Source organism: Mesorhizobium sp. BHbdii (genome assembly GCF_053848045.1).
Genome location: NZ_JBSPKX010000001.1, coordinates 229,218 through 1,123,270 on the forward strand (window position 1 = coordinate 229,218; position 894,053 = coordinate 1,123,270).

The 894,053-nt window shown below is 62.5% G+C and carries 862 protein-coding genes, 2 tRNA genes, 1 other RNA gene, 26 pseudogenes and 1 riboswitch (2 of these 892 cut by a window edge); of the genes and pseudogenes, 480 read left to right on the forward strand and 411 right to left on the reverse strand.

All coding sequences use genetic code 11. From position 1 onward, the window contains the following. Window positions 1-794, reverse strand: partial view of a winged helix-turn-helix domain-containing protein gene (locus ACWTU8_RS01020; RefSeq protein WP_455846695.1) — the beginning only. It extends 838 nt beyond the left edge of the window; only the first 794 of its 1,632 coding nucleotides appear in the window; it begins with the start codon at window positions 792-794; its stop codon lies off the left edge, out of view. A 243-nt stretch (window positions 795-1,037) separates the two neighbouring features. On the opposite strand from ACWTU8_RS01020, the gene ACWTU8_RS01025 reads away from it, so the two are divergent. Both ACWTU8_RS01025 and ACWTU8_RS01030 read left to right on the forward strand, forming a co-directional pair. Beyond that, window positions 1,038-1,394: a hypothetical protein gene (locus ACWTU8_RS01025; RefSeq protein WP_455846696.1), complete on the forward strand. Its 357-nt coding sequence runs from the start codon at window positions 1,038-1,040 to the stop codon at window positions 1,392-1,394. Between the two features lie 216 nt (window positions 1,395-1,610). Continuing rightward, window positions 1,611-2,228 carry a cupin domain-containing protein gene (locus ACWTU8_RS01030; RefSeq protein ID WP_455846697.1) on the forward strand — a complete coding sequence of 206 codons (618 nt, stop codon included), beginning with the start codon at window positions 1,611-1,613 and terminating at the stop codon, window positions 2,226-2,228. A gap of 141 nt (window positions 2,229-2,369) precedes the next feature. On the opposite strand, the gene ACWTU8_RS01035 is transcribed toward ACWTU8_RS01030, so the two are convergent. Continuing rightward, window positions 2,370-2,726, reverse strand: coding sequence for a cupin domain-containing protein (locus tag ACWTU8_RS01035; protein WP_455846698.1), 357 nt, complete (start codon window positions 2,724-2,726; stop codon window positions 2,370-2,372). A 313-nt stretch (window positions 2,727-3,039) separates the two neighbouring features. On the opposite strand from ACWTU8_RS01035, the gene petA reads away from it, so the two are divergent. From petA to ACWTU8_RS01055, 4 genes are all read left to right on the forward strand, one after another. Next, a complete protein-coding gene (gene petA, locus ACWTU8_RS01040; protein WP_455846699.1) occupies window positions 3,040-3,600 on the forward strand; it encodes a ubiquinol-cytochrome c reductase iron-sulfur subunit in 561 nt (186 codons plus the stop codon). Between the two features lie 17 nt (window positions 3,601-3,617). Then, window positions 3,618-4,922, forward strand: coding sequence for a cytochrome b (locus tag ACWTU8_RS01045; protein ID WP_455846700.1), 1,305 nt, complete (start codon window positions 3,618-3,620; stop codon window positions 4,920-4,922). Window positions 4,923-5,011: 89 nt separating this feature from the next. Next, window positions 5,012-5,884: a cytochrome c1 gene (locus ACWTU8_RS01050; protein WP_127317476.1), complete on the forward strand. Its 873-nt coding sequence runs from the start codon at window positions 5,012-5,014 to the stop codon at window positions 5,882-5,884. A gap of 211 nt (window positions 5,885-6,095) precedes the next feature. Beyond that, window positions 6,096-6,641 carry an adenine phosphoribosyltransferase gene (locus ACWTU8_RS01055; RefSeq protein ID WP_065011944.1) on the forward strand — a complete coding sequence of 182 codons (546 nt, stop codon included), beginning with the start codon at window positions 6,096-6,098 and terminating at the stop codon, window positions 6,639-6,641. 198 nt (window positions 6,642-6,839) lie between these two features. Here ACWTU8_RS01055 and ACWTU8_RS01060 read toward each other — a convergent pair whose 3' ends face one another. The 7 genes from ACWTU8_RS01060 to ACWTU8_RS01090 form a co-directional block, all read right to left on the reverse strand. Next, on the reverse strand, window positions 6,840-7,310 hold the full coding sequence (locus ACWTU8_RS01060; protein ID WP_455846701.1) for a MaoC family dehydratase: 471 nt from the start codon (window positions 7,308-7,310) through the stop codon (window positions 6,840-6,842). After that, the gene (locus tag ACWTU8_RS01065; RefSeq protein WP_455846702.1) at window positions 7,307-7,768 is read right to left on the reverse strand and encodes a MaoC family dehydratase; all 462 of its coding nucleotides are present in this window, start codon (window positions 7,766-7,768) and stop codon (window positions 7,307-7,309) included. Before ACWTU8_RS01065 ends, ACWTU8_RS01060 begins: the two co-directional genes overlap by 4 nt. Before the next feature lie 122 nt (window positions 7,769-7,890). Further along, window positions 7,891-8,865: a magnesium/cobalt transporter CorA gene (gene corA, locus ACWTU8_RS01070; RefSeq protein WP_455846703.1), complete on the reverse strand. Its 975-nt coding sequence runs from the start codon at window positions 8,863-8,865 to the stop codon at window positions 7,891-7,893. A gap of 220 nt (window positions 8,866-9,085) precedes the next feature. Continuing rightward, complete coding sequence (ychF, locus tag ACWTU8_RS01075; protein ID WP_352953034.1) at window positions 9,086-10,189, reverse strand: redox-regulated ATPase YchF; 1,104 nt, start codon at window positions 10,187-10,189, stop codon at window positions 9,086-9,088. Between the two features lie 97 nt (window positions 10,190-10,286). Then, window positions 10,287-11,018, reverse strand: coding sequence for an aminoacyl-tRNA hydrolase (gene pth / locus ACWTU8_RS01080; protein WP_455846704.1), 732 nt, complete (start codon window positions 11,016-11,018; stop codon window positions 10,287-10,289). 188 nt (window positions 11,019-11,206) lie between these two features. Continuing rightward, complete coding sequence (locus tag ACWTU8_RS01085; protein ID WP_029349941.1) at window positions 11,207-11,848, reverse strand: 50S ribosomal protein L25/general stress protein Ctc; 642 nt, start codon at window positions 11,846-11,848, stop codon at window positions 11,207-11,209. 302 nt (window positions 11,849-12,150) lie between these two features. Continuing rightward, window positions 12,151-12,654, reverse strand: coding sequence for a DUF2938 domain-containing protein (locus ACWTU8_RS01090; RefSeq protein WP_455846705.1), 504 nt, complete (start codon window positions 12,652-12,654; stop codon window positions 12,151-12,153). A 111-nt stretch (window positions 12,655-12,765) separates the two neighbouring features. On the opposite strand from ACWTU8_RS01090, the pseudogene ACWTU8_RS01095 reads away from it, so the two are divergent. The 5 genes and pseudogenes from ACWTU8_RS01095 to ACWTU8_RS01115 all read left to right on the forward strand — a co-directional run. Beyond that, window positions 12,766-12,969 (forward strand): annotated as a pseudogene (locus ACWTU8_RS01095) (ArsR/SmtB family transcription factor); the annotation flags it as partial. A 126-nt stretch (window positions 12,970-13,095) separates the two neighbouring features. Continuing rightward, entirely contained in the window at window positions 13,096-13,443 is a 348-nt protein-coding gene (locus ACWTU8_RS01100; protein WP_455848354.1) for a rhodanese-like domain-containing protein, read from the forward strand. A gap of 184 nt (window positions 13,444-13,627) precedes the next feature. Further along, window positions 13,628-14,743, forward strand: a pseudogene (locus tag ACWTU8_RS01105) (MFS transporter). Further along, entirely contained in the window at window positions 14,728-14,994 is a 267-nt protein-coding gene (locus ACWTU8_RS01110; protein WP_455846706.1) for a hypothetical protein, read from the forward strand. The pseudogene ACWTU8_RS01105 and the gene ACWTU8_RS01110 overlap by 16 nt, the downstream one beginning before the upstream one ends. Before the next feature lie 534 nt (window positions 14,995-15,528). Next, window positions 15,529-15,969, forward strand: a complete 441-nt coding sequence (locus ACWTU8_RS01115; RefSeq protein WP_455846707.1) for a hypothetical protein — start codon at window positions 15,529-15,531, stop codon at window positions 15,967-15,969. Window positions 15,970-16,265: 296 nt separating this feature from the next. Here ACWTU8_RS01115 and ACWTU8_RS01120 read toward each other — a convergent pair whose 3' ends face one another. Further along, window positions 16,266-17,516: an MFS transporter gene (locus ACWTU8_RS01120; protein ID WP_455846708.1), complete on the reverse strand. Its 1,251-nt coding sequence runs from the start codon at window positions 17,514-17,516 to the stop codon at window positions 16,266-16,268. 126 nt (window positions 17,517-17,642) lie between these two features. Between ACWTU8_RS01120 and ACWTU8_RS01125 the strand changes: the two genes are divergently transcribed. After that, window positions 17,643-18,509 (forward strand): AraC family transcriptional regulator, encoded by an 867-nt coding sequence (locus tag ACWTU8_RS01125; RefSeq protein ID WP_455846709.1) that lies wholly within the window; start codon window positions 17,643-17,645, stop codon window positions 18,507-18,509. Between the two features lie 132 nt (window positions 18,510-18,641). On the opposite strand, the gene ACWTU8_RS01130 is transcribed toward ACWTU8_RS01125, so the two are convergent. The 6 genes from ACWTU8_RS01130 to lgt form a co-directional block, all read right to left on the reverse strand. Then, on the reverse strand, window positions 18,642-19,577 hold the full coding sequence (locus ACWTU8_RS01130) for a ribose-phosphate pyrophosphokinase (protein WP_065011960.1): 936 nt from the start codon (window positions 19,575-19,577) through the stop codon (window positions 18,642-18,644). 165 nt (window positions 19,578-19,742) lie between these two features. Next, window positions 19,743-20,351 (reverse strand): hypothetical protein, encoded by a 609-nt coding sequence (locus ACWTU8_RS01135; RefSeq protein ID WP_095519186.1) that lies wholly within the window; start codon window positions 20,349-20,351, stop codon window positions 19,743-19,745. A gap of 54 nt (window positions 20,352-20,405) precedes the next feature. After that, window positions 20,406-21,557 (reverse strand): M24 family metallopeptidase, encoded by a 1,152-nt coding sequence (locus ACWTU8_RS01140; protein ID WP_292311010.1) that lies wholly within the window; start codon window positions 21,555-21,557, stop codon window positions 20,406-20,408. Then, window positions 21,557-22,351, reverse strand: coding sequence for a peptidoglycan editing factor PgeF (pgeF, locus tag ACWTU8_RS01145; RefSeq protein ID WP_455846710.1), 795 nt, complete (start codon window positions 22,349-22,351; stop codon window positions 21,557-21,559). Before pgeF ends, ACWTU8_RS01140 begins: the two co-directional genes overlap by 1 nt. 150 nt (window positions 22,352-22,501) lie before the next feature. Next, window positions 22,502-23,590, reverse strand: coding sequence for a class I SAM-dependent methyltransferase (locus tag ACWTU8_RS01150; protein ID WP_455846711.1), 1,089 nt, complete (start codon window positions 23,588-23,590; stop codon window positions 22,502-22,504). After that, window positions 23,587-24,441 carry a prolipoprotein diacylglyceryl transferase gene (gene lgt, locus ACWTU8_RS01155; protein WP_455846712.1) on the reverse strand — a complete coding sequence of 285 codons (855 nt, stop codon included), beginning with the start codon at window positions 24,439-24,441 and terminating at the stop codon, window positions 23,587-23,589. The genes ACWTU8_RS01150 and lgt overlap by 4 nt, the downstream gene beginning before the upstream one ends. Before the next feature lie 130 nt (window positions 24,442-24,571). Here lgt and ACWTU8_RS01160 point away from each other — a divergent pair, with 130 nt between their 5' ends. From ACWTU8_RS01160 to ACWTU8_RS01170, 3 genes are all read left to right on the forward strand, one after another. Continuing rightward, window positions 24,572-24,874, forward strand: a complete 303-nt coding sequence (locus ACWTU8_RS01160) for an accessory factor UbiK family protein (protein WP_065012050.1) — start codon at window positions 24,572-24,574, stop codon at window positions 24,872-24,874. Window positions 24,875-25,293: 419 nt separating this feature from the next. Then, entirely contained in the window at window positions 25,294-25,794 is a 501-nt protein-coding gene (locus ACWTU8_RS01165; RefSeq protein WP_006202532.1) for a type III secretion system chaperone family protein, read from the forward strand. A gap of 17 nt (window positions 25,795-25,811) precedes the next feature. Continuing rightward, on the forward strand, window positions 25,812-26,171 hold the full coding sequence (locus ACWTU8_RS01170) for a tRNA-binding protein (RefSeq protein WP_455846713.1): 360 nt from the start codon (window positions 25,812-25,814) through the stop codon (window positions 26,169-26,171). A gap of 10 nt (window positions 26,172-26,181) precedes the next feature. On the opposite strand, the gene ACWTU8_RS01175 is transcribed toward ACWTU8_RS01170, so the two are convergent. The 4 genes from ACWTU8_RS01175 to ACWTU8_RS01190 form a co-directional block, all read right to left on the reverse strand. Next, the gene (locus ACWTU8_RS01175) at window positions 26,182-27,204 is read right to left on the reverse strand and encodes a glycosyltransferase family 4 protein (RefSeq protein WP_455846714.1); all 1,023 of its coding nucleotides are present in this window, start codon (window positions 27,202-27,204) and stop codon (window positions 26,182-26,184) included. Between the two features lie 219 nt (window positions 27,205-27,423). Next, window positions 27,424-28,836, reverse strand: coding sequence for an ATP-binding protein (locus ACWTU8_RS01180; RefSeq protein WP_455846715.1), 1,413 nt, complete (start codon window positions 28,834-28,836; stop codon window positions 27,424-27,426). 52 nt (window positions 28,837-28,888) lie between these two features. Further along, on the reverse strand, window positions 28,889-29,608 hold the full coding sequence (locus tag ACWTU8_RS01185) for a response regulator (protein ID WP_036267167.1): 720 nt from the start codon (window positions 29,606-29,608) through the stop codon (window positions 28,889-28,891). Beyond that, entirely contained in the window at window positions 29,595-30,128 is a 534-nt protein-coding gene (locus ACWTU8_RS01190; RefSeq protein ID WP_029349986.1) for a MarR family winged helix-turn-helix transcriptional regulator, read from the reverse strand. Before ACWTU8_RS01190 ends, ACWTU8_RS01185 begins: the two co-directional genes overlap by 14 nt. Before the next feature lie 243 nt (window positions 30,129-30,371). On the opposite strand from ACWTU8_RS01190, the gene ACWTU8_RS01195 reads away from it, so the two are divergent. The 3 genes from ACWTU8_RS01195 (at window position 30,372) to ACWTU8_RS01205 (ending at window position 32,504) form a co-directional block, all read left to right on the forward strand. Continuing rightward, window positions 30,372-31,265 (forward strand): branched-chain amino acid aminotransferase, encoded by an 894-nt coding sequence (locus ACWTU8_RS01195; protein ID WP_029349987.1) that lies wholly within the window; start codon window positions 30,372-30,374, stop codon window positions 31,263-31,265. 145 nt (window positions 31,266-31,410) lie between these two features. Then, a complete protein-coding gene (locus ACWTU8_RS01200; RefSeq protein WP_065012051.1) occupies window positions 31,411-31,734 on the forward strand; it encodes a hypothetical protein in 324 nt (107 codons plus the stop codon). Window positions 31,735-31,862: 128 nt separating this feature from the next. Then, window positions 31,863-32,504 carry an MBL fold metallo-hydrolase gene (locus tag ACWTU8_RS01205; RefSeq protein ID WP_455846716.1) on the forward strand — a complete coding sequence of 214 codons (642 nt, stop codon included), beginning with the start codon at window positions 31,863-31,865 and terminating at the stop codon, window positions 32,502-32,504. Between the two features lie 115 nt (window positions 32,505-32,619). Here the strand turns inward: ACWTU8_RS01205 and ACWTU8_RS01210 are convergent, their stop codons facing one another. The 3 genes from ACWTU8_RS01210 to ACWTU8_RS01220 all read right to left on the reverse strand — a co-directional run bounded on the left by ACWTU8_RS01210 (window position 32,620) and on the right by ACWTU8_RS01220 (window position 33,930). Continuing rightward, on the reverse strand, window positions 32,620-33,036 hold the full coding sequence (locus ACWTU8_RS01210) for a BA14K family protein (RefSeq protein ID WP_095519179.1): 417 nt from the start codon (window positions 33,034-33,036) through the stop codon (window positions 32,620-32,622). A 213-nt stretch (window positions 33,037-33,249) separates the two neighbouring features. After that, a complete protein-coding gene (locus tag ACWTU8_RS01215) occupies window positions 33,250-33,462 on the reverse strand; it encodes a cold-shock protein (protein ID WP_006202521.1) in 213 nt (70 codons plus the stop codon). Window positions 33,463-33,717: 255 nt separating this feature from the next. Continuing rightward, entirely contained in the window at window positions 33,718-33,930 is a 213-nt protein-coding gene (locus ACWTU8_RS01220) for a cold-shock protein (protein ID WP_023799871.1), read from the reverse strand. Window positions 33,931-34,371: 441 nt separating this feature from the next. Here ACWTU8_RS01220 and ACWTU8_RS01225 point away from each other — a divergent pair, with 441 nt between their 5' ends. After that, the gene (locus ACWTU8_RS01225; RefSeq protein WP_029349995.1) at window positions 34,372-34,773 is read left to right on the forward strand and encodes a Kazal-type serine protease inhibitor family protein; all 402 of its coding nucleotides are present in this window, start codon (window positions 34,372-34,374) and stop codon (window positions 34,771-34,773) included. A gap of 229 nt (window positions 34,774-35,002) precedes the next feature. Here the strand turns inward: ACWTU8_RS01225 and ACWTU8_RS01230 are convergent, their stop codons facing one another. From ACWTU8_RS01230 to ACWTU8_RS01240, 3 genes are all read right to left on the reverse strand, one after another. Further along, window positions 35,003-35,140, reverse strand: a complete 138-nt coding sequence (locus ACWTU8_RS01230; protein WP_166487881.1) for a hypothetical protein — start codon at window positions 35,138-35,140, stop codon at window positions 35,003-35,005. Between the two features lie 144 nt (window positions 35,141-35,284). Next, window positions 35,285-35,533 carry a hypothetical protein gene (locus tag ACWTU8_RS01235; protein WP_065011972.1) on the reverse strand — a complete coding sequence of 83 codons (249 nt, stop codon included), beginning with the start codon at window positions 35,531-35,533 and terminating at the stop codon, window positions 35,285-35,287. Then, window positions 35,530-35,796, reverse strand: a complete 267-nt coding sequence (locus ACWTU8_RS01240; protein ID WP_455846717.1) for a hypothetical protein — start codon at window positions 35,794-35,796, stop codon at window positions 35,530-35,532. The genes ACWTU8_RS01235 and ACWTU8_RS01240 overlap by 4 nt, the downstream gene beginning before the upstream one ends. A gap of 373 nt (window positions 35,797-36,169) precedes the next feature. Here ACWTU8_RS01240 and ACWTU8_RS01245 point away from each other — a divergent pair, with 373 nt between their 5' ends. The 3 genes from ACWTU8_RS01245 to ACWTU8_RS01255 all read left to right on the forward strand — a co-directional run bounded on the left by ACWTU8_RS01245 (window position 36,170) and on the right by ACWTU8_RS01255 (window position 38,543). Then, window positions 36,170-36,364, forward strand: a complete 195-nt coding sequence (locus ACWTU8_RS01245; RefSeq protein WP_029350000.1) for a hypothetical protein — start codon at window positions 36,170-36,172, stop codon at window positions 36,362-36,364. Window positions 36,365-36,480: 116 nt separating this feature from the next. Next, window positions 36,481-36,747: a DUF1488 domain-containing protein gene (locus tag ACWTU8_RS01250; RefSeq protein ID WP_455846718.1), complete on the forward strand. Its 267-nt coding sequence runs from the start codon at window positions 36,481-36,483 to the stop codon at window positions 36,745-36,747. 161 nt (window positions 36,748-36,908) lie between these two features. Next, window positions 36,909-38,543, forward strand: coding sequence for a tetratricopeptide repeat-containing sulfotransferase family protein (locus ACWTU8_RS01255; protein WP_455846719.1), 1,635 nt, complete (start codon window positions 36,909-36,911; stop codon window positions 38,541-38,543). Here the strand turns inward: ACWTU8_RS01255 and ACWTU8_RS01260 are convergent. From ACWTU8_RS01260 to ACWTU8_RS01290, 7 genes are all read right to left on the reverse strand, one after another. Then, on the reverse strand, window positions 38,535-38,909 hold the full coding sequence (locus ACWTU8_RS01260; RefSeq protein ID WP_455846720.1) for a DUF1428 domain-containing protein: 375 nt from the start codon (window positions 38,907-38,909) through the stop codon (window positions 38,535-38,537). The genes ACWTU8_RS01255 and ACWTU8_RS01260 overlap by 9 nt on opposite strands. A 32-nt stretch (window positions 38,910-38,941) precedes the next feature. Continuing rightward, a complete protein-coding gene (locus tag ACWTU8_RS01265; RefSeq protein ID WP_455846721.1) occupies window positions 38,942-39,370 on the reverse strand; it encodes a VOC family protein in 429 nt (142 codons plus the stop codon). A 111-nt stretch (window positions 39,371-39,481) separates the two neighbouring features. Next, window positions 39,482-39,655, reverse strand: a complete 174-nt coding sequence (locus ACWTU8_RS01270; RefSeq protein WP_082982752.1) for a hypothetical protein — start codon at window positions 39,653-39,655, stop codon at window positions 39,482-39,484. 125 nt (window positions 39,656-39,780) lie between these two features. Continuing rightward, the gene (locus ACWTU8_RS01275; protein WP_455848355.1) at window positions 39,781-40,284 is read right to left on the reverse strand and encodes a nuclear transport factor 2 family protein; all 504 of its coding nucleotides are present in this window, start codon (window positions 40,282-40,284) and stop codon (window positions 39,781-39,783) included. Further along, window positions 40,281-41,810, reverse strand: coding sequence for an ABC-F family ATP-binding cassette domain-containing protein (locus ACWTU8_RS01280; protein WP_455846722.1), 1,530 nt, complete (start codon window positions 41,808-41,810; stop codon window positions 40,281-40,283). Before ACWTU8_RS01280 ends, ACWTU8_RS01275 begins: the two co-directional genes overlap by 4 nt. A gap of 368 nt (window positions 41,811-42,178) precedes the next feature. Beyond that, window positions 42,179-45,328 (reverse strand): excinuclease ABC subunit UvrB, encoded by a 3,150-nt coding sequence (gene uvrB, locus ACWTU8_RS01285; RefSeq protein ID WP_455846723.1) that lies wholly within the window; start codon window positions 45,326-45,328, stop codon window positions 42,179-42,181. Window positions 45,329-45,440: 112 nt separating this feature from the next. After that, window positions 45,441-46,691, reverse strand: a complete 1,251-nt coding sequence (locus ACWTU8_RS01290; RefSeq protein WP_455846724.1) for a hypothetical protein — start codon at window positions 46,689-46,691, stop codon at window positions 45,441-45,443. 154 nt (window positions 46,692-46,845) lie between these two features. Here ACWTU8_RS01290 and ACWTU8_RS01295 point away from each other — a divergent pair, with 154 nt between their 5' ends. Beyond that, window positions 46,846-47,886 (forward strand): CapA family protein, encoded by a 1,041-nt coding sequence (locus tag ACWTU8_RS01295; RefSeq protein WP_455846725.1) that lies wholly within the window; start codon window positions 46,846-46,848, stop codon window positions 47,884-47,886. 131 nt (window positions 47,887-48,017) lie between these two features. After that, window positions 48,018-48,989: a hypothetical protein gene (locus ACWTU8_RS01300; protein ID WP_455848356.1), complete on the forward strand. Its 972-nt coding sequence runs from the start codon at window positions 48,018-48,020 to the stop codon at window positions 48,987-48,989. Window positions 48,990-49,051: 62 nt separating this feature from the next. On the opposite strand, the gene ACWTU8_RS01305 is transcribed toward ACWTU8_RS01300, so the two are convergent. Continuing rightward, entirely contained in the window at window positions 49,052-49,561 is a 510-nt protein-coding gene (locus tag ACWTU8_RS01305; RefSeq protein WP_455846726.1) for a hypothetical protein, read from the reverse strand. 961 nt (window positions 49,562-50,522) lie between these two features. Between ACWTU8_RS01305 and ACWTU8_RS01310 the strand changes: the two genes are divergently transcribed. Then, window positions 50,523-51,461 carry a diacylglycerol/lipid kinase family protein gene (locus ACWTU8_RS01310; protein ID WP_455846727.1) on the forward strand — a complete coding sequence of 313 codons (939 nt, stop codon included), beginning with the start codon at window positions 50,523-50,525 and terminating at the stop codon, window positions 51,459-51,461. Between the two features lie 188 nt (window positions 51,462-51,649). Here ACWTU8_RS01310 and ACWTU8_RS01315 read toward each other — a convergent pair whose 3' ends face one another. The 4 genes from ACWTU8_RS01315 to ACWTU8_RS01330 all read right to left on the reverse strand — a co-directional run bounded on the left by ACWTU8_RS01315 (window position 51,650) and on the right by ACWTU8_RS01330 (window position 55,889). Further along, a complete protein-coding gene (locus ACWTU8_RS01315) occupies window positions 51,650-52,861 on the reverse strand; it encodes a mandelate racemase/muconate lactonizing enzyme family protein (protein WP_455846728.1) in 1,212 nt (403 codons plus the stop codon). Continuing rightward, on the reverse strand, window positions 52,858-54,474 hold the full coding sequence (locus ACWTU8_RS01320) for a GMC family oxidoreductase (RefSeq protein WP_455846729.1): 1,617 nt from the start codon (window positions 54,472-54,474) through the stop codon (window positions 52,858-52,860). The genes ACWTU8_RS01315 and ACWTU8_RS01320 overlap by 4 nt, the downstream gene beginning before the upstream one ends. Window positions 54,475-54,626: 152 nt before the next feature. Continuing rightward, a complete protein-coding gene (locus tag ACWTU8_RS01325) occupies window positions 54,627-55,199 on the reverse strand; it encodes a GNAT family N-acetyltransferase (RefSeq protein ID WP_455846730.1) in 573 nt (190 codons plus the stop codon). A 270-nt stretch (window positions 55,200-55,469) separates the two neighbouring features. Beyond that, window positions 55,470-55,889 carry a YybH family protein gene (locus tag ACWTU8_RS01330; protein ID WP_455846731.1) on the reverse strand — a complete coding sequence of 140 codons (420 nt, stop codon included), beginning with the start codon at window positions 55,887-55,889 and terminating at the stop codon, window positions 55,470-55,472. A gap of 355 nt (window positions 55,890-56,244) precedes the next feature. Here ACWTU8_RS01330 and ACWTU8_RS01335 point away from each other — a divergent pair, with 355 nt between their 5' ends. Both ACWTU8_RS01335 and ACWTU8_RS01340 read left to right on the forward strand, forming a co-directional pair. Continuing rightward, complete coding sequence (locus ACWTU8_RS01335; protein WP_287336882.1) at window positions 56,245-56,640, forward strand: acyl-CoA thioesterase; 396 nt, start codon at window positions 56,245-56,247, stop codon at window positions 56,638-56,640. A gap of 149 nt (window positions 56,641-56,789) precedes the next feature. Then, on the forward strand, window positions 56,790-57,104 hold the full coding sequence (locus ACWTU8_RS01340) for a hypothetical protein (protein ID WP_455846732.1): 315 nt from the start codon (window positions 56,790-56,792) through the stop codon (window positions 57,102-57,104). A gap of 49 nt (window positions 57,105-57,153) precedes the next feature. Here the strand turns inward: ACWTU8_RS01340 and ACWTU8_RS01345 are convergent, their stop codons facing one another. Next, window positions 57,154-57,522 carry a winged helix-turn-helix transcriptional regulator gene (locus tag ACWTU8_RS01345; protein ID WP_029350030.1) on the reverse strand — a complete coding sequence of 123 codons (369 nt, stop codon included), beginning with the start codon at window positions 57,520-57,522 and terminating at the stop codon, window positions 57,154-57,156. A 92-nt stretch (window positions 57,523-57,614) separates the two neighbouring features. On the opposite strand from ACWTU8_RS01345, the gene ACWTU8_RS01350 reads away from it, so the two are divergent. Next, window positions 57,615-58,220 (forward strand): NADPH-dependent FMN reductase, encoded by a 606-nt coding sequence (locus tag ACWTU8_RS01350; protein ID WP_455846733.1) that lies wholly within the window; start codon window positions 57,615-57,617, stop codon window positions 58,218-58,220. A 62-nt stretch (window positions 58,221-58,282) separates the two neighbouring features. Here ACWTU8_RS01350 and ACWTU8_RS01355 read toward each other — a convergent pair whose 3' ends face one another. Then, on the reverse strand, window positions 58,283-58,690 hold the full coding sequence (locus tag ACWTU8_RS01355; protein ID WP_128344374.1) for a winged helix-turn-helix transcriptional regulator: 408 nt from the start codon (window positions 58,688-58,690) through the stop codon (window positions 58,283-58,285). A gap of 97 nt (window positions 58,691-58,787) precedes the next feature. Here ACWTU8_RS01355 and ACWTU8_RS01360 point away from each other — a divergent pair, with 97 nt between their 5' ends. The 3 genes from ACWTU8_RS01360 (at window position 58,788) to ACWTU8_RS01370 (ending at window position 65,867) form a co-directional block, all read left to right on the forward strand. Then, on the forward strand, window positions 58,788-59,768 hold the full coding sequence (locus tag ACWTU8_RS01360; RefSeq protein ID WP_455846734.1) for a quinone oxidoreductase family protein: 981 nt from the start codon (window positions 58,788-58,790) through the stop codon (window positions 59,766-59,768). A gap of 604 nt (window positions 59,769-60,372) precedes the next feature. Then, entirely contained in the window at window positions 60,373-64,023 is a 3,651-nt protein-coding gene (locus ACWTU8_RS01365) for a tetratricopeptide repeat protein (RefSeq protein WP_455846735.1), read from the forward strand. Further along, window positions 64,023-65,867: a CHASE2 domain-containing protein gene (locus ACWTU8_RS01370; protein ID WP_455846736.1), complete on the forward strand. Its 1,845-nt coding sequence runs from the start codon at window positions 64,023-64,025 to the stop codon at window positions 65,865-65,867. The genes ACWTU8_RS01365 and ACWTU8_RS01370 overlap by 1 nt, the downstream gene beginning before the upstream one ends. Here ACWTU8_RS01370 and ACWTU8_RS01375 read toward each other — a convergent pair. Continuing rightward, window positions 65,864-66,031: a hypothetical protein gene (locus ACWTU8_RS01375; RefSeq protein ID WP_287095009.1), complete on the reverse strand. Its 168-nt coding sequence runs from the start codon at window positions 66,029-66,031 to the stop codon at window positions 65,864-65,866. The two genes, ACWTU8_RS01370 and ACWTU8_RS01375, sit on opposite strands and share 4 nt — an antisense overlap. On the opposite strand from ACWTU8_RS01375, the pseudogene ACWTU8_RS01380 reads away from it, so the two are divergent. Further along, window positions 65,996-66,139, forward strand: a pseudogene (locus ACWTU8_RS01380) (DUF1857 domain-containing protein); the annotation flags it as partial. The gene ACWTU8_RS01375 and the pseudogene ACWTU8_RS01380 overlap by 36 nt on opposite strands. A 205-nt stretch (window positions 66,140-66,344) precedes the next feature. On the opposite strand, the gene otnK reads toward ACWTU8_RS01380, so the two are convergent. From otnK to ACWTU8_RS01400, 4 genes are read right to left on the reverse strand one after another with little or no spacing between them, the layout of a single operon-like run. Beyond that, on the reverse strand, window positions 66,345-67,622 hold the full coding sequence (gene otnK / locus ACWTU8_RS01385) for a 3-oxo-tetronate kinase (RefSeq protein WP_455846737.1): 1,278 nt from the start codon (window positions 67,620-67,622) through the stop codon (window positions 66,345-66,347). Then, on the reverse strand, window positions 67,619-68,437 hold the full coding sequence (gene otnI / locus ACWTU8_RS01390) for a 2-oxo-tetronate isomerase (protein WP_455846738.1): 819 nt from the start codon (window positions 68,435-68,437) through the stop codon (window positions 67,619-67,621). The genes otnK and otnI overlap by 4 nt, the downstream gene beginning before the upstream one ends. A gap of 18 nt (window positions 68,438-68,455) precedes the next feature. Next, the gene (gene ltnD, locus ACWTU8_RS01395; RefSeq protein WP_455846739.1) at window positions 68,456-69,400 is read right to left on the reverse strand and encodes an L-threonate dehydrogenase; all 945 of its coding nucleotides are present in this window, start codon (window positions 69,398-69,400) and stop codon (window positions 68,456-68,458) included. Between the two features lie 30 nt (window positions 69,401-69,430). Further along, on the reverse strand, window positions 69,431-70,744 hold the full coding sequence (locus ACWTU8_RS01400) for an MFS transporter (RefSeq protein ID WP_455846740.1): 1,314 nt from the start codon (window positions 70,742-70,744) through the stop codon (window positions 69,431-69,433). A 214-nt stretch (window positions 70,745-70,958) separates the two neighbouring features. Here ACWTU8_RS01400 and ACWTU8_RS01405 point away from each other — a divergent pair, with 214 nt between their 5' ends. Both ACWTU8_RS01405 and otnC read left to right on the forward strand, forming a co-directional pair. Then, a complete protein-coding gene (locus tag ACWTU8_RS01405) occupies window positions 70,959-71,975 on the forward strand; it encodes a LacI family DNA-binding transcriptional regulator (protein WP_455846741.1) in 1,017 nt (338 codons plus the stop codon). Continuing rightward, window positions 71,972-72,637, forward strand: coding sequence for a 3-oxo-tetronate 4-phosphate decarboxylase (otnC, locus tag ACWTU8_RS01410; RefSeq protein WP_455846742.1), 666 nt, complete (start codon window positions 71,972-71,974; stop codon window positions 72,635-72,637). The genes ACWTU8_RS01405 and otnC overlap by 4 nt, the downstream gene beginning before the upstream one ends. Window positions 72,638-72,699: 62 nt before the next feature. On the opposite strand, the gene ACWTU8_RS01415 is transcribed toward otnC, so the two are convergent. The 4 genes from ACWTU8_RS01415 to ACWTU8_RS01430 all read right to left on the reverse strand — a co-directional run bounded on the left by ACWTU8_RS01415 (window position 72,700) and on the right by ACWTU8_RS01430 (window position 76,865). After that, window positions 72,700-74,010 (reverse strand): hemolysin family protein, encoded by a 1,311-nt coding sequence (locus ACWTU8_RS01415; protein WP_029350053.1) that lies wholly within the window; start codon window positions 74,008-74,010, stop codon window positions 72,700-72,702. A gap of 155 nt (window positions 74,011-74,165) precedes the next feature. After that, window positions 74,166-74,873 (reverse strand): LssY C-terminal domain-containing protein, encoded by a 708-nt coding sequence (locus ACWTU8_RS01420; RefSeq protein WP_455846743.1) that lies wholly within the window; start codon window positions 74,871-74,873, stop codon window positions 74,166-74,168. Window positions 74,874-74,961: 88 nt separating this feature from the next. Further along, window positions 74,962-75,762, reverse strand: coding sequence for an extensin-like domain-containing protein (locus ACWTU8_RS01425; protein WP_455846744.1), 801 nt, complete (start codon window positions 75,760-75,762; stop codon window positions 74,962-74,964). A 194-nt stretch (window positions 75,763-75,956) separates the two neighbouring features. Beyond that, window positions 75,957-76,865: an extensin family protein gene (locus tag ACWTU8_RS01430; RefSeq protein ID WP_455846745.1), complete on the reverse strand. Its 909-nt coding sequence runs from the start codon at window positions 76,863-76,865 to the stop codon at window positions 75,957-75,959. On the opposite strand from ACWTU8_RS01430, the gene ACWTU8_RS01435 reads away from it, so the two are divergent. Then, entirely contained in the window at window positions 76,795-76,986 is a 192-nt protein-coding gene (locus tag ACWTU8_RS01435; RefSeq protein ID WP_455848449.1) for a hypothetical protein, read from the forward strand. The two genes, ACWTU8_RS01430 and ACWTU8_RS01435, sit on opposite strands and share 71 nt — an antisense overlap. Before the next feature lie 65 nt (window positions 76,987-77,051). Here the strand turns inward: ACWTU8_RS01435 and ACWTU8_RS01440 are convergent, their stop codons facing one another. Beyond that, window positions 77,052-77,477 carry a DUF3775 domain-containing protein gene (locus ACWTU8_RS01440; RefSeq protein ID WP_029350061.1) on the reverse strand — a complete coding sequence of 142 codons (426 nt, stop codon included), beginning with the start codon at window positions 77,475-77,477 and terminating at the stop codon, window positions 77,052-77,054. A gap of 197 nt (window positions 77,478-77,674) precedes the next feature. Here ACWTU8_RS01440 and ACWTU8_RS01445 point away from each other — a divergent pair, with 197 nt between their 5' ends. Beyond that, window positions 77,675-78,214, forward strand: a complete 540-nt coding sequence (locus ACWTU8_RS01445) for a tetratricopeptide repeat protein (RefSeq protein WP_065012063.1) — start codon at window positions 77,675-77,677, stop codon at window positions 78,212-78,214. A 282-nt stretch (window positions 78,215-78,496) separates the two neighbouring features. Further along, entirely contained in the window at window positions 78,497-78,970 is a 474-nt protein-coding gene (greA, locus tag ACWTU8_RS01450) for a transcription elongation factor GreA (protein WP_023799806.1), read from the forward strand. Window positions 78,971-79,234: 264 nt separating this feature from the next. Here greA and waaC read toward each other — a convergent pair whose 3' ends face one another. The 3 genes from waaC to rfaD are packed head-to-tail and all read right to left on the reverse strand — an operon-like array spanning window position 79,235 to window position 82,148. Next, window positions 79,235-80,221 (reverse strand): lipopolysaccharide heptosyltransferase I, encoded by a 987-nt coding sequence (gene waaC, locus ACWTU8_RS01455; RefSeq protein ID WP_455846746.1) that lies wholly within the window; start codon window positions 80,219-80,221, stop codon window positions 79,235-79,237. Beyond that, a complete protein-coding gene (waaF, locus tag ACWTU8_RS01460; protein WP_095519149.1) occupies window positions 80,218-81,225 on the reverse strand; it encodes a lipopolysaccharide heptosyltransferase II in 1,008 nt (335 codons plus the stop codon). The genes waaC and waaF overlap by 4 nt, the downstream gene beginning before the upstream one ends. After that, window positions 81,198-82,148, reverse strand: a complete 951-nt coding sequence (gene rfaD / locus ACWTU8_RS01465) for an ADP-glyceromanno-heptose 6-epimerase (protein ID WP_455846747.1) — start codon at window positions 82,146-82,148, stop codon at window positions 81,198-81,200. The genes waaF and rfaD overlap by 28 nt, the downstream gene beginning before the upstream one ends. 165 nt (window positions 82,149-82,313) lie before the next feature. On the opposite strand from rfaD, the gene ACWTU8_RS01470 reads away from it, so the two are divergent. From ACWTU8_RS01470 to ACWTU8_RS01485, 4 genes are all read left to right on the forward strand, one after another. Next, on the forward strand, window positions 82,314-82,946 hold the full coding sequence (locus tag ACWTU8_RS01470) for a LysE family translocator (RefSeq protein ID WP_455846748.1): 633 nt from the start codon (window positions 82,314-82,316) through the stop codon (window positions 82,944-82,946). Between the two features lie 150 nt (window positions 82,947-83,096). Continuing rightward, window positions 83,097-84,587, forward strand: a complete 1,491-nt coding sequence (gene rfaE1, locus ACWTU8_RS01475; RefSeq protein ID WP_455846749.1) for a D-glycero-beta-D-manno-heptose-7-phosphate kinase — start codon at window positions 83,097-83,099, stop codon at window positions 84,585-84,587. Between the two features lie 7 nt (window positions 84,588-84,594). Beyond that, window positions 84,595-85,167, forward strand: coding sequence for a D-sedoheptulose-7-phosphate isomerase (locus ACWTU8_RS01480; RefSeq protein WP_095519146.1), 573 nt, complete (start codon window positions 84,595-84,597; stop codon window positions 85,165-85,167). After that, window positions 85,160-85,825, forward strand: coding sequence for a D-glycero-alpha-D-manno-heptose-1,7-bisphosphate 7-phosphatase (locus ACWTU8_RS01485; protein ID WP_455846750.1), 666 nt, complete (start codon window positions 85,160-85,162; stop codon window positions 85,823-85,825). Before ACWTU8_RS01480 ends, ACWTU8_RS01485 begins: the two co-directional genes overlap by 8 nt. Here ACWTU8_RS01485 and ACWTU8_RS01490 read toward each other — a convergent pair. Further along, window positions 85,822-86,307, reverse strand: coding sequence for an Lrp/AsnC family transcriptional regulator (locus ACWTU8_RS01490; protein WP_455846751.1), 486 nt, complete (start codon window positions 86,305-86,307; stop codon window positions 85,822-85,824). The genes ACWTU8_RS01485 and ACWTU8_RS01490 overlap by 4 nt on opposite strands. A gap of 259 nt (window positions 86,308-86,566) precedes the next feature. Between ACWTU8_RS01490 and trxB the strand changes: the two genes are divergently transcribed. Next, complete coding sequence (gene trxB, locus ACWTU8_RS01495) at window positions 86,567-87,541, forward strand: thioredoxin-disulfide reductase (RefSeq protein ID WP_065012013.1); 975 nt, start codon at window positions 86,567-86,569, stop codon at window positions 87,539-87,541. Between the two features lie 74 nt (window positions 87,542-87,615). Continuing rightward, window positions 87,616-88,512, forward strand: a complete 897-nt coding sequence (locus ACWTU8_RS01500; RefSeq protein ID WP_023799796.1) for a LysR family transcriptional regulator — start codon at window positions 87,616-87,618, stop codon at window positions 88,510-88,512. Window positions 88,513-88,556: 44 nt separating this feature from the next. Here ACWTU8_RS01500 and ACWTU8_RS01505 read toward each other — a convergent pair whose 3' ends face one another. Next, the gene (locus ACWTU8_RS01505) at window positions 88,557-89,057 is read right to left on the reverse strand and encodes a methyltransferase family protein (protein ID WP_455846752.1); all 501 of its coding nucleotides are present in this window, start codon (window positions 89,055-89,057) and stop codon (window positions 88,557-88,559) included. A gap of 821 nt (window positions 89,058-89,878) precedes the next feature. After that, window positions 89,879-91,930 (reverse strand): elongation factor G, encoded by a 2,052-nt coding sequence (locus tag ACWTU8_RS01510; protein WP_455846753.1) that lies wholly within the window; start codon window positions 91,928-91,930, stop codon window positions 89,879-89,881. 344 nt (window positions 91,931-92,274) lie between these two features. Between ACWTU8_RS01510 and ACWTU8_RS01515 the strand changes: the two genes are divergently transcribed. Then, complete coding sequence (locus ACWTU8_RS01515; RefSeq protein ID WP_455846754.1) at window positions 92,275-92,670, forward strand: (R)-mandelonitrile lyase; 396 nt, start codon at window positions 92,275-92,277, stop codon at window positions 92,668-92,670. A gap of 59 nt (window positions 92,671-92,729) precedes the next feature. Here the strand turns inward: ACWTU8_RS01515 and ACWTU8_RS01520 are convergent, their stop codons facing one another. Then, the gene (locus tag ACWTU8_RS01520) at window positions 92,730-93,932 is read right to left on the reverse strand and encodes a pyridoxal phosphate-dependent aminotransferase (RefSeq protein ID WP_455846755.1); all 1,203 of its coding nucleotides are present in this window, start codon (window positions 93,930-93,932) and stop codon (window positions 92,730-92,732) included. A gap of 198 nt (window positions 93,933-94,130) precedes the next feature. Here ACWTU8_RS01520 and ACWTU8_RS01525 point away from each other — a divergent pair, with 198 nt between their 5' ends. The 3 genes from ACWTU8_RS01525 (at window position 94,131) to ACWTU8_RS01535 (ending at window position 96,599) form a co-directional block, all read left to right on the forward strand. Beyond that, complete coding sequence (locus ACWTU8_RS01525) at window positions 94,131-95,024, forward strand: EAL domain-containing protein (protein WP_455837884.1); 894 nt, start codon at window positions 94,131-94,133, stop codon at window positions 95,022-95,024. Further along, complete coding sequence (locus ACWTU8_RS01530) at window positions 95,021-95,875, forward strand: EAL domain-containing protein (protein ID WP_029350093.1); 855 nt, start codon at window positions 95,021-95,023, stop codon at window positions 95,873-95,875. The genes ACWTU8_RS01525 and ACWTU8_RS01530 overlap by 4 nt, the downstream gene beginning before the upstream one ends. 112 nt (window positions 95,876-95,987) lie before the next feature. Beyond that, entirely contained in the window at window positions 95,988-96,599 is a 612-nt protein-coding gene (locus tag ACWTU8_RS01535; protein ID WP_455846756.1) for a glutathione S-transferase family protein, read from the forward strand. Window positions 96,600-96,918: 319 nt separating this feature from the next. On the opposite strand, the gene ACWTU8_RS01540 is transcribed toward ACWTU8_RS01535, so the two are convergent. Next, window positions 96,919-97,131, reverse strand: a complete 213-nt coding sequence (locus ACWTU8_RS01540) for a cold-shock protein (RefSeq protein ID WP_023678332.1) — start codon at window positions 97,129-97,131, stop codon at window positions 96,919-96,921. Window positions 97,132-97,462: 331 nt separating this feature from the next. Between ACWTU8_RS01540 and ACWTU8_RS01545 the strand changes: the two genes are divergently transcribed. Further along, window positions 97,463-97,789 carry a hypothetical protein gene (locus ACWTU8_RS01545; RefSeq protein WP_455846757.1) on the forward strand — a complete coding sequence of 109 codons (327 nt, stop codon included), beginning with the start codon at window positions 97,463-97,465 and terminating at the stop codon, window positions 97,787-97,789. A 12-nt stretch (window positions 97,790-97,801) separates the two neighbouring features. Here ACWTU8_RS01545 and ACWTU8_RS01550 read toward each other — a convergent pair whose 3' ends face one another. Beyond that, complete coding sequence (locus ACWTU8_RS01550) at window positions 97,802-98,371, reverse strand: methylated-DNA--[protein]-cysteine S-methyltransferase (RefSeq protein WP_455846758.1); 570 nt, start codon at window positions 98,369-98,371, stop codon at window positions 97,802-97,804. 180 nt (window positions 98,372-98,551) lie between these two features. Between ACWTU8_RS01550 and ACWTU8_RS01555 the strand changes: the two genes are divergently transcribed. Both ACWTU8_RS01555 and ACWTU8_RS01560 read left to right on the forward strand, forming a co-directional pair. Next, a complete protein-coding gene (locus ACWTU8_RS01555; RefSeq protein WP_455846759.1) occupies window positions 98,552-99,418 on the forward strand; it encodes a transglycosylase SLT domain-containing protein in 867 nt (288 codons plus the stop codon). A 110-nt stretch (window positions 99,419-99,528) separates the two neighbouring features. Further along, window positions 99,529-100,017 (forward strand): GNAT family N-acetyltransferase, encoded by a 489-nt coding sequence (locus ACWTU8_RS01560; protein ID WP_029350102.1) that lies wholly within the window; start codon window positions 99,529-99,531, stop codon window positions 100,015-100,017. Between the two features lie 246 nt (window positions 100,018-100,263). On the opposite strand, the gene ACWTU8_RS01565 is transcribed toward ACWTU8_RS01560, so the two are convergent. After that, a complete protein-coding gene (locus tag ACWTU8_RS01565; protein WP_455846760.1) occupies window positions 100,264-100,605 on the reverse strand; it encodes a hypothetical protein in 342 nt (113 codons plus the stop codon). Between the two features lie 200 nt (window positions 100,606-100,805). Here ACWTU8_RS01565 and ACWTU8_RS01570 point away from each other — a divergent pair, with 200 nt between their 5' ends. The 3 genes from ACWTU8_RS01570 (at window position 100,806) to ACWTU8_RS01580 (ending at window position 102,963) form a co-directional block, all read left to right on the forward strand. Beyond that, the gene (locus ACWTU8_RS01570) at window positions 100,806-101,228 is read left to right on the forward strand and encodes a lysozyme inhibitor LprI family protein (RefSeq protein WP_455846761.1); all 423 of its coding nucleotides are present in this window, start codon (window positions 100,806-100,808) and stop codon (window positions 101,226-101,228) included. Between the two features lie 297 nt (window positions 101,229-101,525). Then, window positions 101,526-102,269 (forward strand): DUF899 family protein, encoded by a 744-nt coding sequence (locus ACWTU8_RS01575; RefSeq protein ID WP_455846762.1) that lies wholly within the window; start codon window positions 101,526-101,528, stop codon window positions 102,267-102,269. A 142-nt stretch (window positions 102,270-102,411) separates the two neighbouring features. Next, complete coding sequence (locus ACWTU8_RS01580; protein WP_455846763.1) at window positions 102,412-102,963, forward strand: DUF4142 domain-containing protein; 552 nt, start codon at window positions 102,412-102,414, stop codon at window positions 102,961-102,963. Window positions 102,964-103,086: 123 nt separating this feature from the next. Here ACWTU8_RS01580 and ACWTU8_RS01585 read toward each other — a convergent pair whose 3' ends face one another. Beyond that, window positions 103,087-103,407: a DUF1476 domain-containing protein gene (locus ACWTU8_RS01585; RefSeq protein ID WP_455846764.1), complete on the reverse strand. Its 321-nt coding sequence runs from the start codon at window positions 103,405-103,407 to the stop codon at window positions 103,087-103,089. A 563-nt stretch (window positions 103,408-103,970) separates the two neighbouring features. Between ACWTU8_RS01585 and ACWTU8_RS01590 the strand changes: the two genes are divergently transcribed. Further along, window positions 103,971-104,360 (forward strand): DUF6152 family protein, encoded by a 390-nt coding sequence (locus ACWTU8_RS01590; RefSeq protein ID WP_455846765.1) that lies wholly within the window; start codon window positions 103,971-103,973, stop codon window positions 104,358-104,360. After that, a complete protein-coding gene (locus ACWTU8_RS01595) occupies window positions 104,361-104,825 on the forward strand; it encodes a DUF6644 family protein (protein ID WP_455846766.1) in 465 nt (154 codons plus the stop codon). It abuts the gene before it with no gap. A gap of 191 nt (window positions 104,826-105,016) precedes the next feature. Here the strand turns inward: ACWTU8_RS01595 and carB are convergent, their stop codons facing one another. The 4 genes from carB to ACWTU8_RS01615 form a co-directional block, all read right to left on the reverse strand. Next, a complete protein-coding gene (carB, locus tag ACWTU8_RS01600; RefSeq protein ID WP_455846767.1) occupies window positions 105,017-108,520 on the reverse strand; it encodes a carbamoyl-phosphate synthase large subunit in 3,504 nt (1,167 codons plus the stop codon). A 257-nt stretch (window positions 108,521-108,777) separates the two neighbouring features. Beyond that, on the reverse strand, window positions 108,778-109,746 hold the full coding sequence (locus tag ACWTU8_RS01605) for an SH3 domain-containing protein (protein WP_455846768.1): 969 nt from the start codon (window positions 109,744-109,746) through the stop codon (window positions 108,778-108,780). 266 nt (window positions 109,747-110,012) lie between these two features. Continuing rightward, entirely contained in the window at window positions 110,013-110,771 is a 759-nt protein-coding gene (locus ACWTU8_RS01610) for a metallophosphoesterase family protein (protein WP_455846769.1), read from the reverse strand. 102 nt (window positions 110,772-110,873) lie between these two features. Then, a complete protein-coding gene (locus ACWTU8_RS01615) occupies window positions 110,874-111,230 on the reverse strand; it encodes an ArsR/SmtB family transcription factor (protein WP_128343524.1) in 357 nt (118 codons plus the stop codon). A gap of 195 nt (window positions 111,231-111,425) precedes the next feature. Between ACWTU8_RS01615 and ACWTU8_RS01620 the strand changes: the two genes are divergently transcribed. Then, on the forward strand, window positions 111,426-112,604 hold the full coding sequence (locus ACWTU8_RS01620) for an MFS transporter (RefSeq protein ID WP_455846770.1): 1,179 nt from the start codon (window positions 111,426-111,428) through the stop codon (window positions 112,602-112,604). A 110-nt stretch (window positions 112,605-112,714) separates the two neighbouring features. Here ACWTU8_RS01620 and ACWTU8_RS01625 read toward each other — a convergent pair whose 3' ends face one another. Together ACWTU8_RS01625 and ACWTU8_RS01630 are read right to left on the reverse strand one after the other, a co-directional pair. Then, window positions 112,715-113,368, reverse strand: coding sequence for a dihydrofolate reductase family protein (locus ACWTU8_RS01625; protein ID WP_095519127.1), 654 nt, complete (start codon window positions 113,366-113,368; stop codon window positions 112,715-112,717). 147 nt (window positions 113,369-113,515) lie between these two features. Next, complete coding sequence (locus ACWTU8_RS01630) at window positions 113,516-114,397, reverse strand: protein-L-isoaspartate O-methyltransferase family protein (protein WP_455846771.1); 882 nt, start codon at window positions 114,395-114,397, stop codon at window positions 113,516-113,518. Window positions 114,398-114,570: 173 nt separating this feature from the next. Here ACWTU8_RS01630 and ACWTU8_RS01635 point away from each other — a divergent pair, with 173 nt between their 5' ends. From ACWTU8_RS01635 to ACWTU8_RS01645, 3 genes are all read left to right on the forward strand, one after another. Continuing rightward, window positions 114,571-114,759 (forward strand): hypothetical protein, encoded by a 189-nt coding sequence (locus ACWTU8_RS01635; RefSeq protein WP_455846772.1) that lies wholly within the window; start codon window positions 114,571-114,573, stop codon window positions 114,757-114,759. Window positions 114,760-114,960: 201 nt separating this feature from the next. Further along, window positions 114,961-115,884 (forward strand): KPN_02809 family neutral zinc metallopeptidase, encoded by a 924-nt coding sequence (ypfJ, locus tag ACWTU8_RS01640; protein ID WP_455846773.1) that lies wholly within the window; start codon window positions 114,961-114,963, stop codon window positions 115,882-115,884. A 165-nt stretch (window positions 115,885-116,049) separates the two neighbouring features. Continuing rightward, window positions 116,050-117,327, forward strand: coding sequence for a TCR/Tet family MFS transporter (locus tag ACWTU8_RS01645; protein ID WP_455846774.1), 1,278 nt, complete (start codon window positions 116,050-116,052; stop codon window positions 117,325-117,327). Between the two features lie 212 nt (window positions 117,328-117,539). Here the strand turns inward: ACWTU8_RS01645 and carA are convergent, their stop codons facing one another. Beyond that, window positions 117,540-118,742, reverse strand: a complete 1,203-nt coding sequence (gene carA / locus ACWTU8_RS01650) for a glutamine-hydrolyzing carbamoyl-phosphate synthase small subunit (protein WP_455846775.1) — start codon at window positions 118,740-118,742, stop codon at window positions 117,540-117,542. A gap of 282 nt (window positions 118,743-119,024) precedes the next feature. On the opposite strand from carA, the gene ACWTU8_RS01655 reads away from it, so the two are divergent. Continuing rightward, window positions 119,025-119,474, forward strand: coding sequence for a GatB/YqeY domain-containing protein (locus ACWTU8_RS01655; RefSeq protein WP_029350140.1), 450 nt, complete (start codon window positions 119,025-119,027; stop codon window positions 119,472-119,474). An 83-nt stretch (window positions 119,475-119,557) separates the two neighbouring features. On the opposite strand, the gene ACWTU8_RS01660 is transcribed toward ACWTU8_RS01655, so the two are convergent. Further along, window positions 119,558-120,019: a DUF1801 domain-containing protein gene (locus ACWTU8_RS01660; RefSeq protein ID WP_455837861.1), complete on the reverse strand. Its 462-nt coding sequence runs from the start codon at window positions 120,017-120,019 to the stop codon at window positions 119,558-119,560. A 217-nt stretch (window positions 120,020-120,236) separates the two neighbouring features. Here ACWTU8_RS01660 and ACWTU8_RS01665 point away from each other — a divergent pair, with 217 nt between their 5' ends. Then, complete coding sequence (locus ACWTU8_RS01665) at window positions 120,237-121,112, forward strand: arginase family protein (protein WP_455846776.1); 876 nt, start codon at window positions 120,237-120,239, stop codon at window positions 121,110-121,112. 13 nt (window positions 121,113-121,125) lie between these two features. Here ACWTU8_RS01665 and ACWTU8_RS01670 read toward each other — a convergent pair whose 3' ends face one another. The 3 genes from ACWTU8_RS01670 to ACWTU8_RS01680 form a co-directional block, all read right to left on the reverse strand. Next, on the reverse strand, window positions 121,126-121,635 hold the full coding sequence (locus ACWTU8_RS01670) for a DUF1801 domain-containing protein (protein WP_455837859.1): 510 nt from the start codon (window positions 121,633-121,635) through the stop codon (window positions 121,126-121,128). A 179-nt stretch (window positions 121,636-121,814) separates the two neighbouring features. Further along, window positions 121,815-122,996: an MFS transporter gene (locus ACWTU8_RS01675; RefSeq protein WP_455846777.1), complete on the reverse strand. Its 1,182-nt coding sequence runs from the start codon at window positions 122,994-122,996 to the stop codon at window positions 121,815-121,817. 159 nt (window positions 122,997-123,155) lie between these two features. Further along, window positions 123,156-124,820, reverse strand: coding sequence for a Na/Pi cotransporter family protein (locus tag ACWTU8_RS01680; RefSeq protein WP_455846778.1), 1,665 nt, complete (start codon window positions 124,818-124,820; stop codon window positions 123,156-123,158). A 391-nt stretch (window positions 124,821-125,211) separates the two neighbouring features. Here ACWTU8_RS01680 and ACWTU8_RS01685 point away from each other — a divergent pair, with 391 nt between their 5' ends. From ACWTU8_RS01685 to ACWTU8_RS01715, 7 genes are all read left to right on the forward strand, one after another. Continuing rightward, window positions 125,212-125,577: an RcnB family protein gene (locus tag ACWTU8_RS01685; RefSeq protein WP_455846779.1), complete on the forward strand. Its 366-nt coding sequence runs from the start codon at window positions 125,212-125,214 to the stop codon at window positions 125,575-125,577. A gap of 155 nt (window positions 125,578-125,732) precedes the next feature. Then, window positions 125,733-127,709 (forward strand): DNA primase, encoded by a 1,977-nt coding sequence (gene dnaG / locus ACWTU8_RS01690; RefSeq protein WP_455846780.1) that lies wholly within the window; start codon window positions 125,733-125,735, stop codon window positions 127,707-127,709. A gap of 371 nt (window positions 127,710-128,080) precedes the next feature. Further along, window positions 128,081-130,102: an RNA polymerase sigma factor RpoD gene (rpoD, locus tag ACWTU8_RS01695; RefSeq protein WP_127317691.1), complete on the forward strand. Its 2,022-nt coding sequence runs from the start codon at window positions 128,081-128,083 to the stop codon at window positions 130,100-130,102. A gap of 207 nt (window positions 130,103-130,309) precedes the next feature. After that, window positions 130,310-130,603, forward strand: coding sequence for a GYD domain-containing protein (locus ACWTU8_RS01700; protein ID WP_065009207.1), 294 nt, complete (start codon window positions 130,310-130,312; stop codon window positions 130,601-130,603). 152 nt (window positions 130,604-130,755) lie between these two features. After that, a complete protein-coding gene (locus ACWTU8_RS01705) occupies window positions 130,756-131,136 on the forward strand; it encodes a thiol-disulfide oxidoreductase DCC family protein (protein WP_455846781.1) in 381 nt (126 codons plus the stop codon). Window positions 131,137-131,319: 183 nt separating this feature from the next. Next, the gene (locus ACWTU8_RS01710) at window positions 131,320-131,988 is read left to right on the forward strand and encodes a PadR family transcriptional regulator (protein ID WP_455846782.1); all 669 of its coding nucleotides are present in this window, start codon (window positions 131,320-131,322) and stop codon (window positions 131,986-131,988) included. Between the two features lie 106 nt (window positions 131,989-132,094). Beyond that, window positions 132,095-132,385 carry an HlyU family transcriptional regulator gene (locus ACWTU8_RS01715; RefSeq protein WP_029350166.1) on the forward strand — a complete coding sequence of 97 codons (291 nt, stop codon included), beginning with the start codon at window positions 132,095-132,097 and terminating at the stop codon, window positions 132,383-132,385. Window positions 132,386-132,391: 6 nt separating this feature from the next. Here the strand turns inward: ACWTU8_RS01715 and ACWTU8_RS01720 are convergent, their stop codons facing one another. The 4 genes from ACWTU8_RS01720 to ACWTU8_RS01735 all read right to left on the reverse strand — a co-directional run bounded on the left by ACWTU8_RS01720 (window position 132,392) and on the right by ACWTU8_RS01735 (window position 137,146). After that, the gene (locus tag ACWTU8_RS01720; RefSeq protein ID WP_455846783.1) at window positions 132,392-133,474 is read right to left on the reverse strand and encodes a hypothetical protein; all 1,083 of its coding nucleotides are present in this window, start codon (window positions 133,472-133,474) and stop codon (window positions 132,392-132,394) included. A 17-nt stretch (window positions 133,475-133,491) separates the two neighbouring features. After that, a complete protein-coding gene (locus ACWTU8_RS01725) occupies window positions 133,492-134,967 on the reverse strand; it encodes a polynucleotide kinase-phosphatase (protein ID WP_455846784.1) in 1,476 nt (491 codons plus the stop codon). Then, window positions 134,964-136,346 carry a 3' terminal RNA ribose 2'-O-methyltransferase Hen1 gene (locus ACWTU8_RS01730; protein WP_455846785.1) on the reverse strand — a complete coding sequence of 461 codons (1,383 nt, stop codon included), beginning with the start codon at window positions 136,344-136,346 and terminating at the stop codon, window positions 134,964-134,966. Before ACWTU8_RS01730 ends, ACWTU8_RS01725 begins: the two co-directional genes overlap by 4 nt. 164 nt (window positions 136,347-136,510) lie before the next feature. Beyond that, window positions 136,511-137,146: an FMN-dependent NADH-azoreductase gene (locus ACWTU8_RS01735; RefSeq protein ID WP_095519119.1), complete on the reverse strand. Its 636-nt coding sequence runs from the start codon at window positions 137,144-137,146 to the stop codon at window positions 136,511-136,513. A 108-nt stretch (window positions 137,147-137,254) separates the two neighbouring features. On the opposite strand from ACWTU8_RS01735, the gene ACWTU8_RS01740 reads away from it, so the two are divergent. Continuing rightward, the gene (locus tag ACWTU8_RS01740) at window positions 137,255-138,202 is read left to right on the forward strand and encodes a LysR family transcriptional regulator (RefSeq protein WP_455846786.1); all 948 of its coding nucleotides are present in this window, start codon (window positions 137,255-137,257) and stop codon (window positions 138,200-138,202) included. Here ACWTU8_RS01740 and ACWTU8_RS01745 read toward each other — a convergent pair. Next, window positions 138,144-138,770 (reverse strand): TetR/AcrR family transcriptional regulator, encoded by a 627-nt coding sequence (locus ACWTU8_RS01745; RefSeq protein WP_127211919.1) that lies wholly within the window; start codon window positions 138,768-138,770, stop codon window positions 138,144-138,146. The genes ACWTU8_RS01740 and ACWTU8_RS01745 overlap by 59 nt on opposite strands. Before the next feature lie 66 nt (window positions 138,771-138,836). On the opposite strand from ACWTU8_RS01745, the gene ACWTU8_RS01750 reads away from it, so the two are divergent. Together ACWTU8_RS01750 and ACWTU8_RS01755 are read left to right on the forward strand one after the other, a co-directional pair. Beyond that, window positions 138,837-139,250 carry a VOC family protein gene (locus ACWTU8_RS01750; RefSeq protein ID WP_455837849.1) on the forward strand — a complete coding sequence of 138 codons (414 nt, stop codon included), beginning with the start codon at window positions 138,837-138,839 and terminating at the stop codon, window positions 139,248-139,250. A 233-nt stretch (window positions 139,251-139,483) separates the two neighbouring features. Then, entirely contained in the window at window positions 139,484-140,284 is an 801-nt protein-coding gene (locus ACWTU8_RS01755) for an arginase family protein (RefSeq protein ID WP_455846787.1), read from the forward strand. 3 nt (window positions 140,285-140,287) lie between these two features. Here the strand turns inward: ACWTU8_RS01755 and ACWTU8_RS01760 are convergent, their stop codons facing one another. Continuing rightward, window positions 140,288-141,235, reverse strand: a complete 948-nt coding sequence (locus ACWTU8_RS01760) for a S1C family serine protease (protein ID WP_127211921.1) — start codon at window positions 141,233-141,235, stop codon at window positions 140,288-140,290. A 267-nt stretch (window positions 141,236-141,502) separates the two neighbouring features. Between ACWTU8_RS01760 and ACWTU8_RS01765 the strand changes: the two genes are divergently transcribed. The 3 genes from ACWTU8_RS01765 to ACWTU8_RS01775 all read left to right on the forward strand — a co-directional run bounded on the left by ACWTU8_RS01765 (window position 141,503) and on the right by ACWTU8_RS01775 (window position 144,028). Continuing rightward, the gene (locus ACWTU8_RS01765; RefSeq protein WP_455846788.1) at window positions 141,503-142,375 is read left to right on the forward strand and encodes a S1C family serine protease; all 873 of its coding nucleotides are present in this window, start codon (window positions 141,503-141,505) and stop codon (window positions 142,373-142,375) included. Window positions 142,376-142,383: 8 nt separating this feature from the next. Continuing rightward, complete coding sequence (locus ACWTU8_RS01770; protein ID WP_455846789.1) at window positions 142,384-143,049, forward strand: response regulator transcription factor; 666 nt, start codon at window positions 142,384-142,386, stop codon at window positions 143,047-143,049. Window positions 143,050-143,161: 112 nt separating this feature from the next. Next, complete coding sequence (locus tag ACWTU8_RS01775) at window positions 143,162-144,028, forward strand: SDR family oxidoreductase (RefSeq protein ID WP_455846790.1); 867 nt, start codon at window positions 143,162-143,164, stop codon at window positions 144,026-144,028. A 435-nt stretch (window positions 144,029-144,463) separates the two neighbouring features. Here ACWTU8_RS01775 and ACWTU8_RS01780 read toward each other — a convergent pair whose 3' ends face one another. Beyond that, window positions 144,464-146,596: an OmpA family protein gene (locus ACWTU8_RS01780; RefSeq protein ID WP_455846791.1), complete on the reverse strand. Its 2,133-nt coding sequence runs from the start codon at window positions 146,594-146,596 to the stop codon at window positions 144,464-144,466. Window positions 146,597-146,808: 212 nt separating this feature from the next. On the opposite strand from ACWTU8_RS01780, the gene ACWTU8_RS01785 reads away from it, so the two are divergent. Continuing rightward, window positions 146,809-147,255 (forward strand): YcgN family cysteine cluster protein, encoded by a 447-nt coding sequence (locus ACWTU8_RS01785; protein ID WP_455848357.1) that lies wholly within the window; start codon window positions 146,809-146,811, stop codon window positions 147,253-147,255. 293 nt (window positions 147,256-147,548) lie between these two features. Further along, entirely contained in the window at window positions 147,549-147,911 is a 363-nt protein-coding gene (locus ACWTU8_RS01790; protein WP_455846792.1) for a hypothetical protein, read from the forward strand. Window positions 147,912-148,291: 380 nt separating this feature from the next. Here ACWTU8_RS01790 and ACWTU8_RS01795 read toward each other — a convergent pair whose 3' ends face one another. Further along, the gene (locus ACWTU8_RS01795) at window positions 148,292-149,002 is read right to left on the reverse strand and encodes an SIMPL domain-containing protein (protein WP_455846793.1); all 711 of its coding nucleotides are present in this window, start codon (window positions 149,000-149,002) and stop codon (window positions 148,292-148,294) included. A gap of 237 nt (window positions 149,003-149,239) precedes the next feature. Here ACWTU8_RS01795 and ACWTU8_RS01800 point away from each other — a divergent pair. The 6 genes from ACWTU8_RS01800 (at window position 149,240) to ACWTU8_RS01825 (ending at window position 152,450) form a co-directional block, all read left to right on the forward strand. Continuing rightward, a tRNA-Ile gene (locus ACWTU8_RS01800) sits at window positions 149,240-149,315 on the forward strand. Beyond that, window positions 149,282-150,049, forward strand: coding sequence for a CBASS oligonucleotide cyclase (locus ACWTU8_RS01805; protein WP_455846794.1), 768 nt, complete (start codon window positions 149,282-149,284; stop codon window positions 150,047-150,049). The genes ACWTU8_RS01800 and ACWTU8_RS01805 overlap by 34 nt, the downstream gene beginning before the upstream one ends. Before the next feature lies 1 nt (window position 150,050). Beyond that, entirely contained in the window at window positions 150,051-150,551 is a 501-nt protein-coding gene (locus ACWTU8_RS01810; RefSeq protein WP_455846795.1) for an HORMA-1 domain-containing protein, read from the forward strand. After that, the gene (locus tag ACWTU8_RS01815) at window positions 150,548-151,444 is read left to right on the forward strand and encodes an AAA family ATPase (RefSeq protein WP_455846796.1); all 897 of its coding nucleotides are present in this window, start codon (window positions 150,548-150,550) and stop codon (window positions 151,442-151,444) included. The genes ACWTU8_RS01810 and ACWTU8_RS01815 overlap by 4 nt, the downstream gene beginning before the upstream one ends. Continuing rightward, entirely contained in the window at window positions 151,444-151,842 is a 399-nt protein-coding gene (locus ACWTU8_RS01820) for a hypothetical protein (RefSeq protein WP_455846797.1), read from the forward strand. The genes ACWTU8_RS01815 and ACWTU8_RS01820 overlap by 1 nt, the downstream gene beginning before the upstream one ends. After that, complete coding sequence (locus ACWTU8_RS01825; protein WP_455846798.1) at window positions 151,839-152,450, forward strand: 3'-5' exonuclease; 612 nt, start codon at window positions 151,839-151,841, stop codon at window positions 152,448-152,450. Before ACWTU8_RS01820 ends, ACWTU8_RS01825 begins: the two co-directional genes overlap by 4 nt. 120 nt (window positions 152,451-152,570) lie before the next feature. Here the strand turns inward: ACWTU8_RS01825 and ACWTU8_RS01830 are convergent. Beyond that, window positions 152,571-152,903: pseudogene (locus ACWTU8_RS01830) on the reverse strand (helix-turn-helix domain-containing protein); the annotation flags it as partial. 183 nt (window positions 152,904-153,086) lie between these two features. Further along, window positions 153,087-155,300: a mechanosensitive ion channel family protein gene (locus ACWTU8_RS01835; RefSeq protein ID WP_455846799.1), complete on the reverse strand. Its 2,214-nt coding sequence runs from the start codon at window positions 155,298-155,300 to the stop codon at window positions 153,087-153,089. A 1,815-nt stretch (window positions 155,301-157,115) separates the two neighbouring features. Here ACWTU8_RS01835 and ACWTU8_RS01840 point away from each other — a divergent pair. The 6 genes from ACWTU8_RS01840 to ACWTU8_RS01865 all read left to right on the forward strand — a co-directional run bounded on the left by ACWTU8_RS01840 (window position 157,116) and on the right by ACWTU8_RS01865 (window position 162,816). Beyond that, window positions 157,116-158,075 (forward strand): MBL fold metallo-hydrolase, encoded by a 960-nt coding sequence (locus ACWTU8_RS01840; RefSeq protein WP_455846800.1) that lies wholly within the window; start codon window positions 157,116-157,118, stop codon window positions 158,073-158,075. A 52-nt stretch (window positions 158,076-158,127) separates the two neighbouring features. Beyond that, entirely contained in the window at window positions 158,128-158,352 is a 225-nt protein-coding gene (locus ACWTU8_RS01845; RefSeq protein WP_455846801.1) for a (2Fe-2S)-binding protein, read from the forward strand. A gap of 697 nt (window positions 158,353-159,049) precedes the next feature. Next, window positions 159,050-160,303, forward strand: a complete 1,254-nt coding sequence (locus ACWTU8_RS01850; RefSeq protein WP_455846802.1) for a cytochrome b — start codon at window positions 159,050-159,052, stop codon at window positions 160,301-160,303. Between the two features lie 113 nt (window positions 160,304-160,416). Beyond that, window positions 160,417-161,922 (forward strand): mechanosensitive ion channel family protein, encoded by a 1,506-nt coding sequence (locus tag ACWTU8_RS01855; RefSeq protein ID WP_455846803.1) that lies wholly within the window; start codon window positions 160,417-160,419, stop codon window positions 161,920-161,922. A gap of 2 nt (window positions 161,923-161,924) precedes the next feature. Continuing rightward, complete coding sequence (locus tag ACWTU8_RS01860) at window positions 161,925-162,581, forward strand: pirin family protein (protein ID WP_455846804.1); 657 nt, start codon at window positions 161,925-161,927, stop codon at window positions 162,579-162,581. Next, on the forward strand, window positions 162,520-162,816 hold the full coding sequence (locus ACWTU8_RS01865; RefSeq protein WP_455846805.1) for a pirin-like C-terminal cupin domain-containing protein: 297 nt from the start codon (window positions 162,520-162,522) through the stop codon (window positions 162,814-162,816). Before ACWTU8_RS01860 ends, ACWTU8_RS01865 begins: the two co-directional genes overlap by 62 nt. An 86-nt stretch (window positions 162,817-162,902) precedes the next feature. On the opposite strand, the gene ACWTU8_RS01870 is transcribed toward ACWTU8_RS01865, so the two are convergent. The 3 genes from ACWTU8_RS01870 to ACWTU8_RS01880 form a co-directional block, all read right to left on the reverse strand. Beyond that, window positions 162,903-163,346, reverse strand: a complete 444-nt coding sequence (locus ACWTU8_RS01870; RefSeq protein ID WP_455846806.1) for a DUF1810 domain-containing protein — start codon at window positions 163,344-163,346, stop codon at window positions 162,903-162,905. A gap of 44 nt (window positions 163,347-163,390) precedes the next feature. Then, entirely contained in the window at window positions 163,391-163,672 is a 282-nt protein-coding gene (locus ACWTU8_RS01875; protein WP_455846807.1) for a GNAT family N-acetyltransferase, read from the reverse strand. A gap of 93 nt (window positions 163,673-163,765) precedes the next feature. Next, window positions 163,766-164,206, reverse strand: a complete 441-nt coding sequence (locus ACWTU8_RS01880; RefSeq protein ID WP_455846808.1) for a sensor histidine kinase — start codon at window positions 164,204-164,206, stop codon at window positions 163,766-163,768. Window positions 164,207-164,967: 761 nt separating this feature from the next. On the opposite strand from ACWTU8_RS01880, the gene ACWTU8_RS01885 reads away from it, so the two are divergent. The 9 genes and pseudogenes from ACWTU8_RS01885 (at window position 164,968) to ACWTU8_RS01925 (ending at window position 171,448) form a co-directional block, all read left to right on the forward strand. Then, window positions 164,968-165,753, forward strand: coding sequence for an alpha/beta fold hydrolase (locus tag ACWTU8_RS01885; protein ID WP_455846809.1), 786 nt, complete (start codon window positions 164,968-164,970; stop codon window positions 165,751-165,753). Between the two features lie 60 nt (window positions 165,754-165,813). After that, window positions 165,814-165,909: pseudogene (locus ACWTU8_RS01890) on the forward strand (NmrA family transcriptional regulator); the annotation flags it as partial. Window positions 165,910-166,245: 336 nt separating this feature from the next. Then, complete coding sequence (locus ACWTU8_RS01895) at window positions 166,246-167,016, forward strand: SDR family oxidoreductase (RefSeq protein WP_455846810.1); 771 nt, start codon at window positions 166,246-166,248, stop codon at window positions 167,014-167,016. Window positions 167,017-167,214: 198 nt separating this feature from the next. Then, on the forward strand, window positions 167,215-168,045 hold the full coding sequence (locus ACWTU8_RS01900) for an alpha/beta fold hydrolase (RefSeq protein WP_455846811.1): 831 nt from the start codon (window positions 167,215-167,217) through the stop codon (window positions 168,043-168,045). Between the two features lie 98 nt (window positions 168,046-168,143). After that, window positions 168,144-168,566, forward strand: a complete 423-nt coding sequence (locus ACWTU8_RS01905; RefSeq protein WP_091597564.1) for a cupin domain-containing protein — start codon at window positions 168,144-168,146, stop codon at window positions 168,564-168,566. A gap of 94 nt (window positions 168,567-168,660) precedes the next feature. Then, a complete protein-coding gene (locus ACWTU8_RS01910) occupies window positions 168,661-169,098 on the forward strand; it encodes a CBS domain-containing protein (RefSeq protein WP_455846812.1) in 438 nt (145 codons plus the stop codon). Window positions 169,099-169,160: 62 nt separating this feature from the next. Beyond that, window positions 169,161-169,778 carry a glutathione binding-like protein gene (locus ACWTU8_RS01915; RefSeq protein ID WP_455846813.1) on the forward strand — a complete coding sequence of 206 codons (618 nt, stop codon included), beginning with the start codon at window positions 169,161-169,163 and terminating at the stop codon, window positions 169,776-169,778. Between the two features lie 206 nt (window positions 169,779-169,984). Continuing rightward, window positions 169,985-170,737, forward strand: coding sequence for an SDR family NAD(P)-dependent oxidoreductase (locus ACWTU8_RS01920; RefSeq protein ID WP_455846814.1), 753 nt, complete (start codon window positions 169,985-169,987; stop codon window positions 170,735-170,737). A gap of 57 nt (window positions 170,738-170,794) precedes the next feature. Beyond that, window positions 170,795-171,448, forward strand: a complete 654-nt coding sequence (locus ACWTU8_RS01925) for a hypothetical protein (protein WP_455846815.1) — start codon at window positions 170,795-170,797, stop codon at window positions 171,446-171,448. Window positions 171,449-171,636: 188 nt separating this feature from the next. Here the strand turns inward: ACWTU8_RS01925 and ACWTU8_RS01930 are convergent, their stop codons facing one another. The 4 genes from ACWTU8_RS01930 to ACWTU8_RS01945 are packed head-to-tail and all read right to left on the reverse strand — an operon-like array spanning window position 171,637 to window position 176,573. Beyond that, window positions 171,637-172,344, reverse strand: coding sequence for a response regulator transcription factor (locus tag ACWTU8_RS01930; RefSeq protein WP_455846816.1), 708 nt, complete (start codon window positions 172,342-172,344; stop codon window positions 171,637-171,639). Beyond that, entirely contained in the window at window positions 172,334-172,723 is a 390-nt protein-coding gene (locus ACWTU8_RS01935) for a response regulator (RefSeq protein WP_455846817.1), read from the reverse strand. Before ACWTU8_RS01935 ends, ACWTU8_RS01930 begins: the two co-directional genes overlap by 11 nt. Beyond that, a complete protein-coding gene (locus ACWTU8_RS01940; protein WP_455846818.1) occupies window positions 172,720-173,367 on the reverse strand; it encodes a response regulator transcription factor in 648 nt (215 codons plus the stop codon). Before ACWTU8_RS01940 ends, ACWTU8_RS01935 begins: the two co-directional genes overlap by 4 nt. Further along, a complete protein-coding gene (locus ACWTU8_RS01945; RefSeq protein WP_455846819.1) occupies window positions 173,364-176,573 on the reverse strand; it encodes a PAS domain-containing protein in 3,210 nt (1,069 codons plus the stop codon). Before ACWTU8_RS01945 ends, ACWTU8_RS01940 begins: the two co-directional genes overlap by 4 nt. Window positions 176,574-176,877: 304 nt before the next feature. On the opposite strand from ACWTU8_RS01945, the gene ACWTU8_RS01950 reads away from it, so the two are divergent. Further along, on the forward strand, window positions 176,878-177,399 hold the full coding sequence (locus ACWTU8_RS01950; protein WP_455846820.1) for a carboxymuconolactone decarboxylase family protein: 522 nt from the start codon (window positions 176,878-176,880) through the stop codon (window positions 177,397-177,399). Window positions 177,400-177,790: 391 nt separating this feature from the next. Here ACWTU8_RS01950 and ACWTU8_RS01955 read toward each other — a convergent pair whose 3' ends face one another. Both ACWTU8_RS01955 and ACWTU8_RS01960 read right to left on the reverse strand, forming a co-directional pair. Next, window positions 177,791-179,518, reverse strand: coding sequence for a DHA2 family efflux MFS transporter permease subunit (locus ACWTU8_RS01955; protein WP_455846821.1), 1,728 nt, complete (start codon window positions 179,516-179,518; stop codon window positions 177,791-177,793). After that, on the reverse strand, window positions 179,515-180,546 hold the full coding sequence (locus tag ACWTU8_RS01960) for an HlyD family secretion protein (protein ID WP_455846822.1): 1,032 nt from the start codon (window positions 180,544-180,546) through the stop codon (window positions 179,515-179,517). The genes ACWTU8_RS01955 and ACWTU8_RS01960 overlap by 4 nt, the downstream gene beginning before the upstream one ends. A gap of 82 nt (window positions 180,547-180,628) precedes the next feature. Between ACWTU8_RS01960 and ACWTU8_RS01965 the strand changes: the two genes are divergently transcribed. Then, window positions 180,629-181,252, forward strand: a complete 624-nt coding sequence (locus tag ACWTU8_RS01965) for a TetR/AcrR family transcriptional regulator (RefSeq protein WP_192358003.1) — start codon at window positions 180,629-180,631, stop codon at window positions 181,250-181,252. A gap of 343 nt (window positions 181,253-181,595) precedes the next feature. Here ACWTU8_RS01965 and ACWTU8_RS01970 read toward each other — a convergent pair whose 3' ends face one another. The 3 genes from ACWTU8_RS01970 to ACWTU8_RS01980 form a co-directional block, all read right to left on the reverse strand. Further along, window positions 181,596-181,958: an SPW repeat protein gene (locus tag ACWTU8_RS01970; RefSeq protein ID WP_455846823.1), complete on the reverse strand. Its 363-nt coding sequence runs from the start codon at window positions 181,956-181,958 to the stop codon at window positions 181,596-181,598. Between the two features lie 264 nt (window positions 181,959-182,222). Beyond that, complete coding sequence (locus tag ACWTU8_RS01975; protein WP_455846824.1) at window positions 182,223-183,401, reverse strand: patatin-like phospholipase family protein; 1,179 nt, start codon at window positions 183,399-183,401, stop codon at window positions 182,223-182,225. Between the two features lie 151 nt (window positions 183,402-183,552). After that, window positions 183,553-183,690 (reverse strand): hypothetical protein, encoded by a 138-nt coding sequence (locus ACWTU8_RS01980; protein WP_455846825.1) that lies wholly within the window; start codon window positions 183,688-183,690, stop codon window positions 183,553-183,555. A gap of 544 nt (window positions 183,691-184,234) precedes the next feature. On the opposite strand from ACWTU8_RS01980, the gene ACWTU8_RS01985 reads away from it, so the two are divergent. Together ACWTU8_RS01985 and ACWTU8_RS01990 are read left to right on the forward strand one after the other, a co-directional pair. Continuing rightward, window positions 184,235-184,873, forward strand: coding sequence for a response regulator transcription factor (locus ACWTU8_RS01985; protein WP_455846826.1), 639 nt, complete (start codon window positions 184,235-184,237; stop codon window positions 184,871-184,873). Window positions 184,874-184,965: 92 nt separating this feature from the next. Next, on the forward strand, window positions 184,966-186,813 hold the full coding sequence (locus ACWTU8_RS01990; RefSeq protein WP_455846827.1) for a PAS domain-containing protein: 1,848 nt from the start codon (window positions 184,966-184,968) through the stop codon (window positions 186,811-186,813). 10 nt (window positions 186,814-186,823) lie between these two features. Here ACWTU8_RS01990 and ACWTU8_RS01995 read toward each other — a convergent pair whose 3' ends face one another. The 4 genes from ACWTU8_RS01995 to ACWTU8_RS02010 all read right to left on the reverse strand — a co-directional run bounded on the left by ACWTU8_RS01995 (window position 186,824) and on the right by ACWTU8_RS02010 (window position 192,052). Further along, on the reverse strand, window positions 186,824-187,813 hold the full coding sequence (locus ACWTU8_RS01995) for an ABC transporter permease (RefSeq protein WP_455846828.1): 990 nt from the start codon (window positions 187,811-187,813) through the stop codon (window positions 186,824-186,826). Continuing rightward, window positions 187,814-188,677, reverse strand: coding sequence for an ABC transporter permease (locus tag ACWTU8_RS02000; RefSeq protein ID WP_455846829.1), 864 nt, complete (start codon window positions 188,675-188,677; stop codon window positions 187,814-187,816). Then, the gene (locus ACWTU8_RS02005; RefSeq protein WP_455846830.1) at window positions 188,674-190,443 is read right to left on the reverse strand and encodes an oligopeptide/dipeptide ABC transporter ATP-binding protein; all 1,770 of its coding nucleotides are present in this window, start codon (window positions 190,441-190,443) and stop codon (window positions 188,674-188,676) included. Before ACWTU8_RS02005 ends, ACWTU8_RS02000 begins: the two co-directional genes overlap by 4 nt. Before the next feature lie 64 nt (window positions 190,444-190,507). Further along, the gene (locus ACWTU8_RS02010) at window positions 190,508-192,052 is read right to left on the reverse strand and encodes an ABC transporter substrate-binding protein (protein WP_455846831.1); all 1,545 of its coding nucleotides are present in this window, start codon (window positions 192,050-192,052) and stop codon (window positions 190,508-190,510) included. Window positions 192,053-192,609: 557 nt separating this feature from the next. Here ACWTU8_RS02010 and ACWTU8_RS02015 point away from each other — a divergent pair. After that, window positions 192,610-193,211: pseudogene (locus ACWTU8_RS02015) on the forward strand (transposase); the annotation flags it as partial. A 147-nt stretch (window positions 193,212-193,358) separates the two neighbouring features. Here the strand turns inward: ACWTU8_RS02015 and ACWTU8_RS02020 are convergent. Both ACWTU8_RS02020 and ACWTU8_RS02025 read right to left on the reverse strand, forming a co-directional pair. Continuing rightward, window positions 193,359-193,592, reverse strand: a complete 234-nt coding sequence (locus ACWTU8_RS02020) for an alpha/beta fold hydrolase (protein ID WP_455848358.1) — start codon at window positions 193,590-193,592, stop codon at window positions 193,359-193,361. A 51-nt stretch (window positions 193,593-193,643) separates the two neighbouring features. Continuing rightward, a pseudogene (locus ACWTU8_RS02025) lies at window positions 193,644-194,056 on the reverse strand (epoxide hydrolase N-terminal domain-containing protein); the annotation flags it as partial. Window positions 194,057-194,222: 166 nt separating this feature from the next. Here ACWTU8_RS02025 and ACWTU8_RS02030 point away from each other — a divergent pair. Then, on the forward strand, window positions 194,223-194,795 hold the full coding sequence (locus tag ACWTU8_RS02030; protein ID WP_455848359.1) for an NADPH-dependent FMN reductase: 573 nt from the start codon (window positions 194,223-194,225) through the stop codon (window positions 194,793-194,795). A gap of 692 nt (window positions 194,796-195,487) precedes the next feature. Here the strand turns inward: ACWTU8_RS02030 and ACWTU8_RS02035 are convergent. Then, entirely contained in the window at window positions 195,488-196,498 is a 1,011-nt protein-coding gene (locus ACWTU8_RS02035) for an SIS domain-containing protein (RefSeq protein ID WP_455846832.1), read from the reverse strand. Between the two features lie 65 nt (window positions 196,499-196,563). Here ACWTU8_RS02035 and ACWTU8_RS02040 point away from each other — a divergent pair, with 65 nt between their 5' ends. The 10 genes from ACWTU8_RS02040 (at window position 196,564) to ACWTU8_RS02085 (ending at window position 206,231) form a co-directional block, all read left to right on the forward strand. Further along, a complete protein-coding gene (locus ACWTU8_RS02040) occupies window positions 196,564-197,739 on the forward strand; it encodes a GNAT family N-acetyltransferase (RefSeq protein ID WP_455846833.1) in 1,176 nt (391 codons plus the stop codon). 23 nt (window positions 197,740-197,762) lie between these two features. After that, the gene (locus ACWTU8_RS02045; RefSeq protein WP_095518978.1) at window positions 197,763-198,590 is read left to right on the forward strand and encodes a MurR/RpiR family transcriptional regulator; all 828 of its coding nucleotides are present in this window, start codon (window positions 197,763-197,765) and stop codon (window positions 198,588-198,590) included. Continuing rightward, window positions 198,574-199,467, forward strand: a complete 894-nt coding sequence (locus ACWTU8_RS02050; protein WP_455846834.1) for an ROK family protein — start codon at window positions 198,574-198,576, stop codon at window positions 199,465-199,467. Before ACWTU8_RS02045 ends, ACWTU8_RS02050 begins: the two co-directional genes overlap by 17 nt. 73 nt (window positions 199,468-199,540) lie before the next feature. Further along, a complete protein-coding gene (locus tag ACWTU8_RS02055; protein ID WP_455846835.1) occupies window positions 199,541-200,254 on the forward strand; it encodes an N-acetylmannosamine-6-phosphate 2-epimerase in 714 nt (237 codons plus the stop codon). Next, window positions 200,251-201,258: a Gfo/Idh/MocA family protein gene (locus ACWTU8_RS02060; protein WP_455846836.1), complete on the forward strand. Its 1,008-nt coding sequence runs from the start codon at window positions 200,251-200,253 to the stop codon at window positions 201,256-201,258. The genes ACWTU8_RS02055 and ACWTU8_RS02060 overlap by 4 nt, the downstream gene beginning before the upstream one ends. A gap of 29 nt (window positions 201,259-201,287) precedes the next feature. Further along, entirely contained in the window at window positions 201,288-202,583 is a 1,296-nt protein-coding gene (locus ACWTU8_RS02065) for an ABC transporter substrate-binding protein (protein ID WP_455846837.1), read from the forward strand. Window positions 202,584-202,683: 100 nt separating this feature from the next. Further along, window positions 202,684-203,532 (forward strand): carbohydrate ABC transporter permease, encoded by an 849-nt coding sequence (locus ACWTU8_RS02070; protein ID WP_455837824.1) that lies wholly within the window; start codon window positions 202,684-202,686, stop codon window positions 203,530-203,532. Then, a complete protein-coding gene (locus ACWTU8_RS02075; RefSeq protein ID WP_455846838.1) occupies window positions 203,529-204,341 on the forward strand; it encodes a carbohydrate ABC transporter permease in 813 nt (270 codons plus the stop codon). Before ACWTU8_RS02070 ends, ACWTU8_RS02075 begins: the two co-directional genes overlap by 4 nt. An 11-nt stretch (window positions 204,342-204,352) precedes the next feature. Beyond that, entirely contained in the window at window positions 204,353-205,432 is a 1,080-nt protein-coding gene (locus ACWTU8_RS02080; protein ID WP_455837823.1) for an ABC transporter ATP-binding protein, read from the forward strand. Window positions 205,433-205,820: 388 nt separating this feature from the next. Then, on the forward strand, window positions 205,821-206,231 hold the full coding sequence (locus ACWTU8_RS02085) for a hypothetical protein (RefSeq protein WP_455846839.1): 411 nt from the start codon (window positions 205,821-205,823) through the stop codon (window positions 206,229-206,231). 157 nt (window positions 206,232-206,388) lie between these two features. Here ACWTU8_RS02085 and ACWTU8_RS02090 read toward each other — a convergent pair whose 3' ends face one another. From ACWTU8_RS02090 to ACWTU8_RS02110, 5 genes are all read right to left on the reverse strand, one after another. Further along, window positions 206,389-209,571, reverse strand: coding sequence for an efflux RND transporter permease subunit (locus ACWTU8_RS02090; protein ID WP_455846840.1), 3,183 nt, complete (start codon window positions 209,569-209,571; stop codon window positions 206,389-206,391). Next, window positions 209,568-210,677 carry an efflux RND transporter periplasmic adaptor subunit gene (locus tag ACWTU8_RS02095; RefSeq protein ID WP_287177869.1) on the reverse strand — a complete coding sequence of 370 codons (1,110 nt, stop codon included), beginning with the start codon at window positions 210,675-210,677 and terminating at the stop codon, window positions 209,568-209,570. Before ACWTU8_RS02095 ends, ACWTU8_RS02090 begins: the two co-directional genes overlap by 4 nt. Window positions 210,678-211,386: 709 nt before the next feature. Beyond that, window positions 211,387-211,995: a tyrosine-type recombinase/integrase gene (locus tag ACWTU8_RS02100; protein WP_455846841.1), complete on the reverse strand. Its 609-nt coding sequence runs from the start codon at window positions 211,993-211,995 to the stop codon at window positions 211,387-211,389. A gap of 55 nt (window positions 211,996-212,050) precedes the next feature. After that, entirely contained in the window at window positions 212,051-212,506 is a 456-nt protein-coding gene (locus tag ACWTU8_RS02105; RefSeq protein ID WP_455846842.1) for a hypothetical protein, read from the reverse strand. A 186-nt stretch (window positions 212,507-212,692) separates the two neighbouring features. Next, a complete protein-coding gene (locus tag ACWTU8_RS02110) occupies window positions 212,693-213,061 on the reverse strand; it encodes a substrate-binding domain-containing protein (protein ID WP_455846843.1) in 369 nt (122 codons plus the stop codon). A gap of 287 nt (window positions 213,062-213,348) precedes the next feature. Between ACWTU8_RS02110 and ACWTU8_RS02115 the strand changes: the two genes are divergently transcribed. Together ACWTU8_RS02115 and ACWTU8_RS02120 are read left to right on the forward strand one after the other, a co-directional pair. Beyond that, the gene (locus ACWTU8_RS02115) at window positions 213,349-214,020 is read left to right on the forward strand and encodes a hypothetical protein (protein WP_128342172.1); all 672 of its coding nucleotides are present in this window, start codon (window positions 213,349-213,351) and stop codon (window positions 214,018-214,020) included. A gap of 45 nt (window positions 214,021-214,065) precedes the next feature. Further along, complete coding sequence (locus tag ACWTU8_RS02120; RefSeq protein ID WP_095518969.1) at window positions 214,066-214,287, forward strand: hypothetical protein; 222 nt, start codon at window positions 214,066-214,068, stop codon at window positions 214,285-214,287. A gap of 112 nt (window positions 214,288-214,399) precedes the next feature. Here ACWTU8_RS02120 and ACWTU8_RS02125 read toward each other — a convergent pair whose 3' ends face one another. The 10 genes from ACWTU8_RS02125 to ACWTU8_RS02170 all read right to left on the reverse strand — a co-directional run bounded on the left by ACWTU8_RS02125 (window position 214,400) and on the right by ACWTU8_RS02170 (window position 223,529). Beyond that, window positions 214,400-215,416, reverse strand: coding sequence for a formate dehydrogenase subunit gamma (locus tag ACWTU8_RS02125; protein ID WP_455846844.1), 1,017 nt, complete (start codon window positions 215,414-215,416; stop codon window positions 214,400-214,402). Window positions 215,417-215,469: 53 nt separating this feature from the next. Beyond that, on the reverse strand, window positions 215,470-216,066 hold the full coding sequence (fdh3B, locus tag ACWTU8_RS02130) for a formate dehydrogenase FDH3 subunit beta (protein ID WP_127209329.1): 597 nt from the start codon (window positions 216,064-216,066) through the stop codon (window positions 215,470-215,472). Between the two features lie 15 nt (window positions 216,067-216,081). Then, the gene (locus tag ACWTU8_RS02135; protein WP_455837814.1) at window positions 216,082-218,994 is read right to left on the reverse strand and encodes a formate dehydrogenase subunit alpha; all 2,913 of its coding nucleotides are present in this window, start codon (window positions 218,992-218,994) and stop codon (window positions 216,082-216,084) included. A gap of 7 nt (window positions 218,995-219,001) precedes the next feature. Beyond that, window positions 219,002-219,214 (reverse strand): formate dehydrogenase, encoded by a 213-nt coding sequence (locus ACWTU8_RS02140; RefSeq protein ID WP_095518965.1) that lies wholly within the window; start codon window positions 219,212-219,214, stop codon window positions 219,002-219,004. Window positions 219,215-219,247: 33 nt separating this feature from the next. Further along, window positions 219,248-219,919, reverse strand: coding sequence for a TorD/DmsD family molecular chaperone (locus tag ACWTU8_RS02145; RefSeq protein ID WP_455837813.1), 672 nt, complete (start codon window positions 219,917-219,919; stop codon window positions 219,248-219,250). Window positions 219,920-220,021: 102 nt separating this feature from the next. Then, window positions 220,022-220,723, reverse strand: coding sequence for a DUF3306 domain-containing protein (locus tag ACWTU8_RS02150; RefSeq protein ID WP_455846845.1), 702 nt, complete (start codon window positions 220,721-220,723; stop codon window positions 220,022-220,024). Beyond that, window positions 220,720-221,232, reverse strand: coding sequence for a DUF3305 domain-containing protein (locus ACWTU8_RS02155; protein ID WP_128344120.1), 513 nt, complete (start codon window positions 221,230-221,232; stop codon window positions 220,720-220,722). Before ACWTU8_RS02155 ends, ACWTU8_RS02150 begins: the two co-directional genes overlap by 4 nt. A gap of 13 nt (window positions 221,233-221,245) precedes the next feature. Beyond that, window positions 221,246-222,262, reverse strand: a complete 1,017-nt coding sequence (locus ACWTU8_RS02160; protein WP_455846846.1) for a DUF6352 family protein — start codon at window positions 222,260-222,262, stop codon at window positions 221,246-221,248. Further along, a complete protein-coding gene (locus ACWTU8_RS02165) occupies window positions 222,259-222,801 on the reverse strand; it encodes a DUF6505 family protein (protein WP_455846847.1) in 543 nt (180 codons plus the stop codon). The genes ACWTU8_RS02160 and ACWTU8_RS02165 overlap by 4 nt, the downstream gene beginning before the upstream one ends. After that, on the reverse strand, window positions 222,792-223,529 hold the full coding sequence (locus ACWTU8_RS02170; RefSeq protein ID WP_455846848.1) for a biotin/lipoate--protein ligase family protein: 738 nt from the start codon (window positions 223,527-223,529) through the stop codon (window positions 222,792-222,794). Before ACWTU8_RS02170 ends, ACWTU8_RS02165 begins: the two co-directional genes overlap by 10 nt. Window positions 223,530-223,631: 102 nt before the next feature. Here ACWTU8_RS02170 and ACWTU8_RS02175 point away from each other — a divergent pair, with 102 nt between their 5' ends. Further along, window positions 223,632-225,671, forward strand: a complete 2,040-nt coding sequence (locus ACWTU8_RS02175; RefSeq protein ID WP_455846849.1) for a 4Fe-4S binding protein — start codon at window positions 223,632-223,634, stop codon at window positions 225,669-225,671. Between the two features lie 4 nt (window positions 225,672-225,675). On the opposite strand, the gene ACWTU8_RS02180 is transcribed toward ACWTU8_RS02175, so the two are convergent. Then, window positions 225,676-226,962 carry a c-type cytochrome gene (locus ACWTU8_RS02180; protein WP_455846850.1) on the reverse strand — a complete coding sequence of 429 codons (1,287 nt, stop codon included), beginning with the start codon at window positions 226,960-226,962 and terminating at the stop codon, window positions 225,676-225,678. 109 nt (window positions 226,963-227,071) lie between these two features. On the opposite strand from ACWTU8_RS02180, the gene ACWTU8_RS02185 reads away from it, so the two are divergent. Then, window positions 227,072-227,278: a DUF6494 family protein gene (locus ACWTU8_RS02185; RefSeq protein WP_029350232.1), complete on the forward strand. Its 207-nt coding sequence runs from the start codon at window positions 227,072-227,074 to the stop codon at window positions 227,276-227,278. A gap of 42 nt (window positions 227,279-227,320) precedes the next feature. On the opposite strand, the gene ACWTU8_RS02190 is transcribed toward ACWTU8_RS02185, so the two are convergent. Then, entirely contained in the window at window positions 227,321-228,196 is an 876-nt protein-coding gene (locus ACWTU8_RS02190) for a substrate-binding domain-containing protein (RefSeq protein ID WP_455846851.1), read from the reverse strand. Between the two features lie 89 nt (window positions 228,197-228,285). Between ACWTU8_RS02190 and ACWTU8_RS02195 the strand changes: the two genes are divergently transcribed. The 5 genes from ACWTU8_RS02195 to ACWTU8_RS02215 are packed head-to-tail and all read left to right on the forward strand — an operon-like array spanning window position 228,286 to window position 233,683. Continuing rightward, on the forward strand, window positions 228,286-228,978 hold the full coding sequence (locus ACWTU8_RS02195; RefSeq protein ID WP_455846852.1) for an ABC transporter permease: 693 nt from the start codon (window positions 228,286-228,288) through the stop codon (window positions 228,976-228,978). A 2-nt stretch (window positions 228,979-228,980) separates the two neighbouring features. After that, a complete protein-coding gene (locus ACWTU8_RS02200) occupies window positions 228,981-229,703 on the forward strand; it encodes an ATP-binding cassette domain-containing protein (RefSeq protein WP_455848360.1) in 723 nt (240 codons plus the stop codon). Between the two features lie 35 nt (window positions 229,704-229,738). Next, complete coding sequence (locus ACWTU8_RS02205; RefSeq protein WP_455848361.1) at window positions 229,739-230,563, forward strand: substrate-binding domain-containing protein; 825 nt, start codon at window positions 229,739-229,741, stop codon at window positions 230,561-230,563. A 41-nt stretch (window positions 230,564-230,604) separates the two neighbouring features. Beyond that, window positions 230,605-231,735, forward strand: coding sequence for a molybdopterin-binding protein (locus tag ACWTU8_RS02210; protein ID WP_455846853.1), 1,131 nt, complete (start codon window positions 230,605-230,607; stop codon window positions 231,733-231,735). Window positions 231,736-231,742: 7 nt separating this feature from the next. After that, a complete protein-coding gene (locus tag ACWTU8_RS02215; protein WP_455846854.1) occupies window positions 231,743-233,683 on the forward strand; it encodes a molybdopterin biosynthesis protein in 1,941 nt (646 codons plus the stop codon). Here the strand turns inward: ACWTU8_RS02215 and mobA are convergent. Both mobA and fdhD read right to left on the reverse strand, forming a co-directional pair. Next, the gene (mobA, locus tag ACWTU8_RS02220; protein ID WP_455846855.1) at window positions 233,667-234,299 is read right to left on the reverse strand and encodes a molybdenum cofactor guanylyltransferase MobA; all 633 of its coding nucleotides are present in this window, start codon (window positions 234,297-234,299) and stop codon (window positions 233,667-233,669) included. The genes ACWTU8_RS02215 and mobA overlap by 17 nt on opposite strands. After that, window positions 234,289-235,182, reverse strand: a complete 894-nt coding sequence (gene fdhD, locus ACWTU8_RS02225; protein WP_455846856.1) for a formate dehydrogenase accessory sulfurtransferase FdhD — start codon at window positions 235,180-235,182, stop codon at window positions 234,289-234,291. The genes mobA and fdhD overlap by 11 nt, the downstream gene beginning before the upstream one ends. A gap of 181 nt (window positions 235,183-235,363) precedes the next feature. Here fdhD and ACWTU8_RS02230 point away from each other — a divergent pair, with 181 nt between their 5' ends. The 5 genes from ACWTU8_RS02230 (at window position 235,364) to ACWTU8_RS02250 (ending at window position 243,112) form a co-directional block, all read left to right on the forward strand. Next, window positions 235,364-236,620, forward strand: a complete 1,257-nt coding sequence (locus ACWTU8_RS02230; protein WP_455846857.1) for a molybdopterin molybdotransferase MoeA — start codon at window positions 235,364-235,366, stop codon at window positions 236,618-236,620. Between the two features lie 116 nt (window positions 236,621-236,736). Continuing rightward, the gene (locus tag ACWTU8_RS02235; protein WP_455846858.1) at window positions 236,737-236,976 is read left to right on the forward strand and encodes a sulfurtransferase TusA family protein; all 240 of its coding nucleotides are present in this window, start codon (window positions 236,737-236,739) and stop codon (window positions 236,974-236,976) included. 229 nt (window positions 236,977-237,205) lie between these two features. After that, the gene (locus ACWTU8_RS02240) at window positions 237,206-238,879 is read left to right on the forward strand and encodes an NAD(P)H-dependent oxidoreductase subunit E (RefSeq protein WP_455846859.1); all 1,674 of its coding nucleotides are present in this window, start codon (window positions 237,206-237,208) and stop codon (window positions 238,877-238,879) included. Window position 238,880: 1 nt separating this feature from the next. Next, a complete protein-coding gene (fdhF, locus tag ACWTU8_RS02245) occupies window positions 238,881-241,670 on the forward strand; it encodes a formate dehydrogenase subunit alpha (protein WP_455846860.1) in 2,790 nt (929 codons plus the stop codon). A gap of 647 nt (window positions 241,671-242,317) precedes the next feature. After that, window positions 242,318-243,112 (forward strand): inositol monophosphatase family protein, encoded by a 795-nt coding sequence (locus ACWTU8_RS02250; protein ID WP_455846861.1) that lies wholly within the window; start codon window positions 242,318-242,320, stop codon window positions 243,110-243,112. On the opposite strand, the gene ACWTU8_RS02255 is transcribed toward ACWTU8_RS02250, so the two are convergent. The 3 genes from ACWTU8_RS02255 to ACWTU8_RS02265 are packed head-to-tail and all read right to left on the reverse strand — an operon-like array spanning window position 243,102 to window position 247,488. Beyond that, the gene (locus tag ACWTU8_RS02255; RefSeq protein WP_455848362.1) at window positions 243,102-244,178 is read right to left on the reverse strand and encodes an ABC transporter ATP-binding protein; all 1,077 of its coding nucleotides are present in this window, start codon (window positions 244,176-244,178) and stop codon (window positions 243,102-243,104) included. The genes ACWTU8_RS02250 and ACWTU8_RS02255 overlap by 11 nt on opposite strands. Next, a complete protein-coding gene (locus ACWTU8_RS02260) occupies window positions 244,178-246,460 on the reverse strand; it encodes an ABC transporter permease (protein WP_455846862.1) in 2,283 nt (760 codons plus the stop codon). The genes ACWTU8_RS02255 and ACWTU8_RS02260 overlap by 1 nt, the downstream gene beginning before the upstream one ends. Before the next feature lie 2 nt (window positions 246,461-246,462). Next, the gene (locus ACWTU8_RS02265) at window positions 246,463-247,488 is read right to left on the reverse strand and encodes an ABC transporter substrate-binding protein (protein ID WP_455846863.1); all 1,026 of its coding nucleotides are present in this window, start codon (window positions 247,486-247,488) and stop codon (window positions 246,463-246,465) included. A 1,125-nt stretch (window positions 247,489-248,613) separates the two neighbouring features. On the opposite strand from ACWTU8_RS02265, the gene ACWTU8_RS02270 reads away from it, so the two are divergent. Both ACWTU8_RS02270 and ACWTU8_RS02275 read left to right on the forward strand, forming a co-directional pair. Then, window positions 248,614-248,871, forward strand: coding sequence for a hypothetical protein (locus tag ACWTU8_RS02270; protein ID WP_455846864.1), 258 nt, complete (start codon window positions 248,614-248,616; stop codon window positions 248,869-248,871). 10 nt (window positions 248,872-248,881) lie between these two features. Next, window positions 248,882-249,262, forward strand: a pseudogene (locus ACWTU8_RS02275) (3-keto-5-aminohexanoate cleavage protein); the annotation flags it as partial. A gap of 384 nt (window positions 249,263-249,646) precedes the next feature. Here the strand turns inward: ACWTU8_RS02275 and soxR are convergent. Further along, window positions 249,647-250,081 carry a redox-sensitive transcriptional activator SoxR gene (gene soxR, locus ACWTU8_RS02280; RefSeq protein WP_258123707.1) on the reverse strand — a complete coding sequence of 145 codons (435 nt, stop codon included), beginning with the start codon at window positions 250,079-250,081 and terminating at the stop codon, window positions 249,647-249,649. 84 nt (window positions 250,082-250,165) lie between these two features. Between soxR and ACWTU8_RS02285 the strand changes: the two genes are divergently transcribed. Together ACWTU8_RS02285 and ACWTU8_RS02290 are read left to right on the forward strand one after the other, a co-directional pair. Further along, the gene (locus tag ACWTU8_RS02285; RefSeq protein WP_455846865.1) at window positions 250,166-250,888 is read left to right on the forward strand and encodes an SDR family NAD(P)-dependent oxidoreductase; all 723 of its coding nucleotides are present in this window, start codon (window positions 250,166-250,168) and stop codon (window positions 250,886-250,888) included. After that, window positions 250,885-251,919, forward strand: coding sequence for an S-adenosylmethionine:tRNA ribosyltransferase-isomerase (locus tag ACWTU8_RS02290; RefSeq protein WP_455846866.1), 1,035 nt, complete (start codon window positions 250,885-250,887; stop codon window positions 251,917-251,919). The genes ACWTU8_RS02285 and ACWTU8_RS02290 overlap by 4 nt, the downstream gene beginning before the upstream one ends. A 1,089-nt stretch (window positions 251,920-253,008) precedes the next feature. Here ACWTU8_RS02290 and ACWTU8_RS02295 read toward each other — a convergent pair. After that, entirely contained in the window at window positions 253,009-253,248 is a 240-nt protein-coding gene (locus tag ACWTU8_RS02295) for a DUF2905 domain-containing protein (protein WP_342586922.1), read from the reverse strand. Between the two features lie 650 nt (window positions 253,249-253,898). Here ACWTU8_RS02295 and ACWTU8_RS02300 point away from each other — a divergent pair. Beyond that, on the forward strand, window positions 253,899-254,618 hold the full coding sequence (locus ACWTU8_RS02300) for a DUF899 domain-containing protein (protein WP_455846867.1): 720 nt from the start codon (window positions 253,899-253,901) through the stop codon (window positions 254,616-254,618). A 110-nt stretch (window positions 254,619-254,728) separates the two neighbouring features. Here the strand turns inward: ACWTU8_RS02300 and ACWTU8_RS02305 are convergent, their stop codons facing one another. Together ACWTU8_RS02305 and ACWTU8_RS02310 are read right to left on the reverse strand one after the other, a co-directional pair. Continuing rightward, entirely contained in the window at window positions 254,729-255,145 is a 417-nt protein-coding gene (locus ACWTU8_RS02305) for a GFA family protein (protein ID WP_455846868.1), read from the reverse strand. 179 nt (window positions 255,146-255,324) lie between these two features. Continuing rightward, on the reverse strand, window positions 255,325-255,645 hold the full coding sequence (locus ACWTU8_RS02310; RefSeq protein WP_455846869.1) for an SRPBCC domain-containing protein: 321 nt from the start codon (window positions 255,643-255,645) through the stop codon (window positions 255,325-255,327). Window positions 255,646-255,751: 106 nt separating this feature from the next. Here ACWTU8_RS02310 and folP point away from each other — a divergent pair, with 106 nt between their 5' ends. After that, window positions 255,752-256,585: a dihydropteroate synthase gene (gene folP, locus ACWTU8_RS02315; protein ID WP_455846870.1), complete on the forward strand. Its 834-nt coding sequence runs from the start codon at window positions 255,752-255,754 to the stop codon at window positions 256,583-256,585. An 11-nt stretch (window positions 256,586-256,596) separates the two neighbouring features. Here folP and pqqE read toward each other — a convergent pair whose 3' ends face one another. The 4 genes from pqqE to pqqB are packed head-to-tail and all read right to left on the reverse strand — an operon-like array spanning window position 256,597 to window position 259,701. After that, window positions 256,597-257,718, reverse strand: coding sequence for a pyrroloquinoline quinone biosynthesis protein PqqE (pqqE, locus tag ACWTU8_RS02320; RefSeq protein ID WP_455846871.1), 1,122 nt, complete (start codon window positions 257,716-257,718; stop codon window positions 256,597-256,599). Further along, window positions 257,715-258,011, reverse strand: a complete 297-nt coding sequence (pqqD, locus tag ACWTU8_RS02325) for a pyrroloquinoline quinone biosynthesis peptide chaperone PqqD (protein WP_029350308.1) — start codon at window positions 258,009-258,011, stop codon at window positions 257,715-257,717. Before pqqD ends, pqqE begins: the two co-directional genes overlap by 4 nt. Then, entirely contained in the window at window positions 258,008-258,766 is a 759-nt protein-coding gene (gene pqqC / locus ACWTU8_RS02330; RefSeq protein ID WP_095518906.1) for a pyrroloquinoline-quinone synthase PqqC, read from the reverse strand. Before pqqC ends, pqqD begins: the two co-directional genes overlap by 4 nt. Further along, the gene (gene pqqB, locus ACWTU8_RS02335) at window positions 258,763-259,701 is read right to left on the reverse strand and encodes a pyrroloquinoline quinone biosynthesis protein PqqB (protein WP_455846872.1); all 939 of its coding nucleotides are present in this window, start codon (window positions 259,699-259,701) and stop codon (window positions 258,763-258,765) included. The genes pqqC and pqqB overlap by 4 nt, the downstream gene beginning before the upstream one ends. 220 nt (window positions 259,702-259,921) lie before the next feature. On the opposite strand from pqqB, the gene ACWTU8_RS02340 reads away from it, so the two are divergent. After that, a complete protein-coding gene (locus ACWTU8_RS02340; RefSeq protein ID WP_164547143.1) occupies window positions 259,922-260,059 on the forward strand; it encodes a hypothetical protein in 138 nt (45 codons plus the stop codon). 59 nt (window positions 260,060-260,118) lie between these two features. Here ACWTU8_RS02340 and ACWTU8_RS02345 read toward each other — a convergent pair whose 3' ends face one another. The 4 genes from ACWTU8_RS02345 to ACWTU8_RS02360 all read right to left on the reverse strand — a co-directional run bounded on the left by ACWTU8_RS02345 (window position 260,119) and on the right by ACWTU8_RS02360 (window position 264,154). Further along, on the reverse strand, window positions 260,119-260,676 hold the full coding sequence (locus ACWTU8_RS02345) for a PQQ-dependent catabolism-associated CXXCW motif protein (protein WP_455846873.1): 558 nt from the start codon (window positions 260,674-260,676) through the stop codon (window positions 260,119-260,121). Between the two features lie 10 nt (window positions 260,677-260,686). Further along, a complete protein-coding gene (locus ACWTU8_RS02350) occupies window positions 260,687-261,550 on the reverse strand; it encodes a quinoprotein dehydrogenase-associated putative ABC transporter substrate-binding protein (RefSeq protein ID WP_455846874.1) in 864 nt (287 codons plus the stop codon). A gap of 1 nt (window position 261,551) precedes the next feature. Continuing rightward, window positions 261,552-262,076, reverse strand: a complete 525-nt coding sequence (locus tag ACWTU8_RS02355; RefSeq protein ID WP_455846875.1) for a c-type cytochrome, methanol metabolism-related — start codon at window positions 262,074-262,076, stop codon at window positions 261,552-261,554. 179 nt (window positions 262,077-262,255) lie between these two features. After that, window positions 262,256-264,154 carry a methanol/ethanol family PQQ-dependent dehydrogenase gene (locus tag ACWTU8_RS02360; RefSeq protein ID WP_455846876.1) on the reverse strand — a complete coding sequence of 633 codons (1,899 nt, stop codon included), beginning with the start codon at window positions 264,152-264,154 and terminating at the stop codon, window positions 262,256-262,258. 701 nt (window positions 264,155-264,855) lie between these two features. Between ACWTU8_RS02360 and ACWTU8_RS02365 the strand changes: the two genes are divergently transcribed. Then, window positions 264,856-265,197, forward strand: coding sequence for a hypothetical protein (locus ACWTU8_RS02365; RefSeq protein ID WP_455846877.1), 342 nt, complete (start codon window positions 264,856-264,858; stop codon window positions 265,195-265,197). A gap of 54 nt (window positions 265,198-265,251) precedes the next feature. On the opposite strand, the gene ACWTU8_RS02370 is transcribed toward ACWTU8_RS02365, so the two are convergent. The 5 genes from ACWTU8_RS02370 to ACWTU8_RS02390 all read right to left on the reverse strand — a co-directional run bounded on the left by ACWTU8_RS02370 (window position 265,252) and on the right by ACWTU8_RS02390 (window position 269,758). After that, complete coding sequence (locus tag ACWTU8_RS02370; RefSeq protein WP_455846878.1) at window positions 265,252-266,115, reverse strand: quinoprotein dehydrogenase-associated SoxYZ-like carrier; 864 nt, start codon at window positions 266,113-266,115, stop codon at window positions 265,252-265,254. Window positions 266,116-266,232: 117 nt separating this feature from the next. Beyond that, window positions 266,233-267,201, reverse strand: coding sequence for a quinoprotein relay system zinc metallohydrolase 2 (locus ACWTU8_RS02375; protein ID WP_455846879.1), 969 nt, complete (start codon window positions 267,199-267,201; stop codon window positions 266,233-266,235). 37 nt (window positions 267,202-267,238) lie between these two features. Further along, window positions 267,239-267,979: an ABC transporter ATP-binding protein gene (locus ACWTU8_RS02380; RefSeq protein ID WP_455848363.1), complete on the reverse strand. Its 741-nt coding sequence runs from the start codon at window positions 267,977-267,979 to the stop codon at window positions 267,239-267,241. Further along, a complete protein-coding gene (locus ACWTU8_RS02385; protein ID WP_455846880.1) occupies window positions 267,948-268,775 on the reverse strand; it encodes an ABC transporter permease in 828 nt (275 codons plus the stop codon). The genes ACWTU8_RS02380 and ACWTU8_RS02385 overlap by 32 nt, the downstream gene beginning before the upstream one ends. After that, complete coding sequence (locus tag ACWTU8_RS02390) at window positions 268,772-269,758, reverse strand: ABC transporter substrate-binding protein (protein WP_455848364.1); 987 nt, start codon at window positions 269,756-269,758, stop codon at window positions 268,772-268,774. The genes ACWTU8_RS02385 and ACWTU8_RS02390 overlap by 4 nt, the downstream gene beginning before the upstream one ends. Window positions 269,759-270,577: 819 nt before the next feature. Here ACWTU8_RS02390 and ACWTU8_RS02395 point away from each other — a divergent pair. Next, window positions 270,578-270,958 (forward strand): c-type cytochrome, encoded by a 381-nt coding sequence (locus ACWTU8_RS02395; RefSeq protein WP_455846881.1) that lies wholly within the window; start codon window positions 270,578-270,580, stop codon window positions 270,956-270,958. A 108-nt stretch (window positions 270,959-271,066) separates the two neighbouring features. On the opposite strand, the gene gph is transcribed toward ACWTU8_RS02395, so the two are convergent. From gph to ACWTU8_RS02445, 10 genes are all read right to left on the reverse strand, one after another. After that, window positions 271,067-271,768: a phosphoglycolate phosphatase gene (gene gph / locus ACWTU8_RS02400; RefSeq protein ID WP_455846882.1), complete on the reverse strand. Its 702-nt coding sequence runs from the start codon at window positions 271,766-271,768 to the stop codon at window positions 271,067-271,069. After that, the gene (locus tag ACWTU8_RS02405; protein WP_455846883.1) at window positions 271,765-272,322 is read right to left on the reverse strand and encodes a thioredoxin family protein; all 558 of its coding nucleotides are present in this window, start codon (window positions 272,320-272,322) and stop codon (window positions 271,765-271,767) included. The genes gph and ACWTU8_RS02405 overlap by 4 nt, the downstream gene beginning before the upstream one ends. 22 nt (window positions 272,323-272,344) lie before the next feature. Then, window positions 272,345-273,031 carry a ribulose-phosphate 3-epimerase gene (gene rpe, locus ACWTU8_RS02410; RefSeq protein WP_455846884.1) on the reverse strand — a complete coding sequence of 229 codons (687 nt, stop codon included), beginning with the start codon at window positions 273,029-273,031 and terminating at the stop codon, window positions 272,345-272,347. Window positions 273,032-273,093: 62 nt separating this feature from the next. Beyond that, window positions 273,094-274,032 (reverse strand): CbbX protein, encoded by a 939-nt coding sequence (gene cbbX, locus ACWTU8_RS02415; protein ID WP_095518892.1) that lies wholly within the window; start codon window positions 274,030-274,032, stop codon window positions 273,094-273,096. Window positions 274,033-274,040: 8 nt separating this feature from the next. Then, entirely contained in the window at window positions 274,041-274,475 is a 435-nt protein-coding gene (locus ACWTU8_RS02420) for a ribulose bisphosphate carboxylase small subunit (RefSeq protein ID WP_065010919.1), read from the reverse strand. Between the two features lie 18 nt (window positions 274,476-274,493). Further along, the gene (locus tag ACWTU8_RS02425; protein ID WP_127209844.1) at window positions 274,494-275,987 is read right to left on the reverse strand and encodes a ribulose-bisphosphate carboxylase large subunit; all 1,494 of its coding nucleotides are present in this window, start codon (window positions 275,985-275,987) and stop codon (window positions 274,494-274,496) included. A gap of 21 nt (window positions 275,988-276,008) precedes the next feature. Beyond that, window positions 276,009-277,088, reverse strand: a complete 1,080-nt coding sequence (gene fba, locus ACWTU8_RS02430) for a class II fructose-bisphosphate aldolase (protein ID WP_455846885.1) — start codon at window positions 277,086-277,088, stop codon at window positions 276,009-276,011. A 12-nt stretch (window positions 277,089-277,100) separates the two neighbouring features. Beyond that, window positions 277,101-279,122 carry a transketolase gene (tkt, locus tag ACWTU8_RS02435; protein WP_455846886.1) on the reverse strand — a complete coding sequence of 674 codons (2,022 nt, stop codon included), beginning with the start codon at window positions 279,120-279,122 and terminating at the stop codon, window positions 277,101-277,103. A 10-nt stretch (window positions 279,123-279,132) separates the two neighbouring features. Beyond that, window positions 279,133-280,005, reverse strand: a complete 873-nt coding sequence (locus ACWTU8_RS02440; RefSeq protein WP_065010922.1) for a phosphoribulokinase — start codon at window positions 280,003-280,005, stop codon at window positions 279,133-279,135. Between the two features lie 5 nt (window positions 280,006-280,010). Beyond that, on the reverse strand, window positions 280,011-281,057 hold the full coding sequence (locus ACWTU8_RS02445) for a class 1 fructose-bisphosphatase (RefSeq protein ID WP_455846887.1): 1,047 nt from the start codon (window positions 281,055-281,057) through the stop codon (window positions 280,011-280,013). Window positions 281,058-281,180: 123 nt separating this feature from the next. On the opposite strand from ACWTU8_RS02445, the gene ACWTU8_RS02450 reads away from it, so the two are divergent. Beyond that, window positions 281,181-282,140 (forward strand): LysR family transcriptional regulator, encoded by a 960-nt coding sequence (locus tag ACWTU8_RS02450; RefSeq protein WP_455846888.1) that lies wholly within the window; start codon window positions 281,181-281,183, stop codon window positions 282,138-282,140. Between the two features lie 71 nt (window positions 282,141-282,211). On the opposite strand, the gene ACWTU8_RS02455 is transcribed toward ACWTU8_RS02450, so the two are convergent. Next, a complete protein-coding gene (locus ACWTU8_RS02455) occupies window positions 282,212-282,637 on the reverse strand; it encodes a hypothetical protein (RefSeq protein WP_455846889.1) in 426 nt (141 codons plus the stop codon). A 105-nt stretch (window positions 282,638-282,742) separates the two neighbouring features. Here ACWTU8_RS02455 and ACWTU8_RS02460 point away from each other — a divergent pair. After that, window positions 282,743-282,956, forward strand: a pseudogene (locus ACWTU8_RS02460) (TetR/AcrR family transcriptional regulator); the annotation flags it as partial. 111 nt (window positions 282,957-283,067) lie between these two features. On the opposite strand, the gene ACWTU8_RS02465 reads toward ACWTU8_RS02460, so the two are convergent. Continuing rightward, a complete protein-coding gene (locus tag ACWTU8_RS02465) occupies window positions 283,068-283,526 on the reverse strand; it encodes a nuclear transport factor 2 family protein (protein WP_455846890.1) in 459 nt (152 codons plus the stop codon). A gap of 122 nt (window positions 283,527-283,648) precedes the next feature. On the opposite strand from ACWTU8_RS02465, the gene ACWTU8_RS02470 reads away from it, so the two are divergent. Then, window positions 283,649-284,248, forward strand: a complete 600-nt coding sequence (locus ACWTU8_RS02470) for a TetR/AcrR family transcriptional regulator (RefSeq protein ID WP_455837748.1) — start codon at window positions 283,649-283,651, stop codon at window positions 284,246-284,248. Beyond that, window positions 284,245-284,562: a hypothetical protein gene (locus tag ACWTU8_RS02475; RefSeq protein ID WP_455846891.1), complete on the forward strand. Its 318-nt coding sequence runs from the start codon at window positions 284,245-284,247 to the stop codon at window positions 284,560-284,562. Before ACWTU8_RS02470 ends, ACWTU8_RS02475 begins: the two co-directional genes overlap by 4 nt. Here ACWTU8_RS02475 and ACWTU8_RS02480 read toward each other — a convergent pair. The 3 genes from ACWTU8_RS02480 to ACWTU8_RS02490 form a co-directional block, all read right to left on the reverse strand. Continuing rightward, window positions 284,559-285,173: a TetR/AcrR family transcriptional regulator gene (locus ACWTU8_RS02480; RefSeq protein WP_455846892.1), complete on the reverse strand. Its 615-nt coding sequence runs from the start codon at window positions 285,171-285,173 to the stop codon at window positions 284,559-284,561. The two genes, ACWTU8_RS02475 and ACWTU8_RS02480, sit on opposite strands and share 4 nt — an antisense overlap. 140 nt (window positions 285,174-285,313) lie before the next feature. Beyond that, window positions 285,314-288,433 (reverse strand): efflux RND transporter permease subunit, encoded by a 3,120-nt coding sequence (locus tag ACWTU8_RS02485; RefSeq protein ID WP_455846893.1) that lies wholly within the window; start codon window positions 288,431-288,433, stop codon window positions 285,314-285,316. Continuing rightward, complete coding sequence (locus tag ACWTU8_RS02490; protein WP_455846894.1) at window positions 288,433-289,545, reverse strand: efflux RND transporter periplasmic adaptor subunit; 1,113 nt, start codon at window positions 289,543-289,545, stop codon at window positions 288,433-288,435. Before ACWTU8_RS02490 ends, ACWTU8_RS02485 begins: the two co-directional genes overlap by 1 nt. 226 nt (window positions 289,546-289,771) lie before the next feature. Between ACWTU8_RS02490 and fabF the strand changes: the two genes are divergently transcribed. After that, a complete protein-coding gene (gene fabF, locus ACWTU8_RS02495) occupies window positions 289,772-291,076 on the forward strand; it encodes a beta-ketoacyl-ACP synthase II (RefSeq protein WP_455846895.1) in 1,305 nt (434 codons plus the stop codon). Window positions 291,077-291,470: 394 nt separating this feature from the next. After that, window positions 291,471-291,671 carry a hypothetical protein gene (locus tag ACWTU8_RS02500; protein WP_095518885.1) on the forward strand — a complete coding sequence of 67 codons (201 nt, stop codon included), beginning with the start codon at window positions 291,471-291,473 and terminating at the stop codon, window positions 291,669-291,671. A 27-nt stretch (window positions 291,672-291,698) separates the two neighbouring features. Here ACWTU8_RS02500 and ACWTU8_RS02505 read toward each other — a convergent pair whose 3' ends face one another. The 6 genes from ACWTU8_RS02505 to ACWTU8_RS02530 all read right to left on the reverse strand — a co-directional run bounded on the left by ACWTU8_RS02505 (window position 291,699) and on the right by ACWTU8_RS02530 (window position 296,878). Beyond that, window positions 291,699-292,328, reverse strand: coding sequence for a hypothetical protein (locus tag ACWTU8_RS02505; protein ID WP_455846896.1), 630 nt, complete (start codon window positions 292,326-292,328; stop codon window positions 291,699-291,701). Beyond that, on the reverse strand, window positions 292,328-293,188 hold the full coding sequence (locus ACWTU8_RS02510) for an ABC transporter permease (RefSeq protein WP_455848365.1): 861 nt from the start codon (window positions 293,186-293,188) through the stop codon (window positions 292,328-292,330). Before ACWTU8_RS02510 ends, ACWTU8_RS02505 begins: the two co-directional genes overlap by 1 nt. Window positions 293,189-293,199: 11 nt before the next feature. Then, complete coding sequence (locus tag ACWTU8_RS02515) at window positions 293,200-293,988, reverse strand: ATP-binding cassette domain-containing protein (RefSeq protein ID WP_455846897.1); 789 nt, start codon at window positions 293,986-293,988, stop codon at window positions 293,200-293,202. Window positions 293,989-294,087: 99 nt separating this feature from the next. Further along, window positions 294,088-294,582 (reverse strand): hypothetical protein, encoded by a 495-nt coding sequence (locus tag ACWTU8_RS02520; protein ID WP_455846898.1) that lies wholly within the window; start codon window positions 294,580-294,582, stop codon window positions 294,088-294,090. A gap of 52 nt (window positions 294,583-294,634) precedes the next feature. Then, entirely contained in the window at window positions 294,635-295,561 is a 927-nt protein-coding gene (locus tag ACWTU8_RS02525; RefSeq protein ID WP_455848366.1) for a YVTN family beta-propeller repeat protein, read from the reverse strand. A gap of 66 nt (window positions 295,562-295,627) precedes the next feature. Then, the gene (locus ACWTU8_RS02530) at window positions 295,628-296,878 is read right to left on the reverse strand and encodes an ABC transporter substrate-binding protein (RefSeq protein WP_455846899.1); all 1,251 of its coding nucleotides are present in this window, start codon (window positions 296,876-296,878) and stop codon (window positions 295,628-295,630) included. A gap of 225 nt (window positions 296,879-297,103) precedes the next feature. Here ACWTU8_RS02530 and ACWTU8_RS02535 point away from each other — a divergent pair, with 225 nt between their 5' ends. Genes ACWTU8_RS02535 through ACWTU8_RS02550 form a run of 4 tightly spaced genes read left to right on the forward strand, consistent with a single transcriptional unit; the run spans window position 297,104 to window position 301,478 of the window. Then, on the forward strand, window positions 297,104-298,942 hold the full coding sequence (locus tag ACWTU8_RS02535) for a (5-formylfuran-3-yl)methyl phosphate synthase (RefSeq protein ID WP_455846900.1): 1,839 nt from the start codon (window positions 297,104-297,106) through the stop codon (window positions 298,940-298,942). A 3-nt stretch (window positions 298,943-298,945) separates the two neighbouring features. Further along, window positions 298,946-299,497 carry a flavoprotein gene (locus ACWTU8_RS02540; RefSeq protein WP_455846901.1) on the forward strand — a complete coding sequence of 184 codons (552 nt, stop codon included), beginning with the start codon at window positions 298,946-298,948 and terminating at the stop codon, window positions 299,495-299,497. After that, window positions 299,490-300,884 (forward strand): DUF6513 domain-containing protein, encoded by a 1,395-nt coding sequence (locus ACWTU8_RS02545; RefSeq protein WP_455846902.1) that lies wholly within the window; start codon window positions 299,490-299,492, stop codon window positions 300,882-300,884. Before ACWTU8_RS02540 ends, ACWTU8_RS02545 begins: the two co-directional genes overlap by 8 nt. 3 nt (window positions 300,885-300,887) lie before the next feature. Beyond that, complete coding sequence (locus tag ACWTU8_RS02550; RefSeq protein ID WP_455846903.1) at window positions 300,888-301,478, forward strand: DUF447 domain-containing protein; 591 nt, start codon at window positions 300,888-300,890, stop codon at window positions 301,476-301,478. A 13-nt stretch (window positions 301,479-301,491) separates the two neighbouring features. On the opposite strand, the gene ACWTU8_RS02555 is transcribed toward ACWTU8_RS02550, so the two are convergent. Then, a complete protein-coding gene (locus ACWTU8_RS02555) occupies window positions 301,492-302,526 on the reverse strand; it encodes a hydantoinase/oxoprolinase family protein (protein WP_455846904.1) in 1,035 nt (344 codons plus the stop codon). Between the two features lie 60 nt (window positions 302,527-302,586). Between ACWTU8_RS02555 and ACWTU8_RS02560 the strand changes: the two genes are divergently transcribed. After that, window positions 302,587-303,285: a HisA/HisF-related TIM barrel protein gene (locus tag ACWTU8_RS02560; RefSeq protein WP_455846905.1), complete on the forward strand. Its 699-nt coding sequence runs from the start codon at window positions 302,587-302,589 to the stop codon at window positions 303,283-303,285. A 246-nt stretch (window positions 303,286-303,531) separates the two neighbouring features. Here ACWTU8_RS02560 and fae read toward each other — a convergent pair whose 3' ends face one another. From fae to ACWTU8_RS02595, 7 genes are all read right to left on the reverse strand, one after another. After that, window positions 303,532-304,038: a formaldehyde-activating enzyme gene (gene fae, locus ACWTU8_RS02565; RefSeq protein WP_127313863.1), complete on the reverse strand. Its 507-nt coding sequence runs from the start codon at window positions 304,036-304,038 to the stop codon at window positions 303,532-303,534. Between the two features lie 168 nt (window positions 304,039-304,206). After that, the gene (locus ACWTU8_RS02570) at window positions 304,207-305,049 is read right to left on the reverse strand and encodes a triphosphoribosyl-dephospho-CoA synthase (protein ID WP_455846906.1); all 843 of its coding nucleotides are present in this window, start codon (window positions 305,047-305,049) and stop codon (window positions 304,207-304,209) included. Window positions 305,050-305,061: 12 nt separating this feature from the next. Next, a complete protein-coding gene (locus ACWTU8_RS02575) occupies window positions 305,062-306,006 on the reverse strand; it encodes an ATP-grasp domain-containing protein (RefSeq protein ID WP_455846907.1) in 945 nt (314 codons plus the stop codon). A gap of 85 nt (window positions 306,007-306,091) precedes the next feature. Next, window positions 306,092-307,048 carry a methenyltetrahydromethanopterin cyclohydrolase gene (gene mch, locus ACWTU8_RS02580; protein ID WP_455846908.1) on the reverse strand — a complete coding sequence of 319 codons (957 nt, stop codon included), beginning with the start codon at window positions 307,046-307,048 and terminating at the stop codon, window positions 306,092-306,094. Continuing rightward, complete coding sequence (locus tag ACWTU8_RS02585) at window positions 307,045-308,175, reverse strand: ATP-grasp domain-containing protein (protein WP_455846909.1); 1,131 nt, start codon at window positions 308,173-308,175, stop codon at window positions 307,045-307,047. Before ACWTU8_RS02585 ends, mch begins: the two co-directional genes overlap by 4 nt. Further along, window positions 308,153-309,046 (reverse strand): NAD(P)-dependent methylenetetrahydromethanopterin dehydrogenase, encoded by an 894-nt coding sequence (locus ACWTU8_RS02590; RefSeq protein ID WP_455846910.1) that lies wholly within the window; start codon window positions 309,044-309,046, stop codon window positions 308,153-308,155. Before ACWTU8_RS02590 ends, ACWTU8_RS02585 begins: the two co-directional genes overlap by 23 nt. 41 nt (window positions 309,047-309,087) lie before the next feature. Then, a complete protein-coding gene (locus tag ACWTU8_RS02595) occupies window positions 309,088-310,056 on the reverse strand; it encodes a beta-ribofuranosylaminobenzene 5'-phosphate synthase family protein (protein ID WP_455846911.1) in 969 nt (322 codons plus the stop codon). Between the two features lie 156 nt (window positions 310,057-310,212). Here ACWTU8_RS02595 and ACWTU8_RS02600 point away from each other — a divergent pair, with 156 nt between their 5' ends. The 5 genes from ACWTU8_RS02600 (at window position 310,213) to ACWTU8_RS02620 (ending at window position 315,133) form a co-directional block, all read left to right on the forward strand. Further along, entirely contained in the window at window positions 310,213-310,593 is a 381-nt protein-coding gene (locus ACWTU8_RS02600) for a 4a-hydroxytetrahydrobiopterin dehydratase (protein ID WP_095489038.1), read from the forward strand. Between the two features lie 118 nt (window positions 310,594-310,711). Continuing rightward, window positions 310,712-311,806 (forward strand): tungsten formylmethanofuran dehydrogenase, encoded by a 1,095-nt coding sequence (locus tag ACWTU8_RS02605; protein ID WP_455846912.1) that lies wholly within the window; start codon window positions 310,712-310,714, stop codon window positions 311,804-311,806. Then, window positions 311,800-313,431 carry a formylmethanofuran dehydrogenase subunit A gene (locus ACWTU8_RS02610; protein WP_455846913.1) on the forward strand — a complete coding sequence of 544 codons (1,632 nt, stop codon included), beginning with the start codon at window positions 311,800-311,802 and terminating at the stop codon, window positions 313,429-313,431. The genes ACWTU8_RS02605 and ACWTU8_RS02610 overlap by 7 nt, the downstream gene beginning before the upstream one ends. Further along, window positions 313,419-314,327 carry a formylmethanofuran--tetrahydromethanopterin N-formyltransferase gene (gene fhcD / locus ACWTU8_RS02615; RefSeq protein WP_455846914.1) on the forward strand — a complete coding sequence of 303 codons (909 nt, stop codon included), beginning with the start codon at window positions 313,419-313,421 and terminating at the stop codon, window positions 314,325-314,327. Before ACWTU8_RS02610 ends, fhcD begins: the two co-directional genes overlap by 13 nt. Further along, the gene (locus ACWTU8_RS02620) at window positions 314,324-315,133 is read left to right on the forward strand and encodes a formylmethanofuran dehydrogenase subunit C (protein ID WP_455846915.1); all 810 of its coding nucleotides are present in this window, start codon (window positions 314,324-314,326) and stop codon (window positions 315,131-315,133) included. The genes fhcD and ACWTU8_RS02620 overlap by 4 nt, the downstream gene beginning before the upstream one ends. Before the next feature lie 65 nt (window positions 315,134-315,198). Here ACWTU8_RS02620 and ACWTU8_RS02625 read toward each other — a convergent pair whose 3' ends face one another. From ACWTU8_RS02625 to ACWTU8_RS02635, 3 genes are read right to left on the reverse strand one after another with little or no spacing between them, the layout of a single operon-like run. Further along, window positions 315,199-316,023 (reverse strand): alpha/beta hydrolase, encoded by an 825-nt coding sequence (locus ACWTU8_RS02625; protein ID WP_455846916.1) that lies wholly within the window; start codon window positions 316,021-316,023, stop codon window positions 315,199-315,201. Window positions 316,024-316,034: 11 nt separating this feature from the next. Further along, window positions 316,035-317,522 carry an NAD-dependent succinate-semialdehyde dehydrogenase gene (locus tag ACWTU8_RS02630; RefSeq protein WP_455846917.1) on the reverse strand — a complete coding sequence of 496 codons (1,488 nt, stop codon included), beginning with the start codon at window positions 317,520-317,522 and terminating at the stop codon, window positions 316,035-316,037. A gap of 18 nt (window positions 317,523-317,540) precedes the next feature. Continuing rightward, the gene (locus ACWTU8_RS02635) at window positions 317,541-318,767 is read right to left on the reverse strand and encodes an iron-containing alcohol dehydrogenase (protein ID WP_455846918.1); all 1,227 of its coding nucleotides are present in this window, start codon (window positions 318,765-318,767) and stop codon (window positions 317,541-317,543) included. 142 nt (window positions 318,768-318,909) lie between these two features. On the opposite strand from ACWTU8_RS02635, the gene ACWTU8_RS02640 reads away from it, so the two are divergent. Together ACWTU8_RS02640 and ACWTU8_RS02645 are read left to right on the forward strand one after the other, a co-directional pair. After that, window positions 318,910-319,611, forward strand: coding sequence for a GntR family transcriptional regulator (locus ACWTU8_RS02640; RefSeq protein ID WP_455846919.1), 702 nt, complete (start codon window positions 318,910-318,912; stop codon window positions 319,609-319,611). A 173-nt stretch (window positions 319,612-319,784) separates the two neighbouring features. Further along, window positions 319,785-320,378, forward strand: coding sequence for a DJ-1/PfpI family protein (locus tag ACWTU8_RS02645; protein WP_455846920.1), 594 nt, complete (start codon window positions 319,785-319,787; stop codon window positions 320,376-320,378). An 86-nt stretch (window positions 320,379-320,464) separates the two neighbouring features. Here ACWTU8_RS02645 and ACWTU8_RS02650 read toward each other — a convergent pair whose 3' ends face one another. The 3 genes from ACWTU8_RS02650 to ACWTU8_RS02660 form a co-directional block, all read right to left on the reverse strand. Then, window positions 320,465-321,988 carry a xylulokinase gene (locus tag ACWTU8_RS02650; protein ID WP_455846921.1) on the reverse strand — a complete coding sequence of 508 codons (1,524 nt, stop codon included), beginning with the start codon at window positions 321,986-321,988 and terminating at the stop codon, window positions 320,465-320,467. 88 nt (window positions 321,989-322,076) lie between these two features. Next, a complete protein-coding gene (locus ACWTU8_RS02655) occupies window positions 322,077-323,021 on the reverse strand; it encodes a shikimate dehydrogenase family protein (protein WP_455846922.1) in 945 nt (314 codons plus the stop codon). A 79-nt stretch (window positions 323,022-323,100) separates the two neighbouring features. Next, window positions 323,101-323,742 carry a glucose-6-phosphate isomerase gene (locus ACWTU8_RS02660; RefSeq protein ID WP_455846923.1) on the reverse strand — a complete coding sequence of 214 codons (642 nt, stop codon included), beginning with the start codon at window positions 323,740-323,742 and terminating at the stop codon, window positions 323,101-323,103. Between the two features lie 109 nt (window positions 323,743-323,851). Here ACWTU8_RS02660 and ACWTU8_RS02665 point away from each other — a divergent pair, with 109 nt between their 5' ends. The 6 genes from ACWTU8_RS02665 to ACWTU8_RS02690 all read left to right on the forward strand — a co-directional run bounded on the left by ACWTU8_RS02665 (window position 323,852) and on the right by ACWTU8_RS02690 (window position 330,257). Then, the gene (locus tag ACWTU8_RS02665) at window positions 323,852-324,631 is read left to right on the forward strand and encodes an orotidine 5'-phosphate decarboxylase / HUMPS family protein (RefSeq protein WP_455846924.1); all 780 of its coding nucleotides are present in this window, start codon (window positions 323,852-323,854) and stop codon (window positions 324,629-324,631) included. After that, window positions 324,616-325,122 carry an SIS domain-containing protein gene (locus ACWTU8_RS02670; protein ID WP_455846925.1) on the forward strand — a complete coding sequence of 169 codons (507 nt, stop codon included), beginning with the start codon at window positions 324,616-324,618 and terminating at the stop codon, window positions 325,120-325,122. The genes ACWTU8_RS02665 and ACWTU8_RS02670 overlap by 16 nt, the downstream gene beginning before the upstream one ends. Before the next feature lie 327 nt (window positions 325,123-325,449). Further along, complete coding sequence (locus tag ACWTU8_RS02675) at window positions 325,450-326,922, forward strand: ABC transporter substrate-binding protein (protein WP_051695713.1); 1,473 nt, start codon at window positions 325,450-325,452, stop codon at window positions 326,920-326,922. 91 nt (window positions 326,923-327,013) lie between these two features. Continuing rightward, complete coding sequence (locus ACWTU8_RS02680) at window positions 327,014-328,132, forward strand: carbohydrate ABC transporter permease (RefSeq protein WP_455846926.1); 1,119 nt, start codon at window positions 327,014-327,016, stop codon at window positions 328,130-328,132. Then, the gene (locus ACWTU8_RS02685; protein WP_455846927.1) at window positions 328,129-329,175 is read left to right on the forward strand and encodes a carbohydrate ABC transporter permease; all 1,047 of its coding nucleotides are present in this window, start codon (window positions 328,129-328,131) and stop codon (window positions 329,173-329,175) included. The genes ACWTU8_RS02680 and ACWTU8_RS02685 overlap by 4 nt, the downstream gene beginning before the upstream one ends. Window positions 329,176-329,180: 5 nt before the next feature. After that, a complete protein-coding gene (locus ACWTU8_RS02690) occupies window positions 329,181-330,257 on the forward strand; it encodes an ABC transporter ATP-binding protein (protein WP_455846928.1) in 1,077 nt (358 codons plus the stop codon). A gap of 6 nt (window positions 330,258-330,263) precedes the next feature. Here ACWTU8_RS02690 and ACWTU8_RS02695 read toward each other — a convergent pair whose 3' ends face one another. The 6 genes from ACWTU8_RS02695 to ACWTU8_RS02720 all read right to left on the reverse strand — a co-directional run bounded on the left by ACWTU8_RS02695 (window position 330,264) and on the right by ACWTU8_RS02720 (window position 337,694). Next, a complete protein-coding gene (locus tag ACWTU8_RS02695) occupies window positions 330,264-331,772 on the reverse strand; it encodes a tripartite tricarboxylate transporter permease (protein ID WP_029350468.1) in 1,509 nt (502 codons plus the stop codon). A 10-nt stretch (window positions 331,773-331,782) separates the two neighbouring features. Continuing rightward, complete coding sequence (locus ACWTU8_RS02700; protein WP_287329948.1) at window positions 331,783-332,256, reverse strand: tripartite tricarboxylate transporter TctB family protein; 474 nt, start codon at window positions 332,254-332,256, stop codon at window positions 331,783-331,785. Between the two features lie 95 nt (window positions 332,257-332,351). Further along, the gene (locus ACWTU8_RS02705; RefSeq protein ID WP_455846929.1) at window positions 332,352-333,329 is read right to left on the reverse strand and encodes a tripartite tricarboxylate transporter substrate-binding protein; all 978 of its coding nucleotides are present in this window, start codon (window positions 333,327-333,329) and stop codon (window positions 332,352-332,354) included. Window positions 333,330-333,588: 259 nt separating this feature from the next. After that, the gene (uxuA, locus tag ACWTU8_RS02710) at window positions 333,589-334,821 is read right to left on the reverse strand and encodes a mannonate dehydratase (RefSeq protein WP_455846930.1); all 1,233 of its coding nucleotides are present in this window, start codon (window positions 334,819-334,821) and stop codon (window positions 333,589-333,591) included. 192 nt (window positions 334,822-335,013) lie between these two features. Next, on the reverse strand, window positions 335,014-336,120 hold the full coding sequence (locus tag ACWTU8_RS02715; RefSeq protein ID WP_455846931.1) for a glycosyltransferase: 1,107 nt from the start codon (window positions 336,118-336,120) through the stop codon (window positions 335,014-335,016). An 8-nt stretch (window positions 336,121-336,128) separates the two neighbouring features. Further along, window positions 336,129-337,694, reverse strand: coding sequence for a GumC family protein (locus ACWTU8_RS02720; RefSeq protein WP_455846932.1), 1,566 nt, complete (start codon window positions 337,692-337,694; stop codon window positions 336,129-336,131). A 170-nt stretch (window positions 337,695-337,864) separates the two neighbouring features. Here ACWTU8_RS02720 and ACWTU8_RS02725 point away from each other — a divergent pair, with 170 nt between their 5' ends. Next, window positions 337,865-339,178: a VpsF family polysaccharide biosynthesis protein gene (locus tag ACWTU8_RS02725; RefSeq protein WP_455846933.1), complete on the forward strand. Its 1,314-nt coding sequence runs from the start codon at window positions 337,865-337,867 to the stop codon at window positions 339,176-339,178. An 18-nt stretch (window positions 339,179-339,196) separates the two neighbouring features. Here ACWTU8_RS02725 and ACWTU8_RS02730 read toward each other — a convergent pair whose 3' ends face one another. Next, window positions 339,197-340,570, reverse strand: coding sequence for a glucosamine inositolphosphorylceramide transferase family protein (locus ACWTU8_RS02730; RefSeq protein ID WP_455846934.1), 1,374 nt, complete (start codon window positions 340,568-340,570; stop codon window positions 339,197-339,199). A gap of 269 nt (window positions 340,571-340,839) precedes the next feature. On the opposite strand from ACWTU8_RS02730, the gene wecB reads away from it, so the two are divergent. Genes wecB through ACWTU8_RS02745 form a run of 3 tightly spaced genes read left to right on the forward strand, consistent with a single transcriptional unit; the run spans window position 340,840 to window position 344,124 of the window. After that, window positions 340,840-341,994, forward strand: coding sequence for a non-hydrolyzing UDP-N-acetylglucosamine 2-epimerase (gene wecB / locus ACWTU8_RS02735; RefSeq protein WP_455846935.1), 1,155 nt, complete (start codon window positions 340,840-340,842; stop codon window positions 341,992-341,994). Further along, on the forward strand, window positions 341,987-343,324 hold the full coding sequence (gene wecC / locus ACWTU8_RS02740; protein WP_455846936.1) for a UDP-N-acetyl-D-mannosamine dehydrogenase: 1,338 nt from the start codon (window positions 341,987-341,989) through the stop codon (window positions 343,322-343,324). Before wecB ends, wecC begins: the two co-directional genes overlap by 8 nt. Continuing rightward, window positions 343,321-344,124, forward strand: coding sequence for a WecB/TagA/CpsF family glycosyltransferase (locus ACWTU8_RS02745; protein ID WP_455846937.1), 804 nt, complete (start codon window positions 343,321-343,323; stop codon window positions 344,122-344,124). The genes wecC and ACWTU8_RS02745 overlap by 4 nt, the downstream gene beginning before the upstream one ends. 95 nt (window positions 344,125-344,219) lie before the next feature. Here ACWTU8_RS02745 and ACWTU8_RS02750 read toward each other — a convergent pair whose 3' ends face one another. Further along, window positions 344,220-345,659 carry a lipopolysaccharide biosynthesis protein gene (locus ACWTU8_RS02750; protein ID WP_455846938.1) on the reverse strand — a complete coding sequence of 480 codons (1,440 nt, stop codon included), beginning with the start codon at window positions 345,657-345,659 and terminating at the stop codon, window positions 344,220-344,222. 152 nt (window positions 345,660-345,811) lie between these two features. Between ACWTU8_RS02750 and ACWTU8_RS02755 the strand changes: the two genes are divergently transcribed. Then, complete coding sequence (locus ACWTU8_RS02755) at window positions 345,812-346,930, forward strand: glycosyltransferase family 4 protein (protein ID WP_455846939.1); 1,119 nt, start codon at window positions 345,812-345,814, stop codon at window positions 346,928-346,930. Window positions 346,931-347,028: 98 nt separating this feature from the next. Here ACWTU8_RS02755 and asnB read toward each other — a convergent pair whose 3' ends face one another. Together asnB and ACWTU8_RS02765 are read right to left on the reverse strand one after the other, a co-directional pair. Next, window positions 347,029-349,014, reverse strand: a complete 1,986-nt coding sequence (asnB, locus tag ACWTU8_RS02760; RefSeq protein ID WP_455846940.1) for an asparagine synthase (glutamine-hydrolyzing) — start codon at window positions 349,012-349,014, stop codon at window positions 347,029-347,031. A gap of 177 nt (window positions 349,015-349,191) precedes the next feature. Beyond that, entirely contained in the window at window positions 349,192-350,433 is a 1,242-nt protein-coding gene (locus ACWTU8_RS02765; protein ID WP_455846941.1) for a glycoside hydrolase family 5 protein, read from the reverse strand. Between the two features lie 117 nt (window positions 350,434-350,550). Here ACWTU8_RS02765 and ACWTU8_RS02770 point away from each other — a divergent pair, with 117 nt between their 5' ends. The 3 genes from ACWTU8_RS02770 (at window position 350,551) to ACWTU8_RS02780 (ending at window position 354,819) form a co-directional block, all read left to right on the forward strand. Beyond that, window positions 350,551-352,458: a heparinase II/III family protein gene (locus tag ACWTU8_RS02770; RefSeq protein ID WP_455846942.1), complete on the forward strand. Its 1,908-nt coding sequence runs from the start codon at window positions 350,551-350,553 to the stop codon at window positions 352,456-352,458. A 238-nt stretch (window positions 352,459-352,696) separates the two neighbouring features. Beyond that, window positions 352,697-353,692 carry a sterol desaturase family protein gene (locus tag ACWTU8_RS02775; RefSeq protein WP_455846943.1) on the forward strand — a complete coding sequence of 332 codons (996 nt, stop codon included), beginning with the start codon at window positions 352,697-352,699 and terminating at the stop codon, window positions 353,690-353,692. Further along, complete coding sequence (locus ACWTU8_RS02780; protein WP_455846944.1) at window positions 353,689-354,819, forward strand: GNAT family N-acetyltransferase; 1,131 nt, start codon at window positions 353,689-353,691, stop codon at window positions 354,817-354,819. Before ACWTU8_RS02775 ends, ACWTU8_RS02780 begins: the two co-directional genes overlap by 4 nt. A gap of 98 nt (window positions 354,820-354,917) precedes the next feature. Here the strand turns inward: ACWTU8_RS02780 and ACWTU8_RS02785 are convergent, their stop codons facing one another. The 6 genes from ACWTU8_RS02785 to coxB all read right to left on the reverse strand — a co-directional run bounded on the left by ACWTU8_RS02785 (window position 354,918) and on the right by coxB (window position 361,926). After that, window positions 354,918-356,279 (reverse strand): PQQ-dependent sugar dehydrogenase, encoded by a 1,362-nt coding sequence (locus tag ACWTU8_RS02785; RefSeq protein WP_455848367.1) that lies wholly within the window; start codon window positions 356,277-356,279, stop codon window positions 354,918-354,920. 63 nt (window positions 356,280-356,342) lie between these two features. Beyond that, entirely contained in the window at window positions 356,343-357,428 is a 1,086-nt protein-coding gene (locus ACWTU8_RS02790; protein WP_455846945.1) for a c-type cytochrome, read from the reverse strand. Beyond that, complete coding sequence (locus ACWTU8_RS02795; RefSeq protein ID WP_287112566.1) at window positions 357,428-358,051, reverse strand: cytochrome c oxidase assembly protein; 624 nt, start codon at window positions 358,049-358,051, stop codon at window positions 357,428-357,430. The genes ACWTU8_RS02790 and ACWTU8_RS02795 overlap by 1 nt, the downstream gene beginning before the upstream one ends. Beyond that, complete coding sequence (locus tag ACWTU8_RS02800; RefSeq protein ID WP_455846946.1) at window positions 358,048-358,428, reverse strand: hypothetical protein; 381 nt, start codon at window positions 358,426-358,428, stop codon at window positions 358,048-358,050. The genes ACWTU8_RS02795 and ACWTU8_RS02800 overlap by 4 nt, the downstream gene beginning before the upstream one ends. Window positions 358,429-358,435: 7 nt before the next feature. Further along, window positions 358,436-360,952 carry a cytochrome c oxidase subunit I gene (gene ctaD, locus ACWTU8_RS02805; protein WP_455846947.1) on the reverse strand — a complete coding sequence of 839 codons (2,517 nt, stop codon included), beginning with the start codon at window positions 360,950-360,952 and terminating at the stop codon, window positions 358,436-358,438. Further along, window positions 360,949-361,926 carry a cytochrome c oxidase subunit II gene (gene coxB, locus ACWTU8_RS02810; protein ID WP_455846948.1) on the reverse strand — a complete coding sequence of 326 codons (978 nt, stop codon included), beginning with the start codon at window positions 361,924-361,926 and terminating at the stop codon, window positions 360,949-360,951. Before coxB ends, ctaD begins: the two co-directional genes overlap by 4 nt. A 210-nt stretch (window positions 361,927-362,136) precedes the next feature. Here coxB and ACWTU8_RS02815 point away from each other — a divergent pair. The 4 genes and pseudogenes from ACWTU8_RS02815 (at window position 362,137) to ACWTU8_RS02830 (ending at window position 368,051) form a co-directional block, all read left to right on the forward strand. Then, window positions 362,137-362,569: pseudogene (locus ACWTU8_RS02815) on the forward strand (DUF2267 domain-containing protein). Window positions 362,570-363,157: 588 nt separating this feature from the next. Further along, entirely contained in the window at window positions 363,158-365,107 is a 1,950-nt protein-coding gene (locus ACWTU8_RS02820; protein WP_029350511.1) for a PrkA family serine protein kinase, read from the forward strand. A 19-nt stretch (window positions 365,108-365,126) separates the two neighbouring features. Further along, a complete protein-coding gene (locus tag ACWTU8_RS02825; protein WP_455846949.1) occupies window positions 365,127-366,437 on the forward strand; it encodes a YeaH/YhbH family protein in 1,311 nt (436 codons plus the stop codon). Window positions 366,438-366,446: 9 nt separating this feature from the next. Beyond that, entirely contained in the window at window positions 366,447-368,051 is a 1,605-nt protein-coding gene (locus ACWTU8_RS02830) for a SpoVR family protein (protein ID WP_065009329.1), read from the forward strand. A gap of 396 nt (window positions 368,052-368,447) precedes the next feature. Here ACWTU8_RS02830 and ACWTU8_RS02835 read toward each other — a convergent pair whose 3' ends face one another. Together ACWTU8_RS02835 and ACWTU8_RS02840 are read right to left on the reverse strand one after the other, a co-directional pair. Further along, window positions 368,448-368,654 (reverse strand): hypothetical protein, encoded by a 207-nt coding sequence (locus ACWTU8_RS02835; RefSeq protein WP_029350518.1) that lies wholly within the window; start codon window positions 368,652-368,654, stop codon window positions 368,448-368,450. Window positions 368,655-368,752: 98 nt separating this feature from the next. Beyond that, complete coding sequence (locus ACWTU8_RS02840; RefSeq protein WP_455846950.1) at window positions 368,753-370,744, reverse strand: protein-L-isoaspartate(D-aspartate) O-methyltransferase; 1,992 nt, start codon at window positions 370,742-370,744, stop codon at window positions 368,753-368,755. A 287-nt stretch (window positions 370,745-371,031) separates the two neighbouring features. Here ACWTU8_RS02840 and ACWTU8_RS02845 point away from each other — a divergent pair, with 287 nt between their 5' ends. From ACWTU8_RS02845 to ACWTU8_RS02860, 4 genes are all read left to right on the forward strand, one after another. Continuing rightward, on the forward strand, window positions 371,032-373,443 hold the full coding sequence (locus ACWTU8_RS02845; protein WP_455846951.1) for a phosphoketolase family protein: 2,412 nt from the start codon (window positions 371,032-371,034) through the stop codon (window positions 373,441-373,443). Further along, window positions 373,443-374,615, forward strand: a complete 1,173-nt coding sequence (locus ACWTU8_RS02850; protein WP_455846952.1) for an acetate/propionate family kinase — start codon at window positions 373,443-373,445, stop codon at window positions 374,613-374,615. The genes ACWTU8_RS02845 and ACWTU8_RS02850 overlap by 1 nt, the downstream gene beginning before the upstream one ends. Then, a complete protein-coding gene (locus ACWTU8_RS02855) occupies window positions 374,608-375,039 on the forward strand; it encodes a hypothetical protein (RefSeq protein ID WP_455846953.1) in 432 nt (143 codons plus the stop codon). Before ACWTU8_RS02850 ends, ACWTU8_RS02855 begins: the two co-directional genes overlap by 8 nt. 268 nt (window positions 375,040-375,307) lie before the next feature. Further along, window positions 375,308-375,949 carry a ThuA domain-containing protein gene (locus ACWTU8_RS02860; protein WP_455848368.1) on the forward strand — a complete coding sequence of 214 codons (642 nt, stop codon included), beginning with the start codon at window positions 375,308-375,310 and terminating at the stop codon, window positions 375,947-375,949. 252 nt (window positions 375,950-376,201) lie between these two features. Here ACWTU8_RS02860 and ACWTU8_RS02865 read toward each other — a convergent pair whose 3' ends face one another. From ACWTU8_RS02865 to ACWTU8_RS02875, 3 genes are all read right to left on the reverse strand, one after another. Then, entirely contained in the window at window positions 376,202-376,867 is a 666-nt protein-coding gene (locus ACWTU8_RS02865) for a DUF6064 family protein (RefSeq protein ID WP_455837679.1), read from the reverse strand. Next, window positions 376,868-377,785: an aldo/keto reductase gene (locus tag ACWTU8_RS02870; RefSeq protein WP_455846954.1), complete on the reverse strand. Its 918-nt coding sequence runs from the start codon at window positions 377,783-377,785 to the stop codon at window positions 376,868-376,870. Between the two features lie 214 nt (window positions 377,786-377,999). Next, entirely contained in the window at window positions 378,000-378,440 is a 441-nt protein-coding gene (locus ACWTU8_RS02875; protein ID WP_455846955.1) for a hypothetical protein, read from the reverse strand. 462 nt (window positions 378,441-378,902) lie between these two features. Here ACWTU8_RS02875 and ACWTU8_RS02880 point away from each other — a divergent pair, with 462 nt between their 5' ends. The 3 genes from ACWTU8_RS02880 (at window position 378,903) to ACWTU8_RS02890 (ending at window position 383,880) form a co-directional block, all read left to right on the forward strand. Continuing rightward, the gene (locus tag ACWTU8_RS02880; RefSeq protein ID WP_455846956.1) at window positions 378,903-379,748 is read left to right on the forward strand and encodes an alpha/beta hydrolase; all 846 of its coding nucleotides are present in this window, start codon (window positions 378,903-378,905) and stop codon (window positions 379,746-379,748) included. 49 nt (window positions 379,749-379,797) lie between these two features. Next, the gene (locus ACWTU8_RS02885) at window positions 379,798-381,366 is read left to right on the forward strand and encodes an ABC transporter substrate-binding protein (protein ID WP_455846957.1); all 1,569 of its coding nucleotides are present in this window, start codon (window positions 379,798-379,800) and stop codon (window positions 381,364-381,366) included. Window positions 381,367-381,993: 627 nt separating this feature from the next. Then, entirely contained in the window at window positions 381,994-383,880 is a 1,887-nt protein-coding gene (locus tag ACWTU8_RS02890; protein WP_455846958.1) for a hypothetical protein, read from the forward strand. Between the two features lie 448 nt (window positions 383,881-384,328). Here the strand turns inward: ACWTU8_RS02890 and ACWTU8_RS02895 are convergent, their stop codons facing one another. The 6 genes from ACWTU8_RS02895 to ACWTU8_RS02920 all read right to left on the reverse strand — a co-directional run bounded on the left by ACWTU8_RS02895 (window position 384,329) and on the right by ACWTU8_RS02920 (window position 390,691). Then, window positions 384,329-384,748 carry a hypothetical protein gene (locus ACWTU8_RS02895; RefSeq protein WP_455846959.1) on the reverse strand — a complete coding sequence of 140 codons (420 nt, stop codon included), beginning with the start codon at window positions 384,746-384,748 and terminating at the stop codon, window positions 384,329-384,331. Between the two features lie 560 nt (window positions 384,749-385,308). Next, the gene (locus ACWTU8_RS02900) at window positions 385,309-386,046 is read right to left on the reverse strand and encodes an MOSC domain-containing protein (RefSeq protein ID WP_455846960.1); all 738 of its coding nucleotides are present in this window, start codon (window positions 386,044-386,046) and stop codon (window positions 385,309-385,311) included. Between the two features lie 25 nt (window positions 386,047-386,071). Then, window positions 386,072-387,703: an ABC transporter ATP-binding protein gene (locus ACWTU8_RS02905; RefSeq protein ID WP_455848369.1), complete on the reverse strand. Its 1,632-nt coding sequence runs from the start codon at window positions 387,701-387,703 to the stop codon at window positions 386,072-386,074. 41 nt (window positions 387,704-387,744) lie between these two features. Then, a complete protein-coding gene (locus ACWTU8_RS02910; protein ID WP_455846961.1) occupies window positions 387,745-388,572 on the reverse strand; it encodes an ABC transporter permease in 828 nt (275 codons plus the stop codon). Further along, window positions 388,569-389,510: an ABC transporter permease gene (locus ACWTU8_RS02915; protein WP_455846962.1), complete on the reverse strand. Its 942-nt coding sequence runs from the start codon at window positions 389,508-389,510 to the stop codon at window positions 388,569-388,571. Before ACWTU8_RS02915 ends, ACWTU8_RS02910 begins: the two co-directional genes overlap by 4 nt. Beyond that, window positions 389,492-390,691 (reverse strand): C45 family autoproteolytic acyltransferase/hydolase, encoded by a 1,200-nt coding sequence (locus ACWTU8_RS02920; RefSeq protein ID WP_455846963.1) that lies wholly within the window; start codon window positions 390,689-390,691, stop codon window positions 389,492-389,494. The genes ACWTU8_RS02915 and ACWTU8_RS02920 overlap by 19 nt, the downstream gene beginning before the upstream one ends. Before the next feature lie 135 nt (window positions 390,692-390,826). On the opposite strand from ACWTU8_RS02920, the gene ACWTU8_RS02925 reads away from it, so the two are divergent. Next, window positions 390,827-391,759, forward strand: coding sequence for a GntR family transcriptional regulator (locus tag ACWTU8_RS02925; protein ID WP_455846964.1), 933 nt, complete (start codon window positions 390,827-390,829; stop codon window positions 391,757-391,759). 605 nt (window positions 391,760-392,364) lie between these two features. Continuing rightward, complete coding sequence (locus ACWTU8_RS02930) at window positions 392,365-392,799, forward strand: hypothetical protein (protein ID WP_082982175.1); 435 nt, start codon at window positions 392,365-392,367, stop codon at window positions 392,797-392,799. 183 nt (window positions 392,800-392,982) lie between these two features. On the opposite strand, the gene ACWTU8_RS02935 is transcribed toward ACWTU8_RS02930, so the two are convergent. Next, complete coding sequence (locus ACWTU8_RS02935; RefSeq protein ID WP_455846965.1) at window positions 392,983-394,689, reverse strand: HAD family hydrolase; 1,707 nt, start codon at window positions 394,687-394,689, stop codon at window positions 392,983-392,985. A gap of 197 nt (window positions 394,690-394,886) precedes the next feature. Continuing rightward, entirely contained in the window at window positions 394,887-395,171 is a 285-nt protein-coding gene (locus tag ACWTU8_RS02940) for an acylphosphatase (protein WP_455846966.1), read from the reverse strand. A 148-nt stretch (window positions 395,172-395,319) separates the two neighbouring features. Between ACWTU8_RS02940 and ACWTU8_RS02945 the strand changes: the two genes are divergently transcribed. After that, entirely contained in the window at window positions 395,320-396,132 is an 813-nt protein-coding gene (locus tag ACWTU8_RS02945; RefSeq protein ID WP_455846967.1) for a hypothetical protein, read from the forward strand. Further along, window positions 396,125-396,877 (forward strand): metallophosphoesterase family protein, encoded by a 753-nt coding sequence (locus ACWTU8_RS02950; RefSeq protein WP_455846968.1) that lies wholly within the window; start codon window positions 396,125-396,127, stop codon window positions 396,875-396,877. The genes ACWTU8_RS02945 and ACWTU8_RS02950 overlap by 8 nt, the downstream gene beginning before the upstream one ends. 16 nt (window positions 396,878-396,893) lie before the next feature. Here the strand turns inward: ACWTU8_RS02950 and ACWTU8_RS02955 are convergent, their stop codons facing one another. From ACWTU8_RS02955 to ACWTU8_RS02990, 8 genes are all read right to left on the reverse strand, one after another. Continuing rightward, a complete protein-coding gene (locus tag ACWTU8_RS02955; protein WP_128342178.1) occupies window positions 396,894-398,084 on the reverse strand; it encodes an NADH-quinone oxidoreductase subunit D in 1,191 nt (396 codons plus the stop codon). Window positions 398,085-398,156: 72 nt separating this feature from the next. Next, window positions 398,157-398,582, reverse strand: coding sequence for a hypothetical protein (locus tag ACWTU8_RS02960; protein ID WP_455846969.1), 426 nt, complete (start codon window positions 398,580-398,582; stop codon window positions 398,157-398,159). Window positions 398,583-398,781: 199 nt separating this feature from the next. After that, window positions 398,782-399,072: a hypothetical protein gene (locus tag ACWTU8_RS02965; protein WP_455846970.1), complete on the reverse strand. Its 291-nt coding sequence runs from the start codon at window positions 399,070-399,072 to the stop codon at window positions 398,782-398,784. A 78-nt stretch (window positions 399,073-399,150) separates the two neighbouring features. Further along, window positions 399,151-399,711, reverse strand: a complete 561-nt coding sequence (locus tag ACWTU8_RS02970; protein ID WP_455846971.1) for a hypothetical protein — start codon at window positions 399,709-399,711, stop codon at window positions 399,151-399,153. 303 nt (window positions 399,712-400,014) lie between these two features. Further along, a complete protein-coding gene (locus tag ACWTU8_RS02975) occupies window positions 400,015-400,245 on the reverse strand; it encodes a hypothetical protein (RefSeq protein ID WP_455846972.1) in 231 nt (76 codons plus the stop codon). 264 nt (window positions 400,246-400,509) lie between these two features. Continuing rightward, window positions 400,510-400,980, reverse strand: coding sequence for a hypothetical protein (locus ACWTU8_RS02980; protein WP_455846973.1), 471 nt, complete (start codon window positions 400,978-400,980; stop codon window positions 400,510-400,512). 161 nt (window positions 400,981-401,141) lie between these two features. After that, window positions 401,142-402,260, reverse strand: coding sequence for an NAD(P)/FAD-dependent oxidoreductase (locus ACWTU8_RS02985; protein WP_455846974.1), 1,119 nt, complete (start codon window positions 402,258-402,260; stop codon window positions 401,142-401,144). Window positions 402,261-402,262: 2 nt separating this feature from the next. Continuing rightward, window positions 402,263-402,385 (reverse strand): hypothetical protein, encoded by a 123-nt coding sequence (locus ACWTU8_RS02990; RefSeq protein WP_455846975.1) that lies wholly within the window; start codon window positions 402,383-402,385, stop codon window positions 402,263-402,265. A 139-nt stretch (window positions 402,386-402,524) separates the two neighbouring features. Between ACWTU8_RS02990 and ACWTU8_RS02995 the strand changes: the two genes are divergently transcribed. Further along, on the forward strand, window positions 402,525-403,901 hold the full coding sequence (locus ACWTU8_RS02995; RefSeq protein ID WP_455846976.1) for an aspartate aminotransferase family protein: 1,377 nt from the start codon (window positions 402,525-402,527) through the stop codon (window positions 403,899-403,901). Window positions 403,902-404,097: 196 nt separating this feature from the next. After that, window positions 404,098-404,210: riboswitch (TPP riboswitch) on the forward strand. After that, on the forward strand, window positions 404,201-404,809 hold the full coding sequence (locus tag ACWTU8_RS03000; RefSeq protein WP_455846977.1) for a YkoF family thiamine/hydroxymethylpyrimidine-binding protein: 609 nt from the start codon (window positions 404,201-404,203) through the stop codon (window positions 404,807-404,809). (Overlaps the previous riboswitch by 10 nt.) A 9-nt stretch (window positions 404,810-404,818) precedes the next feature. On the opposite strand, the gene ACWTU8_RS03005 is transcribed toward ACWTU8_RS03000, so the two are convergent. From ACWTU8_RS03005 to ACWTU8_RS03020, 4 genes are all read right to left on the reverse strand, one after another. Next, window positions 404,819-405,928, reverse strand: a complete 1,110-nt coding sequence (locus tag ACWTU8_RS03005; protein ID WP_455846978.1) for an alcohol dehydrogenase family protein — start codon at window positions 405,926-405,928, stop codon at window positions 404,819-404,821. An 8-nt stretch (window positions 405,929-405,936) separates the two neighbouring features. Next, on the reverse strand, window positions 405,937-407,316 hold the full coding sequence (locus ACWTU8_RS03010; protein WP_455846979.1) for an aminotransferase: 1,380 nt from the start codon (window positions 407,314-407,316) through the stop codon (window positions 405,937-405,939). Window positions 407,317-407,351: 35 nt separating this feature from the next. After that, a complete protein-coding gene (locus ACWTU8_RS03015; protein ID WP_455846980.1) occupies window positions 407,352-408,845 on the reverse strand; it encodes an NAD-dependent succinate-semialdehyde dehydrogenase in 1,494 nt (497 codons plus the stop codon). Between the two features lie 130 nt (window positions 408,846-408,975). Further along, window positions 408,976-409,455: an Lrp/AsnC family transcriptional regulator gene (locus ACWTU8_RS03020; RefSeq protein ID WP_455848370.1), complete on the reverse strand. Its 480-nt coding sequence runs from the start codon at window positions 409,453-409,455 to the stop codon at window positions 408,976-408,978. Between the two features lie 94 nt (window positions 409,456-409,549). Here ACWTU8_RS03020 and ehuR point away from each other — a divergent pair, with 94 nt between their 5' ends. The 10 genes from ehuR (at window position 409,550) to doeB (ending at window position 419,315) form a co-directional block, all read left to right on the forward strand. Further along, window positions 409,550-410,935: a MocR-like ectoine utilization transcription factor EhuR gene (ehuR, locus tag ACWTU8_RS03025; RefSeq protein ID WP_455846981.1), complete on the forward strand. Its 1,386-nt coding sequence runs from the start codon at window positions 409,550-409,552 to the stop codon at window positions 410,933-410,935. A 124-nt stretch (window positions 410,936-411,059) separates the two neighbouring features. Next, a complete protein-coding gene (gene ehuA / locus ACWTU8_RS03030) occupies window positions 411,060-411,845 on the forward strand; it encodes an ectoine/hydroxyectoine ABC transporter ATP-binding protein EhuA (protein WP_065006648.1) in 786 nt (261 codons plus the stop codon). A gap of 95 nt (window positions 411,846-411,940) precedes the next feature. Then, window positions 411,941-412,792, forward strand: coding sequence for an ectoine/hydroxyectoine ABC transporter substrate-binding protein EhuB (ehuB, locus tag ACWTU8_RS03035; RefSeq protein WP_029350588.1), 852 nt, complete (start codon window positions 411,941-411,943; stop codon window positions 412,790-412,792). 185 nt (window positions 412,793-412,977) lie between these two features. Then, the gene (ehuC, locus tag ACWTU8_RS03040) at window positions 412,978-413,637 is read left to right on the forward strand and encodes an ectoine/hydroxyectoine ABC transporter permease subunit EhuC (protein WP_065006649.1); all 660 of its coding nucleotides are present in this window, start codon (window positions 412,978-412,980) and stop codon (window positions 413,635-413,637) included. Window positions 413,638-413,653: 16 nt separating this feature from the next. Next, on the forward strand, window positions 413,654-414,313 hold the full coding sequence (gene ehuD, locus ACWTU8_RS03045; protein WP_029350592.1) for an ectoine/hydroxyectoine ABC transporter permease subunit EhuD: 660 nt from the start codon (window positions 413,654-413,656) through the stop codon (window positions 414,311-414,313). Window positions 414,314-414,319: 6 nt separating this feature from the next. Beyond that, entirely contained in the window at window positions 414,320-415,093 is a 774-nt protein-coding gene (gene eutA / locus ACWTU8_RS03050) for an ectoine utilization protein EutA (protein ID WP_455846982.1), read from the forward strand. A gap of 16 nt (window positions 415,094-415,109) precedes the next feature. Further along, a complete protein-coding gene (gene eutB / locus ACWTU8_RS03055) occupies window positions 415,110-416,102 on the forward strand; it encodes a hydroxyectoine utilization dehydratase EutB (RefSeq protein WP_455846983.1) in 993 nt (330 codons plus the stop codon). After that, window positions 416,099-417,091, forward strand: coding sequence for a cyclodeaminase (locus ACWTU8_RS03060; protein WP_455846984.1), 993 nt, complete (start codon window positions 416,099-416,101; stop codon window positions 417,089-417,091). The genes eutB and ACWTU8_RS03060 overlap by 4 nt, the downstream gene beginning before the upstream one ends. Before the next feature lie 38 nt (window positions 417,092-417,129). Next, window positions 417,130-418,308, forward strand: coding sequence for an ectoine hydrolase DoeA (gene doeA / locus ACWTU8_RS03065; protein ID WP_455846985.1), 1,179 nt, complete (start codon window positions 417,130-417,132; stop codon window positions 418,306-418,308). A 5-nt stretch (window positions 418,309-418,313) separates the two neighbouring features. Next, window positions 418,314-419,315, forward strand: coding sequence for a N(2)-acetyl-L-2,4-diaminobutanoate deacetylase DoeB (doeB, locus tag ACWTU8_RS03070; protein ID WP_455846986.1), 1,002 nt, complete (start codon window positions 418,314-418,316; stop codon window positions 419,313-419,315). Window positions 419,316-419,595: 280 nt separating this feature from the next. Here doeB and ACWTU8_RS03075 read toward each other — a convergent pair. The 3 genes and pseudogenes from ACWTU8_RS03075 to cueR all read right to left on the reverse strand — a co-directional run bounded on the left by ACWTU8_RS03075 (window position 419,596) and on the right by cueR (window position 421,133). Next, window positions 419,596-420,076 (reverse strand): annotated as a pseudogene (locus ACWTU8_RS03075) (phytochelatin synthase family protein). Window positions 420,077-420,186: 110 nt separating this feature from the next. Continuing rightward, window positions 420,187-420,738 (reverse strand): cytochrome c, encoded by a 552-nt coding sequence (locus ACWTU8_RS03080; RefSeq protein WP_455846987.1) that lies wholly within the window; start codon window positions 420,736-420,738, stop codon window positions 420,187-420,189. Then, a complete protein-coding gene (gene cueR, locus ACWTU8_RS03085; protein ID WP_029350608.1) occupies window positions 420,735-421,133 on the reverse strand; it encodes a Cu(I)-responsive transcriptional regulator in 399 nt (132 codons plus the stop codon). The genes ACWTU8_RS03080 and cueR overlap by 4 nt, the downstream gene beginning before the upstream one ends. An 864-nt stretch (window positions 421,134-421,997) precedes the next feature. Here cueR and ACWTU8_RS03090 point away from each other — a divergent pair. From ACWTU8_RS03090 to ACWTU8_RS03100, 3 genes are read left to right on the forward strand one after another with little or no spacing between them, the layout of a single operon-like run. Further along, window positions 421,998-423,065 (forward strand): type III polyketide synthase, encoded by a 1,068-nt coding sequence (locus tag ACWTU8_RS03090; protein ID WP_455846988.1) that lies wholly within the window; start codon window positions 421,998-422,000, stop codon window positions 423,063-423,065. After that, a complete protein-coding gene (locus ACWTU8_RS03095) occupies window positions 423,062-423,775 on the forward strand; it encodes a methyltransferase domain-containing protein (protein ID WP_455846989.1) in 714 nt (237 codons plus the stop codon). The genes ACWTU8_RS03090 and ACWTU8_RS03095 overlap by 4 nt, the downstream gene beginning before the upstream one ends. Beyond that, entirely contained in the window at window positions 423,772-425,028 is a 1,257-nt protein-coding gene (locus ACWTU8_RS03100; protein WP_455846990.1) for an NAD(P)/FAD-dependent oxidoreductase, read from the forward strand. The genes ACWTU8_RS03095 and ACWTU8_RS03100 overlap by 4 nt, the downstream gene beginning before the upstream one ends. A 65-nt stretch (window positions 425,029-425,093) precedes the next feature. Here the strand turns inward: ACWTU8_RS03100 and ACWTU8_RS03105 are convergent, their stop codons facing one another. Then, on the reverse strand, window positions 425,094-425,390 hold the full coding sequence (locus ACWTU8_RS03105) for a hypothetical protein (RefSeq protein ID WP_455846991.1): 297 nt from the start codon (window positions 425,388-425,390) through the stop codon (window positions 425,094-425,096). A gap of 348 nt (window positions 425,391-425,738) precedes the next feature. Further along, complete coding sequence (locus tag ACWTU8_RS03110) at window positions 425,739-426,002, reverse strand: hypothetical protein (protein ID WP_189522409.1); 264 nt, start codon at window positions 426,000-426,002, stop codon at window positions 425,739-425,741. A 213-nt stretch (window positions 426,003-426,215) separates the two neighbouring features. On the opposite strand from ACWTU8_RS03110, the gene ACWTU8_RS03115 reads away from it, so the two are divergent. Continuing rightward, window positions 426,216-427,655 (forward strand): FAD-binding oxidoreductase, encoded by a 1,440-nt coding sequence (locus ACWTU8_RS03115; RefSeq protein ID WP_455846992.1) that lies wholly within the window; start codon window positions 426,216-426,218, stop codon window positions 427,653-427,655. A gap of 146 nt (window positions 427,656-427,801) precedes the next feature. Here ACWTU8_RS03115 and ACWTU8_RS03120 read toward each other — a convergent pair. Continuing rightward, window positions 427,802-428,225 (reverse strand): annotated as a pseudogene (locus tag ACWTU8_RS03120) (hypothetical protein). 485 nt (window positions 428,226-428,710) lie between these two features. On the opposite strand from ACWTU8_RS03120, the gene ACWTU8_RS03125 reads away from it, so the two are divergent. The 4 genes from ACWTU8_RS03125 to ACWTU8_RS03140 all read left to right on the forward strand — a co-directional run bounded on the left by ACWTU8_RS03125 (window position 428,711) and on the right by ACWTU8_RS03140 (window position 432,926). Beyond that, window positions 428,711-430,234 carry a tlde1 domain-containing protein gene (locus ACWTU8_RS03125; protein ID WP_455846993.1) on the forward strand — a complete coding sequence of 508 codons (1,524 nt, stop codon included), beginning with the start codon at window positions 428,711-428,713 and terminating at the stop codon, window positions 430,232-430,234. A 352-nt stretch (window positions 430,235-430,586) separates the two neighbouring features. Further along, a complete protein-coding gene (locus ACWTU8_RS03130) occupies window positions 430,587-431,372 on the forward strand; it encodes a ThuA domain-containing protein (RefSeq protein WP_455846994.1) in 786 nt (261 codons plus the stop codon). A gap of 68 nt (window positions 431,373-431,440) precedes the next feature. Further along, window positions 431,441-432,499, forward strand: coding sequence for a Gfo/Idh/MocA family protein (locus tag ACWTU8_RS03135; protein WP_455846995.1), 1,059 nt, complete (start codon window positions 431,441-431,443; stop codon window positions 432,497-432,499). A gap of 25 nt (window positions 432,500-432,524) precedes the next feature. Continuing rightward, window positions 432,525-432,926, forward strand: coding sequence for a GFA family protein (locus tag ACWTU8_RS03140; RefSeq protein ID WP_455846996.1), 402 nt, complete (start codon window positions 432,525-432,527; stop codon window positions 432,924-432,926). A gap of 9 nt (window positions 432,927-432,935) precedes the next feature. Here the strand turns inward: ACWTU8_RS03140 and ACWTU8_RS03145 are convergent, their stop codons facing one another. From ACWTU8_RS03145 to ACWTU8_RS03175, 7 genes are all read right to left on the reverse strand, one after another. Then, on the reverse strand, window positions 432,936-433,664 hold the full coding sequence (locus tag ACWTU8_RS03145; protein WP_455846997.1) for an amino acid ABC transporter ATP-binding protein: 729 nt from the start codon (window positions 433,662-433,664) through the stop codon (window positions 432,936-432,938). A gap of 26 nt (window positions 433,665-433,690) precedes the next feature. Continuing rightward, window positions 433,691-434,365, reverse strand: coding sequence for an amino acid ABC transporter permease (locus ACWTU8_RS03150; protein ID WP_095518782.1), 675 nt, complete (start codon window positions 434,363-434,365; stop codon window positions 433,691-433,693). Continuing rightward, on the reverse strand, window positions 434,362-435,039 hold the full coding sequence (locus ACWTU8_RS03155) for an amino acid ABC transporter permease (RefSeq protein ID WP_455840557.1): 678 nt from the start codon (window positions 435,037-435,039) through the stop codon (window positions 434,362-434,364). Before ACWTU8_RS03155 ends, ACWTU8_RS03150 begins: the two co-directional genes overlap by 4 nt. Before the next feature lie 87 nt (window positions 435,040-435,126). Further along, window positions 435,127-435,933, reverse strand: coding sequence for an ABC transporter substrate-binding protein (locus ACWTU8_RS03160; protein WP_455840558.1), 807 nt, complete (start codon window positions 435,931-435,933; stop codon window positions 435,127-435,129). Window positions 435,934-436,045: 112 nt separating this feature from the next. After that, window positions 436,046-437,209, reverse strand: a complete 1,164-nt coding sequence (locus tag ACWTU8_RS03165; RefSeq protein WP_455846998.1) for a saccharopine dehydrogenase family protein — start codon at window positions 437,207-437,209, stop codon at window positions 436,046-436,048. Next, the gene (locus tag ACWTU8_RS03170) at window positions 437,206-437,742 is read right to left on the reverse strand and encodes an Lrp/AsnC family transcriptional regulator (RefSeq protein ID WP_455848371.1); all 537 of its coding nucleotides are present in this window, start codon (window positions 437,740-437,742) and stop codon (window positions 437,206-437,208) included. Before ACWTU8_RS03170 ends, ACWTU8_RS03165 begins: the two co-directional genes overlap by 4 nt. A 176-nt stretch (window positions 437,743-437,918) precedes the next feature. Then, window positions 437,919-438,842 (reverse strand): LysR family transcriptional regulator, encoded by a 924-nt coding sequence (locus ACWTU8_RS03175; protein WP_455846999.1) that lies wholly within the window; start codon window positions 438,840-438,842, stop codon window positions 437,919-437,921. Window positions 438,843-438,936: 94 nt separating this feature from the next. Between ACWTU8_RS03175 and ACWTU8_RS03180 the strand changes: the two are divergent. Beyond that, a pseudogene (locus tag ACWTU8_RS03180) lies at window positions 438,937-439,737 on the forward strand (NAD(P)H-dependent oxidoreductase); the annotation flags it as partial. 87 nt (window positions 439,738-439,824) lie between these two features. Here ACWTU8_RS03180 and ACWTU8_RS03185 read toward each other — a convergent pair. Beyond that, on the reverse strand, window positions 439,825-440,550 hold the full coding sequence (locus tag ACWTU8_RS03185) for a 3-keto-5-aminohexanoate cleavage protein (RefSeq protein ID WP_455847000.1): 726 nt from the start codon (window positions 440,548-440,550) through the stop codon (window positions 439,825-439,827). Between the two features lie 308 nt (window positions 440,551-440,858). Here ACWTU8_RS03185 and ACWTU8_RS03190 point away from each other — a divergent pair, with 308 nt between their 5' ends. The 3 genes and pseudogenes from ACWTU8_RS03190 to ACWTU8_RS03200 all read left to right on the forward strand — a co-directional run. Beyond that, a complete protein-coding gene (locus ACWTU8_RS03190; protein ID WP_455847001.1) occupies window positions 440,859-441,290 on the forward strand; it encodes an OsmC family protein in 432 nt (143 codons plus the stop codon). Between the two features lie 82 nt (window positions 441,291-441,372). After that, entirely contained in the window at window positions 441,373-441,900 is a 528-nt protein-coding gene (locus ACWTU8_RS03195) for a hypothetical protein (RefSeq protein ID WP_455847002.1), read from the forward strand. A gap of 9 nt (window positions 441,901-441,909) precedes the next feature. Further along, window positions 441,910-442,020: pseudogene (locus tag ACWTU8_RS03200) on the forward strand (2OG-Fe(II) oxygenase); the annotation flags it as partial. Between the two features lie 31 nt (window positions 442,021-442,051). Here the strand turns inward: ACWTU8_RS03200 and ACWTU8_RS03205 are convergent. Beyond that, window positions 442,052-443,407, reverse strand: a complete 1,356-nt coding sequence (locus ACWTU8_RS03205; RefSeq protein WP_455847003.1) for a sigma-54-dependent transcriptional regulator — start codon at window positions 443,405-443,407, stop codon at window positions 442,052-442,054. A gap of 13 nt (window positions 443,408-443,420) precedes the next feature. Next, a complete protein-coding gene (locus ACWTU8_RS03210) occupies window positions 443,421-445,295 on the reverse strand; it encodes a sensor histidine kinase (RefSeq protein WP_455847004.1) in 1,875 nt (624 codons plus the stop codon). 238 nt (window positions 445,296-445,533) lie between these two features. On the opposite strand from ACWTU8_RS03210, the gene ACWTU8_RS03215 reads away from it, so the two are divergent. Both ACWTU8_RS03215 and ACWTU8_RS03220 read left to right on the forward strand, forming a co-directional pair. Then, window positions 445,534-446,865 carry a dicarboxylate/amino acid:cation symporter gene (locus ACWTU8_RS03215; RefSeq protein WP_029350644.1) on the forward strand — a complete coding sequence of 444 codons (1,332 nt, stop codon included), beginning with the start codon at window positions 445,534-445,536 and terminating at the stop codon, window positions 446,863-446,865. Between the two features lie 489 nt (window positions 446,866-447,354). Next, a complete protein-coding gene (locus ACWTU8_RS03220) occupies window positions 447,355-448,419 on the forward strand; it encodes a glycosyltransferase family 2 protein (protein WP_455847005.1) in 1,065 nt (354 codons plus the stop codon). An 84-nt stretch (window positions 448,420-448,503) separates the two neighbouring features. On the opposite strand, the gene ACWTU8_RS03225 is transcribed toward ACWTU8_RS03220, so the two are convergent. From ACWTU8_RS03225 to ACWTU8_RS03250, 6 genes are all read right to left on the reverse strand, one after another. Then, window positions 448,504-448,749, reverse strand: coding sequence for a DUF982 domain-containing protein (locus ACWTU8_RS03225; RefSeq protein WP_455840566.1), 246 nt, complete (start codon window positions 448,747-448,749; stop codon window positions 448,504-448,506). A 206-nt stretch (window positions 448,750-448,955) separates the two neighbouring features. Next, window positions 448,956-449,762 (reverse strand): ABC transporter permease, encoded by an 807-nt coding sequence (locus tag ACWTU8_RS03230; protein WP_455847006.1) that lies wholly within the window; start codon window positions 449,760-449,762, stop codon window positions 448,956-448,958. Then, complete coding sequence (locus tag ACWTU8_RS03235; RefSeq protein ID WP_455847007.1) at window positions 449,762-450,595, reverse strand: ABC transporter permease; 834 nt, start codon at window positions 450,593-450,595, stop codon at window positions 449,762-449,764. Before ACWTU8_RS03235 ends, ACWTU8_RS03230 begins: the two co-directional genes overlap by 1 nt. Window positions 450,596-450,619: 24 nt before the next feature. Then, complete coding sequence (locus ACWTU8_RS03240) at window positions 450,620-451,732, reverse strand: ABC transporter substrate-binding protein (protein WP_455848372.1); 1,113 nt, start codon at window positions 451,730-451,732, stop codon at window positions 450,620-450,622. Window positions 451,733-451,823: 91 nt separating this feature from the next. Further along, window positions 451,824-452,918: an ABC transporter ATP-binding protein gene (locus ACWTU8_RS03245; protein WP_455847008.1), complete on the reverse strand. Its 1,095-nt coding sequence runs from the start codon at window positions 452,916-452,918 to the stop codon at window positions 451,824-451,826. A gap of 274 nt (window positions 452,919-453,192) precedes the next feature. Further along, complete coding sequence (locus ACWTU8_RS03250; RefSeq protein WP_029350660.1) at window positions 453,193-454,080, reverse strand: LysR substrate-binding domain-containing protein; 888 nt, start codon at window positions 454,078-454,080, stop codon at window positions 453,193-453,195. 76 nt (window positions 454,081-454,156) lie between these two features. Here ACWTU8_RS03250 and ACWTU8_RS03255 point away from each other — a divergent pair, with 76 nt between their 5' ends. Further along, window positions 454,157-455,752, forward strand: a complete 1,596-nt coding sequence (locus ACWTU8_RS03255) for an amidohydrolase (RefSeq protein ID WP_455848373.1) — start codon at window positions 454,157-454,159, stop codon at window positions 455,750-455,752. A 22-nt stretch (window positions 455,753-455,774) separates the two neighbouring features. Then, the gene (locus ACWTU8_RS03260) at window positions 455,775-456,707 is read left to right on the forward strand and encodes a dimethylarginine dimethylaminohydrolase family protein (RefSeq protein ID WP_065006680.1); all 933 of its coding nucleotides are present in this window, start codon (window positions 455,775-455,777) and stop codon (window positions 456,705-456,707) included. Between the two features lie 93 nt (window positions 456,708-456,800). Here ACWTU8_RS03260 and ACWTU8_RS03265 read toward each other — a convergent pair whose 3' ends face one another. Further along, window positions 456,801-457,808 (reverse strand): ornithine cyclodeaminase family protein, encoded by a 1,008-nt coding sequence (locus ACWTU8_RS03265; RefSeq protein ID WP_455847009.1) that lies wholly within the window; start codon window positions 457,806-457,808, stop codon window positions 456,801-456,803. A gap of 160 nt (window positions 457,809-457,968) precedes the next feature. On the opposite strand from ACWTU8_RS03265, the gene ACWTU8_RS03270 reads away from it, so the two are divergent. Then, entirely contained in the window at window positions 457,969-458,430 is a 462-nt protein-coding gene (locus ACWTU8_RS03270) for an Lrp/AsnC family transcriptional regulator (RefSeq protein WP_455847010.1), read from the forward strand. Window positions 458,431-458,496: 66 nt separating this feature from the next. On the opposite strand, the gene ACWTU8_RS03275 is transcribed toward ACWTU8_RS03270, so the two are convergent. Both ACWTU8_RS03275 and ACWTU8_RS03280 read right to left on the reverse strand, forming a co-directional pair. Then, window positions 458,497-458,880: a YybH family protein gene (locus tag ACWTU8_RS03275; protein WP_455847011.1), complete on the reverse strand. Its 384-nt coding sequence runs from the start codon at window positions 458,878-458,880 to the stop codon at window positions 458,497-458,499. A gap of 153 nt (window positions 458,881-459,033) precedes the next feature. Then, a complete protein-coding gene (locus ACWTU8_RS03280; protein WP_455847012.1) occupies window positions 459,034-459,783 on the reverse strand; it encodes an SDR family NAD(P)-dependent oxidoreductase in 750 nt (249 codons plus the stop codon). Window positions 459,784-459,879: 96 nt separating this feature from the next. On the opposite strand from ACWTU8_RS03280, the gene ACWTU8_RS03285 reads away from it, so the two are divergent. After that, window positions 459,880-460,773 carry a LysR family transcriptional regulator gene (locus tag ACWTU8_RS03285; protein ID WP_455847013.1) on the forward strand — a complete coding sequence of 298 codons (894 nt, stop codon included), beginning with the start codon at window positions 459,880-459,882 and terminating at the stop codon, window positions 460,771-460,773. 71 nt (window positions 460,774-460,844) lie between these two features. Here ACWTU8_RS03285 and ACWTU8_RS03290 read toward each other — a convergent pair whose 3' ends face one another. Beyond that, complete coding sequence (locus ACWTU8_RS03290) at window positions 460,845-461,267, reverse strand: VOC family protein (RefSeq protein WP_455847014.1); 423 nt, start codon at window positions 461,265-461,267, stop codon at window positions 460,845-460,847. 211 nt (window positions 461,268-461,478) lie between these two features. Between ACWTU8_RS03290 and ACWTU8_RS03295 the strand changes: the two genes are divergently transcribed. From ACWTU8_RS03295 to galE, 3 genes are all read left to right on the forward strand, one after another. Further along, the gene (locus tag ACWTU8_RS03295) at window positions 461,479-462,681 is read left to right on the forward strand and encodes an MFS transporter (RefSeq protein ID WP_455847015.1); all 1,203 of its coding nucleotides are present in this window, start codon (window positions 461,479-461,481) and stop codon (window positions 462,679-462,681) included. Window positions 462,682-463,056: 375 nt separating this feature from the next. After that, window positions 463,057-464,031, forward strand: a complete 975-nt coding sequence (locus ACWTU8_RS03300; protein WP_455847016.1) for a UDP-glucuronic acid decarboxylase family protein — start codon at window positions 463,057-463,059, stop codon at window positions 464,029-464,031. Continuing rightward, a complete protein-coding gene (gene galE, locus ACWTU8_RS03305; protein WP_455847017.1) occupies window positions 464,028-465,002 on the forward strand; it encodes a UDP-glucose 4-epimerase GalE in 975 nt (324 codons plus the stop codon). The genes ACWTU8_RS03300 and galE overlap by 4 nt, the downstream gene beginning before the upstream one ends. 238 nt (window positions 465,003-465,240) lie before the next feature. On the opposite strand, the gene ACWTU8_RS03310 is transcribed toward galE, so the two are convergent. The 5 genes from ACWTU8_RS03310 to ACWTU8_RS03330 all read right to left on the reverse strand — a co-directional run bounded on the left by ACWTU8_RS03310 (window position 465,241) and on the right by ACWTU8_RS03330 (window position 471,204). Then, a complete protein-coding gene (locus tag ACWTU8_RS03310) occupies window positions 465,241-466,476 on the reverse strand; it encodes an ABC transporter ATP-binding protein (protein WP_455847018.1) in 1,236 nt (411 codons plus the stop codon). Then, on the reverse strand, window positions 466,473-468,110 hold the full coding sequence (locus ACWTU8_RS03315) for a glycosyltransferase family 2 protein (protein WP_455847019.1): 1,638 nt from the start codon (window positions 468,108-468,110) through the stop codon (window positions 466,473-466,475). Before ACWTU8_RS03315 ends, ACWTU8_RS03310 begins: the two co-directional genes overlap by 4 nt. Before the next feature lie 241 nt (window positions 468,111-468,351). After that, on the reverse strand, window positions 468,352-469,302 hold the full coding sequence (locus ACWTU8_RS03320) for a glycosyltransferase (protein ID WP_455847020.1): 951 nt from the start codon (window positions 469,300-469,302) through the stop codon (window positions 468,352-468,354). 88 nt (window positions 469,303-469,390) lie between these two features. Beyond that, a complete protein-coding gene (locus tag ACWTU8_RS03325; protein ID WP_455847021.1) occupies window positions 469,391-470,236 on the reverse strand; it encodes an ABC transporter permease in 846 nt (281 codons plus the stop codon). After that, entirely contained in the window at window positions 470,236-471,204 is a 969-nt protein-coding gene (locus ACWTU8_RS03330) for a polysaccharide deacetylase family protein (protein ID WP_167391625.1), read from the reverse strand. The genes ACWTU8_RS03325 and ACWTU8_RS03330 overlap by 1 nt, the downstream gene beginning before the upstream one ends. Window positions 471,205-471,522: 318 nt before the next feature. Between ACWTU8_RS03330 and ACWTU8_RS03335 the strand changes: the two genes are divergently transcribed. Then, complete coding sequence (locus tag ACWTU8_RS03335; protein WP_455847022.1) at window positions 471,523-472,698, forward strand: glycosyltransferase family 2 protein; 1,176 nt, start codon at window positions 471,523-471,525, stop codon at window positions 472,696-472,698. Window positions 472,699-472,771: 73 nt separating this feature from the next. Here ACWTU8_RS03335 and ACWTU8_RS03340 read toward each other — a convergent pair whose 3' ends face one another. Together ACWTU8_RS03340 and ACWTU8_RS03345 are read right to left on the reverse strand one after the other, a co-directional pair. After that, entirely contained in the window at window positions 472,772-473,764 is a 993-nt protein-coding gene (locus ACWTU8_RS03340) for a glycosyltransferase family 2 protein (protein ID WP_455847023.1), read from the reverse strand. A gap of 726 nt (window positions 473,765-474,490) precedes the next feature. After that, window positions 474,491-474,649 (reverse strand): hypothetical protein, encoded by a 159-nt coding sequence (locus ACWTU8_RS03345; protein ID WP_455847024.1) that lies wholly within the window; start codon window positions 474,647-474,649, stop codon window positions 474,491-474,493. A 399-nt stretch (window positions 474,650-475,048) separates the two neighbouring features. On the opposite strand from ACWTU8_RS03345, the gene ACWTU8_RS03350 reads away from it, so the two are divergent. The 3 genes from ACWTU8_RS03350 (at window position 475,049) to ACWTU8_RS03360 (ending at window position 478,102) form a co-directional block, all read left to right on the forward strand. Then, on the forward strand, window positions 475,049-476,329 hold the full coding sequence (locus tag ACWTU8_RS03350; RefSeq protein WP_455847025.1) for a polysaccharide pyruvyl transferase family protein: 1,281 nt from the start codon (window positions 475,049-475,051) through the stop codon (window positions 476,327-476,329). Between the two features lie 13 nt (window positions 476,330-476,342). Beyond that, the gene (locus tag ACWTU8_RS03355; RefSeq protein WP_455847026.1) at window positions 476,343-476,951 is read left to right on the forward strand and encodes a class I SAM-dependent methyltransferase; all 609 of its coding nucleotides are present in this window, start codon (window positions 476,343-476,345) and stop codon (window positions 476,949-476,951) included. Between the two features lie 470 nt (window positions 476,952-477,421). After that, window positions 477,422-478,102 (forward strand): TylF/MycF/NovP-related O-methyltransferase, encoded by a 681-nt coding sequence (locus ACWTU8_RS03360; protein WP_165848561.1) that lies wholly within the window; start codon window positions 477,422-477,424, stop codon window positions 478,100-478,102. Between the two features lie 295 nt (window positions 478,103-478,397). Here the strand turns inward: ACWTU8_RS03360 and ACWTU8_RS03365 are convergent, their stop codons facing one another. Further along, window positions 478,398-478,580 (reverse strand): hypothetical protein, encoded by a 183-nt coding sequence (locus tag ACWTU8_RS03365; protein ID WP_455847027.1) that lies wholly within the window; start codon window positions 478,578-478,580, stop codon window positions 478,398-478,400. Between the two features lie 126 nt (window positions 478,581-478,706). On the opposite strand from ACWTU8_RS03365, the pseudogene ACWTU8_RS03370 reads away from it, so the two are divergent. Beyond that, window positions 478,707-478,943 (forward strand): annotated as a pseudogene (locus ACWTU8_RS03370) (glycosyltransferase family 2 protein); the annotation flags it as partial. Window positions 478,944-479,225: 282 nt separating this feature from the next. Here ACWTU8_RS03370 and ACWTU8_RS03375 read toward each other — a convergent pair. The 4 genes and pseudogenes from ACWTU8_RS03375 to ACWTU8_RS03390 all read right to left on the reverse strand — a co-directional run. Then, window positions 479,226-479,363 (reverse strand): annotated as a pseudogene (locus ACWTU8_RS03375) (NADH dehydrogenase ubiquinone Fe-S protein 4); the annotation flags it as partial. Between the two features lie 215 nt (window positions 479,364-479,578). Continuing rightward, window positions 479,579-480,079 carry an Hsp20/alpha crystallin family protein gene (locus tag ACWTU8_RS03380; protein ID WP_455847028.1) on the reverse strand — a complete coding sequence of 167 codons (501 nt, stop codon included), beginning with the start codon at window positions 480,077-480,079 and terminating at the stop codon, window positions 479,579-479,581. An 85-nt stretch (window positions 480,080-480,164) separates the two neighbouring features. Next, on the reverse strand, window positions 480,165-480,635 hold the full coding sequence (locus tag ACWTU8_RS03385) for an Hsp20 family protein (RefSeq protein ID WP_455847029.1): 471 nt from the start codon (window positions 480,633-480,635) through the stop codon (window positions 480,165-480,167). A gap of 163 nt (window positions 480,636-480,798) precedes the next feature. Continuing rightward, window positions 480,799-481,146: a hypothetical protein gene (locus ACWTU8_RS03390; RefSeq protein WP_455847030.1), complete on the reverse strand. Its 348-nt coding sequence runs from the start codon at window positions 481,144-481,146 to the stop codon at window positions 480,799-480,801. Window positions 481,147-481,291: 145 nt separating this feature from the next. On the opposite strand from ACWTU8_RS03390, the gene ACWTU8_RS03395 reads away from it, so the two are divergent. Continuing rightward, window positions 481,292-481,438, forward strand: a complete 147-nt coding sequence (locus ACWTU8_RS03395) for a hypothetical protein (protein ID WP_287331201.1) — start codon at window positions 481,292-481,294, stop codon at window positions 481,436-481,438. Between the two features lie 123 nt (window positions 481,439-481,561). Here the strand turns inward: ACWTU8_RS03395 and ACWTU8_RS03400 are convergent. Both ACWTU8_RS03400 and ACWTU8_RS03405 read right to left on the reverse strand, forming a co-directional pair. Further along, window positions 481,562-481,966, reverse strand: a pseudogene (locus ACWTU8_RS03400) (GFA family protein); the annotation flags it as partial. After that, window positions 481,896-482,807, reverse strand: coding sequence for an NAD(P)-dependent oxidoreductase (locus tag ACWTU8_RS03405; RefSeq protein WP_455847031.1), 912 nt, complete (start codon window positions 482,805-482,807; stop codon window positions 481,896-481,898). The pseudogene ACWTU8_RS03400 and the gene ACWTU8_RS03405, both read right to left, overlap by 71 nt. Before the next feature lie 143 nt (window positions 482,808-482,950). On the opposite strand from ACWTU8_RS03405, the gene ACWTU8_RS03410 reads away from it, so the two are divergent. Further along, entirely contained in the window at window positions 482,951-483,289 is a 339-nt protein-coding gene (locus ACWTU8_RS03410) for a winged helix-turn-helix transcriptional regulator (RefSeq protein WP_455847032.1), read from the forward strand. 44 nt (window positions 483,290-483,333) lie between these two features. On the opposite strand, the gene ACWTU8_RS03415 is transcribed toward ACWTU8_RS03410, so the two are convergent. Genes ACWTU8_RS03415 through ACWTU8_RS03430 form a run of 4 tightly spaced genes read right to left on the reverse strand, consistent with a single transcriptional unit; the run spans window position 483,334 to window position 487,665 of the window. Continuing rightward, window positions 483,334-484,158, reverse strand: a complete 825-nt coding sequence (locus tag ACWTU8_RS03415) for an ABC transporter permease (RefSeq protein ID WP_455847033.1) — start codon at window positions 484,156-484,158, stop codon at window positions 483,334-483,336. A 2-nt stretch (window positions 484,159-484,160) separates the two neighbouring features. Then, window positions 484,161-485,441, reverse strand: coding sequence for an ABC transporter permease (locus ACWTU8_RS03420; RefSeq protein ID WP_455847034.1), 1,281 nt, complete (start codon window positions 485,439-485,441; stop codon window positions 484,161-484,163). A 5-nt stretch (window positions 485,442-485,446) separates the two neighbouring features. Further along, window positions 485,447-486,496: an ABC transporter substrate-binding protein gene (locus ACWTU8_RS03425; RefSeq protein WP_127315105.1), complete on the reverse strand. Its 1,050-nt coding sequence runs from the start codon at window positions 486,494-486,496 to the stop codon at window positions 485,447-485,449. Window positions 486,497-486,501: 5 nt separating this feature from the next. Beyond that, window positions 486,502-487,665 carry an ABC transporter ATP-binding protein gene (locus ACWTU8_RS03430; protein ID WP_455847035.1) on the reverse strand — a complete coding sequence of 388 codons (1,164 nt, stop codon included), beginning with the start codon at window positions 487,663-487,665 and terminating at the stop codon, window positions 486,502-486,504. 311 nt (window positions 487,666-487,976) lie between these two features. Here ACWTU8_RS03430 and ACWTU8_RS03435 point away from each other — a divergent pair, with 311 nt between their 5' ends. Together ACWTU8_RS03435 and ACWTU8_RS03440 are read left to right on the forward strand one after the other, a co-directional pair. Beyond that, window positions 487,977-489,365 (forward strand): aminotransferase-like domain-containing protein, encoded by a 1,389-nt coding sequence (locus ACWTU8_RS03435; RefSeq protein WP_455847036.1) that lies wholly within the window; start codon window positions 487,977-487,979, stop codon window positions 489,363-489,365. Window positions 489,366-489,375: 10 nt separating this feature from the next. Continuing rightward, window positions 489,376-490,626, forward strand: coding sequence for an NAD(P)/FAD-dependent oxidoreductase (locus tag ACWTU8_RS03440; RefSeq protein WP_455847037.1), 1,251 nt, complete (start codon window positions 489,376-489,378; stop codon window positions 490,624-490,626). A 577-nt stretch (window positions 490,627-491,203) separates the two neighbouring features. Here the strand turns inward: ACWTU8_RS03440 and ACWTU8_RS03445 are convergent. Together ACWTU8_RS03445 and ACWTU8_RS03450 are read right to left on the reverse strand one after the other, a co-directional pair. After that, window positions 491,204-491,809, reverse strand: coding sequence for a VOC family protein (locus tag ACWTU8_RS03445; RefSeq protein WP_455847038.1), 606 nt, complete (start codon window positions 491,807-491,809; stop codon window positions 491,204-491,206). Next, entirely contained in the window at window positions 491,721-492,107 is a 387-nt protein-coding gene (locus ACWTU8_RS03450) for a VOC family protein (RefSeq protein WP_455847039.1), read from the reverse strand. Before ACWTU8_RS03450 ends, ACWTU8_RS03445 begins: the two co-directional genes overlap by 89 nt. A 292-nt stretch (window positions 492,108-492,399) precedes the next feature. On the opposite strand from ACWTU8_RS03450, the gene ACWTU8_RS03455 reads away from it, so the two are divergent. Both ACWTU8_RS03455 and ACWTU8_RS03460 read left to right on the forward strand, forming a co-directional pair. Then, window positions 492,400-493,203, forward strand: a complete 804-nt coding sequence (locus ACWTU8_RS03455) for a class I SAM-dependent methyltransferase (RefSeq protein ID WP_455847040.1) — start codon at window positions 492,400-492,402, stop codon at window positions 493,201-493,203. A gap of 132 nt (window positions 493,204-493,335) precedes the next feature. Then, window positions 493,336-493,641 (forward strand): hypothetical protein, encoded by a 306-nt coding sequence (locus ACWTU8_RS03460; RefSeq protein ID WP_023799134.1) that lies wholly within the window; start codon window positions 493,336-493,338, stop codon window positions 493,639-493,641. A 149-nt stretch (window positions 493,642-493,790) separates the two neighbouring features. On the opposite strand, the gene ACWTU8_RS03465 is transcribed toward ACWTU8_RS03460, so the two are convergent. The 3 genes from ACWTU8_RS03465 to ACWTU8_RS03475 all read right to left on the reverse strand — a co-directional run bounded on the left by ACWTU8_RS03465 (window position 493,791) and on the right by ACWTU8_RS03475 (window position 495,748). Continuing rightward, on the reverse strand, window positions 493,791-494,645 hold the full coding sequence (locus ACWTU8_RS03465) for an aldo/keto reductase (RefSeq protein ID WP_455847041.1): 855 nt from the start codon (window positions 494,643-494,645) through the stop codon (window positions 493,791-493,793). Between the two features lie 167 nt (window positions 494,646-494,812). Then, entirely contained in the window at window positions 494,813-495,205 is a 393-nt protein-coding gene (locus tag ACWTU8_RS03470) for a VOC family protein (RefSeq protein WP_455847042.1), read from the reverse strand. Between the two features lie 87 nt (window positions 495,206-495,292). Next, window positions 495,293-495,748, reverse strand: a complete 456-nt coding sequence (locus tag ACWTU8_RS03475; protein ID WP_455847043.1) for a histidine phosphatase family protein — start codon at window positions 495,746-495,748, stop codon at window positions 495,293-495,295. Window positions 495,749-496,086: 338 nt separating this feature from the next. Between ACWTU8_RS03475 and ACWTU8_RS03480 the strand changes: the two genes are divergently transcribed. Further along, on the forward strand, window positions 496,087-496,722 hold the full coding sequence (locus ACWTU8_RS03480; RefSeq protein ID WP_095520200.1) for an ankyrin repeat domain-containing protein: 636 nt from the start codon (window positions 496,087-496,089) through the stop codon (window positions 496,720-496,722). A 77-nt stretch (window positions 496,723-496,799) separates the two neighbouring features. Here the strand turns inward: ACWTU8_RS03480 and ACWTU8_RS03485 are convergent, their stop codons facing one another. Beyond that, window positions 496,800-498,350, reverse strand: coding sequence for a winged helix-turn-helix domain-containing tetratricopeptide repeat protein (locus ACWTU8_RS03485; protein ID WP_455847044.1), 1,551 nt, complete (start codon window positions 498,348-498,350; stop codon window positions 496,800-496,802). Between the two features lie 416 nt (window positions 498,351-498,766). Here ACWTU8_RS03485 and ACWTU8_RS03490 point away from each other — a divergent pair, with 416 nt between their 5' ends. The 3 genes from ACWTU8_RS03490 (at window position 498,767) to ACWTU8_RS03500 (ending at window position 500,389) form a co-directional block, all read left to right on the forward strand. Continuing rightward, window positions 498,767-499,156 (forward strand): ArsR/SmtB family transcription factor, encoded by a 390-nt coding sequence (locus tag ACWTU8_RS03490; protein WP_455848374.1) that lies wholly within the window; start codon window positions 498,767-498,769, stop codon window positions 499,154-499,156. Beyond that, the gene (locus tag ACWTU8_RS03495; protein WP_455847045.1) at window positions 499,153-499,686 is read left to right on the forward strand and encodes an SRPBCC family protein; all 534 of its coding nucleotides are present in this window, start codon (window positions 499,153-499,155) and stop codon (window positions 499,684-499,686) included. The genes ACWTU8_RS03490 and ACWTU8_RS03495 overlap by 4 nt, the downstream gene beginning before the upstream one ends. Before the next feature lie 127 nt (window positions 499,687-499,813). After that, the gene (locus tag ACWTU8_RS03500; RefSeq protein WP_455847046.1) at window positions 499,814-500,389 is read left to right on the forward strand and encodes a dihydrofolate reductase family protein; all 576 of its coding nucleotides are present in this window, start codon (window positions 499,814-499,816) and stop codon (window positions 500,387-500,389) included. Between the two features lie 69 nt (window positions 500,390-500,458). On the opposite strand, the gene ACWTU8_RS03505 is transcribed toward ACWTU8_RS03500, so the two are convergent. Continuing rightward, the gene (locus ACWTU8_RS03505) at window positions 500,459-501,208 is read right to left on the reverse strand and encodes a glucose 1-dehydrogenase (RefSeq protein ID WP_455847047.1); all 750 of its coding nucleotides are present in this window, start codon (window positions 501,206-501,208) and stop codon (window positions 500,459-500,461) included. 46 nt (window positions 501,209-501,254) lie between these two features. After that, a pseudogene (locus ACWTU8_RS03510) lies at window positions 501,255-501,402 on the reverse strand (sugar ABC transporter substrate-binding protein); the annotation flags it as partial. A gap of 316 nt (window positions 501,403-501,718) precedes the next feature. Between ACWTU8_RS03510 and ACWTU8_RS03515 the strand changes: the two are divergent. From ACWTU8_RS03515 to ACWTU8_RS03560, 10 genes are all read left to right on the forward strand, one after another. Next, window positions 501,719-503,107 (forward strand): FAD-binding oxidoreductase, encoded by a 1,389-nt coding sequence (locus ACWTU8_RS03515; RefSeq protein ID WP_455847048.1) that lies wholly within the window; start codon window positions 501,719-501,721, stop codon window positions 503,105-503,107. An 11-nt stretch (window positions 503,108-503,118) separates the two neighbouring features. After that, window positions 503,119-503,847 (forward strand): FadR/GntR family transcriptional regulator, encoded by a 729-nt coding sequence (locus tag ACWTU8_RS03520; RefSeq protein WP_455847049.1) that lies wholly within the window; start codon window positions 503,119-503,121, stop codon window positions 503,845-503,847. A 2-nt stretch (window positions 503,848-503,849) separates the two neighbouring features. After that, the gene (locus ACWTU8_RS03525) at window positions 503,850-504,287 is read left to right on the forward strand and encodes a VOC family protein (RefSeq protein WP_455847050.1); all 438 of its coding nucleotides are present in this window, start codon (window positions 503,850-503,852) and stop codon (window positions 504,285-504,287) included. Window positions 504,288-504,355: 68 nt separating this feature from the next. Continuing rightward, window positions 504,356-505,402 carry an ABC transporter substrate-binding protein gene (locus ACWTU8_RS03530; RefSeq protein ID WP_127209537.1) on the forward strand — a complete coding sequence of 349 codons (1,047 nt, stop codon included), beginning with the start codon at window positions 504,356-504,358 and terminating at the stop codon, window positions 505,400-505,402. Further along, window positions 505,402-506,178, forward strand: coding sequence for an ABC transporter ATP-binding protein (locus tag ACWTU8_RS03535; protein WP_455847051.1), 777 nt, complete (start codon window positions 505,402-505,404; stop codon window positions 506,176-506,178). The genes ACWTU8_RS03530 and ACWTU8_RS03535 overlap by 1 nt, the downstream gene beginning before the upstream one ends. Further along, complete coding sequence (locus ACWTU8_RS03540; RefSeq protein ID WP_127209535.1) at window positions 506,106-506,933, forward strand: ABC transporter permease; 828 nt, start codon at window positions 506,106-506,108, stop codon at window positions 506,931-506,933. Before ACWTU8_RS03535 ends, ACWTU8_RS03540 begins: the two co-directional genes overlap by 73 nt. Before the next feature lie 133 nt (window positions 506,934-507,066). Beyond that, on the forward strand, window positions 507,067-508,623 hold the full coding sequence (locus ACWTU8_RS03545; protein ID WP_455847052.1) for a serine hydrolase: 1,557 nt from the start codon (window positions 507,067-507,069) through the stop codon (window positions 508,621-508,623). Window positions 508,624-508,788: 165 nt separating this feature from the next. Next, complete coding sequence (locus ACWTU8_RS03550; protein ID WP_455847053.1) at window positions 508,789-509,763, forward strand: nucleoside hydrolase; 975 nt, start codon at window positions 508,789-508,791, stop codon at window positions 509,761-509,763. Window positions 509,764-509,880: 117 nt separating this feature from the next. Further along, window positions 509,881-510,312, forward strand: coding sequence for a DOPA 4,5-dioxygenase family protein (locus ACWTU8_RS03555; RefSeq protein WP_455847054.1), 432 nt, complete (start codon window positions 509,881-509,883; stop codon window positions 510,310-510,312). 321 nt (window positions 510,313-510,633) lie between these two features. Continuing rightward, window positions 510,634-511,644: an aminopeptidase gene (locus ACWTU8_RS03560; RefSeq protein ID WP_455848375.1), complete on the forward strand. Its 1,011-nt coding sequence runs from the start codon at window positions 510,634-510,636 to the stop codon at window positions 511,642-511,644. 404 nt (window positions 511,645-512,048) lie between these two features. On the opposite strand, the gene ACWTU8_RS03565 is transcribed toward ACWTU8_RS03560, so the two are convergent. From ACWTU8_RS03565 to ACWTU8_RS03575, 3 genes are all read right to left on the reverse strand, one after another. Beyond that, the gene (locus tag ACWTU8_RS03565) at window positions 512,049-512,810 is read right to left on the reverse strand and encodes a glucose 1-dehydrogenase (protein ID WP_455847055.1); all 762 of its coding nucleotides are present in this window, start codon (window positions 512,808-512,810) and stop codon (window positions 512,049-512,051) included. 40 nt (window positions 512,811-512,850) lie between these two features. After that, window positions 512,851-513,930, reverse strand: a complete 1,080-nt coding sequence (locus ACWTU8_RS03570) for a PQQ-dependent sugar dehydrogenase (RefSeq protein ID WP_455847056.1) — start codon at window positions 513,928-513,930, stop codon at window positions 512,851-512,853. Between the two features lie 172 nt (window positions 513,931-514,102). Then, on the reverse strand, window positions 514,103-515,191 hold the full coding sequence (locus ACWTU8_RS03575; protein ID WP_455847057.1) for an alpha/beta hydrolase: 1,089 nt from the start codon (window positions 515,189-515,191) through the stop codon (window positions 514,103-514,105). Window positions 515,192-515,503: 312 nt separating this feature from the next. On the opposite strand from ACWTU8_RS03575, the gene ACWTU8_RS03580 reads away from it, so the two are divergent. Continuing rightward, window positions 515,504-516,397 carry a LysR family transcriptional regulator gene (locus ACWTU8_RS03580; RefSeq protein WP_455847058.1) on the forward strand — a complete coding sequence of 298 codons (894 nt, stop codon included), beginning with the start codon at window positions 515,504-515,506 and terminating at the stop codon, window positions 516,395-516,397. Window positions 516,398-516,758: 361 nt separating this feature from the next. On the opposite strand, the gene ACWTU8_RS03585 is transcribed toward ACWTU8_RS03580, so the two are convergent. The 11 genes and pseudogenes from ACWTU8_RS03585 to ACWTU8_RS03635 form a co-directional block, all read right to left on the reverse strand. Then, a complete protein-coding gene (locus ACWTU8_RS03585) occupies window positions 516,759-517,004 on the reverse strand; it encodes a MoaD/ThiS family protein (RefSeq protein WP_455847059.1) in 246 nt (81 codons plus the stop codon). 67 nt (window positions 517,005-517,071) lie between these two features. After that, on the reverse strand, window positions 517,072-519,336 hold the full coding sequence (locus ACWTU8_RS03590) for a xanthine dehydrogenase family protein molybdopterin-binding subunit (protein WP_455847060.1): 2,265 nt from the start codon (window positions 519,334-519,336) through the stop codon (window positions 517,072-517,074). Window positions 519,337-519,338: 2 nt separating this feature from the next. Further along, window positions 519,339-519,815 (reverse strand): (2Fe-2S)-binding protein, encoded by a 477-nt coding sequence (locus ACWTU8_RS03595; RefSeq protein ID WP_095521021.1) that lies wholly within the window; start codon window positions 519,813-519,815, stop codon window positions 519,339-519,341. After that, the gene (locus tag ACWTU8_RS03600) at window positions 519,815-520,675 is read right to left on the reverse strand and encodes an FAD binding domain-containing protein (RefSeq protein ID WP_455847061.1); all 861 of its coding nucleotides are present in this window, start codon (window positions 520,673-520,675) and stop codon (window positions 519,815-519,817) included. Before ACWTU8_RS03600 ends, ACWTU8_RS03595 begins: the two co-directional genes overlap by 1 nt. 304 nt (window positions 520,676-520,979) lie before the next feature. Beyond that, entirely contained in the window at window positions 520,980-521,921 is a 942-nt protein-coding gene (locus ACWTU8_RS03605) for a hypothetical protein (RefSeq protein WP_455847062.1), read from the reverse strand. A 95-nt stretch (window positions 521,922-522,016) separates the two neighbouring features. After that, window positions 522,017-522,448, reverse strand: coding sequence for a dihydrofolate reductase (locus ACWTU8_RS03610; RefSeq protein ID WP_455847063.1), 432 nt, complete (start codon window positions 522,446-522,448; stop codon window positions 522,017-522,019). Window positions 522,449-523,302: 854 nt separating this feature from the next. Further along, entirely contained in the window at window positions 523,303-523,851 is a 549-nt protein-coding gene (locus ACWTU8_RS03615; protein ID WP_455847064.1) for a dihydrofolate reductase family protein, read from the reverse strand. Window positions 523,852-523,891: 40 nt separating this feature from the next. Continuing rightward, a pseudogene (locus tag ACWTU8_RS03620) lies at window positions 523,892-524,047 on the reverse strand (dihydrofolate reductase family protein); the annotation flags it as partial. 33 nt (window positions 524,048-524,080) lie between these two features. Continuing rightward, window positions 524,081-525,007, reverse strand: coding sequence for an SRPBCC family protein (locus ACWTU8_RS03625; protein ID WP_455847065.1), 927 nt, complete (start codon window positions 525,005-525,007; stop codon window positions 524,081-524,083). Continuing rightward, window positions 525,004-525,345, reverse strand: coding sequence for an ArsR/SmtB family transcription factor (locus tag ACWTU8_RS03630; protein ID WP_455847066.1), 342 nt, complete (start codon window positions 525,343-525,345; stop codon window positions 525,004-525,006). The genes ACWTU8_RS03625 and ACWTU8_RS03630 overlap by 4 nt, the downstream gene beginning before the upstream one ends. Window positions 525,346-525,876: 531 nt before the next feature. Continuing rightward, on the reverse strand, window positions 525,877-526,509 hold the full coding sequence (locus ACWTU8_RS03635; protein WP_455847067.1) for a TetR/AcrR family transcriptional regulator: 633 nt from the start codon (window positions 526,507-526,509) through the stop codon (window positions 525,877-525,879). 368 nt (window positions 526,510-526,877) lie between these two features. Here ACWTU8_RS03635 and ACWTU8_RS03640 point away from each other — a divergent pair, with 368 nt between their 5' ends. From ACWTU8_RS03640 to ACWTU8_RS03650, 3 genes are read left to right on the forward strand one after another with little or no spacing between them, the layout of a single operon-like run. Then, on the forward strand, window positions 526,878-527,381 hold the full coding sequence (locus ACWTU8_RS03640) for a (2Fe-2S)-binding protein (RefSeq protein WP_455847068.1): 504 nt from the start codon (window positions 526,878-526,880) through the stop codon (window positions 527,379-527,381). Further along, complete coding sequence (locus ACWTU8_RS03645) at window positions 527,378-528,361, forward strand: FAD binding domain-containing protein (RefSeq protein WP_455847069.1); 984 nt, start codon at window positions 527,378-527,380, stop codon at window positions 528,359-528,361. The genes ACWTU8_RS03640 and ACWTU8_RS03645 overlap by 4 nt, the downstream gene beginning before the upstream one ends. Then, window positions 528,358-530,679 (forward strand): xanthine dehydrogenase family protein molybdopterin-binding subunit, encoded by a 2,322-nt coding sequence (locus ACWTU8_RS03650; protein ID WP_455847070.1) that lies wholly within the window; start codon window positions 528,358-528,360, stop codon window positions 530,677-530,679. The genes ACWTU8_RS03645 and ACWTU8_RS03650 overlap by 4 nt, the downstream gene beginning before the upstream one ends. Window positions 530,680-531,017: 338 nt before the next feature. Here the strand turns inward: ACWTU8_RS03650 and ACWTU8_RS03655 are convergent, their stop codons facing one another. Further along, a complete protein-coding gene (locus ACWTU8_RS03655) occupies window positions 531,018-531,689 on the reverse strand; it encodes an outer membrane protein (RefSeq protein WP_455847071.1) in 672 nt (223 codons plus the stop codon). 446 nt (window positions 531,690-532,135) lie between these two features. Further along, window positions 532,136-533,284 (reverse strand): LuxR C-terminal-related transcriptional regulator, encoded by a 1,149-nt coding sequence (locus ACWTU8_RS03660; protein ID WP_455847072.1) that lies wholly within the window; start codon window positions 533,282-533,284, stop codon window positions 532,136-532,138. A gap of 77 nt (window positions 533,285-533,361) precedes the next feature. Here ACWTU8_RS03660 and ACWTU8_RS03665 point away from each other — a divergent pair, with 77 nt between their 5' ends. Then, window positions 533,362-534,252 carry an AraC family transcriptional regulator gene (locus ACWTU8_RS03665; RefSeq protein ID WP_455847073.1) on the forward strand — a complete coding sequence of 297 codons (891 nt, stop codon included), beginning with the start codon at window positions 533,362-533,364 and terminating at the stop codon, window positions 534,250-534,252. Between the two features lie 71 nt (window positions 534,253-534,323). After that, complete coding sequence (locus ACWTU8_RS03670) at window positions 534,324-534,455, forward strand: AraC family transcriptional regulator (protein WP_455848376.1); 132 nt, start codon at window positions 534,324-534,326, stop codon at window positions 534,453-534,455. A 27-nt stretch (window positions 534,456-534,482) separates the two neighbouring features. Here the strand turns inward: ACWTU8_RS03670 and ACWTU8_RS03675 are convergent, their stop codons facing one another. Together ACWTU8_RS03675 and ACWTU8_RS03680 are read right to left on the reverse strand one after the other, a co-directional pair. Next, window positions 534,483-535,247, reverse strand: coding sequence for a slipin family protein (locus tag ACWTU8_RS03675; protein WP_029351147.1), 765 nt, complete (start codon window positions 535,245-535,247; stop codon window positions 534,483-534,485). After that, complete coding sequence (locus ACWTU8_RS03680; protein ID WP_455847074.1) at window positions 535,244-536,635, reverse strand: NfeD family protein; 1,392 nt, start codon at window positions 536,633-536,635, stop codon at window positions 535,244-535,246. Before ACWTU8_RS03680 ends, ACWTU8_RS03675 begins: the two co-directional genes overlap by 4 nt. Before the next feature lie 467 nt (window positions 536,636-537,102). Here ACWTU8_RS03680 and ACWTU8_RS03685 point away from each other — a divergent pair, with 467 nt between their 5' ends. The 3 genes from ACWTU8_RS03685 to ACWTU8_RS03695 all read left to right on the forward strand — a co-directional run bounded on the left by ACWTU8_RS03685 (window position 537,103) and on the right by ACWTU8_RS03695 (window position 541,193). After that, window positions 537,103-537,846: a 2OG-Fe(II) oxygenase gene (locus ACWTU8_RS03685; protein WP_455847075.1), complete on the forward strand. Its 744-nt coding sequence runs from the start codon at window positions 537,103-537,105 to the stop codon at window positions 537,844-537,846. Window positions 537,847-538,283: 437 nt separating this feature from the next. Beyond that, window positions 538,284-539,378 carry a phosphate ABC transporter substrate-binding protein PstS gene (pstS, locus tag ACWTU8_RS03690; RefSeq protein ID WP_455847076.1) on the forward strand — a complete coding sequence of 365 codons (1,095 nt, stop codon included), beginning with the start codon at window positions 538,284-538,286 and terminating at the stop codon, window positions 539,376-539,378. Window positions 539,379-539,462: 84 nt separating this feature from the next. After that, window positions 539,463-541,193, forward strand: a complete 1,731-nt coding sequence (locus ACWTU8_RS03695) for a Na/Pi cotransporter family protein (RefSeq protein ID WP_455847077.1) — start codon at window positions 539,463-539,465, stop codon at window positions 541,191-541,193. 78 nt (window positions 541,194-541,271) lie between these two features. Here the strand turns inward: ACWTU8_RS03695 and ACWTU8_RS03700 are convergent, their stop codons facing one another. The 3 genes from ACWTU8_RS03700 to ACWTU8_RS03710 all read right to left on the reverse strand — a co-directional run bounded on the left by ACWTU8_RS03700 (window position 541,272) and on the right by ACWTU8_RS03710 (window position 543,330). Continuing rightward, window positions 541,272-542,057, reverse strand: coding sequence for a pseudouridine synthase (locus ACWTU8_RS03700; RefSeq protein ID WP_455847078.1), 786 nt, complete (start codon window positions 542,055-542,057; stop codon window positions 541,272-541,274). A 26-nt stretch (window positions 542,058-542,083) separates the two neighbouring features. Then, a complete protein-coding gene (locus tag ACWTU8_RS03705) occupies window positions 542,084-542,734 on the reverse strand; it encodes a GntR family transcriptional regulator (RefSeq protein WP_455848377.1) in 651 nt (216 codons plus the stop codon). A 374-nt stretch (window positions 542,735-543,108) separates the two neighbouring features. After that, window positions 543,109-543,330 (reverse strand): hypothetical protein, encoded by a 222-nt coding sequence (locus tag ACWTU8_RS03710; RefSeq protein WP_455847079.1) that lies wholly within the window; start codon window positions 543,328-543,330, stop codon window positions 543,109-543,111. Window positions 543,331-543,617: 287 nt separating this feature from the next. Here ACWTU8_RS03710 and ACWTU8_RS03715 point away from each other — a divergent pair, with 287 nt between their 5' ends. Together ACWTU8_RS03715 and ACWTU8_RS03720 are read left to right on the forward strand one after the other, a co-directional pair. Further along, window positions 543,618-543,881 (forward strand): metal-sensing transcriptional repressor, encoded by a 264-nt coding sequence (locus ACWTU8_RS03715; RefSeq protein WP_455847080.1) that lies wholly within the window; start codon window positions 543,618-543,620, stop codon window positions 543,879-543,881. Then, on the forward strand, window positions 543,878-544,933 hold the full coding sequence (locus ACWTU8_RS03720) for a cation diffusion facilitator family transporter (RefSeq protein ID WP_455847081.1): 1,056 nt from the start codon (window positions 543,878-543,880) through the stop codon (window positions 544,931-544,933). The genes ACWTU8_RS03715 and ACWTU8_RS03720 overlap by 4 nt, the downstream gene beginning before the upstream one ends. Before the next feature lie 97 nt (window positions 544,934-545,030). Here the strand turns inward: ACWTU8_RS03720 and ACWTU8_RS03725 are convergent. Next, window positions 545,031-545,693, reverse strand: a pseudogene (locus ACWTU8_RS03725) (LysR substrate-binding domain-containing protein); the annotation flags it as partial. A 22-nt stretch (window positions 545,694-545,715) separates the two neighbouring features. On the opposite strand from ACWTU8_RS03725, the gene ACWTU8_RS03730 reads away from it, so the two are divergent. The 3 genes from ACWTU8_RS03730 to ACWTU8_RS03740 all read left to right on the forward strand — a co-directional run bounded on the left by ACWTU8_RS03730 (window position 545,716) and on the right by ACWTU8_RS03740 (window position 547,766). Continuing rightward, a complete protein-coding gene (locus ACWTU8_RS03730) occupies window positions 545,716-546,075 on the forward strand; it encodes a hypothetical protein (RefSeq protein ID WP_455847082.1) in 360 nt (119 codons plus the stop codon). Between the two features lie 459 nt (window positions 546,076-546,534). Beyond that, window positions 546,535-546,846, forward strand: coding sequence for a hypothetical protein (locus ACWTU8_RS03735; RefSeq protein WP_455847083.1), 312 nt, complete (start codon window positions 546,535-546,537; stop codon window positions 546,844-546,846). Between the two features lie 29 nt (window positions 546,847-546,875). Further along, the gene (locus ACWTU8_RS03740; protein ID WP_455847084.1) at window positions 546,876-547,766 is read left to right on the forward strand and encodes a sigma-70 family RNA polymerase sigma factor; all 891 of its coding nucleotides are present in this window, start codon (window positions 546,876-546,878) and stop codon (window positions 547,764-547,766) included. A 215-nt stretch (window positions 547,767-547,981) separates the two neighbouring features. Here the strand turns inward: ACWTU8_RS03740 and ACWTU8_RS03745 are convergent, their stop codons facing one another. Continuing rightward, on the reverse strand, window positions 547,982-549,139 hold the full coding sequence (locus tag ACWTU8_RS03745; RefSeq protein WP_455847085.1) for a sulfite oxidase: 1,158 nt from the start codon (window positions 549,137-549,139) through the stop codon (window positions 547,982-547,984). 535 nt (window positions 549,140-549,674) lie between these two features. Between ACWTU8_RS03745 and ACWTU8_RS03750 the strand changes: the two genes are divergently transcribed. From ACWTU8_RS03750 to ACWTU8_RS03760, 3 genes are all read left to right on the forward strand, one after another. Continuing rightward, the gene (locus ACWTU8_RS03750; RefSeq protein WP_029351172.1) at window positions 549,675-550,307 is read left to right on the forward strand and encodes a DUF1326 domain-containing protein; all 633 of its coding nucleotides are present in this window, start codon (window positions 549,675-549,677) and stop codon (window positions 550,305-550,307) included. An 8-nt stretch (window positions 550,308-550,315) separates the two neighbouring features. Further along, window positions 550,316-551,209, forward strand: a complete 894-nt coding sequence (locus ACWTU8_RS03755; RefSeq protein WP_455847086.1) for a DUF2182 domain-containing protein — start codon at window positions 550,316-550,318, stop codon at window positions 551,207-551,209. Window positions 551,210-551,302: 93 nt separating this feature from the next. Continuing rightward, window positions 551,303-552,823: an FAD-dependent oxidoreductase gene (locus ACWTU8_RS03760; protein ID WP_455847087.1), complete on the forward strand. Its 1,521-nt coding sequence runs from the start codon at window positions 551,303-551,305 to the stop codon at window positions 552,821-552,823. Window positions 552,824-552,957: 134 nt separating this feature from the next. Here the strand turns inward: ACWTU8_RS03760 and dinB are convergent, their stop codons facing one another. The 3 genes from dinB to ACWTU8_RS03775 all read right to left on the reverse strand — a co-directional run bounded on the left by dinB (window position 552,958) and on the right by ACWTU8_RS03775 (window position 555,439). Beyond that, a complete protein-coding gene (gene dinB / locus ACWTU8_RS03765) occupies window positions 552,958-554,199 on the reverse strand; it encodes a DNA polymerase IV (protein ID WP_455847088.1) in 1,242 nt (413 codons plus the stop codon). Between the two features lie 330 nt (window positions 554,200-554,529). Then, window positions 554,530-554,988: a GNAT family N-acetyltransferase gene (locus tag ACWTU8_RS03770; protein WP_455847089.1), complete on the reverse strand. Its 459-nt coding sequence runs from the start codon at window positions 554,986-554,988 to the stop codon at window positions 554,530-554,532. Window positions 554,989-555,070: 82 nt separating this feature from the next. Further along, window positions 555,071-555,439, reverse strand: a complete 369-nt coding sequence (locus tag ACWTU8_RS03775) for a hypothetical protein (protein WP_029351180.1) — start codon at window positions 555,437-555,439, stop codon at window positions 555,071-555,073. Between the two features lie 212 nt (window positions 555,440-555,651). Here ACWTU8_RS03775 and ACWTU8_RS03780 point away from each other — a divergent pair, with 212 nt between their 5' ends. Continuing rightward, the gene (locus ACWTU8_RS03780) at window positions 555,652-555,954 is read left to right on the forward strand and encodes a hypothetical protein (RefSeq protein WP_029351182.1); all 303 of its coding nucleotides are present in this window, start codon (window positions 555,652-555,654) and stop codon (window positions 555,952-555,954) included. Between the two features lie 60 nt (window positions 555,955-556,014). Here ACWTU8_RS03780 and ACWTU8_RS03785 read toward each other — a convergent pair whose 3' ends face one another. Continuing rightward, window positions 556,015-556,710, reverse strand: a complete 696-nt coding sequence (locus tag ACWTU8_RS03785) for an XRE family transcriptional regulator (RefSeq protein WP_029351184.1) — start codon at window positions 556,708-556,710, stop codon at window positions 556,015-556,017. A gap of 82 nt (window positions 556,711-556,792) precedes the next feature. Here ACWTU8_RS03785 and ACWTU8_RS03790 point away from each other — a divergent pair, with 82 nt between their 5' ends. From ACWTU8_RS03790 to ACWTU8_RS03805, 4 genes are all read left to right on the forward strand, one after another. Further along, the gene (locus ACWTU8_RS03790; RefSeq protein ID WP_455847090.1) at window positions 556,793-557,095 is read left to right on the forward strand and encodes a hypothetical protein; all 303 of its coding nucleotides are present in this window, start codon (window positions 556,793-556,795) and stop codon (window positions 557,093-557,095) included. 73 nt (window positions 557,096-557,168) lie between these two features. Then, a complete protein-coding gene (locus ACWTU8_RS03795) occupies window positions 557,169-557,558 on the forward strand; it encodes a hypothetical protein (RefSeq protein WP_455847091.1) in 390 nt (129 codons plus the stop codon). A gap of 85 nt (window positions 557,559-557,643) precedes the next feature. Continuing rightward, on the forward strand, window positions 557,644-558,252 hold the full coding sequence (locus ACWTU8_RS03800; RefSeq protein ID WP_127314722.1) for a DUF6456 domain-containing protein: 609 nt from the start codon (window positions 557,644-557,646) through the stop codon (window positions 558,250-558,252). 136 nt (window positions 558,253-558,388) lie between these two features. Continuing rightward, window positions 558,389-558,655 (forward strand): hypothetical protein, encoded by a 267-nt coding sequence (locus tag ACWTU8_RS03805; protein WP_455847092.1) that lies wholly within the window; start codon window positions 558,389-558,391, stop codon window positions 558,653-558,655. Between the two features lie 602 nt (window positions 558,656-559,257). On the opposite strand, the gene efp is transcribed toward ACWTU8_RS03805, so the two are convergent. Further along, complete coding sequence (gene efp / locus ACWTU8_RS03810) at window positions 559,258-559,824, reverse strand: elongation factor P (RefSeq protein WP_029351194.1); 567 nt, start codon at window positions 559,822-559,824, stop codon at window positions 559,258-559,260. Window positions 559,825-559,953: 129 nt separating this feature from the next. Between efp and epmA the strand changes: the two genes are divergently transcribed. Continuing rightward, the gene (epmA, locus tag ACWTU8_RS03815) at window positions 559,954-561,000 is read left to right on the forward strand and encodes an EF-P lysine aminoacylase EpmA (protein WP_455847093.1); all 1,047 of its coding nucleotides are present in this window, start codon (window positions 559,954-559,956) and stop codon (window positions 560,998-561,000) included. A gap of 51 nt (window positions 561,001-561,051) precedes the next feature. Here the strand turns inward: epmA and ACWTU8_RS03820 are convergent. Together ACWTU8_RS03820 and ACWTU8_RS03825 are read right to left on the reverse strand one after the other, a co-directional pair. Beyond that, window positions 561,052-561,365: pseudogene (locus tag ACWTU8_RS03820) on the reverse strand (endonuclease domain-containing protein). A 316-nt stretch (window positions 561,366-561,681) separates the two neighbouring features. Beyond that, on the reverse strand, window positions 561,682-562,278 hold the full coding sequence (locus tag ACWTU8_RS03825) for a DUF922 domain-containing Zn-dependent protease (RefSeq protein WP_455847094.1): 597 nt from the start codon (window positions 562,276-562,278) through the stop codon (window positions 561,682-561,684). Between the two features lie 234 nt (window positions 562,279-562,512). On the opposite strand from ACWTU8_RS03825, the gene msuE reads away from it, so the two are divergent. Genes msuE through ACWTU8_RS03850 form a run of 5 tightly spaced genes read left to right on the forward strand, consistent with a single transcriptional unit; the run spans window position 562,513 to window position 567,189 of the window. Next, on the forward strand, window positions 562,513-563,064 hold the full coding sequence (gene msuE, locus ACWTU8_RS03830; RefSeq protein ID WP_455847095.1) for an FMN reductase: 552 nt from the start codon (window positions 562,513-562,515) through the stop codon (window positions 563,062-563,064). 52 nt (window positions 563,065-563,116) lie between these two features. Further along, window positions 563,117-564,481: an LLM class flavin-dependent oxidoreductase gene (locus ACWTU8_RS03835; RefSeq protein WP_455847096.1), complete on the forward strand. Its 1,365-nt coding sequence runs from the start codon at window positions 563,117-563,119 to the stop codon at window positions 564,479-564,481. Window positions 564,482-564,506: 25 nt separating this feature from the next. Then, window positions 564,507-565,355 (forward strand): ABC transporter permease, encoded by an 849-nt coding sequence (locus ACWTU8_RS03840; RefSeq protein WP_455847097.1) that lies wholly within the window; start codon window positions 564,507-564,509, stop codon window positions 565,353-565,355. 57 nt (window positions 565,356-565,412) lie between these two features. After that, entirely contained in the window at window positions 565,413-566,411 is a 999-nt protein-coding gene (locus ACWTU8_RS03845) for an ABC transporter substrate-binding protein (protein WP_455847098.1), read from the forward strand. A 16-nt stretch (window positions 566,412-566,427) separates the two neighbouring features. Beyond that, entirely contained in the window at window positions 566,428-567,189 is a 762-nt protein-coding gene (locus ACWTU8_RS03850; RefSeq protein ID WP_455847099.1) for an ABC transporter ATP-binding protein, read from the forward strand. Window positions 567,190-567,219: 30 nt separating this feature from the next. Here ACWTU8_RS03850 and ACWTU8_RS03855 read toward each other — a convergent pair whose 3' ends face one another. Both ACWTU8_RS03855 and ACWTU8_RS03860 read right to left on the reverse strand, forming a co-directional pair. Continuing rightward, on the reverse strand, window positions 567,220-569,184 hold the full coding sequence (locus ACWTU8_RS03855; protein ID WP_455847100.1) for an acyltransferase family protein: 1,965 nt from the start codon (window positions 569,182-569,184) through the stop codon (window positions 567,220-567,222). 308 nt (window positions 569,185-569,492) lie between these two features. Next, window positions 569,493-569,855: an SPW repeat protein gene (locus ACWTU8_RS03860; RefSeq protein WP_455847101.1), complete on the reverse strand. Its 363-nt coding sequence runs from the start codon at window positions 569,853-569,855 to the stop codon at window positions 569,493-569,495. A 353-nt stretch (window positions 569,856-570,208) separates the two neighbouring features. Between ACWTU8_RS03860 and ACWTU8_RS03865 the strand changes: the two genes are divergently transcribed. Then, window positions 570,209-570,562, forward strand: coding sequence for a cupin domain-containing protein (locus tag ACWTU8_RS03865; RefSeq protein ID WP_065008649.1), 354 nt, complete (start codon window positions 570,209-570,211; stop codon window positions 570,560-570,562). Between the two features lie 155 nt (window positions 570,563-570,717). On the opposite strand, the gene ACWTU8_RS03870 is transcribed toward ACWTU8_RS03865, so the two are convergent. Together ACWTU8_RS03870 and ACWTU8_RS03875 are read right to left on the reverse strand one after the other, a co-directional pair. After that, a complete protein-coding gene (locus tag ACWTU8_RS03870) occupies window positions 570,718-570,948 on the reverse strand; it encodes a hypothetical protein (protein WP_455847102.1) in 231 nt (76 codons plus the stop codon). A 172-nt stretch (window positions 570,949-571,120) separates the two neighbouring features. After that, a complete protein-coding gene (locus tag ACWTU8_RS03875) occupies window positions 571,121-571,375 on the reverse strand; it encodes a hypothetical protein (protein WP_455847103.1) in 255 nt (84 codons plus the stop codon). A gap of 330 nt (window positions 571,376-571,705) precedes the next feature. On the opposite strand from ACWTU8_RS03875, the gene ACWTU8_RS03880 reads away from it, so the two are divergent. From ACWTU8_RS03880 to ACWTU8_RS03890, 3 genes are all read left to right on the forward strand, one after another. Beyond that, window positions 571,706-572,638, forward strand: a complete 933-nt coding sequence (locus ACWTU8_RS03880) for a hypothetical protein (protein ID WP_455847104.1) — start codon at window positions 571,706-571,708, stop codon at window positions 572,636-572,638. 205 nt (window positions 572,639-572,843) lie between these two features. Then, the gene (locus ACWTU8_RS03885) at window positions 572,844-574,835 is read left to right on the forward strand and encodes an AI-2E family transporter (protein WP_455847105.1); all 1,992 of its coding nucleotides are present in this window, start codon (window positions 572,844-572,846) and stop codon (window positions 574,833-574,835) included. Between the two features lie 490 nt (window positions 574,836-575,325). Beyond that, complete coding sequence (locus ACWTU8_RS03890) at window positions 575,326-576,474, forward strand: beta-glucosidase (RefSeq protein ID WP_455847106.1); 1,149 nt, start codon at window positions 575,326-575,328, stop codon at window positions 576,472-576,474. Between the two features lie 24 nt (window positions 576,475-576,498). On the opposite strand, the gene glf is transcribed toward ACWTU8_RS03890, so the two are convergent. Continuing rightward, complete coding sequence (gene glf, locus ACWTU8_RS03895) at window positions 576,499-577,668, reverse strand: UDP-galactopyranose mutase (RefSeq protein WP_455847107.1); 1,170 nt, start codon at window positions 577,666-577,668, stop codon at window positions 576,499-576,501. 2 nt (window positions 577,669-577,670) lie between these two features. Beyond that, window positions 577,671-578,843 carry a glycosyltransferase family 1 protein gene (locus ACWTU8_RS03900; RefSeq protein WP_455847108.1) on the reverse strand — a complete coding sequence of 391 codons (1,173 nt, stop codon included), beginning with the start codon at window positions 578,841-578,843 and terminating at the stop codon, window positions 577,671-577,673. A gap of 402 nt (window positions 578,844-579,245) precedes the next feature. Here ACWTU8_RS03900 and ACWTU8_RS03905 point away from each other — a divergent pair, with 402 nt between their 5' ends. Both ACWTU8_RS03905 and ACWTU8_RS03910 read left to right on the forward strand, forming a co-directional pair. After that, complete coding sequence (locus ACWTU8_RS03905; protein ID WP_455847109.1) at window positions 579,246-580,169, forward strand: hypothetical protein; 924 nt, start codon at window positions 579,246-579,248, stop codon at window positions 580,167-580,169. A 516-nt stretch (window positions 580,170-580,685) separates the two neighbouring features. Next, window positions 580,686-581,780: a hypothetical protein gene (locus ACWTU8_RS03910; protein ID WP_455847110.1), complete on the forward strand. Its 1,095-nt coding sequence runs from the start codon at window positions 580,686-580,688 to the stop codon at window positions 581,778-581,780. 256 nt (window positions 581,781-582,036) lie between these two features. On the opposite strand, the gene ACWTU8_RS03915 is transcribed toward ACWTU8_RS03910, so the two are convergent. From ACWTU8_RS03915 to ACWTU8_RS03940, 6 genes are read right to left on the reverse strand one after another with little or no spacing between them, the layout of a single operon-like run. Then, window positions 582,037-582,966: a phosphatidate cytidylyltransferase gene (locus ACWTU8_RS03915; protein WP_455847111.1), complete on the reverse strand. Its 930-nt coding sequence runs from the start codon at window positions 582,964-582,966 to the stop codon at window positions 582,037-582,039. Between the two features lie 12 nt (window positions 582,967-582,978). Beyond that, a complete protein-coding gene (locus tag ACWTU8_RS03920) occupies window positions 582,979-583,641 on the reverse strand; it encodes a lysophospholipid acyltransferase family protein (RefSeq protein ID WP_455847112.1) in 663 nt (220 codons plus the stop codon). Window positions 583,642-583,649: 8 nt separating this feature from the next. Further along, on the reverse strand, window positions 583,650-584,078 hold the full coding sequence (locus tag ACWTU8_RS03925; RefSeq protein WP_455847113.1) for a hypothetical protein: 429 nt from the start codon (window positions 584,076-584,078) through the stop codon (window positions 583,650-583,652). After that, complete coding sequence (locus tag ACWTU8_RS03930) at window positions 584,075-585,427, reverse strand: phosphatase PAP2/dual specificity phosphatase family protein (RefSeq protein WP_455847114.1); 1,353 nt, start codon at window positions 585,425-585,427, stop codon at window positions 584,075-584,077. The genes ACWTU8_RS03925 and ACWTU8_RS03930 overlap by 4 nt, the downstream gene beginning before the upstream one ends. Before the next feature lie 2 nt (window positions 585,428-585,429). After that, entirely contained in the window at window positions 585,430-587,208 is a 1,779-nt protein-coding gene (locus ACWTU8_RS03935) for a bifunctional alpha/beta hydrolase/class I SAM-dependent methyltransferase (RefSeq protein ID WP_455847115.1), read from the reverse strand. Between the two features lie 30 nt (window positions 587,209-587,238). Continuing rightward, a complete protein-coding gene (locus tag ACWTU8_RS03940) occupies window positions 587,239-587,841 on the reverse strand; it encodes a CDP-alcohol phosphatidyltransferase family protein (protein ID WP_287349385.1) in 603 nt (200 codons plus the stop codon). Window positions 587,842-588,242: 401 nt separating this feature from the next. Here ACWTU8_RS03940 and ACWTU8_RS03945 point away from each other — a divergent pair, with 401 nt between their 5' ends. The 7 genes from ACWTU8_RS03945 (at window position 588,243) to ACWTU8_RS03975 (ending at window position 595,499) form a co-directional block, all read left to right on the forward strand. Continuing rightward, window positions 588,243-589,232 (forward strand): TIM barrel protein, encoded by a 990-nt coding sequence (locus ACWTU8_RS03945; RefSeq protein WP_455847116.1) that lies wholly within the window; start codon window positions 588,243-588,245, stop codon window positions 589,230-589,232. 36 nt (window positions 589,233-589,268) lie between these two features. Then, complete coding sequence (locus ACWTU8_RS03950; protein ID WP_455847117.1) at window positions 589,269-590,327, forward strand: sugar ABC transporter substrate-binding protein; 1,059 nt, start codon at window positions 589,269-589,271, stop codon at window positions 590,325-590,327. Window positions 590,328-590,387: 60 nt separating this feature from the next. Continuing rightward, on the forward strand, window positions 590,388-591,932 hold the full coding sequence (locus ACWTU8_RS03955; RefSeq protein WP_455847118.1) for a sugar ABC transporter ATP-binding protein: 1,545 nt from the start codon (window positions 590,388-590,390) through the stop codon (window positions 591,930-591,932). Continuing rightward, a complete protein-coding gene (locus ACWTU8_RS03960; RefSeq protein ID WP_455847119.1) occupies window positions 591,929-592,906 on the forward strand; it encodes an ABC transporter permease in 978 nt (325 codons plus the stop codon). The genes ACWTU8_RS03955 and ACWTU8_RS03960 overlap by 4 nt, the downstream gene beginning before the upstream one ends. Then, on the forward strand, window positions 592,903-593,778 hold the full coding sequence (locus ACWTU8_RS03965) for a MurR/RpiR family transcriptional regulator (RefSeq protein ID WP_287088196.1): 876 nt from the start codon (window positions 592,903-592,905) through the stop codon (window positions 593,776-593,778). Before ACWTU8_RS03960 ends, ACWTU8_RS03965 begins: the two co-directional genes overlap by 4 nt. Beyond that, on the forward strand, window positions 593,775-594,713 hold the full coding sequence (locus ACWTU8_RS03970; protein WP_455847120.1) for a ribokinase: 939 nt from the start codon (window positions 593,775-593,777) through the stop codon (window positions 594,711-594,713). The genes ACWTU8_RS03965 and ACWTU8_RS03970 overlap by 4 nt, the downstream gene beginning before the upstream one ends. A gap of 450 nt (window positions 594,714-595,163) precedes the next feature. Beyond that, window positions 595,164-595,499 (forward strand): hypothetical protein, encoded by a 336-nt coding sequence (locus ACWTU8_RS03975; RefSeq protein WP_455847121.1) that lies wholly within the window; start codon window positions 595,164-595,166, stop codon window positions 595,497-595,499. A gap of 1,047 nt (window positions 595,500-596,546) precedes the next feature. Here the strand turns inward: ACWTU8_RS03975 and ACWTU8_RS03980 are convergent. Together ACWTU8_RS03980 and ACWTU8_RS03985 are read right to left on the reverse strand one after the other, a co-directional pair. Further along, window positions 596,547-597,083 carry an Hsp20/alpha crystallin family protein gene (locus tag ACWTU8_RS03980; protein WP_127208507.1) on the reverse strand — a complete coding sequence of 179 codons (537 nt, stop codon included), beginning with the start codon at window positions 597,081-597,083 and terminating at the stop codon, window positions 596,547-596,549. Window positions 597,084-597,140: 57 nt separating this feature from the next. After that, window positions 597,141-597,605, reverse strand: coding sequence for an Hsp20 family protein (locus ACWTU8_RS03985; RefSeq protein WP_455847122.1), 465 nt, complete (start codon window positions 597,603-597,605; stop codon window positions 597,141-597,143). Between the two features lie 230 nt (window positions 597,606-597,835). Here ACWTU8_RS03985 and ACWTU8_RS03990 point away from each other — a divergent pair, with 230 nt between their 5' ends. Continuing rightward, on the forward strand, window positions 597,836-598,054 hold the full coding sequence (locus ACWTU8_RS03990; RefSeq protein WP_029351265.1) for a hypothetical protein: 219 nt from the start codon (window positions 597,836-597,838) through the stop codon (window positions 598,052-598,054). Window positions 598,055-598,097: 43 nt separating this feature from the next. Beyond that, the gene (locus tag ACWTU8_RS03995) at window positions 598,098-598,472 is read left to right on the forward strand and encodes a DUF982 domain-containing protein (protein WP_455847123.1); all 375 of its coding nucleotides are present in this window, start codon (window positions 598,098-598,100) and stop codon (window positions 598,470-598,472) included. Window positions 598,473-598,568: 96 nt separating this feature from the next. Here ACWTU8_RS03995 and ACWTU8_RS04000 read toward each other — a convergent pair whose 3' ends face one another. Continuing rightward, a complete protein-coding gene (locus ACWTU8_RS04000; protein WP_455847124.1) occupies window positions 598,569-598,856 on the reverse strand; it encodes an usg protein in 288 nt (95 codons plus the stop codon). A gap of 364 nt (window positions 598,857-599,220) precedes the next feature. On the opposite strand from ACWTU8_RS04000, the gene ACWTU8_RS04005 reads away from it, so the two are divergent. The 4 genes from ACWTU8_RS04005 to ACWTU8_RS04020 all read left to right on the forward strand — a co-directional run bounded on the left by ACWTU8_RS04005 (window position 599,221) and on the right by ACWTU8_RS04020 (window position 602,153). Then, window positions 599,221-599,535 carry a co-chaperone GroES gene (locus ACWTU8_RS04005; protein ID WP_455847125.1) on the forward strand — a complete coding sequence of 105 codons (315 nt, stop codon included), beginning with the start codon at window positions 599,221-599,223 and terminating at the stop codon, window positions 599,533-599,535. 58 nt (window positions 599,536-599,593) lie between these two features. Continuing rightward, window positions 599,594-601,225: a chaperonin GroEL gene (gene groL / locus ACWTU8_RS04010; protein ID WP_455847126.1), complete on the forward strand. Its 1,632-nt coding sequence runs from the start codon at window positions 599,594-599,596 to the stop codon at window positions 601,223-601,225. An 83-nt stretch (window positions 601,226-601,308) separates the two neighbouring features. Next, entirely contained in the window at window positions 601,309-601,524 is a 216-nt protein-coding gene (locus ACWTU8_RS04015) for a hypothetical protein (RefSeq protein ID WP_127208511.1), read from the forward strand. Beyond that, window positions 601,521-602,153 carry a DUF982 domain-containing protein gene (locus ACWTU8_RS04020; protein ID WP_455847127.1) on the forward strand — a complete coding sequence of 211 codons (633 nt, stop codon included), beginning with the start codon at window positions 601,521-601,523 and terminating at the stop codon, window positions 602,151-602,153. The genes ACWTU8_RS04015 and ACWTU8_RS04020 overlap by 4 nt, the downstream gene beginning before the upstream one ends. 65 nt (window positions 602,154-602,218) lie before the next feature. Here ACWTU8_RS04020 and ACWTU8_RS04025 read toward each other — a convergent pair whose 3' ends face one another. The 5 genes from ACWTU8_RS04025 to ACWTU8_RS04045 form a co-directional block, all read right to left on the reverse strand. Further along, complete coding sequence (locus tag ACWTU8_RS04025; RefSeq protein WP_455847128.1) at window positions 602,219-603,235, reverse strand: ABC transporter permease; 1,017 nt, start codon at window positions 603,233-603,235, stop codon at window positions 602,219-602,221. Next, a complete protein-coding gene (locus ACWTU8_RS04030; protein WP_455847129.1) occupies window positions 603,232-604,809 on the reverse strand; it encodes a sugar ABC transporter ATP-binding protein in 1,578 nt (525 codons plus the stop codon). The genes ACWTU8_RS04025 and ACWTU8_RS04030 overlap by 4 nt, the downstream gene beginning before the upstream one ends. A 278-nt stretch (window positions 604,810-605,087) precedes the next feature. Continuing rightward, window positions 605,088-606,038 (reverse strand): substrate-binding domain-containing protein, encoded by a 951-nt coding sequence (locus tag ACWTU8_RS04035; protein WP_029351280.1) that lies wholly within the window; start codon window positions 606,036-606,038, stop codon window positions 605,088-605,090. Between the two features lie 373 nt (window positions 606,039-606,411). Next, entirely contained in the window at window positions 606,412-607,419 is a 1,008-nt protein-coding gene (locus ACWTU8_RS04040) for an aldo/keto reductase (protein ID WP_455839533.1), read from the reverse strand. Between the two features lie 352 nt (window positions 607,420-607,771). Then, a complete protein-coding gene (locus tag ACWTU8_RS04045; protein WP_455847130.1) occupies window positions 607,772-608,869 on the reverse strand; it encodes an acyltransferase family protein in 1,098 nt (365 codons plus the stop codon). Between the two features lie 294 nt (window positions 608,870-609,163). Between ACWTU8_RS04045 and ACWTU8_RS04050 the strand changes: the two genes are divergently transcribed. From ACWTU8_RS04050 to ACWTU8_RS04075, 6 genes are all read left to right on the forward strand, one after another. After that, window positions 609,164-609,388, forward strand: a complete 225-nt coding sequence (locus ACWTU8_RS04050) for a hypothetical protein (RefSeq protein WP_029351283.1) — start codon at window positions 609,164-609,166, stop codon at window positions 609,386-609,388. A 109-nt stretch (window positions 609,389-609,497) separates the two neighbouring features. Beyond that, complete coding sequence (gene ligD, locus ACWTU8_RS04055; protein WP_455847131.1) at window positions 609,498-611,963, forward strand: DNA ligase D; 2,466 nt, start codon at window positions 609,498-609,500, stop codon at window positions 611,961-611,963. A gap of 89 nt (window positions 611,964-612,052) precedes the next feature. Then, window positions 612,053-612,955 (forward strand): non-homologous end joining protein Ku, encoded by a 903-nt coding sequence (gene ku, locus ACWTU8_RS04060; protein ID WP_455839531.1) that lies wholly within the window; start codon window positions 612,053-612,055, stop codon window positions 612,953-612,955. Continuing rightward, window positions 612,952-614,046 carry a tetratricopeptide repeat protein gene (locus tag ACWTU8_RS04065; RefSeq protein WP_455847132.1) on the forward strand — a complete coding sequence of 365 codons (1,095 nt, stop codon included), beginning with the start codon at window positions 612,952-612,954 and terminating at the stop codon, window positions 614,044-614,046. Before ku ends, ACWTU8_RS04065 begins: the two co-directional genes overlap by 4 nt. Window positions 614,047-614,235: 189 nt before the next feature. After that, window positions 614,236-614,880, forward strand: coding sequence for an alpha/beta hydrolase family protein (locus tag ACWTU8_RS04070; RefSeq protein WP_455847133.1), 645 nt, complete (start codon window positions 614,236-614,238; stop codon window positions 614,878-614,880). Between the two features lie 9 nt (window positions 614,881-614,889). Continuing rightward, window positions 614,890-615,660 carry an exodeoxyribonuclease III gene (locus tag ACWTU8_RS04075; protein ID WP_455847134.1) on the forward strand — a complete coding sequence of 257 codons (771 nt, stop codon included), beginning with the start codon at window positions 614,890-614,892 and terminating at the stop codon, window positions 615,658-615,660. Window positions 615,661-615,741: 81 nt separating this feature from the next. Here the strand turns inward: ACWTU8_RS04075 and ACWTU8_RS04080 are convergent, their stop codons facing one another. Then, the gene (locus ACWTU8_RS04080) at window positions 615,742-616,206 is read right to left on the reverse strand and encodes a GFA family protein (protein WP_455847135.1); all 465 of its coding nucleotides are present in this window, start codon (window positions 616,204-616,206) and stop codon (window positions 615,742-615,744) included. Between the two features lie 228 nt (window positions 616,207-616,434). On the opposite strand from ACWTU8_RS04080, the gene ACWTU8_RS04085 reads away from it, so the two are divergent. The 3 genes from ACWTU8_RS04085 (at window position 616,435) to ACWTU8_RS04095 (ending at window position 621,303) form a co-directional block, all read left to right on the forward strand. Continuing rightward, entirely contained in the window at window positions 616,435-617,928 is a 1,494-nt protein-coding gene (locus tag ACWTU8_RS04085) for a WD40 repeat domain-containing protein (protein ID WP_455847136.1), read from the forward strand. A gap of 139 nt (window positions 617,929-618,067) precedes the next feature. After that, complete coding sequence (locus ACWTU8_RS04090; protein WP_455847137.1) at window positions 618,068-619,234, forward strand: SEL1-like repeat protein; 1,167 nt, start codon at window positions 618,068-618,070, stop codon at window positions 619,232-619,234. Between the two features lie 53 nt (window positions 619,235-619,287). Beyond that, a complete protein-coding gene (locus ACWTU8_RS04095; protein ID WP_455847138.1) occupies window positions 619,288-621,303 on the forward strand; it encodes an amidase in 2,016 nt (671 codons plus the stop codon). Window positions 621,304-621,456: 153 nt separating this feature from the next. On the opposite strand, the gene ACWTU8_RS04100 is transcribed toward ACWTU8_RS04095, so the two are convergent. Next, window positions 621,457-621,786: a hypothetical protein gene (locus ACWTU8_RS04100; RefSeq protein WP_455839525.1), complete on the reverse strand. Its 330-nt coding sequence runs from the start codon at window positions 621,784-621,786 to the stop codon at window positions 621,457-621,459. A 179-nt stretch (window positions 621,787-621,965) separates the two neighbouring features. Between ACWTU8_RS04100 and ACWTU8_RS04105 the strand changes: the two genes are divergently transcribed. Next, window positions 621,966-623,588 (forward strand): ABC-F family ATP-binding cassette domain-containing protein, encoded by a 1,623-nt coding sequence (locus ACWTU8_RS04105; protein ID WP_095520897.1) that lies wholly within the window; start codon window positions 621,966-621,968, stop codon window positions 623,586-623,588. A gap of 63 nt (window positions 623,589-623,651) precedes the next feature. Here the strand turns inward: ACWTU8_RS04105 and ACWTU8_RS04110 are convergent, their stop codons facing one another. Next, the gene (locus ACWTU8_RS04110; protein ID WP_029351295.1) at window positions 623,652-624,083 is read right to left on the reverse strand and encodes an SAM-dependent methyltransferase; all 432 of its coding nucleotides are present in this window, start codon (window positions 624,081-624,083) and stop codon (window positions 623,652-623,654) included. 417 nt (window positions 624,084-624,500) lie between these two features. On the opposite strand from ACWTU8_RS04110, the gene ACWTU8_RS04115 reads away from it, so the two are divergent. The 20 genes and pseudogenes from ACWTU8_RS04115 to ACWTU8_RS04210 all read left to right on the forward strand — a co-directional run bounded on the left by ACWTU8_RS04115 (window position 624,501) and on the right by ACWTU8_RS04210 (window position 640,941). Then, on the forward strand, window positions 624,501-624,632 hold the full coding sequence (locus ACWTU8_RS04115; protein WP_455847139.1) for a hypothetical protein: 132 nt from the start codon (window positions 624,501-624,503) through the stop codon (window positions 624,630-624,632). A gap of 13 nt (window positions 624,633-624,645) precedes the next feature. Next, entirely contained in the window at window positions 624,646-625,950 is a 1,305-nt protein-coding gene (locus ACWTU8_RS04120) for a mechanosensitive ion channel family protein (RefSeq protein WP_455847140.1), read from the forward strand. A 167-nt stretch (window positions 625,951-626,117) separates the two neighbouring features. Further along, complete coding sequence (locus tag ACWTU8_RS04125) at window positions 626,118-627,236, forward strand: KamA family radical SAM protein (protein WP_455848378.1); 1,119 nt, start codon at window positions 626,118-626,120, stop codon at window positions 627,234-627,236. Between the two features lie 168 nt (window positions 627,237-627,404). Further along, window positions 627,405-628,076: a BA14K family protein gene (locus tag ACWTU8_RS04130; protein ID WP_455847141.1), complete on the forward strand. Its 672-nt coding sequence runs from the start codon at window positions 627,405-627,407 to the stop codon at window positions 628,074-628,076. A 124-nt stretch (window positions 628,077-628,200) separates the two neighbouring features. Then, window positions 628,201-628,530 (forward strand): DUF2934 domain-containing protein, encoded by a 330-nt coding sequence (locus tag ACWTU8_RS04135; protein WP_455847142.1) that lies wholly within the window; start codon window positions 628,201-628,203, stop codon window positions 628,528-628,530. Between the two features lie 3 nt (window positions 628,531-628,533). Then, entirely contained in the window at window positions 628,534-628,683 is a 150-nt protein-coding gene (locus ACWTU8_RS04140; protein WP_127204769.1) for a hypothetical protein, read from the forward strand. A gap of 653 nt (window positions 628,684-629,336) precedes the next feature. Continuing rightward, on the forward strand, window positions 629,337-630,476 hold the full coding sequence (locus ACWTU8_RS04145; RefSeq protein ID WP_455847143.1) for an ABC transporter substrate-binding protein: 1,140 nt from the start codon (window positions 629,337-629,339) through the stop codon (window positions 630,474-630,476). Between the two features lie 87 nt (window positions 630,477-630,563). After that, window positions 630,564-631,439 (forward strand): branched-chain amino acid ABC transporter permease, encoded by an 876-nt coding sequence (locus ACWTU8_RS04150; RefSeq protein ID WP_455847144.1) that lies wholly within the window; start codon window positions 630,564-630,566, stop codon window positions 631,437-631,439. Continuing rightward, window positions 631,436-632,437 (forward strand): branched-chain amino acid ABC transporter permease, encoded by a 1,002-nt coding sequence (locus tag ACWTU8_RS04155; RefSeq protein WP_455847145.1) that lies wholly within the window; start codon window positions 631,436-631,438, stop codon window positions 632,435-632,437. The genes ACWTU8_RS04150 and ACWTU8_RS04155 overlap by 4 nt, the downstream gene beginning before the upstream one ends. After that, window positions 632,419-633,216 carry an ABC transporter ATP-binding protein gene (locus tag ACWTU8_RS04160; RefSeq protein WP_455847146.1) on the forward strand — a complete coding sequence of 266 codons (798 nt, stop codon included), beginning with the start codon at window positions 632,419-632,421 and terminating at the stop codon, window positions 633,214-633,216. Before ACWTU8_RS04155 ends, ACWTU8_RS04160 begins: the two co-directional genes overlap by 19 nt. Further along, window positions 633,213-633,932: an ABC transporter ATP-binding protein gene (locus ACWTU8_RS04165; RefSeq protein WP_455847147.1), complete on the forward strand. Its 720-nt coding sequence runs from the start codon at window positions 633,213-633,215 to the stop codon at window positions 633,930-633,932. The genes ACWTU8_RS04160 and ACWTU8_RS04165 overlap by 4 nt, the downstream gene beginning before the upstream one ends. Continuing rightward, entirely contained in the window at window positions 633,929-634,960 is a 1,032-nt protein-coding gene (locus tag ACWTU8_RS04170) for a M14 family metallopeptidase (RefSeq protein WP_455847148.1), read from the forward strand. Before ACWTU8_RS04165 ends, ACWTU8_RS04170 begins: the two co-directional genes overlap by 4 nt. Continuing rightward, a complete protein-coding gene (locus ACWTU8_RS04175) occupies window positions 634,953-635,813 on the forward strand; it encodes a nitrilase-related carbon-nitrogen hydrolase (RefSeq protein WP_455847149.1) in 861 nt (286 codons plus the stop codon). The genes ACWTU8_RS04170 and ACWTU8_RS04175 overlap by 8 nt, the downstream gene beginning before the upstream one ends. Beyond that, a complete protein-coding gene (locus ACWTU8_RS04180; RefSeq protein ID WP_455847150.1) occupies window positions 635,813-636,619 on the forward strand; it encodes an IclR family transcriptional regulator in 807 nt (268 codons plus the stop codon). The genes ACWTU8_RS04175 and ACWTU8_RS04180 overlap by 1 nt, the downstream gene beginning before the upstream one ends. After that, complete coding sequence (locus ACWTU8_RS04185) at window positions 636,619-637,227, forward strand: urea carboxylase-associated family protein (protein WP_287236222.1); 609 nt, start codon at window positions 636,619-636,621, stop codon at window positions 637,225-637,227. The genes ACWTU8_RS04180 and ACWTU8_RS04185 overlap by 1 nt, the downstream gene beginning before the upstream one ends. Continuing rightward, the gene (gene metC, locus ACWTU8_RS04190) at window positions 637,224-638,435 is read left to right on the forward strand and encodes a cystathionine beta-lyase (RefSeq protein WP_455847151.1); all 1,212 of its coding nucleotides are present in this window, start codon (window positions 637,224-637,226) and stop codon (window positions 638,433-638,435) included. Before ACWTU8_RS04185 ends, metC begins: the two co-directional genes overlap by 4 nt. Further along, the gene (locus tag ACWTU8_RS04195; RefSeq protein WP_455847152.1) at window positions 638,425-639,006 is read left to right on the forward strand and encodes a hypothetical protein; all 582 of its coding nucleotides are present in this window, start codon (window positions 638,425-638,427) and stop codon (window positions 639,004-639,006) included. Before metC ends, ACWTU8_RS04195 begins: the two co-directional genes overlap by 11 nt. Before the next feature lie 9 nt (window positions 639,007-639,015). Further along, the gene (locus ACWTU8_RS04200) at window positions 639,016-640,584 is read left to right on the forward strand and encodes a rhodanese-like domain-containing protein (RefSeq protein ID WP_455847153.1); all 1,569 of its coding nucleotides are present in this window, start codon (window positions 639,016-639,018) and stop codon (window positions 640,582-640,584) included. Beyond that, window positions 640,583-640,788 (forward strand): annotated as a pseudogene (locus ACWTU8_RS04205) (DUF2934 domain-containing protein); the annotation flags it as partial. The gene ACWTU8_RS04200 and the pseudogene ACWTU8_RS04205, both read left to right, overlap by 2 nt. A gap of 3 nt (window positions 640,789-640,791) precedes the next feature. Then, window positions 640,792-640,941, forward strand: coding sequence for a hypothetical protein (locus ACWTU8_RS04210; protein WP_127204769.1), 150 nt, complete (start codon window positions 640,792-640,794; stop codon window positions 640,939-640,941). A gap of 480 nt (window positions 640,942-641,421) precedes the next feature. On the opposite strand, the gene ACWTU8_RS04215 is transcribed toward ACWTU8_RS04210, so the two are convergent. After that, window positions 641,422-641,919 carry a cupin domain-containing protein gene (locus ACWTU8_RS04215; RefSeq protein WP_455847154.1) on the reverse strand — a complete coding sequence of 166 codons (498 nt, stop codon included), beginning with the start codon at window positions 641,917-641,919 and terminating at the stop codon, window positions 641,422-641,424. Window positions 641,920-641,943: 24 nt separating this feature from the next. Here ACWTU8_RS04215 and ACWTU8_RS04220 point away from each other — a divergent pair, with 24 nt between their 5' ends. Next, window positions 641,944-642,612, forward strand: a complete 669-nt coding sequence (locus ACWTU8_RS04220) for a TetR/AcrR family transcriptional regulator (protein ID WP_455847155.1) — start codon at window positions 641,944-641,946, stop codon at window positions 642,610-642,612. 114 nt (window positions 642,613-642,726) lie between these two features. On the opposite strand, the gene ACWTU8_RS04225 is transcribed toward ACWTU8_RS04220, so the two are convergent. Beyond that, window positions 642,727-642,906 carry a hypothetical protein gene (locus ACWTU8_RS04225; protein ID WP_455847156.1) on the reverse strand — a complete coding sequence of 60 codons (180 nt, stop codon included), beginning with the start codon at window positions 642,904-642,906 and terminating at the stop codon, window positions 642,727-642,729. Window positions 642,907-643,042: 136 nt separating this feature from the next. Between ACWTU8_RS04225 and ACWTU8_RS04230 the strand changes: the two genes are divergently transcribed. Beyond that, a complete protein-coding gene (locus ACWTU8_RS04230) occupies window positions 643,043-643,303 on the forward strand; it encodes a hypothetical protein (RefSeq protein WP_287339388.1) in 261 nt (86 codons plus the stop codon). Between the two features lie 3 nt (window positions 643,304-643,306). Beyond that, window positions 643,307-643,567 (forward strand): hypothetical protein, encoded by a 261-nt coding sequence (locus ACWTU8_RS04235; RefSeq protein WP_455839514.1) that lies wholly within the window; start codon window positions 643,307-643,309, stop codon window positions 643,565-643,567. Here ACWTU8_RS04235 and ACWTU8_RS04240 read toward each other — a convergent pair. Next, window positions 643,564-644,277, reverse strand: coding sequence for an SOS response-associated peptidase (locus ACWTU8_RS04240; protein ID WP_455847157.1), 714 nt, complete (start codon window positions 644,275-644,277; stop codon window positions 643,564-643,566). The genes ACWTU8_RS04235 and ACWTU8_RS04240 overlap by 4 nt on opposite strands. A 278-nt stretch (window positions 644,278-644,555) precedes the next feature. On the opposite strand from ACWTU8_RS04240, the gene ACWTU8_RS04245 reads away from it, so the two are divergent. From ACWTU8_RS04245 to minE, 4 genes are all read left to right on the forward strand, one after another. Further along, complete coding sequence (locus ACWTU8_RS04245; RefSeq protein WP_455847158.1) at window positions 644,556-644,999, forward strand: hypothetical protein; 444 nt, start codon at window positions 644,556-644,558, stop codon at window positions 644,997-644,999. A gap of 167 nt (window positions 645,000-645,166) precedes the next feature. Continuing rightward, window positions 645,167-645,928 (forward strand): septum site-determining protein MinC, encoded by a 762-nt coding sequence (gene minC, locus ACWTU8_RS04250; RefSeq protein ID WP_127210938.1) that lies wholly within the window; start codon window positions 645,167-645,169, stop codon window positions 645,926-645,928. A gap of 113 nt (window positions 645,929-646,041) precedes the next feature. Beyond that, window positions 646,042-646,857, forward strand: a complete 816-nt coding sequence (minD, locus tag ACWTU8_RS04255) for a septum site-determining protein MinD (RefSeq protein WP_029351318.1) — start codon at window positions 646,042-646,044, stop codon at window positions 646,855-646,857. After that, entirely contained in the window at window positions 646,854-647,126 is a 273-nt protein-coding gene (gene minE, locus ACWTU8_RS04260; protein WP_029351320.1) for a cell division topological specificity factor MinE, read from the forward strand. The genes minD and minE overlap by 4 nt, the downstream gene beginning before the upstream one ends. A gap of 238 nt (window positions 647,127-647,364) precedes the next feature. Here the strand turns inward: minE and ACWTU8_RS04265 are convergent, their stop codons facing one another. Then, window positions 647,365-647,865 carry a hypothetical protein gene (locus ACWTU8_RS04265; RefSeq protein WP_455847159.1) on the reverse strand — a complete coding sequence of 167 codons (501 nt, stop codon included), beginning with the start codon at window positions 647,863-647,865 and terminating at the stop codon, window positions 647,365-647,367. A 166-nt stretch (window positions 647,866-648,031) separates the two neighbouring features. Further along, entirely contained in the window at window positions 648,032-648,358 is a 327-nt protein-coding gene (locus ACWTU8_RS04270; protein WP_455847160.1) for a DUF1330 domain-containing protein, read from the reverse strand. Window positions 648,359-648,535: 177 nt separating this feature from the next. Between ACWTU8_RS04270 and ACWTU8_RS04275 the strand changes: the two genes are divergently transcribed. Beyond that, complete coding sequence (locus tag ACWTU8_RS04275; RefSeq protein WP_455847161.1) at window positions 648,536-649,228, forward strand: winged helix-turn-helix transcriptional regulator; 693 nt, start codon at window positions 648,536-648,538, stop codon at window positions 649,226-649,228. Between the two features lie 88 nt (window positions 649,229-649,316). On the opposite strand, the gene ACWTU8_RS04280 is transcribed toward ACWTU8_RS04275, so the two are convergent. The 3 genes from ACWTU8_RS04280 to ACWTU8_RS04290 form a co-directional block, all read right to left on the reverse strand. Further along, window positions 649,317-649,916, reverse strand: coding sequence for a YdeI/OmpD-associated family protein (locus ACWTU8_RS04280; RefSeq protein WP_455848379.1), 600 nt, complete (start codon window positions 649,914-649,916; stop codon window positions 649,317-649,319). A 397-nt stretch (window positions 649,917-650,313) separates the two neighbouring features. Then, a complete protein-coding gene (locus ACWTU8_RS04285) occupies window positions 650,314-650,511 on the reverse strand; it encodes a tautomerase family protein (protein WP_287339385.1) in 198 nt (65 codons plus the stop codon). 35 nt (window positions 650,512-650,546) lie between these two features. Continuing rightward, window positions 650,547-651,287: an SDR family oxidoreductase gene (locus tag ACWTU8_RS04290; protein WP_455847162.1), complete on the reverse strand. Its 741-nt coding sequence runs from the start codon at window positions 651,285-651,287 to the stop codon at window positions 650,547-650,549. 100 nt (window positions 651,288-651,387) lie between these two features. On the opposite strand from ACWTU8_RS04290, the gene ACWTU8_RS04295 reads away from it, so the two are divergent. Beyond that, window positions 651,388-652,293 (forward strand): LysR family transcriptional regulator, encoded by a 906-nt coding sequence (locus ACWTU8_RS04295; protein WP_455848380.1) that lies wholly within the window; start codon window positions 651,388-651,390, stop codon window positions 652,291-652,293. Between the two features lie 181 nt (window positions 652,294-652,474). Further along, window positions 652,475-653,086 (forward strand): hypothetical protein, encoded by a 612-nt coding sequence (locus tag ACWTU8_RS04300; protein ID WP_455847163.1) that lies wholly within the window; start codon window positions 652,475-652,477, stop codon window positions 653,084-653,086. A 45-nt stretch (window positions 653,087-653,131) separates the two neighbouring features. Here the strand turns inward: ACWTU8_RS04300 and ACWTU8_RS04305 are convergent, their stop codons facing one another. Next, a complete protein-coding gene (locus ACWTU8_RS04305) occupies window positions 653,132-654,034 on the reverse strand; it encodes a S1C family serine protease (protein WP_455839507.1) in 903 nt (300 codons plus the stop codon). Window positions 654,035-654,315: 281 nt separating this feature from the next. On the opposite strand from ACWTU8_RS04305, the gene yghU reads away from it, so the two are divergent. The 3 genes from yghU (at window position 654,316) to ACWTU8_RS04320 (ending at window position 659,618) form a co-directional block, all read left to right on the forward strand. Beyond that, complete coding sequence (gene yghU, locus ACWTU8_RS04310; RefSeq protein WP_455847164.1) at window positions 654,316-655,182, forward strand: glutathione-dependent disulfide-bond oxidoreductase; 867 nt, start codon at window positions 654,316-654,318, stop codon at window positions 655,180-655,182. A gap of 1,071 nt (window positions 655,183-656,253) precedes the next feature. Continuing rightward, window positions 656,254-656,994, forward strand: coding sequence for a sulfotransferase family protein (locus ACWTU8_RS04315; RefSeq protein WP_455847165.1), 741 nt, complete (start codon window positions 656,254-656,256; stop codon window positions 656,992-656,994). Window positions 656,995-657,521: 527 nt separating this feature from the next. Beyond that, window positions 657,522-659,618 carry an EAL domain-containing protein gene (locus ACWTU8_RS04320; protein WP_455847166.1) on the forward strand — a complete coding sequence of 699 codons (2,097 nt, stop codon included), beginning with the start codon at window positions 657,522-657,524 and terminating at the stop codon, window positions 659,616-659,618. A 139-nt stretch (window positions 659,619-659,757) separates the two neighbouring features. Here the strand turns inward: ACWTU8_RS04320 and ACWTU8_RS04325 are convergent, their stop codons facing one another. From ACWTU8_RS04325 to ACWTU8_RS04340, 4 genes are all read right to left on the reverse strand, one after another. Beyond that, window positions 659,758-660,087 (reverse strand): GYD domain-containing protein, encoded by a 330-nt coding sequence (locus ACWTU8_RS04325; RefSeq protein WP_065009070.1) that lies wholly within the window; start codon window positions 660,085-660,087, stop codon window positions 659,758-659,760. Between the two features lie 401 nt (window positions 660,088-660,488). Next, on the reverse strand, window positions 660,489-660,665 hold the full coding sequence (locus ACWTU8_RS04330) for a hypothetical protein (protein ID WP_455847167.1): 177 nt from the start codon (window positions 660,663-660,665) through the stop codon (window positions 660,489-660,491). Window positions 660,666-660,898: 233 nt separating this feature from the next. Beyond that, window positions 660,899-661,081 carry a DUF3606 domain-containing protein gene (locus ACWTU8_RS04335; protein ID WP_455847168.1) on the reverse strand — a complete coding sequence of 61 codons (183 nt, stop codon included), beginning with the start codon at window positions 661,079-661,081 and terminating at the stop codon, window positions 660,899-660,901. Between the two features lie 158 nt (window positions 661,082-661,239). Further along, window positions 661,240-661,313 (reverse strand) — tRNA-Gln (locus ACWTU8_RS04340). Window positions 661,314-661,438: 125 nt separating this feature from the next. On the opposite strand from ACWTU8_RS04340, the gene ACWTU8_RS04345 reads away from it, so the two are divergent. Beyond that, complete coding sequence (locus ACWTU8_RS04345) at window positions 661,439-661,825, forward strand: ester cyclase (protein WP_455847169.1); 387 nt, start codon at window positions 661,439-661,441, stop codon at window positions 661,823-661,825. A 66-nt stretch (window positions 661,826-661,891) separates the two neighbouring features. Here the strand turns inward: ACWTU8_RS04345 and ACWTU8_RS04350 are convergent, their stop codons facing one another. Together ACWTU8_RS04350 and ACWTU8_RS04355 are read right to left on the reverse strand one after the other, a co-directional pair. Beyond that, window positions 661,892-662,407 (reverse strand): hypothetical protein, encoded by a 516-nt coding sequence (locus tag ACWTU8_RS04350; protein WP_095520879.1) that lies wholly within the window; start codon window positions 662,405-662,407, stop codon window positions 661,892-661,894. 559 nt (window positions 662,408-662,966) lie between these two features. Continuing rightward, window positions 662,967-663,440 (reverse strand): Lrp/AsnC family transcriptional regulator, encoded by a 474-nt coding sequence (locus tag ACWTU8_RS04355; RefSeq protein ID WP_029351781.1) that lies wholly within the window; start codon window positions 663,438-663,440, stop codon window positions 662,967-662,969. A 147-nt stretch (window positions 663,441-663,587) separates the two neighbouring features. Here ACWTU8_RS04355 and ACWTU8_RS04360 point away from each other — a divergent pair, with 147 nt between their 5' ends. Next, complete coding sequence (locus ACWTU8_RS04360) at window positions 663,588-664,340, forward strand: tryptophan 2,3-dioxygenase family protein (protein WP_287331152.1); 753 nt, start codon at window positions 663,588-663,590, stop codon at window positions 664,338-664,340. Window positions 664,341-664,364: 24 nt separating this feature from the next. Here ACWTU8_RS04360 and ACWTU8_RS04365 read toward each other — a convergent pair whose 3' ends face one another. Both ACWTU8_RS04365 and ACWTU8_RS04370 read right to left on the reverse strand, forming a co-directional pair. Beyond that, on the reverse strand, window positions 664,365-665,201 hold the full coding sequence (locus ACWTU8_RS04365) for an EamA family transporter (RefSeq protein WP_455847170.1): 837 nt from the start codon (window positions 665,199-665,201) through the stop codon (window positions 664,365-664,367). Further along, on the reverse strand, window positions 665,198-665,791 hold the full coding sequence (locus ACWTU8_RS04370) for a TetR/AcrR family transcriptional regulator (protein ID WP_455847171.1): 594 nt from the start codon (window positions 665,789-665,791) through the stop codon (window positions 665,198-665,200). Before ACWTU8_RS04370 ends, ACWTU8_RS04365 begins: the two co-directional genes overlap by 4 nt. Before the next feature lie 237 nt (window positions 665,792-666,028). Here ACWTU8_RS04370 and ACWTU8_RS04375 point away from each other — a divergent pair, with 237 nt between their 5' ends. Together ACWTU8_RS04375 and ACWTU8_RS04380 are read left to right on the forward strand one after the other, a co-directional pair. Next, entirely contained in the window at window positions 666,029-666,454 is a 426-nt protein-coding gene (locus ACWTU8_RS04375) for a DoxX family protein (protein ID WP_455847172.1), read from the forward strand. A 152-nt stretch (window positions 666,455-666,606) separates the two neighbouring features. Then, complete coding sequence (locus ACWTU8_RS04380; RefSeq protein ID WP_455847173.1) at window positions 666,607-666,960, forward strand: hypothetical protein; 354 nt, start codon at window positions 666,607-666,609, stop codon at window positions 666,958-666,960. Window positions 666,961-666,996: 36 nt separating this feature from the next. Here ACWTU8_RS04380 and ACWTU8_RS04385 read toward each other — a convergent pair whose 3' ends face one another. Continuing rightward, window positions 666,997-667,302 carry a hypothetical protein gene (locus tag ACWTU8_RS04385; RefSeq protein ID WP_023803842.1) on the reverse strand — a complete coding sequence of 102 codons (306 nt, stop codon included), beginning with the start codon at window positions 667,300-667,302 and terminating at the stop codon, window positions 666,997-666,999. 345 nt (window positions 667,303-667,647) lie between these two features. Between ACWTU8_RS04385 and ACWTU8_RS04390 the strand changes: the two genes are divergently transcribed. The 7 genes and pseudogenes from ACWTU8_RS04390 to ACWTU8_RS04420 all read left to right on the forward strand — a co-directional run bounded on the left by ACWTU8_RS04390 (window position 667,648) and on the right by ACWTU8_RS04420 (window position 672,273). Continuing rightward, window positions 667,648-668,040, forward strand: coding sequence for a hypothetical protein (locus ACWTU8_RS04390; protein WP_455847174.1), 393 nt, complete (start codon window positions 667,648-667,650; stop codon window positions 668,038-668,040). Between the two features lies 1 nt (window position 668,041). Next, window positions 668,042-668,449 (forward strand): hypothetical protein, encoded by a 408-nt coding sequence (locus tag ACWTU8_RS04395; protein ID WP_455847175.1) that lies wholly within the window; start codon window positions 668,042-668,044, stop codon window positions 668,447-668,449. A gap of 79 nt (window positions 668,450-668,528) precedes the next feature. Further along, complete coding sequence (locus ACWTU8_RS04400; RefSeq protein ID WP_455847176.1) at window positions 668,529-669,089, forward strand: terminase large subunit domain-containing protein; 561 nt, start codon at window positions 668,529-668,531, stop codon at window positions 669,087-669,089. A 375-nt stretch (window positions 669,090-669,464) separates the two neighbouring features. Continuing rightward, window positions 669,465-670,214 (forward strand): annotated as a pseudogene (locus tag ACWTU8_RS04405) (phage terminase large subunit family protein); the annotation flags it as partial. Window positions 670,215-670,355: 141 nt separating this feature from the next. Further along, on the forward strand, window positions 670,356-671,381 hold the full coding sequence (locus tag ACWTU8_RS04410; protein ID WP_455847177.1) for a class I SAM-dependent methyltransferase: 1,026 nt from the start codon (window positions 670,356-670,358) through the stop codon (window positions 671,379-671,381). Between the two features lie 153 nt (window positions 671,382-671,534). After that, window positions 671,535-671,699, forward strand: a complete 165-nt coding sequence (locus tag ACWTU8_RS04415; protein ID WP_455847178.1) for a hypothetical protein — start codon at window positions 671,535-671,537, stop codon at window positions 671,697-671,699. A 7-nt stretch (window positions 671,700-671,706) separates the two neighbouring features. Then, window positions 671,707-672,273 carry a hypothetical protein gene (locus tag ACWTU8_RS04420; protein WP_455847179.1) on the forward strand — a complete coding sequence of 189 codons (567 nt, stop codon included), beginning with the start codon at window positions 671,707-671,709 and terminating at the stop codon, window positions 672,271-672,273. A 343-nt stretch (window positions 672,274-672,616) separates the two neighbouring features. On the opposite strand, the gene ACWTU8_RS04425 is transcribed toward ACWTU8_RS04420, so the two are convergent. Then, window positions 672,617-673,234 carry a methyltransferase domain-containing protein gene (locus tag ACWTU8_RS04425; RefSeq protein ID WP_455847180.1) on the reverse strand — a complete coding sequence of 206 codons (618 nt, stop codon included), beginning with the start codon at window positions 673,232-673,234 and terminating at the stop codon, window positions 672,617-672,619. A gap of 108 nt (window positions 673,235-673,342) precedes the next feature. On the opposite strand from ACWTU8_RS04425, the gene ACWTU8_RS04430 reads away from it, so the two are divergent. Further along, window positions 673,343-675,076, forward strand: coding sequence for a portal protein (locus tag ACWTU8_RS04430; protein WP_455847181.1), 1,734 nt, complete (start codon window positions 673,343-673,345; stop codon window positions 675,074-675,076). Then, window positions 675,073-675,396, forward strand: a complete 324-nt coding sequence (locus ACWTU8_RS04435; protein ID WP_455847182.1) for a Bbp19 family protein — start codon at window positions 675,073-675,075, stop codon at window positions 675,394-675,396. Before ACWTU8_RS04430 ends, ACWTU8_RS04435 begins: the two co-directional genes overlap by 4 nt. A 145-nt stretch (window positions 675,397-675,541) precedes the next feature. Here ACWTU8_RS04435 and ACWTU8_RS04440 read toward each other — a convergent pair whose 3' ends face one another. Continuing rightward, window positions 675,542-675,907 (reverse strand): endonuclease domain-containing protein, encoded by a 366-nt coding sequence (locus ACWTU8_RS04440; protein ID WP_455847183.1) that lies wholly within the window; start codon window positions 675,905-675,907, stop codon window positions 675,542-675,544. Between the two features lie 139 nt (window positions 675,908-676,046). Continuing rightward, the gene (locus ACWTU8_RS04445; RefSeq protein ID WP_065009053.1) at window positions 676,047-676,361 is read right to left on the reverse strand and encodes a YMGG-like glycine zipper-containing protein; all 315 of its coding nucleotides are present in this window, start codon (window positions 676,359-676,361) and stop codon (window positions 676,047-676,049) included. Between the two features lie 306 nt (window positions 676,362-676,667). Between ACWTU8_RS04445 and ACWTU8_RS04450 the strand changes: the two genes are divergently transcribed. The 3 genes from ACWTU8_RS04450 to ACWTU8_RS04460 all read left to right on the forward strand — a co-directional run bounded on the left by ACWTU8_RS04450 (window position 676,668) and on the right by ACWTU8_RS04460 (window position 679,646). Next, window positions 676,668-677,240 (forward strand): hypothetical protein, encoded by a 573-nt coding sequence (locus tag ACWTU8_RS04450; protein ID WP_455847184.1) that lies wholly within the window; start codon window positions 676,668-676,670, stop codon window positions 677,238-677,240. A gap of 205 nt (window positions 677,241-677,445) precedes the next feature. Next, the gene (locus tag ACWTU8_RS04455; protein WP_455847185.1) at window positions 677,446-678,354 is read left to right on the forward strand and encodes a hypothetical protein; all 909 of its coding nucleotides are present in this window, start codon (window positions 677,446-677,448) and stop codon (window positions 678,352-678,354) included. A 302-nt stretch (window positions 678,355-678,656) separates the two neighbouring features. Beyond that, window positions 678,657-679,646 carry a Coat protein gene (locus ACWTU8_RS04460; RefSeq protein ID WP_455847186.1) on the forward strand — a complete coding sequence of 330 codons (990 nt, stop codon included), beginning with the start codon at window positions 678,657-678,659 and terminating at the stop codon, window positions 679,644-679,646. A 78-nt stretch (window positions 679,647-679,724) separates the two neighbouring features. Here ACWTU8_RS04460 and ACWTU8_RS04465 read toward each other — a convergent pair. The 3 genes and pseudogenes from ACWTU8_RS04465 to ACWTU8_RS04475 all read right to left on the reverse strand — a co-directional run. After that, window positions 679,725-679,823: pseudogene (locus ACWTU8_RS04465) on the reverse strand (IS5/IS1182 family transposase); the annotation flags it as partial. A gap of 654 nt (window positions 679,824-680,477) precedes the next feature. After that, window positions 680,478-680,987 carry a hypothetical protein gene (locus tag ACWTU8_RS04470; protein ID WP_455847187.1) on the reverse strand — a complete coding sequence of 170 codons (510 nt, stop codon included), beginning with the start codon at window positions 680,985-680,987 and terminating at the stop codon, window positions 680,478-680,480. A gap of 759 nt (window positions 680,988-681,746) precedes the next feature. Continuing rightward, on the reverse strand, window positions 681,747-682,004 hold the full coding sequence (locus tag ACWTU8_RS04475) for a hypothetical protein (RefSeq protein WP_455847188.1): 258 nt from the start codon (window positions 682,002-682,004) through the stop codon (window positions 681,747-681,749). A 95-nt stretch (window positions 682,005-682,099) separates the two neighbouring features. Between ACWTU8_RS04475 and ACWTU8_RS04480 the strand changes: the two genes are divergently transcribed. From ACWTU8_RS04480 to ACWTU8_RS04540, 13 genes are all read left to right on the forward strand, one after another. Continuing rightward, complete coding sequence (locus ACWTU8_RS04480; protein WP_455847189.1) at window positions 682,100-682,273, forward strand: DUF6678 family protein; 174 nt, start codon at window positions 682,100-682,102, stop codon at window positions 682,271-682,273. Window positions 682,274-682,466: 193 nt separating this feature from the next. Beyond that, on the forward strand, window positions 682,467-682,721 hold the full coding sequence (locus tag ACWTU8_RS04485) for a hypothetical protein (RefSeq protein ID WP_455847190.1): 255 nt from the start codon (window positions 682,467-682,469) through the stop codon (window positions 682,719-682,721). A gap of 151 nt (window positions 682,722-682,872) precedes the next feature. Continuing rightward, window positions 682,873-683,466 (forward strand): hypothetical protein, encoded by a 594-nt coding sequence (locus ACWTU8_RS04490; RefSeq protein WP_455847191.1) that lies wholly within the window; start codon window positions 682,873-682,875, stop codon window positions 683,464-683,466. Beyond that, complete coding sequence (locus tag ACWTU8_RS04495) at window positions 683,466-685,919, forward strand: hypothetical protein (RefSeq protein ID WP_455847192.1); 2,454 nt, start codon at window positions 683,466-683,468, stop codon at window positions 685,917-685,919. Before ACWTU8_RS04490 ends, ACWTU8_RS04495 begins: the two co-directional genes overlap by 1 nt. A 210-nt stretch (window positions 685,920-686,129) precedes the next feature. Then, window positions 686,130-687,221 (forward strand): ISAs1 family transposase, encoded by a 1,092-nt coding sequence (locus tag ACWTU8_RS04500; protein ID WP_455847193.1) that lies wholly within the window; start codon window positions 686,130-686,132, stop codon window positions 687,219-687,221. A gap of 81 nt (window positions 687,222-687,302) precedes the next feature. Next, window positions 687,303-687,962 carry a hypothetical protein gene (locus ACWTU8_RS04505; protein WP_455847194.1) on the forward strand — a complete coding sequence of 220 codons (660 nt, stop codon included), beginning with the start codon at window positions 687,303-687,305 and terminating at the stop codon, window positions 687,960-687,962. A gap of 2 nt (window positions 687,963-687,964) precedes the next feature. Next, entirely contained in the window at window positions 687,965-688,456 is a 492-nt protein-coding gene (locus ACWTU8_RS04510; RefSeq protein ID WP_455847195.1) for a hypothetical protein, read from the forward strand. After that, a complete protein-coding gene (locus ACWTU8_RS04515; protein WP_455847196.1) occupies window positions 688,456-690,960 on the forward strand; it encodes a hypothetical protein in 2,505 nt (834 codons plus the stop codon). Before ACWTU8_RS04510 ends, ACWTU8_RS04515 begins: the two co-directional genes overlap by 1 nt. Before the next feature lie 55 nt (window positions 690,961-691,015). Beyond that, window positions 691,016-691,339: a hypothetical protein gene (locus ACWTU8_RS04520; protein WP_455847197.1), complete on the forward strand. Its 324-nt coding sequence runs from the start codon at window positions 691,016-691,018 to the stop codon at window positions 691,337-691,339. Window positions 691,340-691,527: 188 nt separating this feature from the next. Next, on the forward strand, window positions 691,528-691,740 hold the full coding sequence (locus tag ACWTU8_RS04525) for a hypothetical protein (RefSeq protein WP_455847198.1): 213 nt from the start codon (window positions 691,528-691,530) through the stop codon (window positions 691,738-691,740). Beyond that, window positions 691,740-692,189 (forward strand): T6SS immunity protein Tdi1 domain-containing protein, encoded by a 450-nt coding sequence (locus ACWTU8_RS04530; RefSeq protein WP_455848381.1) that lies wholly within the window; start codon window positions 691,740-691,742, stop codon window positions 692,187-692,189. The genes ACWTU8_RS04525 and ACWTU8_RS04530 overlap by 1 nt, the downstream gene beginning before the upstream one ends. Window positions 692,190-692,591: 402 nt before the next feature. Then, window positions 692,592-692,885 (forward strand): hypothetical protein, encoded by a 294-nt coding sequence (locus ACWTU8_RS04535; RefSeq protein WP_455847199.1) that lies wholly within the window; start codon window positions 692,592-692,594, stop codon window positions 692,883-692,885. 438 nt (window positions 692,886-693,323) lie between these two features. Beyond that, window positions 693,324-693,680: a hypothetical protein gene (locus ACWTU8_RS04540; RefSeq protein ID WP_455847200.1), complete on the forward strand. Its 357-nt coding sequence runs from the start codon at window positions 693,324-693,326 to the stop codon at window positions 693,678-693,680. A 17-nt stretch (window positions 693,681-693,697) separates the two neighbouring features. On the opposite strand, the gene ACWTU8_RS04545 is transcribed toward ACWTU8_RS04540, so the two are convergent. After that, entirely contained in the window at window positions 693,698-694,699 is a 1,002-nt protein-coding gene (locus ACWTU8_RS04545) for an acyltransferase family protein (RefSeq protein ID WP_455847201.1), read from the reverse strand. A 385-nt stretch (window positions 694,700-695,084) separates the two neighbouring features. On the opposite strand from ACWTU8_RS04545, the gene ACWTU8_RS04550 reads away from it, so the two are divergent. Beyond that, the gene (locus ACWTU8_RS04550; RefSeq protein WP_455847202.1) at window positions 695,085-698,132 is read left to right on the forward strand and encodes an SGNH/GDSL hydrolase family protein; all 3,048 of its coding nucleotides are present in this window, start codon (window positions 695,085-695,087) and stop codon (window positions 698,130-698,132) included. 588 nt (window positions 698,133-698,720) lie between these two features. Continuing rightward, window positions 698,721-699,089, forward strand: coding sequence for a hypothetical protein (locus tag ACWTU8_RS04555; protein ID WP_455847203.1), 369 nt, complete (start codon window positions 698,721-698,723; stop codon window positions 699,087-699,089). Here ACWTU8_RS04555 and ACWTU8_RS04560 read toward each other — a convergent pair. From ACWTU8_RS04560 to ACWTU8_RS04575, 4 genes are all read right to left on the reverse strand, one after another. Next, a complete protein-coding gene (locus tag ACWTU8_RS04560; RefSeq protein ID WP_455847204.1) occupies window positions 699,082-699,630 on the reverse strand; it encodes an acyltransferase in 549 nt (182 codons plus the stop codon). The two genes, ACWTU8_RS04555 and ACWTU8_RS04560, sit on opposite strands and share 8 nt — an antisense overlap. A gap of 535 nt (window positions 699,631-700,165) precedes the next feature. Further along, window positions 700,166-700,336: a hypothetical protein gene (locus ACWTU8_RS04565; RefSeq protein WP_455847205.1), complete on the reverse strand. Its 171-nt coding sequence runs from the start codon at window positions 700,334-700,336 to the stop codon at window positions 700,166-700,168. Window positions 700,337-700,483: 147 nt separating this feature from the next. Next, window positions 700,484-700,684: a hypothetical protein gene (locus tag ACWTU8_RS04570; protein WP_455847206.1), complete on the reverse strand. Its 201-nt coding sequence runs from the start codon at window positions 700,682-700,684 to the stop codon at window positions 700,484-700,486. Window positions 700,685-701,101: 417 nt separating this feature from the next. Next, entirely contained in the window at window positions 701,102-701,281 is a 180-nt protein-coding gene (locus ACWTU8_RS04575) for a hypothetical protein (RefSeq protein ID WP_455847207.1), read from the reverse strand. Between the two features lie 100 nt (window positions 701,282-701,381). Between ACWTU8_RS04575 and ACWTU8_RS04580 the strand changes: the two genes are divergently transcribed. The 6 genes from ACWTU8_RS04580 (at window position 701,382) to ACWTU8_RS04605 (ending at window position 703,606) form a co-directional block, all read left to right on the forward strand. Continuing rightward, entirely contained in the window at window positions 701,382-702,179 is a 798-nt protein-coding gene (locus ACWTU8_RS04580) for an N-acetylmuramidase family protein (protein ID WP_455847208.1), read from the forward strand. Beyond that, window positions 702,176-702,394, forward strand: coding sequence for a hypothetical protein (locus ACWTU8_RS04585; RefSeq protein WP_029351719.1), 219 nt, complete (start codon window positions 702,176-702,178; stop codon window positions 702,392-702,394). Before ACWTU8_RS04580 ends, ACWTU8_RS04585 begins: the two co-directional genes overlap by 4 nt. 1 nt (window position 702,395) lies before the next feature. Further along, on the forward strand, window positions 702,396-702,662 hold the full coding sequence (locus ACWTU8_RS04590) for a hypothetical protein (RefSeq protein WP_455847209.1): 267 nt from the start codon (window positions 702,396-702,398) through the stop codon (window positions 702,660-702,662). Further along, window positions 702,647-702,859 carry a hypothetical protein gene (locus ACWTU8_RS04595; RefSeq protein WP_029351715.1) on the forward strand — a complete coding sequence of 71 codons (213 nt, stop codon included), beginning with the start codon at window positions 702,647-702,649 and terminating at the stop codon, window positions 702,857-702,859. Before ACWTU8_RS04590 ends, ACWTU8_RS04595 begins: the two co-directional genes overlap by 16 nt. Beyond that, window positions 702,838-703,182 (forward strand): hypothetical protein, encoded by a 345-nt coding sequence (locus tag ACWTU8_RS04600; protein ID WP_455847210.1) that lies wholly within the window; start codon window positions 702,838-702,840, stop codon window positions 703,180-703,182. Before ACWTU8_RS04595 ends, ACWTU8_RS04600 begins: the two co-directional genes overlap by 22 nt. Window positions 703,183-703,312: 130 nt before the next feature. Then, window positions 703,313-703,606 (forward strand): hypothetical protein, encoded by a 294-nt coding sequence (locus ACWTU8_RS04605; RefSeq protein ID WP_455847211.1) that lies wholly within the window; start codon window positions 703,313-703,315, stop codon window positions 703,604-703,606. Window positions 703,607-703,663: 57 nt separating this feature from the next. Here ACWTU8_RS04605 and ACWTU8_RS04610 read toward each other — a convergent pair whose 3' ends face one another. Continuing rightward, window positions 703,664-703,810, reverse strand: a complete 147-nt coding sequence (locus ACWTU8_RS04610) for a hypothetical protein (protein WP_455847212.1) — start codon at window positions 703,808-703,810, stop codon at window positions 703,664-703,666. Between the two features lie 223 nt (window positions 703,811-704,033). Between ACWTU8_RS04610 and ACWTU8_RS04615 the strand changes: the two genes are divergently transcribed. From ACWTU8_RS04615 to ACWTU8_RS04630, 4 genes are all read left to right on the forward strand, one after another. Continuing rightward, window positions 704,034-704,420: a hypothetical protein gene (locus tag ACWTU8_RS04615; RefSeq protein ID WP_455847213.1), complete on the forward strand. Its 387-nt coding sequence runs from the start codon at window positions 704,034-704,036 to the stop codon at window positions 704,418-704,420. A gap of 328 nt (window positions 704,421-704,748) precedes the next feature. Next, window positions 704,749-705,048 carry a DUF1236 domain-containing protein gene (locus ACWTU8_RS04620; RefSeq protein WP_455847214.1) on the forward strand — a complete coding sequence of 100 codons (300 nt, stop codon included), beginning with the start codon at window positions 704,749-704,751 and terminating at the stop codon, window positions 705,046-705,048. A 100-nt stretch (window positions 705,049-705,148) separates the two neighbouring features. After that, window positions 705,149-705,355: a hypothetical protein gene (locus ACWTU8_RS04625; protein WP_095518752.1), complete on the forward strand. Its 207-nt coding sequence runs from the start codon at window positions 705,149-705,151 to the stop codon at window positions 705,353-705,355. Window positions 705,356-705,415: 60 nt separating this feature from the next. Continuing rightward, on the forward strand, window positions 705,416-705,637 hold the full coding sequence (locus ACWTU8_RS04630) for a DUF2934 domain-containing protein (protein WP_455847215.1): 222 nt from the start codon (window positions 705,416-705,418) through the stop codon (window positions 705,635-705,637). 87 nt (window positions 705,638-705,724) lie between these two features. On the opposite strand, the gene ACWTU8_RS04635 is transcribed toward ACWTU8_RS04630, so the two are convergent. Beyond that, window positions 705,725-706,195: a hypothetical protein gene (locus tag ACWTU8_RS04635; protein WP_455847216.1), complete on the reverse strand. Its 471-nt coding sequence runs from the start codon at window positions 706,193-706,195 to the stop codon at window positions 705,725-705,727. Between the two features lie 117 nt (window positions 706,196-706,312). Here ACWTU8_RS04635 and ACWTU8_RS04640 point away from each other — a divergent pair, with 117 nt between their 5' ends. The 9 genes from ACWTU8_RS04640 to ACWTU8_RS04680 all read left to right on the forward strand — a co-directional run bounded on the left by ACWTU8_RS04640 (window position 706,313) and on the right by ACWTU8_RS04680 (window position 714,706). Next, on the forward strand, window positions 706,313-707,038 hold the full coding sequence (locus tag ACWTU8_RS04640; protein WP_455847217.1) for a GntR family transcriptional regulator: 726 nt from the start codon (window positions 706,313-706,315) through the stop codon (window positions 707,036-707,038). Between the two features lie 2 nt (window positions 707,039-707,040). Then, window positions 707,041-708,075 (forward strand): ADP-ribosylglycohydrolase family protein, encoded by a 1,035-nt coding sequence (locus tag ACWTU8_RS04645; RefSeq protein WP_455847218.1) that lies wholly within the window; start codon window positions 707,041-707,043, stop codon window positions 708,073-708,075. Next, complete coding sequence (locus tag ACWTU8_RS04650; RefSeq protein ID WP_455847219.1) at window positions 708,072-709,046, forward strand: PfkB family carbohydrate kinase; 975 nt, start codon at window positions 708,072-708,074, stop codon at window positions 709,044-709,046. Before ACWTU8_RS04645 ends, ACWTU8_RS04650 begins: the two co-directional genes overlap by 4 nt. A gap of 66 nt (window positions 709,047-709,112) precedes the next feature. After that, window positions 709,113-710,159 carry an ABC transporter substrate-binding protein gene (locus ACWTU8_RS04655; protein ID WP_455848382.1) on the forward strand — a complete coding sequence of 349 codons (1,047 nt, stop codon included), beginning with the start codon at window positions 709,113-709,115 and terminating at the stop codon, window positions 710,157-710,159. Window positions 710,160-710,184: 25 nt separating this feature from the next. Further along, window positions 710,185-711,054: an ABC transporter permease gene (locus ACWTU8_RS04660; protein WP_287335821.1), complete on the forward strand. Its 870-nt coding sequence runs from the start codon at window positions 710,185-710,187 to the stop codon at window positions 711,052-711,054. Continuing rightward, window positions 711,054-711,842, forward strand: coding sequence for an ABC transporter permease (locus ACWTU8_RS04665; RefSeq protein ID WP_455847220.1), 789 nt, complete (start codon window positions 711,054-711,056; stop codon window positions 711,840-711,842). Before ACWTU8_RS04660 ends, ACWTU8_RS04665 begins: the two co-directional genes overlap by 1 nt. After that, the gene (locus ACWTU8_RS04670) at window positions 711,842-712,909 is read left to right on the forward strand and encodes an ABC transporter ATP-binding protein (protein WP_455847221.1); all 1,068 of its coding nucleotides are present in this window, start codon (window positions 711,842-711,844) and stop codon (window positions 712,907-712,909) included. The genes ACWTU8_RS04665 and ACWTU8_RS04670 overlap by 1 nt, the downstream gene beginning before the upstream one ends. Before the next feature lie 64 nt (window positions 712,910-712,973). Next, window positions 712,974-714,221, forward strand: a complete 1,248-nt coding sequence (locus ACWTU8_RS04675; RefSeq protein WP_455847222.1) for an aconitase X — start codon at window positions 712,974-712,976, stop codon at window positions 714,219-714,221. After that, complete coding sequence (locus ACWTU8_RS04680) at window positions 714,218-714,706, forward strand: aconitase X swivel domain-containing protein (RefSeq protein ID WP_128340974.1); 489 nt, start codon at window positions 714,218-714,220, stop codon at window positions 714,704-714,706. Before ACWTU8_RS04675 ends, ACWTU8_RS04680 begins: the two co-directional genes overlap by 4 nt. A 98-nt stretch (window positions 714,707-714,804) precedes the next feature. Here the strand turns inward: ACWTU8_RS04680 and ACWTU8_RS04685 are convergent, their stop codons facing one another. After that, window positions 714,805-715,836, reverse strand: a complete 1,032-nt coding sequence (locus ACWTU8_RS04685; RefSeq protein ID WP_455840601.1) for a LacI family DNA-binding transcriptional regulator — start codon at window positions 715,834-715,836, stop codon at window positions 714,805-714,807. Window positions 715,837-716,208: 372 nt separating this feature from the next. Between ACWTU8_RS04685 and ACWTU8_RS04690 the strand changes: the two genes are divergently transcribed. The 14 genes from ACWTU8_RS04690 (at window position 716,209) to ACWTU8_RS04755 (ending at window position 730,468) form a co-directional block, all read left to right on the forward strand. Next, window positions 716,209-717,822: an extracellular solute-binding protein gene (locus ACWTU8_RS04690; protein ID WP_455847223.1), complete on the forward strand. Its 1,614-nt coding sequence runs from the start codon at window positions 716,209-716,211 to the stop codon at window positions 717,820-717,822. A gap of 80 nt (window positions 717,823-717,902) precedes the next feature. After that, window positions 717,903-718,763 carry a carbohydrate ABC transporter permease gene (locus ACWTU8_RS04695; protein WP_455847224.1) on the forward strand — a complete coding sequence of 287 codons (861 nt, stop codon included), beginning with the start codon at window positions 717,903-717,905 and terminating at the stop codon, window positions 718,761-718,763. Beyond that, window positions 718,760-719,719 carry a carbohydrate ABC transporter permease gene (locus ACWTU8_RS04700; RefSeq protein WP_455847225.1) on the forward strand — a complete coding sequence of 320 codons (960 nt, stop codon included), beginning with the start codon at window positions 718,760-718,762 and terminating at the stop codon, window positions 719,717-719,719. Before ACWTU8_RS04695 ends, ACWTU8_RS04700 begins: the two co-directional genes overlap by 4 nt. Then, a complete protein-coding gene (locus ACWTU8_RS04705) occupies window positions 719,716-720,807 on the forward strand; it encodes an ABC transporter ATP-binding protein (RefSeq protein ID WP_455847226.1) in 1,092 nt (363 codons plus the stop codon). The genes ACWTU8_RS04700 and ACWTU8_RS04705 overlap by 4 nt, the downstream gene beginning before the upstream one ends. A gap of 4 nt (window positions 720,808-720,811) precedes the next feature. Continuing rightward, complete coding sequence (locus tag ACWTU8_RS04710) at window positions 720,812-721,903, forward strand: ABC transporter ATP-binding protein (protein ID WP_455847227.1); 1,092 nt, start codon at window positions 720,812-720,814, stop codon at window positions 721,901-721,903. 35 nt (window positions 721,904-721,938) lie between these two features. Beyond that, the gene (locus ACWTU8_RS04715) at window positions 721,939-723,036 is read left to right on the forward strand and encodes a Gfo/Idh/MocA family protein (protein ID WP_128341105.1); all 1,098 of its coding nucleotides are present in this window, start codon (window positions 721,939-721,941) and stop codon (window positions 723,034-723,036) included. 26 nt (window positions 723,037-723,062) lie between these two features. Further along, on the forward strand, window positions 723,063-723,977 hold the full coding sequence (locus ACWTU8_RS04720) for a sugar phosphate isomerase/epimerase family protein (protein ID WP_455847228.1): 915 nt from the start codon (window positions 723,063-723,065) through the stop codon (window positions 723,975-723,977). A 37-nt stretch (window positions 723,978-724,014) separates the two neighbouring features. Beyond that, window positions 724,015-724,953 carry a sugar ABC transporter substrate-binding protein gene (locus ACWTU8_RS04725; RefSeq protein WP_287087912.1) on the forward strand — a complete coding sequence of 313 codons (939 nt, stop codon included), beginning with the start codon at window positions 724,015-724,017 and terminating at the stop codon, window positions 724,951-724,953. 61 nt (window positions 724,954-725,014) lie between these two features. Then, window positions 725,015-726,019, forward strand: a complete 1,005-nt coding sequence (locus tag ACWTU8_RS04730; protein ID WP_455847229.1) for an ABC transporter permease — start codon at window positions 725,015-725,017, stop codon at window positions 726,017-726,019. Further along, window positions 726,016-726,798 (forward strand): ATP-binding cassette domain-containing protein, encoded by a 783-nt coding sequence (locus ACWTU8_RS04735; RefSeq protein ID WP_455848383.1) that lies wholly within the window; start codon window positions 726,016-726,018, stop codon window positions 726,796-726,798. The genes ACWTU8_RS04730 and ACWTU8_RS04735 overlap by 4 nt, the downstream gene beginning before the upstream one ends. A gap of 16 nt (window positions 726,799-726,814) precedes the next feature. Further along, window positions 726,815-727,999, forward strand: coding sequence for an aldose 1-epimerase family protein (locus ACWTU8_RS04740; RefSeq protein ID WP_455847230.1), 1,185 nt, complete (start codon window positions 726,815-726,817; stop codon window positions 727,997-727,999). Window positions 728,000-728,087: 88 nt separating this feature from the next. After that, window positions 728,088-729,176 (forward strand): fatty acid desaturase family protein, encoded by a 1,089-nt coding sequence (locus ACWTU8_RS04745; RefSeq protein WP_455840610.1) that lies wholly within the window; start codon window positions 728,088-728,090, stop codon window positions 729,174-729,176. A 43-nt stretch (window positions 729,177-729,219) separates the two neighbouring features. Beyond that, window positions 729,220-729,531, forward strand: a complete 312-nt coding sequence (locus ACWTU8_RS04750; RefSeq protein WP_287335829.1) for a MocE family 2Fe-2S type ferredoxin — start codon at window positions 729,220-729,222, stop codon at window positions 729,529-729,531. Window positions 729,532-729,667: 136 nt separating this feature from the next. Beyond that, the gene (locus ACWTU8_RS04755; protein WP_455847231.1) at window positions 729,668-730,468 is read left to right on the forward strand and encodes a 3-methyl-2-oxobutanoate hydroxymethyltransferase; all 801 of its coding nucleotides are present in this window, start codon (window positions 729,668-729,670) and stop codon (window positions 730,466-730,468) included. A 59-nt stretch (window positions 730,469-730,527) separates the two neighbouring features. Here ACWTU8_RS04755 and ACWTU8_RS04760 read toward each other — a convergent pair whose 3' ends face one another. Next, window positions 730,528-732,009, reverse strand: coding sequence for an HAL/PAL/TAL family ammonia-lyase (locus ACWTU8_RS04760; protein WP_455847232.1), 1,482 nt, complete (start codon window positions 732,007-732,009; stop codon window positions 730,528-730,530). Then, a complete protein-coding gene (locus ACWTU8_RS04765) occupies window positions 732,006-733,007 on the reverse strand; it encodes an ornithine cyclodeaminase family protein (protein ID WP_455847233.1) in 1,002 nt (333 codons plus the stop codon). Before ACWTU8_RS04765 ends, ACWTU8_RS04760 begins: the two co-directional genes overlap by 4 nt. Window positions 733,008-733,253: 246 nt before the next feature. Between ACWTU8_RS04765 and ACWTU8_RS04770 the strand changes: the two genes are divergently transcribed. Then, a complete protein-coding gene (locus ACWTU8_RS04770) occupies window positions 733,254-734,696 on the forward strand; it encodes a DHA2 family efflux MFS transporter permease subunit (protein ID WP_455847234.1) in 1,443 nt (480 codons plus the stop codon). Between the two features lie 142 nt (window positions 734,697-734,838). Here ACWTU8_RS04770 and ACWTU8_RS04775 read toward each other — a convergent pair whose 3' ends face one another. The 11 genes from ACWTU8_RS04775 to ACWTU8_RS04825 all read right to left on the reverse strand — a co-directional run bounded on the left by ACWTU8_RS04775 (window position 734,839) and on the right by ACWTU8_RS04825 (window position 744,818). Beyond that, on the reverse strand, window positions 734,839-735,726 hold the full coding sequence (locus ACWTU8_RS04775) for an amidohydrolase family protein (RefSeq protein ID WP_455848384.1): 888 nt from the start codon (window positions 735,724-735,726) through the stop codon (window positions 734,839-734,841). Then, on the reverse strand, window positions 735,726-736,802 hold the full coding sequence (locus ACWTU8_RS04780) for a vWA domain-containing protein (RefSeq protein WP_455848385.1): 1,077 nt from the start codon (window positions 736,800-736,802) through the stop codon (window positions 735,726-735,728). The genes ACWTU8_RS04775 and ACWTU8_RS04780 overlap by 1 nt, the downstream gene beginning before the upstream one ends. A 53-nt stretch (window positions 736,803-736,855) precedes the next feature. Further along, complete coding sequence (locus tag ACWTU8_RS04785) at window positions 736,856-737,737, reverse strand: AAA family ATPase (RefSeq protein ID WP_455847235.1); 882 nt, start codon at window positions 737,735-737,737, stop codon at window positions 736,856-736,858. A gap of 9 nt (window positions 737,738-737,746) precedes the next feature. Further along, window positions 737,747-738,751 carry a xanthine dehydrogenase family protein molybdopterin-binding subunit gene (locus ACWTU8_RS04790; RefSeq protein WP_029351653.1) on the reverse strand — a complete coding sequence of 335 codons (1,005 nt, stop codon included), beginning with the start codon at window positions 738,749-738,751 and terminating at the stop codon, window positions 737,747-737,749. 1 nt (window position 738,752) lies between these two features. Beyond that, window positions 738,753-740,120, reverse strand: a complete 1,368-nt coding sequence (locus ACWTU8_RS04795; RefSeq protein ID WP_455847236.1) for a xanthine dehydrogenase family protein molybdopterin-binding subunit — start codon at window positions 740,118-740,120, stop codon at window positions 738,753-738,755. 14 nt (window positions 740,121-740,134) lie between these two features. After that, window positions 740,135-740,617 (reverse strand): (2Fe-2S)-binding protein, encoded by a 483-nt coding sequence (locus ACWTU8_RS04800; protein ID WP_455847237.1) that lies wholly within the window; start codon window positions 740,615-740,617, stop codon window positions 740,135-740,137. A 50-nt stretch (window positions 740,618-740,667) separates the two neighbouring features. Beyond that, a complete protein-coding gene (locus ACWTU8_RS04805) occupies window positions 740,668-741,459 on the reverse strand; it encodes an FAD binding domain-containing protein (RefSeq protein ID WP_455847238.1) in 792 nt (263 codons plus the stop codon). A 16-nt stretch (window positions 741,460-741,475) separates the two neighbouring features. Continuing rightward, entirely contained in the window at window positions 741,476-741,919 is a 444-nt protein-coding gene (locus tag ACWTU8_RS04810) for an SRPBCC family protein (protein WP_455847239.1), read from the reverse strand. A 115-nt stretch (window positions 741,920-742,034) separates the two neighbouring features. After that, window positions 742,035-742,862 (reverse strand): helix-turn-helix domain-containing protein, encoded by an 828-nt coding sequence (locus tag ACWTU8_RS04815; RefSeq protein WP_455847240.1) that lies wholly within the window; start codon window positions 742,860-742,862, stop codon window positions 742,035-742,037. 176 nt (window positions 742,863-743,038) lie between these two features. Next, window positions 743,039-744,037, reverse strand: coding sequence for an ABC transporter permease (locus ACWTU8_RS04820; RefSeq protein WP_029351638.1), 999 nt, complete (start codon window positions 744,035-744,037; stop codon window positions 743,039-743,041). Between the two features lie 40 nt (window positions 744,038-744,077). Then, a complete protein-coding gene (locus ACWTU8_RS04825; RefSeq protein ID WP_029351636.1) occupies window positions 744,078-744,818 on the reverse strand; it encodes an ATP-binding cassette domain-containing protein in 741 nt (246 codons plus the stop codon). 426 nt (window positions 744,819-745,244) lie between these two features. Here ACWTU8_RS04825 and ACWTU8_RS04830 point away from each other — a divergent pair, with 426 nt between their 5' ends. Together ACWTU8_RS04830 and ACWTU8_RS04835 are read left to right on the forward strand one after the other, a co-directional pair. Beyond that, entirely contained in the window at window positions 745,245-746,234 is a 990-nt protein-coding gene (locus tag ACWTU8_RS04830) for a sugar-binding protein (protein WP_455847241.1), read from the forward strand. 134 nt (window positions 746,235-746,368) lie between these two features. Next, the gene (locus ACWTU8_RS04835) at window positions 746,369-747,166 is read left to right on the forward strand and encodes a FadR/GntR family transcriptional regulator (protein WP_455847242.1); all 798 of its coding nucleotides are present in this window, start codon (window positions 746,369-746,371) and stop codon (window positions 747,164-747,166) included. Here the strand turns inward: ACWTU8_RS04835 and ACWTU8_RS04840 are convergent. Further along, window positions 747,144-748,112 (reverse strand): NAD(P)-dependent oxidoreductase, encoded by a 969-nt coding sequence (locus ACWTU8_RS04840; RefSeq protein WP_455847243.1) that lies wholly within the window; start codon window positions 748,110-748,112, stop codon window positions 747,144-747,146. The two genes, ACWTU8_RS04835 and ACWTU8_RS04840, sit on opposite strands and share 23 nt — an antisense overlap. 155 nt (window positions 748,113-748,267) lie before the next feature. On the opposite strand from ACWTU8_RS04840, the gene ACWTU8_RS04845 reads away from it, so the two are divergent. Both ACWTU8_RS04845 and ACWTU8_RS04850 read left to right on the forward strand, forming a co-directional pair. Beyond that, complete coding sequence (locus tag ACWTU8_RS04845; protein ID WP_065006740.1) at window positions 748,268-749,164, forward strand: NAD-dependent epimerase/dehydratase family protein; 897 nt, start codon at window positions 748,268-748,270, stop codon at window positions 749,162-749,164. A 102-nt stretch (window positions 749,165-749,266) separates the two neighbouring features. Then, window positions 749,267-750,043 carry a FadR/GntR family transcriptional regulator gene (locus tag ACWTU8_RS04850; protein WP_455847244.1) on the forward strand — a complete coding sequence of 259 codons (777 nt, stop codon included), beginning with the start codon at window positions 749,267-749,269 and terminating at the stop codon, window positions 750,041-750,043. A 9-nt stretch (window positions 750,044-750,052) separates the two neighbouring features. Here ACWTU8_RS04850 and ACWTU8_RS04855 read toward each other — a convergent pair whose 3' ends face one another. After that, on the reverse strand, window positions 750,053-750,340 hold the full coding sequence (locus tag ACWTU8_RS04855; RefSeq protein ID WP_455847245.1) for a DUF3175 domain-containing protein: 288 nt from the start codon (window positions 750,338-750,340) through the stop codon (window positions 750,053-750,055). A 237-nt stretch (window positions 750,341-750,577) separates the two neighbouring features. On the opposite strand from ACWTU8_RS04855, the gene ACWTU8_RS04860 reads away from it, so the two are divergent. From ACWTU8_RS04860 to ACWTU8_RS04905, 10 genes are all read left to right on the forward strand, one after another. Continuing rightward, window positions 750,578-751,750 carry an MFS transporter gene (locus ACWTU8_RS04860; protein WP_455848386.1) on the forward strand — a complete coding sequence of 391 codons (1,173 nt, stop codon included), beginning with the start codon at window positions 750,578-750,580 and terminating at the stop codon, window positions 751,748-751,750. 188 nt (window positions 751,751-751,938) lie between these two features. Further along, a complete protein-coding gene (locus ACWTU8_RS04865) occupies window positions 751,939-752,262 on the forward strand; it encodes an ArsR/SmtB family transcription factor (RefSeq protein ID WP_029351622.1) in 324 nt (107 codons plus the stop codon). Continuing rightward, on the forward strand, window positions 752,259-752,669 hold the full coding sequence (locus ACWTU8_RS04870; protein WP_065006745.1) for an SRPBCC family protein: 411 nt from the start codon (window positions 752,259-752,261) through the stop codon (window positions 752,667-752,669). Before ACWTU8_RS04865 ends, ACWTU8_RS04870 begins: the two co-directional genes overlap by 4 nt. Before the next feature lie 121 nt (window positions 752,670-752,790). Next, window positions 752,791-753,012: a hypothetical protein gene (locus tag ACWTU8_RS04875; RefSeq protein ID WP_029351618.1), complete on the forward strand. Its 222-nt coding sequence runs from the start codon at window positions 752,791-752,793 to the stop codon at window positions 753,010-753,012. 234 nt (window positions 753,013-753,246) lie between these two features. After that, window positions 753,247-754,275, forward strand: coding sequence for an HTH-type transcriptional regulator GntR (gene gntR / locus ACWTU8_RS04880; RefSeq protein WP_455847246.1), 1,029 nt, complete (start codon window positions 753,247-753,249; stop codon window positions 754,273-754,275). 307 nt (window positions 754,276-754,582) lie between these two features. Then, window positions 754,583-755,707, forward strand: coding sequence for a sugar ABC transporter substrate-binding protein (locus ACWTU8_RS04885; protein WP_455847247.1), 1,125 nt, complete (start codon window positions 754,583-754,585; stop codon window positions 755,705-755,707). A 66-nt stretch (window positions 755,708-755,773) separates the two neighbouring features. Further along, entirely contained in the window at window positions 755,774-757,321 is a 1,548-nt protein-coding gene (locus ACWTU8_RS04890) for a sugar ABC transporter ATP-binding protein (protein ID WP_455847248.1), read from the forward strand. Then, complete coding sequence (locus tag ACWTU8_RS04895; protein WP_455840628.1) at window positions 757,318-758,298, forward strand: ABC transporter permease; 981 nt, start codon at window positions 757,318-757,320, stop codon at window positions 758,296-758,298. The genes ACWTU8_RS04890 and ACWTU8_RS04895 overlap by 4 nt, the downstream gene beginning before the upstream one ends. Beyond that, complete coding sequence (locus ACWTU8_RS04900) at window positions 758,295-759,281, forward strand: ABC transporter permease (RefSeq protein ID WP_455847249.1); 987 nt, start codon at window positions 758,295-758,297, stop codon at window positions 759,279-759,281. Before ACWTU8_RS04895 ends, ACWTU8_RS04900 begins: the two co-directional genes overlap by 4 nt. An 8-nt stretch (window positions 759,282-759,289) precedes the next feature. Further along, window positions 759,290-759,838: a gluconokinase gene (locus tag ACWTU8_RS04905; RefSeq protein WP_455847250.1), complete on the forward strand. Its 549-nt coding sequence runs from the start codon at window positions 759,290-759,292 to the stop codon at window positions 759,836-759,838. A 38-nt stretch (window positions 759,839-759,876) separates the two neighbouring features. Here the strand turns inward: ACWTU8_RS04905 and ACWTU8_RS04910 are convergent, their stop codons facing one another. The 9 genes from ACWTU8_RS04910 to ACWTU8_RS04950 form a co-directional block, all read right to left on the reverse strand. Continuing rightward, window positions 759,877-760,326 carry an RrF2 family transcriptional regulator gene (locus ACWTU8_RS04910; RefSeq protein WP_029351604.1) on the reverse strand — a complete coding sequence of 150 codons (450 nt, stop codon included), beginning with the start codon at window positions 760,324-760,326 and terminating at the stop codon, window positions 759,877-759,879. Window positions 760,327-760,576: 250 nt separating this feature from the next. Beyond that, window positions 760,577-761,563, reverse strand: a complete 987-nt coding sequence (locus tag ACWTU8_RS04915) for a sulfate ABC transporter substrate-binding protein (RefSeq protein WP_455847251.1) — start codon at window positions 761,561-761,563, stop codon at window positions 760,577-760,579. 200 nt (window positions 761,564-761,763) lie between these two features. Beyond that, complete coding sequence (locus ACWTU8_RS04920) at window positions 761,764-762,804, reverse strand: sulfate/molybdate ABC transporter ATP-binding protein (protein ID WP_455847252.1); 1,041 nt, start codon at window positions 762,802-762,804, stop codon at window positions 761,764-761,766. 78 nt (window positions 762,805-762,882) lie between these two features. Then, window positions 762,883-763,767, reverse strand: a complete 885-nt coding sequence (gene cysW / locus ACWTU8_RS04925) for a sulfate ABC transporter permease subunit CysW (RefSeq protein WP_455847253.1) — start codon at window positions 763,765-763,767, stop codon at window positions 762,883-762,885. After that, window positions 763,760-764,611, reverse strand: a complete 852-nt coding sequence (cysT, locus tag ACWTU8_RS04930) for a sulfate ABC transporter permease subunit CysT (protein WP_455847254.1) — start codon at window positions 764,609-764,611, stop codon at window positions 763,760-763,762. Before cysT ends, cysW begins: the two co-directional genes overlap by 8 nt. 32 nt (window positions 764,612-764,643) lie before the next feature. Next, entirely contained in the window at window positions 764,644-765,672 is a 1,029-nt protein-coding gene (locus ACWTU8_RS04935; RefSeq protein WP_455847255.1) for a sulfate ABC transporter substrate-binding protein, read from the reverse strand. 243 nt (window positions 765,673-765,915) lie between these two features. Further along, window positions 765,916-766,638 carry a M15 family metallopeptidase gene (locus tag ACWTU8_RS04940; protein ID WP_455847256.1) on the reverse strand — a complete coding sequence of 241 codons (723 nt, stop codon included), beginning with the start codon at window positions 766,636-766,638 and terminating at the stop codon, window positions 765,916-765,918. 1 nt (window position 766,639) lies between these two features. Beyond that, window positions 766,640-768,745, reverse strand: coding sequence for a penicillin-binding protein 1C (pbpC, locus tag ACWTU8_RS04945; RefSeq protein WP_455847257.1), 2,106 nt, complete (start codon window positions 768,743-768,745; stop codon window positions 766,640-766,642). Between the two features lie 195 nt (window positions 768,746-768,940). Further along, window positions 768,941-774,430, reverse strand: coding sequence for an alpha-2-macroglobulin family protein (locus tag ACWTU8_RS04950; protein WP_455847258.1), 5,490 nt, complete (start codon window positions 774,428-774,430; stop codon window positions 768,941-768,943). 376 nt (window positions 774,431-774,806) lie between these two features. Here ACWTU8_RS04950 and ACWTU8_RS04955 point away from each other — a divergent pair, with 376 nt between their 5' ends. From ACWTU8_RS04955 to ACWTU8_RS04980, 6 genes are all read left to right on the forward strand, one after another. Next, window positions 774,807-776,735 (forward strand): autotransporter assembly complex protein TamA, encoded by a 1,929-nt coding sequence (locus ACWTU8_RS04955; protein ID WP_455847259.1) that lies wholly within the window; start codon window positions 774,807-774,809, stop codon window positions 776,733-776,735. Beyond that, on the forward strand, window positions 776,735-784,651 hold the full coding sequence (locus ACWTU8_RS04960; RefSeq protein WP_455847260.1) for a translocation/assembly module TamB domain-containing protein: 7,917 nt from the start codon (window positions 776,735-776,737) through the stop codon (window positions 784,649-784,651). The genes ACWTU8_RS04955 and ACWTU8_RS04960 overlap by 1 nt, the downstream gene beginning before the upstream one ends. Before the next feature lie 401 nt (window positions 784,652-785,052). Next, window positions 785,053-786,705, forward strand: coding sequence for an ABC transporter substrate-binding protein (locus ACWTU8_RS04965; RefSeq protein WP_455847261.1), 1,653 nt, complete (start codon window positions 785,053-785,055; stop codon window positions 786,703-786,705). 166 nt (window positions 786,706-786,871) lie between these two features. After that, window positions 786,872-787,906 (forward strand): ABC transporter permease, encoded by a 1,035-nt coding sequence (locus ACWTU8_RS04970; RefSeq protein WP_455847262.1) that lies wholly within the window; start codon window positions 786,872-786,874, stop codon window positions 787,904-787,906. Window positions 787,907-787,918: 12 nt separating this feature from the next. Next, window positions 787,919-789,076: an ABC transporter permease gene (locus ACWTU8_RS04975; RefSeq protein ID WP_455847263.1), complete on the forward strand. Its 1,158-nt coding sequence runs from the start codon at window positions 787,919-787,921 to the stop codon at window positions 789,074-789,076. Window positions 789,077-789,128: 52 nt separating this feature from the next. Then, window positions 789,129-791,333 (forward strand): dipeptide ABC transporter ATP-binding protein, encoded by a 2,205-nt coding sequence (locus tag ACWTU8_RS04980; protein WP_287086912.1) that lies wholly within the window; start codon window positions 789,129-789,131, stop codon window positions 791,331-791,333. A gap of 13 nt (window positions 791,334-791,346) precedes the next feature. Here the strand turns inward: ACWTU8_RS04980 and ACWTU8_RS04985 are convergent, their stop codons facing one another. Beyond that, entirely contained in the window at window positions 791,347-791,937 is a 591-nt protein-coding gene (locus ACWTU8_RS04985) for a transglycosylase SLT domain-containing protein (RefSeq protein ID WP_455847264.1), read from the reverse strand. Between the two features lie 218 nt (window positions 791,938-792,155). Between ACWTU8_RS04985 and ACWTU8_RS04990 the strand changes: the two genes are divergently transcribed. Then, window positions 792,156-793,694: a trimethylamine methyltransferase family protein gene (locus tag ACWTU8_RS04990; protein ID WP_455847265.1), complete on the forward strand. Its 1,539-nt coding sequence runs from the start codon at window positions 792,156-792,158 to the stop codon at window positions 793,692-793,694. Between the two features lie 119 nt (window positions 793,695-793,813). Further along, window positions 793,814-796,255 (forward strand): GcvT family protein, encoded by a 2,442-nt coding sequence (locus ACWTU8_RS04995; protein WP_455847266.1) that lies wholly within the window; start codon window positions 793,814-793,816, stop codon window positions 796,253-796,255. Window positions 796,256-796,274: 19 nt separating this feature from the next. Here ACWTU8_RS04995 and ACWTU8_RS05000 read toward each other — a convergent pair. Next, window positions 796,275-796,666: pseudogene (locus ACWTU8_RS05000) on the reverse strand (DoxX family protein). 194 nt (window positions 796,667-796,860) lie between these two features. Here ACWTU8_RS05000 and ACWTU8_RS05005 point away from each other — a divergent pair. Then, a complete protein-coding gene (locus tag ACWTU8_RS05005) occupies window positions 796,861-797,349 on the forward strand; it encodes a hypothetical protein (RefSeq protein WP_455847267.1) in 489 nt (162 codons plus the stop codon). 87 nt (window positions 797,350-797,436) lie between these two features. Here ACWTU8_RS05005 and ACWTU8_RS05010 read toward each other — a convergent pair whose 3' ends face one another. Beyond that, window positions 797,437-798,213 carry a VOC family protein gene (locus ACWTU8_RS05010; RefSeq protein WP_455847268.1) on the reverse strand — a complete coding sequence of 259 codons (777 nt, stop codon included), beginning with the start codon at window positions 798,211-798,213 and terminating at the stop codon, window positions 797,437-797,439. A 173-nt stretch (window positions 798,214-798,386) separates the two neighbouring features. Between ACWTU8_RS05010 and ACWTU8_RS05015 the strand changes: the two genes are divergently transcribed. The 6 genes from ACWTU8_RS05015 to ACWTU8_RS05040 all read left to right on the forward strand — a co-directional run bounded on the left by ACWTU8_RS05015 (window position 798,387) and on the right by ACWTU8_RS05040 (window position 803,726). Next, on the forward strand, window positions 798,387-799,103 hold the full coding sequence (locus ACWTU8_RS05015) for a gamma-glutamylcyclotransferase (RefSeq protein ID WP_455847269.1): 717 nt from the start codon (window positions 798,387-798,389) through the stop codon (window positions 799,101-799,103). Window positions 799,104-799,244: 141 nt separating this feature from the next. Further along, entirely contained in the window at window positions 799,245-800,609 is a 1,365-nt protein-coding gene (locus ACWTU8_RS05020) for an NAD(P)-dependent oxidoreductase (RefSeq protein WP_455847270.1), read from the forward strand. 2 nt (window positions 800,610-800,611) lie between these two features. Beyond that, a complete protein-coding gene (gene preA, locus ACWTU8_RS05025) occupies window positions 800,612-801,925 on the forward strand; it encodes an NAD-dependent dihydropyrimidine dehydrogenase subunit PreA (RefSeq protein WP_287335853.1) in 1,314 nt (437 codons plus the stop codon). A gap of 374 nt (window positions 801,926-802,299) precedes the next feature. Continuing rightward, window positions 802,300-802,818: an RrF2 family transcriptional regulator gene (locus ACWTU8_RS05030; RefSeq protein ID WP_455847271.1), complete on the forward strand. Its 519-nt coding sequence runs from the start codon at window positions 802,300-802,302 to the stop codon at window positions 802,816-802,818. Window positions 802,819-802,831: 13 nt separating this feature from the next. Continuing rightward, window positions 802,832-803,290, forward strand: coding sequence for a carboxymuconolactone decarboxylase family protein (locus ACWTU8_RS05035; RefSeq protein WP_455847272.1), 459 nt, complete (start codon window positions 802,832-802,834; stop codon window positions 803,288-803,290). Window positions 803,291-803,393: 103 nt separating this feature from the next. Beyond that, on the forward strand, window positions 803,394-803,726 hold the full coding sequence (locus tag ACWTU8_RS05040; protein ID WP_455847273.1) for a DoxX family protein: 333 nt from the start codon (window positions 803,394-803,396) through the stop codon (window positions 803,724-803,726). A 128-nt stretch (window positions 803,727-803,854) separates the two neighbouring features. Here the strand turns inward: ACWTU8_RS05040 and ACWTU8_RS05045 are convergent, their stop codons facing one another. Continuing rightward, a complete protein-coding gene (locus ACWTU8_RS05045; RefSeq protein WP_455847274.1) occupies window positions 803,855-804,688 on the reverse strand; it encodes an SDR family NAD(P)-dependent oxidoreductase in 834 nt (277 codons plus the stop codon). A 208-nt stretch (window positions 804,689-804,896) separates the two neighbouring features. After that, complete coding sequence (locus ACWTU8_RS05050; protein WP_455841299.1) at window positions 804,897-805,526, reverse strand: TetR family transcriptional regulator C-terminal domain-containing protein; 630 nt, start codon at window positions 805,524-805,526, stop codon at window positions 804,897-804,899. A gap of 255 nt (window positions 805,527-805,781) precedes the next feature. On the opposite strand from ACWTU8_RS05050, the gene ACWTU8_RS05055 reads away from it, so the two are divergent. The 4 genes from ACWTU8_RS05055 to ACWTU8_RS05070 all read left to right on the forward strand — a co-directional run bounded on the left by ACWTU8_RS05055 (window position 805,782) and on the right by ACWTU8_RS05070 (window position 810,315). After that, window positions 805,782-807,110, forward strand: a complete 1,329-nt coding sequence (locus ACWTU8_RS05055; protein ID WP_127315311.1) for an aspartate aminotransferase family protein — start codon at window positions 805,782-805,784, stop codon at window positions 807,108-807,110. A 69-nt stretch (window positions 807,111-807,179) separates the two neighbouring features. Beyond that, window positions 807,180-808,430: a Zn-dependent hydrolase gene (locus ACWTU8_RS05060; RefSeq protein ID WP_455847275.1), complete on the forward strand. Its 1,251-nt coding sequence runs from the start codon at window positions 807,180-807,182 to the stop codon at window positions 808,428-808,430. Between the two features lie 62 nt (window positions 808,431-808,492). After that, entirely contained in the window at window positions 808,493-809,944 is a 1,452-nt protein-coding gene (gene hydA, locus ACWTU8_RS05065) for a dihydropyrimidinase (protein WP_455847276.1), read from the forward strand. After that, window positions 809,941-810,315, forward strand: coding sequence for a hypothetical protein (locus ACWTU8_RS05070; RefSeq protein WP_455847277.1), 375 nt, complete (start codon window positions 809,941-809,943; stop codon window positions 810,313-810,315). Before hydA ends, ACWTU8_RS05070 begins: the two co-directional genes overlap by 4 nt. A gap of 35 nt (window positions 810,316-810,350) precedes the next feature. Here the strand turns inward: ACWTU8_RS05070 and ACWTU8_RS05075 are convergent, their stop codons facing one another. Then, window positions 810,351-810,755, reverse strand: a complete 405-nt coding sequence (locus ACWTU8_RS05075; protein WP_029351539.1) for a cupin domain-containing protein — start codon at window positions 810,753-810,755, stop codon at window positions 810,351-810,353. Window positions 810,756-810,883: 128 nt separating this feature from the next. Between ACWTU8_RS05075 and ACWTU8_RS05080 the strand changes: the two genes are divergently transcribed. The 5 genes from ACWTU8_RS05080 (at window position 810,884) to ACWTU8_RS05100 (ending at window position 815,904) form a co-directional block, all read left to right on the forward strand. Next, complete coding sequence (locus ACWTU8_RS05080; RefSeq protein ID WP_095518685.1) at window positions 810,884-811,675, forward strand: ABC transporter ATP-binding protein; 792 nt, start codon at window positions 810,884-810,886, stop codon at window positions 811,673-811,675. A gap of 517 nt (window positions 811,676-812,192) precedes the next feature. Beyond that, on the forward strand, window positions 812,193-813,071 hold the full coding sequence (locus ACWTU8_RS05085) for an ABC transporter permease (protein WP_455847278.1): 879 nt from the start codon (window positions 812,193-812,195) through the stop codon (window positions 813,069-813,071). Further along, window positions 813,068-814,204, forward strand: a complete 1,137-nt coding sequence (locus ACWTU8_RS05090) for an ABC transporter permease (RefSeq protein WP_455847279.1) — start codon at window positions 813,068-813,070, stop codon at window positions 814,202-814,204. Before ACWTU8_RS05085 ends, ACWTU8_RS05090 begins: the two co-directional genes overlap by 4 nt. Window positions 814,205-814,285: 81 nt before the next feature. Continuing rightward, window positions 814,286-815,257 (forward strand): ABC transporter substrate-binding protein, encoded by a 972-nt coding sequence (locus ACWTU8_RS05095; protein WP_455847280.1) that lies wholly within the window; start codon window positions 814,286-814,288, stop codon window positions 815,255-815,257. A 197-nt stretch (window positions 815,258-815,454) separates the two neighbouring features. Continuing rightward, window positions 815,455-815,904: a CHRD domain-containing protein gene (locus tag ACWTU8_RS05100; protein WP_455847281.1), complete on the forward strand. Its 450-nt coding sequence runs from the start codon at window positions 815,455-815,457 to the stop codon at window positions 815,902-815,904. Window positions 815,905-815,946: 42 nt separating this feature from the next. On the opposite strand, the gene ACWTU8_RS05105 is transcribed toward ACWTU8_RS05100, so the two are convergent. The 3 genes from ACWTU8_RS05105 to ACWTU8_RS05115 all read right to left on the reverse strand — a co-directional run bounded on the left by ACWTU8_RS05105 (window position 815,947) and on the right by ACWTU8_RS05115 (window position 819,801). Continuing rightward, window positions 815,947-817,596 (reverse strand): thiamine pyrophosphate-binding protein, encoded by a 1,650-nt coding sequence (locus tag ACWTU8_RS05105; protein ID WP_455847282.1) that lies wholly within the window; start codon window positions 817,594-817,596, stop codon window positions 815,947-815,949. After that, window positions 817,593-818,768, reverse strand: a complete 1,176-nt coding sequence (locus ACWTU8_RS05110) for a CaiB/BaiF CoA transferase family protein (RefSeq protein WP_455847283.1) — start codon at window positions 818,766-818,768, stop codon at window positions 817,593-817,595. Before ACWTU8_RS05110 ends, ACWTU8_RS05105 begins: the two co-directional genes overlap by 4 nt. Before the next feature lie 97 nt (window positions 818,769-818,865). Next, a complete protein-coding gene (locus ACWTU8_RS05115; RefSeq protein WP_455847284.1) occupies window positions 818,866-819,801 on the reverse strand; it encodes an alpha/beta fold hydrolase in 936 nt (311 codons plus the stop codon). A 200-nt stretch (window positions 819,802-820,001) separates the two neighbouring features. Here ACWTU8_RS05115 and ACWTU8_RS05120 point away from each other — a divergent pair, with 200 nt between their 5' ends. Then, window positions 820,002-821,027 (forward strand): ribonuclease T2 family protein, encoded by a 1,026-nt coding sequence (locus ACWTU8_RS05120; protein ID WP_455847285.1) that lies wholly within the window; start codon window positions 820,002-820,004, stop codon window positions 821,025-821,027. A 21-nt stretch (window positions 821,028-821,048) separates the two neighbouring features. Here the strand turns inward: ACWTU8_RS05120 and ACWTU8_RS05125 are convergent, their stop codons facing one another. Next, window positions 821,049-822,344: a diguanylate cyclase gene (locus ACWTU8_RS05125; protein ID WP_455847286.1), complete on the reverse strand. Its 1,296-nt coding sequence runs from the start codon at window positions 822,342-822,344 to the stop codon at window positions 821,049-821,051. 262 nt (window positions 822,345-822,606) lie between these two features. Here ACWTU8_RS05125 and ettA point away from each other — a divergent pair, with 262 nt between their 5' ends. From ettA to ACWTU8_RS05145, 4 genes are all read left to right on the forward strand, one after another. Beyond that, window positions 822,607-824,256 (forward strand): energy-dependent translational throttle protein EttA, encoded by a 1,650-nt coding sequence (gene ettA / locus ACWTU8_RS05130; RefSeq protein WP_287093410.1) that lies wholly within the window; start codon window positions 822,607-822,609, stop codon window positions 824,254-824,256. A 48-nt stretch (window positions 824,257-824,304) separates the two neighbouring features. After that, on the forward strand, window positions 824,305-825,075 hold the full coding sequence (gene tam, locus ACWTU8_RS05135; RefSeq protein ID WP_455841310.1) for a trans-aconitate 2-methyltransferase: 771 nt from the start codon (window positions 824,305-824,307) through the stop codon (window positions 825,073-825,075). Window positions 825,076-825,284: 209 nt separating this feature from the next. Further along, window positions 825,285-826,406: a beta-ketoacyl-ACP synthase III gene (locus ACWTU8_RS05140; RefSeq protein WP_455847287.1), complete on the forward strand. Its 1,122-nt coding sequence runs from the start codon at window positions 825,285-825,287 to the stop codon at window positions 826,404-826,406. A 146-nt stretch (window positions 826,407-826,552) separates the two neighbouring features. Then, complete coding sequence (locus ACWTU8_RS05145; protein ID WP_455847288.1) at window positions 826,553-827,170, forward strand: MOSC domain-containing protein; 618 nt, start codon at window positions 826,553-826,555, stop codon at window positions 827,168-827,170. An 11-nt stretch (window positions 827,171-827,181) separates the two neighbouring features. Here ACWTU8_RS05145 and ACWTU8_RS05150 read toward each other — a convergent pair whose 3' ends face one another. The 3 genes from ACWTU8_RS05150 to tsaA form a co-directional block, all read right to left on the reverse strand. Beyond that, entirely contained in the window at window positions 827,182-828,141 is a 960-nt protein-coding gene (locus ACWTU8_RS05150) for a D-amino acid aminotransferase (RefSeq protein ID WP_455847289.1), read from the reverse strand. Window positions 828,142-828,243: 102 nt separating this feature from the next. Further along, window positions 828,244-828,555, reverse strand: coding sequence for a DUF2293 domain-containing protein (locus tag ACWTU8_RS05155; RefSeq protein WP_065010335.1), 312 nt, complete (start codon window positions 828,553-828,555; stop codon window positions 828,244-828,246). Next, window positions 828,552-829,073, reverse strand: a complete 522-nt coding sequence (gene tsaA / locus ACWTU8_RS05160) for a tRNA (N6-threonylcarbamoyladenosine(37)-N6)-methyltransferase TrmO (RefSeq protein WP_455848387.1) — start codon at window positions 829,071-829,073, stop codon at window positions 828,552-828,554. Before tsaA ends, ACWTU8_RS05155 begins: the two co-directional genes overlap by 4 nt. 142 nt (window positions 829,074-829,215) lie before the next feature. Here tsaA and ACWTU8_RS05165 point away from each other — a divergent pair, with 142 nt between their 5' ends. Together ACWTU8_RS05165 and metF are read left to right on the forward strand one after the other, a co-directional pair. Next, entirely contained in the window at window positions 829,216-830,238 is a 1,023-nt protein-coding gene (locus ACWTU8_RS05165; protein WP_455847290.1) for an ArsR/SmtB family transcription factor, read from the forward strand. After that, entirely contained in the window at window positions 830,238-831,155 is a 918-nt protein-coding gene (gene metF, locus ACWTU8_RS05170; protein WP_128341892.1) for a methylenetetrahydrofolate reductase [NAD(P)H], read from the forward strand. The genes ACWTU8_RS05165 and metF overlap by 1 nt, the downstream gene beginning before the upstream one ends. Window positions 831,156-831,641: 486 nt before the next feature. Here metF and ACWTU8_RS05175 read toward each other — a convergent pair whose 3' ends face one another. Continuing rightward, entirely contained in the window at window positions 831,642-832,544 is a 903-nt protein-coding gene (locus ACWTU8_RS05175; RefSeq protein WP_455847291.1) for a DMT family transporter, read from the reverse strand. A 209-nt stretch (window positions 832,545-832,753) separates the two neighbouring features. Here ACWTU8_RS05175 and ACWTU8_RS05180 point away from each other — a divergent pair, with 209 nt between their 5' ends. Then, window positions 832,754-833,974 carry an alanine racemase gene (locus ACWTU8_RS05180; protein WP_455847292.1) on the forward strand — a complete coding sequence of 407 codons (1,221 nt, stop codon included), beginning with the start codon at window positions 832,754-832,756 and terminating at the stop codon, window positions 833,972-833,974. Window positions 833,975-833,984: 10 nt separating this feature from the next. Here ACWTU8_RS05180 and ACWTU8_RS05185 read toward each other — a convergent pair. Next, window positions 833,985-834,715, reverse strand: a pseudogene (locus ACWTU8_RS05185) (SDR family oxidoreductase). A 129-nt stretch (window positions 834,716-834,844) separates the two neighbouring features. Here ACWTU8_RS05185 and ACWTU8_RS05190 point away from each other — a divergent pair. Together ACWTU8_RS05190 and ACWTU8_RS05195 are read left to right on the forward strand one after the other, a co-directional pair. Beyond that, window positions 834,845-835,477, forward strand: a complete 633-nt coding sequence (locus tag ACWTU8_RS05190; protein ID WP_455847293.1) for a LysR family transcriptional regulator — start codon at window positions 834,845-834,847, stop codon at window positions 835,475-835,477. Further along, entirely contained in the window at window positions 835,468-835,623 is a 156-nt protein-coding gene (locus ACWTU8_RS05195) for a hypothetical protein (protein ID WP_455847294.1), read from the forward strand. Before ACWTU8_RS05190 ends, ACWTU8_RS05195 begins: the two co-directional genes overlap by 10 nt. Before the next feature lie 102 nt (window positions 835,624-835,725). Here the strand turns inward: ACWTU8_RS05195 and ACWTU8_RS05200 are convergent, their stop codons facing one another. Next, window positions 835,726-836,904, reverse strand: a complete 1,179-nt coding sequence (locus tag ACWTU8_RS05200) for a lytic murein transglycosylase (protein ID WP_455847295.1) — start codon at window positions 836,902-836,904, stop codon at window positions 835,726-835,728. An 80-nt stretch (window positions 836,905-836,984) separates the two neighbouring features. Beyond that, a complete protein-coding gene (locus ACWTU8_RS05205) occupies window positions 836,985-837,776 on the reverse strand; it encodes a glycoside hydrolase family 25 protein (RefSeq protein ID WP_455847296.1) in 792 nt (263 codons plus the stop codon). Between the two features lie 309 nt (window positions 837,777-838,085). Between ACWTU8_RS05205 and ACWTU8_RS05210 the strand changes: the two genes are divergently transcribed. Beyond that, window positions 838,086-839,465, forward strand: a complete 1,380-nt coding sequence (locus ACWTU8_RS05210) for a serine hydrolase domain-containing protein (protein WP_455847297.1) — start codon at window positions 838,086-838,088, stop codon at window positions 839,463-839,465. On the opposite strand, the gene ACWTU8_RS05215 is transcribed toward ACWTU8_RS05210, so the two are convergent. The 3 genes from ACWTU8_RS05215 to ACWTU8_RS05225 form a co-directional block, all read right to left on the reverse strand. Beyond that, window positions 839,466-840,152, reverse strand: a complete 687-nt coding sequence (locus ACWTU8_RS05215; RefSeq protein ID WP_455847298.1) for a class I SAM-dependent methyltransferase — start codon at window positions 840,150-840,152, stop codon at window positions 839,466-839,468. Then, window positions 840,149-841,396 carry a DUF3419 family protein gene (locus ACWTU8_RS05220; protein ID WP_455847299.1) on the reverse strand — a complete coding sequence of 416 codons (1,248 nt, stop codon included), beginning with the start codon at window positions 841,394-841,396 and terminating at the stop codon, window positions 840,149-840,151. The genes ACWTU8_RS05215 and ACWTU8_RS05220 overlap by 4 nt, the downstream gene beginning before the upstream one ends. Before the next feature lie 81 nt (window positions 841,397-841,477). Further along, window positions 841,478-845,401, reverse strand: coding sequence for a hydantoinase B/oxoprolinase family protein (locus ACWTU8_RS05225; RefSeq protein WP_455847300.1), 3,924 nt, complete (start codon window positions 845,399-845,401; stop codon window positions 841,478-841,480). 200 nt (window positions 845,402-845,601) lie between these two features. On the opposite strand from ACWTU8_RS05225, the gene ACWTU8_RS05230 reads away from it, so the two are divergent. The 6 genes from ACWTU8_RS05230 to ACWTU8_RS05255 all read left to right on the forward strand — a co-directional run bounded on the left by ACWTU8_RS05230 (window position 845,602) and on the right by ACWTU8_RS05255 (window position 849,713). After that, window positions 845,602-845,793, forward strand: coding sequence for a hypothetical protein (locus ACWTU8_RS05230; protein ID WP_029351485.1), 192 nt, complete (start codon window positions 845,602-845,604; stop codon window positions 845,791-845,793). Between the two features lie 285 nt (window positions 845,794-846,078). Beyond that, window positions 846,079-846,798, forward strand: coding sequence for a TerB family tellurite resistance protein (locus ACWTU8_RS05235; protein ID WP_455847301.1), 720 nt, complete (start codon window positions 846,079-846,081; stop codon window positions 846,796-846,798). Then, on the forward strand, window positions 846,795-847,556 hold the full coding sequence (locus ACWTU8_RS05240; protein ID WP_455847302.1) for an N-acetylmuramoyl-L-alanine amidase: 762 nt from the start codon (window positions 846,795-846,797) through the stop codon (window positions 847,554-847,556). Before ACWTU8_RS05235 ends, ACWTU8_RS05240 begins: the two co-directional genes overlap by 4 nt. A gap of 183 nt (window positions 847,557-847,739) precedes the next feature. Continuing rightward, window positions 847,740-848,519: a lytic transglycosylase domain-containing protein gene (locus ACWTU8_RS05245; RefSeq protein WP_455847303.1), complete on the forward strand. Its 780-nt coding sequence runs from the start codon at window positions 847,740-847,742 to the stop codon at window positions 848,517-848,519. A gap of 58 nt (window positions 848,520-848,577) precedes the next feature. Further along, window positions 848,578-848,975, forward strand: an RNA gene (gene rnpB / locus ACWTU8_RS05250) — RNase P RNA component class A. A 627-nt stretch (window positions 848,976-849,602) separates the two neighbouring features. After that, complete coding sequence (locus ACWTU8_RS05255) at window positions 849,603-849,713, forward strand: hypothetical protein (RefSeq protein ID WP_455848388.1); 111 nt, start codon at window positions 849,603-849,605, stop codon at window positions 849,711-849,713. A 9-nt stretch (window positions 849,714-849,722) separates the two neighbouring features. On the opposite strand, the gene ACWTU8_RS05260 is transcribed toward ACWTU8_RS05255, so the two are convergent. Continuing rightward, window positions 849,723-850,838: a cystathionine gamma-lyase gene (locus ACWTU8_RS05260; RefSeq protein WP_455847304.1), complete on the reverse strand. Its 1,116-nt coding sequence runs from the start codon at window positions 850,836-850,838 to the stop codon at window positions 849,723-849,725. Between the two features lie 428 nt (window positions 850,839-851,266). Here ACWTU8_RS05260 and mraZ point away from each other — a divergent pair, with 428 nt between their 5' ends. The 23 genes from mraZ (at window position 851,267) to ACWTU8_RS05375 (ending at window position 878,431) form a co-directional block, all read left to right on the forward strand. Then, complete coding sequence (gene mraZ / locus ACWTU8_RS05265; RefSeq protein WP_455847305.1) at window positions 851,267-851,725, forward strand: division/cell wall cluster transcriptional repressor MraZ; 459 nt, start codon at window positions 851,267-851,269, stop codon at window positions 851,723-851,725. Next, on the forward strand, window positions 851,722-852,753 hold the full coding sequence (gene rsmH / locus ACWTU8_RS05270; RefSeq protein ID WP_455847306.1) for a 16S rRNA (cytosine(1402)-N(4))-methyltransferase RsmH: 1,032 nt from the start codon (window positions 851,722-851,724) through the stop codon (window positions 852,751-852,753). The genes mraZ and rsmH overlap by 4 nt, the downstream gene beginning before the upstream one ends. Before the next feature lie 4 nt (window positions 852,754-852,757). After that, window positions 852,758-853,153, forward strand: coding sequence for a cell division protein FtsL (gene ftsL / locus ACWTU8_RS05275; RefSeq protein WP_455847307.1), 396 nt, complete (start codon window positions 852,758-852,760; stop codon window positions 853,151-853,153). Continuing rightward, window positions 853,150-854,874, forward strand: coding sequence for a peptidoglycan D,D-transpeptidase FtsI family protein (locus ACWTU8_RS05280; RefSeq protein WP_287152298.1), 1,725 nt, complete (start codon window positions 853,150-853,152; stop codon window positions 854,872-854,874). The genes ftsL and ACWTU8_RS05280 overlap by 4 nt, the downstream gene beginning before the upstream one ends. A gap of 54 nt (window positions 854,875-854,928) precedes the next feature. Next, window positions 854,929-856,383: a UDP-N-acetylmuramoyl-L-alanyl-D-glutamate--2,6-diaminopimelate ligase gene (locus ACWTU8_RS05285; RefSeq protein WP_455847308.1), complete on the forward strand. Its 1,455-nt coding sequence runs from the start codon at window positions 854,929-854,931 to the stop codon at window positions 856,381-856,383. After that, window positions 856,380-857,813, forward strand: coding sequence for a UDP-N-acetylmuramoylalanyl-D-glutamyl-2,6-diaminopimelate--D-alanyl-D-alanine ligase (locus ACWTU8_RS05290; protein WP_455847309.1), 1,434 nt, complete (start codon window positions 856,380-856,382; stop codon window positions 857,811-857,813). Before ACWTU8_RS05285 ends, ACWTU8_RS05290 begins: the two co-directional genes overlap by 4 nt. Before the next feature lie 24 nt (window positions 857,814-857,837). Beyond that, the gene (gene mraY / locus ACWTU8_RS05295) at window positions 857,838-858,920 is read left to right on the forward strand and encodes a phospho-N-acetylmuramoyl-pentapeptide-transferase (RefSeq protein ID WP_455847310.1); all 1,083 of its coding nucleotides are present in this window, start codon (window positions 857,838-857,840) and stop codon (window positions 858,918-858,920) included. 8 nt (window positions 858,921-858,928) lie between these two features. Next, complete coding sequence (murD, locus tag ACWTU8_RS05300; RefSeq protein WP_455847311.1) at window positions 858,929-860,332, forward strand: UDP-N-acetylmuramoyl-L-alanine--D-glutamate ligase; 1,404 nt, start codon at window positions 858,929-858,931, stop codon at window positions 860,330-860,332. Next, complete coding sequence (ftsW, locus tag ACWTU8_RS05305) at window positions 860,332-861,483, forward strand: putative lipid II flippase FtsW (protein WP_455847312.1); 1,152 nt, start codon at window positions 860,332-860,334, stop codon at window positions 861,481-861,483. The genes murD and ftsW overlap by 1 nt, the downstream gene beginning before the upstream one ends. Before the next feature lies 1 nt (window position 861,484). Continuing rightward, window positions 861,485-862,612: an undecaprenyldiphospho-muramoylpentapeptide beta-N-acetylglucosaminyltransferase gene (murG, locus tag ACWTU8_RS05310; RefSeq protein ID WP_455847313.1), complete on the forward strand. Its 1,128-nt coding sequence runs from the start codon at window positions 861,485-861,487 to the stop codon at window positions 862,610-862,612. Beyond that, the gene (gene murC, locus ACWTU8_RS05315) at window positions 862,609-864,015 is read left to right on the forward strand and encodes a UDP-N-acetylmuramate--L-alanine ligase (RefSeq protein ID WP_095518654.1); all 1,407 of its coding nucleotides are present in this window, start codon (window positions 862,609-862,611) and stop codon (window positions 864,013-864,015) included. Before murG ends, murC begins: the two co-directional genes overlap by 4 nt. Continuing rightward, window positions 864,012-864,977, forward strand: a complete 966-nt coding sequence (murB, locus tag ACWTU8_RS05320; RefSeq protein ID WP_455847314.1) for a UDP-N-acetylmuramate dehydrogenase — start codon at window positions 864,012-864,014, stop codon at window positions 864,975-864,977. The genes murC and murB overlap by 4 nt, the downstream gene beginning before the upstream one ends. Before the next feature lie 302 nt (window positions 864,978-865,279). Further along, the gene (locus ACWTU8_RS05325) at window positions 865,280-866,206 is read left to right on the forward strand and encodes a D-alanine--D-alanine ligase (RefSeq protein WP_455847315.1); all 927 of its coding nucleotides are present in this window, start codon (window positions 865,280-865,282) and stop codon (window positions 866,204-866,206) included. Next, window positions 866,194-867,135, forward strand: coding sequence for a cell division protein FtsQ/DivIB (locus ACWTU8_RS05330; RefSeq protein WP_455840308.1), 942 nt, complete (start codon window positions 866,194-866,196; stop codon window positions 867,133-867,135). The genes ACWTU8_RS05325 and ACWTU8_RS05330 overlap by 13 nt, the downstream gene beginning before the upstream one ends. Beyond that, window positions 867,132-868,439, forward strand: coding sequence for a cell division protein FtsA (ftsA, locus tag ACWTU8_RS05335; RefSeq protein WP_065010306.1), 1,308 nt, complete (start codon window positions 867,132-867,134; stop codon window positions 868,437-868,439). The genes ACWTU8_RS05330 and ftsA overlap by 4 nt, the downstream gene beginning before the upstream one ends. Window positions 868,440-868,506: 67 nt before the next feature. Beyond that, the gene (gene ftsZ / locus ACWTU8_RS05340; RefSeq protein ID WP_455847316.1) at window positions 868,507-870,171 is read left to right on the forward strand and encodes a cell division protein FtsZ; all 1,665 of its coding nucleotides are present in this window, start codon (window positions 868,507-868,509) and stop codon (window positions 870,169-870,171) included. 272 nt (window positions 870,172-870,443) lie between these two features. Next, window positions 870,444-871,391 (forward strand): UDP-3-O-acyl-N-acetylglucosamine deacetylase, encoded by a 948-nt coding sequence (gene lpxC / locus ACWTU8_RS05345; protein WP_029351446.1) that lies wholly within the window; start codon window positions 870,444-870,446, stop codon window positions 871,389-871,391. A gap of 203 nt (window positions 871,392-871,594) precedes the next feature. Beyond that, window positions 871,595-872,464 carry an outer membrane protein assembly factor BamD gene (locus ACWTU8_RS05350; protein ID WP_455847317.1) on the forward strand — a complete coding sequence of 290 codons (870 nt, stop codon included), beginning with the start codon at window positions 871,595-871,597 and terminating at the stop codon, window positions 872,462-872,464. A gap of 13 nt (window positions 872,465-872,477) precedes the next feature. Further along, window positions 872,478-874,148 (forward strand): DNA repair protein RecN, encoded by a 1,671-nt coding sequence (recN, locus tag ACWTU8_RS05355; RefSeq protein WP_455847318.1) that lies wholly within the window; start codon window positions 872,478-872,480, stop codon window positions 874,146-874,148. A 139-nt stretch (window positions 874,149-874,287) separates the two neighbouring features. Continuing rightward, on the forward strand, window positions 874,288-876,495 hold the full coding sequence (gene ligA / locus ACWTU8_RS05360) for an NAD-dependent DNA ligase LigA (RefSeq protein ID WP_455847319.1): 2,208 nt from the start codon (window positions 874,288-874,290) through the stop codon (window positions 876,493-876,495). Next, window positions 876,495-877,187, forward strand: coding sequence for a DUF2461 domain-containing protein (locus ACWTU8_RS05365; RefSeq protein ID WP_455848389.1), 693 nt, complete (start codon window positions 876,495-876,497; stop codon window positions 877,185-877,187). The genes ligA and ACWTU8_RS05365 overlap by 1 nt, the downstream gene beginning before the upstream one ends. Before the next feature lie 222 nt (window positions 877,188-877,409). Then, a complete protein-coding gene (locus ACWTU8_RS05370) occupies window positions 877,410-878,138 on the forward strand; it encodes an AzlC family ABC transporter permease (RefSeq protein ID WP_455847320.1) in 729 nt (242 codons plus the stop codon). Beyond that, window positions 878,135-878,431, forward strand: a complete 297-nt coding sequence (locus ACWTU8_RS05375) for an AzlD family protein (RefSeq protein ID WP_455840315.1) — start codon at window positions 878,135-878,137, stop codon at window positions 878,429-878,431. The genes ACWTU8_RS05370 and ACWTU8_RS05375 overlap by 4 nt, the downstream gene beginning before the upstream one ends. A gap of 34 nt (window positions 878,432-878,465) precedes the next feature. Here the strand turns inward: ACWTU8_RS05375 and ACWTU8_RS05380 are convergent, their stop codons facing one another. The 7 genes from ACWTU8_RS05380 to ACWTU8_RS05410 form a co-directional block, all read right to left on the reverse strand. Next, window positions 878,466-879,278: a 3-methyl-2-oxobutanoate hydroxymethyltransferase gene (locus ACWTU8_RS05380; RefSeq protein WP_455847321.1), complete on the reverse strand. Its 813-nt coding sequence runs from the start codon at window positions 879,276-879,278 to the stop codon at window positions 878,466-878,468. Window positions 879,279-879,288: 10 nt separating this feature from the next. After that, complete coding sequence (locus tag ACWTU8_RS05385) at window positions 879,289-880,071, reverse strand: TIM barrel protein (protein ID WP_455840317.1); 783 nt, start codon at window positions 880,069-880,071, stop codon at window positions 879,289-879,291. 1 nt (window position 880,072) lies between these two features. Continuing rightward, window positions 880,073-880,384 carry a MocE family 2Fe-2S type ferredoxin gene (locus ACWTU8_RS05390; RefSeq protein ID WP_455840318.1) on the reverse strand — a complete coding sequence of 104 codons (312 nt, stop codon included), beginning with the start codon at window positions 880,382-880,384 and terminating at the stop codon, window positions 880,073-880,075. Between the two features lie 103 nt (window positions 880,385-880,487). Continuing rightward, window positions 880,488-881,279, reverse strand: a complete 792-nt coding sequence (locus tag ACWTU8_RS05395; RefSeq protein WP_027153775.1) for an ATP-binding cassette domain-containing protein — start codon at window positions 881,277-881,279, stop codon at window positions 880,488-880,490. Next, window positions 881,279-882,280, reverse strand: coding sequence for an ABC transporter permease (locus ACWTU8_RS05400; RefSeq protein ID WP_455840380.1), 1,002 nt, complete (start codon window positions 882,278-882,280; stop codon window positions 881,279-881,281). Before ACWTU8_RS05400 ends, ACWTU8_RS05395 begins: the two co-directional genes overlap by 1 nt. A gap of 171 nt (window positions 882,281-882,451) precedes the next feature. Beyond that, a complete protein-coding gene (locus ACWTU8_RS05405; protein WP_455847322.1) occupies window positions 882,452-883,438 on the reverse strand; it encodes a sugar ABC transporter substrate-binding protein in 987 nt (328 codons plus the stop codon). Window positions 883,439-883,549: 111 nt separating this feature from the next. Further along, a complete protein-coding gene (locus ACWTU8_RS05410) occupies window positions 883,550-884,557 on the reverse strand; it encodes a sterol desaturase family protein (RefSeq protein WP_455847323.1) in 1,008 nt (335 codons plus the stop codon). A gap of 270 nt (window positions 884,558-884,827) precedes the next feature. Between ACWTU8_RS05410 and ACWTU8_RS05415 the strand changes: the two genes are divergently transcribed. Further along, window positions 884,828-885,865: a LacI family DNA-binding transcriptional regulator gene (locus ACWTU8_RS05415; protein WP_455840322.1), complete on the forward strand. Its 1,038-nt coding sequence runs from the start codon at window positions 884,828-884,830 to the stop codon at window positions 885,863-885,865. Window positions 885,866-885,915: 50 nt separating this feature from the next. On the opposite strand, the gene ACWTU8_RS05420 is transcribed toward ACWTU8_RS05415, so the two are convergent. Further along, window positions 885,916-887,760: an aminopeptidase P family protein gene (locus tag ACWTU8_RS05420; protein ID WP_455847324.1), complete on the reverse strand. Its 1,845-nt coding sequence runs from the start codon at window positions 887,758-887,760 to the stop codon at window positions 885,916-885,918. Window positions 887,761-888,027: 267 nt separating this feature from the next. Between ACWTU8_RS05420 and ACWTU8_RS05425 the strand changes: the two genes are divergently transcribed. Continuing rightward, entirely contained in the window at window positions 888,028-888,213 is a 186-nt protein-coding gene (locus ACWTU8_RS05425) for a hypothetical protein (RefSeq protein ID WP_029351430.1), read from the forward strand. Window positions 888,214-888,248: 35 nt separating this feature from the next. Here the strand turns inward: ACWTU8_RS05425 and ACWTU8_RS05430 are convergent, their stop codons facing one another. Further along, a complete protein-coding gene (locus ACWTU8_RS05430) occupies window positions 888,249-889,121 on the reverse strand; it encodes a 50S ribosomal protein L11 methyltransferase (RefSeq protein ID WP_455848390.1) in 873 nt (290 codons plus the stop codon). Between the two features lie 65 nt (window positions 889,122-889,186). After that, window positions 889,187-889,765 carry an SCO family protein gene (locus ACWTU8_RS05435; protein ID WP_455840326.1) on the reverse strand — a complete coding sequence of 193 codons (579 nt, stop codon included), beginning with the start codon at window positions 889,763-889,765 and terminating at the stop codon, window positions 889,187-889,189. A gap of 214 nt (window positions 889,766-889,979) precedes the next feature. Here ACWTU8_RS05435 and ACWTU8_RS05440 point away from each other — a divergent pair, with 214 nt between their 5' ends. The 3 genes from ACWTU8_RS05440 (at window position 889,980) to ACWTU8_RS05450 (ending at window position 891,700) form a co-directional block, all read left to right on the forward strand. Next, on the forward strand, window positions 889,980-890,474 hold the full coding sequence (locus ACWTU8_RS05440) for a CreA family protein (RefSeq protein WP_455848391.1): 495 nt from the start codon (window positions 889,980-889,982) through the stop codon (window positions 890,472-890,474). Window positions 890,475-890,546: 72 nt separating this feature from the next. Further along, complete coding sequence (locus tag ACWTU8_RS05445; RefSeq protein ID WP_029351421.1) at window positions 890,547-891,188, forward strand: DapH/DapD/GlmU-related protein; 642 nt, start codon at window positions 890,547-890,549, stop codon at window positions 891,186-891,188. An 83-nt stretch (window positions 891,189-891,271) separates the two neighbouring features. After that, a complete protein-coding gene (locus ACWTU8_RS05450; protein WP_165778411.1) occupies window positions 891,272-891,700 on the forward strand; it encodes a low affinity iron permease family protein in 429 nt (142 codons plus the stop codon). Window positions 891,701-891,703: 3 nt separating this feature from the next. Here ACWTU8_RS05450 and ACWTU8_RS05455 read toward each other — a convergent pair whose 3' ends face one another. Further along, the gene (locus ACWTU8_RS05455; protein ID WP_455847325.1) at window positions 891,704-892,570 is read right to left on the reverse strand and encodes an SDR family NAD(P)-dependent oxidoreductase; all 867 of its coding nucleotides are present in this window, start codon (window positions 892,568-892,570) and stop codon (window positions 891,704-891,706) included. A 133-nt stretch (window positions 892,571-892,703) separates the two neighbouring features. On the opposite strand from ACWTU8_RS05455, the gene ACWTU8_RS05460 reads away from it, so the two are divergent. Next, window positions 892,704-892,985, forward strand: coding sequence for a hypothetical protein (locus ACWTU8_RS05460; protein ID WP_029351415.1), 282 nt, complete (start codon window positions 892,704-892,706; stop codon window positions 892,983-892,985). Between the two features lie 107 nt (window positions 892,986-893,092). Here the strand turns inward: ACWTU8_RS05460 and ACWTU8_RS05465 are convergent, their stop codons facing one another. Together ACWTU8_RS05465 and ACWTU8_RS05470 are read right to left on the reverse strand one after the other, a co-directional pair. Further along, window positions 893,093-893,668, reverse strand: coding sequence for a TMEM175 family protein (locus tag ACWTU8_RS05465; RefSeq protein WP_455847326.1), 576 nt, complete (start codon window positions 893,666-893,668; stop codon window positions 893,093-893,095). Between the two features lie 136 nt (window positions 893,669-893,804). Further along, window positions 893,805-894,053, reverse strand: partial view of an ATP-dependent helicase gene (locus tag ACWTU8_RS05470; RefSeq protein WP_455847327.1) — the 3' end only. The gene runs 2,418 nt beyond the window's last position; only the last 249 of its 2,667 coding nucleotides appear in the window; its start codon lies beyond the right edge, outside the window; its stop codon occupies window positions 893,805-893,807.

Below are 894,053 nucleotides of genomic sequence, written 5' to 3' on the forward strand. Positions count from 1 at the left end.
GTTATCCGGCCTGCCTCTTGGATCAGGCCGGCGCCGCCGCCAAGCCGGTTGGAGACCTGCTCAGCAATCTCCGTCTGAATCGCAAACAGGTCCCAGTCCGGCCGGTCCCACCGGTTCGACCATAGATGCTTACCGGCCTTCGCGTCGATGAACTGAGCCGTAACCCGCACCCGATCGGCTTGGCGTTGAATCGAGCCTTCGACCACAAAGCCCGCGCCGAGCGCTGCACCGACCTCAGTCGGGTTGGCCAGCTTGCCTTCGTAGACTTCCGTCGAGTTATGGGCAATGACCCGGAATTCCGGAAACCGTGCGAGATCGGTAATGATCTCCTCGGTGAGCCCGCCGGCCAGACGCTGCACACTTGCTTCACCGCCGATCGCCTGAAACGGCAGCACCGCGACGGATGGCAGGACCGTGTCAGAACGCTTCTCGATGGCGAGACCCATGAAGAGCCAGACTGCGCCTGCCGCCAACAAGACCAGCAGGCCCAGCGCCACAGCCGCCGCGGTCCATTTCCACCTTGCCGGCGCCGAAGGCTGGTCCGCGGCCGCGATCATCAACCTGTACCCGCGTTTCGGCACGGCCTTAAGTACGGACTGGCTCTCGTCGTGAAGCGCGCGGCGGATGTCGCGTACGCATTGCACCAGACTGTCGTCGGTGACGAATACGCCTGGCCATACTGCCTGCATCAGCTCATCTTTGGTGACCAGTCGGCCGGCGTTTTCCAGGAGATATTTCAGGAGGTCGAAGGCCTGCGGTCTGAGGGCGATCTCGCGCCCTTTCCGGTCACGCACAAACCCTCCGGCAACATCGACGATGACGCCGTTGATGGCGAATGTCCGGGCAGCCCGGGAATCCATCCTCCGCCTCCCACGGGGGGATTTCCAATTTATTATAGCAGATTCCTGCAAGGCTTGAATGCTGACGGAACATCTTTGTTTCGGCAAATTTTCACCGATCTATCACCAGTTGTTCGTTACATTGGGTGTGGCGACGATCCAATGTCTCAGTCGTTCCGAAGATTTGGAATCGGTTCAATGCTGAGACCCCGTCCCCTGCCGACCGTTGCCGCCATTTTCGTGGGCGGGGTTCTTTGTTCGCCGGGTGTCAACGCGCACGATGCAGGAACGGGATGGTACTACCCGCCCAGCTGCTGCAACGGCGATGGCGCCATCGGCGATTGCCAGATGATCCCGGCCAACTCAGTGACGGAAGCGCCAGATGGTTTTGCCGTAGTGCTTTTCCCCGGCGACCATCACCTGGTGACGCGAAAACAAAGCTTCCGTATCCCGTTCGGCAGTGAGATCAGGTCGGGCGACGGCAATTATCACATCTGCCTTTACCCGACGCAGTCCACCGTCTTCTGCTTCTTTGCACCGCCCGGATCAGTGTGACTGCCGCGGGTCATGACCACGTCGGTGTCAAGATTGTCGGCTGAAGCCGGCATTTACGGTGCAGCCGAATTGCCAATGCCCGGCGCGGTCGCGCCACAAACGGACCTTCGTGCGATCCGACTTCTTTGGCGGCAGGCGCTCTCGGCGTGGCCCGAAATTTGGTCGTGCCGTAAAGCGGCACAGATGCAGGGGCAACCTTGCAAAGGAGGACCAATCATGAAGCCGCATTCCCTCAGCGCCCGCCGTATTGGCGTGCTTATGTTGTCACTGTGTGCTTTCGGGCTGATGACGTCAGCCTCAATGCCCGCAGACAGCAAATTCGCCGTCGAGCCGGTGGTTGAGAAAAAGCTGAAGGAACTGCCCTCCGGACCGTTGTACTGGCGGCTGGAAAATTTCCCAACGCTGGCGCAAGCCCAGAGCGCTGCGGGGCCCACCTCGCTTGCGGCGGAGGTCGCGGGCAAGGTCTGGCTGTTCACGCTTGGACCGAAGGATGGCTCGACGCCCGGCGGAGCCAAGGTCGTCGAGATCGGACCCCTTCCGCCGATCAGCGCCAGCGAGTATTTGCTGCGCGTCAACCGGGCCGGCGGAGCGCCCGGTGCCAAGACGCCGATCCATACGCATCCGGGACCGGAGGCCTTCTATGTACTGGCCGGCAAGCTCGGCCAGAGAACGCCCCACGGCGTAACCTACGCCGAAGCCGGCAAGGCCATGACTGGACACGGGGCCAACACGCCGATGGAAGTGTTCAGCGCCGGCACAACCGATCTCGATGAGCTGGCCATCTTCGTGGTCGACGCCAATCAGCCGTTCTCGTCGCCGGCCAGCCTCGACTGAGACGACATTTCCCGGGGTGGCGCGAATGTTCGGTACGAGCTGAGGCGGCACCCCAGCGTCAGATTTTCACCACCAGTTGACCCCGATCTATTCCGAAAACCGGTTCCACTTTTCGCTGACGCGGACCTTCGGGATCATGGTCTACTCCAGCCAGTCGGTGATGAAGCTGCCGTTTTCGTGGATGTCGGTGGTCTCCAGCGGGCCTGGACCGAGATTGGTGAATTTGTGCGGCGTGTTCGGCGGCACAATCAGGATCTGGCCGGCCGACGCCTCGATCTGCCGGTCGCCGACGGTGAACAGCCCGGTGCCAGTGCGGATGATGAAAATCTCGCAATAGGGATGCATGTGCAGCCGCGGGCCGCCGCCGATCTCCTGCAGATAGTTGAAGATCAGGCAGCTTTTGGAGCCGTAGGTGCCGCACTGCAGTTCGCCTTGCCAATGGTCGGGCCAGCGGTCGGGCGCCTTGGCCCATTTGTCGCGGTCGATGACATGCGCCATAAGCCGAGGATAGACCGAGGCCGGGGCTTCTGTCGAGGCAAACGCAGGCGCTGCTTTGCGGTTGATTTACGGTCGTTTTCGGCGTGTTCGACATGTGCCCGTCGCCACGCCGCCCGACGTCGAATTGCGTCCCCGCGACAATCTGCCCTTGTGCCTTCACCCGTCTGGACAAAAACGGGCTTCACGCATAAACCGAAGGCCAATTGCCGGAGGAATTCGCAAGCCTGTTCGCCATGCGCTGTCGGGTTGGCGTGAAAGAGCGGGGAACAAGCCTCGGCCACCGGCACGGAAGAGGCGAAAGGATCAGGCACCCGTGAGCGCAACTGACATCCAGGATCCCAACCGTCGTGATTTTCTCTACGTCGCCACGGGTATGGCGGCGGTGGTTGGCGCGGGTGCCGTCGCCTGGCCGTTCATTGACCAGATGCGCCCGGATGCCTCGACGCTGGCGCTGGCCTCGGTCGAGGTCGACGTCTCCTCGCTGACGCCGGGGATGTCGCTTGTCGTGAAATGGCGCGGCAAGCCGGTTGTGGTGCGCAACCGCACCGAACAAGAGATGAAAGACGGCGAGGCGGTCAATCTGGCCCAGCTCAAGGATCCGCTCGCCCGCAACGCCAATCTGCCGGCCGACGCACCGGCAACGGACGCCAACCGCACTACGCCGGGCAAAGAGGCCTGGATAGTGATGGTCCAGGTCTGCACCCATCTCGGCTGCATTCCGCTCGGCCAGGAAGGCCAGTTCGGCGGCTGGTTCTGCCCGTGTCACGGTTCGGTATACGACACGGCCGGCCGCGTCCGCGGCGGGCCGGCGCCGGAGAACATGACGGTGCCGGTGTTCCAGTTCATTTCCGACACCAAGATCCGTATCGGCTAAGGCTAAGGGATATTTCGATGAGCGAGGGACACCCGACCTATACGCCCAAGACCGGTATCGGACGCTGGTTCGACGCCCGCATGCCGCTGCCGCGGCTGGTCTATGACAGCTTCGTCGCCTATCCGGTGCCGCGGAACCTCAACTATGCGTGGACCTTCGGCGGCATCCTGGCGCTCATGCTGGCGGCGCAGATGCTGACCGGCATCGTGCTGGCCATGCATTATGCGTCGGACAGCACTCTCGCCTTCGATTCCGTCGAAAAAATCATGCGCGACGTGAATTCGGGCTGGCTGTTGCGCTACATGCATTCGAACGGCGCATCGTTCTTCTTCGTCGCGGTGTACATCCACATCTTCCGCGGCCTCTACTACGGTTCCTACAAGGCGCCGCGCGAGCTTCTGTGGATACTCGGCTGCATCATCTATCTGCTGATGATGGCGACAGGCTTCATGGGTTATGTGCTGCCCTGGGGGCAGATGTCGTTCTGGGGCGCGACCGTCATCACCGGCTTCTTTAGCGCCATCCCGCTGGTCGGCGACTGGATCCAGCAGCTTTTGCTCGGCGGCTACGCCGTCGACAACCCGACGCTGAACCGCTTCTTTTCCCTGCACTATCTGCTGCCGTTCATGATCGCCGGCGTCGTCGTGCTGCATATATGGGCGCTGCATGTGGTCGGCCAGTCGAACCCGACCGGCATCGAGGTCAAGTCGAAAACCGATACCGTCGCCTTCACCCCCTACGCGACCATCAAGGACGCGTTCGGGATGCTCGTGTTCCTGTTCATCTTCGCCTACTTCGTCTTCTACCTGCCGAATTTTCTCGGCCATCCCGACAATTACGTCGTCGCCGACCCGCTGAAGACGCCTGCCCATATCGTGCCGGAATGGTACTTCCTGCCGTTCTACGCGATCCTGCGCGCCATTACCTTCAATATCGGGCCGATCAACTCCAAGCTTGGCGGCGTGCTCGCGATGTTCGGCTCCATCGCCATGCTGTTCCTGGTGCCGTGGCTCGACACCTCGAAGGTGCGCTCGGCGGTCTACCGGCCCTGGTACAAGCTGTTCTTCTGGCTGTTCGTGATCGATGCCGTCCTGCTCGGCTGGCTGGGTTCGCAGCCGGCTGAAGGCAGCTATGTCTTCATGGCGCAGATGGCGACATTGTTCTATTTCGCCTTCTTCCTGGTCGCGCTGCCGGTGCTTGGCCTGATCGAGACTCCGCGGCGGTTGCCGAATTCGATCACCGAGGCGGTGCTCGAGAAGAACAAGCATGGCGGTGGCGGGCATCCGGCTCGCGCGACAGCCGCACCGGAAACCAAGGGCTGAGCATGACCCCGAAAAGTGGAGACCGGTTTTCGGACAAGAAGATGGTCGAGACGACGACAGCGCGGCAGAGAATCTCAAGGGGATTTGGTATGAAGAAGATTCTCACCTCGCTGGCGCTGCTCGGCCTTGTGTTGGCAGGCACTGCGGCCGCGACCACAGGGGCGATCGCCCAGGAGGAGGCGCACAACGAAGCCGCGCCGACGCATTTCCCGATACACGAGCCCAAGGAGATGGACTGGAGCTTCGCCGGGCCGTTCGGCACCTACGACAAGGCGCAGTTGCAGCGCGGGCTCAAGGTCTACAAGGAAGTCTGCGCGGCCTGCCATTCGATGAAGTTGGTGGCGTTCCGCACGCTGGAAGACCTTGGCTATTCGGAAGCGCAGGTCAAGGCGCTGGCGGCCGAGTACACGATCAATGATGGCCCCAACGATGCCGGCGACATGTTCGATCGTCCCGGCATACCGTCAGACTATTTCCCGGCGCCGTTCCCCAACGATCAGGCAGCAGCGGCCGCCAATGGGGGGGCTGCCCCGCCCGACATGTCGCTGCTGGCCAAGGCGCGCGGCGTCGAGCGCGGCTTTCCGCGTTTCGTCTTCGACATCTTCACGCAATACGCCCAGGGCGGTCCCGACTATATCCACTCGCTGCTGACCGGCTATGACGAGCAGCCGCCGGCGGGCATGGAGATACCGGAAGGCACGCACTACAATCCCTACTTCATTGCCGGCGTGTCGCTGAAGATGCCCAACCCGCTCTCCGACGACCAGGTGACCTATGACGACGGCGCGCCGCAGACGGTCGACCAGTATTCCCGCGACGTGTCGGCCTTCCTGATGTGGGCGGCCGAGCCGCATCTGGAAGCCCGCAAGAAGACCGGCTTTCGCGTGCTGGTCTTCCTGTTGCTGTTCGGCGCGCTGGTCTATCTGACCAAGCGCAAGGTGTGGGCCGGCGTGGCGCACTGAGCTACGCCACCAGATCGAAAGGGCGTCGAAAGGCGCCCTTTTGCATTTCCGAACACTGCCTCCGAAAAGACCGCCGGCCCAGTCCTTTGCCGGACAATTTTCTTCCAGCCGCCATATCGCGGTAGCCGTCTCTGGCCGCGCCGGGTTACGATCGGCCGGAGTTCCTTTCACGTCTTCAAGTCGAATCGGACGAATGCCCGGAGAGCCGCCCATGAAACCTTCGCTCGAAGACACGCTGCTTGCCGCGATCCGCACCATTCCGGACTATCCCAAGCCGGGCATCCTGTTTCGCGACATCACCACGCTGCTAAGCAATGCGCGCGCCTTCCGCCGCGCCATCGACGAGTTGGTGCATCCCTATGCCGGCCAGAAAGTCGACAAGATCGCCGGCATCGAGGCGCGCGGCTTCATCCTTGGCGGCGCCGTCGCCCATCAGCTATCGGCCGGCTTCGTGCCGATCCGCAAGAAGGGCAAGCTGCCTTACGAGACGGTGCGCGTCGCCTACAGCCTCGAATACGGGCTGGACGAGATGGAGATGCACAGGGATGGCGTGTCTCCGGGTGAGAAGGTCATCCTCGTTGACGACCTGATCGCCACCGGCGGCACCGCGGCGGCGGCGGTCCAGCTGTTGCGGCAGATCGGCGCCGACATCCTCGCCGCCTGCTTCGTCATCGACTTGCCGGACCTCGGCGGCCGCGAGAAGCTCGAAGCGCTCGGCGTGCCGGTCAGGACGCTGATCGGATTCGAAGGGCACTGATACGCTTTTTCCTTCTCCCTTTGTGGGAGAAGGTGGCCTCGCGAAGCGAGGTCGGATGGGGGGTGGACCGATCGCAGCGCTGAAGGCGTAAGCGCTTCCAATCATGTGATTTTTAGACGTATCATTTCTTCCAACACCCCTCATCCGTCTTGGCGCTGCGCACCAATCCACCTTCTCCCACAAGGGGAGAAGGAAAGCTCACCCCACCTTCACCAGCACGGCACTTTCGAATTCGATGACCTTGTCGCCGGTCGAATCGAAGGCCTCCGAGCGAAGTGTGAGCAGCCGCCAGCCCGGCCGTGACATGATGGGGCGGTGGGCAAGCGCTGTGCGGGTGAAGGTCACGGTTTCTCCGGCATAGACGGGCTTCAGCCATTTGAGGTTCTTGAAACCGGGCGAGGGGCCGAATTCGGGTGCGGGTCCTGCGCCGACCCAGCGGGCGCCCCCCGCCTCCACGCCGGCTTCGAGGTTCAATTTCATCCAGGTTGCAGCTGTGTGCCAGCCCGACGCGCACAGGCCGCCGAATATGCTCTTCTTCGCCGCCGCTTCGTCGAGGTGGAATATCTGCGGATCGTATTTCCTGGCGAACGCCTTGATCGCCTCGGGTTCGAATGTATGCGAGCCAAGCGTAACGGTGACGCCGATGCAGAAGAACTCGTCGAGGTTCACGCGCTGGCCCCTCGCGTCAGGAACATGACGGTGTTCTCGAGTTCGAAGACGCCTTCGCCACGCTGGTTGAAAAGCTCGCTGCGCAGGGTGACGAGGCCGAGCTGGGGCTTGGACCTGGACAGGCGCTTGGCAAGGACGGTGGTGTTGCCGCGCAAGATGTCGCCGGCCAGCACCGGCTTCTTCCACCGGACCTGGTCGACGCCGGGGGCGCCTTGCGAGGTCGAGTCCAGCAGGAAGGCGTCGCACAGCATGCGCATGAACATCGCGCAAGTATGCCAGCCGGAGGCCGACAACCCGCCAAGGATGCTGGCCTTGCCCGCCGCCTCGTCGAGATGCATCGGCTGCGCATCGAACTCTTGCGCGAATTCGATGATCTCGGCCGCCCTCACCAGCTTCGTCCCGAGGTCGAGCGAGGCGCCCTCGACGAAATCCTCATAGGCCCAGGTCTTTCCGGTCATGGTCTGGAATCCGGTTCAAGTTTGTACGATCGCCACGGATCGGGATTCCCGGATGCAGGCAGGGCGCAATTTGGTCAAGTAATTTCTGGTGCGCCAGGCCATCGCGCGCAACGGAATAGAAGCTACAACCAGCCGCGGCGGCGGAAATACCAGAAAGGCAGGATCGCCGACACGATCATCAGGCCGATGGCGAAGGGATAGCCGAGCTGCCATTTGAGCTCGGGCATGATGTCGAAATTCATGCCGTAGATCGAAGCGACCAGCGTTGGCGGCAGGAAGATGACTGCGGCGACGGAGAAGATTTTGATGATGGCGTTCTGCTCGATCGAGATCATGCCGAGCGTCGCGTCGAGCAGGAAGTTGATCTTCTGCGATAGGAAGGTAGCGTGGTCGGCGAGCGACAGCACATCGCGCGACAAGGTCTTGATGCGCGCGCGGATGTCCTTGCTCATCTTGGTCTGGGTCGAGGCGTGGGCGAGAAAACCGGCGAGCCGCTGCAGTGAAATCAGGCTGTCGCGGATCGAGGAGGCGATGTCCTCCTTGCGGCCGATCGCCTTGAGCAATTCCTGGAAGTCGCGGTTGCGCTTGGAAACCTTGGTCGAGCGTGCCTCGAAGATGTCGCGCGAGATCGTCTCGATGTCGCGGCCAGCGCGCTCCAGTATGTCGGCGAGGCGGTCTACGATCGCCTCCAGCAGGCCGATCAGGATGGTTTCGCCGCTGGTGCAGCCGGTCGCCACCTTCTCGGCGCGCAGCGGAAACGTCTTGAAGGCCTTCGGTTCGTGATAGCGCACGGTGATCAGCCTGTTGCCGGCCAGCACGAAGGTGACCGGCGACATCAGGGGATCGTCGGCCTCGGTCTGGGCCGGCAGAATGGCGGTCATGAAATAGGCGCCGTCCTCGACGTAAAGGCGGCTGGAAATCTCGATCTCCTCCATCTCCTCGCGCGTCGGAATGGCAACACCGAGCCAGGCCTCGATGGCCGCTTCCTCTTCCTTTGTCGGGTTCAGGAGATCGGCCCAGACGATCTTGTCGCTGTTTGCCAAGAGATCGTCGGCGAGGCGCAGGCGATCATTGTCCACGACGAATGCCTTGATCATCACCGGGTCTCCCTTGCTGAGGCCAAAAGGATGGGTTCGAGCGGGCGCGTCGTTTCGGATTGCACGGGACAGGCGCTTTCGACGAAGGCACGGGCCGGTGCAGACGCCCCTTAGACCGGGCATTGCAGGCAGTCAAGCGCGCGAAAACGGCCCGTGCGGCGTGCACAGGGCTGTGATCGCAGCGGCGGCCGTGATGGCTTCCGGCGTGCCGTCGGTCAGCTCAGGTGTTGAACTTGAACAGCATGATGTCGCCGTCCTGGACGACATACTCCTTGCCTTCGTCGCGCGCCTTGCCGGCTTCCTTGGCCGCCACTTCGCCGCCCAGCGTGACGAAGTCGTTGTAGGCGATGGTCTGGGCGCGGATGAAGCCGCGCTCGAAATCGGTATGGATGACGCCTGCCGCCTGTGGCGCCTTGGCGCCCTTGTGCACGGTCCAGGCGCGTGTCTCCTTCGGGCCGACGGTGAAATAGGTGATGAGCTGCAGCAGCTCGTAGCCGGCGCGGATCACCTTGTTCAGGCCAGGCTCATCGAGGCCCAGCGTCGCGAGGAATTCCATTTCCTCTTCGTCGCTCAGCTGCGCGACCTCGGCTTCGATCGCCGCGGAAATCACCACGGTGCGGGCGCCTTGCGCGGCAGCCATCTGTTCGACCGCCTTGGTATGCGCGTTGCCGGTGGCGGCGTCGGCCTCGGCGACATTGCAGACATAGAGTACAGGGTGCGACGTCAGCAGGTTCAGCCCCTGCAGGATGCGCAGATCCTCCGCGGAGATATCTTTGAGCAGGATGCGGGCGGGCTTGCCGGCCTGCAGGAGTTCGAGGGCGGCTTCCATCATCGGCAGCACGGTCAGCGCCTCCTTGTCCTTGCCGGAAGCGCGCTTGCGGAACTGCACGATGCGGCGCTCGAGGCTATCGAGGTCGGCGAGCATCAGCTCGGTCTCGACGGTCTCGGCGTCGGCAACGGGATCGATGCGGCCCTCGACATGGGTGATGTCGTCATCCTCGAAGCAGCGCAGCACGTGGACGATGGCGTCGACCTCGCGGATGTTGGCCAGGAACTGGTTGCCCAGGCCTTCGCCCTTCGAGGCGCCGCGCACCAGGCCGGCGATGTCGACGAAGGAGATGCGGGTCGGGATGATCTCTTTCGACTTGCCGATCGCCGCGATCTTCTGCAGGCGCGGGTCGGGCACCGCCACCTCGCCGGTGTTCGGTTCGATGGTGCAGAATGGATAGTTGGCTGCCTGCGCCGCCGCCGTCCTGGTCAGCGCGTTGAAAAGCGTCGACTTGCCGACGTTGGGCAAGCCAACGATGCCGCATTTGAAACCCATTTTTATCCGGTCCTATCGGGAAATCGAAATTTGATGAGGGCTATGGGCGAAAGCGCCGACGATCGTCAAGCCCTCCAGCCCCGATCCGTGGCGAGGCTTACTCCTTGCCGCCAAACAGCTTCTTCAGCATGGCGGCCATCGGGCCGGTTTCGGGCAGCTTGACTGCCGGCTGCTGCGGCCGCGCCTGACGGACGTGGCTCTGCTGTTTTGCACCCTGTTGTTTTTGCCCGGGCTTTTCCGGCTCGGGCACGTTGCCGGCCTTGCCCTGGACGGCGACGCTGACCTTGTTCATGAAACCGGATTCGTCGCCCTTGACGATCAATTCGGCATTGGCGCCCACGGCTTCGAGCAGCGGCTCCAGCCAGTCGCGATCGGCCTTGGCGAAATCGCCAAGCACATGATGGTGGACGAACTCCTTGACACCGGGATGGCCGACGCCGATGCGCACGCGGCGGTAGGCGTTGCCGACATGGCCGTCGATCGAGCGGATGCCGTTGTGACCGCCGGCGCCGCCGCCGGTCTTCACGCGAACCTTACCGTCGGCGAGGTCGATCTCGTCATAAAAGACGGTGAGCGCCGAGGGGGCGAGCTTGTAGAAGCGCAGCGCTTCGCCGATCGACTGGCCGGAATTGTTCATGAAGGTCTGCGGCTTGATCAAGATGATCTTTTCGCCGCCAAGCGTGCCTTCGGCGATCAGCCCCTGGAACTTCTTCGACCAGGGCGAAAAGGAATGGCGGCGGGCGATTGCGTCCGCCGCCATGAAGCCGACATTGTGCCGGTTGTTGGCGTATTTCGCGCCCGGATTGCCGAGGCCTGCAAACAGCAGCATCGTCACCTCTAGTGTGGTGGATTTGAAGTTCCTGCCGCTTTGAAGGCATCAACGTTCAGGAACTTCAAATCCAAAAACCACACTAGAACCTCATGGTTGCTAGTGTGGCCTTTAGAATCCGAAATTCGCCCGGTGCGCTGCTCCAAAGTGATGCGAATTTCGGATTCGCCACACTAGGCGGAAAGGGATTACTTCTCTTCGGCGGCAGCAGGAGCCGCTTCGGGTTCAGCCGCTTCGACCGTCTCTTCCGCTTCCGGCTTCATCGCCGAGGAGCCGGCAATGGTCGCGACGGTGAAGTCGCGGTCGGAGATCACCGGCTTGACGCCGGCCGGCAGCTTGACCGCCGAGATGTGGATCGAATCGCCGATATCGGTGCCGGTGAGATCGACGGTGATGAACTCCGGGATCGCATTGGCCGGGCAATGGAACTCGACTTCATGGCGCACGATGTTGAGCACGCCGCCGCGCTTGATGCCGGGCGACTTGTCCTCGTTGATGAAGTGGACCGGCACGTCGACATTAACTTCGGTGTCCTTGCCGATGCGCAGGAAGTCGACATGGACCGGGAAATCCCTGACCGGGTCGAGCTGGTAGTCCTTTGGCAGGACCTGGATCTTCTTGCCGTCGACATCGATCGTGGCGATCGTGGTCAGGAACCCGCCGCCATGGATCTTGTAGTAGATGTCCTTGTAGGTCAGCGCAATCGCCAGGGGAGGCTGCTTGTCGCCGTAAATTACTGCAGGCACTTTACCGTTGCGGCGAACTGCACGGGCGGACCCCTTACCGACCTGTTCGCGCGCTTCGGCCTTGAGCTCGTAAGTATCGCTCATGGCATTTCCTTTCGCGTTGTTCTGGAGCGTTCGCGGCCGGCGAGGTGCCTGGGGCCGTAAACGTCGAAAGCCGTCATGGCCTTACATGATCTGGTCCAAAATCTTTTTGGGATCACGTTAGGCCGGACAGCCTTCCGCCGCGTTGCCTCCAAGGGTGTCTACGCGGGTGGCGGCTCTATAGCGGAAGGTGAGACGAGGTGCAAGTCGTGGCGGCGGGCAGTGGTTTACTTCAAACTTCGGCTTTGCGCCTCACTTTCAGACATTTGGGTCGCGTCTTGAAAGCCGACCGCATCCAATCAGTGTCAGACCGGAAACAGGAGTGCCGAAAGCAACGCAGCGACATACAGTCCGACCCCGTAGGACAGATGAGTCATGAGGCCGCGCAGACGCGCAGTGTGCGGGTTGGGAGTTTTCGAGGCTGCAATTCCGGCTCCAAAGGCTGGCTGCATGACGAAGAACGGGGCGACGACAGTAGACATGCCGACAAGAAGGGCGGGAAGCAATGTCGGATATCGTGCCCAGTCGATGCCCCATACTCCCATCAGCAATGCAGCAAAGACGATGCCGATCGCGTAATGCGCTACCCATCCAATCGGCGTTTCGCCTGGAATTCGGGGAGCCTGCGCGATATTTGCATGCGCGAAACGGCCTCGCGGAAAGTGCCCGATCCAGCGGCCGACCCAGGCATAATCAAGCGGCGGAATCGCGAACGCGCGCTCCAGAAACAGTCCCCAAAGATCCATCACCGCCGTCGCGCCCGCTCCGATCGCGGCTGCGCGGACAGCGAACTCCAACTGCTCGTTCATTTCTATGCTCCTGTCCTGTCCATGCTGCTGTCTTGGGCGTCAGTCACTAGCCGATTTAAATATCTCGTTCAATGTATTGATTGATTGATAGATTCATAGTAGGTCTGCGATATGAAAAACGCAGGTGTCCATCATCCGGTCTTTGACGAGATAGCGGATCTCGCCCGCACGCTGGGACATCCACATCGGCTGGTTCTTCTCCGCCACATTGCCGACGGCGAACTCGCCGTGGAGCAGCTGACGCAACTTTCCGGGATCGCGTTGGCCAACACGTCGCAGCATCTTCAACACCTCAAGCGGGCCGGCTTGGTGCAGACCCGGCGAGACGGGAAACGCGTGCTCTATCGTTTGGCCGATGGCCCGATCGAAAACGTGCTCGCGGCCCTGCGAAGCCTTGCGAACCATAGGCGCGAGCAAATCCGCGAGCTTATCAATGACACTATGAGCCGGCCGGACAGGCTGGAGAACATCTCGCGCGAGGAACTCGTGCGCCGCATGCGGGACGACGAAATCGTGCTGCTCGACGTTCGGCCGCAGGAAGAATACGCAGCCGGGCATTTGCCGGGTGCGATAAACATTCCCGTCGGTGAGCTGGAGAAACGACTTGCGGAGCTTCCGCGAGAGAAGGTCATCGTTGCCTATTGCCGTGGTGTCCAGTGCATTCTCTCTGCCGACGCGCTGGCAATCCTGAGGACGCGAGGCCGGGCCTCACGCCGGTTCGAAGGTGGTTTTCCCGAGTGGCTGACGTCAGGCCTTGATGTCGACGGCATGAACTACGAAAGCGGCTGACAGAAGCCAAAGTCGGCGTCGCCGGCCCAAGCCCGAATAGGGGAAACTGGAACCGCCACGGGGGCAATGCCCGCGGCAGGCTGGACGGCGCGCCGGAAGCATGGAAGGGAAGCCAATGAAGACCTCTTCGGAAACAAGCAGTGGAAGCGGCATTTCGGAAGGGAAGGCACGCCTGGCTTTCACAATGCTCGCCACGGTACAAGCCACGCTGATCTTCACGATCGCGCTGATCATCGTGCCGCTGCCGAAGATCGCCATCGACTTCGGCCTCATTTCCACAGATCTGTCGCTGCTTCAGGTTGCCTACGGACTGCCTTTCAGCGGCCTGCTTCTGTTCGGCGGCCGATTGGCCGACCGCTATGGTGGCCGGCGCATGTTCGAGCTGGGGCTGACGGTCTTCGGTGCCGCCTCACTCGTCGCCGCCTTCGCGCCGAGTTACGGCGTGCTGGTGGCGATGCGCTTTGGTCAAGGGGTCGGCGGGGCAATAACCGCGCCTGCTGCGATGGCCGTCCTGCGCGCGCTTACTCCGGACCCGGCCGCCTATGGCCGGGCGATTGCCACATGGGGCGGGGTTTCGGTCCTCGGCGCAATCATGGGCGTCGTCTCGGGCATCCTGACCACCTAGATGTCGTGGCGATGGATGTTCGCAGTCCCGGTTGTCGTGGCAATGATCGCGTTGGCCACGACCTCCGTGTTGCTTCCGATGGATCGCAGCGACAAGTCTGCTCATCGGCCACGACTCGATCCCATGGAAGCATTGCTTGCCACTTTCGGTATCGCCTTGGGCAGCTATGGGCTGATTGCAAGCGGGGATCATCGCTGGATGTCTCCGCCAGTCATCGGCTCGCTTGTGGTCTCTGGCCTGCTCCTCTCAGCCTTCGTGATCCTGGAGCGGAAGATCGAAGACTCCCTGTTGCCACCGGGCTTCCTGGTCGATTCCTGCCGGATCACCGGTCTGGCGGGAATGCTTCTGGCTGCAGCCGGTTCGGTCGTGATCGAATATATCCTCTCGCTTTATCTGCAGCAGGTGAAGGGATGGTCGCCACTCATGACGGCGATCGGCTTTCTCCTCTTCGCCGCGACGTTAATTGTGGCAAACCGCCTCTCTCCCTCGTCAGTGGGCCGCTTCGGGGCCTTGCCGACCACCGTTGGCGGCCTGATAGTCGCGGCCATAGGGCTTGGGATGCTGACCGGTATTGCCAGGGACACGATCTATCTTTCCGGCCTGTTGCCCGGGACGGTTCTACTCGCGGCCGGGATGTCGCTTGTCTTTCCGGATCGGCCGTGCTGTCCACGATGAATGTCCCGCAGTATCAGGCAGGGCTTGCCGCCGGCGTCATGAACACGGCGATGGAACTCGGCCCCGCCGTGGGGTTGGCGGTACTGATGTCGGTAGCCGCGACACAAAATGGTGCCGTGCAAGGTTATGGCTGGGCATTCGGCGCGGCATGCCTCTTCTACCTGGCTGCGGCCGCGACTGCGATGAGGCTCACCAGGCAGGGTGCTTGCGCGCGGGTCGCTCCGAACGTGCTGGCCGAGCGACCTCGGTAGAGCGCCGTGTGTCCCTCTTACAGGCCTGGAGCTATATCATTGCAGTGACCCTGCCCGCCGTATCGAGGCGACAACCGACCTGCCGGATTTCGATGCCACCTTGTCTTGCGTAGTCTATTCGCACCTTGATCGGCGCCGTGAGTGCACCCCGACGTTGACGCAAGGCACCGCACGGACACGGACGGCGCCAAGCGGTTTCGCAGCGGACATGATCGCCGCGCGGCAGGCTCGCACGACCGCAACTGGCGTACCGGCTGCTGTACATTCAAGCTCAGGACTGGCGGCCGAAGGACCTGAACGATCTCCGGAAACACGTCGACCAGCAACCGGGCGAGGCGCGGCTCTGCGCGGCTGGGGCTCGTTAACCTAGAACCTGATTCGGTCAATTCCGTGGATATACCACCGGTCTTCTCCAGCCGGATTCAGGCCGCGTGCTTGGAACTAATGACGGGCGAGACTGTTCAGCTATGATTTTGATCCGACGCTGACGTGCCCGGCAGGCTGCGGAAGCGGCAATCTTAAGGAGTTCTCATCATGAAGATTTCGTCCAGATTTCGTTCAGTCGCGGTTGCCGTCATCGCCGTCGCGGGAGTTAGTTTTGCCAGCGCCGCGCATGCCGACAGTGGTACGATCCGCTTCACCGTCTACAAGGCGGCCTTCTTCATCGGTGGCGCCGGAGGCGAGGGCACACTGACCTTCCATGGTCGCCGATATCCCATCTCGATCGGCGGCATCTCGGGCGGCCTCGCCTTCGGGGCCTCTAAGACCTATTTCCGAGGTACCGTGCGCCACATTCGCCGCGCCCGAGATGTGACGGGGGTGTACGGTGCAGCAGGCGGTGGCGGCGCGCTCGGCAAAGGGGCCCAGGTCATCGTCATGACCAATGACAAGGGCGCCCAACTCGAACTCTCAGGCAAGCAGGTAGGCCTGCAAGTCAACGCAGATCTCAGCGGTATGAGCATCACGGTGAAGTAAGAGCCGAAATGGCGGCTCCATTGACGCGGCTGGTGGTCCCAGCAAAGCGCAGTTAAGAAACGGCCGGGCGGCGGTGGCACGGGCAGTTTTGTTGGCCCTTGGGTACAGAAACCGCCCGCAAACTACCAGACGACGACATTTTGAAAGGCTGGCCGCGCACATCAACACGGATGTCAGCTTCTTCCGGGATCGTCAACCACTGCCCTAAACGGCGACAATGAGGCGCAGATCTGCCGTTCGCGTCGTGGAAGATATGACGCCGGCTTCAGGTCAAAGCCGATGTTCAACCCGACCTATCACCTGGTCGCAGCGCTGGCTTTCATCTTCCTCGCTTCCTTCATGTTCGGCAAAAAAACCGTCAGCAGTCCGAGCAGGGGCAAATAGGAGCAGACCTGAAAGACGAAGTCGATGCCTTTCATGTCGGCGACGACGCCGAGCACGGCAGCGGCGATGCCGCCCATGCCGAAGGCGAAGCCGAAGAAGATACCGGCGATCGTGCCGACGCGGCCGGGCACCAGTTCCTGGGCGAAGACGACGATGTTCGAGAAGGCCGAGGACAGGATCAGGCCGATCAGCACTGTCAGGATCATCGTCCATTCGAAATTGGCGTAGGGCAGGGCCAGCGTAAAGGGCAGCACACCGACGATCGAGAACCAGATCATCGCCTTCTGTCCATAGCGGTCGCCGAACGGGCCGCCGAGCAGGATGCCCAGCGCCGAGGCGCCGAGGAACAGGAACAGCATGACCTGCGACATCTGCACCGAAACGCCGAACTTATGGATGGCGTAGAAGGTATAGTAGCTGGCGAGGCTGGCGATGTAGGCGTTCTTGGTCAGCACAAGCAAGGTCAGCACCGTCAGCGCGCCCATCACCTTGCGGCGCGGAAAGGGCGAGACGAAGCCAGCCGCCTTGCGGTTGGCGAGCGAGGCGCGCAGGCGGCTGTACCAGCCGCCAACCCGCCACAGCACGATGATGCCGATCAGCGAGCCGGCGGCAAACCACGCTATGCTGGTCTGGCCGAAGGGTACGACGATGAAGGCAGCCAGCAGCGGCCCGATGGCCTGGCCGAAATTGCCGCCGACCTGGAACAGAGATTGCGCCAGGCCGAACCTGCCGCCCGAGGCGAAGCGGGCGATGCGCGAGGATTCCGGGTGGAAAATCGCCGATCCGATGCCGATCAGCGACGCGCCGATCAGCAGCAGCCAATAGTGTCCGGCATAGGCCAGCACGATCAGGCCGATCAGCGAGGACGCCATGCCGTAGGGCAGCGAATAGGGCATCGGCCGCTTGTCGGTGACCATGCCGATCAGCGGCTGCAGTAATGAGGCCGTCACCTGGAAGGTGAAGGTCAAAAGGCCGATCTGCCAGAAATCGAGACCGTAATTGTCCTTCAGCAGCGGATAGATCGCCGACAGCAGCGACTGCATGATGTCGTTGACACAATGGCAGAAGCTCACCGCAAGAATGACGGTGAAGGCCGTCGCTTGCGCCGAAGTGTGGCTGGCCGCCGCAGGCGTAGCGACGGTGGTGGCTGTCGTGTCGGTCAAGGCATGCTCCGTGGTCTTTTTGGCGGGCGCAGAGCAGCCGGCCTCATAGCCGGGCCTTATAAGTCACTTGCCGGGCGACTTCTTTCGTGGTTTGGTCCAATAGTTTCGCGAGTGGGCCATTACTCGATGCCACGTGGCAATGAAATCTTCAAAGCGGGCGACACCGATCTCGGCCAGTTTACCGACCTCGGGCAGTTGCATGAGCGCCGCTGGCAGTGGCTGGAGCAGGCCGTCGGGCCGGCGGTGGCCCTGCCGACCGAATATCCCGACGGCTACCACGTGCCGCAGCACCGTCACAGTCGCAGTCAGTTGCTGCATGCGCTTGTCGGCGTCGTGCTGGTGACGACGCGGCATGGCCGCTGGATGGTGCCTCCCGATCATGCCATGTGGATTCCCGCCGGCACCGAGCATTCCGTCGAGATGCTTGGCGACGTCAGCATGCGCTCGGTCTATGTGATGCCGGACGCCATTGCGGGGCTGCCGCATGGGCTGCGCGTCGTCGGCATTACAGATCTGATGCACAGCCTGATTGTGGAATCGGAAAAGCTGCCGCAGGGCGCCGAGCTGGAAGGGCGCGGCGGGCTGATCATGAGCCTCCTGCTGCATGAAATCCCGAACCTGCCGGAACGGCCGCTCGGCCTGCCTTTTCCTTCAGATCCAAAGCTTGCGGCACTGTGCCGGCGCTTCGTCGCAGCACCCTCGCCGCACGCGACAATCGACGAATGGGCCGATATCGTCGGCATGAGCCGCCGTTCCTTCACCCGCGCCTTTCATCGCCAGACCGGATTGTCGCTGTCGACATGGCGCCAGCAGGCCTGCCTGTTCGCGGCCTTGCCGAGGCTGGCCGATGGCGAGCCGATCACAAGGGTGGCGTTCGACCTCGGCTATGACAGCGTGCCGGCCTTCATCACCATGTTCAAGCGTATGCTGGGGGCATCGCCGCGGGGCTATATGCGAGGGTCAAAGGACAATATCAGGGTGTCGAACGGGTAACGCATGACCCGAACCTTCGGTTCGCTTCAGCGAAATCGGAACCGATTTCGCTGGGGACCATGCGCAAAATCAAAATGCTACAGCGTCCTTTGCGCGTCCGCTGGACGCGCGGCGCTGTAGCGCTGGCAGATTTCAGTCGAACAGGCTCGACACCGATTCTTCGGTCGCCGTGCGCGAGATCGCCTCGCCCATCAGGTCGGCGATGGAGATGACGCGGATGTTGCTGGCGTCGAGCACCGCCTGGGTCGGCTGGATCGAATCGGTGATGACCAGTTCCTGCAGTTTCGAGGCGCCGATGCGGGCGATGGCGCCGCCCGACAAAACGCCATGGGTGGTGTAGGCAGTGACGCTGGTGGCGCCGCCGGCAAGCAGTGCATCGGCCGCATTGCACAAGGTGCCGCCCGAATCGATGATGTCGTCGATCAGCAGGCAATCCTTGCCGCGCACGTCGCCGATGACGTTCATGACTTCCGATTCACCGGGGCGCTCGCGACGCTTGTCGACGATGGCGAGTTGAGCATCGATGCGTTTGGCCAGCGCGCGGGCGCGGACCACGCCACCGACATCCGGCGACACAACCATGACATTGGCAAGCTGCTTATATTTCGCCTTCACGTCGCGGGCCATGACCGGCACCGAGAACAGGTTGTCGGTCGGGATATCGAAGAAGCCCTGGATCTGGCCGGCGTGGAGATCCAGCGTCAAGACGCGATCGACGCCCGCCCGCGTGATCATGTTGGCGACCAGCTTGGCCGAGATCGGCGTGCGGCCCGAGGCGCGGCGATCTTGCCTGGCATAGCCGAAATAGGGAATGACCGCCGTGATGCGCTTGGCCGACGAGCGCATAAAGGCATCGATCATGATGAGCAGTTCCATCAGGTGATCGTTGGTCGGGAACGAGGTGGACTGCAGGATGAAGACATCCTCGCCGCGCACATTCTCCTGGATCTCGACGAAGATTTCCTGATCGGCGAAGCGCCTGACGCTGGCTTTGCCCAGCGGGATGTTGAGATAGCGGGCGACCGCTTCGGCCAGCACCCTGTTGGAATTGCCCGCGAAAAGCTTCATGCACCGTTCCTGGTGAAGGATGGAGACTCTGGCAGACTCTCTTGAGCCCCTTAGTCGGGCTTTTAGCGGCCCGTGCCGGTATTGCAAGCGTCGTGAGCGGAATCCGCAGGCTAATCTCAATAAACGTCTACGACGAGGGAAGCCGGCAACATGTCAGCCCGCCAGTCACCCCGCTTGGCCGCCAAGCCATGTGGCAAACTGGTCGATCGTCTGGTCGGCGATCGCCTGCATGGTCTCCGGCGCGACCGCAGCCCAGCCTTCGCCACCATTGGCCGAGGGCGCCTTCTGCTGGCCGTTGATGCGATGCAGCCGGTTGCCTGCCGGGTCATAGACGTCCCAGACATAGATGACGGTGGTGTCCTTGCCTTCCGACATCGTCGAGAAATAGCCCTTCAGCACGTGCGTAGGGGTCTGGCCGGCGCTACCGGCCAAGGTGATGCCGCGCTGCTTGGCTCGCGTCTGAAGCTCCGCGGTCAGCGGTGTCGCGGCTTCCACCGAGGCGCCGACGATCGGGGCTACCTGCAGGCGGGTTCGTGCGATGACGGCGGCGCTCTTTGCGGGCTGCGAGGGGGCGGAAGGCTGTGCCGTTGCGGAAGGATGGGCGGTCGTTGCAGGTGTGGTGGGCGTTGCAGCCGTGCCGGTTCCGGTCGTTGGTACGGCCTGTGTCGACTGCGAGGCGATGGCGGAGGGTTCGAGAACGTCCTTCGCGTTGGTGCAGGCGGCCAGCGTCAGCGCCGCGAGCAATGACACGGTCGTCACATGCGATCGCCTCATTTGCCTCAAAACTCCCTGGCGATGAACGCCCCTTGCATTCTTACCATTATGGATTCATTGCACAATCAAGTCGAGATCATGGCGGGACAGCGGTTTCGGCTGCGATTCGGTCGTCAGATACGTACGGCCGAGCGTCATTGCCGTCTCGGTTTCGGAGTCCATGATGATCATGTGGGCGAACAGCGTCATGTTTGGCGCGATGGGTTCGGGATTGCCCTGATAGAACATCGGCATGTCCATCCATGATGGGGTGAAGCGGGCGCCGAGCGAATAGCCGCAGGCGTTGAGCCGGTGTTTGGTCAAGTTGTGCGCCTCGAGCGTGCGGGCATGCGCGTCGAACACGTCGCCGAAGGTATTTCCGGGCGTCATCACCTTTTCGACGGCCAGAAGTGCGGCGCGCGCGGCATCGAACAGTTCCTGGTGACGTTTCGACACTTTGCCGGTCAGCACCGTGCGCATCATCGCAGCATGGTAGTGGTGGAAGACGCCGGCCCATTCGAGCGTCACCTGGTCGTTCTTGCTCAGCTTGCGACGGCCAGCCTTGTAACGGCAAAGCAGTGCGTCCACGCCAGAGCCGATGATGAACTCGTTGGCCGGATAGTCGCCGCCGCCCGCAAAGATCGCGCCCTGCATGGCAGCAAGGATCAGGGCTTCGTCGCCACCCTGCTTGATCAGCGGCATGGCCGCATCCAGCGCGTCGTCGGCGAGATTTGCGGCCTTTTCCACCTTGGCGATTTCGGCCGGGCTCTTGAACAGGCGCAGCCGGCTGACGATGCCGGACGCGTCGGCGATCTGGCCAAAGGTCTGCAATTGCTCGTCCAGGCGCCGGCCATTGTAGGCGGTCAGGCCGTGGGTGTCGTATTCGACTCCGATGCGGGCGCCGAGCAGGTCGAGATCGTTGAGCAGATTGCGCAGGTCGATCGCCGGATTGGCGCCGTCGCGATCGGTCCACAGCACGATGTTGTCGATAATCGAGGTGTGGCGCGCCTGGCGCAGATCGGCCGAGCGCGTGAGCAGGATCATCGAACCGTCTGCCTTCACCACCAGGCACTGAAAGAAGCAGAAGCCGAACGTATCGTAGCCGGTCAGCCAGTACATGCTCTCCTGCGCAAACAGCAGGACGGCATCGAGCTTCTTCTCGGCGATCTCGATCATCAGCCGATCGCGCCGCGCGTCAAATTCCGACCGTTCGAAATGCAGCGCCATTATTCAGTCTCCAAAACGATTGCCGAAATCTGCCGCCCGTAATCCGGCTCCTTGCGATGGGTGCTGCGCCGGTAGGAATAGAACAGATCCTCCTCGGCGTAGGTGCAGCGGCCAAGCCCATCGGCGGTGACGCCGGCTCGAGTCAGCCGATCGACCGTATAGAGGTTGAGGTCGAACATTGCATGTCCCGACTTCGCGGACGGCGCGAAATAGCCGATGTTGTTGGCTTCGGCCTCGACGAAGCGGGCGACGAATTCCGGTCCTACCTCGTAGTTTTTGGGGCCGATGGACGGACCGAGAACCGCAACGATGCGCTCGCGCCGGGCGCCGAGGCCCTCCATCGCGGCAATGGTGTTTTCCAGCACGCCCGAAAAGGCGCCCTTCCAGCCGGCATGGGCTGCGCCGACGATACGCGCCTCGGCATCGGCGAACAGCACCGGTCCGCAATCGGCGGTCGAGGCGCCGACTGCGATGCCTGGCCGGTCGGTCACGACGGCGTCGGCCTTCGGCCGCACGCCGGGAAAAGGTTCCCTGACGATGACGACATCGGGCGAATGGATTTGGTGGGCGGTCAAGAGATGGCTCGCCGGCACGCCCATCCAGTCGGCGACGCGGCGGCGGTTCTCGGCTACCCGCGTCTGGTCGTCGCTCGAGCCGGTGCCGATGTTGAGGCCCCGATAGATGCCGCTGGAGACGCCGCCGAGGCGGGTGAAATAGCCGTGGCGAATGCCTTGCGCCCGCGCCTTTTCCAGCAAGGGCGACCGAACGGGATCCGGTTTGGTCTGATTCAGCATGGCGGCGTTGTTGTCCGTGTGGGCGATTTCGTCAAGCGACAGTCCAAAAATCGGCGACATTCCAAGATGAGCTACAGTCCAAAGATGGGCGACAGTCCAAAATGGGCGACAGTCCGAAATTGGGAGAGTGGGAGAGGCGGCAGCGAAAAGTCAATCCGCCGTTGCAAAAGGCGGAACGGCGATGCCGGCAGGGAGGACGGCAAGCACCTTGAACAGGTCGCCCATGGCTTGCGGGCCGGCGAGGCGTTCGACCTCGCCTGCAATCTTTTCGCGAGCCGCCTCATTGGCGTTGGCGCCGAGCTGGCCGGCGCGTTCGAGAAGACCCATTTCCACCAGGAATTCGCCTTGCGTGGAGAGATGGGCATCGAGGCCATGCGTCCGCACAATCGCGGCAAGGGCGGCGAAATCGACATGGGCGGTGAGATCGGCTTCGCCCGGATTGGCCAGCACATCTTCGTGATCGTGCTTGCGCACGGCCTGCAACGTGTCGCCGACCCCTGGTCGGAGGTAGCCATAGTCGAGGAACAGGCCGGCGCCACCGAGCCGGGCCAATCGCTCAGCGATGGTCGCCATCAGCGCGGCTCGGGCCGGCGCGACCTCGACGATCGCGCCCTGTGGCGCGTTTTCGGCATCGTCCGGCAACAGCGTCGGATCGACCGAGCCGGCGCCGGCGAAGAATTGCAATTCGTCAGCGTCATCGAGGCCGATCATCCGTTCGCGCCAGCCTGTTCCGGCACGGACGAACTGGCGGATCGGCACCGCATCGAACAATTCATTGCCGACGATGAAAAGCGGGGTCTGCGGCAGCGCCTCGATGCTTTCGTGCCAGCCGATCGCGGTAGGCGTGGCGGCAAGCGTTTGCTTCTGGACATCTGCAAGCCTCGGGCTGGTTTCGATCATGGCGAACGATGCGCCGGCGGTCAGCGCCGGATCGAGCCGCGAAAACGTGCGCAGCATGTCCTTCATCAATGTGCCCCGGCCGGGGCCGATCTCGGCGATGGTGACCGGCATCGGCCGGCCGTTCGTCAGCCAGGCTTCGTAGAGCCAGACAGCGACCAGCTCGCCGAACATCTGGCTGATTTCCGGCGCGGTGACGAAGTCGCCGGCAGCTCCGAACGGCTCGCGCGTCGTATAGTAGCCGTCCCGCGGATCGAACAGGCAAAGTGCCATATACTGGTTGACGGGGATCGGCCCCGCCGCACCGATCAGCTCGACGATGCGGGCTTTCAGTCGGGTCATACCGGCTGTGGCTGTGTAACCGGCTTTGCCGTCGCCATCGCCCAGATGCCGGCCAGCAGCATCGGCAGCGACAGCACCATGCCCATCGTCAGCCAGCCAGTGCCGAGGAGGTAGCCGAGCTGCTGATCGGGCTCGCGGAAGAATTCGACGAAAATGCGTGAGAGACCGTAGCCGGCGATGAAGGCGCCGCCGACGAAGCGCGGTGTCTTCAGCTTGAGCCGCGAATGGGTGAGGAAGCGCAGGACCAGAAACAACACCAGGCCTTCGAGCAGCGCCTCGTAGACCTGGCTCGGATGGCGCGCGAATGGCCCGCCATTGGGGAATTCGACCGCCCATGGCACGTCGGTCGGCCTGCCCCAGAGTTCGGAGTTGATGAAATTCGCCATGCGGACGAGGCCAAGGCCGACCGGCACGCCGGCCGCCACCACGTCGAACAGCGACCATGTGCGGATACCGCGCGACCAGGAAAACAGCGTCATGGCGAGAATGACGCCGAGCAGCCCGCCGTGGAACGACATGCCGCCCTGCCAGACGGCAAGGATATCGAGCGGATGGGCGATGTAACGTGGCAGGTCGTAGAACAGCACGTAGCCGACACGCCCGCCAAGCACCACGCCGATGGCCGCCCACACAATGAAGTCGTCGAGATCCTCGGGCTTCATGGGCACGGTGCCGCCGGGCCAGAGCCTTGCATTGGTGACGAGCCGCTTGGCATACCACCAGGCAAAGAGAATGCCGACGATGTAGCCGACGCCATACCAATGCACCGCCAGCGGCCCGATCTTGACGATAACCGGGTCGATATTGGGAAAGGGCAGGGCGGCCAACGGCAGCATAAAATATTCGCTCAACAGGATCTCCCGGTTGCGATCATGTTCGGGCGCGACCATGCGGCAGGGTTTTGGCGGGGTCAAGGCGACGTGGATGCTTGCATTCCGCGTCGCGCGCCACTACGTCAAATCGAGCAAGCGAGGATTTGCCATGTCGACCGGACCGAATCGCATTCTCGATGAATTCGCCAAGCTGATGACCGACGCTGCGGGTGCCGCGCAAGGCGTGCGCCGCGAAGTGGAAACCGCCTTCAAGGGGCAGGCCGAGCGCGTTCTCAACTCAATGGACCTGGTGCAGCGCGAAGAATTCGAGGCCGCCCGCGATATGGCGGCGAAGGCCAGGGAGGAAAACACCCGTCTCGCTGCGCGCATCGAGGCGCTCGAGGCGAAGCTCGCCGAATTGACCGGACAGGCCGCACCTGCGGCTGCGGCAAAGCCCAGATCAAAAAAATAATCGTTAAACTTTTCCACAAAGCACAATCGCAAAAAGCGCTTTGTCGTGAATCGCTTACCGGCATTGCGTGAATCTTTGTGACAGCGGCTTTCCACATGCGAATGACGCAGTGCGAAAAATTGGGCTGGTCACGCGACTCCCGATCAATACACTGAATTTGTTGCATGATTCGGAGCAGGGTCATGCGCCGGGCGGTGGGGTCCGGTCTGGGGTCTTTGCGTTGACGAAGTCCCGGCCGTCCGAGTTCTAGACAGGATTGTTCGTTGTGTGTGCCCCCGCGGAGCGTGTGGCGCTCACTAGAGCGACGTGCGTCCACTTGGACGCACAAAGTACGCTCTAGAACTTTGAACGTTCGCGTCGTGCTTTCCGAAAATCGAACCGATTTTCGGGCCGATGCGAAGGAACGACAGGAAGCATTCATGGAACTTCTCGAACTCGAATTCTCCCGCGAAATCCATCCCGTTGATGTTATCGAGCAGGTGGCCCACAACAACGACTGGTCCTTCGAGCGGGCCGGCGACGACGAGATTTCGATTTCGGTTGCCGGAAGCTGGACCGACTACCACGTCTCATTCTCCTGGATGGAGGATTTCGAGGCGCTGCATCTGGCTTGCGCTTTCGACATCAAGGTGCCGGAGGCGCGCGCGCTCGAAGTGATGCGGCTGCTTTCGCTTATCAACGAGCAGATGCTGTTCGGCCATTTCGACCTCTGGGAACAGGAAGGCGCGATCATGTTCCGCCAGTCACTGCTGCTCGCCGGCGGGGTCGAGCCGTCGAGCCAGCAGGTCGAGGTGCTGTTGTCGTCGGCGCTGGAAGCCTGCGAATGCTATTTCCAGGCGTTCCAGTTCGTCGTCTGGTCGGGAACCTCGGCCAAGGATGCGCTCGCCGGCGTCCTGTTCGAGACCTACGGAAACGCCTGAGCCAGACCTGACCCTCAATGAGTTCGAGCAGCCAGCGCAAGCCCGAGATCAGCTTCGCCGATTTCGACCGGGTCGATATCCGCGCCGGCACGATCGTCGAGGCCGAGCCGTTCCCCGAGGCGCGCAAGCCGGCGATCAAGCTGAAGATCGATTTCGGCCCGGCGATCGGGGTGAAGAAATCGTCGGCGCAGATCACCAAATATTATGCGCCCGAGACGCTGATCGGCCGGCAGGTGTTCGCGGTGGTCAATTTTTCGCCGCGGCAGATCGGACCCTTCATATCGGAAGTGCTGACGCTTGGCTTTCCCGACGAGGAGGGTGCTGTCGTCCTCGGCGCAATCGAACGCAGGGTGCCTGACGGTGGCCGACTGTTCTAGCAAGGCCTTCTCAGGCGGCTAGTTTTCGCGTGGTGCCCAGCGCCTCTTCAACCGTCTCCAGGAACATTTCCGCGCAGGCCTTCCAACTATAGCGCATTGCCCGTTGGCGCGCCTCGGCGCGGTCGACCTGGAGCGCGGCGAGCGCGGCTTCACGCAAATCGTTCGACACCGCTCCGCCAACGCCGTCGCCGACAATGTCGATCGGTCCGGTCACCGGATAGGCTGCGACCGGCGTGCCGCTGGCCAGCGCCTCGATGATGACATTGCCGAACGTGTCGGTGCGGCTGGGAAAGACGAAGACATCGGCCGAGGCGTAGATTTCGGCCAGTTCGTCGTTCGGGCGGTGGCCAAGGAAATGGGCATCGGGGTATCTGGCCTTGAGCCCGGCCAACTCCGGTCCCTCGCCGACGATTACCTTGCTGCCGGTCAAATCCAGGTCGAGGAAAGCGGCCAGGTTCTTTTCGATCGCAACGCGGCCGACACAGAGGAAGATCGGTCGCTTGAGCCCCAGATCCTTCTGCTTGTCCGGGCGGAAATGGTCGGTGTCGACGCCGCGCGTCCATGGCCTGAGCTTGGTGAAGCCGCGCGCCGCCAGATCGTCCGCCAGCGATTGTGTGGCGACCAGTGTGCCTTGTCCGGAATTGTGGAAATCGCGAAGCCAGCGATAGGTCCAGGCTTCCGGTATTGGCAGCCGCGCGCTCAGATATTCCGGAAAGCGCGTGTGATAGCTTGTCGTGAACGGCCGGCCGGCCTTGCGGCAATAGCGCCGCGCCATGATGCCGAGCGGGCCTTCGGTGACGATATGGATATGATCGGCGTTGCGCGCTTCGATCAGGCGCGCGACGTGGCCTGGCCTCGTCAGCGCCAGCCGGATATCCGGGTAGGTCGGCAGGGGCAAGGTGCGAAATATGTTCGGGGTCAGGAAGTCCGTCTCGACGTCGAAGGATTTGAGGGTTTCTGAAAGCCGTTCCAGCGTGTGGACGACGCCGTTGACTTGCGGGCGCCAGGCGTCGGTGACCATCAGGATGCGCATAGCAGCCCTTTGCTTGAAAGGTCGTCGCTTTCCTTGACGCGAGGCCGCAAGGCCGAATCAATCAGGATCACGCGCTTCATGCGCGCTCTTCAGCATGGTTTCATGACGCCCCGATGAAGGCATAGCCGATGGCCGTCTACAACCCAGGAAAGCACGATGCGTAGGTTCAAAAGTATCAGAGCGTACTTTGTGCGTCCAATTGGACGCGCGTCGCTCTAATCAGGCCGGAACCTTGATGACGGCGCGCAGGCCGCCGAGCGGGCTCTTGTCCAGCATGATGTCGCCGCCATGGCTACGGGCAATGTCGCGTGCGATGGCAAGGCCAAGGCCGGTACCGCTGGCATCGAGATTGCGGGCCTCGTCAAGCCGCACGAAAGGCTTGAACACGTCCTCGCGCTTTTCGGGTGGAATGCCCGGACCGTCGTCGTCGATGGTGACGAGCAGCGAGCCGCGGCCGTGGTTGGCGTTGATCTCCACCGTCTTGGCGTAACGGAATGCGTTGCCGACGACATTGGACAACAGCCGGGTAAAGGCGTGGGGCCGCACATGCAAATTTGGGTCGCCGGCGAGCGTGGTCGACAGTTTGCGTTTGCGCAGCGTGGCCTCCTCGCCGAGCTTGTCGAAATAGGCTTCAAGATTGAAACGGCCGGCGTCTTCCGTCGCCTCGCCGCGGGCAAAGGCGAGATAGCCTTCCAGCATCGACTGCATGTCATCAATATCCTGGCCGAGCGCCTCGGTGTCGGCCTTGGTCCCGGTCAGCGCAAGCTGCAGCTTGAAGCGGGTGAGGATGGTTCTCAAATCATGACTGACGCCGGTCAGCATGGCGGTGCGCTGTTCGAGCTGGCGTTCGATACGCTCGCGCATCTGGATGAAGGCAAAGCCGGCGCGGCGAACCTCCTCGGCGCCGCGCGGACGGAAATCGAGCGGCATCGGCCGGCCCTTGCCGAAACTTTCGGCGGCCTCGGCCAGTGTCAGGATCGGCCGGATCTGATTGCGCAGGAAAGGGATGGCGATCATCAGCAGCACCAGCGAGGTGCCGACCATCCAGATCAGGAAAATGTGCGTGTTCGAGGCATAGGCCTGGCTGCGGCGCACGAAGGCGCGCAGCACCTTGCCCTCGAGCTGGACACGGACCTCGATGATATTGGAATTGCCGACCGTATCGATCCAGAACGGACGGTTGATCTGATGGGTGATCTCGGACGAGAGAATTTCGTCGAGGATCGAGAAGAACGGCTTTGGACCGGGCGCCGGCAGCGGATCGGGCGGAAGCAAGTCGATCTTCAGCTGCATGCGATCCTGCGCGATGCGGATGATGTTGGCGTAGTCGGCGTCGTTCGGATAGGTTTCCACCAGGTCGACGATTGCGGCAATGTCGCGGACCGTGGCCTGCGACAGGCGCTGTGTCACGGTCTGCCAGTGGCGTTCCATAAAGACAAAGGCGAGGACCGATTGCAGCAGGATCATCGGTGCGATGACTATGATCAGCGAGCGGGCATAGAGCCGCTTCGGCATGTAAAGCGAAACGAGGCGCCAGAACCGTTTCCAGGCGAGCGGCACCGCCTTCAGTGCCCGCGTGGCGCGAGCGCTCAAGCCGCGATCTCCCGGCCGTTCCAGTTGCGTGGTCGCCATTCGCCCTTTTTGCTCATCTTCAGCCACTCAACAAGGGGCTGTGGGCGTCAGTCTATTCCACGCTGAGCCGATACCCAATACCGCGCACGGTCTGCAGCCAGACCGGATTGGACGGATCGCGTTCGATCTTGCGGCGCAGCCTGTTGATCTGGACGTCGATGGTGCGTTCGCCGACTTCGGACTCGTCGCCGACAAGCTCATGACGCGGTATCGTTTCGCCGGCCCGCGCCGCGAAGATCGCCAGGATCTCCTGCTCGCGGTCCGTCAGCTTCAGAGCCTCGCCGCCGCGCTTGAGCTCCCGCCTGGCGATCTGGAACGTGTAAGGGCCGAAGACCAGTTGCTCGACTTTGGGCGTCGTTGCCGGACCGCCGCGGCGCAGGATGTTGTTGATGCGCAGGATCAATTCGCGGGGATCGAAAGGCTTCGGCAGATAGTCGTCGGCTCCGGCCTCGAGCCCGGTAATCCGGCTGTCGGTCTCGGAGAGCGCGGTAAGCATCAGGATCGGCACGTTCTTGCTTGCCCGCAGCGCCTTGGCCAGATCGACACCGGTTTCGCCCGGCATCATGATATCGAGCACGAGGAGATCGAAATCGAGGCCGGCGAGCTTGCGCCGCGCTTCGCCGGAATTTCCGGCAACGGTGACGCGAAAGCCGTTTTCGGTCAGATATTGTTTGAGAAGATTGCGGATACGGGTATCGTCATCAATCACCAGCAGATGCGGCGCGTCGTCGTCCGGTGCTGCCGGTTGATCAACCCTTTCAATGGTCTCCATGGCTTTTCCCTGACGTTTTTGCGGGCACAATGTCGATCTGCGCTCTTAACTCCGGATTGACCATTGCTTCCAGGAAGCGCTCGATCAAGGTGCGTTCGGTGGCTCCGGCATCTTCCAATGCAGCATGGATGCGGCGTGACTGTGGCCGTGCAAGCGCCAGTGCCAGAGCGCGGCCCTTGGCTGTCGGATAGAGCTCGCGCTGGCGGCGGTCGCGCGGGCCCTGCAGCTGGACGATGTGGTCGGTGTCGATCAGCTGCTTGAGCACGCGCGCCAGGCTCTGCTTGGTGATCTTCAGCACGTCGAGGAGTTCGGCGACCGTCAGGCCAGGCCTGCGATTGACGAAATGCAGAACCCGGTGATGGGCCCGGCCGAAGCCATAGTCGGACAGGATCTGGTCCGGATCGGAGGTAAAATCGCGATAGGCGAAAAAGAACAGTTCGATGATAGCAAAGTCGATGCCGTCCTCGTCGGTGATCGCCGTCCTGATCGGTTTTCCGGCTGGGTGGCTGCGATCTGTCATCTTTTCTCCGTGCGAAAGGGAAATTATGTCAGTACTATTGACGTAATTTCCCGGCAATGCTAATTTTTGACAAGCTTTTCGGCGGATTGCGAACGAAAAGGCAAGGGAAGGCCGTTTTTCCGGAACTTCCTGTGTTTGCCAGAGCTTATATATCCGCCTACGCTTCGAGATACCGGCCGCCCGGTGCGGCTGACAAGAAACGCGCAACGATAATGTGCGGGCGGCCGCCCGCGGGAGGTTACCATGGCATCCGTTCCCTTTGACCAAATGGACGGCTTCATCTGGATGAACGGCGAGTTCGTCAAATGGGCCGACGCCAAGATCCACGTGCTGACCCATGGCCTGCACTACGCCAGCGCGGTGTTCGAGGGCGAGCGCGCCTATGGCGGCGAGATTTTCAAGCTGACCGACCACAGCGAGCGCCTGCACGAATCGGCACGCCTGCTCGGCTTCAAGATTCCCTATTCGGTTGCCGAGATCGACGACGCCTGCCGCACGCTGTTGAAGAAGCAGGGTTTCCAGGATGCCTATGTCCGGCCGATCGCCTGGCGCGGCAGCGAACAAATGGGCGTTTCGGCGCAAAACAGCCGGATCAACTGCGCCATCGCCATCTGGCAGTGGCCGAGCTATTTCGATCCGGCACAGAAGCTGAAGGGTATCCGTCTCGATCTGGCCGAATGGCGCCGCCCCGATCCGCGCACCGCGCCGTCGAAATCGAAGGCTGCCGGCCTCTACATGATCTGCACCATGTCCAAGCATGCCGCCGAAGCCAAGGGCTATGCCGACGCCATGATGCTCGACTGGCGCGGCCAGGTTGCGGAAGCGACCGGCGCCAATATCTTCTTCGTCAAGGACGGCAAGATCCACACGCCCACCCCCGATTGCTTCCTCGACGGGATCACCCGCCGTACGGTGATTGGCCTTGCCAAGGATCGCGGCTTCGAGGTGATCGAGCGCACCATTATGCCGGAAGAGCTCGAAGGCTTCCAGCAGTGCTTCCTCACCGGAACAGCGGCCGAGGTGACGCCCGTTTCAGAGATCGGTCCATACCGATTCGAGGTGGGTGAAATTGCCAAGACTCTGATGAACGACTATTCTGCAGCCGTTCAACCCAAGCACGCAATCGCAGCAGAATAACGAAAGTCACAGCTTTTTTTATAAGTAGGGGCGGTTTTCGGGCCGCCCCTTTTATTTAAGCACTTCTGCATTTGACTTTCGTCCAATTCGGCGTCTCATGATGTTGTCGGCCCGGGAGGCTGGCAGCTATGGAGGGACTGGTAATATGGACATGAACACGCTTCTTCCGATCATTGTTCAGGTGATTATGGGTATCATCGGCGGCCAGGCGGTGGGCGCGGCGCTCAAGACAGCGGCAGTGGGGCAGCTTACCAAAATCCTGGGCGGCGCCCTTGGCGGCGTCGGCGGTGCGGCCATCCTCGGCAGCCTGCTCGGCGGTGGCACGATCGATCCGGCTGCGGCTGCAGCGGCAACGAGCGGATTGGGCAGCGCGCTGAATGTGCAGAACATCCTCGGCGGTGCCGGTGGTGGCGCCATTCTGACGGCCATCATCGGCGCGGTCATGAATGCGACGAAGAAGTCAGCCTAGCGGTTTCGGGCTTTTGCATGGGCGGCTTCGGCCGCCCATTTCTTTTTTGCGTTGTGGCGACAGCCGGATGCGGTGGACGACGTTCGCGTGTGGATCTACATCAGGGGCGACACAGCGAAAGGACGATCATGGGTCAGCTCAACGCCGGCGTCGTGCCGGTCACGGCCTTCCAGCAAAACTGCACCATCCTCTTCGACATGGACGACAGACAAGGCGTCGTCGTCGATCCGGGCGGCGACATCGAGAAGGTGCTGGCGGTGCTCAAGGACAATGCGATCAACGCCGGCGCGATCTGGATCACGCATGGTCATATCGACCATGCTGGCGGCGCCATGGAGCTGAAGGAGGCGCTCGGCGTCGAGATCATCGGCCCGCATGAGGCCGACCGTCCGTTGCTTGCCAATCTCGAGAAACAGGCGAAACACTACGGCATCACCGATCCGGTGCGCAATTGCGTGCCCGACCGCTTTCTCAGCGACGGCGATACCGTCTCGTTCGGCCAGCACGCGTTCGAAGTCTTTCATTGCCCCGGCCACGCGCCCGGCCATGTCGTCTACTACAATCGTGCTGCTAAGTTCGCTCATGTCGGCGACGTGTTGTTTCGCGGCTCGGTCGGTCGGACCGACCTGCCGGGCGGCGACCACGCCGCGCTGATCGCCTCGATCAAGGACAAGCTTTTGCCGCTCGGCGACGACATCGGCTTCATCTGCGGCCACGGTCCCGGCGGCCGCTTCGGCGAGGAGCGCCGGAGCAATCCATTCCTGATTTAAAACGCGTTGCGGCTGAGGAGCCTACGCGACGCGCATCGGTCTCCTGCCTTTATGCATGCCTACGACCAAGAAGCGCTGGCCTGGCGGACAGCGCTTGTTTGGGGGCAGGGAAGCCTCAGTTCGCGGTGCAGAAATGCTGTTCGCCGTCATAGCCGGTGAACGTGCCGGTGCGGGCGTTGAAAGAGCGATAGCGATCCGAACAATATTCATACCAGCCACGGGTCCATGGCTCGGCATAGCCGTCATTGTAGACGACTCGCGGTTCCGCGTAGTAGCGGCGCACCGGGGCGGGCCGTGGATAACGACCATAATCGTCATAGCCGGGGTCGTAATAGCTGGGCTGCGGGTTGTTGAGCGCACCAACGATCAGGGCGCCGGCCGCGAGGCCAAGGACGCCTGCCGCGATCGCATCGCCATTGCCACGATGGTGGTGCCGGTGACGCCAGTCACCAGCGCTGGCCGCTGGCAAAGTCGCGAGCGTGGTCGCAACAATCGCGGCGGACAGGATGGTGGTCTTGAAAATTCGGTTCATGTCGGTCTCCTTCGTGCCGGCCCGGTAATTTGGGGGATGCGGTCCGGCTTTACCGAAGCTAATAGGCGACCGTGGCTGAACGGGGGCTGAACGAAATTGACGGGATGGGACCAGTCGATATTCGATCAAGCATGGCGCAAGGCACAAATATCGCACGCTCAACAAGGAGCGGACCTGCGCGACGGGACCGTCCGACGCTGTCTCGAACTCGGCTCAGCCGATCGACAGGTTGACGGCTTTCGGACCCTTGCCGCGCTTGTCCGGCTCGGTGTCGAATGTTACCTTCTGCCCATCCTCAAGACCGGGAAGACCCGACGCCTGCACGGCCGAAATGTGGACGAAGACATCCTTCGCGCCATCATCCGGCGTGATGAAGCCGAAGCCTTTGGCATGATTGAAGAATTTGACGGTGCCGGTCTGCGGCATGGGAAGCTCCTTTGATCCCATAAAGTCCAGTCTCGGGCCGGCAAATGCCCGAGTGGAAATTTGTCCTTTATTTTAGCGCTATCGGCAAGAGAAAGTTTTGCGAGCATTGGCATGCCGCCCTGCCACGAAAAAGGCGCGACGAAAACCGCCGCGCCTTCGAAACTCGGGTCCGGCCCTGAAAGCCGGTTCAAGGCCTTTGGAGGGCCTCGGGGCACATTCCTGGCACGTCCGAGCGGACGTGCGCGCGCCGACGGTTCAGTCCGCGCGGAGATTGACCGCCTTCGGTCCCTTGCCCATGCGGTCGGGCTCGACGTCGAACGTGACCTTCTGGCCATCGACCAGCGTGCGCAGGCCCGAGGCCTCGATCGCGGAGATATGGACGAACACGTCCTTGGCGCCGTCATCTGGCGTGATGAAGCCGAAGCCTTTGGTCGCGTTGAAGAATTTAACGGTGCCGGTCTGGGCCATTGGGGAAACTCCTTCACCCGTGTCAGTCTTTGTGGTTTGCCCGCCGCCTGACGCCGTGGGCAAGTCCGGTGGTTGCTTCGGCAGTCATGCATTGGCGCATGGTCAAAACCCCCCGCCGAAAAACGGGGCCGTCAGAGATTCACAGTATCGGGGAAAGGTCGTCCAAAACGTTCCGCTCTCCGGGTCGCAAATGCCCGAACACGAAATTTATCGCACGGAAAGGTGATCGTTGCAAGGTAGCGTCCGCGGGCCGCCCAATGGACGCATGGCATCGATAGGACGGGGTGCTCGCCCGGTCATCAGCCGGGCGCCTGGCCACGCATGGTCCAGCGGGCTGGGAGCTTGCAAACAGGGGTTGCATTTGGCGGTGGAGTGGCGAGGATCGGCTGGAGTGGAGCGCGCGCGTTTGCACCGGAGCGGGGGCTCGAGGGAGATATAGTTATGAAATTTCTTGCGGCAATCTTCTCGCGGCAGGGTTTTGCCATCGTGTTGCTGTCGGCAGTTCTTGCAGCCTGCACAGCGGTGGTGGTGGAGGAAGGACCGGGGTACCGCCCGCCGAGGCCGGGGCCGCAATTCTGCACCAAGCAGTATGATCCGGTCTGCGCCCGGCGCGGTGGCGACCGCCAGACCTTCGCCAATGCCTGCCTTGCCGAGCGGGCCGGGTATCGCATCATCCGCGACGGCCAGTGCCGCGACGGCGGCGGCGGTGGCGAAGAGCAGACATTCTGCACGCGCGAATATGCCCCGGTCTGCGCACGCCGCCGTGGCGAATTGCGCACCTTCCCCAACGCCTGCGAGGCTCGCGCCGCCGACTATCGCATCGTCGACGACGGTCCCTGCTGAGAGGCTGGTTTCCTCCTCGTCTCCGGACGGGGAGGAAGCCATCTATCAACCGGACACAGGCAGGTGAGGGTAGCTGGCGCCTCCTGCCTCTACGCCGGCAGCCTCGCCTTATGGCAATGGCGATGAACTCGGCCCTAGCCAATCCTGACCATATGGCTTCGACGTCGTGTGATCTTTGATCCGATCGCGCGGTGGCTGGATGAATGCCGGGCTGCTCGTCCGTCCGCCGCTAGCCCTTGGACTTCGGCTTCAAACCGGCTTCCGCCTGCTTGACGGCCGAGCCGAAAGGCGAGGCCGGCTTTGGCGCCGCCTTGTCCTTCTTGGGCTTGCGTGTCTCGCGGTTGCTGCGCTGTTGACCCTTGGCCATCTGTTGGTCCTCGTGATTGGTGGTGGTGGCGCCTGATGTGGGCCTAAAGCGCGTCGCGTTGAAACGATTCAGCCGACGCGCTTTAAGCATTGTTCTATGCATGTCGTTGTCCCAAAACCGCTTCGCACTTTTGGGCGACATGCATTAGGCGCTCGGATTGTCGGCCACTTCGAGATTGTCTTCCGTGGTGACCCGCTCGTAGGTCTCCTCGTCGCTGCGGATGCGGTATTGCGGCGAGCCGTCCTTGACCGGCAGCTTGCTCTTGATTTGGAACAGCTCTGCGGTCTTCTGGACAAGGCCGATGCGGCTCTTCATGCGAACGGTCTGGCCAATAGCGAAAAGATGCGCGGGCGTGTCGGTGCGCGGGCGCGCGTTCTGCTGGAAGCGGATCATGCAGCATTCTCCTGGTCGCGCCTCAGCGCGGTTTCGAGTTCGGCGAGGTCGATGGCGACCGATTGGCTGGTCTGGCTTTTCACCGTCCTTGCCGGCAGATGGATGAAGGTGGCGACACGGCGCCAGGCAAGCCACGACATGCCATCGATAAGTTCCTCATCGTGGTCGATGTCGTAGTCGCCGGCCGGCAATTTTCCTTCCAGGCCGCCGAGCATGAAGGGTGCCTCGAAATGCGCTATGGAATGGGTAGTTCGGCCAGCCATTCTCGTGCCTCGAAGTCTCGTTTCCGGCTTGGATCCGATAGGTGGTGCCCGCTTTGCGGCACCGGGACTAAATGTCGTGTGTCCCTGTATCGGCAATTTGGGTATCGGCGATCTGGAATGAGTTTGGCGGGTCGAGAACCTCTGACGCCGCGAGTTGCCAAGCTTGGCCCAAAAAACGATCTCAATTCTTTAATCCGAAATTGCGGTTTATTCAAGAAGATTCCTGCCGGATCGTGATCCATTGACAAAATTCGCTCTCTATAATTATTTGTAGAATGCTGATATGATTCAAGAGCTTTCTGAAAATGTCTGAGACGTCTCCGGAACATTTGTACCGGCATCTATGCTTTATTTCGTTTGAAAGGAAAATTTCATGATCTCTGTGAAAACCCCGAGTGGCGTAACCGTAACAGTCAATCCCATCGTCAAGCCGACCGTCGGGCCTGCGAAAGTGATGTCGGCGCGTCTGACGATACGAAGTGACGAGGCAGCAAGGCGAAAGATCGCCGACACCGACGGCACGGTGCGGCGGGCCAGACAGGTTGCGGAGACCAACCGCCTGATCTGACAGTGCCTACAGCGCGTTTGCGCGTCCTTTTGGACGCGCAAAGGGCGCTGTACTACTTTGATTTGCATGATCCTTTTCGAACCTCCGGTTCGGGTCATGCGCTGAGGAGCTTGATCATGACGCTGAATTTTCCCAACCGCAGCCGCTCCTATGACGCGGCGGCCAAGCGCATTCGTTTCGTCGGCCATGACGGCATGTTCGAAGTGCCGTTCTTTGTGGAGATTGCAGCGCTTTCGGCGGCAAGTCCGGCCACCAGTGGAGCGGAAGGCGAGTATCTCAGCGCCTTCGATGCGGAGCGTTCGTCGATCCAGGATGTTGCGCGCGAAGCCTATTCGCACGGTCGCAAGAACATGTATGTGCTGACCCAGGCCGATTTCCGGTAAGCTGGCCTGCGAACCCTTGAACCTGCCGCGCCGATGGCCTAGATCGCGGCAGGCGGACAAAACACGGCAGGTTTCCCATCAACAGAGATCCGAGAAGACCGGCAGGCGCGGGCGCCAATTTCGGCTCAGGCGGACAGCCGCCGCTAGGGCTCGACCAGCGCGTGCAGCAGGCGCTGCAATTGCATCAGGCCGGCCGCCGGCAAGAAGCCGAGATGCTCTATCGGCAGGTGCTGGCGCAAAAGGCCAATCACGCGGCGGCAGCACATTTCCTCGGTTTGCTGCTGCACCAGACCGGGCGCAGCGCCGAAGGACTCGATCTCCTCGAACGGTCGGTGCGCCTGCAGCCCAAGAATCCAGATTTCCTCAACAATCTCGGCACGGTGATGCGCGACCTCGGCCGTGTCGGTGCAGCCGTCGATTTCTTCCGTGGCGCGGTGGCGCTGCGGCCGGACCAACTCGCGGCGCGCGACAATCTCGGCTCCTCGCTTAAGCAGCTCGGACAGTTCGAGGGCGCGGAGGAGATTTATCGCGGCACCATCGGTCGCAACCCGTTCCATGTGCGCGCCCGAATTGGGCTTGCCGAAACGCTGCAGGAGGCTGGGCGGCTCGACGAGGCGCTTGCCGTCTTCCGCGAATCACTGGCAATTCGGCCGAAGGACGCCGATTTGCTGCACGGTCTGGGCGTCGGGCTGATGGAGAAGGGCAGCCTCGGAGAGGCGGCGGAGCATTTCCGGCAGGCGCTGGCGGTCGATCCCGGCATGGCCAGGGCCTGGCTGATGCTCACCCAAGTCAAGCGCCAGCAGGAGCGCGACGCCGAGCTTGCCGGGATGGAGGCGCAGCACGCCAAGGCGCCGGAAGGCAGCCTGGCGCGCATGCAGCTTTCCTTCGGCCTCGGCAAGGCCAATGACGATTTGAAGGATTATGGCCGTGCCTTCGATTATTTCGCCGAAGGCAATGCGATCCGCCGCACGGGCATCGACTACGATGCGGCCAAGACACGCGCCGAATTCGAGGCGATGAAGGCGGTGTTCGACAAGCCCTTCTTCGACAAGCACAGACCGAGTGGGATCGCCGACGATACGCCGATCTTCGTCGTCGGCATGCCGCGCTCCGGCAGCACGCTGATCGAGCAGATCATCGCCAGCCATCCGCAGGTCTATGGCGCCGGTGAGCTCGGCATATTGAAGACGGCGCTCGGCAAGCAGTTTCCGCCTGCTATGAAGGGCGGCTTTCCCTGGGGCATCGCCGACATGCCCGACAAGGCCTATGCCGAGGCAGGCCAGGCCTATCTAGACCTGCTGCACGCCCGCTATCCGGGTTTCCGGCACATCACCGACAAGATGCTCGGCAATTTCCTTTTGGTAGGCTTCATCCATCTGATGCTGCCCAAGGCCAAGATCATTCATTGCGTGCGCGATGCGGCGGCGACATGCCTGTCGATCTACAAGGTGCATTTCCGCGGCGACAGCCACCGCTACGGCTACGACCTCGGCGAGCTCGCCGATTTCCACAATCTCTACACCGATATGATGGCGCATTGGCGCACCGTTCTGCCTGATGTCGTGCATGATGTCCGCTACGAAGATTTCGTCGCCGACCAGGAAGGGCAGACGCGGGCGCTGATCGCCCATCTCGGCCTGCCATGGGACGATGCGGTGCTGTCGTTCCACGAGACCGACCGGCCGGTGCGCACGGCGTCGGCGGCGCAGGTGCGCCAGCCGATGTACCAGGGCTCGGTCGATCTGTGGAAACGCTATGGCGACCGGCTCAAGCCGCTGCTCGACCGCCTAGCGTAATGCGTTGCCGGCATACAACTCGATGAACGGCTGAAAGCCGCCGAAGATCATGCGCTTGCCGTCGAATGGCATCGTCGACAAGTCGCCGTTCAGGCGCGGATCGGCCATCACTTTGGCCATCACCGCATCGCGCCTCTGCCGCGATTCATAGACGACCCAGGAGAAGACGACGACCTCGTCGTCCTTGGCCTGAACGGCGCGCGGGAACGAGGTGACCTCGCCATAGGGTACATCGTCGCCGATGCATTCGACAAAGGCGAGCGCACCATGCTCCTTCCAGACGGCGCCGGCTGTTTCCGCCAGCTTTTTGTAGGCATCGAGATTTGCCTTGGGCACGGCAAGTACGAAACCATCGACATAGGACATTGTGGTTCTCCTTGGCTGGTGGCGCTGTTCAGCTAGGCGGCCTTTACGGGCGCGTTCATTGCCCACTCGACACCGAACGGATCGCGCATGTTACCCCAGCGATCGCCCCAGAACATCACTTGCAGGGGCATCACTTCCTGGCAACCGGCATCGATGGCGCGCTGCCACCAGGCGTCGATGTCGTCGCTGCCGAGATGAAGCTGCATGGTGAAGCCCTGCGGCTTCACCGCGGCCATTCCGTGCTCGGGATAGAAGTCGGAAATCATCAAGGTCGAACCGTTGATATGGAGATGGATGTGCATCGTCCGGCCCTCCTCGTCCGGCGGATAGAAGAAGACCTGCTCGGCGCCGAAGGCCTTCTGATAGAATTCCGAAGCCTTGAAGGCGCCGTCCAGCTGAAGGTAGGGCGTCAATCCGCCGAGGACTTTCGCGGCAGATTGGGTTTGGGGCTGATCGTTCATCTCTTGCTCCTCTCTGGTTGGGCATTGCGAACCACAGGACGAATGGGGCAGTGGCGATCCTACATGGCCGATGCGTTTTTTAAATGCCGACCGCGCGACGGCCGGTCCTTGTCAAGGAGCCAGGCCAATACGCGGGCTGTTCTGTGCGTCGACGACGATTTCCGGCCAGCCGATGTCCTTGCGCAGTTCGATCGGCAATGAAAGGAGGGCGCGCTCGCTGCGGTAGCGGGCGCGAGCCGCCGAGTAACGGGTCGCGATGCGACCTACGGATGACAGTATAGACATGATGCTTTCTCCTCGATTGGTGCCGGCATCACCGTGTCGGCATCCCGAGGACGTGGCGCGCGGCCATGATCCGACAGATCGGGGAGAATTTTCTGTCGCAGGGCCTTATTCAGTCGGGATACGTCTCAGATGACGGATGCGACCAGAGCGGTGTCGTAATACACCACCAACTCGATGATTTTGCCGTCGCGTAGCGTCCAGAAATCGGCGGTGCGCATGACAAACTCCTCGCCGGTGGTTCGGCGTGTCATGTGGATCTCGACCTGCGCCGCAACCTCGTCGCCGCCGTCGATGATCTCGACCGGGATGAAGCGCCGGTATTCGAAATCGTCGTCCAGCGCCAAAAGCCGGGCAAGGAACTCCTGCTTACCTTTGGCCATCCCGGCATAGCGCGACTGCGCCGGTTCGGCGACCCAGCGGAAGACAATATCATCGGCGCAGTCGACCAGCGCGCCCTCGATGTCACGTTTTGCATAGGTATCATACAGGTTCTTGACGACGTCCGCGCCACATGACCGTTTTCCTCCCTCGGTTTGCGAGACCTCGGGATGCGCCTTTTTTGGCTCGCGGGGAAGCGTGGGCCGGCAGCACCTTGAATGCCGGCCCGGCAGATGCGTGGCTTTCCTCAGCCATTCCCCTCAGCCACCGATCGAAAGAAATCCTCCGGGCTGTCGATCTCGGTCAGCTGCCGCTTCTCGATCAGCCAGAAGCGGTTGCCGATCGCCCTGATGAAGGAGCGGTCGTGCGAGGCAAGCACGCAGCTTGCCTGATGGGCGAGCAGTTCCGCTTCCAGTGCCTCCTGGCCGTCGATGTCGAGATGGTTGGTCGGCTCGTCGAGCAGGTAGAAGTTGGGATTGGCGAGCCTCAGCGCCAGCATCATCAGCCGCGCCTTCTGTCCGCCCGACAGCACGCCGATCCTGCGCTCCTGCATGTCGATGCTCACGCCCGCACCAGCCAGCAGCGAGCGGGCGCGCTGCTCGCCGACATCGAAGCTGCGCGAGAGCATCGCCAGCGGCGTGTGTTCGGCGCTGATGCCCGACAGCGCCTGGTCGCTGTAGCCGAGCACCGTCGACGGCGTCACCTTCACGCCTTGCGCCGCGATATCGGGCTCGATGATGGCATTTCTGATCAGGCTGATCAGCCGCGACTTGCCGACACCATTGCGGCCGAGCAGGACGATGCGGTCGCCTTGGCAGATATGGCGCTTGCCGGTCCTGAACAGCAGCGTTCCGTCAGGCGTTTCGACCGCCAGGTCGTCGAGCGTGATCAGCACCTTGGCATGGGTGCCGCGATTGGCGAGCTTTATCGCGCCCGCCGATTTTTCGCGGTGCGCCGGTGCTGCGACCTCCTCGAGGCGTTGGGCGCGCTGGTTGAGCTGCTTGGTCTTGACCGTCAGCAGGTCGCTGCCCGAATTGATGCCGATGTTGTTAAGCTTGGCCGCCTGCCGGCGCAATTGCTGCGCCACCTTCATGTCACGCTGGAATTTGCGCTCGGTCGAGGCGTCGACTTCTTTCAACACATCGCGTGCCCTGGAATAGGGCAGCGAGAACACTGGCGATTGTTCTGGGCGCAGGAACAGCGTCCGGTTGGTCGTTGCGTCGAGGAAGGCCCGGTCGTGGCTGGCGATCACCACCGGCACTTCGCGCGGCAGCGCGTTCAGCCAGGTCTCGAGCTGGCTGATCTTGGCGAGGTCGAGATGGTTGGTCGGCTCGTCTAGAAGCAGGACGTCCGGATCGGTGACCCAGACGCGGGCGATCAGCGCCAGCCTTTGCCAGCCGCCGCTCAAGGCCCGCATCGGCCGCTCGCGCATCGGCTGCGGTACGTCGAGTGAATCGAGAACCACGTCGACGCGCCATTGCTCGCTTTCAGCCTGCTCGGCCGGCAAGGCGTCGGCCACCACCCGCTGAAAGCCGTGCTCGGCCAATGCTGCGGGAACGGCTTGCTCGACATAGCCGACGCGCAGGCCGCGCGTGCGGGTGATGTCGCCTGATGTCGGCTCCATTTCGCCGGTCAGGCACTTCAGCAAAGTGGACTTGCCGCGCCCGTTGGCGGCAACGATGCCGAGGCGGTCGCCAGTGCCGATGGTGAGATCAAGGTTGGAAAAGAGCGGCGCACTCATGGTGACGCCGAGGGATTTGAGGCTGATCAGGGCCATGTGGGTTCCTCTGGTCTGCCCGGAGGGAGGTTCCGGTTCGATGCACTTGACGGTGCGCAGGCTGGCCATCAGGCTCGGCGTTGCAGCACCACGAAGGGCAGACCAAGAAAATCGAAGCGGGAGAACCCGGACCGTCTCTGGTCAGCCCTGCAAGCAAGCTCGCAGGGCACAGACAGGGCCGCGCTGACGGTGGTGGTCGAAAGTCACGCAGCCCTCCTTTCAAGACGTTCTTGAGTGGAAACTGGCTACACCAAGGGCAGGGTCGATGGCAAGGGGTCCTGCTCCCCCTTCTCCCCTTGTGAGGCCTTTGCACAGAATCACCAATCAGATTCTGTGCAAAGCCCTCACAAGGGGAGAAGGGAAGCTACCTACCGTCCCGGCCGCCCGGTCTTGCCGGGTCGGCGCTTCTCACGGCGGGCATCGGCGGGGTTTTCGTAGGAGCCGATGCCGGCACGTTCGCGCTTGACTGGCTTGTCGCCCTCAACGGGCTTTTCAGTCCGCCGCACCGTCATCTCGTCCAGCGAGTTCTTCTTGAACAGCGGCTTGATCGGCTCGCCGGGGATACCGAAGTCGGAGCCGTGCGCCTCCTCGGCCGACTGTTTCTTGAACAGCGAGCGCGATACCGCGCCAGCGGGGGTCGGCATGTCGGTGCCCGGGCCCATGGCGTCGAGCGAAGGCTTTGCGAATAGCGGCTTCTTGACCGGCACCGCACCGTCGGCGCCCATCTCGTCGAGATGCGGCTTGCGGAAGAGACTCTTGCCGTCATTGTCGACCGTGCGGTGGATGGCGCGGCCCTTGTTGTGCTTGCCCTTTTCGCGGCCCGAGACGGGGCTTTCCATGTCGGCATATTTGGACAGCGGATCGTCGGAGATGGACAGCTCCATCTCGCGCAGCCGCTTGATCTCGTCGCGGATGCGGGCCGCCTTCTCGAAGTCGAGGTTGGCGGCGGCGTCACGCATCTGCTTGTCCATCGCGTCGAGATGGGCTTTCAGATTGTTGCCCATCATCGCGCCGGGGCTATCGGTGAACTGCGAGATGTCGGCGCGGACGTGGTCCTTTTCGTAGACCGAGTCCAGGATGTCGGAGATGCGCGACTTGACCGATTCCGGGGTGATCCCGTTGGCCGCGTTCCATTCCATCTGCTTTTCGCGACGGCGGTTGGTCTCGGCCATCGCCCGTTCCATCGAGCCGGTGACCTGGTCGGCGTAGAGGATGACCTTGCCGTCGACATTGCGCGCGGCGCGGCCGATGGTCTGGATCAGCGACGTTTCGGAGCGCAGGAAGCCCTCCTTGTCTGCATCGAGAATGGCAACGAAGCCGCATTCGGGGATGTCGAGGCCTTCGCGCAAAAGGTTGATGCCGACCAGCACGTCGAAGGCGCCGAGGCGCAGGTCGCGCAGGATCTCGATGCGCTCCAGCGTGTCGATGTCGGAGTGCATGTAGCGGACGCGAATGCCCTGCTCGTGCAAATATTCGGTCAGGTCCTCGGCCATGCGCTTGGTCAGCACGGTGACCAGCGTGCGGTAGCCGGCCTTGGTGGTCTCGCGGATCTCGCCGACGACATCGTCGACCTGGGTCTTGGCCGGGCGCACCTCGACCGGCGGGTCGATCAGGCCGGTCGGGCGGATGACCTGTTCGGCAAAGACGCCGCCGGACTGCTCCATCTCCCAGCCGCCGGGCGTCGCCGAAACGGCGACGGAAAGCGGGCGCATGGCGTCCCATTCCTCGAAGCGCAGCGGCCTGTTGTCCATGCAGGACGGCAGACGGAAACCGTATTCGGCCAGCGTCGCCTTGCGGCGGAAGTCGCCGCGATACATGCCGCCGATCTGCGGCACGGTGACGTGGCTTTCGTCAATGAAAACCAGCGCATTGTCGGGGATGTATTCGAACAGGGTCGGCGGCGGATCGCCGGGCTGGCGGCCGGTGAGATAGCGCGAATAGTTCTCGATGCCGGCACAGGAGCCGGTGGCTTCCAGCATCTCGAGGTCGAAGCGGGTGCGCTGCTCCAGCCGCTGCGCCTCAAGCAGGCGGCCGGCCCGTTCGAGTTCGACCAGCCGGTGCTTGAGCTCTTCCTTGATCGACTTGATGGCCTGGTTCAACGTCGGGCGTGGCGTGACATAGTGCGAATTGGCGTAGATCTTGACGCTCTTCAACTCGCCGGTCTTCTGGCCGGTCAGCGGGTCGAATTCGGTGATCGCCTCGATCTCGTCGCCGAACAGCGAAATGCGCCAGGCACGGTCCTCAAGGTGGGCCGGAAAGATCTCGATCGTGTCGCCGCGCACGCGGAACGAGCCGCGGACGAAGTTGATGTCCTGGCGCTTGTATTGCTGGGCGACGAGGTCGGCGAGCAGCGCGCGCTGGTCGAGCCGGTCGCCGATCTGCATCTGGAAGGTCATCGCCGTGTATGTCTCGACCGAGCCGATACCGTAGATGCAGGACACCGAGGCGACGATGATGACATCGTCGCGCTCCAGCAGCGAGCGCGTCGCCGAGTGGCGCATGCGGTCGATCTGCTCGTTGATCGAGGATTCCTTCTCGATGAAGGTATCCGTGCGCGGGACGTAAGCTTCCGGCTGGTAGTAGTCGTAGTAGGAGACGAAGTACTCGACGGCGTTTTCCGGGAAGAATTTCTTGAACTCGGAATAGAGCTGCGCGGCCAACGTCTTGTTGGGGGCGAGGATCAAAGCAGGGCGCTGCGTCTCCTCGATCACCTTGGCCATGGTGAAAGTTTTTCCCGAGCCGGTGACGCCGAGCAGCACCTGGGTGCGGTCGTTGTCATTGACGCCCTCGACCAGATCCTTGATCGCCGTCGGCTGGTCGCCCGCCGGCTCGAAATCCGACACCATCTTGATGGTGATGCCGCCTTCGGATTTTTCGGGCCGGGTCGGGCGGTGTGGCGTCCACAGCACGCCGTCCTTGTGCAGCGGGTTGCCGGATTCGATCAGTGCCGACAGCGCCGCAACGGTGGCGGTGACGCCGCTGGAGGTCATGGTCTCGGCGTCTTCGAGAGAAATGTCGAGACCGGCAACCGGATTGAGGCCGGCCGCGGTTCTCTCCCTGGCTGAGGCGGCGCCGCCCATCGAGGTGCCGCGCGCGGTGCGGCCGGGGGAGGAGGAGCGTTCGGGGATCTTTTTTTGCTTGGCGCCTTCCCTCCCCCTTGAGGGGAGGGTGGCGGCGGAGCCGCTGGGTAGGGTCGGTGCGGCAGCGCTCGGCGACCCCTCATGTTGAGCGCTTCCTTTGCCGACCCCCTCTGTCGCCTTCGGCGACATCTCCCCCTCAAGGGGGGAGACTTGGCGCCCTTCCTTCTCGGCCTCCTGCTCGATCTGCTCGGCCCAATCGGCGATCGAGCCGGTCAGCTGCGTGCCTGAGAATTCGGCCTGCGGCGCCTCGGCAAAGCCGCCCTTGTGCAACGGCTCCGAGGCATCGAGGAAATCGGTCAGCGGGCTGCGCCGCTTGGGCGGCGAAGCGCGATCATCACGCGCCGGCGGCGGCGTTTTTTTATCGGAAAGTTTGGCCATGCCTCGAATATGGGAGGTATCGGCCAAAATGGAAAGAGCGGAGTGACCGGGGGCGCGAGACGAAACCAAGCTGCTGACACAAGGGTGTCAGGAGCGATGTCGAAACGCGCCCTCAGTTGAACCACAGCGCAAATGTCAAAAACCCGGCGCCGCCGAACTGGCGCTGGATCTGGTCGAACTCCTCGCCAGTGAGGATCTTTCCGGTCTCGAGATAGGGCGCGATGGCCGGACCGGTGATCGACAGCACAAGGTCGAAGGGTTTTGGTTCGTCGAAGAAGCGCTTCATGTTGATGCCTTTGTCGGCGATGCGAAAATGCGGCAGCAAGGTGCGGCCTTCGAGCAGATCCTCGGCCATATCGAGCGCGGCGTGCCAGGCCTGGACCTGCTCCTCGCCGACCTCGAGGCCGGTAAGTGGGCTGGCGCCTTTCTGTTGCGGGCCCGGCAGCCATTCACGGTCGTTGTCTGTCTCGGCGCGGATCGCCTTCCAGTCCTCGCGGGACAGCCGGATCATTTCCATGAGGTGGCGGCGCGCCGCCTGCCGGCGCTCCGGCTCGACGACCGGCCAGTTGACCAGATGAACCAGCGAAATGAAGTCGGCGATGCGCCATTCGGACGACAACATGCCGCCGCTCATGCCGCCGTCCGGCGGAACGAGCGTGTCCTGCAGCGGCAGTTTGGCGCGCGGAAACAGCATGTGGAACGAACCGTCGAAGGCGTTCCTGAAATCATGCGCCAGCCAGAAATCCGCCTGCGCCATCAGGAATTCGGCATAGCCCTGCAGCCAATAACCGTCGGCTCGGTCGAAGCGAAAGGTGAGGGCGGGTGCGGCCGGGTCTGGCGCACCGCCGCGTGACAGGGATGCCATGATCGCGGCGGCACTTTCGTCCGGCGCGATCTGGCCATCCTCGTTGAGATCGATGCCGAGACGGGTGAGGTCGACCTCCATGCCGATGGCGGCATCGGCAGGCACGGATCCAAGCGTGGCGGCGGACTTTTCCAGCCGATCGCGGAAGGCGACCAGGATGGCGCGGAAGCCGTCGTAGGTCAACGGCTCGGGATTGGGATTGTCTGGGACCGGCAGCCGCATCAGCGGCAGTATGAATGATTGCGGGCTTTCGAAACCGTGGCGGTGCAGGCCGCCGGCCAGGATCTCCAGCGCGGTGAAGAATTGGCTGGCGCCCGCGGCGTAAGCCGACGCGGGATCAGTGGGCGCGGCGGCTTCCAGCGCAGTAAGCGTGCTGTCGCGGTCCGCTACGGTTTTTGCCTCGAACAGGGCGGCCGGTTCGGGGGCTGCGGCCCCGGCGGAAGAAACCGGCAGCAGCAGAATAAGGGCGGATGCTAGCAAGCTCGAAAATCGCGTCATCTTGGTCCTCCGGTATGCCGTTGGCGGCAACCATATACGCACCTTGTGTGTTACGCCTACTGCGGGGCATCTGGCAGCACGATTCCGAACGGAGGCGCTTCGCTATATCGTGCGCATCGTCTACCGTGGCCGTTCATCCCGGTGCAGGCTGCGCGTGTCGAACTATCCGTTTTCCTACAAATTGTCTTGGCTGCCACGCTTCTTGAAGCCCTCGCTCAGCGGCGATCAACAAGGCTTTGCGCCGGCAGCCGCAGCGATGATGGTGCCGCCGCCGGCGCGGACGGTGCGGCTCGCTTTCGTCGGCGATATCTCGGCGGTGGCCAATCGCAGAGCGCCGCAATGCGACCCGGCGATCGCCATGTTGCTCGGCTCCGCCGATCTGGTGATCGGCAATTGCGAAAGCCCGGTGGTGGAGCGGCCGAGCGCGGCGACGGGAACGAAGCTTGGCACCCATCATGCCATGACCGAGCGGTTTCTCGCCGAGGTGCTGGCGGCCGCCGGCATCTCGCGCGAGAAGCTGGTTTTGTCGCTCGCCAACAACCATGTGCTCGACCAAGGCGTCGAGGGTTTCGACGAGACCGTGGCGGCGCTGACCCGTCTCGGCATCCGCAGCATCGGTACCGCCGCCGGCGGTCCGGTCGAGCGCCTTGCGGTCGGACCGCTGACAATTGGCTTTGCCGCCTTCACGCTGTGGCGCAACGCCGGCGCGGCTGCGTTCGCGGGCCGTGTGTCGATGCAAGGCGACCCGGCACGATGGCCGCGCGGCGCCGCCGTCGACCTCACCTGTGCCGTGCCACATTGGGATTGGGAATTCCGGCATTTTCCACAGGCCGCAACGCGGGCATTGGCACGGCATTTGGCCGCGCAAGGCGTCGGGTTGATCGCTGGCCACCATGCCCATGTCGTGCAGCCGGTGGAGCGGATCGGCAAGGCGCTCGTCGCCTATGGGCTCGGCGATTTTCTAGGCACCGCCTTTGCGCGCCAGCCGTGGCCCGGCCGCATGGGGGGCATCCTGACCGCCGATATCAGCGCTGACGCCGGCACGCGTGGCGCCATTGCCGCCTACCGGCTGCATCCCTTCATGCGGCTGCGCGCCGGCGACCATGAGCGGCTGGTTCCCGTTGAGGCGCTGGAGGGCGCATTAAGGCAAAAGGTTACGGCCCGTTTCGTTGCGGTTTTTGGTAACGGGAATTGATAGCCGTAGTTGACTGGTGCTCGGATGAATCGTGTGGCCTCACCACCATCCCAACGCTGTAGTCGCGCGACTTTCCGCAAAATCGGCTATTGTCCGAGCTGGGTGTTCGGTCTTTGGACGGTGGGATGGCGATGGAAGCAGCGGATTTCATGCCTGATGAAACTGACATCGCCGGCATCAAAAGGAATCTCGAGGCCTATGAGGTCGGAAGGGCTGCGGCCTACCGGCAAGTCCGCTGGCGGGTGCCGCTGTTCATCTCCCTGCTGCTGGTATTCGTGGCGCTGGTGGCCTGGCTTTTCAACACGGTCGCCGATCCATACGAGCGATGGTTCTCGACGCCGCATGTGCTGCTCTATGTCGTCGGGTTCGTGGCGGCGATCCTGCTCTATTTCCAGGCGATCAAGCCGGCGAGCACCTTGCAGCAATCGTTCCGCAAAACGCTGCTGCCGATCATCTTCGGTTTCATTGAGGATATGCGGTACCAGCATGAGGTAACGCCGAATTCGTTCGACCGGCTGCCGCGCGAGACGATCGGCACTTTTAACAGCAAGCGCTTCGACGACATCGTATCCGGCCGCTACGAGGGATTTCCGTTCGAGCTTTACGAAGCCGATCTCCGGCAAGGCACGGGCAAGAGCGGCACGATAGCATTCAAGGGGATCGTCGTCGCCTTCGAGACCATCGTGCCGTTCCCCGGCATATTGGTGGCCGCCCGCCGGACTGATGTGGCTGTCGGGTTCTTCCGCGGCATGTTCGCCAGCAAGATGCAGGAATTATCATGCGGCGTGCCCGAGCTCGATGCCGCCTACGACTTCCGCACCGACAATGTCGAGGCGGCGCAGCCGCTGGTGAGTGGCCGCCTGGCGCAGGCGCTGACATGGCTCAGCGAGACCTGGCCTGATGATCCGGCGCGGGTTGCGCTCAATGGCGGGGACGGTTTTCTACTGTTGCCGCAGACGAAGGACTTCTTCGATCTGCCTGATAAATCGGTGCCGCTAGACTACGCCAAGCATGTCGCGCCGATGATATCAGACATGGGCGCGATGCTGGCAACGGCGGCGCTGGTGCGCAAGATCGGCGCAAAGGACGAGGCGGCGGGTTAGCCGCTGACGTTCAGCCATGGTCGGCTGCGATCAAGGCGCTGAGCGGCATCGCCTGAGGGCGCTTACAAACCGTTCGGCATTTTCGCCGTCAGCCAGTTCGCCGACCGCTTGGCCATTCCGAGGGTCGCGGATGCGGCGCGGCCAAGGTCGGTTTTGACCAGGGCGTAACCGTTCTTCGTGCGATACAGCACCGAGCGTCCGCCATCGACCGCGGCTTCAAAGGCGACCGGCCTGGCAACCTCTGTTTCCGTGGCTGTTGCCTGCGACCCGACAGCAACGCTGGGCCGACGGCTCAATTCGGACGGGAGTGGGTCGGTGGCGGTCTGCGCTGCCGCCGCCAACTCAAGCGTCGAGGCTGTCGCGGCAAGCCGCGACGAGGTCTGCGTCGTGCGGCAGATGCCGGACACGAGCGGGTAGTTGAAATTGCGCGCGTGCGACATCTGGCTTTTCATCGCCGCTTCGCAATCGGCGATGGTCGACCACTTGGCCGGCGTCTCGCCGATATACTCGCAAAGCCTGGCATCGCAGTCGCAGCCGACGATGGTCATAGCGACAAGGGTGGTCTTAATCACGGTCTTGTCCCTTCGATTGCCTTGGCGAGTGCTACAAGGACGTGCGGCGCTGGTGCGTTCACCAATCGCCGTAGATCAAGGCGGGATTTGGCCGCGATTGTGGAATGTGCGTGGCGAAGCACAAGGAAAGGTTTCAGGAGTTCCGCCTGTGGCCGAACTTCATCAGTAGTCGCAGACGTGCTCAAGCGTGGCGCCTGCCTTCGTCAGTGCCGGCAGAAGGGAGTGCAGCTCGATTGCGCCTGGTGATGAAGATCGTGCCCTCGGCACCGCAGATCGCGCTCGGCCAAGGTGTCCGGCGTACGCTGAAGCCGCGCCAACAACATCGCGGGGATGGCCATGAAGACAGTCGGCGCCGGGATTTCTCCCAGCGCCTCCCTGTCAGATCAGGACACGGTCGCGGCAGCAACTTCCGTAAAGACGTCGCGCCATGCCGGCCTTGATGTTGACGGTCCTGCCAGCCACCGCCCGAGGGCAGCGTCGGTTCGGGACCTCGCCAGTCTCCACCCTTGCGAGCTTCGTCCAGCGCGCCATCGAAGGTTTTTGCCGCCCTTCATGGCAGCATCGGTCCGCCGTAGGCGTTCGCACGCTTTCCGCGGCCCCGTAGGTCTCGGCTTCCCTCGTCAAAACAGGCAAGCCTGCTTTCATTCGGGGGCCGTACGGGCCTCAGGAAATCCGCCGTTTCGCTTTGTCTTTCGACTTGGCAATCGGTAGCCGCCTGAGATGGGTTTAATGTACGCCGAGTGAGCGTTTGGCGAAACAGCCGCGAGCCTGTGGATAGCGGGATTATCGGGGACTGAGCTCGGCGGCCGAGCGTTTTTTCGAGGGGGGTCGGGACACGCCCAATCTTCGGCGAGCAGCATGATCAAACATTCGGCTCTTGCCCCACATCGCGGCGCGGGCTTCAATGCCGGCAAAGGATTTTAGGACACCAGTGTCGCTGCGATCCTTTGGGAGGGCGTTCTTGAAGGTCGGGGTGGTTCTCAATCCGATTGCCGGTGGCAGCCGACTCAAACGGCATTGGCCGGAGGTCAGTGCTTCGCTCAGGAAACATTTCGGCGATTTCGAGCTGCGCGAAACGCAGGCGACCGGCGACGCCGAACGGCTGGCGCTCGTCCTTGCCGCCAGCGGCTTCGACCTGGTGATCGCGGCGGGCGGCGACGGCACCGCCAGCGAAGTGGCTGACGGGCTGCTGCAGGCGTTTGCGGAAAGCGGCCGGACGGCCGAACTCGGCCTGCTGCCTTGCGGCGCCGGCATCGATTTCGCCCGCGGGCTCGGCCTGTCTGGCGAGGTCGACCTGACGTTGAAGCGCATCGCCGATGCCAAGGCCCACAACGTCGATGCCGGCCGCATCTCCTATGTCGACGACCATGGCGCGCTGGCCAGCCGCCATTTCATCAACATCGCCAGCCTCGGGCTTTCAGGCGCCGCCGACCGCGCGGTCAACGCCGACAAGCGCAAGGGCAAGGTGTCGGCCAAGGCGCTGTTCTACTGGCGCACCGTGTGGGAATTCATGCGCTACCGGTTCCAGGACGTTGTGATCACAGTCGATGACGGCGCCCCGATCGAGGCGCGCGTGGCGCTGGTGGCGGTGGCCAACGGAAAATTCTTCGGCGGCGGCATGATGATCGCGCCGGATGCCGAACTGGACGACGGTCAATTCGACATCGTCATCCTGCGTGCGGCCGGCAAGCTGAAACTGATCTGGGACATCCGTCTGCTCTATGGCGGACGGCACCGCAACCATCCGGCAATCACCATTTTGCGTGGCAAGAAAGTGGTTGTCGAACCGCTCGGTGATGCGCAAAAGAACGCCGCGCTGGTCGACGTAGACGGCGAATCCCCCGGGCGCATACCGGCGACCTTCGAGATCCTACCCGGCGCGCTGACGCTCAGATATTGAATCAAGGTGTTGAGACTTTGATTCAGCTCGTTTCGATCGTGATTCTGGCGATCCGGACAATATGCTGGAATCGCTTCACAATCCGCCTGTCAGGTCTCGCTCTTGACAGGAAAAGCCCGGCGTTCTTGCGTGCAAATACTCTTCACCCGTTTGCGCGGCAAACTGGTGACGACGTTTTTAAAGACAGCTCACGGCATCAAGGGCCTCTGCATCATCTGCAGATGCAGGTCCTTGCCGGTCCAGGGATGCGCCTCGCAGATGGCTTCATCGAGTTCGACGCCAAGGCCTGGTTCCATCGACGGAATGACGTTGCCGTCCTGCCATTCGATCTTTTTCTTCAGCAGCTTTTCGTGAAAGCCGTCCCACTGCTTCAGCGATTCCAGAATGAGGAAGTTGGGCAAGGTCACGGCAAGCTGGATGTTGGCCGCACCGACGATCGGCCCGCAATAGCAGTGCGGTGCGACCTGGATGTGGTAGGCCTCGGCCATGGCGGCGATCTTCTTGGTTTCGAGAATGCCGCCGGAGCGGCCGAGGTCGGGCTGTAGGATGGTGGCGGCGCGGTTCTCGATGACGCGGGCGAATTCGAACTTGGTCGTCAGCCGCTCGCCGGTGGCGATGGGGATAGACGTTCCGCGCGCCACCTGCGCCATCACCTCGGGCATGTCGGGCGGCACCGGCTCCTCGAACCACAGGGGATCATAGGGCTCGATGGCGCGGGCCATCCGCAGCGCGCCCGACGCGGTGAACTGGCCGTGCGTGCCGAACAGGATGTCGGCCCTGGTGCCGACCGCCTCGCGGATCGACTTGATCATGCGGGCGGAGAGGTCGATATCGACGAGGCGCGGCTGATGGCCATCAAAGGCGGTGTAGGGGCCGGCCGGGTCGAGCTTGACCGCATTGAAGCCCTGCTCGACATATTCGAGCGCGCATTCGGCCGCCATATCGGGATCGTTGTAGACGTTCTTGCCGCGCGCATCCTCCGAGTGGACGCTGCCGCTGTGTGGGTAGAGGTAAGTATAGGAACGCAGCGTTTCGTGCACCTGCCCGCCGAGCAGCTTGTAGACCGGCTTGCCGGCCTCCTTGCCGATAATGTCCCAGCAGGCGATTTCGAGCGCCGAAAAACAGCCCATCCCGGACACGTCGGGGCGCTGGGTGAAGCCGGACGAATAGGCACGGCGGAAGAAGTTTTCGATGTCGTGCGGATCGCGGCCGATGAGGTAGCGCTCGGCCATGTCCTCGATCATTCTTGCGGTGACGTGGGCGGAGAAGGTGGCGTTGTAGGCCTCGCCATAGCCGACCACGCCGCCGTCGGTGGTGAGCTTGACGAAGATGAAATACTTGCCGCCGATGCCGGGCGGCGGATTGCCGACAACCCAGGTCTTTACGTCGGTGATTTTCATTTTTGATCCTCCAGAACCAGTTCGGCACCCTTCCATCCGGTCACGATCGAGGCGGCGTTGGTGTTGCCGGTGATGTTATCGGGAAAGATCGAGGCATCGATGACGCGCAAGCCAGCGAGGCCGTGAACCCGCAGGCGCGGGTCGACGACGGCGCGCGCAGCGTCCGGTCCCATGCGACATGTCGAGACCGGGTGGTAGACAGTGCCGGAGCGTTTCCTGAAATCCTGAATGAGATCCGCGTCGGACTTGATTAATGGGCCCGGCAAAACCTCTTCCTCGATGATGTCGGCCATCGCCGGCATGGCGGCGATCTTCCGGACGAACTTCACCGCCGCCAGCATTTCGGCGGCGTCCGCTTCGGTCGAGAAGGCATTGGCGACGATCTTCGGATAGTCACGCGGATTGCTGGAGCGGATCATGATCTGGCCACGGCTCGATGGACGGCAGTTGGACAGGCCGATGGAAAAGCCCGGCCACGGGTCGGGCGTCAGGATCGGACGCTCGCCGCTCTTCGGGATGACGGTCGAGAACGCCTGGAAATAAAGCTGCATGTTGGGCCGTGAAAGCGCCGGGTCGGTGCGGAAGAAGCCGCCGGCATTGTTCATTGAGAGCGACAGCGGGCCGGAGCGCAACAGGATGTATTGCATGCCGAGCATGAACTTGCCCCACCATGGGCGCAGGACCTGGTTCAGCGTCGGCAGCCGGCCCTTGAAGGTGTAGTTGATGCCGACATGATCCTGCAGATTGGCCCCGACATTGTCGTTGGGATGGACGACGGAAATGCCGAGGCGGCCTAGCAGTGCCGCGGGGCCGACACCGGAAAGCTGCAGCAGCTGCGGCGAGTTGATCGAACCGCCCGACAGAATGACTTCGCGCCCGGCGCGGGCGGTTTTCGTCTCGCCATTCTGCAAGTACTCGATGCCAACGGCGCGCTTGCCCTCGAACAGGATTCTAGTCGCCAGCGCGTTGATCTCGACGCGGACGTTTTTGCGCTTCATCGCCGGGCGCAGGAAGGCGCGGGCGGCCGACATGCGGCGGCCATTTTTGGTGGTGATCTGGTAGATGCCGACGCCTTCCTGAACGGCACCGTTGAAATCGGGATTGAGTGGCAGGCCGGCTTGCTGACCGGCCGCCAGGTAGCGCTTGGTCAGCGGATGGACTGAACTCGAGCAGTCGGTGATGTGCAGTGGGCCGCCGATGCCGCGCCATTGGTCGGCACCGGCCTCATTGTCCTCCAGCGCCTTGAAGGCAGGCAGCAGATCGTCGTAGCTCCAGCCGGGATTGCCGGCATCTCGCCAGGCATCGAAATCCTCGCGCGCGCCCCGGATCCAGACCATGGCGTTGATCGAGCTCGAGCCGCCAAGCAATTTGCCGCGCGGCCAGTGATCGGCATTGTTGCCGAGCCCGGGATCGGGCTCCGCCTTGTAGTTCCAGTTGACTGCCGGATCGAAGAAGGTCTTGCCGTAGCCAAGCGGCATCTGCACGTAAAAGCGCCGATCGGTGCCGCCGGCCTCGAGCACCAGCACCGAGAAGCGGCCGGAGGCGGAAAGCCGTTCGGCGAGGACCGAGCCGGCCGAGCCGGAGCCGACGATGATGAAATCATATGTTTGCATGGTGGCTGCGGCCGGCTCCGAATTTTCGCACAACCTAGACGCCGCAAGCCGCCGCGATCACCGGAGCTTCCGGCACCGTCTGTGAAAAAAGCGACCGGTACTTCGTTTGCATTCGGTGTCTTGCCCGAAGCGGCCTTCGCCTCGTGGGAGCATCATACGCCATCATCAGCATTTTGCTTGAAATCATAACGCATGATCGGGCGGGCTGGCACCCTGCGAGCGACGACCCTGAACCCGGCGCGAGCGAAGGTGGCGGCGTATCCACTGCCGGAAGCACTCGGCGATACATCGGCATCAAAAGGATAGGCCTCAAGCGCAGGGGCACTTGCGCGCCTTGCAGCTTGCAGGGCCGCTGCGATCAGGTGGGACGTGACGCCCTGCCGGCGGTATCTTTTTCGCACGTAGAGGCAGGACAAGGACCAGACCGGCGCATCATCCACTCGCCTGAGCTGCCACAGCCGATCGAGCCAGGGCACGGCATCTCGCGGTGTCACCTGGCACCATCCGACAGCAGTATTGCCGTCGAGAGCAAGCACGCCTGGAGGCGGACCGAGCTCGACGGCTTGCCGGAACGCGGCCTTGTTTTCCTCACCTGGTCGCTTTCGATAAGAACTGCCGATACGCCCGTACATACACCAACATCGACTGCAGACGGCGCTCTCATCGAACAGGTCTTCGAGCGCGGACCATAGATCGGGCGTCAGACGGCGAGAGGTAAGTTTCATGTCAACCTTCCTCAACTCACTCTGCTCAGTCTAGTACTTGCTGGCGCGGTGACGCATCAGCGCCACGACGATACGGGATCGGGAGAAGATCGATATCGAGGGATTTGGCGCATGGTGCACTACGCGGATGGACTGCCGATCGCGGAAAAGCATGCCTCCTGCATTCCTTCGGATCAGGGGGCGCACGGGTGGAAAGGCCCTCAAGTCCTGTTGCTTTTAGGCGTGAAGAAACGACATCGAAATCCCCTGTCCAACGTCGTTCCGGCGACGCTATGGGGTCAAGTCCAAGACTGCTGTCCTGCTCCGCATGTCGACGGGGAGGGAAACGTGCTCGTGCGTGATCGTCCATCTGTCTCCAGATCGACGAAATGCATTGCTCACGCGCACCCAGTAGTCGACTTTCGCGCCGGTTTTCAGGATGCCACGCGCTCGGATAAGCATCCAGGCGGCGGCAACCGCGTCGCCGGCCGCAACATCCAGATGGCCAAGCTCCTGGCCAATCGGACCAGACCAGCGGGGAAACCAATCCAGGAACCGCTCGCGAAGGGCGTTGGATCCCACATACCGAAGCGGCGGTACAAGGTCGAAATAGACTATGTCGTTGGAGTAAAGGGACATAAGCCACTCGATGTCTTTGGCGCCCATGGCAGCCGATCGACTCTCCAGCAGTTCCCTAATCACGGCTTCCATGCCTGGCTCCTCCAATCTCCGCATTTCGCCCGCTTGCCGGGCATCAGGCTGTTCCTCCCACGTTGTCATCAAGGTAACCACCGTTGGTCCTTCCCGACAACCAGCGTTCACCACTTGAAACAATCACGGAAATCATCATGGCGCGCGGCGACGCGATAAACATGCATGGCGACGCCACAAGCGCCGAGACCTCCCGCACTCGGCTTCACCCGCTACCCGGTCATCGGCAACGGAACGGCTCAATTGAGACCACAGCCGAATTTCAAACTGCGACATTGCCGGCTGGCGGCACGTTGACGCATCATCGCCATCCCGATACGGGATCGGGACGATCCATCTCGAAGGGATTTGGCGCATGGTGCATTATGCGGATGGACGGCCGATCGGCGATCTGACGCTGCGCACGCTCGCCATGCCTTCGGACGCCAATGCGGCGGGCGATATCTTTGGCGGCTGGGTGATGGCACAGATGGACCTGGCCTGCGGCATCCGCGCCGCCGAGCGCGCCAAGGGCCGCGTGGTGACGGCGGCGGTGAAGGAGATGTCGTTCGCCAAGCCGATGAAAATCGGCGATACGCTGTGCATCTATACGCATGTCGAGCGCGTCGGTCGCACCTCGATGATGCTCAAGGTCGAGGCCTGGGCGCAGCGCTATCTCTCCGACCTTATGGAGAAGGTCACCCATGCCGATTTCGTCATGGTGGCGCTGGACGGCGAAGGCAAGCCGAAGGCCGTTCCGGCCGAAAGCTGACCGGCTGGATGTCGTCGGCTTAAAGTCGAACGGCAACGCCGCTCCCAGCCTCTCGCAAGGAGATGGGAACAGCGATGCTGTGTGATGCTTTTCATATTCGCGTTCGCACATTTTCGTGACCATGTCCGGCAGTGCATGAGGAAAAGACAATGCGTCAACGATTGCTGAACGGCGTATTGGTGGGCGCGCTTGCAGCCTTGTTCTGCCTGCTGGCCGCAACCGCCTATACCGAGGTCAAGCAAGGACGAGGCCGAAGCCAGCTGCGCCTCCGAAAACCACACCCTCAATCAGCAAGCGACCAGGTGCGAAATCTGCGTTGCAACGACGTGCCACACCGGCGCGATGAGCGTGAGCAATTGCGGCAAAGGGGCGGCCTGCGCCATCGAAGCAAGGTGGTCAATCGGCCCCGAAATCGAAGCGGATCGAAAGCCGGTCTGCGGGCCGGAATGCACATGCAGCCGTAGAAATCGTCTAAGCTACACGCCGCGCACAAACCGTTGCAGCGCAAGAGTTTCAGGCGTGAATCCCATCGAACCTCGCCCGCGCGGCCTTGACCCGCTCGGTGTTCTTGCGCGCCCATTCGCCGAGCGCTCCGACCGGCACAAGAAGCTCGTAGCCAAGATCGGTCAGCTCATAGTCGACGCGCGGCGGAATGGTCGGAAACACGGTGCGGGTGACGAAACCGTCGCGCTCAAGCCCACGCAATGTGGTGGTCAGCATCTTCTGCGAAATGCCGCCGACGGCGCTGCGCAATTCGTTGAAGCGCAGCGGCCCGTCACCGAGCTTGCCGACGACGAGCACGGTCCATTTGTCGCCGACGCGCTGCAGGATTTCCGAGATGGCGCGGCAGTCCTCGGTGCGGTGCGGGTGCCTTGGTAACAAAAAGGTGCCTCCTTGCGCCTCGTGAGTGCAGTCACTCATATAGCTCAGGTATCTAAACGATACCAGAAATTTGCCTGAAGGAGAGCCCCTCTATGTCCAAACCCAAAATCGCCATTGTCGTCGGTTCGACCCGCGCCGCACGATTTGCCGACGTTCCGACCCAGTGGATCGCCAAGATCGCCAAGTCGCATGCCGACATCGACGTGGAGGTGGTCGACCTGCGCGACTTCCCGCTGCCGTTTTTCGACGAGGTCGCATCGTCCGCCTGGGCGCCGTCGCAGAATGAAGTGGCAAAGCGCTGGCAGAAGAAGGTCGCCGAGTTCGATGGCTTCATCTTCACCGCCGCCGAATACAACCATGGCCCGACCGCCGTGCTGAAGAACGCGATCGACTACGCCGCCAATGAATGGAATAAGAAGCCGGCCGGCTTCGTCGGCTATGGCAGCGTCGGCGGCGCGCGGGCCGTCGAGCAGCTGAGGCTGCATGCGGTTGAGGTGCAGATGGCGCCGGTCAAGTCCGCCGTCCATATTGCCTGGGCCGATTTCCTCGCCGTCAGGCAAGGTGAAAAGAAGCTCGACGAGCTTGAGCACCTGAACCAGGCGGCGACCGCGCTGGTCAACGACGTTGCATGGTGGGCCAAAGTGCTGAAGGCGGCGCGTCAGGCTGACGCGGTGGCCGAGGAAGTCAAGGCGGCCTGAACCGCAGACCAGAACAATCCTCCCAAGGATTCCGGGGCGGCGCTTGCGTCGCCCCTTTTTGATTAGGCTAAGGCTGGCTGCCGCGGCTGCCGAGGCCTGATGATGCAATCGGCAAGGCGGTCCATTTCGTTCAGCTCACCCGCATGGTGCTGGCCCCACTCGCAGAGCGCCAAAAGGATAGGCTCGAGGCTAAGGCCGAGTCGCGTCGCCGAATATTCGACGCGCGAGGGAATTTCGGCAAAGATCTCGCGTCTGACAAGACCGTGTTCCTCCATTTCACGAAGCTGCTGGATCAGCACTTTCTGGGTGATATCGGGAACCAGCGTCTTCAGCACCGAAAGCCTTCGGGGGCCGTCGAAGAGATGGTAGAGAATAACAGCCTTCCATCGGCCCGAGATCACTTTCAGGGCGCGTTCCGCCGGCAGCAGAGGCAATCTCTTGGTTTGCAGCCTTTTGGCCAGCTTGGCCATGGTCACCTCCTGGTCAGCAGGGGACAAATGAGTGTGTAGTCGCGATCAGGCAGATAGTGGCAAACAGCAGCCGATGCCATAGCGATGGGTGAATGCCATGAGGGCCATTCAACTGAACCGTTTCGGCGGTCCCGACGTCTTCGACGTCGTCGAAATGCCGAAGCCGCTGCCGGAGGCCGGCGAGGTGCTGATCCGTGTTCGCGCGGCCGGCGTGAATTTCTTCGAAGTGCTGATGCGCGGGGATCGCTACGCGGTGACGCCGGACTTGCCTGTCATTCTCGGCGTCGAGGCTGCCGGGACCGTGGAGGCGCTTGGTCAAGGGGTGGACATCTCGCTGACCGGAACACGCGTCGCGGCGCCGCTGTTCGCTTCGAAGCGCCCGTTTGGCGGCTATGCCGACTATGTCACGATCGACGCAAAGCTGGCCGTGCCTTTGCCCGACGCGCTCTCGTTCGAAGACGCGACGGCGTTGATGGTGCAGGGGCTGACGGCTTTTCATCTGCTGCGGCAAAGCCCGCCAGCCGGCAAATCGGTGCTGGTCACTGCAGCCGCGGGCGGTGTCGGCTCGTTGCTTGTCCAGCTCGCCAAACGCCAGGGCGCCAGCACCGTGATCGCGGTCGCCGGCAGCAGGGCCAAGCTCGATCTTGCCCTGTCGCTTGGAGCCGATGCCGCGGTCGACTACAGCAGGTCGGATTGGCCCGCGCGTGTCCGGGAAGCGGCAGGCGGCGCCGGCGTCGATGTCGTCTACGACATTGTCGGCGGCCCGATGACGGCGGCGTCGCTGCAAGCTCTCGCGACTTGCGGAGAGTTGGTCTTTGCGGCGCTGGGCAGATACGCGATCTGCGCTGCGGAACTGGAAGCGATGATCACCCGAAACCAGTCCTTGCGAGGTTTTGCCCTGCTTCCGCTGCTCTCTGCCGATGGCCTCAGCGCCGGCCTGTCGGAGCTTTTCCACCTGGCCGCCAGCGGCCAGTTTGCCGTGACGCAGGGCGGCCGCTATCCGCTCGACCAGGCAGCCGAAGCACATCGCTCGCTGGAGGAGCGTCGCTCGACCGGCAAGGTCGTGCTGATACCTTAGAGCAATTCTAGGAAAAGTGTGAACGGTTTTCCGTCCGGAATTGCGCAAAAACAAAGAGATAGAGCGGTTCGGCGTTTCCGTGAAACGATGAACCGCTCTAGTATCGTGGTCGACGATTAACTGCGCACAGGCCAATCGTGGAACCTGTCCGCTTTGCGCCTGATGTCGGCCGTTGAGGTGATTTTAGCTGTTGCCCGATAGCGGACGTTGCCGGTGACCACCTTGGACATCGTTGTTGCGCCATAACGCGACCTTCAGGGCGCTCCTTCAAAGCTGCCCTTCGCGCATTGGTCGGAGTCACCCAAAGCGGAGTTGCGGAGGGCTACGCCCTCAGTCTTTTCACAGTCTGGACGACGCTGTCCAGAAGCAGCTGGCTTCGGTCAGCCACGGGTTTTCAAGCGACGAAGATGGTCCCACTTTGAACTCCCTTCACTCAACTGCTTATAGGTCACAGCCGCCCGGACATAGCGCCTGTTTTCCGATGCTGTGTGTCCGGGCAGCAACGTTTGCCGTGTTCGGCGATCTGCTGCAACGGAGTATTTGACAGTTCGATGAATGAACCGTCATAAAGCCGTACGAAGAGGGGGCGCGCTTCAGAACTGCGATGCGGGGGCCGGTAAGTTTTTCGCTGTTGTTGACGGCGCTCGTCGGCATCCAGCCGGCGGCGGCCGATGTCGTGCCGCGCAACCAGCCGGCGGCCGGGTCGGTCATTGCCCGCAAATCGGGCGAGGAAGTGCGCTTCCTAGAATTCGCCTCTTGGCAGGTGGTCGATCTCAGGCAGGACGTCGTCCCCGGCGACTATCTGCGCACCAACGCCACCGGCAGCCTAGCAGTGCTGTTTGCCGACCGCACCCAGATGCGGCTTGGCCGCAATACGACGCTCCTGGTCAAAAAGATCGGCGCGGCGTCCGACACCGAGTTCAAGCTGGAGAGCGGCACCATCTGGGCGCGAGCAGAGCGCGGCGGCGAAGGGCTGACCATCGACACGCCCGCCGCCGCCGCCGCCATCCGCGGCACCGACTGGACGATGACCGTCGACGGCAACGGCCGCACCTCGCTGATCGTGCTGGAAGGCACGGTAGAACTCGCCAACGAATTCGGCTCGGTCAGCGTCGCCGAAGGCGAAGCCGCGGCGGCCACCATCGGCTCGGCGCCGACGAAGGTCGTCATCGTCGATTCGGACGACCGCGAGCAGATGCTGTTCTACTACTCCTTGCGCGACGCTTTCACCGTCCTGCCAGCATCGGCATTGTCGAGCCTGGACATGCGCAAGGCGCGCGCCAGGATAAAGGCGATGGAGCCGTCGTCCCGATCCGCCGAGGACTGGGTGACATTGGCCGAGGTTAATCTTGACTTTGAAGGGCGGGAAGCGGCGCGCGACGCGGCCAGGCAGGCGCGACAATTCCCGCTGACGCGCGCTCAGGAAGCCCGGCTCGATCTGATCCACGCGTTGATCGCCGGCGCCGAACAGCGCTATGCCGAGGCGGCGCATCTGTTCGAACGCGCGGCGCCGCATCTCGATCCCAGCCGGCGTGTCATGGCGCGCTATGGCGGCTACTATGCGCGCTCGCTGGCTGACCCCAGCCATATCGAAGCTCCGCCGGTTAATGCGGATGCCGGCGTCGCCGCGGCCATCGCCGAGGCTCTGACGGCCGGATTTCTGGTCGACCTCAAAGCTGCAATTGCCGTTCTCGAAAGAGCCGAACGGCGCTATCCCGGTGATCCGACGCTGCCCGCCCTCAGGGCACAAATTGCGTTCCTGCTCGACGACCGCGAACAGGTGGAAGCTGCAATCGATCGCGCTTTGTCGCTCGACCCGGATAATATGATCGCGCTCCAAGCACGCGCCGGTTATCGGGCCGGAATCAAGGGCGATCTTGAAGGCGCGCTTGCCGACCTCGAGCGCGCGGTGGAGCTGGCGCCCGGCTCGGCGAGTTGGAACGCTCTCGGCCTCGTTCAGAGCGCGCGCGGCGCCACTCGCGAGGCGGAGGCGGCGCTGAAGCGCGCTATCGAACTCGACCCGAAAGATCCTGTCCCCCACGCCAACCTCGCCATCATCTATCTCGAGCAGGACCGCACGGCCGAAGCGAAGGCCGAAATCGACACGGCGCTCGCAGTCGATCCGGCGTTCGACATCGGGCTGGTTGCGCGCGGCCGCTACTATCTGCAGACCGGCGAACTGGACAAAGCGCGTGACGACCTGCTCGCCGGCACGACCGCCAATCCGGCCTATTCCAATGGATTGCTGCTGCTTGCCGTCGCCTATTACGAAGCCGGCGAGCTGGAACCCGCCGAACAGGCTATCGAAAACGCCGACCGCCTTGATCCGAACGATCCGGTGATTTCATCCTTCCGCACGGCGGTTGCAATCGACGAGTACGAAGCCGACAAGGCGATCGCCAGCGCACAGGAAGCGCTGAAGCGCACCAGAGCGCGCGGCGGCGACTATGCCGCCCTCAGCGCCAATCGCGACACCGGCTCGACGTTGAACGACGCGTTCCGGCTACTCAATCTCAACGCCTGGGGCCGCTACTACGGCGACGCGGTTTTCGATCCCTTCACCGGCTCCGGCTATGTCGACCAGGCGCTTGCCGGTAGCTTAAATCCCTTCGTCAACAATCTGCGTTTCGGCGACGTGCCGACGGAACCGGGCCCTAATGCAACCAGCTTCTCATCTTTTTTCCAAGGCTTGATGCTCGACCCGCAAATGCTGGCCGGCCGCCAGAGGAGCGCCAACATCCTCCGGCGACCTTTCATCGAAACCACCGTCGGCGGGGGTTTTGTCGCCGATGACGGCGATCTGGGTTGGAACAGCGAAATCGAAACCCAAGGGTATCAAGCAGCTCCCTTTCCCTGGAGCTTCTACGGCAGGATCAACGGTTTGGAGACCGACACGCGTCGCGGCGATGATCCAGCGACCGGCCAGTTCGATCTCGATGACCGGTCGATCACCGGCACAGGCTACATGGCCATGAAGCCGACGCCGAATGACCGGGTGGTGGCGTATATCGATGTCAAGGACTTCGAGTTCGACCTAAGCACAGTGCTGGACCCTACCGTTCTGCCGCTGGGAGGAACGTATGCCGACTCCGGCGACACCCGAACCGGCAACGCCGGGGTCGCCTGGAGCCATACATTTGGTTACCAGAACGTTGCCAGCGCGGCGCTGTTTGCGACCGACATTACGGATCGAAGCAATAGAACCCGCTTGGAGGAAATCGGCTTCGGGGAAACAGGATTCATTCTGGAGAGTGAGACCAGCCAGCAATCCTATCTCGCCGCATTCAATCACATCTACGGAACCGGTGACTTGACTCTCCGATACGGAGGTGAGGGCGGACTCTTGGAAGTCTCAAAAGACGAAACGTTTTCTTTCGTGTTTCCGTTTATCCCGGACACAATCATATCCGAATCCACTACGGCAGTCGATGTCGCCATTGGGCGCGTCTATTTCGACGCCGTCTACGAGTTCAACCCCAATCTCAAAGTGGAGGGAGCCCTATTCGGCACTTATCTCGACGGTGGCACGATTGATGAACAACGCCTGGAGCCTCGCCTCGGTGTCGCCTGGACGCCTTTCGAAGGCCATTACCTACGCGCCGGGTTCCTGCGCGAAGGCTCGTTCATAACGTCGGCGACCTTGGCGCCGGTCGGAATACTCGGCCTGCAATCCAATCAGAATTCTCTAGCTGTCGACGGCTTTTCGGACACGTTTGCCGCGCGCTGGGACGCCGAGTGGAACAGCCGCCTTTTTACGGCCGTCGATTACCAGCATCAGGAATTCGAGAAACTTTCGATCGGCGTTCCGGCTTCCGCCACCACAATCGATCTCAGCGAGGGCCGGCTCGACCGGATCAGCGCCACGGCCAACGTCTGGATCGGCAACGGCTTCGGCGCGTTCGCGACCTTTGCCTACGCCGATTCAGAGAACGAAGATCCGACAAGTCCAGGCTTCGGCGGCCCGCTGCCCTTTGTCCCCGAAACGTCCGCGCGGTTTGGCCTGACCTGGGTTCACCCGTCCAACATCAAGGTCACGCTGGCCGAAACCTATGTCGGCTCACGCACCGGCGATGCGGCGGGGACTGAGCTCGAATCCTACTGGTCGACGGATGCCTTCCTGACCTGGGAACCTTTCGACAAACGATTTGAACTCGAAATTGCCGCGTACAATCTGTTCGACGAGGATTTTCAGGTCGCATCGTTCACCCCCGGCTGGGGCCGCAGCATCGTCGGTTCGCTGAAGGTCCGGTTCTGATGTTTGCAGGTGGGCCGTGGTGGAAGGGCCTTGGCGCTTCCGCGCCCGGAACCCCCTCCCGCCGCAACGGCATTCTTGCGATCGCGGTCCTCGCCGTGCTACTGGTTGCTGGTCTGTCCCTGCTCACGCCATGGAAGCTCGTCGAGGCGCGCGCTTTCGATTATCTCTCGACCATTTCGCCGCCGCCCCCGCCCGATGACGGGCCGGTCATTGTCGCCATCGACGAGCCCTCGCTTGCCGAGATCGGCCCGCAATGGCCATGGCCGCGCGATCTTCACGGGCGGCTCGTCGAGGCTCTGCGCCGCGCTGGAGCGAAAGCCGTCGGGCTCGACATCATCTTTGCCGAGCCGTCGACGCCGGCCGCGGACGAAGCGTTGGTCAAGAGCCTTGGCCCGGACGTGGTTCTGGCCGGCGACGAGACATTCATCGAGACCGAGCAGGCCGCCCAGCATGTCCGGGTCGAGCCGCTGGCCATTTTCACCGCGACGGGCGCCGCAACCGGCATCGCCTCAATCGCGCCCGACGGCGACGGCATCCTGCGGCGCGTGCCGGGCTATGGCGACGGCTTTGCGGCAGAGCTTCTGAACGCCGCCGGCCGGCCGGCCACTGTACCGCGAAACGCGCTGCTGCAGGCCTTCGGCCCGTCTCGCACATATCCGACCGTCTCCTACTATCAGGCGCTCGATCCCGACAGTTTCCTGCCGGAGAATTTTTTCCGCGGCCGCATCGTCATGGTCGGGCTCAGCCTGCAGAACGCGCCGACGCTGTCGCAAGGCGGCGCCGACGTCCACGCCTCGCCGTTCACCATCCGCACCGGCAGGCTCGTTTCCGGCGTCGAGATCCAGGCGACGGTCTTCGACAATCTGGCGCATCAGCTGTTCATCGCGCGCCCCCTGGCATGGGCGGCAATTCTCTCGATCCTGCTTGGCGCGGGCATTGGCGTTCTTGCCGTCTGGAAGTCGACCGGATGGAAGACCTTGGCCGGCGCTGTGGTTGCCGTGCTGGCGCTCCTCGCCGGCAGCTATATGGCGCTGCGCTACGGCCGTGTCTTCGTCGCGCCGCTGGCGCCAGCGCTTGCCTTTACTCTTGTCGCAAGCGCGCAGGCGGCGCGCGATTTCGCGGCGGAGCGGAAGCTTAGGCGCGGCATAACGCGCGCCTTCTCGCAATATCTGTCGCCGGCCCTGGTGGAACGCCTGGCGCGCGACCCGACGCAGCTTCGCCTTGGCGGCGAGGTCCGCACGCTGACCATTCTCTTTTGCGACATTCGCGGCTTCACCACCATCGCGGAGGCGATGAAGGGCGATCCCGAGCGGCTGACAACGCTGATCAACCGGCTGCTGACGCCGCTTTCCGACGTCGTGATGGCGCATGGCGGCACCATCGACAAATATATCGGCGACTGCCTGATGGCATTCTGGAACGCGCCGCTGGACGATCCAGACCACGCCATCCATGCGGTGGAGGCCAGCCTCGAAATGCTCGCCGCGCTAGATCGGCTGAACGCGCAATTGCAGGCGGAGGCCGAAACGCGCGGCGAAACGCCGATTGCGCTGCGCATCGGCATCGGCGTCAACACCGGGCAATGCGTCGTCGGCAATGTCGGATCGGAGCAGCGCTTCGACTATTCGGCGCTCGGCGACGCTGTCAATCTGGCATCGCGGCTGGAGGGCGCCTCGAAGGATCTCGGCGTTCCGCTGGTGATCGGCCGGGCGACCGCCGAACTGGTGTCAGACAGGATTCCGCTGACCCCGCTGCGCGAGATCACCGTAAAGGGGCGCGGCGAGTCTACCATGGTCTATGCCCCCGCGGCGGTAAGCGCACCGGTTTCGACAGCCGCAAGTTAGGCGGTTGTCCGTTCGCGTTCGAACAGGATTGTCGGCGACCCCTTGTAGCTCGTTCTGGTTATCTCGCGATAACGGCATTTCAGGGCGACGTTTACGGAGCCGGTATTGTCCGGATCGAAGATGCACGCAACGAACTGTTCGAGGATGATGCCGGCGAACTGCAACTTCGGTTCTACTGCTACATCGGCCTGCGCGGCGACCAGGGCTACAAGGCCGCCCTCCTCTCGACGCTGAAACTCAACCGCGAGTTGCTGGCGGACGGTTCGCTGTAAAACGGGTTGAGCGACCGGTGGCCTGTCTCATTTCCAGCAGGCAGGCCCGCCCTCCTTACATGAAGAGCGCCTATCGCGATCGTGACGACATTCGCGACGACGCGTCAGGATATTTGCGCCAGCGCCTCCTGGATGAACGGCAGCTATCCCTGAGCCGCATCCGAAACCTGACCGTCTGGAAACGGCCCCAGAGCTGCCACGGCGCTTATGCCATGATGGCCAAAGCGTCCGCGAAGAAGCTTTCGCCGCCGAAATTTCCCGATTTAAGAGCCAACACCATGTCGCCGTGACGACCTCCAATACTGTGCAACACGGGCACGCCCGCAACGATTTCCTGCCCGAGGCCAAATGCGGGAATGGCAAGCCGGTCGACCACCGCGCCGGATGTCTCTCCGCCCGCGACGATAAGGCGGCGCACGCCCCGTTCCACCAGGCCTTCGGCAATCGCCGCAAGGGACTGCTCAATGACTTGGCCGACCGCATCGCGTCCGTAGCGAGTTTGCAGCCTAGATACATCATCCGGATTCGAGCTGCTGGCGATGATGACGGGAGTTCGGGCCATCCGCTCGGCCGCCCAATCGAGGGCAAGCTTTGCCTCCTCTCGCGTGTTCATAAGCTTTTCCGGATCGAGCCGCAGGACGGGCATTGTCTGCTCGGCTTTGGCGATCTGTTGCAAAGTCGCCTGTGAACAGCTTCCTGCAAGAACAGCTGCTGGTCCCGCGACCTGCTTGCCATAAACAGCAGTCCGCTCGTGGTGACGTACGGTGCCCGCCGCGATCAGGCCGCGGGCAAGACCCAATCCCAAACCCGAGGCTCCGATCGACAACCGCTGACGAAGCGCAGCCGCGCCAATTGCTTCGAGGTCGCTCTCGAACACAGCATCGGTGATGGCCGCTCCGTTCCCATCGGAGGCCAGCTGTGCCAGCCGCTCGACGATCGCCTCCGCGCCACGCGCAACGATTGCGAGATCGACGAGTCCAACGGCCGCAGCACTCTGCCGAGCCAGAACGCGGACCAGGTTGGCATCGTGCATGGGGTTGAGCGGATGATCCTTAAGCGGGCTTTCGTTGAGCGGCGCCGCACCGACGAACAGATTGCCCTGATAGACGGTGCGACCGGTCTGCGGAAAGGCCGGCGTCACCAGCACCGTTGCTTCACAGGTATCGGCGCGCAGGGAATCGAGCACCGGGCCGATATTGCCCTTGTCAGTCGAATCGAAGGTGGAACAGATCTTGTACATGACATGATCGGCGCCGCGCTCGCGCAGCCAGCGATCAGAGGCACGGGCACGTTCGACCGCCTCAGATGCGGCGATCGACCGGATCTTCAGCGAAACGACGATCGCATCGACTTCGGGCAAAGCCAGGTCGTCCGTGGGAATTCCGATGGTCTGGATCGTACGCAGACCCTCTTTGGCCAGCGTGTTCGCCAGGTCCGAGGCACCGGTGTAATCGTCCGCGATGCAGCCGAGCGAGAGCGTCATGGTAGAACTCCACGCTTGGCACCGGAAATTGGGCGCTGGCGCTCGCCGGTATAGGGAGCGAGCCAGCTGAGCCCGTCGAGCGTCTTGCTCCTCGGCCGGTATTCGCAGCCGACAAAGCCGGCATATCCTAGCCGGTCCAGCTCGTCGAAAATGAAGTGATCATCGAGTTCCCCTGTCGCCGGTTCATGCCGCGAAGGCACGCTGGCGATCTGGATGTGACCAATGAGCGGCATCAGCCGGCGAAGCGCCATGGTGACGTCACCATGCATGATCTGGCGATGGTAGATGTCGAATTGCAGCTTGAGATTGGGTAGCGCCAGGTCGCGGACGAGAGCTTCTGCGAAGCCGAAGTCGTTGAGGAAGTAACCCGGCATGTCACGGCCGTTGATCGGCTCGATCAAGAGATCGATGCCTCGGTCGGCAAGTTTCCCGGCCGTCCAGACGATGGCCTTCCGGTAGGCCTCGACAGCTTCCTTGTCGTCGCGAGAGGCAGTCCCCGACATGAGATGGAGGCGCTTGACGCCGGTCGCCTCTGCGTAGGAGAGCGCTGTTTCAACGCCGACCTGAAGCTCGTCGAACCGTTCTGCCAGGGAGGCCAGTCCACGCTCACCGGCAGCCCAGTTACCGGGCGGCAGGTTGAACAGGACCTGGCTAAGACCGTTCTTTGCGAGGCGTTCCGCGATCGCATCGGGTCTATGCTCGTAAGGGAAAAGGAACTCGACCGCTTCAAAGCCGGCATCGGCGGCGGCAGCGAACCGGTCGAGGAACGGCCATTCGTTGAACATCATGGTGAGATTGGCGGCGAAGCGTGGCATGGCTGGGTCCGGTCCTGGTCAGGTTTGCGGTTCGCCGGGCAAGTCGGTGCCCGTGATCCTTGCGTAGAGGCGGGCGACCGAGGCATCGTCATCGCGCCCCATCCCGGCCGCCGAGGTCATCAGGAACATCTGCAGCGCTGCGGCCGAGACCGGCACGGGGAACTTGGCGCTGCGCGCCATATCCTGGATGATACCGAGATCCTTGACGAAAATGTCGACGGCGCTGCGTGGGGCATAGTCGCCGTCGAGCACGTGCGGAATCCGGTTCTCGAACATCCATGAATTGCCGGCCGAGGCAGTGATGACCTCGTAGACCTTGCGAATATCGAGCCCTTGCCGTGCGGCAAAGGCGATGGCTTCGCTCGCTGCCGCGATATGCACACCGGCGAGCAACTGGTTTATCATCTTGAATGCCGCGCCGACGCCCGGTTCATCTCCAAGTTCATAAAGCTTGGTTGCCATCGCGTCGAGTGCGGGCCGCGCCCTGGCAAAGGCGGCGGCGCTGCCGGAGGCCAGAATGGTGAGGGCGCCTTCCGCCGCGCGGACCGACCCGCCACTGATTGGCGCGTCGAGATAGAGCCGTCCGGTGGTTTCCAGCCGAGCGGCCAGATTGCGTGCAACGTCAGGATCCACGGTGGCTGAGGAGACGAACACCGCGCCATCTGGCAGGGTTTCGGCCACTCCATCCGCACCAAAGAGGATCGCTTCGGTCTGCGCCGCGTTGACGACGACAGAAACCACGACGTCCGCGGCCTGGGCGGCCTGGGCGGGAGTTTGTGCCCCCCGCCCGCCGTTGGCGACAAGGCGCGCCACCATCTGCTCGTTGACGTCGAAGCCCGTCACCTCGAACCCGGCGCGGCGAAGCGATGCCGCCATCCCAAATCCCATCGAACCGAGGCCAATAACCGCGACCCGTAGTGCGGCTGCAGCTGGGATATCCTTCTGCTTGTCGTTGGTGGTCATAATGGAAACTCCCTGCATGAGGCCGTTCGGCTAGCGGTTTACCAGTTTGGGTGGGACCGTCAGAACCAGGATCGCGCCGACCACTAGAATTGCGGCCAGCGCGTACATGCCGACCTGGGTCGTTCCTGTCAGATCCTTGAGATAGCCAACGAGATAGGGGCTGACGAAGCCGGCGAGATTTCCGACCGAATTGATGAGCGCAATACCAGCCGCAGCACCAGTTCCGCCGAGGAACGCTGTGGGCAGTGACCAGAACAGCGGCGCACAAGTGATCGCACCCGCTGCGGCCAGCGACAGAAAGGCAATCGCGATGGTGGGATCGGGCGAGGTAGCTGCAACCACAAAGCCGACTGCTCCAAAGAGAGCGGGAACCACCAAGTGCCAGCGGCGCTCGCGATATCTGTCGGCGCTGCGCCCAAAAAAGTTCATGGCGATCACAGCGCAGATAAACGGGATTGCGCTGATCAGTCCGATGTTGAGGTTGCCGGCGACGCCCGTCGCCTTGACCAGCGTGGGCATCCAGAACGTCAATCCGTACTGGCCCATTACGAAGCAGAAATAGATCAGACACATCAGCCAGATCCGGGGATCGCGGAAAATGCCGGCGACGGAGTGTGAGCGTTCCTTGCCGTGCTCTTCCTGGGCGATCTCTCGCTCGATCGCCTGCTTCTCCGCTTCGCTCAGCCACTTGGCGTGACGGATGCCGTTGTCAAGGAAGAAAAAGACTGCGATGCCGAGCAGGATTGCTGGAACCGCTTCGATCAGGAACATCCACTGCCAGCCAGCAAGGCCGTTGCTGCCATGGAACGAATCCATGATCCAGCCAGAAAGCGGATTACCGAAAATCCCCGAGATGGGGATCGCGGACATGAATATCGCGATGATCTTGGCGCGCCGATGCGAGGGATACCAGTAGGTGAGGAAGAGGATGATGCCGGGGTAGAAACCAGCCTCGGCGACACCGAGCAGGAAGCGCAGCAGGTAGAACATCGGGGCAGATGCAGTGAACATGAAACCGGCCGAAATCAGGCCCCAGGTGATCATTATGCGGGCGATCCAGACGCGTGCCCCTACTTTGTGCAGGATGACGTTGCTCGGGATCTCGAACAGGAAATAGCCGATGAAGAAGATGCCGGCGCCAAGGCCGTAGACGGTTTCACTGAAGGCAAGATCGGTCGACATCTGCAGCTTGGCAAAGCCCACGTTGACGCGATCGAGATACGCAACGACATAACACAGCATCAGGAACGGTACGATGCGCCAGAAGACTTTTCTGTAGGCAATCCTTTTGATGTCGTTTTCTGCTCCGGCCTCAGCCGGAAGGGTCGGGGTGAGTATCGTCATCTGTTTCCTCCCATAACGTAGGGGTGGTCCCTCAGGGTCTCACGCCCCCGGCTGAATTTTGGCAGCGCTTGCATACAGCGATAGCATGGGAATGGCAGCGCTGCCAAACGAAAAGTGGCAGCGCTGCCAATTTCTGTTGAGTGCGGCGCCTGAATGTGACAAAAGAAGCGTCAGGAATTGGAGTCGTACCGACGCATCGAGCTGAGAAACTGGAATGCAGAGCGAAGCAGAAGAAGGTACGCAAACCGGCGCGACGATAACCCTCACCGACGTTGCGCGCGCGGCTGGCGTCGGTGAAAGCACCGCCTCGCGCGTGTTGCGCGGGCATGGTTCCTTCTCGACCAAGACACGCGAGAGTGTACTCACTGCCGCGCGGAGCCTCGGCTATGTGCCAAACCGGATTGCGGGAACCTTGGCCTCCATGGGGTCCAAGCTCGTCGGTGTCGTCATTCCTTCGCTAAGCAACATCGTCTTTCCGGATGTGCTGCGCGGCGCCAATACGGTACTGGTCGGCGCCGGCTTCCAACCTGTCGTCGCGGTGACCGACTACGATCCGGAGCGAGAGGAGAGCGTCATCGAGTCACTCCTCAGCTGGCGTCCAGCCGGGATTATGGTAGCGGGGCTCGAGCACACCGAGCGCACCGAAGTCATGCTGCGGAACGCCCGCATCAGAGTGGCCGAATTGCTTGATACCGATGGCGAGGGGATCGACATTGTGGTGGGCTTTTCCAACCGCAAGGCAGGCCGGGCAAGCGCTCAGCATTTGATGTCGCGCGGCTATCGCTGCATCGGCTATGTTGGCCACGACCTCAGCTTGGACCTTCGCGCAGCCAAGCGTTTCGCATCGTTTCGCGCGGCCCTGGGCGAAGCCGGGCTGAGCGTCATTGGAGAAGAAATCATTCCTGCCGCGTCCTCCATCGAAGCCGGTCGCGACGGGCTGGCTCGATTGCTGGAGCGTTGTCCCGATCTGGATGCGGTTTACTTCTCCAACGACGACATGGCGATCGGCGGCTATTTCCACTGTCTCGCCCACGGCATCACGATACCGGACCGGCTGGCGATCTTTGGCTACAACGGTCTCGATGTGGCCAGAAGTGCGCCGCAGCCACTTTCGACCATCCTGACGCCGCGAGTGACCGTCGGTGAGATTGGAGCACGGCTCGTCTGCTCCGATGGGCCATCCGCAGTGGTCGATATCGGGTTCGAGCTGATTGAAGGGGCGACGACGTGACTGAAACCAAGCTGAGGGACGACATCTGCCGCTTCGGACGTTCGTTGTTCGAGCGCGGGCTGACGCCGGGATCGTCAGGCAATATCAGCGTGCGGCTCGATGATGGCGGCTGGCTGGTTACACCCACGAATGCCTCGCTAGGATTCCTGGATCCTGCCCGAATTTCCCGCCTCGATGCGCAAGGCCGGCTGACGTCTGGCGATGCGCCGACCAAGGAAATTCCATTGCATACTGCGCTCTATCAGACGAGGGCAGAGGCGCGCGCCATCGTGCACCTGCACTCGACCCACGCAGTCGCCCTTTCCATGCTGCCGGAAATAGATCCCAAGGCGGTGCTGCCGCCGATGACGCCCTACTACCTGATGCGCGCCGGACAAACCGCGCTGGTGTCCTATCATCGCCCAGGCGACCCGGCGGTTGTCGCTGCGATCAAGGGCCTCGCCGGGCGCTACTCCTCAGTGCTGCTGGCAAACCACGGTCCCGTGGTCGCGGGCGAAACGCTCGAGGCCGCCGTATTCGCTACCGAGGAGCTGGAAGAAACCGCAAAGCTTTATCTGCTGTTGCGCGGCCTCAATCCCCGCTACCTATCGCCGGAACAGGTCGCCGATTTGGTGCGGGTTTTCGGGATATCCTTGCCGGAGCAAGACGGGCACCACCATTAGGGCACCCTAACCGGAACAGGCTCATTCCTGCTTGCGAACAGGCCCATACATCGTGTTGATTGTTAGCGCACGATTTCGCGATGGCCGCCGGGCAGGCGCGTGGCGATGAGCTTGTCGATGCGGCGGCCGTCGAGGTCGACGACCTCGAAGCGCCAGCCCTGCGCATCCACGCATTCGCCGGTCGTCGGCAGATGGTGCAGGTGCGACAGCACGTAACCGGCGACAGTCTCGTAGTCGCGGTTCTCGGGCAGGTCGATGCCGAGAACGTCCGCCATCTCGTCGGCCTGCATGTAGCCGGCGAGCAGCCATGAGCCGTCCTCGCGCTTGACGGCGTTTTCCTCGTCGCCGGCGTCGAGGTCCGCCCGGAAGACGCCGGTGATGGCTTCCAGTATGTCCGCCGGGGTGACTATGCCTTCGAAATGGCCGTATTCGTCATGGACCAGCGCCATCGGCACGTTGGATTCCTTGAGTGTCGAAAGGACATCCAGCGCGTCGGCCTGGTCATGGACGATGGGAGCGGTGCGCACGTGCCGGCGCGGGTCGAGTGCGCGACCGCCAAGCATCGCGGCCAGCACGTCGCGGGTCTGGACGACGCCGATCATGGCGTCGACACTGCCATCGCCGGCTGGCAGGCGCGAATGCTGGGTCTCCATCAAGAGCTTGCGGGTCGCCACGTCATCGGACTGCAGGTTGATCCAGTCGACCTCGGTGCGCGGCGTCATCACCGCGCGGACGGCGCGGTCGCCGAGCCGCATAACGCCGGCGATCATGCGCCGCTCGTCGGATTCGATGGTGCCGTGATGCTCGGCCTCGGCGACCAGCATCTTGATCTCCTCGTCGGTGACCTTCTCCTCGCTTTCACCGCGTTGGCCAAGCAGCCAGAGCATAGCGCGGCCGGAAATGTCGAGCAGGAAGACCAGCGGCGCCGAGACGGTGGCAAGGATGGTCATCGCCGGAGCAACCCTGGCGGCGACGCGTTCGGGATCGCGCAGCGCGATCTGCTTGGGCACCAGTTCGCCGATGATGAGCGAGAAGTAGGTGATGAGGGCGACGACGATGCCGACGCCGATCGGGTCGGCAAGGCTTTCGCGGATGCCGGTCGATGCCAGGAACACGGACAGCCGCTCACCGAGCGTGGCGCCGGAAAAGGCGCCTGACAAAACACCGACCAGGGTGATGCCGATCTGCACGGACGACAGGAATTTGCCTGGATTGGAGCCGAGCGCCAAGGCGCGTCCGGCACCCGTCACGTTGCGGTCGATCATCGCCATGAGGCGGGCAGGCCGTGACGAGACGATGGCAAGCTCGGACATTGCCAGAAGGCCGTTCACGCAGATGAGGACGACCACGATAGCGATTTCAGCGTAAAGCATGAGGGGTCAATAGCATTGCGGTGAGGTCTTCGAAAATAGATGGACGTCATTTTTCATGCGGCGGGTGCAACCATCTCACACGGCATCCCATGGTGGCGACGAAAAATGCTCGATCAGGGCGACGATGAGCCGGAGGCCAGCGGCTCGTCTTGCGCCTACGGCAACTGCAGCAGCACGCCTACTACCGCCTTGCCGTCGGTGAAATAGGGATCACCGCCGCCATTGCGCCCGGTCTTTGTCACACCGATGCCTGATATCTCGCTGGTCGAGATCAGCATGCCTGCGGCAGAAAGGTCGCGGATCAGGAAGTCGCGCTCGGCGTCGATGTCGGGACCGATATGGTGGGTGATCGCGCCGGTGTCGTGGCTGAGGCCGACGCCGCGATCGAAGCTTGCCGCACCCAGCCAGAGCGGCCGGCCATCGTCTCCGGTCGCATCTGTCTGCCAGAAGCGGACGTGATGACGCCGGTCGGCACTGTCGCCGACCGGCTTCTCGAAGGCGAGATCCTGTGCACGGCCTTCAAATAACAACCGGCTGACCGGCGCGTCGGGATAGGGCCGATCGAACAGCACGCTTTCGCCGATCTCGATCGCGGTCTTCAGCGTGAGGGCGTCGGCCGTGTCCCATCCGGCGACGGCGAAGGCGTGGACCAGCTCTTTTTTGGTACCGACGAGGCCGACATTGATCGGATCGCCCGCAATGCCCTGCGGCGTGTGCGTCACCATCTCGAAGCGCTGCGTTCGGAAGTTGCGGTCCCGCAGGGTCCAGAATTCCGGTGCGGCGAAATAGGCGAGCACGAGATAGCCGGCACAGAACGCCACCAGCCAGATCGTTGCGCGTCGTCGAAGGCTTCGTCGGCTCACGAGATACCACCCAGGCGATACGGCATCACCTTATGTGGCGTCATTCTACGCGGCGGCGCAGAACTTGGGCAGTGGGCATCGCTTGGGCTCAGCGGCAGGCGCGGTAGCCGTTCTTGCGGTTCTTGATGTCGAAATGGAAATGGTTGCGGTGATCGTAATTGTAGCCGGGGCCGAGCACAGTGGTGAAGTACTCACAACCGTCGGCGCGCACAGTGTTGAGGAAGCCGCGCGTGCGGAAGGCGAATAGGCCGGGCTTGCGCACGTCGATATCTTTGCCATTGCCGAGCTCGATGCTCATGACGTCGAGGGCGTTGCCCTTGCCGTGCTCCGACAGCACGCCTTCGCCGGCGATCCTGCGGCAGGAATAGCTCGAGCCCTGGCGAATGGTCTTGACGCCGGAGAAATAACGCCAGCGGGCGGAGGGCACGAGTTCATTCCTGGTCCAGCCGGCGAAGGTGGCGGCCATGTCGCAGGTCAGTGTCGCGGCCGGCTTCATCCCGATGCTGCCGATAGCCGAGACCTTGACTGGATAGTCGATGCCGCACTGGCCTTCGCGGATCGGCGCAAGGTCGGTGTAGACGACGCCCAGGCGCTTCAATTGCTTGCGGCAGTCGACCTCGCTGGCCGGCATCTGTTCGGTTGGCGCCATCGGCTCGTCCATGCGCGGATAGGCGGCGGTCATGTATGGGTTGGAGGGGACGAGGCGCTGCATGCCCGCGTAGTTCGGAACGGCTGATGTCTGGCTTCCGACATCGACGGCCGGTTCCAGCGAAAGTACGCTGCCGGTGGTGCATGCCGAGATCGCTGCGATGGCAAGCGCGCCGGGAATCATGCGCGCGCGTCTGGTTTGCCGCACGGCGACAAGCGCGGCGCGAAATATCCCGGCCATCGACAAGATCCCTGTCCCCGAGCCTGGTCCCGATCAGGCTCTGTCTCGTTGTTTGATCATGATCTTTGTCCGAAAACCGGATCCCACTTTTCGGGCTCATGATCAGATGAGACAGAGCTTAACCGCCAAGAGTAAAGGAAAAATCAGCGGCCGCGTTTACGGCTGCGGCCAAATTGCGGCGCGCATGTCGGTCGTCACTGGCAGAAGGTGCCGCCGTTGCGGCGCGGTGCAAGATCGAGATGGAGATGCTGCGAATGATCCGTATCGCTGCCCGGGCCGAGCACGGTCTTGAACGGTCCGCAGGCTGCCTTGCGCACCGCGTTCAGGAATTTCGCGTCCTTTTCCGGCGGCACTGGGCCGACGTCGATCCTTCTCCCGTTCGACAAGGTGAAGCTCGCGATATCGAGCGCATTGCCGAAAGCGTGCTCGGACAGTTTCCCTCCGCCGTGGCGCGGCCGGCAGACATAGGCGGATGCCTGGCCGACCGACTTGAGATTGGCGCCGAGTTCGGCCTTGGCCGCCGGCTGGATGGTATTGGCAGCGAAGCGCGCGGCGGCCTCGGCCATCTGGCAGTTCAGCTCGGTTTCGGGGTGGATATCCAATGACTTGCCCAGCGTCTTCAGCGCGATCGGATAAGGGATAGAGCAGCCGACCGCCGCATCGTGCTCGGCCTTGCGTTCCTCGAAGTCGACACCCATCGACTTCAGCCGCCTCCGGCAAGCAAGTTCCTCGTCCGGCATATTTTCCTGCGGCACAGAGGCCGAGCGCGGGTCGGGAGGGATTTCTTTCTCCTGCGCTTGCGCCGGCTTCTCCGGTGGCTTCGTGGTGGCGGCCGGTGGTTCGGCCTCGGCGGGCTTTTCGCTCGGCGTTGGAGCGATTGCCGGCGGCTCCGGCCGGGCTTTCTTATGCTGGTCCGACGTCTGCTGGTCCATTTTGTCGGTCGCAGGTTGATCAGGCTTTGGCCCATCCGCAGGGCGCGGTTCGGGGATCGGCACGTCGGCAGGCGCGGCTTCTTGCGCTGGTTGCGGCTGATTGAGCTCCGGGACAGGCACGGCTTCAGGCAATTCCGGAGCTTGGGCCAGGGCCGATCCTGCGGACAGCATCGCCGCCGCCAAAGGTAGCGCCAATCTGTTCAATCCGGCCAATCTGATCAATGTGGCCAATCTGATCAATGTGGCCAATCTGATCAATGTGGGAGGGGTCAGCGCCGCCATTCGCCGTTAACGGTGAGCGAATGCGGAAGTTGCCTGAACGAGGGTTTTGGCCGATCACGAACGGTAACCGCGGTGTTACGCACCGATCGCTTCCAGCCCTTCCTCCAGCCAGTCGGCCAAGAGCGGCATGCCGAGCAGATATTTCGCCGTGCGCTTGTTGGCGCGCTCGCGCGCGGCCGCCAGCGCGTCGGCCCATTCCGAAGCGTCATAGTCGCCGCGTCCAACCCAGGCCAGGGCGACCAGTTCGGCCGCCTCGTCGACATTGAGGTCGTTGATCAGTTCGCGCAATTCTTCTTCGGTGAGGTTTTCGGAACTTTCCTCGACGAGACCGTCATGATGATGATTGTCATGCGCCTCGCCGTCGAGTTCGACCTCGTGCTCGGCGCCATCGGCATAGTCTTCGTTGACGGCGGCGCTCAGCGCCTTCGCCTTGAGGATGAACAGGCGCACGGTGTCGGGACCGATCGAAAGCTCCCATTCCTTTTCAAGGCGCCGCTGCACTGGCTTTCTCCGCATACTCCGTTGCCGTTTGCTGGATGATAGCGAATTTGCAGCGCTCGTCACGTCATGTTCGGCACTTCTATTTTCCGACTGGCGCGGACCGTTCAAAAAGCTTTCAATGGCCATGACTTTTTTCCGGGATGAAACGGCTTTTGCCCGGCGTTAGTCTTGCATTGTCATTCTTCAAGGAGGGTTCGATGCGCAGACGATTGCTGATCCAGGTTCTGGCGGTTGCCGCCCTGCCGCTATTTGCCGTTCCGGTGTTTTCGGCCGGTGAAGGTGGAGGCGGTGGTGGTGGCGGCCAGACGACACAGTGCAAGAAAGGCATGGTCTGGGACAAGAAGCTGAAGAAATGCGTTGCGCCCAAGCAAGGCATGCTGGACGACGACAACATCTATGAAGCCGGCCGCGCGCTGGCGATGGCCGGACGTTATGACGAGGCGATCGCCGTGCTCAGCCTGGCTGCGGACAAGAAAGACCCTCGCATCCTCAACTACCTCGGCTATTCGCACCGCCATTCCGGACGCGTCACCGTCGGTCTCGGCTATTACGAGGAAGCGCTGCGCATCGATCCGAACTATACGCTGGTACGTGAATATCTCGGCGAGGCGCATCTGCAGATCGGCGATCTCGCCGGCGCCCAGGAACAGCTCCGCGAGATCGAGAAGCGCACCGGCAAGGGATCTCGTGAATACGGCATGCTGTCTGAGCAGATAGACCGTTTCATGAAGAGCTGATTCGAAGCCCAAACGCTCCTCACTCCGGCTGTGAGCAATCGCAGCCGGTTTTTTACCGCTCGCCCGGCCAGCCGTGCTGCCGTGACGGCATTTCAAAAAATGGCGGGTGAATTTTTCAAAACCGGTTTTTTGGGCGTGAAAAACCCACGAAGATTGCTATATTGGGGGAAATTGCGGTGAGACGGTTCCGTTAGCCCGAGGCTGCCGGACCGTTTTCTTTTTGTACCCATCGACAAGGTCGCTCCCGGAATGCGGGGGCGGCGGCAGGAAAGGTCAGGCATCATGAACAAGGTCCCGATGACAGGCGAGGGGTTCGCGTCATTGAAGGAAGAACTGCGCTGGCGCCAGCAGGAAGAGCGGCCGCGCATCATCGAAGCGATCTCCGAAGCGCGCTCGCATGGCGATCTTTCCGAAAATGCCGAGTACCACGCGGCGAAAGAGGCGCAAAGCCTCAATGAGGGTCGCGTCAACGAGCTCGAGGACTTCATCGCCCGTGCCGAGGTGATCGACATCACGAAGCTCAGCGGCGAAAAGGTCAAGTTCGGCGCGACCGTGGTGCTGGTCGACGAGGACACGGAAGAGAAGAAGACCTACCAGATCGTCGGCGACCAGGAAGCGGATGTGAAGTCCGGCCGCATCTCGATCTCCTCGCCGATCGCGCGGGCGCTGATCGGCAAGGAAGTCGGCGATGCGATCGAGGTCAACGCGCCAGGCGGTGCGCGGGGCTATGAGATCGTCCAGGTGCAGTTCATCTAGGGGTAGAGCGGGCAGGATTTGTTCCTGAATCGCACTGTTTTAGCCCGAGGTTTCCGCTGCCGCTCATCGCCCTGCCGGGCACTTCTCCCCGTATAGTGACGGGGAGAAGGACGCCGTGACCGACGGTTTCGCCAATTATCAGCGTTGCAGGACAGGCGCCGAGTTCGCGTCCAGCCCCCTTCTCCCCGTCACTATACGGGGTGAAGGTGCCGGCAGGCGGATGAGGGGCGGCGCCGACCTTTCCATTTGGATTGATTCAATAAATCAACGCCTTCCGGTTGCCAGATCGTGCGCTTGGCGCTCCATAAGCCTCTCCGCCTCCGCCACCACTTCCGCAGGCACGACACGGCCGCCGGGCGCGGCCAGCAGCGTTGACGAGAACGGCCCGCGCGGGCCGGTCAGGCCGGGTTCTGTCGCCAGAAACACCGCGACCGTCGGCAGGCCGAAGGCACTGGCGAGGTGGGTGAGACCGGTGTCCGCGCCGATGACCAGCACCGATCGGCCGATGATCGCGGCGATCTCGGCAAGCGGTGATTTCGGCACCAGCACGGTCTGCGGAACGGCTTGGGCGATTGCCTCGGCAATCGCCTTTTCCCTGTCGTTAGACCAGGTGGTGACCGGCGTCATTCCTCTTCCCACGAGAAGCCGGGCAGTTTCGATCCAGTCGCCGACCGGCCATTTCTTGTCCTTGCGGCTGGTGCCATGCAGCAGGAAGGCGGTTTTTCCGCCGACAAAGTTCGAACCGCCGGCCGGCGGCATGATGCCGGACTCGAGCCCGGAAAAATCCGGTTCATAGCCGAGCGCCAGCCCAAACAGCCGCCTTGTGCGTTCTATGGCGTGCAGATCGCGCGGCACAGCGTAGCGGCGGTCGTAGAACAAAGTCGCCGAAGGCTCGCGAGCGCTCGACCGGTCGAAGCCGACGATCGGCGCCGCGGCCTGTTTCGCCACCAGGGCCGACTTCAGCAATCCTTGCGCGTCGACGACGAGATCGTAGCGGCAATCCCGCAAGGCGCGGCGCAATCCCGCTGCCTCGCGCCATGTGCCGCGGCCGAGTGGGCTTGTGCGCCAGCGCCGGATTGCCACTGTGTGGATGGTTGCGATCGCCGGATGCAGCGCCACGATGCCGGCAAAAGCCTCTTCCACACACCAGTCGAGCGACACATCCGGCCGGTTGCGGCGCGCATCCTCGACGGCCGGAAAGGTGTGGATGACGTCACCCATCGAGGATGTCTTGACGATAAGCACCCTCATGCGGCGGCCGGCATTTCCAGCAGCCGTTCCGCCGCTGCCGCGACCTGTGCCACCTCGAGCGTGTTCAGGCAATTGAGATGGCTGAGCGGGCAGATTTTCCGGTGGCAGGGCGAACAGGACAGGCCGAGCCAGACCAGTTCGCGCTGCTCGGCGAGGGGAGGCGTATTCTGCGGCGAGGTCGAGCCGTAGACGGCAACGATCGGCGTGCCGACTGCGGCGGCAACATGCATCAGCCCACTGTCGTTCGACACCGCAAGCCTGGCCGCGGCGATCAGGTCGATGGCGTCCTCCAGCCGCGTCTGGCCGGCGAGATCGACGACGCCAGGTGCAAGCGTGGCGATTTCCGCCGTTACGTCGGCATCGTTCTTCGATCCGAACAGCGCGACCTCAAAACCTTTGGCCATCATGTCGCGGGCAAGGCCGGCATAGCGCTCGCTCGGCCAGCGCTTGGCCGGGCCGAATTCGGCGCCGGGCATCAGCGCGACGAATTTTTTCGCCTCCAGCCCGAAGCGGCCCAGCAATTCCGCCTGATTTTTTGTATCGACAGCGAGCTTGGGAGCGCGGAACGTGCCCCCCCGCGCGAGGCCGAAATAGGCCTGCGCCGTGCGCCGTTTCAAATGGTCGGGCAAGGGAACGATATCGGTCAGCAGCCCGTAGCGCATTTCCTTGAGATGGCCGACGCGGCGCGGAATGCGGGCAAAGAACGGGACGAGCGCCGACTTCCAGCTCCCAGGCATGACATAGGCGATGCCATAGTGGCCGCGCAGCAGGCGGCCGAAGCGCCTTCGCATGCGGAATTCCAGCGCGCCGGATTTCAGCGGCAGATCGATCTGCTGGCGTATTTCGGGCATGCGCTTGACCAGTGGCGCCGCCCATGCCGGGGCCAGCACATCGATTGCCGCGTTCGGGTGAAGCTCTCTTAGCGCCGAGAACAGGCACTGCGCCATCACCATGTCGCCCACCCAGCGTGGGCCGATCACGAGGATCGTTGGGCTTTCAGCCATTCGACATAGTCTCTGACGCCGGTTTCCACTGTGCGAAACTGACCATTGTAACCGGCGGCGCGCAACCGGGACATATCAGCTTGCGTAAAACTCTGGTAGCTTCCCTTCAGGTGGTCGGGGAAGTCGATGAACTCGATCTCGCCTTTGCCCAGCGTGCCGATCACCGTTTCGGCTATGGCGCGGAACGGCTGGGCAAGGCCGGTGCCGCAGTTGAAGATGCCGCTTGAGCCCCGTTTCCATAGCCACAGATTGACCTCGGCAACATCGCCGACATGGATGAAATCGCGGCTCTGCTCGCCAGGTCCGAAACCGTCATAGGCGCCGAACAGTTTCGGGTTCTGGCCTTGCTCGACCTGATTGAACAGATGGAAGGCGACCGAGGCCATGGCGCCCTTATGCGCCTCGCGTGGTCCATAGACGTTGAAATAGCGCAGGCCCGCAACCGGCGAATGATCGGTATCGAAGACGGTGCGGCGGACATAGTCGTCGAACAGCTTCTTTGAATAGGCATAGACATTGAGCGGGCGTTCGCATTCCGGCTCCTCGCGAAACTCGGCGCCGCCGCCATAGACCGAGGCTGAGGAGGCGTAGAGGAAAGGCACCCGCAGTGCCAGGCAGGCATGCAGCAGCCGCTTCGAATAAGCGTAGTTCACCTCCATCATGAACTTGCCGTTCCATTCGGTGGTCGTCGAGCAGGCGCCCTGGTGGAAGACGGCCTCGATGCGGCCGAGGTCCCCGGCCTCCATCCGCGGCAGGAAATCGTCCTTGTCGAGATAATCGGCGATCTGCAGGTCGGCGAGATTGGCAATCTTGTGGCCGTCGGTCAGGTCGTCGACGACGACGACGTCGCTGATCCCTTCGGCATTGAGCGCGGCGACGATGTTGGAGCCGATCATGCCGGCGCCGCCCGTGACGATGATCATGAAAGCCTCTGGTATCTCGTGCCGATTCCGGCCCTTATACGGGAGGCTTGCGGGGCTGTCGATAAAGCAGGTCGCAATCCGGCGGTTGGGTGAGCGCCACAGTGCCGCCGCAAGCTTTCGCTTCAGTCGGCGATCCACCGGCGAAGCACGACAGGAGCAAGGATAATGCCGTCGACCGAACTGCTTATCGCCTTTTTCGCCACCACGGCGATCTTTGCCTACATCCCCGGTCCGGCGATGCTTTACGCTGCTGCGCAAACCATGGCGCGGGGCCGCTGGTCCGGCCTGAGGGCGGCGTTGGGTATCCATCTTGGCGGCTATGTGCACGTCGTCGCCGCCGCTGCCGGGTTGTCCGTGCTTTTCCACGCCGTGCCGACGCTCTACATCGCGGTCAAGCTGGCCGGCGCACTCTATCTGATCTGGCTGGGTGTGTCGCTGTTTCGCGCCAGGGCGCAAGACGATGCTGTCATGCCCGGTATTGAGCCGAAATCCGCCCGCCGCGCCTTTTTCGAGAGTATCACCGTCGAGGTGCTCAATCCCAAGACTGCAATCTTCTTCATGGCGTTCCTGCCACAATTCATCGACGCGTCCGCCACGTTTCCCGTCTGGCTCCAATTTCTCGTCCTCGGGACGATCGTCAATCTGATGTTCTCTTCGGCGGATGCCATGTGCGTGGTGCTGGCAGGTGCGCTGGTCACCAGGCTGCGGCGCTCGAGCCACGCGCAGCGCCTCATGCGGCGTGCGGGCGGTGCGGTGCTCGTCGGATTGGGCGTTCATGTGGCTTTGCAGAAAAGCTGATCCGTCAACCGGCGTTGGCTGTGGTCCGTTCGATGCCTCCCGTTGCGCTGGACCGAATTGCGGTATATCGGCTTCGCCATGAACGACCAGCCCGCCAGTCCAGCGCTTTCACAGCTTGGGGACCGGCTCTCTTTGCACGTCGCGGATGACATGAGCGAGCAATACCTGCCTTCTCCCGAACCCCTTCACCGCGCCATCTCGCGATTCGGCAACGTCACCGTGCTGGTGGTCGGCGACTTCATTCTCGACCGTTTCGTCAACGGCGTCATCGAGCGGATTTCGCCTGAAGCGCCCATTCCGGTGCTGCGCGGGCGTGGCGAAACGTCGGCGATGGGCGGCGCCGGCAATGTCGTCGCCAACATCGTCTCGCTCGGGGCCGCCGCGATACCGGTCTCGGTGATCGGCGCCGATCAGGCCGGCGTCAATCTGATGCGCATTCTCGCCGAGTTTGGCGTCGACACTGGCGGCCTCGCGCAGAACGCGAACCGGATGACCTCGTCGAAAAGCCGCTTCAGCGCGCTCAACCAGCAGGTGCTGCGCTTCGACGAAGAGGAAATCAAGCCGCTGGGCGACGCTGAGCGAGCAACGCTGGTCCGGCATTTCCGCGCCGCGCTCGCGCAAGCCGACATCGTTATCCTGTCCGACTACGGCAAGGGCATGTTGCTCGATGGCGTCGCCGGCGAGCTGATCTCGATCTGCCGCCAGGCCGGAAAACCGGTGCTCGTCGACCCCAAGGGCCGCGATTATGCGTGCTATGCCGGGGCGACGGCGATCACGCCCAATCGCAAGGAACTCGGCGAAGCGGTCGGACGCGCGGTGTTTGGCGATGACGAGATCGTGGCCGCGGCACGTGAGCTGATCTCGGCACACGGCTTCGATTTCGTCGTCGCGACGCGCAGCGAAAAGGGCATGAGCGTCGTCGGCTCGGACGATGCCCGCCACATCGCCACGCAGGCGCGGGAAGTGTTCGACGTTTCAGGCGCCGGCGATACTGTCATTGCGGCGTTTGCGCTGGCTCTGGCTGCGGGCGCCGACCGCGTCATTGCCGCCGCCATTGCCAACGCGGCGGGTGGCGTGGTGGTTGGAAAGCGCGGCACCGCGCGGCTGACGGTCGAAGAGCTTACCGGCGCGCTGTTTCGCTCGCACGGCCCGATTGCCCATAAGGACGCAATCCTCGATGCCGCTGCCGCTGCAAGGCTGGTGGCGACGTGGAAGGACGAAGGCCTGAGTGTCGGTTTCACCAATGGCTGCTTCGATATCCTTCACGCCGGCCATGTCAGCCTTTTGCACGCGGCACGCAGCCAATGCGACCGGCTGGTTCTGGGCCTCAACAGCGATGCCTCGGTGCGCCGGCTGAAAGGGCCGGGACGCCCGGTCAACGACGAGCATGACCGCGCCTGCGTGCTTGCGGCGCTTGCCTCGGTCGACGCCGTCGTCGTCTTCGAGGAGGACACGCCGCTCGCGCTGATCGAGGCGCTCAAGCCCGACATACTGGTCAAGGGCGCCGACTATACGATCGATCAGGTGGTCGGTGCCGAAATCGTGCGAAAGGCGGGCGGCCGCGTCGTGCTGGTCGATCTCGTCGTCGGCAAGAGCACGACCGGCACCATCGGCAAGTTGCGCGCCGGCAGTACAAATTGAGGTTTTCATGTCCGAACTGAACGAATACCTGGTCCGCTCGGCGGCCGCGATCACCGCGATGGTCGAGCGCGACCTCACCAGCGAGATGGAGCGGGCGGTGACCGCCGTCGTCGCGGCGCTTTCGCAAGGCAAGGCGCTGCTGATCTGCGGCAATGGCGGTTCGGCCAGCGACGCCATCCACATCGCCGGCGAACTGGTCGGCCGTTTCCTGAAGGAGCGCAAGGCCTACAACGTCATCGCACTGCCGGCCAATGCGGCGGTGCTGACCGCCTGGGGCAATGATTACGGCTTCGACACGGTGTTTTCACGCCAGGTCGAGGCACATGGCGCGGCGGGTGCTGTGCTGCTCGCCATCTCGACCAGCGGCAACTCGGCCAGCACCCTTGCCGCCGCCGAACAGGCGCGCATGATGGACATGACGGTGATCAGCCTGACCGGCGACACCGGCGGCAAGCTCAAGCCGCTCTCCGACATCCTGCTCAACGTGCCCTCGACCTCGACACCGATCATCCAGCAGGGGCATCTTTGTCTCTATCATCATCTGTGCGAAATGGTCGAAGCGCGCCTCTGTGATGGCTGACAGGGACGCTGTCACGACCTCGCAGCCGTATCCGCTCGAAGAGCCGGGGCTCTGGGTCGAACGGATCGGTACTGCGGACTTTCCAACTGGCACGCCGGCGCTGTTCCTCGACCGCGACGGCACCATCAACGTCGATAGCGGCTATCCCAGCGATCCGGCCGACATAGTGCTGCGGCCGGAGATGCTGCCGGTGATCCGAACGGCCAACATCGTCGGCCTTCCTGCGATCGTAGTCTCCAACCAGTCGGGCATTGCCCGCGGCTACTTCGGCTGGCCGGATTTCGCCGCAGTCAATGCCTGGCTGCTCGCGCTTCTCGAAGCGCAGAATTGCCGGATCGATCTGGTGCTCGCCTGCGCCTACCATTCGAGCGGGACGGGTGAACTCGCAATAGGTGACCATCCGATGCGCAAGCCCAATCCGGGCATGCTTCTGCGCGCCCGCGATCTGCTGGGCGTGGATATCAGCCGATCGATCATCGTCGGCGACAAGGCTGATGATATGGAAGCCGGACGGCGAGCCGGGCTATGCGAAGGCTGGCTGGTGGACGGCAGATCCAATCGGACTTCTGGCGATGGTATGTTCGCGACGCGCAAACTGACGACCAGCAACGATCACAGCAAACTCTGCGAGACCATCGCCGAACTCGGCAGGGATTAGGTTCTCATTTCGCTGAAAGCCACCAGGCCTTCGTCCTTGACGCGACGGATGGTCAGTGCAGTGCGCACCGTGTCGACATTCGGCGCCGAGGCCAGTTCCTCGATGACGAAAGTCTGAAAGGCGCCGAGGTCGCTCGCCACGCAATGCAGCAGGAAATCGGATTCGCCCGATACCATCCAGGCGTCGCGCACGATCGGCCAACCGCGGGTGCGTTCGGCGAAGGTTTTCAGCTCCGCATCGGCCTGGTGATGCAGGCCGATGAGGCAGAAGGCGACGACATCCAGGCCGAGCGCCGGCGCATTGAGCAGGGCGCGATAGCCGCAGATGATGCCGGTCTCTTCCAGCCGCCTGACACGGCGCAGGCATGGCGGCGCCGAAATGCCGACGCGGCCGGACAGCTCGACATTGGTCATGCGCCCGTCGTGCTGAAGCTCGCGCAGGATCTTCCAGTCGATGGCGTCGAGATCGGCTTTGAGCGGCATGGATACCTTCGGCGCTTCACGCAAGAATCTTTCGTGATCTTGTAATTAAACGACTTCGGTGTCCATTCCACCCCTCAGTCGGTGATTTTCGGACAGTCACCGCGCAAGATGTTCATGGATCGTCTGTTTGTGCGGAAGCTTTCCGGGGACGACGGCGCGGTCGTCTTGCTGGCGTCGCCTGCAACACCTAGATTAGGGGCCGATATTGATCCTTGTGCCGGACGCTTCATTCGCGTCCGGTTGTTGTGAAAGCCCGTCCATGACCACCAAGCACGCGCCTGTTCTCATCATCGGCTCCGGTCCCGCTGGCTATACGGCGGCAATCTACGCCGCCCGCGCCATGCTGAAACCGATGCTCGTCGCCGGCCTGCAGCAGGGCGGTCAGTTGATGATCACCACCGATGTCGAAAACTATCCGGGCTTCGCCGATCCGATCCAGGGTCCGTGGCTGATGGAACAAATGCTGAAGCAGGCCGAGCATGTCGGCACCGACGTCATCAACGACATCATCACTGAGGTCGACCTCAATGTGCGGCCGTTCCGCGCCAAGGGCGATTCCGGCACCACCTATACGGCCGACGCGCTGATTATCGCCACCGGCGCGCAGGCGAAATGGCTGGGTATCCCGAGCGAACAGACCTTCATGGGCTTCGGCGTATCGGCCTGCGCGACCTGCGACGGCTTCTTCTATCGCGGCAAGGATGTCGCCGTGATCGGCGGCGGCAATTCGGCGGTGGAGGAGGCGCTCTATCTTTCCAATCTGGCAAAGAGCGTGACGGTCATCCACCGGCGCAGCGACTTCCGCGCCGAGCGCATCCTGAGCGAGCGGCTGTTCAAGAAGGACAATGTCCGCGTCATCTGGGACACCGTCGTTGACGAGATCACCGGTCAGTCCGGCAAGATGCCGCTGCCGCCGTCGGTGGAGGGACTGAAGCTGCGCAATCTGGTGAGCGGCCAGGAGATGCATCTGACGGTCGACGGCGTATTCGTGGCGATCGGCCATGCGCCGGCGGTTGAGCTGTTCGCTGGCAAGCTAAAGCAGAAGCCGAACGGCTATCTGTGGACGGCGCCGGATTCGACCTGCACCGACGTGCCGGGCGTGTTCGCCGCCGGCGACGTGACCGACGACATCTACCGCCAGGCAGTGACGGCGGCGGGGCTCGGCTGCATGGCCGCGCTCGAGGCGGAAAAGTACCTCGCCGGGATCGAAGTTCACCGCGAAGCGGCGGAGTAAGGAAGCGGCCGAGAAAAGCCGCGCAAAAGCCTGATTTTTCATTCAAACGCCAAAAAAACAGAGCGAGGGGCATCATGGCGTTGGACTGGGACAAGCTACGCGTGTTTCACGCTGCGGCGGAAGCTGGGTCGTTCACCCATGCCGCCGAGACACTGCATCTGTCGCAATCGGCGATCTCGCGGCAGGTCAGCGCGCTCGAACATGACGTCGGCGTGCCGCTGTTCAATCGCCATGCCCGCGGCCTGGTGCTGACCGAGCAGGGTGAGATGCTGTTCCGCACGGCCCATGACGTGCTGATGAAGCTGGAGACGATCAAGTCGCGGCTGACCGAGGCCAAGGATCGGCCCTCCGGCGTGCTCAGGGTGACGACCACGGTCGGGCTCGGTGCCGGCTGGCTGACCGAGCGCGTGCAGGAATTCATCGAGCTCTATCCCGAGATCAGCCTGCAGTTGATCCTGGCGAACGAGGAACTCGACCTCACCATGCGCCGGGCGGACTGCGCGATCCGGCTGCGCCAGCCGCAGCAGCCTGATCTCATCCAGCGCCGCCTGTTCACCGTGCATTTCCATCTCTACGCCGCTCCTTCTTACGTCAACAAGTATGGCAAGCCGGCGTCGATCGCCGAGTTGAAGAGCCATCGCATCGTCACCTTCGGCGTGCCGGTGCCGGCGCATTTGTCGGAATTGAATTGGCTGGAAACGGTGGGTGATTTCGAAGGCGGGCAAAGGGTGCCGACGCTGCAGATCAACGACATATTGTCGATAAAGCGCGCGGTACAGGGTGGCGCCGGCATCGCCATGCTGCCCGACTATGTGGTCAGCAAGGACTCAGGGCTGGTGCAATTGCTGCCGGAGACCGAAGTGCCGTCCTTCGACACCTATTTCGCTTATCCCGATGCGATGAAGAACCAGGCGAAACTGCACGTCTTCCGCGATTTCATTATCGCCAAGGCCCGAAGCTGGTCGTTCTAACCTTCAGAAAATCGCTTCCGTCTTGCACCGCCGACGATGAACTCTTACTGGCAGCGCCACGGGGTCCGGCGGGGCAGCCAGCCTGGGACGGCGCGGCGGTAGGCCTCGTAGCCGGCGCCATAGCGGCGGGCAAGCGTCGGTTCCTCGTAGAACTTCACGAACGAGACCATGGCGATGGCGGCGATAGTGGCATAGGTGACGAGAGCCCAGCTCGAAAACAGCAGTGCCTGGCCAAGGATGATCGACAGCACCGCCATATACATCGGGTTGCGGACATGGCGGTAGATACCGCCGACAACCAGTTGCTCGGTCGGCGCAACCGGGGCGGGCGTGCCCAGGCCTTCGAAAGCAAAACGGGCGAAGGCATGAAGCAGCAAGGCCGCTGCGACCACAATCAGGACCCAGCCGACCGGGACCAAGCCGGGCTGGGTCGACCATGGCAGACGATAGCGATCGGTCAACAGCCAGGGCAGCAATCCCGCGACCATGCCGGGCGCTGCGATGAAGAATAGCGCGCTGCCGGCGATCGCCTGACGTGTCCTCATCGAGGCTTCCTTCTAGAGCGACGTGCGTCCACTTGGACGCACAAAATACGCTCTAGCACTTGAATCTACACATCGTGCTTCCGAAAAGCGATTCCTATCTCGGGCCGATGCGGCTGCTGCAAAAATAAACGCGTATTGCCTGATTCGACGTCATTCGTTGTTTTTGCGTTTCGGGCCGAGAATTGGCTCTGATTCGCTATTTCCCAATGATCTTTGCCTGGCCGTGCACCGCATTTCGACGATTCTGCTGGTCCTATGAGGCCAAGGAATGGGTTAGACCACAGCCTGTGTCATTTTGCATGCGTGTGTTGCAAAATAGATGCTTGTTTCTTGAGCATGATGAGCACATATATAGATCATCTCCTGGGCGCGTTCTCCTCCCATTAGCGCCCTCGAGTGTTCCCCTCTGGAGGTTAGCCCTAACAGGCACTTCCAATCAAACTCAGCCGGATCTTCATTGATCCGGCTTTTTTGTTGCCCGAAACCTGCTGGCGCTGAGGGAAAGCCGACCGAAATTGTCACGTAACAGTGACATGTAACCTCAGGTAACCTGTCACAGGCGCCCAGCATCGACTAAGCAGATCATAGGACGCGGTGTGGTTCGTGCGGGAGATGGGGGCATCACTCGGGCGATCCGGGCTCAGGCGGCTACCGCGTCCGAACCATTCTTCCGCTGAGGCCGTCAGGCGCTGGCGGCATGTGCGGCGGACCTGCCGTTTCGCCTCCCACGAAGACGGTCCGCAAGAGAGCGGCGTCCGGATCATTCCGGACGCCGTTTCCTTGTGTTCTGCAGCCTGCGATACTGGCGCCAAAATCCAGTGTCAGGCGGCCTTGCCGTTGGCGTTCATCGCCTCGTCGGCCAAGCGGCCGGTGAGTTCGGCCATATGGTCGAAGGTCGCGCGATAGCTGGCCACGCCGGCGGTAGCCGAACGCAGCTCGATGATCAGATCGCCGATCTCGGCCTGCGGCATGGTCGCCTCGACGATATCCCATCCCGGCCAGCCGGGCCGCGCGTCATAACGGAGGATCTGGCCCCGCCGTTGCGGGATCAGGGCGATGATCTTCGACGTCGCATCGGACGGCGTGACGATCTCGACCTTCATGATCGGTTCGAGCAGCACCGGCGAGCAGGCCGCCATGCCTTCCTTCATCGCCAGCTTCGCCGCCATCTGGAAGGCCATGTCCGACGAATCGACAGCGTGATAGGAGCCGTCGGACAGGTTGACGGCGACATCGACCACCGGAAAGCCGAGCGGGCCGGATTTCAAATAATCGCGCACGCCGGTCTCGACCGACTGGATGTAGGTTTTCGGCACGGCGCCGCCGGTGATGGTGTCGGTGAACTGGAAACCGGAGCCGCGCGGCAGCGGCTTGATCTCGATCACCACGTCGCCGAACTGGCCATGGCCGCCCGACTGCTTCTTGTGGCGGCCGCGCTGCTGCGCCGTTTTGCGGATCGTCTCGCGATAAGGCACGGCCGGCGCATGGCCTTCGACCGGGATCTGGTTCTTGCCCTCCAGCCGCTCGCGCACGACACGCAGATGCATCTCGCCATGGCCCGACAGCACGGTTTCGGCCGAATCCTGATTGTGGCGCAGGCTGAGCGAGGGGTCTTCTTCGGCAAGTCGCTGGATGGCTGCCGACATCTTCACTTCGTCTTTGCGTTCCTTCGGGCGCAGCGCGAACGCAAAGACCGGCTGCGGCGGCATCAGCGTGACCAGTGGCTTGATGCCGCCCTTTGCCGAGCTCAAGGTCTGACCTGTCGTGACGTCGTCCAGCTTGCCGAGCGCGACCGTGTCGCCGGCCCTGGCCGAGGTGAGCTTGGTTTGGTCCTTGCCGAGCATTTTGTAGATGCCGGAGACTTTTGCCGTGGTGCCATTCGAAAGGAAGAGCTCGGAGGCGTCGGCAAGCTGGCCGGACAGAATGCGCGAGACCGACAGCTTGCCGCCATGGGCGGTGTGAATGGTCTTCATCACCTGGACCACGGTCGCATTGCCATCAGGTGCACCAAGGCGCTTGCGGGTCGCCTCGATGTCGGGCGCGTCGTGGCGGATCGTCTTCAACAGGCGCAGCACGCCATTGCCCTTCTCGGCGGTGCCGATCAGCACCGGCGTCACGGCGCCGTCACGCAGATCGGCGGCGAGGTCGTCGAAAATCGCGTCCTTCGGCGGCTCAATCTCTTCGAGAAGCTGCTCCATCAACTGGTCGTCATGATCGGCGAGCGTCTCCAGCATGGAAAAGCGCGCCTCCAGTTCGCGCGCCTTGTCGTCGCTGGGAATCTGGGCGACCTCGCTTTCGGCATATTCGCGATAGATATAGGCGCGCTCCAGAGCGAGATCGATCGAGCCGATGACGACGCCGTTCTTGCGCAGCGGAATCTGGCGAAGCAGCAACGGCACCGAGCTTGCCGGCTGCAGCAACTTCAGCGTGTCGCGCACGCCTGATATCGCCTTATCGACCTTGTTGAGGAACATGATGCGCGGCACGCCGAGATCGTCGAGCTTGCGCATGATCAGCTGCAGGGCAGGGATCTTCTTCTCGTCGGCTTCGGCGACGACCACGGCGATGTCGCAGGCGGCGAGGACCGGCTCTGCCTCGAAGGAGAATTCGATGGAGCCGGGACAATCGACGAAAGTGAGTTTCTCGCCCATGAATTCGGTGGTCGCAAACGTCGCCTCGACGCTCATGGCGTGGGCGCGTGCCTCGGGCGAATGATCGGAAACGGTGTTTCCCGAGGAAACGGGATTCTGGCGGGGAATGGCGCCCGTGCGGGCCAATATGGCTTCGAGAAGTGTCGTCTTACCGCTTGCAAAGGGACCGACTATGGCAATGCATTTCGGTCCCGTGCGTCGTCCTCCGGCGCGAGTTCCCATGACTGACCTCCACTCAGGCGTTTCCCTGGGAGCGGCGGCCGGCCTGTCGACCGTCGCGGGCGGGGCTTTTTTCAGTTTGCCACCTACCCAAAGGCATCGTCCCACGGGTTAGCCGGGAGGGCAAGGGATTTGAGGATCGCCTGATGTCGTGGATGTTGAGCCGTGATCGGCGAAGCCGTCGGATGCGAGCCCAGCCTCCCATCAATCCCGCGACAAAGCCCGTCGCCGAACAGCCGCAAAAGCGGTTGCGCCGTGATGGTTATCGGACGAAAGTGCCCGCTTCTTGCGACAAAAAGGAACGGCCGTCGCCGACCGATCCGCCATCAGCTTGAGGACTCGCGACGATGAAGATCATTGCCTGCGGCAGCGTGCCGACCGCCATTGCGCCGGAAAAGTACTTCACCGGCCGCGTGTGGCAGACGGCAATCATCGAGAAGGAAGCGCCAGCGCGGCTGCGCGCCATCATGGTCAGTTTCGAGCCCGGCGCGCGTACCCACTGGCATACGCATCCGCTGGGCCAGACGCTCTATGTCATATCAGGCGCCGGCCTCGCGCAAAGCTGGGGCGAGCCGGTTCAGGCGATCAGGGCCGGCGACGTCATTTCGTTCGCGCCTGATGAAAAGCATTGGCACGGCGCCGGTCCAAAATCGGCGATGGCGCATATCGCCATGCAGGAGGCGCTCGACGACGTCCATGCCGACTGGCTGGAAATGGTGACAGACGAGCAGTATGGCGGCTAAGGCTTTTGAGCCCACCAAACCCGACCGCGAGCCGGGTTTGGTGTTCGAGATGCGCCTGATCAGATCAGCGAGGCGGTGAAGCGCTGGATGCGCGTGCAGGCCTCTTCGAGCAACGCCTCCGACGTGGCATAGGAGATGCGGAAGTTGGGGCCGAGACCGAAGGCCGAACCGAACACGACCGCTACGCCCTCGGCCTCGAGCAGCTCCGAGCAGAAGGCTTCGTCGCTGTCGATCACCTTGCCGGCTTTGGTCTTCTTGCCGATCAACTGGGCGCAGGACGGATAGACGTAGAAAGCACCTTCGGGTGACGGACATGTGATGCCGCGCGCCTGATTGAGCATCGACACGACGAGATCGCGCCGAGCCTGGAAGATCGCCTTGTTTTTCGCAATGAAATCCTGCGGACCGTTCAGCGCCTCTACCGATGCCCACTGGGCGATGGTGCAGGCGCCGGAGGTCTGCTGGCCCTGTATCATATCCATCGCCTTGATCAGCGCCACGGGCCCGGCCGCATAGCCGATGCGCCAGCCAGTCATGGCATAGGCCTTCGAGACGCCGTTCATCGTCAGCGTGCGCTCATAAAGCTTGGGCTCGACCTCGGCGATGGTCTTGAAGACGAAGTCACCATAGATCAGGTGCTCGTACATGTCGTCGGTCAGCACCCAGACATCGGGATGCTTCAACAGCACGTTGGCCAGAGCGCGCAATTCAGACTCGGTGTAGGCAGCGCCCGACGGGTTCGACGGTGAGTTCATCAACAGCCATTTGGTGCGCGGCGTAATCGCCTTTTCCAACGCCGCCGCCGTCAGCTTGAAGCCGTTGTCGATGGAGGTGTCGGCAAATGCCGGGGTGCCGCCGCAGATCGCTACCATCTCGGGATAGCTGACCCAGTACGGCCTCGGAATGATGACCTCGTCGCCGGGATTCAGCGTCGCCATAAAGGCATTGAATAGGATCTGCTTGCCGCCGGTGCCGACGATGGTCTGCTCCGGCCGGTAGTCGAGATTGTTCTCGCGCTTGAATTTTTCGACGATCGCCTCGCGCAGCGGCACGATGCCGGAAACCGGAGGATATTTCGTTTCGCCGCGGCGGATAGCCTCGATCGCAGCGTTCTTGATGTTGTCCGGCGTGTCGAAGTCCGGTTCGCCGGCACCCAACCCGATCACGTCTCGGCCGGCGTTTTTCAGCTCGCGTGCTTTCTGCGTCACCGCGATGGTCGCGGAAGGCTTTACGCGGGAAAGGACGTCAGCAAGAAAGGCCATGACGATGTTATCTCCTTGGGGATGCAGGCGGTCCATCTAACCGCGGCGCTTCTCATGTCGCATCATTCCGCCAAGCGCAAGCACTGTCGGATGAGCCAGATCTCAAATCCCCGGCAAATTCGGCAACAATAAATTCACCTACAGGCGGTAAAACCCCGAGTGGCTGGATCACGACCCAGTCTCGCAGAGCGAGGAACCGTGTCGCGCAGCATCGGGCATGTCCATATCGTCCGTCATGACGACGGCACCGCCAGCGGTGTCTGGGGCATCTATACGCTGCAGAGCGCTTTCCAGCCGATCTTCGCCTTCAGCAACGGCAAATTGTCCGTCACCGGATTCGAGGGGCTGATCCGGCCGTTCCGCGACGGCGAGCCGCAGTCGCCGGTGAGCTTTTTCAACACCTGTCCAACGGTCGACCGCCTGCATATCGAGGCGCTGACAAGGACGCTGCATCTTTTGAACGCCGGCGCCTGCCTGCCGCAAGAGGCATTCATTTTCATTAACTTCGATCCGTCGGTGTTCACCGATCGCAGCATCGCCGACAAGGCGCTGCGCGACATGCGGCTGGTGCTGCATGAGGCTGAGATCGATGCGAACCGGGTCGTCTGCGAGGTGACCGAGCAGAAATCGGCGTCGCAGGAAACGCTCTACAATTTCGTCGAGGCACTCAGGGCCAACGGATTTCGCATAGCGGTCGACGACTACGGCGCCGACGAGTCCGACATCAACCGCATCAAGGAGCTCAGGCCGGACATCGTCAAATTCGATGCCCACTGGATCATGCAACTGATGGAGTCCGGCGCCGGTTTCGCACTGCTGACCGCCATGGTGGCAAGTTTCGAACAGCAAGGCATCCGCACCGTGTTCGAGGGCATCGAGGAGAGCTGGCAGCTTGAACTGGCTGAAAAATCGGGAGCCTCGATGGTGCAGGGATTCGCGCTGGCGCGCCCGGAGCTTGCGCCGACCAGCTTTCACGTCTTCGGCAAGGACAGGCAGATGCCGGTGGCAGTGGCCGATGCCGACGAGGCGCCTGCGACTGTCTCGCCTTCGCCGAGGCCGAAACGGGCTTTCGGACGCAAGGTGGTGCCATGACCGGGCGGCCCGACAGGCGGCGCAATGTCGGCGAGGCAATCTTTGCCGACGAGGTCGGTATCGAATACGGCGTCTATGGCGCGTTCCGGCTGAGGAGCGCCTACCAGCCGATCTTCGCGCCGCGCGGCAGGTTTTTGAAGGCCGTCGCGGTCGAAGGCCTGATCGAGCCGCACCGCGCCGGCAGGTCGGTCGCGCCACGCGTATTTTTCGAGGGCGTACCCGTGGCGGATCGCCTGTTCGTCGAGACGATGTGCCGGGTGCTGCATCTTCGGAACTTCCGCAACATCGGCGTCGACGGGCTCGACCTATTCTTCAACTACAATCCGCTGATCAACGATGACCCCGGGCGAGCGCTGGCTGAGATCAGGCTGATGACCAGGCATCTCGCCGAGTTCGATCTGTACCCCGGCATGCTGGTCTGCGAAATCACCGAACAGGCGGCCGACGACAAGGTGCTTGTCAGCCTGGCGCGCGAGATGCGGCGTGACGGCATCCGCATCGCCATCGACGATTTCGGTACCGGGCATTCGACGGAAGAGCGGGTTGCGCTTGTCCGGCCCGACATCGTCAAGATCGACGGCACCTGGTTCGCGGAATTCTGTCGCCATGCCGCCGCCGAACGGTTTTTCCGGCCGCTGGTCTCCGCGTTGCACGACCGCGGCACCAAGGTGCTGGTCGAAGGCATCGAGCAATCCACGCATCTGCGCGTGGCACTCGACGGCGGCGTCGACCTGATGCAGGGTTTTTACCTTGCCCGGCCGGCGCTGGCCGGCACGAACTTCGACGAGGAGCCGCTGCCCATCGACAGGCTGCTTGGCAGGGACAACAACGTCGTGCCGTTGTTTGGGTGATCTATCAGCGGCGCTGATGGTTGCGCCAAAACAAATCACTGGAATAAGCCCTCGCTGCCAGGATAATTGCCGGTAAAGGCGGCTCCCGAGGGGAGCGGCGATGGGAGCAAAAATGACCACACTCTATGGAATGATCGACAGCGGCAATTGCTACAAGCCGCGGCTTTTGATGGCCAAGCTCGGCATTCCTTTCACCAATGTCGAGGTGAGTTCGCACACCGGCGACACGCGCAAGCCCGACTATGTCGCCAAGAACCCGAACGCCATGGTGCCGCTGCTCGAGCTCGACGACGGTAGGCGGCTTGCCGAATCCAACGCCATCCTGCTTTACCTCGCCGAAGGCACGCGGTTCCTGCCGGCCGACAGATACGAGCGGGCGCTGGCCTATCAGTGGCTGTTCTTCGAGCAGTATAGCCACGAACCCTATATCGCGGTGCGCAAGGCGCTGCTCACCTTTCCCGAACGGGCCAAGGATGCGACGCCGGAACGGCTGGCGGTGACGCTGGAGCGCGGCCACAAGGCGCTCGGCGTAATGAACAAGCATCTGGCGGGCAGTGCGTTCTTTGCCGGTGAGGCATTAAGCGTCGCCGACATCGCGCTCTACGCCTATACGCATACGGCCGAGATGGGCGGTTTTCAGCTCGACGCCTATCCGGCGGTGGCGGCCTGGCTGAAACGAGTGGAGGCCGATCCGGGGCATGTGCCCATGGAGTGGCTGGGGTAGTACTGTCCTCACTCGTCGCCGCTTCGCGGCTCGCTCCGGGCAGGACGCACCAAAAGGCGCAACGCCCGGCGGGGCTTGCTGCCTTCGGCCGGGACACGAAAACCGAACAGAGATGGAATCCGAACAGCAAAAAGGCGGGACAAAATCCCGCCTTCCATGCTTGGTAGCCTGATCGGGAGCGTTTGGTCCGGGCCGGCAGCAATCTGCTGCTTCGGCTTGTCGGGGTTTTTCGCTCCGGTGCGCTTCTCGCGCGACCGTCAGTACATCCGTGACTTGCCGCGCGCCCCGAGCTATCGCCCGGCGCGCGCCATTCGCAAAATCAGGCTGCCTTGCTCAGAGATCCAGCGGACGACTTGCCAGTGCGGCGGTCCTGCTCGATCTCGAAGTTGATCTTCTGGCCTTCGACCAGGGTCGACAGCCCAGCGCGCTCGACTGCGGAGATGTGGACGAAAACGTCCGCGCCGCCGCTGTCAGGCTGGATGAAGCCGAAACCCTTGGTGGAATTAAACCACTTGACCGTACCTGTTGCCATTTCGATAGTCCTTATACGTTTGCTTTAGCTTGACCGAACCGAAGTCCAGCCGGTTTGTATCGAGATTTTGGAGATAGACGTCAGCAAACGCGAATATCGCGAGGCCCGGATCGATCGGCCGAAATATCAATGGACCTCATATAGTCCGCTTCTCCGCAAAAAACAAGACGGCACGAAAAAGGCGCTGATGCGGCGCTGCCCAACGGCCGCCCCAATCGCGTGAAAGCCTTGCAACGTCGCGCGTTGCGGAGGGTTCGCATCGCCTGTCGCGCACGTTGCGGGGAAGGATCGTGCCGCCTGCGGGCGTCAGGTCCTGTTTTGGGAGAGGACCATGAAAACTGTTCTGCTTGCCGTCTGCCTGACGCTAATGGCCGCCGAGGCGCAGGCGATCTCGCGCTATGACCCGAGCCGCATGAGCTGCGGCACGGTGCGCGCGACGATCGCGCGAGAGGGCGCCGTCATCCTGCGTTACCAGTCGACGCGCACGCCGGGACTGCCGCTCTACGACCGCTATGTGCGGAGCCAGCGTTTCTGCAACATGGGGGAGGTCAGGGCACGGGCGTCAGTGCCAAGCGCCGATACGACGTCCTGCATCGTCTACAAATGCAAGCGGGTGGACACAGACCGGCGTTTCCGCCGGCGCATCTTTCCGGACTAGCTACGTCCGGCCTCAGAATCCGAATGATACCTGCGTCGGCGGCGGCGGGCCGACACGCACGCCTTCCATCGCCAGCATCTTTTCCTTGGTGGTCGAGCCGCCCGGCGCAGAAAAACCGCCGATCTTGCCGCCGGCGGCAAGAATGCGGTGGCAAGGGATGACCAGCGGCACCGGGTTGGCGCCGAGCGCCGCACCCGTCTCACGCGCCAGCCCAGCATGGCCGGCGCGCTTGGCCAGTTCGCCATAGGTGGTGGTCTCGCCGAAGGCCAGCTTGCGCGCCGCGTCGTAGATGGCGAGGCGGAAATCGTCGACGCCGGTGAGATCGACCGGCACACCGGAGAAATCGATGTCTTCGCCGGCTGCATAGGCCTGTATCGACTCGATCAGCTCGGTAACCCATTGCGGTTGGGCGCTCGAACCGGCGCTGCCGGCATGGCGCAGCAGCCGGCGTTCCACCGCGTCGCGGTTGCGCTGGGGCAGGCAAAGCCTCGTCAGTCCGGCCTCGCTCCAGGCGATCCCCATGAAGCCGATCACGGTTTCGAAGACCGCGTGGCCGGCGATGGCCTGAGAGGTGCTTTCCATGATGTGCTCCTTCCGCAGAAACGGATGGGAATCCAGTACATATCGAGAACGAGATATCGCATTTTCAGGTTGCTGTTGCCACCCGAAAATCATTCGAAGTACACAACAGGCTGCGGATTGCCGGGGGAAAGGCGCTGGTGTAAGGACTTTCTTAACAGACGAACCGGACCCGAGCGCGGCTTGCCAGCAAAAATCATTTTTCCCGCGATCGGCGTGATGCTCGCTGCGGCCGGTCTCAGCGGCTGCAGCTCGACCTCGCAGACGAAGGCCGTGCCTTCCCTGACTGAAACCGCCGCCGCCGGCGCTGATGCCGGCTTTACGCTGGCGCTGCCCGACACGGTTTCGGTGCTGCCGGAATCGTCCGGCATCGCGCCTGTCCAGACGGTGGCGCTGGCCGTCGACCCCGCCGCGACGCCTGTCCAGCCAGCAGCCTTTGCCGGGCCGACCCCGCTGGCCGCAACTGCACCTGCAGCCATGACGGCCGGTGCCGCCCCAGCCGGCGCAGCAGCACCTGTCTATGCGACGGCCGCTGTCGCCATGCCGGTCACCGGCGAGACAGGCAACACAATGCCCGGCGTTCAGCAGGCCGCCTATGTCGTGCCTGGCGATCCGTCCGCCCTGCTTTCGACCAGCCCTGCCAAAGAGTATTCGGCGGGACCGCGCGGCGAGATCGAACGGCTGATCGAGAAATATGCCGTTCTCTATGAGGTGCCGGTCGATCTGGTGCGCCGTGTCGTCAGCCGCGAGAGCACCTTCAATCCCAAGGCCTACAATCGCGGCCATTGGGGGCTGATGCAGATCAAGCATGCGACGGCGCGCGGCATGGGCTATGACGGGCCGGCGAGCGGGTTGTTCGACGCCGAGACCAATCTGAAATATGCGGTGAAATATCTGCGCGGCGCCTGGCTGGTGGCCGGCGGTAACGCCAAACGCGCCGACCGCCTCTACCAGAGCGGCTATTATTACGACGCCAAGCGCAAGGGCATGCTGGAAGAAACCGGCCTTGGCCGCGACCGCGGCCGCCGTCGCCTGCAGCCCGATGCCTGAAAGCGCGTCGCGTTTGAATGGACACATGCGACGCGCTTTCAGGTCTTGTTTTTATGCATGTCGTTATCGCAAAACCGCTGCGCACTTTTGCGCGACAGGCATTAAACACCATGCCTGAGCCGCGCCCGCCGGCGCCGAACGACATAAGGCTGCGCAAGATCCTCGACGACACGCTTGCTCCGCCGCGCTGGCCGGAAGGTTTTGTCATGCGCGGCTTCGATGCCACCGACGCGCTCGCTTTGCATGCGCTGCTGACCACCGTGTTCGACGATGGCGCCGACGGGCCGTTCGACGAATGGTGGCCGCGCATTTCAAGCGACGCGGAATTCGACCCTGCCTTGTGTTTCCTGGTCATCGACAGCAAGGGTCGGCTGGCGGGCGCGGCGCTGTGCTGGACGAGGGCGTTCGTGAAGGACCTTGCCGTCCATCCCGAGGCGCGCGGCCGAGGCATCGCCGAAGCGTTGATGTGGCACGTCTTCGCCGCCTTTCGCGCACGGGACGCTGCGCATGTCGATCTCAAAACCAACACGGTCGAAAATGCCGCCGCGGTCAGGCTCTATGAGCGACTGGGAATGTTCGAAGTCGACTGGGAAGGCTAGCCCGGCTCTGGTCGGTTCCGCCCTCACGCTGCGGAAAGTGTATTGTTGTGAAACTGCTTCACATAGGTCTCCATCCGCAAATGCTAACACCCTGTCACGCCGTTCGGTCGGGGTAACGAACGGAAGGTGTCGGAGGGGGCTGCACCGGCATGTGTCAACCGCGTTCCACGGCCGGTCCCGAGGTGGGTTCGGGATCCGCCCGCCCGCGAATCTTCCTGTTTCCAAGGCCAACTGCTTTGTTATCGCTCAGTCGGGCGCGTTGCCGATCTTCTGCTTGAGCTCGAGCGCCCAGGAGCGGCCTTCGTCGCCGCCCCATAGAAGCCAGGCGATGTAACCGGCCGACGGGTTTTCTTCACTGCCGAAGTTACGGCCCTTCTTGTCGACCTCATGGCGGGCGAAATAGCTGACCATGCGCCGGATGGTGGAGGGCGAAAGTTTATCGCGGTTCTTGAGCTCGGTCGCCCGCGCAACCCCGACCTCGGTGCCGCCGCGACCAAATATGCCGCGCAGCCTGAGGCCCATGGCGGCATTGTCGGCAACGATCTGCGGACAGCGCAGGTCGATTTCGTCATTGTCGGCTTCGCGCATGGTTCTTCCCCGATATGGACCTATAATCCTGAACGAAAAATGCGGTGAGATGCATCCCGTTCCGCAACGCTATTGCTTCGCAGTCGTCGGAGCCGACCTGAAAGGAACTGTCCACCAAAGCGACAAGCTGCATCTTGCCTGTATTCGTCTCACGGTTAAGCTTTGTTACAGCGGGGGCCCTCGAAAATCGGAGAAACACGATGCGGCTTCCCAAAACCGGCCTCGCCACCTTAATCCTCGCCGTTCCGCTATTCGCCAACGAGGCGCGAGCGGCCGACGATTGCGCCAATGCGATGGATCAAACGACCATGAACGAATGCGCCGGCAAGTCGCTCGCGAATGCCGACAAAAAGCTCAACGACGCCTACAAGCAGATCGAGGGTCGGCTGAAGGATAATGCGGCGTCAAAGAAGCTGCTGGTCGATGCGCAGCGCGCCTGGGTCGCTTTCCGCGATGCCGAGTGCAAATTTCAGGGCGGCCCGCCCGACATGGCCGGCAGCATGTATCCAATGGTCGTCGCCGGCTGCCAGGAGGCCGTCACCGACAACCGGCTGAGGGATTTCCAGGGCTACCTCAATTGCCAGGAAGGCGATGCCAACTGCCCGGTGCCGGCGGCGCGGTAACTTCGTTTGTCGCGGTATCCCCCTCATCCGGCCGCGGAGCCTGTCCTCGGGCTTGCCGGAGGCAAGACCCGTGGGCGGCCACCTTCTCCCCGGCGGGGAGAAGAGGTTGGCACCGGCGTTGACAGTCTCCTCTCCCTTGGGGGAGGTCAGCAGCGAAGTGGAGGCTGGGTGAGGGGACTTCTGCCGCCTGCGTGTGCAAAAATGTCGGAACCGTCCTTCGCGATGCGTCCTTGAGAGGCAAGGCGCGTTGCCGCGAACAGGCAGGCGTCGTCAAACGCACGGCTGATGGAGATGACGATGATCACCTTTCCCAACGAATCCCAGGAATACCGCGCCGCCCGCGAAACCCTTTTGCAGAAGGAGATCGAGCTGCGCCGCGCCATGGAGGATGTAGCCGTCGCCCGTCGCGCACTGCCGCCGGGCGGGCTGGTGCCTGAGGACTATGTGTTCGACCGGCTTGGCCCCGACGGCAAGCCGGCCCGGATAAAACTGTCGGAGCTGTTTTCGCCTGGCAAGGACACACTGATCGTCTACTCGATGATGTTTCCGCGCCATCCGCAGGAGACGCGCGACGTGGCGACAAGCGGCGGCACGGCGAAGCTCGCGCGGGCCGACCAGCCATGCCCGTCCTGCACGGCGCTGCTCGATCAGTTCGACGGCGCCATTGGCCATCTGGAGGCCGCCGGCTTCAACTTCGCCGTGGTGGGCAAGACCGCGCTCGAAAACCTGATCACGCTTGGCCGCGACCGTGGCTGGACGAACATGCGGCTGCTCTCCTCGGCCGGCAACAGGTTCAAGCGCGACTACCACGCCGAGGCCGACGACGGCGCGCAGTTGCCGATGCTGTCGGTGTTCCATCGCGACGCCGATGGCATTCGCCATTTCTGGAGTTCGGAGCTTGGTTTCGCGCCCACCGAACCCGGCCAGGACCCGCGCGCCGTCGGCACCTGCGAGCCCTTGTGGAACCTGATGGATTTCACACCTGAAGGCCGGCCGGACTGGGACGAGCAGCTGCAGTATGCCGGCGCGTGCTGCCACTGACCTTGGCAGCCAAGCACATTCCGGCGTATCGGCGCCGAGCTGTGTTGGCAGGATCGCCGAAACCTCATTCCTGTCCCGTCGCGCAACTTCGCCGCTTGTGTCGCGTTGAACTCTTCGAGGATCACAAACCCGGAGATTTCCTGTGAAACCGCATCTCACGCTTGTCATGGTCGCTTTGCTTGCCGCCGCGCCGGCGGCCTTCGCCCAATCCGCCGCGCCGGCCGATATACCTGCCGTCGACGAAACCAAGATCGACACCGAGACCTTCTCCAGAACCGTCCCCAGCGCCAATCGCTTCGAGATTGAAAGCAGCAAGCTGGCCGAACAAAAGAATGTCGCCGCAGATGTGAAGGAATTCGCCGCGCTGATGGTCAGGGATCACACCAAGGCTGGCGAGGATTTCAAGGCAGCTCTGGAACAGAGCCAGACCACGGCCTCGGTGACGGCGAGCGGCCCCGCTTTGTTGCCGAAGGACCAGGCGATGCTCGACCAGCTCAAGGGCTTGGATGGCGATGAATTCCAGGCGAAATACATCCTCCTGCAGACCGAGGCGCACAAGCAGGCGTTGGCGCTGTTTTCCACCTATGCGCAGTCGGGCGAAGACCCGGCGCTGAAGGAATTCGCCAAGAAGACGCTACCGACGCTGCGGACGCACGAAAAGCGCATAAAGGATTTGGTGGCCGCCCACAGCTAATGCATGGCGCCCAAAAGCATGCCCTCGGGCTTGACCGAGGATGTGCAGCGGTTTTTGGGATAACGACATGCATAAAACGAGAGCTTAAAGCGCGTCGCGACGCGCTTTAGGCTGGCGCAGCTCTCAGGTGTTCTTGATCTGCTCGACCGCGGTCACCAGCAGTTCGTCCATGGCGCCGCGAATCTGAACATCCGACTGGGCGACGCCGGCCGCGTCGAAGTCGGCGCGTATTTTGCGCAAAACGTCGTGGTCCCCGGCCTCTTCGAAGTCAGCGCGCACCACCTCTTTCGCATAGGCGTCGGCGTCCTCACCGGTTTTGCCGAGCTTTTCAGCCGCCCATAGGCCGAGCAGCTTGTTACGGCGCGCCATGGCTCTGAATTTCGTGTCCTCGTCCATCGCAAACTTCTTTTCGAAGCCTTCCTGACGGTCTCTCATACTGCTCATGGTGTGCCTCGTTCAGATGTTAAGTCTCCGATCTTCATTCGATGGAGAAGAAGAGCGGGCTAGGGGCCGAACATGGCGTGCATGGATGTCAGAAGCAAGACCGGACCGTTCCTGCCGAACGGCAATCGCTTCAGGTTGGCGCTGCCATATTGCCCTGCCTTCCAACGTTGGTGGTTGGCGAAAGCCGACGCGGCATCCAATCTCCCCCCTTGCCGGGGAGATGTCCGGCAGGACAGAGGGGGGTGGGAAGGATCGCCAACTCTCGATTTTAAACCATTCCTAGCCGGAAACGGCCTGAGGGCGTGGCTATAATTGGTTGACAGGTCGGAGGGACAGCACCCCCCTCTGCCCTGCCGGGCATCTCCCCCGCAAGGGGGAGATCGGCAGCTTCGCCGGCGGCGCCTGCTGCGGAATGTTTGACGTGGGGTGCCCGGCAGGGGTTGAGGGGCGGCGCCGACATCGACAATCGATCGCGGTGGCCAACGGCCTTCGCACCGATGTGATTTGACGTTGCCGCGCCGTGACCTACTCTCGAATAGCCGGACGAACGGAGGAGGCGAGTGATGCAGTCACCTTTCAACGGGATTCGGAGCGTCACGCTGACAGCGGCAGTAATCCTTGCCGCTGCCACCGCAGCCTATGCACATCACGGCTGGTCGTGGACCCAGGACGGGTTCTTCGAACTCCGGGGCAAGATCACGGCCATCTATATTGGCAATCCGCACGCCACGCTGGATGTCGACGCAGAGGGCGAGGTCTGGCGGGTGGATTTGGCGCCGCCGTCCCGCACGATCGCCGCCGGCTTCACCGAGGAGGTCGCCAAAGTCGGCGACGAGGTGACCGCGATCGGCCACCGCTCGCGCGACGAGACCGAGAAGTGGATGAAAGCATCCCGCATCATCGTCAATGGCAAGACTTATGATGTTTATCCCGACCGCGTCCCGCCGGCCTGAATGGACGAGCTCCTCGCCGGCATCGAGCAACTCGCCTTGGTGCGGGCACTGAAGGCCTCCTTCGTCGCCTATCCCATAGTCAACGCGCTCCACATCATGTCGATCGGCGCGCTGCTGACCAGCGTCTGGCTGATGGACCTCAGGGTCCTCGGCGCCTTCCGCTCGCTGCCGTACGCGGCGTTCATCGCGCTGCTGCGCCGCACGGCATTGGCCGCGTTCGCCGGCGCGCTTGTCACGGGGTCGCTGCTGTTTTCAGTCAGGGCGAGCGAATATGCGGCGATGCCAATTTTCCTCGCCAAGATGACCCTCATCCTTCTGGCCGGGGCCAACTTCCTCGTCTTCATGCGTCGCGCAAAGGGGGGTAACGAGCCGGGAGGTGGGGTCATCACCGTGCTGGCGGTGCTCTCGCTGGTGCTGTGGACGTCGGTGCTGTTCGCCGGACGGTTTATTGGGTTTCTCAACTAGAGCGAGCGACGGCAAAGACAGCTGTTTTGCGGTCAAATCTCGGGCGGGTTCGGACGCCCTCTTCACCCTCTGGGGTAGGCGGATCGGCACGAAAGGATCAGGGTGCTGTAGGAATCGCAGCGTTGGCGGGACAGCGCCCCCCTCTGGCCTGCCGGCCATCTCCCCCACAAGGAGGGAGATCGGCTAATCACCTAAGCAAAATACTCCTGCAGCGGCCGAACCTCCAAACTCCCCGCCCTCAGCGCCGCAATCGCCTCCGCCACCGCGGCCGCACCCGACAGCGTCGTGTAATACGGCACTTTCTGCATCAGCGTGGCGCGGCGCAGCGATTTGGAGTCCGACACCGCCTTCTGGCCATCAGTCGTGTTGAAGACGATCTGCACCTGGCGGTTGCGGATGGCGTCCTCGATGTGCGGGCGGCCTTCCAGCACCTTGTTTATTTTCTCCGCGACGACGCCGTTCTCGGCGAGGAAGCGGGCGGTGCCTGACGTGGCCATAACCTTGAAGCCCTGGCCGGCAAGGCGCTTGACCGCCGGCAATATGCCCTTCTTGTCCTCGTCGCGCACCGAGACGAACAGCGTGCCGGAGCGAGGCAGGTCGACGCCGGCCCCTAACTGGCTCTTGGCGAAGGCGAGCGCGAAGTCGCGGTCGAGGCCCATGACCTCGCCGGTCGAGCGCATTTCCGGGCCGAGCAATATGTCGACGCCGGGGAAGCGGGCGAAGGGGAAGACGGCTTCCTTGACCGCGATGTGGCCGGGATTGCGAGGGTCGGGCATGGCGCCGTAATGGGCGAAGGCGTCTTCAAGCTTTTCGCCGGCCATGATGCGGGCGGCGATTTTCGCTATGGGACGGCCGATGGTCTTGGCGACGAAGGGCACGGTGCGTGACGCGCGCGGGTTGACCTCCAGCACATAGACTGTGCCGTCCTTGATCGCATATTGCACGTTCATCAGCCCGCCGACATTGAGCGCGCGGGCAAGTGCGGCTGTCTGGCGCTCCAGCTCGTCGACGAGTTCCGAAGGCAGCGAGTGCACCGGCAGCGAGCAGGCACTGTCGCCCGAATGGATGCCGGCCTCCTCGATATGCTCCAATATGCCGGAGACGAAGGTCGATTTGCCGTCGCACAGGCAGTCGACATCGACCTCGATGGCGCCACTGAGATAGGTGTCGAACAGCAGCGGATTTTTGCCTAGCAGCGTGTTGATCTGGCCGGTCTTGTCGTTGGGGTATTTCTGCTTGATGTCCTCCGGCACCAGGCCGGGCACGGTGTCGAGCAGGTAGGTCTGCAGCATGCTTTCGTCGTGGATGATCTGCATGGCGCGGCCGCCGAGCACATAGGACGGGCGCACGACCAGCGGGAAGCCGAGCTCGCCGGCGACGAGGCGGGCCTGCTCGACCGAATAGGCGATGCCGTTCTTTGGCTGGCTGAGGCCAAGCTTGTGCAGCAGCTTTTGGAAGCGGTCGCGATCCTCCGCCAGATCGATCATGTCGGGCGAGGTGCCGAGGATCGGGATGCCAGCATTCTCCAGCGCGTCGGCGAGCTTCAGCGGCGTCTGGCCGCCGAACTGGACGATGACGCCGACCAACTCGCCCGACGCCTGTTCGGCGCGCACGATCTCCAGCACGTCCTCCGGCGTCAGCGGCTCGAAATAGAGCCGGTCCGAGGTGTCGTAGTCGGTCGAGACGGTCTCCGGATTGCAGTTGACCATGATCGCCTCGAAGCCAGCATCGCGCAGCGCGAAAGCCGCGTGGCAGCAGCAATAGTCGAACTCGATGCCCTGGCCGATGCGGTTCGGGCCGCCGCCGAGGATGACGACCTTCTTGCGCGACGACACCTGCGCCTCGTTGGCGAGCGCGCCGGCGAATGGCGTCTCATAGGTGGAATACATGTAGGCGGTGGGCGAGGCGAACTCGGCGGCGCAGGTGTCGATGCGCTTGTAAACCGGATGAACGTCGAGCTTTTCGCGAATCTTCTGAATCTCTTCCGCGTCTTTCCTGACCAGGGACGCGAGGCGCGCGTCGGAAAAACCCATCGCCTTCAGCATGCGCAGATTGGCGGCGTCCTGCGGGATGCCATGCTCGCGGATGCGATCTTCCATGGCCAAAATGCCGGCGATCTGCTCGAGGAACCAAGGATCGATCTTGCACATGGCGTGCACATCTTCGAGCGAGGTGCCCATGCGGATCGCCTGCGCCACCATGCGCAGCCGGTCGGGCGTCGGCGTGCCCAATGCGGCGCGGATGGCGTTGCGGTCGTCGGCGTGGTTGGCTGGCGTGCTCCCGTGGCCGATGCCGGGGATCTCGATCTCGTCCAGACCCGTCAGGCCGGTTTCCAGTCCACGCAGCGCCTTCTGCAGCGATTCCTGAAAAGTGCGGCCGATGGCCATGACCTCGCCGACCGACTTCATCGCCGTAGTCAGCACCGGCTCGGCGCCGGGGAATTTCTCGAAGGCGAAGCGCGGGATTTTGGTGACGACGTAATCGATCGACGGTTCGAACGAGGCCGGCGTCGCGCCGCCGGTGATGTCGTTCTCCAGCTCGTCCAGCGTGTAGCCGACGGCGAGTTTTGCGGCGATCTTGGCGATGGGGAAACCGGTCGCCTTGGAGGCGAGAGCGGAGGAGCGCGAGACGCGCGGGTTCATCTCGATCACCACCAGACGGCCATCGGCCGGGTTGACGGCGAACTGCACGTTGGAGCCGCCGGTCTCGACGCCGATCTCGCGCAGCACCGCGATCGAGGCGTTGCGCATCATCTGGTACTCTTTGTCGGTCAAGGTCAGGGCAGGGGCGACGGTGATCGAATCGCCGGTGTGCACGCCCATCGGGTCGATGTTCTCGATCGAGCAGACGATAATGCAATTGTCGGCCTTGTCGCGGACAACCTCCATCTCGTACTCCTTCCAGCCGAGCACGCTTTCCTCGATCAGCACTTCGGTGGTTGGCGAGGCGTCGAGGCCGGACTGGACGATCTCGTAGAATTCGGCGCGGTTGTAGGCGATGCCGCCGCCAGTGCCGCCCATGGTGAAGGACGGGCGAATGATGGCCGGCAGGCCGACATGGTCGAGCGCCTGTGCGGCGATCGCCATGGCGTAGCTGATGTAGCGCTGCTTGCGGTCGCCCTCGCCGAGGTTCCAGCGGGTTTCCAGCGCGTCGAGCGCGGCGTCGAGGTTCTCGGGCTTCTCAGCCTTGAGCGCGGCGCGCTCGGCCTCGTGCGTCTTGCGGTCGGCGTTCTTGACGTCGGTGGCGTTGGCCAGCATCGACTTCGGCGTCTCCAGGCCGATCTTGTTCATCGCCTCGCGAAACAGCGCCCGGTCCTCGGCCTTGTCGATGGCATGCGCATCGGCGCCGATCATCTCGACATTGTAGCGTTCGAGCACACCCATGCGGCGCAGCGACAGAGCGGTGTTGAGCGCGGTCTGGCCGCCCATGGTCGGCAGCAGTGCGTCGGGCCGCTCCTTGGCGATGATCTTGGCTACTACCTCCGGCGTGATAGGCTCGATGTAGGTGGCGTCGGCCAGCTCCGGGTCGGTCATGATGGTGGCCGGGTTGGAATTGACCAGGATGACGCGGAAACCCTCTTCCTTCAGCGCCTTGCAGGCCTGGGTGCCCGAATAGTCGAACTCGCAGGCCTGACCAATGACGATGGGGCCGGCCCCGATGATCAGGATCGACTTGATGTCGGTGCGTCTTGGCATATCGAGGGTCCGTTCGGCAGGCGGCTTGCACGAAAAACCGGACGGGGAGGACCCGGCCGGTTGTGCTCGCGATTCTGGTATCAGGCTAGGAGGGCCTTATAGGGAAGAGTTTTGCCCGATGTAACCCCCTAAAATGCGAGTAGGGCAGTAGGGCAGTGGGGCAGTAGGGCAGTAGGGCAGTAGGGCAGTAGGGCAGTAGGGCAGTAGGGCAGTAGGGCAGAGGTTCGAGCGCCCTTTAAACATATTGCCCTACTGCCCTACTGCCTTATTCCCCTTAGCCACTCATCCCCCAGCGCCAACTGATCCGTGATCTCGAAGCGTTCGGAAACGCCGACACGGATCATGTTCAGGCTGCCCTCGCGCGTGAAGCGGAATTCACCTGATGCATTCGAACCGGCGGGCCGACCGGCCTGGAAACTGATGACGCGGGTGCCGCCATCGGGCCAGGTCACGGTCACCTCGGCTTTGTCGCCCGTATGCACAACGCCTGCCTTGCAGCTGGTCATCGGCTGGCCGACATAGCGCGCGCAAGGAATCTCGTTGCGGGCACCCAGGGCTGGCGCGGGCCTCCCCGGCGGCTGCAGCCGCGCAACGGTCCGTGCGTCGGCCGGAGGCGCTGTATTGGCGGCGCGATGCCGGATGGGCTCCCACGCTGCTACGGGCGACTGCGTCTCGCCGGTCGAAGGATTTCCGCTGGCCGCGAGCGCCAGGCGGTAAGCGTCTTCGATGGCCGCCCTGCCGATTGCGTCGGCGGCTGTTATCGTGGTTTCGGGCGCGCCCAGGCGCGCTGTCAGGTCGGGCAGCGGCTGATCTGCGGATACCAGGTTCGAGGCCTCGGCTGCAGGGGCCGTGCCTTCGCCGGTCGTTTCGGCATCCGCATCCGAAACGGCCGCCGGATTGTCGGGGTTCAGGTAGCGCGCGGGAGCCCATCCCGTCAGTTGCGGATTGTCAATTTCTGCGACCTTGCACCAGCGGTAGCCATTGACGTCGTTGCAGCCGAGATTGTTGACGCTCGTACCGTTAGGCAGCCGAGCCTTGATCTTGCCCATCGCCGATGCCGTGGCGCGGACGTTCAGGAGATCGCCTGGAGCAAGGTCGGTCACAATGGAAACGATCGGCGCCTCCTCGGCTTTGGCCGGCAGCAGCGCCGTCAGCAGGAGAAGGGCGGCAGTGAGCGCGTACAGCGTCGTTCGGAGCGTAACTGTGCGCCTCATCATTTTGGCCATGGGCGATAGAAGCATTCCCGGAGGCGCGGCCTGGCACGGAAACGCCACCGCATTCCAGGTCGATTTTATAAACGACGACATGGCGCTATGTAAGTCGGAAAATGCGGCTGGGGAATGGTGTCCGGTCCGCGGCATGAGCAAGCTCAGCCGGGCATGAGCAAGCTCAGCCTGGCATGAGCAAGCTCAGCTTGGCGGCATGGGCTCGTACCTCGCTCAGCCTGAGGCATGAACGCGTTCCGCGTTCAGCCTGGGAACTCGTACCTCGTTCAACCCGACATAAACCCGGTTCGCAGCGCGTGGGCCCATTCCGGCCGTCCCGCCTGTTCGGCCTGCCGCGCTGCCGCCTCATGGTCATAGTCGACGGCGATGGCCGCAAAACGGTCGGGGCGGCCCGGCTCACCCAGTTCGACAATGCCGTAGCGTGCATGCGGAGAGCCTTGCTCCGAGACATGCGCCGGTGGCGTGTCGTCGCCATAAGCGGGGCAGCCGATGCTGCCCGGATTGAAGACGACAGGGCCGTCGGGGATACGGATCAGTTCGCTGCGGTGGCTGTGGCCGCACAGCACGATGCGGCAAGCGGGATCGAGCGCGGCCAGCCGCCGCTTGATGGCGGCCAGCGGCGCACGCACCAGCCGGCCGTCGGCTATCGTATCGGTCAGGTATTTTTCGTCGTGGTCGGGCCGGGCATGGAAGGCAACCACGCCCGGCGCGATCTCCAGCGTGAGGGGCAAGGCCAACAGCGCCTCGCGCTGCGCCGATGTCAGCCGTTCCTGCGCGTAGCGGTCGGACGGCCACATGGTTTCATCGGCGGTGTCGCGGGCGAGGCGGCGGTCGTGATTGCCGCGCACCGTCGGCAGGGCGAGCGCTTCAAGCCGCGCAAAAGTCTCGCGCGGCCAGAGCGGGCCGGAGACGCAATCGCCGAGATTGACGACGAGGTCGGCGCCGCCGCGCTGCCGCAGATCGTCGAGCACGGCGTCCAGGGCGAGGACGTTGCCGTGGATATCGGCGAGGACGGCAATGCGCATGGGAAGCTCCCTTGGTTCGAAGCACGGCATAGCAGGAGGACTTCCAGGACACCAACCAATCCTGGCGAGTTGTGCTCGGTACTGGCGGGTACCGGGAGACGGCTATGCTTGGATTTTGATCTCGTTGGCGCCTACCGCGGGCAGCGCCGTATCGTTGACGGCAGCGGCAATGACGCTGTCGAGCAGGCCCGGAAAGCGGGCATCGAGGTCGTCGCGGCGCAGCGTGATCAGCCGGCTGGTGCCGACCACCTCGGTGCGTGTGACGCCGGCCTCGCGCAATTTGGCAAGGTGATAACTGAGATTGGTTTTCGAGCAGAGATCGAGGAACTGGCTGCAGTTCAGCGGCACGCCTTCCTTGCTGGCGAGATAGCGCACGATGGCCAGCCGGGTGGGATCGCCGAGCACGGCAAGCACGTTCGACAGGCTGATCTGGTCGGCGGTGGGATGGGGCAGGGTCATGCCCAGGAACTAAGCGCAATCAGGGCCGATTTCAACGCATCTCCTCCTTGATGGATGCACGCAGTTTCCACCTCCCGCCACCTTGTCCTGACATAGAGCTGTCAGGAGGGTTCCGCTATTCTCAGGTGGCTTCATTGACACCATGCCCCATTATGTACAATTGTTCAATAACTTTTGAACCAAGGATTTGTTGCCATGGACAAGCGCCTCATCTGGCTTGCGCTCGGATCATTCACGATCGCGACCGAAGGCTTCGTCATTTCAAGCCTGTTGCCCGACATCGCAGCCGATGCCGCCATCTCGGTTCCACTCGCCGGGACGCTGATCACCGCCTTCGCGCTCGCCTATGCGCTTGGTACGCCGATCCTGGCGACGCTCACCGGCGAATGGGACCGGCGGCGCGTCATCTTGTGGACGCTGGTGTTTTTCGTGCTGGGCAATCTCGCGGCGGCGCTGAGTTCCTCTTTCGAATTGCTGCTGATCGCGCGCATCGTCATGGCGCTGTCGTCCGGCCTGTTCGCAGCGACGGCGCAAGGGACGGCCGTGGCGCTTGTCGATGATCATCACCGCGCCCGCGCCATCGCCGTCGTCGTCGGCGGCACCACAGTGGCGGTGGCGGTCGGCGCGCCGCTCGGCGCACTTGTCGCGACCGTTGCCGGCTGGCGCGGCACGTTCTTTGCCATCGCCGGGCTCGGCGCGCTGGCCGGCGCCATCCTGTGGTACCGGCTGCCGCGCGGCATCGTCGGCACCAAGCTGCCGCTCAGGCAGCGGCTGGCTGCAACCCTTCGCCCCGGCGTGCCATCGATCCTGCTGACCACACTGCTGGCGCTCACCGGCGCCTTTACGGTCTTTGCCTTTGTCGCGCCGCTAGCCGTCGAAGGCGGAGGCTTGAGCCCGATTGCGCTGCCCGGCATGCTGCTCGCCTTCGGTGTCGGCGCCGTCATCGGCAACATTGCCGGCGGGCAGGCTGCCGATCGCTTCGGCGCGACCCGCACCGTCAGCTGGTCGCTGGCGCTGAGTGCGGTCATGCTGGTCATGCTTTCGGTCATCCCGGCATTCCTGCCGCACAGCGTCGCCGGGCCGGCGCTGATGGCCATGATGGTGCCGTGGGGCATTGTCGGCTGGGCCTTCCCGCCGGCGCAGGCCAGCCGCATCATCAGGCTGGCGCCCGACGCAGCGCCCATCGTGCTGTCGCTCAACGGCTCGGCGCTCTATCTCGGCGTGGCGCTGGGCGCCGTCGTCGGCGGCACGGTGCTGCGCTATGGCGCGCCAGCCGATCTCGGCCTGGTCGCAGCAGTGTTCCCGATCCTGGGTCTTGGCGTCATGCTCGCCGGCCACCGGGCGGCGCGGGCGATTGCCATGCCGGCGGAGTAAGGGAGATCGCAGAACCAGGGCGCTGCCCTCATCACCCTGCCGGGCAACTTGGGTTTTTCTCCCCACTCACATCTAGCGGAGCAAGGAAACCCAGGTCCTGTAACCCCACACTATTTCCAGGTTCGGCGTCTCTCGATCTCGGCTTCGGACGGCTGTTCCTGGGCGAAGGACCCGGTCTTGATCTCACCGGCGCGTTCATAGCTCGCTATGATGACGCCGGTGCTCGATGCCTGTGAGCGGTTCAGCTTGAAAGCCGCCGGAATTGCGCCACCGCCAAACAGCCGCTTGCCCTTGCCCAGCACCAGCGGGAAGATCAGCAGGCTGACCTCGTCGATCAGGTCGTTGGCGAGCAAGGTCTGGATCAACTCGCTCGATCCCTGGATGAGCAGGTCCGGCCCGTCCTCCTGCTTGAGCTGGCGCAGTGTGGCCACGACGTCGTCGCCGAGCGACTGGCTGTTTTGCCACGACAGCGTATCGGGCCTGTGCGTGGCCACATATTTGGTGGCCGCGTTGAAACTGTCGCCGATCGGATCGTTCTTCTGATACGGCCAATGCGCAGCGAAGATATCGTAGGTCCTGCGGCCGAGGAGCAGCGCGAAGGGTTTTGCGAAGGTCTCACCAATAAAGGCGCCCCCGACGTCGTCCCAGTAATGGAACGTCCAGCCACCGAATTCGAAGCCGCCGCTCGGGTCTTCTTCCGGCCCGCCAGGCGCCTGCATGACGCCGTCGAGGCTGACGAATGTCGCAGTGATGATCTTCCTCATTGAATTCTCCCTTTTTCATCATCCGTGCTGTCGGGGCCGGATTTCGGCCAAAGGACGTGCGAGTGGACGCCGGTCCGACAGGGGCCACAAAATTCTGGATTCGGCGCATGGCGAGCGGCAAGCACTGGATGGGCAGCCTCGGCGACGTCATTGCGGCCGCCTGGCGCCAACACCTTTCGACGAGAACCAGACGTCGCCGATGACGACGGTGGCGGTGTTGTCCGGTGCCTTGTCGGCCGTCAGCCAGATAGAGCGGCTGCGTGCCGCCTTGTCGCGGTCGAGGATTTTCGCCGCGGGGCCTGCAAGCGAGCCGCCGACGCAAGGGATGAACCATGACCGCATGAACGGATCGCAGGCAAAGCCTTGTTCGGTGCGAGTCACCATCACCGCGAGGCCAACGCGCTCGGTCGGACGCCACGGAAAGACCATGCGGGCGCCGGGCTTCAGCGCCTTCAGCCACTCGGCCGGTGGTGCTGCGACGCCGGCATTGACATAGATGATGTCGGACGGTGGCAGGCTGCCGATGACCGCATCGCCATGGATGACGGTCACATTGCCAAAGGCTTCTAGGTTCTGTCTCGCGCGGTCGGCGAGACTGGATTCCAGTTCGAAGGCGGTGACTGCGCCGCCAGGTGAAACCAGCTGTGCCAGCAGAGCTGTGTAGTAGCCGGTGCCGGCGCCGACATGGGTGACGGTCTCGCCGGGTTTTGGCGCCACCTTGCCGATCCACATGGCATGCAGGAACGGCTCGCCATTGTTGATACCTTTGTCGGCGTCGAGCGACACCAGCACGTTCTGATAGACGTGAACAGGATCGGCGCTCGGCGTTTCGACCTTACCGTTGCCGGCGACGACCGACCACGGCCCGGGCCCGAGAAAAGCCTCGCGCGGCACCGCGGCGAACACGTCTTCGAGACGCGGATCGGCCGGACCTGCATTGGCAGCCATCAGTCGCGCATAAAAGCGGCGCACATCGGCGAGATCGGTCATGGCCTCAAGATAGCGCAGACTGCCGATTTGTCGCGTCATTCCAGATCGCCTCTGGCCGACGCATCAGCGCCGAGACAGTTGAAGCGTTTCGCAAGGCAATGAAGGCGACACGCTAAATCTACCGCCATTGCCGACAGTCCTGCCGGAACCGCCGCGTTGCCGCTGCGTTTGAGGTCGTGCCAAGCGATTGGCGCGAGACCGAGGAGGATACCATGGGCGTTGAACAGGCACCGACAGCGAGGGGCAAGCAAGCGGCCAAGGGATTGAACCAAGTTGCGGCGAAGGACGAACGCAAGACGGAAGCGGAAACCGGCCGCCCGCTCAAAAAGGGCGCGGTCCGGTTCGACGAGCGGTCGAAAAGCTCGGACGGCAAGAGCGCGGGTGCCAAGCAGAAGATCTGAGCGTAACCGCTAAGTCCAAGACCAAAAAAGCAGTCGGCAGGGCTCTCAGCCGCGGGTGTCGTGCACCGACTGACCCCAGAGCCGGCGGCCCTTCATGCGAAAAATACTGTGACTTGGCGCAACCATTGAGATAATTGTTTGTTGGGTCGGATCGGGCCATGAGATCGGCCAAGTACCGATACGTGCATCGCGAGGAGTGCCATGCTCTGGAAGGGTCGTCGTCAAAGTGACAATGTCGAAGACCAACGCGGCCAGGGTGGCGGGTTCAACCTGCCGCGCGGTGGGCCCGGCCGGTTCCGCATCCCGGTCGGCGGCCGCTCCGGCGGCGGAATGTCGCTGTCGACCATCATCATTCTCGTGGTCCTCTATTTCGGGCTGAAGGCCTTCGGCATCGATCCGCTGCAGATCCTGGCCGGCGGCGGCGGCTTAGTGCCTGGCGGCGGCGGTCAGATCACCGACAACAGCGGCGGCACCGGTGCGCCGGCCTCCGACGAGATGAAGCAGTTCGTCTCGACGGTGCTGGCCGAGACCGAGGACACCTGGACCGGCATTTTCCAGGCCGAGGGCCTGACCTATGAGGATCCGAAGCTGGTGCTGTTCAGCGGCCAGATCCGCTCGGCCTGCGGCTCCGCCTCGTCTGCGGCCGGACCGTTCTACTGTCCCGGCGACCGCAAGGTCTATCTCGATACCACTTTCTTCCAGCAGCTCGACCAGCAATTCGGCGCCTCGGGCGATTTCGCCCAAGCCTATGTGATCGCGCATGAGGTCGGCCATCATGTGCAGAACCTCACCGGCATCCTGCCCAAGTTCAACCAGATGCGGCAGCAAATGGGCGAGGCCGAGGCCAACCACATGTCGGTGCAGGTCGAACTTCAGGCCGATTGCTTCGCCGGCGTCTGGGCGCATTTCACCGGGCAGAAAGGCATTCTGGAACAGGGCGACATGGAAGAGGCGCTGAACGCTGCCCAGCAGATCGGCGACGACACGCTGCAGAAGAGGATGCAGGGTTATGTCGTGCCGGAAAGCTTCAACCACGGCACCTCGCAGCAGCGGCAGACCTGGCTGGCGCGTGGCTACAGGAGCGGCAAGCTGTCGGACTGCGATACGTTCAACACTCCGATCTGAGATGTTCGAACACTCCCGCTTAAGTTGCCACGCGCCGCGGCAGGGCACGTCAGCTGATGTCAGGATTGGACTGCCGAGTCCGTTCTCTTATTGTTCCGTAAGACAGGCTCGCCTATAACGAGCCCGCGCCTTTGCCCCAAGGCGGTCTGAGGAGCCGACGCCATCATGATAGACCCCAAAACCGCCAGGCGGGGCCTTGCGCTCGTTTTCACCACGCTGCTGCTCGATATCATCGGCTTCGGCATCATCATGCCGGTGCTGCCGGCCTATCTTAGGGAATTGACCGGCGTTGGCATCGGCGAGGCGGCGATCGAGGGGGGCTGGCTGTTCTTCGCCTATGCGGCGATGCAGTTCGTTTTCGCACCTGTCATCGGCGGGTTGAGCGACCGGTTCGGACGGCGGCCGATCCTGCTCGCCTCCGTCTTCACCTTTGCCATCGATAATCTGATCTGCGCTGTCGCCTGGTCCTACCCGATGCTGTTTATCGGACGCGTGCTGGCCGGCATTTCCGGCGCCAGCTATTCAACGACTTCCGCTTTCATCGCCGACATCTCGACCGATGAGAACCGGGCGAAGAACTTCGGCCTGCTCGGTATCGCCTTCGGCGTCGGCTTCGTCATCGGACCGGTTCTGGGCGGGCTGCTCGGCACGTTCGGGCCACGGGTACCGTTCTATTTCGCCGCCGCGCTTGCTTTCCTGAATTTCCTGATCGCCCTGTTTCTGTTGCCCGAAACGCTTGATAACAAGCACCGCCGCCGCTTCGAGTGGAAACGCGCGAACCCGGTCGGGACGCTCATCCAGATGCGCAACTACCAAGGCATTGGCTGGATCGGGCTTGTCTTCTTCTTGATGACGCTTGGGCATATGATGTATCCGGCGGTGTGGTCGTTCGTCTCCAATTACCGCTATGGCTGGAACGAACAGCAGATCGGTTTCTCGCTCGGCGCCTTCGGTCTGTGCGGGGCGATCGTCATGGCGACGGTCCTGCCGCGCGTGATCCCCAAACTTGGCGAGTGGAAGACGGCGGTACTCGGTCTTGCATTCACGGCACTCAGCGCCTTCGGCTACGCCTTCGCGTCGCAAGGCTGGATGATCTATGTGGTGATCGTCGTCGGCTGCCTGGAAGCCTTGGCCGATCCGCCGCTCAGAAGTCTCGCCGCCGCCAAGGTGCCGCCTTCGGCGCAGGGCGAACTCCAGGGGGCGATGACCTCGATCTTCTCGATCACGTCAATCATCACGCCGCTGCTTTATACGGCGATCTTTTCCTGGTTCACCGGTCCGGGCGCGCCCGTGGTGTTCGGCGGGGCCCCTTATCTGCTCGGCGCGGTTTTTCTCACGCTGGCGCTCATCGTCTTCGTCACGAAAGTGGCCAAGCCGACGCCGAAGGAAGCCAAACGCATGCATGCGCAAGAAGCGGTGACCGACGGGGTTGATCTTCGTTAAGAGTGAAAAAGCATGAAGGCGGCTCCATTTCCGCCGTCGCCGCCAATCAATCCGTTTTAGCGCAATTGCGGGCGCAAAGCCGATACTCACTTTTCGTGGAAAATGCTCCAATGCATGTCGCCCAAAAAGTGCGCCCAGCGGTTTTAGCAACGACATGCACAAAAACAGGAACTTAAAGAGCGTCGCAGGAATCCCTTCAGACGCGACGCGCTTTAGGCGCGCTCCGCCAGCGCCGGCTCGCCGCGCTTTTCGCGGATGAGATTGACGAAGCGGCGGAACAGATAGTGCGAATCCTGCGGGCCGGGCGAGGCTTCGGGATGATGCTGGACCGAGAAGACCGGTCTTCCTGTCAGCGTGATGCCGCAATTCGAGCCGTCGAACAGCGAGACATGGGTTTCTTCGACGCCGCGCGGCAACGAGTCGGCATCGACGGCAAAGCCGTGGTTCATCGAGACGATCTCGACCTTGCCGGTGGTGTGATCCTTGACCGGATGATTGGCGCCGTGATGGCCCTGATGCATTTTGGCGGTTTTGCCGCCCAGCGCCAGCGCCAGCATCTGGTGGCCGAGGCAGATGCCGAACACCGGGATGTCGGTCTTCAGCAGGTCCTGGATGACCGGAACGGCATAGTCGCCGGTGGCTTCCGGGTCGCCGGGACCGTTGGAGAGAAAGATGCCGTCGGGCCGCATGGCGAGGATCTCCTCGGCGCCGGTGTTGGCCGGCACCACCGTGACCTTGGCGCCAAGACCGGAAAGCAGGCGCAATATGTTGCGCTTGACGCCGTAGTCGATGGCGACGACATGCATGGACGGATCGGTCTGTTCGCCAAAGCCCTCGTCCCAGACCCAGGGCGTCTCGCGCCAGACCGAGGACTGGCCGGAGGTGACGTCCTTGGCCAGGTCAAGCCCGATCAGGCCGGACCAGGCGGCGGCGCGGCGCTTCAGATCGTCGATGTCGAAGATGCCGTCGGGCGCGTGCGCGATGACGGCGTTGGGCATGCCTTTTTCACGGATCAGCGCTGTCAGCGCGCGCGTGTCGATGCCCGAAAGCGCTACGATGCCACGCTTCTTCAGCCATTGGTCGAGACCAGCTGCGGCGCGATAGCTGGACGGATTGGTGACGTCGGCCTTGAACACGGCGCCGCCGGCGCCGGCGCGCGCGACCGGGTTGAGATCCTCGATGTCCTCGTCATTGGTGCCGATATTCCCGATATGCGGAAAAGTGAAGGTGACGATCTGGCCAGCGTAGGACGGGTCGGTGAGGATTTCCTGATAGCCTGTCAGCGCGGTGTTGAAGCAGACTTCGGCGACGGCGGAGCCGGTGGCGCCAAGGCCGCGGCCCTCGATGACGGTGCCGTCGGCCAGCACCAGCAAGGCCGTCGGCTTCTCAGTGGCCCAGGGGGCGGTCGTTGCCATTGCGACACTCCTAAAGGGCTGCGCCCTTCGATCGGTCCGACGGACCACTCTGCGCAGCAAACCGCGCGCAGCGGCGATTTCGCAGCCAGCGCGCGCAACAAAAATTCAGTTCATGCAAGGCCCAGTACATAGGGGAAGGCGCCAAGGCGGTCAATAATGCCACGCCGTACGAGCCCTGGATTTATTTCGTCGAACAATATCAGCGGTTTGCCCGGGCGACGTCGAATTTGCCATGGGGTTTCGGCGCGGCTATTGTCCGTCGCATTCGAAGGAGAAAGCATCATGCGGGGCAAAATCGCCGAATCCCTGAAGAGTGCGATGAAGGCGCAGGACAAGCGTCGGCTGCCGACCTTGCGGCTGATCCAGGCGGCCATTCACGATCGCGACATCGCCAATCGCGGCGCCGGCAAGGAGCCGGCCACTGATGACGAGATCCTGCAGATACTGGCCAAGATGGTGAAGCAGCGCGAGGAGTCGGCCAAGGCTTTCGATGACGGCAAACGGCCGGAGCTTGCCGCACAGGAGCGCGACGAGATGGCTATCATTCGAGACTTCCTGCCGACGCAACTGGGCCAGGCCGAGACCGAAACGGCGATCCGCGCCGCCATCGCCGAGACCGGCGCCAGCGGGGTCAAGGACATGGGCAAGGTGATGGCTGCACTAAAGGAGAAATACGCGGGCCAGATGGATTTCTCCAAGGCGAGCGGCATCGTCAAGGGACTGCTGCAGTAGGGATTTTCCCCGCTCTTGCGATGTTCATAAGGCCTCGAAGGAGGCGACCACGAGGAGCCAGCCCAGCCGGATGTGGATGATCCTCAAGCGCTCTTCGGTTTCTTCTGAGAGCGGGTGGTGGTAGCTCGCCCTGACATGTTCAGTGCCACGGCGGCGCGAATGAGCGCCTTCAATGCCTCTTCATCGATCTTGTCGCCCTCATGGATATCGATGGCGCGCCTGGTGTTGCCTTCGAGGCTGGAGTTGAAGAGGCCTGAAGGGTCCTCCAGCGAGGCGCCCTTGGCGAAGGTCATCTTCACGACATTCTTGTACGTCTCACCGGTGCAGATAATTCCGGCGTGCTCCCACACCGGAACTCCTCTCCACTTCCACTCCTCGATCACTTCGGGATCTGCCTGCTGGATGACGGTTCGGACCCAAGCGAGCATCTCGCCCCGCCAATCGCTCAGCTCGTTGATTCTCGCATCTATCAACTGAGAGGGAGTGACTCCTCCTGCCCCTTCCTTCGAGCCGCTCGTCTTCATGGCTGTTGTCGCTTTGGTCATGATACTGGGTCCAAATGGCTTTGTGCGCGTCCGGCGCCTCACGACGGGATCGATGCGGCGAGCCGTTTGCCGTTCCGGCGCGAACGCTTGGCCTATTAGGCTTCGTGCCAATGCCGGGCAACAAACTCTCAACATCGAGGAGGAACCTTCGTCCCTCCAGACCCGTTTTGCAACGAGGATCATACGAAATTGGAGCCTCGATTTGTCGGCGCGTTTGTTGAACATTATCGGCGCCGCCACCAGCGCCGGCGCCTATTCGCCGGGGCAGGAACAAGCGCCCGCGGCCTTTCGGCGGCATGGGCTCGCAGAGGCGCTCGCGAGCCGAGGCAGAACCATCAGGGATGATGGCGATGTTGCATCGTTCCGATGGCGACCGGATCCCTCGCAGCCGCAGGCTATGAACCTAGAGGCCGTGCGCCACGCCTGTGACTTGGTCGCAAGCCACGTGGCGACGGCGATCGCAGCACAGGAGGACGTGCTTGTTTTAGGCGGCGATTGTACTGTGGAGTTGGGAACGGTCGCCGGAGCGAACGCGGCCGGTGCACGGATCGGGCTCGTCTACATGGATTTCGACGCCGATCTCAACACACCTGATACGAGCGACGGCGCCTTGGACTGGACTGGTGTCGCTCATCTGCTCGATATTCCCGGATGCGAGCCTTCGCTCGCCAGGCTCGGCCCAACCCGCCCGATGCTTGTGCCTCAGCAACTCCTCTATTTCGGCGTCGAGAACATCACTCCGCCCGAAGCTGCGGTGATCAGAGATAACGCGATTAAAGTTATATCGCGTGAGGAAGCTTTGAGTGATATCGAGGCGGCGACAGCGCGCGCGGCCGACTGGGCGGCCCGCTTTGACTGTGTGCTTATTCACTTCGATGTCGATGCACTCTCCTTTGTCGATTTTCCGATTGCTGAGAATGTGCGCCGTTGCGACGGTCTCAAACTGGAGCACGCCGCCTTCGCGCTAAAGCAGTTGACCGCCCTGCCGCAATGGTGCGGCCTGACCATCACAGAAGTTAATCCGGCCCATGCGCCAGACGAGTCCGCCGCGTTCGCCCGCTTGAATGAGGTGCTTGCAGACGCCCTTGGGTAATTCGCGACGCATCTCACATTCGTTCGCCGGGCAATTGGCTGGCTTGCTTCACCCAAGCGGCAAATTGAGCTTCGTCGAGCTGGTCCTCATAAACGTCGAGATAGCGCACTTCCTTGTGCTTGGACTTGCCGGGAGGAAGAGGACGCAGTGACGTGCCTCGGAAGAAGGTCACTTTGACGTAGCGGGTGAAGACATGGAACGACAGGAACCAGCCCTGGCCTTCGATGCCGTAAAATGGCGAGTTCCATTTGACTGCCTTGTGCACACCGGGGACGGTGCGCGCGATGATCGCGTCGAGACGGCGCCCGACGTCGCTTTTCCAGCCCGGCATGGCCGCGATGTAGGCCTGCACGGGAGCGTCGCCTTCAGCCTTCGCGATCTGGGGGTTGCCGCCTGCGAGGAGTGCCGGTTTCGCGGCCTTGCCGGGCTGCGGCTCCGGCGTCGCCTTGCGCGGTTTGGTCGGTTTCGCAGCGACCCGCTCGGCGGCGGCCTTCGCCGACTTCTCGGATGTGTGGTCGGCCATTGTGTTCACTCCAAGTGGTAATCGATGATACTTGATTTTAGAAAGCCGCCCCTGAAGATCAATTTCGGAATCCTATTGATCTCCGCCAAACCCACAAGCGCACAGGCAGAGGCTCCTCTCCATAAGGCGGACGTCGCGGAAAGCCTGCGCTACCGGATCGATTTGTGGAGTCTGCCCGTCTATTCGGCTGCAGCCGGCAGCGGCGGCGTGGTGTTGCGGCGCCACTCCTGGAGATGCGAGGCAAGCGCGACCGCCACGGCGACCAGCATGGCCATGGCGCCAACCACCGGCAGGCTGCGATAGCCATAACCGGCATTGAGCATAGCGGCACCGAGCGAGGCGGCCAGCGCGATGCCGACATTGAAGCCGGCCGGGATGAGCGATGAGGCGAGATTGGAGGCATCCGCCGTCCACGTCAGGATACGGGTCTGGATCGGCGTGCCGATGGCGAAGCTGAGTCCGCCCCAGACAGTGATCGCCACGACCATCGGCACCGGGTACGGGCTGACGGCGTAAATGACGGCAAGTGTCACCGCCTGCATGAAAAGCATGGTGATGAGCGAGGGCATCAGTTTCCAGTCGGCGAGCCGCCCGCCAAGAAAGACGCCGATTGTCGCGCCGACGCCGTTGAGCAGGAGCACCCAGGGCACGAGGTCCTCATCGAGGCCGGTGATTTCAAACAGCGTCGGCGTGATGTAGGTGAAGAGGCCGAACTGACCGATCATCAGCATCAGCATGAGGATCAGCGACGTCCAGACCTGCTGGCGTGCGAGCACGCGAACCTCGCTGCCGAAACTGACGGACTGGCGCGACGATCCCGTCTTGCGTGGGAGGAGGGCGGCCATGGCGGCGATGGAAACCACACCAAGCGCGCACATCACCCAGAACGTCGCACGCCACCCCCAGATGTTGCCGATCGCCGTGCCGGCCGGCACGCCGATGACATTGGAGACCGTGAGGCCCGACAGGATGAGCGCAACGGCCATTCCGCGCTGGTCGTGGCGGACCAGGCCGACCGCGACCACCATCGCGACGCCGAAATAGGCGCCGTGCGCCACGGCCACCGCAATCCGCAACAGCAACATGGACGCGAAGTCGGGTGCAAGTGCGCAAGCGGCCTGGCCAATGGTGAAGGCTGCGGCAAGGCCAAGCAGCAAGGCCTTGCGCGAAATCGTCTTGGTGGCGAGCGTCAATAGCGGTCCGCCGATTGCGATGCCGCCGGCGTAGCCGGAGACGAGGTAGCCGGCAGTTGGGATGGAGACGCCAAGGCCATCCGCCACCTGCGGCAGCACACCGGCGATGACGAACTCGGTGGTGCCGAATGCGAACGCAGCGATGAACAGGGCGATGAGGGGAAGCATGGCGCTGGAAGGCGATCCTTGAATGAGATGGCCTCAAATCACGAACGAGAGCGGCGAGCAATCCAGAAATTGTCGACGCCGGTTTAGGTTTTCTTGATCGGGCTGGCGCGACGGTTTTTCCTTCTCCCTTTGTTGTGGGAGAAGGACAAGGCTCCGGGATCACCCGGCCTTCAACCGCGAGCCGGTGAGCAGGCCGCGCTCCTCGAGCACGGGATAAGCCATCGAGGCGAGCAGCGAGTTGATCTGCTTCAGGTCGCGGATGGTGTCGAGATGGATGGAACTGGTCTCGACGCTCTTGGCGGTGCCGTCGCGCAGCCGCACGAAGTGGCTGGCGCTGGTCTCCTTCTCGCGGTCGCGCAGCCGGTCCTTTTCGAGCACCAGCTGGCGGGCGGTCTCCGGATCGCGCGAGACCAGCACGTTGAAGGCAAGCCGTGCGTTGGCGAGCACCGAGGCGTGGAAGGCGCAAAGCTCACGCCAGCCCTCGGGCGTGAACTCCAGCCCGCGCTCGAGCTTCTTCCTGACATGCACCAGCATGTTGCGCACGATGATGTCGCCGACCTGCTCGAGCTTGACGCAGGCGCCGATCAGCTCCTGGCAGCGCAGCGCCTCGTCCTCGCTCAGCGGGTTCTTGGTGACCTTGGCCAGATAGAGCTTTATCGCTGCGTGCTTCTTGTCGACGCGGTCGTCGAGCGCGGCCAGCGCCTTGATCTTGTCGGCATCGGCGGTCTCATAGAGCTCGATGATGCGCTTCAGCATGATCTCGACCGTCTCGCAGACCCGCACCACCTCACGGGTGGCGTTGGCCAGCGCCTGGCTCGGCACATCCAGCGCGCTGTCGTTGAGCGCGGACAGCTCGACGACGTCGAGCGCTTCGCCCGGCGCCGGTTTGGTGCCGAGCGCCACGATCTTTTCCGAAGCGCCGTAGACGAGACCGGCCAGTGGCAGGCCGGCAACCAGGATCAGGATGTTGAACAGGATATGCGCGTTGACGATCTGGTCGGGCACGGTGGCGCCGAGAAAGGCGACCGGCGGCTTCAACCACAGGAACAGGATCAGCATGGCTAGAGAGCCCATCCCGCGCATCAGGAGATTGCCGATCGGTACGACACGCACGCCCGGCTCCGCATTGCGGGTGAGCAGCGGCGCGATGATCGACGAACCCAGATTGACGCCGAGCACCAGCACGATGCCGAGTTCGGGCGGGATGAAGCCACGGCCGGCGAGCGTCACCATCAGCAGCACCGCGGCGATCGAGGAATGAAACAGCCAGGTGACCAGCGCCGCCAGCAGATAGGCGGTGACCGGGTCGCCGGAGAAGTAATCGACGACGACCGGCATCAGCGTGCTCTGGCGCAGCGGCTCCGATGCCTGGCCGATCATCTCCAGCGACAATACCAGCAGGCCGATGCCGACCAGGATGCGGCCGAACTGGCGCCAGTCGCGCCGCTCGGTGGCCATGAACATGACGGTGCCGGCGACAAGACAGACCGGCACCAGCAGCGACAGGTCGAAGGTGAGCAACTTGACCACCAGTGCCGAGCCGATCTCGGCGCCGCGCACGGCAAGCTGGCCCGATATGCCGCTGACGATGCCGGCGCCGGCGAAGGAGCCGACCAGCAAGGTGACGGCGGTGGAGCTTTGCAGGGCGATCGCCAGGCCGCAGCCGGCCAGAACCGCCATGAAAGGATTGCGCATGGTCGCGCGCAGCTTGTGGCGCAGCACATCGCCATAGGCGCGCTCGACACCTGTCTTCACCAAGCGGGTGGCAAACAGCATCAGCGCCACCGCGCCGGCAAGATGCAGCAAAACGACCGAACCGCTCATGTCAGGCTCGCATTCCGACAGGCGACAGCGATACGGGCGCCGTGACGGCACAGAGGTAAAAGAGGGGGCGAATCAAGGACATTGCAAGGGTCGATACTACTCCGATTACTTTTAGCCGGATAATAAATTTTGCCCAATTCGAACGGCTGTTGGTGCGCGACAGGGTGTGTCGGAAATGGATGGATCGCAAAATGGTTGCATTGCCGGCCGGCTTCTGGATGGTCGCGCGGTCGAGTGCCGACGACCCCTTCAAATCAGGTTTGAGCTGAGTGTTGAATTAGCTATCTTAAATACATGAAATCATTACGAAAACGTAATCCGCGTGTTCAGTTTCGGTTCATTCTTCGGGCTCTATTGCTTGGGCATCGGCAACCAAAGGAGTACCCCCGTGATGAAACGCATCATTCTTTCCGCAGTCGCCCTGTCTATGCTGGCTGCCACGTCCCTGCAGGGCAAGGCAGCGCCGCTGAACGCGCCGAATGCACCCCAGTCGAACTACAGCCAGGTCGACTGGAAGAAGCTGGACAGGCACGTGAAGAAGCGCGTCGTGGTGAAGAAGAAAGTCGTTGTGAAGAGGAACCATTGGCGCAATGGCCAGAAATATTCCAGCTGGAAGCGCCACCAGCCGATCCGCGACTATCGCTACTATGGCCTGCGTCGTCCGAGCCGTGGCCAGGAATGGATCCGCGTCGGCAACGACTATCTCTTGGTCGGCGTCGTCTCCGGCATCATCTTCGGCGCGATCGCCGCGCACTGATCGTCCAAATGTCCACCGGCACTATGCCGGAATAGGAAAGAAGGCGGCCCGCAGCGGCCGTCTCCTTTTGCCCTGTGAAAACCGGGTATGGTCCGCATTAGGAGTCGTCGGGTTTCGCCGGTGTGATTATATGGAGGACAAACGAGCCGTTCCCAATGCGCTTTCCCCCTGCCTTTCTCGACGAGATACGCGACCGCGTGCCGATTTCATCGGTGATCGGCCAGCGCGTGGCATGGGATAGGAAGAAGACCAACGCGCCGCGCGGCGACTATTGGGCGTGCTGCCCCTTCCATGGCGAGAAGAGCCCGTCCTTCCATTGCGAGGACAAGAAGGGCCGCTATCATTGCTTCGGCTGCTCGGTTTCGGGCGACCACTTCAAGTTCCTCACCGAACTCGACGGGATGAGCTTTCCCGAAGCGGTCGAGAAGATCGCCGACATGGCCGGCGTGCCGATGCCGGTGCGCGATGCCCAGCAGGAACGGCGCGAAAAGGAACGCGCCAGCCTGACCGAAATCATGGAAATGGCGACTGCCTTCTTCCAGGAGCGGCTGCAGGGACCGGAAGGCGCAAAAGCCCGCGCCTATCTGCGCGACCGCGGGCTGACACCGGCGACGCAGCAGTCGTTCCGGCTCGGCTATGCGCCCGACAGCCGCAACGCGCTGAAGGAGCATCTTGCCGCGAACGGCGTGCCCAAGGCCGATATCGAGGCATGCGGGCTGGTGCGCCACGGCGACGACGTCCCGGTCTCCTACGACTGGTTCCGCGACCGCATCATGTTCCCGATCCCGGATTCCAGAGGCAAGATAATCGCCTTTGGCGGGCGGGCGCTGGCTGCCGATGCGCTCGCCAAATACATGAATTCGCCCGACACCGAGCTCTTCCACAAGGGCAATGTGCTCTACAATTTCGCCCGTGCGCGCCAAGCGCTGGGAAAGGGGGCGCTGGCCAAGGGCGGCACGGTCATCGCCGTCGAGGGCTATATGGACGTGATCGCGCTGGCGCAGGCCGGTTTCGAGAATGTCGTGGCGCCGCTCGGCACCGCGCTGACCGAAAACCAGCTCGAACTCCTGTGGCGCATGGCCGGCGAGCCGGTGCTGTGCTTCGACGGCGACCAGGCCGGACTGAAGGCGGCATGGCGCGCCGCCGACATGGCGCTGCCGGCGGTTCAGGCAGGCCGCTCGGTGCGCTTTGCGCTTCTGCCAGAAGGCAAGGACCCCGACGATCTGGTCAAGGCCGACGGGCCGGACGCGTTTCGCGCAGTGCTTTCCGAGGCGCGGCCGCTTGCCGACCTTTTGTGGGTGCGCGAAACGGCGGGCGGCATCTTCGACACGCCGGAGCGGCGGGCGGAACTGGAAAAGACGCTGCGCGAACTGACCAGCCGCATCCGTGACGAGAGCTTGCGCTACCACTACCAACAGGAAATGCGCGAGCGGGTGCTAAGCTTTTTCGGCACCCAGCGCAGCGCGCGCCAAGGCTATAAAGGCGGGCGCCAGGATGGGCGGCCCGGCGGGCGCTTTCAGGGCAAGGGCTCGGCTCCTGGCGGACAGTTCGCACGCGGCGGCAATGCCGGCGGACGCACCGCGATCACCGAAAGCCTCGGCCGCTCGGCGCTTGTCAAGCGCGGCAGTGAGGGGATGTCGGTGCGCGAGGCGACGATCATCGCAGCTCTTGTCAATCATCCGGCGCTGATCGACGAGAATTTCGAACATGTCGAGTTCCTCGACCTCGCCAATACCGATCTGAAGCGGCTGCATGCGGCGATCCTCGATGCGATGGCGCATGACATGGCCAACGACCGCGACGCGGTGATCGCGACGATCCAACGGGCCGGCTGCGGCGAGATCTGGGCGCGCGTGGTGGCGCTGATCAAACGGGCTCGGCAGTGGCCGGCGCTGGAAACAGCCGGACTTGACGATGCCCGCGACGCCTTCAGCCAGGCGCTCCACTTGCAGCGCAGCGCGCGCACCTTACATAAGGAGCTGAAACAGGCGGAAGCGGCGCTCGCCAGCGATCCTACAGACGAAAACTACCGGCATCTCGTCGAGATCCAGGCGCAATTTCGTGATGTGCAAGCAACGGAAGCGCTGATCGAAGGGTTCGGCGTGTCTTCGGGCAGAGCCGGGCGGGTGTAGGTCGAAGCTTCCGAAAGAGTGAAAGTGCAGAACCGTGCTTGCGCGTCGAATCAGCCGCGGCGCTTTAAGTCGGGTAATTGATTCGCTTTTTTCATGCGAATCATGCGAGAGGCGCTTGACCTTCTGGCAGAATGACGGAATCAGGACGATTCGAAACGTTAACCCGTGCCGGCGTCGACGGGAAATGCAGCGATATGAGGTACCGGTCACTGGACAGGCAGTCAGCCTGCCACAGATACCAGGGTTAATCTGGACTTAACGAGAGATGCAGTTACTGGCCCGGGGAAGCGCGTTCTAGAGCGAGCGCATCTGATTTAACCGGTACGGCAGCTTACGCGGCTTGATACTTGGCCGCTTGGAGAAAATTAAGAATGGCGACAAAAGAAAAGGAAGAGGTCGAGACCGAACGTGAAGGCGCCACCGATGGCCCTCTGCTCGACCTTTCCGACGATGCTGTCAAGAAGATGATCAAAGCCGCCAAGAAGCGCGGCTATGTCACCATGGACGAACTGAATTCGGTGCTGCCCTCCGAGGAAGTGACCTCCGAGCAGATCGAGGACACGATGGCCATGCTCTCCGACATGGGCATCAACGTGGTTGAGGACGACGAGCAGGGCGAGGAGCCCGAAGCCGCCGACGCGGCTGCCGACGCCGAGGAAGACGCCAACGAGCTCGCCGAGCAGACCGGTACCGCCGTTGCCGCGACGACCACCAAGAAAGAGCCGACCGATCGCACCGACGATCCGGTTCGCATGTATCTGCGCGAAATGGGCTCGGTCGAGCTTCTGTCGCGCGAGGGCGAAATCGCAATCGCCAAGCGCATCGAGGCCGGCCGCGAGACGATGATCGCGGGCCTGTGCGAAAGCCCGCTGACCTTCCAGGCCATCATCATCTGGCGTGACGAGCTCAACGAATCGAAGATCCTGCTGCGCGAGATCATCGACCTCGAAGCGACCTATGCCGGGCCGGAGGCCAAGCAGGCGCCGGTGGTCGAGCGGATCGAGGAAGCCAAGACCGAGGAAAAGCCGCGCCGTTCGCGCGAGGACGAGGACGACATCACCAATGTCGGCGGCGACACGCGCGGTCTGACTGATGACGATGAGGAAGACGAGGACGAAGCGAGCCTGTCGCTGGCGGCGATGGAAGCGGAACTGCGCCCGCAGGTGATGGAGACGCTCGACGTCATCGCCGACACCTACAAGAAGTTGCGCAAGCTGCAGGACCAGCAGGTCGAGAACCGGCTGGCTGCCGCCGGCACGCTGTCGCCAAGCCAGGACCGCCGGCTGAAGGAGCTGAAGGACCAACTCATCAAGGCGGTGAAGTCGCTATCCCTTAACACGGCGCGCATCGAGGCATTGGTCGAGCAGCTCTACGACATCAACAAGCGCCTGGTGCAGAACGAGGGCAAGCTGTTGCGGCTGGCCGAAAGCTATGGCGTGCGCCGCGAGGAATTCCTGAAGGAATACCAGGGCTCGGAACTCGATCCCAACTGGACGCGCTCGATCGGCAATCTGACCTCGCGCGGCTGGAAGGAATTCACCAAGAACGAAAAGGACGCGATCCGCGACCTGCGCGCCGAGATCCAGAACCTCGCCACCGAGACGGCGATCTCGATTCTCGAATTCCGCAGGATCGTCAACCAGGTGCAGAAGGGCGAGCGCGAAGCCGCGATCGCCAAGAAGGAAATGGTCGAGGCCAATCTGCGCCTCGTCATTTCCATCGCCAAGAAATACACCAATCGCGGCCTGCAGTTCCTCGACCTGATCCAGGAAGGCAATATCGGCCTGATGAAGGCGGTCGACAAATTCGAATACCGTCGCGGCTATAAGTTCTCGACCTATGCGACGTGGTGGATCCGGCAAGCGATCACCCGCTCGATCGCCGACCAGGCGCGCACCATCCGCATTCCGGTGCACATGATCGAGACGATCAACAAGATCGTACGCACCTCGCGCCAGATGCTGCACGAGATCGGCCGCGAGCCGACGCCGGAAGAATTGGCGGAAAAGCTCGCCATGCCGCTGGAAAAAGTGCGCAAGGTGCTGAAGATTGCCAAGGAGCCGATTTCGCTCGAAACGCCGGTTGGCGACGAGGAGGATTCACATCTCGGCGATTTCATCGAGGACAAGATGGCGATCCTGCCGATCGACGCGGCGATCCAGGCCAACCTGCGCGAGACGACGACGCGGGTGCTTGCTTCGCTCACCCCGCGTGAAGAGCGCGTGCTCAGAATGCGCTTCGGCATCGGCATGAACACCGACCACACGCTGGAGGAAGTCGGTCAGCAGTTCTCGGTCACCCGCGAACGCATCCGCCAGATCGAAGCCAAGGCGTTGCGCAAGCTCAAGCATCCCAGCCGCTCGCGCAAGCTGCGGAGCTTCCTTGATAGCTAATGCCGGGTGACGGATAAGCAATTTAAAGGGCGCTGCGGCGCCCTTTTTCGTTCGTGCCGGGAATTGCCTCGCCAGACGGTGCGGTTGTTGTTGCAGCACACCTGCTGTGAGAGGATAATCTCGTGTCGGATGCATTTTCTGGGCGACAAACCCGGATGCCCGCCCCGGCAGTGACGCCGTGCTCCGAGGCCCCGGAGGGAGGTGTGCATGACAAACTATATCGTGCTGATCAACTGGACGGAGCAGGGCGCCAAAAATGTGCGCGAGTCGCCGAAGCGGCTCGATGCCGCCAAGAAGCTGCTGGGAGACATGGGTGGCTCGTTCAAGGCGTTTTATCTCACCATGGGCGAATGCGATATGGTGGCGATCGTCGAAGCGCCCGACGATGCGGTGCTCGCTCGTTTCTCGCTGATGCTGGCGACAGGCGGTAACGTGAGGACGCGGACGCTCAAGGCTTTCCCGGAATTGGCCTATCGCGAGATCATCGCCTCGCTCGGCTGAGGCGTTGCGCGGCTACAGATCCGCGCAAGCTGCCGAGCCCGGCACGGTCAGGCGCCGCTTGGCGGCGCCCGGCCAGTCTGGTCCGAAATGTTGCGGGGCGAAGGTAGTTCCCGGATACTCCGCGCAGCACCTCAGCTCGCGTCTCTGAACACATGCCCAAGCCTCTGCTGACCATCTGGTACAACACCCGCTGTCCGGTTTGCGATGCCGGCATCAGCCGGCAGAAGCGGCGGCTGATCGAGGCGATCAAGACCGGGCGGATCGCGTTTCGCGACATCAATGCCGAACCGGCGGCACTGGCCGGATACGGCGTGTCGCTGGAGGACATCCGCCGCCGGTTGCATGCAATTGATGCGGACGGCAAACTTTTGGTCGGCGCCGACGTCGCAATTGCCGTTTGGCTAAGAACGTCGGGCGAGGGCTGGCTGGCAGCGCTGTTCGGCAACCGCACCGTGCTGCCGTTGACCCGCTATGCCTATGATCGCTTCGCCGATCTTCTCTATGCCTGGAACCGGCGAAAGGGCCGCTGGTAAGCGGCAGAGACAACCGCCCCGGGGGCCTTTTGGGACTCCGGAGCGGTTCAGCCACTGCCTTAGCCGCAAACGCGCTCTTTCAATCCCGTGCGCAATTACGTTACATCGTAAGATATATCTTGACTCAACCACCTCGCCTGCCTAGTTAAGAGATATCGTAAGACATAACTCAAGGAGCAGACGATGCACGGACATCATCATTTCGGCGAGCATGCCGAGCGCGTTTTCATGCATATGGCCGGCAAATTCGGCGGTCGTGGCGGCGGCTTCGGCCCATTCGGCCACGGCACGAGGGGCGGCGGGCGCGGCGGGCCGGGCGACATGTTCCGCGCCGGGCGTATGCTGGCCGACGGCGATCTCAAGCTGATCACGCTGTCGCTGTTGGCCGAGGCGCCGCGCCACGGCTACGACATCATCAAGGCGCTGGAGGAGCGCACCAGCGGCGTCTACAGCCCGAGCCCGGGCGTGGTCTATCCGACGCTGACCTTCCTGGAAGAGGCCGGCTATGCCGTCTCGTCGGCGGAAGGCAACAAAAAGGTGTTTTCGATTACCGAGGCAGGCCAGACGCATCTCAATGACAATCGCGAGATGATCGACCATGTGCTCGACCATCTCGAGCGTTTCGGCCGCAAGATGGCAAAGGCGCGCGACTGGTTCGGCTGGAACGAGGACGAGGATGGCGGACGTCGCGGCCGCGGCCGTTCGGAAAAGCGCAACGAATTCCGCGCCGTGCGCCAGCGGCTGCGCGCAGCCCTCGGCGACATCGTCGACGCGCCCGCTGAAAAACAGGCCGAGGCAATCGCAATATTGAAAGGGGCGGCCGAAGCCCTCGAAGCGCTGTCGCGCGATTGACGTCCGGGCCGGATGCGGCCCTTGCCCGTTTGCCTAAGGACCGCTAGTGAAATCATCCTGCACCACGCTATGTGATGCAGGATGATTGCCGTTGGAGGGCGCTCCCATGTCTTTTCTTAAACGTCTTTTCGGTGGCGGCAGTGACGCGGGCGAGCCAAAGAGTGGTGCACCGGCAAAGCGGATCGAGCACAAGGGATTTTTGATCAGCGCCACGCCCTACAAGGCGGAAGGCCAATACCAGACCTGCGGCGTAGTTTCTAAGGAGATCGACGGCGTGATGAAGGAGCACAAATTCATCCGCGCCGACCGTTTTGCCGGGCTCGACGACGCCGTCGACATCTCGATCAAGAAGGGCATCCAACTCGTCGACGAGCAGGGCGAGAAGATGTTCGGGTAGACCTCATTACAGCCTTGGATCGATTGGCTCGCTCTCCAGCGCCAGCACGCCAAAAACACACTCGTGAATCCGCCGAAGCGGCTGTTTGGCGACAAATCGCTTCAGCGCCTGGTGGCCGAGCGCGAATTCCCTGAGCGCCGAGCTGCGCTTGCCGCCCAAGCTTCGCTCTCGCAGGCGGACCAGATTGTCCGGCGCATCATATTCGGGGCCATAGATGATGCGCAGGTATTCTCGGCCGCGGACTTTCAGCGCCGGCTGGATGAGTCCCTTCTTGCTCCGACTGATGAAGTCGAGCGGTTTAACCACCATGCCTTCGCCACCCGAGCCCGTCAGCGCCTCCCACCAGGCGACGGCCTCCGCACACGCGCTGGCATCGGCCAGATCAACCGTGCGCCATCGCGTGCGCGTTACCACGCCATCGCCCGCAGCCAGACGGTCTGCAAGCGTCATGTGCCAAATGTGGTCCTGGTCGAACCAAACACGTCCCTCACTGGCGAGCAGGTGGAACGGCGCAACCTTCAGGCCGTCGATGTCCGAGACCGGCCACACATAGGGCGCCCAGGCGATGGCATATTTGGCCGCACGCGAAGCCCGGTCTTCAAGGCGGGCATTGAGGGCGGTTGCATCGACGCCGCGCGCCATCGCACGGGCTAACGCCTCGCGACTCACCTGGAAGCCGGCGGCCGAGGACGTTGCCACCGGCGCATACTGGCTTTCAATCAAGCTGCTGGCCTTGGCCGACCAAGGCATTATCTCGGTGTCCAGCAGCAGCCAGTCGCTGTTTAATTCCTCCCACAGGTCCGCTGCTTCGACGCCGGCGCGGAGACGGGCGAGCAGGCCTTCCGTCATGGCAGGGTCATTGAAAAAGGAGCGTCCGGTCCGGGTCCAGATCGCGCCGGTTTCATCGCCCAATGTCCCGAAGCGGTTACGCGCCGTCTGCGCGTCCCGGCACAGCGCGATCACTGCCCGCGAGCCCATGTGCTTCTCCTCACACACCACCTGAGCGACGTCACGTTCGCGGTAGTAAGCGAGGGCGTCCTCGGGACGTTCCAGCCAGCCGCCTAGGCTGCTCGTCTCTGACGGCGACATCGTCGGCGGCAGATAGATCAGCCATTGGGCGGCAACGCGAAGCGGCTCATCACCTCCAGCGCTGCCGAAGCATTCTCCTCGGCTACGACAATCCGGCCGCTCAGTTCGGTCTCGATCCAACGGCGACCGGAGACATCCTGGTAGTCGAGTACCCCGTCGGCATCGGCCTGCGCCGATTTGTCCGGCCTGGACCCGCCCAGCGGACGCATCGGTTCCGACCAGGTCTGGATTGCCGGGACATCAACCAGTTCGCGTTCCGGCCAGCGCAAAGCCGTCAACTTGCCGCCGAATACGCAGCCTGTGTCGATGCACAGGGTGTTGTTGACCCACTCGGCCGACAGCACCGGTGTGTGGCCGTAGATCACGGCCGTCTTGCCACGGTAGGCCATGGCCCAATCCGCTCGTACGGGCAGGCCAAATTCGTCGATCTCGCCTGTGGTCTCGCCATAGAGGGCGAACTCACGCACGGCGCCGGAGCCACGCCCTATCATCTCTTCCCTAAGGCCGGCATGAGCGACAGCGAGGCGTCCGCTGTCCAGCCAGACATGGCTGCGCAGGCCGTCGAGGAAGGCCGGCAGGGCCTCTCGCAGACCGCGATCCTGAGCGTCCAATTGGTCGATCGTTTGCTGAAGGCCGTGGGCGACCGTGACCTTGCGGCCTTCCAGCCATCGGCTGAGCTTGCGTTCGTGATTGCCTTGGACACAGTAGGCAGTACCGGCTGCGACCATGCTCATGGCGATGCGCAGGACATCGGGAGCGTTGGGGCCGCGATCGACGAGATCGCCGACAAAGACGATCTTGCGGCCGTCCGGCGGGGTCACGGCGACCGTCCGATCGTCGCGAACCTCGGACCAAGCGACCCTGTAGCCGAGTCGACTGAGCAGGATCTGAAGCTCATCGGCGCAGCCGTGGACATCGCCTATGATATCGAACGGACCGTGGTCGTCGCGCTTGTCGGTCCACAGCGGTTGGCGCGAGACCTTGGCGGTGTCGATGCTGGCCTCGCTGGTAAGCTTCCAGACCTGTCGGAAGCCCTCGCGTTGCAGGCCGCCGAGACCCTTGCGGATTTCGGTCGTCATGCGTTGGGCCACCCCGGGCCCGAACGGCCGGTCGGGGCGCGACGCGTTGCGCGCGACGCAGACATCGACACCAGGATCGATGACCACAGCGACTGGCAGAGCGTGCCACTTGCGCGCCAGTTCGACCCAGGCCTTGCGGTCGGCGGCCCGCACATTGGTGGCGTCGATGACGGCCAGCTTGCGGTGCTTAAGCCGTTTGCCGGCGATCTCGCGCACCAGCTCGAAGGCGTCGGCCGAGACGTCTTGATCAGTCTCTTTGTCGGTGATGAGCCCGCGGCAGCGATCCGAGGAAATGATCTCGGTCGGCAGGAAATGCTTGGCGGCGAAAGTCGACTTGCCCGATCCGGTCGAGCCAATCAGCACAACCAGAGCGAAGTCAGGGATGGTGAGATCGGTTTTGTCGGGCTCTCTCATCGCGTGAATACCGCCATCTGCGTGGGCGCCCCCAGGACAGGGTTCTCGGCCCCTATGCCGCTGAAGACGGCGGCATAGCCATAGGTCTCACCGATTTTTGCCGCCCAGGCTTCGAACTGAGCGCGGCTCCATTCGAAGCGATGGTCCGGGTGGCGAAAGGCGCCAGGGGCCAGGTTGGCGAACAGAACGTTGTAGTCCGCATTCGGAGTGGTCACGATCACCGACTTGGGCGCCGTCTCGCCGAAAACGATGCGTTCGACCAGAGGTAGCCTGTCCTCGTCGAGATGCTCGATGACTTCGACCAGCACCGCAACGTCGGCCTCGGCCCAGCGTCTATCCCGATACGTCAGCGATCCATGTAGCAGCGTGACCCGACCCTCGGGCGGCCCGCCGAACTCGTTCAGCTTGAGACGCTTGGCAGCCCATTCCAATTCGCGGACTGCAGGATCAAGTCCAAACAGCTTGTGGACCCATCGTTCGCGCACAAGCCGATAGAGTAGCTTGCCTTCGCCGCATCCCAAATCCGCAATAGTGGTTCCGCCGGTGGCTCGAATGGCCTGAACCACAGCGTCCATACGCAAATCGTTCAACCGGATCGGCACCTCCAGCGCCTCCTCGGGCGCAACGCGGACTTCAGGAGGCAGCGCCTCGCCGGCCGTCTCGGGAGCCAATCGCTCCAGGGCGATACGGGCCAAAGCCCCACGATTGCGCAGATAGCGGCGTACAATCAGGTCTTTGGCGGGATGGTTTTCCAGCCAGCCCTCGCCCTTGGATAGCAACTTGTCGATCTCAGCCTCGCCGACCCAGTAGTGCTTGGCGTCGTCCATCACCGGGATCAGGACATAAAGGTGGTTCAGCAGGGCACTTAGCCGGCCAGTGCCGGTCAACTTCAGGTGGCCGTATCGCGGGCCGCTTGCACCAGACCCGACATCCCCTATCGGGGTTAGATCGACGGTCCACCCCAAAGGTTCGAACAGGCCTCGAACCAGAGCCTCACCGCCGCGCATCGGCAGCGGTGTCACCACCGCCTCCAGCGGCAGGTCGCTGTCGGCCAATTCCTGGCGCTCCTTTGATATGCCGGTCATAGCGGTCCGCAGCGTTTTGTTTAGCGCCACCGACAGGAAGGACGATGCCGCATAGGGCCGGTCGTTTACATACTGGTCCAGCAGGCCTTCTGCCTGACCTTTGCCCCGGACGAGCCCTATCGGATCGACGTCGAGCAGTAGTGCAGCCTCGCAACGCTCGTCAGTCGCCTCGGGATAGAGCAGCCACACCTTGCCGAAGGACAGGTCGGTCTCGTGCAGACGATCGGGATGCTTGTGCAGCAAGAAGCCGAGATCTGTGGCCGGACGATGCGTTGTGGCGACGGAGAGGAACATCGGCGACCGATAGCGCAGACAAGCGGAATAACCAATGGTGTCGCGCGGCTATCCTGGTAAAAGCCATCCAACACTTTGACTCGGGCGCAGCCGCGCTAGCAGATCGCAAAAAGGCAGGCGCCCGGCGCCTGCCTTTTTCGGTTCTGATACCAGTTGTTCGCGCCCTACGCGGCAGCGGCAACCGTTGCGGCGGTGGCCACCGCCGCATCCACCTTGGCTGACGCCTTGGCCAGAGCGGCGGTGACCGCGTCGGGGCCCATGCCGACGCCCTCGATGCGGATGACTTCGACGTCGGTCATGCCGATGAAGCCAAGCACGCTGCGCAGATAAGGGATGGCGTGGTCCATCTGCACGGCAGCGCCTTCCGAATAGATGCCGCCCGAGGCGAGGACGATGTAGACCTTCTTGCCGGTGACCAGGCCCTTCGGGCCATTCTCGCCATAGGCAAAAGTCTTGCCGGAGCGGGCGACGTGATCGACCCAGGATTTCAGGGTCGACGAGATGCCGAAGTTGATGAAGCCGGTGGCCAGGATGATGGTGTCGGCCGCAAACAGTTCATCCAACACAGCGTCGGAAACGCCGACGACCTCGGCTTGGCGCTGGGTGCGAGCTTCGACGGGCGTATAGATGCCGGTCGAATAGTCCGGATCGATGTGCGGCAGCGGGTTTGCCACGAGATCGCGTGCGACCAGCTTGGCCGAAGGATCGGCCGCAAGCAGCTTCTCGGCGAGCTCGGTGGCGACACGGGTCGAGTGCGAGGCATTGCCGCGCGGGCTGGAAGTGACAAGAAGGATGGACATGGCGGGTCTCCAGGGATGAGTTGAATGTCCCGACAAATATGTGTCTGCTAGCCCATTTGAAAAACTGGTATATTTTTCATATAATCCATCTAAATTATGGATGGCACGATGCAACCCAACCCAACACTCGACCAACTGCAGATCCTGGTTACGGTGGCCGATACCGGCAGCTTCTCCGCCGCCGGCCGCAAGCTCAACCGGGCGCAATCGGTCATCAGCTATGCCATCGCCAATCTCGAGGCGCAGCTCGGGCTGAAGCTGTTCGAGCGCGAGGGTACGCGCGAGCCGCAACTGACCGAGATGGGCCGGGCGATGCTGGAGGACGCGCGACGCATGACCGGTGTGCTGCAGCGCATCCGCTCGCGCGTCGACGGCTACCATCAGGGGCTGGAGGCCGAAGTGGCGCTGTCGGTCGATGCGGCACTGCCCTCACCGGTGCTGGTGCGGGTGCTGAAGGCGTTCGAGGCTCAGTTTCCGACCGTGATGCTGCGCCTCCATATCGGCACGCTCGGCCTGATCCCCGATCATGTCGTCAGCGGGCAAGCCGATCTCGGTGTTGGCGGCCTGCTGGGCGAGGTCGACGTCCACCTTGTGCGCATCGGCTTCATGTCGATAGTTCTGGCCGCCGCGCCCAGCCACCCGCTGGCGCTGCTGCCGAAGCCGGTGGCGATCGAGGAGGTGCGCGAACACACCCAACTCGTCGTCACCGACCAGTCCGAGCGCACCAAGGGGCGCGACTTTGGCGTCTTTGCCTACCGCACCTGGCGGCTGACGGACCTGCGCACTAAGCATATGCTGATGCGTGAGGGTCTGGGTTGGGGCGGGCTGCCGCGATGGCTGATTGCCGATGATCTGGCGAGTGGCCGGCTGGTGGAACTCGACCTCGAGCCTTACAGCGAGGTGCGTTCGCCGCTGTTTGCCATGCATCGCACCGACCGAAGCCCGAAACCCGCGGCAGCCTGGCTGATCGATCAGTTCAAACGGCAGCTCGGCTGCTTCAACGAGTTCGAGCCGGGCCAGGTGCCTGAGGATGAGTCGGAGACAGTCCATCGATAAGGGCGACAAGCACCTCGCGATAGGGGCCGGTCTCGGCGCCGGCCTCGACAGCGAGCGCCGCCCGATCGAAGGCGGCGGCAAGCAGCGCGGTCAGTGCCTCCACCGGCAATCTTGTCATGGTCTGCGCGCGCATCGCCGCGACGAGGCCCTCGCGCAAGGAACGGTTGCCGTGGCGGTTATCGATGTCGTCCATTGCGGCGCGGCCGAGCACGGCCGGTCCGTCGAGCAGCAGCAGCCGGGTGCGGCCGGGTGCGCGCATGGCGGCAAGGTAGGCGTCGGAACCGGCGATCAGCGCGTCACGGGCAAACAGTGAGGGCGGCGAGGCGCGCTCGATCTCTTCCGCCACAGCCGCCGCCTCTTGCTCGACCACGGCGGCGAACAGCGCCTGCTTGTCGGCAAAGTGGTGGTAGAGAGCGCCGCGCGTGACGCCGGCCGCAGCCACGATCTCTGGCGTGCCGGTCTCCGCATAAGATTTCTCGGTGAACAGTTTTCGCGCCGCGGCGATCAGGTCGGCGCGCGTCGCTTCGGTGCGATCGCGGTTGGAGCGGCGTGCTGGTTCCTGTTGCATACGTGCAGCCTGTATGTTAATACAATTTACATGCAGACTGTATGTTATCTGACTGGAGAAGGAAAGATGAAGACGACGAGCTATTATCCGGTGCTGATGACGGGCGACGTTGCCGGCACGAAGGCATTCTATATCAAGCACTTCAGTTTCAAGCCGCTGTTTGCGAGCGACTGGTATGTGCATCTGCAGTCGGCCGAGGATCGCCGGGTCAATCTTGGCATCGTCCAAGGCGACCACGAGACGATACCTGAGGAGGGGCGTGGCCGAACGTCGGGGCTGCTGATCAATTTCGAGGTCAAGGATCCGGACGCGGTCTACGAACGGATCCTGGCCGCCGGCCTGCCGATCCTGCGGTCCCTACGCAACGAACCCTTCGGCCAGCGTCATTTCATCACCAAAGACCCCAATGGCGTGCTGATCGACGTGATTAAACCGATCCCGCCGAGCGCGGAGTTCCTGGCGCAGTTTGTTGAAGGGTGACCGGGAGCCTGAACGACGCTTCGCGACAGGAACTGTCGGCAGAGGTGAGGGGACGGCTCGGGCCGCGTGACCGGGCGGGCATTCGCGGTCTATGGTGAGCTTGGCAACCTTGGGCCCATTCAATGCGTGAAATCTGCCTTGTCCGCGCACCCTCAAACCTTGGCCTCCGCCCGCTGAGACCAGATCATATACCGGGGACGTGGCGTGCGCCGCAGGCATTGACCGAGGCCGGCTTGATCGAGACGCTTGCGCCCGCCAAAGTGGTTGATCTTGATCGGCCCGCCTATAGCACGGAGCCGCAGCCAGGCACCCGGCTGCGCAACGGCAACGCGATACGCAGCTTCAACCTCGGACTCGCCGAAGTTGTTGCCGGCGCGCTGGGACGAGGCGAATTCCCGCTGGTCGTCGGCGGCGACTGCGCGGTCCTGCTTGGCGCACTGGCTGCTGCACGGCGATCTGGTCCGCTGGCGCTGGTCCATGTCGACGGCCACAGCGATTTCCGCCATCCGGGCAACTACGACATCAACGCTTCGCTCGGCTCGGTCGCCGGCATGGACCTTGCGCTCGCCACCGGACGTGGCGAGCCGTTGCTGACCGACTGGCCTGAAATCGCAAGCCCCCTTGTTGCGGACGAACAGGTGATTCAGATCGGCGAACGCGAGAACCGCGACCCCGACTTCGCCTGGCCTGACATCAATTCGACCGCGATGACGCTGATCGACGTCTTCGCCGTGCGAGAGCTTGGCGCGGCAAAGGTCCTGGAAAAGACCTGGACCACGCTGGCGCGAACCGGCTGGCCCTATTGGGTGCATTTCGACGTCGATGCGCTCGATCAGACGGTGATGCCGGCGGTGGATTCACCAGGCAGTCCCGGCCCCGATCCCGACGATCTCGTCGCCATTCTCGCGGCGCTGGTAGCGGATCCGCGCTGCACCGGAATGGATATGACCATTTTCGATCCTGACCTCGATCCGACCGGAGAGCTGGCCGTGCTGCTGGTTTCGCTGCTTGGCCAGATCTATGCGTCGCGATAATCGTTAGCTTCGCGCCACCGGCATCACCGTGACCTGAGTAATGCCGGAGCGGCGCACCACCGTGCACAGCGTCTCGCGGCCGATGCGCTCGGCGTCGAGCAGGCGCACCAGATCGTCGACGCCGGTGACCGGGCGTCCGTCGATGGCGGCGATGATGTCGCCTTCCCTGAGCCCGGCCTTGGCCGCCGGGCTGTTCGCCTCGACGCTGCGCAGGCGCACCGCCGTGCTGCTCGACACTTGCGACAGCAGGGCGGCGCGGCGCGGCAGGTTTGTCGTGTCGGCCGAGACGCCGATGAAGGCGCGGCGGACGCGGCCGAAGCGGATGATCTCCGAAATGACGAAATTGGCGGTGTTGGAGGCAACCGCGAAGGCGATGCCTTGCGCACCATGGATCATGGCGGTATTGACGCCGATGACCTCGCCCGCCGACGACACCAGCGGTCCGCCGGAATTGCCGGGGTTGAGTGCTGCGTCGGTCTGGATGACGTCGTCGATCAGCCGGCCGGTGGAGGCGCGCATCGAGCGGCCGAGCGCCGAGACGACGCCTGATGTGACGGTCCATTCGAAGCCGAGCGGGTTGCCGATGGCAATGGCGATCTGGCCGCGCCGCAGACGCTTGGAATCGCCGAGCGGCGCGATATCGGCAAAGCTGCCGTCGGCACGCACCAGCGCGATGTCGGTGTCGGGGTCGCGGCCGAGAACACGGCCTTCTCTGGAGACGCCGTCCGGCATGGTGACGCGGACAGTGCGGGCATCGCCGACGACGTGGAAGTTGGTGACGACCAGCCCGTCCGGCGTGAGGACGAAGCCGGAGCCTTGGCCGCCGGCACCACCGATGCGCTCGATGCGGCACACGGCGGGACCGATGCGGTCCACGGCATCGGCCACCGTTGCCGAATAATCATCGAGCAGCGCATCGTCGAATTGCAATTGCTGGGCGGGGAGGGACATGGCAGGGCTCCGTATCTTTAGAGCAAGATGAAGGATGCCTATATGTGCGGAGCGGCCGGATCGGCCGCGACCTGACCAGATGGCCAGTCCAACGCCCAACTAGCCGTCAGGCGAGTACCCGCGAACGCGCTGCCGAGCGATATCTGGGTTAGAGCGACGAGCGTCCATTGGACTCTCAAAGTACGCTGACTTTGAGTTCTCGCATCGTGCTTTCCGAAAATCGATTCCGATTTTCGGGCCGATGCGATAAAAACCCAGGAGACCAACATGAGCGACTTCAATCTGAGCGCATTTTCCGACGCCATCGCCGATATCGCCGCCGCAGCGGCGCCGGCGACAGCGAGCTTCGCCACGCATCAGCGTCGCACCGCGACCGCCTTCCATTGGCGCGACGGCTATTTTATCGCTGCCGAGGAGGCGGTGGAGGCCGGCGAGGAGATCGAGCTGACGCTTTCTTCGGGCGACAAGGTGAAGGCTGAGTTGGTCGGCCGCGATCCATCCACTGGGACGGCCCTTCTGAAGCCGACCGGCGCGCCGGACGTGCCGTCGCTGGCCAAGGCAGGCACGGTGCGGCCGGGCCATCTCGCCATCGCCATCGGCAATAGCGACGGCGCGGGGCTCGCCGCATTCGGCACGGTCGGTGAGGTCGGTCCGGCTTGGCGCTCGATGCGCGGCGGCACGATCGACCGGCGCATCAATCTGGCCGTCAATGCCGGCGGCCGTTTCGAGGGCGGCCCCGTGCTCGACGCCAAGGGCGCACTGATCGGCATGCTGCTGTTCGGGCCGCGCCGGCGGGCGCTGGTCATGCCTTACGAGACGATCGAGCGGGCGGCAGCGACGCTGCGCGAGAAGGGCCATGTCGCGCGCGGCTATCTCGGCGCCGGCCTGCATCCGATCCGCAACGGCGACACGCATGGCGCGATGGTGATGAGCCTCGACGACAATGGCCCGGCGAAGGCCGCCGGCCTGCATCTTGGCGACATCATCGTGTCGTGGAACGGCGAAGCCGTGCATGGCCCGCGCGACCTGATCCGCAGGCTCGGGCCGGACAGCGCCGGCGCGTCGGTGACGCTCGGCGTGGCACGCGGCGGCGAACGGCGCGAGGTCGTGCTGACCATCGGCGAAAAGCCGCTGAACTGAGAAGATGGATGGCAAGTCACGGGATCACTGGGCGGCGGCTGACGGTGCTGATCGCGCTCGATGACGCCGTACGTGCCGAACACCTGTCCACGGCCCTTGCCGCGACTGACGATCTGCTGCCGATTGTGGCCGGCAACAGCGAGAGCGGCGACAGAGCCGATGTCGCGGTCGTCGATGACAATAGCCTGGAAAGAGAAGCCCTGGAGGGCGGAGGGCTGGAAGGTGCGGCCACCGATCCCGCGATGCCCCAGGTGCTCTTGTCTCAACGAGGCAGGCGGCAGCGGCCCGCCGATAGCGTGTTTGCCGTGCTGCCGGCGGCAGCGGACGATCTGCTGATCGCTGCTGCCGCGCGGCTGGCGGCGGCTGGCTACCGGATTTCGGGCGAGGGCCGCCCCTTGTCTGATCGGCATGACGATTTCGCTTTCCATGACGACGACCTCTCCGACGAGGAGCCGGTCGACGACAGGACCGAGCGGCCCGCGCTTTCGCCGCGCGAGAGCGAAGTGCTGGCGCTTTTGGCCGAGGGCGCGCCGAACAAGGTGATCGCGCGGCGCTTGAACATTTCCGTGCACACGGCGAAGTTCCACGTCGCGGCGATCCTGATCAAGCTAGGTGCGGCCAACCGCACCGACGCGATCGCCATCGCCATGCGGCGAGGCCTGGTGCTGGTCTAATTTGTCGTTCCAACCCTACGCAGCGTAACTCACATCCGGCGTGCTGGGCCTTGCGCGGCACGCAACCGCCGCGCAAGGATCACGCCTGTGATGTTGCAAGGAGGCGGAAGACATGTCGCTCAAGGGAAAGACGCTGTTCATCTCCGGTGGGTCGCGCGGCATCGGGCTGGCGATCGCACTGCGCGCTGCGCGCGACGGCGCCAATGTGACGATCGCGGCCAAGACCGCCGAGCCGCATCCAAAGCTGCCGGGTACGATCTACACGGCGGCTGAGGAGATCGAGCAGGCCGGCGGCAAGGCCTTGCCGATGTTGTGCGACATACGCGAGGAGGGGCAGGTGGCCGAGGCGGTCGCCCGGACCGTCGAGAAATTCGGCGGCATCGACGTCTGCATCAACAATGCCAGCGCCATCCAACTCACCGGCACGCTGGAAACCGAAATGAAGCGCTATGATCTGATGCACCAGATCAACACCCGCGGCACGTTCCTGGTTTCCAAAATGTGCATTCCCCACCTGAAGTTGGCTGACAATCCTCACATCTTGAATCTGGCGCCGCCGCTCGACATGAAGGCCAAATGGTTCAAGAACCATGTCGCCTATACGATGGCCAAATTCGGCATGTCGATGTGCACGCTGGGCATGAGCGCGGAGTTCGCCAGGGACGGCATCGCCGTCAATTCGCTGTGGCCGATCTCGACGATCGATACGGCAGCGGTGCGCAATCTCCTGGGCGGGGCGACAGTGGCGGCGATGAGCCGTTCGCCCGATATCATGGCCGAAGCCGCGCACGCGATCCTGCTCAGGCCGTCGCGCGAAGCTACCGGCAATTTCTACATCGACGAGGAGGTGCTGCGCGCCGAGGGCGTCAGCGATTTTTCGATCTATGCGCCGGGCGCGACGGGCCCGCTTGCCGGTGACTTCTTCGTGCCCGACGAGGTGTTCGCGAATTCGGAAACGAACATCAAAAGTAGCTACTGACCGGCACCGGACGCCGTTCTCAACTCAGCCTTCTTGGCTTTGAGGCGGAGGGCCATCGTGAGGAATTGTCTGGGCCTCGCGCAAGGCTTCGGTTCTCCACCGAATCCGGAAACAAAACCCCGCCGGCGAGGGGGTACCGGCGGGGCTCATGTGTCCCGCTGGAGTCGGGACAGGGCAGGGAAGCCCTAGTCAGAATCTGGGGTGGACGATCTCGCGATTCAATGCCTGGCTAAAATCGCGACGTACATTCTCCTTCAACCTCGGCTCATGCCGGAAATCGTCCATCCCGGTGAAAGCGGGTGGGCTACGTCTTCCCGCATAGATTCCAGCAACCAGTTCAGGTTTCTGGAATCGTTGCTTTTAAGGTGGCCATGGTTTTTTACGAAAACCCGTTTCCGCTTTTTACTTTGCTGACGTTCGGTTCGGGACCATGGCCTAGTTCGCACTGGCGACCGGCGCCACCAGCGAGGTGATGCGGCGGATGGCGACGCGACGGTTCTCGCGCTCAGGCTCCGACGTATCGACCTTGAGATATTCCTCGCCATAGCCCTGTGTCGTCAGGTTCTCCGGCGGGATGCTGAAGGCATTGGTCAGGGCTTCGGCGACAGCCTCCGCGCGACGGTCGGACAGAGCGAGGTTCGCCTCCGGCCTGCCGACGGCATCGGTATGGCCTTCGATCAGGAAGGTTTCCGCCGGGTTCTTCTCCAGCAGCTTCTCCATGGCGCTGGCGACGCCTTCCAGTTTCTGCACCTCGGTTTCGGGGATCGAGGCTGAACCGAATTCGAAGTTCAGCGTGTCGAGGTCGATGCGGCGCGCGATGTCGCGCACGCGGGCCGAGCGCTTAACCTCGTCGATCGAGTAGAGGCGCTGAACCCTCTCCACCGGCGGCTGTTCGAGAAAGGTATAGTAGTCGTCTGGATCCTCGACCTCTTCGGAATCCAGAATGTACTCCTCGCGCGGAATGTCGATCCGAATGGGCGGCAGATCGTCGCCCGGATCGCGCCAGTCGCCATCGTCCTCATAGTACCGCTCGTCGACATAGCTCAGTACATATTCGCGTCCGTCGGGCGCGATGCGTGAACGCTGGATGACATCGCCGTAGCGGTTGCGGATGGTGACGATCTGGATTCCGTTGTCACGCTCGACGATTTCCCGGGTGCGATCGCCCGACAACTCCTCATAGTAGACGTTCCTCGCGCCACGGTGCATGCGCGGGGCGTCGTCGCTTTCGACGATCGTCTGGTTGTTGAACTGGAGGATAACGCGGTCGCCGAGTTCCCTGACGACGTCGACCCCCCGCGGGCGCGGACGGCGGCGAATGTCCTCGACGTCGGGCGCACGCTCAACGCGTTTGCCCTTTTCCTCCGTCACCGGAACCATCCTCTTAATCTTGAGCTCCTGCTGGGCTGCCCTGTCGTCAGTGGGCGGCGGCCCCTGGTCGACCGGAGCCGGCTTCGGGGCTTCCGCCTGCTCCCCGTTCTGCTGGGTGGGCTGACCACCCGCGTCCTGGCCGCCCGTCTCTTGCGCGTTGTCCTTGCCGCCCTTGCGCTTGCGCCTGGCATCCTTCTGGCTGTCGAACACGGGAACCGCGTTTGGATCGGACGCTTCGCCCTGGACCGGAGCTTCGCCTTGGGCCGGCGCAGCCTGCTCGCCATCGGCGGGCTGCTCATCGGTTGAGGGCTGCTCACCCGTTACAGGCTTCTTGCCGCGTTCCTTAGCCTGCTCCCGGGGCTTTTCGCCCTCAGCCGGAGCCGCTTGCCGGTCGGTCGGAAGCGGCTCGGCCTGCTCGCCGGCGGGCGTGTCCTGTTCGGCTGGCGCAGCCTCGATCTGCTGATCCTGGTCCGGCTTCTTGCGCGGCTTGACCTGCTCGTTGTCATTTGCAGGTGCGACCTTCTCGCCTTGCGCCGCCTGTCCGGCAGGCTCTTCGGCAGGTGCCGTTTCGATCTGCTGTTGGTCGCGCTTCTTCCTGCGCGGTTTTTGCTCTTCGGCCGGGGCGGCCTGTTCGGCGGGCGCTGCTTCGATCTGCTGTTGGTCGCGCTTCTTCCTGCGCGGTTGTTGCTCTTCGGCCGGGGCGGCCTGTTCGGCCGGGGCTGCTTCGATCTGCTGTTGGTCGCGCTTCTTCCTGCGCGGTTGTTGCTCTTCGGGCGGGGCGGCCTGGTCGGCCGGGGCTGCTTCGATCTGTTGTTGGTCGCGCTTTTTTCTGCGCGGTGGTTGCTCTTCGGCCGGGACGGCCTGTTCGGCCGGGGCTGATTCAGTCTGCTGCTGCTCGCGCTTCTTCCTGCGTTGATTGCCTTGCTCGTCCCCGGAAGGAGCGGCCTGCTCAGTGGGAGCCGATTCAGCCTGCCGCTCGCGTTTCTTGCGAGACTTCTGCTCCGGTTCCGCCTGCTGCGCGCAGCCTTCCGCCGACTCGCCTTCGGGGCAGTTAGACTGCGCCAGGATCAGTGGGGCCGTCATGCCTTGCAAAGAATCGAACGCGGCGCTGCCCTGCAACGGGAATGCGCCCAACGGCGCGGACGCCATCAGCAGGCCAAGTGCCGTGCCTGCCAGAATCCGTGGTTGGCGTTTCATTAAAAATCCTCCTTTTGGCGTCCCATCCCGGCCCAAACTGTTCATCAACCGGATTGGTTCCGGTTAGCAGGCATTAACGGCCACGAACGGCGATTGGCCGGCGTTTTGAAGGCGACTTCGTGTCATTCCTATGGTGCCGGCCTATGGTGCCGACCGGCTTTGCGTCTGTCGCGGTGCTTGACCTTGACGCCAGCGGGGGCCACATCCCGTCAATGGAAACGCCGTTCTGGAAAACCAAGACGCTCGAAGCGATGACCCCGGCCGAGTGGGAATCGCTTTGCGACGGCTGCGGCAAATGCTGCCTGTCGAAACTCGAGGACGAAGACACCGGCGAGATCTACTGGACGAGCGTCGGCTGCCGGCTGTTCAACGCCGAAACGTGCCGCTGTTCGGACTATGCCAACCGGCTGGCGCGCGTCCCGGACTGCGTCGGGCTGACGCCGCAGAATGTGCGCACTATCAGCTGGCTGCCCAAGACCTGCGCCTACCGGCTGGTCGCCGAGGGCCACGATCTCTACTGGTGGCACAGGCTGGTGTCGGGGAGTGCCGACACGGTGCATGAGGCCGGCATCTCGATGCGCGGCCGGGTCAGCGCCAGCGAGACCGATCTTGCCGAGCCGGACGACTATTTCGAGCACATGCTGGACGACGAGCCTTAGGGGAGCCTCGAGCCAGGGCCCGGAACCGGCTGCACGACAGGGGCGTTTCTATCCAGATTGTTCAAAACCGGCTAGATTGTTCAGAACCGGCCAGTTGTTCAGAACCGGAAGTCGAGAAACTGCGAAATTACCTGTTGTTGCCACATGAACCCAATATGAACGGCTGGTTCGTAAAAAGTTCAGATACGCAGGCGCATTCTCTTCCCTATCGGTTCGACCAAGACACATTGGTTCGAGCAAGACACACCGGTTCGATAAAGAAGGGCGGAAGCCCTGAACAAGGAGAGAAGACAATGTTCAACACGATCAAGACGGTCGCCCTTTCGGCGCTTATCGGCCTCGGCACCCTTGCCGCTATCTCCGCCACTGCCCAGGCAGACAGCATCTATCTCGGCTTCGGCAATAACGACGACCAGCGCGTCGGCGTCTATACCGGCGACGACGATTATTTTTATCGCGAACGCCGCCGCGAACGCGACTGGCGCCGGTCCTGCTCGCCGAACCGTGCCCTCAATAAGGCAGAGCGCATGGGTCTGCGCCGCGCCCGTATTGTCGACGTCAACCGCCGCACAGTGAAAGTAGCGGGCCGCCAGTATGGCGACCGCGTGCTGGTCGTGTTCGCCAATGAGCGCGGCTGCCCGGTCCTCTACCGGTAAGCGTTCATCTACCCGGTTCGGGACGATGCCGACCGGTAACGGACTTCTTGTCTAAGCATCATCTTTCCGAACCCGCAGGTTCGGAAAGGATTATGATCTTCTGCGAAGATCAGCTTGGGACAATGACCTTCTGCGACGGTCAGCTTGGGCCATGACCTTCTGCGAAGGTCGGCTTGGGACATGACCTTCTGCGAAGATCAGCTTGGGACATGAACCTTCTGCGAAGATCAGTCCGGAGACACGACCTTCTGCGAAGGTCGGTCTTGAGTAGCGGAGCCCCTTTCCGCCAGGACGGAAGGGTGCGGCTCGAAAAAACCCCGGAGGACCAGTCCTCCGGGGTTTTTGATGCAGCAAAGGCCAAACCGTTCACGGGGCGGCGGTCACTTCAACTCGAAAGTGACAGTGACCTGTACCGTGTAGGAATTCTCCCCGGCCTGCACTGGAACCGATTCGCGGGCCGCGTCGAAGGCCTTGGCGTTCATCGGTATCGGCGGCGGCGCGACATTCTGGTCGGTGATTTCCAGCACCCGCCCGATGCTGACCCCGGCGGCTTCAGCCAGCGTCTTTGCCTTGGCCATGGCGTCGGCGACCGCCTTCTTGCGGGCTTCGGTGAGAGTTGCAGCCGGATCCTCGTTGGAAAACGAGATGCCGCCGCCCTGGTTGACGCCTAGCGACACCGCCTTGTCGAGAATCTCGCCTGTTTTGTCGATGTCGCGGATGCGCACCGAAAGCGTGTTGGTCACCTGGTAGGCGATGAGTTCGGCTTCCTGGCTGCCGTCCGGCTTGTTGGTGTAGTTGTAGCGCGGGCTGATTTGGATGCCGGCTGTCTGCAGGTCGCGCTCCTTGATGCCAGCCGACTTCATAGCGGCGATCACAGAGGCCATGGCGTCGTTGTTGGCATCGAGCGCGGCACGCGCGGTCTTGGCCTCGCGCATGACACTGAGCGTCAGCAGTGCCAGATCGGGGGCCGCGGTCGCTTCGCCTTCGCCGGTAACGACGATGCGGGGCGGGGGCGGCGAATCGGCCGCGCCAGCCATCGCCGGAAACGCGATTGCGGCGGCGACCGCCAAGGGCAAAAGGTGTCTGGTCATAAAAATCTCCTCGGTCTGCGATCCAGTCGCGCTTGTCGACTACCGCATCGGCCCAAAAATCGGAATCGATTTCGGCAAGCACGATGCGTAGATTCAAAGCGTTAGAGCGTACTTTGCGCGTCTAAGTGGACGCATGTCGCTTTAATGTCTGAATATGGGCTGATTTGGACGATCTCGGCCAGCCAGTTCGGAAAGCCTTGTGCGATTCGGGGAAAAACATTAATCCAGCCGCGTGTGGGGCCTGTAGCTCAATGGTTAGAGCCGGCGGCTCATAACCGCTTGGTTGGGGGTTCGAGTCCCTCCGGGCCCACCATAACTCTTGATTTCATTGAGAAAAATTGTCGCTGGCCCGGAACGTTTTGGGCTCGTTATGGGCCCGGGTCTTTAGCACACGGGATTCGCGAAGCCTTCCGTGACGGCATAGGTGCGCACCATGATTTCGAGATCCAGCGCAAGGCCGCGACCGTGACCTTCGTCGGCACCGGGTTGAGCGTCGATATCGTCCCGGTAATCGAGGACGAGAACCGGCCCGGATATGGGTGGCAGTTCGACATTCATAACGGGTCAAAGGTGCAGACCTGCGCGCCTTGCCAGATCAAGTTCGTCAGGGATCGCAAGAATCAGGACAGCGATTTCCGCACGCTGGTGCGTTTGGCGAAAAAATGGCGCAACCACGCCGAGATCAAGCCGCTCAAATCCTTCGCGATCGAGCTAATCATGGCTCACATGCAGGCCAAGCAGGGCAATTCCGGCAGCATCGAGCAGCGGTTCCGGAATTTTCTGCTCTACATCGCCCAGTCTGGTCTGAAAGACCAGATCAGCTTTCCCGAGAACACGGCGCCGCTCGGGACCTTCACCGATCCCGTGGTCATCCTCGATCCGGTCTTCAGCCTGAATAACGTGACCAGCCGGATTTCGGAAGCCGAGCGTAAGGAAATCGTCGCGACCGCGGAGGCAGCTTGGGAAACCGCGAATTTCGCGTCCGCTGAAAACGACAAGGAGGTCTGGAAGGAAATCTTCGGTCCTCGCTTCCAGACGGAAGACTGAGATGAGCCAGACCAGAACCGCCAGCGCCACCGCTACCTATACTGTCGTCGACATTGAAAACGTCGTTCGCCGGGTGAAGGCCGATCTCACGATGATCGCCGACAGCACCGGCGCGTGGACCGCCGCAAAGGCGGCGGACTACGCCCATGACATCGAGGTGCTGGCCAAGGCCGGCTATCTCGCTTGGATCGACGTGACGCTGCTGAGCAACGGCGTTGAGCAGAATGCCGTGCGCTTCAATGTCGATACCGATGCAGGATCTTGGACGGCGAGCCGCCCCGGCGGTGTTCTCTGGCAGAATGTGCCAGGGGCGCATCTGCGCATCATCCTGAGCTACACCGACGCCTATACGAGTGCGGCGCGCGAGGCGACGAAGGGCAAGCTGAAGATTGGCTGGGTCACCTCCTATGACGACACCAGCCATGCCAGCCTGACCTCTTCAGGCGGCCGCAGCTATGCCAGCAACGCCTATGGAATGCAGAGAAAGGATTGGGCAGCGTGAGCCAGCCAAGTATTTTTGATAGCGAAACCCCGCTACCCAGTGAGGCTCTCGCTAGGCGGGAAAAAACCCTGTTGGGGTTCCAGGCGCGTTACGCTCGCGTTCACGACCAGCTCCGGCTTCTGCTCAATGTTGGCGGTCTCGGGGAATGGAACCGCAAGCATCATGGCGGTAGGCTGGCGATCTGCGATCTCGTGGCCGAGCAGTATCCGCTGGTGATCTTTCACGGCGACGTCGGGACGGGTAAGACGGCGATGGCCGAATGCATCGCCAACAAACTCGTGGCCGAGGCCAAGAGCGAGGATTCGATCCTCTTCAAGCTCTCGAACCGGGTGCGCGGTAGCGGCATGGTCGGCGAGATGGGAACGCTGATCGCGGAAGCCTTTCGCAAGGTGATCCAGTCGGCCGGCAAGCGCCGGCGGGCCATCCTGATCATCGACGAGGGCGACAGCCTTGGCGCCTCCCGCGCGCAGGACCACAGCCATCACGAGGACAAAGTGGCAGTGAACACATTGATCCAGGGCGTCGACGATCTCCGGCAATATGGCGGCCGCATCGTCGTCATTCTCTGCACCAACCGGCTCTCGGTGCTCGACGCCGCGCTCCGCCGGCGGGCGGCGATCATCGAGGAGTTCAAGCGTCCGTCGGAGGAAGAGCGCCGCCAACTCTTTCAGATGGACCTCGCCGGTCTGAATCTCCCGTCGACGCAGATCTCCGAGCTCGTGGTAGCCACCGGCACGCGCGGCAGCCATCCCTCATGGACCTACTCGGACATCCGCACGCGTCTTTACCCTGCTGCGCTCGCAAAAGCCTATCCGCAGGAGCCGTTGCGATTCGAACATCTGAAGTCGGTCGCGGCGGCGCTTCATGGCTCGCCGGTGATGGAGGACAAGTGATGCCGCGGTCCCCTCTGTTTGGCCGGCGCATCCACATTTCGGGGAGCGTAGTGGACGATGTTATGATCGCGCCGGGAGCCGATGTCGAGGCGGCACGGGAGTTGGTCAAGGCGCTGGTGAAAGAGCTGATCAAGCGCGGCGCCAACGTTGTCCTCGCTGACATCACGGGCGCCCGGCCGAACTGCTTCTTGGAACTTGGCTACGCCCTCGGCCGCGGGCTGCCGACGATGGTGACGGTGCGCGAAGGGGCGAGTCTGCCTTTCGACATCACGACCTTTTCGGGCCTCCACTGGAAAACGAGCGGGACTGTGGAGGACAAGCGGCGGGCTTTCCGGGAGCACTGGCAGGCGATCCGCAATCGCCCCTCCCTTGTCCCAGCGGAGCCCCTGATCTCATGAGCGGCGAGCGCGAAGTATTTGTCTCGGTCGATGTGGAGACCGCCGGTCCGATCCCCGGCGAGTTCAGCCTATTGTCGATCGGCGCCTGCTCCATCTTCGAGCCGGAGAAGACGTTCGCCTGCGAGCTGAAGCCGATCAACCGGAACTTCGATCCCAATGCCTTGGAGGTCAGTGGACTCTCTCTTGACGAACTGGCGCGGACGGGGCTCGCACCCCCTGACGCAATGCAAGCTTTTGCAAGGTGGCTCTCCTCCGTGACGGGCAGGGATTCAACACCGGTGTTCGTGGGATTCAACGCGCCGTTCGATTGGTCATTCGTAAACTACTATTTTCATCGCTTCAGCGACGGCAATCCGTTCGGATTCACCGCGCTCGACATTAAAGCGATGTATATGGGGGTGACTGGCTGCAGTTGGGCCAATACGCGATCAAGTAAGATCGCGGAGCGATTGAAGCCAAGCTTGACAGGAGATCACCATGCCTTGCACGACGCCATGCATCAGGCCGAGTTGTTCAGGCTCGTGAGCGGGTTAATCAAACAACAGTCAGTCAGGACGGTGAAGAGATTGGTTGATTGCCTTCCGGAAGAGACCGACGACATCGACTAGCGGGAACGGCGGATCGGAGGCCTCCGGCACCGCAGACTAAAATAGCGCATCAGGCACGCACGAATCGAAAGCCGAATCCCCTAAAGGGCAGGAAGCTGGAGTAAGGTCGATGCGGAAAATTCAAACCGGCTTCGCTAGCTCCTTTGATCGAGCCCGCGCCTGAGGGAAGTATTGATAGAAGGTGACGCGGCTCACTCCCAGGCGGCGAGCGATATCAGCTACCGAGATGTCTCCGGCCGCGAGCATGGCTTTTGCCACTCTCTTATCATCTTCAGTGAGCTTGGTTTTTCTTCCACCTTTGCGACCGCGGGCGAGAGCGGCCTTCAGCCCTTCCATCGTTCGCTCACGATTCAGGTCCAGGAAATATTCCGCCATAGCACCGTGCATTTGCAGCGCGAACCGGCCGTGTGCGGTCTCGCTGTCGAAGTGCTCGGTCAGGCTTTGGAACTTGATGTAGGCGAACTGCTAAAGGCCCACCTCGTGCAGGGGCGATGATTTCCCAAACGTTGCGGCATTAGAACAGCGCCTGGGCGCTATGAATATGAAAAGCTTGTCACTTGTATTCATGTTGTAAGAGGCCATGCCACGGGCGATGCGCGGAAAGCCGCGCTGCGACCGGCAATTATCACAGCTTTCCTACTCCGTTGTGCTAGCTTTTTTTCTGCGCCGATTGGTGTGCGACTGCGCGACGGCGATTTTTAACTCGGGTGTGATCTCCAACGGCGCATTCTCTGCCCCATGTGGGTTCTGTGACCCCTGGACCTGGACGGTCGGAAATGGGAGTTCGATGCCCTGCTCCTTGAAGACTTGGCGGAGGCGTACATAGAATTTGCGTTTCATACCGAAGGCGCCTCCCGGTCTGGTTGTGGCCTTGACCCTCAATACGATGCCGTACTCGCCGAACTCCTGTACGCCCTGCATCTTGATTGGTTCTAGTACCCAGTGTTTGAACTCGGGATCTTCCGCCAGTTCGAGGCCGATCCGCTTGATCAGCTTGCGAGCGAAGTCGATATCGGTGTCATAACCAACGATGATGTTGAATTTGTCGATAACCCAGTCACGGCTCTGGTTCTGGACTGCCCCGAGTTCACCGAAAGGTATCGTGAACAGCGGACCACGATGGTGGCGCAGCTTCACCGAGCGCAGCGAAAAGCTTTCCACGGTACCCTTGTAATTGCCCGAGGAAATATATTCGCCGACACGAAACGCATCGTCGAGCAGAAAAAACACGCCTGAAATGACGTCCTTGACTATGGTTTGTGCCCCAAATCCTACAGCGACACCAACGACGCCAGCGCCGGCGATCAGCGGGCCGATCTGGATACCCATCGAGGCGAGCATCATCAGCACCGCCATCACGATGATCAATGCGAGCAGAATGTTTTGGATGATAGGCAAGAGAGTGTGCAGCCGCGCCTGCTGCGGATCGAGGGTCGGGACGTCCTCTTCGCCGATCACCGCGTGCGGTATTTCGATGCCCAGCTTTCGCTCGATCAAAGCCTTGACGATCGACCAGCCGAAATCGGCTGCGAGGGCAATGACCACGACATTGATCAAGCCGCGCAATATTAACGTCGTCGTATCGCTGTCCCGCATGGATTGCATGTTCAGGCCCCAGATACGTGCGAGAAAGTAAGCCGCCGCCAGGATCAAAATCATCCGGATTCCCCGATCGACGACAGCGATCGTCACCGCCGGGATCGTAGGCCGGCCGAAATCTTCCGAACCCGGCCGCAGGACGAAATTAACCCCGCGCTGCGTCAGCACGATTGCCAAAGGCAGGAAGAATGCGGCGAAGGTAAACCAGAAGAATACATAAAGGCCGGCGATGCGCTGCAGGAACAGAGCGACGAGATAAGCAGTCAATAACCATGTCGCCCCCGTATGGTGCGCATCGTCTCGCTGCGTTCTTGGCCGACGCCAAACGGCAAGCAGAAAGATCAACAGCAGTACGAAATCGGCGCCCAGTGACAGGACCATCATTCCGTCCTGATCGATGCCGAGACCCGGCAAGAGGATAAACGCGGCGCCGAAGAAGGCGAAGACGCCGACGATCCGGGGTAGCCAATAGGACCAATGGTCAGCCGCTTCGTTGGTGATCGGCAAACCACGAACCTCAACGGCGTTCTCGACGTTCATGAAGGAAGGGACGAGCATGGCTATGACGTACATGCGCACACCCCATGTAACGACTGCCGCCATCAGAAATGTCAGTACAATCTCGCGGATAAGCATTGGCCAGTCGAACAACATGAACGCGCCGGCGCTGCCCAATGCGAACGAGACGATCAGCATGCTGGAATAAAGCGCGCGACCACCAATCTTCTTGGCTCGCCCAATGGGCGTATCCTTCGGTTGCGCGATAATCCAAAGACGAAATGGACGGGTGAACTTGTAGATTGCCCAAGTGAGCGCCAGACCGGCTGCGATGAACATCGCAATCAGCATGAATACGCCAGCAGACCCCTTGCTGGACATATCCTCCATGGTCTTTGCCCGAACGTGCGCGAACTGGCCTGGCAGCAGGGGCAAAGTTTGCACGATTGTTCCGATATGATGCCTGATCCGATCGAGCGTCGAGGATGCCATCGTATTCATCTGGCCTGGTGCGGCCACGGCGTCGGACGATGTGTCGGTCGGCGAAGCTCCTGCCTCGGCAGGCGCTCCGGTTGACCCGGCGTCCTGATTTCGTTGTTCGGCCACCCAAGCCTTCACCGACGGATCGTCGAGAAGGTCGAATAGCTGTTTGACCCTTTCAGGCGGGACGGTCGCCGGCGCCTGCGCCTGAGCCGGACCGGCCAACAAGAGGGCGATCCCAAAGACGAGCGGCCTGGCAATCAGGACGAACATCGCCGTCAGATCTCCGAGACGTCGTGCCAGGCGCGCCAGGTTCCTGGCTCCCAATCGTCGAATCATGAGTGGCATCGTGCTGTTAACCTTCCGGTCAAATCGGCAAGCAACGACATCTATGTCCGTTGTTGCCCTACCTTGAAGAAACCGATGTTGCGGTGCAAGACGTCATCGTTCCGAGTTTGCGCCGAGTACTTGGCGGCGTTTATTTAGCCGCCGGGGGCAGGCCATTCCGACCTCGGCCCAGGCCTCCAGCCGTTCTACGCCGAAATCGTCTTCGTGGCAGTGAACTGGACAAAGCTATCGGCGGCGATGGCCGGCCTTCCTAAACGAAAGGGCGCGTCTTCATCGATACTTATTGTCGCGGAAGAGCTTTCGATTTCGGACCACGAAAAAACACAACGAAATCATCAGTCTTAATATATCCTCCGGGCCAACCAAAATATTAAATGTCAATGGCTTATCTACTTCTCACAAGTAGATGTGGGAGATCCCGTTCCAGTAAAACTGGTTGGGCCTTTGTCCGTCAATTTCTCCTGCTCGTCGAGGCACTGGACGCACTCCTACGTAAGAATTCTGGCGTCGGGAGACCTCTGTGCGGTGCGTGCGGTGATCGGCGGCAACGACGTACGAATAGGCAGGTTTGATGCCGACCTTCGTCTTCAGCACGAGTATGGCTGTTTCGCGCCGCAATTGCGCCATTCACGCGGATTTCAGTAGTCCCGAAAGCGGCCATTCGTTCATCTGCGGATCGAGCCGCTAGGGAGTCACCTTCCATGACGATTCGCCATATGTTGGTCGGTGGTAAAGTTCTCGCTCGCCGCGCCCACGGGCCGACAACCGGCCACACCACCCACTTCGTGAAGTAGAGTAGACCTATCAGACGATCTTAAAAATCATCACTTGAATGCCAATGCGCTTGCGGGCTACGAGGTGCAGTGCGGCTGCCCTCTTTAGGCGCGCCGCAATGTCCTTGGCGGCTTCCCACCGCCGGCGGGCACGGTAGCTGCATGTCCGATTGCCGCGGCGAAGCACGCGCTAGATATACTGATGCTCGACGATATATACGACCGTGATTCTCGGTCTTGCAAACCCGGCAAAGCAGCCGTGCCGGCGCGCATACCGGCTAGGACGGTCTATACAGAGTCTTCCGATGTGCAAAGGTGACCAGGTCGTTTTCGCGCCCTTGAAGCCCTTCTTTCAATCTTCGGCAGTATCGAAACAGTTGCCGCCACACCGGCAGCAATGGGGTAACGCATCCTTGCTCCATCGCCATGGCGCCGCCGTTAAGGCTGACCAGATCCGTTCGACAATGACGCACCGCGGACTCTCGACCAATACGTCCATTGCGTTGCGCCATCATTAGTCGTGCTGGACTGTCTGTCGGTGCGCGACATGCCCGTGTTCCTCATTTGCTCGGTCGACCAGCGTGAAGACCAGAGACATGGGGAGAGCGCTATGTTGAGGGTGCGCGTGCAGTCGACTGCATCAAGGCTGTGGACGACTGAGACCGGAGTATAGGATTGATCCTGATCCTACGCGCTGGGTGTACTGCCAACAGGCAAGAGGCACAGCCGTTGCTCGCTGCTCAAAGCGGCGTCTTCCGACGTTCGCGGGATATCACCCATGCTCGCAACGGGTCTGCCATAGACTTTCGCATCCCCTGACCGGTGCTTCCGTCCGATGGTGGCGCAGGCCGAAGCGGCGCAACTTTCCTCCGTAGACGCTAGGTGGCGGTCCATGGAGGCTCATGCCAAATCCACGGGCGCCAGCGGCGGAGGTGGCCGATACGGCCGTGGTCAGCAGGAGACAAACATGACCCTGGACAACATTTCACACCCCTCGATCCAGCACTGCGCCGACAGCCTGAACGCCAAGCACAGCAACGGTAGACCGGAGCCCGAATTGGTTCCGTCGCGCTACGCGCTGCAGGTCGGCGACATCGACGTGCTGGTGGTCAGCGATGGAGTGCTGCCGATACCAGCCCCGGTTATGGCATACAACGTCGACCCGGCCGTCCGGGCGGCCTGGCTGGACGACATGTTCCTGCCGCCGGACGTGCTCGAGTGGCCGCTGAACGTGGTCGTCGTACGCAGCGGCGGCCGGACCATACTCGTGGACGCCGGGCTGGGGATGGACCCGGACTTGCACTTGCCGAGGGCCGGGCGGTTAGTCTCGCGACTGGAGGCCGCCGGCATCGATCTCGCATCCGTGACCGACGTGGTGCTGACCCATATGCACATGGACCATATCGGCGGGCTGCTCATCGACGGGGTGAAGGACCGGCTGCGTCCGGATCTGCGGATTCACGTCGCGGCCGCCGAACTCAAGTTCTGGGAGTCGCCCGATTTCTCCCGCGCCTCCATGCCAACGGGGTTCCCGGATGCGCTTCGGCGGGCGGCCAAGCGGTTCGTGAACGAGTACCGCAGCCAATTGCGGCCGTTTGAGACGGAGCACGAGGTGGCGCCGGGGGTGGTCGTCACGCTCACTGGCGGCCACACCCCCGGGCACAGCGTGGTCCGCCTGGCGTCCGGCGGCAACCGGCTGACCTTCGCCGGCGACGCCGTGTTCCAGGTCGGGTTCGACCAACCCGACTGGCACAACGGCTTCGAACACGATCCCGAGGAGGCGGCCCGCGTCCGCATCAATCTTTTGCGGGAGCTGGCGGCGACACGAGAGCCGCTGGTGGCCACTCACCTGCCGTTCCCGTCTATCTGCCATGTGGCGGTGGACGGTGATGTCTTTCGTTGCGTGCCGGCTGTCTGGGACTACTGACCCGCTTGTCGGGTCAGAGCCCTACCAGGTCACCGTCGAGACTTATTGCGCCATGATCGTCTGCTCGTGCAATGTGTTGAGCGATCAGGATGTCCGCTCCGCCGTCAAGGCGGAGCGGACGTGCTCGATCCGCCAGGTCTATGGCTCTCTCGGCTGTAGCGCCCAGTGCGGCCGTTGCGCGCGTACTATCCGCCGCATCATTGACGAGGCGCGCGGCAGCGCCCGTCCGGCATCCAGTAACCCTGATTCGTCCGCCACCGGTCTTCTGGAGTACTGACCCCTTGCCGCCCCTTCATGGGTTCATCGACCAACTTGCCAACGTCGGAGTACTTCGCCGGCAGCCGTCCCTGCCTCTTGCGGTAAAATGGCGTCGACAACTCGCGAACCTCGGGCACCTGAAGGATGCCGTGCTCACACGGCATTCGTTTGGCCTCGGGCGATTGGTCGTTGCCGACGAGGCACGGTCAATATTCATGGAAGAGGCGCAGTAGTTGGCGACGAGCGGTCGCGCCGCCCTGGGGGCCGGACGCCGACCGGTCCGCCCCCAGGCGCATGCGCGCTTCGCGAATCGTGAAGGCGCGGTTGTGCCTTTACCGCCCGGCGCAGCCTTTCAATCAGGAGCTCATAGACCAACGTATCGGGCGCACGCGTCCTCGGCACGATAGTTCGTACACTGGAAAGGCTGGCATGTTTGGGTCCTCCACAACTCGACCAAGGAGCATCGGAATGACGCTGGATTCGTTCTTTCGAAGATGCTGCAAACCCTCCAGAGGCTCCGAGCGGTGGACACGGCGGCGCAGCCGATTAAGGGCGGTAGCGCGTTTGCTCGCGCGACGGTCCGGCCGATCTACTCTCGCAACTGGATCAGAGTCTCGCCGACGAATCCTCGCGACGGCGAGTGAACCCGCTGAAGGACGGCCGGGCAAGGGCCGGCCGATGTCGATACCGGCAATTCGAGACCCAGAGCCAATGCGATGAGCGGTGGACATTCAGCCTATGTTCCCAAGACCGGGGTCGGACGCTGGTTCGACGCCCGCTTGCCGGTGCCGCGCTTGGTGCATGATCAGTTCATCGTCTATCCAGTCCCGCGCAACCTGAACTACGCCTATTCGTTCGGCGGCATCCTCTCGATGATCTTGGCGGGGCAGATCGTTACCGGCGTGGTGCTGGCCATGCACTACGCAGCCGACACGACGCTGGCCTTCAATTCCGTCGACAAGATCATGCGCGACGTGAATTCCGGCTGGCTCCTGCGCTACTTGCATTCAAACGGCGCGTCGTTCTTTTTCATCGCGGTCTACGTCCACATCTCCCGCGGCCTCTATTACGGCTCCTACAAGGCGCCGCGCGAACTGCTGTGGGTTCTCGGCTGCACCAACCTTCTGTTGATGATGGCGACGGCGTTCATGGGCTATGTGCTGCCATGGGGGCAGATGAGCTTCTGGGGCGCGACCGTCATCACCGGCTTCTTCAGCGCCATCCCGCTGGTCGGGGACTGGGTGCAGCAACTGCTGCTCGGCGGCTTCGCGGTCGACAATCCAACCCTCAACCGCTTCTTTGCGCTGCATTACCTGCTGCCATTCATGCTGACCGGCGTGGTGATTTTGCACATCTGGGCGCTTCACGTCGCCGGCCAGACCAATCCGGCGGGTATAGACGTGAAGTCGGAGACCGATGTCGTGGACTTCACGCCGCACGCCACCATCAAGGACATATTCGGGGCAGTGGTATTCGTGATCTTCTTCGCCTATTTCGTTTTCTACGTGCCGAACTATCTCGGGCATCCCGACAACTACACCGCTGCCGACCCGCTGAAGACGCCGGCTCATATCGTGCCCGAATGGTACTTCCTGCCCTTCTACGCGATCCTGCGTGCCGTCACCTTCAACATCGGGCCAATCGACTCGAAGCTCGGCGGCGTGCTCGCCATGTTCGGCGCCATCGGCGTGCTGTTCTTCGTGCCGTGGCTCGATACGTCGAAGGTGCGCTCGGCCGTCTACCGGCCCTGGTACAGGCGGTTCTTCTGGCTGTTTGTCATCAACGGCCTCTTCCTTGGCTGGCTGGGGTCCAAGCCGGCAGAAGGCTGGTATATCCCCGCCATGCAGGTATCGACCCTTTGTTACTTCGGGTTCTTTCTCGTCGTCATGCCGCTGCTGAGTGTGATCGAGACGCCGCGGCGGCTGCCGAACTCGATATCCGAAGCGATCCAGGAGAAAAGTCAGGAATAACAGCGAACGATCGCTTGTCCCGATGCTGTGCTCTCGCTCAGAGGCAAGGATAGTGTGAGGATTTCATGGATTCGGATCCGGTCATGAGCTGGTGGAATGCTCCCCATCTCTACATGGTGCTCGTCGGTCTCGTCGGCATAGTTGTCTGGCACGTCATTCCGCGGCGGCTCTCCACCACCAGGCTGATTGTCCAGATAGCATTCTTCTTTACCATGTCGATCCTGCTTCTTGACGGAACTGTGGTCCCCTACGAGCCGACACGGGGCAACGAGACAACCGCTAGCGCAATCCTCGTCGGTTCGGCCAAGGTACTGTGGTGGGTCCACCTCGCCTGGGCGCTGATCGGGTTTGTCCGTATCTATCTCGTGTTCGAACGGAAGCCACGGGAGGCGCGCCTTCTGCAGGACCTCGTCGTCGGCGTCGTCTACGTTGGGATGCTGCTGTCGATCCTTGCTTTCGTCTTCGGCGCGCCGATCGGAACGCTGGTCGCCACCTCGGGCGTCTTTGCAATCATACTCGGACTGGCGCTCCAGAATACGCTGAGCGACGTCTTTTCGGGCATCGCGCTCAACCTCGGTCGTCCGTATGTGCTTGGGGATTGGATCGTTCTGAGCGACGGCACCGAAGGCCGCGTTGTCGAGACCAACTGGCGATCAACCCACCTGCTCACCTTGGCCCACAACGTCGTGGCACTGCCGAACAGCTTTCTCGCAAAGCTCGGACTGACCAATGTCAGCAGCCCTGAGGAGAGCCATGGGCTGTCCGTCACGATAAGATTAACCCCGACCAAGATGCCGGCCATCGTCGCGGACGTCATGAACGCGGCCCTACAAAGCAGCAACATAATACTGAAGGAGCCGCCACCAGTGGTCGCTATCAAAGGTCTGGATGCGACAGCGATTGAGGTCGATCTGTTTTTTCGCGTAGCAAATGTTGGCCAGCGAATTCCAGCGACGAACGAAATCTTCGATCTTGTCTACCGTCATTCCAAGTCCGCGGGTTTGCGACTGGCAACGCCACCCTCCTCTTCGATTCTCATGAATGACTTGCCGAACGAAGAGACGGCAAATCTCCCAGAAGTCACGCCGATCAAGCTTATAAATGCCATACCAGTATTCTCGGCGTTGACGGACAACGAAAAAGAAGCCCTCGCGGCAACGGTTACGGTGCGCACCTATCGCAAGGGCGACATCATAGCACAACAGGGAGAGATGCTGCCCTCCCTGATGATTGTTCGGACGGGCATCATTGTCCGAGAGCGCGGCGAAGATGACGCCCATCCGCAGGAGATTGGCCACCTCGCTCCCGGCGACTTTTTCGGAGAGACGGGTCTGCTCGCGGGCATTGGCGAGACCTCGACCTTGCGCGCAATGAGCCACGTCGTGGTCTACGAGATTGACCAGCAAAGCTTCGCGCCCCTGCTGCTCGACCGCCCCGAAATGGCCGAAGATCTTGCGGCCGTCCTCTCAGCCAGGATGTCCCTCGGCGGTAGCCGCACCGGACAAGAGCACACGGATTCGAAATTCGCGCTGCTCAAGGCCATGCAGACGATCTTTCACCCAGTACCGTTCCGGCGCGTTTCGGGCGCCGGCAGACCGGGCGTACAAGAAGGGAGGTAGCCATGAGCATCCGACAAACCGGCGTCACCGATATCGTTTTGCCGGTGTCCAGTGAACCTGTGAGCGGTTTCAAGGTACGGCGCGTATTGCCCTCCAGGTATGGGCGAATGGTCGGCCCCTTTGTCCTCTTCGACCAGATGGGGCCAGCCGTGTTCAATACGGGCCAGGGTTTGGACGTGGGACCGCATCCCCATATCGGATTGGCGGCCATGACCTGCCTGGTCGATGGGGAGATCGTCCACCGGGACAGTCTCGGTACGGTGCAGGCGCTCCGTCCCGGTGAAGTCAGCTGGATGACGGCCGGTTCGGGGATCGTCCATTCCGAGCGGACGCCGCCGGAGGCTCGAGCGTCCGGCAGCAATTTTTTCGGCATTCAGGCCTGGGTTGCCCTTCCTTGCAGGGATGAGGAAGCCGCCGCCGATTTTGCCCATTACAGTGAGCCGGAGATACCGAGGACGTGTGCCAGAAGCGTCGAATTCACCTTGATCGCCGGAGCCTCGGACGGTTTGGTCTCGCCGGTAAGAACCTTCTCCGACATGGTGTTCACCGAAATCGTGCTGACCAGCGGCGCACGATACCAGGTTAAGCCCGAACATCATGGCGGTCTATGTCGTCGCCGGCGAGGTCGAGATGGTCGGCCGGCCGGGCTCGTTCCGTGAAGCCGAACTGATATTGCTGGAACCAGGCGCCGAGATCGTGCTCAAGGCGCCGGCCTTTCATTCAACACGACTGATGCTGTTGGGAGGCGAGCCCTTTTCCGAACCGCGGCACGTCTATTGGAACTTCGTATCCTCCTCAACCGAGCGCATCGAGCAGGCCAAGACCGATTGGCGTGAACGCCGTTTCCCGGAAGTGCCGGAGGAGGAGGAATTCACTCCTCTGCCGGAGGATTGACCAGGGCAAATCGCTTGCCCTGATCTGCCTGGCAGCATGCGACCGCAGGCGCGGTTCTTGACGGCGGAAACTCTGTGCTTGGCCAGCTAAGCGACTTGCCGCTGCATCGAGCGAATCCTGGTCATGGTGTCTTCGTCGAGCAGACCGTCGAACCAGACGTCGAACATGGTCTCGAGCAGGAACTCGTCGTAACTGGCTTCCGAGAACAGCGTCAGCGACGCGTGCAGTTTGCCGGCGTCGATATCGCCGAAGACGGTGCTGGCGCTGCAGTTGATAAGCCTCTGCAGCGTGCTGACGCATTCGCGATAACGACCGCCCAGCAGCGGCGAGGAGATATAGGCGTTCGCCTCGTCGAGCGATCCGATCGCGTAAGCCTCAAGCGCGGCCCCGCTTCCGCTGGGGGCCAGCCTGGGGAACATGAACTCCATGTAGGGAGTACACATCATTCCCCGACGCAGGATGCCGATAGCATCTTCGTAAACCGGTTCCTGTGCGTGGACGAATCTTTGCAGGTTGTATTCGTCATCCATGGCGGCTCACCCGATCTTTGCCGAAGCAACAACTCCGCTCACGATCATCCGGCGAGAACGTCTGAATATTGCGGGTTCTTGACGAGGAACTGGCCCATGAACGGACATTTCGGGATCGCCTTGCGACCGGTCTTTCGGAGCAGCTCAAACGTGCCATGCGCCAACTGCGATGCGATCCCCTGTCCGGAAAACTCTGAAGGAACCTCGGTGTGGATCAGAACAACCCGTCCGTTCTCGAGACGATAGTAGGCCGCAGCGATTGCTCCGTCTGCAATAGGCAGCTCGAAACGATGTTGTTGCGTATTTTCCGTGACCTTCGCGTTCATTTTAGATCCTCGACTGTGCCGCGTCTGTCTGCAGAGGGCGGTTGCAGGCATGAATGACTGGGCGCTGTGAGCCGGCACCCTATTGGCTTGCAGTTAATCCTGCCGGGCCTCCATGGCGGGCAGGCGCAATATCACTGTCGTGCCCGAGCCGAAGGCGCTTTCGATATCGACGCGCCCGCCGTGGCGCTCGGCAAAATGCTTTACCATCGGCAGGCCGACGCCGCCCAGGCCCGTTCCCTTGGTGGTGAAAAAGAGATCGAAGGCGCGGAGCACGGTCTCCCGCGTCATTCCGATTCCACTGTCTTCGATACGGAGCTCGACGACAGTGCCAGGATCCTGAACGACCGCGGCGGCGTTTATCGAGATCAACCCGCCGTCCGGCATCGCGTCGCGCGCGTTGAATACGAGATTCAAGACCGCGTTCTGCAAACCCAGCGGATCGCATTTCGCAGCGGGTAGATCGCGCCCAACGCGAACTTCGAGACGAACGTTCGTCTCCCATGCGCTTCGGACAAGGTTTTCGACCTCGGCCAAGCAGGCGCCCACGCTTGCATGTTCCGGCGCTCGATGACTTGCCGCGGCCCGGCCGACCGTCTCCCTGACGAGCGCGGCGGCTTGCTGCAAGGCGGTCCTGGCGCTGGCGATTACGGGGTCGAGAGCTGGAGCCGTCGAGACGCTCGGGTCGCGGGCGACCCGATTCAATGCAGATGAAGCGACCTGAATAAGATTGCCCAGATCATGAACAATGCCGGCCGTCGACTGCTCTGCCGGCGGGTCGGACAGGGGAACATCAGTAGTCCGGTCAAAGACATGATTGTCGGCCGTGCCTGATCTTGTTTCCGCGCCTGACATTTTCATGCCCTCTTTTGTTCGGTCGACCCCTGGCAATCCGGTCGTGTGAGGACACTATATTGACGAGCATTTTCGGGTCGATTGGATGGAGGACGAGGGCGAGCCATACGGCGGTATATGTCTCGCTGCAGTTTTCGCCGGATTGATCGCCATGGCACTTATTGAGACCGGTGAAGGGAGACACTGACAGCCGACGCCAGTCGGCCGCGCACTCCCTGCCAAGCTTGGGCGCGCTGCCTGGGAAGGTCGGCGCGGCCGGCGATGCATTCGATCGATGCCGGGAATCTACCCGTGCGCCGACCACCGGCTACAGCTGCCACTCCCCCGGGTGCATCGTCCTAGACTTTCGGATCGCCTGACCGAGCCGTCCGTCGAATATTTTCGCGCGCCAAGTGGGCGCATTCTTCTCGGTATCGGACGACCCGCCGCACAGGAGAAGACACGTGCACAAGATCATCAGAGCTCTGGCCCTTGTTTACGCATGTTGCGTGTCGGACAGCGCGACGACGCAGGCCGCGGACTATCAGGCAAAACCGACGATCGTGCTGGTGCACGGGGCCTTTGCTGAATCGTCGAGCTGGAACGGCGTCATCGCCGAGCTCAACAGGGACGGTTTCCGGACCATCGCTGCGGCCAACCCACTTCGCGGCGTTGCAAGCGATGCGGCCGCCGTATCGGCCGTCATCGGATCCATCGGCGGACCGGTCGTCCTGGTAGGCCATTCTTACGGCGGGCCGGTCATCACCGAGGCAGCTAACGGGAAGAACAATGTGAAAGCGCTGGTCTATGTGGCCGGATTCGCCCCGGACAAAGGCGAGTCCAGTCTCACGCTTTCGGGGAAGTTCCCAGGCAGCACGCTTGGCGAGGCGCTCCTGCCGGTGGCGCGGCCGGATGGAGGACAGGACCTCTACATCCAGCCGGAAAAGTTTCACGTGCAGTTCGCGGCCGATGTGCCGGCAGCGCAGGCCAGCCTGATGGCGGCGACACAGCGCCCGGTGGCTGACGCCGCCCTGGCAGAACCCTCCGGCGCGCCTTCTTGGAAGACAATTCCATCCTACGCGATCTACGGCTCGGCGGATCGGAATATCCCGCCGGCGGTCATGAAGTTCATGGCCGAGCGCGCGCATTCGGTGAAGACCATCGTCATCGAGGGCGGGTCGCACGCGCTGATGGTCTCGCGTCCAGAAGCGATCGCCTTGCTCATAGAGGAAGCCGCATCGGCGCAGTGACGAAACCGGCCGCCTCGCGCCGGCTGCATTCAACAAGTGCAAGCCCAAGGAGACATCGACATGAAAATCGTGGTCATTGGCGGCACTCGGTACATCCGGTTAGCGACTGTCGAGAGGTTGCGTCAACAGGGGCACGACGTCGTGGCGGCGTCGCCGCAACGTCGTGCCCTCACAACAGCGGCACCTCATGATCCCGGCCACGCTGGCAGACCTCTTCGGGAATTCCTCGAGAACACCGCCTCCGTCCTGCGCCACCTATGGCGCGGCCGATATCTTTGGCTTGGGCTACTACGGCAGCGCCTCGGAGGTCGTGGGGTCGGGGCAAGCGAGGGACGGCTGCGAAGACAGTGTCGCTTGAGCCAAGCCCTTCTGCTGGCGGTCGAGCGAGTCGCGGACGCGGGTCGCTCTCATCAAGGAATTCAGGGCCGGCACGGTTAGAGCCGCCGGCGTTGTTCCCAGTAGATTTTTTCGAAGTCAGAACAGGAGAATGACATGAAAATCGTAATCATCGGTGGCACCGGACTTATCGGCTCCAAGACCGTCGCAAGGCTGAGCGTGAAGGGCCACGACGTGTTGGCGGCGTCGCCAAGTGGCGGCGTCAACACCTTCACCGGTGAAGGATTGGATAAGGCTCTTGCCGGGGCGGAGGTTGTCATCGACCTCGCCAATTCGCCGTCGTTCGAGGACAAGGCCGTTCTCGAGTTCTTCGAAACAGCCGGAAAGAACCTGCTCGCGGCGGAGAAGGCCGCCGGCGTGAAGCATCACATTGCGCTCTCGGTAGTCGGGGCGGAGCGCCTGCCCCGCAGCGGCTACCTGCGCGCCAAGATGGCTCAGGAGAAGCTGATCAGGGAGTCGGGAATTCCCTACACGATCGTTCACTCGACCCAGTTCTTCGAGTTCCTTGGCGGCATTGTGCAGTCGGCAACCGTCGGCGACACGGTCTCGGTATCGTCGGCCTACTTCCAGCCCATCGCCGCAGACGATGTTGCAGAGGTGATGGCTGACGTGGCGCTCTCCCAGCCGATTAACGGCGTGATGGAGATCGGCGGCCCCGAGCCCTTCCGCATGAACGAACTGGTCGTGCGTTTTCTGCAGCTCGCCAACGATCCCAGGAAGGTGATCGGTGATCCTCATGCGCTCTATTTCGGGACTGAGCTAGACGACCGCTCGCTTGTCCCGGGCGCGGGCGCCCGCATCGGTTCGACGCCATTCGAAGACTGGTTCGACCACGCCCCGTCTCGGCGAAGCGGTGTTGCGGCGTAACGGCGGCATCTGAAGACAACCGCAAGGGAAACGACGATGGACCACAAGCTGCCCTTTGCGCCTCAGGCAAGTCGCCGAGCCCTCCTCCTCGGCGCAGCGGCCGCCGGCATTGCAACCGGCCTGCCCAAATATGCGCTCGGGCAAGGGACAGCCGGCCAGGAATCGAACTCATCCATCTCTCAAGAAGGATCGAAAGATATGAGCACTATCACCACCAAGGATGGCACCGAGATCTACTACAAGGACTGGGGTCCGAAGGATGCTCAACCGATCGTCTTCCACCACGGCTGGCCGCTCAGCGCCGACGACTGGGACACGCAGATGCTTTTCTTCGTCGGGCATGGATATCGCACCATAGCCCATGACCGGCGCGGGCACGGCCGTTCTGCGCAGGTGAGCGACGGTCACGATATGGATCACTATGCTGCCGACGCGGCGGCGGTGGTCGAGCATCTCGGCCTGAGGGACGCAATCCATATCGGCCACTCGACCGGCGGCGGCGAAGCCGCTCATTACGTCGCCCGCCACGGCAACGGGCGCACCGCGAAGCTCGTCCTCATCGGCGCGGTGCCGCCAATCATGGTGAAGACGCCGGCCAATCCTGGCGGCCTTCCGATCGAAGTGTTCGACGGGCTGCGCAAGTCGCTCGCCGACAACCGCGCGCAGTTCTACATCGATTTCCCATCGGGCCCCTTCTACAGCTTCAATCGGCCGGGCGCGAAAGCGATCCCGGGCATCATCCAGAACTGGTGGCGGCAGGGCATGATGGGCAGCGCCAAGGCGCACTACGACGGCATCAAGGCCTTTTCGGAAACCAATTTCACCGACGACCTCAAGATCATCGACGTGCCGACACTCGTCATGCACGGCACGGACGATCAGATCGTGCCCATTGCCGATTCCGCGCCGTTATCCGCAAAGCTTCTGAAGGACGGCACGCTCAAGATCTATGAGGGCTTTCCGCACGGGATGTGTACCACGCATGCCGATGTGGTGAACGCCGACTTGCTCACCTTCATCAGGTCCTAGGCTCGCGCCGTGTCCTGAGGCGAGAGCCCGATCGCCGGCCGTCCTCCCCTCCGGCCGGCGATCACCCCAATCTCAACCGCAAACTGGAGACCAGACAAATGATCCGGAGTATACTCTACAGCACCGCCGCTCTCGCGGCGTTCATCGCCACCGCCGCGCTGGCCGACAATACGGCTGGCGCTTTCAAAAACGTGAAGCTCGTTTATGATCAGCCGCTTCCGAACGTGCCCGGCAAGAGCATGAGAGGTGTGCTTGTCGACTATGAGCCAGGCGGCAACTCGCCCGCGCATCTCCATCCCAAATCTGCTTTCATCTACGCCACGGTTCTCGAAGGGGCGATCAAGAGTCAGGTCAATGATGGCCCGGTGGTCACCTATCGCGCCGGCGAGAGCTGGTCCGAATATCCCGGCGATCGTCACCGCGTCAGCCAGAATGCCAGCGCGACTGACCCCGCCCGGCTGCTGGCTGTCTTCATCGTCGACACCGGCGAGACCGAACTTGTGCTCCCCTACGAAGAATAAGGTCGGAATCTATCGCCCTGTTTGAACAGGAAAGCGCCGCGCCGCCGGAGCGTTTGAAGGCTTGGCGGCACGGCACGCAACCAAGGACGGCGCAATGCTCATCGGCGAACTGCATGCCTTCACGTCGTCGCGCCTGGCCGTGATCGACTTGGATGCAACGGTGCAAGCGGCCGCCCTTTCACTGTCCAGGCCTGGCATCGGCCTCGTTGTGGTATGCAATGCAGGCGGAGGCGCGGAGGGTGTGCTCAGCAAATCCGATCTCGTGCGCCATCTCACCGGCCCGGGGGCCAAGACACCGCCAGTGTCCGACCTGATGAACAGATCCATTGTCTCCTGCAGTCCGCAGGACGATGTCCACGACGTATGGCAGACCATGGCGGCGCGGAGCTTGCAGAACATTCCGGTCATCGACGTCGGCGCCAGGCCTCTCGGCATACTGGACATACGAGACGCGATGAAAATGTTGTTTGAGCAGGAAGAAATTCAGGAGCGGATGCTCTTCAATTATGTCACCGGCGTCGGCTACCGCTAGCCGCTTGCCTGCAGCGATACCGCTACTCCTCCAGGAATATCCTCCCCAGAAGGACAATGAACATGAAACTATACTACAGCCCGCTTGCTTGCAGTCTTGCCGATCACATCGCCCTACTCGAGGCTGGCGTGCCATTCGAGCGGGAGAGCGTCAACCTGAAGACCAAGCGGACGGCCTCGGGGGCCGATTTCAACGACGTGACGCGCAAGGGCTACGTTCCGGCGCTGGTGCTGGACAGCGGAGAAGTCCTCACCGAGAACATCGCCGTCCTCGATTGGCTCGCCACGGAATATCCAACGCTCGGTATTCCAGGAAACCTTGGCCGCATGCGCGTGCTAGAAGCGCTGGCTTTCATCTCGACCGAGGTGCACCGCAGCTTCAAGCCGATGTGGCATGCAAGCAGAGAAACCCAAAAGGCACAGGCAAAAGCGACGCTTTCCAGGCTGCTGGACATTCTTTCTGGCAACCTTGCGGGCGACTACCTGTTTGGCGCAACGCCCAGCGTGGCTGACTTCTATCTTTTCGTGATGCTGCTATGGGCCGAGCGCTTCGATGTCTCCGTTCCCGCGCAGCTGGTTGCTCTGCGCAAGCGCATGGCGAACCGTCCGGCCGTGCAGGAGGCCATGCGGCACGAGGGGTTGATCTCGGCGAATGAGCGCGAAGCATTCACCGCCGCCTGACGCAGACGATGGCCTCCCAGCCGGCAGTCTTCGGCCGTCCGGACCGATCGGATGCCAATGGGAGCGTCCGGCTGGCTGACGGGGCGTCGTCTTGGAGTTGAACTTGCCGGCGAGCGATCCGATCGCGGTATTCGTTCCGAAGCGTTCGCGGCACACCCATCAATCCGAAAATTTGCCCAGCCCGGAAGCTGGCCAGGAGCGAGATCATGCCCACTCTGGATAACAAGGTCGTCATTGTCACCGGCGGAGGCTCCGGCATCGGCCGCGCCGCGGCGCTGGGCTTTGCCGCGCAAGGCGCGAAGGTCCTCGTCACCGGGCGCCGCACGGCAATTCTGGACGAAGTGGCCGCCGAGCACCCGGCCGTCAGAGGTCTCGTCGCTGATGCTGCGGAGCCCGCCGATGCCGCGCGCACCATTGCGACGGCAATCGACACATGGGGCCGCTTGGACGTGCTGGTGAATAATGCCGGCGCAGGCGCTCTCCTGCCTCTGAGCGATGCAACCGCCGAACGGATCACGAAAATCTTCGCGGTGAATGTCGTCGGCCCGAGCCTGCTGGCGGCGGCTGCCCTGCCACACCTGGGTGCCGCAAAAGGAGCGATCATCAACATCTCTAGCACGTTCGGCCACAAGCCAGGAGCCGGTTTATCGCACTATGCAGCCAGCAAGGCCGCGCTGGAGCACCTGACCCGCTGCTGGGCGCTGGAGCTTGCGCATCTCGGCGTGCGCGTGAATGCCGTCGCTGCCGGCCCGACCGAATCCGGTGCGCTGACGGGCATGATGGGGCTCTCGCCGGAACATGCGGCAGTCATCGAGGAAGCCGAGCGCGAGCAGATACCGCTCAAACGGCGCGGCATTCCCGACGACGTCGCCAGATGGATCGTCCACCTGGCCGATCCGGCGTCCGACTGGATGACCGGCCAAGTGATTGCCGCCGACGGAGGCCTTGGCCTCACGTGAGCGCCCGGCTGACGCATGTGCCGGCGAAGCTGCAGCTCAAAACTCGCTGAGGAGACTATGGACGTGAACAGCACTGGCAGTCGGATACTTGCAGGGGTTTTGGTTCCTGATACGCCGCTCGTCAAGCGGGCGCTCGACTATGCTCGCCGGGAAAGCGAGCCCTATCTGTTCAATCACGTGGTCCGTTGTTGGCTGTTTGCGACACGGATCGGGCAGCTTCGGAACATTGATCACGATGCGGAAGTCGTCGCCGTGGGAACGTTGTTGCACGACATCACGCTCAATGAACGCTTTAACGGTCCGCGGCGTTTCGAAGTCGAAGGCGCCGATCTAGCGAGGATCTTCGCCCGGCAAGCCGGTGTCGACGAGCGCCGAGCCCAGCTCATCTGGGACAGCGTCGCTCTCAACTCAACCCCGTCGATCGGCCTCTACAAGGAGGCGGAGGTGGCGCTCTGTACTGCCGCCATCTGCCTGGATGTGGTCGGCCTGCAATACGAGCTTATCCCCGCAGCAGAGATAGCTAGGATCGTTAAGGAATTCCCGCGGCTCGAAATGAAGCGGCGGATGAGCCGGTGCTTCTGTCACATCGCCGAGGCCAGACCGGAAACGACCTACGACAATTTCGTCCGGGATTTCGGTGAACGTTACATACCTGGATATCGAGTTCCTTCTTCCGTCGACCTCGTGTCGAACGCACCCTTCGAAGAATGAAACACGTTTAAGGGCCAAATTATCCGACAGTTTCGCGCTTAGAAGGCCACATCGGAAGTCGTACATTGCTGTACGCCGTGAATTGCTTGACCCGACAAGTCCGCTGCCTTCAAGCGACCTCCTCGTGAAGCACGAGGAGGGATATCCCTGCGCTAGCCTATCCTTTTCGGACGGAAGCATCCATCGCCTTATGCCAAAGTCTTGTTCGTGCCGGCGTCGCGCATCGCCGCCGGCAGCGTCTCCCATGCCCGGATCAACTCACCGATGGAAGCGGCCTCCATCTTGCGCATGACGTTGCCGCGGTGCAGCTTTACCGTCACCTCACTAATGCCGAGCTCGAAGGCGATCTGCTTATTGAGGCGCCCGCGCGCCACCTGATGCAGAACCTCGCGCTCGCGTGGCGTCAGCGTTTCAAAGCGTTCGACATTGCGCTTGACGACCGCAGCTTCCGCCCGCCGCGCGGCATCCATCGCAATGCCCGCAATAACAGCGTCAAGCAGCGTTTGGTCCCGCACCGGCTTGGTGAGAAAATCCACAGCCCCGGCCTTCATCGCCTGGACGGTCATCGGAATGTCGCCATGCCCGGTCAGGAAAATGACTGGCTTGGGGTTGCCCGTTTGGGCCAGATGCCGCTGCAGATCGAGGCCGCTCGCTCCTGGCATACGCACGTCGAGGATCAGACAACCGGCGTTATCCAGTACGTCGGCATCGAGCAATTCGCGCGTCGAGCTGAAACAGACATGCTGGAACCCGGCGGAAAGTATCAATTCGGACAGCGCCTCCTGAACAGACGCATCGTCATCCACAATGATAACGAGGGGCTGCTCCGCTTCGCTCCTGCGCTGCGATGACAATGGCGCCGATCTCCGTAAGTGCGGCGGCTGCTCAACCCTCATGTTCATCTCCATTTTTCGATTTGCGCAATACATTGCCGATGGCTGCCAGCATGACCTTCGCATCGAAGGGCTTACGGAAGCACCCGCTGACGCCCTGAGCTCTGTCCGCATCGGCAATCTCGTGGCGCCCGGTGATCAGGAACACCGGCAGGTCCGGGCGCACCTTCTTCACCAGATCACAAAGTTCGAAGCCGTCCATACCGGGCATCCCGATGTCGGTTATGAGCACGTCAAGGCCGGACAGCCCGCTGATGAGCAATGATCGCGCCGACGAGAAGCTGCGGGCCGCATAGCCGGCGGACTCCAACAGATCCTCCAGCGACTCGAGTAGCCTTGGATCGTCATCGACAACGGCCACGACAGGTCTTCCCTTGGTCACGCCCGGTTCCCTCCCGCTCGGCGCGAGTGGGTGATCGGTATCTCCAGTCGCTGCGCGATACGCACGAGATCGGCGAGCGATGACGCCGCCATTTTCTGCATCACGTTCCTTCTATGGATCTGCAGCGTGACCTCGCTGATTCCGAGTTCAGCGGCTGCCTGTTTGTTGAGAAGGCCGCTCACCACGAGCGGCAGCACCTCGCGTTCGCGCGGCGTCAGGTCGAGATAGCGTTGCTTCAGCGCGACCAGTTCAGCACGCGCGGACCTCCTTTCTCGATCCTCGGCGAGCGCCGCTTGGATTGCAGCCATGAGATCCGCATCACTGAAAGGCTTGGTGAGAAAGTCCACGGCGCCATGCTTGATCGCCTGGACGGAGGACGGGATGTCGCCGTGCCCTGTTATGAAAACGATCGGCGGATGATCTCCCTTTGATATCTGCCTCTGCAGATCCAGGCCGTTGATGTCGGGCAGCTCGACGTCGAGGATGAGGCATGCCGGGATGTCCGGCTTATTTGCCCTGATGTATTCGCTGGCCGATCCGAAGGCAGCGGCGCGGATACCGTGCGAATCCAGCAGCTCGCTCAGCGCCTCCCGCAGGCGCGCATCGTCGTCCACGATGAAGACGATATGGTCATCTGTGGTCATGGCGCCGCTTTCACTTCAATCGGCAAGGTGAAGACGAACGTCGCCCCCTGTGGGTCGTTCTTCTCCGCCCACAGGCGTCCGCCGTGCGATTCGACGATCGAACGGCAGATCGCGAGCCCCATGCCCATTCCATTCCCCTTCGTCGTGAAGAACGGTTCGAATATGTTTTCGGGAAACTCGATCCCCGCGCCACGATCGCTGATCTCCGTCTGAACCACATCGCCTATGGGGCGAACACGGACCTCAAGAACTCGGTCGCCCGTAACGGCGTCCATGGCATCCATGCCGTTGCGAATGAGGTTCACCAGAACCTGCTGGATGTGTACACGGTCCAGCGCGACGAGCGGCAGGTCGCTTTCGACGTCGATATCCATGCGGACGCGCCGCCGCGCCGCTTCCTCGGCCATGAGGTTGCGCGCCTCGGCGATAACGCCACTGAGCGCTGTAGGACTCCTTGCCTCGCCGGATTGTTTGAACAGAGCGCGGATGCGACTCACGACGTCGGCGGCCGCATTTGCGTCACGAATAATGCGTTCCACCGTCTTCTGCGCACGCTCGAGATTTGGCGGCTCAGCCATAAGCCATCGCTGGCAGGCATGCGAGTTCGCCACCACGGCCGCCAGCGGCTGGTTTACTTCGTGCGCGATGGAAGCAGAGAGCTCAGCAAGGCTCGCGGCCTGACTCGCTCGTGCAAGGCTCTCTTGCGCCAGCCGCAGCTCTTCCTCCGCCCGAACCTCATTTTCAACATCGAGGCAGATGACATTCCACTGCACGATAGTCCCTTCGGTATTGCGCATCGGCGCGGCGCGTGTCTCGACCCAGCGATACTCGCCGTCGAACCGCCGCAGGCGGTGCCTGCGCGCATAGGGCTCGCCCGTGGACAACGAATGGGCATATCCTCCCTTTACGCCCGCCAAGTCGTCGGGATGCACACCGGCGTCAAGCGTGCCGGCCAGCCGGGACTTTCCGGTGCCGTCCAATCGCTCAAGCTCATACCCCAGGAACTCCCGGAGCTGCTGGCTACGATAGACCGGCTCGCCATCCGGCGCCGCGCAATCGATCATCGCCGGTAGAGTTTCAACGAGCTGCCAGAGGAAGCGCTCCCTCTCTTGCAGCGCCTCCTGAGAAGTCACGAAATCATGGATATCGACGTTGGCGCCGAACCACCGGATGATGCGGCCGCTCTCGTCACGGAGTGCTTCAGCACGCCCCTCCGTCCAGCGGTATGAACCATCCCACCGGCGATTGCGAAACTTCAGCTCGAACGGTTCGCCCGTGTTGAAGGAATGGGTCAAGGCCTGCAGCAAAGGAGCCCTGTCGTCCGGATGAACGATGGTCTGGATCGCGCTGGGCAATCCTCCCTCGGCATCAAAATCGTCCAGCTTCAGGCCGATATAGTCCATCATCGTCTTGTTGATGTATGCAGGCTCCCCTCCGGGCGTGACGCACCAGATCTGCACGGGCACGGTGTCGATGAGTTGTTGAAGCTGACGTTCCCGGTCGCGCAAGGCCTCCTGCGCGCGCACCTCATCGTCGACGTCGAGAGAAACGCCATACCATTCCGCAATCTCACCGTTTTCATGGCGCCGAGGCTCTATCCTGCACTCCGCCCAGCGATACGCGCCATCCTCTTCGCGCCAACGAAATCGCATCGTGGACATGCCGCCGGTTTCGAAGCAATTCCGTAGAGTGTTCTGCACCTCGGGAGCATCTTCGGGATGGATCAGCTCCTGGAGCAAATTCTCGATGCGCGGCTCCTCGAGAGCTTCGAAATCCGCGATGACGGAGCGGAAATGGTCCTGGTAGCGCTTGTTGAAGTAGACCGGCCCGCCCGTAGGCTTTGCGCTCCAGATCCGGACTGGTACGGCATCGATCGTCTCCTGAAGCTGCCGCTCGCTCCGCCGCAGCGCCTCTTCGGCATGCATCTGATCGTCTATGTCGTGACAGAGCCCGTACCACTGGACGATGCGCCCGTCCTGGTCCCTCATCGACTCGGCGCGGCTCGACATCCAGCGGTAGACCCCGTCTTGACGGCGCAAGCGATACCGCATCGCAAGGACCTCGCCGGTGGCGAGACAATGGCGGAGCGTGTCCGAGAACGCTGCTCTGTCGTCCGGATGGACGCCGGCCTCTATCATCGCCGTCATGCGGCTCATGCCCGGCTTGATCGTATCCGCCACGTCCAGGCCGAGAAAATCGACCATGCGCTTGTTGAAGAAAATCGGCTCGCCGTCGGGCGCGAGACGCCAGACGTGGCTTGGAACCATATCGACAAGCTGCGAAAGCTCCCGCTCCCTGTCGCGCGATGTGACCAGCGCCAGCTGACGCTGCCGGGATATGGCCGCCACGATGAGCGCCGAAAATGCCGAGATTGCCAGAAAAAGCTGCAGCATGACCTGCCTTTGTCTCTGGAATTCGGGAGCGCCGACAAACTGGCTGTCTCCAGATATCGTAAGTGCCATCGTGATCAGGGCGAGGAGCGTCAAGGCGACGGCGGCGCCTCTGAACTCGAAGCGCGCCGCGGCCCAAAGAAGGGGCGGCATGATGATGTAGGGGGTGGGCAGGTAGACGTCGCTCAAGGAAAGCGCGGCGACCCCCAGGAAGATCAGACCCAGGACGCTGGCTTCTACCGGCTGCGCGGGAGAGAGTTGGGTTTTGGTGCGCCAATACTGGATCACGACCAGTGCCGGTGGCGCTACGAGCAGGATTCCGGTGGCGTCTCCAATCCAAAACAGCGGCCATACCGCCGTGAAGGTTTGCGATTCCACGCCAAACCACGCAAGCGTCGCGCTTCCGACCGTCGCGCTGACGAGCGGCGCAACTCCAGCGCCGAGTACGACGAATGCGAGGACTTCCTGCAAAGTTTCAAGTCGAACCGGACGCCCGCATGCCCGGTTCACAAGCGTTGCGCCGACAACCGCGCCAAGGGCGTTGCCGATATAGATCAGAAAGCCCGCAGGCAGCGGACTGTGGAACCACACGAACTGCGCGAACATCTCCGCCAGGCAACCCACCAGTATCCACCACGGCCAACTGTAAGGAGAGGTGAGGATGAGCGTCGCGATGAAAACGCCGCCCGGAGGCCAAATGGAAACCGTTATTCCGGGGACGATTGCGAGCGCCTGGGCGAACCCGCAGCCCAAGACATATGCCGCAAAAAATAGCCCCAGATGAAGGAATTGCGGGCGCGACCAGACGGACATCATCGGTTTCTCCTGCCGGGCAAAGAAGGGCTGGGGATTGTCAACGCTGCGTGTAGCACGTCTCCGCGATATCTGGGCTGGCGAACTCATGATCTCGGCTGGCGAACTCATGGCCCACTCTAATTCGGCGCCCCCCCGGCTGCACCTCATGGAAATCCATGAGGCGTGGCCGAAGCGTACCTGGCCTAGCCCTCAGGATGATACTGCCTAGACCAGCCGAGTGGTGACATGGCCTCTCGCATGATGGCTCGGCCCGGCGCGTCCCGGCATGATTTGCAGGCGATAAACCGCCTTCAAGGAGACATTCATGAATATCGCCACCAAACCGACGGCGCAGGCCGGGACCAAGCATGGGCCCCGTGTTAACTGGGCCGAGCAATCTCCGGAACTCGTGAAGAAGTTCACCGGGGTTGTAACGGCTCTCCGTGCAAGCTCGATCGAGGAGTCCATCCTCAATCTTGTCAATATTCGTGCTTCGCAGCTCAACGGCTGCTCTTTCTGCCTCGATATGCACGTCAAGCAGGCAAAGATGCACGGCGAGCGCGAACTGCGCCTCTACCACTTGGCCGCGTGGAGGGATTCGACCCTGTTCGCCCCGCGCGAGCGCGCCGCACTCGCATGGACGGAAGTCCTGACCAAGCTGCCAGACCAGGGCGTTTCCGATGAGATCTATGAGCGCGTCCGCACGCAGCTGTCGGAAAAGGAGATCTCCGATCTTAGCTTCGCTGTCATGGTGATCAACTCGTGGAACCGCCTCAACGTCGGCTTCAAGACCGTGCCGGGTTCCGCCGATGCAATGTATGGCCTGGACAAGGCGGGGCTCAATTAGCCCGCTACAGACCGGCGGCGCGGCTGTCGCCGTGTCGCCGCTGATCCCTGGCGGTGCGCAATGACCCGCCGGGGACGCGCTATCGACAACCCTGCGTATCGCCGAATCGCTGCGGTCGGCTTCCGCCGCGTTTGCCGCCACTGCCGCCCAGTGCGCCATTCCCATGCACATTTCACGACAATCCGAGAACTCACCCACTTGGCCGGACACTCGCCCTGCCAGCTAGCTCGGCCGTCTAGCGTTTCATTCCATCACGCCGGCCAGATTTCGAATTCCAATGCCAGCTCATCGGCCTCGGGCCCCTACCCATGTCATGGCTGCCAATCGATCACACCGTACTGCGGGCATCCACGATATGGCTGGCTGGCGAGAATCTTTCCAGCGGCGTTTGTCACGCTGGCAACTGTGCGTCTTCCATTTGCCTCTGACTCCCTTCGACGAGGGCGTTCGAGGCCAAGGTTGAAGGCGGCAAGCTCGGGGTCATCTCGGGCGTCGGCGCGATCGGCATCGGAACCGCCCTCAGCGCCAGGGACGACTGTTCCGTGCGCTTTCTCATGTATCGGGCGAGGCCGATCTTGATCGTGACCAGCACGGGCGCGGCAACCACGAACAGCAGCGCGACTGCGTTGAACGCGGCGTCGAAGGCGATCACTGTGGACTGACCGGCGACCGCTCTGCCCAGCAGGCTCGTCGCTGCCCGGCCAGCTGCCACGGGATCCATTCCTTTTGCAGCGAGCATGGCTGTCGTCGTTGCCAGACGCTCGCTGACCGCGGGAATGCCCGCGGTGACGTTGGCGCCGAGCACCGCGACATTGGCGGCGACGTTATTCTCGATCAATGTCTGCAGCCAGGCGACACCCATGAGGCCACCGAGCTGGCGACCCGTATTGAAGAGGCCTACGCCGGATGCGAGGTTTTGGTGGTTGAGCTTGCCGAAAGCGATGAGAGTGATCGACAGGAACAGGAAGCCGAGGCCGAGGCCACGCAACAGAATGGCTGGCATCATGTCGTCCGCGCCGCTTTCGATGGTCGAACCGGACAGCATCCCCATCGCAACCATGATCATAAGGATTCCAAAGGGCACCGTGGCGATCGGAGGAACGCGGCGGACCTGCATGAGGAAAGCAGCGATGAGGAGCGCGCCGATGAAAAGTGCGCCGCTCGGCAACAGGAGCAGGCCGGCGTCGGTTGGCGTGAACGCAAGGACGGACACGGCGAACGAAGGGATCAGGAACGCGCTCCCGAACAAGGCGGCGCCGGCGACGAAACTGACGATGAAGGCGAAGGAAAAATCGTCCGACCGGAACGGGGTGAAGTCCAGCAGGCCCTGACCTTTGGCGATCACTTGTTGGCCGAGAAATGCCAGCAGAGTGGCCGTGCCGACCACCGTTAGGCAGACGATGTGACGTTCTTCGAACCAGTCCCATCGGCTGCCTTGGCCGAACACGTATGTGAAGCAGAACAGTGCGGTCGAGAGGAGCGAGAAGCCAAGCCAGTCGAACGGGCGGGGTCCGGCTTTGACGGGCGCCGGGCAGTCCGCGAGCAGCAATAATCCGGCGGCCGCCAGCGCCACCGGGACGACGCTGAAGAAGATCCACATCCACGACTGACTGTCGAGCAACCAGCCCTCAAAGGCTGGGGCGATCGTCGCGGGGGCAACGACCGAACCGATTGCGAACAGGGCCTGAAGGATCGGCTGGTGGCGTCGCGGATAAGCGAGAAAAATGATCGTCTGCCCCGCGACGAGCAGGACGCCTCCGGAGAAGCCTTGCATTACGCGGAGCACAACCAGCAGATCCAATTGAGTTGTGGTGGCGGCAAGGGCGCAGGCTGCGCCCATGGCTATGGTCGAGCCGACGATCAGACAACGTGGACTGACGCGGTTCATCAGCCAGGCGGCGGCCATGAACCCGATCAGCTTCGGAGCGGTATATCCCACATCCAGCCAGGCGAACTCATCGGGAGTTGCATAGATGTCGCCGATGATATCGCCACGCCCGAGCGACAGGACTGTGCTGGCGATCGCCTCTGCCAGAGTGGCGAGTATTATGCCCGCGACGAGAAGGGCTCCTGTTGCTGGTCGGTTGCGGTCCGGGATGGCGATGACCACTGCGGTCATGAGTCTCTACCGCGATCAATCTCGACACGGGCGGACAGGCCGGGCACGAGGCGACCGGGCAGCGGATTGCCGATAAATCGGATCTTAACCGGAACGCGCTGAACGACGCGAACGAAGTTTCCTGTCGCATTGTCTGCGGGGAGCAAACTGAAGGCAGACCCACTGCCGGGCGCAAAGCTGTCCACCATCCCTTCAAACGTCTCGTTTGGGTAGCCATCGATGGTGATGCGGACGTGTTGACCGGGCTGGACATGTTCGATCTGGGTTTCCTTGAAGTTCGCCACAACCCACAGATCATTGACCGGAACAATATCGAGCAGAGAGGCACCCGGCGCCACAAGCCGGCCGATGCGAACCTGGCGGTTGCCGACGACGCCGTCTACCGGCGCGCGAACCACGGCGTTGTCGAGGTCGATTTGAGCGAGTTCCTCCGCGGCCCGGGCCTGCGCTACCGCGGCCACGGCGGCTTCGCGCTGGGCGTCGAGCACGGCGATGCGTTGCCGCTGTGCCTCCAGTGCTGCCGATGCCGCCGCCACGGCCGCTTCGGCCCTCGACCGCGCGGCATCGCTTTCGTCGACCTCGGCCTGGCTTACGGCGTTGGTACGAATAAGTTCACGGCGGCGGTCGGACGCCTTGGTCGCGAGGTTCAGCTCGGCCTCGGCCGAACGCGTCTGGGCTTCGGCCTGCCTGATGAGGGCATGCTGAAGCTCGACTTCGGCGTCGACATTGCCAAGGCGCGCCTGAGCGGCTTCGACATTGGCCACAGCCTGCGCGAGCCGCGCGCGGTAGTCGCGGTCGTCGATCCGGAACAGGACGTCACCCGCCCGGACGGCCTGGTTGTCCCGAACCTCTACTGCGGTGACGTAGCCCGCGACCTTCGGCGCAAGCCCGGTCACATCCCCGCGGACGTACGCGTTGTCGGTCGACGTGTCATCCGAACGGGCCCAAGCCCATCCTGCGCCAAGGGCGACCACGGCTGAGAGGCACAGCAGCAGGCCGATGGTCTTTGTCCTGCTATGTTGCGGCATGACGGGCCTCCGGTAATAGGCGTTACCATTGACGTTTATGGTAATGGTTGTTACCAGTCAAGGGATGGACTGGAGTGGATGAATGGCTGCTGCAAGGACCACACGGCGCAACGGCCGCCGGGAGGCTCTTCTTCAAGCGGCTGCCGAGGTCTTTTTCGAACAAGGCTACGCCGCGACGAGCATCGACGCGATCATCGAACGCGCCGGCGGATCGAAACGCAACATTTACAATGAGTTCGGCAACAAGGAGGGCCTGTTCTCCGCTATCGTCAAGGAAAGCGCAGACAATCTGCTGTCGCCCTTGGTGATCGAGGAAATAGAAGGCCACGATCTGCGGGCGACACTGACGGCGTTCGGCCGGCATTCCATGGACGCCTACATGTCTCCCACTTTGATCGGAATCTACCGAATTGCCGTTACCGAGGCCAACCGCTTCCCCGATCTCGTGAAGTCGTTCTACGAACAGGGGCCAGGACGGACCGCGGTCCGGCTCGCCGAGGTCCTCGAAGCCGCCAGGGAACGGGGGGAAATCCAGGCGGACGATTGCTTGCGTCTGGCCGGGCACTTTGTAGGCATGACCCGCGACAACCTGCATCTGCAGGTCGTTCTCGGGCTCCGGCCCCCGCCGTCGGACGAAGAAGCGCGGGAGGCGGTTGCTTCTGCTGTGGAAATCTTCCTGAACGGCGTTCGACGCAGCCGGAAGTAGAAGGGCAATCGTTGCCGTCAGCATCGGGCCGTTTGGCGAAAAGTCGAGCGGCGTGCCCCGTTCGACCAGCAGGCCTCGACGCCGATATGCCTCACGGGCCTCATGAACGATCCGCCTCACATCGTCGGCGCAGACGTTGTCGCGCCGCATTAGATGCTGGACGATAGGATCGTCCAGCATCTCTTCGAGTGTGGGTTCGGAATTCACGGGGTCCATGATCTGTTCTCTTGCCGCTCGGGCTTGCGGCGCGGGTTTTCACGCGCAACCCGCCGAAGCATCTCAGGGGAACGGTCGCGGAAACAGCTCGGCGCGCCCGTCTCCTGGTGCCTGGCCTTCCATGAAATTATCTGACGTCGGACTTGGAAAGCATCTGCGCCTTGCGGCCGCTCGAAAGCTGGATGATGGCGATCGTCGCGACGCAAAGCCCAACCAAGACGTGCGTCCACATCGCCGCCTGCGCCGATCCGAAGCCGAGTAGGAACGGAGCCGCTACCCCCCAGCACCCCAAGCCGAGATTGGACCACTCCGTCCATGCTCCGTAGCGATAGAGCGCCACGGCGGAGCAGCAGGCAATCAGCGCGCCGACGATCCCCGCGTTCCAAGCCGCGGCGGGCATCTCGGTGAACGCGAAGGCAGCGCAGGCCAGACCTGCGCCCAGAACGAGGTTGGTCCACTCCAACCCCTTGCTCGGTACTTCATTTGTCATCTTCGTCTCCTTCTTCAGTCCGGCTCCGCACCACGCCATCGATGTCGGGGGCGACCGATGCGAGGAGAATGACGCGGTCCCGCGCAGCAGCCTATTCTACGCAGGCATCTGTCGGGCGATGCTAAGGTCTAGTGCAGCTGAGCGCGGTGCTGGCGGAGAATATCAAAGCGCTTGGGGTGACACAGCGTTCTTGCGCGTAGGAAATCCGCCTTCTTACTGTCGGACATGCTCCTGCCGAGCAGAGCCTGACGTTGAGGATGCCGATCACAGGCGCCTGTCGGCGAATTCAGGGCTGTGTTTCCAAAGGGTGCCAGCCGCCAACCCGGCGTGTCCGAGGTCATAGACAGCTTGCATATAGCTGGCGTTGTAAGGATCGAGCATCGAATAGGGGACTTGAGCGTCAATGGTCGCAAGGTGGAAACGTGCCCCGGTCAGTTTGGCATAGTTGTAGAGGATAGCCAGTTCGCTCTGTGTCTGTGACTTGAGGAGGATGGAATATGCCCTCGCGATCACGGACAACGTTCGATTCCGCGTGGTGGCGAATTCCGGTATGAGCGCGTTGTTTACGATCACATGAAAATCGACACTCTGGTGTTTCCCCGGCACGAGAGGGTTCGTGTTTGCCAGAATTGCCTGCGGAAGTATCAAGACTTGCGACGTCGACCCTCCATCGGAATGCATTTCCTGGAAGCGACGCCCTCCTGACTCGGCTTCGATCATGACTGCCGGATAAACGCCCGGAATGCTCGCCGACGCGATCATAACGTCCTGAAACAGCTTCAGCGCGTCCAATCGGCCGCTGTTGGCGATGGCGCCCATGTTCCACACGACGGCCCGCTGGGTGTCGAGATTCGTTGTGAGGACCAGGAGCCGGCGGCCTTTGCGATGCTGGGCTGCGACCTGCTGCAGGACCGCTTGTGTAATGAAATCCTCGACCATCCGCCTCATTGGGGTGGATCTCAGCAAGCTCGATCCGATCAAGCCCACGGGAAATTTGGTTGCGACAAGATCGTCGGCGACGCCGCTTGTAAAGAGATGCACCAGCGTGCCGTCATGAGCCGATCCGAGGAACGCGAATGGCGCGATTAGGGCGCCAGTGCTTACGCCGGTGACTAGATCAAATTGCGGGCGGGTCCCGGTCTCGCTCCACGCCGAAAGCACGCCGACGCCGAAGGCGCCTCCCGCACCGCCGCCGGAGATCATGAGGACATCGAGGCCATCCGGCTCGGTTGCCGGCGTCCAATCGCGCACATCTCCTGCGGCGATCCGAGCGTCGCGATATATCCTGATCTCGCCATAGCCGGCGATCGAAGCCTTCTCTGCTTCCGCCGCGTCAATGGGTATGTCCGTGGCGGCGATCCGAGTGTCGCAACCCCGGAACCAAACGAATGTCGCGACCAGTGCTGCCAGCCCAACGAGCACCGATACTTTCAAAGGACGCAAACTGGATCTCCCGTGCTTGGCTTCGTGAACGCGGAGTAGTTCGCATATCCGAGAGCCGCGGGTCTCCGACGCTTCGGTCGAACAATTCGCTTTCGGCAAAGAGCCTGATTTCCATCAGCCGTGCGCAACGCTGGCAGCACGATATTCCCCGTCAGCCCGACGCATCATGCGGGACAGCATGCTCCTCATTTTTGCCCGACACGATGTCGGTGATAAACCACATCGAGAAGGCTATGAGAAAGGCGCGGCTGTAGTCGATTGATCCAAGGATGAGGGCGAGCAATGCCACGGTAGAGATCGCCCTGCTGCGGTGACGTCGGCGGATCTCAGTTCTATCCGCTGTGATCGGGGCTCGGCGCGCGTTTCCAGAGGGCGCGCCTGACGCCCGGCATCCACGAAAACTCCAGCGCACGGGACTGCACTAGGCAGGCGCCGAGTGCAAGGAATGGAGTGCCGATGCGGCTTTCATGGCTAGTTCCAGGACAATGGGACCCGCTTGAGGGCGCAGCAGCCGATCACCGCGACGGCGATGTCCTGCTCCGAAGGTGAATGACATAGGGCAGGAACCGACGGTCCACGCACCTATACCGAGGTCTAGGTCAGCCATTCAAATCGCTAGGTCCGATCACCCTTTGCAGTGTTGCGTTGCCCGCCGCGATACGGGTACGTAAGACCTGACGTAGACACTACGAATTGGCGGGCATAGCTGGCTATCGGTCGCCGAGCCTCGCGTGAGGCGCAGGTCCTGATTGACGTGTGACAGAAGCGCGGTTGGTACTGACTGCGTGAACGCGGCCAATTCGTGTTCAGCATATCTCCCCGAGGCGAGAGTCATGGGCGTGGCAACTTCAGGAATCGCAGACAGTCCCATAACAATTTTGGTCGACGATGACGCAACGGTCCGCGACGCGTTGGAGGAGTTGCTGAATTCGGTCGGCATCGACACGATGTCGTTTTCTTCGGGCCAGGAACTGCTGGACGCAAAACTGCCGGACCGCCCAGGCTGCCTCGTTCTCGATGTGCGAATGCCGGGTCTGAGCGGCCTCGATCTTCAGCATGTGCTAGCAACCAAAGGCATACTAACGCCGATCGTATTCTTGACCGGTCATGGGGACATCGCGATGGGCGTCCAGGCGATGAAGGCGGGGGCAGTGGATTTCCTAACCAAGCCGGTGCGCGACCAGACGTTCCTTGACGCGGTGTCCACCGCTATCGCCAACGACGTCGCGCGAAGAGCGGCATCGACCGTATCGCGAATGAACGTCGCACTTTATGAGACCCTTACGCCCCGCGAGCGGGAAGTGCTGAGGCTCGTGGTCTCCGGTGCGATAAACAAGCAGATCGCATCGGATCTCGGCATCAGCGAGATCACTGTAAAGCTCCATCGGAGCAACATGATGAAGAAGATGAACGCAAGGTCCATCTCCCATCTCTTCAATGTGTGGCAGTCGCTTCCAGTCGACAGCCGTTGAGCGGCTTACAATCAGGCATTGGCGCTCCGTAACTGACTCGGATATCGGCCGCGACAGGGAGTGGGACGCAGAGGCGGTCTCAAGAGGTCGAAATGGAGCTGACGTCAACGAAACAACGCCGCGCCGTCGCATTGGCGATTGGCGCTGCGAGTGTCTTGCTGGCGTTATTCGTCAATGAGCCATACGTTCTGCTGGTCGCCGTTGCAGTCATATGCATCTGCATCGGCTGGGAGGCCGGTTTGGTGGCCGTTGTCGCGGCCGGTCTGCTTTCATCCGTAATCCTGTTTTCGCTGGAATCAGGGGCCACAGGCGGCGCGGTCCGGTTGGCGGTATTTGTCGTCGCGGCGCTGGCCCTATGGTTCGTGATAAAGATCTTCAGGACAATGAGCTTCTATGACCGGGTCTACCATGATACCGGACCCGGCATTGCCGATATTCCGGGCCTCGGATGGTCGGCCTCTGCGGATGGCCGCCTTCGCTTGGTCAGTCCCGCGGCGCTCGAGTATGTAGGTGTGACAGCCGATGAGATGCGCCGGATCATGGATGGCGATGATTATCATTGGACACAGTTTGTCCATCCGGACGATGTCGAGGCGAGCATGGCGCGATGGCGTCACAGCTTGCAGACGGGCGAGCCTGTGATCGACGAGCACCGTGTGCGTCGGTTCGACGGAACGTATCGATGGTTTCGCGACACCGGCATTGCTTCGCGCGATGAGTACGGAAGGATAACCGGCTGGTACGGCCACACGGCGGATATCGACGATCAGAAGAAGGCCGAATCTGCGTTGCGCGAGCGTGAGCGTGAGCTGCGCCTGCTGGTCGATACAGTTCCCACCATGATCTGGCTGATGACGCCGGCGGGATTACCGTACTACTTCAACAAACGGTTCGTCGACTGGGCGGGCATCGACTCGGCTAAGGCGCAACCGCGAGGCACGCGCCAATTCGCCTCGCATGTGGAGTTGTTCCATCCCGATGACCGGGCGGCCGTCAAGGCTGTGTTCGAGAAGTCCTTTGCCCGTGGAGAGCCACTCCAGCACAAAGGTCGGCTGTGCCGGAAGGATGGCGAATATCGCTGGATTGATTCGCGGTTCGAACCGCTACGCGACGAAGACGGCACTATCCTTCGCTGGTACGGCGTCAACTTCGACATCGACGACGAGGTCCGCGCCCAAGAATCCCTGCGTCTGGCGGACGAACGGCTCGCGCGCGCCTTGCGCGCCGCCAGCCTGTCCGAACTGTCGGTGTCCATTGCGCACGAACTCAACCAGCCGCTCCAGGCGGTCGTGGCCAACACCGGCGCCTTCCAGAGATGGCTGAACGCCGATCCGCCAAACTTCAATCACGCCAGCCGTGTCGCCCGAAAAATCATCAGAAACGCCGACGCGGCGGCACAGGTGATCACCCGCATCCGTGCGCTGTTCAGCAAGACCGAAGCCGAAGTGCATGCGATAGATCTGAACGCGGTGATCCGCGAAGTGTGTGATCTCCTGGCTGACAGGCTCGCATCGAGCAGCGTCAAGCTGGACCTTCAACTCGATCCCCGCCTTCCTGCGACCGCTGCCGATCACGTTCAGATGGAGCAAGTCGTCCTGAACATCGTCCGCAACGGCATAGAAGCGATGCAGGACGTCAACATCAAGGCGCGAAGTCTGCGGATTATGTCGCGGTGTCAGAACGACGGAACAGTCGAGGTCGAAGTGCGAGATAGCGGCCGCGGGCTTAGCAATCCGCAACGGATTTTCGAGGCGTTCTACACAACCAAGCCGGATGGAATGGGAATGGGCCTGGCAATCTGCCACTCGATTGTCGAGGCACACCGCGGACGGGTTTGGGCGGAAAATGTCGAGACAGGGGGAGCATCCATAACCTTCAGCCTCCCCATCCGCGCTGCCGACTCGACTAGGACATCCGCCGGCGCGACAGCAAGCGCCTGAGTGAGCGCTTTCAGAGGTTAATCCGAGAATCGGCCATTGACTGCACGATCTCGATGAGCGTGTTGACCAGGATGTACAAGCTTCCGAAAACGATGGCGACGCCCAGCACTGCCGGGAGATCGGCGCTGGCAAAAGCCTGGACCGTGTAAAGGCCCAGACCGGGCCACCCGAAAACGCGCTCGACAACAAGCAAATTGCCGAAGAGAAGGCGGACCTGCAGGCTGAGCATGGACAGGGGGGGCGTGGCGGCATTGCGCAAACCGTGGCGCAACAGCACCTTTGCCTCGCTGAGACCCTTGCCACGTGCGGTCCGGATGTATGTCTGCCTCATCACCTCGTGAAGCGCACCGTTCAGGCTTCGCCCGACCGCAATCCCGATAGGCAATGCCAGTGCAAGCGCCGGCAAGATCATGTGCAGCAGCGCGTCGACGCTGACTTCGGGCCGGCCGACCAGTATTCCGTCGATGACGTTGAGTCCCGTAGGGCCTGCAACGTCGCGGTAGGCAAGCCGACCCGCTCCGGGAAGCCAATCGAGTCGGAACCAGAAAAAGTAGCTGAGAAGTAAGGCCGACAGAAAGATCGGCGTGGCGCCCACCCCCACCATAGCGAGCCTTATGCCAGCCGATCCCGGAATCAGGAACTGAAGCGCCGCCATGACCCCGGCGAGCGCCACTCCCAAAGCGATCGACGCTAGTCCGAGTTCAAGCGTAGCGGGAAGATATTGCTGTATGTCGTCAGTCACCGGCTGCCGGGTCCTTACCGACGTCCCCAGATCCGCATGCGCGAGGCGCAATAGAAAGCGTCCGTACTGAACGACAGCCGGGTCGTCCAATCCAAGCTGCTCGCGCATCGCTTCAACCGTTTCCAGCGGAGCGTTCGGCCCGGCAATGGCCCGTGCTGGATCGGCGGGGGTTATACTTTGGAGACCGAAAACGATGAAGCTCATCACCAGGAGAACGACGACGGCGCCGACGATGCTTTTGGTGAGATATGCCAGCATCTACGCTCCCCTCAGCGCGGCGCGAATGCCGTCACCCGCAAGGTTGGCGAGGAGGCAGAGGAGAAAGATGATTGCGGCCGGCAGGATCGGCAGCCACCAATGGACGGTTAGACTGTCGAGGGTGCGCGACGTCATCGCTCCGAGTTCAGGCGCCGGTGCAGGCAGTCCAAGGCCAAGGAACGACATCAGCGACAGCGTCATGATGACGTTGGCGACATCCAGTGACGCCCCGATGAGCAAGGCCGGGACCACTCCCGGAAACAAGTAACGCAACAACAGGCGCGGACCGCGGACACCGGCGATACGTGCCGCCTCGACATGAGGACGGGCCTTGAGGCGGCGAATTTCGTCGCGCGAGATGCGCGCGTACCAGGGCCATCCGAAAATGGCTATTGCGATCATCGTGTTAACCAGGCCAGGGCCGAGCGAAGCCACGACAGCGAGCGCGATGAGCGTTGATGGAAGGACTATAAACAAGTCGATGATCCGCTCGAGCACCAGATCGACCTTGCCGCCCGCGAGACCCGAAATCAGTCCGACCAGGGAGCCCACAGTGAGACTGAAGCCGATAACGGCAAGCGCTGGCAGCCACGTATATTGAACGCCGAGGATGACGCGCGAGAACAGATCGCGCCCGATCTCGTCGGTGCCGAACCAATGTCCGGCCGAAGGCGGCAGGTAGGCCCCGGCGACGCGCAGCTGTGGGTCGAACGGCGTGATCCATGGCGCCAGCACGGCCACAACGGTGACGACAGGCACGCCGACAATGCCGACGCTTTCAAGCCAACCGGCACGCCGGAAGAAATCGCGCCAGTTGAACCGAGGCCGCGCAGGCAGTGTGTCCGGGCTTGGCCTGCCGGTCATCGTTCGCCTCCCGCCTGCAGGCTCGGCATCGCCGCGATGAGAGACCGCGTGTAGGCGGACTGTGGTGCGGCAATGATGGCATCTGGATCGGCAATCTCAACCAACTCGCCGTCTTTCAGCACCGCGATACGGTCGGCGATGATCCTGGCGGCCGCCAGATCGTGGGTCACGAACAGCATCGCCATTTCGAGCCGCCGCCGAACGTCGCTAAGAAGGTTCAAGGTGGTGGCCGCCAGCGACACGTCCATGGCGCTGATTGGCTCATCGCAGAGCAGAAGCTTTGGGGGGACGATTATCGCGCGAGCCAAAACGGCGCGCTGGCACTGCCCGACCGACATCTCGGCCGGCAGCGCGTCCATCAGGACCGGATCGAGGCCGACCAGCTTTATTGCCTCTCCGACGCGACGGCGGCCGTAGTCGCTGTCCAGCGAAATGGCCCGCAGGCGCTCGCCGATCTGCTCGCCGATCGTGAGCCACGGCGTCAGTGCCGCCACGGGGTCTTGAAACACCACTTGCGGAGGAAGCTTGTCGAAGCGTGTAACAGTGCCGCTATCGGATGCCACGAGCCCGGCTGCAATCCTCAGAAGGGTAGACTTGCCGGCGCCGCTCTCCCCCACCAGGGCCACGCACTCGCCAAGCTTGATCGAAAGGTTCACCGATCTAAGAACGGGCTGCGGTTGACGCCGTCCCCAAAACGATCGGGTGCCCGTCGGGTATGTTTTTCCGACGTTGGACAGCCTCAAGGCGACGGTCTCCTGGATCGCCTGGGCCCGCCATGGTTTCCCATCAGTGCGCTGCGCTGAGAGAAGTGGAGTCTGTTCGTGGTGAAGGCAGGCGACCGCACCATCGTGGACGGAAGCAGGCTCCAGCGGTGGGCGGATTGCCGTGCAATCTGGCTGGGCGATCGGGCAGCGTGTCGCGTAGGCGCAGGCTTTCCCAACATCTACGGAGGGCGTACGCTCGGACGGGAGCGTGGGAAGCGGGCGCCGTCGATCAGAGTCCAGATCGAATCGAGCGGCGAGCAGGCCGGCAGAATAGGGGTGGGCGGCATTGCGGGCCACGTCCTGTATGCGGCCCATTTCAACGATGCGTCCGGCGTAGAGAACCAGGATGCGGTCGGCCAATGAGGCTGCGACACTCAGATCGTGCGTAACGAACAGAATTGCTGTCTGCTGATCGCGGGCGAGATCTCGCAATAGGTTGAGGATCTGCGCCTGCATGGTGACGTCGAGCGCGGTGGTCGGCTCATCGGCGATGAGCAGCTTCGGTCTTGCCATCATCGCCATGGCAATTAACACGCGCTGACGCTGCCCCCCCGACAGGCGATGCGGAAGCGCATCGGCGATGCGGTCCGGGTCAGGCAGGCCGGTTCGGTTGAGCCAGTCTTCGATCGATCTCTCGGCCCCCCCATTGGATTCTCGCATCTGGCGGCGGATCGTCATCGTGGGGTTGAGCGCGCCCATCGGGTCCTGCGAGATGGCGCGGACGAGGTGGCGGCGGGCCGATTGCCAGGTGCGCCTTCCCGCGCCGACAAACTCGATGCCCGCTAATCGGATCGAGCCTGCAATCTGCGGAAGGTATTCGCGCGGCAAGAGCCCCTGAAGCGTCAGCCCGATGCTTGTCTTGCCGGACCCGCTTTCGCCGACCAGCGCGATGATCTCGGTCGGAAACATGTCGAAACTGATGCCATCAAGGACGCGGGAAGGACGGCCTTCGCGGCTGAGAATGACTGAGAGGTCTTTGACGGTGAGGACGGACTCGGTCACGGGTTCGGACACTCGGTGCGAAAGCTTAGCCATGTGCGTGACGAGCCTGACCTGGTTCCGGAATTCAGCGCCCCCAGCGGACGGTGGCGAAGTCGATGTTGCCGGGTGGGTTCACGGGACGGAGTCCAAGATCCTTCAGACCCTTGGCGTGGACAACCACATCGTTGACATCCACAAGCGGGATGACGATGCCGGCATCGAAATACATCTGCCCCGCTCTTTCATAGAGCGCGTCGCGTTCTTTGACGTCGGTCAACTGCCCGGCCTGGTCCACGATGGCATCGGCTTGCGGCAGCACCCGCCCAAAAAAGTTGAGGGAACCGTCTTTTGTGAAGAACACCTTGGCCTGGCTTTCCGGATGAGCGGCGTCCGGGCCTGCGATCGTGAGCAGTAAATCGGGAGGGTTTGGGTCGTCCTTCAAGGTGTAAGCAGCGCCGGAGGGCAGCACGTAAGCCGTTGCCTTTACGCCGATCAACGCCAGTTGCGCTATCATCAGGTCGGCGATGCGGCCGTAGCTCGGGGCCGCGCTGTGGAGGCCAATGACCAAATTGACCGCGCCATGTTTGGTGATCGCGGCTTTCGCTGCCTCGAAGTCGGTCGGGAACCGGATCGGATTCACCGGGTTGAGCATCACGTTCGGATATACCGACCTCGACAGGCGTGCGAACTCTCCAAAGGCGTCCTTGACCCACAGCGCCGGGTTGATCGCTGTCAAAACGGCCTTGCGGACCTCCGCGTTATCGAGCGGGGAGTTCGGCTTAACGAAGAGATCGTACGGTATCATGCTCGGGGCCGCAGTGATCTCCAGACCCTCCGGCAAGCTGGTGAGTTGCGCGAACGGATAGTTGATCGGCACGGCATCGATCGCACCCGCCTGCAATTGAAGTATCTGCTGGCTGATATCGGGCACGACCGAAATCTGAATCTGCCGGAAGAACGGTTTGTCGCCCGAATAGTCGTCGTTGCGTTCGAGCACATAGCGCTGGCCGCGCTTGAATTCGGCCAGTTTAAACGGACCCGTTCCCGCCGCATGCTCATTGAGCCAGGTTGTCGCGAAATTGCCATTGTCATGCTCGGCAAGCGCTTTCGGGCTAATGACCTTCGGTCCCCAAGGACTCGCAAGGGCGTCGAGGAAAGAAGGCTGAGGATGGCCCAGCGTGAGCACGACCGTGGAATCGTCAGGCGCCCTCATGTCTTTCACGTTCGCCAGGAAGTAGGTCAGGTTCAGTCCACGATCGCGGCGGCGTTCGAAGGAATTTATGACCGCCGCCGCATTGAACGGCGTGCCGTCGTGGAACTTCACTCCCCCGGCCAGGTGGAACGTGTAGGTCAGCCCGTCATCGGAAATTTCCCAGTTCCTAGCGAGCAAACCGACAATCCTGGTCGAACCCGGCTCGTATTCGACGAGCCCTTCATAGACGTTGTTGATTGCGCTTATCGCGCCGGTCTCAAACCCGTTGTCCGGATCGAAAGTGCCGATATCGGCCACGTAGGGTATGCGCAGCACCTCTTGCGCGTAGACCGGCGCAATCCAGACCAGCAAACCGAGAGCGAGTCCCAGCATGCGCAGCCCGAAGCTGCGCTTGTAGGATCGTTCGGTCCGGTACACGTAAATCTGCATAAAGGATTTCCCGTTGGCCTAGTACTTCACTAGGGACTGCAGGAAGGCCACCCGCAGTCAATTCTTGGCCAACGAGGCATTTAACGTTCTTTCCAACCAGCGTCACACCGATGCCATCAAGATCCTCTTCCGGCGCTCGGCATCGATGAGGACACACAGACGCGCCACGATACGTCAGCCCGCCGATCGCGGTCTATGAGCATCAAGCAGAGGTCACCCTATCCCCAGGGTATAGATACGTGACCCCGCCGGAAAGTACCTTGCAGACGCGGATTCTCTACAGAACGCGTTTGCAACCCACACGACGCAGTTCGTCAGCGTCGAAGTGGTCGCTGGTCTTCCAACAGGGAAAGGGTCGTCGACTGAACGGCAGCTTTCTGACGAGTTCGCCCGGAAAACCGCCCGTCAACTTTCGGCCCAGAGGGGATCTTTAGCGACCAGCTTGGGAAGGACCGCTGATGACAGATAGTGTTGATTTAGTCGGCGTTGATCGGCTGGCGGTGTCGTGATTCCATCCACCTGTTGATTCCGGAGGGAATGGGACGATGATGGGATCGCAGGTGGCACCGGCGCAGTTGTTCTACGATTTCTGTCTCGACAATCATGTCCCTGATGACCACCTCCTTCGAAGGATCGACCAGTTCCTCGATCTGGAGAGCGTCCGCTCGGAACTGAAGCCGTTCTACAGCACGATCGGCCGTCCCTCGATCGCTCCCGAGTTGATGATGCGGATGCTGCTCGTTGGATACTGCATGGGCATTCGGTCCGAGCGACGGCTCTGCGAGGAGGTCCACCTTAATCTCGCCTATCGATGGTTTTGCCGTTTGGGATTGGACGGCAAGGTTCCTGACCATTCTACCTTCTCGCGCAACCGCCATGGCCGGTTCCGGCAGAGCGACATCCTGCGACACCTCTTCGAGACAGTCGTGGAACGCTGCCTGAGCGAAGGCCTGGTAGGTGGCGAAGGGTTTGCGGTGGAGCCAGCCTGATCGCAGCCGATGCCAACAAACAGCGCTCCATTCCGGGCGACGAGTGGCGCGCCGCCGATCTTGGCGCTGGGGCCGGTCGAGCGGTGCGAGAGTATCTCGCAACCCTGGATGACGCCGCTTTCGGGGCGGCCAGTGAGGTCACACCGAAGTTCATCTCACTGCCGTCCCAGCAACGACTAAATCAACAATATCGACACGAAGAAGAGCGCTCAGACAGGCAACTATGCGGCGAGCTTTGGAATAGGGCGTTCAACCAATCGCAAGTACCGTTGGTTGCGTGTCCCCGCAACCAACGTACCTGCAACCTATGCCGTTATCCAGTCGCCACCCTGGGCAACGTAGCGTTCGTAGCCGAGGCGTTCCATAAGTTCGGCCCAGGCGCGGGCTATTCGGTCGGGATTCCAGCCCGTGCCTCGTGGCTTGCCGGAGAACCCGTAGCCGGGCATCGAGGGCAGAACCAGGTCGAAGGCATCCTCAGGGTTGCCGCCATGCTGCGTCGGGTCCGTGAGCGGACCAAGAGTCTGGAGCAGTTCGAACACGGACCCGGGCCAGCCATGCGTCATGATCAGCGGCAGAGCATTGGGATGCTTCGACCGAACGTGAAGGAAGTGTATGTCGAGCCGTCGATCTCGGTCATGAACTGCGGGAGAGCATTCAGCTTTGCCTCTGCCTTCCGCCAATCGTACTCGGTTCCCCAATAGCGGACGATCTCCTGCAATTTTGCGAGCTGGATGCCCTTCGACCGGTCACTGACGGTCTCTTTGTCCGGCCACCGCGTTGCGGCGATGCGCTGACGAAGATCGGCTATCTCCTCCTGCGGGATCTTGACTGTGAAGGGGCAGATGAAATCGCCAGCGCCCGCCGTCCGCAATGCTCCCGGAAGCAGACCGATGGCCCCGGCTGCAGCCGTCGCGGCAAGTAGTTCGCGCCGTGAGCGATAGTGACACTGCCGGCGGCATAACGTCCTCCTCTGCCTACTCGATCCGTTCAGATGCGAGTACACAAATCCACTTTAGGCGGAGGTAAATCTATTGAACGATGGTGTTGGCGATACCTTTGTATCGGTGGTGACCTGCCACACCTGTGCTACCTTCCCGACCGAGATCGACCGACCGGACGTCGGCTGCTTTGGGAGATCTCTGGAGTTCGCAAATTCATGGGAGGACCACATGTCGGATTTCACAGTCGGTTACTTTGTGGGTAGCCTTGCAAAGGGCTCGATCAATCGAAAGCTCGCCAAAGCACTCGTCCAGTTGGCGCCGGTGGAACTGCAGCTGCAGGAAATTCCGTTCAGCGACCTACCTCTTTACAGCTATGACTACGATGCCGATTACCCCCAGGTCGCTCGGGATTTCAAGATCGCCATCGCCGCCGTCGATGCCGTTCTTTTCGTTACCCCGGAGTATAACCGCTCGATCCCAGGCGCATTGAAGAATGCCATCGATTGGGCGAGTCGGCCGTACGGCCAGAACGCCTTTACAAAAAAGCCCTCGGCGATCATCGGCACCTCGCCAGGTGCGATCGGGACCGCGGTGGGACAACAGCATCTGAAAAGCATACTCAGCTTCTGCAACTCGCCGATGATGAATGCGGTTGAAGCCTACATCCAGTTCACGCCGAACCTGATCTCGGACAGCGGCGAAGTCAGTGCCGAGTCTACAGAGACGTTCCTCCGCGACTACATGAACGAGTTCCGCGACTTCATCAGACGCGTCTTGACTGTCTATCCGCGCTCGTCCTGACCGGGTCAGCGCATGCAGTAGGCGAAGCGGTAATGTTGAGTTGGCCGACATTGCTGGAATCGATCTGTACGACGTTCAAAGCGTGTGAAGATCTCCGTCGATCACGGCCACGCTTTGAACGTCACTGCAGCTTTGCCGGCAGCCGAAGCCGGCAGCGGGTAGAGACCCCGCCGCCGCACAACCTATGGCTTCAACGCACGCGAGCACCACTGCCGGAGAGGAAGGTTCATTCCTCCTCTTGGTTTATAGGTTCGCCAGACCATATGAGAGAATACGAGGGATATGGGTTGGCGAACCAGTTGCTAACATATTGATTCTCTGTAGAAGACGTTGCCCCTCCGGGCCCACCAAAATCGTTAAATTTCAGCAGGTTAGAACCGACTCTCCGCAGAAAGTGGGCCATTCGGAATTTAAGGGGAAACTCGCGTCTTTGTCTGGGATAATTCTCCTGCTTGTTAACATCAACAACACGTAATTCACGCGCTCTCACTCTGAAAGGCCTCCGAGTGATGAGTGCGGTAATCTGCGGCGACGACGTGCAATTAGGATGGTTTGACCAGCCACCACCGAACTTTCACCGGGTGGGTTCCGCCCAATCCGAAGCTTGGTGAGTCAGCTGTATGTTGGAATGCCCGCTCGAAGCGGGGGAGGGGTCCGATCAACGGCTTTCAGTACGAGTTGCAATCTGCAGTTCAGATCGTCTCGGTCACCTTGCTCAGCAGCTTGGGCCGGTCCGGATCGAGCCCGAGTTGCATCGCTGCCATGACAAGCGCGCGATAGAAGCCCGGCAGGGGGATCAGGGGCGCTATCATGTTGCCCAGGTTCTCCGCCGACCGGCGACCAATGTCCTGCAGATCGAGCACGGGGCGACCGAGCGCCCGGTACGCGCTGACTACGGCGTTTTGGCTTTCCGAGGAAACGGCGTCGGTCTTCCATCCGACCAGGGCACAGTCCGTCTGGCCGAGTTGCCAGGGACCGTGCCGTACCTCCGCCGACGAATAGGCCTCCGCGGGGAACTGCACGATCTCCTTGAGCTTCAGGGCAGCTTCCTGGGCGATCCCCAGCGCTGGTCCCCGCCCGATGACGAATGCGGTGCGCGCCTTGACGATGGCGGAGAGATCGATGGTGTGATTCCGATCGGTCTGCTCCAGAACATCCGGCAGCGTATCGAGCGCTCTTCGCAAGCTTGCGTCGCCGGACAAGATTGTCAGGAGGCGGAGACCGGCTGCGGCAGCACCCATGAAACTCTTCGTGGCAGCAATGGCCCTTTCTTCCCCGGCATTGATCGGAATCACGACATCCACTTCCTTTGCAAGCGGCGAAGACATGTCGTTGACGATCGCCGCGACCAGCGCGCCACCCCTCCTGGCCATCCCGGCCGCCCTCACAATGTCGGGGCTGCGGCCTGATTGACTGACGACGAGGCAAAGCGCGCCTTTGAGGTCCAGCTGGCGTCCATAGATCGAACTGATCGACGGTGAGATTGAGGAACCGGGGATGCCGAGCGAAATCTCGAAAGCATAGCGGAGGAAGGTAGCGGCATGATCGGAACTGCCCCGGCCGATCGTCGCGAGGAGCCGGGGCTTCTCGCCGCCAAGTGCGTGTACCGCCTTGCCAATCGCTTCGAACTGAACCGCCGACGATTGGCGCAGAACAGTCGGAATCTCGGCGATTTCCCTGAGGATCGCGCTGTCGTTGCTCATTATGCATCCTCTTGCGGCCGGCTCGACACTGCGCTATGAAGTAAAACTTCACAATTGGATTGTAAATGAAAAAAATAGCCAAAAGTCTATTATATGACCGGGCCAAGAGTGGCGAGGAGGACGCCGTATGCCATCTGCTGACGATGGCGTTTGGGTTCAGCCGGGAGCGGGCGCGCGAATATATACACCACGTCGGGATACCCTCGTTTCGCATGGTCAGAGAGCCCGACGGCGCCGCGAAAGCCTGTGCCGCTCTGCTAATGACGTCGCATGCGTTCGGCGGGGTGGACGTCCCCGCGGCCAATATTGCGCATGTCGCCATTGCGCCGGAGGCAAGGGGGCAGGGGCTAGCGCGGCCGTTAGTTGACGCGTTATGCGACGACGCTCGGGAGCAGGGCGCGCTCATTGTGTCGCTGTTCGCGTCGGCAAGACCCGTCTACCGCAAATGTGGGTTCGAGCTGGCCGGAAGCGAGATAATTTATGAAGCCGATACAGCGGCGCTGCCTCTGAAGACCCCAATCGCGTTCGTCCCCCTACCCCTGTCCGATGACAGCGTCGTGTCCGCCTATGCCGCAAAGCGAAGAGTCGAAGCTGGGCTGCTGGGGCGGGCCGACATGCATTGGAAGGAACTTGTGCGGGCGCCGACAGATGCGCTTGCGGCCTACGGCGCCTGCAAGTCGGATGCGGATACGATCGGCGCATATGTCATCGTCGACGGATCCGATCCTGACATCCTGTACATTCGAGACTGGTATGCGGCGAATGGAGAAATGGCCGAGGCGGTACTGTGTTTCGTGGGACGTTTCAGGTCCGTTTATCCGAAGGTTCGCTGGCACGGCGGTCCACAGGACGATCTTGTAGCCGCCATGCCCGACAAAGGGTGGCGGCTGTTCCACCAGGAGGAATGGCTTGCTCGCGTCGTGGAGCCGGCGCAGGCGCTGGAATGCCGCGGCTATGTCCTGCAAGACGCATCGCTCGGACTTCGCATCAAGGACGCAGACGCCGGCGACCTCGATTTTAGCCTCGACCTGTCTGACGGGACCATGCGAGTGAGCGGCGGCGTGCGAGACGGATTGCCGACTGTGATGGTCGAAGGGGCCTTCCTCTCGAGCCTTTTCACAGGATTCAGCTCCGCATCGCAGCTCTCACGGCGCGGACGCCTATCAGGCCCTTCGGCTGCTGTGCAATTGTGCGACCTTGTCTTCGCCGGCCCGCAGCCTTGGGTCGCCGAACACTTCTGAACGACATCGCCCGGGGACAAATTATGAAACAGGCACTGATCGCCAGCTTACGTGCGGCAGCCGGCGGCATGACGCCGGCACTGGCGAAGGTCGCGGAAACCGTCCTCGCGCAGCCACAGACCACGCTCTACCAAAGCATCACCGAACTTGCGGAAGTATCGGGTTCATCGGAAGCCAGTGTGATGCGGTTCTGCCGCGAACAGGGCTTCACCGGATTCCAGGATTTCAAGCTCGCCATGGCCAAGGAACTCGCCGGCGAGCAGCTGGAAAAGGATAGCGCCGAACCCGCCGACGACATCCAGCGGCTGGTTGAGACCGCAGTCGTCGCGCTGCGCGAGACCGAGCAGCTGATCGTGCGCGAGGACGTCACCACGGCCGCGCAGCGGCTGCTCGGCTCGCAGGCGATCGATTGTTTCGGCGCCGCCGCTTCGGCCGTCACGGCGCAGTACCTTGCCTATAAGATGACGCGCATTGGCATGCTGTCGCGCGCCTTGGCCGACGCGCACCTCGCCACCATGGCCGCGGGGACCGCCACGAAAGCGACGGCGCATGTGATTATATCTAGCTCGGGCTCGACTGTGGATTCAGTCGGCGTCGCGAAGCTCGCGCGTTCGCGCGGTGCTTTTGTTCTTGGCATCAGCAACCGCTCCAAGAGTCCGCTCGCTGCCGTGTGCGATCTGACGCTGATCGCCTCATGGCCAGAGACGCCGCTCACCGGTGGAGCTTTTCCTTCCAAGATAAGCCAGCTGCTGATCATCGACGCCTTGCTGGCGGAAATGATGAGGCAGGACCCGGGCAGGCTGGCGATGATCCAGCGCACGGCGGAGAGCGTGAGTGACCGATCGTTCTGAGAGGGTTCTTGCAGTCGATATCGGCGGCACCAAGATCGCCTTCGCGGAGGTTGCTGGCGCGAAGCTGAGAAACCGGCGTCAGATTCCGACGCCCCGCTCCGGCGGTGACGCGCTGGTCGAGGCCATAGCTGCCGAGATCAGGGGCGCTCGGCCAAGCCGATTGGCAGTGGCGACGACCGGTATCGTTTCCGATGCTGGCACTCTATGTGCGCTCAATCCGCGCACCTTACCGATCGAGAACGGCTATCCACTGGCGCCACGGCTGCAAGCATCAATCGGGGTGAGGCCGCTCGTCGTCAACGACGCGCAGGCGGCAGCTTGGGGCGAATATGCGTTCGGCGCGGGGCAGGGCGCCAGGAACTTCATGTTCGTCACCATCTCTACTGGGGTCGGGGGCGGGCTTGTCCTCGCCGGCCGCCTACAGAGCGGCCAAGCCGGGCTCGCCGGCCACATCGGACACATGAGCGTGTCGGGAGCGGATGCACCTTGCGGCTGCGGCCGCCGGGGGTGCCTTGAAACCGTAGCGTCCGGCACCGCTATCGCAGCACGCTTCGGCGAGCGCGTGGGCCGCATCGTTACCACAAAGGACGTGTTCGCCGAGGCGGCGGCGGGGAACGCCGAAGCAGAGGTCATCCTGGAAGATGCGGCCGCCGCGCTCGCCGAGACCTTCGCCAACCTGGTCGCCGCCACGGATCTGGACCGCATAGCGCTGGGCGGTGGAGTAGGGCTAGCGTCCGGCGTCTTGGATCGTGTGCTTCGTCACGCCGACAGCCTGCCCGCCGCGTTTCGACGCCAGATCGTGCAGGCCCGTGCGGGCGCCGATGCGGGGCTGATCGGCGTTGCCGATCTGGCGATGAAGAAAAATTTCATCATGTGATTTTATTTGACAAATTACTTCGCCAGCAATACGACTTGTTTCCGCCACATGACGGCAGACGGAAATCGGGTCGTTGACGTTGACACAGCTTTTACCTGACAGCCTTTACGGGACGCTCGTCGTCTCATGCCAGGCTGACGCCGGAACGCCGCTGGCGGCGCCGACACACCTCGCGGCGATTGCCGCCGCCGTGGTCGAGGGGGGCGCGAGCGCCATCCGCACGGAGGGTCTGGCGAATGTCGAAGCGGTGAGAGCGTGCGTCGCAGTCCCCGTCATCGGCCTCGTCAAGACCTCGCGCGCCGACACCGAAATCTACATCACCCCCTCCATCGAGGATGCACGGGCGATTGCCCGGGTGGGAGCCGACATCATCGCGTTCGACGGGACGGCCCGGCCGCGGCCGGCATCCGTCGTTGAAATGGTTGCAGCCATCGCCGAATCCGGCGCGCTGTCGATGGCCGACATCAGCACGGTCGCGGAAGCCCATGCCGCGGTTACGGCAGGCGCCGACCTGGTGAGCACCACCATGGCCGGTTACACCAGCTATACACCTGCGGATGAGGGTCCGGACTTCGGCCTGATGCGCGCGCTTGGCCGCGCCGGTATCCCCTTTGTCGCCGAAGGTCGCATCTGGACGACCGACGAAGCGCTGCAGTGTTTCGACCTGGGTGCCAGCTTCGTCGTCGTCGGCAGCGCGATCACGCGCCCGACGCTGATCACGCAGCGCTTCGCCCGGTCCATCGCCGGGCGACAACCGGCCACCCCGCAGAGAAAGGTCCCGTCATGACCCGTCGCGTCGCCGTCATCGGTGCAGGATTCATGGGGTCGATGCACGCGTCGATTTTCTCGAGCGCGCCGAACTGCAAACTGGCGGCGGTCGTCGATCCGAATGTCGAACTCGCGAGGGCGGTAGCGGCGCGCTGCGGCAACGCCAAGGTTTATGCCAGCCACGACGAGCTGCTCGCCGCCGAGAAGTTGGACCTGGTCAGCATCTGCACGCCCGACAATCTCCACCGCCCGCCGGCGGAAGCGGTCGCCGCCAAGGGCGTGAACCTTTTCATCGAAAAGCCGATCGCCTCGACCGTGGACGATGCCAAGGCCATCATCGCCGCGGCCCGCGGCGCCCGCGTGAAGCTCGGTGTGGGCTACCTTCTGCGCTTCGATCCTCGCTACGCCCGCGCCAAGGAACTGATCGATGAGGGGAGGATCGGCGCGCCTATTCATCTCTACGCCCGCCGCAACAGCGCACGCACCGAGGGTCCGAAGCGCTATGCCGGCAAGCTTCCCTTGGCGCTGCATGTCACCGTCCATGACGTCGATCTCGTCCTGTGGATGCTAAGTGGTCAGCATCCGGTTTCCGTCTATGCGCAGCAGACGGACCGCTTGCTCGGACCGACCGGCACCCAGGACAGCATCGCCGCCATCGCCCGTTTCTCGGACGGCACGGTGGTCAACTTCGAAAGCGCCTGGTCGCTGCCTTCCGGAGCGCGGCACATGATCGATGCGCGCCTCGAACTGATCGGCACGGAAGGCTCGTTCGAAGTCCAGTGTGGCGACAGCGGCCTCTACTTCGCCGACAATGACCGTTCGCAGGAGATCGACACACAGCACTGGCCAACACTGGCCGGTCGTGTCGGCGGCGACCTTCGCCAGCAGCTCCTGGCCGTCCTCGAATGGTTGGAGGGAGCCGATCGCCCAGTTGCATCGGGAGAAGATGCGCTCCGCTCGCTGGAGCTCACGCTCGCAATGATCCGTTCCGCAGAGACCGGTGAGGTCGTGCGCCTCGGCTGAACACCACTCACAACAATGGGAGAACCAACATGCTGAACAGACGCGAATTTCTTGCAACGACCGCGGCCGCGGCGATGCTTTCGGGCCTTTCTGCCCCGGCCACGGCACAAGACAAGCCGTTCGATGGCGTGCAGCTCTCGGTGCTGATGGAAGGCCATCCCACCACGGATGCCATCCAGAAGATGCTGCCGGAGTTCAAGACGCTTACTGGTATCGACGTCGCGCTGGAAGTGGTGCCGGAGCAGGACATCACGGCCAAGATGCTGCTGGAATTGTCCTCCAAGTCTGGCCGCTACGACGTCGTTCAGAACAACATCATCTACATTCCGGGCTTCTTGAAGAACGGCTACATCGTGCCGCTGGACGAGAACCTCGCCAAGCACACCGACCAGTTCGACAAGGCGGATTTCGTCCCCGGCTACTTCAACACCAATGTCGTGGACGGCAAGGTGTACGGGCTCCCCGTATACGGTGAGAGCACCTTCGTTATGTACCGTAAGGACCTGTTCGAGCAGCACGGCCTCAGCGAGCCGAAGACGTTCGACGACATCGAGAATGCCGCCAAGACGATTTCCGAGAAGACCAACAAGGAGATCGCCGGCATTACCATGCGCGGCCAGCAGGGCATCCAGGGCGTCTATGTCTGGGCTGCCTATCTGTGGGGCTTCGGCGGCTCGTTCCTCGACGACAGCGGCAAGTCGGCGCTCGCCACGCCGGAAGGCACGGCAGCGCTTGAGGCCTTCACCCGCGTCCTGAATTCCTACGGTCCCGTTGGCGTCGCCAATTTCGGCTGGGAAGAAAACCGTCTCCTGTTCCAGCAAGGAAAGGCGGCGATAACCCTCGATGCCACGGTCAACGGCGCCTACAACGAAGATCCGGCGGCCTCCAGCGTCGTGGGCAAGATAGGCTACGTTCCTGTGCCCATGAAGTCCTCGTCACCCAAGGGTGGCTCCTCGTCGCTTGCCGTGCACAGCCTTTATGTGACCGCTGACTCGCAGAACCAGGAGGCAGCGACTCTGTTTGCCGCCTGGGCGACGGCCAAGGAGCAGCAGGTGAAGTCGATGGAGACCGATCCGAATTCGGGCGTCACCTCGCTCACCGCGCTCAACGGTAAGTCTTTCGGCAAGCGATACGGCGCCTTTAAGGATGCGATGATTGCCGCGATCAACCAAGGCAACCCCCAGTATCTGCCGACGATTGAGCAGGCCAACGAGGTCATTAACAACACCGGCATAGCCATTTCCAAGGCGCTCGCCGGCACGGCATCGGCCGCGGATGCGCTGAAGGAAGCCGACGAAGCCAACAACGCAGCGATCGGGCGCTAAGGCGGCCGATCATACCCTGCCGCGCCGACCTCCCTGGGCGCGGCAGGGTCCTTTCATTCCGGAACAGGTTGTCGTGGTGAAGCGAACCGATCCATCTCGGATGTTCTATCAGCCGATCGTGATGGTGCTCAGCATCACGTCGCTGGTGCTCACCCTCTATGTCGTCTGGCTATCGCTCCGGGACCTGTCGCTCATGCGGGCAGGGCGCGACACTTTCGTCGGTCTCGACAACTACATCCGTTTCTTTGCCGATCCGCGCGGACTCTGGGCGCTTTGGCGGACCGTCCTCTTCACGGTGCTCGCAACGTCGATCGAGGTTGTCCTCGGACTGGCGATCGTCTTGTTTCTCGACAGGAACTTCGCGCTCAAGCGGATCGTTCGGACGCTTCTCCTCGTCCCGATCATCATGACGCCGGTCGTCGTCGGTCTCACATGGCGGTTCATCTTCGATCCGGCGTCGGGCATGGCCAATTACCTTCTTTCGCGCCTCGGCATCGATGCGATGGACTGGCTGGGCAGCCCGCAGGTCGCCCTCTTTTCGGTGCTGATCGCCGATGTCTGGCAGTGGACGCCCTTCGTCATCCTCCTGTCGATGGCCGCGCTCGATTCGGCGCCTTCCGATCCTCTCGATGCCGCGCGCGTCGACGGCGCACGCGAATGGCAGGTCACCTGGTACGTGCTTTTGCCGATGCTGCGCCGCGCGATCGCGATCGTCGCTCTGATCCGCGCCATCGACAGCATCAAGGCGTTCGACCTGTTCTACATCATGACGCGGGGAGGTCCCGCGCTCTCGACCGAGACGTTGAACTTCTACGGCTATGTCGTAGCCTTCACCAATTTCGAGATTTCCTACGCCATCACCGTCGCCCTGATCCTTACGATCTTCACCAACGTGGCCCTGCTCGCCATGTACGGCGTGCTGTTCCCGAGGAAGGGCGAGCGCACATGATCCGGCGTCTCTTCTTCTATGTCGGACTGGTTGTCCTTCTCGCCGCGGTGCTCTTTCCGCTCTATTGGGTCGTCGCGACATCGTTCAAACTGCCCGGCGACGCCTTCGCCGTCCCGCCGGTGTGGCTGTTCGAGCCGACCCTCGACAACTTCCGCACGATTCTCGCGAACAAGACCTTCCTGCGAGCGTTCGCCAACAGTTTCGTGATCTCGCTTTCAGCCAGCGCACTAGCCGTCGCGATCGGCGCGATCGCGGCATACGGAATCACCCAGCAGGACGCAGAGAAGCGGCGCGGCCAGGAGAAGTTCATCCTGAGCCTGCGCATCGCGCCGGCGCTGGTCTTCGTCATTCCGGTCTACTATTTCGCAGTGCGCCTCGGCGCGCTCAACCAGCACTGGCTGCTGATCGCCGTCTATGCCTTCATTAATGTTCCTTTCGCCATATCCCTGCTGATCACCTTCTTCGACGACATTCCGCGCGAACTGCGTGACGCGGCACGCGTCGACGGCGCGAAGGAGTTTTCCATCTTCTGGCGCATCTATCTGCCGGCGGCGCGCGGCGGCGTGGTGGCGACGCTTATTCTCTGCGTGCTGTTCACCTGGAACGAGTTCTTCGTCGCCCTGACGTTGTCGGGCCGCAACACACAGACGCTGCCCGTGAGCATCACCTCCTTCCTTACCTTTCAGGGCATCCAGTGGGGCGCCCTGACGGCGGCGGCTACGCTCATCATGCTGCCGATGCTTGTGCTCGGCATGCTCGTCCAGGGCCAGATCGTGCGCGGCATGACGCTCGGCAGCGTGAAGGGCTGATTGGAGATCACATGGCGCAGCTCTCGATACGCAACGTCGAAAAGTCCTACGGCGCCGTCACCGTTCTCGACGACATCTCGATCGAGGTGGAGGAAGGCGCGTTCGTCGTGCTGCTCGGGCCTTCCGGCTGCGGCAAGTCCACGCTGCTGCATGCCATCGCCGGGCTCCACGAGATCGACGGCGGCTCGATAGTCATCGGCGACAAGGACGTCACCGATCTCCCGGCGCGCGAGCGCGACGTTGCCATGGTCTTCCAGTCCTACGCGCTCTACCCGACCATGTCGGTGCGGGAGAACATCGGCTTTCCACTGAAGATGCGTGGGCTCTCGAAGAACGACATCGCCGACAGCGTCGATCGCGTGGCGGCCGTCCTCAAGATAGAGGCGCTGCTGGAGCGGCGGCCGAGGGAACTCTCCGGCGGTCAGCGCCAGCGCGTGGCCATCGGGCGCGCATTGGTCCGCGATCCGAGACTGTTCCTGTTCGACGAGCCGCTGTCTAATCTCGATGCGGCCCTGCGTGGCGACCTGCGCGCCGAGATTAAGCGGCTCCATCAGCGGATCAGGCGCACGATGGTCTATGTCACCCACGACCAGATAGAGGCGATGACGCTGGCGACCAAGATCGTCATCCTCAACCACGGCGTCGTGCAGCAGGTAGGCTCGCCGCACGAGATCTATTTCAATCCGGCCAATCTGTTCGTTGCTCGCTTCATTGGTTCGCCGCCCATTACGCTGATCCAAGGCGCGGTGTCCGGCCACAAAGGCGGACTGCGCTTCACGATCCCTGCGTCCGGTATCGACTTATCGCTTTCGATGGCCACCGGTGCGACCGTTCACACAGGCGCCGCGATCCTCGGGCTGCGCCCCGAGAACATTCGGATAACGGCCAAGGCCGGCCCGACCCTGTCCGCGACCGTCGATCTCGTCGAGCCGACGGGGCCGGAGGACATCGTGACGCTCAATATCCAGGGTCATCCGTCAGTTATCCGTACGCCGGCGGGCATGGCGGTGCAGGGCGGCAGCCTCGGCCTCGAACTGGATCTCGACAAAGCCCTGCTGTTCGACCCCGCCTCCGGCGCCAGGCTCGGGTAGGCGAAAACGGCCAGGAAGCTTTGGCAGCAGGAGGCCTCGTCGGTCGCCAACGCGATCTGGTGTGACGGTCGCTTCTCCGAGGTCACGCCGTTCCCGGAGCACGTCAAGCGACGACGCGGCAAATGCGGTGGGACAGAAACATCGAAAAGCATTGGATAAGATTTGAACACCCGACAGTCCCACTGATTGTCAAGTGTCTGATTTTTCACGGTTTCCAACCATCCTCCGGGCCTACCATTAAATCAACGGCTTAAGGCCGATTTGCATCATCCGTGCTCACGACGGTATACTGGTTGCGATACGGCCCCGGCAATTTCCTGTGGTTCTCCGATATTGCGCTCTTTGCCGTGCTATCGCGTTGTGGACCGGCAGCCGACTCCTCTATTCGATGATGGCAGTCGGCGTTCTGCCGCTCGAGTTCGCCTGGTTGGCGGACTTCGTGACCGGCGGCAAGCTGACCGGGCTCGCTGCCTACATGTTCGATCCAAGGGAGCCCGCATATGCGAGGGCGCTGTCCGGCTTTCATTTGTTCATGCCGGTCATCATTATTTTCATGCTGACCCGGCAAGGCTACGACCGCCGCGCGTTCAAAGCGCAGACCGCTCTCGCCTGGGTGGTACTGGTTGCAAGTTACTGGTTCACCCGGCCCGACGAGAACATCAACTGGGTGCACGGGTTTGGTCCGGAGCCGCAGAAGATCTTGCCGCCACGCATGTATCTCGGCCTGTACATGGTGCTCCTGCCCCTGGTCGCCTACTTGCCGGTCCATCTCGTATTGAAACGGCTGTTCCGGCCGTAGGCGGCCATGCGGAGACGACCGGCGAATTCCAATGCGCTGCGCGACCGGCCGAGGAGGTAGCGCCGATGCAAGCAGGCGAGGGAGCGCAGCGCCAGACACCAGATCTGCGGCCGTTCGGCTCGAGTTGGGGTAGCTCGGCGCCTCATCGGCTCGGCATCTACTCGGCTGCGCCGCTCTCGGAAGCCAGGGTCGGGCCGGCTTCAGGCCGCCTGCGCCGGAATGTCCTGCGCAGAGCAACGTAGAAGACCGGCGTCAGGAAGAGGCCGAACAACGTCACGCCCAGCATGCCGGAGAACACGGCCGTTCCGAGCGATTGGCGCATTTCCGCGCCAGGCCCGCTGGCGATCACTAGCGGCACCACGCCCAGGATGAAGGCGAATGCCGTCATCAGGATCGGCCGCAGCCGCAGCCGGCAGGCCTCGACAGCCGCCTCGACGGCGTCAAGGCCGCGCTCCTCACCTTGGCGCGCGAACTCGACGATCAGGATCGCGTTCTTCGCCGCCAGGCCGATGAGCACGATCAGCCCGATCTGCACGAGGATGTTGTTGTCGAGACCGCGGAAGGCGACGCCCAAGAGGGCGGCCAGCACGCTGAGCGGGACGATAAGCACGATGGCGAACGGCGTAATCCAGCTTTCGTATAGCGCGGCGAGCGCCAGAAAGACGAACAGAACCGACAGGCCGAAGATGAAGACCGCCGTGTTGCCGGTCTGCCGCTCCTGGAAGGCGAGTTCAGTCCATTCGAAGGAAGTGCCCTGCGGCAGCGATTCGGCTGCGATCCCCTCCATCAGGTCGAGCGCCGTGCCCGTGGCGACACCCGGCGCTGCATTGCCCTGAAGCGGCACGGAGACATACATGTTGTAGCGTTGCACGAGCGAGGGACCGGTGACGTCGCGGATCTCGACCAGTGTGCCGAGCGGCACCAGGTCGCCGGCCGCCGAGCGCACCTTCAGCTTCAATATGTCGTCGCGATCGATGCGGAAAGCCTGGTCGGCTTGCGCCCGCACCTGGTAGACGCGACCGAAGGCGTTGAAATCGTTGACATAGGCGGTGCCTAGATTGATCGACAGCGTCTCGAAGATGTTGGGGATCGGCACGTTCAGCATCCGCGCCTTGTCGCGGTCGATCGCCAGGAAGAATTGCGGGCTGGAGGCCGAGAAGGTGGTGAAGACGCCCATCAACCCGGGCGTCTGGTTGGCCTTGCCGGCGATTTCGTTGGCCAGCGCCAGAATCGGCCGCATGTCGGCGCTGTTGCGCTCTTGGAGCATCATCTTGAAGCCGCCGGAGTTGCCGATGCCCCGCACTGGCGGCGGCGGCAGCGCGATGATGAAGGCCTCCTGGATGCCTTGCAGGCTGCCAAACAGCGTGCCGATGATCTTGTCGGAAGTATCGCCGCTCTCGAGCCGTTCCTCGAAGCTCTTGAATGGCGCGAAGATCACGCCGGAATTGCTGGCGTTGGTGAATGTCGCGCCGTTGAATCCTGCGAAGGCGACGGCGTTGGCGACACCCGGTGTCTCGCGGATGATATCCGACGCCTTCTGGATGACTGCGTCCGTTCGGGCGAGCGAAGAGCCCTCCGGCAATTGCACGACGACGATCGCATAACCCTGGTCCATGTTCGGGATGAAGCCGCGCGGCACCGTCTGCAGCATGTGATAGGTCGCGTAGAGCAGGCCTGCGAAGACGAGCAGCATGGCGGCAAGCGCCAGAGTCGTGCCGACTAGCCTGTGCACCAGCCACGCATAGCCGTCCGCCATCCTGTCGAACCCGTTGTTGAACCCGTTCGCCAGAGCGCGGCCGAACCTTGCCAGGAAGAAGTTCGAATGTTCCTCGCTGTGCGGCTTGAAAAGCACGCCAGCGAGAGCCGGCGAAAGCGTCAGCGAGTTGAATGCGGAGATCGCGGTGGAGACCGCGATGGTGATGGCGAACTGCAGGTAGAACTGGCCGGAAATCCCGGGAATGAAAGCCGCCGGAACGAAGACGGAGATCAGCACCAGCGAGATCGCGAGGACCGCGTTTCCCACTTCATCCATGGTCTTGTGCGCAGCGGCGCGCGGAGCGAGCCCCAGCCGGATGTTCCGCTCGATATTTTCCACAACCACGATGGCGTCGTCGACAACGATGCCGACCGCCAGCACCAGCCCGAACAGAGTGAGCATGTTGAGCGAGAAGCCGAAGGCGAGCAGCACGGCAAGCGTGCCGATCAGCGAGACCGGTATCGCCACGATCGGCACGATCGCCATGCGCCACGACTGCAGGAACACGATGATGACGATCACCACCAGCAGGATCGCCTCGGCGATGGTGACATAGACCTCGTTGATAGATTCGGCGATGAACTCGGTCGGATTGTAGATGATCTCGTAGGCCAGCCCCTCCGGGAAATCCTCCGAAAGCTCCGCGATGGTCTCCTGGATTTCTTCCGCCGAGGCCAAGGCATTGGTGCCCGGCCGCTGGAAGATGCCGAGCGCCACCGCCGCCCTGTTGTTGAGATAGGAATTGGTGACGTAGTCCCTGGCGCCGAGCTCTATACGCGCCACGTCCTGCAGGGAGATCAAGCGGCCGTCCTTGGTCGACTTGACTATAACGTAGCGGAAGTCGCGCGCGTCTTCGAAGCGCCCTTGCGTGGTGACCGTATACTGGAAGGCCGAGCCGTCGCCAATCGGCGGCGCGCCGATCGAGCCGCCCGACACCTGGACGTTCTGGTCGCGCAGCGCCTGGACTACGTCGCCTGCGGTCATGCCGTAGGCGGACAGCTTTTCCGGGTCGAGCCAGACGCGCAGCGAATATTCGCGCTCGCCGAAGATCTGCACGTCGCCGACGCCGTCAAGCCTCAGCAGGACGTCGCGCACGCGCGAACGCGCATAATTCGAGACGTAGAGCTGATCATATGTGTCGTCGGGCGACAGCATATGGATGACCATCATCAGGTCGGGCGAACTTTTCGCCGTGGTGATGCCGAGCCGGCGCACCTCTTCCGGCAGGCGCGCTTCGGCGATCGAGACGCGGTTCTGGACCAGCACCTGCGCCGCGTCGAGATCGGTGCCGGGGCGGAAGGTGATGGTGAGCGACATCGAGCCTTCGCCGGAGGAATAGGACGACATGTAGAGCATGTGCTCGACGCCGTTGATTTCCTGTTCGATCGGCGTCGCCACGGTCGCGGCGACCGTCTCGGCGTCGGCGCCCGGATAGGAGGCGCGCACCACGATGGTCGGTGGCGCGATTTCGGGATATTGGGCGACCGGAAGCTGCGTATAGGCGATGCCGCCGACGAGCACGAGCACGATCGACAGCACCACCGCGAAGATCGGGCGGTTGACGAAGAAATGGGCGAAGTTCATTGCGTCTGCCCTTCGGCTTCAACCTTGGGCGGCAACGTGGTCATCTCGGACTTGACGGTGACGCCCGGCCGCACTCGCACCAGCCCGTTGATTACCACGGTCTCTTCGCCGGTGAGGCCCTCGCGGATAACGCGATAGCCGTCGATGCGCGGGCCGGTGCGGACCGGCTTGGCCGAGATCAGGCCTGCCTCGTCGACAACGAAGACGATGCGGCGGTTCTGGTCGGCGCCGATCGCCTCGTCAGGCAGAAGCACGCCCGGATGCGGCAGCGAGCCGGGCACGTTGATGCGGCCGAACATGCCCGGCTGCAGCACGCCGTCCTTGTTGTCGAAGCGCGCCCTGGCCCGCATCGTGCCGGTAGCTTCGTCCAGACGGTTCTCGGCGAAGTCGAGCTTGCCCTTGAACGTCGCTTCATCACGGTCGGCGACACGGACGACAACATCGACGCCGCCGGCGCCCTCCTGCATGACGCCGCCGCGCTCGCGGGCGTCGCGCGCATAAGCGAAGTAGGTCCGCTCATCGATGTCGAAATAGAAGTCGATCGGGTCGATCGAGACGATGGTGGTCAGCACGGTCTGGTCGGCCTGCACCAGATTGCCCGGCGAGATGAGCCGGCGGTCGACCCGGCCGGAAAACGGCGCCTTGATCTCGGTGAATTCGAGATCGAGACTTGCGTTTTCAAGTGCCGCCTCCGCGCCGTCCAGTTGCGCTTGGGCGGCGAGATATTCGCGGCGGCGGTCGTCCAGTGTCGACACCGGTATGTTGCCTTCGCGCGACAGGGTCTCGGCGCGCTCGAACTGCATCTTGCTGAATTCGACCAGGGTCTTGGCCGAGTCGACCTGCGCCTGCGCCTGGTTCAGCGCCGCCTTGAACGGCCGCTGGTCGATGGTGAACAGGAGGTCGCCCTGCTTGACCAGCGTACCGTCCTGGAAATGGACCCGGTCGAGATACCCGCCGACGCGGGAGCGCAGCGAAACCTGGTCGACGGCTTCGAAACGGCCGACGAACTCATCGTCCTCGACGATATCGCGCACCAGCGGCTTGGCTACCGTGACGACGGGCGCGGGAGGCGCTTCTTGCGCCTGTGCGGCCGGGGCCGCGAGCAAGCCGATCGCCGCGAAGGCCGCGGCGGCGAGCCATTTTGCAGGGACGTTTCTGCTGGAGGGGGCGGCCAGAGAATCATGGCGGAGGCGTGCAGTGTGAACCATGGTTACCCCTCGTAATCGGCCCTCTATGCGAAGTCCGTAACATCTAGGCAGCGGGTGTGCCGCACAAATCAATTTTTTGAACTGACCACCACAACCGACAGCTTGCTATAGAACAAACATCGAACATCATCAACCTTGACAAGGAAGCGGCTACCCGGGGAGCGCGAACGCACATCTCGCGTTTATCCGCTGCTTAGGCATCGCCATGCGCTCGAGCTAAAGCGGATCTGACGAGCCATTGCGCATCCCGACGTGCGGCGGTTCTGTCGGGAGGAACAGGGCCGCTCTCGCATAGAGGTCCGACCTGCTTCTCATTCTGCGGTTATAGGCGGCGATATAGGCTTCGATGAAATCGGCAGATTGGACATTTGCTACACTCCGAAACGCTATTGCACCACCCGCATAGCACTGGGACGTGACAACCGCACGTCCGCTCGTCTCTCCTGCAGTTTGGAAAAAAGATCGTCGATAAGCGGCGCATGTATGGCGCGAACGAGGGTGAGGTCGAACCGGTCAAGCACCTTATCGGAAGCGTGCTGCTGTGGCGTGACAATCGTGAAGGATGCACTCTGAAATTAGAGAAGTGACGCTACCGCGAGCCCAATGCCTATGCCGGCAAACCTGCCATACGCATGGCGTCGGTGACGTCATCGAGGATGTTCGACGCAATTCCTACGGCAGCGGACCAGCGCCCGATGGTGAAGTGCGGGTCGAGCGAGAGCAGCCGCCCAGCCGAGGCTTTTGCCTCGTCGAGCTGCCCGAGCCTGGCTAGGGGTGCCGCCAGCCATCCGTGCAGGATGCTGAAGCCGGGGTTCAGTTCCCCTGCCCGCCGGCCTGCTATGACGGCTTGCTCGTGTCGGCCGGACAGGAAATTGCCGAAGCCGATGATGGCGCGAGCGATGTCGACGGCGATCCGCCTCTTGTTTGCCTCACGCACATAGTCATTCGTCACGGTCATCGAGGAATGGCCCATTGCCTCCATAATGGCGCGCGCTTGAACGTTGCATTCGGCAAGGTATGTGCCGAAGGTGCGACGCAATCCGTGAAGGGTGTAGCCGTCCGGAATTCCCGCTTGGCGCGTCCAGTGCTGCATCATGCCGGTCAGGCTCTTTTCGGAGAACGGCCGTTTGTAAGCACTCTTCAAGACCGTGCCGCGCTGTGAGCGGTCGAGCGGTTCCAAGGCCATCGCCAGCTTGTCAACGACGGGAATGAACATCTCCCTCCCGCGTGGCGGTTGCGGTTCTTCTTCTGTCGGAAATCAAACGCTTCGATTAACTCCAGCGAGCCGTCGAACAATTCAATCTCCTCGGTGACGAGGTCGTCCCACTCCAAGGCGGCGATATCGCCGCGCCGATTTCCAAGCCAAAAGCCCAGCGCGTAGCAGGTACGCGCAGCAGTGCCGATTGGATGTCGTGCCTCGAACTTCTCGCGGACCGCGATCGGCCAAGCAGGGTTCTTGGACGATTTGGGCACGCGCGAAGCCGATCTGCGTCGAGGTGTTCGACAGGAGTATCGCGCCAGGTAAGCGGGTATTTCGGATCAACCTTCAGGTTGAGAAAGCGTTCGATCAGCCGCGCATTCTTTCGTTGCGTCGCTTCGTCAAAATCCAGCCACTCCATCGTGGTCTCAAGCCGGCGCGCGGCATGGCCGGAAGTCCTTGGTAGCGCCCGTCCAGGCAGATCGATGATCGCGGCCTTTTTGCCCTGACCCTGCGTCGGTGTGGCCATTAAACTCTCCTCCGACACTTCTGCCTCAGCTAATCCTTACGCGACGAGTTCTCCTGCTGCCTTGAGTGAAGAACTTCTCGAGGCGCCTGAAAACAACGGCGGACACGCCGCAGCACCGGTTCACAACAGTGGCTGGGGGTTCACGTTCTAGCAGCAATCGCAGGCGGGCTCGGTAGGGCGCTGCCCTTAATGAAGCCGCTCGAACGATGACGGCCCTAAGATTCGGTCATCCGCTCGCCACAGGACTCCCGGACGATCAGCTGCGGGTCCACGATGATCGTCCCGCGGTACACGATGTGGATTGGCAATCTTGTCCAGTAGGACTCGAGCGGCAAGACGGCCGATATTCCGCGCATCAATCGAGACGGTGGTCAGGCTCGGCGTCCAGAGCGACGACTCCGGTATATCGTCGAACCCAACGAGCGCAACGTGCTTTCCTGGCGTCATGCCAAGTCGCTGCATTGCAAGCATGGCACCAAAGGCCATCAGATCATTGTAGCAGATGATCGCATCCGGCCGCTCTAGTAGGTTCAGCAAAATCAAGGCTACATTCATGGCCTCCTGCCTGCCGCTGATCGGCGTCGCCCATCACGATATCGACAGAACGTTAGCACATGTCGGCTTTCTCAGGTCCGAAAGGTCGCCGTAACGCCTCCAGGGCCGCGTTTCAGGTTCTGCGGGGCGGGGTGCATCGTTGGGCCAAAAATCCATGAAGGCCGCCGGCGAGACCGCGGCCGAATTGCGGGGCAGGTTAGGCCTTGCAAGTCCATGGATCGTTCGGGCACCCTCCGGCGTTATGTTGTCAGCCAAGCGGGTGACTTCATTAGGGAAGGAGCAAAGCGATGAAAGAAATGGTTCTCGCAGGAATCGTCGCGCTGTCGGCGTCTACATCGCTGGCGCAGACGAGCACTGCCCCCGAGGCTACGGCTCCAGCAGCCGACACTGCTATGCCTGTTGCCCAGCAGGCGGGCGGGCCCGCAAATCTCTGCCAAGAGCTCCTCGCCTTCATGAAGGCGCCTGCCGAAGCGGCTACCCCGACCGCTGCTGCCCCGGCTCAGCAAGCTGGCACATCTACTAGCAGCGCAGCCGCGCCCGCCAAGCCGGAGACCGGAACGGGCTCGGCGCAGAAAATTACGGGGCAATCTGGAGTTGCCAGCGACTCTCCACAACCGAACAAGGAGAAGGTGGCCAGCGGATCGGCCACGAACGCGCCCCAGAAGGAAAGCAGGGCCGCGCCGTTGCCCCCCTCCGATACGTCGAGCACCCCCAAGGATTCCGTGATAGATGTCGCGAAAGCGGAGGAACTGGCCGCCGCCAATGACATTGCACAATGCCAGAAGACCGCGCGGCAAATGAGAGTGGCCGGCGTCGCCATGCCGCCGCCGTTGCTTTCACTGGCGGCGCTCGACCTGCAGTTTCAGCAAAAATCCGGTGAGGTCCCCCAGTCATCCGGATCTGGCAATCCACCTGCGACGGGGCAGGATCCAGCGCAGCAGACGCAGACGCCGAAATGAGAGCATGACTGCGACTTTGAGCAGGTGAGACAGGGAGAAGGCGGGATGGGTATGATCTTGACCGGAATTGTCGTTTCGATCGCAATTGCGCTCGGGGCGGGCTATTTTCTTCTGAGCGCGCAGCAGCAACAGCCAGCATGGCAGGTTTACAGCAGCGAGAGCACTCGCGTGGGCGATCCGGGACACAATCTGGTCGGTCAAAACTGGACGGGCGAGCCGGGCGACAACTCCACCGCAGCCGCGGGCGGGGAGGAGACGCCTTCCTAGACCTTCGCTCGCTGACCTGCATTTCGAGGCACCGCCTCGCAATGAAAGTCCAACGAGCACGCTGAAAAATGCCCGGATCAAGGCCCGGGCATTTCGATTTGCGCAGAAGCTACTATTCGGCCGCTTCGGGCGCAGAGCGCGGCTGTATTGTACCTTTCGCCTCCTGCCCTTCAACCCAAAGGCTATGATGCTCCTTCGCCCAGTTCATATCGACCGTGCCCGAACCCATTGCTTCATAGGCGCCTTCCATCCCGAGCGTGCCGATATAAATGTGAGCGATAAGAACAGCGATCAGAATTATGCCCACAGTCGCATGAACATACTGGGCCGTCTGCATGCCGTTTATGTCGGCGAATGCGAACGGAAACAGCATGAATATGCCCGATACAGACATCGCAATTCCGCCCAGGACGACGGCCCAGAAGATGAGCTTCTGGCCGGTATTGAAACGTCCGGCCGGCGGATGCGTCCTGTTGGTTTTGTCGAAAAAGCCGCCGCCGACTCTGAGCCAATGAGCGTCATGGCGATCCGGAAGGTTGTCCCAGGCCCATGTCGCCAGCATGACTAATATGCCGAGCATAAACGCCCACGCGACGAAGTCGTGGGCGTATTTCGCCCAAATCGACCAGGTTGAAAATGCATCGGCCCCGATCAGTGGCATCAGCAGACGCTTGCCGAAGATAAAGTTCAGGCCGGTGATGGCTAGGATGATGAACGCCGTGGCAGTCATCCAGTGGGTTAGCCGCTCCAGAGCACCGAAGCGCAAAATCCTTACGCTCGATTCGGGCGCCAGTGTGCGGATGCGGCCCCTGTAGAAATAGAACAGCGCCAGCAGCAGCAAAATGCCGAGTATCGCGATGCCGCCGATCCACGGCAGCCAGCCCTCGTGGAAGCTGCGGTAATCGCGGCCTTGCGGTTGCTCGAGCAAGCCAGCGGCCGTATTGGGCAGGGTGACGCGCCCCTCGATCTTCTGCAACTCGTCAAGAAGCTGCCGCTCGTGCACCGCCTGTGCGGTCGGGTTGTTCCCGGATGGGGTTTGCGCGTACACGGGCCCTGCGACCAGCAGCGTGAGCGTCATCAATGCTGCGATAGCATGCGGCGTCACTCGACCAAGCCTGATGTCCGGCATTTCTGCGTCCTCCGTGATAGCTCCGTTGCCCGCGGGACGAGCCCGACTGCCTCCTACACGTCGATTGTTTCTCGATAGGCCGTCTGCCAGCCCCAGGCTCCCGAACCATAGCCACGTTGCGTCACACGCTCCTTGTAGATCGCCGCGATGATCTCCCCGTCGCCGGCCAGGAGCGACTTGGTTGAACACATTTCGGCGCAAAGCGGCAGCTTGCCTTCAGCCAGCCGGTTGGCGCCGTACTTGGCATATTCAATTTCGGTGGAATCCTCTTCCGGGCCCGCGGCGCAGAAGGTGCATTTGTCCATCTTGCCGCGCGAACCGAAGTTGCCCACACGAGGATATTGCGGCGCGCCGAACGGGCAGGCGTAGAAGCAATAGCCGCACCCGATGCACAGATCCTTGGAGTGGAGCACCACCGCGTCCGCCGTGGTATAGAAGCAGTCGACCGGACAGACCGCCGCGCAGGGCGCGTCGGTGCAATGCATGCACGCCATCGAGACGGAGCGTTCGCCGGGCTTGCCGTCATTGATGGTGACGACGCGGCGGCGGTTGATGCCCCAAGGCACGTCGTGCTCGTTCTTGCAGGCGGTGACGCAGGCATTGCACTCAATGCAACGATCAGCGTCGCAAAGGAATTTCATCCGGGCCATTTCTGTTCCTCCCGTTCACGCCGCTACGATTTGGCAGAGCGTGCACTTCGGCTCCTGCATGCCCGTCACCGGGTCGTAGCCGTAGGTGGTGATGCTGTTGGCGCTCTCTCCCAGAACATATGGATCGGAGCCCTGCGGATAGTGAGCCCGCAGATCCTTACCCTGGAACCAGCCGCCGAAGTGGAAGGGCATGAAAGCGACGCCCCGGCCGACGCGCTCCGTGACCAGCGCCTTCACCCGCGCCCTCGAGTTGTTCTCCGCACCATTCACCCAAACCCAGGTCCCATCGCCGATGCCGCGTTCGGACGCATCGGCCGGGTTGATCTCCACGAACATCTCCTGCTGCAGCTCGGCCAACCATCTGTTCGACCGCGTTTCCTCGCCCCCGCCTTCATATTCGACGAGCCGGCCGCTGGTCAGGATCAGCGGGAACGTCTTGGCGATGCCCTTTTCCACCGCGGCCTGCTGCACGCTGAACCCTATGTTCGGCAGCCGGAACTGTGTGGCGTCGGGATAGGTCGGATATTTTGCGACCAGGTCCACCTTCGGCGAGTAGATCGGCTCGCGATGGATCGGCACTGGGTCGGGCAGGTTCCACGCTACTGCGCGAGCTTTGCCGTTGCCGTAGGGATGGCAGCCATGGCTGAGTACGACGCGCTGGATGCCGCCTGACAGGTCTGTCGACCACGAGACCTTGTTGATGTCGTCGCCGATCGTTTCGATCACGGCGAGTTCTTCCGCCGTCAGATCCTTGTCCCAGCCGAGTTTCTTAAGCACGGCCATGGTGAACTCCGGATAGCCGTCGGTGAGTTCCGAGCCTTGCGTGTACGAACCTTCCGCCAGGAGGGTCTTGCCGTTGCGTTCGACGCCGAAGCGGGCGCGGAACGGGCTACCGCCGTCCATGACATGCAGGCCGGTGCTGTAAAGATTGGCCGTACCCGGGTGGCGGATCTCCGGCTTGCCCCAACATGGCCAAGGCAGGCCGTAATAGTCGCCACCGACCTCGGGATCATCCTTCGGAGCCCGCATCGTCACCAGGTCGAACTTGTGCTGGTTCTTCATATGCGCCTTGAGGCGCTCCGGCGACTGACCGCAATAGCCCGTTGACCAGCTCCCGCGGTTCATCTCGCGCAGCACCTCCTCCGGCACCGGCCGGTCTCCCTCGACGGCTATTTTCTTGAACATCTTGTCGGCAAGCCCGAGCTTCTTCGACAAGAGATAGATGACTTGGTAGTCGTCCTTCTGCTCGAAGCTCGGCTTGACGATCTGCTCGCCCCACTGGATGGCCCGATTTGAGGCGACGCGCGAGCCTGACGTCTCGAACTGCGTACAGACAGGCAAGAGATAAGTGTTGTCCTGACGCCCTGCTTCCACCGCCAGTGATGCCCAGGTCGTGGGATGGGGATCGGCGACAACAAGCAACTCCAGGCCTGTCAAGCCCTTCATCGATTCCGGAATACGAGCGATACTGTTGCTGGCGTGGCCCTGAATGAACATAGCACGCATGCTGTCGCGCTGCCCTATCTTGTCCTTGGGCAGCGAGACGGAATCGAACCACCTTGTCAGCGGTATGCCCGGGGTTTCCATGGCTTCCTTCGAGTCGAACTGGCTCAGCAGGTCCTCGTAGGGGATCTCCCAGACGCGAGACCAATGCTTCCAGGCGCCTTCCGTCAACCCGTAATAGAAGGGCAGGGTGACCACATCGAGCCCGATATCCGTCGCGCCCTGTACATTGTCATGGCCCCGGAAGATGTTCGCGCCAGTACCCGGCTTGCCGACATTGCCGGTGGCAAGACACAGGATGCAGCTCGCGCGGGTATTGGCGGTACCAACCGTGTGGTGTGTCTGGCCCATGCACCAGATCATCGTCGACGGCTTCTGCGTGGCGAACAGCTCGGCGACGCGCTTCACCTGGTCCCCAGGCACGCCGGTGATCTGCTCCACCTCCTCTGGCGTGTACTTCTCGACTTCCTTGCGGACCTCATCCATCCCGTAGACGCGCTGCGCGATGAATTCCTTGTCCTCCCAGCCGTTCTCGAAGATGTGCCAAAGCATGCCCCACAGCAGCGCTATGTCAGTGCCGGACCGGAACCGGACATACTCGGTCGCATGGGCGGCGGTGCGCGTGAAACGGGGATCGATGACGATCAGATTGGCCTTGTTGAGTTCCTTGCCTTCCAGCAGATGCTGCATCGCTATCGGATGCGCCTCAGCCGGGTTGCCGCCCATGATGATCATGGTCTTTGAATTGCGAATATCGTTGAAGGAGTTCGTCATCGCGCCGTAGCCCCAGGTGTTGGCTACGCCGGCGACGGTCGTCGAATGACAGATGCGGGCCTGGTGGTCCTGATTGTTTGTTCCCCACAGGGCAGCGAGCTTGCGGAAGAGATAGGTGCCTTCGTTGGAAAACTTGGCCGACCCCATCCAGTAGACGGATTCCGGGCCGGACTTTTCACGGATCTCGAGCAGTTTGTCGCCAATCCCATTGATCGCGTCGTCCCAGGAGACCCGCTCCCACTGCCCAGCGGTGAGCTTCATCGGGTATTTCAGTCGGCGGTCGCTGTGTACGAGCTCGCGTACGCTTGCTCCCTTGGCGCAATGGGAGCCACGGTTGATCGGGCTGTCCCACGAAGGCTCCTGACCGGTCCAAACCCCGTTCTGGACTTCGGCGGTAACGGTGCAGCCGACCGCGCAATGGGTGCAGACGCTTTTCTTGAGTTCGATGGGCTCGCCCGGCTGCGGCGGACTGATGGCTGCCGCCTTTTGAACCGTGCCGAGCTGGAACGACCCGATTACAGCCATTCCGCCGGCCACGAGACCGGAACGGCGAAGGAAGGTTCGCCGGTCGATGGGAGCGGAGGCGACCGTTCCCATCAGCGTGTGCAATCTTGTGCGGTTCGCCTGACCGCTCTTGCGCTTGGTCAGCATGGCGCTCTCACTTCTTCAACGTCTCATAACCGTTCACACGGTAGAATGCCTTGACGTGCTCGGTCTCGCGGTAGCGGGCCCTCGTCTCCTCCTCGCCGGGATCATAAGCTTGCGCTTCTCCGGGGCTGAGCGTCACGGCGGCCACGGCGGTCGTGGACGCGCCGCCGAAGGCGCGAAGGAAATTGCGGCGGTTCATTGCCGTCTGTTTCTTTTCCTGCATCTGCCATCCTCCCTATCTGTCGACGCGATCAGGTCACGAGCTACGTCGCGCCTCCATGGCGAAGCCTTCGGCTTCGATGTCGATGAAAATCCGCCCCAACACGCCCACTGCCCGGTAAAACCTGGCCGAGGCCGCGTTTTCCAGATCGGCGAAGAAGCGGCTCGCCCAGGGCGCGATGTGACGTTCAAAGAAGTCCCGCTCCTCGCCAGGGGGAACCACGAAATGTGTGGCGGCAAAGCCGCTCATGATCTCGAATAGCGTGCCCAGATGATCTTCCGGGTCAAAATGACCGTCGGCGCGTTCAACGCCGAGGCGCTTCATGTCCCCGCGTAGACGGGCAAGCGGCCGTTCATTGAGAAAGCCCGTCAGGTAGTATGAGGCGTAGGGAAGGAGTTCGCCGCGCCCGACCCCGATGAAGAGCTCGAAATACTCACGACTGACCGCTGCCGGGGAGGCCGAAGCCGCGGCCTGGCCGAGTGCCGCATGAGCAAGGCCGAGCGGCGTCTCGGTGTCGCCCCGCAAACCGGAAAGCCGCGCCATAAGGTTTGCATCCGGAGCGGCCAGGAGAAGCGTGGCGAGCAGCGCGTACTCATCCGCGCGTGCGCTGTTCACGTCGTCGACGTCAGCATCTCTAACGCCGGGAACCAGAGCGTCAGCTCCGCACGACGTGCCGGTTGCCTCCTCTAGGCGCAAGTCTGGGTTCATCTACTGACCTCGACCGTGCCCCTCAACGAGTGGGTAAAGTAATACTAGTCCCCCGCCCGGCAATTGCAACAGCAACTGTGCCAAAATGGCCACATATCCAGATCAGCGCGGCACGGCGCCGCCATGGCGCCGCTGGCGATTAATCGGGGATGATTCCGCGGCGCCGGCAGCTTCGTCGCGGCCGGCGGCGGTTTCGGCCACGTCGGCCGAAGGGGATTGGCGGGTTGCGGGCTCGATCGAACTGTCCGGCGTAACAGCCTGCGAAGCATCGGGTGAGGCGTTCGCGTCCTCGTCCGCCAAGACGACGGTGGCCGCAGGCGCCTTCTCCGGTGCCTCCGAAGCCATGGCGGCGCGGGCTGGGTCGGCCGGGTTGCCGCCGCTCAACGTCGACAGGAAATCCACGACAGGTTCGCTGGATTCTTTCAAGGGGCCGAATCCCGCCATGGATCCCGGCCTATTGAAGTCCCAGGCATATTCGGAAGGCCCGATATGATCACGAATTGCCGGATCGAGCGACCACATCCTGCGCAATGCGGCGCGCTTCAACATCTTGGGCACGCCTTTGCGCAGGAAGGCCGAAAGGTCGCTTTCGGCGGTCAAATCCTCGACACCGGGGAGGGGCTCGGCAGGCTCGGCGGCCTCCGGCTCCGCAATTGGCGGTGCAAGCTGCTCGCCAACACCCGCTGGCGCCACAGCTTCGTCAGGCGCAAGCTGATCCTTCTGCGGCTCCGCAGTCGCGCTGTAACGCGCCGCCTGTTTTCGGCGCGACCAGCGGGCGAAGACATTGTCACTTCCCGCGCTCATTCGGCATCATCCATCGTCCCGGAGCGAGGACCGCGCCTCGCCAGGGCATTGCTGTCCGCCCGATCGCGCTTGCGCTTGATGAAGGGACGCTCAACGTGATGCGTCTCGATGAAGGCGGCCACCCATTGCTGAAGCTCGATCGGCATAGGCACGGCTTCGATGATGTCGGGGCCAGCCTCTGTCAGCGACTCGCCTTCGAAAGGGTCAGCGGTCACCAGGTGCAGCACAACTCCGGGTGGAGCAGGGCTCGACCGGAGCGCGATCCAGAGGCTAGGCCGCCCCGAACGGAGGTTGTCCCGGTACATGCCCGTGTCGCACCCGAAGAGCTCGAGCTTGAAAGTTCCGGCATAGAAACGCGTCAGGCCGTCGGATTCGTGCAGCACTGACCATGGCGCCGCGCACGGCGCGCCCGCCAGCACGGCCACGGGCACCCAGACATGGTCGACCCACGGGCTGTTCAGAGCCCGTCGCTCGACGATCACCCCGACTTCCGCAGTCTCCCGCACCATGGCACCAATCCTCCTAATTCACCGTCCCCGGGGCGCGAAACGGCAGGCCTGCGATGAGGTTCTGCGGCTTCATGCGGATCGTTCGGTCGGCGGTCATGGCCATTATGAGCCAGACGGGCCTGGCGCCCACTGCCGGCTGAACTTCGCCTGTGTCGGAAAAGCTGAGCCGGAATAGTGCAACGACGCGCTTTGCTGTCTCTGCGTCGAGTTCGCCGCCGGCCCAGAGCGTATTGCCGATGCGGGTCGCTTCGGCGTCGAGGCCGACGAACCAGGCCCAGTCCTCGTCCTCGATCCGCTCCACCGGCTCGATCTCCACGCCCACTGCAACAAGATGGCGAATCCAGATCTCCATTGCGGTCGCAAGGCCGCGCCGGGCCGGACTCCGGGCGCTGCCGAGCTTGAGCACCATATCGAAAGCGTCGCTCCTGGCGAAGTAACTCTCGGGATTCTTATCGTCGAGTATCTCGAGTTCCGTGACAGCTGGACCACCAAGCATGTTGAGGAGCGGCGACGCATGGCGGTTCTGTTCATGCAGTTCGATTGTTTCGGCATCGGCGAGAAGCACAGCCCCCTCGTGAGACGTCACGCGTTGCGGCCGATAAAACAGCTCGGCGGCTCGCAGAACGCAGGCGTCATGCTGACCGTCCAGCGCATTGCGCAGCACGACCTGGGCAAGCTGGTTCATGAACAGCGGGGGGATATTTTCCGCCGAGCCGCGCGCCAGCGCGAGGTATGCGGCTTCGAGTGAGGGAGCGGCCAGCACATGATCGCGAAAGGCAATCATGAACTGCCAGTTCTCGCGCGCATCCGGATCCTCCAAGGCGGCGATCTCCTCCTTTGCGACCGGCCGGCGCGGATGATGCATCAAAAGTTCGTGATGCAGGCGCAACTCCGCCGGGCAGGCGGATTCGGGGGGGAGAAGCTCTGGCCGGGCAAAATATGCCTTCAGAAAGGAGTCGGTCACGAGCAGGCGCCCGGCCTCATCTCTGTCGAGAAGGTGATGACCTGAGGAAACCCAGAAATCCTTCACTTCTGCCTCCCGGCGAAAGCAAGGAGATCGAACTTTTCCGTCGACGCGCCTTCACCCTCGATTTCGACGAAGCGGAATGCCGTTGCCGGCTCCAGCCGGCTCGCCTTACGATGCAGGGTGCGGAACGACTCTCGGATGCCGGCCTGTTCGCTGGTGCGGTTGACCCCAATCAGCGTGTTCGGCGGGTGGTCGCACAGCGATTGCGCGAAGGCGATCTCCTCTTCGGCGGCGACGCGCGCCGTTTCGATGTCCGGCGCACCGCATCGCACCACAAGCTGCTCGGCCAGCCGATCGACGGCTGCCGCGCGGTCATGCGCGGTCGCGTCCGTGACCACGACGAGGGTGGACCAGCCGAAGCTGTCAATGCCCAGGAACCCGGCGCGGAACGCCTGCCGTTCCTTGCCGGAAAGCGTGGCGGTATCGGCGCCGAAGAACAGGAAGGTGCCGGTCACCGCCCATTCGCCTGGTCCTGCAGCGCGCGAATAGACAAACGTGTCCGAAGCATCGAGACGGATCGTTCGCGGCAGCTTCAAATCCATGGCGTTCCCGTCCTCGGATCGAGCCAGGAAGGCCTGGCAAGCGCTTCGGGCAGGCTTTTTCGCTCGCCAAGCCTTTGAGAGGCCATATGGGAAATCAGTAGATCTCCGTTACCGGCAAGCTCTGTATGCTCATCGCCCTTTCGGGGCAGCCGGTCGAGCCAGCGGCTGGCGATCGAACCGAAGCCGGTGTCGCTCCATTCGTGGAATGCGGCCATCAGATGGCGGGAGAAGCTCGCAACGATCTCACCGGCATCGAGCGCAGCGAAGCCTAGTTCGTCAAGCGCGCCAAGCAGCGGACGCAGACCGGGCTCGCCGGCGCGGATGACGGCAGTGCGGATCATGCCTGAGAAGACGAGCCAGTCGGGGATTTCGTGCTCCCGTGCCCCTTCCGGCCAGCCCAGGCGGGCGCCGCCGACGAGAACTCCGTCGACGCGAATGGTGTCTGGCCAGTCGAAGGTGATGGGCCGCGACGGCGGAGCATGGACCGCAAGCGCATCGGCGAGCGCGTTCATGCCTGCATAGATCGCGCGACGCGCTTCCTCCAGGGGCTCCTCAGGCTCAAGCACCACGGCGAATTCGGCCAGATCGTAGCGGCGCACCCAGGCGAGCGTGCCTGCGCCTTCCTCTGCCGCGATCGCGCAGGCATGCGCGAAGGCGTCGCCAGCCTCTCTCAGCGGCACGAGGCTGTAAGGCGGTGGCAGTTGGAGCTCGCTGACAGATGGGCGCATAGTGCCGATCCATATTTTGATGACGGCGACTGTAATGTCTTTATAATACTTCCAAGGAAGAGGCGCCACCGCCTGGGCAAGGAAGATGCCACGGGAGTCGGAATGAGCCTGGCCAAACAACCCACGGTCCTGGTCTGCTCCTGCGAGCGGAGCATGCCGGCCTTCGGCGCCAGCGTCGCCCGCGGATGCCCGGGCGCACGGGTCGAGGCGGGGGACCAGTTCTGTGGCGCGGAGCTCGACCGGGTGCGCAGCGCCCTGAGCAGCGGCGGAGTAGTCACCATCAGCTGCACGCAACAGGCGCCGCTTTTCGGCGAGCTCGCCGAGGAACTCGGTTTCGCAGGCGATCTGGTTTTCGCAAACATTCGCGAGACGGGGGGCTGGTCGCAAGGCGCTGCTGCTGCCGGCCCGAAAGCGGCGGCTCTGCTCGCTATGGCGGCCGAACCCGCTTCGGCGCCCGCGCTCGTTACGCTTTCGAGCAATGGTGTCGTCCTGGTCTATGGCTGCGATGCGACGGCGATCGATGCGGGCCGGCAACTTGCCGAGAAGCTGGACGTCACTGTGTTGCTTAGCCGCCCGGGCGAAATTGCGCCGCACCGGGTCTGGGATTTTCCCGTCATGCAGGGCACCATCCGCAAAGCACGCGGGCATCTCGGCGCCTTCGAGCTGACGGTCGACGATTTCGCGGCGCCCAATCCATCTTCGCGCGATCGGCTTCGCTTCGGGATATCGCGCGATGGAGCGGTCTCGAACGCCGACATCATCCTTGATCTCTCCGGCGGAGTTCCGCTTTTCCCTGCTCATGAATTGCGCGACGGCTACGTGAAGGCCGATCTCGGCGATCGCGCCTCCGTCGCCACTGCGATCGCAAGGGCCGCCGACTTGGTTGGCGAGTTCGACAAGCCGCGTTTCATCGATTTCTCCGCCGATCTGTGCGCCCATTCGAGATCGCACATCACCGGCTGCACGCGGTGCCTCGACCTTTGCCCGACAGGGGCGATAACGCCTGCCGGCAACCACGTCGCGATCAATGCGGAAGTATGCGCCGGCTGCGGCAGCTGCGCGGCGGCATGTCCCACGGGTGCTGCCGCCTACGCCGTGCCGGATGCAGAATCGCTGCTTCGGCGGCTGCGGACGCTTCTTTTCACCTATCGGGAGGCGGGCGGCCTCGATGCGATCGTCCTTTTCCATGATCTCGGCCATGGCGAGCCGCTGATCGACGCACTCGCCCGGTTCGGCTCGGGTCTGCCCGCAAATGTCCTGCCGGTCGCCGTGAACGAGACAACCCAGTTAGGGGTCGAGGCGTGGACCGCGCCAGTCGCTTGGGGCGCTTGCGCTGTAAGGGCTCTGTCGTCGGCCAAGCCCAGGCATGAGCTTACGGGAATTGCCGCAAACATCGCGATCGCCAATCTTTTGAGCCAGTCTCTCGGTTATGGCGCCGAGGTCTGCGGATTGATCGAAGCGGACGATCCCGACATCCTCGCCTCGGCGCTCGACATGATTACCCCAGACGTTGCGTCGCGGCGCCCGGCTGCATTCCTGCCCATCGGCAAGAAGCGCAGCTTGCTGACGAGCACCATGGTCGAGCTCCATCGGGCTGCGCCGACGCCGGTCGACCGCGTGGCGTTGCCTGCTGGAGCTCCGTTCGGCGGCCTGGACGTCAATGTCGACGGCTGTACGCTCTGCCTCTCTTGTGTATCGGCCTGTCCAACGGGGGCGCTTTCCGACAGCGAGCAGCAGCCGGCCTTATATTTTTCCGAGAGCGCCTGCGTGCAGTGCGGCCTTTGCGCCGCGACCTGCCCGGAGAAGGTCATCACCTTGACGCCGCAGGTGGATTTTCAGGCATGGGGCGCTCGCAGCCGGGTCGTGAAGCAAGAGGAGCCGTACAACTGCATCCGCTGCGCGAAGCCGTTCGGCACAAGGAGCACTGTCGAGCGGATCGTCGCCAAGCTCGAAGGCAAACACTGGATGTTTGCAGGCGAGAACGCACGGCGGCTCGACCTTGTACGGATGTGCGACAATTGCCGTGTCGATGCGGCCATGAATGAGGGCTTCGATCCTTATGGAGGCCCTGGTCGCTCGCCGCCGCGAACCACCGAAGACTATCTGCGGCGGCGTAAGGCCTCGAGCGATAAGGCGGTCTGAGCCCCTAGTCGGTACGTGTCTCGGCCTGAAGAAAGCGGATCAGGGCTGCCCGATCCTCAGCATTGCTGATCGTCTGTTCAGGCATCTTGGTACCGGGGGTGTAGGCGTTCGGACCCAACTCGAACAGCGCCGACACTGTTTCCGGTGTCCAGACGATGTCCATTTTTCGGAAAGCGGGCGAATAGTGGTAACCCGGCACGGATGCTATTTTGCGCCCGAAAATGCCATGCAGCGTGGGCCCGGCTCGATGGCCGTCCTTCGGGTCGAGAGTATGGCAAGCTACGCAGGCGCGAAATACTTCCGCGTCCGGATTACCCGCGTATCTGGCCATCGGATCGGCCCTGCCGGCCGTAGCGGCTCCAAGGCGCTCGCCCGTCTCGATGCTCCATTCCCGCACCAGATGGTCGGCTCCACCAGCCAGAAGCGTCTTGCCCCCAGCCGCGAACGCAAGCGACCATACCGTCACGCCGGATGTGTCGAGAGTGCGGATGGTGGAGAGGCTCACAGCGTCCAGCAACAGGATTCCATCACCGATGCCGGCGACTGCGAGATATTTCGGGTCTGGCGTGGCGGCGAGCGCAATCACCGGTTTGCGTAAGGCCTGAACTTCCAACTGCACTTTGCCGCGCCGATCGAGCAACCGTACCCGCCCGTCCGCACCTCCGACGAACAGCCGGTCGCCGGGCGCTCTTACAAGCGTGTTGAGCGGCGTCGGCATGATGGCCCGAACCGGCGCCGCCCCAGCCTGGCTCGGCCAAAAGATGACTGTGGCGTCATAGCCGGCGCTGACGAGGGTTCCGTCCGCCAGGAACGCGAGTGCATTGACGTTTGCGCCATGGCCTTCCAGGACGCGCGCTTTCCCACCAGCAAGGGGCCAGAGCCGGACGGTGGTGTCCCAGGACGCCGAAGCCAGCATCGATCCGTCGGGTGACAGTTCGAGGTCGGCGACAGGTCCGGTGTGACCCTGCAGAATGAGGGCCGGCTCGCCTCGACCGGTTTGCCAGATCGCGATGCGACCGTCCGCACCCGCACTGGCAAAGCGCCCGTTCGGCAGTGCGGCCACGGCACTTACCTCACCGTCATGAAAGAGCAGCACGTCGCGCGCTTCGCCGGTCTCCAGCGACCAGATGATCGCCCTGGTGTCAAAACTGCCGGTTGCCACCGTCTTTCCGTCCGGCGCCACGGAAATCGCCCGCACGGGACCGCCATGCCCGCGCAGTTCCGCGCCATGTGTCGTCGCGCCGGCGAGGAAAACAGCAGCGAGCAATTGCATTGCGAGCGTCTTATGCATTGCGCTTCATACTTTTCCGTGTTCCGCTGGCCGGCAGCGCCTTCGCCGGAGAGCAGCATGCGATCGCAATCCGACGAGCCGCACCGTCCCAGCTATTAGAGGCAATCATATGACCCAAAACATGGAAACCGATCCCTTCAACGTGTCGATGCGCAAGTTCCTGAAGCAGGTCGGCGTAACCTCGCAGCAGGCAATCGAAAAGGCCGTGGCGGATGGGGGGCTGAAAGGGCAGGGGCGTCTGACTGTGAGGGCCGTGATTACGGCTGAACGCGCCGGTTTGCACCACGTCGTCGAAGGCGAAATCGACCTCGGCTGAATAGGTTCGGCGGCGCGTCCGGCGCCCCATTGACACCCCACCTCAATTGAAGAAACGGACCTGCCCGGCCGGGCTCGTGTCATACCCCGTGAGTTCTGCGGCGCGCCGGGCGAAGCTGTCCTGAGCCATGAGGCGGATCAGCGCCTGGATCGAAGGCTGAAAATAGGTTCGCTGCCGCATCAGCAGATCGAAATTCTCCCACGCCAATGATACGAACTCCAGGCCGGCGGCGCGCGCGGCGGCGCGTGTGGCGATTCCGCAATCGGCCCTCCCGGTCCGGATCGCGGCCGCGAGATCAGGCCCTGTCAGGCATGGCGGCGCGAGCCGGTTCAACCGCTTCCGGCTGGCGCCGGCGCGGGCGACCAGGACATCCAGCAGCATTTGGGCTCCGGCCCCGGTCTGACGCACCGCCATTTTGGCGCCGCTTTCAAGGACATCGGCCAGGCTGTTGAGCGATCGGGGGTTGCCCGGCGGCAGCAGCAGCCCCTGTTCGCGCCGCGTGAAACCGATCAGCACCGCATCGTGCAGCCCCGGCATTGCGCGCGCGGCCTCCACATTGGGGTCGGCTGCATCATTGTGGTAATGGATCGCGGCAGCGGCGACTTCGCCACGCAAAAGACGCGCAACGCCGCCTCCCGTCCCCTCGCTTAGCGAAGCGAGGCCGGAGCCCGCCTGGCGAAGGCTCCATTCAAGGAGGTCGTCCTGGCTGCCGCCAACTATGGGCGGCGGCTCCGGCGGAATCATTCCCTCAGGATGCGCCAATCCCGAGAGAACCCACCGGTCGAGTTCGTTGCGCGGAAACAGCCATTTGCCCGTCACTTTGCTGCACGGGATCCTGTTTTTGGCGACCAGTTCGTAAAGCTTGCGTTCGCCCAGGCGCAAATAGTCTGAGGCTTCCGGAGTCGTCAGCAAATCCATCCTGCAATATTATGCATATTCCTGCGCAATTTCAATTGTTTGACGAATACGGAAAGAATGCAGCAGAATACAGGACGAGGTGAACGGGAATGTCGGAAGGCCTAAGCGCATGGCAGCTTATCGCGAGCGGCGACGCGACGCTGATCTCGATAGTGCGTCTTTCGCTAACTATCACCCTGGCCGCCGTTGCAATTGCAGCCGTCGTGGGACTGCCGCTCGGGGCGTTGCTGGCTCTGACGCGTTTTCCGGGACGTTCCGCGCTCGTGGTGCTTGTTAACGGCTTCATGGGCCTGCCGCCAGTTGTCGTCGGCCTGACCGTTTACCTGCTGTTATCCCGATCAGGGCCACTCGGCGAGTTCGGCCTGCTGTTCACACCGGCCGCCATGGTCATCGCGCAGGCGCTTCTCGTCCTGCCGATCATCGCAGCTCTGACGCGCCAGACCATCGAGGATTTGTGGCGCGAATATCGCGACGAACTGACAGCGATGGGCGTCGGCCCGACAGGCAGGGTGGTAACGCTCTTGTGGGACAGCCGTTTCAGCCTCATCACCGCAATGCTCGCCGGCTTCGGGCGGGGGGCCGCCGAAGTCGGCACAGTAATGATCGTCGGCGGCAACATAGAAGGCTTTACCCGAACCATGACGACCACGATCGCGCTCGAAACCTCAAAGGGAGACCTGCCGCTCGCGATGGGGCTCGGCATCATCCTGATCGGACTTATTCTTGCCATCAATGCCGCTGCCTGGGGCCTGCGATTGTGGTCGGAGCAACGGGCGGCCTGATGATGCGTGCCGCGCTTACCGACCTTCCTCTCATTCTGGACCGCGTCTCGCTCAGCGCCGGCGCCACGACTATGCTTGACCGCCTGAACCTGGCGATAACTCCCGGCGCGCCGACACTCGTGCTCGGTCCCAATGGGGCGGGCAAGACGTCACTGCTTCGGGTTTGCATGGGACTTGCCGCGCCTTCCGCAGGAACTGTGAGCTGGGGTGGGTGCACCGACCGCGGGCTCGGGCGCCGGGCAATGCTGCTCCAGAAACCGGTGATGCTGCGCCGCTCCGTCGCAGCCAACGTCGCCTACGGACTGGCGCAAGCTGGTTGTCAGCGCCATCGTCGCGCGGCACGCACTGAGGAACTTCTCGACCGTGTGGGCCTTCTGGGCCTGGCGGCGCGACCTGCGCGCCGCTTATCCAGCGGCGAGCAACAGCGCGTGGCGCTTGCCCGCGCACTGGCGCGCGAACCCGAGATCCTGCTGCTCGATGAGCCCACTGCCGGCCTTGATCCCGCGGCTACCCGCCATGTCGAGGAGATCATCCTCATGGCCTCCCAGTCGGGCACCAAGATCGTCATGGCTTCGCACAATCTCGGGCAGGTGCGCCGGCTCGCGGAAGATGTCGTCTTCCTCGTTTGCGGCCGACTGTGCGAGCACGCCAGCGTCGCTGATTTCTTTGATCGCCCCTCATCCGCAGAAGCTGCCGCCTTTATTCAAGGAGAGCTCGTCCTTTGACTGCGGAGACGGAGCTTCCAGTGTTCAACCGTCGACTGTTTGCCGCAATTGCGATCATTTTGACTGCCCTCGGCTTCAGCAGCGCATTGGCCGGCGCGCAGGAGCGGTCGATCGTCGTGGCCTCGACGACCTCGACGCGGGATTCCGGCCTTTTCGATCACATACTGCCTTTGTTCACCACAAAGACCGGTATCGATGTGAGGGTGGTCGCGCAGGGAACTGGCCAGGCCCTCGACGCCGGCCGCCGGGGAGACGCAGACGTGGTCTTGGTCCATGCCAGGGAGCAGGAGGAGAAATTCGTCCAGCAAGGTTTTGGCGTTAGACGCTTCGATGTGATGTACAATGATTTCGTCCTGATCGGGCCCAGAGGCGACCCGGCCGGCATCAAGGGTTCGCCGGATGTCGCAGTCGCCTTGACATCGATCCAGAGCAAAAAAGCTGTTTTTGTTTCCCGCGGCGACAAATCCGGAACCCACTTTGCAGAACTCGGACTCTGGAAGGCGGCAGGTGTCGATATCGCAGCGATGAGGGGTCCCTGGTACAAGGAAATAGGGCAGGGCATGGGCGCTGCGCTCAATACAGCCAGTGCCATGGATGCCTATGTGCTTTCCGATCGCGCCACATGGCTGGCGTTCAAGAACCGCGGCGAACTGGAGATCGTGGTCGAAGGCGACAAAAGGCTGTTCAACCAGTACGGCGTCATACTTGTGAATCCCGCGAGGCATCCCAGCGTCAAGGTCGAACCCGGCCAACGCTTCATAGATTGGCTGATCTCGCCTGAAGGACAGCGGGCGATTGCCGAATACAAAATTGACGGCCAGCAACTCTTCTTCCCGAATGCTGAGCAGGAGCGCTTCTGAAGTCGGTTGCAAAGCGGTTCGCATCTGTCCCATCATCGGACATGATGAGAATGCAGCCTTCCCTCGGCGCGCTGACCGGTCTCGAAGCGGCTCTCGCCGCGCTCCTCGACGGGGTGGTACCGGTTGCGCCCACGATGTTGCCGCTTTGCCAGACGCTTCGAAAGATTGGGGCCGCTATGCCGCCCCTGGTACACGCGCAGCCCACCCGCGACACGGCAAAGACAGATGGCTGGGCGTGTCGCGCGCTCAATCTTGCCGGTGCGTCGGCCTATTCGCCGCTGCCGCTGATGGCAATTCCGGTCTGGGTAGAGGCAGGCGTCGCCATGCCGGAGGGATGCGATTGCGTTCTCGATGCCGATCTCATCGATTGCAGCGGCCCGATGCCCCAGGCGCTCGGGGAAGCAGCACCGGGCCAGGGCGTGCGACGCGCTGGCGAGGACATGCAGGCGGGCCGACCACTCATCATTGCAGGGCACAGGCTGTCGGCCGCGGACCTCCTCGCCCTGCGGAGTGTAGGGATTGGTGAAATTGCAGTGCGGGCACCGCAGGTGCGCCTGATCGATGTCGCCGCCCCGGCGAGCGATACTTTAACGGGGCATTTTATCGCCGACCTCGCAAGAGCCTCTGGCGCGACGGTGTTCGATATCGAAACGGTTACGCGCGACGCCAGATCCGTCGCCCAGGCCCTTGCGAGTGCAGCCGGCGATTTGATCATCCTGATTGGAGGCACTGGTGCGGGGCGCGCCGACGCAACAGCCGACGCGCTTGCGGCGCGTGGCGCGCTCGTTGCCCACAACATAGCGCTGCAGCCCGGCCGAACCGCGGCGATCGGCCGGCTCGACGCGGTCCCGATCATCGCTTTGCCCGGCGCGCCTGATCAGGCTTTTGCCGCCTTTCTTGCGCTGGTTCAGCCGGTTATCGATCGCCTGACGGGCAGGAGCGCCCGGCGAGAGACGGTTCTGGCGCTGGAGCGAAAAATCTCCTCCACGGTCGGGCTGGCCGAGATCGTCCTCCTGAAGCAGGAACAAGACAGATGGGCCCCACTTGCGATAGGAGATTTTTCCCTGGACGCGATCCGCATGGCGGATGCATGGCTTGCTATTCCAGGCGGCAGTGAGGGGTGTGCTGCGGGAACAGCTGTCGGCGCCTTTGTGTTCGACGATCCCAGATGAGTAAGTCATGACCAGATCCACCCGCCAAGATACCGGCCAGGAGCAGTTCCTGACGGTCCTGTCGCGCGACGAGGCGCTCGCCCGTTTCGAGGCGGCGCTATTTCCGCGAACGATCCCGACCGAAGAACTGACGCTTGCGGATGCGCTTGGGCTGGCGCTTGCCGATGATGTCATGGCTCCTATCGACGTGCCTCCCTTCGACCGTTCGAACGTCGATGGTTTTGCCGTGCGCGCCGCCGACATGGCCACCGCGTCGGAGGCCCTTCCTGCCAGGCTCCTGCTCAACCACGAAACTATCGCATGCGGTGTCGCCCCGCAAATACCTGTGCTCGCAGGCACCGCCACCTCCATCTCGACGGGCGGTCCCGTGCCGCGCGGCGCCGATGCCATCGTCATGGTGGAGCACACTCAACCCACCGAAGGTGATGCCATCGAGGTCAGGCGCGGAGCCTCGCCCGGCCAGTTCATCTCGCATGCCGGATCCGATATTGCCCGCGGTGAGGTTCTGCTGCGCGCCGGAACGGTGATCGGCTCGCGAGAAATTGGCATGCTTGCCGCCTGCGGGATTGCGCTGGTGACGGTGGCGCGCAAGCTGCGCGTGGCGGTTTTGTCGACTGGCGACGAACTTGTCCAACCGGGCGATGCCCTTCGACCCGCCGGCATTTACGACGCCAATGGGGCAATCGTCAGCGCCGCGATAACTGAAAATGGCGGCCAGGCGAGCTTTCTCGGCGCGTATCCGGATGACGAAGCCAAGCTGGAAGCCGCCATGCGCGAGGCGCTAGCGGCCCATGAGGTGCTGATACTGTCGGGCGGGACGTCCAAGGGCGCCGGTGATGTCAGCCACCGCATCGTGAACCGTCTCGGCGCGCCCGGCATCGTTGCCCATGGCGTGGCGCTGAAGCCGGGAAAGCCGCTCTGTCTCGCCGTTTGCGACGGCAAACCGGTCGTCGTGCTGCCGGGATTTCCGACTTCGGCCATGTTCACTTTCCACGACATGATCGTACCTTTGCTGCGCCGCATGGCGGGCCTGCCGCCTCGGACCGAAGCGAAGGTCACGGCAAAGGTTCCGCTGCGCATTCCTTCCGAACTCGGCCGCACGGAGTTCGTGATGGTATCGCTGGTCGAGAGTGATGAGGGGCTGGTCGCCTATCCCACCGGCAAGGGCTCGGGGGCGATAACCTCCTTTGCCCAGGCGGATGGCTTCATCAGCATCGAAGCTTTAGCCGACAATATGCCTGCCGGAAGCGAGGCTTCGGTGACGCTGTTCACACCGCACGTCCGTATTCCCGATCTCGTGGTGATCGGCAGCAACTGCACGGGCCTGGATCTCGTCGTGGGCATTCTGTTTCGCGCCGGCCTGACGGTGCGGTCTATCGCGGTCGGGAGCCTGGGCGGCCTGGCCGCGGCTAAACGGGGCGAGTGCGATATCGCGCCCATCCACCTCTTCGACGCCAAGACGCAAAGCTACAATGCGCCGTTCCTGAGCGACGGCCTCGAACTCGTGGAGGGATGGCGGCGCATGCAGGGCATCGTCTACCGCCCAAGCGACATCCGCTTCCAGGGGGCCGACGCAGACGAGGCGGTGCGTGCCGCACTCGCCGATCCAAATTGCATGATGGTCAACCGCAACCAGGGCTCGGGTACACGCATCCTGATCGACCAACTGCTTGGTCCGGCGCGTCCCGACGGATATTGGAACCAGCCCCGCTCGCACAATGCCGTCGCGGCGGCCGTGGCGCAGAACCGAGCAGACTGGGGCGTCACCATTGCGCCGGTGGCGCAATCAGCCGGGCTCGGTTTCATTGCACTGAAGGAAGAGCATTATGATTTCGCGCTGGTCTCTGCCCGCAAAGAGCGACCCGCGGTGCAGGCCTTCCTTACCGCGCTCACTTCGCCTGAATTCAACGAGGGGATCGAGCGCATGGGTTTTACCCGACCTGGCTAAGGTGCCAGAGCCGTTCGGCCTCGGCAAAATCTTCGACCGTGTTGACATTGAAGAATGGATCCACCGGCTTGGCGGGCCAGGACGCGGTGGCAACCTGGTAGCGAGCCGTCCAGAGGTCGATCTTGCGAATGCCCTCTTCGACGAGTGCATGGCGTAACTCATCGCGCATCGCCACTTGCCAGAGTCCGATGACAGGATGCGTCCGGCGCGCTGACATCGCCACCGCCAGATCCGCACCTTTCGCCAAGCGCGCCCGATGCAGCCGTTCGACGAGGTCGCGCGGCAAAAAAGGACAGTCCGCCGCGACGCTGACGATCCATTCGAAGTCGGGCCTGTTCTCCTCAGCCCAATCGAGGCCCGCAAGCACGCCAGCGAGCGGCCCCGGATAGTTCTCGACCGGGTCGGCGACGACTGGAAGGCGAAAGCGGTCAAAGCGGGCAGGGTCGCCATTGGCGTTCAGCAAGAGCCCGTCGCATTGCGGGCCGAGGCGATCGAGGACACGATCGAGGATCGTGAGTCCGTCGATCCGACGCATGGATTTGTCGCCACCGCCCATGCGCCGGGCGAGCCCCCCGGCGAGAACGACGCCCAGGGTGGGCACCTTCTTATTCGCCATCGGCGGCTCCCTTGCGTCTGTGACGAGGTGCTTCCTCGCCGACGGAAGCGAGGTCCTGGTCGAAGACAATCCGATCCTCGCCAGACAGCACGGCGAACCGCTTGCCGCGCGCCCGGCCGACGAGCGTCAAGCCTGCCTGACGCGCCAAATCGACGCCCCAAGCGGTGAAACCCGAGCGTGAGACGAGGATCGGAATGCCCATTCGAACCGTCTTGATCGTCATTTCCGACGTCAGCCTGCCCGTCGTATAAAGGATCTTGTCGGCCGGATCGATGCCGTGGCGATACATCCAGCCGGCGATCTTGTCGACGGCATTGTGGCGCCCGACATCCTCCATATAACAGACGGGCGTTCCTTCCTTGCAAAGCACGCAGCCATGAATCGCGCCCGCTTCAAGATAGAGCGACGGCGTCGTGTTGATCGTGCGGGTCATTTGGTAAAGCCAGGAGGTGTGCAGTACGGCTGCCGGCAGAGCGGTATTTTCGAGCGCCTCGAGAAGATCGCCGAAAGCCGTACCCTGCGCGCAGCCTGAAGTCTGCGTCCGTTTCTTGAGCTTCTGCTCGTAATTGGTGTTGCGCTCGGTACGAACGATCACGACCTGCAGGTCGTCGTCATACTCGACTTCGGTTACGACGTCGTCGAATTTGAGCATGTTCTGATTGAGCAGGTAGCCCAGCGCCAGATATTCAGGATAATCGCTGATCGTCATCATCGTGACGATCTCCTGCGCGTTCAGATAGAGCGTCAGCGGGCGTTCAACGGGGACGCGGACTTGAATAGCGGCGCCCGTATGATCGATGCCGCTGACGTGTTCGGTCAATCGGATGTCCTCCGGACTCGGCATGATGATGGCGGGGTCTGGCCGGTTTTTCATCTGCTGCATGGCGCTCTCTTGAAAATTGCAATCCCGCTCGCCGGGGTGGATGCATTACCTTCAGCTTGACGTCTACTATATACCCTGTTCAAACGCAGGCCGGTCGACAAAAGCGCCTATAAGCGCAGACTGGCTTGCCGGATGGCGCCGAGCTGCCGGTTCGGCCAGATCCACAGAGGCTGAAGGCTCGATGGCGCAACTTTCAGACGACTGCTTCGCTTTCGGCGGCCCGATGCGATCGGTCGATGATACCGCCGCACTGATTGCTTCACGGCTGACCGTTGTGGACGAGACCGAAACCGTCCAGCTGGCGAATGCCGATGGGCGCGTCCTGGCGAGAGATTTAATTGCGCCGCTGCCCCTGCCGCCTTTCACCAACTCAGCCGTCGACGGCTATGCACTGTGCGGCGACGACCTGCCGGGAACCGCTGAAAAAACTTTCCTCGTGAGCGACAGGATCCAGGCCGGGGTGGCCCCGGATCGGCCCGCCGCGCCCGGACAAGCCATACGCATCTTCACTGGCGCTCCGCTGCCGGAGGGGGCAGACACGGTCTACATGCAGGAAGATGTCCGTGTCGACGAGACCGGCAGGGTCATTCTTCCGCCCGGCCTGAAAAGGGGAGCCAACGTGCGGCCGGCGGGCGAGGATGTCGCAGCAGGCAAGGTGGTCCTGCAGGCCGGCCAGCGCATGCGCCCGCAAGATGTTGCGCTCGCCGCGGCTCTCGGCATGACGCAGCTCGAAGTCCGGCGCAAAGTTCGCGTCGCGATCTTCTCGACCGGCAACGAGATCGTCACGCCGGGAAATGCCCGGGGACCGGCCCAGCTTTTCGATTCGAACCGTTTCATGCTTATGGCCATGCTCGCAAGAGTGGGCTGCGAGACCACCGATTTGGGCATTCTGACCGACGACAGCAGCCTGATCGCGGATGTGCTGAGCGAGGCTGCCCCAGGCCACGACCTGATCCTGGCCTCCGGCGGGGTCTCGACCGGGGAGGCCGACTGCGTCAAGGCAGCACTAGAGAGTGTGGGCACCCTGGTATTCTGGCGGGTGGCCATAAAACCCGGCCGACCAGTCGCCATGGGGGTGATCAGGGGAACAGCCTTCATTGGGCTGCCCGGAAATCCGGTGGCGAGCTTCGTCACATTCGCCCATATTGCGCGCGCCGCGATCTTGGCACTGGCCGGGGCACGGCAGCAGCCACCAATTTCGCGGCCTGTGCGGGCCGCCTTTTCCTACCGCAAAAAGCCGGGGCGACGCGAATATGTGCGGGTAAGCCTGCGTGGAACGCAGGACGGTACATATGAAGCCGTCAAATTCCCGCGCGAGGGCGCGGGCCTGCTGTCTTCTTTGGTCCAAACCGACGGCCTTGTCGAACTCGGCGAGGAAATAGCCCTGGTAGAGCCGGGTCAGACCGTTCAGTTCCTCGCCTATTCGGACCTGAATTGACGAACGCCGTCGGGCCGGCGCACGCAGTTTGCCGAGACCCCTGGCCGCTCTCATTTGCGCAGCCGGGAGGCCGTGGCCGTTGACGACCGGTGACCGGTCCGCCATGGTGCGCCACCATGACAACGAGACAGCTCGATCTGACGGGATTGAAATGTCCCTTGCCGGCACTGAAAACCCGCAAGGCGCTCAGCGGCATAAGGCCAGGCGAGCGTCTTGAGGTCCGTTGCACCGATCCGCTGGCGGCCATAGACATTCCCAATCTGATCAACGCAACGGGCGACCGCCTGGAGGCGACGGAACGGGATGGCGACCACATCATTTTCTTGATCGAGAGGGCGCAAGCTGCCCCGGTATAAACCGTGCGACAAATCAGGGCGCAGATCAGTTCTGTCGCGGCGCCCCGGGATGCTAAAAATTGCCAGACCGGCATTGCTTCAACTCGTGTGGCAGGTCCTTGATCAAAGGTGCGCCGGGCTCAAGGGCAGGATACGGCTCACTTGAACCTGTAATGCGGGAAACTGACAACGATATCGGTGGCTTGAGCCGCCTTCCTGAGACAAAGGGTTCGCGCCGGGAGGAGAGAGAATGACAATGCAGCAACGGCGGTCCCCGGATCGCGGACCCAAAGGGCGGGCTCTGGATGACGTGGCCCTGGCCGATGTCCGGGAACTTCTTGGCCATCGCGAACGGCGCCGGGATCTCTTGATCGAGTTCCTGCATCTGATCCAAGACCACTACGGTTGTCTGTCGGCCGCGCATCTGCGCGCGCTTGCCGAGGACATGCGCCTGTCCCAGGTGGAGGTTTACGAGGTCGCGACCTTCTACGACCATTTCGATATCGTGAAGGAAGGCGAGGCGCGGCCCGCGCCGCTGACAATCCGGGTTTGCGAATCGATAAGCTGCATGCTGGCGGGCGCGGAACGCCTGTTTGGCGAACTGGCCGGCGACGCCGACCCGCAGACCATCCGCGTCATGCGTGCGCCCTGCATGGGCCGCTGCGCCACCGCCCCTGCCGCACGCGTCGGCGACCGCGAAGTCGACCACGCGACAAGCCACAAGCTGTTGGCGATGGCGAGAGACGGGGACATCAGCACAGCGGCGCCTGACTATGTCGGCTTGGAGGCCTATCGCGCTGCCGGTGGGTATCAGCTCTTGCAGAAAGTGCGCGACGGCGTGCTGACCACGAATGCCATTATCGAGATCATGGAGCACGCCGGCCTGCGCGGCCTCGGCGGCGCGGGCTTTCCGGCCGGCAAGAAATGGAGTTTCGTGCGCGGCTATCCAGGGCCGCGGCTGATGTCGATCAATGGCGACGAAGGCGAGCCTGGCACTTTCAAGGACCGCTTCTATCTTGAAAGCGATCCGCATCGTACCTTAGAAGGGGCGCTGATCGCTGCCTACGCGGTGGAGGCCAAGCGCATTTACTTCTACATGCGCGACGAATACCCAGCCGTGCTCGCCATTTTGCGCGCCGAGATCGCGGCGCTCGAGGTGGCCGGCATCGTCAAGCCCGGCTTCATCGAACTGCGGCGCGGCGCCGGCGCCTATATTTGCGGCGAGGAAAGCGCGATGCTGGAAAGCATCGAGGGCAAGCGCGGCATGCCCCGACACCGGCCTCCTTATATTGCCGAAGTCGGCCTTTTCGGACGCCCGACACTCAACCACAACGTCGAGACGCTGTGGTGGATTCGCGACATCGTCGAGAAGGGGCCCGAATGGTTCGCCGCGCAGGGCAAGCCCGGCCATCAGGGAATTCGCTCCTGGTCGGTTTCCGGACATGTGAAGGAGCCGGGTGTCAAGCTGGCCCCGGCCGGCGTCACCGTGCGCGAATTGATCGAGGATTATTGCGGCGGCATGGCAGACGGGCATGAATTCAAGGCCTATCTGCCAGGTGGAGCCTCGGGGGGCATCCTTCCGGCGTCGATGGGCGACATTGAACTCGATTTCGGCGGCGAACTCGCCAAACAGGGCGCCTTTGTCGGCTCACATGCGGTGGTCGTGCTTTCGCAAGCCGACAATATCAAGGATGTGACCCTCAATCTCATGAATTTCTTCAAACATGAGAGTTGCGGGAAATGCACGCCGTGCCGGGAAGGAACCGAAAAGCTGGTAACGCTCTTGAAAGAGAAGGGCGTGCCCAACGAGACGGCGATGCGCGACCTTGAAACAGTGATGCGAGATTCCTCCATCTGCGGTCTCGGCCAGGCGGCGCCCAATCCGGTCAATCACCTTTTGACGCATTTTAGGGATGATCTTTGAAATGGCAGATGGCGTCATATTCACCCTCGACGGTAAAACGGTCACAGCTGCTGACGACGAGACCATTTGGGACGTTGCGAAGCGCGAAGGCACCAGGATCCCGCATCTGTGCCATGTTGACATGCCGGGCTATCGGCCAGACGGCAATTGCCGCGCGTGCATGGTCGATGTCGAGGGCGAGCGGGTGCTCGCCGCCTCCTGCATCCGCAAACCTTCCGCCGGAATGGTGGTGAAGACGGATACCGAACGGGCCAGGAAATCGCGCGAGATGGTGTTCGAGCTTCTCGCCAGCAATATGCGGCCGGCGGCCGACGGTCCGGATCAGCAGTCGATGTTCTGGCAGTGGGCTGGTTCGATGGGGATTTCGGGCGATCGCTATAGCTCAAAATTTGCCAGCGACGATGTTCGGCCGGAATTCGACATCACGAATCCCGCCATTGCCGTCAATCTCGATTCCTGCATCACTTGCGGCGCCTGTGTGCGGGCCTGCCGCGAGGTCCAGGTCAATGATGTGATCGGCATGGCCGAGCGCGGCAATCACTCGCTTCCCGTCTTCGACATGCACGATCCGATGGGCCTGTCGACTTGTGTCACCTGCGGTGAATGCGTTCAGGCCTGCCCGACCGGCGCGCTCTACGAAAAGTCGCTGATGGACAAGACAGGCAAGACCCGCGTCATCCAGGAATTCGACAAGGTCATCGACACGCTGTGCCCGTTCTGTGGCGTCGGCTGCCAGACCAGCGTTGCCGTCAAGGACAACAAGATCGTCCAGGTCGATGGCCGTAACGGCTATGCCAACGAGAACCGGCTCTGCGTCAAGGGGCGTTTCGGCTTCGATTATGCCATGTCGCCTGAACGGCTGACGAAGCCGCTTATCCGCCGCAACGACGCCCCGAAATCGGGCGATTTGGACATGCGCGGCGTCGATCCGCTGACCGTGTTTCGCGAGGCTACCTGGGAAGAGGCGCTCGCGCGTGCCGCCGGCGGGCTGAAGCGCATTCTCAAGGATCATGGTGGGCAGGCGCTGGCCGGCTTCGGCTCGGCGAAAGGCTCCAATGAAGAGGCTTATCTGTTCCAGAAGCTGGTGCGCCAAGGCTTCGGCACCAACAATGTCGACCATTGCACGCGGTTGTGCCACGCATCGTCGGTGGCAGCACTCATGGAAGGCGTCGGTTCGGGAGCAGTTTCGGCGCCCTTCAACGACGCGCTGAAGGCCGAATGCATCATCGTCATCGGCGCGCGGCCGACCACCAACCATCCGGTCGCCGCGACCTATTTCAAGCAGGCGGCCAAGCGCGGCGCCAAGCTGATCGTCATGGACCCGCGCGGCCAGGACCTGATGCGCCATGCGTCGCATTCGCTGCGGTTCAAGGCTGGCAGCGACGTCGCCATGCTGAACGCGCTGATCCACGTCATCGTTGAGGAAAAGCTCTACGACGAGCAGTATATCCAGGCCAACGCTTCCGGATTCGAGGCGCTGAAGGCCAAGGTGAAGGATTTTTCGCCCGAAGCGATGGCCGAGGTCTGCGGTGTCGAGGCGAGCGTGCTGCGCGACGTCGCCCGCACCTACGCGACCGCCGAGCGGTCGATCATCTTTTGGGGCATGGGCATTTCCCAGCACACACACGGGACCGATAATGCGCGCTGCCTGATCGCTCTGGCGCTGATCACCGGACATGTCGGCCGGCCGGGAACCGGTCTGCACCCGCTGCGAGGTCAGAACAACGTGCAGGGCGCATCCGATGCCGGGCTCATCCCGATGTATTTCCCCGACTATAAGTCGGTCGAGAACATCGACATCCGCGGCGCCTACGAGAACTTTTGGGGCCAGACGCTGGACCCCAAACGGGGCCTGACGGTCGTCGAAATCATCGACGCCATCCATGAAGGCGAAATCAAGGGCATGTACATAATGGGCGAGAACCCGGCCATGTCCGATCCGGACCAAACCCATGCCCGGCAAGCACTGGCCATGCTCGACCATCTCGTGGTGCAGGACATCTTCCTGACCGAGACCGCTTGGCATGCGGATGTGGTGCTGCCGGCCTCGGCACATGCCGAAAAGCTCGGCACATACACCAACACCAACCGGCAGGTGCAGATTGGGCGTCCAGCGCTCGAACTGCCAGGCCAAGCGCGTCAGGACTGGGAACTGATCGTCGAACTGGCGAGGCGCGTGGGTCTGGACTGGAATTACGGCCATGTCTCGGATGTCTATGCCGAGATGGCCAGCGTCATGCCTTCGCTCAAACACATCTCCTGGGATCGCGTCGAACGCGAGGGATCGGTTGTCTATCCGGCCGACGGCCCCGACAAGCCTGGCAACGAGATCATCTTCTCGTCCGGATTCCCGACCGCGGACGGACGCGGCCGCATCGTGCCGGCCGATTTGCTACCGCCCGATGAGGTGCCCGACGAAGAGTTTCCACTGGTGCTCACCACCGGCCGCCTGCTCGAGCATTGGCACACCGGCGCCATGACGCGCCGGGCGGGCGTGCTGGACGCGATCGAGCCACACGGGATCGCCGCGATGAACCCTTATGAGATCAAACGGCACGGCCTACGCCAAGGGGAGACGATTGCGGTCGAGACGCGGCGCGGCACGGTGGACGCCATCCTCCGCGCCGATCGGGAGGTCGCCGACGGCATGGTGTTCATGCCGTTCTGCTTCAACGAAAGTCCGGCCAACATGCTCACCAACCCGATGCTGGACCCCTACGGCAAGATTCCGGAGTTCAAATACTGCGCCGCACGAATTGCGCCGGCGGCGAAGGCCGAAGCTGCCGAATGAAACCGATATCACGCCATCTAGACGACCCAGAGGGCTGGGCGTGCCATTGGTCGCGGCCCGCAGCCCGCGTTCGCTTCGCAAGCGTCTCCGAACTGTGCGGTGCTGTCCGGCCTAACGTCCATCTGGTCGAGCTCTGAGGCCGAGGCAATTGAAGCGGCTGGCCTGCTGGCCGCAGCCCGTCCAAGTGGATGAGCACCTTGGGGAGAATGATCGCTCCGCAACAGGCTTCCTTCCACCCGCCGATTTCGAACGAGTCGCTTACTCCTGCTTCGCTAATCCACATGAGAGTGTCCGCGGATGGGACCGTGCGATGCCCACGGTGATATTGCTTTCGTCGCACGGCGGTGTCGGCACGCTCTTGCTCTGCGAGCTACTGGATGCGCCGATTTCGTGCAGTCGGGATCAAACGTTCCCTGGACATTTCTTCACTTTCGAGTGGCCGGGATACGAGGTCATCCATGAGTGGCGGCCGATCGCCGAGGGTTAAACTCAAGCTTTCCCCCGAAAAATCGGCGATCAATACAAACGGCTGACGGAACGAACGGAAGCAGAAACAATGACACAATTACCTGCGTGAATGATCCTGATCAGCGGAAGGCGATGACATCTGCTTTGACAAGAGGTGGATCAACAAAGAGCGAGTGCCCATGGCCGGTGACAATAACGATCGGATGCTGTTTGCGACTGCGTTGGCGCGGCGCGGCGGCGAGCTCGGCCTGCAATATTTCCGACAACTGGAGACACTCACAATCGAGAGCAAGGGTCATCAGGACCTGGTTTCCGAGGCCGACCGGAACGTCGAGACGTTTATCCGCCAGGAGCTTGCGACTCAGTACCCGGAAGACGGCGTTATCGGAGAGGAACACGCCGCACTAGCGGGCGGATCGGGTTACACCTGGGTGATAGATCCGATCGACGGCACTGCCAATTTCCTGCGCGGCATCCCAGCCTGGACCGTCGTCATCGCCTGCGTCAAGGAGGGGCTGACGGTCGTGGGCGTTATCCATGAACCGTCTACCGGCGAGACTTTTTATGGACGACGCGGCGGCGGAGCTTTCCTCAACGAGCGGCCCATAAAGACAAGTCCGACGACGAGTCTGATGCAAGGCTCGGTCGGAACCGGCTTCTCAAATCGGCGTGAAGCTCGTGCCGTCGCCAAACTGATCGATCTCCTGCTTCAGGAGGGCGGCGTCTTTTTCCGCAATGCATCCGGCGCGCTTATGCTTGCCTACGTCGCGTCGGGCAGGCTGCTCGCCTATGTCGAGGAACATATGAACGCTTGGGACTGCCTCGCAGGCATGCTTCTGGTCGAAGAGGCCGGCGGATTGGTCGTCCCGCCCGATCCGAAAACGGTCCTGGAGGAAGGAACACTGGTCATCGCGGGCGGTAAGGGCGTGTTCGACAAGGTCCACGCGCTTTGCAAAGAGGCGTTCAGTCTGTGATCAGCACGGGCCCGCGTTCGGGAAAGCCGATGCTTACCGGCTGCCCCGCTCGATACGCCGTGTCGACATCCGGCGAGATCACGAAGACTTCGCCGAATTGCGTGGCGACTACGAATTCGAGGTGGCTGCCGACATAGGTCACTTTTTCAAGTGTGCCGGGCAAAGTGCCGGGAGCATTCGGTTGACCAATCTCGAGGCGGCTCGGTCTCGCCGCCAGCTTGGCTGGCCCCGGTTTGCGGCCGCGAGCAGGCAGCTTCAGGACAGCGGATCCCAGCTGCACGGTGGCGCTGTCGCCTTCGACCGACACCACCTCGCATTGGAACATGTTGGCTTCGCCGATGAAGTCGGCCACGAAAGCATTTGCGGGCTGCTCGTAGAGCTCGCGTGGCGTGCCGTCCTGAGCAATCACCGCATTGTTCATGACAATGATGCGATCGGAGACGGCGAGCGCTTCCTCCTGGTCGTGGGTGACATAGACGACCGTCAGGCCGAGTTTCTGCTGAATCTCGCGGATCTCCTCGCGCACGCGCCGGCGCAGCTTGGCATCCAGGTTCGACAAAGGCTCGTCGAAGAGCAGCACCTGCGGCTCCAGAACCAGCGCCCGCGCTACCGCCACTCGCTGTTGCTGTCCACCCGAAAGCTGGCTCGGCAGGCGGTCGCCGAAATTGGAGAGTCCGACCAGCTCAAGCCCTGCTCTGGCCCTCTCGGCCGTCTCCTTCCTCCCGAAGCCGGAAAAGCCCAGGCCGTATTCGACGTTCTGGGTCACGGTCATGTGCGGGAAAAGCGCGTAAGATTGAAACACCATGGACACATCACGATCGGTAGCCGGCAAACGGGTGACGTCGGCGCCCCCGATCAGGATCTGGCCGCCCGTTACCATTTCCAGTCCAGCGATCATGCGCAAGGTGGTCGTCTTGCCGCAGCCCGACGGTCCAAGGAGAGTGACCAGCTTCCCGGCCTCGATGAACAGCGAGACGCCATTGACGGCGGGCGCCTTGCTCTTGCCGTAGATCTTGGTGACGTTCCTGAATTCGACTGAGGCGGCGTTGCTGCGAATTTCGGCCATCATCCGCCTCCCGAGATCGCCGGCTGTGGACGCGCCACCACTGACTGGCTGACATTGGTGCGCGACTGCGCCAGATCGCCGTCGAGACCGCGCCGGCCGATGATGCGGCTGCCAACAGCAAGCTGCATCAGGCCGATCACCGCTAGCATGACACCGATCAGGACGGCGGAATAAGCGATGGCGATGCCGTATTCGTTATTCTCGACGCGGCCGACGATGTAGCTGGTCGACATGTCGTACTGGGCGCTGACCAGAAAGATAATGGCGCTGATGGCGGTCATTGCGCGAACGAAGGAATAAACCAGCGCGGCAAGGATGGCCGGGCGCAGCAGCGGCAGCACCACCTTGCGGAAGGTTTGCCAGGAGTTAGCGCCGAGAGTGAGGGAGGACTCGTCAAGGCTGCGGTCGATCTGCGACATCGACGCGATACCCGCGCGAACCCCGACCGGCATGTTGCGGAAGATGAAGGAGAGCACCAGGATAATGCCGGTTCCAGTGAGCTCGATCGGCGGCACGTTGAACGCGATCACATAGGACACGCCGATCACAGTGCCGGGAATGGCGAAGGACAGCATCGTTGCGAATTCGAAAGCGTCTTTGCCGGCAAAATTCTGGCGGACCAGCAAATAGGCGGTCAAGAGTCCGATGGCCGCGGTCAGCGGCGCGGAGATCAAAGCTATTTCCATGGTCGTCCAGAACGAACTCCAGGCCGAGCCGCGCCAGTGGACGCCGAACTCGTTCCACCCGATGGAAAACGCCTTCACGTAGTGTTCAAAGGTCAGAGAGAAATCGACGCCCCACAGCTTGACGAAGCTGCCGTAGAAGATCGTCGCATAAATCAGCAAGGTAAAAAGCGTCCAGACAGCGGCTATCGCGATGACGAGGTTGCGGAATGTTGCCGGCAGAAGCGGGTGGACGCCGGCGTCGCCTTTGCCGGAAACGGTCGTGTAGGACTTTTTGCCGAGCCAGAATCGCTGGGCGTAGAAAGCCCCAAGGGTAAAGAACAGGAGTACGAGGGCGAGGATCGCCGCCTGCGCCTGGTCGTATTGTGCGCCGACAATGGCGAAGAAGATCTCGGTGGACAGAACGTCAAAATTGCCGCCGAGCACCAGCGGATTGCCGAAGTCAGCCATGCTCTCGATAAAGCCGAGCAGAAAGGCGTTGGCTAGACCCGGCCGCATCAAAGGTAGAGACACGGTGATGAAGGTCTGCCAGCGATTGGCGCGCAGGGTCTGGGCGGCCTCCTCCATGGAGGGGCTGATGCCCTCGACCACTCCGATCATCACCAGAAAAGCGATCGGCGTGAAGGCGAGCACCTGGGCGATGAGCAGGCCAGGCAGTCCATAGATCCATCGCGTCGGACTGACGCCGATTAGCTCGGCGAAGCCCAGGTTGATGGCGCCCGAGAGGCCGAACAGAAGAATGATGGCGAGGCCGATGACGAAGGGTGGTGTGATGATCGGCAGCACGGTCAGCGCCCGCAACAGCGCGCCGTAGCGAAAGCCAGTACGCGTCACCACCAGGGCAAAGACCAGGCCGAGTGCGGTGGTCATCACGCCGACCAGAATGGCGAGAAACAGCGAATTCCAGGCGACGCCGCAGCGCGGACCGCCGAAAAGGCAGCCGAGATTCCAGAGCCGGTCGCTGGAGAGTTTTGCGAGAAAGATGGGAAGCGAATAGTCGCCCTCTTGTGTGAGCAGTGCGCTCCCCAGCATTTGACCGATCGGCATGAAGATGAAGATGGTGACCACGGCGACGACGAAGCCGATCGAGCCGACGACGAATTCGTCGCCGGCCACCGCGCCGCGCGCCGCAAGCCCTAGGGTGAACAGGAACAGGAACGCGCCGCTTACGAGCAGTGCTCCCCAGCCCATGCCGAACTGGCGGTCGTCGAGCTCGCCAACGAGCCAGGTCAGCCATTGCCACTGGAAACCACGCAGACCAATGCCGAAACCTTGAAGCAGGAAGTAGGCGACGCCGGTCGCGCCGACGACGATTAGCAAATTCCCAAAGAAAGGGTCGGACTTCCTTCGCCCCCATAGCAGGAGCGGCGCGAGAAGCAGCGGCCCGAGGGGTGCAAGCCAGAGTTTCTCGCCTTGCAGCACAAGGAAAAGCGCCGGCGCGACGTCATCGTCATGCGGATAGCCGTCCAACAGCCAGGACAAGGTGAAGAAGTTGCTTTCCAGCCCATACCAAGGCAGCAGCGCATAGCCGACCAATCCGACCGCCGTCCACAGGACGACAGTCGGGTGAAGCGCGCTCGTGGCAGTGCGGACGCGCATGATTACTGCGGCAGGGTCGAGACCTCCGTATCCCACTTCTGCAGCAGACGCTTGCGCTCGGCGCTCGATCCATACTTTTTGAAGTCGTAGTCGATGAGCTTGATGGTCGACAGGTCGGGCGACAGGTCGGACGCGGTGGCGTTCTTATTCGAAGGCAACTGGAACGACTTCACGTCCTTCGCCTTCGACTGCATCTCGGCGGTCAGCGCCCAGTCGTAGAACTGCCTTGCTGCTTCCGGGTTGCGGGCGCCCTTGATCAGCGACATCGAGCCGATTTCATAGCCGGTGCCTTCGCACGGCGCCACCGTGACGATCGGGAAGCCGGCTGCCGTCTGCGTCACCGCGTCATGCATGAAAACGATGCCGATGGTCGTTTCGCCAAGACCCGCGGCCTTAATCGGAGCGGAGCCCGACTTGGTGTACTGGTTGATGTTGGCGTGGAGGGCCTTCAGGTATTCAAAACCCTTGTCCTCGCCCATGAGCTGAACCATCGTGGCGAGCATCGTATAGGCGGTGCCCGATGAGTTCGGGTTGGCCATCTGGATGTGGCCCTTGTATTCCGGCTTCGTCAGATCGGCCCAGCATTTCGGCTCCGGCAGATTGCTCTTGGCCAACAGATCCTTGTTGTAACCGAAGCCGAGCGCACCGGAGTAGACGCCGATCGTCTTGTTATTGGCGGCTTGCGCCTGCTTGATCGCCCAGTCGTGCAGTTCGCCCCGCATTGGGGACGTATATTCCACAGTCAGTCCTTCTTCGGCGGCCTGGAGATGAGGATCGCCGGTTCCGCCCCACCAGACGTCGCCCTTCGGGTTTCCGGCCTCGGCGCGCAACTGCGCGTATGTCTCGCCGGAGCTCTTGCGGGTCATGTCGACGGTGATGCCGGTCTTTTCCTCGAAGGTAGTCTTTATCTGCTGGCACCAGGCCTCCTCGGCGGCGCAATAGAGGGTGAGGCTGTCGGCGTAAGCCGAGGTGCCGGCAGAGACGAGCATTACAGCCGTTGCCGCCAGACGGACATAGGTCTTGTTCATGTGCGAATTTCCTCCCATTGTTTCGCCGTCTAACAAGTATCAAGCTTTGCTGCGGCGACGACCAGATTGGGAGCTTTTGTGCCAATTTGCAAATCGAGTCGGTAGCGGCGGAACAGGGCTGCCCATAGATCCTCCCGCAATGGACCCTCGATGTTACGTCAGGCGCATCCTCAATGAGATTCACGATTTGATGGTCAAGGAAAAGCGGATCGTCCGCGGGGCGAAGAAGGGTAAACCGATCAGGCAGGTTGCGGCAGTTCCGTTCCGGCTTGACGGCCACGGCACGTAGAGGTGATGCTGATCACCTCCAAGACGACCCACCCGCGGGCCGCAGCGACTACTGATGCCGTCGCTGTCGCGACGCGCCGCTGCTTGGCAAGGGACCTCACGGGGAATGGTCGACCAATGGGTCGGATTTGGCTCAGGTCCCCGATGATTTCAGAGTTGGCCTCACGCAATGACGAAACGCGGATCCTTGGCGTGTTTGACACGGTGAACAAGAAAGAAGCTGCGATCGATCACCGCCAGGGGCAGCAATTCAGATTGTCGCGAACGCGTCGATGTTGGACGTTCGCTCCGCCATGATTTCCAAGCTTTGAGAACACAGCAGTGCGAGCACCTTTGGGCGAAATACGGTACGTTGCTGGTGAGGTCGAACTGCGTGCCTTGACTGCGACGGCTTAGAGCCCGGCTGCAAGCACACGTCGACCTCCAGGCCTTGGTCGGAGTTGCGATCAACTGCTGAAGATACGGCTAATATTCCAAGATCGTCATGGAACGAAGATCGGTCAATCCGGTTTGAAACTTAGTCCGCCGGCCACCGGCAAGTAGCCGCGGATAGCTGGCTCTCCGCCGGCCCGCGCCTGAAGATTGGCGCGGGCTACCGGCCATAATCGAGGCCACGCTAATGAGACAAGTCACACGTTTCCCGCTCATTCTAAGCTTCATCATGATCTCCACCGCGTTGCTCCATGCTCAGACATGGCTGCCCATTGGCTTCAGGCACTTCGGCTTCGCGTTCGATGTTCCACCCGGTTTGTGCTGACGCAGCGTTCGGATGAGGGAGCAGCGTTTGAGGGCAAAAACGACGCGTTTCTTGCTGTCTGGGGCGCGCGGCTCGCTAAGGTGAGTTTTCGGACCGAGATCGAGCATCGCATGGTCGAGGACGAGAAGAACGGCTGGCAATTGACCTATCGTCGGGTGACGCCGGAATTGGCCAGCTACTCCGGTGTTAAGGACGGCCAAATCCGGTATGTGCGGGCAATCAGAGTCTGCCGGGACCGCGCCGCCCTGTTCACCATCAATTATAGCCGCAACGAGAAGATCCCCTACGATCCCATTGTAGTCCGCATGGTACGTTCGCTGAAGGCGGAAGGCTGTTAGGAGGCGCCAAGCCAAGCGGCTGGCCGACGGGGGACTTAAAGGTGAACGCCCGCACATCCAGTTTGTCATGGGCGTGCAAAACGCACTGCCTGCGGAGGAGAGATTGCTCGACGTGCTCCTCAGGGAAGCGAAATTCCTGTTTCCACAGTCTACCTGGACGGCGGCCGGAATAGGCCGCAACCAAACGATCGTGATGAACTGGGCGTTGGCACGCGGAGCAGACGCAGTGCGTACCGGACTTGAGAATAATATCAGGATCACCAAGGAACGCCTGGCGCGCAGCAACGCGGAGCTCGTCGAACTCGCGGCGGCCTCAGTCGAGAGGCTTGGCCGGCGTGTGGCCACCGTCAACGAGGCGCGCCAAACGCTTGGTCTGGCGTTAGGACCGTAATTCTGCAACTTCGCGCCGCGCTGTCAGACCTGTTGCGCCTTGGCAACGTCCTCGTCGATCCTTCCAGACATCGCTATCAGCGACAAGGAAGAAGCTCGACATCCTGGCGCACCGGACATCAATAAGGCCGGCTTTTGCCACCGAGCACGACAAAAAGTGCACTGTCACCGTAATTCAAACGCATCCGCGAACTGCGCCGGACAAGCTGCTCTGAACCCGCGCGTCAGTAACAAACCTGCCCGAGCGTGATCATCACGCGCCGAGATGTGCTCGCCGCGACGAGTGCGTTCGCCGCTCGCGGGAGCCGTTACCGGGTCACAGCGTCTCGCACTCGGCGAAGTCTTGCGGTGTCGAGCCTGCAATAGTGACAGGCACGACGCCAACTTATCCCAGCCAATACCTCGGCCCCGGCCCCTTGCGACCTGCCATATCGGCAGGGTTCGCAAGGCTACACCGGTCGATCGACAGGCAGCCGCAACCGATGCACTCGGTAAGCCCGGACCTCAGACGCTGCAACTCGGCGATGCGCTGGTCGATGCGCTTGGTCCACCGGCCCGACAAACGCGACCAATCCCGACGTGACGGCACGCGATCGGCTGGCAACTTGGCGAGCTCGGCGCCAATCTCCTCAAGCGTCAGCCCAATTCGCTGCGCGAAGACGATGAAGGCGATCCGGCGCAGCACCGAGCGCGGATAGCGTCTATGCCCCGAGCCGGCCCGCTCGGAAGCGATCAGCCCGCGCTCCTCGTAGAAACGCAGGGCCGAAGAGGCGACGCCGCTGCGCCGCGCCACGTCGGTGATGGTCAGCATGGAATCCATGCGTGAACGAAAGCACGATTCCCGCTTGACTTCAAGTTAACTTGAACTTGTAGCAACAGCGTGCAGATTGAAGGAGCATCGGCAATGCAGACGAATATCGATCTTCAGGGACTTCGCGTGGCGGTCACGGGCGGCACGTCCGGCCTCGGACTGGCGCTTGTGCGGCAGCTAGCCGAGCAGGGTGCGTCCGTCGCCTTCGTTGCCCGCACCACTGCGAACGTCGAACGCATCGCCGACGAGACGGGCGCGCACGGGATTGTCGGCGACGTTGGCAAGAAGGAAGACATCTACCCGATCGCGTTGCAAGTCACCGCGAGCCTCGGCGGGCTCGACGTCCTGATCAACAATGCGTCGAGCCTCGGCCCTGTTCCTCTGGCGCTCCTTGCAGACACCGAGTGCGAGGAGCTGGAAAAAGCGCTCGCGGTCAATCTCGTCGGCGCGTTCCGGCTAACGAAAGCCCTGTTCGGTGCGCTTGCCGCGTCCGCACGCGAGGACCGTGGCGCGCTGGTGATCAACATCTCCAGCGACGCAGCGGTGAACGCCTATCCCGGCTGGGGCGCGTATGGCGTGAGCAAGGCTGCTCTTGCCCATCTCACGGGGATTTGGGACGAGGAGGCGAAAGCCGACGGCATCCGGCTCCTCGCGCTCGACCCCGGCGATATGGACACCCCGCTGCACGCGCTGGCGCTTCCTGAGGCCGATCAGTCGACATTGAAGCGCCCCGAAGTGGCTGCTGCCGAAATCATCGAAAAGACGCTCGACGCGTTGCCGGTCCGCGCAACGATTCTCGCCGGGACACACAAATGATTGCCGCCGACCGTCCCGACCGGCGCCCCGCAAGACTGTTCGTCGTCAAGGCCGACGGCACGATGGGCGACCTGCCGCGCGCTGTGCTCGCGACGCTATTCGATCCCGGCGATCTGGTCGTCGCCAATGACGCCGCGACCTTGCCTGCCAGCTTGCACGGCATGCATGTCCCCAGCGACGAAGCGATCGAGATCCGCCTGGCAGGCTGGCTGTCACTTCCCGATCCAACCCGCTTCGTGGCGATTGCCTTCGGCACGGGCGATCATCGCACGCGCACGGAAGACCGGCTGCCGCCGCCTCCGCTGTCACCAAGCGATCGCCTCCAGCTCGGCCCGCTTGAAGCCGTCGTAGAGCGCCTTCTCGACTATCCTCGCCTTGTCGAGCTGCGCTTCCCAGGCAACCGCGCAGCGGTGCTTGCAGGCCTGGCGCGGCACGGCCGGCCGATCCAATACGCGCATGTTCCCGAACCGCTGGCCCTGTGGGATGTCTGGACGAAGATTGCCGCCGGGCCGGTCGCGTTCGAGGCGCCATCGGCAGGCTTTGCACTCGACTGGCGCACGCTCCAAGCCTGGCGTCGGCGCGGCGTCGGCTTCGCAACAGTCACGCATGCCGCGGGCGTTTCCTCCACCGGCGATCCCGCGCTCGACCTGCGCCTCCCTTTCGACGAGCCGTACCGCATCCCTGAGCGCACCGCGGCGCAGGTTGCGCGGGCGAAGCTCCGCGGCGGCCGCATCATCGCGATCGGCACGAGTGTGGTGCGCGCGCTTGAGGCGGCCGCCAATCCCGACGGGAATGTGCGTGCCGAAAATGCCATTGCGACAGGGCGCATCGCGCGGGACACGCGGCTTCACGTGGTCGATGCTGTTCTCACAGGCGTCCACCAGCCCGGCGAAAGCCATTTCGAGCTCCTGCGTGCCTTTGCCGACGATGCTCTGCTCGCCAAGGCCTCCGCAGCCTTCACCGCGTACCGATACCGCACGCATGAATTCGGCGATTCCATGCTGCTCAATCGCCAACCGCTGCATCTATAAGCGCTAACAGGACCGGGCCGCCGCCTCCCTCACTTGCGTCCATCACGGTCATGGAAGATTGGCCCATCGCCTCCACGGTGGCACGCCTGGACGCTACATTCGGCGAGGCGCACTTCGATCTAGAGATAAGCGGTTGCCTGCTGGCTAGGTTCCGACACAACTTTCACCCGCACTAGCCTGACGACTGGATCTCACGGCTCGCCCAGCACATCGGCAGCCGCTCAAACCTGGCTTCAGCCTCGTGCTGGACATTCCGAACGCTGGCGATATCAGCGGCTTCGTGGTCGCAGATCATGCACAGCCGGTCAGATGCGACCTGGCTCCGTGGGGAAGGAACGAGAACGGGCTCGAATTCCCCCAGGCATGGTGGCGCCGCCATGACGAGTACGGCAATCGCTGAGTGTCATAGGCACAACCGCGAATTGCGGTGACAGTGCACTATTTTCCTTTCTGCCTGCCGTGCCTTCGATCCGTAATGCCGTCGTGGGTGCAGATCCGCCTCCTGAAGATAGTGCGCGTCCGCCCTGCCGCCGGGCCGGTTAGCCTTGCGGCATCTTCTCGAACGTCTTCAGCGCGGTATCAATCTTGTCCCAAGGGAGGGCCCGGATACCATAGGTCACGAGTGCGGATCTGCGAAGTGCGGCTGCTTCTGCCAATACGAATTCAACATAGGAGGCGGCCAAGGACCCGCCCTTTTCTGAATCACTCGGTTAGGGCCTTGAGAATCGACGTGGACCATAGGATCAGAATGAATCCGATACCCGACCAAAGCATCACAGCATCCCAGTCGCGATAATCCCGGCGCATTTCAGGCCTCCCTGACAACGCACGTATCTCGTACAGAATCTCGCGCTCACAGCCGCATCCTCCGAAGTAGACGAGGGACTGTATAGGTCCCGCCGTCTGTACCGCCGGGTGACTCGCCCAGCAAAATCGAATTGGTGAAAGCCGTGTCCTATTCAAGAGTTTCTGTTGCCGAGCAGCGGAAAAACCGCCTTCGCCGAGATAAGGCGCAATCGCTATTGCTGCCAGATCGGGTTGCTCCCCGCGTCGTCCGTTCCCTCCGGAGACGCAGGCTCGCCGGACTCGTTACCGATTGAGTAGCCACAGAACAAAAGAGAGAACGATGCTGATCAATATTCCGGTGCCGATCGGAGCATAAAACGTAAAGTTCTCACGTTCGATCACGATGTCGCCAGGCAGTCTGCCCAGACCGATTCGAGACAACCAGGGCCACAATAGGCCTGTGGCGACTATAATCAAACCAATGACAATCAGGGTTCGCGACATCTCGTTGCGCTCAATTTCCGCTGCTTCTTTCTCGTTCATCTTTGGCGTTTCATTGTCGGCGTCTCGGGACGCTGGATGGCCAGCGTCAACTCGCAAGAGCGGCGATGCCATGCCAGGCTGGCTGAGCTCGAGGTCGAAGATCAGCCAAAGCGCCGGACGGATTGGGCGTTATCTGGAACTCACGAGTTTGGCGCAGGTTCCACACGGCCCACAGGCGCGTGAGAAAGTCGAGGTTTTGTTGTCGACAGCTGCTCGGTTATCAGCGGACATGGCGGGCTGCAGGATCTTCGGGTCGACATGGGCTGGCCGTTGTAGGTGTTGTCGCCGCTCCCCCTGTGTTCGCTTGATGAACTCCATCAAGAGGGAGGGCGCCGGGTTCGGCGTGCGTCTCAAGCAGCAAATGCCCGCCGCGAGGGAACATCAGCACCTCGCCTTGTGACTCCGTCCTTCTTTTTCAGCCTGCGGTCCGCAACGCATCGAGCAGAGGTGTTCGAGCGGGAGCGCTATCCATTTCCAGCTTGTATTCTTCGAAGGCCAAGGTGACATCATTGGCATCCGTGATCAGGGAGTCCATCGGAAACCCGCCCCACATCTAGCTACCATGTTTCGCCTCCGGCGTTAGTTTATCTCCTGACGCAACAAGTTGCTTCGAGAAAGGAAAGGAAACCCCGAGGAAGGAGACAGGAGCGATGACGAAACACAAGACCGGAACACGCGAGGAATGGCTCGGGGCGCGGCTCGCACTGCTCGAGGCGGAGAAACGGCTCATGCGGCAGAGCGACGAGCTGGCGCGACAGCGACAGGAGCTGCCGTGGGTTCGGATCGATAAGGAGTATCTATTGGAGACCGAGGAGGGAAGCGCCTCGCTCGCCGACCTCTTCCAAGGGCGCTCGCAACTCTTCGTCTATCATTTCATGTTCGGCTACGGATACCGGCTCACCGATGAGCGCCGAGGATGCACCGGATGCTCCTTGATCGCCGATCACTTCGACTGCGTCATCCCCCACTTGAACGGCCGCGACATTACCCTCGTTTGCGAATCGATCGCCCCGTTGCAGGAGCTCCAGGATTACAAGCAGCAAATGGGCTGGCGTTTCCCGTGGGTTTCGTCGCTCGCGAGCGATTTCAAATACGACTTCGGCGCCGCCTTCACCGAAGAGCAGCAGAGAGACGGCGCCGACTACAACTATCAGCATGTCGACAGGGCCGAGCCGCAGAAGGAGGGAATGAGCGTCTTCGCGCTCCAGGACGGTGCCGTCTACCACACCTACTCCACCTACGCCCGTGGCACCGAGGTGTTTATGGGGGTCTACCGTTTCCTCGACTTGGCTCCTTGGGGAAGGAACGAGAACGGGCTCGAGTTCCCCCAGGCGTGGTGGCGCCGCCATGACGAGTACGGCAATCGTTGAGCGGTGAGTGTCATCGGCACAACCGCGAATTGCGGTAACAGTGCACTATTTTCCTTTCTGCTGCCGTGCCTTCCCGATTTCCCAGCGCGTCGGCCTTGCCGCCGGGCCGGTTAGCCTGGCGGCATCTTCTCGAACGTCTTCAGCGCGGTATCCATCTTGTCCCAGGGGAGGGCGCGGCTGCCGTAGGTCACAACGGTCGGATTGAACCGGCCCGGATCGTCGAGACTTCCGGCATAAACCGCGATCGGCTCCGGCATGGCGGCGAATGTCAGGTAGACCGGCGTTCCGCAGACGGGGCAGAACGAATGGATGTTATCGTTGCCGCTGTCACCCGCAATGCGCCAGTCCGTCGCCGTGCCGGTGATCTTCACGTCTGCCCGCGACGGAAACGTCAGATAGGATTGGTGGCCGGTGCCGCTTCTTTTCTGGCAATCGCGGCATTGGCAGTGGTTTTCGAAGATCGGGGCTGCCTTTGCCTCGTAGCGGACCGCGCCGCACGCGCATCCGCCGGTGTAGAGAGTGCTCATCTGCTCGGCTCCTAGTTCCCGGGTTCAGGCCGCCAGTTCGGACGCGCGCGGCTTGGCGAAGACATCGATCACCTGACCCGTTTCGAGGAAGGATTTCAGGCTGGAGAGGACGATCGGCCAACCGCGCTTGATGCCGTTCGCCATCCCGCTGCCGGCTTCGAGTTCGTCATGGGTGACGGTCAGCGGACCATGGCCTCGTATTCCTCGAGCTCGAAGGTCACCCGGCTGTAGCTCGCCGGATCAGATGCCTGCGAAGCGTTTGCCCAGGTGATGACGAGACGGGTCGGCGGGGAGACCTCGACGACCTTGCCGACGAGTTCGACGGTCCGTTCATCATTGGCGCGGATATGTTCCCATCTTGAACTCGGCTTCCAGTCAGAGACGTTCTCGTGGCCCCAGTAGTGCCGTGCGAGGTCCGGTTTCGTTATTGCCTCAAACACCTTTCCCGGTGTCGAGACAATATAGGTCGTGTAAGTAAAGCTGATCGTTTCCTTGGTCATTTCGAGGCTCCTTTTTGTTTCGCGAGCATAGGTAGATGGGGAAACCGGACTCGTGTGAGTGACAATCGTGTCGCGAATGGCTTTTAGTATGCCGGAAGGTTGATGCATGACGCGCTGGCACCTTGCTCATGGACGGCATCTCGACATTGGCGCGAAATCGTTGTTGATGGGGATTTTGAACGTTACGCCGGACAGTTTTTCCGACGGGGGGGAATTCGATCGGCCGGAGCCGGCGCTCCAGCAGGCGCGGCGCATGATCGGCGAGGGCGCGGCGATCATCGATGTCGGCGGCGAATCCACCCGGCCCGGAGCCGGCGCCGTTTCGGCGCGCGAGGAACAATCGCGCATCCTCCCGGTCATCGAGGCGCTGTCGTCCGACGGCGGCACCCTCGTTTCGGTCGACACCTATCGGGCCGAGACGGCGCGCCTGGCGGTCGCTGCGGGCGCACATATCGTCAACGACGTGCATGGCCTGCAGCGCGAGCCCGACATCGCGCATGTCGCGGCGGAAACCGGGGCCGGCCTCGTCATAATGCACACCGGGCGCGGCCGCGAAAAACTGGCGGATGTGATCGCCGACCAGTTCCTGTTTCTGAACAGATCGCTGGAGATCGCGCGCGACGCCGGCATCCCGGACGACCGGATCGTGTTGGACCCGGGCTTCGCCTTCGCCAAGGACGGAGAGGAAAACCTTGAGCTTATGGCTCGCTTCGGTGAATTGCGCGCTCTCGGTTTTCCATTGCTGGTCGGCACGTCACGCAAGCGTCTTGCCCGTCACCTGGTCGGCGGAAGCGACGAGGGGCGAGACGTCGGCACAGCGGCGACCAGCGTCATCTTGCGGCTGAAGGGCGCTTCGATCTTTCGCGTGCACAATGTCGGGGTCAATCGCGATGCACTGGCTTTCGCCGACGCGGTGCGCGAGCGCGAGACGGTGGAATAGAAGAGCGCGCGTCAGGCGGGCTCGGTCACGACGCCGATCCGCCGGTAGACGAATTGTTCGTCATTCGAAGGAACTGCCGCAGCACGCTGGGCTTCGTCGATCAGCATTGCCATGCGCGCATGGATCGGCGATTTCGCGCAAGCCGGGTCCGTTGCGGCGGCATCGCCGGCGATCGCCATCGCCTGGCAGCGGCAGCCGCCCCAGTCGATCTCACGCCGCTCGCAGCTGCGGCAGGGCTGCTGCATCCAGTCGGTGCCGCGAAAGGCGTTGAATGCCGGCGAATCCGTCCAGATCTCGGCCAAGCTGCGCGGTCCGAAACGCTCAAAACTGAGCGACGGGATGGTCTGTGCGGCATGGCATGGCAGCACGGCGCCGTCCGGCGTCACCATGAACGCGTCGCGCGCCCAGCCGCCCATGCACGGCTTGGGATAGATAGCGAAATAATCCGGCGTGACGAAATCGATGTTCATGATGCCGGTGAGCCGTTCGCGCGCCGCCGCGACGATCTCCGCCTGCCGGTCGACCGCAGCACGCTCGGGCATCAGTTGATCGCGATTGGTCAGCGCCCAGCCGGCGTACTGCACGTTGGCGATCTCGAGCCGCTCCGCGCCCAGCGAGAGGGCCAGATCGATGAATTCCGGCACCTCCTCGATGTTGTGACGATGGATCGGTGCGTTGATGGTAAGCGGCAGGCCGGCCGCGCGAGCGCGGCGCGCCGTCTCCAGCTTCTTTTCGTGGCCGCCTTTGTGGTTGCCGATGCGGTCGGTGGTCGCCGGACGTGCGCCTTGGAAGCTCAGCTGCAGATGGTCGAGCCCGGCTTCGGCAAACGCCTCGATGCGGCCTTCGGCAATGCCGACGCCGGCGGTGATCAGGTTGGTGTAGACGCCGCGCGCCGAAAGCCCGGCGATCAATTGCTCGAGGTCGCGGCGCAGCGTCGGTTCGCCGCCCGACAGATGCACCTGGAGAACGCCGAGATCGGCGGCCTGCGAGAACAGGTCGAGCCAGGTCTGTGTATCGAGTTCGCGATTGGCCTTCAGCAATTCGAGCGGATTGGAGCAATAAGGGCATTGCAGCGGGCAGCGATGCGTCAGTTCCGCAAGCATGCCGATCGGAGGGAGAAGGGGCCCGCTCATAGCTTCACCAGCAGCTTGTCCGACCATTCCTGCAGGAAGGCGACGACGTCGGCCGCCACGGCCTCCTGTTCGGCGTCATAATCCGCGGCAAGGCCGGCAATGATGTGGCCGACCGTGGACCGTCCATCGCAGCGGCGCAATATGTCGAGGCTGATGTCGTTCGGCCAAAATACTTTTTCCGGCGAAAGCACGGCGAACGCCTGCCGCACGGGATCGTACTGTATGCGCACGTGCTTCGGCAGCGAAGGCACCGATCGTGACGACACCAAAGCTCTTTCGCGCAGCGCCATCATCGGGCTGTCTCCGGACGGAAGGCGCCGGGCGGGATGTTTCCAGGCTCGGCATAAGCGTGTTGAAGCGCGTCGAGCATGGCCCAGAGTATATCGCATTTGAACACCAGCGCATCGATCGCCTGCTGCTGGCGCTCCGCCGTGTCGGCATGGCTGAGCACGTAGGCGAGGGCAAAGTCGGCGTCGCGCGAGGCCTGTTCGGGCCGTCGGGTGAAGTAGGCAAGCGTATCCTCGGTGATGTAATCGTATTTGGCCAGCATCGCCGGCACCCGCTCGCCGATGATGAGCGGCGAAAACATCTCGGTCAGCGACGACGCGACAGCCTCGAACAGCGTCCGGTTCGTGCAAAAGGAGAGGTAAGCGCCGACCGCGAAACGTGTCGCCGGCAGCGCCAGCCTTTCGCTCTTCACCGCATCGGCGTCGAGGCCGAGCGAGGTCGCCAGATGCAGCCAGCGCGCGATACCGCCGCTCCAGCCGTCCTCGCCATCATGGTCCTCGATGCGTTTGCGCCAGGCGGCGCGAAACGCCGGGTCCTCGGCATTTGCGAGAATCATGGCATCCTTGCGCGGGATGACAGCCTGGTAGCAGTAGCGGTTCAGCGCCCAGGCCTGCATCTCGGTCCTCGACAGCGCACCACTGGTCATCCTGTGATGGAAAGGATGGCGGTTGTGATAGCGCTCGGCACCGACCTGACGCAGCACGGCTTCGAGCTCGCTGAAGGACAGGCCGTTCCTGGCCGCGTCGTGGAAATCACTCAAAATTCCATCTCCATCCCGTCGCCGGCGACTTCCCAGCCGGCCGCTTTGACCGCTGCGTGTTCGGCGGAATTCTCGTCCAGAACGGGGTTGGTGTTGTTGATGTGGACGAAGACACGGCGGCCGATCCTTACATCGGCTAAGCCGGCGATCGAACCCGCGTCTCCCGACATTGCCAGATGCCCCATGCGCGCCCCGGTTTTTTGGCCGACGCCGGCAGCAATCATCTCGTCGTCCGTGTAGACCGTGCCGTCGAACAGGAGGCAGGCGGCATCGGCTAGAAGCGTGCGCAGGGTCGCATCGATGCGCGCGCAGCCCGGGATATAGAAGACGGAGCCGCGACTGCCGGTACCGGCGATACGGACGCCGATCGTGTCTCCGGACTCGGAGCTGAAATGGGCATCCGGCTGGCCTCTTTCCTCAAGATAGAGCGCTATCTTTCCGGGCACCGGAAAGCTCTCGACAATCACGCCGGTGTCGTTGCCGTTTGCATCGCAGATCGCCAGTTCTTCCGCCGGCGGCAAGATGCGTCGCGGCACGAGCGTCGGATCGAGAACATTGAAAATCGAATTCGCCTCCAGCGTTGCCAGAACCTTTGTCGTTGCGTAGATGGCGAAGGGCTGCCGCTCACGCAAGCTAAGCAGGCCGGCGACATGGTCGACATCGGCATTGGTCAGCACCACCGCACGAATAGGTGTCGAACGCAGCGGGGCATCGTGCGCGGGCTGCAATTCAGGCGTTTGCGCAATCTGCTGGCGAATATCGGGCGAGGCGTTGAAGAGCACCCAGCCGGCCCCATCCACTGACGCGGCGATGCTTGATTGGGTTCGCGAATGCACGCCGGCCATCCCGGTGCGAGCCGCGCGGCTCAGGCGATGGTTGCAATTCCATTGCGGAAAGCCGCCGCCTGCCGCCGAGCCGATGATTTTCAAGCGCATTGCAATGCCCGCTCTGCGGCTCACTCAACCAACAGCAACTTTTCGACCGCGAATGGCTTCGCGCCCGTATCGAACGCGCCAAAGCCTTTCCCGAAAACCTCGCGCGGCAAGGCAGTGCGTGCCCCCGTTGCCGGGGACACGCACCTCTGCGGCCTACTTCTTGGGAGGAATTTCAGCAGGCAGATACCGCGAAATTTCGAAGCCCGCAGCAACCTGGCACATGGTCGGTTTCGTCCAGCTCTTCTTCATGGCATTTCTCCTCTTCTACCAGCCCGAAGGGGCCGATCCTTTTCTCAGTCAACCATTGCTGGGCACCATTGCAATGGCTCGTCCATCAGCTCTCAAAATGGACAAATGAAACGGTAGGTTCTGAAAACTCGAAAAACAAGACGATCGAAAGTAACAATATGCTCATGCTCAATTGCTGATCACGTAAGGCTTCCTCTCCTCCAGCGGAAGGTTTGCACGTTCCCATCCATCGGCGCCGGGCGGATACCAGATCACCGAGCTGTAGCCCCACTCGACTGCCCGTTTCGCGGCATTCCACGACATCCAGCAATTCGTCATGCAGTAGAACAAAATCGCGCGCGACTTGTCGGCACCGGCTTCGGCCGCGAGGCCTTGGCGAAAATAGTTGGCGGTCTCCTCGGAGATAGCGCCGTAACCGACATTGGCCAGCCAGGTGCTGCCCGGGATGTCCTTTCTGATCGTGTCTCTCCAAATCGTTCCTGCCGGCAAATTAGCCGGCTTCGGCGTGTTCGGCATGACGTCGAAGAACACCGCCCTCTTCTCCCGCCACAGCGCCTCCGCCTCTGTCGTCGTCACCACGCTTGCGCCCCGCAGCGTCTGCGGCACCGGCGCCCGATAATCGTTCATCCGGTAGCCGCCGGGCTCGGCGACATCGCCAGCCCACATCGGTGAGGTCAGACCCAGAAGGCCCGCAGCGACCAGCAAAATCGTCTCCTTTCCCTTCATACCGGTTTCGTCATTGCGTGATCGGATTATCGTGTTCGTCGATCAGCGGCACATTGTAGTCCAGCAGGATCCTGTTGATCTCCGCCTGGTTTTCCCTGATCACCCGGTTGAGCGTCCGCTTCCATTCTTGGTCGGATGGACGCACGCCCATGGTGATGCGGTAGGACATGCGCGAGCCGGTTTTTTCCTTCACCAGCGGAACAATCGTGAGATCGGCGCCGAGTTCCTTGGCATAGTAGCCTGCCATCGGTCCCCACATGACAGCCGCATCGATCTTGCCGGCAAGCATGTCCTTGATCATGACTTCCCCCATGGAAGGGGTGAGGCGCGTATCCACCGCCAGCGGATAGATTTTTGCCGTTCGCAAGAGCTTGTTGGCGGCCATATTGGCAGTCGGCGGCGTGCTTTCGACGACACCGATCTTCTTGCCGGTGAGTTTCGGATCCTCGATTGTCTCGACGCCTTCCATGCCGTTGCCCTTCGGGTGCACCAGCACATAGGAGGAGCGATAGTAGGCGTTGGTGTTCTGCACCAGCTCATCGCCCTGAGCGTAACCCATGATGATGTCGCATCGGTTGGCCGCCAGCGTGTTGCGCACGAAGCCAGCGACAACAGGAAACCATGTATAGGCGACGGACTTGCGGCCGGTTTTCGCGGCAACCAGTTCGGCCAGCCTGTTTTCGAAGCCTTCGCCGCTCTCGTCGGTGAAAGGCATGTTCGAAGGATCGGCGCAGACGCGCAGAATGTCGGGGTCGACCAGTTCTCCCGCGGCACCAAGGCCGGCGTCCTGCGCCTGGGCGTTCGAAGTCAGCAAGGCGAGTGCGCCGAGCATCGGCAGGACAAAGCGCAGCTTCAACGCATCACTGTCAATCATATCATCCACCCATACAGGATGCTTCTGCATCCTTCGCTGCCTGTGGCTTGTCTGCTTTCTTCGGCGGCCTGCCGCGGGGCGCCGCACCGTCGGCGCGGGCACGCAGATAGACGTAGAGATCATCCATGTAGCAATAGACGTTCTTATTGTCGCCAAAGGCTGGCATGACGTTCTCCTTGCCGCCGCCGACATTCTTGCGGCCTTCGGCGACGATCGAGAGAAACGTGCCGTAATCCATGGTTTTCAGGCTGTTGACCAGGGCCGGCGCATAGCTCGAACCTGTGCCGTCCGGTCCGTGACAAACATGGCAATCGGAGTGATACCGGCGGTAACCGCTGAATGTGTACCAATCGACGGTTCCGTTTTCGATTTTGTAGGTCGGATTTCCCTCCGCGTCGAAATACTTGCCGTCCTCTTCCGTCGCCACCTTGGCTTTTTCCGCGCTGTCCGAGGCCTGCGCGAGACTTGAACTTGCCAGCGGCAGCAGAGCCAGAGCGAGAACGGAAATTACAAGGCGAACGGACATTCAGACTCTTCCTTCATTTCGCCTGCACACGGTCTTGCTGTCGTGAAGCGGCATTGATCGATGTTGGAGTGCGCGGCGAAATTGAGAGCCCGGTCCTGGCTTCCCGGTGATCCGGGCTCTCGCTTTTCAAGCCTTGGTCTTCTCACAAGACCCCGAGGCGTGCCTTAGGTTCCCGTGTATCAGTCCGGGAGACCGAAGACGGTGAGCTGGCCGCCTAGCGTCGTATAGTCGGCAAGTGCTGCGTAGCCACCGACCGCGCCCAGACCAGCAGTCCCAACGACCGCGGTCTCGTCGCCTTGCTCACGGCCCTGATCGACGGCGCCATGCCAGGCAGCGGCATTATCAGGCGAAAGCAGTCCGCCTGCCAGACCAATACCGGCCCATCCGCCGACGCCGGACAGAACGGCGATGTACTGCTTGCCGTCATGCTCGTAGGCCGTGATGTTGCCGATGATGCCGGACGGGGTCTTGAACTTGTAGAGTTCATTGCCGTCATGATCGACCGCCTTGATGTAGCCCTCGAGCGTGCCGTAGAATACGACATCGCCGTCGGTTGCCAGCGCGCCCGACCACACCGAGAACTTCTCGGGCTTCGACCAGACGATCTCGCCCTTGGCAGCATCCCAGGCAATGAAGTTGCCCATGTGGTCTTCTCCAGGGGGAGGATACATCGACACGGTGGCGCCCACGTAAGGCTGGCCGGCAGTGTAGCTCACCTTATAAGGCTCATAGTCCATGCAGACATGGTTTGTCGGCACGTAGAACAGGCCGGTCTTCGGCGAATAGGCCGCCGGTTGCTGGTCCTTGGTTCCAAGCGCCGCCGGGCAGATGCCCGTCGTGTTGGTGTCTTCGCCGTTCTGCTGGGTCGAATATTTGGCCACGACCTGCGGGCGGCCATACTGGTCGCTGCTGGGGTCCATGTTGACTTCCGTCGCCCAGTTCACTGCCGGATCGTATTTCTTGGCGACGAGAAGTTCGCCAGTGGCGCGATCCATGGTGTAGGCAAAGCCGTTGCGGTCGAAATGCACCAGCACGTCGCGCTTGGCACCGTTGACCTCCATGCCGTCGACGAGAATCATCTCGTTGATGCCGTCAAAGTCCCACTCGTCATGCGGGGTCATCTGGTAGAGCCATTTGGCAACACCAGTATCCGCATCGCGAGCCATTATTGTCATCGACCAGCGATTGTCGCCTGGGCGCTGCACCGGGTTCCATGTCGAGGGATTGCCGGTACCATAGTAAACCAGGTTCAGCTTGGGATCATAGGAATACCATCCCCATGTCGTGCCGCCGCCTGTCTTCCACTGTTCGCCTTCCCAGGTGTTCGTGCCGGAATCCTTTCCGACAGGTTTGCCGAGATGGGTGGTCTTTTCGGGATCGATCAGGGTGTCTGCGTCCGGACCTTCCGAATAGGCTTTCCAGGCGAGCTTGCCGTCTGCCAGATTGTAGGCAGCCAGCCAGCCCCGAACGCCGAATTCAGCGCCGGAGACGCCGACGAGCACCTTGTCCTTGACGACCACAGGCGCTGACGTACCGGATTCGCCCTTTCCGCCGTCGGTCTGCTCGCCGTTCTTGACCGACCAGACAACCTTGCCGGTCTTGGCATCGAGCGCGACGACGGTGGTGTCAGCCTGGTTGAGAATGATCTTGCCGTCGCCATAGGCGACGCCACGATTGACCGTGTCGCAGCACATGATCCCAATGACATTGGGGTCTTGCTTGGGCTCGTATTTCCAGAGGATCTTTCCGTCATTGTTGAGATCGAGAGCATAGACTGTGTTCGGGAACGGCGCGTGGACATACATCACGTCGCCGATGATCAACGGCCCGCCTTCATGGCCGCGCAACACGCCAGTGGAGAAGCTCCACTTGACCTGCAGGTTCTTCACATTGTCCTTGGTGATCTGGTTAAGTTTGGAAAAGCGGGTGTTGGCGTAGTCACCCGTCTGCATCACCCAGTCCTTGGGATTTTCGGCCATTTTCATCAGTTCTTCATTGGCCGACGTCATGTGGACCGCGCCGAACGACATGAGCGCCGCGGTCGTTAGTAGGTAGGCAGTTTTCGCAAGTACACGCATCAAAGTCCTCCCAGGGTTCACAATGACGAATCGTCCGTCGAGCCCACGAGGGCTTGCCCAAGCGATTCATGTGGGGGAAGTATTTCCGGCAGCGTGTCACGACCTAAGCCGAATGAGCAGAGGGCACCGTTACTGCCCATCCCACTTGGCCTACGAAAGACTGTCGCCGCTCCCTAATGACGGTGACGCCCTTGAAGCCGGAAACAGGATGAAGCTATGTCATCCCCAGGCGGAAGGCAAGAAAAATCACTTCTGGCTATGTTGCACTGCAATATAGAGAAATAGATATGAAAAAATCCATACAGAAAGCTATTGATCGACTGTGAACGAGGCTGGATTTATATAACTTCCCCAATTTTGCGTATTTTTTTGGCGGAATGTATTGATTTTTATTTATGAATATTCATTGGTTCGTGTGACGTTAAGTATGCGCCCGTCGCTCCGGGTGCCGATAGTGAAGGAGACATGAAATGAAGGTCAGCACCACGATTCACAGCGGATGATCGTGCTGTCTGGGAGGCCTTTTGTCGGCCGGCACGGCCTTGCTCCTTTGGTACTATATGGCCAGCAAGAGAACTTGACGGGGGTGATGGCACGAGGCCAACTGGTGCGGTGATCCTGTCTCGATCCATGGGCTCGACCCATTGGGCTCGACCCATCGGGCTCGATCTATCATGTCCGCGCCAATCGGAAGGTTCCCCATGCTCAGATATGTCGGCTTGTCGACCTTGCCGCTGTTGCTGGCCTTCGCCAATCCGGCCGGTGCCGCCGGAGATTATCCAACAACGACAGTTGTCGACTATGTGCTCGGCTGCATGCAGACGAATGGCCGGACACGTCAGGCGCTGGAAAGCTGTTCCTGCTCGATCGACGTCATCGCCTCGATCCTTCCGTTCGAGGATTATGAAAGGGCCGAGACCTTCAAGAGCATGTCCCTGACGACAGGGGAGCGTTCGGGACTGTTTCGCGAAAGCGCGCCGGCAAAAGCCGCAAGCACGGAACTGAAGCGCGCGCAGGCGGAAGCCGACGTGCGCTGCTTTTAGACCGTGTAGGAGCGCCGACGGCGGGAGACAACCGCTGCATACGGTATCGAGGCTTCAGAGTCCTGTAGCCTCCAGTGGCCATTGATCGCGAAACACCTTGCCGTCCGTATCGATCGCTTCGACCTGGATTTGGGCAGTGCCATGCGCCGTGAAATCGAACCGGAAATTGGGATCTTCCGAAATCGATATTCCGCCTTCCATCGAGAGGATCGGCCGGTCTGCTTGCGAGATCGACAATTTCTGAACGAAATGCGCGGGGATGAAGTACTGGGTCAGCGGGTTCCGCTGCAGGCCCGAATTGTTCGGGTGGCGGATCATCAGCTGCAATTCCTGCGCCTTTGTCATCGTCTCTTGCGGCGGGAACTGGCGCAGCTTCATCTGCCCCATTGTCGCCATCGCCTCGTCCTGGTTCTTGACCGCCGGGGCCGAGCATCCGCCTGACGCCTTGACGAAGGTCTGAGCCATGTGAAGTTCACCGCTCTGGGTTTCTGCTATGGCACGCAGATAGGAATAGTCGTTGACGCGCACGCGCGTCGACAGATGCGTCACGCCGGCGTCCTTGCCGATCTGGAACGTCGCCGCCACCGGTGCCGGATTGACGTCGATGATCAAGGTGACGGATTTGATGCCGTCGGGTGCCTTGGCCGGGTCGATGTAGATGTCGACAGGCACGATGGCGGCATCCTGCGCCCGCTTCGGCGCCTCGACCCTGACGACGCCGGTATCGATCAGAATTGCCCGATCGCCGAACACGTCGCCTTTCAAATCCAGCCAGATCCTGTCCGAAGACGCGGCTGTTTGTTGCGCGTGGGCGGCTCCGGAGGAGCCAAAGAGCGCGCCGACGGCCAGGATGATCGCGGCAAAGATGGCTGCGAGCGGCAAGGCGAGCTGCCGGCTCCGGTAAGAGTGGTTCTGCATTTCGATGCCTCCACCAATGTCAGAGAGGTGGTGCCCAGGCCGATGTCGAGGATAGGCCTTTGACGATGCCTTGGCAAATCGATCCACTTCATCCCGTCCAACGCTTGTCGGTGTGATCTATTCCCATTCGACTTCGGCAAAGGCGGCCGTTGCATTGCGCTCGTTGTAGTCGTCGAACATATGCCAATTGCCCCGTTCGCTTGCGCCGGCGGTCTTGACTGCCTCGCTGAGCGGCGTCCCGTCGACGATCGCCTTGCGAATATCGCGCGCCAGAACTTCGAAATAGCGCCGCTCCGCCGTCAGCGCCTCCGGCCAGTCGGCCGGCACCGGGCCATGACCCGGAACGGCGCGCACGGCGCCGATTGCGGCGAGCGCATCCATCTGGCGAAGCCAACCGAGCAGCGATCCGTCGAGCGTCGGCAAGGAACCTATGAAAACGAGATCGCCGGCAAACAGCGTGCGGGTCGCGCTGTCGAAGACGGTTAGGTCGTTGTCGGTGTGAGCCGCTTTCCATGCCTGCAATTCGAGCACGCGTCCACCGAGGTCGAGCTGCAGGCGATCATCGACCAGCATCGTCGGCGGTATGATCTCGACCCCTTTCATGAGCGCGTCGCCGATCTGTTCGCGGAAGTTTTGCAGGTAGAACGCGCCGCGTGCCTCGAGCGCGCGCGGCAGATTGCGATGGCCGACGATGGTCGCGCCGATCTCCCGGAATGCCGCATTGCCGAAGATGTGGTCGGGGTGCATGTGGGTGTTGATCAGGTAGCGGACCGGCCTGGCGGTTATTTTGCCGATCGCCGCGATGAAGGCGTTCGCCTCGATCAGGCTGCCGCCGCTGTCGATGACGGCAACAGCGTCGGTGCCGACGACGACGCCCAGGTTCGAGATCGCGCCCTGGTTGGCGGCGCTCATCAATTCATCGACGCCCCGGAAAGCGAAGACGCCGTCGGCGATTTTCCTGAGCTTGAATTCAAGGCCGGCCGCGGCGAGAGCGGCCCGCCCGAGGCAACAGGGCAGCATCGCGGCGCTGACCGCGGTGCAGGCGAAGCCGTTCACAAGCTTGCGTCGTACCCTGTCGATCGGCATGGCTTTCCCCCATATGCATTTCCGAACCGTAAGGCGATCAGGCCACGCCTGGGAATTTTTGATGGAACGACCGCAAGAGGTCGCTCATCACCTGTGGATTGCGATATTGCCGCGGCAGCTTTATGTCGAACATGCCGAGCACATGGGCCGGCCGCTGCGCGAGAACGATTATGCGATCCGACAGCATCAGCGCCTCGCGGAGATTGTGGGTTACCATCAGGGCCGTCGTAGGCCGCGCCGACCAGACGGTCAAAAGCAGGTGCCGAAGCCGCTCGGCAGTCCGTTCGTCGAGCGAGGCAAAGGGTTCGTCCAGGAAAAGCACCGCCGGTTCGGTGGCGAAGGCCCTGGCAAGTGCTGCCCTGCGCGCAAGCCCGAGCGAAAGCTCGGCCGGATAGAGCGAGCGCATGCCGGCGAGGCCGAGCGTGTCGAACAGCCCGTCGAGATTTTTCGTTCTCAGGCTTTTCGGCAGCGCCAGCCTGACATTCTGCTCCACCGTCCGCCACGGCAGCAAGATTGGCTCCTGGAATACTGCGGCGATCCGGTTGGAGCCGCCTTCAGGCAGTTGGAATGAGCCGGAAAAGTCGTTGTCCAATCCAAGCAGAATGCGCAGCGTCGTGGTCTTGCCGCAACCCGATGGTCCCAGCAAGCAGGCGAATTCGCCTTGCCGGACCTCGAAGGAAAGGTCCTGGAGCGCCGTGATCGAGACGCCTTGCGCGGACCTGAAGGTCTTTTCGGCGATGTCGACCCTAAGCGGGACGACGGCGCCAACGGGTTGCATGTCGTTCAACGGGCTGCACCAGAAGGAGTTCGATGACAAGCATCACCGCCACGAAAGCCAGCGTGTAGGCAAGGATGGCGGCGACGTCGAAGAGCTGGAAATAAAGATAGATCTGGAAGCCGACGCCGTTGGAGCGGCCGAGCAGTTCGACCACCAGGACAATCTTCCAGATGAGAGCGATGCCGGATCGTGAGGCGGCGGCAAGATAGGGCTGCAGTTGCGGCAGCAGGACGTGGCTGACACGGTCGAGAAGACCGAAGCGGTAGACGGCGGCCATTTCGGCGTAACTCGGATCAAGCGCTCTGGCGCCTTCGCGCATCGTCACCGCGACATTGGGGATCTTGTTGACGGCAACCGCGCCAATCGCCGCCGCTTCGTTGAGGCCGAACCAGATGTAGGCGAGCACGATGACCACCAGCGCGGGAATGTTGAGGAACAGAACCACCCAGGGACTGAAGAACCGGTCTGCGCTGCGGTGGCTGCCGAGGAGAACGCCGATGACCGAGCCAACAACCATCGCGACGACATATGCCGCGGCAACCCGGCCGAGTGTCGCGCCGAGATGGTAGAAAAGGTCGCCGTTCGCCGCCTCTGCGAGCAAAATCTGCCAAACCTGTCCCGGCCCTGGAAAGCCACGGCTCGGCCAGGCATTTGCCGCAAGACCCCACAGAAGGCAAAGCCCGAGCAGAGAGACCGCGACCGTCAGCACGGGTGTCAGCACCGTTGCAAGGCTGGATTGGCTGGAGATATCGGCCACGGCGCCCGGCGGGCGATCGCCGGTATCAGGTGCGCTCATTGCGGGAGCTCCTGCCAGAACGTGCCTGGCGCCATTTCCGGCGCGCGGCCGACCAGCTTTTCGCCGCCGATCTCGGCCAGCACGCGGTAGAGCTTGCCGGCGTCGGCCGCATCCTCGGCGACGGGGCGTCTGGGAATGCCCTCGCGATAGCGGTCACGCAGTTTGGCCAATTCCTTGCCCTGTGCGCGGATAATCGGCGCAAGGCGCAGCCACTCATCGTCGGATCTGGCCAGCAAGTCCTTGGACTGCGCCGAAGCCTTGATGAAGCCCCGGACGGCAGCCGGATTTTCATTCGCCCATTTGTCATGAAAGACATAGCCGAGCGCCGACACGGCGCCCGAGGCCCCGAGCGCTTTCGCCGCATCATCGGCGCCGATCAGCCGACGAAAGCCGTTGGCCTCGAGGCGGGCGCAAAAATGCCAGAAATTGAGCACCGCATCGAGTTCGCCTTGCATCGCCTTTTCCGAAATCAGCGGCGGCGCGCCAAAGACGATGTCGCTGGTTGCCGGCAGGTCGAGGCCGTGATCGCGTCTGGCCAGCGCCTGGATCAGCAGCCAGCTTTTATCGAGAGGCCCGCCGGCGACGCCGATCTTTTTTCCCTTGAGATCGATGATCGTGCGGATCGGCGCCCCCTCCTTCACCATGATTGCCCCGACGGCGGTCGAATAGGGGACCAACGTGAGGTCGACGCCTTCCGAGCGCTGGCGCGAGACCCACAGCCAGTCAGAGACGATGCTGTCGATCGCGCCGGCCAGCATGGCGACGTTGGTTGCATCCTCGCCGGCGAAATCGATAATCTCCAGATCGATGCCGTTGGCTGCGTCGAACTTGTGTTGCTTGATGGTGTCAAGCGCCCAGCTCACGGTGCCGAACTTCAGCACGCCGATGCGAACCTTGCTCGTGGCGAAGGAGGGTTTTGAGACAAGCGCTGCGGCCGTTCCAAGAGCCGCCAGACGGAGCGTTCCTCGACGCGAAATCATGATGATGTCTCCTCCCGGGGCCGTAACAGGCCGGGGCGCCGATCAGATCGCACGGTCCTTGTTCGGGAAAGCGCATTTCCAGCGCTTGACCTTGAGGGTCGGGTGTTCCTGCGACCATTTCGCTATTTCGCTGGGCGCCAAGACCATACATTGGACGAGAGAGCCACGGCTCTCGAAATAGAGATGCTCGTCTCGGCAATTGCCCGGATTGGTAATCAGGCAAACCGTCAATATGAGGTCGACCATATCCATTCAGCACCTCTTGCGCGCTTAAAGACGCCCGCTTCGGCGAGATCCGGCCCGATCTGCGAGCCTGGACAAAATCGCCATCTGCCGGAGTCCCGAGGTGCCCGTGGAAAACCGGAATGGTTTGAGGCTACGCGTTCGCCCGATGGCCGTCAACAAAGTCGAATGGATAGGGCGCCGGAGCCGAGCTCCTCTGAATTCGGGAAGGACGCCGGCGATACCTGAAAACACAAAACCCGCCTCGGCGGGCGGGTCGTTGGCGCAAATCAGCGCCATGGCCAAATCAATGGCATACATGCCGTCACAAAGCAACGAATCGCGAGCTCGCGACCAGGGCAATCGCTTCCGGTTTTGCGCTGCCCTCATCTCCGGTGCCGGGCACTTCTCGCCGTGCCGGCGGTTCACTGGACCTCTGTATGGTTGACATCGCTCATCTGCCGGGTAGCTTCCAAGATGCAGGCGTCGCAACTCCACAGGGGAGAAGCTTTCGCTCTGCCATAATCGATGCATGCCGATGATCAAACAAAGGCATGCGCAAATCGTCCAGGGCACCTTGACGATCAATGAGGAAATGCCATGCGTGCAATCGCGTTTTTCGCCGTCGTGTCCGTTGCGACGTTTATCACGAGCCAATCTCAGGCACAGGATGCCGCCGCGGGTGAGAAGGTCTTCACCAAATGCAAGGTCTGTCACGTCGTCGACAAGGATCAGAACAAGGTCGGTCCGTCGTTGAGCGGGGTCATTGGCCGGACGGCCGGCACGCATCCGGGATTCAAATATTCCAAAGCCATGACCGAGGCTGGCAAATCTGGCGTCAAATGGGATGAAGCCACGCTGACCAGCTACCTTCGCGATCCCAAGGCCATGGTCAAAGGCACGAAGATGGCGTTTGCCGGGCTCAAGAAGGATGAGGACCTCGCCAACGTCATCGCCTATCTGAAGCAATTCTCCAAATGACCCGGTTCTTCCGCCAGGAAGTAACCCTGTTCTTCCCCGGAAATAACACGACTTCGCCGGCCGTTCGAAATTGCGTTCGGCCGGCGCCCGCCCGGTGGTTGGCGCCGGTCAGGCGGCGTCTTGCAGCCTGCGCATCGCGGAAGGCAGGTCGAACAGGTTGTCGCAAACGAGATCGGCGCCAAGCTCTTCAACCGGAATTTGGGTGTACCCGCCACGCAGCAGAATGATGGGCATGCCGGCGGCGCGCGCGGCAGCCACGTCGGCGCCGCTGTCTCCGACCATCAGCGCGTCACGAGGTTCGACCTGAAGCTGGTCGAGCGCCAGCAGCAGAGCGTCGGGCGCCGGTTTCAGGTATGTCACCGCGTCTCCGCCAACGATCGCGCCAAGGTGTTCCGTCAGCCCAAAATGCAGCAGGATTTCGCGAGCCGCCAACTGCGGCTTGTTGGTCACCACGCCCATGGCTATTCCGCTCAAGTGGAAGTGGGTGAGAACCTCCCTGACGCCAGGCATCAGCGACGTCAGGCCGGTGAGATGTCTGCGGTAGATCGGCGCCATGACGCGGTTGGCCTCGTCAAGCGCGCTGCCGAGGAGCGGCGTACCGGAAGCGGTGAAGGCTCGCTCGACCAGCTTCCTGACGCCGCCGCCGATCATGGCCTTAACCTGTTCCAGGCGCAGCGGCGGCAGATCGCGGCCGGCCAGCAACTCGTTGACTGCGGCCGTTATATCAGGCGCCGAATCGACCAGCGTGCCGTCGAGATCGAACAGGATCGCTTTCGACGATCGAAACCGCCTACCCATGCCGACGTTCATGCGGCGTCCTTCCACTTGATCGAGCAGCCGATCGAAGCGATCTGGTCGAGCGGCCCGTCGCCGGTTCGGGCAATTTGCTTCATCGCCTCGAACAGGTCGCGTCTCAGCCCGGGCGATCCGGCGTCGCGTCGCGCCGCGTCCAGCCGGCCGCGATATTGCAGCGTCAACTCGCTGTTGAGCCCGAAGAAATCCGGAGTGCAAACGGCACCATAGGCACGCGCCACGGTCTGGCGCTCGTCGTGGAGGTAGGGGAAAGTGAAGCCGTTCGTCCTGGCGAAGAGCTTCATGTTGTCGAAGGAATCATCCGGATAGGCGTCGGCATCGTTGGAATTGATCGCGACAAAGCCGATGCCTTCGGGCTTGAGATCGTTGGCATCGCGGACGATGCGTGAAATCACCGCCTTCACATACGGGCAGTGGTTGCAGATGAAGGCTACGACCAGCCCGTTCGGGCCGGCGTGGCTGAAGATCGAGTGCGATTTGCCGTCGATGCCGGGCAAAACGGCATCGATGGCTTGCCAGCCGAAATCGCAGACAGGTGGGATCGCCCCCATGTTGCCCTCCGATGAAATGGTTTTACGCGGCTTTCCGGATCGCCCCGTCGGCTGCCTGTCTGATGGCGCCGATATTGGCGCGATAGGCAGCCTCGGTGCCACCCTTGAAAATGGCCGAGCCGGCAACCAGCACATTGGCGCCGGCCGCGGTGACCAGGGGCGCGGTTTCGGGCGTGACGCCGCCGTCGATCTCGATTTCGATCGGGCGGTTACCGATCAGTGCCTTGATCCGCCTGACCTTGTCGACGACCGCCGGAATGAAAGCCTGGCCGCCGAAACCCGGATTGACTGTCATCAGAAGCACCAGATCGAGCCGGTCGAGCACATATTCGATGACACTTTCCGGCGTCGACGGGTTCAGCGATACGCCGGCCTTCTTGCCGAGATTCCTGATCGCCTGCAGCGAACGATCGAGATGCGGCCCGGCCTCGGCATGCACCGTGATGATGTCGCAGCCGGCATCGGCGAAGGCGGCGAGATAGGCATCGGCCGGCGCGATCATCAGATGGCAGTCGAAGATCTTGTCCGTTCGGTCGCGGATCGCTTTGATCACCGGCGGGCCGAAGGTGATGTTGGGCACGAAATGGCCGTCCATCACGTCGAGATGGATCCAGTCGGCACCCGCCCGGACGACCGTTTCGACCTCGTCGCCGAGCCGCGAGAAATCCGCAGAAAGCACCGAGGGCGCGATGATTGTCTTAGTACGCATGGTCGTCGGCTCCCATTCTGTCTACCGTTTTCGGTCGCTGCACACCAACTGGCGTCATCTTGTCAGCGCGCCTTCGTCTCCGGTTCGCCTTCGAGCTTGCCTTCCGCGAACACGCGGCTGCCGCGAATATCGGATTCTTCAATGGTGATAAGGTCGGTTTTCGTCAACGCCCGATCGCGCGACGCGAAAAGCCGGTTGGCCTGGCGAAGCCGCGCCCGGTCGAGCCCATTGCGGACCGAGCGGGCGTTGGAGAAATGCGGCAGCCGCATGCGGATCGGGAGATACTCTTCGAGCGCCTTGGCCGCCGCCTCGCTGAGACGGTAATTCTGTTCCGCCAGCATGATCTCGGCGATCGATTTGAGCTCGCTGACACCGTAGTCGGGAAAATCGAGGTGGTGGGCGATGCGCGAGCGCATGCCGGGATTGCTGTCGAAGAAGCGGTCCATCTTGTTCTTGTAGCCGGCAAGAATCACGACCAGGTCGTCACGGTTGTTTTCCATGCATTGCAGCAGGATTTCGATCGATTCCTGGCCGTAGTCGCGTTCGTTCTCGGGCTTGTAGAGATAGTAGGCCTCGTCGATGAAAAGCACCCCGCCCATGGCGCGCTTGATCACTTCGCGGGTTTTGGGCGCGGTGTGGCCGACATACTGGCCGACGAGATCGTCTCGCGTCACCGCGACCATGTGGCCTTCGCGGACATAGCCGAGACGATGCAGGATTTCGGCCATCCTGAGCGCCACGGTGGTCTTTCCGGTGCCGGGATTTCCCGTAAAGTTCATGTGCAGCGTCGGCGCGCCCGAGGTCAGGCCGAACTTGCGGCGAAGCCGGTCGACCAGGAGCAGCGCCGCGATCTCGCGGATGCGGGTCTTGATGGGCTTCAGGCCAACGAGTTCGCGGTCGAGCTTGTCCATCACCTCGTCGATGTTAGACGCCTCGAACTCGGCCTGCAGATCAACCGATTCGTCCTGCGCGGCAGCGCCCTTTGCTATCGCGTCCAGCATGGTTTCGGCTAGCTCCGCTCGCCTTCGGGCCTGTCGGTCGCATAAGGCACGATCGAATAACCCTGGCTGCGGCCGTCGCGCTCCTGGCGCAGCAGCCGGAACCCGGGTTCGTTGGGCGGCCGGTTGACGATGAACGACATGCGTGGCGCTTCCCAGCCCTTGGTCGAATCGAAGGCGGTGACCCGAACATACATGTTGGGCATGGCTTTCCGGCAGCTGTTGACTTCAAGCAGGATGCCCGCCGGGTCCTTCAGGTCGAACATCGGGTTGCCGTACATTTCCCAATAGGTATTTCGCGGATGCGGATCGTCCGTGTACTCGACGCTGACCGCCCAGTGGTTTTTCAGCGCGTATTTGATCTGCGCCGAAATCTGCTCATCGGTCAGGTCGGGCAGGAACGAAAACTGTCCCTGCGTGACCTTGTTTCCCGGATTGGTCATCATGGCGACGGTTCCTTTCGTCTAGAAGCTGGGCGTTGCGGTTGGCACGAAGTCGGCCGTGTCGGTCGATTCGTAGTTGAAGGTGACGTCCTTCCAGGTCTCCAGGGCCGCCTTCAGCGGCGTGCACCATCTGGCCGCCTGTTCGAGGATTTTGGTCCCTTCGCGCAGATAGTCGCGGCCCTCGTTGCGGGCGAGGATCATCGCCTCCAACGCGACGCGATTGGCCGTCGCGCCGGCCTGGATGCCGTCCGGATGGCCGATCGTGCCGCCGCCGAACTGCAGGATGACGTCCTCGCCGAGATAATGGATCAGCTGGTGCATCTGGCCGGCATGGATGCCGCCCGAGGCAACGGGCATCACCTTGTTGAGCGAGGCCCACTCCTGATCGAAGAACAGCCCGGTTTCGAGGTTCTGCGGCGTGCGCTCCTCGCGCAGCGTGTCATAAAAACCCTTGATCATCAGCGGGTCGCCTTCCAGCTTGCCGACCACGGTGCCGGCATGGATGTGATCGACGCCGGCCATCCGCATCCATTTGCAGATGACGCGAAAATTCATGCCATGGTTCTTCTGGCGCGAATAGGTCGAGTTGCCGGCGCGGTGCAGGTGCAGGATCATGTCGTTGCGGCGTGCCCATTTGGCCATCGACTGGATCGCCGTGTAGCCAATGACGAGGTCGATCATGATGATGCAGGAGCCAAGCTGTTTTGCGAATTCGGCGCGCTCGTACATCTCCTCCATCGTGCCGGCGGTGACGTTGAGATAATGGCCCTTGACTTCGCCGGTAGCGGCCGAGGCCTTGTTCACAGCCTCCATGCAGTAGAGGAAGCGGTCGCGCCAGTGCATGAAGGGCTGCGAGTTGATGTTCTCGTCGTCCTTGACGAAGTCGAGGCCACCCTTCAGCGCCTCGTAGACGACGCGGCCGTAGTTGCGGCCTGACAGGCCAAGCTTCGGCTTCGTCGTCGCGCCGAGCAGCGGCCGGCCGAACTTGTCGAGCCGCTCGCGTTCCACCACGATGCCGGTCGCCGGGCCCTGGAAGGTTTTGAGGTAAGCCACCGGGATGCGCATGTCCTCGAGCCGCAAGGCCTTGACTGCCTTGAAGCCGAACACGTTGCCGATGATCGATGCAGTCAGGTTGGCGATTGAGCCCGGCTCGAACAGGTCGAGGTCGTAGGCAATGTAGGCGAAGTACTGCTGCTCGGTCTTGGTGCCGGGACCTGTGTTCGGCACCGGCTCGGATCTGAACGCTTTGGCGCGGTAGAGCTCGCAGGCGGTCAGCCTGTCGGTCCACACCACGGTCCATGTCGCGGTAGAGGATTCACCGGCGATGGCGGCGGCGGCCTCCTCGTGGTCGACGCCGGGCTGCGGCGTGATCCGAAACATGGCGATCAGGTCGGTTTCCTTGGGCCGGTAGTCCGGCTCCCAGTAACCCATCTTCTTGTAGGGTATGACGCCCGACTTGTAGCGTTCCTTGCCTTCCTTGAGGGTGCCTGCTGACGGCATGTCGATCTTGTTCATAACAGGTCTCCTGTTTGCCGCTCAGGCGGCTTTCGCGGTTGCGATTTGCGGGTCGAGCTTTCCCGCGGCGTAACGTTTGGCCATCTCGTCCATGGCGATAACCCTGATCTTCGAGGCGTTGCCCGCGGTGCCGAAGCGTTCGAAGCGATCGCGGCAAAGATCGCGCAAGGCGTCCATGGCGGGTTTCAGGAATTTGCGCGGATCGAATTCGTGCGGGTCCTCTGTAGCGATGCGGCGGAACTGCCCGGCCATGGCCATGCGGCAATCGGTGTCGATGTTGACCTTGCGCACGCCGTAGCGGATGCCGCGCTCGATCTCTTCGACCGGAACGCCAAAGGTCTGGGGCATCTCGCCGCCATATTTGTTGATGATGTCCTGCAGTTCCTGCGGCACCGAGGAAGAACCATGCATGACCAGATGCGTGTTGGGCAGCTTTTCGTGGATCGCCTCGATCACCTGCATGGCCAGGATGCCGCCGTCCGGCTTGCGGCTGAATTTGTAGGCGCCATGCGAAGTGCCGCAGGCGATCGCCAGCGCGTCGACCTGGGTGGCGGTGACAAAGTCGACCGCCTGATCGGGATCGGTCAAAAGCTGGTCGTGGGAAAGCGCACCTTCGGCGCCATGGCCATCCTCGGCCTCGCCCTGGCCGGTTTCCAGCGAGCCGAGCACGCCGAGCTCGCCTTCGACGGAAGCGCCGACCCAATGCGCCATCCGTGCGACACGTTCGGTGATGGCGACGTTGTAATCGTAGCTCGCCGGCGTCTTGGCGTCCGCCATCAGCGAGCCGTCCATCATCACCGAGGTGAAGCCGTGGCGGATCGCCGAAAGACAGGTGGCTTCGTTGTTGCCGTGATCCTGATGGATGCAGAGCGGAATGGCCGGATGCATTTCGGTCAACGCCTCCATCATCTTGGCCAGCATGATGTCGTTGGCATAGGAGCGGGCGCCGCGCGAGGCCTGGATGATGACCGGCGCGTCGCAGGCCTTGGCCGCCTCCATGATGGCGAGGCCCTGTTCCATGTTGTTGATGTTGAATGCGGGCACGCCATAGCCGTGCTCGGCGGCATGGTCGAGAAGCTGGCGAAGGGTGATGCGGGCCATTATCGGGTCCTCCTAGATGATGAGCTTCAGCGTCGCTGCGGCGACGGCTTCGGGCGTGATGTCGAAATGCCGGTAGAGATCCGGGGCAGGGGCGCTGGCGCCGAAACCGGCCATGCCGACGAAAGCGCCGGTGTCGCCGATCCAGCGATCCCAGCCGAGCCGCGCCGCGGCTTCGATGGCAATGCGCGGCGCCGAGCCGAGGACGGCCTTGCGGTAGTCCGCATCCTGTTCCTCGAAGAGCTCCCAGCATGGCATCGAGACGACCGCGGCCGCGATGCCGTGTTCGGTTTCCAGCCGTTCGGCGGCGGCAACGGCAATCTCGACCTCCGAGCCGGTGGCGATCAGGGTCACGGCGCGGTGCTCGGCTGGCTCGCGCAGGATGTAGGCGCCCTGGCTCGACCGGTTCTCGTCGCTGTGTGCCTCCTCGCTGTGTGCTTGGCGCAGCATCGGCAGGTTCTGGCGCGAGAGCACCAGCACGCTCGGCCGGTTCTTGCTTTTCAGCGCCAGTTCCCAGCACTCCGCCGTTTCGATGATGTCGGCCGGCCGGAAGACGTTGAGGTTCGGCGTCGCCCGTAGCATCGCCAGGTGCTCGACCGGCTGGTGGGTCGGGCCGTCCTCGCCGAGCCCGATGGAATCATGCGTCATCACATAGATAACGCGCTGGCCCATGAGCGCTGAGAGCCGCATCGCGCCGCGCGCATAGTCGGCGAAACACAGGAACGTGCCGCCATAAGGCACGAAGCCGCCATGCAGCGCGATTCCGTTCATGGCCGCGGCCATGCCGTGCTCACGGATGCCGTAGTGAATGTAACGGCCGGCATAGTCATCCGGCGCTATGCGATCCATGCCCTTGGTGATCGTCAGGTTCGAATGCGTCAGATCGGCGGAGCCGCCGACTGTCAGGTCGGTCGCGGCGTTGATTGCGCCGAGCGCCATTTCGGAGGCTTTCCGCGTTGCAACCTTGGTCGCCTTCTCGACATGCTCCTTGCGGAAAGCGCCGAGCGCTTCGAAGACCGTGTCGGGCAGGTTGCCGGCGACCGCGCTCTCGAGGGCCTGGCGCTGAGGCGAGGCGGCAAGCCGCTGCTCCCAGGCGCGCCGCGCCGCTTGCCCGCGCTCGGCAATCTCGCGCCAGGCGAACAGGATGTCGTCCGGCACCTCGAACGGCGCGTAGGCCCAGCCGATGTTTTCGCGCGTCGCGGCAATCTCGGCATCTCCCAGCGGTGCGCCATGTGTCTTTTCCGAGCCGCCCAGATTGGGCGCGCCCTTGCCGATCACCGTGCGGCAGGCGATCAGCGATGGCCGATCCGACTGCTGTGCTGCTTCGATTGCCGCAGCGACGGCCTCCATATCGTGGCCGTCCACCGATTGGACATGCCATCCGGCGGCTTTGAACCGTGCCGGCTGGTCCATCGATGTCGACAGCGAAGTCGGTCCGTCGATCGAGATCGCATTGTCGTCCCAGAAGACGATCAGCCGGGAGAGCTTCAGGTGACCGGCAAGGTCGATCGCCTCGTGGCTGATCCCTTCCTGCAGGCAGCCGTCGCCGGCGATCACATAGGTGAAATGGTCGACGAGATCAGCGCCGTGGCGGGCAGCAAGCATGCGTTCGGCCAGTGCCATGCCGACGGCGGTCGAAACGCCTTGTCCAAGCGGACCGGTCGTCGTCTCGATGCCAAGCGCATGGCCATATTCCGGATGTCCGGCGGTACGGCTGCCCAGCTGACGAAACCGCTGCAATTCCTCGATCGGCATGTCGTCGTAGCCGAGCAGGAAATGCAGCGCATATTGCAGCATCGAGCCGTGCCCGGCCGAAAGCACGAAGCGGTCGCGATCGGGCCAGTTGGGCGCCGACGGATCGATGTTGATGAAGCGGCTGAACAGTACCGTCGCGACATCGGCCATGCCCATCGGCATGCCAGGATGACCGGAATTGGCCTTTTGGACGCTGTCCATCGCCAGTGCGCGAATGGCGTTCGCCATGTCGCGCTCCGAGACGGCGGCGACGGGTTTCAATGCTGCTGCTTGGCTGTTCATGGCGTCCTCCTCACGACACACGGTTCTTGCGTTCGATCAATTGCAGGATGAGCGGCGTCAGGATCAGCTGCATGGCAAGGTCGAGCTTGTTGCCTGGTACCACTATGGAATTCGGCCGCGACATGAACGAGTCGTGGATCATCGAAAGCAGGTAGGGGAAATCGATGCCGCGGGGGTTGGCGAAGCGGATCACCAGCATCGATTCGTCGGGCGTCGGAATCCAGCGCGCGATGAATGGGTTGGACGTGTCGACGATCGGCACGCGCTGGAAGTTGATGGCGGTCTGCGAGAACTGCGGGACGATGTAGCGGACATAGTCCGGCATGCGGCGCAGGATCACGTCCATCACCGCCTCGGTGGAATAGCCGCGCGTTGCTCGGTCGCGATGGATCTTCTGGATCCATTCGAGATTTATGACCGGCACCACGCCGATCTTGAGGTCAGCGTGCCTGGCCAGGTTGATCTTGTCGGTGACGACGCAGCCATGCAGGCCCTCGTAGAAGAGCAGATCGCTCGGCGGGAATTCGCGCCATTCGGTAAATTGTCCCGGCGGCGTGCCGTACTGCTTCTCCTCGTCTTCGTCATGGATGTAGGTGCGGGTCTTTCCGGTTCCCCGGCGGCCATATTCCTCAAACACCTCTTCGAGGATTCCGAGTTCGTTGGCCGCGGCATTGAAGTGGGTGAAGTTCGGATTGCCCGCCTTCTCCTCCTCGGCCACCTTCACCTTCATCGTGGCACGGTCGTAGCGGTGGAAAGCGTCGCCCTCGATGAAGGCGGCCTCGATATTCTCGCGCCGGAAGATCAGATCGAAAATGCGCTTCACCGAGGTGGTGCCTGCGCCCGACGACCCGGTGATGGTGATGATGGGGTGCTTTGCCGACATGATGCTCAAGCCCTGAACAGGCCGCGGCGGCTGAACAGCGGCGCACGCTCGCCGATGGCGCTGGGCTCGGTGTGATAGCGGGTGATGCGCGCGACTTCCCGCGCCGATCCGAACACCACGGGGACGCGCTGGTGCAGGCTCTCGGGTTCGATTTCGAGGATGCGGGTGATCGTATCGGTAGCGGCACCGGCCGCCTGTTCGATGAGATAGGCGATCGGGTTGGCCTCGTAGACGAGGCGCAGCCGTCCCTGGCGATAACCCTTGCGCTTGTCGCCTGGATACAGGAATACGCCGCCGCGCATCAATATGCGGTAGCAGTCGGCGACCAGGGAGGCGATCCAGCGCATGTTGAACTCCTTCTCTCGTGGGCCTTCGGTGCCTTCGAGGCAGTCGTCGATGTAGAGCCGCACTGCCTCGTCCCAATGCCGGTAGTTGGCGGCGTTGATGGCGAACTCCTGGGTGCGCTGCGGGATGATCCGGCTCTCGTAGGCCTGGACGAAGGTGCCGAGCCTGGTCGAGAGGACGAAGACATGCGTACCGCTGCCGAGCGACAGAACCAGCGCCAGCTGCGGCCCGTAGATGAAGAAACCGGCACCCAGCTGGTTCACGCCTGCCTGCAAAAAAGAGGCGGCCGGATTTTCGTCCGGCGCGCCAGTTGCAGGGAGGAGCGAGAAGATCGTTCCGATCGACACGTTGGTGTCGATGTTGGAGGAGCCGTCGAGCGGGTCGATGGCGATGGCGAGAGGCGCTTGCCTGTCGAGCAGGACCGGCTGCTCCAGTTCCTCGGAGGCGTAGAGCGCGACCGGAGCGTGGCGCATGGCGCCGAGGAAGATGTCGTCGGCGAAGATGTCGAGATCCTTCTGGATGTCGCCATCGGCATTGGCGCCGCGGGTCCCGGCAAAGGCGGTGCCGAGCACCCCTTGATTGATGGTGTTGCGGATATTGGTAGCGGCCTGCGTCAGCTGGCGGACAGTCGCCACCACCGCGGAGCGCAGCTCGTCCGGCGGGCCGAGATAGGAATTCAGAAAAGCATCGAGCGTTGCCGCTGGCATCGTAACCTCCCGATCCAGCCGCTTCTCCTCGGGTCGGCCGGACAGGGGAATGAGAACCAACATCACCGGATAAGTAAAATTCAATAACTTTACTTACACACTAAAAAAATTTTAGTATGTCGCATGAGAAACCTCACGCTCAAGCAATTCAAGACAGTTCAGGCAATCATCAGCCACGGAAAAATCGTCAGCGCGGCCAAGGCGTTAGGCCTGTCGCCTCCAGCGCTGACGATCCAATTGCGGCAAGTCGAGGAGGAGTTCCAACTGGCCTTGTTCGACCGGACGTCGGACGGCATGCGTCCCACTGCCGCAGGTCTGGCCTTCGTCGAGACGGCGCAGGCGATCGAAGAGCGGCTTCGCCTGCTCGAAGACAGGATGGATGCGATCAAGGGTGTGCGCATCGGCAGCTTGAGGCTGGGCGTCGTTTCCACCGCCAAATATTTCGCGCCGCGGCTCATGGCCGGCTTCATCAAGGAGCATCCCGACATCGACATGCGGCTTGCCATCGGCAACCGCGCCGAAACGATCGACAGTCTGAAGAACCACGACATCGACATCGCGCTGATGGGACGCCCGGCGAAGGAAGTCCCGGTCCGTGCCTCGGTCTTCGGCGATCACCCGCTGGTCATCATCGCGCCGCCCGACCACCCGCTGGCCTCGGCACGCGAGATATCCAAGGAGCGGATCGCCGAGGAGCATTTCCTCATTCGCGAGCCCGGCTCCGGCACGCGCATCTCGCTGGAGATATTCCTAAGCGACGTGCCCGGCCGCATCGACGATCTCGGCGTCGAGATGGACTCGAACGAGACGATCAAGCAGGCGGTGATGGCGGGGCTCGGCATTGCCTTCATCTCTGCCCACACCATCGCCGCCGAAACCGAAGCCGGCCGGCTGGTCATCCTCGACGTTGTCGGCATGCCGATCCGCCGGCAATGGTTTTCGGTGATGCGCAGCGATCACGCGATCTCGCCTGCCATGGCGACGTTCCACGACTTCCTGATGCGCAAAGGCGCGATGTACCTGCCCCTGTTCGGCAAGCTCTATCCGCACGAAGAACCGAGCACTAGAGGTCGCGCGAGTTAGGGCGCGCGGCCCCAAGACAAACCCTTCAGACAATGGCCCTCGTCGCTCTCAAGTTAGATTGCGTTTGACCTTTACATCGGCCCCACGGACGCGAGCTCTCGGCCAGCAGCACGCAGGCTGCCGTCTGCAGGACGGGTCGGTGCATTGGCGTCGGCTCGCAGGTGCACGTCGGTCTCGGACGACACCGTCACCTCATCGCCGGACCGCGAGAACGCGTAGAGCGGGCCGCGGTGGCCCGGCATCGAAAAGGCCACGGAATCGCCGTCGGCAAGGCCCATGACGACGCGCTGCGGATCGCCGCCGATCTTCGGCGCGAAGGTGGCGGTGACCTCCAGGAGGTCGCCCTCGGCCGGGACGAAATAGACGACCATGTCGAGGTGTCCCTCGTGCAGGCTGCCGGCTTCGATCGGGCGTCCTATGGCGGCTTCCTCGGCAAATGCCGGGGCGGCAAGAAACAGCGCGGCCAAAACCGAGGCGCTCAGGGTTTTGCGGATCATCTCGTATCTCCTTCTTTTTAGATTGCGTTCGAACTCTATAAAGGATTTAGATTACGAATGCAATCTAAAATTGAAAAATAATGATGCCTGTGAGGCTCTGCGGAAATCCGCGAAACCGTGATCAATGTGGCAAGCGGGCTTTTTCGGGAGCGCGGCTTTGACGGCATCGGCCTTAGGTGCCGGGCTGACCCAGGGCGCGTTCTATAAGCAGTTCGCCTCCAAGGACGATCTGGCGGTGCAGGCATCGAGGCGGGCGATGGAGAGCGCCACCCGCCGGTGGTCTCGCGGACCGTCAACGACGAGCGCTGTCGAAGCGGTTCCTGCAAGCGGCCGCTGAGAGCGTGCTGATGGGGTCGTCTGGGGGCGATGCCCGGCATGGCCACGGGCTAGCGTACCCGCGGTTACGCTGCGGCCGCCGACTGCGCTTCTGCTAGCCTACAATTGGTTCGGCGACAGCTTCTTCGAGGCCAGTTGCCGCTTGGGCGGCAAGACCGCGGGCTGCTGCTTGTGAATCGTAGAATTCCTCGAGGGCATAGACCTTGCCCCATCGCAGGGTGAACACGTGGAGACCGCTGTTGACGTAGGACGCGTCGCCGTTGAGCAGCGTCGCGGTGCCGTCCCACTGGGCAAAGACGGTGGTATGCCACGGCCAGCCCTTCACCCAGACGTGGTTGACCGTAAGATGGAGATTGGGCAGGACGCGGCCGAGGCGCTCAAACCATCGGCGCACGGCTTCTTTGTCGTGGCGCTCACCACCAAGCGCATGGGTGCCGGAAACGCGGTGATGGACATGCGGCACGAGTGCTTTCACCGCGTCATCCCAGCGATGTTTGTTGACGTGGTCGAAGCTCTCCCGGATCGATTTCTCGACAAAATAACTGTATAGCATTTGACCTCTCCTCCAAATTTTCGATGGCGTGATCGCGGGCACCCGTGCGCAGCCAAATTGGATTGCGTTCGCACTCTATATCTGCTATAGATGTCGAACGCAAGCTAATTTAGGAGATGACGATGCGTGTGAGTCGCATTCAGGCGGCGGAAAACCGCGAAACCGTGATCAATGTGGCAAGCCGGCTTTTTCGGGAGCGCGGCTTTGACGGCATCGGCCTTAAGGACCTGATGGAGGCTGCCGGGCTGACCCAGGGCGCGTTTTACAAGCAGTTCGCATCAAAGGACGATCTGGCGGCGCAGGCGTCCAGGCGGGCGATGGAGAGTGCCTTCCACCGATGGTCGGCCGCAGCCGCGGCCAATCCTGAGGATCCGCTTGGCGCGGTGATCGCATTCTACCTCAGTTTGGACCATCGCGCAGACAGAATGGACGGCTGCCCGGTCGTGGCGCTCGGCTCGGACGCCGCCAGGCAGGGCGCCGATGTCAAGGCGTCATTCGAAGCCGGCGTCAGGGAGTACCTCGAGATGCTCGGTAATTGGGTTGGCGACGGCGAGGAGCCCAGTGGCAAGGCCATGGCCATTCTCTCGACCATGGTCGGCGCGGTAGTCCTCTCGCGGGCTGTCAACGACGAGCGGCTGTCGAAGCGGTTCCTGCAAGCGGCGGCCGAGAGCGTGCTGATTGCGTCGTCTGCGGGCGATGCCCAGCAAGGACCGCGCCAATGACGATGGATTCTGCGAGCGAAGCGCGCAGCGCGACAGGCTCAATCGCCGAGCTGGCGGACTGCACCGGGCTCGAGCTCGTTGCGAGGCTGGCGGACGGCAGCATCCGCTGCGGAAGCGCAGAGCTGCCGGTAAGGACCCACAGCCGGACCGAACCATTCGGCGCGTCGGCGATAGGCTGCGGGCCGCTGCTTCTCATATCCATCAAGTCTGATGTCGTGGGCGATTACTGCGAGCTGGAATTCGCGCAGACGCATGCGCTCGAAACGCCTGGTGGCTTTGAGATGTGCTGGCAGCCGCCTTCCCAGGCCGCCTAGTCCGACTTGCCGAGAGCCTTCAGAATAAAGCGAATCTGCTCGCGCAGGCCCGCTTCGGTGTCTTCGCCGTGTTGAACGCTGTGCTCGATCAGAATCGGGTGGAAGAACGGCGTGAACGCGGTCTTGATCGCACGCGACGCTTCCGCGGGATCTTCGACGATGAATTCGCCCGCTTCGATGCCCTCGCGGATGATCGCCTCGAAGATTGTCACCATCCCCTCGATATGCGCTTTGATGATCGCCGAGTTCGCCTGCATGGCGTCGACAATCATGTCGTGCATGCGCTTTTCCTTGATCAGTTTCGTCTTGTTGTGGTGGTGAATAGCGGTCAGGAGCCGGTCGAGTTTTTCCGAGGCTGTCGCGTTCGTGCATGCGATCGCAAAGGCGATCTCAGCGACCTCGTTCACGACACGTCCATAGATGGACTCGTTGATCGCACCCTTGGAGGCGAAGAAACGGTAGACGTTCGCCGGGCTCATGCCGATCTCGGAGGCGATGTCGGCCACCGACGTCTTGTGGTGGCCGATGCGGCGGAAGTGCTCCTCCGCGACCTCCAGGATGCGTGCGCGCATCTCGTCGGGATCAGTTCGCGTTCGGACCGGACGATTCATAAATGTCTCCAGAACTGATGACTGCCGGGCTCGCCCTGGACGATCATCTGTAAGCGGCAAGATCGTGCAGCTTGCCCTGCGCATGTTCAGGCAAAGGCCAGCGGACGAGAACTTGAACCGCCTCCTCCGGCAACAGAACCCTATTCGGCGGCTAATGTTGTTTGCATTTCCAGTTCATCCGTCGAGTCGGATGGCTCCTCATGGACGTCGTCTGCTGTTGGCTTGATCCGGAACCACGCGGCATAGAGCGCTGGAAGGAAGAGCAGGATCAGCACCGTGCCGACCGCCGTACCGCCGATCAGCGTATAGGCCATCGATCCCCAGAAGACAGAGTGCGTGAGGGGGATGAAGGCCAGCACGGCGGCAAGTGCGGTCAGGATCACCGGCCGCGTGCGTTGCACCGTGGCCTCGATGACGGCGTGATAGTCGTCGAGGCCGGCCGCCTGGTTCTCCTTGATCTGTTCGGTCAGGATCAGCGTGTTGCGCATCAGGATGCCGGCCAGACCAATCAGGCCCAGAATGGCGTTGAAGCCGAAGGGCTGGTTGAAGGTGAGCAACATAGGCACGACGCCGACGAGGCCAAGCGGTGCCGTCAGCATGACCATGGCCATTGTCGAGAAGGACCGCACCTGCAATATGATGACGATCAGCATGGCGGCGATCATGGCCGGAAAGACTTTACCCAGCGCCGTGTTGGCCTTTTCGGCCTCCTCGATCGATCCGCCCAGTTCGATGCGATAGCCGGCCGGAAGGGACGCGATCAGCGGCTGAAGGGCCTTCATGATCTGCTTGGAAACCTCCGGAGGCTGGGTCGCCTCGTTGATGTCCGAGCGGATCGTGATGACGGGCGTGCGATCGCGGCGCTTCAGGATCGGCTCTTCCAGGCGGATTTCCGAATGGCCGATCTGGTCGAGCGGAATCTGGCGGCCGTCCCGGCTCATCAGCGAGAAATCCGCCAGGCGTGCCGGATCCAGCCGCTCAGCCCCGGCGCTGCGTGCGACGACGGGGACATTGCGGATGTCCTCGCGGACCTGCGTTACGGGGATACCGGTGAGGAGGAATTGCAGTTGCTGGGCCACCTCGGCAGGCGAGAGGCCGATGAGGTTCAGCCGGTCCTGATCCGGGACGAAGCGGAGCACGGGCGTGCGGTTGCCCCAGTCGCGGTTGGCCTGCCGAACGTCCGGGACGTCCCGCATGATGTCGAGGGCCTTCTCGGAAATGCTGTAGAGTTGCACGGGATCACGTCCCATGACCCGAAACTCGACCGGGAACGGCGTGTAGGGCCCGAACACAAGTTGGGTGACACGTACGTCGGCCCCGGGTGCAAGCCCTTGCGACACCGCCTCCCGGAGCCGGTGCTTCAATGCCTCGCGCGCCTCCGCGTCCGGTGTCAGCACGACGATCTTGGCGAAGGCGGGATCGGGCAATTCCGGCGCCATCGCGAAGAAGAAGCGGGGAGCGCCCTGACCGACATAGCTCGTGACGATCTCAGCCTCGGGCTGGTCGTCCAGCCAGCCTTCGAGCGTCTCGACCGTGGCGGTCGTCGTCTCGATGCTGGTGCCTTCCGGCAGGCGAACCTCCACCAGCACTTCGGGGCGGTCGGATGTTGGGAAGAACTGCTGTTTGAGGGAGCCTATGCCGACGACGGAAAGCACGAAGGCGATGGCGACAATACCGCTGATTACGAACTTGTGCCGCACGGCAAAGACGATGAGCCGCCGCAGGCGCCGATAGTTCGGTGTGTCGTAGATCGCGTGGTGACCGCCTTCGACCGGTTTGATCTCGGGCAGCATCTTGACGCCAAGATAGGGCGTGAAGATCACCGCGACGATCCACGAGACGATAAGGGCAAACCCGACGACCCAGAAGATGTTGCCCGCGTATTCGCCGGCCGTGGAGCGCGCGAAGCCCACCGGCAGGAACCCGGCGACCGTCACGAGCGTTCCCGACAGCATCGGCGCCGCGGTGTGGCTCCACGCATAGGCCGCCGCCTTGATGCGGTCCATGCCCTCTTCCATCTTCACCACCATCACCTCGATGGCGATGATGGCATCGTCCACGAGAAGACCGAGCGCCAGGATGAGAGCGCCGAGCGTGATGCGGTCGAAGAACCGGCCGGTTTCCAGCATGATGAGGAAGACGACCGCAAGCGTCAGAGGAACGGCGGCCGCCACGACGATGCCGACGCGCCAACCCATGCTGATCAGGGCGATCAGCAGCACCACGCCGAGCGCCATCGCGAACTTCATCATGAATTCGTCGACCGCCGAGGTAATGTTGACGGCCTGATCGCTCACCTTGTCGAGCGTCATCCCGAGCGGGAGTGTCTGTGCGATGGCCGCAGTTCTGTCCTCCAGCGCCTTGCCGAGCGCGAGACCGTCCCAGCCCTCCTGCATGACGGCTGCCAGCATGATGGTGGGCTCACCCTGGCGGCGGATGAGATATGTGGGCGGATCCTCGTAGCCGCGGCGGACCTCGGCAATGTCGGAGAGCTTCAGCGTCCGCCCCGAAGCGACGATCGGCGTGTCGGCGATCGCCTGGACGCTGTCATAAGCGCCGTCGACCCGGATGAAGACCCGCGGCCCCTGAGTGTCGATCGAGCCCGCCGGTGTGACGGTGTTCTGCCGCTGCAAGGCGGCGACGATGTCCTGTGCCGAGACGCCGAGGGTTGTCAATTTGGCGTAGGAGAACTCGACGAATATCTGTTCGGGACGCTCACCGAGGATGTTGATCTTCTTGACGCCGGGCACGTGCAGGAGGTCCTGGCGGATCACTTCGGCCTGCCTGGCCAGCTCACGCATCGGCATGCCCTTGGCCTTCAGAGCATAAAGGGCGAAGCTCACGTCCGAATATTCGTCATTGACGAAGGGGCCGAAGACGCCGGGCGGCAGGTTGCGGGCTTCATCCCCGAGCTTCTTGCGGGCCTGGTAAAACTCCTCCTCAACGGCGGATGGCGGCGTGTCGTCCCTCAGCGTGACGGTCATATAGGCATAGCCCGGCCGTGTGGTCGTCTCCACCCGGTCGTACCAGGTCATTTCCTGAAGCCGTTTCTCCAACGGTTCGGCGACGAGATCCTGCATCTCGCGTGCTGTCGCACCCGGCCACGCCGTCGTGACCGTCAGGGTCTTGATGGTGAAGTTGGGGTCTTCCGCCCGCCCGAGCATGACAAACGCATAGGCGCCGGCCGCCACTGCCAAGAGGATGAAGAACAGGGTGACGGCCCGTTCGCGAACGGCAATCGCGGAAAGATTGAGGTTCATCACTTGCCCCCGCTTTCGGATGCAGTCCTGACTTGAGCGCCCTCCTGCAGGAGGTGAGCGCCGAGCGAAACAATCGGATCGGCAGAGTTCAATCCGGAGATCACTGCGGATTCACTGGTCACACGAACAAGCTGCACGGGCTGAAAGTGTACGGTCGAGGTGGCGCTGTCCAGGACCCAGACGCCGGTCTTCCGACCATCATCGAGCACAGCCCCCAGCGGCACCTGGACTTCAGGCTGACCGGCCTGGCTTGCAAGCCGAATGGTTACCGTCGCGCCAAGCGGTGTTGCCGCGGCCTCGCCATCAAGCACATAGCGGGCCTCGTAGGTACGGGTCTGGGGATCGGCGGAGTTCGATAACTGCCGGAGATGTGCTGCATAGCGACGCCCATCACCCCCATACACGCTGGCCTCGGCTACCGACCCGATCGCCGGCCGGATCGTTTCGGGAAGCGCGACCACCGCTTCGGGGGGGCCGGCCTGGGCGATGCGAACCACCGGCTGGCCGGCGGAGACGACCTGCCCCGGCTCGCCAAGCGTATCGACCACCGTTCCATCCGCGTTCGCCACCAGGACCGCGTAGGTCGCCTCGTTCTCTGCGACCTTCGCTTCCGCTTCCACGGCGGCAAGCTGGGCCGTGGCAGTATCCAGCGCGGCCTTTGCCTGCTCGTACCGCTGCGGGGTTGCAGCCAACTCCTTCTTGACCAGAACAGCGTAGCGCTTTTCGTCCGCGCTCGCCTGAACCAGGACAGCGCGTGCTGCAGCGACAGCGTTGCGCTTCGCCGTGAGCGAAAGGCGAAGGTCGGTGTCGTCGATCCGCATCAGCGGCTGACCGGCTTTGACCTCCTGACCGACGTCCACGAGCCGTTCCACGATCTTGCCTGAGACGCGAAAACCGAGATTGCTCTCGACCTTCGCTCCTATGATGCCCGTGAAGCTGCGTTCGGATCCGGCCACCGGAGCTGCCGTCGCCAACCTGACCATAGGGGGTTCCTGCCTCGGGTCGCCCACGGCGGCGGCTTCCTGCGTGGGAATGGCAAGTGTGGCGAACGCCACCGCCCCTGACACCGCGATCAAGACACCGGCTAACACCACACGATTCCGATTTTTCATGCCCATCGCCTCCTCTCAAAAATAGATTGCATTCGCACTCTATATCCGATATAGATTTCGAACGCAATCTAAAAAAAGGAATTCGACGATGCGTGTGAGTCGCATGCAGGCCGCGGAAAACCGCGAAACCGTGGTCAATGTGGCAAGCACCGCTTCTTCCGAGCGCCACCTCGCCGGGGCGGAGCCAAGCGATTCTAGCAACCTGCCGAGATCGATAGGAGAATAGATGCGACGGATTGTCGTTACAGGCATGGGAGCGATCACGCCCCTTGCTGCCGATGTCGAAGCGTCCTGGTCGCGCCTCTTGGCTGGTCGCTCAGGTATCCGCAGGCTTCCCGACGATGTGGCGGGAGACCTGCCGGCGAAGATCGGCGGGGTGGTTCCGTCGCTGGAAGACGATCCGCACGCTGGTTTCGATCCGGATGCCGTCCTGCCGCCAAAGGACCAGCGCAAGGTAGACCGGTTCATTCTCTTTGGACTCGCCGCTGCACAAGAGGCACTCGCCCAAGCAGGATGGGCACCCGCCTCGGAAGCGGATCGCCTGCGTACGGCTACGATCATCGCCTCGGGCGTCGGCGGGTTCCCCGCCATAACCGAGGCGGTGCGCACGGTCGACGGGCGCGGCGTCCGCCGTCTTTCGCCGTTCACGGTACCGTCCTTCCTGGTGAACCTCGCGGCGGGCCACATCTCGATCCGCCATGGCTTCAAGGGGCCACTCGGCGCACCGGTGACGGCGTGTGCGGCCGGCATCCAGGCGATCGGCGATGCGGCTCGTCTTATCCGCGCCAATGAAGCCGACATCGCGGTGTGCGGCGGGACGGAAGCGTGCATGAATATCGTCAGCCTCGGTGGTTTTGCCGCGGCTCGCTCTCTTTCGACCTCCTTTAATCACCGTCCTGATCAGGCCTCCCGTCCGTTCGACATGTTGCGTGACGGCTTCGTCATGGGCGAAGGAGCCGGCATTCTGGTGATCGAGGAATTGAGCCACGCGCTTGCGCGCGGTGCGAAACCGCTCGCCGAGCTCGTCGGCTACGGCACGACGGCGGATGCTCATCACGTCACCTCCGGTCCCGAGGACGGCGACGGGGCGCGGCGGGCTATGGAGATCGCGATCGCCCAAGCCGGCATCTCGCCGGGTGAGGTCCGCCACCTCAATGCGCACGCGACCTCCACCCCGGTCGGTGACCTCGGGGAAATCGCGGCGATCAGAACACTCTTCGGCGCAGATTCCGCCATCGCTGTCAGCGGAACGAAGTCGGCGACCGGACACCTGCTCGGAGCCGCCGGCGGGCTTGGAGCGATCTTCACAATCCTGGCGCTCAGGGATCAAGTAGCACCGCCGACACTCAATTTGAGCGCGCCGGATCCAGCCGGCGACGGGATCGACTTCGTCGCAAACCAAGCCCGCCCGATGGGAATGGACTACGCGATCTCCAACGGCTTCGGCTTCGGAGGCGTCAATGCCAGCGCGCTATTCCGGCGCTGGACGGACGAGTTGGCCGGTGTGGGCACCAGAGGCGCTCATAACTGACGCCCTCCGAGAAGGCGCCATGCGGCGGGAAAAAATGGCGCGCCAGGTCAGTTTCCTGCACCGTTTCGCCCCGCATTCGCATTCGACAAGAGCTGCGTAAGCAGAACGGGCTGCCGGTCTGACGACATCGACGACATGCCGTGATGATCGGGTTCATCGGCACTGGAAACATCGGCGCCACATCGAGGCAGCGCAAACTTGAAGCAATTGCTCTGGAGAACGTCCCGCCGATCGTTGGAGTTAGATAAGTGATATGTTATGTTGCAGTGCGAAAGAGCAGGGGCCACGTCCTTTCACACCCGTAAGCGATCTGTATATGCGACCCCTGCAGACTGGTCGGTATCACTGAAACCTCCCGGGCATGGGGTTCGGGATTCGATGGGGACAAGGGGCAATGCTTTACACGCTCGTTATGATGGTCTGCCTGACGGATGTGCCGCAGACCTGTGAACAACGCGAACAGATGGTGGACGGCCTGGCGATGAATCCCGGGACCGCCTTCATGCAGGCGCAGCCGCTGGTCGCCCAGTGGATCGAGACGCATCCCGGTTATTTCGTTCAGCGCTGGCGCGTGCTGCCCGGCCGAGGATCGTGAGAGCCGCCGCGAAGGTCGAATGAGGTTCTACTTCTTCGCGGCGAGTGTTTCCGAGACCGCCTTGGACAATTGATAAAGCCGCTGCTCGATGATCGTCGGCACTTCACAGACGTAAGTCAGTGATTGTACGCGTTCGTTGAAAATTCGCGTTGCGAATTTCAGCTGTTCGGTTCGCCGTTCGATCTCGTTGGGATCTGCATCGGGCTTTGCCCGCAACGCATCGACGTCGGACGCTTCCTTGCGCAACGCGGCGGCCATTTCGAGCTGCTTGTGGGCGTAACGGGCAATGCCTGAGATCACGTGAGAACGCTCGGCGTCCATGTGATCGAACATGCCTTGCACCAGCATCGCCATTTTCGGCGCAAGCTGCTCGGCCGGCAGCGAGGCGGCGAAATCCTTGATCTTCTTTTGGGCTTCGGCAATCGGTATCCGCCGGGCTGCTACCTCCTCGACCAGGGCGGAGATACCGGGGTCTTTCGACAAGTCCTTCGCCGCTGGCGGCAGCTCCGGCCCGTTCCAGATCTGGCCGAGCGAGAGTTGTGGCACCTTGCGCTGTATGCAAGGCCAGTCCGGATCGATGTTCGCCGCCATGGCGTTCACGCCCGGCGCGAGCATGGCAACCACAGCCAGGCTGCGAACAAGGCTCATTCGTGCCATCAGGCATTTCCTCCCGTGTCCTGTTTGCGGGTCATCAGGCCGCGCGAAGGGTCGTAGGCGATGATTGCGGCGGCAAGGAACAGCAGCGTGCAGCCGGCAACGACGCCCAGCGACAGCCAGTTAACCTGCCCGTAGAAGGCGAAGCGGATCAACTCGACCGCATAAGTGAACGGGTTGGCGAGGCAGATTTTGTAGAGCAGCGGGCTCGCCTCCTGGATGCGCCACAATGGATAGAGCGCCGGAGAGGCGAAATAGCCGGGAAAGATGACGAAGTTCATGATGCCGGCGAAATTTTCGAGCTGCTTGATCATCGACGACAAAAGCATGCCGAGCGCGCAAAGCATCATGCCCGACAAGAACAACGCCGGCAGCACCATGAGATAGCCGATCGGCGGCGCCTTGACGCCCCAAAACCAGGCAACGATCAGGAACGCGTAGACCTGCGCAATCGATACGGAGACGCCGGCGAGCATCTTCGACACCAGCAGGAACCAGCGCGGGAAGGGGCTGACCAAAAGGGTGCGCATGTTGCCCATCTCGCGGTCATAAACCATCGACAGCGAAGACTGCATGCCTGAGAACAGCAGGATCATGCCGCACAAGCCCGGCGTGATGTAGACCTCGTAGAGCACGTAGGTCTTGTAGGGTGGGATGATCGATACGCCGAGCACCTGCCGGAATCCGGCGGCAAAAATGAACAGCCAGATGAGCGGCCGAACAAGCGAGGATATGAAGCGCTCGCGCTGGTGCAGGAAGCGCAGGCACTCCCGCAGGACGACGCCTTTGAGGCAAATGAGATAATGTCGCAGGCCGAATTTTTCGAACTTCACCGGGATGAAACCGGCGACTTTATCGGGCATTGCGGGAGCGCTCATGGCGATATCTCCGCGATGCCGGCTGCCTCGATGCGGCTGAGCCTCGAAAAGGCGTCGCGGATCGAACCGGCGCCGCTCGTCCTGACGACATCGGTCACCTTGCCCTTGGCGACCAGTGCGCCCTGCCGCAGCACGACGACATGGTCGCCGTCTTTAACCTCGTCGATCAAATGCGTCGCCCATAGCACGCCAATGCCCTCGGTTTCGACGAGCTTGCGGATGGTGGCGAGAATGCCCGCACGCGACTGGATGTCGAGACCGACGGTCGCCTCGTCGAGCAGCAGCAGGGAAGGGCGGTGGAGCAGCGCCCTGGCGATCTCGATGCGCCGCATCTGGCCGCCGGAAAGACTGCGTGCCTTGTCATGCTGACGGCCCTGCATGTCGACCGTATCGAGCAGCGCGGCAATGCGCTGCCGGGCCTCGCGTCCGCCGATGCCATGCAGCGCGGCGTGATAGGAGAGGTTCTGGTGGACGCTGAGATCGAGGTCGAGCGTGCGGGCCTGGAAAACGATGCCGACACGCCTGAGTGCTTCGCCAGAAGCGCGGCTGACGTCATGACCGAAGATGCGGATCGATCCGCGGCGAGTGTCGTAAAGATGGCTGATCAGCGAGAACAGAGTTGTTTTGCCGGCGCCGTTAAGGCCGAGAAGGACGGTGAAGGTCGCCGAAGCGATCGAGAATGAGACGTCGTTGAGCGCCCGCTTCGGACCATAGGAATGGCTGACGCCGACGACGTCGAGCGCCGCCACCTCATCTCCTGGTCCGCTTGTCCTCACATGCTGCACGCGGCTGGCTCCTTGTCGTCGACGATAGTCTAGCGCACCTAGCGCACCAGGAGTCTAGCGCACCGGGCCCGATCGCGAAGGTCCCGCTTTCCGGTGATCCTACTTGATCGTGATTGTGCCTTTCATGCCTCTGTCGGCGAGGTCGGGCACCGACCATGTGTAGATGCCGGGCCTCACGGTGGTGAACTGCACCTGGATGGTGCCGTCGGCGTCGAATTCGAGCCATGCGGGTGCGCCGTTCATGTGCACCTCGAGGTCATTGATCACGATCTGGTTGGTCCACACATTGCGGAAGAGGTCGGTATGGAATTTGTACTCCAGCCCGCCCGCCGCGGTGATCTTCCAGCGATAGCCCTGGCCGGCAATCAGCTGGAAGTCCTTCTGGTTGGCGGTGAACTGGTCTTCCTTGCTGCCGAGGATGAGTTCCGGCACGTCCTTGCCGGCCCGGGTTGCCTTCTCGGCTTCGGGGCTGGCGTCAGTTTTGGTGGCCGCACCGGCGGCTGCGTCGTCGTCATTGTCCTGCGCCCAGACCTGGCCCTGCGTGAGTGCCATGCCGACCAGCGCAGCGAAAGTGACGGCCCGAAATTTCCGCATGATTTCCTGCCCTTCTGCTGTTTTTCTGTCTGTTTGATTCAATTGGGTTGATTCAATTGGGCGAGACGACGACGCCCCATGGCAGCGCGCCGACGGTCACCGACTGCACCGGCTCGTCGGTCTCCACGTCGATGAAGGTGATGTCGTTCGACACGCCGTTGGTCGAGATGATGGTTTTCTGGTCCGGAGTGAAAGCGAGCTGCCAGACGCGTTGGCCGACCAGCACGTATTTCTCGACCTCGTATGTCTGCGTGTTGATCACCGCGACGCGGTTGGCCGGTCCGAGCGCCACATAGGCTTTCTTGCCATCGGCGGTGATGCGCACACCGACCGGCTGGATCGATTCGGCCCTCAGGCCGGCAATCTCGAAGGTGATCTTCTGGACAACTTCGCGCGTTTGATTGTCGATCACCGAAACAGTGCCGCCGATCTCGGCAGTCACCCAGGCCTGCTTGCCGTCGGGGGTGAACTCGACGAAGCGCGGACGCGCATCCACCAGCACGTTGTCCGTGATCTCGTGGGTCGACGTATCGATGAAATGCGCCATGTTTGTCGTTTCCGACGTATTGATCATGATCTTTCCGTCCGGGCTGACGCCCATGCCTTCCGGTTCGACACCGACCGGAATTTCAGCCAGCACCTTCTTATTCTCGATGTCGGTGACGGTGACGAGATTGTCGTCCTCATTGGCGACATAAAGCGTCTTGCCGTCAGGCGAGAGCACGAAGAGCTCCGGGTCGGGCCCGGAGGGCAAGGTATCGACGATCTCCAGCGACGCCGTGTCGATCACCTCGATCGAATCGTCGTCGCTGGCGCAGAGATAAATGTGCTTGCCGTCATGCGAGATGGTGATACCGCGCGGACGTTGCCCGACATTGACGGTCTTCACCACCTGCATCGTCGCGGTGTCGACGACGGACATCGTGTTGTCCTTCTCGTTGGAAACATAGGCCATGTAGGCCGACGCTGGGCAGGCCATGAAGCCGGTCGCGAGAATGGCGAGTGCGCAAGCTCGTCTCTGCACTGAAATTCCTCCCAATTGGTTCTACTTAAGCACGCATTTTGTTTCGGGTTCATCGACCCCGAGCGTATCGAGCTCCGACACCTGGTGCAAAAAACCTTCCTGCGGCGACGTCGAGACGACCGACCTGTTGTCGCCGAGGAAGATCGGCTGCCGCAACTGCTGGTTCCATTTGCGGAAAGTCAGTTTCTGCCCCTTGAACGCGGCGATCGAAAAATCGTCGGAGCGGATGAAGTCGGCCATCTTGCGCGGGTCGGCACCCTGCGTGCGGGTCGCCGCCTCGCCGAGGATGCGCACCGCGGTCCATGCCGCCATATCCTTCGACATCATGCGGCGGCCGTTTGCCTTGGCGAAGCGGTTCTGGATCTGGGTGCCGCCCCATTGCTCGCTGGCCGGATGCCAGGCCGACGGGGTGAGCCCGGCGGTGCCGGCGACCGGCCGCGGAGTCCAGGTGCGGAACGGAACATAGGTGCCGAACACCTCGCTTTCGTCGGCGACCAGCAACACATCGTGCTCCGGGAGATCCTGGGTGAAGACAGGCATCTGCCGCTGGATTTGGACGACGCCGGAATCGGTCCGCCGTGCCGTTCCGGTATCCTCGAACAGCTTTTCGCCGACGATCTCGCCGCCGAAGCGCGTCGCCGCCCGGCGCAGGGCCTCGGCAAAAAGCTGGTCGCGCTCGTGCGAGCCGTAGATCAGCACCCAGCGCCGCCATTGCTTCCAGATCAGATATTGCGCCAGCCCGTCGGCCAGCATGCTGCGCGTCGGGATGGTGTGGAAGATGTTGGCGCGGCATTCCTCCTCGCGAAGACTGTCGTCGGTGGCGCCGGCATTAAAGATCAGAACGCCGTTGTCGCGGGCAAGATCGGCGATCGACAGCAATTGTTTGACCGAGAGGTCTGCGATTACGTAGCGGTCGCCTTTGGCGATCATTTCCTGGAAGGCCGCAACGACATCCGCGTCCGGCTTTACCTCGATCACGTCGAGGCTGAATTTCTGGCCGAGGAAGCTGCCGGTCGTGTTGTTGTCGGCAATCGCGACATTGCCGCCGGCAACGCCTTCATCGCGGGGCGGGACGTCGAGCACCGACAAAGCGAGCTCCGGCGCATAGGCGCGTAAATAGCCTATCTTGATTTCGGTCAGCTTTTTTTCCGGCTTGGCAGTTGCGGCCGGTTGCTTGCCCGTCGCTTCCTGGGCCAGCGCGCCCGGAACGTTGACGGTCAGGGAAAAAAAGCACAAAAAGGCCGCGAGAGTGCCCGGCACCGCGCTCGTCATCGATAAAATTACCCGTTCTTGCGCTAAAGTCCGATTGTTGCCGGACCGGCGCGAAGTCAAGGTGCCCGTGATGAGCTTAGCTGACCCGCAAATTTTATCAAACCCTGAAAGTGGACTTCTCGCGTCTGCTTTAGTGGCATGCCTGCTGGCCGGAAGCGCAACTGAGCGGATTTCGGTATCCGGACCCGAGAGCGCACTGTCCCTCATGCCGGAGAAAGTCTTCCAATGACCAGAATGCTGGCCAGTGTCACCGGCGTCGACGAGGCGGAGATCGCCCTTTCGGGTGGCGTCGACATCGTCGACCTGAAGGATCCGAAGGCGGGGGCGCTGGGCGCGGTATCCACGCAAACCATCCGCCGGACGATTTCATTCATCGCCGGCCGGGCGCCGGTCAGCGCGGTCTGCGGCGACCTGCCGATGGAACCGGAGACGATCCGCGGCAAGGCCGAAGAGATCGCCGCGACCGGCGTCGATTACGTCAAGATAGGCTTTTTCCCGTCGGAAAATGTCTCCGCCTGCGCGGCGGCGCTCGAGCCGCTCGCCGCGCGAACGAAACTGATCGCCGTGCTTTTCGCCGACCTGGCCCCGGATTTCGAGCTTCTGCCGATGCTTCGCAAACATCGCTTCCATGGCGCCATGGTCGACACTGCGATCAAGGCAAACGGGCGGCTGCTCGACCATCTGCCGCCCGAGCGTATCCCGGGTTTCATCGATCGAGCCAAATCGCTCGGTCTAATTGTTGGTCTGAGCGGATCGCTGGAAACCCCTGATATCCCGCGCCTGCTGCCCTTCGCTCCCGATTTTCTCGGCTTTCGCGGGGCACTGTGCGGCAACTCCGGCCGCGTGGGTTCGATCAGTGCCGAGGCCGTTGCGCAGATCCGCGAGTTGGTCCCGGAAGAATCCCGGGCCGGCGGCCCGTCGAGCGTCGACTACCGCCTGCTGGCGGCGAGGGGCTATTCGCCGGGCACCGACCCGACACTGGGCACCGACAAGATCTTCGTGCGGGACTTTGTCCTGCCGGTTCAGATCGGCGCTTACAGCTTCGAGCACGGCCATACACAGAAGGTGCGTTTCGACGTGACCGCCGACGTGCTGCAAGTCACCGACCATCCCGAAGACATGCGCCATGTGTTCTCCTACGACATCATCATGGACGGCATTCGCACCATCGTTGCGCGGGGCCACGTCCAGCTTAGCGAGGCCTTGGCCGAGCAGGTGGCGACCTACATTCTGGAGAACCCGCGTGTCGTGCGCGTCACGGTAAGGGTGGAAAAACTCGAACTCGGCCCAGGCGGCGTCGGCGTCGAGATCGAACGCAAGCGCCAAGCGGCAGGCCGCGGCGTCGCCTCCGGCCCTGCCGGCCGAAAAGGAATCGCTGCTTCCCAGCCGCGACAAGAAAGGCCTGAGGCCATCAGGCGAGCCGCCGTCAAGCCGTCCGTCGTCAAGCTTGGCGGCAGCACGGTCCATGCGGCGGAAATGGAAAGCTGGATCGCGGCGCTGGCGGGTTCCAAGCTGCCTATCGTCATCGTGCCCGGCGGCGGCCTCTTCGCCGACCAGGTGCGTGAGACGCAGTTCCGGATGGATTTTTCCGATACCGCTGCCCACGCCATGGCGATCCTCGCCATGGAGCAGTTCGGCCAGGTCATACTCGACCGTGACGAAAGGCTGGCGCCGGCACGGTCGCTGGAAGAAATGGTTCGAGCGTTGGATGAAGGGAGGGTACCGGTGTGGCTGCCGTCGTCATTGGCCCTGTCGGCGCCGGACATTCCGGCGTCCTGGGACATTACCTCCGATTCCCTTGCCGCCTGGCTTGCCGGCAAGCTCGGCGCGAATAGGCTGCTGCTGATCAAGCAGACCGGCGCCTTCTTCGGCAGCGACACGATCGACGGCCTGGCAGTCAGAGGCATCGTCGATGCGGGCTTCGCCGCAATGCTGCCCGTCTGTGTCGATTTCCATCTCGCCGGTCCGAAAGATGCAGCCGAAGCCGGGGCGCTGCTCGCGTCGGGCAATCTGCCCGGGATCCGGATCGCGGATCCGATCCGGTCGGCAAGAAAAGCAGGGTAGGCGATGGCGACGCTGCATACGCCGCGCTGGGCATGGGTTTTGACCGGTTCCGGTCATTTTTTTACCGAGAGCTTCGCACTCATTCACCAGATAGAGCATTGCGATGTCTTTGTGTCGAAAGCCGCCAACGAAGTGCTGCGCATGTACAAGCTCAAGCTCGATTTCCCGGAGACGACGCGCGTCCTCCACGACAAGACGGCGAGCGCGATCCCGGTCGGCGAATTCTATCACGGTGTCTATCACACGGTGGTGGTGGCGCCGGCCAGTTCCAACACGGTTGCCAAATGCGTGCACGGCATTTCCGACACGCTTGCCACCAACGTCTTTGCCCAGGCCGGAAAATGTCGGGTGCCGGCCATCGTCTTTGCTTGCGACACCGCGCCGGAACTCGAAACCATGGCACCGCATGGGCTTGTCAAGGTCTATCCGCGCAGGATCGACCTGGAGAATACCAACCAGCTGAAGAGCTTCGAGCGGACCCAGGTGGTCGAGTCGCTCGCCGATCTCGAAGCTTCGGTCAGACGGCGCCACACCGAACTCGCAAGCCATGGCTGAGCGGCTGGTCTTTCTTACCGGCCACCTGGCCAAGGTCCGGCTGGAAACGCTGCTGGCCGGACTGGGCGAAACCGAATTTGCGTGGGAGATCATCGACATCGGCGTCAAGGTCGCCGCGCTGATGAGCGAAGACATCATCAAGCGGCGGCTCAGCCTGACAGGCGGCGGCGACCGCGTCATCCTGCCCGGCCGCTATCGCGGCGACATCGAGCATCTGTCGAACCATTTCGGCGTGCCCTTTGTACGCGGGCCTGACGAGATCGCCGATCTGCCGGCCTTTCTCGGCCGGGCGGGCGAGCCGCCTGACCTTTCGCGTCACGACATGCGCATCTTCGCCGAAATCGTCGACGCGCCGATGCTGTCGGTCGAGGCGCTGGTGGCGAGGGCACGGACGCTGGCTGCGGCCGGTGCCAACGTCATCGATCTCGGCTGCCTGCCGGAAACACCGTTTCCGTTACTGGAAGAGGCCGTGCTCGAGCTGAAGTCACAGGGCTTTCTGGTCAGTGTCGATTCGGCCAGCACGGACGAACTGTCGATCGGCGCACGCGCCGGTGCGGACTATCTTCTCAGCCTCGATGAGAACACGCTGCCGTTGGCCTTCGATTGCAAGGCCGTACCAGTGCTGATCCCGTCCACCCCCGGCGATTTGGATTCGCTCGGCCGGGCCATCGAAGCGGCGCAAAAGGCCGGCGTCGCCCTCATCGCCGATCCCGTGCTCGACCCGATCCATTTCGGCTTTGCGGCCTCACTCGCGCGCTTCATTGAGGCGCGGCGGCGCTGGCCCGACATCGAACTGCTGATGGGCACCGGCAATCTCACCGAATTGACTGACGCCGACAGTTCCGGCGTTACCGCGGTTCTGGCCGGGCTCTGCTCGGAACTTCAGATCCGAAACGTGCTTGCCGTGCATGTCAGCCCGCACACGCTGCGAACGATCGAGGAGCACGATGTTGCCCGCCGCATTGTGTTTGCGGCGAAGAACGACGGAGCGCTGCCGCGCAGTTACCATCCAGGGCTGCTGCAGGTTCACGACCGCAAGCCGTTTACGGCCTCGACCGAGGATATCGCAGCACTCGCGGCGGAGGTGCGCGACAACAACTTCCGCATCATGACCGCCGAGGACGGCATTCATGTTTTCAACGGCAAGGGGCATGCAGTTTCCAGGGATGCGTTCGAACTCTTTGCCGGGCTTGGCGTTGAGGCAGATGGCGCGCATGCGTTCTATCTCGGCGCGGAACTGATGAAGGCCGAGATCGCGTGGCGCCTCGGCAAGCGCTATGTGCAGGACGAGCCGCTCGCATGGGGCGTTGCCGCGCCGGCTCCTGAAACCGACCGCAGCCGTCTTGCGGAGGCGGGCCATACGCTTCGCGCGAAGAAAGAGCGCTAAACCATGCCCTACATTCGCGAATCGATCATCACCACTGTCAGCAAGACCGGCGATGTCCACATCGCGCCGATCGGCATCATCGCCGAGAAGGACGGCTGGGTCATCGCGCCGTTCCGGCCGTCGATCACGCTCGACAATCTCGCCGAAGTGCCGTTCGCCATCGCCAATTACACCGATGACGTGCGTATCTTTGCCGGCTGCCTGACCGGGCGCAAGCATTGGCCAATCGTTGCGGTCGACGGGTTTCCGGTGCCGCGGCTCGAAGCAGCGCTCGCGCATTCGGTTCTCGAAGTCGAAGGTGTAGATGACGATGCTATGAGACCTCGCCATTTCTGCCGCGTGGTGCAGGAGGAAACGCATGCGCCGTTCACCGGCTTCAACCGCGCCAAGGCGGCGGTGCTGGAGCTGGCCATCCTGGTCAGCCGGCTCGGCATGCTGCCGCGCGACAAGATCGAGGCGGAAATCGCCTACCTTTCGATTGCCATCGAAAAGACCGCCGGCGAGGGCGAAAAGGAAGCCTGGGACTGGCTGATGCAGCGTGTCGGCGATCACCTGTCGGTCAAGGAGTCCAGCGGTGATGAGGTACGCGGCTGAACCAGTATAGTGCCTACAATTGAGATCCCGCCATCAGCGCCACCGCTGACGCAGGTGCCACGCTGCTCGCTTCGCCGCGAACGGCGTCATCCGCGGGAATGATCTCAGCGAAATCGACGAAGCGGCGTTCCATGCGTTGGGCCAGTCGTCTGATCTGCCAACGGCCGGTTCCGGCACCGACGATCGGCGCATCCTGGGCAAGGGGGCCGGCAATCAGGGACGCTGCGTCGTGGATCTTGCGCAACTGTTGCTCGCTGAACCAGCGCGCGACTTCACGCCATTCCGGCAACGTCAGGTCGGCAGCGTCGCGCCCGATCATGCGCGCCAGCCGCGCTACCGAACCGTCGATCGTCTTTTCCTTGCCGTCGGCGGAAGCGTGCCTGTCGTCCTTCTCATCGAGGACCCCCAGGATCCGGTGCGCGTCGGCGATCGAGGCGAAATACTCGTTCATCAGTGGTGTCAGCCTGCCGCGGACGGGGGCCGACGAGGCGACACCGAACAGGAACGTCCTGGTGAAGCCGGTGTAGACCAGTTCGCCGCTCAGAAGCCGTCCGGCATCGGTGTAGCCGTCATTGGCGACGGCGCCATTCCTGACGGCGATAATGTCGGTGGTGGTGGAGCCCATATCGACGAACAGGGCATCGCCGGCGAGTTTCGCCACCAACGAAGCTGTCGCGTGCCAGTTGGCGGAGGCGACGTCGGCGCTCAGCCGCGTTGCCTGCTTGACCCCGACGAAGCCGGACGGTCCGGCATAGATCAACTTTTCGCCCGGGAAACGGGTTGAAATTTCATCCAGCAGAGCCGCGACGCCGGCATCGCGGGACGGAAAGATGTCCGCCAGTTCGCCGGTCATGGTGAATGCGTTGAGATCGGCGCCGGCGTAAATCGGGGCCGTTTCCTCGAATGCCAAGGTCAGGGTATCGAGCCCCAGCCAAAGCGGCGTGGCGATTGTTACTGCCTCGACGATGCGGCCGTCTTCCCCACGCGTCACCTTCAGATGCGCGCCGCCAATATCAAAGCCGGCAACGATGCTCTTTCTTTTTTCCACACTTCAAGCTTTCATCACAGGGGACATTGGGACAGGGACAGTTGGTCAGCGAGAAAAGCGTTGCGTATCATTCCGGTTCTCGACCTGAAAGGCGGCGAAGTGGTGCGCGCCCAGCAAGGAAAACGCGATCGCTACAGGCCGATCGTCACGCCGCTCAGCCAAAGTTCCGATGTCGTCGCGGTCGCCGAAGGCCTGCGCGGGCTTCACCCCTTTCCGACCTTCTATATCGCCGATCTGGATGCCATCGAAGGCGGAACCCCAAACAGCGGCGCGCTTGCCCGGCTGAAGGCGATGGCGGAGCCGCCGGAGCTTTGGGTCGATGCCGGCATCGCCGACGAGAAAACCCTTTCGGCGGCACTTGCCGAACCCTTGCTTTACCCGGTCCTGGGCTCCGAATCGCAGCAGGACGACGCGCTGTTCCGGCGTTTTTGCGATCATCCGGACCTTATCCTGTCGCTGGATTTCTTCGACGACGGGTTTCGCGGTCCGGCATCGTTTCTCGACGGGCCGGAGCTTTGGCCGCAAAAGGTGATTGTCATGACATTGGCCAGGGTCGGTTCCGCCTCCGGTCCCGATTTCACGCGGCTCAAGGCAATCAAGGCGAATGCTGGAAGCCGTGCTGTGATCGCGGCCGGCGGGGTGCGCAACGAGGCTGACATTCGCGCCCTTTCGTCACTCGGTATTGCCGCGGCGCTGGTTGCGACCTCGCTGCATGACGGCACGCTCACGCCGGGGCACCTCGCAACGCTTGGCACCTGACATTCGCGTGGCCTCGACTTCGGCCTCGGAAACTGGGCCTTGTAGAGCGGCGGACTCTCAAGTCGATCGTCTCGCCGCTCTATCTCTTTTGCTGGAGCATCGGATTCCCAAAACCCGCCCCACCCGCGGTCAGGCCCGAGGGCAGGCTCTTTGTCTGGTGCTCTAAAGGCCCAGAAGCTTTTTCAGGCGACGCAACAGACCATCCGGCTCCGCGGAGGGTTTTACCTGTGCGGGGCTGTCTCTTGTCTAAGCCGCGAACGGATGCTTCACCTGGTCCCGCTGGGCCGTGGCTTCGGCGGCCGTCGGCGTTCCCGAGACCGCGCGCTGGATGGCTTCCTTTGTCGCTTCGTAATTGTACTTCTGGATCTTGGCGTCGTCCGCCGCGTCCCAATGGATGAAAACGCCGACGCATATGAACAGATCGTCCGCTTCACTGGCGGGAATAATGTCCTCCGCGACGGCGTCCTGCACGGCCTTTGCAACCGCATGCTGGGCCGGGCCGAACATCTGCACGGCCTGCTTGGCGCCCTTGATCGTGACCTTGTTGAACATCACGGTGTTGGGCTTGCACTGAAGATTGGGCGCGATCACCGCCAAAAGGGAGGTAAAACCGTCCTTGTTGTTGGTAAGCGCGTTGCAAAATGCTGTTTCGACCGCGCTCCCCCGCGGGCCGATGAGCAGGTCGACATGCGCCACTTCGTTGCCGTCTCCTACCAGCGATTCACCGACCATTACTTTCGAGATCTTTGCCATGCCAATTTTCCTCCAAGACACAGTTATGGTGTCCAAAGACGCCGCAAACCGAGCGAGCGCTCGATGGACAGCTATCCTTGTTGGCAGCGCCCGGACATCCGGACCGGTTGGCTGGATAGCCGCGGAAGCCCAGCTTCCGCTCCTGAAAGTCAACCACCAACGTTGCGATTATGCAAGCTGAACGCCGAGGAGGTGGACTAAAAGAGTAGCCACGGTCAGGTCGGCCGAGGTGCCGGGGTTAACGTTGTCCGCCTTCAGCCGGCGGTCGAGCCCCATGAGCAGACGAATGCGTGACGCCTCGTCGCCATTGGCATGCAGCGCCGCTTCAACGGCAAGGGCTTCTTGCCGTGCCTGATTTGCGGTTTCAGCGCCATGGTTGCGCACCACGTGACTGTCGGGAAAGCCGGCGAGAAACGCCATATAGGCGAACACCGTCGGCCACATGCCGTCTTCCCCGCGTGCCAACGCCGCTTCCAGAGCCGCAAGCCCGACGCTGAACACGTCGCCGAAACCGGTAACATACTGGCGGGCGATCATGTCACGGTCGGCCGCCTCCCGCATGGCTTCGAGCAGATGAACCTTCGGCTCCTGCCGCACATCGTTCGCGGCCTCGCCAAGGCCGCCCGGCGCGGCCGCGACGATCGCCTCGAACACCGCCCTGGTATCGTCCATGTTCATCGCGCGCAGCACCGCGTCGAGATTGTCGTGCAGCCTGCCGCCGGTCATTTGGGCGGCGCATAGCAGAGGTCCTGCCAGAAGGATGATACCGAGATTGGTGTTGGTCGCGACCGCCAGACGTGTCGCGCGGACCGCTTCCAGCATGCGCTGTCCGACCGGCAGGCGAGGATCGGTCAGCGGCGCGGACGAGACCTCTGCGCTCGTCATGAACTGGGCGGCAGACATGCCGTGCCCGTCGGCGAATAGATGGACGTTGCCGGGCTTCAGCGCCTCAATCTCCATCCGGCAGGATTCCTTGTAGGCAACCTGGAGGCGTTCTCGCGAAAGCGCCATGCTACCGGCTCGTCACGAATTCGCCGGCGCCGTAAGGCGGTAGGCGCGCGCCGCCGCCGCCTCGGTGCGATCAGCCAGGAATTTCAGCAGGGCATCGGCAATCGCATCGGCGATGTTCACCGCGACGACCGATTGAAGCCCGGACCACGCGGGCATGCTGTTGACCTCCAGCACGAACAGCTTGCCGTCGGCCGCCGGCACGATATCGACGCCGGCGAAATCCGCGCCGATAGCGGCGGCGGCGGCTTTTGCCAGCGCCGCTAATTCGGTTTCGCCGTGCCCTGAGACTTGCTCGGGCACTGCCCCGCGATTGACGTTGGTGATCCAGTCGTCGCCACGCCGGCTCATCATCGCCAGGACTTCGCCGGCGCAGACGAAAACGCGAAAATCGCGGAAAGGAGGGCCGGGACGCGGCACGTAGTGCTGGAGATAGTAGACGCCGTTCACCTCGTCCTCGGCGGGGAGATCGGACAGTGTTTCGATCAGCCTGATGCCGCGACCCTGTGCGCCGAAGAGCGGCTTCAGCACCAGCGGCGTAAACGGCAGTTCGCGTCCGGCGATCGCTTCGGCCATGGCACGTCCCTCGACCGCGAATGTCGGCGGCGTCGGCAGGCCGGCATCCTTCAGGAGGAAGGTCGTCATCGACTTGTCGACGCAGCGTTCTATCGCCTGTGCGGAATTCCACACCGGAATGGAAAGCTTGCCGAACGCGTGCAGCACGCCGAGGCGGCGGGTGACCGCCTCGAACGACCCGGCGGTGATCGAACGGACCAGCACGGCGTCGGGCAGCGCGCCGTCGAAGCCGGGGATCGACAGTCCGCTCGGGCTGCCGGTGTCGAACGCGATCGCCGCCAGCGGCACGGTTGCGACCACCGCGCCGCGCCGGTCCAGCCTTGCCGCCAGGCCCTTGGCGCGGGCGTCCGAGACGTCGCTGACGATCAGGATGCGGGGGATCATGTCACGCCTCGGATACCGGATACCGAAGGCGCGAGCGGGCGGCCCGGCAGGCGGATGAACGAGGAATCCATTGCAGCGCCATGATCTAACCGAGGCTCCGTTCGAGCATCTGCAGATCACGCTCGCCGGCGCGAAACGTATCGCCGGTCTCGATCGCCGTGACGATCACTTCGGCCGGGCTGAACAGCAGCGGATCGATGGCATAGAAATTGCCCTTGAACCGCTTGAAGACCTCGGCAAAGGGGTGGCCGTGGTCCCGCGAGGCGCGGCTCGGCAGTTGCTCGGCGAGCTCCCTGGCGTCTTTCGACGAGCCCTTTACGAAGAGCTGGACGCTGCCGCCATAGATGATGGCGTCGTTGGTTCTGCCCATGGCGGTCAGGAAATCCGGATGGGGGGCGGGGATAGGCGCCGTTCCGATGCCGTCGACGACGTTCTCCAGCGGAAACTTGAGATCGTTGGTCTTGTGCAAGGCAACCTCGAGCGCGCGCGCAACGATCTGCACGCCGCCCGCAAGGCTTTGTGTCGGCGCGTAGAGGAAGGTGAGCTTTTCGGTTGCCAGTCCGGTTGCCTTGCCGACCTTCTCGACAATCGCTTGGGGCGGCGGTTCGGCCGTCTCCAGGATAAGCACGGCGGACGAGGCGGTGTCGCGATAGGAAAGAGCTTCGAACAGCGGTTCGACGCGGGCGAGCGCCCGCGCCGGTCCCGATCCCATGGCGAAATAATCCTGGCTCGACAGGTTCCAGCCCGCATACTGGCTGCCCAGGCAGGCAAGCACCGGCTGCGAAGACCGCACTTCGACGGTGAGCGGCCATTTCTGCGACGCGCGGTCCATACAGACCGAAACGCTGCCGAGACCGCCCATCGCGGCTTCCGCCATGCGCAGCCCGGCCTCGACGCCGCCAGCGGCCTTGGCGCCGGCATCGATCAGGCACTCGCCCAATGGCCCGGTGGAAACGGCGATACGCAGGCGTTCGGCGTCGCCGATCATGCCGTCGATGATGCGCTGCGCATTGTCATTCAGGAATGCCGAACCGTCTTTCATGTCCGGTCTCCTTCCCACTGGTGTTGCAATCGGCTGGCTTGTGCCTTGATGAGCCGCCTGGTCAAATCGGCGCTCGGACCGCGCGCGAAGATGGTGCAGACAGGATCGCCAGCGATCAGACGGGTGCCGGGCGACTGATGGTCGGCAGTCCATTCAGGCCAGGCAACCGATGGAAACTGGGCGATCGGCGTCGCGGCGTAGGTCACCATCGATGCCATCGAATCGACGAAGCGCGGCAGGCGGCAGGCCCTGCCTGCCGCGGCGCGCAGATGCGCTTCGATCAGAGGCGCGTCGGCATCGTCGAAAATGTCGAGCGTGGCGCCTGGCCTCGGATTGATCTCGATGAGCTTGTAGCCATCCGGTCCGCGAATGAGATCGGCGCTGCACAATCCAACCAGGCCGGCGCGGCGCACCAGAGCTGAAAGCCAGCCGCGGATCATCGCCGCCTGCCTGCGATCGAAGCGTCTCAACCGCACGGCGCCGCCATAGCGATAGGGCGCTGCCGGGGCGGGGGACGCCCATTGTTGGCTGAAGCCGACGATATCAGCGGTTTGGCCGTCGCCGACGAAGAGGGCCGAGATGCTGCGGCCGGGAACGAAATGCTGGAAATAACGGCCGGTGGCCGGGGCTTCTCCGGCGGCCCGTCTGATATGCGTGCCGCCGGCGCCGCCCGCGGTCTTGACCACCCAGTTCTCCGGATCAGGCGGCCGGTCCCATCGGAATTCCGGATGCGGAATGCCGAGCTCGGCGCAATCGGCGGCCAGCAATTGCGGGTCCTTGATCCTGCGGATCGCGGCGCCGCTATTGCCGGCGAGCGGAAAATGGCGCGCGACCTCGTCTACGGTCTCCGTCATCCGCTCGAAGCCCGAGCCCAGGACAATGGCGACCGGCTGGTCGTCTCCAGACAGTTGCCGAAGCGTCTCAATGATGCGCTCGCCGTCGATGCCGCCCTGTAGGTCGCCCGGCAGCATCGTCGCGCGTTCGGCGAGCGCGACCGTGTCGGTGTCGCAAAAGAAATCGGCGACCAGCGGACGATAGCCGGCGCGACGCGCAGCGGCAGCCAGCGCCCGGCCTGAAATCGCCGCGATCAGGAGAGATCCGGCATTATTTGGCGGTTTCGCGTGCAAGGGAAAATGCTTCCTGGAAATCCAGCGTGATGGTTTTTTCGGATTCGATCATTCTTTTGAAGAGGCCGAATTCGACCTTGTATTTCACGTTGCCGATGGCAAGCGGACCAATGCCGACAGCTTTTGCCGCTTCGAGCGGATCGCCATTGGCATTGGCGGCCACGCCTTCGATGCCGGCCGGCGGAACCGCATTGACGTCGGCGGCAATAAGCAGACCATTGCCTTTCAACTGGGCTTTCGAAACCACCTGGACGCCAGCCTTGGCGCACGCCAGGATCACCTCGCTCGCCTCGACCAGCTTCGTTTTGCGGGCGTCGCTCGATCCGTCAGCCGCATCTACGGCGATGTTGAATCGACTTTTGATCTCGGCCGCGATCTGCTCGACCCTTTCGATTCCGTCATGACCGACAAGCGTGACTCGGGCGCCTTCCCTGGCGGCGATGACGGCGGTGCAGAAGCCAACGACGCCGGTGGCGCCGAAAACAGCGATCCTCGTGTCTTTCAGTCCGCGCTCGAATTTCTTCTCCAGCGCTTTCTCGACCTTGGCCACCATCGCCGCGGCCGTGGTGAATGAGCCGGCCGGATCGGCGAATACCGAAACCTGGAAAGGCGGCACCATCGCCTTTCGCGCTGCGTCGAACATGTCGAGCGCCAGCGAGGCATCCTTGCCGGCGATGAAGATGCCGGTATCGACGCCCGCATCGGGCGGGCGCGAAAAGATCGCGTCCTGTACGAGGCCTGTCACCTCGCCAAGGCTTACATCGACATAGGGGACGACGGCGTCGAAGCCTGCGTCGAGTGCCATGTTCACGTCGAAAGGGCTCATATGCTTCAACGGCGTCAGCATGTGCAGGATATGTTTACGGGCCATTTCTCGCCTTTCTGCTTGAAAGTGATCGCGTTGCCGAGCCGTCAGCTGCCGACGAGATCAAGTTTGGTCGAACTGATCTTCGCGCCGGAATTCCTGCCCTTGACGATCCTGATCTGGATGCCGTTTTCAACTTTCTGCTGAACCGCGCTGACGTAGCTGACTGCGGCGTCTTGCGATGGGGCGAAGGCAAATCCTGTTGGTCCCCACGAGCTTTGGCCGATGCCGACGGCGCCTGCTTCATTGAGGCCGTGGGCCACCCTCTCGACCCGCTTGGAGGTGAACACGCCACCTTGCGCCGGGGCAAAATGGGTGCCGATCAGCATTTGGATCGCGGCGACGGCGGCGCCGAAGGCTGGAAGGTCGTGCTCGATCAAAGCCGGCATAATGCCCATCAGCACCCGCCGGCAGATCTCGCCGCTGCCGGACGCCGGGAAGGGTGGCAGCGAACGAAACGCCGCGATCTCGGCATCGCCATGCAGTCCATGGCCGCCGTGGTCGAGGATCATGATGACGCGCCACTCTTCCGGAAACGGCAGGCGCGCCACGACCGGCGGCGGCCTGCCGCTGTCGTCCTTGCCGGCGTCGACAATGACACCACCGCGTTCGAAACTGGCGATGCCGATGCCGGATCGGCCGCCGCGCTCGAGCAGGGTCGCGTCGCTGCCGATATCGAGAGGTAATTTGTGGAGCGTGCGCAGCGCCGAGGCGACGGCAAGGGCGATCTGCGTGCCGGAGCCCAGGCCGGCATGGCTCGGGATCGACTGTTCGACCACCAGCCGGTGCTGGCCGCGAATGCCGAGATGGCTGCAGAGCGTCGACAAATGCTCGCCGGCGCGACGGCTTTCGGTGCCTTCGACGATGGTCTCGCTGGACCGCGACAGGGTGACGACGGTTTCGGGTTCGCTTAATGGTAGCCCGACGCTGCCAAAGCGGCGGCCGGTATCGCCATTGAGATCGAGGAAGCCAAGGTGCAGGCGGGCGGGCACTCGTATGGTAACAGAATTCGACATCTACCCCCCGATGGGTGCATCATAGACGCATCATGGAAGTTTAGGTGCCCGTCACCATGATAGCTGTTTTCGTCGAAGGGGCAAGCCGGAGAGAGTGCATTCGTTTTATCTGTTTTGGCCCCGGCATGACAGACCGGGCAGTTCGCGGAGATCGAGATGAGCGAGACAGCTAAGGAAAAGGTCTATTCGGAAGCCGAGATTGCTGACCGGCTCGAGAAGGAGCTGCCGAAATGGCGCTACGAGAACGGCTGGATCCGGCGCAAGTACAAGACCCACAGCTGGAAATCGACACTTATGGTCATCAACACGGTCGGCCATCTCGCCGAGGCGGCGTGGCACCATCCCGACATCACCGCCTCCTATGCCTGGGTCGAGGTGCGCCTGATGAACCACGCAGCGAAAGGGATCACCGACAAAGACTTCGAATTGGCCAAAAAGATCGAGGATGTCGTCCAGTGGCAGCCGGCCAAGGAAGGCGGCGCACTGGAAGGCACTCCGCCGACGGATCAGCGCTTCGCTTACATCAAATATGATTAAGCGCGATCGGAATTTGTTGATAGCGTATGAAAACATTCGCTAATCTGCTGGCAGGCGGGGTTCACGGCCAATCCAGTTTCGTCTAGGATCGGGCCGGCACCAGAAAGTAGCGTAGTGGATGGCGGTTGCTTGGATCGGCAACCGGGAAACGCTGGTCGAGCGCGCGGCTGCACATGCCGCCGCGCTGTTGGGGTCGAGCCGGTGCCCGGTTTTCAGCTTGGATACGGATATACACGGCACCAGGGCGGCGATCGCGCTGGCTGAGCGGATTGGCGCGGCATACGATCATGCCGCCGATGGCGCGGCACTTTCGCGGGAGACCGCGCTTTTTACCGACAAGGGCGCGATGACCGTCGCGCCTGGCGAGACGCGCCGGCGCGCCGATGTCGTGGTGATTGTGGGCGAACTCCCGCAAATCCATCATGAATTTGTCGGCGGGCTTGCTGAGACGGTTCCCGATCTCTCGGCCAAGAATCAACGCCAAATCTTTCTGGTCGGATCGAAAGGGGCGTCTGCTCCGCCGCTGAACAACGGGCGGACGGCGACGCTCCTTTCCTGCGGCGAGGCAAGCCTCGGCGCGACGCTGGCGGCGCTGAGGGCGCAGTGCAGGGGGCGTAGGACATCGCAACCGGTGTCGAATTTCGACGATTTCGCCAAAGCCCTGGAGGCTGCGCATTTTCCCGTCTTCCTGTTTTCAGGCGACGCAACCGAAGGGCTGGCGCTGGAGATGCTGCAAGGACTGATCGCCGATCTCAACCGCAAGTCACGCGCATCCGGCCTTCATCTGCCGGCGAACGAAAACGGCTGGGGAAGCGCGCTCGCCTCGACCTGGATGACGGGTTTCCCGTTGCGCACCGGCTTTGCGCGCGGCTTCCCGGAATTCGACCCCTGGCGTTATGATGTCGCGCGCATGATCGCTGCCGGCGAAGCCGACCTGCACCTGCGGATCTCTTCCTCAATTGTCCAGCCGCAGAAGAAGAAGAACCGCATGGCGCTGATTGTGCTGGCGAAAACGCAGGAGCCGATCGCGGGTGCTGCAGTCACCATCGCCATTGGCGAAGCGGGCGTCGATCACGAGGCGGTGGTCTATTCCAGCCGCACCGGTTCGCTAAGGTCGGTCGATGCGCGAGCGGCGTCGGAGCTGCCCTCCGCTGCAACTGTTATCCGCCTGGTCGCCAGTCATGTCTCCGCCGAGGCCGCGTTGCCATGCTGACGAAAATCTCGGGCGGCGACATCATCGATCCGGTCAACGGCCGTCTCGGCAAGGGCGACCTCTGGATCAGGGACGACAAGATCGTTGCGGCGCCGGCGGGGGGGGCTGCTGACCGGACCATCGACGCTGCCGGCTGCATCGTGATGGCGGGCGCCATCGACATCCATTCCCACATCGGCGGCGGCAACGTGAATACGGCACGGCTGCTGTTGCCCGAGCAGCATGCCGCGCATCAGGCGCGGCCGGCGACGACGCCGCTCTCCAACGCGGGCTGGTCGACCTTCCAGACCGGCTGCCTCTACGCCAAAATGGGTTTCACGACGGTCGTCGAGCCGGCGATGTCGCCGGGAGCCGCACTTCACACCCACCTCGAACTGGCCGACATCCCGATCATCGACAAGGCGACGCTCGCCATTCTCGGCAACGACGATTTCCTGCTGTCGATGATCCGCGCCGACGCCCCCTCAACGATGATCGAAGACTATGTCGCCTGGACGGTCGCCTCGACGCGGGCGCTTGGGGTCAAGGTGATCAACGCCGGTGCGGCGGCCGCCTTCAAGGAAAACGTCCGCACCTTCTCGCTGGACGACGTCGTGCCTTCCTATGGCGTCAGCTCGCGCAAGATCGTCAAGACGCTGCAGGCGGCCGTCGACAGTCTCGGCGTCCCGCATCCTCTACATGTCCATTGCAACAATCTGGGCAGCCCCGGATCGGCGGATACGGCGGCCGCGACGATCGCGGCGGCGGAAGGATTGCCGCTGCACCTCGCGCATCTCCAGTTCTACGGCTACGGCACCGAAGGCAAGCGCAGGTTTTCCTCGGCCGCGGCGCGTCTAGCCGAATTGGTCAACGCGACGCCGGAGGTCACCATCGACATCGGCCAGGTAATGTTCGGCCAGACGGTCACTGTCTCCTCCGACGTCATGCGGCAGTTTTCGGCGCGTGGCAGTGCCCACCCGAAGAAATCCGTCATTCATGATGGGGACGGCAATGGCGGCGGCATCGTGCCCTACAGCTATGGCAAGGATTTCTATGGCACGATGCAGTGGGCGATCGGGCTCGAGCTTTTTCTCCTGATCGACGATCCGTGGCGTGTCTTCTTCACCACCGATCATCCCAATGGCGCGCCCTTTACCGTCTACCCGGCTCTGTTCGAGCTGCTGATGAGCCGGGAAGCGCGCGCCGAAACGATTGCCGAACTTCCAAAATCCGCCATGGCGCTGTCCACCCTGGCCTCAATCGACCGTGAATACACGTTCGAGGAAATTGCCATCATGACGCGCGCGGCCCCAGCCAAGCTGCTCGGGCTGACGGATCGGGGCCATCTCGGCGTCGGCGTCACAGCCGATATCGCTGTCTACCGCAGGGACGAGAATATTGCGAAAATGCTGGGGCAGGCGGCGTATGTCTTCAAGGATGGCGATCTCGTCGTGCAAGATGGGGAGATCACCCACTACCGTTGGGGCAAGGCGCTCAGGCTCAATCCGTCGCCGGACAAGGCGATGGTGCGGCGTCTGGAAGACTATCACCAGCAGCGTTACGGCCTGTCGCTGGACTGGTTCAATTTCCCAGATTCCGCAATCGCGCGCGAACAGCCGTTCGGCGAGGTAGCATGCCGAATGTGAGCGTAAATGGCATAACGATCGACGATACCTTTGCCGAGGCCTTCGGCATGCGCGCGACCGCCATCATCATCACCGCGCCGAACCGGAAATGGGCGCACCAGGCGGCGATCACGATGACCGGCTTTGCCACCTCGGTGATCGGCTGCGGCTGCGAAGCGGCAATCGATGTCGAACTGCCGCCATCGGCCACACCGGATGGCCGGCCCGGCTGCCGCGTGATGATTTTTGCGATGGGGACCGAGGAACTGCAGAAACAACTGCTCAATCGCGTCGGCCAGTGTGTCTTGACCTCGCCGGGTTCGGCCTGCTTCGCCGGACTGGAGGGCAGCGCCGAGTTGAAGCTCGGTTCGGCGCTGCGTTATTTCGGCGACGGCTGGCAGATCTCCAAGAAAATCGGCGGCAGGCATTTTTGGCGCGTTCCCGTCATGGATGGCGAATTCCTGTGCGAAGCAACAACCGGACTGACGAAGGATGCCGTCGGCGGCGGCAATTTCTTTGTCATGGCTGAAAGCAGCGCCAAGGCCTTGGTTGCTGCCGAGGCCGCCGTTGCCGCGATAGGCCTGGTGCCCGGCGCGATCGTGCCGTTTCCGGGCGGCATCGCCCGTTCGGGTTCCAAGATCGGTGGTAAATACAAGGGCATGATCGCCTCGGCCAACGAAGCCTACGCGCCGACACTGCGCGGTGTCGTCAGGAGTGAGCTCGGGCCCGACATCAACGCCGTCCTGGAAATCGTCATCGACGGCGAGACCAACGATGCCGTTGCCGCCGCGATGAAGGCCGGCATCAAGGCCGTCATCGAGCTTGGGCCGAAGCGAGGCGCGGTTCGCATAAGCGCCGGCAATTACGGCGGCAAGCTCGGCAAGTTCATCTATTCGCTGAAGGATATGCTGCCATGAAGGCGCTGACCTTCACCCTTGTCGCCGAGCCGCCCGAGCGCGTTGACCTGTCGCCGCTGACGCCGGAGCGGCTTGCCGGGATGGAAAGGCGCGATATCGAAAAAGTCCAGATCGGCATGTCGAAGCATGGATCGAAGGTCGGCGATATCTTTCGCGTCGCCGGCAACGATCCGCTGGACATCGTGTTCGAAGGTGGAAGCGCGCGCCTCGACCGCGTGGCGGAGGGCATGCGGGGCGGTTCGGTTCGCGTCGTCGGTAATGCCGGCGCCCAGGCCGGGCGTGCCATGCGCGGCGGCAAACTCACGGTCGAAGGCAATGCCGGTCCGCATGCCGGCTCCGGCATGCGCGGCGGCAGGCTTGAAATAACAGGCAACGCCGGTGATCACCTTGGGGCGCCGCTCGCCGGGGAACTGGCCGGCATGAATGGCGGCGTGCTGATCGTCAGGGGCAAAGCCGGCGCTTTTGCCGCCGACCGCATGCGGCGCGGCCTGATCGCGGTGCTGAAAGGCTCAGGCGACCATGCCGGCAGCCGCATGATCGCCGGCACGCTGGTGGTGGCCGGCGGCACCGGCGAGATGCCGGGCTATCTGATGCGTCGCGGTTCGATCCTTCTCGATCGCGCGCCGAAAAGCCTGTCGCCGAGCTTCGTCGAATGCGGCGCGCCAGAGAGTGTCTTCGCCGCCATCGTCGATCGCCATCTGATCGCCGAGGGTATTTTGAAACGGCCGCTTCTGGGCAAGGCGCCGCAGAAATATGGCGGTGACAACGCGGTGCTAGGAATGGGTGAGGTTCTTTTCCCTCGCTGAGGCGTTCAGCAGACGGCATTGCGGTTAAGCCGCCGTGCTGATGGCCGGCATGTCTGCTGGGAGGGTTAGCGGCGGTCGTTGGCAATCAGTTTCGTCAGGCAATCACCCGCCTGGCTCTCAGGCACGCCGAGATCTCTGACACTGTCCATGTGGTTGCGGTTCGTGAGAACAAGCGACGTTGCCGGCGAACCCTGCTGCAGCAGGTTCTCTTTGAATCGATCTGCTTGCTGATGGAAAGGCGGCGTCTCATTGGCTCCGACCAGAACCGTCGCCCTGGTTTGAGGATCATGCCGATAGGCAAGAGGTGTAAACATGGCGACTTCCTCATCGGTGATTCCAATCTCGTTGGCGAGAAAGGAGTTCTGGAGCGGTTTCAAATCGTAGAGCCCGCCGAGCAGAAGGACTGCCCGCACATTCGATGGGGTATTCTCACTGTTGAACAGAAACGTAGAAAGATGTGCTCCAGCCGAATGGCCGCTGATAGTCAGCTCTGCCGGGTTTCCGCCGTGGTCGGCGATATGGGCCAGAAGCCACTGCTTGGCGCGGCGCACCTGGTCGACGATCGTGGTCATTCTGACCTTGGGCATCAGAGCATAGTCGACGATGGCGGCTATCGCACCGGCCTGGGTAATCGTCGTCGCCACGTATGAGTAGTCGCGCTTGGAGAACATTCTCCAGTAGCCGCCATGGATAAACATGTGCACCGGCAGGCCGCTTCTTTTGCCCGAGGGAAAGAACAGGTCGATGGTTTCGGTCTGATCCGGCCCATAGGCAACGTCGGCAGTCATTGGAATGGTTGCGCGAACGGCCTCGCTGCGGTGAACGATGTCCTGCACGATTTTGTCAAAATCCGCGACGTGGTCGCGGATGCGAAACGGATCGCTTTGCACTCTTCCTCCGCTCAGATGCTGATGGCGAGGTATTTCGCCTCCATGAACTCGGCAATGCCGTGATGCTGGCCGCCCTCGCGGCCGAGGCCGCTCTGCTTCACCCCGCCGAAGGGTGCTGCCGGATCGGACATCAAGCCGCGGTTGAGAGCGATCATCCCGGCTTCGATCTTGGATGCCACCCGCATTCCACGCGCAAGATCGCGCGTGTAGATGTAGGCGGCAAGACCGTATTCGGTGTCGTTGGCGCGCGCGATGACGTCGGCTTCCGTTTCGAATTTCGAGATCGGCGCCACCGGCCCAAAAATTTCCTCGTGCGCCATCTCCGCCTCGGCCGGGACGTCGCAGAGCACGGTCGGCGGATAATAGTATCCCGTTCCCGAGCCTGCCTTGCCCCCGCACAGCACCCGCGCGCCACGGGCGACAGCATCGTTGACCAGACGGTCGATCTTGTCGACGGCCTTCCTGGTGATCATCGGCCCGCACTCCGTGGCTGCGTCCGTACCAGCGCCGATCTTGAGTGCCGACATCCGCCTGGCGAGGCATTCGCCAAAGGCATCGTAAACGCCAGACTGGACATAGATGCGGTTTGCAGCCGTGCAAGCTTCGCCGGCGTTGCGCATCTTCGCCACCATCGCCCCATCGACCGCCGCGTCAAGGTCCGCGTCATCGAACACAAGGAATGGCGCATTGCCGCCAAGTTCCATCGAACACGAAACCACGTGCTTTGCGGCCTCGGCCAGCAGAACGCGCCCCACACCCGTCGAGCCAGTAAAGGAGAGTTTGCGCACCCGCGGATCGGCCAGCAGCGCAGCCGTCACAGGGCCGGGATTGGAGGTTGTCAGAACGTTCACCACACCTGGCGGAACGCCTGCTTCCTGGTAGAGCGCGGCAAGCGCGTAGGCCGTGAGCGGGGTCTCGCTGGCTGGCTTCAAAATTACGGTGCATCCGGCAGCCAAGGCGGGCGCGATCTTGCGCGTCGCCATGGCGGCAGGGAAGTTCCAGGGTGTGACAAGGATGCAGATGCCGATGGGCTCGTAGTCGACCACGATCCGGTTCGTGCCGGAAGGCGCCATTCCGAATTCACCGGTGATGCGAACGGCTTCCTCGGCATTCCAGCGAAAGAATTCCGCAGCATAGGCGATCTCGCCACGCGTGTCCCTGAGTGCCTTGCCGTTTTCCAGCGAGATCAGGGTTGCGAGCGTCTCGGAACGTTGCGTCATCAGCTCGAAGCAACGTCTGAGGATTTCGGAACGCTTGCGGGGTGCCGTTGTGCGCCAGCCATCGGCGGCCTTGGCCGCAGCCTCCACGGCGGCCGCGGCATCTTCGATCGTCGCATCGGGAACGGCGGCGATCACTGCCTCGGTGGAAGGGTCCACGACCTGGATTTCCCTGCTGTCGGCGGATTGCCTCCATTGGCCACCGATATACAAGCCGTGGGAAAATCTATGGAAGTCGGCAGTGTCCTGCTCGTCCTCCAGCACCTGATGAGATATGTTCATCGCCTGCTCCTCTATTGCTCACACGACGTAGGTGGCGAGGTCGCCATCATAGGCAGCCTGGATCAGGCCCCGCATGGCTGCCAGATCGAATGGACGCGGATTGTTCTTGATGAGACGGTCAATGCCGAGCGCCTGTTCGGCCGTCCAATCGAGCTTGTCGGCGGGAAGTCCGAGCTTGGCCAGCGTAGGCGTGATCCCGATCGCTCCAAACAGCCGGCCGATCTCGTCGATCGCCGCGTCGGCCATCTCACCGGTACTCCGGTCCCTCCCGTCGAGACCAAGGGCAAGGCCGATCTCGGTCATCTCGGCGGCCGCGGTGGCCCGGTTGTACTTCATGACATACGGCAGCATGGTCGCGACACCCAGCCCGTGAGCGGTGTGGGTAAGGGCACCGACCGGATATTGCACCGCGTGCGCCGCCGCAGTTCCGGCCGTACCGAACGCACAGCCGGCTGCAAGCGCGCCCATCATCACATCGGCCCGAGCGTCCTCGTCGGCGGGGTCGCGGTATGCCTTCTCGAGACTGCGGCCAAGCAGCTTGATCGCGAGCAGCGCAAAATGATCGGTCAGCGCGCTCTTGCCGATGAAGACATGCTGTTGCGGCAGGCTGGGGTCAGTGCCGCGCCTGACGGCGGTAAAAGCCTCGATCGCATGTGTCAGCGCGTCTGCGCCCGCGATCGCCGTAAGTCCCGGGGGACATGTCATCGTCAGTTCCGGGTCGCAGATGGCGGCTGCCGCGATCAGATGCGGGCTGGAGATGCCTACTTTCATGGTGCGATCCGGATCGGAGATCACCGCGACAGGTGTCACTTCCGAGCCGGTGCCGGCTGTCGTTGGAACGGCGATCAACGGCAGCGTCGGACCAGGCACCTTGAACTCGCCGTAGTAGTCCTGGAGCAGGCCGCCGTGACTGATGAGCAACGCGGCGCATTTGGCCATATCGAGACAACTGCCACCTCCGATGCCGATCACCATGTCCGGCGCAAACTCTCGCGCCATCTCTACGCAGACGGCAACCGTGTCTCGTGGCACATCGGGCAGCACACGGTCGTGCACCAGCACATCTATCGATGCGCACTCGAGCGCCTCCATGATCTCTGCGAAGGCGACAGTTGCGGCAAAGCGCTCGTCCGTACAGACAAGAGCGCGACGGCCCAGCCTGGCTGCAACGGTTGGAATGACATGGCGCTGGCCCTTCCCGAAGAGGATCTCACGCGGGAGCCTTACGGCAGCGAAGAGGCTCATGTTCGTCCCTCGATGATGTTGGGAGTGGAAAGCGAAAGCTCGCCGAGCTCGCACCCTAAATATCCTGTATTAAATCGTATATGATATAGGATTGTATTGTGCGAAGCATCGTGTTAGCCAGTGATCCTGTCAAGAGGCAAAGATGCAGGTCATGAACTTAAGCAATGCCCGAGAAGCCGACCCCGCTAGCGGACGCATCCAGCGATCCAACAGCCTGGTGGAGGACGTGTATGAAGCGATCTTCGCGCAACTCATGTCACTGAAGATCGCGCCTGGCTCACGGATCACCGTCGACAGTCTGGTCAAGGAACTCGAAGTATCCCACACGCCAATCCGTGAAGCGCTTGGCCGCCTCGAAGGCGAAGGCCTTGTGCTGAAGACACATTTGATCGGCTACCGCGCCGCGCCGCAGATAACCAAGCGCCGATTTGACGAACTTTATGAGCTTCGCCTGCTGCTCGAGCCGCATGGGGCGGCCAAAGCAGCCGCATTGATGGATGAGGCGAAACTTGCGGTGCTTCGGGAGTTCGCAGGGGGCATGGCGCGCCGCGAAGGCAAGGATGAACGCCTGCGTTACTCAAACTTCGCGCGGCAGGACGCCATTTTCCACGACAGGATCATGGAATTTGCCAACAATGATCTCGTGCGCGAGACTCTCGCATTCCAGCACACGCACTTCCACATCTTCCGCCTGATGTTCCATTCACGCGTTACCGAGGAAGCGCTCGACGAGCATGAGGCCATCCTGGCCGCCTTCGCTGCCTCCGATCCCGCTGCGGCGGAACAGGCAATGCGCCGTCATATCGAGCATTCTCGTGATCGTTTGCTGCTGGCGTTCGATTGAGACTGTCACGATGTCCGTCACCGTCCACATCGGGAGCGCCGCCGTCAAGCTGGATGCATCGTTGATCATGCAGGTAAACGCCCGGGACGTCCCGGATTCCCTTTTCTGAGACCCGCGCCGCCGGGCGAGTGCAATGCCCGCCGGACTTCCATCCACAAACGAGGAAACCGACTATGCCAGGCAAGAAAATACTAATGTTGACCGGTGAGTTTACAGAAGAATACGAGATCTTCGTCTATCAGCAGGCGATGGAGGCTGTCGGCCACATCGTCCACGTTGTCTGTCCTGACAAGAACGCTGGAGACCTGATCAAGACGTCGCTTCACGATTTCGAAGGTGACCAAACCTACACCGAAAAACCCGGCCACTATGCTTTGATGAACAAGACCTTTTCGGAGGCGGAAAAACAGCTCGACCAATATCATGCCGTGTATTGCGCGGGCGGTCGTGGCCCCGAGTACATCCGCACGGATAAGCGCGTGCAGGCGATAGTCCGCCATTTCCACGAAAACAATAAGCCGATCTTTACGATCTGCCATGGCGTCCAGATCCTGATCGCGGTCGACGGCGTCGTGCGTGGCAAGAAAGTGGGTGCGCTGGCTGCCTGCGAGCCGGAAGTGACCCTCGCCGGCGGAACCTATATCGACCTGTCCCCGACTGAGGCCTACGTGGACGGAACAATGGTCTCGGCAAAGGGCTGGACCGCACTTGCCGCATTCATCCGCGAGTGCCTGAAGGTGCTAGGAACGGAAATCCGCCACAACTGAGTCAATCGCCCGATGCACTCCAGACGGGATGCGTCGTGATTGCCAGGTCTGCCGCTACAGGCAGGGCTCGGCAGGCCTGAGATGCATCACGGCTGCGTCGGCCCCGTGGCGGCCGCCAGTGCGTCGATGTCGTCGTAGAGCGCCTGGCTGTGGTAGTAGAGCCGGTCGAAAACGGGTTGGGTGCGCCCGTAGGTCGCGGCCCATCTGGGGTCCGGCAGGATTTCGGCGCCGTAGCTCACGAATCGCTCGGCCGCCTGTTCGACGCGCGAGAAGCGGCCGGTCGCCGTCGCGGCCATCGCGGCACAGCCGACAATGCCGCATTCGGGCTCCCGCGGAACCAGGATCGGAATGTTGAAGGCACTTGCCTTGATCTTCAGCCAGAGTTCGGTGCGCGCCCCGCCACCCGCGGCGATAACGCGCTCCAGCGGCTTGTTTGACGCGCGTTCCATGATGCGGATGTGACGCGTCATGGCAAAGGCGATGCCTTCCAGGATCGAGCGGTGCAGATGTTCCATGCCATGCCCGGCGCCCAATCCGAAGAACTGTGCGCGGGCGTTGCGATGGCGCCCCAGGCGCTCGCCGGTGAGAAAGGGCATGAAGAGCAATGCGTCGCAACCGGCGGGTGCCTCGGCGGCGCAGGCGACGATCTCGTCATAGGACAGCGCGTTGCCGTGGAAGGCGCGGCGTGCCCAGCGCATGCCGTCGCCACCGGTCTCCAGCAGCACGAATTGCGCCCAGTTGCCTTCGATCGTCGCAACGTTCGAGATTTCCGGGTCAAGCAGCGGCCTCTCTGCGATCGCCGTGATGATCGCGCCCGTGCCGGTGCTGTCGGAACCCATTCCCGGCCGACAAGCGCCTGAGCCGAGCAGTGCAACCGGATAGTCGGCGCCGCCGACCAGCACGGGGGTGCCTGACCGCAGGCCGGTGTCACGCGCCGCCTGTTCGGTGACGTGGCCGACGACATCCAGCGGGTTGCGAATTGGCGGCAACTTGGCGGCATCCAGACCCATGCGCTCGATCATCACCGGCGACCAGTCGAGCCGCTCTGGGTTCATCAGGAAGCTGCAGGACCCATCGCCGGTATCCATGGCAATCTCGCCGGTCAGCCGGTAGTTGATGTAATCCTTCGGCATGATGGCGACTGCGCTGCGGGCGTATGCGGCGGGATCGTTGTCTCGGACCCATTGCAGTTTGAAACCCGGCCATGCGGGGGTCGGCGTGTTGCCGCTTTCGGGCAGGTAGCTGTTCGGCTCATTCGCTTCCTCGAAGCGACGCACGAGATCGATGGTGCGCTTGTCGTTCCAGAGCGGCGCCGTCTCGCGCGTCAGCGCTCCGTGCGCATCGAGCAGGACCAGCCCGTGCATCTGCCCGCAGACGCAGATGGCGGAGATGCGTTCGCGGGCGCCATCGAGGCGGTCCAGCACCGTCTTGACGCTCGCTCGCGCACCCTCCCACCAATCGACCGGCCGCTGTTCGGCCCGGCCGAACTCCGGCACGATCTGGTCGTGCTCTCGCGACGCAAGTTCGAGGATATTGCCGGTGACATCGATCAGAGCGGCGCGGACGCTGCCGGTGCCGACGTCGATGGCGAGGAAAAGCTCGCCGCTCATTTCGGCCGATTCCTGAGATGGGCAAGCATGTGATCCTCTGTCTATCGGTCAGAGCAAGCGCGGCGTGACGAGAATGCGTTCCATGGCATTAGCCTTTCGCCGCTTCGATGGCGATGCGCGAAATCTTTTCGAAATCCGGCCCCGACACCGGGATCGCGATGTCGAAGACCTCTGCGATCACCTGCGTCCAACCATGCAGGAAATATGTCCAACCGTCCTCGATCTGCAACTGCTGTCGGGCCTGCTGCCGCCTTGCCTGGTCAAGGAAGATCAGGTCGCCTCGATAATTGAGATCCCAGGCAATGCCGCGCTTAGGGAATACGGCGTCATCGGTGATCGGCGAGCCCGGCGCGTCCTTGCCAAGTCCGGTCGCGTTGATCACCAGCGAGCCTGGTTTCAGCGCCGCCAACGCCTCATCATTGATCTCGGGTCGGTCTGCCAGGACATACTCGATCTCGACCGTCGACATCATATCTCTGTGGATGCGCTCGATTTCGTCGAGACGCGACTGCGAACGGTCGGTGACAATGATGCGCGAAGGTCCACGCTCCTTGCGCATCAGGTGCCAGGTGATCGCAATCGTCGATCCGCCGGCGCCCATCGACAGGACTTCCGCGCCGGTGTCTTCGAAGTATCCCGCCGGGACGAAACCATCTATCGCAAGGCCCGATGAGATCGGATCCTTGGCATGGCAGATGAGTTTGCCGCCCCGCTTCGACAGGCAGCTGGTCTCGTGCATCAGGCGAGCGTGCGGATCGATCACGTCGAACAGGTCGCGCGCTGCGTTGAAGAGATCGATCTTGTGCGTGGTGACGAGCGCGCCAAGCGACAGCGGGTCGGAGTTTATGAAGGAGACGACCTCACGGTAGGCCTCCGGATCGGCATGAAGCGGAAAGTCGATGCCCTTGAGAACCGCATCTTTCAGCCCGAGGTGGCGCGCCCATGCAGGGAAAACCCGCATGATCGAACTGCTCGTCGTCGTGACACCGATAAAATAGAGTGTCGGCTGGGTAGCCGGCCGATAGCGGCTCATTTGCCGATCTCCCGGATTTCCCTCGCGCGCAGCACAGCCGCGGCAGTGCGAAGTGAAGCAGCGATCTCGAAGGGAGCCTTCATGCCGGCACCGTGCGGGATTGTTGCCCATAGAGGGCGGAGATCAGCTTCGCGTCACGCGGTCGCCAATCCGGGTTGTCGACTTCCTTCCAGCCTCCATCGTCGGCGACCACGCGCGAGCGCATGCCTCCCGATTTTGCGATGATCTCGTAGTCCTGCCCTGAATCGGCCGGATAGCAGAACAGCATCACCAGATCCTCTTCCCCGACATTGATCGAGCGGTGGATCCAGAAAGGGGGGACGTAACAGACGGTCTGCGCATCGACGGACAGGATGCGGACCTCGCCCTCCGGCGATTCCATCAGCATGAGGCCCTGCCCCTTCTGGCCATAGTAGATCTCGGGCCGGTCGGCCTGGTTGTGGATGTGACCGCGTGTCATGAAATACTCGTCGCCGACTTTTCCGGGCGCCATGCGCGTGACGCCGAAAATCAGATCGCCCGACTGCTCGGTCGGTCGGAACTCGGAGACCTCATAGACGATGCGCTCGCCCCACGTCGCGCGCATGGCTTCGAAGGCAGCGGCGTCCGCGTAGAGCCCGTCCAGATCGCAGAAGCGTTTTTGGTAGCTGCCGGTTGCATTTCCCATCGCACCAGTCGACAGATCGACCTTGCATCCAATGGGCTCAAACAATCTTGTCAAAGGACTACCTCATCTCGCGTTACTGTTGGCATCGGCGCTGATCTGGACTGCACCTCCTGCTTTTCGACAAGAACCACACTTGCTTTGCAGGGTACGATTTGCTCTCCCTATGCAGACCAGCTTGGAGGTTGCTGGATTATGGCAGATTTCGACTACGAAGCACACGACAGTGAATTGGGCGTTGTCGTCATGCCGCCCCCGCTGTCTTAAGCAATCCGAGAGAACCGCCTTGCTCCTCCAAGTCGCCTTCGACAAGCCTGAACACCTGGCCCTGCTCCCGCAGATGAAGGCGTTTGCCGACATTATCGAGGTCGGCACGCCGTTGCTGAAACGCTTTGGCCTCTCTGCCATCACCACGGCGCGCGAGCTCTGCCCTGAAATCATGGTGTTGGCTGATACCAAGACCGTCGACGGCGGCCAGCTCGAGGCTGATATGGTATTCGGCGCCGGTGCCGCGTTCATGACGGTCCTGTCGTGTGCTTCGTCCGCCACGCACGAAGCAATAGGAAAACGTGCCGCCGCCTTCGGCGCGACGGTCATCGTCGATACCATCACCAAGTCGGGCGAGGCAGAATTGCTTCCCTTGAATGCTGTCTTCCCCGAAAGCTTCGGCTATGTCGCGGTCCACTCGCCAACGGATGCGCGGCTGGCGGGCAACACCTCCACGTCACATATCGACGCCGTGAGAAAGATGCACGATCGCGGCTTCCTGGTTTCGCTCGCCGGCGGGATCGGCCCCGACACGCTGGAGGCGGTGATCGCAGTCGAACCCGAAATCCTCGTGGTTGGCAGCGCCATTACAGAATCCGCAAGCCCGAAAGAGGTAGCACGATGGATTCGCGACAGATTGCCCAATCCAGGCCGTGGCTGGCCGTGGGACAGGAAATAACCGACCTTCTTGGCCGGATCGACGCCGTCGCCTTTGCAAGGCTAGTGCAGGCGTTCGATGACCCCGATCAGCGATGGTTCTTTTCCGGGCAGGGGCGTTCCGGCCTTGTCGCGCAGATGGGCGCGATGCGCTTCATGCACCTTGGCCGAACGGTGCATTTCGTCGGTGAGGTATCGGCGCCGTCGATCCGCAAGGGCGATGCGCTGCTGATCATCTCCGGCTCTGGAGAGACGCCGGTCAGTACAAGCTTTGCCCGCATCGCCAAGGCGGAGGGCGCCAAGGTCGTTACGCTGACGCATAAGCCGGCGGGGACCCTGGCCGGCATTGCAGATGTCACGCTGCATGTACCTGTCGAGAAATCGGAACAGTTTGGCGGCAGCCTGTTCGAGCAATCCTGCCTCATCCTGCTCGACAGCATTGTGCTCGGCTTGGCGCAGCAGACTCCCGACGCGCACAAGCTGATGTTGTCCCGCCACACCAACTTGCAGTGACGCCCGTGCCGACGGTGCGAGCATCGGAGACGGGGACTGTCGATGGGGTGGGATTTTCTCAGGCAAGATCGAGCGGTCTCCCGGCGACGCGCTCAAAGCCGCGCACCCTCGGGTCACGCCCGAGGGCATCTCTTGGGCGATATGCAGTGGCCAGGAAGCTCGCTGGGCGCCTCACCTTCCGTAGCGGCAAGACACTGGACTCGCTGTGCGATGCCGATATTGTACTTGAGGAGCGTTGGTGCCGTGCTTTGGCGACGGCAACCGACGGGGAGATGCCGGCGGCTTGTTCGCAGGAACAGGTCCCCGGTCAATATGGGAGGAAGTCTGATGAGAATTGGGGCCTTTCTGGCCGGCTTTTCGGCCTTTTCTGCGCTTGTTGGCGCACCTGCCTTCGCGCAGGACAAGCCGTTTGCGGGAGTTACCGTGAACGTTATTACGCAGACCGGTGCGATTCAGGAGCCTCTACAGAGGCGCGCGCCCGAGTTCGAAGCGCTCACCGGCGCCAAGATCAATGTCATCGCGGTGCCCTTCTCGGATCTCTATCAAAAGATCCTCACCGACTGGGCGAGCGGCACCAACTCGGTCGACGCCGGCGTGTTCGCCCCGCAATGGATGGTCGACTACATCGCCGGCGGCTACCTCGAGGACCTGACGCCGCGGGTCGAGGCCGACAAGGACATCCAGCAGGAGGATGTGGGCGCGTTCTTCCGGGACTTCTCCGAGAAGTACAACGGCAAGACCTACATGATCACGCTCGATGGCGACTTTCACATGATGTACTACCGCAAGGACGTGCTGGAAGCGGCCGGCCTGGCGGTGCCGAAAACCTGGGACGAGTATCTCGAGGTCGCCAAGGCCACGCATGGTAAGGATATGAGCGGCGATGGCACACCGGATTTCGGCTCGTGCATCGCCAAGAAGCGCAACGCGCAGAGCTATTGGTTCGTCACCGATGTGGTCGGCTCGATGACCCAGTCCAAGGGAACCAGCCAGGGCACCTTCTTCAACACCAAGGACATGACGCCGCTCGTCAACAACGACGCCTTCCGCAAGGCGCTCGACTTCCTGTCTGAATCGACCAAATACGGCCCGCCGGACGAGCTAAACCTCGATGTCAGCGATACAAGGCCACTCTTCGCTTCCGGCCGCTGCGCGCTGAACCTCGACTGGGGTGATGTAGGCACCATCTCGATCGATCCGGCGCAGTCCAAGGTGATGGGCAAATGGGGCGCGGCGATCATGCCCGGATCCAAGGAGGTCCTGAACTGGGACACCGGCAAGCTCGAGGCCTGCACGGCAGAAAACTGCCCGCACGCGATCGACGGCGTGAACCATGCACCGTTCGCCGCCTTTGGCGGCTGGGGCGGCGGCATCAACGCAGCGGCCGATCCGAAGGTGAAGGACGCCGCCTACGCGTACTTCTCGTTCATGACGCAGCCGGCACAGTCGAATGCCGACGTCACCGTCGGCGGCACCGGCTTCAACCCGTATCGCACCTCGCAGCTCAGCTACAGCGACCTTTGGAAGAAGGCCGGCATGAGCGAGGACGAGGCTAAAGTCTACCTGGGCGCGATCAACGACAGCATGAGCAGCCCGAACATGATCCTCGACCTGCGCATCCCGCAAAATCAGAAGTACCAGCAGGTCGTGCTCGACGAGGCGGTCTCGCGCTTCCTCGCCGGCGAAATCGACAAGGAAGCGACCGTCGCGGCGGTCGAGGAAGGCTGGAATGAGCTGAACGAAGAGATTGGCAAAGACGAGCAGCTCAAACTTTACAAGGCGACTATCGGCGCCAAATAGGCGTCAAGCAATCGACCCGGCGTGGCATCGGTCCGCGCCGGGTCTCGTGCCTGCCACACTTTCCCGGGTTATGATGACCGCAACCGACACTATGCCAGAAGCTGCCGACCGCCGCAGCTGGGCCGAATGGCTGGACGGTCACTCGGGCCGGATCATGGTGCTGCCAGCCGTCGTCGTGCTTCTCTGCTTCGCGATATTTCCGCTCATCATCTCGGCCTATCTCGCGCTTTCGCGCTTTGCACTCGCGTCGGGCGGATTCACGCTGAAATTCATCGGCCTTTTGAACTTCCGCAAGTTGCTGGTCGGCTCACAGCAGTATCACCTGCTCGGCAAGTTCGGCACGTTCGGCTTTGTCCAATGGGCTTTGCTGGCGTTGATAGCGGCAGCGCTGCTTTTTCTTCTCGCCCGCTATTTCTGGCGTGGCAGGCCGACGATCGCCGGCATGGTTGGTCGCCTTCTCGCGACGGCAACGGCTATGGCCCTGGCGGTACTTGCGCTGGCCACCATGGCGCCGGGCGGCGTGCCGGGGACCGTCGTCAACACGCTTCTCTACGTGTTCGTCGGCGTATCCGTGCAGTTCGCACTGGGGCTGGGCCTGGCGCTCCTCTGCGGCCAGCCAATCCGCGGCCGAAATTTCTTTCGCGTCCTCTTCTTCATCCCGTTGATGGTCACCCCGGTCGGCATCGCCTACACGTTCCGCATGCTCGCCGACATGCAGAAGGGCCCCTTCGCCCCGCTCGTGCGCGCTTTCGGCATCAGCGAGTGGTCATGGGCCACAGAGGCCTGGTCGGCGCGACTCATGGTGTTGGTTGGCGACACCTGGCAGTGGACGCCGTTCATGTTCATCGTGCTGCTGGCGGCCATTGAGAACCAACCGCGCGATCAGGTCGAGGCGGCGCGGCTCGACGGAGCCAACGGCTTCCAGATTTTTCGCGACATTACCTGGCCAGCGATCGCGCCGATTGCCGCTACCGTCGTGCTGATCCGGCTGATCGAGGCTTTCAAGATCATCGACCTGCCGAACGTGCTCACCGGCGGCGGCCCTGGCCTGGCAACGGAATCGATGACGCTCCATTCCTTCATATCCTGGCGCACCCAGGATCTCGGCGGCTCGGCCGCTGTCGGCTACATGCTCCTGTTCATCTCGACCATCGTATGCGTCTCGTTCTTCAACTTTGTGGTCCGGCCGGCGCGCCGGTTCGAAGCATGAGCGCCGAGCTGCGCTCACTGGCGCGCCGGCTGTTCGAGCCGGCCTCGATCGACAGCCAGGCGCCGGTCACCAAGATCGTCACTTATGCGCTGCTGTTCCTGTGGGCGCTCGTTGTGGTGATTCCTCTCTACTGGGTGTTAATCACCTCCTTCAAGGGGCCTGGGGAGGTCGACAACGGGCCGTTCTATCTCCCGTTCGTCGACTTTGCCCCCTCGCTGCAGGCATGGGATTTCATGCTCGTGCAGAATTACACACTGCGCCCTTATATGAATTCCGTCGTCGTCGCGGTGGCCAGCACGCTACTCGCAGTCCTGATCGGCTCGCTGGCGGCCTACGCGCTCGTGCGTATCCGCTTCCAGGTGAAACTCGCCGCCGTTGCAATCTTCCTGATCCTGCTCACCGCAATCATCATCGCAGTGGCCACTTTCGGCGTGCGGTGGGAGATCGCCATTGCCGTGGCGGCCGCTCTCTTCATCATTGCGCTGTTCACGCTCGTTGGACGCACGAAGCTTGCGGTCGGCAATAACGACATTGAGTTCTGGATGATCTCGAACCGTATCATGCCGCCGATCGTCGCCGTATTGCCGATCTACGTGATGTTCCAGCAGATGCGCCTGCTCGACACGCAGGTGGCGCTGATCGCCACCTACACCGCCATCAACCTGCCGATCGTCGTGTGGCTGACGCGCGATTTCTTCGCCGGCATCCCGCTCGACCTTGAGGAGAGCGCACAGATAGACGGAGCCTCCAAGTTTCGCGTGTTCTTCACCATCGCGCTGCCGCTGGTGCGATCCGGCTTGGTCGCGACTTTCCTGCTGGTACTGATCCTTGCCTGGAACGAGTATCTGCTGGCCCTCTTCCTCTCCAATGCCGATGCGCAGACGATGCCGGTGCTTGTATCGGCACAGAACACGACCCGCGGTCCGCAATGGTGGAATATGTCGGTGTTGATCACCGTGATGATCGCCCCCGTGATCGTCATCTCCAGCATCCTGCAGAAGCACATCGCGCGCGGACTGCTGGTCGGCGCAGTGAAGGGCTAGTCGATATGCGGGTCACCCTGTCCGATATCTACAAATCCTTCGGCGCGGTCGAAGTCGTCAAAGGGCTCGACCTGGAGATCGAGGACGGTGAGTTCCTGGTGCTGCTCGGCCCTTCGGGCTGCGGCAAGACGACGGCGCTGCGCATGGTCGCCGGGCTTGAATCGGTAAGTTCCGGCCGCGTCCTCATCGGCGACCGCGACGTCACCCACGTTCTGCCCAAATATCGCGACGTGGCGATGGTGTTCCAGTCCTACGCACTCTATCCGCATATGACGGTCGCGGAGAACATCGCATATCCGCTGAAGCTGCGGGGCGTGCCGCGCACCGAACGCGACGCCTCGGTCCGCAGCGCCGCCGTCAAGGTCCACCTTGAGGAGTTCCTCGACCGCTATCCACGGCAGCTTTCCGGCGGTCAGCGGCAGCGCATCGCACTCGCCCGCGCCATGGTGCGGCGGCCGAGCGTCTTCCTGATGGACGAGCCGCTCTCCAATCTGGACGCCAAGCTGCGCGGCCACATGCGCTCGGAGCTGAAACGCCTGCAGGCGGATCTGGGCGTGACGACGATATACGTCACCCACGATCAGATCGAGGCCATGACCTTGGCTCACCGTGTTGCCATCATGAACCGGGGTGTCGTGCAGCAGATCGCGACGCCCCGACAGATCTACGACGATCCGGCGAACCTGTTCGTCGCCGGCTTCATCGGCTCGCCGCCGATGAATTTTCTCGAGGGTGAGCTGGTCCAGGGTGCGTTCGCCTGCGCAAAAGGGCGATTTGCGACCAGCGTTGCCGAAAGCCGGAAAAAGGTCACTGCCGGCCTCCGGCCCGAGGATTGCCGGGTCACGGGCGCATCGGAGGGCAAGATCGCGGCGCGGGTCTATGCCGTGGAACTGATGGGCGATCATACCTTGATCACCTGCCAATTCGGTGGGGCCACCGTAACGGTCAAGGCCGATAAATCGGCGCATTACGATATGGATGAGCCGATCGGGATCACTTTCCATGACACTGCGGTCTTCCTGTTCGATTCGGAAACCGGCAGCCGCATCGGCGGCCGCGGCCGTGGAGAGGCGGCCGCGTGACTCTCGCTAATTCTCCTCCACGAACACCTCTTCGCGCTTCTTCTTGACCGCCGGCAGGAAGACGATGACGAGCACGGCGAGCGCGATGAAGAGCAGGCCGGCGCTGATCGGCCTCGTCACGAAGGTGCTCGGGTCGCCGCGCGCGAGAATCATGGCGCGGCGCAGGTTTTCCTCGAGCAGCGGCCCGAGCACGAAGCCAAGCAGCAGCGGCGCGGGTTCGCAGCGCAGCTTGGTCAGGAGGTAGCCGAGGAAGCCGAAGAAGGCGACGGCGTAGAGGTCGTAGACGTTGGTGTTGACGCTGTAAACGCCGATCGAGCAGAACGCCATGATGATCGGGAAGAGCACATAATAGGGGATCGTCAGGAGTTTTACCCAAAGCCCGATCAGCGGCAGGTTCAAGATGATCAGCATCAGATTGCCGATCCACATCGAGGCGATGATGCCCCAAAACAGCGCCGGCTGTTCGATCGCGACATTGGGGCCGGGCACGATGCCCTGGATGATCATCGCTCCGATCATCAGCGCCATCACCGGGTTGGCCGGAATGCCGAGCGTCAGCATCGGGATGAAGGAGGTCTGCGCGCCGGCATTGTTGGCCGATTCCGGTCCGGCGACGCCTTCGACGGCGCCCTTACCAAATTCCCCCGGGTTTTTCGATACGCGCTTTTCGACCGTGTAGGAGGCAAAGGCTGCAAGGATGGCACCGCCTCCCGGCAGGATGCCGAGCGCCGAACCGATGATCGTTCCGCGCACGATGGGCGCCGCCATGCGTCGAAAGTCCTCGCGGGTCGGCATCAGGCCGGAGACCCTTCGGATCAGCACGGAGCGCTCGTGCTCGTTTTCGAGGTTGCGCAGTATCTCGGCGACGCCGAAGACGCCGACCGCCACCGCGACGAAATTCAGCCCGTCGGCATATTCGCGGATGCCGAGCGTGAAGCGCGGTGTGCCGGTGTAGATGTCGGTGCCGACAATGCCGAGCAGCAGGCCGAGCACGACCATTGCCAGCGCCTTGACAATCGAGCCGTGGGCGAGCGCGACGGACGAGACAAGGCCGACGATCATCAGCGAAAAATACTCGGCTGCGCCGAATTGCAGCGCGATCGCCGTCAGCGGCGGGGCAAAGATGGCGACGAGGAAAGTAGACACCGTGCCGGCGAAGAACGAGCCAATTGCCGCGATGGCGAGTGCCGCACCGGCGCGGCCGTTCTTCGCCATCTGGTAGCCGTCGATTGCAGTGACGGCTGACGAGGATTCGCCGGGCATGTTGATGAGAATGGCGGTGGTCGAGCCGCCATATTGCGCGCCGTAATAGATGCCGGCGAGCATGATCAGGGAGGAAACCGGGTCGCCGATCTGGAAGGTGATCGGCAACAGCATGGCGATGGTCGCGGTGGCGCCGATGCCTGGCAGGACGCCGATCAGCGTGCCGAGAAGGACGCCGATGAGACAGAAACCGAGGTTTGCCAGCGACGTGGCCGTCGAAAAGCCAAGCGCGAGGTTGTCGAGGAGTTCCATGTTCAGCCCCTCACAATACCAGCCATGAGGGCAGCCACGGGCCGAAGCGCCGGAACGGCAGGCCGAGCGCATAGCTGAAGACGAGGAACGCAAACAGCGTCAGGCCGGCGGACAGCACGAGCGCGGTCAGCGGCCTCATGCGGCCGCTGGCAAAGGATGCGATCAGCGCCGTCAGGAAGATCGAGGGGATGAAGCCGAGGCCGCGCACGGTCAGGCCGAAGAAGATCGGAGCAGGGAGGATGAACAGCATGCCGCGCCAGGCTATATGCCCGATCGGCTCGCTCTCGAAGCGCACCGCCTGGATGAGGATGACGGCGCCGAGCAGGATCAGCACGATCGCCAGGACCAGCGGGAAATAGCCCGGTCCCATGCGGAAAGCAGTGCCGATTTCGAGGCCGAGCGACTGCAGCGCGAAGAATCCGCCGAGGAAGATGAACAGCGCGGCGCAGATGCCGTTGGTCGTGTCGATTGCGAAAGGTTTCATGTCGTCCTCCCAGGCCCGCGCCGCGGGCGCGCCGGTGCAGTGCGAAAACGCGGCCGAAGCGAAAACGGGGCGCTGGTGGCGCCCCGTTTCGAATCTCAGTCGGCGTACTGGCCGGCGGCTTCGATGATCGGCTTCCAGCGCGCGATCTCGCCTTCCAGCTTGGCCTTCAGCGCGGCCGGCGTCGCGTCGGCGTCGGACGACGGCTTGGTGCCGAGCTCGGCGAAGCGGGCGGCGACGTTCGGGTCCTTCAGTGCGACCTGAAGCGATTTCGACAGGCGCATGGTGACTTCGGCAGGCGTGCCCTTGGGCGCGTAGAGGCCATGCCAGATGCCGACCTGCACCTCAGGGAGACCGGCTTCCGTCGTCGTCGGGACATCCGGCAGAACATCGAGGCGTTCCGGCGAGGTCACGGCGTAGGCCTTGATCGTGCCGCCCTGGATCTGCTTGGTGGTATTGGTCGTCTGATCGCACATGATATCGACCTGACCGCCGAGAAGGTCGGTCATGGCCGGCCCGGTGCCCTTGTAGGGCACGGTGACCAGCGGAGTGCCGATCGCACTCATGAACAGCATGCCGCACAGATGCGAGGCCGCGCCTATACCGGCATTGGCGACGGTGACGGTATCCTTGTTGGCCTTGGCGTAGTCGACCAGCCCCTTCAGATCGGTCGGCTCGAGGTCCTTGCGGCCGACGATGGTCATCGGCACCTCGGTGACGAGGCCGACATATTCGAAGCTGTTCAGCGTGTCGTATGCGAGCTTTCGGTACAGCGTGGCGCTTGTCGCCATACCGATGTGGTGGAGGAGCAGCGTATAGCCGTCCGGCTCGGCGTTCGCCACGCGACCGGCTCCCAGTGTGCCGCCGGCGCCGCCGACATTCTCAACGATGATCTGCTGGCCGAGATCCTTCGACATGGCTTCCGCGACGAGGCGCGTGACCGTGTCGGTCGGGCCGCCGGCCGAAAACGGCACCACGACAGTGATGGTGCGTTCGGGATAGGTCTGCGCGCCCGCAGCGAACGGATAAAGCGTGACGGCTGCGGCGGCGGCCAGAGCGGCGGCGAATTTTCTCATCGTGATTTCCTCCCAGGATATGAATTCCCAACCGTTGCCTAGAGTTCCTCTCAACACCGGCTGTGGATGGAGCAATAACTAGCGCAAGCTAGCGGATTGCAATCGGACTCAAACCGCAAACTGCTATTATACACAAGTCCGCGCAATAAGGTGGAAAGGTGCCATCGAGCCGGAGGCGGGCCGCGGAACGCCCAGTGGTCGAGGCTGATGGCAAATTTAACGAGCACCGGTTGCGAACCGCCCTGCGCCCTTCTCCAGACTATGGGGTAGAGGTGGAGATCCGCTTGCATGATGCCGAGTTGCGAATGGCATGTTCGACGCCGCGGAGTTCGGCCAATCCTTTGAGCCGCCCGATGGCCGGATAGCCGGGCTGGGCCCCACGCGTCAGGTCATCGAGAATATCCTGGCCATGGTCGGGACGCATCGGGATGACCGCGTCCTGGCGTCCTTCCTTCTGACGCCGCGCTTCCTCGTGAAGCAGCGCCGCCACCACCGCCACCATGTCGGCGTCACCGGCAAGGTGCTCGTCCTCGTGGAACGAGCAGGGGGTGCCGGCCGCTTCCTTGCGCACATTGCGCAGATGCGCGAAGTGGATTTTGGGTCCTATCCGCTCGATCATGCCGGGCAGATCATTATCTGGTCTTGCGCCGAGCGATCCAGTGCACAGTGTCGCTCCGTTGGCCGGGCTGTCGACTGCGTCCAGAATGTACCTGTAGTCGGCCTCGGTCGACATGATGCGCGGCAGGCCGAGCAGCGGAAACGGCGGATCATCGGGGTGGCAGCAGAGACGCAGGCCGAGGCGTTCGGCCGTAGGCACGACCTCCGCCAGGAAATCGACGAAATGCTGGCGCAGGGTTGTTGCGCCGATGCGGTCGTAACTTGACAGTTGAGCCGCGAGACCGTCGAGAGACGTGTCTTCGGTCGAGCCGGGCAGACCGGAATTGACGCTTCTTGCCAGAATCTTCCGCGCATCGTCATCCATCTGCGCGTATCGCCGCTCCGCCTCGGAGACGATCTCCGGTGTGTAATCGCCGAGCGCCCCTTGGCGTTTCAGGATATGGATGTCGAAGGCGGCGAAGTGGATCAGATCGAAGCGCATGGTGGTGCCGCCATGCGGCAGGCGCCAGGCAAGATCGGTGCGGGTCCAATCGAGCACGGGCATGAAATTGTAGCAGATGACCGAAATGCCGGCCCGCGCCAAGTTTTCCAACGATGTCTTGTAGTTGGCAATATGCCTGCGCCACTCGCCGACCTGCGTCTTGATCGCTTCGGAAACCGGCAGGCTCTCGACAATCTCCCAGTTCAGATCGCTCGCGCTTCCATCCGGCAAAGACGCGACTTCGCACTGACGTCTTTCGATTTCGGCGGGCAGCCAGACGGCGCCGTGAGGAACGTGGTGAAGAGCCGTGACGATGCCTTGCGCCCCGGCCTGACGCGCATCCGCGATCGTCACCTTGTCGACCGGGCCGAACCAACGCCACACATGTCTCATTCGAACACTCCGTTAAAAAGGATCGCCATGCGGTCCTACGCCCGCGCATCCCGCCGCGGTGACCGACCCGCTGCTCCTCTTCGTGGGCTGCTATCAGATTCCGATGTATCTGACACCCATCCTGCCCGGGAGGCTAAAGGCGATGCTCCAACGACGCGAATGGCGATAGCGGCTGCCCCGCGAAGTCCCTGGCTAGAGCAGCGCTTCGTATAGATCTCCGATCTTTTCAACTTCGAAATCCGCTGCTCTGCTCTTCAGGAGGGCGACAGAAGTGGGGTGGTCCAGCATATCAGCCATCGCCTTTGCCAGGGCCGCGGCATCGCCGACCGGCACCAAGGCTCCGAAACTACCGTCACCGAGAATCTCGCGCGGGCCATGCGGCGCATCTGTGGAGACTACGGGGACGCCAGCAGCCATGGCCTCGACCAGCACGTTGCCGAAGCCCTCGCTCGTCGAGGAAAGGACGAACAGATCGGCTGCGGCATAACAGGCCGCGGGATCGTTGACGTAGCCAGCAAAGAGCACATCGGCGGCGGTACCGGATTCCTGGGCATAGGTGCGCAACTCGGCAGCCAGCGGACCTTCGCCGAAGATGACAAGCCGAGCGCGGCGGTCGGCGCGCAGGATAGCGAAGGCCTGGAGCAAGGTCCGATGATCCTTGACCGGCACCAGGCGCCCGGCGGTGGCGATGACCGGGCCATCGCCCATCGTCGCCAGCTTTGTCTGCCATGTATAGGAATCTTGCTGGAGCGCCGCAGCCGGTGGCAGCGGATTGTTGATGACGACAACCTTGGATTTGGGAAAGCCGCGGGCCGCAATGTCGCGGCCGACACCCACTGAGACGGCGATGGCTTTGGTTGCGCGCGCTGCAACCAACGCGGAAAGCCAGACCGCTATTCTCGCGCCGAGGCTGCTGGAAGGCAGTGAGGCCGCCGCGTGGAAGCTTGGAAAGAACCGCGCTCGGCTTCGCGCCAAGAGAAGCGCCAGCGCCACGACCAGATTGGCAAATTCGGGGGCGCTATAGACCGCATGCGGACCAAGGTGGCTGAACAAACGTGCGCTTCGCACGATGCCTTTCAGCGTCTCCCACTTGCCGTAACCCTCGCCCCGGATGGGAAGGTCGAAATCGACAAGATGCACCGCGGGGGAGCGCAGCGCGGCGTTGGGTCCTTCAGCGTTCCAGGTAAAAAGCGTGACATCGTGGCCACGTGATGCCAATTCATTTGCCATGAGGACGAAGACACGCTCGGCGCCGCCGCCCCTGAGACTGGCAATGTGAAAAACAATGCGCTTCGCCATGCCTGGATTCAGGCTCGGCTGACGTCGATGCCTGATCGGTTCGTCGGCTGGCGCATGTCGCGAACGATGCCCATGGCAATGGCCAGCAGCATGCCTAGCGCAAAGCCGGCGAAAGCTCCCAGGCCTGCCATCAGGGGGGTGCGGGGCGGCCACGAGCGTCCCGGTGGCGGCACGGCGGTGGAAATCACCTGTACATTCGTGGTGTCGATCTGCTCGCGCTCGGTGATTTGGCGCGAGCGAGACAGGAAGCTTTCATAGACCGCCCTCCTCGAGGCGGCGTCGCGTTCAAGTTCACGCAGGGCGACCTGGGACTCGCTGTCGGTGAAAACATTGTTCTTCAGATCGTTCATCTTGGCGCTGAGAGAAGCCAATGAGGCGTTGGCCTTATCCAGGTTGGCTTTTGCGGTGCCGACCGTGCGGGCGAACTCTGCCCTGAGTTGAGAACCGACGGTCTCGAATTCTGTCCTAAGCCGGACAATCGTCGGGTGGCGCGGACCAAAGGTCATGGATTGTGAATCGATTTGCTGCCGCAGGCTATTTGCCTTGTCGCGCAGTGCTGCGAGTGCTGCCGAAACCGCGGGGTCAGGATTGGCTCCATTGACACCGGAGGCAACCAGGGCGTCGTAACTTGCCTGCGCTGCGATGACGCGCGATTGCGCCTCTCCAATTTCACTATTGAGCTGCGTCATCGTCTGCGCACTGACAAGCTGGCCATTGCTGGAGGACAGGTTGTGACTGCGCCTGTAGCTCTCGACCTTCTCTTCGGCCGCCTGCACGTCGCGCTTGAGTTGGCCGAGCCGGCCCTCAAGAGCAGCTGCGGCACGGCTGGCACCAGCAGCTTCGGCCTTGGCCAGTTCGTCCTGGAAAGCCTTCACTATGGCTTGCGAGATCAGGATCGCCTTGCCGGTGGTTTCTGCCGATACCGAGAGGGTTGTGACGAACGACGTTTCATCCGCAGCGACGCTGACCCGCTCCGCCAGGCTTTTCTGGGCGATAAGCTTCGGATCGGACTTGGCGCCACTCGCTGCAGCACCAGACGTGGAGGAGCTCTGGTCCGGGTCGAAAAACTCCGGATCCCTGGCTAGACCGAGTTCGTCCACTACCCGTGCAAGCACGTTGCCCGAGGTCAAGATGCGCTGCTTGCTGCGCGCGTTAAGTATTTGGCTGTCGACCTGGCCCGGTTGCGAGTAGAGATCGTTTTCCACAACCTGCAAATTGGCAGGATTGATGAGGATTTCTGTCGTAACGGTATAACGCTGTTTGCTCAGCAACCCATAGGCGGCGCCGATGACGCCGCCGGCCACTGCCAGCATCAATGCCAAGACGAGCCCGGCACGCAGCCAGACAAACAGGCGTCGAAAATCGAGCTCAAGGAAATCGCCGATCTTGTCGAGCGTCACCGTCGGGACAGGCTCGGGCGTGTGCGGAGTGACAGGGGCGGAGGTGCGTGCCATGACTGGGGCATCCTGTTGCAGCCTTGCCCTGCTGGCGCGCCGTGCATTGGCGATCCGCTCGAGTGCGCTGATATCGGAATCCGCTGCAGAGGGAGGAGTTGTGCCGGAAGCGGCGGACATGGTGCTAACTCTTGTTATTCGCTACGCGGGCCAGCACTACAGAAAGATCGTTAACATCTCATTTTCCAAGTTGGCATATTTTGCCGAGTCACACGCCGCGTCCGTTCGGCGTCCCTTGAATGGATCTCGTTGGCCAGAATGCCGCTTGAATACCCCCATTTGGATGGGCCATGAGCTATCCCGCTGCCGCATCGGAACGATTGCTGCCCAGCCAGGCGCGCCGTCAGAACGCGCTGTCGATTCTGTTTTTTCTATGCGCTGCGTTGGCGTTCCTGCTCCGCTTCACGGTTTCACCGCAGATTATGAACATGGTGGTCGACTATACGGCCGACGGTGGTTCATTCTACGAAAAACTGCATTTCGGCACCTATGCTATCTTTCTGCTGCTTCCATTCGTTCTTTTCAGCCGGCCGTTTCTGCTGCAGGGCGACGAAATTGGAATCTTCAAGGCTTTGCTGCTCTATTCTGCGCTGATTTTCGCGCTGGTGCCGTATCTGTTCATCACCGGCCGTGCGGGCTCCTCAGGGTTCATCATCGATACCTATCTGGTGGCGGGCGCCGCAGGCCTGTTGATGCTGGCCTTGAACGCGGAAGTACGGCGGGCGTTGGGCGACGTCGTGCTTGGAATGGTGATCATCAGTGCCGTGATGGGCACGATTGAAGCGGTGACTCATCATCGATTTCTGCCTTACGGTCTCAACGAACTGCAGTTCAGGCCAATCGGGCTATCGGCGCACCCGTTGGCCCTAGGCGCTCTCTGCGCCACTGTCATCGGATTCGTACCGCTGACGCGCTGGCGCATATGGGTGCGGGTGCTGGCGATCTTCGTATTGCTCGTCGGTTGTGCCGCGTCAGGCGCTCGCGCCGCCCTGTTGCTAGCTGCCGGAGAAACCCTCATTCTGCTGATGTTCGTGCCTTGGCCGCGCCTGACCGTCAAGCATCAGCGGCAGGCCAAGTCTGTCGTGCTGCTGTTCGCCCTGGCGGCCGGCGCAGTGCTGGTGGCCATACTGTTTTCGGGCGGACTGCTGAACCGATTCGGCAACACGATCTTTGACGAAAATTTCATGGCTCGGGTGACAATCTACCAGGTGTTCGGACTTGTTAGCTGGAAAGACATCCTGTTTGGCATGAACGTCGACGACCTGCTGGCGATCGTCAACGAGAAGCTGCATCTGCCCTACATCGAGAGCGCGCCGGTGGTCATCATCATGCTCTTCGGCTTGCCCATAGCCGTGCTCTTCATCATGCTGGTATTCTGGTTCATTTTTCGGCTGCTGCGCGCGGCGCCGCTGCCGGCATGGATCGGCACCATGACGTTCCTGCTTGCTGCGCTGTCGAACAACGCGCTCTCGTCAAAATCGCCGGAGATCGCAATTATCGTGGTGCTGCTGCTTGCCTATAGAAACGCGCCGTATAGAAACCGGCCGAAGAGCACATCGTCGGCTGCGGCTGCATCCGAGCCGAAACCGGATCGGCTCGGATAAGCACAGGCTCCAGACGCGTCAGCCGGCGCTATCCACAACCTCGACGTTGCCTGCGCGATTAAGCGTGTGAATGCCCGTGCGGGCCCATGCCGGCCCCGGGCCGATCGGGCGGGGCGGCGCAAAACGGACGTCGAAATCGTCAAGCCTATCCAGCCGCATCAACCCGAGACCGCCGCCATAGGCTTTCGACCCGTTTTGCACCGGCAGAACTACGGCGTCACCCTGTCGAATAAAGGCGCCGCCGGGCCGAGCGGCCGAGTGATCGACGGCGATGGGATTGAGCGCATGCGCGACCCACGGCCCGCGCAGCGAGGGTGCGGAATAGACCGTCATCGTATCCGACGCGCTGCCGTAACCGAACCGCTCCGTCCCCAACAGCCAGAAGCGCCCATCCAATTCGAGCAGCGTAGCGTCATTGAAATCCTTGTCCGTCATCAGCACGGTGTCGCGTACCCAGCGATCCGGAAACTGCGCGGCGCGGTAGAGCACAAGCTCGCGCGCCGCCCCACTTTCCGGAATCATGAAAATCTCGCCGGCCTGAGCGAATACCTGCGGATACGACAGGTGGTGCATTTCCTCCAGTACCACCCTCGGCACACCGAAGGTGCCATCTTCGCCCAGCTCGGCCACAGAAATCACGCCGCGACCCGTAGCGTAGGGAAATTCCTCGACAAACAGATAGTGGCGGCCATCCCGCTCGAGGACGAATGGATCGGCATAGAATCGCTGGCCATCGTCCGGGAGGACGGTGAACGGCTTACCGTCAAGTTGCCCGGTTTCGGCGACACCTGACCCGTCGATCAGCCGATAGGCGACCTGCCAATAAAAGGGGCGCCTTCCAAGTCTGAGTTTTTGCACAGCGCGATCGACCAACCCCCCGCAGAAAAAGGGCAGATAATGCCGGACAAAACCGCCGTTCCTTAGGATCGGTGCCGGGTTATCGACAACTGGCACAAGTTCGCCCGCGGAAAAATGGGCGACGCTTTGCACAACCAGCGAGATGGCCCCAGCGAGCAGGTCGTTGCAGCTGCGAGATAGCCAGAGCCGGTCGCTGATCATCGGTCGCCCCCTGGCGACTGTGACGCCGTCGAGGCGAACGGCAAGTTCGGGCAATCGCCCGCTCGCCAGCATCTCGGCCACACCGGCGGGGAAGGTGCTGTGGCCGCAAAATTCGAGCGTCAGGACAGGCGTGCCTCGTCGAGCGGCAGTGCCGGTGAGATCGATTACGAGGTCCGCTGGACCAGAACCGCCAGACGGCAACGGCTCGGAGCGGCTTGCCAATGAGGGGGCGAAGCGCCGGCTCTCCATCGCCAGCACAATATCCAGTCCGCGTGCGATCGGCGCAGGCGTCGGCGCGCGGCAGCTCGAAACCACGTGACTAGCTGCGTTCAACCGTACCAGGAGCTCATTTTCCCAGCGCCGAGATCCGATGGTGTGGCCGATAATTAAAATATTAGTCAATCGAATATGTTCTTTTTCAAGACTACTGTGCCAGGATACCTATCGGTTTAGGCTTTCACAAGAGTTACCGGGGAGAACGCGGGCTTGGCTGTTAATCATATATTAAGATTTAAGGTCACGAAGGCGGCTTCTGCAGCTAGTATAGCTCTTGTGACGAATAATCAGCAGGCCGCGACGCCTTCTGGTGACCAGGATCAGCAATGAACGTCCTTTCACATCCGAAACTGCCGGTGAGGCAAAAATTGCTGATCGTGTTCGGCACGAGGCCGGAGGCGCTCAAATGCTTTCCGGTGGTGCGTGCCGCGCTTGCCCATCCGGGTTTTGTTACCGAGACATGCATCACCGGCCAGCATCGCGAGATGGTCGAGCAGGTCATCGAACTGACCGGCCTGCCGGTGCATCACGACCTCAACATCATGCAGCCCGGCCAGACATTGTTCGACGTCACCTCGCGCGTGCTGCTGGGCATGGCCGAAGTGCTGGAGAAGGCGAAGCCCGATATCGTCCTCGTGCAAGGCGACACGACCACGGCGATGACTGCGGCTCTGGCTGCTTTCTACAAACGCATCCCGGTAGCCCATATCGAGGCAGGATTGCGCAGCCACGATATCAACTCTCCCTTTCCAGAGGAACTGAACCGCAAGATTGCCGGCGACATAGCGACGTGGCATTTCGCGCCGACTATCCAGGCGCGCGACAATCTCATCGCCGAAGGAAAGGCTGCGAACACCATCTTCGTGACCGGCAACACGGTGATTGACACCCTGTTGCATTTTTCCGGCGCGATCGACGCCGACAAGTCGATGAGCGCCAAGCTCGCCGCCCATTTCCCGTTCCTCGATTCCGCCAAGAAAATGATCCTGGTCACCGGCCATCGCCGTGAGAATTTCGACGGCGGCATCCATCGCATCTGCACGGCGCTGAAGGGGTTGGCGGTGCGCGAGGACGTGCAGATCGTCTATCCGGTCCATCCCAATCCCAACGTGCGCTCGGTGGTCAACGCAGAACTGGGTGGCGTGCCGAATATCCACCTGGTCGACCCGCAGGACTATCTGCCGTTCCTGTTCCTGCAGAAGCAGAGCTACCTGGTGCTGACCGATAGCGGCGGCGTGCAGGAAGAAGCGCCTTCGCTCGGCAAGCCGGTGCTGGTGATGCGCGAGAATACCGAGCGGCCCGAGGGGATTGCGGCGGGTACCGCCCGTCTCGTCGGCACCGATATCCAAAAAATCCTGTCCAATGCCAACAGCCTGCTCGACGATCAGGCTGCCTATCGCGGCATGGCGGAACGACACAACCCGTATGGCGATGGCCGGGCCAGTAACCGGATCGTTGAGGAATTGCTGCATCATGGCTGAGATCAAAACCGTTTCCGTTATCGGCATGGGCTATATCGGCCTGCCGACCTGTGCCATCTTCGCCAGTCGAGGGCTCGACGTCATTGGTGTCGACGTCAACGAAGCGGTGGTCGAGAGGGTCAATCGCGGCGAAATCCACATCGTCGAGCCGGACCTCGATGGTTTAATCCAAAAGGTTGTAGCCAACGGCAAGCTTAGGGCATTCAATACGCCGCAGCCGGCGGACGCGTTCGTCATCGCAGTGCCGACCCCGATGACCGAGGACCACAAGCCTGACGTGAGCTATGTGCTCGCGGCGGCACGAAGCATCGCCTCCGTGCTGAAGCGGGGAGACCTTGTGGTGCTGGAATCGACATCGCCGGTCGGCACGACGCGCATCATGACGGGACTGCTTGCCGAATTGCGGCCCGATCTCAAATTTCCTCTGGTGCATGGCGAAGAGGCCGATGTCCTGGTCGCCTATTCGCCCGAGCGCGTGTTGCCGGGAAAGGTCCTTACCGAGTTGATCAACAACGATCGGTCGATCGGCGGACTGTCGCGCAAGTCGTCGGAACGCACCGCAGCACTCTATTCAACCTTTGTTGCCGGCGACCTGTTCACGACCCAGGCCGAAAGCGCGGAACTGGTGAAGCTGACCGAGAACGCGTTCCGCGACGTCAATATCGCCTTTGCCAACGAGCTTGCGGCAGTGTGCCAGGATCTGTCGCTCAACGTTTGGGAGGTGATCGATCTCGCTAACCGGCATCCCCGCGTGAACATCCTGCAGCCGAGCCCGGGCGTCGGCGGCCACTGCATCGCGGTCGATCCGTATTTTATCATCGATGCCGCGCCTAACAGCACGCGGCTGATGGCTTCGGCACGCCGGATCAATTCCGAGCGTCCCTTGTCGGTGGTCAGAGATATAGAAGCCCTGCTAGATCCTTCCCGCAAGCAGACGATCGCTTGTCTTGGCCTCAGCTTCAAAGCCAATATCGACGATATGCGCGAGAGTCCGGCTGTCGAGGTGGTGAAGCTTTTGTCAGATATTCCCAACCTGAAGATCATCGCGGCAGAACCCAACACAAATAGGCTGCCGCATGAACTCGAGGGTAGAGGCATCGTCTTCACCGATGCGCTTTCCGCCATCGACCAGTGCGATATCGTCGTCCTTCTGGTCGACCATCGGCAGTTTAATCTGGTTGATCCCGAAGCGCTCAAGGAGAAGAAGCTCATCGACACAAGGGGTTTGTGGACCTGGCGCAAAGCACGCAAGCCCGACGCCCGCATCGAAGGCAAGAAATCAGCGCTCGAACTCCTGGCACTTCCTGCAAGTGCAGAGGAGGCCGCATGAACGCGCACGACCCAGCATGGGCGCAGCATCGCCTATTGGCGTCACGGCGCCGGGAATTCCTTGGCGCGCCGATCCATGCGCTGACCATGGCCGAGACGCTGGCCATCGCCGATGAGGCGATGACCCTGCGGCGGCCGCTGCATCATGTGGTCGTGAATGTCGCCAAGCTTGTGAACATGCGCAACAACGCCGAACTGCACGAGGACGTGGCAACGGCGGATGTAGTCAACGTCGACGGCATCGGCGTGCTTTGGGGGGCGCGTCTTTGCGGCGTCGCGCTTCCGGAGCGGGTAGCGGGTGTCGACATCATGATCAATCTGCTGAGCCTCTGCGACACGCGGGGCTACAGGCTCTTCCTCCTGGGCGCAGAACAATCCGTTCTCGATGCGGTTAGAATGCGACTTGCCAGGGATCATCCGGGTCTCGTCGTCGCCGGCACGCGCAATGGTTATTTCAAGCCGGAAGACGAGGCCGGCATCGTCGAGGCAATCAACACCTCGGGCGCCGACTGCCTGTTGGTGGCGATGCCGACGCCGCGCAAGGAGCGCTTTCTCAAGCGCTATCGTGACGAACTCACTCCGAGTTTCGTCATGGGCGTGGGCGGCAGTTTCGACGTCTATGGCGGCAAGGTTGCCCGGGCGCCAAAACTGGTTCAAGCGGCCGGTCTGGAGTGGTTGTTTCGCGTGGCACAGGAGCCGCGACGCTTGTGGCGCCGCTACTATGACACCAACACTGCCTACGCAGCGCTGCTGTGCCGCGAGTTATGGGGCCGTCGGGGACGCCGAAAGGTCGATCTATAAATAAGTAACGATTGCCCCCAACAAGCGGGCGGCCGCCTGGGGCTACAGCCTCGGCCCGAAGTCGGAACCGCTTTTTCTAGGACTACGGCACGGGTCTATGCGAGCCGTAGCCGCGCCCGCAGCTTGGCTATGAATTGCATCGCGGCGGCAGGATAGAACAACCAGGTCAGCCCGAAGAAAACCACTGCGCCAGCGGTGCCGCCCGCGACGAGCGAGAAGATGGCCGGCATATCGCCGAGAAGAGCGCCGGCAAGACTGGCGGCCAGCCCCGTGCAGACCGAAATGACGATCGAAACGCCGATGTCGCGCCATGGCACCGGCACCGGCGTGAGCCGTTCGCCGATGATGATGCAGGCTAAAAGGCCTGCCAGCGATCCACCCGCCAGCGCCAAAGCAGCGCCGACCTCCGCCATCGGAGGGATCAACAGCACGGACAGTGCGATTGTCGCCGCCGAGCCGAAGGAATTGGCGATGATCAACAGCCACGGCCGCTTGTGCGCGTGCACCACGGTGCCATAGACGAAGCTGGCGAGATTGGCACACAGCACGCTGAAGGCGATGATCGGAAAGAGCAGGCCGAAACGGCCGTGATATTCGGATGGCAGCAGGAGCTGCGTGATATCGCTGCTGAGTGCGACCAGCATTGCTGCGACCGGCAGGCAAAGGCGCATCATCAAGGCCATCAATTGCGACAGCAGCTGGCCCGATGCCGCAGGACCGTCGTCGTCGAACCGGCTGACCACCTCGGGAAAGGCGCCCATGTTGATGGAATTGGCGACCATATCAATGGGCTGGCGGGCCAGTGCATAGGCTGCGGCGAAGATCGCCACTGCGCCGGCATCGTAATAGATCTTGAGGAACACACGCTCGGCGCTGTGCAGGCCGAAGCCTACCAGCGCCATGATGACCAGGGGCACGCCGAGGACGAAGAACTCCTTTTGCGTGAAGCGTGGCGGACCGGCAACGACGCGTCGGGATGCCATGATGCCTGCCACGATACCGGCAATCAGCACGCCGAGGCTCGAGCCGAGCGATACCGTCAGAAACGAATCTTGAAACATGACGATGGCACCGATCGGCAGCGCGAGTTGCAGCACGGCGCGCAGGAACTCGAGGGTCGAATAGACCGAATGACGCTGCTGCATCTGCAGCACCGTCAACGCGAAGCGGCCGATGGAACCGGCGATCAGGTAGCTGCAGATGGCGATCGCGAACTCGACCCAGCGCTCCGGCACGATCACTGCGGAGGCGGCCACGGATATGATCAGCGCCAGGGCCGTGCTGGCAAGCAACACCCGCCCGGCCAGCATCAGGCTGCCACGGCTGACGTCGCCTTTGCCCCCAAGCCTGAGCAAAGCGATGCGCAGCCAGTTGGTGACGGCAACGTCTGTCATTTCGCCGACGGTCACCACCAGGGTCAGCAGGCCATACTCGGTCTGATCGATCAGCCGCGTCACGATGACCAGCAGGAGCAGCGCGGAAATCCGCGTCAGCAGGATCGCCGGAACATAGATGAGCGTGGAGCGCAGCAGCAAAGAGTTGTCCCCGGAAAATTCACCTTCGATTAACCGTCGACCGGCGGAAAATCCAGTGCGATGACGGCAAAGGGTGAACAGATTCAGTTTGAACTAACGGATTCGTCGTAAACCTTGTTTGAAACCTTTGCCTTGTCGTTCCGAATGGAGTCATGTTGCAGCGTCCGGTCCACAATCAAAAAGTCCATGTCCTTGTCGCGACGCCTTCGGGCGTTTCGGGGCAGGGTGGTATCGACCGCATCATGGGGGCGCTGAAGCAGGAGTTCGAGCGGCAGGAGATCGCCGACATCGATGTACGCTTCCTTGCCAGCCGCGGCTCGGGGCATGTCGCGTTTTCGATCTTCTATATGTTTGACTTTTGCTGGCGGATGCTCGCGGCGCGTTTGGCGAAGCGCGCCGATGTCATTCACATCAACATATCGGTTTCCGGCAGCACCTATCGCAAGATGGTGATCGCCGCCTGCGCACGGCTGCTGTCGATACCCTATGTCCTGCATTTGCATGGGGCGCAGTATGAGACATTCTGGAAAGACGATCGCAGTTTCATGAGCCGCCGCATCGAAACTCTGTTCGAGCGTGCCGCTCGGGTGATCGTCTTGGGCAGGCTTTGGCGCGACTTCGTCGCCAGCCGGGCACCGGGGGCGGCCGACAAGATTGTCATCGTTCCCAACGCCACGGCGGTTCCATCCTTGGTGCATGTCGGTGGCGGTGACCATGTGCATCTCCTGTTCCTTGGCCGCATCGGCGACCGCAAGGGCGTCCCGCAATTGCTGGATGCGCTGCACTGCATGGAGCCGATCAAGAGTTGGCGCGCCACGATCGCCGGCGATGGCGACGTCGAGGCGGCACGGATGAGGACGGCCGAACTGGGCCTTGCCGAGCGCGTTACCCTTCCTGGCTGGGTCGGGCCTGACGAGGTCGCTTCGCTGATCGCTTCGGCGGACATTCTGGTGCTGCCCTCCTTTGCCGAAAATCTGCCCGTCTCGGTCATCGAAGGCATGGCTGCAGGTCTCGCGGTAGTGACCACGCCTGTAGGCGCCGTGGAGGACATCATCGCCAACGAGCAATCCGGGTTGCTGGTGCCGCCCGGCGATGTTGCGGCGTTGACCGAGGCGCTGACACGGCTGGTCGAAAATCCGGCATTGAGAGCCAGGCTTGGTGCTGCCGCGATGGCCGTGCATCGGGAACGGCTTGAGCTCGTACCTTTCGTCGGCGCGATCTGCGACGTCTGGAGGTCGGTCGCGTTAAATGCTCAATCGGTCAAGCGCTGATGCCATCCTTTGTAAACGTGGACGCTGAGCTTGCGCGCCGCGCAGGTGAGCCTAAGACGAGCAGCTGCGGGTCGAGCGCAAAATCGATCCCATTGGCGTCACTGCGGCGCTCCAAGCTCAAATTCGCGATGGAATATCTCCAAATTCAACAGCGCCCAAATTAGCTTTTCGTGGTCTGCGGCACCGCTGGTATGCTCCGAGACGATTTGATCAAGGTGTTTGGCGCTCAAATAGCTGCGAATGACGGACTGAGAGGAGCAAAGATGGTCGTCCACGTAGTTCCTCATTGACCCGCGAAACCATTCGGCGACGGGCACCTTGAACCCGACCTTGCGGCGGTTGAGAATTTCCTCAGGAAGCATGTTGGCCATGCTGTTGCGCAAGATCAGCTTACCCTTCCGCCAACCCACCTTGTAGCGATCAGGCAATTTGCTGACGAACGCAACCAGATCGCGATCGAGGAACGGCATTCTTCCTTCGATTGAACCGGCCATCATCATCCGGTCGCCTCGTTCCAAGAGATTGTCAGGCAACCACGAGGTCTGATCGAAAAACAGCGCGCGGCGAAGATGGGATGCCTTCGCGCTTGAGGAGAACGGGAAGTCGTTGCGTTCATTGCGGCAATTGGCCGGCGCACCGATGAGGCGACCGTGTTCCCGCGCTGTCATGGCCCCAAACCAGGAGATCATCCGAGTGGCAAAGTCCCTTTCGCCCGCGCTTCGGGCAAATGTATCGAACTTGGCCGATGCGCCAGGCATGGCGCGTATCAGAGGGGCGAGGACGTTGTTGTGGAGCAAGGCTGGAACGAGCGACCGGTAGATTCCAGCCAGTGACTCCGCGCGATGTTTGGGATACCCGCCCAGAATCTCGTCTGCCCCTTCCCCTGTGAGCACCATCTTGACGTCCTCCGAGGCTCGCTCCGACATCAGGTAAATTGGAATGTCCGAACTTTGTGAAACAGGCGCCCCCAGATGGCGAATCAACTTGGGCAGGTGGTCAATCAGGTCGTCCGCCTCAATGACCAGTTCGCAATGATCGGTCTTGAAATGATCGGCGACGCGTCGGGCGAATGGAAGTTCACTGTAAGCCGGTTCGCTGAAGCCGACCGAAAATGTACGAATTGGCTTGTCGCTATGCTTCGTCATCAGGGCAATGATCGCTGACGAGTCGAGGCCTCCGGAGAGAAAGGCGCCAAAGGGTGCATCACTGCGCATTCTGATCTCGACGCAATGGTCGAGCAGTTCCAGAAATCGCCGCTTGGCGGTTTCGTCGTCAATGTCCTCGGTCAGATCGGTTTGATCTGGAGGCGTATAATAGCGCGTTTCCGTCACGGTCCCTTGCGACCAAACGGCATAGCTTCCGGGGTTGAGTTTGCGGATTTGTTTAAAAAGCGTGCGCGGTCCAGGCACGTAACGCCAACGCAGATACTCGTGCACAGCGTCCAGATCGAGCTGCTGCGCGTTTGGCTGCGATGACAACAACGCGTTGATCTCCGAGGCAAACGACAGCAATTTTTCGCTTTCCATGAGGTAAAGGGGCTTTTTGCCGAAGGGATCGCGGCCGAGGATCAATTCGTGCCTCTGAGCATCCCAGAGCGCAAAAGCGAACATGCCGCTCAATCGGTCAAATACGGACAAGTGCCACTGATCATAAGCTCTGAGCAGCACCTCGGTATCGGAGCGCGTTCGAAAATGATGACCGAGGCCGATCAGTTCCTGGCGCAACTCGATATAGTTGTATATTTCGCCGTTGAAAATAATTCTGAGACGGCCGTCGTCGATATGCATCGGCTGATTTGAATCGGCGTTTAAGTCAATAATCGCCAGGCGGCGATGCACCAATGCCAATTGGTTCCCGCCGGTGTTCAAGTCCAGGAACTCGGTGCCTTCGGCATCGGGGCCACGATGCCGCAATGCGTTGGACATTCCGGCGGCCCGATATTGTGGGTTCTCGACTCTCGGCCCGATCCAGCCGGCAATTCCGCACATCATCTCTTCCCTGGGCGCGCGTATTCGCACGCTGTTTACGACGAATGTATTAAACACTTGGTTGCCGACGAACCGGATCGCGGAGAAAGCCGCCAAGGTGTTTCAAAGGCGGGCTTGACCGGTTCGATCAGGCTCTGCCGGTCCTGAATGACGTGCCAGCGACGGTTGCCGCCGAGACGGCAGCTCTTGCCGTCGCGTGATTGATCACTAGCTTGTGGCGGGGACAGGATTGGCGTTGCCGCCCGGCTGCTCATCCGTCAAGAGGCGCAATGGCTACGGCAGGCCCAGTGCCCGCAACATCTCCTGGTCCGGGACCGCGGGCCCTTCGGGCCGGATAACGGTCATCCCATAGGGATTGGAGAATTCCCAGACAGACCATGGGATCGCGAAGCGTTCCGCCTGCTGGCGCACCGCCTTGAGATAGCGCAGACGGTCGGCGTCGAATGCGCCCATGCGGCCGTCCGCAGACATGAGGATCACACCGAATTCACCCATGAAGAGCCGTCGGCTTGGAATGCCATGCGCCTTCGCCCAGTCGACCGCCTGACGGAAGCTCGCCTCGAGTTGGCTCGAGCCCCAATTGTGCTCGAAATATCGGGCGATTGCTTCACGCGCCGCGACCATGTCCATCATTTGCTCGACCGGGCTCAGGCCGGCGGCGTCCATCTGCGCCTTAAGGGTTTCGGTTACCTTTTCGGGCGTACTGCTGTCGGCCGGCCAGGGCAGGCCCGAGGCGAAGGCGCCTGTCCCGTCGGGCCGCTGGTGCGTGAAACTGTGCGGCTCGTACATATGGAAGCTGTAGTAGAGGTTCGGATCGTCAAAGCCCGGGGTGAGATTGACCAGCCCGGCTATGCTGCCGCCACAGGCGCCTGTTGCGACGATGGTGAGTTCGCTGCTGACTGCGCGAATATCGCGGACCGTGTCTGCCATGATCCGCTGCCAGTCATCGCTGCCGCTCGAATCACAGGGGTAGTATGCCGGCTCGTTGTAAGGCTCGAAGGCTACCTTGTCGGTGCCAACCCTGGCCAGCATGGTGGCGACCGCCACAACCATTTCGCGATAGCTGGCAACGCCTTCGCTGTCGGCACCGTCATAGATCATCTCCATGCTGTAGGCCGGAACCTGGGTGACGCCGTGCAGGTCGAAAACCACCTTAAGGCCGGCCGACGTGACCTGCTCGACCGCTGCGGCAAGTATGTCCAGCGCCTGCTGCCGTTTGGCGCCCTCGCTGGCAAGCAGAGGGCCGGGGTCGACGCTCAGCCGGACGAAGTCGAAGCCCATCGATCGAATGCGCGCAAACACTTCGCCATCCGGCCAATCGGTGAGCGGCCTATGTCCAGCGCGCCACTCCTCCTCGCTGCGATAGGGCGGCCAACTGTAGGATCCATCGTCCTCGACCGGCGACCAGTTGAGCCATTCATGCACGCCGACGCCGCGCTGGAGTTGGATCGGCGCAGCGTTGGCGGCTATCGCCATGCCGAGCACCCACGCTGCAACCCACGCCATCCTTCTCATCGCCACTCTCCGCATCATGGTCGGAGATATTAACCGCAGGATCGGAAAAGGAGGATTGCCGTCGTGCGGCTTTTCGACAGCATGGTATATAAGAATCGAAACCTTGGCGGAGCGCGTATGAGAGTCGGCTGGTACATCAACCGGTTGCGCAGCATGGAGCCGGCCGAGGTGTTGCACCGGCTGGGCGAGCAGCGTCGAAGGATCGCTTCGCGCCACCGCGACGACGGCTGGGAGCGCTATGCTTCGCCCCAGTTGCACCGGGTGCTGCGTGGATTGCGCGATGCTGCGCTGGCTGCGACACCGGAGCAACGGCAAGCCATAGCGGCGGCGGCGCAAAACACGCTTGGGGGCCAGTTTTCCGCACTTGGGCGGACATGGCCACGGCGCGATCCCGATCGGCTGTTTCCTCCCGAGCTTTGGCGCCTTGATCCGGTGACCGGCAGGCTTTGGCCGGGTCCCGAGGCCCATACTTTCGATATCGATTTTCGCCATGGCGGCGGCCGCGGCGATGTAAAATACGTTTGGGAGATCAACCGGCTGCAGCAGTTGCCGCCACTGGGCGCCCACCTGCTTCTCGCCGGCGACGACCAGTCCCGGATGGCCATAGAGGCGGCGATCGACAGCTGGCATTCAGCCAATCCGCCGTTTCGAGGGGTTTGCTGGGCCTCCGGCATCGAAGTAGCGCTGCGAGCCATCAGCCTGATTGTCACCATGGACCTCGTCGGCGACCGATTAGGCGCGGCGACACGGCAGCAAGTGGGTGAAATACTGGCGGCAAGCGCCTATTGGCTGCCGCGGTTCCCTTCTCGATTTTCTTCCGCCAACAACCATCTCGTCGCAGAACTGGCTGGCGAGTATCTGATCGGCCTGGCGTTGGGGACCGAATCCAACGCTGTCCGCGGCGCCCTCCTGGCTGAGGCGCGCAAGCAGATTCTCGCCGATGGCGCCGGTGCCGAGCAGACCCCGACATATGCGGCCTTCACCGCCGAACTAATTTTGCTGTGCGCCGCTGCGGCACGCCAGGCCGGAACGCCGTTTCCCTCGCCGGTCGAAGCGCGTCTGGCCGCATTTGCCAATTTCGTCGCTTGGCTCTCCCCAGCTGCCGGCTTTGGCGACAACGATGAAGGTCGCGTGCTGACGCTCGGGGACGAGCCGGACTATGTCCGATCCGTCGCCGCCGCCATCCGCGGCTTTTTACAGAGGCCGGGCAACGCGGCGGTGCCACACGATTTTCGGGCGCTTTTCTTTGGCAGGCCGTCGGAACCGGCACCGGCGTCGCATGGGCTGCAAACGTTCACGCAAGGCGGGCTCTCCGTCTGGCGCGGTGAGATGAATGGCCGCAGCATCGATCTGACCTTCGACCACGGCCCGCTCGGCTATCTCTCGATAGCGGCTCACGGCCATGCCGACGCGCTGTCGCTCACCTTGTGCATCGATGGCGAGCCGGTGCTGGTCGACCCCGGCACCTGGCTCTACGGTTCGGGGGGCGTCTGGCGCGACTGGTTCCGCTCGACACCGGCGCATAACACGCTGAATATCGAGGGCAAAAGCCAAAGCATCATCGCCGGGATGTTCAACTGGTCGCACAAGGCGGTTGCGGCATTGGTGGAGAGCGAGCCGGGAACGCACTGGAAGCTGCGCGCCCGGCATGACGGGTATAGAAGCCGCTTCGGTGTCGTGCATCAGCGCACCGTGACGCACCAGGCCGACGGGATCGTCGTGACCGACCAACTGCTCGGCGGCAGGCGCGTGGCCGAGGTCGTCTTTCAACTCGCAGCCGGCCTCGGCACTAACCGAGACGGAAGCACGATCATAGTGCTGCGCGGCGACGAGCCGCTGATGACCATTCGGTTTCCGGACGCTGCGGTCGACATCCGCGCCGGCGGCGACGCACCGGGGCAGGGCGGCTGGGTTTCACCGCGTTTTGGCGCCAGGCAGCCAGCCGAACGCATCGCCTGGCACGGCGAAGTGGGCGAAGACGGAATTAAGATCCACCTCGCGGCAATCCGACCGTCGCAACGATAGCGACCGGCGCAGCAGCAGAGCGGGCCATCCGCTGTTCCGGCCGTATTCGAGATTAATTACCTTCCGACATTTAGCGTTTTGTTACGGTTGAACTGCTAATCTGGCGCAAATCCGGCATGCTTTTGCTCGTTGCAGCCGCAATAGCCGCCTGGTTGCGGGCAACATGCAGTGGGTTTGGCAAGTTTTTTGCTTCCTAATTCGCCGGTAGCCATTTTACCGCCCAGGAGCCACCGCACCGATGTTTTCTGAATTCGCCAGAGTGATTGTGGAAAAGCTTTCGAACGTCAATTTGGTGACGCTCGGTCTCCTATTTCTCACGGCACTGGGGAGCGCGGTGGTCGCTTACTGGCGAACTGTCGAGCACAAGTCCCTCAGGGACTTTTTCGATTTCGCTTTCCCGGCGGAAGTCATCCTGCATCCGTCGGCGCGAGCGGATGTCCTATTTTGGGTCACAAAACGGGCGATAATGCCTTTCCTGCTCATCCCTGCCGGCGTCACCTTCGTTGCCGCCGTGGGCTATGGGACGCACCAGGCAATCGGCTGGCTCCTTGATATCCAGGCGCCGCTCATCGACGGCCCGGCCGGACCGGTGACGATCGTCATCTTCACCGCAACCATGCTGATCGCCTACGACATTTCGTACTATCTCTACCATGTCGCCCAACACCACTTCCCGTTCCTATGGGAATTGCACAAAGTGCATCATTCGGCCGAGGTGATGGTGGGAATCACCAAGGATCGGGTACATCCGCTGGACGATCTGATGAACCGTATCTGGGATGGCGTCATCCCGGGGATATGCTTCGGCATCTGGAGCCTGATCGCGCTTGATCCTGTAGAGATCGCTATCTTCGGCATCAACGTCTATGTCATTCGCAACATCCTGATGATGGACTTTGTTCGCCATACCCATTTCAAGATTTCCTTCGGCCGGTTGAACAACATCATCTTGTGTCCGCACTGGCACCAGGTGCACCACAGCATCGACCCTCGCCACTACGACAAGAATTTTGGCCTGCTGTTTTCGTTCTGGGATCGCCTGTTCGGGACGCAATTTGTCCCGGATCCGGATGAAGACCTCAAATTTGGCCTGATAGATCGCGATGTGCGCGACTATCAATCGCTCTTTGGGCTTTACATCCTGCCGCTCAAGAAGATGGGAGGGCATGTCGCCAGACTGTTCCAGAGGCGTCCCGATGTCATCGCACAGCCACAGGATCGTTCCCCTTCATGAACACCATTGTTTCGATTGACGCTTCGAGCGCAGAGCGCCTGGAAGTTGTCCGCTCGGCGGATCGCCTGGCTGCGATCGAAGCCGATTGGATGCATCTTTGGCATCGCACCGATGGGCTGATTTTTCAGAGCCATGCCTGGATTTCGGCATGGTGGAGTACCGTAGCGGACCGTGACCAGCGCGCGCTGCGGATCGGGTTGGTCTGGAATGGTGACAGGCTCGTTGCCGTCTTTCCCATGGCGATTGGCAAGCGCAAAGGCCTGCGGTTTCTCGAATGGGCGGCCGGCAGCTATACCGATTACGGGGATATTCTCGTTGCTCCGGAATGCTCCTCATCGGCGCTGCAGGACGTATGGGCCCGGATCTGTGAAGCCGGTGGCTTCGATATTGCCTTTCTCAATCATCTCTTGCCGGGTGCGGCGGTCCGCAAAATTTTCACTCCGGATACCTCCGGCGGGATCAGGCTTCGCCCCAATCACAGAGAGGAAGTCAGCTATCGCGTGGCCGGACAGTGGGAGAGCGGAGCCGCGTGGTTCGCGGAGCAATCGAAAAAGACGCGGCAGAACTATCGGCGCGGCGTCAAGACGCTGGAAGAAGCCGGGGAAATGAAATTTCGCCTGCTTGCGCCAGACGAGCCGCTGCAGCCGGTACTGGACCGCCTCTCTGCCCTGAAGCGCAGATGGCTGGTGGAGCGCAAGCGTGAATCCCAACTTTTCGAAGAGGGAGCGCCAGTACTCGCCGCACTCGTCGAGGCGCTGGCGCGCGCCGGCGTGCTGCACATTTTCGTACTTGAATGCAATGGCGCGATGGTCGCAGTCTCCATCAACTTCGTCCAGCACCACACCATGATGGCCTTCGTGACCACTTTCGATCCGGATTTCAGCCAGGCGTCGCCCGGCATGATCCTGATGATGGACTACATACGGTGGTCGATCGATCACGGCTTGGGCACGGTCGATTTCCTGTGCGGCGCAGAGTCGTTCAAGCACAAATTCGCAACGCAGGGCGTTGTCCTGCAATCCGTTCTTGGGACGCGCACGGCGCAAGGCTCGCTCGCTTCTCTTGCCGATCGTATGCGCCAGAGGGTCCGGCATGTACGCGGGCGCGGACTGGTGCCGACAGCTTGATTTTCGGCTTGATCGGCGCCCGTAACACCGTGTCCGACATGCAATGGCAAGTGGTGTCCTATCGCTTCCCTCGTCGGGTCGCCGGCAGCACGAACCGCTCAAAGTGCCGATTGCGTCTGAGATGGAACGACCCGCCAGACCTTGTTGCCGACATCATCCGCCACCAGCAGGGCGCCGCGCCGGTCTATCGCCACTCCCACAGGACGGCCAAAGGCCTTCTCGTCCTCGCTCAGGAAGCCGGTGAGGATGTCCTGAGGCGGGCCTGACGGCTTGCCGCCGGTAAACGGCACGAAAATCACCTTGTAGCCGCTGCGCGGCTTGCGATTCCACGAGCCATGCTGGCCGACGAACGCGCCATTCCTGTATTGAGGACCGAACAAGTCGCCCGTGTTGAAGGTCAGTCCCAATGAAGCCGTGTGCGCCCCGAGCGCATAGTCCGGCTTGATCGCCTGGGCGACGAGGTCGGGCCGCTGCGGCTTGACGCGATTATCGACATGCTGGCCGTAGTAGCTGTAAGGCCAGCCGTAGAAGCCGCCATCCTTCACCGAAGTCATGTAGTCCGGCACGAGGTCGCTGCCGATCTCGTCGCGCTCGTTGACGGCCACCCAGAGTTCGCCGCTTTCCGGATTCCAGGACAGGCCGGTCGGATTGCGCAGCCCGGAGGCGAAGAGACGCGACTGCTTCGAAGCGAGATCGATCTCCAGCACTGCGGCGCGGTTCTCCTCTTCCTCCAAGCCGTTCTCGCCGACATTGGAATTGGATCCGACCGTCGCATAGAGCTTCGTGCCGTCCTGCGAGGCGGTCATGTCCTTGGTCCAGTGGTGGTTCCTCCCCGCAGGCAGGTCGACGATCTTCTCCGCCGGTGCGGTGATCTCGGTCGCGCCCTCCTGGTAGGGAAAGGCCACAATTGCATTGGCGTTGGCGACGTAGAGCTTGCCGTTAAGTAGCGTCATGCCGAATGGCGAGAACAGCCCGGTGAGGAAGGCCGTTTTGGTTTCCGCCACCCCGTCGCCATCCTGATCGCGCAGCAACGAGATGCGATTGGCGCTAGACGTTTGCGCGCCGGCCTGGCTCTGGAAGAGGTTTGTGAAGAAGCGGCGTATGCTGCGTAAGCTCTCTATGAAGAAGCTGCGTATGCTGCGTATTCTGAAGCCCTCGTCCGGCTTGGGCGGGGCATTGCTCTCGGCCACCAGCACGTCGCCGTTTGGCAGCACGTATAGCCAGCGCGGGTGGTCGAGCCCGCCGGCAAACTCGTTGACTGCAAATCCCTGGGCCGCCGTCGGCTTCGTGCCCTGCGGCCATGGCGCGGCCTTGGCGACATGGACGGTCGGCAGCCAAGTCGGATTGGGCTCCGGCAGGGTCGGGTTAGGGCCATAGGTCTCCGCGATCGGAACCGTCGCCTCTTCGCGCGACAGGAAGAAGACCGCTCCGCCGGCGACGACGAAAAGAACGATCAGCATGAGAAGGGCGGCAAGCAACTTTTTCACCAGAACCTCGAAAGTGTCGAAAGAACGCAAACGCGCTTATCGCGTTCCGGTTGCGGATGGAGTGGCGGATACGGCGAAGTAGGCCGCAAGCGCGCGGACGTCGTCGTCCGTGAGACCCTTCGCGGCATTGGCCATGAGATGGCCGAAGCGCGTTCCACCCCGCTTTCCCGCCCTGAACAGCCCAAGCTGCGCCTCGATATAGCGCTCGGGCTGGCCGGCGATGGAGGGATAGAGCGGGCTGCGGTCCTGTCGTCCGTGACAGCCGAGACAGGCTGGCACGCCGGCCTCCTTGATACCCTTCTCGGCGATTTCCCTGCCGCGCCGGACAAGTGCTGGATCGCCCTCGCCCCCGGGGTGCCTCGTCGGCAGGGCGGCGAAATGCTTGGCCAGATCCGGCCAGGATTGAGGCCCTGCCGCAATGGCGGGCAGGCTCATCAAGCCGCTTGCCCGACCTTCCTCGGCATAGGCACGCAGGCTTTCTAGGAGATAGGCCTCGCTCTGCCCGGCGAGAACGGGGATCGCCGGACCGCGCCCGAGACCGTCCCCACCGTGGCAGCGGCCGCAATCCGCGAGCGCCTGCCGTAGGGTTGCGGCAGCGCCTTCAGGAGGCGCAAGCCTTGCTCCATAGGCGAGGTCACGGTAGGTGGCTTCGTCCATCGACGGCAGTTCGCGCAGGAAGGCTACCATCGCCCAGACCTCGTCGTCTCGTTCCTGCGTTGGCCAGGCCGGCATGCCGGTGAAGCGCACGCCGTGTTTGACGATGCGAAAAAGTTCCGCGTCGGACCATTCGCCGACGGCCCCGGCAAGGTCAGGCGGCTGCGGCAGCATTCTCATGACGACAGGAGATCGCGGCTCGCCCGGCGCACCGTGACAGATGGCGCAGCCGCGCGCGAAATGTCCGGCGGCCGGCTGGATCGCATGACGCGGCAGAGCTTCTGGAACGTCGACCGCCAGCGCATAGGTGCGCACAGCCGATCGCATGGCGAATTGCAGAAACCATTCCGTGATCTTCCAGTGGCCGCTTGACGCACCGACATTGAAAAAGCCGATCCAGGCGGCCAGCACCACGACGAAGGGCAGAATGGCAAGCGCTATGGCGAGCTTCTTCCAACTGATATGCATCAGACCGCCTTCCGCGGCGGGGCGGCGAGCAAGCGCGCGAAAAGCGTCACGCCGCCGGCCAGATAGACCGCCGCGCCGACCAAAAGCATGATTACGCCGCCAAGTTCCTGATCCTGCTGCGCGGAAAGCGCGACGCCGAAGCAGCTTATCTCGCCCGTCCCGTAAAGCGGCCTTGGGGTCAGCGCCAGCAGCGCCCCGAGCAAGGTCATATGGATGGACGTCAGAAGCAAGGCGAAGGCGCCGGCGGCATTGCCTGTGATGTCCGAACCGCGGCGCGGCAGGCAGGTCAGCCACAGGAACAGCCCGGCGGCGAGGAACGTGGCCTGCTCGATGGCGGTCGCAAACAGCGAGCTTTGCGCCAGCGTCCGCAAGGCCGGCGCGTGCCAGGACCAGACAATGATAAGCTCGACGAGGGAGGCGGGGAGGGCGAGGGTGAACGCCCGGTTTGCATCTGGTTTCGGGCGGAGCGGGATCCCAATCGCCATCAGCGGCGCAGCGATCGCTACCACTCCCATATGCGCCAGCATGTGCGCCGAAAACGAATCCCGCCAGGCATCGAGCAGCGGTCCGACCCAGACCAGGGCGAGGACGAGGAGACCGAGGATGAGGCAGGCGCGTCTCACCGGATACACCCCGTCAGGAACAATGCGGGCATCGCGGTGAAGATCACGGCGATGAAGCTGAGACACGAGAGCAGCAGCGTCGCAAAGCCCTGGAACAGGGTCCGGTCGCGTTTCGTCGGATCGTCGTGCGGCGGATCGTCTGTGCCGAAGCCCCATTGCCGCCAGGCGAGCCATGCGGATAGCGCGATGAGCGAGAGGGCGATCAGAGTGGCGGCGGCGATGCCCGCGCGCACAGCGCTGAAATTCAGCCCGATAAGCTCGGGCTTAGCGCAATAGACCGCCGCGCCGATGTAGCAAACGAGGAAATGCGCAGCCCACACCACGGGCGCGGTAAACAGCGTCCAGAGCGTTTCAATCTCTTTCGGGATGAGCCGCATCGCCGCCTCACGTCGCTGCCGGAAAGAGGCCAATGATGGCGAAGGTGATGACGGCGGTGACCAGCAGAAAATGCCAGTAGAGCACCACGTTGCTTAGATCCATGTCATGTTTCGGCGTCAGTCGGCCGGCCAAAGAGCGGGCCAGGCAATAGGCCTGCATTACCGTGCCGAGCGCGGCATGAGCGAGCACCCAGATCACGAGAATCCACACGATTGCAGGATAGACCTGGCGCGTCGGGTCCATGCCGGGAGACCACGGCGCGGCCAAGCCTGCGGCGGACGCGGCAACGGTGGTCAGCAGGGACGTTACCAGCAAGCCGCGCACAGTGGCCGTGGCGCCGCGCCTGTTGACCGTGCGGGCCGCCACCATCAGGCCCCACGCTGCAGCGAACAAAACGGCAGCCAGCAGCGACCAGATCGCATCAGGCCCGGCAATCCCCGCGGTGAAGTCGGCATGGATCGTCCAGTAAAAAAAATAGCCGAAGACGAGGCTGGCGAAGGCCGTGCCGTCGCCCACCATGGTGATGAACATCGCCCACCAGCCGACCGAATCGGGGCCGGAGGCATAAAGCGGCAGGCTGAGGCCCAGGCCGACATCCTTTTCCGGCTTCTCGGGGATTTCGCCAGTGCCCGTCCAGAGCCAGTAGATGACGGCGCAAAAGCAGGTGATTGCGGCCATCGCCGTCACGATCCACCAGTGGAAGGTAAGCGCGAGGAAAGCGGCTCCGAGCGAAAGGGCCGAGACGATGGTGACATGGGAACTGCCGCCGACGCGCAGCACCTGGATGGGGTCGGCGTCGAGCACGGAGGTGACTAGTCCCTCGCGCCGTCCCTCTTCCGCGTCGGGCAGGTAACAGCGGCCTTCATTGACCTCGCGCGCAAGATCCTTCTGGTCCCAGAGGGGATAGCGGCTGCGCACGATGGGTATCGAGCGGACGCCCCAGTCCTCCTCCGGCTCGGAAATCCATTCCAACGTGCCAGCATTCCACGGGTTGAGTTCGTCGCGCGGCTCCCGGTGCTTCGGCCTGAGCACGTCTAAGACAACCACCAGCACGCCCGCGGCGAAAATGAAGGCTCCGGCCGTCGAGATCAGGTTCAGCCAATCCCAGCCGATTTCGGCCGGATAGGTGAAGACGCGCCGGGGCATGCCGCGCAGGCCGCTCAGATGCATGGGGAAGAAGCCGATGTTGAAGCCGCAGAACATTAGCCAGAAGGCGAGCCGTCCCAGACGGTCGGAGAGCTTCTTCGCGTCGATCAGCGGGTAATAGTAGTAGAGCCCGGCCACGACCGGGAAAAGCATGCCGCCGATCAGCACATAATGGAGGTGCGCGACGACAAAGTACGTGTCGTGCGCCTGCCAGTCGAATGGTGCGAGCGCCACCATCACGCCCGTCAGTCCGCCAATAACGAAGATGGCAAGTCCTCCGGTGCCGAACAGCATCGGGGTCGAGAAGATTACCCGGCCGGCCAGCATGGTGGCGATAAAGACGAAGATCTGCACGCCCGTCGGGATCGCCACCGCCTCGGAGGCCGCCGAGAAGAAGGCCAGCGAGATCTGCGGCAGGCCTGTCGCAAACATGTGGTGTACCCACAGGCCGAAAGAAAGGAATCCCGTTCCCACTGCCGCGAGCACGATCCAGGAATAACCGACGATTGGACGCTGGGAAAAAGTCGGCACGATCATCGCCATCAGCGCGATAGCCGGCAGGAAGATGATGTAGACTTCCGGATGGCCGAATATCCAGAACAGATGCTGCCACAGCAGCGGGTCGCCGCCGCGCGCTGCGTCAAAGAACGGCCAATCGAACATCCGTTCCATCTCGAACAGGAGGTCGCCGGCGATCAGCGGCGGGAAGGCGAACAGGATCATTCCAGCAACGATCAACAGGTACCAGGCGAAGAGCGGCATCAGGTTGATGCGCATGCCCGGCGCGCGGCATTTCATGATGCCGACGATGAGCTCGACGGCAGCCGCGATCGAGGCGACTTCGATGAAGGAAAGGCCGAGCAGCCAGATGTCAGCGCCGATGCCGGAGAACTCCTTGTCGGTGGCGAGCGGCGGATACATGAACCAGCCTGCCGACGGCGCCGCGTTGAAGAAGATGGAGCCGCAGACGAAGATACCGCCGAGGAAAAAGCTCCAAAAACTGAACGCCCCCAGGCGCGGAAACGGCATCTCGCGCGCGCCCAGCATCGGCGGTAGGAGGAAGATCGCGACTGCCTCGAAGATCGGCACCGCGAACAGGAACATCATCACCGTACCGTGCAGGGTGAAAGCCTGGTTGAAGAAGTCGGCCGACAGGAAGTCGTTGTCGGGCACGGCGAGCTGCAGGCGCATCAGCAGCGCGAGCGCGCCGGCGAACAGCATGAAGGCGAAAGCCGCCGAGCCGTACCAGAGGCCGATCTGGAAATTGTTCACCGAGGTCCAGTAGCGCCAGCCGGCCGGATTGGCCCAGACGGCGCGCAGCCGCTCCTCCTGCGCCGTGTATTCCTCCGGCGAGCGCTTCTTGATCGCAGCGCTCATTGCAGGCCTCTCAGCCAGGCGGCGATGGCGCGAATGTCGTCCGGCGGCAACATGTCGAAGGCCGGCATCCTGGAGCCGGGCTTGATTAGTTCGGACCGGGCGATGAAGCGGGCGACGGCGTCTTCGGTGTTGGGCAGGATGCCGGCTCCGACGGTGGCGCGGGAACCGAGATGCGAAAGATCCGGGCCGATCAGGCCGCGCGCATCCGTGCCCGCGACGAAATGGCAGGACCCGCAGCCATGGCGCAGAAACAGCGCGCCGCCGCTCGCGCCGGCGCCTTCCGCGGGAATTGCCTGGGCGGCGAGCCAGGACCGGAATGCTTCGGGCTCCATCGCCACGGCCGAGAACGCCATCAGCGCGTGAGACGTGCCGCAATATTCCGCACAGGGCCCGCGGAAGATGCCGGGTTTCGTAGCCATAAGCGAAAGCCTGTTGGTGCGACCGGGGATCATGTCCATCTTGCCGCCGAGCGGTGGGATCCAGAAGGAATGGATCACATCGGCGCTTTTCAGGGTGAATTCGACGCGCTCGCCGACCGGCAGCCTGACCTCGTTGGCGGACGCGACCGGCGGTCCCTGAGCTGGGCGGTAGACAACTTCCCACCAGAACTGCCTGCCGGTGATTTCAATCCGCAGGCCGGCGGCGCCCGCCTGGGCGAAGGGCTGAAGGCCGGGCATCAGCCACAGTGCATAGGCGAGCAGGACACAAAGCGTGACCGACGGGAAGACCACGCCGCCCCAAAGGATGATCCTGCTGGCAGACTTTTCGGCCAGCCTGCGGCGGTTGAATAGGGCTGAATGAAGAAGCACGCCGACCACGCCCAGCCAGATGACGGCGCCGCCACTTAGCATTATCCAAAACAGTATGGCTATCTGCTGCGCTTCCGCTCCCGCGGGCTCAAGTACCGACCGGGCGCCGGCAAAGCCGCTCGCCAGCGATAATGACGCAGCGGACAGGCTGAAATATTGACCCATTTACAACCCCTCCGCCGTAAACCGGCGAGAGGGGCGGAAGGTTCCGGGCAACTGAGCTTTCGAACTAGCTGCATTCGCCGTTACTATTTGGGCAATTTTTCAACGAGTGACGAAACAATTGCGCTCGATCCCCGTTTGCCCGTCATAGGTTAGCGTTAGGGCGAATGTTGGGGGCGAGCCTTGGGATTGTCCATGCCAAAGCGGGCGACGATGAGCGCAACCGGCTTGGAAGACAAAAACCCTGCAGACGACAGACATCTGGCTGGACGAGATCATGGCCGATTACGGGCCCGATAGGCGCGTTGCCTGGCATGTGCTGGGAGCTGTTTGACGCACCTTGCGGGATTGGCTGCAGATCGAACTGGCTGCCAATTTGAGGGCGGAGCTGCCGCTTCTCGTGCGTGGCGCCTACTATGATCGGTATCGGCCGGGTGATCTGCCGACCAGCAGCCGTTCATTGGAGGATTTCCTGAAGCGGGTGGCCGAGGAGATGAAATCCACTCGACCCGTGAATCCCGAGGATGCGACGAGATCCGTGTTCAAAGTTCTCGCCAGGCATGTCGACTTCGGCCAGTTGGTCAAGGTGCGAGACGCGTTGCCGAAGCAGATCCAGGCGCTTTGGCCCGAAAGTGTTGGAGTTTAGCAGCAACAAGACAAAAGTCTGAGCTCTCGATACGGTTCTCAGCTGCCTCGGCCCGGCCGATCCTTTTCCTCGCGATACAGTCGCTCAGTGGCCCGATCGCTTTCTCTGCGCTCTGCAGGCCCCCGACGGCGCCACGTGAGGAGTGCGTAAGCGATCACGATTGCTAGCAGTAGCGGGCCGCCAGCAACGACGATCAACCACATACTGTTCTCGAACATGGAACATCTCCTTTCCCTCGTTGCCAGAAGGAGCGAAACCGTTGCTCCCTTCCGGTCCAGGGGTGGACACCGAATGACCTGTGCGCCGCCAACTCAACTGCTGAGAGCAGGCGGCCTGGTTCATTCCTCCAGAAAAACAGTGTTCGCGACGGGCTGTTGCACTCGGCACGCGCTGATGGAAGAATGGATATCCCTCGGAAACGTTCCATTGTGCGAGCCATTCGCTGGCTGGCTTTCAGGCGTTCACTATATCTGTCTCGACCCCTAACATCCGGTCGCAGACGCACTACGTGATGATAGGGAACCACAAAGGCTTTCCGATAGTTGAATGAAGGGCGAGAGCAACCAGACCGGCCGGGGCGAGGATACCATGCGCGAGAACCAGTCCGACGTCTTCGATCTGTTTTCGGAGATTTACACGAATGCGGCGCAGGAGGAGATAAGCATCCAGCAATATCTCCTTGCCTGCCGCGAGGATAAATCGATGTATGCCTCGGCGCCCGAACGGATGGTCGAGGCGATCGGCGAGCCTACCCTGATCGACACCAGCATGGATGAGCGGCTCGGCCGCATTTTCGCCAACAGGACAATCAAGGTCTATCCCACCTTCTCCGAGTTTTATGGCATGGAGGACACGATCGAGCGCATAGCCGGCTATTTCCGCTATGCCTCTCAAGGGCTCGAGGAACGCAAGCAGATCCTCTATCTGCTTGGCCCTGTCGGCGGCGGTAAGTCCTCGCTCGCCGAACGGCTGAAGAAGCTGATGGAGCAGCGTCCGATCTATACGCTGAAGGTGGGCGGCCAGATCAGCCCGGTTTTCGAATCGCCGCTCGGGCTTTTCAATCCTGACCGCATGGGCGACCTTTTGGAGGACAAATACGGCATCGCGCGGCGCCGGCTGAACGGCCTGATCTCCCCGTGGGCGGCCAAGCGCCTCGATGAACTGTCCGGCGACATCTCCAAGTTCAGCGTCGTGAAGCTGATGCCTTCGCGGCTGCGCCAGATCGGCATCGCCAAGACCGAGCCAGGCGATGAGAACAACCAGGACGTTTCGGCCCTGGTCGGCAAGGTCGATATACGACAACTCGAGAATTTCAGCCAATCCGATCCGGACGCCTATTCCTACAGCGGCGGACTGAACCGGACCACGCAAGGGTTGCTTGAGTTCGTCGAGATGTTCAAGGCGCCGATCAAAGTCCTCCATCCGTTGCTGACCGCTACCCAGGAAGGCAGCTACAACGGTACGGAGAACTTCGGATCTTTCCCTTATCAGGGCATCGTCGTAGCCCATTCCAACGAGTCGGAATGGCTGCAGTTTAAGAACAACAAGAACAACGAGGCGTTCCTCGACCGCATCCTGGTGGTCAAGGTGCCGTACTGCCTGCAGGTCACCGAAGAAAGGCAGATCTACGAAAAGCTGCTGCGCGAAAGCGAATTGGCTTCCAGTCCCTGTGCACCGGAGGTGCTGGACATTCTCAGCCGGTTCACCGTCTCGACCCGTCTGGCCGAGCACGACAATTCGCCACTTTACACGAAGATGCGCGTTTATGACGGCGAGAACCTCAAGGACATAGATCCCAAGGCGAAGTCGGTTCAGGAATACCGCGATGCCGCCGGTGTCGACGAGGGCATGACCGGCGTCAGCACGCGCTTTGCTTTCAAGATCCTGTCGCAGACATTCAACTACGACACCAAGGAAGTGGCCGCCGATCCTGTGCATCTGATGTACATTCTGGAGGAGGCCATCAAGCGCGAGCAGTTCCCGAAGGAAACGGAGGCCGCCTATCTCGACTTCATAAAGTCGGAACTGGCGACGCGTTATGCCGAGTTCATCGGCCATGAGATTCAGAAGGCCTATCTGGAGTCCTACAGCGAATACGGCCAGAACCTGTTCGACCGCTACATCGCCTACGCCGATGCCTGGATCGAGGATCAGGACTACAAAGACCCCGATACAGGCCAGATCCTCAACCGCGAGGTATTGGACAACGAACTGTCGCAAGTCGAAAAGCCGGCCGGCATTGCCAATCCCAAGGACTTCCGCAATGAGGTCGTGAAGTTCGCGTTGCGCGCCCGGGCGAGGAACAATGGCCGCAACCCCTCATGGACAAGTTATGAAAAGCTGCGCGAAGTCATCGAGAAGCGGATGTTCGGCCAAGTCGAGGATCTGCTCCCGGTGATCAGCTTCGGCTCCAAGCAGGACAGCGTAACGGAGAAACGGCATACCGAGTTCGTGCATCGGATGGTCGGACGCGGTTACACCGAACGTCAGGTCCGCCGGCTGGTGGACTGGTACATGCGGGTGAACAAGGCGGGCTGAGTCCGGCCGGGGTGGTTCCATGCCGATCTTTGTCGATCGCCGACTGAACCCGAAGGACAAGAGCCTCGGCAACCGCCAGCGCTTCCTGAAGCGTGCGCGCGAAGAGCTGAAGCGAAGCATCCGGGATCGGATTCGTACCGGCAAGATCGCTGATGTCGACAGCGAACACGCCGTGTCGATGCCGGCGAGGGGCACAGCCGAGCCGAGCTTCAGCGATGCGAAAGACAGCGGCAGGCGGCAGCACATCCTGCCGGGCAATAAGCATTTCGCCCCGGGCGACCGGGTTCCCAAGCCCGGTCAGGGCGGCGGCGGTTCGTCTCCCGGGAAAACGGTCTCGGAGGACGATTTTCGTTTCGTGCTCTCGCGCGAGGAGGTGCTCGACCTCTTCTTCGAGGATCTCGAACTTCCCGACATGGTCAAGCTCAACCTCAAGGAGATACTTGCCTTCAAGCCGCGCCGCGCAGGGTTCGCCGCGACCGGTTCGCCGACCAACATCAATGTCGGTCGCACGATGCGAAACAGCCATGGTCGCCGGATTGCGCTCAGGCGCCCGAAGCAGGAGGAGCTTGATGCGATTGCGGAGCAACTCGCAATCCTGGAGGCAGAGCCCCAGAGCGCGGGGCCGGTACGCCAACGCATCGCAGCGTTGCGGGAAGAGCTTGAGCGACTTGAGCGCCGCCGCAAGCGGATCGCCTATGTCGATCCCGTCGACATCCGCTTCAACCGTTTTGACGCCCAGCCCGTGCCGAATGCCAATGCGGTCATGTTCTGTCTCATGGACGTATCCGGCTCGATGGGCGAACGCGAGAAGGATCTGGCTAAGCGCTTCTTCGTGCTGCTGCACCTGTTCCTGAAACGGCGCTACGACCGAACCGAAATCGTCTTCATCCGCCATACGCACGAGGCGCAGGAGGTGGACGAGGAAACCTTCTTCTACAATACGCAAAGCGGCGGTACGGTCGTTTCCACGGCACTTGAGGAGATGCGCCGCATTATCGAGCAACGCTATCCCAGCAACGAGTGGAACATCTATGCCGCCCAGGCATCGGACGGCGACAATTTCGTAACCGATTCCGAGCGCTGCATCGGCCTGATGGACGGCCAGATCATGCGCCTGTGCCAGTATTTCGCCTATGTCGAGATCATCGACGAACGTGAGAGCCATATTTTCGGCAGCACCGACAATGGAACCTCGCTGTGGCGCGCCTACAGCGCTGTCAACCAGAGATGGCCGAATTTCCAGATGAGCCGTATCGCCAACGCATCCGACATCTATCCGGTCTTTCGCCAGCTCTTTGCCAGGCAGCCGATCTTCCAGAAAAGCGCTTGAGGGGAGCCGATGGCGAACCAGACCGGCAAATCCGGCCAAACCAGCAAATCAGGCCAAACCAGCAAATCAGGCCAAACCAGCAAATCAGGATTGCTCTTTTCAGGGTCTGACTGGGATTTCAAGACACTGTCGCGCGCCTACCAGGCGATCGAGGCGCTCGCGATCGAAGAGCTTCACCTCGACGTCTATCCGGTGCAGATGGAGATCATCTCGTCCCAGCAGATGCTCGACGCCTATTCCTCGGTCGGCATGCCGCTGATGTATCGCCACTGGTCCTTCGGCAAGCATTTTCTCTACCAGGAATTGCTCTATCGCAAAGGCGGGCGGGGGCTCGCCTATGAACTGGTGATCAATTCCAATCCTTGCATCGTCTACCTGATGGAGGAAAACACCATGGCCCTGCAGGCCCTGGTGACAGCTCATGCAGCGCTTGGTCACAATCATTTTTTCAAGAACAATCATCTGTTCCGGCAATGGACGGATGCCAGCGCTATTCTGGGCTATCTGGACTTCGCCAAGGGTTACATTGCCCGTTGCGAGGAGCGGCACGGCGTCGCCGCGGTGGAGGCAATCCTCGATGCGGCCCACGCGCTGATGGAACAGGGCGTGTTCAGATACCGCCGACCGCCGAAGCTCTCGTCGGAGCGGCAGCGAGAAGGCGTTCGTGAGCGCCTGGAGTACGAAGAGCGTTCCTACAACGATCTGTGGCGCACGCTCCCGCCGTCGAAGGACGGGACCAAGGCCAACGAAACGGACACCGGCATCGCAGAGCGGAAGAAAACGCTCAACCTGCCCGAGGAGAACCTGCTCTACTTCCTGGAAAAAAACAGCCTGGTCCTGGAGCCTTGGCAGCGTGAAATCATCAGGATCGTCCGGGTCGTCGCGCAATACTTCTATCCGCAGCGGCAAACGCAGGTAATGAACGAAGGCTGCGCCACTTTCGTGCACTACACACTCATGAACATGCTGTTCGATCGCGGCCTGATCAATGAAGGCGCGATGCTGGAAATCCTGCGCAACCATTCGAACGTGATCTTTCAGCCAGGCTTCGACGATCCGCGTTTTTCCGGCATCAATCCTTATGCCTTGGGCCTCGACATGATGCAGGACATTCAGCGCATATCGACTGAGCCCACCGCCGAGGATCGTGACTGGTTCCCCGATATCGCCGGCAACGGCAATTGGCGCGAAACCCTGCTCGACGCGTGGGCGAACCATCGCGACGAATCATTCATCCGCCAGTATCTGAGCCCCGCCCTGATGCGGAAATGGCGGTTCTTTATCCTCGCCGATGCCGCTAGCGAACCGCATTACGAAGTCGCGTCGATCCACAATGAGCGTGGCTACGAAAAGATACGCGCCGGGCTCGCCCAGAGCTACGACATCGGTGCGAGCCGGCCGGATATTCAAGTGGTGGATGTTGATCTGCTCGGTGACCGACAATTGCGGCTGGAGCACAAGGTGAAGAACGGCATCATGCTGGAGGAGGCCAGTCGCGACGCCACCCTCCGCCATATCCGCACCCTGTGGGGCTATGAGGTCAGCCTGGCGGCGATCGATGCGCAAACGGGCGGGACGCTCAACGAACGTTCGACCAGCCAAATCGGGGAATGACCAGAACCTGGGCCGGCGACGGCGGCGTTCTACAGCCGGGTTTCCACTCTTGGGTCCGATGCTCTGGCCGTCGGACCCGGGAAGGTCGGTTTCGTCGGAATCTCGGATGGTGTCTCGGGAGGAATTTCGACGGGCTGCCTTTGCGGGCTGGGAACGGGATCGGGCGAAGGCGGAGGAACGCCCGGAGGCTCATCCGGCGGAGTTTCCGGCGGAGCAGGCGGCCGGGCAGGCTCAGGATTCGGATTATCCGGTATCGGCACGGGATTGTTCGGATCAGGATCAGGATCGGTCATGGGATACTCTTCGAAGGTTGCTTCACATTTCCTCCGCGCCGCGACAATCATAAATGCGCGCATGTGCTCCTCCCTGACCCTTGCCTCGTAACACGCAGCGACGCTACTTGTTCGTCCGCATCTTTTGCCTTGGATTGATCCCGCCAAGGGCGTTGGTGTCGTTCTCGACATCGCCTTCGATCGTGTTTTCGCCTTCGAGTAAGAGTTCGTCGCCTTCCTTGATCGTGCCCTTGGAGGTCCCGATACCGGGATTGTTCCTCAAATCGGCATCGCTCGGCTTTTTCCACTTTGGATGTTTGGTTCCGCTCATGGCAAAACTCCTTCGAAAAGGGTCCTGTTGTAGAAAACAGCAGGGCGCGACGAATGTTCCGCCGAAACTCACCTTGATGCGGCGTTGTCCGAGACGGGCTAAAGCCCGAACGGATAGGTGTCGGGAACGCCCGCTCCCATATGCTCCGGCCCAAGCGGCGTCACCGCGACGGTTTCGTCAAACCAGACGAAGGCGTCAAACTGCTGGGAAAGAGAGGCAGCCGCGTAATGGCTGCGCAGTTCGGTTTCCGGCCGATAAATTACGCCGATGAAGCGCTCCAGCCGGCGCTCCAGAAGCCGATCGCGAAGATCGTCGTCGCGCTTGATGTCGAGCAGGAAACGCGAGACGCCGCAATCATGGCAAAGCCGCTCGTAGCTATCGCTATGCGAGAGCCGCACCCGCTTGATTTCCATCTCGCTGTCCCAGTCGGAGGCCGCGGCCACTGTCCCGGAATGCGTACTGAGCCCGATCAAGGCCGCCTCGTCGCCGAAACGCTGGCGGCAGAGCTGGCCGATGTTTACTTCGTCCCTGATAATCCCCATTTCGGTATAGCGTGCATCTCCGATGTGGGAGTTATGCGCCCACACGACCGCCTTGGCGTTCGGCCCGCGGGCTTCCAGCAGATGCTCGAGTGTCTCAAACATATGGGTGTCGCGCAGGTTCCAGGACTGCGCGCCGCCATAGTACATGATCCGATAGTAGCGTTCCGCGGAAGCGATCAGCCGGGCATTCTGGGTGGCATCTAGAAAATCAACGCCGTCCTGCTGCGCATAGTCGAGCTGCTTGGCAAGCAGTTCGCGGCATTGTTCAAGCACGGCCTGCTCGCATTTCTCGAAACCCGATGTGAGCGCGACGCGGCCGTAGGTGGATGGTTCGTGTTGCCAAGGCGTCAGGCAGCCATAGCGTTCACGCGCGATCTTTGCTGCCTGCGGATCGACCCGATCGAGATATTGCAGAACCGCGCCGATCGATCCGCTCATATTGTAGATGTCGAGGCCATAGAAGCCCGCCAGCCGGGACGATATCCTGATCCGCTCATTGTGTTGTCGCATCCAGTCGACAAACGCGGCAACGTCGGTGTTGCGCCACATCCAGGTGGGAAACCGCTGGAACGGCGGATCGGCGTCAGCCCGCGACGGCCGATGGCGGACGTGGCGGTCAATCGCCGCTGCGTCAGGCCAATCGGCTTCGACCGCGACGATGGTGAAGCCGTGCTTCTCGATAAGCCTGCGGGTGATCTCCGCACGAGCCCGGTAGAACTCCGACGTACCGTGGCTCGCTTCACCAAGCAGGACGACGCGCCGGTCGCCAAACCGGTCGAACAATTCGCCGAACGCCGGATCGTCGAAATCCGGCAGCGGTTCGGCCGCTGCCGCGATCATCTCCGGCAGGCTGCGCGTGCGTGCGGGTCCGGACCGACGATCCGCGGTACGGCTGCCGCTCTCGGGCCAGCCCTGCTCGCCGATGAGCGGGACAAACCGCACGCCGCCGAAATCCTCCTCGCTGTAAGTTGCAGCGCCAGTTCGGGTGACCTTGAGAAGGCGCTGATCATGCGGTTCGTCGCCGACCGGGATGACGAGCCTGCCGCCGACGTCGAGCTGTTCCTGAAGGGCAAGCGGCGCACCGGGTCCGCCGGCGGCGACCACAATGGCGTCGAAGGGCGCTGCGTCGGGCCAGCCTTTGGTGCCATCGCCGGTGCGGACTTCGATATTGTCATAGCCAAGCTCTTCGAACCGCTGTCTCGCCGTTTCGGCCAACCCGGCGTGGCGTTCGATCGTGTAGACGCGTTCGACGATCCGGCTCATCACGGCAGCCGCGTACCCTGAGCCGGTGCCAACCTCCAGGACATGGTCGCCCGGTCCGATCTCTGCCATCTCGATCATCAAGGCGACGATGTAGGGCTGCGATATCGTCTGACCTTCGGCGATCGGCAGCGGCCCATCCTCGTAGGCGAATTCTTCAAAGCCGGGTGCGACGAAAGCCTCGCGTGGAACCTCACGCATCGCTTCCAGCACCTCGCGGTCATGGATGCCACGGCGGCTGAGCTGGACTTCGACCATTCGGTCGCGTGCATCGGGAAGATCGAGCATCTTTTGCTCCTCTTTCGGGCTGGCGGTCCTCCGCACTCATTGTCCCCCCAATCGTGCCTAACGGCTCCCCGGCGACAATCCCTCGATCGCGTGCACTCCGCTCGGCAGCGCTTGATCTCATTTCGGCGGCTCGTCTCCTTAACCGTTGGCGAGCTTCCAGGTTCCTGCAAAAGAGCGATTGGCAGGCGCGGATGGCGGCTCCAGCCGAACTTATTTCCGTGAAAATCCTTTCTCCGAGGCGATCTCACTCCAGATATCGACGGGCGAATGCATCTGGAGACTTTTCCATGAACGACGAGGCTCAGAGAGCTGCGACCACAACAGGCCTTTATCAGGTCGATCTCATGGACCGTTATTGGCGGGCCGCGAACTATATTTCGGTTGGCCAGATCTATCTGATGGACAATCCGCTGCTGCGCGAGCCCCTGAAAGCCGAGCACGTCAAGCCGCGGCTGCTCGGCCATTGGGGCACGACACCTGGCCTCAACTTCATCTACGTCCACCTGAACCGCGTTCTCCGGGAACGCGGTCTCGACGTTCTGTTTATCTGCGGCCCAGGTCATGGCGGCCCGGCGATGGTGGCGAACACGTGGCTTGAGGGCACCTACAGCGAGATCTATCCTGAGATCGGCCAGGGCGAAGACGGCCTGAGGAAACTCTTCCGGCAATTCTCCTTCCCCGGTGGAGTGCCGAGCCACGCTGCTCCGGAAACGCCCGGCTCGATCCATGAAGGCGGAGAACTGGGATATGCGCTGGTCCATGCCTTCGGCGCGGCCTTCGACAATCCTGATCTGGTGGTCGCCTGCGTCGTCGGCGACGGTGAAGCGGAGACCGGTCCGCTCGCGGCGGCATGGCACTCCAACAAGTTCCTCAATCCGGCATCCGACGGCGCCGTGCTGCCGATCCTGCATCTCAACGGCTACAAGATCGCCAACCCGACGATCCTTGCCCGCATGGATGACGTGGAATTGCGGGGCCTGTTCGCCGGCTATGGCTACGAACCACTTTTCGTCGAAGGACACGAGCCGATTCCCATGCATCGGTTGATGGCCACCAAGCTGGACACCGCGCTGGACAGAATCCGCTCCATCCAGAAGCGCGCCCGAGCGTCGGGCTGGCAGGGAGAGCGTCCGCTGTGGCCGATGATCGTGCTGCGCAGCCCGAAGGGGTGGACCGGACCGAAGGAGGTCGACGGCAAGAAGGTCGAGGATTTCTGGCGCTCGCATCAAGTTCCGGTGTCGAACGCGCGCGGCGACGAGGCGCACCTCAAGATCCTCGAAGACTGGATGCGGAGCTACGAGCCGGAAAAGCTGTTCGACAACAGCGGGCATCTGCTTCCAGAGTTGGCGGCGCTTGCGCCAACCGGGTCAAAGCGCATGGGCGCAACCCCCTATGCCAATGGCGGATTGCTGAAGCGCGACCTCGTGCTTCCCGATTGGAAAAGCCTGGCGCTCGACGTGCCGCGTCCGGGAGGTGCCACAGCCGAGGCGACGCGGGTTCTCGGAAGCTATCTCCGCGACATCATACGCCTGAATGCGGATGCCAGAAATTTCCGGCTGATGGGGCCTGATGAGACGTCCTCCAACCGCCTTGACGACGTCTTCGAGGTTACGGACCGGGTCTGGACGCAGCGGATCGAGCCCTACGACGTCCAACTCTCCCGTGACGGCCGTGTCATGGAAGTGCTCAGCGAGCATCTCTGCCAGGGTTGGCTGGAGGGCTATCTGCTGACCGGCCGGCATGGCCTGTTTTCCTGTTACGAGGCGTTCATCCACATCGTCGATTCCATGGTCAACCAGCATGCGAAATGGCTGAAGACATCCCGCGAGCTTGCCTGGCGCAAGGCGATCGCTTCACTCAATTACCTGCTGACCTCTCATGTCTGGCGGCAGGATCACAACGGCTTCAGTCACCAGGATCCGGGCTTTGCCGATTTTGTCGCCAACAAGAAGGCCGATACCGTCAGGCTTTATTTCCCGCCAGATGCCAACACGCTGCTCTGGATCACCGACCATTGCCTGAGAACCTACAACCGCATCAACGTCATCACCGCCGGCAAGCAGCCGGCGCCGCAATGGCTGTCTGTCGAAGACGCAGAAACCCACTGCAGGGCGGGGGCGGGGATCTGGGAATGGGCCGGAACGGTTGCCAAGGGCGAGGATCCGGATGTGGTGATGGCCTGCGCCGGCGACGTGCCGACACTGGAGACGCTCGCTGCCACCGACATTTTGCGTTCGGCGCTTCCAGACCTGAAGGTTCGCGTCGTCAATGTGGTCGACCTGATGACGCTGCAGTCGAATTCAAAGCATCCGCATGGCCTCACCGATGAGGATTTCGACGCGCTGTTCACGAAAACCAGGCCGGTCATCTTCGCCTATCACGGCTATCCCTACCTCATCCACCGGCTGACCTACCGACGCGCCAACCATGACAACATGCACGTGCACGGTTTTCGCGAGGAAGGCACCACCACCACGCCGTTCGACATGGTCGTACTCAATGAACTTGACCGTTTTCACCTGGCGCTCGCCGCGATCGAACGCGTGCCAGGTCTCGCCGAACGGGCGAAAAATCTTGCCGCCGAACTTCACGGGAAGCTTGCGGAACACAAGGCTTATGTCCGCGAGTACGGCGAAGACATGCCCGAGATTCAGAAGTGGAACTGGCCTGATAACAGTGCGACGAAGGTTGCCGATTGATGCGACACGCAATTCTTGCACTGAACGCCGGCTCCTCCAGTATCAAGTTCGGACTATATGACCTTGAACCGTCGGCAGAACTGCAACTCGTCTCGCGTGGTACGCTGGACCTGGGCAATGCGCCGAGGCTCAGCGTGAAAGCGGCCGATGGAACAGTGCAGTGTGATCGGCCGCTTGCTGGAGACGCGCGCAATGCGGGCATCGACGCGTTGCTCGACTGGATCGAGAGCGAAGTTGGCGGCAGAAAACTGGTCTCCGCCGGACACCGCATCGTGCATGGCGGGCGCGACTTCGTCGAACCCGTCCGCCTGACGCCTCACGTGATCGAGGCGTTGGATAGGCTGACGCCGCTTGCTCCGCTGCATCAGCCTCGCAGTCTCGCGCCGATCCGCACACTTGCGGCGCTGCGGCCGGATCTGCCGCAGGTCGGATGTTTCGACACAGCCTTCCATCAGACGATCGATCCGATCGTGAGCCGCTTCGCGCTGCCGCGTAGATTTGATGAGGACGGAATCCGCCGCTACGGGTTTCATGGTCTTTCCTACGAATACATCGCCGGGCGGCTCAAGGAGATAGCGCCCGGTCTTGCAGCGAAGCGGACGATCGTCGCCCATCTCGGCAACGGAGCGAGCCTGTGCGCCATGCGCGACGGAAGAAGCGTCGATACGACGATGAGCTTTTCCGCGCTCGACGGCCTGGTCATGGGCACGCGTTGCGGCGCTATCGATCCGGGCGTGCTTTTGTACTTCATCCTGGAGAGAGGTATCGCGGGGGAGGCTCTGCAGCACATGCTCTATGAGGAATCCGGGCTGCTCGGAATATCCGGCATCTCGGGCGACATGCGCACGCTGCAAGCGAGCGACGATCCCCACGCCCGCGAAGCGGTAGATCTTTTTGCTTTCCGGGCCGCAAGGGAAGTTGCCGCACTCGCCAACACGTTGGGCGGTCTCGAATGCCTCGTGTTCACCGCCGGCATCGGCGAGCGCTCAGCGCCGGTCCGCAAGGCAATATGCGAAAGGCTTCATTGGCTTGGCGTGGCGATCGACGAGCCATCCAATGGCTCTCATGCCGAGATCATAAGCCGATCGGACAGCAAGGTCGAAATACGCGTCGTCGCGACCGACGAGGAGAGGATCATCGCTCGCCACACGCGCGTGCAGGGGAATGCTTGATAACGCAATCAACGGTGCTGTTTTCCAAGACAAGGAACCCTGCGCGCCTGCGACCGTTCCCCTGTCTGATACCAAAGGGAGAGATCCAATGGCCGAAACCCCTAACAACGCAGGCGCCTCAAAGGCGGCAAACGAAGCCCAGGAGGCGATGAAGAAGCAGATCGCTGAGCTTCGCCGCGAGATCACGAAAATAAATCGGACCCTTTCCGACCGCGCCGAGGAGGCAGAGGGCTGGTACGACAGCGCAGCCGAACGGGCCTCGCGCGCAGCCCGGCAATTGCGTAGCCAGGCGCACACCGTGACTGAAACTGTCCAGCAGAATCCAGGCACAATATCTTCGGCGATGATGCTTGGCGGCGTGCTCGGTGTTGTCTTGGGAATTGTGATTGCAAAGAGTTCCGAACCTGAGCGGCGGTGGTTCTAAGGGGCAGATCACCACCCTTGCAGTGCCGAGCCTATCGGCATCAAGCATGGCTTTTGCGCTGTTGGCATCGGTTGCCATGAACGTCGCCAACCTGACCCGCGCCACGCAAAAGAATGCGGCGATCCACTGAACCGTGGCCGTCTAGCGCGGCGTTGGGCTGTGCTGTGCAAACTGCCAAATTCAAACCCCTCACCACTAATTTCGTACAGCTCTTGTTTCATCGATCATCTTGCTGACAGTCTTCATGCACCAACTGACGGAGAAGAATATGCGGCAAGCGCTGATCGTATGGGGCGGCTGGGATAGACACGAGCCGGAAGAAGGTGCGCGCGTCGTCAAGGCGATGCTCGAAGAGGAAGGGTTTGGCGTGCGCGTCGAAACCACGACCGAGATATTCGCCGACCCGGCGATCGCCGATCTGAGCCTGATCGTCCCGATCTACACGATGGCCAAGCTTGCGAAGAACGAGGAGCTCAACCTGACAAAGGCAGTCGAGGGCGGTGTCGGCCTTGGCGGCTATCACGGCGGCATGTGCGATGCCTTTCGTGAAGCCACGGAATACCAGTTCATGTGCGGCGGTCAGTGGGTGGCCCACCCAGGCAACATCATCGACTACCGGGTCAACATCATCAGGCGCGACGATCCGATCATGAACGGCATCGATGATTTCCCGTACCGCTCCGAGCAGTACTACATGCATGTGGATCCATCGAATGAGGTGCTGGCGACCACCACCTTCTCCGGCGAGCACGCGTCCTGGATAGAAGGCGTGGTCATGCCGGTCGTCTGGAAGCGCCGGCACGGCAAGGGAAGGGTGTTCTATTCGGCACTCGGACATGCCGTCAGGGAGTTCGCGGTGCCGCAGATGCGAACGATATTTCGCCGCGGCCTGGTGTGGGCGGCGCGCTGAGAGCGCGACAGTCGGTCCTGCTGGTACTGGTCGCCACGCCAGGAATCCTGCCACGCCGTCAGAGATGGATTTGGAGCCCTGTGAAGGATGGCGCCGAACCTGAAACAAAAACCCGCCTCGGCCGCGGGTCGTTGGCGCGAATAGGCACCATAAACAATTTCATAGCACAGCTGCCGGCACAAACCAAGAACAAACGTGCTGCCGACAATCGCTCACGTTTCTTGCCGGAGCAAATGCCGAAGCGTTATCGCATCACCGAGCAATGCGGCGCAGGGCCAAGGCAGCGACAGTGGTGCCCGCTGCCAGAAGCGGCGGCCAGGCCTGCGGATCGCCCATGGCATGGAGCGTCAGGCCGCTGAGCAGCAGCCACAGCAGCGGGATCGCAAACAGCAGCGGCACAGGCCCGCCGCTCGCTGCAAGCAGGACGCCGAGCGTCGTGATCGCAGTCGGGTCCGGCGCGATGCCGAAGACCTCGGCGCTTGTCCATGGCCGCCGGAAAAGCGGCGGCAGGAGGGGATAGACGACGAGGCCAGCGGCCATGATCAGCAGCCCGAGCCTTGCTGCGATGTCCCGCCGCTCGAAGGCGAGGCCGCCGCGCGCGGCACCGCCGAACGCCAGCAGCAGCGCCTGCAGGCCGAAGGCCGGCGCGACATAGGCGATCGCCCAGTTGATCACGGCATAGCGGCTCGACAGGAAGGACCAGCCGACGAAGGCAAAGAGCGCGGCGAGGACGAGCGCAATCCAGAGGCCGTGGCGAGGCGGCCGCCGCAGCACGAGCAGGACAATGGCGAGGCCGGCGGCGAGCGTCAGGAGATGCAGCGGCCAGAAGGCGGCATTGGCCAACTCGAACATGCGCCAGTAGACGCGCGGCGAGAATAGCAGGAAATCTTCCAGCCGGTAGGTCCACCATTCCGACATCTAGAGATTCCGGACGTAGGCCGCCATCTGATCGCGCATGGCCGCGTCGGGGAGGGGACCAGTCGCCGCCAGCACGTTCTCGCGCACGTGTTCAACGCGGGTGGTGGCGGGGATGGCGACGGTTACGGAGGGATGCGAAAGGATGAACTTCAAAATGAACTGCGCCCAGGTCCCGGCACCGATCTCCGCCGCCCAGTCCGGCAGCGTCTCGCCTTCGAGCTGGCGCGTCAGCGCGCCTTGGCGAAACGGCCGGTTGACGATGACGGCCATCCCGCGCTCGGCCGCCAGCGGCAGGAGCCGCTCCTCCGCCTCGCGGTCGACGATGTTATAGGTGAGCTGCACGAAGTCGAGCGGATGCGTGCGCATGATTTGTTCGAACAGGTCGTGCCGTCGTCCTTCGGACGTCGTGATGCCGACATAACGGATCCGCCCGTCCGCCTTCTTGGCGAACAAGGTTTCGAGATGGGTTTCCCAGGCGACGAGGTTGTGGACCTGCACGAGATCGAAGCGCGGCACACCCCACAAGCGGCGCGACTGCTCGATCTGCGCGGGTCCGTCGGCGGCGGAGGAGGTCCAGACCTTCTCGGCGGAAAACAGCGCTTCGGGCCGGCCGAGCTTCTCGAGGCCATAGCCGATCACAGGCTGCGAGGAGCCGTACATGGGCGAGGAATCGATCATGCGGCCGCCCGCCGCGAAGAAGGCCGCCATCACCTCGGCGCACTCGTCGCGCAGCACCGGATCGTCGCCGACATTGAAGGTGATCCAGGTGCCCAGGCCCACAGCGGGAAGCATCTCTCCCGAGGAGGGCACGGCCCGCATCACCGGCGCAGGCGGCGCGCCGGGCGCGTTTCCCGGCAGCACCAGAGCCGCTCCGGAAGTGGCGGCAGCCTTCACGAACGTCCTGCGGGTGATGATCATCGTCTGCCGTCCCTGTACTCCCGACTCCCTGTACTCCCGACCCCCCTGTGCTCCCGACTACTTGTACTCCCGACCACAAGAATGGTTCCGGGCGATCGGCCTTCGCAAGGCTGATCGGCGGGAAGGTCGGTCTCTGGCAGCTGTTCGGAATATCGAACGCCTGCCTGAAATAGGAACGAACGGTGCAGGGCCTGGGGTGCGCCAGCCGGCCCGATTACCTGGAAATGGCTCCTGTCCTGACTTGATGGCGCTGGCGGGCATATGCCACGCAGCCGTCTACCGTGCTGACGCAGAGCGCATCGCGGTGGTTCTGCGTGTTGTTGTCGCCGGCGTAGGCGACCTCGGCAACACGGCCACCGACCATTCGGATTTGCGTGTTGCAATAGCCGCCAGGATCGACATTGAGCGATCCTCCAACCGTCGGGACCGCACCCACGGCCAAAGTTGGAATCACGACGTTGAGATTGCCGCGTTGAACGGTACGCTGATACGTCCAGATCTGGCTTCCGCCCGCATCGGCGGTGGCCGTCGGAAAGCCAGCGCACATTCGAACGTCCGCCTCGCTGAGACCGACCATCTCTTTGCGGGCTGCCGCCGTTGTGGCGTCTTCCTTTGAGAGGTTCGACGTGTCGTCAGGGGCGACGCAGGCGGACACGATCGAACTGCCGGCCAGGAGAACAACAACAAGGACAAGCGTTCGGATGCGGGAAGATATCATACCGACTGTAGTGATTTGCGCTGAGCCCCGAGAACCTAGTTAGGCAAGCAGATAATCGAGTCAACCTGCACAACTTCACGATGTCGTTTGTCATGACGCTCGGCCGACCTTGAGCCGACGGCGCTGATGCGATCCTCGCCGCGATCGAAGCCCAAATGGGCCACGCGCACGCGCCGCTATCGTGCGCGACGTAAACGAGGCGCGATGCGCCTTTTGCAGCACGGCCAGTTTCCGGAACCCCGAACTGATGCGCGACGGCCGGACACCTGCTCATGCCTGCTCCGGAAGCTTCGGCGTTATGCGACGTAAAATACGTACTTTCCTGACATCGGGGATAAACAAATGCTTTTCAGTCACACAAAATGATGAAACAATGAGATTGAGATTAGGGAAAATTCGATGCGCAACGTCAGCGGACATGGCAAGCGCCTGTCCTATTACGATTTCGGGCACACCTCGGTGTACGCCTCCCGCTTCGACCAGCGCTTCCCCTATTGTGCCTATGTGCCCGAGGACTATGACGAAGACGGCGGCAAGACCTATCCGCTGGCGGTGATCGTGCATGGCACCGAACGCGGCATGCTCACCTACCGGGACGCCTTTGCCGACTTCGCCGAACAGAACGGCGTGATCGTGCTCGCCCCGCTCTTCCCGGCGAATATCTGTTTTCCGGGCGATCTTTCCTCTTACAAGATGCTGCGCCAGGGCGACCTCCACTACGATGCCGTGCTGCTCGACATGGTCGAGGAGATGCGCGAGCGTTATCGCATCCGCGGCGACCGTGTGCTGATGTACGGCTTCTCTGGGGGCGGCCATTTCACCCATCGTTTCCTGTTCCTCCATCCCGAACGTCTGCTGGCCGCATCGATCGGTGCGCCGGGCGTTGTGACGCTGCTTGACTTCGATCACGATTTCTGGGTCGGGGTGCGCGACTTCGAGAGAGTGTTCGGCAAGAACGTCGACCTCGACGCCATGCGCAAGGTCGCCGTGCAGATGGTGATCGGTGGTGACGATCTCCAAACCTGGGAGATCACCATCAAGCCGGAGGATGACTGGTGGATGCCCGGCGCCGATCTCGCCGGCGCGACCCGCAACGACCGGATCAGATCGTTGAAGGGCAGCCTGGAAAGCCACGGCGTCGAGGTGCAGTTGGATGTCGTGCCTGGCATCGCTCACAACGACCGCGAGCTCATCGCCAAGGTCAAGGAGTTCTTTGCGCGGACATTGAATGCCGCGCCCGCCTGAAAACTGCAGTCAACAAACTGGAGATAAAAAAATGGGAACAGGATTGAGAATGGGAAGACGATTGATTCAGGTGCTGGCGGCAATCGCCGTGATGGCGTGTGCATTGCCGGCGACGGCGCAGGAGCAGCCGAAAACCGGCCGCACGCTCAAGGTTCGCATCAACGCCGACATCCGCGCCACCGACGGTCTCAGCCGAGACGCGAATACCGACACGGTGCTGCACCATATCTTTGAGACGCTGGTGGCATATCGCGCCGATCTCACAGTAGGGCCGGCACTGGCCGAATCCTGGAAAGTGTCGGACGACGGCAAGACCTATGCCTTTACGCTGCGCGACGGCGCGGCTTTCCACAATGGCGACGCCGTGACCTCATCCGACGTCAGATGGAACTGGGATCGCCGCATGGACCCAGCCAACCAGTGGTTCTGCATTCCGTTCTTCGATGGCAGCCAGGGCCTTAAGGTCGAGCAAGTGGCGACGCCCGATCCACGCACCGTCGTCTTCACCCTCAACGCGCCGAATGCGCTCTTTTTGGCGCAGCTCGCCAGTGTCCAGTGCAATGGCTGGGTCGCCAGCCCGAAGAATGTCGGCGCTGACGGCAAATGGATCGCCGATTCCGCCATCGGCAGCGGCCCGTTCACGCTGAAGGAATGGGTCAAGGGCCAGTATTTGGCGCTCGAACGCTTTCCCGACTACAAGCCGGTGAAGGAGGCGCCAAGTGGCTTTGCCGGCAGCCGTGAGGCCTATGTCGACGAGGTGCGCTTCATCGTCATCCCCGACACGGCGGCGGCGGAGACCGCGCTGTTTGCCGGCGAGCTCGACGTGCTTCCCGATCTTGAATCATCGCGTGTCGAGGAAGCCAAGTCGCGGGGCATGACGGTGCTGTCGACACAAGGCCTGTCATGGACGGCGATCCTGCTGCAAACCAAGGACCCGCTGCTGTCGAATGCCAAGATACGCACGGCGCTGGCGCATGCCGCCGACATCAACCAGATCGCCGCCGCCCGCACCAACGGTGTCGCCACCGGAGATCCCTCGGCCGTCGCCCAGGCGAGCTCGTTCTTCGACGACGAATTCCTTAAATGGCCGGAATACGACCCGGTCAAGGCTAAGGCACTGCTGGACGAGGCCGGCTACAAGGGCCAGCCGATCAAGATCCAGACCAACACCCGCTACCAGGGGATGTATGAGAACGCGGTGCTGCTGCAGGCGATGCTGACGGCCGCGGGCTTCAACGCCCAGCTCGAAGTGCTGGATTGGGCGGCACAGCTCGACAATTACCTTGCCGGCAAATTCCAGATCCAGTCCTTCGGCTACTCGGCTCGTCTCGATCCGTCGCTGATGTATGGCGTCATCCTCGGCGACAAGGCGACCGACCCGACGGCGCAGTGGGACAGCAAGGAGGCCCTGGACCTCTACACGAGGTCGATGGCGACGACCGACCCAGCGCAACGCAAGGCGCTGTTCAAGCAGCTCCATGCCCTCATGGCAAAGGATGTGCCGATCCTTGGCCTCTATTACGAGCCATCGGTCGACGCGGTGTCATCGAAGGTGAAGGGCTATTCGGTATGGCCGGCGGCAAACCCCCGCGTATGGGGCGTCTGGCAAAGCGAATAGCTAGCGATTGTCTATTGCTCGAAAGATCGGAGGCGTGTTGTCCTCCGATCTTTCGTTTGAGGTACCCGGTGTGAAAACCTGACTCTTGGTTCCGGGGCCGTAAACCCGCTCAGGGTGGGAAGGATCCTAAACTCACCAGCTCTCCGACGGCGCGTGTGCCCAGGAGCGGTCGTTCGACAGCGATCCGAGCGCGATGGCCGTTGTGCGTGGCCGAAGTGCTTCTGACGTTTAGTATGAGGTGACGGTTGACCGTGGAGGTCTGTGACCTAGCTTTGTGACCTAGCTTAAAAGTCAGGCGGACCGTCCAGAGCCGGAAATGGCGGAATGGTGCGCACCGTGGGAGAACTCTCGGGGCGTTGAGATGCGGAGTTGCAAGTCGGCTTTCAGAGCCTGTGCGCCCTTGGCGACCGATAATCGGCGGCCACGGCATCTTCAAGTTTCGATTCAAATGAAAGTCAGCTGCGCCGGCCTGTCTATCAGCGCGCGGACCGGCGCTCCGAGCACTTGAGGGATCTCGAAGCAAGTGACAGCTTCGAAAGCGATCGAAGGCTTTAGCCAGCACAAGGCGAGGGACCAAACACCGCTTCACGAACTTGAGAATACACCCAAGAACGCACAGGCACGGCAATGCCAAATCCTCTTGCCGAAATTTACGCAAACGACGCAGATCTCGCCATCCTGGGTGGGACAGCAACGCTTGCCTCGGTGGGCCTCTATCTTGTGCTGCGGCGTATCCTAATCGCGGTGCAACGGCATCGCCTCAAATCAGATGTGAGCGAAGGCGGATCTGATCCCCCCGAGGTGGCATCTTGGGATTGGGAAAGCCCGGTCGATCTTGCAGCCGAGCCTGCTTCTTCTTCTTCTCAGGTGGCCGTGCCCTCAGACACCGCAGACCTGGATGATCGGCGTCAGGATGCCAATTACCTTCGGTTCGGGGTGCGAATCGAGTATTTCGACGTGAGCTCCGAAGCTTGCGAGAGCTCGTCTGCGGCCCAGACCAACGCTTTCGCTTCCGCGACGAACATACCGCAATCCGGCCGCCTTGCGACATCGGTCAGAGAAATCGCTGGCTATGTTCGCAGGCAGGTGGCGGCTAATCTTGCCGCCGTAAGTAGTCCAGTATTGAGGGCTCTGAGCCGTATGCCGACACAACTCGCCCCCGCGGAACGTGGGGAGCGAATTTGCGGGTCAGCATGGGACCAATTGGGCCATAAGGCTTCCCCGCGCAAATTTGCTCAGTTGGCCAATCCGGCGCCTGGCGGTTTGAATGTCACAGCTCGAAGGGGAGGGTTCAGCCTGGATCCCGAGCCGACCATCGTAACGGCCTCCCCTCCTCGCGTTCGCAAGCCGATCGGTCTTGTGCCCCGCTTGGGCGTCGCCGCAATCTGTCTGGCCGTGCCGCTTAGCTATGCGATGACGAGACAAAACTGGGTCGAAAGCGCCCCCGCCATTTCGCGGGCCCAAGGCACGAGTGTCGACTTGCTCAGCCCGGATCTCGCGGCTGCCCGGGCGCAAGTCGGGGCAGCCGGTGGTCAGGCAGCCGCCGCAGGGGAATTGGGCGGCCAGGAGCACCGCGTGGCGGAAGGCGAACGCGCCAGGAGCGCTGCTCTGCAGGGAGCACTCCTCGAGTCGCGCAAGCACATCGATGCGCTGAGGGCAAGCATGGCAGCCTCCGACAACGCACGCGAGGAGCGATTGCGCAACGAGCTCGCGGCAGCCCGCACACTTGTCGCATTGCGGCGCATAGCGGGAGATGCCCGCACAATGCTGAGCGAGGCCACCAATTATGTCTTTGCGGAGATGCCCGCTGCTTATCTGGAGCGTCAGCGAGCCGCATTGCGGGCGCGCGATCTATCGCGAGCGCGGGCGAAAATTGAACAGCTTGAGGCCGAGGCCGCCGAGGATGGCGCCAAGGCCAAGGCTTCGCTGGCGCAAGCGAGCGGAATGCTCGACGACGAACGCCGGAAGTCAGAGAACCTTCGTGGCGACCTCGCCGAAGTGAAACTGTCCAATGCCGCACTCATGGAGCGCGCGGACGCGGCTGAGCAGGAACGGACCCGTGCAGTCACAGCGAGAGAACGAGTGGAGCAGACCGCAGCCGAGACGGAGGGCGCGCTGGCTCGAGAACGCGCTGCAGCAGCGTCGATTCGTGAGGAGCTAAAAAAGCTCTCCTCGAGCGCGACGCGTCTGAACAGGAACGAGCCAGAGCGGTGTCAGCGAGAGAGCGTGCCGAGCAGACTGCAACCGAGACGGCACAGGCTCTGGCACGAGAACGTGCTGCGGCAGCGTCGACGCGTGACGAGCTGCAAAAAGCTCGCGTCGAGCGCGTCGCGGCTGAACAGGAACGAGCCAGAGCGGTGTCAGCGAGAGAGCGTGCCGAGCAGACTGCAACCGAGACGGCGCAAGCGCTGGCACGAGAACGCGCTGCAGCAGTCTCGACCCATGAGGATCTTGATAAGGTTCGCCTCGAACTCGCCGCCGCCCGAGCACTTTTGGTTGGTGTCACCAGGCTGAAGGAGGCTCTGGACAAGCAACGTGAAGCCAATGTTTCACTTGCTCGCGACCTGGCTGCAGCGCGCGCGGACAATGACAGGCTCAGGGCTGAGCGTCGCAGCGCGCAGGTTGAGCGGCCGCTGAAGCCGCGCTCCGGCCGCGCAGCAGCCGCTACCGGCCCGGTGAAGGCTGTCAGCCAGAAGACTGCACGTAGCAAAGTTCGCAACCCGTCGCGGATTGCCCGGGTGCGTTCTCTCACGCTTCCCTATTCCCTCAGGCCAAGAAACGCGACATTGGAGTGATTTCCAAAACGACTGCGCGGTCCTCCTATCGAAGGCCTTCGGAAGGCATTGCTTCGCACCCTCTCACGACGCCGCGGCCACTTCGGGCAAAACAAGGAGTTATGCCAGGATGAAATCACCCGTTCGAATTCATCCTGCTCTCGTCGGCGAGGAGTCTGCGCGATGCGCTATGTCAGCCCGATCACGCCGCCAGTCGCGTTCAATTCGCATTTGATCGGCGCCTGCCGCGTCTCCACTTTGCCCTGCCGTACATAGTCGATGCTGACCTCAATGGGAGCCGAGATCGTATCCGGGCTCAACTGATGTATGGAACCTGCGCTGCTGACGCGCACACTGGTCGCGCCAAACGGGGCGGCGGCCGACTCGATTGCATCATGGCAGGCGCGAACGACTTCATCCGGGACGCCCGGCAGCGCTTTGATCGGACTGACCGTTGATGGACTGTTGACGTCACTGGGAGGCTGGAGGCTGGGGGGGAGGCCGACCGACCGTCCGGCCTCTACCGACGGGACGACACTGACGGCAGTGGCGGTCGTAGTTGCCGCCACTGCCGCCGTTGCAGCGGTGCTGGTCCCATCGTCATCCACCGGTGGACTACTGCTGGAGCCGCTGGGCTTGCCGCCAGGTCCTTTGTGCGGGCCGCCTTTGCCGCCTTCACCGTGATGGCTGCCAGCGCTATTGCCTCCGCCATGGCTGCCAGCGCTATTGCTTCCGCCATGGCTGCCAGCGCTATTGCCTCCGCCACCATGGTCGCCAGCGCTATTGCCTCCGCCGCCCTGGCCGCCGGCTGCAGCTCCTGCGCAAGCTACTGCGATCGAGCAAACGAATGCGAAATATGCCCAGCTGGATTCAGGCGATTGACGCACGACCACCTCCATAAAGTGCGTCGGTCCAACCGTCTTTCCGCGGCATGCAGTCAGAACGGCGCAACCGCCGCCGCCCCCAGGCAAATTCGCGACTAAGGCGCCCACGGAGGTAAACTAGGGGATGAATTCGGTGTATCAAGGACGCGGTGCGTAGTGGCCGGCATCAGCAGCGAGTTCGGCAACAACGCATACTCCGCATAGCCGCCATCGAACTTATGGCCCATCTCACCCATCAGCCGCCGCAACGTGCCCCCGTCCGGCATCGAAAGCTGGAAGAAGGGTCAGGCTTCGTTCAAGGTGACCCTGTCGCCCAGCCTGATCTTGCCCGGCTGCACGATCTGGCAGAGCGCGCCGAAGCCGCCTTTACCATGGCGTGCTATGGTTTGCAGCACTGCCGGTTCGAAGGCAAGATCGCCTTGCGCCAGCGCCGTGAACGTGCAGCGCGCACAAGGCTCCGAAATCATGATCCGCGCCTCGCCGATGGAAAGCACTTTCCCAATGATCTGCTGCTCGACGAAACCGTCCTGCGAAGCGTCGGTTTCGATCACGATGTTGGGCCGGAACCGCCTGGAATCCACTTGCGACGGATCCGGAACCAGGCCGGCAAGCCTGTCCATCGAGGCTGACGTGACGATGTGGATGTCGGCGCGCTTGTAGCGCGGCGCGATACGATCGTGGGCTTGCGAACCGAAGGGGACATGTGGGTGCAACGCCGCCGGGAAATCAAGTAAGGCCGAAACCAGCTCGCCGGCGAGGCTGGAGCCGGCATCGATCCAGGAGCCATCGTCCAGTCCGATTTCCGGCCTGTCGCCCCGCAGCCTTGCAAAAAGGTTCGGCAGCGGCCGCCAATGTTTTAGCTTCTCCGGCGCGGCAACAATTCCGTCGCGCCGGTCGACGACGCCCCAGATCCGGTCGCCCGGAATCCCGCCTTCGGCAAGCTCCGTCCCGTCCAGCCCTTCGCCGCCCATCGAACTGACGGGATATCGCCAGATTTCCTTGATATGGCCGAACGGCGTCATGATGCGGAGACGAGCCGTGTCGCTGTCATTGCGCCACTGCCTTGCGTGCGCCCGCGCCGTCGGCGAAACGGCGATCGATCAGCATCGCCGCATCGAGAAGGGCGCGCGTATAGGCGTGGCGCGGCCGGTCGAAGACGTCGTCGCGGTCGCCGATCTCGACGATCCTTCCCTCCTGCATGACGGCGACCCTATCGGCAACCTGCTCCACCGCACCCAGATCATGCGAGACGAATAGACAGGCGAAACCGTAGCGTTCCTGCAACGACCGGATCAGGAGCAGGATCTGTTTCTGCACCGTCATGTCCAGCGCCGAAACCGGCTCGTCGGCAACGACGAAGGCCGGTCGCCTGACGATCGCCCGCGCGATCGCGACGCGCTGGCGTTGCCCGCCTGACAGCTGATGCGGGAAACGCTCGAGAAGGTCGCGCGTCAGCCCCACCTCCTCGATGACCTCATTCATGCGCGCGGTCCGCCGCTTGCGATCCAATTCGGTGTCGAGCTTCAACGGCTCGGTGACGATTTCCGCAATGGACTGGCGAGGGTCCAGCGAGGAATAGGGGTCCTGGAAGACGATCTGCATGTCGCGACGCTGCAATCGCGTGTCAGCCGGTCGTCCACTTGCAATCGCCTTGCCAAGAAACGAGATCGTTCCGCTGGACGGCCTCACGAGGCCGACAATGGCGCGACCGAGCGTCGTCTTGCCGGAGCCCGACGCGCCGACCAACGCCAGGGTTTCGCCACGCCGGATGGTAAGGTCGACGCGGTCTACGGCGCGCTTCGGCTGCGCGCGCGCAAACAGCCTGGGACGGCCCGGATAGTCGATGACGACATTGCTGATCTCGACCAGGGGCGGGCCGTTGACGGCTCTTCTCGATCCGCCGGCGCTGCGCTTGGGAAGCGCATCCACCAACCGCCTGGTATAGTCGTGCTGCGGCGCGTGAAGGACCTGGGTGCTGCTTCCCTGTTCGACCGCCTTGCCTTCGCACATCACCGTCACGTTGTTCACATAGTGCGACACCATGCCGAGGTCGTGGCTGATCAGCAGGACGGCGGTTCCATTCTCCCGCGTCAGCTCGACCATGAGGTCGAGCACGTCGCGCTGCACCAGCGTGTCGAGCGCCGTGGTCGGCTCGTCGGCGATCAGCAGGCGCGGCTTGAGCAGCATGACCGATGCCAGCATGATGCGTTGGCGCATGCCGCCCGAGAATTCGTGCGGATAGGCCGCAAGGCATTTGCCGGGATCCTTGATCTGGATCCTCTCCAGCATCGCCAGCGAGCGGTCCTTGATCTCGGCGCGCGACATGTCGCGATGCAGGCGAAGCCCTTCCGCCATCTGCTCGCCGATGGTGACGGCGGGATTGAGCGAGACCATCGGCTCCTGGAAAACCATGCCGATCTGTGCACCGCGTATCCGGCGCAGTGCCTTTGCGGCAAGGCCGGTGAGCTCCCGTCCTTCGAAGCGGATGCTGCTGTCAGCGGTCGTGACCAGCGGGGCAGGGAGCAAGCTCAGGATCGAGCGGGCCGCCATCGTCTTGCCCGAACCGGATTCACCGACCAGCGCCAGCATGTCGCCAGAGGCGAGATCGAAATTCAGCTCGTCGACAATCCGCTTTCCCGATGGTCCCACCGAGATCGACAGGTTGCGCACTGAAAGCATCGTGTTGTTGTCCCCGGCCGGCACGAGCATGTTTCCAGCACCTATATATTCGGGTCGAGCCAGTCGCGCACCGCGTCGCCCAGCATGTTGATGCCGAGCAGCGTGATCGAGATGCAGAGACCCGGAAGGATAATCAGATGCGGCGCCTGGCCGATATAGGGCCGCGCCGTCGATAGCATGTTGCCCCAGCTGGGCGCCGGAGGCGGGACGCCCAGTCCCAGAAAGCTCAGCGCGCTTTCCGACAGGATGATCCAGCCGAACATGGTGGTCGCGAGCACGATCATCGGGGCAACGCAATTGGGCAGCACATGCCGCGCCATGGTGATGATCTCGCTATTGCCCATCACGCGCGAGGCCTCGACATATTCCCGCTCGCGAATGGACATCACGGAGGCCCGCACCACGCGCACCACGATCGGCATGTAGGCAAGGCCGAGCGCAACGATGATGCCCTCGCGGCTGGCGCCGATCACCGCCATCAGGCCGAGCGCCAGAAGCAGGCCAGGGAAGGCGAGGAAGGCGTCGTTGACCATCATGATGGCGCGATCGACCCAGCCCCGCAGGAAACCGGCGAGAACGCCGAAGAGGGTGCCGGTGATCAATGCGAAGGCGACCGTCGCAAAAGCGATCCAGGCGCTGGTCCGCGCGCCGCTGGCGAGGCGGCTGAGCACGTCGCGGCCGAATTCGTCGGCGCCGAGCAGGTGCACAGGCGAGGGCCCGCTGAGGCGCGACGGCAGATCGAGCTTGAGCGGATCGAAGGGCGCGATCCACGGACCGAACACGGCCAAAAGGATCAATGCCCCGGTGACGGCGACCCCGAAGATCGCGTTGAATTTCAGACCGGGCCGGCCGAGCGCACGGGCGATCATGCGGTAACCCTCGGATCGAGCAGCGGGTAAATCAGGTCGACGAGAAGATTGACCGCGACATAGATGAAGGCGACGAACAGCATCGATCCCTGAATCACGGGGTAGTCGCGGGCATAGATCGCGTCGACCAGCAGCCGGCCGAGGCCGGGAATGGTAAAGACGGTCTCGATGACGACGATGCTGGAAAGCAGGCTGCCGAGCACCAAGCCAATCAGGGTCAAGGTGGGCGCGAAGGCATTCTTGAAAGCGTGGCGCCACATCACCGCGCTTTCCGAAAGCCCCTTTGCCCGCGCATGGGTGATGTATTCCAGGCGCGCCACCTCGATCGTGCTGGCCCTGGCCATGCGCGCAATCGGGCCGGACTCGACGAGCACCAAGGTGACCACGGGCAGGATCACATACAGAGCGGCTTGCGCGAAGTCGCGGCTGAAGGGTACGTAGCCGACGACCGGCAGCCAGCCGAGATAGAGGCCGAAGATCAGCATCAGCATCAGCCCCAGCCAGAAACTGGGGATCGAGAGCAGGATGGTCGAGGTGGCGACGACCGTGACGTCGCGGAGACTGTCCTGCTTCCAAGCAGCCAGCATTCCGGCAGGCACGGCGATCGCCGAGGCGACAATCACGGCGAGAAAGACGATGGTCGAGGAGACGGCGAAACGGTCGAGGATGAGCGGCAGCACCTCTTGCCCGCTGCCGATCGAGCGTCCGAAATCGCCTGAAAGGACGTTGCCGGCCCAGATCAGATATTGCGCCACCACCGGCTGGTCGAGCCCCATCTGATGCCGCATCGCATCGACCTGTCCGGGCTGCGCGAGCTCGCCCAGCATCAGCGCCGCAGGATCGCCCGGAATGAAGCGCATCATCACGAAGACCGCGACCGAGACCAGGATGAGTGTCGGTACGGCGCTGGCGAGGCGGGTCAGGACAAAGCGGACCATCGTTTCTCCTGTGCTGATATCGAAGGTCTCTCCCGTGCGGGCACTGCCTTCTCCGCCCGCTCGAGGATCTCGTCTTCGATGGTGAGTTCGTAGCGGGTGAATTCACGGTTCTTGGCCGGCAACGGCGCGATCTCCATGACGCCGGCGGCTGGTTCGAAGACGATCATCGCCACCGTCGCCGAGAGATTGCCGCCTTCCTTCCTGATCTGCGGGCGACACACGCTGAACGGCGAAGCGAAGTTGTCGAACAGCGCTTCCTTCAGGTCGTCGATGGTTATGTCTCCATGCCGCGCCGACAGGTGCCGGCGCACGCGGTGGTCGCGATAGAGACTGTCCGGCACGTCGCGAAGTCCGGTTTCGCGCAGCTTAGACAACGCCACCGGGCTCTGCCAGTGATTGGCGTGGACGACCATGTCGTTGTCCGGATAGATGGTGAAGACCTCGTCTGGGGCGCATTCGAAATTGGCCGTGAACCCTTCGGCGGTGCTCAGGATCATGTTGTTGGAACCGGATTTCGGCGTCGTCGCCACCACCTTGATGGCATGGGCGAAATGCTGCGCTTCAAGAGCCCGGCGCCGGATGATGGGAAGCGGAATTCCGATCCCACGATAGTCGCGGTCCGATTCGAGATAGTTCGCGGTGATGCCGATACCGGCCGAGTTGAAGCCGCTGCGCGCCAGTCCGCCGGCTTCGGTGAAGGTGAGGAGGTCCGGCCCGTCCGTTCGCCGGATGCGCAACACCACCGAGGTCTCGGCGCATTCGGCCTTCCAGTCCCAGTTCTGGCCATGGATGAGCCTGCCGTTCCGGGTTGCCTCCGGCAGGATCGCCGCGCCCGTGCAGCCGTCGGGCTCGTCGTCGGAAATGCCTTTCTCGCGCCGGGCGAGCTGCAGGATTTCGGTACGCGCATTGACCAGGACGATCGAGGACAGGTCGACATTCGCGCCTGACGCAATTCCTTCCATTTCCTCGACGAGATCGGGCGCCCATTGCCGCAAGCGGGGCAGGAAGATGCCGGAGAACCGCCCGACATCGTCCCGCCTGAAGCCGAAACGGTCGAGCTGCGCGGCATAGAGCGCCACCGAAGCGCCGATGCGCCCGCGCGCCTGTTCGCCATAGGCCATGCCGCGCTCTCTCGGCGCTCCATCGATCTCGACAAGCGGAAATGGTGCGACTGTTGTCATCAAGCGGAAGCCTCAAACTGGTGTGAGTCCGGATACTAATGCATTTTGATTGAATGAAAAGCAGGAAAATTCGCTAGATTGCTAGTTCGAACTGCGTGGCGCATATCTATAATGCGAACGCTTGAGGAAGTGCCTATGAATGAAACGATGATCGACCGGCCGGCACGCAGCGAGGCGGCCAGTCCGCTGCAGATCGATCTGGCGCGGCGGATCCTGGAGCGGATCAGGGATTCAGGCTGGACGGTCGGAACCCGCGTCTCGGTGCCGGACCTTGCCCGCACGTTCGGCGTTTCGCGTTCCCCCGTCAGCGCGGCGCTGGAACTGCTGGTCGCCCAGGGCATCTTAAGTCCCTTCGAGACGAGGGGGCTGCAATTGGCGCGCGATGTCGCCGACCTCGACCCGGAGGATATCCTGCCCAGCTCTCCGCTCGAGGAGCTTTACCGCAGGATGATGCGGGAGCGCGCGCTTGGCCAACTGCCCCAGGAGGTGTCTGAGGCGGAATTGATGCCGCGCTATCAGGTGCCGCGCGGCGTCGTGCGCAAGCTCCTGCTCCGCTTTGCCGCCGAAGGGCTGGTGCAGCGCCTGCCGGGGCATGGCTGGCGTTTCGCCGACACACTTGTCGGCGAGGACGCCTACCGGGAAAGCTATGAATTCCGGATGGCCGTCGAATGCGCGGCGCTGCGGTCGCCCATGTTCAATGCGGGTCCTCAGCAGCTGGCGCCTGTCCGGCGCGCTCACGAGCGCATCCTGGCGATCGTGTCGACGGGCAAGACACTGATCGGCGGCGACGAATGGTTCCGGATCAATGCATCCTTTCACGAAGGGCTCGCGGCCTGCTCCGGCAACCGGTTCCTGGCCGATGCGGTGCGCCAGCAGAACAATCTGCGCCGGTTGCAGGAATCAGCGGGTTTCGAGGAATTGCCGGCCGAACGCATCGAGCAGTCCTGCCGGGAACATCTGGCCATTCTCGATGCCGTCGAAGCGGGCGAGATCGAATGGGCCGAAGCGCTGCTGCGCCAGCATCTACGGCAGGCCTCCGAGTTCGCTTCGCCACAGCGCTCGATCTGATGCCTGCCGGCGACGGCATCGCGCATGCTGGCCACTCGGCCGCGCATGCCCCGAAATCCGGCACTGAGCGATCTGGAACGAGCGTCTCCCCGATCGCTTTGACGCCAATCCGCTCCGTCAAATGTCGGGATTGGATGTTTAGGACCGATTTTCAGCGGCGCATCATTTTCATCCGGATTGGGGACAGGAGCTTCGTCGGGAAGTCTGTCCGGATCCGGCTCACGTACAGGCTTCGGTTCAGGAAATGGCGGTGGCGTGGGCGCCGGAGTGGGCGTTGGTTCGGGAGTGGGAAGAATGGCCATGGTGTGATTTCCTTCCGCTCGCTGCACTCTGCCTTGGCGGGTCGCCGACGTCGGCCGGATTTTTGACGCCTACCCGTTTCGACCGGTTTCGCTCTACGGGCCGATGCACGCAGAACGACCACGCTTGCCTATGGTTCCGATGGGAGCCTCCGATGACCCCGCAGGCATCGAGCGCTCATGGCAGGACGGCGCCGTCAGAAAAGTGATCGAATGGTCCGCGCATAAGGGCCTTGTCGGCGTCGTGGAGCGCCATAATTTCCATTTCAGGGTGGGACGAACTCACCTACTGAATAGGAGGCGGCCGTGAAGCACCAGACACTTGACCAACTGCATACCGTTGCCGACGTTCACGCTGAAGCAACAGACCTCGTAGCGACCCGAAGCCAGCGTCTCGAACGTTGGGCGAAACTGCTGGAGAAAAATCCCGATCGGCGTCTCGAAGCGCTGACGGGCACCGAATATAAGTCCCCTGAGATACGCGAAAAAATGCGTTACAACGACTCGCCTCTCACGGTTGCCTTCGAGGACCCAATCTTTCGTGCGCAAGGCTTGAGAGACGACACCTACGGTGAAGCCAGGCGCTTCTTCGAACTGACTGACTGGCAGTTGCACGAAATTGTCTGCCACTGCCATGTGGGCGCCACGATACGAGCGCGATGGGCTGCCTCTCGCGTCCGTGCGGCAATGTCCGAGAGGTTCGGTTTCTTCGCCTGGCTGCGAGGAACATTCATGCATTGACGCTAGGGCATTCACGCTGCCGGCATTCACACTAGGGGCCGGCATGTTCGGGTGATGGAGGCGGCGAAGCGATTTTCACGCCTCGCATCAGTGGTCGTTGATGTGCGGATGTGCCGTTCGCGGCGATCCGCCATCGGCGAAGGTTGATACAATGCGCCTCGATACGACAGGCATGGGCTGATTTCAGTCGGCGGGCGCCGTGTAGCGGCGATGGACCGCTTCCGCGATGGCGGCGCGGCTTCTATGCGGATCGAGATTCTCGTCATCCTCGATGACAGCCGCTTCCTCCGCAAGTCCCTTGTCCTTGACCTGATCGCGGAACCAGGCCGAATAGTCGCCCGCGCGCAAGTGATGCTCCCAGGTGCGGTCGTCGATCCCCTCGGCGATGTGGAGGAACATCATGAGATTTTGCGCTTTCAGGTTGAGCTTGCCGTCCGCGCCGCGGAAATAGAAACTATTGTCGCCAAGATCACCCTCGGCATACTTGCGGATATGGCGCTTGCGTTCCTGCCGGGGACGCTCGATCGAGATCGGTCTTGCGGGATCGCCTGTCGACCGGTTCCAATACAAGACCTTGTTTTCCGGTGGCGGCACGACGCCCTGCGGCACGTCTTCGCCTATTGCGCCACAGAAGCTTTCGACGACCTTGTCGGCTTCCGGGCCAAGAGCCAGCACCGTGTCGACACCTGCCAGCACGTCCCGCGAAACCAGATCGGGATGAACTGTGACCAGAATGGTCGCCGAAAGGCTTTTTGGAAGCGCAAAGGATGTGCCATCCCGCGCATGCGGCAACAGGTGGTGTGCTTCGTCGATGATCAGCCAGTGCGGGCGTCCGGTGCGGGCGCGGAGCGCGGCAAGCTCCGGCAGCAGCTTGGCGAAGGCGTTTGGCCGCTCCGCGGTCTTGATCCCGAGCATGTTGACGGCGACATTGTTGGACGGTTTGGACAAGAGGTCGAAGATTTCGCGCGAGCTCGGCGGGCTTTTGGCGTCGCCAACCACCAGCACGTCCTCCAGTTCCTCGTAGTCGCCCTCCGGGTCGAGCACGCAAAACTGGAAGCCTTGCTCGACGAAGCGTTCGGTCAGGGCGGTGGCGAGGGTGGATTTCCCGATCCCCGACGTGCCGGCCAGCAGCACGCCGCCGCCGCGCGGTGAAAGGTGCATCACCGCGCCCGACCCGTCGTCCGCGCCAATCTCAATGCGTTGCCGCGCCGTGTCCAGCAAGGCGGCGTCATGCGAGATGAGGCCCTCGATCAACTCCCTCACGCCCGCGCCGCGGGCACCATTCGTCACGTGGCCCGCCGTCTCCCTTACCTTCGGCAGTGCATTGGCAACTGCAACTCCGAAGCCGACGGCGCGCAGAAAGGCATGGTCGTTCTCCGCATCGCCGATGCCGACGACATTGTGGGCGGACAATCCCAGATCCTCGAGGGCAGCCGCAAGACCGGTCGCCTTGTTGACCCCGCTCGGCAGCACCATGACGGCACCCTTGTTGAAGATGATCTCCAGCTCCAGGCCAAGGTCCTTGATCACTTCCAGCACGATGGTCTCGTGGGGCTCCCTGGTGGCGACGACGGAACGTCCTATCGACAGGGGCGCGATCTTGCGGATCATCAGCCTGTCGACGAATTCCGCCGGAGGCGCAGGCGCCAGGATGCGCTCCTCCTTCGAAGCCGGCGTGTAGACGAGCGCGCCATTTTCGGCGACGACCTTGTCGAAAATGCCAAGCTCCGGGAAAACGCTTTCGAGGTCGGCAAGCTCGCGACCGGTGACCATTATCAACTTGCGGCCGGTTTCCTTCAGCCGCCCGAGCGCGGCACGGGTGGCGTCGGAAACGATCCCGTTTTCCGCGAGCGTGCCGTCGTAGTCAGTGGCTAGTGCAAGAGCATACATTGAACTGTCCGTCGGTAGTCCGAAGCTGACCCGAGAAGCTTTCTCGCCGAACTGAGCGGAAGGCCATCTGCTCCAGTGACTTTGTCTTGGCTGATCGGTTCAAACGGCGCTGGCTGCCGATTGTTCCCGGCGGCCGAAGGCAAGAGTCGCTGAGGCCTGGCTTTTGCTTAAGCATTTCCAAACCCGCTATCAGCTTGCTAGCCGACAATCCTGAATCCGTTGGGCTCCTGGCCGGGATCGACGTCTTGGGATTTCACGCTGGAGACCGACGCCCCGGTCGGCCCTTCCCACAACCGGTTCATCATCGTCGAAACCGCGCCCTCGGCTCCGACGATCAGTGCCGTTACGGATCCGTCGTCCTCGTTGCGAACCCATCCGGACAGACCGAGCTTCTCGGCTTCGGTCCGTGTCCACACGCGAAAAGAGACGCCTTGCACCCTTCCACTCACCCTGACGCGTACCGCTTTGCGCCCGTCCTCCATGGTCACCTCCGTGCAGCTGGTTTGTCCACACCTTCAACTCACTAGCGGCGAAAAAGGCTCCGACTTGTCGGCAACGGAACCATGGGGCGGCGGCTTTGTTTACACACGGACAGTTGCAGGTTGCGGGGTGCCTCGGAGCCACGATTTCATGATCAACGATTCTCCAAAGGGACGCGCCATCCCGGCATCCGTTCCGACGATCGACGCAAAAGCGGAGCCAACGCTTCGCTACGCCGAGGCCGAGGTGTTCTACACCGAGGCGATCCGCGAGCTTGCCGCGACGGACATTCCCTTTCTTGTCGCCGGCACCTACGCGGTGAGCGCCTACACAGGGGTTACGCGCCAGACGAAGGATCTCGACATTTTCTGCAAGGCCGGCGATTACGCCCGCATTCTCGCTCATTTCAAGCAGGCCGGTTATGCGGTCGAGATATTGGATGACCGGTGGCTCGGCAAGGTCTTCAAGGGCACGCATTTCTTTGACGTCATATTCGCCTCGGCGAACGGAACCATGCCTGTCAGCGACCTGTGGCTGGAGCACGCAAGGCAAATCGATTTGCTGGGCAGTCGGGTGCGGATCGTCGGTCCGACCGAGCTTATCTGGTCGAAGTGCTTCATCCAAGACAGAGGCCGCCATGACGGCGCCGACGTCGCTCATACAATCCTCAAGGCGCAGGATCAGATCGACTGGCACCGGCTGCTTTCCTACCTCGAAGTTCATTGGGAGGTGCTGTTGATGCAGCTTCTCAATTTCCGATGGATCTATCCGAGCGAGCGCGATCATGTACCGGCCTGGCTGCTCGACGAATTGCTTGACCGTCTCGCCAAGCAGAGGGAGTTGCCCACTCCCCGAATGAAGATCTGCCGCGGACGGCTGCTTTCGCCGACTGACTACGAGATCGACGTCAAGGAATGGGGCTTTGCCGGCGTCGGTGGAACAGGAGAATTTCGTGATGGCTGAGAAGGACATAACCGCCAAGGCAAGGGTTGGGAACGGCGACACGGTGAGGATTGCGGCTGTTGGCGACCTGCATGTGCAGGAAGACGCCGAGACCTCTTGTCGTGATCTCTTCGGCGAGGTCTCGCGCGAAGCGGACGTCCTCGTTCTCACTGGCGACCTCACCAATCTCGGCAGGCCCCGAGAGGCCGAAATCCTTGCTGAGGATTTGCGCGCCTGCGCAATCCCGGTCGTCGCCGTGCTCGGCAACCATGACTATGAATCCGGTGCGGTCGAGGACGTCGCCCACATCCTTCGGCAGGCAGGCGTCCATCTTCTTGACGGTCAGACGGCGGAAATCAAGGAGGTCGGCTTTGTCGGCGTGAAGGGTTTCATTGGCGGTTTTGGATCACGCATGCTCGGCTCGTTCGGCGAGCCGGCGATCAAGGCGATGGTCGCTGAAAGCGTCAGCGAGTCGATGCGGCTCGAAAACGCAATGCGGCAGGTTCGCACCAATCGTACGCTCGTCGTCCTGCACTACGCTCCGGTCGTCGAGACAGTCGCTGGCGAGCCATTGGAGATTTTTCCGTTCCTGGGCTCGTCGCGCCTGGCGGAGACGATCGATCGGTTCAAGGTCAGCGCCGTGGTGCATGGCCACGCGCATCGCGGCGTCTATGAAGGTCGCACGCCCGGCGGTGCCCCGGTATATAACGTCGCCATGCACGTGGCGAAGCCGACCGGCCGTCCTTACGCCTTGCTCGAAATCTGAAACACCCTGTGGGTGGTCAGCGGTCGATCTCGCCGAACACGATATCGAGCGACCCGATGATCGCAGCGACATCGGCGATCATGTGCCCCCGCGACAGAAAATCCGTCGCCTGCAAATGGGCAAAGGACGGCGCCCGGATCTTGCATCGATACGGAGTATTGCTGCCGTTCGACACCAGATAGACGCCGAATTCGCCCTTCGGCGCCTCCACGGCGGCATAGACCTCTCCGGCGGGCACGCGAACACCCTCCGTGTAGAGTTTGAAATGGTGGATAGTCGCTTCCATCGAGCGTTTCATCGTCGCCCGCGGCGGTGGCGTGATTTTGTGGTTTGGAATTGCCACCGGCCCTTGGCCCTCGGGCGATCGCAATTTTTCCAGGCATTGCTTCATGATCCGGACCGATTGGCGCATTTCCTCCATGCGGACGAGATAGCGGTCATAGCAGTCGCCGTTCTTGCCGATCGGAATGTCGAAATCCATCTCGGGGTAGCATTCATATGGCTGTGCCTTGCGCAAATCCCATGCCGCTCCCGACCCGCGCACCATGGGGCCGGAGAAGCCCCAGGCCCAGGCGTCGTCCTGCCCGATCACACCGACATCGACATTGCGCTGCTTGAAGATGCGGTTGCCGGTGAGCAATTCGTCGAGGTTGTCGCAGACCTTGAGGAACGGGTCGCAGAAAGCCCAGATGTCGTCCAGAAGCTTCGCAGGCAAGTCCTGATGCACGCCGCCGACCCTGAAATAATTAGCATGCATGCGGGCGCCGGAGGCGCGCTCGTAGAAAACCATCAGCTTCTCGCGCTCGGCGAAACCCCAGAGCGGCGGGGTGAGCGCGCCGATGTCCATGGCCTGTGTCGTGACGTTGAGGAGATGCGACAAGAGCCGGCCGATTTCGCAAAAGAGAACACGGATGAGCTGTCCGCGCTTCGGGACCGAGATTTCGAGCAGCTTCTCGGCGGCGAGGCAGAACGCATGCTCCTGGTTCATCGGCGCCACGTAATCGAGCCGGTCGAAATAGGGCAGGGCCTGCAGATAGGTCTTGTACTCGATGAGTTTTTCCGTGCCGCGGTGGAGCAAGCCGATATGGGGATCGGCGCGGTCGACGATCTCGCCGTCCAGTTCCAGCACCAGCCGCAGAACGCCGTGAGCAGAGGGATGCTGCGGCCCGAAGTTGAGGGTGAAGTTGCGAACTGCGGCTTCGACCATGACGGTGTTCCCGCCGTACTGGGTTCTTACGGCCGAAGCCGAGTGCTCCGGCCGCCACGCCCGGACCGCCGATCAGGTCGTTGTCTGGATGATCAGCGTCAGCGTGCCATTGCCATCGATGTTGGCGGCGACAACTTGCGAGGAATCCAGGCCGCTCGCCGCCAGCGCCGTTGCTGCCTGCGGCGACGCATCGATCGAGCTCTGCAGGGTAAGCAAATCTTCAACGCTGGTCTGGGTGATCACGGCCTCGGCTTGTGTTTTGAGCTCCGGAGGCAAATCCTCCAGGGCGACGATCGCAATGCCAGTAAAGTTCTGGTCGGTGAAACCTTGATCCGGCACGGCTTGGTCGGGCAGGGCCTGGTCAGGCGGCGTCTGGTCGGGCAGGGCTTCCGGGGCAGTGGGTGCGATTTGGGGAAGCTGCGGGTCGGTGGATTGCGCGTGGATCGGCTGCGCCAAGGCCAATCCCGAAAGGACGGCAATCGTCGTCAACATGCGCATGATCGTTCCTTCCGTTTTCCGGTTTGCTCGGGGAGGATCACTTGGTGACCACACAACCATTGTGCCGGATTATGGTTCCCGGTCCGTCAAGGATAAGGCCGTCGGTGAGTACATGCGTCAGGCCGACGCTACGCAACGGCGAATCGATCGATGACCCATAGCCATGTCCCGTCGCCCTGGCGGCGGGCGACCTCGGCGGTTACGGTGCCATCGGGAAGGCGGGTTGACGTGAGTGCCAAAATCTCCGCTGATAACAGGCGGGGACTGATTTTCCGGCCACAAATTTTCGGCCCGTTGCGGTGATGTCCGCGAAGAGTGCCCGGATCGCTTCGCGGCCAAGCGTCAGTTGCCCTTCACCGCTGTCGACGACGGAATGCGGCTCAAAAAGCGCGGCCATGCCGTGGACGTCTCCCACCCACTGCCGGGAAATCAGCAGGCGCTCCAAATCCTGGGGCTCACGCGCCGGCTCACGGCCTGGCTCATCGGTCATGGCGACATTCCGCCGAAGTCCCCAGTCTCATCAACTAGAGGCTCTCATCAACTAGAGGCTCTCATCAACTACAGGTTCTCACGAACTGCAGGCTGCCGCGAAGGCCTTAGCGGCTTGGGCACTGCCCTTGAGGGAGACATCGTAGGTGGATTCGCCGCCAAGGTTGATGTGAAGACTGCTTCCGGATGCGATCCAGCTCAAGAGGGGGTCCTTGGCGCTGGCCTTGAATACCGGCATTGCGACGCCAAGCTTGTCGTCGATCACGCCCCGGCCGACATAGAGCCCCGAGCCCGGACCGCCTGAGATGCCGACCGTGACATAGTTGCCGTCCTTCAGCCATTTCAGGGTGTTGGTCAGGGAAACCTGGATTTCCCCAGATGATTTGACACAACTGGCGACGAAGTCCCGATCGTCGGTTTCCCCATGCGTCAGAACGATCGGACCGCTGCTTTCCGGTATCGGCGAGACCACTTCGAATTTGAACGCCGTCGGCTTTCGCAGGTCTGGCGAAAGCGTGCAATCGAAGCGAATATTGGACCAGCCCTTGTCGTCCGAAAGGCTGCCCAGACCCGACAAGCGGTTGTCTTGCAGCGTGAGCGGCTGTTCGCTTCTGCTGGCACTGGCGTCGACCGTGCCCAAGAAGAATCGTGTCCGAACCGAGCCTTTCTGGCCCGAACCTTCCTGGAAAAACTGCGCTCCACCCTCGCAGGCCCATACGGCACGTTGCAGATCGTTCGAATTCTTCGACAGATCGGCTGGCAGCGTTGGAGCCTCGGCAGCGAAGGCAATCGTTGAGGCCGACATAAGTGCTATCTGAATCGTTGCTAATATTGTTCGCTTGGTCATGTTCACTTTGGTCTCTCATCTTCACGTTGCAGCGAATGATCGTCGCCACGCCGTCATTATCTATCGATGTTCTGTACCAAAGCGTTCTATTCTTCGTTAAAGTTTGTGGCAAGACGAGATATCGCGGTCAGCAACGCGCCATTCGGCGGCGCCGGCGTGGCGCCGGTGGCTACGGCTGTCATTAAGGAAGTCGGCGATCCTTGCAGCCAACTTCGCCGAGGCGAAGGTGAGCAGCCGGTCGTGATGGACGACGGGCTCGCCGGTCTCATTGTCCCAGATGTCGAACCGGCAGCTTGGGTTCGGTATGGCTTCGAAACGGTTCTTCATATCGATGGTCCCGGTCGTTTGGTTGCCTTGGGCGGTCTACGGCGCCTGGGCCGTGCGGGCGCGCTTTCGCAGGCGCTGTTGGCAAACAGCAGAAGGTCGGCCCTGGCCCACAGCAGGTAACAGGCAAGCAATGTCAGCGGCGCGGCAACAAGGGCAGGGGAACCGCCCAACCACACCTCAGGCAGGCGGCGCCCATCGACAGCGCCGCCGCGAGCGTCGCCGGCAGGCGGCTGGCCAGCACCGGCTGGCCGAACAGGAACGGCGCTATGCCAAGCCCGATGGCGCCGATCCCCGATAGGAGATCGGCGAGGCGGTTAAAAGCCGGATCGGGGACGTCCGCCCGGCCCAGGCGCGGTGATAGACTTCGCCGCTGCAGAAGAAGACCAGCGTCGCCAGCGTCAGCGCCACCGCACCGCTGCTGCCAGCGAAATAGTCGAACAGGCCGGCGCCGCCCATGCCGGACCCTTGGGGGGCGGTGAGCTGGATCGTGACGCCCATCACCAGCCCGAGCGCGTTGCCAAGATTATAGTAGCCGCCAGGACCGGTCATACGCGCCCGGATCGCCGCCACAAATCGTGAAAGCGCCTCCGCGGTCCGGCCAGAAGCCGCAGCCTTCGGTTTCGCGTCAAGACTCGACGCTTCGAAGGACAAGAGATCGGCCAGCGCCGAGGCAGTGCGCCATTCGGATTGCGCGTCGTCCCGGCGGAATGGCGTGTGATCGTTGTCGAGCCGCATCGGATCCTCCTAGTCATGGGCCGACGGTTTCGGAGAGCTTGAGGCCTCCGGTAATCGGCTGTGATCGACGGACCCAGGTTTTCGACCCCGACTTACGGATGGCTTACGTGCGTTTTTGGCTATGCTTTTAGCAGCGGGCACGCTCGCGCAGGTCGCCTCGGTTAGCTTGCCTTCGGCGCGAGGCGCTGCGCGACATGGTCGGCGATCGCCAGGCTTGAGGTCAGGCCGGGGCTCTCGATGCCGAACAAATTGACGAGGCTCTCCACGCCGTGCACCGCCGCGTCCTGGATGACGAAGTCGGCATTGGCTTCGCCGGGACCGGAGAGCTTCGGCCGGATGCCGCTATAGGCCGGCTGCAGGCTGCCATCGGCGAGGTCCGGCCAGTATTTGCGGACCTCGTCGTAAAAGCGCTCGCCACGCGCTGGATCGACGCGATAGTCGAGTTGATCCGTCCATTCGACGTCAGGCCCGAAGCGGGCGACGCCGTCGAGGTCGAGCGTCAGATGCACGCCGAGCCCGCCGGGTTCGGGTATGGGATAGACCAGTCGCGAGAACGGCGCCCGGCCGGCGACCGAAAAATAATTGCCCTTGGCGTAGCGTAGTTCTGGCACGAATTGCCGGTCGAGCCCGTCAAGCGAGCCGGCAAGTGCCGTGGCGCCAAGCCCGGCGGCGTTGATGAAGCGCGCGGTGGCGATTTCAAAGCCGCCGCTGGTGCTGTCGACCGTGTCGAGCACGATGCGCCCACTCTCGATGCGGCCGGCGACGATGCGGGTGTTGAGGCTGAGTGTCGCCCCGTGCTTCTCGGCGTCGCCCAGCAGCGCCAGCATCAGCGCGTGGCTGTCGATGATGCCGGTTGCGGGAGACAAAAGGGCCGCCGTGCATCGCAGCTTCGGCTCCAGCCTGCGCGCCTCGGCGGCGGTTAAGGGCGTCAGGTTGCCCGCGCCGCAAGCAGAGGCGTTGGCCAGGATGGAAGCGAGCACCGGCTCCTGTCCGGCATTCGTGGCGACGACGAGCTTGCCGCAGCGCGCATGCGGCACCGCCCGCTCCTGGCAATAACGGTAGAGCTTTTCCCGGCCTGCCACGCAGAGCCGGGCCTTCAGCGATCCGGCCGGATAGTAGATGCCGGCATGGATAACCTCGGAATTGCGCGAGCTAATCCCGGTGCCGATGGCGTTCTCGGCTTCGAGGATCAGGGTGTCCATGCCGCGCTGCGCCATCTCGCGCGCGATCGCGAGGCCGACGACCCCGGCGCCGGCAACGATGCAGTCGACATGGTCCACGATCAGGCCACCTCAGCCCTGTTGTTGTGCCTGGAGAGCCGTTCAACGATAACGACCCGGCGATGCGCACAGACGGCTTCGTGCAGGTTCTCGCGTTCTGCGGCCTCGAAGCTGAAATTCTGCATGTCTTCCGTCCATCCGCCAGCGCTTTCGAAAGGGCTTGACACCCTTACGAGAAACAGATGCATCAAACAGCATAATCCAAGAGGCGATGCGCGCCGAACGGCGGCAGGACCCAGTCCGGCATGCAGGACAGGAACCATCATGGACGCACGACCGAATTCTCCCGAAGCCCGCGACGTCAGCTACCACATGCACGCCTACACCAATGCCCGCAAGCATGAGGAGGCAGGGCCGCTCGTCATCGAGAAGGGCGACGGCATCTATGTCGAGGATCTGGCCGGCAACCGCTACATCGAGGCGATGGCCGGGCTTTGGAGTGTCGCGGTCGGCTTCTCGGAGAAGCGGCTGGTCGACGCGGCGGTGCGCCAGATGTCCAAGCTGCCTTACTATCACGACTTCGGTTCCAAATCGCATTCGCCGCTGATCGATCTCGCCGAGAAGCTTGTGCAGATGGCGCCAGTGTCGATGAGCAAGGCGTATTTCACCAATTCCGGCTCCGAGGCCAATGATACGGCCATGAAGATGATCTGGTACCGGTCCAATGCCCTCGGCCAGCCGGCACGCAAGAAGATCATCAGCCGCAATCGCGGCTATCACGGCGTCACCATTGCCGCGGCAAGCCTGACCGGCCTGCCCAACAACCACATTTCCTTCGACCTGCCGATCGCCAATGTGCTGCACACGTCGACGCCGCACCATTGGCGCGAAGCGCTGCCAGGCGAGAGCGAAGAGCAGTTTTCGAGCCGGCTTGCCGACGACTTGGAAAAGCTGATCCTGGCCGAGGGCCCGGAAACCATCGCCGCCTTCTTCGGCGAACCGATCATGGGCGCCGGCGGCGTCATCGTTCCGCCGGCCGGCTACTGGGAGAAGATCCAGGCGGTGCTGTCGAAATACGACATCCTGCTCGTTGCCGACGAAGTCATCTGCGGCTTTGGTCGAACCGGCGAAATGTTCGGCTCGCAGACCTTCGGTATCAGGCCCGACATCATGGTGCTGTCGAAACAGATCTCTTCATCCTACCTGCCGATCTCGGCCCTGCTGATCAACGAAAAAGTTTTCGAGCCGATTGCCGACGAAAGCAATCGGATCGGCACCTTCGGCCACGGCTTCACCGGCGGCGGCCATCCCGTAGCGGCCGCGGTCGCGTTGGAGAACCTGAAGCTGATCGAGGAACGCGATCTCGTCGGCAATGCGCGCACGGTCGGCGCGCATATGCAGAAGTGCCTGCGCAAGTTCGCTTCGCACCCGCTTGTCGGCGAAGTGCGCGGCGTCGGCCTGATCGCGGCGGTCGAACTGGTCGGCGACAAGGCGGACAAGACGCCGTGGGAGACGGCCGGCGCGCTGGGCGGGCTCGTCAACGGTTTCATGCAGCAGAACGGCGTGATCTCGCGCAACATGGGCGACGCGCTGGCCTTCTGCCCGCCGCTGATCATCACCGAACCCCAGGTCGATCAGGTGGTCGACGCGTTTGAAAGATCGCTCGAAGCCGCGGTCAAGCAGGTCGGATCACAGAGCTGATCAGGTCATCCGAAGGGAGAGGCTGAACGGGCGTTGGTGGCTGGCGAAAGCCAAAGCGGGATCCGATCTCCCCCGCAAGCGGGGGATCGGCAGCTTCGCCGGCGCCGCCAAGCTTGGCAATTGCTCTGAAGCGATTGCCTTGGAGCGATTGCCCTAGACCCATACTTGAACATCCTTTGCGCGGGTGCTACGTCGCTCATATCGACAGGGGCGCTCCGTATTGCCGGGGCTGAGATGGTGGGCGTCAAGCCTTCGGTCCCTCAAGCTGATCTGGGTAATGCCAGCGGAGCGAGGCGACCATGTTTTCAGGTGCACAGATTTCCCTGTATCCGATGTGCGACGATTTCGTCGGCGTCATCCTTAGGGCACTTTCGGCGATGGATCCCTATCGACCGAATTTCCGCATCGAGACCGACGACATCTCGACGCTGATCGTCGGCCCGCCCGAACAGCTTTTCCCGGCCATGCGCGATCTCTTCGCATCGGCGGCGGCAAGTGGCGTGCATTGCGTGTTGTCGGCAACGGTGTCGCGTGGCTGCCCTGGCGAGCCTGACGATCCGATCTGCACACCGCTTTCCGGCAGCAGCCACGAGCCGTCCCTGGCCGAGCGCATCGGCGCGGCGCGGGCGCATGTCGACGGTGCGAAAAAACTCGGACAAGAGGTCGCCGCGCAGTTCTCGCTCTATCCGCTCGGCGAGGGCCACCACATGGACGAGATCTACGGCTGCATCGACTTCCTCAAGGCCTCGGGGGTCTTTGACAGGTCGAAGAATTTCTGCACGAAGCTGAGGGGCGACGCTGGACCGGTGTTCGCGACGGTGTCGGAAGCTTTCCTTCGCTTCGGCGCGCCGCAAGGCCATGTCGCGCTCGACCTTACCGTGTCGGCGAACAGCCCGAGCCCTCGTTAGCCTTGGCTGTCAACAGGTTGCAGCGAGATCCGAGACGGCATCCGGAACGACCACCAGCTTGCCGACGAAATCCTTGGCAATGAAATCCGCCTGGGCGCGGTGGAAATCGGAGAGCTTGTAGACGCCGCCGACCAGCGGTCGGATCTTCTTGTCCTCGATGTAGCGCACGATACGGCGGAAATCGTGTCGTGTGCCCTGACTGGACCCGTGCAGCTGCAACTGCTTGAGATACATAGTGCGCAGATCGAGCTGCACGACCGGGCCGGCAATCGCGCCGGCCGTCGTGTAGCGACCTTCGGGCCTGAGGATGCGCAAGAGGTCGTTGAACATGGCGCCGCCGACCAGGTCAGCAACCACGTCGATCGGCCGGCCCTCGGTCGCTGCGTTCACGGCGGCGGGCAGGTCGGCGATGCCACGAGTGATCACCGCTTCGGCCCCGATGTCGAGCACCGCCTGTTCCTTGCCCTTGCCGACGACGGCATAGGGGATGGCGCCGCGCGCCCGCGCCAGCTGCACGATGCCGGAGCCGACGCCGCCAGAAGCGCCAGTGACCAGCACACGCTCGCCAGCTCTTAGTGCGGCACGTTCCAGCATCTGTTCGCCCGTGAGATAGGCGCAGCAGAAGGTGGCAAGTTCGACATCGGTCATTTCGGTATCGACGACATGGGCGTTCTCGGCTGGCACAGCCTGGTATTCGGCATAGCCGCCGTCACGGCCGTGGCCCATGTAGTCGATGTCGGCGAGGGAATCGTCGTCGCGGTTGTAGATCGAGAAATCGACCATCACCCGCTCGCCGATACGGTCCGGCGAGACGCCATCGCCGAGGGCGACGATGTGGCCGACCGTGTCTGTGCCCTGGATGCGCGGGAAAGTCAGCGTGTTGCCTTGGCGGCGCCAAGTCGATACCGCGGCAGCATCTTCCTCCGTGCCATAGGCGCCCTGACGCACCCAGACATCGGTGTTGTTCATGCCGCAAGCGGTGACCTTGACCAGCACTTCACCTGGGGCGGGCGAGGGCACTTTCACGTCGGTGCGGTAGACGAGCTTTTCCGGCCCGCCGTGACCGGTCAGCTGCACGGCGGCCATGGTGGCGGGGAGGGTTTTGGTCATGGCGTCCATGTCGATCTTCAGATGTTTGCAAACACGCTTTTCACCGCATCGGCCGTCTTCGAGACGATGATGTCGGCCTCTTCGCGGGTGAGGCAGAGCGGCGGCGCAAAGCCGAGAATGTCGCCCTGCGGCATGGCGCGGCCGATGACACCGCTTGCGGCGAGGGCGGTTGCGACCTGCGGCCCGATCTTTTGCGATGCATCGAAGAACACGCGATCATTTCTGTCGGCGACGAACTCGATTGCCGCCAGCATGCCGTCGCCGCGCACCTCGCCGACGTTTTTGTGGCCGCCGACGGCTTTCGCCAGTTCGGCACGGAAATAGGCGCCTGTCTCGGCGGCGTTGGTCACCAGGTCCATCTCGTCGATCAGTTCGAGGTTGGCGACACCGGCGGCAACGCAGATCGGATGCGCTGAATAGGTCCAGCCATGGCCGAGCGAGCCGAGCTTGTCGGAACCCTGCACCAGCACCTGCCAGACCTTGTCCGAGACGATGACGCCCGACAGCGGCGCATAGGCCGAGGTCAGGCCCTTGGCGATGGTGATCAGGTCGGGCTTGATGCCGTAATGGTCGGAGCCGAACATGGTGCCCAGCCGGCCGAAGCCGGTGACCACTTCGTCGGCGACCAGCAGCACGTCGTATTTCTTCAGCACCGCCTGGATCTTTTCCCAATAGAGGGCGGGCGGCGGCACAATGCCGCCGGTGCCGAGGATCGGCTCGCCGATGAAGGCGGCAACCGTGTCCGGGCCTTCAGCCAGGATCATCTCTTCGAGCTTGTCGGCGCAGTATTGGGAAAACTGCTCCTCGCTCAGCGAGCGGTCGGTACGGCGGAAATAATAGGGCGCCTCGGTGTGCAGGATCGGCGCACGCGGCAGGTCGAAGGCGTTGTGGAACAGGTCGAGCCCAGTCAGCGATCCGGTCATGACGCCGGAGCCGTGATAGCCGCGCCAGCGCGAGATGATCTTCTTCTTCTCCGGCCTGCCGAGCACGTTGTTGTAGTACCAGATCAGCTTGATGTTGGTTTCGTTGGCGTCGGAACCGGAGAGGCCGAAATAGACCCTCGACATGCCTTGCGGGGCGCGGTCGATGATCATCTTGGACAGCGTGATCGACGCCTCGGTGCCGTGGCCGACATAGGCGTGGTAATAGGCGAGGTTCTTGGCTTGCGCGGCGATGGCGTCGGCGATCTTCTGCCGGCCATAGCCGACATTGACGCAATAGAGGCCGGCGAAGGCATCGATGCTCTTGCGGCCATTATTGTCCCAGATGGTGACGCCTTCGCCGCCGGCGATCACGCGGGTCGGGCTCTCGCCGCGCGCGTGGGTACCCATATGGGTCGAGGGATGGAAGAAGTGGTCGCGGTCCCAGGCGGCGAGTTCGTTGGACTGGTCGAGCATCTTTTTTACTCCTGAGGAAAAGTGTCGGGCGCGGCTTACGCGACGTCCAGGCAGAGATATTTGAGATCGGTAAAGGCTTCGAGCCCGTGGTGCGAGCCCTCGCGGCCGATGCCGGACTGTTTGACGCCGCCGAAGGGAATCGGCGCGCCCGTGATCTTCACGCGGTTGATGGCGACCATGCCATAGTCGAGCGCGCGGCCCATGCGCAATTGGCGGCCGCCGTTCTCGGTGACGACATAGGCGACGAGCCCGTATTCGGTGGCGTTGGCGCGGGCGATGACCTCATCCTCGCTGTCGAAGGGCGTCACCGCGGCCACCGGACCAAAAGTTTCCTCGCGCATGATCAGCGCGTCGTCGGTGACATCGGCGAGCAGGGTCGGGCGGTAGAACAGCGGTCCTGCAGAATCGCGTTTGCCGCCGGTGAGGCAGCGTGCGCCATGGGCGAGCGCATCGGCGACCTGCTCCTCGACCTTCTTGACCCCGCGCTCATGCATCAAGGGCCCGATGTCGGTGTCATCAGCCAGGCCATTGCCGGTCCGCAGCGTCTCGATGCGCCTGGCGAAGGCGGCGCAGAAACGATCGTAGATCGGGCGCTGGACATAGATGCGGTTGGCGGCGAGGCAATCCTGGCCGGAAGTGGCGAATTTCGCATCGACGGCTATGGTCACAGCCTTGTCGAGATCGGCGTCGGCGAAGACGATCAGCGGCGCGTGGCCGCCAAGCTCCATCACCAGCCGCTTCATCGTCGGCGCACTTTGCGCGGCGATCAGCCTGCCGATCTCCGTCGAGCCCGTGAAGCTTATGGCCCGGACGCGAGCGTCTTCGCACATCCGCCCAACGATGGTCGAAGCCTTGCCGGTGAGAACGTTGAAGACGCCTGCCGGCAGGCCGGCGCGTTCGCCGAGCTCGGCAAGCGCCAGTGCCGACAGCGGCGTTTCCGACGAAGGGTGCGCGACGATGGAGCAGCCGGCGGCAAGGGCGGCCGCCGCCTTGCGGGTCAGCATGGCCGCGGGAAAATTCCACGGGGTGACAACGCCGACGACGCCGAGCGGCTCGCGCCGCACCATCATCTCGGCGTTTGGCAAGTGGCTGGTGACGCTTTCGGCGTTGAGGCGTTTTGCCTCCTCGGCATACCACTCGACGAAGGAGGCGGCGTAGTCGATCTCGCCAAGCGCTTCCCTAAGCGGCTTGCCCTGTTCGAGCGTCATCAACAGCGCCAGATCATCCTTGGCAGCGATGATCAGATCGAACCATTTTCGCAGAATTCTCGCGCGTTCCTGTGGGAGAGCCGCGCGCCAGGCGGGAAAGGCGCGGGAGGCCGCGTCGATCGCCTTGCTCGTCTGCCTGCTATCGAGCGCGGCAACCCAGGCAACGGCGGTGCCTGTGGCAGGATCGGTCACCTCGAAGCTCTCGGCGGCTTCACTCGCAGTCCAGTGGCCGTCGACATAGGCGAGTTCGCGCAGCAGGCGGCGATCGGCTAGACGGTCAAGCGCTTCGTGGCGTTGTGGGCGGGCAAAATGCGCGGACATGTTCGAGGTCTCCCGGTTCGGAGTGATATGGGAAGACTATCCGCGTGCAGCAGACAGAGAGGCTGTCTGGGCGCCCGTCCGTAGAGAGATTGTCTCTATTGCATCGCTCGGGCAGACGATCTCTCTAGGGTCAGGACGCCGGCAACAAATCCGCTACCGGCAAGGCCATCTCCTCCTTCACCGTCTTGGTGACGATGTAGGTAAAATAGCGGTCGATGCCGATCTCGCGTTCGAGCAGGACGTCGACCAGCCGCTGGTAGGCGTCGATGTCGCGCGCCATCACTTTCAGCAGATAGTCGACGCCGCCGCCCACCGACCAGCAGGCGACGATTTCGGGGACGTCGCGGATGACGCGCTCGAAGCGGTCGAAATCGGCCTGGCGGTGGCTGGCCAGCGTCACCTCCATCAGTACTGTGGCGACCGGCGCGACGGCGCGCATCGCAACTTTGGCGTGATAGCCGGCGACGATGCCGGCCTTTTCGAGCTTGCGCAGCCGCATCCAGCACGGCGTCGGCGACAGGCCCACCTTGTCGGCGAGCGCCAGCTTGGTGATGCGCCCGTCGCGTTGGACCACGTCGAGGATTTTGAGGTCGATCTGATCGAGTTTCAATGCGGCCATGAGCGTCTGCTTTTTTTCTTGCCCGACACCATGACGGCGCATTATTTCGATTGTCAATTGCACTGATTTCGATCTCTAATATGTCATGACATTATGGCGTCCAGATCCCGCGCTCATCAGGCGGCCGGCCTATCAATCGCTCGCCGACCAGTTCGCGCGCGCGATCCATGATGGGCGGCTGGCCAACGGCGCGCGGCTGCCGACGCATCGCCGGCTGGCCGACGAATTGAAGCTTTCGGTGCAGACGGTCAGTCGCGCCTACGAGGAACTGATCCGCCGGGGCCTGGTCTCCGGCGAGATCGGCCGCGGCAGCTTCGTGCTGACGCAGCGCCGCGAGCCCGAGCCGCCCTACCTGCCGGAGCGTCTTGGCGAGGTCATCGACCTCTCCATCCTGAAGCCGGTTTGCGAGCCGATGCATCTGGAGCGGCTGAAACAGGCGCTGGGCTGGCTTGCCGAGAACCTGCCGTCGAGTTCGGCGCTGTCGTTCCGGCCGAACATGGTGTTCCCGCGCCACCGCGCGGTGGCGGTCGAATGGCTGCGGCTGTGCGGTCTCGATGTATCCGCGCAGAATGTCAGCCTGACCAACGGCGCCACGGCCGGCATGACGGTGGCACTGATGAGCGTGGCGCCGCCCGGTTCGACCGTCGCCACCGAGGCGATCGGCCACCATACGCTGATCCCGCTGGCGCGCTATCTCGGCTTCAACCTCGAGGGCCTGCCGATCGACGATAATGGCCTGATCCCGGAGGCGCTCGACGAGGCGTGCCAGCTTTCCGACATCCGCGCCGTATTCGTGCAGCCCTCGGTGATCAATCCGACCGCAACGCTTATGGGCGCCGCGCGGCGCGAGCAAATCGCCGCGGTGGCGCGCAGGCACGACATCGCCATCATCGAGAACGACGTGCTCGGCCCGCTGGTCGAGGGTCGTCCGCCGCCGGTCGCCGCCTTCGCGCCCGAGCGCACGCTCTACGTCACCTCCTTCACCAAGATCGTCGTGCCAGGCCTGCGCATTGGTTATCTCGCGGCGCCCGACCGCTATGTCGCCGCCGTCGCCAACCGGCATCTCGTCTCCAACTGGATGGCGACGCCGCTGGTGGCGGAGATCGCGACAAAATGGGTGACCGACGGCACAGCGATGGAGCTTGTCGGCTGGCAACGTTCGGCACTGCGGCGGCGGCAGGAGATTGCCGCTCAGGTGCTTGCCGGGGTCGACTATCGTGTCCATCGCGACGGATTGCATCTGTGGCTGCGGCTACCCGGCGACCGCGCCGAGGAGAGTTTCGTCTCGCAGGCCCGTTTGCAGGGTGTGGCGATCGCGCCAGGCACATCCTTCCGTATTTCCCAGGAGCCCTGGCAGCCGGCAGTGCGCATCTCGCTGGGCTCGACTACCGAGGAGGAACTGCGCGCCGGCCTGAGCGTTGTCACTAAACTTCTGCTCGGCGATCCGGAGCATCTCCTGCTGGCGATCTAGGCAAATATCGCCGCGGAATTGTGCGGAGCAGAAACATTGTCATGAGTTTATTTTCCTGATTGACATGATTTGGCGCGTTCCGCATCGTTGAAGGCACCAAGCTTCTCCAGCAACGGGGAATTCATTGTCCGCGCCCATCATCAAGATCGACGGCATTTCGAAAAGCTTCGGCACCTTCAAGGTGTTGGACGGCCTGTCGATGCAGGTCATGCCGCGCGAGAAGCTGGCGCTGATCGGCCCATCCGGCTCGGGCAAGACGACGATCCTGCGCATCCTGATGACGCTGGAGAGGATCGACAGCGGCCACATCCAAATCGACGGCGAGCAGCTCTACCACATGGAGCGCAACGGCCAGTTGCTGCCCGCCGACGAACGGCATCTGGCAAGAATGCGCCAGAAGATCGGCATGGTCTTCCAGCTGTTCAACCTGTTTCCGCACAAGAGTGTCATCGACAACGTCACGCTGGCGCCGATCTTGACCAAGGGCATGCCGCGCGCCGCCGCCGAAAAACGGGCGATGGAACTGCTCGACATGGTCGGCATGGCCGACAAGGCGAAAGCGATGCCGGCGCAGCTCTCCGGAGGGCAGAAGCAGCGCGTGGCGATCGCCCGGGCGCTGGCGCTGCAGCCCAGGATCATGCTGTTTGACGAGGTGACATCGGCGCTCGATCCGGAACTGGTCGAGGAGGTGCTGAACGTGTTGTGGCGGCTCTGCTCCGAGACAGACATGACCATGCTGCTCGTCACCCATGAAATGGGTTTTGCCCATGATTTCGCCGACCGGGTGCTGTTTTTCGACCGCGGGAAGATAGTCGAAGAAGGCAAGCCCGACGAGATTTTCCGCAATCCCAAGCAGGAGCGCACGCAAGGCTTCCTGAAGAAGATCATCGCGGCCGGACATCGCGTCTGACCGCCATGCCAAGGCGGCGAAGCCGTCCTCAAGGGGCGGCGAAGCCGTCCCGTAGAACGACCGAAACCAAGAAGAGAAGCAAGGAGTTGGGAACAATGAAGAAACTTGGCATTCTGGCCGGCGTGGCCGGTGTTGCACTAACCGCAATTCTGGCCGCCTCGACCGCGGGATCGGCCGACGACAGCAAACTCGAAGAGCTCAAGGCACAGGGCTTCGCCCGCGTCGCCATTGCCAATGAGCCGCCCTACACGGCGGTTGCGGCCGACGGCAAGGTTTCGGGCGCGGCGCCCGATGTGGCGCGTGAAATCTTCAAGCGCCTCGGCGTCAACGACATCGTCGCCTCGATCTCGGAATATGGCGCCATGATTCCCGGCCTGCAGGCCGGCCGTTTCGACGTCGTCACCGCGGGCCTGTTTATGAAGCCGGAGCGTTGCGCGGCCGTTGTCTATTCGGAGCCGGTGCTGTGCGACGCCGAGGCGATGCTGGTGAAGAAGGGCAACCCCAAGGGCTTCAAGAGCTACGAGGATGTCGCCAAGGACGCCACCGCGACGATCGGGGCGCCGGGTGGCGGCACCGAGGAGAAGCTGGCGCTCACCGCTGGTGTGCCACGTGACCGCGTCATCGTCGTGCCGGACGGCCAGAGCGGCCTGAAGATGCTGCAGGACGGCCGCATCGATGCCTATTCGCTGCCAGTGCTGTCGATCAATGATCTGGTCAAGAAGGCCAACGACCCGAACCTCGAAGTTGTCGCTCCGGTGGTCGGCGCGCCGGTCTATTGCGACGGCGCAGCCTTCAAGAAGGGCGACGAAGCGCTGCGCGACGCCTATGACGTCGAGTTGGCCAAGCTGAAGGAGTCCGGTGAATTCGCCAAGATCATCGAGCCTTACGGCTTCTCGGCAGCGGCAGCGATGTCGACAAGCCGCGACAAGCTCTGCTCGGCAAAGTAGGCGCCCTTTTCCTTCTCCCCGTTCACGGGGAGAAGGTGGCCCGAAGGGTCGGATGGGGGCAGCGCCATACTTTGGTTGGTTCGCGCCGCCCCTCATCTGCCTGCCGGCATCATCTCCCCGTGAACGGGAGAAGGACGCTGGAAACAACGTCTCGCTAGACATTCAACGCGGGAACTCTCGACCCAATGACCCAATGGTCCGGCTATTTCGGCCTGATAATGCAGGGAGCGCTTGTTACCATCGAGCTGACGCTGATGGGGTCGGTGCTTGCCCTGATCATGGCGTTTCTCGCCGGGCTGGGGCGGCTGTCGCGTTTTTTCGCCATTCGGGCGCTGGCCACCGCCTATATCGAATTCTTCCGCGGCACCTCGATCTTCGTGCAGCTGTTCTGGGCCTATTTCGTGCTGCCCTTCATCGGCATTTCGCTGACGCCGCTGCAGGCGGGCGTGCTGGCGCTCGGCCTCAATGTCGGCGCCTATGCGGCGGAGGTGGTGCGCGGCGCCATCCAGTCGATCGGCCGCGAACAGTACGAGGCCTGCACCGCGCTCAATCTCGGCCGCTGGCAAGGCATGCGCCATGTCATCCTGCCGCAGGCGCTGCTGGTCATGCTGCCGACCTTCGGCAACAACGCCATCGAATTGCTCAAGGCCACCGCCGTCGTTTCGCTGATCTCGCTCGCCGATCTGACCTTCCAGGCGCAGGTGGTGCGCTCGCAGACCGGCAACACGCTGGTGCCGTTCACCACCATTCTCATCATCTATTTCGTCCTCGCGCTGATCATTTCCTGGGGCGTGAGATCGCTGGAACGCCGCATGGCGCGCGGCCTCGACGGGGTGCGCGTATGATGGATCGGGCCTCATAATGGAGTGGGATTGGAATTTCGTCTGGGAGATCATGCCGACGCTGATCCAGGGCGTGAAGATCACCATCCTGGCGACGCTGCTCGGCTCGGTTCTGGCCGCGATCGTGGGGCTGGCCATCGCGCTGGCGCGGCGCTCGCCGAACAAGGGCTTGTCGCGCACCGTCGGCTTCCTCGCCGAATTCATTCGCGGCACGCCGCTTTTGGTGCAGCTCTATTTCATCTTCTACGTGCTGCCCGATATCGGTATCCTGCTGCCGCCGCTGGTGGCCGGCGTCATCGGCCTCGGCCTGCATTACGGCACCTACACGGCCGAAGTCTATCGCGCCGGTATCGAGAATGTGCCGCGCGGCCAATGGGAAGCCGCCAAGGCCTGCAATCTGAACGCCAGGCAGACCTGGACCCACATTATCATGCCGCAGGCGATTCCGCCGATGATCCCGGCGCTTGCCAACTACTTCATCGCGATGTTCAAGGAGACGCCGCTGCTGTCTGCGATCACCGTGCTGGAACTGATGAACCAGGCCAAGAGCGTCGCCAACACCTATTACCGCTATGTCGAGCCGATGACCTTGGTCGGCGCCTTCTTCCTCGTCATCAGTCTTTTCTCGGTCGTGCTGCTACGCTGGCTGGAACGCCGTTACGGCAAGATCGAGAGGTAGTCTTTCATGAAAAACTTGCCCGAAATCAGACTGACGCCGACACGGCCGGCGCTCGACGCGCGTCCCCTGGAAAAGCGCGTCGGGTTGATCATCCTTGCGACCGACCATACGACCGAACCGGATTTTCGCCGCATGGTGGCGAGCGACCGGATCGGCGTTTATGTCGCGCGCATTCCCTACGCCAATCCGACGACGCCGGACAATTTGCGCAAGATGCAGCCGTCGCTTACGGCGGGCGCGGCGCTCATCCTGCCCGATGAGCCGCTCGACGCGATCTGCTATTCCTGCACCTCGGCCTCCGTGGTCATCGGCGATGCCGAGATCGAGGCGGCGATGCAGGCGGCCAAGCCCGGCGTGCCGGTGGTCACGCCGCCGATGGCAGGCGTGCGTGGCTTGAAGGCGCTGGGCGCCAGGACGATCAGCATCCTTACTCCCTATACGGTCGAAACCAGCCGGCCGATGGCGGCCTATTTCGCGGCGCATGATTTCGAGATCGCCGGCTTCACCTGTCTCGGCTTCGAGGACGACCGCGAGATGGCGCGGATTGCGCCTGCGTCGCTGGTCGATCTGTCGCTCGATGCGATGGACGAAAAAGCCGACGCGCTGTTCGTCTCCTGCACTGCGCTGCGGGCAGCACTTGCCGTGGTCGGCATGGAAGAGGCGATCGGCCGTCCGGTCGTCACCAGCAACCAGGCGACGGCCTGGAACTGTCTGCGGCTTTGCGGGGACGACGAGCCGCGTGCCGAATTCGGCCGTCTGATGACGCTGCCTTTGAATTGATTGCAGAGCAAAAGTCATGACCGCGAACGACGTCACCCTCTCCGATATCCGCGCGGCGCGCGAGTGCATCGCAGCTAAGGTCGAACGCACGCCGACCGCGCCTTCTCCGAGTCTTTCCGGGCTCTTGGGTGCGCCTGTTTATCTCAAGCTCGAACATCGGCAGACCACCGGCAGCTTCAAGCTGCGCGGTGCCTCGAACGGCATCGCGTCGCTGAACGCCGAGGAGAAGGCGCGTGGCGTGGTCGCCGCCTCGACCGGCAATCACGGGCGGGCGCTGGCTCATGCGGCGAAGCTCGAAGGCATGCGCGCGACGATCTGCATGTCGCGACGGGTGCCGCAGAATAAGCTCGATGAAATCCGTCGGCTTGGCGCCGAGATCCGCATCGTCGGCAACAGCCAGGACGATGCGCAGCAGGAGGTCGACCGGCTGGTCGCGGAAGGGGGGCTGGTCATGCTGCCGCCCTTCGACCATCCTGGTATCATCGCCGGGCAAGGCACGCTCGGGCTGGAGATCATCGACCAGGTTGCGGACGCCGCTTTGGTGCTGGTGCCGCTGTCCGGCGGCGGACTGGCAGCGGGTGTCGCCGCGGCCGTGAAGGGCGTCAGTCCGAGCACGAAGGTCATCGGCGTTTCGATGGCGCGGGGTGCCGCGATGAAGGCGAGCCTCAATGCCGGACATCCAGTTTTGGTCGAGGAACTGCCGACGCTGGCGGATTCGCTTGGCGGTGGCATCGGCCCCCACAACCGGCTGACCTTCTCGATGTGCCGCGACCTGCTCGACGACGTGATCCTGCTCGACGAGGGCGAGATCGCCGCCGGCATCCGCCATGCCTATGAGCAGGAGCGCGAGATCGTCGAAGGCGCCGGCGCGGTCGGCATCGCCGCCGTGCTGTCCGGCAAAGTCAGGGCGAGCGGCCCCACGGTGCTCATTCTGTCGGGCCGCAACATCGACATGACATTGCACAGGAAAGTCGTCTGCGGCGCAGCAATTGAGGAGAACGCCGCATGAGCCGAATGACGATACTCACCGAAGCCGAATTGCGCTCGATCGTGAGGCTCAATCTCGATGCCGTCGCCTGCGTCGAGAATGCGTTCCGCGCGCTTGCCACCTTGCCGGTGGCGATGCCGCCGATCCTGCGGCTCGACATTCCCGAGCATCGCGGCGAGGTCGACGTGAAGACCGCCTATGTGCCTGGGATAGACGGTTTTGCCATCAAAATCAGTCCCGGCTTCTTCGACAATCCGAAACTCGGCCTGCCCAGCGTCAACGGCATGATGGTGCTGCTGTCGTCAAAAACCGGGCTGGTCGATGCGCTGCTGCTCGACAATGGTTATCTCACCGACATCCGCACAGCGGCGGCCGGAGCGGTCGCGGCTAAACACCTTTCGCGGCCGGACTCCTCGATCGCCGCGATCTTCGGCGCCGGCGTCCAGGCTGGACTGCAGCTCGAGGCGCTTATGCTGGTGCGGCCGATCGCCGAGGCCCGCATCTGGGCCAGGGACGCCGCCAAGGCCGAGGCTGCGGCGGATGCATTGCGCAAAAGACTAGGCATCGCCGTGCGCGCCGAGCCCGACGCGGCAAATGCGGCCGCCGATGCCGACATCATCGTCACCACGACGCCGTCGACCGAGCCGCTGATCAAAGCCGGCTTCGTCTTGGCCGGCCAGCACATCACCGCTATGGGCTCGGACGCCGAGCACAAGAACGAGATCGCTCCGGCGATCCTGCGCATGGCCGATCTCTACGTCGCCGACAGCGCGAAACAGACGCGGCTGCTGGGCGAACTGCACCATGCCATCGAGGCGGGCGTGATGGCGGCCGATGCCGAAGTGACCGAACTCGGCCAGATCATCGCCGGCGAAAAGCACGGCCGGCGCTCAGCCAGCGACATCACCATCGCCGACCTGACGGGCACCGGCGTCCAGGACACGGCGATCGCCACGCTCGCCCGCGACCGTGCGCGGGCGGGGAATGCCGGGACTATTTTCGAAAGCTGATGCTGGCCGCAAGGCCCAACAAACGAGGACCAAGAACAATGCAGCCCAATCTCAAATTCTCGCGCGGCGAATATGCGGATCGCCTCGCCAAGACACGGAAGGCCATGGAGGCCAAGGGTGTCGATCTCCTTATTCTCAGCGATCCGTCCAATATGGCCTGGCTGACCGGCTATGACGGCTGGTCGTTCTACGTGCATCAGGCCGTCATCGTGCCGCCGTCGGGCGAACCGGTGTGGTACGGGCGCGGTCAGGACGCCAACGGCGCCAAGCGCACTGCGTATCTCGCGCACGACAATATCGTCGGCTATGCCGACCACTATGTGCAGTCGACCGAACGCCACCCGATGGATTTTCTCTCGCAGGTGCTGGCCGATCGCGGCTGGGGCAAGCTCAGCATCGGCGTCGAGATGGACAATTACTGGTTCTCGGCCGCCGCCTTTGCTTCGCTGCAAAAGCATCTGCCCAACGCTCGCTTCGTCGATGCCACGGCACTCGTCAATTGGCAGCGTGCGGTGAAGAGCCCGACCGAAATCGACTATATGCGCAAGGCCGCCCGGATCGTCGAAGCGATGCACCAGCGTATCGTCGACAAGATCGAAGTCGGCATGCGCAAATGCGATCTGGTCGCCGAGATCTATGATGCCGGCACGCGCGGCGTCGACGGGATCGGTGGCGACTATCCAGCGATCGTACCGCTGCTGCCATCGGGCCCCGATGCGTCGGCGCCACATCTGACCTGGGACGACCGGCCGATGAAGTCGGGCGAGGGTACCTTCTTCGAGATTGCCGGCTGCTATAACCGCTATCACTGCCCGCTTTCCCGGACTGTGTTCCTTGGTAAACCCACGCAGGAATTCCTCGATGCCGAAAAGGCGACGCTGGAAGGCATGGAGGCCGGGCTTGCCGCGGCAAAGCCTGGCAACAGCTGCGAGGACATCGCCAACGCCTTCTTCGCGGTGCTGAAGAAATACGGCATCGTCAAGGACAACCGCACCGGCTATCCGATCGGGCTTTCCTATCCGCCGGACTGGGGCGAGCGCACCATGAGCCTGCGCCCCGGCGACCGCTCCGAGCTGAAGCCGGGCATGACCTTCCATTTCATGACCGGCCTGTGGCTGGAGACGATGGGGCTCGAGATCACCGAATCCATCCTGATCACCGAGACAGGGGTCGAGTGCCTGGCCAATGTGCCGCGCAAGCTGGTCGTGAAGAATTGAGCCCGATGTCCAGCCTTCGCCCCTCACCGATCACGCCGACCGTCGATTTCGACCGCGACGGCGTGCAGCACGGATTCCTGCGGCTGCCTTACAGCCGTGACGATTCGGCCTGGGGATCGGTGATGATCCCGATCTGCGTGATCCGCAACGGCAGCGGGCCGAGCGCATTGCTCACCGGCGGCAATCATGGCGACGAATATGAGGGGCCGCTGGCGCTCTACGATCTCGCCCGTACGCTCGATCCGAAGCACGTCAGCGGCACGGTGATCATCGTGCCGGCGATGAACTATCCGGCGTTCCGTGCCGGCACCCGCACCTCGCCGATCGATAAGGGCAATCTGAACCGCAGCTTTCCCGGCCGGCCCGACGGCACGGTGACCGAGAAAATCGCCGATTACTTCCAGCGCGAACTTTTGCCGCGCACCGATATCGCGCTCGACTTCCATTCCGGCGGCAAGACGCTCGACTTCGTGCCGTTCTGTGCCGCCCATATCCGGCCCGACAAAGTGCTGGAGGCGAAGGGGTTCGCTGCGGTCGAAGCGTTCTCGGCGCCGTGGTCGATGAAGATGCTGGAGATCGATGCGGTCGGCATGTTCGATACTGCCGCCGAAGAGATGGGCAAGCTGTTCATCACCACGGAGCTTGGCGGCGGTGGCACTTCCCGCGCGGAAACGGTGCGGATCGCTCGTCGCGGCGTGCTCAATGTGCTGCGGCATGGCGGCATTGTCGCCGGTGCGGTCGAGATGCAGCCGACCCGCTGGCTAGACATGCCGTCGGGCGATTGCTTCTTGTTCGCCGAGGACGATGGGATGATCGAAACGTTGATCGATCTGAGCGAGCCTGTCGAAGAGGGCCAGGTCCTGGCGCGCATCCACTCCATCGGCCGCACCGGTGCCGCACCTCAAGAGATCAGGGCAAGAATGGGCGGCATGCTGGCCGCGCGGCATTTCCCCGGACTGGTCAAGGCGGGCGACTGCACCGCAGTGGTCGCCGTGCTGGTCGATTGAAAGCAGCCGCAGGGGCTCGGCTCGTGGATTAAGGCAGCTTAATTTAATAGCGCGGCGTCGAGGGGCGCGCGAAATTCCTTGAGCTCCGCTTTGGCAATGCCGGCGACTTCGGCGTCGCTGAGATAGCTACCGCCGCCGACTTCCTTGAGGAAGCCCGACAGCGCCTCGACCCGCGCATCCCTGACCGCCTTTTTGCAGCACGGCGAGATTGCCCCAGCCCCGGCGGCTGAGCCGGGGGCACTACGCTCGTTGGCGGTCTGCGAAACTGCTTGCGACCGTGCTACTCGATAAGCAGCAAGCCGCGCTTTTTGTCGCCATCGCTGTCGATTGTGTTTATGGCTGAAAACAGGCGCTCACGCTCGATCAGCCAGGGCTTGTAGTCCTCGTTTACGTCGAGGACGAAGACCATGTCCTCGGCCTCCAGATATCCTCCGACTGGGGAAAAATGGCCAGCGCCGGCGCCGAAAATCTTCTCACGGGTGAAGTTGACGATGTAACGGCGGCCGGGATCGTTGGCCCGCTTCATGTGCTCGCGAAACGCATCAGCGCTCAGATTCCGAAGCACGGCATGTGACGTCGGCATTGAAAGTGGCAGCCACGGGGAGCTTCCAGGCGCTGTCAATCAATTCAGGGGTGCGGATAACCGATGACTGGATTGCATCTTGCGAGACTCTGGACTGGCCAGCAATCAAAAGTGCGCTGCCGCCCAGCAGGCCGACGACGGCGATCACAATCACACCGAAAGCGAGACTGCGCTTCATTGCTGAACCTCGGAGGCAGCAACAGGACAATGAAGAAAAGGCACTGCAACGTCAATCAGCGCCGCACCCGGCCAATCAGCCATCCGGTGATCTCGCGGATCGCTCGGCGATCACAGGACCTTCTGCCGGAACTTCGAATGACAGCTTGAGCAATCCTGCAGAATAACATGTAGGAGGTGCTCGGCGGGAGCCTTGGAACGATCGGCTTCTGCCGCTGCCGGCCGCTTGCCAAGCAGGCTGCCGCCGCCGATCGCCGGGCCGGAACCCATCCTCATGTCGTCGGTGATACTGGCGGGCGCCCGCTCGGCCTTGGCGGCCAGTGTGCTCGCCAGCGTCCCGATGTGACGGGCCAGCGCCTCGAATTCCGAACGGGCCTGGTCGATTTCCAACCTGGCGCCCGAAGGCGGACCCAATGTCGCGCTGGGAAATTCCGCAATGAGGGCAGGGCCGGTGCGGGTACGTAACGTCCCGGCCGCCGCCTTGAACGCCACAGCGTCATAGGCCAGCTTGCCATCGAACATCCCGGCGATCGTCTTTGCGGCAGCGGCCATCTCCTTCATCGAGGACTGGCGCGTCGCGACGATTGGGTCAGGTCCGGCCGCGGCCACCACCGCGGAGGCGCAGGCAAGCGACAGCATCACCGCGGCGGCGGTCCATTTCACTGAACCACGCCCTCTCCCGCCAATTCGTCGATGATCGGGCAGTCCGGCCTCTCGTCGCCGTGACAGTGCTCGACCAGATGATGCAGCAGGCCGCGCAATCCCACGAGTTCGGCGATCTTCCTGTCGATCTCCACCAGCTTGGCTTCGGCGATAGATTTGACGTCGGCGCTCTCGCGGTCCTTGTCTTGATAGAGCGACAGCAACTGGCGGCATTCGTCGACCGAAAAACCCAGGCTGCGCGAGCGCTGCAGAAACCGGAGGCGGTGGATGTCGGCTACCGAATAGTCGCGATAGCCGTTGTCTGTCCGGGCCGGGCGCAAAAGCCCGATGTCCTCGTAGTAGCGTATCGTCTTGGACGGCAGCCCGGATTTCTCGGATGCGATGCCAATGTTCATGATGAAAATCTCCGTTCGCAAGGAAAATAGACCCTCCAGCAGCTGGAAGGTCAACCGCCCGAGGGTGATTTTCACGCGCCGCAGCCGCAAACTCGAGCGGACGGAGACGTCACCCGCTCAAGACAGGAGACGCGGCGTCAAATGAGAGCACTGGGTCTTGGATGGTATTGATCGGGCAGGAAACTTCGCCCGGTGAAGGAGCGGGGTCGTTAGCGCGGATAGCTGCTAGGCCTGCGGACCCCATGTGGGTTCCAGAGTCCAAGTAACTGCCTACTCACGCGTCGGATTTCGCTAAAGGCGAATCCTAACGTAGGCCAAGGAAGCTAAGTATCGCTATTACGATAACGATGGCCCCGACCAGCCAGATGATGTTGTTCATGACAGCTCTCCTTGTCTTTACCGCGACCCTTATGGCAGCTGGCCATTGTTCCCGAAATTGGGCTTCAAGCCGGCAGGGATCGGGGAAGCCCGCGCCTCTGGAAGAGCGCGGGCCAACCGGGGTCTGGCCCCGATCCAGCAGCCAATATCCAAGAGATATTCGCTGTCATCCTACAACTGTTAGTGTGCCCTAGTGTTCCATCGATCAGCAAAAAGGCCGTGCCCGGTGAGGGCCGGACGCAATGGCGCCTCGGCCCGAAGCGCGGGCTCCTGGTGGACGCCTCGGTAATGGAGCCTATGTTCCTAGTACCGGCGAACCGCAGCATCGCCCGGCAACAGCACATGCTGAACCTCGGGATGAAATCAACTCTCAGAAACGTTCATCGAACAACACTCAAAACCTGATGTCCGACATCTGGTGCGATGACCAAACAACCTCCGGCGGTGGCCCAAATTTATACCGTGCACACGCCGAGGAGACAGAATATGCCAGCCAAAGCGTATATCAACCGGATCGCGACAGCGGTGCCGGAGCACGAGGTTCATCAATTCTATCTGCGTTTCGCGGCCTCCATGCTTGCGGCCGATCGCCGAAGAATTTTTAAACGCATGGCTGACCTTGCCGGCATCGAGCACCGCTATTCCTGCTTTGCACCTGCCAGCGACCCCGAAGGACCGTCAGCAGACCTGGCCGGGAGGTTCATCCGGGGCGCCTTTCCTGGAACGGCCGAGAGAATGGCAATGTTCGGAGATGCCGCACCTGTTCTGGCGAGAAAAGGCGTCGAGGGATTAGAGCTTGGTGGCGGCGTTTCCCGCATCACCCATCTTATCGTTACCACCTGCACCGGTTTTTCAGCGCCGGGCATCGACCTGGAGCTGGTTGCGCGATGCGGCCTGCCGGAAAGGGTTGAACGCACGATGATCGGGTTCATGGGCTGCTACGCGGCGATCAATGGCCTCAAGCTTGCCCGCCACATCGTCCGCTCCGACCCGCAGGCGAGGGTTCTGCTGGTCAATATTGAACTTTGCACGATGCATCTGCGGGAATCCAGCGAGCTGGAAAAGCTGCTGTCGTTCTGCCTCTGGGGCGACGGCTGCGCGGCTGCGCTCGTCACCGCCGAGCCGCACGGCATCGAGCTCGAAAGCTTTTACTGTATCGTGGCGAACGAGCGGCGGGATCTGATGAGCTGGAGCATTCGCGACCACGGCTTCGAAATGGTTCTTTCCGGCCAAGTTCCGGCAGCGATCCATGAGGCGTTGCGGAGCAACCAAGATGCCATCCTCGGCGACCGGCCGACCGAGGCGATCGACCTCTGGGCCGTGCACCCGGGTGGACGTTCGGTTCTCGACGCCGTCGAAAGGGCCCTGAAGCTTGCACCCACCGCGCTGGAGCCATCGCGCGAGGTGTTGCGCCAGTACGGAAACATGTCGTCCGCGACCGTCATGTTCGTGATGAAAGAGATGTTGAAGGCGCCACCAGGCCAACTCGGCTGCGGCATGTCGTTCGGACCCGGGCTGACGGCCGAAACCATGCTTTTCCGAACGGTGTCATGAGCGGCCTGGAGCAGCGCCAGCTTGAGCCGGAAATCCTCGACGGACTTGCGGGCGACGATCCGCGAGCGCTTGCCGCGCGCCGCGACCTCCGTCGGATCAACGCGCTGATGTTTCAGGCGAGGATCATGGCGTCCCTGCTCCGGAAATTTGTGCCAAGGCCGCCACGCCGGATTCTGGAGATCGGCGCCGGCGATGGCTCCTTCATGCTGGCGATAGCGCGGCGCATGGCCGGGCATTGGCCTGGGGTCCAACTGGTAATGCTCGACCGCGTCGACCTCATCACCGCGCAATTGCAAGGTGATTTTGACAGGCTGGGATGGACGGTCGAAGGCGTCAGCGCCGATGTCTTCAACTGGGCGAGAAAGAATGAGGGCACGCGGTTCGACGCGATCACCGTCAATCTGTTTCTGCATCATTTCGACGATGCCGAGCTCGTGCGCCTGTTTTCGCTGATGGCGCCGAAGGCCCCGCTGCTGCTGGCGACAGAGCCGTTGCGAGCGAAACTGGCGTTGGCCGCGACGCGTCTTCTGCCGGCAATCGGCGCCAATGACGTGACCCGAAACGACGCGGCTCAAAGCGTGCGTGCCGGCTTTCGCGGCAGCGAGCTTTCCGGTCTCTGGCTCGCAGCAAACGGCAAACCGGTCGAGGAACGGCGCGCCGGCCTTTTTTCCCACATTTTTGTCGGCGCCAGCGCCGGTGATGACCTATGACGCGATTGTCGACCCATGACGCGATCATCATAGGCGCCGGCCCGGCGGGCACGTCCGCCGCGCTGACGCTGGCCCGGCGCGGATGGGCCGTGGCTATTGTGGAAAAGAGCGTGTTCCCGCGCCGCAAGGTCTGCGGCGAATACATGTCGGCAAGCAATCTTGCGCTTCTGGACCAGCTGGAAATCGGCGATGCCTGGCGTGCCAATGCCGGCCCCGAAATCCGCCGCGTCGGCTTCTTTTCCGGCGATGCGAGTGTCGAGGCACCCATGCCTCGTGCAAAAGATGGGCCTCGTGCAAAAGATGGGCCTCGTGCAAACGATGGGCCTTCTGCCAACCCTGGCTTCGGCCGGGCCCTCGGCCGGGATATTCTCGACTGTCTGCTTTTGCAGGCGGCGCGATCGGCGGGCGTCGAAATCTTTCAGCCTTGCCGCGCCGTCGCCATCGACCGGGATGGCGAGATGCAAACGGTGCGAATTCAAGCCGGGAACGAAACGACGATGTTGCGTGCGCCGGTGATTGTCGCCGCACACGGCTCCTGGGAACCAGGACCGCTGCCCAGCCAGCTCGGGAAGACCAACCGCCCTTCGGACCTGCTCGGCTTCAAGGCGCATTTCACCGGGTCGTCCCTGGCGCCTGATTTGATGCCTCTGCTGGTGTTTCCGGGCGGTTATGGCGGCATGGTTTCGGCGGATCATGGCCGGCTGTCGATTTCGTGCTGCATTCGCCGCGATATGCTCGCACTGTTGCGCAAACAGCCTGGCCCCAACCAGCAGAGCCATTTGTCGGCGGCCGATGCAGTCTCCCGTCATCTGATGGAATCGTGCCGGGGTGTCAGAGATGCCCTGGAGTCAGCTCACCCTGACGGTCCGTGGCTTGCCGCAGGTCCGATCCGGCCGGGAATTCGCTCCTGCTACGAACGGGACATCTTCCGCGTCGGCAATGCAGCCGGAGAGTCTCATCCCGTTGTCGCCGAGGGCATCTCGATGGCGCTTCAGTCCGGCTGGCTGCTGGCCTGCGAACTCGCATGCGCGCCAGCCGACGCGGCAGGGCGCGAGGCTGCCGGCAGACGCTATGAGGCGGCCTGGAAAAAACTATTTTCGACGCGGGTCTACGCCGCTGCAGCGATTGCTGGAATTGCCCTACGTCCCGGTAACGCCACCTTGATGGCGGCAATTATCCGGAATTTTCCGCAGGCACTGACATTGGGCGCGCAATTAAGCGGCAAGACAAAGCCGGTTCCCGGCTTTGTCTAACAAGTGATGCGGAGCATCATGCGCAAGCAAAGGCACTACAGCGTGCTCAACAAGCGCTAGCTCCGTCACTTGGGGCAATTCTCCATGTCCGAAGTTGCAGTGCCACTGGCGGAGTTTGTATTCGCATCGGCGCCTGCCGTATCCTTACACCGGTCACCCATGCCGTCGGTGCCTGTGGTTGTTGAACCGGTTACGTTTGGATCGGCAGGAGTTGCATTATCGGTGCCGGGAGCCATAGTGCCAGTGCCTGTCCCGGTGCCCGCTCCCGGATCGCTGGTGCCGGATCCTGTGCCGGTTGATTGCGCCATCGCCGAAGTGGCAAGGGCGATGCTGAGTACGGTTGCAGAAAGAATTTTCTTCATGATCGGTCTCCATTCGAGTTGCCTCGCTGATTGCGATGATTATCCAACGAGCGTTTTTTGGAGTTGTTCCATCAGACAGAAATTGTGATTGAGCCGATGACAATCCCAGCAGCAATGCTGGCGAGCAGCGAACGAGCGCCATCTTTTTTCGGTTTCGATGGAACAAGATCCGCCAGCCACGGTTGGAAGCACAGTCGTTCTACAGCGACTGGAAAGCCGTTCGCACGGCATTCGGACAAGGCCCTGCGCTTCCTCCCCGCGGGGCCTTTTCTGTTGCTGCAGGAACCTTCATGGAGCCTGGAGCGCACCCGGAACGGGCTGGCTAGCTGCGCCATTGAATGCTGTCGTTCACGGCTCGTCGATATCTTGCTTCGAGGGGTTGCGCGAGATGGCGCGTTCCTCTTCGTCGTCCGGCAACGCCTCGTCACTTTCCTGGTACGGATTGTCGTCGTCTTCCTCGGGCAGTTCAGCCTCCTTCTCGAGGTCGTACCGGATGTCGCCGTTTCCTGGCACGCTGTCTGGCATAATTTCGCCGCCTTTAATCGCGTCCCAGTCCTGCTGTTCGATTGTCGGGCCTTCGGATGGATCGTCGGGTTTTCTGCGCGGTGCCATCAGAGCTCTCCTATGCATTGGTTGCTGATATGCCTAACTCCGCGGACCGCTGCGTAGTTCCTCGACCGAACCGGCGGAGACCGCCTTACGGCGTTAGGCGGGTTGCGCAATACCGCCCGGCAAGCCACTAGGAACTTGCTTGACCTCTAACATAAGGGCAAACTTGGAAACGGGTGGAGGGAAAACGGCTCAAAAACAATCGGGAGGAAAGCCATGAACAGCATGAGCCTCACCACGCTTGAACGCGGCAAGACGACAGTCGATGCCGCGGCCCTGGACGCGCTTTCGGCGCAATTGCGCGGCACCGTGCTGAGGGAAGGCGACGCCGCCTATGACGAGGCACGCAGCATCTGGAATGCCATGATCGACCGGCGGCCAGGGATGATCGTGCGCTGCGCCGGTGCCGCCGACGTTATCGCCGCCGTAAATTTTGCCAGGGAAAACAGGCTGCTCGTCGCGGTTCGCGGCGGCGGCCACAACATCGCCGGCAGCGCCGTCTGCGACGGCGGCCTAATGATCGATCTGTCGCCGATGAAGTCGGTGCGGGTCGATCCGGCGACGCGGCGGGCATGGGTGGAACCTGGCGCGACGCTCGCCGACGTCGACGCGGAAACACAGGCCTTCGAACTGGCGGTGCCGACCGGGATCAACTCGACGACGGGCATTTCAGGCCTGACGCTGGGCGGCGGCTTCGGCTGGATCACGCGGAAATTCGGCCTGACCATCGACAATCTTCTCTGCGCCGATGTGGTTACCGCCGACGGCAAGCTGCTGCGCGCCAGCGAGACCGAAAATCCGGACCTGTTCTGGGCGCTGCGCGGCGGCGGCGGCAATTTCGGCGTCGTCACGGCTTTCGAGTTCAAGCTCCATCAAGTCGGTCCGCAGGTGCTGTCGGGGCTTGTCGTTCACCCCTTTGCCGATGCCGAAAACGTGTTGCGGGAGTACCGAGCGGCGCTCGAAGCAGCGCCCAATGAGCTGACCTGCTGGGTGGTCATGCGGCAGGCGCCGCCGCTGCCGTTCCTGCCGGCCGAATGGCATGGGAAGGAGGTGCTGGTCCTGGCCATGTGCTATTGCGGCGACCTTCAGGGGGGCGAGAAAGCGACGCAAAGGCTTCGCGCCATCGGCACACCGATTGCCGATGTTGTCGGCCCTAACCCGTTCACCGGCTGGGAGCAGGCATTCGATCCATTGCTGGCGCCCGGCGCCCGAAACTACTGGAAGAGCCACGACTTCACCGAGCTCTCCGACAGTGCGATCGAGGTTATCACGGCCGGGATACCGGGACTTCCGGGGCCTGAATGCGAGATATTCTTCGCCCATGTCGGAGGTGCCGCGGGCCGCGTGACAGCGGATGCAACGGCGTTTCCGCAACGCAGCGCGCATTTCGTCATGAATGTCCACGCCCGCTGGCGCGAACCGCAAATGGACCGCGCCTGCATCGACTGGGCGCGCAGTGTTTACGACGCGGCCAGGCCCTATGCCGCCGGCACGGCCTATGTGAACTTCATGCCCGAGGACGAGGTCGACCGGGTCGAAGCAGCCTATGGCGGCAACTATCGGCGACTTCTGGAGATCAAGCAGCGTTATGACCCGCTGAACCTGTTCCGCATGAACCAGAATTTGCGCCCGGCGGAAGACCTGCGTGCCGCATAGCGTATGCAATGACAAGGCCCGCGTCTCCGACGGAGAACGCGGGCCCCGTTTCAGGTCATGCGCCAAGCGGTTCGCTGAACCGCTCCAGCTATTTGTTTTTGCGCAATTCCGGGCGGAAAACCGTTGCACGCTTTCCTGAAATTGCTCTAGGCAGGCTTCAAGATCGCAATGCGATGCACGCCGACCACGCTGCTTATATTCGTCGCCGCGTCGGTCTTGCCCTTGGCGCAAGTGTACATGTCGCCTTCCCTAAGTTTGAATTCCTTGTCCGCTTTCTTGATCGTGAACTCACCGGCAGCAATCGTGCATCATGTCGTTGTCCATGACCATCTCAGGAGCCACTGCTCCAGGCTGAAAGACCACGTCGGCAATGGAGATGCTCTTGTAGGCGGGAATATCGGAGTTTCCAGTGCCGACCCCTACCAGTCTGACGCCGGGCGCAATCTCCTTGCCTTCATTCGGGCCGTATTGCTTAGCGGCCGTTGCAGGCGTCGCCAACGCGAACAAGGGCGTTGCCGCGGCGGCCGTGAGGCCAAGAGCAATTGCAGACCTGCGATTCATGGTTTCCATCGCATCCTCCCTTTTGTTGGTCGCGCACAATGTGCATGACAAGGCATATTGGCACGGACGAATTTACCTGTATGGAAGGCGGCAACGCTGCCTGCGCGCAGACGATCACGGGTGATGCGACGCTTTTTATCCCAAAACAGCCCTCAGCTGACGCCCGCCCAGGCAAGGTCTAGTCCTTTCGGTTTCTTGACTCGGTTGGCAAAAACGGGCAGCAAAGCCTTATACGGAGGGCATTTCCACCATTTTCATAGTCGTGGAGGGAGCTTTTTTGATATCGACCTTCGCCAATCGGCGATCGGTAGAGGGATTGGTTAACCAAGTTTGTCCATCTTTTGAATCAATCGGCAACAGACGCGAAGCGTGCAGGGGGCACCAGGCGACTGTGATTGTGACGGCTGCGAGCCCCGCATGCCGCAAGGCCGATTGAGGTTGGTTGTATGGCGTTTGTGCGTTTGAAAAGCCGGGGTGATTATCCTGATACTGGATTGACTTCGAAGAGGCCCGGCCTGCGCTGGGTCGCGATTCCCGTTGTTGGCGTTGCGATCGCTCTGTGGTCGGTGGCGACCATGGCCGGCCTCCATTCGATGGGAACCTCGCTCACCGCTGCCTCCAGCAGTCTTCCGCAACGCCTGCTCGCGCCGCGCACCATCGCGCTCGCCGATCCCCGGCGCTCTCTTGCCAATTCATGGGCCAATTCGTGGGCGCCGTCACTGGCAAGCCGGCAGCGTCAGGCATCGCTGCTCAGCCGATGCGATGCCGGCTGCGCGAGCGCCGCGGCGAGCTTCGTGCATGAGGGCAAGGTGGCACGTCTCAAGCCGTTAGCGAAGCCGAATACCGTGCCGATTGTTGCGGAAATCTCGCCGCAAGCGCGCTTCGACAGCGTGGTGGCGAAAGCCGCACTGTCGCCGCAAAAGCTTACTGCTGCCTTTGGCCGAGCCGCTTCCCATGTATCTGGCGCGGCCGCCCCTTTTGCGGTCACCAGCCTGCCAACGGGCGCGCGCTTTGTTGAGCCGGTGCGCCTGCCCGATCAGAATGGTCCCGCGTCCGTGCGCTTCGGATCCGAGGTTGCGGAAATCGAACGATCCTCCCGTCTGGCTCTGGCGCTTGCGAATGCATTGCCGGAAAAGATGATCGACGTTTTGCCAGAGGAGGCGACGGCCGACGCTGCTGCGCCGCCGGAGGGCGAGGTGCAGATGGCCTCGCTGCCGTCGCAGGACGAGATGCCTGACAGCATTCCCTTGCCGACCTGGCGCCCGCAGGCGGAAATCGACCAGCCAGTCGAGGCGCCCAAGGTCGAGGCACCCAAGGCCAAAGCGCCCAAGGTCCAGGCATCGAGGGCCGCCAAGGTCCAGTCTCAGCCATCCAAAGCCAACAAGGTGCAGACCGCCGACGCTCCACAGGTCGAGATACCCCGGGCACCAGTCTTGTCACCGAGGAGTTCGTCACCGGCGGCGATGCCAAGCATGCAAGCCAGCCGGGGCATGCAAAGCAGCCCGGGCATGCAAAGCAGCCCGGGCAAGCCGGCCAAGCGGTCGAAGGCCCAGGCCGCAGACATGTTGGCCTATGCCAAGCCCGACAGCCCGGCCGGCGGCGGCGGTGGGGTCTTCCGCAACCTGTTCAACAAGCCCAGCATGGGCAGCGGCGTCGCCGTCTACGACATCTCGGCGAAAACCGTCTATATGCCGGACGGTTCGCGGCTCGAGGCGCATTCGGGACGGGGCTCGATGGCCGACCAGCCGCGCTACGCCAACCTGAAGAATGTCGGCCCGACACCGCCCCACACCTACGATTTGAGGCTGCGCGAATCGCGCTTCCATGGGGTGGAGGCGCTGCGTCTCATTCCCGTCGATGGCAAGAACAAGTACGGCCGCGACGGCTTTCTTGCCCACACCTACCTGCTGCGCGGCGGCCGCGCGGAATCGAGCGGCTGCGTCGCTTTCAAGGACTATGCCCGTTTCCTCGACGCCTTCAAGAAAGGCAAGATCAAACGCCTCGTCGTGCGCGGCTAACAAGCCGCTGATGCAGGTCGCGTCGGAAGGGACGGGAGCCTGACCCATCTGTGGCGGCGCAGAATGAAAGCCGTTCTGTCGCGGTCCTTCGCCCCCCTCTGTCTTGCCGGACATTTCCCCCACAAGTGGGGAGATTGGCAGCTTCCGCGCTCCACTCACTCCTGCAGCGTTGGCGATTGGCGAAAGCCGGCGTGACATCCAATCTCCCCCAGGTGGGGAGCGCTGTCCGCCGGCATCGCCGGATTTCCGACCGATTGTCAGCAGCCGGCCTCGAAGCCGTTTTCATTCCCGGCCGAGGATTCTATGACTGGTGGTGCTGGGGCGGCGGCTTCAACCGATCAAAGAGGGTGTTATGACTATACGCGCTGTCGTTTGGGGCGAGAATATCCACGAGCGGACCAATGAGGTGGTCGCGGGGATCTACCCCGAGGGCATGCACGCAACGATCGCCAACGCGCTGAAGCTCGACCCCGGCATTTCCGTGTCGTGGTCCACGCTCGAGCAGCCGGAGCACGGCCTGCCGGCCGACCGCCTGGCGCAAACCGATGTGCTCGTGTGGTGGGGACACAAGGACCATGGCGCCGTCGCCGACGAAGTCGTCGAGCGCGTGGCGCGCCGCGTCTGGCAAGGCATGGGGCTGATCGTGCTTCATTCCGGCCATTTCTCGAAGATCTTCAAGCAGCTGATGGGCACCCCCTGCACGCTGAAATGGCGCGAGGCCGGCGAGCGCGAGCGGCTCTGGGTGACGAGCCCCAACCATCCGATCGCTGCCGGGATCGGCGAGTATTTCGAGCTTGAGACCGAGGAGATGTATGGCGAGCAGTTCGCCGTGCCGGAGCCGCTCGAAACGGTTTTCATCTCCTGGTTCCAGGGCGGCGAAGTGTTCCGGTCGGGGCTGACCTATCGCCGCGGCGCCGGCAATATCTTCTATTTCAGGCCCGGCCACGAGACCTATCCGACCTATCACGACGCTACCGTCCAGAAGGTGCTGCGCAACGCCGTGAAATGGGCACACAACCCGCAGGGCGCAAATCCAGCCATCCTCGAGGCACCGAACGTGCCGGTCGAAAAGGCGCTCGAGCCGATCGCCGAGCGCGGCGGAAAACTCCATGCTGCGGGCGAAGCCGGCTATCGCTAGCCCGAACCTCGGTTCGGAAAATCCATGGTCGAACAAGAAGATAAAGCCTCATCCTAAGGATAAGAATCATGCGCCTCCTGATACTCGGCACCGGCTGGATGGCGGAAGAGCACGCCAGGCAGTTCAGCAAGATCGAGGGCGTCGAACTGATCGGCGCTGTCGATCTCGACCGCGCGCGTGTCGACAAGTTTTCGGACAGCTACGGTATCCCCAACCGGTTCACGTCGCTGGAAGACGCGCTCGCATGGGACAAGTTCGACGCGGTGGCGAACGTCACGCCGGATCGCATCCACCATCCGACCACCATGATGCTGGTCGCGGCGGGCAAGCCGGTGCTGTGCGAAAAGCCGCTGGCCGAAAATTACCAGAGGGCTAATGAAATGGCCGATGCCGCCGAGCAAGCTGGCATCATCAACATGGTCAACCTGACCTATCGCAACGTCGCCCCGCTGCAGAAGGCGCGCACCATGGTGCTTGCCGGTGAGATCGGCCAGGTCAGGCACGTCGAGGCGTCCTATCTGCAGAGCTGGCTGGTTTCCAGATTCTGGGGCGACTGGCGCTCCGATCCAAAATGGCTGTGGCGGCTGTCACGCGGCCACGGCTCCAATGGCGTGCTGGGCGACGTCGGCATCCATATCCTCGATTTCGCCAGCTATGGCGCGGCGCTCGACATCGACCATGTGTTCTGCCGCCTCAGGTCCTTCGACAAGGCGCCCGGCAACCGGATCGGCGAGTACGAGTTGGACGCCAATGACAGCTTCACCATGGCGCTGGATTTCAGCAATGGCGCCTTCGGCGTCGTTCATGCCAGCCGCTGGGCAACCGGCCACCTCAACGAATTGCGGCTGCGCATCTATGGCGACAAGGGCGGCATCGAAGTCGTGCACAATCTGAATGGCTCGGAGCTGAAAGTGTGCATGGGCGAGGACATCGAGAACGCCAAATGGCAGGTTCTCGATGCCCGAACGGTGCCGACCAACTACCAGCGCTTTGTCGATGCGGTGCGCACTGGCGTTCCGCCTGAACCATCGTTCCGCCATGCGGCCGAACTGCAGAAGGTGCTGGACCTTGCGCTCGTCTCCGACGAAAAGAGGGCAGAGCTCAGGGCCCATGCCGAAACCCGGTAATGTCGTTCGCTGAAAGGAACCAGCCATGGTCACGCGCCGCGCCGAATGTTCCTGCGGTCAGCTTTCAGCGATCTGCTCGGGCGAGCCGGTACGCATCTCGGTATGCCATTGCCTGGCCTGCAAGCGGCGCACGGGCAGCGCGTTCAGCTTTAATGCGCGGTTTGCGCAGAATGATGTGTCGATCCATGGACGAGCGGCGGAGTTCACGCGCGTTGGCGACGAGGGCGGCCGTGTCATCTACAGCTTCTGTCCGGATTGCGGCAGCACTGTCCATTACCGGATCGATGTCCAACCCGGTCTGATCGCCATCCCGGTGGGTGCTTTCGCCGACCCATCGTTCCCGCCGCCCTTCCTGTCCTTCTATCACGACAGCCGGCGCTGCGAGTGGGTCGAGATATCAGCCGAACCGCTACAAACGTTCGGCTGAAGTCTGCAATCAATGCCGCAGGATCTTGCTCAGGAAGGCGCGGCTGCGGTCGGTCTTGGGGTTGGAGAAGAATTCATCCGGCGTACCGCTTTCAACGATGGCGCCTGCATCCATGAACACGACGCGCTGGGCGACCTTGCGGGCAAAGCCCATTTCGTGGGTCACCACCATCATCGTCATGCCTTCCTCGGCGACCGCGACCATGACGTCGAGCACTTCCGAGATCATCTCGGGGTCGAGCGCCGAGGTCGGCTCGTCGAACAGCATGATCTTGGGGCGCATGCCGAGGCAGCGCGCAATCGCCACGCGCTGCTGCTGGCCGCCGGACAGTTGCGCGGGATAGGCATTCACCTTGTCGGCAAGGCCGACCTTGACGAGTAGCTCGCGCCCGGCCTTCTCGGCTTCAGCGCGCGGGATCTTGCGCACATGGATCGGCGCCAGCGTCACGTTTTCGAGCGCTGTCTTGTGCGGATAGAGGTTGAAGGACTGGAAGACGAAGCCGATCTCGGTGCGCAGCCGCGTCATGTTGGTGGCGGGGTCGCCGAGGCGCTGGCCGTCGACCACCAGGTCGCCGTCGCGGATCGTCTCCAGACCGTTGATGCAGCGGATCAAGGTGCTCTTGCCCGAGCCGCTCGGCCCGCAGACGACGACCACTTCGCGCGGCTCGACGCTCAGCGTGATATCCCTGAGCACATTGAGCGTGCCGAACCATTTGTTGACGCCGCGAAACTCGATCATGCCGGTGCTGCTTTTGCTGGAGTTCGTCACAATTGCACCTCGCCATGAGCCGCACCGATGCGCTGCTCCAGCCGGCGGGCCAGCATGATCAGCGGATAGCAGACGATGAAATAGCCGAGGCCGACAAGGAAGAAGACCAGCAGCCCGTTGGGCACACGCTGCACCACCAGCCAGCCGACGCGGGTGAGGTCGGTGAGCCCGATGGCCGAAACAACCGAGGAATCCTTGATTAGCAGCACATATTGCCCGACCAGCGGCGGCAGCACGATGCGCATCGCCTGCGGCAGCACCACCTGGCGCATACGCTGCCAACGCGACAGGCCGGACGCCAGCGCCGCCTCGACCTGGCCGGTCGGCACCGAGCGGATGCCGGCGACGACGATCTCGCAGATGAAGCAAGCAGCCAGATTGGTCAGCGCGATGATGCCGGCGCTGAAGGCGTCCAGCTCGATGCCTAGTTCCGGCAGGATGAAGAAGATCAGGAAGATCTGCACCAGGAATGGTGTGCCGCGGATCAGGTCGACCCAGGCGCCGATCACGCTGCTGATCAGCCGGTTGCCGCCGGTCCGCAGGATGCCGAGGCCAAAGCCGATCAGCGTGCCTAGCACCAGGCTGATCAGCGACAGCATCACAGTCATGCCGAGGCCGCGCAAGGCGAGGGGATAGCTGCCGGCGAGGCTTTGCAGCTGCTGCCAGATCATGTGCTGCTCCTTGCCGGCTGCAATCCGAGCCAGCGCCCGGACAGCGCCGCCAGTCCCTTCAGCCCGTAATAGAGCAGGAGGTAGAAGGCGGCGATGGTGATGAAGCCTTCCGCCGGCATGAAGCGGTCGGAGGCGAGCAATTGCCCGGCACGCGTCAGTTCGGCGACCGCGATCAGCGACAGCAGGGCGGAATCCTTGACCAGCACGATCGCCTGTCCGAGCAGCGGCGGGATCGTTACCTTGAACGCCTGCGGCAGGATGACCAGGCGCATGCGCTGGACATAGGTCATCCCCGAGGCGACGCCGGCCTCGACCTGGCCGCGCGGGATCGACAGGATGCCGGCGCGAATGATCTCGGCGACATAGGCGCCGCTGTTCAGCGACAAAGCGAGAATGCCGACGACGAGCTCGGGCAGGATGATGCCGAGGCGGGGCAGGCCGAAATAGAGGAAATAGAGCTGCGCCAGCAAGGGCGTGGCGCGCACCGCGTCGATATAGGCCTTGGCCGGCACGCGAAACAGCCACCCGCGCTGCAGGTTCATGGCGCTAAGCAAGATGCCGACGGCAAGCGCGCCGGCAAAGGAGAGAAGGGACAGCCACACGGTCGTGACGAGTCCCTGCGCGAACAAAGGCAGATATTCGACGATTGTGCGGAAGCTGAAGTTTTCGAGCATCGTTGGGCGGATTTCCCCCGGGCGAAACGGATTCCGAACAGCTTCGCGGCGCGAGGCGCGCGCGAAGCTGTTCGGGTCTTTTGCTGCTTAGTGGTCTTTCTTCCAGTCGTCGGAATTGACCCAGTAGTCGAGGTTCTTCTGCAGGCGGCCGTCGAGGCTGACCTGGTCGAGGAACAGGTTCATCCAGATCAGCAGGTCCTGCTCGTCATAACGCGTGGCGAAGGCCAGCGGCTCCTTCGACAGCATGTCCGGCATGATGGTGAAGCTGCCGGCCGGATAGGCGGTCGACTGGCCCTTGACCGCCGAGACGTCGTTGACGCCGCAATCGGCCTGGCCGTTGTTGACGGCGTCGAGCAGCAGCGGGCCGCCGCCCTTGTAGCTCTTGATCTCGGCATCGGGGAAGGCCGTCTTGGCCTCTTTCTCGCCGGTGGCGCCGAGCAGCACTGCGATCCTGGTGCCTTTCGCCTTGCAATCCTCGGTGGATTTGAACTTGCCGTCTGCCTTGGTGAAGACGGTGCTGCCCGTGTACATGTAGGGCTTGGTGAACGCGACCTTCATCGCCCGCGCCAGCGTCGGCGTCATGTCGGCGACCAGAAGATCGGCCTTGCCCGAGAGCAGCGCCGGGATCAGTCCGTCCCAGTCGAAATCGAGGAAGGTGATCTTCACGCCCATTTCCTTGGCCATCAGCTCAGCGAGTTCGACCGAACTGCCGGTGCGCTCGCCGGCGGCGCCGACCAGCGAGAAGGGCGGTCCTTGCGTCTGCACGGCAACGCGCAGCTCACCGCGCTTGGTGATGTCGTCGAGCGTTCCAGCGCTGGCGGCGGCTGTGAGGCCGGCGAGCGCAAGGCCTGCGATGAAAAGCTTGGCAATCTTCGCAATCTTCATTGGCTTCATTGGGCATTCCTCCTTGTTGTCGTTTGTTGTTTTCACTTTGTTGTTCCACCCTTGGCGGGTGCTTTTTGAGCGGCAGCGCCGTTGCCGGCGGCGACCACCGTTCGAAAATCCTTCAGTCCCAGCTGATCGTTTCGGATACTCGTATACCGCGCCGAGCCAGTTCGTCGAGGAAGCGGCCGTCGGGCACATGCAGCAGCGGGTTGAGCAGGCCGGGTTCAGTGATTTCGCTCCGCGCCAGCATCTGCGCCACGATGCTGGCGGGATAGCCGACGCCGAGGCTCATGCCGAACAGGCCGGAGGCCAGATCGCGTTCGATGGCCAGGTCCGACGTCACCGTCTTGCGGCGACCGCCTTGGATGCCGGTAAAGACGTTGCGCATCACGCAAAGGTCCTTCTCATCGGTGCCGTATTGCAGTTGCGGGCCGAGCAGCCGGCCGAGAAATTCGCGCGGGCTGGCGCCAACGCCGGGCACCTTGTCTTCGGAAAGGAAGCCAAGCTCCTTCAGCGGCGCCCAGAACGCCGACCAGCCGGGCCAGCGCAGCGAATAGCGGCCGGAGCGCTGCAGCCCCTTGGCGGCTGCAAGCATGCCGGCATAGTGCGCCGCATCGCCATTGGGGAAGGCTTCCAGTCTGCCCAGCCCCTCGACCTCGATCTGATGGATGAACGGATTGTCGTGTTGCTGGCCGGCCGGCACATCGACCCGCTTGCCGTCCTCGACCAGCACGCTGTCGCGGTTCTGGCTCATCAGAACCATGTCGAAGTTCCAGCTCACCTTGTAGCACAGCGGCTTGGCCATCGCTTTCGGCTCCGGAATGCCGCCGCAATAGGAGTCGATCGCCGTGATGGCGTCGAACTGCCTTGCGGCGCGTGCGTAGAGCACGAGGTCGATGCCGGGGTCGAGCCCGCATTCGGTCATGATCGAGACGCCGGCCTTTTGTGCCGCCGGGGCAAGGTCGGCGATCGTCTTGCCGTAATTGGTGGTGACCAGCGGCGTGCGCGTCGCGATCGCGGCCCGCACCGCCTCGCGCATCAGCGGTTGCGGCAACAGATCGATGGCGGCGTCGACACCCGACAGCACGTTCGCCAACACAGGGGCGATCGCGCCCTCGGGCACGACGAAACGCACGCGGGCGAGGTCGGTCTGGCCGCCAAGCCGGGCCGCGCCATCCGGCGCGGTATCGACGCAGACGACTTCTTCGACACCGGCGCTGGCGAGGAGATCGGCGATCGCCGCCCGGCCTTGCAGGCCAAGGCCGCCGAGAACCGCAATCTTCATGGCATTTCCTTTCGGCCAGTTTCGTGCCGCCCAGTTTCGTCGCGCCTGGTCTCATCCGACCAGCAGCCTTCCGGCAGGCTGACCCATTTGTTGCAGGAGGCCATGACGACGAACGTCTCGCTGCGCACGACTTCGCCTGGCTCGCCCGCGCCGGGGATCAGCTCGCTGGTGACGCGGTAGAGATCGGCGACGTCGCCCGCCACCGTCACGTCGACGATGATGTCGAAGCGTCCGGTGACGACGGAGGCCGAGTTCACGAAAGGCAGTTCGGCGATGCATTGCGCCAGTTCCCGGGCGCGGCCTCGGCCCTGCGCATTGATGCCGACGATGGCCGAGATCAGTTCGGGGCGCTCGGTCAGGTTGAGCAGGCCGACGATCTTGAGCAGGTTGCGGTCGAGCAGATTGCGCAGCCGCATACGCACCGTCGGGACGGAGACGGCCATCTTCTCGGCGAGCCGGTTGACGCCAAGCTGCGCATCCTGCGACAGCAGCTTGACCAGTCGCCGGTCGGTCTGATCGAGATGTTCTCGCAGCGTTCAAACTTTCATAAATGAAAAGAAACGATGGAGTTTTCTTTCTGATATGAAAACAGCTTAGGACGTATCTTTTGAAACCGCAAGAGCATTCGGCCGCTGTCAACAAGGCCGGATGGTGTATTCCGGAAGACGGAGGGCTTTGCCGGTGCCGCGGCCGACCGTGGGCAAGCCGACTAACGCAGCTTGTCGATCCCCGGAATGCCGCCGATTCGGTCGGCAAGAAAGTCGACCAGCAGCCGGACCCGAGCAATGCCCGCGCGCTCCGGGACGATCAGCATGCTCAGCGGTACGGGAGGCGGCGAATAGCCTGGCAGGATCACTTCCAGCCGGCCGGCCGCCAGGAGATCGTCGACAAGCCAGCGATGGGCAGGTGCGATACCGCGTCCGGCGACGAGCGCTTCGCGCGCGGCGAGCCCATGGTCGACCCGAAACCGGCCGCCAAAAGGCACCGCGTGGCGTTCGCTGCCAGGCCCCTGCAGGGCAAGCGTGTCGCTTCCCGTGATGTTCGACATCCGGATGCCTTCATGGCCAGGCAGATCCTGCGGGACAGCCGGTCTGCCCCGCACCGCCAGATAGGCCGGTGCTGCCACCAGCAAACGCCGGGATTGGCCGAGCGCCCGCAGTTTCATCGAGCTGTCGGTGAGCGGACCTAGGCGAAGCGCGATGTCGACACCTTCCCGCACAAGGTCGATGCGTTCGTCGGTGAGGCTGAGATCGATCCCGATGTCGGGATAGCGGTCCTGGAAGGCGAAGATCAGGCGGCTGACATGCAAGACCCCGAGCGCCGCCGTGCAGGATATCCTGATCGTGCCGGCCGACGCGCCGCGCGTGCCCCGCGCCTCATCGCCAGCCTGCTCAACGAGGCGCAGGATCTGGACAGCGTCGGCATAGTAACGGCTGCCTTCGTCGGTCATCGTGACACGCCGGGTGGTCCTGCTGAGCAAGGGCACGCCGATGGCCTCCTCGAGCTCCCGCAAATGCCGTGTGACCGTCGATTGCCCAACTCCGAGTTCGCGCGCCACCGCCGAAAGGCTGCCGCGCTCGGCGATGCGAACGAAGGTGCGCATGCGCTCGAGTGTGACGTCTGACCTATCCATTATTCGGCATAATCTTATTCATTACTCAGATATAGCGGATCATCCCGGGGCTGGCTACCTTTAGCGTCGATCGTCCTTCCTTCGGAGTTGACCCATGAAAGTCCTGCTTGTTTTTGCTCATCCTGAACCGCGTTCGCTCAACGGTGCACTGCGTGACGTCGCCATCAGGGAACTCGAGGCCCAGGGCCACGAGGTGCTGATATCGGACCTCTATGCCGATGGCTGGAAATCCGAGGTGGACCGCGCCGACTTTCCGTCGTGGCCGCCCGAAAAACGCTTCCTGCCGGCTGCGGCATCCAGAAAAGCTTTTGCGACCAACACTCTGACCGGTGACGTTAAAGCCGAAATCGACAAGCTGCTGTGGGCCGACACACTGATCCTCCAGTTCCCGCTGTGGTGGTACGCCATGCCGGCGATCCTCAAGGGCTGGGTCGACCGGGTGTACGCCTACGGCTTCGCCTATGGTGTCGGCGAGCATAGCGACAAGCGGTGGGGTGATCGCTTTGGTGAGGGAACGCTCGCCGGCAAGCGCGCTATGCTGATCGTGACCACCGGCGGCTGGGAAGAGCATTACTCCGTCCGCGGCGTCAACGGCCCGATCGACGACCTGCTGTTCCCGATCAATCACGGGATCCTTTACTATCCAGGCTACGACGTGCTTCCGCCGTTCGTGGTCTACAGAGTGGATCGTTTTGGGGAGGCCGAATTCGAGCCTGTCGCGGATCGGCTGCGCGAAAGGATGCGGACGCTCGAGACAATCCGGCCCATTCCCTATCGGCAGCAGAATGGCGGGGACTACCACATCCCGAGCATGCAGCTCCGCCCCGAACTGGGCGATCCGGGCGCCGTGGGTTTCGCGCTTCACGAGGATCGCGCCCGGCGCCAAGTCGGCGACGCCGCGTTCGACTTTGCGGGACGTGGCCTGACGCAGGATCCCGAAAAGATCCTGGTCAGGCAAGGCGCCCGAAACCTGTGGGATGAATCAGCGACCGGCCCGGAAGATCGCGACGGCAGCAGCCGTCAGTGCGGCATTGCCTGATGCCGTAGCGCCGTCCGGAAGCTCTTTGCCGTCTTCCAGCCCGACACGCGTCGACCAGTTGCGCTCCGCCGCCCGGTGCACGAATGGCCAGACTGTCGCGTTTTCCCCGTGCAGCAGGATCGCCCGTCGCATCCCGGCGCGGTCAAGCACGGCCGCGATGCCGTCGCTGACTTCCCATGCCGCGTCCAGCGCCTGCTCGGAGATCTCGATCAGGATGCGCAGCACCTGGCTGCCACGGTCGAGCCGGACCAGGCGCTCGGCATCAGCGACGGAGGCGAGCCCGGCCTCGATGCCGATGCCGCGCTGCCGCAGGCTTTGCATGACCTCGGGCGCGGCCTTCTCGCTCAGATTGACCGAGGCATAGTCGGGCAGCTCGCTCCAGCTGGCGATCGCGGCAAGCGTCCGCTCGTCGTCGTTCTCGATCCAGGCGCCGGTGGAGACACCGATCAGCGTTCCCGGGCAGGCGCGGCGGAGGGCAAGGATGGTGCGGTCGATCGCCTCAGGAGCGAGGCTTTCCCGGCCGTCGAGCCCGCGCGCATGGACATGCAGCTCGGCGGCACCGGCAGCGACGCAGGCCGCGCCGTCACGCGCCATGGCTCCGGGGTCAAGCGGCAGTTGCGGATGGAAGTCGGCGCCGCGCGCGCCATTGATGCAGGTCTGGACGATCATACGAGTAGTGGCCTGGTTGAAGTTGCGACCAGTCTAGCGCACGATCCCGAAATCCGGAATCGCGTCCGGTGCGCATTCCTGACAAACGGATGCGGCCTGACCCGATGCAATCCGGCAGGATGCGTCTATCATCTTGTTCAGTCACGATCTTGTTGCCAGGCAAGATATGGGTATTTGACGCATATTGGGGAGCTCAAGCAGCACTGCTGGACCGGCTACCTTGACGATCATCGGCGGATACTGCGGTATCCGGCATCGAGCACGCTATGGGCAACAACATGCCCGGCCGGCCGGAAGGATATTTGGGAATGAGTGAGTTCAAGGTAAGGACCCGAACCGCCGGCGCGGTTGCCGTGCTGTCGCCTGGCAGCTTGCCCGTCGTCACCACGCCGACCGGCGGCATTGTCGATGTCGTGACCGGAGCCAGCGCGCCGGGCTTCAATCCGCTCGACCTTCTCTATGCCTCCGTGGCCGCCTGCATGGTGCTGAGCGCGCGCATCGCTGCCACGCGTATGGGTGTCGCCGCCAGCCTCGGCGAGGTCCGCGCCGATGTGAGCGGCGAAAAGGCGGTGGGCGACGTTTCCCGCATCGGCCGCTTCACGATCACCCTCGACATCTCGGGCGATCTCGACGAGGCGATGAAGAAGCGGATCGTCGAGGACGCCGAAACGATCTGTACGGTCAGCAATACGCTGCGTGAGACACCCGAGCTTGTCACTGTGCTTGCTGGGAGCCTTTGAGAGCTTGGGTTCTGTAGCATCTGTGCCCTCAGGGCAGGCTTCTCCTCGTCCGGATAGTTCGACACCAACCGAGGACCACTCCATGGCCATGATTTCCCAGATCGACTACGACACGGCCTCGTCTGAGATCCGTGCGGCACATGACGAGGAACTCAGGCTGCGCGGCCGGATGACGAATATGAAGCGCATCCTGCTGCATTCGCCGGTCGCCCATCGCATCTATGCCGAGTGGTTCACGTTGCGCGACATGCTGCGGCCTGATCTCGACGATCGCGCCATCTGGCTGTTTTCGCTAACGATTTCCGCGGCTTGCCGGGCCGAGATACCGGTGACCTTCTTTCGTCGCGCGCTGATCGATATGGAGCTCGATCCCGAGAACATCGAGCCGACAGCCGATGAAGCGCTGCTGATCGCCTTCGGCACGGCCATCGCGACCGACGCCAATGCCATTCCCGATGAGGTCTGGGCCGAACTGAAAGCCCGCTACGATGAGCCGCTGCTCGTCGACCTGGTCGCCTTCGCCGGCATCATGGTGGCGACGACCGTGTTCACCAATGCGGTGGGCGTCGACCTCGATCCGGAGCTCGAGCCTTACCGCAAAAAGGCCTGAGGCAATCGAAGCCGTCCGGTCCAAGGCACCAGGGCAGCTACCGGGTCAATCTCAGGCACGGCGTCAGCCGGCTTCGCTCCGGCACGCGACACACGCGTCATCTTCCACGACGCGAAGTAGCGGAGCCGCTCGACCGAGGCGCCGGTACCCATTACCTGGAAAACTCGCTGCGCACGATGCCGTGGCGCTGGAGCTTGTCGTAAAAGGTCTTGCGCGGAATCCCCAGCGCTTCGATCGTGCGCCTGACATCGCCCTCGTTGCGGCCGAGCGTCTCGCGGATAATGTCGGCCTCGTAGCGCTCCAGCCGCTCCGGCAGCTTCATGTCGGCATCCGGCCGGGCTAGGCCAGGGGGAAGCGCTCCAGCGTCTTCTTCCAATCCAAGCACAAACCGCTCGGCGAAATGCGCGAGCTCGCGCACATTGCCCGGCCAGTCATGCTCCCTGAGATGGCGGTGCACCGAGGCCGGCACCGCCGGCACCGGACGCCGAAAGCGGGCGGCGGCGCGCTCGGCGAAATAGAAGAACAGCAGGGCGACGTCGTCGCGGCGCTCGCGCAGCGGCGGAACGGAGATCGTCACCACGTTGAGCCGGTAGTAGAGATCCTCGCGGAACGTGCCGCGCTGGCGCGGATCGCCGAGATCGACCTTCGCGGCCGCAACCACGCGCAGGTCGACGGGCCGCAACTCGTTGGTGCCGAGCGGCGTGACCTCGCGCATCTCCAGCACGCGCAGCATCTGCACCTGTGTCGAGACCGGCATGCTTTCGATCTCGTCGAGGAACAGCGTGCCGCCGCTGGCGTGCTCGATGCGGCCGATCCGCTTCTTCTGCGCGCCGGTGAAGGCGCCGGCCTCATGGCCGAACAACTCGCTCTCGATGACCGTCTCCGGCAGAGTGCCGCAATTCAGCGCAACGAAATTGCCCCTGGCGCGGCGGCTCCAGCGATGCAAGAGGCTTGCCACCACCTCCTTGCCGGAGCCGGTCTCGCCGGTCACCAGCACGTCGACATCGGTGTCGGCGATCTGGCGCAGCGTGCGGCGCAGCCTTTCCATCGCCGGCGTCTGGCCGATCAGCGGCAGGCCGTCCTGCGCTTCTCCGGCCGCTTCGCGCAAGGCGCGGTTCTCCAGCACCAGGCGGCGCTTTTCCGCCGCGCGGCGCACGCTCTGCACCAGCCGGTCGGCGGCGAAGGGTTTGGTGATGAAGTCGTAGGCGCCGTCCTTGATCGCCTTGACGGCAACCGCGATGTCGCCATGCCCGGTGACGAGGATGACCGGAATGTCCGCGTCCAGCCGCAGGACGCAATCGAAAAGCAGCAAGCCGTCGATTTCAGGCATCCGGATATCCGACACCACCACGCCGGCAAAACCGGCGTCGAGCCTGGCCAGCGCCTCGGCCGCCACCGAAAAAGCCAATACCGAAAAGCCGGCAAGCTCAAGCGTCTGCGCGGTGGCCCTGAGGAGATCGCTGTCGTCATCGATCAGGATCACCGGCGCTGCGTCGTCATTGGTCATGCTGCCTTTGCCACTACACTGCTTTCAAGAGATGGATGGTGAAGCGGGTGCCGCGATGGTCGCTCGAAACCTCGATGCGTCCGCCATAATCGGCGACGATATCCTTCGAGATGACGAGGCCAAGGCCGAGGCCTTTTTCCTTTGAGGTGTTGAACGGCGTGAACAGCGATCTAAGGATTGCGGGCGGAATGCCCGGTCCGTTGTCGAACACGCCGACCGTCACACCGTCCGCCGTCCCCTCGACCGAAACCCGTACATGAGCGTCGTCGCGGCCTTCCAACGCCTCGAGCGCGTTCTGGAAGAGGTTGATCAGCACCTGTTCGAGCCGGACACGGTTGCCCATGACCTTGAGGGAAGGCGGCGGCAAGTCGATGGCCAGTGCGTCGAGCCGGCCGGCAAAGCGGCTTCTCAACAGCACCACGGCGCCTTCGATGACGCCGCGCAATTCGACAGGCTCGGCGGCGGTGCGACCCTTGCGGGCAAAGGCCTTCAATTCTTCGGTAATGCTGCCGATGCGTTCGGTAAGTGCTGCGATGGCGCCGAGATTTTCCTCGACCGGCGAAGTCTGCTTGCGGTCGAGGAAGACGCGGGCGTTGTCGGCATAGGCGCGTATAGTGGCGACCGGCTGGTTGATCTCGTGGGCGACGCCGGCGGCGACCTGGCCGAGGATGGCGAGGCGGTTGGCCTGGACCAGATCCTGCTGCACCACCTGCAGCTTGGCTTCCGTGCTGCGATGGCCTGATATCTCGGCCTGCAGCCGATCGCGGGCGCGGCTCAGATCCTCGGTCCGTTCGATCACGCGACGTTCGAGCTCGGTGCGCGCCGCCTGTTCGGCGGCGATCCGCATTTGCCCCGACTGCCGCCGCCACAACAGATACGCAGCAAGGCCGAGCAACGGGACAATGACGCCGAGTGCAAGGAGCCGCATTTCACGGACCGCGGCGGCGATCGGCGCTTCGGCCGGGACGAGATAGTCGAGCCGCCAGGGAGTCGAAGGGACCGGCGTTGAAAGCCTGAGATATTCCGCGTCGTTGCCGCCGGGCGTCACCGCATGGATGATCGACACGTCCGGGCTGAGCGCCTGCGGGCGCGTGATCGGCAATGGCATCAGCGGTGCGTCGCCGAACTGCTGGCTGTTCTGAATGGCGGCAAGATCAGGCCCGGCAAGCGGCCCGGTCGTCATGAAGCGCCAGGACGGCACACTGGTGATCAGGACGACGCCATTCTCGTCGCTGACATAGGCCGGGCGATTCGCCTCGTGCCAGTCGGCCTCGAGCTGGTCGAACTCCGCCTTGACGACAACGACGCCGAGCGGTGCGGCATCATCGCCGACGCGGCGCGAGATGTAGAGACCGGGGCGTTTGCTGACATTGCCGAGCGCGAAATATTCGGCAGTTCCGGCCCGCATCGCGCCGGAGAAATAATCGCGAAATCGGTAGTCGTTGCCGACGAAGCTGATCGGCTCGCGCCAGTTGCTGGAGGCGATCGCCAGCCCGTCGGTGCCGATGACATAGAGCACCGAAGCCTTGGTGCCGGAGACCAGCCCTTCAAGCTTGCGGTTCAGCACATCGACCGCAGCAGCACTTTTCTGTGCCAGCGCGTCGTGCACCTGCTGGTCCTCCGACAAAAGCAGGGGCAGGGCGCGCGGGCTCTCCAGCACGGCGCGCAGCAGCGCGACCTTCAGATTGGCGTCGGTGCGGCCTTGCGCCGCCAGTGCCCCAACCTCCGTGGTGCGGCCATAATGGCCTGCGCCGTAAAGTGCGGCCGTGGCGATCGCAAGGGCGATGGCCGCAAACAGCAGCCAGGCACGGCGCGCTCGCCTGCCGAGTTGCTCGGGCGTCGACGGTTGGGGCGTTGAAAACGGGGCAGCGGCGGGGCGTTGCAGCATCAGCCATTTGTGCATGTTTTCGCACAAAGCACAATTCGGCTATGCGAATATCCGCACTTTCTATGTGCGAAACGAAACCTGGATTTCGAGAATATTCAATAAAATCATAGGGAAATTCTCTTCCACGCAGTCTGGCACGGCAGTTGCAAACACGAATTCAGCGGTCGCGAGGCTGCTGGGGGTCAATGCAATTGCTCCGGGAGGTCGAGCTTTCGATCGGAGCACAATGGAGGACGTCATGCAGACAGTATTCGCTGCCGCCGAGCCGCGCGGCAAACTTCCCTTCTACCGGCATCTCTATGTGCAGGTGCTGGCGGCGATCGCCGCCGGTGTGCTTCTCGGCCACTTCTATCCCGAAACCGGTGAGGCGATGAAGCCGTTCGGCGACGCCTTCATCAAGCTGGTGAAGATGGTGATCGCGCCGGTGATCTTCCTGACGGTGGCGACCGGGATCGCCGGCGTTGCCGACCTGCAGAAGATCGGCCGCGTCGCCGGCAAGGCGATGATCTATTTCCTGGTGTTCTCGACGCTGGCGCTTGTCGTCGGTCTCGTCGTGTCGAACGTCGTCCAGCCGGGTGCCGGCATGCATATCGATCCGGCCACGCTCGACGCCACCAAGGTGGCGACCTATGCCGAAAAGGCGCACGACACCAGCATTGTCGGCTTCCTGATGAATGTCATCCCCGACACGATCACCGGCGCCTTCGCGAAGGGCGACATCCTGCAGGTGCTGTTCTTCTCGGTGCTGTTCGGTGTCGCTTTGGCCATGGTCGGCGACCGCGGCCGTCCGGTCGTCGATTTCCTGCAGGCACTAACCACGCCGATCTTCCGTCTCGTGGCCATCCTGATGAAGGCCGCGCCGATCGGCGCCTTCGGCGCCATGGCCTTCACCATTGGCAAATACGGCATCGGCTCGATCGCCAACCTCGCGATGCTGATCGGCACATTCTATCTGACCGCGCTGCTGTTCGTGCTGGTGGTGCTTGGCGCCGTTGCCCGCTACAACGGCTTCTCGATCCTGGCGCTGATCCGCTACATCAAGGAAGAGCTGCTGCTGGTGCTCGGCACCTCGTCCTCGGAAGCGGCACTGCCGGGCCTGATGTCCAAGATGGAGCGCGCCGGCTGCAACCGCTCGGTGGTCGGGTTGGTCATCCCGACCGGCTATTCCTTCAACCTCGATGGCACCAACATCTACATGACGCTGGCCGCTTTGTTCATCGCGCAGGCGACCGACACGCCGCTCACCTTCGGCGACCAGATCCTGCTGCTCGCCGTTGCCATGCTGAGCTCCAAGGGTGCCGCCGGCATCACCGGCGCCGGCTTCATCACGCTCGCCGCGACGCTCTCGGTCGTACCCACGGTGCCGGTCGCCGGCATGGCTCTGATCCTCGGCGTCGACCGCTTCATGTCGGAATGCCGGGCGCTGACCAACTTCGTCGGCAATGCGGTGGCGACCGTGGTCGTGGCGCGCTGGGAAGGGGAACTCGACCAGACCAAGTTTGCCGCAGCAATGGCCGGCGACTTGCCGGAGGAAGCTGACCTGTCGCTGCCAGGGCTGCAGGCCGCCTGATTGTTCAGGCTGCATGGTCATAGTCCGAAGCCGGCTGCCGCCGGCTTCGGACTGGCCGCGGCCAATCTCCAACATCTGCGATTATCCACGGGCCACGCCGCTGCGCGCTGCCTCGGATGTAACAGGCTTGTGAGTCTTGTTGTTGGCGCGGGGCTTGCTCCAGCCGTATTTGAAGGCCACTATCCGCCATGCCTTCAAGGCACCCGTCCACTTCGATCCCGACCTGATCGCGACCGAAGGCGAGACATTTCCGTCGGGCTCGGTTGCGAGCGGCCGAACCGTCGGAGCTTGTGCTGCCGCCGACCACAACCTTGACCAAGGCGGCAGCCCTCGAAAGCATGGCGGCCTCGCTACGAAGTCGCAAGAGACGTGACCCGTCTCCTGACGGAAGGCGCATGCTTTCCTCTCAGGAACTCGTCGCGCTTGAAGAGGGGGCGGCCCGTGAGCGGGCTTTTGCCGAAACCAAAGCAAGATGCGAGGTCAAACGCGATGCAGTCTGAACCGAGGATTCCGGTATCAATCATCATCCCGAACTACAATTACGCGCGTTTCCTCAAACGCAGCATTGATAGCGCGCTGGAGCAGGACTACGCGGATGTCGAAGTCATCGTCGTCGACGATGCATCGCAGGACAATTCCACGACAATCATAGAATCCTATCGCGACGAGATCGTCGCATGCCCGCGAGTGCAAAATGGCGGGCATGCCGCCGCGTTCAACACCGGCTTTGCGGCAAGCTCGGGCAAGATCGTCCTGTTCCTCGACGCGGACGACTACCTCTATCCGACCGCTGTTTCCACGATCGTCGACACCTGGGATGCGGCAACGGCCCAGGTGCAGTCCAGGCTCCATATCGTCGACGAGCGGCAACGCATCAAGGATGTCTTTCCGCCGCCCGAACTGCCGTTCGACAGCGGCGACGTCATGCCGAAACTTCTGCACAAGGGCCGCTACCAGACAACCGTAACCAGCGGGCTGGCCTTTGACCGCACAACCCTGGAATCGATCATGCCGATTCCAGAGCCGGAGTTCCGCCAGGGCGCCGACGGCTATCTTGCAACGCTGGCGCCTATGTACGGGCACGTCCAGTCCATTGAGGAATGCGTCGGCGCCTACCGGATCCACGGCGCCAACCATTCGGTCTTCGGTGAAAAGCTCGCCGAGCGGGCGCGCTGGAGGGTAACCCACGATTTCCGCCGCATGCAGGCGCTGTCGGATCAAGCCTCCGGGATCGGCTTAACAATCGTGCCGTCGGACGCGGTCCGCCACGATCCGGTCCATCTGGAAGAGCGGCTGGCGTCGCTGTGCGCAGACAGACGCCGGCATCCCGTGGCCAATGATTTCCGGCTGGCGCTCGGGGCGGCGGGCGCCGTCGCCAGCCTCGAAATGACCGCGTCCCTGCGGCGGCGCGCCGTCCTTGCCGCCTGGTTCCTGTCAGTCGGGGTGTTGCCACGGAAAATGGCGACGGCGGTGCTGTCGTGGAAGCTCGACGCATCGTCTAGACCGGCATTCCTTAGCCGTCTGTCCAAGACAATCCGCCACGCGATGGGATAGAGTGACGCGTTGACATGGCTCCGCTAGGTATTCGGTCCGGTCCGCGACGAATGCTCGAAGGCTAGGGCGAGCAGGCCCGGCCGCTCACTCGACCAGAACATGCGCCTCCCGCGCGGCGCCGACAAAGGCTTCCCTTGCGGCCTCGGTTGTAACATCGCCGCTCATGGCCCGGCGGCATGCGCGCAGTGCGGCGCCATGCTGCAGGCTGCCAGCGTCGCGCCACTGGCCTGTCAGCAATTCGACAGCCTGTTGTGCGTTGGAAATATGTCGGATCGTTCCCGTGATGCCGACCGAAACAGTAACCGGCTTGGAAAACCATCCTTGATCCATGGTGGAACCTTTGGTGAGTTGAACGCACCAAAACGCATGCCGTGGTACAAGGTTTCATTTGCGGCTGTCATCATGGCGTGAAAGCGGCGTTCCGCCGCCGGAAGGTCGGCGGGCGTCCCGTTCCAATCGGAGTCCCAACGAGCCACTCACCAGCATAGCAACGAACGCATCCCGACCCCGGGTAGGGCAGCACGCGTCTGCCTGCCCTAATGCGCCCCGCGCAGCCTGACCACAACACTGCGCGCCGCAAGTACCAGCACCGTGATGATGATCAGGATCACCGAGAGTGCGGCGATCGCCGGGTCGATGTTGTCGCGCAGGCCCATCCACATCAGCCTGGGCAGCGTGATGGCGTTGACCGAGGTGATGAACAGGGTGACGCCGATCTCTTCCCAGGACAGCACAAAGGACAGAAGGGCCGCGGTGACGATGCCGAATTTGATGTTGGGCATGATGATGCGGGTGGCGCGCTCCCACACGGTGGCGCCGAGGCCGCGCGCGGCAAGATCGATGCGCCGGTCGAGCTGGCTGAGCGAGACCAGGATCAGCACCGTGGCGAAGGGCACCGTCATCACCGCATGCGCCATGGCGACACCGAGCCAGGTGTCATAGCCGAACAACGAGCTGACGCCGGAGATCGAGGTCAGCAGGAAGTAGAGCGTGATCGCCGAGACCACAGGCGGCACCACCATCGGCAGCAGCACGAACCCGACGAGTGCAGCGGTAAAGCGCGGCTGGAACATCCACACACCGAGGCTGAAGCACAGCGCCAGCACGGTGGAAAAGGCGCTGCTGACGACGCCGATCCTGATCGAGAGCAGGATCGAGTTGATCCAGCGCGGATCCTCGATCAGCGCCCGGTAATGGCGCAGCGACAATTCGCCGGACGGCATCGCCAGCATGCGGGTCGGCGTCAGCGACACCGGAATGACGGCAAGCAGCGGCAACAACAGGAACAGCGCGACCAGGGCGGCGAGGATCAGCGAGACGGGGCCGGGGCGGTAGGTCGGCATCAGATCAGCTGCCTCGGCCTGACATAACGGAACACCAGCGCCATCAGTGCGCCGACGAACAGCACCAGCACGACGCTGATCGCCGCCCCTAGGCCCCAGTCCGGGCTCTGGAAGATGCGGAGATAGATCAGCTCGGCGACCATCACGCTGCGGCCGCCGCCGAGGATCGCCGGCGTCACGAAGAAGCCCAGCGAAAACACGAAGACGATTAGCGCCGAGCCGATGATGCCGGAGCGGGTCATGGGCACGAACACCGACCAGAAGGTGCGCATACGGCTGGAGCCGAGCCCGCGCGCCGCCAGCAGGACGCGGTCGTCAAGGCTGCGCATCGACGACGCCAGTGGAAACACGGCGAAGGGGATAAGGAAATGCGTCATGCCGACGATGACGCCGAATTCGTTGCGTACCAGCGTCAGAGGTTCTGAGATGAAGCCGATCGCCTGCAGCCAGGTATTGAACAGGCCGCGATTGGAAAGCAGCGCCACCCAGCCGAAGGCGCGCGTCAGCACCGAGATCCAGAACGGCACCAGGATGCAGAATTCGGCGATTACGCGCTGCGCCGGCGTGCCGCGCACCCACACCACGGTGATGACATAGGCAGCGGCAACCGAAACAATCGTGACGATTGCGGCGATGCGCAGCGTGCGGACAAACACCGACTGCACCAGCGGGTCGCTAAGCAGCGTGCCATACTGCCCGAGCCCAGGCTCGGGGAGGGTGAAGCTCCAGTTGACGACGCCGAAGAATGGCCAGGCGTAGGCGGCGCCAAGGAACAGGAGCAGCGGCGCCATCAACAGCGCCGCGCCCATCCTGTCGGAGAGATATGCTTTCATCTCGGCCCCGGTTATCCCGGTCTATCAGGCGGAGATGATCTTCGTGTATTCGTCGAGTGCGGCCCCGTAGTTCTTGGCATACCACTCCATGTCGAGCGGGATCTGCTTCTTCATGTTTTCGGGGTCGACCGGGTTGATGCGCTTCTTGTCGGCGGGGATCAGCGCGTCGGCGGCCGGATTGGCCGGACCCTGGCCGAGCTTGTCGAACATAATGAGCTGCTTTTCCGGATCCTGGGCGCTGGCGATGAACTTCATCGCCGCGTCCTTGCCGCCGGGATTGCCCTTGAGCACGGCGAGCGCGCCGGGCGAGATCAGGCCCTGGTCCCAGATGAACTTGATCTTGCCGCCGGAATCCTGCTCGATCAGAGAGGCGCGGGTCGACCAGACGATCGCCATCGAAGCCTCGCCGTCGAGCAGCACGCTCTGGCTTTCGGCGCCGCCGCCCCAATAGGCGACGACGTTTTCCTTGAAGGCGGCGATCTTGTCATGCGCGCGCTTGAGGTCGAGCGGATAGAGCGAGGCCGGCGCGATGCCGTCGGCGAGCAGTGCCGCTTCCCAGCTCGACACGCCCCATTTGTAGAGCGAGCGCTTGCCGGGGAATTTCGTCACGTCGAAGAAGTCGGCCATGCCGGTCGGCGCCTGGCTGCCGAATTTCTCGGAATCATAGGCGATGACGTAGGAGAAGAAATAGGTCGAGGCGGCGTGTTCCCAGCCGAAGCCCGGCCGCATCTTGTTCTTGTCGACGATCGAATAGTCGATCGGCTCGAGCATGCCTTGGGCGCCGAGGGTGATGGCCGAGAACGGGTCGACGTCGACCAGGTCCCAGGTCGGGGCGCCGCTCTTGAACTGCGCCGCGATCGCGCCTTCTGTCGGGCCGGAGCCATCCATCTTGACGGTGATGCCGGTCTCCTTGGTGAAGGCCTGGCCATAGGCCGCATCATAGGCGGTGATGGCGTCGCCGCCCCAATTGACCAGCACCAGTTCCTTGGCTTGCGCGAGCGCGCCGGTCGAGCGCAGCAGGATCGGCGTGCCGGCCAGCACGAGTGCGGCCAGCTGCGTGAACTGCCGGCGCGAAATCTCACCGCGCGCCGCCCTGGCGGACAGCGTCTCGATAGAGTGTTTCTTGGTTTCGCTCATCTTTGAATTGTTTGTCATGTCAGTTCCCCTTTTTTGTCGTTGATACTTCCCGAAAGTCAGCTTGGCGAATTCAGCTTCGCCACGCCAATCGTCATTGTCCTCCGTCCGGAAGGAGGAAACCTTTTTCCGCCGGCCATGTCAGCCACACGGAATTGCCCTTGCTGAGTGCCGACGCTGCGACCTCGTTCGGCACCGAGACCGTCACCTTGGCGCCCTGGCGCGTCGTGAGATCGAGCCGCGTCGCGGCACCGAGATAGGTCGAAGCGACCGCAGTCGCGGCGATGCCGTTCTCGCCGGCGGCCGCTTCGGGCGCGATCGACATGTATTCGGGCCGGATCGCCAGGATGGCGTTGCTGCCGACGGCGCTTGCATTGCCGCGCAGCGTGATGGTGCGATCTTCGCATAGGCCGGTGGCGCCGTTGTCGGCGTTGCGCACGCCCTTCAGCGGCAGCATGTTGATCTCGCCGAGGAACTCGGCGACGAAACGGCTGGCCGGCCGGTCGTAAACCTCGTCAGGCGCGCCAACCTGCAGCAATTTGCCGTGGTTGAAGATGGCAACGCGCGACGATAGCGCCAGCGCCTCGCTCTGGTCATGGGTGACGAAGACGAAGGTGGTGCCGGTCTCCTGGTGCAGCCGCTTCATCTCGGCCTGCATCTGGCCGCGCAAGCCCTTGTCGAGCGCCGAGAACGGCTCGTCGAGGAGGAGCACGCCCGGCTCGAACACCAGCGCGCGTGCCAACGCCACGCGCTGCTGCTGGCCGCCGGAAAGCTGCGACGGCAGTTTCTTCTCGTGGCCCTTCAGCCCGACGCGCTCGATCATCTCGCCGACACGTCGTTTGATCTCTGCCGATGATTTCTTGCGCACCTTGAGCGGGAAGGCGATGTTGCCCTCGACCGACATATGCGGGAACAGCGCGTAACCCTGGAAAACCATGCCGGCCGCACGCTGTTCGGCCGGCCGCTCGGTGATGTCGGCGCCGTCGCTGTAAAGGCGACCGTCGGTCGGCTGCACGAAACCGGCAAGGATCATCAGGAAGGTGGTCTTGCCCGAACCGGAAGGCCCGAGGAGGGTCAGGAACTCACCGCGGCCGATATCGAGCGTCAGATCGTCCAGTGCACGGAACGAGCCGAAGCTCTTGCCGATCCCGATTGCCTTGATCTCTGCGGCCCGGCCGGGTTGCTGCATCCTGCCTTTGTCCTCAATGCTGATTGAAATCGTAGGCAGGGCGGCGGCTCACCGCAACCGAATAGTTTTCGCCTGACCGGCAAATTTGATTCATCTATGGCGAGGTGTAGCGCCAAATCTCTCCCCTCGAGGGGGAGATGTCGCCGAAGGCGACAGAGGGGGTCGCTGCGCGTGAGCGCCAACTTCCTCTTTCTTTGAAAGCCAGACCGGGCCGAGCCCAGCCGAAGCGACCCCTCTGGCCGCTCCGCGGCCATCTCCCCCTCGAGGGGGGAGATTAACGCTGGTTCTCCGACAGCTTCGACCGCAACCATCCACTGAATACATCCAGCACCGGGTGGCTCGCCTTGGCATGCTCTGAGACGAAGAAGTACGACCGCGGCGAACTGATCGCGATGTCGAAGGGGCGCACCAGTCGGCCTTCGCTCAGCGCCCGGCGGCTGGTCAACTCGTCGCCCATGGCGATGCCCTGGCCGGCGATCGCCGCCGAAAAGACCAGATTCATGTCGGAAAAGAAGATGCCGCCCTCGATGTCCGGATTCTCGACCTTCGATAGCGCCAGCCACCGCGCCCAGTCCTCGGTGTCGCCGAGATGCAGCAGATTGGCGCGCAGCACGTCGGCCGGCTTGGAAAAGCCGCCGACTTTGTTGAGCAGCGTCGGGCTGCACAGCGGCGTAAACGAGATTTCGCACAATAGCTCGACCGCGCGGTTCGGCCAGTTGCCAACGCCGAAGGCGATGAAGGCGTCGGCTTCGGCATTGCTGACGTCGTCCAGCCGCCGCGGCGTCAGGATGCGCAGCGCGACATCGGGGTACATCTGCCGGAATTCGCCAATGTGAGTGCACAGGAACAGCGAGGCGAAACCCGGCGTGCAGCTGACGCTGAACGAACCGCCGACGCCGGTGCCGGCGTGGCGAGTCACTGCGTCGCCCAGCACAGTCAGTGCCTTGCGCACGTCGCTGGCATAGCGCTGGCCGCGCGGAGTGAGCGCCACGCCCTTGCCGATGCGCTCGAGCAGATCGAAGCCGAGATCGCGTTCGAGCAGGCGAAGCTGATGGCTGACGGCGCTGCGGGTCAGATGCAGTTCGTCAGCAGCGCGCCAGACGCTGCCGTGACGGGCAAAACTGTCGAGGGCGCGCAGCGCCTGCGTCGATGGAATTCTCAAGAGGTGAACCGAATTTGCATGAGCCGGGAAAACATATCACTTTTTGGCGAGGCGCTTCACTGCTTTCTTCTCGTCCATGGAGGAACCGGTGACGAACTCGGCCCAAGCGACCGCGCTTGCCTGTCTGGATGACATCCAGCCGTCGTTGTCGGCGTGGACGCGGACGATCTTCGATTTCGGCGAGACCGCCTGGCGCGAATACCAGTCGGCCGCCTGGTATGTGGAACGTCTGAAGCACGAAGGCTTTTCTGTGGAGGAAGGCTCTGGCGGCATGCCCACCGCCTTCTGCGCCCATTGGACCAACGGCGCCGGGCCGACCATCGGCATGTATGCCGAGTATGACGCCGTACCCGGCAATTGCCAGGATGCGGCGACAGTGAGGCGTCCGCGCCCAGGCCTCGGCGAACAGGCCGGCGGCCACACCGATCCGCATTCCGGCCTCGGTATTGCCAGCCTTGGCGGGCTCTTGGCGACCAAAGCGGCGATGCAGCGGCACGGCATACCGGGCACGCTGCGCTTCACCGGCGAGCCGGCGGAGAAGGTGCGGGGATCGAAGCCGATCCATGCGGCAAAGGGCTATTATGACGGGCTTGCCGGCATAATCTCCTTTCATCCCTTCTACATGCTGCCGCTCTGCAACACGGCGCGCTGGGACACGCATTGCGGTGCCGCCTACGCGATGATCTACCGCTTTGTGTGCGACGAACCCGAAAATTGGGTTCGCGCAAGCGATGGTGCACCGATTCCGCAGGCGCATTCGGCGGTCAGGGCGCCGGGTGCCAACGACGCGCTCATGATGATGTACATGGCGTCCAAGGCGCTACGCGATTCCATGCTGCCGCATCAGGGCGGCTGGTCGATCAGCGAGGCGATCCTGACGGCGGGGCAGGCGACCGCCGACAATCTGCCGGCGGGGCTGGCCGAGATCCAGTACATAATCCGCGTGCCGACGCTTGCGATGGCCGAGCAGGTGGCCGCCGTGCTCGACCGCAATGCGGAAGCCGCCGCGAAAATGAGCGGCTGCCGCCATGAGCGGCACTGGGTGTCGAAGTCGCGTCCGGGGCTGGCCAATCACGCCATGGCTGATATCGCCTATGAGGCGCTGTCGACGGTCGGGCCACCGCGCTGGGACGAGACGGCCAAGGCGATCGCCCGCGAAATCCAGGTCAATGCCGGCGGCGCGACGACCGACGAGCCGTTCATAGCCGAGATGGAGCACCTGATTGCGCCGCAGGATGCGGAGGCGATCCTGCGCCGCGACTTGCCGCCGTCGCAGCTCAATTCGACCTCGGATGATTACACCGACATGTCATGGCACGCGCCGACGGCGCGGTTCTATGTCGCCCGTCCGGCGCTGCGTTCGCGGAACGGCCACGCCTATCCGTCCTGGGCGATGAACGCGCTGGGCGGTATTTCCGCCACGATCGATCCGATGGTCACCTGCGCGTCGAAGACGATTGCGCTGGCAGCACTTCGCCTGCTGGAAGACAAGTCCGCCCGCGATGCGGCGATGGACGAATTCGTCGCCCGCACCGGTGGCGGCATTGGCGGCAGCAATTGGCTGGCGCCACTTTGCGACTACGACCCGCCGATCCATTTCCGCTGGCCGGAATATGTCACCACCCCGCGCGGACGGGACTGGTGGATACCAAGCAACCCGCAAGCCGCGTGATCACCCAAGCGAGGAGAACTCCATGACCGTTCATGACCGCATCGTAGCAGAACCGTTTTCGTTGCAACGCCGCAATCCGGCCGGCGGCACCAAGCCGCTTACTACTTGGGGCTTCGCCAACGAGACCGATGTCTTGACCGACGTCCTGCTCGGCTCGCCCAATTTCCTGCGCCACCTCTCGACCAGCTCGCTGTCGCGCAAACATCTGCGCGAGGCGCCGTGCAACGTCCAGATCGCGCAGGCGCAGCACAAGGATCTGGTCGCCGCCTATGAGCATTTCGGCGTCAACATCCACTGGCACGAGCCGACGCCGGAACTGCCGATGCAGGTGTATTCGCGCGATTCAAGCGTCATGACACCGTACGGCGTCATCATCACCGCGATGGCCAATTGGTGGCGGCGCGGCGAGAACTATGCGGCGATCCGCACCTATGAGAAGCTCGGCATCCCGATCTACGACATGGTCACCGCGGGCACTTTCGAGGGCGGCGACTTCAACGTCATCGAGGACGGCGTGGTGCTGATCGGCTGCGGTGGCGCCCGCACGCAGGAGGAGGGCGCGCGCCAGGTCCAGGCCTGGTTCGACAAGGAGGGTTGGGAAACCCGCATCGCCTTCATCGACGAATATTATGTCCATATCGACCTAATGGTGGTGCCGATCGCCGAGAAGCTGACCGCCGTCTGCCTCGCCTGCACGGAGCCGGGCATCGTCGATTGGCTGAAGGGCAAGGGCCACGAGATCATCGACGTGCCGTTCCAGGACACGATGGCACTCGGCTGCAACTTCATGTCGCTGGGCAAGGACAGGGTGATCGCGCCGACGTCCAGCCAAACGCTAATCGGCCAGCTCAAGGCGCGCGGCTTCGAAGTGGCGGCCGTCGACATGAGCGAGATCTCGAAGACCGGCGGCGGCATCCACTGCATGGCGCAGGCGCTGAAGCGCGAGCCGGCCTGAGGGGCCGGCCTGAGGGGCCGGCCTTTAGTCCGGCCACTTCCGCGGAAGCGCCATCGTCAGCGACGTCGATCCCGCCTGGCTCGCGGCACGCGTCTACAGCACGATGAGCGTTCCCTTGCGCAGACGCCTGGCGCAACGATAGGCGAGGTCGGCGGCGACCATGTCTTCCATCGCAATGCCCATCGCCTTGTAGGTGGTGATCTGTTGATCCGAAACGCGACCCGGCGCGCGGTCGAGCAGCATGGCGCCAAGCTCGGTGCCGAAATCCGGGTCGAAGCCGGCAAGCTCGCAAGAACCGACTGGGGTCGGTTTGAATGCATCCTTGGTTTCGACAAAAAGACTGGATTTGCCGATGAGCTCGATCGGCATTTCACCGCCGGGCGGCGCCACCCCGACCGACGAGACATGCGTGCCCGGTTGGACCCAGCCTGCGTCGATCACCGGCTGGTAGGAGTGGGTCGCCAGGCACACCACGTCGGAACTGCGCACTGCCGCCTCGAGGTCGGCAACCGCCACCACCGACGGATGCAGCCGGGCAAGCGCTGCCGCATCGTCGAAGCTCTTCGATGTAACGCGGATTTCGGCAAAGTCGCGTACCAGCGGCAACAGATGCAGGTGCTGGTTGGCCTGGACGCCGGCGCCGACCACGGTCGCTATCCTGGCGTCCCGGCGCGCAAGCGCGCGCACCGACAGCACGGCGGAGCCGGAGGTTCGCACCGCGGTTATGAAGGTGCCGTCCATGATGCAGACCGGCAGGCCGGACAGCGGATCGAACAGGCTGATGGTGGCAAGGTGGCTGGGCAGGCCGATTGCCAGGTTGCCTTCGAAGACATTGACGATCTTGACGGTCAGGTTCATGCCCTCCATCCAGGCCGGCATGGCGAGGCTGTAGCCGGCCCCGGGGATGTCGAGCTGTGGTCGGGGTGGATTGACGACCTTGCCTTGTGACAGCGCCTTGAAGCCGTCTTCCAGAACATCGAGAAGCTGGCTGAGGTCGATGCACGCCATCACGTCAGCTTCGCTCAGCACCAGGATCTCGGTCGCTCCCTTGCTGATTTCCGCCGCACTCCTGCCGGCTGGGCTGAACGCTTCCTTGGTCATCCTGCACTCCTGTATTCGTTGAAAATCGGCTCACCACATTTGCTCTAAGTGGGTGAGGGAAGCGCAGGCTATTGCGAGGTTTTATGTGATGAAATACGTTGATTTTGGCATCTCTGCGTGAAATCAGCACAAAAACCTCTGAGATAGCGTGGATTGTGAAATGGAGAATCTCGACCAGATAGACCGCAGCCTGCTCCGGCTGCTGCAGGAGGACGGGCGCCGGACGACGCTTGATCTGGCCGGGCGTGTCGGGCTGTCCCCGACCGGAACCAGCCAGCGGGTGAAGCGCCTGTTCCGCGACGGGTTCATCACCGCGGTCAGGGCCGTGCTCGATCCGCGCAAGGTCGGCCGGGGAACGCTGGTGTTCATCGAGGTCCGGCTTGACCACACGGCGCCGCATGTCTTCGACCGCTTCGCCGAAGCCGTGGCGAAAGCTCCGGAGGTTCTGGAGTGCCATATGGTGGTTGGCGGTTTCGATTATCTGGTCAAGGCGCGGATCGCCGAGATGGCGGTGTTCCAGGATTTCCTGCAGCGGGTCATCCTGCCACTGCCCGGCGTGCGCGAAGCGCACACTTTCGCCTCCATAGCCGATGTCAAGCCGAACGCCCTATTGCCGGTGTGATCAGGTGGAGGAGGCTGTTCAGGGCGACCTGCATCGCATCCGGTGCAGAGACGCAGGAGACCGGCTCTAGCTTTGCGCAGTCAGCAGGTTTGCGTCGCGCGCGAGCCGCCACTCACCATCAGCCTCCTTGCGTAGGAGCGTCAGCGTGTATCCCGATTGACGCACCGGCTTCCCGTTTGGCGGCGTCGCGGTCATATCGATACGGCCGCGCATGAAGGCCCAGTCGCCGAGAAGCTGTAGTTCAACGATCTCGTTCGTGCCATCGACATGAACGCCGGTCATCTCCTGCGCAGCCGCCGCGAAGATCTCCTTGTCGAAGGGTTCCCGGCCGGGAACCATGAAGATCGCGTCGTCCGTCATCAGGCTGAGGACGGTCGCGGTATCTCCACGCTTGCTCGCATCCATCCACGTCTCGACCAGCTTTCGAATTGCTCTTTCGTCGTCCGTCATCCGTTATCTCCCTACCTTCTCGCCGTCATCGATACCGCACGGCGCTCCTCCCTCGCCGCAACATAGGGCTTAGATCGCTCCCGTCATCGATTGCGGTGTTTTATCGACGTCGCGCTGCCTGTGGCGTGAAACGGCCGGTCCGCGGCTCTATGCTTACCGCCAACCGCCCGAGGCGGTGATGCGCTCGCCGGTCAGCCAGGACGCGTCGTCGGAGGCTAGGAACACCGCGATGCGGGCGATGTCGTCGGGCTGGCCGAAGCGCCCGAGCGGGGTCATGGCGACGATCTGGCTTTCGAATTCGCTGCCGGCGATGCCGATGCGTTTCAGACCCTCAGTGTCGACGCCGCCTGGGGCAATGGCGTTGACGCGGATGTTGCGGGCGCCCAGTTCTCTCGACATGGAGAGCGTGATCGAATCCACCGCGCCCTTGGTGGCGGCGTAGACCAGCGAGTTCGGCTGCGGGTTGAGGCTGGCGACCGAGCTGATGTTGATGACGATGCCGCCTCTGGTACCGAAATGGTTCACCGCTTCCCGGATGGTTAGGATGGTGCCCAGTACATTGGTGTCGAACTCACGGTGAAATTCGGCCTCGGTCACCGCTTCCAGCGGCTCGAACGCGAAGACGCCGGCATTGTTGACCAGGATGTCCACCGCGCCGAACGACGATTTGGCCGCCTCGAACAGGCGGCGCACGTCGGCCGCTTGCGACACATCACCGTGGACGGCAACGGCTCGGCCGCCTGCATCCTTGATCGCGGTAACGGCGCGGTCCGCACCTTCCCGCGACGAAGCATAGTTGACGACCACGGCGGCACCGGCCGCCGCAAGACCCTTGGCGATGCCGGCGCCGATACCCTTGGAGGCGCCGGTGACGATGGCGACCTTGCCGTTCAGCTTGCTCATCAAAATCTCCTTTGTCGATGATGAGCGGTATTTAATCGTGATCGGATAGCGTATTAGGGTCATCTCGATCGGTTCTTTCGTGCCTGGAATTCTTGAATGACCACAATCCTCGAAAAGACCGCCGGTCTCGTCGCCTTCGTGCGCACGGTCGATGCGGGCTCGTTCCATGCCGCCAGCCGGCTGGTCGGCTCCAGCCCGTCGGCGGTGTCGAAGAGCGTGGCGCGGCTCGAGCGCCGGCTGGGCGTCAGGCTGATCCAGCGCTCGACGCGCCGGCTGGGCCTGACCAGCGAAGGCCTCGCCTATTACGAGCGGATCGCGCCTTTGCTCAGAGCGCTCGATGATGCCGAGGACATCGTCCAGATGGCCGATACAGCGCGCGGCCTGCTGCGCGTCACGGCATCCGTGGAACTCGGGCGCGGCCTGATCGCCTCCTGGGCGCAAGCGTTCCTGGCTCAGCACAGCGAGGTGAAACTGGAACTCAACGTTACCGACCGCCACGCCGACCTGATCCGCGAAGGCTATGACGTCGCGGTGCGCATGGGGACGCTGTCGGACACCGAGCTCATGGCGCGCAAGATCGCCAATCTGCCGATCGTGCTGGTGGCCTCGCCGGCCTATGTCAAACAGCGTGGCCGGCCAGCCTCGATCGAGGCGTTGCAGAGCCACGACTTCATCCGCTATCAGATGGCCGGCCGGCCCTATCCGGTCACCTTGGCCGACGGCACGGTAGTCGTGCCGAACGGGCGGCTCGATACCGATGATGGCGGCGCTATCCGGCAAGCGGCGCTTGCCGGAGCCGGCATCGCGCATCTGATGCAGTTTGCCGTGCAGGACGATCTCGATGCCGGCCGCCTGATCCGCATCTTGCCCGAGGTGGCGATGCCGACCATGCCGGTGCACATCGTCCATGCGTATGGGCGACAGCTACCGGTCCGCGCCCGGCTGTTCGTCGATTTCCTGGCGAGCCAGATGGCGGTGCTGACGCGATAGGGCGGGCAGGATGGCGCACGCAGTCGATCCGACGCTGTCGCAAGCAAGATCTTGCCCTCGTCACCCGGTCATCAGAACGTAATCTTCACCGAAGCGGTACTGCGATTGGCTGGCCCGTGAAAGACGGCCTCTATGTTGTTGCCGTCGGGGTCGAGCAGGAAGGCGGCGTAGTAACCGGGATGGTAGTGCTGCCGCTCGCCCGGTGCGCCATTGTCGGTGCCGCCGGCCTCGAGCCCGGCCTTATAGAAGGCGTCGACCATCTCGCGGTCCTTTGCCTGGACGGCAAGGTGTTGGCGCCCCGTCAGTTGCCCGCTGGCCGCCCGGCTGTCGATGCTGGAGACGAACAGCTCGTCGGCCCAGAAATAATCCTCGGCGCTGCCGCCGATGGGAACATCGAGCACCTTGAAAACCGCCTCGTAGAAGCGGCGGCTGGCCTTGAGATCCCTGACCACCAGCTGGACGTGGTCGATGAGACGGCCGCGATGAAGTTCCATGCCTGTTAGCTCCTGATCGCCAGGTTGGAAATCTAGCTCAGGACGGTGCACGGTCAATGCAATGGAGCAATCGAGTGGCGCGATTCCCGACTGGATAAAAAATGCAACCGGATTGTAGGATTCGAAATGTCGCCATCGTCCTTCGGACGCAAGCGGCGCTGCGAATCACGAAAGAAGTCGCGCCGTGTCCAAACGATCTCGGGAGAAAAATATGAGCCTTTCCTATCGTTGGGTCATCGTCGCGGCTGGCGCCCTGATGACCTGTGTCGCCCTCGGGGCGATGTTCTCGCTGGCAATCTTCCTCGAACCGATGGCACTCGACACAGATTGGTCGCGCGCCGGCATATCGAGCGCGATGACGCTGAACTTCCTGGTAATGGGCCTCGGCGGCTTCGCCTGGGGCGCCATTTACGATCGCTACGGCGCTCGCATTGTCGTGACGATAGGCGCGGTGCTGCTCGGGCTGGCGCTGGTACTGGCCAGCCGCACCGGCTCGCTGCTTGTCTTCCAGATCACCTATGGCGTGCTTGTCGGCCTCGCGGCAAGCGCCTTCTTCGCGCCGATGATCGCTCTGACCACGGCCTGGTTCGACAAGAACCGCAGCCTTGCCGTTTCCCTGGTTTCGGCCGGCATGGGCGTGGCACCAATGACCATCTCGCCCTTCGCGCGCTGGCTGATCTCGGCCTATGACTGGCGCACCGCCATGTTCGTCATCGGCGTCGCGGCGTGGGCGCTGCTGGTGCCGGCCGCATTGCTGGTGCGCCAGCCGCCCAAGCCTGCCGCTGACGACGCCACCTCCGACCTTGCCGCCAACGATACCGGCATGTCGGTTCGCCAAGCGCTGCGCTCCCCGCAATTCATCGTTCTGGCACTGACCTTCTTTGCCTGCTGCGCGGCGCATTCCGGGCCAATCTTCCACATGGTAAGCTATGCGATGCTGTGCGGCATAGCGCCAATGGCGGCGGTCAGCATCTACGGCATCGAGGGCCTGGCGGGGCTGGGCGGCAGGCTTCTATACGGCGTGCTTGCCGACAGGCTGGGGGTCAAGCCAGTGCTGATTACCGGTCTGGCGATACAGTCCGTGGTGATCGCAGCCTATCTCGCCGTCAGTGAGCTTGGTCAGTTCTACACGCTCGCCGTCATCTTCGGCGCCACCTATGGAGGCGTGATGCCGCTCTATGCGGTGCTGGCGCGCGAATATTTCGGCCAGCGCATCCTCGGCACAGTTTTTGGTGCCGTAACCATGCTGTCCAGCATCGGCATGGCCTTTGGCCCGCTCGCCGGCGGCATGGTGTTCGATGCCTATGCCAGCTATTCCTGGCTATTCATCGGCTCGGCCCTTGTCGGACTCGGCGCGGTGGCGGTGGCGATCGCCTTCCCGCGGCTGCCGCGCAGCGAGTTGCAACCGGCGTAGGTTGGTGGAGAGAGGACGCAGGGGTCGAAAGTGAACATCGCTATGTCAGCTTTTGATCCCAGTCGCGAGGCGTTCATTGGCGGTGATAGGAGCCGGGTCAAGACTGTGCAGGACCCATCTCCCTTAATTAGCAATCGATCATGCTGCGGCGCAGCGCGTTCACGTCCAAATGCCGATTGCCGGCAAGCCGACGTCGGACGAAAACCGTCAAAACGGGTGAATGAACGGTTTTTTCGCGTATTTTTGCGCCACACCTCACGCGACTATTTCAAGTGTGTTAAGATTTTGTGTTTGCTGCGCAGCATTTTTTTCCTATCCTCGCCTCAGGGCTTTGCGCATTCGATTGCGTGAAGAACTGGCGTGAGGATCCCTAAGATGCAGCAGGCAAAGCGAGTCTTGGTGACGGGGGGCGCAGGTTTTCTGGGATCGTTCTTATGCGAGAGGTTGCTTGCTGAAGGCCACGAGATTGTATGCGTCGACAATTTCTTCACAGGAAGTCGGAGAAACGTCTCGCATTTGCTCGACAACAGATCCTTTGAGATCATTCGCCACGACGTGACATTTCCGCTCTACATAGAAGTTGATGAAATATACAACCTTGCTTGCCCGGCGAGCCCGGTTCACTATCAGTTCGATCCGGTCCAGACGACAAAGACCAACGTCCATGGGGCGATCAACATGCTGGGGCTCGCCAAGCGGGTTCGCGCAAAGATCCTTCAGGCGTCCACGTCTGAAGTCTACGGCGACCCCGAGATTCACCCGCAGACCGAGGACTATTGGGGCAGGGTAAACCCGGTAGGTCCCCGTTCCTGTTACGACGAAGGCAAGCGGTGTGCCGAAACTCTGTTTTTCGACTATTGGCGGCAGCACAGGCTGCGGATCAAGGTAGCGCGCATCTTCAACACTTACGGTCCGAGGATGCGTCCGGACGACGGCCGCGTCATTTCCAACTTCATCATGCAGGCACTGCGAAACAAGCCGATAACCGTGTACGGCACCGGCCAGCAGACACGCTCATTTTGCTACGTCAATGATCTCATCGACGGTCTGGTTCGCCTGATGCACACAGCCGACGATGTTACCGGTCCAATCAATCTCGGCAACCCGGTCGAATTCACGATTCTCGAACTGGCCAATCTCGTGATCGAACTTACCGGAAGCCGATCCAAGATCAGGTTTTTACCCTTGCCCGTCGATGACCCAAGGCAGCGACAGCCTAATATCGGGTGTGCCTTGCGCGAGCTCAACTGGAAGCCAAGAATTGCGTTGCGCGATGGTCTCGCCACGACAATTGCCTATTTCGATGACTTGGTCTCATCGGGATACGCTCGGTCCGCTGCAGCCGAATGAAAACAGTCTTGGTCACTGGCGGGGCGGGCTATATCGGCTCACACTGTTGCAAGGCATTCGCCGAATCCGGTTGGTCGGTCATTGCGTATGACAACCTCTCGCGCGGCTGGCGCGACGCGGTCAAATGGGGACCGCTTGTCGAGGGCGATATTTGCGATGTCGCAGCGGTGGCAGCAGCGCTGCACCAGTATCGGCCGGATTTGGTGGCGCATTTCGCCGCTTACGCCTATGTCGGCGAGTCCGTCGAGCGCCCGGAACTCTACTACCGAAATAACACTTTTGGGACGCTGGTCTTGCTCGAGGAAATGCTGAAGATCGGCGTCGACAAGCTGATCTTGTCGAGCACCTGCGCGTCGTACGGCGTTCCGATTCGTTCTCCGATTGACGAAACGCATCCGCAGTCGCCCATCAATCCCTATGGATGGTCGAAATTCATCGTAGAACGAATGGTGGACAATCTTTCAGATGCCCATGGCCTCAACGCGGTTGTGCTCCGGTATTTCAACGCGGCCGGATGTGATCCGGACGGCGAGGTCGGTGAGCGGCATGAACCGGAAACGCATGTCATTCCGCTCGCTATCGAGGCGGCGGTTAGATCGGGCCGGATTTTTACCATTAACGGCACCGACTTCGACACAAGGGACGGAACCGCGGTGCGGGACTATGTCCACGTCACCGATCTCGCCCGTGCGCATGTTCTGGCAGGGGAGAAGCTTCTGCGCGATCCGGGCGTCCACGTCTACAATCTCGGCACCGGAACCGGAACGACGGTGAACGAGTTGGTCGATGCGGTGAGCCGGGCTTCGGGAACGCGCCTTCCTGTGACCTACGGTCCGCGCAGGGCAGGTGACCCGCCTGCGCTTGTGGCCGCGGCTGCCAAGGCGGCGCGGGAACTCGGCTGGATGCCTGAGCAATCCGGAATCGACCGGATCGTCGAAACGGCGCTGGCCTGGTATCGCCGCCGGTTGTGACGATCTTTTTTGCGGAAGAGCCCTACCGCCTGGTCAACAAACAACCGAGAGCGGCGGCCACTGCGGCAACCGAGAAATTTTCCTCTATGCGTTTTCGCGATGCTTGACCGAGGCGTTCCCGCAAGCCCGGATTGCCCTTCAGTCTTTGCAGGGCGCGCGATTTCAGCGTTGCGGTCGCGCGGTCAACGGATTGAACTACATCGAAGATTTATTCACCACGACGTCTCTCCGCGCGCCTTCAATCCACCTTAAGCAACTGGGCAGAATGCGACAGTCGCACAATCCCGTGCTCTTTCTGATACGGCCAATATGAGTCATTGACTGTTGCTGCAACAACGTCGAACGTTAGCAAGTTCTCGCTTGCGAGGTCCGGCTCATCCTCTCCCCACGCATAGAGAGCCGCTCCAGCGCTATAAGTGCCAGGCAACAATCCCAACGATCGCACGCTGAATACGACCTTCGCCTGCCCAACTATGTCAAATTGACCAACACCTTCCGCGAGGCTTTCGAGCACAGAGATCAAGTTGCCTTCCTGATCAAAAATCGGGATATTAACCACGCTGCGGTGAAACGAATTCCTCGCGCCCAGCTTCAGCACAAAATCGTAATCGCCGCCAAACTTGAGCTGGCTGCAACGCTCGCGCGTACCCGGATGCACAATAGCCACTTGCATCCAGAGGTCATCATCGCCAACGCGCTCGGATCCGTTGCTGCTCGGGGCGGTGTTCGACAGGTACGCATCGATGATCGATGATGCCTCGCCAAAATCCTTCAGAAGGCCGCGGTCCAGATAAATCGCTTTTGTGCAATGCTGCCGAACCATGGCCAGGTTGTGGCTCACGAACAGCACCGTCCGACCTTCACCCGCGACGTTCTTCATCGTGCCGAGACATTTCCTTTGAAATTCAGCATCGCCGACAGCAAGCACCTCGTCGACGACGAGAATCTCCGGCTCCAGATGAGCAGCGATCGCGAAGGCAAGCCGAACATACATGCCGGACGAATAGCGCTTGACCGGCGTTTCGAGAAAGCTGCCGATATCGGCAAATTTGATGATCCGGTCTAGCTTACGCGTGATCTCGGCCTTACTCATGCCGAGGATCGCGCCGTTGAGGTAGATGTTCTCGATCCCGTCGAGATCCGGATGGAATCCGGCCCCTACCTCCAGCAAGCTTCCGATCCGGCCTCGCATCACTGCCTCGCCCTCATCCGGAGCCGTGATCGAGGTCAAAACCTTGAGCAGCGTGGTCTTTCCCGAGCCGTTGCGTCCGATGATACCGCACACGGTGCCAGTCGGAACGGAAAAAGTGATGTTCTTGATGGCGAAAAATTCGTTGAGGGAAGCTTTGGCTTCCCGCGAGCGCAAACGCGCGACAAGGTGTTCGACCTCCTCACGCAATGAGCGCACGCCGATCGCGCCGCGCCGGTAGCGCTTGGAAAGTCCTCGGACCTCAACGGCTGGCAATTCTGTCATCGATCTCCAGCCGTAACATTTGCGGTTCGATTGGAGGGTTGATCCGCGGTCAGCCCGTCCTTCACGACGCGCGCCGTGACAACGATAGGATAGGCGGTATCCCGGACGTCGAGCTTCTGGTCAGAAACTTCTTCCTTGGCGAGTCCCTGAAGAAAACAAACTGCCGCAAAGACGTTGCCGTGGGTTTCGAGAGCCATGTTCGCCGTGCTGAAGGATTTCGCAAGCAACTTCGCCAACGCCGCCTGCGTCAATGACCAGAACCACGTGCTGCCCCACTCGCCGCGATCGACCGCGGTGATGCCAGGAACAGTTAGCAGCAGCACGCCCCCGGGCTTGAGCGCTTCGGCCAGTGCAGCGACCGCGGCCGACATGTCGAAGATCAGATGAAGTGTTTGCGTGAGGATGATGCAGTCGAAGGCGTTTGACGGCAGCACTCCGGGCTGCGACAGGTCGCCTATGATGGTCGCGTTTGGATCATCGGGATCAACATGCAGCACGTCGCTCTTGACGACATGAGCACCGCCAAAATGCATCGTGTAGCTGTTGTCGCCGATTTCCAGCACACGGCCATGTATGTCGGCCGCATTCAATTGTAGGAAATTCTCGATATAATACCGATCTATTGGCTTGCCGCGATCATATCCAAATGAGTGGCTCATCGGCATCGTGCGTGCGAAATCCCCAAACCGCACCGAACCGACGCGCGGAGCCAGCCAATCAGCGCCGGAAGCTCCGAGCAGCCGTTGCACAAGCCTGCCGACCTTGCGCTTTATCCTAAATGCCGCCGTTTGCAGCGTGATTGGCGGCGACATCTGCAAAGCCTGCCGCAGCATGCGAATCGCTTTGGCGGGTTCGGCGCGGATCGCGCGCAAGGCCTCAGTAGTCAACTCTCCGGTATAGTAGGTCTTCCAGAACCGCCTACCATCGCGGACTGCAAGACGCACATCGTCATCAACCGGACCTGCCAACTGCTTGTCAAGCACCGACAATGCTGCAGCGAGCATCATCGATCGATTGCTCGACATGTTGTCGCCGTGGATGCGATATTCGGCGACGAGATCGTCGTGCGTTACGATCGAACCGCGCCGGGCGATCCGCAAGAACAGCTCATAGTCTTCGCAGGACCGCATTGAAACGTCGAACCCGCCTATGGCCGCGAGCCTCTCCCGCCGATAAACCACGGTCGCATGCATCGCAATGAAGTTTCCCGTCCGCACTAACTGAAGATAAGGATCTTCAGTAAGCGCGACGTGATGCTTGTCTGACTCGATCGCACCGCTTCCATTGATGAAGCGATGAGCTCCGTAAGCGAGAACCGCATCTGGATGCGCAACCAGCATTCGCACGCCCGTCTCAATGGCATTCGGAAGGAGACGATCATCCGCGTCCAGAAAGGTGATGTAATCGGATCTGGAAGCCGCCAGTCCGGTGTTTCGGGCGGCCGCGAGCCCGCAATTGTCCTGCCTGATCAGGCGCACGCCTGGATGACGCTCGACAACCGATGCCGGATTGTCGGTGGATCCGTCGTCGACGACAATAATTTCATCCATCGGCCGGCTTTGACGAAGACAGCTCTGAATGGCTTCCTCGAGAAAGCGAGTGTGGTTGTAAGTTGTTATGACGACTGCGATCATGAAACAGCCAAATTCTCCTTAGCTTCGCAGGGAGGCAACGGGCTGGTGTTCGTTGCCAGAAATCGAACGCGACCGTAGGCCCCACAAACAGAATTTTGGCACAGAAATGATGGACACTCGTTAGTTTTAGCACGTCGCCCCCAGCGAGGCGATGCGACTTGTCATTCACGTAATACGGTATCGTTAATATCAGACATCTCAGGTTCGGTCGCGATCCAATCCGCGCCACCCGTCCCGCCCACTACTTCCGTGCTCTCGTCAGCAGCCTGAACACCTTCGAAAGGATGCGGCGTGGCGTCAGCCGCCGAGCGAACCGGCGTCCGGCTTCAATGGCGAGGTCAAACTTATCACGAAGTGTCAGGGGCCGACGCTGGGCCGGATAGCGCGCAAATGCGAAGCGGAGCGCCCGCTGCAACTCCGGCGTCATCAATCCCGAGGCCGACGCATGCATCTCAACCCATTCGAGGAAGCCGATGCGAGCAGCATGCGGGCGCAGTCGATCATAGATGCCGGAAGCAGTCGCCTTGGCCGATGTCGAATCGAGGTGCTGCCTGTATCGGCCGGTGGGCCTGGATGTCACGAATACCGGATAGCGCAACAGCAGCTTCACTAGAAGGGTCTGGTCTTCGTAGAGCTCGAACGCCTCATCGAAGCCGCCCACCGCTACCAAAGCTTCGCGGTGAACCATGATCGAGCAGATGCACGGCACATGAGCCCGCTGGCGCACGATGACCTGGTCGAGCAGGTCGGGCGGCATGTGCAGACGGCCCGATTGGCGTGGCATCGAGTCGGTCCAGTTCCTGTGCGGCTCATCGGGGAACCACCACAGGGTCGGTCCATAAAGGACCTTGGCGCGAGGATGCGCATCAAAGATCGCAAGTTCCGTCTCGAATTTTTCCGGCTCAAATATATCGTCGCCATCCAGGAACGTGAAGAACATGCCCGACGCGGCCGCGATTCCGGCATTGCGCGCCGCGGCGGCGCCGCGACGCTGGCCGTTCGATCGAATGAAACGGATTCGCGGATCGCCGGTTGCCGCAGCCACCGCGATTGCAACGCTCCCGTCGAATGATCCGTCGTCAATGAGAAGCATTTCCCAGTCGGTGAAGGTTTGCGCGCGCACGCTTTCGATCGCGTCCGGAAGAAACCGCTCGACATTGAGGAAAGGCGTGATGACGGAGATCAATGGCATCGGCGTCGTGCCCATTGTGCAGAATGCGCGGCGGCCGACGAAGGGCGACCTTCACTCCCTACGGGGCCGCAAGGGTTGTCATTTCTCTTCACAGCATGTCCATGGCCGTTCGTTCGACGCGTTGAAAGATCACGACGCCGATGAACAGCACGACCGAGGTCGTGACAAGCGCTGCAGCGATTTGTGGCGCACCGACCGCCGAAGTGCCGAAGAAGCACCAGCGCCATTCATCAATTATGACAGCGAGAGGATTCAGAAATCCGGTCAGCGTCCGGTACTGCTCGGGAATAGCCGAAAAAGGAAAGATGATCGGCGTCACGAACAGCCAGATCTGAATGAGGAACGGAGTCATATGAGCTGTATCGCGGTACTTCGCGGTTGACGCTCCTAGACAAAGCCCAACAGCCAACGAGAATGCCGCGATCTGGATGATCACCAGCGGAAAGAACGCGAGGCGCCACGACAACCCGTCCACTTTTCCTGTCAGCTGGTACCAGAGCAAGAAGGCCAATGCGACGCCAAGCTGGATCGCCAGGGCCACACTGTTCGACAGCAGCGAGGACACGGGAACGACGAGTCGCGGGAAGTAGATCTTGCTGAAAAGATGACCGTTAGCAATGAAGACCTGGCTCGCGGTGGAGACGACTTGGGAAAAATACGACCACAGCACCAGCGCTGTCAGATAAAAGATTGGCGCGGGATGGCCACCGGTTGAAATGCCCGCGATACCGCTGATCACGGTGGTCAAGGCTGCGGTAAGCGCCAGGGGCTGCAGGATCAGCCAAGCCGGACCAAGCAAGGTCTGCTTGTAGCGGACTTTGATGTCGCGCATCGCGAACAGGAGCAGCAGATCGCGATAGCGCCACAGGTGCCAGAAATCGAGGTCAAACCAGCCGCGTCGAGGAGTGATAAAGGTAGTCTGCTGTGCGTTCATCAGAACAGATGATCCTCGATTTTTCGCAAGAATTCGTCCCCTGACCAGTTGCCGACATACAATCGAGGTAAACGCAGCACGTCTGCCTCGGGCGCAACGCACCCGGCGCGCGTGGTGCATGCGAACTCAAATCCCGCTTCCCTGACGGCAGATACCGACAGAGCGTCATGGTCTCCGAATGGATATGCAAAAGAGAGGACGCGTTTTCCGGTCATTTGCTCACAGGCCGAACGGCCGTCGACGATCTCGCGAAGCTGGGTCGCGAAGGAATGGGCCGGAAGCGTGGGATGACTGACAGTATGACCGCCGATCGTGATCAGGTCGTCACTGATGTCACCAACCTCCGCGGGAGTCATAATACAGTGCTCTGGCCTGGCGTCGAGGCCAACGCCCGCCCATTTCGCAATGTCTTCGACGTGTGCGTTCTGACGCTCATATGGCAGCGTTCGGAGCGCCGACCACACCTCCCGGTAGACTTTGTCACGGCCGGCCTGATCCACCATCTTCGGGATAAGCCAGTGATGCCTGCCTCCCTCGATCGTGATGTCGAGTTGGTCAGGCAGTTCAGGCGTCTCAAGACAGATGCGCGTGAGCGCATCCCACCAGAATTCTCTGCCGCTTCCGATTGCTCCCGTCGCAACAAACAGCGTCATCGGGCAGTCGTGACGCTGCAGGATAGGGCGAGCGTTGCTGTAGACGTCGTGATAGCCGTCGTCAAACGTGACAACCGCAAGCGGTTTGCCTGGCTTTCCCCGTGCGATGACATCGAACAGCTCATGCAAATGCACCACCCGCCGGCTCCGCGTCAGCGCTTCGATTTGTTCGTCGAACCTCGCCGGATGGACGGCTAGGCTCCACGGATCGACGGCGATATCTGCAACGCGATGGTACATCAGTATGATGGGAGCACGGCGCAGGCGTCGACGCCGCACCAGCCGACCAAGCTGCAGGAGAACGCGCGGGATCACCGTCGTTCTCCCGCCGCAGGAAACGTAAAAACCACGGTCACGTCCGATCGCGGATGCCATCCCGATCGGCAGAAACGCGATACATGTGAGTGTTCAAGCATATAGCTGATGGCAATAAGACCATGAGGCCATGGGCACGGATGTGAGCGAAATGAGGAAGCATGAAGGCATCCACGAGTTTCGGCGGATTGAAACCAGCATATTAGCACATGTCGCCGCCGTAAGTGCGAATACCGGGCGAATTCTCAGATGTTGAAGTAGCCGGTAGGGACAGGCGGCTTGATACCATCCCGCTCGAGCATGCTAGTATTTAGGCCGGTGGCATTCATCCTTCATCAAAAGCAGGCTTTTTTCGATATGCAACCCGCAGTTTCAGTCATCATTCCTGCCTACAACGCGGAAAAGACCATCCGACACACCCTTCAGTCGGCCGCCTCGCAAACTTTCAACCAGCTAGAGATCATAGTGGTCGATGACGGGTCGACCGACCGGACCGCTGAGATCGTCGAGGCGTTTGCAACCAGTGATCCGCGTATTTCTCTTCTGAGACAGCAGAACCAAGGGGTTGCTGTCGCCAGAAACCTGGCAATTCATGCGGCGAAGGGTGAATTCATAGCGCCACTTGATGCGGATGATGTGTGGCACCCGACAAAGCTGGAAAAGCAGCACAGCCTCTTTCAGTCGCGGCCGTCTCTCGGCCTTGTCTACGCATGGTATCGGGTCATCGATGATGATGATTGGGTGGTCGAATGCTCCCCGCCAACTCTCGCTCGCGGGGACGTTCACAACTGGGTGCTGGTCGAGAATTTTATCGGCAATGCAAGTTCACCGCTAATCAGGCGATCGGTTCTTATGGCAACCGGGGGATACGACCCGTCGCTCAGAGCCGCAGGCGCCCAAGGAGCCGAAGACTTGCAGATGCAGCTCAACATTGCCGCGATCTGCGATTATGATGTCGTTCCCGAGTATCTGATTGGTTACCGGCGATCACTATCTTCTATGTCGACCAGGTATGTCGTCATGCTGACATCGCACCGGATCGTCCTTGAAACAGTCCGCACGCGACATCCCAAGCTAGCTTCTTTCTTGTTTCGTTGGTCCGATGGCGTGGCTTCAGCGTATTATGGCAGCGAAGCCGCCCGCACGTCGCCAGGCGCGGCCATCGCTCCGCTTGTCCACGCAACACGGATCGATCCGGCCGCGCTGTTTCATGTCTTCGCAAAGCCGTCCGCACAAGACCTGTGGCGGCGGCTGTGTCGCTTTTTACCAAGAATGCTTGCGGTTAAACAGCGCATAGTTCCGACCTCGCCGCATTCCATCTGTACCTCAGAGCGTTTCTTCGACGCCGATCCGACCTTCATCTGCCAGCCATTTCCTCCGGAGTGGCTTCGAAGGCGAGTCCAGATGGCCCTCAAGACGCCAACGCCGCGCCAGCTTCGCGAGTCAGGTCCGAGGAGTATTGATCCGTCCGCTCTCGTCGAAGACGGCGCTTAAGGTCTCAAACACGAGGTGCACCCAGACCCCCGTGGCGGAAGCTGCAAGCGTGCGAACAGGAATACGCTCACATTCACCAGACAGTCTCTTCATAAAGGGGCCGAAACTCGGCGTTCTTGTTGCGCATCCGTTTCACTCCAACCTTGATCGAGCGAGGAACCAGCCTGGCCCGGCAGTACATGTCGATCATGTTGGGCAGGCGGGAAATTGCCGTGCGCGGTTCCAGGACGAAGTACCTCTTCAGCAGGTCGCCGGCTGCGAACAGCCGCCCGCCGACCAAGGCTCTGATGGCAAGCCAATGGATCATGTCGACCAGATGCGCATCGAGATCGCTGCCGAACTGCGGATATTTTTCGCGATACTCGGCAAGGACGATTTCACATGAACGAAGCATCTGCATGACATCGCTCGACATGTTGACGTTCGTCATCCGATAGCCCACCAGGTGCTGAGGCACGACACGGAATTCGTAACTTTCCGCTATCCTGAGGCACATGAGAAGGTCCTCGCAGCCTTGTGCATTCCTGGCCCTCAGGGAAGGATCGAATTGTCCCGCCTGCTCGAATGCGGAGCGACGCATCAGCATCGAACTTCCGTTGCCGACAAAATTCATTCTGCACATCCGTTGCAGAACGCGGCCATCGGCATCAGGTCGGTATAGTGAGAATACCCGGCCGTCCTCGTCGATTTGGGCAAACCAGCAATATGCCAGGCCCGCAGAAGAGCCGCCTTCCTGCAGGGCGCGCAGTTGCAGTGCGATCTTGGATGGGGCCCAGAGATCATCCGCGTCGACAAACGCCAGAAACTCCGCATCGGTAGAAGCGGCGCCACTGTTGCGAGCCTGCGCAACACCGGCGTTCGGCTGCTTTATCAGGCGTATGCGCCGATCTTTCGCGGCATGGGAGGTCACGATTGATTCGGACCGGTCCGTAGATCCGTCGTCGACCACGATGATGTCCAGTGCCTGGTGGCTCTGCCTGCAGATGCTGGCCAAGGTAGCACCGATGGTTCTCTCAGCATTGAACATTGGTACCACGACGCCTACCGTAGCATTGTCATCAATCATCAGGCCTTCGTTTCCGCAGTTGGGGAATGGTTTATTTGAGTATTCTATTGGATATGCATTGCTGGCCAACAACCGGGGGCGAATTCGGGGCAAGTCAGACCGATTGTTCTCCTGCCAGCCTGGCCCTAACGGGCTTCGATCGTGGCAATCAAATCTCGAATCCGGGAAATCGAACTTGGATCCATCCGGGAACGGGCCGCGGATCCGCCGCGCCCCGATGCAATATTAGTTCCCTCTGAACAGGCGCGTCAACCAACGCTGTCTTGATCGCTTCGCTCCCGATGCGCGCGGTTTTCCGGGGACCCGGTGTCGATGGAAATGCAAAATGTGATGAGTTGGCGGAGGGAGAGGACCTGAAATCCAACCTTCTCCACGGATCCGCGATCACCTTCGTAGTCGGGGTGTTCGGCTGATGCTGTTCAGTCGACGTGTTCAATCTGCGGACCTGGGTCAACCGGCAGAGCCGGCGTGCAACTTTGCCCCTAGCCTGCCAGCGCCTCTACCTGACGGCGATGAAAAGCATCGGGCTGATGGCCTGGGGCGGGCCATCAGCCGGCCTCACCAGATGCTACACTCGCCGCTTGGCCTGCCTTGGCCTCGCCTTCCCGGCAATCATGCTGCTGGAGGCCAATTCCCGACGAAGAGCGATTTTGGGCCACCGGAGTGCCGGTGAAGGGCCGTTGCTCAGAACTGACCTCCAGGAGGCACTTTCTGGTGTAGGGATGGTCATGCCACTCCTCCAGCTCTTGCCGCAGCGATCTCGGCGAAGGTCCGTTCGTCGCCCTCCAGCACTGCTGCCTGGCCGGTGAAGTCCTGCCAACGCAGCACCGCGACATCGACATAGGCTGCGTTCAGTTCGATCGGGTGACAGCAGCGGCCGGTCACGAAGGCGTCCTTCTCGATCGAGGCAGAAGAGGATCGCCTAGATTTGCTTTTGTGTAAAAGGCCGCTTCGTGCCTACTGACTTTCCGGCATTCCAAGCAGCGCGTCGTTGAATTGCAGGATCGTATTGAGAGTAACCCATTTCCGTTCTCCTTGGCCTTGATTGGCCGATGGAGAAACGAACAACGCCCGAGCTACAGCTCTGGGGTAGATTTGGGGCCGGTAGCAGACCGCCGCTTCTGGCCTCGAATGTTCAAGAGCGGACCTTCAGGTCGGCGCAAGCATCATCGTGATCTGATCCAAGCAGACGTGGTCAGTAAAATCCGGCGTCGCGCAAATGGGCTCGATTGCCTCAGACGTTGTGCTAACCTTCGGTCCTCCACTCGGATCTAGGGGAGAAGGATGCGCTTTAATCATCGCCCAATCCAGATACTCATAGAGCCGAGCGACTATGTGCTGCGTAATATCGGTGACATGGCAATGCTCTATGCTGCCACGGAGCGGCTTGCGCGGCTGTGCGACAATTCGACGATCAACGTTCTGACTGACGATCCGGACGCGCTTCGCCGCTTCTGTCCCTTTGCCACCCCCCTGTCCGCCGAAGGGCGCGCCCTATGGCTCAAGCCTGATTTCAGGCCGGCCAAGTTGAAGCGGTTCGTGCCCAAGCACTGGCCCGATCGCATTCGCCGACACGCGCCGAGGCTCGTTTCTCTGTTCTGGCGCCTTAAGTTTAGGCACATGCCGGATGCGCGCGCGGCACTTCTTCGCTTCACCGATGCTGTGGACAGGGCAGACCTTGTGCTTGTAAGTGGAATGGGCGGAATCACAGACGCTTTCCCAGAATATGCCCTGTCGGTACTCGAAACTCTGAATCTCGCGCTTGCAAGGAAAGGACGGCCGGTGGTCATGGTCGGCCAGGGGATGGGCCCGCTTGCCAATGCCGAGCTGAGAGCGCGTGCATCGGCCATATTGCCAAGGCTCCACTTGATCGCGCTTCGCGAAACGCGAGCCGGGCTTCCTCTGCTCGCGGAGCTGGGTGTTTCCAAGGACAGGATCTGCGCAACCGGCGATGACGCCATCGAAATGGCGCATGAGATGCGAGTGGATGAGCTTGGCACCGGCATTGGCGTCAATCTACGTCTTTCCTCCTATTCAGGAGTATCAGCGGATATTCTCGAAGGGCTGCGACATGTCTTAGGCGCCACATCGGATTCGCTCGAGGCACCCTTGATCGCCGTTCCAGTCTCATGGGTGCCTCGCGAAGCGGACATCGACGCAATTCGTGGACTGATGCCCACCGATGAGACCGAGCTGAACCGGGCACTCGCGATCCGCACGCCGATCGACCTCATTCGGCAAATCCAGCGCTGTCGGGTCGTAGTCACTGGCAGCTACCACGCCGGCGTTTTCGCGTTGGCCAACGGTATCCCGACGATCGGGCTAGCCAGATCCGACTACTATGTCGACAAGTTCCTTGGCCTCGCCGATATGTTCGGCACGGGCTGCGAGATGGTGGCACTCGATCATCCGAACTCTGCCGAGAAGCTTCGATCGGCGCTCCGGCGCCTGTGGGAAGAGGCGCCCGCTATTCGCCCGGCGATATTGGCCAGGGCCGAAGCTCAAATCGCTGCCGGCCATACCGCTTACCGTCGCATTCGCGACGCGATCGGGGACCAAGGCTGAATCAGGGGCCGCCATGCTGGAATACAACAGTTGGTCGACAAGACTAAAAGCGCTCAGATGCAAGCTGTTCGGAAAGACCGACTTTGAGCGGTGGACCGATGCCTCGGAATTCGAGGACTGGGAGGAAAGGACGAAAATCATTGCCCGGTTAGTGCCACCTGGGGCGAGGGTGATCGAGTTCGGCGTGGGAATGAGCAAGCTTCAACGTCATCTCGACCCAAGCTGCCAATACACTCCGTCCGACCTCGTGAGCCGCGGACCTGGCACGATCGTGCTGGACCTAAATCAACGACCCTTGCCTGATCTGACCGCCCATGCATTCGATCTCGCAATTTTTGCTGGGGTTCTCGAATACGTTCACGATCTACATTCCTTTATAGAATGGCTGAGGCGGCAATCGCCGGCTTGTATCGCGTCATATGGTTGCGCGGCTCACCCCCGACATAGCCTGGCCAGGCTGCCGGAAACGTTCCGCCGCGCTGGCGCAGGCTGGACCAACACATTTACGGAAACGGAGCTGATCCGCCTCTTTGCCGATGCCGGATACGGGCTAGCGCACGCTGTCGACTGGCACACCGCGGAAGGCGACGAGAGGATCTTTCACTTTCGAGACAATGACTGAACCCAGTCCGGTTCGATGTTTCGAGCTCATCCGATCCTTTCATAAGACGTTCCAGTTCATGCGCTCCGGACCGGCGCAATGACCTCAGCCTCATTGCAGCTAGCCGTCCGGCTACTATCCTGGATCGGCGTCAATCCTAGCCTGCTCTGCGGCCGTCTGGAGAGATGGAAGTCAGGTTTCTGCTGATTGCGGTATTCCAATGCCCTTTGTGTGCGACCTTAACGGCATAAGCTCGATCAGGTGATCGAACTTGATGGTGTCTTTGCGGTTTGATCTAAACTCTGTAAGCTTGACAGGGCGTTTGATTGCCATGCGGCGGTGGCAGTGAACACGATTTCCGCTTCAACCATCTTGCGAGTAGCATGATGACTCTCAGCTCAGTGAAACGCCTCGTGCGGGCTTCGTTCAATGCGATCGGCCTCGAAGTAAGTCGCGTCTCCCGGTCACGGGCTCCGCACACTCGGTTTGAGATGATCTACGAGAAGTACAAGGACAGCACCATGCTTGGTCGCGAGCAGTATATCGCGAACCTCGCTCTTACTGCTACGGCGCCAGCGCATGGCTGCGTAATCGAGTGTGGCGTCTGGAAAGGCGGCACTTGTGCCGGCATGGCTGAGATCCTAGGACCGCAGCGAGAATATTTCTTATTCGACAGCTTCCAAGGCCATGTTGATCCACAGCCTATCGACGGCCCCGCTGCCCTTGCCTGGAAGGCTGGTACGAACGGCCCGTGGTACTTCAACAATGCGATCGTCGGAACCGAGCATGCCGATGCGGCCATGAGGAAGTCCGGCGCAACGCGTTATCAGCTTGTCAAAGGCTACTTCGAGGAGACATTGGCCAAATTCGAACCTCCATCACCCATCGCGGTGCTACGAATCGATTGCGACTGGCATGCCTCCGCAATGACTTGTCTTCGGGCCCTTTTTCCTTACCTGGCCGACGATGGGATCATGATCGCAGACGGGTACCCCGACTGGGATGGTTATGCACGGGCGATCCACGAGTATCTCGCCAGCTACGAAGGTATGGCTCGCATCAAGCAATTCGAAGGCGGCTTATACTACGTCGTCAAGGGTGAGCGAGATTGGTCGACGGCTGGAAACGGTGTTTTTGCAGCGCGCCAAAACGGCAACGCCGCAGAAGGCTGATGACAACGCATTCCACTTTGATCACTTCCCGCCAAGCCGAAGAGCGTTGACCACGGTTGAATTTCTGCACGTCGCTCTGTTCACGCGTTGTCTATCGGGTGAAGCGCGCGCTGCCGAGCCCTTTACCACTGCGATTCCGCAACCGCGACAAGCCGCCGCCCATGCGTAGCGGTGATCGAGCTGTCGAGCCCGTCCGACAGGAACGATCCGACTCCACGTCGGCCACCATTATACTTGCGGACCGCCCCCTCGAGCACGAGCCTCGATGGCCTCGACCCCGATCCGTCGAAGGCCTTCAACTCGGAGGCGCGAAGGCGAGCCTCTCTCCGAGCCGCGCCACGTAGAGCGGCTTGATGCCGAGCGGGTCGCGCGCCGCGATGATCCGCTCGGGCGTCGCCAGCACGAAGGCGAACATGCCATCAAGGCGGGTCACCCATCGCAGATCGGGGCGAATTCGAGGCAAATGAGGGTCGGTCATTCAGCCTGGCCTATCGTACCTGACGGGTTCGGACCTTGACGAAGCAAGGCCAAATCCGAAAAACAGACGAGGATCGCGGGCGGTCGCCAATCCGCGTCGCGCGGCGCCCGTTGACCGGCTTATTCAGTAAAGGGTAATAATCTCAGTTACTGGCAGCGACACTATGCCACTGGGAACGGGTCACCTTGGGGAGGCCGCGTCGAGATTGGCGAAGCCATGGATCTGCCGTTCACGATCAAACGGTCGCCGGTCCGCGAGCGACTGACCCCTGATGTCCATCCCGGCGGCTTTGTCCTGGGCTGCAACATGACGATGTACGGCGATCTTGCAGCCCGTATCGGGCTTTTGGACGAGCGGTTCGGACCCTGGGGCCACGTTGGGACGAGGAAGGTCATCACTCGGCCGGGCGCGACAAGTTTGTAGCCGCAGCCTTGCCTCGTCGTACCGGTCGACTGCCCAATTCCGGGACACAGCACCGTAGCTGCTTTGCAGCCAAGCCAGCTTAAGCCGATTCCAGACCACATCTGCACCGGCCTGCAGCCGTTTCTCAGCATCTGACGATGCGCAGCCGGGTGTCGCGGCCGCCGAATTACCCTGGACGATATAGGCAAGGCCCTGGCGTTCGGCATAGTCGATGGCCGCCTGAAGCGTCGGAAAATCAAGCTCCACCTGGGTCAGTGTGTCTCCGCCTCCTGTGTAGCCCATCAGCGGTTCGATGACCGGCGCAGTACGGCGCTCGAACACCAGCCGCCAGCCTTTCGGCCGGGCGCGGCCCGAGGTCATGGCTGAGCGGCAAGGCTTATAGATCCGCGCGACCGCGTGGCGCGGGAACTCGGATCTGCCGACCCAGAGCGCTCACCTGCCGTTGTCGTTTGCCGGTTCGAGATTTTCTACAACTCGTGTGACTTCACTTTCTTGCTTCTGCATCATCCATCCCCTCCCATTTGGCGAAGGATGCGCCGGAGGCAGCGGCCGGCCACCTCCGACTGCTCCATGCATCAGTGGTTGATCGGAATGCGCTTCACCTTTGACGGCGCGTTCGAGTTCTTCGGCAGCGCCAGAGTCAACACGCCATTGGTAAACGACGCTTTGACCTTTTCGTCCTCGACCTCGTAGCCGAGGGGTATGCGCCGCTCGAAGCGACCGTAGAAGCGCTCGGAGTAATCCTTCTCATCGGTTTCCGATCGTTTTTCGCCACGCAGGGTCAGCACGTCGTCGTCGAGCAGGACTTCGATGTCCTTCTCTTCCATGCCAGGGACCTCGGCGGTGACGCGAAGCTCGGTATCCGATTCCGAAATCTCCACCTTGGGCCAGCCGCCGTTGAACGGCGAGAGCTGTCCGAGGGAAGGAAAGCGCGTGCCAAACGTCCGCGAAACATCGTCGAGCAACCTGTTCACCTCGCGATAGAGCGAAAGGAACGGGTTCTGGTCGCCGCCGCGATAGACGCTCGGGGTCTGACTGCCGTTGCGGCCCCAGGGAATGAGATCACGCATATTCATGGTCATTTACCTCCATGTTCAGCAGACATGCCTCTGGAAGGCACCGACGGCCGCCGGTGCCTTGCCTTTTCAGATATGCGATGCATCAAGCCGCGTTTTTCTCGCCTTCGATCTGCTGCGGCTTCGCCTTTGCCGCGCTGCCGCCGATAGCGATCCGGCGCGGTTTCATCTCTTCGGGAATCTCGCGCTTGAGATCGACGGTGAGCAGCCCGTTTTCGAGGCTGGCGCCGGCCACCTTGACATGGTCGGCCAGTTCGAACCGACGCTCGAAGGCTCGACCGGCAATGCCGCGGTAGAGATACTCGCCATTGTCTTCACCGGTCAGAGATCCGCTCACAACCAGCATGTTGGGCTGGTGAGTGATCGTCAGCTCATCCTGCGAGAAACCGGCCACCACCATGGTGATGCGGTAGTCGTCCTCACCAACTTTGGCGATGTCGTAAGGCGGCCAGTTGTCGACGGTGCTGACGCGGCTCGCGTCCTCGAGCATGTTGAAAATGCGGTCGAAGCCGACGCTTGACCGGAACAGGGGTGTAAAATCGAGGTTCGTCCTCATAGCCACATCCTCCTTTGAGCAACATGGATACAGGATGGCGCCAAGAGCCTTGACGCCTCCTGGACTGCGCCGGCCCCATTCGGCGACCGGCGATTGTTGATTTAGAACAGTGTGTTGCGCTTTCAAGAGGCACATAGGAAAATTTTCAGTGAGACGCATGCCGTTAGAGCTGGTTGACCGTGGCTGCGAAGCCGGTCACGGTTGAGCCGTCAGCCTCGCGGTCACTGCCGATTTGGCGGGATAACTCGTCCAAGTCGCGCAACGCCTCCATGACCGCGTCGAAGTTGAGCGGTGCGGTCGCGCCCGGCGGCATACGCAGCGCCGGCACGGATTCTACCGCACAGGCATCTGATGCCCAGGAGGAAAGGATGGCACGCTTTTCCCGGACGTCCAACGTCATGTCGGTGAGCACGTCCTGCGGACGCTCGAAGTGCCGCGCCGGGTGGAGCAGCCGGTCGAGAAAAAGATCAGGGGTTTCAGCCGCAATCGGGGGAATAGTAGCTCCTTCCATCGATGGTCCTCCGCTTCAACATTCTCCTTTGTGGACGTTCTTCGGTGGCTCGCGAGAGTTTCACCCGACGAATTTTTGGACGCCTTCCCCGAAATTTCAAGAGACTCCAAGGCCCCGATAACTGCGTGCGCGGGCGCGATCGGGGTTGCGTCCTGGCGACATGCTCCTTGCCGTCAATCGGCAGCCGCTTTCGACGGTGGCCGAGTTGACCGCGGCTTTGCGCCAAACTGCCGGAACGATCGCGCTCGACCTGTTTCGCGGCGGAGAACGGCGTTTCCTCGTGGTCCGCTAAAGGGTTGATCCGGTTGGGTGGCCGGCTCGCCCGATGGTCGAGCGGGACACGCTGCTCAAGAGGCGGCTGCTTCGGGCACTCCTTCCAAAGCCATCTATGCTTTCTGTGAGGCCAATGGAGCATTGTCGGGGGCGGGAATTCCGGGTCCTCCAGACAGCCGACCGATACCGACAGCGCATTCTTCAGCCCTTCTGCCCGCATGAAGACGACCGAGCCGCACGTCGTGCAGAATGTCTGCTCCAGCCATTGTCCCGACGAGCCGGTTCTGCGCCAGGATCTGGTCTCGCCTTTGTGGCCGATGAGGGCAGAGTCGGCGTAAATGGCCCGGTATGAGAACGCCGTTCCGGTGCAGCGCTGGCACTCCATGCAACTGCACGCATAGACGCGTCGCGGCTCCCCGGCGAGGACAAGTTCCACAGCCTGGCATGAGCAGGTCGCGGTTCGTTTCATCTTGCCGCTATGCATTCGGCGCCCCGCTCTGGCGCGGCGAGCCATTTCGAAACAGGGGCGCGAGGGATGCAAAATCATCTTCCATGCTCCCGAGCGAGAGCGCCTGCCGAAAGATCATATCCATGGCGCGCGGCATAGCCGCGTCGAGGCCTCGCTCCTCGCATGCCTCAAGCAGGTGCTGGAAGGCGCCGTAGTGGGCACCCAATGACGCCAGGGTCGCGTCGTCGCCGGCAAAACGGCGTGCGTTCGTTCTATCCACCAGGTCGAACAGAGCGGCATCGACAACCGGCTTGAATCCGGAAAGATGGCTCCTGAACGTCGCCAGGTCGAGACCTTCAGCCTCGGCGACGGCCATGCCCTGGAGCGCTCCGAAGAGCCCGCCCCACATCTGAGTGAGCAGAGCGGTATCAAGCGCCGAGGCTTGACCGGGCAGCTCCCCGACATAGCTCGTGCCGCCGCCGAGTGCGAAAAGCAGGGGCTTGTGCTTCTCGTAAACGTCGCGAGAACCCGAATAAAGCAGTGCGGTCTCTGGCTTGCCGATAAAGTCCGGAGTTGCCATGATTGCCCCGTCCAGATAGCCGGCACCATGCGCTTCCATCCAGCGCGCTTCTTCCCGCGCCAGACGCGGTGAGCCGGAGGTGAGTTGTACGACGGCCTTCCCGGCCAATTTCGAAGCGACGTCACCTCGCTTCAGCAAAGCCTCGCTGGCGGCATAGTCGAGAACATTGATGATCACGAGTTCGGCCGCCTCAATTCCAGCCTCCACCGAGGGGGCGACCTTCGCGCCAAGGGCCGCTAATGGCTCGCACTTTGCCGCGGTCCGATTCCAAACCCATGTTGGACAGCCGCGGTCGAGCAGCGTTCGAGCAATGGACGAGCCCATTCGGCCCGCGCCGAGGACGCAGACATTTGATATCATAATAAGTTCTCCGATAAACTGACGGCCCTCTCGACGAGGTCCGTTTTATGTTTGGCGCGCTCGCTCCGAAGATATAAATTCTTGCTCCGTTGAGAAGTACGCACCTTGAGGTAAGCTATCGCCATCATGACAGGAGCTGCCAAATGAGGCGCAAGGAACCAGACAGCTGCGGATTTGCTGCTGCGCTGCAGGCCATCGGCGGAAAGTGGAAAACCTCGCTGCTGTGGGAACTGCACCTGCGGCCGTACCGCTTCGCCGAACTGCGACGGTTGCTGCCTGGCGTCAGCGAGAAGGTGCTCACGCAACAATTGCGGCAGATGGAAGCCGACGGGCTGATCAGCCGGCGCGTCTATGAGGAGGTGCCGCCTCGCGTGGAATACTCGATCACGCCGCTCGGCTTCAGCCTAAACGATGCGGTGACAGTTATGTCGGCGTGGGGCAAGCACCACGAGATATGGAAATCGCAGCGCAAAGCGGCCTGACCCGGGCAGACCTATAAAGGTTCTGGCCGACCGCCGCACGATTCCTAGTCGATGCGCGGTCGCTGCTTGCCACGACAGGCCAGAAGATTGGCGACGACGAGCAGCACAATCGACAACACCATCATCAGCGTCGCGGCGGCGGTGATTGCCGGGCTCAGCTTCTCGCGCAGCCCGATGAACATTTCGAGCGGCATAGTGCGCTGATTGGCGCTGGCCAGGAACTGCACCACGACGACCTCGTCGAACGAGGTGACGAAGGCGAAAGCGGCCCCTGACAGGACGCCGGGCAGGATCAGCGGCAGCATGACCCTCAAAAACGATGTGATGGGCTTTGCTCCGGAGATGGCGGCGGCGCGCATCAGATTGCGGTCGAAGCCGGTGAGGCTCGCTCCCACCGTGACGACGACGAACGGACTGGCGAGCGCGGTATGCGCCAGGATGATGCCGGCATAGGTGCTGGCAAGTCCGACACGTGCGTAGAACAGATACGAGCCGACGGCGGTGATCACCACCGGCACGATCAGCGGCGACAACAAAAGCGGCATGACAATGCGGCGACCGGGGAACTTTTCGTCGGAAAGCGCGATTGCCGTCAACGTGCCCAGCGTCGTTGCGATCAGCGTCGTGCCGAAGGCAACGATCAGGCTGTTGCCGATCGCAGATTGCCAGCGCTGGGTTCCAAGCACGACCTCGTACCAGCGTGTCGAAATTCCCTCCAGCGGGAAGATGAAGAAGGCGCCGCTGTTGAACGACAGGGGAACGGGAACGAGGATCGGCACGAGGAGGAACAGGATCACCATGCCGCACCACAGCCAGAGCAGGGTGATGCGGATTCTTTCGCCTGTCGTCGGATAGGAAGACAGCAACATGGCTACACCAGCTTGAGGCGGTCGAGGCCGAGGATGCGGGCGAAGATGCCGAACAGCGCCAGGGTGAAGACGAGCAGGATGAAGCTGAGCGCCGCCGCCATCTCCCAGTTCAGTTCGACATTAACGTAGCTGGCGATGAAATTGCTGATCAGCTGGTCGCTAGCGCCGCCAATCAGCGCCGGCGTGATGTAATAGCCGAGGCAGAGGATGAAGGTGAGCAGGCAGCCGGCCATCACGCCCTGAAAGACCTGTGGAAGATAGACGCGGCGAAACGCAGTATAAGGTTTTGCGCCGAGCGAATAGGCAGCCTTCATCTGCGAAGGCTGGATGGTGCGCATGACGCTGTAGATCGGCAGCAGCGTGAACGGCAGCTGGATGTGGGTCATGGCGATGATCAGTCCGATGCGGCTGTACATCAGGTCGAGCCGGTCGTCGGCGACGCCGAGCCACAGGAGCAGGTCGTTGACCAGGCCGAATTTCTGCAGGAGCACCGTCCAGGCCGCGGTTCGCACCAGGATCGACGTCCAGAACGGCAACAGCACCGCGACGATGAGGATGGCGGCGAGGCCCTTGGGCACGGAGGCGATGAGGTAGGCGAGGGGGAAGCCCAGTATCAGCGTGGCCAGCGTCACCGCTGCGGCGACGCAAAATGTGCGCATGAACACCTGCACGAAGATCGCCTGTTCGGGTGACACCCTTTCGATGCCGCCATCGCCGTTCCAGCGCAGATCAAGCGCGCTCAGCAGGTAGAACGACGTCACTCTATGGGTGCCGCTCTCGATGACCGGCCATGTGCCCGGCGCCGACCAGAACGGCACGGCTTTCATCACCTCCAGCGGCGGCCTGTCGGCGGCTTCCAGTTGGCGCACCGTCTTGAGCACCTGGCTGCGTGCACCCGGCAGGCGGGCGTTGAGGCTCTTGGCGAGTTCATAGGCGGTGCCCTTGGCCTGATTGCTCCGGAGGTCGGCGGCAAGAGCCAGGAAGGCGGCGTCGTCGGGCAGTCCGGTGCCGTTCCAGCCGCGTAATGCCTGGCTGGTCTGCGGCAAGGCGTCGGCAATCGTCGGATCATAGACGGCGCGCGACAGAAGCAGGACGATCGGGATGCCGAAGCTCAACGCCAGCAGCACGAGCAAAGGCGCCGCCAGCGCCAGCGATCGCAGCCGGTCGCCGAGATCGGCGCGCCGAAGCGCCGCCGCGACCGGCTTTGCTGTGCCGGAATCGGCGCCCGACCAGTCGCGGCTTGCCCGCGGCCGGTCCAGTTTCGTGGGCTCAAGCGCCGACATTTTCCCTACTGCGCGAGCCAGGCATTGAAGCGCTTGACCAGATCCTCGCCATAGTCACCCCAGAATTCGGTGTCGGCGACCAGATAAGCGGTCATGTGGTCAGGTGCGTTCGGCAATTTCGGCAGGGCGTCCGGCGCGACGAAGGAGGCCGCATCGATGCGCACCGGCCCGTAGGTGATGTAGCTGGCGAGCTTGGCGTTGATTTCCGGCTGGCTGATATAGGCAAGATATTTGTAGGCCAGCTCCGGGTTCTTGGCGCCCTTCGGAATGGCGATCATGTCGTATTCGAGGATCTGGTTGTTCCAGACGATCTTGAACGGCGCCCCGTCCTTGTCGATGGCGTTCTGGATACGGCCGTTCCAGGCGGTTGTCATCACCACTTCCTTGGATGCGAGGAGCTGTGGCGGCTGCGCGCCGGCATCCCACCAGACGATGTCCTGCTTGATGGTGTCGAGCTTTTTGAACGCACGGTCGACGCCTTCGGGGGTTGCCAGCACCTCGTAAACATCGGCCGGCGCGACACCGTCGGCCATCAGTGCCCATTCGAGGTTCTGTGCCGGAAACTTGCGCATCGCGCGCTTGCCCGGAAACTTTGTTGTGTCGAAGATGTCGAGGACCGAGGTTGGCGCCTCCTTCAGCACGTTGGGGTCATAGGCAAGCACATCGCCATAGGCGTCGAGACCGACGCCGCAGTCGAGTGCGGAACCTTCGATGAACTTTTCACGGGGGGCGATCTTGGAATAGTCGAGCCGCTCGAGAATGCCGGCGTCGCAACCCTGCAGCACGGTCGCGGTCTCGACCGTCACCAGATCGATCGGCACGTTGCCGGTGTCGACCATCGCTTTGACCTTGCCAAGATCGCCAAGATATTCCTGCTCGACGATCTTGATCCCAGTCTCCTTGCTGAACGGCTCGAACCATGCCTTGCGCTGGGCATCCTGCCAGGCGCCGCCGCTGGCCATGATCGAAAGTTCGTCGGCGAAGGCGGCATGTCCCATGGTGATGAATGCTGTGGCTGCCGCGAAGGCGAACAGCCGGGCCTTTGTGATTTTCATTCTTCTTATTCCCCTGTTTTCGAGATGGAACCGCCCGTCCCGGCATCGGCCGGAAAGGCACGGCAGTCGTTGGGCGCGCAGGAAACCGTGACCGGTTCCCCGTTGCCCATGGTCGCTTCGGGGCCAACCTTGACGGTCAGCACCTGTCCGTTTTCCAGCCTGGCCAGAAGACGCTGGTGGTCGCCGAGATAGATGCGGCCATCGACGGTGGCGGTTAGCGCATTTGCTCCGTTCGAAGCGGGCGCAAGCTTCAGCCGCTCCGGGCGGATGGCGACATGGCAGGGCGCACCCTCCGTGACTCCGATGGCCAGCGCGGCGACCGAACCGCCGCCGTCCAGCGCGACGCGGCACTCCTTGCCGGAGACGCGCTCGACCTTGCCTTCCAGCGTGTTGTTCTCGCCGATGAAGCTCGCGACAAAGGAGCTCTGCGGCGTGTTGTAGAGATCATCCGGCGAGCCGAGCTGGGCAATTCCGCCATTGTTGAACACGGCAACGCGGTCCGACATGGTCAGCGCCTCGCTTTGGTCGTGCGTCACGTAGACGATGGTGACGCCGAGCATCGTGTGCAGCTGCTTGATCTCGAGCTGCATATGCTCGCGCAGCTTCTTGTCGAGCGCGCCGAGTGGCTCGTCCATCAGCACCAGGCTTGGCTCGAACACCAGCGCGCGGGCAAGCGCGACACGCTGCTGCTGGCCGCCGGAAAGCTGTGCCGGCCGCCGGTCGCCGAACTGCCGCAGCCGCACCATGTCGAGCGCGCGGCCGACGCGGGATGCAACGTCCGCCTTGGTGATCTTGCGGACCGAGAGCGGGAAGGCGACGTTCTCCTCGACGCTCATGTGCGGAAACAGCGCGTAGTTCTGGAACACCATGCCGATGTTGCGTTCGTAGGGCGGCAGCCTGTCGACTGACCGGCCTTCAAGCGTAATCACGCCGCCGGTCGGCCGTTCAAAGCCGGCGAGCATGTTGAGCGTCGTCGTCTTGCCCGAACCGGAGGGGCCGAGAAGGGTAAGGAACTCGCCGCGCGCCACGCTGAGGTTCAGCCGTGTCACCGCGAAAGTCCGACCGTCATAGGATTTCTCGACATCGACGAATTCGACAAATCCCTGCCGGCCGGCGTCCGGTGCCGCAGCGGCGCTGTCGGCTGGCAAGACTGTTGCTTCGGTGATCACGGACGGAAATCCGCTGAGCGGCGGCAATCGCCGCTTGTCGAAACGAGGTGGTGCTTGCCGTCCATGGGTCAGTCTCGCACGACGCTGGCCGCGCAAGGGCGGCAAACAAACTTGTATGCTCACACAATCAATCGCTAAAGCAGCATAGGTGCAGACAAGTTTGCCCGTCAAGCGGCTTTCTTCGGGATTGTGTGAGTTTTTTCAGCCGGATTTTGAAAACGGGTACCGGACAAGTGCTATTGTCCGGAGCATTGTCTTATGCTAGATGCGCGAGTAGCCAGAGTGTCAACACGCCGAAACCGCCAAGCCGCATGCTTCAGGACCTGCAACTCCCCTCGGATGAAGGCCCGGTCTACCGGCGCCTTGCGGACGCTATTGCCGAACGGATTACAGCCGGCACGCTTGCCGTTGGAGATCGGCTGCCGCCGCAGCGCGAGATTGCCCGCGCACTTGGCATCAACGTCACCACGGTGACGCGCGCGCTGTCGACGCTCCAGCAGCGCGGGCTGCTCGAAGCGCGGCCCGGGCGCGGCACCACGGTCGCCGCCCGCAACGGCGGCGAAGGACCAGGTTTCGTCTCGGCGCCGAGCGAAGACACCGGCGTCATCGATCTTTCCGTGAACAGACCAGCGACCTCGGCCTATCTCGACGCGCTGGCGCTGCTGTTGCCGCGCCTGTCCAAGGACCGGCACTACATCACGCTTCAGGACTATCAGCCGCCTGAGGGGCCGCTGTGGGCGAGAGAGGCAATCGCCGAGTGGATGCGGCCGGCGGCAGGCGACGGCGATCCCGGCCGGGTGGTGCTGGCGGCGGGCGCCCAGCATGGGCTGGACTGTGTGCTTGGCGCGGTGACCAGGCAGGGCGACGTCGTGCTCGCCGACGAAGTGACCTATCAGGGCATCAATGCATTGTGCCGGGTGCATGGGTTAGAGCTCAGAGGCGTCGCCATGGATCGTGGCGGCATGCGGGCCGACGCGTTCGACGCGGCCTGCGCGCAGCTCCGCCCGCGCGCGGTCTTCCTGGTGCCGACCCTGCACAACCCGACCACCATCACGCTACCCGAGGAACGCCGGCACGAGTTGGTGGCTGTGGCCCGTCGCCATAACGTCCTCATCATCGAGGATGACGTCTACCGCCCGCTGGCGGACAATCCGCCGCCGTCGCTTGCCAGCCTCGAGCCCGAATTGACGGTTCACATCGGTGCCTTGTCGAAGTGCGTTGCCCCAGGACTGCGCCTCGGTTTTGTGATCGCGCCACGCGCCATAGCCGGCCAGGTCGCCGCGGCTTTGCGCATCAACTGCTGGAGCATCAGCCCTCTGACCGCGCTGGTCGGCGCGCGACTGATAGAAGAGGGCGCGGCGGCGCGTATCATCGAAGCCCAGAAGCAGGAGCTTCGCCAGCGCCAGGCCATCGTTACCGAAATCCTCGGCCGGTACGATGTCCAGAGCCACGCCACCTCGACCCATGCCTGGCTGCGCCTCCCGGAGCCGTGGCGGGGCGCGGGTTTCGCTCGCACCTGCCTGGAACGTGGCGTTGCCCTTCTTCCCGGCGATGCCTTCGCGGTTGGGCGCGAGCCGGTGCAGCACGGGGTACGCATCAATGTCGGCGCCGCGCGCTCGCTCGACGATCTGCGCACGGCCCTGAACACAATGGCCGAACTGCTCGCGGCCGGGCATCTGCAACTGCCTGGTTTTATCTAGGGGCTCGGTCGTGGCAGCACCGGAAACCGTGGAAGTCGCCATAGTCGGCGCCGGCATTGTCGGTTTGGCAACGGCGCTCCGGCTTGCGGCCGAGGGGCGCGAGGTGCTGCTCATCGACCCCAACGAGCCTGGCTCCGGCGCCTCGTTCGGCAACGCCGGAACGCTCGCTGAATATGCCTGCATGCCTGTCGGCAACCCGGCCCTGCTGCGCGCGCTGCCAAAACTGCTCCTCGATCCGGACAGCCCTTTCGCCTTGCGCTGGCCGGCGCTGTTGCAGCTTGCGCCCTGGCTGGTTCAGTTCGTGCGGCAGTCGCTTCCGACGGCCACCCGTGCCAATGCGCTGGCGCTCGCCGGCCTTTTGGCGGAGGCTCTGCCGGCCTGGGAGGAGATGGTGAAGGAGGCCGATGTGGCCGACCTGCTGCGCCGCAACGGCTGTCTCTACCTGTATCGTCGCGAGAGCGATTTCGCCAAGGCCGCTGGGGGCAGGGCGCTGCGCGCGGGGTTTGGCGTCCATCAAGAGGTTCTGACGCCGAAAGAGGTGGCCTTGCTGGAGCCCGGCCTGCCAGCGACCGGGGCCAGCGGCCTGTACTTCCCGGATTCGATGAATGTCACCGATCCGATGACACTGATGCGGCGGCTGCTCGATGCCGCGACCGCCCGCGGCGTGTCGGTGGCGCAGGCTGCTGTAACCGGGCTGCCGGTCGAGGCGGACGGTGTCAGGCTCAGTGGTTCCGGCTTTCGCGTCAAGGCACACACGGTGGTGATCGCCGCGGGCGCGCAATCGCGGGCGTTGGCCATGAAGGCCGGCGACAGGATCCCGCTCGAGACCGAACGCGGTTATCATCTCGAATTCCCGACCAAAGCGCCTCTGCTCAATCGTCCGGTCTGTCCTGTCGATCTCGGCTTCTACATGACGCCGATGACTGGCCGGCTGCGTGTCGCCGGAACTGTCGAACTCGGCGGGCTTGCAGCGCCGGCAAATCCGCGCCGGCTGGCGCTGCTCGATCGCGGTGTCAGGCAGTTCTTTCCTCAACTCGGCCGGCCTTCATCCGAATGGCTCGGGTTCCGGCCGTCGCTGCCCGATTCCCGGCCGGTCATCGGTCCGTCGCGTGGCAGCCCCAAGGTGATCTATGCCTTCGGTCATGGTCATCTCGGCCTCACTTTGGCTCCGATCACGGCCCGCTTGGTCGCCGACCTGATTGCCGGACGCGGCGATCGCGACCGCCTTGCGCCCTTTGCGGCGGACCGCTTCGGTGCATGAAGGTACGTCGGCTCGGCCGCGGTAGCGCAGCGCGTGAGCATTGGATAGGCGTTCGGCATTCTCTTCCGTCCCCCAACTGACGCCAGCCTGCGCGCCAATTGCGGATGCCGGTTCCACCCCGAGCACCATTCAAGCAAAAACCCGCTCCGGTCTCCGGAGCGGGTCTGTTGCCTGAGGCGGAACTCAACACATGTCCGCAGCAGCAAGCTCGTCTCGAGATGCTGAAGATCCGGTTAACCGGCCATATTGGATTCAAATCCAGCTGTGGATATTTGCCTTCGGGTAAATCGAGATGGCCATCCTTGTCCAACGGCGGGCAAAAGGAGAATCCATGACTAGCGATTTTGCCGGCGCCCACCTCCATCTTGAACGAGCCTGCCACTATTGCGCGGCGATGACGAGACGAGCCGCACGGCTCGTGCGGCTCTGGATATCCTGATTGATGGAATTACCGCAGCCCAGTACAAGCCTCCGCCCGCAGACGTGGTGGAATTTCCCAGAGCGGCAACGCTCGGCGCGTCGTAGGTCAGAAAGTTCGGGTTGCCGGAAGCCGCTCAGCGGACCGATGAGTCACCAATCAGTCGTCTGCGGCCACCATCCGCAGGCGATTTCCTTCGGGATCGGAAATGTCCATCGCCCGTTCCGTCTGCCTTATGGGCACGCCGGCATGCCGCAGCCGCTGCGTGACGGCTGCGATATCCTTCCCGGAAGGAAGCACCACCGTGAAATGCTCGAGGCCCGCCGAGCCGGGCGGAGGTTCCTTCAGTTCGGCGCCGGCCCAGATGTTGAATGCGACCATGTGCCGGCGTTCGTCGGTCCCGCAGTCAAACAACCCGAACGATCTGGACTGGATGTGCGGCTTGAAACCAAGCACGCCCACATAGAACGCCATCAGCGTTTCGGGCGAGCGAGCGCGCATATGGACGTGGCCGATGAAGGCATCCGCCGCCAGTGGCGCTTCGACACCATCCATCGTGTCGAGCTCGAGCAGCAATTCGTCGAGGTCCAGCGGCTCGAGGCCGGAATGCGCGGTGCCGTCCCTGGCAAGAAGCGAGACGGTTCCGTCCGCCGTCACCGCGCTGGATGCGAAGCGGTCAGGCGTATCGAAACAGATCTCGATGCCATTGCCGGAAAGATCGGAGACGTACAGGGATTCCGAGACCCAGGTGATCCTGGGCGCCATGCCTGACGCCGGACGCTCGAAGTCGCGCGGCAACGCGAGCCAATTCCTTGCGCGTCGTCACGTGGACGGCGACATGAAAGAGATCGCGCGACTTTGGCGGCAGGGCGGTCGTCGCGCTGGCGTGCAGTACAATCAGAGACTTGCCATCGATGCCGAGATCGGCCGTCCCGCCGTCATTGGCGAGGACGGCGAGACCGACCACGTCACGCCAGAGCGGCAAGGCAGCTGGAACATCGATGACACGCAGATGAACCGGGCCGAGACGGGTGGCGTTGGCCAGCAGATCCTCGTTCTTCATCGAACACCGTTTGGATTGTAGCCTGAGAAGACTAACCGCGAACGATATGGTTGTCTTGCGCAAAGTTTGGGTTGACCGCTCTGAGGCGCGAAGCGACTATTCGCCTTGGGCGGCCAAGGTCGTCATGCCGGCGAAGGGGGCGCCAGGAGGAATTGCGATGGACGGCCTGATCGGTGGCGTCACATGTCGAGCGCGCCAAGGGCCGCACTCTTATGCCTCTGTTCCTGCGAGGCAGGCCGGGTATTCTTGCTGCTGTCCAATGGTCTGAAATTTTCTCGGGGAGGAGATTGCGATGGCTGAGGCAGCACGTCACGACGCTTGGCAGGCCGGGGATAGCTATGACCTCTATATGGGGCGATGGAGCCGTCAGATCGCCCCGCTGTTTCTGAATTGGCTCGATCCGGCAGAAGGGCTGGATTGGCTGGAGGTGGGTTGCGGAACCGGGGCGCTTTCGGCAGCCATCATGGCGTGCTGCAACCCCAGCAGCCTGGTGTCGATAGACCCGTCGGAGGGTTTTCTCGCCAAGGCGCGTGCAAACGTGCCGGACGAACGTGTCGAGTTTCTCGCAGGCGATGCGCAGGCGTTGTCTGTCGAATCGGGCAGCAAGGACATGGTCGTGTCGGCGCTCGTTCTCAACTTCATCCCCGACAAGCAAAAGGCGCTTGCCGAGATGAGGCGGGTGGCCCGCCCCGGAGCGACGATCGGGTTCTATGTGTGGGATTACCCTGGCGGCGGGGTGGAATTCATGCGGGCCTTCTGGACCGCTGCGACCGCGCTTGACCCCGGCGCCATCGACCTTACCGAAGACAGGCGTTTTCCATTTTGCACACAAGATGGACTGACCGATCTCGCTGAGAAGGCGGGCCTGGTTTCCATCGACTCCACGCGGATTGAAATGCCGGCCGTATTCAAGGACTTTGAAGACTATTGGCACCCCTTCACCCTGGGTGCAGGGCCGGCGCCCGGCTATTGCATGAGTCTCGCCCCCGCAGCTCGCCAGAAATTGATGGAGAGGCTCCGCGATAGTCTACCGCGCGGCAAGGAGGGGTCCATTCCCCTGAAAACCAGAGCCTGGGCAGTCAAGGCCAAGGTTTGAGCGCGAGCCCGCGCCAAACCCGCAGGCCGCCGACCATAGACTGTCTTGCGCAAAGTTCGGGTTGACCGGCGTTGTACGCGAAGCGACTATTCGTCTGGACAGCCGAGATGCAGACTGCGCGAGGAGATTACGATGGACGAGCCCGATCGGTGGCGTCACATGTCGAGTGCGCCAAGGGATGGCAGCCGAATCCTGGTCACGGTTCGGCCGTCGGAACAGGGGCCGGCGGAAGTCGACCTGGCTTACTGGTCTCGAGCCGACCAGTTCGGCAGTGAGGGTTGGCGCGCTTCCGACTCGTCTCCAGGACGCGTGGTTGAATACGCCGAACCCGAGCTGAAGTGCTGGATGCCGCTGCCGACAGCCAATCTGAGCAAGGGTTCATTGCCCAGCCCCTGGGACGAAGAAGATGTCCCGCTGCTGGATGGGTCGGGGATATGAGGTGAGCGGAAAGGGCTAATTTCAATAGGCCGGCGGGACAGCGCCCCCTCTGTTCTGCCCTCTTTGCCCAAAACTTGGCATCTCCCCCACTAGGGGAAGATTGGCAGCTTCGCCGTCGGCTCCTTTCTCTTCAAGCTCACCTCAGTCCCTCAGAACAGGAATGCTGCCGTGACGGGGTTCGGCCCAGTGCGGCCGTCTGATGAATCCATGCCACGAATGAGGCCGAGGTCCTCCGCGTCCAGCTCGAAATCGAAGACATCGAAATTGGCGGCGATCCGGTCCTGGCGGATCGACTTTGGAATGACGATCAGCCCTTCCTGAAGATGCCATCTGATGATCACCTGCGCCACGGACTTGCGATGTTTTAGCGCGATCTTTTCGAGGGTCGGGTCGTTCAACAGCCGGCCGCTGCCCAGGGGGCTCCAGCTTTCGATGCGGATATTGTGCGTGCTGTGAAATTCTCTGGTATGGCGCTGTTGAAACCGGGGATGGAGTTCGATCTGATTGACCGAGGGCGTGACTCCGGTCTCGCCGATGATCCGCTCCAGATGGTCCTGGTTGAAATTCGAAACGCCGATCGACTTGATCCGGCCGGATTGCCTGAGTTCGATCAGCGTCTTCCACGCCTCGACATATTTGCCCTGGCTGGGCACTGGCCAGTGGATCAGAAATAGATCGATCTGTTCGATCGCGAGCTTGTTCATCGTCCCGTCGAAAGCCCGAAGGGCGGCGTCGCGCTGATGTCCGCCGTTGCGCAGCTTCGAGGTGATGAACAACTCGCTTCTCGGCACGCGACCAGTGCGGATCGCTTGCCCGACGCCTTCCTCGTTCCGGTAGCCTTCGGCGGTGTCGATCAATCTGTAGCCGGCATCGATCCCCCAACTCACAATCTTGGCCGTGATGGCCGGATCGACTTGCCACACGCCAAGGCCGATCTGGGGAATGGCTGAGCCGTCGTTCAATGTGATCTGTTCAGGCTTACTTGGGGTAATCTGTTCAGGCATGCTCAGGTCCTTCTGCATCGTTTAGCCCAGCGCAGCGCTTATCTGGGCGCGGCATCCGCCAATGCCCGGTCGACAGGTGGAGGCAAGTCCGGCCCAGGCACCCAAGATTGCAACCGCTAGCGCGATGCCGTCCTTGCCATCGCAAACCTGGCTACGTCACCGAGCGATCACGGGTTCCATCCGCCGCTGCCGTATTGACGGGTAATGATTTCGAGAAGATGACCGTTCGGGTCCTCGAAATAAACGCCGCGACCGCCGTCGTGGTGATTGATCTCGCCCAGCTGCGTCCGGGCAGGGTCAGCCCAGTACGGGAGATCCCGTTCACGAATCCTACCGAAGATCTCGTCGAACTCGGTTTCGCTGACCAGGAAGGCGTAATGCTGCGGCCTGATTTCGCCGCCGGTATCCATGTAGTCGAGGTTGGCACCGTTTTCGGTCGTGACCATCTGGAAAGGCCCCCAGCGCCTCGGGGCTGGAAGGCCAAGCATTTCCGCCAGGAACTTTGCCGACGCCTCGCTGTTGCGGGCCGGCAGTATTGTATGGTTGAAATCGATCGCCATGCGATCACTCCCTTTGATCTCTCCTCGCACGTCGTCGTTCCACGACTGAAGCGATGCTGCACGAGATGGGGTCGAAGGCCATGATGCTCAAGCCGGCGTGGCAACATGCCCGATGACCTGCACGGGGTCAGCCTGATGAATACGGGCGATGATCATTTCGCCGCTATCCGGCACCTCGCCGGTCAAACCGGTGATGTTGACCTGATGCGTGACAAGGACCACAGGGCCGCCGAAACGCTGCCCGCGAAGCCAGGCCAGAAGAGCGGCGGTGCGCTTCTCGCCGGCCGAACTGTCGCCAAAGAATGAATTGAGCAGATCAAGAGGCACAACTTCGCCGATCCCGAGCAGGCGAGCGGTGTCGAGGCAACGACACCACTGGCTCGAATAGACGGCGGCCGACGAGATGCCATTCGCACGGAACAGGTCGCCGATTGCGCGGGACTGCGCACGACCTTCTTGCGACAGATTCCGCTGGGTGCTGCAATCACCGAGCCTGAAGCCGGGCGGATCGCCGGAGCCTGGGGCCGCGGCATGGCGCAGCAAGGCAATGGCTTCTCCGGATCGCAGGGCTGACCAGAGCGGCTCGGTGGCGCGTGCCTTGCCGAAGGCAGCCGCTCCGAGCGACAGGACAAGAAATCGCCGACGTCCAATTCGCATCTTGCTTCTCACCTTTCCGATAGCGGCTTTGGCAAGTGCCGGCAATGTCTCGATAGAGTGCGCGCTTACTGTTCGTCTCTATCGGCCCCGCTGCCGGAGGACATCGGCCAGTTCCGCCTTGATCAGAGGGCTGGCTTCAAGTTCGAGCGGGTCGGTCATCCGGTGGATGTCGGCCGAACCGGAACAATGGTATCCTGCGGGGAGCATTCGGGGAGGCGACTGCATTGACCGAGAGCTTGGAAGCCGAAGAGGCGAGAGGTTGGTCGAATCTGCTGCTCGCGGCAGAAAGGGGCGATGCGGAGGCCGTTCAAGCGGAATTGGCGGCCGGCGCCAATATCAACGAGGCGGACGGCGGCGGCTGGTCAGCCCTTCATCTCGCAGCCCTCAATGCCCGCACTGCGGCGGTCGAGGCGTTGATCGAACACCCAGCAATCGATGTGAATTCCAGAAACAAATGGAAGAGCACGCCTTTGAGCCTTGCTTCTGCCAAGGGCCACTACGCCTCTATTTTAGCCCTGGTGAAACATCCCGAAATAGAGATCGATGCAAGAGCCGACTACTACGGCAGAACGGCCCTTATTGAAGCAGCAAAGAACGGGCATCTGGATGTCGTTAAGTTGCTTGTCGAGAATGGCGCCGACGTGAATCTTACTGACAAGACCGGAAGAAACAACGCGCTTATCGAGGCTATCAAGGGACGGCACTACGAGGTCGCGGGATACCTGCTTGATTCTCGGAAAATGAACTTTCTCAACAAGGATATGAGACTGAACGCCCTGATCTGGGCTGGAAGCTGCCATAACCCTCAACTCATCGAAAAGCTGGAAGTCTCGATTCATACTTTCTTCGAAGGCAAGTGAAGGTCCCGCTTCCGCCGCAGTTGCCATTTGTGGTTACAATCCGGAAGGCTCGTCAGCCCTTCGCGATAAGCGCGCTGCTACTCACGATGTCCGGGTAGGGCGGCGCCGACCGGGCCGGCCTCATATGCTGCAAGTGCTTTGGCGACGCCGGCAGTGAAGTGTTCAATATCGCTCGCATGTTCGAACGCTATCCGGGTTTGCGCAAACTCCAGTGGCGAATAGTCAGGCGCTATCCGCTTGATCTCTGCGATAATGCTCTGGGCTTCCTTGAGATCACCGAGTTGCGCATGGCACGCCGCGAGCCTTGTCAGCCGCCAGGGTGTCTTCAATGGGAGCTTCGACATGCTAAGGAGCGCGGCCTTGTAGTCTCCTGAAGAGTAAAGCGCGATAGAGCGATCATAATGGTACCAATCAGGATGGATTGGATTGATCCGTATCGCACTGTCAAGCGCCGCGAGTGCTTCAAGAGGCCTGCCTCTCATCGTGAGCAAGTATCCCATTTGAGCAATCGTATCGGCGTCATATGGATTGAGGTCGAGCGCGCGTTGAAGGTGATGTTCGGCCGCTTCGAACCGACGGGCTGAGAGGAAAGCCTGGGCGAGTACGCGATGGCAGCGTGGCTCTTCCGGCGCCAGGGTCACCGCGCACTCTGCGCGGTCGATCACTGAACCAAGCAACGCTGGGGATGCCTCAGCATAGCCACCGATAATGAGATCGGCGAGCGCGATGTAGGAATGCGCCAAGGCATAGGTTGGGTCCTTCTCGACCGCCGCCTGGAAAAGACTGCGCGCAGCCTCATTGTCGTCATCACGATAGCCGCGCAGCCGGGCCAGTCCACGCAGGAGAAGCTCGTATGCGGCCAAGCTGTCCGTAGGCTTTGAGGTTGCTCGTTTAATCCCTGCGTCGTCGAGCCGAGCGACCAGCCGGTTCACCACACGACGAGCGATTTCTTCCTGCATATCGAAGATCTGGCCGCCAGACGCAGAAAAATTTTCGCTCCAGAGAACTCCACCCGTCGAAGCGGTAATGAGGCTGACGGTGACCCGCATGCCGTCTGCGCGAGTCGTCGCCCTGCCACGGACCAAATAGGTTGCGCCAAGGCTGTCGCCAATGGCACGCCAATCGGAAGCGGAATCCGAGACAAATGCAAATCCGGAATTGCGCGCCAGCACAACGACCGTTCCAAAGCGAGCCAATGCATTGACAATGTCCTCGGCGAAGCCGTCAACCAGAGGGGTGTCTTCCGGCGCACCTTCATTGCTGAAGCGCAGTACCGCAACGCTCGGCTGTCCAGAGCGCTCTGGCTTTGGCGCATCGAGAAGAGAGAGGACGTAGCCGCGTTTGGCGACCGTGCGGATAATGGTTTGGCTTTCGTCCTGCAGCGCCTTTCGCAACTCCCTGACGGCTTGCGTCAGTGAGTCCTCGGTCACGAAAACATCAGGCCACACCGCTGACATCAGTTCTGACTTGGTCGCGACACGTCCAACATTCCTGCTGAGATAGGTTAACAGATCAAACGCCTTGGAGCGGAGGGCAACAGGTTTCCCGTCGCGGAGAAGGAGGCCGCGCGCAAGATCAAGCTCGCAACTGCCAAGTGCCAGAACGTGCTCTGGATTTTCTTGCGACATCGAATGCCGACCTGATCAGCCTGACTAGACGCTGCCTGATTGGGGTCTCAATCCGCTCAGACGTCAAGGGATCAAAGGAATTTGATTCGCCTTCACTTTGGCTGGAAGCCATCCGCCTCTCCATGGCGATGATCTCGAGCATTTCGAACATCGTTCCAGGCATGGGCGCACAAGGCGACGCAGCCATAACGCAAGATACATATTCGAGGAGTTCTTGCCGGGCGGCTTGGCGCGTGTTCTCATTCAGTGACATGGTCGACCTCATCCGGTTCTTTCTTTCTTGAGAACAATGAAGCCAAAGAACGGGCGCGTACCGGAAGATTTCTGAAATTCTGCTGAATCTGCCGTAGCAGGGTTTTCCCAATCATTCAACCAATCGGTTGACAATTCGAAAGCGTATCTCTATATTCAACTACATGGTTGAATTAGAGACACCCCAGATCGACGCGGTTTTTCATGCCCTTGGCGACGCCACCCGCCGGCGGATGCTTCGCGACCTCGCCGGCGGCGAGCGAACGGTAAGCCAGCTGGCGGAACCCTTCGCCATGTCGCTGGCGGCGGCCTCCAAGCACATCAAGGCGCTGGAGAATGCCGGGCTTATTCGTCGAGAGGTGAGGGGCCGCACGCATCTTTGTCGCCTCGAACCCGGACCGCTGGCCAGCGCCCACCAATGGCTGGGCTTCTACGAGCGCTTCTGGACCAACCGTCTCGACGTTCTCGAACGTCTCCTTCACGAGGAGGATGCACCAAAAGCCCAGGATGATTCCAGGAAATCGCCCACCTCAAAAGAAGGAGACGACCAATGAACCAGATGAAAAACATCGAAGCCTATGGCGAGCTGACCGAGCCCGCCACGTTCACCATCCAGCGGCTTTTGCCCGGCCCCATCGAGCGGGTCTGGGCCTATCTCACCGAGAGTGACCTGCGTCGGCAGTGGATGGCCGCGGGCCAGATGGAAATGAAGGCCGGCACATCGTTCGAGTTCGTCTGGCGTAACGACGAGCTGACCGACCCGCCCGGCCAGCGCCCCGCGGGCTTTCCCGAAGAGCATCGGATGGAGGGCCGGATCACCGAGCTCGATCCGCCGCGCAAGCTCGCGATCACCTGGGGAAACACCGGCGGCGTTTCCTTCTTGCTGGAGCCAAAGGGCAACGATGTGCTGCTCACCGTCATCCATCGCCGGCTGCCGGAACGCGCAATTCAGCTCAACGTCACCGCCGGTTGGCACATGCACCTCGACATGCTGGCCGCCCGCCTTGCGGGCAAGACACCTACCTCGTTCTGGGATGGCTGGAGCCGCCTGCGGGAAGAATACGACCGCCGCCTGCCGGCCTGACACGATCGCGTCGGCCACCCCTGAAGTCACCGCCCAGCCTCCACCGGCATCGGCCTTGGAGGCTCCACACCAGCAACGAACCGACGATGAAACGTGCTTGCATTTCGCAAGCCCGATGGAGGAAGTCATGCGCAAATTGATCACCGGAATGAAGGTTTCCATCGACGGCAAGATGGAGGGACCCGAGGGTTACGCCGATTGGGTCGACGCGTGGTCGGAGGAGTATGGGCTGACGCCGCAAATCGATGCCTGCCTGCTCGGGAGCGTCATGTACGCCGGCTACGAGCGCTACTGGAGCGCGATCCAGAATGAGCCGGACAAGCCGCTGCCAATGACCGGCAAATTGCCGACGCCGGCGGAGCTCGAATGGGCCCGCTTTGCCGAACAGACCCCGCATCATGTGCTGTCGAACACAATGACCTCGGCGGCCTGGCCAAAGACGCGCTTCATGCGGAGGCTCGAAGACATCGCTGCCCTCAAGCAGCAGCCGGGCAAGGCTATCTATCTCATGGGCGGTGCGCGAATGACCGCGAGCCTGATCGATGCCGGGCTGGTGGATGAACTGCGGCTGATCGTCTATCCGCTGCTCGTTGGCGAAGGGAAGGCGCTGTTTGGAGCGACGCAAAAGCGTCGTGGGCTCGAACTGCGGAAGGTTCAGCAGCTCACGGATGGGCGCGTGAGCCTGGTCTATGGAATTGGCTAACTCAGCCGGTCTTCGCAGATTTCGCAGCGCTGCCCGGCTGAAATTTATTCCTGAAAGGCGCGTCGCAGGTCAGAGCGAAACCGATAGCCCGCCGTCAACGGCCAGTACATGTCCGTTGACGTAGGCGGCAGCGTTGGAGGCGAGAAACACCACGGCTCCGCCGAGCTCCTCAGGCTGGGCCCAGCGGCCCGCCGGGGTTCGTGTCTCGACCCATCTGGTGAAGGCCTCGTCGCTCATAAGCGCGGTATTGAGCTCGGTAGCGAAATAGCCGGGGGCGATCGCGTTGACGGTGATGCCGTGACGGCCCAGCTCAGCGGCCGTGGAGCGTGTCAGCCCGTGCAGCCCCGCCTTTGCCGCCACATAGGCGTGAATGGTGGGACGGCCAAGTATCGCTGCAACCGATCCGGTGTTTATTATGCGCCCGAACTTGTTTGGCAGCATCAGGCGCACCGCGTCGCGCATCATGCGGAAGCAGGCCGAGAGGTTGACGGCAATCACATGGTCGAAATCCTCGTCCTGCCATTCGACCAACTGACTTCGATGCTGTATGCCGGCGTTGTTGACCAGAATATCGAGGCGGCCGTGGCGTTCGACGATTCCTTCCAGCGACGCCCTTGAGATCGCTGCGTCGGTGACATCGAATGGCAGCGCTTCGGCCCCGATGCTTTCGGCCGCTGCGGCGAGGGCGGCCGGATCGCGGGCATTGACGATCACCGTCGCGCCGTTTTCCGCAAGTGCCTTGGCCATTGCGAAGCCGAGACCACGCGAAGCACCCGTGACCAACGCGACACGGCCGTTGAGCGAGAATAATTCCGACATTGAGATCCCCTAGTAAAAGGCGGGAGTTTCCTCCCGCCCAATAGCGCTATTTGGCGATGCAGGGTATCCGCTGTCTCCGGAGTGCAAATGTCAAGGCCGGTGTAGGTCGGGTCGGCCGGCGGAGCCTTGCCGTCCTTCATGTCCTTCAGTGCCATCATCGTCTTGTAGCCCATTTCGAACGGCCGCTGGCCGACCTGGCCAGCGAGAAACCTTCCTTCACAATCCTTATTCGAAGGAGACCGGCATCAATTGTTGGAGGGGGCAGGCGGACGCTGGAGCATATCGTCGCTGCGCGGCTTCAATTGGAACTTCGATTCCGACTATTCAAGGCAAAGCAGAGAAGTCCCGCTGAGGAGGCGAAAGGCCGCGGATCGCCGCCGATGTAAGGACCGCGTCGAGAAAATGGGACTTGCGAAGTTGTAGGATGACCGTATGATCAGACTCATGCCTACGGATCACCCGTCTCTTCAACGCGAAGCTTCTGGCGCAATTGTTGAGCTACCTGCCCAGTTGGCGAATGTTGCGCTGATAGACGGACGGTCGCCACTGGCACAACGCTATCTCATCGATTGGAGCCGCGACAGGCGCGGAAATGCCCGCTTCATCGTGCGTCCAGGATCTGTGGAAGACGTCCAGGCGTTTGTGAGATGGTGCTCGCAGAGCGGTGTCGCGATCGTCGCGCAAGGCGGCAATACCGGACTCGCCGGCGGCGCCATTCCCGACAGTTCGGACTACGCAGTGCTGTCGCTTGAGCGTCTCAATCGGATACGCTGCGTCGATCCGCTCGACTTCACGCTGCAAGCGGATGCCGGTGCCGTGTTGCAGGACGTCAAGGACGCCGCTGAAGCATCCGACATGACCTTCCCTCTCGCGCTTGGTGCGCAGGGATCGTGCACGATCGGCGGCAATGTCGCGACCAACGCCGGCGGCATCAACGTGCTGCGCTACGGCATGACGCGTGATCTGGTGCTCGGGCTTGAGACAGTCCTGCCGGACGGCACGCTGTGGAGCGGCATGAACGGGCTGCGCAAAGACAATCGCGGCTACAGCCTGAAGCAATTGATGATCGGTTCGGAAGGAACGCTCGGGGTCGTCACGGGCGTCGAGGTAAGGCTCTCGCCCCGGCCGACGCAGGTCGAGACCGCCTATGTCGGACTGGGCAGCTTCCGCCAGGCATGCGAGTTGTTCCGGATGGCGCGGCATTTCTGCTCCGATCTTCTCAGCGCGTTTGAGGTCATCGGCGAGGAGTGCCTGCCGCTGGCCCACCTCATCGATCCGAAGCTGCGCTCGCCGTTGACGCAGGCATGTCCGGTTCATGCGATCGTCGAACTCGCCTGTGGGCCAGGGATAGATGCCGGCGGACTTCTTGAAACGATGCTGGCGCGCGCCCTTGAGAGCGACCTGATCAAGGACGGCGTCGTCGCGCAAAGCCGCTCCCAGGCCGCCACATTCTGGGCCATCCGTGAGGGCCTGGTCGAGGGGCAGGCGCGGCGCGGCTTTCATGTCCGCACCGACCTCTCGGTTCGCCTCAGCCAGGTGCCGAAGCTGATCGAGCAAGCACGCGCGTGCATCGTGCGCGAGTGGCCAGGCTGGACATCCCTGACCTATGGCCACGCGGGTGACGGGAACATCCATTTCAACGTGCTGCCTCCCATCGATTGCGACCCCGGCGAAGCGAGGATCGTAGGTCAGGCGGTTTTGACCCGACTCTATGAACTGGTCGGCGCGCTCGGCGGCTCGTTCAGTGCCGAGCATGGCGTCGGTCGGAGCCGCAGTCACGTGTTCTGGGCCGGCTTGTCGCAGCGCGAGCGGCAGCTTCATACCGCGATCAAAGCAGCTTTCGATCCGGCAGGCCTGTTCAATCCGACATGTCTCATGCCTGATCCGGGCGATTTGTAGGGAAAAGCCGCATGAAGCAGCGTTCATCCATCATAGGCAGCGTGGAGGCGCTTCCGCATCGCGTCGCTTCGCATCTGAGCCGCGAGATCGAGGGCGGCGACATCATCCCGGGAGCCCGGCTTCCCACCGAAAGCCAGCTCGCCGACAAATTCGGCGTCAGCCGCAATGTTGTCAGGGAAGCGATCGCGCAGCTTCGCGCCGATGGCATGATCGAGGCGCGTCAGGGCGTAGGCGCATTCGTCATGGCGCCGGAACAGCGGACAGCTATCCGGATCGACCGCGAAGCGCTGAAAGACCAGCGCAACATGGAGCAGCTCTTCGAGCTGCGCAGCATTCTGGAGACCGAATCCGCCACGCTGGCCGCAGCGCGCTGCGCATCCGATGATCTTGACGCAATCAAGGCTGCGCTGGACCGCATGGGTGGCGAGGAGCGCTGGGAGAATGGCAGCATCGAGGCCGATCTGCTTTTCCATCGGGCGATCGCCCGGGCCACCGGCAACGGCTACATCTACACCTTCATTTCCTTCGTCTGCGAGCAGATCCGCCAGTCGATCCACTATGCCCGCCTCACCAATCCGCTCCACGATCTGGTCCAGGTCAACGTCGCCGAGCACGTGCGAATCTACGACGCGCTCGCCGCGCATGATCCGCAGACTGCCGGCGAGGCGATGCGCCGGCACATCGATGGCGCGGCATCGCGCGTTGGGGTCGAACTCACCGCGATCAATCGAGGCAAATGACCATGTCGCTCGCCCAGACCAAGGCAATCACCGATATCTGCCTGCTTGTCGAGGATATCGACCGCACCATCGACTTCTACACTCAGAAGCTCGGCTACCGGATCAGGCGCCGGGCCGAGGGCTTTGTCGATTTTCATTCCGAGCGTGTGACGCTCGCCGCTTGGGAACTGGATCACATCAATCGCCACTGCGGCGTCTCGAATGTCCGCTCACCGAAGCAGGCGCACAAGGCATGTGTCGCCATGGAACTGGAAAGCGCCGGCGAGGTCGACCGGCTCTATGCCGAACTGTCGGACAAGGGAGTGCCGTTCGTCGGACCGCCCGGCGACTATGTCTGGAACGCGCGCTGCGCCTACTTCCACGACCCGGATGGGACACTGTGGGAGCTCTACGCCTGGACCGGCGCGGGACCGGGCGACTATCACGACACGCAAGTGTGATCCGATCGCGACGGCCTCGCAAGAAGGGCCGCGCGGCATGCAAACAAGTCCAACAAAGGAGCAAGAAGATGAGTGGGAACACATCGCAGTGGAATCGTAGATCGATCCTGAAGGCCGGCGCCGCCGGCCTGGCGGCTTTCGGGCCGGGACTTCAGCTGTTTGGCGCCAGCGCCTCGGCAGCCGCCAAGCTTGTCGTCCAGTATGACTGGCTGATGTCGAATGGCCAGATCGGCGATGTCGCAGCCGTCGCCAATGGCTACTTCAAAGAGGCCGGGCTCGAAGTCGAGTTCAGCCCCGGCGGACCGAACGCCGCCACCGTGCCGCCGGTGGTGTCCGGTGCCGCTCAGCTCGGCCAATTTTCCGAATCGCCTCAACTCTATGCCGCGCGGGCGAGCGGCGTTCCGATAAAGATCATCGCCTGCGGCTATCGCACCGGGCCTTATGCGCTGACGTCGAAACCGGCGAAGCCGATCCGGTCGGTGGCGGATCTGAAGGGCATGCGGATCGGCACGCAGCCGACCGCGCGTTTCGCCATCGACGCGATGCTCGCGAAGAACAAGATCGACCCTTCCGAGGTCACCATCGTCAATGTCGGGTTCGACAAGGCCCCGCTCGTACGTGGCGACGTGGATGCGATCGGCGGCTGGATCACCAACACGCAGGCGCTCAGCGTCGTCGGCGATGATCGCATCGATCTTCTGTTGTCGGAGCTGGGCCTGGCGTCCTATGCCGACGTCTATTTCGCCACCGACAGCGCCATCGAATCCAATTCCGAGATCCTGGCGAAATTCATCGGCGCGGTCGCCAAAGGATGGGGCTGGGTCCACGCCAATCCCGAACAGGCGGTCGACAAGCTCGTCGCTGCCTATCCCGAGATCGACGCAGGCTGGGAAAAGAAGACGATCCCCCTGGTGCTGAAACTGTCGTTCGACGACAACACGAAAAAGGATGGATGGGGCACCTTCGATCCTGCCTCGATCGAGAGCCAGATCGCGCTGCTTGACCAGATTGGCCAATATCCGAACGGCAGGCCGAAGGCCGAGGACGTCTATACGACTGAGATTCTCGAACTCAGTGCGGCTGAACGGCCGAAGCTCGGCGCGCCTGCCTCTTGATGGCCGCGCCGGCCATCGAAACTTCCGGGCTCGACGTCGGCTATCCCGGCCGGCACTCGCCCGTGACGGTGATCTCCGGTCTCGAACTGACAGTCGAGGCCGGGACTTTCCTGTCCATCCTCGGGCCTTCGGGGTGCGGAAAGTCGACGTTTCTGCGGGTTGTCGCCGATCTGTTGGCGCCACTCGCGGGCACGATACGCGTTATGGGCGAAACGCCGTCGGCGGTGCGCTCCGGCCGCGGCGTGGGCTTCGTCTTCCAGGACTCGACCCTTTTGCCGTGGCGCACGGCGCGCGAGAATGTGCGGCTGCCGATCCAGGTGGGCCGCCGCAGCCTGTCGCGCATGATAGACGACCGGGCCGACGAGCTGCTCGAACTCGTCGGCCTGTCGGCGCTCGGTGAGCGCCTGCCGCATCAGCTTTCCGGCGGACAGCGTCAAAGGCTGGCGATCGCCCGGGCGCTGCTTGGCGAGCCACGTCTGCTTCTGATGGACGAACCTTTTGGCGCTCTTGACGAGATCACCCGCGATCGCCTCAACGACGAACTGCTGAACCTTTGGCGGCGGACCGGAACGACTGTGCTGTTCGTCACGCATTCCATTGCCGAAGCCGTCTATCTCGGGCAGCGCGTAATCGTGCTTGCGGCCCATCCCGGACGGATCGTCGCCGACCACGACCTTCGTTCGCTGAAGGGGCCGGAGAACAGATGCTCGCGCGAGGATCCGGCAATCGTCGCGGCGATGGCCAGGATGCGCTCCGCCCTTGGGGCGGCCTCGTGAACCGCGGCGCGCTTTCGCCGTTCGCACAGACCGTGCTGCCGATCCTCGGCGCCGGCTCGCTCATTCTCGCATGGCAATTCCTGCTGCCGCTCGCCGGCGTGCCGGCATATATCGTTCCGACGCCGACCGCGATAGCGGGCGTGTTTGCCAGGAACGGCTCGCTTCTCCTGTCGAACCTCTGGCCGACGGCCATCGAGGCGCTCTCCGGCTTCGTCCTCGGCAACCTCGCTGCAGTGCTGCTGGCGATCGTCTTCGTGCACAGCCGTACGCTTCAGGCAGCCTATTTTCCGGTCGTGCTGTTCTTCAATACGATCCCGGTGCTTGCGCTGGCGCCGGTCGTCATCCTCATCTTTGGCCTCGGCATGCTGCCCAAGATCGTGATCGCTGCAGTGATTTGTTTCTTCCCAACGCTCATCAACATGATCCGGGGGCTGGAATCCGCGAGCCCCAGCGAGCACGAGCTCTTCCGCGTGCTGTCGGCGACGCGCTGGGAAATATTCTGGCGCCTGCGCCTGCCGCGCGCGCTGCCAATGCTTTTCGCCTCGTTGCGGATCGCCTCGGCGACCGCGGTGATCGGCGCGATCGTCGGCGAATGGATCGGCTCCGACAAAGGTCTCGGCGCGCTGATCATCCAGGCGACCTTCAACTATCAGTCCGACCGGCTCTACGCCGCCATCGTGCTCTCATCGCTGTTGTCGATCGGGTTCTTCATGACGGTCGTCGCCGCTGAGCGGTGGTCGGTTCGATACCGTTGACCGGCTGGCTCCCAGGGATGGCCGCTTGGCGTCGCACTGCGGACTTCGCTCTAGCCGCCCAGGCGAGGGTTGGCCTTTGCTGCGTCGGCCTGTAGTATGGCCAGTGCTTGCAGGGGATAGGGGGAGCTCGAGCGTGGGCCTGGGTCGGAATTTCCGCCGTTGGGGGATGCGGGCCTTCATCGCCGTCATGGTGCTTTCGCCGCATGCGGCGTCGGCCGACACCATTACGCCTGACCGGATCGCGGCAGCCCTGTCGAAGCTCGAGGCCCTCGCTAAAGGCGTCGTCGCGGATGGCGGGGTCCCTGGTCTCGCCATCGGAGTCGTCCATGACGACAACGTGGTCTTCCTCAAGGGTTTCGGGCATCGCGAGGCCGGCAAACCGGAGGCCGTCGATGCCGACACGGTGTTCCAGATCGCCTCGCTCTCCAAGCCGGTCTCAGCAACGATAGTGGCGGCACTGGTCAGCGACGAGATTGTTTCCTGGGATAAGAAAATCGCCGATCTCGATCCGGCCTTCCGGCTGTCCGAGCCCTATCCGACCAGCGAACTCACGGTTCGCGACCTGTTTTCGCACCGCAGCGGACTTCCCGGCACCGCCGGAGACGACCTCGAGGACATTGGCTATGACCGCGCGGAGATATTGCGCCGTCTGCGGTTCGTGTCGCCATCGTCGAGCTTTCGTGCCGGCTACTCATACAGCAATTTCGGACTGACCGAGGGTGCCGTCGCGGCCGCGAAGCCGACGGGCAAGCCTTGGGAGGAGATCGCGGAGGAGAAGCTCTACCGTCCGCTTGGAATGGCGTCGACCAGCTCCCGTCATGCGGACTTCATCAAGCACGCCAATCGCGCCGCGCTCCACGTCAAGGTCGATGGCGTCTGGGCCGCGAAGGTAAAGCGCGATGCGGATGCGCAGGCGCCCGCAGGCGGCGTCAGTTCCACGGCACGCGATCTCTCGCAATGGGTGCGCCTCGTACTCGGCAATGGGGTCTATGCGGGCGAGACACTCATTAAAGCCAACGCGCTGGACCAGACGCATGTTCCGCTGATGGCGCGCGGCAAGAACCCCGTCTCAGGCGGCGAGTCCTTCTACGGCCTCGGCTGGAATGTCGAATTCGGGCGGCATGGTCTGAGTTGGGGTCATGCCGGCGCGTTCAGCGTCGGCGCCCGCACCCTGGTGACGCTCTTCCCGGAGGAGAAGCTTGGCATCGTCATTGTCGCCAACGCCTTTTCGACAGGGGTGCCGGAAGGGCTGTCCGACAGCTTCGCCGATCTCGTCTTTGATGGAGCGGTCGAGAAGGATTGGGTCAAGGCATGGGATGATACCTATGCGAGCCTGTTCGGCCCAGCAATCGCGGCGGCCAAGGCCACCTATGCCGCGCCACCGTCTCCGGCAAGGCCGGCCGGGCCGGCCAGTGCCTATGCAGGCCGTTACTTCAACGACTTCATCGGCGATGCGGTCGTGTCGAGTGCGGGAGACGCTCTTGTGCTCAAGGTCGGGCCGGCCGGTGCCCGGTCCTATTCATTGACGCATTTCGACGGCGATCTGTTCCTGACCTTCCCGGACGCCGAGACGCCGGACAGGCCCTCGGGCGTAGGCTTTGACATCGGCCCCGACGGCAAGGCGTCGGCCGTGACCGTACAGTTTCTCGACGATAACAATCTCGGCACGCTGCGGCGCGTTGGTGACTAGGGTCAAATGGTGGTGAGACGGTTGTCGGCTTCGCCGAGACCGAGCGGGGGCCGCGCCGGCGTTCGCGATGCGGCGCTCAGCTCCACGCCGATGGACAACCTTGACGGTCCCAGCCGCCGCAGTCTGTAATCGCCACAGACCCGGCCGGACAGAAAGGCGCTATCCATGGAAAAGATCATTCTGGACTGCGATCCGGGGCACGACGATGCCATCGCCATCCTGCTGGCGGCCGGCAACCCGAACATCGACCTTCTCGGCATCACCACGGTTTCGGGCAACCACAATGTCGAGAACACCACGCGCAATGCGCTGGCCGTATGCACGGCTTACGGCGTCAAGGTGCCGGTCGCGAAGGGCTCTCCCGGCCCGCTCATCATCGACCAGGTGCTGGCCGTCGAGATTCATGGCGATACCGGGCTCGACGGCCCCGTGCTGCCGCCCGCCTCGTTTGATCTCGACAGGCGGCATGCCGTCGACTTCATCATCGACACGGTCATGGCGCATGAGCCGAAGACCGTCACGTTGGTACCCGTCGGTCCCTACACCAACATCGCACTCGCCGCCCGGAAGGAACCGCGCATCATAGAGAGGGTGAAGAAAATCGTCGCGATGGGGGGAAGCTACACCAGGGGTAACATCACGCCGGCGGCGGAATTCAACATCTATGCCGACCCGGAGGCCGCCGATGTGGTGTTCCGTGCCGATTGGGACGTCACCATGGTGGGGCTCGACCTCACGCACCAGGCGCAGGCCACCCCGGACCTGCAGGACAGGGTGCGCGCCATCGGCGGCTCGATCGCCAGGTTCGTTCTCGATATCTGGGAGTTTATAGCGACCACGCATGGCGGCCTGCTGCAGATCGAATATCCCGCCGTGCATGACGCATGCTGCGTCGCGGCCATGATCGACCCAACCGTCTTCACCACCGAGAAGGCCGATATCCGCGTCGAAATCGCCGGCCGGTGGACCAAGGGCATGACGGCGTGCAATTTCGAGAAGATGGGTGGCATGCATCATTTCGGCGGCACGGCGAGCGAGCAGACCGAGTTCCGCCACACCGTGGCGATGAAGCTCGACCATCCGAAATTCTGCGACCTGATCGTCGACGCGCTTGAGCGCCTCACCAGGCAAAAGGCGTGAGCCACTTCGCAATTCCAGGAAAAGTGTGGAGCGGTTTTCCGTCCGGAATTGCGTCAAAGAGAGCCGGGCGCGACGATCACTCAATGGAACATTGGGGCATCGAAGGGGAGCAGTAAAGTGAACGAAAAAGCCAGTCCCAGATCGTCCAGCCCAAGGCAACTCGCGGAGATCGCCAGCTATCACGCCCATATCTACTATGACGGGCCGGCCGAGCGGCAGCACGCCGAATGGCTGCGCCTTCGCATCGGCGAACGTTTCCGTGTGCGCCTGGGCAATTGGCGCGACGAGCCGGTCGGCCCGCATGAGCAGGCCATGTACCAGGTCTCGTTCGCCACCGAGATTTTCGCTTCGCTGGTTCCCTGGCTGATGCTGAACCACGGTGGCTTGAGCATCCTCATCCACCCCAACACGACCAACCCCAAGCGCGACCATCTGGTCGATCCGATCTGGATTGGCCGGCCTTTGGGGGTGCACGGCGAAGTCCTCGGCGAGGACGATGAGGCGGAAGAGGCGCTGGAAGTGAATACGGAGCCGACGCTGAGGGCGTAGGGGGGCAATCGCATGTGGCGCTCCTCCTCTCCGTCCGCTACGCGGCCACCTCTCCCCCACTCTGTGGGGGCGAGGAACCAAGCTTTCCAAGGTCGCGACCTCGACGGTTAGCGTTTCCTCGCCCCCATGAAATGGGGGAGAGGTGGCCGCGTAGCGGACGGAGAGGGGGCTGCGCTGCCAAATGCGATTCCCGACTTAACCGAAGACAACTGCCTGCTTGACGAAAATCGGCGCGCCTGTGAGAGCAAGACTCCATTGGGGAGACAAGCAGGCGGTGGGCAAACGGTGAGGCGCGTTCTTCGACTACTGGCCGCGCTAACCATGGCGTTCGGGGTGAGCGGCTGCACAAGCATCTCCTACTACGCGCAGTCGCTGGAGGGTCATGTGCAGATCATGGCGGCGCGCAAAAATGTTGGAAAACTGATTCGTGACCCTTCGACGCCCAAGGCGTTGCGCAGCAAGCTGACGTCGGCGAGCGCCATAAGACGGTTTGCGACAGATGAACTGTCGCTGCCCGACAACAGCAGCTACCGCAGCTATGTCGACATCCACCGGGACGCGGTGACCTGGGCCGTTTTTGCCGCGCCGCAATTCTCGCTCGCGCCACGCACATGGTGCTTTCCGCTCTTCGGCTGCGTACCGTACCGGGGTTACTTCTCCCGGAAATCCGCGACGCAAAGCGCTGTCGAGCTTCAGAGACAGGGGCTCGACGTCTATGTCACAGGCATCACCGCCTATTCCACGCTGGGCTGGTCCAGCGACCCGCTGCTCAGCACCATGCTTCGTCAGGACGACACCTATCTCGCAAGCCTGGTCTTCCATGAACTGGCGCACCAGCGGCTCTATGTGGAGGGCGATTCCGCGTTCAACGAGGCTTTCGCGGTTGCCGTCGAAACCACCGGCACAAGGAAATGGCTGCGCGCCGCCGGCGATCGGGCCGGGTTGCGCCGCTACGAAGCCGCTCGCAGGCGCAGTGCCGATTTTCTCAAACTGGTGGCGAAAACGCGCGACGATCTGGCCCAGGTCTATGGAAGTCCCCGTAACCCGCAGCAGATGGCGGCCGCCAAGGCAGCGACGATCGACCGGCTGCGGATGCGCTACCGGCACATGCGCGACAGGGCCGGATACCGGGGATATGACGCCTGGTTCGATCAGCCGATCAACAACGCAAAGCTCGCCGCGACTTCCGTCTACGGCGAACAGGTCCCGGCATTTCTTCGCCTGTTCGACCTGTGTTCCGGCGACTATCCAAGGTTTTATGCGGCTGTTCGACGGATCGCGGACAAACCTTCCCGTGCCGAAGTGCTGAAGGCGGTGAATAGCTGTGATTGAGTTGAACAAGCACGGCGGGCTGAACGGCGAGATTCTCGGCGAGGACGATGAGGCGGAAGAGGCGTTGGAGGTGAATCCGGAGCCGACGTTGGGGGCGTAGGGGGGCGCGGCGCCGTTCGGCATGTGAAGTTCGGCGTCGGAAATCGCGTGTGCCTGCAGTGCAGTTCAGACGGGCATGACCGACCGCTTTGCGCCGCATCTCAGTCATCGAGTCCGCCCAAGCGGCGTCTCGAAAGCGGACAATGCAGAGCACTGGCGAGGTAGCATGTGTGCGTCAATTGCGGTCATCGAAAGCGGGTCGGCACGCTGGACGAAGAAGTCATGGAAAAGCGTGGAACAGGTGCAACTTCCCGAAACGGATATTCATCCAACGTGCCGATCGGCATTAGGATTGGTAGGGCGGGCTATTGGACGGTGTAGCCACCATCGACAGGCAAAGCGTGTCCGACGATGAAGCTCGCCGCGTCGCCGCAAAGCCAGAGGACGGCGTCGGCGATCTCTTCCGCTTTGCCAAGCCTGCCGATGGGAACGACCTGCATCAACGCATCCATTGCTTCCGGCTGGGTCTCGAGCATCCCGGTCACCATCGGCGTTTCGATGATGCCTGGGCAGACCGCGTTGATCCGTATTCCTTTAGCGGCGTATTCGAGCCCGGCGCTCTTGGTCAAACCGACCACACCATGTTTCGAAGCATGATAGATGCCGCGTTCCGCGATCCCGACCAGGCCGCCGAGCGAGGAGTTGTTCACGATTGCTCCGGAGCCTTGCTTGCGCATCTGCAGCAGCTCGTACTTCATGCAGTTCCAGACACCGCGCAGGTTTACGCCCATGACGAAGTCGTAATCCTTGGGATCCGCGTCGGCGGTCTCGGCGACGGGGCTTTGGACTCCGGCGTTGTTGAACGCGGCATCGAGACTGCCAAACTCCGCGACCGTCTTTTCGACCATGGCAGCAACCTGCTCCATGTCGGCGACGTCGCACTGAATGGCAATCGCCCGATGCCCTGCAGAAGTCAGAGAGTCAGCCGCCGCGCGCACCGCAGTTTCATTGACGTCGGCCAGTGCAACGGCCGCGCCGGCTTTCGCGAAAGCTTGCGCGGTTGCCAGCCCCATGCCGGACGCGGCGCCCGTGACGAGAGCAACTTTGTTTTCAAAAGAGATGTTCATGGTAGTTATCCGTAGTTTGTTGGAGATAGAGTGTCGGCCGCTAGCGCTTGGGCGACAGCTTGATGAGATGATCGTCGGACGGACCTTCACCTCGTGGCGATCGGTTCGTTGTGATGGCATAGACGTCATCGCCGATGGAGAGCACGTCCCTGAACCGGTCCCCCGATGAATAGATCGGCTTGAGATCGTTCGCTCGCTCGTCGAGAACGTAAATGCCCCGACCGACCAGCGTGGCCACGAGAAGTTCGCCCCCTCTGAACGTGATACCCGAGGGTGCCCAGGTATCGTTGCCGGAATGAAGGTGTGCGGTCTCCATTCCCTCCTGTCGGTCGTCGCCGTCGATCAGCGGCCAGCCGAAGTTCAAGCCAGGTCGGATGTGATTGATCTCGTCATGGGCTGATTGACCATGTTCGGCGACCCACATCTCGCCATCCGGGCTCCAGGCCAAGCCTTGGGGATTGCGGTGGCCCAAGGAGTACACATAGGATCCCCGGAAGGGATTGTTGGCAGGTACCTCGCCTCTCAAGGTCATCCGCAATACTTTTCCCGCCAGGCTGTCACTGTCTTGCGGAAGGTCGCCGTCCTCGGTCCACCCGGTGGTGACGTAGAGGTTGTCATCGGGCCGGATTGCCAGACGGCCACCGTTGTAGAGCCTGTGTCCTGGGATTCGATCGAGAAGCGTCCGGGTCTCCCGCCACGAGTTGCCGTCGAAGGCGGCTTCGATGACTTTGTTGTACAGCCCGCTGTCCGTCCGGTAGGTGTGGTAGAAGTAGGCCACGCCCGAAGTCTCGAACTCCCTGGCCAACGCCATGCCGAGAAGACCACCGCCGCCCTCGCGGGCTATGGCGACTGAAGTCTGCACGGCATATCTGCGCATCTGGCCGTCCTGCACGACGACGATATTGCCGGCGGCCTCGGTCACGAAGACCCTGCCGCCGCTGGCTTCGATGTCCCAGGGATAGTCGAGGTCTTCCACGACGGTCTCGACGGCCCAATCGTTGGTGGTCATGCCGAGGACGGAGTGCGGGGGCGAGGCGTCCTGTGCCCATGCGATGGAGGCCATGGTCCCGTTGAAGATGCAAGCTAACGCGAATGCCAATCTAAGAGTCTTTTTTGTCATGATGGTCACCGGTGGGAGTGATCGCGCCGCCAGCCATTCACGCTATTTGGTCACGCCGGATGAAGGAGCGAATAGCTTCGCAGCGGGCGTTAGGTTTTGCGAATGGACGGAGGGCAGCCTCCTGATCTTCAGCAGATCAAAAGGCCGTCTCGCCTTTGCAACACCGCACCTACTAGACTGAGAGGTGTTCGTCGAAGAAGGACTCAAGCTTGTCCCAAGGGATGAGGTCCACCTTGTCATACAGATCAACGTGGCCAGCACCCGCCACGATGAACAGCTCCTTCGGCTCAGCCGCCTTCTCGATCGCCTGTTCACTGAAGAACCGAGAATGCGCGTTTTCGCCTGCGATAAGCAACACGGGCCGCGGCGAGATCATGTCGACACGGTCGAACGGCCGGAAATGCAGGTAAATCGGGTCACCGGAAACATTCATCGCAGTTGTCGCGCGCGGATGAGCGCCACGGGGCGTCCGGTAGTAGTCGAAGAATTCCCGCGTGATCGCATCCGTCTCGGGCGTCAGAGCTTCAGGCAATGCGCCGTATTGCTTCTGCGCGCCCGCGGCCTCGGCCCAGCGTTGTTCGCCGATTTTGGTCAGCATGTCGATCCGTGCGTCAGCCGCCATCTCTTGACCGTTCCATGCCCATTTCGCGCCGCCCATGTCATACATGCTAACGGTCGCGACCGCCTTCATCCGGGGATCGATCTGTGCGGCGGCAAGCGCGAAACCGCCACTCGCGCAAACGCCGATAACCCCGATGCGATGCCGGTCGACGCGCGGGTCGAGACCAAGGAAGTCGACGCCTGCGCTGAAGTCTTCGACAACGGCTTCCGGCGACGAGATGAAATGAGGCTGGCCGCCGCTTTCGCCATTGTACGAGGCGTCGTGTGCGATGGTGATGAAGCCGCGTTCCGCCATCGTCTGGGCGTAGAGTCCGGCTGTCTGCTCTTTGACACCGCCATATGGATGACCGACGATTAGCGCGGGATGGCGTTGCGAGGTGTCGATGTTCTTAGGGATATACATGTCCGCGACGAGATTGATGCCGAGGCGGTTAGCGTACGAAACCTTGCGATGCTCCACGCGCGCGCTTTGCGCGAAGGTCTTGTCCCATGTTCCAGCATTTTGAGCGAACGCAGGGCTGGCAGCGAGTGAGAGTACGCCTGCCGCAGCAGCACTTGCCCCGGCCAGCTTGAGAAGCTCGCGCCGACCGATGCCGATTGTTTCCTGCCGGTCATCCGATCCAATGGGCCCATTTTCCATTGCTATTCTCCCTTGCCGTCTGATTGGTTGCAGGAGGAATATAGTCTGGGAGGGTCTGACTGATTATCGCCCGCGATCTGCAAGCGCTTATGTACCGGGCGCATAAATCGATGACATGGCATGCCATCCTCCGCGGCTTCGAAAGGATGGCGCCCGTCGAGAAAGTGGGCGGTCCCTCCGCAGCTTCCTTCAACTATTATGCACTGTCAGCCATATCGGCTCTGACGACTTATTCTTGAAGAGCAATAATCGGTGATGATATTCTGCGTTTCAGACGGTATGTTCCCTTGGGATGTATATCAGAGTGGATAGATGCTGCGTGCGAACGTTAATGACCTGTTGGCTTTCATCGTCGTAGCGAGGGAACGGAGCTTCACGAAAGCCGCCGCACAGTTGGGCATGTCGCAATCGGGGCTCAGCCATACGATACGGGCACTCGAGTCCCGTCTCGGGCTTCGACTCCTGACCCGCACCACACGCAGCGTGTCTCCCACAGCCGAAGGTGAGCGACTATTGAACACGATCGCTCCGCGGTTCGAGGAGATCGAAGCCGAGCTCTTTTCAATCACCGAGCTGGGAGAGAAGCCTGCTGGTACGATCCGCATTACCGCCGAAGACTACGCCATCGACACTGTGCTCTGGCCGAAACTCGAGAAGGTCCTGCGTCAATATCCCGACATCAAGGTCGAATTTATCGTCGACTACGGGCTGACGGACATCGTGGCCGAGCGGTTCGACGCGGGCGTTCGGCTTGGGGAGATCGTATCACAAGGCATGATATCGGTGAGCATCAGCCCATACCAACGGATGATTGTCATTGCGAGCCCAGCATACGTCGAAGAGCGGGGCATTCCGATAAAGCCTCAAGAGTTGACGTCGCATCAGTGCATTAACCTCAGACTCCCCACACATGGCGGAACCTACGCCTGGGAATTCGAGAAAGACGGGGAAGAGTTGAGGGTCCGAGTGGACGGTCAGGTCATCTGCAACGGGATCAGGCAGATTTTGCACGCCGCGATAAGTGGCTACGGTTTCGGGTTCGTACCTGATGGCTTGGCGAAACCTGATATCGAAGCCGGAAGACTAGTTCAGGTGCTCGCCGATTGGTGCCCGTCATATCCTGGGTATCACCTCTATTACCCAAGCCGTCGGCAACCGTCCGCGGCGTTCAAGGTGGTCCTCGATGCGCTCCGGCAGAAGTCCTAGCACCTAGAGCATCGTCCCTGTGACGCCACCATAAGTGTTTGATTTCTCGCGATCAGGGCTGCGCCATGGTAACGACCTGCGGTCGTGCGCCTAAGGTCCCGACCTTTCCACACGTCGGCTATTCGTCACCGTGAGCGTGAGCACGATGGCCGCTTTTTGGGCTCACCTCTTCCATGTGGTAGATACTGAAGGAATGACAGCTTTCGCGTTAGGACGGTTATGGCAAGAATGGCGACAGAGGGGTCGGGTGCCGAAAGGCAGCTATCCCTTGGGCACGGCATGGAACCGGACAGTCTGGAATCGGCCCAATCAACGACGTTCGAGACCTTGATGCTAGGCGAGGGGGAGGCAGGTCCCCCACTCACCCCCCCACCAACCTTGGCAGCAAAAAGATCTCCGCCCCTTCCGGCAGTTCCTTCGACCACGTGTCGCGATAGATCGTCCCGTCGATGGCGACGGCGATGCCGCGGTCGATGTAGGGCTCGAAGCCGGGATACTGCTCAGCCAGCTTCCTGAACAGCTCCCTTATGTCCTTGGCCTCGACCTCGACCTTGTTCTTGCCTCCGGCGATCTGGCCTAGCGATCCCCAGAGCGTTACTTCGACCATCGTACCGAGACCCTTATTGGAGCATGATGTTATCCGAAAACCGCTTCGCACTTTTCGGCATCATGCTCTAGCCTCCCCGTTCCGCCTCGATCGCCGCGAGAATCCGCGGGGGCGACATCGGGATATGCGTCATCCGCACGCCCACGGCGTTCGACACCGCATTGGCGATCGCCGCCAGCGGCGGCACGATCGAGGTCTCGCCGACGCCGCGCACCCCGTAAGGATGGTTGGGATTGGGGATCTCGAGGATCTGCGTGTCGATCATCGGCAGGTCCGAGCAGACCGGGATCCGGTAGTCGAGGAAGCCGGGGTTCTGCAGCCGCCCGTCCTTGCCGTAGATGTACTCCTCATTGAGCGCCCAGCCGATGCCTTGCGCAGCGCCCCCCTGGTACTGCCCCTCGACATAGGTCGGGTGCACCGCCTTGCCGGCATCTTGCACGACTGTGTAGCGCAGGACCCTCGTGGTGCCGGTCTCCGGATCGACCTCGATATCGCAGATATGGGTGGCGAAGGAGACGCCGGCGCCGTCGGCGACGAGCTCGCTGTGGCCGGCGATCGGCCCGCCCGTTTTTCCTGACGCCGCCGCGATCTCCTTCAGCGACAGCGCCGCAAGGTTGCCGTACTTCTCGCCTTTGGCGATGGCGTGGCCCTTTTCCCAGACCACGTCGTCGACGGGAATGTCCCACATCTGCGCGGCGCGTTCCCGCAGGATCTTGATGGTGTTGCGGGCGGCCGAGATCGTCGCCATCGAGGAGGAGAAGGTGCCGCGGCTGCCGTCCGTCATGTCGTTGTAGCCGAGGCTGGATGTGTCAGCCACCACAGCCTTGACCTGCTCATAGGCGATGCCGAGTTCCTCCGCCGCCACCAGCGACAGCGACGCGCGGGAACCACCCACATCGACCGTGCCGACGGCAAGCGAAACCGAGCCGTCCATGCCGATGTTGAGGTCGGTGCAGGTCTGGCCGCCGAAGTTGAACCAGAAGCCGCAAGCCATGCCGCGGCCCTGGTTCTTGCCCAGCGGTGCCTTCATGTGCGGATGGTTCTTCGCCGCTTCCAGCGTCGGGCCGATGCCGATCGGGCCATATACCGGGCCGTAGGAAGATCTGGTGCCTTCCTGTGCGGCGTTTCTGATCCGGAATTCGACCGGGTCCATGCCGATCTCCTTGGCCAGTTCGTCGATCGCACTTTCCACCGCAAACGCCGCCATCGGCGCCGACGGCGCCCGATAGGCGGCGGTCTTCGGCCGGTTGACCAGAACTTCGTAGCCAACCGTCCTGACGTTCTCGAGCCTGTAGCAGGCGAACGCCGTCATGGCGCCGATCTCGGCCCACATGCCGGCATAGGGGCCGCAGGAATAGCGCAGCGTCGCCTCGGCCGCGGTGATCGTGCCGTCCTTGCGGGCGCCGATCTTGACGTCGATCGAGGTGGCGCTGGTTGGGCCGGAGGCGCGGAACACCTCGTCACGCGTCATCACCAGCTTGACCGGTCGGCCGGCCTTGCGCGACAGCGCCAGCGCCACCGGCTCGGCCCAGACATGGGTCTTGCCGCCGAAACCGCCGCCGATCTCCGACGAGGTGACGCGCAGCTTGGAGGCTTCCATGCCAAGCAGTTGGGCGCAGTGCTGGCGGTAGACGAAATGGCCTTGCGTGCAGACCCAAAGGTCGGCGGTGCCGTCGGAGCTGACGCTCGCCACGCAGGCATGCGGCTCGATATAGCCCTGGTGCGTCTGCTCGGTCTTGAAGGAGCGTTCGACGACGAAGTCGGCCTGGCCGAAACCTTCATGGATGTCGCCATGGCCAAACTGCGTGCGCTTGGTGACGTTGGAAGGCTTGACGGGCTTTTCCTCGAGGCCCTCGGTGAAGATGGCGTCGTTAAGTAGGGGTGCCGTGTGCTTCATCGCCTCGTCGACATCGGTCACATGCGGCAGCACCTCATAGTCGACCTCGATCAGCTTCAGCGCCTGCCTCGCCGTGCGGGCGTCGACAGCGGCGACCGCGGCCACGGCATGGCCGTCATAGAGCGCCTTCTTGCGGGCCATGCAATTGTCGAGGATGTCGTACATGGCAGCATCGCCGTCGGTGAGGTCGGGCAGGTCGGCCGCGGTGATCACCGCCTTCACGCCGGCGAGCTTCTCCGCCTTCGATGTGTCGATCTTCCTGATCGTGGCGTGGGGGTGCGGGCTTCTCAGAACACGCCCGACCAATTGGCCGGCCATGTTGAAGTCCGCGCCGTAGCGGGCGCGGCCCGTCACCTTGTCGACGCCGTCGGGGCGGATGGGACGCGTGCCGACGGAGGTGAAACTGCGATTGGAGTAACGCGGATCGAAATTCATCGTCACGCTCCCTTCATCACGCTGGCGGCGTCCTGGACGGCGCGCACGATCTTGTCATAGCCGGTACAGCGGCAGAGGTTCCCAGCGAGGCCGAAGCGGATTTCCTCCTCGGTCGGGTCGGGGTTCTTGGCCAAAAGGTCCTTCGCCGCGATCAGGAAGCCCGGCGTGCAGATGCCGCATTGCAGCGCTGCGTGCTCGAGGAACTTCTGCTGCAGCGGATGCAGCCTGTCGCCATGCGCCATGCCCTCGATGGTCTCGACACGCCGGCCTTCAGCCTCCGCGCCAAGCACCAGGCACGAGCACACCAGCCGGTCGTCGAGGATGATGCTGCAGGCGCCGCAGTCGCCGGTGCCGCAGCCTTCCTTGGCGCCCGTCAGCCCGAGGCGGTCGCGCAGCACGTCGAGCAGCGTCTCGTCCGGTTGGCAAAGGTACTCGACATTGTCGCCGTTGATTGTGGTTGAGACTGCTACACCAGCCATCATTTGCCTCCTGCACGTGCATAGGCGGTCGTGGCGGCCCGCCTGGCCAGCACGCCCGCAACTTTTCTTCTGAACTCGACGGTGCCCCGCTTGTCGTCGATGGGACGGCAGGCCCCGGAGCAGACCTTGGCGAGCCGCTCCAGCGCGGCTTCGTCCAGCTTCCTGCCGATGAGGGCCTCGGTGGCCTCTTCCACCAGCAGCACCGTCGGCGCCACGGCGCCCAGTGCCACGCGGGCCGATTTGACGATACCTTGTTCATCGAGCGTCAGGTTCACCCCGGCGCTGACCACGGCGATGTCCATCTCCGTGCGTGGAATGAAACGCAGATAGGCATCGCCGGAGCGCGGCGCGCGCCTGTCGAGCAGGATCGCCTCGATGATCTCGCCCTTGGCGAGCGACGTCTTGCCCGGCCCGGTCGGCACTGCCTCTACCGCGACGGTGCGCCTGCCTGCTGGCCCGGCTATCAATGCCATGGCGCCGGCGGCTACCAGCGCCGGCACGCTGTCGGCTGCCGGCGAGGCGTTGCAAAGATTGCCGACGATGGTACAGCGTCCCTGCACCTGTTTCGAGCCGATCAGCTTGGCCGCTTCGACGACGCCCGGCCATTCCCCTTTCAAGGCCGCGCTCTCCCCCATCAAGGCGCAGGAGACCGCCGCACCGATGCTGAAGCCCTCCGCCGTTTCCCTGATTTCGCTGAGCCCATCGATTGCCTTGATGTCGAGGATCAGGTCGGGCTCGATAAAGCCGCCTTTCATCCTCACCAGGAGGTCGCTGCCTCCGGCGAGAATGGCGGCCGTGCCAGACGAGCCGGCCAACTGGCCAACGGCGTCTTCCATTGAAAGCGGACGTATGTAGCGCATCGTCTCCCCTTGATCATCGCAATTCTGTCGGCCTGTTATAGAGCCTTGGATCGGAATGGTCATCCGGTTCTGCATCAGCAGCGATTAGGCCAGGCGGCGCAAAACCGAGTCCAAATCTACCCGAACTGGCGTGCGCCCGTGTCGGGATACTCTTGCAGTTCCGTCCGGATCAACCACTTTCTCGTTCCCGATCGACGAGACGAATGGCAACATTCCACCCATATCGACCATCGGCGGTAGCCAGCTGATGGAGTCTGGATCCTAGAGCCGCAGGGCGGCGGGCGTTTGCCGGCGCGTTCTCGACTCAGAGCGCCGGGCTGAACTGGAGCAATTTGAAACAATCGCCGCTTCCAGACTTCAACTGCGTCAGGAAGCGTTTCGACCGATCGATCCATTCCTGGTGCGACCTGGCATCGGCCTCGATCTCGTTGACCGGTCCAAGGTTGACGAAGCTGCGCCCCTTGCTGAAAAGCCAGCACGCACGGCCGAGAAGTCTCCTGCTGCGCTGGCGCAAGAGGTCGGCATCATAAAAGATGTCGAGCACCTCCTGCTTGATCTTTGCCTCCTTTTCAGGATTTGCGATCGCAACCGCGATCGAGTCTCCGCCGATCGCATCCTGCAGGTCCTTGTAGTCGAGGGCAAGCTGAGTGGTGGCATATTTGATCTCGCTCTCATCCCGGACGATGTTGAACCACAGCGCGGGGTCGAGTTCGTTGACGACGAACGATGCTTCGAAATCGCGCGATAGGTTCAGGATCTCGAACGCTTGAACCTCGACGTCGCGCTCTACCAAAAGGATCTCGGCGACCTGCTTGCCGAGTTCCGCCCCGTGGGCGCTGATCGCGGCATTCGTTCCACCGAGTTCGGGGCTGATATAAGGCCCGCCATCATCCAGCAGCGCATCGAATTCGCCAAGGTATTCGACGACGGCGGCGCCGCGAGCAATGCGCGCGGCCAGTTTGGCGAGAACCAGCTGCAGCTCCGTTTCGCGTTTGCGCTGGTCCTGATAATTCTGCTGAAAAAAGAAGATGAACAGAGAAACGCCAATACCGATCAGGATCACCCCGAGCTGGGAAAAGATGTTGCGATAATATTCCAGCAGCTTTTCACGATGGCGTATGTCGTGGCGGACATTGTGTGCCACACGAGCATTGACGATCAGCGAAAGGATCAGAAGCCCGGCACCGACCAGGATGAGGCCGCCGATGAGGAAATAGCCTTGCCCTGAGAAGGTGCTGAAATCCATGCGTTTGCCAGCTCGCTGAAGCCCGAGACCGTGCAGGTTAATACCATTCGGCTTCAACACCTACATGTTCGCAGCGGGCGTCAACATCCGAGCCTTCATTGGTCGCGGTGATTTCTGGCAACGTTGCCACCTCCCGTAAGCCATCTTGCATCGAACCAGCGGTCTGCCGGCCCGTCATACGGCAGCCGGGTGACATCCCAATGGCTGACGAAGCGCGCGTAGGCGTCCCACACCGGTGGACCGCCGCCGATGAAGACGACACGGCCGGCAAAGCGCCGGAGCGTGTCTTCCGGATCCATGCTGGAGCGAACGACGACAAGTTCCCGATCCGGGCGAGCAAAATCCGGAATGCTTGCGATCGTCTTGGGACCGGCGAGCAAGACGTGCCCTCTGGTGAGGTCGAAAAATCGTGCAACGTCAGCGACAAACTCCGGCGACCGGTTGCCTTCCCACGGAAGGCCACCATTGAGGCCGAGCTGCCCCGCTTGGCCGATGGCACAGACAACCCTAACCACAGTCTTCTTCACGAGTACTCCACCGATAGCCGGTCTGATCCCATTAGCGACGTTTGCACGTCATACGGCGCAACCTGTTTTAGTAAGAGGTTGCGTCCGGCAACCGCCTCAACGCTAGTATTTGCCTTCATCTCTCAATCGATCGCGCTGCTCGTTCGCTATTACCCGTGCATCTTCACGTGATTTGAAGGGGCCAAGGGCGCGCCTATCGCGACCCTCGACGTTTACTTTAATATACCAGCGCCCGTCCATTTCCTCGACGTCGATCGTTGTCTGCGCACGCTTCGGCAATGAGATGGCACCACTTCTGTCTGCCCGACGTGAGAAAAGCATTTCGCGGCATTTCGGGCAAATGCGGCATAGCAAGGTTGCAGCGGTGTTCGGGTGTCGAAACGGCCTCCGAAGCGGTTGCCTAATACTTTAGTTGTAATCTCTCGCGTGTTTGATATCGTGACGGCGGGAGGAATTCTGATGGCCGTGGAGTGCACATCCGCGCCCCATATGGGCGTCTTTTCACCCATTGAACTGGATCTCTTGAGGGGTGTGGTTCGGGAAACTTTGCGGTCCGGCGGAGCGGAGCTTGACAACGAGGACGCCCAAATGATCGCGCGCGTGGTCATCGCAACCTACAGGGACGGCGCCTCGTGTCGCGAGGAATTGCTTGAAGCCGCCCGGATTGCCGCTAGGCGCTGCTCTCTTGACCATTTTTACGATCGAGCAGTCGGCTTGTTCGCATAGGCTTTCGGATCTGACGCAATTCAGGGCGGAGTTACTCGTTCCTGCTCCGCTGGCATTCCGCGCACCGGTGCGGAGTCAGGTGCCAGACTTCTGATCAGAGGGCCCGAAGCTCATCCGCCGACCAATCGTCATTGTCTGCTTTCCGGCGCGTAGTGGAGAATGACAACACCTGACTTGAGCGTCCTCGTCTCCAGATGCTTCAGCGATATCCGGTTCGGGCCGCCCTTGAAGAGCGGCGTACCTCTCCCGAGAATGACGGGGTTTATCCCGAGGTGATACTCGTCGATCAGGCCGTGCTCCATCAGGGTCGCCGTGAGGTCGGCGCTGCCGAACACGAAGATGTCTCCGCCGTCCCTGGTCTTCAGCTTGGAGACTTCTTCCGCGACATTGCCGTTGAAGAGCTTCGTATTGTTCCAGTCGGCGCTTTTCAGCGTGCGCGAGAAGACCACCTTCTCGATCTTGTTCATGAAGTCCGCGATCCAGCCTTGCTCGGACGGCCAATAGGCTGCCATGAGCTCGTAGGTCACGCGGCCGAAGATCAGCGTGTCGGCCTTTTCCTGGGTCTCACGAATGTAGTTCTCGAGTTCTTCTTCGAAGACGAACCAGCTGATGTCCCTGTCCGGACCTTCGAAGAAGCCGTCGACGGTCACCATGTCCCATATGATCAGTTTTCTCATAGAACCCGCCTCTTCGTGTATCCCTTTGTGAATTCTCGGCCTATCCCGTGAAGCGGAAGCGCATGTTGGTGATCCGCCCCGGTTCCGGGACCTCGGTCTTCTCCAGCCTGACCGGCTCCATGCCGTTCTGGCTGAAGAGGCGGATGCCGTCGCCGATGAGAACGGGCGCGACATAGATGAGGACCTCGTCCACAACCCCTAATTCGAGCCGACGGGAAGTCGCGGCATTTCAGCGGGATGCGACGAAGCGTTCCAGTTTGCCCAGAGTTTGCAATCCCAGTTCCACGGCACCGAAGCCCTTCGCCTCCTGGAACTCGGCAGCCGTGCTGAATACCATGCCCAGCGTCACCTTTGTTGCCCCGTCCTGATCCTCGAACGAGGCCCACGCGTCGGCATGTTTCGGCCCGTTCTCGCCCCAATGCAGCGTATAGCCGATCCTCTCCTCGGGCCGGACCTCGTTATAGAGATGGTGGTTCGGGAAGACCGTGCCATCAGGCGCGATCATGTCGAAAACCCATTCGCCGCCCGTTCGCAAGTCGATCCTCTTCGTTCGACAGGAGAAGCCTTCCGGCCCCCACCATTGCGGCAGCGTTTCAGGGTTCATCCACGCGCCCCACACGATGGATCGCGGCGCCTGGATTACCCGCTGCAGCACCATGGTTCGTTCGGCCGCGCCCGCGAGGTTGTCCAGGCCGGCACCAAAGCCTGCCCGGTAGCCTGCTTCCATGTCCTGCGCCAGCGATGAAAGTTGCACCGTCACGACCAGCCGGCTGCGCTCGTGCGTGCCTGAAAGATTTGCTGTCACCAGCGCTGCTGATTGCGTCACGCCTTCGCACGAGATCACCTCATAGTTCACGCTGCACACCGCTGGCTGCAGCGCAAGCCAGCCATTCTCGCACCGGACGTCAGGCTGGTCCTCTACCTTGCAGAGCGAGATCTCGCGTCCACCCACCCTAGTGTCGGCCTCCAAGAACTCGACGGTAACCGAGGCTGATGGCGCAGCCCAGATCGCCCGCGCGACCGGGGCGGTCCATGCCTCCCACAGTACGGCCAATGGCGCAGCTACGTCCCGTTCGAAGGTGAGTGTCGCAAAGCGGCTTTTCCTATCATCAGGCACCGCACGGGTCGCGCTGTTCGAAGCGAGGTTCTGTGTCATTCTGCGCGCTCCTTCATCACATTCATCACAAATGCGTCCAACCGGTCGAGCCGAGCCTCCCAGATGGCGCGCTGTTCATCGAGCCATGTCCGCACCGGGTCCAGGGCCTCGGGCACGATGGCGCAGGTGCGTATCCGCCCGTCCTTGGAGGTGGAGATCAACCCTGCCTTCTCCAGCACGGAAAGGTGCCGCATCACCGTGGGCAGACGCAGTCCCGTGGGACCAGCCAGATCCGTCACCTGCGCAGGAGTTTCGGCAAGCCGGGTCAGGATCGACCGGCGGGTCGGATCAGCGAGCGCGTGGAAGAGCAGCGATAGATCAAGATCATGCTTAGCCATGTCGCTAACTATCGCCCAATTTGCCGGTGGCGCAAGCGAAAACTTCGTCAAGTTGCTAAGTTTTTTCCGTCCAACGCGCCGAGTTCCTGGAGCAGGCGGCTTCCGTTGCCGAGTCCGCTGAGAAGTTGCTCGCAACGATGCGAGTGCACCCCAATGCCGGCAATCGAAGACAAATTCCTGAAGCCGCCGTTCCGCTTCACACCAATTTCGGTCAATCCTGATTTATGGGTTCACGTCCTTATTCCATTCCGCTTCAACACCTAGATGCTCGTAGGAAGCGCCAGCATCGGAAATGACCCAACGCGAACTTCATCTCGCGGCGTGGACCGGGAGCGCACTGCCGAACCCTGGCGTGCGTTGCAGTTGAAGGCACTAGCGGGAAAATCCAGTTCTCCCGCACGCCAGGAACCAGCGTTTGGCAATGGCTTGGTCGCCAATCCAAATCGTTGATCGAAATCCGGCGGAACCAGATCGCTTTCGGATCCTCCACGCCAGTTGAGAGAGCATGGAGGTTCGACTGCAGCCCAGCCTTCACCCGCCACCCTTCGCCGACCTGCCCGCCCCAAACCTCAACCCGTCCATCAGCAGCGATACCAGCCGGCGCGAGCGGTCGCGCCAGTCCTTGGTGTCGGGCGCTGAATAGATGCCGCCCAGCGCGTGCAGAACGTCCGATGCGTCGACGTCGCTGCGGATCGAGCCGTCGGCCACCGCCGCTTCGATCAGCCGCCGCAAGGCAAGTGTCACCCTGCCCGAAACGTCGGAGAACAATGTGGAGTTCGTCGTGAGCAGGATGCGCAGGCTTGTCGCCAGTCCGCGCTTGGTGGCGATGTAGTCGACGAAGCGCTGCATCCATTGTTCGAGCGCGACGTCCGGCGAATGGTGAAGGGCGAGCTCGTCGGCGGCCTGGCACAGGCCTTCCACTTCGCGCCGGTAGACCACCTCGACCAGATGCTCGCGCGTCGGAAAGTGCCGGTAGAGCGTGCCGATGCCGACGCCGGCCTGGCGCGCGATCTCCTCCAGCGAGGCATCAACGCCATGTGCGGCAAAGGCCACTGCTGCGACCTCGACCAGCATGTCGCGGTTGCGCTGCGCATCGGCGCGCAGCGGTTTTGCCGCTGTCGCGTCAGGCTTGTCTTTGGCGGTTGCAGGCGGCTGCGAAGCCAATTTTTTCTCCACTGCGAATACGGGGCTTGTACTCGATCGGTTCAGCCCCCACGTAATAAACGGAGGCGCCTCCGTTTTAGTGGAGCGCCTCTATCATATAATCGGGGGGCCGGTATGTCACGTGTTGAGAGCTTGCAAGTCGGAGAGAGCGGGATCTCCCCCTTGTGGGGGAGATGTCGCCAAAGGCGACAGAGGGGGTCGGTTCGACCGGACGCGGCCTCCTCCCTTGCGACAGTGCAGGTTGGCGCTTTACGCGAGGCGACCCCCTCTGGCCTGCCGGCCATCTCCCCCTCAAGGGGGGAGATTAGCCCCTCACCATCCCTTGGTGCTCTTGCCGCACCGCGTCAGCAACTGGAGCCAGACGCCCCATGACAAGCAAAACCCGAATTCCCATCCACCTTCAAATCAACGGACATCGCCATGAACTGGAGGTCGAGCCGCGCGTCACGCTGCTCGACGCCTTGCGCGACCATCTCGGCCTGACTGGGACCAAGAAGGGCTGCGACCAGGGCCAATGCGGCGCCTGCACAGTGCATGTCGACGGCCAGCGCGTGCTGGCGTGCCTGACGCTCGCTGCCCAGGCCGAGGGCAGGGCGGTCAGCACCATCGAAGGGCTTGCCGAGGGCGACGGCACGCTGCACGCGGTGCAGGCCGCCTTTCTCGAACAGGACGCCTTCCAGTGCGGTTACTGCACGCCGGGCCAGATCATGTCGGCGGTCGCCTGCATCAGCGAAGGCCATGCCGGTTCGGATGACGAGATCCGCGAATATATGGCCGGCAATCTCTGCCGCTGCGGCGCCTATCCGCACATCGTCGCCGCCGTGCGCCAGGCGGCACTGGAGGTTGCGTCATCCATGGAGACCGTGTCATGAGGGATTTTTCGTATCTGCGCGCCAATTCCGTCGATGCGGCACGCCAGGCGGCGGCGCTGCCCGGCGCCATGCTGCTGGCCGGCGGCACGACGCTCGTCGATCTCGCCAAATGCGGCGTCGCCGAACCCGACACCGTGGTCGACATCACTCATCTCAAGGGACTGGATAGGATCACGGTCGACGACCGGGGCGCCATGATCGGCGCGCTGGCAAAGATGAGCAGCGTCGCCGACCATGCCGCCATCAAGAGCCGGTTCCCCGCCGTTTCGGAAGCGCTGTGGCAGGCGGCCTCGGCGCAGCTCCGCAACATGGCGACCATCGGCGGCAATCTGATGCAGCGCACGCGCTGTTCGTATTTCCGCGACCCGGCGAATTTTCCCGCCTGTAACAAGCGCACGCCCGGCAGCGGCTGCTCGGCGATCGGCGGCGTCACCCGTGGCCATGCCGTGCTCGGCACCAGCGAGGCCTGCATCGCTACCTATCCGGGCGATCTGGCGACGGCGCTGGTCGCCTTCGACGCAACAGTCCACCTCGGCGACCGCCAGGTCGCGGTCGACGACTTTTTTCTGCTGCCGGGCGCCACGCCCGACAGGGAGCATGCGATCGCGCCAAGTGAGGTGATCACCGCGATCAGCATTCCTGCTTCCGCTGCCGCCCAGCGCTCGACCTATCTGAAAATCCGCGACCGGCAATCCTACGAATTCGCTGCCGCAAGTGCCGCCGTCGGCATCGAGTTCGAGGCCGACGGAAGGACGATCAAGGATTTGCGCGTGGCGCTCGGCGGCGTTGCCACCAAGCCATGGCGCGCACGCGCCGTCGAAGAGGCGCTGAAAGGCAAGGTTCTGGAGACTGACACGGTCCGGCGCGTCAGCCCGCTCGCCATCGTAGGCGCTGTCGACCATGGCGCCAACCATTACAAGATCGAACTGGCGCCGCGCGTCGTCGCCCGCGCCATCCTCAAAGTGGGAGAAACGGCATGACCGTTCACGAGTTGAGAACAAGACATGATGGTTCGAAGAGGGGCGACGCATCGGACGGCGCCGTCCTCGCGGACCAGGTTGGCGGGCGGCTGTCGCGCGTCGATGGCCCGGCCAAGATCACCGGGGCTGCAAAATACGCGGTCGAGCAGCAGCTTGACGGACTCACCCACGCCGTTCTCGTCGAGAGCACGATTGCAGCCGGCAAGGTGCGTTCGATCGACACGGCTGCGGCCGAGGCAGCGCCGGGCGTGGTTCTGGTGCTGACGCCCGACAATGCGTTGCGCCTCAACACCGCAACGGACTGGCTGGGCACGCCGCCGCCGAACGTTCCCTATTGTCCGCTGGCGCGCAACATCACCTTCAGCGGTCAGCACGTCGCGGCGGTGGTGGCCGAGAGTTTCGAGCAGGCCGTCGCGGCCGCAGCGCTGGTCAAGGTCGCCTATGACGAGACGCCGGCGATCGTCGACCTTAGCGATGCGAAGGCCGGCGACGGCATTCCGATCGACGCGATGACGAAGGAGTGGGGCGATGCGCAGGCGGCTTTCGCCGCCGCCCCGGTGCGGATCTGCGCCGCCTACAACACGCCGCGCGAATACCAGGCGCCGATGGAACCGCATGGGCTGATCGCGCGCTGGCAGGGCGACCGGCTGACGGTGTGGGAGCCCAGCCAATGGCTCGACGGCATGGCGCGGACCTATGCCGAATGGTTCGGCGTGCCGTTCGAGAATGTGCGCCTGGTCTCGCCCTATATCGGCGGCGGCTTCGGCTCCAAGGCGTTCGCTTACGGCTATGGCGCGGTGGCGGCGATGGCCGCGAAAATGCTGGGACGGCCGGTGAAGCTCGCGGTCACCAGGCCGCAGACCTTCACCGCCTATGGCGGACGGGCGGCGACACGTCAGACGGTGGCGCTCGGCGCCGACGCCGAGGGAAAGATCCAGTCGATCGTCCATCGCGGCGTCAACGAGACCTCAGTCGACGGCATGTGGGTCGAGCCGCTCGGTTCGGTCACCTCGATCATGTATGCGACGCCGAACTTCTCGTCGCGGCAGAATGTCGTGCGGGTCAACACCGTGGTGCCGGGCGCTTTGCGCGCGCCGGGCGAGAACCCGAGCGCCTTCGGCATCGAAAGCGCGATCGACGAACTCGCCTATGAAGTCGGCATCGATCCGCTGGAAATCCGGCTCAGGAACTATGCCGAGCAGGATCCGGAGGCGAAAAAGCCGTGGTCGACACGGCAGCTGCGCGAGGCCTACGCTGCCGGTGCCGAGGCCTTCGGCTGGTCGAGGCGCTCGCCAGAGCCACGCTCGATGCGCGACGGCAACCAGCTGATCGGCTGGGGGGTCGCCGCCGGCACCTATCCGGTGCGGCGCGCCTATGGCGAGGCGATGGTGCGCATTCTCGCCGACGGCTCGGTCGAGGTCGAAAGCTCGAGCATCGACATGGGGCAGGGCACCTATACGATCCTGGCGCAGACCGCCGCCGAAGTGGTGGGCGTGCCGGCTGAGAACGTCGTGGTGAAGCTGGGTGACTCCCGCTACGCCCGCGCCGGGGTCACCGGCGGGTCGCGGCTGGCCGCTGTGATGACCGGCGCCGTGCACAAGGCGGCGGCTGCCGCGCTCGACCAGCTGGTCGGGCTGGCGATCAGCGATCCAAATTCGCCGTTCCATTCGCTGCAGGCGAACACGCTGGTCGTCGCTGAGGGCCGCATAAAGTCGCCGCGCGGCGAGGGACCTGATGTCTCCATCGCCGAGCTGCTCGCCAGCGTCGGACGCGAGCAGATTGAGGCGATTGGCGACACCATGCCGGCCAACTCGACGGCGGAGGATCGCTACAAGAACTACACGACCATCGCGACGGCGCTGTCGCACACCGAGGGCGACTATTCCCGCCACAGCTGGTGCGCGCATTTCGTCGAGGTGCGCGTCGACCAGGACTTCGGCACGGTTCGCGTGTCGCGCGTGGTGTCGGCGCTGGATTCGGGCCGGCTCTACAATCCCAAGCTCGCCGAAAGCCAGTGGAAGGGCGGCATCATCATGGGCATCGGCCAGGCGCTGCTGGAGGAAGGCATCGTCGACCGCCGCCACGGCCGCATCGTCAACAACAATCTGGCCGACTATCTGATCGCGACCAATGCCGACATTCCCGACATCGAGGTGATCTCGGTCGGCATCCCCGACCCGCATTCTTCGGTGCTCGGCGGCAAGGGCGTTGGCGAGCTGGGCATCGTCGGCGTGGCGCCGGCGATCGCCAATGCGGTGTTTCACGCTACCGGCAAAAGAGTGCGGGATTTGCCGATCACGCTGGAGAAGCTGATTTAGGGGCGAGACGGCGAAACTGCGGATCTCCCCCTTGTGGGATTTTGCGGGGAATGTCTGGCGGGAGGCCTGTCCCTCTCAAGACCTGGGTTCCTCGCCCACCGCGAAGCGGGGGAGAGGTGGCCGCGATGCGGCCGGAGAGGGGGCTTTCGTAAAGCGCGGTTCCCCTCTCCGTCTCGGCTTCGCCGAGCCACCTCTCCCCACTTTCGTGGGGCGAGGAACCCAAGCTGGAATGAAGCCGCGATCTTTCCCATCTCCTCTGTCCTGCCGATCTCCCCCGCAAGGGGAGATCGGCGGTCATCTCGACTTTCGCCAATCATCAACGTGCTCGATTCGGCAGATCAGAACTTGTAGCTAAGGCCAACCCGGATATCGTGCGTTTGGAGATCGACGTCCGCAATCGTATTAACACCATCTGCCAGCGAGAGATCCTTGCTGCCGAAGTCGGAGTAGCGATATTCGACCCGAGCGAGCCACTTGTCGGTGAAGGCGTGCTCAACGCCGGCTCCAACCGTCCAGCCAATATGGGTTTCGTCGTGGATCAGTATGTTGCCTTGGGGGGTGCCGGTGATCAAAGTCGCTTCATACTTGGCCGCGGCCACGCCTGCAGTGATGTAAGGCAAAGTCCGATCGAAGGTATAGCCAGCCCGCAGCCGCGCCGAACCTGACCACTTGATCTCGCTCTTAACCAAACCGCTGGAGAAGGCCGTCAGTCCATCTACGTCATTGTACACAATGTCGGCCTCGGCACCGAGCACGAAGCGGCTCGCCATTTCCTGATTGAAGCCGATGTGGATGCCGCCGATAAACCCGTCGGGATCCAGGGAGCTGGTAATGCCGGGGTTGGCGACGAAAAGATCGGAGGTTCCGGCTGCGTAGCCGACGTGAACGCCCGCATAAAGGCCGGACCAGCTGTAGGCGGCGTCAACAGGCAAAACCTCATTGATATCAGCCGCCGATGCCATACCGACAGGCGCGAGAATGAAGGCTGTAGCGAGAAGAATCGTTTTCATTGTTTGTATGCTGCCCCAAAAAGGTGTTGCGTTCCCCGCTGCGGAATTGCTCCGCGGAGATCCAGGTGGTGTCGAGACTCCGGTGTTGCATTGTCCGCCGGCCGCGTCTTGGGCAGGACCGCACCCGAATTGTCCCGGAACGCACCGCAGCACTTTCCCGGTCAGTGTGGCTGTTCGGCCTCAGTCGACCCGGGCGTCACCCGGCAAAGGGTGCGCAATCTGCGGATCTCGCTCGAGAAGCTGATTTAGGGGCGCGAGAGGCTTGAACTGCCTGGGCGGCGTTGGCAGTTGGCGAAAGCCAAGACGACGGCCGATCTCCCCCACTTGGGGGGAGATCGGCCGTCATCGACATTTTCGCCAATCTCCGACGTTGCATGAAGGGCACGACCATGAAGTTGCCGGACTCTCCGCTTGCCGGAGATCGCCAGCTTTAGCCGGGTTCACCATTATGATCCGGCAGGCGCGAGGGGCGTGCCTATGTCCGAAACGAGTTTAACGAGATCCGCTTGGCGCCTCGTGCCGGTTTTGGCGAAGATGCGGTTGAGGTGGGTCTTCAAAGTGTTTTCACCGATACCGAGGGACAACGCGGTCTTGGACGCAGTCAATCCGCTACCGATCCGCAGGAGGACGCGCGCCTCTGCGGGAGTAAGGTCGAACAGCGTGGTGAGAACGGCCTCCGGGAGTGGGGAAGAGGACGTCGTGGTCGACACGAAGACGGCCGCGCATGCGGGCCGAAAAACCGCGCGCGCGGTTCCTTCGGTCAACGGCAAAACATACGCGACGGCGGGCGGTTGACCAGGGCCTGAAACAGGCAGGCCTATGCCGCGGCAGCCAAGTGAAGCATCCGCGCCCGCGGCACTGGCGATGGCTTCCAGCAGAGCGCGGGCTGCTACCGGGTTCTGCGCCTGGAGCAGGCCTTTCCTGGAAAGGATAGGACCTTGCACGGAAAACATCTGATCGGCAGCCGCATTCGCATGGAGGATTGCTCCGTTGGAGCCAGTAAGAACGATAGGCACAGCCAGGTAGTCGAGCGCCTCGCGATAGAGACTGGCGGTAACGCGGGCCTGATCGAGCAGATCTCCAATCAGGGAAGCGCGACGCAGATGCGGCGATAGCAATGCCAGGAAACGCTGATCTTCAACTGATATAGTCCCCCTGCTGGCCCGCGTGGTGCAGCCCATGAGCCCGATCCGGTCCGCCGTATGAACGAATTTGGTGATGCAAGCCTCGCGCAATCCCTGCGGTTTGGCCCAATTCTGAAAAAATGGCGTTTGCTGGAGTTCGGCTTCACTCATGTGCGACAGCGTCGCAACGGGCGTGTCAATGTCGCCAACGACTGCTGCCTTCAGTCCAGGAATCCCATCAAAGTCATAGTCCTCCTGCAGCGCGCGCATTTGCACGGGATCCCAGGGCGATTGAGCGGTGAAGCGGCCATGATTGTCGGCGGTGCTGGCAAGCGCGATGGTGGTGTAGGCCGCGTCGATGGCCTTTGTGATCCGGATCATTACATCAGCCCAGCCTTCCGAATTCAAAACGCAATCGTAGATATCACCGATGATCGAACTAAGTGCTTCGCTGCTCAGCCTCTCCACCACGCCTCCAATCCTTACATGCCCCCGATCTCGCATCGAAGGATTTCGCGGCGTCATACTTTTCGGTGACGCCCGCGTGGTTGAGCTCGATTAAGGGTTCAATTCGATCAGTTGAAAGCCGAGCGATTTGTCGCTGCTTATTCCTGGAATGGGAAGCATCGCGTTCGATATTTTATGAAATTGTGGATATTTATCGGGGTGCCGGATTGTCGCAAAAGACGGTGTTCTCATCGGCTCAATTGCCCTCGCATCTTAGCGAACGCGAGCGATTTTCCCTCTGGCAAGATATCCATGTCGCGGAGATATGGTCGGTCGAATACGGCATATCCGAAAATCTGCCTTTCGAGGCCACGATCGAAGCCGCGGCCATCGGACCCGTGGTTCTTGGCCAGATGTCCGGAACTATCAAGCATGCGACGAGGAAGGTGAGCAATATCGCCGATGACAACAATGACGGCTACCTTCTGCTGATCAACAAGGCCGACACCATACTGGCCGGAGCCCAGGTCGGCCGTGACTATGACGTCGGCCAGGGAGAAGCGGCCCTGGTCACAGCGGCAGAGCCTCTGGAAATAATCGGCAGCGACAAGAACGTATGGATGAACGTGGTGATCCCGCGCGCCATCCTCGCGGATGCCTTCCCGCGCATCGATGACAGGTTGGGGTTGAAGATCGGCGCCGAAAATGAAGCTCTCAATCTCCTCAAGCGTTACTGCCGGTTTCTTGAAGACGGCAGTCCACTCGTCGCGCCGGAACTGATAACCCACGCTACGGAAACGATCGTCGATCTGATCGGCCTGGCGACCGGAGCAAAAGGCGAGGCGGCTGAATTGGCCGGCTTGCGCGGTCTGCGAGCAGCCAGGGTGCAGGCTATTTTGGCGAAGATCGCGGACAATTTTGCCGACCCACCCTGTCATCTCGGCGCAACGCGTGGCGGAAGAACTCGGCCTGTCGGCCCGCTATGTCCATGATCTTCTTCAGGAAACCGGTTATCAGGTTTGCCGAGCACGTGCTCGAACTGCGCTTGCAGAGAGCACACAAGATGCTCTCACAGCGACACAACGACGGCATGCGGGTCAGCGAAATTGCCCTGATATGTGGATTCAGCGACATATCGTATTTCAATCGCTGCTTTCGTCGGCGCTTCGGCTATACGCCAAAGAGCGCCAGGTGAAAGCTGGACGCCGGCCCGTCGGTGAACTCACTTCTCCTCGCCGGGCGGCTTGATGAAATGACCGAGCAGGTCCATCGGCACCGGAAACACGACCGTCGACGAGCGCTCACCGGCGATGTCATGGAGAGCCTCGAAATAGCGCAGCTGCATGGCCTGCGGTGTCTCGGACAGCATCTTGCCGGCCTCGACGAGTTTTGCCGCCGCCTGCTGTTCGCCGTCGGCATTGATCACTTTGGCACGCCGCAGCCGTTCGGCCTCGGCTTGCTTGGCGATGGCGCGGACCATGTTCTCGTTGAGGTCGACATGCTTGATCTCGACGTCGGAGACCTTGATGCCCCAGGCATCGGTCCGCTGGTCGAGAATCTCCTGGATATCGCTGTTGAGCTTGTCGCGTTCGGCCAGCATTTCGTCGAGCTCATGCTTGCCGAGCACCGAGCGCAAAGTGGTCTGTGCCAGCTGGTTGGTGGCGGTCATGAAGTCCTCGACCTGGATCACCGCCCGCTCGGCGTCGACGATACGAAAATACAGCACCGCGTTGACCTTCACCGAAACGTTGTCGCGCGAGATCACGTCCTGCGGCGGCACGTCCTGGACCACCACCCGCAGGTCGACCTTCACCATCTGCTGCACGAACGGGATCAGGATGATCAGGCCGGGGCCCTTGACCCCGGTGAAGCGGCCGAGCGTGAAGACCACGCCGCGCTGATATTCCCTCAGGATGCGAATGGCCGCGGACAGGAACATGACCACGACGAGCGCTGCTACCAGATAGGCCACATAACCGATGATCACTGCCTTGCTCCATCGCTTCTCACATTGCGACGCCGTATCGTCAGCACGAGACCGCTGACGTCAGCCACCTCGACGCTGTCGCCCACTGCAACGGGTTCGTCGGCCTTCGCCCGCCAGCGCTCGCCCCGGGCCAGCACGTGGCCCTCGCTGCCCTCCCAGTCGAGGACCTTGGCCGGCAGCCCTTGCATGGCCTGTGCGCCAACGCGCGGAACGTTCTTGCGGGCCGCCCACAGATAGCTGCCGGTCAGCAGCGCCAGACCGAGCGTCAGGACGGCAGCCGTGCCGATGACGGCCCACGACATCTCGAAGCCGGGCCCCTCGATCCTGAGCAGCATGGCAGCGCCCAGCAGAAACGCCGCCACGCCTCCCAGCCCAAGCACCACTGTGGGATTAAAGACCTCGACGACGAGGAAGATGATGCCAAGCAGCATCAAGGCAAGGCCGGCATAGCTGATCGGCAGGAGATTGAGCGCATAGAGCCCGAGCAGCAGGCAGATCGTGCCGATCACGCCTGGCGCGACCGCGCCCGGGCTGGTGAACTCGAAGACGAGGCCATAAACGCCGATCAGCATCAGGATGACGGCGATGTTCGGGTCGGTGATGACGGCGAGAAGCCGGATGAGCCAGCCGGGCTCCAGCGTTTCAACCGGCAGCCCTTTGGTCGCCAACACCTCTTTCCTGCCGGCTATTTCCACCGTCCGCCCGTCAGCCAGCTGAAGCAGTTCGGTCGTGTCGCGGGCGACGAAGTCGACGACACGCTCCTGCAGCGCCGCGTTGGCCGACAGGCTGGCCGCCTCGCGCACCGCCTTTTCACCCCAATCGGCATTGCGCCCACGCAGTTCAGCCAGGCTGCGGATCAGGGCAACCGCGTCGTTCGTCGCCTTGGCGATCATCGCATCGCCCGCCGGTGGGCTCTTCGGGTCCTTGCCGGCTTCTGGGCCATTGTTCTTGTCGTCGCCGCCAGGAAAGGATGGCAGCGGCCCGCCCATCTCGATTGGCGTTGCCGCGCCCAGATTGGTGCCGGGCGCCATCGCCGCCACATGGGTTGCGTAGAGGATGTAGGTTCCGGCGCTCGCCGCATGCCCGCCGGCGGGCGCGACATAGCCGATGACGGGAACCGGCGAGGCGAGGATGTCGGCGATGATCTCACGCATGCTGGTGACCAACCCGCCGGGCGTGTCCATCTGCAGGATGAAAACCTCGGCGTTCCGCTCTGCGGCCACCGCCAGCGCTTCCTCGAACTGCATGGCGCTCGCCGGACCGATGGCGCCGTCTATCTCGATGCGCAGTGCAGTCCTCTCCTGGCCGCTCGCCTCTTCGGTTGCGGAAGAAACCAACACAGCGGCTACAAAAGCCGCGGCAAGCAGGGCCACACGCGCGAGTTTCACGCTCAAAGCTCCCTATCAGGGATATGGGCCCGATTTTGCCAAAATCCATGCTGCGGCGCGCGCAGCGGCGCAATGGCGATTGGCGATCTCGCCCGCAAGGGGGAGATGCCCGGCAGGGCAGAGGGGGTGCTGTCGCTCGAACTCTCAAGACCTGGGTTCCTCGCCCACCGCGAAGCGGGGGAGAGGTGGCCGCGAAGCGGCCGGAGAGGGGGCTTCGTAGAGCGCGGTTCCCCCTCTCCGTCTCGGCTTCGCCGAGCCACCTCTCCCCCACTTTCGTGGGGGCGAGGAACCCAAGCTGGATGAGGCCGCGATCCTTCGCCCCCCTTGTCCTGCCGACATCTCGCCCGCAAGGGGAGATCGGCAGCTCCAATCCTGTGCCTAACCCCATTGGCATGAAACGGGTGGTTTGCGTGCGCTGCTTCACCCATCTGATTGCAGAAGCCGATGAAGCCAGAGGAGGCAAAGCCATGACCATTCATTCGATAGGTTCGAAAGCAGCGGTCCGATCGGCGGAAGCGCGGGTCGCCGGATATGATTGGCAGGCACTGGCCGAGGAGATGAGCGGCTACGGCTGCGCCGTGATGGAAAAGCTGCTGACACCGCAGGAGTGCCGAGAGATCGCCGGGCTCTATCCCGACGAAAGCCATTTCCGCAGCCATGTTCACATGGCGCGGCACGGCTTCGGCAAGGGCGAGTACCGCTATTTCCGCTACCCCTTGCCCGAGCTGATCGGCGGCTTGCGCACCGCGCTCTATCCGCGCCTTGCAGCGGTCGCCAACGAGTGGAACGAGCGCATGGGCATCGCCCAGCGCTACCCGGACGAACACGCCGCGTTCCTTAAGCAATGCCACGAGCAGGGCCAGACGCGGCCGACGCCGCTTCTGCTGCAATACGTTGCCGGCGACTTCAACTGCCTGCATCAGGATCTCTACGGCGATGTTGCCTTCCCGCTGCAGGTGGCGATCCTGCTGTCCGAACCCGGCGAGGACTTCACCGGCGGCGAGTTCGTGCTGACCGAACAGCGCCCGCGCATGCAGAGCCGCGCCGAGGTGGTGCCGCTACGCCAGGGCGATGCCGTCGCCTTCGCGGTCCACAATCGTCCGGTCCAGGGCAGCAAAGGCAGCTACCGCGTCAATCTCAGGCACGGCGTCAGCCGGCTTCGCTCCGGCCTGCGCCACACCGTCGGCATTATCTTCCACGACGCGAAGTAAAGGTGTTGTAGACTTCCTTCTCCCTTCTCCCCTTGTTGTGGGAGAGGGTGGATTGGCGCGCAGCGCCAAGACGGTTGAGGGGTGTTGGACGGAGCGCCGTCGTTGCCAAGCTGGAACACCCCTCATCCGTCGCCTTCGGCGACACCTTCTCCCACAAGGGAGAAGGGTGAGCCGCGCGAGGCGCAACGTTGGGTTCCAGTCCATCGGATCCCCAATTCTTCATAGGAGTCCGAGCGACCGGCGGGACAAGCGATCGCAGCAAATCCAAAATAAAAAAGTTTTACCCACAAAGATCTCTGTCATCCAATCGTTAACCAAGGTTCATACGATGAGCGATGTTGTTTCCCTGCCGGCGTTCGTTCGCCGGGCGGATGACTGTTGATATCTGCCAAGACTGAAAAGTACTATTTTTTTGCGCAGTATAGTCGGGGGTCGCCATGATGTTTGCAGCAAGCTTTGCGTTATTACGGCGCAAATGGGCGAAAATAACGGGATCACGTGGCGCCATCACGCTCGCTGTTGCCTTGATGATCGGGGCCGCTGCACAGGCCGAGCCCATTCGCGGCGCCGGATCGACACTGGCTGCCCCGATCATCGGCAAATGGGCAACGGCCTACGAGAACGCCCGCGCGGATGGCGGCGACTATATCTCGCCCGACTGGAAGGTTGACTATGAAATCGTCGGCTCGCTCGCCGGCGTCCTGCGTCTCGATCAGCCGGACATGGACTTTGCCGCGACGGATGCGCCGATCAACGCCGCCGAACTCAAGAAGGCCGGCCGCCAGCAGTTTCCGATCGTGATAGGCGCCATCGCCGTGGTCGTCAATCTCGACGGCATCGGCCCGGGAAGCCTTCGCCTGACGGGGCCGCTTCTGGCCGACATCTATCTGGGCAAGATCCAGTCATGGTCCGATCCCGCTATCAAGGCGGTGAATCCGGGTCTGGCGCTGCCCGATCTCAGGATCAGCGTCCTTCACCGCAAGGATGGCTCCGGCTCGACCTTTGTCTTCACGGAGTATCTGTCGGCGGTCAGCGACGAGTGGAAGACCAAATACGGCGCCAATACGCTGATCTCGTGGCCGCTCGGCGCCGATGCCGAAGGCACACAGGACCTCATTCGAGCCGTGCATGACACTCAGGGCGCGATCGCCTATGCCGAATCCGGCCAGGCCCAGCGCGCAAGCCTTTCCTACGCGCTGATCGAGAACAAATCCGGCAAGTTCGTCAAGCCGGAGCCGGCGGGCGTGCAGGCTGCCGCGACATCCATCGACTGGGCGCAAACGACCGATTTCTTCGCTTCGCTGACCGATCGAGACGGCGATGCCGCCTATCCGATCAGCACCGCGGTGTTCGCGATCGTTCAGGTCTCGGGCCGTTCGGAACATCACTATCGCCGCGTGCACGACCTTTTCCGGCTCGCCTTCACACAAGGTGCGGGCGATGCCGCAGGGCTCGGCTATGTGCCTCTGCCGGAGACGCTCGTCGACCAGATCGAACAGTACTGGGCAAGGCAGGAGCCCGTCGGAAACTGAGCGACAGAGCCAGGCTGCCTCGCGCAGCACCTGAACTGAACGTCATATCGCGCCGTGGTAACGGCTTGTTGGGGACTGCGTGACATGGACATCGATATCTTCAAGGACATCCTCGTGCCGGTGATCGGCGGGTTGGGCATCTTCATGCTCGGCCTCGATTTCATGGCAAACGGCATTCAGGCGCTTTCGGTCAACCGGATGCGCGCCTTTCTCGCCAAAGCCGCCGGAACGCCGATCAAGGGCGTGCTGGCAGGAACGCTGATCACCGGCGTCATCCAGTCGTCGACCGCGATGAGCGTCATGGTCGTCGGCCTGGTCAATGCCGGCGTCATCGCCTTGAGACCGGCAATCAGCGTGATCATGGGCGCCAATATCGGCACCACGCTCGGCAACGGGCTCATCGCCCTGCCGCTCGGTCCGCTCGGATTGATCCTGGCCGGCGTGTTCTCGCTGGTCTATTGCTTCTCCAAAAGCGAAAAGGTCAAGAACATAGCGCTCGCCGGCATGGGCTTCGCGCTGATCTTCTATGGCCTCAACCTGATGACCGGCGGCCTGCGTCCGCTACGCAACCTGCCCGAAGTCATGGCCTTGCTGCAAACCCTCACGGCCGACTCCTATCTCAACCTTCTCAAATGCGTGTTCATCGCCGCCGGCGTGACCGCCATGATCCATTCGTCCTCGGCGACGATCGGCATTGTGATGGGTCTTGGCGCCGCTGGCATTCTCGACTGGACCACCGCCGTCGCCTTTTCGCTCGGCGCCGATCTCGGCACCACGATCACCTCGTGGATGGCTTCGCTCAATCTTTCGAAGAACGCCAAGCGGACCGCTTACGCGCACATCTCGTTTAACATCATCGGCGTGTGCATCACCATCCCGCTGTTCTTCGTCTCCATGCAGGTCCTGGAATGGGCCATGCAGTTCTTCGGTGGCGATCCCGCCGTTCCGGTGATCGTCGACGGCAAGGAGACCTTTCCCCTGGTGCCGGTGGCGGTCGGCCTTTACTCGACCTTCTTCAACATCTTCAATACATTGTTGCTGTTCCCGTTCATCGGTGTGTTCGAGCGGGTTCTGTCGCGTGTCGGTCACACGGATGCCGACGACACGGAGGATTTCTCGACGCCGAGATTCCTCGACCGCAAGCTGGCGGGCGATTTTGCCAAGGCCGTTCCCGCCGTTCAGCAGGAGACGGCTCGCCACCTCCAGGCCGGCGCCATGTTCCTCGACATCGCACGCTCGTCCAAGAAGGCGCCGTCGGATCCGGGCGAGCACTATCTCGCAACCGACATCCTCAGCCGCGATATCCGTGCTTACACCGCCGAGCTGATGAAGGAGGATCTGCCTTACGACCAGCTTGATCTGATCGCCAGCCTGATCGAGGAAGCCGACTTCACGGCTGCCCTGACGGAATCGATGCATCAGGTGGCGCGCCGCGTCAGGCGTGAGAAGTTCAGCAGCCCGGCGCAGGCCATCGTCGACGTCGCGTTGAGCAAGCTCGATGCTTCGCTGCGGGAGATCTTGCCGACTTACGGCATCTCCGACCCGAATCTGCCGGCCGGCCATATCGATCTCCCGGAGGTCGAGGAACTGCGCGCCCGCACGCTGGCGCTCGGACCGAATGCCGGCGCCGCTGAACGCGGCACGATCCTGGCCCTGCTCGGTTCCATCGAACGCGCCGAAATCCTGATCCAACGCATCGATGCCGAGCGCAAATCGGTCAACCGGCAGAGCGTGCTCGCTCGTGCCTCGGCACGCAGGGAGGCCAAGCCGCACTCGATGGGCGATATCGGCCTCAGCCCGGTTCCGGCCGAGTAACGGTCAAGGCCTGGCGACAGGGCCGCCCCTTTCCCTTCTCCCACAAGAAGGGGAGAAGGGAGAGCGATGCGTCTTCGCTCAGGCCTGAAACATCGCCAGCTCTTCCGCCGTGAGGTGGCGTGCCTTGCCCTTGGCAAGGTCGCCGAGCTGCAATGGGCCGATCGCCACCCGCACAAGGCGAAGCACTTCCATGTCATAGGCGCCGAGCAGGCGGCGGATATGGCGGTTGCGGCCCTCGTCGAGGGTGATTTCGAGCCATGCAGTGCTGGTGCCGCTGCGCAGGATGTCGATCGACCGCGCCGTCAAATCCTCGCCGTCGACCGTTGCGCCGGCGCGCAACTGCGCCAGCATGGCCTCGTCGGGCAGGGCGCCGATCTGCACGTGATAGATCTTGGCGACGTGCGAGGCGGGGTCGAGCAGGCGCTGCGCAAAGCGCGTGTCGTTGGTCATCAAAAGCAGGCCTTCGCTGGCCTTGTCGAGGCGGCCGACCGGCGACACGAAGGGCAGGTCGAGTTCTGCCAGGCAGTCATAGACGGTGCCGCGGTCCTGCGGGTCGTCGCGGGTGGTGACCAGGCCGCGCGGCTTGTTGATCATCAGGTAGACCTTGCGCTCGGCGACGACCCGGCTGCCGTCGACCTCGATGCGGTCGCGGCCGGGATCGACGCGCATCGAGCCGCTGCGCACGACTTTGCCGGCGACCCGAACGCGCCCTTCGGCGACCAGCAGCTCCGCCTGCTTGCGCGAGCACAGGCCGAGTTTCGACAGCGCCCGGCAAAGGCTGACGCCCGCGGGTCTCACTCCGGGAGGACTGGCCCCGGCGCTGGGCGAGGGGCGTTGCCGGCCGACGTTCGGTCGTGGCGTCATCGTTTTGCGTGAGCGTTCCGGCAAGGTCAGGACCTTCCCGCCAGCCCATCTCCAGCCTGGGCGAGCGTTTCCATGCCGTCGCCGAGGTGTTCTTTCAAGACGCGAACGGCGGCCTCGGCGTCGCGATGGCGGCAGGTCGTCAACAGGTCGAGGTGCTCCGACTGCGAGCGGCTGCGATAGTTGAGGTTGGACAGGAGAACGCGAACGTAGCGGTCGGCCGCATTGTGGTGGGCTTCGATGAGGCCGAGCAGCCGGGCGTTGCCGCAGGCGCTGTAAAGCGCCAGGTGAAAGCCACGGTTCAGCGATCCCCAGCGACCGACATTCGGCTCGGCATCGATCCGGTTGAGCACATAGCCGGCCTCGTCGAGCTTCTCCTTGCCGAGCTTCGGCACCGAGAGCCGCAGCGCTTCGCCTTCGAGCAGGGCGCGGACCGCAAAGATCTCCCTGATCTCGGCAGCGTCCATCCTGGCGACATGCGCGCCCTTGGTCGGATGGATCGACACGATGCCTTCGGCTTCGAGTTGGCGAAGCGCGTCGCGGACCGGCATGCGGCTGAAGCCAAACCGCTCGGCCAGATCGTCCTGGCGCAGCGGCGTGCCGGCCGCCAGGCTGCCCTCGGCAATCGATTCGCGCAGCACATTCGCCACTTGCTCCGCCACCGTCAGCGGCTTCTGCATCAAGCCGTCGCCAAGTCCGCGCAAACCATTCTCCCTGCTATCCTGCGGGCCTTGCCTAACAGAAAGCAGCTAGGGTGGATATGTGGATTCTCGTATACGAGTATCCCAGCGTGTATGGACGGGTGCCGGTGATGCCGCGTCACGCCGCTTCTGACGCGGATCGTGGGCCAGCCGGCCGGCGAGCCCTGCTGCGCGGCTTCGGTTCCGCTGCCATCCGCGTGTTTGAAAATTCCTGGCGCTCTACCGGACGGAACCCCGTCTCGGTAGCCGAGCGCCAGGAGATTTTGCGGTCAGGAAAGCGGTCGCCTGCCTCGGACGCGCCGCTTCCCTGGCTCCGACGTGGTGCCTGGCTGATCGCCGAGGCACCACGATCGTCAATTCGACCTGGGGTCGTCCAGCGTCTCGACGACGAAAGACGCGGCAATCAGGTCGTCGGCATCGAGCCGCAGGGAGCCTTCACCTCCTCCCATGACGGCGGCGACCTTCTGAAAGGTTTTCATCTCGTGCCCGGTAATTCGGGCGCTTTGCATCCTGGCTTTGAGGTCAGCGACACGCAGCCCCAATGCGTGGGACGTTCCAATTTCACGGTTCGACATGACAATATGCTCCTCCCCAACCCATGCTTTTGCCTCCCCGCCGGTATTCGCCGTCGCCTTGCCTAAATATAAGGCATCGCGAATACAGCGCCCCGAACGCGTGGTGCGAGGGAAGGTTCCAGCGCAACACGGTCACGAAATAATACGGGCCGGCCGGCGGGCTACCTGCAAGAAGGTGGCAGGTCGCTGGACGCGCTGACGGTTTTTCTTCAACCGATAGGAACACAGTGCAAAGATGGGCTCAGAAAGATTGACTCTATCCTCCCGGGGAGGATACAGAAGCAGGCATGTCCGAAGGCGTCCACCGTTCGCATCCCGCTATCGTGAAGCGTCTGAAGCGTGCGCAAGGCCACCTTGCGGCGGTGCTTTCCATGTTCGAGGCGCATCGTCCTTGCGTTGACCTGGCGCAGCAGCTCCATGCCGTGGAAAGCGCCATCAGCAGCGCAAAGCGCGAACTGATCCACGATCATATCGAGCACTGCCTGACCGACACCGCCGAAGCGAGCGGCGACTCGCTGGCGGAGCTCAAGCAACTGGCGAAATACCTGTGAACAGTCAAATACCTGTGAGCAGTCTCGGCGCTCGCATTCTCGACTGGCTCGGTTTCGGCTCACACGATCACGGGGCGCATGGCCACGACCACGGCTCGCATGGGCATAGCCACGGGGTCATCGATGCGACCATAGCGACGACCGACCGGGGTATCTGGGCGATAAAATGGTCGTTCGTCATCCTGGCAATCACCGCGGCGACGCAGATGGTCGTGGTGGTCCTGTCGGGCAGCGTGGCGCTGCTGGCCGACACGATCCACAACATCGGTGACGCCACCACCGCCATTCCGTTGTGGATCGCCTTCATGCTGGCCCGGCGTAAGCCGTCGCCGACCTTCACCTACGGCCTTGGCCGGGTCGAGGACTTGGCCGGGATCATCATTGTCGGGATCATCCTGTTCAGCGCTATCGTCGCCGGCTATCAGGCTATAGACCGTTTGATAAATCCACGAATGGTGACGCACCTTGGTTGGCTGACGGCGGCAGGCGTTGTCGGCTTTCTCGGCAACGAGGCCGTCGCGGTGTTCCGCATCCGCGTCGGCCGAGAAATCAACAGCGCCGCACTCATTGCCGACGGCTATCATGCCCGCACCGACGGCCTGACCAGCCTTGCCGTGGTCATCGGGGCGCTCGGGGTCTGGCTCGGTTTTCCGCTGGCCGACCCGATTGTCGGCCTGCTCATCACGCTTGCCATTTTCGGCATCGTTTGGCAGTCGGCCCGCTCGGTGTTGACCCGCATGCTTGACGGTATAGAGCCTGACGTCATCGGCGAAATCCACCATGCTGCCGCGCATGTGCCTGGAGCCTGCATTGTCGAGGCCAAGGCGCGGTGGGTCGGTCACAAGCTGCACGCCGACATTGCCATCGCCGTCGAAGAAAACCTGCCGGTCTCCGAAGCGAAAAAGCTCACGGCAGCCCTGGAAGACGAGCTGTTCGAGCACATGCCGGCGCTTGCGGCTGCCAATATCAGATTGGCGAGTGCGGATGCGGATCATGCTCACGGCGAACATGACAGGCACCAACGATCACTTCGACCGGCTCGTTTCCGTTAGGCTCAGCATCATCCACTTCCTCAAGGAGCACTGCCCGCAGGCTGCGGACGACGCTGCCTTCGGCGATGGATGCGCCGGGCGCGCTCAGCGCTGTTGCCGCGGCAGCGATGCTACGCCGCAACCAGACGTGCCGAGGTTCGTCCTGGTGGCGCGCGTGCCAGAGAAGGCTCATCGTGAAGCTGCCGAGATCAAGCGGCGGGGGCAGCGAGACAAAACGTCCGCCCACCATCTGCGCCAGGCTCGACGGCAGCGTCATGATCAGGTCGGAGCGGGCGGCGATTTCCACTGCTGCAAGGAAGCTCGGTACGCGCACGCTCACCCGTCGTCGGCGGCCCACACCAGCGAGCGCCACGTCGACGAACGCTGGTCCAATGCCGGTGACGCTCACCACGATATGACCCAATTCAAGAAATCGGTCGAGCGTAAGCTCATGGTTCGCTGCGGGATGCCCGGCACGCATCAGCGTGACAAAGCGGTCTTGATAGAGGCCGCGCCGGCGGATGCCCGCGGGCGCATCGTCGACCACGCCGACGAGTGCGTCCACGGCGTCCTCCTCCAGTGCTTCGATCGCCGTTGCGCTGGGCGGCAGAATGTCCAGGCCGAGCGCCGGCGCCTCGACGGTGAGACGAGCAAGCAGATGAGGCGCCAACGCGGCAGTCTCAAGATCCATCATCAGCAGCCGCACATGACCGGTTGCCGTTGCCGGGTCGAACGGATTCGCCCCCAGCATCGTAGCGATATCCGCCAGGGTCCTGCGCAGCGCCGCCCACCGGAAAATTCCCATGGTCAGCACGACCGATGTCGGGCGCGCCGCCGCCCGGCTGATGTCCCACAACTGGGCTGGAACGCGCATCGTGGAACTGGCCGGGCCCGAAGACTGGAGCGCCAGCGATGTGGCGGCTGCCTTTGCGAAGGTTCTTGGCCGTCCGGTCGAGCCGGTGCTCGTGCCGCCGGAGCAGCGCGAAGCGGTCCTGGCCGAGGCGGGGCTCACCGCGGAGGTTACCGCCGCCCTGCTCGGCATGTACGAAGGCATTGCAAACGGCCGCTTCACGCGCCAGGCCGGAACCGAACATTGGCGTGGCACGACATCGCTGACAGCCGCGGTCGAGCGTATCGTGACGAAGCTGCGCGCTGCCGCTTAACCATTCATGCGAACCTTAGTGATGGCAGGAGGACTTCCGGCCTCAGCCGACTCACACTGTCACAGTTGCAGGAACCCGACCGTCGCATCGTGATCGGCACCCGCGGTGCAGGCCGGTCATGACGCTCACACTCGGCCCCTCGAACCTGGCAAGCATTCGGTAGGTCGCCGGCCGGGTGTTCGACGAGATCCCTCGATCCAGCGCCGGCCACTATCGCCCATCTTCTCGTTGGCCGGGACCTGGCAGGCGAAACGCCCGGTGTAGAACGCCCTGGCGCGGTCCTGGTCGAATACCGGCAACTGGACTAGCATGATCGGTTCTCCTCTCCCTTGATAGTTGCCGCGCAGCCGCCGACAGGCAAGAACGACGCGGGCGGCCGAAAAGAATTATGCTGAGCCGAGAATCTTTTCGGTAACTCCGGTCGTCTTCTGCTGAGACCAACCAATCAGGAGACGAACCATGGCCTACAAACTCATTCGCTACAGCGTGAAAGACACCGGGCTGGAAGAGAACCGCGCGCTGGTGGCAAGGGTGTTCGAGGCGCTGGATGAGACGGCGCCGCAGAGCGTGCGCTATCTGGTGCTCGAACTGGACGACGGTGAGTTCATCCACGTCGTCGGCGAGGGAAATGAACCATCCGCGTTGACCGGGCTTGCGGCGTTCGAGGCGTTCACGCAGAACCATGCGGAGCGACGTTCGACCCCGGTCAAACGATCGCCTGCCAAAATCATCGGCAACTACCATGTGCTTGAGGACGGCAAAGCCGGATAGAGCGACCGCGCCAGGGCCGAAGGAACGCCATGATCTCACGGAAATTCGATCGGCCGGCGCTGGAGGCGATGCTCGCCGAGCTACACCCCAAACTGCACCGCTACTGCGCCCGAATGGCCGGCTCGGTGATCGACGGCGAGGACATCGTGCAGGAAACGCTGCTGAAGGCGCTGCAGGCGGTCGACGGCAGCATGGCGGTCGAGCGGCCCGAGCAATGGCTGTTTCGCATAGCCCATAATGCCGCGCAGGACCATCTGCGCCGGCGCCATCGGGAAAGGTCGCGCATGAGCGAGACCGACATGACCACCATCGAGGATCCTTCCGGCAGCGCCGACAGCAGGATCGCCGCGGCGACCGGCCTGCGCAGCTTCATGCAGCTTTCGGTGGCGCAGCGCAGCGCCGTGATCCTGGTCGACGTGCTCGGCCTTTCCCTGCACGAGACCTGCGAGGTGACCGGCGCCACGCTCGCCGCCACCAAGGCGGCGCTGCATCGCGGGCGGGCACAGCTGCGCGTGCTGGCAGCCGAGCCCGAACACGTCGCCGCGCCTAAGCTCGGCGCCGATGACGAGCGGCGGCTGCGCCGCTATGTCGATCTGTTCAACGCGCGCGACTTCGACGCGGTCAGGGCGCTGATCGCCGAGGATATCCAGCTCGAACTCGTCAGCCGCCTCCGCCTGCGCGGCAAGGCCGAAGTGTCAACCTATTTCGGCAATTACGACCGCATCAGCGACTGGGCGCTGTCGCTGGGCTTCGTCGATAGAAGGCCGGCGATCCTGATCCGCAACCCGCAGGAGCCGGACGGCGCCGTGCGCGGCTTCATGCTGGTCGAATGGCAGGACGAGCGGGTGGTCCAGATCCGCGATTTCCGCTACGCACCCTGGTGCCTGGTCGATGCGGAGATCAGCATCGTGGACGGGTGAGGGATCTACGACCCACACCTGTCCGCTCGATATGGAGTCGGTGCCAGCTTTCGGATCAAGCAGCCTTCACTCCCTGGTGACCCGAACGTAATTGCCACATGGCTGCAAGTGTCTAGAGCGGTTCCGGTTCTCTTGGAACCGGTAACTCGCTCTAACTATATGTTTTGCGGCATTTATGCCGACGCCAAATGATCCCATTTTGGCTGCAAAATGCTCTAGTCGACACGCACGCGACGCGTCACCTGGCCATTGCTTTCCCAGTATGTGTGTTTCTTGGCAATCAAGGGATCGTCCATTGCCGGTTGAACTTGTCCCGTGGTGCTGACCGCGCGCGAGGTCACCGTGTGTTCTCCAGGAGCGGGACTTGCCCAGTCCAGGGACCAGATCTTCCAGGCGTGCTCGGCCTCCTCACTGTGGTCAATGGTCGCTGGTGCCCAAGGCCCTTGATCGATTTGCACTTCGACCCGCTCGATCGGCGCCCCCCAGGCAGCCCCAATGACGCGGTAGTCTGAGTCTTTCCGGGTGACCTTCGCAGGCGCGGACTTTATTAGCGCTCGGCCGACCGAGGTCTCGGCCCAGACGGTCTCGCCGTTGTGGTCTTCCTCCCGGATGGTGACATAGTCACGCGCCATCAGAAGGCTCATGAAGCGGGTGTCGCGAACCTCGATGCGATCCAGCCACTTGACGTTGGCGATCCCGTACCAGCCCGGAGCAATGAGCCGCAGCGGGAAACCATTGGCCGCCGGCAAGGCCGCTCCGTTCATTTCATAGCAGAGGAGATTGTCGGGATTCATCGCATCGTCGAGCGACATGCTGCGAGCGAAGTTCTGCTTCATCTTCACGTCGCGTATTGCGACCTCGCCTTTGTCAGTACCGAAAAAAACGACCTCGATGCCCTTCTCCAGAATGCCGGCTTCCTCGAGGATCGGGGCGAGCGGCGTCCCTGCCCAACGGGCATTGCCGATGCCGCCGGTGAAAAAGGGGAAACCGTGGTTGCCCGAGCATTCCACTGTGAAAACGACCTCCTGCCGCGGTCGCGCCCTGATGTCGGCGAGCGTTAATTTTAATGGCTTCTTCACCAGGCCTCCGATCTCCATCGACCATGTCTTCTCGTCGATCGTTGGTCGATTGAAATGCGAGATGCTGAAGAACTTGTCGTTTGGAGTTATCCAGCTATCCAAATCCTCCCAGACAAGCTGCTTCTGGATACCGACCGGATCGGGATTTTCGGTCGGCTGATCCAGCCACGGAATAACTTCCTCGCTCGGCCGTGTTGGAAAAGCGTAAGCCCGACGCGAGGTATAGAGAGCAGCAATTGCGGCAAGAGCCGCGCTTCCTTGAACAAGGAGTTCTCTGCGCTGAAAATCAGGCATGTTGTTTACCTCCCAATTGATCCGGAACGGGCTGTAACGTGCCTTAGGCCGTAGCCTGATCACGGATAGCGACACAATGTGAGGTCTGCCGACCCGGAAGTATCCGGACAGGTCAGACAATCACCGACGCAAGTCAAGCATGTGAAGCATTGGACGAAACACCAGCTCGCGTTTCGCACGCTAAGAGTGCGCCTTTGAGAAGGACGTGTCCACAACCTGGACGGGACCTGTGATGATTGCAGCATTCGAGACCGATTTTTCCAGTCCTGCCAAAACCGTTTGCTGCTCGGGTTGCTATCGGAAACGACCGCTTTCGGGGTCGTTTCCGGACCTTCGCGGGTGCGGTCGGAAAGGCCCGGTCCGACCGCATTTCTGCCGTTCCGATGTCGGCCTCACGATCTTCAAGGCGCACGTTCACCCATTATTCAGCGAGAAGGCGGGATGGGCTGCCGTCTCCCATGGCGCGACAGGATGGCAGTGCGGCCCGCGCAGGTGTATGTTGATGGTCTAATATTTCGATATCAGGGAGGACAGCATGACGTCTTGGGAAATCAAGGGACGCGAACTCGTCAATTGTACCTGCGAATATGGCTGCAACTGCCAATTCAATGCGCTGCCCGACAAAGGCCATTGCCATGCGGTGGCGGGCATCCAGATCGACGAAGGTCATCATGGCGAGACCGCTCTCGATGGCCTTCGGATCGCCGCGATCTTCAAATGGCCGGGCGCGATCCACGAAGGCAATGGCGAAGCCATCGCCTTCGTTGATGAGAATGCAACCGACCGGCAGCGTCAAGCGCTGCTGCGCATCATGACCGGCCAGGACACCGACCCGTTCGCGACGATGTTCGCCGTCTACGCGTCAACCGTAACAAAAATGAATGAGCCGGTTTTCACCAAGATCGATCTCGACCTCGATATCGACGGCCGCAGGGGCCGCATCTTCGTCAAGGACTACATCGAAACCGTCGGCGAACCGATCCGCAACAAGGTGACGGGCGCGGACTCGCGCGCTCAGATCGTGTTGCCGAACGGCTTCGAATATGCAGTCGCCGAGATCGGCAGCGCTTCGAGCACAACCAGCGGGCCGGTTCAGGTGAACATGAAGGACAGTTACGGCCAGTTCGCCCGGCTGCATCTCAACAATCACGGGGTGGTGCGGGCCTGAGGCGCCACATGGACGGCGGGTCGCCACTGGAACGGCTGCTCAGACGCGACCGCGTCATCACGATTGCGGGCGTGGTGGCGCTGTGCCTGCTGGCCTGGCTTTATATCGTCGCGGGTGCAGGGCTCGGCATGAATGCGTGGGAGATGACGAGGCTCGCGCTATTCCCCCACCAGCAAACTGCCGACGTGACCTCCGATATGTCTGGCATGGATATGCCCGGCATGGACATGCCCGGCATGGACATGAGCGCGATGCCCATGGCAGCCGAACCGCGGGCCTGGGGGCCGGCGATCTGGGCGCTGATGATCGCTATGTGGTGGGTCATGATGGTTGCCATGATGTCCCCGAGTGCGGCGCCGACTATCCTGCTCTATGCGCGCGTGCATCGCCATGCGCTCGCACAGGGTCAGATCCAGGACAAGCTCGCGCCCACCGGCGTGTTTATGGCAGGCTACCTCCTGGTTTGGCTGGGGTTTGCCGTCGTGGCCACCGCGTTGCATTGGCTGCTCGAACGCGATGCCTTCGTTTCCGCGACGATGATGAGTTCGCAGAGCCGCTGGCTTTCCGGCATCGTCCTGATCGCCGCGGGCCTGTATCAGCTCTCGCCGCTCAAGAACGCCTGCCTGTCGCATTGCCGGGCACCGACCGCGTTCCTTGCCCGACACTGGCGTCCCCACGCAGTTGGCGCGCTGCGTTTGGGCGCGTTGCATGGGGCGTTTTGTGTCGGATGCTGCTGGATGCTAATGGCGTTGTTGTTCGTGGGCGGCATCATGAATCTGGTGTGGGTTGCCGGGCTCGCTATTCTGGTGCTGGCTGAAAAGCTGTTTCCTGCCGGCCAGTGGGTTGGCCGGGCAGCCGGCATCGCCCTGATCGCCCTGGGCAGCGCAACGCTTTTGGTCTGACGACCAGGGCCGCCTATGTCGGCATTCAAAGGCGTGAGGAACTTTGACTCCTCGCATCCGTTTACCCGAATGTTGGGGATGGAGGTTCCGCCAATGAATGTCAGCGACGAAAGGACTGTATCCCTCTGGGCGGCGACCGAAGTAGCGCCCGACGCGGTCGCGCTCGGGCAGAGCGAACAGGTCGATGTCGTCGTCGTCGGGTCTGGAATTGCCGGACTGTCGGTCGCGTACGAACTGGCCGTCGCCGGGCAAAAGGTGGCCGTCGTCGATCGCGGCCGGATTGGAAGCGGCATGACGGCTCGCACTACCGCGCACCTGTCATCCATTTGCGACGACTACTTTTCGGAACTGACCAAATTGCGCGGTGAGGACCTGGCGCGGATGTATTACCAAAGCCAGTCGGCCGCTATCGACCATATCCAATCAATCCAGGAGACGGAGAGGATCGCGTGCGATTTCCGACGCCTCGACGGCTTTCTCTTTCCGGCTTCCGGCAGGCAGCAATCCGACATCAAGCGCGAGCTGGACGCCGGTCTGAAAATCGGTGTCGACGTCGAGAAGACCAAGGGTGTGCCGTTTGCAGGCTTTTCGGATGCGCAGGCCCTTCGATACGCCAATCAGGCGACCTTCCACCCGATCAAATATCTCCGCGGGCTGGCCGCAGGCATCCGCTCGCGCGGCGGCGCGCTTTATGCCGATACCGTTGTCGAAAAGGTCGAGGAGACTGACCGCGGCGTGCGCGCAACCACGGTTTCAGGCTTTACCGTGTCCGCCAAATCGGCCGTTGTCGCCACCAACTCGCCGATCAACGATCGGGTCGCCCTCCATACCAAGCAAGCGCCGTATCGGACCTACGCGATGTCGTTCGAGATCGCGCGCGATACCATACCGGATGCCCTGTATTGGGATACTGAAGACCCTTACCACTACGTTCGGCTTCAGCCTGGCGAAGATCGGACCGACTTCCTGATCGTCGGAGGTGAAGACCACAAAACAGGGCAGGCCGATGATGCCGGAGATCGCTTCGCGGCCCTGGCGGCCTGGACCAAAAGGCTGGTGCCTGATGTCGGCGTGGAAACCAACCGGTGGTCCGGGCAGGTGATGGAGACCGTCGATTATGCGGGGTTCATCGGCCGCAATCCTGGCAACCGCCGCGTCTTTGTGGCGACTGGGGATTCCGGCCAGGGCATTACCCATGGCGTCGTCGCCGGCCTGTTGATTTCCGACCTGATTCTGAAGGGGGAAAGCCGCTGGCGCGAACTTTACGAGCCGTCTCGCAAGACGGCAGGCGCGATCGGCGATTATCTGTCGGAGAATGCGACAGCGCTCAAGAGTTTTGCGGAGTATATCGCGCCTGGCGAAATCGATTCCGTCGACAGGCTGCGACCGGGAGAAGGTGCCATCGTCCGCGAAGGGCTCACCAAAATCGCCGCGTTTCGCGATGACGACGGCACGGTCTACAAGCGCTCGGCCGCATGCACGCATATCGGCTGCCATGTCCATTGGAACTCCCTCGAGCGCTGCTGGGACTGCCCCTGCCACGGCTCGCATTTTGCTATCGACGGCACGGCTTTGAACGGACCGGCCGTGTCGCCCCTGGCTTCGCTTGACTAGCCCTCTTCGAGACGAATATTCGCCTCGGCTGACTGGGACGCTTGCGCTCAAGTGGTCCTGCGCGGCGCCAATGGCGAAGGCTCAAGAGGGCGCGAAGTGGAATTTCTGCATCGCATCGGTCCGGCCAAACCGGCTCACAACTCCTTTTCGGCCAGCTCGCGAAAGGCATCGGGAATCGACCGCGACAGTCCGAGCGCGACCGAGGCATAGCCGACCGCCTCCCAGCCGAAGCGGTCGCGGATCTTATCGACGGCGCGGTCGGCGGTCCAGCGCGCCACTCCCTTCCTTGTGCCGGGGCGGCGGCGGTCGTCATCGAGGCCGAGCGGCAGTTCCAGCTGCAGGCCCGGTTGCTTTTCCAGATGCGAAACGGCGATCGCCAGCAGCGAAATGGTCTTTTCGTGCGGATAATCGACAAGCACCTTGCGCACCAGCGCCTCGGCGATCTCGGCCAGCATCGCGGTTGCCGAAATCGGCTGGTCGAGCGTGATCGAACGCGTCACCGAGCGCAGGTCGGCGAAGCGGACACGGACCGTCACCGTACGGCCGGGCCGCGATTTCGCCCGCAGCCTGGTGGCGACCCTGTCGGCCAGATGCAGCAGGGTCGGCACGAAGACTTCCTCCTCGGCCGGTTTCCTGCCGAGCGCCGACTGCGCGCCGGCCGATCGCGCCCGGCGCTGCGTCTCGAGCTTGCGCGGATCGCGGTTCCAGGCCAGCGCGTTGAGCTTTGCGCCCGCCGCCGGGCCGAGCAGGCGCTCCAGCGACCCACCGTTGGTCTTCGCCAGCTCGCCGATGGTGTTGACGCCGATGCCGGCCAGCCGCTCCCTGGTGACCGGACCGACGCCCCACATCAGCTCAACCGGCAGATCGTGCAGGAACTCGAGCTCGTGGCGCGGATCGACCACCACCAGTCCGTCGGGCTTGGCCACTTGCGAGGCGATCTTGGCCAGATGCTTGGTGCGCGCCACGCCGACCGAGATCGGCAGGCCGAGCTCGGCGCGCACGCGGCGGCGGATGGTTGTGGCGATCTCGGCCGGCGGCCCGAACAGACGGGTGCAGCCGGTGACGTCTGCGAAGGCCTCGTCGATGGAAATCCGCTCGACCACCGGCGTGAAATCGCCAAGCACTTTGATGGCCGCGTCGCCGAGCCGCTGGTAATCCTTGAAATGACCGCCGACGAAAATCAGATCGGGGCAGAGTTCCCGCGCGCGCCGCCCCGGCATGCCGCCACGTACGCCGAAGGCCTTGGCCTCGTAGGACGCGGCCAGCACGACGCCGCCGCCGACGGCGATCGGCTTGCCGCGCAGGGCCGGGTCGAGCAATTGTTCGACCGAGGCATAAAAGGCGTCCAGATCAGCGTGGAGGATGTTGGCTTCCATCCGGCCCGTTCGCCCGCGGAGGTCGCCGCATTGTCTCGAGGGTGGTTTGGTTTGGAACAAAGGGAGAACATTGTACGTGGATTGTCAAGGAGCGTGGACGGCAGGTGGAAGGCAATCGCTTCAGGTTTGCGCTGCCCCTCATCGCCCTGCTAGGCACTTCTCCCTGTAGGGACGGGAGAAGGACGCTCTCGTCGATGGTTTCGCCAATCACCAACGTCGCAGGAACTGCCGATGTTGCGGACAGCCCCCTTCGCCCCGTCACCATACGGGGAGAAGGTGCCGGCAAGCGGATGAGGGGCGGCGCCGACTCGGCAATCAGCCGATCGAGTGCTACAACCCCATCTTGTAGCCGAGATGGCTGGCGATGAAACCGAGGCGCTCGTAGAAAGCGTGCGCCTCCTGTCGACTCTTGTCGGCCGTGAGCTGAACGAAGCTGCAGTTGCGCGAGCGGCACTCTTCAACCGCCCATTCGATCATGCGTTTGCCGACGCCGCCGGACCGGCGGTGCCGGGCAACGCGAACGCCTTCGATTTGCCCGCGCCAGGCGCCGTTCCTCGAAATGCCCGGAATGAAGCTGAGCTGCAGGGTTCCAACCACTTGCCCGGCTTCGACGGCCACCGCCAGCAGCTGGTTGGGATCGGCATCGATTGCCCTGAAGGCATCGAGATAGGAGGGGGCGAGCGGCGTCGACGCGTCTTCCCGACCAGCGCCAAGCGCATCGTCGGCTAGCAATGCGACAATCGCCGGCAGATCGGGCGCTTGCGCGCGACGGAAATCAATTTCGCTCATCGAGGGACGACATACGGCGCGGGCTTGGCGACGGCAAGTGCGGTCCAGCCATTCGCGGCCGATGGCGTCGACGACCTCCGGCTTACGCGGCCTGCCGTGCCCAGAGGCGGTGGCCATAGCGGCGGAAGAAGCGCGCCAGGAGCCGCTGCTGCCTGGCGCGGGCGAGATCGGCGCCGCGTCTTTCCTGGCGCCAGCGCGGCATGTTGCGGAACAGCGCAATGAAGCGGGCGGCGTCCTCGAGCGCCTCCTCGGCCGACTGCGCCGGGCGGATCGCCGCCAGGAACAAGGCCTCGCCGTGCTTCAGCCGGTCGACCACCGCCTTGCGCTGGTCATGGCCCAGGCGGGCCTTGCCTATGCCGTCGAGGCGGATGGCGGCGAAGGCTGCCAGCATGGCAGGGCTGTCGCCGGTATAGCCGCAATCACGGGCGAATTGAGCGGAGAGGGCGTCCATCCTGGTTTCCTTGGCTGAGCGGCCGCAACGGGTGCCCGGTCTTGCCGCCCATGCGTACGTCCACGGCGAATTCATCGGTATATCATATACAAGCATAACTCAAAACTGTGCGCAAGTTAAACTTTTACGCAGGGTTGGGCGGATCCGACTCGACTCTTCGGTAAAAACCCATAATGTTGCGAACAAAACAGGAACATGAGGCATCAGGAGCAATGGCATTGCCGGGCAAGGAAGCGACGATCGCCGAGGTTGTCTCGATCGCGGTCGAGTGTATCGATTGCGGCCGCAACAGATGGTGGAAGCCGGCTGAGCTCAGGCGCTTCGGGGTAACTGCGCAGACGCCGCTGGCGTCCCTTTCGGGGCGCCTCATTTGCTCGGCTTGCCGCGCCGATGGCCTGCCGGGCGCAGCGGTCGTGATCCAGGCGGCATTCGTCGACGAGCAGCAGCGGCGCCGCGCCGAGGCGCGGATGCTCAGCGAGCGCGAGGTTCCGCTGGAGAGATCCAGGCGGGCTTGAGTGGCGCGCCGATCCACCTTCCCCCACAGGGGGAGAAGCGAGCGCGCGGACCCGCGACCCCTAATACCCCAGCAGTTCCTTGAGCGGGATGACGCGGAAGACGGCCTTGATCGCGTAGCGGTTGAAGGTCAGCGTCTTCGGCGGATTGTACTGCTCGACGACCAGCTCGGCAGCGGTGCGCTTGACAAGCTTCTTGATGAAGGCCTTGCCGTTGCGTTCGTTTTCTTCGGGGAACATCTCGATCACCACATGGTCGCCTGGCACGGCGTCGCGGCCGCCGCAATAAAGCATCTCGCCGGGCTCGTAGCGCGGCACCATCGAGTCGGAGAGCACATGCAGCGCAAACACCTTGCGCAGATGGGCGATGCCGGGCGGGCGCTGGACGTAGCCGGCGACCTCGCCGTTGAAGGTGAAGTCGCCGTCGTCGCCGCCAACCGCAGCACCCAGAAGCTCGATGTCCATCGGGCCGGCGGGCAGTGGGGCGGCGTCGGTGACGATCTCTGCGTCGGCGACATTGTCGGCGTCGTCGAGGAAGACGACCTCGCCCTTGCCGAGCGCCACCGGGTCGACGCGCAGGAAGGCGGCGGTCTTCAAAAGGTTCTCGGTTTTTGGGAGGTTGCGGCCGGTTTCCCAATTGCCGACGGCGGCGACATCGGTGTCGTTGTGCTCGGCAATGTGGCGCATCACCAGGCCACGCTGCTTGCGCGCCTTGCGGATCGCCGCTCCGACCTTGATCGACAATGAGGTTTTCGCCATGGCGCCATCTGAAACATAAGAATCGGTTTCGTCCATGAAAGAATGGCTTGCATAACCTTTTGAGTTATGCTTATATGCAGCCATGCACAAGCCTCGTTGCCCCATCTCGTTTTCCCATCCGTCCCGGCTGTCCTCCTCCCCGGCCGGGACGAAGCCCGAGGCTAGCGCCTCGGCTCCGGTCGCCCTGCCGTCATCGCACGCGACCGGAACGGCCGGAGCCGTTCCCCTCACGGCTCCGGCCACGAACTCACGCGAGTGCCGCGCCGGCCTTTCGCGCATCCGCACCGAGGATGGCACGGTCATTGTCTTCGACCGGCGCACGGGCAGGGCGGTTTCCGGCGCCACCCGCGAGGCGGCCGAGGCGAAGCTTGGCCGCCGGTGGTGATCTCCCCTTCTCCCTGTGAACGGGGAGAGGGGCAGCTTCGGCGTCTACGCAACCCTTTCAATGGAAGAACACCATGCCCGCCTATACCGACACAGGATTGCAAAGCATCGCCCGCACGCCGGCCAGGCTGGCGCCGCCGGTCTGGCTGCCGCAGCGCCAGACCGTGCGCGAGATCCACGGGCCCGACGGCGAGGCCTTCAAGCTGCCGGCGCCGCGCCCCGTTGCCGCCGGGCGCCAGCCGCACGTCGCGGCCATGCGCTTCATCGACTGCCTGTTCAACCGCTGCCGCGCACCGCTCGATCTGACGCTGGAGGAAGATCCCGAGAACGACGCGCCCGGCAGCCGGCCGGCACTGGACATGCTGTGCTGCGGCCTGCGCACGCGGCCGCTGAAAAGCTACTGCGCCTATCACGCGGCGCGCTTCTGCGACCATCGCCCTACGGCTCTGGCGGATGCGGCGTGAACTGGGTCTTGCGTTCCTCGCCCCGCTACGTGGGGCGAGGAACCCAGGTTCTGCGAAGGCAGCCAATCAAACGAGGAGACTGTCCATGAGCAAGAAGACCGCCAAGGTCAAGGCGCCGAAGGCGCCCAAACTGGCAAAGGGCGAGGCCGAGCAGGTGCGCATCCGCAAGGAGGTCGGTCATGATTTCGCGCTGAAGGACGACGCCTTCGGCCGCAAGCGGCTGGCGACCGGCACGCTGGAGGCGAGGCGCATCTATGAGGTTTCCAATGACGGCCACACCTCGACCGGCGGCATCGTGCGGGTGCGCAACGTCGACCCGCTGACCGGCATCACCTCGCTGTCGCGCCAGCAGCGCGAGGCGGGTATGCGGTACCGCGAGGATTTTCGCGTCTCGGCACAGGACGGCGTCAAGCCGATGGCGCTGACTGAGCGCGTCGACGGCGGCCGCATCGGCGGCGGCGTTGCCGACCGCATTCTGTCGGCCGGCCGCGCCTATGCCGACGCCACCAGGGCGCTTTCGCATTGGGAGGTGTCTGGCGTGGTGCAAAAAGTCTGCTGCCATGGCGAAACGGTGAAGAGCCTCGCCGAACAGACGGGCGAGCCGCGGGACGTTGTGTCCAAACTGCTCAAGGTCGGGCTGGATTTGTTGGCGGTGCATTACGGGATGATGCTGATGCGGCGGCCGCGGGGGTAGGGCGCGAACGGACGGCGGGACGCCGAACCAATGGGCGATCAGGCTAGAGGCGAACCTCGATCCGCCAGCGTCCTCCAATTGAAGGGCGCGGGCTTCTCGACGGCCTGTTACGGTGCGTCATTGCTGGTAGATCGCAATGCCAAAGCCACCGCTAGACCCTCATTTCGCAGACGTGGCGCCGACGTCTTCGGTGCTGACCGCCTATGACGAGCACTGCATGCTGACTTACATCCGGCTGCTCGATGCTTCGGCGGACGGGGCCGATTGGCGTGAGGTCGCCCACACCGTTCTGCACATTGATCCGGAGCAGGAGCCGGAACGGGCATTCCGGGCTTGGGCGACGCATCTGGCGCGCGCTCGCTGGATGACCGGGAATGAGGGTTGGCGCCGATCGGCACGATGAGCGGCGTGCATGACGCCGGGCATTTCCGTGGAACTGCCGTCCCGGTTTGCCCGTTTAGACAGGAATCCAACTGGGAAGCGCCCGATGAACTCTTGGCAAATCAACACTTTGGAGGCGTGCTGCCTTCTTGCCGTTCCGCTGTCGATGATCCTTACGGTTCTGATAGCGGGTCTTATCCTTGGCTGAATCCCCGCTACACTGTCCAGTGAAGAAGGCTCGTCCCGGCCCGCATCGTGGTACGGGGCAATCGTGGGTTGCCTCTACGTCGGCATTTTGCGACGATCAGGCGCCGTAACGAGCGCTCGCCATATACTTTGGGGGTTGTTAAGAGACAGGATTAAGGCGTATTAGCGAGTTAGGGTTAACAGAGGGTTTTCAGGTGACGCTGCTTCAAATCTCCTCGATCGTGGCCGAACTCGCGGTCTCCTACGTCACGATTGCACTCACATATCTGGCAGCTGTGTACGCGATTTGCTCCCGCTATTAGCCGCCGCGCGTCCAGTCGGCTTCCAGCACGCAACGCCTGTCGCTCGCCTGGCGCCAAATTTCATCACGGGCGCCTATCGCGACAGCGTCATCTTGGACGCGCATTGCCCAGCCTCTCAATCCTTCGCGCGTTCCACATACGCGCCGTCCGCCGTCATCACCACCACGCGGGTGCCGGCGCTAATGTGCGGCGGTACCAGCGTGCGCACGCCGTTGGACAGCGTCGCCGGCTTGTAGGACGAGGATGCCGTCTGGCCCTTGGTCACCGGCTCGGTCTCGACCACCTCGAAGGTGGCGCGCTGCGGCAACACCAGCGAGATGGCGATGCCATTGTGCTGCGAAATCTGCACCGCCATGCCTTCCGTGAGATAGGGCGCCATTTCGCCGACCACGCTTTCCGACACCGCGACCTGGTCGTAGCTTTCCGGGTTCATGAAATGGAAGCCCTCGCCATCGCGATAGAGGAAAGTGTGCTCGCGCTCCTCGACATAGGCGCGCTCGACCTGCTCGGTGGTGCGGTAGCGCTCCGAGACTTTCACCCCATCGGAGATGCGGCGCATGTCGAGCTGGGTCACCGGCGTGCCTTTGCCGGGATGGATGTTTTCGGCAAAGAGGATCACATAGAGCTTGCCGTCCTTTTCGACGACATTGCCTTTGCGTAGGGAACTGGCGATGACCTTCACGGGCTTCATTCCTAAGAGTGTTGACTGGCCTGGGAGCGCCGACTGGCGCAAATCGGCTGCGGGAGCCGTCGCGTGCGGCCTAGCGCATCTTGGCGACAATCGCCAGTCCTCCATGCAAATCCGCCGGTCATGACCGCCGCCTCGCCCTGGTGGACGCCTGATGTTCACGCCGACCGGCGGCCGCGGCTGATCTTGCGCAATGCCATCACTGCGGCCCTACGCGACTGGTTTGCCCGCCGCGACTTCGTCGAGGTGGAGACGGCAGCGCTGCAAATCTCGCCCGGCAACGAGGCGCATCTGTCGGCCTTCGCCACCGATGCGATCGGCCCCGACGGGCAGCATCAGCCGCTCTATTTGCACACATCGCCGGAATTCGCCTGCAAGAAGCTGCTCACCGCCGGCGAGAAGCGCATCTTCAGCCTGAGCGCCGTCTATCGCAACCGCGAGCGCGGCCCCTTGCACCATCCGTCCTTCACAATGCTCGAATGGTACCGGGCTGATGAAACCTATGAGCGCCTGATGGAGGATTGCGCTGGGCTTGTCGCGCTGGCCGCCGAGCGGGCCGGCACAAAACGTTTCTCCTTTCGCGGCCGCGAGGCCGATCCGTTCGCCGAGCCGGAACGGTTGAGCGTCGCCGAGGCTTTTGCGCGCTATGCCGGCATCGACCTGCTGGCCACGGTCGCCGCCGACGGCAGCACTGATCGTGAGGCGTTGTACACGGCGCTGGTTGCGGCGGGCCTACGCACCGCACCGGACGACAATTGGGCCGATCTGTTCAGCCGGGTAATGGTGGAAAAGGTCGAGCCGATGCTGGGGCTGGGGTGCGCCACCATCCTTTACGGCTATCCGATTTCGGAGGCAGCACTTGCCCGGCCGAGCGCAGATGATGCGAGGACCGCCGAGCGCTTCGAGCTCTATTGCTGCGGCGTCGAGTTGGCCAACGCCTTCGGCGAACTGACCGACGCCGCCGAGCAGCGCCGGCGCTTCACCATCGAGATGGACGAGAAGGAGCGCGTCTATGGCGAACGCTATCCGATCGACGAGGATTTCCTCTCCGCACTCGCCATCATGCCGCAGGCAAGCGGCGCCGCACTCGGCTTCGACCGGCTGGTGATGCTGGCGACGGGGGCGATGCGGGTCGAGGATGTGATGTGGACGCCGATGGCGGGTTTGTGAGGCGAGGCGAATTGGCTGAGGGGGACTCTGCCGCTACGCCAAAGGCAAAGATCAGCGCCTGTCCAGCCCGGCCTCGATGACGATATGCTGGCAGACGTTGTCAATGTCACGAATGACGTCATCGTTCCAGAAGCGCAGGATGGTCCAGCCGTCTTGTTCCAGACGCTTTGTCCTCGCCTCATCGCCTTCATTGGCATCGGCATGCTGCGAACCATCGACTTCGACGACAAGTTCCTTTTCCGGGCAAGCAAAGTTGACGATGTAACCAGCGATCGGAAATTGTCTCCGGAACCCGAGCCCATCAGCTGATGCGCGCGAAGCTCATTCCAGAGCTTCAATTCGGCGTCGGTCATGACTTTGCGCATCGACTTGGCATTGGCGCGATTTCGTGGGGCAACCGCGTGTGAGGCATTGTCAGTGCTCGGTTGCTTTTGAGATTGGTGCTTTACGGCGCGCCCCTCTGTCCTGCCGGACATCTCCCTCACAAGTGGGGAGATTGGCAGTTCCGCCGACAGCGCCTCTTTTACGAGGTTGACGATTGGCGAAATCAAAGATGACGGCCGATCTCCCACCAAGTGGGGAGATGTCCGGCAGGACCAGAGGGGGCGCTGTCCCGCCAACCTTGCCTTGATTTCGAGCTCCATCCTCACTGCTTCTCCTCTCGGTGGGACTTCGCATTGCCTACCGCCCCATTAGCAAAGCGACGATGAGCTGCTGCAGATTGCCGCGCGGGGCGAATTCTACCCGGTCGAAATCGCGGCTTGCCTGCCGCTGTGCCTGGGAGAGTTCGGCGAGCCGCCTGGTCATTTCGGTCCTGATCTTTTCGCACCCGGGATCGTCGGGGACGGACAGGCCGATGGTGGCCGTCTCGATCTTGCGGACCATATCGACGATGATGTCGCCATGCACCTTTTCGTGGGCGGCGAGGCCGGCGGCAAAAACGTCCCAACTTTTCTGCACGGCGGCCGGCACCGGCCCGGACGTTTTGGGCAAGGTGTAGGTTATGATGAGCTTCGGCCGCGCCGATACCAGCACGCAGGCATTGCCTTGTCGCTGATAGTCCCTGACCCAGGTCAGCTTGAAATTGGTGTAGGCCATGGCGCGGACCTTGCTTTTGCCGATCATCGGCCCGCGCTCGCCCATCGAGGCATGGAGCTGGGGACCGGTCTGCCCTGAAACGGCGTAGGTCTCGACCATCTCGACCGGCTTCCATCCCGCCTGCGCCGGCGATGCCAGCAAACAGGCCAGGAGCAGAGACTTCAGAACGACTGTTTTCATGCGAATCCCCTGGGCCGATGGCTTTGGTGCGCTTGAGATCATCAACGCGTGGCAGGAATGCGGTCAAGGCGCCCTTGCCAAACTCGGCGTTCGCATTCGCGTCGAAAGAACCAATCGACGGCGATGCGCCGCAAACTCAATCCGCTTGGCGGGCTCGTTTTGAAATCTTCTTTCTGACTAATCTCTATAAACTTACTAGAGTTAACCCACACAAACGTTTTGCGAGGAGCCCAAATGTCGAAAAAGCTGGTGGTGGGGCTGTCAGGCAACCTGACCCGTCCGTCGAAGACCAAGGCGCTTATCAGCCACATCGTCGCGGAGGTGGCGAGCAGCACCGGTGCAGACTCGACCGTTTTCGACCTAGAGGATCTCGGTCAGTCGTTCCCGCTGGCAAAGCGCGTTTGCGATCTGGATCCGTTGGCCAGAAACATCGTCGAGCGATTGCTGCGCGCCGATGTCCTGGTGGTAGGCTCGCCGACCTTCAAAGGCAGCTACACCGGGCTTTTCAAGCATTTCTTCGACCTGCTCGACCCGTCATCCCTGAGGGGAAAGCCGGTCATCCTTGCTGCGACCGGCGGCGGCGATCGTCATTCGCTGGTGGTCGAACATCAGCTGCGGCCGCTGTTCGGCTTCTTCGAGGCGCTGACCCTGCCGACCGCGATTTACGCCTCCGACAAGGACTTCGACAACGGCGTGCTGGTGTCCGAAGCCATCCATGCTCGCGCCAGGCAAGCGGTCGCCGAAGCGTGCCGGGCGGTGCCACGCAGCGTCGGTCTTGCCGCTTGAACACCGGCCAGTGACCCTCAATCCCTTTCCGCACAGTCAGAAGGAACCCGCAATGACCAGACCCAGCAAGTCCAGGCAGATCAAGCTTGGTGCTTTCCTGCCCGGTGGCGGACAGCATATCGCAGCCTGGCGCCACCCTGACGCGCCGGCGGACGGCGCGACAAATTTCGAGTTCCACAGGCAGCTCGCGCTGACCGCCGAGCGCGGCCTGTTCGATGCCTATTTCCTCGCCGACAATCTGACCGTCGGCCTCGGCGCCCGCGAAGGCGGCAATGCCAAGATCGCCGGGTTCGAGCCGGTGACGCTGTTTGCCGCATTGGCGCCGCTCACCACGCATCTGGGCTTCATCGCCACCGCCTCCACCACCTATGAGGAGCCGTATACGCTCGCCCGCAAGTTCGCCTCGCTCGATCTTCTGTCGAATGGCCGGGCCGGCTGGAATGTTGTGACCTCGGCGGGCGACGAGACCGCACGCAATTTCAATCGCGAGACGCAGCCTGCCCACGCCGAGCGCTATGCCCGGGCGCTTGAGCATGTCGAGACAGTCAAGGCGCTGTGGGATAGCTGGGAAGACGATGCCTTCATCCGCGACAAGAAGTCGGGGCGCTTCTACGATAAGGACAAGCTTCACGACATCGACCACAAGGGCCCGCATTTCAGCGTCAAGGGTCCGCTCAATGTGCCGCGTCCGGTGCAAGGGCACCCGGTGGTGGTGCAGGCCGGGCAGTCGGAGGACGGCCGCAAGCTCGCCGCCCAATCGGCTGAAGTCATCTTCACCGCCCATCAGAATCTGGCCTCGGCGCAAGACTTCTACCGCGACATGAAGGCGCGCGTGAAGGCTGCCGGCCGCGATCCCGGACAGGTCCTGATCATGCCGGGCGTAGCACCCTTCGTCGGCCGCAACGAAGAGGAAGCCCGCGCCAAGTACCGGCAGCTGAACGATCTGATCCTGCCCGAGGATGGCGTGGCCCTGCTCAACGGGTTGGCCGGCCAGACGCTCGACATCAGGGGTTATCCGCTCGACGGACCGCTGCCGCCGAGCAAGGAAACCGAAGGCATGAAGAGCCGCCAGGCGCTGATCCGCCAGATCGCCGACGAGCACAACTTCACCATCCGCCAGCTCTACCAGTGGGTGGCGACGGCCCGCGGCCATTACACCGTCATCGGCAGCGCCACCCAGGTCGCCGATCAGCTGGAGGAATGGTTCGGCAACGAGGCCGCCGACGGCTTCAACATCCTGCCGCCCTGGTTGCCCGGCGCGCTCGACGACTTCGTCGACCTGGTAATCCCCGAGCTGCAGCGCCGCAGCCTGTTCCGCACCGCCTACGAAGGCAGGACGCTGCGCGAGAATCTCGGCCTCAGGCGGCCGGAAAACCCCTGGACCGCCGCCCGCTCGAGGGTGCTGGCCGCCGAATAAATTTTCTGAAGCAAAGGGCAAGACGATGAGTTTGCAACACATCGAGCGGCCGGTCACGATCGCCGCACATGACGGCAGAACCAGCCTTGGCGCCGATTTCCCGCGCCTGGCCAAGCGGATTGTCGTCCGCTTCCTGTCCCGTTTCGGCATCCTGATCGCCTTCCTCGCGATCTGGCAGCTGTCGAGCAGCGCGGGATGGGTCAACGCCGCGGTGCTGCCGCCGATCGACACGATCGTCTCCGCATTGTGGAATGGTCTGGCCGGCGGGACCTTGCTTGGCGACATCGCCATCAGCCTGCAGCGCGCCGGCCTCGCCTTCGCAGCGGCGGTGGCGGTTGCCATCCCGCTTGGTCTGTTCATGGGCCAAGTGCGCGCCGTCGAAACGGCGCTTGATCCGATCCTGCAGGTTTTCCGGCAAACCTCGGCGCTGGCGCTCTACCCGGTGTTCATCCTGCTGCTCGGGCTGGGGGAGGCATCAAAGGTCTTCGTCATCTTCTGGGCGACGCTGTTTCCGCTGCTGCTCAACACCATCAGCGGCGTCAAGCAAGTCGATCCGAAACTGCTCGAAATGGCCCGGGTCTATGGCGCGACGCGGCTCACCGCGTTTCGTCGGGTCGTGCTTCCGGGTGCCGTCCCGTCGATCTTCGTGGGCTTAAGGCTGAGTGCGACCACGGCGCTCTTGCTGCTGATCGCCTCCGAAATGATCGGCGCCAACAAGGGCATCGGCTTCCAGGTGATGAACGCGCAGTACAACTTCCAGATCCCGCTGATGTTTGCGGCGATCGTCATCCTCGCCGGCCTCGGCCTGATCGCCAACCAGGCGCTGGTCAGCCTGCAGCGGCGGCTCTGCCGATGGAGCAATCCCATCGACTGACCAGCCTTTCACCATCCTCTCCAACAGGCACCATCCTCCAACAGGAAAGACCGGACCATGCCGATTACTCGCCGTTCCCTGCTTGCGGGCGCTCCCTTTGCCGCCGGCGTCATCGCCACCGGCCTGCCTCGCTTTGCCGCTGCGCAAGCCGCGCCGGTCACGTTGCGCTACCTCGCCAGCCGCGGCAGCATCTCGCCGCATGAGTTGGCGGACGAGCTCGGCTATTTCAACGACTTCGGCGTCAAGCTGGAGAATGTCGGCTACTCGGGCGGCGGCCCGGAATCGCTGTTCGCGCTCGCCTCCGGCAGCGTCGATCTCGGCTCGGCCGCAACCGCTGCGGTGGTCAATTCGATCTCCGGAGGCAACGACTTCGTCGCCGCCTATCCAAGCAACGGCATCAACAGGCAAGTGCACAGCGTCTTCTACGTGCTGGAAGACAGTCCGATCAAATCGATTGCCGACGTCGCCGGCAAGACCATTGCGGTCAACACGCTCGGTGCCCATCTCGACTACACCGTGCGCGAGGCGCTGCACGGCGTCGGCCTGCCGCCGGATGCGGCCAAGCTCGTCGTGGTGCCCGGGCCGCAGCTTGAACAGACCCTGCGGTCGCGCCAAGTCGATATCGCGGCACTGGGCTATTGGCAGGCGACGTTTGCTGGCGCGCTGGTGGACAAGGGCGGCGTGCGGGGTGTGTTCAACGACACCGACGTGCTGGGCGAACTGGCCGGCGGCTTCATCGTCCTGCGGCGCGACTTCATCACGGCGCATCCGGATGGCGCCCGCAATTTCATCGAACAGTCGGCCCGCGCCGCCGACTGGTCGCGCCAGAACCCGGACGAGGCGCGCAAGGTGCTCGCGGAGATCCTCGATAAACGCGGCGAAAATGGCGAGCTGGCGCGCTACTGGACCGGCTTTGGCCTGCGCGAAGGGGCCAAGGCTGACGACCGCGACATCGACTTCTGGGTCAGCGTGCTCGAGCGCGACGGCCGCCTGCCCAAGGGCAGGCTGAAAGCCGCGGATATCCTCTACCGGCGCGGCGAAACGAAAACCAACTGACCGGGAGACGGGCACCATGGCCACCACAGGCGGCGGCGAGGTCACGATCCGCGACCTCTCCAAATCCTTCAGCCTCGGCGGGCGTCCGCTTGCCGTGCTGAGGGCTCTCAACCTCGATATCCGCTCCGGCGAATGTCTCGTCATTGTCGGCGCCAGCGGATCGGGCAAGACCACGCTGCTGCGCATTCTTGCCGGGCTGGAGGCCTCCGACAGCGGCGGTGTCGCGATCGACGGCAAGCCGGTCCATGGCGTCGGCGCTGAACGCGCGGTGATTTTCCAGGAACCGCGCCTGCTGCCCTGGCTGACGGTACTCGGCAACGTCGCCTTTGGCCTCGAAGTGCGGGGCGTGCCCAAGGCGGAGGCCGAGGGCAAGGCCCGCTTCTATACCGCGCTCGTTGGTCTGGCCGAATTCAGCGATGCCTCTCCCAGGCAGCTTTCGGGCGGCATGGCGCAGCGCGTCGGCATCGCCCGGGCCTTGACCGTGCAGCCTGAAATCCTGCTGCTCGATGAGCCGCTGGGCGCGCTCGACGCCATGACCAAGATCGGCATGCAAGAGGAACTGGCGCGCATCTGGAGCGAGGAGAACGTGACCATGGTCATGGTCACCCATGATCTGGAAGAAGCAATCTATCTCGCGGACAGGGTGCTGATCCTGCCCAGGGAGAAGGGCGGCACAGCGCGGCTGGTCGAGGTTGAACTGCCGCGCCCCCGCGATCGCAGCGAAGGCCGGTTCGTGCGCTATCGCGAAGAACTGCTGCGCGAGTTTGGCTTGCACTGAGACGCGGTGACAGGCGCGTCTTGCGCTGCCTTATTTCGCCGCCCCCAGCGAAAACAGCGCGCGCTCGACGGGCGGCTCCAGCGTTTGCGCAAAGGGCGTCGCCAAGTGGTGGCGATCGCGGTAGGCCAGCTTGCCGTCGATGAAGACATGGCAGGTCTTGGCATCGCAGAACCGGTCGGTCATGTCGATATAGGTCGCGTTGGGGACGGTGCGCACGATGTCGCGCTCCACCGCGGCCACGGCGTCGTTGGCGGCGTCGGTTCGCGGCGCATCACATACCGACGGCGTCTGTCCCCGCCACAGCGCGCGGGCCACGCACGTGTCGGCGAACATGCCGTTGAACGGGACATCGCGGATAAAGGCAACTTTCAGCCCGGCCTGGCTGAACGCTTCCAGCGTTGCACGCAGGCCGGCCTGCCAGTCCCGGTCCTGGCTTTCGGATACCTTCACGTCGGGCGACAATTTGCGCGAGCTCGTCAGCGAGATCTCCGAGATCACCACCAGGCTCGGGCGCAGGGCGATGATCTCCTTGATCGATTGCTCGCGCCATCGATCGCACTCGGTGTAGTCGCGCTTCAGCTTCGAGCTCCAAACCGTCAGCCGCGACGCCCGGCAGGCGGATTTGAGCCAGGTGACGACCTTGTAGTTGTTCTTCTTCGCCGCCTCGATCAGCGGCGTCGACCAGTGGTCGGCATGCGAATCGCCGAACAGCGCGATCGAGTGCTCGGCATTCTTTGCGCCGAACACGCAGGGCTTTGGCGTGACGGTTTCGTAGTCGAGAACGCAGCCGTCCTTGGCGCGCGCGGTGGAGGGCTGTGCGGCAGTTTCGGCAATGATGCGTTGTGAGGGGTCGAGATCGTGCACGGCAAGGCGCGCATTGGCGTAAGTTGCCACCACGCCGGCGCCGGTCAGCATTGCGGCGGGAATAAGCGCGCGCGCCGCGTTCGCCATCAGCCAGACGTTGCGGCGGATCGGGTTCTCGATGAAACTATAGGTGAAGATCGACAGCGCCAGCGTCAATGCTGCGCAGGCAAGCCGCCCGGGCCAGGAGAGGTCGGGAACCATCATCGTCGCATAGACGATGACCGGCCAGTGCCAGAGATAAAGCGAGTAGGAAAGTTTCCCCACCCATTGCAAGGGCGGCAGCGCCAGCATGGCGCTGGGCCCTCTTTGGACATTGCCGGAGCCGCTGAGCAGCAGCAGCACGGTGCCGGCCACCGGCACCACCGCCGCGACGCCGGGGAAGGGGGTGGCCTGTTCGCTGAAGGTCAGATAGGCCCCGGCGATCAGCGCCAGGCCAAGCCATGCCAGTGCTGCGCCCAGTTGCGGGCGCTCGCGCCAGAATTTTGCCGGCGCCATCGTCGCCAGGCCACCGGCGGCGAATTCCCAGGCCCTGAGCGGCGAGAAATAGAAGGCCCAGGGCTGCGCCACGGTGGTGAGCCAGGCGCAGACGGCGAACGACACCGCGCCGGCGAGGCCGATCACCAGGATCGCCGTGCGCTTGCCCGGGCGCAGCCATGCCGCCAGCAGAAGCAGCGCCGGCCATACCAGGTAGAACTGTTCCTCGACGGAGAGCGACCAGAAGTGGATGAAGGGGTTGTTCGCCGCATCGGGGGCGAAATAGTCGAACGACCAGCGGATCAGCCATAAATTGATCGCATAGGCCGAGGCGAACATGGCGCCTTTCGAATAGAGCGCCTGTTCGTCCGGCGACAGGATGAAGTAACCCGCGACAAGCGTGGCGAAGATGACGAACAGCGAGGCCGGCAGAAGGCGCCGGGCGCGCCTTGCGTAGAACCGCCACAGGTTCAGCCTGCCGTCCTCGGCCATTTCCCGCAGCAGCTGGCCGGTGATCAGATAGCCGGAGATGACGAAGAAGATGTCGACGCCGGTGAAGCCGCCCGGCAGGTCCGACAGACCGAAATGGAACGCGACGACGCCCGACACCGCCAGTGCACGCAGCCCTTCGATATCAGGCCGAAACGATGCTGACACGGCAAAACCTCGTGTGATCGTTGAAAAAGCCACCCGTTGCGAAGACTCGACGCGATGTACCGATATTGCAATGCAACAAATCTAACGCAGTGCAACATAAGTGGAGTTGGCGGAGTGCAGCGCGGGTGTGCTCGTCGGCGTCTATTCCACAAAGCGCTGGGGCGGCGCTGACATATGCACCGGCGCGGCGGGGTGTTTTTTGAGCACAAGGAAGACAATTGGCCCGGCTAGCGGGCCTGCGTACCGATCTCAGGCTTAGAAGGAACCCGCCGCTCGTGCGCCGGGCTCCTCCCCTTGGTCGTCACCAATCACGCATGCGCTGGCGGATGATGACGAGAGTCCCAGACCGCCCAGGCCGATGCCGCAACCACCAGCACGCCGAGGACAACATGGGTCGCCATCGCGTTGGCGTTCGCCATGAAGCCGAGCAGCCAGGGCGAGGCGATCAGCCAGAGCCCGACGACAAGGTTCACCCACTCTTCCCATTCGGCGAATACCGAAAGCGCCGCGAGAGCCAGGGCGCCGAGCACGACTGCGGCAATCCAGGCGTTCCACGCAGGAGCGGTTTCAGCAGCGAAGCCGATGACCCAAGGTGAGATGAACAGGCATGCCGCAAGGATCAGATTGATCCAATCCTGGGCCTTCTTTCCTTCCATCAGATTGTTTGCCATGACAACCTCCACAGATGAAGCTTGACCAAAGCACTACGTCGCGTGCAACGCACGCTTAGTCATTGATATATCGTACTTTCGACGGCTTTCAAGGAGTGGCCCCGGAGGGCCGGCCCTAGCGTCGGTTCCGTACCGCGGCGATGCCGCGTCTGCCATCCGCCTGCGCAATTCAGAAGCGCCGGTTCCCGGAGGCTTCGGCTGCTCCGGAGGATGAGGGCAACGTCAAGCGTAGCGGCACGTGGCAAGCCGTGCCATTGCTGCTGATAATGCGGGCAGGCCCGCGTTGCTCATGTCAGGTGCTTCGGCTATTGACCGGCAGCCAATGCCGGCACAGTTCCAAACGGAGCCCGACCATGACAGAGAAGACCATCCTCAAATTCGGCGCAGTCGAAAACGCCGAGGCGGGCGATCTCGCGGGCTGGGTCGTGGTCGACGGCAACCCAACCATGAAGACCGCCGTCCAGCACACCACAGAGGACGGCAAGGTCATGTCGGGAACATGGCAGGCTACTCCCGGCACCTATCACGCGACCTACAGCGACTATGAATTCGTGCACATGATATCAGGCCGCATCGTCATCACGCCCGATGGCGGCGCGCCCGTCGAAGTCGGTCCCGGCGATGCCTTCGTGGTCGAGGCCGATTTCAAGGGAACGTGGAAGATCATCGAGCCGGTGACGAAGCATTTCGTCGTCAGGGTCGGCTGAGGCCGGAGGCGAACCTATCGCGGCTTGGCGCGCCGCCACCAAGTCTATTGATCCGGGGCCTGTCGATCCCCAGGGCCTGTCGATCCCGGCCACCGCAAGCGTGGTGCGATCGAAATAAAAGGATAGAGTCCCTCCATTAGGGGATGGATGAAATTCTAGAAATCGAAATAGATCGCCGGCGGATACGGACTGGACGCATTTTTGTCGGCGGGCGCCGCCATCGCACCAAACGAGGCGTTGATCCCGCCGGTGGACTTATTGTCGAGCGGCGGCCGGGTTTTCTCGGCTGTGGCCACTTTCGCATCTGTCGCAATGACTTTCGTTTTAGCCTCCACGGTTTGCGAAAGTGCGAGCACGGCGAGAAGTGCAGACAGGGCAAGTTTCATGGCGGCGTCCCTCAATGGTTAACGTAAGGTTAACCCCAGCCGCCGGCCCGAACACCGCCGCTGTGTGGAATGGCGTGGAATTCTCCGGAATTCCTGGAATATGGCTTGTGGAAAAGCGGGGCTGCAAGGAACCGGCGCGAGCTAGGCTTACGCAGCCGCGCCGACCGTAAGTTCAATCCTTGAAGCCGGTCGAGTCTAGCAGGGCGACCTGCTTGCCGTCGATGTAAAAGCGTATCACGTGCGCGCCGCCGTCGACTTCAATGCGCGTCGGCTCGATGGCCGGCGACGCAGGAGCCGTCTTGCCATATGTCGCTGCCGCGCGCGAGCCGGCAGCAGCACGCGACGGTCCATCCGGCCCGAAGGTCAGCAGCAGCAGTGCGGCGGATCCAGCCGCAACCGCGGTGAAGGGGATTTTTGGGGGAGGCAATCCAGGACATCGAATTATTCCTTCCTTTGTTGCGGCGGCATCTACGCTGGTTTGTGGTGGTTGCGAGAGCTCGGCTTCGCCGTCGTTCAAATGACCGAGGAAGGGGATTGGTATTCAAGCCTAGATAGCGTGAGTTTCATAACTTGCCCTTGCCCTGCGCGACCTTAGTGCCGCCCGGCAGGGCGAAAAGGGTGGGCGCGTGGAGCGGCGTGGAATTCTGCGGATTTCCTGGAATATGGGACTTTAGGAGAAGTCCGGCCCGCAATGAATGCGATGGGAGCAAGTGCTGCCCCATGTTATGCCTCGCGGTGGCATAAAGGGGCGGGTGGGATGGCACAGCATATCGCGCAGAAATTACGGTTGACTGCGGCCCTGCTGGGAACCGTCGCTCGCAAGGATTTGGCGGCGGCGTTCCGAGGCATCAACCCGAAGACGGCGTTCGATCTCGGCCGTGCCGACAAATGGCTGCAGGGCCGCGCCCAGCCGCGCGAGCTCAGCGTCTACGACGACTGGTCGAAGCTTCTCAACCTGGAGCAGCCCGGCGCCTGGATCGCAGAGAGCGACCTGCCAGGCTTCACGGCGGCGATCTGCGCCCGCCACGGCATCGAGAGGGCCGAACTGGAACGCCGCGTCGGCGCGCAGTTCGAGACGGCGTCCGGGCATGAAGAGCGAAGCCTTGGATTGGCCCTTGCCGGAACCTATGCATGTTATTCGCGCGCCTTGTCGCCCTATTATCGCGGCCAGTTGATCAGGGGCAGTCTTTCGATAGACGCCGGGCCGGGGGCGCACGGCCTGACTGCCGCCTATCGCGAGGCATTGCCGACCGGGCAGCTGCTGCTCGGTGGGCTGATGACGTCGGCAAAACGCGGCCTTTATGCGCATCTGAAGGAAACCAGCGGCGAAGCCCAATTCTTCCTCTGCCTGTTTCCGCACTCGCGGCCCGGAAGCGTGCTTGGCGGCTATCTATGCGGCACCACCATCATCGGCCCGGAGCCGCAGCCGTCCCTGACCAGGATCCTGATGATCCGCTTGCGCAATCGGGCGCCCCAGGGATGGGGCGGATATCTGCCGCCCGACGGGTCGATCGCCGATGACCTGGCTTCGCTCGGCGTGGCAATCGAGCAGCCGGAAATGGTCGAACGGCAGCTGGCGCAATTCCTCGCCGGAGACAGCAAGGACGGCGGTGCTAGCCAGATCCCGCCGGCCGAGTTCCGAGGCATCCTCGACGTGTTCGACCGTCATTGGCTGCGTCATTCGGATTAAGCCTGACCTCGTCTTCTGCCTGTGCGGAACCGATCACCACGTCAGTTGTTTTGTCCGGCGACCGAAGCGCCCGTCCGGCTGTCCAGTTGGGCCGCAAAGCGCCGCCCTTGCCGATCGCGTCTTCGAACTCGCCGGCGCGAAGAAGCGAAAGTTGCACGCCGGCTCAATATGCCTGATCATGGCTATGGCAGGGCGGAGGTATCAAGTGGCGGCCAATCGTCGAAACGGCATGCACCCCGCCGAGCCCGGGGTGATGGGCGTTGTTTCCTCTGCCAGAACCCTCCCGCCCATGTCACTGCCCACCGTCGCGACAGTCGTGGCGGCGGTTGCGGCCCTGTACTTCGGGCGCGAGGTTTTCCTGCCGATCGCAATCGCTCTGCTGCTTACCTTTGCGCTCGCACCCATAGTTTCCGGACTCAAGCGAGTCGGCCTTCCCCGTCTCCCGGCCGTCATCGCCAGCGTGCTGAGTGCATTCACGGTCCTCGCGCTGTTCTCTTTCATTGTCGCCACGCAGGTGAGCGAACTGGCGCAGAACATCCCGCTTTACCAGTCGAATATCCTGACCAAGGTCCGGTCCCTGAAGGAGACCGGCGTCGGCGGAGGCATCATCGCCAGGCTGAGTGGCGTGATCGAACGCATTGGTCAGGAACTCGACCGGCAGGAAACCTCACCGCCTACCGCAGGTGAGCCAGAGCGCGAGCCGGTGCCTGTCGAGATCATCGCGCGCGAAAGGCCGCTCAAGGTTCTCCAGAACCTGATCGGCCCGCTGATCAGCCCGCTGGCATCGGCCGGTCTGATCATCGTCGTCGTCATCTTCATGCTCCTCGAGCGCGAGGACCTGCGCGACCGTTTCATACGCCTCGTCGGGTACGGCGATCTTCATCGGACCACCGAGGCGCTCCAGGAAGCGGGCAAGCGGGTCGGCCGATATCTGCTCATGCAATTGGTCGTGAACATCGTCTATGCCGTGCCGATTGCATTCGGGCTTTGGGTTCTCGGCATACCCAATGCATTGCTGTGGGGTTTGCTGGCGTTGGCGCTGCGCTTTGTTCCCTATATCGGCCCGATCATTGGTGCGCTGCTGCCTCTGTTCCTGGCGCTGGCCGTGGCTCCCGGCTGGTCGCTCGTGCTGTGGACCGCCGGGCTGTTCGTGGCCATGGAAATGATAACCGGCAACGTCGTCGAACCATGGCTCTACGGTTCACGTACGGGGCTTTCACCATTGGCCATCATCGTTGCGGCTATCTTCTGGACCTGGCTCTGGGGGCCGTTGGGCCTGGTTCTGTCGACGCCGCTCACTGTCTGTCTCGTCGTGCTCGGTAGGCACGTGCCGCAGTTCGAATTCCTCGACGTTCTGTTCGGCAACGAACCGGTGCTCGAACCGCATGCTCGGCTCTACCAACGGCTGTTGGCCGGTGATCCAGAGGAAGCCACAGATCACGCCGAGGAGATCCTGGAGGAAGAATATCTGTTCGAATTCTATGACAAAGTCGCCATTCCCGCACTTCTGCTCGGCGAACAGGATCGGGTGCGGGGTGTCATGGGCGATGAGCAAAGACGACAGGTGGCGGCCAGTGCGCAGACGCTGGTGGCGAACCTCGACGATAGCGCACGGGAGGAAGCAGAGGAGGACGATGATCCGGCCGCGGCCGAGCCTGCCGCAGCAGATGAGGACAAGCAGGCTCAAGGGGTGAGCGAGGACGACATCGAACTCCCGGATGGCACCGACATTTCAGTGCTTTGTGCCGGCGGCCGCGGGGAACTCGACGATGCCGCCGCCGCCATGCTGGCGCAGGTGCTCGAAGTGCAAGGGGCGACGGTCTCGAAGGCGAGCTTTGCCGACATGGAACCGGCGAGCATTCGCCGGCTCGAACTCGACGCTGTCGACACCGTTGTGGTCGGATTCCTGAACCGCGACTCCGTCAAACATGCCCGTTTCCTGGTTCGTCGGCTGAAACGTGTCAAAGGCTCGCTGCGGGTGGGGATCGTGTTCTGGTCGGAGGACGGCGACGACAAAAACACAGCCGTCGAATTGGCCAATGACATCAACGCCGATTTTGTGGCGTATGGCATGGTCGAAGCCGTTCTCGGCGCGTTGTCGAGCGATCCGCCGGTTGCGCTGAAGATCGCTGCCAAGCGCCGCATGCGCCGCCGGTTGCGTCCTGCCAAGAAGGCGCCGCTCGCCGCTGCAAAATGAGCGCGGGACAGGGCGGCGAGGGCGTGGGCTGGAGTCGCGTGGGGCGTCAAAGGTACAGAGCAGAAATGCCAAGTTGGCGGGTCGCCCGCCCAACCAGAAATATTTCAACCGAAGGGGAACCTCACGGTCGCAGGCAAGTTCGGTACGCAATGTGGGGGAGATTGCGCCATCTCATCGGTTTTATCGTTGTCGTGCTTGCGATCTTCTCCTTCCTCGGATTCCATCAGGAGGGACTATGGAGCGCGACGACGATCAACGGGGCTGGGCTTGAGAGCGCCAGTCCGTCATCCTGAGGTCGACCTCTGCTCACCGACAACACCTGGACTCGCCCCCGCTCGCGCTCGCTTGGTGAACATTCGACGCTTGCACCCGTATCACTCAGAGGCGACGCGATGGCGGCGCGAATGAAATTGTGGTGGGGGTCGGAACTGGCAACGGTCGATCGCCTAGCGGGAGCGCTGGCGCGAGCCTTGGCCGACGGGTCGCACGCATGAGCGACGAGCCGGCGCGTCCGCCGGGCGAATATCCGTCCGACTTTGCCAGCTTCTTCATGGCTGGCTTCGAATGTTCCTCGCATCGGCGCGGCGACGGAGTGCGCCTCGATTTGATTCGCGCAACCGCACACGACAAACACGCTCTCGGCGACTATCGCAGCTGTGCTGCCCTTGGGCTTCGCACGATCCGCGACGGCTTGCGCTGGCACCTGATTGAAACTGCGCCAGGAGTCTTCGACTGGTCGGGTTGGATCTCAATGATCGAAGCGGCTCACGCGGCGGGGGTGCAGGTCGTCTGGGATATCTTCCACTATGGCTCACCAGATCACGTAGACCAAGGCGCCCCAGACTTTACAGAAGCCTATGTCCGCTTCGCCGCTGAAGCTGTCCGGGTCCATCGCTCCATCACAGGAGTAGCTCCCTTGGTGTGCCCGATCAATGAGATCTCATTTTTCGCATGGGCGATAGAGGTCGGCTATTTCCCACGTGTGGGGCCGAAGAAGCGGGGATGGTTCAAGCGACAGCTTGTGAGGGCAGCGGTTGCGGGCGTCAAAGCGATGCGCGATGCCGAACCTGATTGCCGGTTCATATGGGCTGAACCGCTAATCCATGTTGCTCCCCGTGACCGTAGTCGTGCCGAGCAGCGGCGCGCGGAAAATGTTCGTCAGGGCCAGTTTGAAGCCTATGACATGCTGACGGGCCGTGCCGAGCCCGAATTGGGCGGCAGCGAGGACTGTGTCGACGTCATCGGACTTAACTTTTATCCGCACAACCAATGGTACTTTCGGGGGCCAACGATACCGATGGGCCACCACGAATATCGGGCGCTTTCCGACATGTTGGTCGAAGTCGCAGAGCGCTACAGAAAGCCCATGTTCATCGCCGAGACAGGCGCTGAAGGATCAGGCCGGCCGGCATGGCTCCATTATGTTTGCGATGAGGTCCGCGACGCAATGAGCCGTGGTGCCCCGATTCAGGGTATATGTCTGTACCCGGTGACTGCGTATCCCGGCTGGGACAATTCGCGCCACGCGGAAGTCGGCTTATTCTCCACGATTCATGCCGACGGTTCGCGCAGTCTTCGTCAGCCGGTTGCAAATGAATTGGAGCGCCAGCGCACACTGTTCGCGGCGGGTGTTTCGTAGCGGTCGAAGAAGGGGCGGGCCACGTCAGTAGGTGGGGAACTGCTCCGAATGTTGGCCGAGCATCGTCCGCTGCATAAGCATCTGCACCGTGCCGTTTGCCGGCAGGCTCTGTTGAATGCGCGCGAACGTCGCCAGAGCCTGACCGACAACCTGATCCATATTGTAGTAGCGGTACGTGGCCAGGCGCCCGACGAACCACACTTCGGGGCACGCCGCTGCCAGTGCTTCATAGCGTTTGTACAGCGCCTCGTTTTCCGCCCGCGGCACCGGGTAATAGGGATCGCCGATGTCGGTTGGATATTCGTAAGTCAGGCTGGTCTTCGGACTCTGCTGTCCGGTCAGATGCTTGTACTCGGTAATGCGGGTATAGTTTTCCGTCTGCGGATAGTTGACAACGGCGACCGGCTGAAACTGCTCGCAATCAAGTGTCACGTGCTCGAACCGAAGTGACCGATAAGGCAGACGACCAAGGCTCCAGTCGAAATATTCATCGACCGGCCCAGTGTAGATCATCCGCTGAAAGGGGATCTTGTCGCGAATTTCGCGATAATCGGTCTGCAGCATGATCTTGATCCTTGGGTTGTCCAGCATGCGCTGGAACATGCGTGTATACCCGCCAGCCGGCATATTCTGGAAAGTGTCGCCAAAGTAGCGATCATCGCGGTTGATCCGCGTTGGGACCCGCGCAGTCACGGACTTGTTTAGTTGGGCCGGATCGACACCCCACTGCTTCCTTGTATAGCCGCGAAAGAATTTTTCGTAGAGTTCCCTGCCAACGGTGCTCACAACTACGTCTTCAGCTGTCCGGACTTCCTCGACCGTTTCTCGCCGGGATGCGAAGAACTCCTCCAATTGCTCGGGCGTCAATTCAAGGCCGTACAGACGATTGATCGTGTCGAGGTTGATCGGTATCGGCAGCAGTTTTCCGTCGACCGAAGACAGTACGCGATGTTCGTAAGGCCTCCATTCGGTGAACTGCGAGAGGTAGTTTATGATCGATTGGGCGTTGGTGTGGAATATATGCGGCCCATAGCGGTGGACCAGAATTCCAGCTTCGTCGTAACAGTCATAAGCGTTGCCGCCGATGTGATTTCGCCGGTCGATGAGCAGGACGCTTTCCTGCCGTTGCGATGCGATGCGTTCGGCGAGCACGCTGCCAGCGAAGCCGGCGCCGACAATCAACCAATCGAACATGGTCAGGCTCCCCGGCGCAAAGGCACAATGCTTTTCATTGCATAGGCGCGCTGAATATGGGCAGCCATTGCGTCCCACGTTCGTTCCCAGGACATGTTGGCGAGGTAGGCATCGACTTCCTTCAACAGGAAATTCCGGGGACGTGACAGAAGGGACCGAAGCTTGGTTTCGATGTCTTCGGCGTCAACAATGTCGACCAGGCCTTCGGCGCCATAGGTGCGCACGACGTCCACAATCGCCGTGGAGACCACCGGCAGTCCGGCGGCCAGGAACTCAGGAGTTTTGGTCGGGCTGATATAGCGTGTCGCCTCGTTGAGCGCGAAGGGCATCCAGCCGGCGCTCCAGTGCCTGAGATAGCGAGGCAGGTCGGCGTAGGGCTTGGCACCCAGCCAATGTAAGTTACTTGCGCGCGGCAAGCTTAGCGGGTCGATCTTGACCACCGGGCCGAGCATGACGAAATGCACTTCGGGCATTGCCGCAGCCGCCTGTGCGATCATTTCAACGTCGAGCCGTTCGTCGATCACGCCGAAGAAGCCCACTCTCGGGTGAGGTATGTCTGCCTGGTCTACAGGGTCATCGCCGGGCTCTCTTGCCTTGTGGAAATGCGCAACGTCGATGCTGCTGGGGAAGGGAAAAATCGACTTGTGGAGGCTTCGTTTGGCCTCGTACAGACTCTGCCCGCCCGTGAACACGACATCAGCGCGCTGGAACAGCGCCTTTTCCATCTGCGTCAACTCTGCCGGCGCGTCCTTGAAGGCGGAGAGTTCATCCATGCAGTCGTAGACGCACACGTCGTAGCGGAGATGATCGCTGAAACGCAGCGCCATCGGCGTGTAGTACCATACAGTCAGCCGGTCATGCGGCGCTGAGGTGAGGATCTGGTCGACGAACCTGCGCTGGATGGCGTCCGCCTTTGTTGCGGAAATGCCGGCCGGAAGAACCGGGGTTACGATTGTGATCATTGCAGATCGATCGTTCACCCGGATCGAAGGATAGCGTATTTCCTCGTAGACCGGCTCCTCAAAGTAAATTAGCTGCTGCTGTTTTGAGGCGTGCGTCAGAATATGCTGCGGGCGTTGGTGTACGAAATCCCACCTGAGGTGAGAAAAGCAAAGTAGAATAGACGATTTTATGGGGATATTTGATTTATTTTTTTTGCCACCCGCTATTTTCATGTAAGATTCCTCTGAATTATAGTTTGTAATTCTCCAGATTAACATATGTTAATCGAAGCGCTCCTGATGAATCCTTTATCCGTATATCTAACTTTCATTTGAGTAAGTTGTTCCAAGGATTTTAATTGGCTGTAGCCGCCGAGCCGGCCACTTGCGCAATCGTTCGAAGAGAAGCGGCGCTGCTAACAACACCCCACGGACATGTCGCCTCGGCCAAGGCGGAGGCGCTTGCAGCTTCATATCTCGCCAAATGTGGCGCATGGCCACAGAACGGCTGAAATCCGCTCAATCGTTCAACAACCATTCATGAGCGCAGGTATAAGAGTTAATGAGCCGCGCATGATTCGTTTTGGTCGCCACAGATGGCCGAAGCGGGCAGCCACCGTGAGAGAGCCGCAAGGAATGAAGTTCAACTTTGAAACCAACGTCTTTCCGTTGTTTCACCCGCAGTCCGTGGATGATCTGAAGGATCCTTGTCCGGTGTTCGACGGCGAGATTTGGCACGTCTTCGGTTCCAGCGGCACTGTCACGACCGAGAGCTGGAAAATACTACATGCCACGGCTCCGGACCTTTATGGGCCGTGGACTGAGCATAAGGCGCTCGACTTGCCGGTAACCGGATCGGGCATAGCGGCGCCCGGCGTCATTCATGAATGCGGCGTCTTCCATATGTTTATCCAGACCGAATTCATGAAGTCGGGCGGACGTTGCGAACATGCGGTTTCCAATGATGGCTTCAACTGGGTGGTGCTGAAACCGGCGATATTGTCCCTGCCGGGCACCGATGAGGACGGGATCTATGATCCCCATCCGGCGATCATCGGCGGCAAGCGCTACATCGTCTATTCAGGCATGCCTAAATTCACCAGGGTGCCGCAGCCTGACGTCTATCTGGCGCGCAGCCAATCCGATTCCTGGTTCGGGCCGTGGAAACGTCTCGGCAAGATATTGGACCATCTCGACGTTCCCCATCACAATGCGCGCGAGCATCCGGACTACGAATGGGGGATCGAGGGCGCCCAACTGGTCGAACTGCCCGACGGTCGCGTGCTTCTCAACGCCACCTGCTTCCTTCCCGAGGGGCCGCGCGGAAGTCGTCAGCGCGTATTCTTCGCCATCGCCGACGACGTCCAGGGTCCCTACGTGTCGGTCGGCCCCGTGCTTGATCCTGGTGAGCCTGGGGAGAACGGCCATTCGACGGTAATGATCGAGGGCGGGAAACTGACCTTGTTTTACCAGAGCAGACGTGAGGCAACGAACCATCGCTGGCGTTTCGGACTGGCTAGGTGCGACCTGGATCAGCAAGTCCTTTCACGAGTCGCCTAACAGGGACGCCCGGGCCGAGGCGTGGTGGCTGTGTCATGACTATTTCATTCGCGTTCCTGCGATCGTCCATAGCGATAGTCCATAACGTAACGATGATCGCAAGGCCGGCTCTGCCGCAAGGGCGCGGCAAACTACGGGCCATGATCGCGTCCTGGCTCGTTCTTCGTCAGGATCGACCGAGACCTGGATTACCTGCGGATCAACCACGTCGAGGGAGCCTTAGCAACTCATGACTGCCCACGAAGGGGCCTGAGTGGAAGAAAGCGATCCAGTTCCTGCATAGATGGGTTTGGGACGGGGTAACCCCACCGGAGGTGCGTCAGGCCTTCGAGGCCGTCGCTTAGGAGAAGGAGATGTTCCTTCCCTCCGACTAGGGCAGGGCAGCCTTGCACTGCAAATAGATGAGAGTCCGTTGGCCTGCCAACCCGGCGAAACATTTTGCCACCGCGGCAGTTATACCGCTCCGGGGACGAAATTCGGGGCATGCCTTTGAACGATATTAGATTGGCGATACCGGTGGAAGACTCTGCGCCGAGATCGGCTGCCGGCCTGCCTTGGATCAAGTTAGCCGGTTCCTATTTCGCAACCGAGGACGGCGAGGCATGGACGCCGATCGGGCACAATGATGCGGTAAGCTGGCCCGAACTCAATGGCCTGTTCCGGCGCGCCGATATGGCCGGCGTGGAAAATCATCTCCGTTGGCTGAAGGAAAGCGGCGTCACCTGCCTCAGGCTGATGCTGGAATATGCCCAGGTTCGCCACCGCTACTTCGAGAAGCCGCAGGGCCGCTTCGTGCCGGCAATGGTGCAATTGTGGGACGACCTCTTTCGTCTTTGCGAAAAACAGGGCTTAAGAATCCTGCTCACCCCCTTTGATACGTTCTGGCAGTGGCTGCACTGGCGCCACCACCCCTACAACCGCAATAACGGAGGCGTGCTGGACCACCCGTCGCGATTCCTGATCTGCGTCGAGACGCGCCGCGCGATCAAGGCAAGGCTGGAATTCGTGGTTCGCAGATGGAGCGGCAGCGGAGCCTTCTTCGCATGGGACCTCTGGAACGAGATCCATCCCGAGCAGGCTCAGGGCAGCGCGGATGGCTTCGGCGCCTTCATCCATGATCTCAGCGATTTTGTGCGCCGGCTGGAAACGTCACTTTACGGCCGCTCTCACCCGCAGACCGTCTCGCTGTTCGGACCTGAGCTTCGCTGGCGGCCCCACATGCCGCTGCCCGGGCCGATCTTCCGCCACCCAGACCTCGACTTCGCCTCCCTCCATCTCTACGAGGAGGGCACGATCGATGACCCCAGTGACACGGTGGCGCCGGCGCTCGGCATGGCGCGGATCGTCGGAGAGGCGCTCGGCGAAATCCGTGACGGCCGCCCTTTTCTCGATTCCGAGCACGGCCCGATCCACTCATTCAAGGACAAGAAAATCACGCTTCCGGAACCTTTCGATGATGAATATTTCCGCCATTTGCAATGGGCTCACCTGGCGGCAGGGGGCGCGGGTGGCGGCATGCGGTGGCCAGTATCGCGTCATCGCCTGGGATACCACTGCCGGCAGGCAAATGGCGGATTGGCAAGCGAATTCGGACGGCTGGCTGAAGCTTGATGTGCCGCCGTTCTCCGCCGATGTCGCCCTTGCCATCCGCCGAGGCGTTCTGGCTGCGCCATAACTATTTCATCCGCGGTCCCGTTGGTCCAAGCAGAGCCACGGGAAATATCTCTCACGACCTGCGGCAGGACTCGAAGGGTAGCGTGGTCGAGGGATCCGCAGGTTGCGCTCAAGGTCGCTGGCAGGCGCCGCATTCGCCGCCGGCTGTCAAGAAAGCGCCGCTTGCGGCTGCAAAATAAGGCTGTAGTTCCTGTCACGTCCAGAAATAGCGCACGGTGTGGAAGAAAACCGGGGCGGCGAAGACCAGGCTGTCGGCGCGGTCCATCATGCCGCCATGGCCCTCGATCAGATGGCCCCAGTCCTTCACCCCCTGATCGCGCTTAATGGCGGAGGCGACCAGTCCGCCGAGGAATCCCATCAAGCAGGCGATGAAGGCGACGCCCGCCGCCTGGAGCGGCGAAAACGGTGTCAGGAACGACAGCAGCGCGCCAAGCAGGCTCGACGTCGCCAGCCCGCCGACCAGCCCTTCCCAGGTCTTCGACGGCGAAACCTTCGGCGACATCAAGTGCCTGCCGAACAGCTTGCCGAAGATGTATTGCAGCACGTCGCTGCCTTGCACGGTGATGATCAGGAATGCGATCAGCAACAAATTGCGGCCCTCGAAGCCGGGCACCTCGAGCGTCAGCAGCGCCGGCACGTGGCTGACGCAGTAGACCGAGATCATGACGGCCCATTGCTGCGCCGAGACGCGCTCGAGAAAGCGCTCGGTGTCGCCATGAAGCGCGGTGATCGCCGGCATCAGCAGGAAACAGTAGACCGGGATGAAGATGGTGAAGAGCCCGTACCACGCGGTCCACACCAGCCAGTACTGGAACGGGATGATGATGCCGAACATGCCGAGCAGCACCCAATGGTCGCTGCGGCGGCTGTGCGTCAGCGTCACGAATTCACGCAAGGCCGCAAACGAGATCAGCGCGAACAGGAAGGTCATGCCGGAGCGGCCGAAGAAGAAGGCGACGGTGATCGCGACCACCATCACCCACCAGGCGTTGATGCGCTGGTTGAGGTTGACCAGCGTCGAGGACAGCGGCTTCGGCGCGCGCCACGACAGGATGCCGGCAACCAGGCTTGCTGTGGTCAGCACCGCAGTGAGGCCGACAACCAGAATGAGGGTTTCGTGCATTGGCATGTTGTTCTAGTCGTCTCTTAGCGGGCGGGGATTAAGCGCAAGCAGCGCCTTGCGGGCGCGGTCGAGAAAGGCCCTGCGTTCCTCGCCGGGCGCAATTGCGATCGGCGCGCCGAAGACCACGCGGCAGAGCAGCGGCACCGGCACGAACTGGCCCTTGGGGAGGACCCGCGACATGTTCTCGATCCAGCAGGGAATGAGTTCGACGTCGGGCCGCGCCATCGACAGATTGTAAAGGCCGGAGCGGAACGGCAGAAGAGGCTCGTCTGTCATGTTGCGCGTGCCTTCGGGGAAGATGATCAGCGAATGGCCCTCGTCGAGCACCGACAGCATGATCGAGATCGGATTCTCGGCCTCATCGATCCACTGTCGGTGGATGAGCACCGAGGACAGCATGTCCTGCGCGATGAACCGGCGCAGCCGCGATTTTCCCCAATAATCGGCGGCAGCGACGGCATGTGTGCGGGCGCGCTCCTTCTCGCTGAGGCAGGCAGACAGCAGGATGAAATCGCCGTGGCTGGCATGGTTGGCGAAGTAGATGCGCTGCCGGTCCGACGGCTTGCTGCCGTTCCAGATCGGCCGCACCCCGGTCACCGCCCAGGCCAGCGCCGATAGGCCGACCGAGGTCACGGTCTGCAGCAGGGTGAAAGTCCTTGTGCCGAGCTTGCTCATCGTCCGGCTCAGAAAGACAAGGCGACAGCGGATGCCGCCACGAACAGGCCGAGCGCGATGCGCTGCTTCATCAGCAGGCGCTGCGTGCCCGCGATGCGCCGGTCGAGCGAGCGGATGCCGGCAGCGGCCGGTTTAACGCGCATGCGCGCCAGCACGTCGTCGACCGAGGCACCGCCGGCGGCTTCGCTGATGTGGCTCGCCATCAGCCAGAACAGCAGCGCGTCGAAGACAAGCAGGGCCGAGACGGCGAGGGTGACCATGCCGCTCGCTGCCGCCACCAGCCAGGCCGCCGACGCTAGCGTCGTCGTCTGCGGCTGCGCTGCCATGGCAATGAACGGCGCGGCCACCAACGCGGCCAGCACCAGCAGCAGCGGCCACACCGCCTGCGTCATCAGGCTGGCGGCGAAGGCCTCGGCTTTGTCTCGATGGGCACTCATGCCGGCTCGTCCGCCGCGATCCGAAGATGCACCGGACGGCCCGATGCCGTTAGCCGCTTATGCGCCTGCGCCGGCGTTGGCGAGCGACCGCTGGCAACCAGCCAGTTGGCGACGATGGCGGCGCTGCGCTGGAAGCCTAGCGCGCAGCAGACCAGCACGGTGCCGTGGCCGCGGGCCGCCTCGATCGCCGCCACCGCTTGCGTTTGCGCCGCTTGCGAGGGCGGCAAAAGATCGACCATGGCGACAGCCGTCCAGCGGCAGGTGACGCCGCGCGGGCTTTCCAACTCGCCGGCAAGGTCGATTACCGTGCCGAAAGCGTCGGCCTCGGCGGCGGTGGGAAAGCGGCCGAGGAAGACGCCGTCGGCGATCGCGACATGCGGCGGCAGCTTGCGCGTCCACGCCCACACATTGATCCTGGCGCCAAGCCGGTAAGGCAGCAGCAAAACACGGCTGGCCAGCGAGACGCTGCCATCGGCCGCTTTCTGGAACACTTTGGCGCCGGCTCCGACATAGGCGAAGGCGACGATGGCCAGCGCCAGCGCCGGCCACAGCAGGATGAGCCACAGCGCCGAGACGAAGGCGCCGGCAACGGCGCCGGCCAGTGCCAGCGTTGCGACGAGCGCGTAGAACAGCGCCAGCCGCCGTGCCTTGGGATCGGCGGTCAGCCGGAAGCCGGCGAACGGCAATTCGCCGTCGCGCGGGAACAGCCACAGGGCGAAAAAGCCGAGCAAAGCGCCGGTCGGGATATCGATGACATGGTGCTGCCATGTCGTCAGCACCGAGGCGCCGATCAGGAAACACCAGACGTGCCAGACGATGGCGGCCAGGCCTTTGAGCCGACAGCGCCAATGATCCCAGACGATGACAAGCAGCGCGATGTGCAGCGACGGCGCCTGGTTGAACGGCTTGTCGAAGCCGCCGAGCACCGCGAACATAAACCCCGGCAGGCCTGATGTCTGCGGCCGCATGAAGGTCGCCGTCAGCGGGAACAGGATGAAACAGGCGACGGCGATGATCTGCGCCGTGAGGTAACGGCCGGCGAGCCGGTCGACGCCGCGCTTGGTATCGTTTAACAGCAGCGACAGGCCGTAGAACAGGTTGATCGACCAATAGGGCACGATCGTCCAGGCGATGAACGGGATGCCGCGCTCCCAGGCAAAGACGATGCTGCCGACATCGTCGCGCTGCGACGCCAGCCAGTTGGCGAAGCCGTAGGTCACATAGAAGAACGGCGCCAGAAACGCCAGCCACAACGCAGCGCGCAGCACGATTCCGGCGTACGGCTCGCGCGCGGAGGCAGAAAGGGCAGGGGGCGCGGCAACGGCGGCGCCAAGGACTGGCAAGACCATGCTCAGACGCGCCGCGCGATCGAGACGGTGAAGATGCCCCACTGGTCGATGCGCTGGTCGAGCTTTTCGAAGCCGGCCGCCGCCACCAGCTGGTCCATCTCGCCTTGCGTGCGCCGGCGCATCACCCAGGCCTGGCCACCGCGATGCGAGGTCAGGCTGCGCGCGATCATTTCGAGCTGCGGATGCCAGGGTTGGTTGGTGTAGAGAAGCAGGCTGCCGGGCTGCATCGCCTTGGCCAGCCCGCCGAGCGAGCGGGCGATCATGGCGTTGTCGGCAAACAATTCGTAAAGCCCGGAGATGATGGCCAGGTCCGGCGCCGGATCGAGCCCGGCCAGCATTTGGGCGTCGAATGCGTCGGCCTGGTGGAACGAGACGCTGGTCGGCAGTTGCCGCTCGGCGATCAGCTTGCGGCCGAGCGAAACGTTGAGGTCGGAGAAATCCTGCAGCCGCACGCTGGCCGGCGGCTCAGTGCATTTGGCGACGGCGTCGAGCACGTAGCGGCCGTGGCCGGCGGCGATATCGACGATATGGACCGGCCGGCCGGCCTTCAGCGTCCGAGTGGCGCTGCCGATCAGCTCTTCCAGGTGCAGCTTGCGCTGGCGGATGCCGCGCCAGCCGATGGCGTCGAGAAAGGTGCGGTCGATCATGCGGCCGAGCGGACCGTGGCCCCGCGCCTCGTTCTCGTAGACATAGTCGAGAGTCGAGCCGGAATCGAAGCCGGTGGCAATTCCCGTCTTCATGCCTGACGACAGCCAGGCGCCCATGCGGATCGAGGCGCGGCTCATTGCCCAGTAGAGGCCCCTCGGCGACAGCAGGGCGAGCGGCGAGGCGAGCCGGTCGGCCTCGTCGCGTGTGAAGCCGGCGCGGTCGGCCGCGGTCAGGTCGACCGGCTTCTCCGGGGTCGCGAACTGTCTTTCGAGGAACGGCTTGATCAGATCGAGTGCCTTGCGGCGTTCGCGTTCGCCGAGCGTGTCGTGGAAGAAGCCGGGCAGCACATGCCGCTCCTTGGCCGGGCTGGCGAGATTGACGAAGAACTCGTGCTGAGGTCCATGCCGCACCACCCAGTCGCTGCCGGAGATCAGCAATTGCGTCGGCGCGGTGATGGCGCGGGCGTCGGCCACGATACGCGCGGCGTGATCGTAGAGCTCGACCAGGATGTTGGACGCGATCGGCCGCGTGATCAGCGGATCGGCCTCGAAGGAGACGATGCGCTCGGGGTCATGCGTCAGGAACTTGGCCTTGACGTAGGAATTGACGAAGAAGCGGCCCTTGATCTTCTGCCACAGCGCAATGCCTTGCTTGGCGAAGGGCACGTAGAGCTTGACCGAAAAGGCCGGCGAGGCCAGCACCACAGCGCGAATCTGCGGTGCATAATCATGCACCCAGGCGGCGGCGAGCACCGCGCCGAACGATTGGGCGATCAGCGCGATGTCGCGCTGGCCGAACCCGTCTCTGCCGATCTCGCGTACGAAACAATCGATGTCGCGCACCAGCGCGGCAAAGGACGGCGCATAGCCGCGTTCGCCGGCCGAGCGGCCATTGCCGCGCGCGTCCCAGGCATAAAAGGCATGGTCGGGCATGTCGAGTTCGTCGACCAGATGCGCCATGCGGCCGCCATGCTCGTGGCCGCGGTGGAACAGCAGGACCGCGCCCTTGGCAGGTCGCCCGACCGCCGGCCAGTAGCGGTAGAAGATCTCGGTGCCGTCATGCGTGCGGAAGGTGCGCTCCTGCGCCACCCGCTGCTCGCTTGCGGAAGCGGCAATCGTTGGTTCATGAAGCATGTTGTTCCCCTGGCGGATGTGACCGGAATTTCAGCCACCGCTCCCGTTAAGGCCGCTGCGTATCCGGTTGATGGCGGTCACCAGCGAGAGTGTAGCCATTGCCGGAAACACAAACGGCGTGATCGCTTCCACCCATAGGCCGCAGGCGATGAGGAAGGCGACGATGCCGAGCGCCAGCGCCCGATCGCTCTTGCCGAACGGCCCGGCATAATTGCGCCCCGTGCCCGCCGCGATGCCGAGCACACCGGCGAATTCCACAAGCACTGCCGTGATGGCAAAGGCGACGACACCCCAGGCGGAGAAGAGAGCGGCAAAGGCCAGGATCAGCGCGAGGTCTGAGACGACGTCGCAGAGTTCGTTGAGGTACATGCCAAGCTTCGAGGCCTGACCATGTTCCCGCGCGAGCATGCCGTCGATGGCGTTGAGTGCCATGCGCGCAAACAGCACCACCGGCATCAGGATGAAGATCGCGCGATGGCCGGCAAGGGCCGCGACCAGAATGCCGGTGGCGACCGACAGGGCGGCAGCCAGTAGCGTGATCTGGTTGGCGGTGACGCCGGCCCCGGCCAGCCGATCGGCGAGCGGCCGCAGCTTCGCCTGGAAGGCCGGTTTGAGCGCATAAAGCGTCGGCATGTGCGAACCCCCCGGCCGCGGTGCAACTAACGTCTGCGAGGATGGTCAATTGGCGCGCAAGACGCAAGGGCGGCGAGCGGTTGTACATGGTTACGATCAGCAGCGCTGGCCGAGGTAACAAGCGACCGCTGTGCAAGCTCGGAATAGAGCGCCTGGCATGTGCTGGGAATCCGCTGCACGTGCGTTGTTACCGTTTTCGCGAAGGCGGTAACAACTCCGCTTGAAGCTGCGTGGACGCGGGTTGAAACCAGTTTATTGGCAGTTCGCTCTCTTCCTGGTGCACGCTCTGCGGCCGCCATCATGCCGGATCGAAACAGCTCCCGCCGTTTTGGTGGGCATCTCTCAAACGCTACTTTACAAATACTCGTGCATATGTGAAGTTATGTCCAAAAGGATCATCCATGACAGCCAATCGTTTCGCCACACGCCTCAATTCCTTTGCCTCGCGCCCACAGGCCGAATGGCCGGATCTTATCGGCAAGCCGTCCATGCTGCAGATGGCGGCGCGTGCGGCGAAGGTTGCGGGGCTGACCGACCTCGACCTCAACTTTCCCGATCATGTCGATGAAAAACCTGCGGAAATGGCGCGAAAGCTCGGCGACATCGGCCTTTCCGTCAATGGTTTTGCCATGCGCTACTACTCCAATCCGGCCTTCAAGCTCGGCGCCTTCACCAATCCTGATCCCGCGGTTCGCCGCGAAGCCATCGACCTGACCAAGGCTGGCATCGATACCGCTCGTGAGGCCGGCACCAATCTGATGACGCTGTGGCTCGGGCAGGACGGCTTCGATTATGCCTTCCAGGCCGATTACGCCACGCTCTGGCAACACGAGATTGATGGGATTCGTGAAGTTGCAGCGCACGACCCCGATTGCCAGATCAGCCTGGAATACAAGCCCAACGAGCCGCGCTCCTACAGCCTGATGCCCGACGCGGCGACGACATTGCTGGCCATCCGCGAGATCGCCCTGCCCAATCTCGGCGTGACGCTTGATTTCGCCCATGTGCTCTATGCCGACGAGCAGCCGGCCTTTGCCGCAGCACTCGTCGCGCGCCACAGCAAGCTGCTCGGCGTCCATCTCAATGACGGCTACGCCAAGCGCGACGACGGCCTGATGGTCGGCGCGGTGCATACGCTGCAGACGATCGAGCTGCTCAGGCAGATCCGCCGCGACGGCTACGCCGGCGCCATCTACTTCGACACGTTTCCCGACATAACCGGGCTCGATCCGGTCCACGAATGCGAAGTCAACATCGCGACCGTCAAGCGCATGCTGCGCGTCGTCGATCGGCTGGAAAAGGACAACCACCTGTCCACCGCCATCGACCGTCAGGACGCAGTCGCGTCGCAGGCCATCATCCAGGAAGCCATGCTCGGACCGGACAGCTGAGCCGGCCATCACCATTTTCAACAAGGGAGGAAGACCATGAAATTTCTGCTTGCCACCGCTGCCGCTGCCCTGATGGCGCTGTCCATCGGCTCGGCTTTTTCCGCGGACCTTGCGCCGCTCAATTCCGACACCGAGAAGGATCGGATCGACTGGTCGCAGCTTGAGGCCAAGTTCGGTCCGTTCCCCAAGCTGCCCGACGGCACCAGGGCCGGCGCCGTTTCCAAGACGCTGACCAACGAATACTGGCGCTCGCTGGGTGAGGGCTACAAGTCGTTCGGCGACCGCGTCGCTGTTCCCGTCGTCTACCAGGCGGCGCAGAGCGAGGGCGACCAGCTCGGCCAACTCACAATCGCCGAAGGCCTGGTCACGCAAGGCTACAGCGTGCTGCTCGTCTCGCCGCAGACCGACTCCAACCTGCAGCCGATCATGGAACAGGCCAAGGCCGCCAACGTGCCGGTGGTCAACGTCAATGACGCGGTCATCCCGCAGGCCGAGCACTATGTCGGCAATGTCCAGCGCGACAATGGCGTGCGCGTCGCCAGATGGTTCATCAAGAACCGGCCGGATGGCGGCAAGGTCGCCATCGTCGAAGGCCAGGCCGGCGTCTATGCCGCCGTCCAGCGCACCCACGGCTTCAAGACCACGATCACCGAGGCCGGCAAGTTCGAGGTCGTCGCCAGCGTCCCCGGCAACTGGGATCGCCAGACCTCCTACGACGCGGCCACCAACATCCTGCAACAGCACCCCGACCTGATCGGCTTCTATGCCAACAACGACGGCATGGCGCTGGGCATCGTTGAGGCGGTCAAGGCCGCCGGGCTGCAGGACAAGGTCGCCGTCTTCGGCACCGACGGCATCTCCGACGCCTATGCCTCGATCCGCGCCGGGGAGCTGACCGGCACCGTCGATAGCTTCCCGGTGCTGACCGGCGAGGTGGCGCTGGAATCGGCGCTGCGACTGGTGGCCGGGCAGAAGCTGCCGCGTGTCGTCGCCACGCCGCAGGCGCTGATCACCAGGGACAATGCCGACCGTTATTCCGGCGCCGGCGACGCCGTGCGCAAGGCGCTGCTCGAGGACGCGGCAGCGGGCAATTAAGGGGCAGGACTACGGGTGCCGGCCCTTCGGCTGGCGCCCTTTGCCTGGAGAATAGAACCAATGTCCGTGATCCCCCGGCTGCAATTCGAGGGCATTTCCAAGATGTTTCCGGCCGTGCGGGCGCTTGGCGATGTGTCTTTTTCGGTCGGCGGCGGCGAAATCCATGGCCTGCTCGGTGAGAACGGCGCCGGCAAATCGACGCTGCTGCGCATCCTGTCGGGGGTCTACAGGCCGACAGCCGGAAGCGTGCTGATCGACGGCAGACCGGTAGCGCTGAACAACCCGGTCGCGGCGCGCGCAGCGGGCGTCGCCATGATCCATCAGGAATTGCAGCAGGTGCCGCACCTCAGCGTCGCCCAGAACATGTTCCTCGGCCATCCGCTGACGCGCGGCGGCATCTTCGTCGCACGGCGCGAGCAGGAACGCCGCGCCGCGGAAGCCCTTGCCGCCATAGACCCGACGATCGATCCGGCAGCTCCGCTCGGCAGCCTGAAAGTCGCGCAGCGGCAGATCGTCGAGATCGCCCGGGCGCTGCTCGATCGTGCGCGCATTGTGGCGATGGACGAGCCAACATCGAGCCTGACGCCGAGCGAGTTCGAGCGACTGGCCGAAGTCATTGCCGGCCTGGCCCGCGACGGTGTCGCGGTCGTCTATGTCTCGCACAAGCTGGACGAGGTGTTCGGCATCTGCCAACGCGCCACCATCATGCGCGACGGCGTCGTGGTCGATTCGGTCAATCTCGCGCAGGTGTCGGAAAAGGCCGTCGTTTCGATGATGGTCGGCCGCGAGCTTGCCCAGGAACAGCACCGCTCGCACGCATCCAGCGAGGTCAGGCTGAGCGTGCGTTGCCTCGCCTCGGCAACCAAGGTCCATGACGTCTCGTTCGACCTGCATCGCGGCGAGGTGCTGGGCATTGCCGGCCTGGTCGGCTCGGGCCGCACCGAACTGCTGCGGCTGCTGGCCGGCGCCGACCGCGCCTCATCAGGCACGGTCGAGATCGACGGCAAGGCGATCAAACTTTCCAATCCGCGCGACGCCATCGCCGCCGGTATCGGCCTGGTGCCGGAGGAGCGCAAGCGCGAAGGCATCGTGCCGTTGCGGTCGATCTCCAGCAATATGGCGCTGGCGTCGATGGGCGTGTTCGCACCGCGCGGCATCATCGATCACACCAGGCTGAAGCGGATCGCGGCTGAGAAGATGAAGCGGGTCAATCTCAGGCCATTCCTGCTCGACCGGCCGATCCGGCTGTTCAGCGGCGGCAACCAGCAGAAGGCGATCATCGGGCGCTGGCTGGCGGCGGGAACGCGCATCCTTTTGTTCGATGAGCCGACGCGCGGCATCGATGTCGGCGCCAAGGCGGAGATCTATCATTTGATCGAGGAGCTCGCCGCCGAAGGCCATTCGGTCGTCGTCGTGTCGTCCGAGCTTCCCGAGGTGATCCGGCTCGCCGACCGCGTGCTGGTCATGCGCGACGGCACGGTTGCCGCCGAATTCGGCCGGGCTGATCTCAGCGAACAGGCAGTCGCGGCGCATGCCATACCCCAATCGGAAGTGAGGGCCGGCACGGCGCGCCACGTCGGCGTAACAGACAGGACCAGCGGATGACTGATGTAACGGAACATACAGCAGCCCGGCCACGGGCGGATTTCCTGCACCGGTTTTCCATGCGCGACGCCGGCACGCTGATCGGCCTGGTGGTGATCCTCGCCGTCTTCGGTGCGCTGGTCCCGGGCTTCTTTGCTGAGCGCAATCTGATCAACATCCTGCAGCAGTCGAGCATTAACGCCTGCCTGGCGTTGGGCATGACGCTGGTGATTATCTCGGGCGGCATCGATTTGTCGGTCGGACCGACGGCGGCTCTTTCGGCCGTCATCTCGGCGTCTATGCTGGTTGCCGGCGTGCCGTTTCCGCTGGCCATCGCCGCCGGCTTCGCCATCGGCCTCGTCTGCGGGCTGCTCAACGGCGTGCTGGTCGCCTATGTCGGGCTGCAACCTTTCATCGTCACGCTGGGAACGCTCAGCACCTACCGGGCTCTGGCGCTGATCTATACCGGCGGCAACCCGGTGCTCGGCCTGCCTGCCGGCTTCCGCGCCATCTTCAACGGATCTTTGTTCGGATTGCCATTGGCGGTCATCATTGTTGCCGTGGTCGCGCTGATCGCCTGGATCATCCTCAAGAAGACGCCGTTCGGCGAATATCTGCTCGCCGTCGGCGGCAACGAGGAGGCCGCCTACATAGCCGGCGTGCCGATTGCCCGCACCAAGATCGCCGCCTACATGATCTCGGGCCTGCTGGCGGCCCTTGCCGCGCAGATCCTGATTGGCCGGCTGGGTGCTGCTGAGCCCATTCTCGGCAATCTCTGGGAGCTCGATGCGATTGCCGCGGCGGCCATCGGCGGCGCCTCGCTGATGGGCGGCAAGGGAAGCGTGGTTGGCACCATTCTGGGCGCCGTCATCCTCGGCTCCATGCGCAACGGCCTGACGCTGATGAATGTCCAGTCCTTCTATCAGCTCCTGGCAACTGGCCTTATAATCCTCGCCGCGATGCTCATCGATCGCGTGACGAGGGGACGTGGATGACCTTGACCAGTCTGGATCTGAAAGCAGTAGGGCCGCGGATTCGCATGATGATGCCGCATCTGACGCCGCTCGAGGCCAAGGTGGTGGAAACCGTGTTCGGGCGGCGCGGCTTCGACGAGAGCATTCCGCTCAAGCAGATCGCCGAGGAGGCCGGCGTGTCGGAGGCGATGGTCGTCAAGATCGCCAAGAAGCTGGGTTTTTCCGGCTATCGCGACTTCCGCACCGCGGTCTATGAGTACAGCCGCCTGCCGACCGCCGAAATGCACCAGGAGCTGTCGGTCGACGACAGTTCGGCCGAGATCGTACAAAAGGTATTCCGCACCTCCATCCAGGCGTTGGAGGAAACGCTGGCCATCCTGGACATGGACGATTTCGACCGCGCCGCCGATCTTCTCTACCGCGCCAAGAACCGTGATTTCTATGGCGTCGGCGGCTCGGCGCAGATCGCGCGCGACGTCTCGCACAAATTCCTGCGCATCGGCATCCGCGCATCAGTCTACGACGATTCGCACATGATGCTGATGTCGGCATCGCTGCTTGGCGCCGACGACATCGCCGTCGGTTTCTCGCATTCCGGCAACACCAGCGCCGTCATCGACGCCATCCACCTCGCCCGGAAGAGCGGGGCGCGGACGCTGGCGATCACTAACTACGACAACTCGCCGCTGGCCGCCGTCGCCGACATCGTGCTGTGCTCGACCGCGCAGGGCTCGCCATTGATGGGCGAGAACGCGGCGGCACGCATTGCCCAACTCAACATTCTCGACGCGCTGTTCGTCGCGGTGGCGCAGCGCGATTACCAGGCGGCGGAGCGCAATCTCGGCCGTACCATGTCGGCGGTGACGTCGAAACGCCGGGACAGGGGCACATGACGGCTTCCCCGCCGCTGGTCACCGTGTTCGGCAGCCTGCATTACGACATCATGGTCGAAGCCCCCGACCGCCCGCGCAAAGGCGAAACTGTGACCGGCCATGCCTGGCAGCCGAAATGTGGCGGCAAGGGCGGCAATCAGGCGGTGTCGGCCGCGCGGGCCGGCGTGCGCTCGGCAATGATCGGCGCCGTTGGCGATGACGATTTCGGCCGCGTGCTTCTCGGCAATCTCCAACGCAAAGGCGTCGACAGCCGCTTCGTGCGGGTCGCGCCCGGCGCCGGCTCCGGCATGAGCGTGGCGATCTTCGACGACGGCGGCGACTATGGCGCCGTGATCGTCTCAGGCAGCAATCTCACCTTGGGCGAGAAGGACATCGCCGCCGCGACCGAGATGGCTGCGCACACGGCGGTGCTGCTGCTGCAGAACGAGGTGCCTGAAGCCGCCAACATTGCCGCAGCGCGGGCGGTGAGGAGACACGGCGGTAGGATCGTGCTCAACGCCGCGCCCGCGCGAAAGCTGACCGGCGAACTGATCGCACTCACCGATATCGTTATCGTCAACGCCATCGAGGCGGAATTTCTGGCCGGCATTCCGGTCGTCGACACGCTCGAGGGCGCTGCCGAGGCGGCACGTAGGCTGGTCGATTTCTACCCGGCCGCGATCGTCACGGCCGGTGGGGAGGGCGTTGCCTATTGCGACCGCGACGGCCAGGCGTTCGCGCTGGCGGCGATCCCGGTGAAGGTCGTCAGCACCCATGGCGCCGGCGACGAGTTCGTCGGCGCGTTCGCGGCAGGCCTTGCCCGCGGGCATCAGGTCGAGGCCGCCATCGCCGCCGCCAACGCCGCCGCAGCCTTGCTGGTCGCCACGCCGGAAACGGAAGCGCGAGGCGATCTGAGACAAGGCCCTGAGAAGGGGGCGCTGAGAAGGGGGCGCTGAGAAGGGGGCGCGCCCATCTCAGCTATAGGGCGACCAGCACTGCTGGCGAGGGCCGGCGGCGCAACGACGCCCTCAGGATGGCAGCTCGGCATAGTCGGGCGGGGCTCATTGGGTATGATGCTTTGTTAGCATCGGACTGGCGAGCCACTTACGGCAACAAGGTTAGTTCGGTGCACCACCAGCAAGAATGTATCGAAAGCCGTTCGTCGTCATCCAGCGGCACGTGCCAGATGCGTTGCCCACGCGCGGAATGGCTCCCGGTTCGGGGTCTATATGCGGCTTTAGCATCGCGACTTGCCAGCAATGGCGCCCGTGATAGGCGATAGAAAGGCCCGCGCCGTTTAATTGGAGGACGCGGGGCAGGGTATTGCGGCCCAGGATTGTTCACGCCTGGTCACACGACGACCGGACCGGCCGCAAACGGCTGCACTTTAGTGGAACCTAATTTAAATGACGCTATTATCGTGCATGGGAAAACGCGAGGTCCAGACCGTTACTGAATACCGAATGGCTGGAGATCAGCTGACCGATGATCCAGTGATCGCTCTCGATATCGCGGAACGGATATTGCAGGCAGCCGAGCACGACCGGATTGTCTATGTCGTCGCGACAGCAGAGCCACCCCAAGCCGACCTTATCGAGAAAACAGAGCCTCAACAGATCAGGGCTACCACAACCTCTTTCCGCGATCTTGAAGTTTTGCTGCTTGTTCTCTATGCGGCCTATGCACTCGTCGTGCTGGGTGTCACCGCTTTCGTGGTGATGGAGTTAGGCGCTGTTCTGTAGACGTGCTCAGCAGTTCGACAATCGAAACGAAAGCCCGCCACCCTTTCGGATGACGGGCTCCGTTGCCTGGATGCCAGGAACGCCACGGTAGCGACTTCTGCTACTAATGCTCCCGTAGATATTCAATATGCGGCCTCCGCGCCGCCTGGCGCATCGGCTGAACAAATGAAGCCCGCGCCTCTGGCGAGAGCGCGGGCCCGATCGGGTTGCAGCCCGATCCGCAGCAGGAACCCGGAGGTTCCGCCGCTCGGGAGTAATTATTAGAACTTTCTAATATCCATGCATCGTCCGGATGAATGATGTAACCGCCCTCGTAAACGAACACCTTGTCAGGAGATTCTTTTGCCTGAGTCATGTTTGCTCCCTCTCCGCCGGGCCTCAAGCAAACTTTTGAGACAAACGTTCGTATTGGTGGATGGGTGCGCTTTCAGGAGAAAGCCGTGGGCAGACAGCAACGCACCGTCTTTTTGGTCGCGGTCTTCGCGTGTGTCCTTGGCTTTGTGCTGTTGGTCCTAATCCTGCAAATCGTGAGTTTGCTTGACTAGATAAGACACCGAAACCGGCTGCCGGTGTGAATTTTTCGCCGGGGCGCGTAGGGGGCTTTCTGCGTCTGGGTCGTTTCCGTGGCCGCTCGGCCCGCAGTTTCACCGGCCCGACAGCAACACGGTTTTCGCCCGAGGTGGGGAAGGAATTTCGCAGCATCCGCCTCGCAAATCGTCCGCGCACCTTGGCGGCATTGCGCGAGCTGCGCATGGCGCGGGCGCGGCGGCGCGGCAGGCTTCGCGCTTCGACGAAGCGGCGGTGAAGGACGCGATGGGGGCAGTACGCACCGCCACGACAAACCTTCAGGCGACGATGCAGGACTATCTGTTAAACCGCGCTGAAGAACGTCAAGGTCAAGCCCGCTGCCGGAAGTTGATGCTGGCAGGGCTTGTCCTCCCAAGGTATCCGACCATCGGCGGACGGCTGGATTGCAAACGCGGTAGTCGGTGGCGTATCCACCGACTGAGCGCAGCCGGGCGCGTGCGCGTCCGGCTGCCGATGTCGTCAGTGCTTGCTTCCGCCAGAACTGACTTTGCTGCCACTGATGGCGATGCGCTTGGCCTTCGTCTGCGCGCGCTGGGTCTTGGGCAGCGTCACGCTGAGCACGCCGTTGTGGAAGGCGGCATTCACCTTGTCCTCCTCGACCTCGTAGCCGAGCGGGATGCGGCGCTCAAAGCGGCCGTAGAACCGCTCGGAGAAGTGCCTGTCCTTGTCCTCGGTCTCGGAGCGCTTCTCGCCGCGCAGCGTCAGCACGCCGTCGTCGAGCAGCACCTCGACGTCCTTCTCGTCCATGCCGGGGATTTCGGCGGTCACGCGGATCTCCTTCTCGCTGTCTGAGATTTCAACACTCGGCCAGCTGGCGCGCGCCGACGAAAATCCGCTGAGCGACGGCATGCGCGTTTCGAAACCGCGGAACGCGTCATCGATCATGCGGTTCATCTCGCGATGCAACGCCATGAACGGGTCCCGGTCATCGTCACGATAGAAGCTGGGAACCGGACTGTTCTCCCGGCCCCACGGAATGAGATCACGAATAGCCATTGATGTTCTCCTTTCTCGACTGGTTGTGCCAAAGGCGAAGTCAGAGATCGCCTTCGCTCAGGCGGCCTGCTTCGGCTTCTCGACCTGCCCGGCCTTCGGCGCACCGCCTTGTTTGGCGATTGCAATGCGACGCGGCTTCATCTCCTCGGGCACTTCGCGCACAAGGTCGATCGTCAGTAGGCCGTTGTTGAGCGATGCGCCGGTGACCGTCATGTGATCGGCAAGCTCAAAGCGCCGTGTGAACGGCCGCACCGGAAGGCCGCGATGCAGATATTCCACTGTGCCCAGTTCCTTGCGCTCGCCCGAGACGATCAGAAGGTTGCGCTCGTGGCTGATGTCGAGATCGTCTTCGGAGAAGCCGGCGACGGCGATTTTCACGCGATAGGTGTTCTCGTCGCTTCGCTCGATGTCATAAGGCGGCCAGCTGTCGACTGCCTGAGGCGCGTTTTCCAGTAGGTTGAAGACGCGGTCGAAACCGATGCTCGACCGATAAAGCGGGGAAAAGTCGAATGCGGTTCTCATAGCTACATCCTCCATTGAGCAACATAGTACGAGGGACGCCAAAGAGCTGGCGCTCCCTGGGTTCTGCCGGTCCCATTCGGCAACCGGCAATTTCGATTTGGTTATTGCCAGCCCGAAATCAAGACCCAGATTCTGTCCCGCTGCCAGATTTTTGTTGCCACAGTGTGGCTGGTAATGGCGGTTTCAACCTTCATTTGAGGGTCGCGCCGGCACACCGCATGGAGGATACCATGACCATGACACGCGACGACGTCATTTCGGTGCTGGGCCCGGTGGACGACGCCGTCATCGCCGACATCGTCTCGACCGGCGCGACGATCGAAGAGTTGCGCGAGGCCTTTGCCTGGGTCGGCGCCGATGAGGCGCTGGTGAACGAGGGCCGCCCCCTGCCGTCGGCTAGGGTGGCGACGCTGATCGGGCTTCTCGAGCCGCCGGACGACGACATGTAGACGGTCGTTGCGTTTGCGCGGGAGACAGGTCTGGCAGGAGGTCTTGAAGCGCGCAGGCAGACGAACCATCTCGTTTGCCGGCGCCGATCGGGCCGCCCTCCTGCTTATTCGAGGATGTTACTTGCTCAAAAAAACAGAAAACAGAAAGAAGGAGGAAGTGATGAACGACGTCCCATTTTCCGAGCCGATCACGCTGAAGCTCCAATCCGTCGGAGAGCGCAAGGTCGCCAGCAGCTGGGAAGCCATCGAATGCATGCAGCAGTGGCCGGTCCGGGCACGCGGCCGGAGCTGGCGCGCAGCCTATCGCGCCTGCCGCGACGCGCTCGACGGCTGGCGCACCGCCCGCGAGGCTCGCACGGCGTTCGTCAAGGCGGCTCGCACGGCCGGACTGCTTGTCACGGGACGTAAATCCACCTGAGCATCAATCCACCTGAACGAATCCACCTGAGCGTCGGCGCGGACGCGCTATGCGGCAGAGGCGGCACCTTCATGAAAAGCGCCGCCTCTGCCTGTGTCACTGGAGCGTAATGACGCCACCCACCGCCCGCCATTCAGAGGGCTGGATCAGACGATGATGGGCGACGCGCACGGAATGCAGCGGGCCTTCGATCTCACGCTCCCAATGTTCGAGGAAATGCTTCAGCGTCGGGAAATCCGGGGCGATGTCGTATTCCTGCCAGATGAAGAGCTGCAGCAGGTTCCGATAATCGGGAAGACGATAATGGATCTCGGCCGTCGTCAGGCCAAAACCCTGTATCTGGAGCCGGAACGCGTTGCTGACCTGGAATTGATTGCTGACCATGCCATCTCCTTTTCGAACGTTCAGGCGTCCATCCTCCGCATGGAAAAACGCCTCCGCTTCCTCATCGGTTCCGGCCGCCGGCAGGCGGTGCCGGGATCGACGACGAAATCGGAAGGTTGCGCCGCGATTTCAAGCTGCGTCCGTCGTTTCAAGTCCTGGAATAGCGTTATTATTACAGTGCGTTGGCACTCGACCGCGGCGAGTGCTAAAATTTTTTCGGCATCCTCTTGAATGCCTGGATCGGCAGACTAACTCGATATGCGCGCTGCCTGAACAGGAGTCGCGCACCGTCGCATCGGCCGGTGTACCGGTCGGCTGCGAAGGGAGGTCCAAGAAAATCTGTTTGTCCTACGAGGAGAACGACATGGCGTTCCGTCCATTGCATGACCGTATCCTGGTCCGCCGCATCGAGGTCGACGAGAAGACCGCGGGCGGCATCATCATTCCCGACACTGCCAAGGAGAAGCCGCAGGAAGGCGAGGTCATCGCCGCCGGTCCCGGCGCGCGCGACGATAGCGGGCAGTTGCAGCCGCTCGACGTCAAGGTCGGCGACCGCATCCTGTTCGGCAAATGGTCGGGCACTGAGATCAAGCTCAATGGCGAGGACCTGCTCATCATGAAAGAAAGCGACGTGTTGGGCGTAATCGAAGCCAACGGCAAGATGCAGAAGGCCGCCTGAGCGGGGCCTGGACAAGCAATCAGTCAACGAAAAGCTGCCTATTTGAAGGAGTTATCCAATGGCTGCCAAGGATGTGAAATTCCATACCGAAGCCCGCGAGAAGATGTTGCGCGGTGTCAACATCCTCGCCGACGCGGTGAAGGTGACGCTCGGTCCCAAGGGCCGCAATGTCGTCCTCGACAAGTCATTCGGCGCCCCGCGAATTACCAAGGACGGCGTTACCGTCGCCAAGGAAATCGAGCTTGAGGACAAGTTCGAGAACATGGGCGCGCAGATGGTGCGCGAGGTCGCGTCGAAGACCAGCGACACCGCCGGCGATGGCACCACGACCGCGACGATTCTTGCTCAAGCCATCGTCAGGGAAGGGGCCAAGGCGGTTGCCGCCGGCATGAACCCGATGGACCTGAAGCGCGGCATCGACAAGGCGGTCGACGCCATCGTCGCCGACCTGAAATCCAATGCCCGCAAGGTGACCAGGAACGACGAGATTGCCCAGGTCGGCGCGATCTCGGCAAATGGCGATGCCGAGATCGGCCGATTCCTCGCCGAAGCGATGGAAAAGGTCGGCAACGAGGGCGTCATCACTGTCGAGGAAGCCAAGACCGCTGAGACCGAGTTGGAAGTGGTCGAAGGCATGCAGTTCGACCGTGGCTATCTCTCGCCTTATTTCATTACCAACCAGGACAAGATGCGCGTCGAACTCGAAGAACCCTATGTGCTGATCCACGAGAAGAAGCTGTCCAACCTGCAGGCCATGCTTCCCGTGCTCGAAGCCGCCGTGCAATCCGGCAAGCCGCTGCTGATCATCGCCGAGGACGTCGAAGGCGAGGCGCTGGCGACGCTGGTCGTCAACAAGCTGCGCGGTGGCCTGAAGGTTGCAGCCGTCAAGGCGCCAGGCTTCGGTGATCGCCGCAAGGCCATGCTGGAAGACATTGCCATCCTGACCGGCGGCACGGCGATCTCGGAAGACCTTGGCATCAAGCTTGAGAACGTCACGCTGGAGATGCTCGGCCGCGCCAAGAAGGTGCTGATCGAGAAGGAGAATACCACCATCGTCGACGGTGCCGGCCGCAAGGATGAAATCCAGGCGCGCATCAGCCAGATCAAGACGCAAATCGAGGAAACCACCTCCGACTACGACCGCGAGAAGCTGCAGGAGCGGCTGGCGAAGCTCGCCGGCGGTGTCGCCGTCATCCGCGTCGGCGGCTCGACCGAGATCGAGGTCAAGGAGCGCAAGGATCGAGTCGACGACGCCATGCACGCCACCCGCGCTGCGGTCGAGGAGGGTATCCTGCCCGGCGGCGGCGTGGCGCTGCTCAGGGCGGCGAAGGCGCTCGACGGCGTCGTCGTCGACAATCCCGATCAGACGATCGGTGTCGAGATCGTGCGTCGCGCCATCGAAGCGCCGGTGCGCCAGATCGCCGAGAACGCCGGTGCGGAGGGTTCGATCATCGTCGGCAAGCTGCGCGAGACGACCGACTTCGGCTATGGCTGGAACGCGCAGACCAACGAGTTCGGCGACCTCTACGGACAAGGCGTCATCGATCCGGCCAAGGTCGTGCGCACCGCGCTGCAGGGTGCTGCCTCTGTTGCCGGCCTGCTGGTGACCACCGAGGCGATGGTGGCCGAGAAGCCGAAGAAGGAAGCGGCCGCTCCGGCGATGCCCGGCGGCGGCGGCATGGACTTCTGACGCCAGGCTTCTAAGGACAAATGGCCGTGTCCGCCGACGCGAAGTCGGGCACGGCCTTGCCCGGATCATAAGCAGGTGTTGTCATGGACATGATGAACAGTTTTGGAAAGATCGCGGCGCCGACTCTTTCCAAGACCGATTTCAACTATGAAACGGAGTGCAAAACGGTGCTGGCGCCGCTTGTCGACGGATTGCTGGACGCAGTCGAGTCGGCCGGCTGGGATCGCCGCAAGGCAGCCTACACGCTGATGTTCCTGTCGGCTCAGCGATTGGGAGCCGACAAGGAGGAGCGCAAATGATTGCGGCGCGGATGCGTGAGTGCCTGCGCCTGCTGAGGTGGTCGGAAACCGATTTCGCCGAAGAGGCGGGCTATCCGGTCGCTAAGGCAAAGGCCTGGCTCTACGGGCGTGAACATCCGCCCCTTGTCGTAATGGCCTGGCTGGAGGCGCTCGCCAAGGTGCACCGGCTGCTGCCACGGCCGAGCATGCCGCCGCAGCCGGCCGCGTTGCATTCGCAGATCGGCGCTGTCATCGCGCAGGCCGTTCTTGAGGATCGCAGCGGCCGGACAGTTGAGTCCGGAAAGGAGCCAGTTGAGCTTCCAAAGGAGAGTGTCATGGATCGTTCTTCTTTTGCAAAGCCGGTCACCATCCTCACCGGCCTCGGTAGCCCGACCAAGATAGAAAGCGCGGCTGAGGCCTATGCGCTGCTGTCCGACTGGCCGTCGGCGAGCCGGACGGCCGCGCATGACATCGCCGCCAAAGCCTGCCGTGCCGCGATGGAGGGAGAGATCGACGCCGAGACGGCGCGGGCAACCTTCGTGGCGTTCGCCCGCCGCAACGATCTTCTCGCGCCGCAGACCAGCTCTACGGTTGCGGGCGGAACAGTCACCGATTGGACGCGTTCGCAGCGTGTGAACGCACCAGCGTGAACGCGCCCTTTCCTTCTCCCACAACAGGGGGAAGGTAAGATCGCTTTGCGCCGGATCCTCAATCCTCACCGCCTTACCCGCGATTTCAGCCAGCGGTCGAAGGCCACGGCGAGGATCAGGATCAGGCCGATGACGATGCTTTGCGTGTAGGACGAGACGTTGTTGAACTGCAGCCCGTTCTGCAGCACGCCGATCAGTGCTGCACCCACCACCGTGCCGCCGACCGAGCCAACGCCGCCGAATAGCGAGGTGCCGCCGATGACGACCGCCGAGATCACCGTCAGCTCGTAGCCGATGCCGGCGACGGCTTCCGAGGAATTGAGCCTTGCCGACAGCACGAAGGCGGCAAGGCCGGCGAAGAAGCCGACGATGACATAGACCGAGATCAAAATGCGGTCGACGCGCAGGCCGGACAGCCGTGCCGCTTCGGCATTGCCGCCGACGGCGTAGACGGCGCGGCCGTAGCGCGTGTAGCGCAAGACGATGTGGCAGAGGATCGCCGCTGCCGCGAAGATGATCGCCGGCACAGGAACCGGGCCGATCAGGCCGGTGCCGAACCAGCGCATCGAGGCATCGAAGCCGGAGATCGGGCCGCCATTGGAGATCGTCAGCGTCAGGCCGCGAAAGACGGTGAGACCGCCGAGCGTGACGACGAAAGGTGGCACCTTCAGCCTGGTGATGGCAAAGCCCTGGACGCCGCCGGCCATGGCGCCGACGACGACGGCAGCCAGAAGGGCTGCGAACCAGCCATAGCCTTGTGTGCCGGACGTCGACAGCGACAGCGTGTTGGCGGTGCCGCCCTTGGCCACCACCGCCGCGACCATGCCGCAAAAGGCCAGCAGCGAACCGACCGACAGGTCGATGCCGGCGGTGAGGATGACGAAGGTCATGCCGAGCGCGATCAGGCCCGTGATCGAGATCTGCCGCATGATGTTGAAGATGTTGATGGGGTCGATGAAGCTCGGCTTCAGGACGGTAAAAACGACGATCAGCAGCGCCAGGAACATCAGCGGGCCAAAGCTCATCAGCAGCCGCGCGACATTGATGCCGCCGCGCTGGCTCGGTTCGGTCGTGCTGGTCATTGCGTCGCTTCCTGCGTTTGGTCGAGCGCCATCAGTTCCATCAGTTTTTCCTCTGTCGCCTCGATGCCGGGCATCTCGCCGGTGATGCGTCCGCGCCGCATGGTGACGATCCTGTCCGACACGGCAAGCACCTCGGGCAATTCGGACGAAATCATCATGATGGCGATGCCGCGCGCGGCGAGGTGCACCAGGATCTGGTGCACCTCGGCCTTGGCGCCGACATCGACGCCTCGCGTTGGCTCGTCCACGATCAGCACCTTGGGGTCGCGCGCCAGCCAGCGGGCGAGGATGACCTTCTGCTGATTACCGCCGGACAGCCCCTCTATGGGCTGCTCGGGCGAGGCCATGCGGATCGACAGCGTCTTTCTGTAGCTTGCCAGCGCCTCGCGTTCGCGCCTCTCGGCCATGAAGCCGGCCGTGTTGGAGTAGCGGCCGAGCGCGGCGATAGAAAAATTGGTCAGGATGCCGAGGGTGGCGAAGATCGCCTGATGCTTGCGGTCTTCCGGCACCAGGCCAATGCCGAGCGCGATGGCGTCGGCGGGTGTTTCAGGTGCGATCGGCTTGCCGTCGAGCGTGATGGTGCCGGCGGCGATGCGGTCGGCGCCGAAGATGGCACGGGCGAGCTCAGTGCGGCCGGAGCCGACGAGGCCGGCGACCCCGAGAATCTCGCCTGCCTTGAGATCGAGGTCGACGCCTTCGAGCACGATGGCGTGCGGAGCCTGCGGATCGCGCACTGTGCGCAGGCCGCGCACGGAGAGCCTGACGTCGCCGGCGACGTCGCGCAGCGTCGGTCTGGCGTAAAGCTCGGATGCAGCGCGGCCGACCATCTTCTCGATGATTTTCGGCAGTTTGATCGGCCCGCCGTCGCGGTCGAGATGGCCGGCCAGCCTGCCGTCGCGCAGCACCGTCATGCGGTCGCAGATGGCAGAGGCCTCTTCCAGCCGGTGGGTGACGAACATGATGGCGACGCCGTCCTTGCGCAGCCGGCCCATGATCGACATCAGCTTCTGCACTTCGGTTTCGGTCAGTGCCGAGGTCGGCTCGTCCATGATGATGAGGCGGCTCTTCAGCGACAGCGCGCGGGCGATCTCGACCAGCTGCTGCTCGGCCACCGACAGTGCCGACACCGGTGTCGCCGGATCGATATTCAGGCCGACGCGGGCGATGATTGCGCGGGAGTCCTCCTCCATCTTCCGCCAGCTGACCAGGCCGAGCGGCCCGAGCGGCGCGCGGCCGATGAAGATGTTCTCCGCCACGGTGAGCGTCGGGATCAGGCTCAGTTCCTGGTAGATGGTGACGATGCCGAGGCGCTTGGCATCCTGCGGATTGTGCGGATTGAATTCGACGCCGTCGAAGACGATGCGGCCGCTGGAAGGCGGCATCACGCCGGACAGGATCTTGAGCAGCGTCGACTTGCCGGCGCCGTTCTCGCCGAGCAGGCCGAGGATTTCGCCGGGCCGAACCTCGAGCGAGACGTCGCTGAGCGCGGTGACGCCGGCAAAGCGCTTGGTCACGCCCTCGACGGCGAGGAGGGCGGGCGATGGCGACGGCGCTGCGGCTTCGGCTGGAGACAAAAAATCCTCCCTGAAAGATGAGATCGATCGTTCCGATTGTTACACAAGTTGGCGGGACAGCGCCCCCTTCTGTCCTGCCCTCTTTGCCACCACTTGGCATCTCCCCCACAAGGGGGAGATTGCGCCTTCATCACTGGTTTCGCCAATCACCAAGGTTGCAGAGGGAGAGCCGGGGTCGAAGCTGCCAATCTCCCCCCAAGTGGGGGAGATGCCCGGCAGGGCAGAGGGGGGCGCGGCAGAACGCTACCTTTGCCGCTATGCGCGCCCTCGGCGTCTCCCTACTTCGTCTCACCCAGCCTTTCAGCCTTGTCAAGATTGTCCTTGCCGATGACGATCGGCGTCAGCAGGACGAGCTTTTCCTTGGGCTCGGTCTTGTCCCTGGCATAGGCGACGGCGATCTGCACCGCGGTGCGCGACTGCTCGCCGGGGAACTGTTCGACGGTGCCGGCCAGCTTGCCGTCGCGCACGGCGACCAGCGCTTCGGGAAGCGCATCGAAGCCGTAGATCTTGACGTCGGTGAAATTGCGCGCCGCGCAGGCTTCGACCGCGCCAAGCGCCATGTCGTCATTGGCACAGATGATCGCGTCGGGCTTGCCGTTGGCGGCAAGGCCGGCCTCGGTGACCGACAGCGCCTCGGCGCGGGCGAAGTTGGCGGTCTGCTCGAAGACGATCTGGAACTTGTCCTTCAGCGGATCGAGAACATTGTGCACGCCTTTGTTGCGGTCGATCGCGGGCCCAGCACCTGGCTGGCCCTGCAAATGGAAGATCTTGGCGCCGTTCGGGAACGCCGCCACCATGGCCTGCGCTTCGGCCTCGCCGCCCTTAACATTGTCGGCGCCGACGTGGGCGAGGATGCCTTCGACGCCGTCGACGCGGCGGTCGATGGTGACGACGGGAATGCCGGCCTGGACCGCCTGCTCTATGGCCGGCGCCAGCGCGTTGACGTCGAGCGGCGAGATGACGATGGCGTCGACCTTCTGCACAAGTGCGGCCTCGATATCGGCGGTCTGCTTGGGCGCCGAATTCTGGCCGTCGCTCTCGGTCAGGTTGACGCCTTGCGCCTGCGCCTCCGCCTTGATCTGGTTCAGCATGTGAACGAAGAACGGAAAGCCGAGGCTCGGCACCGACCCTAGGATAGTCAGCTTGTCCTGGGCGAAAGCCAGTTGCGGCGCGGCCAGCGCCAATGTGCCCATCGCCACGGACGACAGCAGGAACTCACGTCTGTTCATCAATTTAGTCTCCTCCACATGCGCGCACGACCTCGAAAACCGGAATGGGTCTCCGGCAGGTTCATGCGTCGATCTAGAAATGGAGTGTCCTTTGAGCGCCCAAGGGGACGCAACGGCGCTCCAGCCGGTCCACCGCGACGTTCTCCTCCGCTCGGCGCCGGCGGGCGGATGCTAGCCAAGGCCGGAGGTTTGCGCAAGAACTGGGTGCTGGAAGGTCGATCAGCGCGCAGCGCCAAGCCGGGGTGTTGGGAACGCGGCGTGAAAATGTCGAAGCATTTTAGGCGATACGTCTCCAATGTGGCGATCCGTCCAGCACCCCTCATCCGACCGAGCTTCGCTCGGCCACCTTCTCCCACAGGGGGAGAAGGGAAGATCAACGATCGATCGTGACCATCACGCGTTCGTTGTAGCGCTCACCCGAGACCTTGCCCGGCGCCAGCGCGTCGTCGAGCGCCTGCATTGCGACGGTGTCGAGCTGGAGGGAAGCAGCGGCGACGTTCTCCTCGAGGTATTTTCTGCGCTTGGTGCCGGGGATCGGCACGATGTCCAGCCCGAAATCGCCGCCCTTGTGCAGCAGCCAGGCCAGCGCGATCTGGCCCGGCTTCACGCCCTTGGCCGCCGCGATGTCGCGGACAACCGCGGCCGCCTGCACATTGGCTTCGTAGTTGGCGCCCTGGTAGCGGGGGTCGCCGCGGCGGTAATCGCCTTCCGGATAATCCTCAGCGCGCTTGACGTCGCCGGTGAGGAAGCCGCGGCCAAGCGGCGCGAACGGCACCAGGCCGATGCCGAGTTCGCTCAGCAGCGGGATAATCTCCGGTTCGAGGTTTCGTTCCCACAGCGAATATTCGCTCTGCACCGCTGATACCGGAAGCACGGCGTGCGCGCGGCGGATGTTGGCCGCACCCGCTTCCGACAGGCCGAAGAAGCGCACCTTGCCTTCAGTGATTAGTTTGCCGACAGCACCCGCCACATCCTCGATCGGCACCGCTGGGTCGACGCGGTGCTGATAGAGCAGGTCGATATGGTCGGTTGCGAGCCGGCGCAGCGAACCGTCCACCGCCTCGCGGATATGCTCCGGCCGGCTGTCGCGGTCGGTGCCGATCTGCTTGCCGTTTTCGATACGGAAGCCGAATTTGGTGGCGATCGTCACCTCGTCGCGCCGGCCCTTCAGCGCGCGGCCGAGCAGTTCCTCATTGGTGTGCGGGCCATAGACTTCCGCCGTATCGAGGAAGGTGCAGCCGAGTTCGATGGCGCGGTGCAGGGTGGCGATCGATTCCGCCTCGTCGGCCGGGCCGTAGGACTGGCTCATGCCCATGCAGCCGAGGCCGATCACCGATACCTGCAGCCCCTGGCTGCCGAGCTTGCGTGTGCTCAAGGTCATAGATGAGATCTCCGGATAGTGTCGGGGTTCGTGTACGTCAGGACTATTGCGTCAGGACCATATAGAGCTCCCGCTCAGTTTCCACAGTCGCTCGGGCTCTGGGCCGGGCGCACGATCGCGTGAGCGTCAGAGGAAGATGACCCGTTCCTCCCCCTCTTCGAAGGCCAGTTCCTGCAAATCTTCCGGGTCACGTCCACGCTGTCTCAGGATGGTACGGCGCGGACCTACGTCGGCTGACGACCTCACTGCCGCCTTCGATTTCAAGGAAGCGCCTGAAACGTGACAATCGACGTCAGCCTGCAAGTTGATGCAGCGCAGGAGCGAATGCAGGAATCGGTGCGGCTCGCCCGATCTATGCCGGCCGATCCAGCCTGAGTTTGCTTGCCATCATGTTCAACCGGGGCAGCAGCAACGATATCAAAGGCTTGCGTACTGGCTTTTCGATAAAGAATGAAATCACGAACGAGGCCGACAGCAATGCCGTCAGCACAATTGCGAGGGCGACCCACCGGCCGACCGTCGGCGACAGCGCGTTGAGCCAGAGCGTGCCGATTTTCTGATGCAGAAGGTAGAGTGGATAGGTGAGCCCGCCCAGCACAAGCACAAGTGGCGTCGGTGCGATGCGGCGACGCAACAGGAGAGCTCCGCCGAACAGGGCATAGACGATGACATTTGCGGCAAGCAGATTTGAAAGCGGCGGCGCAAATCCGAAATGAGCCTGCATCCAGTCGGCGCCGGCGGTCACTTCCTTGCATGACAGCAGGAACGCCGCGGCGAGCAGCAGCAGCGCCTCGGTGGACGAACCCTTGGCGACAATGTGCTGGGCGATGATGCCGCCGGCGAAATACGGCGCGTATTGCGTGATGAACACCATCTGCAGGGCTGTGCTGTGGACGACCGACTCGTTGAGGACGGACATCAGCAGCCATGCCGCCACGAGCTGCAGCTTCCATCGCGAGAAGACGCCGAAGAACAGAGCGATCGCGACCCAGCCATAGAAGACGATCTCAAGTACGATCGACCAGTAGACACCGTCCACGAAGGGTCTGTTGAAGGCCGGGGCGACGATAAAGAGATTGGCGGCCCACGTGCTTGGGTCATATGGAAGGGTCGGATTGGCCGCCAACGTCTGCACGACGAAGCTGGCCGTCATGCAGACAAGGAAGCCAGGATAAAGCCGCGCGAATCTTGCCGCGGCGAATTCCGTCCAGTTCCGGCCTTCGGCCGACCAGGCGATGACGAAACCGCTGATCAGAAAAAACAGATTGACGCCCATGTAGCCGTAGATGGCGAGGGAGCCGGCTTCGGGGTAGCCATGCACCAGCAGTGGCGGCAGGTACGATCCGTGGAAAAAATAGTGGAAGAATAGTACAGCCAAAGCGGCGACCAGCCGCAACAGATCCAGCGAACCCATGCGCTCGGATTTGCGGCTTGTTGATCCAGACGCCATTGCACCACCCGTCCGATTGCAGACACGCTAGGCGCGGGGGAAGCGGGAGGCAATTAAGCCGGATGGATTACACCACGGGACGGCGATTGCCGCGGTGAGCGTCAGGCGACCGGCACCGGCGCTGAGCGCGAGGTGCCGGACTTCGACGATCGCGCATTCGAAAGCTGACGCGCCGGCTGCTGGGAAGGAGCCTGAACGCGAGGCGATCAAAACCCCAAATTGACACGACACCCGGTCTCGGCCATCCTTATGCCAGCCGCCTTCTCCTGCGGCGGCGTGTGTATGAGCGAGTCCATGGCCAGTTCCGTCACCAGCCAGAATTCCAAGCGTGCCGCGGTGCGCAAGGCGCTCGACCGCCACAAGGTCTATATCACCGCACAGAGCTTTTCCGCCGGCGCCTACAAGGCGCGTGTCCTCGTCGACGGCGAGGCCTATTGGGTCGACGAATTCCGGCTGAGCCAGCTCCAGCAGGGTCTGTCGCCGGCCGAGCTCGAATTGACGCCGGCCACCGACGATTGAGCTGTGCGAGGCACGACATCGGCCTGCCGCATGCTGACAAAATGATTCAAGCGATGCGGGTCAAGTCCTTGTTTTTGCGCAGCCGCCGCATCCGGCCTGGCATGCGGAAATGACGCCGAAACTCAAGGCATATCGCGCCAAGCGCGAATTCAGCAAGACGCCGGAACCCGTCGGCGGGCTGGTTGCCGGAGAAGGCAATCGCTTCGTCGTGCACAAACACCATGCCACATCAGACCATTATGATTTACGTCTGCAGGTCGGCGGTGTGCTGAAGAGCTGGGCGGTGCCTCGCGGCCCGTCGCTCAATCCCGCCGACAAGCGGTTGGCGGTCGAGACCGAGGACCATCCGCTTGAATATATCGACTTCGAAGGCGTCATTCCCGAGGGCGAATATGGCGGCGGGCCGATGATCGTCTGGGACACAGGCGTCTGGGCGCCGATGGACGATGTCGAAAGGAGCCTGCGCACCGGTTCCTTCAAGTTCCGTCTCGCCGGCGAGAAGCTGAATGGCGGCTGGATGCTGACCAGGCTAAAGGCCAAGCCCGGCGACGACGAGAAGAAAAACTGGCTGCTGTTCAAGGAGCGCGATCTCGCCGCCGATACAGCGCTCGACATCCTTGCCGAGCGGCCGGAAAGCGTCAAATCGGGACGGCGCATCGAGGAACTGGTCGAAGCGCCGAAGCCAGTCCCCAAACCTGCGAAACCGGTCGTGCTGAAGCCCGGCGCTTTGCCGGGCGCGGTCAAGGCGCCGGTGCCCGCCCGCATCGAACCGCAACTGGCGACGACCGTGGCAAAGCCGCCGGATGGAGTGGACACCCGGGAGGAGTGGCTGCACGAAATCAAGTTCGACGGCTATCGCACGATGGCGCATCTGGCTGAGGGCGAGGTGCGGCTGATCACACGCGCCGGTCTCGACTGGACCAGGCGCTATGGCGACCTGCCGCATGCCTTCGCCAGACTGCCATGTCGTGAGGCTGTTATAGATGGCGAGATCGTCGTGCTCGACGCCAAGGGCATCAGCCGCTTCGCTCTTTTGCAGGACGCGCTGGCCGAAGGCGCCGGCAACAAGCTCCACTTCTACGCCTTCGATCTCTTGCATCTCGACGGCTGGGACCTGAGAAAAGCGCCGCTCGGCCGGCGCAAGGCGCTGCTGTCGCAATTGCTGTCCGGCTTGGGCGCCAACTCCGCCATCCAGTTCAGCGATCACGTCGAAGGCGATGGCCAGGCGCTCTACGCCCAGGCTTCCGAGATGGGACTAGAAGGCGTCGTCTCCAAGCGCGCAACGGCAATCTACCAGAGCGGCCGCACCAAGACCTGGACCAAGATCAAGGCGCTGAAGAACGGCGACTTCATCATCGCCGGCTATACCACCTCCGATGCAGCCGAGGGATTGGCCGCACTCGGCCTCGGCGAATTCGAGGATGGCGAACTGCACTATCGCGGCAAGGTCGGCACCGGCTTCGACGCCGCCACCGCCGCCGACCTGCTGGCTCGGCTGGAGCCCTTGCGCGCCGGCGCGTCTGCACCCGAAGGGGTTCCGCGCGAGATCATGCGCGAGATGAACTGGGTGCGGCCACTGCTTTCGGCCCATATCCACTATGCCAACCGGACCACCGATAATGCGCTGCGCCATGCGGTGTTCCGCGGACTGCGCGACGTCGGCCTATCGACGCCGGTGTCGGCCAAGCGCAAGCGGCTGATTGCGGAAGCCGATCTCGCCACAATCTGGGTGACCAATCCGACGCGGCGGTTGTTCGGCAAGACCGGACCGACCAAGCTCGACATCGCCGTCTACTACGCGCTGGTCGGCGACTTCATGCTGCCACACATCCTCGGCCGCCCGGTGTCGCTGGTGCGCTGCCCGACCGGCAAGCCGCAGGACTGTTTCTTCCAGCGCCATGCCTTCACCGGCATGCCTTCATCGGTGGCGACCTTCGAGACGACCAATTCCGAGGGCGAGACTAAATCCTATCTGTCGGTGGAAGATGCCAAGGGCTATCTGGCGCTGGCGCAGTTCGGCGTCGTCGAGTTCCACACCTGGGGCACCCACCGCACGCGGCTAGACAGACCGGACCTGATCGTTTTCGACCTCGACCCGGGCGAGGGGATTAGCTGGCGCGAGGTGGTCGAGGCGGCAGTGCATATCCGCGCCGAGCTGGAGGCGATGGGGCTGATGCCGTTCGCGAAAACGTCGGGCGGCAAGGGCATACACATCACCGTGCCGGTAACGCAAAAACAGAACTGGAAGAAACTGCACCAGGCGACCAGCGCCATTTCCTCGGCATTGGCCGCCTCCGCGCCCGACATCTTCACCACCACCATGGGCAAGGACAACCGCAAACGGCGCATCTTCATCGATTATCACCGCAATGCGCGCGGCCACACCTCGGCGGCACCTTATTCGCTGCGCGCCCGCACCAACCTGCCGGCCTCGACGCCGGTGAGCTGGTCCGATCTGGAATCCATCGACGCTCCGGAAGATTTGAATTATTCTTCGCTGCCGGGCCTTCTGGCCACCTCCGGCGATCCTTGGGCCAACATGGAAGATTTCGCTAGGGATTTGCCGGTATTGTGAGGGCGAAGTAGGTTTTGCGCAGCGTCGTTCGTCCTTTGGACGAAGCGCTGCGAACAGTTCGACAGTGCACGGCCGCGTAGGAGAGTTTCATGGCGCCCAGGGCAAGTTGGAAAGGTTACCTCAAGCTCAGTCTCGTCAGCTGTCCGGTCCGGCTGTATCCGGCGACGAGTGCCAGCGAGCGGATCAGCTTCAATCAGCTGCACAAGGACACCCACAACCGCATCAATATGAAGCCGGTCGATCCCGAGCTCGGGCTGGTCGAGCGCTCGGATCTGGTCAAGGGCTACGAATACGAAGATAAGCAGTACATCATCATCGACGATGCCGACCTCGAGGCGGTGCGCATCGAATCCAACCACACGATGAACATCGAAGCCTTCGTCGACGAGCATTCGGTCGACGTCATCTACCAGGACGCGCCCTATTATCTGGCGCCCGATGGCGCAATGGCGGAGGAAACCTTCGCCGTGCTCCGCGAAGCGATGCGCAAGTCGGGCAAGCTGGCGATCGCGCGGCTGGTGCTGTCCAGCCGCGAGCGCGTCGTGACGATCGGCGCGCGCGAGAACGGCATGTTCGTCTGCACCTTGAGGAACCCGAATGAAGTGCGCGGTACGGCCGAATATTTCGGCAACATCCCGGCCGGCAAGCCCGACCCGGAAATGCTGCAGCTCGCCGAAGCGCTGATCAAGCAGAAGGAAACCACCTTCGACCCGAAGAACTATGAGGATCGCTACGAGATCGCGCTGATGGCGATGATCCGCGAGAAGCTCAAGGGCCACAAGCCGATCATCGCGGCCGCCCCCGAGCGCGGCAACGTGATCAACCTGATGGATGCGCTGAAGGCCAGCCTGTCGCAATCGGCCAAGCCGCCGGCCAAGTCGAAGAGCAAGGCCGATGAGGCGGCAAAGCCTGCCGCCAAGGGCAAGGCCGCACCCAAGGAAAATCCGCTCAAGGCCAATTTGCTGAAGGCCGTCGGCAAGAGCAAGGCGTGACGGCGCTTGCCGGCACCGTCTTCGGCGCCATCGGCGCGCTGGCGGCGTTTCCACTAAGGCTGGCGGCGCGCGAGGTTGAACGCCAGCACGGCCAGTTAAGGCGCGGCGTCACACGTCGCACTAGCCATGTGGTGTTCGGCCGCACACTTCTCGCCAAGGCCGGGGATGCCGAGATCGAGCGCCGCGTCGCGGCCGAGCGCGCGGCCGGCCGAAAGCTGATCAGCGAAAACGGTTTTTTGCGCCTGCTAGGGCTGATGAAGGCGCCGGAGGCCTCGGCCCTGTCGCGGCAGTCGCTTCTCGATCAGTCGCGATTGGCCGCATCCGACCTCGACCTTCTCAGTCTCTTCGATGCCTTCGAGCATGATTGCGAGCCCTATTCGTTTCGCGACCTGATCCTGGCCCGCAAATATGCCGGGCTGGTCGCCGGCGGCGCCTCGTGGGGCGCAATCGCGCGCTCGGTGCACCGCTCCGGCCCGGTGGCTTCGCTCACCGCCAAGTCGCTGAATGTCGGCTCACAGCGCGGGCGCGCGGATGCGATCTATCTCGATGGTGGCCAGAGCGAACTCGACGGCCAGCTGCTGTTCGACTTGGGGACGCCGGATGACGACACGCTGGAAGAACTGTTCGCCGACGCTGAAGCCGCGGAAGAGGCTGAAGACCACGAGCAGGCGGCCGCACTCTACCAGCGCTGCTTGGCCATCGACCCGACCGACGCCATCGCCGCCTTCAACCGCGCCAACTGCCTGCGCGCCTCCGGCCACGTGAATGAGGCTGCGCATGACTATGCCCGCGCCATCAAGTGTGACCCCGGCTTTGTCGAGGCCTGGTTCAATCTGGCCGGGCTGATGACCGAGCAAGGCCGCGAGGCCTCGGCACGACGGCATCTGCAAAAGGCGATCGCGCTCGATGCCAATTATGCCGATGCGGTGTTCAACCTTGCGAGGCTGGAGTTCGACGCCGGCAACCTGGCCGAGGCGCGCCGCCACTGGGCGCGCTACCTCGAACTCGACGCCAATTCCGAATGGGCGCGCATGGCGACCAAGGGTATTCAGTTCGTCGATTTGCAACTGGCGCAGAAGTCGGCGGGGTGAGGCGATGGCACTCCCTTCTCCCCTTGTGGGAGAAGGTGGATTGGCGCGTTAGCGCCGAGACGGATGAGGGGTGCTGGAAGAAATGAGGCGTTGGCGCTCCGTCCAACACCCCTCATCCGACCGAGCTTTGCTCGGCCACCTTCTCCCACAAGGGGAGAAGGGGTGGTCAACGTTGGAGTTGTACGCCCAATGACCGCCTTCCTCTTCGACGGGCCCGAAACCGCCCCCATCACCGTCCTGCTTGCCCATGGCGCCGGGGCGCCAATGGATTCGGCCTCGATGACCGCCACGGCCAAGGCGCTGGCCGAAGCCGGCTTCCGCGTCGCGCGATTCGAATTCCACTACATGGCCGCCCGCCGCTACGGCCACCGCAAGCCGCCGCCGCGCGCCGAGACAGTGAACCCGGAATATGTCAAGGCGATCGCCGATCTGAGGGCGAAGGGCGTGACGGGGGCGCTGATCATCGGCGGCAAGTCGATGGGCGGCCGCGTCGCCTCGATGATCGCCGACGAGATGTTTTCCAAGGGCGAAATCTCGGGCCTGCTTTGTCTGGGCTATCCCTTCCATCCGCCGGCGAAACCGACGCAGCTTCGGACAAAACATCTCGCCGATCTCAGGACGCCGACATTGATCTTCCAGGGCACACGCGATGAGTTCGGGACCAGGGACGAGGTCGCGACCTACGACCTTTCCGACCGCATCGAGATGCTGTGGCTGGAGGATGGCGACCACGATTTGAAGCCGCGCAAGAGCATCTCCGGCTTCTCCACCGCCGATCATCTGAAGACACTCGCTGATGCGGTGAAGGCGTGGACCGAGCGCATTGTGCGCTGAAGCAGGCCGATGAAGATCGCCACGTTCAACGTCAACAATATCAACGGCCGGCTGCAAAACCTGCTGGCCTGGCTGTCTGTCGCCAAGCCCGACGTCGTCTGCCTGCAGGAGCTGAAGGCAAGGCAGACGCAGTTTCCGCGCACAGCACTCGCCGCTGCGGGCTATGGCGCGGTATGGGTGGGGCAGCCGACCTGGAACGGCGTCGCCATACTCGCGCGGGGTTCAGAACCCGTTCTGATCCGCGAGGCACTGCCCGGCGACGAGAGCGACAACCAGGCCCGCTACATCGAGGCAGCGGTCAGCGGCATCGTCATCGCCTGCCTCTATGCGCCGAACGGTAACCCGCAGCCCGGTCCGAAATTCACCTACAAGCTGGCGTGGCACGAGCGCCTGAACGCGCATGCGGCGGAACTGTTCGACACCGGGCTGCCGGTAGTGCTGGCCGGCGACTACAACATCGTGCCCGAGCCGCGCGACATCTATCCGACCCGCTCCTATGACGACAATGCGCTGGTGCAGCCGGAAAGCCGCGCCGCTTTCGCAGCACTGCTCGACCAGGGCTGGACCGATGCGCTGCGCAAGAAGCACCCGAAAGAAACGCTCTACACATTCTGGGATTATCGCCGCAACCGCTGGCCGCGCGACGCCGGCCTGCGGCTCGATCATATATTGCTCTCCAAGAAACTGGCGCGCCGATTGGCCGGGGCAGGCATCGACCGCGAAGTGCGCGGCGAGCTCGGCGCCAGCGACCACGCGCCGGTGTGGGTGGAATTGCGGTGAGGGGTGGAGAACATTCGATCTCCCCGTTTATGGGGAGGTTGGCGGTTGCTGGCGATATCGCCAACCCTCACGCACAACCAGTCACACTGGTCGCGCCCCTTCGCGTGCGAAAGCCTCGATCAAAGGTGTGTATCCCTCAAGGTCGGGTTGAGTGGCAAAACTGTGGGTGGCGGCGGTCGTGGCCCATGGCAGCTTTTCCGACGCGAAGACCTCGACGAAGGGCACATACCAACGGTGCTCGTCCAGCATGGTAGCGCGAACATTGACGATGAAGTCCAGGCCGTGCGGATGCGTGAACATCCAGTTCTTGCAGTGCGGGCAGTAGAGTTGCCGGTGCGGCCCATGCATGCCGCCGACCACCGGCTCGCCTTGCGTCACGGTGAAGCCGTTGCTCGGTACGGCCATGGTCAGGGAATAAGCGCTCGCGCTCAGCTTCTGACAGCCGGTGCAATGACAGGCCATTGTCAGCAAGGGCGGCGCACTTATGCGAAAGCGTATCCCGCCGCACAGGCAGCCGCCTTCCCAAGGTAATTTCCAATCATCCATCGCTTGGCCTCGATCGGTCTTGAGCCCTGCCGAGCGATCCTAGCGCGCGACCGGGCAACATTGCGGCGACCGAGAGAGTGTCCTCAGGCACATCCAGCACTTGGCGCAGGCAAGCGTTTTGCGCTCGCCGTTTCGCGGGTAAACTTCGGAATTGAACCGGGGCATCGACAAGCCCGGCGCTGGCCGGCATCATTGCGGCAAAGCGAAAGCGGCGCGAGGGGGAGACCGATGAACAGGCTTGTCGACAGGCTGCTCGCCGCGCTGCTGCTGGCGATCGGCATGCTCTGCCTCACACGTGTGTATTTCGCGCTGGGTGACGAGGGCGCCGGCGACGCTTTCGCGTCGGTGCGCCTGGCTTTTTTCGGCGCGGCGGGCGTTTTCTCAGCCCTTGCAGCCCTGCTGTTCTGGGCCGGCCGGTTGCCAGGCCGGTCGACGCTCGCTCCGAAGACGCCGCTGTTCGGCAGGGGCGCCGAAGCACAACCCGGTGGAAGACCACGCCTGCGGCGGCTCTTTGCCGTCGTTCCGTTCCTCGCCGTGCTCGCTCTGGTGGCCGACCAGCTCGGCCCCTGGTCGCGGCAGCCACAGGACGCCGGCAAAAGCCTGATCGCCGAGCAAACTGTGCCGAGCGCGCCGGAAGGGCAAGACGTCACCAGCGCACCGGCCCTGGAACCGGAAGCGATACAGCCGCCGGCGCCTGCCTCGCCATCCGAGGTCGCGCTGGCCCCACCTGTCTCACCGCCGGAGCCTGCTCCAGCCCCGGCTGCGCCACCGCAGACCGTCGCGCCGCTGCCGCAGGCTCCGCCGCCGCAGCCGACGCAACCCGACGGTCACCGTGATGCAGTGGTCTGGCTGGCGGTGGCGCCCGACGGTCACTCGATCATGAGCGCCAGCACCGATCGCACGATCAAGCTCTGGGATATCGACGGCAAGCGCCTGATCCGCACCCTCGGCGTCCACAAGGACATGGCGCGGACCGCGCTTTTCCTGCCCGATGGGGCGCGGGCGCTGACGGCGGGCGACGATGGCGAGATCGTGCTGCGGAAGCTCTCCGATGGCGCTGTGCTGCATGTGTTCTCGTCAGGCCAGAACGGCGGCGTCAACAAGCTGGCGATCAGCCCCGACGGTAAACGTGCCGTCAGCGGGCACGACACCGGCAGGGTCATCGTCTGGGATATCGAGAAAGGCTCGGTGCTGCATGTGATGCCGGGGCACGACTGGTCGATCAGCGGGGTCGGCGTCTCGCCCGACGGCACACGCGCGATCAGCGGCAGTATCGAGGGCACGCTAAAACTATGGGACATCGGCACCGGCAAGCAGCTGCGCAGCTGGCACGGGCATGAGCGCGGCCCCTATGGCGTCCTGTTCATGGCCGACGGGCGCCATCTGATCACCGGCAGCGGCGATTATACGCTCAAGCTCTGGGATCTCGACACCGGCCGCGAAGTCCGCCGCCTCGAGGGCCATTCGGGCACGGTCTATGCGCTGGCGCTGTCGGCCGACGGCAAGCGGCTGCTGTCCGGATCGCTCGACGGCACGGCACGGCTGTGGGACATGGAAACCGGCAGTGAGACCGCCCTGTTCGACAGCCGGTCCGGTCCGGTCTACGCCGTGGCGTTCGCCGCCGACGGCACGGTGCTGACCGGCGGCTACGACCGCACCATCCGGGACTGGCCGGCGGGCGGCGGTGATGCGGTGGCGCTTTTTCCCGGCGCGCCGGACTGATGTGCGAAGGCGGTTTGTCCCGGAGGGAAGCCAGTCGCAAGCGGGCGCGCCGGCGTGAACAGATTCCAGAGTAGGGGATATTTCGGAAAGAAGCGCTCCGCGCTAATGATTGCTGATATCAATGGATGGATCAGCTTACGTGGACAGCGAAGACGGACCGGCTGCGGAGACAGAATCTTGGTCAAGCCCACCCAGGTCCTACCGTCGGAAGGTTTTCGCGGCTGTTTTGCTTATGGTGGCCGCTGTGGTGCTGTTTTTTCCGGTGCGCCATTATTATGCCCAGTGGTCGGCAGCGGAGCAGGCGCGATCGGCGTTGCTGGCCGAGAACTATGTCGAAGCGTTCGACCCGTTGACGGTGTTAGCCGAGGCAGGCAATCCCGTCGCCCAGTTTAATCTTGGCTTGATGTATGGGCAAGGCCAAGGTGTTGCGCAGAATGACGGGCTGGCAGCGTACTGGTTCGGCAAGGCCGCCGAGGCAGGAAACGTGGAGGCCGCCTCCGCCCTCAGCCGGCTATATTATCTCGGCCAAGGCATTAAAAAGGATGATCAGCTTGCCTTGACATGGGCGCGAAAGGCAGCAGACGAGGGGAATCCGGCCGCTCAATGCCTACTTGGCATCCTATATTCCCGAGGCGAAGGCGTCGTTCAAAATGACGTTCAAGCGGTTTCCTGGTGGCGCAAGGCTGCCGTAGCAGGAAATATAGAGGCCGCCACCGGACTCGGCCAGGCATTTTACTACGGCAAAGGCGTCGAACAGGACGATCGGCTGGCCGTGATCTGGGCACGAAAGGCTGCGGAAAACGGGGATGCGAACGGCCAATACCTACTTGGCATTCTCTACAATGAAGGCCGAGGGCTGGCGCAGGACGACGGTCTGGCGTTCGAATGGTGGATGAAAGCTGCAGCAAGCGGTATTGCGGAAGCACAATATAATGTTGGTGTCCTTTACAGCACGGGAAGAGGCATCGGCGAGGACGAAGGCCAAGCTTTCATGTGGTGGAGCAAAGCCGCAAAGCAAGGAAATGTCGACGCTCAACTCGGTTTGGCATACGCCTATGCCAACGGTGAAGGCATCGCCAGAGACGACAAAGCCGCCGAGTCCTGGTGGCTGGAAGCGGCGAAGGCTGGAAATGTCGATGCCGAAGCTAGTCTTGGGATGCTGTACTATCGTGGCATCAATGGACAACCTAATTACAAAGAAGCCGCCAAATGGCTGCTCAAGGCCTCGTCCCATGGCCATCCCGCTGTCCAGATTTATCTGGATATGATGAAGGAAGATGGTCTGTTGGACACCAAGACGCTGTAGGTGAAGATCATATTTGAAACTGTTGCGGATAGCAGACGTTTGGTTTTCTCAAAGTGACCAATCTCCATATCGTCGAAGCGTCGATCGAACAGTTGCGGCGGGCCCTGGAAGACGGCACCGTCACCAGCGTCGAGTTGGTCGGCGGCTGCCTTCGCAGGATTGCTCGCTACGACCGGCATGGCATCACCCTCAACGCTGTCCCCGTGCTCAATCCAAAGATGTTCGAGGAGGCGGCCGCCTCCGACCAGCGCCGCCGGGAGGGCAAGACGCTCGGGCCGCTGGACGGCATCCCTTACACCGCCAAGGACAGCTACAAGGTATCGGGCCTGACGGTGGCCTCCGGCTCGCCGGCCTTCGAACATCTCGTCGCCAACGAGGACGCCTTCACCATTGCGCGGCTGCGGGCCGGCGGCGCGGTGCTGATCGGGCTTACCAACATGCCGCCGATGGCTAATGGTGGCATGCAGCGCGGCGTCTACGGCCGGGCGGAAAGCCCCTACAATGCCGATTACCTGACCGCCGCCTTCGCCTCGGGCTCGTCGAATGGTTCCGGCACCGCGACCGCCGCCAGCTTCGCCGCCTTCGGGCTCGGCGAGGAGACATGGTCGTCGGGCCGGGCGCCGGCGTCGAACAACGCACTGGTCGCCTACACGCCGTCGCGCGGCGTCATTTCCGTGCGTGGCAACTGGCCGCTGGTGCCGACCATGGACGTGGTGGTGCCGCATACGCGCAGTGTTGCCGACATGCTCGAGCTGCTCGACTTGATCGTCGCCGACGACCCGAACACAAGAGGCGATTTCTGGCGCGCGCAGCCCTGGGTGGCGCTGCCGACGAGCTCCGATGTCAGACCGCCACGCTATACCGGCCTCACGCTGGAGGGAGCGCTGCAAGGCGTGCGGCTCGGCGTGCCCCGCATGTATGTCGGCCGCGACACGGAGGCTGACGTTCCGATCCCGCCCCGCGCGTCGGTGCTCGACCTGTGGGAGCAGGCGGCAGCGGATTTGCGGCGGCTCGGTGCTGATGTGGTCGAGGTCGATTTCCCCGTCGTCTCCAACTACGAGCGCGACCGGCCGGGCACCAAAAACATGGTCGATCGCGGGCTGGTTCCGGAAGAATTCGCCGAGCGCGAGATATGGGACCTGTGCGTCTTCGCCTGGGACGATTTCCTGCGCGCCAATGCCGATCCGGCCATCCCCGATCTCGCCTCGGTCGACGGCGCAAAGATCTTTCCGCAGCCGCCGGGCACGCTGCCGGACCGCTACGAGGACAGCCTCGATCTAGCGGAGTATGTCGGGCGGGCCAAGCGCGGCGTCACCCCATTCGAGGCCATTCCCGAGCTGGACGCCGGCCTGAAAGGCCTCGAGGCGACGCGGCGGATCGATTTCGAGGACTGGCTGGACGCGCAAGGGCTGGATGCAGTGGTGTTTCCGGCCGTCGCCGATGTCGGGCCGGCCGATGCGGATGTCAACGAGGCCTCCGCCGCGCTTGCGTGGCGCAACGGCACCTGGGTCGCCAACGGCAATCTCGTGCCGCGCCATCTCGGCATTCCGACCGTCACCGTGCCGATGGGCACAATGGCCGATATCGGCATGCCGGTCGGACTGACCTTCGCCGGCAAGGCCTATAAGGATACGAAGCTGCTTCGGCTAGCCGGCGATTTCGAGCGTTTTGGCCAGCGCCGCACCAGCCCGCCGCGCACTCCGGAACTTCCCGACGATGTCTTTGCCGCCCGGCCTGCCGCCCGCCAACCCGACAAGGCGCCGCCGCTGACAGTCACGCTTGCCGCTGAGACGCGCCGTGCGGGTGATCAGGACGAGATAACTGTCACGCTCGATGTGCATGGCGAGGTCGGAACCGAGACCAGCGTGAAAGTCCATGTCAATGGCGAGCCCATTCGCATGCAGCGGACCGGCGCGCGCTTTACAGGGCGTGCAGTCGTACCGGCCAGTGAGCATGAGCGAATCCACAGCGTCTGGCGCGGCTCTTACGGCTCGATCGTTACCGCCGTCGTGCGTCTTGAGGGCGGGCGTGCAGTCGGCGCCTATGCGGTGACGGGAGGGATTGGATAAGCTAGCCTCCGCGTATTCCCATTCTGGCCTCTCGGGATGGCATCGCCGCAAGTCTAGGGGAAGCTGCGGGATGGTGCCGATCGCGCCGACCCGCATGCCACCGATGATCAATGGCGGCATGCAGCCCGTCTGCGGCCGGCTTCTCAATCTGCGTCAGTCCGGCTTGCAGGGGTCGGCTTTGGCCGCCGCTGTCTTGTCGCCCTCCTGCTGCGCCTCGACATCCTGCTGCGAGGTGGCGAGGTTTTTATCCCCACCGGCTTCCTGGTTGGCTAGCGGCATGGTGTTGCCGTCCTTATTGGCAGGGCCGCCCTCAACCTTGCTACCGGCATTCGCATCAGTTTCGAGGGGTGCACGCGTTCCGTCTTTTGCGATGCCTGATTGAGCTTCGATCGATGCAGTCGTGTCATGGCAGGTGGCGCTTGCCGTGCCGGCGGTCAGGCCGATCATTGAGGTGGCGAGCAAAATAGCGGTAACCGTCTTCATCTCATTCTCCTTTCGGTGTTTGAGCCTGTCTTTCTAAACTGCCGGCGATATCCAAGGTTCCGCTGATTCAGTTCGAACCTCGAAACTGGCGTCGTATTGCCATTTGATTTGCGGGCTTCCGCAGGCGAGGCCTATCGCGTATTGGCGCGGGGAAAATCCCTTGGGCACGCGTGGAAAGCATGATTCGACTGGAAAGTATCAGCAAGCAGAACGGTCGGCAGATCGTCTTCATCGAGGCCTCCGCCTCCTTGCAGAAGGGCGAAAAGGTCGGGCTGGTCGGCCCCAACGGGGCCGGCAAGACGACGCTGTTCCGCATGATCAACGGCGAGGAGCAGCCCGATGAGGGCCAGGTCTCGGTCGATCGCGGCGTCACCATCGGCTATTTCAGCCAGGATGTCGGCGACATGGAAGGCCGCAGCGCTGTCGCCGAAGTGATGAACGGCGCCGGGCCGGTGAGCGAAGTGGCGGCCGAGATGCGCGAGCTCGAAGCCGCCATGGGCGACCCGGAGCGATCAGATGAGATGGACGCCATCATTGCCCGCTACGGCGACCTGCAGGCGCGTTTCGAGGAGCTCGACGGCTATGCGCTGGATGGCCGCGCCCGCGAGGTGCTGGACGGCCTCGGCTTCAGCCAGGAGATGATGGACGGCGACGTCGGAAAACTCTCCGGCGGCTGGAAGATGCGCGTGGCGCTGGCCAGGATCCTGCTGATGCGGCCCGACGCCATGCTGCTCGACGAGCCGAGCAACCATCTCGACCTGGAAAGCCTGATCTGGCTGGAGCAGTTCCTGAAGAACTATGACGGCGCGCTCTTGATGACCTCGCACGATCGCGAGTTCATGAACCGCATCGTCAACAAGGTGGTCGAGATCGATGGCGGCTCGCTGACCGCCTACTCCGGCAACTACGAATTCTACCAGCAGCAGCGGGCGATCGCCGACCGGCAGCAGCAGGCGCAGTTCGAGCGCCAGCAGGCGATGCTGGCCAAAGAGATCGCCTTCATCGAGCGCTTCAAGGCGCGCGCTTCGCATGCCGCCCAGGTACAGAGCCGGGTGAAGAAGCTGGAGAAGATCGATCGCGTCGAGCCGCCCAAGCGCCGCCAGAAGGTATCGTTCGATTTCCAGCCGGCGCCGCGCTGCGGCGAGGACGTGGTGACGCTGAAGAACATCCACAAGCGCTATGGCAGCCGCTCGATCTACGAGGGGCTGGATTTCCAGGTGCGCCGCCGCGAGCGCTGGTGCGTGATGGGCATCAACGGCGCCGGCAAGTCGACGCTGCTGAAGCTGGTCGCCGGCGCTTCCGAGCCGGACAATGGCACGGTCGCGCGCGGCCCGAGCGTCAAGATGGGCTATTTCGCCCAGCATGCCATGGAAGTACTGGAGGGCGAGCGCACCGTGTTCCAGACGCTGGAGGACGCGTTTCCACAGGCAGGCCAGGCGCCGCTCAGGGCGCTGGCCGGCTGCTTCGGCTTTTCCGGCGACGAGATCGAGAAGAAATGCCGGGTGCTATCGGGCGGCGAGAAGGCGCGGCTGGTGATGGCGCTGATGCTGTTCGACCCGCCCAACCTTTTGGTGCTGGACGAGCCGACCAACCACCTCGACATCGCCACCAAGGAAATGCTGATCACAGCACTTTCGCAGTATGAGGGCACCATGCTGTTCGTCTCGCACGACCGGCATTTTCTGGCGGCGCTGTCGAACCGGGTGCTGGAACTGACGCCCGAGGGCATCCACACCTATGGCGGCGGCTATACGGAATATGTCGAGAGGACGGGACAAGAGGCGCCTGGGTTGCGGAGCTGAGGCGCAGGCCCGGCGCTGCCGCTCACAGTCACCCAAACGCTCGGAGAGGAAGCCACGGGCTGCTCAGCCGTGCAGAACAATTTCGCGCAGCGGATTGCCGCCGTCGATGAACAGCCGGCCTTGCGCCGTCAACGCGGCCTTGAGCCGTTGCAGGGCGATCTTTCCTGCCTCGGGATGACGCCCGTCCAGCGCGCCGACGCGCACCGCAACGGCAATGTCGAAGTGCTGCTCGTCCGCCTCCAGCTGGAAATCCTCGATGGCGACCTGACGCAGGCTCAGCCGGCCCGCTGCAATCTCGGCGCGCGAGGCGGCCCTGGCCTGCGCGATGGCCTTGGCCGAGCGGTCGATCGCCAGCACGTGGCCGTCGCCAATCCGGCGCGTGATCTCGCGCGACGCAGCACCCGGGCCGCAGCCGATCTCCAGAACCCGCATGCCCTGCTGCAAAGGCAGTGCATCGACGATCGCCAAAAGCCTTGGCGACAGACCGTTCGTCATTCCCTCGTCTCCAGCCTCTTCCGGGATCCGAGATTAGCGGGCGTGGCTGGCGGCGGGAAGGCCGACACCTAGGGGATAGTCGATGTGTTCACCGGCCTCGACGACCGGCAGCCGGCGAAAGCGAACAGTAGGAGGTACTTAAAAAGCGCTTCCCGGTTTGAGCGAAAAACCCCGAGCGGCCCGGCGTCGTTGGCCTGAGGGGGGGACTGGCGCCGAGCCTAACCGGTTGGGGGGTAGATCACCGGCCGTAGAGATACATACGCTTAAGCTAATGTAAGCGCAAGCTAATGTTATGAGTTAGCCGTTTCCAGCGGCTGTTTCTGACCATGGATGTTTCTGCCGGCCGCTTCCTGGCTGCGCGCTTAATCCGGGTGCTGGAACTGACGCCAGAGGGCGTCCACACCTGTGGCGGCGGCAATGTCGAGCGCACTGGCCAGAGGCGCCGGGGCTGAAACGCAGGGCTGGGGCTCGCTTGAGGGCTTCTCGATCGTCGGCTTGACCCTTCACGAAGCCGGCGACATTGTGGATGTGCTGTTCGCCAGTCCATAGCGGTCGGTTGGGAATGGATTTTCGCAACGCCATCGATGAATCGCTGGCCTGGGCCAGCCGATGGTTCGACTATGCCGTCACGCCGTGGTTCTTCTATCAGGCTGCCATCATCGTCGTGCTTTTCCTCGTCGCGAAGCTCGCGGCGCAGCGCATCGAACCGCTCATGGAGAACCGGGCACGCCAGATCAAGGGGCATCCCGGACTGTTGAGGGTCGTCGTTGCGCTGTTGCGGCGCACCGACTGGATCCTGTTCACGGTCTTCCTGCTTGCCGCGCTCACTCTCATGCGCGCCGTCACCTGGCCAAGCCGGACCCATTTCATCTATATCGCGCTCTCGCTATCCCTCGCGTGGCTGTTCGCATCGGTGCTGTCGCGCATCATCCGCAACCGCTTTGTCGCGCGGGCTCTCGCCTGGCTGACCTGGATCTATGCGGCCCTCGTCATTCTGGGCATCGATGACGACGCCGCGGCTTTCCTGGACAGCCTCGCAATACCTTTGGGCGCGGTGCGCCTTTCGGCGCTCATCGTGCTGAAGGCGGCGCTGCTGCTGATCGCCACGGTTTGGCTTGCGGTGGTCGTCGGCAACTATATCGATGAACGCGTCCGGATCTCCGAAGAGCTGACACCCTCGATCCGCGTCCTCGTCGGCAAGGTCGCAAAGGTCGGCCTTGTGCTGGTGGCGGGTGCCATCGCCCTGTCCTCCGTCGGTCTCGACCTGACTGCTCTGACGATATTCTCCGGCGCCGTCGGCGTCGGCCTGGCTTTCGGGCTGCAAAAGGTCGTTTCAAATTTCGTCTCCGGTATGATCATCCTGCTCGACAAGTCGATCAAGCCGGGCGACACCATTTCGCTCGAAGGCACCTTCGGCTGGGTACGCGAATTGCGGGCGCGGTTTGTCTCGGTGGTTACGCGCGACGGCCGCGAATACCTGATCCCGAACGAAGACTTCATCACCCAAAGGGTCATCAACTGGTCGTTCAGCGATAACCTCGTGCGGCTCGACGTGAATTTCGGGGTCTCTTACGACGCCGACCCGCATAAGGTCAGCGAACTGGCGATAGCGGCCGCCATGAGCGTCGGCCGGGTCGAAGCGGACCGGCGGCCGGTCTGCTGGCTCACGGACTTCGGCGACTCCTCGCTCAATTTCGTGCTGCGTTTCTGGATCCACGACCCTCAGCAAGGTCTGACCAACGTGCGCGGCAGGGTACTGCTGGCGCTGTGGGACACCTTTAGGGAAAACGGCATAGACATCCCTTATCCGCATCGCGAGATCATCATGAAGCCGGATGGGCGCGCTGGGAAATCAAGCGGGCGCTGATGGGTAGGGTGCACCGGGTCGCGGCGCCGAAGCCGCTGAGCACGGCCTTTTCGTCCCTGCCATCTCGGCAATGCTTATTGCCTTCAAGCCATGGCTCCAATGCTGTATCCAGCCCCGAATTCAAGGAGCCTTCGATGACCTCACACCTCGACATCCCCGACGCCGGCATGGCTGCAGCCGGCATGGCCGCCGATGACGGGCGCGCCCACGATGATGACGCCTCGTGGCAGGACGATGTTCGCGCGGGCGTGCGGCATGTGCGCGATCTGGATTCCCTGCCGCTGTCGCCGGCCGAGCGCGAGGCGGCTCAAGCCGCGGCGACGCGCCACAAGGTTCGCATCCCAAAAGCCTATCTCGATCTGATCGACTGGAGCGACCCCGCCGACCCCATCCGGGCGCAGGTCATCCCGTCGCCCGAAGAACTGGCCGAGCTCGAAGGCGAGCTCGATGATCCGATCGCCGACCATGCCTTCAGTCCGGTGCCGCGATTGACGCATCGTCATGCCGACCGGGTTTTGCTGTTCCCGACCTATCAATGCGCGGTCTATTGCCGGTTCTGCTTTCGCAAGGAGTCCCTGACTTCGATCGGCCGCGGTTTTTCGCGCGAGGCGCTGGAACCGGCCTTCGCCTATATCGAGGCCCATCCCGAAATCCGCGAGGTGATCCTGACCGGCGGCGATCCGCTGTCGCTGCCGGACAAGGCGCTGGCGGAAATCAGCGCCCGCATCGAGGCGGTTCCGCATGTGCGGCTCTTGCGCATCCACACCCGCGTGCCGGTCGCTCTGCCCTCGCGCATCACCTCAGGGCTGGTTTGCTCCCTGCAGGGCCGGCTGATGGTCACGGTTGTCACCCATTTCAACCACGCGCGCGAAATCACTGATGCCGCTGAGCAGGCCTGTCGCGCGTTGCGGCAAGGCGGCTTCGTGCTGCTGAACCAGAGCGTTCTCCTGAAAGGCGTCAACGACACGGTCGAGGTGCTGGAGGAGCTGTGCCGCGAGCTGATGTACCGCCTCGGCGTAAAACCCTATTACCTGCACCACGGCGACCTCGCGCGCGGCATGGCGCACCGGCGCACCACCATCGCCGAGGGACAGGCGCTGGCCAGCGCGCTCCGCGCGCGCCTGTCGGGCATCTGCAACCCGGTCTATGTGCTGGACCTGCCGGACGGCGGCGGCAAAGTGCCACTCGGCGCATCCTATGTCGAAGCGCAGGACGGAGAGACCTGGCGGATTCGCGGGCAGGATGGCGAGCTGAGGACCTATACGGAGCTTGTCGGCGACCTTTGAACCCTGGGTTCCTCGCCCCCAAAGGGGGAGAGGTGGTTCGGCGAAGCCGAGACGGAGAGGGGCCTTTCGAGAAACGGAGACGTCCTTCAGCGCAAGCTTGTGCCACTCCTCGTTGGAACCGTATCCAATGCCTCGCATTTCTAGAGATGACGGGGCAAAGGAGCGCAGGTGAAAGTTTTATCCGCGGTACTTGGCGGCTTTGTGCTGACGCTGGCGGTTTTCGCCAGCGGATTGGCCTTCGCCGTCTGGATTCTTTCCGCCGAGCCGGTGCGGCAGGCCGCCCCGACTTCCAGCGTTGCCGAACTGTGGCCGAGGGAGCCGCGGAAGGTGAACCCCGCTTCGCAGCGTCTTGAGCGCCTTCCTGCCCGCGAGGTCCCAGAGGTCGCAGTTGATCAGGTCCCCGTCGATCGCACATCGAAACCTGCCGATGCCGCATCTTCGGCGCCCGACCCCAACGCTACCGCCTCTATCAAGCCGGCAGTGGACGAGCAGCAGGCGGTGCCCGCCGCCCATGTGGAATGGTGCGCAAGCCGCTACCGTTCCTACAGGCCAAGCGACGACCACTACACATCCTACAGCGGAGAGCAGCGTCCCTGCATCTCGCCCTATCTCGATGCTAGCGCTGCCGAGCGGGTCGCACAGCCTGCCGACGATAGCGCCAGCTATGTCGAGGCGACCGACACGTGGTCAATGGATGGGAACGTTCCGGCGGATGAAACCGGCGGCGCCCAGCTTCCGCCCCACCACGTGGAATATTGCTTCAGCCGCTACCGCTCCTATCGGCCGGAAGACAACACCTACCAGCCCTATTCCGGCGGCCCGCGCCGGCAGTGCGAGTAGGCAGGGCGGAGGCGGGTGGCGGTTGGCGGCCGCAGTGCATGGCGCCTTATGCGACCGATCACGCAGATTTCTTGGATCGTTCGGGTTGGCGCGGCATTCATCCGATACCCAAGGAGGAATCAAGATGGGCGACGACCGGGAAGACAAGATTCGCGAGCGCGCATACCAGATCTGGGAACGTGAAGGCCGCATCCATGGCGATCCCGAGCGGCACTGGCACCGGGCCGAGGCCGAGATCGACAGGGAGGCAGCCCTGCCGCTGACGGCAGGCGATGCCCTGCCGGAAACCCGCGAGGTCGCGAGCTCCGACGTCTTGACGGTGGAGGCCCTGGCGGTGCGCACCGGCATATCGGGCGACCAGGCGCAGGAGCTGCTCGACAGGCTGGGAAACGACCGGGCGGCGATCGAGCAAGCCGCGCGCAACCTCAAGGGGAAGCGGCGGCTCGGGGAGTGACAGATGATCAGAAAACTCAAAGACGGAAAATACCGCCTCTATTCGCGCAAGAAGGACGAAAAGACCGGCAAGCGCCGCAATCTCGGGACGTTTGACAGCCGCGAGGCTGCGGAGAAGCACGAACGCGAGGTTCAGTATTTCAAGCGGCATTGAGGGGGCGTGCCGTCGCTTGCCAGGCAGCCGCGTCGGATGCGTGGCGGAACCTGCGAAGACGGCGGCGCATCTCTGCGCCGGACACTTTACGAGAACATGATGCGTCCACCAGCCTTAGTCCGGAAGCAGGTCGCGCGGATTTTAGCACGGTACGCAAATTGTTCAGAACCGTACCTGATGCACCTCGCGCAAGCGGCATCAACATTTCAGTGACGAAGCGCTCGCTTGCGACGTGGCCAAGCTGACTGTTGTACTGTCTATACGCATCACCGAGTCGCTTCCCGACGATGGCGTCAGCTATGTCGAGGCGACCGACACGTGGTCAACGGATGGGAACGTTCCGCCGGATGAAGCCGGCGTCCGATAGCGCCGCATTCGGAGCGAAATCGCCCGCCGGTTGGTATGATCAAAGACAGGGTGAGCGCCATTACAAACGCCAAGATCACGGGCGTTAGTAGGCCTATTCCAAGCGTGTAAGCGACCAGAAAAGTCAACGCAGAAAGTGCAGTTATCGCGCCGGCTGCGCGCATTATTCCCCTGGTCATAGCAACCCTCGCCCGTTGTCAATGGAGCGCTATTGACACAGGCGGAGCGATCTGTCCATTATAATGAAACAGTGTTTCTTTATATGAAACCATTGGGAGGAACAGCAGATGAAAGCTCTACGTGTGATGTACAGTGCCGCGATAGTCGCGCTTCTAGGCAGTTCTGGTACATTCGCGCAGGACGCAATCCCGATCGGGATGAGCAGTCCGCAGACGGGAGGCGCAGCTTATCTTGGCCAACATCAGCGCCAGGGCGCTGAGCTCGCGGTCGCGGAACTCAATGAAGCAGGGGGCGTGCTTGGCCGTCAGCTGGAATTGAAGGTCCAGGACAATCAGTGCAACCCGACCCAAGGCGTGGCAAGCGCCGACCAACTGATTGACGTCGGCAAGGTTGTAGCCATCATCGGAGGTTTGTGCAGTTCGGTCACTCTTGCGATCATGCCGGTGATTGAACGCGCGAAAATCCCGCTGATCGTCGACGTGTCGACTAATCCCAAGATCAGCGAAGCCGCAGGTGCGGGCGGGAACATCTGGACATTTCAGATCAATCCCTCCGACGCGGGCCTAGCTGCGGCGCTTGGTGATTACCTTGCATCGAAAAGAACGTACAAGAGCATCGCATTTATCGGTGAAGACACCGATTACGGGCGTGGTGGGCACGAAGCACTCAAGGCCGTCCTGGTCAAGAGCGGCATTGCAATCGGCTCAGCCGATTTCTTCACTCAAGGAACCGCCGACTTCGCATCGGTGATCGCAAGGCTTCGCTCGAAAAAACCGGATGCGATCGCACTCTATGCGGTAGGCGCGGATGAACTCAATTTTCTTCGGCAGTATCGCGCTGCCGGCTTGAACATTCCAATTACCGGCCGCATCGAACTGTCCGATCTTCAGGCAAGCCTGATCGACGCCGGAGCGCTCGACGGCGCCACCAGCGTCTTCCCCTACGCGCCAGCGGTTGACACCGAGGGCAACAACGCGTTCGTCGCAAAGTTCACCGGCAAGTTTGGCGAGGCTCCAAACTATCAGAGTTTCGAAGGCTATGAAGCGGTGAAGGTGCTGGCTGACGCCATCACACGCGCCGGCAACGCCAACCCAGCTGCCATTCGCGAGGCGCTGGTCACCACATCTTATCCCTCGCTGCTCGACGAAACGATTTCGTTCGACGAGCACAATCAAGCCCACAACAAGGCGGTGATCCTGCGTGTCGAAGGGACGAAGGTTATCGTGGACAGCACGTCCGGGACGTAAACGAAACCGGGGGCGCAGATCTGTCGAAAGACAGATCTGCGCCTCCTATGCTTAGGCCGTGTTCGCCAATAAAGGTCAATCAGAGCCATGGACATTTCCCTGCTCGGGCAATTGCTGATTAATGGACTTATCCTCGGCGCCATCTATGCGCTGGTGGCGGTTGGTCTATCGCTCATTTTTGGTGTGCTCGAAATCGTCAATTTCGCGCACGGGCAGATATTCGCGCTCGGTGCGTTCGCCATGCTTGTACTCAGCAACTGGCTCGGACTGCCCTATGTCGTCGGGGTTGCGGCCTCTGGTGTCGTCATCGCCATGGTAGGCTTTCTGCTCTACGAGAGCCTGTTGAAGCATCTCAAAAGTGGCGAGTTCGAACGCGGCATTATACTGACGCTTGCCATCGGCATGATTCTGCAGAACACGCTACTCGCCACGGTCGGCGCGACGCCGCACATTATCGATTTCCCCGAAGTTTACTCCAGAATTGAGTTTTTTGGCGTTGGTGTCGAACAGCTTCGCCTGACGGCCGCTGGCATCGCACTTGGAACGCTGGCCGCGGTTTGGTGGCTCCTGACCCGCACTCGCTTTGGAATGGCCATGCGTGCCTTGGCCCAAAATCCGCTTGCCGCCACAGTTGTCGGAATGAACCCGAAGCGAGTAGCCGGCCATGCCGTTATCCTGGGAATGGGATTGACGGGCATGGCGGGCGCCTCTCTCGCGCCTCTCTTCACGGTTCATCCGCTGCTCGGCGTTTCGCTGCTGTTCAAGGCTTTTGCCATCGTAATCATTGGTGGCCTTGGCCATATACCTGGCGCCGCTGTGGCCGCGCTGATTGTCGGCCTCGCTGAGAGTTTTGCGGGCGGACTTGGTTCGACAGTACTGCAGGACGTCGTGGTGTTCGGCCTTATGATCGTGATCTTGCAGGTAAAGCCGCTTGGCCTGTTTGGACAAGGGGTGCGGATATGACTGCAATTGCCTCATGCCTCGAAACTGCCGCCATGCCACGCCGTCTATTTGTTACTCTCAGCGTTGTCGCAGTCACGGTGATCGTCGCGGCACCGCTTCTGGCGCCAAGTACCTACGTCATCAAGATTGCCATCATGGCTCTGATCTTTGCTGCGATGAGCCAGGCCTTCAACCTGATTTACGGTTTTGCCGGTCAGCTTTCCTTTGCACAGGCTGGCTTCTGGGGTGTCGGCGCCTACGTATCGGCGATCGGCAGTCAGAGCCTCGGGCTGTCCCCATGGCTGTGCCTGCTGATCGCCCCAGCAATCTGCGCGGTGGTTGCCGTTCTGGTTGGTGTACCCGCTCTCAGGGTGTCGCGGGCAGCATTCGTCATTGTCACGTTGGCACTGACATTGCTGTTGCAACTCCTGGCCCGCAATTGGACCGAAGTTACGCGCGGCGCTATGGGCATCCCCGGCCTGCCACCGCTCTCGATATCCATTCCGGGCGTGGTCAACCTGGACGGTGCCGATCCGTTCCAGTTCTACTGGATCGCGCTGATGCTGATCGCTCCGGTGTTGGCTTTGCTCTACTCCATTATGTCGACGCGGATGGGCAAGATTTTGCTGGCGGCCAACCAGGACGAGTCGCTCGCCCGCTCACAGGGAATGGATGTTTCTGGCTGGCAGCTTTTCGCCTTTGTGATCTCCGGTGCAGTAAGCGGCTTTGTCGGCGCTCTGTACACCTTCCACCTCTCGATCGTCGAGCCCGGCATTTTCGACATGTACTACACCCAGATACTGCTGATCATCGTCATAGCGGGCGGCGCCGGACATTTCTGGAGCGTTCTGGGCGCGAGCCTGGTCTTCACCGCGCTGCCCGAAATGTTGCGCGTAAGTTCTGAGTGGCGTCTTGTCATCTTTGGGGTGCTGCTTGCGGCCATCATCATTGTGATGCCACGCGGTTTTGGTGGATATTTAGAGGACAGGCGCTTGCGGCTGTGGCGGAGGCGAGCGTGATGGGCACAAGTCTGCTTCAAGTCAGAGGGCTTTCCAAGAGCTTCGCCGGAATCAAGGCGATCGACGACGTGTCATTTTCCGTCGAGGCGGGCTCGGTTACCGCGCTGATCGGACCCAATGGCTCGGGTAAAAGCACCACTATCGACTGCATTTCCGGATTCACCAAAGCCAACGCCGGACGGGTGATTCTGGCCGGCAAGGACATTACCGGTGCTTCGGCTCACACGGTCGCGGCATCTGGACTGGTGCGCACTTTTCAGAACGTTCGTGTCTACGAACGCTTTTCGCTGCGTGACAATCTGCGCATTGCCGCGGGGGGTGCGGCGGCGACAAATCCGCTCACTTTTGCGCGGGTGCGAGAGATGGCGCCATCATCCGAGGTCCTCGACGAACATATCGAGCGTGTCGGGTTGCAACGCTATCGCGAGGCGCCGGCGGCGATCCTATCTTACGGACAGCGTAAGCTGCTTGCACTGGCGGCGACGCTCATTATGAATCCGGCGATCATCATTCTCGATGAACCGCTGGCGGGCGTGAACCCATCCGTGATCCGCGATCTCTCGCGCCTGCTCGACGCGCTGAAGTTCGAGAGGCGGACCTTTGTGATCATTGAGCACAACATCCCGTTCGTCATGCGTCATGCCGATCATGTGGTCGTTCTGGAAGCGGGCCGGAAACTGATGGAAGGACCGCCTGTAACGGTGCGCGCCGACGAGCGCGTCATGCGTGCCTATCTCGGTGGCTCCGGCAGCGATGTCACGACGGAGAAGGTTCCATGAATCCAATCATCGAGCTGAACAACTGGTCGGTCGGCTATGTCGACGAGCCGATCGTGCGCGGCGTCAATCTCGCGATCGAGCGAGGCACGATCACGACATTGATGGGCGGTAACGGGGCGGGAAAGTCGACCCTTCTGAAATCCGTGTTCGGTATCGGCAAGCGCTTCGATGGATCGATTGCCTTCGCAGGCAAGGACATTACGGACACGACGCCCGAGCAGCGACTAATGGGCGGACTCGCACTGGTCCCGCAAGGACGCTGTAATTTCCCGGCGATGACCGTCGCCGAAAACCTTCTCATGGGCGGCTATACACTGTCGCGACAGGAGCGCGAGGCCGCAATTCGACGGGCGACAGATCAGTTCCCGATGCTCAAAGCAAAGTGGAATGTGCCTGTCGGCTACCTGAGCGGTGGCCAGCAGCAGATTATCGAGATCGCGATGGCGCTTATGCTGAAGCCGCGGGTGCTGCTGCTCGATGAGCCGACACTGGGACTGGCGCCTATGATGATGCGCGAGATATTCGAGACGGTGCAAGAGATCGCGGCGCGCGGCGTCACCGTGATTATTGCCGAGCAGAACGTGATGGGCGCGCTGCAGTTTTCCGACCGGGCAATTGTCCTTGAGATGGGGACTCTGGCCGTCGATGGGCCGGCGAAGACGGTCTTGGCAGACCCGCGGGTGCGCGTCGCCTATCTCGGCGAGGAGGCGGCATGATGGACTCCAAACTCAAGCACGGCGGATCGGTCAACAATGCCCTTCTGGCCCTCAAGCCTGGCGAGCGCGCTAGCTGCCGACTAGGCATGGGAACGATGGCGAGCGGCCAGACTATTGATCTGCCTTATCTCGTGATGCGTGGTATGCAAGACGGTCCCTGTCTGTGGCTGAATGGCGCTGTGCACGGCGACGAGATCAATGGCGTCCTTGCGGCGCTGGACTTCTATCGCGCGCTGGATCCAAGCCAAATGCGAGGCAGAGTCGTGGTGACGCCGGTTTCGAACCCGCTTGGCTTCGACGCGCGGCGCAAACGTGTGCCCCAGGATGAACTTGACCTTGATCAGTCGTTTCCCGGACGAGCCGATGGACTGGCATCGGAGCGCCTTGCCTGGACGCTGTTTTCGGAGATTCGGGATGTTGCCGACGTGCTGGTCAATTTTCACACGATGAACCCGTATTTCGACAGCAAACCATACGTGGTCTACAAAATCGGATCTGCTCAGGTGACTGACGAAAAGACGCTGCTCGCCGCCGCGGCCACGTTCGATCCCTTCGTTGTTTGCCGCATGCCCGTCGACGGCGGATCGGAACTGCCGGGCAATGTCGCCGGCGCCCTCGACTATCAGGGGCTCAAGGCCGGACTGTTGGCTTTCATGGTCGAGTTGGGCGGTGGGAGCCGGCAAGAGCCGGCATACATTGCGCAGGGTGTAAGGGGATTGTTTCGACTGGCGCAGCATATAGGGCTTCTCGAAGCCGACGGCTGGGAGCCAGGAAGTGTCCAGCGTGTAACTCGGCGGCGTCACGTCATGTGCAGCCATGGTGGGCTCTTTCGCCAACAAGCGGTGGCAGGAAGCATCGTGCCAGCCGGGCAGCCGATTGGAATTGTAGAAAGCGTTTGGGGTGAGGAACTCGAAAAGATCGTGTTCGACGCTCCCGTGGCGCTGATCGGGCTGCGCACGGACCCGGTGGTGCACAGTGGAGATCGGGTGGCATTTGTCGGCACCGAGTGGAGCCTTCTCCATGCCTGACCCACAAATCGCCATCTTACAATTCAACCCCGTGCATGGCGCCGTGAGCGAGAACCGGGCGCGCAGTGTTGCGCTACTTGCGAAAGCCGCGGCCGCGGGCGCAAATATTGCGGTGCTTCCTGAATGCGCCATCACCGGCTATGTGTTCGACAGCGTCGGACAATTGATGCCGCTGGCTGAAACACTGCAGGGAAAGACTGTGGCTGCCTGGTCCGATGCAGCTCGGACGCACAATCTGTGGGTGATCGGCGGGTTGATCGAAGAGCACGAGGACGTGCTGTACAATACCGCTGTCGTGATCAGCCCGGATGGCGCATGCCGGCGTTATCGGAAGCTGCACCTCTGGAATTTTGAGCGCGACCTCTATGATCCCGGCGGTTCGATGCTGCTCGTTGACACGCCTTGGGGAAAGGTAGGCGTCGCCATCTGCTATGACCTCTGGTTCCCCGAAATGATGCGCGCCATGGCGCTTGCTGGCGCCACGCTTGTGGTGCTGCCGACAAATTGGGCGGGCAATCCCCGTCATCGCGATCCATTTGATGCGCATGGACTTCCGATGGGCTGCCACATGGCGATCGCTGCAGCATGCGCCAACGAGATCACCATCGCAGTCGCCGACAGAACGGGCGCCGAAGGCGATCTGAGCTTTCTTGGCTCAAGTTGCATCGTCGGGCCTGACGGAAGGTTCCGGGCCGGACCTGCGAGCCGCGACGAGGATGCCATTCTTCTTGCGCCATGGGTGGATCCCGCGGCAACGCGGTCCGTTGGCCAGTCCCATCTCGCTTCACGCCGCAGCGATATTTACAATGTGTCTATCCTGCCGGGGTCTTCAGCGCCACGAGAGGATATTTAATGAAAACGCTTGATACCGCGCTCGACATTCTGCGCCTGTTCATCACCATCGAGACCCTCTCCGTCGGCGATGTGTGCCTTGCCACGGGTTTGCCCAAGAGCAAGGTCTCGAAGCTTCTGGCCGTTTTTCGCGACCAGAACATGCTCGAACAGGATCCGACGACCCGGCGCTACAAGGTCGGGATCACCGCTTTCGAGCTTGGATCGCGCTACCCGAAATCCAGTGCGCTTGCGCGCGACGCGCTGCCGGTGCTGCGGCGGATTATGGAGAGTTCCGGTCTTTCCTCGACGATGAGCGTTATGAATCGCGACATTGTGCTTCATCTGATGGCCGTCGAGGGGCCGCTCTATGCCGAGGGCCATTGGCGCGTCGGCAACAGGTTGCCCGCACATGCCACGTCGGCCGGCAAAGTGCTGTTGGCGGGCTTGGCCAAGCAGGAGCTTAGAGGCTTTCTTGATCGGAACCCGATGACGCCGATCACGGCAGCGACCGTTACCGACCCGGTTGTGCTGACAGATCAGCTCGAAGAAATCCGCCAGAGCGGGTTCTGCGTCAGCAACGGTGAAAGTGCGCCGGGGCTCGTTGCGGTCGCGGCGCCTGTTCTGGGGGGCGACGGCAAAGTCACCGCGGCGATCGGATTCGTGCTTCCGCTCGATGTATTCGATCCTGCAAAAATCCCGGCATGGGTTGCCATGCTGCAGGAGGGCGGCCGCGATCTGTCGATGAAACTCGGTGCGCCTGCCTATCCCTACGGCAATGCACCGACCCAGCCCCGATCGACCGGCAAGACTCTGAGGACAGCCTGATGAAACAGGAACACGTGACCATTCCCGCGCGCAAAGGCACGTCAGTCGCACTTACCGCCGGGCAAAAGCTGAGGGTCGAAAACACGTTTGGCTCCCAGGTACTCGATACCTGGGCGTTTAGCGCTGCGGATTTCGGCGAGTACATGGCCATGGAAGCAACCCGCTCCTGGAACAGCCGTCTTACTCCCGCTGTCGGCGATGTCCTTGTCTCCAACCGCTATCGGCCAATGCTCAAGCTGGTTGAAGACACGACGCCCGGAGTCCACGACACGTTAATGTGCTGCTGCAGCCCCGGTATCTACGCCAAGATGGGATACCCGGCGCATGACAATTGCGAGGACAATTTCCACGCGGCACTGAAGGCGATCGGGCGCGACGTGGATTTCACGCCCGGGCCGCTCAACCTGTTCATGAATTTCCCCGTGGCGCCCGATGGGCAGATCACTCGCGAACCGCCGGTTTCAAAACCAGGCGACTATGTGGTGTTCGAAGCCCTCGTGGACGTTGTCGTGGTGTTTTCGGCCTGTCCGCAGGATATTTCCGCAGTGAACGGCGCGGGGCGAATGCCTACCGACGCGCATTATACGGTCTTTGGGGACGCGCAGTGAACAAAGTCAACGGGCTGCGGCCGGACACAATTCTCACTCATGGCGGGCGTGATCCACAGGCTTTCGGTGGCGTCGTCAACGTTCCCGTCGTACGCGCTTCGACAATACTTTATCCCGACCTCCAGGCTTATGAAAGTTCGCGTGTCGAGAAATTCTCGTCCCTCCGCTATGGGCGTTACGGTACCCAGACGACGTTCGCGCTGGAGGAAGCAGTAGCCGCGCTTGAAGGTGGCTTTCGCGCCACGACCTTTCCGTCCGGGCTCTCAGCGATCGCCAATGTGCTGCGGGCGTTGCTGCGGCCGGGCGATCATCTGCTGATGGTCGACACGGTCTATGGGCCGGCGCGAAAATTCTGTGATGAGGCCCTGGCCAGAGACGGGATTTCAACCACCTACTACGATCCGGCGATAGGTGCGGAGCTTGCCAGCCTCATTACGGATCGCACCCGTGTGGTCTATTGCGAATCTCCGGGCAGCTTGACGTTTGAGGTCCAGGATATCCCGGCGATCGCTTCGGTTTGCCGTCCCCGGGGAATCGCCATCGTCGCCGACAACACCTGGGCGACACCGCTGTTCTTTCAGGCTCTTGCACGCGGCGTGGACGTGTCCATTCACGCGGCGACAAAATACATTGTCGGCCATTCCGACGCCATGCTCGGCATAGCGGTCACTACCGAGGAATATTTCGAGCGCGTACGCGGCTATGCGGCCGCACACGGCGTTATTGCCGGGCCGGACGATTGCTGGCTTGGGCTCCGCGGGCTGCGCACACTCGGCGCACGACTGCGCCAGCACCAGCAAAGTAGCGAAATTGTGCTTGACTGGCTATTGCGGCACCCGGCGGTGTCGCGTGCCTATTATCCCGCACTTGCCGGCCATGCGTCGCACGCATTGTGGCGCCGAGATTTCACCGGAGCGTCCGGCCTGTTCGGCCTGGAACTTGCTCCTGCCCCACATGATGCCATCCACGGCCTGATCAACGCGCTCAAGCTGTTCGGCATCGGTTCCAGCTGGGGTGGTTACGAAAGCCTGATCCTGCCATCGAAGCCCATCCGAACCGCCTCACAAGACCGCACAACGGGACCGCTGCTTCGCATCAACATCGGCCTTGAAGACCCTGACGATCTGATCGCCGATCTCGAGGCGGGGCTCTCGGTTTTCGAAAACCAACGCCGAGATCCGCAACGGAGGATGAAGCATGCGCAGTGACAACGACGCAATGATTGACGCGATGGTCGAACGAGCCCGGGCGATCGTCACAAGCGAAGGGGCAACCCGCGCCAGCCTTTCCAAGGTGCTCGACGCGCTGAAAAAGCTCGCCGCCCTTCCTGATCAATGGAACGCTGCCAACTATGCCGACCCGGAGCCGAACGAGCGGCAGGCCCGATATCTCGTGCGTTCGGACGACGATCAGGGATTCACACTCTACCTCAACGTCATGCGGCCCGGCAACAAGGTGCCGCCGCACAATCACACGACCTGGGCGTGCATCGCGGCCGTTGAAGGCAGCGAGCACAACACCCTCTACGATCGAATCGATGGCGGTACCGGCCCCGGTCCTGCCAAGCTGACGGTCACCGGCGAGGTCGAAGTGCGTCCAGGTGAAGGCATCGCTTTGCTCGCCAACGAGATCCACTCAGTGGAGATCAGGAGCGAAACACCGATCCGGCACCTGCACTTCTACGGCAAGGCACTCGAAGCACTCACCGAGAGGCTGGTGTTCGACCTCGAAGCAGAGACCGCCCAGCCTATGAAAATGGCTGTCGCCACCAAACGCTAGGGTCATGCAGTGACATCATCTGTTGGAATTGACGCCTGGGCGCTGAAGCGCGCCCTAAGCGATGGCGATGAAATTGCACTGCTCGATGTGCGTGAAGCTGGTGAGTTCGCGGCCGGACATCCATTTCTCGCTTCGTCAGCGCCATTCAGTCGCTTCGAAATATTGTTGACGAGGCTGGTGCCGCGGCGAAACTGCCGTGTCGTATTGTACGACGACGGTTTATCAGGCCGGGCGGAACACGCGGCAGGCCTCGCAAGGCGGCTCGACTATGGTGACATACGAGTTCTGATCGACGGCGCACGTGGCTGGGCAGAGGCTGGATTTACTTTGTTCGAGGGCGTGTTCGTGCCGAGCAAGGCCTTTGGCGAACTGGTGGAGCAGGCATTTGAAGTGCCGCATATTACGCCAGCGGCATTGCATGAGCGGATCCAGCGCGGCGACGCGCTCGTCATCGTTGATGGGCGCCCGTTCAATGAGCATACGAAAATGAACGTGCCGGGCAGCATCTGCGTGCCCAATGGCGAGCTGGCCTATCGCGCTGAGTTTTTCGTTCCGGATGAAGAAATTCCGGTGGTCGTGCATTGCGCTGGACGGACGCGGTCGATCCTCGGAGCACAAATTCTGAGGGATATGGGGATCAGGAATCCGGTGTTTGCCCTCGAGAATGGTACTCAGGGATGGACGCTTGCCGGGCTGGAGCTGGAGCGTGGTTCCTCACGCAGGGTTGAAGCGATCCCTCCTATCGAGTCGCTGAAAACTATGGCAGTGCGGGCCCGCGCGTTGGCGGAACGGTGGAACGTCGTATTCACGCGAGCGGCTGATGTGAATGCATGGGGAAGGGATGAGGGGCGTACGACCTACGTCTTCGACGTTCGTAGCGACATCGAATTCGCGGCGGAGCATCTCGACTGCGCCGTGAACGCACCGGGCGGCCAGCTGATTCAGTCGACTGATGTCTGGGCTGCCGTGCGTGGCGCCCGGATTGTTCTCGTCGATGACAACGAAATGCGCGCCGTGGTCGTCGCGAAATGGCTGAGGCATATGGGGTGGGAGGTCTACGTACTCGCTGGTGGAGAAACTGCCTGGCCAGACATCGATGTTGCTGCCCGCTCTGTCGCCGTTCCGTCGCCCGTTTGCAAATTGGGCACCGTTCTGACCGGTAATGAAATCCTGCTCGACACAAGGCCAAGCATGAGCTTTCGGGCTGGTCACATTTCGGGGGCGCGCTGGACGCTACGATCCAATCTTGCGGATGCAGTCAGAGGCGTCGAGATGGGGCGGCCGATCGTGCTCTGTGGCGGTGACGCCGTTGTCGCCGGCCTGATCGCGAGCGATCTGCGGAGTATGGGCTACGCTGATATCCGTGCGATGAAAGGCGACCCGGCGGCGTGGAAGGCAGCTGGGCTGCCGGTAGTATCCACGCCAGATGAGCCGCCGGACGAAGAGGCGATCGACTTCGTGTTTTTCACGCACGACCGCCACACCGGCAATCTCGAAGCGGCCCGACAATATATCGCCTGGGAAACCGGGCTGGTGGCGCGACTCGATGCGCAAGAGCGCGCTGTCTTCGCGCTTTGAACCCCTGCCCCTGACGGCAGGCGATGCCCTGCCGGAAACCCGCGAGGTCGCGAGCTCCGACGTCTTGACGGTGGAGGCCCTGGCGGTGCGCACCGGCATATCGGGCGACCAGGCGCAGAACTGCTCGACAGGCTGGGAAACGACCGGGCGGCGATCGAGCAAGCCGCGCGCAACCTCAAGGGGAAGCGGCGGCTCGGGGAGTGACAGATGATCAGAAAACTCAAAGACGGAAAATACCGCCTCTATTCGCGCAAGAAGGACGAAAAGACCGGCAAGCGCCGCAATCTCGGGACGTTTGACAGCCGCGAGGCTGCGGAGAAGCACGAACGCGAGGTGCAGTATTTCAAGCGGCATTGAGGGGGCGTGCCGTCGCCTGCCAGGCAGCCGCGTCGGATGCCTGGCGGAACCTGAGCCTGCGAAGACGGCGGCCACGCATCTCTGCGCCGGACACTTTACGAGAACCTGGTGCGTCCACATCAAGCCTTAGTCCGGAAGCAGGTAGCGACGCCCATGGCGGTCGCCCGCGGATTTTAGCACGGTACGCAAATTGTTCAGAGCCGTACCTGATGCACCTCGCGCAAACGGGTGACCCGAAGCAGATACCGAACGCTGCTGCTCTTTTGTCCGGTGCTGGCGCAAATAGCTTCGGATTGGCGGAAGCACACCGCTATCACGACCTTTTGCGGCCAGCCGGAGCGCGTTCGTCGATACCTTACGGCCGGCGCACTCTCGACGAATGGCAGGTCGGTCTGTGGCGCCAGTCTGCACCAGAGTTCGCCGGGCCCTCGCGGATCGGATCTCGTGGTTACCGCTCGAAGCCCCAGCAGTGACAGATTCTTAGGTGGCAGCTTCAGGGCGGGCCGAAACCAGCCCATACCGGGCACAAAGCTCGGCCACACTTCCGGGATCCATGTCGAGCTCGTACTTCCGGAGCAGCCCGGGCATCTTGGTTTGATCGGGCCACAGCGCCGCGAGCTCTCGGAAGTAGTTCTCGAATCCCGCAGGAGAGATCAGCTCGATGATCTCGCACGGCTCTTCACCAGCGTTCCAGAAGGTGTGCCACTGGTTGCGCGGCTTGAACACCCAGGTACCTGGTTCAGCGGTGACGACATCATCGCCAAGTAAAGCGCCGAGCCGGCCGGTGAGAACATAGGAATACTCGTCTTCCCGATGATGCCGATGAAGCGGCGCCGCCAGCGCATGAGGGGCAAGAGAGTGGTGAACCACTGAGAAGCGCTTGTCGCTCGCTGCGCCGTCAATCTTCCAGTGGATACCGAAACCGCCAATTGCGAAGGAGTCGCCGGCACTATGCGGGATAGTGATGGGGGCGGCCATGGCTCCCTCCTTGGCTGATGATCGGTGAACGTTTATGTTCACTCATCGATAAACTCGGATTCGGCTCTCGTCAATATGGGTAATCACGTGCGTTCACCGAAAGTACTACCTCGGCGCTACACCCTCAAGTCCCGGGCCGACAAACAGGCTGAAACCCATCGGGCACTCACGCGCGCGGCATCCGAGTTGCACCATACCGTGGGGCCTTCGCGAACCACGATCAGCGCGATAGCCGAAAAGGCCGGGGTGCAGCGCCTCACGGTGTATCGCCACTTCCCCGACGAGGAGGCGATCTTCACCGCCTGCACGGCGTATTCGTTCGAGCTCGATCCCCCGCCGAGGCCAGATACCTGGATCGGCATTGAGAACCCGCAGGAGCGTCACCGAACGGCGCTCAAGCAGCTCTACGGCTACTATCGCCGCAAGCGTCAACTCCTCGCCAACCTTTACCGCGACGCCGAGATGCCAGTGGTGGCGGCTGCGCTGGAGCGGAGGCGTACGATGCTCCAGCGAGCAGCGGAGATACTGCGTGCGGGCTGGAAGGTGAGTCCAGCCCGGCTTCGATTCTTCAGCGCAACGCTCGCACACACCCTCGAGTTCTCGACCTGGTTGTCGTTCGCCGAGGGACAAGGCCTGTCCGATGCTGAAGCCGCTGAGCTTGCCGTCCGTCTTGTGACGTCATCAGCGCGCTGAATGTTACTGCTCGTGCGCGCCTCGTGCCGCACCCGTTCGCGTCGTCATGAAGGCCAGGCCGCTACAAATCTCAGCCCGCATCTCGCCGATCTTGTTTTCGCCGCTTCTGAATCCCTAGCGCGTCGCCCGCCGCGATCCCTCAACCGCATCCAGCCGCTCCTGCAAATGCCCATTAAGCACGATCATCTGCTTGAGGGCCTTCACCGCATCGCCCTTGTGCCGGGCGATGAACTTGTCGGCGATGGCCTGAAGGGCAGCCTCCTGGCGGCTGTCCAGCGTCACGATGTGGTCCATGGCGGTGCCCTCCAATAGTTCTGTTCAAATTGAACAAAACGGGAACAAATATGTCAAGTGTAAATTGACTCCGTGAGGAATCCCTTCCTATTTGTCAGCAGGTGGGGCGGTTGCTCACAAATTAGGGAGAGCCGCGATGGGCAGACGAAAAAGCCGGTTTGACAGGCTCTCGACGAGGCATGCGGAGGCGATCATCAGGGACGCCCTGAGCCTGCGCAGGACGGTGCTTTCGTCGCAACTGCATCTGAAGGCGCATGGCGAGCTGTATTGGCAGCTTAGTGGACTTGTCGACAAATTGCATGAGGTGATGGCCAGCCTAGCGAACAAGGAGCCCGATTTCCGGATGCCGGATCTTGGCCTGCTTCCGCTTCCCGAGGACTATTTGGCCCGGAAATGACCGATGGCCGGGCCGATGGACAGCGTTGGACGTGCCGCGAAGGCCAACATGCTGCTCATCGTGGAGTGCGGCCACTGCTACCATGTGGGACGCTTCAGGGCTAATGATGTCGCGCAGGTGGTGGGCTGGAACAAGCCGCTGGAGACCATCAGGTTCAGGTGCAAACGGTGCAGCCGGAAGGACACCACCGTGCGCACCCAGTTCATCGACCAGGACCACCCGCCGAAGGGCTACATCTGGGTGCTGCAGAAGTTCAAGCTTTAGAACAGCGACCCCTGTACCGGCACCTGTGGCGCCTGCGGCGGAAACTTTATCTGCGTCGCCGGCTTGTCGACGATCACCAGCGCGTCGTCGGGTGCCGTGCGCTGCAGGTGCCTGGCCTCCGACCACGGCGCTGTCAGCCAGGTCTCGGTTTCCTCCTGGGTGGTCAGGATGACAGGCATGGCCTTCTCGTGAATTGGCGCGATCAGGGCGTTTGGCTTGGTGGTAAGAAAACCATAAAGCTCGAAGTCGCCGGGGCCGTCCTTGACCTTGCGCACACCTTGCCAGCCCGTCCACAGGCCGGCGAAGAAGAACAGCGGCTGCTTCTCGTTCAGCGCGAACCAGTAGTTCCTTTGGATACCGGTATCCGGGTCCTTGTCGCCCGGCGTCGGGCTCGGTTCGGCGAAGCTGGTGAGCGGCACCACGCAGCGGTTCTCGACGCCGAGATATTGCTGCCAGTGGCCGTATTGCGGGTTGCGGATGTTGGTGGTGCCGTAGTCGGCCTTGCCCTTCACCCGCTCAATCGGCGTCGGCATGCCCCACAGCAGATTGGCCAGCTCGCGCGTCCCGTCCGGCGCGTTGCGCACCACCGGGCCGGGCTGGTTGGGGTAGATGTCGATGGAGGGCTCAAGATTGCCGAGCATGTCGCGCAGGGCGCGGGTCCACTGGCGGATCGCCTCCTGGCTGGTGGTGATGTTGTAGAGGTTGCACATGACGAGCCCTCCGGGATGTTCAGGCATCTTGTGGGAAAGGGCAGGGAAATTCCAGCGCCGTCCGCTCGGCTGCTGACACGCTACCCCAGCCACCACCACAGCGCCGCGATTACCGCCGCCACCCGGGCGATCGACCGCGCCAGAAGGAAGCTACCGTGCGCAGCGGCGAACCGCGGGCTCCGCTTACGCAACGGACGCCGATTGTGCGCGTTCTACCCATTAGGAGGAGCATCGGGATGTGACGCCTGGTCTCATGCGCTTACAATCGGAGGCAAACCATGATGTCTAAGTTCAAAGAAGCCCTTGAGCGCGGGAAGGAAGCCCGTGAGCAAGAGGGGAAGGTCCGCAATAAGAAGGCCGAGGCAGGTGTGGTGGACTTCGGCGCGCAAGCCAGGGCCTGGCTAAACCACGTCGTGGTTGCGTCGTTGGAGGCGGCCAAGGCTGAAGTGGCGGGCGAGGTGACTGTCGAGATGGACACCGCGCCACGCCGCCAAGCCAAAGCGTCAACACCATCTATCCGGTTCAAAGTCTACAGCAAGCAGGGCGTGGAGAAGGAGGAAGTCGGAAGGACGTTCACGGTCAACGTTCAGCTGAGCGGGCAAGTGTCGGTCTCTTCGCCCGGGATGGTGGCAAGAGAAGTGGGAAACATAGGGGATAGGACTGACGAGCGGTTCTCTACCTTGCTAGCGGAACTTATCGAGGACGCAGCAAAGGGCACTTAGCCAGCAAGGTGTCGAGAAGGGCAAGCAATTTCCAGCGCTGCCGCTCGGCTGCTGACACAGCCGGGCAGTCAGTAAACGGCTTTCCTAATGTCGCGAATACCCCCTCCGTTAACCTTTCGTTAACCATGGCTGGCTAGCGTTTACCTATCAGTAAGGAATCGCTGTCCGTGACCTTCGCCGCCCCCGTCGAGACCAAATCCATTCGTTTTCGCGCCCGCTCGTTCGTCGCCTTCACGCTGACGCCGGAGGCCCCGCTTTCTGAGTGGCTGGAGAGCCTCGATCGCTGGATCGGCAATTCACCGGGCTATTTCGCCGGCCGGCCGGTGGTGCTCAACCTCAACACGCTGAAGCCTGAGGTCGGCCAGATCGAAGCACTGGTTGCTGAGCTTGGCCTGCGCGGCATCCGCATCTACGCCATCGAGCTCGACGGCAGCACGGCGCTCGAGGCCAATCTGCCGCCCGTACTGATCGGTGCGAAAGAGGCCACCGCCGGGTTGCTCATGCAGGCCGACAGCAAGGGCAGGCCTGAAGAGGCGGGCAAGCCGGAAGAGGCGGGCAGGGCGGAACAGGGCAAGCCAGAAGACAGGCAGCCGGAAGCGCCCGCCACGCTGATGGTCAAGACGCCGATTCGCTCGGGACAGTCGGTCTTCCACGCGCATGGCGATGTCATCGTGCTGGGCTCCGTCGCCTCCGGTTCCGAGATCGTCGCCGCCGGCTCCATCCATGTCTACGGCACGCTGCGCGGGCGGGCGTCTGCCGGTGTGCTCGGCCATTCGGCGGCGCGCATCTTCTGCCGCAAAAACGAGGCCGAGCTGCTGTCGGTCGACGGCTGGTATTGCACCGCCGAGGAGATGGAGCCGTCCTTGCGCGGAAAAGCCGTCCAGGCGTTTCTCGAAAAAGACACGCTGCGCATCGCGCCGTTCAGCTAAGCATGCCGGCCAAAGGTGCGCGATGTTTTTAGAATTGCATATGAAACAAACACTTAAGCGGATCGCCTAAATCAGACGCTTAAACAATACCAACAACAATAATGGAGGCATATATGGGCAAGGTAGTGGTGGTCACCTCGGGCAAGGGGGGCGTCGGCAAGACGACTTCGACTGCCGCCCTTGGCGCCGCGGTCGCGAGGACCGGCAAGAAGGTGGCCCTGGTCGACTTCGACGTCGGCTTAAGAAATCTCGATCTGATCATGGGCGCTGAGCGGCGGGTGGTGTTCGACCTGGTCAACGTCATCCAGGGAACGGCCAAGCTCTCGCAGGCGCTGATCCGCGACAAGCGGGTCGAGACGCTGTTCTTGCTGCCGGCCTCGCAGACGCGCGACAAGGATGCGCTGACCGAGGAGGGCGTCGGCGAGGTGATAGAAAAGCTAAGCTCGGTGTTCGACTACGTCTTCTGCGACAGTCCGGCCGGCATCGAGCGCGGCGCGCAGCTTGCCATGCGCTTTGCCGATGAGGCGGTCATCGTCACCAACCCGGAAGTCAGCTCGGTGCGCGATTCCGATCGCATCATCGGCCTGCTCGACGCCAGGACCGTCAAGGCCGAGCGGGGCGAGCAGATCGCCAAGCACGTGCTGGTGACGCGGTATGATGCGGCCCGCGCGGCTCGCGGCGAAATGCTCTCGATCGACGACGTTCTGGAGATCCTGTCGACGCCGCTCCTGGGCATCATTCCCGAAAGCCAGGACGTGCTCAAGGCCTCCAACCTCGGTTCACCGGTGACGCTGAGCGATCCGACGAATTCCGCCGCCCGCGCCTATATCGAGGCGGCCAAGCGGCTCGAGGGCGAGGAACTGCCGGTCGTCGTGCCGTTCGAGCGCAAGGGCTTTCTCGATCGGCTTTTTGGAAGGAGGGCAGCATGAACCTGTTAGACCTCTTCAAGCGGCGCGGCAGCGCGCCGGTGGCGCGCGAGCGGCTGCAGGTGCTGCTCGCCTATGAGCGCCGCAACCGCAGCCAGCCCGATCTCGTCTCGGTGCTGCGCGAGGAGATCATGGCCGTCATCGCCAGGCATGTGCAGATCGACCAGGATTACCTGCAGGTCTCGATGGATCGCGGCGAGACGATGTCGACGCTGGAGATCGACATCCAGATCCCCAACAAGAGCGCAAGGCCATTGGCCATGTCGGCCTGAGCGGCAGTGTTGCGGCCAGAGAAGCGCCGGAAAACTCCGGCGCCGCGCGGCGCTCCGCGAGCTGTCGCTTTCGACCTGCGCAGACCTGATCCCACCTGGCTCAGGCCTGTTGGCTCACGCCTTGGCCTTGAAGCGCGCCGCCTCCTCCGAACCGCTTGTGGCGCGCCGGCGCCGGCCAGCTTGCCAGCGTTAGGAGGCCGGACAGCCAGGCGGCGGTGACGCCGCCCGGCCTGATCGCCTACTGGCTTGGGGCGACCGTCGGGTCGCACGATACGATCGGGTTCATGTCGGCGAACGTGCCGGTCGGGTTGCCCTTCCAGGCCCAGACATGCAGTTCGTAGAAAGCACCCAGGCCGTAGCGATTCGGCGCGCTGTTGAAGTTGAACAGGTGTCCGTCCAGCGACGCCGGGCCTTTCGAGGTGATGTACTCGACCGCCACCAGCTTCAGCGTCCCGTCGGCCATCGGTTCGTACATGACGGCTTCAGGACGGGCGAGATCGATCTTGTCGTCCTTCAGGTATTCGGCGTTGACGTAGTGAATGCCCATGGCGCCGCCGGTGATGCCGCTGGCGCAGGGAATGGGCAAATAGCCCTCGGCGGTGGCGACCGAAACATCGAGAAAACGGCTATCGGCTGCACGCACTTTGTCGGCCAGAGGATTGGCGCCGGGCACAGACGCCGAGCCGTGCTGATGGGCCTGCGCGAATGCAGTGCAGACGGACAGGACGGCGCCGGCCATGAGAAGCTTATTGCAAAAGTAGATTGTCATATTCATTCCGTTCTTGTGATCGAAGCACAGATCCTGGCCTGGATTTGGCCGGAAAAAACCTGCGACTTGTTCTTGTTGGTTGTTCCGGAATTCGACGCATTGAATGCCGGCAAAGCTCGTCGTCCCTCAAAGCTTGTCATCCCTTCGGCAGATAGGAAATCGTGCCAGCTAGATCAGTGTTGTCGATCAGCTGGAAACGGCTGTCGCTGCCGCCCTGACGGGCCGAAACGAAGGGAGCGTAGGCAGGATCGTCGGTGAAGGCGCGAGCCGCCGCCTCGGACGGGAACGCCATCAGGGCGATCAAAGTCGTGTCGAGCGGCTTGCCTTCAAGCGTCTTCACATTACCGCTGCGCGACAGATATCTGCCGCCGTGCTTGTGAACGAGGTCGTGGACCGAAGCGGCGTAGGCCGGCATCCACTGCGCGTCCTTCACCTTGATGTCTGCGATGATGTAGGCCGTCATGGGTCATGTCTCCTGGTTATGGCGCATAGGGGTATCCCGTGCGCCGGCCAAGGGCTCGCATGGCAAGGCCCGCGCCAGCCAGTCCGCGAACTGTACTAGGCCGGTACAGCTTCTGTACTCGCCGCATCGCCAGGGAAGGCCTATGGTCCTGACCGAGTTGGAGGAGAGATTGAAATCATGAGCCAGTCCGGATACAAACAGTTCTGCCCGCTATCGATGGCTGCCGAGGTATTGTGCACCCGCTGGACCATGGTGCTGCTTCGCGAGCTGGTGGCGGGATCGACCCGCTTTAACGACCTGCGCCGCGGCGTCCCCAAGATGTCACCGACCCTTCTGTCGCAACGACTCAAGGAACTCGAGGTGGCGGGGATCGTCGAGCGCAAGGAGGTGCGCGCCGAGAAGGGCATCTTCGAATACCAGATGACGGAGGCGGGCAGAGATTTGCGTTCCGTCGTCGAGGCGATGGGTTTCTGGGGCCAGAAATGGGTCGAGTCCCGGCTATCCCTGAAGAACCTCGATCCGTCGCTGCTGATGTGGGATATGCGGCGCAATTTGAACCCCTCCCCGCTTCCAGACGGGCGAACAGTGATACAATTTCTGTATCAGGAGCTACCGGCGTCCAAACGGTCGTGGTGGCTGATCGTCGAAAAGCATGGCGAGGTCGATCTGTGCTGGTACGATCCGGGGTTCGATGTCGACCTCTACGTCTCGACCGACCTGCACACGATGACCGAAATCTGGATGGGACTGATCACGGTCGAAAGGGCCGGAGTGAAGCTCGCCTTGACGGGCAATCAGGACATAGCAAGGAAGATGCAGACCTGGCTGGGGCTCAGCCCCTTTGCGATCGAACCGAAGCGAGCGGCCTGACGGCGGCGATTGCTCCCCGCCCGAGCGGTATCAGGCGATCCGTCGGACGGGCGGCGCCTGATTGCCATACCTGCCCGACTCCAAAGCTTCATTTCCTTCCTTGCGGGTAGATCGTCTCGCCGCGCTTCAGCATCTCGACGAACACCGCGATCTTCTTCTTGCGCCCAGCCTCGGTCTTCATGTTGTGGATGCGGAAGGCGAGCGCGAAACGGTTCTGCGCACTGAGCGTTGCCAGCATCGCCTTCGCCTTGGGCTCGGCATCGATGGCCGCCTGCAAATCCCCGGGGATTTTCATGTCCTTGCCGCTTCCGTAAGCGCGCGCCCAGCGGCCGTCGGCCTTCGCTGCCTCGACCTGTTTCAGCCCGTGCTCGGTCATCCGACCTTCCTCGATCAGCCGGGCGACGTTGTCGACGTTGATCTGGCTCCAGGTGCTCTTCCTGCCGCGCGGCGTGTAGCGCTGCAAATAGCTCTTGTCGTCGAGCCCCTTGCGCACGGCGTCGATCCAACCCCAGCACAGCACGACGTCGATGGCCTGCTTGGGCGTGATCGAAGGCAGCCCCGAATCGACCTTGTGTATCTTGATCCAGACTTCTGTCTCGGTGTCGTGGTGCTTGCCGAGCCAGGCGTAGAAGCTTTCGGCATCGCTGAATTCGCGCACTTTGGCGGGGTCGACCTTGACCGGCGCCATCAGCTGGTCCGCCTGTTTGCGGTCATCATCGGTTTCCTCCTCGCTCATCTGATGAAGCAGCAACGGAGCCACCGTTGCAAGGCTGGCCGGACAGTCAAGCTGCCAATCTCACCCTCGTGGGCCCTCGTGGGGGAGATGTCCGGCAGGACGAGGGGGCGTGAAGGATCGCAGAATCATTCCAGCTAGGTTCCTCGCCCCCACGAAAGTGGGGGAGAGGTGGCTCGGCGAAGCCGAGACGGAGAGGGGGACTGCGCCCTACGAAAGCCCCCTCCGGCCGCTTCGCGGCCACCTCTCCTCCGCTTCGCGGGGGCGAGGAACCCCAGGTCTTGAGGCCTGCGGGACAGCGCCCCCCTCTGCCCTGCCGGGCATCTCCCCCACAAGGGGGGAGATCGGGAGCTCAATCCCTAGGAATCGTGAACACCTCGTCGGCGCGGCCGTAGCCGCCATCGGCGACCTCCTCGATCAGCACCATTGTGTAGGGCCGCACCTCCCCGCCGAACAGCTCGACGAACAAAGCGGTGGTCTTATGGATGAGGTCTTCCTTCTGCCGGGCGGACAGAGCGCGCTCAGGCACCTTGAAATTTGCAAACGGCATGATGTCGGTTCCTCAGTAGCGATTTGAAGGGAAAGTCAGACTGTGCCGCCATTGGCGCGCAGCACCTGGCCGTTGACCCAGCCGCCATCCGGCCCGGCGAGGAACGACACGACGCCGGCGATGTCGGCGGGCTGGCCAAGCCGGCCGAGCGGGATCGTTTTCGTGATCGTCTCGACCAGCGCCTCGGACTTCCCGTTGAGAAACAGCTCGGTCGCCACCGGCCCCGGCGCCACGACATTGACGGTGATGCCGCGCGGTCCGAGCTCCTTGGCCAACACATGCGTCATCGCCTCGACGCCAGCCTTGCTCGCGGCGTAGACGCTGTAGGTCGGCTGGTAGAGCCCGACGACGCTGGACGAGAAGCTGATGATACGGCCGCCGTCGCGCAACCGCCTGGCACCTTCGCGCATGCCGTGAAACACGCCGCCGAGGTTCACCGCGATCTGCCGGTCGAAATCCGCGACGTCCATTTCAGCGAGCGGCGCAAGATTCATGATCCCGGCATTGTTGACGAGCACGTCCAGCCCGCCCAAGGCCTGCTCGGCAGCGTCGAACAAACGCGCCACGCCCGTGGGCTCGCCGACATCCGCCTGGACGGCGATTGCCTCGCCCCTCTCTGCCTCGATCTCGCGCACCACCTGTTCGGCGGCTTCAGCGCCCCTGGCGTAGTTGACGACGACCGAAAAGCCGTCGCGCGCCAGTCTTCTGGCGATTTCAGCGCCAATTCCCTTCGAGGCGCCGGTCACCAGCGCCACCTTTCCATTCTGCATAGCCATGTCAGTTCTCCAATTCTTGTGGACTGAACGTAGGTGATAAACTCGCCGGGATAATCGCTCCGGACTTGCCAACACCATTCGGATATGGCGAACAATGGCGATGGACAGTCTCGACCGAATGCGCCTCCTTGCCCGAGTGATCGAACGCGGCAGCTTCACCGCGGCCGCCGCCGATCTCTCGATGTCGCGATCGACCGCCACCGAGGCGATCAAGGAGCTGGAGGCGCGGTTGGGCGCCAGGCTGCTCGAACGCACAACGCGCCATGTCACCCCGACGCTAGACGGCCAGGCCTATTACCAGCGCTGCCTTGCCATACTGGCCGATGTGGAGGATGCCGAGGCCGGCTTCCAGGCGGCGCAGCCGCAAGGGCAGCTGCGGATCGACGTGCACGGCTTCATGGCCCGCCATTTCATCCTGCCGCGACTCGCCGAGTTCCTCGACCGCTATCCCAGGATCGATCTGCATATCGGCGACGGCGACCGGCTGGTCGACCTGGTACGCGAAGGCGTCGACTGCGTGCTGCGTTCCGGCGAACAGGCCGACAGCGGCATGATCGTGCGAAGGGTGGCAACGCTGCGCGAGGTGACCTGCGCCAGCCCCGCGTACTTGGAGAGGCACGGCGTGCCGGTAACGCCCGACGATCTCGGTGGGCATGCGATGGTCGGCTTCCGCTCGTCGCGGACCGGCGAGGTGATGCCGCTCGAATTCACGGTTGGCGGCGAGCTGCGCACCATCACGCTGCCGAGCCGGGTGACGGTCAACGGCTCCGACACGATGGCGGAACTCGCCCGTCTCGGCTTCGGGCTCGTGCAAGCGCCGCACTACCGCTTCGCCAGCGATTTCGAGTGCGGGACGCTGGTCGAGGTGCTGCCGGACTATCCGCCGGCGCCGACGCCGCTGTCGGCGCTGTATCCGCAAAACCGCCAGCTCGCGCCGCGCGTGCGGGTGTTCATCGATTGGGTGATCGGCATTTTTGGCGAGGGTGGGACATCGGCCCGGGCGTGATCGTGCCGGGCCGCCGGCTACTTTGCGCAGGTCGCGCTCCTTCGCGCCCCCTCTGTCCTGGCGGACAGAGGGGGCGCTGTCCCGCGGCGCCCATGGCGGTTCTTCTCGTCGTACTGTAGATATCTCCGCGGCAGAACCGGCCCGGTGGACACGGCGGGCTTCAACTGGGGGATATGGTGCCATGCGATCGATGCTGTTCGGTCTGATGCTGTTGCTACCGACCGTGGCCCTGGCGGAACCGATAGAAACCCAGAAGATCATCACCGCGCTGACCGGCGACTGGAATGGCGACGGCGCCGTCGACCTGGCGATGATCGTCGAGACCCAGCCAAGCGAACCGATGGACATGCATTTCTTTCTCAGGGATCGCGAACACAACTTTTTGCGTCCTGCCGGCATCGTGCGTGACCAGATTCTCGGCGAGTGGAACGGTTACGACCGCTCCGGCTACGAGGCCTCCGACACCGAGCCGGAGCTGACCGCACTGCCCAACGGCTCGATCAAACTGTATCTGCCGGCGATGCCGGTCGGCAGCAAACGGACCAACCAGACGCTGACGCTCGCTTACCGCGACGGCGTCTTCATCGTCGCCGGCTTTGCCTATGATTATCATGACTATCTTGAAGACAATGTCGCAAGCGACTGCGATTACAATGTTTTGACCGGCAAGGGCAAAAGCAGCAAGATGCAGCCCGATGGCACCACAAAGCAGAAGACAGTGGCGGTTGGCGGCAAGGTCATTGCCTTTTCTGAGTGGAACCCTGGAACAGGCTTCAGCGCCTGCGGCGAGTGAGGGCAGCGCCCCCGCATCGCGAAGATCTGACCGGTACGGACTGCTTCACTGCAGCTGCGGTTTCTTGAGAAAGCTGTTGCGGTCGGCCGACTTGACGCGCAGCCAGGTTTCGCGGCCGTCGCGGACCACCCGCAATGGGATCTCGGCGCCCGCCGGGTTCTGCCACAGCTTGCGATAGAAATCGGCGAGCCCGTCGACTTCTCCGTCGCGGACGTCCGAGATGATGTCGCCCTGGCGCAAGCCGGCTTCGGCGGCGGGGCTGCCTTCGGCGACGCTCATCACCACGACCTCGCCATTGCTTTCGGCGGAGAAGGCGCCGAGCCATGGGCGCGGTGGCTTGGCAACCTGGCCGCGTGTCAGGAGATCGTCGAGAATGGGCGGCAGAAGGTCGATCGGCACCACCATGTTGATGTCGGCGATCTCGCCGGCGCGGCTCATCTGCAGGCGCAGCGAACCGATGCCAAGCAGCCTGCCGTCCTGCCCGATGAGTGCCGCACCTCCCCATGACGGATGGGCCGGCGCGGTAAAGATCGCCTCGTCCAGGAGATACTCCCAATAGCCGGCGAATTCCTGTTTGGTGACGATGTGCGCCCTGATCGCCTGGCCGATGCCGTCGGCGAGCACCACGGGGTCGCCGGCCATCGCCCTGGCCGCGTCGCCGAAAGCCACGGCGGGCAGGCCGAGCGGGGCCAGCGCCTGCACCAGGCCGAAGCCCGATTCCTGGTCATAGGCAAGCGCGTGGGCAGGAACCACGCGCCCGTTATGGTCGGTCAGCCAGACTTCTTCCGCCTCGGTGATGAGATAGCCGATGGTGAGCACCAGCCCGTTATCGCGAATGACCACGCCGCTACCTTCCCGGCTCGTGCCCAGCGCGTTGGCGGTGAAGGCGTCGTCGGGGATCGAGGCGCGCACCGCCACGATGGACCGCAAAATCGTATCGATGGTCATGCTCTCAATCCCGGCAAGCGATGCGTGGGCCGGCAAGGCCCGATATCCCTATAGGTATGGCGCACGTGACGAGGCGCAAGGGCATCGATTAGGCCTTCCCCTTGGGGCCTATTGGGGAGAAGGGGCGCGCGGCATCGGCAATAGTTCAACATAAGTTGAACTTCCTGGCGACCGCACTACCTGTATCTATGTGTAGACGAACCTGCCTCACCCTCCCGCTCTCATCGCGCAAGCTGATCCTTCCCAAGACGCTCCCCGCTCACAACACAAGGCCTCCCAAGATGAACCGATATACACCGCCGAAAGTATGGACCTGGAACAAGGAAAATGGCGGCGCCTTCGCCAGCATCAACCGGCCGTTCGCGGGCCCGACGCATGACAAGGAGCTGCCGGTCGGCAAGCATCCGCTGCAGCTTTATTCGCAGGCGACACCGAACGGGGTCAAGGTGACGATCATGCTGGAGGAGCTCTTGGCGCTCGGCCACAAAGGTGCCGAATATGACGCCTGGCTGATCAGGATCAACGACGGCGACCAGTTCGGCAGCGGCTTCGTCGAGGTCAACCCCAACTCCAAGATCCCGGCGCTGATGGACCGCAGCGGGCCAAAGCCGATCCGCGTCTTCGAATCCGGCTCGATCCTGGTGCATCTGGCCGAAAAATTCGGCGAATTCCTGCCGACCGAGCAGCCGGCGCGTGCAGAAACCCTGTCGTGGCTGTTCTGGCAGATGGGCTCGGCGCCCTATCTCGGCGGCGGCTTCGGCCATTTCTATGCTTATGCGCCGGAAAAGATCGAATATGCCATCGACCGCTTCGCCATGGAGACCAAGCGCCAGATGGACGTGCTCGACCGGCGGCTGGCGGTAAGCGAGTATCTCGGCGGCGATGCCTACACGATTGCCGACATGGCCGTGTGGCCCTGGTATGGCGGGCTGGCCAAGGGCCGCATGTACAACGACGCCGACGATTTCCTGGCAGTGGACGAGTACAAGAACGTGCAGCGCTGGGCCGAAGCAATCGACGCACGGCCGGCGGTGCAGCGCGGCCGCATGGTCAACCGCGCCTTCGGCGAGCCGGCGATGCAGCTGCACGAGCGCCACGACGCCAGCGATTTCGACACCAAGACGCAGGACAAGCTGGCGGCCGAATGAGCGGCTTTGGCCAGACGCGTGGAGCCGGAGACGTTCGGCGTCGCGCTCCTCGACCACTGTAACAGCAGTCATTTTAGGATCTCCGCGACGTCGCTTCGCTCCTGCTTCGCCCTAGGATGACGAAGGCATCACTGCTTAAGGCCAATCGCGGACGGTGAAGATTGGCAGTTGCGTCGCCGCGTGCGGGTGGCGGTTGATGCCAAATCTCAAACTTCGAGATTGGCTGAACAACACTCCCCCGTTCGTCATCCTAGGGCGAAGCGGGAGCGCAGACCTAGGGATCCATACCGTTACGATGACCCGAGAAGGGCAGCGATCGCCCTCAAGCCTGTCCTATTACACAAGCCACAGGCAGGCTTCCGTGCTGCCAGCACCAGACATACGTATCCGGAAATATATACTGGTTCACTAAAGTAACGGAACGTCCAATGCACATTCCCAGAACCGAACAAGTCCGCTTTCAAAAGGCTTAGACCATCTTATCTATTTCGGTCGCATCATGATCTAAGCACATTGATATTCTGCCGGCGCGTAACCTGAATCTCGACACGCGCCAAAACCGCATACCGTCTCGTAGGTCCAGCACTCGCGGTCGCGGATCACCTATGTGTCTTTCGCCCGGCTCTGTAGATCAGTTGGACGACGAGCAAAAAATATCCAACCTGCGAAACGATCAAGGTAAGGACCGTCCAGCCCAGCGCCTTCCAGATTGAACCCGTTGCCAAAAAAGTCGAGAGCGCCACGACGAATGACGCGGTGGTCATCCCCACCAGGAACTGTGGAAAATTCATGGCTTTTCAAAGCCGTCCCGGAGCTTGTAACAGCCGCGACGGCCACCCTTGCCCATTTACCCCGGACCAACGTTTTCACCCTTTCAATGGTTGCGCAAGTGGCAAATGGATCAGAAGTGTGCACATGCTTAATGCATCCTCTGGTTGAGATGCATCGTGGCGTCGTGCTGTTCCATTCAAAAAGAGCAGACCTATTGCGGAAGGCACGATGGAAAGTTGTTGCGCGCCGGGTGCGCTGGGCGCAACGTGGGCCAAGAATGGGGCCAAGGGGGAGGATTACATGGCGCTCAAGGTAATCGGCGCGGGATTTGGACGCACGGGCACATGGTCGACCTTTGCCGCGCTGAACAGGCTCGGCTTTCCCTGCTATCACATGCAGGAAGTGATCCTCAACAAGGCCAACAAGGGCCATCTCGACTTCTGGCGCAAGGTGGCGAACAGCAAGCCCGGCACACCGCACGACTGGGACCGGGTGTTTGCCAACTACACGGCGACGGTCGACAATCCCGGCTGCTGCGTATGGCGGGAATTGCTGGCCGAATACCCTGATGCCAAGCTGCTGCTGACGCTTCACCCGCGCGGCGCCGCAGGCTGGTACGACAGCACGATCGATACGATCTACTTCACCGAGAACCTCTGGCAGTTCAAGATCCTGGAGTGGCTGACGCCGTTCGGCCGAAAATTCGGCGACATGTCGCGCAAGCTGATCTGGGGCCGTGTACTGGCCGGCGTGATGGACGACCGCGAGCGGGCGATCGCGCGCTACAACGCCTACACCGAGGAGGTGAAGGCGGCCGTGCCGCCGGAAAAGCTTCTGGTGTTCACGGTGACCGAAGGCTGGGGGCCGCTGTGCCGCTTTCTCGGCGTGGCGGAACCGCAGGAGCCGTTCCCGAACCTCAATGACCGCGAAAGCGTCAAGAAGGTGATCCGCGACGTCATCAAGGGATCGTACATCATGCTCGGGCTGTCGATCGCCGGGGTAGTGGCGGTGCTGGGCGGGCTTTGGTGGTGGCTGGGATAGCGGCCAGGAGATAACGCCGGGCAATCGCTTCAGACAAAATTGCTCCAACCGGGTGTTGGGTTGACCACTGTCGATAACGGCGCCGCCTCTCATTGCCCTGCCGGGCATTTCTCCCCGTATAGTGGCGGGGAGAAAGACACCCTTCGCCACGGATTTCGCCAGTCTCCAGCGTTGCAGAAAACGTGCCGAGGTTGCGGCCAGCCCCTTCTCCTCGTCACTCTATGGGGAGGAGATGCCGGCAGGCAGATGAGGGGCAGCACAAAGCTGAAGCGATTGCCCTGAGGTAAAACCCACCAGCGCTGGACAGCCTCAACTCATGGAACCAGTTGCGGGAGATCGCATAGGCGCTAGGTCGGATGACTTCCGCATCCTCGTTGCCGCGACCGGCCGGGGTCAACGTGCCTGTCATCGGAGAAGCAACCGCCCCGTGCCTCCTGTGGGCCCCTTCGCCGGCTCCGTGCGCAGTAACGGTTTCTTCGTTGCTTTTGTCGCACAATGGCCGCGATGGGGCAGGCGAAGTCCAAGGCATGGCTGACAAGAAGGATCGCAACGGAGAGTTCTGGGAGCTGGCGCTCGAACGCGCGCATCTTGGCGTCTGGGACTGGGATCTCAGGACCGGCGATTGTTTCTACTCGACAATGTGGTCGCAGATGCTCGGCTATGGCGAGGGCGAGCTTGCCGAGACAAGCGACCTTTGGCTGCAACTGACGCATCCCGACGATCGCGAGCGGGCGGTGGCCAGCGGCGAACGCCACATTGCCGGGCTGACCGATTCCATCGAGACCGAGCTCAGGCTGAAACACAAATCCGGTCACTGGGTATGGGTTCTCGATCGCGGCGGAGTGGTGGAGCGCGACGCGGAAGGCCGGCCGCTCCGGCTGATGGGCGTCCAAACCGACATCACCAAGCAGAAGCAAGCGGAAGCACAGCTTGAGCAGGTGAACGTCCGCTTTCGCCTGGCGTTAGCAGCCAGCGGCACCGGCATCTGGCATCACGATCTCGCCGCACGCAAAAGCTACTGGGACCAGCGCACGCGGGAAATCTTCGGGCTTGTCGCCGAAACCGACGAGGTGTCGCAAGACCTCTGGCACAGCTATCTGCATCCGGATGACAGGGCCGACGCCGAGCGGGCCCACTTGGCGCCGCTGCAAACCCAAAAGGTCGTCGCCGTGCAATACCGCATCATCAAGCGGGACGGCGAAATCAGACATGTCGAATCGCTGATACGGCTCATCGCCGACGCCCAGTCGTCGGGCCAGATCCTGGGCACGGTGCGCGACATCACCGAGGCGAAGCAACGCGAGCAGGAACTTGCCCATGCGGCCCACCATGACGCGCTGACCGGCCTTCTGAACCGCGCTGCATTCGACCGGCTGCTGGCCGAGCATATCGCAACGGCGCGCCCGCTCGCGATCTTCTACGTCGATCTCGACTACTTCAAGGCTCTGAACGACTTCGCCGGCCACGCCGCCGGCGACCTTGCACTGAAGAGCGTCGCCAAGCGCATTCAGGGCTGTCTGCCGCCGTCGGTGCATGCCGCGCGCCTCGGCGGCGACGAGTTCGCGCTGCTGGTGCCTGGTTGCGACGCAGCGCAAGCCGAGCGTCTCGCCGGCGCCGTTCTCGCGGCGGTTCGCGATGCCGACCTCGGCTCGACGGCGGCGTCGCGCAAGCTCGCGGCCAGCATCGGCATCGCCTTTGTCGCCGATGAGAATACCGCGGTGGCCGACGCGCTCGCCTGCGCCGACGACGCCTGCTATGCGGCCAAGGCCGCCGGGCGCAATCGCTTCGCGGTGTTCTCCCCTGAGACAACATCCGGTTCCAGCGGTCTCAATGCGGCGCGGCTGGCGGCCGACACCGTCGATGCCATGGAAGACGGAAGGCTGAAACTGTTCGGCCAGGAAATCCATCGGCTCGGAACACCTTTGCAAGAGAGCCGCCATGTCGAGGTCCTGGCGCGGCTCGCCGGGCGCAGCGGGCGGCTGATCCCGCCGGGCGAGTTCATCCCGGCGGCGGAGCGGTTCGGCATAGCCTCGCGGCTCGATCGCTGGATCATCAGGACGGCGCTCTCGCTTTATGGTCCGGCGCTGAAGTCAGGGGCGCTCACGCTCGGCTTCAACCTGTCGGCGCAAACCCTGAGCGATCCGCAGCTTTGGGATTTCGTCGACGCCGTCATCGATGAGACCGGGGCGCCGCATTCCGGCATCGGCTTCGAGATCACCGAAACCGCCGCAGTCACCAATTTCACTGCTGCCGAACAGTTCGTCCGCAAGGCGCGCGAGCGACGCTGCCGCGTCAGCCTCGACGATTTCGGGGCGGGCATGAGTTCGTTCGAATATCTCCGGCGCTTTCCCGTCGACGCCATCAAGATCGACGGCTCCTTCATCGAGCATATTGCGGAGAGCCGCTTCGACCGCGAAATCGTCTCGGCCATATCCGGCATCGCCAGAAGCCTCGGCTGCTCCGTGGTGGCGGAGAAGATCGAAGAGCAGGCTTCGCTCGACATCCTCAGGGGTATGGGCGTTGCCTTCGGCCAGGGATTTCTGCTGCACCGGCCGGAGCCGCTGCAAGCGATCGTGGCACGGGCGAGCGCGCAAGCGGCTTTGCCAGCTGGACGGCGAGCATAGTATCCGCTGGCCGGGTGCGAGGCTGCAGGACGGCAGCGATCCGTCACGCGCGAGATCGGATTCGCGTCGGTCGAAGGTGAGAAAGCCTAAAAGCCGCGAGAACGTCCAGAACAGTTCCAGCGTCGACACTGCGAATTGGTCAGGGCTTTCCCGGCGGACGATAGCGGATCGACTTTGCCTTCCCAAGCGCTTGCATCGTCTCTTCGACGCTTAGGAGGACGGTGGTCTCGTACGAGTTGATCGCGCCTCCCGCACCGATAGCCAGCATGACAGATGCCATCGAAACGTTGTCTGGCGCCTCCCACAGGTTCCAGCCATCGTGCTCTCCGAAGGCATACCAGAACCCGTGCAGCTTTCCGCCCACCGACTCGATGTAGGTGCGGGCTGCCTCGCGTCTATCCTCGGGGTTTTCGATCAGGCGCGCCCAGGTCTCGGGCGTATAGCTGAATCGTGAGAGATACATCGGCATGGTTCGCCTCCAGCGCTGCCGATCCCCGCGGCTCGGCGTCAAGGGATCGAGGGGAATGGCGCCGAGCCTAACCGGCTTGGGCAGTTCGCCGGCTGACGAAATATGCTCTTAAGCTAATATAAGAGCAACAGCTATAAATCCGCGCTCCATAGGTCGCCTCATAGGCTTCCGCCGAAGAGACCGCAAAATGCTGGATGGTTCCAGTTCGACTTTTGGCCATGCCGGTTCGCCAATGTGAACCGATTAGTCAGCTGATTTAGTACCTTTGTTTATCAAGGCAGGATCCGGTCTAGCGCAAATGGCGAGCGGGCAGGCGCGCGACATTTGCCTGCCGTGCCAATATCCGCAGCCAAAGCAGTATTACAAGCGAGTGGGAAATTATCCGGCAGTCGGCGCAATCATCAGGAGGCCCGGCTCTGCCGGGCCTCCTTCGAGCCTGTCTCGGAGCCTGTCTCGTTCAAGAGGCTGCAGAGCGAAACGGCCTCATCGTGACACAGGCCGATCAGCGCAAGCGCCGAAAACTGGGCCGGCAGATCGAGCCTGACGTCCCACACCATCCATCTGCCGTTTGGCTCCATGACACATTCAAAACGCAATGCACCGTCCGACATTCGACCCCCAACGATTGGCCGCTAGGTGGTATCGCGTCAAAGTAAAAGAGTTATTGCGTTCCTGAAACCTGGCGTTGAATCCGGCCGATAGCGCCGGCAGGCACCGGAAACACGCGGTATGGTCAAGTCGCAGTGATGGATCCGGCCGCGATGATGATCCGGCCGCGGTGATGGTCCGGGTCGACGCCGCCGGATGCGGATCAGGCGTTGCGGCTCGCCATATGCGCATCGAGCTTCTTTCTCGAAGGCCCGTACCGCTTGATGATGGTCGCGGCCTCGCTCGGCGGTAGGCCGTATTTTCTTGCAAAAGCCGCAACGTCGTAAGGCTCCTCGCCGGAGGCCGGTTTGCGGTCCTGCTTGCTCTTGGATTTGTCGTCGGCCATGTCGTCCTCCGTCACATCCGGTCGATATAGGGTGCCCTGGTCCGGCCGACCATCCTTACCATTCGGAAAGGCGGGCACACCGGTCCCCCCGGGCATTGCTGCGCGATGCAGCAGTCTGATCGGATCAAGACCGATCGGTTGCCCGGCTGGGGAGCTGCTGGTTCCCGCTCATGGGCTCGAACCACGATTCACGCCTTCAAAGGGCGCTGTCCTACCATTAGACGAAGCGGGAGTAGAGGAAGTGAACGCTGTCTAACACTTTCTCATCCGCGCATGAAGCCGCTTCATGCCGTCATCTGCTTGAGCACGAGACACGCCCTTTTCAGCAGGGCCTTGTAGAAGATAGGAGCAATTGCCGTGATTAAAACCGACCTCTCCGACGTCTACCGACACTACATTGCCTGCCTGAATAAGCAGGACTGGCCGAAGCTGGGACAGTTCGTTCATGATGAGGTGATCCACAACGGCCGGCGGCTGGGGTTATCAGGTTATCTCGAAATGCTGGAGGGAGACTTTGCTGAAATTCCGGACCTTCATTTCAACGTTCAGATGCTGATTTCCGATCCGCCCTATATAGCGAGCCGGCTAGCGTTCGACTGTACACCGAAAGAAATGTTCCTTGGTCTCCCTGTAAACGGGAGGAGAGTTTCCTTTGCCGAGAATATTATCTACGAATTTCGTGACAAAAAAATTGTACAAGCATGGTCGGTTATAGATAAGGCGGCTATCGAAGCTCAGCTTTAGGACGATAGATTGTCGCGTATCTAACCTCAAAGCAGTCTTTACCATGCTGGACAATGTGCCCTGAGCCTAGACTCGCGTTATGGCCAACAGCCACGCCAGAAGTTCCAGCAACAATAGAAACAAGGCAAGCTGTAGCGACATGCGCAAGCGCTGAATGATCCGCCAATTGCTGGCCATGTCGGTTTTAATGCGCAGCGCAAGCGCGCGGTGCATCACATCCATGGTGCCGGAAGGGTCTTTATCGACAAAGTCCTGGAGCAGCTGCTCTGGATCGAAGCGGAACGTATAGGCGTAGTAGGGCCACAACATAATCACGACCAGCAGCCCGATCAGGAAAAGCAACGCCAGCGCCAGCCAGTCCCACAGCCCCAGTCCGTCCAGGAGAGCCCTGCCGCCGAGGAGAGAACTCACGAACGCGGTTGCAAAGATCAGATTGCCCGCTCGCGTATTGAGGCTCTCCACCACGTTCTGCTGATGCAGGAGACCCCGCACCGCTTCGGCATAAACAAAGGCCAGGCGGGGGTCAGATGCCGCAGCGGGCTGGGAGTGGTTTTCTCCCGCCGATGAAGAATGCTCGGCCATGAGGTGTCGTTCCGCGTTCCGATATGAACCACGATATGAACAATGGCAGCTGCCTGTCTACCGCCTGTCAAGGACCCCGGCCTTGACGCCTGAACACATTGCCCCAGATTACGCGGCGGAGTTTCAGATATGCGATACGATTGGCAGGGGCGCAAATTCCTGGAACGGCATTTCGGCATTGTTATCGCAATTGGCCTGGTTGCAGGGCTGTCGGCCTTGGCCGCGCTGGGCTACACGCCTTAAGCCTCGGATTCAGCGCCAAATCCCTAATGTAAGCGAAAAGCAACGGTGCGACGCAACCAGACCGGCGCCACGTGCATTTCAATGCATGACGATGTTTCGCCCCGATATCCCTGCAAAATGCTGTGCTTATTGCGGCGGGCGCGACCACGGCTACGAAGACTGCCCGAAGCGGAAAGCTGACGCCGAACAGCAGAAGGAGCCGGATGTCGATCCAGCCCCAAGCCCGGCATCGGGGATAGAAAAGCCCGACAAAACCGCAGCCCGAACCATCCCGTTGACTGGCTCCAATCGAACGAACCCGGCCGCTGCCGAGCGCCTATCGCTTCTGCTGCGTATGCCCAACGGCATTGGCGAAAGAAATGTCGCCCTTGATCTCGCGCATGGCCATCGAGGTGATCGTGCGGCGCACGCCGGGCAGGCGGCTGAGCTCGACGCGCAGCATCCTGTCCAGCGCCATCATGTCGACCGTCACGATCTGCAGGAGGTAATCGGCCTCGCCTGTCGTGGCGTGGCAGCGCCGGATCAGCGGGTGCGCCTGGACGGCGGCCTCGAAGGCTTCGGAAAGCTCGAAATCGATCGACACCTGGATGAAAGCTTCGATGCCGAAGCCGAGTTTTGCCGGGTCGATCCGTGTCGAGTAGCCGCGGATGATGCCGGCGTCCTCCAGTGCCTTGACCCGCTTCCAGCACGGCGTCTTGCTTAAACCGACCTCGTCGGCGAGCACAGCGAAGGAGGTACGCGCGTCGCGTTCCAGCGCTGCGACGATCTTCCGGTCAAGGGCATCCAGCATCAAACGTTCTCCAAGACGGCTCCATGAATGGGAGTTCGTCTTTCAATTCTCGCTATTTGAATAACAGAATGGAACAATGTTCAAGCCAAAAGCGCTTATTCTTCATGCTCGGATGCCCCCGATGGGCCGGGCAAAGGAGCAGCTGCCATGCACAAGCCGGACTATTATGCCCGCATCGAAGCGCCCGAGATGCGCGACTACGGCGTCTACCTCAGGTGCGACAAGCTTCTCGCCTGCCAGAAGCCGCTGGCCGAGATGGTGAATGCCGACGAGCTGCAGTTCCAGATCGTCCATCAGGTCGAGGAGCTGTGGATGAAGCTCATCACCTACACGCTGATCGATGTCGTCGACTTCCTCGAACAGCAGAACACGCATCGCGTCGTTACGCTGATGGGGCGCGTGCATCGGCTGATGCGCATGATGACGGCGCAGCTCGACCTGCTCGAAACCATGTCGCCCAAGGAATACCAGGAGATTCGCCTGCAACTCGGCAATGGCAGCGGCCAGGAATCGCCGGGCTTCAAGCTGCTCTTGCGCATGCCGCCGGACCTGTGGCGGGCCTTCAAGGCGTCCTATCTCGATGGTCGCGGGCTCTCGGTCGAGGATGTCTACGATATCAGGTATGATCACGGCGACAGCTATGTCGTCGCCGAGGCGCTGATCGAATTCGACGAGCTGTTCCAGAAATTCCGCGCCAATCATCTCTACCTCATCCACCGTTCGATCGGGCTAGGCTCGAAATCGCTCAAGGGCCGGCCGGTCGAACTGCTGCAGGCCGGCGCCCTTCATCGCTTCTTCCCGGAACTGTGGGACATACGCTGCGAGATGACCGACCGCTGGGGCAGCCAGTACGGGACGGTGCGGGCACCGATCAGCCATCCGGAGGCGGCAGCCGAGTAGGCCGCTTGGCGCCCCGCCGGAGTCTCACGGCTGATAGCCGAGGCAGATGGCGCCAAGTGCGACGATGGCGCAGGCGGCGATGCGCCGGGGCGTCAGCACCTCGCCGAGAAACAGCCAACCGATCAACGCCGCGAAGATGACGCTGGTCTCCCGGATCGCCGTGATCGGGCCGGCCGGCCCGAGCGCGAAAGCGGCGACCACGAGGCCGTAGGCCAGCAGCGCGAACACGCCGCCGCCGAGCGCCTTAAGCGTTTCGGCAGAGCGAACATCGACGACGAGCCGGCCACGGAAGGCAATGAAGGCTGCCGGCAGCAGGGCACCGTAGATCAGCAGAACCCATGCGGTGTAGGCAGTGGCGCTTCCCGCCTGACGAACGCCGATCGCATCGACCGTCGCATAGGCGGCGATGATCGCACCCGCCGCCAGCGAATGGAGGATCGATGTGATGTCTGTCCGTCCCTTTCCCAAGGCAAGGCTCATGATGCCGCCGGCGACGAGCCCGACACCGAGGATTTGCGGCAGGGCGAGATGCTGGTTGGCCAGGAGAAATCCGCCAAGTGTGACCAGCAGCGGCACGCTGCCGCGGACGATCGGATAGACCTGGCCCAGTTCGCCGTTCCTGTAGGCAGCCACCAGAAACATGGTGTAGCCGACCTGCAGGCAGGCTGAGAGCACGGCGTAGGGCCAGGCATGGGGTGCCGGAAACGCGCTGGAGATCGCCAACGGAATGGCGACCACCGTGCTCGAAAAGCTCATCACGGTGACGGTCCACAGCCTGTCGGCCCCTGTTCGCAGAAAGGCGTTCCAGCTTGCATGCAGGATTGCGGCAAGCAGTGCCAGCCCGATGACCGTCGCGCTCATGGCGCGGTCATGGCGCTGGGAGCGGCGATGATGCTGAAGGCAGCCTTGCGGGCATCGCAAATGGCTGTGCCGGCCTGTCCCATCTCAGCCATGAGAGTTGCCCCCTCGATGAGCATCAGCAGCGCCGCCGCCGTGCTTGCGGCTCGGTCCGGCGGCATCATGTCCTCGAGGATGGACTGCATCCTGCGCCTGAGGCCGTTCTTCTGCCCCGCGACGGCCTTGAACACCGGGTGCTCTGGGTTGCCAAACTCTGCCAGCGCATGCGCGAACAGGCAGCCGTGGAAATCGGCGCTGCGAAACCAGCGCTCGTACCAGTCGAAGATGGTCGCGATCTTCTGCTCGGGCGTGACGGCTTCTTCCGCAAGGCGATCGAGCTGACGGTCGAAACGCCGGGCGCGATAGTCGAGCACCTGGACGATCAGATCGTCCTTGCTGGCGAAGTGACGATACATCGTCATCTTGGCGACCTCCGCCTCGGCGATGATCCGGTCGATGCCGGTGGCATGGAAGCCGTCGCGCTTGAACAGTGCATAAGCGGTTTCGACGACGTGCCTGCGCTTGTCGGAGCCGAGCGGCGATGATGAGATCATGGCTTGTCACCCTAAGCAGTGAGACAGGTCTGTCTATTCACTAGGCGAGGAACTCCTGTCGGTCAAGGCCGTCGCTGGATCCTGGTGGTGAACGCAAAAAAGCAGCGGCGCTGCATCGATCGCAGCCGGGCGGTTTATTCATGAGGAGATAGGGCATAGAAAGCTTCTGCCGATGTCGGACTTGCGGCCGACCGATCGTCCTTGGGTCGAAACCGTCGCAACAGCTGGGAGAGAGACATGCCGTCCGAAGTCCTTCAAACGCCATGGCAGACCGCCGCAATCCTGATTGGCCGCCTGATCTTCGCGGCTGTCTTCCTGATGGCGGTGGCCTTCAAGTTCATGGATATGGGCGCCACCGCGGGCTACATCGCCGCCGCCGGATTTCCGTTCCCGTTGTTTCTGGCCTGGTGCGCGGCGCTGCTCGAAATCGTCCTCGTGCTGTGCTTCCTGACCGGCGCTTTCTTCTCGCAGGCCGCTCTTGTCGCCGGCGCCTATGTGCTGTTCCTCGGTTTTGCCTTCCACGGGCCGTCGCACTGGGCCGGCAACCAGGCCGAATTCGGCTTCTTCGTCGATCATTTTACTTTCCTGGCCGGGCTGCTGTTTGCCGCAGTGCACGGGCCGGGCCGCGTGCTGACGCTGAACCGTGCATTCGCCAGATCCTGATCCGGGAGTTGCGGTCGCAAAGTACGGAGCAGGGCGTAGTACGATATATTTGCCGCCCCTAATGTTTCGGCTCGGCGAAGGTCGACTTGTATTGCCTCTGTACTTGTGACTTTGAACGCGATAAGCAAGACGCGGGTCTTTGGGGGGAATTCATGAACATCGCCACGCGTTTTGCTGCCGTCATGGTCGGCACGTCACTGCTTGCCGGCTGCACCACGCTGACGGAAGGAGAGTTCAACACGATGCATGCCACACTTGAAGGCAGCCCTGCCGTGAAGCGCAGGGTCATCAAGGACTGCATTGCAAGAGAGAGAGCCACGCCGCTCGGCGAAAAGAAGACTTACGCCGCGATCATGGATGTGAGCGTGGCGAAGTACGAGACAGCCTTCTGCAGCCGTATCAGCAATGCCCTTGCCAATGGCAGGCTGACCTACGCCGACTATGTGAAGCTGCATTCGCCCACCGCCGACAACAGCAAGGTCATCAGGATCATGCAGGGCCGCTAGACTGGCCGCCTCGGCGCGTCAGTTCTGTTCGCCGCCTCACATTTGGTCGTTGTAGGGTTCCTTCATCTGGCCGACCATGCGCGCCAGTTTCGAGAACGACGGCATATCTGCCTCCGGCTGGCACTGATTGGCCAGTTCCAGCAGCCGGATCGGGAAGTTGACGGCATCGCGGCTCGACGCCGACATGCCTTCGGACCGCTCCTCGCTGGTCTCGCTGGCTTCGGCCTTGCGCAAGGCGATGTCTATCTCCTCGACCGTCAGCACGCCCTTGCGGACCAGGACCTGATTGATCGATGCGACGGCCATCAGCAGGCCTTCGAGTTGCAGATTGGCGACATTCATGGCTTTGCTCCCATTGGCAAAATTGCAAACGCGCGAACGCCGGTTCCGATCCGGACAGCTGCAGCATATCGCGGCGCGGGGCCGAATTTTGGGCCGGCCCACGAGATTTCGCTTGCTTTGTGACGGCAGCTATGCTAGGAATATAGTCATGGTGCTGAGTTGCGCCAACGACCTGCCCGCCGAGGCGGGTTTTTGTTTTTAGCCTTCTCGAATGTTTGTGCCTGTGTTGCCGATATCAAATGTCGGCGGGACAGCACCCCCTCTGTCCTGTCCTGCCGGACAGAGGGGGCGCGAAGGATCGCGACGCTTTCCCGTAACGAATACTGCACCTCCCAGAGACCGCCAATGTCCAACCGTTATGCCACCATCTTCACCGACGATGACGGCCGCGAGGTGGTCAGCGCCATCGGCGAATTCGAGGGCATGCCCGATGCGCGCCGCGGCCGGGTCGAGCCGATCGCGGACGGCGTGCGGATCGGCATGGTCCGGGGCGGTTCCGTCGATGTGGTCGGCGGCTTTGGGTTTTCGCGAACGGGCGTCGGCGCCGGTGCGATGAGCAACGTCCGGGCGGCGCTCAAAGCCCTCCCCGAAGCCGGCAAGGCAAAGCCCGATGCGGCAAGCCGGCTGCGGAAGCCAAACGCTAAGCGCCCCGGCAAGCGGGCGAAGTCCCGCAAGAAACCCACGTCGGCACTCAAGAAAACGGCGAAGCCGGCGATGTCCGCCGGGACGGCGGGGTAGCATGGCCGAAGATCCTTTCGAACCGCCTGATGTGACGGAACCCAGGCCCTCCGGCCGGCCGAGGCGAGCAAAAAAAACGCTGGGCGATGGTTTCCTTGAAGCCATCCGCGCCGATTTCCGGGCGCATGGCGCCGGCGTGATCGCCGAGGTTCGCACCGAAAAGCCCGACCAGTATCTGAAGATCGTGCTGTCGGTATTGCCCAAGGATTTGCCAAGGGACCTGCTTGTCAACATCAACAGTCTGGATGCATTGAGCGATGACGAAATCAGGCAGCGCATCCGCGGCCTCGAAGCCGTCCTCAGGCCGTTCCTCGAAAAGCCGGGCCTCGCAACAGGCCTCGCACAGCCGGGCGGCAAGGAAGGAATATCTCAGCCTGCTGGCGGAGCTGGACCGGAGGCGCCGCACTAACCAGCTTGCCGCCTATCGGCCCTATCCCCGACAGGCCGAGTTCCACGCGGCCGGCGCGACCAATCGCGAGCGGCTGTTCATGGCCGGCAATCAGCTCGGCAAGACCAGGGCCGGCGGCGCCGAATGGGCAATGCACCTCACCGGCCGCTATCCCAACTGGTGGCAAGGCAAGGTCTTCGATACCGCCGTGCGGTTCTGGGCGGCCGGCGTTACCGGCGAAGGCACGCGCGACAACCCGCAGCGCATCCTGCTTGGCCCGCCGCAGCAGCCGGCGGCCTGGGGCACCGGCATGATCCCGGCCGACGCTATTCTCAGCACCATCATGGGGCGTGGCGCGCCGCACGCGCTGGACAGCGTCGTGGTCCGCCACGGCGGCGGCGGCGATGTGCAGGCCGATGAATCGGTGCTGTCGTTCAAGAGTTTTGAGAAGGGCCGCGAGAAATGGCAGGGCGAAACGCTGCACGGCGTCTGGTTCGACGAGGAACCACCGCTCGACATCTATTCCGAAGGCCTGACCCGCACCAACGCCACGGGCGGCATCGCAATAGTCACCTTCACGCCACTGCTCGGCATGTCGGACGTGGTGCTGCTGTTTTTGTCGGCGCAGGAGATGGTGGGGATGGGGAAAGCCAGCGGATGAAGTCGAATCAAGGGTATTTGGTTCCTGCAAGCTGTCTGGCGCGGGCCTTGGGATCGGTTGCTTTCCGAGTGAGCGGTTGGCACCATATCCTTTTGTCGCCCCTCTGATTGCTCCAGACATTGCATACTTTGTTCGGTGTGTCCGGGGCGCAAACTTTGTGTTGGTCCCCGTCGAGCTCATACATATTGCAGGTCTGCTTGCTCGTGTCATAAGGCACGTTCGACTGGCATGCTGACGCACTGGCTGCCATGGCCACAACGATTGCTATGCGGATCATGTATTTCCCCCAAGTCATCAGCAACTTCGCATTGATAAACAGTATTATCAATGGCGATAGCTCGTCCCGCCAACTAATTACGGCCAGCTAATATGTCCCGTCACGTCACCTTCATGACCATCGACGATGCCGAGCATTATACGCCGCGGCAGCGCGCCGAGATCATTGCCGCCTATCCGGCGCATGAGCGCGAGGCGCGGGCCAAGGGCATTCCGGTGCTCGGCTCCGGCCGCATCTTTCCGGTGGCGGAAGAACTGATCGCCTGCGAGCCGTTCCGGCTGCCGCGCTACTGGCCGCGGCTTGGCGCGCTCGATTTCGGCTGGGACCATCCGTCGGCCGCGGTCGAGCTCGCCTGGGACACGGAGGCCGATGTCGTCTATGTCACAAAAGCCTGCCGCGCCTCGCAGCAAACGCCGGCGATGCAGGCGCTGACCCTAAAACCCTGGGGCGAATGGCTGCCCTGGGCGTGGCCGCGCGACGGCCGTCGCGAGACGCTGGAAGGTGCGGGCCTGGCACTCGCCAAACAATACGCCGCGCATGGGCTGAACATGCTGACCCGCCATGCGCAATTCCCAGGCGGTTCCGTCTCGGTCGAGGCCGGGCTGATGGAGATGCTCGACCGCATGCAGAGCGGCCGCTTCAAGGTGTTTTCGACGCTTTTGCCCTGGTTCGAGGAGTTCCGGCTCTACCATCGCAAGGACGGCCAGGTGGTGAAGCTGCGCGACGATTTGATGGCGGCGACGCGTTACGGCGTAATGATGCTGAGGGAAGCGGTGGTCGACCCGGCGGAGTTCAGGAGCGCGCGGCGGAAGGCGGGGCAGAGCGATCCGTTGGGGGCGTTTCGGTGATGGGTGGCGGCAATGCGCTCCGGCTCCGATTTAGAAAACTGTAGTGAACTTCCGCGGACGTAGTGTAGCATCGAATGATCCCGCTCACGGGACGCATCGGCGTGGCCTCACGCGGGGCATTCGCCATTCGGGGAGGCTCAGATGCAAAACGGAATTTCTCCAGACCACATACTGCAAATTGGCTTTGGGTTCTGGCCAGCCAAGACATTGTTGAGCGCCGTGGAACTCGGACTCTTCTCGCTGCTTGCGGACGGCCCCAAAACGGGCCTCGAACTGCAAGGCGCCATGGGGCTGCATCCGCGCGGAACGTACGATTTTCTCGACACCCTCGTCGCGCTCGGATTGCTGCAGAGGGACGGCGCCGGTGAAACCGGCAAATACGGCAATACGCCATCAACCGCGCTATTCCTGGTCAAGCGGAGCCCCCAATACATCGGTGGAATCCTTGAGATGGCGAACGCACGCCTGTATCGGTTCTGGGGCGATCTCACACCGGCATTGCAAACCGGAAAGCCTCAAAACGAGATCAAGGAGACAGGCAAGTCCATGTTCGGCGAGCTCTATGCGGACCCGGCGCGCCTGGAGCAGTTCATGGACGCAATGAGCGGCATCTCCATGGGCAATTTCACGGCGTTTGCCGAGAAATTCGACTTTTCCAAATATAAGACGCTGGCCGATATAGGCGGCGCAACCGGGCAACTTTCGGCCATCGTCGCGGCGCGGCATCCGCACATACAATGCCGGACGTGCGATCTCGCTGATGTGCAGCCGATCGCCGAACGGCGCTTGAGGGAGCGCAATCTCGGCGGCCGGGTCACCGCCGAGACGATCGACTTCTTCGCGGACGAATTTCCCAAGGCGGACATCATCACAATGGGAATGATCCTTCACGACTGGAATCTCGAGAACAAGAAGATGCTGATCGCCAAGGCCTATCGTGCATTGCCGACCGGCGGCGCGCTGGTCGCCATTGAGAACATCATCGACGATGAACGCAGGCAAAACGGCTTCGGTCTCATGATGTCGCTGAACATGCTGATCGAATTTGGCGAGGCGTTTGACTTCACCGGCGCCCAGTTCACCGAGTGGTGCAAAGAGGCGGGGTTTAGTCGCTGCGAGATTATTCCGTTGGCGGGACCCGCAAGTGCAGCGGTGGCTTACAAGTAGGGGCTTGGCACCTACGCGTAGCCTGCCGACGGCTCGGTATCATTCGAGGCCGGCTGGTGGAGATGCTGGGCGCAGAGCGGCCGCTTCAACGGGGTTTCGACACTCGCCGACTGGTTCGAGGAATTCCGCCTCTACCACCGCAAGGATGGCCAGGTGGTGAAACTGCGCGACGATTTGATGGCGGCGACACGCTATGGCGTGATGATGCTGAGGGAAGCGGTGGTCGACCCGGCGGAGTTCAGGAGCGCGCGGCGAAAGGCCGGGCAGAGTGATCCGCTGGGGGCGTTTCGGTTACTCGACGGCAACCACACACCATGACTGCCTCATGACCCTCCGCATCATCCCCGCCACCTTGCGCGACCTCTCCTACATCGCCGCCAATCTGCGGCCCGAAGACCGGGCCGAGATCGACTGCCAATTCGACGCGTGGTCGCCGGCGCTGCTGGCGCTGGCTGCGCTGCAGGGATTTGCCTATGTCGCCGAGCTGGACGGCAATCCTGAGGCCGGCTTTGGCGCCGCCGAACAGCGCGGCTTATGGATCGCCTGGAGCTGGGGCACGCGCCGCATGAAGCGCTGCGTGCCTGGTATCACCGAGTTCTTTCACGCCGTGCTCGGGCCGAAGGTTGCCGCGCGCGGCGCCTGGCGGGTCGAGGCGCGGGCGCTCGCCGCCAATGAATTGGCGCTGCGCTGGCTCGGTCGGCTCGGCGCGACGGAACGCTGCCGCTTGCCGGGTTACGGCCGGAATGGCGAAGATTTTTTACTCTATGAATGGACAAGAGAAAGCTGGAACCATGTGCCTCTTCCAAAAGCCGCCGGCGCTGAAGCCGCTGCCACCGACACCGACCATCGCCGACAAAGACGTGCAGGCACGCGAGGCGGCACTCAGGGCTGAGCTCGAACAGCGCCAGGGCACCGCCGGCACGGTCAAGACCGATATGTCGCCCAGCGACCTCACCGGCCAGCGCCGCGTGCTGCTGGGGGTGTGATTATGGGCGCGATGAAGCGGGTGTTCAGGAATCGCGGCGGTTTGCCCTGGTGGACTTGGCGGCGGCTGGCGCGGTTGGTGAAGAGGTGAGGATAGTCTCCCCCCTCGAGGGGGAGATGTCGCCGAAGGCGACAGAGGGGGTCGCCACGCATAAAGCGCCAACTTTGATCTGCCGCAGGAGGCCGCGTCTGGTCGCGCCGACCCCCTCTGGCCTGCCGGCCATCTCCCCCCTCAAGGGGGGAGATCGCTGTCACCCCGGCTTCCGCGCAAATGCCCACACCATCAGCGGGTATTCCTCGTCGTTGCTGAGGTCGCGCCATAGGCCGTAGGCGCGCACTGGGCCGCCAATATGGGCTTTTGCGCAGGCTTTGTTGCCCCAGCCGAACACTTCTATTTCGGATTCCGGGAAGCCGCCTTCGACCATCACCTGCTTCAGGCCGGCGGGAGTCCAGCGGTTGTAGTCGTGCGGCCTGGCATGCACCCTGAACAGGAACGGTGTGGCCACCATCGCCCAGCCGCCCGGCCGGGTCATGGCATGGATATTTTGCGCGGCGGCAAGCGGCCGCTGCACATGCTCCAGCACCTGGTCGGCGATGACGACGGAATATTGCCGGTCGGTGCGGTCCTTGCAGATGTCGAAATCGGGGAAATCGACCGAGGTGTAGTTGGAGCACATCGTCTTCCAGTAGCGGTTCCAGCCGGGCGAAACCTCGATCACGTCAGATGACTTGCGGCCGTCCGCCTCAAGAAACGCGGTGAATGCCTCGATCTGCCTGATGCGCAGCCAGTTGCGGGAGTCGTAGCCGATCAGCCGCTTTGCAACCTGCTTGCTTCGCCTCGTCAGGGCACCGGGTAGGCTCTCCGTCATTGTCACATCGACCTCCTTAAAGGCCCGCCGCGCCACCCTTGAACATCGCAAAAGCGGACAAAATTCGACCGCCCTAAAATAAGCTCAGACCACCGAAGAAAGAATGCCATGACGAGCGATTCCCGCGCCCACGAGATCTTGTCGCGACAGGCCGAACTCGAGAGCGAGCGCAGCCAGTATGAGGCTGTCTGGGAGGCGGTGTCGGAATTCTGCGACCCCGACGCGCCCGATGTCTGGAGCGGGCGCCGGCAATCCGGACCTGACTCGCAGGCTCAGCGGCAGGAGCGGCGGGGTGCGCGTGTCTACGCCAACACCATCAACTCGGCAGCCAACCGGCTGGCCGCTGGGCTGGAAAGCCTGATCATCCCGCAGTCGGAAAAATGGCACGGGCTGTCGACCGCCGCCTTGAACGACGAAGAGAGCGACGAGGAAAAGGAATGGGCGGAGGCGCTTCGCGATTTCCTGTTCTCGCTGCGCTATTCCGCCAATTCGAACTTCGTGCCGGCAACGCAGGCCTGCCTGCGCAACGTCGTGCGCTACGGCCCGGCCTATCTCTACGCCGAGGAGGGCTTTGCGCCCCACACGCTGATCCGCTATGCCTCGATCCCCGTGGTCGAGGGCTATCTCTGCCGCAACCGCTGGGGTCAAGTCGACATTTTCCACCGCCGCTACGAGCGCACGGCGCGCCAGGCCGCACAGCTGCTCGGCTATGAGAAGCTGCCGGCGCGGATCAAAATGCTGGTCGATGATCCCGCCAAATGCGAGACCAAGATTTCGCTGATCCAGTGCATCCAGCCGCGCGACGAGCGCAAGATGTATCGGCTGGGCGGATCCTACCAGTATCTCGACACGGCCTTCGCCTCCTGCCACGTCCTCGAGGACGAGGAGGTCATCGTCAGGGAAAGCGGTTTCCGCTCCTTCCCGGTGTCGTGCTTCAACTGGCGCCGTTACGAGGGCGACCCCTACGGCATTTCGCCGACCATCGAGGCGCTGACCACGGTGCGCGAGGAAAACGCCGTGCGCCGCTCCGGCCTCAGGGCGCTGCAGCAGGTCACCGATCCGGCGACCGCTTCGAAGGCGCGGCTCGACTATGTGCCGGTGCTTAATCCCGGCGAGAACTATCCCGGCCTGATCGACGATCAGGGACGACCGCTGATTGCGCCGATCGCTACAGGGCAGAACCCGACCTATGCGTTCAACTACGCGGAAAGCCGGGCCGAGGAGATCCGCGACATGATGTTCGTCAATCTGTTCCAGACGCTGGTGCAGAACCCGCAGATGACGGCGACCGAAGCGCTGATCCGGCAGGAGGAAAAGGGCGCGCTGCTCGGGCCCTCCGGCTCGATCATCCAGGCCGGTTTTGCCTCGAATCTCGACCGCGAGCTCGGCATCCTCGAGGACAAAGGATTATACGAGGAAGACAGCCGCTTCCTGCCGCCGGCGAGCCTTGCCGGCAAGGCGGTGCGGCCGACCTTCACCGGCCCGCTCGACGTGCTGCGCCGCTCGGCCGAGGCGCGCGATACAATCCAGGTGGTGACCACGGCCATGCAGATGGCGCAGTTCGACGCGAGCGTGATGGACAATATCGACGGCGACGAGGCGCTCAAGATCGTGCAGAGCGCCGGCCGCAGCCCGCAGCGCATCTTTCGCCGCCAGGACGAGGTTGCCGGTATCCGCGATGCCAGAGCCAAGGCGCAAGCTGCGCAGGCCGGCATGGCCGCGATCGCCACCGCCGGCAAGGTGGCCAAGGATGCCGTGCCCGCCGCCGTGCAGGCGCGCGACAGCGGTCTGCTCGACAGTCTCGGCGGGCTGATGTCGCAGGGCGGCGAGGGCGGCGCATGAGCGGCAAATGCTTCGCCCATTCGAGCCAGGCCGGCGGCCCGGCCAAGGCGCAGGATGCGCTGACCAAGGCCTATCTCAGGGTGTTCTCAGGCCAGGACGGCGAGATGGTGCTTGCCGACCTGACGGCGGCGACCGGCTATTACCGCCGCCCGTCCTATGGCGAATGGCTGGCCAAGACGAAGACGCCGAACGGCTTCGAACTGCACAGCGCACTGAGCAATGCACGCGCCGAAGTGGTGCAGCACATCATGGGGTTCCTGACGCTGGACGAGGCGCAGCTGGCGGCGCTGGAGAAGGCAGCGAGGCTGGAGGGGAGGTAGGAGGGTTCGCCGAGGTCGGCATTATCGTTGCTTTCGCCAATTTACGATGCTTCCAAGAGGAGCGGTGCTGGCGAAGCTGCCAATCTCCCCACCTGTGGGGGAGATATCCGGCAGGACAAAGGGGGGGCGCTGTCCCGTCGGCGTATCAAGTCGCACCTGCGAGCCCTGCCTCGATCACAATGTGCTGGCAGACATTGTCGACGTCGCGAACGACGTCGTCGTTCCAGAAGCGCAGGATGGTCCAGCCATCCTGTTCCAGACGCTTTGTCCTCGCCTCATCGCCTGCATTGGCCTCGGCATGCTGCGAACCATCGACTTCGACGACGAGCTTCTTGTCTGGGCAAGCGAAGTCGACGATGTAACCAGCGATCGGAAATTGTCGGCGGAAGCCAAGCCCCATCAGCCGGTGCGCGCGAAGCTCGTTCCAGAGCTTCAGTTCAGCACCGGTCTCCGCATCGACTTGGCATTTGCGCGATTTCGCGGAGGCAGTGGCGTGTGAGGCATCGCTCAATGCTCGGTCTGTCCTGCCGGACATCTCCCCCACTTGGGGGGAGATCGGCCGTCGCCGCTGATTTCGCAAATCGCCAACTTGAAAAGAAAGGAGCCGGCGTCGAAGCCACCGAACTCTCCCAAGCGCGTTTCGCTATCGCTCAATAGTTGCCGCTGTAATAGCGGTCGTCGCAAGGCGCCGTGTAGATGCGGCCGTAGCGATCCTGATAGCGGCAAAGCTGTTCGCCGCGCCGCTGCGGCGTTGTCGCGCTGCCCACGACCGCGCCCAGCAAGGCGCCGCTGGCTGCACCGATAACCGTGCTCTTGGTGTCGCGGCCCAAGGCCTGGCCGACGAGAGCGCCGCCCGCGCCGCCGACCAGAGCGCCCGTGGTCGCCCTCTGCTGGCCTTCGGTCTGCGCACATCCTGCCAGCGTGGCAGTCACAAGCAGGGCGGCAATGGCTTTGTACATGGTCATCGTCTGATACTCCGTTGAAGCCTATGAACTAATACACTGGCTGGTTTTGCCAAGTGTTTGCCAAGTGCGGTCGCATTGCGGCGGAACAGCGGCACCATGCCTCACGAAATAAGACATGGTTTCTTTCGTCTTGACGGCCAAGGCCTCCGGCTCGGAAGGCTCATTGTCAAACAAAAAGATCATAAAGATCAGGGTCAAACAAGACGATAGGGTCATGCTCTATCGAAATGATCAGGCTTCGGCCGCAACGATTCCGCTCGCGGCGGGTCCAGCCGATCCCTCAAATCCCCAAGAATGGAGAATGCAATGACCCGAGGTCTCCCCCGGACGCTTTCCCGTGCCGCCGCCCGAGAGGCCGGCCTTACCCCGCCCAAGGCCGGGCTTGCCGCCAGCACGAGCGGGCAGGGCGGTTCCTTCCGCACCGTCTTTTCGCTCAACGCCATGCAGGTGCCGGTCACCGATGCGCTTGCCTATGCCAGCCATAAGCTTTTCGATTTCCTCGGCGGCAAGGTGCGCATCAAGGGCGGCACCGCAAGGCTGCAATTCGCCGTGCTGACCACCCGCGCCTCGACCATCAACGACAATGCGGCACTGACCTGGTCGCTCGGGTCGGCGGCGGCGTCAAGCGCTGCGCTCGCCGGCACCATGGTCAATGTGCTGGCTTCGACCGGACGTACGCTGGACGGTGCCGGTGCTGCACTGTCGACCGCTTCGACCGCCGATGTAGCGGCGGCTTTGACGCTCGATGGCACAGTGACGCCGGCCGACCTCTATCTCAACCTTGCCCTCGCCGCCGGCACCGATATCGACGCCGACGGCATGCTGGCCGTTACCGGAACGATCACGCTGCTGTGGGAGAATTGGGGCGATAACGCGTAGCGTTAATCTCCCCCTTGAGGGGGAGATGTCGCCAAAGGCGACAGAGGTGCGACCGGGCCCGACCTCAGCGACAGATGGAGGTTTGCGCTCCACGCGCCCCTCTGGCTGCCGGCCATCTCCCCCACAAGGGGCCCACAAGGGGGAGATTCTAGGCCCCACCACCGGCTCCTATCATCAGCCTTTAACCTCAACAAAGGAACATCTCATGACAGATCTGGCAGACGCCGGGTCCGTGGTGGCTTCGCCACCGGCGGGCAACCCAGTACGGCCACCGGCCAACGGGGACAACGGGTCCGCCCCGCCGGCCGACAAGAGTTGGTTTGACGGTCTTTCCGAAGGCAACCGCAAGCTCGCTGAAACCAAGGGCTGGACCCAGCCTGAAAGCCTCGATCGGGTTTTCACATCCTATGCGGAGCTGGAACGGCAGCAGGGCGAGAGCCTGCGCATTCCCGCAGCGGACGCACCTGGGGAAGACTGGGACAGGTTCCATGCCCGGTTGCCTGAGGCGATGCGCCCGCTGACATCGCCCGACAAGGTCGAGTACAGGCGCCCCGACGGGCTTCCCGAAGACTTCGCCTATTCGGACGAGCTCGCCAACGCGTCCAAGGCCTGGGCGGTCGAGGCCGGCGCCACCCCGAAGGTGGCGCAGGCCTATCACGACCGCTTCGTCGGCTACATGGCCGAGCAGGCCAGGGTGCAGCAGATCGCCCTTGCCCGTTCGGTCGAGGCCACTCACGATGACCTGGTCAGGGATTGGGGACCGACCGACAGCGACGGCTTTCGCCAGAGACTGGAGGTCGCCAACCGGGCGATGAAGAAGCTCGGCCTGGTCGATGCCTACAAGGCGAAGGGCATCCTTCTGCCTGACGGCGCCTTGACCGATCCGCAGATCGCCAAGGCATTCCACGCCATCGGCGAGGCGATGTTCAGGGAAGACACGATCGACGGCGGCGCGGCTTTGATCGGAGGCAATCCGTTCAAGCGCAACGCCGCCGGCGAACGCAACCTGACTGAGATCTCGGCCCTCGTCAGAGGCGATCCCGTTCGCGCCCGCCGGCTGGCACGCGAGGCCGGCGAAAACCCCGACCTGTGGATGCCCAACAACCCCCTCTAAAGCTGTGTCGATATTCAGGTGATGCCGGCCTGCAAACGACGGCTTTCTGCGCTTCCGGTGCTCACGGACCAGCGCATGACCCCGGAAACCGATTTCGGTTTCCGGAAAGGATCATGCGCAAATGCAAAGTGTTAGAGCGTCCTTTTGCGCGTCCAATAAGACGCGCGACGCTCTAATGTCCGTTCCGCTCCGGTTCTCGAAATCCATCTGTTTGGTCGCTTCGCGCCCGTCTTTGACTCCGGCTCGGCCTGACCTGAATCTCAACACACCTTCTCCGCCAACCAAACCTGAGGAAGACAAAAATGGCAGACGCCTATACCCGTATCGCGGACGCGATCGTTCCGTCCGTCTATGCACAATACTCGTTCGAGGAGCATGTCCAGTCGCTCGAGATCTACCAGGCCGGGATCCTGTTTTCCGACCCGGCCATCGCTTCGAAGCTCTCCATGGGCGGGCGTTCCGTCGACATGCCCGGCTGGAAGGATCTCGGCAACGATCCGTCCGAGCCGGTCAATGACGATCCGGCCGATTCGATCGAGTTGAAGAAGATCGGCGCGCGCCGCGAGGTCGCCGCCCGCAATGTCCGCGCCCAGGCCTGGGGCATTCCGGACCTGACCAGCATCCTCGCGGGCGACGACCCGCAGAAGCTGATCGTGCGGCGCCAGACCGACTACTGGCAGCGCGCCAACAAGCTGACGCTGCTCGGCATCCTGAAGGGCGTGGTGGCCGACAACCTCGCCAATGATGCCGGCGACCTGGTGCGCCTCACTGGCGCCTCCATCGTCGACACCGACATCATCGAGGCCGCCTATCTGATGGGCGACCGCGCCGACAAGTTCAAGACGATCTGGATGCACTCCAAGCAGATGAAGGCGCTGAAGCTCGCCGACCTCATCGACTATGTGCCGCCGTCCGAGCAGGGCGGGCCGCTGATCCCCTATTACATGGGGCTCAGGGCCGTCGTCGACGACGACATCCCGGTGGCGGCGGGCGTCTACACGGCCTTCATGTTCAAGGACAAGGCGATCCTGTGGAACGAGCTGCCGGTCAATACCGAAGGCGGGCCGCTGGAGTTCGACCGCAAGCCGCGCCAGGGCCATGGCGGCGGCGTCACCGAAATGGTCGGCCGCAGGCATTTCGTCCCGCATGTGCCCGGCACCCGCTTCCTCGACGCCTCCTCGGCCGGCGAATTCGCCACCGACACCGAGCTGGCGCTGGCGGCGAACTGGGACCGCACCGCGTCGAGCGTCAAGAACATGACGTTCATCGCGCTGAAGACGACCGAGGCCTGATCGGACCGGAAGAGGCGGGGGTAAAGAACTCCCGCCCTTTCTGGACGCTAGGCCGTAGACTCATTACTGCGCAGCCTTCAGCACGCGCCGATCAACACGCGGCACACCTCTTGGCTTGTTGGGTAGCAGCGGCTCGATCACCCGCCATTCAAAGTCTGTCAGGTCATATCGGCTCATGGTGAGCCCTGAATCAGAATCCGGCGCGATGTGAAAGCAGCCAGTCGGCAAACGACCCCGTTGCGGACGTTGACTAGTTGTCCAGTCTCCGTTTGGCCAATGATGCCTGATAGACACTTCGTGGATGTCTTCTGCGTCGCCAACTATTTAGAAATATAATAAGCGCAAAATAGCCGAATATTGCAACCAAGCCCCGCAGAGCACCAAGATTGCTCATAAAAGCAGCTATAAGAACCACAGTCGCAACCACGGCCACGGTGTAATAGAGGACTGAGGCCCAGACATATTTTTCCATTTGAGAGCTACTCATTGATCAATCCTCGCTCGAAATGCGATTCATAACTCACCGATGCTGATCGAAACGTTTCGAGAATGTGCCCATAGTGCGAGGTCGCCTTTCCACCTCATCTTAGCCGTTCGTGTATATGGGTTCACGGCCTAGCTGTAGACCGGCCCGTTCACCGCGGTCGTTTACGGCACGTTCTCTAATGCGCTCGCGGAGCTTCTCGGAAAATCCTGTTCCGGGTTGCCCATTTGATCCTCCTGGCTGCGCGATCGTATCAAGCGCAACGTGGGCCAAGCGGATTTGTTCTGCTGCATAGTTAGGTTGCTCAAGTGATCGCAGTTAGCTCGGTTAACTACCGCAAACGGATTTCATTCAAGAACTCTAGGATCGTCCTTATTCCTTACTTTTATGATAGCTGCCTTAACAATTAGGGGCAGTACAATTGGCAAAGTGACTATCTTCCACGGCTTCCGATATTTTGACGCAAAGAATGAGATTCCCGCAATAATACTACCTTTGTCCCATCCCTTCTTTAGATATAATCTTCCTAACTGAGTGTCACTGCTTCTTAAGATAAATCTACCATAGATAAGGTATATAGCACCGAGATTCCACTCTGCCTTTTCTTCAAAAACCTCCTTGGTGCGAGGTGATTGTTCCCTAGAGAGAATTTTCATAAGATGAAAGACGGCTCTCTCTCCCATTTTGTTTGCAGCCAGACGTAGCCATAGCTCCGCCTTTTGCAAATCTTTAGGAACCATCTTGCCATTGGCGTATCCTATCCCAACGGCTAGCTGCGCCTGTGCGTCGCCACGCTCGGCTCGCGGCATGAAGTATTCAAACCATCTCTGCTGCTCTTCTGTAATGTCTTCTTCCATAAACCTTTCCCAGCTTCAGTATGCCTTTTGTTTGTCGAAATCCGATGCCCCGCCACCGCCGACCACGCCGCTGAAAGGCCCTCCCCAAGCCCGACTGGCTTACCTTGAAAGGTGAGCCTAAATCTAGTCACGTGGGCAGCGGTGGGCAGCGCAATTGTATAGCGTGCTAGGCCTTGCGCCAAACCCGTAGTAAATGCGGTCAGCGCATCCAACCAAAACAAGGCGTCTGATTCCGAGAGAGGCGTCGTAAGCTGCCCTGTGTTAGGGTCGATCGTTAGGACCTTCCCATCCGGTGTATGTGCAAAATCGATGGAAGTCACAATCTTCCTCCTCTCCACAGGAACAACATATCGATAAACAGAGAATAACTCAGCAAGCACATCGGAATCATCAGCGCCCCGCTAAAGGTTCTTATTTCGATAAGAAGCGCAAATGACAAAAAAACTACAACAGTAATTATAAAAAAGGTGGAGATGAACAAGAGATTTGGCGTTATTAGGCGTTGCTTGCCGGCGGGTTCACCTACCCTCAGATTGACATAGGAAAGATAGCAACACACCAACCCGAAGCCAACCAATAAGCGCGAGAAAAGGACCGTATTGCTATCCGTTCCTCCAATAATTACCAAAAAAATGAAAGCAAATACACTGAATATGCCAACAAAAAACCCATAAATGCGCTCTCTGCTTAGCGCGGAAGATCTAAGGAGAAAAAACATCTTTACTCCTCGTTTCGGAGTCGGGATGGCCAATGCAGTTGCTAAATTAGAGTAGTCTTATTACGTTTCCCAAGAATATTCCTGGGAAACGCGATCCACATGCTGAAGTCGCAGCCGCGCGGGGCCTCAGCCTGCCCAGCATTGATACGCATAACATCAACAATGCCATGCGTGGCGTCCGACACCATGAAATTCCCCACCGCTTCTGGGTTCGCGGCGATCATCGCCGCGATGCCCTCCGCAACAACCTGGTAACATACCCGTAATTTCGGCCCGCGTACCAGGTCAAATACGTGCATGCTGATGCACCTGAGCCTGTCGAACTTCAGTACGCACCCACATACTTCGGCGACTGGGCAAGCACCCCCGAATCAAGCCTTGGCCTGCACATCGAGTGGGTAAAGATCGCACCCGCTACAGTCGATACAGGGGCCGGTTGGTAAGCCCAGTGATACAGGATTGCTCAAGCGAACTGATTGCACTACTCACACGGCTCCGCCTTCCATTTATCGAACAGGGTGGCTTCGTCGTGCTTTATGGACATGGCTCGGCGTCGACCTCGATTTGATCTCGGCCATCTCACATTAATAGTTCACGGCCTAGATCGCCAATGTGGCGAATCCAAAGTTCACCCGCTGCGCTGCACCAGAGTGAAACAAGACTTGCGTTCGCAACATATTCATGTTGCCCTTTAACCAATCGCCGTCACCAAATGGTTACAGAGATGGGCGATGCTGCTTTGTCTTGGCAAGGAGGTAACCATGAACATGACATACAAGGCAGTTCAGCGAGTGCTCCGAAAAGCAGGCATTGTCATAAGCAAAAAGGGCGAAGTTCACCGCATAAACTTCTTCAGCGGTCTGGAAAACACCGCCTACTATACGACAAGTCTTCAGGAGGCCCTGGACAGGGGTTTGGCGATGGCGAGAGGTGCCGGAAGGCGGCAAGCAAGCGCCGTTACCAAGTCGGCCGAAACAGCGGCGGCTCTCGACAAGCGCACGCTACCCGCTTCCTGACGGGTGGTGGTTGGCGTGACGGGTTCCACGCACGAGACGTGCGAACGTTTTGCTCAAGCAAAAATCACTAAATCCTCAGCCGCTACGAAGCGGCTTTTTGCCGTGGGCCCATGCCTGCTTTTTCCGATCCACACAGACGGAGCCTAAAATCATGGCTATCACCCCGCTCGACATCGCCAACATGGCGCTTGGCGTCCTCGACGAGGCGCCGATCGACAGCCTTGATCAGGACGTGAAACCGGCCCGCCTGCTCAATCTGCATTTCGACCTGACCCGCGAGGCAGAGCTGACGAAACACGCCTGGGTGTTCGCAATCCTGGCGGCCGCCGTCGCCGGGTCCGATACCGGCAGTGGCGCGGGCACGCTGAACTTTGCCTATGAATTGCCGGTGGACTGCCTGCGGCCTTTGCCGCTGACCGATAATGGCGAGCCGGATGGCGTGCCGATCGCGTGGCGCCAGGAGGCCGGGCTGATCTATTGCGACCGGTCGGGGCCGCGTCTCATTCGCTACGTCGCCAACCTCACCGATCCGAACGACTGGGACGCGCTGTTCACCGAAGTGCTGGTTGCAGCGCTCGCCATCAAGATCGCGCATCCGCTGACCCACAAGGCGGGCATGATCGACATCGCCCGCGGTGCCTATGACCGGGCGCTCGACGCGGCATTCCAGTCCAACGCCATCCAGCGTGGCGGCAGGCTTTCAACGTCGTCCTGGGCGATCCAGCGCGGCCGGTTTGTGCGCTGATGACGACGCTCTATCCAGTCCAGGACACATTCGTTCGGGGCGAGATCTCGCCGCGGCTACACGCCCGCGCGTCGCTCGATCTTTATCGGGCGGCGCTTTCCAAATGCGAAAACTTCGTCACGTTGCCGCATGGCGGCATCCGCAAGCGCGGCGGGACATACTTCGTTGGCGAGGTGAAGACTTCGGCCAAGAGGACGCGCGGCATTCCGTTCATCTTCTCGGCAGATCAGGCCTACATGCTTGAATTCGGCGATCTCTACGTCCGCGTCTATGCCTATGGCGCGCGGGTCGGCACGGTGGAAGTGGCGACACCCTATCTCGAAGCCGATCTGTTCGACCTGCAATTCGTCCAATCCGCCGACCAGATGTGGATCACCCACAGGGACTACCTTCCGCAGGTTCTCACCCGCACGGCGCACACCATATGGACGCTGGCCGAGTTCGTCTTTCTCGACGGCCCCTATGACGACATCAACACAACTGCGACCACCATGGCGCCTGCCGAGACCGGCGCCGTCCATCCCCCTATGACCAACAACACCGCTCCAAGCGGCACTGCTGCCGACAGCAGCGGGTCCGCCGACGCCTACAGGGTGTTTGACCGGGACAATGGGTCAAACCTTTCGTTCGGCACGACGATCGGCTTCTTGTCCTATGACTTCGCCGGTACAGCGACCAAGGTTTGTGACGGCTACTGGCTTCGGGCAAACTCCACTGGTGGTACAAAGGCACCCATCGCGTGGGATTTCCAGGGCTTCGACGGCACGAACTGGATCTCGCTTGACAGCCGGACAGCGGAAACCGGGTGGTCGCGCAGCGAAGTGCGTTTCTTCGAGTTTCAGAATGAGACTGCCTACCAGTCCTATCGGTTGAATATCTCAGGCTCGGAGGACGACGCCAATCTTACGATCGCGGAAATGGGATGGCATGAGGATGGCGATACACAGACGCCATTCGATCTCACGGCGTCCTCGATCGTCGGCATCAATGACGGCACCGGTTTCCAGACCAGCGATGTTGGCCGTACCATTCGTTTGCTCGGCTCGGATGCTGTCTGGCGCTGGGCGCGTATCACGAGCCGCACCAGCGCTACTGTGGTCAAAGTCAGGTTGTATGGGCATGCGCTTCCCAATCTCAGCCCGATCGCCCGCTGGCGTCTCGGCACCTTCGTTCCCGGCAAGTACGTCGAGAGCGGTTCGCTGTACGAGGAGCGGTTAGCCTTCAGCCGAAAATTCTCCGTCTACGCATCCGCAACCGGCGACTTCGACAATTTCGCACTCGGGGAAAAGGACGACGATGCTCTTGAATTTATCCAGGCCGGCGGCGGGCAGGCCAATGACATTGCGTGGATCTCCGATTCGGATGGTGCCCTGCTGATCGGAACGCTTGGCGGGGTCCGCGCTCTATCGGGTTCCGGCATCGACGAAGCGCTGACCCCTTCGTCCTTCAAGAACCGCCGGTCCCGCACGTTTGGCTGCGCCAAGGTCCGTCCGGTGGATGCCGGGCAGTCGTTCCTTTACGTGACGCGCTCCCGCAAATCGATCGCCGAACTTGCCCAGAGCGCCACCGGCCGCTTCACGTCGGATGATGTCGGACAGATTTCCGAGCACATTCCAAAAAAGGGTGTCGTTGAACTGGCGTTCCAGACCGATCCCGATCCGCTGCTGTGGTTCCCGCTGGATAACGGAGAACTTGGCGGCTACACGCACCAGCCTTCGCAGGAAGTCCGCGGCATGCAGCGGCATCGCATCGCCGGCTCGTTCTCAGGTTCGGCATGGGGCATCGTTGAAAGCGCCGTGGTCACGCCGGGACAGGACGGCAATGATGATCTCTGGCTGTTCGTCAAACGCACCATCGGCGGAGTCACCAAGCGCACTATCGAAATCAAGACCATTCCGTTCGAATATGGCGAGATCGCCGACGCGTTCGAAGTCGATTGCGGCCTGACCTACACCGGCGCGGCAGTTACAACAGTAGGCGGCGCAATACATCTCGCCGGCCTGATTGTGGACGTGCTTGCGGACGGGAAGGTCTACCGCGGCCTGACAGTCAGCGGTGCTGGCAATGTCACACTTCCGGTTGGTTCGCCCGCCGCTGCTAAATGGCATGTCGGGCTTCCATACGAGGCCGGCGCCGACACGCTTGAGCTTGATATCGGCGGCAAGGACGGATCGGTTGTCGGACGCCGAAAGAAGGTGGCGGCGGTGATCCTCTCCTTGCTGGAGACCGACACGACCGGGCTGGAAATCACGTCGTTGATGCGCGGCCGGTGGGAGCCGGTTCGTATCCCCTCGATCGTTTCGCCCAATGGTATGGCCAATCTGTTCACCGGCAATGTCGAGGTGCCGGTCGACGACAGCTGGGAAGGGCAGGGCAGAGTGAAGATCCGCCACACCAACCCGACACCCTGCACCATCCGGGCGTTCACGCCGGTGTTCGATGCCGAGCCGTAGTTGAGACTGCCGATCTCCCCTTGAGGGGGAGATGTCGCCGAAGGCGACAGAGGGGGTCGGCACGTCCTGACGCAGCCTCGTATCGCGGTCAGAGGATGCGAGACGACCCCCCTCTGGCCTGCCGGCTATCTCCCCCCTCAAGGCAGGGGAATCGCATATGGCGATATTGGGGTTGAGTTTAGGCCGAGAAAGGATTCTTTGGAGAGGCAGTTGAGCGAAGGAGCGACTGCCATTTCCTGCCTTGAGAGCTACTTTGGCGCGGTGCCTGATCCACGCGCACCCAACGCCACGCACCGGCTTGGTGACCTGATCGTGATGATGATCGCGGCAAGCCTGTGCGGCGCCAGCAATGCGACGGAGTTCGCCCTGTTCGCGCAAGAGCGCAAGCAGGCGCTGTCGCGGTTGATCGACTATGACGCAGCCCCCAGCCACGATACGTTCTCGCGGCTGCTGCGCCTGCTCGACCCGGAGGCCTTCGGTCGCGCCTTTGCCGCCTTTGCCGCAGCTTTTGCGAGAGCCGGCCAAGAGGTACCTGAGGTGGTGTCGCTCGACGGCAAGGCTTTGCGGCGGGCCTACGAGAAGGGCTTGGCAGCCAGTCCGCCCTTGACGGTGTCGGCCTTCGCCGCCGAGACCCGGCTGTGTCTGGCGGCAGTCTCGCCGAGCGATGGTGAGAACGAGGTCGAGGCCGCGCTCAAGGTCGTCGAACTCATTGATCTTACGGGCAGATTGGTCACCGCCGACGCGCTCCACTGCCACACCCGCATGGCTGAGGCCATCACCCAAAGGGGTGGCGATTACCTGGTTGCACTGAAGGGGAACCGCCGTCATTGGCTGCGCCGCGCTAACCTGCAACTGGCTGACGCCACCCCTTCCATTGCCGAGCGGGTCGAGACCAGTCACGGCCGCAACGAGTGGCGGCAAGCCGAGATCGTGGCGGCGGCCGAGCCGCTGATGCCCGGCCACCAGGCCTTCATCCGCATCACCAGCCGGCGCGATCAGGCCAAGCCGTTGATGCGCCTGTTCATGGCCTCCACGCTTCTGTCGCCGCAGCAGGCGCTCAGCCTCACCAGAGCTCATTGGCAGATCGAGAATGGCTTGCATTGGATGCTCGACGTACATCTTGACGAGGATCTCAGCCGTGCCCTCAAAGACAATGCTCCCGCCAACACAGCCCTCCTCAATCGGCTCGCCAGAAACATCCTGCAAGCCGCCGATGTTCCCAACGTTCCTATCAGCCATCGCATCAAGAAATGCGCCTGGAATGACGACTATCTCATCAATGCCATCACTCATATGCGATAGCCCTGCCCCACAAGGGGGGAGATAGCGGCTCCCCGTTCGCCTGCTCCTCCACCTCACTCGCCACCAGAGGAATCCACCGCAATGACATCCCCCCATGCCGAAGATCTCGGCAGGGCGCGGACGGCTGCCGATTTTGCTGCCGTCATCGCCTTGCTCGACACCGACCTCAACAATGCAATCGCCCGTAAGCAGGAACTGGAACAGGCCGAGGACAGTGCGATCTTCGGCGACGGCGACTTGGGCGAAGTGCGCGCCGCGCTCACAGACTGCAATACGGCAATCGCGCTACTGGAGAAAACCATCGAGGCGGCGGACAGCCGCCGCGCCGCCGCTGCGCAAGGCGAAGCTCGGGCCGACATCGTCGCCCTGGGGGACGAGATCAAGTCCAAGGCCGCTTCCCTCGGCGAGCGCTGGCGCACCGTCCACCGGCTGATCGAACAACTGCGCCAGGAGCTGTTCGAGGCCGATGCCTTGAACCGAGCCATCACCACCGCCAACGGCCTGTTCGACGCCGCCGGCGTTGCCGACCTGAAGATCAACCTGACTACCACCCGGCGCGCTGCCATGGCTGGCCCGCGCGCGGCGGTACCCGCCCGTCTCAGCCGGCCGGCGATCCAGGCCGACAGACTGCTTCTCTCTTTCCTCAGCCCCGGCGGCGCGCTCGACCCGCGCGCCGCGCTCGGCGCGCCAGTCGAAGGCGTCAGAAGCAAATTCATTCCCGTCGCCAGCGAACGAGGCTGACCATGTGCACACTTGCCCTTATCGGCACAGCTCTTTCGGTCGGCGGCGCGCTGGTCGAGGGCCAGCAGTCAAGGCAGATGGCCGACTATCAGGCCAAGGCCTATGAGCAGCAGGCGCGAGCCGACGCGCAAAGTGCGGCTTTCGACCAGGGCCAGGAACGCCATAAGCAGGATCTTCTGCTGTCGCAGGCGCGCGCCCAGGGCGGCGCCTCGGGCGTCGGCATATCAGGCTCGCCGACCGAGGTGCTGGCCGCCAATGCAAGGCAGGGCCAGCTCGACATCAAGGCGATCCAGTACGGCTCGCAGCTGCGCCAGAACAATCTCACCACGCAGGCCGCCATCTCGCGCTTTTCCGGCAGGCAGGCGGTGGCCGCCTCGATCTTCAAGGCCGGCGGCAATCTCGTGTCGGGTCTTTCCGGCATCTACGACCCGAGCAAGGCCGTGACGTTCGGCAAGAGCGCCTTTCCGCCGGCGCCGGGCGGAGGGCTTTACTGATGGCGACCATCCCCCTCCAGCTCGCCCAGCGCCGGCTCGATACCGGCAGCGTGGTTTCCTATCCCGGCGGCTCGCCTGTCGGCGCCGCCATGCAAGGTTTTGGTGATGAACTCTCGGCGATAGCCGAGCGCTTCCAGCAGCGGAAGCAGCAGCAGGAAGTATTCGACGCCGAGATCGTCAGCCGGCAGTTCAATGGACAGATCGTGCAGGCCGAAAACGATGCAATCCAGAATGTGCCGGCCGATGGCAGCGGCCTGCATGACAGCATGTATGGCCAGGTCGATCCACGCACCGGCCAGGTGATCAAATCAGGCCTGTTCGACACGCTCTTCGACGGCACCCTGCCGAAAGTGCCTGAGGGCCAGCGCGCCAATTTCACCAGACAGAAGGAAGCCCTGCGCTCGGCCGGCTCGGCGCGGATGGCCGCCAGGCAGCAGGCGCGACGCGATGGTTACGAGCAGGCCGAGTGGACCAAGGTTGAAAACATCTACACCGGCTCGATCGCGCAGAGCGATCCCAACGATACCGCAACGTTCGAAGCGATCCGCCAAGACGGGCTCGATTTCATCGGCAAGATTGGCAACCCGGTAGCCAGGCAAGCGGCCGAAACCGCGTGGCGCAGTAACGCGGCCAAGGCGCTCGTCCTGGCGATGATCGCCCAGGACCCGAAGCGCGCCGCCGAGATGCTGGGTGGTGCGCAGGCCGCGCCCGATGGCATGGGCGAAACGGGCGCGGGTTGGGAAGGGAAGCAAGCGGCCGCGAAAGGCGATCGCGTCAGCAAGTTGACGCCGGATGAAAGGGTGGCGCAGTCCTTTCGGGACGACATTGCGCCCGAAGACCGGCCAGCGTTGGTCCAGCAAGCTCGAGCCGCCGACGCGATGCGGCAAGTCGAAACACGCACTAACATTAGCTTGGCCAAGCAGAATGCACCGGCCGCCATCAGGGACACTGGAACCTATTCCGGCCCCATCCCAACGCCGGAACAGTTCGTCGCTCTCTATGGCGCCACCGAAGGCGCCAGGCGCTTCGAGGCGTTCAACAGGACCATGGAGGTCAGTCGTCAATTCCACAGCATGCGCGACCTGTCGAATAACGCCGTGCTGGCCATGGTCAAGGACGCCGACCCGACGGCAGACAGTTCAACGCCGGAAGAGGACAAGGCGCGCCACGACGCCATCACCACCGCCGCGGACCTGACGTTAAAGGCCAGGCAGGCCGATCCGGGCGGCTATGCCCGAAAGGCATTCGCGAATCTGGATGCCACCTGGAACAATCTGACGAGGCCGGAAGATTATCAGGCGGCAATCATCGGCTCTATCGCCGCTCAGCAGCAGTTGGGCTTCGAGACCATTCAGCCGCTGCCCAACTCCGTCGCAGAGGACATTGTCGGCGAACTCAAGGCCCAGCCGCAAGACCAGAGCGCAGAGCTGCGCAATGTGTTCGCGGCGCTTCCCACTCAAGCCGCACGCGAAGCGGTGCTTGGCCATCTGCTTCAGACCGGTGCGTCCCAAACGGACAACAGCATCGCGGACAGGTCGGTCCGGGCAGCTGTAGTCGACCCGATGATGCTGCTCGATTTAACCAACACTGTCGAACCAGGACGATCGGGAGCAAATGCCGAGGTTACTAATCGTATCCAGACGAACCGTGAGTGGCTTGGAGGATTGATAACTGGCGAGAATCGGGCAGCCAGTCTTCGGGGCCGTCTCGCGGCGGGGCTGGTTGGTTCCACAGGGCTTGGCGAGACCGGCGGCATTTCTCTATCGGATTTCACGCCTCTCGGGGTTTCGTTTGCGTTAGAGGAATCGGCGGTCGCTGCGCTGCACGGCAACCACGGCGAAGCCGCGCTAAAGTTCGCGAACGCCATTCCGACCCAAAGGGTTGCGGCCGCGGCGCTCAGGCGGGCTGGCAAGTTTGTCAAGCCTGGAGAAGAGACTTTCTCCAGGTTTTCGAAGCGGCCATCTGAATTTACCGAAGCGAGCGAGGCAGTTGGTTGGGCTGTCAACGCCGAAACTCTGCAATTCCAGCAAGCGCTTGGGCGCTCGGTCTCGCCACGAGTTCCACGCCGGAGGACGCGAGCCGGTGAAATATCCGATGGTGCATTTGACACCGCGCTACTTGCTGCGATGCTTGCCAGGGACCTGTCGACTATCAAACACGCCGGGGCGAAAGTTGGGTGGGCGAAATCAAACGATTATCGAAAAACCTTCTTCGACGCGAATCCTCGTCTCAACAAAAGCGACTATGTAGTGCACCATGGCGTCGAGCAGCGAGTTTTTGAAAGGTATCCTGGGCTCTTTGCGGAGAAAGAGCTGCATTCAATCGAGAATCTTCGAGGAATTCGAAAGGAATTCGACATAAATTTGCACCATAAAGTTATTCGGAACGAGTGGGAAGGTTTTTATAAGGAAAATCCTCATGCTACCCGTCAGAAGATCCTTGACTATGTTGCCGAAATCGACAAGAAGTACGGGCATTTGTTCGATCCTCCAATAGGTGAATGATGAGATACTATGACATTCTGCCCGATGTGGTAGGTGGATTGGGTAGGGCACCGTCATGGACACCAGTGTCCACCCCCCCATCGTAAGCAAGCTTGTGTATCAGATGGAGGGATGGTTCGGTGACGTTCTTATAACGAGCTTTCCGTGTTTCCTCGTGACGGAGGATTCCGCGCACGCATTGTCCAAAATCGGCTTCACCGGAGCGACATTCGCCCCTGTTGAAGTCATAACGTCCGAAGATTTCCGCGGACTTCAGCCCGAGGTAGAGCTTCCATCTTTCGTGTGGCTGAAGGTGAACGGGAAGGCGGGTCACGATGACTTCGGCATCGCCAAGAACCTGAACCTCGTCCCTATCAGAGCGCGTCTTCGATGTGTTTGATGAGCGAGGTCTCCCTTCTGCTACCATCAAACCGTTCGACGGCCGGCAGGAGTAGGTTGGGCACCGTCAGATTTAATCGGCTGGTAGATGGAGATCGCAGTGTTCGAGACATTCCAAAAACACTTTCCCGTTGAAAGCAGGCTGGTGGTGGATTCCGGCAGCGAATCCTTTGAGACAAATTTCCCGGTTTGAATGAACTGCTGACCAGTTTCGGTGGTGCCTCGTTCAAACATGGCCTGTACCGAATCATTCGTGCGCAGAACGTGGCGCAGTGGAACGCGAGGGTCACCTTGGGTTTTCCCGAGTTCGCCGGGCGGATCACCTGCTTTGGCTACGATTGGCAGGGGACCGCATTTGCCGTCGATTCTCAGAGCTCGAGCAAGGGGAGCCAGGCATCGTGATGTTCGAGCCAGGCACCGGGGAGGCTCTGCAGGTTCCCGCCAATGTCAGGACGTTCCACGAGATCGATGTCAGAGAGGACGAAGATGCGGCGTTGGCTGCCAACCTCTACGCAGACTGGCGCGATTCCGGCGGGGCCGAACCCGCCTATGACCAGTGCATCGGCTATAAGAAACCGCTGTTTCTCGGCGGAGAGGACGATATCTCAAACCAGAAATTGTCGGACCTGGAAGTCTACTGGCACATCATGGGTCAGGTCATAGCCAAGGTAAATGGCCTGCCACCGGGAACGCCTGTCAACATCCAGAACTTTTCCCGTACACACAGGCCGTGTGGTGCAGCGGTGTGGCCTGCCGGTTCGAAAGGGGTGAGAGGTGGTTGCGACGCTGAGGCGGTGGATTGCCGCCATTGGGTCTATGTTGCTGGACGGCCACCTGCGCAGCCTTGCTGACAATTCAACGGGGCCATATTTCTACATAAAGCCGCACGTGGCTGGTGGCCTAGGCGAAAACACCGTTCTGGACACCAGCCTTCATCCGCCAATCGTAAGCAAGCTTCACTACCAGATAGAAGGCTGGTTTGATTCTGCGTTGGTGACGACCTTTCCCTGTCTTCTTGTTACCGAAGAGGCCAACGCGCACTGTTGGAGATGGGTTTTCGGGTGAGACATTCGCCGATGCTGAAGTGACCACCTCCGACTACTTTCAAGAAATGGAGCCTGAGGTGGGTGTCCCCCATTGATGTGGCTCAAGGTGAACGGGCAAGCAGGCCGCGACGACTTCGGAATCTCGTCAGATTATCGCCTTGTCATCTCGAGACGCGTTCTCGATTTTCTAATAACCTCGCGAGAGCAATGATAGACATGCTCTGTTTGGAGTTGTCGGGCCATGGTGATGCTTTGGAGAAAAAATTGAACGATGCCATCCCAGATCTAAGCAGCGTCACGCGCCTGCCTCCTGCCGATATCAGCACAGGCGAGGACGATCTTGACTCTGCCTGTATCGAGGCGCGCCAATATCTCGAAATCTATGACTGGGTATCGGCCATCAAAGGCGAATATCTTGGATATGGTGCTGAGGGGATAATATACATTTTTCTTTTGAGATTTCACCCGGCAGACCAGATGTGCCCCAACGGGTATGGGTAATCGTGGGTGATGTACCTCCCGCATATATGCCGGGCGACGACGTCAGGACTCCGTATGAGGCGCTGATGGATACATTGGCGCAATGGAAGACTGGGTCGAGCCGCGCGCCAGGGGAAGTCGGTCGCGAAGCTGATCCCTGTCAATGTGCCGGCAAATCCCGCTAACGCTGAAATGTTGGGCAGCCGTCTCAAATTCCTCGACGAAAAGATTTTGCCGGAACTTCGAGAGTAATGTACTGGGCTCGCCGACAAACGCGGCCAATCGTGCGAGCACCGGCCGGCGGTCTGATTTTGGTCATGATAGTAACCTATGGCGTACCGCAGCCTCCAATGTCGCGCGAGGTCCTGTCGGGGCTGTGTCAGGCTCGCCAGACTTTCAGATGCCAGACTTTTCAGATGAAGGACTGACTGTATCTTGTTGCGCTTAGACTCATACCCGATGATGCTGGCAAGAATCGTTTTCCTAGTCACGTTGGCCGGCGTTCTCCTGCTTACTCTTCTGCCGGTGCGGTTCTTGCCGGATCTCGGCATGGCCATCACGCTTCACGATGACAAGCTCCAACACGCCATCGCCTTCACGGTACTGGCGGCCCTGGGAAGCCTCGGCTGGCCGGAACACAAGGCAAGGCTGATAATTGCCCTCGCCTTTGCCGGCGCGGCGATCGAGGTTCTTCAGGGTTCGCAACTGATAGGGCGCGATCTGGACGGGTTGGACTGGGTTGCCGACTGCACCGGCATGGCGTGCGGGCTGACAATCGCCGGCTGGACAAAGAGGCGCGTTGGCGGACTGCCATAGGCCGTAGCGTTACAAGCTCAGCGCTGCGTGGCCAGCGCTTCAGCAAAGATCGACCGGAAACGGAACAATTCCGCTTGGGCAATATGGCTAGCGTCCGCGAACATGGATCGTCCCTCAAGAACATAATTGCACCGGCTTGTATCACACAGCGCTTTATCCGGGCGCGCAAAGCCGATATTGTCACGAGTCTCGAAATGTTGAAGAGCCGCCCCGTATTGTCGTTGAAACTCCTCGGCCGGAAGGTAAGTCGGTTTTCCTAGAGGTCGACCAAAGGCGAGGCTTCGGCTTAGCTCGGAAAGCATATCCCAACCAGGGTAGGCGATCGGGCCGACTAGCACGACGTTTTTTCCAAACCCACGTAGACGACCGATCAGATCGTCAAGCCCACGAGCGAGTTCCAAGCCCGGGTCGGCAGCAGGAAAAACGCAGGTGACGCGCCGCCAATCCTGAGCGCCAGTACATTGGCCGCCAGTGAGGCGAGGGGTGAGTATAGCGATGGCGGGTAGCGTCGCTCGAGGCCAGAAGCGGGCGAAGACGGCGATCAGTAGCGGGAAGAACTGCTCCTCGACGCCGAGCGACCAGACATGCAGGAGCGGCTTCGCTTCTGCCGCCCTCGAAAAATAGTCAGTATCCCGCCAGAAATAGATGTTGGCCACGAAAGTCAGGGTGGCCAGAACGCTCTTGCCGTACCCGATCAGGTCGGCAGGCAACAGCAGAACGACCGCTGCAACCGTGGCAAAAAACAGCAGCAGAAGAAGTGCCGGCATGATCCGGCGAATCCGCCGCTCATAGAAGCGCATGATCGAGAACTGCCCTTTGACCGCCTCGCGCCACAAAATCAGCGTGATCAGGTAGCCCGAGAGCACGAAAAAGATGTCGACCCCCAGATATCCTCCCGGCAGCACCGATCTCGACAGGTGGAATGCTCTCACCGAAATGACGGCGATCGCGCGCAGGCCGTCAATGTCCGCCGGATAGCCAATGAGGTGCGAATCCGCGCTTCCGACTCTGGTGTGCATGTTGAAGGTTCAGGTCCCCGACGGCAGGATCCGCCTATAGAAGAACCAGAGCCCCCGTGCCACCTCAGGGTGCCACGATGTCACCGGTTTTTCCTCGATCGACAGTGCGGTCGAAAAGGATTGCACAAACCTGCAGCAACGATCGCTGATTTTGTATTTCAGACTGCGCTCCAGCGCCACGCACTGAAATCCGAACACCAAAACACTTTCGAGCCTCGCTTTGCGGGGCTTTTATCATGGAGCAAGCCTGATGGCCCGACCTGCAACTGCCGCCGTTCGAATTCTGACCGGCGAACGCGAACCCGTGCGTCTCGCGACCGCTGCCAACATCATTCGGCATGGCCTGCAGACCATCGACGGCGTGCCATGCGAGGTTGGCGACCGCGTGCTGGTCAAGGACCAGTCCGACCCGACGCAGAACGGGATCTACACGGTGAGCGAAGGCGAATGGTTTCGCGCCGCCGATGCCCGCACCGCCCGCACCTTGCAGAAGGGAACGACGGTCCACACCCAGGTAGGGACAGTCAATGCCGACCGGGTGTTTCAGTTTACGGCCGACGAGCCGGTCGTGGGCACCGACGCCATCGCCATTATCCCGTTTGTGTCGCCCGACATTTCAGACGTTGTCGATGAGGTGGAAGCGCTGCGCGATGAAACGCAGGTGCTGAAGGATGCCACTGAGGCCAGTGCCGGCCAGGCAGCTGCCAGCGCCTCCATCTCCGCCGCCAATGCCGGACAAACCGCCGCCGATGTCGTAGCAACCGCGGCCAATCTGGCCAGCGTCCAGGCGGCGCGCGACGCGTCTTTGTACGGCAAGGGCATCTTCCCGACGATCGCGGCGGCGGTCGGCTTTGGTATCGTTGGTAGCGGTGCACTCGTGGGCGGTGCTGGAGGGACTGATGGGACATTCGATCTCGCCATTACTGGCGGTGTTGGCTCTGGCGCTGCCGGTCGGTTCATCGTCGCTGGCGGCGTAGTCACTATGATCCTCATCACGGCGTCGGGTTTTTATACCACCGCGCCTGCTTTTAGCTTTGGCGCGTCAGCCGGCCTCGCTGGTGCCAGCGCCCCACCGGTTCTTGCCCGGAATGTTGAGGTTGGTGAATACTTTTGGACCGAAATCGGCGCCGGTATCCTCGGAATGTACAACGTAGTGGCGGGGCCGGTTGCCATCGACACGGGCGTTCGCGCGTCAGCGGCGGAAGTCATCGCCTTGATCGGATCGCGGACGGTGGGTCCGGTTGCCATTACCGGCTCGGTCGGCGGCACGGCTATCACTAACACTTCTGTCTATTACTGGCCGGGGTCTCTGTCGGCGATAGATGAATATCTGTCGAGCGTAGAGCTCGGCTTCGGTGTGACAGCCGGGACCATTCATGTCGTCTTTGCCCACGTCGAGGGCGACGGCACGCTGAGTCTCGTCTCTGAACAAACCATCCTTGCCGTCGCTGGCCCGTCCTCCGTCAACTCGGGGCTCTCGATCCTGAAACCGGCCGGCAGTGTCATGGGCCTCCAGCGCACCGGCTCCGGCACCTGGTACTATACGGCGGGCGCCATTCCGAACGGCGAAGCCGAGTGGTTCACGGCGGCGGTTCCTACGTCGAACACCGCCAAGACCATTGGCTTTACCAATGGGCCGCAATGGAAGGCAACTTTCACGGGCGAAATCGGCGTCAAGGCGCGTGCTGCCTATGCTACCGCAAACGAACTGGCTGATATTGTCGGATCAGAGCAGGTTGTTGGCTGGCCGTCATTGGTCAACACAGGCACGAATACCCCGTCGAACTACAGCGTTGTCATGCAAACGCCAGCGCCGTCCGATGGGTACATTACCGAAGTTAATGCCGGGGCAAGCGGTTCCGGCGCGGCCAACATTCACGTTATCCAGTACAACGGCGACCTGACCGTCAACGTGATCAGCACACATCGGATCACGCTGGCCAATGGTGTGACCGAAATTCCCCTAAGCATCCCGATTGCAGCGGGGCAATATCCGGCGATAAGCAGCGGCGGCTACAAATTTCAGAACAGCGTCAATCCGCAGGGCATTCCCGCATGGATCAAGGCCGGCGTGTTATCGAACGGCGCCACTGTGGCATCATCGACCCAGCACCGCTATGAGGTCGCGTTCACGATCAAAACTGGCCTCATCGCCGATGCTACGCGGGCTTTGGCTGGCGGTGCGCAAAACACCGGCATGAACCTGCTGGCGGACGCCGACCCGAATGGCGTCGTTGACGCGACCGCAATCTTTGCTTCGGCCGGAGCCGCTCACTCATATCCTTACGTGCCGCCCGGCAGCTTCGCGCTGACGGCCATGCCCAAGTCGGGTGACGGCTTTTGGGGGCCTGGAAAGCCGTTCGTCGGCGGCCGGAGGTTTTTCGTTCCGGCTCGCCCGTCGCTGTTCAATCTTTATGATGGCTTCCGGGCCAAGATGGCAGAGCATATCGCCAACAACGACGTGCTCTGCCTGATCGCGGACAGCATCGGTCATTGGGCGCTGGCCAGCAACGGCCCCGCACACTGGTTCAATCGCGTCACGCAGTTCGCAAATGTCGGTATTGCTGACGATGAACCGGGCATGACGGCGCTGCGGCCAAGCTCTACCTACACGCCCGCCTTCTATGGCGTCACGACCAGCGGAACCGTCTCGACGGGAACGCGCGGGCCGCTCGGCGAAAGCATCATCCTTGCGGATGGTGCGTCCCTGGCGTTCGCGGGCGCCTATGAACAGGTCGACGTCCACTACACCCAGGACGCCGGTCAAGGCTCGCTCGCCTTCGCCTTCAACGGCGGCGCGGCCTACAGGACTGTGAACGCTGCCGGTGCTCTGGCACTCGATCAATATTCCGGCCCGTCCCTGACAGGGCAGGCGGCGAGCGGAAACTATACCCTCACGGTCGCAGGCGGACCTGTGGAGATCACCGGGCTTATCCGTCTCGGCATAAAAGCGGCCGGCTCGCGCCCGCGTCTGCGGACGCTGCGCGCCGCGCACGGAAGCTATACATTCGCGTCCTTCAACGCGCCGCGCCTTGCTTCTGCGGTCTCACAATGCGGCTATGCTGGCGGCAAGATCGTGCCGGTCCTCGCCCTGGGCATCAACGACAGCTTTGGCACGCCGCCGGCGACGATTTCAACGAACATCACGTCGATCATCAACACGCTGGAAGCGGCCCTGGCGCCCCGCATCATCGTAATGCCGCCAACGCGCCCGTCCTCGTCTTGGGATGGCAGCTATACGGGCGGCCGAACATACGACGCAGCGCTTGGCGCGATCCGCCAAACCTACCGGTCGCGCAATGTGCTGACGATCCCGATCGACGGGTTCGATTACATCAACTCGGGGGCCTATCAAGAAGGCCTGCACTTCAACGACGCCGGCCACGACGGCAATGCGTTGCGCTTCATCGAATACGTCGCGGAAAGGGGATAAGGCCACGCCATTCGCAATTCAGTGCAAGGGTAAAGCGATCGCGACGCTTGAAGAGGGCGAGGAATGGGTGATCGTCGGAAAGAAGATCCTAACAGTCCAATGACCCGAACTTATAGTCGAGGGATCACAGTGCATAAGGACGATGCCGAAGGCTCGTCGAAGTGTGGCTGGGAGGCGCCTAGTCCGCACTGGCCGCGGTTCGCGCACTATGGCACGGTTGGCTTGGCGGGGGTGATCCTTAGGAGGATTTCTCTATGGCGGACGCCGGCAGCATTATAGCGATCTATGATGATTACTACGCAGATGGCAAAGTAGCCGCGAAACGCGAAATTGCTTCGCAGCAATCAGTCGGCCATATAGAAGCGATCCTCCCGGGGGAGACCTTCGAAAAGGTCCTTGATATCGGGGCCGGTGAAGGGGCTGTGCTGGACAACCTCAACAAACGAAATCTGGCAAAGACACTCGGGGCCGACGAGATTTCCACCTCGGGTATTGAGGCCATCAAGGCACGGAAAATCCCTAGTCGGAAGAGCTCGATGTTTTTGATGGCTTCCACATTCCGCACTCCGACAAGTCGTTCGACCTGGATTGGCCATCTACGTCGTCGAGCACGAACGGATGTTTTTGATGGAGGCGGCGAGGGTCTGCAAGAAGCTCTACATCGAGGTGCCGCTGGAGCATACGCGAAATCTCACCAAGGCGATCCGCATGTCCGGATCCTATGGGCATATCAATTTCTACACGCCGCTAACATTCGAAAATTTGCTCAAAACTTCCGGCCTCAAGGTCGACAGGCTGATGACGTATGCTCACGATCTCGCTTATGAGCAGCACCTGGCCGGCCCGTCAAGGGGTTGGTTGAAATACAAGCTGCGAACCGAATTTCTCAGGTTCGCGCCCAAGACTGCGCTGCGGAACATGGCGTACATGGCCGGAGCGCTCTGCAGCACTAAATAGTTAATTCTGAAAGGTCGCGGACCTTCTTAGCAGGAACGCCGGCAACGACCGTGAAGGGCTCCACGTCCTTCGTGACAACAGACGCTGCGCCGACGACCGCGCCCTTGCCGATCGTGACGCCTTTCAGGATTGTCACGCCAAAGCCAATCCAGACATTCTCCTCGATCGTGACCGGCGCGATGCCGACACCTGACCAGTTCTTTTTGCCCTGATGCCAGTCCGCGACGTCGTTGGCTCGCTGCTTCCAATCCAGCGAATGCGAGTTGTGGTCAACGATCGTCGTACCCCAGGAAATAACGACGTCATCGCCGATCCTGATGTGCTCGGCGGCGACCAGGTGGCTCTTGCCGATGAAGCAGCGGCGGCCGATCGTGATTTGGGCTGCTGACCGGTCAAACGAGAAACGGCAGTTGATGATACCGTCCTCGCCGATCGAGTGATGGCCACGGCGGGCAGTGCGGACGCTCTGAATGGCCATCTTCGTGCCGGCGCCGACATTGACGCCCGCTAGGTGTTGCAGGAAGCGCGGCACAAAATGCATGTCAGTGTGTTCCGTATCGTATCTGTTGCTGTCTCTCGGCGACCTGCGATCCGTCGCTGACAATGAGGTTGTGGCATTTGCGCACAAAGCACCTTCAATGCTGCCCCCGCATCGCGCTCATCGTCGGTTTCCACCATTGGCGCAGGGATGCGCCGACGATCGCTTGGAACCGGAAAGCGCTGAGGGTTTATGCCACCGGCAGGGTCAGTTCGCGTCGTCAGGGGCAGATCCGTTCGGCCGCCCATCATTTGCGGCAAGCACCTCCGCTTTGCAAGCGTGATCGTGAGGTGTTCACGTTCTAATTCGTTTGGCTCGACACGGCCCCCTGGCACAGCCTGTGCAAGTAGCATTCCGCCAACCGCAGGTAGACTTATACCGAGCGGCTCCGTCTTGTCAGCCGATAATTCGGCCGCGTCTGCCGGCGCATCTGGCTGCCGGTCGAATTGGCTTTGTGTATGGATTGAAAGATCTAGAGCGTCCTTGCGCGTCCAAAGAGACACGCCCAACTTCAAGTGGTGCAGCGAAATGGCTGTGGCTAATGACGGCTGTCTTGCGGCTTGTCGTGAGGCTGGCTGTTCGACCACCAGACAAAATACAGCGAACCTACCTTCATGACCGGCACGCGGCGCTCGCGTTCGCGCACCCGCAATTCGCGATAGACTTTCATCTTCAGGGTGCCGCCCGGCAATTTGATACGCACTGCCATCGGTTCAACTCCCGCCGTGCAACGCAACGATGATGTGCAATGCAACAATTAGAGAACTTCCCCTGGGGAAGAGTCAACAGCCGATGGGCGCGTTTTGACTGTTTCCGGAAGGATTGAGCGCAGGCCCCTGATGAGGGGTTCAGGGCGTCAAGGCGTTGCCCGGGATTGGTCAGGATCGTCCGGCGCACCCGGCGGGTTATCTAGAGGACGCTGGCGGTTCGACCACCAGGTTAGATAGATCGAACCGACCTTTACGACAGGGATGCGGCGGGTGCGCTCGCGCTCGCGCAATTCCCGATACACCTTCATCTTCAAGGTGCTGCCCGGCAACTTGATACGAACCGCCATCAGCCCAACCCCCATTGTGCAGCGCAGCAATTAGAGAGCTTCCGCGGCGGAAGAGTCAACAGCCGATCATTGACTATTTCTGGGGCTATCTTCTGGGACTGTTTCCAGAAGGGTCGGGTCGCAGGCTCATCATTTTGGCGGGGGCCTGGACGGACGATCCGACATGCTGCTCGGCCACCAGACGATGAAGTAATTTCCGACCTGCCAGACCGGAACTTCGCGCTTCTGTTCGCGGCGGCGCAGCTCGTCCTTCGTCTTGATCTTCAAGGTCCCGCCCGGAAGCCTGATCCTTATTGTCACGTGCCCTCCCTGTGTCCCACACGGTACGAACGGTTCATGGGAGCAGTTTCATCCCGGCTAAGCAATTTCGGATCAGGCAGCAAGACGGATCGAGCTGTTTTCAAATGGTCAACACCGTCACTTGAAGAAATCCGCCATGCCCTGGATAGCCAGGAACGCATAGAGGATCGGCCCGGCGACCAGCCCGCAATAGAGGCACAGGATCGCTGCCAGCGCCAGAAGCAAGGGCTTGTCGCGGCCGACCGCGCATAGCTCGGCCTTCACCGTCCAGCGCGCCGTTCCTTCATCTTGCGACATGGGCCGCTGTCCTCCCGATCTCCGCTCCTCTTGGGGCTCATTTCACACAGTCGGTTGCAAACATCAACCTGCCCGCGACCTGGGCGGAAAGGACAAGACCATGGATACCACGTTCAAGGGCGCCGCCAGGCGCCTGGTCGACCTCGATCTGCCAAAACTTGGCGCCAGGATCGGCGTCGGCGAGGATGAGATCCACGCCTTTCTCGACGTCGAGACCAGCGGGCATGGCTTCGACGCCCATGGCCGGCCGATCATCCTGTTCGAGCCGCATGTCTTTTTCCGCAACCTGTCGGGGGCGAAGCGTGCGCAAGCAGTCGCGGCCGGACTTGCCTATGTCAGGTGGGGCGAAAAGCCTTATCCCCGGGACAGCTATCCGCGCCTGAAAGCGGCTATCGCGATCGACGAGACGGCGGCGCTCAGATCGGCGTCATGGGGGCTCGGCCAGGTTCTCGGCGAGAATTTCAAGGCGGCCGGCTTCCCCACCGTGCAGGCCATGGTCGAAGCCATGATGGAGGACGAGGCGCTGCAGCTGGCTGCGGCGGTCAATTTCATCGCCGCCAACCGGCTCGACGGCAAATTGCGCAAGCATGATTGGGCCGGCTTTGCCAAGGGCTACAACGGCGCATCCTTTGGGAAAAACGCCTACGATATCAGGCTTGCCGACGCGTTCCGCAAATGGTCTGGGATCAGGGACACGCCGTGGCCGCCCGCTGCCCCAGCACAGCCTCCAGCGCCTGTTCCGATCCCGCATGCTCCGCAGCTGAACGGTTCCCCGACTTCGGAGGCAGAGCCGGGCAGGGCTGGAGTCCGGCCCGGACCGTTGCCCGGATTCTGGGCCGCGGTCCTGGCTCCGTTGGTCGCCGCAATCCTCTCCTTGTTTCGAAAGGTAAAGCCATGACGTGGTTCAATACCAATGCGGCGCACAATCTGATCAATGTGCTGATCCTGCTGCTTACCGGCCTGGTCGGCTTCGACTGGACGATGTTCGGCATCGACGCGGCCCTGGCGCTCAAGATCACCGGGGTGCTGACCCTGCTCAAGATCCTGATGAATGTCGTCCGCGACGGCGTCGCCGGCCTCGTCAGAAGACAGCCCGCCGTGGAGGGCAATTGAGATGTGGGTGCTTTCCATGCTGAGCGCGCTCGCCGGCAACAAGGCGATCATGGCGATCTTCGCAGCACTCGTCGGCGGCATCGGCCTCTTTGTCGCCGGCGGCATCAGCCGGGCCAGGAAGGATACGGCCAGGCGAGCGGCGGAAAAACTCGCCGCGGCGCAGGATCGCCTCGAAATGGACCGCGAGGCGACCGATGCCGAACGCGCGGCGCGCGACCTGCCGGACGAAGCCGCACGGCGGGAGGCGATGCGATGGGCAAGGCACTGATGATCGGTCTGCTGCTCGGGGGCCTGTTGCTCGCCGGATGCACAACGCCGGTTTCGCCCGCGCGCCAGGTCTGGTGCGACCACAATCAGGCGCGGCGTCCGTCCGCCCTCGTCGTCGCCGCCATGTCGCGGCCCGAGCTCGACGAGGTGAATGCCTACAACGGGAAGGGCGCCAGATGGTGCGGGTGGAGGCCGTGATGATACAGGAGTTTCTCGATGCTCTCGGCATCAAGGCGCCGGTGGTGGTCGCCGGCCTTTCCGGCGGCATTTTGCGAGCCTTGTCGCGCCACCGCTACAAGGTTCGCGAGATGGTGGCGTCGCCGATCTGCGGCGCACTGGCGGCGGCCTACCTGACGCTTCCCGTGGTGCACTACATCCGCGCCGGCGTGCCTTTGCCGTCGCCTGACGACGACACCACGACGCTGGCCGCGGCGTTCCTCATCGGCGTCTCGGCGATGTGGATTTCGGATATCGTCTTCGAGGTGGTGGTGAGGCGGTTCAAGCCGGAGAAGGAGGAGTGAGATCGCGCCTGTCTTATTGCGCCGCAGTAACAGCCTCCTGCGGGAGACGCTGCTCCGGGTGAAGGTGGGGTGAAGGTGCGGAACCACGGGCGACGGTGCGCGTTACGCACGACCCTTGTGAGGATGCACCATGCCAGCTCGCCCAATCGTCTCGACAGCCGCAGCGATCCTGCTCGCCGCCACAAGCATGGCTTACGCCCGGCCGGATGCGCGCACCATGACATGCGAACAGACGCAGCTTCTGATCCAGAGCCGGCGCGCGGTCGTCCTGACCACCGGCCGCAACACCTATGATCGATATGTCCGTCAATACGGCAACGAGTGCTACTGGCCCGACGTGCCTGTCGCCTCCTATGTCCGGACGCTTGACGGTCAATGTCGGGTCCATCGATGCGAGGAACCGGTTTTCGATTTCCCGGACTGAGAAGCAGCCGGCCTCTGATGCAAGGTCTGTTCGCGCGACATCGGGGGGGCCGATGCCCTAGAAGCCGAAGAACTGCCAGCCAATCAGATATCCAAGCGCGACGACCGCCAGGGGAAACAAGGCGGGCGCCAGCCGGCTGAGGGCGGAGTTCCTTGCCGGTTCCTTCGGGGCGTTCCTGACGGCGTTTCCGAGATTCTTGGTCATGGTCCAATATAGTAGCAATCGCTGATTAACGATTCCCCAACATGCTGCGCCCGCCCGGAAACGGGGCGGTTTTTCGCGTCTTCCACGGAACTCGTCGCTCTTGCCGCTCAAAACTATCCTGTCAGTCGATAGCATGGAGCCGGGCGCGTCGCAGCATACGGGAACCAATCGCCGCCCACCTGCTTTGGCAAGGAGGTGATCCTTCGCGGGAAAGGAGTTCGACGTGAAACCTTTCGAATTCTTGCCAAGCACGCTGATGACGGGCACGCTGATGACGGGCACGCTGATGACGGGCACGCTGATGACGGGCACGCTGATGATGGGTGCGCTGGGTGCACTGGCGTTGGCGGCGCCGGTTGCCGCCCAGACGGGGACACAAGACCAGGCGCCTGCCGGCCCCTGCCAGGCCCAGCCGCAGAACGGCCAGCAGCAGAAGCCGCCCGTCAACAACGGTGCCAGCGACAGCCTGACCGACACGCTTGATCCCTGCAACGGCGTGCTGCAGCCGCCGCCGACCGGCGATCAAGGCATGGCCGCACCGCCGCCGGACCAAGGGAAGACACCGGTGCTCAAGCCCGGCGAGGTGCCGGCACAGCCGCCGAAACAATAGATTCGGGCCTTTGCCGCCTCGCGCCTGACGGGTGCCCCGACGCCGGCACACTTTTTCGCCTTCGGCCCGGAACATTAGCTCTTGCTAAATGTTCCTCTCGAAGCAGTCGATATCACCCCCCTCCGGTATCGCTGCTGATCGGGCAATCCGATCGGCCCGCGTGCCTGCGACAGGAACGCGGGCCACTGTGGTCGCATCAGGGCGGCACCAATGCGGGGATCGAACAGCCGCCGCTCACGGAACAAAGAAGGTTGCGTGAGCGTTTTCAATGTGGGCGCGCCGTTCCCGACTGGGGAAGGCGCAGCCCGCAAACAGACAGGAGAAGACGATGAAAATCCACCTTGTTCCTGCCGCCGCCGGGCTGGTTCTGCTCGCCGGTATCGGCGTGGCCACCGCAGACCAGGTGATTGTCACGCCCGAGCAGCAGACAGTCGTCCGCGAATATGTGCAGAAGCACCCGCTGGCGTCGATCAGCCTTTTGGGAGTGGAGCTCAATATCGGTTCCACTTTGCCCGACACGGTTGAACTTCACGAGGTTCCCGACGTCGAGTACAGATACGTGGTCGTCGACGGTCGCACCGTGCTGGTCGACCCCGGCACCCGCAGGATCGTGCAGGTCATCGACTGACCTTCACCCGCCGCTCTCTCGGGAAGACGCAAGAGGGAGCGGCGGCTCGCCGGCAGGCCGCCGGCCGTTGATCGTCTTGTCGCGGGAAGGAGCCATTTCCATGTTGCCCCATGTCCAGTCACGCAATGTGGCCGCATCTGTCGACAAGCTGCTTGCTGAACGGGGCACTGCCCTGTTGTCGATGAAGGAGTTGATTGCAGAGGTTCGTGAGCGAACTGGAACGGAGCGCTCGGACGCGGATCTGGCGGGGCTGATCACCAAAAAGGCGGCGCTTCTCGGTGTCGCGGTCCTGTCCGACCAGGGCTGAAGCCGCCCAAGACGCCGAACGAAATTTCAGCTAAAAGTTGTCGCTCACGGATTTGAGCCGATGGAGGCAACAGTGACGGACGACAGGCAGGAACGCATTCGCCAACGCGCCCACGCGATCTGGGAGCAGGCCGGCCGGCCCGCCGGCGCGCACCAGCAGCACTGGGATCAGGCCACAGCCGAGATCGACGCTGAGGAGAGCAGGCCGAAAGCGAAGGGTCCCGCGACCGGAAAGGCCACCAAGCCAAAAGCTGTCCGATCGCGCAAGAGTTCAGGAAGCTAGAACATAGCGCTTCGGCAACACAGCGTTTCGGCCGCGGGACGAAAACTCTGTCCGTGCCGCGGCCGAAAGTGTGGAAATCGATCTCGGCTACTTGCCGCAGTGGTTGTCATTGACGGTCGGTGAAACCGTGCCGGGAGCCTTGTTCATTGCATCCGGCATCGCGCCCTGCGGGCCTATAGGGCAGTTACGATCGGCATTAGAATTCAAGTCGGCATTTGAATTCAAGTCATCAGGGCCCGCAATAATGCTACCCGTAATCCCGGTATCGACGGCATTCGGCTCGACGAGGTTCGGATCGACCGGGGCAGGGTCGGTGACGACGCTTCTGTCGCTGCCGGGACCCATGTCAGCGTCTGGGTCGCTGGTATTCTGGGCCATCGCAGAGGTGGCCAGACCGGCGGCGAGAACGGACGCTGCGAGAATCTTCGTGAGCATGATTTTTCTCCATTCGTCTCCATTTTCTCGGTTGTTGCCGCATTTGCGACTATAGAAAAAACCGCTCGGGGGTGGTGAAGGTTCCCATAAAATTCCAGCCTGCGACGAACCGTTCGTGATCATCAGAGCAATCCTTGCCCAGCTATGGGAACTCAAAAGCGTGCTGGCCACGAGCCGTTGACATGACCGCCATGTCACGCTATTGAACAGGACTATACAGGTCTACTGAACAGGTATTCCATGACGCGTCGCACGGCTCTGTCGTCTCCCGGTACGGGCAAGCCCGAACGGATCGCCACCGTCCTCGAGCACGAGATCCGCTCCGGCGTGCTCGGCTTCGGCGACCGCCTGCAGAGCGAGAACGAGCTCGTCCAGCGCTTTTCCGTCAGCCGCAACACCATCCGCAAGGGTCTCGAGGAGCTGTCGAGCCGCGGGCTGATCACCACCAAAGTCGGCATCGGCTCGTTCGTCACCTTCGACGGCATGCCGGTCGACGACGCCGTCGGCTGGTCGCGGGCGCTGGCCAATGCCGGCGCCAATGCCGACACGCGCACGCTCAGGCTCGAAGTCATGCAGGATGCCGAGCTCGCTGCCAGACTGGGCGTCGAAAGCCCGTTCTTCATCGCCGTTGACAGGGTGCGCAGCAACGCCGATGACGGCCACGCCATCTCGATCGAGCGCAGCCGCTTGCCGCTGTCGCCCGAGTTGGAGGACGTGCCGCTGCGCGGCCTGCGCGAGGGCTCGCTGCACCAGACGCTGCGAGGGGCGGGGCTCGTTCCCGATCACGGCGAGGAGTGGGTCGATATCGAGATGCTGAGCGCCGAGGACGCGGCCATTCTCGATTGCGCGCCCGGCGCGCCGTTCCTGCGCACGCGGCGGTTGACGCGCGCGGCCGATGGTCGCGCCGTCGAATTTGTCACCAGCCTTCTCAATCCGGCGCATTTCGCACTTCACCTGGAGTTCTGAGTATGGACACGGCCGAGGCGATCGACCGGGCGATGGGTGCGCTTATCGGCGGTGCGCTGGGCGATGCGCTCGGCATGCCGACGCAGTTGTTGTCGCCGGCCCGCATCGCCGAGCTCTACGGCCACGTCGAGGATTTCGTCGCGCCCGTCGCCGACCATCCAGTGTCGAAAGGCCTGGCCGCCGGCACTGTTACCGACGACACCGAACAGGCGCTGCTGCTCGGCCGTATCCTGGTTGTTTCAGGCGATGGCTTCGATCACACGCGCTGGGTCAATGCGCTGCTCGACTGGGAGCGCGAGGTCAAGGCGCGCGGCAGCTACGATCTCCTCGGACCGTCGACCAAGCGCGCCATCGACGCCATCAATGGCGGCGTGCCGGCCGAGGAAGCGGGAAGTGGCGGCGACACCAATGGCGCCGCGATGCGCGTCGCGCCGGTCGGCATCATGATGCCGCCGGAGCCGCTCGACGCGCTGGTCGCCAAGGTCGCCGAAACCTGCCGCGCCACGCACAACACCTCGATCGCCATTGCTTCAGCCGCAGCCGTCGCTGCCGCCGTCAGCCGCGGCGTTGCCGGCGGCGACTGGCATGCGGCCGCAGATCGTGCCGTCGTGGCGGCCAAGCGCGGCGCAGAACTCGGTCACTGGATCACCGGCGGCGACATTGCCGCGCGTATCGACTGGGCGAGGAGCCTCGTTCGCGGCAAGGCTGTCACTGACGGCATCCGGCTGATCGTCGACCTGGTCGGCACCGGCGTCGCCAGCCAGGAATCGGTTCCGGCGGCCTTCGCGGTGCTGGAAATAGCCGGCGGCGATCCCTGGCTGGCGGCCGTCATCAGCGCCAATCTCGGCGGCGACACCGACACGATCGGCGCCATTGCCGCCGGCATGGCAGGCGCCTGCGCCGGCTTTTCCCGATTGCCGCAGGAACACATCAACCGGCTCAAAGGCCTCGACATTGCGCAGGTGCGCGCGCTCGCCGCCGACCTGGTCGCGGCGCGGATGGCGAAAAGCAGTTCAGGCAAGGACGCGGCGGCATGAGCGGGCGTCTCGTCCATATCGGCAGCGCGGTGGTCGACTATGTCTACAGCATCGACGCCTTGCCGGCGCCCGGCACCGAGAAAACCGCATCGAGCTTTGCCCAGGTCGCCGGCGGCGGCTTCAACATGATGGTCGCGGCCAGCCGCACCGGTATGAAAGTGGCGTTCGGCGGCCAACTCGGCAGCGGACCGAATGGTGACTTCCTGCGTGCCGCCCTCGCGGCGGAAGGCATCGCAACGCTGACCCCGGCATCCACCATGATGGACAGCGGCAATTGCGTCGCCATGATCAGCGGCGACGCCGAGCGCACCTTCGTGTCATGGCCTGGTGCCGAGAGTGTGCTCAGCCTCGGCATGATGGCGCCCGTCCGGGTTGCGCCGGGGGATTGGGTGTTCGCCTCCGGCTACACGCTGAGCTATATTGGAAGCCGCGATGCGCTGGCCGACTGGATCGAGGCGCTGCCGGCGGAAATTCCCTTCGTCTTCGATCCGACGCCTGTTATATCAGACATCCCGCGCGCCATTCTCGACCGGGTGCTGGCGCGCACGAGCTGGCTGAGCTGCAACATCGTAGAAGCGGCCGAGATCGCCGGCCCCGGCGATGTCGAGGCTATTGCTGCCCGGCTTCTTTCCAATCACTGTCCGAGCGCCGAGGGGGTCGTCATACGCGCCGGGGCGAAAGGCTGCTTCGTGCGGTCGGCTGACGGCACCGCGCAGGCCGTGCCCGGTTTTAAGGTCGCCGCCGTCGATACCAACGGCGCCGGCGACACCCATATCGGCGCCTTCGTCAGCGCGCTTTCGCGGGCCGTGCCGCCCTTCGAAGCGGCGCGCTACGCCAATGCGGCGGCGGCGCTCTCGGTCACCCGCCATGGCGGGTCGTCGGCGCCGACCGACCAGGAGATCCAGAGATTCCTCGGCCATTACGATCGACTGACGACCGTGCATAGCCGGAAGCAAGAGGCCCATTTCTGACAGCCTAAATGACGCAACAAGCCCGCCAACCGGGCAGAACAATGAGAGGAACGAACATGCGCAAAACTGACTGCTTTTCTGACGGCGACTGCCGTCTTCACCTCTGCGCTCACGCTGGCCGCCACTGCCGCCGAAGTGCATGTGCTCAACTGGAAGGGCTACGGGGCCGACGAGCCCTGGGCCATCGCGGCCTTCGAGAAGGCGACCGGCAACAAGGTCGTCAACGACTTCTTCAATTCCGAACAGGAAATGCTGACCAAGCTGAGGACCAATCCCGGCCTCTACGACGTCGTCATGATCAACGCAGCCTTCAACGACCAGGCGATGGCGGAAAAGCTGATCCAGCCGATCGACGTTGCCAATATTCCCAATTACGCCGACATCAGCCCGGACAAGGCGGGATCGCCGATGCTCGTTCGTGACGGCAAGGTCTATGGCGTGCCATGGGTGTGGGGCTTGACCGCGCTCGCCATCAACGAGAAGTCCTTCGAGACGCCGCCGACCAGCATCACCGAAATGTGGGACGAGGCCCATAAGGGCCGCGTGGTCATTCGCGACGACGCGGTCGAAGCGGTTCAGTTCGGCGCCATCGCCACCGGCCAGAACATCAACGACATCAAGGACATGGAAGCTGTCAAGGCGAAGCTGACCTCGCTGATGCCGCAGATCAAGACATTCTGGAGCTCGGAGAACGATTGGAACCAGATGGTCGCCTCCGACCAGATCGACATCGGCACCTACTGGAGCGGTTCGGCCGACCGCGCCAAGACGCATTTCAAGCTGCCGGTCTCGCTGGTCATCCCAAGGGAAGGCGCCGTCGCCTGGCTCGACGCCTTTTCCATTCCGGTCGGCTCCAAGAATGTCGCCGGCGCCGAGGCGTTCATCAACTACATGATCGATCCCGGCTTCTATGTTGAATGGGTCACCAAGGTCGGCGCGCCGGTCTCGGCCAACACCAAGGCGGTTGCAGCGCTTCCCGAAGATGCGTTCAACCGCAAGGTGATGGGTGATCCCGATGTCGCCAAGCGCATCCAGTTCCAGGCGCCCATCACCGATGCGCAGCGCGAGGCCTATCTGGCGCTGTGGCAAGAGCTCAAAGTCAACGTGAAGTAGCGGGCGGGCTTTCGGGGAGAGGCATATGGCGGAACAGGTCGCGACCGGTTCGAGGAGCGGATTGCGATCGGCTTTGCCCCTGCTTCTGCCCGCTTATCTGTGGCTGACGGTGGCGATCTTCCTGCCGCTGTCGGCCATGGTCTTCTTCTCCTCCATGACCGAGCTGCCGCTGTCGGGGAAGGCGTGGTCGTTCACGCTGGAGAACTACGCCACCTTCTTCTCAGAGCGGCTGTATTTGACGCTGCTGCTGGCATCGCTCAGGCTCGGGCTTGAGGTGACCCTGTGGTGCGTCGTCATCGGCTTTCCCGCAGCCTATGTGCTGGCCAAGGTGCTGAAAGGGCGCAGCCGCGAGGCGATCTTCCTGCTCGTCATCCTGCCGTTCTGGTCGAACGGGCTGGTGCGCATCTTCTCCTGGGCGATGGTGCTGCGCGAGGGCGGCATTCTCGACACCGCGCTCAACGCCGTGCTGCCGTTCAAGATCAACATCGACCTGATGTATTCGTATCCGGCCGTCGTCATCGGGCTGGTGCATTCCTACGTGCCCTACATGGTGCTGACCTGTTACCTCACGCTGCAGGCGATCGACGACTCGCTGATCGAGGCAGGGCGCTCGCTCGGCGCCTCAAGGCTGCAGATGCTGAGGCGGGTGATCATCCCGCTGTCCATGCCGGGGCTGGTGGCGGGCGCAGCGCTGATCTTCGTGCCCGTCGTCGGCTCCTTCATGGAGCCGCGTATCCTCGGCGGGCGCACCGGTACCTTCTACGGAACGGTCATCGAGGATCAGTTCGTCGCCGTCTTCAACTGGCCGCTGGGCGCAGCGCTGTCCTTCATCCTGCTGGCCGTCGTCCTGGTCATTCTTGCGCTGACATCGCCGGTGCTCAGGAGGGCCGCCTGATGGCGACGACCCGCATCCTCGAATGGCTTGGCCGGCTCTACATCTGGCTGCTGCTCGCCTTCCTCTATCTCCCGATCGTCATCATGGCGCTGATGTCGTTCAACGTCTCGCCCTTCTACCAATTGCCGTTCGAATGGACGACTGAATGGTACGCGTCGCTGTGGCAGAACGACCAGCTGATCTCCGCAACCTCGAACAGCATAGAGATCGCCGTCATCACCACCATCCTTTGCACCGCGCTCGGCACGGCGGCGTCGCTGGCGTTCTATCGCTACGAATTTCGCGGCAAGAAATTCCTGCAAGCGCTGCTGTTTCCGCCGATCGCCATTCCGTGGCTGATCACCGGCACGGCGATGCTGATCTTCTTCTTCGGCGTCGGCATCGGGCGTGGTCTGTTCGCAATCCTGCTCGGCCATGTGGCGCTGGCGCTGCCCTATGTCATCGTCGTCGTCTCGGCACGGCTGCAGACCTTTGCGCCGGAACTGGAAGAGGCGGCGCGATCGCTCGGCGCCAACCAGTGGCAGGTGACGCGGCGCGTGACGTTGCCCTGGATCGTGCCGGGCGTCATCGCCGGCGGGCTGTTCGCCTTTGCCGTATCGTTCGACCAGTTCGTGGTGTCCTACTTCCTGTCGACGCCGGGTCAGACAACCTTGCCGGTCGAGATCTACGCCGCGATCCGCAAGGGTTTCACGCCCGAGATCAACGCGGTCTCGACGATCATCATCGTCGTCTCGATGGCGCTGATGCTGCTTACGGCACGTTTCTTCAAATTCGGCGGAGAGAAATAATGGCCGGCGTTCAGGTATCGAATTTGTCGCGCAATTTCGGGGCGCACAAGGCACTGGATGACGTCTCCATCGATTTTGCCGACGGTGGTTTCTATGCACTGCTTGGGCCCTCGGGCAGCGGCAAGACCACGCTGCTGCGGCAAATCGCGGGCTTCGATTTCCCCGACTCGGGCCGCATCGCGATCGGCGGCGAGAGCGTCGAGCGGGTGCCGGTCGAGAGGCGGCGTATCGGCATGGTGTTTCAGAACTATGCGCTGTTTCCCAATATGAGCGTGGCCGACAATGTTGCCTTCGGCCTGTCGGTGCGTGGCGAAGCCAAGGCAACTATTGCAAGCGAGGTGCAGCGCGCGCTCGATCTGGTACAACTCAGCAAGCTCGGCGGCCGCCGGCCGCACCAGCTGTCCGGCGGTCAGCGCCAGCGGGTTGCGCTGGCCCGCGCCATCGTTACCAAGCCGCGTGTGCTTTTGCTCGACGAACCACTCGGCGCGCTCGACAAGGCGCTGCGGGTAGACATGCAGATCGAACTGAAGCGTATCCAGCGCGAGATCGGCATCACCACCATCTTCGTCACCCACGACCAGGAAGAAGCGCTCACGATGAGCGACCGCATCGGTATCCTGCGCGATGGCCGGCTGGTGCAGGAAGGACCGCCGGAGGAGATCTACGACAGCCCGAAAAGCGAATTCGCCGCCACCTTCCTCGGCGATGCCAACATCTTTCGCGGCGAGACCACAGGCGTCGGTATCCGGCTGCCCGACGGCACGGCGATCGCCGCCCGGGCAGGGGCGACGCTTGCCGCCGGCGCCAAGGCCAGCTGCGCGGTGCGGCCCGAACGCATCCGCATCGCCATCGATTCCGGAAGCGCGGACCAGGCCAATGGCAATGTGCTCCGTGGCCAAGTTTCCAAGCGTATCTTCGCCGGCAACAACAGTACCTATTTCGTCGAACGCGACGGCCAGACGCTCAAGGTCATCGTGCAGAACACCGGCGCTGACAGGCTGGCGGAAGGCCAGGAGGTGCTGCTGCGCTGGTCGCCGAAGAGTACGGTGCTGATCGCCGCGAACTGATCTTGCCAGGCGGACTGCAATCAGGAGAGCATGGTCGGGCATAGTGAGGAAAGCGGAACACCCGATGACGCTTGAATTGATGGCGGGCGACCAGTCGATGCTGCAGGGCGAGCACGGCCCGGCCGTGGCCGCAGCGATGAAGATCCTGGTCGCCTTTTCGAAGGCGGTCGGCGCGCGCAAGCTGCTGGATATTGCCGGTGCCCACATCGACGGCTGCCTCTATCACGGCCAGGCCGGTCTCGATTTCGTCGAGAGGCTGGTCGAGGGCGGTGGCAGCGTTCGGGTGCCCACCACATTGAATGTCGGTTCGTTCGACCTCATCCATCCCGGCCTGGTGAAGATGCCGGCCGCCGAAGAAGTGCCGGCGCGGCGGCTGATGAAGGCGCATCTGGAGCTCGGCTGTCAGGCGACCTTCACCTGCGCGCCCTATCAGACGCGGTTCCGGCCGGCTTTCGGCGAGCAGATCGCCTGGGGCGAGTCCAACGCCATCGTCTTTGCCAATTCGGTGATTGGAGCGCGGACCAATCGCTATGGTGATTTCATCGATTTGTGCTGCGCGATGACCGGGCGGGCGCCGGCCTGGGGGCTGCATTTGAGCGAAAACCGGCGCGGCCAGATGCTGTTCGAGCTGACCGGTTCTTTCGAGCCTACCGACGCCCTGTTCGTTGGCGTCGGGCTGATCATCGGGCAGGCGAGTGGCGACCGCATCCCGGTGATATCGGGCCTGCCAGAGCCGCGCGACGAGGACCAGCTGAAGGCGCTGGGTGCGGCGGCGGCAACGACGGGCGCGGTGGCACTGTTTCATGCGGTCGGCATCACGCCGGAAGCAAAGACGCTCGACGAGGCGTTTCGCGGCAAGGCGCCGGAGGAGACGATCCGGATCTCTCGCGCCGACATCGATCATGCTCTGGCCAGGCTGTCCAGCGTCCCCGACGGTGCGCCGCTTGCGGCCGTATCGCTCGGCACGCCGCATTTTTCCCATCACGAGTGGATGCGCCTGCTGCCGATGCTGCGCCATATCGCGCCGTGCAGGGGCGTCCCGATCTATGTCAACACCGGGCGCGCGACGCTGACGCGGCTTCAGAACGAGGGCGAGCTGGAGAGTGTGAAGGCGTTCAACCTCATTCCAGTGACCGATACCTGCACCTATGTCACCACCATTATCGAGCGCCTCGACGGCGTGGTGATGACCAACTCCGGCAAATGGGCGCATTACGCCCCCGGCAATATCGGCGTCTCGGTGGCGTTCGGCGAGATGGAGGACTGCATCCGCTCGGCAGCGGTCGGGCACGTCGTGAGGGGTGCGCCATGAGTGAACAGGCAAGTCGAGCCCTGAAAAGTCGAGCCCTGAACAGAGTTGGCAGTTTCCAGCTTGCCGGCGAGGCACAAGGCTCGGCGCTGGTGCTGTCGCAAGCGCTCAGTTTCTGGGGCGGCCTGGACATCGAGACGGGCGACATCATCGACCGTTCGCATCCTGGTCTTGGCCAAAATGTCGCTGCCAAGATCCTGGTGATGGCTTCCGGGCGGGGATCTTCGTCCTCGTCCTCGGTTCTGGCCGAGGCGATCCGCAGGGGCACGGCGCCGGCCGGCATTATCCTGCAGCGGCCCGACCCGATCCTGGCCGTCGGCGCCATCGTCGCCGAGTTTCTCTACGATGTCAGCATGCCGCTGGTCGTCTGCGACATATCAGGCATTGTTTCCGGCGACCGGATCGCGATCGGCCTTGGCGAGGATGCGCAAGCGATCGTGAGCAGGATCCAGCCGGCCATCGGTCCTGCCGCGCCACGTCGCCAATAGGCCGCAGCCAGCATGGCATCGAGCTCAAGATTACCTGATCGCCGGAGCACCACAGGCCGCACTTGCTGGCGCGGCCATTCTTGTTTCGAGCGGAAAGTTCAGATCTCCGGGATGCTTTCCCTGAAGATCACCTGCAGCCTTGGCTGGTGCAGTTCGTAGGGCAAGCCCCTGACCGCATGGGTCAAGGTGTTGAGCGCTTCGCGGGCCTCGACGCGCGGATTCTGGTCGATGACCGCGTCGAGCGTGCCGTCGAGCAGAAGCTCCTTGGTGCCTTCCGTCACCTCATGGCCGAGAAACACGGTCGACAGCGCCCGCCCTCGTTCCCTGAGCGCCCGGGCGATGCCGGTGTTGCCAGCGCCGACATTGTAGATCGCGGCCAGGTCCGGGTGCCGGTCCAGCAGGGCGGAGGCCTCCGCATAGGCCTTTTCCCGGTCGTCCAGCATCTCGCGCATCTCGACGATCTGCAGATTGGGCGATTCTTCGGTGAGGATGTGGCGGAACCCCATCTCGCGTTCCTCATGGCCGCGATAGGAGAGCGAGCCGGCGAACAGCGCGACCTTGCCCGGACGGTCAGCGCCCATGAAGCGATTGAGCAGATAGCCGGCGAGCCGGCCGGCAGCGCGGTTGTCGATGCCGATATAGGCGACCCTCGGCACATGCAGGATGTCGGACGCGATGGTGACGACCTTGACGCCGCTGGCCGACAGCGAGCGGATTGCCTCACGGACGGTCGGATGATCGAGCGCAATGACGCCGACACCTTGCGTCTGGCCGCGCAATTCCTGCAGCAGGCGGGCAAGTCGGTCGGGATTGAAGCCTTCGATCGTGGCGACGCGCACGTCGAGGTCCGGCCGCGACTGCGCCTGCGCCTCGATATGCCGGTGCAGCATCTTGATGAAGGAATTGGTGCCGGCGGGCAGGGCGAAATCGAGCCGTATGACATCGCCGCGCAGCGCGTTGCGCGGCGTCGGGCCGTTCGAATTTTCCGCGATGTAGCCAAGCCGCTGCGCCGTTTCAAGTACGACTTCGCGGGTGCGCGCCCTGACCCCGGCGCGGTTGTTGAGCACACGATCGACCGTGGCGGCTGAAACGCCGGCTTCCCGGGCTATGTCTGTCAGGGTGGACCGCATAGTCGATCACCTTACTGCTAGTGCGCTACAGGCGCATCAAAACCGCGGATTAACGGATGTACGTCGGACGACGACTTCATTCCCATCCGCGATTCTGATGGGAAATGATGTATCCGGCCTTAGCCGATGCGCAAGCCGGCGCGCTACACCAAATCGTCGAGCCGGATCGAAAAGGGTAAGGCGACTGCGCACGGTTCCCTCAAATTCAAGCACCAGGTACCGTAGAGTGACCTCGTTGGACTGCATTCTCTCCCCTCATTTGCGATGTTATGACGTGTTTTGATTATCTATGATGTTGACAGCCTTCCCATAGTGTCGTCAATATCCATCATGAGGGCCGTGGAGGAACAAGGCCCCGAGGGAGGACTTCCAATGTCTGATATGATCGGCATGTCGCGGCGCCGTTTGCTGGCGTCCGGTGGAAAGGCGGCAGTGCTTGTTGCCGCCGCAGGTATCGCACCGAAATTCATTCGTCCCAGCCGCGCCTATGCGGCCGATGCGCTCGCGCCGGGCATGATCGGCGGCCCGACGGGCTTCGACGGCTCAGAGCGTTATCAGTATGGGCCTGATACGCCGGAAGGCCGCGCCATCGAGGCGGCAAAGGCGATGAAGGGCGCCGGCAAGGCGCCTGCCAAAATCGTGCTCGGCCTGTCCGACGGCTCGATCGGCCAGTTGACGCAGCCATTTCCTGCCGGCGCGCCCTCGATCAAGGACCTGTGGGAGAAGGAAACCGGCATTCCGCTCGAGATCGTCGGCGTGCCGAATGGCCAGGAGTTCACCAAGACGATGCAGGACATCTCCACCAAGGGTGGGGCCTATGATATCTACGCGGTGGAATGGAACCGTCTCGGCGATCTCGCCGAAACCGGCGGCATCCTGAAGCTCGACGACTTCGTCGCCCAGTACAAGCCGGAATGGGACGATCTCGAGCGCGGCTATGTCAACGGCGCCCAGGGCGTCTCGCTGCTCAACCAGTATCGCGGCTCGACCTATGGCGTGTCGCTGGATGGCGATTTCCAGACCTGGGTCTACCGCACCGATCTGTTCGGCGACGCGGCCGAAAAGAAAGCCTTCTCCGACAAGCATGGCTACGAATTGGCGCCGCCGAAGACCTGGAAGCAGCATGACGAGATCGCGGCCTTCTTCCAGCGCCCGGACAAGGGCTTGTTCGGCTCAACCGATCTGCGCAACCAGGGCTGGGGCTATACCAATTGGTATCAGCGTTATGTCTCAATGGCTTCGCCCAATCAGTTCCTGTTCGACGATACCGGCAAGCCGCTGATCAATTCGGAGCAAGGCATCGCTGCGACCAACGAGTACATCGCCTCGCTGACCCATCATTCGCCGGACGCGATCTCCTGGGGCTGGCCGGAGCAGTACGGCAATTTCGCCAAGGGCGGCGCCGCCATGACCTGCGCCTTCTCCAACCTGCCGAAATTCCTCGACAATGCCGGTAACAAGGATTCGCAGGTCACAGGCAAGATCGGCTCGATGCTGCCGCCCGGCCGCGAGATCGACGGGAAGCTGATCAGCCGTTCGGTGCTGTGGCTGAACCTCTCGGCTTCGGTCTCCTCGCAGGCCAAGAATCCGGAGGCCTGTTACCTGTTCCTGCAGTGGTTGGGATCGAGCCGGATCTATGCCTGGATGACCGCCAATCCTGGCGGCTATTTCGATCCGTTCCGGCTGTCGGATTTCTCCGACCCGCTGGTCCGCCAGACCTATCACGCCTACCACATGGATGTGGTGCGCGAGACGGTCGCCCGCACCGTGCCGACGATCAACTATCCCGGCGCCACCGCCTTCCACAATGCGCTGGACGAGAACCTCGTCGGAGCACTTACCAAGGCCAAGACCGCCGAGCAGGCGATGGCCGACACCGAGGCCGAATGGAAGAAGATCGCCCGCCGCACCGGCGAGGAGAAGCTTCTCGAAGCCATCAAGACCAACAAGGGAGCCTGGCCTACTGTTCTCGATCCGGCCAGCTGATCCTGCTCCCTGAATCCGAATGGAGGGGAGGAGTGATTGCTCTTCCCCTCTGCAAACGATGACCCCAGCAAAGCTGCAAGATGAAGCGTTCCGTTCCTTTCGAAATATTCCGCTATGCAGCGATCCTTGCGGCCATGGCGATGACGCTGGTGCCGATCCTGTGGATGGTGTCGATGGCCTTCAAGCCGATCGCCGAATGGTCGGCGACCGGCGCCCACCTGACCTGGTGGCCGAAGAACCCGACGCTCAGCAATTTCCGGTTCGTCTTCGGGGAATCGACCAACAATCTGATCGTCGCGCTCGACCGCACCGCGCTAAAACCGATCCTGTCGTCGCTGCTGTCGGCCACGTTCGGCACGGCAATCGCCATGTCGGCCGGCACGGCAGCCGCCTACGGACTGTCGCACTTCGGCTCGGGCCAGAATCTGCCGCTGGCGCTGATCCAGCTTCGCCTGTTTCCGCCCATGGCGGTGATGACCCCGGTCATGATCATGTGGGCTTTCCTCAACTTCACCGACAGCTGGTGGGGACTGTCGCTGATCTACGGCATCGTCACGCTGCCTTTCGCCTTCTGGCTGATGAAGACCTTCTTCGACGACATGCCGCGCGAGATCGAGGAAGCGGCGCTGGTTGAGGGCTGCTCGCGGTGGCGCGTCTTCACCCGCATCACGCTGCCGATGATGCGCGCACCGCTGGCCAGCGCCGCGCTGTTCGTCTTCATTCTCAACTGGTCGGACTATCTGATCGCGCTGCTTCTGACGACGCGCGAATGGGTGACGGTCCCCGTCTACATGGCCTCGCTGTCCTCCTCGATGACGGGACAGCTCTACGGCGCCAAGGCGGCGCTCGGTCTCATCGCCGCAGTGCCGCCTGTGATCATGGGCATCGCCATCCAGCGCCATCTGGTGCGCGGGCTGACCTTTGGGGCGCTCAAGCAATGAGCGCGGTGACTGCGACGATTTCGGAGGACGTGATGAAGGCCGTCCAGGCAAAGCCGGCCTTGCGGGACGAAGGGGCAAAGCTCGGCTTCCGGCTAACGCTGCCGGCGCAGATCCTGGTGCTGTTCATCGCCGTCTTCCCGCTGCTCATGCAGCTCTATATTAGCCTGACCGACTGGTCGCCGCTGTCCGGCCTCGGCTGGTGGAACGCCTGGTCGCTGTGGAACAATTTCGCCAACTACACCGACCTTGCCGCCGATGCGCGCTTCTGGAGCGCGCTAAAGCGCACGGCCATCGTCATGATTATCTGCGTGCCTGCGGAATTCCTGCTCGGCCTCGCGCTCGCCACGCTGTTTGCCGACGAGTTTCCGGGCAGGCGGGTATTCTATTCGATCCTGCTGATGCCGATGATGGTGGTGCCGGCGGTGGCCGGCTACATGTTCTTCATGCTGTTCCAGTCGGGCGGCCCGGTCAACGACATCCTGTCGGCGCTATCAGGCTTTCCCGTCACGATTGCCTGGCTTTCGGACCCGACGCTGGCGCTCATCGCCGTCATGGTCGCCGACATCTGGCAGTGGACACCACTGATGTTCCTCATCCTGCTTGCCGGCCTGGTCGGCGTGCCCGAGGACCAGATCAAGGCGGCGACGCTGCTCGGCGCCAATCCCTGGCAGCGCTTCGTCACCATCGTGCTGCCGAAGATGAAGACGATCATCATCATCGCGCTGGCGATCCGGGTGATCGAGAACTTCAAGATATTCGACACGCTCTACATCATGACCGGCGGCGGTCCCGGCGTCGCAACCGAGACGATCTCCGTCTACATCTACAAGCTCACCACCCAGGACCTGATCTGGGGCTATGTCGCGGCGATCGCGCTGGCCATCCTGATCGTGCTGTCCATCGCAGCGGTATTTGCCATGAAGCGCATGGCGCGGGCGCGGGAGGTGCTGGCATGAGCGCCATCCATCTGCAGAATCTGGTCAAGAAGTTCGGCGACTTCAACGCGCTGAAGACGATGGATCTGGCCATCGCCGACGGCGAGTTCATGGCGCTGCTCGGGCCGTCAGGCTGCGGCAAGTCGACGACCATGAACATGATCGCCGGCATGGAGGAGCCGACCAGCGGGAAGATCCTGTTCGGCGAGCGCGACATGACCGGCGTGCCGATGGGACGGCGCGGCGTCGGCTTCGTCTTCCAGAACTACGCGATTTTCACCCATATGAGCGTGTGGCAGAACCTCGCCTACGGCCCGAGAATGCGCGGCGCGCCAAAGGCCGAGATCGACCGTCGCGTCGGAGCCATTGCCGAGATGCTGCAATTGACGCCGCTGCTCGACCGCAAGGCCGACAGGCTGTCGGTCAACATATTGCAGCGCGTGGCGATCGGCCGTTCGGCGATCATGGAGCCGGCGATCTTCCTGCTTGACGAGCCGCTGTCCAATGTCGATGCGGCCTTCCGGGCGGTGATGCGGACCGAACTGAAGCAGTTGCAGCGGCAGTTCCGGCAGACCATGGTCTATGTCACCCACGACCAGCTCGAAGCGATGACCATGGCCGACCGCATCGCGGTGATGGACCACGGCGTGCTGCAGCAGGTCGGCACGCCGCTCGAGGTCTACAACGATCCGGCCAATGTCTTCGTCGCCCGCTTCATCGGTGCGCCGGGGATGAACCTGCTCAGAGGCAGGCCGGCGGAAAGCGACCGTGGGCTGGTCGTCGATCTCGGGCCGCTCGGTGTCACGCCGCCGCTGCCGGTCGAATTTACCGCCGCTGTGCGGGGCGTGCGGAGTGAGGTGCTCTACGGCTTCCGACCGGAGCAGGTGACATTGGCCGAAAGCGGCCGCGGCCTGTCGATGCCGGTGAATTTCGTCGAGCGGATCGGCGCGCGTACCATTATCCATCTCGGCGACGGCGAGGCTTTGGTGAAGGCGGTGCTCGACAATGATGTGGGGCTGTCGGTCGGGCAAACAGCTGTGATCGCACCGGCCGCGCAGTCGGTACGCGTCTTCGACGCCGCCACCGGCCTTGCCATGAAAGCGGGCTGAGACCATGGCCGATATCGTTTTCCGCAATGTGACGAAACGCTATGGCGCCACGATCGCCGTCAACGATGCCTCGTTCACGGTCAACGACAATGAGTTCTTCTGCTTCTTCGGTCCGCCGCTGTCGGGCAAGTCGACGATGCTGCGTCTGGTGCTCGGCTTGGAAACGCCCGACTCAGGCGAGATCCTGATCGGCGGCAGTCCGGTCAATACAATGTCGCCAGCCGAGCGCAACGTCGCCATGGTGTTCCAGAACCTAGCGCTGTTTCCGCATATGAGCGCGCGCGACAATGTGCGCTTCCCCTTGGTCGAACGCCGGGTCGCCGAGGCCGAAATCGAAAAGCGTGTCGCCGACGTCGCGGCCAAGCTGCATATCGGCCACATCCTGCACAAGCCGCCGGCGCAGCTTTCCGGTGGCGAGCGGCAGCGCGTGGCGATCGCCCGCGCGCTGGTGCGCGATCCCAATGCCTATCTGATGGACGATCCGATCTCGGCGCTCGACGCCAGGCTGCGCGAGGAGACGCGCGTCGAGCTGAAGCGCATCCAGCGCGAGCTCGGCAAGACGCTGATCTATGTCACCCACGACCAGGAAGAGGCGATGTCGGTTGCCGACCGCATCGCCATCCTGGAGAACGGCAGGATCAGACAGATCGGCGCGCCGGCCGAGATCTATGACCGGCCGGCGAGCACTTATGTGGCGCGGCTGCTCGGTTCGCCGATGATGAATATCTTGAAGTCGCTGCGCGGCGAGGGCGGCGTCGAGGCGGCTGAAGGCGCGATCCGTATCGCGGACAAGGCTGCTCCGGCCGATGCCGTCGAGATCGGGCTCAGGCCGGAAGACATCAAGGTGCGGCCCTGGTCGGATGGGGAAATATCGGAGGGTGGAGTCTCAGACGGGCGCGCGGGCCGCCCGGCGCGAGTATTCGAGGTCGAGCCGCTCGGCGGCTATACCGTGGTGACACTCGCTGCCGGGCAGGCGCGCCTCAGGGCACTGCTGCGCGGCCAGCTGGATATCAGGCCGGACGCGATGGTGGCGATATCCTGCGAGCCCGGCCGCGTGCATTATTTCGGGCAAAGCGGGGCAGCGCTGGGACGATGACAGCGGCCGCAAGAAACGAGCTTCGGGAGAAAGACATGACGAGCAAAGACTTCGAGCCGGACGTTAAAGTCCGCACCAGGGAGTACAAAATCGGCTGTGTCGGCGCCGGCATGATCATGGCCGAATGCCATCTTGCCGCCTACAAGGACGCCGGCTTTCCGGTGGTGGCGATCGCCTCGCGGACCAAGGCCAGTGCCGAGAAGGTCGCCAAGCGCTGGGAGATCCCGACCGTCCACGACACGCCGGAACAATTGATCGAGGACGAAAACGTCGAGATCATCGACCTTGCCTTTCCGCCGGACCAGCAGCCGGCGCTGATCCGCCATGCGCTGAAGCAGAAGCACATCAAGGCGGTCCTGGCGCAGAAGCCGCTGGCGCTGTCGCTCAAGGATGCGATCGAGTTGCGCGACGAGGCGGCCAAGGCCGGCAAGATCCTCTCGGTCAACCAGAACATGCGCTACGATCAGTCGATGCGCGTGCTGAAGCAGATCATGGACAGCGGCGCGCTCGGCGACATCGTCTTCGCCCAGATCGACATGCATGCGATCCCCCACTGGCAGACCTTCCTCGAGGACTACGACCGGCTGACGCTTGCCAATATGAGCGTCCACCATCTCGACGTGCTGCGTTTTCTGTTCGGCGATCCCGACGAGATCACGACGCTGACCCGCAAAGATCCGCGCACGCGCTTCGACCATTCGGACGGCATCACCGTTTCGACGCTGCGGTTCCCGTCCGGCGTGCTCGCCGTTTCGCTTGAGGATGTCTGGTCCGGTCCGCGCCAGGAGGGCTACAAGGACGACCAGCACATCAACTGGCGCGTCGACGGCACAAAGGGCGTCGCCAAGGGCACGATCGGCTGGCCGACGGGCGCTGCCTCGACGCTGACCTATGCTTCGACCGAGACCACCGGGGGCGAATGGATGACGCCCAACTGGGACACGATGTGGTTCCCGCATGCCTTCATCGGCGTGATGGAGCAGCTCCAGCACGCGGTGAAGACCGGCACGCCGCCGGCGCTGTCCGTCGCCGACAACGTCAAGACCATGGCGCTGATCGAAGCCGGCTATCGCTCGATCGACGAGGGCCGCACGGTCAAGCTTTCCGAAATCTCGACAAACTCAATCAACTGAATCGCTTACAGGGAGGACTTCACATCATGATGCAGGCAGGCATTTTCACGGGCTATTTCCCGTACAGCCTCAAGGAAACCGCGCAGAAGATCCGCGCGCTCGATTTCAACACGGTGCAGCTCGACCTCCATTTTAAGGATGTTGACCTGTCGGCCGGGCAGATCACCAAGGAAAAGGCCCGGACTGTTCGCGACACCTTCCGCGACCACAATCTGCCGGTGTGCTGCGTGTCAGGCTACACCAACATCATCCATCCGGACATAGGCGAGCGTGATAGGCGTGTCGGCTATCTCAAGGAGATCATCCGCAATGCGCGCGATTTCGGCTCGCCTTACGTTATCTCGGAAACCGGCACCTACAACAGCGAGTCCGATTGGGTGCATCATCCCAAGAACAAGACCGAGGAAGGGTTCGAGGAATGCCGCAAGGTCATATCAGATCTTGCCCAGACCGCATACGACCACGGCGCGGTCTTCCTGCTCGAAACCTATGTCAACAATGTCGTCGGCTCGGTCGAGGAGACGGTGAAGATGTTCGCGCAGGTCGACCATCCCGGTCTCGGCCTTTTGATGGACCCGACCAACTATTTCGAGACGCACAACATCGACAGGATGGACCAGATTCTGAACCAGGTATTCGACACGCTGACCGACAAGATCAGAATAGCCCATGCCAAGGACGTCAAGCGCTCGGGCGGTGACAAGTCGGAGAAGCACGCCGACATCGGCGACGAGGACGCGCTGGAGAGCCACACTTTCCGCGGTGTTGGCGAGATCGAGCTGCCGGCCCCAGGCCTCGGTTCGCTGAACTACGACCTCTATCTCAGGCGGCTGGCCGAAAAGCACCCGAACATCCCGGTTATCATCGAGCATCTTTCGGAAGATGACGTGCCGCGCGCCAAGAAATTCCTCGACGACAAATTCCGCGCCAACGGACTGTGACGGCACGGTTCGGCTACCAAAAAAGGGAGGAAGAGAAATGTTGAAATTCGTGTCGAAAATCGCCGTTGCCGCGACCGTGCTCGCCGGCGTGACCATGGGCTCGGCGCTGGCGCAGGATGCTCAAAAGACGTTCTACCTGCTGTCGCATGGCGGCCCATCGGATGCCTTCTGGCTCGACTGGAATGCCGGCGCCACCAAGGCCTGCGACCAGCTCAAGGTGACCTGCAATATCTCCTTCAGCGGCGGCGACATGGCGGCGCAGAAGGAAGCGTTCAACTCGGCGCTCGCCGCCAAGCCCGACGGCATCGCCACCACCTCGGCGCAGCCAGGCCTGTGGACCGAGGAGGTCAAGGCGGCCAAGGCCGCCGGCATCCCGATCGTGTTCTTCAACACCGACGATCCGGCGACCGGACGGCAGGCCTATGTCGGCGCTGACCTCAAGGAGGCCGGCGCCATCTGGGCAAAATACCTGGTCGACCACAAGATGGTGAAGCAGGGCGACAAGGTGTTCCTGCCGGTCGAAGTGCCGGGAGCCAGCTACCAGCAACTCGAGACCGAAGGCATCGCCAGCGTGTTCGATCCGCTCGGCATCAAATACGACGTCGTCGATTGCGGCACCGATCCGGCCGGTATCATCGCCAAGATGACCGACTATATGGTGGCCAACAATCCGCCGGCGATCATCGCGCTCGGCGATTCCGTGGCGGCCAGCATCAAGCGGGTGTTCGACGGCGCTGGCGTGCCGGCTGGCAAAATCCCGGTCGTCGGCTGGGGCAATTCGAAGGAAACAGCCGAATCCGTCAAGGCCGGCTTCGTCAACGCAGCGGCCTGGCAGTTCCCTTCGGCACAGGGCTTCATGCCGGTTGCTTTGCTCGGGCTCGCCGCCTCGGGTGAGCCGATCGGCTACGATATCCACACGTTCAGCCTCTACGACGCCTCGAGCGTCGAACCGATCCTGAAACTCTACAACAAGTGATGGAAACTGACGTCCGCCGCGCAGGCGGCGGGCGTCACCCTGAGATATGGTCCAAGCAGTCATGACAATCGCCGCAGAAGAGGAAATGCCGCGCTCCAAACGCAGGTCGAGCCTGATCCGCTCGCCGCAATTCTCTTCGCTCGTCATCCTGATTGTCCTGCTGGCGGTGTTCGCCGTTGCCGATGCCAACTTCCTGTCGCCGCTCAACATCTCCAACATGATGGCGTTCCTGCCCGAACTCGGCATCATCGCGCTCGGCATGACGCTGCTTCTCACGGCGGGCGAGTTCGACCTTTCGGTCGGAGCCGTGTTCGGGTTGGCGCCGGTCGTGGTCATGCTTCTGGTGCAGAACGGCGGGTTGGACATCGGCATCGCCCTGCTTGTCGGCCTGCTGCTCTGCATAGCGATCGGTGCGGTCAACGGGCTGATCGTCACCAAGATCGGCATCTCCTCATTCCTGGTCACGCTGTCGATGTTGCTCGTGGTGCGCGGGGCTGCGCTCTACATCACGCAAGGCTTTCCGCTGAAATCCTGGGACCAGCCAGGCTTTTTCGTGACGCTGCTGGCCGGCAGCTTCAATATCGGAACGTTCCGTTTCTATACATCCTTGTGGTGGTTCATCGGCCTGTCGCTGCTGGCGATCTACGTCCTGCACTACGCCAAGCTCGGCAACTGGATAAGCGCCATCGGCTCGAACCGTAACGCTGCTGTGGCGCGCGGCGTGCCGGCCGATGCGGTCAAGGTCTGGCTGTTCATCCTGACGTCCGCGCTGGCCGGTCTCGCCGGCATGATCAGCGCGTTCCGCATCTCTGCCGCCTCGCCGGTGGCCGGCACCGGCTATGAACTCGAAGTGATCGCCATGGTGGTGGTCGGCGGCACGGCGCTGACCGGCGGGCGCGGCACGATCCTGGGCACGATCGTCGGCGCGCTGATGCTGCGCAGCATCCGCAACGGCATCGTGCTGATCGGCGTGCCGGGGCTCGCCTACAACATCTTCGTCGGCGTCATCATCCTTGCCATGCTGATCCTGCACGCTTTGCTGCAGAAGAACGCCGCCAGGAGCTGACGATGGAAGTGCTTCGGTTGCAGAACCTGCAAAAGTCCTTCGGCAGCGTCCGCGCCCTGAAGAGCGCATCGTTCGCACTCAATGAAGGTGAAGTGGTGGCCTTGCTCGGCGACAACGGCGCCGGCAAATCCACCCTCATCAAGGCGATCTCCGGCGTGTTTCCCGTCGACCGCGGCGACATCTATGTGCGCGGCCAGAAAGTCTCGATCCGCTCGACGCGCGACGCGATGGATCTCGGCATCGAGACCATCCACCAGGACACGTCGCTGGCGCCGGACCTGAGCATCGCGCGCAATCTCTTTCTCGGTCGCGAGCCGGTCAATCTGAAATGGCTGGGCGTGTTCGCGCCGCTCGATCTCGCCAAGCTGCGCGACGCCGCCGCGGCGCTGCTGAAGCGCGTCGGCATTTCGAAAAAGCTCGACGCCGATGCGCTGGTCAGCACGCTTTCGGGCGGCGAGCGCCAGTCGATCGCCATTTCGCGGGCGATGCAGTTCGCCGCCAAGGTCATCATCCTCGACGAGCCGACCAATAATCTCGGCGTCGAGGAAACGCACGGCGTGCTGCGCTTCGTCAAGGAGGTGCGCGCGGCCGGCCATTCGGTGCTTTTGATCACCCACAACATCCATCACGTCTTTCAGGTCGCGGATCGCATCATCGTCATGCGCCGCGGCGAGATCGTCGCCGAGCAGACGGTCGCCGATACCGATCTGTTGACGGTGGAAAGCATCATTACCGGCGCCGATATGTCGGCCCTGCTCAAGGAGACGAAAGCGAAGTGAAGGAACTGGCCGTCACATGGTAGAGCTTTACGGCAAGACGCTGTCGCGCCGGCAGGTTTCGGAACGGTCCGGCATGCTGTCGCAATTCGCCGGCGTGCGGCTGATGACACTTGGCGACGGCGTGGAGCGCGGCATCCGCATGCTCGAATTCCGCACCGGCTCCGGCCTGCGTTTCACCGCGCTGGTCGATCGGGCGCTCGATATTGCCGATTGCGACTTCAAGGGCCAGGCGATCGGCTGGCATTCGCCGAGCGGCTTTCGCCATCCCGGTCTGCATGAGTACGAAGGCGAGGAGGGGCTGGCCTGGGCGCGTTCCTTCTCGGGCCTGCTGCTGACCTGCGGTCTCGACCATATATTGTTCATGAACGAGGTTCCCGCCGACAGCTACAATTATCCGCCGAAGAAAACGGTGCGCCATTCGCTGCATGGCCGCATCAGCACCGTTCCGGCGCGCCTGACCGGTTACGGCGAGACCTGGGACGGCGACCGCTGCGTGCTGTGGGCCGAAGGCATCGTCCAGCAATCGACTGTGTTCGGCGAGGATTTGCATCTGCTGCGGCGGATCGAAGCCGATGTCGGCGGCAACGAGATCCGGCTTTCGGACCGGGTCGTCAATCACGGGTTCAGCCGGACGCCGCATATGTATTTCTACCACATCAATGTCAGCCATCCGGTGCTCGACGAGGGATCCCGCTATCTGGCGCCGATCCGTGACGTTGTGTGGGCCGGGCATGCCGGCGAGCGCTACGAGGCGCAGAAGGTCGGCTACCGCACAGTGCCGGCGCCGCAATTAGGTTTCAAAGAGCAGGTCTGGCAGCACGAGCTTGGCGCTAACGGCGCCGGGGAAGTGCCGGTGGCGGTGGTCAACGACCGGCTTGGCCTTGGGCTGGAAGTCGTGACCCGCAAGGATCAGTTGCCTTGTGCCTATGAGTGGCAGAATTTCCAGGCAGGGCACTATGCGCTGGGCATCGAGCCGTCGACGCATCATGTGCTCGGCAATCTGGCGGCCCGAGAACGCTGCGAGATGATCTGGCTGGAGCATGGCGAGAGCCGCTCATACAATGCGGTGTTCCGGGTTCTCGATGGCACCGGCGACATCGCTGCCGCTGAAAGCCGGATCGCAGCGATCGCCCGGCAGCCGCAACAGGATTATCCGCTGCCGTCGGGCAATTTTCCGGTGCTCGGAGGCAGGTCGCGATGATGGCGAAGAGGATGCGAAATACCAGTTGGGAGGCTGAGTCCGGTCGGAGCGGGGAGGGCTCTCGGGCCATCAGGATTTGGAGGTCACAATGGCTGGCACAGTGAAGCGCGACTACAGCCTGGTCGGCGAGAGCACACGCAGGGCGATCGAGACGGGGCTGGCTTCGGCCGAGTGGTATCACACCGACGTCTCCCGCAAGGCGATCAAGGAGTTGATGCAACGGTCGGATGGCCCGGCGATCCGCGACACGATCATCTGGATCGTCGCCATCCTGGGTTCAGCTGCCGGCGGCATTTATTTCTGGGGCACCTGGTGGTGCGTGCCGTTCTTCTTCGTCTATGGCGTGCTCTACGGCTCCTCCAGCGACTCGCGCTGGCACGAATGTGGTCATGGCACTGCCTTCCGAACGCGCTGGATGAATGATGTGGTCTACCAGATCGCCAGCTTCATGCTGATGCGCAATCCGGTGACCTGGCGCTGGAGCCATGCCCGCCACCACACCGACACCATCATTGTCGGACGCGATGCCGAGATCGCCGTGATGCGCCCGCCGGACCTGCTGCGCACCGCACTCGCTTTCACCGGTATCCTCGATTTTCGCTACTCGCTTCCGGCGCTGGTACGCCAAGCGTTCGGCAAACTGACGCCCGACGAGAAAAGCTACGTTCCCGAGATGGAACAGCACAAGGCCGTCATCGCCGCGCGCTGGCATATCGCGATCTACATCGCGACCATCGCGGTCGCTCTTTACACGTGGTCATGGCTGCCGCTGGTGCTGATCGGGGTGCCGCGCCTGTACGGCACCTGGCACATGGTGCTGACCGGCCTGCTGCAGCACATCGGCCTGGCCGACAATGTGGTCGACCACCGGCTCAACACCCGTACCGTCTACATGAACCCGATCAGCCGGTTCATCTACTGGAACATGAACTACCATGTGGAGCATCACATGTTCCCGATGGTGCCCTATCACGCGCTGCCCAGGCTGCACGAATTGATCAAGCACGATTTGCCTGAGCCGAACCCGTCGATGTGGCATGCCTATCGCGAGGTCTGGCCGGTCCTGCTCAGGCAGCTCAAGTACGAGGACTATTTCCTCAAGCGCGAACTGCCGCCGACGGCGCGGCCCTATCGTGGCGAGTTCCACGAGGTGAACATGTCGGCGGCCGCGGAATAGGCACTGGGCACTGCCGCAATACAGAAATTTCAGGAGAACAGAGATGGCCGATTGGGTCGAAGCGTGCGCCGTGGACGATGTCGAAGAAGAGGATGTCATCCGCTTCGACCATAGCGGCCGCACTTTCGCGATCTACCGTTCCCCTGATGACGAATTCTTCGCCACCGACGGGTTTTGTACGCATGAGAAGGCCCATCTGGCCGACGGGCTTGTCATGGACGACATCATCGAATGCCCCAAGCACAATGGCCGCTTCAATTACAAAACCGGCCAGGCCAAGGGGGCTCCCGTCTGTGTCAATCTGCAGACCTATCCGGTCAAGGTCGAGGCTGGCAAAGTGATGATCCAGATATAGGGTATGATCCCGAACCGGAGGTCCGCGTCAGCGAAAAGGGGGACCGGTTTTTGCTGCGCTGACCTTCGGTTCGGAAAAGATCATGCAAATTGAAGCCTGACCGACCTTCAATACACGCAACAAGGGGACCAAATCGATGAGCCGTAAAAGACCCACGATCACCGATCTGCGCGCCATGAAGGGCAAGCGGCAATTGACCATGCTGCGCGTGTTGACGATGGACGAGGCCGAGGCAGCCGAAAGAGCCGGGGTCGACATCGTCTCGGTGCCGCCGGAGCTGGTGCTCAACCCGCAATACCGCGATGCCGCACCCAGCCTGTTCACCATGCCGGGCGACAATTTCTACGAGATCGGCACAGCCGACGACTTCGTCCGCTGGGCGTTCCGGCTCTACAAGGCGAGCGCCGACGCGGTCTATTGCAGCGCCGGCTTTGCAACTGTCAAACGGCTGGCCGATGACAATATCCCGGTGATCGGCCATGTCGGACTGATCCCGTCGCGCGCCACCTGGACCGGCGGCTTCAAGGCTGTCGGCAAGACCGCCGACAGCGCCATGCAGATTTTCGAGGCAGTCAAGCGGTACGAGGCCGCAGGCGCGGTCGGCGCCGAGATCGAAGTGGTGCCGGTCGAGGTGGCTAATGCGATTTCGGAGCGGACCTCGCTGATCATGCTGTCGATGGGGGCGGGCACCGGCTGCGACGCGCAATATTTGTTCGCCGACGATATCCTTGGCCAGAACCGTGGCCACATGCCGCGCCACTCCAAAGTCTACCGCAATTTCGCCGCCGAATATGACCGCCTGCAGGCGGAACGCATCGCCGCATTTTCCGAATATGTCGCCGACGTGAACAGCCTGGCCTATCCCGAAGACAAGCATGTGGTGCATATGGACCCGGAACAACTCGGTCTGTTCATGGAGAAGATCGACGCCGGATGAAACGCGTCGGCTAGGACCTGCTCGACAATATCGTCAGCCGGCATATGCGACGGCCGGCGCTATGGCAGCCATGTTCCGGTAGCGAGCGCAGCGTAAAGCGCCTCCGCGTCAATACCCAGCGCTCTGTCTTCCCTAAGCGGCGCGACGAGGGCACGCACGGCTGCGTGAATTCCCGCTGTGCCCGGCGCGAGAGTCAGCCCGTCGCGCAGGTCTACGGCCTGTGCGGCGGCTATCAGCTCGAAGGCGATCAGCCGCTGCCACAGCACGATCATGTCGGCGCATTTCGAAACGGCCAGCGGTGCTTGCGTCGCATGGTCCTCAACGCCCTCCGAGACCTGCAGGAAGTCGAGCATCACCGGGTTGGCCCTGTGGCGGATGGCGGCGAGAATAGCACTTACTGTCTTTTGCAGCGGCACGAAGCCGGCCGAAGCGCCGCCGACCGGCGACAGATATTTGGGCAGGCCGTTGCGGCCTGAGCCGGTAAGCTGGATGAAGCGGGCAGCACAGGCGGCCGCACATTGAGCGATGGCAAGACTGAGCGTCTCGAAGGCAAGCGACAGCGACGGGGTGTGAAAATTGCCGGTCGACAGCACCGTGTCGTCGTCGTCCAGCACCAGCGGGTTGTCGGCGGCGGCGTTGAGCTCGATCTCGACAGCTTGCCTGGCCTGATCGATTGCCTGCAACAGCGCGCCATGGATCGGCGGCATGCAACGGATCGACAGCGGGTCTTGCAAGGTCGCCGGCGTCGGCGCCTTGTCGCGTGCCAGCAGATCGCGCAAGCGTTGCGCGGCCTGCTGCTGGCCAGCGGCCGGTCGCGCCGCCTGCAGGCGCGGATCGAGGATCGTCTGGTTGGCGCCGATGCCTTCAATGGTCAGCGCGCCCGCCTGCTGTTGCTGTGCGAAGGCGGACAATGCGTCAGCCGCTGCCAGCGCACCGCTGCCGGCGGACACCGCCGAGGCGCTTATCAGCGACAGCCCGTCCTTGGGGGCGAGGCTGACGGGGGCGAGGCGGGCCATCGCAAGCGCCTTGGCCGCCGACATGCGCCGGCCCTGAAAGTCGGCTTCGCCGTCGCCGGTCAGCATGCGACCGAGCGTTGCCATCAGCACCAGGTCGCTGTCGCCGATCGAGCCCAGCGACGGCATCACCGGATGCACGCCGGCATTGAGCGCGCCGATGAGTGCGAGGAAAACCTCTGATGAAATGCCCGAACCGCCGACCGAAAACATCGCGGTGCGGGCAAGCATCGTCGCCCGCACGATGTCTTGTGGCAGCGCGTCACCCACGGCGCCGCTGCGTCCTTCCAGCAACTGGTGCTGGAAGGCGCTGGCGTCGCCGCTGACCGACGTGCCGAGATTGGCGCCGAGACCGGTATTGAGCCCATAGATCGGCTGGCCAGAAGCGGCGGCGCGGTCGAGCACTTTTCGCGCTCTGTCCAGCCTCTCCAAGACCGCGGGGGCTACCTCCACCCTACGTCCGGCGCGGGCAACCGCCGCGACGCCCTCGATGCTAACGCCCGTTCCGGTGAGGACAAGCGCGCTCATGCGAAACGCAGCCGCTGGCCGATGCCTTGCGCCTGCGCCTTGGCCAGCATCGCCTTACCCAGCGCGATATCTGAGAGCGACAGGCCGCGATGCCAGAACAGGATCGTCTCGTCGTCGCTCTGGCGCCCCGGCTTGAGGCCGGCGGCGATCTGGCCAAGTTCGGCGTGCAGCGTCTGCTCGCTCAGGCGTCCGGTCTCGACATGGGCGCGCAGCGAGCCGAATTTGCCGCCCTTGCACTGGCCCCAGTCGTCGACGACGATCTTTGCCATGATGTCGGTCAACGACAGCTCCACCGCGCTCATCGTGCCGTAGGGCATCACCAGCCCGCCGGGCTTGATCCATGCGGTCTTCAGCAGCGGCTGCGGTTCCGGCAGCCGCGAGGCCTCGACCACGATGTCGGCGCCCTCGACGCAAGCGCGCCAGTCGGCGACCGCCATGACCGGCTTGCCAAGATCGGCGGACAGCTTGGCAGCAAAGCCGTCGCGGCTTTCCGGTCGACGCGAATGCACGCGGATCTCTTCAAAGTCGAAGAGATGGTCGAGCAGGCGCACGTTCCAGTAGGCGGTGCCCCGCGCGCCGATATGGCCGAGGATCTTCGACGTCTTTTTCGCCAGATGTTTTGCGCCAATGGCGGTGACGGCACCGGTGCGCATGTCGGTGATGACGGTGGCGTCGAGGATGGCGCGCGGCGTGCCGGTGCGCGGATCGAACAGGTTGAGGATGCCGAATTCCGACGGCAGACCGTGCAGGTAATTGTCGACATAGTCGCCGACGATCTTGACGCCCGCCGCATCGAGCGGCGCGACGTAGCCGCGCAGGACATTGAAATGGCCGTTGAAGGACGGGTCCGGCTCGAGATGGACGCGCGGCTCGATCACCGTCTGGCCGTTGCCCTGGGCCACCAGCCCGCCCTCGACCGCATCGACGATTTCCGCATCGACCATATCAAGGGCTTCGATGTCGAGGGCGTTGAGATAATCGATGTAGATGGGCTTCATGCGCAGATTGGTCCTGATGAAGCGGGATCCTAGTCAGAAGAGGCGAAACGAAATCGCGAAGTGTCAAAGGCTGGTTCGGTGGCTAGGTTCAGTCATCGCATAACAGGTCGCGATATGACACGAAAGTTTGTTGGTCCATGTCTGGACGGCGCCGCCCAAATGCTGTTCAAACCGGTGCGTCATCGATTTGCCAGACAATTGCCTGGTTCCCAGTGGCGCGGGAAAAACTTCCGTACAGTTCTGCGCATGACCGCCATTCCCGAAAACAAAGCCTTGGCCGAGACCGCGACGGCGGCGCGGCAGGCGCGGCGCGTGGCGCTGATCGTCGCCGTCGCCTTCTTCATGCAGCTTCTGGATTCGACGATCATCTCGACATCGCTGCCGCAGATGGGAGAATCCTTCGGCGTGCCGGCGGTGGCGATGAGCATCGGCATCACCCTCTATATGCTGACCATGGCGGCGTTCGTGCCGCTGTCGGGCTGGCTCGCCGACCGCTTCGGCGCGCGCAACATCTTCCTCATGGCGATCGCGCTGTTCACGCTGGCCTCGATCGCCTGCGGAATCTCGCAAAGCCTGACCCAGTTCCTCGCCGCGCGTGCCGTGCAGGGCCTGGGCAGCGCGCTGATGACGCCGGTCGGCCGTATCCTGGTGCTGCGTAACGCCTCGAAGTCCGAGCTTCTCAACGCCACCGCACTGATCACCTGGCCGGCCCTGTTCGCGCCGGTGATCGGGCCGGTGCTTGGCGGCTTCATCACCACCTATCTCTCCTGGCACTGGAATTTCTTCATCAACATTCCGCTCGGGCTGGCCGGTCTGGCGCTGGTCGCCCGCTTCATTCCCGGCGACCGCGATTCCGAAACCAGGCCGCTCGACTGGCCGGGCTTTCTTCTGACCTCGGCCGGGCTCGCCTCAATGCTCTACGGCCTCGAGCGGATCGCCCATCCGGAAGACGGCGCCATGCCGACCGTGGCGCTGCTTGCCGCCGGCGCCCTGGTCGGCTGGCTGGCCGTGCGGCATCTGGCGCGCGCAAAAAATCCGCTGCTCGACCTCTCGGCTTTCAAGGTGCAGACTTTCGCCATCTCGACACTGTCGGCCGGCACCATTTTCCGGGTCGCCATCAACGCCACGCCATTCCTGTTGCCGCTGTTGTTCCAGGTCAGCTTCGGCCTGAGACCCATCGATGCCGGCATGCTGATCCTTGCCTATTTCCTCGGCAATCTCGGAATGAAGACGGTGACGACACCGACGCTGAGGCGCTTCGGTTTCCGTTCGGTGCTGGTCTTCAACGGCGTGATCGCATCGCTGTCGATCATGGCCTGCGCAGCGATATCGCCGCAGACCCCCCAATCGCTGTTGGTGGCGCTGATGCTGATTGCCGGACTGACGCGTTCGATGCAGTTCACCGCGCTCAACACACTGGCTTTCGCCGACGTAGCCTCATCGCAGCGCAGTTCGGCGGCGACACTGTCCAGCATGCTGCAGCAAGTGGCGATGTTGTTCGGCGTGGCGATCGCGGCGGCGCTCCTAAACCTGTCGCAGATCGCGAGAAGCGGTCCGGCGCTCGACCTGGTCGACTTCCGCCTTGCCTTCCTGGTGATCGGTGCAATCGGGCTCGCGGTCTCGCTCCGCTTCCTGGCGCTGCCGCCGGCCGCCGGCACCGAGGTTTCGGGCCATTTTCCGCGGAACTGAAATCGGGCTTGACCTTCTCCCCTTGTGGATCGGCGCGTAGCGCCGAGACGGCTCTGCTACGCAACGATCCTTCCAGCACCCCTCATCCGACCGAGCTTCGCTGGGCCACCTTCCCCACAAGGGGAGAAGGAAAGGCGCCGCGCTACACCGGCCGATATACCTTCTCCGCAGTTTTCCAAAAGATGTCCGCCTCGGCGGCCACGCCGTGCTTGGCCACCGCCTCCCGGTGCGCCTTGATCAGCTCGGCGTGGCTCGTCCACAGTTTCTCGATCGGGAAGTTCGAGCCGAACATCAGATGATCGCTGCTGAGGACGTCGATTGCATTGTCGACGATATAGGCGATCAGTGCCGGGTCATTGCGGTGGACGAAGGTGCCGAGGCCGGAGAGCTTGGCGTAGAGATTGGGTGCCGCTGAAAGCGTTCGCAGTCCCACCTTCCAGGCCTCCGTGGTTTCGTCCGACATATCGGTCAGCATGCCGGCATGGGTCAGGATGAAATTGGTCTCAGGATTCTCGCCGACAAGCGTCAGCCCGTCCTTCGTCTGGGCGGGGAAAAGCTGCAGATCGAAGGACAGGCCGTAGTCTTTCAGCCGCGCCACATTGGCCCGCACTTTCGGGTCGATCACCTGATCGGCCGAGGCGGCAAAGCGGAAGGCGGGCGTTTCATGCCAGTGCAGCTGCATGCGCAAGCCGCGCAGCAGGGGGTACTTGATCAGCCGGTCGATCTGGGGCCTGATATCGTCCACCGTCATGTCGGCATAGCCGACGATGGCATGCGGCCAGCCGGTCTCGTCGGCTGTCTTCTGCAGGAAGGCGACCTCGGTCTCGAAATCCTCCTTGGCCCAGTTGGTCTGGACATAGACCGCCTTCTCGACGCCTGAGCCTTGCTGATCGGCCAGGAATTCCTCGATCGGATAGTCGCGGCGAATCGGTTCATAGGGTCCAAAGATGCGCGGCACCATCGGGCCGACCAGCCATGGCTGATCCTTTTGGCGCCAGATGTGGAAGTGTGCGTCGATCGCCTTCTGCATCATGAGACCCTTTTCCAGATGGCTGCGGCCGCCGGGGCAGGGCGGGCGAGCGACAGGATGAAATCGGTGAGACCGGCGATGGACGAACCATCGATCAGATCGTCGAGCACCGGCAGGATGGCGCGAAGCGCTGCCGTTGCCGGCTGGAAACGCGGATCGCCGGCCAGCGGCGTCGCCAGCGAAAGACGGAAGGCGCGTGCGCTCAGCCGGCGTATCGCCATTTCCAGTTCGGCGTGATCGCCGCGCTCCAGCGCGTCAGACAGGATGACCACCGCCGCCCCGCGCGCGAAAGCGGAAAAGCGCGGCACAGACAGGAAGGCGAGCAGCGTCGGTCCCATGCGGGTGCCGCCGTCCCAGTCGTCGACCAGTGCTGCCACGTGGGCCAGGGCCTGGTCTCGGTCGCGAATGCGCAGCGCCGCTGTGATGCGGGTCAGCCGCGTGCCGAAGGTGAAAATTTCAGCCCGGTCCGCACCTTGCACCGCCGCATGCGCCAGCTTGAGGTAGTCCGACGTGTGCAGCTTCATCGAGCCGGACACGTCGATCAGGATCAGCAGCTTGCGCGGCACGGTCTGCCGGCGGCGCAGCAGCGGCGACGGTATGTCGCCATCGGCACTGACGATTTCGCGCAGCGAACGGCGCAGATCGAGCTTGCCGCGCGCGTGCGTGCGCACGGTGCGGAAGGAGCGGCGGACGGGCAAGGCTGCAGCGAGCTTCCGGCGGAAGGAGGCAAGCCCGTCGCCGTCGCGCCGGAATTCGCGGGCGCTCAACTGTTCGGCGCCGGACGATAGCTCGCCGCCTTCCTCCTGGCGCGCCACCTCATTCTCCTCGTCGCTGGCGCCGCCGTCATCCTTGATGCGGGTTTCCTCGTCGGCCTCGCCCTCGACGAGGGCAGCCATGTTGCCGTAGAAATGGCTTTGGAAATGCGCCTCGAATTCGTCGCGGCGGTCCGGCGGCGGCGCCAGCGTGGCAAGCGCCGCTTCGTGGATATCAATCATCGAGCGCGGTCCAAGCAGCGTCACGGCTTGCATGAAGCCGGAGATTTGCTCTGGAGCGATCAAAAAGCCGAAGCGGCGCAGCAGCCGGCCGAAGCCGAGCAAGGGTGCTGCCGCCCGGGGCAAGGCCGCGGCGCTCACGCCAGTGCCTCCTCGACGATCCGGCCAAGCTCGGGGGCGATATAGGACAGGTCTTCCTCGTCCTTGATCAGCACGCCGATGGCGCGGCGAAAAGCTTCCGGCCACGGGCTGCCGCCTTTTTCGAGGAGCGTCGCGGCGTTGGCCCATTCGACCGCCTCGGCGATGCCGGGCGGCTTGGCCAACGGACGGGCGCGGATGTCGCGCACGGCAAAAGCCACGGCGCGTGCGGTCGCCTCGGCGACATCGCCGGCGCGCAGCATGATGATGGCGGCCTCGCGCTCGGCGTCGGGATAGGCGATCCAGTGGTAGACGCAGCGGCGCCGCAGCGCTTCCGCCAATTCGCGGGTGCGGTTCGAGGTCAGCATGACGATCGGCTGCGCCGTCGCGCGGATGGTACCTCTCTCAGGAATGCTGATCTGGAAATCGGAAAGAAACTCCAGCAGCAGCGCTTCGAACTCATGATCGGAACGGTCGATCTCGTCGACCAGCAGGACGCGCTTTTCCGGCGCCTTCAGCACCTGCAGCAGTGGCCGCGCGATCAGGAAACGGTCGTCATAGATGTCGACCTCATGCTCGCCGGCATGACGGATGGCGAGCAGCTGGCGCTGGTAGTTCCATTCGTAGAGCGCATGCGCAGCGTCGATGCCTTCATAGCATTGCAGCCGCACGAGGTCGCGCCCGAGCACTTCAGCTATCGCCTTGGCCGCTTCCGTCTTGCCGACGCCCGGCGAGCCTTCGAGCAGCAGCGGCTTGCCCAGCCGGATCGCCAGGAAGACGGCAGTCGCCAGGCTTTCATCGGCCAGATAGCGCGAGGCGGCGAGGTGCGACGCCACCGCCTCCGGCGAGGTCGCGACAGTCTCGACGCTTCTCCTAGGCATTTCCAACACTCAGTTCGGGGCTTGCGCCTTCAACGCGCGCAGGATGCGCTCCGGCGTGATCGGCAGCGTGTCGATGCGCACGCCGACGGCGTCGAAGACGGCATTGGCGACCGCCGGGATCTGCGGGTTGGCGCACATTTCGCCTGGCCCCTTGGCGCCGTACGGGCCGTCGGCCGAGGGTCGTTCCAGCACGATGATCTCGGTTTGCGCAAGATCGCCAGGACCCGGCATCAGATACTGGTTGAAGTCGGTGCCGCCATGATCGCGATTGGGATAATAGGGTTCAGTCGTCTCATAGAGCGCGTGGCTGATGCCCATCCATGAGCCGCCGATGAGCTGCTGCTCAACCATTTTCGGGTTCAGCGCGCGGCCGATCTCAAAAATGTTCTTGACCGTCAGCACGGTGACCTCGCCGGTCTCGTCATCGACCTCGACCTCGGCCACCGTGCATGCGTGGGCGTAGCAGGTCGACGGCTTCATCGCGCCGGTTTCTTTCTCGGGATATGAGCGGGGGATCAAGAACATGCCGCGACCGGAAATCGAGCGGCCGCGTTTGAAGTGAGCCGACAGCGCGACATCGAAGATCGAAATTGATCTTTGCGGCGCGCCCTTGACCAGGATGTTGCCTTGGCCGTCGGTCTCGAGGTCCGACGCATTCACTTCCAGTTCCTCCGCCGCCACTTCCAGCATCACTTGGCGGGCTTCCCTGGCCGCCTGGATGACGGCGTTGCCGGCGCGGTGGGTGCCGCGCGAGGCGAAGGTGCCCATGCAGTGCGGGCCGGTATCGGTGTCGGCGGTGTCGACGACGACGCGGTCGGTCGGCACGCCGATCGTCTCGGCGCAGATCTGCGCCATGATCTGCTTCATGCCCTGGCCGAGATCGACGCTAGACAGCGTCACCATGAAATTGCCGGTCGGCGTCGAATGCACCAGCGCCTGGGTCGGGTCACCGCCGAGGTTCATGCCGGTCGGATAGTTGATTGCGGCGACGCCGCGTCCACGCCTGATCGCCATCTCAAGCTCCCTTCGCGTAGGACGACATCGCCATGAACTTCTCCGCCACCGGCCAGTTGGCGGCGCGCGAGGCTTCCTGCATGCACTCGATCAGCGCAGCGCCCTCGGTCGGCTGGCGATGCGCCTTCATGTCGCCGTCGCGGTAGGCATTGATGAAGCGGATTTCGAGCGGGTCCATGCCGATCAGCCGGGCGAGCTTGTCCATCTGCACCTCCAGCGCGAAATCGCCGATGGTGACGCCGAAGCCGCGCATGGCGGAGGAGGGCGTGCGGTTGGTGTAGACGCAGTAGGTGTCGATCCAGACATTCGGGATCGTATAGGGGCCGGGATAGTGGCCAGCGCCTTTCTGCGCGCCATAGGGCGAGTGGCGCGAATAGGCGCCGGCATCGGTGTAGCCGGTGACCTTGCGGGCGACGACACGGCCGTCCTTCATGACGCCGTCCTTGATGACGACCTTTTCGGCGGCGCGCGGCGAGGAGATCTGCATCTCCTCCTCGCGGCTGTAGATGAAGGAGACCGGCCGCCCGGTCAGCTTGGCGCCGAGGATGGCGATCGGCTCGACGATGACGTCGACCTTGCCGCCAAAACCGCCGCCGACGGTGCCGCCGACGAAATGCAGCTTGTTGCCAGGCATCTGCAGGATGATCGAGGCGTTGTCGAGGGTGAAGAACATCGCCTGCGTGTTGGTGTAGCAGGTGAAGCGGTCATTGCCCTCCGGCGCGACGATACAGCCGGTCGTCTCGGTCGGTGCGTGTTCGATCGGCGAGGATTGGTAGGTCTGTTCGAGCACGTGATCGGCCCCGGCGAAGCCGGCCTCGACATCGCCGAAGCGCACCTTGCGGCATTCGCCGCTGTCATAGAGATAATAGTTCCGGCCGTGATATTCGTTCACTATCGGCGCGCCGGGCTTCAGCGCCTCCTCCATGTCGAAGACGGCCGGCAGCACTTCGTAATCGATCTTGACCTTGGCCGCCGCTTCCTGGGCGGCACGCTCGGTCTCGGCGAGCACCGCCACCACCGCCTCGCCCTTCCAGCGCACCTTGCCATCGGCCAGCACCGTCTCGTCCTCCGGCCCAATCTGGATCAGGATCAGGATGGTGTAGACATTGTGCGGCACATCCTTGGCGGTCAGCACCTTGACGACGCCTGGATGTTTCTCGGCCTCCGAAGTGTCGATGCCGCGGATGCGGGCGTGATGATGCGGGCTGCGCACCATCTTCAAATGCAGCATGCCGGGAAAATTGCGGTCGGCGAAATAGGCGGTTTTGCCGGTGACATGGCCGGGTGAATCGGAGCGCGGCCGTGGTTGGCCGATCTCGTGCAGATCATCCTTGCGCTGGTCGGCGAAGTAGTTCTTGCGGAGTTCCATCTTTTTGACTCCCCTCAAGCCGCGTTCTGCGAATTGGATCGCGCGGCGGTCAGCACCGCCTGGAGGATCGGCTCGTAGCCGGTGCAGCGGCAGATATTGCCCGACAGCGCCTCGACCACCTCGTCGCGGCTGGGGTTCGGCGTGTGGTCGAGCAGCACCTTGGCGGCCATGATCATGCCCGGCGTGCAGAAGCCGCATTGGGTGGCGAAGGCGTCGAGGAAGGCCCGCTGCAGCGGATGCAGAACGCCGCCTTCCGAAAGCCCCGATGTCGTGGTGATGGCCGCACCGTTGCAGGTTTCGGCCAGCGTCAGGCAGGAGAGCCGGAGCTCACCGTCGATGATGACCGAGCAGGCGCCGCATGTGCCTTGATGGCAGCCGCCTTTCGGTGAGGTGTCGCCGATCTTGTCGCGCAGTGCGTTGAGCAGCGTCGTACCGCTGTCGATGAATTCGGCCTTCTCCGCGCCGTTGAGCGTGAGCTGAACCGGGACCTTTGCCATGTTTCCTCCTTGCGCGCCTGCTCGTGGGCAAGCGCGCTCCCCTGGATATTTCAGCCGAGTAGCAGCCGGCCGAGATGGACCGGCAGGACTTCGTTGCGATACCAGGCACTGGCGATCGGATCGGTAACAGGCGAGGTGCCGTCGCCGGCCGCAGCAAGCGCCGGCGCGATGCCATCGCTGGTGAGCGTCCTGCCGAGCAGCGCCTTCTCCGCCGCCGTCGCACGCATCGGCCGGTCGGCCATGCAGCCAAGCGCTATCCGTGCCGAAGACACGGTTCCGTCCGGTGCCTGTTCCAGCACGGCGGCGATGCTCAGCACCGAGACGCCCTTCGGCTTGATCCTCGACACTTTCAGGAAGCGAAAGCCTTCAGCCGGAAACGTAAATCCAACTGCGGTGATGATGGCGTGGTTGCTTTCGCGTTTTGCCAGGAAGGTTTCGATCGGTAGCTCGCCGTCGTCGATATTGACGGTTGCGTCCAGTGCCAGCAGCGCCACGGTGAAGTCGCCATAGGGCGCCGGGGCGAAGAGATTGCCGCCGACGGTCGCCATGTTGCGGATCGCCGGGCCGCCGACGGCGCGCGCCGCTTGGGCAAGCGACGCGAGATCCGGATTACGGGCGATCGCCGCCATGGTCACCGAAGCGCCAATGCGGACCTTGCCGCCGGAAACGGTGATGGCCGACAGCGCCGGCTCGGTCGACCTGATGAGGCTGGAGACCGACACATCGCCTTCATTGGCGGCGCGCACGACCAGCGTGCCGCCGCCGAGATATCGGGTACCGGCGGCTTTCAGCGCCGCATTGGCGTCCTTGACCGTCGAGAAAGTCTGCAGGGCGAGCGCCATGGAAGGCTCCTTTTGCTCAACTTTGGCCGGCGAAATGACTTTTCAAGGCGTTGAAACCGCCCTGGAAGACGTTGGCGCCCATGCCCTCGGCCAGTTTCTCGGCTTCTTCAGGGGGCGCGTCAAAGCTGGCGGTCCATTCGGCATAGGTGCGGTCGCCATCGGTCACCCGCCGCAGCTGCAGCGTCGCCTTGTGGTTGGTCAGCGGCTGCGGTGTCTCCAGGATGGAGTAGCTGACGAGGAAATTGCCGTCGGAGAAGTCGAGCAGCTTTTCGCGAATGCGGGCACCGCTGGCGAGCTGAAAGTTGCGCACGCAGCCGATCGTGCCGGGATCCTTGCCGTCCTCGATATGGCTTTCGACCATACGCGGATGCCAGCTCGGCAGGCCGTTGAAGTCGCGTATGCGCGCCCAAACCTTTTCGACCGGCGCGTCGATGACGCTGGAGATGGTAACTTTCGCCATATGGTCGTTCCCTTGCAAGCATGTATGTCGCGAGGGTAGGGCGGCGGGCCCGGCGGCGCTTATCAATGCGTCTTGACCGCCTATCAAATAGTCTGAAAAACGGCTGCCAGGCGGCTCAGGAAATGGCCCGCGCCGCCTCGCGATAGAGTGTCGGCGGAACGCCGACATGATCGCGGAAGAAGCGCGAGAAATTGCCCTGGGTGGTGAAGCCAAGATTGCAGGCGACCGAGATCAGCGGCTCCTGCGACCATTGCAACTGCCGCACGGCTTCCTCCATGCGCAACGTGTTCCAGTAGACGTTGGGCGTCAGATTGGTCTGCTCCTTGAACAGCGCGAAGAAATGCGGCCGCGACAGGCCGACGCTGCGTGCCACATCGTCGAAGCAGATACGCTCGCAGACATTGGCCTTCATCAGCTGGATCGCCTTGCGGACACGGAAATCCTGCATGGTGTGGACGCGGGCGCGTGCTACTTGCGGTGCCGAGGCGTCGGCGGCGTCGAGCACGCTGTCGATGAAGCGCTCGATCTCGTAATTGGCGATGTCGTCGATGCTCTCATTGTCGCTGAGATGGTCGAGAAGGTTGGCTGCCGCCTTGTGCAGCCAGGGCTCCAGCGTGATCGCCGGTGCTGAAAATAGCGGCGCGGACGACGGCAGGTCGCGACGCTGGCGCGCCCAGTCCGGATCGATGTAGAAGGCGAGGAACAGGCCGGGCCGGCCGTCGTTGGACAAAGCGTGGCTGTGCGGCTGGAAGAAATTGATGCCGGCGGCGGTGCCGGGCCCAAGCCGCACCGTTTCGCGACCGATGGTCATCTCGCCGGCCGTGCCTTCCAGCCAGATGATGATATGCGCCTCGACATGGGCATGGGTGACGAAGTCGCTGGCGACGTTCAGGACAGAAACATGTCCGAACCGGCCCCAGTAGAGCCTGATCGCTTCCGTCATGGGTATATCCTCCCGCAGGGCGACTGGCCTCCCTTCGCCTGCAATGGGGATAGTGGGGCTCAGTCCGGGCCTGCGTCAAGGCACATGCGCACGCCTGGGCCCCGTCATGGGCCGTACCGGCCGATTATCAGACTGAGCGATAGCAGGGGAAACGAATAGCGTTCGTCAACTGCGGTCTATTCGTTGCGCCTGAAATTGCGGATCCGGTCGAACAGGACCGCCAGCAGAATGGCGCCGCCGATGAACACGCCTTGCCAGAAGGCATTGATGCCGAGCAGGCCGAGACTGTTGCGGATCACTTCGATCAGCGCCGCGCCAACGACGGCGCCAAAGGCCGTGCCCATGCCGCCGGCCAGGTTGGCGCCACCGATGACGGTCGCGGCGATGACCTGAAGCTCCATGCCGTTGCCGAGATTGGTGGTGACGGCGCCAAGCCAGCCGGTCTGGATGATGCCGGCGATACCGGCCGCCAGCGCCGAGATCATATAGACCGCGACCTTGATCTGGCGCACCGGAACGCCGGTCAGCGTCGCCGCATGCTCGTTGCCGCCGATGGCGAAGATGTGCCGGCCGAATTTCGTCCAGCGCAGGACGAAGCCGGTGATCAGTGCCAGCACGATCGTGTAGAGCACCGGATTGGCGATGCCGAACACAAAGGCGCCGCCCCCCAGCGCCAGAAGCTTGTCGTGATCCGGCCCGAACTGGAAGACGACGGTGTTGTTGGAGGCGACCATGGCAAGGCTGCGCGCAATCGACAGCATGCCGAGCGTCACCACGAACGGCGGAAAGCCGAGATAGGCGATCAAGATACCGTTGAAGGCGCCGATGATCAGCGCTGTCGCGATTGCAGCGGCAATGCCGATCTCGATGCCGTAGCCGGCATGCATGGTCACCGCCAGCACCATCGAACACAGGCAAAGCACCGAACCGACCGAAAGGTCGATGCCGCCGGTGATGATGACGAAGGTCATGCCCAGAGCGACGATGGCGACGAAGGTGACGTTGCGGGTGATGTTGTAGAGGTTCTTCGTCGTGGCGAACGAATCCGTGGCGACAGACAGGAACAGGCAGGCGAGGATGACCGCGATCACCACCCAGAAGGTCTGGCTGGCAAACACCCTGGTCAGCAAAGTGTGCTGCTTCTGCGCGATCGTCTGGTCAAGAGTTACTGCCATCGTCGACCTTTATCTGCTTGCGTGGTGAAACCCGCTGACATCAAACCTGTTCGATGGCGCCGGTGATGAGCCCGGTGACTTCCTCGGGCGAACTCGACGCGATCGTCTTGTCGGCAACCTTGCGGCCGCGCCGCATGACGATAACGCGGTCGGCAACGTCAAAGACGTCGGGCATGCGGTGACTGATCAGCACGACCGCAATGCCCTGGTCGCGCAAATGGCGGATCAGGTTCAGCACCTCGGCGACCTGTCGGACCGAAATCGCCGCCGTCGGCTCGTCCATCAGCACGATCTTAGCCTGCGAAAGCATGGTGCGGGCAATCGCCACCGCTTGCCGCTGGCCGCCCGACATCTGCTTGACCAAGTCGCGCGGGCGGGTTTCGGATTTCAGCACGGCAAAAATCTGGCCGGCGCGCTTGTACATCGCGGCGTAGTCGAGGATGCGAAACGGCCCGACACCGCGGCGCAGCTCGCGGCCGAGATAGACGTTGGCGGCGGCCGTCAGATTGTTGCACAGCGCCAGATCCTGATGGACGATCTCGATGCCGTGCTGGCGCGCCTCCACCGGCTTGTGCAGGATCAGCTCCTTGCCGTCCATCTGCATCGTGCCGTGGCTCGGGCGGAAATTGCCGGCGATCATCTTGACCAGCGTCGACTTGCCGGCGCCGTTATCGCCCATCAGGCCGACCACCTGTCCGGCCTCGATCGACAGCGAAACGTCGTTGACGGCCTGGATGGCGCCGAAATGTTTCGAGATGTTGGCGAGTTCGAGAACCGACACCAGACTGCTTCCTCCCCGTGCTTCCGGCCAGCGGTTCTGCCGCGGCCTCGCTCTCCCCAGCCCCTCCCGGGAACAGCGCTTTCGCCCATTTACGCACATGCCCCCTTGCCGTCAACAGCGGCTTCTTTCGAAAAATCCGTTTTGTAGGACAAATAGCAATTGACGTTGGTCGCAAGCCGATATTAGCTAAGCGTCGGAGGAGATTATGCCGATCTCCTGTTCCGGCGCGCCGGCGGAATCGGCGGAGGTTTATCGGTCGAGGATCTGGCAGCGTCCGTACCGCGCTGGTCTGCGGCCGCATCTGGAAATACTTATCGGCCCGGCTTGGCGACACGAGTGCTCGCGAAACGAACCTCTGCCATCGCGCATCCGGGCCGGTCTGTGTGGCGGGCACGCCGTGTCCGTCTGTTTCAAGGGAGGACTGAAATGAGGAAATCAATGTTGCTCGCTGCCGTCGCCATGCTGGCGTTGGGCGCCGGGCCGGCTATGGCCAAGAAACAGCTCGTCATCGTGGTGAAGGGGCTCGACAATCCGTTCTTCGAGGCCATCAACCAAGGTTGCCAGAAATGGAACTCGGAAAACGCCAACTCGGAATATGAATGCTTCTACACAGGTCCGGCGTCGACCTCGGACGAGGCCGGCGAAGCCCAGATCGTTCAGGACATGCTGAGCAAGCCAGACACGGTGGCGATGGCCATTTCGCCGTCCAACGCGCCGCTGATCGCGCAGACGATCAAAAGTGCCAATCCGTCGATCCCGATCATGACGCTCGACGCCGACCTCAGCAAGGAAGATGCGGCGCTGCGCAAGACCTATCTCGGCACCGACAACTACCTGATGGGCTACAAGATCGGCGAGTATATCAAGAAGGCCAAGCCGGATGGCGGCAAGATCTGCACCATCCAAGGCAATCCGGCGGCCGACAACATCCTGCGCCGCGCTCAGGGCATGCGCGACGCGCTTACAGGCCAGAAGGATCTCCCGGCGCTCGCCGGCGAGGGCGGCTGGACCGAGGTCGCCGGCTGCCCGGTGTTCACCAATGACGACGGCGCCAAGGGCGTGCAGGCGATGACCGATATCCTCGCCGCCAATCCCGATCTCGACGCTTTCGGCATCATGGGCGGCTGGCCGCTGTTCGGTGCGCCGCAGCCCTATCGCGACCTGTTCAAGCCGATGGCCGACAAGATCGCCAAGAACGAGTTCGTCATCGGCGCCGCCGATACGATCGGTGAGGAAGTGGCGATCGCCAAGGAGGGTCTGGTGACCGCGCTGGTCGGCCAGCGGCCGTTCGAGATGGGCTACAAGGCGCCCTCGGTGATGATTGACCTGATCGAAGGCAAGCCGGTCGCCGATCCGGTCTTCACCGGTCTCGACGAGTGCACCAAGGATACGGCCGACACCTGCATCCAGAAGTAGGTTCACAGTTTCGGGGCGTCCGATCGACGGGCGCCCCGTCACACCGGTTCACGAAAACCTACGAGGTGAGATTGCTGGGGCGAACCGCTCCTGCTTTGCCGCGCCTTGAGTTCAGCATGTGCCGGGGAACATGGATGTCGGACGCAAGATCGAAAAAGCGACTTACCACGGTTAACGCACGGGCCAAGGTCAAGGCACAGGCTGCCCGTCCGCCCGGCGCGCGCCGTACCGATGCGGCGCTGATCCCCGGATCGAGCGTGCATGCGTCGCTGGCCAACGAGATCGGCCTCAGGATCGTGCGCGGCGACTATCCGCCGGGAACCATCCTGCCCAACGAGGCCAAATGGTCCGAGACTTTCAACGTCAGCCGCTCGGCGGTTCGCGAAGCGATCAAGATGCTGATGGCCAAGAGCCTGCTGGCTTCACGCCCCAAGATCGGCAGCTGGGTCGAGCCGAAGGAGCGCTGGAACCTGCTCGATCGCGACGTGCTGGCCTGGTACGCGACGTCGCCCGACCGCGAAGTGTTCCTCAGAACCGTGCAGGAGTTCCGTCATATTATCGAGCCGGAAGCCAGCGCCTTTGCCGCGATCCGGCGTAGCGACGAGCAGATGGCCGAGATCAGCCAGGCCTGCCGGGAGATGGGCCAAGCGACGACGCTGCAGGAGCGCACCCGCGCGGACACGCGTTTTCATCTGGCCATCCTGCGGGCGTCGGGCAACGACCTCCTGGTACCGCTCGGCGTGCTGATCGAATCCGCGCTCGACCACCTCTTCGTTTTCGTCACCCGCGAAACCAGCGACCAGCCTCGAGCGCAGGCGCTGCATGAGGCGATCGAGAAGAACATCCGGCTCCAGCGGCCGGCTGCAGCCCGCACCGCAGTGCACAGACTGCTCGCCAATACCGACGACGTTATCGGGCGGTCGCGGCGCTAGAGCGGTCCTTAAACCTCTTGCCGCTTGCCGTCCTTCTCGGTGTCAGGTCGACGCCATTCACCTTGCCGATATGCGTCGCCAGCATCGGCACATATTGATCGGCCGGCCCAGCGGCGAATGCGCCGGCGAATGCGTTCTTCGTGGCATTGCCAAGCGGGTTGGCGATGCCGGCAGCACCCGCCATCGATTCGAGATAGGTGAGGTCCTTGAAGGCGTTGGCGATGGTGAATTTGTGCGCATCGCGGTCGCCTTCCAGCGTCCAGCGCATAAAGGTCTGATAGAAGCCGCAATCCATGCGGCCGTTGCGGATAACGCTGTCGAAGCGCGGCGGCGAGATGCCGACCTTCTCAGCCAGCGCCAGCGCCTCGGAATAGATCGCCGCATAACCCAGCGAAATAAAATTGTTGAGCAGCTTCATGCGGTGGCCATCGCCGGTGTCGCCGATGTGGACGATGCGTCCGGCCCAGGTGTCGAGCACCGGCTTCAGTCGGGCAAAGACCGCGTCGGACGCGCCGACCATGGCGTCGAGCGTGCCTTCCCAGGCCTCCTTCGGCGTGCGGCTGAGCGGGGCATCGACATAGTCGACGCCGAGCGCCTTGAGTTCGGCGGCAAGCGCTACGGTCGAGGTCGGGTCCGAGGTCGAGCAATCAACGACCACCGAACCCTTCTTCAGGCCTTCCTTGAGGCCGCCGGGCCCGCGGATGATGGCTTCGACCTCGCGCGAGCCGGTGACGCAGATGAAGACGATATCGGATGCCACTGCCACGTCGCGCGAGGTCGCGGCTTCCTCCGCACCCCGGCCGAGCAGGTCTTCCGCCGGAGCGCGGTTCTTGCGGCCGAGGAATGTCAGCGAATAGCCCTTATCGACGATGTTCTTCGCGATCCCGTGTCCCATCAAGCCCAGTCCGATGAAGCCGATCTTTTCGCTCGCGGCGGTGGTGTTCATGTCCGTGTAATCCTGTGTTGCGGTCTCGATGACGGCGCTGCACTTTGGCAGGCGAATTGTTGAAGCGGGTTTTTGCCGCAAGCGGTTGATAGACGATTGCAGAGTTCGATATTGTCTGACAATACACATGAATTCCAGGGAATGTGGAGAGCAAAATGACGAAGCGGATCATGTTCACCGGCGGCAGCGGCAAGGCCGGGCGTCATGTCGTGCAGTATCTGGTCGAGCAGGGGTGCCAGCTGCTCAACATCGATACCAAGCCGCTCGACAATCCCAAGGTGCGCACGCTGATCACCGACATCACCGACAGCGGGCAGGTGTTCAACGCGCTGTCGAGCTATATGGGCCTGCATGAATTCGACCCGTCGCTGCGCGCGCAGCCGGTCGACGCCGTGGTGCATTTCGCGGCGATCCCGCGCATCATGATCACGCCCGATAACGAGGTGTTCCGTATCAATGCGCTGGGCACCTATAATGTAATCGAGGCGGCGGTGAAGCTCGGCATCCGCAAGGTGGTGATCGCCTCCAGCGAGACGACCTATGGGCTGGTCTTCGCCAACGAGCCGCGCGACCCGACGCATTTCCCGCTCGACGAGGAGTACGATGTCGACCCGATGGACAGCTACGCGCTGTCCAAGATCGTTAACGAGAAGACGGCGCGCGCCTTCGCGCTGCGCAGCGGCATCGACATCTACGCGTTGCGCATCGGCAACGTCATCGAGCCGCATGAATATTCGCTGTTCCCGAAATGGTTCGCCGATCCGGGTTTCCGCAAGCGGATCGCCTGGAGCTATATCGACGCGCGCGACCTCGGCCAGATCACGCTTCGCGCGATCGAAAAGGATGGGCTCGGCTATCAGGTGTTCAACGCAGCCAATGACGACACCTCGTCCGATCTGCCGACGGCTGAACTCTTGAAGCGGTTTTATCCCGGCGTGCCGGTCAACGCTGAGCTCGGCGAATACGAGACGCTGCTTTCGAACCGGAAGGCGCGGGATGTGCTCGGGTTCCGCCCTGAACACAGCTGGCGGAAATACGTCAAGTCGGCATGACGGGGTCGATGCACCCGGGCTGATCTGTGCATAGAAGCAGGCTTTGCAGCCCGAGGCTTTTCCTGTGCTTGACAGCTTTCGGAATCCGGACTTTGTGAACGCATGCGGGACGGCAAGCCGAATAGGGGAAAAATACCGGCCAAGGTGGCGTCCGCCGAGCGCTCGGCTGTCGTCCGCCGTGCCGATGCGGCGCGTATGCCTGGGTCGAGCGTGCATGCGTCGCTAGCCAACGAGATCGGGCTCAGGATCGTGCGCGGCGACTATCCGCCGGGAACCATCCTGCCCAACGAGGCCAAATGGTCCGAGACTTTCGACGTCAGCCGCTCGGCGGTGCGCGAAGCGATCAAGATGCTGATGGCCAAAAGCCTTTTGGCGTCGCGTCCGAAGATCGGCAGCTGGGTCGAGCCGAAAGAGCGCTGGAACCTGCTCGACCGCGACGTGCTGGCCTGGTACGCGACCTCGCCCGACCGCGAGATGTTCCTGAAAACGGTGCAGGAGTTCCGCCACATCATCGAGCCGGAAGCGACCGCCTTTGCCGCGATGCGCCGCACAGACGAGCAGATGGCCGAGATCAGCCAGGCCTGCCGGGAGATGGGCCAAGCGACGACGCTGCAGGAGCGCACCCGCGCGGACACGCGTTTTCATCTGGCCATCCTGCGCGCCTCGGGCAACGACCTTCTGGTGCCGCTCGGTGTGCTGATCGAATCGGCCTTCGAACATCTGTTCGCCTATACGACGCGGGAACTGGACGATTTGCAGCACGCGCAGAAGCTGCACGAGGCGATCGAAAAGAACATTCGCCTGCAGCGGCCGGATGCGGCGCGCAACGCGGTGCGCAAGCTGTTGGCCAATACAGATAGCGTCATCAAGTCGAGGTAGGCCGACCCTCTAATCTTCTCTCGGGCGCCCAAACACCGCGCGCAGTTCGTCCTTGGCCTCCTCCAACACTTTCTTCTGCTTGGCCGGCAGGTTCTTGCCGGCACGGTTGATGTAGAAATTCAGCATCGACATGGCGGATTGGAACGGCTCGGCCTTGCGCCGGTCACTATGTTCGGCCGATCGCTTCAGCGAGGCCGCGATCTTTTTAGGGTCGTGGGATTCGAAGACGTGCTCCTCGAGGTCCAGCGCATCGCTGTGCTCCGTCACCTCGGCCGACCATTTCCTTTTCCCGGTCATGACAAACTCCTTCCATTGGTGCGTTGATGGAAAACTCCGGGACGGCGGTCACTGTTCCACTTCAGCTCAAATCCCTGGAGCCACGGATTTGCGTGATGTGGCGCTGCACGGCGCGGCCAATGTGCCGATAGTGGTGTCGAACCGGTCGATTTTGCAGAATCGCGGACAGGAAAAGCCTTGAGCACAACCTTCTCCAGCCAGCCAAGCAGCCCCGGCATCGACAGCGCCTATGCCTGGATGCGGCTCGGCATCTCGATGCTGCTGGCGACGATCGGCGGCGTCGGCATGTGGGCGGTCGTCGTGGTGCTGCCGGCGGTGCAGGCCGAATTCGGCGTCGATCGCGCCGCCGCGTCGACGCCCTATACCGCGACCATGGTCGGCTTCGCCGTCGGTAATGTTGTGGTCGGCCGCGCCATCGACCGCGTGGGCTACTGGATCCCGGCGCTCATTGCCTCGGTGGCGCTCGGCACTGGTTTCCTGCTGGCGTCGCTGACCACTTCGATCCTGCAGTTCACTCTTGCCCAGGGGCTTTTGATCGGCCTCGGCACGTCGGCGATCTTCGGGCCGCTGATCGCCGACATCTCGCACTGGTTCAACCGCCGGCGCGGCGTCGCGGTCACGGCTGCCGCCGCCGGCAGCTATCTCGCCGGGGCGGTCTGGCCGATGGCGATGCCCTATGTCATGCAGAGCGAAGGCTGGCGCTTCACCTATGGCGCGATCGGCGTCGTCTGCGTTGCGACCATGGTGCCGCTGATCCTGCTGCTCAGGCGCGGCGCGCCACGTGCGGCCCCTCCCGGGTCGCCCGGCAGCCGGCCCGTCCAGCCGATATCGCTGTCGCCGGCAGCCCTGCAGATGCTGCTCGTCGTCGCCGGCCTGGGCTGCTGCGTGGCGATGTCGATGCCGCAGGTCCATATCGTCGCCTATTGCATGGACCTCGGCTATGGCATGGCGCGTGGCGCCGACATGCTGTCGATCATGATGGTGGCGGGCGTCATCAGCCGGCTGGCGTCCGGTTTTCTTGCCGATCGCATCGGCGGCGTGAAAACCCTGCTGATCGGCTCGGTACTGCAAGGCTTGTCGCTGTTGTTCTACATCCCCTTCGACGGGCTCGCCTCGCTTTACGTCGTCTCGCTGGTTTTCGGCCTGTCGCAAGGCGGCATCGTGCCTTGCTATGCCATCATCGTGCGCGAATACATGCCGGCCAGAGAGGCCGGCCAGCGCGTCGGCATCGTAATCATGGCGACGATCTTCGGCATGGCGATCGGCGGCTGGATGTCGGGCTGGATCTACGATCTGACCGGCTCTTACGCCGCCGCATTCCTCAACGGCGTTGCCTGGAACCTGCTGAACATAGCGGCCATGGTGCTGCTGCTGTGGAAGGCGCGGCGCAGCGCCGCGGCGATGGCCTGAGCACTGACCCCGCTGGCGGGTGGTGTCTCAGTTTGCTCACGACCCGAGCGGAATGACAGTGCGCAATCGTTGGTAGCAAGACCGGCGGTGGCTCCTGCGCCGCGGATGCCGGTCCACGTTCCTGCTTGACTTATACATACCTCGGCGGTTATTGAATTCGTCAAATAGCCAGCGAGTTATCGATTGCCATGTCACAGCCCCATGAGATCCTTTTCAGAACGCTTGCCGATCCGACGCGACGGGCCATCTTCGAGCGGCTGTGTCGCGACGGAGACCAGACCGTCGCGGCTCTGACCGCTCGGGCTGGGGTCTCGCAACCGGCAGTGTCAAAGCACCTTGGGGTTCTGAAGCAGGCCGGGTTGGTGCGCGACCGCCACGAAGGCCGCAACACGCACTATAGCGCGGAGCTCGGCGCCTTGGCGCCGCTGATCGACTGGACGAACCAAATGGCTGGGTTCTGGCAAAGCCGGTTCGACAACCTCGAAGATTTGCTCAAAAGGATGGACCAATGACCAATACTGAGACCGAAACGCGCGCCGTCGTTGTCGAACGGGAGGTAGCTTTTCCGCCGGAAAAGATCTGGCGCGCACTCACGCAATCACACCTGATCGAGGAGTGGCTGATGAAGAACGATTTCAAGCCAGACGAGGGGCACCGTTTCAATCTTAGCGCGGACTGGGGGGCGGTCGACTGTCAGGTCCAGGCAGTCGAGCCCAACAAGACGCTGTCTTACACGTGGGATACCAAGGATCTCCGGAGTGTCGTCACGTGGACGCTCACCCCTACGAGCACGGGGACCCATCTGCGCATGGAGCAGTTGGGCTTCCGGCCGGATCAGCAGCAGTATTACCAGGGTGCCAAATATGGGTGGCAGCGGTTCTTTGCGAACCTGGAGCAGGTCCTGGCGCGGATAGAGTAAGGCGTGCCGGCGCCAACGGGCAATGGCCAACAAGACGGCATCAAATCAAACAAGCTTGCAAGAAGGCTGGCGCCAAGCGGGTCGCCCGATCCGCTTCAGCTCGTCTTCAGAGGAGGTGCTCATGAACTGGAACACGTGGATTCGGCAACTCCACCGCTGGCTGTCGATCATTTTTACGGCGGTCGTCGCTGCCATCTTCATCACCTTGGGCGCAGGTGTCGAGCCCGCCTACTGGGTATACCTCATGCCTCTGATCCCGCTCGCCTTGCTCATGCTCAGCGGTCTCTACTTGTTCGCATTGCCGTACGCCACGAGGTGGCGCAGCGGACGACGCACGGCGTAGAAGCCTGAGCACGGTGGACGACAAGACGCCCGCTCACCACCCACAGCCGAAATTCAAACTGTGGCGCTACCCGAGTTCGGGTAGCTGTCCTGGCCGGTTAGCTTGACAATCGGGTAAGGCTGCGCGACGCCAGACGGGTGCGGCAAGTCGGGTTGGCATGGCGATAGTGGCAAAGACGCTGAACAGCATTTCGTGGCCGCGCTTTGGCGAAGGCGCCGCGTTCGGGACAAGGCTGTGACCAAGCCGCGCTCGCGCCGCGGCGGCGGCCGTCCGACGATCGCCGATGTCGCGCGTAAGGCCGGTGTCGGCGCCATCACGGTTTCCCGCGCCTTGCGCGAGCCGGGGCGTGTTTCGGAAGATCTGCGCCGCCAGATCCAGTCGGCTGTCGATGAGCTCGGCTATCTGCCCGACCCGAATGCGCGGGCGCTGGCTTCGGCGCGCGCCGAGGTCTTTGGCGTGCTGGTGCCGTCGCTCACCAACAGCGTCTTTGCCGAAGTGCTGCGCGGCATCTATGACAGCCTGTCCGACAGTTCCTACCGTATCCAGCTCGGCAATACCCACTATTCCGGCCTCGAGGAGGAACGGCTGCTGCAGGTGTTCGGCCCGCAGCGCCCGGCGGCGCTGATCGTGGCGGGCATCGACCAGACGCCAACGTCGCGAAGACTGCTCGAGACGGCCGGCTGCCCGGTGGTACAGGTCATGGAGACCGGGCCCGATCCGGTTGACATGATGGTCGGCTTCTCGCATTTCGACGGCGGCAAGGCGGCGACGGAGCACATGATCGAAATGGGCTATCGCCGCATCGGCTTCATCGGCGCGCGCATGGACCCGCGCTCGCAGCGTCGTTTGGCAGGCTATCGCGCGGCGATGGAGGCGGCCGGTCTGTTAGACCCGCGGCTGATTACCACCACGCCGGTGCCGTCCAGTGTGACGCTCGGCCGCGAACTGTTTCGTGACGCACTGGCCAGGGTGCCGATGCTCGACGGGGTTTTCTGCAACAACGACGACATCGCGCTCGGCGTACTGTTCGAGTGCCACCGCGCCTCGATCGCCGTGCCGAAGACGATCGGCATCACAGGCTTCAACGATCTCGACATGATGGAAGTGGCTTTTCCATCGGTCACCAGCATCCGGACGCCTCGCTACGAGATCGGCCGGCGCTCGGTCGCTATGGCGCTCGCGGCGATTGCAGGCAAGCGGCCGCAAGAGCCGGTCGTCGACCTTGGCTTCGAGCTTAAGCGCCGCGAGAGCACTGCCCGCTGAAAGCACTGAAGCGCTTTGCAGGCATCCCGAAATGCCGCTTTACACCACCTCATGGGTAGCGCTACCATATGCCTCTAGGCAGAAGTCGCGGCAAAGACCGATGTCTGTTTATTATATATAAGCGACAGCTCACACTTGTTTATTATGTATAATATGATAGTTTTTACTTCGGTTTACCAATCGGCAAGGGAGGAGATCGGGTCGGCATTCGGCCGCCTGAAAGGCGCGACGAGCAAGGCGGGAGGTGCCGGGCCAGACGCGCGAGACGCGTAAGAACAATCAGAAACTGCAACTGGGAGGAATATCGATGATCAAGTCACTCGTTGGTGGCATCATTGCCGCCACTGCATTGGTTATGCTGAGTTCGTCGGCGCTCGCCGAAGCCGAAATCGTCAAGGGCCCCTCTGCCGAGCCGGAATGCTTCGCGCCATGGGCGGCCGACACGCAGTTCTTCAAGTTTCCCAAGAAAGAAGGCCCGTACCGCATCGCGCTCGCCAATGGCTACATCGCCAACACCTGGCGCATCCAGATGGTGCAGACGGCGAAGGCCTATGCGGCGCAGCCGGAGGTCGCGGCGAAACTGAAGGAATTCAAGGTGGTCTCGACCGGCGAAGACGTGCCGGCGCAGATTTCGGCGATCAACAACTTCATCGATTCCGGCTATGACGCGATCGTCGTCAACGCGCAGAATCCGACGGCGTTCGGACCGGTCATCAAGCGCGCCAAGGAAGCCGGCGTCGTGCTGGTCGCCTTCGACAACATTCTCGACACCAAGGACGCCATCAACGTCAATGTCGATCAGAAAGGCCTTGGCGAGTTGTGGGCCAACTGGCTGATCAAGCATATTCCCAATGGTGGCAAGATCCTCGAAGTGCGCGGCGTTGCCGGCACGTCGGTCGACACCGACCGCCACAACGGCATCCATGAAGTTCTCAACGCTTCGGGCAAGAAGTGGGAGGTCACCGAAGTCATCGGCAAATGGGACGATGGCGTGGCGCAAAAGGCCTCGGCCGACGCGATCGCCACCAACGGCCCCTTCGACGGCGTCACCGGGCAGGGCGGCGACACCGGCATCGTCCAGGCGATGATCGACGCCAAGCATCCGTTCGTGCCGTTCGGCGGCGAAACGGAGAACGGCTTCCGCAAATTCTGCGCCAAGTTTGCCGCAGACGGGCTGAAATGTTCGTCGGCCGGAACCGGCCCCGCACAGGTGGCGGTCGCCATCAAGACGGCAATCGCAGCGCTCGAAGGCCAGGTCGTCCCGCAAGCGGTGAAGCTGCCGCTGGCGATCGTCGAGCATCCGAACTTCAAAGAAGGCGTGGACTATTTCCCCGACCAGTCCGACAATTTCTTCGTCGGCAACTCTTTCCCGACCTGCGGCATCAATTTCACGGCGCAGGAAATCATGGGCCAGAGCAAGGAAAACCAATAGACTGATCGCTCGGCGCCGCGGGCCCGCGGCGCCGGTCCCGAAGAACAAGCGCCTTGGGAGGGGCCGATGGACGGTGCGGTTCCGCTCTTCCGCATGGAGGGCATATCCAAGCGCTATGGCGGTGTGCGGGCGCTGGAAAAGGCCGAGCTTTCGGTTACACCAGGCAGCATTCACGCCATCCTCGGCGAAAACGGCGCCGGCAAATCGACGCTGATCAAGGTCATGGCCGGCGTCGTCGCGCCTGACGAAGGCCGCATGATGCTGGACGGAAGCGAGGTGAGCTTCGCTTCGCCGGCAGCGGCCAACCAGGCCGGCATCGTCTGCATTTTCCAGGAACTGTCGCTCGTCCCCGAACTCAGCGTTGCCGACAACATCGTCATTTCCGATCCGCCGAAACGCTTCGGCATGATCGACCGCAAGGCGCAGCGACGCATCGCGGAAGAGGCCCTGGCGCGCGCCGGCGCTGCCGACATCCACCCGCTGGCGCTTGTCAAGGATCTTCCGCTTTCAAGAAGGCAGATGGTCGAGATCGCCAAAGCACTTGCCAGGAAGCCGCGCATCCTGATCCTCGACGAGGCGACCTCGGCGCTGACCGCGGCCGACGTCGCCAAGATTTTCGGCGTGCTGAAGCGGCTGCGCTCGGAAGGGCTGGCGCTGCTCTACATCTCGCATCGCATGAACGAGATCGCTGAGCTTGCCGACCAGTGCACGGTCTTCCGCAACGGCCGCAATGTCGCCAGCTACGCAGCAGGCACCAAGAGCGACAATGAAGTCGTCGAGCTGATGATCGGCCGCGAATACAGCCATATTTTCCCACCGAGGCCGATGCGCGCGCCGGCCACCGCCGCTCCCGTGCTGGAGGCGCGCAAGCTTTCCTGGACCGACCGGCTGGACAATATCTCGCTGTCGGTCGGCGCAGGCGAGGTCGTCGGCCTCGGCGGTCTCGACGGCCAGGGCCAGCGCGAATTGCTGCTCGCCTTCTTCGGCGTGCTGCGCGGCCTCAGCGGGCAGATATTGATCGACGGCAAACCGGTGGCGATCGCCAGCCCGGCCAAGGCGCGCGGTGACCGGATCGGCATGGCGCTGATCCCGGAAGACCGCAAGACGGAAGGCCTGATGCTGCCGATGACGGTGCGCGAAAACCTCTCCTTCGCCGCACTCGACCGGCTGTCCAGGGCCGGCATCATCGACCGTGCCGCCGAGCAGCGACTGATCGACGACATGGTAGCTCTGCTGGCGATCAAGACGGCAGGCCTCGACATTCCGGTCGGCGCACTGTCCGGCGGCAACCAGCAGAAGGTCGTCATCGCCAAATGGCTGATGCGGCAGCCGCGCATCATCCTGCTCAACGACCCGACGCGGGGCATTGATGTCGGCACCAAGCAGGAACTGTATCAGCTGATGCGCAAGCTTGCCGACCAAGGCGCGGCGATCCTGTTTTACTCGACCGACTATGACGAGCTGATCGGCTGCTGCGACCGGGTGCTGGTGCTCTATGACGGAGCAGTAAAGCGCGAGCTGGTCGGCGCCGAGATCACCGAGCGGGCGCTGATCGCCAGCGCGCTCAACATCCATGGCGAAGAGATGCCTGTTGGCCAAGGAGCGGACGCGTGAAGGACTGGCGCTACTGGCTTGCCGAACAACGCGGAACGCTGCTGGCGTTCGGCATCTTCATCGTGATGTTTACGATCTACACCTCGAACCATCCGGCGGGCTTTACCGCCAATGTCGTGCAGACGGCTTCCAACAAGGGCGTGCTGCTCGCCTTCGTCGCCATGGCGCAGACGCTGGTGGTGATCACCGCCGGCATCGACCTTTCCGTCGGCATGATCTTTCTGCTGACCAACTGCCTGGCCTCATGGCTGGTCATCGGCACCGGTATCGAAACCACGTTCGGCGTCGTCGCGGTGCTCGGCACCGGGCTGCTGTGCGGGGCGATCAACGGCGCCATCGTCATCTACGGAAGGCTGCAGCCGATCGTCACCACCATCGCCACCGGCGCGGTCTATTTCGGCATCGCGCTGCTGCTTCGGCCGTTCCCGGGCGGCTCGGTCAACGAGGATCTCGCCGACGCGCTGACCGGGCGGCTGTTCGGCGTGGTGCCGGCGAGCCTGGTGGCGCTGCTGGCCGTCGTGCTCGTGGTCTGGGTGCCGTTCAGCCGATCGGTGCTCGGCCGCGCGGCCTATGCCGCGGGATCGTCGGAGACGGCGGCCTACATGTCCGGCGTGCCGATCCGCCGCGGCAAGTTCGCCGCCTATGCGCTCGCCGGCCTGCTGGCCGCGATCGGCGGGCTGTTCTTGACCTTCTTCACCTATACGGGCGAGGCGGCCTATGCCAGCGGCAATGCCTACACGCTGTTCTCGATCGCCGCCGTGGTGCTTGGCGGCGTCTCATTGTTCGGCGGCAAGGGCAGCGCCATCGGCGCGATCTTCGGCGCGCTCGCCTTCCGTACCATCGGCGACCTGCTCTTCGTCTTCGATTTCGATCCGCTCTGGCAGCCGCTGTTCCAGGGCGTCATCCTGCTGATCGCCGTCAGCCTCGGCGCCTTCGCCCTGTTCAGGGTCCGTAACCGGCTGGAGTGGTTCCTGTGAGCGAAACGACCATGGGCCGCATCGCCAGCCGCATGCCGAAATTCATCCGCCGCGCTGATCCCGCGGTGCTGACCGCCTTTGCCTGCATCGTGCTGCTGCTGTTTGTCGGCAGCCTCTATTCGCGCAGCTTCCTGTCGCCGGAATATCTGCTGCAGCAGCTCAAGGTGGCCTCGTTTCTCGGCGTCATCGCCACCGGCATGATGCTAGTCATCCTGCTCGGCCAGATCGACCTGTCGGTGCCATGGTCGGTGGCGGCGGGCGCAATGATGGCATGTGCGGCCGCCGCCTACGGCCCGGTCGGCGTGGCGCTGGCGATCCCGTTCGGCATCTTCTGCGGTGTCGCGATCGGCGTCGTCAACGGCATCGGCGTCGCTTATCTGCGCATTCCCTCGATGATCATCACGCTCGCCACCAATGCCGTCGCGCAAGGGCTGATGGTGGTCTATACGGGCGGGTTCTCGCCGCAGGATTCGGCGACCCGGGCGATGCGCTATCTGGCGACCGGCTTTGCCATTCCGGGCGTGCCCAACGCGGTCGTCATCTGGGCGCTGATCGGTGCTGCGATGGTTTTCGTGCTGACCCGCACCGGCTTCGGCCGTACCGTCTACGGTATCGGCAACCGCGAGCGCGCCGCCTACCTCTCCGGCATCGACACGCGGCGCGTCGTGCTGATCGCCTTCGCCGTGTCCGGCGGGCTCTCCGCCTTCGGCGGCGTGCTTCTGGCCGGCTATGCCTCCAAGGCGGCGCAGTCTATGGGCGACGCCTATCTCCTGCCGTCGATCGCAGCGGTCGTGCTTGGCGGCACCTCGATCCTCGGCGGCCGCGGCTCGTATCTCGGCACGGTCGCGGGCGTCATCCTGATCACGCTTTTGCAATCCATTCTTTCGGTCATGCAGATGCCGGAGGCGGGGCGGCAGATCATCTACGGCGTCGTCATCGTCGCCATGCTCCTGCTTTACGGCCGCGCGCCGGCCAGCCGCTGACCCGCATCGTGGACGAAAAGGCAGCACAAACGCAGGGGCATCGCGTTCGGCCCGCACCGGCCGTCGTAGTGATGGGCGTCGCCGGTTGTGGCAAGTCGGCCGTCGGCGAAGCGTTGGCCGCAGCGTTGGGCGCCATCTTCGTCGAGGGCGACCGGCTGCATCCGCCGGAAAACGTCGCGCGCATGGCAAGCGGCGAGCCGCTGACCGACGCATTGCGCGAAGGCTGGCTCGACGCGATCGGCCGGCGCATTGCGGGATCGGTCGGCGATGGCCAGGGCGTGGTGGCCGCCTGTTCGGCGCTAAAGCGCAGCTACCGCGAGCGTCTGCGCGGCTTTTGCCAGGACATCGTTTTCCTCTATCTGGAAATCGATCCCGCGACCGCGAAGCAGCGTGTCGGCTCCCGCCAGGGCCATTTCATGCCGGCAAGCCTGGTCAACAGCCAGTTCGCTACGCTAGAAGTGCCGGCAGCCGACGAGAACGCATTGACGCTCGATGCGACGCGCCCGATCGCCGACATTGTCGGCGACGTCATGGGCCTGTTCGAGGCGAATTCATGAGCCGGTGGCCGGCGCGGATCCGCTTCAGGGGCGCCTGATCAGATCTGCGATGTCAGCTCGACTGGAAAATCGTCATTGTCGGCGTCGCGCATCGCGGCGAGGCTGCGATTGTCCAGCACCTCGGCGATCGCCTGGCGCACCTCCAGCATCATGTTCCGGACCTGGCATGTCGCCTCGTCGCAATCCTCGCAGCGCTGATATTGGGTGCGGCTGGCGCAAGGGATTGGCGCCAGCGGCCCGTCGAGGACACGCACGACATGGCCGATCTTGATCTCGGAGGCCGGCCGGGCGAGGCGATAGCCGCCTTCCTTGCCCTTGCGGCTCTGGACGAAGCCGGCATTGCGCAATTCGCCCAGAATGGCATCCAGGAATTTCTTCGGGATGTTGTTGGCGACGGCAATGTCGTTGACGAATGCGAGCTGACCGACCGGCAAGCCTGACAGATGCACGAGGGCCTTGAGGCCGTATTTGCCTTTTTTGGTAAGCATGCTCGATTCAGTTCATGAAAACCCCAACCGCCCGCATCTGGCGGTTGTTTGTGTGTAAATCATGACGTTTGGTCGCACGACGCAGTTTCGCGAAAACAAGCCGTCTGATGGCACAGTAGGCACAAACACGTTGATTCTTCGTGACGTTTTGGATGGTGCGGCCGGAAATGCGCGAAATCACCTTTCCGGACCGCGAAAACGAAGAAAGCCGGCAAAAGCCGGCTTCGCTTCAAGTTCGAAGATCGCTTGCTCAGCGGCTGCCATAAGTCTGGTCGAGCAACCCGCCCGCGGCGAAATGCTCGGCCTGGATCTTGGCCCAGTCGCCGAAGACGTCCTCCACCGTCAGCAGGCGGACATCGGGAAACTCAGCCTTGTATTTGGCGGCGACCGCCGCGTCGCGAGCCCTCAGTCCGTTGCGGGCGGCGATGTCCTGGCCCTGCGGCGTGTAGAGGAAGTCGAGATAAGTCCTGGCGAGGTCACGCGTGCCATGCTCGTCGGCGACCGTGTCGACAATCGCCACTGGAAACTCCGCCAGCAGGCTGACCGAAGGCGTCACCTGCTCGAACTTGTCATCGCCATACTCCCTGCGGACGCCGCGCGTTTCCGACTCGAAGGTGATCAGCACGTCGCCGATCTCGCGCTGCACGAAGGTGGTGGTCGCGGCGCGCCCGCCGGAGTCGAAGATCGGGACATTGTTGAACAGTTTGGTGACGAATTCCTTCACCTTGGCATCGTCGCCCTTGAAGGCTTCCTTTGCGTAGGCGGTGGCCGCAAGATAGGTGTAGCGCGCGTTACCCGACGTTTTCGGATTGGGGAAGATCACCTGCACGTCGTTGCGCACGAGATCGTCCCAATCCTTGATGTTCTTCGGATTGCCGGCGCGCACCAGGAAGGACGGCAGCGAATAGAAAGGCGAGGCGTTGTCGGGGAAGTCCTTCTGCCAGTCGGCGGAGATAAGACCCTTCGAGACCAGGAAGTCGATGTCGATGACCTGGTTGAAGGTGACGACATCGGCGCCGAGGCCCTCGGCGATGGCACGTGCCTGCGCCGACGTCCCGGCATGCGACTGATCTATGGTCACGCCGGGGTGCTCGGCGACGAAGGCCTTGTTCACCTGCGCAAACAGTTCGCGGCCGACATCATAGGACGCGTTCAGCAATTTGTCGGCCGACCACGCTTGGGAGGATGCCAGGAACAGGCCGGCCAATGTGGCGACGCCAAGCAAAAATCGCTTCATGAAAACACGCTCCTGAAATGCCGTTTATCGCAGAAGGATAATCGGGCGATGCCTGACGCGACGAGGCACGCAACCCGGATCTATGGTGTTGCTGTGAGAAAAAGGATTGCCGAAACGGCCCGTTGATAGGATTTTCTTCCAAGCAGATGCATTTCGGCGTGTTCTCAGCACGCCGAGGTAGCCCGTTTAGATACAGCCTTCTACACAGCCGGAAAAAGCTTCCAGCGCCGCGGCCTGAACGCCACCCGGCTTTTCTGCGCCGCCGGATGGTCGACGGGCAGCTCGACCTCGACCCGCTGACGCTCGCCGCCAATTTCGAGCTCCACCCGTCTGGTGCCGGCGACGCGGCGGCTGGCGGCGACCGTGCCGGCGATGCAGCCGTTGCATTCGTCTACCAGTTCGACATCGTGCGGACGGAAGAACAGCGTCGCTTCGCCTTGCGGTGCCTGCGGCGCGGACAGCCCGATCGGGCGATCGGCGATCCAGACCTGGCCGTCCTCGACCTTGACGGGAAGCGAGCTCGATTCGCCGATGAAGCCGTAGACGAAGGGTGAATTCGGCGTGTCGTAGATTTCATCGGCGGTGCCGACCTGCTCGATGCTGCCCTGGCTCATCACCACGACGCGGTCGGCAAGCTCAAGCGCTTCTTCCTGGTCATGGGTGACAAAGACCGTGGTGTAGCCGGTAGCGTCGTGGATGTCACGCAGCCAGCGGCGCAGCTCGCGGCGGACCTGGGCGTCGAGCGCTCCGAACGGCTCGTCGAGCAAAAGCACGGCCGGTTCGATCGCCATGGCGCGGGCAAGCGCCACGCGTTGGCGCTGGCCGCCCGAAAGCTGCGCCGGATAGCGCTTTTCCAAGCCGGAAAGCTGGACGAGATCGAGAAGCTCGGAGGCACGGCGGCGGATTTCCTGCGCCGACGGACGTGTCGGCCCGTGCCGGACCTTGAGGCCGAAGCCGATATTGTCGGCGACCGTCATATGGCGAAACAACGCATAATGCTGGAAGACAAAGCCGACATTGCGCTCCTGGATCGACTTTTGCGACGCATCCTCCTCGCCGAAGAAGATCGTTCCTTTCGTCGGCCGCTCCAGCCCGGCGATCAGCCTGAGCAGCGTTGTCTTGCCGGAGCCGGAGGGTCCGAGCAACGCGATCAGCTCGCCGGACTTGATGTCGAGCGAAACGTCGTGGAGGGCCGGAAACCGCTCAAACTCCTTGCGCACGTTGGCAACGCGAACTTCCATCAACCGTCCCTTTTTTGTCGATGCATGTCGTTATCCCGAAACTGCTACGCACTTTGGGCGACATCAAACTCTTTATTTCTAGTGTCCGCGCGTCGCGGCGAGCTCGGCGCCGTAGCGCATTTCGAGAAGTGTTTTCAAGACCAGCGTGACGAGCGCCAGGCTCGCAAGTAGTGAAGCGACGGCGAAGGCGGCTGCGGCATTGTACTCGTTATAAAGGATTTCGACATGCAGCGGCATGGTGTTGGTCAATCCGCGTATGTGGCCCGACACGACGGAGACCGCGCCGAACTCGCCCATGGCGCGGGCATTGCACAACAAGACGCCGTAGAGCAGCCCCCATTTGACGTTGGGCAGCGTCACGTACCAGAACGCCTGCCAGCCATTGGCGCCGAGCGACAGCGCTGCCTCCTCGTCGCCATTGCCCTGTTCCTGCATCAAGGGAATCAGTTCGCGGGCGACGAAGGGGAAGGTGACGAAGATGGTGGCGAGCACGATGCCCGGCACGGCAAACAGGATGACGATGCCATGCGCCTTCAGCCAGGCGCCGAGCAGGCCCTGTGCTCCGAACAACAGCACATAGACCAGGCCGGAAATGACCGGCGAGACCGAAAACGGCAGGTCGATGAGCGTGGTGAGGAAGGCCTTGCCCTTGAACTCGAACTTGGCGATCGCCCAAGCGGCGGAGATGCCGAAGACGACGTTGAGTGGCACCGAGATCGCCGCCACCAGCAGTGTCAGGTGGATCGCCGAGCGCGTGTCTGGGTTGGTCAGCGCCTCCGTATAAGCACTGAGGCCCTTTGCGAAGGCTTCGTTGAAGACGACGATCAGCGGCAAGAGCAGGAAAATGCCGAGGAAGGCAAAGGTCACGATCATCAGCACGGCTTTCGCCGGGCGGCTTTCGGTCACTGCCGCCGACTGACTTTCGTGGTGTGGTGCGTAGGATTTGATCTCCGGATCAGCCATAGCGCTTGCGGCTCCACGTCTGCACCAGATTGATGACCAGAAGCATCACGAACGACAAAGCGAGCATGATTGCCGCGATCGCGGTCGCCGCCGCATAATTGTATTCCTCCAGCCGGATGACGATCAGAAGCGGCGCGATCTCGGATTTGTAGGGCAGATTGCCGGCGATGAAGATGACGGAGCCGTACTCGCCGACGCCGCGTGCGAAAGCCAGCGCGAAACCGGTGACGATGGCCGGCGCCAGGCCCGGAAGCAGAACCCGGGCGATGGTCTGGAAGCGATTGGCGCCGAGCGTCGCGGCCACTTCCTCCACCTCCTTGTCGATCTCCTCCATGATCGGCTGAACGGTGCGCACGACAAAAGGCAGCCCGATGAAGATCAGCGCTATGACGATGCCGAGCGGCGTGTAGGCAACCTTGATGCCGAGCGGTGCCAGCAAGCTCCCGAGCCAGCCATTCGGCGCGTAGAGCGTGGTCAGCGCGATACCGGCCACCGCCGTCGGCAAGGCGAAGGGCAGGTCGACCATGGCATCGACGATGCGGCGGCCAGGAAAGTTGTAGCGCACCAGTACCCAGGCGACGATCGTGCCGAAGACGACATTGACCGCGGCGGCAATGAAGGCGGTGCCGAAGCTGATTTCAAGCGCATTGGTGGTGCGGCGGTCGGTGGCGATCGCCCAGAAATCGGCCCAGCCGAGCGCGGCCGATCGCCAGACCAGCCCCGAAAGGGGAATGAGGATGATGAGCGTGAGGTAGGCAAGAGAGAAGCCGAGCGTCAATCCGAAACCCGGAATGACGCTCGGCTGTCTGAACCGCCACCCCGCCTTTGCGGGTGCTGTGGTCATGTCGTCCTGATCTAGAGTCTAGCTTACTGGGTCTACTGGGCCGGCTTATAGATCTGGTCGAATATACCACCATCGCCGAAATGGTAAGGCTGCGCCTTCTTCCAACCGCCAAAAAGTGGATCGTCGATGGTGATCAGCTTGATCTCCGGCAGTTTGGCGAGGTCCTCCGCCGGCACCAGGTCAGGCTTCGACGGGCGATAATGGTTCTTGGCGATCAGCGTCTGGCCTTCCTTGGAGTAGAGGTAGCTCAGATAGGCTTCGGCGACTTTTCGCGTGCCCTTGGCATCGACATTGGCGTCGACCACAGCGACCGGCGGCTCGGCCAGGATCGAGGTCGGCGGGTAGACTATGTCGAAATTGTCGGCGCCGAACTCGTCGAGCGCCAGATAGGCCTCGTTTTCCCAAGCCAGCAGCACGTCGCCCAAGCCTTTTTGCGCGAAGGTTACGGTCGCGCCGCGCGCACCGGTGTCGAGCACCGGAACATGGGCGTAGAGATTGCCGACGAATTCCTTGGTCTTGGCTTCGTCGCCGCCACCCTTGGCGTTGGCATAGGCCCAGGCGGCGAGATAGTTCCAGCGTGCGCCGCCCGAGGTCTTGGGGTTTGGCGTGATCACCTGGACGTCGTCCTTGACCAGATCGCCCCAGCCGTGGATGCCCTTCGGGTTACCCTTGCGGACGAGGAAGACGATGGTCGAGGTGTAGGGCGCCGAATTGTTCTCGAACTTGGTCCGCCAGTCGGGATTGATCTTCTTCGATTTCGAGACGATGGCGTTGATGTCGCCTTCGAGCGCCAGCGTCACCACGTCGGCGTCGAGGCCGTCGATCACGGCGCGGGCCTGTGCGCCCGACCCGCCATGCGATTGCTGGACGGTTACCGTCTCACCGGTCTCGGCCTTCCAGTGGGCGACAAACGCCTCGTCGAATTGCTTGTACAGCTCACGCGTCGGATCATAGGACACGTTGAGGATGGTGGTATCGGCAAACGCGAAACCGACTGTTCCGAATTGGACCGATGCAGCGACCAGGGCGCCGAGCAGTTTCCTGAAATGAGGATTGGTCATTTACGCCTCCGTTGAGATCGCTTCAAATCTACTGAATTGGTAGAAATTAGATGCACTCAATGTTGCTTTTTTTGTCCGTTCGAAGCAATTTTCCGCCGATCTTTGGCCTTATGAAGAAATTCTTTCCTCTCGACGGCGGGGTGCCGAATCCGGGCTCATGCAGCGATCTGTCTGGAGAAAGGTCGCACCTCGGCAATGGCTCGATGTGGTCTGGACGCGATTTGCTTCGCAGCGATCAGTGATTTAGTCGGCGGTGAGGGGAAAATCGAAGCGCTGCTTTGGAAACGGCTCGTTTTCCAGCGTGAAATGCCACCATTCGCGGGCATAATTCCTGAAGCCGCCGGCGCGCATGGCCTCGACAAGCCTCTTGCGATTTGCGGTTGCTTCCCCGGCGAGCGGACGGTGCGCCGTTTCGCTCATCGGGTCGAAACAGTCGAAGCCGGTGCCGAAATCGAGCGTGTCGGCATCGGGCGCGCCACAGGCCTGTTTCGGAGCGGTGTTACGGTCGACTCGCGCGATGGCGACATCGACGGTCGAGCCGCGCGAATGCGTCGACAGTTCACCGACATAGCCTTTGGCGATGAGGTCCTTTCGCTTGACCGCCGGATACCATTGCGGGTCGGGTGGTCCGCCTTCCCTCGTCCATTCGCCCATGTCGGAGACGGCGCGCGCAGGGCGGTAGCAGTCAAAGACGACCAGCGTCAGTCCTTTGGCGGCAATCGCTTTCTGGACGCCGGAGAGCGCTTCCGCCGCTCGCCCGGTGAGGATGCATACTGGCGCGTCGTAGCCGGCCGCCTTGCGGCGCAGGAAATTGTCTGTGCGGGCATAGCGGACGTCCTGCCGGATGGTGGGATCGATGTCGGCCAGCCGAACGAAGCCGGCGGGGAGGTCCGCGGAAAGAACAGGGGCGGTACCGGCAGCCGATAGCAGGGCGCAAAACGTAATGCGCTGAATCGTTTGGCGCATTCTATTCAACGAACACTTTCACGCTGGCCGCGCGCCCGACCGCGTCGATCACGGTCAGGGTCGAATAGCCAGCGCCGTCCGGCTGCCAGGTCGCGCTGCGCCGCCGGTCGATGCCGACCAGCGGCTTGCCATTGGCCAGCCAGCGGAACGGGGCGCGGCCGCCTTGCAGCTTCAGCACCAGCGGCGAGGCCCTGGCGGCGGTGGTGCCGAGATCGACGCGGGCGCCGTCGGGCGGAAAGATGATCGTCGGCGCAGGCTCGGTCGGCGTCGCCTGGACCAGCCCGTCGGCGCCAGAACCGAAACGCTCCAATGTCACCGGCAGATCGTCGCGCCTGGGTTTGGTGACGCCGGCCGGCTGGCCTGGCAGCGGCACGGGAGCCAGGCCGGAGCGGACAAAGCCCTCGAACAGGATCGGTGCGGCCGAGACATAGCCGGACAGGCCAGGCACCGCGCCGGCATCGGGACGGCCGACCCAGACGCCCAGCACGTAGCGCCCGTCGAAGCCGACCGACCAGGCATCGCGGTAGCCGTAGGAGGTGCCGGTCTTGTAGGCGATGCCGCGCCGGGCGGCACTCTCGGGCGGCTTGACGCCCGACAATATGTCGGTGATCTGCCAGTTCGCCTGATCGTCAAGGATGGTAGCTGTGGAGCGTTCGGAATTCGCCGGCTCGGTGCCGTCATGCAGCGTGTGGGCCTTGCCGCCATTGGCAAGCCCGGCATAGAGCTGGACGAGGTCGCGCAGCGTCACGCCGACGCCGCCAAGGCCGATGGCGAGGCCCGGCGCCTTGTTGACGGGCAGGATCGGCGTGACGCCGGCCTGCCGGAAGCGCGCGAGCAGCCGCGTCGGCCCGACCGCGTCGAGCACACTGATCGCCGGCACGTTGAGAGACAGTTGCAGCGCCTGCCGGATGCTGACGTCGCCTTGGTAGCCCATGTCGAAATTCTTCGGCCGGTAGCCGGAAAAATCCGTCGGACTGTCGTCGATCAGTGTTTCCTGCGCGACCAAGCCCTGTTCGAAGGCGAGCCCGTAGATGAACGGTTTCAACGTCGAACCGGGCGAGCGGACGATTCTGGTCATGTCGATCCAGCCGGAGCGGCTGGCGTCGAAATAGTTGGCAGACCCGACTTCGCCGAGGATCTCGCCGGTGCGGGCGTCGGCCAGCACCATGGCGACGGACAGGCGGGGGCCGAGCCTGGTTGCGGCATCCCTGGCCACCTGTTCCAGCCCTTCCTGGACGCTTTTGCGGATCGTCAGTTGTAGCTTCTGGCCGGGGCCGGCCTTGGAAAGCGCCGCGTAGGCGGCGTGAGCGGCGAGCGCCGGCAGCGTGCGGCGGACGCCTGAAACGTCGTCGAGCGCGGCACGTGCGGCCTCGCGCTCGCCGAGCAGGCCCGATGAAACCATGCGCGCCAGCACCCGGTCGCGGGCGGCATGAGCGATTGCGAGATTGCGGTCGGGCCGGCGCTTTTCCGGCAATTGCGGCAGGGCAACAAGCAGGGCCGCCTCCGAAACCGTCAGCCGCTTCGGCTCCTTGCCGAAATAAGCCAGCGAGGCGGCGCGCACGCCTTCGAGGTTGCCGCCATAGGGCGCCAGCGTCAAATAGCGTTCGAGGATCTCACGCTTGGTAAGCCGCCGCTCGATCTGTAGGGCGCGCAGCATCTGCTTGATCTTCGAGCCTAGGCTGCGGCTGTCGCGCGGCTCTGCCAGCCGGGCGAGTTGCATCGACAGCGTCGAGCCGCCGGAGACGATACGGCCACTGTTTAAGAACTGGCCGGCGGCGCGGGCCAGCGCCAGCACGTCGACGCCTCCATGGTCCCAGAAGCGCTTGTCCTCGTAAATCACCAGCATGTCGACGAGCTGCTTGTCGACCTGGTCGAGGCGGGTGGCGAGCCGCCAATAGCCGTCCGGCGTGGCGAAGGCGCGCAACAGCTGGCCGTCGCGGTCCTGCACTTCGGTCGACACGGTGAGTTCGGCCGGCAGCGGCGGCGGAAAGGCGCGGTCGAGCTGCCAAAGCCCGCCCGCGGCGATTGCTGCAAAGCCGGCGAGGGAGGCGGCGGCGATGGCCGAACGGCGCAGGATTTTTCGGTAAAGCACGGCGCTGCCCCTCATCCGCCTGCCGGCACCTTCTCCCCGTATAGTGACGGGGAGAAGGGGCCTGTCACGACCCTTGGCGCCTTTTCTGCGACGTTTGAGGTTGGCGAAAACTTCGGCGCAAGCTTCTTTCTCCCCGTCTCTGTACGGGGAGAAATGCCCGGCAGGGCAATGAGGGGCAGCGCCATCGCCATATTCGCCACCATCGGCGCCTTACGGCGCCTTAACCTCCATCATCCCGGTCGCGGTGCGGGCCGAATATTGCGGCCGGTACATGTCCTCGACCGTTGCAGCCGGATGGGCATAGGTGCCCGGTGTCACCGCGCGCACGACATAGGCGAGCGTAATGTTGCGGTCGCCGTCGCCATCGTTCGGATTGAAGGCCGCGACGAAACGGTCGTCGCGGAATTCGAGATGGGCGGCGTCGGTCTGAGCCAGCCACGAGAAGTTCGACAACTGGGCGCTGGAAACCAGGCCCGGATTGTCGATTTCGAAGCCGGCCGGCAGCAGATCGGTGATCACGAGCCGCGACGGCCACTTGTTCTGCTCGTAGATATTGAGCACGACGACATAGCGTTCGTTCTGGGTCGCCTCCGTGACATTGGCTTCGGTGCCGTCGAGCTTGTAGTAGGTGCGGCCGATGGTGAAGCCGTTGCCGCCGGCCGGCAGCGGCTGGATCGGCGAGGCCACCGTGGTGACGACCGCCTGCAGCGGGTTGCTGCCGGTGTTGGCGACTGTCAGCGGGCTGTTGGCAATGTCGCTGCCGGCGATCTGGTCCGAATAGGCGCCGGCATGCGGCGCGCCATTGATGGTCAGCGCGATCGAATCGTTGCCGGCCTTCAGTGCGCGGGCCGCCAGCAGCATCCAGGATTCGTCCTGCGTGCTGGTCCATCTGACGGCGGCGCGTTCCTGCGTCACCCGCTTGATCAGCGCCGGCACGATCGTCGGCACCGGCTTCGATTCTGCGGCAAGCGCCAGCATCGCCGCGCCGTCGCGCAGCGGCGAGCCATAATCGGACCTATAGTAGTCGTATGCTGAGCTTGAATTGGCCAGTTGCAGGGCGGCCTGGAAGGTGGCTTCCGAGCGCTGCGTGTCGCCATAGAGCGCCAGGCCCGCCGCCAATTGGGCAACGGCCATCGGGCTGGTAAAGGCTTCGATCTGGCTGTCGGCATAGTAGCGCAGATCGCCGATCGAGGCCTTCTTGTTGCGGGCCAGTACATAGAGCGCATAGGCGATCTGGCTGCCGCGATCCTTGACGTCCTGGTCGTAGCCGATCGCGTTTTGCAGATTGCTCAGCGCCTGGTTCATCGCCTGGGTCGGCACGTCGTATTTCTGCTCGCGCGCCCGGGTCAGGAAGTCGGTGACATAGGCGTCGAGCCACAGGTCGCCGGAGGCCGGGCCCCACAGGCCGAAGCTGCCGGCCGAGGCTTGGTAGCTCAGTACCTTGTAGATGGCGTCCTGGATGCGGCCGTGCAGGTCGGCGTCGCTGGCCATGCCGACGCCCGAGGCCATCTCGTTGACATAGAGAAGCGGCATGGCGCGGCTGGTGGTCTGCTCGGCGCAGCCATAGGGGTAGCGGTCGAGCGTCATCAGGAGCGACGGCACGTCGAAGGCCGCCGCCTGCGAAACGCCGACGCTAACAGAAGCGCCGTCGAGCACGCTTGCCGCCAGGAGCTCCTTGTCGACGCGCAGCGACCCGCCATTGCCCTTGAGGTCGACCACCATGCGGGTGGTCACCGGCAATTGCGCCGGGCGCACCGGAACATACAGCGTCTGCTCGACCGCGGTGCCGTCGGCATGGGCGAGCTTGATGGTGATCGAGGCGTTGCCCGGCGTTTCAGCGATCAGCGGGACGGTTAGCGTCTGCCGCTTACCCTTGGCGAGCGTCAGCTTTTCGGGCAGGGCGGCACTGCCGGTCGAAAGATTGGCGGTGGTGTTTATCGACAGTGCATAGTCGCCCTCCGGGCCGTCGGCGTCGGTGACGTCGAGCCGCATGACGGCCGAATCTTCAGGGGCCAGGAAGCGCGGCAGGCCGGCGGTGATCACCACCGGATCGCGCACGATCACGTCGGACTGGGCATGGCCGACCCCGTCCTTAGTCCAGGCGACGGCCATGACACGCACGGTGCCGTTGAATTGCGGGATGTCGAAGTCGATCCGCGCCTTGCCGTCGGCATCGAGCGGGACCGGACCGGAGAAGAAGGCGACCAGCTTTTCGGTCGGCGGGCTGCCTTGCGATTGTATGTTGGCGCCGTCGCCGCCGGTGCGCAGCTTGCCTGGTGTGCCCAGCGAGCCGTCGATCAGACGGCCGTAGAGGTCGCGTACCTCAAGGCCGAGCATGCGCTGGCCGAAGAACCAGGTCTCAGGATCCGGCACCTTGTAATTGGTCAGGTTGAGGATGCCGACATCGACGGCCGCGACCATGACATAGGCGTTGGCACCCGGCTGCACGCCGGCCACGGAGACCGGGATCGACAGCTGCTGGCGCGGCATGGTCTTGTCCGGCGGCGTCAGGCTGACGGCGAGCTTCTTGGAGCCCGGATCGACCTTCAGCCATTTGACGCCGATGGCGCGCGCCGGCATGCGCGTTTCCTGCGCATCGCCCGGCCTGAACAGCGTTGCCGTGACATAGGCGCCGGCGCCCCAGTCGTCGCCGACCGGGATGTCGATGGTGCTGCCATCTGCCGGCACGCTGGCGGTGACGATTTTCAAGAGTTTGTCGGCGCCGATGGTGACGAGCAGCTCGCCGGCAAAATGCGGCGACACTTTGAGTTTGGCCACTTCGCCCGCCGCGTAGTTGTCCTTGTCGAGGGCGATTTCGAGGCCGTCAGGCGTTTCGGTGGTGGTGGAGCTGACATACCAGCCGGCGTCGAATTCGTAGCTGGTCGCCGGGCCTTCCGGGTCCGATGTCTCGATCTCGAGCCGATAGCGGCCCCAGTCGACCGGCAGCGAGACGGTGGCCTCGCCGTCGGCGGTCAGGTCGACCTGGCCGTTGGCCACCGACTTGGTGAAGGTGACCGGCTCATAGTTCCAGGAATTGCTTGAGCGGTACCATTGGTAATTGCGTTCGACCTTGACCAGCGACCATTGCGCGCCCTGCAGCGCCTCGCGCCTGCCGTCGGGGTCGACGGCGATCAGGCTGAACTTCGCCGTGCCGCTTTGCGGCACCTCGTCACCGTCGAAATCCGGACGAATGCCGATCATATGGCCCTGCGGCCGGATGCCGATGTTGAGCGAGCGCTCGATGGCGCGGCCGCCGGTCTCGCGCATCCTGACCGTAACCCTGGCATCGACGAGCTTGGTGGTCGAGGGCAACTGGTCGACGGAAACCGGGAAGGTCGCCTTGCCGTCCTCACCGACCACCGGCAGATCGGTGAACGGCGTGACTGACGGTTCCGCCGACTGCTCGTCGGCCAGGCCGAAGGAATAGCCCTTGAAGCGGTCCCAGTCACGGGTGCTCGACAGCGTCAGTTCGCCTTCGAGCGCCAGCCCGGCGGCCGGCGCGCCATAAAGGAAGCGGCCGTCGACGGTGACGTTGGCTGTTTCGCCCTGCGCGATCTCCTGCTTGTCGGAGGACAGGTCGAACTCGATGCGATCCGGCACGAAATCCTCGACCAGGAACATCTGGCTGGCGACCGCCGCCTGTTTGGGGTCGGTGTGGATCGCCACCGTCCAGGTGCCGCGCATGGCGTTGGGTTCGAGCGGCAGGTCGACGGCATGGCCGCCGGCCGATGCGCCGTCGCTGACGATGCGGCGGTTCTCGACGCCGTCGGGACGCGTGAAGATGAAGGTCAGCGGCAGGTTCTCGACGGCCTTGGCGGCGCCGTCGCGGGCAAGCGCTGCAACATGGACGTCCTCGCCGGCGCGGTAGATGCCGCGTTCGGTCCAGGCATAGACGTCGAGCGCGCCCGGCGCCGGACGCCCGGTGACGCCACGATCGGACAGGTCGAAGCCGGCGCGGCCCATGTCGAGAAAGACGAAGTCGCTGTCGCCCTGTTGGGCTGTCAGCACGGCCGGGACCATGCCGCCGTCGCCGCGCGTCAGTCCGGGGTTGAAGACGCCGCGGCCTTCAGCGTCCGTGATCGCAGTGCCGAGGATTTCATTGTTCCTGGCGAGCAGCGTCAGTTCAGCTCCTGTGATCGGCTTGGCGGTTCCGAGCGAACGGGCAAAGACGTTCAACCCATCCTGTCCGGTATAGGTCGACAGGCCGATATCGGAGACGACGAACCATTGCGTGGCGCGCGAATCATAATCTTCGTTATCATCGCCATTCTCGTCGACCGGTTGCGCGGTCAGCACATAGACGCCGGGCTTTCGCTGCGGCAGCGCGTCGTCGACCGGGAAGGAGGTGGTGACTTCCTTGTTCAGGTCGTTGGCGATGTCGAGCTGGCCTTGCCAGACCGGCTCGCCCATCTGATCGGAAATGTTGGAGATGTCATAGCCGTCAAGCTGGCGCAGGAACTGGTAGCCGGACAGAAGCTGGGTCAGCGAGCGGTCGCCGATGCGATAGAGCTTCATTTCGGCGGCGTTCATGTTGACGGTGACGACCGGAATACCGCGGCGCGCGCCGGCAGGCAGCACGAAGCTGTCGCCGGTGAAACGGGCGGACGGGGCGCGGTCCTGCACATAGATCGATAGCACCACCGGTGCGGTGATCACCTCGCCGATGGCGGCCGGCAGGCCGGCGCGGAAGGTCACGTCGTAATGCTGGCCGTGCTCGAGCCCTTCGACGCAGATCTGCTTGTCCTTCGCCTCGACGCCCTTGGGAGCGGCGTTGTCGACGGTGACGAATTGCGAATAGTCGACGCCGGTCTTGACCAGATCCTCGGAAAACTGCGCGCAGATGCGCGGCGCACTGGTGTCGGCTTCGACCGTGTGATCGATGACGCGGAAGCCCTTCCGGGCCTTGAGATCCTGATAGGCGGCCGAGACCCAAGGCGAACTGACCAGCGCGAGGCTCGCTTCGTAGGCCTGCAGGGCGGGCCGAGAGAGATCCCGGCGATCGAGCCCGTCGCCAAGCAGTGCCAGCGCTTCGGCGCGCGTTTTTGTGGTGCGCAGCAATTTGTAGGCGTTGAAGCCGGCGGAGGTGGCGTTCGCCGGCAGGGTGGACGCCTCTGCGCTGTTGGCGGTCGGCTCCACGGCGAGCGTTTCCCGCGCCAGTTCAAGCCAAAGCTGGCCATCTTCGGGCAATACCGAAACCAAAGCCTCGTATTTTTGGATGGCCAAGCGGTGGTCGCCGGTCTGCGACGCTTGTTTTGCAGCTTCCCGCAGCGCCGTCAGCCCTTCGGTGGGCTTGGTGTAGGCCGGGCCTGTGAGCCTGTTGCGATATTGCTGGGCCTGGTCGGCCATCCAGGCGGGGAAGAAGGCGAGCTCCGGCGGTGCGCCGATATCGGGGTCACCATCGACGTTGACGATCTTGCCGGCGACGGCGCCGTTGAAGGGCTTCAGCGTGTTGTAGTCGGATTTGAGAAAGCACCATTTGGCCTTGGGGTTATAGGTGAAGGCGCGGCAGGCGGGATCGCCGAGACATGTCGTCCTGCACTGGTCGAGGCTGACATTCTGGTCGGATCTGAGATCGAATCCGAAATAGTCGGAATTGTCTGATGTCACCACCCGGCGTGCTTCGGCCGCTTGCGCGACACTGCCCCAGGCGAAAAAGAGAAGGAAAAGAATTGACAGACCACGAGCCGCGCGCATTGCCATAACACTCCTCCAGACACTGCTTACCCATCGGCCCGAAAATCGGAATCGATTTTCGGAAAACCACGATGCGTCACTTCAAAGTCTTAGAGCGTACTTTGTGCGTCCGAATGGACGCACGTCGCTCTAACGTCCAGACATGTTCAAGCTCAGTCACGCTTGTCAACACGAGGACGCGGCAGGTTCCGCCTGCCAACGGTTTCCTTTCCGGCCGATGACCGGTAGTACCTCCATAGGACAGGGATCACGCATTCTTGCGGCGACGCAGAAGGTGTGAATTCCAAGCCCTGTCCATTTCAGACAATTGGATTGTGGCCCCTTTACGAGCAATTCAGAACTTCATTCCAATTTTAGCTTTGGACGCTAGGGTAGAGTTGTAATGTCGGCGTATGAAAAGCAGATGTCGGGAGGAACCGCGCCACGGCGCGTGTTTTCGCTCGCCTTGCTTTTCTCCTTGCTATGTTCGACTGCACTGGTTGCCGCGAGCGGAAATGCGGCCGCTTTCGAGATCTTCGGCATCAAGTTGTGGGGATCGTCGGAGGATGAAGATGCCGACATCGTCGATCCGTTGCGCTATGCGGTGACCATCGAGGCGCCCGACGCCGACGAGGATCTGGCCGAGAAGCTCGAAAACGCCTCGGCGCTGAAGGACGACGAAGAACGTCCAGTCTCTGGTTCGCTCGGCCTGCTGGCCAAGGCGCGTGGCGACCGCGATCAGCTTGTCGCCGCACTTTATGCGGACGCCCGTTACGAGGGCGTCGTCACCATCACCATCGAAGGCAAGCCGCTCAACGATTTGCCGCCCGACGCCGAATTTTCGGGTCCGCAGCCGATTCCGGTGGTGATCAACATTGCGACCGGGCCGAAATTCACGCTTGGCGACATCAGGCTGGCGGGCGATGCGGCGGGGCTGGCGGGCGCCGATTTCGGCCTGATCGCCGGCGGCGATGCGGGTTCCGGTGCCGTGCTCAAGGCCGAGGCGTCGATCGTGCGGGCGCTCAAAGAGGAAGGCAGGCCGCTGGCCAAGGTGACGGAGCGCGAGATCATTGCCGACCACGCCACCTCGACGCTCGACGTGACGCTGACTGTGGCGGCCGGGCCGGTTGCCGGCTACGGCGACACCACGGTCGAGGGCACCGAAAAGGTCGACCGCGATTTCACCGAATATATGACCGGCCTGAAGCGCGGCCGCCAATATTCGCCGGAAGAGATCGACGAGGCGCGCGACCGCCTGCTCGGGCTGGAAGTCTTCAACAGCGTGACGCTGAAGGAGGCCGACAGTCTCGACGCCGACGGCAATATCCCGATCGGCGTCGAAGTGAGCGAGCGCAAGCCGCGCTATTTCGGCCTTGGCGGCACCTTCTCCAACACCGAGGGGCTCGGCCTAGAAGGCTATTGGGGCCACCGCAACCTGTTCGGCCGTGCCGAAAAGCTGCGCATCGAGGGCGCAATCAGCGGTATCGGCCGCAATGAGCTGACCGAGCTCAACTACAATGCCGGCATCATGTTCGAAAAACCGGGCGTGGTCGGGCCGGCGTCGAAATTCTTCGCCGGCGCCAACACCGTATTAGAGCATCCCGACGCCTACGACCATTTCTCGGTCAAGGGCAACACCGGCCTGTCTTATGAACTGGACAGGCAGCAGACGGTTTCCGCGGAAGTCGCGCTCGACTATTCGAAGATAACCGATTCCTTCGGCAAGCACACCTATCTGATAGCCAGCATTCCGCTGCGATATGTCTTCGACAACCGGGACAGCCGGCTCAATCCGACGACGGGATTCAGGGCGCTGGCCTATGCCGAGCCGAGCTACGACATTTTGAACGGTGCGGCCTTCGTCAAGCTGAGGGGCGAAGGATCGGCCTATCAGTCGCTCGACGCGGCCTCGAAGTTCGTCTTGGCCGAACGTGTCGCCATCGGCTCGATCATCGGTGCCGGCCTTCAGGATGTTCCGGCCGACCGCCGCTTCTATTCCGGCGGCGGCGGCTCGGTGCGCGGTTATGCCTATCAGGGCATCGGTCCCAAGGACATCGACGGAGAGCCGATCGGCGGGTTATCCTTCTTCGAGACCTCGGTCGAGATGCGCATCGCCATCACCGACACGATCGGCGTCGTGCCGTTCGTCGATGTCGGCACCGTCTCGACCAACCGATTCCCGGATTTTTCTGGCATGAAGGTCGGCACCGGCGTCGGCCTGCGCTATATAACGCCGTTCGGACCGCTGCGCATCGATGCGGCGGTGCCGCTCAACCGGGGTCCCGATGACCCGCATTTCGGCATCTATGCCGGCATCGGCCAGGCGTTCTGATGACAATGTTCAAGCGCATCCTTCGCATTGTCCTTTACACGCTGCTCATCCTAGTGGCGGCGGTGGTCGGTGCGCTCGTCGTGCTGACCAAGACCGAGCGCGGCCGCGACAATCTCGCCGGCATCATCTCGACCGTGGCGTCAACCGATGACCGCAAGGTCACGGTCAGCGGCATCGACGGCATCTGGTCCGGCGCGCTCACTGTCGATCATGTCGTGCTGGAGGATCGCCAGGGCGCCTGGCTGGTGGCGCGCAAGGTGGCCGTCGACTGGTCGCCGCTGGCGCTTCTGTCGAAAAACTTCAGCGCCGGCCGCATCGCCGCCGATCGCATCGAGCTGGCGCGGCTGCCGGTTGCCGGCACGCAGCCGAGCCAGGGTGGCGCCCCCACGCTGCCGGTGTCGCTCGACATCAAGCAGATCGACCTGCCAGAAATCGCGCTCGGGCAGGCCCTGGCCGGCAGCAGTATTGCAGAGCTCGCGGCGAAGGGTTCGTTCAAGGCCGACGCGGCGCCATTGGCGCTAGAAACCAGCCTCAACATCACCCGCCACGACGGCAAGCAAGGCAAGGTCGACGCCAACATCCATTTTGCGCCCGCCGACAACAAGCTCGATCTCGATCTGAAGGCATCCGAGCCGGCCGGCGGCATCATCGCCAATCTGCTCAAATTGCCGGATGCGCCGCCGATCAACGTCGTCGTCACCGGCACGGGGCCGGTCGCCAACTGGAGCGGCATCGGTACCTTCGTCGTCGACGGCCAGATCGTCACCCAGCTCACCGGTCGCCACCAGCTTACCGACAAGGGCAACTATGTCGAGGCAAAGGGCGACGGCGATTTCCAGCGCTTCTTGCCGGACAATCTGAAATCCTTGTTTGCCGGCAAGACCAGTTTCGACCTTGCCGGAACCGCGATCGTGACGGGCGGCGTCGAAGTCGAACGCGCCAGCATCGACAGCGATGCCGTGCATGGCACGGCCGCGGGCATCATCGACCCCAATGGCGCCAGCGACCTTTCGGTGGAGCTCGCCGCCAAGGGCCCACCGATCGTACTCAGCCTCGGCACTGCTGCGCAGCCCGTGACCGTCGCGGTCACCGGCGCTACGGCCCGCGCGTTCGGCGGCGGCAAGGCGCCGATAGTCGACATCGGCGCGTCTCTGGTCTCGGTGGTGGCGGGCGGCACGCGGGTGGACGATCTGGTGGCTGAAATCCATTCCGACGGCTTCGATATCCAGGACCGCAGCGGACCGGTCACCATCAAGCTTGCGGCCGGCGGCCTGAACACCGACGTGGCGACGCTGGCGCCGCTGGTGACCGGCAGGGTGACCGCTGATCTCGCGGGATCGGTCAGCAAGGACGAAATCGTCGTCGATCAAGGCACGCTGCGCAGCGATGCGCTCAATGCCTCGGTGACGTCCAGGGTGATGCTGGCCGATTTGGCGATGACGCTCAAGATGAATGCCGATGCCGTCTCGACTGCGCTGCCGCCGCAGATCCGCTCGGTTCTGGGCAAGCGCGTGACATTCTCGGCGACCGCGACCCGTGACCCGCAAGGTTCCTTTGCCGCCAATGCGCTGCAACTCACTTCAGGCTCGCTCAGCGCCAGCGGCACCGCCAGCGCGACGGGCACCGATATCCAGGCCGACATCAAGGGTACGCTCGGCGACGTTTCGGTGCTGTCGCCGATGGTTGGCGTACCGGTCGGCGGGGCCGTCGATTTCGCGCTGACGGCGAGCGGCGCGCGCACGGCGCCGGATTTCTCGGTCTCGGCCGACAGCGACAGCCTGACGGCGTCGGGCCGTACGGTCAAGACGATCAAGCTGACTGCGACGGGCAAGGCCGACATCGCCAATCCCGCTGCCGATGTCTCACTGACCGGGTCCGTCGATGATCAGCCGCTCGATCTCAGGGCATCGTTGATCACGCGTGACGGAAAGCGTTCCCTTAACGGGCTTAGCCTGTCGCTGGCCGACAACAAGGTCTCGGGCGATCTCGCTCTCGACGACAGCTTGCTGCCACTCGGCACGCTGACACTCGAAGCGCCCGATATCGGGCCGCTGGCCGCTCTTGCCGGGCAGACGGCGGCAGGCGACGTGCAGGGCAGCATCCGCCTGTCGAGTGATGGTGGCGCGCCGACGGTCGCGATCGATCTGACGAGCGGGTCTATTTCGCGCGGCGATCTGGCGGCAAAGACCACCGCCGTTAACGCGCTGGTCGCCAACTATCTCAAGGCACCGGCGATCTCCGGAAAAATCCGTGCCGACAGCGTCACCTCCGGCGGCACCGTCATTCGCGGCATCGATGTCGATCTGAAGCGTGACGGCGACTGGACCGGCTTTTCCGGCGGAGCCACCGTCAAGGACATTCCGGCCATGGTCGAAGGCAGGGTGAAGATCGCGGACGGCATGACAAGCGTCGAGATCGCTTCCGGCGAAGCGACCATTCGCGGCATCAAGGCGGCGGTCGCGCAGCCGTCGAGCTTAAACATCGCCAATGGCACGGCCAGCATCGAGAAGCTGCTGCTCGATGTCGGCGGCGGATCGGTGACCGTGTCCGGCACCGCCGGCCCGACGCTCGACCTCGCGGCAGAGTTTTCCGCGCTGCCGGCCGCCCTTGCCAATGATTTTTCACCCGGTCTCGACGCCGCGGGCTCGCTCGGCGGAACGGCGCAAGTGACGGGACCGTCGGCAGCCCCCAACATTCGTTTCAGTGCGCAGCTCAGCGGCGCCGAGACCAGCCAGACCCGCCAGGCGGGGCTCGGGCCGCTCACCTTCGATGCGGCAGGCAGTTTCTCGTCCGCCGGCGGCGTTGCCATCGACCACGCGACGCTTGCCGGTGACAAAATTTCCGGCAAGGCCGCCGGCACCATCAACCCGAACGGCGCCAGCGATTTTGCGCTCGACCTGGCCTCGACCGGCCCGAGCCTGCCGCTGGCGCTTGGCAGCACCGAGAGCCCGATCAATCTCGAGTTGCAGGCGCTGTCGGTGGAGGTCGCGGGGCAGGGCATGCAATCGACGCTGAATATCTCCGCGACACTGCCGTCGGTCGCCACCAACCTAGCTAAGGTCGAGGGGCTCACCCTGGCATTGCACTCGGACGCCTTCGACGTGAAAAGCCGGACAGGGCCGATTTCCGGCACGGTGACGGCGGACAAGATCGGCCTGGACAATCCGACCATCGCGCCGCTGATCGCCGGCAGGATCACCGCCAAGGTCGCCGGCGATCTCGCTACCGATACCTTCGTCATCGACAGCGGCTCGGTGACGAGCGAGGCACTGGACAGCGGCTTTAATGGAAGGGTCTCGCTGGCCGACGGCGCCATCGATCTCAACCTCAGGGCGGATGCGGCTTCCGCAGCACTGCCGGCGGCAGTGCGCGGCGTGCTCGCCGAGCGGACGCAGCTCAGCGCGGCACTAAAGCGCGACGCCAACGGCAATGTCACCGCCCACGCCATCAGGCTGGTATCCGGCGCGCTGACCGCCGACGGGCAGGCCAGCCTCGCCGACAACAAGGTCAGCGCCGACGTCAAGGGCGCGCTGGCCGACATCTCGCTTCTGTCCGGGGATGCCAAGGGCGCCATAACGTTCGCGCTGAACGCGCAAGGCGCCGGCACAGCGCCGGACCTGTCACTGACGGTCGACAGCGACCGGCTTTCGGTGGCGGCGCGAGAAATCACCGGGCTAAAGCTCACCGCGACGGGGAAGGGCGACATCGCCAGCCCGGCGGCCGATATTTCGCTCACCGGATCCGTCAATGATGAGCCACTCGATTTCAAGGCGTCACTGGTAACGCGCCAGGGAAAGCGGTCCATAGACGGACTAAGCCTGTCGCTGGGCGACAACAAAGTTTCGGGCGATCTTGCTCTCGACGATAGATTCCTGCCGCTCGGCACGGTCTCGCTGGATCTACCCGATATCAGTCCGCTCGCAGCCCTGGCGCTGGAAAAAGCTAACGGCGACGTGCGTGGCACGATCGCCTTCTCGAAGACCGGCAATGCGCCTGATGTCACCATCAAGGCGACCACAGATTCAATTTCGCGCGGCGATGTTTCGGCAAAGACGGTCACCATCGATGCGCTGATTGCCAACTATCTCGCCGCACCGGTGATCTCCGGAAAAATCCGTGCCGACAGCGTCACCTCCGGCGGCACCATCATTCGCGGCATCGATGTCGATCTCAAGCGTGACGGCGACTGGACCGGGTTTTCCGGCGGCGCCACCGTCGCCGGCATTCCGGCCACGGCCGAAGGCAGGGTGAAGATCGCGGACGGCACGACAAGCGTCGAGATCGCTTCCGGCGACGCGACCATTCGCGGCATCAGGGCAGCGGTCGCGCAGCCGTCGAGCTTAAACATCGCCAATGGCACGGCCAGCATCGAAAAGCTGCTGCTCGATGTCGGCGGCGGATCGGTGACCGTGTCCGGCACCGCCGGCCAGACACTCGACATCGCGGCAGAGTTTTCCGCGCTGCCGGCCGCCCTCGCCAATGATTTTTCACCGGGCCTCGACGCCGCGGGCACGCTCGGCGGAACAGCGCAAGTGACGGGACCGTCGGCAGCCCCCAACATTCGTTTCAATGCGCAGCTCAGCGGCGCCGAGACCAGCCAGACCCGCCAGGCGGGGCTCGGGCCGCTCACCTTCGATGCGGCAGGCAGTTTCTCGTCCGCCGGCGGCGTCGCCATCGACCACGCGATGCTTGCCGGTAACAAAATTTCCGGCAAGGCCGCCGGCACCATCAACCCGAACGGCGCCAGCGATTTTGCGCTCGACCTGGCCTCGACCGGCCCGAGCCTGCCTCTGGCGCTTGGCAGCACCGAGAGCCCGATCAAGCTCGAGCTGCAGGCGCTTTCGGTAAAGGCTGCAGGGCAGGGCACGCAGCCGAAGCTCGATATCTCCGCTGTTCTGCCTTCGGCCGCCACCAACCTAGCTAAGGTCGAGGGGTTCACCCTAGCATTGCACTCGGACGCCTTCGACGTGAAAAGCCGGACAGGGCCGATCTCCGGCACGGTGACGGCGGACAAGATCGGTCTGGACAATCCGACCATCGCGCCGCTGCTCGCCGGAAAGATCACTGCCAAGGTCGCCGGCGATCTCGCTACCGATACCTTCGTCATCGACAGCGGGTCGGTTACGGGCGATGCGCTGAACAGCACCTTCAACGGAAAGGTCTCGCTGGCCGAAGGCGCCATCGACCTCAACGTCAAGACCGACGTCGTTTCCGCGGCGCTGCCGGCGGCAGCGCGCGGTGTGCTCGCGGAGCGGACAGAACTCAGTGCCGCGTTGAAGCGTGACGCCAATGGCGATGTCACAGCCAACGCGATCAGACTGGTGTCCGGCGCGCTGACCGCCGACGGGCAGGCCAGCCTTGCCGACAATAAACTCGCCGCCGACATCAAGGGCGCGCTGGCCGACATCTCGCTTCTGTCCGGGGATGCCAAGGGCGCCATCGCTTTCGCGCTGAACGCGCAAGGCGCCGGCACCGCGCCTGACCTGTCGCTGACGGTCAACAGCGACCGGCTCTCGGTGGCCGAACGCGAGATCACCGGGTTGAGGCTCACCGCCACCGGCAAGGCCGATGCCGCCAACCCGGCGGCCAATGTCCAACTGACCGGAAATGTCGCGGGCCAGCCCCTGCAAGGCCGTGCCGTGCTGGCGACGTCAGACGGCAAGCGCGCCATCAACGGGCTTTTGCTGTCACTCGGCAAGAACCGGGTATCAGGCGACCTGGCACTTGACGAGGCGTTCGTGCCTGATGGCACCGTGGCGCTCGACCTGCCTGATATCGGACCGCTCGCAGCCCTTGCGCTGGAAAAGGCGGAAGGCGACGTGCGTGGCACGATCGTCTTCTCGAAGACCGGCAATGCGCCTGAGGTCACCATCAAGGCTTCGACGGCTTCGATTTCACGCGGCGATGTTTCGGCAAGGACGGTCACTATCGATGCATCGATCGCCAACTATCTCGCGGCACCGGTGATCTCCGGAAAGATCCGTGCCGACAGCGTCACCTCCGGCGGCACCGTCATTCGCGGCATCGATGTCGATCTCAAGCGTGACGGCGACTGGACCGGCTTTTCCGGCGGCGCCACCGTCAAGGACATTCCGGCCAGGGCCGCCGGCCGCGTCAGGGTCGCCAACGGCACGACGACCGTCGAACTCGCCTCCGGCCAGGCGACCATGCGCGGCATCAAGGCGGCGATCGCTCAGGCCTCGACCATCACCATCGCCAACGGCACGACCAGCCTGGACAAGCTCGCACTCAACCTCGGCGGCGGCACGGCGACGGTTTCGGGCAAGGTCGGGGAGGCGCTCAATCTCAACGCGACGCTGGCGCGGGTGCCGATGTCGCTCGCCAACAGTTTCTCGCCGGGCCTCGATGCCGCCGGCTCGATATCGGGCACGGTGAAGGTGACGGGCGCGCCGGCCAACCCGGCCGTCGCCTTCAAGATCGACGCCGCAGGCGTCCAGACGTCGCAGACCCGCGGTGCCGGTTTCGGCGGCATGGGCGTTTCGTCCTCCGGAACATATTCTGGCAACAGGCTGACCTTCGACGCCAGCATGAGCGATGCCGCCGGTCTCGGCCTCAAGGGCGGCGGCACGATGACGACATCAGGTACGCCCACCCTTGATCTCGACTTTGCCGGCAAGGTGCCGTTCGCTTTCCTCACCCGGACACTTGCCGCGCAAGGCCTGTCTTTGAGCGGCACGGCCGACGTCAATTTGAAGGTGCGCGGCCCGGCGACGTCGCCGGTCATCACAGGCACGGTCCGCACTTCAGGTGCCCGCCTGATCGATGCACGCTCGGGACTTGCGATCAACGATATCACCGCCGATGTGGCGATCGGCGGTGGCGTCGCCAGGATCAACCGCCTGACTGGCAATTTGTCGACGCGCGGCAGCCTGTCGGCCAGCGGCACGGTCGGTATCAATCCGGCGCAAGGTTTTCCGGCCGACCTGTCGGTCAAGCTCGTCGACGGCCGCTACACCGACGGCAGGGTGGTCACCGCCAATCTCGGTGGCGACCTGACCATCAAGGGGCCGCTCGCGTCGGCGCCGGTGATCTCGGGTACGATCAACCTGGCCAAGACAGTCATCACCGTTCCCGAGAAGCTGCCGGGCTCGCTTGCGGCGCTCAACGTCAAGCACAAGAACGCACCGGCCGCCGTGCGCGCGCAGGACAAGGCGTTGCGTCCGGCGACGGCGAGCGGCAGCAGCGGTGGGGGCGGCCTCAACCTCGATGTCACGGTCAACGCGCCGAGCCAGATATTCATCCAGGGTAGGGGTGTCGATGCCCAGCTTGGCGGCTCGCTGCGGCTGACCGGCCCGGCATCGTCGCCGCAGGCCGTTGGCACCTTCACCTTGCAGCGCGGGCGGCTGACGATCCTCGCCAAGCGGCTGACCTTCACCGAAGGCACGGTCGGCTTTTCAGGCTCGCTGGTGCCTTATCTCAACCTCACGGCGACGTCGACGACGAGCAGCGCCACCGTCACCATCGTGGTATCGGGCGAGGCGACCAATCCGAAATTCAACTTCTCGTCGGTGCCGGCGCTGCCGGAAGACGAGGTCCTGGCGCAACTGATTTTCGGCCGCTCGATGTCTAACCTGTCGCCGCTGCAGATCGCCCAGCTTGCCGAAGCCGCCGCGCAGCTGGCCGGTGTCGGTGGCTCGACCTCGCTGCTCCAGAACCTGCGCAGCGCGATCGGCGTCGACGATCTCGACGTCATCACCGACGAGGAAGGCGGCACCGCGGTCTCGGCGGGCAAATATCTCAACGACCGCACCTATGTGACCATTCAGAAGGGCGACAAGCCGGGTTCGGGCAAGGCGGCGATCGATCTCGACGTCGGGCGCGGCGTCAAATTGCGCGGCGAGGCCACAGACGCCGGCGAAGCCAAGGGCGGCGTTTTCTACGAGCGCGAGTACTGAAGCCGGCCGACGCGAGAGGGTCTGGCAATCCGACAATTGTCGCCGTTTTGGCACCCTGTCCGGGATCGGCTGGCGCTGTGCAAAGCTGCGCGCATGACGCCGGAAATCGGAACCGACTTTCGGTTAGGGATTATGCGCAAAATCAAAGTGCTACAGTGTCTTTTGCGCGCCCCAGAGGACGCGCGGCGCTGTCGTGAATGTCTCACTTTGATCGATCCCGGAGATTCGAACGAAATCTGCCGGGCAATAGCAATTTTGCGCCAAGACTGTCGTTATCACGCGAACTGCTTCCCTTCCAAAGTTGCACATTCCTTGGCATGTTCCCAACCCGTGCCGTTTTTGACATCATGGCCCGGATGCGGAATGGTAAAAGGCAGAAAGCCAACAATGGGAGTTTCGTGATGACAATCTACAAGAGTAATGGCGATCGCGTTCCGGATCACATCCATGCAATGGCCGAAGAAGCCAAGGCCGGACGTGTCGACCGCCGCGAGTTTCTGGCTCTGGCCAGCGTCTTCGGCGCGTCCACGGCGATGGCCTATGGTATGCTCGGCCTCGCCAACCCGACGCCGGCGAGAGCGCAGGACGTACAGGGCAAGAAGGGCGGCATATTGAAGGTCGCCATGTGGATCAAGGATCCGAAGGATCCGCGCAAGGCCGACTGGTCGGAAATCGCCAATGCCGAGCGCCAGGCACTCGAGCCGTTGGTCAAGTACACAAACGAATTCACGTTCCGCCCCTACCTCCTCGAGAGCTGGGACGTCAACGACGACGCCACCGAATACACGCTGCATGTGCGCAAGGGCGTCACCTGGAACAATGGCGATCCGTTCACCGCGGATGACGTCATCTTCAACTTCAAGCGTTGGGCCGACAAGAAAGCCGAAGGCAATTCCATGCCCGGTCGTCTCGGCTCGCTGGTCAAGGACGACAAGCTGGATGAGAGCGCAGTCACCAAGGTCGACGAACACACGGTCAAGCTAAAGCTCAGCACGCCTGATATCGCGCTCATTCCCAACGTGTGCGACTATCCCGGCCTCATCGTCCACAAGACCTTCGACGAAAAGGGCGGCGATTTCAAAGCCTGCCCGATCGGCACCGGCCCGTTCGAGCTCGTCTCCTACGATGTCGGCCAGAAGGTCGTCTACAAGCGCCGCGAAGACAACAAGTGGTGGGACGGCGAGGTCTTCCTCGACGGCATCGAGTTCATCGACTACGGCACCGATCCCGCGGCTACGGTCAGCGCCTTCGAATCGGGAGAGGTCCATACCAATTTCGAGACGTCGGCCGACTATGTGTCGATCCTCGACGGTGTCGACCTGGTCAAGTACGAGGTGGTCACCGCAGCGACCATCGTCTGCCGCACCAATGTGGCCAACAAGCCTTATGACGATCAGAAGGTCCGCAACGCGCTGCAGCTCGCAGTCGACAACGCCGTCGTGCTGCAGCTTGGCATGGCCAATGCCGGTACTGTCGCCGAAAACCACCATGTCAGCCCGATCCATCCGGAATATTACGAGCTGCCGAAGATTGCCCGCGATCCGGCCAAGGCGAAGGCGCTGATGGAGGAAGCCGGTCAGGCCGATTTCGAGCACGAGCTGATCACGGTCGACGAAGACTGGCACAAGAATACCGGCGATGCGATCGCCGCGCAGATGCGCGACGCCGGCATCAAGGTGAAGCGCACGGTGCTGCCGGGTTCGACGTTCTGGAACGACTGGACGAAGTATCCGCTGTCGATGACCAACTGGAACATGCGGCCGCTCGGCGTCCAGGTTCTGGCGATCGGCTACCGCACCGGAGAAGCCTGGAACGAAACCGCCTGGTCGAATCCCGAATGGGATGCCAAGCTCAACGCCGCGCTCGCTGTTGCCGACGCCGCCAAGCGCAAGGAGATGATGAAGGACATCGAGCAGATCCTGCAGGATTCCGGAATCATCATCCAGCCCTACTGGCGCAAGCTCTACAGTCACTCGGTGGCTGCCGTTAAGAACTACGCCATGCACCCGACCTTCGAGCGCGACTACGGCAAGGTCTGGCTCGACGAGGCCTGATCGGATCGAAGCCAAAGGGGAGGGAGGGCGTTGTTCCCTCCCTCCTGTTTCGAACATGATCCAAATGTGGGATCAGCGCAAAAAGGTGCTGACTTTTCAGGCCGGCTCATGCGACAAATCAAGGGTTGACAGCACCTGACCCCAACCCGATCGGCAGGGGGCCGCCATGCTTTCCTTCATCCTTCGACGCCTCGGCACAATGGCATTGACGATGCTGTGCCTGACATTGGTCGTCTTCTTCCTGATCAATCTCGACCCCAATCTGAAAAAACTGGCGATCAGCCAGACCGAAATGCACACCTCGGCCGAGCAGCTCGAAAGCTGGCTGGTCAACCATGGCTATCGCCAGAATTTCTTCTCCCGCTATGGCCAATGGCTGGGTATCGCGCCCAAACAGCCGGTCACAGACCCGGCAACGGGCAAACCCGCGCGCCGTTTTTCGTTCTGCAACGATCCTGTCGAGCCAACGTTCTCCGGCGTGCTACAGGGTGATTTCGGCTGCTCGACCAAGTTCAAAACGACGGTCGCGTCGAAGCTTTTCCCGGCGCTCGGCGCCACCGGTATTCTGATGTTCTGGGTGCTTGTGGTGATGGTGCCGATCTCGCTTCTGATCGGCATCCTCGCCGGCATGCGAGAAGGCTCGCGAACCGATCGAACGTTGTCCGTCGCCTCGATCGCCTCGACGGCGACGCCCGAATATGTGTCGGGCGTCATTTTCACCGTCATTTTCGCCTCATGGCTCGGCCTGCTGAACGGTTCGGCGGCTTCGGCCAGCCGGGGCATCACCTTCTACAATTTCACTTTGCCTGTGATGACGCTGGCGATCTACGGCATCGGCTACATCGCCCGCATGACCCGCGCTTCGATGGTCGAGGTGATGACGCAGCAATATATCCGCACCGCGCGGTTGAAGGGCCTCTCCTTCGGCAGCGTCGTGGTCAAGCATGCGCTGCGCAACGCGCTGATCGCGCCGTTCACTGTCATCATGCTGCAATTTCCCTGGCTGCTCACCGGCGTCGTCATCGTCGAGGTGATGTTCCGCTACCAGGGATTTGGCTACACGCTGGTCGAGGCGGCCGGCAACAACGATATCGATCTTTTGCTCGGCTGCTCCCTGGTCTCGGTGTTCATCGTCCTGATCACGCAGCTCATTTCCGATGTCGGCTACGCGTTTCTCAATCCGCGTATCAGAGTTCAATAGGGGATCGAGCGGATGCAGCTTGAATATATCGGCGCCGTCGATGTGGTGCTTGGCGTGCTTGCGCGTTTCTGGCCGGTCTGGATTTCTCTCGTCCTGGTGATGGGGGTGAGCTTCGCCTACAAAAAGAGGCTTGGCCTCTACGGTCAGCTGTTCGACAGCAGCGTCGGCATCGTCGGCGTCGGCATCTGCCTGTTCTGGCTGTTCACGGCGATCTTCGCGTCGACCATCTCGCCCTTCAATCCGCTTGTCCAGATCCCCATCATGAAGGATGCGCTGCCGGGCGCGGTCGAGCCGCAATCGGGACTGGTCTACCTGTTCGGCGGTGACAAGCTTGCCCGCGACGTGTTCAGCCGCATGGTCTATGGCAGTCAGATCGTGCTGATCATCGCGCCGGCGGCGACCGGTTTCGCGCTGATGGTCGGTATCACGCTTGGCCTGCCGGCCGGCTATTATGGCGGCAGGATTGATACGGTGCTGTCCTTCCTCGCCAACCTGGTGCTGGCCTTCCCGGTGATCCTTCTGTTCTACCTCTTGGTGACACCGGGCATCATGGAGACGCCGATCCCCTATGCGATGGCTGGCCTGTTCTTCCTGTTCCCGATCATCTTCTTCAGCGTGCTGTTCTGGACACGCTACAAGAAGCGGCCCGACCGCCTTTACATCCTCCTGGGGCTGACCATTGTCATTGGCGGCTGGGTCTATGCCGGCCTGGTCTTCGATGCCGACCCGTTCAGGATCATCCATATCGATCCCAACCAGCTCAACATCTTCGTGGCGGTGGTGTTCGCCTCCAGCCCTGGCGTGTTCCGCATAGTGCGCGGCCTTGTCATGGACATCAAGACGCGCGACTATGTGGCGGCGGCGCAGACGCGCGGTGAATCGCCCTGGTACATCATGCTGTGGGAGATCCTTCCCAATGCACGCGGGCCGCTGATCGTCGATGCGTGCCTGCGTATCGGCTACACCACGATCCTGCTCGGCACGCTCGGCTATTTTGGGCTGGGGCTGGCGCCCGAGAGTCCGGACTGGGGCACCGCGATCAAGGACGCCAGCCGGCTGCTGCGCTCCTTCATCCATCCGGCGCTGCCGCCGACGATCGCGCTGATGTCGTTCGTGCTGGGCCTTAATCTGTTGGCCGACTCGCTGCGTGAACAATCGATGAAAGATTGATGGACGGGTTCTCGACCCGATATGCTTGAAAGAACAAGGATTGGAGCGACCCATGAATGAGGCAGTTCGAAATCCCGCCGAGCCGATCATCGAGATCGAGAACCTGTCGATCTCCTTCTTCACCCGCAAGGGTGAGATACCGGCCGTTATGGACTTCTCCTGCACGGTCATGCCTGGCGAAGCGATGGGCATCGTCGGCGAATCCGGCTGCGGCAAGTCGACCGTGTCGCTCGGCATCATGCGCGACCTCTCCAACATCGGAAAGATCGTCGGCGGTCGGATAAAGTTCCAGGGCAAGGACATGGGCGAGCTGTCCGACGAGGAACTGCGCGCCATCCGCGGCAACAAGATCGCGATGATCTACCAGGAGCCGATGGCCAGCCTGAACCCGGCGATGAAGGTCGGCCAGCAACTGATGGAAGTGCCGCTGATCCATGACAAGGTGTCGAAGGAAGAGGCTTATAGACGCGCGCTGGAAATGGTGCGCGCGGTCAGGCTGCCCGATCCCGAGCGCATGATGCGCTCCTTTCCGCACCAGCTTTCCGGTGGCCAGCAACAGCGTATCGTCATCGCCATGGCGCTGCTATCGAAGCCGGCGCTGCTCCTGCTCGACGAGCCGACGACGGCGCTCGACGTGACGGTGGAAGCCGGCATCGTCGACCTGGTCAAGGGGCTCGGCGAGAAGTTCGGCACCTCCATGATCTTCGTGTCGCATAATCTCGGCCTGATCCTGGAAACCTGCGACCGCATTACGGTGATGTATTCGGGCGAAGCGGTGGAGACCGGCAAGATTAAGGACGTCTTCGACCGGATGCGCCATCCCTACACGCAAGGCCTGTTCCGCTCGATCCCGCTGCCCGGCGCCGACAAGAATTCGCGGCCTCTGATCTCCATACCGGGGCAATTGCCGCTGCCGCACGAGCGGCCGAAGGGCTGCAATTTCGGCCCCCGCTGCCACCATTTCGTCGAGGGCGTCTGCAACGCCGCCGAAATCCCGATGATCGCGGTCGACGGCCATGAAGGCCATTTTTCGCGCTGCGTGCGCTTCAACGAGATCGACTGGGAGGCGCTGCCGCCCGGCGCCAAGAAGGTCAACGAGCGCGTCGAGCCCGGCGCGCCGGTGCTCAAGATCGAGGACCTCAAAAAATACTACAAGGTCGGCGGCAGCGAAGTGTTCGGCTCAAGCGAGGGCCGCGTCGTCAAGGCCAACGAGACGATCTCCTTCATGGCGCGCGAATCCGAGACCGTCGCCATTGTCGGCGAGTCCGGTTGTGGGAAGTCGACGCTGGCCAAGGTGCTGCTCGGGCTGGAGACGGCAAGCTCGGGCAGCGTGACGCTCGGCAACCAACAGATCCAGTCGACCGGCGTCGAGAAGCGCAGTGTCGAGACGGTGTCGTCGATCCAGATGGTGTTCCAGAATCCGTTCGACACGCTCAATCCCAGCCATACGGTCGGTTCGCAGATCATCCGCACGCTGGAAAAGTTCAATGTCGGCAACACGGTCGCCGATCGCCGTCAGCGCATGCTGGAGCTTCTCGACCTGGTGAAGCTGCCGCGGGCGTTCGAGACCCGCAAGCCGCGCCAGCTCTCAGGCGGCCAGAAGCAGCGCATCGGCGTGGCGCGGGCCTTTGCCGGCGACGCCAAGGTGGTGGTGGCCGACGAGCCGGTTTCGGCGCTCGACGTGTCGGTGCAGGCGGCGGTGACTGAGCTCCTGATGGACATCCAGCGCAAGAACAAGACGACGATGCTGTTCATCAGCCACGACCTGTCGGTGGTGCGCTACATCGCCGATCGTGTCGTCGTCATGTATCTCGGCTATATCGTCGAGCAGGGCACGACCGACCAGATATTTTCGCCCCCCTATCATCCCTATACCGAGGCGTTGCTGTCGGCGATCCCGATCGCCGACACCAGCGTGATCAAGAAGCACATCGTGCTGGAGGGCGACATTCCGTCGGCGATGAACCCGCCAACCGGCTGTCCGTTCCAGACGCGTTGCGGCTACAAGAAGCTGGTGCCGGACAATCTTTGCGAGACGCAGGTGCCGCCGGTGAAGAATCTCGGCGACGGTCATTTGAGCCTGTGCTGGCTTGCCGACGACGTGCTGGCGAAAATGGAGCCGGTAATCAAATTCGACAAGGAGCATGCCGCCCATGAGGGGTTGCCGGACGACGCGCCGCAAGGCATCGGTCCTGGCTTTGCCGGCGCTCCGCCCAAGCGTCCGCGCGGCAAAAGGCCGAAGCTGACGGATGGCTAGATCCTTGGCTTCATCAACGCGCGCATTGGCGTAGCTGCGCGGCATAATCCCGAGCCATCTTCTCGGTGGCTCGCGCATAGCGCTGCACGCCGGCATCGCCGCGATTCCCGCGGCCATAGGCCGTCCAGCCGAGATAATAGGCCAGATAGAGGTTGTAGGTGTCGTTGCGGGCGACGCCGAGCGTGTCTGATGTCTTGGAATGATACCAGCCGACGAAATCGACGGCATCGGCAAAGCTGGTGCGGCGCGCCGCCCAGCTGCCGGTCTCGCTTTGATACTGCGCCCAGGTGCCGTCGAGCGCCTGCGAGAAGCCGGTGGCGCTGGAGACACGTTTCCAGGGAATGAAGCCGAGAAGCTTGGTGCGCGGCGGCCTGGCGTTGCTCTTGAAACCAGATTCCTTCCGCACCGTCGCCATCAGCACGGGAACCGGCACGCCGTGCTTCTTTTCGGCGCGTTCGGCCGCCGCCTGCCAGTTGTCGAACCAACCGTCATTTTGGTCGAACACGGCGCAGACATCGTTGATATGGCGCGGCGGCGTCGCGCAGGCCGACAGCGCCAGCAACACGGTAACAGCTATAATTTTACTAAAACTCGACTTACCCATTGGAACAGGATTAGGCCGAAAACATAAAAGGAATCTTGCTGCGTTCCTTAACGGCTCATCGGCCGCTTTGGTCGGGGTAGAGCGAGGATAGATATTCCGACCTTTTTTGTCGCTTTTGTCCGCACGAAATTCCCAGTATGCCGCCTTGGCTAAAATCACGCCCGCGGGTGGCGGATTTCTGACAGCCCGATCCTCCTGCCAGCGCTTTGATGCGCGGCATGAACGAACCGAGACGCAAGCGCGGCGCCGAGCGAACCAGCTACCGGGGACCGGCCGCCATTCCGCAACTGCCGTTGCGCCGCGTGACAAATCCCTATCCGCCAATGGCGATGCTCTCGGCCGACCAGATCGAGGCGATCCACCAGGCGTCGATGCACATTTTGGAGAATTTCGGCATCGAGGTGATGAGCCCGCGGGCGCTCTTGCTGTTCGAGAATGCCGGAGCCAAGGTCGATCACGCGTCGATGACTGTCCGCATCGACCGCGGCATGATCGATGAGGCACTGAAGACGACGCAGTCGAGCTACACGCTGACGCCGCGCAACCCGGCCCGTGCCGTCCACCTCGGCGGCAACACCATCAACTTCACACTGGTTGCGGGGCCGCCTAACGTGCACGACATGGACCGCGGCCGCCGCGCCGGAAACCTGCGCGACTATTGCGATCTCACCCGGCTGGCGCAGCATTTCAACTGCATCCACATGCTGGGCAACCAGGTCTGCGCCCCGGTGGAACTGCCGGCCAATTCACGCCACCTCGACACCTATTTTGCCAATCTGACGCTGACCGACAAAAGTTTTCACGTCTCGGCGATCGGCCGCGGCAGGGCACTCGACGGCATCGAAATGATGGCAATCGCGCGCGGATTGACGCTTGATGAGATGCGCGATGATCCCGGCATCACCACCATCATTTCGGTCAACTCGCCGCGCCGCTTCGACGAGATGATGGCCGAAGGGCTGATGACCATGGCCGAGTTCGGCCAATCGGTCGCGGTGACGCCGTTCACGCTGATGGGGGCGATGAGCCCGGTGACGCTTGCCGGCGCGCTCGCCCAACAGAACGCCGAGGCGCTGTTCGGCGTGGTCTTGACGCAGCTTGTCCGCCCTGGCGCCCCGGTCATGTATGGCGCCTTCACCTCCAATGTCGACATGAAGTCCGGTGCACCGGCGTTCGGCACGCCGGAGAACACCAAGGCCAACATCGCCTCCGGGCAGCTGGCGCGGCGCTATGGACTGCCTTACCGGACGACGCCGGGCTCGGCCTCCAACGCCGCCGACGCGCAAGGCGCCTATGAGACGCTGATGGCGCTGTGGGGCGCGGTGCTCGGCCACGGCAATCTCGTCTACCACGCCGCCGGCTGGCAGGAGGGCGGGCTGACCGCGTCGTTCGAAAAGTTCATCATCGACGTCGAGATGATCCAGCACATGATGGAGTTTTTGCGCCCGATCGAAGTCAACGAGGCCGAACTCGCAGTCGAGGCATTGGGGGCGGTGCCGACCGGCGGCCATTTCTTCGGCGAGCCGCACACGCTGGAGCGCTACGCCACCGCCTTCTATCAGCCGATGCTCTCCAATTGGCAGAATTACGAGGCCTGGCAGGAGGCCGGCGGGCTCGACGCCACCGCGCGGGCGACGCGGCTGTGGAAGAAAGCGCTGGAAGATTACGTCGAGCCGGCGATGGATATTTCTGTACGCGAGGCGCTGGAGGCGTATGTGGCAAAGCGCAAGGAAGCGATCGGGCAGGGCGAGCCGTGATGTTGTGTCGTGCGTCCTCGAGAACCCCCTCTGGCCTGCCGGCCAGAGGGGGGTGATTCAGCTCCTTCCATCCCGATTCACGTCACCCGTCCAACCCACTGAAATAAACGAGAAAATCCATGAAATCGCATGCAAAGGTCGTGGTCCTTGGCGGAGGCGTCGTCGGCTGTTCCGTGCTGTTCCATCTCGCCCGTCACGGCTGGACCGACATTTTGCTTCTGGAGCGTGACGAGCTGACCTCCGGCTCGACCTGGCATGCGGCCGGCGGCATGCATACGATCAATGGCGATCCCAACGTCGCCAAGCTGCAGAAATACACGATCTCGCTCTATAAGGAGATCGAGGAGCTGTCCGGCCAGGCGACCGGCGTGCATCTGACCGGCGGCGTGCTTTTGGCGGCGACCGAGGCGCGGCTCGACTGGCTGCGCGGCGTCGTCGCCAAGGGACGCTATCTCGGCATCGACCTCGAGGAGATTTCGCCGAACGAAGCGGCCGAACTGATGCCGCTGCTCGATCCGAAGCAGTTCGTCGGCGCCGTCCGCAACAAGGAGGACGGTCATCTCGATCCATCGGGCGTCACCCATGCCTATGCCAAGGCCGCGAGAAAACTTGGCGCCGAGGTTGAGCGCTTCACCAAGGTCGAGGGCATCGTGCGCCGCCCCGACGGGCTGTGGCGCGTCATCACCAACAAGGGCGACGTGGTGGCCGAGCATGTCGTCAACGCCGGCGGTCTATGGGCGCGCGAGGTCGGCCGCATGATCGGGCTGGAACTGCCGGTGCTGGCGATGGAGCACATGTACCTGATCACCGAGGACATGCCGGAAGTCGCCGCCTGGAACCAGAAGACCGGCACGGAGATCATCCACGCGGTCGATTTCGACGGCGAGCTCTATCTGCGCCAGGAGCGCGGCGGCATGCTGATGGGTACCTATGAGAAGGCCAATAAGCCATGGTCCGAATTTTCCACGCCGTGGAATTTCGGCCACGAACTGCTGGAGCCCGACATCGACCGCATCGCGCCGTCGCTGGAAGTCGGCTTCAGGCATTTCCCGGCCTTCCAGAACACCGGCATCAAGCAGATCATCAACGGTCCCTTCACCTTCGCGCCGGACGGCAACCCGCTGGTCGGACCGGTGCGCGGCCTGCCGGGTTTCTGGGTCGCCTGCGGCGTCATGGCGGGTTTCTCACAGGGCGGCGGCGTCGGCCTGGCGCTGGCGAACTGGATGATCGAGGGCGATCCCGGCGCCGACATCTGGGCGATGGATGTCGCGCGCTACGGCGACTGGGCGACGATGGCCTACACCAACGCCAAGGTGCGTGAGAATTATTCGCGGCGTTTTTCCATCCGCTTCCCCAATGAGGAGCTGCCTGCCGGGCGGCCGCTCAAGACCACGCCGGTCTATGACCTTTTGTCGGCCAAGGGCGCGCAATGGGGCGTGGCCTATGGGCTGGAAGTGCCGCTGTGGTATGCGCCCGAGGGCGTCAAGGACGAGTTCTCGTGGCGGCGCTCGAGCGATTTCCAGCATGTCGCAAAAGAGGTGAAGACGGTGCGGACACGTGTCGGCCTGTCGGAAATCTCGTCATTCGCCAAATACAGGGTGACGGGCGAGGGCGCGGCGGGCTGGCTCGACCGCCTGCTTGCCTGCAAGCTGCCAAAACCCGGCCGCATGACGCTGGCGCCGATGCTGAAGGAAGACGGCAGGCTGATCGGCGACTTTTCGCTGGCCAATCTCGGCAGTCCCAATTCCAACGGGGAGGACTGGTTCCTCGCCGGCTCCGGCATTGCCGAGCAGTATCACATGCGCTGGTTCGAGGCGCATCTGCCGCAAGATGGCTCGGTCCGTATCGAGGCGCTGGGGGCGAAGCTGACGGGCCTGTCGATCGCAGGACCCAAGGCGCGGGACGTGTTGGCCAGGGTTACGCGGGCGGATGTGTCGAATGCGGCGTTTCCGTTCATGGCTACGGCCAAGATGGATGTCGGCATGGCGCCATGCCTGGTCGGCCGCGTCAGCTACACCGGCGATCTCGGCTACGAGATCTGGGTGGCACCGGAGTACCAGCGTGCCGCGTACCAGACCTTGATGGCGGCGGGCGAAGAATTCGGCATCGGCCTGTTCGGCTCACGCGCGCTAAACGCGCTGCGGCTTGAGAAGAACTACGGCTCGTGGGCGCGCGAATACCGGCCGATCTACGGGCCGCTCGAAGCCGGCCTCGACCGTTTCGTCGCCTATGGCAAGGAGGCCGATTTCATCGGCAAGGAGGCTGCAGTGGCCGAGCGCCAGCAAGGCGGCAAGCTACGGCTGCGCGCCTTTGTCGTCGATGCGGCGGACGCCGACGTCATCGGCGACGAGCCGATCTGGTTCGACGGGGCCGTGCGCGGCTGGGTCACGTCAGGCGGCTACGCGCACCATTCGGAGACGTCTGTGGCCATGGGCTATGTCCCGAAGGAAATCGCCGACGAGGCCGACGGTTTCCAGATTGAGCTGTTGGGCAAGCGCTTTCCCGCGCGCGTGCAGCCGACACCGCTGTTCGACGCGAATCTCGAGCGGATGCGGGGGTAAAGGCGCCGCTGGTGGCGGCTCAAGCGCTGCGGCGGTTGTCCAGCGCCAAGGCGCCGGGACCGGCGAACACAAGATAAAGGAAGATGAAGCAGAAGGAGATTGCCGCATCGCCGCCGTTGTTGACCGGGAAGAAGTCACGCGGCATGTGGGCCATGAAATAGGCGATCGCCATCTGGCCGCTAAGAAGGAACGCGACCGGCTTGGTGAACAGCCCCAAAACCAGCAGGATGCCGCCGACGAATTCGAGGAGGCCCGCGGTGAGCGTAGGCCGCTCAGGGTGCCGGCATGATCGCTGACCGGGAAATTGAACAGTTTCTGGGTGCCGTGGTCGATGAACTGCAACGCGGTCATGATTCGCAGAACCCCCTAGCGCCTGCGGCTGATATCTGGCAGGCCGTCGAAAAGCTTCATCAAAAGCTCCATTCACCCCTCGGGATCGGCCATAAATTATGGCCAGGCAATGGACCACTCACTTGCCATGGCCTGGCATCAACAATCGGTGATTGGAAATAGTTTACCTCATATATTTTTTCTCTCTATGGTTGCATTTATATCTCTGTGGTTGTATTGATGTGTAGCTCCAAACCATGCGGGTTACCTTTGCCATGAAAAAAGTCGTCGTCAGCCTATTCGCAATCCTTGCAGGCACGAGCGTCGCCATAGCCGACGACGCCAGCTGTGCTGCTTTCAAATGGCCGGTGACGCGCGAGCAGGCCCTGTTTGCGGCAGCGCCCGCCGCGCAGTCCGGGGCTGACCTTTCGGTCGGCGAGGCTGCAGATGTGGCGTTGGCGCCGGTCGACACGATCAGCTTCACAGTTCCGCCGGAACGCGCGCCGGCAGCCGGTACATTCGGCGCGACGGCAAGCGTGGCCGTGCCCCCTGAGGGAGAGCTCCAGATCAGCCTGTCTGATGAGGCCTGGGTCGATGTCGTTCAGGACGGCAGAGCCGTGAAGTCGGCGGCTTTCAGTCGTATGAAGACCTGTCCGGGGATTCGCAAGAGCGTGCGCTTCAAGCTGGCCGCCGGTCCGGCCACCGTGCAGTTCAGCGGCGCGAAAAAAGAGACCCTCAAGGTCGCGGTGCTGGCGCCGGAGTAATTCTCGGGGGCCGGAAGGACAGGGCTCCTCCTTGTCCTGCCGGACATCTCCCCCAATGGGGGAGATCGGCCACTGCTGCCGACGTTGTTACCGCACCGGCGCCGTTAGCGCGAAATGGGCGCCTTGCGGGTCCGTGCACATTACGATCCAGCTTCCACCCGGAACCTCCATCGGGCCCACCAGGATTTGACCGCCATTGTCGGTCACGCGCTTGGCCGCCGCATCGATGCTAGGTACATTGAAATAGAACTGCCAGACCGGCACGGGGATCTGCTCGGGCTTGTTCATCATGCCGCCAATAGGTTCGCCGCCGGCGGCAAAGAGTTGGTAGATGCCCATCGGCCCCATATCCATGGCATCGCCCGTTTCCCAGCCGAACTGGTCGGAGTAGAAATCGAGGGCCGCCTTCCAGTCTGATGTATAGAGCTCATGCCAGCCGATACTGCCAGGAGTGGTGGCCGGCAGGGCAGGTTGGTCCGGACCGTCGGGCTGCAGGAAATTGAACACCGCACCTTGCGGATCGGCGACGACGGCAAAGCGACCGACACCGGGGATGTCGTCGGGTTCGCGGTGAACAGTGCCGCCCGCCGCCTTCAACGACTTCGTTGCGGCGTCGACATCCCTGGTATGGATGTAGCCGACCCAGGCCGGCGGCATGCCCGTCTTGCGTACTTCTTCTGGCTGCGCCATCAGCCCGGCAACGCCGCGCTCGCCGACATTCATCACAATGTAACGAGGCATGCCTGGCGCCCCGTCGAAAACCTGCGCTTTCCAGCCGACCACATTCGTGTAGAAGGCCTCGGCAGCGTCGAGATCGGTGGTCATTAGCTCGTACCAGAAGAAGGGCATGGGGGATTCTGGCATCGTCGTGCTCCTTGCGTTTCTGTCGTTGATCGTGTGCGATCCATCCTAGGACGATCTTCGCGACGTGAATCCGACACCTGGGTCAAGAATCGACCGAGGCAAGGCACCGCCGTTCAAGTCTTGCGTATTTCGCGGTTTTCGCCTTTCCTTTAGTCAACGAGGGGTGTTGGTCCATGCGCCGGATGTCGCTCACTTCAGAGCTTGTCGCGCTATGCCATCGGGAGGAGGCCGATCCCGGTCCCGATGGAAGCTGGACGCAACTGAACGATGAGGATTTCCAGACCCTCGCGTCGCGGCTATCGAGCGAAGCAGACGCGGGCCCCTTGTGGGTGTTCGCCTATGGCTCGCTGATCTGGAAGCCGGCTTTCGAGTCCGTCGAACGACAGCGCGCTACCGCTTTCGGCTGGCACCGGTCCTTCTGTCTTGACATTGCCCGCTGGCGCGGCAGCGCTGCGCAGCCGGGACTGATGATGGCGCTCGAACGAGGTGGCCGATGCGATGGTGTGATCTACCGCTTGCCGGAGGGGGAAAAGCCGCTGCAGATCGAAAAACTGTTGCGGCGCGAGATCGACGATCACGAGAGTGTCGGCTCAGTCAGGTGGCTTCCGGTGCGTACGGCTCAAGGCACGCTCAGGGCGCTGGGCTTCTGGGTCGGCGTAACCGGCAGGGGCACCTCGCTCAATCAGCCCTTGGAAAATGTGGCGCGGGTGCTGGCCAGGGCATGCGGGCATGTCGGGTCCGGCGCCGAATACCTCTACAACACCGTGAGTCACCTGGAAGAATTCGGCATTCGTGACCGCAATTTGTGGCGGCTGCAGGAACTGGTCGCGGACGAGATCAGGTCGATCCATGGCAGCACCCCCGGAATGGGCCTCCTCTCCACACAGTGATCGCGCGTGAAATCTCGATAACATGAGTTTGTTTATCATGTTTTATTTCTGGGTTTTCAGCGGCTTGCGTCGAAAATTGACCAATTGATAAAAAAACAAAACGTGTTAGCCTTCCTCAAAACCACAAGAATGGGGAGCGGAATGGCGACTGGTCATTTCAAGCAGGGCATTGCCGGCGGCCGGCTTTCGCCCGAACAGTATGCCGATAATTTTTCCGACCTGCATCCGCCGCTCGATCATCACGAGGCGCTGGTCGAGTCCGATCGCTGCTATTTCTGCTACGACGCACCGTGCATGAACGCATGCCCGACCTCGATCGACATCCCGTTGTTCATCCGCCAGATCTCGACAGGCAATCCGATCGGCTCGGCCAAGACGATTTTCGACCAGAACATTTTGGGCGGCATGTGCGCCCGCGTCTGTCCGACCGAGACGCTGTGCGAAGAGGTCTGCGTGCGCGAAGTGGCGGAAGGCAAGCCGGTGCAGATCGGCCGCCTGCAGCGTTATGCAACCGATGTCGCCATGGCTGAGAATAAGCAGTTTTATGCGCGCGCCGCCCCGACCGGCAAGACGGTCGCCGTGGTCGGCGCCGGACCGGCAGGTCTTGCCGCCGCCCATCGGCTTGCCCGCCATGGTCATGAGGTGACCATCCTGGAAGCCCGTCCGAAAGCCGGCGGTCTCAATGAGTACGGCATCGCCGCCTACAAGAGCATCGACAATTTTGCCCAGGCCGAGGTCGATTACGTCCTGTCGATCGGCGGCATCGACATCCAGAATGGCAAGGCGCTCGGCCGCGACTACCAATTGTCGGACCTGACTAGGAATTATGACGCGGTGTTTCTCGGCATGGGCCTTGGCGGCGTCAACGCGCTGCGCGCCGACGGCGAGGAGGCGCAAGGCGTCACCAATGCGGTGGAGTTCATCGCCGAGCTTCGCCAGGCCAGTGACCTTGCCAGCCTGCCGGTCGGCCGGCGTGTCGTCGTCATCGGCGGCGGCATGACGGCGATCGATGCGGCGGTGCAGTCGAAGCTGCTCGGCGCCGAAGAGGTGACGATCTGCTACCGGCGCGGGCAGGAGCACATGAACGCTTCCGAATTCGAGCAGGATCTGGCTGCCGCCAACGGCGTCGTCATCCGTCACTGGCTGCAACCGAAGCGGGTCATTGCCGAAGGCGGCAAGGTGTCGGGCATCGAACTCGAATACACGGCGATGGATGGCGACAAGCTCGTCGGCACCGGCGAGCGGCTGACACTGGTCGCGGACCAGGTGTTCAAGGCGATCGGCCAGAGCTTCGTCCCGGCTGCGCTCAACGGCAGCGGGGCCTTGCTTGCTTTGGAAGCCGGCCGCATCAAAGTCGATGCCGAAGGCCGCACCTCGCTGGCCAATGTCTGGGCCGGCGGCGACTGCATCTTTGGCGGCGACGATCTGACCGTCTCGGCCGTGGCGCAAGGCCGCGACGCGGCCGAATCGATCCACCGGGCACTGACCTCAATCGGGAGGGCATGAGCATGGCAGATATCAGAAATAATTTCGTCGGCATCAAATCGCCGAATCCGTTCTGGCTGGCCTCGGCCCCGCCGACCGACAAGGCCTACAACGTCATCCGCGCCTTCAAGGCGGGCTGGGGCGGCGTGGTGTGGAAGACGCTCGGCGAAGAGGGGCCGCCGGTGGTCAACGTCAACGGTCCGCGCTACGGCGCGATCTGGGGCGCCGACCGCCGCCTGCTCGGCTTGAACAACATCGAGCTGATCACCGACCGCGACCTGCAGGTCAATCTGCGCGAGATCAAGCAGGTCAAGATGGACTGGCCCGACCGCGCCATCGTCGTCTCGCTGATGGTGCCTTGCGAGGAGCATGCGTGGAAGGCGATCCTGCCGGTGGTCGAGGAGACGGGGGCCGATGGCATCGAGCTCAATTTCGGCTGTCCGCACGGCATGTCGGAACGCGGCATGGGCGCCGCCGTCGGCCAGGTGCCGGAATACATCGAAATGGTGGTGCGCTGGTGCAAGGCCAACACCCGCATGCCTGTTATCACCAAGCTGACGCCCAACATCACCGACATACGCAAGCCGGCGCGTGCCGCTCTTGCCGGCGGCACCGACGCGGTGTCGCTGATCAACACCATCAACTCGATCACCGGCGTCAATCTCGATAGTTTCGCGCCGGAGCCGACGATCGACGGCAAGGGTTCGCATGGCGGCTATTGCGGCCCGGCGGTGAAGCCGATCGCCATGAACATGGTGGCCGAGATCGCCCGCGATCCGGAAACGTATGGGCTGCCGATCTCCGGCATCGGCGGCATCACCACGTGGCGCGACGCTGCCGAATTCATGGCGCTCGGCGCCGGCAATGTGCAGGTCTGCACGGCGGCGATGACCTATGGCTTCAAGATCGTGCAGGAGATGATCGCCGGCCTGGAGAACTGGATGGACGAGAAGGGCCATGCCTCGCTCGACGACATCATCGGCCGCGCCACGCCCAATGTCACCGACTGGCAATATCTCAACCTGAATTACGTTGCCAAGGCGCATATCGACCAGGAGGCCTGCATCAAATGCGGCCGCTGCCACATCGCCTGCGAGGACACCTCGCACCAGGCGATCACCGCAATCGTCGATGGCGTCAGGCATTTCGAGGTGATCGAGGCCGAATGCGTCGGCTGCAATCTCTGCGTCAATGTCTGCCCGGTCGAGAACTGCATCACCATGGAGCCGCTGGCGGCTGGCGTGATGGACCAGCGCACCGGCAGACCGGTGTCGCCGGTCTACGCCAACTGGACGACGCATCCAAACAACCCGATGGCCAAGGTGGCGGCGGAGTAGGGCTCGCTTCAGCCGGAGTTCCTCACCCCACGAAATGGGGAGAGGTGGCCCGGCGAAGCCGGGGCGGAGAGGGGTCTTCGGGGCGACTGGGAATGGCTCCCTGATGGCCTTTTATCCTGCGCCTCATCCTTTACCGTTTCTGTCGTCGCAAACGTCATGCTCCCTCGCCGTCCCGGCTTCGCCGGGCCACCTCTCCCCCGCTCTGCGGGGGCGAGGAACAGAAGTCGCGTGCTGCGTGTCGAAAGCCGCCAGACCTTCGCTCTTCGGCAATCTCTCTTTCGCGGCCATCGCAAACACGTAGAGATTTTTCGTTTTCATATTGCGGATAAAAATTATCCACGATAAACAGTATCCATGAATCGGAGATCAGCACGATGAAGCTGGGCGAGGGCGTCGAAGCGGCCATCCACTGCGCCGCGATGCTTGCCGGAATGGAAGGCGCGGCGACCATGCCGGGTGCTGCCATGGCCGAAGCGTTCGGGCTGTCGCCGAGCTATCTCCTCAAGCATCTCAACGCGCTGACCGCGTCGGGCATTCTGGAATCGGTGCCGGGGCCGTACGGCGGCTACCGGCTGGCGCGGCCGGCGGAACGCATAACGCTGCTCGATATCGTATTGGCCGTCGAGGGGCGCGAACCGGCCTTCCGTTGCGCCGAAATCCGCCAGCGCGGCCCAGCGAAGCTCGATGCCTCGGTCTATGTCAAACCTTGCGGCATCAACGTAGCGATGCTGAAGGCCGAGCGTGCCTATCGCGCAGCGCTCGCCGACGCGCGGCTGTCCGACATCGTTGCGGAATACACGGCCGATGCCGATCCCCGTTCGATCGCCGCGAACTGCGCCTTCGTCGAGCGCCATCAGCGGCCGCAGAAATCAAGTTCAACCAAGCAAGCATGAAAGGCTACAGACGATGAAACAGAGGCTGCAATTTTTCGGCGCGGCGCCGGAGATCATGAAGGCGGTGTCGGCGCTCAACAAGGCAGTCGACGAATGCGGGCTCGAAAAAAGCCTGTTGCATCTGATCAAGCTCAGGGCGTCGCAGATCAACGGCTGCTCGTATTGCGTCGAGATGCACAGCCGCGAAGCGCGCCGCGACGGCGAAAGCGAGCAGCGGCTATATCTGGTCTCCGCCTGGAAGGAATCGCCGCTGTTTTCAGAGCGCGAACGTGCAGCCTTCGCCTGGACCGATGCGCTGACCAGGATCGCCGACAACGGTGTGTCGGACGAACTCTATGCAAGGACGCTCGAGCATTTCTCGGAAGAGGAATTGGTAAAGCTGTCTGTCGCGCTTGGCATGATCAACACCTGGAACCGGCTTTGCATCCCGTTCCAGGCCATTCATCCGATGCCGGCGGCGAACGCCGCTTGAGCGGTCGAACCGGCGCGCGGCCTTGCGCCGCGTGCCCGCTTTGCTGTGGGATCAAGAACATGTTGTCGAATTTTGAGAATGAGATTCTTCTTGCCGCCCGCCTGTGCTTGGCGGCGCGTTCGTCTTTGCCGGCCTGCGCAGCGTCCAGAACGCAACCTTCCTCACCCAGTTGATGGCGACGCGCGGCGTGCCGCAGGCGTGGCTGATGCTATGGTTGGGGATCGTCCTCCAGATCGTCGCCGGAGTTCTGGTGATATCAGGTGTTTGGACCGCTGCCGCCGCTCTGTGCCTGGTGCTGTTCCTAATTGTCGCTACCCCGATGTTCCACAATTTCTGGGATCATCAGGGGCCCGAGCGCGCGTCCCGTATCAATGGCTTTGTCGGCAATGTGGCGTTGACTGGGGGATTCCTGGCGCTGGCGGCGCAGCCGCTTTGATGGTTCGGACGGCCGCCTCGTGGAGGCAGCCGTCACAGTCTTTGGCGACAGCCAGCTTCCGCGCCGCGCGGCCGACGCGGAAGAGCCGCCGACGATCACGGCATGTGAGGGTTTCTCGCTCGTGAACGTTATCTCGATGTTAAGGTGGCTGACTGACGCCCGACGAGGTCGAGGCTCAATGTCCGCAATTGCTGTCTTCCCTTTGCGTCATAGGCCTGCGCATTGGCGCGAGATTCTCTCTGGCCGTCGAAATAGAGGCCGCTCCGCCCTTCGAGCGCGGGCGACGTCGCGAGATTGAGGATGGCATCGGCGCCGGTTTCGACCGAGTTCCAAGGCGTGATGCCTGCCTGCCGGACCATGGTGGTGTTCATGTAGCTTGCGGGATGCAGGCTGTTGACGGTCACATTGGTGCCCTTCAGTTCCTGCGCCAGATCGATGGTGAACATGATTTGCGCCAGCTTGCTCTGGCTGTAAGCGCGAACGCCGTCATAGTTGCGGGTCAGCATGACATCGTCGAAATCGATCGCCTGCTGGCCGGCCGAGGCGACATTGACGATGCGCGCCGGCGCGCTCGCCTTGAGCAGCGGCAGAAGCTCCGATGTGAGCAGGAAGCCGGCGAGATAGTTGACGGCAAAGCGCAGTTCGTAGCCGTCGGCGCTGACCTGTCGTTTGGTGCCTGCGGTGCCAATGCCGGCGTTGTTGATGAGAATGTCGAGCCGGTCAGTCCTGGCGCGCACGGCCTCGGCGAGGCGGCGGACCTCGACCAGGGACGAGAGGTCGGCGACGAGAAGCTCGGCCTTGCCACCAGCGGCTTCGATCTCGGCGACCGCCGCCTGGCCCCGTGTCGCATCGCGACCATGCACCAGGAGCCGCGCGCCGCCGGCGCCGAGCCTTTGCGCGACCAAGCGGCCGACGCCGTCGGTCGATCCGGTGATGAGGACGGTCTTGTCTTTCAGTTCCATGCTTGGAGCCTCAGTGTCGTTGCTCTGAGTGGAAGATGGGACGTCCGGCACGCGTCAAACAGGTCAACCTTTATCGATACTGCTAATGGCGCCGATGGTTCCCCGACGCATTCAGCCGATGGTGGCCGCAGCCCGTCAGCTTCGTCATCCTGGGGCGCAGCAAGGAGCGTAGCGACGCAGCGCAGACCCCTGGATGACGAAGCGAGAGTTAGCTCTTCGGCTTCAGCCCGTCGACGAACAATTGCTCGAGAAACCTTGCCGCATCCTCGAAGCGGCCGTCGCCGCCGCGGTTGGGGCCGAGCACGGCGCGGACCTGAACGTCGAAATCGGCATAGTGCTGCGTCGTCGCCCAGATCGAGAAGATCAGGTGCCAGGGGTCGGTGCGGGCGATCTTGCCGGCGCGCATCCAACCCTTGATGATGGCGGCCTTCTCGTCGACCAGCGTCTTCAGCTCGCCTTCAAGCATCGGCATGATGCGCGGCGCGCCCTGCAGGATCTCGTTCGCGAAGAGCCGGCTTTCCCTAGGAAAATCGCGCGCCATTTCGAGTTTGCGCCTGATGTAGCTGCGCAATTCGGTTAGGGGATCGCCGATGTCGTCCAGTTCGCGCAACGGCGCCAGCCAGGTGTCCAGAAGCCGCTGCATCAGCGTCTCGTGGATGTCCTCCTTGCGACGGAAATAGTAGAGCAGATTCGGCTTCGACATGCCGGCGGCTTCGGCGATCTGGTCGATGGTCGAGCCGCGAAAGCCGTTGGTTGAGAAGACCTCGAGCGCCGCCTCCAGGATGAGCTCGCGCTTTTCCTGCTGGATGCGGGTGCGGCGCGGGGCAGGGGTGTCCATGCCTGTCGTCATCCCCGCAGGACATTGCCGCGAGGGTCATCTGGACCAATTCTCTGGACCAGTTTTTCTCCGGCCTGTGGAGCGCGCCTCAGCTGCCGCATTTCCGCTAGTAATCCCTTGACCGCCGACAGGGCGGTGCTAACGTTTGTCCAATCGGTCAAAAATTTGCGTAGCACGAAAACGCAGCAGAGACCAAGTGTCGGGAAGACCAAGCGTTAGCCGCACCGAAACAGGTTACAAGGGGAAGTCTTGGTCATGTCCAACCGGCTGAAAGTCACGCCGAACGATCTCAGCGCATTCTGGATGCCGTTCACGGCGAACCGGCAATTCAAACAGGCGCCTCGCATGATGGTGTCCGCCAAGGACATGCATTACACGACCAGCGACGGGCGCAAGGTTCTCGACGGCACCGCCGGCCTGTGGTGCGTCAATGCCGGCCACTGCCGGCCGAAGATCACCGAGGCGATCCAGCAACAGGCAGCCGAACTCGACTATGCGCCTGCCTTTCAGATGGGCCACCCGATCGTCTTCGAACTGGCGAACCGTTTGGTCGACCTCGCGCCGAAGGGCATGGACCACGTGTTCTTCACCAATTCCGGATCGGAATCGGTGGAGACCGCGCTGAAGATGGCGATCGCCTACCATCGCGCCAAAGGTGAGGGCTCACGCACCCGCCTGATCGGCCGCGAGCGCGGCTATCACGGCGTCAATTTCGGCGGCATCTCGGTCGGCGGTATCGTCACCAATCGCAAGATGTTCGGCACGCTGCTCGGTGGCGTCGACCACATGCCGCACACGCATCTTCCCGAGAAGAATTCGTTCACCAAGGGCGTGCCCGAGCATGGCGCGGAATTGGCCAACGAGCTGGAGCGCATCGTTGCGCTGCATGACGCCTCGACCATCGCGGCCGTCATCGTCGAGCCGGTGGCCGGTTCCACCGGCGTCATCCTGCCGCCGAAGGGCTATCTCGAGAGGCTACGCGAGATTTGCACCAAGCACGGCATCCTGTTGATCTTCGACGAGGTCATCACGGGCTTCGGCCGCCTCGGCACGCCGTTTGCCGCCGACTATTTCGGCGTCACCCCCGATATTATGACGACCGCCAAAGGCGTCTCCAATGGCGTCATCCCGATGGGCGCGGTGTTCGTCAAGAAGGAGATCCACGACGCCTTCATGACCGGCCCCGAGCATATGATCGAGTTCTTCCACGGCTACACCTATTCGGGCAATCCGATCGCCTGTGCGGCTGCGCTCGGCACGCTCGACACCTACAAGGAAGAGGGGCTGCTGACCCGCGGCGAGGAATTGGCGCCGTATTGGGAAGACGCGCTGCATTCGCTGAAGGGGGAGCCGAACGTCATCGATATCCGCAACATCGGCCTGATCGGCGCGATCGAGCTGGCGCCCATCCCCGGCAGTCCGACCAAGCGTGCCTTCTCGGCCTTCGTCAAGGCGTTCGAGCGCGGCGCCCTGATCCGCACCACCGGCGACATCATCGCGCTGTCGCCGCCGCTGATCATCACCAAGGGCCAGATCAACGAATTGATCGACCATGTGCGTGAAGTGCTGAGGGCTGTGGACTAAATACTCCACAACGTATAGGGCGGCGACGGGAACCGTCGCCCTATATGTGAATAGATGAGAGGAACTTGAATGGCAGCTCCCGGCGAGAATCTGCGAATCAATTCAGACCGTTTGTGGGATTCGATAATGGAGATGGCGAAGATCGGCCCCGGCATTGCCGGCGGCAACAATCGCCAGACCTTGACTGACGACGATGGCGAGGGGCGGCATCTGTTCAGGCGCTGGTGCGAGGCGGCGGGGCTCGAAATGGGCCTCGACGAGATGGGCACGATGTTTGCCCGCCGAGAAGGCGCCGACCCTGATCTGCCGCCGGTCTATGTCGGCAGCCATCTCGACACCCAGCCGACCGGCGGCAAGTATGACGGCGTGCTCGGCGTGCTTGGCGGGTTGGAGATCGTGCGCTCGCTCAACGAGCTCGGCATCAAGACAAAACATCCGATCGTCGTCACCAACTGGACGAACGAGGAAGGCGCGCGCTTTGCGCCGGCCATGATGGCGTCCGGCGTTTTCGCCGGCGTCCTCGACCAGGCCGATGTCTATTCGCATGTCGATAAGGACGGCAAGAAATTCGGCGAGGAGCTCGAACGCATCGGCTGGAAGGGCACCGAGAAGGTCGGTGAGCGCAAGATCCACGCCTTTTTCGAGCTGCATATCGAGCAGGGCCCGATCCTCGAGGATGAAGGCATCGACATCGGTGTCGTCACCCATGGCCAGGGACTGAAATGGCTGCAGGTGACACTGACCGGCAAGGAGGCCCATACCGGTTCGACGCCGATGCCGAAGCGCCGCAATGCCGGGCTCGGCATGGCCCGGGTGATCGAACTGGTGCACGAGATCGCCATGGACTACCAGCCCGACGCCGTCGGCGCGGTCGGCCATATGGAGGTCTATCCCAATTCGCGCAATATCATCGCCGGCCGCACCGTGTTCACCATCGACATCCGCTCGCCGGAAAAGGAAGTGCTCGACGCGATGGACGGCCGCATCCGCGAAGGCATCGACACGATCTGCGATGCGCTCGACATCAAATATCAAATCGAGCAGGTCGGCCATTTCGATCCGGTCACTTTCGATGCGGGCTGCGTCAAGGCTGTGCGGGATGCGGCAGAGCGCCTGGGTTATACGCACCGCAATATCGTCTCCGGCGCCGGCCACGACGCCTGCTGGATCAACCGCGTCGCGCCCACCGCAATGGTGATGTGCCCGTGCGTCGACGGGCTGTCGCACAATGAGGCCGAGGAAATCACCAAGGAATGGGCGGCGGCCGGCGCCGACGTGCTGTTCCACGCGGTGGTGGAAACAGCGGTGATTGTGGAGTGAACTAGAAACCAAGATTCAGAACGCCGCTCACCAAGAAGCGCGAGAAAAACAAGGGAACAAAAATGACCAAAGTCATCAAGAACGGCACCATCGTCACCGCCGACCGCACCTGGAAGGCCGACGTGCTGTTCAAGCACGGCAAGATCATCGCCATCGGCCCGGACCTGCATGGCGACCACGAGTTCGACGCCACCGGCTGCTATGTGATGCCAGGCGGCATCGATCCGCACACGCATCTCGAAATGCCGTTCATGGGGACCTACTCGGCCGATGATTTCGAGAGCGGCACGCGCGCCGCACTTGCCGGCGGCACGACGATGGTCGTCGATTTTTGTCTGCCGTCGCCGCAGCAGTCGCTGCTTGAGGCCTTGCAGATGTGGGACAACAAGACCTCGAAAGCGTCCTGCGACTATTCTTTCCACATGGCGATCACCTGGTGGGGCAAGCAGGTGTTCGACGAGATGGCCACAGTCGTCGACAAGGGCATAACCTCGTTCAAGCACTTCATGGCCTACAAGGGCGCGCTGATGGTCGACGACGACGAGATGTATTCGTCGTTCCAGCGCTGCGCCGACCTTGGCGCGCTGCCGTTGGTTCATGCCGAGAATGGCGATGTGGTGGCCGCGCTTTCGCAGAAGCTTCTCGCTGCCGGCAACAACGGCCCGGAGGGGCATGCCTATTCGCGCCCGCCGGAGGTCGAAGGCGAGGCGACCAACCGCGCCATCATGATCGCCGACATGGCCGGCGTGCCGCTCTATGTCGTGCATGTCTCCTGCGAGCAGGCTCACGAAGCCATTCGGCGGGCGCGGCAGAAAGGCATGCGCGTCTTCGGCGAGCCGCTGATCCAGCATTTGACACTCGACGAGAGCGAATATTTCAACAAGGACTGGGATCATGCGGCGCGCCGCGTGATGAGCCCGCCCTTCCGCAACAAATTGCATCAGGATTCGCTGTGGGCCGGCCTGCAGGCCGGATCGCTGCAAGTAGTGGCGACAGACCATTGCGCCTTCACCACCAGCCAAAAGCGCAACGGCGTCGGCGATTTCACCAAAATCCCGAACGGCACCGGCGGGCTCGAGGACCGCTTGCCGGTGCTGTGGACGACGGGCGTCAACACCGGCCGGCTGACGATGAACGAATTCGTCGCGGTGACCTCGACCAACATCGCCAAAATCCTCAACATGTATCCGAAGAAGGGCGCCATCGTTGAAGGTGCGGACGCCGACATCCTCGTCTGGGACCCGAAGCGCAAGAAGAAGATCACGGCCAAAAAGCAGCAGTCGGTGATCGACTATAACGTCTTCGAAGGTTTTGAGGTGACCGGCCTGCCGCGCTTTGTCTTCTCGCGCGGCGAACTGTCGATCCAGGAAGCTGAGGTCAAGGCGAAGCCCGGCCATGGGGAGTTCGTCGCTCGCGAGCCGAATGCAGCGGTCAACCGGGCGCTGTCGACCTGGAAGGAAATTTCCGCACCGCGCAAGGTGGAACGCACCGGCATTCCGGCGACCGGGGTGTGAGCTTGGGGCGTTCGGCAGCGATCGCCTCACTGGTTATGGCGAGCATTACCGGCGTACCGGCAGCGGCTGAGGTTCTTGCCGGTTCCTACGGCAATGATGTCGGTTGTGCCGGTGTATGGCTCGGCTATCAGGACAGCGATGCCTATGTCGTGCTGACCGCCGACGGCGTCGAAACCTATGGCAGCGGCTGCCGGTTCGCGCGGCAACTGGTGACGGCGCCTGGTACGCAGTCGTTGAGCTCGACCTGTTTCGCTGAAGGCGAGGAGGGAACGACGACTGAGACCGTCAAGGTCACCAACAAGGGAGCTGATGGGTTCTTCGTGACCATTCCCGGCCTTGAAGAGATAGGGCCGTTGAAATCATGTTCGTGACGGTGCCGATGATGGCCTCTCCGTCGATGCCGACCTCAGGCGACGAGCCCATCCAGTTCCGGCAGCAGGACGACACTTTCCTGTTCGTTGGGATCGGTGCGGGCAATGACCGCCGAGGCCGAACTGTCGCTCAGATTGGCCGGCAGATGCGGCACCCCGGCAGGAATGTAGAAGAGGTCGCCGGCCTTGACCACGATCTGCTGTTCGAGTCGGTCGCCATACCAGGTATGAACCTCGCCGGAGAGCACATAGATCGCCGTTTCATGGCTTTCGTGCATATGCGCCTTGGCGCGGGCACCGGGCGGCATGGTCAGCAGGTGCATGCAGATGCCGGTCGAGCCGACCGTCTCGGCGGCGATACCGGTGAAATAACTCAGTCCCTGCTTGCCTTCATAAGAGCTTTCAGGGCGGATAAGATGACAAGTGGGTTTGGACGACATCTGGGAGACTCTCGATCGAGTGGGAACTCTCAGTCGGATAGGACGGGGCGAGTGGAAAGCAACATCGCGGCAAAATCAACCGGATTCCGCCCGGCGCAGCAGCGGCGCGAAAAGGCAGGCTGCGGCCTATGACGGGAACATCGCCAGCCGTCGTTTCGGCAAGCAAGCTCGGCCTGACCTTCCAGACCAATGACGGCCCGGTGCAGGCGCTGTCGAATGTCGACCTGACCATCGGCAAAGGTGAATTCGTCTCCTTCATCGGGCCGTCCGGCTGCGGCAAGACGACCCTGCTGCGGGTCATCGCCGATCTGGAAAAACCGACCTCGGGAAGCATCTCCGTCAACGGCATGACGCCCGAGCAGGCGCGCCAGAGCCGCGCCTACGGCTATGTCTTCCAGGCGGCGGCGCTTTATCCGTGGCGTACGATCGAGCGCAACGTGGCGCTGCCGCTGGAAATCATGGGCCTGTCGAAGACAGAGCAGGCGGCGCGGATCAAGCGCACGCTCGACCTCGTCAACCTGGGCGGCTTCGAGCAGAAATACCCGTGGCAGCTTTCCGGCGGCATGCAGCAGCGCGCCTCGATCGCGCGGGCGCTGGCCTTCGACGCCGATCTCCTGTTGATGGACGAGCCGTTCGGCGCGCTGGACGAGATCGTGCGCGACCATCTCAACCAACAGCTTCTGGAGCTTTGGGAGCGGACCAACAAGACCATCTGCTTCGTCACCCATTCCATTCCCGAGGCGGTCTACCTCTCGACGCGGATCATCGTCATGTCGCCGCGTCCGGGCCGCGTCAGCGACGTCATCGAATCGACGCTGCCCAAGCAGCGACCGCTCGACATCCGCGAGACGCCGGAGTTCCTGGCGATCGCGGCACGCGTGCGCGACGGGCTCAGGGCAGGACACAGCTATGATGATTGAGGTGAAGCGGCACTGGCTTGCGCCTTCAACGCAGGAGGTGCATCGCCCTAGCGAGGCAGACGCTAACCGTGCTTTCGTCATCCTAGGGCGGAGCCGCCGCGAAGCGGCGTGCGCAGACCCTAGGATCCATTCCGTGACTTCGGCCGAAAGGCCCAAACGGTTCAGAATGTCCGCCACGCAGGCGACGACGGCTGACGTTTTCTTCAGGTCGGGAGCATTGTTCCGCACCGTTGCGGAGCGCGAAAGTTACGGCATGGATCCTAGGGTCTGCGCCGCGTCGCTTCGCTCCTTGCTTCGCCCTAGGATGACGAAGGCGTGGTTGGCCGCTCCCTCTACGCACGCCGTTTTCCGGCTCCGCCCTAGGATGACGAAGAACAGGCATGGCCACATACGCGGCAGCGCTGCCAGCAGAGGGTGGTTGGCGGCGTTGCAGCCGAAGTCACCCGACCTCCGCTTCGCTCCGGCCGCCCTCTCCCCGTTGGGGAGAGGAGGGGGCCAATCTCGCGAGGATCGCTAGATGGACTCTTTTCGCGACAAGATCGTTCCGGTGACCTCGATCCTCGCTGGCGTGGTCGTTGTCTGGTATGTTTTCGCCGTCATCCTCAACGCGCCGTTCCAGCGCGATCTCGACCGACGTGCCGGCGAGACGCCGGGGGTTGTGGAATTCATCGGCAAGACGGTGTCGCAGCCGAAGCCGACGCTGCCGGCGCCGCATCAGGTTGCTGTGAATTTCTTCGAGAACACGTTTCTGCGCAGCGTCACCAGCAACCGCAGCCTTGTCTACAATGCCTGGGTGACGTTGTCCTCGACGCTGCTCGGCTTTGCCTTCGGCACCGCGCTCGGCATCGTGATTGCCGTCGGTATCGTGCATGTGGCCACGCTCGACCGCAGCCTGATGCCGTGGATCATCGCCTCGCAGACCATTCCGATCCTGGCGGTGGCGCCGATGATCATCGTCGTGCTGGCGGCGATCGGCGTCACCGGGCTGATCCCGAAGGCGCTGATCTCGACCTATCTGTCGTTCTTCCCGGTGGCTGTCGGCATGGTCAAGGGTTTGCGTTCACCCGAGCTCACCCATCTCGACCTGATGCACACCTACAATGCCAGCCCCTCGCAGACCTTTTGGAAATTGCGCGTGCCGGCGTCGGTGCCGTTCCTTTTCACCTCGATGAAGGTGGCGGTCGCCGCCAGCCTGGTCGGCGCCATCGTCGGCGAACTGCCGACCGGCGCCGTCGCCGGCATCGGCGCCAAGCTGCTTGCCGGCGCCTATTACAGCCAGACGATCGACATCTGGTCGGCGCTGGTTGCCGGCTCGGTCGTGGCAGCCCTGCTGGTTATGGTGGTCGGCATGGCCGGGCGCATCGTCGACCGCGCCATGGGCGGGAGGCCGGCATGAGCGATCTCCTCAGCCTTTCGTCAATCACGCCTCGTTCCTGGCAGGGGTATGCCGCGCTTGTCCTTCTTGCCGGAGCGCTCCTTCTTTGGCCGCTTGTCAATGCCACGCCCGGCTATGGTGTCGCTATCGTGGCTTTGATTTTCCTTTTGCTGCTTCTGGCAATCGCGGCCGATAATTTCCCACCGGTGATTGGGGTGGTGTTGCTCTTCCTTGGCGCGCACGGCGCGGCGTGGGTGCTTCTCGCCGGCATAACCGGCAATGAGGGGACCGCTCGCGCATCGTTCTATTTGCTGCTTGCCGCGGCATGGCTTCTGGCCTGGCGCTGCGTGACAGCCCTGTCCGCGCTTCGCCCGTCCTCGCGCTGGGCGGCGACCGCTTTGAGGCTGATCATTCCGGCTATCTTCGGCGCCTGGATCCTGATCATCTGGGAGGCGGTGACGCGCGGCGCGGGCATTCCCTTCATTCTGCTGCCGCCGCCAAGCGCCATCGGCGTGCGCATCGCCAATTCGCTGCCGGTGCTGGCCGCCGACGTGCGGCAGACCATCTTCAAGGCGGTGATCTTCGGCTATGTGGTTGGCAGCGGCGCCGGCTTCCTCGCCGCCGTCGCGGCCGACCGCGTGCCGTTCCTGCGGCGCGGGCTTTTGCCGATCGGCAACATGGTGTCGGCGCTGCCGATCATCGGCGTGGCGCCGATCATGGTCATGTGGTTCGGCTTCGACTGGCAGTCGAAGGCCGCCGTCGTCATCATCATGACCTTCTTCCCGATGCTGGTGAATACGGTCGCAGGCCTTGCCGCCTCCGGCCACATGGAGCGCGACCTGATGCGCACCTATGCGTCGAGTTACTGGCAGACGCTGTTCAAGTTGCGGTTGCCAGCGGCAGCCCCCTTCATCTTCAACGCGCTGAAAATCAATTCGACGCTGGCGCTGATCGGCGCCATTGTCGCGGAGTTCTTCGGCACGCCGGTGGTCGGCATGGGATTCCGGATTTCGACCGAAGTCGGGCGGATGAACATCGATATGGTCTGGGCCGAAATCGCAGTTGCAGCACTTGCGGGTTCGGTCTTTTATGGCGTGGTCGCTCTTTTCGAGAGAGCCGTTACGTTTTGGCATCCCTCCGTCCGTGGTGGATAGAGCGGTGGCGGGTTTGGAATCAGGAGCGCATTGAAGGTCCTGATCCTAAAGGGTGAATACTTAACTTCAGAGGGTAAAAACATGAAAAGACTTGTTATTTCGATGCTGGCCGGCGCGATGTCGCTTGCCGCGTTCCAGGCGATGGCCGCGGACAAGGTGACGCTGCAGCTGAAATGGGTCACGCAGGCCCAGTTCGCCGGCTACTACGTCGCCAAGGAAAAGGGGTTCTACGAGGCCGAGGGCCTCGACGTCGAGATCAAGCCGGGCGGCCCCGATATCGCGCCGGAGCAGGTGATCGCCGGCGGCGGCGCCGACGTCATCGTTGACTGGATGGGCGGCGCGCTCGCCGCCCGCGAAAAGGGTGTGCCGCTGGTCAATATCGCCCAACCATTCAAGAAGGCCGGCATGCAGCTGGTCTGTCCGAAGGATGGCCCGGTCAAGACCGAAGCCGACTTCAAGGGCCATACGCTCGGCGTCTGGTTCTTCGGCAACGAATATCCGTTCTACGCCTGGATGAACAAACTCGGCCTGAAAACCGACGGCGGCCCGGACGGCGTCACCGTGCTGAAGCAGAGTTTCGACGTGCAGCCGCTGATCCAGAAGCAGGCGGATTGCATTTCGGTCATGACCTACAACGAATATTGGCAGCTCATCGATGCCGGCTACAAGCCGGAAGAGCTGATCGTGTTCAACTACTCCGCCATGGGCAACGATCTGCTTGAGGACGGGCTCTATGCCCTGGAGGACAAGCTCAAGGATCCGGCCTTCGAGGACAAGATGGTGCGTTTCGTGCGCGCCTCGATGAAGGGCTGGAAATACGCCGTCGACAATTCCGACGAGGCGGCCGGCATCGTCATGGACAATGGCGGCCAGGACGAGAACCACCAAAAGCGCATGATGGGCGAAGTCGCCAAGCTGATCGACAATGCCGACGGCAAGCTCGACCCGGCGACCTATGCGCGCACCGCCAAGGCGCTGCTCGACCAGAAGATCATCACGAAGGAGCCGACCGGCGCCTACACGACCGCCATCACCGACAAGGCGATCAAGTAGGGCAGGGCCATCAATAGGGCGGTCGGGTAGAGGCGATCAACCTGGCCTCTGCAGCCTGCAATTCGGAAAGGGGCGGGCGACCGCCCCTTTTTGCTGGGATGTAAAATAGCCGTTACCGGTGGAAACATCCGCTCGCCACAACCGTTGTTCCAGTGCATCCAGCTTCAGCGGATGTCACCGCCACAACGGAGATCCCCATGCGCATGCAATCTTTCTCGCCGAAGCTTTCGGCGCTGGCCGTTTCGGCTTCCGTCCTATGCGCTTCACCGGCCTTGGCCGACATGATGAAGATGAAGGCGACGCTCGATGGCGCTCAGCAGAATCCGCCCATCACCACGGAGGGCAAGGGTACCGCCGCTCTCGTCTTCGACACCGCCACGAAACAGCTCACCTGGAACGTGACGTATTCAGGTCTCAGCGGCCCGGCGACGGCCGGACATATTCACGGTCCGGCGGCAAAGGGTGAAAATGCCGGCGTCGCCGTCCCGTTCAAGGGCGCTCCGAAAAGCCCGTTCAAGGGGGCGGCGATTCTGACCGACGCGCAGGCTGCCGACCTGATGGCCGGCAAATACTACATCAACATCCATACGGCGGCCCACGAGGACGGCGAGATCCGCGGACAGATCGAGAAGGCGGCGACGATGTAGCCAAGTCTTGCGCCAACGGAAAGGGCAGCCCTTCCTATCGAATCACGACCTGTCTCTTATCTGGGTCATCGTGCGGGTTGGCGTGATGGCCTCGGGGTCGAGCCTGATCTCGACAATCGACGGCTTGCCGCTGGCACGCGCGCGTTCGAAGGCCGGCGCGAAATCGGCCGTCTTCTCGACCGTTTCGCCATGGCCGCCATAGGCGCGGGCCAAAGCCGCAAAGTCGGGATTTCGCAGATCGGTGGCGACGACGCGGCCCGGATACTCGCGCTCCTGATGCATGCGGATGGTGCCGTAGATGCCGTTGTTGACGATGACGACGATGATCGGCAGATCGTATTGCACGGCGGTGGCGAACTCCTGCCCGTTCATCAGGAAGCAGCCGTCGCCGGCAAAGGCTATCACATCGCGCTCGGGGAACAATTCCTTGGCTGCGACCGCAGCCGGCGTGCCGTAGCCCATCGAGCCGGAGGTGGGGGCGGCCTGCGTGGCAAAGCGCCGGGAACGGTGGAAACGGTGCACCCAGGTGGCGTAGTTGCCGGCGCCGTTGGTGAGGATCGCATCGTCGGGCAGCATTTTTTCGAGATAGTTCATGATCGGTCCCATCTGGACGGTGCCAGGACCACTTTCGGGTGGTGTCGACCAGTCGAGATAGGCGGCGTGCAGCTTCGGTGTTTCATCCGCCCAGACCGGCGTGGCGGCTGGCTTGCGCCCGGCGAAGGCTTCGACGAACGCGGAAGGCGAGGCGTTGATCGCCAGCGTCGGCCGATAGACACGGCCGAGCTCGCCGGCATCGGCATGGACATGGACCAGCGTCTGGTCGGGGTAGGGGCTCTTAAGCAGCGTGTAGTCGGAGGACGGCATCTCGCCCATGCGGCCGCCGATCAGCAGCACGGCGTCGGCCTGCTTGATCGCGGTGGCCAGCTTCGGGTTGATGCCAATGCCCACATCGCCGGCATAGTTCGGGTGGAGATGATCGAACAGCATCTGGCGGCGGAAGGAGCAGCCGACTGGCAGCGACCAGGCTTCGGCGATCGTCCGCATCCGCGCGACGGCCTCCGCATCCCAGCGCGTGCCGCCTAGGATAACGAAAGGGCGCTGCGCCTTATTGAGGAGCTTTTCGAGAGCATCGAGCTCGGCCTCGCCCGGCCGCGTTTCGACCGGCGTGTGGGGCAGGGCTTCTGGCGCCTCGGCAAGGCTGGTCAGCATGTCTTCCGGCAGCGAGATGACGACCGGGCCGGGGCGGCCGGACGTCGCCACCGCGAAGGCGCGCGTGACGAATTCGGGAATGCGCGAGGCATCGTCGATCTCGACCACCCATTTGGCGATATCGCCGAAGAACCTGACATAGTCGACCTCTTGAAAAGCCTCGCGCCCCTTGGCATGGCTGGCGACCTGGCCGATGAACAGGATGACGGGAACCGAATCCTGCATGGCGATGTGGATGCCGGCCGAGGCGTTGGTGGCGCCGGGTCCGCGGGTGACGAAGCAGATGCCGGGCTTGCCGGTCAGGCGGCCATGGCAGTCGGCCATCATTGCAGCACCGCCTTCCTGGCGGCAGACGATGGTGCGGATCGTCGAATCGTGCAGCGCGTCGAGCACCGCAAGATAGGATTCCCCGGGCACGCAATAGATGCGGTCGGTGCCGTTGGCTTCGAGCGCATCGACGATCAGTTGTCCGCCGGTCTTCATTTTCCTGACCTCTCCAGTTCGGCAAGGATTTCTTCGGTGTGTTCGCCGAGACGCGGCGAGGGCCGCTCATAGACGAGCGGCGTGCCCGACATGACCATCGGCGCGCGCACCGAGGGCAAGAGATTGCCGTAGCCGTCGTCGAGGTCGAGCCGCATGCCGCGCGCGATGGTCTGCGGGTCGGCGAACATCTGCCCGATCGTGTTGATCGGGCTGGCAGGCACACTTGCCGCCTCCAGTTTAGCCAGCAGCGGATCGCGATCGAAGGTTTTCAGCGCCTCGATTATATGCTCGCGCAGCTTCGCCCGGTTGGCGACCCGGGCGGGATTGGTGGCGAAATCGGGGTTCGATTGCAGATCGTCCAAGCCGATGGCCGCGCAGAATTTAGCGAACTGGCCGTCATTGCCGATCGCCAGGATGATATGGCCGTCCTTCACCGGCACCACTTCGTAAGGCGCAATGTTCATATGCGCGTTGCCCATCTGCACCGGCGATTTTCCGGAGACCAGATAATTGAGGTTCTGGTTGCCGAGCGCCGAGATCTGGGTGTCGTAGAGCGCCATGTCGATATGCTGGCCTTCGCCGGTCGTCTCGGCATGGCGAAGTGCGGCCTGGATGGCAATCACCGAATACAAGCCGGTGAAAATGTCGGAGACGGCGACACCGGCCTTTTGCGGCTCGCGGCCGGCCTCGCCGGTGATCGACATCATGCCGGCCATGCCCTGGATGATGAAGTCATAGCCGGCGCGCGGCGCATAGGGCCCGTCCTGGCCGAAGCCGGTGATCGAGCAATAGATCAGCCGCGGGTTTATTGCCCTGAGGCTCTCATAGTCGAGGCCGTATTTCTTCAGCCCGCCGACCTTGAAGTTTTCGATCAGAACGTCCGATGTGGCGACCAGCCGGCGCACTGTCTCGGCGCCCTCGGGCGTCGAGAAATCGATGGCGATGGAGCGCTTGCCGCGATTGCAGGAATGATAGTAGGCGGCCGAGAGGTTTTCGCCGTCATGGCTCATGACGAAGGGCGGACCCCATTTGCGGGTGTCGTCGCCGCCATCCGGGCTCTCGACCTTGATGACGTCGGCGCCGAGATCGGCAAGCAGCTGCCCCGCCCACGGTCCGGCCAAGATGCGGGCGAGTTCGATTACGCGGACACCTTTCAGCGGAGGCTCAGTCATGGATCACCGTGATTGATCGGAAACGCAGCCTGTATCAATCCCGCGTGATGCTGTCACGGTTCTTGCAATGGGCCAAACCCGATCTTGTCGATGTCGATCATGGTTGTTTCAGCACGCTGTCGGCCCATGCGGCGAAATCGTCCGTGATTTTATCTCGATTCACCTCGTTCAGACTTTCGTGGCGGGTCTCGGCGTAAACCTTTGAAACGAGATTCGAAAAACCCATTCTGTGCAGGCGGCCAGCGAGATGGCTGACCGCCCTGCCGCCGTCGGTGGCGGGGTCCTTTTCGCCGCCGACCAGGCAGATCGGCAGGGCCTTGCGGACACCGGAAAAATTAGTGTCGTCGGCACCGTCGAAGACGAACCCGAACAGGTCGCGCCACATCGACACGGAGGCATCCCAACCGCATAGCGGATCGGCGATATACTTGTCGACTTCGGCTGCGTCGCGCGACAGCCAGTCGAACGGCGTGCGGTGATCGGGGACGGCTTTGCCCCAGGCCTGGAAGGTCAGTCGCGGCAGCATACGCGACGGCATGTCGGAGCCGAGCCGGAATTTTTCCCAGGCCAGGATGATTTGCGCGGCACGGCTGGCGAGCCCGGCGGAAAAATTAGCGTTCCAGATGGCGGCGGCGTGCAGGCGGCTCGAATGATGAAGCATGAAATTCAGCGCGACGAGGCCGCCCATGGAATGGCCGAAGGCGATGACGGGCAGGCCGGGGTGGTCGCCGGCGATCAGGTCGTGCACAGCCGCAACATCGGCGACGACCTTGGCGCCGCCGTGTTTTTGAGCGAACCTGCCGAGTGGGGCATCGGGGGCCTTGGTTGCGCCATGGCCGCGATGATCATGGGCGTAGACATGGAAGCCGCGCTCACCCAGAAAGGTAGCGAAGCGGACATAGCGCGCGGCGTGTTCGGCCAGCCCGTGATTAATCTGGACGACCGCGCGCGGGCGGCCCTCGGCACGTTTCACATAAAGGTTGAGCTCGGCGCCGGTCGGCGATCGGAGCACGCGCTGCTGGCTGAATGACATTGTCGCTTCGTCTCCAACGCGTCTTTCACGCCTGCGGACGTTTGTGTGCGCCGACGCCGGTTTTGCGTCAATCCGTTGGTCTTGTTTTCCGCAGTGCTGTTCTTGCGTCGCAACGCGGTATCGCAATTCTGACATGGAGAATTTGATACCAAGAGAGGGCGGCAGTCTGTTGCCGCAGCATTTTTCCCCGGGGTACTTTCATGCATACGCGGACAGGTCTGGTTTTCGAATTCGCGCTTGTCGCCGCGTTGCTAACGGGTGCTGCTCGGGCCGAGGTGAAGATGAGCGGCTCCTTCGTGGCCGACGCCACCTGTCCAGCGACACAGGCCATCAAGAACGGCAAGAATCCCGGCAATATCGCGACCGATGCGGGACAGAGCTATGAGCTGCTGGCTGGCAACAAGGATGCTCCCACGCACTATCTGATCCGCGTGCCGGGGGCCGATCCGGAGCGCCGCTGGGTGAGGATCGACTGCGGCCATGTTTCGGGTGGCAGCGCATCCACGGAACCGGCAGCACCCGCGCCGGTCGACCGGGAGAAGTCCGCTGCGCCGATCTCGGGAAGGCCCGAATATGTCCTCGCGCTGAGCTGGCAGCCGGCGTTTTGCGAAACCAAGCCCAGCGAGACCGAATGCAAGGCGCAGACCGCGGCCGGTTTCGAAGCGAGGCATTTCACCTTGCATGGGCTGTGGCCGCAGCCGAACGGAAATTTCTATTGCGAGGTGGCAGCGGCCGACAGGGCGAACGACAATCCGGCGCACTGGCGGGACCTGCCGCCGGTCGAGCTCGAGCCGAACACGCGGTCGGAGCTCGATCAGGTGATGCCAGGCACCGCATCTGATCTCGACAGGCATGAGTGGATCAAGCATGGTACCTGTTACGGCAAGAGCCAGCAGGAGTATTTTTCCGATGCGCTGAACCTGACGCGCGCGGTGAATGCTTCACCGGTGCGTGATCTTTTCACACAAAACGTTGGCCGGGATCTGACCTCCGACCAGATCCGCAGCGCCTTCGATAGTGCTTTCGGTCCCGGCGCGGGCGAGCGGGTTCGCGTCTCCTGTCTGAACGACCATTCGAGCGGCAGGCGGCTGATCGGCGAACTGACGCTCGGCCTGGCCGGCCCGATCGGTCCAAACCCTTCGCTCAGTGAGCTGTTGCTGGCATCGGTGCCGACGAACAATGCCGGCTGTCCGAAAGGCACCGTCGATCCCATCGAGTTCCAGTGACACGCCGAGCCGGTCTGGATGCTATGCGCCGATGCCGCGTCCTGATCTGGTCGACGCGGTGAGGCTGTCAGCCTCGTGGCCGCCCGGTTCGCTGACGACGCGGTCGCGTCCGGTCGATTTGGCTTTGTAGAGGCGCTGATCGGCCAGCGCAAAAACATCGGCAAGGCAGCGGGTCGACTCGCTGACAGTGGAGATGCCGGCGCTGACGGTGATATCGAACCGGCTCGTGCTTGCGGATGCCTTGACCGAGTGCCTGATGCTTTCGCCAAGCAGCCTGGCGACCGAATGCGAACGTGAGCAGAGGATGGCGAATTCCTCGCCGCCAATTCTGAACACCTGATCCTCTGGACCGACAATCTCGCCAAGCAGGGCGGCGACGGATTTCAGCACCTTGTCGCCCTCGGCGTGGCCGAAGCGGTCGTTGATCGATTTGAAGTGGTCGACATCGATGACCAAGAGGCTGAGCGGCTTGGCCGTCCGCAGGCTGGCCGCAACAGCGGCTTCGCCGTCGCTGTCGAAGCGTCCCCTGTGCAGCAGACCGGTGAGGCCGTCGCGGCCGACATGCTCGACCAGCGCCTCATAGCGCTCGCGATAGGTCAACGTGTCGAAGATGTCGGATAGTCCACGCGGCGCCGGGATCTGCCGCGCCTCGAACCATCTGATATAAGCGACCAGCATGATGCTGTAGGCAAGCGCCGCCCCCATCTTGGCGAACCAGCCGCCGAAGAAAACCGCGATCGGCGCACCGGTGACGAAGTGCAGCGCGGTGAAAAATCCAGCCTGGTCGAAAGTGAGCACGCAAGCGACGGAGATCAGGATGCGAGAGAACAGCGCCTTGCGGAGATAACGCCCGAGCTTTTCGTAAAGCAGGATGATCAGGATGGCGTCGAGGAAGAGCAGCGTCGTGCCCCACACCATCAGCCAGCCCATCTGGTCGATGAAGCCGATGTCGGGACGTCTGCCGTTGGGAAGCGGTGCGATCTCGTGCAGGCGCAGGACCAGCACAAGCCCGATCATCAGGGCATTGCCGAGCAGCAGGCCGTAGATCGGCTGCCGGACGGTTGCCGCGTCCTCCTTGATGTAGAGCAGCAGCAGCATCACCAGCTTGCCGGAAAACAGCACCGCGGACCCGGGCGAAACCATGCCGAACGGCAGCGCGACATAGAAGACGCTGGCGAGGTAGGTTTCGAGAAAATGCATGACGCCGAGGGCGCAGACAAACACGCCGAGGCCGATGCGGTGCCTGAAACGGAAAAGCGTGACCATGACGCCGAAGTAGAGAACCGCTTCGGCAAGGAGCAGGAAACTGTTCAGCAACGCCGTCGATCCGATCTTTCTCTGCAGAAATCGCGGCTTGCCGGCGATTCCCCATCCAACACCTTTCTGACGCGGAATGGTTAACCGCAGATTTCGCCGGACTGTCCAGCGAACCGAAAGCGGCGCCAGTTCAATGAGCGTCTTCGGCCCGAATGCAGGCGTGGGGCGCCAAAACAGTTTGCCGTTCGGCGCGGCATCGCCTACATAGCGCCCAACTTCCATTCAATCCGACATTACAGTCGACTTTTCAGGGAAAGCGCGCGTGGCACGCCAGTTCATCTATCACATGGCCGGCCTCAACAAGGCCTATGGCACCAAGAAGGTGCTCGAGAACATCCACCTCTCCTTCTACCCGGACGCGAAGATCGGCATCCTCGGGCCGAACGGCGCGGGCAAGTCGACCATCCTCAAGATCATGGCCGGCATCGACAAGGAGTGGAGCGGCGAGGCGTGGCTGGCCGAAGGCGCCACCGTCGGCTACCTGGCGCAAGAGCCGGCACTCGATCCGAGCAAGACTGTGTTCGAGAACGTCATGGAAGGCGTCGCCGCCAAGACCGCGATCATCGAGCGCTACAACGAATTGATGATGAACTATTCCGACGAGACGGCCGACGAGTCGGCCAAGCTCCAGGACGAGATGGACCGGCTGAACCTGTGGGATCTCGAACAGCAGGTCGAAATGGCGATGGAAGCGCTGGGCTGCCCGCCCAAGGAAGCCGACGTCACCAAGCTGTCGGGCGGCGAGCGCCGGCGCGTCGCGCTATGCCAGCTCCTGCTGCGCCAGCCCGACCTCCTGCTGCTCGACGAGCCGACCAACCATCTCGACGCCGAGACGACGGCCTGGCTGGAAAAGCATCTGCGCGCCTATCCGGGCGCGGTGATGATCATCACCCACGATCGCTACTTCCTCGACAATGTCACCGGCTGGATCCTGGAGCTCGATCGCGGCCGTGGTATTCCCTATGAGGGCAACTACACCAAATATCTCGAAGCCAAAGCCAAGCGGCTCAAGCAGGAAGGCCGTGAGGACGACGCGCGCCAGCGGGCGATCGGCCGCGAGCGCGAGTGGATCCAGTCCAGCCCAAAAGCCCGGCAGACCAAGTCGAAAGCGCGCATCCAGGCGTTCCAGGATCTGCTGGATGCGGCCGACAAGCGGCGCCCGACCGACTCGCAGATTGTCATTCCGCATGGCGAGCGGCTCGGCAATGTGGTGATCGAGGTCGAGGGCCTGTCGAAGGGCTTTGGCGACACGCTGTTGATCGATGATCTCGAATTCAAGCTGCCGCCCGGCGGCATCGTCGGCGTCATCGGCCCGAACGGCGCCGGCAAGACGACGCTGTTTCGCATGATCACCGGCCAGGAAAAGCCGGATGCCGGCACGATCCGCGTCGGCGAGACGGTCAAGCTCGGTTACGTCGATCAGAGCCGCGACGCACTCGACCCAACCAAGACCGTGTGGGAAGAAATCTCGGGCGGCGCCGAGGTGGTCAAGCTTGGCAAGTTCGAGGCCAACACCCGCGCCTATTGCGCGTCGTTCAATTTCCGTGGCGGCGATCAGCAGCAGAAGGTCGGCAATTTGTCCGGCGGCCAGCGCAACCGTGTGCACCTGGCCAAGATGCTGAAGACCGGTGGCAATGTGCTGCTGCTCGACGAACCGACCAACGATCTCGATACGGAAACGCTGGCGGCACTCGAAGACGCGCTGGAAAACTTCGCCGGCTGCGCCGTCATCATCTCGCACGACCGCATGTTCCTCGACCGGTTGGCGACGCATATCCTTGCCTTCGAGGGCGACAGCCATGTCGAATGGTTCGAGGGCAATTTCGAGGATTACGAGCAGGACAAGATCCGCCGGCTCGGCCCTGACGCCGTCAACCCGCACCGCATGACGTACAAGCGGCTGACGCGATAGGGTTCTTATTTTAGGGCGACGAATTCTCAAGTGATCTGAGGAGCTGAAATGGCCGACTGGTCCGCCGCCCAATATCTCAAATTCGAGGACGAGCGCACGCGGCCGTCGCGCGATCTCGTCGCGCAGGTGCCGGTGGAGGCACCGCGCCGGGTGGTCGACATCGGCTGCGGGCCGGGCAATTCCACCGAATTGCTGGTCGAGCGCTGGCCGAGCGCGCAGGTCAGCGGTTTCGACACCTCGCCTGACATGATCGACAAGGCGAGGGCACGCTTGCCTGATGTAACCTTCGAGTTGGCCGATGCGGCGGCGTGGCAGCCGGCGGAGCCTGTCGACGTGATCTTCGCCAACGCAGTGTTCCAGTGGCTGCCGGAGCATCCGGCGATCTTCCAGCGGCTGATGGGATTTTTGGCGCCGGGCGGCGCGCTTGCCGTGCAGATGCCCGACAATATGAGCGAGCCCTCGCACCGGCTGATGCGGGAGACGGCGGCCGAAATGCCGTTTGCCGAAAAGCTCGCGGGTGCTGCGCGCGGGCCGCTGCCGCCGGTGTCGTTCTACTACGATCTTTTGTCGCCGTGCTCTGACCGGCTCGACATCTGGCACACCGCCTACAATCATCCGCTGGCCGGTGCCGAAGCAATCGTCGAGTGGCTGAAGTCGACCGGGCTGAAGCCGTTCCTCGATCCGCTCGACGAGGCCGAGCGCCGGCTTTTTCTCACGCGCTACATAGCCAGGATAGCCGAGGCCTATCCGAACACGGCGAACGGCAAGGTGCTGCTGCGTTTCCCGCGCCTGTTCATCGTTGCGCGGCGATCCGCTTAGAAACAGAGCCACGCCGAGAGGCAGTGCCTGGCGGCGCTTGACCCGGTTTCACCACAATGCGCATTTCAGCCACGCAAGGTCGTGGTCTTTTGTCTCAGGCACTTGATTTAAGCCGGCGTAAACGCCCACCAGGTAGGAAAAACAGTTGCGCCCAGTCTTCGCGGCGCCCACATCAAGCCGCAACGCTGCGCATGGGGACGAACTGAAAAATGCATCGCGTCATCATCAGCGGCATCGGCGTTGAAATCCCCGAGCCTTCAATCACCAATGAAGAACTGGTCGACAGCTTCAATGCCTGGGTCGACATGGAGAATGTCCGCCGCGAAGCTTCGGGCGAGACACTGCTGCAGAAGTCGGACAGTGCCTTCATCGTCCATGCTTCGGGCGTGCAGACCCGCCATGTGATCGAGCGCGAAGGCATTCTCGACCCGACCCGCATGACGCCGCGCATTCCGGCGCGGCCGGACGATGCGCTGTCGCTGGAGGCCGAGTTCGGCATCGCGTCCGCCAGGAAAGCGCTCGACCATGCCGGCCTGGAGCCTGGGGATATCGACCTGGTGATCTGCTCGGCCTCGCATCACCAGCGGCCCTATCCGGCGATCGCCATCGAGATGCAGCAGGCGATGGGCACGAAGGGCGCTGGTTTCGATATGGGCCTTGGCTGCTCATCGGCGGCGGCGGCATTGCACATTGCGGTCAATCTGGTACGGGCCGGCGCACACAGGCGCGTGCTGGTCACGACGCCCGAGATCATCACCGGCCATCTCAATTTCCGCGACCGGCAGACGCATTTCATCTTCGGCGATGCTTCTGTCTCGATGATCGTCGAGGGGCTTGCCCAGGGCGACAAGCGGCCGGGACGCTTTGAGGTGCTCGACACGCGGACCTGGACGCAGATGTCCAACAACATTCGCACCAATCTCGGCTATTACACGCGCACCGCCCAGGACGATCCATATATGATCAATCTGGAAGGCAATCTGATCAAGCAGGTCGGCAACAAGGTGTTCAAGGAAGTCACCGTCGCCGGGCACAAGTTCATCGTCGAGTTCCTGGCCGAGCACGGGCTGACGCCGCAGGCGATCCGGCGCTTCTGGCTGCATCAGGCCAATGCCCGGATGAACGCCATGATCCTGAAGCTGTCGTTCGGCCACGAGGTCGGCCATGACCGTGCGCCGATGGTGCTGGAGCGCCTCGGCAATACCGCAGGCGCAGGCTCGATCGTCGCCCTGTCGGAGAACCACGCCGACATGAAGGCCGGCGACTATGGCCTGCTCTGCGCCTTCGGCGCCGGCTATTCGATTGGCGGGGCGCTATTGCGCATGCTCTGATTTGTCTTGGCGCGAACGGCACCAGCATTAGCGGGCGCCGGTTTGTAATCGCATCAGTCTGCTTGATTGGAGCATCAGTGCTTTAGACTGGACCTGGTGAGCTCACTGCGGCTAATTGCCTGGCATCACGCACGGAGCGAAGTCTTATGCTGGATCTCTTTCCCGAGACCGAAAACCCGGTCGAAATCATCCCGGCGCGGAAGCTTGCCGCGCAGGTGGCCGCGCTTTACGTCGCGCCATCAGATCATTTCGAGACACGCGCGGTGGAGGAATTGCGGCTCGGCTTCAACGGCATCGACGGCGATTTCCACGCTGGCGCGACGCGGCGCTCGGGCGGGCGCGAGCCCTGGTATCCACGCGGCACCGAGATGCGCAACGAGCGGCAGCTGTCGATCGTGGCGGCGGACGAGCTGGCGATCGTCGCCCAGCGGATGGGCATCGCCGATATCAAGCCGGAGTGGATCGGCGCCAATCTCTTGATCGACGGCCTGCCCCATCTCTCGATGCTGCCGTCCGGCACGCTGCTGTTCTTCAAGGGCGGCGTCACCATCAAGGTCGACGCGCAGAACGGGCCTTGCCGCATCGCCGGGCGATCGGTCGCCGAAAATGCCGGAATGGCCGACCACGAGGGCGGCGCTTTGCTGTTCCCGAAGGCGGCAAAGCGGTTGCGCGGCCTCGTCGCCTGGGTCGAAAGACCAGGCCGCATCACGACCGGCGAGGAGATTTCGGTGCGTGTGCCCGAGCAGTGGATTTACCGCGCGTAGCCACGCTTAGGTCAGGGATAGCGCACCAAGCTGGACCAGGCCGGGTCCTCGTGCTTTTGCCAATAGATCGCCGTGAGGCGCCTGGTAATCGCGCCGACCTTACCGTCCGCGACCGGAATACCGTCGATCATCGTCACCGGCATGATGCCGCCGGCAGTCGAGGTGATGAAGACCTCGTCGGCCTGACGCAGCGCAGCGACGCTGATATCGGCCGCTGTGACGGCAAGCCCGGCCTCCGCGCAGAGATCGAAGACGGTGCGGCGGGTGATGCCGGGCAGCACGCCGACAGCCGGGGTCGACAGTTTACCGTCGTCCACGCAAAAGACGTTGAAGCCGGGGCCTTCCGCGACATTGCCGTTGAAATCGAGGACCAGCGCGGTCTCGGCGCCGCGCTCATAGGCGTCGTAGAGGCCTCGCACCAGATCAAGCCAATGATAGTTCTTGATCGCCGGGTCGATCGAAGCCGGTGGGATGCGCACCTTGTCGCTGATCGCCACATGCAGGCCGCGCTGCAATTGTTCGGCATTGGCAACCGAGCCGAAGGGAACGGCGAAAGCCATGAAGCGGTTGACCGCGTCGCGCGGGTCGCGGCTGAAGGTCGGCGAGGCGCCGCGCGTGCACAGCATCTCGACATAAGCGGCGCGATGACCCGACAGCGCCACGCAATTGTGGAGGATTTCGGCCACACCTTCGCGGTCGAACGGAATCGTCATGCACAGCTTTTCCAGCCCACCAAAGAAGCGATCGAGATGCAGGTCGAGGCGGAAGAAGCGGCCATCCCAGACATGCGCCGTGTCGTAGGTGGCGTCGGAATGCAGGAAGCCCCAATCCAGCACCGAGATCTTGGCTTGCGACATCGGCAGGTATTGCCCGTCCAGGAAGGCAACGCCTTCCGGATAGGAGTGCGGGTCTATGTGATGGGCGGAGAGCGAGGGCAGTGGTTTAGTGTGCCGATCGGCCGGCTTGCTCATCACGTCCTCCGTCAGATCGTTTTTCGCCGATCAGATGGCGGGATAGAGCCGCAGAGTACAAGACACAGGCTGGGCTTGCCGCTGGGCCATCGAGAGAAGTTGTTAGTCCTCATCGTCATCCTCGAGCAGACGCGTGGCGCGCCAGCGGGTCAGGACGATGTTGGTCTGTTCCATGACGAAGAAGCGCGCGGAGTCGCGGTCATAGCCTTCGGCCAGCAGTTTTTCGTAGTCGGTGTGCACATGACGGATATGAGCTGTCGTCGCCAGCCACACGGCGATCGTCGGCGGCAAGCTCTTCATATGCACCGCGCCGGCGTCGGCGCGGATCTTTTCCATGTCAGCATAGGGCGCCAGCGGTAATAGCGCCGTCAGCGCCTTGGCGATGGCGCGGCGACGGCCGGTCGGCGCGCTCATCTCCCGTCCTGTCCGGGCTCGTCCCGCCCGGCAATGGTGGCGTCCGCAAAGGCATCGGTCGACGCGAAATAAGGCTTGATGTCGATGACCGGCGTGCCGTCGAGCCCGTCGATCGCATCGATATCGATACGGCCCGTGTCGATGTCGAGGGCGACGAGCTTGGCGATATGCAACCCGACAGGGTTCGGCCGGGCAGGGGAGCGCAGCGAAAAAACGCCTTTTGGTTCAGCCGCATGGCGGGGCTTCTGGACAATCAGGGTCCGCGGTGCATGGTGCAGCCAGGACAGGATGATGATGTGGCTGGCGCGCTTCAGGCCGAGCAGGCCGTTACGATAGGGCTGGTCGATCGTGAGAACCGCCGGCTGTCCCGTTTCCCGCGCGGATTTCATGTTCTTGGGGCAAGTTTCCCGCGCGGTCCAGGGCGAGGCGATGCGACCGATGAAGACCACATGGCCGTCCGGCGGCATATCTGCCGGATCGTTTTCCAGAAGCTTTTCGCCGCTGCGCGTCTCGAACATGGTTTCCGCCCCGATCATGCTTCTAGCTTTGCGCGATCCACCGCGCATGCGTCATATTCTTGTCCGGAAGCGACATAGCGCTTGCAAGCCTATCCAAATCGACATAAACATATGTTTATATCTTTTCAAAGAGAATGCTCGCATGCATGTCGCACTTGACACCATGGTAGATACATTGAAGGCGGCGGCCGAATCTAGCCGGTTGCGCATCCTGGCGTTGCTGTCGCGCGGCGACCTGACCGTTTCCGATCTCACCGAAATCCTCGGCCAGTCGCAGCCGCGCGTCTCGCGCCACCTGAAGCTTTTGCTGGAGGCGGGACTGATCGGCCGCTACCAGGAGGGCTCATGGGCCTTCTTCCGGCTGTCGGATTCGGATGCGGCGCGGGATTTCGTGCTCAGGCTGGTCTCCGGCATCCGGGCTGCCGATCCGCAGGTCGAGCGTGACCTCGAGCGGTTGGCGGCGGTCAAGCGCAAGCGGCAGGATCGCGCCGCCGAATATTTCTCCGTAAACGCCGCAAGCTGGGACCATATCCGCTCGCTGCATGTGCCGGACCGCGCCGTGGAGGCGGCGCTGCTCAAGCTCGTGGGCAAGCGGCCGTTCCAGTCGATGCTCGATCTCGGCACCGGAACCGGGCGGCTGCTCGAGATCTTTTCGCCGCTCTACCGGCGCGGCATCGGCATCGACATGTCGCGCGAGATGCTGACGGTGGCGCGCGCCAATCTCGACAAGGCCGGCATTTCGAATGCACAGGTGCGCCAGGGCGACATTTTTGCGCCGCCGGTCGAGCGCGATGCCTTCGATCTCGTTACAATCCACCAGGTGCTGCACTATCTCGACGATCCCGCCCGCGCCATCCGCGAGGCAGCAAGGCTGCTGCGCCCGGCAGGCCGGCTGGTGATCGTCGATTTCGCTCCGCACGCGCTGGAATTCCTGCGCGACGCGCACGCGCATGTGCGGCTCGGCTTTTCCGACCGGCAGATCACCGAGTGGTTTTCCGATGCCGGGCTAGACCTCGAGGACAGCCAGGAATTCGAGCCGCGGGGCGGCAACGAGGCCAGGCTCACCGTAAAACTGTGGCTCGGCCGTGACCAGCGCATTCTGATCGCCGATCCTTCCAACCACGCACAACCGGCCAATGCATATCCGATAGGGGAAACCGCCTGATGAACCAGTTCCGCTTTTCCCGCCGCCCTGACATCGGTGACAAGATCCGGGTTTCGTTCGAGTTCTTCCCACCGAAGAGCGATGAAATGGAAGCACGGCTGTGGGACACAGTTACCCGGCTGCAGCCGCTCAAGCCGAAATTCGTCTCCGTCACCTATGGCGCCGGCGGCTCGACCCGCGAGCGCACGGCACGCACGGTCAAGCGCATCCTCAACGAAACGGCGCTGACGCCGGCGGCGCACATGACGTGCGTCGATGCGGCGCGTCACGAGGTCGATGAGGTCATTCAGGAATTCGCCGAGATGGGGGTCACCCGCTTCGTCGCCTTGCGCGGCGACCCGGCGGAGGGCGTCGGCGCCGCCTACCGTCCGCATCCGGACGGCTATGCCAATGGCGCCGAACTGGTGGGAGCGCTGAAGAGTGTCGGCGATTTCGACATCTCGGTCTCCGCCTATCCGGAAAAGCATCCAGAGAGCCCGGATTTCGCCACCGACATCGACATGCTGAAGCGCAAGGTCGACAATGGCGCGACGCGGGCGATCACCCAGTTCTTCTTCGACAATGACCTCTACGAGCGCTATGTCGAGCGGGCACGGCGGGCCGGCATCTACATCCCGATCGTGCCGGGCATATTGCCTGTCCACAATTTCACCCAGGTCGCCAATTTCTCGTCGCGCTGCGGCGCGCTGGTGCCGGCATGGCTGGCCGAGCGATTCGACGGGCTGCAGAAGGACCCGCAGACGCATGCGCTGGTGGCATCCGCCGTGGCGGCCGAGCAGGTGCTGGACCTTGTCGAGCGCGGCGTCGGCGATTTCCATTTCTACACCATGAACCGGGCCGATCTGGTCTTCGCCGTCTGCCACATGATCGGCATCCGCTCGCATGAGGCTGAAGCTGCGGGGTCTGCTGCGGCGTAAGTCTCGGTCGAGTCTCTGGAAATGCAAAAAGGCCGGGTAAAAACCCGGCCTTTTCAATGACTTGGACAATTCGGTGCGGATCTTCCGTTGCTTTGGCGGGTCTACGGAAGAAAGCCCATAATGAGGGCTCCGATGAATGCAAACGCAGCACAAATCATCAATGCGTTGATTGGCCTCGTGAGTCCCATGTCATAGCCTCCTCTAAAAGAGCTATGGCCAGAGTCTAGGGTCATTTGTGCCACAGGCAAGCGGAAAATATATTGCAATGCGACGACATTGTGGAATTGACGACCGGCTCTTTGCCGTTAGGCATTGAAATTCTTCGGCAAAATCCCGCTTCGGACCTGTGCATAAAATGTGACGAAGCTGGGGCAGCGATGGGTTATGGCAGCGCTACCGCCGCCGAAAATCGGAATGGATTTTCGGCTCGATGCGAGGATTCAACGAGTTAGAGCGTGGTTTGCGCGTCCAATTGGATGCGAAGCTCTAGCGCCAGCGGCCGAACAGGCGGCCGTCGATGGTGACGAGGCCGAGCGCGATCAGTGCCATGCCGCCGAGCTCGAACAATTCGAGCCGTTCGCCCAGGAACAGAAAGCCGAGCAGGGTGGCACTGGCCGGCACGATCAGCGTGACCAGCGAGGCGTTGGTGGCGCCGGCCGAGGCGACGAGGTTGAAATAAAGGATGTAGGCGAAGGCGGTGGACAGCAGGGCCAGCGCCAACACCGCTGCCCACACCGGCGGCGAGGCCGAAAACAGGTTGGCAGTGCCGTGGCTAAGCAGCACGATCGGGATCATGATGATGGTCGAGGCGGTCAATTGTCCCGTGGCGATGACCGATGAAGGCACGCCCTTGAAGCGGCGGGCAATCATCAGGGCGACCGCATACGACAGCGACGCACCGACCAGCGCGAATTTCGCCCAGACCGGTCCGCCCAGCCCGGCAAGCAGGCCGGGACCGATCATCACCGCCGTGCCGACGATGCCGAGCGCGATCCCGGCAAGCTTGTTCCAGGAGAGTTTTTCGTCTGAGGTCAGCGCGTTGGCGAGGATTAACGTCCAGAACGGCGTCGTCGAATTGAGCACCGAGGCGACACCGGCGCCAAGTTCGGTCTGGCCGGCGAAGATCAGCGAGAAGGGAATGACGTTGTTGACGAGCGCCAGCAGGAAGAACAGACCCGCATGCGGCAAGGCGAGGCGGAACGACGGACCGCGCTGGCCGAGATAGAGATGCAGCGCCAGCGCCGCGATGGCGACGCGAAACAGCACCAGCACCAGCGGGGGAATCTCGGCAACCGCAATGCGGGCAAAGAAGAACGAGCCACCCCAGATCGCACCTAACAGCAGAAGTTGTGCCCAGTCTTTCAGGGCCATAGGTCCGCGCATTGCCATGGATCGTCCTCCCAGATGGCTCTGAATCAAGCCAATCAGGCGTCTGTTCAGGTCATATCCTGTTCGACGGCAAGGGCCACCCGAAACCAGATCGGTGGGCTAGCATTCCCATCATCTGGCGTAGCGCCGCGGGCCGCGAGACACAGAATTGTTTTCATTCCCGCATAGGTTGGATTAATTGTGCGCAGTCTAGGTCAAGGGATTCGTCCATGCAGCGATTCGAAAATGCGCGCGAAGCGGCGCTGGCGCTTCGCCCGGACGATCCGATTTATTGCTTTCGCCCGCAGGTACTGAAGGCGGACGCCGCGCAGTTCATGGGCATGTTTCCCGGCAAGACCGCCTATGCGGTCAAGACCAACGGCGAGCAGATCGTGCTGAAGGCGCTGGTTGATGCCGGCGTCGGCGCTTTCGACGTGGCCTCGCCCGGCGAATTCGCCGCCGTGCGCGCGGTCTCGCCCGACGCCGAGATGCTCTACATGCATCCGGTCAAGGCACAGTCGGATATCAAGCTGGCGCTGGAGAAATATGGCATCCGGGTCATCTCGCTCGACCATGAGGACGAGATCACCAAGCTGACCCGCGTGGTGCGGGCGCTCGATATCGATCCGGGTGCGATCACTGTGTTCGTGCGCATCCAGACGAAAGGATCGGCCGCCTACGAACTGTCGAAGAAATTCGGCGCCGGACCGGCCAATGCGGTCGAGCTGGCCGAACGGCTGAACCGGACGGGCTACAAGGTCGGGCTGTGCTTCCATGTCGGCAGCCAGATCGAAGATCCCGACACTTATGAGCGGGCGCTGGCCTCGGCCGACTGGGTGCGCAACCGCGTCAGCTTCGACATTGCCGGGCTCGATGTCGGCGGCGGTTTTCCTGCCGAATATGGCCATGATCCCAACCGCAAGCTGATCGAGATGCCGTCGCTCGGCCAGATCATGTCGCGGCTGTCGGGCGACCTGAACGAATATCAGTTCGACCAGATGCCGCTGGTGGCGGAGCCGGGCCGGGTGATCGTGGCGCGCTGCCTGTCGCTGATCGTGCGCGTGCTGCTGCGCAAGGGCAAGCGGCTCTACATCAATGACGGCATCTGGGCGTCGCTGTCGGATTCATGGACCGGCAAGATCACGCTGCCGGCGCGCTTCATCCCAGACCCGGCGATCCGTTCGCGCAATGGCGAGGAGAAGACCATTGTGCCGTTCAAGGTCTGCGGCGCGACCTGCGATTCCGTCGACATCCTGTCGCGGCCGTTCTGGCTGCCGGAAACGGTCGATACCGGTGACTGGATCGAGATCGGCCATATCGGCGCTTATTCGCTGTCGCTGAGGACACGCTTCAATGGCTTCTATCCGGACACCTTCGTCGAAGTGACGACACCGTTCGACGAAGGGGACGCGCCGCAGGGGTTTGCCAGCCTGGAGACGATGGCGGATTAGGCCATGTAGGTCAGGCCACTCCGCCGCCGGCCTGAATGTTCTCGCCGGTCAGCCAGCGGGCTTGGTCGGAGGCGAGGAAAACCGCGACATCGGCAACGTCGCGCGGCGCTCCGATCCTGCCGAAAGGCGACATGCCGGCGGCGATCGCGCGATCTCGCTCGGGCAGCAGGTCGGTGTCGGTAAAGCCTGGCGAAAGCGCATTCACGGTGACGCGGCGCGGCCCGAGTTCGCGCGAGAGGACGCGGACGAACTGCTCGACGGCTCCTTTGCTGCCGAGATAAAGGGCCGTCTGCGTGAAGAACATCTTGGTTCCACCGGTGGAGACGGCGATGATGCGACCACCGTCGCGCACGCGGCGCGCCGCTTCCTGAAGCGTGAAGAAGGTGCCTCTGGCGTTGGGGCCGAAGACGTGGTCGAAGTCGGCTTCGGTGGCCTCGACCAGCGGCTTTATGACGGCGACGCCGACATTGGCGACAACGATGTCAATTGCCCCATCTGCTTTTCGGTCTCATCGAACAGCCGGCGGATGTCGGAAACGCTGGAGATATCGGCCTGAATGGCAAGAGCTTTTCCGCCACCCTCGCGGACGGCGGCAACGGCTTCCTCGGCGGCTTTCTCGTTATCGACATAGTTGACGACGACGGTCGCCCCGTTTGCCGCTAGCCCCTCGGCGATGGCGCGTCCAATGCCGCGCGAACTGCCCGTCACGAGCGCGGTTTTGCCGTCAAGCGAATGATACATAGCTGCTGTTACTTTCTCATCTGGCTACGACTGCTGCAAATCGAGCGACGTCCCACGTGAAAGTAGGGGCATGCTATTGATCAGATAATAGCCTATTATTGAATAAGCTTACTAAGTCTGGGATACATAATGCGAGGAACGGAGTTTTCCGAGCTCAAGGCGTTCGCAGCGATCGTCGGGGAGGGCAGCTTTGTCCGCGCCGCGGCCAGGCTCAGGATCTCGCCGCCGGCGCTCAGCCAGACGATACGCGGGCTCGAAGAGCGTGTCGGTGTCCGGCTGCTCAACCGCACGACCCGCAGCGTGTCGCCGACCGCAGCAGGCGAAACGCTGTTTGCCCGCCTCGCTCCGGCATTCAGCGAACTCGAAGGCGCTGTGGCCGACGCTCATGCATCACGCGATCGGGCGGCAGGCTCGCTGCGCATCAACGTTCCACGCATCGCTGCCATGCGTTTCATTGCTCCCATCCTCGGCGATTTTCAGCGCGCCTATCCCGATATCGCGCTGACCGTCATCATCGACGATATGCTGACCGACATTGTCGAGGGGCGGTTCGATGCCGGAATCCGGCTCGGCGAGCGGCTGGAGAAGGATATGGTGGCGGTGAAGCTGAGCGAGGATTTGCAAATGGCCGCGGTGGCCGCTCCAGCCTATCTCGAGAACCGGACCATACCTCGTCATCCGCAAGAGCTGCATCAATTTCCAGTGGCCCGGTGGCGGCAACATCTAGGGAGTTCGCGCGAGGCCAACGCGCTTTGGAAGTAGCCGTCAACGGCGGTTTGACGGTCAACGATACGGAACTGATGATCAGGGCGGCCCTGGATGGGGTCGGCGTGGCTTACATGCTGGATTACCAAGTTCGGCCGTGGATGGAAGCCGGCAAGCTCATCCGTTTTCTCGAAGCCTGGTGACCCCGATTTCCGGGCTTTTACCTGTATCATACGAGCTCTCGGCAGGTTCCACCGGCCCTGCGCGCCTTCATCGATTTCCTGCTTGCCAGGCGATGACCCGCTTTAAAGCTTCGCCAGAAGCTCCGGTGTCGGCCAGCCGTCGACCGGCAAGCCTAGCCGCTTCTGCTCCTTGCGGATCGCCTCGCGGGTATTGGTGCCCAGGATGCCGTCGACCGTTCCCACGTCATAGCCTTTGGCCTCGAGCTTTGTCTGCAATGCCCTCATCTGATCGCCGTCGAGGCCGGGTTCGGGATTGCGCGGATCGAATTGCGGCGCACCCGCCAGCCGCGCGGCGAGATTTGCCGCGGTCAGCGCATAGGTGAAGGACTGGTTCCACTCGAGGTAGACGTCGAAATTGTCGTAGACGAGGAAAGCCGGCCCCTTGCGGCCCATGGGCAGCGCGAGGCCTGCCTTCAGGCCGTTGTCGACAAGCGGCGTGCCGTTGGGGTTGGTGACACCCCACTGAGCCCACTGCGGCAGCGGCAGCTTGTTGGTGCGGCCGGTCTGGTCCCATGGCATGTCCTCGGGCACGCGGACTTCCTCGATCCAGGGCTGGTCGCGTTTCCAGCCGCGCGACATGATCTTGTTGGCCGTGGTCATGATCACATCCGGCGCGCTGCTGCGCAGGTCGACCAGACCGTCGCCGTCGCCATCGACGCCGCGGCCGAGATAGTCGGACGGCAGCATCTGTGTCTGGCCGATTTCCCCCGCCCAGGCGCCGGTGACATCGGCCGGCACGACGCCGCGATCGATGAGGGTCAGCAGCGGCGTGATCTGCGGGCGAAAGAGTTGCGGGCGGCGGCAGTCATGCGAGAGCGTGACCAGTGCGTTCAGCGTGTGGAAATCGCCCTGCACGGCGCCGAAATCGGTTTCGAGCGCCCAGAAGGCGGCGATGATCGGCGGCTGGACGCCGAATTCCTGGTCGGCGCGGGCAAAGACGTCAGCGTATTTTTTCAGATTGGCGGCGCCCTGCTTCAGCCGGTAAGCCGAAATCATCCGGTTCGAGAACTCGATGAAGGTCTGGGTAAAGACGCCCTGGGCGCGGTCGCGCGCCAGCACCTTTTTGTCGGCGGTGGCGTTTTCCAGCGCCTCAAGGCCGGCAGTGCCGACCCCGGCGTTCCTGGCCTCCGCCGCTACACCCTGCTTCCATGCCTCGAAATCGCCGCCGCATTGCTCTGCCACCGCCGGCGCCGCGGTAGCGGCCAGAAGCAGCGCCGCGAGAATTTCCAAGCGCAATCGCATCGCCATCCCCCAAGAAGATCACCAGCGGTTGCAAGCATCCTTCATTTGGCTGTGTCGAAAAGCAGGCGGCAGGCCCGCTGTCAACGGGTGTTCTGCCGCAGCCACTTGTTCCAGGCGGCTTCCGTGCCGTTGAACACGTTGATATCGGCCTTGCCGGGGATGCCCGGCACAATACCGGTTCCGGTGTACTGCCAGAAGGTGAACGGGTGACTGCCGTATCTCTTGCGCGGGTGGCCGGCCACCGAACGCAGCCAGTAGGGATAGCCACGGAAGGCCGATAGGCCGTTGTCGTCGAAGAAATCGATCGAGGTGTAGATGATCGGCTTCTTGCCATAGTGTTTTTCGACGATTTCGAGGAATGTACTCATCTCGCTGCGCACCGTGGCCGCATCGGGCCGCAGCTTGCAGGTCGGCGATTGCGGGTTCCATTCCATGTCGAGAACCGGCGGCATCGCCGAACGGTCTTTGGGCACGTTCTTGATGAACCACCGCGCTTGCGTGGCGGCCGGCGTGCAAAAATAGTAGAAGTGATAGGCCGCGCGGGGGATTCCTGAGGCTTTCGTGCGGCTCCAATGCTCGTTGAAATACCCGTCGAAGCGATCGCCGCCTTCCGTCGCCTTGATGAAAACGAAGGAAATGCCGCTGGCCCTGGCCGCCGGCCAATCGACCGAGGTCTGGTATTTCGAGACGTCGGTGCCGTGAACGGCATAGCTCCACGGCGCCCCGCTTTCCCACTTATGGGGGTCGGAGTCGTCAAAACGGGGCGCGCGCACCGTAACGGTCGGGGCGCTCGGCAGGGGCGGCGCAAGATCGTCGACGGTCGAGCAGGCGCCCAGCAGCGTCAGCATGATGAAAGCCGCGAAACGGCGCATCGCTACTCCTGAACCGGTTTCAGCCGGCCGCTGATGGGTTGTTGCTGCAGGTGGGCCCCTCGACCGTACCCCCAAGCGATCGCCCCACAGGACCGCTCCCATGTTAAAGCGCGCGCTTTGACGCGCTTTAACCTTTGTTTTTTTGCATGTCGTTATCCCAAAACCGCTGCGCACTTTTGGGCGACACGCATCAGTGATCGCCGATCATGGTTGATATTCCGTTGACGGCGCTCGACAGGAACCGCGTTTTTGCCGAAGCAATGGCGGCAAATCGATGGCATAAATGAGCGTCCGGGGCGAGTCGGAAAAATGCAGATTGTTCTGAGGCTGGTGAAATGGCTGCTCGGGCTGGCCGTGCTGGCGGTCGCAGCACTCGCCGCCTGGCTTTACATCGCGCCGCCGGAACTGATCCGCGTCGGCTCGGGTTATACGGCCAAGATCGTCTGCTCGAATGTCTTTATCGCCGGACGCGATGCCGAGCAGGTGCTCGCCGTCGACGTGCAGGCGCCGGGCCATCCGCTGCTGCGGCTGATGAGGGTCTCCGTCGACAAGGAGCAGGGCACCGTCTCGGCCGGGCTGTTCGGCGTGTTCGGCAAAAGCGTCGCGGTCGTTCGTGACGGGCTCGGCTGTGCTTCGGTTCCGGATGGCGACATCGCCACGGCCAAAGCAGTCGCCGGGCCGGCGCTGACACCGGCGCTGCCGCTCGATGCACTCTGGCCGGAGGGCGACAGGGTCGATGCCTCGCAGAACCCCGAAATCGCGAAAATCCTCGACGACCCTGCAATGACCGGCGCCGGTATGCGGGCGGTGGTAGTAGTCAAGAACGGCCGCATCATCGCCGAGCGTTATGGCGACGGCTTTGCCGAAAAGACGCCGCTGCTTGGCTGGTCGATGACCAAGACGGTAAATGCCGCGATCGTCGGCACGGTGATGAAGGACGGTAAGATGGTGATGACGAACCAGGGCCTGTTCGGACCCTGGAAAGCGGACGGCCGCGCCGCCATCAGTCTCGCCGACATGATGGCGATGTCGAGCGGGCTGGAGTTCAACGAGGATTATGGCGACGTCACCGACGTGACGCGGATGCTCTACCTCGAGCCTGATATGGCGGGCTTTGCCGGATCCAAGTCGCTGACCGGCGAGGTAGGCAAAATGTTTTCCTATTCGAGCGGCACGGCAGTGATGCTGTCGCGGCTCTGGCAGGATGCGATCGGCGACAAGAACAAGGCGCTGGCGTGGCCGAGGGTTGCGCTGTTCGACCCGCTGGGCATGCAGAGCGCGGTGCTGGAGGCCGACGAGTACGGCACTTTCGTCGGCTCGTCCTATCTCTACGCCACCGCGCGCGACTGGGCGCGCTTCGGCCAGTTCCTGCTGCAGGATGGTGTATGGAACGGCCAGCAGATCCTGCCTGGCGGCTTCGTCGCCTGGATGCGGGAAGCCGCACCGGCCTCGAAAGTCTACGGCAGGGGCCAGTTGTGGATCGAGGGGCCGGGCGACGAGCGGAGCCCAGGCGCCGGCATCGCTGCGGGCCTGCCAAGGGATACCTACTGGATGGAAGGCCATGACGGACAGACGGTCGCCATCATTCCCTCGGAGCAGATGGTGGTGGTGCGGCTCGGCCTGACGCCGGCCAAGTTCGGCTATCGGCCGCAGATCATGGTGGCAGCGCTGGTAAAGGCGCTGCATTAGCTATTTGCGCGGTCCGATCACTGCGAGCCAGGCATAGCCGCGGTACAGTGTTCTGAATCGAAAGCTTGCACCTATCTGCTCGGATTCCGATGCCATAACCGCGCGCAGGGCCTCACGAGGCTCGACATGGAATTTTCTCAGCCAGCCGCGCAGCAATGTGCCAAACCAGCGGGGCAGGGCCTCCTGTTGGCCGAAATCGACGACGTGCAGCGAGCCGCCAGGTGATAGGGTTGCAAGTGCCGCGCAAACGGTCTTCTGCCAACCCGGAATCATCGACAGCGAATACGAGACAAAAATGCGGTCGAAACTTTCTACGGCAAAGAGGGACTTCGCATCGAAATCGGTGGCGTCACCGCGCGCCAGCTTGACGCGGCCGGAGAGGCCTTCGCGGGCAATGGCAGCAGTGGCGGTTTCCAGCATTTCGGCCGAAATATCGAGACCGAAGAAGCGGGCGTCGGGATAGCGGCGGGCGGCGAGGACGATGTTGCGGCCGGTGCCGCAGCCGAGTTCGAGCACGGTGCCGCCTGCGGGCACATCAAGCCCTGCGATCAGCCGGTCGCGGCCGAGCAGGTAATATTTGCGGGTCAGGTCGTAGATGTGGCGCTGCCAGCGGTAGACGCCGTCCATCAGCTCGGCGTGCCTAGCCGGCGGTTCGGCGTGCCTGGCCGGCAGTTCGGTCGTGCTCATGCGGCCTGCTTCACATAGAGATGGAAGCCGCCATAGATGGCCGACCGGTCGCGGGCCGAGAATTCGCGCGACGCCTCGTCCGCATAGTTCCACTGGTCGAGCAGCGAATTCGAGACCCGGCCGGGCAACAGGATGGGTTCGGCCGCGGTGCGGAAGATGACGCGGGCATCGGTCGACGCGGTCCGGGTGATCTCGGCCCACAGCGCATTGAGCTGGTCGTCGGTCATCCAATCCTGTGCGTCGAGCAGGACGAAGCGGTCGACCGAACCGGCATCCTTGCCGGCGAGGAATTCGATCAGATTGGCATGGTGAATGGCGACGCGGTCGACATTGTTGCGGATCGTCTTGTAGTTGCGCTTTTCGAGATAGGCGGGCAGCGCCGCCTCGCCGGGGTTGGGATAGCGGCGGGCAAAAGCCTGCCAGGCGAAATAGTTGTTCTGTAGCGGAAAATCGCAGGCGAGCTTTTCGAGCCGGGCCTTCAGGACGCTGGCCATGGTGCCGTCGCCCGAGGTGATCAGCGAATCGTACTGGGCCGGCGGAATGCCGAGGCCGAACAGCGAGGCTTTTCGGGAGGTCGCCCATTTCAGCAACGGCTTTTCGAAGACCGGCGCCAGTTCCTCGTCGAAGAAGCGGCGCTGGTCGGCGAGGCTTTTGGCTTGCATGATGCCGGCCGGATCGACACCGAAGAATTTGGCGGTGCGGTGACCCATGGCGATAAACAGCCCGAGCAGCCCGGTCTGGTAGAAATTACGGTCGAAGACGGCGATGCGGCGACGGCCGAGCGAGTTGCGATGTTCCCAGTAATGGCGGCTGACCGGGTCGAGATGCGGCGCGATGAAGCGGTCGTAGGCTTGCGAATTGTGACGGGTCTCGGCAGCGCCGAAGAAACGGAACAAGTCACCCTGGGACGGCAGATGGCGCACCGCTTCGAGCTTCATCCGGTTCAGCGCGATGTGGGCGGCGTTGAGATCGACGGCGTCGATCCTTTCGGGCGACCGGGTGAGATAGGCGAGGATGTTGCAGCCGCCCGAGGCGATAGTGACGACGCGATGGCCCTGGCCAAGCTGCATCGCGTCGATGTCGACATCGGGGTCTTCCCAGATCTGCGGATAGACGAGGCCGGAAAACAGCAACGCGAAGAGCCGTTCGGAGAGGCCGGCCTTCGACAGCGGGCGGTTCTGGTAGACGGCTTTGCCAACTTCCTTGCCGCGGCGAAAAACCAGTTCTCCGGAAAGATCCGTCATGACAAGGCGATTCCCGTTTGCTCTGACGCAAGCGGGTAGCGCAGGTGGATGACAGGCGGGTGACAGCTTGTTGAGATGAGCTCAGGCCTCGCCAAATCCGCCTGGCGTCGGTGTCGTAAGAATGACGGCTTCACCGGCCTCCAGCACCGTCTGGTCGCACGCCTTCAGGATTTCGACGCTGCCATTCTTGCGGCGGACCGTGGTCGAGCCGGCCTCGCCATCGCCGCCGCCATCCAGGCCTTGCGGCGGGCGACCGCGGTGCGAGGACAGGATGGCGCATTCCATCTTTTCGAGGAAACGGATGGTGCGCTGGGTGCCGTCGCCGGCACTCCATTTGCCTTTGCCGCCGGAGCCTTCGCGGATGTGGAAATCCTCAAGCAGGACGGGAAAGCGCAATTCCAGCACTTCCGGATCGGTCAGGCGCGAATTGGTCATGTGGGTGTGGACGCCGGAGGTGCCGGCAAAGCCGCGGCCGGAGTTCATCCTGCCTGCCGGCGAGCCGGAGCAGATCGTCTCGTAATACTGGTACTGCTTGTTGCCGAAGGTGAGGTTGTTCATCGTGCCTTGCGCGTTGGCCATCGCGCCCATGGCGCCGAACAGCGCATTCGTGACATGCTGGGAGGTCTCGACATTGCCGGCGACGACCGCCGCCGGATAGGCGGGTTTCAGCATCGAGCCATCGGGGATGATGACGTTGATGGGTCTCAGACACCCGGCATTCATCGGGATCATGTCCTCGACCATGACGCGGAAGGCATAGAGCACGGCTGCGCGGGCGACCGGCTCGGGGGCGTTAAAATTGTTCTTCATGACCGGCGAGGTACCGGTGAAGTCGACAGTCGCCTCACGCTTTTTCCGGTCGACCGAGATCTTCACCTTGATGACTTGGCCGGTGTCGGTCGGATACTCGTATACGGAACTGTCGGGCAGTCGCTCCAGTACACGGCGCACGCTTTCGGCCGCATTGTCCTGGACGTGACCCATGTAGGCCTCAACGACGTCGAGGCCGAAATGGGTGACCATCTTGCGCAGTTCGGCGACGCCCTTTTCGTTAGCGGCAATCTGCGCCTTGAGGTCTGCGATGTTCTGATGCGGATTGCGTGCCGGGTAGGGGTGGTCGGTGAGCAGCGTCTCCAGTTCCTTCTCGCGGAACCGGCCGCGATCGACGATGCGGAAATTGTCGAACAGCACGCCTTCCTCGTCGACCGTGGTGGCGAGCGGCGTCATCGAGCCAGGCGCGGTGCCACCGATGTCGGCATGATGACCGCGTGAAGCGACGTAGAAGAGGATTTTTGGCGATTGGCCGATCTCCCCCCCTGTGGGGGAGATGCCCGGCAGGGCAGAGGGGGGCAACATCGAGCGCTCAGCTTCGCGATACGCCGCCTCGCCAATTGGAGGCGTTGGCGGGGCAGCGCCCCCCTCTGTCGGCTTCGCCGACATCTCCCCCACAAGGGGGGAGATTGGTCGCTCTTCCTCAAACACCGGCGTCACCACGGTGATATCAGGCAGATGCGTGCCGCCATTATAAGGCGCATTCAATGCAAAGACGTCGCCGGGGTGAATGTCGCCCGAGTTGAGCCGGATGATGGTTTCCACCGAACGGTCCATGGAGCCGAGATGCACCGGCATGTGCGGCGCGTTGGCGACCAGCGCGCCATTGCGGTCGAAGACGGCGCAGGAGAAATCCAGCCTTTCCTTGATGTTGACGGAGTAGGCGGTGTTCTGCAGCGTCACGCCCATCTGCTCGGCGATCGACATGAACAGGTTGTTGAAGACCTCCAGCATGACCGGATCGGCTTCGGTGCCGAGCGCTGCCTGCCGGCGCTTTTTCTCGACGCGGCGCAAAAGCACATGGTTCTTGGCGGTGATTTCGGCTTGCCAGCCCGGTTCGACGACGATGGTCTGGTTCGGTTCGATGACCAGGGCAGGACCGGCAACGCTGTGCCCCGGCTTGAGCGCCTCGCGGCGAAAGATGCCGGCGTGACGCCAGATGCCGTCGGCGAAGATTTGCCGTTTCTCCGAAGGGCTTGGGCTTATGTCCTCAAGAACTGAATCGCTTTCCTCGCAGCCGGCGTCGCCGGTGTCGGTGCCTTCGACGCCGACCGATTCGACGATCATCGGCTTTTTGTCATAGACGAAGCCGAACTGCGCCTTGTGGGCCGTTTCGAAATCGCTCTTGGCTCGTGAAGTCGAGCGGTGCTCGAAATTCACCGGCAGTGCGGTGTCGGTGCCGTCATAGCGGACCTGCAGCACCGGTTTCGAGGCGACGGTGTCCTCGGCGATGCCTTGTGCGGCGAGCTCGTCGATGACGGCTTTGCGCAATGTCGCGATAAGCTCGTCGATCGCCGGCTTGGAGTCTTCCGCCAGTGGTTTCAGCAGCGCCTGCTGGCGCGACGAAAAAGTCGAGGACAACCCAATGCCATAAGCCGACAGCAGGCCCGAGAACGGATGGATCAGCACCGCTTCCATGCCGAGTGCGTCGGCAACGAGGCAGGCGTGCTGGCCGCCGGCGCCACCAAAACAGTTCAGGAGATATTCGGTGACGTCGTAGCCGCGCTGCACGGAAATCTTCTTGATCGCGTTGGCCATGTTTTCGACGGCGATGGTGACGAACCCTTCGGCCACCGCCTCCGGCGTGTGGCCGTCGCCGATTTCGGCGGCGAGTGCTGCGAATTTTTCGCGCACGGTTTGCACGTCGAGCGACTCGTTCTGGCCGGGTCCAAAAATGGCCGGGAAGAAGTCGGGCTGCAGCTTGCCCAGCATGACATTGGCGTCGGTGACGGCCAGCGGGCCGCCGCGCCGGTACGCGGCCGGGCCGGGATTGGCGCCGGCCGAATCTGGCCCGGCGCGGAAGCGGCCGGCCTCGTAATGCAGGATCGAGCCGCCGCCGGCGGCGACGGTATGGATGCGCATCATTGGCGCGCGGATGCGCACGCCGGCAACCTCGGTGTCGAAGGCGCGCTCATAGTCGCCGTCATAATGGGCGACGTCGGTGGATGTGCCGCCCATGTCGAAGCCGATGACCTTGTCGAAACCAGCGAGTTTCGCCGTCTCGACCATGCCGATGACGCCGCCGGCCGGACCGGACAGCAACGCGTCCTTGCCCTGGAACATATCGGCGGCGGTGAGACCGCCCGACGACATCATGAACATGAGGCGGGGGGATTCCCTCCCCCTCGAGGGGAGGGTGGCGGCGAAGCCGCCGGGTGGGGTCGTTGCGGCAGTGCTCGACGTTCCTTGAGGCCTCGCGCTGCCTTGGGCGACCCCCTCTGGCCGCTTCGCGGCCATCTCCCCCTCGAGGGGGGAGAAAACACCCAGCTCTTCCGCCACCCTCTGCACATAGCGCGACAGGATCGGCGACAGATAGGCATCGACCACGGTGGTGTCGCCGCGGCCGACCAGCTTGATGAGTGGCGAGACCTCGTGGCTGACCGAGACTTGGCGAAACCCCAGTTTTCTGCAGACTTTTGCAACCGCCTTTTCGTGGTCGGGATATTTCCAGGCATGCATGAAGACGATCGCCACGGCGTCGATACCGTCGGCCTTGGCCTGTTCGATGGCTGGGCGCACGGCGGCGATGTCGAGCAGCCGATCGACGCAGCCGTCGGCGCGCACGCGCTCGTCGACCTCGATGACGCGCTCGTAGAGTTGTTCGGGAAGAATGATCTCCTTGGCGAAGATGTCGGGCCGCGCCTGATAGGCGATCCTCAGCGCGTCGCGAAATCCCCTGGTGATGAGCAGCAGCACGCGGTCGCCCTTGCGCTCCAGAAGCGCGTTGGTGGCAACGGTAGTGCCCATCTTGATGTCGCCGATCAGGCCGGAAGGGATCGGCGCGCCGGATTTTAATTCGAGCAGATCGCGAATGCCCTGGATGGCGGCGTCGGTATAGGCTTCAGGATTCTCGGAAAGCAGCTTGCGCGGGTGCAGCCCGCCTTCCGGATCACGGCCGATGACATCGGTGAAGGTGCCGCCGCGGTCGATCCAGAAATCCCATTTGGCGGTCACGGCAGCTCTCCCAGGCATTTTATTGATTCAATATGTTAATTCGCCATGGCTTGGTGTTAGTTCGCCAGGGCTCCGCCGGCAACGGCAAAAGCAGATGATGTTACATGCGGAAACGCAACGTTATGAAACTCACAAGCGCCTGATGCATTCTGTCCTTGGTCGTCACCCGGTAGCGGGGGCGTGATTAGAGGAGAGATGTCATGAAGAAACTCATTCTTGCGTCGGTTTCGGCGCTTGCCCTGCTTGGCGTTGCGGCTTGCAGCGACAGCGGCACGGGCGGGGACGCCACAACCACGCAGAGCACCAATCCGCCGGCGAACGAACAGCCGATGCAGCCGGCTCCTGACGCGACGAAGCCGGCCGAGCCGGCTCCGGCTGCGCCGGCGCAGTAGTTCTCAGGTGTTGAACAGAAGGCCGGCATCATGCCGGCCTTCTGACTTCAGGACACGCTCCTTGCGGCCGCCGCCGCAAGCCCAGTTTCGCCCGTTACTTTTTCGCCCAGCAGAAGGGGCCGAATGGCAAGGCGACGAAAGCTGGCAGTTTCGCGCGCTGTGGCCGCCGCTGCCGCGTGCTGATGATCGACGGTTGCGCCAGCTGGTCAGGCGGCCGCGAAATCGGCTGCCCTGCGGCATTGTCTTCGCTTGATAGCGGTGGCCAGTTAGCCCTAATAGGTGCCCATGTCGATTTGGGATCGCCTTGGCGACTTCATCACGCGCGTTTCGTCCTCAACCTCGTCCGGCGTCGCCGACGTGGTCGAGGCTGTGCGCACGGTTTTCTCCGGCGATCCGGATCTGCGCCGGCGCGTCGCCTTCTCGGTAGCGATGATCGCGCTGTCGGCCAAGATGGCCAAGGCCGACGGCATCGTCACGCAGGACGAGGTGCGCGCCTTCCAGCAGATATTCGAAGTGCCGAAGGAACAGACGCGCAATGTGGCGCGGCTCTACGATCTGGCCAAGCGCGACATTGCCGGATTCGAGACCTATGCCGCGCGCATGGCGCAGCTTTGCGGCTCCGGTCATTCGAACTGCAAGATGCTGGAGGACATTCTCGACGGGCTGTTCCACATCGCCAAGGCCGACGGGCTGGTCCACGAGCGCGAAGGCCAGTTCCTGCATCGTATTGCCGAGATCTTCCGGATCGAGGAGGCGCATTACCAGAGCATTCTGGCCCGGCACGTCGACCTGGGTGCGGCCGATCCCTATGTCGTGCTTGGCATCGAGCGGGGAAAAACGTTCGAGGAGGTCAGGAGGCGTTATCGCAAGCTGGTTTCGGACAACCATCCCGACCGGCTGATCGCACGCGGGCTGCCGCAGGAATTCATCAAGATCGCAACGAGCAGGATAGCGGCGATCAACGCGGCCTATGAGATGATCGAACGAGGCCTGCGGCACGCATGAGCGGCTTCCCGCCCGACGAGCCGAGCGCCGAGGTAAGGGTATCGCCGAATTTCGGTCCACGACGCGAGAAGCCCGACATGATCGTGCTGCACTACACCGGGATGGAGACTGGCGCCGGCGCCGAAGCATGGCTGTGCGATCCGGCCAGCGAGGTTTCGTCGCATTATCTCGTCCATGAGGACGGCCGCATCGTCCAGATGGTCAGGGAAAGCGACCGTGCCTGGCATGCCGGCAAGAGTTCCTGGTTCGGACGCAGCGACATCAACTCCTGTTCGCTCGGCATCGAGATCGTCAATCCGGGGCATTCGCTGGGCTATTGGAATTTTCCGAAACCGCAGATCGATGCCGTCATCGGCCTGTGCAAGGGAATTGTTCAGCGCCATACGATTCCAGCCCAACGGGTGCTCGCCCATTCCGACGTGGCGCCGGGACGCAAGATCGACCCCGGCGAGAAATTCCCTTGGAAAGCGCTGTTCGAGGCCGGTGTCGGCCATCTCGTCGAAGCGGCGCCCCTCAGGCGCGGCGCGGTGCTGAAGGCCGGCGATGCGAATGCCGAGGTCGAGGCGTTGCAATCGATGCTGGCGCTCTACGGTTATGGCGTAGAGATATCAGGCAATTTTGACCGGCATACCGAAATCGTGGTCGAGGCTTTTCAACGGCATTTCCGCCAACGCAAAGTGGATGGCGTGGCCGACGGATCGACAATCCGCACGCTGGAAAGGCTGCTTGCTTCCGTGAGGGCAGTTCCGCCCAAGTAGTCTTTTCCTAGCTGTTCAGTTACAGCCTGTCACTCAAAGTGACTTGCCTCGCCTTTTTTGCCGCCAATTCGGCCGTCAAAGGCGATCCGTGCAAATTGTCGGACCTACAGCCCGAGATGTTCCGATGTTGATTTAGCGTAGCTGCGTGAAGTTCTTCGCGCGGTTCAAACAGAACAGGATCCCATGCAGAAATTGACCGTTTTAACGGCAGCTGTTGCTGCCGGCGTAATGACTTTTGCCATCGGTGCCGCCAATGGCGCGCCGCTCAGCCAGCGGGCCGACCAGGGTTTCGTTACCGTGTCCGATAAAACCGCCACGCCGAAAGCCGGCCAAGATGCAAAGGAAAAAAGGACAGCCTCCGCAAAAGCGGTAAAAGCTGCTGCGGTAAAGGTGAAAAAGCCAGCATCCGCAAAGGCGGAAAAAGCTGGGGTAAAGGTAAACAAGCCAGCCTCCGCAAAAAATGCAGTCTCCAATCGTAACGTGAAGCGCAACAGGACCCGCATCGACCAGGCGACGACGGCGTCGATCGGCGTGAAAAGCCGGGCGGCGGCGCCGAACGCGGCGGCCGCTGGCGGCAGTGGCCAGTATTCGGCGATCATCGAGCGTTATGCCGCCAGCAATGGTGTGCCGGTCTCGCTCGCCAAGGCCGTCATCATGATCGAAAGCAGCTTCCGGCCGAACCAGGTCGGCAGCGCCGGTGAGATCGGCCTGATGCAGATCAAGCCGTCGACGGCGCGGATGATGGGTTACAGCGGCTCGATCAGGGGCCTCTACGATCCCGAGACCAACATCAAATACGGCATGAAATACCTCGCCATGGCGCAGAACCTCGGCGGCGGCACGACCTGCGGCACGATCCTCAAATACAATGCCGGCCATGGCGCCAAGCGGATGAACCCGATTTCCGCGGCCTATTGCGGCAAGGTCAAGGTGCAGTTGGCCGCGCTTGGAGCGCCGGCGTAATAAGCCCGAACCTGCTTTTTTCTTGCGTTTTCGGTCTTGAACCCCTTTATACGCCTTGCCAGCTGGCCGGGCGGCCGCACCCGCGAAGCCGAAAGGCTGCGGGTGAGGAAAGTCCGGGCTCCATGGAGACACGGTGCCGGTTAATGACCGGCGGGGGCGACCCTAGGGAAAGTGCCACAGAAAGCAAACCGCCACGGTTTACCGTGGTAAGGGTGAAAGGGTGGGGTAAGAGCCCACCGCGCGACTGGCAACAGGAGCGGCACGGTAAACCCCACCGGGAGCAAGACCGAATAGGGACGGTGCGAGGGGAAACCCTCGAGGGCTGTTTCCGGCTCACCGTCCGGGTAGGTTGCGTGAGGTGCATGGCAACATGCGCCCAAGATGAATGGCCGCCACGTTCTCGCGCCGCAAGGGGCGAGGGCCATACAGAACCCGGCTTACAGGCCAGCTGGCAATTTCTTCCAGATTCTACAAGGAAACCCCCTGATATCAGCAGGTTGCGTCATCGGGCGCCTGCTGGTTCAGGCGCTTTACTACTGAACCGGCTTTGCTGGGCAGTGGGCGTAACAAGCGTTTCTTGAAGTCGGTGCGATTAATCGTACCATATAGGCGCGGGCAATATCAGGAGCGCATCATGGGTCAGGTCGACAAACGCAGCATCACGCTTTCGCCGGAACTGGCGGCGGCGGTCGACGTTGTGGTCGCCGCCGGCGAATATGCTCGGCTAGCGAGGTGATCCGCGACGCGCTCATGCAATGAAAGGACCGCCGCGACCTGCACGGCTATAGGGTCGAGGAGTTGCGCAAGCTGGTGCAGGCGGGAATTGACAGCGGACCGGGTCGGTTTGCGTCGATCGACGAAATCAAGGCCGAAGCAGACGATTGAAATCCGATAACGCGGCATGAATTTTCTGCCCATCATCCGAACTGCAATGCAGAAGAGGATTTGATCGCGACCTGGCTCCATGTCGCGCGACGACGAGGCTGTAGCGGACCGGCTGCTCGACCGGAAGCCCGCTGACAGCAACTGGCGACTTATCCCTTCAGGCGCACCGCGCGAAGACATTCGCCCGGCATCCGCCATCTGGTCGTCGGCGAGTATCTCACCTTGTATCGTGTCAGCGAGGATGCAGTCGAGATCCTGCGCGTGCTGCATGGCCGGCGCAAAATCGAAGCCGACGATCTGGCTTCGTGATCGGTTCGTTCAGCCGCTGATACCGTCCAGCGACGCTTCGATCGCCTGCCAAAGCTCTTCCACCGGTTCGCAGCCGACCGACAGGCGAACGAAGCCGGGCGGAACAGCGTCTCCTCTTTTTGCTCGCCGTTCCGCCGACGTATGCACGCCTCCGAACGACGTCGCCGCCTGCATCAATAAGCAGTTGTTGATGAAATCCTCGGCCTTGTCCTCCGATGCCAGCACAAACGAGATGAGAAAGCCGAAGCGCTCCATCTGGGCGCGGGCGAGATTGTGCGAAGGGTCGCCTACCAGACCCGGAAAGCGCAAGCCGCTGATCGCGCGATGGCTCTCCAGCCGCCGCGCTATCACCTCGGCGGAAGAACACATGCGGTCGAAACGCACGTCGAGCGTTTCCAAGCCGCGATGCACAAGCCACGCCTCGAACGGCCCGGGAATGGCGCCCGACGTCTCGCGCCAGCCGGACACGGCGGCGATGATGTCGGCATTGCGGCTGGCGACATGGCCGAACAGCACGTCGGAATGGCCATTGGGTGCCTTGGTGTCGGCGGCAATGACGATGTCGGCGCCGAGATCGAGCGGGCGCTGGCCGAAGGGCGTCATTGTCGTGTTGTCGACCACCAGAATCGCCCCCGCTTTGTGCGCCGCTTCGGCGACAGCCGTAATGTCGCAGATATCCAGTCCCGGATTGGCGGGAGTTTCGACGAAGGCCAGTCGATATCCATCGAAGCCGCCGTCGAGGAAGGTCGATGTCGGCCGGACATCGTGGGCGACGCCGAAAGATTTTAGGAAATCCACCGCCAGGGCCCGCGTGGTGTGATAGCCGTCCGACGGCAGCAGGATACGGTCGCCAGATTTGAGCAATCCAAAAAACACCGCCGAGATTGCAGCCATTCCAGAGGGGAAGGCGACGCATGGCGCCCCTTCCAGATGCGCCAGCATGTGTTCGACCGCGTCCCAGGTCGGATTGCTGAAGCGGCCATATTGATCGAACCCGGTGGCGTCGCCGGGTGCATGATAAATGGCGGCCATAGTTAGCGGCAGGGGAATTGGGTCGCCCATGGTGAGCCTGCCGCGACGCAGATGGGGAAGTGCCGCGGCGCGCGATCTGGCTGTTTCGGACATGGATTTCAACCTTGTTTCTGACCGAGAAAAGAATCTGTTTCTGACCGGGAAAAGACGGGCTGACGCTATGCGCGGTGGCGATCCGCGGCAAGCCGCCTCCGGTAGGCCAGGCGCTCTAAACGCTTCGTTAGGCTTAATGGAGCATAAAGACGGGAGTGCCGTCAGAGCTGCTCTCATCGGTTGTGGCGCGCGCGTTTGTAAAGCCTATTCCCGTTGACGCCCATAGCGCCCCATGATATCCCATTTCGATATTCAAGCCTTCGTTCCGCGTCAGGGTGAAGCGTACGCCAATCGGGCAGCCGCGGCGGCTGCGCGTTCGCCTGTTTTCGCCTTTCAGAACGAAGTGAGTTTTGGGCAGGGACCGCGCCGCGGCGGCGCGGGCGGGAAGATGCAGAGGGGTGCGGCGGCGCAAGCGGCCGTAACGCGTAATGGACCGGTTTCTGTCAAGCGCGGTGAACAGGATCGATGCGAAGGGGCGGGTGTCCGTTCCAGCGCATTTCCGTGCGGTTGTGCAGAAACGCGGCTATTCGGAACTCTATGCGCTGCGCTGCCTGGACCGTCCGGCGATGGATGTCGGCGGGCTCGACCTGCTCGACCGCTACGAGCAGCGCATCGCGCAGGAAGATCCTTTCCTGCAGGCGGCGGACGACATGTCGTTCTTCTGCCATGGCGATGGAACCTTTCTCAAGCTCGATCAGGACGGCCGCATCTCGATGACCGATTTCATCCGCGAGCACACCGGCATTTCCGCGGAAGCAGCGTTTGTCGGCCGCGGCAATTTCTTTCAGATCTGGGAACCTGGACGGCTCGCCGCCTATGGGGCGGAAGCACGCGCCCGGCTTTTGCAGCTTCGGCAGGAGACGAAGCCTGGGGAGCGGCCGGAATGATGGCGGGCTACGGCGATGACCCTCACGCCGCTGGCGGACCGGCCCGTCACATTCCGGTCCTCCTTGCCGAAGTGCTGGAGGCGCTTTCGCCTAAAGCGGGCGAGGTGATCGTCGACGGCACCTTCGGCGCCGGCGGCTACACCAAAGCCATTCTGGCATGCGGCGCCTCGGTCGTCGCTATCGACCGCGATCCGGATGCGATTGCTACCGGTCGTGCCCTCGAACAACAATCGGGCGGCAGGCTCCGGCTTGTTCAGGCGCCATTCTCGACGTTGGACGAGCATGTCGAAAGCGCCGAAGGCGTCGTGCTCGACATCGGCATCTCATCCATGCAGATCGACCAGGCGGAGCGCGGTTTTTCGTTCCGGGCCGACGGACCGCTCGATATGCGCATGGCCCAGGCTGGTCTCAGCGCCGCCGATGTCGTCAACAGCTTCAAAGTGGGCGACCTTGCCCGCATCTTCGGGTTCCTTGGCGAAGAGCGCCATGCCGGCCGCATCGCCCGCATGATCGAAAGCCGTCGCGAAAAACATGCGTTCGAGCGCACGCTCGACCTTGCCGATGCCATCGAGACGCATGTCGGCCGCGCGCCGAAGGACAAGATCCATCCGGCGACCCGCGTCTTCCAGGCGCTGCGCATTTTCGTCAACGACGAACTCGGCGAACTGGCCAAAGCGCTGTTTGCGGCTGAACGCGTGCTGAAACCGGGCGGGCGGCTGGCCGTCGTGACGTTCCACTCCCTGGAAGACCGCATCGTCAAACGCTTCATCGCCGATCGCGCCGATGCGGCATCCGGATCGCGGCACCTGCCCGAGGCGCAGGCGCGCAGCGCCACCTTCAAAAAGGTGGGCAGCGGCGTGACGCCTGATGAGGCCGAGATATCAGTCAATCCGCGGGCGCGCTCGGCAAGGCTGCGCGCTGCGATCCGCACCGACGCACCGCCGCGCACTGGCGACTTTTCGATTTTCGGGCTTCCAAAGCTTCCTGAGCCAAAACTTCCCGGCGTCAATTGGCCGGGAGAGAGGTGAGCACGTGTTTCGTACCAGCGACATAGTCCTGATCGCCGTCATGGTTTCGGCTGCGGCCTTCACCTACAAGACCAAGCGCGAGGCCGAAGAACAATTGGCGGCGGTGCACAAGATCCAGGCGCAGATCCGCTACGAGGAGGATACGATCGATCTCCTGAAGGCGGACTGGAGTCTGCTGACCCAGCCGTCGCGCCTGCAAAAGCTGGCCGAGATCTATAGATCGCAACTCGAGCTCGAGCCGGTCAGCGCCCGCCAGATCATCGGGCTGGACGATCTGCCGGCAAAACCCCTCACCATCGAGGACCTTTCGTCCGAGCGACTGGGTGGCATGGCCGACAATTCTGGCAAAGGACCCTTGGGTGGCAAGGACCCTGTGGTCACCGGAGGCATCGTCCAATGATTCCCAGACTTCCATTGATCGCCAGACTGCTGAAGCGCCCCGCCAAGTCGGAAGACGGATCGATTGTGGTCGAAGGCGCCCGCAAAGCAACCGGCGGCAAGGGCAGGACCCGCATCGTGATGACGATGGCGGTGTTCTTTGGCATCTATTCGATCATCACCGGGCGGCTGGTCTATCTGGGTTTCCAGAACCCCGACCTGTCCGGCGGTCCGCAGAGCCGGGTGACGGCGTCTCGGCCCGACATCGTCGACCGCAACGGCGAAGTTCTGGCGACGGACATCAAGACGGCGTCGCTATTTGCCGAACCGCGCCGCATTGTCGACGCCGACGAGGCGATCGAAAAGCTGGCGACGGTGCTTCCCGAAATCGACTACGAACAGACCTACCATAAGCTGAAGAGCGGCGCCGGCTTCGTCTGGCTGCAGCGGCAACTGACGCCCAAGCAGCAATCGGATATCATGCAGCTCGGCATTCCCGGCTTCGGCTTCCGCACCGAAAAGCGCCGCTTCTATCCGGCCGGCGAAACCTCGTCCTACATTGTCGGGCTCACCAACATCGACAATCAGGGCATCTCCGGCATGGAGAAATACATCGACGAACAGGGGCTGAGCGATCTTCAGGCGTCGGGACTTGCGGTGGCCAAGGATCTGAAGCCGGTGCAGCTCTCGATCGACCTGCGCGTCCAGCATATCGTGCGTGACGAGGTCGCCGCCGGCATGGAGAAATACCGGGCAATCGCAGCGGGCGCCGTCGTTCTCAACATCAAGACCGGCGAAGTGATGGCGATGGCCTCGGTTCCGGATTTCGATCCCAACAACCCGTACAATGCGCAGGACAAGGACCGCTTGAACCGCATGTCGGCCGGCCTTTACGAAATGGGTTCGACCTTGAAGAGCTTTACCACCGCCATGGCGCTCGATTCCGGCAAAGTGACGCTGGAAAGCCGTTTCGACGCTTCGCGCCCGATCAGGATCGGCCGCCAGACCATCCATGATTTTCATGGCAAGGCCCGGGTGCTGTCGGTGCCCGAAGTGTTCATTTATTCGTCCAATATCGGTTCGGCCAAGGAAGCCGAAGCGGTCGGCATCGAGGGGCACCGCGAATTCCTGCATCGCCTGGGCATCCTCGAGAAGATGCAGACGGAACTGCCTGAAGTCGCCCGCCCGACCGAGCCCAAAGTCTGGAAACAGGTCCATTCGATCACCATCGCCTTCGGTCACGGCGTGTCGACGACGCCGCTGCAGACGGCGGTCGGCTGTGCCGCGCTGGTGAACGGCGGCTATCTGATCCAGCCGACATTCCTGAGGCGCGCGCAGGAACAGGCGATGTCGGTGGCCAAGAAAGTTGTCAGCGACAAGACCTCCGAGAGCATGCGCTATCTCTACGCGCTGAACGCCGAGAAAGGCTCAGGCAGGAACGCCAGGGTTCCTGGTTATCGCGTCGGCGGCAAGACCGGAACGGCAGAGAAGGTTGTCAACGGCCGCTACTCAAAGGACAAGAATTTCAACGCCTTCGTCGCGGCTTTCCCGATGGACGATCCGCAATATATCGTGCTTACGATCGCCGACGAACCGAAGCCGGAAAAACCCGGCATGGGTGCAACGGCCGCCTCGAATGCTGGTGTCATGGCTGCAAACATTATCCGACGTTCGGCTTCCATGCTTGGCGTGAAGCCAGATTTCAGCCATGAAAATGGCGCAACGCTGGTTTCCTATCAGTGATTCTTGGGGCGCGCCGGCAACTGCGCGCTATTTTGTTGCTATGAACGGGGTTCGATGAAGCTGAAAGATCTAGCCGGTATCCTGTCTGTCGAGGGGACAGCTTCCTTCGATACAGAGGTTACCGGGATTTCGTCGGATTCCCGCCAGGTAGCACCGGGCGTGGTCTTCTTCGCGCTCACTGGCACCAAGGCCGATGGCGCGGCCTATGCCGCCGATGCCGCCAGTCGCGGCGCAGTGGCGATCGTGGCCGGCAAAGGCAGCGCCGTCGCCGGACTGCCAGTGCCCGTTCTCGCCGTCGACGATCCGCGCCTTGCGCTGGCGCTGAGTGCCGCCCGCTACTTCGGCAGGCAGCCGCAAACCATGGTCGCGGTGACCGGTACCAGCGGCAAGACATCGGTTGCGGCCTTCACAAGGCAGATATGGGAGCAGTCAGGGTTTGCCGCTGCATCGATAGGCACGACCGGCGTGGTGGCGCCGGGCCGCAACGAATATGGCTCGCTGACCACCCCCGACCCGGTAGATCTGCACAGGCTGCTGAGGGAACTGGCGGATGCCGGCGTCACCCATGCATCGATGGAGGCCTCCAGCCACGGCCTCGACCAGCGCCGGCTCGACGGCGTGAAGCTCGCAGCCGGCGGGTTCACCAATCTCGGCCGGGACCACATGGACTATCATCCGACAGTCGAGGACTATCATCGCGCCAAGCTGCGCCTGTTCGACGCGCTGCTGCCGAAGGGCGCGCCGGCCGTCATTTTTGCCGACGATCCGTGGTCGGAGCCGACGATCCGGGCGGCGAGGGCGGCAGGACTGGATGTGCTGACGGTCGGCCGCCACGGCCAGTTCCTGAGACTGAAGCGGGTCGAGCACGAGCGCCACCGCCAGCGCGCCGAGGTGGAAGTCGATGGCGTTCTCCACGAGGTCGACCTGCCGCTGGCCGGGGATTTCCAGATCGCCAATGCCCTGGTTTCGGCGGGCCTCGCCATTTCTACGGGAACGCCAGCCACCAAAGCCCTGATGGCGTTGGAGAAATTGAAGGGCGCGCCGGGTCGGCTCGACCTCGTTGGGACAACATCCCATGGTGCGCCGGTCTATGTCGATTATGCGCACAAGCCGGACGCGCTGGAAAACGTGCTGGCGTCGGTGCGGCCGTTCACCACCGGCCGCGTCATCGTCGTGTTCGGCTGTGGCGGCGACCGCGACCGGGGCAAGCGTCCGATCATGGGTGAAATCGCTACGCGGCTCGCCGATGTCGTTATCGTCACCGACGACAATCCGCGTTCGGAAGTGCCTGAAACGATCCGTGCCGCGATCCTTGCCGCTGCACCCGGCGCTATCGAGATCGGCGATCGGCGCAAGGCGATCCACGAGGCAGTCGCCATGCTCCATGCCGGCGACACGCTGATCGTGGCCGGCAAGGGCCATGAGGAAGGCCAGACCATCGGCGCCGAGACGCTGCATTTTTCCGACCATGAGGAAGTCCGCGCCGCGCTTCAGGAGCGCGCCGCATGAGCTTTCTGTGGACCTCCGAGGATCTCGTCGCCGCCATGGGCGGACGACCCCTTGGCCCGATGCCGGAGGGTATCAGCGGCATCTCGATCGACAGCCGCAGCCTTGAGCCGGGCGATGCTTTCTTCGCCATCAAAGGCGAGGCGATGGACGGCCATGATTTCGCGACCGCCGCCATCAAGGCCGGCGCCGGCGTGCTGGTCGTCGCCGAGGGCAAGCTGCCGTCGCTCGGGCGGCTGACCGCGCCGATGATCGTCGTGCAGGACGTGCTGGCCGCGCTGGAAAAGCTCGGGCTGGCCGCCCGCGCGCGCTCGAACGCCAAGATCATCGCGGTGACCGGTTCGGCGGGCAAGACCACCACCAAGGAAGCGCTGCGCCATGTGCTGTCCACGGTCGGCAAGGTGCACGCATCGGCCCAGTCTTTCAACAACCACTGGGGCGTCCCGCTGACGCTGGCGCGGATGCCGGTGGATTGCGACTATGCCGTGTTCGAGATCGGCATGAACCATCCCGACGAGATCCGGCCGCTGGCCAAGATGGTCCGGCCGCATGTCGCCATCGTCACGCTGATCGCCGCGGCACATCTCGGCTTCTTCCGCAATCTGGACGAGATCGCCAGGGCCAAGGCCGAGATTTTCGAGGGGCTGGAACCGGATGGTGCTGTCCTTCTCAACCGCGACGACCCGCGCTGGAAGCTTCTGGACAAGATGGCAAGAGCCGCCGGCATCGAGCACATTTACGGCTTTGGCGAGAATGCCCGGGCGACATTCAAACTGCTCGAATGCGCGCTGCATGCCGATCATTCTATCATCACCGCCAAGATTGGCGGTCAGGAAATCACCACCAGGGTTGGCGCGCCGGGCCGACATATGGTGCAGAACGTGCTGGCCGTGCTGGGCGCCGCGCATCTGGTCGGCGCCGACATCGCCAGGGTGGCGACGGCGCTGGCCGATCTTTCGGCCGAACGCGGACGCGGCAAGCGCCACGTGCTGCGTCACCCGAAAGGTCCGATCACGCTGATCGACGAGAGCTACAACGCCAATCCGGCGTCGATGAGCGCTGCAATGGCGCTGCTCAACGCGACGCCGGTGTCGGGCGAAGGGAGGCGCATCGCGGTGCTCGGCGACATGCTCGAACTCGGCGAGCATTCCGCGAAGCTGCACGCAGCCCTTGCCGATCTCATCGCCGGCACCGAAACGCGCACGGTCTTTCTCGCCGGCCCGGAAATGCGGGCGCTGGCCGACACCCTTCCTGATGAGATCGAGACGGAGTACCGCGCCGGCGCAGAGGATCTGAAACTGGTGCTTCTGTCGGCGCTGAAGCCTGGCGACGTGGTGATGATCAAATCGTCGAAAGGCATCGGGTTCTCCAAATTGGTCGACGCATTGCTCAGCAAATTTCCGGCGGTAGCCACAACCGCCAAACAGGCCTAGAGCCAGGTCCGGGGACCGAATCGCATGTTCACACTGCTCGTCGAATTCGCGGACAAGATCTCGGTCTTCAACGTCTTTCGCTACATAACCTTCCGTACCGGCGGCGCGCTTATCACCGCGGCGCTGATCGTCTTCATCTTCGGGCCGGCTATCATCAATTCGCTGAGGCTGCGGCAGGGCAAGGGCCAGCCGATCCGCGCCGACGGGCCGCAGACGCATTTCAAGAAGGCCGGCACGCCGACCATGGGCGGGCTGATGATCCTGTGCGGCATCATCGGCTCGTCGCTTTTGTGGGCGAACCTGTCCAGCATCTATGTCTGGGTGGTGCTGCTGGTGACCCTGGGTTTCGGCTCGATCGGGTTCTACGACGATTATCTCAAGGTGACGAAGCAATCGCATCTTGGGTTTTCCGGCAAGGCGCGGCTGGGGCTTGAATTCGTCATCGCCGGCATCGCCGCCTGGGTGATCATGCACAATGGCCAGGCGCCGTTCTCGTCGTCGCTGACTTTCCCCTTCGCGAAGGAATTTCTCATCAATCTCGGCTGGTTCTTCATCCCGTTCTCGTGCTTCGTCATCGTCGGCGCCGGCAATGCGGTGAACCTGACCGATGGCCTCGACGGGCTGGCGATCGTGCCGATCATGATCGCAGCGGCGTCATTCGGCGTCATCGCCTATCTCTCCGGCAATGCGGTGTTCGCCGAATATCTGCAGATCCATTTCGTGCCTGGTACCGGTGAATTGGCGGTGGTCCTCGGCGCAGTGATCGGCGCCGGCCTCGGTTTCCTGTGGTTCAACGCACCGCCGGCGGCGATCTTCATGGGCGATACCGGCTCGCTGGCCCTGGGCGGCCTGATCGGCACGATCGCAGTTGCCACCAAGCACGAGATCGTGCTGGTCATCGTCGGCGGCCTGTTCGTCGTCGAGATCCTGTCGGTCATCATCCAGGTCGGCTACTTCAAGATGACCGGCAAGCGGGTGTTCCTGATGGCGCCGATCCACCATCATTTCGAAAAGCTCGGCTGGACCGAAAGTCAGGTGGTGATCCGCTTCTGGATCATTGCCGTCATCCTGGCGCTGGTCGGCCTGTCGACCCTGAAGCTCCGATAGGAGGCCGCTTGATCCCCGCCACATCCTTCGCAGGCAAGCGCGTTTCGCTCTTCGGGCTCGGCGGCTCGGGGATCGCCACGGCGCGCGCGCTGATCGAGGGCGGAGCGGACGTGCTCGCCTGGGACGACAATCCCGGCAGTGTCGCCAATGCCGCGGCCGTCGGGATCGCGACCGGCGATCTGCGCGGCGCCGACTGGGCGAAGTTCTCGGCCTTCGTGCTGTCGCCCGGCGTGCCGCTGACGCATCCGAAGCCGCACTGGACAGTGGAACTGGCGCGCGCTTCAGGCGTCGAGATCATTGGCGACATCGAGCTGTTCTGCCGGCAGCGGACGTTGCTGGCGCCGGCAGCGCCCTTCATCGCCATTACCGGCACCAACGGCAAATCGACGACGACGGCGCTGACGGCGCATATCCTGAAATCGGCCGGACGCGACACGCAGATGGGCGGCAATATCGGCCGCGCGGTGATGACGCTCGATCCACCGGAGCCTGGGCGGCATTATGTCGTGGAATGCTCGTCCTACCAGATTGACCTGGCGCCATCGATCAATCCGACCGCCGGCGTCCTGCTCAATCTGACGCCGGATCATCTCGACCGTCATGGCACGATGCAGCACTACGCCGCGATCAAGGAACGGCTGGCGGCCGGCAGCGAAACCGCGATTGTCGGTATCGACGATTCCTGGTGCGCCCAGCTCGCCGACCGGCTGGAGCGGGCGGGCCGGCACGTCATCCGTATTTCCAAACGCCTGCCGCTGACCGATGGCTATTTTGCCGACGGCACCGATCTGATGGAGGCGGCGCATGGCCGTTACAGCCGCGTTGCGTTTCTCGAAGGCATCGGCTCGCTGCGCGGCCAGCACAATGCGCAGAATGCGTTGGCCGCTATCGCCGCCTGCCTCAAAGTCGGGCTCGAGCTGGGCGAGATCCAGTCGGGACTGGAGAGCTTTCCCGGGCTGGCGCACCGTATGGAGCAGGTCGGCCGCAAGGGCCATGTGCTGTTCATCAACGATTCCAAGGCGACCAATGCCGATGCGGCAGCGCCCGCATTGTCCAGCTTTCCGCGCATTTACTGGATTGCCGGCGGGTTGCCGAAAGAGGGTGGCATCGAGCCGTTGCGCGGCCTCTTTCCGCGCGTCGCCAAGGCCTATCTGATCGGTGAGGCCGCACCAGCCTTCTCGGCGACGCTCGGCGAGGCGGTGCCTTACGAGATCTCCGGCACGCTGGCCGCAGCAGTCGAGCATGCCGCAAGCGACGCGGCCAAGGATGATGACAACGGCGAGGTGGTGGTGCTGCTTTCGCCGGCCTGCGCCAGTTTCGACCAGTTCAAGAATTTCGAAGTGCGCGGCGAAGCCTTCAGGCAAGCTGCGAGCACTATTGATGGCGTGAAGCTCATCGGAGGGGCACGATAATGCAAAGCCGTCTCGACAAAAGCCCGGTCGCCACCTGGTGGTGGACGGTCGATCGCTGGTTCCTGGCTGCGTTCCTGTCGCTGATGGGACTCGGCATCGTACTGTCTTTCGCGGCAAGCCCGGCGGTGGCCCAGCGCATCGGCCTGGACAGTTTCCACTTCGCCACACGGCAGATCATCTTCACCATTCCCGCACTTGGCGTGATGCTGGCCGTCTCCTTCCTGGAATCGCGGCAGATCAGACGCATGGCCCTGGCGATGCTGTGCGTCATGCTGGTGCTGATGGTGGCGGTACTCTACATCGGCGTCGAGGTGAAGGGCGCGCGGCGCTGGGTGTCGCTCGCCGGCGTGTCGATCCAGCCGTCGGAATTCCTGAAGCCGGCGTTCGTCGTCATCTGCGCCTGGCTGTTTGCCGAACACAAGCGCCAGCCCGACATTCCAGGCAATCTGTTCGCCATGCTGCTGCTGGCCCTCGTCATTTCGCTGCTGGTGGCGCAGCCTGATTTCGGCCAGACAATGCTGGTGCTCGGCACCTGGGGGGTGATGTTCTTCATGGCCGGACTGCCATGGCTGTGGATCATCGCGCTGGGCGCTGCCGGCATCGGCGGCGTGTTTGCCGCCTATACGGTGTTCCCGCATGTCGCCGGCCGCATCGATCGCTTCATGACCGGCGAGGGCGATACGTTCCAGGTCGACATGGGCCGCGATGCGCTGATCAATGGCGGCTGGTTCGGCGTCGGGCCGGGCGAGGGCACCGTCAAGCGGGTCATACCCGACAGCCATGCCGATTTCGTCTTCTCGGTGGCCGGCGAGGAGTTCGGACTGATCATGTGCTTCTTCATCATGACCATCTTCGCCTTCATCGTGCTGCGCGGCCTCAGCACCGCGCTCAAGGAGCAGGACGATTTCACCCGCTATGCGGTTGGCGGCCTGGTCACCGTTTTCGGTCTGCAGTCTGTCATCAACATGGCCGTTAATCTGCAGCTGATGCCTGCCAAGGGCATGACCTTGCCGTTCATCTCCTATGGTGGCTCCTCGCAGATCGCCATCGCAATCTCGATGGGCATGGTGCTGGCGCTGACCCGCAAGCGGCCGGAAAAGCGCAAGCGGTTGGGCTTCGCACCGTCGCAGCGCGCCATGCCGGCGGAGTGAAATGTCGAAGGGCTCGATCCTTCTGGCCGCCGGCGGCACGGGCGGGCATCTCTTCCCGGCCGAGGCGCTGGCGCATGAGCTGATCAGGCGCGGCTGGACGGTGCATCTCGCCACCGATGCTCGTGCCGAGCGTTTTGCCGGCCAGTTTCCGGCCGCAGGCATCCATCCGATCCAGTCGGCGACGATGAGTTCGAAAAATCCTTTTGCCGTGGTTGCCGCCTTCTGGAAAATCTGGGGTGGCGTGCGGCAGGCATCCGCCGTGATCGGTCGGATCAAGCCAGCCGTCGTGGTCGGTTTCGGCGGCTATCCGACGCTGCCGCCGCTCTATGCGGCGACGCGCCGCAAAGTGCCGACGATGATCCACGAGCAGAACGCGGTGATGGGGCGTGCCAACCGGGCGCTCTCCGGCCGCGTCGATGCCATCGCTGGCGGGTTCTTGCCGGAAGATTCGAGCGCTGCAGGCGCCAAGACAGTGACGACAGGTAACCCGGTCAGGCCGCAAGTGCTTGAGGCGGCAAAGATGCCCTATGCGGCGTCGACCGGGAAGCAGCCGTTCCGCTTCCTGGTGTTTGGCGGCAGCCAGGGCGCACAGTTCTTTTCCGACGCAATGCCCGCTGCGATTGGAAAGCTTTCCGACGCGCAACGCAAGCGGCTGGTGATCACCCAGCAGGCGCGTGCCGACGATGTCGAGCGGGTGAAGGCGGCCTATGCCGCCCTTGGCGTCGAGGCTGAGGTATCGCCCTTCTTCACCGACATGGCGGCGCGCATGGCTGCGGCGCATCTTGTGATGTCGCGGTCCGGCGCATCGACCGTATCGGAAATCGCGGTGATTGGCCGGCCAGCGCTGCTGGTGCCCTATCCGCACGCGCTCGACCACGACCAGGCAGCCAATGCCGCGGCATTAGCAGCGGCAGACGGCGCCGAAGTGCATCCGCAATCCTCGCTCTCGCCCGAGCGCATCGCTGCGCTCGTCGGCGCGTTGATGGACGATACGGAGCGGCTGACCACAATGGCAGCGGCGGCGAAATCGGCCGGAAAACCGGACGCGGCACGGTTGCTCGCCGATCTGACAGAGGCTATTGCGTCGAAGAAAAGCGTATCGGCATTCAGGAAGGAGACGCACGCATGAAGATGCCGCAGACGATAGGCCTCGTGCATTTCATCGGCATCGGCGGTATCGGCATGAGCGGCATCGCCGAGGTGCTGCACAATCTCGGCTATAAGGTGCAAGGATCCGACCAGGCCGACAGCGCCAATGTGCAGCGGCTGCGCGACAAGGGCATCGAGTGCTTTGTCGGTCATCACGCCGATAATGTCGGCGAAGCCGAAGTGGTCGTCGTCTCGACGGCGATCAAGAAATCCAATCCGGAGCTGAAGGCGGCGCGAGAGAAACTGCTTCCCGTTGTCCGCCGTGCCGAGATGCTGGCCGAACTGATGCGCTTCCGGCAGGCGGTGGCCATCGGCGGCACGCATGGCAAGACGACGACGACCTCGATGGTGGCGACGCTGCTCGAAGCCGGCGGGCTCGATCCGACCGTGATCAATGGCGGCATCATCAATGCCTACGGCACCAACGCCCGGATGGGCGACGGCGAATGGATGGTGGTCGAAGCCGATGAGAGCGACGGCACCTTCCTGAAGCTGCCGGCCGAGATTGCCGTCGTCACCAACATCGATCCCGAGCATCTCGATCATTACGGCTCCTTCGACAAGGTGCGCGAGGCCTTTCGCCAGTTCGTCGAGAACGTGCCGTTCTACGGCTTCGGCGTCATGTGCACCGACCATCCGGAAGTGCAGGCACTGGTCAGCCGCATCGAGGACCGTCGCGTCATCACCTATGGCGAGAACGCGCAGGCCGATGTGCGTTTCACCAATCACCGCATGGACGGCCCGACCTCGGAATTCGACGTGGTGATCCGCGACCGCAAGACCCGAGGCCAGTCGACGATATCAGGCCTGCGCCTGCCGATGCCCGGCCGTCACAATGTCGCCAATGCGACGGCGGCGATCGCCGTCGCGCATGAGCTCGGCCTTTCGGCCGAGGCGATCAGGAAGGGCCTGTCGTCCTTCGCCGGCGTCAAGCGGCGCTTTACCCGTACCGGTTCGTGGAACGGCGTCGATGTGTTCGACGATTACGGCCACCATCCGGTCGAGATCGCGGCGGTGCTGAGGGCGGCGCGCGACGCCACCAAGGGCCGCGTAATCGCCATTGCCCAGCCGCACCGCTTCACCCGGCTGCATGATCTGTTCGGCGAGTTTTCCGTCTGCTTCAACGACGCCGACACGGTGATGGTGGCGCCGATCTATGCGGCAGGCGAAGAGCCGATCGACGGGGTGACGTCCGAGGCATTGGTGTCGCGCATCCGCTCCGGCGGCCATCGCGACGCGCGCTACATCGAAGGCCCGGCGGCGATTGCGCCGGTTATCCGCGACCTGGCGAAACCCGGCGATTTCGTCGTCTTCCTCGGCGCCGGCAACATCACGCAATGGGCTTACGCGCTGCCCAGGGAACTCGGCGGTACCGCCTCATGATGCGTGGCCAGGCATTGATCGACAAGCTCGGCGGCCGGCTTGACGGCCTGCGCGGCCGCATTACGCCCAATGCCGAGATGGACAAGATCACCTGGTTCCGCGCCGGCGGGCTGGCCGACGCACTGTTCCAGCCGGCCGACGAGGACGACCTCGCCGCGTTCCTGAGGGCGGTGCCCGAGGAGATACCGCTGACCATCGTCGGCATCGGCTCGAATTTGCTTGTCCGCGACGGTGGCATTACTGGCTTCGTTATCCGGCTTTCGGCCAAGGGCTTTGGCGAAGCCGAAGTGATTGCGCCGACCACGATCAAGGCGGGCGCCGCCACGCCCGACAAGCGCCTTGCCGCTGTCGCCTATCAGGCTGGTATAGGCGGCTTTGAATTTTACCACGGCATTCCGGGTGCCGTCGGCGGTGCGCTGAGGATGAACGCCGGCGCCAATGGCGTCGAGACGCGCGAGCGCGTCGTCGAGGTGCGGGCGCTCGACCGCAAGGGCGACCTGCATACGCTGAGCAACGCCGATATGGGCTACGCCTATCGCCATTCGGCACCCCCTGCCGGGCTGATCTTCACATCGGCTGTGTTTGAAGGGGTCTTGGCAGACAAGGCCGCGATCAAGGCGGCAATGGACGCCGTCCAGCACCATCGCGAGACCGTGCAGCCGATCCGCGAAAAGACCGGCGGCTCGACCTTCAAGAATCCGGAGGGCACCTCGGCCTGGAAGGAGATCGACAGGGCGGGCTGTCGGGGGCTGATGATCGGCGGCGCGCAGATGTCGCCGATGCATTGCAACTTCATGATCAACACGGGAACCGCGACCGGCTACGACCTCGAATATCTCGGAGAGACCGTGCGCACGCGCGTGCTCGAACGGTCGGGCATCCGGCTGCATTGGGAAATCAAGCGCATCGGTAATTTTCGGCCGGGGCACGAGGTCCAGGAATTCCTCGGACAGTTGCTCTAAGGACTCACAACACAGTTTTCGCTGCCCTTTTTGCGGAAAGTGAATCTCTCGGAATCGTAAGGACTTGCCAGCGATTCAACTCTCTGATTCTCTGCCCTGAAGCGTTTCCTGATTTGAGTCGTTTCGACGCGTCATCAGCGTTTTTTTCGTCAGGGCAACCTGCCGGGAGGCTCGGGGACTCGATGTTGCGGAAATCATGGGGGCAGGGACTGCTTCGAGCGTTTGAGTGTGTGGCCCTTTTTGGGGCATGTGAGATGCAGACCCACCGTAAGAGGGCCCGCCGTGAGAGGGAATGACGGGAAATGAAAAGCAAGCACGTGGCCGTCCTTCTGGGTGGATTCTCGTCCGAGCGGCCCGTGTCTTTGTCTTCGGGGAAAGCCTGTGCTGACGCGCTCGAGAAGGAAGGCTACCAGGTCACTCGCGTCGACGTTTCTCGCGATGTCGGATCGGTGCTGGCTGAGCTCAAGCCTGATGTTGCCTTCAATGCGCTGCATGGCCCTTTCGGCGAGGACGGCACCATCCAGGGCATTCTCGAATATCTTGCGATCCCCTACACCCATTCCGGCGTGCTCGGCTCGGCGCTTGCCATGAACAAGGAACAAGCCAAGAAGATCGCCAAGTCCGTCGGCATCCCGGTTGCCGAATCGAAGGTGGTTAATCGCTTCGCCATCCAGAACAAGCACCCGATGAAGCCGCCCTATGTCGTCAAACCGGTCAATGAGGGGTCGAGCTTCGGCGTCGTCATCGTGCACGAAGGTCAGTCGCATCCGCCGCAGGTCATCGGTTCGTCCGACTGGAAGTATGGCGATGCCGTCATGGTGGAGCGCTATGTGCACGGGCGGGAATTGACCTGCGCGGTAATGGGCGACGTGGCTCTCGGGGTTTGCGAGATCATACCGACCGGCCATTCCTTCTACGACTATGATTCAAAATACGTCGCGGGCGGATCAAAACACGAATGCCCTGCAAAAATTTCACCGAATATTTACCAAAAAATACAGACACTGACGCTCAAGGCTCACCAAGCTATCGGCTGCCGGGGCGTTTCCCGGTCGGACTTCCGTTATGATGATCGACACTCCGAGAACGGTGAAATTGTCTGGCTCGAGATCAACACTCAGCCGGGCATGACGCCGACATCCTTGGTGCCTGAAATCGCCGCGCAGGCGGGACACTCGTTCGGCGATTTGTTGAGTTGGATGGTGGAGGACGCTTCGTGTCTGCGTTGAAGTGGGGACAGGGCAAGGGGAAGGGCGCGGCCGGGCCGACGCTGTTCGGTGTGCCGTTGTCGTTCGACCATTTTGTGCTGCCGCGTCTGCTTCGCCGGCCGGCGCGCGTGCTGGCGCGCCTGGGCGAGGGCGACTTCGAGGTGCCGCCGTTTTCCGCAGCCGTGCTCTCGGCGGCGCTGCTCGTATCGGGCAGTGCCTATGGCGCCTATCTCGGCGGACATGTCGACGGTGTCGTCCAGGGCATCACTGCCCGCACCGGCTTTGCCGTCGACCAGATCAAGGTCGTCGGCAACCGCGCAACCTCCGAGATCGACATTCTCGACAGGATGCAGCTCGATGGCTGGACGTCGCTGATCGGCTTCGATGCCGAAGCCGCGCGGGGCCGCATAGCCACGCTGCCCTGGGTCGAGGTTGCGGCGGTGCGCAAGGTCTATCCGCACACGCTGGAGGTGCGCATCGAGGAGCGTGAGCCTTTTGCGCTCTGGCAGCAGGGCAACGAGCTTTCCGTCATCGAGCGGTCCGGCGCCGTGATCGCGCCATTCTCCGGCGGCAAGCAGTCGCTGCTGCCGCTGATTGTGGGCACCGGCGCGCCGGCCAAGGCGCCGGATTTCCTGGCCAGGATCAAGAAATATCCAGAGCTTGCCGCACGGATCAAGGGCTATATCCGCATCGGCGAACGGCGTTGGGACCTGAAGCTGGAAAACGGCATCACGGTCAAGCTTCCCCAGGATGGCGAGGACCAGGCGATCGCCGATCTGGTCAGGATGGACCGAGAGAACGGGCTGCTGACGCGCGATATCGCCGCCGTCGACATGCGCCTTTCCGATCGTCTCGTCGTCCAGTTGACGCCCGAGGCGGCGACGCAGCGTCAGGCCGCGCTTAATGAAAAGCCGAAAATGCCGAAGCGCAAGGCGGAGACGAAGATATGAGCTGGCTTGGCGGCAACAGCGATGCCTCGTCGCGCCGGTCCGGCATCATGACGGTGCTGGATGTCGGCTCGAGCAAGGTCTGCTGCGTGGTGGCCAAGCTCAAGCCGCGCGAGGACGGCATGCTGCTGCGCGGGCGCTCGCATCGCATCCAGGTGATCGGCATCGGCCACCAGAAATCGCAAGGCGTGAAATCGGGTGTCGTCATCGATCTCGACAGGGCCGAGCACGCCATCCGTCTTGCCGTCGATGCCGCCGAGCGCATGGCCGGGCTGACCGTCGATTCACTGATCGTCAACATGACGGCGGGCCGGCTGAAGAGCGAAAGCTTCTCGGCAACCATCAATCTCGGCGGCCATGAGGCCGACGAGGCCGACATCAAGCGTGTGCTTGCCGCCGGCGCCAAGCAGGCGCTGCGGGCCGAGCGCGAGGTGATCCATTCGCTTCCCGTCGGCTTTTCGCTGGACGCCGAGCGCGGCGTGCGTGATCCGCGCGGCATGGTCGGCGACCAGCTCGGCGTCGACATGCATGTGCTGACGGGTGATGCGGCACCCTTGCGCAATCTGGAGCTTTGCATCAACCGTTCGCACCTCTCGGTCGAGCGCATGGTGGCGACCCCCTATGCCAGCGGGCTTGCCGCACTGGTCGACGACGAACTCGAAATGGGTGCGGCCTGCATCGACATGGGCGGCGGCACCACGACGATCTCGGTGTTTTCGGAAGGCAAGTTCGTTCATGGCGACGCCATCGCCATCGGCGGCAACCACGTCACACTGGACATGGCCAAGGGCCTGTCGACCTCGCTCGACGCCGCCGAGAGGCTGAAAGTGATGCATGGATCGGCGCTGCCCGGCAGTGCCGACGACCGCGACCTGGTCTCGATACAGCCGATCGGCGAGGATGGCGAGGTGCCCCTGCAGATACCGCGTTCGGTGATGACGCGCATCATCCGGGCGCGCATCGACGAGACGCTCGAACTGTTGCGCGACCGGCTTAACAGGTCCGGCTACGGCAACGCCGTCGGCAAGCGCGTCGTGCTGACCGGCGGCGCCAGCCAGCTTTCCGGCCTGCCCGAGGCAGCGCGCCGCATTCTCGGACGCAATGTGCGCATCGGCCGTCCGCTCGGTGTGGCGGGCCTGCCGGAGGCGGCCAAGGGGCCGGCTTTCTCGACGCCGGTCGGGCTTCTGATCTACCCGCAGATGGCGAATTTCGAGAGCCATCCGGCGAAGGGAATTTCTGGTCTCAGGATGACCGGAACGGGCGGAAAACTGCATCGAATGAGTCAGTGGTTGAGAGACAGTTTTTAAATTGACGGGGACAGCCCCATAGGCGGCCGCAGCGGCGAAGCGGCGGGAAAGGCAAAGGACGGAGACAATGACCATCAATCTGCAGAAGCCGGATATCACCGAGCTCAAGCCGCGTATCACCGTGTTCGGTGTCGGCGGCGGCGGCGGCAATGCCGTCAACAACATGATCACTGCTGGCTTGCGCGGCGTCGAGTTCGTGGTCGCCAATACCGACGCGCAGGCGCTGACCATGTCCAAGTCGGACCGCCTGATCCAACTCGGCGCGCATGTCACCGAGGGCCTGGGTGCGGGATCGCAACCGGAAGTGGGGCGCGCGGCGGCGGAGGAATGCATCGACGAGATCGTCGACCACCTCTCCAACACCCATATGTGCTTCGTCACTGCCGGCATGGGCGGCGGCACCGGCACGGGGGCCGCGCCGGTCGTTGCACGTGCTGCGCGTGAGAAGGGGATTCTCACCGTCGGCGTCGTCACCAAGCCATTCCATTTCGAAGGCCAGCGCCGCATGAAGACGGCGGATCTGGGCATCGAGGAATTGCAGAAATGCGTCGATACCCTCATCGTCATCCCCAACCAGAACCTGTTCCGGCTGGCCAATGACAAGACGACCTTTGCCGACGCTTTCGCCATGGCCGACCAGGTGCTCTATTCCGGCGTCGCCTGCATCACCGACCTGATGGTCAAGGAAGGGCTGATCAACCTCGACTTCGCCGACGTCCGCTCGGTCATGCGCGAGATGGGCAAGGCGATGATGGGGACGGGCGAAGCTTCCGGCGAGGGCCGCGCCATGGCCGCCGCCGAAGCCGCGATCGCCAACCCGCTGCTCGACGAAACCTCGATGAAGGGCGCCAAGGGCCTGTTGATCTCGATCACCGGCGGCCGCGACCTGACCCTGTTCGAAGTCGACGAAGCGGCGACCCGCATTCGCGAGGAGGTCGACCAGGAGGCCAACATCATTCTGGGTGCGACGTTCGACGAGGACCTCGAAGGCGTCATTCGCGTCTCGGTGGTCGCCACCGGCATCGACAAATCGGCGGCCGAAATCGCCGCCGCGCCGATCGCCATCCGCACGGCTCCGCCAAAGCCGGTCAGTCGCCCGGCCGCTCCGGTCACGGAAAACCGTCCGGCGCCTGTCCAGCAGGCGGGCTACGAGCCACGCGCCGTCGATCCTGTAGCAGAGGCAATCCAGCTCGCCGAGGCGAATGCCGCGGCGATGGCGCGTTCCGCGCCGGCTGCCCAGGCGGAAGATTTTCGCCCGCAGAGCAAGATCTTCCAGGCTCCGCCGGCCCAGCCGCAGCCGATGGTGCAGCCAATCGTTCAGCAGGCGATGCAGCCTGCCCCGCAGCGTGAAGTGCTTCAGCCGGCAGCCGCAGCGCCCCAGCGCATGCCGCGCGTCGAGGACTTTCCGCCGGTGGTTAAAGCCGAGGTGGAAGCCAAAAGCCGTCCGGCCGACCACGAGAACAGCGGACCGATGGGACTGCTCAAGCGCCTGACGAACGGCCTTACCCGCCGCGAAGAAGAGCCCGCACGACTGCAGCCGGCGCAGCCGCGCGAGCCGAAACTGCGCCAGGCGGCGCCCGAAGTGCGCCGCCTTGCCAGCCAGGATCCGCAGCTTTACGCGCCACGCCGCGGCCAGCTGGACGACCAGGGCCGGCTGACGCCGCAGAGCAGGGCTGTCCAGGAAGACGATCAGCTGGAAATTCCGGCGTTCCTGCGCCGCCAGGCGAATTGATCTGTTAACGGTCCGTAACAGTTATTAACAGGCAGACAAAAAGTTGTTTGCCTGTTAATCTTAAAAGCGATTGCAAAACAGGGTGTTACGAGACTATACCCGCTCCGGATCGCGGTTACACAGAGTAAGAAACCGTGATTTGGAGACTTCCTGCCGGGCAACTATCTTCGCCCGAGCAATGTCGGTTTGCTGGGATTCGGGGAAGTGGCCCTGCATGCCGATCAAAGAGCCGCGCCCTCGGGCTGATGAAGCGGACGAAGGCGGTATGGGCTATGGGGTTTGTTTTGCACGACTATCAGACGACACTTAAATCGCGTGCGACGCTGACCGGCACCGGCGTTCACAGCGGCAATTCCGTTACCGTTCATTTCCTGCCGGCAGACGCTGATACGGGTGTCGTGTTCCAGCTTTCGAATGGAAGCGAAGACCGGGAGTTCCGTGCGCTCGTTTCCGAGGTCGGCGCTACCGATCTGTGCACCATGCTCGGCGATCCGGCAGGCGAGCACATCGCCACCGTCGAACATCTGATGGCCACGCTTTTCGGGCTCGGCATCGACAATGTCGTCATCGAGATCGACGGCCATGAGGTTCCGATCCTTGACGGCAGCGCCATGGCGTTCGTAGAGGCTATCGACCAGGCGGGCATCGATTCGCTGCCGGTCAAGCGCCGCTATATCAGGTTGGTCAAGCCGGTTCGCATCGAGAACGGTGCCTCCTGGGCGGAGTTCAGGCCCTATGACGGCACGCGCTTCGAAATCGAGATCGATTTCGAAAGCCCTGCGATCGGCCGTCAGCTCTTCGCATCGGACATGAATGCCGATATTTTCCGCCGCGATATCGCGCGGGCCCGCACCTTTGGTTTCATGAAGGACGTCGAGCGGCTGTGGGCAGCCGGCTATGCGCTCGGCTCCTCGCTGGAAAACTCCCTGGTGATCGGCGACGACAACCGCGTGATCAACATGGGAGGCCTGCGCTATCCCAACGAGTTCGTGCGCCACAAGACGATGGACGCCATGGGCGATCTGGCGCTGGCCGGCGCCCGGTTCATTGGCTGCTTCCGCTCCTATCGCGGCGGCCACAGGCTGAATGCGGCAGCGCTGCGCCGCCTTTTGTCGGACCGTTCGGCGTTCGAGATCGTCGAGACGACACGCCGCGAGCGCGGTCGTACCGCCGAGATGAGCGCCGTCTATGCACCTGTCTACGCACCCTGGATGATCTGATTCTTAACGTTTTTCGGGTTTTATGGCCGCCGGCCTGTGTTGCATGAATGCACCATTGGCCGGCGAAATCACGCAGGTGTGCGGGCTGCGCCAGGCTGCCACAAAAATGTGCGATTGGCCGGAGATAGCGTTGCCGGGCACGGCGATTATGGTTATGCCTGCTGCCGACGACTGAAATGACGCCGAAAGGGCGGAATCCAATCATGTTCTTCAAGCGAATTGGTCAATCGAAAGCGCCGCATCGGGCTGTTTTCCTGGCGCTTTCGGTGGTTGTTCCATCGCTGTTCCTGTCGGCCTGCATGTCGTCCGAGAAGGATGTCGACCTGTCGACCTATGTCGAGCAGACCGAGCCGGCCGACGTTCTCTACAATCAGGGCCTCGCCAATCTGAATGCCGGGCGCCTGCAGGAGGCGAGCCGCAAATTCAGTGCGGTCGACCGCCAGCATCCCTATTCCGAATACGCCCGCAAATCGATGGTGATGGGCGCCTTTGCCGACTATCGCCAGGGCAACTATACCGAGGCGATCGGTTCGGCCAAGCGCTATCTCACGCTCTATCCGTCGACCGACGACGCGGCCTATGCCCAGTACATCATCGGGCTCAGCTACTATCGGCAAATCAGGGATGTCACCCAGGACCAGAAGGAAGCGCGTCAGACCGTGCAGACGATGCAGGATCTGGTGACGCGCTGGCCCGATTCCGAATATGTCGACGACGCCAAGGAAAAGATCCGCTTCGCCAACGACCAGCTCGCCGGCAAGGAGATGCAGATCGGCCGCTACTATCTCGAGCGCCGTGAATACATCGCCGCCGTCAAGCGGTTCCGCGTCGTGGTGGAGACCTATTCCAACACGCGCCATGTCGAGGAAGCGCTCGCGCGCCTTACCGAAACCTATTATGCGATGGGGCTGACATCGGAAGCGCAGACCGCCGCGTCTGTGCTCGGCACCAACTATCCCGACAGCGTGTGGTACAAGGATTCCTACAAGCTCCTGCAGACTGGTGGGCTCGAGCCGCGCGAGAATGCGGGCTCGTGGATCGCCAAGGCCGGGAAGCTGATCACCGGCGCCTGAGCGGCGCGTCACCATGCTTTCCAGACTGTCGATCCGCGATATCGTTCTGATCGAGAAGCTGGACATCGACTTCTCGTCCGGTCTTTCGGTGCTGACCGGCGAAACCGGCGCTGGAAAATCCATCCTGCTCGACGCGCTGTCGCTGGCGCTTGGCGCCCGCGGTGACGCCTCGCTGGTGCGGCATGGCGCGGCACAGGGCCAGGTCATCGCCGTGTTCGACGTGCCGCGCAACCATCCTGCCCGCATGCTGCTTGCCGATAACGCTATCGAGGACGATGGCGACATCATTCTGCGCCGCGTGCAGACGGCGGATGGCCGTACTCGCGTCTTCGTCAACGACCAGTCTTCCAGCGTGACACTGATGCGCGACGTCGGTCACGCGCTGGTTGAGATCCACGGCCAGCATGACGAGCGTGCCCTGGTCGATCCCGGCGCCCATCGCGAATTGCTGGACAGCTTCGGCGGTCATCTCGGCGCTGTGCGGGCGACCGGCGAGGCATGGCGGCACTGGCGGGCGTGCGAGCAGGAATTTTCGCGACATCGCGCCAAGGTGGAAGCGGCCGCCCGCGAGGCCGACTATCTGCGCGCCGCCGTCGCCGAATTGACGAAGCTCGACCCCCAGCCCGGCGAGGAAGCCGACCTTGCCGAACTGCGCGCCTCGATGATGCGCGCGGAAAAGATCGCCTCGGAAATCCATGACGCGCAAGATGTGCTCTCGGGCCCGTCCTCGCCCTTGCCGCAACTCGCCAGCCTGTTGCGGCGACTGCAGCGCAAGGTGACCGAGGCACCCGGCCTGCTCGAAGACGTGGTCAAATCGCTTGATGAGGCGATGCTGTCGCTCGACGCGGCACAGTCGGGGGTGGAAGCGGCACTTCGCGCCACCGAATACGATCCGCGGCGGCTGGAACAGGCCGAGGAGCGGCTGTTTTCGCTGCGCGCCGCCTCACGCAAGCACAGTGTGGCGGTCGACGATCTAGCGCAATTGCGAGACACGATGGCCGCCGATCTCGCCGATCTCGATGCCGGCGAGGAGCGCCTGCACGGGCTGGAGAAGCAAGCTGCCGCCGCGCGCGAGACCTACGACATTTCGGCGGCACAGCTTTCGTCGCTTCGCCATGCGGCGGCGGTCGGCTTGACCAAGGCGGTGATGGCCGAACTGCCGGCACTGAAGCTCGAACGGGCAGCCTTCATCGTCGAAATGGCAAGTGAGGCCGAGAGCCGCATGGAAGACGGCATCGATCAGGTCGAGTTCTGGGTGCGCACCAATCCCGGCACAAGACCAGGCCCGATGATGAAGGTCGCCTCCGGTGGCGAACTTTCTCGGTTCCTGCTGGCGCTGAAGGTGGCGCTGGCCGACCGCGGCTCGGCGCCGACCTTGGTCTTTGATGAAATCGACACCGGCGTTGGCGGCGCGGTGGCGGACGCCATCGGCCAAAGGCTGGCGCGGCTGTCGAAGCGCGTGCAGGTGCTTTCGGTTACGCACGCGCCGCAAGTGGCGGCACGCGCGGCGACGCATTTCCTGATCTCCAAATCCGGCGGGGCCGATCGTGTCGCCACCGGCATTGCCGAGATGGACCGGGCGGCGCGCCAGGAAGAGATCGCGCGGATGCTTGCCGGGGCGACCATCACCGACGAGGCGCGTGCGGCTGCCGAGCGTCTGCTGCGGGAGAACACCGCAGCATAGCAGAGCTCATGCTCGGCGTTGTGGATCGAGTCAGGACGTGGCTCCATCCCGCTGTTCAGGAATGATTTTCTCGTCCCGGTCTCTCCCTCATGGGAGAATCCTGTTCTATTGTGTCGCGCCACCGGGAAGGGAGCAATGCATGGCCGAAAAACCAGTTGATTCGCTCAGCGAAAGCGAAGCCGCAAGCGAGCTAAAGCGGCTGGCGGCGGAGATCGCCGAGCACGACCGGCGCTACCACACCGAGGACGCACCTGTTATAACGGACGCGGAATATGACGCGCTAACGCAGCGCAACCTCGCCATCGAACAGCGCTTCCCCGCTTTGGTGCTAGAGGATTCGCCATCGCGCCGAGTGGGCGCGCCACCGGCGGAAGGCTTTGCCAAGGTGCGCCATGCGGTGCCGATGCTCAGTCTTGCCAAGGCCTATACCGACCAGGATGTCGCCGACTTCATCGAACGCGGCCGGCGTTTCTTTAACCGCGATAAGGATCTGGGCATCGCGTTCACGGCTGAGCCGAAGATCGACGGGCTATCGGCTTCGCTGCGTTATGAAGGCGGTGTGTTCGTGCAGGGAGCAACGCGCGGTGACGGCGCCGTCGGGGAGGACATCACCGCCAATCTCAGGACAATCGCCGACATCCCCAAGCACCTGAAAGGCTCGGGCTGGCCTGATGTGATCGAGATACGGGGTGAGGTCTATATGACCTACGCGGAGTTCGAGGCTTTGAAGGAACGGTCGGCGGCGGTTGGCGGCCAGGATTATGTCAATCCGCGCAATACGGCGGCCGGATCCCTGCGTCAGAAGGATCCGTCCGTTACCGCCAGCCGCAACCTCAAGTTCTTAGCCTACGCCTGGGGCTACACGTCAGAGGATCCCGCTCCGACGCAATACGATTCAGTGCAAAAATTCGCTGAGTGGGGGTTCAAGATCAGTCCGCTGATGGTGCGGGCGAAGTCGGTCGACGATCTGGTCGCGCACTATCACCTGATCGAGGCCCAGCGCTCGTCGCTCGGCTACGACATCGACGGCGTCGTCTACAAGGTGGATCAGTTGGAATTGCAGCGCAGATGGGGTTTCGCCACTGGCGAACCACGCTGGGCCATCGCTCATAAATTTCCTGCCGAACAGGCAATGACGACCGTGCTCAGGATCGACATTCAGGTCGGCCGCACCGGCACCCTGGCGCCCGTTGCACGGCTTGCGCCCGTCACGGTTGGCGGCGTGGTGGTCGAAAATGTCACGCTTCACAATGAAGACTACATCAAGGGTCTCGACAGCAACGGCCAGCCAATCCGCGACGGCTGTGACGTGCGTATCGGCGACACAGTCGTCATCCAGCGGGCGGGCGACGTCATTCCGCAGATCGTCAGCGTCGTTATCGACAAGCGCCCCGCTGATGCCGTGCCCTACGAATTCCCGCACACCTGTCCAATCTGTGGCTCACCCGCAACGCGCGAGATCAACGAAAAGACCGGCAAGGAAGATTCCCGCCGACGCTGCACCGGCGAACTGATCTGTCCCGCGCAGGCCGTGGAAGGATTGCGCCACTTCGTGTCACGTGGCGCCATGGATATCGAAGGCCTGGGCGCCGAAAACATAGACCTGTTCTTCAATGCGGGATTGATCAAAACAGCCGCCGATATCTTTACTCTTAGGGATCGCCGTCCCGCCGTGACCAAGGCGCTGGCTGAGCGGCGCGAGGAGCAGGCCAGGCAGCGCGAGGCCGCATCGGGCAAGACGCGCAAGAATGTGCGCGGTGTCGAGGAACGCAACTACGAAGGTCTCGACAAGCTGTTCGCCGCCATCGACGCTCGCCGCGAACCGGAACTCGATCGCTTTATTTTCGCGCTGGGTATCCGCCATATCGGCGAGACCACGGCCGCTGTACTTGCCCGAACCTTCTCAACCATTGAGGAGTTGATCCGCATCGGCAAGGAGACTGCGGCGGCGGCCGATCCACACACCGTTTTCCCATCGATCAATGGCATCGGCGACACGGTGATAGGCGCGCTTCGCGATTTCTTCGGCAATGAACGAAACGACGACGTGCTTGAAGCCTTGCTCGCGCAGGTCCACCCGAAGCCGTACATTGTGAACGTCTCAGCCGGCAGCGCGGTCGCCGGCAAGACGATCGTGTTTACAGGCACGCTGGAAAAGATGACACGCCCCGAGGCCAAGGCGATGGCTGAACGTCTCGGCGCGAAGGTCGCCGGCTCAGTCTCTGCGAAGACCGATCTCGTGGTGGCAGGCCCAGGCGCCGGTTCCAAGCTGAAGGACGCGACCAAATTCGGCATCGAGGTGATCGACGAGGACACTTGGTTGCAGCGGATCGGCAAAGGAGCATGATGGCCGCTGCATTTAACGGTTTCGGCCAAAAGGCCATTCCCTTTCTCAAGGCACTCGATTTTCATCAGAGCCGGGAGTGGTTTCTGGAAAACCGCGACCTCTTCGAACGCGAGCTGCGCGATCCCTTCGGCGATTTGATCGAAACGCTCTCCGAGCGCTTCACGGCAGCAGGGCTGGGTTTGCGCGGCGATCGCAAGAAGTCGCTGTTCCGGATCAATCGCGACGTGCGTTTCGCTAGGGACAAACGACCTTACAACCGGCATTTGTCGGCGATCCTTTCGCCTGACGGCACCAAGATGGAACAGGGCGTGTTCTTCGTCCATATCGGGCTTGAGCGATGCTTTGCCGGCGTTGCCTGGTGGCAGCCCGGGCCGCCGCTCTTGCTGGCGATGCGCAACGCCGTCGCGACGCGGCCGGGCGAATTCCGGGCGCTCATCAAGGCGCTGAAGAAAAACCGTCTCGAACTCGATGCGGAAGGTTGCATGAAGCGAGCGCCACGCGGCTTCGAGCATGTCAAGGAGGCCGATCTCGCGGCGGCCATCCGCAACCGGCATTTCGCCGTCCGGCACGAAATCGACCCTGCGGGAATCTTTGGGCCGGCATTGGTCGACGAGCTTGTCGATTTCGCCTTGCGGGCCAAGCCGCTGCTCGACTGGGGCAGGGCGATCGAAGCCAGGGTCCCGGTGGATTAATCTCCGAAGGATGGCGCAGGCCTGACGTGCAACATGGCTGCGGCGATCATTTCCGCTGATCATTGGCTCAAGCGAATTGGTGTGACAAGGCTGGCAGCGCTCCCTACATACGGCCTTTCCCCGCATCGGCCCGAAAGTCGGGATCGATTTTCGGGTGATCCGATTCAAAGCGTTAGAGCGTCCGCGTCCAACAGGACGAGCGGCGCTCTAAAGGAGTGGCTGATGTCGGCGGAAGCAATCCCCGAAAACGGTGCGAAGAGCGAATTCTGGCAAGGCGTGCGGCTCTCGTTGCCTGTCGTCGTGGCGTCGGCGCCGTTTGCGCTGTTGTTCGGCGCTATTGCCGTCGACAACGGTTTTTCGGTTCTGGAAGCCTCCCTGATGAGTGCCATGGTTTTCGGTGGCGCCAGCCAGATGGTCGGCATCGAATTGTTCGGGCAGCATGTCGCGCCATGGCTGATCGTGCTGTCGATCTTCGCCGTGAATTTCCGCCATGTGCTTTACTCGGCGGGCATCGGCCGGCGCATCGCACATTGGCCGCTGGTGCAACAGGCTGTCGGCTATTTCATCCTGACCGATCCGCAGTTCGCGGTGGCCGAGCGCAAGGCGGAGGCCGGCGAAACCGTCGGCTTTGCCTGGTACATGGGGCTTGGCCTCCCGGTCTATGTGTTCTGGGTGACCGAAAGCGCGCTTGGCGCGGTGTTCGGCAAGCTCATTCCTGATACACATGCGCTGGGCATCGATTTCCTGCTGCCGATCTATTTCCTCGGCCTGGTCCTGGGTTTCCGCAAGAGACCGCTGTGGTTGCCGGTGGTCGTTGCCAGTGCTGCCGCCTCCATCATCGCCTACAAGACGGTCGGTTCGCCTTGGCATGTCTCGATCGGCGCCGTCGCCGGCGTGCTGCTCGCGGTCATCCTGCCGCCGCACCATAGCGGCGTCGAGGCGAAGCCATGAGCACAACCTTGTGGATCATCATCGCCGGTGCGATCGCGACCTATCTCACCCGCATCGGCGGGCATCTGGTCATCTCGCGTTTCGAAAATATCCATCCGCGTGTCGAGGCCGGGCTGAACGCCGTGCCTGCGGCGGTGCTGACGACACTGGTGGCGCCTGCCGCCCTTACCGCCGGACCGGCGGAATGGGCGGCGCTGATCGTGACCGCGCTGGTCTCGCTGCGCGGCGGGCTGATGGCGATGTTCCTGGCGGGCGCCGCGGTGTTGATCCTGGCGCGGCAGTTCATCGGGTAATCAGACTGACCGAGGCGCCGCGCGCTTCAACGCTCTAGAGGCCTAGAGCTGCCTTGAAGGCGGAAAGCTCTTCGTCGGTGACGGGCACCACATGCTGCGGCTCGGGGTAGGCGCCCGTTTGCACGTCGGATATGAACTCGCGATAGGCGGCGATGCGCTCGCGCTGCAGCCGTTCAAACTCGGCGGCGAAGTTGCGGTAGGTTTTGGCGTGGCGTGGTTTGTGGCCGGCGGTGTGGCCGAGCACGTCCTCGCTGAAAAGGTACTGCGCGTCGGCATGTGGCCCGGCACCCATGCCAAGCATGATCATCGGTGTATTCCTGGTGATCAGTTCGCCGATCCGGTCAGGCACCACTTCCAGCTCGGCGCCGAAGCAGCCGATGGTTTCGAGTCGCTTCACATGGTCCCACACGACGCGCGCACTTTCGGCTGTCCGGCCGACAGCCTTGAAGCCGCCGGTCCAGGTGCATTGCGAGGGGATCAGGCCGACATGGGCGACGATCGGCACGGCATTGTCGCAGAGTGTCTTCTGGATATCGAGCGAGGCTGCGCAATAGAAGCAATCGCCGCCGAGGCGCATGAAGTGGTAGGCAGCTTTGAGATAGTCCTCTGATGTCACCAGATTGCCGGCGGGGCCGTAGGGGAGACCGACCTGCACGAAGCAGCGGCCAGCGGCCTCGCGCATCTCCGGTGAGAAGAAGCGGCCTTCGATCGACAGCATGTCGACGCCGGCCGCGTCCGCCGCGGCTGCCTCTTCGAACGTGGTGACGTAGAGCATGGAGATCTTTTGCCCGCGGCTTTTCATGGCGCGGATGTCGGCGACGGTGGGCCGGCCGTTCTTGGTGACCATTCCTGTTCCCTCAGATGGTGAAAGCGTTGCGGAAGGCTTCGAGCGCCGCCTCGGGATCGCCGGAGGCGAAGGCCTCCATGCCGACCGGCCCCCGATAGCCCATGTCCTTCAGCGCGCGAGCGATGCCGCGATAGTTGATTTCGCCAGTGCCGGGCTCCATCCGTCCTGGCACGTCGGCCACCTGGACCTCGCCGAGCCACGGCAGGCAGGCGCGGCAGAGTTTGATCAGATTCCCTTCGCCGATCTGCGCGTGATAAAGATCGAGATTGAGGCGCAGGCCCGGCCGGTTCACGCTCGATACCAGCGCCAGCGTATGTTCGGCGTGCGCAAACGGCACGCCGGGGTGGTCGACCGGAAGGTTCAAATTCTCCAGCGTGAAGATCACGCCCTCGGCTTCGGCGAGGTCGGCGATGCGGGTCAGCGTGTCGCGGGCCTTGAGCCACATCGCGCCGGTGATGGTCTCGCAGGGCGTGACCGGCAGGCCGCCTTCGCCCAGTCCGGTGCCGTGCAAATTGAGCCGGGCGACGCCGAGGCGCTTGCCGACCGCCGCTGTCTCCTTCGCCGTCCTTAGCAACTCGGCGGCGCCGTCGTCATCGGCAAGCCGGCCCCTGAGATAGCCGTTCATGATCGAGAAGGTCGTGCCGGATTTTTCCAGCATTGCGAGGTCATGGTCAGGCCAGTTCCAGAGGCCGACATGAAAGCCCATTTCAGTGAGGCGCCTGACGCGCCATTCCATCGGCCGGTCGCGCCATAGCATCTCGGCACAGGCCGCAAGGGTGAACGTATCACTCATCTCAGATCTCGATATAGACGCGGCCGGCCTCGACCTTGGTGTTGTAAGTTTTAAGGTTCACGCAAACCGGCGCGCGCAGCGCTTCGCCGGTGCGGTAATCGAACACGCCGTTGTGCTTCGGGCATTCGACCCTGTATTCCATGACCAGCCCGCCGCTCAGATGCACTTTTTCGTGCGTGCATAGGCCATCGGTACAGAAGAATTCGTCATTGGGGCTGCGGTAGATGACGAAGGTCCGGCCATCATGATCGAAGCGGACCAGGTCCTCTTCCTCGATATCGTCAGTCGCACACGCATTAATCCACGTCGCCATTGTCTGCCTGCTGTCTGTCTTCGGTTGGTCGAAAGGCGGCCGGCGGGAACACGCATTCCGCCGGCCGCCCGAGAAGATGCCCTGTGGAGGAGAGCGGGCGTCTTCATTGTGTTGCGCTGAAGCTCTCGATCTCGGCTTCGAGCTCGGCCATCTGCTCGCCGCCGGCCATCAGGTCGGTGATCGCCTCGCGGCTTTTCTCGCCCTTGCGGAAATCGGCGGCCTTGGAGCCTCTGATCAGCACGGCGAAATGGTCGCCGACGGTCAGCGCATGGACGACATTGTGGGTGATGAAGATGACCGCGATGCCCTTGCGGCGCGCCTGCAGCACAATGCGCAGCACGTGAGCCGCCTCCTTGACGCCGAGTGCGGCGGTCGGCTCGTCGAGGATCAGCACGCTGGCGCCGAAGTGGACAGCGCGCGCGATTGCCAACGCCTGCCGCTCGCCACCGGACAGCCCGCCGACGAGGCGGTCGCCGTCGTCGATGCGGGTGATCCCGAGCTGGCGCATCTCGGTGACGGCGATCTCGTTGGCCCGCTTGCGGTCGTAGATGGTGAGCGGCCCCCAGCGCCGTGTCGGCTCGGCGCCGACGAAGAAGGAGCGGCCGATGCTCATCAGCGGGAACGTGCCGCCGAACTGGTGGACCGTCGCGATGCCATGATCGCTGGCGTCGCGGGGGCTGCCGAATTCGACCGCCTTGCCGTCCATTTCCATTGTCCCCGATGTCGGCTTGTGGACACCGGAGAGGATCTTGATCAACGTGGATTTACCCGCGCCATTGTCGCCGAGCAGGCACAGAACCTCGCCTCTGTTGACGTCGAGCGAGATGTCGTGAAGAACGTCGATCGGACCGAACGACTTGTTGATTCCGGTCAGCCTGAGCAGGGGTGTGGTCATCAGCGGGCCCTCGATTTGGTGCGCGGCGAGTAGGTCAGCGCCATGGTGCGGAACGTGTTATTCATCAGCACGGCGGCGAGCAGCAGGACACCGATGATGAGGCTCGCCCAGTTGGCGTCGAAGCCGGTGTAGAAAATGCCCTGGTTGACGATCGAGAAGGTCAGCGTGCCAAGCACGATGCCGACCACCGATCCGTATCCGCCGGTGAGCAGCACGCCGCCGATGACCACGGCGATGATCGAGTTGAAGATGAACGACTGGCCGGCGGCCACCTGGGCGCTGTTGTAGAGGATTGCCTGCGACATGCCGACGAAGGCCGCGCACAGACCGCTGCTCATGAATAGCGCGATCGTCACTCGATCGGTCGGGATGCCGGCATTGCGGGCGCTCACGGCGTCGCCGCCCATGGCGAGGATCCAGTTGCCGAAGCGCGAGAAATTCAGGATGAAGCCGACGATCAGGATGACGGCAATCCACCAGAACAGCGTTACCTCGAATTTGCCTCCGAGATAGTCGCCCAGCAGAAATTTTGCCATCGGCCCACTTTTCAGTGCCACGCTTGTGCTTCCCGTCATAATGACCGAGAGACCGAGCGTCAGTCCGGCCAGTGCGAACAGCGTTGCCAGGGTGACGACGAAGGATGGCACTTTGGTGCGGATCACCAGCAGGCCGTTGATGAACCCGACGGTGAGTCCAAGGCCGAGGGCTGCGAGGATTCCGACGATGATCGGCAGGTCGTAGTGGCCCGAGATGATGGCAATGGTCATCGAGCTGGCCGGGACCATCGAGCCGACGGAGAGGTCGAGATGTCCGGCGATCATCAACAGCCCGACCGGCAGTGCGATGATGCCGAGTTCCGAGGCGACGTTGAGCCAGCTCGCGGCGCCGCCGGCCGACATGAAATTGGCGCCGCCAAAGATCGAGAAGAAGACCAGCACGGCGATCATGCCGATCAGCGAGCCGACCTCGGGGCGCCGAACGAGCCCCCCGATCGAGGGCATCGAAGAGTGCGGGGGCGCAGTCGCTGCCACGGCGGGTTGGTCATGGGCTTGGGATGTCATCGAAGTGTCCCTGGCTTGAACATGGGGAGCCTGGCGCGGCCTTCCGTCGGAGGCGCCGGCCGGCGATGTCCGGCCCTCGGACGCATCCTCTGGCCGGACACTTTGCGCAAGCTAGCGAGCGCCGGCGGCGGCACCTGCCAACGTCGCGTCAACGTTGGAGGCGTCGACGATGCCCGGTCCGGTCAGCACCGGCTTCGTTGGCAGGTCGAGCCCATAGTTGACGAAGCCGTTCAGCAGCGACACGGCGAGATAGCCCTGCAGATAAGGCTGCTGGTCGATGGAGAACATCTGCTTGCCCTCCTTGATGCGCTGCAGGCCGGTTTCGTCCATGTCGAAGGAAGCAAGCTTGACCTTGTCGCCGACATTGGCCTGGCCGATTGCGTTGGCGGCGCTGTTGGCGTCGCCGGCGCTGATGGTGATGACGCCGTCGATGGTATTGTCCTTCAGCACCGCGGCCTTGATCGCCTCCGCCACCACGGTCGGGTTTCCGAAGCTGGACGAGGGCAGCGGCAGCTGGCTGGACTTGCCGCCGCTCTTGGCGATGGCGTCGGCAATGCCCTTGCAGCGGTCTTCGGTGTTGGTGGCGCCCGGCAAGGTGTTGACACACAGCACGTTCTTTGAGCCGTGGTTGCCGTAATATTCGCCGCCGCCCAGACCAGCCGTGTATTCTTCGTTGCCGACATAGTTCATGGCGCCGAGCCGCTTGGCTGCATCCATCCCGCCGGAATTGTAGATGATGAGCGGCACGCCTGCGGCTACGACTTCCTTGAAGGCGTCATCCATGGCCTCGGGCACCCAGTCCGGGCCGACGATGGCGCTCGGATTCTGGCTGAGCGCGGTGCGGATGAGCTTGGCCGCGTCCGGGCCGAGATTGTCGTAATTCTGCGGACCGAGCCAGGTCACCGAGCCGCCCGTCAATTCCGCGACCTTGCCAGCGTCGTCGGCGCCCTTCTTGACCTTCGACCAGAACGGATCGTCGGCCTTGCCGCCGATAACGAAGATTTTCGCTCCCTTGGGCTCCGCCATGGCGGAGGTAGCGGCTGTCGCCGCCACGCTAGCCAGCATGATCGCTGCCAAGAGTTTCGTGATATGCTTCATGTCTTTCTCCTCCCATTTGCCGTCTTCAGACGGGTTTAGAAAACTGTGCCTCTCCCGCACGCGCGCCTCTCTCCCGCTCGCGCTGCATGACGTGATCGATGGTTCGCCGGGTCATGCCCTGGCGTTCATACGCTCCCGCTTTTTCTTGAACCGGGCGTCCATCATGGCGTCGCCCTCCTTGGTCCCGTCGTGCCAGGTGCCGAACCATCTATCGAGCGGGATCAGCCCGTCGCCGCCGTAGTTCACCTCGAAATATTTGTGGTGCAGGTAGTGCGCGTAGGCATGGCTTTCGACGGCCTTGTCCTCGGTCACCTCTAGCTTGTCGAAGCCGAGATGACCGTTGACCGCGCCGAAGCCGGCAACATGCAACTGGAACAGCGCGACAATGGGATTGGACGGGATGACCAGGTGCCAGAAGGCGACCGCGTGATAGAGGAACCCTTCCACCGGATGCATCGACAGCGACGACCAGGGCGAGGGGTTGATCGAATTGTGGTGGACCGAATGGATCCAGCGATAGAGCGGCCCCCAGTGGATCAGGCGGTGGATGAAGAAGAAGTGCACCTCGTGGATGGCCGGCGCGATCAGCACCAGCGCGGCGAGGTAGAGCGGGTGATCCTGCCAGCTGACCCAGGGGACGTATCCGTTGGCGAAGCACCACAGGAAGACGACTTCAACCACCGTCCACAACGGGATGGTGATGAAGAACGAGCGCAGGAAATTGTCGAGGTTCTGGCTCTGAAACCAGAAGACGTCGGAGGGCGCATCGGCGGGGAATTTGTGGTTGTATTTGAAGCGCGTCGCCTGCGCGCGCTTGATATAATAGCGCAGCTCGAAAATGCCGTAGAAGACGAAGATGGCGCAAGCGTTGACGGCGTAGAGCCACAGCGCCCAGCGCCAATTGATGGTCTTTATCGTCTCGATGCCAGGGACGATATAGAACCAGTAGAGGAGGGCGGTGGCCATGTGGAAGGCATTCCACGGCCAGAAATAGCCAGGCAGCCAAGCTAGGATCTTCGGCAGCTTAGGCGGCCAGCTCCAGAACGGAACGACCTCGATGCGCCCGTTCGGCTTCCAGTCGCCGCGCTTGTCGCGCACGCCGTATTTGAGATCGTCCATCCAGAACTCCACTCGCAACGCCCTGGGATGGCCCGAACACGCACGCGGCCTCTCCCCGCCGTCGGCGGAGAGTCAGAACGTCTCTGCGCTGTGCTGTTGCTATCCTTGGGCCGGCGGTGCTTCCGCCTTGCTTGCTTTTGTTGAGATAAACATCTTGATCCAAAATGAATCAAGAATAGAATGTTTATTCCAAAATGATTGTATCATTCATCTCAGGATTGCCTAATGAATGATATCTTTGTATCAATTGCTACACGCTGATGAGACGAAATGGATCAAGGCAAGCGGCCAACGATCAAGGACGTCGCCGCCGAGGCGAATGTTTCGGTGGCCACGGTCAACCGGGTGCTGAGTGGTTCGGGCGCCGTCCGTCAGGGTACGCGCGAGCATGTCATGCTGGCCGCGGAGCAGATCGGTTTCTATGGCATGGGGGCGCTGCGCAGCCGTGTGGCGGCCGCCCGGCCGCGTTTCAGGTTCGGCTTCCTGCTGCATCAGCCCGGCCGGGCCTTCTACCGCAACATTGCCGAGGCGCTGCGTGCGGCGGTGCCAACGATGCCCGACTGCGAAATAGAGCTGCGTACCGAGTTTTTAGACGATTTGTCGCCGCAGCACGTCGCCTCGCGCATGCTGGCCTTGGGCGCCGAATGCAACGCTGTTGGCGTCGTCGCCGCGGTCCATCCACTCGTCACCCAGGCGGTGGATACGCTCAATGCCCGCAACGTGCCGGTCTTTGCGCTGATCTCGCAGATATCGGCGACGGGCCATGCCAGCTATATCGGGCTGGACAATTGGAAGGTCGGGCGCACCGCGGCCTGGGTCTTCGAGCATGTCTGTCGCGCGCCCGGCAAGCTCGGCATCCTCGTCGGCAATCATCGCTACCGCTGCCAGGAGATGAACGAGAGCGGCTTTCGCTCCTATTTCCGCGAGCATGCGCCGGGCTTCACGCTGCTGGAGCCGCTGCTGACCTTCGAATCGAGCGCCATCGCGCAGGAGATGACCGAGAAGCTGCTGAACGACAATCCGGATCTCTCCGGTCTCTATGTCGCCGGCGGTGGCATCACTGGCGCTATCGCGGCACTGCGCTCCACCGGCCGGGCCGGCAGCCTCGTCGTCGTCGGTTATGAGCTGATGGACTCGACCCGCCCGGCGTTGCTCGACGGGACGCTGACCTTTGTCATTTCGCACCCGCTTGCCCGCATCGCGCAGGAAGCGCTGGCAGGGATGGTCCGTGCGGTCTCCGCCCCGAATGAGAGCGGCAACTTCACCACCATCTTGCCCTTTGAAATATACACTCGCGAGAATATCTAGCCGGCAATTTGCCGAGATCGGCAACCCGGTGGCCCGACGCCTTTCAAAACTCAGATCTTTGCATCGTGAGGCAGTGGTGCGGTTGCCTTTTCCAGCCAGGCCAGCGTTTCGCCGTCGAGCATCGGTCCAATCTCGGCAAGCACCCGCGCATGGTATTGATCGAGCCAATGCAGCTCGTCGCGCGTCAATAGGTCGGACCGCACCAGCCTGACGTCGATAGGCGCCAGTGTCAGTGTCTCGAAGCCGTGCATGGCGATGTCGCCGCCCTCTATCGGCTCGGCCGGCGTCACCAGGACGAGATTCTCGATGCGGATGCCGTAAGAGCCTTCCTTGTAGTAGCCCGGCTCGTTGGAAACGATCATGCCTGCCAGCAGCTTTTCGGTGCCGGTCCTGGCGATGCGCTGCGGGCCCTCGTGCACTGCCAGATAGGAGCCGACGCCGTGGCCTGTGCCATGGGCGAAATCGCAACCGTGTTTCCATAGAGCCAGGCGCGCCACAGCATCGATCTCGGAGCCGCGCGTGCCCGGCGGAAAGCGCAGCATGGAAATGCCGATCATGCCTTTTAGCACCAATGTGAAGCGTTCGCGCATTTCCTCGGTCGGCTTGCCGATCGGCACGGTGCGGGTGATGTCGGTGGTGCCGTCCTGGTACTGCCCGCCGGAATCGAGCAGGAACAGCTCGCCAGACTGAAGCTTTCGGCTGGTGGCACGGGAGACACGGTAGTGCATGATGGCGCCGTTCGGACCGGCGCCCGAGATGGTGTCGAAGGACAGGTCGCGCAGCGGCATCTGCGTTTCCTCGCCGGTGCTGCGGCGGCACTCCTCGAGCTTGGTGACGACTGCGATCTCGTCGAGCTTGCCGGGTTCCTGACGGTCGAGCCAGCAAAGCAGCTTGGCTACGGCGGCGCCATCGCGGCGATGCGCGGCGCGGGCGCCGTTGATCTCGGCCTGGTTTTTCGTCGCGCGTGGAATGCGGGCAGGATCAGGTGCAGTGATGACGGTGCCACCATTGTCCTCGACCAGCATTCTCAGTTTCTCCGCCGCCAGCACCGGGTCCAGCGCGATCTTCGCGCCGCCCTTGGCCAGGGCTGCGATCGCCGCTTCGAATTCACCGGGTTCGTGCAATTCGGCGAGCTGCGTCAGATAGGCCGCGACGGTCCGCGAAAACTTGCGCTGGTCCATGAAAAGCAGGTGCGACCCGTCGGAGGCGAGCACGGCGAAGCCGAGCGCCAGCGGCGTATGCGGCACGTCGCCGCCGCGGATGTCGAAGACCCAGGCGATGGAGGACGGGTCGGTCAGCACGGCATGGGTGGCGCCATCCTTGCCGATGGCCTCGGCCAGCCGTGCCAGCTTGTCCTTGGCCAGTTCGCCGGCAAACGCGATCGGATGGAGCTCGACCGGCGCCAGCGGTGGTTCGGGCTGGTCCTTCCAGATGGCATCGATTGGATTCTTCTCGAGCGGCACCAATGTCGCCCCCGATTTTTCGGCCGAAGCTTTCAGCGCCTTGACGTCGCCGATCGTCTGCAGCCACGGATCGAAGCCAAGCCGCACGCCCTTGCCGAGATTGTCCTTGATCCAGGTGGGGGGCGGATTGTCGACCAGGCTTTCGATCGAGAAGATGTCGAGATCGACCTCCTGGCGAACCTGCAGCGTGTAGCGCCCGTCGATGAACATGAAAGCACGGTCGCCGAGCACGATGGCGACGCCGGCCGAGCCGCTGAAGCCGGTCAGCCATTTTAGCCGCGCCGAGCGGTCGGCGACATATTCGCCCTGATGCTCGTCGGCACGAGGCACGATGAAGCCATCCAGCCCGTTGGCCGCGAGCCATTGACGGAGCAACGCAACACGCGGCTTGCCGACGGCGGGGTCGCCGGCGGAATCAAAGGTCTGGAACATATGGCCTCTCCTCGGCTGTTGGCGCGACCGTAGCGCATGACCCCGAAAATCGGAATCGACTTTTGCTACGCCGATCTTCGGTCCGGAGAAAATCAGCGCAAGATCAGAGTCCTACAGCGTCAGCCGCCTAACAATCGGTGGGGTTTGGCCAGAGCATCGCTTTTGCGCATAGACGCCATGCAGAATCAGTGATTTTCAAATAGGTCAGCAGACCTTACGTTTTCGACGTGGAGGAACGAGTCTTATTGCCCTGCAAAGGAGACCATCATGTCCACGATTTCAGCCAGACGCGGATTTTTCAGAAGCGCTGTGAATGCTCTCATCGAAGCACGCCAGCGCGAAGCGAGCCGCTATGTGAGCGGCGTTCTGCTTGGCTTTGACGACGAAACGCTGAAGGCGAACGGCTACGATCGCGAAGAACTGAAGAAGGCGGCAAGGTCGCGCTACGTCTGAGCGAATTTACGGCCTGCATTTGAAAGTGCTGGGCCTCACCGCTTAAGGTGAATCGTCACCCAGCCTTCGCGATGCAACGTCCTGACATGGCGGAACTGCTGGCCGACATAGGCCGAAATCACCGCGTCGCGCTGCCGGTCGAGGATACCTGACAGCACGATCGAGCCGCCCAAAGCGATATGCCTTGCCATTTCGGGCGCCAGCCGCATCAGCGGCCGCGCCAGTATGTTGGCTACGATGAGATCGAAGGGGCCGCGCGCGGCAAAAATCGGATGGTGGAATCCCCGCGCCGTCACCGTTTCGACAAGCGCCTTGACGTGGTTGAGCCGCGCATTGGCGGCGGCGATCTTTATGGCGACCGGATCGATGTCGGTCGCCAGCACCTGAATATGGGCGAGCTTGGCCACCGCGATGGCCAGCACCGCACTGCCGGTGCCGAGGTCGAGCGCGTTGCGCGGGCGCTCGCGCCGCACGACCTGTTCCAGCATTTCGAGGCAGCCGGCGGTGGTGCCGTGATGGCCGGTGCCAAAGGCGAGGCCCGCTTCGATCTCGATGGCGAGTTCGCCGCTGTGGCGCTTCCTGCGGTCGTGCGCGCCGTGGACGAAGAAACGGCCGGCGCGCACCGGCTTCAGTCCCTCCAAAGAACGCGTCACCCAGTCGATATCAGGCACGGGCTCGCGCGCAATCGGCCTCGACAAGACAAGCCCGGCAAGGATCTCTCTCACACGAGCCTCGACGGCGTCGACATCGCCGTCGGCATAGAGCGACACTTCGTGGATGTCGCGGTCCTCATCGATTTCGAGGATGGCAATCGGCAGACCCTCGTCTTCGAAGGCTGCTTCGAACGCCGCGAAGATACGGTCGGCCTCGATCTTTCCGGTGGTGAAATAGAGCCGCGTTTGGGTCATCAAACGATGGTCTTGTTTGAGCATGATCTTATCCGAAAACCGGTTCCCACTTTCGGGACCATGCACTAGCCTTCCGCCGCCAGCCGCTTGAGCTTGGCGATGGCGGTCTCCGAGCTTTCGCCATAAGCGATGGTGCCGGCGAAGTCGCCCCGGTCGTTGAGCAGCAGCACCGAAGCCGTGTGGTCCATCGTGTAGTCGCCGTTGCCGGTATCGACCTTCTTCGAATATATGCCGAAGGATTTGGCCATGGCGTGGACCTTGTCGGGGTCGCCGGTGATGCCGAGGATGCGGTCGGAGAAGTTGCTGATATAGGCGTTCATGATTTCCGGCGTGTCGCGCTCCGGGTCGACCGAGACGAAATAGGCGCGCAGGTTCTTGCCGTCGTCACCCATCGTCTTTAGCCAGCCGGCCAGTTCGAACAGTGTGGTCGGGCAAACTTCCGGGCAATGGGTGAAGCCGAAGAAGACGACGCTAGGGTGGCCGCGAAACGCAGCCTCGGTGATCGGGGCGCCCTTCTGGTCGACCAGCGTGAACGGCGCGCCGAACGGCTCACCGCCATAATGCCCGCGGTACCAGTCGAAGGTGAGCCAGCCGATGCCTGCTGCCATCAGGACGAGAATGCCGACCAGTATTGAACGCATCATCAATTGGTGTCCGTCGCGATTTTCATTGGCGCCGTATCGGCGTCATGCAGCTTGTTTGGCGAACACTCTTAACGGGTTGATCTCATCCGCGCAAAGATGTCGCGTTGCCGCAACCGGCTTTCCTGTCAAAAGGTGATCCGCTTGCAAAGCGCTGCCGCCCGTCCCACCTGAGACCGGCGAAACTCGAAACCGCGGGAGGCTCCCCTTGCAAAGACTGATTGGGCGAAAACTGATCGGCGGGGCTTTGGCCGCATGCCTCGTCGTCGGTGCCGGCGCAGCCGCCGCTCAGGAGGTCGGCAAGGTTGGCGTCGACTGGCTCGGCAACGACATCATCGTCGAGGCGATCAAGGATCCGAAGGTCGAAGGCGTGACCTGTCACGTCACCTATTTCGAACGCGGGATGATTGACCGCCTGCAGAAGGGCAACTGGTTCGAAGATCCGTCCGATTCCTCGATCTCCTGTCGCCAGACCGGGCCGATCACCATCGGCGAGATCGACATGAGCGAGGCCGGCGAAGAGGTGTTCAAGCAAGGCATCAGCCTGATCTGGAAGAAACAGGTGGTGAACCGCATCTACGACAAGGCCAACGACACCCTGATCTATCTGTCGCATTCGCGCCAGGTGCAGGACGGCTCGGCGAAAATGTCGGTCACCACCGTGCCGCTCTACGGGCAGAACGTGGTGTGGACCAAAGGCAAGCCGAAATAGGCGACCGCAATTGCTCTGACGGACGATCGGTCCCGCTTGCGGGACCAATCGCTCGGGCGTAAAGCCGCGGGCATGGACCGTCCCGAAAATCTTGTCCCCAAGGATCCTGAGCCGCGCATCCATCCGACAGCGGAATTGAAGGCGTGCAAGCTCGGGCGCTACGCCTCGATCGGCGAGCGGGTCATCCTGCGCGAGGTATCGGTCGGCGACTTCTCCTATTTCGAACGTCATGCCGAGGCGATCTACACGACCATAGGCAAGTTCTGTTCGATCGCCGCCAACAGCCGCATCAACGCGTTGGAGCATCCGATTGAGCGGGTGACCCAGCACAAGGTCAGCTATCGCCCGAACGAATATTTTCGCTGGCTGGGCGTCGACGGGGCGTTTCGGGAAAGGCGGCGGGCGAAGTCCGTCAGCATCGGCCACGACGTCTGGATCGGCCATGGCGCGGTGATCATGCCTGATGTGACCATCGGCAATGGCGCGATCGTCGGCGCCAACGCTGTGGTGACGCGCGACGTACCTGCCTACGCGATTGTCGCCGGCGTTCCGGCCAGGCAATTGCGCCAACGCTTCGCGGCGGACGTCGCCGCGCGAATCGAAAGCCTCGCCTGGTGGGACTGGCCGCCCGAGAGACTAGCCAAGGCAGTCCCCGACATGCAGACGCTGTCCATCGAAGCCTTCCTCGACGTCTGGGATAACGAAATACCCTGATCTTGCGGGCGCGTGCACGGCTATATCAGTGAAATCCCTCTGTGCAAGGGAACCCGGAGCGGATGCTGGTTGTTTCTCCTGCCATGATAGAGAAGCTTTTCACCAGGATCGCCAACTACGTTGCCCATCTCGCCGGTCTGCCGTCGACATTCGCCGTCTGTTTCCTGATCATTGTTGCGTGGGGGGCAAGCGGACCGATGTTCGGGTTTTCCGATACGTGGCAACTCGTCATCAATACCGGCACGACGATCGTCACCTTCCTGATGGTGTTCCTCATCCAGAATACCCAGAACCGTGATGGCGCCGCGATCCAGGCGAAGCTCGATGAATTGATCCGGGTCAGCAAAGCCAAAAACAGCTTTATCGGTATCGAGCATCTGACCGAATCCGAGGTTCAGGAGATCCGCGAAAAATGTGAGCGCGCGGCGAAGCGGCATGACCGGCAGGTCGCCGATATGGCGGTCAAGAAAGCCGCGGCGCAAAAGCCCGGCTCGAAGACGCATGCGGCGTGAGCGTCAGCTTTCCATGAACGCCGCGAACGCTTCCTTGTGGTCCGGGTGCCAACGCGACAGAGCAGGGCGGTTTTCGATGATGTCGCCGATCGCCCAGGCCATGCGCTTTTCGTCCATGGGCCGTGTCGCCTCGTTATCGGGGCACAGGATGTAGAAGTCGCCACGCACCAGCGCGGCCAACATGAAGTCGATCACCTGCTCGCCGGTCCAGGCGCCGGCGGGTTTTTCGGTCGCACCTTCGGTCAGGCCGGTATAGGTGAACCCCGGAATGAGCAGATGCGCAGCAACTTTTGCGCCGGGCTCGTTGCGCAGCGCGTGTGCCAGGCCTTCGGTGAAGGTCTTCACGCCTGATTTGGAGACGTTGTAGGCAAGGTTGCCGGGCGGCGTGGTGATGCCTTGCTTGGAGCCGGTGTTGACGATCAGGCCCGGCCTGCCGGTCGCCAGCATGCGCGGTGTGAAGGCCTCGACGCCATGAACGATGCCCCAGAAATTGATGTCCAGCAGCCGCTTCCAGGCGTCGCGGTTTTCCCAGGGCTTGCCGGGATTGTTGCCGACGCCGGCATTGTTCATCAACAGGGACACGCAGCCGAAGGCACCGAACGCCTTTTCGGCCAGCCGGTCGAGTTCGTCGGGCTTGGAAACGTCGGTGGCGACAGCAAGCACCGCGCTGTCGCCGGCAATCGTTGCAACGGCGCGGGCAGCCTCATCGAGCCGCGCGCCGGCGATATCGGCCAGCACGATTTTCAGGCCCATCGCCGCCAGCCGCTTGGCCGCGGCAAGGCCGATGCCGCTGGCGCCGCCGGTGATGACGGCAACGTTGCCGGAGGCAAGGGCAGGCAAAGCGCTCTGGATTTCGGCATCGGTGGTCATGGCTATAGCGTCCTCGTTCAAGTGCGCCGAACTTAACGCGGCGCGGGGCTCGCGCAAGCCCGCTTTGGCGTCCTTGGGTTGACCACATCGGCAGGCGCTGCGCATGCTGTCCGCGTAAGAAGGAGATTACCGATTGACCGACTGGATCGAGATCCTGAAAGAACAGACCGCCACCGGCGACCAGATGAGCCGCGAGGTGCCGCAAATGCTTGCCAATCCCGACATCAGCGAAGCGCAAGTGAAGACGCTGTTTTCGGCGCTCGAAAAGCAAGCGGAATTTGTCGAGAAGCTGCGCATGGCGCTGGAGAAATTCGGTCATGATTTTTCGGTGATCAAGGCGGCCGAGCGCCTTGAGGAGCGCTATGCCGACCTTGCGGCCTCGGTGGCGGAAAAGCTGAAGGCGATGCGAGGCTAGAGCGGAACGCATTCTTATTGAATGGGGCATCCCGCTCTATCTGTTTGTTTTAGCCGCATTTGTGCGACGCCAAGCGATCCACTTGGCTGCAAAATGCTCCAGCAGGCCTATTTTTCGATCACCCGCTCGAAGCGCCTGTCCGGCACGAACCAGATCATGGCGACCAGGACGTAGATAGCGACGCCGATCCACTGGCTGATGAAGGTCAGCGGAATGGCGGCGATATAGAGGGCCAGCGAGACCCTTCCCTTGCGGTCGCTGCCCAGCGCCCTGGCAAAGGCGGTATCGTTGCTGTGCAACCGATCCAGCATGACGGCGAGGATGATGTAGGCGGCCGCGCACAGCGCGAGTTCGGCCCCGTAGACGGCGACCGGAACCGGCGCGAAATGGTTTTCGCCCATGAAGGCAGTGGTGACCGGCATCAGCGAAAGCCAGAACAACAAATTGAGGTTCGCCCATAGCACGCGGCCGTCGACGCGCTGCACGGTGTGGAACATGTTGTGCAGATTGTTCCAGTAGATGCCGACATAGATGAAGGACAAGACATAGCTGAGGAAGACCGGCCATAGTGGCGCCAGGGTTGAAAAATCCTCGCCGTGCGGCACCTTCAATTCCAGCACCATAATGGTGATGATGATGGCGACGACGCCATCGGTAAACGCTTCGACCCGTCCCTTGCCCATGGATTCTCCCTACCAAGGCACTGAAGTTAAAAGATAATTTTGCCACCGGCAATAGCGTCAAACCTTGTCAGGAGCAAGCTAGGGAATACATGGCCGCCGCTCTCCGGCGGCCGGCGACAGCGTTGTCGCGGCGTCCTCACACCCCCGTGACAAACCCATCCAGCACGCGTTTCTGGCCGGCCTTGTCGAAGTCGATGGTCAGCTTGTTGCCTTCGATGGCCGAAACATTGCCGTTGCCGAATTTCTGGTGGAAGACGCGGTCGCCGACATTGAAGGCCGACGGCTTGTCGGCGACGGATTTGGCGACCAGCTCGCCGTCGATGGTGCGGCCCTTGATGGAGGTGCGGCCAGCGCCATAGCCACTGTCGGTTTCGCCATAGCCGAT

Excerpts from the sequence above, each read along its gene's own strand:
- ACWTU8_RS01870 (WP_455846806.1), bottom strand. The coding sequence starts at position 163,346 with ATGGATGACGAATACAACCTGCAAAGATTCGTCCACGCACAGGAACCG.
- ACWTU8_RS02600 (WP_095489038.1), top strand. The coding sequence starts at position 310,213 with ATGAGCGAGACAGCTAAGGAAAAGGTCTATTCGGAAGCCGAGATTGCT.
- ACWTU8_RS04470 (WP_455847187.1), bottom strand. The coding sequence starts at position 680,987 with ATGGAAGAAGACATTACAGAAGAGCAGCAGAGATGGTTTGAATACTTC.
- ACWTU8_RS04695 (WP_455847224.1), top strand. The coding sequence starts at position 717,903 with ATGAAGCGTTCCGTTCCTTTCGAAATATTCCGCTATGCAGCGATCCTT.
- ACWTU8_RS04085 (WP_455847136.1), top strand. The coding sequence starts at position 616,435 with ATGAACAGGCTTGTCGACAGGCTGCTCGCCGCGCTGCTGCTGGCGATC.
- rfaD (WP_455846747.1), bottom strand. The coding sequence starts at position 82,148 with ATGATCATCGTCACGGGCGGCGCCGGCATGATCGGCTCCAACATCGTC.
- ACWTU8_RS05435 (WP_455840326.1), bottom strand. The coding sequence starts at position 889,765 with ATGATGCGTTCAATACTGGTCGGCATTCTCGTCCTGATGGCAGCAGGC.
- gph (WP_455846882.1), bottom strand. The coding sequence starts at position 271,768 with ATGAACGTCGGCATGGGTAGGCGGTTTCGATCGTCGAAAGCGATCCTG.
- ACWTU8_RS04965 (WP_455847261.1), top strand. The coding sequence starts at position 785,053 with ATGACAATCTACAAGAGTAATGGCGATCGCGTTCCGGATCACATCCAT.
- mraY (WP_455847310.1), top strand. The coding sequence starts at position 857,838 with ATGTTCACACTGCTCGTCGAATTCGCGGACAAGATCTCGGTCTTCAAC.
- ACWTU8_RS01605 (WP_455846768.1), bottom strand. The coding sequence starts at position 109,746 with ATGGCCAAAATGATGAGGCGCACAGTTACGCTCCGAACGACGCTGTAC.
- ACWTU8_RS03905 (WP_455847109.1), top strand. The coding sequence starts at position 579,246 with ATGAAGTTCAACTTTGAAACCAACGTCTTTCCGTTGTTTCACCCGCAG.
- ACWTU8_RS01700 (WP_065009207.1), top strand. The coding sequence starts at position 130,310 with ATGACAAACTATATCGTGCTGATCAACTGGACGGAGCAGGGCGCCAAA.
- ACWTU8_RS04475 (WP_455847188.1), bottom strand. The coding sequence starts at position 682,004 with ATGCACGTATTTGACCTGGTACGCGGGCCGAAATTACGGGTATGTTAC.
- ACWTU8_RS05110 (WP_455847283.1), bottom strand. The coding sequence starts at position 818,768 with ATGACTGAGCCTCCGCTGAAAGGTGTCCGCGTAATCGAACTCGCCCGC.
- ACWTU8_RS03850 (WP_455847099.1), top strand. The coding sequence starts at position 566,428 with ATGGCCACCACAGGCGGCGGCGAGGTCACGATCCGCGACCTCTCCAAA.
- ACWTU8_RS03280 (WP_455847012.1), bottom strand. The coding sequence starts at position 459,783 with ATGAGCAAGCTGAACGGCAAGGTCGCCATCGTCACCGGCGCCTCCAAG.
- fdh3B (WP_127209329.1), bottom strand. The coding sequence starts at position 216,066 with ATGGCCCGGATGAAATTCCTTTGCGACGCTGATCGTTGCATTGAGTGC.
- ACWTU8_RS01930 (WP_455846816.1), bottom strand. The coding sequence starts at position 172,344 with ATGAGGGTTGAGCAGCCGCCGCACTTACGGAGATCGGCGCCATTGTCA.
- ACWTU8_RS05120 (WP_455847285.1), top strand. The coding sequence starts at position 820,002 with ATGCATACGCGGACAGGTCTGGTTTTCGAATTCGCGCTTGTCGCCGCG.
- ftsZ (WP_455847316.1), top strand. The coding sequence starts at position 868,507 with ATGACCATCAATCTGCAGAAGCCGGATATCACCGAGCTCAAGCCGCGT.
- minE (WP_029351320.1), top strand. The coding sequence starts at position 646,854 with ATGAACCTGTTAGACCTCTTCAAGCGGCGCGGCAGCGCGCCGGTGGCG.
- ACWTU8_RS02720 (WP_455846932.1), bottom strand. The coding sequence starts at position 337,694 with ATGTCCGCCGCTTCCGGCACAACTCCTCCCTCTGCAGCGGATTCCGAT.
- ACWTU8_RS03470 (WP_455847042.1), bottom strand. The coding sequence starts at position 495,205 with ATGGCGATCGATTTCAACCATACAATACTGCCGGCCCGCAACAGCGAG.
- ACWTU8_RS05030 (WP_455847271.1), top strand. The coding sequence starts at position 802,300 with ATGAAGCTGGGCGAGGGCGTCGAAGCGGCCATCCACTGCGCCGCGATG.
- ACWTU8_RS04385 (WP_023803842.1), bottom strand. The coding sequence starts at position 667,302 with ATGAATGTCGCCAATCTGCAACTCGAAGGCCTGCTGATGGCCGTCGCA.
- ACWTU8_RS01550 (WP_455846758.1), bottom strand. The coding sequence starts at position 98,371 with ATGGAAAGCACCTCTCAGGCCATCGCCGGCCACGCGGTCTTCGAAACC.
- hydA (WP_455847276.1), top strand. The coding sequence starts at position 808,493 with ATGACCAAAGTCATCAAGAACGGCACCATCGTCACCGCCGACCGCACC.
- ACWTU8_RS01540 (WP_023678332.1), bottom strand. The coding sequence starts at position 97,131 with ATGGCAACAGGTACGGTCAAGTGGTTTAATTCCACCAAGGGTTTCGGC.
- ACWTU8_RS04885 (WP_455847247.1), top strand. The coding sequence starts at position 754,583 with ATGATCAAGTCACTCGTTGGTGGCATCATTGCCGCCACTGCATTGGTT.
- ACWTU8_RS01545 (WP_455846757.1), top strand. The coding sequence starts at position 97,463 with ATGAAAACTGTTCTGCTTGCCGTCTGCCTGACGCTAATGGCCGCCGAG.
- ACWTU8_RS01995 (WP_455846828.1), bottom strand. The coding sequence starts at position 187,813 with ATGCTGGCATATCTCACCAAAAGCATCGTCGGCGCCGTCGTCGTTCTC.
- ACWTU8_RS04705 (WP_455847226.1), top strand. The coding sequence starts at position 719,716 with ATGAGCGCCATCCATCTGCAGAATCTGGTCAAGAAGTTCGGCGACTTC.
- msuE (WP_455847095.1), top strand. The coding sequence starts at position 562,513 with ATGTCGAAAAAGCTGGTGGTGGGGCTGTCAGGCAACCTGACCCGTCCG.
- ACWTU8_RS04025 (WP_455847128.1), bottom strand. The coding sequence starts at position 603,235 with ATGACCAGCACGACCGAACCGAGCCAGCGCGGCGGCATCAATGTCGCG.
- ACWTU8_RS03245 (WP_455847008.1), bottom strand. The coding sequence starts at position 452,918 with ATGCAGCAACCCGGCCGGGCCGCAGAGATCAAGGCAATCGGGATCGGC.
- ACWTU8_RS02350 (WP_455846874.1), bottom strand. The coding sequence starts at position 261,550 with ATGATTGACAGTGATGCGTTGAAGCTGCGCTTTGTCCTGCCGATGCTC.
- ACWTU8_RS01630 (WP_455846771.1), bottom strand. The coding sequence starts at position 114,397 with ATGACGCGACAAATCGGCAGTCTGCGCTATCTTGAGGCCATGACCGAT.
- ACWTU8_RS01090 (WP_455846705.1), bottom strand. The coding sequence starts at position 12,654 with ATGAACGAGCAGTTGGAGTTCGCTGTCCGCGCAGCCGCGATCGGAGCG.
- ACWTU8_RS04110 (WP_029351295.1), bottom strand. The coding sequence starts at position 624,083 with ATGACGAACGGTCTGTCGCCAAGGCTTTTGGCGATCGTCGATGCACTG.
- ACWTU8_RS04375 (WP_455847172.1), top strand. The coding sequence starts at position 666,029 with ATGCCGTCCGAAGTCCTTCAAACGCCATGGCAGACCGCCGCAATCCTG.
- ACWTU8_RS02060 (WP_455846836.1), top strand. The coding sequence starts at position 200,251 with ATGACCCGTCGCGTCGCCGTCATCGGTGCAGGATTCATGGGGTCGATG.
- ACWTU8_RS01360 (WP_455846734.1), top strand. The coding sequence starts at position 58,788 with ATGAGGGCCATTCAACTGAACCGTTTCGGCGGTCCCGACGTCTTCGAC.
- ACWTU8_RS02170 (WP_455846848.1), bottom strand. The coding sequence starts at position 223,529 with ATGCGCCCATCTGTCAGCGAGCTCCAACTGCCACCGCCTTACAGCCTC.
- ACWTU8_RS04940 (WP_455847256.1), bottom strand. The coding sequence starts at position 766,638 with ATGCGCCAAACGATTCAGCGCATTACGTTTTGCGCCCTGCTATCGGCT.
- ACWTU8_RS03695 (WP_455847077.1), top strand. The coding sequence starts at position 539,463 with ATGGACATCGATATCTTCAAGGACATCCTCGTGCCGGTGATCGGCGGG.
- ACWTU8_RS04170 (WP_455847148.1), top strand. The coding sequence starts at position 633,929 with ATGATGGACTCCAAACTCAAGCACGGCGGATCGGTCAACAATGCCCTT.
- ACWTU8_RS01065 (WP_455846702.1), bottom strand. The coding sequence starts at position 7,768 with ATGACCGGAAAGACCTGGGCCTATGAGGATTTCGTCGAGGGCGCCTCG.
- ACWTU8_RS02535 (WP_455846900.1), top strand. The coding sequence starts at position 297,104 with ATGACCAGAATGCTGGCCAGTGTCACCGGCGTCGACGAGGCGGAGATC.
- ACWTU8_RS03730 (WP_455847082.1), top strand. The coding sequence starts at position 545,716 with ATGGTCAGCACGACCGATGTCGGGCGCGCCGCCGCCCGGCTGATGTCC.
- ACWTU8_RS05220 (WP_455847299.1), bottom strand. The coding sequence starts at position 841,396 with ATGACGGATCTTTCCGGAGAACTGGTTTTTCGCCGCGGCAAGGAAGTT.
- ACWTU8_RS01965 (WP_192358003.1), top strand. The coding sequence starts at position 180,629 with ATGGCTGCTGCAAGGACCACACGGCGCAACGGCCGCCGGGAGGCTCTT.
- ACWTU8_RS01780 (WP_455846791.1), bottom strand. The coding sequence starts at position 146,596 with ATGAAACGCCAACCACGGATTCTGGCAGGCACGGCACTTGGCCTGCTG.
- ACWTU8_RS02635 (WP_455846918.1), bottom strand. The coding sequence starts at position 318,767 with ATGAGCCTCTTCGCTGCCGTAAGGCTCCCGCGTGAGATCCTCTTCGGG.
- ACWTU8_RS01530 (WP_029350093.1), top strand. The coding sequence starts at position 95,021 with ATGACCGGGCGGCCCGACAGGCGGCGCAATGTCGGCGAGGCAATCTTT.
- ACWTU8_RS01055 (WP_065011944.1), top strand. The coding sequence starts at position 6,096 with ATGAAACCTTCGCTCGAAGACACGCTGCTTGCCGCGATCCGCACCATT.
- ACWTU8_RS04050 (WP_029351283.1), top strand. The coding sequence starts at position 609,164 with ATGGCCAGTTCCGTCACCAGCCAGAATTCCAAGCGTGCCGCGGTGCGC.
- ACWTU8_RS02925 (WP_455846964.1), top strand. The coding sequence starts at position 390,827 with ATGAATGAAACGATGATCGACCGGCCGGCACGCAGCGAGGCGGCCAGT.
- ACWTU8_RS04325 (WP_065009070.1), bottom strand. The coding sequence starts at position 660,087 with ATGCCGATGTATCTCTCACGATTCAGCTATACGCCCGAGACCTGGGCG.
- ACWTU8_RS04510 (WP_455847195.1), top strand. The coding sequence starts at position 687,965 with ATGTGCACACTTGCCCTTATCGGCACAGCTCTTTCGGTCGGCGGCGCG.
- ACWTU8_RS02860 (WP_455848368.1), top strand. The coding sequence starts at position 375,308 with ATGCGGCAAGCGCTGATCGTATGGGGCGGCTGGGATAGACACGAGCCG.
- ACWTU8_RS02700 (WP_287329948.1), bottom strand. The coding sequence starts at position 332,256 with ATGAAACCTTTCGCAATCGACACGACCAACGGCATCTGCGCCGCGCTG.
- ACWTU8_RS04335 (WP_455847168.1), bottom strand. The coding sequence starts at position 661,081 with ATGGCCGACGACAAATCCAAGAGCAAGCAGGACCGCAAACCGGCCTCC.
- ACWTU8_RS03825 (WP_455847094.1), bottom strand. The coding sequence starts at position 562,278 with ATGAAAACAGTCGTTCTGAAGTCTCTGCTCCTGGCCTGTTTGCTGGCA.
- ACWTU8_RS04015 (WP_127208511.1), top strand. The coding sequence starts at position 601,309 with ATGGACATGATGAACAGTTTTGGAAAGATCGCGGCGCCGACTCTTTCC.
- ACWTU8_RS03750 (WP_029351172.1), top strand. The coding sequence starts at position 549,675 with ATGACGTCTTGGGAAATCAAGGGACGCGAACTCGTCAATTGTACCTGC.
- ACWTU8_RS02975 (WP_455846972.1), bottom strand. The coding sequence starts at position 400,245 with ATGAAGAACCGTTTCGAAGCCATACCGAACCCAAGCTGCCGGTTCGAC.
- ACWTU8_RS02125 (WP_455846844.1), bottom strand. The coding sequence starts at position 215,416 with ATGCCGGACATCAGGCTTGGTCGAGTGACGCCGCATGCTATCGCAGCA.
- ACWTU8_RS04855 (WP_455847245.1), bottom strand. The coding sequence starts at position 750,340 with ATGACCGGGAAAAGGAAATGGTCGGCCGAGGTGACGGAGCACAGCGAT.
- ACWTU8_RS04710 (WP_455847227.1), top strand. The coding sequence starts at position 720,812 with ATGGCCGATATCGTTTTCCGCAATGTGACGAAACGCTATGGCGCCACG.
- ACWTU8_RS03350 (WP_455847025.1), top strand. The coding sequence starts at position 475,049 with ATGCGCTTTAATCATCGCCCAATCCAGATACTCATAGAGCCGAGCGAC.
- pth (WP_455846704.1), bottom strand. The coding sequence starts at position 11,018 with ATGCTGCTGTTTGCAGGCCTCGGCAATCCGGGCGCGAAATACGCCAAC.
- ACWTU8_RS02940 (WP_455846966.1), bottom strand. The coding sequence starts at position 395,171 with ATGGAGGACGGGCGCAAAGCGGTACGCGTCAGGGTGAGTGGAAGGGTG.
- ACWTU8_RS01575 (WP_455846762.1), top strand. The coding sequence starts at position 101,526 with ATGATCACCTTTCCCAACGAATCCCAGGAATACCGCGCCGCCCGCGAA.
- pqqE (WP_455846871.1), bottom strand. The coding sequence starts at position 257,718 with ATGAGCGGGCCCCTTCTCCCTCCGATCGGCATGCTTGCGGAACTGACG.
- ACWTU8_RS03130 (WP_455846994.1), top strand. The coding sequence starts at position 430,587 with ATGACTATACGCGCTGTCGTTTGGGGCGAGAATATCCACGAGCGGACC.
- ACWTU8_RS02920 (WP_455846963.1), bottom strand. The coding sequence starts at position 390,691 with ATGACAACAGTCGCACCATTTCCGCTTGTCGAGATCGATGGAGCGCCG.
- ACWTU8_RS04850 (WP_455847244.1), top strand. The coding sequence starts at position 749,267 with ATGCGGGACGGCAAGCCGAATAGGGGAAAAATACCGGCCAAGGTGGCG.
- ACWTU8_RS02990 (WP_455846975.1), bottom strand. The coding sequence starts at position 402,385 with ATGCAGAATTTCAGCTTCGAGGCCGCAGAACGCGAGAACCTGCACGAA.
- ACWTU8_RS02945 (WP_455846967.1), top strand. The coding sequence starts at position 395,320 with ATGATCAACGATTCTCCAAAGGGACGCGCCATCCCGGCATCCGTTCCG.
- ACWTU8_RS03405 (WP_455847031.1), bottom strand. The coding sequence starts at position 482,807 with ATGATATCAAATGTCTGCGTCCTCGGCGCGGGCCGAATGGGCTCGTCC.
- ACWTU8_RS02780 (WP_455846944.1), top strand. The coding sequence starts at position 353,689 with ATGAACACCATTGTTTCGATTGACGCTTCGAGCGCAGAGCGCCTGGAA.
- ACWTU8_RS02085 (WP_455846839.1), top strand. The coding sequence starts at position 205,821 with ATGATGGCAGTCGGCGTTCTGCCGCTCGAGTTCGCCTGGTTGGCGGAC.
- ACWTU8_RS03260 (WP_065006680.1), top strand. The coding sequence starts at position 455,775 with ATGACCGTTCATGACCGCATCGTAGCAGAACCGTTTTCGTTGCAACGC.
- ACWTU8_RS02465 (WP_455846890.1), bottom strand. The coding sequence starts at position 283,526 with ATGCTATACAGTTATTTTGTCGAGAAATCGATCCGGGAGAGCTTCGAC.
- ACWTU8_RS05115 (WP_455847284.1), bottom strand. The coding sequence starts at position 819,801 with ATGTCATTCAGCCAGCAGCGCGTGCTCCGATCGCCGACCGGCGCCGAG.
- ACWTU8_RS02980 (WP_455846973.1), bottom strand. The coding sequence starts at position 400,980 with ATGCGGCTCGACAACGATCACACGCCATTCCGCCGGGACGACGCGCAA.
- ACWTU8_RS04430 (WP_455847181.1), top strand. The coding sequence starts at position 673,343 with ATGACGAGCGATTCCCGCGCCCACGAGATCTTGTCGCGACAGGCCGAA.
- ACWTU8_RS05060 (WP_455847275.1), top strand. The coding sequence starts at position 807,180 with ATGGCAGCTCCCGGCGAGAATCTGCGAATCAATTCAGACCGTTTGTGG.
- ACWTU8_RS05235 (WP_455847301.1), top strand. The coding sequence starts at position 846,079 with ATGTCGATTTGGGATCGCCTTGGCGACTTCATCACGCGCGTTTCGTCC.
- ACWTU8_RS04045 (WP_455847130.1), bottom strand. The coding sequence starts at position 608,869 with ATGGCGTCTGGATCAACAAGCCGCAAATCCGAGCGCATGGGTTCGCTG.
- ACWTU8_RS04395 (WP_455847175.1), top strand. The coding sequence starts at position 668,042 with ATGGCCGAAGATCCTTTCGAACCGCCTGATGTGACGGAACCCAGGCCC.
- ACWTU8_RS02185 (WP_029350232.1), top strand. The coding sequence starts at position 227,072 with ATGACCCAAAACATGGAAACCGATCCCTTCAACGTGTCGATGCGCAAG.
- ACWTU8_RS03625 (WP_455847065.1), bottom strand. The coding sequence starts at position 525,007 with ATGACACAGAACCTCGCTTCGAACAGCGCGACCCGTGCGGTGCCTGAT.
- ACWTU8_RS03960 (WP_455847119.1), top strand. The coding sequence starts at position 591,929 with ATGACTGATGTAACGGAACATACAGCAGCCCGGCCACGGGCGGATTTC.
- ACWTU8_RS04630 (WP_455847215.1), top strand. The coding sequence starts at position 705,416 with ATGGAGGCAACAGTGACGGACGACAGGCAGGAACGCATTCGCCAACGC.
- ACWTU8_RS01490 (WP_455846751.1), bottom strand. The coding sequence starts at position 86,307 with ATGCCGCTCAAAGCCGATCTCGACGCCATCGACTGGAAGATCCTGCGC.
- ACWTU8_RS05450 (WP_165778411.1), top strand. The coding sequence starts at position 891,272 with ATGATAGAGAAGCTTTTCACCAGGATCGCCAACTACGTTGCCCATCTC.
- ACWTU8_RS04540 (WP_455847200.1), top strand. The coding sequence starts at position 693,324 with ATGATGCTGGCAAGAATCGTTTTCCTAGTCACGTTGGCCGGCGTTCTC.
- ACWTU8_RS03495 (WP_455847045.1), top strand. The coding sequence starts at position 499,153 with ATGAACCAGATGAAAAACATCGAAGCCTATGGCGAGCTGACCGAGCCC.
- ACWTU8_RS03300 (WP_455847016.1), top strand. The coding sequence starts at position 463,057 with ATGCAGCAGGCAAAGCGAGTCTTGGTGACGGGGGGCGCAGGTTTTCTG.
- ACWTU8_RS01900 (WP_455846811.1), top strand. The coding sequence starts at position 167,215 with ATGAGCACTATCACCACCAAGGATGGCACCGAGATCTACTACAAGGAC.
- ACWTU8_RS01215 (WP_006202521.1), bottom strand. The coding sequence starts at position 33,462 with ATGCCGCAGACCGGCACCGTCAAATTCTTCAATCATGCCAAAGGCTTC.
- ku (WP_455839531.1), top strand. The coding sequence starts at position 612,053 with ATGGCGCCCAGGGCAAGTTGGAAAGGTTACCTCAAGCTCAGTCTCGTC.
- fabF (WP_455846895.1), top strand. The coding sequence starts at position 289,772 with ATGCGACGGATTGTCGTTACAGGCATGGGAGCGATCACGCCCCTTGCT.
- ACWTU8_RS04490 (WP_455847191.1), top strand. The coding sequence starts at position 682,873 with ATGGCTATCACCCCGCTCGACATCGCCAACATGGCGCTTGGCGTCCTC.
- ACWTU8_RS03965 (WP_287088196.1), top strand. The coding sequence starts at position 592,903 with ATGACCTTGACCAGTCTGGATCTGAAAGCAGTAGGGCCGCGGATTCGC.
- ACWTU8_RS02345 (WP_455846873.1), bottom strand. The coding sequence starts at position 260,676 with ATGAAGGGAAAGGAGACGATTTTGCTGGTCGCTGCGGGCCTTCTGGGT.
- ACWTU8_RS04070 (WP_455847133.1), top strand. The coding sequence starts at position 614,236 with ATGACCGCCTTCCTCTTCGACGGGCCCGAAACCGCCCCCATCACCGTC.
- ACWTU8_RS02080 (WP_455837823.1), top strand. The coding sequence starts at position 204,353 with ATGGCGCAGCTCTCGATACGCAACGTCGAAAAGTCCTACGGCGCCGTC.
- ACWTU8_RS01405 (WP_455846741.1), top strand. The coding sequence starts at position 70,959 with ATGCAGAGCGAAGCAGAAGAAGGTACGCAAACCGGCGCGACGATAACC.
- ACWTU8_RS01715 (WP_029350166.1), top strand. The coding sequence starts at position 132,095 with ATGTCTTTTCTTAAACGTCTTTTCGGTGGCGGCAGTGACGCGGGCGAG.
- ACWTU8_RS01590 (WP_455846765.1), top strand. The coding sequence starts at position 103,971 with ATGCAGTCACCTTTCAACGGGATTCGGAGCGTCACGCTGACAGCGGCA.
- ACWTU8_RS02145 (WP_455837813.1), bottom strand. The coding sequence starts at position 219,919 with ATGAACCCAGACTTGCGCCTAGAGGAGGCAACCGGCACGTCGTGCGGA.
- ACWTU8_RS02135 (WP_455837814.1), bottom strand. The coding sequence starts at position 218,994 with ATGCTGACCAAGCGCAAGAGCGGTCAGGCGAACCGCACAAGATTGCAC.
- ligA (WP_455847319.1), top strand. The coding sequence starts at position 874,288 with ATGGCCGAAAAACCAGTTGATTCGCTCAGCGAAAGCGAAGCCGCAAGC.
- ACWTU8_RS04920 (WP_455847252.1), bottom strand. The coding sequence starts at position 762,804 with ATGGAAGTTCGCGTTGCCAACGTGCGCAAGGAGTTTGAGCGGTTTCCG.
- ACWTU8_RS02190 (WP_455846851.1), bottom strand. The coding sequence starts at position 228,196 with ATGGATTTGCTGACGACTCCGGAAGCCTCAGACTATTTGCGCCTGGGC.
- ACWTU8_RS03415 (WP_455847033.1), bottom strand. The coding sequence starts at position 484,158 with ATGTTGCTGTCTTCCTATCCGACGACAGGCGAAAGAATCCGCATCACC.
- ACWTU8_RS03790 (WP_455847090.1), top strand. The coding sequence starts at position 556,793 with ATGCACAAGCCTCGTTGCCCCATCTCGTTTTCCCATCCGTCCCGGCTG.
- ACWTU8_RS03770 (WP_455847089.1), bottom strand. The coding sequence starts at position 554,988 with ATGAGCGAAATTGATTTCCGTCGCGCGCAAGCGCCCGATCTGCCGGCG.
- ACWTU8_RS01645 (WP_455846774.1), top strand. The coding sequence starts at position 116,050 with ATGATAGACCCCAAAACCGCCAGGCGGGGCCTTGCGCTCGTTTTCACC.
- ACWTU8_RS04755 (WP_455847231.1), top strand. The coding sequence starts at position 729,668 with ATGAGCCGTAAAAGACCCACGATCACCGATCTGCGCGCCATGAAGGGC.
- ACWTU8_RS02595 (WP_455846911.1), bottom strand. The coding sequence starts at position 310,056 with ATGTCGAATTCTGTTACCATACGAGTGCCCGCCCGCCTGCACCTTGGC.
- ACWTU8_RS04560 (WP_455847204.1), bottom strand. The coding sequence starts at position 699,630 with ATGCATTTTGTGCCGCGCTTCCTGCAACACCTAGCGGGCGTCAATGTC.
- ACWTU8_RS02995 (WP_455846976.1), top strand. The coding sequence starts at position 402,525 with ATGGACGCACGACCGAATTCTCCCGAAGCCCGCGACGTCAGCTACCAC.
- ACWTU8_RS04280 (WP_455848379.1), bottom strand. The coding sequence starts at position 649,916 with ATGGCGCCGGTCAAGGTCGACCCCGCCAAAGTGCGCGAATTCAGCGAT.
- ACWTU8_RS01150 (WP_455846711.1), bottom strand. The coding sequence starts at position 23,590 with ATGACCCGACTGAAAGCCCGCATCGTCGAGCTGATCGGTGCGGCGGGG.
- ACWTU8_RS01045 (WP_455846700.1), top strand. The coding sequence starts at position 3,618 with ATGAGCGAGGGACACCCGACCTATACGCCCAAGACCGGTATCGGACGC.
- ACWTU8_RS02785 (WP_455848367.1), bottom strand. The coding sequence starts at position 356,279 with ATGCTGATCGTTCTTTTCGTCGTCGCCGGCGGAGCGGTCTTCTTCCTG.
- ACWTU8_RS01280 (WP_455846722.1), bottom strand. The coding sequence starts at position 41,810 with ATGGCCCTGATCAGCCTCAAATCCCTCGGCGTCACCATGAGTGCGCCG.
- coxB (WP_455846948.1), bottom strand. The coding sequence starts at position 361,926 with ATGGGTCAATATTTCAGCCTGTCCGCTGCGTCATTATCGCTGGCGAGC.
- ACWTU8_RS02855 (WP_455846953.1), top strand. The coding sequence starts at position 374,608 with ATGCTTGATAACGCAATCAACGGTGCTGTTTTCCAAGACAAGGAACCC.
- ACWTU8_RS03685 (WP_455847075.1), top strand. The coding sequence starts at position 537,103 with ATGACCATTCATTCGATAGGTTCGAAAGCAGCGGTCCGATCGGCGGAA.
- ACWTU8_RS03760 (WP_455847087.1), top strand. The coding sequence starts at position 551,303 with ATGAATGTCAGCGACGAAAGGACTGTATCCCTCTGGGCGGCGACCGAA.
- ACWTU8_RS04835 (WP_455847242.1), top strand. The coding sequence starts at position 746,369 with ATGTCGGACGCAAGATCGAAAAAGCGACTTACCACGGTTAACGCACGG.
- ACWTU8_RS03310 (WP_455847018.1), bottom strand. The coding sequence starts at position 466,476 with ATGACAGAATTGCCAGCCGTTGAGGTCCGAGGACTTTCCAAGCGCTAC.
- ACWTU8_RS02880 (WP_455846956.1), top strand. The coding sequence starts at position 378,903 with ATGCGCAACGTCAGCGGACATGGCAAGCGCCTGTCCTATTACGATTTC.
- ACWTU8_RS04675 (WP_455847222.1), top strand. The coding sequence starts at position 712,974 with ATGACGCTTGAATTGATGGCGGGCGACCAGTCGATGCTGCAGGGCGAG.
- ACWTU8_RS01205 (WP_455846716.1), top strand. The coding sequence starts at position 31,863 with ATGGGTCAGCTCAACGCCGGCGTCGTGCCGGTCACGGCCTTCCAGCAA.
- ACWTU8_RS04460 (WP_455847186.1), top strand. The coding sequence starts at position 678,657 with ATGGCAGACGCCTATACCCGTATCGCGGACGCGATCGTTCCGTCCGTC.
- ACWTU8_RS02890 (WP_455846958.1), top strand. The coding sequence starts at position 381,994 with ATGCCAAATCCTCTTGCCGAAATTTACGCAAACGACGCAGATCTCGCC.
- ACWTU8_RS04215 (WP_455847154.1), bottom strand. The coding sequence starts at position 641,919 with ATGGCCGCCCCCATCACTATCCCGCATAGTGCCGGCGACTCCTTCGCA.
- ACWTU8_RS03670 (WP_455848376.1), top strand. The coding sequence starts at position 534,324 with ATGCTCTCACAGCGACACAACGACGGCATGCGGGTCAGCGAAATTGCC.
- ACWTU8_RS01325 (WP_455846730.1), bottom strand. The coding sequence starts at position 55,199 with ATGAAACTTACCTCTCGCCGTCTGACGCCCGATCTATGGTCCGCGCTC.
- ACWTU8_RS03285 (WP_455847013.1), top strand. The coding sequence starts at position 459,880 with ATGACCACAATCCTCGAAAAGACCGCCGGTCTCGTCGCCTTCGTGCGC.
- ACWTU8_RS02235 (WP_455846858.1), top strand. The coding sequence starts at position 236,737 with ATGACAACGAGACAGCTCGATCTGACGGGATTGAAATGTCCCTTGCCG.
- eutA (WP_455846982.1), top strand. The coding sequence starts at position 414,320 with ATGAAAAACTTGCCCGAAATCAGACTGACGCCGACACGGCCGGCGCTC.
- ACWTU8_RS01135 (WP_095519186.1), bottom strand. The coding sequence starts at position 20,351 with ATGAGGCGATCGCATGTGACGACCGTGTCATTGCTCGCGGCGCTGACG.
- metF (WP_128341892.1), top strand. The coding sequence starts at position 830,238 with ATGAACCAGTTCCGCTTTTCCCGCCGCCCTGACATCGGTGACAAGATC.
- ACWTU8_RS04195 (WP_455847152.1), top strand. The coding sequence starts at position 638,425 with ATGCGCAGTGACAACGACGCAATGATTGACGCGATGGTCGAACGAGCC.
- mraZ (WP_455847305.1), top strand. The coding sequence starts at position 851,267 with ATGGACCGGTTTCTGTCAAGCGCGGTGAACAGGATCGATGCGAAGGGG.
- ACWTU8_RS03915 (WP_455847111.1), bottom strand. The coding sequence starts at position 582,966 with ATGCACGAAACCCTCATTCTGGTTGTCGGCCTCACTGCGGTGCTGACC.
- wecC (WP_455846936.1), top strand. The coding sequence starts at position 341,987 with ATGGCTGAGATCAAAACCGTTTCCGTTATCGGCATGGGCTATATCGGC.
- ACWTU8_RS04570 (WP_455847206.1), bottom strand. The coding sequence starts at position 700,684 with ATGGCGGTTCGTATCAAGTTGCCGGGCAGCACCTTGAAGATGAAGGTG.
- ACWTU8_RS05455 (WP_455847325.1), bottom strand. The coding sequence starts at position 892,570 with ATGACCACCGATGCCGAAATCCAGAGCGCTTTGCCTGCCCTTGCCTCC.
- tam (WP_455841310.1), top strand. The coding sequence starts at position 824,305 with ATGGCCGACTGGTCCGCCGCCCAATATCTCAAATTCGAGGACGAGCGC.
- ACWTU8_RS02255 (WP_455848362.1), bottom strand. The coding sequence starts at position 244,178 with ATGGCCGAAATTCGCAGCAACGCCGCCTCAGTCGAATTCAGGAACGTC.
- ACWTU8_RS02910 (WP_455846961.1), bottom strand. The coding sequence starts at position 388,572 with ATGATCGCCCGTGCGCTCGGCCGGCCCGGTCTGAAATTCAACGCGATC.
- ACWTU8_RS04805 (WP_455847238.1), bottom strand. The coding sequence starts at position 741,459 with ATGGCGCTCGCCCTGCAGACTTTCTCGACGGTCAAGGACGCCAATGCG.
- ACWTU8_RS02590 (WP_455846910.1), bottom strand. The coding sequence starts at position 309,046 with ATGGCCCGTAAACATATCCTGCACATGCTGACGCCGTTGAAGCATATG.
- ACWTU8_RS03420 (WP_455847034.1), bottom strand. The coding sequence starts at position 485,441 with ATGTCGGCGCTTGAGCCCACGAAACTGGACCGGCCGCGGGCAAGCCGC.
- ACWTU8_RS02475 (WP_455846891.1), top strand. The coding sequence starts at position 284,245 with ATGACGATGGATTCTGCGAGCGAAGCGCGCAGCGCGACAGGCTCAATC.
- ACWTU8_RS04575 (WP_455847207.1), bottom strand. The coding sequence starts at position 701,281 with ATGTCGCAAGATGAAGGAACGGCGCGCTGGACGGTGAAGGCCGAGCTA.
- ACWTU8_RS03990 (WP_029351265.1), top strand. The coding sequence starts at position 597,836 with ATGACCATGACACGCGACGACGTCATTTCGGTGCTGGGCCCGGTGGAC.
- ACWTU8_RS02725 (WP_455846933.1), top strand. The coding sequence starts at position 337,865 with ATGAGCTATCCCGCTGCCGCATCGGAACGATTGCTGCCCAGCCAGGCG.
- ACWTU8_RS03140 (WP_455846996.1), top strand. The coding sequence starts at position 432,525 with ATGGTCACGCGCCGCGCCGAATGTTCCTGCGGTCAGCTTTCAGCGATC.
- ACWTU8_RS02115 (WP_128342172.1), top strand. The coding sequence starts at position 213,349 with ATGAAAGAAATGGTTCTCGCAGGAATCGTCGCGCTGTCGGCGTCTACA.
- ACWTU8_RS01505 (WP_455846752.1), bottom strand. The coding sequence starts at position 89,057 with ATGAGGACACGTCAGGCGATCGCCGGCAGCGCGCTATTCTTCATCGCA.
- ACWTU8_RS04270 (WP_455847160.1), bottom strand. The coding sequence starts at position 648,358 with ATGACGGCCTACATCATCGCAGACATCAAGGTGAAGGACGCGCAGTGG.
- ACWTU8_RS01335 (WP_287336882.1), top strand. The coding sequence starts at position 56,245 with ATGGTGCATTATGCGGATGGACGGCCGATCGGCGATCTGACGCTGCGC.
- ACWTU8_RS04330 (WP_455847167.1), bottom strand. The coding sequence starts at position 660,665 with ATGGAGCCAAACGGCAGATGGATGGTGTGGGACGTCAGGCTCGATCTG.
- ACWTU8_RS04400 (WP_455847176.1), top strand. The coding sequence starts at position 668,529 with ATGGCCGGCAATCAGCTCGGCAAGACCAGGGCCGGCGGCGCCGAATGG.
- ACWTU8_RS04370 (WP_455847171.1), bottom strand. The coding sequence starts at position 665,791 with ATGATCTCATCATCGCCGCTCGGCTCCGACAAGCGCAGGCACGTCGTC.
- tsaA (WP_455848387.1), bottom strand. The coding sequence starts at position 829,073 with ATGTTCGAGACGCGCAGCGGCGAAAAGCTTCTGGAAAACGATCCGGCA.
- ACWTU8_RS01770 (WP_455846789.1), top strand. The coding sequence starts at position 142,384 with ATGGCAAGTCACGGGATCACTGGGCGGCGGCTGACGGTGCTGATCGCG.
- ACWTU8_RS02175 (WP_455846849.1), top strand. The coding sequence starts at position 223,632 with ATGAGCCTGGCCAAACAACCCACGGTCCTGGTCTGCTCCTGCGAGCGG.
- ACWTU8_RS03365 (WP_455847027.1), bottom strand. The coding sequence starts at position 478,580 with ATGACCGACCCTCATTTGCCTCGAATTCGCCCCGATCTGCGATGGGTG.
- ACWTU8_RS03780 (WP_029351182.1), top strand. The coding sequence starts at position 555,652 with ATGGCATTGCCGGGCAAGGAAGCGACGATCGCCGAGGTTGTCTCGATC.
- ACWTU8_RS03160 (WP_455840558.1), bottom strand. The coding sequence starts at position 435,933 with ATGAAGCCAATGAAGATTGCGAAGATTGCCAAGCTTTTCATCGCAGGC.
- ACWTU8_RS01725 (WP_455846784.1), bottom strand. The coding sequence starts at position 134,967 with ATGAGAGAGCCCGACAAAACCGATCTCACCATCCCTGACTTCGCTCTG.
- epmA (WP_455847093.1), top strand. The coding sequence starts at position 559,954 with ATGACCGCCGCCTCGCCCTGGTGGACGCCTGATGTTCACGCCGACCGG.
- ACWTU8_RS01950 (WP_455846820.1), top strand. The coding sequence starts at position 176,878 with ATGAATATCGCCACCAAACCGACGGCGCAGGCCGGGACCAAGCATGGG.
- preA (WP_287335853.1), top strand. The coding sequence starts at position 800,612 with ATGGCAGATATCAGAAATAATTTCGTCGGCATCAAATCGCCGAATCCG.
- yghU (WP_455847164.1), top strand. The coding sequence starts at position 654,316 with ATGAACCGATATACACCGCCGAAAGTATGGACCTGGAACAAGGAAAAT.
- ACWTU8_RS03710 (WP_455847079.1), bottom strand. The coding sequence starts at position 543,330 with ATGTCGAACCGTGAAATTGGAACGTCCCACGCATTGGGGCTGCGTGTC.
- ACWTU8_RS02105 (WP_455846842.1), bottom strand. The coding sequence starts at position 212,506 with ATGGCCACACCGACGCAGGGTCAGGGCAAAAAGGCCGCGATCATCGAT.
- ACWTU8_RS04990 (WP_455847265.1), top strand. The coding sequence starts at position 792,156 with ATGAACGAACCGAGACGCAAGCGCGGCGCCGAGCGAACCAGCTACCGG.
- ACWTU8_RS05100 (WP_455847281.1), top strand. The coding sequence starts at position 815,455 with ATGCGCATGCAATCTTTCTCGCCGAAGCTTTCGGCGCTGGCCGTTTCG.
- ACWTU8_RS01920 (WP_455846814.1), top strand. The coding sequence starts at position 169,985 with ATGCCCACTCTGGATAACAAGGTCGTCATTGTCACCGGCGGAGGCTCC.
- ACWTU8_RS01795 (WP_455846793.1), bottom strand. The coding sequence starts at position 149,002 with ATGACCAGACACCTTTTGCCCTTGGCGGTCGCCGCCGCAATCGCGTTT.
- ACWTU8_RS05150 (WP_455847289.1), bottom strand. The coding sequence starts at position 828,141 with ATGAGCAAGCCGGCCGATCGGCACACTAAACCACTGCCCTCGCTCTCC.
- ACWTU8_RS05215 (WP_455847298.1), bottom strand. The coding sequence starts at position 840,152 with ATGAGCACGACCGAACTGCCGGCCAGGCACGCCGAACCGCCGGCTAGG.
- ACWTU8_RS02685 (WP_455846927.1), top strand. The coding sequence starts at position 328,129 with ATGAGCGCCGAGCTGCGCTCACTGGCGCGCCGGCTGTTCGAGCCGGCC.
- ACWTU8_RS04140 (WP_127204769.1), top strand. The coding sequence starts at position 628,534 with ATGATCAGAAAACTCAAAGACGGAAAATACCGCCTCTATTCGCGCAAG.
- ACWTU8_RS01265 (WP_455846721.1), bottom strand. The coding sequence starts at position 39,370 with ATGAACGATCAGCCCCAAACCCAATCTGCCGCGAAAGTCCTCGGCGGA.
- ACWTU8_RS01340 (WP_455846732.1), top strand. The coding sequence starts at position 56,790 with ATGCGTCAACGATTGCTGAACGGCGTATTGGTGGGCGCGCTTGCAGCC.
- ACWTU8_RS01960 (WP_455846822.1), bottom strand. The coding sequence starts at position 180,546 with ATGCCGCAACATAGCAGGACAAAGACCATCGGCCTGCTGCTGTGCCTC.
- greA (WP_023799806.1), top strand. The coding sequence starts at position 78,497 with ATGAACAAGGTCCCGATGACAGGCGAGGGGTTCGCGTCATTGAAGGAA.
- ACWTU8_RS03940 (WP_287349385.1), bottom strand. The coding sequence starts at position 587,841 with ATGCCGACGCTTTATGCGCTCAAACCGGCCTTCCAGGCGAAGCTGCGG.
- ACWTU8_RS01180 (WP_455846715.1), bottom strand. The coding sequence starts at position 28,836 with ATGGCGACCACGCAACTGGAACGGCCGGGAGATCGCGGCTTGAGCGCT.
- ACWTU8_RS04580 (WP_455847208.1), top strand. The coding sequence starts at position 701,382 with ATGGATACCACGTTCAAGGGCGCCGCCAGGCGCCTGGTCGACCTCGAT.
- ACWTU8_RS04995 (WP_455847266.1), top strand. The coding sequence starts at position 793,814 with ATGAAATCGCATGCAAAGGTCGTGGTCCTTGGCGGAGGCGTCGTCGGC.
- ACWTU8_RS04565 (WP_455847205.1), bottom strand. The coding sequence starts at position 700,336 with ATGGCAGTGCGTATCAAATTGCCGGGCGGCACCCTGAAGATGAAAGTC.
- ACWTU8_RS02290 (WP_455846866.1), top strand. The coding sequence starts at position 250,885 with ATGATTGCCGCCGACCGTCCCGACCGGCGCCCCGCAAGACTGTTCGTC.
- ACWTU8_RS01430 (WP_455846745.1), bottom strand. The coding sequence starts at position 76,865 with ATGCTGTCCGCAGGATCGGCCCTGGCCCAAGCTCCGGAATTGCCTGAA.
- ACWTU8_RS04770 (WP_455847234.1), top strand. The coding sequence starts at position 733,254 with ATGACCGCCATTCCCGAAAACAAAGCCTTGGCCGAGACCGCGACGGCG.
- ACWTU8_RS03560 (WP_455848375.1), top strand. The coding sequence starts at position 510,634 with ATGGCGTTCGGGGTGAGCGGCTGCACAAGCATCTCCTACTACGCGCAG.
- ACWTU8_RS01570 (WP_455846761.1), top strand. The coding sequence starts at position 100,806 with ATGCGGCTTCCCAAAACCGGCCTCGCCACCTTAATCCTCGCCGTTCCG.
- ACWTU8_RS04450 (WP_455847184.1), top strand. The coding sequence starts at position 676,668 with ATGACCCGAGGTCTCCCCCGGACGCTTTCCCGTGCCGCCGCCCGAGAG.
- rsmH (WP_455847306.1), top strand. The coding sequence starts at position 851,722 with ATGATGGCGGGCTACGGCGATGACCCTCACGCCGCTGGCGGACCGGCC.
- ACWTU8_RS01415 (WP_029350053.1), bottom strand. The coding sequence starts at position 74,010 with ATGCTTTACGCTGAAATCGCTATCGTGGTCGTCCTCATCTGCGTGAAC.
- ACWTU8_RS03225 (WP_455840566.1), bottom strand. The coding sequence starts at position 448,749 with ATGGATCAAGGATGGTTTTCCAAGCCGGTTACTGTTTCGGTCGGCATC.
- ACWTU8_RS02395 (WP_455846881.1), top strand. The coding sequence starts at position 270,578 with ATGCGTGCAATCGCGTTTTTCGCCGTCGTGTCCGTTGCGACGTTTATC.
- ACWTU8_RS02195 (WP_455846852.1), top strand. The coding sequence starts at position 228,286 with ATGTCGGAAGGCCTAAGCGCATGGCAGCTTATCGCGAGCGGCGACGCG.
- ACWTU8_RS05015 (WP_455847269.1), top strand. The coding sequence starts at position 798,387 with ATGCGCCGGATGTCGCTCACTTCAGAGCTTGTCGCGCTATGCCATCGG.
- ACWTU8_RS01485 (WP_455846750.1), top strand. The coding sequence starts at position 85,160 with ATGGCTGACAGGGACGCTGTCACGACCTCGCAGCCGTATCCGCTCGAA.
- ACWTU8_RS04660 (WP_287335821.1), top strand. The coding sequence starts at position 710,185 with ATGGCGGAACAGGTCGCGACCGGTTCGAGGAGCGGATTGCGATCGGCT.
- ACWTU8_RS04740 (WP_455847230.1), top strand. The coding sequence starts at position 726,815 with ATGGTAGAGCTTTACGGCAAGACGCTGTCGCGCCGGCAGGTTTCGGAA.
- ACWTU8_RS01990 (WP_455846827.1), top strand. The coding sequence starts at position 184,966 with ATGGAGCTGACGTCAACGAAACAACGCCGCGCCGTCGCATTGGCGATT.
- fae (WP_127313863.1), bottom strand. The coding sequence starts at position 304,038 with ATGGCAAAGATCTCGAAAGTAATGGTCGGTGAATCGCTGGTAGGAGAC.
- ACWTU8_RS02480 (WP_455846892.1), bottom strand. The coding sequence starts at position 285,173 with ATGAATCGTCCGGTCCGAACGCGAACTGATCCCGACGAGATGCGCGCA.
- ACWTU8_RS04595 (WP_029351715.1), top strand. The coding sequence starts at position 702,647 with ATGGGCAAGGCACTGATGATCGGTCTGCTGCTCGGGGGCCTGTTGCTC.
- ACWTU8_RS03755 (WP_455847086.1), top strand. The coding sequence starts at position 550,316 with ATGGACGGCGGGTCGCCACTGGAACGGCTGCTCAGACGCGACCGCGTC.
- ACWTU8_RS01855 (WP_455846803.1), top strand. The coding sequence starts at position 160,417 with ATGGTGCTCGTCGGTCTCGTCGGCATAGTTGTCTGGCACGTCATTCCG.
- ACWTU8_RS02405 (WP_455846883.1), bottom strand. The coding sequence starts at position 272,322 with ATGGGGGCGATCCCACCTGTCTGCGATTTCGGCTGGCAAGCCATCGAT.
- ACWTU8_RS03530 (WP_127209537.1), top strand. The coding sequence starts at position 504,356 with ATGAGTGGGAACACATCGCAGTGGAATCGTAGATCGATCCTGAAGGCC.
- ACWTU8_RS02165 (WP_455846847.1), bottom strand. The coding sequence starts at position 222,801 with ATGGATTTGAAGCTGCCGCGAACGATCCGTCTCGATGCTTCGGACACG.
- doeB (WP_455846986.1), top strand. The coding sequence starts at position 418,314 with ATGTCCAGCCTTCGCCCCTCACCGATCACGCCGACCGTCGATTTCGAC.
- ACWTU8_RS04100 (WP_455839525.1), bottom strand. The coding sequence starts at position 621,786 with ATGAAGACGGTTACCGCTATTTTGCTCGCCACCTCAATGATCGGCCTG.
- ltnD (WP_455846739.1), bottom strand. The coding sequence starts at position 69,400 with ATGACCACCAACGACAAGCAGAAGGATATCCCAGCTGCAGCCGCACTA.
- ACWTU8_RS03210 (WP_455847004.1), bottom strand. The coding sequence starts at position 445,295 with ATGCTGCAACGCCCCGCCGCTGCCCCGTTTTCAACGCCCCAACCGTCG.
- mobA (WP_455846855.1), bottom strand. The coding sequence starts at position 234,299 with ATGGCGAATAAGAAGGTGCCCACCCTGGGCGTCGTTCTCGCCGGGGGG.
- ACWTU8_RS02605 (WP_455846912.1), top strand. The coding sequence starts at position 310,712 with ATGGCGGTTGCTTGGATCGGCAACCGGGAAACGCTGGTCGAGCGCGCG.
- ACWTU8_RS02765 (WP_455846941.1), bottom strand. The coding sequence starts at position 350,433 with ATGAGAAGGATGGCGTGGGTTGCAGCGTGGGTGCTCGGCATGGCGATA.
- ypfJ (WP_455846773.1), top strand. The coding sequence starts at position 114,961 with ATGCTCTGGAAGGGTCGTCGTCAAAGTGACAATGTCGAAGACCAACGC.
- ACWTU8_RS03630 (WP_455847066.1), bottom strand. The coding sequence starts at position 525,345 with ATGGCTAAGCATGATCTTGATCTATCGCTGCTCTTCCACGCGCTCGCT.
- ACWTU8_RS05055 (WP_127315311.1), top strand. The coding sequence starts at position 805,782 with ATGTCCAACCGGCTGAAAGTCACGCCGAACGATCTCAGCGCATTCTGG.
- ACWTU8_RS05395 (WP_027153775.1), bottom strand. The coding sequence starts at position 881,279 with ATGACCACACCCCTGCTCAGGCTGACCGGAATCAACAAGTCGTTCGGT.
- ACWTU8_RS04760 (WP_455847232.1), bottom strand. The coding sequence starts at position 732,009 with ATGAGCGCGCTTGTCCTCACCGGAACGGGCGTTAGCATCGAGGGCGTC.
- ACWTU8_RS01710 (WP_455846782.1), top strand. The coding sequence starts at position 131,320 with ATGCACGGACATCATCATTTCGGCGAGCATGCCGAGCGCGTTTTCATG.
- ACWTU8_RS02030 (WP_455848359.1), top strand. The coding sequence starts at position 194,223 with ATGTCGGATTTCACAGTCGGTTACTTTGTGGGTAGCCTTGCAAAGGGC.
- ACWTU8_RS05415 (WP_455840322.1), top strand. The coding sequence starts at position 884,828 with ATGGATCAAGGCAAGCGGCCAACGATCAAGGACGTCGCCGCCGAGGCG.
- ACWTU8_RS05405 (WP_455847322.1), bottom strand. The coding sequence starts at position 883,438 with ATGAAGCATATCACGAAACTCTTGGCAGCGATCATGCTGGCTAGCGTG.
- ACWTU8_RS05465 (WP_455847326.1), bottom strand. The coding sequence starts at position 893,668 with ATGGGCAAGGGACGGGTCGAAGCGTTTACCGATGGCGTCGTCGCCATC.
- ACWTU8_RS02365 (WP_455846877.1), top strand. The coding sequence starts at position 264,856 with ATGCTCAGATATGTCGGCTTGTCGACCTTGCCGCTGTTGCTGGCCTTC.
- ACWTU8_RS02775 (WP_455846943.1), top strand. The coding sequence starts at position 352,697 with ATGTTTTCTGAATTCGCCAGAGTGATTGTGGAAAAGCTTTCGAACGTC.
- ACWTU8_RS04860 (WP_455848386.1), top strand. The coding sequence starts at position 750,578 with ATGCGGCTCGGCATCTCGATGCTGCTGGCGACGATCGGCGGCGTCGGC.
- ACWTU8_RS01510 (WP_455846753.1), bottom strand. The coding sequence starts at position 91,930 with ATGGGAACTCGCGCCGGAGGACGACGCACGGGACCGAAATGCATTGCC.
- ACWTU8_RS03840 (WP_455847097.1), top strand. The coding sequence starts at position 564,507 with ATGAGTTTGCAACACATCGAGCGGCCGGTCACGATCGCCGCACATGAC.
- ACWTU8_RS01125 (WP_455846709.1), top strand. The coding sequence starts at position 17,643 with ATGCCACGTGGCAATGAAATCTTCAAAGCGGGCGACACCGATCTCGGC.
- ACWTU8_RS03745 (WP_455847085.1), bottom strand. The coding sequence starts at position 549,139 with ATGCCTGATTTTCAGCGCAGAGAACTCCTTGTTCAAGGAAGCGCGGCT.
- ehuC (WP_065006649.1), top strand. The coding sequence starts at position 412,978 with ATGACCCAATGGTCCGGCTATTTCGGCCTGATAATGCAGGGAGCGCTT.
- rpoD (WP_127317691.1), top strand. The coding sequence starts at position 128,081 with ATGGCGACAAAAGAAAAGGAAGAGGTCGAGACCGAACGTGAAGGCGCC.
- ACWTU8_RS04485 (WP_455847190.1), top strand. The coding sequence starts at position 682,467 with ATGAACATGACATACAAGGCAGTTCAGCGAGTGCTCCGAAAAGCAGGC.
- ACWTU8_RS01260 (WP_455846720.1), bottom strand. The coding sequence starts at position 38,909 with ATGTCCTATGTCGATGGTTTCGTACTTGCCGTGCCCAAGGCAAATCTC.
- eutB (WP_455846983.1), top strand. The coding sequence starts at position 415,110 with ATGACCGCGAACGACGTCACCCTCTCCGATATCCGCGCGGCGCGCGAG.
- ACWTU8_RS03490 (WP_455848374.1), top strand. The coding sequence starts at position 498,767 with ATGGTTGAATTAGAGACACCCCAGATCGACGCGGTTTTTCATGCCCTT.
- ACWTU8_RS01905 (WP_091597564.1), top strand. The coding sequence starts at position 168,144 with ATGATCCGGAGTATACTCTACAGCACCGCCGCTCTCGCGGCGTTCATC.
- ACWTU8_RS05140 (WP_455847287.1), top strand. The coding sequence starts at position 825,285 with ATGCATCGCGTCATCATCAGCGGCATCGGCGTTGAAATCCCCGAGCCT.
- ACWTU8_RS02790 (WP_455846945.1), bottom strand. The coding sequence starts at position 357,428 with ATGCATATCAGTTGGAAGAAGCTCGCCATAGCGCTTGCCATTCTGCCC.
- ACWTU8_RS02250 (WP_455846861.1), top strand. The coding sequence starts at position 242,318 with ATGGCCGGTGACAATAACGATCGGATGCTGTTTGCGACTGCGTTGGCG.
- ACWTU8_RS01445 (WP_065012063.1), top strand. The coding sequence starts at position 77,675 with ATGCGCAGACGATTGCTGATCCAGGTTCTGGCGGTTGCCGCCCTGCCG.
- pqqD (WP_029350308.1), bottom strand. The coding sequence starts at position 258,011 with ATGATGGCGCTGCGCGAAAGAGCTTTGGTGTCGTCACGATCGGTGCCT.
- dnaG (WP_455846780.1), top strand. The coding sequence starts at position 125,733 with ATGCGCTTTCCCCCTGCCTTTCTCGACGAGATACGCGACCGCGTGCCG.
- ACWTU8_RS03520 (WP_455847049.1), top strand. The coding sequence starts at position 503,119 with ATGAAGCAGCGTTCATCCATCATAGGCAGCGTGGAGGCGCTTCCGCAT.
- ACWTU8_RS04795 (WP_455847236.1), bottom strand. The coding sequence starts at position 740,120 with ATGGAACTCCGCAAGAACTACTTCGCCGACCAGCGCAAGGATGATCTG.
- fhcD (WP_455846914.1), top strand. The coding sequence starts at position 313,419 with ATGCCGAATGTGAGCGTAAATGGCATAACGATCGACGATACCTTTGCC.
- ACWTU8_RS03735 (WP_455847083.1), top strand. The coding sequence starts at position 546,535 with ATGGCCTACAAACTCATTCGCTACAGCGTGAAAGACACCGGGCTGGAA.
- waaF (WP_095519149.1), bottom strand. The coding sequence starts at position 81,225 with ATGGCTGAAAGCCCAACGATCCTCGTGATCGGCCCACGCTGGGTGGGC.
- ACWTU8_RS01520 (WP_455846755.1), bottom strand. The coding sequence starts at position 93,932 with ATGGCCTTTCTTGCTGACGTCCTTTCCCGCGTAAAGCCTTCCGCGACC.
- ACWTU8_RS02295 (WP_342586922.1), bottom strand. The coding sequence starts at position 253,248 with ATGAACGAGAAAGAAGCAGCGGAAATTGAGCGCAACGAGATGTCGCGA.
- ACWTU8_RS02110 (WP_455846843.1), bottom strand. The coding sequence starts at position 213,061 with ATGAATGTAGCCTTGATTTTGCTGAACCTACTAGAGCGGCCGGATGCG.
- ACWTU8_RS02035 (WP_455846832.1), bottom strand. The coding sequence starts at position 196,498 with ATGAGCAACGACAGCGCGATCCTCAGGGAAATCGCCGAGATTCCGACT.
- ACWTU8_RS04295 (WP_455848380.1), top strand. The coding sequence starts at position 651,388 with ATGGACAGTCTCGACCGAATGCGCCTCCTTGCCCGAGTGATCGAACGC.
- ACWTU8_RS01130 (WP_065011960.1), bottom strand. The coding sequence starts at position 19,577 with ATGAAGCTTTTCGCGGGCAATTCCAACAGGGTGCTGGCCGAAGCGGTC.
- ACWTU8_RS04230 (WP_287339388.1), top strand. The coding sequence starts at position 643,043 with ATGGGCAGACGAAAAAGCCGGTTTGACAGGCTCTCGACGAGGCATGCG.
- waaC (WP_455846746.1), bottom strand. The coding sequence starts at position 80,221 with ATGAGGGTGCTTATCGTCAAGACATCCTCGATGGGTGACGTCATCCAC.
- ACWTU8_RS05090 (WP_455847279.1), top strand. The coding sequence starts at position 813,068 with ATGAGCGATCTCCTCAGCCTTTCGTCAATCACGCCTCGTTCCTGGCAG.
- ACWTU8_RS04650 (WP_455847219.1), top strand. The coding sequence starts at position 708,072 with ATGAGCGGGCGTCTCGTCCATATCGGCAGCGCGGTGGTCGACTATGTC.
- ACWTU8_RS01660 (WP_455837861.1), bottom strand. The coding sequence starts at position 120,019 with ATGACCAAAGCGACAACAGCCATGAAGACGAGCGGCTCGAAGGAAGGG.
- ACWTU8_RS01675 (WP_455846777.1), bottom strand. The coding sequence starts at position 122,996 with ATGCTTCCCCTCATCGCCCTGTTCATCGCTGCGTTCGCATTCGGCACC.
- ACWTU8_RS01720 (WP_455846783.1), bottom strand. The coding sequence starts at position 133,474 with ATGTCGCCGTCAGAGACGAGCAGCCTAGGCGGCTGGCTGGAACGTCCC.
- ACWTU8_RS04035 (WP_029351280.1), bottom strand. The coding sequence starts at position 606,038 with ATGAACAGACGTGAGTTCCTGCTGTCGTCCGTGGCGATGGGCACATTG.
- ACWTU8_RS03525 (WP_455847050.1), top strand. The coding sequence starts at position 503,850 with ATGTCGCTCGCCCAGACCAAGGCAATCACCGATATCTGCCTGCTTGTC.
- ACWTU8_RS01225 (WP_029349995.1), top strand. The coding sequence starts at position 34,372 with ATGAAATTTCTTGCGGCAATCTTCTCGCGGCAGGGTTTTGCCATCGTG.
- ACWTU8_RS04845 (WP_065006740.1), top strand. The coding sequence starts at position 748,268 with ATGACGAAGCGGATCATGTTCACCGGCGGCAGCGGCAAGGCCGGGCGT.
- rfaE1 (WP_455846749.1), top strand. The coding sequence starts at position 83,097 with ATGAGCGAGCAATACCTGCCTTCTCCCGAACCCCTTCACCGCGCCATC.
- ACWTU8_RS05035 (WP_455847272.1), top strand. The coding sequence starts at position 802,832 with ATGAAACAGAGGCTGCAATTTTTCGGCGCGGCGCCGGAGATCATGAAG.
- ACWTU8_RS03500 (WP_455847046.1), top strand. The coding sequence starts at position 499,814 with ATGCGCAAATTGATCACCGGAATGAAGGTTTCCATCGACGGCAAGATG.
- ACWTU8_RS05010 (WP_455847268.1), bottom strand. The coding sequence starts at position 798,213 with ATGCCAGAATCCCCCATGCCCTTCTTCTGGTACGAGCTAATGACCACC.
- ACWTU8_RS04910 (WP_029351604.1), bottom strand. The coding sequence starts at position 760,326 with ATGCTTACCAAAAAAGGCAAATACGGCCTCAAGGCCCTCGTGCATCTG.
- ACWTU8_RS02100 (WP_455846841.1), bottom strand. The coding sequence starts at position 211,995 with ATGTTCATTCCCGTCGTTGACAAGCTGGCGATGGCCTTGGAACCGCTC.
- ACWTU8_RS04245 (WP_455847158.1), top strand. The coding sequence starts at position 644,556 with ATGATGTCTAAGTTCAAAGAAGCCCTTGAGCGCGGGAAGGAAGCCCGT.
- ACWTU8_RS01140 (WP_292311010.1), bottom strand. The coding sequence starts at position 21,557 with ATGGCGCTGCATTTCGAACGGTCGGAATTTGACGCGCGGCGCGATCGG.
- ACWTU8_RS05325 (WP_455847315.1), top strand. The coding sequence starts at position 865,280 with ATGAAAAGCAAGCACGTGGCCGTCCTTCTGGGTGGATTCTCGTCCGAG.
- minD (WP_029351318.1), top strand. The coding sequence starts at position 646,042 with ATGGGCAAGGTAGTGGTGGTCACCTCGGGCAAGGGGGGCGTCGGCAAG.
- ACWTU8_RS05155 (WP_065010335.1), bottom strand. The coding sequence starts at position 828,555 with ATGAGCGCGCCGACCGGCCGTCGCCGCGCCATCGCCAAGGCGCTGACG.
- ACWTU8_RS03585 (WP_455847059.1), bottom strand. The coding sequence starts at position 517,004 with ATGGTCGAAGTAACGCTCTGGGGATCGCTAGGCCAGATCGCCGGAGGC.
- ACWTU8_RS01035 (WP_455846698.1), bottom strand. The coding sequence starts at position 2,726 with ATGGCGCATGTCATCGACCGCGACAAATGGGCCAAGGCGCCCGACCGC.
- ACWTU8_RS02655 (WP_455846922.1), bottom strand. The coding sequence starts at position 323,021 with ATGAGCCGCTATCGGCCGGCTACCCAGCCGACACTCTATTTTATCGGT.
- ACWTU8_RS03565 (WP_455847055.1), bottom strand. The coding sequence starts at position 512,810 with ATGAACATCTCTTTTGAAAACAAAGTTGCTCTCGTCACGGGCGCCGCG.
- ACWTU8_RS02680 (WP_455846926.1), top strand. The coding sequence starts at position 327,014 with ATGCCAGAAGCTGCCGACCGCCGCAGCTGGGCCGAATGGCTGGACGGT.
- ACWTU8_RS01165 (WP_006202532.1), top strand. The coding sequence starts at position 25,294 with ATGGAACTTCTCGAACTCGAATTCTCCCGCGAAATCCATCCCGTTGAT.
- ACWTU8_RS04225 (WP_455847156.1), bottom strand. The coding sequence starts at position 642,906 with ATGGACCACATCGTGACGCTGGACAGCCGCCAGGAGGCTGCCCTTCAG.
- ACWTU8_RS04870 (WP_065006745.1), top strand. The coding sequence starts at position 752,259 with ATGACCAATACTGAGACCGAAACGCGCGCCGTCGTTGTCGAACGGGAG.
- ACWTU8_RS03890 (WP_455847106.1), top strand. The coding sequence starts at position 575,326 with ATGAGCGACGAGCCGGCGCGTCCGCCGGGCGAATATCCGTCCGACTTT.
- ACWTU8_RS02770 (WP_455846942.1), top strand. The coding sequence starts at position 350,551 with ATGAGAGTCGGCTGGTACATCAACCGGTTGCGCAGCATGGAGCCGGCC.
- ACWTU8_RS03380 (WP_455847028.1), bottom strand. The coding sequence starts at position 480,079 with ATGAATATGCGTGATCTCATTCCCTGGGGCCGCAACGGCAGTCAGACC.
- ACWTU8_RS02845 (WP_455846951.1), top strand. The coding sequence starts at position 371,032 with ATGAACGACGAGGCTCAGAGAGCTGCGACCACAACAGGCCTTTATCAG.
- ACWTU8_RS04820 (WP_029351638.1), bottom strand. The coding sequence starts at position 744,037 with ATGGCAGTAACTCTTGACCAGACGATCGCGCAGAAGCAGCACACTTTG.
- ACWTU8_RS02455 (WP_455846889.1), bottom strand. The coding sequence starts at position 282,637 with ATGATCCGCAAAACCCTGAGCGCCTCGGTTTTGGCCGCGCTGTTTCTT.
- ACWTU8_RS04355 (WP_029351781.1), bottom strand. The coding sequence starts at position 663,440 with ATGCTGGATGCCCTTGACCGGAAGATCGTCGCAGCGCTGGAACGCGAC.
- ACWTU8_RS04285 (WP_287339385.1), bottom strand. The coding sequence starts at position 650,511 with ATGCCGTTTGCAAATTTCAAGGTGCCTGAGCGCGCTCTGTCCGCCCGG.
- fdhF (WP_455846860.1), top strand. The coding sequence starts at position 238,881 with ATGGCAGATGGCGTCATATTCACCCTCGACGGTAAAACGGTCACAGCT.
- ACWTU8_RS03155 (WP_455840557.1), bottom strand. The coding sequence starts at position 435,039 with ATGCTCGAAAACTTCAGCTTCCGCACAATCGTCGAATATCTGCCTTTG.
- ACWTU8_RS02645 (WP_455846920.1), top strand. The coding sequence starts at position 319,785 with ATGCCAGGCAAGAAAATACTAATGTTGACCGGTGAGTTTACAGAAGAA.
- murG (WP_455847313.1), top strand. The coding sequence starts at position 861,485 with ATGTCGAAGGGCTCGATCCTTCTGGCCGCCGGCGGCACGGGCGGGCAT.
- ACWTU8_RS03190 (WP_455847001.1), top strand. The coding sequence starts at position 440,859 with ATGAGTGAGTTCAAGGTAAGGACCCGAACCGCCGGCGCGGTTGCCGTG.
- ACWTU8_RS03605 (WP_455847062.1), bottom strand. The coding sequence starts at position 521,921 with ATGGATTTCAGCACCTTCTCAGGGCAAGGCTATTTCCTCATCGGCGGC.
- murC (WP_095518654.1), top strand. The coding sequence starts at position 862,609 with ATGAAGATGCCGCAGACGATAGGCCTCGTGCATTTCATCGGCATCGGC.
- otnK (WP_455846737.1), bottom strand. The coding sequence starts at position 67,622 with ATGACGCTCTCGCTCGGCTGCATCGCGGACGATTACACCGGTGCCTCG.
- ACWTU8_RS05105 (WP_455847282.1), bottom strand. The coding sequence starts at position 817,596 with ATGAAGACCGGCGGACAACTGATCGTCGATGCGCTCGAAGCCAACGGC.
- ACWTU8_RS02425 (WP_127209844.1), bottom strand. The coding sequence starts at position 275,987 with ATGAACAAGATCGACATGCCGTCAGCAGGCACCCTCAAGGAAGGCAAG.
- ACWTU8_RS04455 (WP_455847185.1), top strand. The coding sequence starts at position 677,446 with ATGACAGATCTGGCAGACGCCGGGTCCGTGGTGGCTTCGCCACCGGCG.
- ACWTU8_RS01810 (WP_455846795.1), top strand. The coding sequence starts at position 150,051 with ATGAGCCAGACCAGAACCGCCAGCGCCACCGCTACCTATACTGTCGTC.
- ACWTU8_RS01195 (WP_029349987.1), top strand. The coding sequence starts at position 30,372 with ATGGCATCCGTTCCCTTTGACCAAATGGACGGCTTCATCTGGATGAAC.
- ACWTU8_RS04790 (WP_029351653.1), bottom strand. The coding sequence starts at position 738,751 with ATGGCGATCAGGCGTGGACGCGGCGTCGCCGCAATCAACTATCCGACC.
- ACWTU8_RS02470 (WP_455837748.1), top strand. The coding sequence starts at position 283,649 with ATGCGTGTGAGTCGCATTCAGGCGGCGGAAAACCGCGAAACCGTGATC.
- ACWTU8_RS02200 (WP_455848360.1), top strand. The coding sequence starts at position 228,981 with ATGCGTGCCGCGCTTACCGACCTTCCTCTCATTCTGGACCGCGTCTCG.
- ACWTU8_RS03800 (WP_127314722.1), top strand. The coding sequence starts at position 557,644 with ATGAGCAAGAAGACCGCCAAGGTCAAGGCGCCGAAGGCGCCCAAACTG.
- otnI (WP_455846738.1), bottom strand. The coding sequence starts at position 68,437 with ATGCCACGCTTCGCCGCCAATCTCACCATGATGTTCAACGAATGGCCG.
- corA (WP_455846703.1), bottom strand. The coding sequence starts at position 8,865 with ATGATCAAGGCATTCGTCGTGGACAATGATCGCCTGCGCCTCGCCGAC.
- ACWTU8_RS03860 (WP_455847101.1), bottom strand. The coding sequence starts at position 569,855 with ATGGCAAACAATCTGATGGAAGGAAAGAAGGCCCAGGATTGGATCAAT.
- ACWTU8_RS05260 (WP_455847304.1), bottom strand. The coding sequence starts at position 850,838 with ATGTCCGAAACAGCCAGATCGCGCGCCGCGGCACTTCCCCATCTGCGT.
- ACWTU8_RS03580 (WP_455847058.1), top strand. The coding sequence starts at position 515,504 with ATGCTGCGTGCGAACGTTAATGACCTGTTGGCTTTCATCGTCGTAGCG.
- ACWTU8_RS01350 (WP_455846733.1), top strand. The coding sequence starts at position 57,615 with ATGTCCAAACCCAAAATCGCCATTGTCGTCGGTTCGACCCGCGCCGCA.
- ACWTU8_RS03805 (WP_455847092.1), top strand. The coding sequence starts at position 558,389 with ATGCCAAAGCCACCGCTAGACCCTCATTTCGCAGACGTGGCGCCGACG.
- ACWTU8_RS04635 (WP_455847216.1), bottom strand. The coding sequence starts at position 706,195 with ATGATCACGAACGGTTCGTCGCAGGCTGGAATTTTATGGGAACCTTCA.
- ACWTU8_RS04545 (WP_455847201.1), bottom strand. The coding sequence starts at position 694,699 with ATGCACACCAGAGTCGGAAGCGCGGATTCGCACCTCATTGGCTATCCG.
- ACWTU8_RS04645 (WP_455847218.1), top strand. The coding sequence starts at position 707,041 with ATGGACACGGCCGAGGCGATCGACCGGGCGATGGGTGCGCTTATCGGC.
- ACWTU8_RS01230 (WP_166487881.1), bottom strand. The coding sequence starts at position 35,140 with ATGGCCAAGGGTCAACAGCGCAGCAACCGCGAGACACGCAAGCCCAAG.
- ACWTU8_RS03575 (WP_455847057.1), bottom strand. The coding sequence starts at position 515,191 with ATGGAAAATGGGCCCATTGGATCGGATGACCGGCAGGAAACAATCGGC.
- doeA (WP_455846985.1), top strand. The coding sequence starts at position 417,130 with ATGCAGCCCAATCTCAAATTCTCGCGCGGCGAATATGCGGATCGCCTC.
- ACWTU8_RS02230 (WP_455846857.1), top strand. The coding sequence starts at position 235,364 with ATGGCGCAACTTTCAGACGACTGCTTCGCTTTCGGCGGCCCGATGCGA.
- ACWTU8_RS01220 (WP_023799871.1), bottom strand. The coding sequence starts at position 33,930 with ATGGCCCAGACCGGCACCGTTAAATTCTTCAACGCGACCAAAGGCTTC.
- ACWTU8_RS04235 (WP_455839514.1), top strand. The coding sequence starts at position 643,307 with ATGGCCGGGCCGATGGACAGCGTTGGACGTGCCGCGAAGGCCAACATG.
- ACWTU8_RS01560 (WP_029350102.1), top strand. The coding sequence starts at position 99,529 with ATGCCTGAGCCGCGCCCGCCGGCGCCGAACGACATAAGGCTGCGCAAG.
- ACWTU8_RS03700 (WP_455847078.1), bottom strand. The coding sequence starts at position 542,057 with ATGACGCCACGACCGAACGTCGGCCGGCAACGCCCCTCGCCCAGCGCC.
- ACWTU8_RS04075 (WP_455847134.1), top strand. The coding sequence starts at position 614,890 with ATGAAGATCGCCACGTTCAACGTCAACAATATCAACGGCCGGCTGCAA.
- ACWTU8_RS02530 (WP_455846899.1), bottom strand. The coding sequence starts at position 296,878 with ATGACGAGCGCGGTGCCGGGCACTCTCGCGGCCTTTTTGTGCTTTTTT.
- ftsA (WP_065010306.1), top strand. The coding sequence starts at position 867,132 with ATGAGCTGGCTTGGCGGCAACAGCGATGCCTCGTCGCGCCGGTCCGGC.
- ACWTU8_RS05050 (WP_455841299.1), bottom strand. The coding sequence starts at position 805,526 with ATGGACACCCCTGCCCCGCGCCGCACCCGCATCCAGCAGGAAAAGCGC.
- mch (WP_455846908.1), bottom strand. The coding sequence starts at position 307,048 with ATGAAAGACGGTTCGGCATTCCTGAATGACAATGCGCAGCGCATCATC.
- ACWTU8_RS02285 (WP_455846865.1), top strand. The coding sequence starts at position 250,166 with ATGCAGACGAATATCGATCTTCAGGGACTTCGCGTGGCGGTCACGGGC.
- trxB (WP_065012013.1), top strand. The coding sequence starts at position 86,567 with ATGACCACCAAGCACGCGCCTGTTCTCATCATCGGCTCCGGTCCCGCT.
- ACWTU8_RS01955 (WP_455846821.1), bottom strand. The coding sequence starts at position 179,518 with ATGACCGCAGTGGTCATCGCCATCCCGGACCGCAACCGACCAGCAACA.
- ACWTU8_RS01730 (WP_455846785.1), bottom strand. The coding sequence starts at position 136,346 with ATGTTCCTCTCCGTCGCCACAACGCATCGTCCGGCCACAGATCTCGGC.
- ACWTU8_RS01670 (WP_455837859.1), bottom strand. The coding sequence starts at position 121,635 with ATGGCCGACCACACATCCGAGAAGTCGGCGAAGGCCGCCGCCGAGCGG.
- cysW (WP_455847253.1), bottom strand. The coding sequence starts at position 763,767 with ATGGCTGATCCGGAGATCAAATCCTACGCACCACACCACGAAAGTCAG.
- ACWTU8_RS01245 (WP_029350000.1), top strand. The coding sequence starts at position 36,170 with ATGATCTCTGTGAAAACCCCGAGTGGCGTAACCGTAACAGTCAATCCC.
- ACWTU8_RS02825 (WP_455846949.1), top strand. The coding sequence starts at position 365,127 with ATGCCGATCTTTGTCGATCGCCGACTGAACCCGAAGGACAAGAGCCTC.
- ACWTU8_RS05210 (WP_455847297.1), top strand. The coding sequence starts at position 838,086 with ATGCAGATTGTTCTGAGGCTGGTGAAATGGCTGCTCGGGCTGGCCGTG.
- ACWTU8_RS03265 (WP_455847009.1), bottom strand. The coding sequence starts at position 457,808 with ATGACCAAGGAAGCGTTCAGCCCAGCCGGCAGGAGTGCGGCGGAAATC.
- ACWTU8_RS01425 (WP_455846744.1), bottom strand. The coding sequence starts at position 75,762 with ATGGCCGGGATATTTCGCGCCGCGCTTGTCGCCGTGCGGCAAACCAGA.
- ACWTU8_RS02420 (WP_065010919.1), bottom strand. The coding sequence starts at position 274,475 with ATGATGACCAATCCGGGAAACAAGGTCACGCAGGGACAGTTTTCGTTC.
- dinB (WP_455847088.1), bottom strand. The coding sequence starts at position 554,199 with ATGGAAGCCAACATCCTCCACGCTGATCTGGACGCCTTTTATGCCTCG.
- ACWTU8_RS01050 (WP_127317476.1), top strand. The coding sequence starts at position 5,012 with ATGAAGAAGATTCTCACCTCGCTGGCGCTGCTCGGCCTTGTGTTGGCA.
- ACWTU8_RS02525 (WP_455848366.1), bottom strand. The coding sequence starts at position 295,561 with ATGGCCTGCCCAGCGTCGGCCTACATGGCCTATGTTTCCAACGAGAAG.
- ACWTU8_RS01945 (WP_455846819.1), bottom strand. The coding sequence starts at position 176,573 with ATGATGTCCGTCTGGTCGCGCCCGCAATTCCTTCATCTGGGGCTATTT.
- ACWTU8_RS05370 (WP_455847320.1), top strand. The coding sequence starts at position 877,410 with ATGTCGGCGGAAGCAATCCCCGAAAACGGTGCGAAGAGCGAATTCTGG.
- ACWTU8_RS01840 (WP_455846800.1), top strand. The coding sequence starts at position 157,116 with ATGACCCTGGACAACATTTCACACCCCTCGATCCAGCACTGCGCCGAC.
- ACWTU8_RS04955 (WP_455847259.1), top strand. The coding sequence starts at position 774,807 with ATGTCGGCGTATGAAAAGCAGATGTCGGGAGGAACCGCGCCACGGCGC.
- cueR (WP_029350608.1), bottom strand. The coding sequence starts at position 421,133 with ATGAACATTGGCATCGCATCCGAGAAATCCGGGCTGCCGTCCAAGACG.
- ACWTU8_RS04975 (WP_455847263.1), top strand. The coding sequence starts at position 787,919 with ATGCAGCTTGAATATATCGGCGCCGTCGATGTGGTGCTTGGCGTGCTT.
- ACWTU8_RS03340 (WP_455847023.1), bottom strand. The coding sequence starts at position 473,764 with ATGATTGATGACAATGCTACGGTAGGCGTCGTGGTACCAATGTTCAAT.
- ACWTU8_RS01270 (WP_082982752.1), bottom strand. The coding sequence starts at position 39,655 with ATGTCTATACTGTCATCCGTAGGTCGCATCGCGACCCGTTACTCGGCG.
- ACWTU8_RS02385 (WP_455846880.1), bottom strand. The coding sequence starts at position 268,775 with ATGAGCGCACCTGATACCGGCGATCGCCCGCCGGGCGCCGTGGCCGAT.
- ACWTU8_RS01190 (WP_029349986.1), bottom strand. The coding sequence starts at position 30,128 with ATGACAGATCGCAGCCACCCAGCCGGAAAACCGATCAGGACGGCGATC.
- ACWTU8_RS02690 (WP_455846928.1), top strand. The coding sequence starts at position 329,181 with ATGCGGGTCACCCTGTCCGATATCTACAAATCCTTCGGCGCGGTCGAA.
- ACWTU8_RS04410 (WP_455847177.1), top strand. The coding sequence starts at position 670,356 with ATGCAAAACGGAATTTCTCCAGACCACATACTGCAAATTGGCTTTGGG.
- ACWTU8_RS02800 (WP_455846946.1), bottom strand. The coding sequence starts at position 358,428 with ATGCGGCTCATCCCGAAAGAGATTGAAACGCTCTGGACGCTGTTTACC.
- ACWTU8_RS02850 (WP_455846952.1), top strand. The coding sequence starts at position 373,443 with ATGCGACACGCAATTCTTGCACTGAACGCCGGCTCCTCCAGTATCAAG.
- murB (WP_455847314.1), top strand. The coding sequence starts at position 864,012 with ATGATGCGTGGCCAGGCATTGATCGACAAGCTCGGCGGCCGGCTTGAC.
- ACWTU8_RS04600 (WP_455847210.1), top strand. The coding sequence starts at position 702,838 with ATGGTGCGGGTGGAGGCCGTGATGATACAGGAGTTTCTCGATGCTCTC.
- ACWTU8_RS04175 (WP_455847149.1), top strand. The coding sequence starts at position 634,953 with ATGCCTGACCCACAAATCGCCATCTTACAATTCAACCCCGTGCATGGC.
- ACWTU8_RS04980 (WP_287086912.1), top strand. The coding sequence starts at position 789,129 with ATGAATGAGGCAGTTCGAAATCCCGCCGAGCCGATCATCGAGATCGAG.
- ACWTU8_RS04915 (WP_455847251.1), bottom strand. The coding sequence starts at position 761,563 with ATGAAGCGATTTTTGCTTGGCGTCGCCACATTGGCCGGCCTGTTCCTG.
- ACWTU8_RS04515 (WP_455847196.1), top strand. The coding sequence starts at position 688,456 with ATGGCGACCATCCCCCTCCAGCTCGCCCAGCGCCGGCTCGATACCGGC.
- ACWTU8_RS04520 (WP_455847197.1), top strand. The coding sequence starts at position 691,016 with ATGGACACCAGTGTCCACCCCCCCATCGTAAGCAAGCTTGTGTATCAG.
- ACWTU8_RS01655 (WP_029350140.1), top strand. The coding sequence starts at position 119,025 with ATGCGGGGCAAAATCGCCGAATCCCTGAAGAGTGCGATGAAGGCGCAG.
- ACWTU8_RS04530 (WP_455848381.1), top strand. The coding sequence starts at position 691,740 with ATGTTCGAGCCAGGCACCGGGGAGGCTCTGCAGGTTCCCGCCAATGTC.
- ACWTU8_RS01895 (WP_455846810.1), top strand. The coding sequence starts at position 166,246 with ATGAAAATCGTAATCATCGGTGGCACCGGACTTATCGGCTCCAAGACC.
- ACWTU8_RS04005 (WP_455847125.1), top strand. The coding sequence starts at position 599,221 with ATGGCGTTCCGTCCATTGCATGACCGTATCCTGGTCCGCCGCATCGAG.
- ACWTU8_RS02485 (WP_455846893.1), bottom strand. The coding sequence starts at position 288,433 with ATGAACCTCAATCTTTCCGCGATTGCCGTTCGCGAACGGGCCGTCACC.
- ACWTU8_RS05075 (WP_029351539.1), bottom strand. The coding sequence starts at position 810,755 with ATGTCGTCCAAACCCACTTGTCATCTTATCCGCCCTGAAAGCTCTTAT.
- ACWTU8_RS03175 (WP_455846999.1), bottom strand. The coding sequence starts at position 438,842 with ATGGATAGGTCAGACGTCACACTCGAGCGCATGCGCACCTTCGTTCGC.
- ACWTU8_RS05230 (WP_029351485.1), top strand. The coding sequence starts at position 845,602 with ATGAAGAAACTCATTCTTGCGTCGGTTTCGGCGCTTGCCCTGCTTGGC.
- ACWTU8_RS01500 (WP_023799796.1), top strand. The coding sequence starts at position 87,616 with ATGGCGTTGGACTGGGACAAGCTACGCGTGTTTCACGCTGCGGCGGAA.
- ACWTU8_RS05240 (WP_455847302.1), top strand. The coding sequence starts at position 846,795 with ATGAGCGGCTTCCCGCCCGACGAGCCGAGCGCCGAGGTAAGGGTATCG.
- ACWTU8_RS04125 (WP_455848378.1), top strand. The coding sequence starts at position 626,118 with ATGGCTGCAGCCGGCATGGCCGCCGATGACGGGCGCGCCCACGATGAT.
- ACWTU8_RS02610 (WP_455846913.1), top strand. The coding sequence starts at position 311,800 with ATGCTGACGAAAATCTCGGGCGGCGACATCATCGATCCGGTCAACGGC.
- ACWTU8_RS03870 (WP_455847102.1), bottom strand. The coding sequence starts at position 570,948 with ATGAAACTTGCCCTGTCTGCACTTCTCGCCGTGCTCGCACTTTCGCAA.
- ACWTU8_RS02550 (WP_455846903.1), top strand. The coding sequence starts at position 300,888 with ATGCCCTACATTCGCGAATCGATCATCACCACTGTCAGCAAGACCGGC.
- pstS (WP_455847076.1), top strand. The coding sequence starts at position 538,284 with ATGATGTTTGCAGCAAGCTTTGCGTTATTACGGCGCAAATGGGCGAAA.
- ACWTU8_RS02120 (WP_095518969.1), top strand. The coding sequence starts at position 214,066 with ATGGGTATGATCTTGACCGGAATTGTCGTTTCGATCGCAATTGCGCTC.
- wecB (WP_455846935.1), top strand. The coding sequence starts at position 340,840 with ATGAACGTCCTTTCACATCCGAAACTGCCGGTGAGGCAAAAATTGCTG.
- ACWTU8_RS01865 (WP_455846805.1), top strand. The coding sequence starts at position 162,520 with ATGGCGGTCTATGTCGTCGCCGGCGAGGTCGAGATGGTCGGCCGGCCG.
- ACWTU8_RS04985 (WP_455847264.1), bottom strand. The coding sequence starts at position 791,937 with ATGGGTAAGTCGAGTTTTAGTAAAATTATAGCTGTTACCGTGTTGCTG.
- ACWTU8_RS04830 (WP_455847241.1), top strand. The coding sequence starts at position 745,245 with ATGAGGAAATCAATGTTGCTCGCTGCCGTCGCCATGCTGGCGTTGGGC.
- ACWTU8_RS01085 (WP_029349941.1), bottom strand. The coding sequence starts at position 11,848 with ATGAGCGATACTTACGAGCTCAAGGCCGAAGCGCGCGAACAGGTCGGT.
- ACWTU8_RS02545 (WP_455846902.1), top strand. The coding sequence starts at position 299,490 with ATGGCTGAGCGGCTGGTCTTTCTTACCGGCCACCTGGCCAAGGTCCGG.
- ACWTU8_RS01240 (WP_455846717.1), bottom strand. The coding sequence starts at position 35,796 with ATGGCTGGCCGAACTACCCATTCCATAGCGCATTTCGAGGCACCCTTC.
- ACWTU8_RS03425 (WP_127315105.1), bottom strand. The coding sequence starts at position 486,496 with ATGAAAATCACAAAGGCCCGGCTGTTCGCCTTCGCGGCAGCCACAGCA.
- ACWTU8_RS04690 (WP_455847223.1), top strand. The coding sequence starts at position 716,209 with ATGTCTGATATGATCGGCATGTCGCGGCGCCGTTTGCTGGCGTCCGGT.
- ACWTU8_RS01860 (WP_455846804.1), top strand. The coding sequence starts at position 161,925 with ATGAGCATCCGACAAACCGGCGTCACCGATATCGTTTTGCCGGTGTCC.
- ACWTU8_RS03465 (WP_455847041.1), bottom strand. The coding sequence starts at position 494,645 with ATGCCTGAACAGATTACCCCAAGTAAGCCTGAACAGATCACATTGAAC.
- ACWTU8_RS02905 (WP_455848369.1), bottom strand. The coding sequence starts at position 387,703 with ATGCTTTCAGTGCGCAACCTGTCGATCTCGGTGGGACCATCGGGAAAG.
- ACWTU8_RS03715 (WP_455847080.1), top strand. The coding sequence starts at position 543,618 with ATGTCCGAAGGCGTCCACCGTTCGCATCCCGCTATCGTGAAGCGTCTG.
- ACWTU8_RS02715 (WP_455846931.1), bottom strand. The coding sequence starts at position 336,120 with ATGGCGAAGCGCATTGTTTTTCACATTGCCAGTCTCAGGGGCGGCGGC.
- recN (WP_455847318.1), top strand. The coding sequence starts at position 872,478 with ATGCTTTCCAGACTGTCGATCCGCGATATCGTTCTGATCGAGAAGCTG.
- ACWTU8_RS03095 (WP_455846989.1), top strand. The coding sequence starts at position 423,062 with ATGAGCGGCCTGGAGCAGCGCCAGCTTGAGCCGGAAATCCTCGACGGA.
- ACWTU8_RS04155 (WP_455847145.1), top strand. The coding sequence starts at position 631,436 with ATGACTGCAATTGCCTCATGCCTCGAAACTGCCGCCATGCCACGCCGT.
- ACWTU8_RS02675 (WP_051695713.1), top strand. The coding sequence starts at position 325,450 with ATGAGAATTGGGGCCTTTCTGGCCGGCTTTTCGGCCTTTTCTGCGCTT.
- ACWTU8_RS04765 (WP_455847233.1), bottom strand. The coding sequence starts at position 733,007 with ATGAAGCCCATCTACATCGATTATCTCAACGCCCTCGACATCGAAGCC.
- pqqB (WP_455846872.1), bottom strand. The coding sequence starts at position 259,701 with ATGCGCTTGAAAATCATCGGCTCGGCGGCAGGCGGCGGCTTTCCGCAA.
- ACWTU8_RS03325 (WP_455847021.1), bottom strand. The coding sequence starts at position 470,236 with ATGAACGCACAGCAGACTACCTTTATCACTCCTCGACGCGGCTGGTTT.
- ACWTU8_RS04150 (WP_455847144.1), top strand. The coding sequence starts at position 630,564 with ATGGACATTTCCCTGCTCGGGCAATTGCTGATTAATGGACTTATCCTC.
- uxuA (WP_455846930.1), bottom strand. The coding sequence starts at position 334,821 with ATGAGACATGTGTGGCGTTGGTTCGGCCCGGTCGACAAGGTGACGATC.
- ACWTU8_RS01785 (WP_455848357.1), top strand. The coding sequence starts at position 146,809 with ATGGAAACGCCGTTCTGGAAAACCAAGACGCTCGAAGCGATGACCCCG.
- folP (WP_455846870.1), top strand. The coding sequence starts at position 255,752 with ATGACGCGCTGGCACCTTGCTCATGGACGGCATCTCGACATTGGCGCG.
- ACWTU8_RS02360 (WP_455846876.1), bottom strand. The coding sequence starts at position 264,154 with ATGCGTGTACTTGCGAAAACTGCCTACCTACTAACGACCGCGGCGCTC.
- ACWTU8_RS02620 (WP_455846915.1), top strand. The coding sequence starts at position 314,324 with ATGAAGGCGCTGACCTTCACCCTTGTCGCCGAGCCGCCCGAGCGCGTT.
- ACWTU8_RS02445 (WP_455846887.1), bottom strand. The coding sequence starts at position 281,057 with ATGCCAGCGGCAACGCTCGATGCTTTTCTGAATTCCTATCTCGGCCCG.
- ACWTU8_RS03315 (WP_455847019.1), bottom strand. The coding sequence starts at position 468,110 with ATGATCGCAGTCGTCATAACAACTTACAACCACACTCGCTTTCTCGAG.
- tkt (WP_455846886.1), bottom strand. The coding sequence starts at position 279,122 with ATGAACAGCCAAGCAGCAGCATTGAAACCCGTCGCCGCCGTCTCGGAG.
- lpxC (WP_029351446.1), top strand. The coding sequence starts at position 870,444 with ATGGGGTTTGTTTTGCACGACTATCAGACGACACTTAAATCGCGTGCG.
- ACWTU8_RS05175 (WP_455847291.1), bottom strand. The coding sequence starts at position 832,544 with ATGGCAATGCGCGGACCTATGGCCCTGAAAGACTGGGCACAACTTCTG.
- ACWTU8_RS04625 (WP_095518752.1), top strand. The coding sequence starts at position 705,149 with ATGTTGCCCCATGTCCAGTCACGCAATGTGGCCGCATCTGTCGACAAG.
- ACWTU8_RS04700 (WP_455847225.1), top strand. The coding sequence starts at position 718,760 with ATGAGCGCGGTGACTGCGACGATTTCGGAGGACGTGATGAAGGCCGTC.
- ACWTU8_RS04535 (WP_455847199.1), top strand. The coding sequence starts at position 692,592 with ATGATAGACATGCTCTGTTTGGAGTTGTCGGGCCATGGTGATGCTTTG.
- ACWTU8_RS04040 (WP_455839533.1), bottom strand. The coding sequence starts at position 607,419 with ATGACCTTGAGCACACGCAAGCTCGGCAGCCAGGGGCTGCAGGTATCG.
- ACWTU8_RS03000 (WP_455846977.1), top strand. The coding sequence starts at position 404,201 with ATGTTTTCAGGTGCACAGATTTCCCTGTATCCGATGTGCGACGATTTC.
- ACWTU8_RS03485 (WP_455847044.1), bottom strand. The coding sequence starts at position 498,350 with ATGTCGCAAGAAAATCCAGAGCACGTTCTGGCACTTGGCAGTTGCGAG.
- ACWTU8_RS01940 (WP_455846818.1), bottom strand. The coding sequence starts at position 173,367 with ATGACCACAGATGACCATATCGTCTTCATCGTGGACGACGATGCGCGC.
- ACWTU8_RS02865 (WP_455837679.1), bottom strand. The coding sequence starts at position 376,867 with ATGTCGGAATGGTGGACCTACCGGCTGGAAGATTTCCTGCTATTCTCG.
- ACWTU8_RS04210 (WP_127204769.1), top strand. The coding sequence starts at position 640,792 with ATGATCAGAAAACTCAAAGACGGAAAATACCGCCTCTATTCGCGCAAG.
- ACWTU8_RS01635 (WP_455846772.1), top strand. The coding sequence starts at position 114,571 with ATGGGCGTTGAACAGGCACCGACAGCGAGGGGCAAGCAAGCGGCCAAG.
- ACWTU8_RS01290 (WP_455846724.1), bottom strand. The coding sequence starts at position 46,691 with ATGACGCGATTTTCGAGCTTGCTAGCATCCGCCCTTATTCTGCTGCTG.
- ACWTU8_RS03015 (WP_455846980.1), bottom strand. The coding sequence starts at position 408,845 with ATGTCCGCGCATTTTGCCCGCCCACAACGCCACGAAGCGCTTGACCGT.
- ACWTU8_RS01625 (WP_095519127.1), bottom strand. The coding sequence starts at position 113,368 with ATGAGGAAGATCATCACTGCGACATTCGTCAGCCTCGACGGCGTCATG.
- ACWTU8_RS04680 (WP_128340974.1), top strand. The coding sequence starts at position 714,218 with ATGAGTGAACAGGCAAGTCGAGCCCTGAAAAGTCGAGCCCTGAACAGA.
- ACWTU8_RS02965 (WP_455846970.1), bottom strand. The coding sequence starts at position 399,072 with ATGACCGATGAGCCAGGCCGTGAGCCGGCGCGTGAGCCCCAGGATTTG.
- ACWTU8_RS05095 (WP_455847280.1), top strand. The coding sequence starts at position 814,286 with ATGAAAAGACTTGTTATTTCGATGCTGGCCGGCGCGATGTCGCTTGCC.
- ACWTU8_RS02380 (WP_455848363.1), bottom strand. The coding sequence starts at position 267,979 with ATGCAACCCGTTGGCGCCGTCGTCCCGCTTAGGGTCGACATCGCCGAA.
- ACWTU8_RS03600 (WP_455847061.1), bottom strand. The coding sequence starts at position 520,675 with ATGCGCTACATACGTCCGCTTTCAATGGAAGACGCCGTTGGCCAGTTG.
- ACWTU8_RS02840 (WP_455846950.1), bottom strand. The coding sequence starts at position 370,744 with ATGCTCGATCTTCCCGATGCACGCGACCGAATGGTCGAAGTCCAGCTC.
- ACWTU8_RS04080 (WP_455847135.1), bottom strand. The coding sequence starts at position 616,206 with ATGGATGATTGGAAATTACCTTGGGAAGGCGGCTGCCTGTGCGGCGGG.
- ACWTU8_RS04290 (WP_455847162.1), bottom strand. The coding sequence starts at position 651,287 with ATGGCTATGCAGAATGGAAAGGTGGCGCTGGTGACCGGCGCCTCGAAG.
- ACWTU8_RS03090 (WP_455846988.1), top strand. The coding sequence starts at position 421,998 with ATGCCAGCCAAAGCGTATATCAACCGGATCGCGACAGCGGTGCCGGAG.
- ACWTU8_RS05350 (WP_455847317.1), top strand. The coding sequence starts at position 871,595 with ATGTTCTTCAAGCGAATTGGTCAATCGAAAGCGCCGCATCGGGCTGTT.
- ACWTU8_RS03150 (WP_095518782.1), bottom strand. The coding sequence starts at position 434,365 with ATGATCTGGCAGCAGCTGCAAAGCCTCGCCGGCAGCTATCCCCTCGCC.
- ACWTU8_RS03540 (WP_127209535.1), top strand. The coding sequence starts at position 506,106 with ATGCTCGCGCGAGGATCCGGCAATCGTCGCGGCGATGGCCAGGATGCG.
- ACWTU8_RS01620 (WP_455846770.1), top strand. The coding sequence starts at position 111,426 with ATGGACAAGCGCCTCATCTGGCTTGCGCTCGGATCATTCACGATCGCG.
- ACWTU8_RS04105 (WP_095520897.1), top strand. The coding sequence starts at position 621,966 with ATGATTCGACTGGAAAGTATCAGCAAGCAGAACGGTCGGCAGATCGTC.
- ACWTU8_RS04115 (WP_455847139.1), top strand. The coding sequence starts at position 624,501 with ATGTCGAGCGCACTGGCCAGAGGCGCCGGGGCTGAAACGCAGGGCTGG.
- ACWTU8_RS02885 (WP_455846957.1), top strand. The coding sequence starts at position 379,798 with ATGGGAAGACGATTGATTCAGGTGCTGGCGGCAATCGCCGTGATGGCG.
- ACWTU8_RS03615 (WP_455847064.1), bottom strand. The coding sequence starts at position 523,851 with ATGAGAAAACTGATCATATGGGACATGGTGACCGTCGACGGCTTCTTC.
- pbpC (WP_455847257.1), bottom strand. The coding sequence starts at position 768,745 with ATGAGGGGCAGCGCCGTGCTTTACCGAAAAATCCTGCGCCGTTCGGCC.
- ACWTU8_RS05145 (WP_455847288.1), top strand. The coding sequence starts at position 826,553 with ATGCTGGATCTCTTTCCCGAGACCGAAAACCCGGTCGAAATCATCCCG.
- ACWTU8_RS02505 (WP_455846896.1), bottom strand. The coding sequence starts at position 292,328 with ATGGCACGAATGAGCCTTGTTCGCAGCCTGGCTGTGGTTGCCATGCTC.
- ACWTU8_RS03975 (WP_455847121.1), top strand. The coding sequence starts at position 595,164 with ATGACGCTATTATCGTGCATGGGAAAACGCGAGGTCCAGACCGTTACT.
- ACWTU8_RS02575 (WP_455846907.1), bottom strand. The coding sequence starts at position 306,006 with ATGATCCCCCGCATCCTGATCGTCAGCGACGTCTCGGACGCCCGCGCC.
- ACWTU8_RS01760 (WP_127211921.1), bottom strand. The coding sequence starts at position 141,235 with ATGTCCCTCCCCGCCCAGCAATTGCAATTCGACGATGCGCTGCTCGAT.
- ACWTU8_RS03935 (WP_455847115.1), bottom strand. The coding sequence starts at position 587,208 with ATGCTTCATGAACCAACGATTGCCGCTTCCGCAAGCGAGCAGCGGGTG.
- ACWTU8_RS05245 (WP_455847303.1), top strand. The coding sequence starts at position 847,740 with ATGCAGAAATTGACCGTTTTAACGGCAGCTGTTGCTGCCGGCGTAATG.
- ACWTU8_RS02570 (WP_455846906.1), bottom strand. The coding sequence starts at position 305,049 with ATGGCGCTTTCGCGAGAACGCCTCCAGGTTGCCTACAAGGAATCCTGC.
- ACWTU8_RS02915 (WP_455846962.1), bottom strand. The coding sequence starts at position 389,510 with ATGGTCCGCTTTGTCCTGACCCGCCTCGCCAGCGCCGTACCGACACTC.
- ACWTU8_RS02835 (WP_029350518.1), bottom strand. The coding sequence starts at position 368,654 with ATGAGCGGAACCAAACATCCAAAGTGGAAAAAGCCGAGCGATGCCGAT.
- ACWTU8_RS01330 (WP_455846731.1), bottom strand. The coding sequence starts at position 55,889 with ATGGAAGCCGTGATTAGGGAACTGCTGGAGAGTCGATCGGCTGCCATG.
- ACWTU8_RS01470 (WP_455846748.1), top strand. The coding sequence starts at position 82,314 with ATGCCGTCGACCGAACTGCTTATCGCCTTTTTCGCCACCACGGCGATC.
- ACWTU8_RS05005 (WP_455847267.1), top strand. The coding sequence starts at position 796,861 with ATGAAAAAAGTCGTCGTCAGCCTATTCGCAATCCTTGCAGGCACGAGC.
- ACWTU8_RS01740 (WP_455846786.1), top strand. The coding sequence starts at position 137,255 with ATGCAACCCAACCCAACACTCGACCAACTGCAGATCCTGGTTACGGTG.
- ACWTU8_RS04730 (WP_455847229.1), top strand. The coding sequence starts at position 725,015 with ATGACAATCGCCGCAGAAGAGGAAATGCCGCGCTCCAAACGCAGGTCG.
- ACWTU8_RS01250 (WP_455846718.1), top strand. The coding sequence starts at position 36,481 with ATGACGCTGAATTTTCCCAACCGCAGCCGCTCCTATGACGCGGCGGCC.
- fdhD (WP_455846856.1), bottom strand. The coding sequence starts at position 235,182 with ATGCAGCAGATGAAAAACCGGCCAGACCCCGCCATCATCATGCCGAGT.
- ACWTU8_RS02955 (WP_128342178.1), bottom strand. The coding sequence starts at position 398,084 with ATGGTCGAAGCCGCAGTTCGCAACTTCACCCTCAACTTCGGGCCGCAG.
- ACWTU8_RS03165 (WP_455846998.1), bottom strand. The coding sequence starts at position 437,209 with ATGAAGATTGCGGTTCTCGGCGGCCTTGGCCTGCAAGGCCGGGCGGCG.
- ACWTU8_RS02540 (WP_455846901.1), top strand. The coding sequence starts at position 298,946 with ATGGCGACGCTGCATACGCCGCGCTGGGCATGGGTTTTGACCGGTTCC.
- ACWTU8_RS01170 (WP_455846713.1), top strand. The coding sequence starts at position 25,812 with ATGAGTTCGAGCAGCCAGCGCAAGCCCGAGATCAGCTTCGCCGATTTC.
- ACWTU8_RS04665 (WP_455847220.1), top strand. The coding sequence starts at position 711,054 with ATGGCGACGACCCGCATCCTCGAATGGCTTGGCCGGCTCTACATCTGG.
- ACWTU8_RS02695 (WP_029350468.1), bottom strand. The coding sequence starts at position 331,772 with ATGGAACTCCTCGACAACCTCGCGCTTGGCTTTTCGACGGCCACGTCG.
- ACWTU8_RS01160 (WP_065012050.1), top strand. The coding sequence starts at position 24,572 with ATGTCGACCGGACCGAATCGCATTCTCGATGAATTCGCCAAGCTGATG.
- ACWTU8_RS04180 (WP_455847150.1), top strand. The coding sequence starts at position 635,813 with ATGAAAACGCTTGATACCGCGCTCGACATTCTGCGCCTGTTCATCACC.
- ACWTU8_RS05205 (WP_455847296.1), bottom strand. The coding sequence starts at position 837,776 with ATGCGCCGTTTCGCGGCTTTCATCATGCTGACGCTGCTGGGCGCCTGC.
- cysT (WP_455847254.1), bottom strand. The coding sequence starts at position 764,611 with ATGACCACAGCACCCGCAAAGGCGGGGTGGCGGTTCAGACAGCCGAGC.
- ACWTU8_RS04620 (WP_455847214.1), top strand. The coding sequence starts at position 704,749 with ATGAAAATCCACCTTGTTCCTGCCGCCGCCGGGCTGGTTCTGCTCGCC.
- ychF (WP_352953034.1), bottom strand. The coding sequence starts at position 10,189 with ATGGGTTTCAAATGCGGCATCGTTGGCTTGCCCAACGTCGGCAAGTCG.
- ACWTU8_RS01985 (WP_455846826.1), top strand. The coding sequence starts at position 184,235 with ATGGGCGTGGCAACTTCAGGAATCGCAGACAGTCCCATAACAATTTTG.
- ACWTU8_RS03100 (WP_455846990.1), top strand. The coding sequence starts at position 423,772 with ATGACGCGATTGTCGACCCATGACGCGATCATCATAGGCGCCGGCCCG.
- ACWTU8_RS02745 (WP_455846937.1), top strand. The coding sequence starts at position 343,321 with ATGAACGCGCACGACCCAGCATGGGCGCAGCATCGCCTATTGGCGTCA.
- ACWTU8_RS03275 (WP_455847011.1), bottom strand. The coding sequence starts at position 458,880 with ATGACGGACGACGAAAGAGCAATTCGAAAGCTGGTCGAGACGTGGATG.
- ACWTU8_RS02040 (WP_455846833.1), top strand. The coding sequence starts at position 196,564 with ATGAAAAAAATAGCCAAAAGTCTATTATATGACCGGGCCAAGAGTGGC.
- ACWTU8_RS03230 (WP_455847006.1), bottom strand. The coding sequence starts at position 449,762 with ATGCCGACCTACCGCCCCGGCCCCGTCTCGCTGATCCTCGCCGCCCTG.
- ACWTU8_RS01185 (WP_036267167.1), bottom strand. The coding sequence starts at position 29,608 with ATGGAGACCATTGAAAGGGTTGATCAACCGGCAGCACCGGACGACGAC.
- ACWTU8_RS02240 (WP_455846859.1), top strand. The coding sequence starts at position 237,206 with ATGACAATGCAGCAACGGCGGTCCCCGGATCGCGGACCCAAAGGGCGG.
- ACWTU8_RS01115 (WP_455846707.1), top strand. The coding sequence starts at position 15,529 with ATGAAGATTTCGTCCAGATTTCGTTCAGTCGCGGTTGCCGTCATCGCC.
- ACWTU8_RS04750 (WP_287335829.1), top strand. The coding sequence starts at position 729,220 with ATGGCCGATTGGGTCGAAGCGTGCGCCGTGGACGATGTCGAAGAAGAG.
- ACWTU8_RS01565 (WP_455846760.1), bottom strand. The coding sequence starts at position 100,605 with ATGCGCGAAGCCGACAATGACGAAATCGACCTGCGCTGTCCGCAGATC.
- ACWTU8_RS03775 (WP_029351180.1), bottom strand. The coding sequence starts at position 555,439 with ATGGACGCCCTCTCCGCTCAATTCGCCCGTGATTGCGGCTATACCGGC.
- ACWTU8_RS02210 (WP_455846853.1), top strand. The coding sequence starts at position 230,605 with ATGATGAGAATGCAGCCTTCCCTCGGCGCGCTGACCGGTCTCGAAGCG.
- ACWTU8_RS05430 (WP_455848390.1), bottom strand. The coding sequence starts at position 889,121 with ATGACCCAAACGCGGCTCTATTTCACCACCGGAAAGATCGAGGCCGAC.
- ACWTU8_RS04720 (WP_455847228.1), top strand. The coding sequence starts at position 723,063 with ATGATGCAGGCAGGCATTTTCACGGGCTATTTCCCGTACAGCCTCAAG.
- ACWTU8_RS04380 (WP_455847173.1), top strand. The coding sequence starts at position 666,607 with ATGAACATCGCCACGCGTTTTGCTGCCGTCATGGTCGGCACGTCACTG.
- ACWTU8_RS03205 (WP_455847003.1), bottom strand. The coding sequence starts at position 443,407 with ATGACCAATGACGACGCAGCGCCGGTGATCCTGATCGATGACGACAGC.
- ACWTU8_RS05400 (WP_455840380.1), bottom strand. The coding sequence starts at position 882,280 with ATGCCCTCGATCGGGGGGCTCGTTCGGCGCCCCGAGGTCGGCTCGCTG.
- ACWTU8_RS01745 (WP_127211919.1), bottom strand. The coding sequence starts at position 138,770 with ATGCAACAGGAACCAGCACGCCGCTCCAACCGCGATCGCACCGAAGCG.
- ACWTU8_RS05080 (WP_095518685.1), top strand. The coding sequence starts at position 810,884 with ATGACGGGAACATCGCCAGCCGTCGTTTCGGCAAGCAAGCTCGGCCTG.
- pgeF (WP_455846710.1), bottom strand. The coding sequence starts at position 22,351 with ATGCTGAATCAGACCAAACCGGATCCCGTTCGGTCGCCCTTGCTGGAA.
- ACWTU8_RS03445 (WP_455847038.1), bottom strand. The coding sequence starts at position 491,809 with ATGGCGCCCAGGATCACCTGGGTCTCGGAATCCCTGTACGTCTCCGAT.
- ACWTU8_RS04785 (WP_455847235.1), bottom strand. The coding sequence starts at position 737,737 with ATGCCTAGGAGAAGCGTCGAGACTGTCGCGACCTCGCCGGAGGCGGTG.
- galE (WP_455847017.1), top strand. The coding sequence starts at position 464,028 with ATGAAAACAGTCTTGGTCACTGGCGGGGCGGGCTATATCGGCTCACAC.
- ACWTU8_RS02900 (WP_455846960.1), bottom strand. The coding sequence starts at position 386,046 with ATGACGCCGTTCGGCCATATCAAGGAAATCTGGCGATATCCCGTCAGT.
- ehuB (WP_029350588.1), top strand. The coding sequence starts at position 411,941 with ATGAAGAAACTTGGCATTCTGGCCGGCGTGGCCGGTGTTGCACTAACC.
- ACWTU8_RS05385 (WP_455840317.1), bottom strand. The coding sequence starts at position 880,071 with ATGAGTGATACGTTCACCCTTGCGGCCTGTGCCGAGATGCTATGGCGC.
- ACWTU8_RS02260 (WP_455846862.1), bottom strand. The coding sequence starts at position 246,460 with ATGCGCGTCCGCACTGCCACGAGCGCGCTTCACCCGACTGTCGTCCTG.
- ACWTU8_RS02150 (WP_455846845.1), bottom strand. The coding sequence starts at position 220,723 with ATGAGCGCGGGAAGTGACAATGTCTTCGCCCGCTGGTCGCGCCGAAAA.
- ACWTU8_RS02090 (WP_455846840.1), bottom strand. The coding sequence starts at position 209,571 with ATGAACTTCGCCCATTTCTTCGTCAACCGCCCGATCTTCGCGGTGGTG.
- ACWTU8_RS03865 (WP_065008649.1), top strand. The coding sequence starts at position 570,209 with ATGACAGAGAAGACCATCCTCAAATTCGGCGCAGTCGAAAACGCCGAG.
- ACWTU8_RS04640 (WP_455847217.1), top strand. The coding sequence starts at position 706,313 with ATGACGCGTCGCACGGCTCTGTCGTCTCCCGGTACGGGCAAGCCCGAA.
- ACWTU8_RS04775 (WP_455848384.1), bottom strand. The coding sequence starts at position 735,726 with ATGCAGAAGGCGATCGACGCACACTTCCACATCTGGCGCCAAAAGGAT.
- glf (WP_455847107.1), bottom strand. The coding sequence starts at position 577,668 with ATGTTCGATTGGTTGATTGTCGGCGCCGGCTTCGCTGGCAGCGTGCTC.
- ACWTU8_RS01200 (WP_065012051.1), top strand. The coding sequence starts at position 31,411 with ATGGACATGAACACGCTTCTTCCGATCATTGTTCAGGTGATTATGGGT.
- ACWTU8_RS01685 (WP_455846779.1), top strand. The coding sequence starts at position 125,212 with ATGAAACGCATCATTCTTTCCGCAGTCGCCCTGTCTATGCTGGCTGCC.
- ACWTU8_RS05085 (WP_455847278.1), top strand. The coding sequence starts at position 812,193 with ATGGACTCTTTTCGCGACAAGATCGTTCCGGTGACCTCGATCCTCGCT.
- ACWTU8_RS05200 (WP_455847295.1), bottom strand. The coding sequence starts at position 836,904 with ATGCGATTGCGCTTGGAAATTCTCGCGGCGCTGCTTCTGGCCGCTACC.
- ACWTU8_RS02300 (WP_455846867.1), top strand. The coding sequence starts at position 253,899 with ATGACGAAACACAAGACCGGAACACGCGAGGAATGGCTCGGGGCGCGG.
- ftsW (WP_455847312.1), top strand. The coding sequence starts at position 860,332 with ATGCAAAGCCGTCTCGACAAAAGCCCGGTCGCCACCTGGTGGTGGACG.
- ACWTU8_RS03355 (WP_455847026.1), top strand. The coding sequence starts at position 476,343 with ATGCTGGAATACAACAGTTGGTCGACAAGACTAAAAGCGCTCAGATGC.
- ACWTU8_RS03185 (WP_455847000.1), bottom strand. The coding sequence starts at position 440,550 with ATGATCGTCCAGACCTGCATCAATGGCGCGCGCGGCGCCGACTTCCAT.
- ACWTU8_RS04300 (WP_455847163.1), top strand. The coding sequence starts at position 652,475 with ATGCGATCGATGCTGTTCGGTCTGATGCTGTTGCTACCGACCGTGGCC.
- carB (WP_455846767.1), bottom strand. The coding sequence starts at position 108,520 with ATGCCAAGACGCACCGACATCAAGTCGATCCTGATCATCGGGGCCGGC.
- ACWTU8_RS04305 (WP_455839507.1), bottom strand. The coding sequence starts at position 654,034 with ATGACCATCGATACGATTTTGCGGTCCATCGTGGCGGTGCGCGCCTCG.
- ACWTU8_RS01910 (WP_455846812.1), top strand. The coding sequence starts at position 168,661 with ATGCTCATCGGCGAACTGCATGCCTTCACGTCGTCGCGCCTGGCCGTG.
- ACWTU8_RS03010 (WP_455846979.1), bottom strand. The coding sequence starts at position 407,316 with ATGCTCGACCAGTCCAACGAACTCGCCGCCTGGGACCGCGACCACTTC.
- ACWTU8_RS02140 (WP_095518965.1), bottom strand. The coding sequence starts at position 219,214 with ATGCAGGAAAAGAAACAGACGGCAATGAACCGCCGCAATTTCCTTCGC.
- ACWTU8_RS02305 (WP_455846868.1), bottom strand. The coding sequence starts at position 255,145 with ATGAGCACTCTCTACACCGGCGGATGCGCGTGCGGCGCGGTCCGCTAC.
- ACWTU8_RS02310 (WP_455846869.1), bottom strand. The coding sequence starts at position 255,645 with ATGACCAAGGAAACGATCAGCTTTACTTACACGACCTATATTGTCTCG.
- ACWTU8_RS05165 (WP_455847290.1), top strand. The coding sequence starts at position 829,216 with ATGCATGTCGCACTTGACACCATGGTAGATACATTGAAGGCGGCGGCC.
- ACWTU8_RS01585 (WP_455846764.1), bottom strand. The coding sequence starts at position 103,407 with ATGAGCAGTATGAGAGACCGTCAGGAAGGCTTCGAAAAGAAGTTTGCG.
- ACWTU8_RS03115 (WP_455846992.1), top strand. The coding sequence starts at position 426,216 with ATGAACAGCATGAGCCTCACCACGCTTGAACGCGGCAAGACGACAGTC.
- ACWTU8_RS03235 (WP_455847007.1), bottom strand. The coding sequence starts at position 450,595 with ATGAAAGCATATCTCTCCGACAGGATGGGCGCGGCGCTGTTGATGGCG.
- ACWTU8_RS02830 (WP_065009329.1), top strand. The coding sequence starts at position 366,447 with ATGGCGAACCAGACCGGCAAATCCGGCCAAACCAGCAAATCAGGCCAA.
- ACWTU8_RS03255 (WP_455848373.1), top strand. The coding sequence starts at position 454,157 with ATGGAGGAACCGGTGACGAACTCGGCCCAAGCGACCGCGCTTGCCTGT.
- ACWTU8_RS04815 (WP_455847240.1), bottom strand. The coding sequence starts at position 742,862 with ATGACGGAAGCGATCAGGCTCTACTGGGGCCGGTTCGGACATGTTTCT.
- ACWTU8_RS04590 (WP_455847209.1), top strand. The coding sequence starts at position 702,396 with ATGTGGGTGCTTTCCATGCTGAGCGCGCTCGCCGGCAACAAGGCGATC.
- ACWTU8_RS02045 (WP_095518978.1), top strand. The coding sequence starts at position 197,763 with ATGAAACAGGCACTGATCGCCAGCTTACGTGCGGCAGCCGGCGGCATG.
- ACWTU8_RS02510 (WP_455848365.1), bottom strand. The coding sequence starts at position 293,188 with ATGCCCGATAAAGTCGCCGGTTTCATCCCGGTGAAGTTCGAAAAATTC.
- ACWTU8_RS04950 (WP_455847258.1), bottom strand. The coding sequence starts at position 774,430 with ATGGCAATGCGCGCGGCTCGTGGTCTGTCAATTCTTTTCCTTCTCTTT.
- ACWTU8_RS04000 (WP_455847124.1), bottom strand. The coding sequence starts at position 598,856 with ATGGTCAGCAATCAATTCCAGGTCAGCAACGCGTTCCGGCTCCAGATA.
- ACWTU8_RS01790 (WP_455846792.1), top strand. The coding sequence starts at position 147,549 with ATGTTCAACACGATCAAGACGGTCGCCCTTTCGGCGCTTATCGGCCTC.
- ACWTU8_RS04960 (WP_455847260.1), top strand. The coding sequence starts at position 776,735 with ATGACAATGTTCAAGCGCATCCTTCGCATTGTCCTTTACACGCTGCTC.
- ACWTU8_RS03930 (WP_455847114.1), bottom strand. The coding sequence starts at position 585,427 with ATGGTCTTGCCAGTCCTTGGCGCCGCCGTTGCCGCGCCCCCTGCCCTT.
- ACWTU8_RS01705 (WP_455846781.1), top strand. The coding sequence starts at position 130,756 with ATGCCCAAGCCTCTGCTGACCATCTGGTACAACACCCGCTGTCCGGTT.
- ACWTU8_RS01875 (WP_455846807.1), bottom strand. The coding sequence starts at position 163,672 with ATGAACGCGAAGGTCACGGAAAATACGCAACAACATCGTTTCGAGCTG.
- ACWTU8_RS02820 (WP_029350511.1), top strand. The coding sequence starts at position 363,158 with ATGCGCGAGAACCAGTCCGACGTCTTCGATCTGTTTTCGGAGATTTAC.
- ACWTU8_RS01970 (WP_455846823.1), bottom strand. The coding sequence starts at position 181,958 with ATGACAAATGAAGTACCGAGCAAGGGGTTGGAGTGGACCAACCTCGTT.
- ACWTU8_RS01750 (WP_455837849.1), top strand. The coding sequence starts at position 138,837 with ATGAAGACGACGAGCTATTATCCGGTGCTGATGACGGGCGACGTTGCC.
- rpe (WP_455846884.1), bottom strand. The coding sequence starts at position 273,031 with ATGCGTACTAAGACAATCATCGCGCCCTCGGTGCTTTCTGCGGATTTC.
- ACWTU8_RS04670 (WP_455847221.1), top strand. The coding sequence starts at position 711,842 with ATGGCCGGCGTTCAGGTATCGAATTTGTCGCGCAATTTCGGGGCGCAC.
- ACWTU8_RS03880 (WP_455847104.1), top strand. The coding sequence starts at position 571,706 with ATGGCACAGCATATCGCGCAGAAATTACGGTTGACTGCGGCCCTGCTG.
- ACWTU8_RS02870 (WP_455846954.1), bottom strand. The coding sequence starts at position 377,785 with ATGATCATCACCCGCAGGACGTTCGTGAAGGCTGCCGCCACTTCCGGA.
- ACWTU8_RS04240 (WP_455847157.1), bottom strand. The coding sequence starts at position 644,277 with ATGTGCAACCTCTACAACATCACCACCAGCCAGGAGGCGATCCGCCAG.
- ACWTU8_RS04715 (WP_128341105.1), top strand. The coding sequence starts at position 721,939 with ATGACGAGCAAAGACTTCGAGCCGGACGTTAAAGTCCGCACCAGGGAG.
- ACWTU8_RS03740 (WP_455847084.1), top strand. The coding sequence starts at position 546,876 with ATGATCTCACGGAAATTCGATCGGCCGGCGCTGGAGGCGATGCTCGCC.
- ACWTU8_RS03655 (WP_455847071.1), bottom strand. The coding sequence starts at position 531,689 with ATGAAAACGATTCTTCTCGCTACAGCCTTCATTCTCGCGCCTGTCGGT.
- ACWTU8_RS01610 (WP_455846769.1), bottom strand. The coding sequence starts at position 110,771 with ATGCGCATTGCCGTCCTCGCCGATATCCACGGCAACGTCCTCGCCCTG.
- ACWTU8_RS05380 (WP_455847321.1), bottom strand. The coding sequence starts at position 879,278 with ATGGTCACCAAGAACGGCCGGCCCACCGTCGCCGACATCCGCGCCATG.
- ACWTU8_RS01355 (WP_128344374.1), bottom strand. The coding sequence starts at position 58,690 with ATGGCCAAGCTGGCCAAAAGGCTGCAAACCAAGAGATTGCCTCTGCTG.
- ACWTU8_RS02065 (WP_455846837.1), top strand. The coding sequence starts at position 201,288 with ATGCTGAACAGACGCGAATTTCTTGCAACGACCGCGGCCGCGGCGATG.
- ACWTU8_RS04610 (WP_455847212.1), bottom strand. The coding sequence starts at position 703,810 with ATGACCAAGAATCTCGGAAACGCCGTCAGGAACGCCCCGAAGGAACCG.
- ACWTU8_RS02265 (WP_455846863.1), bottom strand. The coding sequence starts at position 247,488 with ATGAACAAGACCTATGTCCGTCTGGCGGCAACGGCTGTAATGCTCGTC.
- ACWTU8_RS03705 (WP_455848377.1), bottom strand. The coding sequence starts at position 542,734 with ATGCAGAAGCCGCTGACGGTGGCGGAGCAAGTGGCGAATGTGCTGCGC.
- ACWTU8_RS01210 (WP_095519179.1), bottom strand. The coding sequence starts at position 33,036 with ATGAACCGAATTTTCAAGACCACCATCCTGTCCGCCGCGATTGTTGCG.
- ACWTU8_RS01835 (WP_455846799.1), bottom strand. The coding sequence starts at position 155,300 with ATGTTCGTCCTGATTGCCAGGCCGCTCGTCTTTGGGATCGCCCTCTTG.
- ACWTU8_RS04145 (WP_455847143.1), top strand. The coding sequence starts at position 629,337 with ATGAAAGCTCTACGTGTGATGTACAGTGCCGCGATAGTCGCGCTTCTA.
- ACWTU8_RS04970 (WP_455847262.1), top strand. The coding sequence starts at position 786,872 with ATGCTTTCCTTCATCCTTCGACGCCTCGGCACAATGGCATTGACGATG.
- ACWTU8_RS03410 (WP_455847032.1), top strand. The coding sequence starts at position 482,951 with ATGAGGCGCAAGGAACCAGACAGCTGCGGATTTGCTGCTGCGCTGCAG.
- ACWTU8_RS01915 (WP_455846813.1), top strand. The coding sequence starts at position 169,161 with ATGAAACTATACTACAGCCCGCTTGCTTGCAGTCTTGCCGATCACATC.
- ACWTU8_RS05425 (WP_029351430.1), top strand. The coding sequence starts at position 888,028 with ATGTCCACGATTTCAGCCAGACGCGGATTTTTCAGAAGCGCTGTGAAT.
- ACWTU8_RS01825 (WP_455846798.1), top strand. The coding sequence starts at position 151,839 with ATGAGCGGCGAGCGCGAAGTATTTGTCTCGGTCGATGTGGAGACCGCC.
- ACWTU8_RS03385 (WP_455847029.1), bottom strand. The coding sequence starts at position 480,635 with ATGAGGACGAACCTCGATTTTACACCCCTGTTCCGGTCAAGCGTCGGC.
- ACWTU8_RS04865 (WP_029351622.1), top strand. The coding sequence starts at position 751,939 with ATGTCACAGCCCCATGAGATCCTTTTCAGAACGCTTGCCGATCCGACG.
- ACWTU8_RS04495 (WP_455847192.1), top strand. The coding sequence starts at position 683,466 with ATGACGACGCTCTATCCAGTCCAGGACACATTCGTTCGGGGCGAGATC.
- soxR (WP_258123707.1), bottom strand. The coding sequence starts at position 250,081 with ATGGATTCCATGCTGACCATCACCGACGTGGCGCGGCGCAGCGGCGTC.
- ACWTU8_RS03135 (WP_455846995.1), top strand. The coding sequence starts at position 431,441 with ATGCGCCTCCTGATACTCGGCACCGGCTGGATGGCGGAAGAGCACGCC.
- ACWTU8_RS03795 (WP_455847091.1), top strand. The coding sequence starts at position 557,169 with ATGCCCGCCTATACCGACACAGGATTGCAAAGCATCGCCCGCACGCCG.
- ehuR (WP_455846981.1), top strand. The coding sequence starts at position 409,550 with ATGACATTATGGCGTCCAGATCCCGCGCTCATCAGGCGGCCGGCCTAT.
- ACWTU8_RS05180 (WP_455847292.1), top strand. The coding sequence starts at position 832,754 with ATGCAGCGATTCGAAAATGCGCGCGAAGCGGCGCTGGCGCTTCGCCCG.
- ACWTU8_RS03785 (WP_029351184.1), bottom strand. The coding sequence starts at position 556,710 with ATGGCGAAAACCTCATTGTCGATCAAGGTCGGAGCGGCGATCCGCAAG.
- ehuD (WP_029350592.1), top strand. The coding sequence starts at position 413,654 with ATGGAGTGGGATTGGAATTTCGTCTGGGAGATCATGCCGACGCTGATC.
- ACWTU8_RS01175 (WP_455846714.1), bottom strand. The coding sequence starts at position 27,204 with ATGCGCATCCTGATGGTCACCGACGCCTGGCGCCCGCAAGTCAACGGC.
- ACWTU8_RS05365 (WP_455848389.1), top strand. The coding sequence starts at position 876,495 with ATGGCCGCTGCATTTAACGGTTTCGGCCAAAAGGCCATTCCCTTTCTC.
- ACWTU8_RS01025 (WP_455846696.1), top strand. The coding sequence starts at position 1,038 with ATGCTGAGACCCCGTCCCCTGCCGACCGTTGCCGCCATTTTCGTGGGC.
- ACWTU8_RS04165 (WP_455847147.1), top strand. The coding sequence starts at position 633,213 with ATGAATCCAATCATCGAGCTGAACAACTGGTCGGTCGGCTATGTCGAC.
- ACWTU8_RS01515 (WP_455846754.1), top strand. The coding sequence starts at position 92,275 with ATGAAGATCATTGCCTGCGGCAGCGTGCCGACCGCCATTGCGCCGGAA.
- ACWTU8_RS03320 (WP_455847020.1), bottom strand. The coding sequence starts at position 469,302 with ATGCCATTGATCTCCGTCATCACGCCTTTCCTCAATGTCGAGCGGTTT.
- ACWTU8_RS03270 (WP_455847010.1), top strand. The coding sequence starts at position 457,969 with ATGGAGAATCTCGACCAGATAGACCGCAGCCTGCTCCGGCTGCTGCAG.
- ACWTU8_RS03955 (WP_455847118.1), top strand. The coding sequence starts at position 590,388 with ATGTCCGTGATCCCCCGGCTGCAATTCGAGGGCATTTCCAAGATGTTT.
- ACWTU8_RS01300 (WP_455848356.1), top strand. The coding sequence starts at position 48,018 with ATGGAAGCAGCGGATTTCATGCCTGATGAAACTGACATCGCCGGCATC.
- ACWTU8_RS03640 (WP_455847068.1), top strand. The coding sequence starts at position 526,878 with ATGACAAGCAAAACCCGAATTCCCATCCACCTTCAAATCAACGGACAT.
- ACWTU8_RS02500 (WP_095518885.1), top strand. The coding sequence starts at position 291,471 with ATGCTTTACACGCTCGTTATGATGGTCTGCCTGACGGATGTGCCGCAG.
- ACWTU8_RS05285 (WP_455847308.1), top strand. The coding sequence starts at position 854,929 with ATGAAGCTGAAAGATCTAGCCGGTATCCTGTCTGTCGAGGGGACAGCT.
- ACWTU8_RS05190 (WP_455847293.1), top strand. The coding sequence starts at position 834,845 with ATGCGAGGAACGGAGTTTTCCGAGCTCAAGGCGTTCGCAGCGATCGTC.
- ACWTU8_RS03900 (WP_455847108.1), bottom strand. The coding sequence starts at position 578,843 with ATGAAAATAGCGGGTGGCAAAAAAAATAAATCAAATATCCCCATAAAA.
- ACWTU8_RS04365 (WP_455847170.1), bottom strand. The coding sequence starts at position 665,201 with ATGAGCGCGACGGTCATCGGGCTGGCACTGCTTGCCGCAATCCTGCAT.
- ACWTU8_RS02440 (WP_065010922.1), bottom strand. The coding sequence starts at position 280,005 with ATGTCGGCAAAGCACCCCATCATCACCATCACCGGGTCGTCGGGCGCA.
- ACWTU8_RS04725 (WP_287087912.1), top strand. The coding sequence starts at position 724,015 with ATGTTGAAATTCGTGTCGAAAATCGCCGTTGCCGCGACCGTGCTCGCC.
- ACWTU8_RS05045 (WP_455847274.1), bottom strand. The coding sequence starts at position 804,688 with ATGGAACTGAAAGACAAGACCGTCCTCATCACCGGATCGACCGACGGC.
- ACWTU8_RS01820 (WP_455846797.1), top strand. The coding sequence starts at position 151,444 with ATGCCGCGGTCCCCTCTGTTTGGCCGGCGCATCCACATTTCGGGGAGC.
- ACWTU8_RS05420 (WP_455847324.1), bottom strand. The coding sequence starts at position 887,760 with ATGTTCCAGACCTTTGATTCCGCCGGCGACCCCGCCGTCGGCAAGCCG.
- ACWTU8_RS01775 (WP_455846790.1), top strand. The coding sequence starts at position 143,162 with ATGTCGCTCAAGGGAAAGACGCTGTTCATCTCCGGTGGGTCGCGCGGC.
- ACWTU8_RS03845 (WP_455847098.1), top strand. The coding sequence starts at position 565,413 with ATGCCGATTACTCGCCGTTCCCTGCTTGCGGGCGCTCCCTTTGCCGCC.
- ACWTU8_RS01925 (WP_455846815.1), top strand. The coding sequence starts at position 170,795 with ATGGACGTGAACAGCACTGGCAGTCGGATACTTGCAGGGGTTTTGGTT.
- ACWTU8_RS05280 (WP_287152298.1), top strand. The coding sequence starts at position 853,150 with ATGATTCCCAGACTTCCATTGATCGCCAGACTGCTGAAGCGCCCCGCC.
- groL (WP_455847126.1), top strand. The coding sequence starts at position 599,594 with ATGGCTGCCAAGGATGTGAAATTCCATACCGAAGCCCGCGAGAAGATG.
- ACWTU8_RS02340 (WP_164547143.1), top strand. The coding sequence starts at position 259,922 with ATGGTCGGTTTCGTCCAGCTCTTCTTCATGGCATTTCTCCTCTTCTAC.
- ACWTU8_RS01365 (WP_455846735.1), top strand. The coding sequence starts at position 60,373 with ATGCGGGGGCCGGTAAGTTTTTCGCTGTTGTTGACGGCGCTCGTCGGC.
- ACWTU8_RS03985 (WP_455847122.1), bottom strand. The coding sequence starts at position 597,605 with ATGAGAACCGCATTCGACTTTTCCCCGCTTTATCGGTCGAGCATCGGT.
- fba (WP_455846885.1), bottom strand. The coding sequence starts at position 277,088 with ATGGCCCGCATCACCCTTCGCCAGCTTCTCGACCATGCCGCCGAGCAC.
- ACWTU8_RS03570 (WP_455847056.1), bottom strand. The coding sequence starts at position 513,930 with ATGACAAAAAAGACTCTTAGATTGGCATTCGCGTTAGCTTGCATCTTC.
- ACWTU8_RS02450 (WP_455846888.1), top strand. The coding sequence starts at position 281,181 with ATGAGAAACCTCACGCTCAAGCAATTCAAGACAGTTCAGGCAATCATC.
- ACWTU8_RS04585 (WP_029351719.1), top strand. The coding sequence starts at position 702,176 with ATGACGTGGTTCAATACCAATGCGGCGCACAATCTGATCAATGTGCTG.
- ACWTU8_RS04605 (WP_455847211.1), top strand. The coding sequence starts at position 703,313 with ATGCCAGCTCGCCCAATCGTCTCGACAGCCGCAGCGATCCTGCTCGCC.
- ACWTU8_RS05290 (WP_455847309.1), top strand. The coding sequence starts at position 856,380 with ATGAGCTTTCTGTGGACCTCCGAGGATCTCGTCGCCGCCATGGGCGGA.
- ACWTU8_RS02640 (WP_455846919.1), top strand. The coding sequence starts at position 318,910 with ATGCAGGTCATGAACTTAAGCAATGCCCGAGAAGCCGACCCCGCTAGC.
- ACWTU8_RS03105 (WP_455846991.1), bottom strand. The coding sequence starts at position 425,390 with ATGAAGAAAATTCTTTCTGCAACCGTACTCAGCATCGCCCTTGCCACT.
- ACWTU8_RS03925 (WP_455847113.1), bottom strand. The coding sequence starts at position 584,078 with ATGAGTGCCCATCGAGACAAAGCCGAGGCCTTCGCCGCCAGCCTGATG.
- ACWTU8_RS04685 (WP_455840601.1), bottom strand. The coding sequence starts at position 715,836 with ATGCGGTCCACCCTGACAGACATAGCCCGGGAAGCCGGCGTTTCAGCC.
- ACWTU8_RS03590 (WP_455847060.1), bottom strand. The coding sequence starts at position 519,336 with ATGAATTTCGATCCGCGTTACTCCAATCGCAGTTTCACCTCCGTCGGC.
- ACWTU8_RS02355 (WP_455846875.1), bottom strand. The coding sequence starts at position 262,076 with ATGTCCGTTCGCCTTGTAATTTCCGTTCTCGCTCTGGCTCTGCTGCCG.
- ACWTU8_RS03290 (WP_455847014.1), bottom strand. The coding sequence starts at position 461,267 with ATGGAACTTCATCGCGGCCGTCTCATCGACCACGTCCAGCTGGTGGTC.
- ACWTU8_RS04745 (WP_455840610.1), top strand. The coding sequence starts at position 728,088 with ATGGCTGGCACAGTGAAGCGCGACTACAGCCTGGTCGGCGAGAGCACA.
- ACWTU8_RS03295 (WP_455847015.1), top strand. The coding sequence starts at position 461,479 with ATGAGCCTTTCCTATCGTTGGGTCATCGTCGCGGCTGGCGCCCTGATG.
- ACWTU8_RS02705 (WP_455846929.1), bottom strand. The coding sequence starts at position 333,329 with ATGAGAAAATTCGCCGCCGCTCTGGCCGCCGCCGCAGCCGTCACGCTT.
- ACWTU8_RS05390 (WP_455840318.1), bottom strand. The coding sequence starts at position 880,384 with ATGGCGACGTGGATTAATGCGTGTGCGACTGACGATATCGAGGAAGAG.
- ACWTU8_RS01845 (WP_455846801.1), top strand. The coding sequence starts at position 158,128 with ATGATCGTCTGCTCGTGCAATGTGTTGAGCGATCAGGATGTCCGCTCC.
- ACWTU8_RS03920 (WP_455847112.1), bottom strand. The coding sequence starts at position 583,641 with ATGAGCAAGCTCGGCACAAGGACTTTCACCCTGCTGCAGACCGTGACC.
- ACWTU8_RS04935 (WP_455847255.1), bottom strand. The coding sequence starts at position 765,672 with ATGACCAATCCTCATTTCAGGAAACTGCTCGGCGCCCTGGTCGCTGCA.
- ACWTU8_RS01235 (WP_065011972.1), bottom strand. The coding sequence starts at position 35,533 with ATGATCCGCTTCCAGCAGAACGCGCGCCCGCGCACCGACACGCCCGCG.
- ACWTU8_RS04020 (WP_455847127.1), top strand. The coding sequence starts at position 601,521 with ATGATTGCGGCGCGGATGCGTGAGTGCCTGCGCCTGCTGAGGTGGTCG.
- ACWTU8_RS05020 (WP_455847270.1), top strand. The coding sequence starts at position 799,245 with ATGGCGACTGGTCATTTCAAGCAGGGCATTGCCGGCGGCCGGCTTTCG.
- ACWTU8_RS01850 (WP_455846802.1), top strand. The coding sequence starts at position 159,050 with ATGAGCGGTGGACATTCAGCCTATGTTCCCAAGACCGGGGTCGGACGC.
- ACWTU8_RS03970 (WP_455847120.1), top strand. The coding sequence starts at position 593,775 with ATGACGGCTTCCCCGCCGCTGGTCACCGTGTTCGGCAGCCTGCATTAC.
- ACWTU8_RS01400 (WP_455846740.1), bottom strand. The coding sequence starts at position 70,744 with ATGACGATACTCACCCCGACCCTTCCGGCTGAGGCCGGAGCAGAAAAC.
- ACWTU8_RS03645 (WP_455847069.1), top strand. The coding sequence starts at position 527,378 with ATGAGGGATTTTTCGTATCTGCGCGCCAATTCCGTCGATGCGGCACGC.
- ACWTU8_RS04505 (WP_455847194.1), top strand. The coding sequence starts at position 687,303 with ATGACATCCCCCCATGCCGAAGATCTCGGCAGGGCGCGGACGGCTGCC.
- ACWTU8_RS03460 (WP_023799134.1), top strand. The coding sequence starts at position 493,336 with ATGGACGAGCCCGATCGGTGGCGTCACATGTCGAGTGCGCCAAGGGAT.
- ACWTU8_RS02155 (WP_128344120.1), bottom strand. The coding sequence starts at position 221,232 with ATGGTGCGGGAGACTGCGGAAGTCGGGGTGATCGTCGAGCGACGGGCT.
- ACWTU8_RS03390 (WP_455847030.1), bottom strand. The coding sequence starts at position 481,146 with ATGGAAGGAGCTACTATTCCCCCGATTGCGGCTGAAACCCCTGATCTT.
- ACWTU8_RS03360 (WP_165848561.1), top strand. The coding sequence starts at position 477,422 with ATGATCTACGAGAAGTACAAGGACAGCACCATGCTTGGTCGCGAGCAG.
- ACWTU8_RS05375 (WP_455840315.1), top strand. The coding sequence starts at position 878,135 with ATGAGCACAACCTTGTGGATCATCATCGCCGGTGCGATCGCGACCTAT.
- ACWTU8_RS03145 (WP_455846997.1), bottom strand. The coding sequence starts at position 433,664 with ATGATCGAGTTTCGCGGCGTCAACAAATGGTTCGGCACGCTCAATGTG.
- ACWTU8_RS03220 (WP_455847005.1), top strand. The coding sequence starts at position 447,355 with ATGCAGTCTGAACCGAGGATTCCGGTATCAATCATCATCCCGAACTAC.
- ACWTU8_RS02180 (WP_455846850.1), bottom strand. The coding sequence starts at position 226,962 with ATGCATAAGACGCTCGCAATGCAATTGCTCGCTGCTGTTTTCCTCGCC.
- ACWTU8_RS03535 (WP_455847051.1), top strand. The coding sequence starts at position 505,402 with ATGGCCGCGCCGGCCATCGAAACTTCCGGGCTCGACGTCGGCTATCCC.
- ACWTU8_RS01370 (WP_455846736.1), top strand. The coding sequence starts at position 64,023 with ATGTTTGCAGGTGGGCCGTGGTGGAAGGGCCTTGGCGCTTCCGCGCCC.
- ACWTU8_RS04420 (WP_455847179.1), top strand. The coding sequence starts at position 671,707 with ATGACCCTCCGCATCATCCCCGCCACCTTGCGCGACCTCTCCTACATC.
- ACWTU8_RS04425 (WP_455847180.1), bottom strand. The coding sequence starts at position 673,234 with ATGACGGAGAGCCTACCCGGTGCCCTGACGAGGCGAAGCAAGCAGGTT.
- ACWTU8_RS03835 (WP_455847096.1), top strand. The coding sequence starts at position 563,117 with ATGACCAGACCCAGCAAGTCCAGGCAGATCAAGCTTGGTGCTTTCCTG.
- ACWTU8_RS04350 (WP_095520879.1), bottom strand. The coding sequence starts at position 662,407 with ATGGCCGAGCATTCTTCATCGGCGGGAGAAAACCACTCCCAGCCCGCT.
- ACWTU8_RS03505 (WP_455847047.1), bottom strand. The coding sequence starts at position 501,208 with ATGTCGGAATTATTCTCGCTCAACGGCCGTGTCGCGTTGGTCACGGGT.
- ACWTU8_RS02520 (WP_455846898.1), bottom strand. The coding sequence starts at position 294,582 with ATGCGGAAATTTCGGGCCGTCACTTTCGCTGCGCTGGTCGGCATGGCA.
- ACWTU8_RS03060 (WP_455846984.1), top strand. The coding sequence starts at position 416,099 with ATGAGCCGAATGACGATACTCACCGAAGCCGAATTGCGCTCGATCGTG.
- ACWTU8_RS04265 (WP_455847159.1), bottom strand. The coding sequence starts at position 647,865 with ATGGCCGGCGCCGTCCTGTCCGTCTGCACTGCATTCGCGCAGGCCCAT.
- ACWTU8_RS02370 (WP_455846878.1), bottom strand. The coding sequence starts at position 266,115 with ATGCAGAACCACTCTTACCGGAGCCGGCAGCTCGCCTTGCCGCTCGCA.
- ACWTU8_RS03550 (WP_455847053.1), top strand. The coding sequence starts at position 508,789 with ATGGAAAAGATCATTCTGGACTGCGATCCGGGGCACGACGATGCCATC.
- ACWTU8_RS02950 (WP_455846968.1), top strand. The coding sequence starts at position 396,125 with ATGGCTGAGAAGGACATAACCGCCAAGGCAAGGGTTGGGAACGGCGAC.
- ACWTU8_RS02960 (WP_455846969.1), bottom strand. The coding sequence starts at position 398,582 with ATGCGCATGTTGACGACGATTGCCGTCCTTTCGGGATTGGCCTTGGCG.
- ACWTU8_RS01765 (WP_455846788.1), top strand. The coding sequence starts at position 141,503 with ATGAGCGACTTCAATCTGAGCGCATTTTCCGACGCCATCGCCGATATC.
- ACWTU8_RS01030 (WP_455846697.1), top strand. The coding sequence starts at position 1,611 with ATGAAGCCGCATTCCCTCAGCGCCCGCCGTATTGGCGTGCTTATGTTG.
- ACWTU8_RS02755 (WP_455846939.1), top strand. The coding sequence starts at position 345,812 with ATGTTGCAGCGTCCGGTCCACAATCAAAAAGTCCATGTCCTTGTCGCG.
- ACWTU8_RS04810 (WP_455847239.1), bottom strand. The coding sequence starts at position 741,919 with ATGGCGAAAGTTACCATCTCCAGCGTCATCGACGCGCCGGTCGAAAAG.
- ACWTU8_RS04185 (WP_287236222.1), top strand. The coding sequence starts at position 636,619 with ATGAAACAGGAACACGTGACCATTCCCGCGCGCAAAGGCACGTCAGTC.
- ACWTU8_RS01615 (WP_128343524.1), bottom strand. The coding sequence starts at position 111,230 with ATGACCCTGCCCCATCCCACCGCCGACCAGATCAGCCTGTCGAACGTG.
- ACWTU8_RS02935 (WP_455846965.1), bottom strand. The coding sequence starts at position 394,689 with ATGTATGCTCTTGCACTAGCCACTGACTACGACGGCACGCTCGCGGAA.
- ACWTU8_RS02375 (WP_455846879.1), bottom strand. The coding sequence starts at position 267,201 with ATGCCGATCGACAGGGTACGACGCAAGCTTGTGAACGGCTTCGCCTGC.
- ACWTU8_RS02075 (WP_455846838.1), top strand. The coding sequence starts at position 203,529 with ATGATCCGGCGTCTCTTCTTCTATGTCGGACTGGTTGTCCTTCTCGCC.
- ACWTU8_RS04320 (WP_455847166.1), top strand. The coding sequence starts at position 657,522 with ATGGCTGACAAGAAGGATCGCAACGGAGAGTTCTGGGAGCTGGCGCTC.
- cbbX (WP_095518892.1), bottom strand. The coding sequence starts at position 274,032 with ATGCTGGACGCGATAGCAAAGGGCGCTGCCGCGCAGGACGAATCGGTT.
- uvrB (WP_455846723.1), bottom strand. The coding sequence starts at position 45,328 with ATGGCCAAACTTTCCGATAAAAAAACGCCGCCGCCGGCGCGTGATGAT.
- ACWTU8_RS04360 (WP_287331152.1), top strand. The coding sequence starts at position 663,588 with ATGCACAAGCCGGACTATTATGCCCGCATCGAAGCGCCCGAGATGCGC.
- ACWTU8_RS01315 (WP_455846728.1), bottom strand. The coding sequence starts at position 52,861 with ATGAAAATCACCGACGTAAAGACCTGGGTTGTCGGCAATCCGCCGCCC.
- ACWTU8_RS04435 (WP_455847182.1), top strand. The coding sequence starts at position 675,073 with ATGAGCGGCAAATGCTTCGCCCATTCGAGCCAGGCCGGCGGCCCGGCC.
- carA (WP_455846775.1), bottom strand. The coding sequence starts at position 118,742 with ATGGCAACGACCGCCCCCTGGGCCACTGAGAAGCCGACGGCCTTGCTG.
- ACWTU8_RS04120 (WP_455847140.1), top strand. The coding sequence starts at position 624,646 with ATGGATTTTCGCAACGCCATCGATGAATCGCTGGCCTGGGCCAGCCGA.
- ACWTU8_RS03110 (WP_189522409.1), bottom strand. The coding sequence starts at position 426,002 with ATGGCACCGCGCAGAAAACCCGACGATCCATCCGAAGGCCCGACAATC.
- ACWTU8_RS04275 (WP_455847161.1), top strand. The coding sequence starts at position 648,536 with ATGAGCCAGTCCGGATACAAACAGTTCTGCCCGCTATCGATGGCTGCC.
- ligD (WP_455847131.1), top strand. The coding sequence starts at position 609,498 with ATGACGCCGAAACTCAAGGCATATCGCGCCAAGCGCGAATTCAGCAAG.
- ACWTU8_RS04135 (WP_455847142.1), top strand. The coding sequence starts at position 628,201 with ATGGGCGACGACCGGGAAGACAAGATTCGCGAGCGCGCATACCAGATC.
- ACWTU8_RS04315 (WP_455847165.1), top strand. The coding sequence starts at position 656,254 with ATGGCGCTCAAGGTAATCGGCGCGGGATTTGGACGCACGGGCACATGG.
- ACWTU8_RS03215 (WP_029350644.1), top strand. The coding sequence starts at position 445,534 with ATGCAGACAGTATTCGCTGCCGCCGAGCCGCGCGGCAAACTTCCCTTC.
- ACWTU8_RS02665 (WP_455846924.1), top strand. The coding sequence starts at position 323,852 with ATGCAGACCAGCTTGGAGGTTGCTGGATTATGGCAGATTTCGACTACG.
- ACWTU8_RS03435 (WP_455847036.1), top strand. The coding sequence starts at position 487,977 with ATGCTTCAGGACCTGCAACTCCCCTCGGATGAAGGCCCGGTCTACCGG.
- ACWTU8_RS03595 (WP_095521021.1), bottom strand. The coding sequence starts at position 519,815 with ATGGCTGGTGTAGCAGTCTCAACCACAATCAACGGCGACAATGTCGAG.
- ctaD (WP_455846947.1), bottom strand. The coding sequence starts at position 360,952 with ATGAGCGCTGCGATCAAGAAGCGCTCGCCGGAGGAATACACGGCGCAG.
- ACWTU8_RS03950 (WP_455847117.1), top strand. The coding sequence starts at position 589,269 with ATGAAATTTCTGCTTGCCACCGCTGCCGCTGCCCTGATGGCGCTGTCC.
- ACWTU8_RS01595 (WP_455846766.1), top strand. The coding sequence starts at position 104,361 with ATGGACGAGCTCCTCGCCGGCATCGAGCAACTCGCCTTGGTGCGGGCA.
- ACWTU8_RS02070 (WP_455837824.1), top strand. The coding sequence starts at position 202,684 with ATGTTCTATCAGCCGATCGTGATGGTGCTCAGCATCACGTCGCTGGTG.
- ACWTU8_RS03195 (WP_455847002.1), top strand. The coding sequence starts at position 441,373 with ATGGCCATGATTTCCCAGATCGACTACGACACGGCCTCGTCTGAGATC.
- ACWTU8_RS02215 (WP_455846854.1), top strand. The coding sequence starts at position 231,743 with ATGACCAGATCCACCCGCCAAGATACCGGCCAGGAGCAGTTCCTGACG.
- ACWTU8_RS04875 (WP_029351618.1), top strand. The coding sequence starts at position 752,791 with ATGAACTGGAACACGTGGATTCGGCAACTCCACCGCTGGCTGTCGATC.
- ACWTU8_RS03980 (WP_127208507.1), bottom strand. The coding sequence starts at position 597,083 with ATGGCTATTCGTGATCTCATTCCGTGGGGCCGGGAGAACAGTCCGGTT.
- ACWTU8_RS02650 (WP_455846921.1), bottom strand. The coding sequence starts at position 321,988 with ATGAGCGGCGAGCTTTTCCTCGCCATCGACGTCGGCACCGGCAGCGTC.
- ACWTU8_RS01735 (WP_095519119.1), bottom strand. The coding sequence starts at position 137,146 with ATGTCCATCCTTCTTGTCACTTCCAGCCCGCGCGGCAATGCCTCGCAC.
- ACWTU8_RS04445 (WP_065009053.1), bottom strand. The coding sequence starts at position 676,361 with ATGACCATGTACAAAGCCATTGCCGCCCTGCTTGTGACTGCCACGCTG.
- ACWTU8_RS01320 (WP_455846729.1), bottom strand. The coding sequence starts at position 54,474 with ATGCAAACATATGATTTCATCATCGTCGGCTCCGGCTCGGCCGGCTCG.
- ACWTU8_RS05410 (WP_455847323.1), bottom strand. The coding sequence starts at position 884,557 with ATGGACGATCTCAAATACGGCGTGCGCGACAAGCGCGGCGACTGGAAG.
- ACWTU8_RS01535 (WP_455846756.1), top strand. The coding sequence starts at position 95,988 with ATGACCACACTCTATGGAATGATCGACAGCGGCAATTGCTACAAGCCG.
- ACWTU8_RS04840 (WP_455847243.1), bottom strand. The coding sequence starts at position 748,112 with ATGAACACCACCGCCGCGAGCGAAAAGATCGGCTTCATCGGACTGGGC.
- ACWTU8_RS02630 (WP_455846917.1), bottom strand. The coding sequence starts at position 317,522 with ATGAACATATCTCATCAGGTGCTGGAGGACGAGCAGGACACTGCCGAC.
- ACWTU8_RS03455 (WP_455847040.1), top strand. The coding sequence starts at position 492,400 with ATGGCTGAGGCAGCACGTCACGACGCTTGGCAGGCCGGGGATAGCTAT.
- ACWTU8_RS03450 (WP_455847039.1), bottom strand. The coding sequence starts at position 492,107 with ATGAAGAACGAGGATCTGCTGGCCAACGCCACCCGTCTCGGCCCGGTT.
- ACWTU8_RS02000 (WP_455846829.1), bottom strand. The coding sequence starts at position 188,677 with ATGACCGGCAGGCCAAGCCCGGACACACTGCCTGCGCGGCCTCGGTTC.
- ACWTU8_RS01680 (WP_455846778.1), bottom strand. The coding sequence starts at position 124,820 with ATGAGCGGTTCGGTCGTTTTGCTGCATCTTGCCGGCGCGGTGGCGCTG.
- ACWTU8_RS03650 (WP_455847070.1), top strand. The coding sequence starts at position 528,358 with ATGACCGTTCACGAGTTGAGAACAAGACATGATGGTTCGAAGAGGGGC.
- ACWTU8_RS01480 (WP_095519146.1), top strand. The coding sequence starts at position 84,595 with ATGTCCGAACTGAACGAATACCTGGTCCGCTCGGCGGCCGCGATCACC.
- ACWTU8_RS03005 (WP_455846978.1), bottom strand. The coding sequence starts at position 405,928 with ATGGACGCCATGACCAAAACCCTCCCCGCCACCATGGCCGCCGTGCAG.
- ACWTU8_RS03945 (WP_455847116.1), top strand. The coding sequence starts at position 588,243 with ATGACAGCCAATCGTTTCGCCACACGCCTCAATTCCTTTGCCTCGCGC.
- ACWTU8_RS03240 (WP_455848372.1), bottom strand. The coding sequence starts at position 451,732 with ATGAGCGAAACCAAGAAACACTCTATCGAGACGCTGTCCGCCAGGGCG.
- ACWTU8_RS04890 (WP_455847248.1), top strand. The coding sequence starts at position 755,774 with ATGGACGGTGCGGTTCCGCTCTTCCGCATGGAGGGCATATCCAAGCGC.
- ACWTU8_RS02490 (WP_455846894.1), bottom strand. The coding sequence starts at position 289,545 with ATGAAAAATCGGAATCGTGTGGTGTTAGCCGGTGTCTTGATCGCGGTG.
- ACWTU8_RS04800 (WP_455847237.1), bottom strand. The coding sequence starts at position 740,617 with ATGGCAAAGGTCCCGGTTCAGCTCACGCTCAACGGCGCGGAGAAGGCC.
- ACWTU8_RS05445 (WP_029351421.1), top strand. The coding sequence starts at position 890,547 with ATGGACCGTCCCGAAAATCTTGTCCCCAAGGATCCTGAGCCGCGCATC.
- ACWTU8_RS01100 (WP_455848354.1), top strand. The coding sequence starts at position 13,096 with ATGAGCCGGCCGGACAGGCTGGAGAACATCTCGCGCGAGGAACTCGTG.
- ACWTU8_RS04390 (WP_455847174.1), top strand. The coding sequence starts at position 667,648 with ATGTCCAACCGTTATGCCACCATCTTCACCGACGATGACGGCCGCGAG.